This is a genomic window from Achromobacter xylosoxidans, assembly GCF_014490035.1.
Lineage (GTDB): Bacteria > Pseudomonadota > Gammaproteobacteria > Burkholderiales > Burkholderiaceae_B > Achromobacter > Achromobacter bronchisepticus_A.
The window spans coordinates 5,582,116-6,479,498 of record NZ_CP061008.1 but is presented as its reverse complement, the minus strand read 5'-3'; the positions used below and the strand labels follow the sequence as shown (position 1 = coordinate 6,479,498).

Sequence of the window (897,383 nt, the reverse complement as noted above, 5' to 3'; positions counted from 1 at the left end):
TTCAGGCCGGCTTCCAGCAGACGCCATTCGGCGGCGGGAATGACGCGCGGGATCAGGTCGAAGGGGATCAGGCGTTCGGTGCCGGCCGCGTCGCCCGCCACCGAGAACGTGATGCCGACCCGGCGGAAACTCAGGTCCGCTTCCAGGCGGCGCGCGGCCATGGCCTGCGCGGACTGCTCGTCATGCCAGCGCTCGAAAGCCTGGTAGTGGGAGCGTATGCCGCCGGCGCTGTCGCGCATTTCGTCATAGGCGGCGGGACGGGGTGATCTGTCCTTCATGGCTCCTCCGGTACAGTGCCGGCGGCCGGTCTGCGCGCGGCCGCCGTCCGGCCGATATCCGGCCGGTTGCTAGGGATTAAGCAACCCGCATGCCAGCCTGGCCGGCACGCGCGGGGGCGCCCCTGAGGACCAATATCCTCCGAAGGGCGTTGCGGCGCCATCGCCGCGGCGGCTGAGGCCAGGGGATGGCGTGGGCGCCGGGCGCGGATTGGCCGGGCCTGGCGGGTGGAACGGGGTCAGCGGGGCTGGCGCGGAAATGCTTGGCCAGGGGAACGGGCGGGGCGGCGCTGCCGAAGAAAGCGCGCGGAAGTGCGCGGGCGCCGCGTGCTGCGGCCGGGGTCTGGGCTAGGCCCGGCGGCAGTCTCTATGATAGGCCGTGCACCGTTTTGGTGCAAACCGGTGGGGCAAAGCTGGTGCGTCAGTTCATGCGGAAGCTGTGCAGCGTGGTGCCGCCGGTGCCGCCTTGTTCCAGCGGCGCCTGGGGCACCCAGCCGTCCTGGGTCAGCACCGCGTCCAGCGGGAAGTCGTGGCTGGCGGGTTCATAGCCGGCGTCCAGTTCGCCGCAGCTCCAGGCGATGCCGATGGCGATGAACGGATGGCCGCGGTCGCGCAGCGCGGCCAGGGTGCGGTCGTAGTAGCCGCCGCCGTAGCCCAGGCGATCGCCCTGTTCGGTGTAGCCCAGGGTGGGCACCAGCACCACGTCGGGCAGCAGTTCAGCGCCGGCGACGGGTTCCTGGATGCCATAGGGGCCGGCGCGCAATTCGGCGTCCGGCGTCCAGGGCAGGAAGGCCAGCGGGGCGTTGCGTTCGCGCACCACGGGCAGCGCCACGGCCACGCCGTTTTCGACCCATTGCTCGAGCAGCGGGCGCAGGTCGGGCTCGTCGGCCATGGGCCAGAAAGCGGCCACGGTGGCGGGCGCGGGACGGCCCGCGCGCACGGCTTCGTCGCGCGCCACATTCAGCCAGGTGAACAGCCGCGCGCGCATGAGCAGGCCGCCGCGGCTACGCTGGTCTTCCGGCAGTTCGGCGCGCAGTTTCCGCAATCGCGCGCGTAGCGGTACTGCGGTATCCTCTGGAGTATTTTGCGTAGTCATGCGGTGGCTGTAAGAGGGATGGACAAATGATGGCGAATGTGCGGACGCATGCGGACGAACATGTGGATTTCCGGCATGCTGGCGTACGGCAAGGCCAGTGTATGAGGGACAGGGCATGACACAGACTCTGCAACCCGGACGGTATCAGAAAACCGCGCGGAAATCCGGGTCCGCCGCCGCCGCCGAAGCCGCTCCCGGCCTGCGCCGCTGGTTGCCGCTGCTGGCGCTGTTTACCGCGGCCTGTGCGCCCGTGGATGCGCAGCAGCGCAGCGCATCGGTCAACACCCAGCCCCAACCTCAGCCAGCCGTCCAGGCTGCGCAACCCGCCATTTCCGTGCCGCCCGCGGTGCTGGCCGGCCTGCCGCCGACGTCCCAGACCCCCGCGCTGGCCGCCGTGGTCGCCGCGCGCGAAGCCATGAACCGCAAGCAGTGGTCCGTGCTGGGCGCGCTGGTGCCGCAGGCCAAGCCGGATCCGCTGGGCATGTATCCCGAATACTGGCTGCTGCGCTACCAGTTGTGGACCCCGCCCGCCACCGGCCGGCCCACCGCCGACCTGCAGAAGTTCATCAGCGGCAATTCCGACGCCTACCTGGCCGACCGCCTGCGCGGCGACTGGCTGCTGGCCGCGGCCCGCAGCGGGGACTTCGAAACCGTGCGCAAGCTGGCGCCCGTGAAGAACAGCAATGCGCAGATCGAGTGCGCCATCCTCGATGCCAAGCACATGACCGGGCAGCGCGCCACGGCGGCGCAGGCCGCGGCCGTGTTCGCGCCCGGCGGCGCCTGCTGGGCGCTGTACGACCAATTGGTTGCCGACGGCATCATGGGCTGGGAGCAATTGGAGCCCCAGTTGCGCGACGCCATCGAAGCCAACAAGACGGCCGATGCGCGCAAGTTCGCGCAGTACATGTTCGAGCCGGGCGACCTGAAAACCTATGACCTGCTCATGAAGGATCCCATGAAGTGGCTGACGCGCCAGAGCCGTCAGCCAGTGGGCCGCAACGAGAAGGAACTGGTGACCATCGCCTTGGCGCGCCTGGCGCGTTCGGACGTCAGCGTGGCCGACTCCTACTTGCGCCGCGAATGGGGCAAGTCCGGGGACTGGTCCAAGTCCATGGCCAAGTCGAACCTGGCCTGGGTGCGCGGCCAGTACGCGCTGGTCGCCGCGCTGAATCTCGACAGCCGTGCGGACGACTGGTACCACGAGGCCGGCCACATCCGCATGACGGAGTACAACGCCGCCTGGAAGGTGCGGGCCGCCTTGCGCCAGCCCAAGATCGACTGGAAATGGGTCATCGAATCCATCGACCAGATGCCCGCCTCGCAGCAGGCCGACTCGTCCTGGATCTACTGGAAGGCCCGTGGCCAGGCCGCGCGCGGCAACAAGGAACAGGCCGCCACCGCCTACGCCAGCATTGCCGACCGCTTCGACTTCTACGGCCAACTGGCCGCCGAGGAACTGGGCCGCCGCATCACCGTGCCGCCGCGCCCCGCGCCCCTCAGCGACCAGGAAATCACCGAGGCCCGCGCCAATCCCGGCCTGCGCCGTGCGATCCAGCTGTTCCGCCTGGGCTGGCGCGCCGAAGCCGTGCCGGAATGGAATTTCACGCTGCGCGGCATGAGCGACCGCCAACTGATGGCCGCCGCCGAACTGGCGCGTGCCGAGAACATCTACGACCGCGTGGTCAACACCTCCGACCGCACGGAAAAAGAGTTCGACTTCAGCCAGCGCTTCATCGCGCCCTTCGAGGGCCGCGTCACCGCCAAGGCCAACGCCATCGCGCTGGATCCGGCCTGGGTCTATGGCCTGATCCGCCAGGAATCGCGTTTCATCATGGATGCGCGCTCGCACGTCGGCGCCTCCGGCCTGATGCAGCTGATGCCGGCCACGGCCAAGTGGGTCGCGGGCAAGATCGGCATGAGCAATTTCACGCCCGACAGTGTCAACGACTTCGACACCAACACCGAACTCGGCACCAACTACCTCAACATGGTGCTGCGCGACCTGAATGGTTCGCAGATGCTGGCCAGCGCAGGCTATAACGCCGGCCCGCGCCGTCCGCATAACTGGCGCTCGACCTTTACGCATCCGGTGGAAGGCGCGATCTTCGCCGAAACCATCCCGTTCAACGAGACGCGTACCTACGTGAAGAACGTGATGTCCAACTCGGTGTATTACGCGGCCATGTTCACCGGCCAGTCCCAGTCTCTGAAGGAACGCCTGGGCAACATCGTGCCGCTGGGCGCGGAAAGCACCTCGATCCCATGACGCGGGATCCGGCCACGGACGGCCTGCAGGTCTATATCGTGGGCGGAGCGGTGCGCGATGCACTGCTCGGCCTGCCGCCCGGCGACCACGACTGGGTCGTGGTCGGCGCCACGCCCGAGGACATGGCGCGCCGCGGCTTCGTGCCGGTCGGCGGCGACTTCCCCGTGTTTCTGCATCCGCGCAGCAAAGAGGAATACGCGCTGGCGCGCACCGAACGCAAGTCGGGGCGTGGCTACAAGGGCTTCACGTTCTATACCGGCGCCGACGTCACGCTGGAAGAGGATCTGCGCCGCCGCGACCTCACCGTCAACGCCATCGCGCAGAGGCAGGATGGCGAGCTGGTCGATCCCCTGGGCGGCGCCGCCGACGTGCGCGACCGCATCTTCCGTCATGTTGGCGAGGCCTTCGAAGAGGATCCGGTACGCATCCTGCGGCTGGCCCGCTTCGCGGCGCGCTTTGCCGATTTTTCCGTGGCGCCCGAGACCCTGGCGCTGTGCCGCAGCATGGTCGAGGCCGGCGAGGCTGACGCGCTGGTGGCCGAACGGGTCTGGAAGGAATTGTCGCGCGGCCTGATGGCGGCGGCGCCGTCGCGCATGCTGGGCATATTGCAGCAATGCGGCGCGCTGGCCCGCGTGATGCCCGAGCTGCAAGGCGTGGAACAGACCGCGGCCGATGTGGATCGCGCGGCCTCGCAGGGCCTGTCGCTGCCGGGGCGCTATGCCTTGCTGTGCCGGCTGACGCCCGAACGCGATGCCATGGGCCGTCGTCTGCGCGTGCCTACCGAATGCAACGATTACGCACGGCTGTTGCCGGAGGTGCTGGCGGGCCTCGATGCCGTGGAACAGGGTGGCGATGCTGCCGATGCGCAACTGGCGCTGATGGAGCGCGCCGATGCGCTGCGCAAGCCGGAACGTTTTCTGGATTTGCTGGACACGGCTGCCGTGCTGCGTTCCGTGGACCGCGCGGCCTGGCAGTCGCGCGTGGCGATCGTACGCGGCGTGGATGCCGGGGCCATCGCCAAAGCTTGCGCCGGAGAGCCGGCGCGCATCAAGGAGCAGGTGCGCGCCGCGCGCCTGGAGCGCCTGCGGGCGCAGTGATTCCGCTATCGATTTGAAACGTGGCGGCCATGCATGCGGGCCGCCACGCGTTCTTACAGCTTGCCTAGCCGGTCGCCGCGCGAGAACCCTGCCAGCGGTTCAGTAATGCCGCGTCCCACCGCCAATACCTTGAACAGTTCGCCCATCTCCGATTCAGACAGGAGTTTCTGCACGGGCGCCACGGCCTGCGCGTATTGCTGCACGTCGCTCGGGTCCAGTTGCGCCAACAGATCCATCAGCCCCGCGTTCATCAGGAAGCGGGCCTGCGAGGTATAGCCCAGGACCTGCAGGCCGGCCTCGAGCGCGGCATCCGCCATGGCGGTGAAATCGACATGGGCGGTGATGTCCTGCAAGCCCGGCGCGGTGAATGGATCCCCGTGGGCGTGGTGGCGCAGGTGGCACATGAGCGTGCCGCCGGCGCGCTGCGGATGGTAGTACTCGCTGCGCGGAAAGCCATAGTCCACCAACAGCGCCGCGCCGCGCTCCAGCCAGCCGCCCATGGCGGCGATCCAGGCTTCGCCTTGCAGGTTGATCTCGGACACGTAGCCGGGCAGGGCTGGCATGCGGGCGGCGACGGCGGCGGCCAGCGCCGGCGGTGCGGGTCGGTCTTCCCAGACGAAGCCTTGCGCGGCGTCCACCGCCACGCCGCGTTCCAGCACTTCGCCGGTCTCGCTCCAGCGGAAGATCGACACCGGCATCGCGTCCAGCACTTCGTTGGCCAGCACGCAGCCGGCAAAGCGCTGGGGCAGCGCGTCCAGCCATTGCACGCGCTCGCCGAATGCCGCCAGCCGTTCAGCCTGGCGGGCGCGCAGGTCGGCCGACACTTCCAGGATCAGGTAGCGGGTCTGATCCAGGCCCATCGCGTCCAATTCGCGTAGCACGCCTTCGGCCAGGGCGCCGGTTCCGGCGCCGAATTCCAGCACGGCGTCGGTCTGGGTCTGGCGCAGCACCTGGGCCGCCTGGCGGGCCAGTGTGCGGGCGAACAGCGGGGTCAGCTGGGGCGCCGTGACGAAGTCGCCGGCGGGCGCGCGGACGTCACCGTCGGCGTCGGCCAGCTTGACGTTGCCGGCCGCGTAATAGCCCAGCCCGGGCGCGTACAGCGCTTGCGCCATCCAGTGGTCGAACGACAGCCAGCCGCCGTGGGCGGCGATGGTGGCGCGCAGGTGCGCCGCTGCGGCAGCGCTGTGTTCCTGGGCGGCGGGAGAGAGGGCGGGCAGGTTGGCGGGGGCGGATCGTTGCATGGTCGGGCGGTGCGTGGACAAGCGGACATTTTCCCAAAAAACAAACCCCGCGACAGGCGCGGGGTTTGTGTTGGGCTCAAGCGGGCGGATTAGCCGCGGCGGTCAGCCGACTTGCCGAAGCGCTTGGCGGGGCCGCCGGGGCGCTTGTCGAACGAGGGCTTGCCACGGAAACCGCCTTCCGGACGGTCGCCGCCGCGGAAGCCGCCTTCACGTTGCGGACGGTCGCCAAAGCTGGGACGGTCGCCAAAGCTCGGGCGGTCGCCGAAGCTGGCGCGGTCGTTGTAGCTGGGGCGCGAATCGCGGTCGCCGCCACGGAAACCGCCTTCACGCGGGCCGCGCTCGCTGAACGGGCGGGCATCGCGCTGGGGGCGGTCGCCATAGCTGGGACGGTCGTTGTAGCTGGGGCGCGAATCGCGGTCGCCGCCGCGGAAGCCGCCTTCGCGCTGGGGACGGTCACCGAACGGGCGGTTGCCCTGGTAGCCGCCTTCACGCTGCGGACGGTCGCCGAAGCTCGGACGATCGCTGAAGGAACGGGCCGGGCGGTCGCCGAACGGGCGATTGCCTTGGTAGCCGCCTTCGCGCGGACCGCCCTCGCGGTTGCCTTGATAGCCGCCTTCACGCGGCTTGAACTCGCCACGCGGGCCGCCGAAGGAACGACCCTCGCGGTTGCCCTGGTAGCCGCCGCCGGGACGCTTGCCGAACGGCTTGCCGCCGCGCGGGCCGGCGCCGCCAGCCGAGGGACGCGGGGTGCGCTTGGGTTCCAGGCCGGCGATCACTTCAGGGGTGATCGATTGGCCGATGTAGTGCTCGATGCGGCGGACCTTGTGGCGCTCGGAATGCGTGGCCAGCGTAAAGGCCAGGCCGCTGCGGCCGGCGCGGCCGGTACGGCCGATACGGTGCACGTAGTCTTCGGCTTGCATCGGCAGGTCGAAGTTGACGGCGTGGCTGATGCCTTGCACGTCGATGCCGCGGGCAGCCACGTCGGTGGCGACCAGGATGCGCAGCTGGCCGCGCTGCAGTTGCGACAGCGTGCGGGTGCGTTGGCGCTGGTTCATGTCGCCGTGCAGGGCGGCGGCGGCAAAGCCCTGGTCGGCCAGGCGGTCGGCCAGATCGTCGGCGCCGCGCTTGGTCGACGTGAAGACGATGGCCTGGTCCAGCGAGGCGTCGCGCAGCACGTGGTCCAGCAGCTGCATCTTGTGGCTGGCGTCGTCCGCGTACAGCAGGCTTTGCGTGATGTTGGTGTGCTTTTCCTTGGCGCCGGCGATCTCGATGCGCTGCGGCTCGCGCATCATGCGCGAGGCCAGCTTGGCGACGGTGCCGTCCAGCGTGGCCGAGAACAGCAGCGTCTGGCGGCCTTCCGGCAGGCGGCTGACGATGGTCTCGATATCTTCGATGAAGCCCATGTCCAGCATGCGGTCGGCTTCGTCCAGCACCAGCGTGTGCACGGTGTTCAGCTTGACGCGGCCCGAGTTCAGGTGGTCGATCAGGCGGCCCGGGGTGGCGACCAGCACGTCCACGCGGCGCGACAGCGCCTTCAGCTGCGCGCCGTAAGGCATGCCGCCCACGACGGTGGCGGTGCGCAGGTCGGCCAGCTTGCGGCCGTAGGTGGCGGTGGCGTCCGTGACTTGCAGGGCCAGTTCGCGGGTCGGGGTCAGCACCAGCACTTGCACGCCGACGCCCTTGTTGGCGGGCATCTGGGCGATGCGGTGCAGGGCCGGCAGCATGAAGGCCGCGGTCTTGCCGCTACCCGTCTGCGAGGACACCATCAGGTCGTGGCCAGCCAGCGCTTGCGGAATGGCCGAAGCTTGGACAGGAGTGGGGGAGGTGAAGCCAGCGTCTTGAATGGCCGACAACAGAGCGGGCGCAAGACCCAGGTTTTCGAAAGACATTACTTTCCCTTGCCGCAATCAATGCGACGCAGTGCTTGGTCGGGCCAGGGGATTAGGCGGCCGGATCCAGGCGACGGTTGATGGAGCATCGTGCCGACCGAATCAACCGTGCGCGTGGCGCGTTCTCGTGTACTGAGTGGAACGCAGGGCGAAAGGAAAGGAGGTCAGGAATCGATGATAGTTCGGCATGGGGCCGGGACTGTGTCACCCGGCAGACTGCGAAAACTTCCGCTAAATCAAGGCGGTAAATGCCGAACTCGTTTTGTGCAGTGCGGCGATCATAACCCGAATTCGCCCTGCATGGGAATTATTTTTTTGTCCAGCGCCCAATCAATAGGGTTTTTCCCTTGGTTGGTCAGCCACTGATTGGTGGCCAGGAAATGGCCACAGCCCAGGAAGGGCACCGGGGGCCTTCTGGCAGACAGAGGGGAGGGGTGGTTGGACATCAGGACCAGGTGGCCGCTGTTGTCCGGCAGCAACGCCCGCTTGGCCTGGGCATGGGCGCCCCACAGCATGAAAACCTTGGGCGACGGGTCGCGCGCGACCAGCGCGATCAACGCGTCCGTCACCGTTTCCCAACCGCGCTTGGCATGCGAAGCGGGCTGGCCGTCTTCCACGGTCAGCGCGGTGTTCAGCAGCAACACGCCCTGATCCGCCCAATCGCTCAGATCGTTGCCGGCCGGTACGCGGGTGCCCGGAAACTCCTGGACGATCTCATTGAAGATGTTGCGCAGGCTGGGCGGCCGCTTGCAGTCGTCGGGTACTGAGAAGGCCAGGCCTTGGGCCTGGCCCGGGCCGTGATAGGGATCCTGCCCCAGGATCACCACGCGCACGTCCGACGGCTCCAGGCCGTGCAGGGCGCGGAAAGGCGTCGCGGGGTAAATGGTCGCACCTTCGCTCAGGCGCCTTTCCACATGTGCGGTCACGGCGGCCAGGGCATCGGCCACAGGCTTGGCGGCAAAAGCCTCCTGCCAGGCGGCTGGCAGTTGCGCCGTCTGGGCGGAGAGGGCTAGGGGAGTCAGTCGGTTGTCGGTCGGCATGGGCGGGATTTTGGCATAGCGCGGACCGCGGGCCGGGGTGAGCCGGCCCGTCTTGCTTCAAACCGGCCACCCATCCTGCCGATAAGCCGAATCCCAGAACATCCATTCCAGCTGCGCGGCACGCGTATACGCGGCGTGCATCTGCGCCAGCGTTTCGGCGGACGCCTTTTCGGCGACGCGGTCGACCGTGGTGATGACCCGGCGCACCAGGGCGTGGAAGTCCTCGCAGGCATAGGCCTCGATCCAGGCCGAATAGGGATTGGGTTGGGCCGCGCGCGCATGGATTTCGCGGCCGATCTCGGCGTAGATCCAGAAGCACGGCAGCAGGGCCGCCAGCGCTACCGGGTACGGCGCGCTCCAGGCGGTGGCGATCAGGTAGCTGGTGTAGTGGTGGCAGGCCGGGGTCAGTGGCGTCGCTTCGAAGGTGGCGTCATCGATGCCGAACTGCTTCAGGAAGCCCGCGTGCAGCGTGCGTTCGGCCACCACCGCGCCCTTGGCGGCGTCGGCGAACTGCACCACGCCGTCGGCGTCGTCGGCCTTGGCAGAGGCGATGGCCAGCGCGCGTCCGAAGGCCACCAGGTAGTGCGCGTCCTGGATCATGTAGTGCTTGAATGCGTTCTCGTCGAGCTGGCCGCTGGCCAGTTCGCGGTTGAACGGCATGTCGCGCGTGGTTTCGTAGAGTGCGGCGTTGCGCGCCCAGGCGTCGGAGCTGAAAGACATGGGGTTCCTCAAGACAGACTGTCGGCGTGCGGCTGCGCGCCGGTCGATAAAAGCGGGCTAGGGTAGCAAAACGTGGGGGGCGTCAGGCCTTGCGCTTGCGGTGATGCCGGACATAGTCCTGCAGGACCTCGCGCAGCACCACGGCCTGGTTGTGTTCAGTATTGCGGGCGCCGTAGAGCAGGGTCAGCGGACGGTCGCCGGCCGCGTCCAGCAGGGCAGCCATGCGGGCCTGCTGTTCGGGTTCCGCCAGTTCGGCCTGGTAGCGCTGGCGGAATTCTTCCCAGCGGTCTTCGATGTGGCTGAACCATTTGCATAGTTCCAGGGTGGGCGCGATGTCGCGGGCCCATTCGTCCAGGTGCAGGTCCGCCTTGCGCAGTCCGCGCGGCCACATGCGGTCCACCAACGCCCGGTAGCTGCCTTCCGGGCCCAAGCCCTCGTAGACGCGTTGCACAGCGATGGCGGACGGTTTCATGGCGGCTCCAGGGAAGGGTGGCGGACCTCGCTACTTTAGCGCCCGCCGTCCCTACTCAACCGGCGTTCAAGGATTTTCCGCGGCGCCGGCGCGCGTGCCGCAGGTGCGCAGCACCAGGAAGCCGACCACGGCGGACGCCAGCGAGCCCGTCAGCACGCCGATCTTGGTGGCGTCGATGGCGGCCGGGTCGCTGAACGCCAGGGCGCCGATGAACAGGCTCATGGTGAAGCCGATGCCGCACAGCAGCGACACACCGTACAGCTGCATGTAGCTGGCGTGGCGCGGCAGGGTGGCAATGCCGCTCTTGATGGCCAGCCAGGCAAAGCCGAACACGCCCAGCTGCTTGCCCAGGAACAGGCCCAGCGCCACGCCCATGGGCACGGGCGCCGCCAGGCTGCCCAGGCCCATGCCGGCGAACGACACGCCGGCATTGGCGAAGCCGAAAATCGGCACGATCAGCAGGGCGACCGGCTTATGCAGCGCATGTTCCAGCGCATGCAGGGGCGAATGCGCGCCCGGATGGCCCTGGTTCTGCGGGCGCAGCGGAATGGTCAGCGCCAGCGCCACCCCGGCCAGCGTGGCATGCACGCCGGACTTCAGGACGAAGTACCAGAGCACGGCGCCGATCAGCAGGTACGGCGTCAGGCGCAGCACGCCGGAGCGGTTCAGGCAGAACAGGCAGACCAGCAGGGCGCCCGCCATGCTCAGCGCGAACACGTTGAGTTCGGCGGTATAGAACAAGGCGATGATGACGATGGCGCCCAGGTCGTCCAGGATGGCCAGCGCCGTCAGGAAGATCTTCAGCGAGGTCGGCACGCGGCTGCCCAATAGCGCCAGGATGCCCAGCGCAAAGGCGATGTCGGTCGCGGCCGGAATGGCCCAGCCGCGCAAAGTGCCGGGGCTGCCAAAGTTGATCAGCACGTAGATCAGCGCGGGCAGCGCCATGCCGCCCAGGGCGGCGATGCCGGGCAGCACGATGCGGGCGGCGCCGCGCAGCTGGCCGTCCAGGACTTCGCGCTTGATCTCAAGCCCGACCAACAGGAAGAACACCGCCATCAGGCCGTCGTTGATCCAGTGCAGCACGGTTTCCTTGAGCACGACCGGACCCGCCTGGAAGCCAAGCTTGGTCTCCAGCACGCTGAAATAGGCCGGCGCGGCCGGGCTGTTGGCCACCACCAGGGCGACCAGCGCGGCCAGCATCAGGACATAACCGCCCAGCGCTTCGGAGCGGAGAAACGATTGGAGGAACGAGACCGGCTTGTGGGGAGGGACGGTAGGGGCGCTCATGCAGTACCGCCCTTGCTTACGTTTTGATAAGATGCGCGTTTCATTCCTGAATTTTACCTGAATTCAATTTTCGGGATTCCTCTACTTCGTCGAACATCTTTCAATTATTCGAAAAAATAGCTCATCAGCGTCGAATATTTGGCGTTGCTTGTCCGGCGGCCAAACCCCTTTCCCTCGAATCCCGACCAGTCCGTGGCTCGCAACGCCGCCTGGCGACTCATGCTAGCCAAATGCCATTACGCCCTCTTACGGTATTGACCTACACGCCTGGCAAACCCGGCGCCGCGAGCCGTCTGGTGGATGTCGGCGACGCACTGGTCGTGCCTGCGGCGCCGACGCCGCACGGTGTCTATCAAACCCGTCAACTGATTCCCAGCGCGCGTCTGTTGGGCTGGGCCCGCTCGGGTGCGCGCTTTGAACTGTCCCGCACGGGCGCGGCCCGCGTCTGGTCCGAAGGCCGGATGCAGGCTTCGGAGTGCCCACGCGATCGCGCCAGCGCGGGCGCGGCCGAGTTGAACCAGGAAGACATCGCCTACCTGGAGGCCTACCTGTTGTCGCAGGGCCGCCGCTGGAGCGACGCGCACGCCACCCATAGCGGTCATCCCTGATCATGCGCGATCCCATCGAATCGTTCCAGCGCGTGGCCGCCACGGATACGCGCCTGCGCATCCTGCATACCGAAGCCGCCACCTCGTTCGGCGGCCAGGAGTTCTGCATCTACAAGGAAATGATCGCCATGCGCGAGCGCGGCCATCATCTGGAAGCGGTTTGCCAGCCGGATGCGGAGCTGGGCAGGCGTCTGCGCGAGGCCGGTTTCACGGTGCATCTCGTCCCCATGGACGGTCCGCTCAATTTCGTGCGCTGCGTCGCCTTCGTGCGCCGGCTATTGCACAGCGGCCGTTTCGACGTGGTCAATACGCACAGCCGGCGCGACACCGTCCTGGGCGCCATCGCGGCGCGGCTGGCCGGCACGCCGCTCATCGTGCGTACCCGCCATCTGGCCAAGCCCATCAATTCCCTCTACGCCTACACCTGGCTGGCGCACCGCGTCATCGCCGTCAGCCGCTACGTGCGCGGGCAATTGCTGGACGGCGGCGCGCGCCCGGACGCTGTCGCCACCATCCATTCGCCGGTGGTGCTGCCGCAGGTGCACCCTGGCGTCTGCGTCAGGCGCGAACTCGGCTTGCCGGAGGACGCGCTGGTGGTCGGTTGCGTGGCCGTCATGCGACCGGACAAGGGCCATTGTGACCTGATCGACGCCTTCCATCGCATCGCCGCCACGTTTCCGAATGCCCATCTGGTGCTGGTGGGCGAAGGCCAGCCCATGGCTGGGCAGCTGCAGGCGCAGGCGGCGCAACTGGGCCTGGCGCCGCGGGTGCATTTCACCGGCCGCCGCGACGATATCGGCAATGTGCTGACGGCCTTCGATGTGTTCGCGTTGCCGACGCGGCGCGAGGCCTTGGGCACCGTTTTCATCGAGGCCGCGGCCATGGGGGTACCGGTGGTGGGCGCCAACGTGGGCGGGGTGCCGGAAACCATGGAGGCCGGCGTGACCGGATTGCTGGTGCCGCCCAGCGATCCGGCGGCATTGGCCAGCGCGCTGGAAAGTTTGCTGGCCGATCCGGCGCTGCGCCGCCGCATGGGCGATGCGGGCCGTGAGCTGATCCGGGGCCAGGGCCGGTTTTCCGCCGAACGCGCGGCTGCGCTGGTGGAACAGGCTTACGCCGGCTGGCTGGCGGAACTGCGGGGGGGCGCGCGCGCCGCCTGAGGCGGGCGGCGGCTCAGTGCCAGAGCAGGGCGTTCATGGCCTCGACCAGCCGGTCCCGGTAGCGCGGCAGCAGCGCCTGCACGCGCGCCTGGCGCTCTTTCCATTCCGACGATTCGGCGCCGGCGGCGATGCGCGGCGGCGCCCAGATCGGGTCGGGAAAATGGCGGTCGCCGCGCCAGCGCGGGATCACGTGCCAGTGCAGGTGCGGCACCATGTTGCCCAGCGAGGCCAGGTTGATCTTGTCCGGTCCCAGGACCGATTGCTGGGCTTCTTCCACCACGTACACGGCCCGCATCAGCAGGTCGCGGCCGTGGGTGGACAGGCTGGTCATTTCGGCCAGATGGCCGTTCCAGATTACCCGCGTGAAGCCCGGATAATCGGCGTCGGCGACCTCGATGATGCGCAGGTGCGGACCGCGCCACAGCAGCGTGCCGCCGTCTTCCTGGCACAGCGGACAGTTGGGGTCGCGTGCGCTCACGGCATCACCTTGCGGTACTGGATGAAGCCCGAGCGGTCGGCGATGCGGTCGTAGAGCTGAATCGCGGTGGCGTTGGTTTCATGGGTCAGCCAGTAAACGCGCGCGCAATTGGCGGCGGCCGCCTGCGCGTACACGTGCTCGATCAGCTTGCGGCCGGCGCCGGTGCCGCGCACGTCCGGGTCCACGTACAGGTCCTGCAGATAGCAATAGTCGCCCGCGGTCCAGGTGGAGCGGTGGAAGATCCAGTGCACCATGCCGACGGCCCGGCCGCTTTCGTACGCCAGCGCCGCGTGCATGGGTTCGGCGGGGTCCAGGAAGCGCGCCCAGGTGTTGCGCGTGACCGCGTCGTCGATGTTGACGCGATAGAACTCCTGGTAGCCCTTCCATAGCGGCAGCCAGGCTTCGAAGTCGGCGGCGACGATGGGACGGATTTCTGCGGTACTCATGGCTTGCGGCCTCCAGGCGGGATTCAGAGTTGATCTTCCATGGCTTCGACGATGTGTCGCAGCACTTGCAATCGAGCGTAGCGCTTGTCGTTGGCCGAAACCAGATGCCACGGCGCGTGCGCGACGTCGGTGCGCGTCAGCATTTCGTTGGTGGCGGCCGCGTAGTCCTTCCATTTGTCGCGGTTGCGCCAGTCGTCGGGCGTGATCTTGAAGTTCTTGAAGGGCGAATTCTCGCGCTCCTTGAAGCGCTCCAGCTGCACGTCGGGCGTGACCGCCAGCCAGAACTTCAGCACCAGCGCGCCGCTGGCGGCCAGTTGGCCCTCGAAGTCGTTGATCTCGGCATAGGCGCGGCGCCAGTTGGCCGGCGCGGTCAGCTTCTCGACGCGCTCGACCAGCACGCGGCCATACCAGGAGCGGTCGAAGATGGCGATGCGTCCATGGCGCGGCACGTGGCGCCAGAAGCGCCACAGATAGGGCCGGGCCAGTTCCTCGGTGGTGGGCGCGGCGATCGGCGTGATGTCGAACTGGCGCGCATCCAGCGCATGCGTCACGCGCCGGATCGCGCCTCCCTTGCCGGCCGCGTCCTGGCCCTCGAACACCAGCACCAGCGAGCGTTCCTGGAATTTCCTGGAACGGGCCGCGCGCGCCAGCCGCCCTTGCAGCAGGCCCAGTTCGGATTCGTAGTCGTCCTTTTCGGTCTTGGCGTTGTAGTCCAGGTCGCCCAGGCGGTCGACGATGCGCGTGGGGCTGGCATGCGCCACGAAGGCGGGCGGGATGCGCGGCACGCCGCGCTGGCGCATGGCAGCCAGCACCGCTTCGGCCGTACGCGCCGCGCGCATGTCCTCGTCGGCGCTGGGGATCACGACCCAGGGGGCGTGGCCGCTGTCCGTATGGTTCAGCACCACCTGGCCGGCGTTGCGGATGCGGTCGTATTTCTTGTAGACCTTGAGATCGACCGGGCTGACCTGCCAGGAGGTTTCAGGGCTGGCCAATAATCGCTCGGCACGCGCTTTCTGGGCCTGGGCCGACAGATGGAACCAGAGCTTGACGATCTGGACGCCCTCGGCCGCAAGCATGGCCTCGAAGCGGCGGATCGCGGCGGCCTGGGCTTCTATGCTGTTCTGGTCAGGCTTCTTGCGCGTGGCTTCGAGCACCAGCGGCGTATACCAGGAACCGAAGACGATGCCGGTGCTGCCCTTGGGCGGCAGATCGTGCCAGTAGCGCCAGAAGGGCGGACGCTCCAGCGCGGGGCCTTCGCGCGGTCCGTAGGCCAGCGTCTTGATATGGCGCGGATCCATCCATTCGTTCAGCAGGTTGACGGTGGCGCCCTTGCCGGCGCCGTCGATGCCGGCGATGACCACCAGCAGCGTCTTGTCCGCGTTCTGCAGGCGCTGGTATTGCGCGTTCAGCAAGGCGACGCGCAGCTTCGCTTCCAGCGGCTTGAATTCTTCCTTGGACAGGCTGGGGTCGGCTTCGGCTTCTGCAAACATGGGGGGATCCGTCTGATCGGCAATTCTGCGATCAGCCGATCTTGCGGGATAAGCCCCAGGCGCGCAAGCCCGGATCGCGGCGCGGTCAGAGCGCGTCGACGGGGATCTTCAGGTAGCGCACGCCGTTGTCCTCGGCCGGCGGGAAGTGGCCGGCGCGGATGTTGACCTGGATGGCGGGCAGGATGAGGGTGGGCATGGAGAGCGTGGCGTCGCGCCGGGTGCGCATGTCCACGAATGCGTCTTCGCCTATGCCGTCGCGCACGTGGATGTTGGCGCGGCGCTGTTCGGCCACCGTGGTCTGCCAGGAGGCTTCGCGCCCGGCGGGCGGGTAGTCGTGGCACATGTACAGCCGGGTTTCGGCGGGCAGGCTCAGCAGGCGCTGGATGGAACGGTAGAGCTGATGGGCGTCGCCGCCGGGGAAGTCGCAGCGCGCCGTGCCCACGTCCGGCATGAACAGCGTGTCGCCGACGAAGGCGGCATCGCCGATCAGATAGGCCATGTCGGCCGGCGTGTGGCCGGGCACGTGGATGGCCTGCGCCGTCAGCGCGCCGATGCGGAAGGTCTCGCCGTCCTTGAACAGATGGCCGAACTGCGAGCCGTCCAGCTGGAACTCCGGCTCCAGGTTGAAGATCTTCTTGAAGACGCCCTGCACGGTCTGGATGCTTTGGCCGATAGCGATGACTCCGCCAAGCTGGCGCTGCAGGTAGGGCGCGGCCGACAGGTGGTCGGCATGGGCATGGGTTTCCAGCAGCCATTCCGTCTTCAGGCCGTGCTGGCGCACGTAGTCGGCCACGCGGTCGGCGCTGGCGGTGCTGCTGCGGCCGGACTTGGGATCGTAGTCGAGCACCGAGTCGATGATGGCGCAGGCGCCGCCTGGCGCGGGCTCATGCACCACATAGGTGACGGTGGCGGTGACGGTGTCGAAGAAGGCCTGGATCTGGGGAGACATGGACGCTCGCGTCGCAGCGAGTGGCTGCATCAGGAAACAATATATGTATTTCAATAATATTGTTGAATATTATATTAGTCAATATAATGATCAAATCCTACCCAGCAGATTGATGCGCATCAAATGAATCATGTCCTGACCGAGTGCGAAGCCGCCGCCCTGCGCGAATCCGCCTCCCAAGCTTGCGCCTTGCTCAAGGCGCTGGCCAATGAAGACCGCCTGCTGCTGCTGTGCCAACTGGTCCAGAACGAGCGCAATGTGAGCGAGCTCGAATCGCTGACCGGCATCCGCCAGCCCACCTTGTCCCAGCAGCTGGGCGTACTGCGCGACGAAGGGCTGGTCGCGACCCGGCGCGAGGGCAAGTACGTCTATTACCAGATGGCCAGCTTCGAGGTCAGCCAGGTGATGAAGACCTTATCCAGTTTGTACTGCGGCCGGACCATGGAGTCACTGGAGTCACTGAAATGAGCATTGCCTGGACCTCCTTCACTCCTGTATCCGCCGGCGCGGGCGGCTTGCTCATCGGCGCCGCGGCCGTGCTGCTGATGGCGGGTGCGGGCCGCATTGCCGGCATCAGCGGCATCCTGGGCGGGCTGCTGCCTCCCGAGCGCGGCGGCATGTGGCGCGTGGCCTTCCTGATCGGCCTGTTCGCCGCGCCATGGCTGTACCGCCTGGGCAGCGCCTTGCCGCCCATCGTGGTCGAAGCCAGCACGACGCGCCTGATCGTGGCGGGCCTGCTGGTGGGCATCGGCACCCGTTACGCCTCGGGCTGCACCAGCGGCCATGGGGTCTGCGGCGTGTCGCGCGGATCGCGCCGCTCGCTGACCGCCACCGCCCTGTTCATGGCTGCCGGCTTTGTCGTGGTCTATGCCACGCGCCATCTGGGAGGACTCTGACATGGTTGCGCTGATCGCTTTCGCGTCAGGCCTGGTATTCGGGCTGGGCCTGATCATTTCCGGCATGGCCAACCCGGCCAAGGTGCTGGGCTTTCTGGATATCGGCGGCGCCTGGGACCCGTCGCTGGCCTTCGTCATGGGCGGCGGCGTGCTGGTCACGGCGGTGGGCTTCGCTTTCCTGCGCCGCCGCCGCGCCAGCCTGTCGGGCGAACCCCTGCGCTGGCCCACGGCCACGCGCGTGGACCTGCGCCTGGCCGCGGGCAGCCTGGCGTTTGGCGCGGGCTGGGGGCTGGCCGGCTTCTGCCCGGGGCCGGCGCTGGTGGCGGCATCCGCCGGCGTGTCCGAGGCCCTGATCTTCGTGGCCGCCATGGTTGCCGGCATGGCAATATTTTCAGTCCTGGAAAAATTCAAAAGCCGGTAGACCGGCAAGGAGACAAGCATGCCGATAGCAGAGGCGCAGCGCGATTTCGATGTGGTGGTGGTGGGCGGCGGATCGGCGGGCATAGGCGTCACCGCCAGCCTGCTGCGCCGCCGCCCGGACCTGCGCATCGGCGTGATCGAACCCAGCGACAAGCACTACTACCAGCCGGCCTGGACGCTGGTGGGCGGAGGCGCCTTCGACGTCGCCAAGACCGTGCGCCCGACCCGCGAAGTCATGCCCAGGCGCGCCACCTGGCTGCAGGCGGCCGCGGCTGGCTTCGAACCCGAGGCCAACCGCGTGCTGCTGTCCGACGGCCGGGCGGTGAGCTACCAGCAGCTGATCGTCTGCCCCGGCCTGCGCCTGGCCTGGGACAAGATCGAGGGCCTGACCGACACGCTGGGCAAGAATGGCGTCAGTTCCAACTACCGCTACGACCTGGCGCCCTATACCTGGGAACTGGTGCGCGGGTTGAAGGGCGGGCAGGCGCTGTTCACGCAGCCGGCCATGCCCATCAAATGCGCCGGCGCGCCGCAAAAGGCCATGTACCTGGCCTGCGACCACTGGAAGCGCACCGGCGTGCTGGACCGCATCGACGTGGAGTTCGACCTGGCGGGCGCGGCGCTGTTCGGCGTCCCCACGTTTGTTCCGCCGCTGATGCGCTATGTCGAAAGCTACGGCATCGCGCTGGCCTTCAACTCGGCGCTGGTGGCGGTGGACGGCGCGGCACGCAAGGCCTGGTTCGATCTCAAGGACGCCGACGGCGCGGTGACGCGCGTGGAAAAGTCCTTCGACATGCTGCACGCGGTGCCGCCGCAGGTGCCGCATGACTTCCTGAAGAACAGCCCGCTGGCTGACGCCGCCGGCTGGTGCGAAGTGGATCCGTCCACGCTGCTGCACGTGCGCCACGGCAACGTATTCGGACTGGGTGACGGCATCTGCACCAGCAATGCCAAGACCGCCGCGGCCGCGCGCAAGCAGATCGTCACGGTGGCCGAAAACTTGCTGGCGCTGCGCGAGGGCTACGCCATGCCGGTCAAGTACGACGGCTACGGCTCCTGCCCGCTGACGGTGGAGCGCGGCCGCATCGTGCTGGCCGAGTTCGGCTACGGCGGTAAGCTGCTGCCCACCTTCCCGCTGGACCCGACCGTGCCGCGCAAGAGCGCCTGGTTCCTCAAGGCCACGATGCTGCCCTGGATCTACTGGAACGGCATGCTCAAGGGCCGCGAATGGCTGGCCCGCCCGCTGGGTAACTGAGCGTCTCCATGATCGATACGGTGTTGGCCGCCAGCGCGGCGCTGGGGGCGTGCGTGGGCCTGATACTCGGGCTGACCGGCGCGGGCGGCGCCATCATGGCGGTGCCTCTGCTGGTCTTCGGCCTGCACTTGCAGGTGTCGCAGGCCGCGCCCATCGCCCTGTTGGCGGTGGGGCTGTCGGCCGCCCTGGGCGCGGTGCTTGGCCTGCGCAAAGGGCAGGTGCGCTATCGCGCGGCGGGCTTCATGGCCGTTACCGGCATCCTGGTGTCGCCGCTGGGTCTGTGGGCGGCGCGGCGTTTGCCCAATGCGCCGCTGGCCATCATCTTCGCCGGCGTGCTGGGCATGGTGGCTTGGCGCATGTGGAACCAAGGCAACAAGCCGGCGGCGCAGGCCGCGCCGCGCACGCCGCCCTGCCAGCTCAACGCCAGCACCGGCCGGCTGCGCTGGACCGCGCCCTGCGCGCGCGCCTTGACGGGTGCGGGGCTGATCGCGGGATTCCTGTCCGGCCTCTTGGGCGTGGGGGGCGGCTTCGTCATCGTGCCCGCGCTGCGGCGCGCTACCGACCTGACCATGCAGGCCATCGTCGGCACGTCGCTGGCCGTGATCGCGCTGGTGTCCGCCAGTGGCGTCGTGGCCGCGGCGGCGGGCGGGCATCTGGACTGGCGTATCGCCGCGCCTTTCACGGCGGCGGCGGTGCTGGGCATGCTGGGCGGGCGCAAGGTGGCCGACCGGTTTCCCCCGCGCCGCCTGCAGCAGAGCTTTGCGCTGTTCGCGGGCCTGGTGGCCGTGGCGATGCTGGTGAAGGGCGTGCTGGCGCTGCTCGCGGCCGCATGAGGCCGCGAGCCCGCGTCGCTTACTCGTAGGTGCGGATATCGTCGATGACCTTGCCGTCGTTCGGCAGGCCATCCGCATCCACCCATTCCACGTCGCTGCGCAGCTTGGTCACGTCGCGCACCGATTCGGCGATGCGCTTGCCCAGCTCTTCGCTGCGTACCCGCGATTCCACTTTGAGCACCATGCGGTCGGACCCCGTGCTGCCGCTGATCACCAGCCGCGCGCGCAGGATCTCGGGATGGCGGCGCGCCACGTCGGCCACCTGCGACGGATGCACGAACATGCCGCGCACCTTGGTGGTCTGGTCCGCGCGCCCCATCCAGCCCTTGATGCGGGTGTTGGTGCGCCCGCAGGGCGAAATACCGGGCATGACGGCGGACAGGTCGCCGGTGCCGAAGCGCACCAGCGGATAGTCCGGATTCAAGGTGGTGACCACGACCTCGCCGACTTCGCCGTCCGGCACGGGTTCGCCGGTGCCGGGGCGCACGATTTCGACAATGATGTCCTCGCCCAGAACCAGGCCTTCACGGGCCGGGGTTTCAAACGCGACCATGCCCAGGTCGGCACTGCCGTAGGCCTGGTAGCCGTCGATGCCACGCGCGGCCAGCCAGTCGCGCAGCGACGGCGGAAAGGCTTCGCCGGACACCAGCGCGCGGCGCAGCGAATCCAGCTTCACGCCCAGCTCGTCGGCTTTTTCAAGGATGATCTTGAGGAAGCTGGGCGTGCCGGTATAGCCGGTGGGCGCCAGGTCCTGGATCGCGCGCACTTGCTGTTCTGTCTGGCCGGTGCCGCCGGGAAACACGGTGCAGCCGACGGCATGCGCCGCGGTTTCCATCATGGAGCCGGCGGGGGTGAAGTGATACGAAAAGCAGTTGTAGGCCAGCTCGCCGGCGCGGAATCCCGCGGCGTGCAGGGCCCGGGCGAAACGCCAGTAATCGCTGCGCGCGCTTTCCGGCTCGTAGATGGGACCGGGGGACGCGAACACCCGCATCGCCTCGCCCCAGCCGATGGCGGAGAAGCCGCCGAAGGCTTTCTGCGGTCCGGCAGGCGCGGCCGCGTCGGCGCGGCTGTGCTGCTGGCGTTCCAGCAGTTCGTGCTTGCGCAGCACCGGCAGGCCCGCGAGGGCCGCGCGCGACGTGATGGCGGCGGGGTCGATGCCGCGCAGCTGCTCGGCGATGGCGGGCGCGCGCGCAATGGCCCGCGCGATCGCGCCGGGCAGGGCGGCCATCAGCTCGCGCTCGCGTTGCTCGGGCGCTCTGGTTTCGAGAACATCAAAAAACTGGGACATGGGATCACACCCTCTCGTATGCCAGGGATCACGCCAGCCAGCGCTTGCGCCGGCGGTAGAACTTGTTGTCGCGGAAACTCTTGCGTTCGCCGCTGGAGATGCCCAGATAGAACTCCTTCACGTCCTCGTTCTGGGCCAGGTCGGCCGCCGCGCCGTCCATCATCACGCGACCGTTTTCCAGGATGTAGCCGTAGTCGGCGTAGCGCAGCGCAATGTTGGTGTTCTGCTCGGCGAGCAAAAAGCTGACACGCTCGCGCTGGTTCAGGTCGCGCACGATCTCGAAGATTTCCTCGACGATCTGCGGCGCCAGGCCCATGGAGGGCTCGTCCAGCAAGATCATGTTCGGGTTGGCCATCAGTGCGCGGCCGATCGCGGTCATCTGCTGTTCGCCGCCCGAGGTGTAGCCGGATTGGCTGGCGCGGCGCTGCTTCAGGCGCGGAAAATACTGGTAGACGCGGTCCAGCGCCGCCGCGGTGTCGGCGCGGCTCATGCTGCGCGTGTAGGCGCCGGTCAGCAGATTTTCCTCGATGGTCAGGTGGGCAAAACAATGCCGGCCCTCCATCACCTGCACCACACCGCGCTTGACCAATTCCGCCGGCGACAGCTTCTCGATGCGCTGGTCGCGGTATTGGATGTGGCCCTTGGTGACGTCGCCGCGCTCGCCCTTGAGCAAGTTTGAGATGGCGCGCAACGTGGTGGTCTTGCCCGCGCCGTTGGCGCCCAGCAAGGCCACGATCTTGCCTTCCGGCACTTGCAGGGAAACGCCCTTGAGCACCAGGATCACGTGGTTGTAGATCACCTCGATGCCGTTCACGTCGAGCAGCACCTTGGGGGTGTCTGCGGGTACTGCGGAAGTCGTTGCAGCGGTCATGGCTGTTCCTGCGGCTTGGTGGCCGCCGGCCCCTTATGCAGGACCGGCGGCCGGTTCACATCAGTTCTCGCAAGTGCGGGGCGTGATGTTCTTTTCTTTCGCGTACTTCGCTGCGCTTTCCTTGACCATCGGGTCCAGGATGGTCTTGTCGGCCTGGTACCAGTCGGAGGCGACCTTGAACTTCGCGCCGTCCCACTGCACGATGCGGGCCCAGTCGTCGCCCTTGTGGTTGCTGCAAGAGGTCTTGACCGGACGCATGATCTGGCCGAAGCCCAGCTTGTCCAGCTTCTCCTGCGTCAGGTCCAGGTTCTCGAAGCCCCAGCGCACCTGGTCCGGCGTCAGCGCCTTGCCCTTGCCGAACTTTTCCTGCGCGGTGCGGATCGCTTCCACCTGCAGCATCGAGATCATCATGCCGCGGGTATGGGCGATGGTGCCCAGCGTGGTCTTGCCGGTCTTGTCCGAACCCTGGCCCTTGTCGTAGACGAACTTCTTCAGGTCGTCGTAGACCTTGTCGTGTTCGGCGCCGCTGTTGTGGATGGTGATGGCGTTGTAGCCCTTGGCGACATCGCCCAGGTCCTTCACGTCGCCTTCAGAGCCGGCCCACCAGATGGCGTACATCTTGTCGCGCGGATAGCCGCTGGCCTGGGCTTCGCGGATGGCGGTCGGCGTCATGATGCCGGCGCTCCACAGCAGCACGTAGTTGGGGCGCGCCTGGCGGATCTGCAGCCAGGTGGACTTCTGTTCCACGCCGGGGGCGGTCACGGGATAGAGCACCAGCTCGAAGCCTTCCTTGGCCGCGCGCTTCTGCAACAGGGGGATCGGCTCCTTGCCGTACGGCGAGTCGTGGTAGACCAGGGCGATCTTCTTGCCCTTGAGCTTGTCCATGCCGCCTTCTTTCTTGGCGATGTCCTGGATCATCACGTCGGCCGCGGTCCAGTAGGTGCCCAGCAGCGGGAAGTTCCACTCGAACACGCTGCCGTCGACCGACTGCGACAGGCCGTAGCCCATCGTTTCGACCGGCACCTTGTCGACCATGGCCTTGTCGCTGACGGCGAAGGTGATGCCGGTGGACTGGGTGTCGAAGCCCGATGCGCCGGTTCCCTTGCCCTTCAGGCGCTCGTAGCATTCCACGCCGCGGTCGGTGGCGTAGGCGGTTTCGCACTCTTCGTACGTGATCTTGACGCCGTTGACGCCGCCATCGCGTTCGTTGACCAGCTTCAGGTAGTCCAGCTTGCCGTCGGCCCAGGGAATGCCCAGGGGCGCGAAGGACCCGGTGCGATACACCAGCAACGGAACGAACTGCTCTTCCGCCGCCATTGCCGGCGTGGCCACGGCGCCTGCGGCGCCGGCTGCGGCCATCAAAGCTGCCGCCAACTTCAGGTTAAGACGCTTCATCTCCATTTACCTCCTGCGTGGTGTTTGGGTCAGTAAACCCTGGGACACCGGGATTGGCCCGGTCTTGAGCCGGGTATTCAGGGCGGGTCCGCCGCGCTTGTGCCGCCGCGGACCGCGGAAATCAATGCGAAATCAATGCGGGAACGGCCAGATGCGCAGCTTCTCCTTGCCGATGCTCCATAGTCTGGCCAGTCCGTGCGGTTCGGCGATCAGGAAGAACACGATCAGCGCGCCGAACACCATGTGTTCGATGTGCGCCGCCGTGTCCACCGACAGCGGGATGCCCAGCGCGTGCGGGATGTTGGACAGCGCCACCGGCACCAGCACGATGAACGCCGCGCCGAAGAAGCTGCCGATGATCGAACCCAGCCCGCCGATGATGACCATGAACAGCAGCTGGAACGAACGCGTCAGGTCGAACGCCAGCGGTTCCCATGAACCCAGGTGGATGTAGCCCCACAAGGCCCCGGCCACGCCGACGATGAACGAGCTGACCGCGAAGGCCGTGAGCTTGGCGTACATGGGGCGGATGCCGATGACGGAGGCCGCCACGTCCATGTCGCGGATCGCCATCCATTGGCGGCCGATGGCGCCGCGCACCAGGTTCTTGGCCAACAGGCTGAAGATGACGACCAGGATCAGCACGAACAGGTACTTTTCCAGCGCGCTCTGCACCGGCAGGCCGAAGGCCGTCAGCGGCGGCACCGAGACGTTGCCGGACGACGAGTAGTTGGTGAAGAAGGGAATGCGCAGGAACGCCCAGTCCACGAAGAACTGCGCGGCCAGCGTCGCCACCGCCAGGTACAGGCCGCGGATGCGCAGGCTGGGTATGCCGAAGATCACGCCCACAATGGTGGCGAAGAAGCCGCCCAGCAGGATCTGGACGACCAGCGGCATGCCGGGAAAGCGCACGCCGAAGTTCCAGGCCGCATAGGCGCCCACCGCCATGAAGGCGCCGGTGCCTAGCGAGATCTGGCCGCAATAGCCCACCAGGATGTTCAGGCCCACGGCGGCGAGCGCCAGGATCAGGAACGGGATCAGGATGGCGCGCAGCAGGTAGTCGCTGGCCATGGCCGGGATGGCGACGAACGCCACCGCCAGCAGCAGCCAGATGAAGATGCGGTCCTGGCGGATCGGGAAGATCTGCTGGTCAGCGCGATAGCTGGTCTTGAACTGGCCGTTTTCGCGATAGAACATGTTTTTATCCTAGAGGGCCTTTGGGCTCAGACACGGTCGATGATCTTCTCGCCGAACAGCCCTTGCGGACGGAACAGCAGGAACACCAGCGCCAGCACATAGGCGAACCAGATTTCGATACCGCCGCCCACCAGCGACCCCAAATAGACCTCGGACAGCTTTTCGCCCACGCCGATGATCAGGCCGCCCAGGATGGCGCCCGGCACCGAGGTCAGGCCGCCCAGGATCACCACCGGCAGGGCCCGCAGCGCCGCGGTGGACAGCGTGAACTGCACGCCGAACTTCGAGCCCCAGATGATCCCGGCCACCAGCGCGACCAGCCCGGCCACGCTCCAGACGATCACCCAGATGCGGTTCAACGGAATGCCGATGGACTGCGCGGCCTGGTGATCGTCGGCGACCGCGCGCAGGGCGCGGCCGGTCGAGGTGTACTGGAAGAACAGCGCCAGCGCGGCCACCAGCAGGGCGGCAATCACCGCTGCGGTAAGGTCTTCCAGGTTGATCAGCAATCCGCCCTCGAAGACCGAGTCCAGGATCATCAGCGGATCCTTGGGCATGCCGACGTTGATGGAATACACCGAGCTGCCGAAAGTGATCTGGCCCAGGCCATCCAGGAAGTAGCTGATGCCCAGCGTGGCCATCAGCAGGGTGGTGGCTTCCTGGTTGACCAGGTGGCGCAGCACGAAGCGTTCGATGGCGACCGCCAGCAGGAACATCACGATGGCGCTGACGATGAATGCCAGCACGTTGGCCAGGATCATGTTGTCAAAGCCGAACCAGCGCGGCAGCCACTCCGAGAAGCGGGCCATGGACAGCGCGGCGACCAGCACCATCGCGCCCTGCGCGAAGTTGAAGACGCCCGAAGCCTTGAAGATCAGCACGAAGCCCAGGCCGATCAGGGCATACAGCATGCCGCTCATCAGGCCGCCGAGTAAGGTCTCTAGAAAAAATCCCATGTCCGCTTCCTAGTTCAGCGTTGCCGGCTTGCTTTCTCCCTCCCCCTTGGGGGGAGGGTTAGGGGAGGGGGCTCCCTCCTGCGCAGGCGCGTCCTTGGCGACGGCGGCTTCGCCGCCGACGCCAAGGTAAGCTCGGATGACGTCTTCGTTGGCACGGACCTCGTCCGGCTTGCCGTCGCCGATCTTCTTGCCGTAGTCCAGCACCACGACGCGGTCCGAGATATCCATGACCACGCCCATGTCGTGCTCGATCAGCACGATGGTGGTGCCGAACTCGTCGTTCACATCCAGGATGAAGCGGCTCATGTCCTGCTTCTCTTCGATGTTCATGCCGGCCATGGGCTCGTCCAGCAACAGCAGGCGCGGCTCCATCGCCAGCGCGCGGCCCAGGTCCACGCGCTTTTGCAGGCCGTAGGGCAGGCGGCCCACGGGCGTCTTGCGGTAGGCCTGGATTTCCAGGAAGTCGACGATGTTCTCGACGAATTCGCGGTGCTTGATCTCTTCGCGCTCGGCCGGCCCCAGGCGGAAGGCCTGGGCCAGCAGCCCGCACTTCATGCGCAGGTTGCGGCCGGTCATGATGTTGTCCAGCACGCTCATGCCCTTGAACAGGGCCAGGTTCTGGAACGTGCGCGCGATGCCCATTTCAGCGGCGCGGCGCGGATTCATGCGCGAGAAGCGTTCGCCGCGGAATTCGATGCCGCCCTGCTGCGGCGTGTAGACGCCGTTGATGACGTTGAGCATCGAGCTCTTGCCGGCGCCGTTGGGGCCGATGATGGCGCGGATCTCGTGTTCGCGCACGTTGAAGGATATGTCCGTCAGCGCCTTCACGCCGCCGAAGGACAGCGAGATGTTCTGCATGTCCAGCATGACGTCGCCGATACGCTGGTCGCGGTCGTTGTTGCTCATGATCTCTACGCGGCCTTGGCAGTAATGGCGGGAAACGTCTTGACCGGGCGGATCTTCAGATCCGCCGAGATCTTGCCGGTGCGTCCGTCTTCGAATTTCACTTCGGTCTCGATGAACTGCGACTGCTTGCCGCCAAAGAGCGCGTCGATCAGCACGCCGTACTTCTGCGCGATGAAGGCGCGGCGCACCTTGCGCGTGCGGGTCAATTCGTCGTCGTCCGGATCCAGTTCCTTGTGCAGGATCAGGAAGCGGCTGATCTGCGAGGCCGACAGCTTGGGATCGGTGGCCAGGTCGGCGTTGACCTGTTCCACGCATTCGGCGATCAGCTGGTAGACCTCGTCCTTGGACGCCAGGTCGGTGTAGCCGGCATAGGGCATGCCGCGGCGTTCGGCCCAGTTGCCCACGGCTTCCAGGTCGATGTTGATGAAGGCGCACACGTCGTCGCGGTTGGCGCCGAAGGCGACCGCTTCCTTGATGTGCTGGAAGAACTTGAGCTTGTTTTCGATGTACTTGGGCGCGAACAGGGCGCCGTTGGCGAGCTTGCCCACGTCCTTGGCGCGGTCGATGATCTTCAACTGGCCGTCGGTGTCCAGATAGCCCGCGTCGCCCGTATGGAACCAGCCGTCGGCGCTGCGCGCTTCGGCGGTGGCTTCGGGGTTGCGGTAGTACTCCTTGAAGAGCCCGGGGCTCTTGACCAGGATCTCGCCGTTGTCGGCCACGCGGATCTCCACGCCTTCGACGGGCGGGCCCACGGTGTCGTCGCGTACCTGGCCGTCGGGCTGCACGCAGACGAAGACCGAGGTTTCGGTGGAGCCGTAGAGCTGCTTGAGGTTGATGCCGATGGAGCGGTAGAACACGAACAGGTCGGGGCCGATGGCCTCGCCCGCGGTATAGGCCACGCGCACCCGGCTCATGCCCAGCGCGTTGCGCAGCGGACCGTAGATCATCATGTTGCCCAGCGCGTAGCGCAGACGGTCCCAGGCGCCGACCTGCTCGCCGTCCAGGATCTTGGCGCCCACGCGGCGCGCGAGCTTCATGCAGGCCGCGAACAGCTTGCGCTTGATCAGTCCCGCGTCTTCCATGCGGATCATCACGTGTGTCAGCAGGCCTTCCAGCACGCGCGGCGGCGCGAAGTAATAGGTGGGGCCGATGTCGCGCATGTCGATCGACACGGTGTCGGGCGATTCAGGATGGTTCACGGTAAAGCCCGTTACCAGCAGCTGCGTGTACGAGAACATGTTCTGGCCGATCCAGGCGGGCGGCAGATAGGCCAGCACGTCTTCCTGGTCGGTCAGCTTTTCCATATCGGACACGGCGCGCGCGCGGTCGATCAGCGCATGGTGCGTGAGCACCACGCCCTTGGGCTTGCCGGTGGTGCCGGAGGTGTAGAACATGGCGGCCGGATCATGCGGCTGCACGGCTGCGACGGCCTGGTCGAAGAAGCCGGGATGCTGTTTGGCGTACTCGCGGCCCAGCTCTTCCAGCTGTTCATACGAGCGCAGCATCGGGTCGGTGTAATGGCGCAGGCCGCGCGGATCGTCATACACCACGTGCTTGAGCGCGGGACATTGCTCGTGGACTTCGAGCATCTTGTCGACCTGTTCCTGGTCTTCGACGATGGCCACGCTGATCTCGGCGTCCTGCAGCACGTAGACCATTTCCTGCGCCACGGCATCCTGGTAGAGCGGAACCGGTATCGCACCGAGCGACTGCGCAGCCATCATGGCCATGTACAGGCGCGGGCGGTTTTCGCCGATCACGGCCACGTGCATGCCGGGTTTGATGCCCAATGCGGCCAAGCCATGGGCGACGTGCCGGACATGCTCCGCCACTTCGGACCACGTGAGGGTTTGCCAGATCCCCAGATCTTTTTCGCGTATGGCGGGCCGCGACCCACGAACGCTGGCATGCGTGAACAGCAGCGCCGGAAAGGTATCCAGCGCCGCCGGCATCTGTGCAGATGCGGGCGGTGTATGTGCCACGATGTCTCCTCCGGTTTGGGCGCATCGGGCCGGGAGTCCGCGAGAGCGGCGGCGGCGATGAGGCGCTTGACCAGTTGGTTTTAGATTTACGGCAGGAGTTAAGGTATAAGGTTGGGTTGCTACCAACTGTCACCATCGCGACATTCAAGGAACTTTTAGGGTATTCCCGATGCAGCTATCCGACTCCCTGCAACTCGCCGCCGCCTGGTTTCGCGTGCTCAGCCGCGATCAGCAAGAGCGCGTCGAGCGGGACCTTACCGTGCAGCAGGTGGTTGCCGGGTCGATCATAGAGCGCAAAGGTGAACTCGCCCAGGCTTGGATAGGAGTGCTGGCAGGGTTGGTCAAGGTTTCGGTGGGCAATGCGGAAGGCAAGGTGGCTTCGCTGACCGGCGTGCCTGCGGGCGGCTGGATCGGCGAGGGTTCGCTGCTCAAGCGCGAAATCCGCAAGTACGACATCGTTGCGCTGCGGGATTCGGTGGTGGCGCGTTTGCCGGCCACCACGTTCGACTGGCTGCTGGACAGCAGCATCCCATTCAACCGCTATCTGCTCCACCAATTGAACGAGCGCGTGGCGCAGTTCATCGGCAAGGCGGAGTACGACCGTTTGCTGGACCCGGATGCGCGCGTGGCCCGCTGCCTGGCCGAACTCTTCAACCCTTTGCTGTATCCCGGCATGGGCATGCGCCTGGCGATTACGCAGGAAGAAGTCGGCTATCTGGCCCGAGTGTCGCGCCAGCGCGCCAACCAGGCGCTGCGCAAGCTGGAAGAGGCGGGCCTGCTGAACGTGGAATACGGCGCTGTCCGGGTGCTGGACCTGGACGGTCTGAAACAATACGGGTCGGACCGTGCCGCGGCCGAGGGCGAGCCGGCATAGGCGCCGGCGGTTTTGCTCAAAATAGTTGTTGACGATAAATCGCGCGCTATTTAATATTGCGCAATGAAATCTCGATCCAAAGCCAAGGCTGCATTCAATCCGCTGCTGCTGGACAGCCAGCTGTGCTTCGCCCTGTACTCGACTTCGCTGGCGATGAACAAGGTGTACCGCAAGCTGCTGCGCGGGCTGGATCTGACCTATCCGCAGTACCTGGTGATGCTCGTGCTGTGGGAAGGCGACGAGATTACGGTGACGGATATCGGCGAGCGCCTGTTCCTGGATTCGGCCACGCTGACGCCGCTGCTCAAGCGCCTGGAAGCGGCGGGCCTGGTGACGCGCAAGCGCGCCGTGGAAGACGAGCGCCAGGTGATCGTCGGGCTGACCCGCCAGGGCCGCGAACTGCGCGCGCAGGCCGAGGCCGTGCCGCACTCGATCGCGGGCGCCGCGCAGTGTTCGCTGGAAGAGGCGCAAGGTATGATGAAAACGCTGCATGCGCTGCGGGAGAAGCTGAGCGCAAGTCTTTGAAGTAGCGGGCCAGGCCCGCTACTGTTAGGTTAAATAAATAGTGCGCTATTTAATATTGCGCTATTTAAATAGTAAGGGTCGCAGCGGGATGTTCCCGCCAGGCCTGGCAGTTCAACCCCCACTTCCCTACAAGGAAACGCATCATGTCTATCGAAAAAGTGCTGTACCGCGCCCATGCGCACGTTACCGGCGGCCGTGAAGGAACGGGCGCGACGGACGACGGCAACCTGAACGTCAAGCTGACCACGCCGAAGGAACTGGGCGGCGCGGGCGCGGCCGGCACCAATCCGGAACAGCTGTTCGCCGTGGGCTATTCGGCCTGCTTCATGGGCGCCATGAAATTCGTCGCCGGCCGCGACAAGATCGCCATGCCGTCGAATGCGACGATCGACGGCGCTGTTGGCATCGGTCCTATTCCTACGGGGTTCGGGATCGAAGTCGAATTGAAGATTTCGTTGCCGGGGATGGAGCGGGCCGAGGCAGAGAAGCTGGTCGCTGCGGCGCATATCGTTTGCCCTTATTCGAATGCTACGCGGGGCAATATTGATGTGACGTTGACGATTGTTTGATCGTTGATTTGTGTTCTATTGGCGGGCGGTCTTGTTCGTAGGCCGCCCGTCGTCGCGTGCGGCGTGGCGGCTCGCGCCCACGATTGCGGTCCGGAGCGTTCGCTCCGGACTGCCCCTTCGTCATCCTCGTCCAGGCCTTCGGCCTTCCCTTCGGATTCCCTCGGGCGCATCGAGGTTGCGAGCCGCCACGCCGCCCGCGCCGACGGGCTACTGTCGTCTTGGGTCGCTGCGCTGTTAGATCCGTGGCCAGTGTCGAGTCTTGTGCTGCCCGTCATTTATGGCCGCGCGGGCGGCCATAAATGACATACGTGATTTTTGAAATTTCGATAGTGCTCGCTGTCGCGAATGTGGACAGCTGTTTTCTGATGGCATCGCCGTCCTGGGGGTGGGGCGGTGATGGGCGGCGCGCGATGGGCCGTGGCTTGCGCATGCAGAGTGTCTCGCGCGCGCCGCCCATCCGGCATCGGAGTTGAAATGTAGATGCTGGGCTGGGCTGAATAGACGTGATGCCGCAGCCACTGCGCGCAGCGCCATCACGCGACGCAAGACACCGCGTAGGCCCCAAAAGGCCGCCCGCGCGGCCGGCCTGGGGCGGGCCCCGCAAGACCCGCCACCACACCCCGATGCGGAAAAAAACGCCAAGCACACCACTCGCCCCAGCGCCCGTGAAGATTCAGACAATGCAGCCTGCCGCGTTGGGGACTCGCGCTGCGCGGGGCGTCGATAAGCCCGAGGGAATCGGAAGGCAGCCGCCGCAGGCGGCAACGACGATGACGAAGGGGAAGTCCGGAGCGAAGGCTCCGGACCGCAATCGTTGCCCCGCGCAGCGCGAGTCCCCAACGTGGCAGGCGTCAATAGAAAGAACGCCCGCCGCGCAGCACATCCCTAATGCGACCCACCCAAATATGCCGCAACTACAGCCGGATCATGCTTCAACTTATCCGCACTCCCATGCACCGAAATCCGCCCGTTCTCCAACACATACCCATAATCCGCCACATTCAATGCAGCAGCAGCAAACTGCTCCACCAGCAGCATCGTCACCCCTTCATCCTTGAGCCGCGCAATGATCCGGAACACTTCTTCCACCAGGATCGGCGCCAGCCCCATTGAAGGCTCGTCCAGTAGCACCAGTTCCGGATTCAGCATCACCGCGCGCGCCATGGCCAGCATCTGCTGCTCGCCTCCAGACAGCGTGCCGGCCAACTGATCGCGTCGCTCCTTCAGGCGCGGAAACAGATCCATGGCCCGGCCCAGGTCGGACTGCACGTCGCCCTTGGGACGGCTGCCCGTCAGGCGCGGGAAAGCGCCCAGCAGCAGGTTGTCGGTGACCGACAGCGTTGGGAACACGCGCCGGCCCTCGGGTGAGTGCGCCAGGCCCAGCCGCGCGATGCGGTGGGACTCCAGGCCGTCGATGCGCTTGCCGCTCAGCGTGACCTCGCCCGCGGTGGGGCGGATCATGCCGGACAGCGCCCGCATCGTGGTGGTCTTGCCGGCGCCGTTGGAGCCGATCAGCGTCACCACCTTGGCCTTCGGCACTTCCATGCTGATGCCGTGCAGCACCTTCACCTTGCCGTAGCCCGCTTCCAGATTCTTGATCGATAGCATCTTGTTGTCCCCTTGGCGTCAGGCGGGCGCGCCGCCCAGATACGCCTCGATGACCTTGGCGTTGCTTTGCACTTCGTTGGGCAGGCCCTCGGCGATCTTCTGGCCGAAGTCCAGCACCGACACGGTGTCGCAGACTCCCATCACCACGTCCATGTGGTGTTCGATGAGAATCAGCGTGATGCCGTGGTCGCGCACCTTGCGGATGATGGCCAGCAGTTCGACGATGTCGGGCGCGGTCAGGCCGGCCGCGGGTTCGTCCAGCAACAGCAGTTGCGGGTCCAGCGCCAGCGCGCGGGCGATTTCCAGGAGGCGCTGTTTGCCGTAGGGCAGGTTGCGCGCCTCTTCGCTGGCCAGGGATTCCAGGCCCACGAATTCCAGCAGCGCCATGGCGCGGGCGCGGGCGCCCTGTTCCTCGCCTTTCCACTTGGACGTGCGCAGCGCGATGCCGGCCAGGCCCGTGGTGAAGGTGTGGTGCAGGCCGACCAGTACGTTTTCCAGCGCCGTCATTTCGCCGAACAGCTGCACGTTCTGGAAGGTGCGCGCGATGCCGGTTTCGGCAATGTCGGCCGGTGTCATGCCGACCAGCGACTTGCCCGAGAACTCCACCGCGCCGGCGGTCGGCACGTAGATGCCCGTCAGCACGTTCATCATGGTGCTCTTGCCGGAGCCGTTGGGGCCGATCAGGCCATGGATGGTGCCGCGCTTGACGGTCAGGTCAACCTGGTTCAGCGCCTTCAGGCCGCCGAACTGCATCAGCACGCCCTTGGCCGCGAGCAGCGTGTCGCCCTTGCCCTTGGCCGCATCGGGCACGGCTTCCTGCGCCTTCACCAGATCCGATTTGACCGAGAGCGCGGCGCGGCGGTTGGAGAAGAACAGGTTGCGCACGAAGCCCACGATGCCGTCGGGCAGGTAGTACACGACGAACAGGATCATGGCGCCGAAGATCGTCAGGCGCCAGTCGGTGACCGCTTCCAGCCAGTATGAGAACACCGCCAGCAGGATGGTGCCGATCACCGGCACGGCGACGCGGCGGGGTTCGGTGCGGCCCTTGGAGATCGCGATGGCGCTGCCGACAGTGACCAGGATGGCCACGGCCAGCGCGATCAGCCGGAAGGTTGCGATGTCATCCAGCATCTTGGGAAGAAGCACGATGATGGACGCGCCCAGCAGCGCGCCCGTGCGGCTCTTGCGTCCGCCCATGATGATGGCCAGCAGGAACAGGATGGTCAGTTCGAAGTTGTAGGTGTTGGGCGAGATGTACTGTTCCGAATACGAGTACAGCGCGCCGGCCAGGCCGGCGAAGCCGGCGCTGATGACGAAGGCGAACACCTTGTGCCGGTAGACCGACACGCCCATGCAGTCGGAAGCGATGGGGCTGTCGCGCAGGGCCTCGAACGAGCGGCCCAGGTGCGACTTCAGGATGCGGTGCACCACGATCAGCGACAGCACCAGCAGCGCCGCGACCAGCCAGAAGTATTCGCTCTTGGTCAGCACGTGTCCGGCGATGGCGGGCTTGGAGATCTTGATGCCCAAGGGCCCTTCGGTCATGAAGGTCATCTCGTTGATCAGGATCTGGATGATGGTGCCGAACGCCAGCGTCACCATCGCCAGGTACGGCCCTGTGACCCGCAGCGCCGGCAGCGCCAGCACCGCGCCGAAGGCCGCCGCGATCAGGATGGCGGCGGGCAGGATCACCCAGATGGGCATCTGCAGATGGAAGAACAGCACGCCGGCGACGTACGAGCCGATGCCGAACAGGCCGGCGTGGCCCAGCGACACCTGGCCGGTGTAGCCCACCACGATATCGAGCCCGAACAGCAGGATCGAATAGATCATGATGGTTTCGATCAGGTGCAGGTAGTACGTGTTGGTCACGCCCAGCGGCACGGCGGCCAGGCAGGCCACGGCCACGATGGATAGCAAAAGGTGCAAGGGTTTCATCGCTTACACCTTCTTGATCGCGGTCTTGCCGAACAGGCCGGCGGGCTTGAAGGTCAGTACGAGCAGCAGCAACACCAATCCCGGCACGTCTTTGTACCCCGTTGAAAGATAGAAACCGGTGGTCGTTTCGGCGATCCCCAGGATCAGTCCGCCCACCACCACGCCCATGCCGCTGGACAGGCCGCCGATGATGGCGACCGCGAAGGCCTTGAGCCCCAGCACCGCGCCCATGGTGGCGCCGGTCAGGGTCAGCGGCGCGACCAGCACGCCGGCGAACGCGGCCGTCAGCGAGGACAGCGCGTAGGAAAACGTGATCACCATGCCGGTGTTGATGCCCATCAGGCCGGCGGCGTCGCGGTCGTTGGACGTTGCGACGAAGGCCTTGCCGTAGATGGACTTGCGATTGAAGATTTCCACCAGCAGCATCATCGCCAGCGCGCCGAACACCACCAGCAGCTCCATGGGCAGCACGTTGGCGCCCAGCACCTGGATCGGCGCTTCCGGCAGCGGCGAAGGGAAGCGCAGGTCGTCGCGGCCCCAGATGTTCTCGGCGACGTTCTTGAAGATGATGCCCAGCGCGATGGTGGCCATGATCCAGCCGAACTCCGAGCGGGTCTTGATGGCGGGCCTGACGCCCACGCGTTCGACCAGCGCGCCTTGCGCGAATCCGAAGATGCAGACGATGGGTATCATCACCCAGTAGTTCACGCCCAGGCCGACCAGCGTCAGGCCGACCAGCGCGCCCAGCATCAGGGCTTCGCCCTGGCCGAAGTTCAGGGTGCCCGACGTGGCGAACGTGAGCTGGTATCCGAACGCGATGACGGCATAGATCATGCCCAGCGCGATACCGCTATAGATGAGCTGTAGAAGAATCATGGTGTGTGTCGTGTGGCGCTGTGGTTCCGTCCCAACCCCCTTGGGCAGAACGCGGTTTTCAGGCGGCGGCAAGCCCGCGCCCTGGGCGACAGGGCGCGGCTGGCGGCGGCCGGGCAGCCGCCGCCGTGATGCGCTGCGGGACCTTAGTTGGCCTTGATGACGCGGCCGCCCTTGACCTCGCCGATGACCACTTCCTTCGCGGTGATCGCGTCGTGGTTGTCTGCGCTGAAGGGCTTGTTGTAGGTCATCACCACGCCCTCGACGGGCGTCTGCAGGTTTTCGAGGGCCTCGCGGACCTTCGGGCCGTCGGTGGAGTTGGCCTGCTTGAAGGCCGCGGCCAGCAGATAGATCGAGTCATAGCCCTGGGCGGCCGACACCGGCGAGTCGATGCGGTTGTTCTTGGGCTTGAACTTGGCCAGGTAGGCGTCGATGAAGGCCTTGCGCTTGGGCGTGTCCGGGTCCTGGATGAAGGTCTGCGGCATGCGCGCGCCTTCGCCGTTGGCGCCGGAGTTGTCGATGTAGTTGGCCATGGACAGGGTCCAGCTGCCGATGATCGGCACCTTCCAGCCCAGCTTGGTCATGCCGTTGGCAACCTGGGCCAGTTCGGGACCGATGCCGTAGGTCAGCACGGCTTCGGCGCCGGCGGCCTTGGCTTTCAGCAGCTGGGCCGTCATGTCGACGTCCTTGATGTTGAACTTCTCCACGGCCACGGGCTTGATGCCCTTGGCGTCCAGGGCCTTTTCCAGGTCTTCGCGGCCGAGCTGGCCGTAGTTGGTGGAGTCGGCCAGGATCGCGACCTTCTTGAAGCCGCGGCGGGTCACCGCTTCTTCCACGATCATCGGGGCCTGGATGCTGTCGTGCGCGGCGTTGCGGAACACGTAGTTGTTCGGGTATTCCGGCGCCTTGAACTGGTGCGTGATCACGCTGCCCGTGGCCACGTTGTTGAACACGGGAATCTTGGCGTCCTGGTAGAAGCGCTGCGAGGCCAGCGCCACGCCGGTATTGATGTAGCCGACGGTGGCCGCCACCTGTTCCTTGTTGATCAGCTCTTGCGCGATCTGCACGCCGCGCTCGTTCTTGGCTTCGTCGTCGCGTTCGACGGCGATCAATTGGCGTCCCATGACGCCGCCGTTCTTGTTGATTTCTTCAATGGCCAGGCGCACGCCGTCGCGCATGCTGACGCCCATGGAGGACGAGCCGCCTGTATAGGGGCCGGCCACGCCGATCTTGATGGGGTCGGCGGCGTGGGACGCGGCCGTTGCGGCAAGTGCAAGGGTTCCTGCAAGCAGCTTCAAACGAAAATCCATGGATGTCTCCGTTGTAATTGGTAGAACTGCGTGGAAAACCGTGTGCCGGCGCCAGGCGGCGGAAATCGTTGCTGCGGCGCTCTCCTGTGTGGCGTGTCGTGACTGTCTGCCTAATCACTTACGCGAAACTGACCCGGCAGGGTTTTTCCGCGTAAATACCTAGTACAAACGTATAGGGTGTCCTGCCATGCGCGATGGCGCGGCCTGGGATTGGGAAGGGGGCGGCTGCGTGCCGTTGAGGACATGGGCGGGACGTTGCATTGGCCGCATCCTAGCCAGCGCGGCGGCGGATTGCGCGGAATTTCATTCCGCCCCGGCCTGGAAATTTATTCCTTACCGGCCTGCGGGCCTTGCGGCCATTGGGAAACCTGTTTGCACACGCCTTCCAACCATAGGGAAAACGCTTGGACTGCCCTGCCCGGCGGGCGCGAGGTTTCGGTGCACAGGTAATACTGGCATTCGCCGGGAATTTCGATGTCCAGGACGCGCACCAGCTTGCCCTCGTCCAGCCATTCAGCCGCCAGCGCGCGTCGCGTGAGCGCCAGGCCCTGGCCGGCGCGCGCAGCCGCCAGCATGATGCCCAGGTCCACCAGCCACACGCCGCGCGCGGGCTCGGGCCAGTCCAGCCCGGCGGCGGCCAGCCAGGGCCGCCACGGCTCCATGGGGCAGCGCAGCAGTTGCGCCCGCGCCAGATCGGCGGGCCGCTCGAAGGGGCCATGCTGGTCGCGGTAGCTGGGCGCGCAGACGGCGAACACGGGATCGGCCGTCAGTTGGCGTGCGTTCAAGCCTGGATATTTGCCGCTGCCGAAGCGCACCCAGACGTCGGCATTGGGCGGCATGATGTCCAGGTAGGGAATGGACAGCATGATTTCCAGCTCCACCTCCGGATGCGCGGCGGTGAAGCCGGGCAGCGCGGGGATCAGCACCTGGCGGGCGAACGTGGGGGTAGAGACGACACGCAGGGGTTCGAGCTTGGGTTCGCCGCGCTTGTGCAGGGAGGCGTCCGACAGCAGGTCCAGCGCGGTACGGACCTGGTCCAGGTATTCGCGCCCGGCGGAGCTCAGCGTGGCGCCGCGGCTGCTGCGGATGAAGAGGGTGACGTCCAGCAAGGTCTCCAGCGCGGCGATGCGCTTGCCGATGGCGCTGGCGGTGACAAACAGCTCTTCGCTGGCGCGTTCGAAGGAACCCAGGCGGGCAGCGGCTTCGAAGGCCTGGATGGCGGCAAGGGGGGGCAGGCGCACATCTTTGGAAGGGGAGGGACCGCGCATGATCGTCTGGCGGGCCGGTGTTGCGCCCGACGAAAGAATGGCAACCGGCAGATTATAAGGACGGCGGGGCCAGCCCCTCGCCGTAGCGCCTGAGCACCTGGCAGATTTCCACGCGATAGCCGTCCAGCCAGCGCGCTTGCGCGGCCTTGGCCTGCAGGTGCGCGGGGTGGCGGATCAGTTGTTCCAGCGCCTCCAGCGATTCCCAGTAGTAGACGTTGGAGATCAGGCCGCGCGTGGCGTCAGCCCAGCTCTCTTCGCCCGCGTAGCCTGGAATGGCGCGGGCGGCGGCGGCGATGGCTTGATCCAGGCGGTGGAAATTATCGTCGAACTGCCTGGCGGCGAAGATGAAGGTGGAGCTGTACATGAGGGACTCCGGACGTGGCGGGTGCAGCAAGCAAGAAAACCGGCCGCTGGAGGATCCGGGCGGCCGTTCGGGGAACTTCTGGAGAGGTGGCTTGAATGCGCCTACACGCCCTTGAGGGCCAGGCTGACCGCCAGCGCGGCCATGACCACCGCGATGATGCCGTCCAGCACGCGCCAGGCCGATGCGCTGGCGAAGAACGGGGCGAACAGGCGCGAGCCGATGCCGAGCACGGCGAGCCACAGCAGGCTGGCGGTGAAGGCGCCGGCGGCGAATGCCATGCGTGCTTCCTCGAAGCCGTGCGCCAGCGAGCCGACCACCACCATGTCCAGCCAGAAATGCGGATTCAGCAGCGAAAAGCCCAGCGCGCCCAGCATGGCGGCGCGGCGCGAAGGCACCACGTCGCGGGCGGCGGCCAGGCCGCCGGTGGCGGTCCAGGCGCGGCGCGCCGACTGCAGCGCGTACCACGAAAGGAAAGCCACGCCGAACCACAGCACGGCGGTCGTCAGCCAGGGGAACCAGGCAGTGAGCGCCTGCAGGCCGGAGACGCTGGCGAAGATGAAGACGGCGTCGATCAGCGCGCAGATGGCGACCACGCTCAGGAGGTGGGCGCGCATCAGCCCCTGTCGCAGGATGAACGCGCTTTGCGCGCCCACGACCGCGAACAGGCCCAGCCCGGTGGCCGTGCCGCTGGCCCAGGCAGTGAAAAAGAGGGGGGATGACAACGTGGCGAACATGACCTGCACCTGTGCTGCTACGCCTGTGGCGGCGCTTGGATGACAACGCCGGGCGCTATAGGCGCTCCGGTAATAAGGCATTTTCGCTTGCGGTGAATATGAAATAAAGCTAATTTTCCTTCACTATCTTAAGCAAAACTAATTTTATGAAAATCGATCACGGCAACCTGCGGGCCCTGGCCGCGGTGGTGCGGGAAGGCAGTTTCGAGCGGGCGGCGCTATCGCTCAGCGTCACGCCATCCGCGGTGTCGCAACGGATCAAGGCGCTGGAGGACCGCATGGGCCGCTTGCTGGTCCAGCGCACCGTGCCGGCGGTGGCGACGGCGGACGGCCAGGTGCTGGTGCGGCTGGCCGAGCAGACGGCGCTGCTGGAGCATGACGCGCTCGACCGCCTGGGCGTGGCGGACGACGATGTGCCGTATGCCAGCATCCCGGTCGCGGTCAATCACGACAGCCTGGAGACCTGGTTCGTCGACGCGGCCGTACAGTTTTCGGCGCGCACCCGCGCCACGCTGGACATGCAGTCCGAAGACCAGGACCACACCGCGACGCTGCTGCGCAATGGATCGGTGCTGGGCGCGGTGACCGCGCTGGCCGAGCCGGTCCAGGGCTGCCGCATCCATGCGCTGGGCAGCATGCGCTACGTGGCCACCTGCACGCCGGAATTCCACAAGCGCTACTTCTCGCAGGGCGTCAACGCCCAGACGCTGGCGCAGGCGCCGGTGCTGGTGTTCAACCGCAAGGACGCGCTGCAGGCGCGCTTCGCGCACAAGATCGCCGATCCCGCGCCGTGGCAGCCGCCGGTCTGGTGGGTGCCCTCCACCCGCGCGTTCGTGCAGGCCACGCTGGGCGGCCTCGGCTGGACCATGAATCCGCTGCCCTTGGTGCAGGAGCACCTTGATGCAGGTCAGCTGATGCTGCTTCGAGGCCGCGCCTGGGAGGATGTGCCGCTGTATTGGCAGCATTGGCGGGTAAACTCCGAAGCGATGGAAGCCCTGACGGATTCGGTCCTGTCAGCTGCCCGCAGCCTGGTCAGGCGGCGTTAACCCACTAGGAGAACAACCCATGAACATCCGCAAGTTCGCTGTCATCGCCGCCCTGGGCCTGTGTACGGCCGGGTCGGCCTGGGCGAAGGACTACAAGGTTGGCCAGATCGAGGTCGACGACCTCTGGGTGCGCGCATCGGCGCCCGGCCAGTCCAATGGCGCGGGGTATATGGATATCGACAACGACGCCAAGACCGCGGACCGCCTGCTGTCGGTCTCGTCCGACGCGGCCGAGCGCGTCGAACTGCACACGGTCCAGACCGAGAACGGCGTCTCGAAGATGCGTCAGGTGGAAGGCGGCATTGCGTTGCCGGCCGACACGGAGGTCAAGCTCAGCCCGGGCGGCTACCACGTCATGTTCATCAAGCTGAAGGCTCCGTTCGCCGAAGGCGGCACGGTCCCGGCCACGCTGAAGTTCGAAAAGGCCGGCGAAGTCGCCGTGCAATTCACGGTCAAGCCGGCCTCGCACAACCCCGGCATGAACCACGGCAGCATGAACCACGGCACGATGAAGCATTAAGCGCTACGCGCTGCCCGCGCCTGATGGCGCGGGGGTGTAGTCGCATGAAAGACTAAGCCGGCCCAGGGGCCGGCTCAGGCAGCTCCCCGCCGTCGCGGCAGGTCCGTCCAATCAGACAAGAAGAGGCAGACCCGCTCGCATTAGGCTGGTCTCCCCCCAATCGGGGCCGCGCGGAGCCGTGCTCTGCCGGTCCGCAGCGGCGCCCCCCTGGGGGGGAAGCGCGCAGCGCTTCGGGGGGGGATTAATACAAGCCTTGCTGACGCATCGCGTCAGCCACCTTCACGAAGCCAGCGATGTTGGCGCCGTCCAGGTAGTTCACGTACTCGCGCTCGCTGTGGCCGTGGCGCACGCAATTTTCATGGATGTCGCGCATGATGGCGTGCAGGCGCGCGTCGACTTCCTCGCGCGTCCAGGACAGGCGGGCCGAATTCTGGGCCATTTCCAGGCCGGACACGGCCACGCCGCCGGCGTTGCTGGCCTTGCCCGGGGCGTACAGCACGCGCGCCGCGATGAAGGCCTTGGCGGCTTCCAGCGTGGCGGGCATGTTGGCGCCTTCGGCGACGCACAGCACACCGTTCTTGATCAGCGTTTGCGCATCGGCCAGTTCCAGTTCGTTCTGGGTGGCGCAGGGCAGGGCCACGTCCACCGGCACGTGCCAGGGACGCTTGCCGGACTCATAGGTCAGGCCGAATTGGCGGGCGTAGGTGTCCAGGCGGCCGCGCAGGTCGTTCTTGATGTGCATCAGCGCAACCAGCTTCTCGTGCGTGAAGCCGGCTTCGTCCACCACGGTGCCGTTGGAGTCGGAAACGGTCACGACCTTGGCGCCCAGCGCCATGGCTTTTTCGATCGCGTACTGGGCGACGTTGCCCGAGCCCGACACGGACACGCGCAGGCCGTCGAAGGACTTGCCCACGCGCTTGAGCATTTCTTCAGCGAAGTACACGGTGCCGTAGCCGGTGGCTTCGGGGCGGATCAGGCTGCCGCCGAAGGTCAGGCCCTTGCCGGTGAACACGCTGGCGGTCGAGTTGGACAGCTTTTTCATCATGCCGGCCATGAAGCCGACTTCGCGCGCGCCCACGCCGATGTCGCCGGCCGGCACGTCGGTGTCCGGACCCAGGTGGCGGTACAGCTCGATCATCAGGGCCTGGCAGAAGCGCATGACTTCTGCGTCGGACTTGCCCTTGGGATCGAAGTCGGAGCCGCCCTTGCCGCCGCCCATGGGCAGCGTGGTGAGCGAGTTCTTCAGGGTCTGTTCGAAGGCCAGGAACTTGAGGATGGACAGGTTCACCGAGGGGTGGAAGCGCATGCCGCCCTTGAAGGGGCCGATGGCCGAGCTGTGCTGGATGCGGAAAGCGCGGTTGACCTGGGCCTGGCCGCGGTCATCGGTCCAGCACACGCGGAACTGGATCACGCGTTCCGGCTCCACCAGGCGCTCGAGCACGGCATGCTCGGCGTAGTGGGGGTGCTTTTCGATGAAAGGCCAGAGACTCAGCATCACCTCCTGGACGGCTTGCATGAACTCAGGCTGCTGCGGGTCGCGCGCGGCGACGCCACGCAGGAAGTCGTCCAGACTCTGCACTTTCAACATGATCTCCTTGGGGGTGCTTCGAATAGGTGCGGACTGCGCCGGATTGGGGCGCGAAATTTCTTTTTTGGTGCACGGCTGCACCGGTATGGTGCGGGGATTGTAGGGGCAAAATGTTGCCCTGCGCAAAGCCGAAAAATAGTGCCATCACCTTGATATCAAAGCACTTTTTCTTTTAATTTAATAGGGACGTATTAATACTTGGAATCAAGGGAATGAGCCCTTTCTCTAAGGGTTTTGGGCGGAAATGCTTGAATTCCCTGGGGAAATATATGTGTCCCCATTTATTTCTCCCAAGAGGGGTTGCGCTCTTCCGATTTCCGGCGAGGGAAGAAAGGTCGATTTCAGGCATATTCAGGGAGGTATGAAGGCCATTGCCGCCATTATATGTCCCCATTATTTATTTGAGCGAAATCAGACCCTGCGGCAGGATTACAACTGCACGGCGGCCAGCGCCGCGCCCAAGGCCATCAGGACCGCTCCCACCACCCGATCGGCCGCAAGCTGATGATCCAGCAGCATCCGCCGCAAGAATGGCGAGGACACCGACCACGCGACCGCGCCGAACCAGACCCAATGCGCCAGCGACATGAACAGGCCATACCCGAACTGCCGCGACAGCGGCGTGCCGGGCGACACGACCTGCGTATAGGTGCTGACCACGAATAGCGTGGTCTTGGGATTGAGCGCATTGGTCAGAAAGCCGTTGTATAAGGCCTGCCAGCCGGTGATCGGCGGGCGGGCCGACAGGTCGCGGCTGACCTGGGTGCGGTTGAAGAAAGTCTTCCAGCCCATGTAGACCAGATAGCAGGCGCCCGCGAGCTTGATGCCCTGCAGCACCGGCTGCGCGTAATGCGCCAGCAGACTGACGCCGAACATCGTATAGAACACGTGCACCTGCACGCCCAGCGCGATGCCCAGCGCGCAGATCAGGCCGGTGCGCCGGCCGAACAGATAGCTGTTGCGCGTGACCATGGCGAAGTCCGGTCCGGGACTGATGACGGCAAGAATGGTGATGAGGGCGACGGCGATCAGTTCGGTCATGGCGACAGGACGGCGGGTTTCGAAACGGAGCCGGCATTTTGGGATGCTGGCGCGCGCCTGAAAAACGATTTCTAATGCCGGATATTCGTGAAAAAAACTCACCTTTCACCATGAAACTGCCACCGCTCAATACGCTGCGGGTGTTCGATGCCGCCGCCCGCAATCAGGCCTTCGGCAAGGCCGCCGAAACGCTGCACGTGACGCATGGCGCCGTCAGCCGGCAGATCCGGCTGCTCGAGGATGCGTTGGGCGTGGCGTTGTTCGAACGCCGCAACCGGGCTGTTTTTCTGACCGATGCCGGCAGGCAGCTGTTCGAGGTGACTAGCGCCCTGTTCGAGCAGCTGGCAACGGGCCTGGCCAAGCTGCGCCAGCCGGCGGCAGATGCGCCCCTGGTGCTGTCCTGCGAACCCACCATCGCCATGATGTGGTTGATCCCGCGGCTGCCGGACTTCCAGCGCGCCCATCCCGGCGTGCAGGTGCATCTGTACGCGGCGGGCGGACCGGTGGATTTCGCCGCCCAGGGCGTGGACGTGGCGCTGCGCCGCAATGACTTCGATTGGGACGCGGCCCTGCATGCCGAGCGCGTTTGCGAGGAATGGACGGGACCGGTGTGCCGGCCGGGACTGCTCGGCGCCGCGGGCGCGGACCCGGCCGCAGCGGATTGGGGCGGGGCGTCTGCGCTCAGCAGCGCGACGCGTCCGCAAGCCTGGCGGCACTGGGCGCGGGCGGCGGGCGTGAAGCCCCCGCGCCGGGCCGGGCCGGCCTACGAGCATTTCTATTTGAGTTTGCAGGCCGCCGCCGCAGGCCTGGGGGTGGCGATAGGTTCCGCCTTGATGGCGTGCGACGCCTTGCGCGACCGCCGGCTGCAGGCGCCTTGCGGCTTTGCCCGCGACGGCTCGGCCTACGTGCTGCTGTCGCCGCGGCCTTGTTCGGAAGATCCGCGGGCGGCAGCCTTTCTGGAATGGTTGCGCCGGGAAGCCGCCGCAACGCTAAGGGAGGCGGCGGGCGATCCGGTGGATGCTGCTCAGAGCGTGGCGTCGTAGTCGATCGTCAGGGGCGCGTGGTCCGAGAAGCGCTCGTCCTTGTAGATGGCCACGTTGCGGGCGCGGGCGGCGATGCCCGGCGTCGCGATCTGGTAGTCGATGCGCCACCCCACGTTCTTGGCCCAGGCCTGGCCGCGATTGCTCCACCAGGTGTATTGGTCGGGGCGATCGTCGATGGTGCGAAACACGTCGACGAAGCCGCGCTTGTCGAACACGTCGGTCAGCCAGGCGCGCTCTTCGGGCAGGAAGCCCGAGTTCTTCATGTTGCCCTTCCAGTTCTTCAGGTCGATTTCCTTGTGCGCGATGTTCCAGTCGCCGCAGATGATGAACTCGCGGCCGGTGGTCTTGTGCTCGTGCATCAGGGCGTCGATCCAGGGGCCGAAGCGGTCCAGGAAGCGGTACTTGGCCTGCTGGCGCTCGTCGCCGCTGGAGCCCGAGGGCAGGTAAGCGCTGATGACCGACAGGTTCTTCCAGTCGGCGCGGATGATGCGGCCTTCAGGATCGAATTCCTCGCATTCCAGGCCGGCGTTCACACGCTCGGCCGCGTCGCGCAAATAGATGCCCACGCCGCTATAGCCCTTCTTCACGGCATGGTGGAAGTGCCCGGTATAGCCGGGCGGGTGGCGCAGGTCGTCGGTCAGGTCTTCGTCGGATATCTTGATTTCCTGAAGGCACAGCACGTCGGCGGCGTGCTTTTCCATCCAGGGTTGCAGGCCCTTGCGGAAGGCGGACCGGATACCGTTGAGATTGATCGACGTGATGCGCAGCAAAGCGAAACTCCTGTTGAGCGGCCGCCAGGGCCGGGGCAATGGCAGCAATTTAACCGACTCCGCGCCGCCGCCCGGGAATAGCCCCGACAGCGGATAAAATGCTGGCGTTTGCCATCTACCGGACCTTTACGCATGCCCGCCGCCCAATCTTCCGCCACCGCCCTGGATTTCGTCCGCTTCGCCTTGAACGAGGGCGTGCTGCGCTTCGGCAGCTTCAAGGTCAAATCGGGTCGAATCAGTCCCTATTTCTTCAATGCGGGCCTGTTCAACAGCGGACGCTCGGTCGGCAAGCTGGCGCAGTTCTACGCCCAGGCGCTGCTGGATTCGGGCGTGGAATTCGACATGCTGTTCGGTCCGGCCTACAAGGGCATCCCCCTGTCCACGGCTACCGCCGTGGCGCTGGCCGGCCACCCGGACATGAAGGGCGGCGACGTGCCTTTCGCCTACAACCGCAAGGAAGCCAAGGACCACGGCGAGGGCGGCACCCTGGTCGGCGCGCCGCTCAAGGGCAAGGTCGTCATCATTGACGACGTGATCACCGCGGGCACCTCGGTGCGCGAGTCGGTCGAGATCATCCGCGCCGCCGGCGCCGAGCCGGCCGCCGTGCTGATCGCCATGGACCGCATGGAACGCGCGGGTCCCGACGACGCGCTGTCGGCGCATTCCGCCGTGCAGGACGTGGCCAAGACCTACGGCATTCCGGTGGTGTCGATTGCCTCGCTGTCGGACATCCTGGCGTTGCTGCAGGATGATGCGTCGTTCGCCGAACACCGCGAGGCGGTGTTGGCTTATCGGACGAAGTATGGGGTGAAGTGATCGGGCATGCGCCAGTTGGGGGCGTCTGCCTTGTTGTTCGCCGAATAGCGAGCGCTTTCGGCGTCGAAGGAGCCGTATTGGGCGATAGGCTCCGTCAGGCGGGACGGAACTCCCAGGATATCGAGGTTACAGGCCTGGGCGGCCTCATGAAGTCGCTGATCAAAGGTGGCCAGCGTCGCGCCCAGGGTAGTCGCCAGTTCCAGGTATGACGCGTCATAGACGGTGAGCCGGTATTCCCGGGCCAGCGAGACGCTCCGAGAAAGCCAAAGTTGCGTTGGGCGCGATTCCTCGATGATGGGAACAGCCTCCAGAATTTCTCGGAACCGCGCCAGCATGCCGGCGTTCGCCATTCCCGTACGCTCTGCCCGCAATGCTCCGTGGGCGATTTCCAGCGGCCATATGGTTGGTACGCACACGCTGTAGGTGTCGAGATCCTGCAGAATGCGGAACGCCTTGGTACGTAGCGGCTGATCGGGCAGGTTCATCCAGTTCAGGGCGACCGAGGCGTCGAGCACCAATTTCATTCGTGCACCGGCTTGACGGCGGCCCACCAGCTTTCATAGGTGGGATGCTCGATTCCCGGGAACGTCGCGAGCGATTCCAAGGCTTGGTGTGCCTTCTCGCTCATCATGGGGTTGACTGCTTTTATTTGGGCGTAGGGTTCGCCTTCGTGCATGATGACGATGCGAGATCCGTCTCTCGCGGCGACTAGCAGAGTGTCGAGCGTGTCTTTCAGGCGTTCAAGCGGTACTTCAACATAAGGGGTCATGTCTGCCTCCGGCCAATAGTTGATCTGGCCATTCTCGGCAGAAAAAAAGGCTGCGGCAATGCGCCGCAGCCCCTTATCAGACCGATCCTCAGTAAAAGCGTCAGCTATCCAGCTTCTGCTTCAACAGATCATTCACCTGCTGCGGATTCGCCTTGCCGCGGGCGGCCTTCATGATCTGGCCCACCAGCGAATTGAACGCCTTCTGCTTGCCGGCCCGGTACTCTTCCACGATGGCCGGGTTGGCGGCCAGCACCTCGTCGATCATGGCGCCGATGGCGCCGGTGTCGCTGATCTGCTTGAGGCCGCGCGCCTCGATGATGGCGTCCGCCTGACCGCCGTTTTCGCCGGCCCACATGGCGCCGAAGACTTCGCGGGCGATCTTGTTGGAGATGGTGCCGTCGATGATGCGGCCGATCAGGGCGGCCAGCGCCGGCGCCTGGACCGGGGACTCGGCGATGCTCTTCTCGTCCTTGTTCAGGGCGGCGGAGACTTCACCCATGACCCAGTTGGCGGCCAGCTTGGCCTGGCCGGCCGGCAGCGCGTTCGCCACCGCCTGGAAGTAGGCGGCGAGGTCGCGGCTGACGGTCAGCTGGGCGGCATCGTAGGCGGGCAGGCCGTATTCGGATTCGAAGCGGGCGCGCTGGGCGGCCGGCAGTTCGGGCATGGCGGCGCGGACCTCGTCGACCCAGGCGCTGGAGATCACCAGCGGGGGCAGGTCGGGGTCGGGGAAGTAGCGGTAGTCGTGCGCGTCTTCCTTGCTGCGCATGCTGCGCGTTTCGTCGCGGTCGGCGTCGTACAGGCGGGTTTCCTGGACCACCGTGCCGCCATCCTCGATCAGCTCGATCTGGCGCCGCGCCTCATAGACGATGGCGCGTTCCAGGAAGCGGAACGAGTTGACGTTCTTGATCTCGGTGCGGGTGCCGAATTCCTTCTGGCCCACAGGGCGGACCGACACGTTGGCGTCGCAGCGGAACGAGCCTTCCTGCATGTTGCCGTCGCAGATGCCCAGCCACACGACCAGGCTGTGCAGGGCGCGGGCGTAGGCCACGGCCTCGGCGGCCGAGCGCATTTCGGGTTCCGTCACGATTTCCAGGAGCGGCGTGCCGGCGCGGTTCAGGTCGATGCCACTGCCGGGGGCGCCGTTGGCCAGGCTGAAGTCGTCGTGCAGGGACTTGCCCGCGTCTTCTTCCAGGTGAGCGCGCGTCAGGTTGACGGTTTTTTCTTCCTCGCCCACGAAGAACGACAGCGAACCGCCCACGACCACCGGCAGCTCGTACTGGCTGATCTGGTAGCCCTTGGGCAGGTCGGGGTAGAAGTAGTTCTTGCGCGCGAACACCGAACGCGGCGCGATGGTGGCGCCCACGGCCAGGCCGAAGCGGATGGCGCGTTCGGCGGCGCCGCGGTTCATGACCGGCAGGCTGCCCGGCAGCGCCAGGTCGACCACGTTGGCGTGGGTGTTGGGCGCGGCGCCGAATTCGGTGCTGCTACCCGAAAAAATCTTGGAGTCGGTGGAAAGCTGGGTGTGCGTTTCCAGGCCGATGACGATTTCCCAGTTCATGTTCTCAGCCTTGCTGGACCGGGGCACGCGTGTGCCAGTCCGTCACTTGTTGGTAGCGGTCGGCGATGGCCAGCAGGCGGCCTTCGTCGAAGTAGTTGCCGATGATCTGGAGACCGACGGGGCGTTGGTTGCCAGCGCCGCCGAAGCCGCAAGGGATCGACATCGCAGGCAGGCCGGCCAGGCTCACGCCCAGCGTGTAGACGTCGGCCAGCCAGTCGGCCGTGGGATCGTCGCGGTTGTCGCCGATGTTCTTGGCCACCGTGGGCGTCACCGGGCCCATGATCACGTCGCACTGGTCCGCATAGGCGCGCTGGAAGTCTTGCGCGATCATGCGGCGCAGGCGCTGCGCCTGCAGGTAGTAGGCGTCGTAGTAGCCGTGGGACAGCACGTAGGTGCCGATCAGGATGCGGCGCTTGACCTCGTCGCCGAAGCCTTCGGCGCGCGAGCGGCTGATCATTTCGTTCAGGTCGCCGTACTGGGCGGCACGGTGGCCGTAGCGCACGCCGTCGTAGCGCGCCAGGTTGCTGGACGCTTCGGCGGGGGCGATGACGTAGTAGGCGGGAATGGCGAGTTCGGTGCGCGGCAGCGACACCGCCACGCGCACGGCGCCCAGCGCCTCGAACTGGACCAGCGCGGCTTCGACCGCGGCGGCCACGTCGGGGGCCAGGCCGGCGCCGAAGTACTCGGCGGGCACGCCGATGCGCAGGCCCTTCAGGGGCTGGCTGCCGGCGGCGTCGAAACGGCCCTGGGCCGCCTCGAAGTCACGCCGGACGCGGCCGGGCGCGTTGGCGGCGGCGTCGCATTTTTCCAGGCTGGTGGCGTCGCGCGGGTCGAAGCCGCTGATGACGTCCAGCAATTCGAGCAGGTCGCGGGCGCTTTCGGCCAGCGGGCCGGCCTGGTCCAGGCTGGAGCCGAAGGCCACCATGCCGTAGCGGGACACGGTGCCGTAGGTGGGCTTGATGCCGCTGACGCCGCACAGGGCGGCGGGCTGGCGCACCGAGCCGCCGGTGTCGGTGCCGGTGGCGGCGGCCACCAGGCGGGCAGCCACGGCAGCGGCTGAGCCGCCCGAGGAGCCGCCGGGCACGGCGGCATGGTCCCAGGGGTTCTTCACGGCGCCGTAGGCGGAGTTCTCGTTGCCGGAACCCATGGCGAATTCGTCGCAGTTCAGCTTGCCCAGCGACACGGCGCCGGCCTCGCCCAGGCGTTCGACCACGGTAGCGTCGAACGGGCTGACATAGCCGTCGAGCATCTTGCTGCCGGCGGTGGTGCGCCAGCCGCGGGTGACGAAGGCGTCCTTGTGGGCGATCGGGATGCCGGCCAGGGGGCCGGCCGAACCGGACGCCAGCGCGGCGTCGGCGGCGCGGGCCTGGGCCAGCGTCAATTCGGCGTCAATATGTAAAAAGCAATTCAGGCCGCTGGCCGCTTCGGCGGCCGCCAGGCCGCTTTGGGCGAGCTCGACGGCGCTGATCTGGCGTTGCGCAAGGGCCGCGCGCAGGGCGGCGATCCCCTTGAATTGGGTGTGCAGAGCGGGTTTCGTCATGACTTAATCCAGGACCTTGGGAACCAGGAACAGGCCTTCCTGGGCGTCGGGGGCGTTGGCCAGCAGCTCCTCGCGGCGGGCCTCCGAGCTGGGTTCGGTCACGACATCTTCACGCAGGCGCAGCACGATGTCCTCATGGGCGGACAGCGGGTGGGCCAGGGGTTCGACCCCCTGGGTATCGACGGACTGGAGCCGTTCGATCAGGTGGAGGATGCCGTTGAGTTCGGCCTGCGCGACGGTGCGCTGGTCGGGGGTCAGTTCGATTCTGGCCAGCCGGGCAATGCGGGCCACATCTGTGTCATTGAGCGCCATGGGGGATTGCAAATCGATAAGCGAAGGCCGAGGGGCGGGACAGGGCAGTATGCATATGCCGAACCCGTTACAAAGCTTGAATAGCCTGCATTTATGCGCTATTTCCGGGGAAATTATAAGTTATGATTCACGGTTTAATCGCCGTGATGACAGGCGGACCCGTTGTTTTACGGGCCCTACGCCCCGCGGCATGTACCTCATTCCCCCCAGAATTTAGCTGAGCTCCCATGTTCGGATTCCTGCGCAGTTATTTTTCCAGCGATATGGCGATCGACCTCGGTACCGCCAACACGCTGATCTACGTCCGCGGCAAGGGCATCGTGCTCGATGAACCGTCCGTGGTCGCAATCCGTCATGAAGGCGGTCCCCACGGCAAGAAGATCATTCAAGCCGTCGGCCATGAAGCCAAGCAGATGCTTGGCCGCGTTCCCGGCAATATAGAGGCCATCCGGCCCATGAAGGACGGCGTGATCGCCGACTTCACGGTCACCGAGCAGATGCTCAAGCAGTTCATCCGCATGGTGCACCCCCGCAACATGCTGGCGCCCAGCCCGCGCATCATTGTTTGCGTACCCTGCGGCTCCACCCAGGTCGAACGCCGCGCCATCCGTGAATCGGCCTTGGGCGCGGGCGCGTCCCACGTCTTCCTGATCGAAGAACCCATGGCCGCGGCCATCGGCGCCGGCCTGGCCGTGTCCGACGCCAGCGGCTCCATGGTGGTCGACATCGGCGGCGGCACCACGGAAGTGGCGGTCATCTCGCTGGGCGGCATGGTCTACAAGGGTTCGGTGCGCGTCGGCGGCGACAAGTTCGACGAAGCCATCGTCAACTATATCCGCCGCAACTACGGCATGCTGATCGGCGAGCCCACCGCCGAACTGATCAAGAAGGAAATCGGCTCGGCGTTCCCGGGATCCGAAGTCCGCGAGATCGAGGTCAAGGGCCGCAACCTGGCCGAAGGCGTGCCGCGCAGCTTCACGGTCTCGTCCAACGAGATCCTCGAGTCGCTGACCGACCCGCTGAACCAGATCGTTTCGGCCGTGAAGATCGCGCTGGAACAGACCCCGCCCGAACTGGGCGCCGACATCACCGACAAGGGCATCGCCCTGACCGGCGGCGGCGCGTTGCTGCGCGACCTGGACCGCCTGCTGCAGGAAGAAACCGGCCTGCCCGTCGTGGTCGCGGACGATCCGCTGACCTGCGTCGTGCGCGGTTGCGGCGAGGCGCTGGAACACCTTGAGAAACTGGGCGCCATCTTCATCAACGACTAATTTTGCCCGCCAGCCCGGAGCCCCGCTTTTTCACGGCTCCGGCCGCTGCCGGAGCGACGGACGCGGGCGTCCGGGCTGAGATTCATGCAACGACAAGGGACTCCTCCCCTATTCAGGCGCGGCCCACCTGCGGAGGTGCGGCTGGTCGTTCTGGTCGTCCTTGCGTTGGCCCTGATTGTCATGGATTCGCAATGGCGCATGCTGGAACCGGCGCGCCGGGCGATGTCCGTGGCGCTGTACCCCTTCCAGCGCGCCGTCATGGCGCCGCGCGACCTCGTCCAGCAAGTGAACGAATGGGTCAACGCGGCCAATCTCATCCGTAGCGAAAACGAAGCCTTGCAGCGCCAGCGCATCGAGCTGGCCCAGGTGACCACGCATGGCGCCCAGCTGGCTGCCGAGAACTCGCAGCTGCGCCGGCTGCTGGGCGTGACCGATACCGTGGCGCAATCCGCCGTGGTGGTCGAAGTCATGTACGAACCCACCAATGCGTTCACGCAGCGCCTGGTGTTCAACAAGGGCAGCAAGGCGGGCCTGGCCCCGGGCATGCCGGTCATCGACGAAGGCGGCGTGGTCGGGCAGATCGTGCGCGTCACGCCCATGACGGCCGAGGCGGCCCTGGTCACCGACGAGCAGGTCTCCATCCCCGTGCAGCTGCTGCGCAACGGCCTGCGCCTGATTGCGTTCGGCGGCAACTCGCCGGGCAAGATGGAAGTTCGTTACCTTGCCGCCAACGCCGACATCAAGGAAGGCGATACCATCGTCACCAGCGGCGTCGGCGGGCTGTTCCCGGCCGGCCTGCCGGTGGCCAAGGTGACCTCGGTCGAACGCGATACCGCTTCCGGCTTCGCGCGCGCCGTATGCGAACCGCTGGCCCATCCCGAACGCTACCGCCACTTCCTGGTCCTGCAGGTCGATGTGGAGCGCGCCGAGTCCAACCGTCAGGAGGTCGATTCCGGTGGATCGGACTAATCAATCCTCGGGGCAGGCCGCGCGCCGCCTCGGCACCCCCAGCAACGTGCAGCCCGACCGGCTTTCCGGCCCGGCGCACGGCGTGTTCGTCTGGGCCACGGTGCTGGTGGCGTGGCTGGTATCGCTGCTGCCCTGGCGCCTGTGGCAGGGCGCGCCCGACATCCTGCTGCTGATCATCGCCTTCTGGTGCGTGCACGAGCCGCGCCGCGTTGGCCTGTTCACCGCCTTCTTCTTCGGCCTGCTGATGGACGTGCACGACGCCGGCCTGCTGGGCGAACACGCGCTCTCGTACACGCTGGTCGCCTACGGCGCAGTGGTGCTGCACCGCCGGCTGCAGCGCTTCGACCTCTGGAGCCAGGCCATGCACATGCTGCCTGTGTTCTTCATCGCCCGCTTCGTGACCCAGATCATCCATGCATGGCTGGCCGGCAAATGGCCGGGCTGGGACTGGGGCATCAGCGTGCTCCTGACCACCGCCTTGTGGCCGCTGGCGGGCTGGGTTCTGCACTTGCCGCAGCGCGGTGTCGACGACGCTGAATCCTCCTCCGCCTGACGGCGGCGCCGCGTCATGTTCGAATTCAAGAAAACTGGCCAGCAGCAGAAGCAGCGTTTCCGCCTGCGCGCCTGGGTGGGCGGGCTATTCGCGCTGGCCTGCTTCGGCGTGCTGATCGGCCGGTTTTGGTACCTGCAGGTCGACCGCTACGAAGGCCTGTCGGAACGCGCCGACCGCAACCGCATCGCGGTCGTGCCCATCCCGCCGCGGCGCGGCGAGATCCTGGACCGCAACGGCGAGGTGCTGGCGCGCAACTACCGCACCTATACGCTGGAGGTCGTTCCGGCCCATGCCGGCAATCTGAGCCAGCTGTTCGAACGCCTGACCGAGGTCGTGTACATCAGTCCGGCCGACCAGCGCCGCTTCAAGCGCCGCGCCGCCGAGTCCAGCCGCTACGCCAGCCTGCAGCTGCGCAACAACCTCAACGAGACCGAAGCCGCCTGGTTCGCGGCGCATTCCTTCCAGTTCCCCGGGGTGGAGCTGCGCGCGCGCTGGGTGCGCGAGTATCCGCAGGGCGCGTCGGCGGGCCATGTGGTCGGTTATATCGGCCGCATCGCCGAAGGCGACAACGAAGAGCTGGAGCGTGCCGGCCAGTTGGGCAACTATCGCGGCACCGAGGTCATCGGCAAGAAGGGCATCGAGAAAACCTGGGAAGAGCAGCTGCACGGCCGCACCGGCCTGGAAGAGGTCGAAGTGACCGCGGGCGGACGGCCGATGCGCACGCTGCGCCGCATCGATCCGGTGCCGGGCTCCGACATCATGCTCTCGATCGACCTGGGCCTGCAGAAGGTGGCCGAAGCGGCTTTCGAGGGACAGCGCGGCGCGCTGGTCGCCATCGATCCCGACACCGGCGAGGTGCTGGCCTTCGTCTCTCAGCCTTCGTTCGATCCGAACCTGTTCGTGGACGGCATCGACGTGGACAACTGGCGCATGCTGAACGAGTCGCCGGATCATCCGCTGATCAACCGGCCGCTGTACGGCACCTATCCCATCGGTTCGACCTACAAGCCTTTCGTGGCCCTGGCGGCGCTCGAACTGGGCAAGCGCCGCGCCACCGACCGCATCTCCGACCCCGGTTACTACGAGTTCGGCGGCCAGAAATTCCGCAACGCCGGCGGCGCGGCCTATGGCATGACGGACATGCACAAGGCCATCGTCGTGTCGTCCGACACCTACTTCTATTCGCTGGGCCCCGAGATCGGCGTGAACGCACTGCACGATTTCACCAAGCAATTCGGTTTCGGCCAGATCACCGGCATCGACCTGGAAGGCGAAAAACGCGGCGTGCTGCCCTCGACCGACTGGAAGCGCTCGGCCTACAAGGACAAGGACCGCCAGCGTTGGTACGCTGGCGAGACGATTTCCGTGGCGGTGGGGCAGGGTTACAACGCCTTTACGCTGCTGCAACTGGCGCAAGGCACGTCCACGCTGGCCAACAACGGCCTGTACCGCCGCCCGCACCTGGTGCACGCGGTGCGCGATCCGCGCACCGGCGAGGCCAAGCCCACCGAGTCCGCGCCCGACTATCGCATTCCCCTCAAGCAGGCCAACGTGGACGTGATCAAGAACGCCATGGCGGACGTGGTGCGGGCCGGCACGGCGCGGCGCGCGTTCGCCAACACCCCCTACCAGGCAGCCGGCAAGACCGGCACCGCGCAGGTGTTCAGCCTGCGCGGCGGCCATTACCGCGCCAGCGCCATTGACGAACGTCTGCGCGACCACGCCTTGTTCATGGGCTTCGCGCCGCTTGAGCATCCGCGCATTGCGGTGGCGCTGATCGTCGAGAACGCTGGCTGGGGCGCGAGCGTCGCCGCCCCGGTCGCGCGCAAGGTGTTCGACTATTGGCTGGCCAAGGACCGCCAGGACAAGATCGTGCGGCCCGACCGCGCCGACCCCCTGGCCTCGGTCGAGGAAATCGCTTCCGACGTGGTGCGCCGATAATGAAACGCCTGGGCCTTATCCTGCTACGTGTGTTCACGGCCTTCGATTGGCCGCTGCTGGCGATCCTGCTGATGTTTGCCGCGCTGGGCATGACGGTCATGCATTCCGCGGTGGGCGGCACCGACTGGCGCTTCGCCGAACAGTCGCGCAATTTCATCATCGCTTTTTTCGCCATGTGGACCATGGCCCTGATTCCGCCGAAGTGGCTGATGAAGCTGGCCTTGCCTTTCTACGTGGTGGGTGTGGTGCTGCTGCTGGGCGTGGAGTTCTTCGGCGAGACCAGCAAGGGCGCGACCCGCTGGCTGAACCTGGGCGTGACCCGCATCCAGCCCTCCGAGATGATGAAGATCGCCGTGCCCATGATGCTGGCCTGGTATTTCCAGCGTCACGAAGGCGCGGTGCGCATCCGCGACTTCCTGGCGGCCGCCGCCATGCTGGCCGCGCCCTTTGGCCTGATCGTGCTGCAGCCCGACCTGGGCACGGCCCTGCTGGTGTTCGGCGCCGGCTTCTTCGTGATCTATTTCGCGGGCCTGTCGTTCAAGCTGCTGGTGCCGGTCATGCTGGCGGGCATCATCGGCATAGGCACGCTGATCTACTACGAAGACCAGTTATGCGAGCCCGATGTGGACTGGGTGGTGCTGCACGACTACCAGAAGCACCGGGTGTGCACGCTGCTCAATCCCAGCTCCGATCCGCTGGGCAAGGGCTTCCATACGATCCAGTCGATGATCGCGGTGGGCTCGGGCGGGGTGTACGGCAAGGGTTACATGAAGGGCACGCAGACGCACCTGGACTTCATCCCTGAACGCACCACCGACTTCATCTTCGCGGTGTACGCGGAAGAATTCGGACTCTACGGCGGCATCGCCATGCTGGTGCTGTATGGCCTGATGATGGCGCGAGGGCTGACGATCGCGTCACGGGCATCGTCGCAGTTCGGCAGGTTGCTGGTTGGGGCGCTGACGATGATGCTGTTCATCTATGTGTTCGTGAACGTGGGGATGGTGACGGGGATTCTGCCTGTGGTGGGGGTGCCGTTGCCGTTCATGAGCTATGGGGGGACGGCTTTGTTCACCATGGGGATTGCGTTTGGGATCATGATGAGTATTAGTCGGCATCGATCGGCTAAGACATGATCTTGACCGTTTGCTGGGCATTCTTGGAGCGGGCTAGGTCTTCTTCGTAGGTCGCCCGTCGTCGCGGGCGGCGTGGCGGCTCGCGCCCACGATTGCGGTCCGGAGCGTTCGCTCCGGACTGCCCCTTCGTCATCCTCGTTGCCGCCTGCGGCGGCTGCCTTCGGATTCCCTCGGGCGCATCGAGGTTGCGAGCCGCCACGCCGCCCGCGCCGACGGGCTGCCGCCGTTTTGGCCTGGTGCGCTGCTAGAGCCGTGGTTAGTGGCGAGTCTTTTACTGCCCGTCATTTTCGGCCGCGCGGGCGGCCGAAAATTACATACGTGATTTCCGAAATTTTGATGGTGTTCGCTGTCGCGAATGCGGGCGGTCGTTTTCTGATGACATCACCGTTCAGTGGGTGGGGCGGTGATGGGTGGCGCGCGGCAGGCAGCGGTTTGCGCTTGAAGATTCTCTCGCGCGCGCCACCCATCCGGCACCGCGGCTTAGCGGTCGGTGATGATCAACGGCCTGGTGACGTTCGGTGATGCGCCGTCGCCTTCAAAGCGTCAATGCTGACGGCCGTCTCATGCACGCGCAGCGCCATCCTCAACCGCAAGACACCGCGGAAGCCTCGGAAGGCCGCCCGCGCGGTCGGCCCGAGGCAATCCCCGCAAAATCCCTCGCCATACCCCCACTCGTTGCCAGAACGCCAAGCACACCGCTCGCCCCAGCCGACGTCAGATTGCAACTGAACGAGCCCGTCGCGTCGGCGGCCCGCCAGGCGCGGGGCGTCGATAAGCCCGACGGAATCCGAAGGAACCGCCGCAGGCGGTGACGAGGATGAGGATGGGGAAGTCCGGAGCGAAGGCTCCGGACCGCAATCGTTGCCCCGCGCCTGGCGGGCCGCCGACGTGACGGGCGTCTTAAGAACTCATAGGACGCCCGCAAGCAAACACAACCTCAAGCAGGCAACGCCTCAGGCACCCCAAGGTCGACGGCCAGCTTGGTAAGCCCATCCCAGATCCGGCTATCAAACGTCAGCGTGTCCTCGTTCAGCGCCCGGTTGCGAGCTTCGTACTCGCCCGGATACTGCACGCCTTCGACGCCGGGTTGCGGCTTGCAGGCGTGGAGGTAGTCGATGAACGCGCCCACCTCCATCGACCGCCAGTCCGTGTTGAAGTCCACCTGCGGATCCAGCAGCAGCGCGAACATGTTGTTCGTCGCCACGCCGGTGCGCGGATGCTGCGGCTGGATCGTGCCGCCGCCGGACAGCACGCCGGCCAGCAATTCGGCTACCAGGCCCAGCGCGTAGCCCTTGTGGCCGCCGAACGGCAGCAGGGCGCCGGGCGGGTCGGTGAACAGCGCGTTGGGATCGGTGGTCGGATTGCCCTGGGCGTCGATCAGCGAGCCCGGGGGCGCCTGCTCGCCCTTGGCGGCCAACACGCGCGCCTTGTTGACGGCGATGGAGCTGGTGGCCATGTCCACGATGAACGGCGGACGGCCGCCGGGCAGCGGGCCGGCGAAACACAGCGGGTTGGTGGTCAGGCAGGCCTGCGCGCCGCCGAAAGGCGCCACGGTGGGCGAGCGGTTGATCACGTTGGTGAAGGCCAACAGGATCAGACCCTTGGCCGCCACCATTTCCCCGTAGTGGCCCATGCGACCCAGGTGATGGCTGTGGCGCAGGGTCAGGATGCACTGGCCGTGCTCTTGGGTGCGCTCAATGGCCTTCTCGATGACGACCTTGCCGACATATTGGCCCAGCCCGTGGTGGCCGTCATAGGCCAGCATCGCGCCGCGGTCGTTGACCAGCTCGGGCCGGCCGTCGGCCTGGGCCAGGCCCTCGGACAGCACGCGCCGGTAGTTCGTCAGGATGGACAGGCCGTGACTGGTGTAGCCGACCCGGTCGGACTCGACCAGGTGCTCGGCCACGTCGCGGGCGATGTCCTCGGGCACGCCCTGCGCCATCAGCACGCGGCGACCGTATTCATTGGCTTGGGCGATCGAAATCTTCATGATGCGACCTCCTTACAGCCAGCCCAGCCAGCGCCAGTAGGTCATGCCCATCAGCAGCATCAGCAGGTAGCCGACGATGGTGACGATGATGCCGACCTTGGCGAACTGCTTGGCGTTGAAGGTCTCGGTACCCAGGCACACCATGTTCTGCGGTGCGTTGATGGGCAGGATGAAGCCGTAGCTGACGACGAAGCCCAGCAGCATGGTCATGCCCAGGCGGCTGAATTCGCCCGGCAGCGTGGCCAGCACCGAGATCAGGATCGGCAGCATGGCCGAGGTCAGCGCGGTGGCGCTGGCGAAACCCAGGTGGATGACGATGAGGAAGGCGGCCAGGATCGCGAAGATCGCCAGCGGTCCGAGGTGGTCCAGTCCGGTGTGCGCCACGACCTGGTTGCCCAGCCATTGGCCGGCCTGGGTCGTCAGCAGGGCGGTGCCCAGGCTGATGCCGACGCCGAACACGATCACGGTGCCCCATGGGATACGCGATTGCACGTCTTTCCAGGTCATCACGCCAAAGCGCGGCAGCAGCAGCAGGACCAGGCCGAAGTAGGTGGTCGAAGTGGTGTCGAACTTGTGCAGCTTGCCTTCGGTCGACCAGAACAGCAGCAGCATGAGCGACACGGCCATCAGGCGCTTTTGCGCGCCGGTCATGGGGCCCAGTTCAAGCAGCGACTTCTCGACGGCTTCCTTGCCTCCCGCGATGCTGTCGCTTTCCGGCGGCAGCAGCTTGAGCACGATGATGATCAGCACGGCCGACATGATCAGCGACCAGGGGGCGCCGGCGATCAGCCAGTCCGACCACGCCACGCGCTGGCCCAGCATCTTCTCCATGAAGCCCACGGTCAGCAGGTTCTGCGCCGCGGCGGTCTGGATGCCGACGTTCCAGATGCTGGTGGCCTGCGCCACGATGATCATGATGCCGGCGGCGATGTTGGAGCGCTTGTCCACGCCGAAGGCCGCGATGACGCCCATCATGATGGGCACCACGGCCGCGCTGCGCGCGGTGGCGCTGGGCACGACCAGGCTCAGCACGATGGTCACCGCGATACATCCGATCAGGATGCGGCGCGTGCTGGTGCCTACCTTGGACAGGGTCACCAGCGCGATGCGCCGGTCCAGCCCGGTGAATGTCATGGCCGCGGCAATGAACAAGGCGCCGGTGACCAGCGCCAGCGCCGAGTTCGAGAAGCCCGCCAGCGCCATGCTGATCGCGGCCGAGGTGCCGTAGATGACTTGCGGGTCTTTGATTGTCGGAGCCGTGCCCAGCAGGAAGGCCATCAGCGTCGTGATCATGATCGCGCTGGCTTCGTAGGACACGGCTTCGGTAATCCAGACCACCACTGCGAATGCCAGGATGGCGAGCATCCGGTGGCCCGCGACGGGCAGGTCGGCGGGCAAAGGCATCATCAGCACGCCGATCATCACAAGGACGCCGGCGACGAGTCCGATTGGAATTTTGGTTTTCTTTGGGGCTTGCGAGGCAGGGACGGCGGCTTGCGCGGTCATATCCATCTCCGGTTGAGGTCAAACTGCCGACACACCGCCCCGCGAGCAACGGGATAGGTCAAATCGGTGTGTCGACGCTACAGCATGATCGTGACGGCATTGCGGAAAACCCGTATTGATACTGATCAAGCCTGTGGAGATTTGGGCTTGTGGAAAACCTTTGACGGGCATTATGCTCGTCGCCCCGCGCCGCCGGCAAGCGGAGATTGTTGCATGGAACAATGCAAATAGGCGGAAATAGAGACGGAAAGGAAGTTAATTAGATCGTGCCACGATGCTAATCGGCGCCGAAGCCGGCAGGCGGCGCGGGCCGCTCAGCCCAGCGCCAGGCGCAGCTGTTCGTCCAGATGCAGCGTGGGCGCAATGCGCCACCCACTCTGCGCGTAACGCAGCCACCGACCCAGCACCAGATGCGTCAGCAGGCTGGCATGCGCCGCGACATTGGCCTGCGGCGGCAGGCCGCCATCGGTGACGGCGATGCGCAGCGATTGCTTCAACGACGCCTCGATGCGGTCGTTGATGTGATTGATGCGTTCCTGCAGGCGGTTGTCTTCCGTGACCAGCGCATCGCCGGTCAGCACGCGCGTCATGCCCTTGTTGCGTTCCGAGAAGGTCAGCAGCATGGAAACGGTCTGGTGGGCCTGGGTCAGGCCATGGGGCTCGGCGATGGCGATCTGGTTCACCAGCGTGAAGATGCTGGTTTCGATGAATTCGATCAGCCCTTCGAACATCTGCGCCTTGCTGGCGAAGTGCCGGTACAACGCGGCTTCAGAGACTTCCAGGCGCGCGGCGAGGGCCGCCGTGGTGATGCGGGAGGCGTGCGGCTGCTCCAGCATCTCGGCCAGGGTTTGCAGAATCTGGGTCTTGCGCTCGCCGGGTTTGCTCGCCATGGAGGGGTCTGCTCTCGCGCAGGCTTGACGGTGGAGGGGAGGGGAGGAGCGCGCCGCTATCCCCGCAGGGGGCGTCGGCGTAACAGCAAATCACTGACGGAGTTTACCCGCAAGTCGACGTAGGCCGGCCGCTGCGAGCGGCCGCGGGCGAACGGCGTGCCCGGGTGATACACGTGAACGGTGCGCAGGCCGGCCTGGCGCGCGCCGCGCAGATTGGCCAGGGTGTCTTCCACCAGCACCGCGTTGCGTGCCTGCACGCCTTCGCGGGCCAGCACATGGCGCAACAAGGCGGGCGAAGGCTTGGGCCGGAACTCGCCATGCAGGCGCATATGCTCGATGGCCCAGAGGCTGTCGAACTGCCGCAGGATCCCCAGGCGCGCGAGCACGGCGCGGGCGTAGTGCAGCGGCGCGTTGGTCAGCAGCACCTTGCGGCCCGGCAGCCGGCTCAGCTTGTAGGCCAGCGCCTTTTCCGCGCGCACCAGCGGACCGACATCGAAGTCGTGGCTGCGGTGCAGGAACTCATGGGGATCCACGCCATGATGCCGGACCATGCCTATCATGGTGGCGCCGTAGCGTTTCCAGTACTGCGAGCGCAGGCGGTTGGCGGTGTCGATGTCGACGTTCAGCGCCTCGACCACGGCCATGGTCATGCCGTGGTCGATCTTCGGGAAGATGGCGTGCGAGGTGTCGTGGAGCGTGTTGTCCAGGTCGAACAGCCACAGGCGCTCGGAGTCGCCCGCGGCCGCGCGGCGCGAGCGGCGCATGCGCACCGCCGGCCGCAGCAGGTAACGCTGTGCCCGCATCAGTGCGAGCTGATCATCGTGCCCACGCCCTGGTCGGTCAGGATTTCCAGCAGCAGGCAGTGCGGCACGCGGCCGTCGACGATGTGCACGGAGTTCACGCCGTTCTTGGCGGCGTCCAGCGCGGACGAGATCTTGGGCAGCATGCCGCCGGAGATCGTGCCGTCGGCGAACAGCTCGTCGATGGTTTGGGCCGACAGGCTGCGCAACAGCTTGCCGCCCTTGTCCAGCACACCCGGGGTGTTGGTCAGCATCAGCAGCTTTTCGGCGCCCAGCACTTCCGCCATCTTGCCGGCGACGACGTCGGCGTTGATGTTGTAGGCCGTGCCGTCCTCGCCATAGCCGATGGGCGAGATGACGGGGATGAACTGGTCGTCCTGCAGCGCCTTGACCACGGCCGGTTCGACCATGGTGATGTCGCCGACGAAACCGATGTCGATGGGTTCGGACGGATTGTCCTTGTTGGCCATCAGCTTCTTCTGGGCCTGGATCAGTCCGCCGTCCTTGCCGGTCAAGCCCACGGCCTTGCCGCCGACCTCGTTGATCATCATGACGATGTCCTGCTGGACCTGGCCGCCCAGCACCCATTCGACCACTTCCATGGTCTCGGCGTCGGTGACGCGCATGCCCTGGATGAAGGTGCCTTGCTTGCCGATGCGGCGCAGCGCGTCGTCGATCTGCGGACCGCCGCCGTGCACCACCACCGGATTCAGACCCACCAGCTTCAGCAACACGACATCGTGCGCGAAGCTGCGCTGCAGACGCTCTTCCGTCATGGCGTTGCCGCCGTACTTGACCACGATGGTCTTGCCGTGAAATCGTCGGATATACGGCAGTGCTTCAGACAGCACAGCGGCTTTGACAGCAGGAGACGAAACGGCAGCAGGGTCGGGGGTGTCGGTCATGGCAGCTAAGTCGGCAAATATACGTATGAGTGGTTAGAAAAAATGCCTGCACAAAAACGCGTTCGGGACGCGGTAGCGCAAGCATACGACGGATTGTAGTACCCACAGGTTTCTTATGCTTTAAACCCATGTTCATATGCCCGACAAATAACCGGCATTCAGGTAAATTGGGGGCGTTTTCGCAACGGCGACCCCCGCAAAAGGGGGCGAGGCCGCACCGGCAGGGCATCAGCCCCTAATTTTTACCCATAAAAGAGGCAACACATGCGTTTGAACTTTGTCCGGTCCGCTCTGGCGGCGTCGGTGTTCCTGGTGGCGGCGAACGCCGCCCATGCCGAAAAAATCGTGGTGGGCGCGACCCAGGTTCCCCATGCCGAGATCCTGGAAGTGGTGAAGCCGCAGCTGGCCAAGGAAGGCGTGGAACTCGACATCAAGGTGTTCAGCGACTACGTGCAGCCCAACCTGCAACTGGCCGACAAGCAGCTCGACGCCAACTTCTTCCAGCACAAGCCCTACCTGGATTCCTTTAACAGGGACCGCAAGGCCACGCTGGTGCCGGTGGCCCTGGTGCACGTCGAGCCCTTCGGCGGCTATTCCAAGAAGATCAAGAGCCTGTCCGAACTCAAGGACGGCGCAACCGTCGCGATCCCGAACGATCCCTCCAACGGCGGCCGCGCGCTGGTGCTGCTGCAGAAGCAGGGCGTGATCAAGCTGAAGGATCCGTCCAACATTCTGGCGACGGCCGCGGACGTGGTCGAGAACCCCAAGAAGCTGAAGTTCCGCGAACTGGAAGCCGCCATGCTGCCGCGCTCGCTGGATGACGTGGACCTGGCGCTGATCAACACCAACTACGCGCTGGAAGCCGGCCTGGTCCCGACGAAGGACGCCTTGTTCATCGAAGGCTCGGATTCGCCCTACGCCAACATCCTGGTGACCCGCGAGGACAACAAGGACGCGCCGGGCATCAAGAAGCTGGTGCAGGCCCTGCACACGCCCGAGGTGAAGAAGTTCATCCAGGACAAGTACAAGGGCGCCGTGGTTCCGGCGTTCTGATTCCGGCCCGCCGCGGCCTGATGTGGAAACCGCCCGCCGTGGGCGGTTTTTCTTTTGGGCACCGCCGCGGCGGCGCCGGTCGCCGGACGAAAAAAAACCGCCCTGTCGGGGCGGTCATTTTGGGGGGCTGCGGGGCTCAGCCTGCCGCCAGGGCCTTTTCCACGGTGGCGTGGAACTCCGCCACGTCGTATTCGCCCAGGTAGCGCTTGATGATGCGGCCTTGCTTGTCGATCAGGAAGGCCGTGGGCGTCAGGCGGATGTCGCCGAAGGCGCGGGCGATGTCGCCCTTGGTGTCCAGGGCCACCGGGAACGGCAGCTTGCGCGTTTCGGCGAAGTTCAGCACGAAGTTGGGCGGGTCGTAGTTCATGGCGACCGCGACCGCCTGGTAGCCCTTGGAGGCGTACTCGTTGTAGGCCGAGATGGTTTCCGGCATTTGCTTCACGCAGGTCACGCAGCTGGTGGCCCAGAACTTGACCAGCACGACCTTGCCGCGCAGATCCTGCATCGAGAAAGTCTTGCCTTCCAGCGTGGTGAAGGTGACGTCGGGCGCGGTCTGGGCGGGGCGCATGACGAACCAGGCGCCGATGCCGACCGCCACCAGGACGGCCAACGCGATGATGGCTTTCTTCATTTGATGGGCATGGCCTCTACGCCGCTGCTGGTGCCGGCCGCGTTGTCGCTCGCTGCGCCGGCGCCGCTTTCGATGGGCGCTTTGGTTTCCGTGGAAGTGTTGGACTTGGAACCGGTATTCGACAGCCGGATGGCTTCCTCGCGGCTGATCGTCTCGAACAGTTTAACCACCTTGGCCACGCCGCCGACGTCGGCGGTGGCGTTGGCGGCATATTCGCCTTCGGCCTGCGTCACCTTGCCCATCAGGTAGACCACGCTGTGGTCGGTCGTGACCGCGATGGTGCCGGACGGCACGTACTTGGTGTTGAGCAGGGCGGTCTTGACCTTGGAGGTCAGCCAGGTGTCGTTGGAGCGCGTGCTGAATGAGGCGATGGGGCCGACGTTCAGCTGGTTGATGACCTGTTTGACGTTTTCCACGCCTTGGGCGATGGCGGTGGCCTGGTTCTTGGCCTCTTCGGTGGGGACGTCGCCGGTCAGCAGCAGATGGCTGCCGTAGGCCATGGCATTCACGCGGGCGGTGTCGCCCAGCTTCTGCGAGATCTGGCTCTGCGCCTTGAACGCCATGTTCTGGTCTTCGAGCTGGATGCCGGAGGTGCGGCGGTCGGTCACGACGACCGCGGTGGTGGCGGCCGCGCCGCCCACGATCAGGGGCGCGCAGGCCGACAGCGAGAGCGCGGCGGTGGAGAGCGCCGCGGCGAGCATCAACGGGCGGACTGCGGTACGGACGTCAGAAATCATTCGGTGTCTCCAAGCAGAAGAGCGTCAATGCCGTCGCACAGCGCGTGCAGCAGCAGAATATGGACTTCCTGGATGCGCATCGTGCGATCGCTGGGAACACATAGATGGACGTCCATCGGCGTAATGAGTTCCCCCATGACGCCGCCGCCCTTGCCGGTCAGGGCAAGCACGTGCATCTCGCGGGCGCTGGCGGCTTCCATGGCGCGCACCACGTTGGGGGAGTTGCCGCTGGTGGATATGGCTACCAGCACGTCGCCAGCCTGGCCGAAGGCGTTGACCTGGCGTTCGAAGATTTCGTCGAAACCGTAGTCGTTGCCCACCGCGGTGAGGATCGAGGTGTCGGTGTTGAGGGCGATGCCGGCCAGGGGCAGGCGTTCGCGTTCGAAGCGGCCCACCAGTTCGGCGATGAAATGCTGCGCATCGGCGGCCGAGCCGCCATTGCCGCAAGCCAGAATCTTGCCGTTGTTTGCCAGGGCGCCGAACAGCACGTCCACCGCCACTGCCAGCGGCTCGGCCAGGACGTTCATGCTTTGTTCGCACGCAGCCATGGCGTCGCGAAAGTGCGACGTCATTCGAGAGGTCATATCCATGGGCGCGATTATCTCACGGGGCCGAGGCGTGGTTCTGTCCAGGCGTAACGACTGTTAGGCAGGTCGTTACCGGGGCCGCGCGGACTTCAGGCCTGCCAGAACGCGCCGCGCAGCCACTGGGGATCGCCGGCGTCGAAGACGACCGCGTCAAAGCGCGCCGCCGGCAGCCTGCCGCGCCAGTGGCGCCGGGCCAGCTCCGGCAGCCAGCAGGCCGCGGCGCTGGCCAGCCGTGCCTGCTTGTCCGGGCCGATGCTGGCTGCGGCGCCGCCGTAGCGGCTGGGGCCGCGCGATCGGACCTCGACGAACACCAGCGTGTCGCCTTCGCGCATGGCCAGGTCGATCTCGCCGGCGCGGGTCTGCAGATTGCGCGCCAGCAGGACCAGGCCGCGCGACTGCAGCAGGCGCAAGGCGGCGTCCTCGTGGTGGTCGCCCTTGCGTTGGGCGGGCGAGCGTCGCGGGGGCGGGCGATCCGCTGGCGCCGCGCGCGCGGCACGGCGCCGGCGTTTGGCGGCGCGGCCGCGGGCGGCCAGGGCCAGTTCGCAGGCCAGTCGCAAGGTGTCATCCGTCATGGGCGCTCCGGAAGTCGCGGGCATAGGCGGCTACACTGACATGGTTTCCCGTGTCTGTAGGCTGCAATGAATCAAAATGTCTCACCTCCCCCTGCCGGAGATGCCTGGTCTCGCGTTTCTGAGCGCGTGGCGGGGCAGCATTGGCCCGCTGCGACGCTGTATGTCGTGGCCACGCCGATCGGCAACCTGGGCGACCTGGGGCTGCGCGCCTGGCACGCTTTGCAGCGGGCCGATGTAATCGCCGCGGAAGACACGCGCGCCAGCCGCGCCTTGCTGGACGCCTGGGGCGTGGGTACGCCGCTCATGGCCGCCCACCGCCACAATGAAGCCGCCGCGGCCCAGGCCATTTGCGAGCGTCTGGCCCAGGGCCAGCGCGTGGCGCTGGTGTCCGACGCCGGCGCGCCCGCCGTCAGCGATCCGGGCGCGCGCATCGTGCGCGCCGTGCGCGAAGCCGGCTTCGGCGTGGTGCCGGTGCCCGGTCCCAGCGCGGTCATCGCCGCGCTGATGGGTAGCGGCGTTACCACCGACGAAAACCCGGGCTATGCCTTTGCCGGATTTCCTCCGCCCAAGGCGGCTGCGCGCCAGCGCTGGCTGCGCACCTGGTGCGCCTTGCCCGCGCCGGTCGTCATGTTCGAATCGCCGCACCGGCTCGCGGCCACGCTGGCCGACCTGCTGGAAGTGTGCGGCCCCGACCGTCTTCTGACCGTGGCGCGCGAACTGACCAAGCGTTTCGAGGAGATCGCAACGTTCCCGATGGGCGAAGGCGCGGCCTGGCTGGCTGCGGACTCGCACCGCGAACAGGGCGAATTCGTGCTGATCGCGCACGCGCCCGCGGAACAGGAAGCGGATGAAGAAGCCGATCCGCGCACCGATGCGCTGCTGGACGCCTTGCTGGAGTCGCTGTCCTTGCGCGACGCCGCGCGCGTGGCCGCCAAGGTTTCCGGCCTGCCGCGCGACGTGCTGTACAACCGGGCCCTGGCCCGCAAGAAATCGGCGGAGTAAGGCATGGTGTATTCGACTATCGTGTCCAACAAGCCCGCGGATCCCGACGAACGCCTGGTCTACCGCGACATTTCCACGCCGCTGGGCGACATGCGTCTGGTCGCCAGCGCCAAGGGTCTGCGCGGCGCCTGGTTCACCGATCAGGAACTGCTGCCCGCGGCGGATGGCTGGATCCTCACGGACTCCGATCCCATCCTGGAGCAGGCGCGCCGCGAACTGGAAGAATGGTTCGCCGGCAAGCGCCGCGTCTTCGACGTGGTGCTGGACCCCGTCGGCACCACTTTCCAACACCAGGTCTGGCATGCGCTGTGCGACCTGGAATTCGGCGTGCTGGCCAGCTACGGCGACCTGGCGCGCACCGTGGGGCGGCCCAAGGGTGCGCAGGCGGTCGGCGGCGCCGTCGGACGCAATCCGATCAGCATCATCATTCCCTGTCATCGCGTGATCGGGGCCGACACCTCGCTGACCGGCTTCGGCGGCGGGCTGCCGCGCAAGCAGGCCTTGCTGGCGCACGAAGGCAATCGCTACCGCAGCCGTAGCGCAAGCGCGCGCCGGGTGTGCGACGGTCAGGCCGAACTGCCCTGGTAGGCGGGCAGCGGGGCGTTTACTGCGAGGCGATGCTGGGCAGGATGCCGATGCGGTCCGACACTATCGGCACGGCGTCCAAGGCGCTCTGCCGGTCGGGGTAGGGGCCGATCTTGACCCGATACAGATTGTTCGACTGTTCGACCGATGCGGGCGGCGCGCCTTCGGCGCCCAGCTGCGTGTTGATGCGGCTGACCAGCGATTGCGCATTGGCCGGCTGGCTGAACGCGCCCACCTGCAGATAGACGCTGCCGATGCCGCCCGCTGCCGGCTGGCGCACCGGCGCGGAACCCGGAGCGGGCCCCGACAGGGGTTCGGCCGCCAGCGCCACCGGCACGGCGGCGATGGGCGCGGCCACGGGCGAGGAACCCGTGGCCGATGCGGGTTCGGGTATGGCCGTGGCAGGCGCGCCCTGCGAGGCCAGCCGCCGGATCTCGTCCTGCGGGATGGCTTCCACGATCACCTGGCCGCTGCCAGGGCCGATGATGCCCAGCTTGTACGCGGCGACATAGGACAGGTCCATGATGCGGTCGCTGTGGAACGGGCCGCGGTCGTTCACCCGCACGATGATGGTCTTGCCGTTGACCATGCTGGTGACGCGGGCGTAGCTGGGCAGTGGCAGCGTGGTGTGGGCGGCCGTCATGGCGTACATGTCGTAGGACTCGCCGATGGACGTGGAATTGCCGTGGAACTTCTTGCCGTACCACGAGGCGGTGCCGCGCTTTTTATAGGGCTGGCCGCTGGTGTCCGGCACATAGCGCTGGCCGAACACCACATACGGGCGGTTCGCGCCGCTGGCATAGGGTTCGATCCTGGGCACCGCGTCGGGCACCTGGTCCAGGTTCGAGGGCGGATTCGCGTCTGGCCCGTCGTCCTTGTAATACCCGCCGCCCTTCTTGCGTCCGCCGGTGGAAGAGCAGCCAGCCACGGCAATGGCCAGCAGCAGCATCATGAACAGGCGGGTCGGGCGGGACAGGGTCATGCGGATTCGTCAGGCAGTTGGGTGCGATGGCGCACCAGCAGCGGGTCGTGGTCGGCAAAACGCAGCGCCAGCTGTTCGACCACGTACACCGAACGGTGCTGGCCGCCGGTGCAGCCGATGGCGACCGTAAGGTAATTGCGGGTGTCTTGCGTGTATTGCGGCAGCCAGCGGTTCAGGAAACCGGCGATGTCGTCGATCATCTGTCCCACCAGGTCGAAGCCCGCCAGCCAGGCGGCCACGGGTTCGTCACGGCCGGTCAGCGGCCGCAGGTCGCGGTCGTAGTAGGGGTTGGGCAGGCAGCGCACGTCGAATACCAGGTCCGCGTCGCGCGGCACGCCGCGCTTGTAGGCGAAGGACTCGAAAGTCAGCACCAGCGGCGCGCGGTCGGCCTTGATCAGGTCGCGGATCCAGACGCGCAGTTGGCCCGGCGTCAGGTCCGAGGTGTCGATGACGTGTTCCTGTTCGCGCAGCGGCGCGAGCAGTTCGCGCTCCACAGCGATGCACTCGGACAGCGTCGGGGTCTTGCCGCCGTGCTGCAGGCGGTCGGTCAGCGGGTGGCGGCGGCGCGATTCGGAATAGCGCTGCACCAGCGTTTCCGTGCTGGCGTCCAGGAAGACCACGCGCAGGCTGGTGCCCATGGCGCGCAGCGCGGTGACCACGTCGGGCAGTTCGGCCAGTTCGCCGGGGGAGCGGACGTCGATGGCGACCGCGACGCGCTCCATGCCGTCATCGCGGGCGTTGGCGATGAACTCGGTCAGGAACCGCACGGGCAGGTTGTCGACGCAGGTATAGCTTGCGTCCTCAAGCATGCGCAGGGCGACGGACTTGCCTGAGCCTGAGATGCCGGTGACGAGGACGACTTTCAACATGGACATGATTGTGGCACGCTTTTCGAGGACGATGCCGGCGGGATGACATCTGATATGGCCGTAAACTGCCAATCTGCGCCTGTACCGCTTTGGTCCCCCTGGCGTAAGCTGGGGGCCGGATACTCGACAGATTCACATACGCGCCCCGCCGTCATGCGTTTCGGGGGAATGGAATTCGACCTAGATGTTAGCCTTCATTTCCTTTCGTAGTGTTTCACTGCCGCGTTTTTGGGCAATTTCCCTATTTGGGGTGGCTGCCGCCTTCCTGGCAGCGCCCGCGCCGGCCCAGCCCGCGCCCCAGGAAATCCTGCGCCCGGACACCATGGACGCCCGCGTCGCCGCCTGTACGGCCTGTCATGGTGCGCAGGGCCGGGCCGGCAACGACGGCTACTATCCGCGCCTGGCGGGCAAGCCTCAGGAGTACCTGTACCACCAGCTGCTCAACTTCCGCGACGACCGGCGTCAGTACCGGCCTATGACGCATTTGTTGACCGGCCTGCCCGACGACTACCTGCGCGAGATCGCCGCGTATTTTTCCTCGCAGCATGTGCCGTATCCGCCGCCGACGCGCGCCGACGTCTCCGCCGCCACGCTGGAAGCCGGGCGCAAGCTGGCCCTGAACGGTGACGCCGCGCGCGGTCTGCCCGCCTGTGCCGCCTGTCACGGTGCCGCTCTGGGCGGTGTGTTGCCCGCCATTCCCGGCTTGCTTGGCCTGCCGCGCGACTACATCGGTTCGCAGATCGGCAGCTGGAAGAACGGCTTGCGCCGCGCTGCCGAGCCGGACTGCATGGCCGACATCTCCAACAAACTCACTCCCCAGGACATCGGCGCGCTGGCCGCGTGGCTGTCCTCGCAACCCGTCGTGGAACCCTACGCGCCAGAAGCCGCGGGTTCGATACGCCTGCCCGCGGAATGCGGCAGCCAGGCGCAACGGTAAGGGAGAGGCCGGATGTCGATCATGAAGAAAGTCCTGTCCGCCCTGTTGCTGCTCGCGATCGCAGCCGTGGGCGGCCTCTACTGGTTCGGTACGCGCGACGATGCCAGCACCGGTCCCGCCGCGGCCGCGGCGGATGCCGCGACGCTGGTGGAGCGCGGCCGCTACCTTGCGCTCGCTGGCAATTGCATGGCCTGCCACACCAGCCGGGGCGGCAAGACGCTGGCGGGCGGCACGCCGATCCCTACGCCGTTCGGCACGGTGTACGGCCCGAACCTCACGCCCGACGACAAAACCGGCATAGGCGCCTGGACCGCGGACGATTTCTGGCAGGCGCTGCACAACGGCAAGTCGCGCGACGGCACGCTGCTGTATCCCGCTTTCCCTTATACGGAATACACGCGCGTGACCCGCGCCGATTCCGACGCGTTGTACGCCTATCTGCGCACCGTGGCGCCCGTGGACCAGCCCAACCGGCCGCCCGAGATGGAATTCCCCTACGACCAGCGGGCGCTGCTGGCCGCCTGGCGCGCGCTGTACTTCAAACCGGGCGTGCAGGAGGCGGACGCAGGGCAATCGGTGCAGTGGAATCGCGGCCGATATCTGGTCGAAGGCCTGGGGCATTGCGCCGCCTGCCATACGCCGCGCAACACCCTGGGGGGGCTGCGTTCGGCCGACCCATTGGCCGGCGGCGTGATCCCGGTGCTGGATTGGTACGCGCCGCCGCTCACCAACGATATGGAAACCGGCATGGGCAGATGGTCCGCCGAAGACATTGCAGCCTTGCTCAAGACTGGCATTTCGAAGCATTCCAGCGCCAGCGGCCCCATGGCCGAGGTGGTGCTGGGCAGTACGCAGCATCTGACCGATGCGGACGCACTGGCCATCGGCGTCTATATCAAATCCCTGCCCGCCACGGCGGCTTCAACGGAGCGTACGCGGACCGCTGTCGCGCCAGCCGCCATGGAACTGGGCGGCAAGATCTACCGCCAGCAATGCGTGCAATGCCACCAGTCAGCGGGCGAGGGCAGCGGCACGGCATGGCCCGCGCTGGCGGGCAATCCGACCGTGACGGCGCCGTCGCCTGTCAACGCGATCCGCATGGTGCTGGACGGCGGCTATGCCCCGGCCACGGCGGCGAACCCGCGGCCTCACGGCATGCCGCCCTTCGGGCAGCTGCTCAACGACGGCGACATCGCGATGCTGGTGACGTATATCCGCAATAGCTGGGGCAACGAGGCGGGCGGCGTGACCCCGCTGGAAGTCAAGCGCGCGCGCGCCGCATCGACGTTGAACTGACGCGGAATCAGCGCGCTCGCGCGGCCTGCGCGCAGGCCGCGCGAGCCAACTCGCCGAGTACGCGGATGGCAGCCTGCGAGGCCGCGTCCCAAGGGTGCCCGTAATTCAGGCGCAGCGCGCTGCCGAACTGGCCGCTGGCCGAAAAGATCGGCCCCGGCGCCACGCTGATGCCGCGCGCGAGCGCCTGGCGATGCAGCGTCAGCGCATCCACGGCGGCCGGCAGTTCCAGCCACAGGAAGAACCCGCCTTGCGGACGCGTCACGCGCGTGCCGGCCGGGAATTCCTGGGCGATTGCCTCGGCCATGCGCTGCTGCTGTGTCTGCAGCGTTTCGCGCAGGCGGCGCAGGTGGCGGTCGTAGCCGCCTTGCTCCAGATATTCGGCGATGGCGCCCTGGGCGGGGCCGGAAGCCGATAGCGTCGACGACAGTTTCAGGCGCTGCACGCGTTGCGCGTAGCGTCCGGCCGAGGTCCAGCCGATGCGGTAGCCCGGCGCCAGGCACTTGGAAAAAGACGAGCAATGCAGCACCAGCCCCTGGGTGTCATAGGCCTTGGCGGGTACCGGCCGCACCGATCCGAAATACAGCTCGCCGTACACATCGTCTTCGATCAGCGGAATATCGTGGCGCGCAAGCAGCTGGACCAGCTGGCGCTTTTTTTCATCGGGCATCAGGCTGCCCAGCGGGTTCTGGAACTGCGTCATCAGCCAGCAGGCGCGGGGCGCATGGCGCTCGATGGCGGCCTGCATTGCGTCCAGGTCGATGCCGGTGCGCGGATGCGTCGGTATTTCCAGCGCCTTCAGCCCGTGGCGCTCGAGCGCCTGCAAGGCGCCATAGAACGTGGGAGCCTCGACCATGACCGTGTCGCCAGGCTGCGTGACTGCTTGCAGGCAGAGGTTCAGCGCTTCCAGCGCGCCGTTGGTGACGACGATGTCGCCGGCTGGCACGTTGATGCCGCCGATCAGGTAACGCAGCGCGATCTGGCGGCGCAGGCCCGGATTGCCAGGCGCCAGGTCTTCGACCGTGTCCAGCGGATCCTGGCGCTTGAGGTGCGCGGCCATGGCCTGGGCCAGCCGCGGCAGCGGGAACAGCAACGGGGAAGGAAAGGCGGAGCCCAGCGGCGTCACCTCGCGGTTGCGCACTGAGCCGAGAATATCGAAGATGCGCTCGCTGATCGCGAGCTCCGTTGAGTCGCCATCCGGAGTGGACGCGCCGGGTTCCGGTGGCAGGGATGCGGCAGGGGCGTTGACGTAGTAACCGGAGCGCGGCTGCGCCCGGATCAGGCCTTGCGCTTCCAGCAGGTAGTAGGCCTGGAACACCGTCGACGGGCTGAGGCCGCGCGCCGCGCACGCGTCCCGCACGGAGGGCAGCTTGTCGCCCGCGCGCAGCACGCCGTCGCGGATCGACTTGGCGATCTCGGCGGCCAGGTTTTCATACAGGTTCAAGCTGCCGCCGGACGACGCGCGCCTACTTGCTGCTTTGCAGGATCGCCATGGCCTGGCGTTCCATGAATTCGCCCAGCGTATCGATGCCGCGCAGCTTCAGGATGGTATTGCGCACGGCGGCCTCGACCAGCACCGCCAGATTGCGGCCCGCAGCCACTTGCAGCATGACCTTGCGCACCGGCAGGCCCAGCATGTCCTGCGTGATGTCTTGCAGCGGCAGGCGCTCGAACTTGTCTTGCGCGGTGGCGCGCACCAGGTGCACGATGAGCTTGAGGCGCATCTTGCGGCGTACGGAGGTCTCGCCGAAGATGGTGCGGATATCGAGCAGGCCCAGGCCGCGCACTTCCAGCAGGTTCTGCAGCAGCTGCGGACAGTGGCCTTCGATCATGTTGGGGGCGGTGCGCGAGAACTCCACGGCGTCGTCGGCCACCAGGCCGTGTCCGCGTGAAATCAGTTCCAGCGCCAGTTCGCTCTTGCCCAGGCCGGATTCACCGGTGATCAGCACGCCCAGTCCCAGCACGTCCAGGAACACGCCATGCACGGTGGTGGTGGGCGCCAGTTTCTTGCCCAGGTAGATGCGCAGCAGGTCGATCAGTTGCGCCGCCGCCACCGGCGTGGACAAGAGCGGCACCTGATGCTGGTCGCACTGGTCGATGAGGTCTTGCGGCGGGGTCAGGCCGTCGGCCAGCAGGATCGCGGGTACGCCGCCGATCAGCAGCTCGTCCATGTGGTGCATGCGGCGGCGCAGGTCGAAGCGGGTGTAGTACGCCAGCTCTTCCTGTCCGAACACCTGGATGCGGGACGGGTGGATCAGGTTCAAGTGGCCGACGAGGTCCGCGGCCGACATGCCGTCGTCGGGAATCGCGCGGTCCGCGGCGCCCTGGCCGGAAATCCAGTTAAAGGGGATTTTGTCGGCGTTGTCGTCGACGAGTTCCTGCACCGTGAGCATGGCTGCGCTTCCGCGTGGAGTTCAGAGTTGGCCGGTCGTGAGCATCTTATGGACGACAGCGGGATCGGGCTCTGTGGCCAGGGCCTCGCGCAAGGCCTTGTTCGACATGAGCTGCGCCAGTTCGGCCAGGATGTCCAAGTGCTGCTGCGTGGCCGTTTCCGGCACCAGCAGGCAAAGCAGCATCGACACGGGCTGCCCGTCGGGCGCATCGAAAGTGATGGGCTGGGCCAGGCGGATGAAGGCCGCCAGGGCCTGTTCCAGGCCCTTCACACGGCCATGCGGCACCGCCACGCCCTGTCCGAGCGCGGTGGAGCCCAGGCGCTCCCGGGCGAACAGGCTGTCGAAGACGAGCGCGCGCGCCAGGCCATGGTTGTTTTCAAAGAGAAGGCCGGCCTGTTCGAACGCACGTTTCTTGCTCGTTGCGAGCATATCGAGCACGACGTTGCCGGCGGGTAGGATGCGCGACAAATGATTCATCGGATCATTATATGGTTATATGACGCACTGCAATAATCGGCCTCTGAGATGCGTACTCGGCTCGGTCGCATCATGGGGCGGCAAGAGCGACAGCATAGACCGATAGCGGCGGATTGTGGGCATTCTTGCGCCCGGCGGCGAGGGTGGCCCTGGGGAAAGCGTCGGAAACGTGGAAAAACGGAATCGCCGGCGGGGCCGGGAATTGGGGGACAAGGAAGGGGGGGACTGCGGGAGGCACTACAAGGAGGGAAGTTTGCCGATGCCCCAGCCGGACGTTGCGTCTAGCGGGACACCGGGACTCAGGCAGGATTACTAGAATCGCTGTTTAGCTAGTCTCGCAGTGCGAGTGCTCATGAAGCGCGTTACTGCTGGGGTGGCGTTAGATTCGCCGCTTGCCGCTTCACGGACTCCGCCGTGTGACTTCGTACCTTGTCCTTGTGCTTGATGACCTGACGGTCGACTTTGTCAGCAAGAAGGTCTATGGCTGCATAGAGATTTTCATCGGTTGCTTCACAATGAATGTCCTTACCGCTTAGACGCATGGTGATTTCGGCTCTATGCCGCAGGGGCTCTACCGAGAGCATGACCTGGGTATCGATGACGTGATCGAAATGCCGCAGCACTCGCGCCAGTTTGTTCATGACATATTCCCGGATGGCCGGGGTGACGTCGAGGTGACGACCGCAGATGCTCAGGTTCATAGTGTGCTCTCCTTCTAAAAGAGGAAAAAAGGGTGCGCAAAAAGCGCGGCTGATTCGTTAGGCGTTCTCCTTGATTGAGCGGGTTCGTTTAGTACTAGTGTATAGACTCGGGCCGATAAAACAAGCTGACCTAGCGCAAGTTCATGGCATTTTTATGGCTGAGGCCCCAGGGTGCATGCGCCTTTGCGCAGGCGGCGCCTAGGGGTCTTCCCCAGGGCCGCATTACATGCGGAAATGCTCTCCCAGATACACCCGGCGCACGGCGGGATCGCCCACGATTTCGTCGGGGTGGCCGTCGGTCAGGACCTTGCCTTCGCTGATGATGTAGGCGCGGTCGCAGATGCCCAGGGTTTCGCGCACGTTGTGGTCGGTGATCAGCACGCCGATGCCGCGGCCCTTCAGGAAACGCACGATGCGCTGGATCTCGATCACCGCGATGGGATCCACGCCGGCGAAGGGTTCGTCCAGCAGGATGAAGCGCGGGCTGGTCGCCAGCGCGCGCGCGATTTCCACGCGGCGGCGTTCGCCGCCCGACAGGGAGATGGCTGCGTTGCTGCGGATGTGGCCGATCTGCAGTTCTTCCAGCAGCGATTCCATCTGCTCGTTGATCTTGGGCGTGGACAGTGGACGTCCATCCGGCCCCAATTGAAGTTCCAGCACGGCGCGGATGTTCTGTTCCACCGTCAGGCGGCGGAACACGGAGGCGTCCTGGGGCAGGTACGACAGGCCCATGTGCGCGCGCTTGTGGATCGGCATCGAGGTGATGACGGAGCCGTCGATCTCGATGCGGCCCGCATCCGCGGGCACCAGGCCCACGATCATGTAGAAGCTGGTGGTCTTGCCGGCGCCGTTGGGGCCGAGCAGGCCGACCACTTCGCCGCTGACCACGGACAGGGAAACGTCCTGCACCACGGTCCGGCCGTTATAGGTCTTGCGCAAGCCGGTTGCGCGCAGGCTGCCCTGCTTGACGCCCGAAGGCGCGGAGGTTACCGGAGTCGGCACTGAAGGTTGGTTCATCGTGGCTGCGAGTGGTGTTGCATGGGAGGCGTTCAACGCCCCTTCTTGGCTGCCTGCTGCTTGCGGCATTCGGCGATGGCCGCATCCGACTTGGCGCGCGGTTCAGCTACCGAACGGACCCGGCCGCCGGCCGCGGCGGAGTTGGGGCCGCCATGGGCTTCGTAGGTGCCGGTCTTCTCGTTGTAGCGTACCCGCTCGCCGCGAATGGTATCGAACGGTTTCCCACAGACGTAGCGGATCACGACCGCCTGGCCGATCAGGTCGAAGGTGCTCTTGGAGCCGTCGTATTCGGCGCGCAGGCCCGTGCCTTCGATGAGTTCGAAGGTTTCCGGGCGTTCCTGGCGGATGGTCACGATCTTGCCCTTGTTGGCGGTGGCCGTGCCGAACTGGTTGCCTTGCGCGTCTTCGTTCATTTCCAGCACGTCGGACGTCAGGGTCATGAGGCCGCGCGTCATGTTGACGTTGCCCGTGAAGACGCTCTTCTTCTTCACGTCGTCGTAGTGCAGGGTGTCCGACAGGATCAGCGTGCTGGGCTCTTCCGCCGGCGTCGCTGCCTTGGGCGCCGGATCCGCGGCATGGGCCGGGGCCAGCGCCGAGGCCGTCAGCAGGATGGCGCCGAGCAAGCGGGTCGTCGGGGCAAGGAGAATCCGGAGGTCGGTCATGGTTTTTTCTGGTCAGTGTTGTTGGCGGGAATTTCGGTCCGGCGTTGCTGCCTGCCTTCGGAACCGGCAATTTCCACATCGGTCGATGCCGAAACCTGCAGTTGGCGCGTTTTGTTGTTGTAGTGCATGCCCGTGCCGTTCATGCGCGAACGGCCCTTGATGACTTCCGCCGGCAGGTCGGTGTAGACCACGTCGTCGTCGGGCAAGATGATCAGCTGCTGGCTGCGCACGTCCAGCAGGTCGTTATTGGCGTCCGGCTGGCGGCGCACGTGGGCGTCGCCGTTCATGACGATGCGCTTGCCGCCTTGCTCCATCACCGCGGTCTTGGAGACAGCCACGGTGATGGGGTTGTCCTCGCGCTGGCCCACGGCGCGCGGCGAGGTCACGTGATAGGAATCGTCATCCGGAAAATGTTCAGCGTAGTCGCCTTCCAGCCGGTTGATGGGCTTGCCGTTCGGGTCCGTGCGCAGCATGATGAAGTCGCGCGACCAGGCGTCCATTTCGTGGGTGACGCGGCGTGGCGGATCCGTCTGGATGGCCCGCTGCGCGTAATCCGCCGCCCACCACGAGCTGGCGACCAGCACCAGCAGCAGGAACAGCGCGATCAGGGATGGAAAACGTTCTTTCATCGGGTCTGCCGCAAGGGCGTATGGGTTGTCCTGGCGATCATTGGATGGCGCCCGGGCCGAGCAGGCCTGGCGCCGCCAGGAAGGCGCCAAGGCGTCCCTGGGCCGCCAGCAGCAGGTCGCAGCATTCGCGCACGGCGCCGTTGCCGCCGGCGTGCGTGGAGACCCAGTGGGCGGCCTGGCTGACGTAGCCCGGCGCATTAGGCACGCTGGCGGCGAAGCCAGCGCGCTGCAGGGCCGGCAGGTCGATGACATCATCGCCCATGTAGCCGGTCTGGTTCAGTTGGACACCGGAGCGCTGCGCAAGTTCGGCCAGGGCGCCGCCCTTGTCCCGCACGCCCTGGATGACCTCGGCGATACCCAGCTCGGCCGCGCGGCGCGCCACGATGGGGCCGGAGCGTCCGGTCATCAGCGCAACCTTCAGGCCGCCTTCCATCAGCAGGCGCAGTCCGTGGCCGTCCAGCACGTTGAAGCGCTTTTGCAGTTCGCCGTTGTCGCCGTAATAGAGGCTGCCGTCGGTCAGCACGCCGTCCACGTCGAACACCATCAGGCGCACCGCGGCGGCGCGTTCGCGCACGCCGGCGGGGATGCGGGCCAGGACCAGCGCTTCGGCCGGATGCGTCACGGGTACAGAAAGAGTCATAGTCATACCACTTTGGCGGCCATCAGATCATGCATGTGCAGGGCGCCGAGCAGAACGCCGTCGCTGTCCAGCACGAGCATGTGGTTGAGCCGTTGTTTGTCCATTTGCTGGGCCGCCTCGACGGCCAGCGCGTCGGGAGTGATGCTGCGCGGCGAGCGCGTCATGCCGGATTCGACGGTCAGGCTGCGGATGTCGCCCTGGCGGGCAATCAGTCGGCGCAGGTCGCCGTCGGTGAAGATGCCTAGGGGGCGGCGCTGCGCGTCGGTCACGACGGTCATGCCCATGCCTTTGGCGGACATGACCTCGAGCGCCTGCGATACCGGGGTGCCGGCCATGACGATGGGCAGGGCGTCGCCCTGGCGCATGACGTCGCGCACGTGGGTCAGCAGGCGGCGGCCGAGCGCGCCGCCCGGGTGCGAGCGCGCGAAATCCTGCGGGCCGAAGCCGCGGGCCTCCAGGCAGGCGACGGCCAGGGCATCGCCCAGGGCCAGCGCGGCGGTGGTGCTGGCGGTGGGCGCCAGATTCAGCGGGCAGGCTTCCTGGGCCACGCTGGCGTCCAGGTGGACGTCGGCCAGCCGGGCCAGTTCGGACTGCGGGTTGCCGGTAATGGCGATCAGCTTGGCGCCCATGCGGCGGGCGACGGGCAGGATCGTCAGCAGTTCCTGGCCGGAGCCGGAATAGGAAATCGCGATGAGGACGTCGTCCTGGGTGATCATGCCCAGATCGCCGTGGACGGCCTCGGCGGCGTGCACGAAAAAGGCCGGCGTGCCGGTGGAGGCCAGGGTCGCCGCGATCTTGCGGGCCACGTGGCCGGTCTTGCCGATGCCGCTGACGACCACCCGGCCGCGGCAGGCCAGCAGCATCGCGACGGTCTGCGTGAAGCTGTCGTCCAGCCGGGCCGACAGGTCCATCAGGCCCTGGCATTCGATCTGCAGCGTTCTGCGCGCAGATGCCAGCGCGGTCTCGGACGATGTTGTGGGATGGTCAGTCATACGTGGATTTTAATATCAGTATGCGGGTTTGCCCCCGGAAAGGGCGTATGGCATGCTGGCGGGTCATTTCAACGGCTTTCCAACTTTTTTCCAGGCCCGCTCCATGTCCAGCATTTCCAGCCCCGTTCTTGGCACGCCCCTGTCCCCCTTGGCCACCCGCGTCATGCTGCTCGGGTCCGGCGAATTGGGCAAAGAGGTCATCATTGCCCTGCAGCGGCTGGGCGTGGAAGTCATTGCCGTGGATCGGTACGCCGACGCTCCGGGCCACCAGGTGGCGCACCGGGCGCATGTGGTCTCGATGACGGACCCGCAGGCCCTGCGCAAGGTCATCGAACAGGAACGGCCCCACGTTATTGTCCCCGAAATCGAAGCCATTGCCACCAATTTGCTGGTGGAACTGGAAGCGGCGGGCGTGGCCCGGGTGACGCCGACCGCCCGCGCGGCCCAGTTGACCATGAACCGCGAGGGCATCCGCCGGCTTGCGGCCGAGACCCTGGGACTGCCGACCTCGCCCTACCGTTTTGTCGACACCGAAGAAGAATTGCGCGCGGCCATCGACGGCGGCATCGGCTATCCCTGCGTCATCAAGCCCGTCATGTCCTCCTCGGGCAAGGGCCAGTCCGTGATCAAGAGCGGCGACGACGTCGAGTCCGCCTGGCGCTATGCCCAGGAGGGCGGCCGGGTGGGCGGCGGGCGCGCCATCGTCGAGGGCTTCATCCGCTTCGACTACGAAATCACCCTGCTGACCGTGCGCGCCCGCGGCGCCGACGGCCAGGTCGAAACCCGCTACTGCGAACCCATCGGCCACAAGCAGGTCGACGGCGACTACGTGGAAAGCTGGCAGCCGCACCCGATGTCTCCCGCCGCGCTGCAGCGTTCGCGCGACATCGCGCTGGCGGTCACTTCCAACCTGGGCGGCCTGGGCATCTTCGGCGTGGAGCTGTTCGTGGCCGGCGACCAGGTCTGGTTCTCGGAAGTCAGCCCGCGTCCGCACGACACCGGCATGGTCACCATGATCACCCAGGTCCAGAACGAATTCGAACTCCACGCCCGGGCGCTGCTGGGGCTGCCGGTGGACACCAGTCTGCGCCAGCCCGGCGCCAGCAGCGTCATCTACGGCGGCGTCGAGGCCGCCGCGGTCTCGTTCCACAACGTGGCCGAAGCGCTGGCCGAACCCGGCACCGACATCCGCCTCTTCGGCAAGCCCGAATCCTTCGTCAAGCGCCGCATGGGCGTGGGCCTGGCCGTGGCCGAGGACGTGGCGGCGGCTCGCGCCAAGGCCAAGCGGGTGTCGGCGGCGGTGTCCGTCAAGGCCGGCTAAAGCCTTTTTTCCGTTTTCCCTAGCGGCCACCAGCTCACCGGCTGGTGGCCGCTTGCGTTTGTCGGCGGCTTTAGGCAAAGGCCGGAGAAGGCCGTCTGTCACTGCCGCGACATCATGTCTTGAGATCATCCCCCTGCCGCCAGTGTGGTTTGCGCTTTCGCATGGATTGTTTGATAATTTCGGAAATTCCAGAATTTTCTGAAATCGGTGTAACTGTTCTTATCGGCCAGGACGACGCGTCCTGGTCTTGCCGGCGTAGCGCGATCCATGGCCCTGTCCCCTCAAAACGAACGATTCGTCCTGCATTTCGGCGAAATGGGCAGCCGGTGGGGCGTGAACCGCACGGTCGGCCAGATCTACGCCCTCCTGTTCCTGTCGCCCAAGCCGCTGAACGCCGATGACATCGCCGAAACCCTCGGCTTCTCGCGCTCCAACGTCAGCCTGGGGCTGAAGGAGCTGCAGTCCTGGCGGCTGGTCAAGCTCATGCATCAAGTCGGCGACCGCCGCGACTACTTCGAAACTCCCAAGGACGTCTGGGAGATCTTCCGCATCCTGATGGAAGAAAAGCGCAAGCGCGAAATCGATCCCACGCTGACCCTGCTGCGGGACACCCTGTTGGAACCCCCGTCGGGTCCGGATGAGGCGTACGCGCAACAGCGCATGAACGACATGCTGGAGCTCATCGAACTGTCTACCGGATGGTTCGATGAGGTTCAACGACTGCCGCCAGAAACCCTGCAGAACCTGATGAAGCTCGGTTCGAAAGTGCAGAAGGTGCTGGGCTTCGCCGGCAAATTGCGGGGCAAGGGCTGAACCTGATCCGCCCCGATTTTTCAGGAAACCTCTATGAAGTTGTATGCAACGCTCGTAACATGGCGCGAGAGACGGCCTGGGAACCATGCCGGTTGCCGCGGCACCTCAACTGCTTGGGAGCGACCCAATGATTGATCTCGACGTCGTAAATCTGTCGCGATTCCAGTTCGCCGCGACCGCGCTCTACCACTTCCTCTTCGTCCCGCTCACGCTAGGCCTGTCGTTCATTCTGGCCATCATGGAAAGCGTGTACGTCATGACTGGCCGCGCCATCTGGAAGCGGATGACGATGTTCTGGGGCACCCTCTTCGGCATCAACTTCGCATTGGGCGTTGCCACAGGCGTCGTGATGGAGTTCCAGTTCGGCATGAACTGGTCCTACTACAGCCATTACGTAGGCGACATCTTCGGCGCGCCGCTGGCGCTCGAAGGGCTGATGGCCTTCTTCCTGGAAGCGACCTTCGTCGGCCTGTTCTTCTTCGGCTGGAACCGCATGTCCAAGGTCAGCCACTTGATCGTGACCTGGCTGGTGGCGTTCGGCACCAACTTCTCGGCGCTGTGGATCCTGATCGCCAACGGCTGGATGCAGAATCCGGTCGGTTCGATCTTCAATCCCGACACCATGCGCATGGAGATGACCGACTTCGCCGCGGTGATCTTCAACCCGGTGGCACAGGCCAAGTTCGTGCACACGGTCAGCGCAGGCTACGTCGCGGGCGCGATGTTCGTCATGTCGATCAGCGCCTGGTACCTGCTGAAGGGCCGCCACATCGACCTGGCCAAGCGCTCGATGGCGGTCGCCGCCAGCTTCGGCCTGGCCTCGGCGTTGTCGGTCGTGGTGCTGGGGGACGAAAGCGGCTATCTCACCACCGAACACCAGAAGATGAAGATCGCGGCCATCGAGTCCATGTGGCACACCGAGCCGGCCCCTGCGTCCTTCAACCTGATCGCCATCCCCAACCAGGCCGAGCGCAAGAACGACTTCGCCATCGAGATCCCCTACGTCATGGGCATCATCGGCACGCGTTCGCTCACCACGCCGCTGCTGGGCATCGACGACCTGATACGTCGTGCCGAGAATCGCATTCGCGACGGCATGGTGGCGTATGAAGCCTTGCAGAAGATCCGCGCCAATCCCAAGGACGTGGATGCGCGCATGGTCTTTGACAAGACCTGGCCCGACCTGGGCTATGCGCTGCTGGTCAAGCGCTATCAGCCCGACATGAGCAAGGTCACCGAAGACGACATCAAGAAGGCCGCCGTCGATACCGTGCCCAACGTGGCGCCACTGTTCTGGGCGTTCCGCATCATGGTCGCGGTGGGCATGTATCTGATCCTGTTCTTCGGCGTGGCCTTCTGGCTGGCCTCGCGCGGGCGGCTGGACAGCCGGCGCGGCCTGCTCAAGGTGGCGTTGTGGAGCTTGCCGTTGCCCTGGGTGGCCATCGAAAGCGGCTGGTTCGTGGCCGAATACGGCCGCCAGCCCTGGGTGATCGAAGGCGTGCTGCCGACCTACTACGCGGCTTCCGGCCTGACCATCGTCGACCTGGCCATCAGCCTGACGATATTCCTGGTGCTGTACACGGTGTTGCTGATCATCGGCGTGAAGGTGATGCTGCACGCCGTGAGGAAGGGACCGAAATCCGATGGGCCGGCGCCCGGAGCTGCCGCCGCCGATCCTGTGCACGCTGCCGTGCGGGCCTGAAGGAGAGACAGCGATGGATACTCTTATTCCTTTCGACTACGGCACGCTGCGCGTGGTCTGGTGGGTGCTGCTGGGCGCATTGCTCATCGGCTTTGCCGTCATGGACGGCTTTGACCTGGGCGTGGCTGCGCTGCTGCCGGTGGTTGCCAAGACCGACGCCGAGCGCCGGGTGGTGATCAACGTGGTGGGACCGGTCTGGGAAGGCAACCAGGTCTGGCTCATCACCGCGGGCGGCGCCATTTTCGCCGCATGGCCCTTGCTGTACGCCGCGTCGTTCTCCGGGTTCTACCTGGCGATGATGCTGGTGCTGATCGCGCTGATCCTGCGGCCGGTCGGCTTCAAGTACCGCAGCAAGATGGAAGGCACCAGCTGGCGCAACCGCTGGGACGGCGTGCTCTGTTTCTCGGGCGTGGTGGCCTCGCTGGTGTTCGGCGTGGCCATGGGCAACATCATCCTGGGCGTGCCGTTCACGTTCGATCCGGTGACCCTGCGTCCGATCTATGAAGGCCACTTCTACCAGTTGTTCATGCCGTTCGCGCTGTTGGCCGGCGTGCTCAGCGTGGTGATGCTGGCCATGCATGGCGCCGTACTGCTGGCCTGGCGCACCGAAGATCCGATTTCGTCGCGTGCCCGCAACTGGGGCAGGCTGTGCGCCTTGCTGACCGCGGCGTTGTTCGCGGCGGGCGGGTTCTGGGTGGCGGGCGGCTTGCCTGGCCATGTGATCACCAGCGCGGTGGACATGGCCGGCCCGTCGGATCCGATGCTCAAGACCGTGGCGGTGCAGAACGGCGCCTGGATGGCCAACTACGCGAAATGGCCGCTGATGTGGATCGCGCCTGCGCTGGGCGTGGGCGGCGCCGTCCTGGTGGCGCTGCTGCTGAGCGTGCGCGCCAACGTGCTGGCGTTTCTGGCCTCGTCGGTGTCGATCGCCGGCGTGATTCTGACGGTGGGCTTTTCGCTCTTCCCGTTCATCATGCCCTCGTCGACCAAGCCGCAGGCCGGCCTGACCATTTGGGACGGTTCGTCCAGCCACTTGACGCTGTGGATCATGGTGATCGCGGTCGCCATCTTCCTGCCCATCGTGACCGTCTACACCGCCTGGGTCTACCGCGTCATGCGCGGCAAGGTCACCCATGAATCGGTCGGCGACACGCCCAACTCATACTGATAAAGGAGCCTCCACCATGTGGTATTTCTCGTGGATACTCGGTCTGGGCCTGGCGTGCGCCTTCGCCATCCTCAATGCAATGTGGTTCGAGCTGCGCGAGGGTCATACCCATGATCCGCGCGCCAGCCGCGACGACGAGTGAGCGGCGGCGCTAGCAGCCTCGAGCACGATCCCTCGGCAACCCTGAACAAACCGCCGCGCGAACAGTCGCGGTGGTTGATGGCGCTCGCCAAGACGGCCAGGCTGCCGCTGATGCTGGCGGGCGCCGCGCCCCTGGTCAGCGGCGCCCTGCTGGTGGTGCAGGCCTGGCTGCTGGCCAGCGTGCTCGATGCGGCCATCGTCAGGCAGGCGCCCCGGCAGGAGCTGCTGGGCGACATCCTGGCCATCGCGGGACTCATGCTGGTGCGCGCCTGCATCACCTGGGCGGGCGAGCGCGCAGGCGCGGACGCGGCCGAGCGTATCAAGCGCCATGTGCGACTGTCGCTTTTCCGGCGTTTGGTGCAGAAGGGGCCGTACTGGAGCCGAGGGCAGGCGTCGGGAGAACTGGCGAGTGCGGTGGTGGACCAGGTCGAGGCCCTGGACGGGTTTTTCGCCAAGTACCTGCCCGCCATGGCGGCGGCCGCCATGCTGCCGGTTGCTTTCTCGGTGGTGCTGCTGCCGATGGACGTGATTGCCGGGCTGGTCCTGCTGATCACGGCGCCGCTGATTCCCTTGTTCATGGCCTTGGTGGGCTGGGGCGCCCAAGGCGCAAGCCGCCGCCACCTGCGCGCCTTTGCGCGCTTGTCGGGCTTCTTTGCCGATCGGCTGCGCGGTCTGTCCACCCTGAAACTCTATGGCCGCGCGGAGGCCGAAGCCGAGTCCGTCGTGGCGGCCAGCGACGCGTTGCGCCAACGCACGATGTCGGTGCTGCGCATCGCCTTTCTTTCATCGGCGGTGCTGGAGTTCTTCGCGGCGCTGGGCGTGGCCGGGGTGGCGGTCTATATCGGATTGACCTACCTGGGATTCCTGGACCTGCGCTGGTCGCCGCTGACCCTGCAGGCAGGGCTGTTCTGTTTGCTCATGGCGCCGGAGGTCTATGCGCCGTTGCGCCAGTTCGCGGCGCACTATCACGACCGTGCGGCGGCGCTCGCGGCAGTTTCGCAGATCTCCCTGCTGTTCGATGGCTTGCCGCAGGCCGGCGATGCTGCAACCGGTGGCGTGCCTGGCGCAGGCAAGGCCGCCGCAGATCCCGGACACGTTCGCGAACGCCGTGCTGCGGGCGCGGCCCTTGTCATTGCGGGCTTGAACCTGGACGCGCCCGGCCGCAGCCAGGCGGTGCTGACGGATGCCAGTCTGGCGCTGGCGCCGGGCGAGCATGCCGCGCTGATGGGCCCCAGCGGCATCGGCAAGTCCTCCCTGATCGAGGCGGTCGCACGCCTGCGTCCGTTCCAGGGCGACATCAGCGTCGACGGCGTGCCCTTGCCCGATTGGGGCGAGGCGGCGCTGCGCCAGCGCGTGGCGTTGATCGGGCAGAAGCCGCAGTTGCTGACAGGCTCCATCGCCGACAACATCCGCCTGGGCCGTCCCGACGCTTCCGATGCCGAGGTGCAGGCCGCCGCGCGCCGCGCCTGCGTGCTGGAGTTCGCCGAGGCCCTGCCGCAAGGGCTGGCGACGCAACTGGGCGGCCGCGGGCACGGCCTGTCCGGGGGCCAGGCGCAGCGCGTCGCGCTGGCGCGTCTGTTCCTGCGCGATCCGGGCTTGATCCTGCTGGACGAACCCACGGCGCATCTGGACGAAGCCACGCAGGCGCGCGTGCTGGACGAGATCCTGGCTTTCTCCGCCGGCCGCACCTTGCTGCTGGCGACGCACGCGCCCGCGGTGGCGGCCCGGCTGGGTCGGACGCTGCGAGTGGTTGGCGGAAAAGTGGAAGACGCATGAAGAACCTGTTGTTGCTCCTGCCGCTGTATGCGCGCCGTAAAAGCGGGCTTTTGCTCGCATTGTTCTGCGCACTGGCGACCGTGGCCGCCGGCGTGGGCCTGCTGGGCGTGTCGGGCTGGTTCCTGACCGGCGCGGCGCTGGCGGGGGCGGGCGGCGCGTTCAATCTGTTTGCGCCATCGGCGCTGGTGCGCGGCCTGTCGTTCCTGCGCATCGTGGCGCGTTACGCCGACCGCGTGGTGGGCCATTCCGCCACGCTGCGCCTGCTGGCTGACCTGCGCGCGAAGGTGTTCTCGGCGTTGATCCGCCTAACGCCGCGGCAATTGGCGCGCTATCGCGACGGCGATCTGGTTGCACGCATGACGGGCGACGTAGATGCGCTCGATACGGTTTTCCTGTTTGTGGTGGCGCCCTTGGTTACCGCCATCCTGGCGGGTGCGGTGTTGACCGCGGTGTTGGGATCGTGGGTGCCCGCGGCCGCGCTGGCGCTGGCCCTGGCCTTGCTGGTCGCATGCGTGCTGGTGCCCTTGTGGCTGCTGCGCGCCGCGCGCAAGCCCGGCGCGGCGGCCCAGGAGAGCGCGGCGGGACTGCGCGCGGCGACGCTGGACGCGGTGGAAGGGCATGCCGACATGGTGGCCCTGCACGCGCAGGCGCAGACAGCCGCGCATTTCGAGCGTCTATGCGAAGCCAGCGCGTTCGCCCGCCGTAGCCAGGCGCGGGTGGCGGCGCGGGGACAGTTCTTCCTGCAGGCCGCCGCCGGCGCATCGGTGCTGGCTTTGCTCTGGTTCGGCCTGGACACGCTGGAGGGAGGGCGCATCGAAGGCCCCACGCTGGCCGGGTTGTTGCTGGCGGTCATCGGAATTTTCGAAGTGGCTGGCCCGATCATGCGGGGCGCATCGCGCATGGGCTCGGCCATTTCGGCGGCGGGACGCATCCGGGAAGTCACGCAAAGCGAGCCGGACATGCAGGATCCGGCAGCGCCCAGCGTCTTGCCCGACAGCGGCGTGCTGGAGCTGGACGGCGTGCGCTTTGCCTATTCCGCCCGAGGAGCGTCCGCGAGCCCGCCCGTGCTCGACGGCGTCAGCCTGCGTGTGGCGCCCGGCGAGCGGATCGCCATCGTGGGGCCCAGCGGCGCGGGCAAGTCGACCCTGCTGCACCTGCTCCTGCGACTGGAGGATCCGCAGGCGGGGCAGGTGCGTTTCGGCGGCTGCGATGCGCGCGCCTGTACACAGGCGGATTGGCACCGGCGCATCGCGCTGCTGTCGCAGGATGCTCCGGTATTCCTGGGAACCCTGCGCACCAACCTGCTGATCGGCGATCCCAAGGCGGACGACGCCGCCCTGTGGCGCGCGCTGGACGCCGCGAGGCTGGGCGACTTCGTGCGCGGCCTGCCGGATGGCCTGGACACCTGGGCGGGGGAGACGGGTTCGCAGCTGTCGGCCGGGCAGGCGCGTCGCTTGTGCCTGGCGCGTGCGCTGTTGTCGCCGGCCGCGGTCATTGTGCTGGACGAGCCGACGGCTGGTCTGGACGCCGAGGCCGAAGCGGCATTCTTCAGCGATCTGGCGGGCGCCGTGCAGGGACGCGCCGTGGTGCTGGCCACCCACGCGGCGTTGCCCGCAGGGGCGGTCGATCGCCGCTACGCGCTGCAGGACGGCCGGCTACAGCAATGTGAATTGTCATCGGGGGCGGCAACCCTGGCTTAAGCGCGGTTGCGAGGTTATAGTTCGCCTTGCTTCAATTCTTCAGGGCCGTCTTCCATGCAGACCGACAACGCCGAGTACATCCGGCGCACCATCCGCAGCGTTCCAGACTGGCCCCAACCCGGTGTCATTTTTCGCGACATCACGCCCGTGCTGCAGGACCCGCGCGCGTTCCGGGTGCTTATTGATCTCTTCGTCTATCGCTACATGCGCCAGCGCCTGGACCTGGTGGCTGGCGTGGATGCGCGCGGCTTCATCGTGGGCAGCGTGCTGGCCTACGAACTCAATCTGGGCTTCGTGCCGGTGCGCAAGAAGGGCAAGCTGCCGTTCCGCACCGTGGCCGAGGAGTACTCGCTGGAGTATGGCAACGCGTCGGTCGAAATGCACACGGACTCCGTGCGCACCGGCCAGCGCGTCCTGCTGGTGGACGACCTGATTGCCACCGGCGGCACCATGCTGGCCGCCATCAAGCTGCTGCAGCGCCTTGGCGCCAATGTGGTCGAGGCGGCCGCCATCATCGACCTGCCCGACCTGGGCGGCTCCGCCAAGGTCGCCGCCACCGGCACGCCGCTCTACACCGTCTGTCAGTACAGCGCCGATACGCCTGCGTAACCCATCAACAGTCGCCGCTCAAACGTCCGACAACCTCGGTTGGATGAAGTCCAGGAAGGCTTTGGTCTTTGCCGGCAGCATGCGCGATGGCAGCAGCGCGAAGAGCGGCAGAGGCGTCAGGCTCCATTCCGGCAGCACCCGCACCAGGCCCGCTTGCTTGATGGCGCGTTCCATCGCGTCAAAGACCAGCAGCGGCGTGATGCCCAGGCCTTGTCCCGCCAGCCGTCCGAGCATGCCGACGTTGTTGGCCGACAGGCGGCCCGACACCTGCACGCGTTCCACCTTGTCGCCCGAATGCAGCATCCAGAAGGATGACTCCTCGCGCATGGTGGGGCGCAGGCATTCGTGATGGCTGAGATCCGCGGGCACCCGCGGCTCGCCGTGGCGGGCCAGGTACTCGGGCGAGGCATATAGCTGATGGGCCATCAGCACGATCTTGCGCGAGATCAGGCTGGAGTCCGGCTGCTGGCCAAAGCGCAGGATCAGGTCGAACGGATTGCTGATGGGATCGATCGGACGCATGCTCAGATCGAAGTCGCATTCGATATCCGGATGCTGCTCACGGAATTCGCTGATGACGGCGGGCAGGAACAGTTGCGCCAGGCTGGTAGGCAGCGAGATGCGCAGGCGTCCCTTGGGCTGCACCGCCATGTCCAGCAACTGATCGTGAGCAATGCGCGCTTCTTCCACGATATGGCGGCAGCGTTCGAAATAGATGGCGCCGGCCTCGGTCAGGTCGATCTTGCGCGTACTGCGGTTGAGCAGCCGCATGCCGATGCTGCGCTCCAGTTCACTGACGCGGCGCGAGAGCGTGGAGGTCGGAATATTCAAGGCTTCGGCTGCGTGGCTGAAGTTCTTGCGCTTGGCGACTTCGACAAACAGAGCGATGTCGTTAAGCTGGATATCCATGGGGGCCCTCGAGATTCAATTCCATTGCTGGTGGATTCGTATGATAAATGGAATCATTGTCCCGCCAGTAGAAATGTCTATTTCCCCACGCTGAACGGCGTATCCACCCGATCAGCTGCACATCTTCCCTTACCTAGCTTGCTTGCGGCTGAATGCCGGCAAGGCCTGCCGGTGCTGGATGGTACTCGGAAGTGTGCAGAAAATGCGCAGATTCTGGCGATCACTTCCCGTAATTGTCCCATCTGTGCAAATATGTTCCCCAAAATAAGGGTTTTTACTAGGCCGCAATCGCCAGATACTTCGTCCCAGCAATCAAATTGTCATATCGCACCTGCCAGCCTGGCAGAAGACGATGTGCAAGGTTTAGGATGGAGTCGTCTCAATGAAAGCCCTAGCTACCGCACTCATGGTTACCGCAACGTTGGTGGGTATGTCCGCCGCTCACGCCGATGGCAAGACGCGTGAACAGGTCCAGCAGGAACTGCAAGCCGCCAAGGCCGCCGGCCAGGTCACGTTTGGTGAACTGGACTATCCGCCTGCCGCCGTCGAGCGCACCAGCCTGTCACGCGAGCAAGTCCAGCAGGAACTGCAAAGCGCCAAGGCTGCTGGCCAGGTGACCTCTGCTGAACTGGACTACCCGCCCAAGGCCGCGGTGTCGCAAACCGCCGGCAAGAGCCGCGAACAAGTGCGTCGGGAATTGGCTGAAGCCAAGGCCCGCGGCGAGTACACGTTCGGTGAACTGGACTACCCGCCCCAAGGCCGGTAAGCCGTCCAGCTGGCAAGAAAAGAGGCCCTTCGAAGTGTCGAGGGGCTTTTTTTATATGTAGCGGATGGTCCGCCATCCGCCGATAGTGTGGCGTTTGCACATCAGAATTGTCCGGGCCAATCAACAACTCTTGTTGGTCTGTCGGGCCCGGCAGGAGAATATCCGAGGCCCGTCTGGTGTTTTGCGAGCCTTAATTCGCATTTGATATCAATGCGTTAACGCAGGTTTCCAAAGAGGGTGGTTAGTAAGAAGGCCGTCATTATCCCAACCATGGAAAGTAGTTCTTCGAAATCCGGGTTACTTCGAATGGGCGCAGGCTGGACACTGACTCCAGTGCATGCGCCGCTAACTTGTTCGCAGCGGCACGCAGACTCCCAGCTCTGTGCGCGGTGGGTTTGCGGTTTGCCTTTCATCTCGCCATTTTGGGGACTTATATGAAGAAGACGCTATTGGCTGTCGCGCTGCTGGCTGGTTTCGCCAGCGCTGCGCAAGCCGCAGACTCCGTGACGCTGTACGGCTTGATCGATGCCGGTGTCGGCTACGAGAAGGTCAAGTTCGGCGGTAATTCGCAAAGCCGTTTCGGCGGAGTTCAGGGCGTGAGCAGCGGCTCGCGCTTCGGCCTGCGCGGCACCGAAGATCTGGGCGACGGCCTGCGCGCCGTGTTTACCCTGGAAGGCGGCTTCGGCCCCATGAACGGCAAGTCGCTGCAGAACGGCCGCCTGTTCGGCCGTCAGGCCACCGTGGGCCTGGACAGCGATTCCTGGGGCCGCCTCGAATTCGGCCGCCAGACCAACCTGGCCTCCAAGTACTTCGGCTCGATCGACCCGTTCTCGATCAGCTACAACACCGCCAACATGGGTACCACGTTCGGCAGCGCCAACACGATGCGCCTGGACAACATGGTCCTGTACCAGACCCCCAGCATGGGCGGCTTCAAGCTGGGCGTGGGTTACTCGTTCAGCGCCGATGACACGGTCAGCGACACCTCGCAGACCGGTTTCGCAACCGGCAACAACAACCGCGTGCTGACGGCGGGCGTGCAGTACGTCAACGGCCCGCTGAACCTGGCTGCGGCGTACGACCGCTTCAACCCGTCCAACGGCCAGACCGGCGGCAAGTCCGAAGCGCGCATCCAGGAATACATCCTGGGCGGTTCGTATGACTTCGAAGTCGTGAAGGTCGCGGCTGCGTTCGGCCAGACCCGCGACGGCTGGTTCGTCGGCCAGAACATGGGCACCACGCCCGACGGCATGCAGAACCTGGGCTCGTTCAAGCTGGCTGACGGCTTCCGCGCCAATTCGTACATGATCGGCGCCACCGTGCCGCTGGGCCGCCACGCTGTCTTCGGTTCGTGGCAGCGCGCCACCGCCAGCAACGACAAGCTGACGGGCGACGATGCAACGTTCAACGTCTACAGCCTGGGCTACACCTACGACTTTACCAAGCGCACCAACCTGTACGCGTACGCCTCCTACGGCGACAACTACGCGTTCCAGCGCGATGCGACCGACACGGCAGTCGCCGTGGGCGTGCGTCACCGTTTCTAAGCGCTAGGACGTCCGGCAAAACCTTGCTGAATGCGCGGCTCATCTCCGTGGGCCGCCGAGTGACAGCGAACCCCCCCTAGTGGTTGCCGCCGGACGTTTCTAGAGCAGGGAAGGGAAGGGCCTCCGTATGGAGGCCCTCTCGTTTTTGTGCGCCGGTGTGAAGGTCGCGGCCCTACAGGAATAGCTTGTAGGCCGGATTGTCGGTCTCGTTCCAGTGGGGATAGCCCAGTTCGGCGACGAAGCTGCGGAACTGCTTCTTGTCGGCGGGCGGCACCTGGATGCCGATCAGGATGCGGCCATAATCCGCGCCCTGGTTGCGGTAATGGAACAGGCTGATGTTCCAGTCCGGATTCATGGCGTTCAAAAAGCGCATCAGCGCGCCCGGACGTTCCGGGAATTCAAAGCGGTACAACAGTTCGTTGCGCGCCAGCGCCGAGCGCCCGCCCACCATGTGGCGCAGGTGGGTCTTGGCCATTTCGTCGTGGGTCAGGTCCAGCGTGTCAAAGCCGTGGCGGCGGAAGTTCGCGGCGATCTTGTCGGGCTCGGATGCCGAGGACACCTGGATGCCGACGAAGACGTGGGCGCGGTCCGCGTCGGAGATGCGGTAGTTGAACTCGGTCACGCTGCGCTCGCCCACCAATTCACAGAAGCGGCGGAAGCTGCCGCGCTGCTCCGGCATGGTGACGGCGAACACGGCTTCGCGCATTTCGCCGACTTCGGCGCGTTCGGACACGAAGCGCAGGCGGTCGAAATTCATGTTGGCGCCGCAGGCGATCGCCACCAGCGTCTTTCCCTTCAGGTTGTGTTCGGCCGCGTATTGCTTGGCGCCGGCGACGGCCATCGCGCCGGCCGGCTCCAGCACGCTGCGGGTGTCCTGGAACACGTCCTTGATGGCTGCGCAGATCGCATCGGTGTTGACCACCACGAAATCGTCCACATACTGGCGCGTGAGCTTGAAGGTCTCCGCGCCGACCATCTTGACCGCCGTGCCGTCGGAGAACAGCCCCACGTCGTTCAACTGCACCCGGCGGCCCGCGCGCACGCTGCGCAGCATGGCGTCCGAGTCTTCCGTCTGCACGCCGATGATCTTGATCTCCGGGCGCAGCTGCTTGATGTAGGCGGCCACGCCCGCGATCAGCCCGCCGCCGCCGATGGCCACGAAGATGGCGTCGATCGGGCCGGGGTGCTGGCGCAGGATCTCCATGCCCACGGTGCCCTGGCCGGCGATCACGTCGGGATCGTCGAAGGGGTGGACGAAGGTCAGCTTCTCTTTCTTTTCCAGGATCTGCGCGTGCGCGTAGGCGTCGGAAAAGCTCTCGCCCGCCAGCACGACTTCGCCGCCCAGGCGGCGCACCGCGTCGATCTTGACCTGCGGGCTGGTGGTGGGCATGACGATGACGGCGCGGCAGCCCAGCCGGCTGGCCGCCAGCGCCACGCCCTGGGCGTGGTTGCCTGCCGAGGCCGCGATGACGCCGCGGTTGCGCGCGGCCGGGCTCAGGTTGGCCATCTTGTTGTAGGCCCCGCGCAGCTTGAAGCTGAACACCGCTTGGGTATCTTCGCGCTTGAGCAGCACCGTGTTCGAGATCCGCTGCGACAGCAGCGGTGCCGTCTCCAGCGGCGATTCGACCGCAACGTCGTAAACCTTGGAGGTCAGGATGCGTTTCAGATAGTCAGTGGACATGGACAGCAGGCGGGGCAAGAAGTAGGGAGGTGGGGCAGATTATGCACCCGCGCGCGGCTACACTCGGCGCACTATGGAAGAAAGTCTGCTATCCGCTGTGCATTGGATGCTGGGGGTGCTGTCGCTGCCCTCGGTCGGCCTGTCCGCCATCTTCACGGTTTCGCTGGTGTCCGCGACCCTGCTGCCCTTGGGTTCGGAACCCGCTGTATTCGGCTACATCAAGCTGGCGCCGGACATGTTCTGGCCGGCCATCCTGGTGGCGACCCTGGGCAATACGGTGGGCGGCGCCATCAGCTACGCCATGGGCCTGGGCGCCGAGCGCGCCGTGCAGCGCTGGAAGGAACACCACCCCCATCCGCATCCCGATGCGACCGAAGGCGGACGCATGCGCGGACGCTGGAACGAGCGTGCCCACGACTGGATCCATCGCATGGGACCGCCGGCGCTGCTGCTGTCCTGGCTGCCCGCCGTGGGCGATCCGCTATGCGCCGTGGCGGGGTGGCTGCGGCTGTCGTTCTGGCCCTGCGTGCTCTACATGGCCATCGGCAAATTCCTGCGCTATCTGGTCATGACGGCCGGACTGCTGTGGTTTTTTCCCGGGCAGGTCTAGCGCCAGGATTGCACTTAATTGGGGACGCACCATCCCTATCATTTCCGAGTTTCGAGCGCTTCCCTAGGGGTATTAGGGGCCAGACTCGGCCTATGGCATAAAATAATTTTTTAAGGGCCCCCTTCTTGCAGCCATGAACGCCCCACTCGCTAGCCACATCTTGAACGGGGCGATGCCGCCCGCAGCACCCGCGCGCTTGCGCGAAATCCCGTACAACTACACGTCGTTTTCCGACCGCGAGATCGTCGGCCGCTTGCTGGGCGACGACGCCTGGAGCCTGCTGAGCGACCTGCGCGGCGAACGCCGCACCGGCCGTTCCGCGCGCATGCTGTACGAGGTCCTGGGCGACATCTGGGTGGTGCGCCGCAACCCCTATCTGCAGGACGACCTGCTCGACAATCCCAAGCGCCGCAAGCAGCTCATCGAAGCCCTGCATCACCGCCTGGGTGAAATCGACCGCCGCCGCGAACCGGACGTGCCCGCCGAGGCCGGCCACGATCCGCACCGCGACGAGAAGGTCGTCGGACTGCTGGCGCGGGCGCGCTCCGCCATCGCCGCGTTCGAGGGCGAGTTCGATCAGACCGCCATGATGCGCAAACAGGCGCAGAAGGTGCTGGGCCGCATCACCGCGCGCGACAACATCAAGTTCGACGGCCTGTCGCGCGTCTCGCACGTGACCGACGCCACCGACTGGCGCGTGGAATACCCCTTCGTGGTGCTGACGCCGGACACGGAAGACGAGATCGCCGCCCTGGTCACCGCCTGTATTGAACTCGGGCTGACCATCATCCCGCGAGGCGGCGGCACCGGCTATACCGGCGGCGCCATTCCGCTGACCTGGAAGTCGGCGGTGATCAACACCGAGAAATTCGACAAGCTCGGCAAGGTCGAGTCCTGTCTGCTGCCCGGGCTGACCGAGCCCGTGGCGGTCATCCATGCCGGCGCCGGCGTCGTGACCAAGCGCGTTTCCGAGGCTGCCGAGGCGGCCGGCTTCGTGTTCGCCGTCGACCCGACCTCGGCCGAGGCCTCCTGTGTCGGCGGCAACATCGCCATGAACGCGGGCGGCAAGAAGGCCGTGCTGTGGGGCACCGCGCTGGACAACCTGGCCTGGTGGCGCATGGTTGACCCGAACGGCAACTGGCTGGAAGTCAGCCGCCTGGACCACAACATGGGCAAGATCCATGACGTGGACGTGGCGCGCTTCGAGCTCAAGTGGTTCGACGGCCGCGGCAAGCCGGGCGAACGCCTGCTGAAGACCGAAACCCTGGAAATCCAGGGCCGCGTGTTCCGCAAGGAAGGCCTGGGCAAGGACGTTACCGACAAGTTCCTGGCCGGCCTGCCTGGCATCCAGAAGGAAGGCTGCGACGGCCTGATCACATCGGCGCGCTGGGTGCTGCACCGCATGCCGCGCTACACGCGCACCGTCTGTATGGAGTTCTTCGGCCAGGCGCGCGACGCGATCCCGTCGATCGTCGAGGTCAAGGGCTACCTGGACGGCGAAGGCCGCGCCCGCGGCGCCATCCTGGCCGGTCTCGAGCATCTGGACGAACGCTATCTGCGCGCGGTGGGCTACGCCACCAAGAGCAAGCGCGGCGTGCTGCCCAAGATGGTCCTGATCGGCGACATCGTCGGCGACGACGAAGACGCCGTGGCCGCGGCTTCTAGCGAAGTCGTGCGCCTGGCCAACACGCGCCATGGCGAAGGCTTCGTGGCCGTCAGCCCCGAGGCGCGCAAGAAGTTCTGGCTGGACCGTTCGCGCACCGCCGCCATCGCTCGCCACACCAACGCCTTCAAGATCAACGAAGACGTGGTGATCCCGCTGCCCCGCATGGGCGAGTACACGGATCACATCGAGCGCATCAACATCGAACTCTCGACCAGCAACAAGCTCAAGCTGCTGGGCGAGCTGGACGCCTATCTGTGCACGCCGTTGCCGGTCGGCAAGATCGACGACACGGACGTCGAGACCACCCGCGCCGAAATGCTGGCCGAGCGCACGCGCCAGGCGCTGGAACTGCTGGCCGCCGTCAGGCAGCGCTGGCAGTGGTTGCTGGACAACCTCGACCTGCCGCTTCTGCAGGCGCTGCCCGAGCTGCATGGCCTGGGCCTGGGCGAGCTGCAGCCCGTGCTGTCGGACCGCCTCGCGGCGCAGCCCGGCGCGCGCGTTTTCGACGTGGTGCAGGATCGCACCATCCGCCTGTCCTGGAAGACGGAAGTGCTGGCGGGCCTGCAGCGCACTTTTTCGGGCGCGGCCTACAAGAAGATCGTCGACGAGATGATCGCCATCCATGGCCGCGTGTTGAAGAGCCGCGTCTTCGTGGCGCTGCACATGCACGCCGGCGACGGCAACGTGCATACCAACATCCCGGTCAACTCGGACGACTACGGCATGCTGCAGGAGGCCCACCAGGCCGTCGAACGCATCATGCAGATCGCCCGCGACCTGGACGGCGTGATTTCCGGCGAGCATGGCATCGGCCTGACCAAGTATGAATTCCTGACCGAGGCCGAACTGGCGCCGTTCCAGGACTACAAGCGCCGCGTCGATCCCAACGGCCACTTCAACGCCGGCAAGCTGATGCCGGGCGCGGACCTGCGCCACGCCTGGACGCCCAGCTTCAACCTGATGGGCCACGAGTCGCTGATCATGCAGCAAAGCGACATCGGCGCCATCTCCGAATCCATCAAGGACTGTCTGCGCTGCGGCAAGTGCAAACCGGTGTGCGCGACCCACGTGCCGCGCGCCAACCTGCTGTATTCGCCGCGCAACAAGATCCTGGCCACCTCGCTGCTGGTGGAAGCCTTCCTGTACGAAGAGCAGACCCGCCGCGGCGTCAGCCTCAAGCACTGGGAAGAGTTCGAGGACGTGGCCGACCATTGCACGGTCTGCCACAAGTGCTACAACCCCTGTCCGGTCGACATCGATTTCGGCGACGTGTCCATGAACATGCGCGCCGTGCTGCGCCGCATGGGCCGCAAGTCGTTCAATCCGGGCACGGCCAGCGCCATGTTCTTCCTGAACGCCAAGGATCCGGCCACCATCAACGCCACCCGCAAGGCAATGGTGGGCGTGGGCTACAAGGTCCAGCGCGCCGCGCACGACCTGCTGTCGGGCCTGGTGAAGAAGCAGACCGCCGCGCCTCCGGCGACGGTGGGCAAGCCGCCGCTGCGCGAGCAGGTGGTGCATTTCGTGAACAAGAAGATGCCTGGCGGGCTGCCCAAGCAGGCGGCGCGCAAGCTGCTGGACATCGAAGACGCGAACTACGTGCCGATCATCCGCGATCCCAAGGCCACCACGGCCGACACGGAAGCGGTGTTCTATTTCCCGGGCTGCGGCTCGGAGCGCCTGTTCTCCCAGGTGGGCCTGGCCACGCAAGCCATGCTGTGGCACGCGGGCGTGCAGACCGTGCTGCCGCCGGGCTACCTGTGTTGCGGCTATCCCCAGCGCGGCAACGGCATGACGGACAAGGCCGAGCAGATCATCACCGACAACCGGGTGCTGTTCCATCGCGTCGCCAACACGCTGAACTACCTGGATATCAAGACGGTGGTGGTCAGCTGCGGCACCTGCTACGACCAGTTGGCGGGCTACGAGTTCGACAAGATCTTCCCGGGCTGCCGCCTGATCGACATCCACGAATACCTGCTGGAAAAGGGCATCAAGCTGGAAGGGGCCAAGGGCGTGCGCTACATGTACCACGACCCCTGCCACACGCCCATGAAGCTGCAGGAACCCATGAAGACCGTGCGCGCCCTGGTCGGCGACGACGCCGTCAAGAGCGACCGCTGCTGCGGCGAATCGGGCACGCTGGCCGTCAGCCGCCCCGACATCTCCACGCAGGTGCGCTTCCGCAAGCAGGAAGAGCTGCTCAAGGGCGATGCCGCCTTGCGCAGCGACGGCTTCACCGGCGACGTGAAGGTGCTGACCTCCTGCCCGTCGTGCCTGCAGGGCCTGTCGCGCTATGAAGGCGACACCGGCATGGACGCGGACTACATCGTGGTCGAGATGGCGCGTCACATCCTGGGCGAAGGCTGGATGGAAGAGTACGTGCGCCGCGCCAATGCGGGCGGCATCGAGCGGGTGCTGGTTTAGGCCGGCAGTCCACGCAAGAAGCGCACAAGAAAAAACCGCGACCATTGCTGGTCGCGGTTTTCTTTTCAACTGTGGCAGCGAGCTGTGAGGATTACTCCAGCTTGATGCCGGCCTTCTTGATCACGTCCGCCCAGGCGCTGCGTTCTTGTTCGGCGTAGGCCTTGAAGTCTTGCGAGGACATTGGCATCGGGATGACGCCCATGTCCAGGATCTTCTGCGATACGGCGGGCGACTTCAGCGTGGCTTCCAGGTCGGCGGCCAGCTTCTTGACGACGGGCTCCGGCAGGCCGGCCGGGCCGACCAGGCCTTGCCAGGCATAGGCGGTGAAGTTGGGCACGCCTTGCTCGGCCATGGTGGGCACGTCCGGCAGCGCGGCGACGCGTTCCGGAGTGGCCGCGGCCAACACGCGCAGCTTGCCGGCCTTGACGTTGGGCAGGCCCGAGGCCAGATCGATGAACATCAGGTCCACCTGTCCGCCCAGCAGATCCTGGACGGCGGGCGCCGCGCCCTTGTAGGGCACGTGCAGCACGTTGGCGTTGGTGCGCTGCTTGAAGAGTTCCAGCGCCAGGTGATGCGGCGAGCCCGCGCCGGCGGATGCCGCCGACAGCTTGCCCGGTTCTTTCTTGGCGGCCTGGATCACGTCGTCCACGGTCTTGAACGGCGAATTGACATTCACGGCCAGCAGCAGCGGGAACTTGGCGATGCCGCCGATGTAGGTGAACTTGGACGGATCGTAGGACAGCTTGGCGTACAGCGACGGGTTGAACGCCAGCGTGCCCGAGTCGGCCGTGCCGACCATGTAGCCGTTGGCCTCGGCCTGGGCGATGGCGGTAGCGCCGATGATGGTGGCGGCGCCGGGGCGGTTCTCGACCACGATGGTCTGGCCCAACGGTTTTTCCAGGCCGCTTGCCACCGTGCGCGCCACGACGTCGGTGCCGCCGCCGGCCGGGTAGGGCACGATCCAGCGGACCGGCTGGGTGGGCCAGGATTGGGCGGAGGCCGCGCCGGCGGCCAGGGACAGGGCGGCCAGCGCCAACAGGCGCTTCGCGTGCTTATGCATGGGGTGTCTCCAAGTGCGGAATTAAGTATGGGCCGCCGCCGCAGGGTGCGCGGGGGGCCTGTTATGCGCCGTTATTATGCCTTGCGTCCCCGGCAATCGGCAGATGTTTTGTGCCCTGTTTTCAGCGGCTTATTGCGGATCGGGGTAGCTGCGGGCGCCGAAGATCGCCGAGCCGATACGCACCTCGGTCGAGCCTTCCTCGATCGCCAGTTCGAAGTCTCCGCTCATGCCCATCGAGAGCCGGTCCAGCGATACGCCGGGCAGGTTTTCCTGGCGCAGGCGGTCGCGCAATTCGCGCAGGGTACGGAAGCAGGCGCGCACTTCGGCGGGATCCGGCGAATTCACGGCCAGCGTCATCAGGCCTTGCACGCGCAGCGTCGGAAAGTCAGCGGCGATGCGGCGCAGGAAGGCGGCCACGTCGGCGGGATCCATGCCGTACTTGGTGGGCTCGGACGACGTCTTGACCTGCACCAGCACGTCCAGGGTCCGGCCTTCGTTGGCCAGGCGGCGGTGCAGGGCTTCGGCCAGCTCCACCCGGTCCAGCGACTGGACTTCGGCCGCGTCGCGCGCGGCGTCGCGGGCCTTGTTGGTCTGCAGGTGGCCGATCAGCACCCATTGCAGGCCCAGGCCGTCCAGGGCCGCGGCTTTCTGGCGGATTTCCTGCGTCTTGTTTTCGCCGTAGCGGGTCAGCCCCAGCGCCATGCCCTCGCGGATGGCGTCCACGCCGAAGGTCTTGCTGACGGGCAGCAGCGTCACGCTGTCCGGGCTACGGCCGGCGCGCGTGCAGGCGTCGGCGATGCGTTGCTGGATCTGGGCAAGGCGCCCGGCCATGGTGTCTACGGCGGTCATTCAGCTCTCTGGTAGGAACGGGATGTCCCATAGTGTAGGACTGCGCCGGATCGTTTCGCCACAACGTCCGCCGGCGTCGTTGACCCTGTCTGATTGGCAGGCTTAGAATTTGAAGATATTTGTTTATATTTCAATGTTCTATGCCTTCCGGCGCCGCCCCTGCGGGCGACACGGTATCCAACCTACACAGTCTCCCGCCATGTCCACCGCAGCGCCTGAATACGCTTTCGCCACGCCTTTCCTGAATCCTCCCGCTTCCCCCATCCGATCGCTCATGCCGTATGCCATGCGGCCGGGCACCATTTCGCTGGCGGGCGGCTATCCCGCGCAGGAACTGTTCGACGTGGAAGGCCTGTCGATCGCCTCGACCCAGGTCCTGGCCCGCCTGGGCGCCTGCCTGCAGTATTCCAACATCGACGGCCAGGCCAGCCTGCGCCACGAGTTGGCGCGCCTGTCGGCCGAACGCGGCCTCCATTGCAACGCCGATACCGAGCTGGTCGTGACCGGCGGCTCGCAACAGGCACTGGCGCTGCTGACCCGCGTCATGCTGCAGCCCGGCGACCACGCCATCATCGAATCGCCCGCGTTTCCCAATTCCGTACAGGCGCTGCGTTACACCGGCGCAACGGTGCATACGGTGCAGTCGGGTCCCGAAGGCATCGACGTGGACGCGCTGGACGAACTGGCCGGCCGCATCAAGCCCAAGATGGTCTGCGTGGTCGCCTCCTTCTCCAACCCTTGCGGCGCGACCCTGACGCGTGAGCGCCGCCTGCGGCTGCTGGAACTGGCGGTCAAGCACCGCTTCCTGATCGTCGAGGACGATCCTTACAGCGAACTGCGCTTTGCCGGCGAGGCGGTGCCGCCCATCGCCGCGCTGGCCGAGGGCGAAGCGCGCCACTGGGCCGTGTACCTGGCCAGCATGTCCAAGACCATGGCGCCGGCGCTGCGCATCGGTTGGCTGGTGGCGCCGCCGGAAGTCCGCCGCCGCTGCGTCAGCGCCAAGGCGGCCGACGATATGGCCTCGTCCGCCTGGATCCAGGAAGTCGTGGCCCAGTACCTGGCCAACGGCCGCTACGGCGAGCACGTGCCGCGCATCCGCGCGGCCTACGGCCAGCGCTGCGACGCGATGGCGGAATCCCTGGCCCGCGAACTCAACGGCCGCGTCACCTTCAGCAAGCCCGAGGGCGGCATGTTCTTCTGGGCCCGGCTGACCGGTGAGATCGACGCCACGCGGCTGTTGCCCTACGCCATCGAGCACGAGGTCGTCTACGTGCCGGGCAAGGCGTTCTACGCGGACGCGGCGCAGGCCGACCTGCACGCCATGCGCATGTCTTTCGCCACCATGAATGAAAGCCAGATCGCCCAGGGCATGGTGCGGCTGGGCCGCGCGCTGGACGCGTGCGAGGCCAACCAACCGGTGTCGATCTCGCTGGCCGCCTGATGCTCTGATGCCGGCTTGACGGCGCGCATGCGCCTCTGGCTGGCCTGTTGCTAAGCTCTTCAGACTGTCCGCCCCGGCGCTTGCGTGCGGGGTGCGCATACCTAAATAAGCGCTCGTTATTTGGTTTGGGCGCTTCATGTCTATAAGCTTCTTGCCTCGGCGCGTTCCCGCGCCCGCAAAGCAGAACAGGAAACGAGGTCATGAACATTGCAAAAGGGTTGATCGGCGCGGCGTTGCTGGCGGCAGCGGCACAGGGCGCGCAAGCGGCCACGCTGGACGTGGTGCGCCAGCGCGGCGCCGTGGCTTGCGGCACGACCACGGGCTTCGCGGGCTTCTCCGCGCCCGACGCGCAAGGCAAGTGGCAAGGCCTGGACGTGGACCTGTGCCGCGCAATTGCCGCGGCGGTCTTCGGCGACGCCAACAAGATCAAGGTGGTGCCGTTGAATTCGCAGCAGCGCTTCACCGCCCTGCAATCTGGCGAGGTGGACGTGCTGACGCGCAATACCACCGTGACGCAGCAGCGCGACACCGCACTGGGCATCATCCACGCCGGCATCAACTTCTATGACGGCCAGGGCTTCCTGGTGCCGAAGTCCCTGGGCGTGAAGAGCGCCAAGGAGATCAACGGCGCCACCATTTGCCTGCAGACCGGCACGTCCAACGAAAACACGCTGGCCGACTGGGCGCGCGCCAACAACGTGAGCTACAAGCCGGTCGTGATCGAGACCTTCAACGAAGTGGTCAACGCGTTCGCCGCCGGCCGCTGCGACGTCTTCAGCACCGATGCCTCGGGCCTGGCCTCGATCCGCATTTCCAAGCTGCAGAACCCCGACGACTACGTGGTGCTGCCCGAGATCATCTCCAAGGAACCGCTGGGGCCCTTCGTGCGCCAGGGCGATGATGCCTGGCTGAACATCGTGCGCTGGTCGCTGTCGGCCATGATCGAAGCCGAGGAGTACGGCGTGTCGTCCGCGAACGTGGACGAGCAGGCCAAGAGCGCCAACCCCAACATCAAGCGCATCCTGGGCGTCACGCCCGGCAGCGGCGCCAACCTGGGGCTGGACGAGAAATGGGCCTACAACATCGTCAAGCAGGTGGGCAACTACGGCGAGAGCTTCGAGCGTAACGTGGGCCAGGGCAGCCCCCTGAAGATCAAGCGCGGGCTGAATGCGCAGTGGACGCAGGGCGGCTTGATGTACGCGTTGCCGATACGGTGACGACGACGGGTTTCGCGCGTTGGGCAATCGATTGCCCCGTGCGCGAAGCCCAATGGCTTTATCCGCGCCGGTACAACTCCGCGATCTTCACGAACGCCGCCCGCAATTCCCGCGTGCCGCCCTGGAAGATCATCGGCCGGCCGCGGTGCGTGAACACCACCAGCCGCTTGGAAAACAGCATCGGCACGAAGCGCGCGTAGCGCACGTCTTCCCAGGCGACTTCGCGGCGCGTGAACCAGGTCTGGCGCAGGCCGCGTTCGTCGATGGTGGTGATGGACGTCTGCATGTGCCAGGAAACGAACAGCAGCCCCAGAAAGCACAGCCCCACCACGACGGCCAGCAAGGTGTCGAAGGGCTGCGAGGGCGCGCGGATGGCGGTGGTGACCACCTGCACGCCCAGCACCGCCAGGATGACCCAGGTCAGGATGCGGACCCAGTCGGGCCAGGCTTGGCCGGACAAGGGCAGGGGACCGATGGTACGCAGCAGCGCCGCGTGTTCCTCGGCGGAGGGCGTGCTGGCCGAAGCGTTCATGCGGTCCGTCATGCCGCCCGTTTGGCGGCAATGGCGTTGCCCGCGCGGCTTGCGCCCTTGCGGTTCAGGTGGGCCGACATCCATTGGCCGATGTCGACCACGGCGTCGAAGTCCACGCCGGTGTCGATGTCCAGGCCGCGCAGCATGTACAGCACGTCTTCGGTGGCGACGTTGCCGGTGGCGCCCTTGGCGTAGGGGCAGCCGCCCAGGCCGGCCACTGAAGTGTGGAAAATCGAGATGCCGGTTTCCAGCGCCGCCAGGATGTTGGCCAAGGCCTGCCCGTAGGTGTCATGGAAGTGGCCGGAGATGCGGGCCGGGTCGGCCACGCGCGTCACTGCGCTCATCACTTCGCGCACGCGCTTGGGCGTGCCCACGCCGATGGTGTCTGCCACGTCGATCTCGTCGACCTGCATCGCCAGATAGCGCTGCGCCACATCCACGACCGCTTCCACCGGCACTTCGCCCTGGTAGGGACAGCCCAGCGCGCAGCTGATGCTGCCGCGCACGCGGATACCGGCGGCGCGTGCGGCCTGCACCACGGGTTCGAAGCGCGCGATCGATTCGGCGATGGAACAGTTGATGTTCTTTTGCGAGAAGGCTTCGCTGGCCGCGCCAAAGATCACGATTTCATCGGCGCCGGCGGCCAGCGCGCCCTCGAAGCCCTTCATGTTGGGCGTCAGCACGGAATAGATGGTGCCGGGACGGCGCTCGATGCGGGCCATCACTTCGGCGCCGTCGGCCATTTGCGGCACCCATTTGGGCGACACGAACGAAGCGGCTTCCACATTGGGGAAACCGGCGGCGGATAAGCGGTTGACCAATTCCACCTTGATGTCGGTGGGGACGAATTCCTTTTCGTTCTGCAGGCCATCGCGGGGCGACACCTCGACGATCTTCACGCGGGAGGGCAAAGCCATGTTTGTTCCTGTCTCGGGATGGGGTAAGCGGCGCGGCAGGGCGGCGCTATCTGCCCAATATTAGCGCCATAGCGCCGACCCTGTTTTGCAGGGAGGTCCGGGGGGAACAACCCTATTTCATGCGCTGGTAACGGCCATCGTCGAGCCGGACGATGCGGCCTTGCAGCTCCAGTTCGACCAACTGCGTCTGCAGGTCGGCGGTGTCCATTCCACTGCGGGCCTGGATCGCATCCAGGTGCAGCGGATCGTAGCCCAGCGCGTCCAGCACCGGGTGGTCAGGCAAGGCCTTAGCGGCGGCGGGCTGGGTGCGCGCGGCCGGCGTGGGGTCGCCGCCCAATTCGTCGGTGATGTCGCGGGCGGTTTCCACGAGTTTGGCGCCCTGGCGGATCAGCGCATGGCAGCCGCGCGAAAGCGGCGAATGGATGGATCCGGGAATGGCGAAGACCTCGCGCCCGCCTTCCGCGGCAAGCCTGGCCGTGATCAGCGATCCGCTCTGGCGGGCGGCTTCCACCACCAGCACGCCGCGCGCCAACCCGGCCACGATGCGGTTGCGCTTGGGGAAGTGCTGCGGCAGCGCGCCCGTGCCCAGCGGCAGTTCCGATACTAGCGCGCCGTGCGCCGCGATGCGGTGCGCCAGGTCGCGATGCTTGGCGGGGTAGATGCGGTCTATGCCGGTGCCCATGACGGCCACCGTGCCGGCGCCATCGGGGCCGGCGTCCAGCGCGCCTTCATGGGCGGCGCCGTCGATACCTAGCGCCAGCCCGCTGACGACGCGCCAGCCATGCCCGGCCAGATGCCGCGCAAAGGCGCGGGCGTTTTCCTGGCCGCCGGGCGTGGCGTTGCGCGCGCCCACCACGGCCAGCGACGGCCCCTGCAGGAAAGCGGGGTCGCCCGCCACATAGAGCAGGATGGGCGGGTCGGCGATGGTCAGCAGGCTTTGCGGATAGGTGGGATCGGCCAGCGTCAGGATGTGCCGGCCGGGCGCGGCCACCCATTCCAGCGCGCTTTCGACCTGCGCCGCCATCTCTGGCGGCATCGGGGCGGCCAGCTGCCGCGCCAGCGCTTCGGGCAGATGACGCGACAGAGCCGCGGCGCGCTGGGCGTAGATCTGTTCCGGCAGGCCGAGCGCGCCGAGCAGGGTGCAGGCGGTGGCGGAGCCGATGTTCGGTTCCAGGGACAGGCGCAGCCAGGCGGCCAGTTCGGAAGGGGATTGCGTAAGCGGCATCGTGCGGGGCGCGTAAGGGCGTCGGTGGTGCGAGAGTGTCGCATGCGGGGCGTTGGGCCGCGGGCCGGGGCGGATTGATTTGCGGCGTGGCGCGGCCAGGAAACTCCCGGGCACATGGCAATCCTGCCAATCCCGGGATTAGCCGAAAACTATTAGAAATCAAGAGTCTAATGAATTAAACTCTTATATAAACCTGACTACTGGCATTTCCCCCGCAATGGCTTTACTTCCTATTCTTCGCTACCCGGACCCGCGCCTGCACAAAAAGGCCAAGCCGGTCGCCGAGGTCGACGACCGCATCCGCCAACTGGTGCGCGACATGGCCGAAACCATGTACGACGCGCCGGGCGTAGGCTTGGCCGCGACCCAGGTCGACGTGCATGAGCGCGTCGTCGTGATCGATGTGTCCGAGGAAAGCAACCAGCTGCTGGTCCTGATCAATCCCGAGATCACGTGGCGCAGCGACGACTACAAGATCTACGAAGAGGGGTGCCTGTCCGTGCCCGGCGTCTATGACGACGTCGAGCGCGCCTCCCGCATCCGCTGCAAGGCGCTGGACGTGGATGGCAAGCCCTTCGAGTTCGAGGCCGACGGTCTGCTGGCCGTGTGCGTGCAGCACGAGCTCGATCATCTGGAAGGGAAGGTGTTCGTGGAATACCTGTCCAGCCTGAAGCAGAACCGCATCAAGACCAGGCTGAAAAAGGCCGAGCGCGAAGCGTTGCGAGCGTAGAGGGGCCCACCCCCTACCCGCTGCGCGGCCCCCCTAGGCGGGCCCCTCTCCAGGGGGCGGCGCAGGCGGACCGGCAAAGCCGGATCCGCGGCGCCCCGGATCGGCCAGGCCTCCTGGCTGCGGGCAACGCGATTCTTTGAACGTCCGTTCCATTCTTCTTTTCACGTCCCATGCGCCTAGTCTTTGCCGGCACGCCGGAATTCGCCCGTATCGCTTTTGACGCCCTGCGCGCCGCAGGCCATGAGATCCCGCTGGTCATGACCCAGCCCGACCGGCCTGCCGGGCGCGGGCTGAAGCTGACGCCCAGCCCCGTGAAGCAGGCGGCGCTGGACGCCGGCATCGAGGTCGCCCAGCCGCGCAGCCTGCGCCTGGACGGCCGCTATCCCGAAGAGGCCGGCGAGGCCCGGGCGCTGCTTGAGCGTGTGGCCCCCGACGTGATGGTGGTGGCCGCCTATGGCCTGATCCTGCCGCAATGGGTGCTGGACCTGCCGCGCCTGGGCTGCCTGAACATCCATGCCAGCCTGCTGCCGCGCTGGCGCGGCGCCGCGCCCATCCAGCGCGCCATCGAGGCCGGCGACGCGCAGACTGGCGTGACCATCATGCAAATGGATCAGGGCCTGGATACGGGTGACATGCTGCTTGAACGCGTCGTGCCCATCGGCGGCGACACCACGGCGGCCGAACTGCACGATGCGTTGGCGCTGGCGGGCGGCGAGGCGATCGTCGCGGCGCTGGATGCGCTGGCTCAAGGTGGACTGACGCCGCGCAAGCAGCCCGAGGCCGGTGTGACCTACGCCGCCAAGCTCGACAAGGCCGAGGGCGCGCTGGATTGCACGCAGCCAGCGGAACTGCTGGCGCGCCGCGTGCGCGCCTTCAATCCCGTGCCGGGCGCCAGCATCCGCCTGCCCGGCCTGGCAGACCCGGTGAAGGTGTGGCGCGCGCAGGCGCTGGATCAGGCCACGACGGCTGCGCCCGGCAGCGTGCTGCGGGCCGATGTCTCAGGCATCGACATCGCCACCGGCAACGGCGTGCTGCGCCTGCTGGAATTGCAGAAGGCGGGCGGCAAGCGCCAGCCCGTGGACGTGTTCGCGCGCGGCTGGCAGCCGGCCTGACAACACCGGGGCCGAGCCGCCCCGGAACTCGCTTTCAATACAAGGTGCTGGCCACGCGGGCGGGTAGATCGCGGTCGTAGGTGACGCCGTCGAAGGTGCCTGCCGTCAGGTCCGACAGGATGCGGCCGGCGCTGGGCAAGGCGCTGCGCGGCACCTGGGTAGCGGGATCCCACAGCTTGGAGCGCAGCAGGGCGCGCGAACACTGGAAATACACGGTGTGCACGTCGACGACGAGCACCGAGCGCGGCAGCCTGCCGTCCATCTCGAAGCGGGCGAGCAGGGCGGGGTCCACGCTGATGCGCGCCGCGCCGTTGACGCGCAGGGTTTCGCCCACGCCAGGCACGAGGAACAGCAACGCGACCCGCGGGTCGGCCAGGATGTTGCGCAAGCTGTCGATGCGATTGTTGCCGCGGCGGTCCGGCAGCAGCAGCGTCTTTTCGTCCTCCACCACTACAAAGCCCGCGGGGTCGCCGCGCGGCGAGGCGTCCAGGCCATCGGGACCCGCGGTCGCCAGCATCGCGAACGGCGCGGTTTCGATGAAGGCGCGGTAGTGCGGATGCACATGGTCCACTTCCTTTTTGATCGAGGCTTCGCCAGGCGAGCCGTACAGCGCTTGCAGGGCGTCCGCGTCAGTAACCAGGTGGGCGGGGTCGATATGCATGGCAGTGAGGTCCCAGGTTCAGGCCAGCGCGGCTGGCAGGTCGGCAACGGTCAAGAACAGCTCGTCGGGGCCGCGTTCGCGCAGCGCCTCGACATGGTTATAGCCCCAGGCGACGGAGCCCACGCGCACACCCGCCTTGCGGGCGGCGTCGATGTCGCGCATTTCGTCGCCCACCAGCAGAAAGCGCTCGGGGGCGGTGCCGTGCTGCTTGAGCAGGCGGTCGATCTTGGCGGACTTGCCGAACAGGTCGGTGCCGCATTCGTAGTTGTCGAACAGGGCGGCGGTTTCCGCGCCCAGCACGCGCTGCACGTTCTCGATGGAGTTCGAGCTGACCACCGCCAGCCGCAGCCCGCCCGCCTTCAGGCGCGCCAGCGCGTCGGGAATGCCGTCGAACAGGTGCACGCTGGGGTCGATTTCCTGCATCAGCGTGCGCACATGGGCCATGATGGCGGGCAGCTTCCACAGCGGGATGCCGAGAAACTTGAGGATCTCGGCGGCATCGCGATGGCGCAGCTGGTCGCGTTCGGAGGCGTCGATCTTGCGGAAGCCATATTTGTCGGCCACCGTATTCAGGATGGAGTTGAACCATGGCATGGTGTCCGCCAGGGTTCCATCAAAATCAAAAGCAGCGATGTCGTATTTCAAGTCGCGGATCTCTAGAGCCTGTTGATGCTGAAATGGCCGTGTACCGACCCTAGGCGCCGTTCGGATGCAGCAGATAGTGCACGACGGGAGCCAGGCCTTCGAGCGGCGGCGCGCCGGCCACGACGCGGGCGGCGCTGGCCCAGGGATAGTCCAGGCCCAGCAGCCATCCGAACACCGCTTCGGTGTCGTGCGCGGGCAGCGTCACCATGGTTTCGATGGTGATGACGAGGTTGCTGGCGCGATAGGGCTCGGGCTGGAATTCCCAGTCATAGCGGCCACAGCCCACGCGGACGTTGCCCGTGGCCTTTTCCGTCATGCCCACGATCCAGTCGCACTGATAGTCGGGCAGGCGCGCGCCAGCCTCGGGCCGCGCCAGGTAGAACGTGTAGACGTTGTCGTAGGTCTGGCCGAACTTGCGCACCAGCGTATCGGTGATGGCGGCCAGGCCGTGCGACTCGGGCGGAAAGGCGATGGCCTGCGTGCGCAAGGCCATCTTCAGCACGGCGTCCGGCGCGAACGCGCGCGCCATGTAGTGCGGGCGGTTCTCGTCCTTGGCGTGAAAGTAGTCGCGCAGGACGGATTCGGTACTGGCGGGAGTCAACGCATGGGTGGGCATTGCGGGGCTTCCGTTGTGGTCTGGTGAATGGATGGCCTCAGGCCTTGATCTGTTCGAACCACTTCGAGACATTGGGCGGTTCGTACATGGCGTAGCGGTCCAGCAGCAAAGCAGGGTCCTCTTCCACCACCAGCATGTCGCGATGCTGGGGGCGGATGAATTCTTCCTCGACCGCGTGGTCCACGAACTGGACCAGCGCGTCGTAGTAGCCGGCAATGTTCAACAGGCCGCAGGGCTTCTGGTGCATGTTCAGCTGGGCCCAGGTCCAGACTTCGAAGAACTCTTCCAGCGTGCCCGCGCCGCCTGGCAGCGCGATGAAGCCGTCGGCCTTTTCCATCATCATGGCCTTGCGCTCGTGCATGCTCTGCACCAGGTGCAGTTCGGTCAGGCCGCGGTGCGCCTGTTCCTTCTTCATCAGCAGTTCCGGGATCACGCCGATCACGCGGCCGCCGGCGGCCAACACCTCATTGGCCACCACGCCCATGATGCCCACGACCGAGCCGCCGTACACCAGTCCCAGATCGCGCCGCACCAGTTCGCGGGCCAGCACGCGGGCCTGCTCGATGTAATCCGGCCGGGCGCCCGGGTTCGAGCCGCAATACACGCAAATGTTCTTCAGAGTCATAGATCTTCGGGTGATGCCTATCCCGTTACAGATTGCGTCACGGGTTTTCGGGAAGCCCATAGTTTACGCAAGGTTCGAAAACCGGTTTCGCCGGGCAATTTTGGGGGGCGCAGGCAATGTTTGGACACAGCATGTTCGGCCACGATCGGTAGACTGGGTTGTACGGAGAGACTGGAAGCCCAGTGTCGCAGTGCTTTCACTTAACCAAGAGGAGCCACGATATGGAACAAGCAACCCGTACCCACGCGCAGGCGAGCCGCCCGTTCGACATGGACGTGAAGGCCATACGCGCCAAGGCGCGCAAGGACATCGAGTCCGGCGCCGTGACCGACACTTATCGCGCCGACCGCCAGACCGTGTTGAAGCTGCTGAATGAAGCGTTGGCTACCGAGATCGTCTGTGTGCTGCGCTACAAGCGCCATTACTTCATGGCCCGCGGACTGAACGCCGAGCCCGTGGCCGCGGAATTCGCCGAGCACGCCACGCAGGAACAGGACCATGCCGACCGGCTCTCGGAACGCATCGTGCAGCTGGGCGGCGAGCCCGACCTGTCGCCCAAGGGTCTGTTGGAGCGCAGCCATTCTGAGTACGTCGAAGGCACCTCGCTGGAGGACATGATCAAGGAGAACCTGATCGCCGAGCGCATCGCCATCGACAGCTACCGCCAGATGATCGAGTACATCGGCGAACAGGACACCACCACGCGCCGCCTGCTGGAGGAAATCCTGGCGGTGGAGGAAGAGCACGCCGACGACATGTCGGACTTCCTGGCCAAGCGCTAGCGGGCGCGGCGCGCCGCCCGGGCATCGTGGCGGCGCGCGGCCGTGTCCAGCGCCGCATGATGGGTCTCGGCCCACCGGTCCAGCGCGATCAGGGCCACGTTCAGGGACTGGCCCAGTTCGCTCAGCCGGTAGTTCACGTGAGGCGGCACGGTGCCCAGGTCCTCGCGCAGCACCAGGCCGTGGCGCTCCAGTTCCTTGAGCGTCTGCGTCATGACCTTTTGCGAAATCCCGTCCAGCCTGCGCAGCAGCTCGTTGTTGCGCATGGGGCCATGCTCCAGCGCAGGCAGGATCAGCGGCACCCATTTGCCGGCGATCAGTTCCAGGGCGCGGCGCGACGGACAGGCGGCGTCGAACACGTCGCCCGCGGGCGTGGAGGCGGATGGCTTTTTCATAGTTACCAAAAGGTGCGTACTTGTCGTGCGGTAACTATAGTCTCTAAGCTAGCCGTTCCCTAGTCCTGGCAGGAGGCCGCAATGGCCTGGTTGATTCTGGTCGCCGCGAGCGCGGTGGAAATCGTGATGGCCCTGGCCTTGAAGTATGCCGATGGCTGGACGCGTTTGTGGCCCAGCGTGATCGGTATCGCGGCCGCGCTGGGCAGCGTGTTCTTGCTGACCTTGGCTATGAAGCAACTGCCCGCAGGCACTGCCTATGCCATCTGGACCGGCATCGGGTCCGTGGGCATCACCGTGCTGGGGATCATGCTGTTCGGGGATTCGCCGTCCGCCGCCCGCCTGCTGTGCATTGCGATGATCGTGGGCGGGGTGGCTGGGCTCAAGCTGCTGGAAGCTTGAGCCCAGCACGCGGCGGGCGCCGCGCGCGGGACCGGGCTCAGATCGCGTCGGCCCAGAGGTCGTATTCGTCGGAATCGGTGACGCGCACGCGCACCAGGTCGCCCGCCTTCAGGGGCTTGTCCGAGCTGACGTAGACGCAGCCGTCGATCTCCGGCGCGTCGGCGCTGCTGCGGCCCACGGCGCCGTCTTCGTCCACTTCGTCGATCAGCACGTCGATCTCGCGGCCCACCTTCCTGGCCAGGCGGGCGCTGGAGATCGATTGCTGCAGCTCCATGAAGCGTTCCCAACGTTCCTGCTTGACCTCGTCCGGCACCGGATTGTCCAGCAGGTTCGCGGGTGCGCCTTCCACCGGCGAATACTGGAAACAGCCCACGCGGTCCAGCTGCGCTTCCTGCATCCAGTCCAGCAGGTACTGGAAGTCTTCCTCGGTTTCCCCGGGGAAGCCGACAATGAAGGTCGAGCGTATCGTCAGATCCGGGCAGATCTCGCGCCAGCGCTTGATGCGGGCCAGGGTCTTGTCCTCGAAGGCCGGGCGCTTCATGGCCTTCAGGATGCGCGGGCTGGCGTGCTGGAACGGAATGTCCAGGTAGGGCAGGATCTTGCCCTCGGCCATCAGCGGAATGACTTCGTCCACGTGCGGGTACGGATACACGTAGTGCAGGCGCGTCCACACGCCCATCTCGGACAAGGCCATACAGAGTTCGGTCATGCGGGTCTTTACCGGACGGCCGTTCCAGAAACCGCTGCGGTACTTCATGTCCACGCCATAGGCGCTGGTGTCTTGCGAGATCACCAGCAATTCCTTCACGCCCGCCTTGACCAGGCGCTCGGCTTCGCTCAGCACGTCACCCACCGGCCGGCTGACCAGGTCGCCGCGCATCGACGGGATGATGCAGAAGCTGCAGCGGTGATTACAGCCTTCCGAGATCTTCAGATAGGCGTAGTGGCGCGGCGTGAGCTTGATGCCTTGCGGCGGCACCAGGTCCAGATAGGGGTTGTGGTCCTTCTTGGGCGGCGCGGCCTGGTGCACCGCGCGCACCACCTCTTCGTATTGCTGCGGGCCGGTCACGGCCAGCACGCTGGGGTGCACGTCGCGGATCACCGATTCCTCGACGCCCATGCAGCCGGTCACGATGACCTTGCCGTTCTCGGCCAGGGCTTCGCCGATGGCCTCCAGCGATTCCGCCTTGGCGCTGTCGATGAAGCCGCAGGTATTGACCACGACCACGTCGGCATCGTTGTACTCGGGCGTGACGACGTACCCTTCGGTCCGCAGCTGGGTCAGGATGCGTTCGGAGTCGACCAGGGCTTTGGGACAGCCCAGGGATACGAAGCCCACGCGCGGGGTTCGGCCGTCGGCGTTGGCCGCGGCGATAGTGTCGGCCAGGGCGGAGGTGGCGGACGCGTTCGCGTCAGCGCTGTTGGCCTTGCCGGGGCCCTTGCCAGGCCGGGAGGTTTCGAGGATTTCCAATGTCGTTCACCAAAAAAACGCGCGGCAAGCGTGTCGCGCGGCGGATGTGTTTTTCATGTCGGGCGAGGCCGGGGCGGCTGGCCTCAAGATTCAGCGTGTTCGTTGGCGGGCCACGGGGGCAGCTCTCGCAGGGTCTCGGGGTGCAGCATTGCTACCTGTAGCAGGGTCTTTGCCGCACCCGAGGGGGTGCGCCGTCCTTGCTCCCAATCTTGCAGCGTGCGCACGCTCACGCCCAGCAGCTCAGCGAAATCCGTTTGCGGCAGGCCCACGCGATTGCGTGCTTCGCTGATATGCGACGCCTGCCACGGTGCGCTGCGCGCCGTCGGGGCAGCATTCTTCATGGCTCTTCAAAAGTCGGGCGCCTGTGCGGCGTCCCAGGGGGTCATGCCGTCGCACCATGATTGGGGGCGAAGGCGAATTTTTAATTATACGGCATTGCCGTAGGCCAGGTGCGGCAGGGCCGAGACTTGATGGACCATGGCGCACCTCCTTGCCCGGCGGTGGACACCTTCACTCTGCGAGAAGGTCAAGTCGATCGCGAATGCTGACTGCTCCAATACACATCTGACAAGCCCAGCCGCCGGTTCGCGTCGCGAGCCAGCACGAACATCAGATCCGAAAGCCGGTTGAGGTACTGGCGCACCGTCGGGTTGAGACTGCCGGTGCGCGCCAGCGCCACTACCGCGCGTTCGGCGCGGCGGCAGACGGTGCGGGCCATGTGGAATTGCGCCGATGCGCGCGAGCCGCCGGGCAGAATGAATTCCTTCAGGGGCGGCAGGGCGGCGTTATAGTGCGCCAGGCGGCGGTCCAGATGGGCGATCTGTGCCTCGTCCAGCGCGCGATGCCCGGGGATGCAGAGCTCGGCGCCCATGTCGAACAGGTCGTTCTGGATGACGTGCAGATCCGCCGCGACGTCGTCGGGCAGATTTTCGGCAAGCAATACGCCGATGACGCTATTCAGTTCGTCCACATCGCCCAAGGCGGCGATGCGAGGGGCGTCCTTGGGCGTGCGCGAGCCGTCGCCCAGTCCGGTGGTGCCGTCATCGCCGGTGCGGGTGGCGATGACGGATAAGCGGTTGGCCATGGTTTCCTTCCTGGGTCGGGCCGCGCGCGGCGCGCGCAAGCGTCTGACGGGGCCGCGCCCCTTGTCTTAGATGGAACGTCCGCCGTCGACCGGGACTTCGACGCCGGTCAGGAAGCGCGCTTCGGCGCTGGCCAGGAATACGGCCACGTTCGCCACGTCGTCGGGATCGCACATCCGGCCCAGCGGTATCGTCGACACGAAGCGGGCCCGGTTTTCGGCATTGTCGGCCACGCCCATGAAGTCGTTGAGCAGCCCAGTGGGCGCCATGACCGGCGAAATGAGATTGACGCGGATGCCGTCCGAGGCGAGTTCGGCGGCCATCGACTTGGTCATGACCCTGACCGCGCCCTTCGAACTGTTGTACCAAGTCAGGCCGGGACGCGGCCGGATGGCGCCCACCGAGCCTACATTGATGATCACGCCGTCCTTCTTCTCCCGCATCAGGGGAATGACCGCCTGTGCCATGAGATAGATCGACTTCACGTTGACCGCGAAAACGCGGTCGAAGGTCGCTTCGTCCACATCCAGCATGGGCTGGTTGCGGTGCGTGGTGCCGGCGTTGTTGATCACCACGTCGGGCGCGCCGAAACGTGCCACGCAATGGCGCACCATAGCCTGCACCTGGTCGCCGTTGCTGACGTCGCAGGCGACGGCGCTGCCGTTTTCGCCAAGCTCCTTGGCGACCCGCTGGGCGGCTTCGAGATTGAGGTCGGCGAGGACGACCTTGGCGTTTGCCTTTGCATAGGCGCGGGCGATGGCGGCACCGAAGCCGCTGCCCGCTCCCGTGACGATCGCGATCTTGTTGCTCAATCCGGACATGATGGCATTCCTTATGCGTAGTGTTGAACAATGGTCTTGGTCGTACTCATTTCTTCCAGGGCGACAAACCCCTTTTCGCGGCCGTAGCCGCTTTTCTTGACGCCGCCGAAGGGCAGTTCCACGCCGCCGCCCGCGCCGTAGCAATTGATGAATACCTGGCCGCTGGCGATACGCTGCGCCAAGCGGGACTGGCGGCTGCCGTTCTCCGTCCAGACGCCCGCGACCAGGCCGTAGTCCGTCGCATTGGCCAGCCGGACGGCGTCGTCCTCGTCGCTGAACGGCATGACTGAAAGCACCGGGCCAAAGACTTCCTGGCAGGCCAGGCGGTGTTCACGGGGGACCGGGCCGAACAAGGCCGGCTTGACGAAGTACCCGCCGGCGGGCAGGTCTGGCGCCAGGTTGCCTTGCGCAAGCATCGGCACGCCCATGGCGGTAGCCTCGGCGATGAAGGCCTGCACCTTGTCGCGTTGCCGCGCGTTGATCAGCGGACCGCAGTCCAGATCCATCTGCGGCGTGCCGGCCTTCAGCTCGGCGTAGCGGGTCGCGATGATATCGACGAAGCGGTCATGAATGCTCTGTTGCACCAACAGGCGGCTGCCGGCGGAGCAGGTCTGGCCCGCGTTCTGGACGATGGCCCGGACGATGATGGGCGCGGCCTTCGCCAGGTCCGCGTCGTCGAATACGATTTGCGGCGATTTTCCGCCCAGTTCCAACACGCAGGGCACATGGTTGCGCGCGGTGGCTTGCTGGACCTGGATGCCGACTTCCGGGGACCCGGTGAAGGTCGCGAAGTTGATGCCGGGGTGCGCGGTCAGCGCCGCGCCGGCTTCCGCGCCATAGCCCGTCACGATGTTGAGCGCGCCAGGCGGAAGGCCGGCTTGCAGCGCCAGCTCGCCCAGCTTCAGGACGGTCAGGCAGGCATCCTCGGAGGGTTTGACCACCGCCGCGTTGCCCATGGCCAAGGCCGGCGCCAGCGTGCGTCCCATCATTTGCGCGGGATAGTTCCAGGGAATGATGTGGGCCGTGACGCCATGCGGAATGCGGACCACGCTGACGTTGTAGCCGGACAGGTAAGGAATGGTCTGCCCGTGTACCTTGTCGGCCGCGCCGCCGTAGAACTCGAAGTAGCGGGCCACGGCCCCGGCGTCCGCGCGCGCCACGGACATGGGCTTGCCGGTGTCGCGCGCTTCCAGGTCGGCCAGTTCTTCGCCATGGTCCAGGATGAGTTGGCCCAGGCGTTGCAGGATCCGGCCGCGTTCGGTCGCCGTCATGCTGCCCCAGGCGCCTTCCACCGCCCGCCGCGCCGCCGCGACCGCCAGGTCCACGTCCGCCGCCCGGCCGCGCGCGATCCGCGTGAAGGCCTCCCCGCTGCAGGGATCGATGACATCTATTGTTTCGCCGTCGAGCGCATCGACCCACCGGCCGTCGATCAACAATTTGTTCACGCGCCGCTCCTTGATGTTGAGACGGCGGCAGCGGCCTCGAAGGCGCTGCCGCCCGCAGCCGCACGCCGTCAGGCTTGCGAACGGATGCCTTCGGGCTCGACTTCGCTCATGAACTTGGGATCGTTGTAGTGGTACAGATCGTCCAGGTAGGGCACGAAGAAGTCGTAGAAGGAGCGGGAGTCGTACTTGGCCTTTTCGCCCGGTTTGACACAGGCCGGGATGGGGCCGACGTTGGCGTCGTCGTCGGGGTAGAAGAAGAACGTGAGCGCGTAGCGCTTCATCGGCGGATTGACCACGCGGTGCGGGGTGGCGATGAAGCGGTCATTGGACAGGCGGTTGAGGACCTGGCCGGTGTTCACGATCAGCGCGTCCTTGACGTAGGTCACGTTGAGCCATTCCTTGGAAGGCGTCATGACCTGCAGGCCCGGCACCGGCGTCATCGGCAGCAGCGTCAGGAAGCTGCCGTCGGAGTGCGGGGCCAGGGCGTACTGGCCTTCCTCCATGCGTTCTTCCGGATGGTAGTAAGCGCAGCGCTGGTAGTACTCGGGTGCCTTGAACATGTCGTTGAAATACTCGGCCGGGAGATCCAGCGCCCGCGCATAGATCGGCAGCAGCTTGGTCGCGAGCGCCTCCATGGAGGTCTGGTAGGTGAACAGCGTCTTGCGGAATTCTGGCAGGCTTTCGGGCCATTGGTTCAGGCCGCGGTGCCGCACATTGGCGACGACCTTGGGATCGTCGGCCGTGCGGTTGCGCATGAAGAGCCACGCGGCATTGGTGTCCTTCTTGGTATTGAGCGCGATCTTCTCTTTGATGGCGGTCGATTGCAGGATCGATGCCTTGGGCGGCAGATAGCCCTGGTGGTGGAAGCCGACCCGGTGCCTGAGCTTTTCTTCCATCGGGATCTCGAAGAGCTGGGCGGTCTGGCGGAATGATTCGTCGATGAGTTCCTGCGGAATGCCATGGTTGACGATGGCGAAGAAGCCCAGGTTTTCCTGGATCCAACGCACGTCGGCCGCCAACTGTTCGAGCGCGCCGGGTTCGCCGGCCAGATAGGGGCCGACGTCGAGAATTGGCAGGCCCTTACCGCTTTCGATGGCTTGCCTGACGTTTTCCGAAGCGCTTACCTGATTCACTGAAGTAGTCATGATCCATGTCTCCTTGATGTATTGGTAGTTACCAAACCACTCTGGTCTTCAAACACTCGGACGGCGTTTTCATCAGTTCCAGAACTTGCACTTGGATTCCGCCTTGGAGGCAAACGCCTGCTCTCCGGGAATCATCTGCACCTGCTTGTAATAGTCCCAAGGCCCCTTGGATTCGGCCGGGCTCTTGATCTCCATGAGCCGCAGATCGTGGACCATGCGGCCGTCCTCCCGGATGTAGCCGTTTTGCGTGTACATGTCGTTGATTTTCTCTTTCCGCATCTGCGCCATCACGTCCTCGGCCTGGCTGGTGGCCGCGTGCTGGACAGCCTGCAGATAGTGCAGCGTGGCCGAGTAGCTGGCTGCCTGCATGCTGGTGGGCATCTTGTTCATCTTCTGCTGGAAGCGGGCGGCCCAGGCGCGCGATTTATCGTCCGAGTCCCAGTACCAGGCTTCGGTCAGGTTGATGCCGCGGGTCTGCTCCAGCCCCAGCGCATGCACGTCGGTGATGAACAGCATCAAACCCGCCAGTTTCATCGACGAAGACAGGCCGAACTCGCTCGCGGCCTTGACGGAGTTGATGGTGTCGGCGCCGCCGTTGGCCAGTCCCAGGACTTGCGCGCCCGAGGCTTTGGCCTGCAACAGGAAGGACGAGAAATCGGGGGTGGACAGGGGATGGCGCACGCTGCCCAGCACGCTGCCGCCATTGGCCTTGACGACCTCCGTGGTCTCTTTCTCCAGCGACTTGCCGAAGGCGTAGTCGACGGTCAGGAAGTACCAGGTCTTGCCGCCTTGCCGCGTCATGGCGGTGCCGGTGCCGCGGGCCAGGGCCACCGTGTCATAGAGGTAGTGGACCGTGTACGGCGAGCATTCCTCGTTGGTCAGCTGGGCGGCGACGCCGCCCGTGACGATGACGATCTTCTTTTTTTCCGCCGCGACCGTGGCGATGGCCAGGCTGGTGCCCGAGCTGGGGCCGCTGATGATCATGTCCACCCCTTGGGTGTCGAACCAGCCGCGCGCCGCGGTCGCCGCGACGTCGGGCTTGGCCGAATGATTGGACGTGACGACCTCGATCTTCTTGCCGTGGACCTGGCCGCCGAAATCGGCAATGGCCATCCTGACCGCCTCGGTGATGCCGGCGCCGCCCATGTCCGAATAGATGCCCGACATGTCGGCCAGCACGCCGATCTTGATGACGTCGCCGCTTGCCAGGGCCCAGGCGGGGGCACAGGACGCGAGGCAGAACAGGGACGCCATGACGCGGCGGCCTGGCGACGGAAGCTTGCGCAACGAACAGCGATAGGAAGAAGTTCTCATGCCTGTCTCCTGGGGTTCGGTTCCGCCGGCGTTGTGCCGCCGGTCGGCTGGTCCGTCGCGCCGCGGCGCAGCGCCAGGACCTTCTGCAACTGCGTCGGGTCCGCCAAATTGCTTGCTACCGCAAGGCAGTAATCCCACAGCGTCTCGTCGACGTTGGCGCCCAGCTGTACCGCGTTCGCCAGCCGCAGGACGGCCAGGCGGTCATGCTTGAATCTCACACTGCGTTGCAACAGCGATTGCGCGGCCGAACGCGCGTCCTGCCGCTGCGCGGTCGATGCCTGGGCATGCGCTCCCAGGCGCTGCGTCTTCTTCAACGACCGGATCAGCGCGCGCGACATGGATCAATCCACTTGCGCGCCGGAGGCGCGCACCACTTCGCCCCACTTCAGGGCATCGACCCGCAGGATCTCCGCGAACTCATCCGGCTGCGTGATGTAGGGTTCGGCGCCCTGCGCTGCGAAGCTGGCCGCGACTTCCGGCGTGCGCAGGATGTCGTTCACGTCGCTATTGATCTTTTGGATCAACGCGGGGGGCGTGCGTCCGGGGGCCATGAGGCCGAACCACGGATTGACGTCGAAGTCCTTGAACCCGGCCTGCGCGATGGTTGGAATGCTGTCGAATGCGGCGGCGGGGCGCGCGCTGGTGACGGCAATCGGATAAAGGGTGGCACTCTTGAGGGCGCCGATGACGGAGGGCAGGCTGGTGAACACCACCTGGATCCGTCCTCCCATCAAGTCCTGCAGCGCCGGCGCCGCGCCCCGGTAGGGAATGTGCGTGAGCTTGACGCCGGTGGCGGCGTTGAACATCTCCCCCAGCAGGTGATTGACGGAGCCATTGCCGGCCGAGCCGTAGGTGATGTGCGACGTGCGCGCGGCAGCCACGACCGCGGCAACGGTCTTGAACGGCGAGTCCGCCCGGGTCACCATCACGAAGGGCAGGGTGGCCAGCGTGGCGACCGGCGCGAAATCCCGGACAGGATCAAAGGAAAGCTTGCGGTACAGCGCGCCGTTGATGGCTTGGGTGCCGACGTAGCTCATCAGCAGGGTGTAGCCGTCGGGCGCGGCGCGCACGACCAGTTCCATACCCACATTGCCGCCCGCGCCGGCGTGGTTTTCCACCACTACTGGTTGGCCCCATTTGGCCGTGAGCTTCTGGCCGATGATGCGGGCCAGCACATCGGAGGCGCCGCCCGGCGTCTGCGGGACGATGATCCTGACAGGCTTGTCTGGAAATGCGGCGTCCGCGCCCGCAGCCGGCGCGGCGATGCAGACGGCGGTCAACAGCGATGCGAACAGGCGTGTGAGCATGACGGGTCCCCGGGGGTCAAGAATCGAGCGTGGCGCCGGCTGCGGCGAGTATCCGGCTCATCTGCTGGCGTAGTGGGGCGTCGAACAAGCCATCGTCCGCGTGCGAGATGGCATGTGCGATGCGCATTTCGAGCATGCGCCGCAGCCGGTAGCGCAGCCGCTCGGCGCGCAGGCGCTGGCGCCGTGCCGGGTCGGTGGCGCGCCAGGCTTGATGCCGGTCTATGGCTTCCGATAGCGCCCGGATCGAGTCCGGTTGCGTGGACGAGGCCAGCAGCACCGGCGCGCGCCACGCTCCCTCCGGTTGCCGGTTCACAGCGGCGATGCGCTGTATGTCGGTGGCCATTCTTTTCGCGCCCGGCAGGTCCGCCTTGTTCACGACGTAGATGTCGGCCATTTCCATGATGCCGGCCTTCATGGCCTGGACCATGTCGCCGCTTTCGGGCAGCAGGACCAGCACCAGCGTGTCGACTTGCGCACGGGCTGCATACTCGGCCTGGCCGATGCCGACCGTCTCCAGAAGCACTTCGTCGAAACCGAACTCGTCCATGATGTCGAGCATCTCGGGCAGGTTGTCGGCCAGCCCGTCGCAAGTGCGGCGCGAACCCAGCGAGCGGATGTACAAGTCGCCGATGCCGGCCAGGTCGTCCATGCGCACGCGGTCGCCCAGGATGGCGCCGCCGCTCTTCGGGCTGCTCGGATCGACGGCCAGCACGCCCAGCCGTCCCTGCGGCGCGCGTTCCAGCGCCAGGTGTCCGACCAGGGTGCTCTTGCCGGCGCCGGGAGCTCCTGTGATGCCGATCCGCCGGGCGGCGTGCGACGTCGCGTCGCGCAGCGCGAAGCGCGCAACTTCAGCAGCGTCGGCGTTGGCCATGCGCGTGAGCGCGCGGCTCAGCGCCCAGCGGTCCAGGGGCGGGGCGCTCATGTCCTGACCCTGCCCAGCACTTCGTCGCCGTGCTCGTCCAGCAGCGGGGGCAAGCCATAGGCGGGGGCATACCCCTGGAAGCGGATCGGGCTGGCCACGGCCTGCAGCGGCAGGCGGCCATCGCCCAGTGCCACGACCAGTTCGCGGGCAGCGGTGATGTCGCTGGAAAGCGCCGCATTCAAGGTGCCGACCTCGGCCACCACCACGCCCAGCGGGCTCAGGCGGCGCACCCACGCGCTGGCGGGCGCCTGGCGCAGCACTTGCGCGATGGCGGCGATGACCTCGGCCCTGTGCTTGCGGCGTCCCGCCATGGTGGCGAACTTCGGGTCCGCGATCCATTCGGGGCGACCGATCTCGCCGCAGAAGGTCTGCCAGAATTTGTCGTGGGTGATGAACAGCGTGAGCCAGCCGTTCGCCGTCGCGAAAATCTGCGCCGGCACTACATAGGGGTGCGAGGAGTCCGCCAGGCGCTCTATGGTTTCGCCCGCGTTCAGCGCCGCGCCTGCCAGGTAGTTGAGCTGCGAGAGCATGACGTCGTACATCGCCACGTCGACCTGGCCGCCCTGGCCCTGCACGATCTTGGCCAGCAGTCCTACCGCGGCCACCAGGCCGGCGGAGTTGTCGACCGCCGAATAGCCGGCCTTGGTGGGCGGCGCGTCGGGGTCGCCGGTCAACGCCATGACGCCCGTCATCGCCTGGATGACATAGTCGTAGGCGGGATTGTCCGCGTAGGGGCCGTCCAGTCCATAACCGGTCAACGCCACGCAGACCAGCCGTTCGTTCCAGCGCCGCAGCGCGTCGTAGGTGAGGCCGAGCTTGCGGATGGCCGAAGGCCGCAGGTTGGTCACCAGCGCGTGCGAGGTTTCGACGATGCGCCCCAGCGCCGCGCGACCCTCGTCGCCGGCCAGGTCGAGCACCACGCTCTTCTTGTTGCGGTTCAGGCTGGCGAAGTAGGCGTTGTGCGGGCCCACGAAATGGGGGCTGACGCTGCGACCGATATCGCCTTCGGGCGTTTCGATCTTGATGACCTCGGCGCCCATGTCGGCCAGCATCAGGCCGCAATAGGGGCCGGCCAGCATGTGGCCGACTTCGACGATCCGGATCCCCGCGAGCGGCGCGTTCATGACAGGCTCTGCGCCAGGGCCCGGACCATGTCGTCCAGCGGCATGTCTGCGGTGAAGATCGCCGCCACGCCCAGTTCTTTCAGGTAGGGCCAGTCTTCGGCGGGAATGGTGCCGCCCACGAAGACCTTCACGCCGTGCGCCCGCAGTTCACGCAGCTGCGCCATGACCTCGGCGACCAGCTCTCGGTGGCTGCCGGACAGGATGCTCAGGCCGACCGCGTCCACGCCTTCGTCCACCGCGACCTGCGCGATCTGCAGCGGGCTGCGGCGCAGGCCGGTGTAGATGACTTCCGCGCCTGCGTTGCGCAGTGTCAGCGCGACGATCTTGGCGCCGATATCGTGGCCGTCCAGGCCGGGCTTGCCGATCAGGATACGCTTGGCCGCCAGGGCGGCAGAGGTCTGTTGGGCGCTCATAGATTCACCGGCTCCTTGAATTCGCCCCACTTTTCCTTCAGGCGCTCCACCATTTCGCCCACGGTGGCGTAGGCGTGGCAGCACTCCACGAGGTAGGGCATGATGTTCTCGTTGTCCTTGGCGGCCACGGCGGAAAGCCGGGACAGCGCGCGGTCGACCTCGGATTGGCGGCGCGTGTCCAGTACCCGTTGGTACTTTTCGAGCGCGCGCTCGGCCACGGTCGGATCCAGCTTGAAGACCTCGCCGACCTTGATCTCTTCGTCCGCCTTCCTGAAGTAGTTCTGGCCGATGATCGCGTTGTGGCCGGAATCGGTGTTGAGTTTGCGCTCCAGGCCGCGCTCGGCCAGGCGCAGCTGGATCCAGCCATCCTCGATGGCTGGAATCACGCCGCCGTAGGCGTCGATTTCGTCCATCACCTTGGTGATTTGCGCTTCCATCCGGTCGGTGTGCTGCTCCAGGAAATAGCTGCCGCCCAAGGGGTCGACCGTGCGGCCTATGCCGCTCTCGAAAGCAATGATCTGTTGCGTGCGCACGGCCAGCTCGGCCGAGAATTCGGTGGGGATCTGGAACGCCTCGTCGAAGGCGCAGGTGAAGATGGATTGCGCGCCGCCCAGCACGGCAGCCATGGTTTCCACCGCCACGCGCACGACGTTGTTGTAGGGCTGGGGCGCCACCAGTGAGGACCCGCCGCACACCACGCCGAAGCGGAAGTGCTGCGCTTTCGGGTCCTTCACGCCGTAGCGTTCCTTCATCAGGCGGGCCCAGAGCCTGCGGCCGGCGCGGAACTTGGCGATCTCGTCGAAGAAGTCCATGTGGACGTAAAAGAAGAACGACAGGCGCTTGGCGAACTTCTCGACGTCTCCGCCGCGCGCGCGCAGCTCCTCCACGTAGGCCAGGCCATTGGCCAAGGTGTAGGCCATTTCCTCGGCCGCCGTGGAACCGGCGTCGCGCACGTGCGCGCCTGCGATGCTGATGGGATTGAAGCGCGGGGAGACCTCGTTGGAATACAGGATCGAATCCGCGATCAGCCGCATCGAAGGGCGCACCGGGAAGATCCAGGTGCCACGCGCCACGTACTCTTTGAGGATGTCGTTCTGGATGGTGCCGGTGAGCTTTTCGCGCGGAACGTTCTGCTTGTCCGCCACGGCCAGATACATGGCGTAGATGATGGCGGCCGTGCCGTTGATCGTGAACGAGGTCGAGATCTTCGACAGGTCCAGGTCCTTGAACAGGATCTCGGCCTCGCTCAGGTTGGAGAGCGATACCCCCACCTTGCCGATCTCCGGACGCGCCATCGGGTGTACCGGATCCAGGCCGCACTGCGTGGGCAGGTCCAGCGCGACGGACAGGCCGGTCTGCCCTTTTTCCAGCAAGAACTTGTAGCGTTCGTTGGATTCTTCCGCGGTGCCGAAGCCGGAGTACTGGCGTATGGTCCAGAGGCGGCCTTGATAGCCGTCGGGAAAGATCCCCCGCGTGTAGGGATACTCGCCGGGCGCGCCGATGCGGGCGGGATCGACCGCGTCCGCGCCGACGCTGGTGGGGACTTCGATGCCGCTGGGGCTGGTGGAACTCAGTTGCGGTTCCATGTCGCGCGGTTCGCGATTCTGGTCGGCGCTCATTTGGCACTCCTCGCAAGAAACGCGTCGGACGCGCGCCAGTGATCCTCATGCAGCCAGGTGCCGATCGCGTGCTGCCGTTCGACGGCGCGGCGCGCCTCGTACGATGCGCCTTGGCGCCAGGCCGCGGTTTGCGCCTTGATGGCCCGCAGTACCTGCGGCGCGCAGAGTCGCAGCGGCTTGAGGAAGGCCTGCATGTCCGCGCCCGCTGGCCCGTCGGAGCCGATGGCGTCGGCCAGGCCCCAGTCCAACGCCAGCGGCGCGTCTATCAGTTCGCCGCGGCTCATCATGCGCATGGCGCGGGCGCCGCCGGCCAATTGGCACAGATCGACGCCGCCGCCCCACACGGACGAGATGGCCAGACGCGCCTGGATGAAGCCGATGTGCGCGTGGCTGGCCAGCATGCGCATGTCGCAGGCCAGGGCCAGCTCGGCGCCGCCGCCGATCGCGTCGCCGTTCAGGTAGGCCAGCACCGGTACAGGGCAGTTGCGCACTGCGTCCAGCGCGGCGCGGGATTGTTCGGCCATGTCGATGGCTGCGGCTTCTTCGCGCACGTCGGCCAGTTCCACCAGATCGCCGCCCGCCGCGAAGAACCGGTCGCCGGCGCCGGTCAGCACGACGAAGCGCGTATCCTTGCGCGCGCCCAACGCCAGCACTGCCTGGCCGAGTTCGGTGAGCACCGTGCGGGCAAGCGCGTTGTGCTTGTGCGGCCGCTCGATGGTGACCCACACTTCGCCGCCTGCGCGCTCCTCTACCGCGATGTCCTTGTTCGTCTGCACGCTTTCTGATCTCCGTCGAGGTGTATTGCGTGCTGAGGATGGTATGAAGCAAAATATTCGGGAACAAGGACAGTTGTTCGGTATTACGAACAAAATCCTGCGGCAAATCGGGAACGGAACGGATTTATCGGATTTATTCAGCGGGCTGAATTTCGGCTATCCCACTTTCCATGAAGGAAGCGCCATGTCTGGAGTCACGGTGACCGGCGTCGAGCGTGTGCTTGACGTCTTTGAAGCGTTTCAGGCCAACGAACGGCCTTTATCGCTGACCGACCTGGCCGAGGCGGCCGGCATTCCCAAGAGCACCTGCCATGCCATCGTTTCGACGCTGACGGCGCGCGGCTACCTGTACACGCTGAACCGTCCGCGCACGCTGTATCCCACCAAACGCATGTATGACGTGACGAGCGACATCCTGGCCAAAGACCCGTTCATCGAGCACGTCACCCAGGTCCTGGAGCGGCTGCGCGATTCCACGCGCGAAACCGTGATCCTGGGCAAGCGCCTGGGCGAATCGGCGATCTACCTGCAGGTCATCGAGGGGCTGCACTCCATCCGCTATTCGGCCAAGCCCGGGGAGTTCAAGCCGCTGCATTCGAGTTCCATCGGCAAGGCCTTCCTGGGCACCCTGAAGGAGCGCGAGCTGCGCGCATGGCTGGAAGACCAGCAACTCGCCGCGATCACGCCGGAGACCAAGACGGAGCATGCGGCGCTGATCCAGGACATTCTGGAAAGCCGCAAGAACGGCTATTTCGTGACCCGGGGCGAGAACGTCTACGACGTGTGGGCAGTCGCGACGACGCTTACCATCAACAACGAGACGCTGGCCGTGGCGGTTGCCGGACCCAAGCACCGCATGGAGGGCAACGTGGCCGAGTGCGCCAAGCTGCTGGTGGCGACCTGCAGCTTTTTGTCGCGACAGCTGGGGCGGGCCTAGCGGGCGGCCTCGCCGCGGGGAAAACCGCTCAAGGCGCGCTGCGCCGGTACAAGGCCAGCGTCCCCGCCAGCCCAATCAGCAGCCCCCCGCAGACGCGGTTCAGCCAGCGCAGGCCGGCGCCCTGGAAGGCGCGCACCATCTGGGCGCCCAGCGCGGCATAGGCCAGCATCACGGCGATGTTCATCAGCGCCATGACCCCGGCCAGCACGGCGTATTGCGCCAGCAGAGGGGCGGCCGGATTGATGAACTGGGGCAGGAAGGCGGACATGAACAGCAGCGCCTTGGGGTTGGTCAGCGCCACCGCGAAGCTGCGCAGGCCTAGTGCCAGGCCGGCCGGACGCCGGGCGTCCGCCTGGGCGGCAGGCATGACCAGCGCCGCGTCCGAGCGCAGCATCTTCCAGCCCAGATAGGCCAGATAGGCCGCGCCCACCCATTTGATGAGCTGGAAGGCGATTTCGGACGCCGCCAGCACCACGCCCAGGCCCGACGCCACCGCGCCGATCAGGACCAGGTCGGCCAGTACCGCGCCGGCCATGCCCCAGCAGGCCGCGCGCACGCCGTGGCGCGAACCGTTGCTCATGGCGAGCAGGACGGTGGGGCCTGGCGTGATGATGGTGACGGCCGAGGCCAGGATGAAGAGCAGCAGGGTGGCGAGGGTCATGAGGGGCTCCGTGGCTGGGGCCAGTGTGCCGTGACGGCCGCCATTCGTCCAGGTCCGGCTACCATAGCGGTCTTATCTCCTGAATTTGCATCATGTCCACGCGTTCCGACTCCCCCAATCTGGCCCCTCCGCTGTCCTCCGTCCTGCTTTCCAGCGCGGAGGTGGTCGAGGGCGTGCTGGACGGCCGCTCCCTGACGGACGCGCTGGCCGGCGTGGAATCGTCCTTGCGGCCCGCCACGCAGGCCGTGTCGTTCCATGCGATGCGCTATCTGGGCTGGGCCGACGCCGTGGGCCGCGAGATGGTGCAGCGCTATCCCAGCGTGCTGTTCGAATCGCTGCTGCTGGTGTCGCTGACCCTGCTGAAGGAAGAGGGCGACGCCGCGGCAGCCCTGCCGGGCATGCCGGTCTACGCGGCGCACACGGTGGTGGATCAGGCCGTGACGGCGGCCTCCCGCAGCCGCGCCCTGGCTTCCTATAAGGGCATGCTCAACGCCTGCCTGCGCCGTTTCCTGCGCGAGCGCGCGGCGCTCGAGGCTGCCGTGGCGGATAGCCCCGAGGCCCAATGGAACCACCCCGGCTGGTGGGTCAAGCAGCTGAGCGTGGCTTACCCGCGCGAGTGGCGCGAGATCCTGGCCGCGGCCAACCTGCCAGCGCCGCTGACGCTGCGCGTCAACCGCCGCCGCGCCAGCCGCGAACAGGTGTTGGCCGCCTTCCAGGCCGTGGGCCTGGCGGCCGAGCCCGTGGGCCAGTCCGGCCTGGTGCTAGCCACGCCCAAGCCGGTGGCGCAATTGCCCGGTTTTGCCGAGGGCTGGTGGTCGGTGCAGGACGCCGGCGCGCAGCTGGCGGCCGAGCTGCTGGCGCCCGCCGATGGCATGCGGGTGCTGGACGCCTGCTCGGCACCCGGCGGCAAGACCGCCCACCTGCTGGAGCTGGCCGATATCGACCTGCTGGCGCTGGATGCCGATGCCGACCGGTTGGCCCGCGTCGGGCAGAACCTGGACCGGCTGGGCCTGGCAAGCGACCGTGTCCAATTGAAAGCGGCGGATGCGGCGGACCTGGACGCCTGGTGGGACGGCAAGCCGTTCGACGCGGTGCTGGCCGACGTGCCCTGCACGGCCTCGGGCATCGTGCGCCGCCATCCTGATATCCGCTGGCTGCGGCGCGAGAACGACGTGCGCCGCACGGCCACCCTGCAGGCCAGCATCCTGGACGCGCTCTGGCGCACGGTGGCGCCCGGCGGGCGGCTGCTCTACGTGACCTGCTCGATCTTCCCGATCGAGGGCACGCGCCAGGCGCTGGAGTTCATGCAGCGCCATCCGGAGGCGCAGCGGCTGGACGCGCCCGGCCAATTGCTGCCAGTTGCGGTCGATGCAACACCTGCGGCGCAGCGCGACGGGTTTTTCTACGCCTTGTTTGCCAAGCAGTCCTGAATCGCCAAGAATAGGGGGCATGACGTAGTTCCGGTGCCGTATGTCCATTATTCCGCGCTTAATTCTCGGGTTGTTGCTCGCATCTGCCTTGCTTTCTCTTGTGCCGGGCGGGCAGGCGCATGGGGCCGAACCCAAAGTCACCGAAGTTCGCCCGGCGGTGCGCGACGGCAAATTGGAAATCGACGCGGACATCGAGTTCGAACTGAACCAGCAACTGCGGGACGCGGCCCAGCGCGGTGTTCCGCTCTACCTAACTGCTGATCTCAACATCAACCGCGAACGCTGGTGGTGGTTCGACAAGTCCCTGGTCGATACATCCCGCACCTGGCGCATCATCTACAACGCCCTGACCCGGCAATGGCGGGTCGGCGTGGGCGAACTGACCTTCCCGGTCGCCTCGCTGGATGACGCCATGGGGGTCATCCGGCACATCCGCAACTGGCCGGTGGCGGACGCTGGCGACTTTGACGCGGGCGTGCTGTACGGCGGCCAGTTGCGCCTGCGCCTGGATACGTCGCTGTTGCCGCGGCCCTTCCAGGTCAACGCCCTGAATAGCAGCTCCTGGGTACAGTCGACGCCGTGGATGGACTTCACGTTCGTGCTCAGCGACAAGGAGAAAGACCCGTCATGAGGCTTGTGCTTCGGCTGGCCCTGATGGTTGGCGCCGCAAGCGGCCTGGCATTGCTGGGGCTGCTGGCGTGGTCCACCGGCAATGCCTCGCGCTTTGCGCGCTACTACGACACGCTGCTGGTGCTGAACGGCATTTTCGCGCTGGCGCTCTTCATCTGGGTGGTGGCGCTGACCGTGAGGCTGGCGCGGCAGATCCGCCGGCGTCAGTTCGGCGCGCGGCTGACGGCCCGCTTTTCCCTGGCGTTCGCGCTGATCGGCGTGGTGCCCGGCGCCCTGATCTACACCGTGTCGGTGCAGTTCATGTCGCGCTCGATCGAATCCTGGTTCAACGTGCGCGTGGACACGGCGCTGGAGGCGGGCCTGAACCTGGGCCGGGCCGCGCTGGACTCGCTGCTGGCCGACCTGGACGCGCGCGCGCGCTCCATGGCCATGGAACTGAACCGCAGCTCCGACAGCGGCGTGACGCTTGCCTTGACGCGGCTGCGCGAGGCCAACGGCGTGCAGGAAGCCATGGTCTTCACCGGCAGCGGGCGCATGATCGCGTTCTCCACCAGCCAGTACGGGCAACTGCTGCCGGCGACGCCGCCGTCCACCGTCATGAACCAATTGCGGCTGGCGCGCGGCTATTCCGCCGCCGAGGCCGATGACCCCGTGACTCCCGGCGCCGAAGGCGGGCTGCATCTGCGGGTGGTGATCCCGCTGACGGGCCCCGACCGCTACGACAATCTGTTGGGGGCGGCGTCCGAACCGCGCTGGCTGCAGCTGCTGCAGCCGGTGCCCGAGCAGATCGCCCATAACGCCAATCTGGTGCAGCAGGGTTTTCGCGACTACCAGGAGCTGGCGCTGTCGCGGCTGGGCCTGCGCAAGCTGTATGGCATCACCCTGACCCTGGCCTTGCTGCTGGCGGCCTTCGGCGCCATCGCGGTGGCGCTATCGCTGTCCAAACGGCTGGTGCGCCCGCTGCTCAGCCTGGCGGGCGGCACGCAGGCCGTGGGCGTGGGCGACTACCGGCCTTTGCCCGAGCCGCCCGAGCGCGACGAAGTCGGCCAGCTCACGCGTTCCTTCAATGCCATGACGCGCCAGCTCGACGAGGCCCGCCGCATGGTCGAGAGCAACCGGCAACAGCTGGAACGCTCCAATGTCTATCTGGAAAGCGTGCTGTCGAACCTGTCCTCCGGGGTGCTGGTGTTCGACGAATCGTTCCGCGTCACCACCGTCAACCAGGGCGCCCAGACCATCCTGGGCGCGGATCTGCGCTCGGTGATCGGCCGGCCGCTGGAGACGGTGGCCGGCATGCTGGAGTTCGCCAACATCGTGCGGCAGGCTTTTTCCGCCCACGCCGCGGTGGGTTCCGAGCGCCAGCACTGGCAGCAGCAATTCGAGATCGCCCCGGGCCAGGACGACGCGCCCGCTGGCGCGCAGCCCCTGACCCTGCTGGCGCGCGGCACGCATCTGCGCGTGGATGGGCGCGGCAACGGCTATCTGGTGGTGTTTGACGACATCACCGAAGTGATCTCGGCCAACCGGACCGTGGCCTGGGGCGAGGTCGCCCGCCGGCTGGCGCACGAGATCAAGAACCCGCTGACGCCGATCCAGCTGTCGGCCGAGCGCCTGGCGATGAAGCTGGAGGGCAAGCTGCCGCCCGCCGAGGCCCAGATCGTGGAAAGGTCCACCAATACCATCGTCAACCAGGTGGCATCGCTCAAGCAGATGGTGGACGATTTCCGCGAGTATGCCCGCACGCCGCCGGCCGTGATGCAGCGCATCGACTTCAACGCCCTGGTGGCGGACGTGCTGTCGCTGTACGGCTGGGAGCCCGAAGGCGGTGCGTCACGCCTGGCCGAAAAGGCCTTGAATCTGGACGTGACGCTGGCGCCGGACCTGCCGCTCATCGAGGGCGATCCCACCCAGTTGCGCCAGGTGATCCACAACCTGATGTCCAATGCCCGCGACGCGATCGCCGAGCAGGGCGGGCAAGGGCGGGTCAGCGTGACCACGCAGCTCATGCGCAGCGAGCAGCCCGACCGGGCGGCGCATCAGGCGCTCAGATTCACGGTCGCCGATACGGGCCCGGGCTTTCCTCCCCAGGTCATGCAGCGCGCGTTCGAGCCCTACGTCACCACCAAGTCCCACGGGACTGGGTTAGGATTGGCAATCGTACGCAAGATCGTGGAAGAACACGGCGGGCGTATCGACCTTGCGAACCGCAAGGAAGGGGGCGCGCGGATCTCCATATTGTTGACCCGGCTGGCTTCCGAGGCCGATACTATGGACGCGACCGCGCAAGAAAAGGATAATGCGGCTACGCAATAGGTGGATGCTTTATGGCCAGAATTCTGGTGGTTGACGACGAAGTCGGTATACGCGAGCTTTTGTCGGAAATCCTATACGACGAAGGACACACGGTCGAGCTGGCTGAAAACGCGGCGCAAGCGCGCGCCGCACGCTTGCGCATGCGTCCTGACCTGGTGTTGCTGGACATCTGGATGCCGGACACGGACGGCGTCAGCCTGCTCAAGGAATGGGGCTCGCAAGGTCTGTTGGACATGCCCGTGATCATGATGAGCGGCCATGCCACCATCGACACGGCAGTCGAGGCCACGCGCATCGGCGCCATGGACTTCCTTGAAAAACCGATCACGCTGCAGCGTCTGCTGAAGACCGTCGCCGCCGGCCTGGCGCGCGGGCGCGCGCCGCATCCGGCGCCTGCCGCCGCGCATCCGGCCGTCGCCAGCGCCGCGGTGGCGCTGGAAGACGAGCTCGATCCCCCGGTCGCCGCCGCCGCGCCGGCCAACGAAGTTCCGGTCACGTCCAACGGCCAACTCGGCAGCATTTCGCTGGACCAGCCGCTGCGCGAGGCGCGCGACGAATTCGAGCGCATCTATTTTGAATACCACCTGGTCCGCGAAAGCCACAGCATGACCCGCGTGTCGGAACGCACGGGGCTGGAACGCACCCACCTGTACCGCAAGCTCAAGCAATTGGGCATCGAGTCCGCCCGCAAGCGGAGCTCATGAAGATCCTGATCATGGGCGCTGGTCGCGTAGGCACCAGCGTGGCCGAGAACCTGGTGTCCGAAGAGAACGACATCACGGTGATCGACTCGGATCCTGTCCAGCTCCAATACCTGCAAGAACACTTCGACCTGCGTGTCGTCCATGGCGACGGCTCGCAGGTATCGGTGCTGGAGGCCGCCGGCGCCGCCGACACCGACCTGCTGATCGCCTGTGCGGCCTCGGATTCGGCCAATATGGTGGCCTGCAAGATCGCGCGCCAGCTGTTCAACATTCCCCGCCGCATCGCCCGCATCCGCTCGGTCGAGTTCGCCGAGCACCCGGAACTCATGAGCGAAGAGGGCTTCTGCATCGACGCCCTGATCAGCCCCGAGCGCAGCGTCACCACCTATCTGCACAGCCTGATCGAGTTCCCCGAGGCTTTGCAGGTGGTGGAGTTCGCCGAAGGCCGGGTCAGCGTCGTGACCGTGCGGGTCGGGGCGGGCAGCCCGATGGCCCATTCGCCGGTCGACAAGCTGCGCGACGTCTGGCCCGACGTGAAAGCGCGCGTGATCGACGTGCTGCGCGGCGGCCGGCCGCTGCGGGCTGGCAGCGGCACCGTCATCGCCCCGGGCGACGAGGTGGTGCTGGTGGTCGACTCGCGCGATGCGCGCCGCGCCGTGCGGCAGCTGCGCGAGGCCGAGCGCGCCGTGCGCCGCGTGATGATCGCGGGCGGCGGCAATATCGGCCTGCGCCTGGCGCGCCAGCTGGCCGAGGAAAAATACAGCGTCCGCATCATCGAGCGCGACCAGAAGCGCTGCGAATACCTGGCGACCCAGCTGCCCGACAGCGTGCTGGTGCTGCACGGCAGCGGCACCGACGAAGCGCTGCTGGAACGCGAGAACATCGAGGACATGGACACCTGGCTGGCGCTGACCAGCGACGACGAGGACAACATCATGTCCTCGCTGCTGGCCAAGCGCCTGGGCGCGCGCAAGGTGATTGCGCTGATCAACCGCCAGGCCTACGGCGAACTGATGCAGGGCAGCCATATCGACATCGCGGTGTCGCCGTCCCAGGCCACCATGAGCGAACTCCTGCGGCACGTGCGCCGCGGCGACGTGGCCGCCGTGCACCGGCTGCGCCAAGGCGTGGCGGAAGCGCTGGAGGCCATCGCCCACGGCGACCGCTCCACCTCCAAGGTGGTGGGGCGCGCGGTCGGGCAGATCAGCCTGCCCAAGGGCGCCAGCATCGGCGCCCTGGTGCGGGAAGACGAAATCATCCTGCCGGACGCCGACACCGTGATCGAATCCGACGACCACGTCATCGTTTTCGTGCCCTCGCGCCGGCAGATGCCGCGCGTGGAAAAGCTGTTCCAAGTCTCGGCGTCGTTCTTCTGATGCGCGCCGCCTCCTTCCTACTGCGCGGGCCGCGCGCGGCCGGATAGCTCCATGAAGCGCGTTCTGGGCACCCTCTACATCCTGGGCCTGACGATGGTGATGTTCGCGCTCACCATGCTGATCCCGCTGACCGTCGCCTACGTGGGCGGCGACGGCGCGCGCGAGGCCTTCCTGGACGGGTTCCTGATCTCGGTGGGCATAGGCGGGGGCCTGGCCGCGATAACGCGCCGCGCCCGCTGCGAACTGCGGGCGCGCGATGGCTTCGTGCTGGTGTCGGCCGTGTGGGCGGGCCTGCCCCTGCTGGCGGCCATTCCGCTGCTGCTCTACTTCCACGGCGCCGGCTTGCCGCTGTCGTTTACCGGCGCCTATTTCGAGGCCATGTCGGGCCTGACCACCACCGGCGCCACCGTCCTGACCAATCTGGACACCTTGCCCCCGTCGATCAACCTGTGGCGGGCCACGCTGATCTGGATCGGCGGCATGGGCATCCTGGTGCTGGCCGTGGCCATTCTGCCCCTGCTCGGGGTGGGCGGACACCAGGTGGTGCGGGCGGAAACGCCCGGGCCGATGAAGGACGAACGGCTCACGCCCCGCATCGCCAGCACCGCCAAGGCGCTGTACGCGGTCTATTTCGTGTTCTCCATCCTGTGCTTCCTGGCCTATCGGGCGGTCGGGCTGTCGTGGTTCGAGGCCTGGTGCCATATGGCCACCACCATGGGCCTGGGCGGCTTTTCGACCTGGGACGATGGCTTCGCCCATTTCGATTCGGTGGCGGTGGAAATGGTGGCGATGGTGTTCATGCTGATCGCGGGCATCAACTTCGCTACCCACTTCAACGCCTTCCGCCAGCGCAGCGCGCGCGCCTACGTGCGCTGTCCGGAGGCGATTCCCTACCTGGTGGTGGTCTTGGGAGTGGGGCTGGTCATCTCGGTGTTCCTGTTCCTGAAAGGGGTCTATGAAGACCCGCTGCAGGCGCTGCGCTACGGCATGTTCAACACGATTTCCATGGCGACCACCACGGGCTACGCCAATACCGACTTCGCGCAGTGGCCGCTGTTCGCGCCGCTGACCATGCTGCTGCTGTCGGGCTTTGCCACGTCGGCCGGGTCGACCGGGGGCGGCATCAAGATGATCCGGGCGATCCTGCTGGTCAAGCAGGCGCGCAACGAGTTGGTAACAATGTTGCACCCGCACGCGGTCAGCCCGGTGCGTATCAATGGCCGCGCGGTCGAGACCCGCACCATGTCGTCGGTGCTGGCCTTCATGCTGTTCTACGGCCTTTCCATCGCCGTTTTCACCAGTCTGCTGCTCCTGTCCGGCCTGGATCCGATCACCGCCTTCTCGGCCGTTTTCGCCAGCGTCAACAACACCGGTCCTGGCCTGGGCCCGGTCGGCCCCATGGGCAACTTCGCCGTCCTGTCCGATTTCCAGATCTGGGTCTGCACCTTCGCGATGCTGATCGGGCGCCTGGAACTGCTGACGGTGCTGGTGCTGTTCACCCCTATTTTCTGGCGGAAATAGTTCAGGGATAACCCTTATAAGGGTTGTCCCACCCCCTCTCGGAAGCCCCTTGAGCGCTTGCTGTCCGGCCGCCGCAGGCCGGGAGGCCGCGCCGTTTCTATGCCGTGAGCGCTCGCTCACTTTCCTTCACAGGGAAAAACCGATTGCTTCGTGATGTTGCACATAAATGTCACGATTTTCCATCTTCTTGCCACAAAACAGCGGCTATCATGCGTGCACAAGCTGCCGTCTAGTGCCCCCCGGGCTGTTTCCGGGCTTCAAGGTCGAACGGCGCACACCCTCATCAAACATTCAGAAAGGAGTCCGAGATGGAACAGATCCCGTTCATTTCGTCGGCCCCCAACACCCTGGGCATCGAGCTCGAGCTGCAACTGATAGACCCGCGCAGTTTTGACCTGACCGCAGCCTCGGACGAGCTGCTGGCCCAAATGGCCAACCACCCCATCGCCGACCGCGTTAAACCGGAAATCACGCGGTCCATGATTGAACTGAATTCCTCGGTGCACGAGCACCCCATGGGCCTCCTGGCCGAGATGCGCGAAATGCGCGACGCGCTGATCGAAGCGGCGGACGCCGTGGGCGTGTCGGTCGCCGGCGGCGGCGCCCACCCCTTCATGCGGTGGCAGGAACGGTCCATTTCGGACACCCCGCGCTTCCAGTACCTGGCCGAAATGTACGGTTACCTGGCGCGTCAATTTACGGTCTTCGGCCAGCACATCCACCTGGGCGTCAAGAGCGGCGACGATTCCATCAAACTGTTGCGCCGCCTGTCGCCCTATGTGCCGCACTTTATCGCCTTGTCGGCCTCGTCGCCCTATTGCGAGGGGGTGGACACCTTGTTTTCGTGCTCGCGCCTGAACGCGGTCAACAGCTTCCCGCTGGCCGGCCACATGCCGCCCGAAGTGAAGGACTGGTACCAGTTCGAGGCCCATCTGGCGCAGCTGCGCGCCTATGGCCTGGCGGAAAGCATCAAGGACCTGTACTGGGACATTCGTCCCAAGCCGGAATTCGGCACCGTCGAAATCCGCGTATGCGACACGCCGCTGACGGTCGAGCGGGCTTGCCAGCTGGCAGCCTTCGCCCAGGCCCTGGCGGTGCTGCTGATGCGCGAGGGCGACCCGGGCGACGGCGCCTGGCTGTCCTACCGCAGCAACCACTTCCAGGCCTGCCGCTTCGGTCTGCAGGGCAGCTACGTGACGCCGGACGGCCAGCGTCTGCGGCTGATGGACCACCTGCGCAACCTGTTCCAGCGCCTGATGCCGGTGGCGGAAGAGCTGGGCACGGGCGACATGATCGCTGCCCTGCGCGACGAATCCATGCGCAGCGGCAACGATTCCCGCTGGCTGCGCAGCCAGTTCCACCGCTTGCGCGACCTGCCGCTGGTGGTGGAGGCCATGTCGAACGCCTGGCGCGGCGCGGCCTCGCCTGGCGTAGGGCCCGCGGAACCGACGGCAGTCTTGAGGCGCCGTATTCGCGCAACCTCAGAGCCTATGTCGGCGCTGCCGGCTTCCGAGCCCGGGGTCAGCGTGCCGATGCCGGAACGGCTGCACTAGGCGGGAAGGCCGGCGCTCGCAAGGCGCCGGCTCCGCCGGTCAGCCTCTGCCGCCCCGATCAGGGCGCGCGGTGCCGGCCGCCAATCGCGCTGACCGACAGCCGGGTTTCACCGGCCACGGTGCGATGCGCGGCGGCGCGCCAGGCGTGGCCGTAGGCGACTTCAATGCTCAGGACAATCAGGCCGTCGGGCCGGCGCTGCGCTTCCAGTGCGGCGCAGAGGCGGTCGCGCCAGTCGCGGCCCACCAGCCCGCCGCGCCGGCCTTCGGCCGGGTTGCCACCCAGCGCGCGCACGTCCTGCAGCAGCTTTTCCGGGCTGCGGTAGGTCAGGGTCAGGATCTCCTGGTCCATGACCGGATCCGCGAAGCCGTTTTCCACCAACAGGTCGCCGAAATCATGCATGTCCACGAAGGACGGCGTGGCCGTGCGCAGTCCGGCATCGTCCAGGGCCTGGCGCAGCTCGCGCAGCGTGGCCGGCCCCAGACAGGAGAACATCGCCAGCCCGCCGACTTTCAGGACGCGCCGCCATTCCGCCAGCACGGCGTGCGGGGCGCGGTGCCAGTGCATGGCCAGGTTGGACCACACCAGTTCGAGTGATTCGGGCGCCAGGCCCGTCGCCGCCAGGTCGGCATTGACGAAGGCAGGGGCGGCCGGGCCGCGGCGCGCCAGCTTGCCGATCCAGGCCGACAGGCCGGCGGGGGCGTAGCGCTTGCGCGCCTGTTCCAGCAGCGGTTCGCAGTTGTCCAGGCCGGTATAGGCGGCGTCGGGATAGCGTTCGCGCAGCAGCGGCAGGTTGTCGCCTGCGCCGCAGCCTGCGTCCAGCATGGCTTGCGGCTGGACCCGAATGTATTGCAGGCGGCCCAGCATGCGGCGGGCGACTTCCCCGTACAGGAACTGGGCCTCGGCCAGGTCGCCGCGGCGGGCGAATTGCCGGGGTACGTCAGCGCTGACGATGGGCAGGGAGGGGAGCGTTGCGGATTCTGGCAGGGACATTTCGGTCGCGCCCGCGTCTGCAACACGGGCGGATCATGGTTTCATGAGGGATGGCATCCATTATTGCGCATCCCGGCCGCGGCTTCCGATTGCCCCTACGGGCCATGGGGCGGTGGCTGCTGTCGCGGGTCGGTTGCGATTGCCCCTTGTGCGGCGCCCGGGTGGCGGGTGCGCAGCTTTGCGCGGGCTGCGAGGCGGATATCTGCGGGGATGCTCTCCACCGGGCCGGGGCCGGGGCCGGGGCCGGGGCCGCGGCCCCGGCCGTCGCGCGCGGCCATGCTCCGCGCCGCTGCCCTTTTTGCGCCCTGCGGTTGCGTCCGGACGCGCCGCACTGCGCCGCCTGCCTGGGCGCGCCCCGGGCGTTTTCGCGCACGATTGCCGCCTTCGACTACGCGCCGCCCGCCGACACCCTGATCCTGATGCTGAAGACCCGCCTGCGGCTCAGCATGGCGCCGGTGTTGGCCCGGTTGATCGCGGCTGCCGTCGCCCGCGACGGTCCGGTACCGGACGGCGCCTTGCTGGCGGCCGTTCCCGCCAGCCGCGCATCGCTGCGCCAGCGTGGCATGAATCCGGCCGGTGAAATTGCGCGCAGCCTGGCGGCGGAGCTGGGGCTGCCGCTGGCGCGCGGGCTGCTGCGGCGCCGGCGCGAGACGCCCCGGCAGACCGCACAGGGCCGCCAGGCCCGCCGGCTCGGGGCGCAAAACCTGTTCTATTGCGTGGGCGACGTGCGCGGCCGGCAGCTGCTATTGGTGGATGACGTCATGACCACCGGCAGCACCGCCAACGCGGCCGCCGCCGCGCTGCGGGCGGCGGGCGCGGCGGACGTCATGGTGCTGGTGGCCGCGCGCACGCCCTGAGCCGGCCCGCAGGCAAATCGGCGACAATTCCCGGTGTGCGGCGACGTTTCCGCCGCAAGTCGTCCCGAGTCCCGAGCACCATGTTCCATGTCATCCTCGTTTGTCCCGAAATCCCGCCCAATACCGGCAACGCCATCCGCCTGTGCGCCAATACGGGCGCGCAATTGCACTTGGTGCGTCCCTTGGGCTTCGAGCTCGACGACGCCCGCATGCGCCGCGCCGGCTTGGATTACCACGAATGGCAGCCGGTCCGCGTGCATGACACGCTGCAAGAGGCCCTGGCCGATACCGGCGCCGCGCCGTCCAGCATCTACGCGCTGACCACGCACGCGCAGCGCAGCGTGGCGGACATCGGCTTCAAGCCGGGCGACGTGTTCGTGTTCGGCCGCGAAACCGCGGGCCTGTCGGAGGAACATCAGGCGATGTTCCCGCCCCAGCAGCGCCTGCGCCTGCCGATGCGCGCCGGCCAACGCAGCCTGAACCTGTCCAATGCCGTCGCGGTGACGGTGTTCGAGGCCTGGCGCCAGCAGGGGTATGAAGGGGGAGTGTGACGGGGCGCGCTGAATCCGGCGCGCCCGGCCCGTCACGGCTGGGCTGCAATCAGTCCAGCGACAGATTCAACTTCTCGATCACCTGATCCCAGCGCGCCTTTTCATTCTTGATGCGGGCGGTCAGGGCTTCGGGCGTGGACGGCGCGGGCGTGAAGTACTGCAGCGCCAGCTGCTTGCGCACCGCGTCGCTGCCGATGATGCGCGCCAGCTCGCTGTTGAGCCGTTCGACGATGGGCGTGGGCGTGCCGGCCGGAACCAGCACGGCGTTCCAGGAAATGGCTTCAAAGTCCGGATAGCCCTGGGACGCCATCGTCGGCACGCCCGGCAGTGCCTCGCTGGGCTGCAGGCTGGTCACGGCCAGCAGCTTCACCTTGCCGTCGCGCGCCTGGGGCACGGCGATGGCCGGCACCATGAAGCCGGCCTGGACGTCGCCGCCGATGATGGCCGAGATGACCTGCGGGAAGCCGGAATAGGGGATGTGCGCCAGGTCCACGCCCGCGCTTTCCTTGAACATCTCCATCGCCAGGTGGGCCGAGCTGCCCGGGCCGACGGAACCGTAGTTCAGCGAATTGCCGCGGCCCTTCACCAGCGCGACGAAGTCCTTGACGTTATCGACCTTCAGGCTGCTGGGCACGACCAGCACGTTGGGGCTGGTGCCCACCAGCGATACCGGCTGCAGATCGCGCAGCGGGTCGTAGCCCAGCGTCTTCTTGTACAGCGTGGGGGCGGTGACCAGCGGGCCGTTGATCGTGTAGAGCAGCGTGTAGCCGTCCGGCTTGGCCTGCGACACGATGCGGGTGCCGATGTTGCCGCCCGCGCCCGGCTTGTTGTCGATCACGATGGGCTGGCCCAGCGCCTGCGACAGCGGTTCCGAGATGGTGCGCGCCAGGATGTCGGGCGACGAGCCGGGCGGGAAGGGCACGACCATGTGGATCGGACGGTCGGGCCAGTCGGCGTGGGCGGCGGCCGGCAGAATCGCGGCCAGGCTCAGGCACAGGCCGCGTAGCAGCGGGCCGACCCGGAACTTGCGGGCTTGCGTCATGAAGGATGTCTCCTCGGGTTGTGCGGGGTATTTGTTTTTGGGGCGACTCAGTGGGGCCGGTCGTCCGGCGCCGCTTCCGGCTGGCTGGCTACCCCGCTTTCGTAGCGGGCGTCGCGCGCCAGCAGGGCGGACACGGCCGTCATGGGGGCCACGCCGTCGAACAGCACGGCGCAGACGGCTTCGGTGATGGGCAGTTCGACGCCGATGGCGCGGGCGCGGTCCAGCGCAGCGCGCGCGCAGCGCACGCCTTCGGCCGTGATGCCGCTGGCCAGGATGTCGGCCAGCTTGCGGCCGGCGCCGATCTCCAGGCCCACGCGGCGGTTGCGCGACAGCTCGCCGGTCGCGGTCAGGACCAGGTCGCCCAGGCCGGTCAGCCCGGCGAAGGTCTCGGCCTGCGCGCCCAGCGCCACGCCGAAGCGGGTCATCTCGGCCAGGCCGCGGGTGATCAGCGCGGCGCGGGCATTGGTGCCCAGGGCCAGGCCGTCGCCGATGCCGCAGGCGACCGCGATCACGTTCTTCAGCGCGCCGCCCACTTCCACGCCGACCAGGTCGGTGCTGGCATACACGCGCAGCGCCGCGCCATGGAAGGCGGCGGTGGTGGCTTCGCGCAAGGCGGGGCTGTCGCTGGCCACGGTCAGCGCGACCGGCAGGCCCTGCGCGACTTCGCGCGCGAACGAGGGGCCCGACAATGCGCCGCCAGTGGCGCCGGGCAAGGCCTCGCGCATGATTTCATGGGGCAGCCTGGCCGTGTCGGCTTCAAAGCCCTTGCACGTCCAGACGATGGGCGTGTCCTGTAATCCCAGCGCGGGCAGCCGGCGGGACAGCTCGCCGCAGATGGCGGTCAGGCCGGCCACGGGCACGCCCAGCACGATCAGGCGGCGCGCGCCGTCTTCTTGCAGGCTGCGCAGCGTGGCGTCGAGATCGGAGGAGATATTCAGTGCCTGCGGCAGGGCGATGCCTGGCAGGTAGCGCGCGTTTTCGTGCGAGGCCGCCATGTCGGCGGCCTGCGCGGCATCGCGCGCCCAGAGTACGGTGGCGTGGCGGCGGCTGGCGGCCGCCGCCAGCGCGGTGCCCCAACTTCCCGCACCCAGGACGGCGACGCGCAGGCGTGGCTGGATGGGATTTTTCATCGCCGAGCCGCCTCAAGATGAAAAGCGCCCCCACGGGGGGCAGCAAGCCGAAGGCGCGGCGTGGGGGCTCTTTTCATGGGGCGCCGTGGCTGCCTTACTGGCGGGTCGCGCCGGGGGGCAGGATGATGCCCGAGTCGCTGCCGTTGCCATTGGCGGCGCTTTGCTGCTGTTGCAGCTCGGCCAGGCGTTGCTCGTACAGGGCCTGGAAGTTCACTTCGGTCAGGTGCAACGGCGGCATCGAGGTGCGGGTGATCGCGTCGGCGATGTTGGCGCGCAGGTAGGGGTACAGCATGGTCGGGCAGACGATGCCCAGCAGCGGGTCGAGCTGTTCTTCGGGGATGTTGGCGGCCTCGAAGATACCGGCTTGCGTGCCTTCGACCAGGTACACGACCTTCTCGTTGATGCGGGTGGTGACGGTGACGGTGACCGTGGTTTCGAACACGGTTTCAGCCAGGCGTTGGCCGCCCACGGTGATGCTCACCTCGACCTGGGGCGCTTCCTGCTCCAGGAAGACGTGGGGCGCGTTCGGCATTTCCAGCGAAAGGTCTTTCAGGTAGACGCGCTGCAGATTGAACGAGGGCGCGTTGCCGCCTTCTTGCTGGGAGTTTTGGTCTTGATCAGCCATGAGTGTTTCCGTTGGTGGGAGGGGCAAAAAGGGGCGATTAGCTGGCCAGCATGGGGGCAAGGCCACCCGAGCGGTCCAGGGCCATCAGGTCGTCGCAACCGCCGACATGGGTATCGCCGATGAAGATCTGCGGGACGGTGCGCCGGCCGGTGCGTTCGATCATGACGTCGCGTTGGGACGGGTCCCGGTCGATCTGGATGATTTCCAGGTCGGTCACGCCGCGCTGCTCGAGCAAGGCCTTGGCGCGGGCGCAATAGGGACAATAGTCCTTGCTGTACATGACGACTTTATTCATGGGCGCTCCTGTGAGTACAAGAATAGGTAGATGGGGGCGAGGCCCCAGGCTTCAACCCTTCTGGGTCACGGGCAGGCTGGCCGCCGACCAGGCGCGCATGCCGCCTTCCAGCGGCACGACGTCGGCGAAACCCTGGGCGCGCAGCTTGGCGGCGGCGCGGGCCGAATCGCGGCCATTGTCGCAAACCACGACCAGCGGCTTGTTCTTGGGCAGCGAGGCGGCTTTCTGCTCCAGATCGGCAGCCGGCACGTTGCGGGCCTGGGCGATGTGGCCGGCCTGGAACTGTTCGGCGGGACGGACGTCGACCCATACGGCCTGGCGCTGGTTGACCATCTGGATGGCCTCGGTCGTGCTCACGGCCGAACCGGTGCGGCCTTTGCGCAGGGCGGGGATGGCCAGCATGATGCCGGAGATCACGGCAACGGCGACGATGAAGACGTTGTTTTTATCGATCAAGAATTGCAAAAGGTCCACGGGGCATCCTGAAGTGCGGCGACTAGCCTGGTATAGGCAAACCCTGATGCGCCGCGCCGCGGAAATGGGCGGGTGCGCCGGGGCAAAATCAAGGGCAAAATCGCTCAATTATAAAATGAGCGCATTCCTTCACTTTAACCCGCGTTACAAGCGTCCCAAATCATGCACAAACTCGTTCTGATGCGCCACGGCGAAAGCCAGTGGAATCTGGAAAACCGCTTCACCGGTTGGACCGACGTCGACCTCACCGAGACCGGCCGCGAACAGGCCCGCAAGGCCGGCGAACTGCTCAAGAAAGAAGGCTACACCTTCGACCTGGCCTACTCGTCGCTGCTCAAGCGCGCCATCCGCACCCTGTGGATCGCCCTGGACGCCATGGACGCCATGTACACCCCGGTCGGCGTGACCTGGCGCCTGAACGAACGCCACTACGGTGCGCTGCAAGGCCTGAACAAGGCTGAAACCGCCGCCAAGTACGGCGACGAGCAAGTGCTGGTCTGGCGCCGCGCCTACGCCATCGCCCCGGAGCCGCTGGCCCTGGACGACGAGCGCCATCCGCGTTTCGACAAGCGCTACGCCAAGGTGCCGGCCGACCAGCTGCCCGCCACCGAATGCCTGAAGGACACCGTGGCTCGCGTGCTGCCGTTCTGGAACGAATCCATCGCCCCGGCCATCCGCGCCGGCCGCAATGTCCTGATCGCCGCCCACGGCAACAGCCTGCGCGCCCTGATCAAGCACCTGGACAACGTGTCGGACGAAGACATCGTCAACCTGAATATTCCCACCGGCCAGCCGCTGGTGTACGAATTGGATGATGACCTGCGCCCGATCCGCCACTATTATCTGGGCGATGCCGCCGAGATCGAGGCGGCCATGGCTGCGGTGGCAGCCCAGGGCAAGGCTAAGAAGGACTGATATTCCTATGCGTCGCGCGGCAGGGTTGTTGTTGGCGGTCATGTTGACCGGTGGAGCGCTGTCGGCTCGCGCCGCGCCCAATGACCTCGCCGGCCGCCAGTCCGACGCGGAAAAGCAGCAGGCCGCCTTGCGCGACCGCATCGAGAACCTGCAAAAGGATATCGATGACCGCGAGGCTGCCCGCAAGGAAGCCGCCGACGCGCTCAAGCAGTCCGAGTCGGCGATTTCCAAGATCAACCTGCGCCTGCGGGAGCTGGCCGAGGCCAACCGTCAGGCGCAGGCCGACCTGACCGGCCTGGAAAAACAGATCGGCGCCCAGCAGGTGGTGCTGGCCAAGCGCCGCACCGAACTGGCCGAACAGCTGCGCACCCAGTACACCAGCGGCCTGTCACCCTGGACCGCCCTGTTGTCCGGCGACGATCCCCAGGTGCTGGGGCGCAACCTGGGCTATCTGGATTACGTGTCTCAGGCTCGCGCCAAGGCCGTGCAGGCCCTGCGCGAGGACATCGAGCGCCTGGCCGCCCTTCAGGGGCGCGCCGACGCCCGCCGCGCCGAAATCGAAAAAGTCGTGGCCGAGACCTCCGAGCAGAAGACCGCGCTGGTCGGTCAGCAGAAGGAGCGCGCCACGCTGCTGGCCCAGCTGGAAGGGCAGATCGCCGCCCAGCGTGCCGAAGCCAACAAACTGGGACGCGACGACCAGCGCCTGTCGCGGCTCATCACCGATCTGGACGCGGCCATCGCCAAGCAGATCGAGGACGCCCGCCGCGCCGAGGAAGCGCGCAAGCGGGCCGAGGAAGTGCGCCGCGCGGAAGAAGCGCGCCGCGCCGCTGAAGAAGCCAAGAAGCGCGCCGACGCCGAGCGCCGCGCCGCCGAAGACGCTCGCAAGAAGGCCGAGGCTGACCGCAAGCTCGCCGCCGACAACGCCAAGCAGGCCGCCGACAATGCCAAGCGCGAGCGTGACGCCCGCGATGCCCGCGATGCCGCCCAGGCGCGCGAACAGGTCGAAGCCGCCTCGCGCCAGAACCGCGGTCCCGTGGCGGTGGCCGACCCGGATGCTGCCGGACTGCGCCCGGCCGAGCAGAAGCAGTCGCGGCTGACCACGCCCGAACCGCCGCCTCAGGCCAAACCCGCGGAACCGCCCAAAAAGGCGGAACCTATAGAGGAAAAACCCGCTCCAACCCGTAGTGAGCCCGCTCAGCAGACCCAGACCGCGCGCGCCGCGCCGGTGGGCGGCGGCAACGGCTTGCGCCACGGGCTGTCCATGCCGGTGCGCGGCCAGGTGCAGGGACGTTTCGGGGTCGACCGCCCGGACGGCGGCGTATGGCGCGGAGTGGTGCTGCGCGCGGCTGAAGGCACGCCGGTCAAGGTGGTGGCCCCCGGCACGGTGGTCTACGCCGATTGGCTGCGGGGTTTTGGCAACCTCATCATTGTGGATCATGGGCAGCAATACCTGACCGTCTATGCTTACAACCAAAGTCTGCTCAAACGGGTGGGAGATTCGGTGACGGGTGGCGATACCATCGCCACGGTCGGGGCGACCGGCGGCCAAGTGGAATCCGGCCTATACTTTGAAATTCGCCATCGTGGCGCTCCTGTGGATCCGGCACAATGGCTGGCGCAGTAGATTGATGTCGTTGGTAATTACCAAACCCCATCGGCGAAAACAAAATTCGGGAAGTGTGCATGGGCACTCGTAAGTTTCGCGGTTTCGGTCTGATTGCCATCGGTGCGGTGGCTGGTGTGTTGCTCAGCGTAGGCGTGACTGCGGTCGCCCAGCGCGGCAGCCCTCTGCCACTGGACGAACTCAGGCAGCTGAGCAATGTGTTCGCCGCCATCAAGAACAACTACGTCGAGGCCGTCGACGACAAGACCCTGATCGACAATGCCATCTCCGGCATGGTGTCGAACCTGGATCCGCACTCGGCCTACCTGGACGCCGACGCCTTCCGCGAAATGCAGACGGCCACGCAAGGCGAGTTCGGCGGCCTGGGCATCGAGGTCGGCGCCGAAGACGGCTTCGTGAAGGTCATCTCCCCCATCGAAGATACGCCCGCGGCCCGCGCTGGCGTGATGGCCGGCGACCTCATCATCAAGATCGACGACACGCCCACCAAGGGCATGACGCTCAACGACGCCGTCAAGCTGATGCGCGGCGCGCCCAAGTCGCCGATCACGCTGACCATCATGCGCGCCGACCGTCCGCAGCCCATCGTGCTGAAGATCGTGCGCGACATCATCAAGGTGCGCAGCGTGCGCAGCAAGATGCTGGACAACGGCATCGGCTACGTCCGCGTCGCCCAGTTCCAGGAAAAGACCGGCTCCGACCTGGCCAAGCAATTGAAGGACCTCGGCGCCAAGGAAGCCCCCAAGGGCCTGGTGCTGGACCTGCGCAACGATCCGGGCGGCCTGCTGACCAGCGCCATCGGCGTGTCCGGCGCGTTCCTGCCGCCTGACTCGGTGGTGGTGACCACCGACGGCCGCACTCCCGACGCTCGCCATAAGTACCTGGCCACGCCTTCGGAGTACGCCCGCGGCGAAAGTAACTACCTGGCCGGCCTGCCGGCCTGGACCAAGACCGTGCCGATGGTGGTGCTGGTGAACGTTGGCTCCGCCTCGGCCTCCGAGATCGTGGCCGGCGCGCTGCAGGACCACAAGCGCGCCAAGGTCCTGGGCAACCGCACCTTCGGCAAGGGCTCGGTGCAGGTGATCCTGCCGCTGTCCGAAACCACCGCGGTCAAGCTGACCACCTCGCGCTACTTCACGCCCAGCGGCCGCTCCATCCAGGCCACCGGCATCGAACCTGACTACGTCGTCGCCGACACGGCCGAAGGCGACCTGTTCCGCCTGCCGCGCGAAGCCGACCTGCAGCGCCACCTGTCCAACCAGCAGACCGCCAACGAAGTGAAGTCCAGCGCCGGCGAAGATAACGCCGACCTGCCTGCCAAGGTGTTCGAATTCGGCGGCAAGGACGACTTCCAGCTGCAGCAGGCCTTGAACGTACTGGCCGGCAAGCCCGTGCAGAAGGGTTCGGCCCGCGCCCAGGCCAAGGCTGACGCCAAGGCCGGCGGCGGCACGCCCCAGCGCATGAAGATCACGCCGACCGGAGTCGAGCCCAGCAAGGACAAATGAACGACGAGCAACTGCTGCGCTACGCCCGCCATATCCTGCTCGACGAGCTGGGAATCGAAGGGCAGGAAAAACTGCTGGCGGCGCGTGTGCTCATCGTGGGGGCGGGCGGACTGGGTTCCCCCGCCGCGCTCTACCTGGCCACCGCCGGCGTGGGCGACATCACCCTGGCCGACGACGACGTCGTCGAGCTGAGCAACCTGCAACGCCAGATCCTGCATACCACCGCGAGCGTCGGCCGTCACAAGGCCGAGTCGGGGCGCGACATGCTGGCGGCCTTCAATCCGCAGACCCGTGTTCATGCCCGCGTCGAGCGGCTGGAAGGCCAGGCCCTGTCCGACGCCGTCGCCCAGGCAGACCTGGTGCTGGACTGCACCGACAACTTCGCCACCCGCCACGCCATCAACCGCGCCTGCGTGCAGCACCGCAAGCCGCTGGTGTCGGGCGCCGCGATCCGCTTCGACGGCCAGGTCAGCGTCTATGACCTGCGCGATGACAACGCGCCCTGTTACCACTGCCTGTTCCCGGAAGCGGACGACGTCGAGCAAGCCAATTGCGCCACGATGGGCGTGTTCGCCCCGGTCGTGGGCATCATCGGCAGCATGCAGGCCGCAGAGGCCCTGAAACTGCTGTCCGGGGTGGGCGAAAGCCTGTCGGGCCGGCTGTTGTGGCTGGACGTGCGCACCATGCAATGGCGCAGCGTCAACGTTCAGCGCGACCCGGAATGTGCCGTCTGCGGCCATCGTGGGCACTGATTTCCTACCCGGGATTGGCCCCGCGGACAATATAAAACGCTTGTAATACCTGCTATAACGCCAGCCAGCCTACCCGAAAGCGGGTAGATGGCCTGGGGTTACCGCGTGGATACAGCACTGAAGTTCAGTTTGCCCAAATGGCGCCTGACGCGTTGGCTGACGCATTCCGGGCACGATACCCCTGCGGACATCCGTTCGGCCCTGATCGCCAGCCTGTTCGGCACGCTGCCCATTTTCGCCGGCGGCGTCATCAACACCCTGATGATCTCCGGCGTGGTCGCCTGGCGTCGCCCAGAGCCGTTGTATCTGTCCTGGCTGGCGCTGGAGGTGGCGCTGGCGCTGGTCCGCGTGCTGATCCTGCGGTCCGCCTTGCGTGCCGCGGCCAAGGGCGGCAATACCCATACCGACATCTACATCCTGCTGGCCCTGTTGTGGGCGTTCAGCGTGGGCTATGGCGTCTTCGTCACTTTCATCAACGGCGACTGGCTGGCTGCCACCTTGGCCGGGGTGTCTTGCGGGGCCATGGCCGGCGGCATCTGCTTCCGGAACTACGGCGCGCCGCGGCTGGTCGGCGCCATGATCTTCCTGAGCCTGGGGCCGATGTGCCTGGGCGCGGCCTTTACCGGCGAATACGTCACGGCCATCGTCTTCATCCAGATCCCGTTCTATCTGGTCAGCATGAGCGTCGCCTCGCACCGGCTCAATCGCATCCTAGTATCCACCATGCTGGCCGAGCGCGCCAGCGAACGCCGCGCCAGCGAAGACGCGCTGACCGGCCTGGCCAATCGCGCCGGCCTGCAGGCCGCGCTGGAACGCGTCTGCACCAGCGCGCGCGGCCAGGACAGCTCCGCAGCGCTGCTGTACATGGACATGGACGACTTCAAGCTCATTAACGACACCTACGGCCATGCCGCCGGCGACCAGGTGTTGATGACCATCGCCCAGCGCATGCGCTCCATGCTGCGGGTGGATGACGTGGCGGCGCGGATCGGCGGCGACGAGTTCATCGTGCTGGTGACCGGCATCGACGCCACGGCCGCCCTGCGGCTGGGCGAGCACCTGCTGCACGACGCCTCCCAGCCGATCACCCTGGCGGATGGCACGCGGGTCAGCGTCGGCCTGTCGATAGGCATTTCCATCGTGTCCGGCGCCAACCGCAGCCCGGAAGCTGCCATGCATTCCGCCGACGCCGCCCTCTACCGCGCCAAGGCGCAGGGCGGCCGCTGCTGCGCCGTGGCGGGAGCGGACGAAGTCGAGAATACCGTGCCGGACGGCGAACCCGCCGTCGCCTGATCCACCGCGCCCGCGGCAGCCCATCAAGCTTGAAGCCGATCTGGACGCGGCTTCTTTCTTGAAGGTTATCAGATAACCTGAGAAGTGTGCCTATAATGCCCGGATGCTGACCAAGAGCCTCACCTTGACCGAACAGGTCGCCCGCCAGATCGCCGCCGACATCGCCGGGGGCGCCTATCCCATTGGCGCCAAGCTGCCGGCGGGCCGCGTGCTGGCTGAGCAATACGGCGTCAGCGCCGCAGTCATCCGCGAAGCCACTGAACGGCTGCGCGCCCAGGGCCTGATCCAGAGCCGGCAGGGGTCCGGCAGCACCGTGCTGTCGCGCACCGGCGCACAGGGCTTCCAGCTATCCGCCGGCATCGCCGTGGACCGCAAGCAGCTGGCCGGGGTCTACGAACTGCGCATGGAGCTGGAAGGCGGCGCGGCCGCGCTTGCCGCGCTGCGGCGCGACGATGCGGACCTGGCTGCCATGGCGAGCGCCCTGGCCGACCTGGAATCGCATCTGGACGACCCGGAGCAGGGCGTGGAACACGACATCGCCTTTCACCGCGCCATCGCCGCCGCCACGCACAACAGCTGCTACCAGGACCTGCTGCAGTATTTGAACCTGCAGCTCAGGCTGGCGGTCAGCACCGCGCGCAGCAATAGCCGGCTGCAAGCCGGCCTGACGGCCGCCGTGCACCAGGAACACGTGGCCGTGTTCGAGGCCATCCGCGCCCGCGATCCCGAACGGGCGCGGCACGCCGCCGCCCGCCATCTGCAACAGGCGGCCAGCCGCCTGCAACTCGATCTCCTCTCTCCCGCCGCAAGGCAGACATCATGAGCGCATCCGACTTTACGCAACGCCTGGTCCAGGCCCTGGGCCCTGACACCGTCATCACCGCCGAGGCCGACATCGCGCCCTGGTTGTCCGACTGGCGCGGCCTGTACAAGGGCAACGCGCAGGCGGTGGTGCGCCCGCGCACGACCGCCGAGGTCTCCACCTGCCTGGCGCTGTGCCAGGAGGCAGGCGTGCCGGTGGTGCCGCGCGGCGGCAACACCGGCCTGTGCGGCGGCGCCACGCCGGATGCCGCCGCGGGCAACGTGGTGCTGAGCCTGGACCGCATGAATGCGGTGCGCTCCATCGACACCATCGCCAACACCATGGTGGCCGAGGCCGGCGCCATCCTGGGCAACTTGCGCCGCGCCGCGCAGGACGCTGGCCGTCTGCTGCCGCTGAGCCTGGCGGCGGAAGACTCCAGCCAGATCGGCGGCAACGTCGCCACCAACGCGGGCGGCGTGAACGTGGTGCGCTACGGCATGGCGCGCGAACTGGTGCTGGGCCTGGAAGCCGTGCTGCCCGCGGGCGAGATCTTTCACGGCCTGCGCACGCTGCGCAAGGACAATACCGGCTATGACCTTAAGCAATTGCTGATCGGTTCCGAAGGCACGCTGGGCGTCATCACCGCCGTTGCCTTGCGCCTGTTCCCGCGCACCGACGTGCGCTCGGTGGTGCTGGCCGCCGTCGAATCGCCGATGCAGGCGCTGCAACTGTTCGAGATCCTGTTCGAGCAATGCGGCGCGCGGCTGCAGGCATTCGAATACTTCTCGGGCGATTGCCTGGACCTGGTGCTGACGCATGCCGCAGGCGTACAGGAACCTTTTGCTCAGCGCTATCCGGCCTATGTGCTGGTGGAGCTGGCGGACACGGCCGACGAGGCCGCGCTAAACGGCCTTGTTGAAAACGTGATCGGCACGGCGCTGGAGCGTGGCCTGTGCCTGGACGCGGCCGTTTCCGCATCGCTGGCGCAATTGCAGGCGCTATGGAAGCTGCGCGAGGAAATCTCCGAAGCCCAGCGTGCCGACGGCCCGCACCTGAAGCACGACGTGTCGCTGCCGATCGAACACATTCCCGCTTTCATGGAATCCGCTGAAGCGCGCGTGCGCGCGCTGTACCCGGACATCCGCCCCTTCATCTTCGGCCACTTCGGCGACGGCAACCTGCACTACAACCTGTCGCGTCCGGCGGGCGCCGACCGCGACTGGGTGGCGGTGCATGGGGCGGGGATCACGGACGCGGTGCTGGACGAGGTCAATCGCTATGGCGGGAGCATTTCGGCTGAGCACGGGATCGGGCAGCTGAAGCGGGATCATTTCCTGCATAGCAAGGATGCGCTGGAGTTGCGGTTGATGCGGGAAATCAAGGCTGTGTTGGATCCTGCGGGGATTATGAATCCTGGGAAGTTGCTGTAGTTTTTTTGGGGCGTTTTTGAGCGGAGCTTCGTCGGTGTGCATGAGCGAAGCTTCGTAGGCCGCACGGCGGCGCTGGCGGTGTGGCGGCGAGCGCCCACGATTGCGGTCCGGAGCCTTCGCTCCGGACTGCCCCGTTGTCATCCTCGTCCAGGCCTTCGGCCTTCCCTTCGGATTCCCTCGGGCGCATCGAGGTTGCTCGCCGCCACACCGCCAGCGCCGCCGTGCTACCTGCGTCTTGGCCTGTCGCATCGCTAGAGCCGTGTTCAGTGTCGAGTCTTGCGAGGCCTGCTCATTGCGGCCGCCCGGGCGGCCGTAATGAGCATGCGCGCTTGCGTGCGTCGTGAGGGGGGCGCTGGCGCGAGTGCGACGGGTGGTTTGCTGGTGGGTGTCGCCGTTTTGGGGGAGGGGCGGTGATGGGCGGCACGCGTTGGACAGAAGCTTGCGCACGCAGATCGTCTCGCGCGCGCCGCCCATCCGGCGGCGGAGTTGAAATGACGAACGTTTGGCGCCTCATGACGCTTCCGTGGGATGGGTGAAGCACCAAGCAAGAACCCCAGCGTCCAGCACAAGTAGCCCACGGCCGGACCCTCACGCACTCTTCCGTCCTGCCCACCTCCACGCACTCACCACCTGCGCGCAGCGTCATCATCCGACGCGAGACACCGCGTAAGCCCCTCAAAGGCCGCCCGCGCGGCCGGCCGGGGGCGGGCCCCGCAAGATTCTCGCCCATCCCCCACCGGTGGCAAGAACGCCAAGCAAACCGCTCGCCCCAGCGTCCGGCAGGCCACTGCCGCGTCGTGCGTCTCAAGAACTCAAAACAGACGTAGCAACAACATCACTGCCGATGATAAACCTCGGCCCCCTTCTTAACGAACTCGATGGACTTCTCCTCCATCCCCTTCTGCAACGCGTCCTTCTCGCTAACCCCCTGAGCCGCCGCATAATCCCGCACGTCCTGGGTGATCTTCATCGAGCAGAAATGCGGTCCGCACATCGAGCAGAAGTGCGCCACCTTCATCGAATCCTTCGGCAGCGTCTCGTCGTGGAATTCCTTCGCCGTGTCCGGATCCAGCCCCAGGTTGAACTGGTCGTCCCAGCGGAATTCGAAGCGCGCCTTGGACAGCGCGTTGTCGCGGATCGCCGCGCCCGGATGGCCCTTGGCCAGGTCTGCCGCGTGGGCCGCGATCTTGTACGTGATGATGCCGTCCTTCACGTCCTTCTTGTTCGGCAGGCCCAGGTGTTCCTTCGGCGTCACATAACAGAGCATCGCCGTGCCGTACCAGCCGATCAGCGCCGCGCCGATGCCGGAAGTGATGTGGTCGTAGCCGGGAGCGATGTCGGTGGTCAGGGGGCCCAGCGTGTAGAACGGCGCCTCGTGGCAATGTTCCAGCTGCAGCTCCATGTTTTCCTTGATCATCTGCATCGGCACGTGGCCCGGGCCTTCGATCATGACCTGTACGTCATGCTTCCAGGCCACCTGCGTCAGCTCGCCCAGGGTCTTCAACTCGGCGAATTGCGCTTCGTCGTTGGCGTCGTAGCCCGAGCCCGGACGCAGGCCGTCGCCCAGCGAGAAGCTGACGTCGTAGGCCTTCATGATTTCGCAGATTTCCTCGAAGCGCTCGTACAGGAAGCTCTCCTTGTGGTGTGCCAGGCACCACTTGGCCATGATCGAGCCGCCGCGCGAGACGATGCCGGTCATGCGGTCGGCCGTCATCGGAATGAACGGCAGGCGCACGCCCGCGTGGATCGTGAAATAGTCCACGCCCTGTTCGGCCTGTTCGATCAGCGTGTCGCGGAAGATCTCCCAGGTCAGGTCCTCGGCCTTGCCGTCGACCTTCTCCAGCGCCTGGTAGATCGGCACGGTGCCGATCGGCACGGGCGAGTTGCGGATGATCCATTCGCGCGTTTCGTGGATGTGCTTGCCGGTGGACAGATCCATGACCGTGTCGCCGCCCCAGCGGATCGCCCAGGTCATCTTTTCCACTTCCTCGCCGATGCCGGAGCTGACGGCGGAGTTGCCGATGTTGGCGTTGATCTTCACCAGGAAGTTGCGGCCGATGGCCATCGGCTCCACTTCAGGGTGGTTGATGTTGGCGGGGATGATGGCGCGGCCGCGCGCGATCTCGTCGCGCACGAACTCGGGCGTGATGGCCGCGGGAATGGAGGCGCCGAAGGACTGGCCCGGGTGCTGGCGCAGCAGGCGCTTGACCATCTTCTCGCCGTCGGGGCCGCTGTCGCGCAGCGTCTGCAGGTAGTGTTCGCGGCGCAGGCTCTCGCGGATCGCCACGTATTCCATTTCCGGCGTGATGATGCCGCGGCGCGCGTAATGCATCTGCGACACGTTGGCGCCGGACTTGGCGCGGCGCGGCGGACGCTGCAGGTCAAAGCGCATGGCCGTCAGCTTGGGATCGGTCAGGCGTTCCTTGCCATAGTCGCTGGTCGGACCCGACAGCACTTCCGTGTCGCCGCGCTCTTCGATCCAGGCGCGGCGCAGTTCGGGCAGGCCGCGGCGGATGTCGATCTTGGCTTCGGGGTCGGTGTAGGGGCCGCTGCAGTCGTAGACGGTGAGCGGCGGATTCTTCTCGCCGCCGAACATCGTTGGCGTATCGTCCTGCTCGATCTCGCGGAATGGCACGCGGATGTCGGGGCGCGAGCCCACTTCATACACGCGGCGAGATTTGGGCAGCGGTGCGACGGCCGCCGCGTCGACTTCGGCGGTAGCGGCCAGGAATTTGGGATTGGCGTTCATGGAAAGCTCCAAGCGAGTGGTTGGAGCCGATCGGGAAGGAATTCCCGCCGCGCGCGCAAAGACGCATGGCGGGAATACGGCTCCCAGCATCGGCATTATCCGTACTGGTACGAAGGGACTCTCTCAACACGTCCGGCCATGTAGGCGGGACGAGTACCCCTGCGCGAAAGCGAAGTATAGAGGCTGGCGCGCGTTCCGACGAATCGCGTGGCTGCTGCGCCGTGTCAGCCGGAGCAGGCGGCAGCTGGTATTACCGCTTTACAATTGGATTCAGACTGGGGCGACACTGTCATTCAGGTTCGGTACACTTTTCCAGTGCCGGGGATGGAGTGCATCGCCTGGTCTTAGTCCACATTAAGAAGGAAACGAGCATGCAACTGACCCTACGCAAATTGGCGCCCGCCCTGGTAGTCGTGACGTTGGCGCTAGCGGGTTGCAAGACCGCCCCGACTAAGACGTCTGGCGATACCGCCACGCCGCAAGCAGGCCAAGAGGCCGCCAAGCCCGCCGCCGCCGCGGCCTCAGTGGACTTCTACCTGGCGCAGAAGCAGCCCGGCGCCGGCATGCGCGAAATCAACCTGCCCGACGGCAAGCTCTACATGCAGACGGTGCCCGTCCTGACGCGCGCAGATCTCACCGACGCCGCCGCGCTGGTCGACCGCCAGGGCCAGAACTTCGTCGGCCTGCGCTTCTCGGAAGCCGGCGCGCGCAAGCTCAATGACGTCAGCACGAAGAACGTCGGCAACATGCTGGCGCTCGTGATCGACCAGGAACTGGTCGCCGCCCCGCTCATCGGCGAACCGCTGAACCGCGGCGTGCTGGCCTTCGGTGTGGCCTCGGCCCAGGCCGCCTCGGAAATCGCCGCCAAGATCCGCGGCGACGCCGCCGTGCCGCCGGCTGGCGGTGCTGCTCCGGCTCCCGCTGCCAAGCCCTGAGCGAGGCTAGCGGCGAAAAGCCCGGCAATGCCGGGCTTTTTTACGTCCGCGCACGATGCGCGGAGGAGGATTGATGAGGGCTTGGCGTCTTTTGCGCGGCCCCGTGTGCCTGACGGTGCAAGGCGCGTAGCGCGATCTCAGGCTCGTTGGCCACGACTTTCAGCAGAGCGGCAGCCGGTCCGGTAGGAACCCGGCGCTTTTGCTCCCAGTTTTGCAAGGTGCGAACGCTGACCTGCAACGCCGCCGCAAACTCAGCTTGAGACAGCTTGGTCTGTTCGCGCACCTGCTTCACGTCCAGAGGATCGAGCGTGGATATCCTCGAAGGACGCGTCTCTCCCTTGCGTATCGCTGCCGCTTCTTTGAGGCTTGTCTTCAAATCGGCAAGTAACTGCTTGTCCATTTCACAAGTCCTTTACCAGCGCCCGCAGTTCAGAAAGTTCCGCTGCGCTCAGGTTGTCCCGCACGCTCTTTGGGTAGGCCAACAGCATCAGAATCTGGTCTTCATCGGTGAGCCAGTCGTAGATCACCCGTATCCCACCGCTCTTGCCGGTTCCCGGCCGCATGCGGGATCCTCCAGCAACATCGCTGCAATTCTCGATAGCCATCATCGGGCAGCAAGGAGGTGATTTGCCGGGTAAAGACGCTGGTTTCTATGAAAACCATGATTGGTTTGTACGCCAATGGCGTAGTCGAAGTTGCACGTAATACCGCAAGCGGCGGCGCGAAAAATCGCCGACCACTGTATGTGCTTTATCGAGAGGCAGGGGAGCTACTGCGCGATTTCTGTCACTGGGATGCGCTTGGCGGACGTGAGCTTGCGCGAGGCCCGCAAAGGCTGCCCGCGATCAGCCCAGCTTGCGGCCGCGCGTTTTGGCGCCGCGGCGGATGAGGATGGTTTTTTCGATGTAGGCCTGTGTGATCGATTCAAGGATCACGCGGTCGTCGGCCGTGAGCGATTCGAACAGCGAAGGCGAAATATTCGGGAAGGGCCAGGGCGCCATCGGACGCGGCCGACCGCCGGGGCGCGGTACGGGTTCGGCCACGCCGGGCGCGGGCAGCGTGTTGCTGAGGTCGTAGCCTTCCACGGGAAGTTCCAGCGGGCCCTTGCCGGTTTCCAGCCATTCGACCTCGACCTTCAGGACCTGTGCCAGCTTGCGGGCCGAGCGGCTTGAGTGCCGCAGGCCGCTTTCGTAGCTGCCGATGGCGCTTTGCGAAATGCGCGCCAGACGAGCGAGGTCTTTCTGCGTGTGGCCACGCAGCAGGCGCGCATGCTTCAGTCGGTCTGAGAATGTTTTCACACCGGCGATTGAAGCTTGCTGGTCACGCGCTTTGGTGGTTATAAATATTACTTAAGTGATATTTATCAAAGGTGAGCGCATGGAGCAACGAGGCAGCGTCTTCGTCGTACGGCTCGACGCAAGGGCGGACGAGAATTTCGCCGAGGCTTTGCGTCTGTTGCGTTGGCAGGTCCGCGTGTTCGATTCGTCCGCTGCCGTATTGGAACACTTGCAGGCGCAGGGCGCTGATGCCCTGGTACTTTTGGGAGGTACTCAGGGAGTGCCAAGCCTCATTGCCATGCTGCGCCGGGCGGCGCCCGCTATGGCGGTGCTGTGGCAGGCCGCAGATGTCGACGCGTCCGATCGCATCGCCGCGCTGGATGCGGGCGCGGACGTCTGTACCGCTGCAGGTATGGACGCGTTGGAATGGGATGCCCTGCTGCGCAATCTGTACCGGCGCGCGCCGTCCACCGCCTTGCCTTGGAGGCTAGACCCGCACGCCGGCGCGCTGGCGGGGCCGGCTGGCGAGTTTCTGCCGTTGACGGTCACCGAGCGCGCTTTTTTTGTCCGCTTGTTGAGCGCGCCGGGCTATTGCCTGCGCCGCGAATGCTTTTTCCCTGCCGGTAAGCGCAAAGCCCTGGATGGGGCGCGGCGGGTTGACGTGCTCTTGTCGCGGCTGCGCAGCAAGGCGCGCCGCCTCAATATCGACTTGCCCGTGCTCGCGGTGCGGGGGTGGGGCTACATCCTGCTGCCCCAAGGCGCAGCAAGCATGCAGGGTCTTAGAGCACTACCAGGTTATCCCGATGCATGAGCTCGGGTTCGGTCATGCTGCCCAGAATGCGCGCGATCTGCGACGAAGGCTGGCGCAGGATGCGGCGAGTGTCGGCCGATGAGTAGTTGATCAGGCCGCGGGCGCATTCGCGGCCCTGGCCATCCACGCAGGCGACCACGTCGCCGCGGCCGAACTCGCCTTCCACCTCGGTCACGCCGATGGGCAGGAGGCTCTTGCCCTCGCGCAGCAGCGCCTGCACGGCGCCGTCATCCAGCACCACGCGTCCGCGCAGGCGCAGGTGATCGGCCAGCCACTGCTTGCGCGCGGACCACACGGGCAGCACGGCGCGCAATTCGCTGCCGATGCACTCGCCCTGGGCCAGGCGCGTGAGCACGTTGCGCTCGCGGCCCGATGCGATGACGGTATGCGCGCCGCTATGCGCCGCGCGCTTGGCCGCCAACACCTTGGTCAGCATGCCGCCCGTGCCGATGCCGCTGCCCGCGCCGCCAGCCATGGCTTCCAGCGCGGGGTCGCCAGCCTGGGCGTGCGACATGAACTTGGCGTCAGGGTTCTTGCGCGGATCGGAGTCGTACAGGCCGCGTTGATCGGTCAGGATGATCAGCGTGTCGGCTTCGATCAGATTGGTGACCAGCGCGCCCAGGGTGTCGTTGTCGCCCAGCCGGATTTCGTCGGTGACGACCGTGTCGTTCTCGTTCACGATCGGCACCACGCCCAGGCGCAGCAGCGCGAACAGCGTGCTGCGGGCGTTCAGGTAGCGGTGGCGGTCGGCCAGGTCTTCGTGCGTCAGCAGGATCTGGGCGGTGCGCAGGCCGTATTCGGCGAAGGCCGCCTCGTAGGCCTGGCACAGGCCCATCTGGCCCACGGCCGCGGCCGCCTGCAGTTCATGCATCACCGATGGGCGCTTGCGCCAGCCCAGGCGCGCCATGCCTTCGGCGATGGCGCCGCTGGAGACCAGCACGATCTGCTTGCCCTGCTTGTGCAGGGCGGCGATCTGCGCGGCCCAGTGCGCCACGGCGGCGCGGTCCAGGCCTCGGCCTTCGTTGGTGACCAGCGACGAGCCGACTTTGGCGACGAGACGCTGGGCGTTGGTGACGACGGAAACGACAGGTGTTTCAGCAGACATGATGGCGGCCGGCTGCGGCGAGAAAAAGGCGTAATCGTAAGGACTGCGATTATGGCTTATTCGTCGTCGCCGCGCGGCGCGGGGCGCTGGTCGGCGGTCGAGCGCTTGTCGTCGAAGCGCGGGTCCGGCGCGACATAGTTCTCTTCGGCCTGGTCTTGCGACAGGTGTTCCTTTTCGCGCTCGGCGTCCAGGTAGTCCTGCAGCGCGTAGATCAGGTCTTGCGTGCCTTCACCCGACAGGCCGGAAATACCGAACACCGGGCCCTTCCAGTCGTAGAGTTCAAGGAAGCGGCGCTTAGTGTCCTCGGGGTCGGGCACCATGTCCAGCTTGTTCAGGACCAGCCAGCGCGGCTTGGCGGCCAGTTCCGGATCGTAGCGGCGCAGTTCCTCGACGATGGCGCGCGCGTCGACCACGGCCTGCTCGACGGGATCCGCGTCCGGGTCGGGCGTGGACACGTCCACCAGGTGCAGCAGCACGCGGGTGCGCGCCAGGTGGCGCAGGAACAGGTGGCCCAGGCCGGCGCCTTCGGAGGCGCCTTCGATCAGGCCGGGAATGTCGGCCACGACGAAGCTGCGCGACGGCGAGGTGCGCACCACGCCCAGGTTGGGGTGCAGCGTGGTGAAGGGGTAGTCCGCGATCTTCGGCTTGGCATTGGAAATGCGCGTGATCAGCGTGGACTTGCCGGCGTTGGGCAGGCCCAGCAGGCCCACGTCCGCCAGCACCTTCAGTTCCATGCGCAGGTAGCGGTGCTCGCCTTCCTTGCCGGGCGTCCATTGGCGGGGCGCGCGGTTGACGCTGGACTTGAAGTGGATATTGCCCATGCCGCCCTGGCCGCCGGCCGCCAGCACGACTTTTTGTTCGTGCTGGTTCAGGTCGAACAGGACTTCGCCGGTGTCGGCGTCATGGATGATGGTGCCCACCGGCACGCGCAGCGTGATGTCCGGCGCGGCCGCGCCGTACTGGTCCGAGCCGCGGCCGTTTTCGCCGTTCTTGGCGCGGTGCAGGCGGGCGTAGCGGTAGTCGATCAGCGTGTTGATGTTGCGGTCGGCCACCGCGAAGATGGTGCCGCCGCGTCCGCCGTCGCCGCCGTCCGGGCCGCCTCTGGGAATGAACTTTTCGCGGCGAAAGCTCGCCACGCCATTGCCGCCTTTGCCGGCGACGACTTCGATGGTGGCTTCGTCTACGAATTTCATGATGTCCGCGCGTGTAGTGGTAAGGAGTGGGGCGGGGCCGTCATTCGGCGCCGCCGGGAGGCAGGGGCCGGAACCGTCCGGCTGCTGCCCGAAATCTGGAAAAGCTTAAAACAAAAAAGCCCTGCCGCATGCGACAGGGCTTTTGCCGTTCTGGAACGCGGCGAACCGCGTTGCTGACCGTGCTGGTCCGATTACTCGGCAGCGACGATCGAAACGGTCTGCTTGTTCAACGCGCCCTTGAAGCCGAATTGAACCTTGCCGTCGATCAGCGCGAACAGGGTGTGATCCTTGCCCATGCCGACGTTCACGCCAGCGTGGAAGCGCGTGCCGCGCTGACGCACGATGATCGAACCAGCGGGAATCAATTCGCCGCCGAATGCCTTGACGCCCAGACGCTTCGATTCTGAGTCGCGTCCGTTCCGCGTAGAGCCGCCGCCCTTTTTCTGTGCCATGTTTAGCTCCTGCTAAGTGGTACCGAGTCGCTTCTTAAGCCGTGATGGCTTCGATGCGGATTTCGGTGTAGTTCTGACGGTGGCCCTGACGCTTCTGGTAGTGCTTGCGACGGCGCATCTTGAAGATCTTGACCTTGTCGTGGCGGCCTTGCGCAAGAACCGTTGCCTTGACCACGGCGCCGGAGACGAGGGGCGTGCCAACTTTCAGTTGGTCGCCTTCGCCCACGGACAGCACTTGGTCCAGGGTGATTTCTTGCCCAATGTCTGCCGGTATCTGTTCTATCTTGAGTTTTTCGCCAGCGGCAACGCGATACTGCTTGCCACCGGTTTTTACGACCGCGTACATGGGGGATTCCTTAAATAGGTAAATGGGTCCATCTGCGCTGCCCGCCCTGCTGGGCGGGATTGCCGCTCTGGCGGGGCGCTTTCTTCTCCTGGCGCCAGAGCCTGGCGGAAGAAAAAAGGCCTTGATGCCTGGGAAAGTTGAACCTTCCTTGGCACCCAGAGGGGTGACGCAAATGCAACCGACGTAATTCGGGCATTGCTGACCGAATCCGGAATATTAGCCCGGGACTTTCAGAAAGTCAAAAAGCTGTTGCAGGCTAAGGGCTTAGGTGTCGCATGCGCGCTTCAAGCGCCGGGGATCACCCGCAGGGCGATGTCCCGCGCCACCCGCTGAATCCCGTCGATCACGTCGCGGCGGTGGGCTTCGTCCAGCCGGTCGGTGGGGATGGAGGTGCTGACGGCTATCCGCTTGCCCAGCGGCGTCATGCCCACGTAGGCGGCATAGCAGACCAGGCCGGTCGCCACTTCCTCCAGATCCTGAGCGAGGCCCGTGCTGCGCACCTGTTCCAGTTCCTGGTCGAGCGCGGCGCGGGTGGCGAGACTGCGTTCGGTGACGCGCGGCAGCGTATCCGGTACGCGGGCGGCCAGGTCTTCGGGCGGCAGGCTGGCCAGCAACGCCTTGCCCAGCGCGCAGGCGTGCGCCGGCAGGCGCAGGCCCAGGTCCGACACCAGCCGCACGGGGCGGCGCGCGTCCTCGCGGGCCAGGTAGACCACATCGAAACCATCCAGCGTCGCCAGCTGCACCACTTCGTTGTGCCGCGCCACGAAAGCGCCGGCGGCCGCCTGGAATGCCGCTTGCAGCCCGTCCTGGCGCAGATAGGCATGGCCCAGTGCCATCAGTTCGATGCCGATGACATAGCCGCCATCCCGGCGCTCGATCCAGCGGCGCTGTTCCAGGCAATCCAGCAGCAGATAGAGCGTGCTGCGGGCGAGCTGGCAGGATTCGGCCAGTTCCGATGCCTTGACCGGCGTGTTGCGGCCGGCCAGCACTTGCAGGATGTCGTGCGTGCGGCGGATGGCGGGGACGTCGTGTACGGTAGCCATGCTCTGTTTGTCCAATATATTGGACATAAATTCATGATGTTGGACATGATAATGGAAGTCTCCTAGACTGCCCCGCACATCATTCGAACAAGGCGAGGAGACTCATGGACCAAGCAAAGGCGCTGCCCGTCGATCTGGAACAGGCGTTGCTGGTGGGGCGGGTGTGGCGGCCGGGGCATGGCCCCTGCGTCGTGGCGGTGCGCCGCGGCGAAGTGATCGACATCACGGCGGCCGCGCCCACCATGGCGGACCTGCTGGACCGTCCCGACCGCGTGGCGCTCGCGGCCAGCGCCGCCGGCGAGTGGCTGGGCGACGTGCATGCCCTGATGGCAGCCAGCCTGGCAGGCCAGGAGGGCTTGCGCCTGCTGGCGCCTTGCGACCTGCAGCCCGTCAAGGCGGCAGGCGTCACTTTCGCCATCAGTCTGCTGGAACGCATGATCGAGGAAGAGGCCGGCGGCGATGCCAGCCGCGCCGAGGAAATCCGTGTCCGCATGCAGGCGCTGATCGGCTCGGACCTGTCCCGCCTGCGGCCGGGCTCGCCCGAAGCGGCCAAACTGAAGGCTGAACTGACCGAGCGCGGCCAGTGGTCGCAATACCTGGAGGTGGGGATCGGCCCGGACGCCGAGGTTTTCTCCAAGGCGCCGCCCATGGCGTCGGTGGGGACGGGCGCGCAAATCGGCGTATTGCCCGAATCCCGCTGGAACAATCCCGAACCCGAGATCGTGCTGGCGGTGGACAGCCGCGGCGAAATCGTCGGCGCCACGCTGGGCAACGACGTCAACCTGCGCGACATCGAAGGCCGCAGCGCCTTGCTGCTGACCAAGGCCAAGGACAACAACGGCTCCTGCGCCATCGGTCCCTTCATTCGCCTGTTCGACGGCGGCTTCAGCCTGGACAGCGTGCGTCAAGCGGATGTGTCCCTGCGCATCGAGGGCCTGGATGGCTTCGTGCTGGACGGCGTGAGCCACATGCGCGAGATCAGCCGCGATCCGCTGGACCTGGTGCGCCAGGCTTGCGGCAAGCATCACCAGTATCCAGACGGCTTCATGCTGTTCCTGGGCACCATGTTCTCGCCCACCCAGGACCGCATGGGCCCGGGCACCGGCTTCACCCACAAGCTGGGCGACCGCGTCGTGATCGCGTCCGAGCGCCTGGGCGCGCTGGTCAACGAAGTGCGGCTGGCCACCGAGATCGAACCCTGGACCTTCGGGGTGCGCGCGCTCTATGCCAATCTGGCCGGGCGCGGCCTGTTGCGGCAAGGGACCTGAGCCGTCGCCAGACGGCGCTGGGCAGGGAGGGCGCGCCGGGCGCCGTTCCTATCGGCGATTCCGCCAGGATGACGGCTCGCGGTCCGTCACTCCCCGTATAATCCTTGGTCGAATCCTCCCGCCGTCTGCGGCGGGCCCAGCGGTAAGAGCCGGCGCGCGTTCGCGCCGCGGCTCGTTTCACTCTCCCGGATACGTCTTGAATCTCCCCGAGCTTGTTGCCCCCATTGCAGACGATATGAAAGCCGTCGACGCGGTCATCCGCGAGCGGCTGAATTCCGAAGTGGTCCTGATCCGCACGATCGGCGACTACATCATAGGCGCGGGCGGCAAGCGCATGCGCCCGGCCATGGTGCTGATGGTGGCGCGTGCGCTGGGCTACGAGGGCACGCACCACCAACTGCTGGCCGCCGTGGTCGAGTTCATCCACACCGCGACCCTGCTGCACGACGACGTGGTCGATGAATCCGACCTGCGCCGCGGCCGCGAAACCGCCAACGCGGTGTTCGGCAACGCCGCCAGCGTGCTGGTGGGCGACTACCTGTATTCGCGCTCCTTCGAGATGATGGTGGAAGCGAACTCGATGCGCGTCATGAGCATCCTGTCCGAAGCCACCACGGTGATCGCCGAGGGCGAGGTGCTGCAGCTGCTGAACGTGCACGACCCGGACGTCTCGCAGGAACGCTATCTGCAAGTGGTGCGCTACAAGACCGCCAAGCTGTTCGAGGCCGCAGCCCAGGTGGGCGCCGTGCTGGCGGGCGCCACCCCCGAGCAGGAAGCCGCCGCGGCCGCCTACGGCCGCCACGTCGGCACCGCCTTCCAACTGGTGGACGACGTGCTGGACTACAGCGGCGACGCCGCCGCCCTGGGCAAGAACGTGGGCGACGACCTGCGCGAGGGCAAGCCCACGCTGCCGCTGATCCGCGTGATGGAAGTGGGCACCCCGGAACAGCAGCAACTGATCCGCGACGCGATCAAGACCGGCGACGCCGACTTCGCCGCCGTGGCCGCCGCCATCCAGGCGACGGACGCCCTGGAACATGCCCGCCAGGCCGCCGTGGCCGAGGCGGATCTGGCCCGAAAAGCACTTTCTGCTTATCCCATTTCCCCTTTTCAAAAATCTCTGTTAGAATTCTGCGCTTTCGCGGTGAACAGAGATCGCTAAGCGAATTAGGCGAAAAATCTGGGGAAACCCAGATGGGGAAACCCGGTGGCCTTAAGCGTGGCGGTTGATGAAAGCGAAAGATGATTTGGTTGCACTGAGCGCAGCGAAGTCAGTAGTAGTAGTAGTAAGACTCGGGGCGTAGCTCAGCCTGGTAGAGTACTGCGTTCGGGACGCAGGAGTCGGAGGTTCGAATCCTCTCGCCCCGACCACTTATCTGTGGTCGAATTCTTGGTGGTGTTCTCGACACCAGCAGCAATAGCCGGAACCGCGAAAGCGGCGCCGGCTTTTTTGCGTTTGCTCTCTTCCTGTGCCAGCAAGATGAACGTCGCATCGATCGCGACGCCCGCTTCCTGAGCCATCAGCATAGCAGTCCGGTAGTCCGGAAGGTGCGTGCCCTTCACATAGCGATCCAGGGTCTGCTGTTTCAGACCCCACGCCTTCGCCATGCTGTTCACGCTGCGCCCCTTGAGCGCGGCTTCTACAAATTCCTGATATTCCATCGCCAGTCCTATCTTGCCGAATTACACGGATTCGGGTAATGTCGCCCTGAATTACACAAAATCGTGTAACACGGAACCGTGTTTTGACTAACGATAACCGCCCTTGAACGGGTATGCAACTGGGCCGAATGGCCTAGCGCCGAAAAGAGGAACGCCATGCCACACGTGATCGCTGTCGCGTCCACCAAAGGTGGAGTCACGAAGACCACAACCTGCGCAAATCTCGCAGGAATATTTGCCGATTTCGGCATGCAGGTGCTGTTGTTCGACGCGGACGAACAGAACAGCCTGACGAAGTACTACCCCATCGAACAGCGCGCTGAACACGGGCTGACGCGAGTTATTACGCGCGGTGGCCTCGTCACCGAAGACTGCATCAGCAAGACCGCGATTCCGGGAATCGACATCGTTTGCTCGGATGCTGTCGCGGGGAATCTGCAAACGTGGCTGAAGGATCGTGAAGATCGTCTGTTGATAATGCGCCGGGCAGTGAGGCGCTCAGCGGCCGTCGAGAAATACCACGCGATCATCATCGACACCCAGGGCGCGGCGGGCGAGCTGCAGAAGACGGCGGCGATGGCGGCGGACGTGATCCTGTCGCCGATCAAGCCTGACGTTCTGTCTGCGGCTGAATTTGCAGACGGCACGCTGCGCATGATGGAGTCTTTGAACAGTCTGTCCGACTTCGGCGCCGACTTCCGCAGTGGGGACCTATACGTCGTCATCAGCGCCCTGGAGCGTAACAACAACGCGCGTCACGTTGCGGATCAAATTCGCCGAAGCTTCCTCGGTCATCGGCAGGTGAAGGGCATTCTAGAGACGGTCGTTCCGCATGCAGCCGCCTATACCGCTGCGACGACTGCACGAATTCCGGTTCATCAATACGACCGTCGCAGGGGGGACAAGTCGCCCTGGGACGTCATGCACCGCTTGGCTTGGGAGCTCTTCCCCGCATTGAACGGCATCTACGTGGACGGTCAGGGCCAGCCTAGTGACGCGGGGGCTTGAGCAATGAAAAGAGCCATTAGACTTCCCGAACTGCCGGACATCGGAGACGTGTTCCGCGCAACCGCGCCTGCTGGAGGAGAGCAGCCGCCCCTGACGTTTTACGTGGCCGTGTCTTCAGATCACGCGCCCCTGGAAATGCGACGCGCGCGTGCTGCTGCCGTAGTGCAGACCGCTCTCCTCGCGATGCGACCCGTCGGCCTTGATTCTACGTCGACGGCTCCCTCCGAAGTCGTGAGCTTCAGCGAAATGAGCCTTATGGGCGTCTCAGAGACCGAGGCCGCAAGAATTTTTGAAGACCCAGTCCTCCATCGCTGGGTCCACCGCCCGATCTTTATCGTGCCGGACCCAACGCCCTACTTGAAAGCGTGGTCCGCCATCAGCTCGGGGAGGGTAGAGGCATGAGCACGAACAAGGAGCTTGCTCTCCTGCACTTGAGCACCGAGCTCGATCTTTTGCATCGTGCAACCGCGGGCTCCCCCGAACGCGCCCTGCACTTGGGCGTGGTGTTAGGCGCCGTGAGCGCGTATCGAAACCTCGGCGTGCTTGATGAAGACGACTTGCTTTTCATGGCCACCGCCCTCGCTGGCGAGGACGAAAAGCTGCCAATCCTGAGGGGCAACTGATGAAGCCCGCATCGAAGAAAGTAGACCTGGACCAAATGATCGCTTCGCGGCTGAGCGAAAGGTCGCCGGACCCTGCCGCAATCGACTCGGCGTTGACCAACGTGATTACCCTCAATGTCCGAGACGACTGCCGTCTGTACGAGCGCAACCCGCGGACGGTTCGCAATGAAAAGTACGACGAGATCAAGGAGTCGATCCGCACGCGCGGCCTCGATCAGATGGTTGCTGTTACGCAGAGACCTGGCGAGAAGCAGTACATCCCGGCTAAGGGCGGCAACACCCGCTTGGAAATCCTGCAGGAACTGGTCGCCGAAGGCCATATGCAGTTCTTGCATATGGACTTCGTGAAGGCTCCGTACCGCAGCGAGGCAGCCCTTCTCGCGGCCCATATGGTGGAGAACGACCAACGCTCGGGCCTGCTGTTTTGGGACGCAGCGCGTTCGACCTTTGACCTGAAGCAGGAGGTGGAGCGCGAACGCGGCGGCCCGATGAGCTTGCGTGACTTTTCCGAACACCTCAAAGCAGGTGAAGGAATACAGGCGTCCCCTGCGCTTCTGAGCCACTATGGTTTCACCATGAAGCATCTGGCCGACCTGGCGTGCGCGGCCAGCCAGCTCTCCAGGCGCGATGTGCAGGACCGCTTCATACCGGCACGCAGTCGGCTGGCGACGATTGCGGCGAAGCTTGGTGCCGAGGAGGCTCTCGACCAGGCTTGGACGCTCGCGATCGATCACATGCGAGAGCGCTACGTCGCGACCAAGTCGCTGGACTTCGCGGCATTCACTGCTCGTCTTGACGAGAACTTCGCCCAGCGCATCAGTCTTACGGTGGACGAGCTCCAACGCGCGGTGCAGATCCTCCAGGCTAATCCGGACGCTGAATCCGCGAGCTTGGTGCGTGACGCGAAGCAGCATGCGCCAGCACCAGGCAGCTCCCTGGCAGACACGCAAGCCTCGGACGGTGCCGATGAAAGTTCAGGCCGTGATTCAGCGAACGTGGCCACGCAGATGAAGCTGCCTCCGCAGCATGAAACCTCCAATGCCTCAACCTCGCGGCGGAATGGTGAGCACGACACTGAAGCCGCCGGCGCGCAGCCGAGTTCGAAGCAGCCGCCCGCCGACAGTCGAGGCTCCGCCGAACGGGAACTCTGGCATGCGCTGGAGGAACTCGTGACGGTCAGCCATCTTCAAGGGTGCCTCCTGTCCGTTGACGAGCTGCCTTTGCGCTTCATGGTCGAGATACCCAAGGATGTTGGCGGCGACCTGGGCTCATTGCAAGAACAAGCTCTGCAGGGTGGGGACTACGCCGAACGTTATTACGCGTGGTGGTGGCTGGTCCTTCTGTCGCAACAAAACACGCCCGCAGGCCTCGCGGCTCTGTCCCTTGAGTCAGACTTCAAGCTCCACGCCGAAAGCACTGACTCCTGGCAGGATGCGTGCGACAACCTGTTGGGAGACCCGGTTTACGCAGACGGCTCCTACCACGTCGTGCGTCGAATGACGGACCCGGATGATGCCACTGGGCTTGTGTATCTCAGGGTGATCCAAGCCGTCCGACAGTTCAATCAAGCATTTCCTGAGCGTTCGAAGGACTCATTCTGGCAATCGGTGGGCGTGCCGGTGGAGTTGACTGGAGGCGCGTCATGAATTTCCTGGAGTTGACCCATCCCACCCTGAAACGCAAAGCGCTGCGAGAGCTGAACGAACAGATCCGGCGGCGCGCACATGCCGACGGGGCGCTACCACAGCACACGGCGGAACTTTTATTGGCTGGCCTTCGCGATCGAGGGCTTGATGCAATGCTTCCAGCAGTCACGGTGCGCATCTACGTGGACCCCGAAGCACTGGTGGAACAACAGAGCGAGCACCAGCGACGCCAGGAGCTCATGGCGCAGCTTCGACGGTTTCTCCGCGCACAAGCGGGCGGATCGCTGATCCGCGCGCTGTTTCCGGCAATACCGGCAGCGGAAGTGGACCAGATGCGGGCGCATATGCGGCTAAGTCCGCCTGGCCCAGCCGTTGAGCTGGATCCAGCGGAATACCTTCGGGTGCACAGCATTTGGAAGGAGCTGCAGGGGACCACTTCTGACGTCCGGGAGCGATATCTCGCACTCCATGAGGCATTTCCAAAGCACACGCTTCTCACACTGTTCGCCGCGCTCAATCAGCGCTAACTGGAGATCGCCGATGACTTCGACAAAATCACCGCGGGCCTTACCCGCAAACGCTGGCGAGGATGCTCCTGGTGCCATGGTCACCGTCCTCAAGGGCACGCCGGCGTTTCGCCCGCTGACGTACACACTCGCGATGCAACGGGTCGTGGAACGTGCGGCAGATCAGCCCCCTATGAAGGCGATGTCAGGCCGTGCCGGCCTGTGGAGGGCCGGCCGTGATTAGGATCCTGTCGCTGTTGAGTTGCTTCCCAATGCCCAGGAGGGGCTTGGGACCTTTGGCTTCGCCCATCGACCCTGCGTGGTTCCCAATTCGCCTCTTTGATCGACGCGGAAGCGCTGCGAACGATCCTCAGTTCGTCACCGAGGGTCGGCACGTGTGCCCAGACGGGAGTCCGCAATGACAGCATGGGATTTTGCGCTCGATCCCTACGGGCGACAGTACACAGCGAACGCCGATACGGATGCCGTCGCCCAGCGCGACCAGGCCAACGAGCATTACTTGCTAAGAGTCTTGGACGCGCCGATCACCATCCATCGCGCCTTCGTAGAGCTCGCAGGCAGTCTCAACGCTGCGGCCATCTTGAGCGACCTTGCCGCCCAATCCGACCTGACCGAACTAGCGGGCGACTGGGTCTATATCGACGCGGAGGAATGGCGTTCGCGCCTGGGACTGTCCTACAAAGAGCAGCTCACAGCGCGAAGACTATTGGAGCGGAACGGCTTTCTGGAAACGATGCGCATCGGAATGCCCCCGCGAACGGCCGTTCGCGTCAACTGGCTGGTAGTGGATAGGGAACTACGCGTACAGGCCGCGAACGCGGCGCTGGCGCGTCCATCTCCGAGCCTGAGTAGCTGACAGTCGTATGTCGACCAACATCGCCTACGACCGACTTTGGCTGGCCCTGAAGCGGAGCCGGCCTATCGCCTTTGGACTGTTCTTGGCACGTATGACCGGGAATCCGAAGGCGGCGATCGTACTGTCCCAGCTCGCGCATTGGACGCGAACCGGACGAGACGTAGCTCAAACCAACGGCTGGATCTTTAAAACTCAGCAGCAGTGGTGGCTTGAGACAGGCCTGTCGCGCGCGGAGCTCGACACCGCGCGCCGCAGGCTCCGCAATCTCGGCTTCGTAGAGGAGACATTGGCGGGCCGGCCAGCCACGTTGTGGTATCGAATGAACCTTCCGAACATAGCGAGGGCCTTGGAGGTGTGCAGGAAGGAGGCCCTTCCTGTCGAACTCACATTTGAGTTCATGCGCGCGCCTGAGCGCGCGGTGCGGGATCTGCTCGGGCCAACTACGGCGTATCACCGCATCCTGGCAGACGTGACCGGCGGAGTGAACGCCGGTCTACTTCTGTCGCGACTGCTCCAGCTTCAGCGCAAGTCCGTCGAGTCCGGGTATCCCTGGTTCAGCCTGACCGCACTCAACTGGCAAGAGGATCTCGCGCTGAATAGACGCTCGTTGGAGAACGCCAAGGATAAGCTGAAAGAGCTAGGTCTCGTACAGGAGTTCTACCTGAACCGCGGCGCCAAGCGCGTTTACACGCAAGTAGATCCCGCACTGCTCTGCAAGCTTCTGGAAGCACAGTTCGCATCTCAAGCAGCAGCCCGAAAGAGGGCTGAGGTGGAAGGTTTGGCGACCACGCGGCGCCACCAGGCATTCCAAATGTCTAGGGGCGAGCCGGGGCAGACTATGCCGCAAGCGGGCCCCGCGCCTGCCAATGTACGAAACCGACAAACTGGTAATGCCAAACCGGAAATATCAGATTGTGGGATTCGTACATTGCAGATTGCTGGAAACATGCATAGCAGTTTGCCAGATTCGTCCACTTCTATAAGGGATACGACTACAGGTCCGAATACAGCAACGACCACAACCCACGCGCGCGCACGGGAGGCCGTTTTGCAGCGAAACGAGTCAGTGGTGGTTGATTTGGACTCCCTTCTGTGGCCAGACGTGCTTCCGCAAGAGAGCAGGCAGGGCGCGATCACGATTCTTGGCTACGCGCCAACTGCTGTCCGGCAAACCCTGCTCGACGAGTTTGGCGCGCGAGCAAGACGGCAATCTGTGGAGAACCCGCTCGGATACCTGAGGCGACTGGTTCTCCTGGCCCAGCAAGGACGATTCGTGCCCGAGCTTGCCCATCTTGAAGAACAGCGTCGTCGCAACCTGGTTGCGGTTTCCGCCTCGGTGCGGGCGGCGGAGGCTGTGGTGGCGGCGAAGGCCTGCCCGGGTCCTCAGCCTTCGTCGAAGGAAGAGGGACGCGCCCGAATCGCAGAGCTACGCGCGGTGATGGCGGAGCGGAGGGCTCGGCCATGAGTGTTTTGCAGCAAAACAGGTCGACAAGGAAATTGACATTCGCGACCACGCTGTCGCCCTGGAGCAATTTCCTAACGATGCGGGCCAGCATCACCCATAAACACATTCAACAACGGAGAAGCGCCTGATGGCACCGAAAAAAACGGCGGTTGATTCTTCCCTGTCCGCATTTGCGACGGCGGACAACTCCCCATTTCCCGATCGTTACGACCTCGACGGTGAGCGCCGCATACTGGGCTCCCTCCTCAACGACGATGACCCCGACCCGGCCCATCCTCTCTTCGGGCGCTTGCAACTCTACTACGAGCGCGAGGCCGAATTTACGCGTATGCGTCAGGCCCATGAAGCGCGTGCCGGCGCCGACCCCTTGGTTGGGAGTTCTGAGGCGCGCCAGATAAAGACGTTGCCGTCGCTGGTCGCCGAGAGCCAGGACGTTATGTCTCTTCACACGCTGGAGGCCCTTCGGCTGTTTATGGGAAAGGCGGTCGAGCCCGGCAAGCCCGGCGCTCCGATTGCGGGTGGAAAGCGTGTTGCGGCAGCACTTCGATCCCTTTGGTCGCTGTCGTCGAATGACAATCCCTATGCAGACTGGGCTCTGGTCGAAACGAAGGCCCGCATTGAGGAAGTGCGCGCATACATCAAATCCGAACAAGGGCAACTGCTGTTGAAGCTGGACGAGATGAGAGCCAAGGGCCTCGCGTACTCGGTTTTGCAGTCCCGGGAGCCCGCGCAAATGCAGCTCGGCTTCGCCTCGCCCTATGGCTATATGGTGGCGCTACTCATCGTGGAAGTCGACTACTTCACACGAGTGTTGAAGAGTGCTCAACGTCGCGACCTAGTTTCGGGACGCCAAGGTCATGCGCTACTGCAGGCCGTCAAGCACAAATGTCGGAGCGTCTTTGAACGCGTTCTGTACTGGCAGAAGTATCTGATGAAGGACGAGCTCGTCACCCTAAGTCGCGTCGACTTTGTCGCGGGAGCAGAAGCGTCAGCCCAGCAGCGCGTGAGCGCCGTGAAAGCCATATTCGGGGAGGTGCCCAAGCCGGTGTTCATGGGTGAGGAGGCTCCTCGCCATACGAAGCGCCGGCTAAATCTATCTGCTGCCGAATTGCGACTGTTGGATGCGGTGCCGCTAGCGGATGCAGTTGCTACAGGCGTCGACAAGAACCTTCTGACCTAGATGGAGACGCTCATGTCGCCAAAGTCTGTCGCAGATGGTCTCACCAGCATGACAGGTTTGCCGTCACCTTCCGGGCTGGAGGGTGCGCGAGCGGTCGCCAGTGTCCCATCGTTCTCGTGCTCGTCCGTATCCGTGGACATAAAAGCCTTTAAGGGTAAGGGAGCGTTCCGCTCCCTGTCGCGGCAGTTCGCTGATTCGGTGGCGCAGGCAAGGGATGCCATGAGCGATCTGGCGCTGGATACCACCAGATTCGAAGTCGGCTGCTACTTGCGCCTAGTAGAAGAGCGTGGCCGCGGGGCGCTGGGACGGGCGCGGTTGCGTTGGTGCATTCGAGGCCATGCGCGCTACGTGCGATTTGAAGCGCTGGCAGGAATCTTGGAGACGCTCCCGCCATCGGTCGTGGAGCACTTCCGCAACTGCGACGTTCGCGCGATGGAATTGAACGCGCTTGAAAGCGTGCTGCGCCAAGCCGTCGACCAAGTGGAATCGTACTTGCGAAATGGTGCGCTGCGCCAACGGGCTGGAAACTTGGTGCCGCGCGCCGTTTTGCAGCAAAACACAAGAACCTATGAACGAAACCAGCAATCTTGAAGCTGCCGAAACGGGCGAACGACCCTGTCCACGCGGTAAGAGAGTTCTACGAGGATCAACTTTTTTGGAGCATTGAAATGGCTATGAGAAGCGAGATGGGCGGAAATGTTCTGGTGAATCCAGTGCTGAAGACCGTCAAGGTGAAGGGTGATGATCGCCAAATTTGCGAGCTCCGAGTGATGTGCTCGGAATACAAATCTGATGGCAATGGGGGGTACGTGCAGGACGACTCACGGACGTTTCCCGTCCAAGTGACCATCTGGCATGAGGGAACTGCAAAGCGGGTGTACGAGGTGGTGCGGGTTGGGGCAGCCGTCAGCGTGGTCGGGGCCGCATATGTGCGGCCATGGATCAACGAGCAAAGCGGTCAGGCAGAGGCCGGCATGTGCATGGACGCCGAGAAAGTCACCCTGGGCCTTCAGCGGATTGAAGCCGTGCAGTACCGCGCCAAGGCGCAGCCGGAAGCACCCCGAGCTACCGAGGCGGCGCCGACCGCTCTCTAACCATTATTCGATCGGTCGGGGGTGGCTCCGCCACCTCTGACGTGGAGGACATTGATATGCGTATCAGCACGAGAAGGCCGAAGTGGGAGCAGTTTCGCGAGTCGTACGTCCTGCGTGTCGGGAAAGAGCAGCGAGTGGTGGGCAGAGTCGACGTGATTGGCTCGGTGGGGTACTGGTGGCAGACGGCCGATAAGACGGATGTCGCCTACAGCCTTCAAGAGGCCAAGCGGAAGGTTGAGGACTTGCTTAGGCTGGGCGGTGGAGTGGTGGTGCTCAAAGGCATGGCGGCAAGTCCAATGGCCCGGGCCGCATAGGGGCGGGCCATGCGTAACTTTATTGGTCAGTATTTGGCGCGCGTGCGCCTAGCCACTCTTGAGACTGTTCTCGGGACTGCCGCCCTGGCGAGGAAGGGGCGCATCGCTGCGATGGGAGCGCCGCGCCGGTGGTGGCGCGTTCTGGCTCTTTTCTGCTCTGGTGTGCTTTTCGCAAACCTTATCGCCTATTTCGTGTCTGGCGGCGAGTCTGGGCATGAGGGTCTTGCCGGGTTTGCCGCACATCCCTTCAACATGGCCCTCATCGCTTATGTCCTCGGGTACGTGCTCTGCTTCGGCACCTGGAACTTGCTTTCGGTTGTTCGACGGTTGGGCCGCGAGGAAATGACGCGGGCGTCCTTCTTGCGAATGAATGGAAAGCGCACGAACTGGCCGCGACGTATCCTTCAGGAGCGGAAATGACGAAGACCCTCATAATCGCTGAGAAGCCCTCTGTCGCTCGCGATATCGCTGCGGCGCTTGGTGGGTGCCGTCAGGCCGGGAACTGGCTGGAAGGTGAGCAGTTTGTTGTCAGCTCTGGCATAGGGCACTTAGTTCAGATTGCCGACCCCGATCCTGGTCAGCCTGCTGGTGGGTTCGGTGGCCTTCCCCGCATTCCCGACCGATTTGTGCTGAGTCCTATCCCCGGAACGGTCGACCAGCTCAAGCTGCTCGGGAAGCTGATTGCACGCCCGGATGTGATCTCGGTGGTCAACGCTTGCGACGCGGGCCGTGAAGGTGAGCTGATCTTCAATCTGATTTATGAGTTTCACAAGGCGCAGAAGCCGGTGTATCGGATGTGGATTCAGTCCATGACTCCTGCGGCGATCCGCGAGGCCTACAAGGGGCTTCGGCCGGCCTCAGCCTTCGCCAGGTTGGGCGATGCGGCGCGCAGCCGGTCCGAGGCGGATTGGCTGGTTGGCATTAATGGTTCAAGAGCGGTATCTGCATTGGTTGAAGTGCTGACCGATCGACGCGAGCGGAAGTCGCTGGGGCGAGTCCAGACGCCGACGCTCGCGATTGTTGTTCACCAGGAGCTTGCCATTCGCTCCTTTGTGCCGCGGCCATACTGGGAACTGCATGCGACTTTCGCCGTGCAGGCGGGCGAATATGTCGCGCGTTGGCGCGGTCCGTCTATCGACTCGGGGGACTCTGGCGACACGACTCACCGCATATGGGACAAATCCGCGGCCGAGGCCCTGCACGCACGATGCCGCGCTGCGGAGCCCTCCACGGTGCGAGATGAGTTCAAGGCAGTAACAAGCGCTCCGCCTAAGTTGTTCGACTTGACGACGCTTCAGCGTGAGGCCAACAAGCGGTTCAAATTCTCCGCCAAGAAAACGTTGGACTTGACCCAGGCCTTATACGAGAAGCACAAAGCTGTAACTTACCCGCGCACAGACTCCAATGCGCTTCCGGAGGACTATGTGGGGAAAGCTGCCTCAGTAATGGAGACGCTCTCTGTGGGTGCGTACGGCGAGCATGCTGGACGGATCATTGCCAATAGCTGGGTGCGCCCGGACAAGCGGATCTTCAACAATGCGAAGATCTCCGATCACTTCGCCATTATTCCAACTGGGAAGCTTCCGGAAGGCCTGACCGAAGGCGAAGCTAAGGTTTTCGACCTGGTCGTGCGACGGTTCCTGGCTGCCTTTCACCCGCCCGCGGTCTACGCTAAGACCGAGCGAACGACAGTCATGGCAGGACACGAGTTCACGGCCACGGGCCGAGTGCTTCAAGAGGCTGGATGGATGGCGGTCTATGGGCGAGACCTTGATCCGGAGGACGATTCCACATCACTTTGCCCATTGGTGCAAGGCGAAGGCGCGGCGAATCGCGGCGTGAAGCTCGTGGCGCAGAAGACGAAGCCGCCCGCCCGGTTTAACGAAGCCACGTTGCTGGGGGCAATGGAGACCGCTGGAAAGTTGTTGGAGGACGATGATCTGAGAGAGGCGATGCGAGAGCGAGGGCTTGGAACGCCCGCCACTCGCGCGGCCATTATCGAAGTACTCCTAGCGGATCATGATCGTGCCAAACGACCGATTGAACCCTATTTGCGGCGGGAGGGAAAGGAGCAGCATCTCGTGCCCACCGACAAGGGCATTCAGCTTGTGCAGTTCTTGGAATCCAACGGACTTGAAGAATTGACTTCGCCCAGGATGACCGGGGATTGGGAAAGCAAACTGCGACTTATGGAGCGCGCCCAGTACGACCGATCGCGCTTCATGACCGAAACCGCTCAGTTTGCACGTCGCCTGGTTGAGACATTGAAGGCCAGGGCCGCGGCCGCCCCTGCGACGCCAAAGACCAGGCTTGCAGCGCCATGCCCAAAGTGTCAGGCGCCGCTGCAGGCGGGCACGCTACAAGTCTCGTGCAGCGCAGAATGTGGGTTTCGCCAGGTTAGATTGGTGGCAGGACGCGAACTTTCCGACGCAGAGCTGACTGTTCTGTACATCGATGGGAAAACGGGGCTGCTGGAAGGCTTCGTCAGCAAGACGAAGCGACTGTTCAGTGCCAAGCTCAAGGTAAATGCAGAGTGGCGTCTGGAGTTTGAATTCGAGGCCAGAGGTGACGCCAATACGGGCGCCGGTGTGACGCTCGGTGGTACGCAGAAGCGCTATCCGTGCCCGCTTTGCCGGCAACCGCTGCGCCTGCGGCAGAGCTCGAAGGGAGCCTTTTGGGGATGTTCAGCTTATCCGCAGTGCAAGCACACTCAGCCCGACGATGGCGGAAAGCCAGGCGTTCGCACGGCGACGGTCACGGCATCCATGCCGGTCGCGGAGGCGTTGCAGCTATCTGCCAGCCGTGAGGCGCCCGGTGGCGCTGCCGGAGCGGCGTGCCCGACTTGCGGCTCGGGAAAGCTCGTGAGCCGGGCTTCGAGCACGTCGCCCAGGCGCTTTCTAGGCTGCAGCAAGTTCCCTAAATGCCGTCATTTCGAATGGGAGAAAGGTCATGCGTCGAATTAGGGTGGACGTGCCTTTCAGGGCAGCTATTGGAACCATAGGGCGTGTGTCTCTGAACTTTGACCACTATGACAGCCTTCAAGTGCCAAAAGCCAGCTTATCTATTGACTTGGGGGTTGGGGCATGCGGGGAGGCAGTTACTGCCAGTCTTGACGTTGCGGCACTACGGCAGCTTGTGGACGGGATGATGGACGTGATTCTCGCGGTCGAGCGACGCCAGCGTTTGGACGGCCTGCAGGCTGCTGTTTAGCACTGCAGAACCTGTAGGTGCGGTATTCGCTGTTTAGCGTACACACTGCGCGGTGTGTACGGTAGTGAAGAAGCAGCATCATAAATATGACGATTTTCGTGATCAATAGCTTGGAGATCTGCGGCAATGGGTAGGCCTGCGTTTCAGCTAACGGACGACCAGGCGCGGCAAATCATGGCGGAGATCTCTCGCCTCCAGGCTGCCTATCCTGACGTCGCAGATAACCGCGCTTTTCTTGGTGGTCTGATAAGCGCGGTGCTAGAGGTCACGGGCCGCCTATACGGCGTTCCAACATACCAACGGATACTGCGTGCCTACGCGCCAACCCGAAGACCTTCCACGACCACCATCCTTTCCGTGTTGGTTCGCGTGCAAGAGCGCCTGGCTCGTACCTCTGCTGGGCAGGTCGATCCGGATCTCCGCGCGACTGCGCTTCCGCGAGTGACAGAGCGTGCGGCGAGGCAGGATGATCCGACTACCCTTCGACTGCTTGCCGTTGAGTTGGAGGAGCACCGCCGCCGGCGGCAGGTGCTGGAGGCTGACAACGCTCGGTTAGAGGCTGCGATGGTGGCCCAGCAGTGTGAGCTCGCCCGCGTGCAAGGTCAGGCCGACAGCGCCGAGCGGGCGTTGGCCGCGATGGCGGATAAGCTCTCTGCGCGTGTGACTACCGTGACGAACGTCACGGAAGCGGAGAAGGGCGGTCGGGCGTTTGCTCTGCGCGCGATTGAGGCAGCACGCGCGGAAAGCCGGCTGTGGAGGGAGCGCTACGAGGGGCTGCAGGCGCTAAGGAAGGAGGAACAGGCGCTGCTCGAATCGTACCGAAGAGCGGCGGTGGGGGCCGCAGGAGCGCCGCGATGAGCGAAGTGGCACCTCTCCCCCAGTTCGTCACTGCAAACGGCTCTGAGGCCGTTTCTTGCGTCCTTGGACATGTTAGCGATGACTGGGAGGCGGCAGAGCGTTGGCTTCAGGCGCTCGCTGCAAGAAGGCCGCCGGTGAGCCGGCACACACTGGCGAACTATCAGCGCGAGATCTTCCGCATCCGATGGTATTGCGACTTGGTCGGGTCTGATGGGCCGAGTCGATGGTCCATTCCCGACGTTACCCGCTATCTAAAATTCTTGCGGGAGCATTCAGGCGACCACATCTGCGGAAGACGTGCAGCACGCGTTGGTGATATCGATTGGACGCCTTTTCGCGCCAGGCTTGGTGCTTCTGCCTTGGCGAATGCTCAGAAAGTGTTGCATGCCCTCCTCAAGTTTTGGTTTGAGGCAGGGTATCGGCGGGCCAATCCGATGGCATCGATTGGGAGTGGTGGGGGAGTGGGCCGGGATGCTCCACGCCGGCATGCAGTGCCACCAGACTTGATTGAGGAGGTTCTAGATTCGATGGAAAAAGCCTCCCGCACATCGGTTGAGAAGAAGCTCATGTTCTTGCGGGATCGTTTTATCTTGCGACTGCTGCAATTCACAGGAATGAGGGCGAGCGAAGTGGTTCTCGCAAGTATGGGCGATGTCGAGCTCTATGCTGATCCGAAGTCCGGGCGCGCGCACTGGTCCTTAGTTGTGAGGCATGGGAAGGGAGGAAAAACAGGCCGCGTAGCTCTTCCACCCGCAGTCATGGACGATCTTCGTGCATACCGATACGCGTTTAACTTTCCGCCAGATCCTGTGTGTGGTGACACTACGGCGCTCATCCTGTCGACGCGGACTCGCAAGGTGGACGGGCCGGCGCGCTGCCCGTCCACCGTGGTAGGACGCCGTAGTCAGCGCCGATGGGCCGAGATTCGTCGTCGCGCCACCCTTTGGGACATACTCACGGGCGCCTTTCAGCGATGTGCTGCGGGGTTTCGTAGCGCTGGCCGGGATCAGGACGCAGTGCTGCTGGAGCGGGCGTCGACCCACTGGCTAAGGCACACGTTCGGGCGGCAGCTGACCGCGATGGGAGTGGACGTGCGGGTGGTCGCCAAGGCGATGCGTCATGACGATGTACGGACTTCTATGGCATACACGGAGCTGGACTTTCTAGACGTCGTGCGGGAAATGGAAAAGGCGCAGCCTTTCGGGAAATAAGGGGGGGGGCCGAGCCGGCAGATAGAGGGGGGGCCTTGCAATGAAATTTCATGCGGAAATGTTTGGATGTTTTGCTGGTCCTTGGGGCAAACCGACCAGAAGCGGAAGTCCACTTGATTCGCGCAATGTTTGGTGAAGGCCGGGAGCGGCCATCAATGACAGGCAGCTCCCGACCCAATGCGGCCGGTCAAAGGTTAGTTCTCGCCGCCCGATATCGTGTTTGTGACGATTCGGCCCTGGTCTGAGTCACGCTGCACAACCCGTGTACAATGCTCCCGCAGCATCTGCAACGGATGCGGCTTCGCTTCGATAGCGATACTAGTGGACCCGGCGTTTGCCGGGTGGCTCGGCCGGGCGCCTATCCCTCGGACAACTCCAAGCGAATTACGGCTCGCTCCGAGACCAACTACAAACCACCCTCGGTGCAAGGCATCGCTTGCTAACGTCAGGTTAGCCTAACAATGTCTTTTTTCTCCTCTTTTCGTCGCGAATGGATGTCCAGTCCTCGTAACGATATTCTTGCGGGCATCGTCGTTGCCCTTGCTCTTATCCCCGAAGCCATCGGCTTTTCCATCATCGCGGGTATTGATCCGCGGGTAGGCCTCTACGCATCGTTCTCGATCGCGGTAATCATCGCTTTAGTGGGCGGCCGGCCTGGCATGATTTCTGCGGCCACGGCCGCCATTGCCGTGCTGGTGGTGCCTTTGGTCAAGGATCATGGCGTTGAATACCTGTTCGCCGCCACAATCCTGATGGGCATCTTCCAGATCATCGCCGGCTTTCTTCGGCTTGACCTGCTGATGCAGTATGTGTCGCGGTCTGTCGTCACCGGGTTCGTGAACGCGCTGGCAATTCTGATCTTTGTTGCCCAGTTGCCGCAGCTGACCAACGTCACGTGGGTCACCTACGTGATGGTGGCGGGAGGGTTGGCGATCATCTATCTGTTTCCGCGCCTGACCCGGGCCGTGCCGTCGCCGTTGATCGCGATCATCGTGTTGACGGCCATCTCTATTTACTGGGGCCTGCCCGTCAACACGGTGGGCGACATGGGCAAGCTGCCGTCGTCCCTGCCTTCGTTCCTGATTCCGAACGTGCCCTTCACGTTTGAAACCTTGCAGATCATTCTTCCGTATTCGCTGACCATGGCGGCGGTGGGTTTGCTGGAGTCGATGATGACCGCGCAGATCGTGGACGACTTGACCGACACGCCCAGCAATAAGCGGCGCGAATGCAAGGGCCAGGGTATCGCGAACTTCGTGACGGGCTTCTTTGGCGGCATGGGCGGTTGTGCCATGATCGGCCAGTCCGTCATCAACGTGAAGTCGGGCGGTTCGACGCGGCTTTCCACTTTCGTGGCGGGTTCCTTCCTGCTGTTCCTGATCGTGGTGCTGGGGCCCTTGGTGGCCAGGATTCCCATGCCGGCACTGGTCGCGGTCATGATCATGGTGTCCATCGGCACGTTCAGTTGGGGTTCGATCCGCAACCTGCGTTCGCATCCCTGGCAGTCTTCCGTGGTCATGCTGGCGACCGTTGTGGTGGTCGTCTGGACGCATGACCTTGCACAGGGCGTACTGGCGGGCGTGCTGTTGAGCGGCGTGTTCTTCGCGGGTAAGGTCAAGCGGCTCTTCGCAGTGACTTCGGCCTTGTCTGAGGACGGGCGCACCCGCACCTACTACTACGAGGGCCAGGTGTTTTTTGCATCCACCGATCGGTTTTCAGAAGCCATTGATTTTAAAGAGGTCGTCGACCACGTGGTGCTGGATGTATCCGCCGCGCACTTCTGGGACATCTCGGCCGTGGGTGCCCTGGACAAGGTCGTGATCAAGCTGCGCCGCGAAGGCACGACTGTAGATGTCGTCGGTTTGAATGCCGCCAGCGCCACCATGATTGGTCGATTTGCAATTCACGACAAACCCGGCGCCGACACCAAGTCGTTGGGACACTAAGGAGAAGATATGTCGAAAGTACTTGCATGCATCGATGCCTCCCACTACGCCGCCGCGGTCTGCGACTTGTCAGCCTGGGCGGCGCACCGTCTTTCCTGGAGAGTTGAACTGCTGCATGTTGTGCAGCGAAAAAGCGCGGTGACAGCGCGGCACGACCTTAGTGGCGCTATCGGGCTAGGTGTGAAAAGCGAGCTGCTAGAAGAGCTGACTCGCATCGAAGAAGCGCAAGGAAAACTGGCGGTCGAAGGTGGCCGCGCCCTCTTGGCGACCGCTGAAGAGCGATTACGGGCTGCCGGCATCGGCGACGTCAGTACGGTGCACCTCCATGGTGGCATTGTGGAAACCATTATCGAGCGCGAAGCCGAGGCTGGCTTGGTGGTGATGGGCAAGCGGGGAGCGTCGAGCGAATTCGCCGCCGGCCATCTCGGATCGAAAATCGAGCGCGTGCTTCGAGCCAGTAACAAGCCGCTATTTGTTGCTCCCGAGCGGCACGTGCCGCCAATGCGCGCTGTGATTGCCTACGATGGCGGAAAGTCTATTGCTAGAGCGATTGCATTGCTGACAAGCACGCCGATGCTGGACGGTCTGCCAATACACCTCGTGAGGGCTGGCGCGGAGTCGCAGGAGAATCGAGCCCAGATGGAGCAGGTCGTTCAGCTATTCGCGCAAAGCGGGCGAACGGCAACTTTTTCGATTACCCCGGGGGCTCCAGAGAAAGTTATCGCTGACTGCGTAGCCGGTGGTCCGATGTCCGTGCTGGTCATGGGTGCCTATGGTCACTCGCCGCTCAGGAATTTGATCGTCGGCAGTACCACGACGGCAATGATACGAGCTGTTGAGGTGCCGATCCTGCTTGCGCGATAGCGCTGTGAAATTATGGAATGCCCTGAGGTGACTGGTGTGCGTCACCTGCATAGGATCGGGTGAATGTCCGGCTTTGGCCGGCAAGCGACCGTTCGCCGGCCCGGGATGCATCAACCTCAGTTTGCTCTGCCATCTCAACGGCATCGTTAGCTCGATCCCGAGGTAACGAACCCTGCGTTCAAGCTTCGTTCGCCCAAGCAGCAGCTATACCGCTGGAAGATTCTTCGTCCTGAGGTACATCAGCGAAGGAATTATGCGAAGTTTGATTGAAAGCTCTGAGTGAAACGAATTTCAGATGCCCATCGCCATGACCCAGCCTGCCAAGCCAGCCAGCAGCACCACGAGCGCTGGCGGCACGCGCCCCACTGTGAGCAGCCCGAACGTGAGCAACGCCAACCCGAAGTCCGCCTTGCCGTGGATGGCGCTTGTCCACACCGGGTCATATAAGGCCGATACCAGGATACCAACCACGCCGGCGTTGATGCCCGCCATGGTCGTCTGAATACCCGCCCGGTGGCGAAGCGCCGCCCAGAACGGCAATGCGCCGACCAGCATGAGGAAGGCTGGGAGGAATATGGTGCCCAGCAGAGCCAGGCCGCCAATCCAGCCATGCAGCGGGCCGTGGGCTATTGCGCCAAGATACGCCGAAAAAGTGAACAGCGGTCCCGGCACGGCCTGGGCAGCGCCATAGCCAGCTAGGAAGTCTGCGTTGCTGACGATGCCGCTGGGCACCACGGTGGCTTGCAGCAGCGGCAGCACAACGTGCCCACCGCCGAAGACTAGCGCACCGGAACGGTACACCCCATCCAGCAGCGCTATCGTGGACGATCCCGTGGCTGCTGCACATAGGGGCAGCAAGACAAGCGGTGTTGCAAACAGAAGCAGCGCAATGACGCCCAGTCTGCGCGAGACCGGGTAGCTGTGAGCTTGGCCACCGCCAGGTTGTGAAATCTTCAGCGTCCACCAGCCCAGCAGTCCTGCCAACAAGATCGCGACAATCTGTCCCGCTGCTGAGGGTAGGATCATGGTCAGCAGTGCCGCCAGAATGGCCAGGGCAGCGCGTGGCCGGTCAGGGCACAACGACTTGGCCATGCCCCACACCGCCTGAGCTACGATGGCCACGGCGACTACCTTGAGACCATGCACCCACCCGGACTGGGCTAGTCCCTGGTACTCAGCGATGCCGAAGGCAAACAGGATTAGCGCGATGGCCGATGGCAAAGTGAACCCTGCCCACGCCGCCAGCAAGCCCAACCAGCCAGCGCGACCCAGCCCAAGCGCCATGCCCACCTGGCTGCTGGCCGGACCCGGAAGAAACTGGCACAAGGCGACCAGATCGGAATAGCTGCGGTCATCCAGCCAGCGGCGGCGCTCGACAAACTCCGAGCGGAAATAACCCAGATGCGCGATCGGCCCACCGAAGGAGGTCAATCCCAGTTTAAGGAAGGCGCCGAAGACTTCAACGGGTGAACCGCGCGTAGCTACAGCTTCGTGCTGTACGGTGTTGGTGGAGCCTGTCATTTGTGCATTGCCTCCCCGGTGAACTCCCGGATGCGTTCCTTGGCCAGCGCCAAGCCTTCCTTGCCCTTGGGCGTGATCGTGTAGAGCTTTCGCACGGTGCGTCCGTCGCGCTCCTGGCGCGAAACTAGGTATCCGTCGCGCTCCATCTTGTGAAGCATCGGGTACAGCGTTCCGGGAGAAAGTCGGTAGCCGTGGTGGGCCAGTTCGTCAATCATCCACTGCCCATAGATCTCCTGCGCGGCTGCGTGGTGCAGCACGTGCAGGCGGATCAGCCCCGATAGCAGATCGTGGTGCTCCATGGCGCGAGGTGTTGAGTTCTCTTTCATATCGAGTTTCGATAACGAAATACGATCATAGCACTTGCACCAAGATTCTAGGTTGGTCCAGCTGTTCCGTCTTGAAGGGCAGTTATTGGCTGTGGATGAAACCGGTCGTTGCAACAGCTTGGTTCAATCGCTCGGCCGATGACGACCCAGAGTGGACTAGTGAGTCATGTCCTGTGGTGTAAGTTTTTTCGCATCAGTGCATTTTGCAGTGTCACGCCCCGCAGAATAGGAAATCCTCGCTCCACCACTTGAAAACCGCAGTGCAAAAAGAATGGCTCAGCGGTCTTGCTCACATCCGCCGTGAGCTCGCTAATCCCCAGTAGCTTGGCTTCGTCATGGATACGACTCATTAGCAAGGTGCCGACGCCTTGTCGCGGATAGGCCGCCGACACAAAGAAATGATCGATGTATCCGTTGGGCTGAATGTCAGCATATCCAGCAATTTCACCTTCGACTTCAACGACAAATGGTCGTAAATCCCTCATGCGGCTAGCCCACTCTTCTGGGGCAATGTCTGTCGGTGCCCAAGCCTCTATTTGTGCTGCTGTGTAGTCACGTGATGCGATGTCATGTACAGCCGATAGAAAGACCTGAAATAACGCGCCCTCGTCCTGGTGAATGACAATAAAGTTCTGTTCCAGAGGGCCTTTGATTTCAAAGAGTTTTCTGAAAATGTGGAAAAATCCATGCCATTAAAGTTCTGGCCCAGATTTGCACCCTATGCTTAAGTGCATGACATTAAAGTTCTGGTCTGGGTGCCGCTCAATCACCGACGATGGCGTTGATTTGCAGATTGAGCCTGATACCGATGTAGCTGTATGGCTCTATTGTTCCATGGGAATGTGAATGCACTGGTTCGATCACAATCTGGTTCTGAGAGACGTCTATCGTCTCGCGTTAATGCTGGAGTTCGGAGCAAATAGACATAGCACTCGCTTCGACGATGTGGGCTGGCTGGGCGGGCTACACGATGAATTCTTTCGGAATGAGGCCGAGCACCTTCTGGTTTCCATTGCTGCGGCGATTCGACGGATTCAAGATCGAGAGTGGAGTGCGATGTCTCCGCAGGAGCGCAAACACCATGCAATGCATCCGTTGTCGGATGAAGACAGCATTGGTTTTTATGCAAATAACCCGCCCAAGGATTCTCTGAACTTTGGTCTTCGCCAAGCGTGCAATTGCATCATGCACGGTGAGAGCATCCAATGGAAGGACCCTGCCGAGGGGAATTTGCAGGCTGTTTGGACGGCTCCGTACTACGACATGGTCTTGAGTGGAGCAAGTCGAGCGGATGGAAAGAATTTCCTGATGACCGGTGCTTTTGTCTTCTTGGTCGGAGCTGAGAACGATGGCTCATGGGAAGCCGTCGTGCACCTGCCGCGATTCCTGAAGTCCGCGACAGAAAAGGTCAGAGGGCTTATGCCTTAACGTATGGGCTATCGCAATGCGGCAATCATCTAGTTTTCAGACATGACAGGCAGTAATCGACTAGTTTTCCGACAAAACAATCGGTAAGCGACTACTTTTCAGACATTTTTACCCAGCATAGCTGGGTAATCGAGTGTTTTTCAGACATCGGGGATAGGTTTGCGCTGTCTAGGCACCCTTGGTTGTTCTGTCCAAAGCTTCCAGTTTCCAGGCTGGGGCGGGATCTGAAGTGGACTGAGTGGTCGCCCGGGTGGACAAAGAAAAGCCCGAAGCGAATGCTTCGGGCCTGGGTCCCGATGCTTACTGGAAGCCTCGCACGTCGACGGGGCCCAGGCGGTTGGACGTGCTGTTGTCGTCCAACTGGCCGTTAACGTGTGGAAGCCTGCCCCAGTGATTCGCTAGCCATAACCGGCTTGTTTCCTATTCGGGTGATGGACTGAACCTGTGAACCGTCCGGCCTTTCGGCCCTCAACACCTCCAGCACCTGATCAAAGAGATCTTCAGTCTTCCAGCGTCGAAACGTCCAGCTCAGGTCGTTAATGCTGAAGCCTTTGGTCGGCACCTTAGCCCACCATATACCCGAGGATAGTTTCAGGAGGATGGCGTCCAACAAGTGCCTGCGGGAGTGAATGATCTTCTGTGCGTTGAATTTTGGCATCAGGATTGGCTCGATCAGCTGCCATTCCTGGTCGGTAACCAATGATGTTCCATCCGAATGCAACGGGATATTGATTCCTCCAGCGGACGCCTTAGATTTTCGCTGAGGGTCCGCCATCGAGTGAAAAATCATCGTTTCACTCGTTCCCGTGACGCTGTCCTCTGCTGGTATGGTCATCGCTATCAGCGTCGCAGTAGTCGCAAAAACCTGATTGCCAACCCTAGGCCCATGCAATGCAATTCGAAAGTCACCAAGAGGAAGAGACATCCGCAGGGTCCCGTTTGATGCGCCCAGATAGACGCTGTGCATCGCATGCTTGGCTGACTTGGAGAGATGCAGCCACTCCAGGGGCTTATTGGGTGCTGTGTTCTCCCTGCAACGACGAGTATGTCGGATGTAAGCGAGATTATCGATGACGACAACGGGCGTCGCTTGCGCATAGTCGACATAAGCGAGGAGATCCGGGCCTGCTATCTTGAAAGCCGCCGGAAACAATATCGGGCTGGGTTTAAAGAATGCCTGCATCAGCACTAGAGCAGGCACATGGACCGTCAGGCCGCCATCAACGAATTTGAAGACTTCGTGGCGAGTCAGGCACCCTTCGGGAAGCTCAATATCCACTCCAGCGAGATATTCTTCGGGATCTGAGAGGGACCACGACGATAGGCTGCCCTCGTACAGGACGCGATAAGGTTTCGTAGTGCGAGGTACCTTTAGCCGATCGCTCGCGATTTCCTCGATGCGCCTATGCTCAATACCTTCGTTCGACGTAAAAACTTCAATGCTGCTGGTGTTTGTTGATTTGCAGGCAGAGTTGACCCACTTTTACGTTTGATTTGCATCTAATTCTGACCCACCTCGTGAACACTATCCTGCTCGGTACCCGTGCAGGAGACAGGAGTGATCGACGTGGCTCTTCTCAGCATTATTCGCCGTTGGCACTTGCGTGATCATGTCTCTTTACGAGAGATTGCCAAGCGACTTGGCATATCGCGCAACACGGTGCGACGCTATCTGCGCTCGGGCACCATTGAACCAACCTACAGCCGTGCGGCTGGGCCTACCGTTCTAGACGGCTATGCGGAGAAGCTCTCGGCATGGCTCAAGGCCGAGGCCAACCGCACACGCAAGCAGCGACGCTCGCTATTGCAGCTGCACCAGGATCTCTGCGCTCTAGGCTACACGGGCTCTTACGACCGTGTTGCCGCTTTCGCGCGACGATGGCGACAGGAACAACAGGAACGATCTCAGACTTCAGGACGGGGCACGTTCGTGCCATTGACGTTCGCACCAGGCGACGCCTTTCAGTTTGACTGGAGCGAGGACAGTGCGGTGATCAACAGCGAGCGCACCAAGCTCCAGATCGCGCAGTTCAAGCTTTGCCACAGTCGCGCCTTCTTCCTGCGCGCCTACTGGCTCCAGACGCATGAGATGCTGTTCGATGCGCACCATCACGCTTTTGTGGCGTGGGGAGGCATCCCGCGTCGAGGTATCTACGACAACATGAAGACCGCTGTGGATAGGGTCGGCCGCGGCAAGTCGCGCGAGGTCAACGCCAGATTCTCCAGCATGGTCAGCCACTATTTGTTTGATGCGCAGTTCTGCAACCCCGCGTCAGGCTGGGAGAAGGGACAGATCGAGAAGAACGTGCAGGATAGCCGGAGGCGGATCTGGCAACGCCTGCCCCACTTTTCGAGCTTGGAAGCGCTTAACGACTGGTTGGCCGACGAGTGCGTCAGGCTGTGGCAACAGATACGCCATCCGGCATGTGACCAGAGCATCTGGCAGATATGGTCCGAGGAACGCCCATTTCTGATGCCTGTTGGCCAGCCGTTCGACGGCTTTGTGGAACACACCAAGCGCGTTTCCCCCACATGCTTGATCGCCTTCGAGCGTGACCGCTATAGCGTCCCCGCGTCCTACGCCAACCTGCCCGTAAGTTTGCGGGTCTATGCGGATCGCCTCGTTGTCGTCGCCGAAGGTCACGTCATTGCGCAGCATCCTCGCCACATCAACCGGCGCCATGACCGTGGTGCCACTTTCTACGACTGGCGGCATTATCTCGCCGTGCTGCAACGCAAGCCTGGCGCGCTGCGCAATGGGGCGCCGTTCACCGCGTTGCCGGAAGCATTTCCCCAGCTTCAGGCACGGCTTCTGCCTCACGCTGGCGGGGATAGAGAGATGGTGGAGATCCTGTCGTTGGTCTTGTTGCATGACGAGCAACTGGTCCTCGCCGCAGTGACCTTAGCGCTGGAGGCCGGTACGCCATCGAAGCAAACCATTCTCAACATCTTGAGCCGACTGCTCGACGGCACACCGCTACCGCCGCTGACGGCGCCCCAAGCGCTCTCGCTCACAGTCGAACCCGAGGCGAACGTCGGCCGCTACGACACCCTCCGCACTCAGGAGCCACGTCATGCAGCATGAACTCATGATCGAGCGCTTGAAGGCGCTCAAGCTGCACGGTATGGCTCAAGCGCTCACCGACCTCGTGCAGCAAGACTCTCCGGCATACCAGAGCTGCTCTCCCATCTTGAGCCAGCTTCTACGGGCCGAGCTTACTGAGCGAGAGGTGCGATCTATTGCCTATCAGATGAAGGTGGCCAAGTTCCCAGCATATCGAGACTTACAAGGCTTTGACTTCGGATGCAGCGAGGTCAACGAAGCCCTCGTTCGGCAACTGCACCGCGGCGAGTTCATCGAACCCGCTCACAATGTCGTACTAGTTGGCGGCCCTGGCACCGGCAAGACGCATCTGGCGACGGCCTTCGCGGTTCACGCCATCGAACACCTGCGTCGCCGAGTTCGCTTCTTCTCCACGATCGAGTTGGTGAACACGTTGGAGCTCGAGAAGCAGGCCGGCAAAGCTGGACACCTCGCCCACCGGCTCATGCACTCGCACGTCGTGATTCTCGACGAACTCGGGTATCTGCCATTCAGCCAAGCCGGCGGTGCGCTGCTGTTTCACCTCATCAGCAAGCTCTACGAGCACACAAGCCTCATCATCACCACCAATCTCAGCTTCGCTGAATGGGCAAACATATTTGGGGACGCAAAAATGACGACTGCGTTGCTCGACCGACTCACCCACCACTGCCACATCGTCGAGACCGGCAACGACAGCTACCGATTCAAAAACAGCAGCACGCAGCCCAAAAAGGAGCGTAAAACAGCCAAATCTGTGGCAACCCTGACCCAATCAAATTAGGGCTGGGTCAGTTTTCGATGCAAACGCTGGGTCAGTTTTCAGTGCAAACCAACACCTTCGACCGTACTTGCATGTCACAGGCGACCCGGCCTATGACATCAACTCTGCGCGCTGGAGCGTCGTAGAGGGTGGACTCCCTGCTGGCTTGTCGCTCGACGCCGTCACGGGCGTGGTGGCCGGAACGCCTACCGCAGCCACCACTGCCCCCGCAAGCTTCACCGTGCAGGTGACCTATAAGGCAAAGGACGGGCAAGCGGTCTACAGCTTTGACGTTGCGGCCAATATTGTCGTGACCCTGGCTGGCTCCACGTTGCCCAAGGCAACGGTCAATACGGCGTACAGCACGAGCCTGCAATCCTACCTATCCTCGGCTGGTGATGCAGCATTCGACGCCGCGGCGACACGCTGGAGCTTGGCGGAAGGCACCCTGCCTGCGGGCCTCTCGCTGGACGCAACCACAGGGGAGGTGGCCGGCACGCCAACCACCAAGACGACCTCGCCGGCCAGCTTCACCGTGCTGGCCAGCTACAAGGGCTCGGATGGTCAGGCGGTATATACCATCGAAGTGGGCGGTGAGGTGTTCAATGTCAGCAAGCTTGACGTAGGCGGCAACCATACCTGCGCGATCACCACCGCGGGTGGACTTAAGTGCTGGGGCCGTAACAATTACGGGCAGCTTGGCGACACAAGTACGACCGACCGCCTAGTTCCTGTGGATGTATTTGGCTTGGTGTCCGGGGTCGTAGGTGTGTCAGCCGGCGAAAACCACACCTGCGCAGTCACCGAAGCAGGGAACCTTAAGTGCTGGGGAATCAACACCAGTGGTCAGTTGGGCGACACAAGCACGACTAACCGCGTTACCCCTGTGGATGTATCAGGCTTGGCTTCCGGAGTGGCGAGTGTGTCGGCAGACAGAAACCACACCTGCGCAATCACAACAACTGGCGGTCTTAAGTGCTGGGGCCTTAATAATTACGGGCAACTGGGCGACAACAGCACCACCTGTAGGATCCCATTTCAACTTAGATTCGCAACTTTCAAAATCAATGCCTTGAAAACCTGAAATCGGACGCTTTTGGTCGTTTTGTCCCAATTTTTTAGATTTTCCTACTGTGACAAAACGACTCCGCATCTTTCCTGAAGGTCGTGGCTCAGGCTAACTCGATCACATACGCCGCTGCCTCAGCAACGGACTGAGCAGTTTGCAAGCCAACATTGTACTTCTCGGCTTCGCGAGTAAGATCACCGATGTTGGTAACAAAGCGATCCCGAACACGATCACTCAGCGTCACACTGTCAAGTGGTGGCATCCCCACCACCATCGCCGCGGAAAGATCCGAATTCCTGTCGCGAGCGAGCGACAACTTCCACATCTTGACTCGTGCATCTTCCATACCCTGGCTTTGTGAGTTTTCCTTCAAAAGGCCAAACTGCGCGACCAGTCGTGGCGTGAGAATCGGAAACTTCACCGGCGCACTGCCATCCACAAGAACGAGCTCCCGGTTGAAGCACACCTGGAGATCTGGACGCTGCACCTGAATGGCCTCTTTGATCTTGGTGGTCCACTGTTGATTAACCTCGCGCTCGGGAGTAGGTGAGTCATCGGCAGACGCCCCAGGCTCCTCTGCGATCACACTGAGGCTGAAATGCATAAGCACGATCTGTCTTAGCAGATCATGCTCATCGTCTGCCCGCGTCACACGAGCCTCGGTGAAGCTGAACGAAGCGAGAGGCACAGACTCACGAGCCGCCGCAAAACCGAATTGCTTCGCCACCCCCTCAACAGCTTTAAGCGTAGTGAGAATCATCTGGAATGCGCCCTCGCCTGCTGATCCGTACATGCAGCGCAGTACTTCCTCACGAATCAGCGGTCGGGCCAACACTGTTCCATCGTACTGGACGAGAGCTCCTACATTCAATCGCTCACCAGATCCCCCCACTGGTTCCCAAGCCAAGACGGAATAGCATGCGACGCAACAACCGTGTTCATGGATGGGCTCCTTGAAGCAGTGGAGACATAGCATTGGCCGCATGGCTCGGTAAAGAAGTGATGAGCTGCTTTGCAAGCGACTCACACGCGCCATGGTGCTGCCCGATGGTATGTGGTGTCGCCTGGAATTCGCTGCGAATCATGTCCCACACGGTTTGGTCAGCATACTGCTACAGCCACCAGGCATGCGCGGGTGATTGCTCTACAAAAAAAGTTAAGCCGAACCCAAAAATTTTAATGTTGTCAGGGTATCCCGCTTATCTCATCATCGTCCTCACTTATCTGGAGGCTCGATCGTGAAGATAACACCCAATAGCACAGGGTTTGGCGCGGAGGTCACGGACTGCCCGGCCGGCTTGAAAATGACGGACGATGAGCTGAATGAGCTCGTGCGTGCCTGGACGGATCATTCGATTTTATGTTTCCGAGGCGTGGACATGACGCCCGCCGAACATATCGCATTCAGCCGGCGTCTTGGCGAGCTGCATATCATGACGCCCCTGAAATTTAATCTGGATGGTTATCCGGAGGTGTTCGTCGTCTCGAACGCCAGCAAAGCCGATCCATCCAAGCCGGTTGCGGGCAATGCGGAAGGCGACGCCGGCCTGCGCCGCGCCGGCGAAGGCTTTCACACGGACGGCGAAGACAAAGCCATCCCCAATACCGGCTCTTTTCTCTACGCACGGCAGGTTCCGCCCGAGCGCGGCGACACGCTGTTCGTCGATATGTATGCCGCGTACGAAGCACTGCCCCAGCGTATCAAGACACTCATCGCCGGACGGCGCGCGCGTTATAGCCGCATCGATTTACACGCTACCCACTATCCCTTGATGGCGCCGCTCACTGACGAAGAGAAACTCGCCCGTCCGGATGTCTACCATCCGTTGGCGCGCAAGCACCCGGTCAGCGGCCGCACCTCGCTCTACATCGGCCGCTGGGCCTGCGATGTAGAAGGGTTACCTGAGGACGAAGGGCAGGCATTGGTCAAATTCCTCCAGGACTTCGCCAGACAACCTCAGTTCATTTACACGCATAAATGGAACATCGGCGACGCCGTGCTTTGGGATAATCGCTGCACCCAACACTGCGCGACCGGCTTCGACGACACGAAGTACGTCAGGACCATGCACAGAACCACGCTGGAGGGCGAACTGCCCATCATGGCACGGTCGAGCGCAGGCATATCGTCGGCGATGCTAAATGAATATTCGATTTCTTGAAACGGCACTTTGGCTGGCGAAGCTAAAGAGCATCAAAGCGACTGCGGAAAAGCTCTGCTTGACCCAGGCCGCTGTCTCCAGCCGAATCGCCAACCTCGAGCAGGATCTTGGCGCTTGCCTTTTCACTCGCGGAGGCGACGGCTTCGAACCGACCTCCGCAGGGATCACGTTCCTGGAACATGCCCAGCGCATTGTCAGCGCTCACCAATCGCTGCGCGCTTCCATGCTGGACTCGAGCAAACTGTCCGGCTCGTTGCGTATCGGCATGACGAGCACCTTGATCCCGACCATTCTTCCCGGTCTCGTCGACACGTTGCGTAGAGACTACCCCGGCATCTCGATCAGTCTCAAAACCGAATTGACCGAAAAATTGCTGAAGGAACTGGAGATCGGGCGCGTCGATCTCGTGCTGGGCGCGGACAATGAAGCCGTGCATGAGCGTTTCGAATTGGTACCGCTGTGTTCCTTCGCGATGATCTTCGTAGCCAGTCCGAAGCTCGGCATCGACTTAATCGACGCCATGCCAGAGGACCTCGCCAGATATCCCATCATCGGATATCCGCCCGGCACCCGATCCCAGGCTCGGCTCGACAGATACTTTGAAGGCTGCGGCATCCGGCCTCAGATCATTCATGTCTCTCAAGCCGTTCCGACCAATCTGCAGCTTGCCACCTCGGGAATCGGTGTGGCAGCGGTCCCGGAAGCCATCGTCCTGCGAGAGCTTGCGACGGGCGACCTTGTCCCGATCAAACTAAAACACCCCTTCGTTTCGGTGAACTACCAGGCCGTCTTCCTGCGCGATCAAGGCCAAGGCCTAGCCAGAGCAGTCGCCGCCCTGGCGCGCGACGTCGCGGCAACTTTTTGCGAATCCGTCGACAAGCGGATCGCGTGGCAATAAAGAGAACCTCTAATGAAAATATCCGTAATCCAGATGAACTCCGTTTCCGACAAGGCGGCCAACCTTGCCCTGGCGGAGCGGCTGACGCGTGCCGCCGTCATGCAAGACGCGCCGGACATGGTCGTCTTTCCCGAACACTTTGACTGGGCAGGCGGCAGCGTAGCCGACAAGGTCGCGGCTGGCGAAGCGCACGCCGATGGTCCCGCCTACCGGCTGTGCGCACGCATGGCCACCGAATACGGCATCTACGTGCATTCGGGCAGCTTCTATGAAAAAGTTCCCGGAGAAGACCGCGTGTACAACACAACCGTGGTCTTCGACCCGCACGGCAAAGAAATCGCGCGCTATCGCAAGATTCACATGTTCGACATCTTCACGCCCGACGGCCTTCGGTATGGAGAATCTGACGCCGTCGCGGCAGGCTCGGAAGTCAGCACGGTAGACGTAGGTGACTTCCGCCTGGGCCTTGCGATTTGCTATGACCTGCGGTTTCCGGAGCTGTTCCAACGCTTAGCCGGCATGGGCGCCAATGTCATTGTTTTGCCTGCGGCATTCACATTGCAAACCGGCAAAGATCACTGGGAAGTGCTATGCCGCGCCCGCGCCATCGAGACGCAGTCCTATGTCGTGGCCTGCGGCTCGCACGGCCCGTTCACCCAGAATGGCGAGACGCGATACACCTACGGCCACTCGATGATCGTCGATCCCTGGGGCCACGTGATTGCCAAATGCTCCGACGGCGACGGCTTCGTCACCGCGCGCCTGGATACAGGGCTGATCAATCAAGTTCGCAAGCAAATTCCCTTAGCCAAACACAAGGTGCTGCAGTGAAAAAGTTTGATCTCAATCCTATGCCAGCCCCGCTGGACTCGAAATACGTCGACCTGCTTTCCGAGGTCGAAACAGCGACTGTCGGGCACTTTCGTCACTGGGGCTTTATGGCCCCCGATATCAAGCCGATCAACCACTCGCGCAAAATCATCGGCACAGCGGTGACCTTGTCCCTGCCGGGACAAGACTCGACCTTGCTGCATCACTCCTTGAGCCTGCTACGTCCCGGGGACATTCTGGTCATCGATCGCCTCGGCGACCAGAAACACGCGTGTTTGGGCGGTGGCGTAGCACTAGGCGCCGTGCTCGCCGGCGCACAGGGTGCAATCATCGACGGCATGTGCACCGACCCATCTGAACTCGAGGCCTACAACTTCCCCGTATGGGCGCGCGGCGTTTCACCCATCACCACTCGCATCTACAACATCGGCGGCCAACTGAACAAACCAGTGGCCTGCGGCGGGGCGGTTGTCAACGCCGGCGACATCATCCTGGCAGACGAAAACGGCGTGCTCGTGCTGCCTCCCGATGAAGTCGCGGAAGTCTCCAGAATGGCGCTGGAAAAACAAGCTCGCGGCAACTCGAACGGCGAACGGATGCGTGGCGGCGAGCGCCTCGGCGACCTGTCAGGCGCCAGCAAATACGTTTTAGAACAAGCTTAACAAGCGCTCTTTAAGGGGAAAACGCATGAGACTCTGCAAGCTTATTGCTACCGGTATTGCCGCGGGTTATCTGGCTTTAATGGCTACCGTCGCGCACGCGGCATGGCCAGAACGGCCGGTCAAGATCGTAGTGCCATTCCCACCTGGCAACTCTTCCGATGTCTCAATGCGTTTGCTAGCCGAATTGCTGGCGCCCCGTTTGGGGCAGGCAGTCGTTGTCGAGAATAAAGTTGGTGCAGGCGGCACGATCGGCACGGGTTTCGCCGCCAAACAGCCCGCGGACGGCTACACCTTGGCCATGGGATCAACAGGCCCTCTGTCGATCGGCCCGTGGCTGCGTCCAGATTCCATGACCTACGATCCGCTCAAAGATCTCGAGCCCATCGCTGCGGTAGCCTGGGCGCCGCAAGTCATGGTGGTGCGTACCGACGAACCCTACGACACGATCAACGGGCTAATCGAACAGACGAAAAAAAGCGGCAACCCCTTGACCTATGGAACACCCGGAGTCGGCACGACACCTCACCTAGTGATCTCGAAGTTTCTGCATGATGCCGGGATTCAAGGCCAACATATTCCCTACAAAGGCGGCATGCAAAGCCTTGCGGACCTCATCGGTGGTCAGGTCAATTTCATGTCCGATAACGTACCGGTTTTCAGTGCGGCCCTGGACGGCAAGCGCGTCAAACCTATTGGAGTGACCTCTGCGCAACGCATCCCCACGCTGCCCGACGTGCCCACCCTCGCCGAACAAGGCTTGAAAGATTTCAGCATGCAAGGCTGGATCCTGCTCATGGCACCCGCCGGGGTGCCCGCTGACGTCAAAAAGCGCCTGGAGACGGAGGTTGCTGCCGTCATGCAGGATAAAAACATGCAGGAACGTCTGTTGGGCTTCGGTCTGGTCCCGATGAACATGCCCCAATCGGAGATCCCGGCTTTCCTCAAAGACGAATCGCAAAAGTGGAAAGAGGTCGTCGATATTTCCGGCGCCAAAAACTAACGCATCCCGTCATGCGCCCGGTTGCTGCGAGCAGCCGGGTTGCACGCTCTTGAACCGGCGCCGAAAACTCTTTTACACCGCGCTTTAATGCATTGACCATCCGCGGTTAGGTCGCTGAGTTCGATACACCAGTGTCATAAGGCGGTACACGGCGACAGAAATCGGACGCACGCAGCCATTGTTCAATCGCCGTAGGTGACAACGGCTTGTAAGCGCCCGGCGAACACATATTGAGCGCGTGCGTTGTGCTCGATAGTGTCCACCACTTTTAGGTGGACACCATGTCGAAGACAGAGTTAGCACCGGTGCCTAAGCGCCGGTCGTATCCGAAGACGCTGAAGGCCCAGATTGTGGCCCAGTGCAGTCAGCCAGGAACATCTATTGCCGGCGTGGCGCTGTCGCACGGCGTGAACGCGAACCTGGTGCATAAGTGGATTCGCCAGGCCGAACGGCAGGCCCCTGTAGCGCCGGCGTTCGTGCCGGTCGCGTTGCCTGCGGTGCCCTCGTCAGGCCGTCACATCGAGATTCGCTTGTCGCGCGGCCCCGCGCAAGCGACGGTGCAATGGCCCGTGAGTGAAGCGGGCGCATGTGTGGCGTGGCTACGCGAGTGGCTGCGGTGATCCGTGTCGATGCGATCTGGCTGGCCACCGAGCCGCTGGACATGCGCGCCGGCACCGAGACGGCACTGGCCCGGGTGGTGGCCGTGTTTGGTTCGGCACGTCCGCACCATGCCTATTGCTTCGCAAACCGGCGCGCCAACCGCATGAAGGTGCTGGTACATGACGGAATCGGCGTGTGGCTGGCCGTGGATCGAAACCGATTTGACGCTTGGTGCCAGATGCACGGCAAGAATCCATACTACCTCAACATCATTTTTATAGAGTAATGGCGTTTACGTCGCAGGTCCCGGCTTCAAGCGTGCGGGCCAATTAACTGAACCAGAACTTTAATGTCACCTCGGAATCTGGATCAGAACTTATTGTGATCACTTCGCACATTTGCTCAAGTAATGAGCAAATCCTCCTGTTTTCTTCGTTGTCGGTACTGGGCGAGCTGAGTATGCGCATGATGGTGGCCAATAGTTAGCAAAGCAAAGTTGCCAACTATTAGCATCCCAACGTTCCAGCCATTTGGATTCTAAATACGAGGTTCGCTGGACTTGCATGGATGTCTGTTTTCGACCCAAAACGGAAACTCAAGGGATCACAGGCAATGACTGCTTCGCAGCGGTTCCTGGTTCTAGTGCTCGCGCCCTGAACGACCGCTTTCGGGCGGCGGATAGCTGCCATTTGGAATTTGGCCCCCACCACAGTTCGATGTAGGGCGCTGTTGAAATTGCCAGGCCAGCGTTAAATCGGTATGCGTGCCGGCACCTTGAAGCGGTACACGAAACAGTATGTTGCAAAATGCTGTAACCTACTTCATCGAAGTCGCGCGTGGCTGCCGGCCCAGGGCTGCACAACTTGATACATCGGCGTGGGGCGTCAACGGGCGCCGCAATGGCCGGCAATGCAGGATCCGTGCGAGTTGCCTTCTGGGACAGTTCGCGTGGCGAGGATAGTAGGGATCGTGGCCGCACTTAGGCACCTAAGGGATTGCAGCGTGGAAATCAAACTGGCAAAGAAATCGGGGGTGCCCAAAGCCGAAGTGCTGGCTCACCAGACGATTCAAAAAGAGTTCAGCAATTCACCTTTCAGCAAGCAGTGGCGCGCCTACGCGGCCTTTGCACTGGCTAGGAGCGGCCGAGGAAGCGGTGATGACGACCTGGATTTGGTGCTCATTACGCACACGGGCATCGCCTTGATCGAGTTGAAGAACTGGCATGGAAAGCTGCTGGAGTCGGACGGCCAGAAGTGGTACCTCGATGGGGAGGACCGTGGCTCATCACCGGTCCATGTTGTGCGCAGGAAGGTGCCCAAGCTGGTGAGCGTCATGACACAGAAGTTGGGCAAGGATCTCACGCCTTTCATCAGCTCCTATGTCGTAATGCATGGCCGGATCGGCGAATTGCGCCTACCGGAGGACGAGCAGCGCTCGGTGATCGATATGACCGAGTTCCTCACGTTCCGGTTCGCGTCCAGCTATCGGCAGTACATGGGTGGGCGTCACTACTTCAATCCACTCGACCACCTGGCCAAGTACGAAAACTTCTTTCTTGGATCCGCGTTTCGTCCCAAGATCTACTACATCGAGGGCTTTCGACCCGAGGCAAACCCCATCTTCGAACATCCTGGCAATCTCTACGCCGAGTATCGCGCTGCGGCCAAGGATGATCCGACGGCACTGGCCTTACTTCGCCAGTGGGATTTCGACAAGCTCGGTCTCAAGCTCATCGGTGAGACCGATCGAGCCTTCATCGGACTGCGCGAGCAGAAGGTGTTCCAGTACGTGGCGGACCGAAACGCAGAACTGTCCCTCGGCCTGCTTCGCCCGATCGCCTGGAAAGGGCCCAAGGACGTCACGATCGACTACGCCGAGTTGTTTTCTCTGCCGGGGCGAGTAACTCGAATGGCAGAGTTCGCGCACAGCACGCTGCCCAAGTTGGATCGAGATGAACGACTGCTTCTGGCAAAGGCTGTCATCTCTCGTTTTGCTGACCTGCACGACATCCGGGTGGCGCACCGCGACATCGGAGAGCACAGCCTGTGGCTGGATCGCCCTTCGCGGGTGATCATGTCGGGTTTTCCGGCAGCCTACTACCCCGATCCCGAGCTCAAGACTGTGGGCACGTTGCGCGAACGGGTTCAGGTCGAACAAGCGCGTCTGCCGGAGGATGCAAAAGCGAGCACGCAGGTGACTCCGTACCGGCGTGACGTGTTCATGCTTGGGGCAATCGTGCACGTGCTCCTGCTGGGCGTGCGGGCACCCAAGTCCGATGGCATTCACCAATGGCAGGTTCCTGCGGACGATCCCTTGGGAGGCAGCCTAAACGACTTCTTTGCACAAGCCCTGAATGCAGATCCGGCGAAACGCTTCGAGAACGCGCGCGAAATGCTGGAAGCCTTCAATGTCGCGACTGACGCGACTGACGCAAAGAGCCACGGGCTGATCGATCTGGCTGCATTCGACGCGTTCAAGGCGTTGACCAAGGAGCGTGACTACGACGAGACTGAACACTTGTCGGAAGACGAAGACCACTCGTTCTTTGTCAGCGGCACGGATGCCGAGGCCAAGCTGGTGAAAGTCTGGTACGGAGTAGAGCCCGATCTGCGCCGGCCCGATCAATCGCTGCGACTCTTGTCCTTCCTTGAGCGGGCCAGGACACTCAAGGGTTGCGAGTTGCGCGGAGTACCACGCATCCTTGATTTCGGCCTCAGCCGCCGCAGCCTGATTCTCGTGATGCCATGGGCGCAGGGGATGACATTGCCGGACTGGTTGCAATCGAACCCCGCAACTGCGCAGCGGCTTGCCCTCGCCACGTCGCTGGTCGCGACGCTGCAGCGCTTGCACGCGATCGAGCTGGCTCATGGCGATGTGCACCCGGGAAATGTGATCGTGAGCGCTTCTGGCGAGCCTTTGCTCATCGACCTACTGGACTTTCGCCGCGACACTGCGGAAATGTACACAACGGCCTACCTGCCCGAAAACTACAAGTCCCTGACACCGTTCGAGCGTGATCGCTACAGCATCGCCGCCGTGCTGGTCGACGTGCTGCAAACGCAGCGCGACGCGCCCGCGCGGGGGATGCTGCCGTTTCCGCGCTTGTATGAGGAACTGGCCCATCTGCTTTCCTCTGAAACGCTCTCGACCCTGCTGCCGCTGGAGCGCGCGTTGCTCGCCGCTGCAATGCCCGAGGAAGATCTGCAGCAGAGCTTTACGGTCACGGTCAAGAACCTCGCCTATGACGGGATTCCCGCCGGAGAGCTGCGCAGCGACAACGGCGTGTTCCATGTCGATGTCAGGCCAGACCGGCAATCATCGCAGGCATTGCGCATTTGGGTGACCGGGATTGGTCGCCAGGTTTCCTTCGTCTGGAACCTGGACCAGGAGCACGCAGACAACGTGCGCGCGTCGAGCATCTCGCAAAGTCAGTTGCTGCGCTCGCAAATGATGCGTGATGCGGGCATTCAGATGCAACTGAAGCTGTGCGATGGGCCTGCGTCTGACGTCGAGGAACTCGCTCGCTACCTGATCGGCCATAAACTCATCGCGCGCAAGATTGCAGGCTCGCCCTCCGCGACAGACGGCAAGCAAGGCAGCACGATGCCAGAACAGTTTGGCATTGGAGAGGAGAGCTTGACTCAAGGCGAGTCCGGCCTCGATCCGACACAGGGCATGCCTGCGCGCGAATTATGGAAAGCGCTGATCGATGTGGAGGAAGAAGCGTTCACCACCGTGACCATCGCAGGGAACCATCGTAGGAACCCGTCCCGGCCTTCTCAAGCTCTGATTCCCTTCCATATCGATGGCAACGACTTCGAGTTTGGTGTCCTGGACAAGGTGGTCGTCGAGAGCCTGTTGCACGATGGGACGTGGCGTGCCTGCGGCGAACTCGACTTGAGAGAGACAAGCTTCGGCAACTTCCCCGAACTGGCAGTCGACCACCTCTACATGAAGGCAAACCTGCGCATTGGCAACAAGCTGCGGCTGGTCAGCACCGCGGAGAAGGGCTCCTACAGCCGTCGGCGCGCGGCGGTCGAGCGCATCCTTGACGACAAGGCGGTGGTGCCCGGTCTGATTGACTACTTCGACGGGGCACCGACTGTGCCCCCCACACCCGCGACCTACCCTGTTCCTACGGAGGTCGAACTCGATCGGTACTCGGAAGGAGACAAGAAACTCAACCCGAGCCAGAGGGAAGCGTTTCGCCGTGTCCTAGGTCATGGCCCAATCAGCCTTCTACAGGGACCGCCGGGCACCGGAAAGACCTGGTTCATCGCCGCGTTGCTGCATCATCTGATGGCGCATGAGCGCGTGCGCCGCGTGTTGCTGGTGAGTCAAGCCCACGAGGCGGTGAACAACGCCCTGGAGAAGGCCCAGGAGCTTTGCCGCAGCAAAGGCCTGGTGTTCGACGCTGTGCGCATCGGACCGGATTCGGTGGTCTCGGAGGACATCCGGCATCTGCATTCTGCCTCGATCGAGCAGGCCTACCGGGATCGCTTTAAGGCCGAGCTCTTCGAGCGCGTCATACGTTTGGCCGCCTCACTTGGACTGCCGCCGGCGTTTGCGCAGGACATGCTTGGGCTGCACCAGCAGCTTGGCACACTGTATAAGCGCTTGCGCCATTTGCAGCAGCGCAGTGGCCGAGAGGACGAGAAAACATTGGCCTCGCTGGATGCGCGCGCACGAGCTGTCTCGGAGACCTTCTTCGATATCGCCGCGGACGTGTATGGCATCTCGGAAGTTGCAGATCCGGCGCAACTGCTGGCGAAGCTTGAATCGGGCATCGTTGAACGCCATGAGGTGCGATCGGCGGACGCGGTGGAGCGACTGCGGGGCCTGATTCGTCTGTCTGAAGACTGGATCGCCACGTTGGGCTCGCCCGATGCGAACTTTGCCGAGTTCCTGGCCAAATCGCGCACGGTGGTCGCCGGGACCTTGGTGGGCATCGGTTCGCGCGGTGCCGGCATCACGCAGAACTTGTTCGACTGGGTCATCATCGACGAGGCCGGTCGTGCCTCCTCGAGTGAACTGGCCGTCGCGATGCAGGCCGGCCATCGCGTGTTGCTGGTCGGCGACCACAAGCAGTTGCCCCCCATGTTCTCCGAGCAGGTGCGTGACGCTGTCGTGCAGCAGTTCGGCTGCGGCGAAGAAGGCGCGATCTTCCAAAGCGACTTCGAACGCGTCTTCGACTCCGAGTATGGGCGCCAAGTCGGCGTGACGCTACTCAGCCAGTACCGCATGGCGCCCAACATCGGCGATCTAGTCTCCACCTGCTTTTACGACGAGCGCCTGGAAACGGGCCGCGGTGTGCCACCCCAATACTATGAGCACTTGCCAAGTGAACTGAGCCAGCAGGTGACCTGGGTGGACATATCGACACTGGGAGGTCGAGGCCATCATCAGCAATCTGAAGACGGATCGGAAACATGGAACAAGGCAGAGGCCAAGGTGGTCATGCAGATCCTGCGTCGGATCGTTGAATCCGACGATTTCATGAGCGAGTTGCTGCCGGCCCTGAAACCGCAGGAGCCCGCGATTGGAATCATCTGCATGTACGACAAGCAGCGCGAGATCATCGACCAGATGAAGTCTGAAGCGGCCTGGCTCGGCGATCATCGGCATCTGGTGAAGATCGATACGGTGGACAGCTACCAGGGCAAGGAAAACAGGATCGTCATCCTGTCTACGGTGCGCAACCATCCGAGCGGCCGGGTCGGATTCATGTGGCGTCCCAATCGAATCAATGTGGGCATCTCGCGTGCGATGGAGCGGTTGATCGTTGTCGGGGCGTGCAAGATGTGGCGGGGAAGAAATTCCAATCAACCGCTTGGCCGTGTGCTGAGCAAGATCGAATCGATGGCCGATGAAGGCCGAGCTGCCGTGATTGCGGCCAACCAGTTCATGGAGGCCTAGATGGCGGGTTCTTTCGAATTCAACCGGGTGACCTTTGGCCTGCCGGTGGAGACTTTTCGAGTGGATGCCTACATCGCGATGGATGAGCGGTTGCCGGCTGTCACCGAGTTCGTGATGCGTCTGCTCAAGGTTTGTGAGCGGGTTTCGTTGGCCGCAGTGCGAGACTATTTCGGATTCAACGACATTGAAGCGCGCGCGGTGATTGAGTCGTTGGCCAAGCAGGGCCTGTTGGAAGTGAGCGAGGATCAGGTCGTTCTCAGCTCCTTTGCGCTCGAGAAGTTCGAAGAGGCCGGCGGAGATCATCCTCGTTTCAGCAAGGTCGAACTCAAGAGCGACACCGTGACGTTTGATCTGGTCTCGTTTACGCCTCTGCGATCCACACCGGTCGAGATGGCGTCCGACAACATCATCAAACTAGATGCGGCCGAAGACGCATTGGGCAATAGCGTTGAGCGGGCGCGGCTGGCCTACCGTCGGCACTACCCTGAGATCGCATCGCTGCGCGCCGATCTACGCGAACGATCCTACGGGGTCTATTCGGTCGAAAGTGTGGAAAGCAGGCGCCGCAACTACGTTCAGGTGCCGGTTTCCTTCGAGCTAGATCAAGACGGCCACGTTGAGCGTCGCATGGACGAGGTATTCGAGCGAATTGCTCCCCCGGAATTGCTGCACTTCGTGAGCGAGCAGGTCACGGCGGCGATTCCTCGCACGTTGTCGTTGCCTGCTGCTGGCTTTGACGCGTTCATTGAGGCCTTTGATCTGAGGCTGTTGAACCAGTACCTCACGGGCAAGAAATTTGATCTACTGCGGTATCTTGCAGAAGTCCAAGTCGGAAGATCGGTGCGCTACGCAGAAGGAGCGGAGCCTATGTTTGGGAATCTATACCTTCAGGGAAACCGGGAACGCATTCTTGAGCGGCTCAATGACCGGCGCCTTGGCAAGCGTCGTCACGGGGCGCTGCTGACTTCGCTCGCGTGGCTCGTGCCCGACTATGCCCTATGGGGTCGGGGCGGTGCTTTTGCGCAGTCGGTCAATGCACTGTCATCCGCGCTGCACTCGGGCGGGCAATGTGACGACATCTATCTGTTCGCAAATGCGGATCCTGATGAGGAGTCCGATGTGACCAACAGTTTACGGGTCCCACATCTGCAAGAGCTGCACTTCGTCCGACAGCAACCAGCAGGTGGCCGCATAATGTCCGGACGCGTGGAAATCTTGCTGTACCCCACAGCATTCATGGTTGCGATGTTCCATCTTCCCGCGCCTGGAAACGAGGGGTTGTGGGTGCCTATCGGCTTCATCTCCTCGCAAGATGGGCATCTGGACACGGCGCACAAGCTGCTGCGCCAGGCGGTGAGCGGCGCGCGCTACGGGCGTCGCGCCCGATTCAACCACAAAGCGCAGCTCGCACCGCCGTCGGAATTCGACGATGCGTGCGCATTCCTCAACTACTGCACCTTGAGGAGCGGCAGCCAAAGACCTTCAGACTGAACTTCATATCCTCGGGGTTGTCGTGAAGAACTCCTAAGGGATGGCATATCCTGGTCAAAACCTTCAAATAGGCGGCTTTGGAGGCCTCTGGTTTGCGCCACGGAATAGCGCCAGCGGAGCCCGCTTTGATAACTAGTCAACGGGCCTCCTTGAATCACCGCGCCGGCCAAACCTTCCATCCTCCGACATTTGCTCGGCGGAAGCTGTCATTTACGGCACTGTAATTCGAATGACAAGTGACGGGTACAGCGGAAGTTCACCGGGCGGGACGCGAATGACTCTTACCAGCCTGGAGCTGTCGCCGGCGGCTCCGCGGTGGCTGACCGCTCCTGGCCGAAAGCGGTCTTCGGTTTTTCTTGTCGCGACGGCGGCTCATACGAATACTGTTTATTGAGTTGAGTGCTGCTAAGCTACGTGCGTTTAGCATTTTGTTGCAGTTGCGGAATGAGCGTGATCGTAAACCTGTGAGGGTATTCGAAGCTCGCATTCCATGAATGAGGTGAGAGAGTGGCTTGCCGGCTTAGCTCTTATTGCCCGCAATTGATAATGACATGGCCCACACAGCACATATTCGTAAACTAACTATTCAACGCTTCAGGGGCATCCACTCCCTAACATGGCTGCCTGCGGAAGGAATGAACGTCATCCTGGGTGGGGGTGACGTCGGAAAAACGACCATCCTCGAAGCGATTGCATTGCTGCTTTCACCGTCGAACACTGCGGTCCTCTCTGAGGCCGATTACTGGGCGCGCGACAACGCGCAGGAGTTCGTCATCGAAGCCGTCATGACCCTACCCGATACGACCGGGATCGGCTCGCAGAGCACTTTCGCCTGGCCGTGGGCGTGGGACGGGCAGAATGCGATACCTCCGTCAGCCGACGAAGAAGGAGACCTTGCCGCGCCCGGCGAGCCGGTATATCGCGTTCGGGTACGGGGTACCGCGGAATTGGAACTCGCGTGGGAGGTCATGCAACCCAACGAAGAATTGGCCCATTTTTCGTCAGCCGTTCGCCGGCGTATCGGCTCGGTTCGAATGAGTGCTGATGAGCGCAATGATCGCGATCTGCGGCTTGTCTATGGCTCGGCGCTGGATCGGTTGTTGGCCGATAGCGCATTGCGGGCCCGCATCGGCAAGGAGGTAGCAGGGCTCGATTTGCACGATTCGCTCAATGACAAGGGTAAGAAGGCGATCGAATCGCTGGATGCGCGTATGGCCGGTGCCGCGCTTCCCAGCAATTTGAAACTCGGTCTCACGACCAGCCAGGGGTTGTCCATCGGCGCGCTCATCGGACTAGTGGCGACCGAGAATGACGTGGCGTTGCCTCTGAGTAGTTGGGGGGCTGGCACCAGACGTATGTCCGCGCTCGAAATCGCATCGTCAACGGACAAGGAAGCTAGCATTACGCTCATCGATGAGATCGAGCGCGGGCTTGAGCCGTACCGTCTGCGCAAGCTCATCAAGATCCTGGCCGGCCAACACGGGCAGATTTTCCTCACGACGCATAGCCCTATCGCCATTTCGTGTGCCGAGGACGCGCACCTCTGGTATCTGGACAGCGCGGGCTCCATCGGTGCGCTGCCTCGGGACAAGATCGGGCCGCAGCAGAAGCGCGATCCTGAAACATTCCTGGCGCGTGTGGCCGTCATCGCAGAAGGACCCACCGAAGTCGGCTTTTTGCAGTATCTATTAGAGAGGGCCTTTAAGGGCAACCCGCTTGATTACGGGGTGCGAGTCTGCGATGGTCAGGGAAACGGTGCGACCTTGGATCTGTTGGAGACGCTCGCGTCTTCCGGTTTGCTATTTGCCGGCCTGGCTGACGACGAAGGTACCGCACCAGAGCGGTGGAAGAAGCTGAAGGACAAGCTCAAAGGACGATTGCACCAGTGGCCCAAGGGCTGCACCGAGGACCATGTGATCGGCGCCGTCCCTGAAGAAAATCTCCTCGCACTGCTGAGGGATGCAGAAGGCGAGGTGGATGGCTATCGACTCCGGACTTTGGCGGAGCGCCTCGGACTTCAAGACAAGAGCGTGGAGACGATAGATGCGGCGCTGAAAGCATCGGGAAAGACGTGGCGTACTTTGATAATAGCGGCCGCCAGCGGCAGTAAGGATGGTGCGCCTGCAGGTCAAGAAAAGGCTTGGAAGAAGCACTCCCAGCAATGGTTCAAGTCCACTGTCGGTGGCCAAGAGTTGGCCCAAAAAATGGTCGCGTTAGGCGCTTGGAAGAAAATAGAGCCGCAATTGCTTCCATTGATCAACGCGGTATTGACAGCCGTGGGTCACAAGGCTCTGCAAGAGCTCGATCTATGAGCGACCACGCCGTTGCCAATCTTCTCCGCTCACCCGAGCGGCTGGTGATCATTGAAGCTGCGGCGGGCTGCGGCAAGACATACCAAGCCGCCGCGTACGCGCAGGAGGTGGTTGGGGCGATCGGTGATGGCCGCTTGCTCATCCTGACGCACACCCACGCCGCGTGCTCTGTCTTCGCAGAACGCACGAAGAAGGCAGGGGCGCGCGTCGAGATCAAGACCATCGATGCCTTGATAGCGCAGATCGCACTGGCTTACCATGAGCCACTTGGTCTTCCACGCGATCTGACCTCCTGGGCTTGGCAGGACGGCGGGCGAGGCTTTGAAATCATGGCAACCAAGGTCGCAGGATTTCTGCGGCATCAGCCAATGGTGGCTCGTGCACTGGCCCAACGCTATCCAGTCATCGTGTGCGATGAGCACCAGGACACGAGTGTCGATCAGCACAGTGTTGTCATGTCCTTGCTGTCTGCTGGAGCAGTTGTCCGGATCTTTGGTGATCCCATGCAGCGGATTTACGGCGCCAAGACCGACAAAGCCGCGCGCGAGGATCGTGCCCGCTGGGACGCTTTGAAGGCGCAGGGAGCAGGCGAGAAGCTGATCACGCCCCACCGCTGGCAGACCGGTTGTCCTCTGTTGGGGGCTTGGGTCATCGAGGCGCGGGAGAGCTTGGAACGCGGAATTCCAATAGACCTGACTGGAGCGCTGCCTCCATCAGTTAGGGTGCTTGTCGGAAACAACACGGCTCAGATGCGTACGGGCTACAAACTGTCCAAGGAGCATAGAGCACCGATCGACAAGGTGCTGAAAAGCAGCTCACAGCTTATGATTCTCGCATCGCAGAACGACTTGGTGTCGGCACTTCGGGCGTTCTGGTTTCGTACAGTACCAATTTGGGAAGGTCATACGCGTAATGCGCTAGGGGCGCTCGTACAGACACTGCGCGCAGGTCATGGTGATCCGGAAGCACTGGCGCAGGGTGTCATCACTTTTATGGGCAGCGTCGCAGCGGGATTCAGCTCGTCCAGCCACGGTGACCGACTTTTGCAGGAAGTTCGCACCGGCGCGGCGCGCTCCACCACCGGAAAGCCGGCCAACATCCAAGCGGTCGCACGATGTCTCCTGAATAGTCCCTCACATACGGGCGTGTCGAACGCGCTCGCAAAAATTGCTGCGCTGGTGAAGGAAAACGCCGCAGGCTTTGACACAGTGAAGATTGATCACTGGTCCGAACTGCGGGATGCCGTGCGCATTGGTCAGTTTGCAGATCCGGACGAAGGATTTGCGGAGGTGTCGCGTATGCGCTCCCATTCCCATCCGTCATTACCCCCAAAGGTGCTCAGCAGCATTCACAAGGCGAAGGGCCTGGAGTGCGACCACGCGATGCTGATGGCCTGCGACAAGGGGCAGTTCACATCGACCCTGTACGCCAAGTCCAAGATGTATGTAGCCTTTAGCAGGGCGAAAAAGTCACTAACCTTAGTGGTTTCGACATCCAATCCGAGTCCCCTTTTCAAGCTCCGTTGGTGAATTAGCCCCAATTACCGGCTGTCCGCGTACCTGAACTAGCGGGCGTGAGTGGCAGGCGGGTCAAGGTTGTCCTTTTATTTCCCATGAATCTTGCCGTTGTTCCTTCAGGGCGCGCGCATGGTCCGGCGTGTCTCCGATAGGAGCAGGATATAGGGAGATGTAGGGATGGACGGAAATTCGCAGTTTCAGGGCATCGACAAGGAGTATCCCAGGTTCCAATACCCCGGCCTGATGTCTGTTGGCACGTGCTTTTTGCGTGCCAGGGTGCGACATGACAGCCTGGTAATCGTCTGTGCGCAGCTTTACGACTATCACGGGACATCGGTGACGAATGCCATCGAAGAGGTGCGCGAAGCAGCTATCGTGCAGTTGCACGACGACGTCGGGCTGCAGCACCTCATGCCCGCAAGGAAGTGGTGGCAACGCAAGCCTGTTCGAGAGGAAGTGCTTGCCAATGCGGCTGCCCTGAGCACGATCATCGAGCATTGGCCAAAAGGGCGGGGCCTCGCGCCCGCCGGGTCTTTTGCGATCGTCGAATTTGACGACGCAGGAAAGCCGGAATGGGATTATCGGCCCCAAGCGATGGCGGCGCGGGCATGCGCGGTAGAGGAGGAATTTTTGACGGTGGATCCTGAGAGGCTGTATTTCCGCCAATGTTGATACTGGTTACATATACAGTGATACGTACAGAGGCAAATTCTTCGTCGTACCCGGTCTGGCTGGGAAGGATGGGTTGCGCGATGCTCAAATTTGAGCAACAATAGCCCTAACGCAATAGCTGGTGAGCCTTCGGGCAAAAGCGTTGACTGCCGCGCAAGCGGTTCCGCCAAAAGCGGAGGCAACAGAACGCCAGACTACGGGGCCCCTTCGGGGGCCTTCGCTTTTTCCGGTCATACTATTTTCGAGGCGGGCGCGGCTTGATTCCGTCAAGCGTCAGTTCGATCAAACGCGTGAACTTGATGGAGCCGTGGATTGGCGGCTGTTTTCCCGCGTCCAGCTCGTAGGCGCTCTGGATGGTCAGGAGCACTGCGAGACCGTCGGCGTCCTTGATTCTCCGCACGTTGAAGAAGACACCATAGCTTCCGGTAGAGCCTTCGGCGGTCTCCACGTCGATGGTGACGTAGTTCTCATGCTTGGCATAGCCGCATTTGCGTTTGGCCAGCTCGCGAACAATGAGCGGTAAGCGCGGGGACAAAGCATAGCGGTCATGGCAAAACCTGCGGACCTCGCGCTCATCCTGGTACAGATCCGGGGCATGCTCGGTAACCTCATTTCCGTGCGTGAAGCAGTGCATCGCGAAAGCTACACGGATTTCTACCGTCCGGCCGTCAGTCGTTTCCAACTGGTATCGGAAAGGATGCAAGTGGTTGAGCGGAAAGGACCGGCCTTCGGCGTCAACATATGGTGCCCAGCGCATCATTCCTTCGTTCCAGTTGGCCCCCATTTTTCTTTCCGTGTTTTGAGTTGTGCGAGGCGGCGAGTATGCCTCATCTGGTCACATTTTCTGGTTAGACGCGCTTGCAGTGGTATGTGTGCGCTGTTCCACATGGACGGCGTTCCGCTTAGCGAAGGTGATGCGTTCGCCGATGTAGAAGCCACCGAATTCTTGGCCTGCTTCGGGGTGCCCTGGGAATCCGATAACAAAGCCGCCATACGACTCCTCGTCGATCAGGCCGTCATGCACGCGGTCCAGCCACACTCGGGCTTGGATCATCGGGCCAACGACAGGCTGTAGGTGGACGAAATCACCTTGCTCAATGGTGTCCCGTATCGTGTCGCTGTCGAGATCCCAAGATCGGGTGGCGCCATCTTCCGGGACGAGGAAGTCCGAGGGCAAACGGTGGCCACACATCTGTAAAAAGCGCCACGTTGCCGGCGGCATCGACTGCTCACCTGCCTCCCAACGTTGCACTTGGCGTAGGCCAACGCCAAGAATGGCCGCCGTTTGCGCTTGCGTGCGGCGAGTTTTCCCCCGCAATTTCTTGAGGTCTTCCGACGTGGGCCTCATGGTGTCCGCCAGGCTGAGATTCTGGTTCATGTCTTGCTCCGATCGGATGCGTCTAATAGACGCGACTTAGAGCCGTAATTTCACTATAGCGACTAATAGACGTAAGGGCAAGTCGGTGTCGAGTCACCGCCAAAGCTGTGGCCGCTGCCGTGCAGGCCCGTCAAGAGAGGGCGCAGCTCTAGCTAGCGGGATAGGACGACATAGGTTTACTGTGCAAACATACAGTATTCGCCTATGCCGTTCAGATCTCCTTTATCCCTCGCTGAGCTCCGCGCTATTCAGGACCGTCATCGTGGCTCTGATGGCAAGATCTCCGACGCAGACGTGCTCGCCCTGCTGCTGGAGGTCAAGCGGTACCGCTCGTTTGTGCTGCGAACGAAGCAGTTGTCGAGCGAGGTTCAAACGCCCTTCCGGCGTTCTAGCCCCTGTCTACGATGAATGGTGGGAAGCGCTCGCGGCGGAACCTTGCGTGGCTGAACAGGAGCTGATGGTTCGTGAACTGCTGGAGGGGCCCGGTAAGCTACGCAAAGGCATGGCGCCACGGTAGGCGGCAAGTGTGGAACTCCACACAGGAACGGAGCTGATTCTACCGGTTGGCCGACAGGTGCCCCGTCCCAGCGCACCCGCTGCCAGGCCTGATTGACTTCAACGATTCGTGAGGAGTAAAGTCGATCTGCGCTGGCACGCGCAGGACGCCGTCTTCCGAAGCTCCTAGAGCAGTGCTTTGATCTTCTATTGGCCGATGCCTTCCTTCCGGCCTTTCAGAGCGACGGTGACTCTGTAAACGGGGCCTTAAGGATCGAAGCGCATGAATACCGCCAGCATTAAGCCGCTCTCAGTGAACGGCATCAAGCAGCTCGCCAAGAAAATTAGCCGCGAGCAAAACATCACCCACACAGACGCTCTCAATCTTGCCAGTCGCCAGGCTGGCTACGAGAACTTCGTGCACGCGAAGCGCCAGCTTCCCGTCGCAAGTGCACCGCGCGGGTTTCCCGTCTACATCTCCGTGCACTGGTTCACCCGGCGTCCGCGCAAGGACGATCAGACGCCCAATGGGCTGAGGCATGGCCGAGAACTGCTATGTGTGCACCTCTCTCGTCCATTGCCCGAAATCGTGGCCAAGCACCGCGTCGGCCACGCGCGTGGGCTCTACGGCTTCCGGATGGAATACGTCGATCATCTGGAACACCGGACCAATGTGGACAACCAAGAGGCGGCTCGGGACCTTCTACTGAAGGCGGAGCGCAGCTTGCGCTTCATGGAAGCGACAGGCCTGCAACCAGTATCGACCAAGAAGTTCGACGCCATCGCTAGCGTGCTGAACGGCATGCCCGGCAGAGACCATAACTCGGACTGGTTCGACCCTGTGAGCGGGAGCTATGTGTGCCTGGACGAGCCGTATGCGGCTGAGGTCAAGCGCATGGAGGCCAAGCGCGCCCACTGGCTGCAGAGTAATGGCTGCAAAATGGTGGTGCCCAAGTGGGAGGGCATCTACTACGCCGGCGAGTGCATTCCTCTCCTGATTGGCCTGGACGGCGCCCTGCTGCAGCGTGTTGCTGACGCGTTGGCCAATCTGCGCCCCGTCGTGGAGCCCCACCCGTGGCCACACGAGACGGGCAGGTGCAATGACGATTTTGTCAGTCCTCAACGCGAAGCGGATGCAAAGCCGCGCCGGCGGCGGCCGGGGCCGTCTTACGGCGAATACAACGGCGCGGTGCCGTATGGTGGCCAAACCGGTATCCCGTCGCGCTGGCGCCCGGCCAAAGCGATGCCAATTGAGCTACATCTACAACTTGCCCCTCTAATGCGAGGCCTGTCGGCCATCGGGTTTTCCAGCCGAGTCCACTCGAAGCTGGGCGCTGCCCGTTCCGAATTGGACAATTGGTGGCCATTGGAACACCGGGATGAGCAGGGGCGGGCCTTGGACGATATCTACTATGGAGGGCCGATCGCAGTGTGCGGCGATTCGGACATGGAGCGCCTGGCGATGCTCACCGAAGCGCGTTCCATCGTCGTGCGCGGCTACGACGACTGCAAGCCGCGGCGCACACTGCTCGCGGCTTTTGACGCGGGCATCGCTGAGCTGCAGAAGGTTGAGCGCATCCGCGCGGCGGCGAGCCCAGGCGCTAGCGCTGCGATCTGACGTCTCGCGACAAGCGCGCTCGCTGCAAACAGCCCCCGAAAGGGGGCTTTTTGTTGGCAGCGCTTCGCGCCAGCACAGCCTATGGGCCACGGTGCAGCCTCGTGATAAATTGCCGGCGTCGTGCCGAAAACGACCATAAATCCCCGCCTACTTGTTTAGGTGTCCGGTTTATGTCTGATGTTGTGGTTTTTGTCAGGAGCCAGCCGAGGTTCGGCGATCAAATCGTAGCTTTTCCAGCGCTAAGCCTTCTGAAGAAATTTTGGCGTGAAAAGCGCGTCCGTGTAGTGTCCCGGTACGCAGTTGGCCACTTTTACACGAGCCTGCCGTGGGTGGACGAGTTCGTCCAAGCGGATGCGTTCGCGGCGCAAGTGCGCGCGCTGCCACGCCGAGCTCACGCTTCCTTAAGTCTTCACCATTCTAGCGAGCGCTACTCGCTGATTAACCTTATTCGGCGGCCAGCGCTGCGCATGGGATTCGAGAATGGCCGGCTGGGCGATCGCGTATGGACCCACAGTCATCGAAAAGACATCAATGAGTACATTGGGCTTGCAAATCTGCGCCTGCTCGCGACGCATCAGGGGCATGAGCCTGAGCGAACTGCGCGTCAGGCATTTCTGGAGATCTCCAAGCCGCACGTCGGGAAGGTCACACCGGCCGATATCGTTTTCATACCGGGCGGTGGCGCCGGAGATTTCAAGCGATGGGCGTTGGACCACTACGTGGCGCTCTCGGATCTTCTTCAAAACCATTTCGCCGGATCTGCAGGGTTCACCTTCGTTCTGGGTCCCGACGAAGGAAGAATGCGGGAGCACATTGCATACCTAGGCCGAAGCGACTTCAAGATTGAGTTCTGTCGGCCGCCAGCAGAGCTCGCCGCGCTCATGCGCAATGCCCGCCTGGTCGTATCGAATGATTGTGGTCCGTCGCATATCGCCCAAGGCCTGTGCGTTCCATATGTCGGAATCTTCAATGAGCCGAATCCAGAATGGTTCTGGGCGCGAAGGTACACGCGGGATGTGGTTCCGGACAACGGAACGGACGAAATCAACTCTATCGAGCCGGCGCGAGTTCTAAGGGCGTGTCTGGACGTCCTTGGCGAGCGGCGGCGCGCGTAGCGCTACATCTTGCAAAAAAAAGGCCACCCCGGGTGTGGGGTAGCCTGTCCTGAGAGAAAGCACCGAAGTCAGTTAACCAACTGCTTCGCAAGGGCGACTTCAATGCTGTCACCCCCCTGATTCAGGATATCGAGCCCTGAGTCGGGCATATCGCCAGATGTGGATTGAGAGACTGCAATCTTCTGAGCCATGAGCTGCAGGCAGCGCATCTGGGCGGTGCCCTGATAGCCAAGAAAATCCACGTCCACGTCTCGCGTCTGCCCGATCCGCCAACTACGCCTTGCGGCCTGCTGCAGTGTGTAGACGTTGTAGCCGGTCTGCATGAACAAGATGGTCGGAAACTCCAACATATCCAGGCCTGTCTTGACCAACTCCGGGTTGCAGATCAACGCATCGATCCCTCGGTCGACTTGCTCCATTACCCAGTCCTCCCGCTTTTCCGCGGCCACACTGGAACGAAGCACGGCACTGCGCACGCCGGCCTGGTCAAAGAGTGCCTTTAGCCTGGCCGATGTGTCGCGTGTGCCCGTGTACGTCGTGTAAACGAGCGTACGACGGCCTTTTGCAGTCTCCCGTCGCACGCGCTCCAGCAATGCGTTCTCTTTAGGCGACGCATCCTGGTTGCCGTACAGCGCTGGAAGGCTAGCAAGCAGCGACTTGGTATGAGGATGCCGAACCGTCTCAGCCCGAAAGCAGCATTCTGGCCAAGCGAGAAGTGCATTCAGAACAACTCCCATGAGCGACTTGTCACCAGCACGCAGTGCCCGCCGCAACTCGTCAACCAGCGTGCGCTCCAGATAGTGATACGCCGCCTCCATGTCGGGCGACATAGCGACTTCCACCATGCTCTCGCGATAGGGCGGCAGCACGTCCTGACCGAGCTGAGACAGCTTCAAGAACGCCGTGTATGGGACCACATACCGCATGATCCCCTTCGGACCAAAGCCCGGACCTTTGACGGTGGAGATGGTCCTCTTATCCCCCTTTGCCGTTCGATGAGATCCCGAGTTCGATTCCTTGTGGATGTCGATGAGGACGCCGTGTTCACGCATGAATGCCATCGTCGCAGATGCCATCGACCCCTTTGAGTTGAAGTTATACCCGTCCTCTATCATCATCCGCGGGTGGAGGCGATAGAGGAGATGGTATAGGTCGTCCGCGTAGCCTCCCATCAGCGTTCCGGTCAATGCCAACGCCTTTGAGCACTTGCGCGCGAGCACGCCCATCGCCTGGCCTTGAGCCGAACCTTCGTTCTTGTACTCGTGGCCCTCGTCTGCAATGAGCAAGCCAAAGTAGCCTTGCGGAAGATACCGTTTGATGAACTCAGTCGGTTGGAATCCGCCTTGTCCGAAAGACACTTCGGTATAGGCGAGTGCCCGTTCCATGCGCTTGGCCTGGCGATCTGAAAAGACTAAGTCGCCTTCATCGTCCATCAAGTTGATGAACTCGTAGACGTTGTCCTGCAGCATGTCGCCGAGCATTTCCTCGCCGAAGCGAGAAAGCAAGCCGTCCGCAGTGCGGGGGCCTACCGTGGGCATTTGAACGAGTGCATTTTTGACCATGTCCCGGTAGCTCATGGGCGTCGCACGCTTCGGAACGAGCGTCCAAAGGCGCTCGCCGCAATTGCACGCGGTGCGCCGCTCGTTCAAGGCCGCCGTAGCCAGCGTCGGTGTGAGCGGTACACCATCCTCGTCGCACACGAACTGACCGCATCGGGGGCAGCAAGCGGCACTTCTGCAAACGCGACCGAGTTCCGAGTCGAAGAGGACCGGCCGTGTTGCGAAGGCAGGGCGCCAATCGAACCCCATCCGCATCCGAACGCGGCCCAAGATGAAGAACTGCGGTGCAGCAGGTCGACCTCGCATGGTCCTGAGCTGAAGCAGCTTCCGAAGCGTGTCTGGACCGTTGAGGATCCAGACTTGTGCGTTCGGTACCGTTGCACGAATCTCCCGCCGCCATTTGTAGACCAAATGAGGCGGTGCAAGTACTAAAGTTCTCGGGAAACCGGCGTGATGGAGGAGCGTGGCCACGAGAATGCCCATAAGAGTCTTTCCCGTGCCCATTTCAGCGTTGATGACGCCGGCTGGCGCATGCTGCGTCAGCAGCGTGGTCAAGGCGTGCACGACGCGCCGTTGAGCCGGGAACGGTGTGCGAGAGAGAGAGTCTATGATCCCGTCCCAGTCGGGGCGGTGGGCTTCGTCAAATATAGGGGGGTTCTGCGCTCGGACGGCCTGCAACAGGCCAGCGCCAAATTTGCTGATGAACTCCGGAAGGGGGATGTGATCGGTTTCATCAAGCTGGGCTTCTTCCAATGCGACAACTTCGTCGTCAACGATCGCGTTCATAATGGTGCTCCAAGAAAAGGGGATTGAGAGACACCAACTCCCCTTCCGGGAAGGTGTCCCGGAAGGGAAGAGAAGACGCTGTTAAGCGCTAGGGTGAAGTGTCAGATGTCCATTGCGGACGTAAGAAGAAATTCGCCTCGAAAAGTCCGTGGGAAGACGTACGAAAGTGGGACTAATCCTTCCGACAGGCCGGCAGGCCTCATCATTCAAGTCGGCCAGTAGGTCTGTGCTTAGTTCTCCTAAAAGGAAGTCCCGCCAGTGATCCAAAAGTGGGACGTCAGAGACCTGCTTGATCAGGTCCCATACCAGGTCTGCAGCAGCGCCCGGTGGCTCGTCGCCACCAACGTCGCGTAGCACCCAGCCACTACGCGTAGCTCGGGACGGCTTCAACAATGCGGGGTCATAGATCCAGCAGTGCAGGAGCCCGCCGAAGAGAGTTTGCTTAGGCAGTCTGCCCGAATGCTTTTCGAGCCGCTTCACATCTCCGACAGAGACTACGGTTTCAACGGCTGATGAGGTCGTCATCAGTGTCAATTGACGCAGGCCTCCCTCTTGAACGCCAAGTTGCAGCGATGCGAAGAGCTGCTGCGCGGACCCATCACGGCCATAGAACGACAGAAAAGCAAGGTCTCCGTTAGGAAACCTCACGCAGGCGTCTACAAATAGATCTTGCAGTTCGCGAATGCGGAACATCATAGATGCGCTCCAGAATTTAGATCAATCGCAACGGGTCACAGTTAGGATGCGAGCTCGATAGAAGCCAAGTACGGCAACAGCTCGCGAATCTGCTGAATCGAGCGTGCAGACAGCCTTACCTCAAGCAGGCGGTCGAGATCGACGACTTGCTCGGTTAATGAAGGTGCGGCATCAGAAACCATGCGGCAGAACTGAAGAAGGCTTCGGGCCCTCGAATGGAGCTCAAATTCCTGAACGCTTGCGTCCGGAGACGGAAGCGGGGCGCTTCCCAAATAGGTAACGTATCGGTTCACGCATTCCCCATCCTCATGGAAGTCATCATGAAGGAGTTTTTGCGGGGAATCTTCTGCCCATAGTGTGGCATTCCCGAAAGCCGCTTCGGGTTGCTGCAATGCGGCTAGATCGTTCGGCGCTTCTACGCCGACCTTTATGAGATGCCGATACGCGACTTCGAAAGTTACGATGAAATTTGAGGGCGTTGTCATTGGTCATATCCAAGCGACAGCGGGCACCCTGCGGGAGGTTGCCCGCAAGGGTTAAGAAAACACTCCAGGTCTGGAGGACCTTGGCCTGGGCAAAAGCCCATGGAGCCGAACCAAAAGGATGCCGGTTACGCCGGCGACGGCCCAGTAACGCTGGGCTTCGTGGAACGCTGGCCTAAGTGCATGGAGATACGCTTAGGGCAGCGCCCTCGCGAACGCGAGGGGCTGTTTCAATAAGGCTTGAGTCACCGGATGTTGACCAGACGGCCCAAGCGCGCTCCTGGCGTGAAGTCGATTCCGACGATGGTCGGTACGAACTTGTCGCGCATCACGATCGTGGTGCGAACATCGCCATTGCTGGCTTCTTCAAGCTGAACTTCCTGGACTTTGACCTTGATCGTGTCTCCCCGGATAAGCAGCTTGGTCCCGTCGTCGCCCTCCACTACGCCACTTATCTGTCCGGCCGCGAGCGCAAGCGCAAGATGCCAGTCAGAGAGGTTGCAGAGCGGGCGTCGATGAGTGACTTCACCGGTCGAAAAGAAGCGTCCGAGCTGCGGCCATAAAGTCGAAGGTGCTATGCGTTGAAGCTCGTCACGTAACTGTTCGGCGTCGATTTTCGTGGACAGAAATGCGAGCTGACCGGCAACGTGCGGCACAAGATAGGGTGCAGTGGTCCATTCAGCGGGTAGCTCGGACGGAAGTGCTCCTTGCCCAATTTCGACCAACCTTTTCACAACATTGGGGTCAGGTGAGTCGGAACGCCTCTTTACACCGAAGACGACAAGCTGCCGAAACTCCTGCTCAGGCGCCAAGTGGGCCCGCACCCCTTCAAAGTTCCGGGAGATCATGGTCGCAAATTGCTTGTCCATCACATAGTGTGGGACGATCAAGACCAGCACGCCGCCGAAAGCGAGCGATGGCACCGCGGCCTGGTAGAAGACCTTTTCCAAGCGGTCATAGTGCCGGTCGCCAGTGTGCCCCTTGTCGGCCACCACGGCTCCATAAGGGGGATTTAAGAACAGGAGGCTCATAGACCGCGCTGATACAAACACATCGTGGACATCAGCGTGAAGTGCTGACGAGAGGAGCTCCTTTGCGTGCCAGGCGCGGCTCCGGTCAAATTCGACGCCATACGTCACTGTGGACTTTGAGGCATGAAACGCGTCCAGAGCGGAAGCCACCCAGTTAAGGGCGCTTCCTTCTCCGCAGCAGGGGTCATAGAGCCTTGCCCCCGCATCAGGATCGAGCAGCTCAAGGGCGGAGCAAACTCGCTTCAGTGTCTCCTCGTCGGTTGGAAAATAGCCGTTGCGAATGAAGTTCTGCGCGAGCCTAGGAAAGATAAGTGCCATGGGGTTCTGCCTGTAGTGGAGGTTTGAAGCGCGGGCCGGCTGAAGCCGGACCTGCGCATCGAGGGATTGGTGTTATTTGACGTGCCAGGTTTGAGATGCAGCACGGAAGCTGTAGTTGAGTCGCTTCCCGAGCCAATCGCGCTGCGACCGGAACAGCGCGCGGTCGACCGACGGATCTAGCTTTACTGGCTGCCGGGCTTTGATCAGCTCCGTAAGCTCAGCGCCGAAGACTTCCAAGAGCTCGCTGTCCTCGAAGGGCACGCTTGACGCCGTGGGCTGCTCGGCGGTCGCAAGTGGAGCGCTCGCTGCGGGAGGAGGAGGGGCCTCTTCCGCCGACAAGACCTTTGGAGTTGCGGCCTCGCTCTGCGTAGCGATCGATGGGGAACTGCGTTCTTCATCCGCTGGATCGGGCTCGGTCGCCTGAGTGGCAATCTCCGAGTCGCCAGGGTCGTCGCTGTCTAGCATCACGTCCGCGAGCATGGCGCGAATCTCAATTGTGATCTTCCCGTACCACGTGTATGAGTGCGGATAGATCTTCGAGATTAGAAACTCGCCGGGGTAGGAGCCCGACTGAAACTGCTCCAAGATCTTGTCCTTGATTTTGAATTCACCGATTGCGGTTTGCAGCTCACCGACATTGAAGTCGCCGTTGCCGCCTCGAATCGTCTTGACCTCCAGCGTGCCGGGGATCTTGATCATGGTGTTGCTCCAGAAAAAAAAGCGGCCCCTTAGGGGCCAAGATGAATGAGAGGGGCTGCGCGGGAATGCAAACCCGCGCGAGGGATGGACTGGATTGCGTCAGGCCCTACGAATTCGCGGTTCCTGTGGCAGTTTCCAGAATTTTTACGTCACTTCCGAAGATGCGTCGGGGTTGAGGTGCTGCTCAAGTTTCGTTTTGATTTCTTGCGCAACACCTCTCCATGAATGGGGGTGGATGAGATGATTCTCAGGCCAGTTTTGGAGATCTTCGTCGCTGAACTTCGCGACGCTCGTCGCGTGCTTGAGGAGCGCGTCTACGACAAACATTTGAGCGAGCGGGCCATAGGAGGAGAACTCCATTAAGTCCGTGACGCACTCAACGTTTGTCATTCTTTCTCGGTTTGAGTGGTGAGGCATAGTTGGGCCTTTAAGAGGGAGGCCCCCCAATCGGGAGGCCCCGATGGGTCAATGAGAACAGCAGTCTTAGATCGGATGTTCGGAGAACGTGCCATCCGCCTGGTGTGTGACGAGGCGGTTGCCCACGTTATTGCGACGATCCGCAAGCACCTCGACGTACATGCTCTCGGGAAGGGTAATGCCGAGTCGATGCAAGACTCCGCGGAAGTAATCGAGGTCCAACCCAAAGGGATTTCGCTCGTAAAGATTTGAATAAAGGAAGTCGCCGCCGAATTCGCCGTCGTCGTCTGCATCCGGATCAGTGTCAAGAAGCTCGACCGGCTTCGGTATGACCAGGAAGAAATGGCCCATGGGGCGGTCCCAGCCTAGATTGACCGTGATGGCATGGCCGTTGTGCAGGGTTTTGAAGAAATGATTGCTCATCGCAAGCTCCGAAGAAGAGCCCACTCGCCCGTTCGGGCGTGGGCCCGGTAGGGGAAGGAGCAGGGCGTCCAATGGGCGCCACTGCTTGGGTTTAAATCGGGATGACGCGAACTGCGCCGGCACCGCTCAGGACTTGGACCCGTTGGCCAGGCTTGAGCGGGATGTCAGCCTCCTGCGCGATTGCTTGGGTTTGACCACTATCGAGTCGTACAACGACTTCGATGCCAGCGGCTTCGGACACCTTGCGTTCGACAGAATTGCCGGCGATACCGCCGATGAGCGCGCCTATGGCTGCCGCGACATAGGACCCCTTGTGGTTTCCGATGGCGCTGCCCGCCAATCCGCCTAGTGCGGAACCTGCTGCCATGCCTGCCCCGGAGTTGTAGCCGGCCTGAATGGTGATTGGTCGTGCCGAAATGACCGTCCCCGATTGGACCTGCTGCACCTGCTGAGCTTGCTGGTAGCTGTACACGCCGCCTGAGGCGCTCTGATTTGCACATCCGGCGAGAAGGCCGGTCACCGCGATCGAGGTGACAATAGCCGCACGTCGGGTGTTGCCTCGGCTATGCGTGAAGCCGTGGGCGCATGCGCGCACGGCCACGTAGGCCCGCGGTGCCAGGGAAATAGCCCCCCAGACAATGGCGCCGACGCAGATGCCAAAGGCGATAGAAAGGCTTGCAACGCTGAACGTTGAACTCATGTCGGTTCTCCTGAATGAAAAAGGGGAACCGCCGCCCCATTCGGGGAGGAAAGTTCCCCGATGGGCTGAAAAGACACTCCTGGTCGCTAGGACCTGCGGTCACCGAATGGTGGAGCCAAACCGCAGCACTGCAAAAGATGCCAGATGAGCTCTGACGGGCATACTGGGCGGAATCCTACACACAATCTCAACGGTTTGGCAAGAGGGCTACCGAGCTTTTTTGGAGCTTGCCGCCGCTCTATGATGGTTGCGGTGCTGCGGTGGCAGCGTCCTGTTTTGCCGTGGCTTAGGAATAAACTTGAACTCCGTATTTTCAATCCCGAAGTACGTGACACGATCGGTGTTTGCGGGGCTCGGCCTGGTCGCGGTGATCGCACTGTCTGGTTGCGCGACAACCTCCGGTGCCCTGCATGTCGCGCCGGAGGGATTGGACTTCGACTACACGGTCAGTTCGGACGGCGGCCACGTTGCGGTACGCGCATTTGGTGACCATGGAAAAATCATTCTGGTCCTGGACCAGCCGTTGCCGTCGAAGCTGCGGTCGGTGCCAATTGAACTGCCAGGAGGGGCTCGGGGAGATGCCGAGGTGCGAGGCAACTACGTTTTTGTACCTGGCAGGCCGGACCGCTTCTCCGTGCTGCTGCCTGCAGGCCGCGTTGATGTCGTTCGATCGTCTGTTCTCGCAGCGGCAGGGTCCGACTCCGACCACATACCCGTCCAAAGCCCACCAACCGCCTCTGGCGACGAGGGCGACGGCGACGAAGTTGAATCCAACCTCGACTGGAGTGCTTCGGAGGTTCAAAACGGCGCTGCAGCTCCGGTCCTACAACAAGGCGGGCCAGTGCCAGCGCGGCCTGTCGGCTATAACGATCTCCGGCTGGGGCCACTGCCGCCCACAGGTGAACAACCTCGATGAAGGAACTCGCAATGAACATTATTTCTCCCTGGGCAAGCAAGTGCCGTGCTGGAACTCAGGCAAGACACGAACGTCTTGGTGACGTGTCAATCCTCGCTGAATGTGGGGATAGCCGAGAAGTCGAAACAGTGACGCTGGACAGCGAAGGGTGCGAAGTGCGCGCTGTCGAAACGGTGCCGGCGGCGGAACTGACGTCGGTCGACCCGTGCCGAGACTTGCTGCCGCGCCGAGCTCCCGCGACCATACTTTCCTTTAAGGCTCCGAGTCCGGAGTGAGGGACTTTCCTCTCTCTCGAAAATTGGTGTGGTGCTGCAGGAAATTCCATTGATTTCTTCATCGCCGAAACGTAAGATGTCGGCTAGAAAGCCGTCCGACAGCTTATGTCGGAATCTTTTGTAGCACTGCGGTTTGGCTCCACCATTCGGTGACCGCAGGTCCTAGCGACCAGGAGTGTCTTTTCAGCCCATCGGGGAACTTTCCTCCCCGAATGGGGCGGCGGTTCCCCTTTTCTTTAGGAGATCCGTCATGGCTCAAGCAAACACCCCCAAGTACTTCGATGCTCATCTTCGTGGCCTCGGCTATGTTCGTCGTGTTCGCGAAGTTAAGCCCAAGAAAGGTGCTCCGTTCCTTGCGTGCAGCATCAGCATCTTTCACGGTGAGGCGCAGGAAGGCAGTGCGGATTCACTCACCTGGCTCAATTGCGACGTAAAGGTCGTCGGCAAAGACGCCATCAAGGTCATGAGCGAAAAGCTTCAAGAAGCCGCGAACGACTCCAGCCGCAAGGTCCTGGCGTCCGTGACCATCGGCGATCCGTACATCGACACCTACAAGATCACGAGCGGCACCCGTGCCGGTCAAACAGGGGTGGTCCTCAAGGGCCGCTTACTGAAGATCCACATGGCGAAAGTTGATGGCGTGATGGTTTATCAGTACGTTGAACCCGAGGCTTCGGCCGATGGCGTTCGAACTGGCACGGATGACAACTGAGTCCTAGCCAACCCCGGAAACTCCACACACGTGGAGTTTTCTTCAATGTGCGCCGGTGGTGCATATTGAAGAAGACTTCGCAGGTTGTTCAGTGCGCGCCGCACTCAAAAAGGCGCATCCCGAATATCTGGTTAGGCTGCTGAACAGGCCAGATGAAAAAAGCAGTGTCCTCCACCCTCAGTCGATTCGGTGAATTGGCGTTCCTCGATCGAAATTGAGCTACCCGTCGCGGCCCTGAACCGGCCGCGGCTCTCTCTTCCGATCCCGGCTCTGTCCAGGGCAGGGCACACTTGGCCCGAGTAGGCTTGCCAGAGGCGACTTCGTCGTCTGTGGCAAGCCTATAGTCAAGCTTACTCGGGCGCCAACCCTATCCGCTATCCCAGGCCAGCAGCGGCCCGTAACGCTCGCAACCTTAGCGCATGAAGCGCTCCAACCCCCGCCCGGCACCGCCGGACGGGGGTTTTTGTTGGCCTTGCGGTTAAAGGACGTACACAATCGCCCCGTCGGGCACACCGGGCGGCAACGAAAGGACTGCCGCCCCGCCAGAAGGCGAGCTCAGAATACCGCTCCTGGCGACGCCAAAGAGAATCGGCAGGCCATCCTCGTCGTCCGGGAACATCCGGTATAGATCTACCGCGCGTCCGCCTGGAAGAAAGTAGATGTAGGCGGTGCCACCCACAACGACATTGCCCGTGCCGAACTGTGGGCTGAACCAGGTCGGAAGGTCGAGCGCCGTGGACGGGGCTGATCCAGAAAACGTTGGGTTAGATTTTGCAAACCTGGCTACTGAATTCGCGTAGATGCGCAGACTGCCTCCGGACACGACCGCCTCGTGCTGCTGCTGCATATCCAACGTAGTCTGCTCCGACGTGGAGGCCAGAGATGCAATTAGGATGAACAGCGCCAGCAGCGGAATCATCAGTATGCTCATAGCTGTGCGTCCTTTGGGACGGGGTCGCCGCCGGAGGTGGTCAAGAGATCCCGCAGCACGTGTAGCCGTGCCCGACGTTGCCCGCGTACAGGCTCTTTCCCATGACGTTGTAGAAATTCTGGTTCCTGCCTGCGCTGGTTACGCTGGTTACGATCATGCCGGCCGGGCACCAAGAGTTGTCCGTAGGGAGGTAATTATCGGCACGTCCCGCGAAGTAGTACTCGCAGCGAAATTGTCCTCCGCCAGACTTTCGCCACACTCCGGCCTGGCAGGATAGGGGTTCACCGATTCCCGTCCTGGCCACCAGGCCGTTTGCTTCGCATGCCCAGCCTTCGTTGGCGACCCCGCCGACGTACACGTATTCGTAGGCGTTGAGGCGTCCGTGAGAATAGGTTTGGCCCATCGAACGTAGTGCCCCGCCGCGGACTTCGCCTGCAGTGACCACATGATTGTCATTTAGAACGCGAAGCCAGCCATCGTTGCCTGCTGTATACCAGCCGCTACGGGTAGATCCGTCAGCGTTCTGTATTACCAGTGCGCTCTTAGTATTGATATTGCCGGAGGCCTCCACGGTCTGAGTGCGAACGGTGCGTGTGTTATTGAGGTCATTGCCATTCATGTCGATACTCGTGTTCATCCGGTTGACCTCTGGCCTCCCAGCGACCGAATTTCGATAGAGATAGTCCGTAACCTGGCCGGCGCTGTTGAAGAACAGCGCGGTGGCCAAGTTGCCGCCGGGCAATGCCAGTCCGAAGCCGGAAACCGGCACCTGCCAGCTTCCCATTGAGCCTTGAGCTATGGCGGGCTGGCGCGCGAGAACGAACCCGCCTCCCTCCAGCAATGCAGCGGTACGACGCAGGTCTTGTTCCGGAATGTCGCCGCCACCTGTCACCAGGAGTGCTTCGAGAATGTTCTGGCCACCCTGCGTTACGCGGCGTACTGCGAGCGTATAGGCCTGGCCGTAAGGATTGAGCGCGGGCAGGGCGGCGGGCAGGTTCCCAGCGTTGCGGATCGTGTCCAGTGAGATCGTGACAGGACCGCCGGCGGTAGCAGCCAGAAGAGATGCATAGTTGTTTTTGACGTATGCCGCAGCGGCGTTGCCCACCTGTTTTTGATGAAATGCCGCTTGGCGGCTTGTGAGCGTGGCCATGTAGTCGGTCTGGTTCCAGAGCCATGCTCCCAGGCCTATCGCGAAGAGAAGGAGCACCAGCATGCCCTCGACCATTGTGAAGCCCGCCTGCTTTCGCCTTGAAGCGGTCAATTGGTAGCGTCGGTTCATAATCTGTTCCCGAAGATGGCAGCGGCTTTCTGCGCTGCAATTTCTGTGTTCAGTCCGGCGAAGTCGCCTTTGCGGATCTTGGCCCGGATGGCAGTGTCCTCTTTGCCATCCAACACCAGCCAGTTGATTTGCAGGCGCTTGGCAATCCCAGTGCCTGTTTTGACTGTTTCAAGCTGTTGGTGAATCACCGCGCTGATGTTGTCAGCCAGCATGGCGTTGAACGACTCAACCGATGCGCCCGAGCCAGCGCATAGCGATTGCAGTTTGGTGAAAGTGAGCTCCGGACTGTCTGCGTGCAGTGTGGTGAGGACGGGCCATCCGTTGCCGCTTACACGGACGACCTCGATTGCGGAGGACGGGTCGCGGGTCTCCCCAAGATAGAAGATGTTCGCGCGAGAACGCAGCCCTCGCATAAGCTGCTCTTGGTAACCGCCATGCTCGCGTGCCACCTCGATTTGAATCGCGCGGCCCCTCCCGTGCATGCCATTCAACGATGTTTCAGGCGGATCAGCCAACGCGATGCCAAGCCCACCATGCCGTTCAAGCCGGTCGATGAAGATCGCATCAGCGGTGGACGTCTTTCCGTGGCGCATTCCTCCCGACACGACGACTAGGCCACTCAGCTTCGGCTGTATCAAATGGTTGAATAGCCGGTCCGCCATACCGAGCGATCTCAGCGGTCGTGTCTTCACATCCGCGCGGGCCAGGATGAATATGTCCTGCGAGTCCACGTCGAAGAGCTGCGTCACCCTGAACTTCTCCTCGCCTAGGGTGGCGGTGAACTCCGACTTCGTCAGTGTCCGCAGTGCCTGCCTGCATTGCTGACGCAGCAGATTGACGTCCGCCTGCAGGTGGCCCGGGACCTTGTCTGAGAGCGATTGACTTCCCTCCAGTTCACGAAGCTCGGCGTAGTCGGGCCCGATGATCATATCGACAAATCTCAGGTCGAGGAGGCTGGTTGCCTCCTCCAAGGTAACGGGTGTGTTGTCCATCAGCGTGCAGTCATTACAAGGTCAACATTGCCGGTGGTTGGGCAATTGGTCATGCTGACGAACTGAGCCGTCCGGGAGAGGTTGGCGCGCAGAGGGATGCAATTGCTGCTGGGGACAGCCCGGTAGGTAATCACGAACTGGGTGGCCGATCCAACGACAGTCACCTCGCCATCCCAACTGTGATACAGCGTGCCCGTCGTCGCGCCGACCATGTTGCTCGGAATCGCGCCGGCGGCTTGTAGCGCCGCAGTTGTGACATTGGCGTACCCATTCATGTCTCGGAGGAGCTTGGCCCCCTTGACGAGCTGGGCGATGTTCTGAGCTTCCGTGTTGTTCTCGGTGTCCTTATTGAGGACGTAGTAGCCTCCAAAGATGGCGCTGGCCACGATAACGGCAAGCAGCATCCACGCCAGGAAATCGGCGACGGAGGCTCCTGCTTGGCGAGCTACCGGCGTGCCGGCGTGAGGAAGCGCATAGCCAGTGACCTTCTGCGAAGCGCCGTCGGATAGCGACTCGCGATCGGCTGGTGCAGCGGTGCAGGAAGGGTCGATGTTAAGGGTCATGTGATGCTCCAATAAACGGGAGTAGTTGTGCAACGCGCCTTCGGCGCGCAGTTAGAAAACTCGATCGCCCATCGCGGCGGTCTGAAGTCCGAATAGTCCGAAGAAAATCACGGCGGCGAGTGCGGTTACGCCAATCAAGCCCAGGAAGAAGATGACCTTGCCCGACGCCTCAAGCCGCAGCGCGGCGTTCTCTGCCGAGTTGGCAGCAAACTCAGACAGCGCATAGGCGAATCCCTCGCGCGAGGCGATTGTGGTGATGTACGCGATCGATTCTTCGTCCGGGAACTTGTGACCTGCCAGGTCTAGCGCGACGCCAAGGTTTTTGCCCATACTGAGGCCATACATAGTGTCTTGCAGGCGCTGTTGCAGCCAGGGGCTCGCGTGCTTATGGATATGCACCATGGTTTGCAGCAAATCCGCACCGGCATTAAGCAGGATTGCGAGATTGGAAAAAAAACCGCGCCCTGCATGGTCTTGTACGTGGACCATGGGGGAATGCGTTCGAACGCCAGCCTCATTGATCCGGTCCAGTTGGGCAGCGACCAACGGATCGCAAAGCCAACCGCGACAAGGCCGGCCAGGATGAAAATGCCGAAATGCCGGATGGTTTCGCTCATCCAGTAGACAAAGGCGGTGTACCCCGTCCAAGTTGTTGGATCCGAGCCTCTGGCGAAAACTGGGACCACCTTGAAGGAGACAAAAGCCAGTAGCACGGCGGCCATAGTTAGAATCACTGCCGGGTACGCGACAGCGCTAATAATTGCGGCGCGGACACGTGCCTGGCGCTTGATGTGCTTTATGGCGTCTTCGCACCCGGTGGCGATGTCCCCCGCTTTCTGGGCTGAAGCGAGCATAGAGATCTCGGTGCCCGGAAGCCAACCTTCGAGTGCCTCGGAAAACCGATCGCCGCTCATCCCGCTGGAAAGGCGCACTAGCACCTCGTGTGCGAAGACCGCGATAGTCGCCTTCGGGCGGCGACCATTGCGGCTATGCGCCTTCTGAATGTCGACAAGGGCGTCGAAGACCGGAACCTTCGATCGCGCCATGGCGTAGAGGGTTCGGTAGATCACTATGCGGCGACGCGAGCTAAGCTTTGCCATGACGAGAGCTCCGGCGGTTGAAGAGTGTCCGCTGGGCGCGGCGCGTGCGCCTGGCCTTGCGCGGCCCTATGCCTTCAGCGAGCCAGTCGTCGCTGTCTAGCGGCCGAACCATAAGCTCGCCGAGATCCGGATCCACGCGGCCTGCTTCGATCAATCGGATCAGATGCCCGCACTGGGTTACGCCACCCATCTCCTGCACCCAATATTTCTGCGCAGCGAACGTCCCGTTCTTACGGTAGACCGACATCAGTGAGGGGGTCGGGGACACCACTTCGGCGCAGACGGTACGTCCGACCAGGCCGCGGCGGCAATGCGAGCAGCCCTCGCCTCGAATCCGAACGCCCGATACGTCGCAGACTCGCCTAACCCGGTCGCGAAGCCCCGGCTCAAGTTCGCCCTCCGCTTTGGCGAACGGCTTGCTGCAATGCCGACATAGGACCGGAACTAGGGCCTGGTTGATGATGCCGATGAACAGGGTTGGATCGGTGAGCAAATTGCGTGGCACGCCGGAATCTTCGAGCCTGTCAAAAGCGCTCATAGCATCCTTGACGTGCAGCGTTGCAAGGGTAGGGTGGCCGGTTAGCGCTGCGCGGATAGCAGCTCTCACCGAGGCCTTCCCACGAATCTCGCCGATCAGAATCGAGTCCGGATCTGACCTCAGCATGTGATCGATGGCATCGACCCACGCTGCTTCAACGTCTTCTTCGCTGGTGCCTGCCGGGATAATCGGTTCCTGAACTGCCACGTAGACGGCCTCGGCGCCATTGCGGACGGTGACCACCCGAATGGGCTGCTCGACGGGGTCTTCGGCCGTCGCGACGATGAGCTCCCCTTCTGCTTGCAGCAACGCTTGCTTCAGGTAGTGGTTCAGTGTGGTGGACTTGCCCGAGCCAGTGGTCCCTGTCACCAATACGATTCCGGACGTCTTGCGGCCGAATGATCGAATTTGGGCACATTGTTCGGGCAGGTAGCCGAGCTCCGCCATGGACTTCGGCGAGTCTCCGGTATCGGGATAGAGACGGATGACGAGCTTTCGACCGCGTGCCGCTGGGCCAGTCGCAATCCGGCAAACAAACAATCCCGACTGGCGGGCGTAGCGCTCCATGAGTCGAGCGTTCTGCTTTCGGGACGGCTCGTAGTTGTCGGGCTTCTCGCACATCGACGTGTAGAGCGTGGAGATTAGGTCCTCCGCCACGGCGCGGTCCAGGGTGAATCGACTCTCCGGAATGCCGTTGATTCGGTATTTCACATACGTCTTATCGACGTCGGGAAGAAAGTGAATGTCGCTCGCGCCCAGGCTCGCTGCCTCGGAGATCATTCGATTGATCTGTTCTTGCTGGGCGGTCTTGGTGTTTCCGAGGCCTTCGGCCATGGAGAGCGCAGCGCCGTCCTTCGCGGACTGCTGTAGGCGTTTGATCTCGGTGTGACTGACCGTCCGCAGTTCGAAACTTACTCGGTTGAGGCGAAGGCGCGATATGTATGACATCACACGCATATCGTCGCTGTGCTCTTCGTCCACGTACAGGACGCCGTCGTCGGCCAGCACGACGCGGTCGATTACGTACTCAGGCGCCTGCCAGTCCCCGCCGACAGCGCTGAGATTCTGAACTCGGCGTGCAGGCGCCATGGGCGGGGCGAGTGTCTCGTTCTGGCCTTCGGGCGAGTTGGGGGCATGGATGGTGGTGTCCATTTATGTTTACCTTCCAGGCTGGAATGGAACCGCGGCCCCGGGGAAGGGAGACGTCAGGCGAACAGAGCCCTCGGTAACGCTTTGGGGGGCTTCCGCCGAGAAGCCCAGGCGTAGGTCTTGACCGTTCCGCGTAAGGACCACCCTGTCTACGGAAATTGATTTCACGCGATAGCCTCCGGGGATGTCCTCGCCTGCGCGAGCTGTGGCCTGCGCGCCGCCCGCGTACACCAAAATGGCGGATAGCTTCCCTCCAATCCCTTGTACAGACCGAACCGTAGGAACGCCGGTCGCACTGCGATCTTCGACGCGAGACGTCTTTTCGTAGGCCAGTTTTGCTTCATTCATTCCGGTCAGCGCTTCATAAGTGAGCCTGCGTAGCTGGATTTCGGCGAGGTCTGCGAGGGTGCTCGCGGTTGCGGGGCCAGAGTCGGGCGAGCGCGCGACTTGCCCGACCGCGTGGGAGACAGGTCCGAGCATCAGAGCGACGAACGCCGCTAGGCCAAATACGTTCTTACTTTCCATAGATCTCTCCTTTAAGCGTGTAGGAGAGCTTTCTCTCCTTGAGGGACGTAGACTGCTCCAGCAGCCGCACGCCGCGCGTGTCAAAACCGGCGAAGACGGAGGCGGCAGGCCAATCACTGACGATTTCGAAGGTCGCAGTGCTCCAGTCCGGGGCGGGCTCGCCTACCTGCTCGTTGGGGGTGCTGTGAGTAGGCGGAGCCTTTGGCGCGACCTTGATCGGAATAAGCTGCTTCTGGAGGTGGGAGACAAGGCTATCCACCCTGTGTCCGATCTCCAGCATCTCGTCGTCGCCTCCCGCAGGCGCTTTGGACATGACGCGCACTGTCGCTTGGTCGGCGTCCGCCTGGATCGACACGGCGTATCCCGGGGGAAACACCGCTGCCGCTGCTGCTCTGAACTCCATGACCGTGGCGCCGGGCCGCCGCGCATATGCCGCCTCGTATGAACTCGGCGTGCAGTTTTGCGCGCGGAGTTCCCATGCAGCGACATCCAGTGGTGTCGATCTCGCGGCTGCTATGCAGTGCGAAATCATCGCGGGCACGGGGGGCGTAGTCGTCCATGGATGTACCAAAGCGGCAGGCCGAACGTCCTGGCCACTATCTTTCCGAACGCGCTCCAGCTCGGCCTGGCGGAGCCGTTCAAGGCGTTCTTCGCGCTCGCGTTCGTGCTGGCGCCAGACCATATAGACGATGGTGAGCGCGATGATCGCCGCCACCGAAAGGGCCAGGAGAAGCCATTCGCGGCGACTCAGCCCGAAGCGAAGCGGCTTTAGCTTGTGATCGCGCGTGGCAGCTCGGGAGAGTACCTCCAGCGTGACAGATGCATCACCGCCAAAGTCGAGCTCGGATGGGGCGTAGACGGTGACTTCCTTCCCCTTGGAAGAGAGCAGCGCGTAAAGAGCGCGCACTGCGTCCTGTGCCTGAGCCAGAGTGTCGAAAACAACGTCCGAGTCAGGCACCACGCCGCCATCCTTGAACGCGACAATGGCGAATCGCCCATCTCCGACCGCGAAGGCCGCAATAAGGGGGTCGAGCGTGGACTGCCCCTCTTTACGCAGCAGCAGGTCCGCCACGATCGAGGCGAGGCTGAACATGCCTTTCTGAACTCCCGCTTGCTTGCGCACAAAGCCGGCCTGGATGATTGTGGGCAGTCGGCGAATAGCGACGATGTCCATACCGTCTCGCTTGCCGATCTCGCGCGCCTCTTTCATGACCTTTTGGGGTTGCGAAAGTGTCTGCCAGTACAGACCGGAAACGAGGGACTTTCCGCCGGCCGAGATCACTATCACCCGGCCGGGTTCTGGTTGTTTCGGACCCATAGGCTCAGCTCGCTGTTGCTCTGTAGTCGCCAGCGCTGCCGCCAGACTCGTGAATCTCGGAGTCATCATCCAAGACGATAGGGGTGATTAGAATCACGACCACCTCGCGTCGATTGTTCGTGGAGCCCCCACCGCCCGTGAGCCAGTTTGATGGGCTGAACATCCCGCTCCTGTTCCCGCGGTCGACGTTCTGCTCGAAGCCGGAGAGAATCAGCGTCTGACCTGATCGGAGGCGTACACGTTGGGAGAAGATTCGGCTGTCCACCTCCGGGACTTCAATGGAGTTGTCGCCGCTCGTGACCGTGCGCAGGCGAGGATCTGTTGAGAGGTTCATCGTGAACTGCAGCAGCATCTGGTCGCTGTCGATCATGAACGGGAGAAGATCCATGGAGAAGCCGGTCGTGACGGTCCCCGGTGTGAGCGCCGAGGTTGAGCCAACTTGAGCCGTGGCGGTGTTGGATACTGCAGCAAGATAGCTGGTCTGCTTTGCTACCTGGACTGGGACAGGCTGATAGTTGAGGGTCGTGACCGAGGGCTGTGTCACGATCGATACGCGACCTTGGCTCGACAGCGCGCGGAGAATGGCTTTTGAGCCAGCGAACTGGCCGGCTGTGCCGGTTGCGGTGTCCAAGATTCCGATTGAGGCCGAGCCCGCGCTAGAGGCTGCGGTGAAGGCATTGGCGACAGTGATTCCGTAGTTGCCGTTCAGCGACTTGTACACAGCAGTCAAGTCGAGGCCTTGGTCATCTGTCTCTGTCCGCTGCACGACTGCCACGGTGATGTTGAAAAGGGCCTGTCGCGTGATGTTTCGGTTCTCTGTTTTGAGATAGGCCGCGATGCGGCTGAGCACGTCCGGCGTGTCCGTGACCGCCACGGTCCCAGTGCTGACGGACAAGCTCGATTGGCCCAGACCTGGAGTGAGCATGCTTTTGATCATCCGGTCCACATCCTCCGCCAAGTTCGATTCAATCGAAACCATCGTCGTCTGTGTGGAGCCGCCTGACACGGTGCTCCCGCCTGAGCCTGAGGAAGACGTGGCGCCGGCGGCACCCTGACCGCTAGTGCCGGATGATGCAAGCTGGGTGCCAGATTGCACGACAGACTGCATGTTGGTCTTGGACTGGATTGCGTATATGCGAAAGACTCGGGTGTCCAGGTAGTGGATCTGGACGGCGCCATCACGGAAAGTCCAGCTCAAGCCCAGTCGTGAGGTCACGGCATCGAGCAGCCCCGGTAGGGGCTTGCCGTCCCAACGAATGCCGGAGATCGTTGTGTCTCGTGCGGACATCGAGGGCAGCGATGAGCCTGCGCTGAGGGCGCCGACCCCGCCTGGGGGGATCGGCCCCCCGGATCCCGTCGGTGGGGTCATATCAGGCGTCCTGGCGGCGGTGCGTGCACCACCGCTCAGCGCTGTGATGGCATCAGGGGTGATCCTGACGGGCACTCCGCACAACGCCGTCACCGTTTGTCCAAACTCAAATACGCTGATCGCAGCGGCAGGGACAAATGTGATTGGGCATTGAAGGGGTGCGGGATATGCGGCCGCAGACGGCCGCGTAATTGGCGTCTTCGATACCCACGGGCGATCGATTACCTCCACTGCGCGATCTCGGGTCTTTCGCATGCTGGCTGCGCTGGCGGCGTGCTCGCCGTAGGCATCGTCCACGCGCGCCTCGGTATCCTTAATGCGCTGCAGAGCGCAGCCAGACAGGGTCGTCGCGAATGCGATCGCGATCACAATTGCTTTTCTCATCATTTCCTCTCCATCACTTCCAGTACTTTGTTGTCCCGATAGGCGAGGCCATTGAATTTCCTTTTGGCGACGTCATACGCAGCTAGCAGGTCATTGGCCGCATCCCAAAATTCGCCTCGGAGCGTGACCGGGACTTCGATGATGTAGTCGAAATCGGGGTGCCACTTGACGGGCTGCCACCCTGCCGCTTGGGCCCAGCCGTCGAGCGTCTGTTGAACGGTCTTACCCGTCTCGGCGTGCCACTCCTGGACGGGGGGTGGCGGCGGAACGGGCGGAGCGGTGCTTGTGGCCGCGGTGACATCGACGGTCGTGACGGGTGCGAGAGTGGCGCCACCTGGCGCAATGACGTCAGCTCCGGAGCGGCTGTCTCCCGTTTTTGGCTCCGCGATGGGTCCGCCTAAGGCGACTCCCATGAACGCGGCCAGACTGGAGCCGTCTGGCATCGAGGCGACGAGGGGCTGTGCGGTCGCCTGCAACGCAGGGGCGGGTGCAACGATTGGCTTGTACGACGGGTCAGGCCCGGCAGCGGCGTCAGCGGCAGTGCGACGAAATGCCAACTGCTCTCTCGTGGCAGGGACCGCGGCGCTGCCCGTCTGTCGAGCCGGCGTGGCCAGTCCCGTGTAGCTGCCTTCAGGCGGAATCCCAGCGCGCCACGCTACCGCTTCTCGCTTACCGAGTCTGAAAGCGAGGCGGGCTTCCATATGAGGCACGACAATGTATGGAGACTGCGCCTCCCAAGCGAGCAGAATTCGCCCGCCAGGTGCGTCGGCGAAAATGGCCGGGATCTCGGTTCCGGGTGCGAACTGCAGATACACCCTCTTGCCGTTGTCAAAAATCTGCACAGGAGAGATACCGCTGTCGCCGGCCTGCTTCCAGTTGAATTCATACACGGCCGGCACGGGGGCCGAGAACTCGGGCTGGGCGGCGGTGGCGATGGGCGGCATCAGCGCAGCCCATGCAATGACTATTAGATGGGTGAGGCGATTCTGCATTCAGTAGCTCCTGACTATGTTGGGGTCAAGCACGAGATCTCGCGCGACGACGATGTTTATCTTGTCCGCAGGTTCGAGCGTGAGGGTCCTCTTGATCGACTGATTCCGTTGGAGAATCTGACGGACGGTGTCGCTTAGTGCTTGACCCGCGGTGCCTGTCAGCGTCGAAGTGGCGTTGCCGCTGTTCGAGCCGCCACTTCCCACGTTTATGGTGACGTTCTGGCTCTTGTCGTAATGGCCTGCCAGCGCCGCCACTGCAGCTACGCCGAAGGCGCTTCCAAAGCGCTGCCAGAAGTGGTCGTCAACCTGTGCAGCAATGCCTGCGGCGCCCGTCCGATCGGAAATGTCCCAGCCGCCTAGAGCCACCCGGCCGCCGCTCGGGAAGTCCATCCGGTTGACAGACATGAGGATGCGGCTTTGGCCTTCAGCGATGTCCGTGCTCACCTCGCCAGTGAGCGCGGTGCCTCTCTCTATGAGGAGGTGCTCGCCACGTAGGCTGTCGTAGACGTCCGACGTCACCATGGCGCGGAACGTGCCCGGGGCATCTGTATTCAGGGACTGCTGGATCACAGCAGGGATGATCCAACCTTCGCGGATGTAGTATGAGGATGGCGCTGCGGAGGCGAACAACGGCGGCTTTATGTTGCCAGGAGTGCCGGCCTGTCGGCCGGCACTGGCCTGCGGTCCAACGACCTGGCCAACCGTGTTGGCGGGGTCACCGGCCGGCTGCGCACCAGGTATACCCCCGGCGGAAAAGCCGGAGGTGTCGATGCCGGCTGCTGTAGCGACGGTAGACACGTCACGAAGTGCTGCTTCCGCGCCGGCTGGGTCGCGATGCGATGATCGCCCGATCGTGGTTTGAGGTTCGTCGGCGTCCTGCGATTCCCAGAAACCGATCTCCACTGCGGAGAGATCCTCCTGTTGCGCGATTGTCACTGTGTTGCGGTGGTCCTCTATCCGCCTGGCATCGGCCTCGGTGCGAGTTGGCTCCGTAGTCGGAGCTTGATCAGCGATCTGCAGCGCATTAGACGGCTTGGGCGCGGCCTCTTCGTTCCGACTGAGACGGTCGCGTAGCTGGTCGGCAATCAGCCGCTGCACTGCGAATGGATTTCCTGCTTCCTTGGCGGCGCGCTCCTGCTCTTCCTTCCTAGCGCGGGCCTCGGCGGCGGATTCCGGCGCTATTCCAGCGAGCCGTCGCACGAGAACGAAGCCGAGAACGACGGCGATGAACGTGATTAGGACGATCTTGATCAGTCCTCGCGACACCGCAGTACGGCGTTGGGGCGAAGGACTGCTGGAAGGGGAGGGAGCGGCACTCATGGGTATGTCGCGCTGTTGAGATTCTTGACACCAGACACGCCGCAGCCGAAGAGCCCGCACGCTTTGCCGCGCCGGTTAAAGATGCGGACCTCATCTTTTCGAAGCTTCAGCAGTGCCCCATCGGGGAAAAGTCGCTGGACCACAAAGTAATTGCGGCGAACCGTAAAGTTGACTAGCTCTGCCGTTCCGTCCGCTCCCAGCGCGAAGATGGCGGGAATCTCCTGTACGTCGGCTGGGAGCTGTATCCAGGTGAACTTCCCATCATCGAAAACCATGGCGGGCTTGAACGGCGCGCTACCTTCCACCCGGTAATCAAAGTTCGCCTTCGAAATGTCGACGATGTCGGCCGGGCGCCCACCCTGGTGGGCACGCGACGATGAGCCAGAGCGGACGGCTGGGGCCGGAGCGTCCCATTCTGCGCTGCCCATTGGACCGTTCGGGCTGGCGGGCATCGGACCATTGCCTCCGAAGGTGTCCAGGCCGGCTACTGCGGAATCCTGATCGGGGTCCGCAGCCCAGTTGACGCGCTTGTAATACGAGCCTTTGGATGCTGAGACGAAGGTGACTTGATAGGTGCGGAGGTTCGTAATGATCGTCGCGGTGTTGAGCAGGTTGTCGCCCTTCGACATGACAAAAAGATCGCGCTTCGTTCGGGCCGGCTTGAACGTCCAACGGCTGGCGCTGGTATCCGACGCGTAATAGCCCTTGAGGATCTCGCCGGCGGCGAATTCCAGATGAACCATCGTGAAAGGCCGCATTAAGACGGGGTAGTCATAGTCGCGATCGAAGTTGAAAGTGACCAACCGCGCATCCAACGGCATCGGAACTGCAGCGTTCGGGCCCGTTCCGGCACGCTTCTGCGCCTGCGCGACCTCTGCTCGGACGTCGCTCTCCTGCGCGTGCGCCGGGACGCCTACGCAGAGCACGGCGATTACCGCTGCAAGTAGGGAAATGGCCTGACGCATTACTGTGCTCCCTGAATTCGAACGCTCGTGGGGCCGAAGTAGTCCGTGAGGGTCCACCACTCGATCTTGACGCCAAGCGGGTTGGAACGCTGCTCATCGATCGCTTGCTTATCGGTAGAAAGGAGGAATCGGATTGTCAGAAGCTTGGTTTTCGGCTCTCCGAATTCCTTGCCATTGACGCGCTCTTGCAGGGTGAGAAGCATGTAGGCCTGTTTACCGTCCACGCTGTAGGTGGTGGAGTTCTCGGTGACTTCACGCGTGAGTCCAGGCTGATCCGCTATGCGGACGCCGATCGGATCGACCTTGGCGAAGTAGTCGGTGAGCTGATCTGTCGCTGTGCCAATGGTCCAGCGAGTTGCTTTCGGGATGTCAACGTCGATTGAGTCCGACGGGTTCGGTTTGATGGTAAGTAGCCAGGTGGCCCATTGGCGCAGAAAGAACGTCTTATTGGCGGTTTCCGGCGTGAATCGCTCGGCAACACGGTCGGAAATCCAGACCGCGCCCGAGCGGGCGTCCCACTCGACGAAATAGGGGGTCTGCTGCTTGAGTGGCACCAACTGATATAGGGCAATGCCCTCGACCAGGGCGACGAGGAAGAACGCGAAGGCGACTAGCGCGGAGCGGTCGGCTTGTTGCAATGGACGCTGGAACACCGCGTAGTAGAGACGATGCGCGCGTTGGGTCAATGGGAGGATGTGCGCGTCGAACGACGGGTCCTCCGCGGTTTGGACGGGCGGCTGGGAAGTGTCTGTTGGGCGGAGATCTGGACGGCGACGGCGCATGAAGCGGCCCTTGAAGTTGAGGGGCATGGTTAGGCTCAGCGTTGGAGAGGATGCGTGGACGCGCACGCGTCGACGGCGCGGATGCAGTTACCGCTTGAAGAAAGTCCGTAGGAAGGGATAAACTCAAGCCGTAGGCTCGACCTTTGCCCGTGGCAATCGTTGGCCACACCAGCGGGCAGGGCGCCCTTGCGGAGGCCCTCCATACCAGAGTGGTCCGAGTTGGCGTTTGATAGACTCGGGCCCATCGAACAAAAATCGTATGGGGTGTCCACCATGTCCAAAGCAAAGTTCGGCTTGCTCGTTGCCGTCGCCGCGATTGCGATCGGCGTGGCTGTGTATGCGTTGCAGAAGTCGCGGGGATCCACCGCAGCAACGTCGATTGAACAGTCGAGCGTGGCGAAGCGGGAGGCCATTAAGCAGATGACACCGCTTTGTTTGGCCGGGATGGATTGCCCTGCAAATGCATCTGCCGGAGATAAGAGATGAGCGGACTGTTGGGATTCGCCGCGCTTGCGATCTTGGCGCGCGCTTTTCTGAAGGGCTTCGCTGCGGCGGGTCGCGACGACGGTGTCGGCGAGAGCTACGCTGACCGCTTCGACAAAGAATGGGAAGAGGAGTGGGCGCGGGAAGTGCGCGAGGGTTGAGGAGGTCATCGCTTGCCTCCGCTGCGCAAGATTTTTGCGGCCATGCCGCGGCCCACCATCCCTCGTCCGAAACTTTGCGCGTTTGCGCTGCCCCCCGCAACGAGCGCCTGTGCAAGGCCTGGTACTTGCCACATCATGTATGCAGCGATGAATCCTAAAAGGGCGATCGCGATCATCGCAATTTCATTGGACGCGAAGTAGAGATCCGCCTCCTTCCGGCTGTCGATCTTGTCGTAAAAGCTGACCAGTGTCGGGACAACACCCTTCGTTATGAGCACAGCGACAAACCACGCGACAAGCTGCTGCAGCGAGGCAGCGATCATGAATCGCAACCAGCCGTCGAACAAGAAGGAAACAGCGGGGATGATCGATAGGCCGACTAGCAGCGGCCCGAGGGCGAGACCGAGCTGCAGCATGACATAGGACATCTGCAAGACGACAATGAACGCGATCGACATCAGCACCATCGCGATGATTGCCAAGATTTGGCATAAAAAGATCACAAGGATGAGGGGCAAGTTCTTGAGAATCTCGAAGAACCCAATCTGATCTTTGTTGACGCATTCGGCGGGGCGTGAGTCGATGATCCAGTCCAGAGGATTCAGTGACCACCCTCCATGCATCTTGCAGTAGAGGGACTTTTCCGATTCCTTGCGCTTGCCATCGGCGATGAGCGAGATGGTGTCCATCGTCAACTTGAGAATCTCGACCGGATTTGCCGAGCCCTGAGTAATCTTGGTCGACGCTTCCTTGGTCGCGGTAACGAACATATCTCGCGGAACGCCATTCATGCTCTGCACGATCACCAAAACCACACCCATCCTCAGGATCAGATTGAAGAGGCTGACGAGGAACTTGACGGTGTCGCTGGCGAGGAAATAATCACGGAGCAGAAGCCAGAGAGCCGTACCCGAGGCTCCAACGGATAGGAGGATCAGCCCCTCCTCTTTAAAAATGTCGGCCAGGGCAAAGCCGGCCGTGTTGACGGCCGAGAACGCCTGATTGAATAGGGCTGCGACGTCCATGTCAGCCTCCGAGATGCCAGCCGAGCGCGCGAGCACCTGCATCAAGCGCGAAGAGGGCGGCGGATGTGAAAATCACTGCGACAAAGCCGGCTAGCGCGTTGGGGGACGCGCTGTCGACCTGCACGATGGCGATCGCCAACGACAGCCGCAGAGACTTCGCTGCCGCGCGTAGCGGCTTGTGCTCAAGTCGGCCACGCGCAGCAAGCTCCACCCTGTACCTGCGCCGCTCCTTGCATACGATTCGGAGCTCGCGACGGCTGCGGCAAAGGGCGAGTAGTACTCGACGGAGAGGCTTACCTGTCATGTCTAGAGGCCAAATTCGAGGCTTTTCATCTTTCCGATGGCGGAGCGCTTGTTCGCGGCTTCTTTGGTGACCGCGTCGTACCGCTGTTGCGCGCCTTCAACAGAAAGCTTGTTGAGGTCCTCTTTCGTGGCGCGGTCCTGGAGATCAAGCACGACCTGGCGCTGCATGAGACTGCGCATCTCCAGGAGTTCGCCGGCCAAGACGCTGGACTGCTGATTGAGGAGCTGCAGGCCTTGGACGTTGCCCTCAATGCCGGGAATCTGGCGGGACAACTGGCGTAGATTTGCAGCACGCGACGCGAAGGTCTCCATGGTCGCGAAGTCCTGGTCGAGCTGTTTGCGGTACACCCCGCCCTTGGTCTGAGCCAAGTGGACGAAGGCCGTACCCCAACGCTCAGGGGTCATGTTGAGAGACTTCATCTCGGCGCTCGCAGCGTCGTACATCCCTTGTAACTGCTTGCCCGCTTGGTAGAGATCGGAAACACTGGAAACGAGGTCGCGCATGGAGACTCCCTGACCGCTATACGCCTGGTCAGCCAGGCTGAGCACATTTCCGCCAAGCCGTTGTAAGTTCGCCAGGTTTTGTTGAACCATCGTGGTCTGCTGCGTGAGCTGCTGGGTTTGGTTCATCACGCTCAAAAGCTGTTGCGCGAAGTTGGCGCCGTCGAAGGTCGGAATGCCGGACGCTTTGGGGGCAATGGCGAAGCAACTCATGGCGATCGCCGTAAGGGCGCGAATGACGGTCCTGCGTTTGGGCGAGTGCATAGTCGTACCTCAGTAGTGAACACGGTTGTAGAGCGCGCCGTCGATGATGACGTCGATGGCACGCGGGCCCTTATAGGGCAGCCACACCACGCTGCTGAACACGTGCACGGTAGTGGGCGTACCGCCACCGGCGTCTCCGCCCGGGCCGCAGTTATCGCAGACCTCGTAGTGGCCGACGTATCCGCTGACGCATGCGCGTTGACCGGGCGAGCCACTCTCATTGCTGTCGGGCTCCGAAGTGGCATAGGTCCCCTGAAGCCGGAATTTCGGCCTGAATCGCTTTGTTTCGCCTGTCGGCGTCCCTTGAGCGACCACTTGACCTCGCCGCGCTGGCTCGTGGCCGGCCGGGCAAAGGTCGTATGGCTCGCGCGACTTCTTTGCGTAGTTGTTTGCGCCCGCCATTGCGCACGTAGGGAACGGTCCGGGCGGAACTGCATTCAGGACGCGCCAGAGCCGGTTGAGGTAGCCACTGCATTGGCTAGGGGGCTTTATGCCGGCAAGACATAGCAGCACTCCGCATCCCCACTCCGATCCACCTGGTTCATAGTCGGAAGTGTCGGGGAGCTGGAATGGTGCCGAGAATGCAGGCGCTTCGACAATAAGGAGCAGCGCCAGAAGCGCGCGGGCTGTCGATTTACGGATTTGATGCACGGACCACCTCTCGGAAGTATGCGTCGCGCCAGTCCTCGCGGTCGGACGCGCGATAGTGGTCAAACAGCGCTTGGGCGTCCAGTTCGCTCCGCAGGACCGCCAGTGTGCGTGTATCCAACTTCAAGGCAACCTTCCGCATGAAGCCATCCTTCTGCGTAAGAAAGTAGTCTTGCTTTGGAATGCCCTCGGCAAGTTGGTCGATTTGTTGCGGATTTAGGCCGAGCTCCGTAAACGCCTTGCGCAGAGATGGCGAAGTTTTGGCGGCCGGGTACGGCAGGATGATGCGGTTCGGGACGTTGTCCCGAATCGACGCATATATCGGCGAGTTGATGTACCGCTCCGGCGACTGGGCGTCCATCCAGACGCAGCCCAATAGCTTGCGGAGGGTATCGATCCACTCGGCCAGCTTCCTTGCAAAGATCGGCTCCTCCAGAAAACCCCATACCTCCGGCAGGCCGATGAACGTCGGGGCAATCAGTCCAGAGTTGCGACGACTTTCAATCCGATCTTGAATGCGATAGAAGCAATAGATGAGATATGGGATGAGGACGTCCGGCTGCGCCAGGAGCTTTCCCATCTCGATGCCGAGAACAGCGGCAGCTCGTCCAGCCGCGATTTCATCGAAGATGTCCAAGCCGTTGTCGAACCAACGCGCATTCAAGGCATCGCCGACCCACTCTGCCAGAGCATGCTGGAAGGAACCGACAGGGAGCTGCACGTAGACTGCGTGCAGCCTCCAGTCCTTACGCTGGAGTTGGCGGGTTGCCAGAAGCGCCTTTTCTAGTTCTTCCCTGTCGTTGCTTGTTGCGAGGTACCCGCGACGCTCGGCGAGCGTGCAGATCCAGTCCTTGACAAACTTCAGGTGCCGGACTTCGCCAATAAGTGAGAGGGGGTTCACCGTCAGCCGATTGGTGCTAGCGTCTTCAGGATCGCAATAGACGCCGCCTTGCATCATTATTGGGATACGACTTGAGAAGGTTCGGTCGAAGATGAAAACGTCGGAGCCGAGGTACTTCCGAAAGAGGGTCCAGCCCAGGTTGACGATCGTGGTCTTCCCTAAGCCAGTTTCCCCCGACACCAGTGTGTGCCCGATATCGTGATAGAAGCCGGTCCAGAAGTATGGCGTGCCGTAATCGGTCGGCAGGCCAGCCAGGGCCGGAGACGGCCGCTTCATCGTGTTCGAAAGATGGCGATTTTCCTTTGAGCCTTGCGAGACGGTGCGAAGAGGTACAGCGCGAGCGACGACAGCGGCGCGTAGCGGTGCCCATCGTGCGATGTCGCGCCATGCGCCGGGGATTGTGGCCGTCCAACTAGAAATTGCGCCCAGTGTTTCGACCAGAGGCAAGAACTTTGCGCCGATCAGGGCGTCACCGACCTTTCCGGCCGTTGTTCTGACCTGGTCCATAGCGCTGTCCCAATCTTCAACCAGGTCGCTTTGGAACGGTGCGGATAGCGATGTGATGCTCAGCGTGTATTGGCCATAGGAGGCCTTCCCGCGGCTAACGCCCTTTTTCAGGTCCTCCGCTTCGTCCGCTGCTTCAACTCGTCCTCTGTCTTCGCGCGGTGCATAGTTCGGATCGCCTGAGTTTGCGGCAACGGCAGCAAGCGCTCGCAGATCCAGCGCGTTCGTTCTATGGTACGAACCCATCTGGTCAATCATTTTCGCGCTGGCGTTGGCGTCTTGGATCCGATAAACGTGGCTGATCGTCAGCTCACCAGGAACCTTGAGGAGGTCATCCAGTGCATGCGGGCGGATGCGGGAAGGATAAAACTGGTGCGCGGCGGGTATCGAGGTGACAACACCGATTCGCTTCCGGCCTTCAGCTTTGAAAAGGATGTAGTCCTCTGCGGGGATAACTTCGCCGTGGGACATCGACTCATCGAGGAAGTCCACCATGGCTACTGCACTCCGACGGGGCGCGGCAGGCGCGGCGCAGGATGCAAGGAATGCGCCGAGCTCATCCCCGACGAGTCGCGTGAGCGTAAGGGCAGGCAGGCTCGCCCGCATCCGAGTCAGTTGCTCCTCAAAGTCTTTGACGGCTGCCGCCAGCTCAACGGAGGTGTATGCGAAGTCTGCCTGGTCAGACCAAATTCCACGCAGCGCGTGGATCGCAGCACGAAGGGGACCTACCTTCTCGTGCGCCATCGCGTGAAAGAAGCGGCCGGCGATGCGGTCTAGACCCGCAGAAGCGCTCAGGGCGATGGCGAGATAATGCCGATTCGTGTAGTTCGACTTGGTCTTGAACGCATTACTGCGCTCGTCTTCGACGATCTGAGAGTAGGGGTCAGGCATGACCGCGGGCGCATACGGGTCGCTCCGTCGGCGGTGCGTGATAAACCAGAAAGTCAGCGGATTTCTGCTCGCGACCTGGAATGCATGCTCAGCCTGGTGCATGAGGCTCAGCAACTGCGCCGCCGATTGACTGTCGGTGTCGGGTCCCGTGTACTCGAAGCAAGCCATCAACGCGGAATCCTTGTTGACGACGATCTGTTCGTTGTAGCGGAACATCCAGGGGAGGAGTTCTGCCGTGGATGCCAAGCCTCTCACGCGCGCTGATTCGAGCTCGCCTAGTGTGCCGGCGTCGAGCGTGTAGCCATTTTTCTCAGTCAGTAGCATGGGAAATCTCTGCCAAAGCCGAACGGGCGCTTGTTGCGCTTCTGGGCGCGTGTGGCGCGGGGAACGTAGTGGTCGTGTTGCGCCTTGTATGCCTGGTACACGTCAATCTTGTCCGGGTCCTTGCGCATCACGTACCGGATGCCTAGGTACATCGGGATGCCGATGAGGGCCATCCATAGGCTGCGGCTTATGAGCACGACCATAGGCGCCAAAAGCAAGAATGCCGCCGCCGCCCGCCGATCGAGCCCAATAATGCGGCGTTTCTCGATGAGGGCCTTATCGACCTCCACCTCAAGTTCATCGATCGGATCTCGCTCGTCCATGGCTGCGTCAGACGCCGATAGAGCACATCAGGTTTCGCCCGGACACGAGCGCGACCACCGTGGCGATACCGAAGATGGATGCGATGCCGCCAGCCAGGCGGAGAGCGAAAACTTTCACCTTCGATTGGCCATCATCGAGCAACCACATCAAGATCGCGCCGACGCAGGCGACGAGCACTACAACGGAGATCAGCTCGTTGTTAACCACCGCCTGGAAGCCGGAGCAAAGCCGGCCCCCAAAAATGCTCTGTGCGAAAGCCGGGGTTGGAGCGAGGAGCGCGAGCGTCGCGTAGGCTACGAGGAGCAGCCTATCCGTACGTGTAGCGAGGCTACGACCACGGATCCATTGCTGGAGTTGGTGCAATTGATGACTAATCATAGTGTTGGTCCTGGAGTTGGATTTTGGAAAACAACAAGCGGGTTTGGTACAACCCATTTGAGTCGACGCCCAAGATTTCCCTGATCTCGCGGGGGCCTCTGGATGACCCGACGCGCTGGGCATGAACGACGAATCTGAACGTGGCTGCGATCTGTCTGCGAAGGTCCTGCAGAGGCCAGTTTTGGGTTTCTGGTGCCATTCTCAGCATCGACTCCAAGCGGGCCAGGGCCATAGCACTGGAGTCGGCGTGCAGGGATACCTGGCTACCTGGGTGGCCCGTATTCAGAGCGTCCAGGAGATCGAAAGCTTCTGCGCCGCGGACCTCGCCAAGCACAATCCGGTCCGGCCTGCATCGAAGGCTGAGCCTGACCAGGTCACGCACGCTGATCCCGAGCGCTTGGTTGGCTTCAAGGCCAACATGGTTGGGTACGGCCAGGCGCAGCTCGGCCGTGTCCTCGACCGTGATGACGCGGTCTGTGCTCGGAACAAGGTCCAAAAGAGCGTTGAGAAGTGTTGTCTTTCCGGCGGAGGTAGAGCCGCTGAGGACGATGTTGTGACGCCGCTCGATGATCCACTGGAAAAAATCTCGTAGCGCGGCGCCGCCATGACGCAGGGCGCTTTTTAAGGACGCTTGTTCTTGGTCGGCAGCGGCGGTTTCGAGTGGGTCTTGCGTGACAACGTCGAACGCACCGCTTTCGACGTAGCTGTCCAGAGAGATGCGCTTCGCGGCGAAACGACGAACGCAGAGCATCGAGCCCCGCAGAGCGATGGGCTTGCGCGCGGCAGCGATTCGAAGGCCGGGCAGGCGCGCGTCTAGGAGTGGGGAGTTTGGCTTGCCGTTCTTGCTCGCGATCAACGTAATTGCGCGGTCGACTTGCTCCTCGCTAAGGCCCGCATCTACCTTGCGCATGACACCGCGCTCTTCCACCCATATGTCGTCAGCGGCGTTCACCATCACCTCATTCACTTCGTTGGAGGTGAGGTACGGTTCAATCACGCTGAGGTGTTGCCTCAGGATGTCTTCCGCGTAAGTGGTCGACGCATCCATCAATGCTGCTCCTGCGAACGCTGCGAGGAGGCCTGGCCTGCCGCGATCAGCGAAGGGTCCGCTGTCTCAATTGCGAGGGCTGTGCCCGCTCCGGCGACAGGAGACCTGCCCGCCGGCTGGTCGGCCGGTGTTCGCGGTGAAAAGGGGACGCGAACCGGGATAAGAGTGCCGGCACGAATTGCGTTGAGCTTCGCCTGGATTTTGTTTGCATATGCGGCGCGCTTGGCGGGCGTTGAGGCGTTGTAGGCGCCCACGGCGTCCCAGGTGACGCCAAGGCGATCGAAGTTCTCAGCGAGAATCCAAGCTCCGACATAGGCTGAGACGCATGGATTGAAGAGGTCTTGCTTCGATACGCCGAAGCGTTGCAGGCGTTCCAGATGGACGCTGTTGATCTGAGCTAGGCCGTAGTCGCAGGATGCGTTTGCATTGGCGCAGTTCACTGCCTCCGCTCGGCCGGAGGATTCCTGCATGACTATTGCTTGCAGCAGTTGAACGTCAATTCGGTGATAGGCCGCTGCGGCGGCGATGCAGTCGGCATGCGCGTGCGACGGGAGCATTGCCCACAGCGCTATCGCGGCGGCGAATCGATACCGGGTTTGGAACTGCACGTCGCACCTTGGAGGAAAAAGCCCCGCCGGGCTGCGAGCCCAGCGGGTAAGCCAGCGGATCGGCAACGAGGGATGCCGACGGCTGAACTTTCGCCTCACATGCGAAATTTGGCACTTGGTGAATTAAAGAGAATCCAAACGTTACGGCGTGTCGGCGCTTGTTGTTGGCCTCAGTACGTGATATGCGCGCGCCGCTATTGGCCTGAAGACGACCCTCAAGAGGTCCCGACTGTGAAGGCAGACATAGCTGGTTTCAATAATTATTCGCGCAAATGTATCGTGAGTTGTGAGGAACGAAACTAGATGCCTCCAAGGGGAAGGGGCCTACCCAAAGGCCGGGCACTCAAATCTGTGCCCTCAAAAGGCGCAAATGCTTAAGGGGTAAGGGCCCTGCAAAGGGCTAAGGGAAGGGAAAGGGCGAAAGGAGGAACCGAAAGGCGCGGGTGTGGTGCCTCGTCGCTTGAGGTCAGACGAGCCGATCGGCATTTGTCAATATGTCGCACGCTGTTACGTTTCTGGCGGAGCAGGTTTCCGCATTGACCCTGGGGCGTGGTGGCGGCGAGGCTTGTCGCATTTTCTCTGCTGCCCACGCCCATGAACTACCTCCGGCATTCCTCCTCTCGCCCGACTTGGCCGCCCGGGGCAATGCCGCCGCCAGATAAGGCTAAAGCGGAAATGCACCGGGAGCTCAGTCGAGTGTGCAGTGGGCCGCAACGTGCCGTCGCCTTGATCTGGCTTGGCCGTTTTGACGGCTGGCAGACGGCAACCGGCGGGGAAGGCGGTGTCGAACTCTACGACATTGCTTGCCAGGAATTGAAGGGCCGCAGCGAACCGTTTAGCAGCCCTATCTCGTTTGTCGAGTGGCTGGTAGATCTGCCTTGTACGGGCTGGCGAGCGGCAACCATCGATTCAACCAGCCAGTGGGACCCGCTCGCCGAGCGCTTCACCGATTTCCAGGCTGCTTGCGGCAAGCTTGTTGTCGTATACGCCACGGATGTCGGAGCGGATACGTGGCGCAGCTATGTAAGGGGCTATCTGGCCGCTGCCTTGGTCCAGCTTGAGAACGCAGACCGTGTTGATCTTCCAGTCTGACATTGTGTTGCTCGCCTGCGCTGGGGCGGCAGCCTGCGCACTATGGTGGCTGAAAAATCCTCGGCCGTCAGCCGCAGACGTCGGGCCTCCTGACCGCAAGCCAACGCCGCGGGCAGCTCCCAGCGCGCGGCACTTGGAGGTGCTTCCCGCGCATCGACTGTTTGACGTAACCGGTACGGCGCCTCTACTGGAGCAGATCCGCCAGCGAATTGGATTCACGCCGGAGAACTTCGACGAGGACGTGCGCCCCTTGTTGGAAGCCTTTGCGGAGTTTGTCCAATTGCTCCCCGCGTCCGAATCGCATCACCACGCGCAACCTGGCGGTCTGCTGGTGCATTTACTTGAGGTCGCAGCGCATGCACTGCATTTCCGCGATGCATACAAACTGCCCATGGGCGTGGCGCCCGAGGAGCAGACGCGCCTCGCGGCTCGATACACATATGCCGTGCTCGTCGCGAGCCTGCTGCACGATATTGGAAAGCCGATAACCGACGTGTTGGTCCAGCTTCAAGACGCATCAGGACACTCCAAGCCTTGGGTGCCGCTGGGGGGAACGATGCGAGAGCAGGGAGGCGAATGGTACACGGTGGACTTTCCATCGCAGAAAGACTATCGCAAACACGAGCGGCTCGGCCTGCCTCTGTTGCGGACACTGGTCCCCGGCCAGGCGTTAGCGTGGATCGGGGAGCACCCTCCGCTCATGGATGAGCTCTTCGAGTACCTCGGAGGGGAGCAGCGTAAAGGGGTGATAGCGGAGCTCGTGGGCAGAGCGGACAAGCAGTCCGTGGCGACCAATCTAGCGAATGGCCCACGAACGCGTTTTGCGTCTGCTCGATCGGTTCCGTTGATCGAGCGCCTTATGGCGGGACTTCGGCGTGTACTGGCCGAAGGTGCGGTCTCCATGAATCGGGCTGGCGCAGTGGGCTTCTGTGATGGCGAATCGCTCTGGTGCGTTTCCGGATCCATTGCGAAGCTCGTCCGAGATCACCTGGCGCAAACCGAGCAGCGACGGCCAGGTGCGGCCGGCATTCCAGACGACAACTCGCGGCTGTTCGATACGTGGCAGGAATATGGCGCAACGATGTCCAACGAGGCTGGTGCAGCTATTTGGACCGTACAGATCGCCATCGGTACTTGGAACCAACGCCTCACAGTTCTTAAATTCCCCCTGTCGTTGTTGTTCGAAGATGCGGCTTTGTATCCAGCAGCCTTGCCGGCTGGTGCAATTATCGTGGTTGATGCAAAGGCGAACGTAAGCAGTACAGGGCCGAAGGCGACCGCGGAGAGCGCCCCTATGCGTGAGCCAGATGCAGCGCCGGACGGACAGATCCCACCGGCCGCGCAACAATCGGAGGAGGGCTCCCGGAGTGACGAAGTGCTGGCAACTTCGATGGCGCCTGGTGCAGACCCCTGTCAAGAGGAGCATCTCGCAGTTTCCGCGAGTGAACCAATCGCGGTTGAGTTGGTGCAGGATGTTCAGCTTTCGGCTGCTGACGTCCCACTTGAGGTGGACGATGGCTACCTGGACGAGATCGACAGTGCTCTTCCAGACCTGGTGCAACCCGTTGACATTGAAGCACCCGAACTGATGAGTGCGCCAGTGGCTCCGCGCGTTAGGGCTGCGCCAGCTCCTGCGGCACTGCCGGCTATGCCCGCCCGTAAAGCAAACGTTGAGCGATTCATGGCTTGGATTCAGGCAGGGGTAAGCACGGGGTCTCTGCCTTACAACGAGGCGAATGCAGCAGTGCATTTCTGCGAGGAAGGCATGTTGCTGGTCTCCCCAAAGATCTTCAAGGACTACGCGGAAAATTTCGAGGCCAGGATTGACTTGCCAGCGCGTTCGGATGGCGGAACTGCCAAGGAACCGTGGCGTGTCCTGCAACAGCAATTTCAGAAATCCGAGTACGCGCAGAAGAGCGCCACCGGCTCGTTTCTGCATCGCTACAACGTAAGCGGACCCGGGGGAAAGCAGTTAACCGGCATCTTGGTACCAGGGCCCGAACGGTTCTTTCAACCTGTCCCATCGCCCAATCAATTGTTGAAGCCGGCTCCTGCCGGCGCGAGCTCCTGAGAATGGCACACCCATACGAAAATCTGTTCCGGCGACCATATGAAGCTGTCTCCTCAATCGCCGCGCTTGCGTCTGTCGGCGCTCTCTGGACTTTCCAAGGCCTATTCCTGGTCACTCCTGCAACAGGAGGGATGTTGAGCGCGGGGCTCCTATCGCTCGCGGCTATTAGGGCTCGACAGGCAAGGCGTCTTGTTCGCTTCCAGCGCAACCTGCGTCGTCTGCCGACATACTCGCTCGCGGCGGACGAGATCCCATGCTCGTCTACAGAGCTGTTCCTGGGGAAGGGCTTCTATTGGACGCAAGAGCATACGCAGCGCCTATACATCGCGCGCCTGCCTCAGTACAAACATCTGACTGCGAGAAATGAGCTGTATCAATGGGCCCGCCGGATGGAGCGCGAGCACCCCGGATGGCTCGCAAATCAGCTCAGACGAGACGTTTGGTGGAACCCGGCTAAACCACTACCTCCCGTCGGGGGAGACCCAGCCATTCATGGCGTTGAGCCAGATGAACGGGATATGTGGTCAAACCTTGGCGAGCGAGTTGGGCATACGCTGGTGCTGGGAACAACGCGCGTGGGAAAGACCAGGTTATGCGAGCTCCTGGTGACGCAGGACATCCGACGCGGCGACGTCGTCGTCGTCTTTGATCCAAAGGGTGACGTCGAACTGCTCCTTCGAATGTACGCGGAGGCATGTCGTGCCGGGCGAGAGAAGGACTTCCGCTTCTTCCACCTGGGGTATCCGGACGCGTCGTCGAGGTACTCACCCATTGCGACCTTCTCCCGTATTACCGAAGTGGCAACCCGGCTTGCCGGACAGTTGCCCTCAGAAGGGCAGGCGGCAGCATTCAGGGAGTTCGTGTGGCGCTACATCAACGTCATGGCGCGTGCCATGGTGGCCCTTGGAATGAAGCCTAGCTATGAAGTGATCTACCAGAATGCAGTCAACATCGATGACCTCTGCCTAAAGTACTTCGAGTACTGGCTTGACCGTGAACATATCGGCTGGCGTGATGAGATGTCGGAGCCCGACAAGCAGCTCCAGGCGCAGGCGCAGAAGACTGGTCGGGCGATGTATCCGTTGCAGATCCTCAAGCTAATTCGAGACAAGGGCTGGCACGATCAAATTGCGGACGGCCTAGCAAGCGTCTTGACGAATGATCGGTCGTACTTCGAGAAACTCGTGTCTTCGCTGTATCCGCTGCTGGAAAAGCTGACGACTGGCCCAGTGTCGAAGCTGCTATCTCCAGACTATTCGGATCCTACGGATCCGCGCACGGTGTTCGATTGGCAAAAGGTGATCGACACGGGGGGCATCGTATATGTCGGCTTGGACGCGCTGAGTGACTTCGAGGTCGCTGGCGCTGTCGGGAACTCGATGTTCGCTGATCTTACGTCGACGGCTGGGCGCCTCTACAAGTTTGGATCAGGTTACGGACAGACTGCACCAGGAAAGAAGCGAAACGTGTGCATCCACGCGGACGAGTTCAATGAGCTTGTCGGCGACGAGTTTATCCCCATGGTGAACAAGGCTGGCGGCGCCGGCTACCAGGTGACGGCATACACGCAGACGGGGTCGGACGTCGAATCCAGGATAGGCTCAAAAGCCAAGGCTGACCAAATTTTTGGAAACTTCAACACTCTGGTGATGATGCGGGTGAAAAATCTGGCCACGGCCGAAATTCTCACAGATCAATTGCCTAAGGTGCAGGTTTACACGCGTCAGTTGGACTCGGCGACCGGCGACGGAACAGATGATGGCGTAACCGATTTCACTTCGCGAACGCAGGACAAGTACTCGCCGCGGGAGGTCGCGTTGGTCGATCCGTCGGACCTGGTGCAGTTGCCGAAAGGCCAAGCCTTTGCCCTTATCGAAGGGGGGCAGTTGGTGAAGCTGCGCTTGCCATTGGCGAGCAAAGATGCAGATCCGCTCATGCCGGCCGGTTTGGTGGACGTAGTGAAGAGCATGCGGTCGACCTACCAGGCGTATACGGACGCCGCAGACGCTGGCCGAGTCGCAGGCATACAGGATTTTGAGGGCAGATCCTCGCACGGTCCTGAAGGCGCCGCCGTATCGAGTGTGACCGTGGAGGGGACAGGAAGTGGCTTCTAAAGAAAGACCCGCGGGAGAGGATGCCGTACGTGCATTCTTTTGGCCGATTCATGCTGCCCTTCACCTTGCGGTGTGGCTTGTCATCGTCATGTTCCTCTCAGTCGTGGCATCCCTTGCGGTTGCGGTAGGTCTGCAGAGCGAGCAGGCGCCGTCAAGGTACATGGGCGATCTGGTCGAGTACTACCTTGATCAAGCACCAAATAAGCAGGTTGCGAACGACGTGGCCGGGGTCTCGCGTGCGCTTGTGTTCGGTTGGCCGGGTGTGGCCACCGCCTTGTCCAGTGAGGCGAACCCTGCGGCTCCAAGCCTGTTGGGAGGGGCTCTGCAAAGATCTACGCGTGGGGAGGGGCGAGAACTCATATTGGTGACTATGCATGCCGTGGAGTTGTTGGGCGTGCGACTCATGCTGCTCTTTAGTGCGTTGCCAGCCCTCGCTCTGCTTCTTGCTGTCGCGCTAATTGATGGCCTTGTTGCACGCTACGTCCGGCGCGAATGCGGTGGCCATGAATCAGCAACGCGTCATACGCGCGCCAAGCGTCTGCTCAATCGCGGCATCGTTCCAATGGTGGCTGTCGTATGGCTAATCGTGCCCGCGCCAATGTCTCTGGCCATGTTCTTCTTTCCCGTAGCTGTCGGAGGAGCGGGTCTCGTGTGGGTCATGGCCAAGTACTTCAAGAAATATTTGTAAGACAAAAAATGCACGCCTCGTGGCGGTCAGGATGAACGAATGAAAGAGATTATGCGCGTTGCCGTGGGTCAGGTGTTTTTGTGCTTGGAGGGCCAGCCAGGTGGGCGTTTCGTGGACCTTCGCATTCGCGAGAAGAGAGAGAGCGGTCGGCCCGGCCGGACCATGGCGTTGGGGAATCAGCACCGATCGGGGCTATTCGCGATCGCGATGGGCCTGCTTGCTGTGGGCAGCTCGCTGACGCCTGAGGAAGCATTCGATCAAAGCAAAACTATCGGCGCTGTTCGAAAGCGGCCCGATCGTATTCCTCTACGCAAGCACGAATGGGAGCAGTTGGATAGGATTCTATCGGCCGATGCCGATGAAGCACGGCGGACCATCCAAGTCGCGAACGCGATGCATCGCAAGCTCCAGCGCCGAATGCACATTGTGCAGCGCTGCGTGCAACTGATGGAAGTGCTGGACGACCAGGATGCGCAGCAGATTGACCTACTGCTCACGCTTGCAGCCACTGGCCGTCCGTTGCCGTTTTCGATTCATGTGGGGCTGGCGCCAAGTCCCGAGAATGAAGAGCTTCGCGGCGGCGTTACGCATTGACGATGGGCCCGCTGCTCCGATGCCAGGCCTCTTCAAGTCGACGCATGGCATCGTAGACCTGGTTCGGTGCCAGGTGTGCATATCGCTCGGTCATCTCGATCGAGGAGTGGCCAAGGAGGTCTCGAACGACCAGCAGCGGCACGCCAGCCATAACCAACCAAGAGGCGCAAGTGTGCCGAAGGTCGTGGATCCTGAAGTCGTCGATGTTGGCTTTGGTGCAGAGGGATCGGAAGCCCTTCTGAATGGTGCTCAGGGGCTTCGTGTGGTCCCGCGGAGAGGGGAAGACCCAAGGCGACGTGGGGCAGTGCTCCGCGCGCCACGCGGCCATTTTATTGAGAGCCTCAAGCGCCGGCGCGTTCAACGGGATGATCCGATGCTTTTTGGTCTTGGTATCCTCGCTTTCAAGCGTTATGAGACCTTCCTCGGTCCTAACGCGTTGCAGGCGGAGTTTAAGCAATTCGTTTCGGCGGCACCCGGTGTGCAATGCCAACTGGATAAACGACGGAAGGTGTGGTCGCACTGCCATGGCCTCGGCTACCGAGATCATTCGCTGGGCTTCACCCCTCGTTATCCAGCGTGTCCTACCTTCTGGAACTGGCAGAGACATGCCCACCAGAGCGTTGGGCAGGTTGAGCTCGTGTAGGAAGTTGTACCAGTTGATCGCGGCGCTGAGGTCATCCAGCTCGCGGTTGATGGTCGCCGGGCTTACCCCAGCGGCTTGGCGGAGCGTGATGTAGCGTTGGACGGTCGCACGGCGCAGACTGCGAAGTGCGCGGCCCTTGAAGAAGCGGTCAAGCTGCAGCCGGCTATACCTGAATCTCTCCGTGTCCTTGCCCGAGGCCTGGTAGGCCTGCATCACGGTCTCGTATGTCGGATTCTCGTCGACGCCACTGTCGTCATCGGTGTGTCCAGTTTCACTCACGCCATCGATCGGCGGACGGGCGGACGCTGGGAGGGCGGAGGGGTATGGAGCTGTTGCGAGAGTATGGTCCATGTCAGTGGCCGGCCGTTACGCCCAGGAAGCGTTAAGGGAGGGGGTCACGTACGACCGACATTCGCAAATATCTGGCAAATGATGATAACATATTGACATGAATCGACTTTTTCGCATATTTGCGGGACCGTTTGACCGTAAGCGCTTAGAGCGCTTGCGGGACTTCGTCCTGGAATCGGGCCAGGGCGGAGCCGAAGACGTATCGATTCAAAAGTTCGGCGATCTTGTTCGGGCCTCGAAGACCACTGCGTTCGGGACGCAGGAGTCGGAGGTTCGAATCCTCTCGCCCCGACCACTCATGTGGTCGAATTCATGAAGGTGTTTCCCGACCCCTTTGGCTGAAAGCCGGTATCGCGCAAGCGTTGCCGGCTTTTTTGCATTTGCGTGTCGGACTCAGTCATCCCGCCGTCATTCCGCGTCTCTAGACTCCCGCCTTTTTCGAACAGGCAGCAGAGATGACGAAGGACAGCAAGCACGGCCAGGGTAATACGCAGATCGTGGAGCAGGTGGCGGATGCCTTGCCGCAGGCGCCCGACAACCGGCGGCGCAGCCTGCTGCGCGCGGGCTTGGGCGTGACGTTGTTGCCCATGGGCGGCAGTTTCCTGCTCAGCGGCTGCAACGGCGGCGGCGATGATGATGACGATGATGGCGACGGCGGTACCGGCAAGCCCCAACCGGCCCTGGTGTCGAGTTTCGCGCTCGCGGTGCTGCCGGACACGCAGTTCTATTCGCGTTACGCCACCGACGCCGAGAACCAGCAGTTCATGCGCAAGTACGGCAGCGAGCCCTACCAGGCGCAGACGCGCTGGGTGGCCGAGCATGCCAAGGCGCTCAATATTCCGTTCCTGGTCCATCTGGGCGACGTGGTCGACCAGCAGGGCAAACCCGACCAGTGGAAGGTGGCCAGCGCCGCGATGAAGGTGCTGGAAGACGCCAAGGTGCCGTATTCGATCCTGGCGGGCAACCACGACGTGATCGTGGACCGCGACTATGTGGACGAGAGCAGCCAGTCGGCCAACACCGACGCGCAGCGCGACCTGGCCAAGGAACCCTACCTGCAGCACTTCAGCGTCACGCGCGCCAAGCAGCAGGCCACCTTCGGCGGCCGCGACGCCAGCGGCTTTCACGAGTACCACGTATTCGAGGCCGAAGGGCAGAAGTTCCTGGTGCTGTCGCTATCCTGGCGCGCGTCGAACGACGCCCTGGCCTGGGCCAACCAGGTGCTGCGCGCCAATCCCACGCTGCCCGCCATCCTGATCAACCACCAGCTGCTGAACATCGACAAGGATGGCGTCAGCCCGCTGGAAGTTCCTTACGGCAAGATGCTGTGGGACAAGCTGATCCGCGACAACGATCAGATCTTCATGACGCTCAACGGCCACTACCACGGCGCCACCCGCCTGACCAAGACCAATGCCTACGGCCACGCGGTGGAGGAAATGGTGGTGGATTACCAGATGGCCTATCAGGGCGGCAACGGCCTGATGCGGCTGTACGAATTCGATTTGGGCAACAACGAGATCCGGGTGCTGTCGTTCTCGCCCTGGGTGCCGCAAAAGCCCAAGGACACGCTCAACGCGTTCGACCAGGCGGTGCTGACCACGCCCAACGAGCAGTTCACCATCAAGATGGACTTCGCCAGCCGCTTCTCCGGCTTCAACAAGACGTTCAAGGCCGCGGCTCCCTCGCACACCTCGCTGGTGGAGCAGGCCACGGCGCTGATCCTGGCCAACTACACGGATCCCGCGACCGTCGAACAGAAGCCGGCCGCCGACAGCAATGACTATCCGCTGGTGGCGGGGACGCTGGCGCATTGGCGCTTCTTTGGCGGCAAGGCCGGCCTGCCCGTCAAGGTGGGTGAAACCGTCGCGGATCTGACCGGGCTGAATCCGATCCGCCGCGCCGCGCTCAACATCGAGGGCGTGGCGGGCGCGCAGGAAGGCGACCTGCTGTGGTCGGACGATCATCACTACCTGTCCGCCGCGCCCGGTTCGGTGCGCTTCCTGAACACCGACAAGAACACCGCGCGCATGAGCTACTTCACCACTGAAGCGGCTGCGGCGATCAACAGCGCCACGGTGCCCAACGGCTACACGGTCGAGGCGTTCCTGAAGATCGACCGGGACTGGAGCGCGCAGAAGCACGCCTGGATGAACGTGATGACGCGCGACGGCAAGCGCGGCGACCTGGCGGGATTCAATGGCGGCGATCCGGAATCTCCGCCCCTGATCTTCGCCGTGTCCAGCCTGCGCGAGATCCAGTGGGAAATCGTGCCGGTCGTGGCCGGCGAGCGCGGCGGCAAGACCAACTGGTCGGGTGAGATCATTGCGGACAAATGGTTCCACGTCGCGGTGGTCAACGACGCCGACACGCACGAGACCATTCTGTACATCGAGGGCGCGCCGGTATTGCGCAACGTCAGCAATGCCCCCGGCCTGGCGACGCTGGCCGCCGACATGCCCTGGGTGATCGGCGCGGGTTCGTGGGACGGCGAGCGCGCCGACGGCTTCTTCGGCAGCATTGGCGAGATACGCATCGTGGACAAGGCGCTCAAGCCCGCGCAGTGGCTGACCGCGCGCCGCGTCGGCTAGCCTTTCATGCGGGGCGCGCGCCACGCGTCCCGCATGCGCTCAGCGCGGCGCCGCCGCGTCTGCAGCCTCGGCCCGCAGGCACTCGATCAGATCCCGCATCCGCGGCGACAAGTCCAGGCTGTTGTGCCGCACGATGCCCAGCGGGCCGAACACGGGCGGCAGTTCTATATCCAGGATGGCGATTTCGCGGCCGCCGGCGGCGTGCCGTGCGACGCAGCGGGGCAGCAGCGACAGCAGGTCGCTGTTGGCCATCAACATCATGTTGTTCAGCGCCGACGCTGATTCGATGCGTGAAGGCGGGTACAGGCCATGGCGCTGCAACAGCATGTCCAGGCCGATGCGCGCCGGGCTGCCGCGCGGCGGCATGATCCACGGATAGGCCGCCAGTTGCGCCCAGGAAACCTGGGCCATATCCATCAGCGGATGTCCGCTGCGCGCGCACACGCACATCGGCTCTTCGTACAGCACTTGCGTCAGGGTGTCAGGCGTGCGTGCGGCTGCGCCCATGCGCGCGACCAGCAAGTCCAGTTTGCGGGTGTGCAGGTCCGGCATCAACGCTTCCAGTGAACCCTCGCGCACCAGCACATTGACGTTGGCCGTCTGCTGCTCGAAACGCAGCAGCGCGCGCGGCACCAGGTAAGCCGCTGCCGCCGAGTTGACGCCGACATGGATGGTTTCCACGTCGAGGTCGGGCGCGGCGGACCATTCGCCGCTCATGCGTTCCAGGTCGCCCAGCACCCAGCGCGCATGGCGGATCAGGGAGTCGCCGTGGGGCGTGGGGAAGGTGCCTTTGGGCGTGCGGTCGAACAGCCGCGCGCCGAGCATGTCCTCCAGTTCCGCGATCATGCGCGACACGGCGGGCTGGGTGGTGGCCATGCGTTGCGCCGCCATGCCCACGTTGTGGACTTCGTCCAGCAACAGCATGAGCTGTAGATGGCGCAGGCGCAGCCGGCCGCGCAGATACCAGCCTGGCTGCAGGGGAGCAGCGGAGTCGGGAGGGCTCATCGCTACATATCAACTCTGATATGGAAAGTGAAAAATATATCATTGGACTGGAATGATGGGCTGGCCGAAGATGATTGCCAGCGAGCCGTCCGCGAATGAGGCGAGCCGCAGGATGGAGACAATCATGCTGAAACTTGCGCGCGGCGCCCTGGCCGCCCTGAGCCTGGCCGTACCTCTGGCTGTTCCCCTGGCGGCGGCCGCGGCCTATCCGGACCGCCCCGTCACGCTGGTGGTGCCCTCGGTGCCCGGCGGCGCGGCCGACGTGGTCGGACGCCTGGTCGCCGCGGAAATGTCCAAACAATGGGGCGTTCCCGTCATCGTGGAAAACCGCGCGGGCGGCGCCGGCGTCATCGGCGCCCAGGCCGTGGCGCGCGCCAAGCCTGATGGCTACACGCTGCTGCTGGGGCCGGACGCCTCGTTCACGGCAGTGCCTTACCTGATGCAGGACGTGCCGTATCGCACCGAGGATTTCGCGCCCGTCGCGACGCTGGCGACCCTGCAATACGTGTTGGTGGCGGCGCCTACAGCGCCATTCAAGTCCTTGCGTGAACTGCTGGAGCAGGCGCGCGCGCGCCCTGACGCCATCACCTACGCCAGCGGCGGCCCGGGTTCGACTCACCATTTGGCGATGGCACTGTTCGAGCACGCGGCCGGCATCTCGCTCAAGCACGTGCCGTACAAGGCCGCGCCCCAGGGCTTTGTCGGCGTGATGGGCAGCCAGGTCGATCTGATGTTCATCGTCGCCAGCACGGCCGTGCCGCAGATCAAGGCCGGCAAGGTGCAGGGGCTGGCCAATGCGGGAGCCGCGCCCATCGCGGGCGCGCCCGACCTGCCGATGGTGAAGGACGAAGTGAAGGACTTCACGTTCTATAGCTGGTTCGGCCTGTTCGCGCCGGCGCGCACGCCTGCGCCGGTGCTAGCCGATTTGCAGCGCGCCGTGGCCACCGTCCTGAAGAGTCCAGAGGTCCGGGACAAGATGCAGGCCCAGGGCATGATCGTGGGCGATCAGGACGGGTTGGGCTTGAGCGAACGCATCGCCCATGACACCCGTGTTCTCGCGCCCGTGCTTTCCGACATCAAGACCGCCACCAGCAAGCAGCAATGAAACGCCCCAACATTCTTCTCATCACGACCGACCAGCATCGCGGCGACTGCCTGGGCTTTGCGGGACGCCGGGTCAAGACGCCGCACATCGACCTGCTGGCGAGCACGGGCACGCATTTCGCGGCCTGCATAACGCCCAACGTCGTCTGCCAGCCTTCGCGCGCCTCCATGCTGACCGGCCTGCTGCCGCTGACGCATGGCGTCTGCGACAACGGCATCGACCTGGATCTGCGCGCCGGCGAGGCAGGATTTGCCGGCAGTCTCGCCGCTGCCGGCTACGACACGGGCTTCATCGGCAAGGCGCATTTCTCCACGCACCATACCTTCCAGGCCACCGGACGGCCCGAATGCCAGTACAGCGAGGCTGGCATGGGACCGGACTGGGCGGGGCCGTACATGGGCTTCAAGCATGTGGAGCTGGTGGTGGAGGGCCACAACTATTGGCTGCCCACGCCGTTGCCCGGCGGCCTGAACCATTCGCGCTGGCACTACGGCGACGGCTTGGGCGAACTGCGCAACCAGCTGTACGAGACCGACCTGGGGCCGGCCAGCGGCGCGCCGCAGACCTTCAATTCCGCCTTGCCCGCAGCCTGGCACAACTCCGCCTGGATCGGCGATCGCACCATCGACTACCTGCGCGAGCATCGCGACCGGCCGTTCTGCCTGTGGGCCTCGTTCCCCGATCCCCATCACCCCTTCGATTGCCCCGAGCCCTGGTCGCGCCTGCACCATCCCGACGAGGTCGATCTGCCGCGCCATCGCGTCACCGACTACGATCGCCGGCCTTGGTGGCACAGGGCCAGCATGGAGAGCAAGCCCATGGGCAATGCCGAAGTGCAGGCGGTGCGGCAGAATTTCTCGCGCATGCCGACCCAATCGGACGAGGCGCTGCGCCGGATCATCGCCAACTACTACGGCATGATCTCGCTGGTGGACCATCAGGTGGGGCGCCTCATGAAGGCGCTGAGCGAGTACGGTCTGGATCAGGACACCATCGTGATCTTCACCTCAGACCACGGCGAATGGCTGGGCGACCACGGACTGATGCTCAAGGGTCCCATGCCATATGAAGGCCTGCTGCGCGTGGCCATGGTGGCCAGCGGCCCTGGCATCGCGGCCGGGAGAAAGGTGGAAGACCCGGTTTCCACGCTGGACCTCGCCGCGACCTTCTGCGACTACGCCGGAGCGTCGGCCTTGGGGCCGCAACACGGCCGCAGCTTGCGCCCGTTGCTGGAAGGCGGAGATGCCTCCCGCGAGTTCGCCTTGAGCGAATGGGATGTGGCGGCATCGCGCTGTGGCGTGGAGCTGAAGCTGCGCACCGTGCGCACGCGCGACTGGAAGCTGACCGTCGAACTGGGCAGCGGCGCGGGTGAGATGTATTGCCTGACGGAAGATCCGGACGAGATGGACAATCTCTTCGATGATCCGGGTCATGCCGCGAAGCGGCGGGAACTGGCCGCCATGCTCGCAACCCGGCCCGCGGACCAATTGCCGGCGCGCGTGCCGGCATCGGGTATCGCTTGAACGCGCGGCGCAAACAGGGGTCAAGCCTGCTCAGTGGCCGGCTGGGCATCAGGCATGGCCACGGCGCTTTTCACTGCGGCGAGCACGTCGTCGCAGATGCGCGCCACCGCGTCTGCCGATCCGCGCACGCCTGGCTGGTTCAGGCGGGTATCCAGCTGAGCGCACTGTTCGGCCAGCGCGGGCAGGCGGAAAATGGCCAGCATGCCGCGCAAGGCGTGCAGTTCGCCGCGCAGGCGGCCGCTGTCCTCGTCGACGGCAGCGCGTTTGATGGTGTCCAGGGACTGCGAGCAAGATTGCTCCAGCGTACGCAGCAGTGCCGGGGGAAAGGCGCGTCCGCCGGTCAAGGCCTGCGGACCGTTGTCGGCCGCCTCCGGGGCTTGCCGCGGGCCGGGTCCGGTTTGTCCGCACACGTCCAGCAAGGCGAGTTCGAGTTCGGCTAGCGGCAGGGGCTTGGTCAGCACCCGCGCGATGCCGGCTTTGCCGCAGCGCTGCCGCTCGTGCTTCGTCACGCAGGCCGTGGCAGCGATGACGGGCATGTCCGGCCGCATGGATCGGGCCTGTCGGGCCAGCGCGTAGCCGTCCATGCCGGGCATCGCGAGATCGGTGACCAGCACGTCATAGCGCTGCGATGCCAGCAGCGCGCAAGCCTGCGCGCCTCCCTCCGCCAGATCGACTTCACAGCCCAGCAGTTTGAACTGTTCTTCGAACAGGCCGCGGTTGGCGGCGTTGTCTTCGGCCACCAGCACCCGCAACGAACGGACCGAATGCCGCGGTGCGGTCGTGGACGCCGCGGTAGCGAGAGGCGCGTCCTGCAGCACATGCCGCAGGGCCGAGGCCAGGCCATGCAGCCCGTACATGGAAACGCTGAGCTTGCGTCCCGTGTCCTGCGGCGTGGCGGGCCCCAGCATGCCGCAATCGATCACCCATGAAGATTCGTCCAGCAATCTGTCTTCGTCCTCCGGCTGCCAGTCGATCTTGTCGCCCCAGATGATGAGAACCGTCGCTTCGTCCAGCATGTCTTCGTCCAGTTCGGATGGATGGCGGCGGGCGTTGACGCGCAGTCCCCAGGTCCGCAGGATGGCTTCCAGGCGGTGACGGCAGTTGTCGCGCGCGGCCAGCAGCAACACCTGCTCGCCGGCGAACCATGGCCTGTCGGCCTCGCGGGCTTCGATGCCCAGCGGCAAGGAAAACGCGAACAGGCTGCCGCTTCCAGGTTCGCTGCGCACGGACAGGGAGCCGCCCATTGCCTCCACCAACCGGCAACACAGTGTCAGCCCCAGGCCCGTGCCGCCATAGCGCCGGCCTATGGTCGCGTCGGCCTGGCTGAAAGCGCGAAAGACACTCTGCGCCTGTTCTTCCGTCATGCCCATGCCAGTGTCCTCGACCTCGACGGCGATGCCGGCCGCGTCGGTCCGGGTACGCAGTACCACCTTGCCTTGGTCGGTGAACTTGATGGCATTGGAGAGCAGGTTGTGAATGACCTGTCCCAGCCGTGTGGCATCCCCTCGCATTGGCTGCCTGAGCGCAGCGCCCAGATCGCCCAGCAAGGCCAGTCCTTTGGCCTGGGCCTGGGGCGCGAACATGGACAGAGCGTGCGAGGTGACTTCGAGCAGGTCGAACTCCGCCTGCTCCAGGCTGAGTTCGCCGGCCTCGATCTTGGAGAAGTCCAGCACATCGCTGATCGTGGCGAGCAGCAGTCCCGAGGACGCGCGCACGGTTTCGAGACGGTTGCGCTGGACCGGCGCCAGGCGCGAGCGCGAGAGCAGCTCCAGGTGTCCCAGGATGGCGTGCAGCGGCGTGCGTATTTCATGGCTCATCGCCGCCAGGAAGGCCGACTTGGCGGCATTGCCGCGGTCCGCGGCGGCCTTGGCTTCGCGCAGGCGGTGGGCTAGCTGGTATTTTTCGGTGACGTCGATGAACGCCGCCACGACCACGTTCGACCCGCGGTAGCGCGCGCCTGCCATGCTGACCGACAAGGTGACGGGAGTGCCATCGCGGGCCACGAACGAGAGGTCTTCCTCGACCACATCCGTGTCGCGCTTCCCTGTGGGTGCGCTGGCGCGCCGCCGATAACGATTGGCCAGCTCTGCCGAAAGGCTGAATTTTCCCACTCCCACGCGCGCGGTCATCTTCTCCATGGCCGGGCTGTGCAGCAGCGGACTGCCGCTGGCAGCGTCGATCAGGCCCAGGCCCACGGGAGCCGTCTCGATGAGCGTGCGGTTGAGATGCTCGCTCTCCAGCGCCAGCCTGGAACGGTTCATCAAGGGTCGGACCACGCGCAGCTCGAAGTAGAGCAGCAGCGCCCATATCAACGCCAGCGTGGTTGCAGTCATGATCGCGGGCGTGGTCAGCTGTGCGCTTATGGCATTGACGATGCTGCTCCAGTCCAGCGTAAAGACCAGCACCCAGTCCGTGGGCCCCAATCCTTCCGAAATCGAAAACTGGCCAGAGCGCGTCCTTTCCTGGCGCGTTCCGGCAGGAATATCGGCGAGGTCGGCGGCCGGAGCCATTTCCTGAGCGTCGCCGGCACCGGCGCCCGGCGATGCAGCGATGAGTTGGCCGCTGGCGGACATGATGGCGAAGTCGCCCGCCTGCCGGTTCACTGCCTGCGAAGCGCCGGGTTGCAGGGGGGAATACTCCGTCACCAGCACGGCGACGGGCACGCCCTTGTCCAGTATGGTTCCACCGATGCGGAATACCTGCTTGCCCGTGATCGGATTGGCGACGGGAGGGATCCAGCGCAAGGAGCGCCATGTGTCGGTGCCGGCATCGGTGGCGATCAGCATGCGCCGGCTGACTTCGCCGGTCAGCAGGGCGAGGTAGCGGTCGCGGTCCGCCAGGATCCGCTGGCGGACCGCTGCTTCGGGGGCGGGAACCAGGCCGGCGATGCTGCCATTGACGCCAAAGAAGAACGAGGCCAGCGAGTTGTCATGGGCTGCGGGCCCGCCTGAGGGAATGCGGCCGATCTGCTCGGCCAGATTGAAGAACTTTCCTGTCGCACCGTTCGTCACCCGGCCGCCGCCCGAACCCAATATCCATTGAGAGCGGGAATCCTCGTCGGACTCCACCAGCAGCTCTTCGCCCCGGCTGCGGTACTTTGCTATCTGAGCGGCATCAAAGGGCGCCGCTTCCCGCCACATCAGCTCCGCGCTTGCCTGGCTGATGCGGAAGGCGTTCTCGCGCGTATAGATTTCCTTCATGAGCACGGCGTGTTCGGCCACGAACGATTGGCGCACGTACTCCAGATATTTTTCGGCGGTGGTCTTGGCTTCCAGGGCGAAGGTCAGCAGCACCGCGACCGTGATCAGCACGCCGCCGCCCAGGCTCTGCCAGCGCTGATAGCGGCGAAAGCGCGTCACGGTGTCGAGCCGCGAGGGGCTCAGGCGGTGGCGTAGTCGAATCAAGGCGCGGGGGATGCGTGTCAGGCGGCGCCGGCATGCGGTCGTGGATGGGGCGCTGCAGGTTTCAGGGGGGGCGGGCGCAGTTACTTGAACATTTTTCCGACAGGCGTGGCGCAAAGGCGTACCGGCGGTTTTGACATGGATCAAGCGGCTGCCACTCGGGCTCGGTCGCGTTCAGCGTGTCGACATTGAACAAGAGGCAAGCGCAGCCGCCGCCGGAGATTCAGCCGTATTCTCATCCTCCGCTTCGGGCAGCGTCACGTCGGTCATTGGCAGGGCAGCGCAGCCGTAACGGATCAGGTCCGCGTCGCGTTCGATGCCCAGCTTTCTCATCGCGCTGCGCTTCTGGGAACTGACCGTCTGCACGCTGCGGCTGGAGATCTGCGATATCTCGGTAATGGTGGCGCCCGCGCAAAACAGACGGATGATCTCTGCCTCTCGCCGCGTCAACCGTGGCTGTTGCGCCGAGAGGGATTCGCGGATGATCATGTCCTTCACGGTCGGCGAATAGTAGGTCCGGCCGCGGCTCATCGCGTGTATCGCTTCGGCGATATGGCGCGTTGAATCCGCCTTGCTGAGGATGCAGAGGTTCTTTTCGGCCAGCAGCGCCCGCAGCAGCGTGGGATGCTCAACCATGGTGAGCACGGCCACTCGCAGCGCCGGGTAGCGTCGCCGCAGAAATCCAATGAGCCCCAGCCCGTCGCCGTGCTTGCCGCCCGGCATCGCGTAGTCCGATACCACCGCGTCGCAGGGTTGGGTTTCCAGCAGGGCCACCAGGTCCGTGGAGTTCCTGGCGCAGCCGATCACCTCGATGGCCGGGTCGCGCGCGAGCTCATGGCTCACGCCCAGGGACACGATGGGATGGTCGTCGGCAATGATGACGCGGATGCGGCCGTGTGACATGTTTCTTTTCCCGTTCATCCAGAGCCTGCTGCGGAACTGCCGTGCGTCCATGGCGATTGCCGCCAAGTTTCGCAAGCAGACGTTTGAAACGCTGTATGTGCGCGGCGGCTGTGACTATGCCGCTTGCAGCCATATTACCGACGGCGTCCTCGCGAAAGAATAGGAGGAGTACTAAAGTACTGCGCTTGCCGCAACCGCAGCCAATCGCGCTGCGCGGCGGGCGGTCGCCATATCGTAGAAGTACGACTCCGCTTTCGTAGTCTTCCCACAGTTCCACGCCTGTCCGCTCCGTATTCTGCCGGCAGGACGAGTATCGCCCGGCATGGCCGGCGAGTCAGCCGGTCGGGGACGAGCGCTTCCCGTGCAAGAACGGCAAGGAGCGGGGGGATGGGTGATGAAAGGGGAGAAAGCGCGCTATCGGATGGCCGCGCTGGGCGCCGGGCTGGCCATGGCCTTGTGTGCGGACGCTTTGCGGGCGCAGATCCCGGATGCGGGGCGCGCCATTCGTGACCTGCAATCGGTTTTGCCCGCCATGCCTTCGGGCCACACGGCTCCCGAGGTGCAGTTGCCCGAGCCGCAGCCGCCTGCAGCCGTGTCCGGCGTTGCGGCCGCAGGCCCCGCCGTCCGGGTGCTCGAGTTCCATGTCGAAGGCAACCACGCCGTTGACGCAGCGACATTGCAGGCGGTGCTGGCCGATCTGACGGGCGCGGCGCTGACGTTCCCGGACCTGCGCGCCGCCGCTGATCGCATCACCGCCTATTACCACGATCAGGGATATGTGCTGGCGCGCGCCTATCTGCCGCCGCAAGCCATCGATGCGGGCATCGTGCGCATCGCCGTGTTGGAGGGCAGGTATGGCGAGATTGGCCTGCGGAACCGCGCGCGGGTCCGCGATGCCGTGCTGGAGCAGGCGCTCTCCGCCCTGCGTCCGGGTCAGGCGGTGCAGGCCGGCGAGCTGGAGCGCGCGCTGCTGCTGTTGAGCGACCTGCCCGGCGTGGCGGTCAAGGGTACGTTGCAGCCTGGTGCAGAAACCGGGACCACCAGCCTGCTGGTGGACGCCGAAGCGGGACCGCTCGTCTTCGGCAGTCTGGACGCGGACAATTTTGGCGGCTACTACACAGGCGAGTACCGGCTGAGCGGAAGCATCGGCGTCAACAACCCCCTGCGCCTGGGCGACCAGCTCAATCTGCGGCTGTTGGGGAGTGATGGCGGCCAGCGCTACTACAACGCCGCCTATCAGCTTCCACTTGGCTCCCGGTCCACGCGCGTCGGCATGGGCGTGTCCAGCATGCGGTACGAACTCGGCAGGCGTTTCGGCCCTCTGGGGGCGCACGGCCGCGCCGACGTGTCGACCGTGTTCATCCAGCAGCCCTTGGTGCGCTCGCGCCACGCCAGCTTGCGCCTGCAATTGCAGCACGAGCGCAAGCGTTTGGTCGACAGCATGGATCTCTTCGAGGTAAGCAGCCGCAAGCGTATCGGGCTATGGACTTTGGCCCTGGCCGGCAGCAGCGAGGACGGATGGTTCGGTGGCGGACGGACCGCCTTGCAACTGTCGCATGGTCGAGGCCGGCTGCGCCTGGGCGATCCACAGGCCGAGGGCGAGGACCGCCAGACAGTGCGCGCCGCCGGCTGGTTCGCCAGGACCAATCTCTCGATCAGCCGCTTGCAGCAGCTCACTGGCCGCTTACAGCTATATGCGCGGGTGGATGCGCAGTGGGCTTCGAAGAACCTGGACAGCTCTGAGAAATTCAGCCTGGGCGGGCCCTATGGCGTGCGCGCCTATCCGTTGGGCGCGGTCAGCGGCGACGAGGGCTGGCTGGCCGGCGCCGAACTGCGCTACCAACTGGCTCCCGGGTGGCAACTGAGCGCCTTCGCCGACCGGGGCAACGTGCGCCTGAGCAAACGCCGCTGGACGCCCGGCCGCAACCACAACGGCCTGGCTGCGGCGGGACTCGGCGTCACGCAGTACGGCGCCGGCCATCAGGTGAACCTGAGCGTCGCCTGGCCGATGGGCCGGCAGCCGCCCGCCACGGAATCCGACCGGGAGCCCCGCTTCTGGCTCCAGGCGTCGCGCTATTTCTGACTCGGGCGCACCACGCGCGCAGTTTTCTTAACCGGCGCAGTCTGCCATTGCGGCGGATCCGCCATTCTTGCGAGGCAATCATGAACAAGACATATGCACTGGTATGGAACGAGGCCAGACAACGCTGGAACGTGGCGCGCGAGTCCGCGCGCCGCCGCGGAAAAGCCGGGAGCGGCAGGCGCGGCCGCGTTGCGGCGCTGGCCCTCGCCGGCCTGGCGGGCCTGTCTTGCGCGCATGCCGCGCCGATGGGCGGAACAATCGCGGCCGGCAACGGAATAGGCGATATCCACGCCACGCTGGACCAGAAACAGGTGTCGATCAATCAGCATACGCAAAAGCTGATCATCGACTGGAACAGCTTCAGTATCGGCGCGGACGAACGCATCACCTTCAACCAGCCCGGCAGCGGCTCGATCGCGCTGAACCGTGTGAATGGCCTGTCGCCCAGTTCCATCCTGGGACGCATGGACGCCAACGGTCAGGTTTTCCTCGTCAACCCCAACGGCATTGTTTTCGGCAAGGGCGCGGAGGTCAACGTGGGCGGACTGGTCGCCTCGACCAAGCAGCTTTCCGACGCCGATTTCAACGCGGGCAACTATCGCTTCACCGGGGCATCGGGGGCCTCCGTGCTGAACCAGGGCGTGATTGCCGCGCGCGACCGCGGCAGCGTCGCGCTACTGGGCGCCAAGGTCAGCAATCAGGGGGTGATCCGGGCGCGGCTGGGGCGGATCGCGCTGGCGGCCGGCGGAGAGTTCACCGTGAACTTCGACGGCAATGGCTTGCTCGATCTGCGGATGGATGGCGCCGCGCTGTCCGCCCTGGCCGAGAATGGCGGCATGCTGAGCGCCGACGGCGGGCAGGTGCTGATGACGGCCAGCGCCGCGGGAGCGGCCTTGCGCACGGTGGTCAACAGTCAGGGCATCATCGAAGCGAAGACGCTGCAGGGTCAAGGCGGCAAGATTACGTTGGACGGCGGCGGTGACGGTCTGGTGGTGGCTGCGGGCAAGATGAATGCCAGCGCGCTCGCCTCGCATGGCAACGGCGGCGAGGTGGAGATACGCGGGCAGCAGGTGGCCGTGCGGCTCGGCGCCGAGGTCGATGCGCGGGCATTGAACGGCGATAGCGGAACCTGGCGCATCGCGTCGTCAGAGGTGACGGTGGGCGCTAACGCCACGGCGGCAAACGTCACGGTGCACGCGGACACCGTCGCCAGCAACCTCGCGGCCACCAACATCGTGCTGGAAGCCGCTGCGGGTGACGTCGTGCTCAATGGCCCGATAGCGTGGCACAGCGGCAACGCGCTCGGCTTGGTTGCGGCGGGTGATATCGCGGTCAACGGAGACCTGGCCGCAACCGGCCAGAACGCTGCCATCGCCATGTCCGCCGGCGGGGAAATCGCGCTTGCCGGCAAGACTGCCATTAGCGGCGTCAATGGCGCCCTGTCCATGCAGGCGCCGGGAGGCCATGTGCTGGGCGAGGGGGCGGCGATCACGCTGTCCGGCGCAGGCGCGTCGTTCAGCGCCCATGGCCAGCGTTACGCGGTGATCCAGAACCTCGCCCAGCTGCAGGACATCGACCGCAATCTGAGCGGCTTGTACGTGTTGGGCAACAACCTGAGCGGACGCGGTTCGATCCAGGCGATAGGCGGTCCGTATGGCATCTTTTCGGGCACGTTCGACGGTCTGGGCAATACGCTCGGCGGCTATTCGGTCAGCGGCGCCGGTCCCAACGTGGGCTTGTTCGCCGCGTCGTCCGGCAGCATCAGCAATGTCAACCTGGCGTCGATGACTGTCAATGCGCCGGCCACCGGCGCGGCATCCATGTCGGTGGGCGCGCTGGTGGGCCGCAATTCTGGCCAGATCGTCAATGTGTCCACGACCGGAATGTCCGTGAAGGGCAGTTCGTATCACCGTAACGTGGTGGGCGGTCTGGTGGGCACCAACGCCGGCGGCAGTATCGACCGCGCCACCGTTGCAGGCAGCGTATATGCAGGTTCGCACACGATCGCCATAGGCGGGCTGGCAGGTGAAAATCTGAATTCCGCGGCGAGCCGCGGCGTCATTACGCGTAGCGTCTCGCGCAATGTCGTATCGGGCGCGATGCAGCGCGACGAGCTGGGCGGCATGGGCGGCCTGGTTGGCGTGAATCGCGGCTTGGTTGCGGACGCGTCCAGCCACGCGAACACGCAGGCCACCGGCGCAGGCCTCAATGTTGGCGGACTGGTGGGCAGCAACCTGGGCGGCGACATCGAGCGCTCGATTGCGACCGGGCGGGTGCAGAACGGCAGCAGCGCATACACCGGAGGCCTGGTGGGGGTGAATAGCGGGACCATTTCGGGCTCGGCCGCGGAAGGTGGCGTCAGTGCCGAGGGCGGCGGCTCCACCGGCGGCTTCGCAGGACGCAACAGCGGTGGCGGCCTGCTGCTGGATGTCAAGGCCGGGGGCGATGTGACGGCCGCCTATGGCGTCAATGTGGGCGGCCTGGTCGGCGCCAACGATGGACGCATCGACACGGCGGAGGCGGGTGGCGAGGTCAAGGCCGGCTACAACCGGAATGGAGGCCGGGCCGGCGGGCTGGCCGGCTACAACAGCGGCACGATAGAGGCCTCCGTAGCCCGCGGCAAGGTTGCGGGTGGAGACTACGGATACGCCGGCGGGTTGGTCGGCTACAACACCGGGACGCTGGGAACGGTCAACGCCAGCGGCAACGTGACGGCCGGGAAGAACAGCGCGGCCGGAGGGCTGGTCGGGGCCAATCAGGGCTTGATCGTTTCCGCGATGGCCAACGGCAATGTCTACGGTGGCTTCAACAGCCGCGTTGGCGGCGTGGTGGGAGAGAACGGCGACATGGGGGAAGTCCTGCAGTCGTCTTCCGCCGGTGAGGTGGGAGGCGCCGGCCAGGCTTACCTGGGTGGCATCGCGGGTCTCAACCAGGGCGCGGTTTCCTATTCCAGCGCGAGCGGCAAGGTGAATTTCGCCAACTCTCTTCAGCATACCTATGGCGGACTGGCCGGCGCGAACTACGGGGTGATGCGCGCCAACAGCACGTTGGGGCTGGCATCCCTGGTGCCGCCGGTGGGCTTGAACTACGGCATCGTCGAGCGTTGATGGACAGTGCATGAACAGGGCCATGGGCGCGCGCGTCCATGGCCCTGTTGGCATGAGGCGCCCTGGTCTCAGGGAAACTCGAAGGTGAACTCCGCGCTGCCGTCGGCGATGCCGGCCTTGACCGCTCCGTCGACCGGCGCCGTTCGGATGTAGTGGGCCCGCAGCGTCAGGACGGCCTGGTCGCCGACGCGCTGCATGTCATACGCGGCGCCGAAACGGACCGGGACTTTGCCGGTATCGTTGATCATGGCGATGCCTATGCCCTCGGCGGCTTCAGACCCGGGCTTCAGGTTCAGCACATGGGGATCGGTGTTGGGGCCGTACTTGTCGGCAAAAGTAATGGTCGGCTTGGCCGAGGCGCTGCATTGGGTGAGCACGATGGAGAATTCCTTGGCAGGCGAGGTGGCTCCCGGTGTATCGAACAGAGAGAGGGGCAGGTCTCCCAGCGAGACAGGGATCGTCCGGTAGGCGCCGACCTCGCATTTGTTGGGGACGATTACCCCCGTGCCGCCGCCAATGCCGATGACGCCGGTGCCCTGGTAGGAAAACGGCAGGCTGCCGCAGACGCCGGTAATGCCCGGTGTCCAGACGGGAAAGTTCTGGATGGCCTCGCCGTAGCTCACCGCGCCCTGCTGGTAGTTGATGGCATAGAGCATCAGCGTGATGTTGGGGTCCACGCCCGTCACTTTCAGTTCACCGCTGGGCAGGTTGGCCGCGGCGTCGGTCAGTATCAGGCGTTGAATGTACTCGGTGACGGTGGAGTTTTTCTGCGACGCGGACCCGGCGGTGTCGTAGTACACAGGACGCTTGTCCAGGACCACGGGCAGCGTGCCGGGTTTGATCCGTCTTTCGACGCCGTCGGCGCCCATGACGGATACCTGTAGCCCGATGCCGGGTACGTTTGTCTGCGCCGTGCCGTCGGCGGCCACGCCTGTATTGGGGCCCCACTGCGCAGCGGCAACCAGTTCGTGGAGGATGCCTGCTCCCACGCCCGAACCAAGCTGGAAATTGTTGAATAGCCCGGCGCCCCGCTCGAACAGCACATCGCCGATCTGCGAGGAACTGGTCAGCGGCGAGACTTCACGCCAGGGGCCGCCGGCCTGGTTCGACTGGCTGCAATGGATGGCGGGGCGGTTCATGACCAGTTCGCCGCGAACCGGGGCGCACGGCAATGCCACCGCGGCGGCCAGCAGGAGTAGGGCGGGCCGTGCCGGTTTTTCGATCGTACGGGTGCGTACGGGAATAGAGAGCTTGCTCATCAGGGTGTACTCCTGGATGCCGGGATCGGCTCGGACTCAGTTTGCGGCTGCGAGCGCTGCCGCGCCGTGGATCAGCTCGCCGGTGTCATCGGCGGCCTCGTAGCGCAGCGTGCTTGCGTGCGCCTGGGGTTGATGGCCGGCGGGCAGCGCGAAGCGGGCGGTGGCGTAGGGCGGCAAGGTCAAGCCGTCCAGGCGTTGCACGCCCGCCGCGGCGGGAAGCTCCAGCCGCGCCAGGGACACATGGAAAGGGGTGGGGTTGTGCGCTTCCAGCAGCCATGGCGCCGCGACGTCACCCGTGCGCCGATACTTCCAAGCGACTTGCGCCGGGGCCTCCCGAGGATCGCCTTGCAACTCCGGCGGACGGAACAAGACCTTCATCCGCAGCCGGAATGACAGCTGCAGCTGGTTGCGGCGCGATAGCCGCAGCGAGGGGATTTCAAGGAAATTGATCCAGAATGCCGATTCGCGGTCGCGCGGCAGGGGTTCGCCCGTGTAGCGCAGTTCCAGCGCCTTGCGCTCGCCGGCATCCAGCCGGTAGACCGGGGGTGTCAGCACGAAAGGAACGGGCAGCTTGCTGGGATCGGTGCGCGCCTGCGCTTGCTCCTGATCCAGCCAAGTCTGCACCAGGATGGGTATCTCCCCCGAGTTGCTGGTGCGTATCGTTAGCGACCTGGCTTGCGCAGGATAGATGAAGCGTGTGCCGGTCACGGTCAGATCCGCATGCGCCCAGGCTGCCATGCCGGCCATCGGCAGGCAGGCGGCCAGGCGCAGCGCGCATGCGCGCAGAAGGCGCATCATCGGCGCGCCACCGGGCCGGGACCCGCAGGCCTGCCGCCGTCCGCCGGCATCGGCGCGCAGGTAAGGGAAAGCGCGTCGTAACCCCGGGCGCGTTGCCGCGCGCGCTCGGGCAGAGCGTAGTCGATGGCGCAGCGCTGCTGCGGCCCGGGTCCCCACTGCACGATGACGCGGCCTTGATCCTGCTCCACCCGCATGACGATTCGGCTGCCCTGGCCCACCGCGCCCACCGGCTTGCCGTCGGCGGCGTTCAGCACTTCCGCGCCAAAGGGCAGCGCGGCGCCGTCGGCCTGGCGGGCGTCGATCAACACCGGCCGGGCCACGCGGGTCGGGTAGGACAGCAGCACGACTGCGCCGGCGCGGGGCGCCACGTTGCGCGAACTGGCCTGCAGCTCTACGTCGTCGGGAATGTCGCGCGGATCGATGTCGACGGTGTTGAGCTGGTATGGGCTCAGGCTGGCGACGACGCCGTAGCCGCGGCCGTCCAGGCGGTCGCCGCCGTGGCCGATCTGCGCGCCTTCCGCGTGGTCAGCGCTTACCAACGCGATTGTTTCCCCCAACGTCTGCGAGAAGGTCACGCCGCCAGCATGGACAAGCACCCCGCCCGACGCGTTCAGCGACGCCTGGCGGTAGCCTGCTCCCTGCGAAATACCGGCTCCCACCCAGGACTGCGGCAGCCGGTAGCCGATGTTTGCGCTTGCCGAGTTGGCGTTCTCGCGGCTGGCATGAGACGCGGATACCGAATAGGTGCCGCGGTCGGACTCGCCCATCGAGCCGGCGACCGAGGTGGTGAAGTTGGCGCCGGCGCGGGAATCGGCGCTGTAGTAGCTGTTGAGCGTAGGGGCGCCGCGCTCGGCCCGCCCCAGGGGAATCGAAAGGTTCACGGTGACCAGGGTGGAATTGTCGCGGCCGCCGCCCCGGTAGGAATTGCGGGTGGCCAGGTTCTGCATGCGCTGCACGCCGAAGGAATAGGAAATGTCGCGCCAACGGTTGCTGTAGCCCAGCGCGAAGTTGATGGTGTTGCCACGGCCTTGCCAGTATTGGATGGCCGACCCCGACAGATAGACGTTTCCGCCGTTGCCCCCCAGTTGCTGGCTGATGTTGGCGTCGAGCCGCCCGCGCGTGCGGCCCACGTCGCCGAACCAGCGGTAGCGCTGCGGCGCGCCTTGCAGCGCGATGCTCTCGCGCAAGCCCACGAAGCCGCTGGTGGAATAGCGGTAGGCCAGGAGCGAAAAGTTGGTACCGCTATTGGGCAGGTTCTTGCTGTACGACAGGCGGTAGCTGGCGCCCGTCCGCGTGCCTTCGTCCGGCAGCTCGGCGCGGGATAGCGTGACGTCGGCCGCGAATGCGCCCAGCGCGGTGTTCACGGCGGCGCCAGCCAGCGCCGAACCATAGTGCCGGGTGAAAGCGAGGCCGCCGTAACCCGTGTACATGTCGCCCAGCCCGCGCTTGAACGTGCCCTGCAGCAAATATTGTGAGCTGCTGCCCAGGCCCAGATCTATCGCCCGCCCCGCGGTCAGACTGTAGCGGCTGGTGCCGGGCCGCAGCAGTTGGACTGTCGTGGCGAAGGGCACGACGAAGCTGCGCGCGCTACCGTCCGCCTCCACGATGCGCACGTCCAGGTCGCCGCCATATCCCGCCGCCTGCAGGTCTTCGAGCGCGAAGGGGCCGGGCGCCACGGTGGTTTCGTATACGAGGTAGCCACGCTGATACACCGATACCTGGGCATTGCTGTTGGCCGTGCCGCGGACAACCGGGGTATAGGAACGCAACGCGCTGGGCAGCATGCGTTCGTCGCTGGCCAGTTGCACGCCCCGAAACGATACGGAGTCGAACAGGTCGCCGTCGGTGGAACTCTCTCCCATCAACAGCTGCGACTTCCATGCCGGTACGTCGGTCTTCAGATAGGTGTAGCCGCGCTGATAGTTCGCGCCGTGGCCCGGAGACCAGGTTGCGCTGCCGTAGTGGCGCAGCCGGAATGCGCCCACGTTGATGCCGGCATTCAGGCCCGCATAACCGCGCGTGGTGCGTGTGCCGCGGCTTTCAGAGGTGAAGAGATTGCTGTTGTAGTTCAGCCGGGCCGCGGTCACGCCGAAGTCCCAGTTCGACGGATCCACGTAGACGCCGGGCGTGGAGATGCGCAGATAGTACTTGGGTACGGTGAGATAGAGCTTCTGTTCGGCCACCTCCAATTTGACCTGCGCGCCGGGCACGTAGCGCGACAGCTCGCCGCAGGCTGCGGTAGCGTATAGCGCAAGCATGCCCTCGCCGCGCGCGGCCTTGTCGACGTCCAGGCCCAGGCGCGCCAGCAATGCGCTGTCATAGCACGGCGTGGTGCTGTCGCTGCCGGCCAGGAGGCGGAACGGGACCTCCTCCACGCCGCGCCACTGGCCGTTGACGTAGACGTCCAGCTTGTGCAGGCCGGGCTCCATGAAGTTGCCGCGCTCGAAGCGGCTGGTGTCGATGGCCGTGCCGCCTGCGCCTTGGAACATCATCTGGGGGTCGAAGAACGCCTGCTTGCCGTGTACGGGAGCGACCCAGGCCGCCGCCAGCGCGGCGGCAAGACCGGATGCGAGCCTTTCGGCCGCCCGGCGCCGGTTCGCGGGGCGAGCAAGGTCAGGCAAGCGGGGGCAAGCCCTTGCGTGTAGATTTTCCATCGGGACGTGTCAGCTCTGTGGTTCGCGGGCGCAAGCCGCGCCGCGCCTTTACTCGGTAACGGCCTGCTCTGCCTTGGTGGTTCCGCCGTAGTCGGTGATGACCTCGTACCGGACCGAGACCGGGCCCGCGGGTTTGGCCGCGCGGGGCGGCAACGCGAAGCGCGCGGTGTCGAATGGGGCGACCATGCCACCCTCGAGCGCGCTGCGCTTGTCGCCCGCGACCAGATCGACGCTGGCGAAGGAGACGTGGTAAGGCGTCGGGTTCGTGACTTCCAGCGCCCGTCCGCGCAGCTTCCAGCTCAACAGGGCCGGCGCGGCCTGGACGTGGGGGCGCAGCGAGGCGGGCCTGAAGAACACCTTGATGCGCGAGCGGAACTGGAAGATCAACACATTGGAGTCGTTCGGATCGCGCGGCGGCGTCTCCAGCACGTTGAGATAGAACAGGCTCTCGCGATCTGCGGGCAGCGGCTCGCGGGTGTAAGAGATCCGCAGCACGGCGCCGCTGTCCGGGTCCACACGCACGACCGCGGGCGCCAGGACGAAAGGCACGCGCATGTCCGCCGGTGACCTGTCCGCATTGCCATCGTCCAGCCAGCTCTGCGCCAGCACGGGGCCGGCGCCCGCGTTGCGGATGGCCAGCGTCGTGTCGCGGGAATCCGGTGAGATGACCAGGCGCGTGCTTTGCAGCACCAGTCCGGCCCGGACCGGTGTAGCCCAGGCGCACAGGGTCATGGCGCAGACGGCCGTCAGGGATGAAACGATGCGCGCTATCGACGCCATGACTGGCCCGCGCTTAGTTGTAGGACAGCAGATACTTGATGCTCGACGCGCCGGAGCCAGCGCCCGCCGCGCCGCCGACCTCGACATACTTGGCGGCGTACTTGAGTTCCGCCGTGCCCGGATTGCCCGTGATCGTGGCGACCTGCGGCGTGATTTCCGAACCGCCAATGGGAATGATGCCGGTGTTGCCAGCCGCGTTGTTGCGGATCTGGATCTCCACGTTGGGCGCGCGGTCGGCGTCCAGCAGCGCCAGGTTGCCCGCTGAGGTGCCGTTGGTCGGGTCGAACATGATGCGGACCTTCCTGCCGTCGGTGCAGCCTGCCCCGCCTGCAAGATTCAGCTGGAACTCGGCTTCGACGGCATTGCCCAGACCGACTTCTTCCGGCGTGGGCGTGCCCAGCTGCACTGTCTGCGTGTTGCCCAGGCCCGGGGTGTTGCCATTGATGTCGCAACCTGGCGCGCGGATGACGCCCATGAAGTTGATGACGCCGTCGACCGCATGGGCAGGTACCGGCGCGAGCACGGAGATCAGGGCTCCGGAGGCCAGGAGAGAGGCGACGAGACTGCGTTTCATGTTGTGTTTCCTTTGAAGCTAGGCTTGCCCGCGGCGATCGAAACTGCCCCGGGCGCGAGACGGACCGGGGTCCTTGCGCGTCCGGAAAGCAGCGATCTTTCTGGGGATTCATGTAAGGCCGGACGCCGCGAATGCGGTGATATCCAGGCGGTTCGTACCCGTCGGCCGCATGCTCGAATCTGTGCGAGCCGGCGAGTACGAACACTTTATGGGGCAGGGCCGGGAAATTTAGTCGGAAGACATCGATTTCCGCGTCTGAGGATTACGAATTTGCGTAGGGTTGCGTTGGCCGGGGAGGTTGCGGATGCGCCGGGTGGTCAGAGGCATCCGGCCAGACCTCGCGTTGCGCGATCCGCAATACTGCAGTAGTGGAAGTCATGCCCGCGCTGCCGGGCGCATGGCCGAATGCGGGCTTTTTGTGATCGGGGGCCAGCGGTCCGAGGGTTGGAATCGGCTCACTTGTATTCAAGCGTGAACGTGGCGGTGCCATTCGCCACCCCGGCCGTCACCTGATCATCTTGCGTCTGTTCAACCGACGACGGATTGGCTGGCGCTGTTGAGCGGATGGACGAAGGTGTAGCCCTGCCCATAGCTCGTGCGCAGCGGCAGTTCGATTCCCGCCATGCGCGCTCTCCGGCGCAGGCGGCCGACCACGCTGGAAACGATGGCGCGTTGCAGATGCACGGGGCGGCCCGCGGCATCCGGCCAGACCTCGCGGTGCAGGTCCGCAATGCTGCAGTATTGGAAGTCATGCCCGCGCAGGCACGACAGCAGTGCAAATTCCTTGTTGCTCAACGCGATCTTGCCCGCGCTGTCAGGCGCGTGCAGCGCTTTCTCCGTTTCGACCAGCGCCCATTCGCGGACCGGCGTCACGCGGACCGTCGCGATGGTCCCCGCCAGGGCGCGGCGCTGCCGCGCCAGGGCTTCGGGGGCAGTGGCGGCTTCACGCTGCAGGCGCGTACGCAATGCCGAGGACAGGCGTTCCAGGCTGCTCAGCGCCGCCAGCAGTTCATCGATGCCCGCGTTCGAGGCCAGGCAGGCGTCGGCGCCGGCGCATATCAGTTCGGCCCGCGCGTTGGAGGAGTCATTGGCGGTGATCATGACCACCAGTCCGGCGACGTAGGGGCCGCGTCGCGCGCCCAGCATGGCGGCCAGCCACTCCACGCTGCCGTGCATGACGACATAGTGCAATCCTGGCTCGGCCAGCTGCTCCTGCAATCGAAGGACGGATTGGGTCAGGCATACCATCTGGACGCGGTCGCCCAGTCCCTGCACCAGCGTCGCGGCCGGCTCTATGGCTTCGACGCAAACATGGACGGTGTGGTTGAAAGCGGGTTTTTTCATGATCAGTGGCCTGTGGTTCGTGGGTTCGATGGGGCTTATTTGTATTCAAGCGTGAACGTGGCCGTGCCGTTCGCCACGCCGACGGTAACCTGGTTTGCAGTCTGGTAGTAGCGAGCGTGGAATGGCACGTCGTAGACACCGTCCTTGGACATGCCGACCAAGTTGCTTTGGCCGTAGGTGACCGGCTGGCGGTCTTTGTCCAGGATCTGGATGCCCACGCCGGTCGCCGCATTGGCGTCGGGGCTCAAGGCGATCACGCCGGGTATCCCCGAGGCGTCGGGTTTGGCGTCCATGCGCAGGTACACGGCATTCAGTTCGGGCTTGGCTTCGCGGCAGTTCAGCTGGATGTTGAAGCGCTGTTCGGCGGCGGTGCTGCCGACCGAGCTGAACAGGTTCTTCCAGACCTTGCCTAACTGGACGGGCGCGGTAGGGGCGGCGGTGCATGACGGGGTGACGATGGACGTGGAGCGCCCGCTGACGGTCACTTGCAGAGCCTTCAGCGGCTCGTGGGACGAGTACATGGCTGCGTACTGTCCTGGTTCGAGAGCTCCGTTCCCGGTGGTTTGGCCAATCTTGAAGAGCTGGGCATGTATTACCCAGTTGGGGCTGGTGCTTGTTCCGTAGCTGCCCTTGCCCATGGGCGACGTGATGGGGAAATACTGGGTTCCGTCCTGCTCCCACATCCGAAATCCGATTCGAATGCCGATGCCGGGAATGTTCGTCCGAAACACGGAGTTGGAGCCGCTTACCGGCGCTCCTTTCAGGATGGAGCCCATCCTGGCGCCGTCGATTTTGCTTTTCCTGCAATCGATCAGGACTATGCTCTTATGGCTGATCCGAAATCTCTTGTCAGCTATCGGGCTGGTCAGGCTCACCGGCGTGTTCGGCGGTACGACAACGGGACCAAAGTCCAGAGTGATCACATTCTTGTCTATCCCTTCTCCCAGTACGCATTGCGCGAGAGTTTGCGGCGCATACCCGAACGACATCAGCGCCAGGAGTGCCGCGGCCAACATGCCGCCTATGTGTTTTCCTTTGACCGCGTGAGGTGCTTTCATCTCATATCCGTTCATGTGTCTTGCGATTTTCAATGCGCGCATCATTGGCACACGTAGCTGACTTCCCGTATGGGGGCGGGACGCTCCTCTTGCGGCAGGCTGTAGGACACGCCACAGCTGTCGCTGGCGCCACGGCCCCACACGATGCGCATCTTTCCGGACTGTTGAGCACCCGTCACGAAGGCCTGGCCGTCCGGCCCCACGATGCCGATTTCCTGGCCCGCTTCGTCGTCGATGCGCGCCCCGAACGGCACCACGCTGTTGTCCTTGCGGGTTAGCGTCATCATCAGGCGATAGCCCACGACCGTATCGAATCCCGCCTGTATCACCGCGCCACGGGTGGGAACCAAGTTCACCGCCGCGTTCCTGACTTCAACGGTGTCGCCCAGGTCAGCGGTGCGCATGGCCAGGCGATTGGAACGGTAGGGGCTCAGGCTCGGAACGATGGCGTAGCCGCTGGCGTTGGTGCTCACGCCTGGATGCGATTCGAAGCGCACATCCTCGGCTGACGGCGCGCGCACCAGGGCAACGGTTTCACCCAGGGGTTGGCCCAGCGTCACGCCGTCGGCATGCGCCACGATCCCGCCCGACAGGCCCAGGTTGATCTGGTTGTAGCCGCGTCCCTGCGACGCACCCAGATCGAAGCGGCCAATCTTGGACAGATAGCTGGCGTTGCCGGTGCTGCTGACGCCGCTCTGATTGGACGTGGCGGCCGTCAGGTTGTAGGTAAGCTGGTCGTCTTCGAGCGCGGAGCCGAAAACGCTGGCCTGGTGGCTGGTCTGGCCGTTGTTGCCCGTGACCACGGAATACTGCGCGCTGCTGCGCGAGGTACCCAGCGGAATCGACACGGACAACATGACTTGACGGTCGTTCGAACCATTGCGGCCAGTGTTCATGTTGACGAAGACGTTGTAGCTGACCTGCCTGTAGAAGCCGGAGTATCCGACCTGGATCAGCCGTTCCTTCTGATTCGTCTGCCAGTACGATTGCTGGCGCGCCGACGCGTAGACCGACCCCCAGGAACCGAGCGACTGGGCCACGTCCAACCGCAGTTCATTGCGGCGGTTGGGCATTCTGCCGCCCAGTTCGAATTCGTCGGCGCCGGTCGCTTCCTGGAAAGTCCTGTAGCCGCTGGTGGAATAGCGATAGCCGGCGATGCGGAAATTCGTGCCTGCTTCGTCGAATGACTTGGCATACAGGAAGCGCACCGATTGCCCCTGAGTCTTCAAGCGCTCGGTGGAGGTGCGGGCATGTGACAGATCCAGGGAAACCGCGCCGAAACTGCGCAGGTTCTTGCCCACGCCCACCAGTCCGGATTGATAGATGCTGGCTGCGGTGACGCCACCATACAGCGAGAATTCCTGGCCCAGGCCGCGCGCGACGGTGCCTTGCACAAAGGTGGGCTCGCGTTCGCTGGAACCGTAGGCGTTGCGGTAGCGCCCGGCGGTGGCGCTGTAGCGCCAGGTGCCTTCGCGCAACAGCGTGGGCACCGAGGCATAGGCTTGCACGTAGCGGTTCTGGCGGCCGTCCGATTCCGTAATGGTGACTTCCAGGTCCCCGCCGGAGGAGGAGGGGTACAGATCGTCCAGCACGAAGGCGCCGGGCGCGACATAGGTGCTGTACACGATGTAGCCGTTCTGTCTGACGGTGACCAGCGCATTGGTCCGCGCGATGCCACGTATGGTGGGCGCGTAGCCTTGCATGCTGTCCGGCAGCATGGAGTCGTCCGAAGAGACCTGCACGCCGCGGAACGGCACGCTGTCGAAGAAGTTGCCGGGCGTGTTGCCGTCGCCGATCAACAGTTGGCCATTGATCGAGCGCAAGTCGCGCTGCAGATTGGTTTCCACCGTCTGCCATTTGCCGCGGCCGTCGGAGCCGCGGTTGTAGTTGGAGCTATGGCGCAGGCGCCAGTCGCCAAAGTTGAAGCCGCCGCGCAGGCCGGCGAAGCCCATATAGGGCGATTCGGCGCCGTTCTTGGATGAGCCGTCGTCGCTGCGGGATGAACCGCCGCCTTGGCGGGACATGTTGAGCTGATAGTCCAGCAAGGCCGCGGTGATGCCTCTATCCCAGCGGGTCGGATCGACAGAATCGCGGGCCGTGCGTTTGACTGCGGCCTGCGGAATGCTCAGGAGCAGCCGCTGTTTTCCTCCGTCGAAGCTCACCGTCGCATCCTGTATCAGCGCGGCCAGGTCCACGCAGGAGCCGTCCGCGCCTGCCGATTCGGGCAGCGCGGCCATATTGACGCCCCAGGTTTCCAGCTGGTTTCGGGTCAGACAGACCGAGGGCTGCTGCTGGCCTTCCTGGGCTTGGATGATGATTCTGCTCTTGCCCAGCGACTGGTCGTTGACGATTACGTCGGCCAGGTACTCGCCCGGCAGCACGCTATTGCCGAAACTGAAGATGGACAGGTCTGCCTGCGGCTGGTCGCCACCCGTGCCGAGGAATTCCTGATTGAAGACAGCGCCCGCCGGCTCGGCGGCCTGGCCTGAAAAGGAGGCCAGGCCCAGCAACAGCGATGCCAATGCCGCGGAAGGGGGCATGCGACCCTGCGATACGCCTTTCATTGCTTGAGCTCCGGGCGTTAGCGGCTTGCGGCAGGCGCGATGGGTTCGGCCTTGACGTGAACCGGGACCTGCGCGCTGGGCACGCGGACTTTTTCCTCGGGAGTCTCGGCGCCGTAGTCGTTGATGGTCGTGAACACGACGTCCAGGTCTCTAGGCGCGGACAGTCCGGACAAGGGGTACTCCAGCACGGCGCCGGGCGACACCATTCCGCCGTTGATCTGCTGTTGGCCGTTGTTGATGTTCAGCGTGGCGAAGGTGACGTGATAGGCGGAAGGATTGGCGATCTTCAGCACCGCGCCGTTGCCGCCGGAGGCGACAGCCCATTGCAGCTGCTGACGCTGTTCGCCAGGTTTGCCCGCCAGGCCCGCAGGCCGGTAGAACAGTTTGATGCGGGTGCGCACTGCGATCTGCAGCACGTTCTCGTCCGGGCTCTTTTCCGGGATTTCCTTGACGTTCAACCAGAACACCGATTCGCGGTCGAGAGGCAGATTGCCGGCCAAGCGCAGTATGCGCAGCACGTTTTCCTGGCCGGGGTCCAGCCGCGACAGCGGCGGGCTGGCCACGAACGGCGTTTTTGTATTGCCTTCGCCGCTATCGATCCAGGCCTGCACGACGTAAGGGGACGTGCCGGTGTTCTTGACGGGAATGGAGGACTCGCGGTCCTTCTCATTGAAAATGACGCGGGTGCCGCCGACCAGTACGCCAGCCATTGCATTGGCGTGGGCCAGCGTGGCCGCCAGGGCGAAAATCATGAAGGGTCGCGCCTTGAGCACGAACTGTTGCGCGATGTCTTTCAGCATGAGGATCTCGATGTCTTGCTCGCAAGCCTTCCATGGGCTTTGGCGGCGATTCAGGTCGCGGTTCCGTTGGAACCGTCTGCTCTGTGGAGGCTTGGCGCCGGCCCCGCGCGGGGCCGGCGGTCGGGCAAAACGGCGTCAGTTGTAGTTCACCGTGAACTGCGCGGTGGCGTTGGCCGGGCCGGGGGTGACGGTGGCGGCGGTCGAAACGTAGGCGGCCTCGAACTTCAGGTTGTTGGTGCCAACGCCGAGTACATACTTCGGGGAGGGCGAACCCAACGCGATCTTGGCGCGTGAAGCGTCACGCAGTTCGACGGCGACGCCGGAGGCGCTGGCGGTCAGGCCGCCCGAATTCGAGATGGCAAGCACGTCGGTGCTGATGCTGTCCGGCGTGCCGCTGAACGTGATGCTCGCGCCCTTGGCCGATGCGCTGCAATCGGTCAGCTGGATCTCGAATTGGGCGGGAGTCGAATGCTTGCCCGCGGCGCCGTCCATGCTGGCGCGCGAAACCTTGCCGAGGGGGACGACCAGATTCGTCGCGCCAGGGGAGACCGAGCAAGGCGCATCGACGATTTCGCCGTTGAATTGGACACGTCCGTCTTCGGCCAGGGCGGCTTGGGAAACCGCTGCCGCCGTGGCGAGCAGGGCAAACTTGGCAATCGTATTCTTGTTCATGGAAGTAAATATCCTGAGTCGATTAATAATCAAAAGCGCCGCCTGGGGTTATTGAAAACAGGGGGCGACCGACTTTCGAAATGCTGTCTTTCGGTTTTCAGGAATTAACTTCCGTGCGATCCGGCTATTATCGAAATTCAATTCGAATATCGATGAAAGGGCGCAGTCAAATAATCCATTTTTCTGCTCCTCCGAATCCCGCTGCCTGCATTTCGTCGGTGACTGAAAATTAATGGAATCAGGATTCTGATAGTGTAGGAATCCTCCCTTCTTGTTGTATGAAATTTCATATGAAAAAGATGATTGGCGATTCTTGCCAATAATTGCCAATATTGTCCGAATAAGGCGTCTTGATTGGTATTTTTTGGGCTCTTCTGGATCGTGATTTGAAAGCAACGTTTCAACGGTTTTACTGACGCGCGGACGTGTGCAATAGGATGACGGCAGGCCTTCTGCGATAAAATCGCCGGTGCGCAGCGCATACCAAATCCAGCCACAGGCACGACCACCGACACTCTCCAGATGAAGCCGGAAGTTCTTGCGAGCGCCATGCAGCGCAGCGGCGTCGTCCGCGCCCGGTCGGCGGTTGGGGCGGCCGCCATTCTTGTCTCCCTATGCGCACTGGGCGCACCGACTGCTGCCGCGTTCTGGCAGCGGTTCGCATTGGCCGAGCCCCTGTCCTGGGCGCTAAACGGCGTATTGCTTCTTGCCCTTCTGTGGGTCGGGCTGATACTGAAACGCACCACGGCACAAGACCGCGATCCGCAGCGGCGCTTGCAGCAAGCCGTGCATCTGATCGCTGCGGCCCCCGTGGATATGTCCGTCCGCGAAAAGTCGCTGCGCATGGTCGGATCCAGCGCGGGTATGCAGCGCTTCGCAGACATTGTCATCAGGAATGGGTGGTCGAGACCCGAGTACATCGATCTGGGGTTCTTGTCCGGCGAGGAGAAAGACCAGATTCCGTTGCCGCGCAACACGGCCGAGGTCGTGCAGGTGTATCGCGCCGCAGTGGCCACGGGGGAAACTTGTGCGTTCGATTTTTACAATGTGCTGGAGGCTGTCGGCATCAGGGCGCCATACCAAGGGCTGGCCGCGCCTATACGCGGGTTGGATAGCCACGTCATTGGCGTGCTATGCGTGGGCAGCTACTTCCTGGGTCATAGCCAGTCGCTGGACGACTCGGCAGGCGCACACCGCAGGGCAGAGCGCATCAACAACATGAAGACCCGATTCCTGGCTGCGGTCAGCCGAGATGTGCGCAATCCCTTGAACGCCATGGCGGGCCTGTTGGAAATGGCGTCCTTTGACGCCGCGATGCCGCGGCAGTCGAAAGAAATGTTGGCGACCGTGCGTTTGTCCACCCAGTCTCTGCTCCAGTTGATTCCGTCCATCGTCGATACGCGGAGGATGGAGACTGGCGATCTGGCGAGCGCGCGTGTATCCAATTCGGTGCCCAGGGTCTTGGCCGACGTGGCTTCGTTGTTCGCGCCTAGCGCCTACGAGAAGGGCATAAGCCTGACGGTCGAAGTGGCTCCCGGGGTTGCCGCCAGCCACATGATGGACGTTCAGGGGCTGAATCAGTTGCTCAACAACTTTCTTTCCAACGCCATCCGGTACACGGAACGGGGTGGCGTCCGGATACATCTGGACGGCGCTCCGGTGGAGGATGGCCGGCAATGGCTCACGCTGTCGGTGATCGATACCGGTAGCGGCATAGACCCTTACATACAGCAGAAGCTGTCGGCGTCCCGCTACGAAGCGGGGTTGAGCGCCTCGCCCGATGGCGCCGGACTGGGCTTGCACTATTGCCGGCAGATAGTGGATCGTGTTGGAGGAACCATCCGCATCTCCAGCGTCGTGGGCGAGGGTACGCACGTCTATGTCCGCGTGCCGCTGATGCTTGGATCCGGCGAGCAGCCCGACCCGCCGCAAGAGATCATGCTCGGAATGACGCAGCGGCCCGCCACCGGGCTGCGGATGCTTGTGGTTGAAAGCGAGGCCGGCAACCGCCTGCTGTTGAAAAGCCAGTTGGAATTCCTCGGCCATGCCGTGCAGATGGCGATTGATGGCGCGCAGGGCTTGGCGTTGATTAGGGGAAGCGGGTTCGATCTGGTCGTCTGCGCTGGTGAGATGCCGGACATGGACGGAGCCGAGTTCACGCGGACGTTGCGCGCAGGCGCGGGCGAAAACGCGGCCATTCCCGTACTGGGATACACGGCCGGTGCGCGTCCAGAGGATCGCGAGACGGGCCTGCGGGCCGGCATGAACGAGGTGTTGGTCAAGCCCGCCGGTCTGCGGGCGTTGGCGGACGCCATTGATTCCTGTCTGCCGGCGGCGCGCGGCGCAAGCGCACTGGCGCGGGACGGAGCGGCATAGTGGTTCATCGCGAGCCTGGCGCCATGCTCACGCTTTCCGTGTTCCTGAACATGGCGTTGGTCGCGGCGCTGGTGGTCATGCTGGTCTGGATCGCGCTGCGCATTCTCGGCGCCAGGTCGCCGCGCCGCGAGCTGGCCGAGCTTGCGAGCTTGGCGGATACGCTGCCCGCCGGGATATTCATCCGGGATCTCGACCTGAATCTGGTGACGCGCAACGACGCGCTCAAGGAGTACGCAGCTATCTGTCGCCGCGAGGGTTGGAACCGCCCTCTGCATGTTCCGCAGGACTCCTTGTCCGCGCCGGCCTCCGGCAGCGACCTGCCGGCCAATCTGAACGAAATAATCCGCGACTATCGCCAAGTGCTGGCGAGCGGCGAAACCTTGGTCCGCGAACATCCGTTCCAGCATGATTCCACTTGCGGGGTGGCCGCGTGGGCGGCGCCGTTGCGAGGGGAGGACGGCACCCTCATCGGCTTGATTGGGGGTAGCGCGCGTTTTCGCGGTTTTCCCGACATGTTGCGTGACGTGTCCGAAACCCGGCTGAACATGGAAAGGGCCAATTTGATGAAGTCGACGTATCTGGCGTTCATCAGCCATGAGCTCCGTACCCCTCTGAACGCGATCATCGGCATGCTTGAACTGATCCTGTCGCGTGATGGACTTTCTGGCGCGGTGCGCGAGCGGCTTGCCATGTCGCGCCAGTCGGCGCAATCGCTGCTGTCGCTGATCGGTGGCCTGATCGACATATCCAAGCTGGAAACCGGTCACTTGCAGCTGCGGCGGCAGAATGTCGACCTGCGCGCGCTGGCGGCGGACACGCTGGCTCCGTTTCGGGCCGCAGCGCAGGCAAAGGGCCTGCAGCTAACACTGGACATCGGCGGCGACCTTGCCGAGCGTCATTTTTCGGATCCGATCCGCTTGAAGCAACTGCTGGATAACTTGTTATCCAATTCGGTCCGCTTTACGGATCATGGCCGCATCGATGTATCGCTGAGCGCCACGCGCGCGACGGAGGAGGTGCAGTGGATTGCGCTGTGCGTCGCGGACACCGGCCCCGGGATTGCCGAGGAGGTGCAGGCCAGACTGGCAGTGCCGCACTTTGAACCCATGGTTCGGGAACAAGGCGCAGGCATCGGACTGGGACTGTCCATATGCAGCGAATTGACGCGTCTGATGGGCGGTTCCATGGAAATATCCAGCACGGCCGGGCAGGGCGCCAGGGTAACGGTGCGCTTGCCCTTGGCGCTGCCGCCTTCGGAAAGCGCCACTGTGGCGGCGGCTACTGCGCCAATTGCGGCCGATGCCGGCGGCTTGCGCTTGCTCGTCATCGACGACCATGAAGCCAACCGGCTGCTGCTCAAGCATCAATTGCGGATGTTGAAGCATTCCGCGCAATTCGCGCAGAATGGCGCGGCCGGTCTGGCATTGGCGGAACGGCTGGAGTTTGATCTGATCATCTGCGACTGCGTCATGCCCGTCATGGACGGCACCGCTTTCACTGCCGCCTTGAGAGCCGGCGGCGGCATGAATGCGGCCACGCCGGTGCTGGGCTATACCGCCAGCGAACTTGAGCTCGATCTGGCTTCGGGCGCGCGTGCCAGCATGAACGCCGTGCTGATCAAGCCGGTGGATCTGCAGACGCTGCAGTCCTTCATCCTCGCGCATGCCAAGCGGCCGCCGGGCGGCACACCTAAGATACATTGAAGGGAGGGGCAGCATGTCGACAGTCTTGATTGTGGATGATCATCCAGCGTTTCGTCTGGTGCTCAGGACGCAAATCGCCCTATTGCCCAGCGCCAGCCGGATACTGGAAGCGGACAACGGGGTCGATACGCTGGCGCTGGCCCGCAGCGAACGCCCGGATCTGATCGTGCTTGATCTGGATATGCCCAAAATGGGCGGCCTGGAAGCCATTTCCAGAATCCTCGCCGTCAATCCGGACTTGCGGATACTGGTGGTGTCGGCGCATGATCCTTCGGTCTTCGCCTTGCGCGTGGCCGAGCTCGGCGCCTGTGGTTACGCCAGCAAGCGCCTGGAGATCAAGGAACTGGTCCGCTGCATCGAGTCCGTGCTGGCGGGCTACCGCGTGTTTCCGAACGCGGCCAAGACGGCCAACCAGGCGGATGTGGCAGACGCGTATCAGAAGAAACTCGAGCTGCTTTCCAACAAGGAAATGGTCGTCACGCAGATGCTGGCCCAAGGATTGAGCAACAAGGAAATCGGTGATGCGCTATTCATCAGCAATAAAACGGTCAGCACGCACAAGACCAGGATAATGACCAAATTGCAGATCGGTTCCTTGGTTGAATTGGTCGATTTCGCCAGAAAATCGAAAATATCGATGTGAAAACCTTATAGGACTTGTTTCCGAGTGAACAACCCAGCGGCTTCGGCCATGCATCCCGACCAGGAAAGCTCACAGGACCAGGCGGTGGCTGCGCTGCGCGATGAACTGCTTTCCAAGGTCGGTAACGACCGGAGCATCGCGGCGGAGCTGGCGCATAGCCTGCACGTCAACCACAGGAAGGACGTCGATGCCTTGCAGCTGGCGATCGGACAGGAGCAGTGGTTAGACGTCAAACGATATGCGCATCGAATTCTGAATACCGCGCAATTGCTGGGCTGCAGCGCCCTGGTTGAACTTTGTCTGCGCGTTGAGACCATGCTAGTCAGGGAGCCTGGGCAGGCGCGTGAGGAGCTTTTGGCGGACTACGTCCCGGTCGTCAAGAATCTGAGCGCGGTTCTGGAGCGCGTGAGCCGCACATTCTGAATCCTCCTACATTTTTCGTTCCCGAAGCGCCTTAGAGTGGCTGTATGTGAATTTCCTCCCCTGTCCACCAGGAATGATGTATGAAACGCGCTGCAGCGCAATGCCAGCAACTTGGCGACCACGAAGTCATGTTGATGGCATGGCGAGGCAACGGCTTGAGCGTCGCCCTACAGCCGCAATTCAACCTGCTGAATGGCGAAATGGTCGCCGCGGAATGTCTGGCTCGTTGGAAACACCCGACCATGGGCGATATCAGCCCGGCTGATTTCGTGCCCGCCGTCCATCGACTGGGCCTGGATCTGTTTTTCTTCGAGCAGATCTGCCGGCTGGCGGTGGACGCGGCGCAGGCGCTGCAGGAGCAGGGAATCGACGTGCCGCTGGCGATCAACGCGTCGGCCTCAACCTTGGTCAGCCATGATGCGGTCGACGTCCTGACGGGCTATGCCGCCGCGGCAAACATCCCAATGACGCGCTTCCGGATCGAGCTGACCGAAGACCAGCCCATCACCCACCTTGAACTGCTGCGCAAGTCCTTGAAGAAATTCGCGAAGGCCGGCTGCCAGGTCAGCATGGACGATTTCGGAACCGGCTATGCTTCCTTGCAGCTATTGAACGCCCTGCCCATCGCCGAGCTGAAGATCGACGGACGCTTCGTGCGCCGCATCCGCCGCGACCGGAAAGCGCGGGAAATCACGCGTCTGTCGGTGTTGCTGGGGGAACGGCTAGGCCTGCGCGTAATCGCCGAAGGCATCGAAAGCGCGCCGGACATCGCTCTGCTCCAGTCCATGGGGTGCAGCCACGGGCAGGGCTATGTGCTGTCGCCGCCCGTCGTATTGTCCGAGTTCATCGAAAGCCGGAAGCGGTAGCCACGCCTGGCGCGAAATTCCTGTGAAAATACCAACTTCCAGGGATATCCGGTTTCGCGCGGCTGAGACATAGTTCAGGCTGGGCAATTCCGCCCGCCCTCATCCGATGACCGCCCACATGCTTGCTTCCGAGTCGACCCTGCCTGCCCCGGTGCTGCTGGTGGAGGACGAACCCCTGATCTGCCGCCGGCTGGAAGGCCTGCTGCTGCAGCTTGGCTATGCGCCGGAGGCGCTGGTGTTTGCCGCCACGCTGGCGCAGGCGCGCGAGCAGCTCGCCAGCCAGCCGTTTGCGCTGGCGCTGGTCGACCTGGGCCTGCCCGACGGCAATGGCACCGATCTGATCGCCGAGATGCACGCGGAGGACTCCAGCCTGGCGATCCTGGTGATTTCAGCATGGAGCACGGAAGACGCAATTCTTGCCGCGCTGCGCGCGGGCGCCACGGGCTATGTGCTCAAGGAGCGCGACGACCTGGAGGTGTCCCTGTCCATCCGCAGCGTGCTGCGGGGCGGGGCGCCGATCGATCCCTTCGTGGCCAGGCGCATCATCGAAGAACTGCGCCCCAGACGGGCCGAACGTGCCGACGAGGCTGCGGACGAATCCGTCGAAACCCTGAGTCCGCGCGAAAGCCAGATCCTGCGGCTGGTCTCCGAGGGACTGGGAAACCGCGAGATCGCCGAGGAGCTGCATCTGTCGCGCTACACCGTCGAATGCCACGTCAAGCACATCTACCGCAAGCTCGCGGTCTCCTCGCGGACGCGGGCCATACACGCGGCGCGCACGCGCGGCTTGCTCGATTGAAGTGGCTGGCCGCCCTGTGGTTGGCGCTATGGCTGGCGCCGGCGTGGGCCCAGCAGCCTGCTGACGCCTGTACGGCGCAGGTACTGTCGGTGCAGGTCGCCAAGGGCGGCGACGATGGCCGGCGTCCGGAGTCGGCGCAATGGCAGGCGGTGGAGCTGCCCGACGATTGGAGCGCCCGTTGGCCGGGATATAGCGGCACCGCCTGGTACCGGATCGGTTGGACGCGCAGTTGCGCCGGCGCGGCGCCCGGCCAGGTGGCCCTGGCGCTGGAATCCGTCGTCATGGCGGGCGAGGCCTATATCAACGACGAACGGATCTGGAGCGATCCGCACCTGACGGAACCGCTGTCGCGCAGCTGGAACATGCCGCGTTACTGGGTGATTCCCGATGCCTTGCTGCATCCGGGCGAGAACACCTTGTGGATCCGCGTGGTCGGCGTGGCGGGGCAGACGCCCGGCCTGGGGCCGGTGCATCTGGGCGGGCAGTGGACGGTGTTGCAGCAGTACGAAGACCTGTGGTGGCGCAACCGCACGCTGTTCACGCTCAACCTGATCGTCTCGGCCGTCCTGGGCGGCTTGTGCTTCTTCATCTGGCTCATGCGGCGCGAACAGCGCGCCTTTGGCTGGTACGCGCTGATGGCCTTGTTCTGGGTGCTGTTCATCGCCAACGTGCTTGTGACCAGTCCCTGGCCGTTCTCCGACAGCCTGACGGCGGCCCGGGCCAACATCATGGTGTTGGTGCTGTACGTTGCCTGCTTCTGTGTCTTTACGTGGCGCTTTGGCGGGCAGTCCGTGCCGCGCATCGAGAAGGCGCTGTGGCTGCTGGCGGCCGTGCTGCTGGCGGCGATGGTCTTCGTGCCGCAGCGGCATCTGGCGGAGGTGCAACTGGGCGTGGTGCTGATCGTGTCCGCGATCTTCTTCGCCAATTGCCTGCAATTCCCGGTGCACGCGTGGCGTACCCGCCGACCCGAGCACGCCATGCTGGCGGCTTGCCTGCTGGTTTTCGTTGCAGCCTGCGCCCACGATCTGCTGCGGGTGCTGAGGCTCATCGACAGCGATACAACCTATACGCCTTTCACCAGCGTGGTGGTCATGCTATGCATGTCCGCGGTGCTGGGGCTGCGCCATGCGCGCAGCGTGCGCCGCATCGAGCGCTTCAACCAGGAGCTGGCCAGCGGCATCGAGCAGGCGCGCACCGAACTCGCCACCACGCTGGAACGCGAACATGCGTTGGCGCTGACGAACGCCCGGCTTCAGGACCGGCTGCAGATCGCGCACGATCTGCACGATGGGCTGGGCGGCTCCTTGGTCCGCATGATGGCCGTGGTGGAGCAGGCCAGCGCACCGCTGCACAGCCAGCAGTTTCTTTCCATGCTCAAGCTGTTGCGCGATGACCTGCGGCAGACCATAGACAGCGGTTCCAGCGCGGGCGTCACGGTGCCGGCCACGCCGCGGGAATGGATCGCGCCGTTGCGCCACCGCTTCATGCAGCTGTTCGACGAGCTGGACATCAGCGCCACCTGGCGGGTGCCGGAACTATGGCGCACGCCGCCCAGCGCCCTGCAATGCATGGCGTTGACGCGGCTGGTTGAGGAATCGCTGGTGAATGTGCTCAAGCACAGCCGCGCCCGGCGCGTGGAGCTGGAGCTGCGGCAGTCCGAATCCGACCACCTCGAACTGCGCATCGAGGATGACGGCGTCGGCTTTGACGTGGCCGCGGTGCTGCGCGCGGGCATCAGCGTGGGCATGCGCAGCATGCATACCCGCATCGCCAGGGTAGGGGGCGCGCTGGAGGTTGCGTCGCAGCCGGGACGGACCGCGCTGACCGCCACGCTGGGGCTGCGCGCGCCTCAGGCTTGATGGCTGGTTATTTCGCGGTGTTTTCGTCGTCCACCGTCAGGCCACCGCTTTTCATGATGCTCTGGGCGATTTCCTCCGCGGACTTGCCGGCAAAGCCATGTTCCCCCGCTGTGATGCGGAAGCTGTCGCCCTCAAGGGGGCTTTGCAGCGTGGCGGACGACAGCAATACGCCGCCTGAACGCAGCTGGATGCGCTTGCCCACGCGGTCGCGGGTGAAGTCGGCCAGGGCCTGGCGGCTTTCGGGTTTCAGCTCGACGTCCACTGTCCTGGCGGAGGTTTGCGGGTCGGCGCCGGCAGTGGCCCGCGCCACCTGCAGCACGACCGTTTCCGCGTAGGCCGCGCAGGGCAGCAGCAGCGCAAGCGCGGCCGCGCGGGCGAGTTGTCTCATTGATGGCATGGCAAGCTCCTTCTGATGGACATCCTGGCCTGGCCCCATTTGAGGGCTCGGGCGGGTTCCTACATCCTAGCGCATGTATCGCGGGCTGATCTCTGGCGCAAATCTGACCAGCGCGAGCACGCAATGGGCGCTATGCTTCGCGGCGCAAGGTTCAGCGCGGCATCCGCCGTGCGATCCATACGAAGAGAGTCGAAACATGTCGAACATCACTGCCGGCGCGACGCCGCTTGCCGCGCTTTACCAACATGTGGTTCAGGAAGAGTTGGGCCTGGTCGCCCGGGTCGACGAAGAGGGCGATGTCCTGTTCCGCCATCCCGAACTGGGCACCCTGTATTTCAGCCTGACCGCCGACGATCCGGAGTTTCTGCGCCTGGTCTATCCGTCTTTTGTGGATGCGGCCGACATAGGCCTGGGCCGCGCCGAGCTGCTGGAGATCATCAATACGGTCAACAACCGCTGCAAGGCGGTGAAGCTGTACATCACGCAGGGTAGCGGAGACCCGGTGACGAACCGCGTTTCGGCTGCGATCGAGAGCTTTGTGGCGGCACCCGACGCGCTGCCCTCGGAGGCCTTGCTGCGCGGCATCGTCGCGCGTTGCCTGTCGGCGATCCGCCATAGCGCCGCCGAGACGCTGCGGGAAGCCGGCGTGCTGAAGCCGGCGGACGAAAGCGCGCACTGATGCTGCGTAATGATCCCGGATCAAGACCGGGTCCCACGAAGGAGAGTCTCATGGCGGTGCGAGGAATTTGGTTTGCGGCCTGCTTGTCGTTGAGCGGCGTTGTCCATGCGGGATCTGCACCCGCCGAATTGAACTGCGTATCCGAAAGCGGCAAGGTCAAACTGGAAGGCGCGATCCCATCACCATCGTCCGAGGAAATGAAGCTGAAGCTGAGCTACGCGGACGGCAGCCTGACGTTCGACTCGGATGCGACCCAGGGTTTCGTGGTGGCGGACTTTCCGCAGTCCGTATTCACGCTGGTGATCGCGGCCCAGGGCCAGCCGCTCACGCTGTACGCCATGCCGTCCAGCCTGACGGTGAAGCGGGAAAGCAATGGCGACGCCGCCGGCAAGTTTCAGGCCAAGCTGATGGCGCCGCGGCCGCGCAGCGTGTCGGGCGTGCAGGCCGATACGCCGCTGAAGGCCACCCTCAACTGCGAGTACCGGTACTCGCTGTAAGGTTGGGCGACGCGTGGCTGGGAGTCTGTCCAGCCCCTTTCCCCAGAGGATTCGATCTCTGGAGAAAGGGGCTTTTTTCATGCGCAAAGCCTGAGGATGAGCGCCAATGCGAGCGTGCTGTGAACAGATTGATGCGCACGGATTGTTGCTATCGCGCCGCATTATGGTCTTTTGATCCTGCCAAATTCCACAAAATTGACAATTTTCTGAATAAATCCTGACTATTTGTTGAATGTAAAAATAAGAATGAATATCATTGGCACTCTTAAAAAACCAAGACCGCGCTGATAGCGCAGCCGCCGCGGGGCGGTTTCTGACAGAGTCCAATGAACAAAGCAGATACATCGACGGCCTATGCCAAGGCCGGTGGGAACACTTCGACCTCCATCTATGCCGCGGTGTGCGGCGCGCTGATGTCGCCGGGCCTGGCCCTGGCGCAGGGCAGCGTGGCGCCAGGCGCCGTGCACGAACTGTCGCCGGTGCACGTGCAGGGGCAAGCGGTCAGCGATGGCTACGAAGCCAACATCGCCTCGTCGCCCAAGATGACGGCGCCCCTGCTGGACACGCCGCGTTCGGTCACCGTGATCACCGAACAGCTGATGCGCGACCGCGCCGCGACTTCGCTCATGGATGTGTTGCGCACCGCCCCGGGCATTACCTTCGGCGCCGGCGAGGGCGGCACGCCCACCGGCGACCGGCCCTTCGTGCGCGGCTACGAAGCGAGTACCGACATGATGGTCGACGGCATGCGCGACCTGGGCCGTTTCTCGCACGAGACCTTCAACCTGGAGTCGGTCGAGATCCTGAAGGGGCCAAGTTCCGCCTATTCCGGCCGCGGTTCGACCGGCGGCAGCATCAACCTGGTCAGCAAGAGCCCCAAGCTGGAGAACTTCGCGGAAGGCACCGTCGGCGTGGGCACCGACGACAACTGGCGCCTGACCGGCGACGGTAACTGGGCGCTGGGCGAAAGCTCGGCATTCCGCCTGAATTTCATGAAGCAGGGCGGCGACATCCCGGGCCGCGACCACGTCGAGACCGACCGCTGGGGCGTGGCGCCCTCGTTCTCGTGGGGGCTGGGCACGCCGACGCAAGTCACGCTCAGCTACTACCATCTGCAGAACGACGACACGCCCGACCTGGGCATTCCGTTCAAGAACGAGTCGCGCCCGGACCGCGGCACGCCGCCCAAGGTGGACCGCAACAACTACTACGGCCTGATCGGCCGCGACTACCGCAAGAACCAGGCCGACATGACCACCCTGATGGTCGAGCACAAGTTCAGCGACAAGCTGAAACTGCGCAACGGCACGCGCTATAGCGAGTCCACCAACGAATACGTGATGACGCGCCCGTCCTTCGACAATTGCGCGGCGCGCGTGGGCGGCAGGCCCAACCCCGCCTATGGCGTGGCGCCGTGCTCGAACGAGGCGGACGGCGTGAAGATGAGCAAGGCGCTGCGCAGCCTGAACCAGACCAACCGCTCCTTCATCAATCAGACCGACATGTTCGGCGAATTTACCGCCGGCGGCCTGCGGCACAGCTATGTGGCCGGCCTGGAGTTCAGCACCGAGACGATCAGCAAGCGCGACGGCGTGCCCTCGGGCGGCTTCGACAAGACCCTGCAGGACGACCTGTACAACCCCAATCCCCGCCAGCCGTATACCGGCAGCCTGCGCTGGGGGCCGCGCTACGACGCCGCCAAGACCATTACGCGCGCGGCCTACGTGTTCGACACGGTCAAGTTCAGCGAGCAATGGGAAGCCAACGCCGGCCTGCGCTATGACAACTACCGCGTGACCAGCGGCAACGTCGAGCGCACCGACAACATGTGGAACTACCAGCTGGGTCTGGTCTACAAGCCCGCGCCCAACGGCAGCATCTACGTGTCCTACGGCACCTCGTCCAACCCGTCCGGTGAAACGGCGGGCCAGTCCGGCGGCGCGGACGGCGCGGCAGGCGGCCGCCTGACCGCGGGCACCGCGGCGTTGGCGCCTGAAAAGAGCCGCAGCATCGAGCTGGGCACCAAGTGGGACGTGTTCGACGAGCGCCTGTCGCTGACGGCGGCGGTGTTCGAAACCCGCAAGACCGATGCCCGCAGCTCCGATCCCATCACGGGCGATGTGACGCTGTCCGGCAGCAACCGCGTGCGCGGCATCGAGCTGGGCGTGGCGGGATCCATCACGCCCAAGTGGCAGGTCTGGGGCGGCTACAGCTACATGGACCCCAAGGTCACCAGCTACCAGAGCGGCGGCACCGACTACAGCGGCAATCAGATGAAGTTCATTGCCCGCCAGAGCGCCAGCCTGTGGACCACCTACAAGTTCCTGCCGGAGCTGACGGTGGGCGCGGGCGCCACCTACACGGGCAAGCGCTATGTGGACGATGCCAACGTCTATCAGCTGCCGTCCTACTGGCGCTACGACGCGATGGCGGCCTATCAGTTCAACAAGAACTTCGGCCTGCAGCTGAACCTGAACAACCTGACCGACGAGACCATCTACGAGGCTTCGCACGTGGGCCTGTTCAGCTACGTGGCGCCCGGCCGTTCGGCGATGCTGACCGCCACGTTCCGCTACAACTGATGCGCATCACGCCAGCGCCGCAGCTGCGGCGCTGGCGTCGTGCATGCCGCCTTAGTCGATGCGCGCGCCGGAGATCTTGACGGCCTCGGCCCACTTCGCGATTTCCTGCTGCACAAAAGCCTGGAACTGTTCGGGCGTGGAAGGCGTGAATTCACTGCCGGAAGCGGCGAGCTTCTCCTTGGTCTTGGGATCCGCCATGACTTCGCGCATGTCCGCCGAGATCTTCTCCACCAGCGGCTTGGGCGTACCCTTGGGGGCGAAGAAGCCCGACCAGGGCGGAGCGGCGTAGCCGGGGAAGCCTTGTTCGGCCACCGTGGGATAGTCGGGCGCGCTGGCGAAGCGTCCCGCCGTGGTCAGCGCCACGATCTTCAGCTTGCCGCTCTTGGCATAGGCCTGCACCGCGGGCAGGCCGGTGACGCCTACCTGGATCTGGCCGCCCAGCAGGTCGGTCACCATCGGCGCGCTGCCGCGGTACGGAATGTGGGAAATCTCGAACTTGCCCTGGTTCTTGATCAGCTCCATGCCCAGGTGCGATGCCGTGCCGTTGCCGTCCGAGCCGTACGAGTAGTGCGCATCGGGCTTTTTCAACAGCGCGATGAGTTCCTGGAGATTGTTGGCCGGCACATCGTTGTTGACGATGATGGCATTGGGATACAGCGTTGCCTGCGTGATGGCCTCGAAATCCTTGACCGGGTCATAGCGCATGTTCTTGTAGAGCGACGTATTGATGCCGTGCGAACCCGTCACGCCCAGCACCAGGGTGTAGCCGTCGGGCGCGGCGCGCGCCACGTATTCCGAACCGACGTTGCCGCCTGCGCCGGGCTTGTTTTCCACCACCACGGGTTGTCCCCACTTCTTGGACAGGCCTTCGGCCACCAGGCGAGCGGTGATGTCGGTGGCGCCGCCGGCCGGGAAGGGTACGACGATGGTGACCGCGCGGTTGGGAAAGTTGTCCGTGCCCTGCGCAAAGACGGGGGCGGCGGCCAGCCCGAAGGCACCGGCAAGCAGCGCCAGCATGCTGCGGCGCAGGGCCGGACGCGCCGGGCGTCCGTGCGTTGCGGAGGTGGTGGTGATGTGCTTCATGGTTCTACCCCTTGCTGTGTGATGTAAGTCTTGTGTGAAGTCGATGGTGGCGGCCGGAGCTATAGCGCGGTGTAGCCGCCGTCCGCGCGTATGTCCGTGCCCGTGATGAACGAGGCGGCGTCGCTGATCAGGAAAACTGCGGTCTGTGCGATCTCCTCGGCCGTGCCGAGGCGTCCGGCTGGGTACTTGGCCGCCAAGGCGGCGCCGGCGGCCTGTGCGCTGCCATAGCGCGCGACCAGCCTGCTGGTCAGGACCGCGCCCGGCGACAGGCTCAAGGCGCGGATGCCATCGGCCGCGTGATCCACGGCGATGGCGCGCGCCAGCGCGATCAGACCGGCCTTGCTGGCGCCATACGCGCCACGGCCCGGCGCGGCCACGCTGCCCAGCTGCGAGGCGATGTTCAACACGACGCCGCCGCCCGCCTGCGCCATGTGGGGGATGGCGCACCTGCTCATCAGCCACGCGCCCGTCAGGTTCACGTCCAGCGCCTGGCGCCATTGCTCCAGCGTCAGGTCCGCGATCTTGTTGCCCGGCGTGACGGTGGCGGCGTTGTTCACCAGGGCGTGGATCGCGCCCCAATGCGTGGCCGTTTTTTCGACGGCTTCGCGCGTCGCTTGCGCGTCCGTCACGTCGCAGGCGATCGCCAGCGTCTGGGTGTCAGGTGCAGCGAGGGTCTGGCGGGTTTGCGCGAGCAGTTCCGAGTCGCGGTCCAGCAAGGCCACGCGGGCGCCGGCAAGCAGGCATTGCGCCGCGATCGCCTGGCCCAATCCGCCGGCCGCGCCGGTCAGGATCACGACCTTGCCATGCAGCGTGGGTGCGTTCGCCTGCGTCATAGCGGCATCGCTCCCAGCGAGGCGCCGCCGCAGACGTAGAGCGTCTGTCCGGTGACGGCGCCTGCCTGCGCGCCCAGGAAGAAGGCAATGGCCGCGGCGACTTCGCCCGCGTCGATCAGGCGGCCCAGCGGCAGCTCCACCTGCGGCGGAGCGCCGCGCTTGGGATCGCGCAGCATGGGCGTGTCGACCGCGCCGGGCGCGACGACGTTGACGGTGATGCCGCGCACGATGAGTTCGGCGGCCAGGCTGCGCGCCAGGCCGATCTGGGCGGATTTGGTCGCGGCATAGGCCAGGCGCTGCGCGCGGCCCAGCACGGCGCGGCTGGACACCAGCACGATGCGGCCGCGGCTGTCCGGCAGTTGTGGCGCCAAGGCGCGGACCAGCGCCATCGGCGCCGCTCCGTGCAGTTGCCAAAGCCAGTCCGCGTCTTCCGGGCGCGTGTCCAGCGCGCCGCCGGTGCGCACGGCGCCGGCGCAATGCGCCAGCGCCGTCGGGGCGCAGCCGTCCAGCAGCGCGCATAGACCGCGCAAGGCGGCGGCGTCGGTCAGATCGCACACCAGATGGCGATACTGTCCATGGCCTTTGATTGCCGCCGGCGCGATGTCCACGCCCGTCACCTGCCAGCCGGACGCGAGCAGCAGTTCAGCCAGCGCCAGGCCGATGCCCGACGACGCGCCCGTCAGGACGCAATGCGCCTGCGCATTCCGCTCAGTCATGGCGATGCGCTCAGTCGGCCAGCGTCGTCAGGCGCTTTTCCATGGCGCGCATCTGCTCGTAGCCCATCAATTGCATGATGTCTTCGATGCCAACCAGCAAGTCGGGACGGTCGGCCGGCTCGCCGCTGGCGATCACGCCCTGCATCACCTGCAGCGCCTGGCGCATGCCGTAAATGGCGGCGGCCGGCAGCATGCGCGGCAGGCTGATGCGCTTGACGCCGATTTCCTTCAGGCGCGGCAGGGGAATCAGCGGCGTGGTGGGACGGTTGCGGATGCCGAATCCCATGTTGATGCTGACCGGAATGCCGGCGGCGTCCACCAGGCGCTTGATGTCGTCCTCGGTGCGCACGGCGTCTGGGAACAGCATGTCGGCGCCGGCCTGAGCGTAGGCGCGGGCGCGCTTGACCGCGCCTTCGATGCCCTCGATCGCGAGCGAGTCGGTGCGGGCGATGATGACGAAGTCATCGTCGCGCCGCGCCAGGCAGGCGGCTTCGATCTTCTTGACCATTTCCGCTTCGCTCACCACGTCCTTGCCGGGCATGTGGCCGCAGCGCTTGGGGCTGACCTGGTCTTCGAGGTTGATGCCGGCGACGCCGGCTTCCTCGAACATCTGCACCGTGTGGTAGACGTTCACCGGGTTGCCGTAGCCGGTGTCGGCGTCAGCCGTGAGGGGAATGGAAACGGAGCGTGCCAGATGACGGCAGTGGGTGACGTTTTCCGACAGGCCCATCACGCCGATGTCGGCGATGCCCAGCAGTGCGTTGGACACTGCCGCACCGCTGGTGCAGGCGGTCTTGAAACCCGCGGCCTCGACCAGGCGGATGCTGTATCCATCGTACACGCCGGGGGAGACGATGAAGGGTTCGTTCTTCAGCAATTGCCGGAACTGGTGGCGCGGGTTGTGCATGTCGTACTGCTCCAAAGAGTGTCAGGCAGCGGAGACGGGGTGCCCGGCGGTGCCGGACGCCCCTTCCGCCAGATGTTCAAAAAGGTGTTGCGCCGCGCGTTCGATGTGCGAGCGCATGAGCGATTCCGCCAATTCGGCGTCGCGTGCGCGGATCGCGCGCAGGATCTGCCAGTGTTCGGCATAGGCGTCGTCCTTGCGCTCCAGCACGGTGCCGGAGTGCCGGCGGTAGACGCGCAGCAGGTGATAGAGGTCGCCGCAAAGGGCGTTGATGATGCGGTTGTTGCCGCTGGCCCGCACGATGCGCTCATGGAAGTCGAAGACCCGCGGCGCGGGGGCGCCGCCATTGGCCGCTGCCAGGCGCCGCTGGCGGTCCTGTTCCAGCTCGGCCAGCAGCTGCGCGATTTCTTCGTCGCTCATGCGGCGGGTGGCCAGATTGCAGGCCACGCCTTCCAGTGCCATGCGCATCTGGAACAGTTCCAGCGCGGATTCCGCCGACAGCGTCACCACGCGCGCCTTGATGTAGGGCTCGCGCGTGATCAGCTGGATCCCTTGCAGGCGGCGCACGGCTTCACGCACCGGACCGCGGCTGACGCCGAATTCCTGCGCCAGCGCGACTTCATTGATGACGCTGCCCGGGGCCAGCCGGCCCTGGTAGATCGCGTCCAGCACCTGGTCGAAAACGACGTCGGCCAGCGGGCCGGAGGCGTCGTCCTTGATGGCGATGGAGGTCGTGGCGATGTTCATAGTGTTGACAGCCTATCAAAGGAATTTAAAAAGTGTCAACTCTTTTGGAGTTGGCTTGGGTGTGAAATCGATGCCAGATCGGCGGCATCGCCATGGATGTTTTGGCTATTTTACCGATGTTGTAAGGGGTTATCCCTAAGCCTCCGATGAGGCTCCATCTATTTACACTTCACTTGCGTAAGGCAAAAACTGTTTTTGATGAGTCTCTATCTGATTTTGAATAATGCGATAGTGTTGACACTATTCTTTCGTAAGCCGTAAGATGGCCTCAGTTGAGATTTTCCCGATTACCGCTGCCATGATCCAGTCTTTCTCCTGTTGCGGCAGGACGCTGCGCTACGCGGACCTGTCCGCCGCGGCCCAAGCCGCGGGGCGTGACATTCACGCATATCCCTATGTCATCCGCGTGCTGCTTGAGAACCTGCTGCGTCATCGCGCCTGGGGCGCCGCCGTGTCCGACGAAGAGATCGGCAGGCTCTGGGATTGGCGCGAGCATGCCGGCGCCGACCTGCCGCTGCACGTGGCGCGTGTGATCCTGCCGGATTCCAGCGGCCTGCCGGTGCTGCAGGATCTGGCGGCGTTGCGCGACGCGGTGGCCCAGGCGGGCGGGGACGCGGCGCGGGTGGACACCCGGATTCCCGTGGACCTGATCGTGGACCATTCCCTGCAGGTCGACCATTGGGGCGATGAGGGCGCGGTGCAGCGCAACCTGCGCCGCGAGTTCGAGCGCAACGACGAGCGCTACCGCTTCCTGAAATGGGCGCAACAGGCCTACAAGGGACTGCGGGTCATCACGCCGGGCATCGGCATCATCCATCAGGTCAACCTGGAGTACCTGGCGCCGGTGGTCGCGCGCCAGTCACGGCCGGACGGCGACTGGGCCTATCCCGATTTCGTCATCGGCGGCGACTCGCACACGCCGATGGTCAACGCCCTGGGCGTGTTGGGCTGGGGCGTAGGCGGCATCGACGCCGAGGCGGCCCTGCTGGGGCATGCCTATACGTTTCCGATCCCGGAGGTCGTGGGGGTGCGGCTGCGCGGCGCCATCGAGGCGCCCGCACTCACCACCGACGCCGCCCTGCTGATCACGCAGCAGTTGCGCGCGGCGGGCGTGGTGGGCTGCATGGTCGAATTCTTCGGCCCTGCGGCACAGGCGCTCGGCGTGCCGGAACGCGCCACCATCGCCAACATGGCGCCCGAGTACGGCGCCACTTGCGGCTTTTTCCCGATAGACGCCCGCACGCTGGACTATGCCCGCATGACCGGGCGCAGCGACGAGCAGCTGGCGCTGATCGAAGCCTATGCCCGCGCCAACAGCCTGTGGCGCGATGCCGGCGAGGTCGTACCCGTCTATAGCCGGGTGATAGAGATCGACCTGTCGGCTGCGCATCCCAGCGTGGCGGGTCCGCGACGACCGCAAGACCGCATGGACGTGGGCGAGGTCGCGGCGGACTTCCGCCACCGCCTGGGCCAGCCCCTGGCCGAGGGCGGATTCGGCGTGGACGCCGACGCGTTGGTCGCGTATCCGCCCAGCCGCGCTTCCCTGGGCCATGGCTCGGTGGCGCTGGCGGCCATCACCTCCTGCACCAATACGTCCAATCCAGGCGTGATGCTGGCCGCCGGCCTGGTCGCAAAAAAAGCGCTGGCGCTGGGCCTGACGCCGCCCGCCTGGGTGAAGCGTTCGCTGGCGCCGGGTTCGCGCGCGGTGACGCGCTACCTGGAATCCGCCGGCTTGCTGCAAGCCCTGCAGGCGCAAGGTTTCCACGTGATCGGCTACGGCTGCACCACTTGCGGCGGCAAGTCCGGTCCTTTGGAGACGACGGCGGCCGATGCCATCACCGAGGGCGGCCTGGTGGCGGCGGCCGTGCTGTCCGGCAACCGCAATTTCGAAGGCCGCATTCACAAGCTGCTGCGCGCCAACTACATTGGCTCTCCCGCCATGGTGGTGCTGTACGCGCTGGCCGGCAGGATAGACCTGGACTTCGAACGCGAACCGCTGGGGCCGGGCGCCGATGGCGCGCCCATCTATCTGCGCGATGTCTGGCCCAGCCAGGAAGAGATCGCGGCCCTGCTGCCGCTGGCCGCGGATCCGGTCTTGTTCGCCGAGGTCTATGACCCGGCGAGCCTGGACAGCGCGATCTGGCGCGACCTGCCGGCACCCTCGGGGCTGCGCTTTCCCTGGGACCCGGAATCGCAATACCTGGTCGAGCCGCCATTCTTCAGGACCGAACCCGGCCGCGATGCCCTGGCCGACCTGGAATCCAGCCTGACGCACGGCCGTGTGCTGGCCGCGTTCGGCGATTCGCTGACGACCGACCACATCTCGCCCAGCGGTGAGATTCCGACGGATACGCCAGCTGGCGCGTACCTGATCGGCAAGGGCGTGGCGCCGCGCGATTTCAATACCTATGTGGCGCGCCGCTGCAATCACCATGTGATGACCCGCGCCACCTTTGCCAACATCCGCATCAAGAATGCACTGGTACCGGACATGGAGGGCGGCGTGACCCGCCATTTCCCCAGCGGACAGCGCATGGCGGTGGTCGACGCGGCCGAGGCTTACCGCGCTGAGGGTGTGGCCAGCGTGATCCTGGGCGGCAAGGACTACGGCATGGGCAGCAGCCGCGACTGGGCCGCCAAGGGTTCGGCGCTGCTGGGCGTGCGCGCCGTGATCGCGGAATCGTTCGAACGTATCCACCGGGCGAATCTGGTGGGCATGGGGGTGTTGCCGCTGGCTTTCGCCCCGGGCGAGGGTTGGCGCCAGTTGGGCCTGACGGGGGCGGAAACCCTGCGTTTCGACAACGTGGCTAATGGTGTGCGCAAGGGCGAGCCCATCACCGTCGTCGCCGAAGACGGCGAGCGCCGCATCGTCTTCCAGGCCTATGCCCAGGTGCTCACTCGCGCCGAACGCAAACTCATGGCGGAGGGCGGCATCCCCGCCAGCGTCCTCAACGGATTCTTGAACGACACGCAGGCCGCGGACGCGGCCCATTGCTGAAAACACGCATCTATCGGGAAAAACCACATCATGCTGGATCTGCTACTTACCAACGCCAGACTGTACTTGCCTCAGCAGGGGCTGACCGAAGGCGTGCTCGGCGTCATCGACGGCCGGATTGCCATCATTGCCGAGCCGGGCGCGCAGTTCGAGTCCCGTGAGACCATAGATTGCCAGGGCTTGTGGGTACTGCCGGGACTGATCGATCCGCACGTGCATTTCGGCTTCGGCTCGCCAGAGACCGACTTCGAAACCGAGTCGCGCTTCGCCGCCCTGGGCGGCACCACCTCCGTGCTGTCGTTTCATCGCTCGGCGGATATCCGCGAATCCTTCGATAAGGTGCGCGATCGCGCCTTGTCGCAGAGCTGCGTGGATTTCGGCTTCCATTTCGGCATCACCAGCAATCTGCACGTGGAGACGCTGGAGGAAATCTCGCGCCGCTTCAACGTCAATTCCTACAAGCTCTACATGATGTACAAGGGCGCTGCAGGGCTGTCCAAGGGCTTTACCGATATCGACGACGGTCTGCTGTATTCAGCGCTGCGCGCCACCGCGGCGATCCCGGGCGCGATCATGGGCGTGCATTGTGAAAACGTAGAAGTGATTCCGGTCCTGCGGGACCCGCTGCGCGCCGCCGGCCGCGACGACCTGAAGGCCTGGAACGAACAGAGCCCGGACTTCCTGGAAGCGGAGAACGTGCACCGCGTCTGCTACTTCGCATCCAAGACCGGCGCCGCGGTCAACATCGTGCACCTGAGCAGCCGCGAGGCGCTGGACGAGGCGCGGCGCCACCGCCGCACGCCCGACGCGCCGCCGATCTACGTCGAGACCTGCCCGCACTACCTGTTCCTGAATGACGAATCGCCCGCCGGGACTTATGCCAAGGTCAATCCGCCGGTGCGCGGCCAGGCCGATGTGGACGCGATGTGGGAGGGCGTGCTGGACGGTTCCATCACCACCATCGGCACCGACCATGTGCCGCGCAAGCGCGCCACCAAGGACACCGACATCTGGGCGGCCAGCAACGGTTTTCCCGGCACCGGCCTGATGCTGCCGATTTTGCTGCACGAGGGCTATCACCGCCGTGGCGTGCCGCTGGAAACGCTGATGAAGGTCGGCACGGAGAACTCCGCCCGCATCTATCGCATGCCGGCCAAGGGCAGCATCGAGATCGGCAAGGATGCCGACCTGGTGCTGGTGGATCCGGACCTGGAGCGCACCGTCGATCCCGCTGCGCTCGAATCCAATTCCGATTACTCGCCCTACGAGGGCATGACCCTGAAGGGTTGGCCCGTGCGCACGTTGGTGCGCGGGCGCACCGTGGCGCTGGACGGCCGCATTACCGACGCCGCGCGCAGCAATCCGGGCGGCCGCTATCTCAAGCGTCTTTGAACTGAACCTACTCTCTTTCTGGCAGGCATTACCATGAGCGAAACCAAGCGAATCTGGGACGATTTTCTGACCGAGCGCGACAAGCAGGTGCTGGCGCAGGCCGGCTATGGCAAGCGCGGCGGCTTCGGCAAACGTCCGGCCCTGTTCATCATCGACGTGCAGTACAACTTCTGCGGCGACACGCCCCAGGACATCCTGGAAGGACTGAAGCAGTACCGCACCCATTGCGGCCGCGAGGCCTGGGACGCGGTGGCGCACATCGTGCCGCTGCTGGAGCTGGCGCGCGACAAGAACATACCGGTCTTCTATACCGAAAGCGGCCGCCGCGCCGATCTGCTGGACAGCGGCGTGCAAGTGGGCAAGAACCATCGCGGCGGCGAGAAGACCGTGCTCGCCAATACCCACGCCACGCAGACCGTGGAGCCGCTGGCGCCGCGGCCGCAGGACATCCGCATCACCAAGCAGAAGCCGTCCTGCTTCTTCGGCACCATCTTCATGAGCCACCTGAACTTCCTGGACGTGGACACCCTCATCCTGGTGGGCTGCACGTCTTCGGGATGCCTGCGCGCCACCACGGTGGATGCCTACTCGTACAACTTCAAGGTCATCATTCCCGAAGAGGCTGCGTTCGACCGCTTCCAGGCCAGCCACGCGATGAGCCTGTTCGACCTGAACTGCAAGTACGCCGACGTGATTCCGTCGCGCGAAGTGCAGGACTATCTGCGCAACCTGCCCGCGCCCGCCGCGGAACAGGCCTGAGCTGCCCATGCCCACGACCGCCGGACCGTTGCCGGTCTACCTGCTGACGGGCTTCCTGGGCAGCGGCAAGACCACGCTGCTGTCGCGCCTGGTGCGCAGCCCGCGCTTTGCCGACACGGCGGTGGTCATCAACGAGTTTGGCGAGATCGGCCTGGACCACATGCTGGTGGGCCGCGCCGACGATACCGACGTGGTGCTGCTGGATTCCGGCTGCCTGTGCTGCGCGGCGACCAGTTCGCTGCAGGATACGCTGGAGTCGCTCTATTACCGGCGCCAGCGCGGCGAGATCCCCGCGTTTACGCGGGTGGTGGTGGAAACCTCGGGGCTGGCGGATCCCTGTCCGGTCATCAACACGCTGGCGGCGGATCCGCTCATTGCCCGCCACTACCGCTTCGGCGGCGTGGTGGCGACGGCGGACGCGCTGCATGGCCTGCCGACGCTGGACGCCTACCGCGAAGCCAGCACCCAGATCGCCATCGCCGACCGCATCGCGCTGACCAAGACCGATCTGGCCGATGAGGCCGCCGTGGGCGCACTGCGCGTTGCGCTGCGCGGCTACAACGCCAGCGCGCCCATTCGCCCCGTGTCGCCGGACACCGTGGATGGGGACGCGCCCGCGCTGTTCGACGGACTGCGCGCCGAGCATCTGGATGTTGCGGCGCTGCACGCGGCGCCAACCGCGGGGCCGCTGGCGCACGTGTTGCGCTACGGCATCGTGTCCTACGCCTTTACCCAGAGCCGGCCGGTGGGTTGGGAGGACTATGCGCGCTGGACCCGGCACATGCAGCGCCAGGTCGGCGACCGGCTATTGCGTGCGAAGGGGCTCTTGCTCTGGACGGACGGGACCCTGCGGGCCGTCCACGGCGTGCGCCATGTCTTCTCGGTGCCCGAGCCTGTGGAAGGAGCGGATGGCGCGCAGCGGGCGGGCGCCATGGTCCTCATCGTGCAGGACATGTCGGCGGAAGACGTGGACGAGGCGATCCGGCCGCTGGGCTTGTGATGCCGCGCCGCTGGCGCGAAACGCCAGCATTCAGGGGCGCGCGCCGTGGCCCAGGTGCAGCGCCACCACTTCGGTATCCGCGCCGCTCAGGCCCGGATACCGCGTCCTGACCAGAGGATCGTGTCCTGGCACGATGTGGTCGGGCGATTCCGCGAATTTCAGCAGGATCTCGTAGCCCGCCAGCATGTCGGCCACGTTGTCGACGATGGGAAAGGGCGCATCGCGGCCCATGTTGTCGTAGTAGTGGCTGGCGTCGGAGGCCAGCACCATCCAGCCGCGCGCGGTGTGCACGCGCACCGCCTGCAGCCCGCGGGTGTGGCCGCCGATGTGCAGCAACTGCAGGCCGGGCGCGATCTCGTCGTGGCCGTGGTAGAAGGCCACGCGCTTGTCGTACACGCCCCGCACCACGTCCACCACGTCTTCCACCGCATAGGCGTGGCGCAGCATGTCGAAGCGCATATTGCAGCCGCAGGCGTAATGCAGCTCGCTTTCCTGCAGATGCAGACGGGCTTGCGGCAGCTTGCGGATGTTGCCGGCGTGGTCGTAGTGCAGATGCGTGACGATGACGTCGCGGATGTCGGCGGGCGCGATGCCAAGTTTCGCCAGCGCCTCTATTGGGCAGCGCAGGAACTCGCGGCCACGGGCGCGCGCAGCCTCTTCATTGAATCCCGTGTCCACCAGGTAGGCGCGCGCGCCGTCGCGGATGACCCAGACGAAATAGTCCATCGGCATGGGGCCGTCGTGCGGGTCGGGCGGCGTGATGAAGTTCTGGCTGCGCTGCCGCGCCACCGTGGCGTAGCGCAGGGCGTAGACCTCGTAGTTGGGCAGCGTCATGCGATGGCTCCGTGATTGCGCAGGCGGTCCAGCTCGGGCCGCAGATAGTCCATGAGGCGTTGCGGGTTCTCGACCATGGGGAAATGTCCCAGTTCTGGCATGGCCTGAAAGCGCGCGCCGGGAATCAGGGCCGCGACCCGGCGGGAATCCTCGGGGCTGGCCGAATAATCGTAGGCGCCAGTCAGCAGCGATATGCCGAAGGCATCGGCGTTGAGGCCGGCCAGGTGCTCGGCGGCGTTGAAATCTTCGCTGTAGAACCAGAGATCGTTGGCATAGACATTGAAGCCGCCCTGCGAGTAGATCCAGGCCGCGTCGCGCCGCGCCTGCAGGGTGGAAGCCGGTCCCATCAGGCCGCGCACGTAGGCGGGGTTGTGCGCCGCCTGGTTGACCTGGGGGTGGCACAGCATGGGGGTGCGCCGTCCAGCGGCCTTATAAGGAGCCTCCAGCGCGACCACGCCGGCCACGTCGGCGGGGCTGCTTGCCGCGACCACCAGCGCCATCGCCGCGCCCATCGAGCAGCCCAGCAGCGCCGCCGGCGCGCCCGCGATCTGGCGGATCACCGCCAGGCAGGTCTGCAGATAGGCGTCGCGCGTGAGACCTTCAGCGGTCCAGGCCTGGTCGGACAGGGGCATGCTGCGCCCGTGCCCGGGCATATCGAAGGCGATCATGCGCCATTGCCGTCGCAGTTCGGGATCGGCCATCAGCGCATGGTACTGGCGGGAGTCCGCGCCCGCCGTGTGCAGCATCAGCAGTGGGGGGCCGGCGTCGAGGCCGCTGGTTTCATAGTAGAGAGAGGTCCGGGCCGGGCCGATATCGAGGGTGGCGTAGGCGCCGGAAATCGGGCTGCGGTCCAGCCATTCGGGAGTGGCGGCGAGCTGGCCGCGCAGGATCTCGAACAGCCGTTCCAGCGGGTGCAGGGCCTGGGCGACGGCCAGCGCGTCGCCGCTGACGCGCAGGCCTTGCGCCTGGCGGCGGGCCGCGGTGAAGGAGTGGTAGCCCGGGGGCGGGGTGTCGCTGAGCAGCTTGTGCCAGGTTTCGGGCGGCGCGCTGACGACAATGCATTGCGAGGGGGCGGCGGGCTGGCCTGCCCAGGCCGCGATTCTTTCATCGGGAGCGGGTCCTGCTTGCAGCCAGATGGCGCAGGGCAGGCCGCGCGCGGCCAGGATGAATTCGCTATCCTGCTGAGCCAGGGCTGCCCCGGCCTTTAGTTTCTGGACGATCGCCTTCACTGTCGGATGTCTCCTGTTGCTGGCGCTTGAGCACTTCGAGCGCGGTGCGTTCCGCGTTCACGATATGGCTCTGCGCCGCGCTTTGCGCGCCTTGCGGATCCCGAGCCCGGATGCGCTCGAAGATCAGGTCGATTTCGGCCATGCTTTCCGGCAGGCGGTCGGCGCGCGCGAACGAGGTGGCGCGCAGCAGATTGATGCGCGACAGCAGGCCCGGCAGCATGTCCTTGACCAGGTCGTTGTCGCAGCCGCTCAGCAGCACATCGTAGAAGTCGCGCTTGGCCGCCAGCAGGGCCGCCTTGTTGCTGCCCTTGGCCTGGCGGTGCAGGGCGTCCACCGCCTTGCGCAGGCGTTCGACGTCGGCATCGCTTGCCAGCCTGGCGAATTCATGCGCGGCGTAGCCTTCCAGCAGGGCGCGCAGGGCATAGAGGTCGCGGGCCGCTTTTTCGGTGATGCGCACCACGGTGGGGCCGCGGTGCGGTTCGATGGAAATCAGGCGCTCGGCCTCCAGGGTGCGCAGCGCCTCGCGCAGCGTGCTGCGGCTGATGCCGAGCTGATCGCACAGTTCCTGTTCGCGCAGGCGTTCTCCGCCCTTGATCCGTCCGTCCATGATGGACGCGCGCAGGAATTCCTCCACGCGGGTGCGCAGGGTGCCGGGTTTTTCGAATACCGCGCCTGTCGGGCTGGCCATGGCTGTCTCTCGCTTAAGCTGGCGGCGGGCCGGCGCGCCGGCGCAGGCTCATGGCCGCGCCGCGGCGAACCGCCGTGTCTACGTAAAGACGCAATATATCCCGTCGGCGGGCCATGGCTACAAACCGAGGTAGGCCGCCCGCACGCGGCCGTCTTCCAGCAGTTCGGCGCTGGGGCCGGACAGCACCAGGGAACCCGACTGCAGCACGTACGCGTACTCGGCCACCGATAGCGCCAGGCGCGTGTTCTGCTCCACCAGCAAGATGGTCAGGCCGCTGCGGTGGATGTCTATCATGGCCTGGTGCATCTCCTCGACGATTTTGGGTGCCAGGCCGTGGCTGGGCTCGTCCAGCAGCAACAGCCGCGGCTCCAGCATCAAGGCGCGGCCGAAGGCCACCATCTGCTGCTCGCCGCCGGACAGCGTGCCGGCCTGCTGGCGGCGCCGTTCCCGCAACCGTGGAAACAGCGCGTAGATCCGCTCGCAGCCGCGCCTGACCGCCGCCATGTCGCGGCGGCGGGTGTAGCCGCCCAGGTACAGGTTTTCCTCGACCGTCATTTCCGGAAAGACGTGACGGCCTTCCGGCACGTGGGCGATGCCTAGCTCGGGGACGCGGTGCGGCGCCAGGCGCAGGATCTCCTGCCCGTCGAACCTGACACTGCCGCCGACCTTGTCGAGCAGGCCGGAGATGCAGCGCAGCAGCGTGCTCTTGCCAGCCGTGTTGGCGCCGACCACGGCGACGAAGCCGCCCGCGGGCACGTCCAGCGTGATGTCGCGCAGCACCGGGCTGCGGTCGTAGGCGGCGGTCAGCCCCTGGATCTGCAACAGGCTCATGCCGGCACCTCCAGCTGCTCCAGCGACTTGCCCAGGTAGACCTCGATCACCGTGGGATCGGCCGCGATCTGCGCCGGGCTGCCCTCGGCGATCTTCTGGCCGAACGACAGCACCAGGATCCGGTTGCACAGGCGCATGATGGCGCGCATATGGTGTTCCACCACGATGAAGGTGATGCCGGACTCGTCGCGCAGGGTGCGGATCAGGTCCAGCAGGGCGTCCATCTCGGATTCGTTCAGCGCCGCCATGACCTCGTCCAGCAGGAATACCTTGGGGTCGGTGCACAGCGCGCGCGCCAGTTCCACCCGCGCCTGCTCGGGAAACGACAGTTCGCCGGCGGGCTTGGCGGCGATGCCGGACAGGCCGACGCGGTCGAGATTTTCCAGCGCAAGCCGGCGCGCCCGGCCGACGTCGTGGCGCAGCAGCCCGCCGACCAGGACGTTGTCCAGCACCGTCATCTCGGGAAACAGCGCCACGTTCTGGAAGGTCTTGGTCATGCCCAGCGCCGCGATCTGGTGGGGCCGCAGGCCGCTGATGTCGCGCCCTTCCAGTTCGATGCTGCCGCCATTGCCGCGGTACAGCCCGACCAGCAGGTTGAACAGGGTGGTCTTGCCGGCGCCATTGGGGCCGATGAGGCCCAGGATGTCGCCGCGGGCCACGGTGAACGACACGTCGTCCACGGCTTTCAGGCCGCCGAAGCGGCGCTGGATGCGTGAGACCTTGAGGATGTCAGGCATGCTGGCCTCGCGTCAGGTTGCGCAGCCGGGTCCACAGCGCCGACAGGCCGCGCGGCTCGATCAGGATGATGGCGATCAGGATCAGCCCGAAGGCCAGCTGCGATACGCCCGCGGTGTGGCCCGACAGCCAGTCGTTGAACGTCTCTTCCAGCGGGATGATGACCAGCGCGCCGATCAGCGGGCCGGCTACCGTGCCCACGCCGCCGATGATGCAGATCAGCGCCACGCGCACCGAGATGCCGACCAGCGAGAAGACCGTGTCCGGGTCGAAGAAGTAGATGAACTGCGCGTACAGCGTGCCGCAGGCGCCCATCAGCGCGGCCGAGATGACGGCGGCAAGGATGCGGGTGCGGGCGGTGTCGACGCCGATGACTTCGGCGGCCTGCGGGTTGGCCTTGACCGCGCGCAGGCGGTAGCCCAGGCGCGAATGGCTGATCAGCGCGAACACGATCGAGGTAATCACCGCGGCCGCCAGCATCAGGTAGTAGTAGGGGATGCTGGACTTGAACTGCATCTGGGCCAGTCCTTCCGAGAACGGGATGGACACGCCGACCGGCCCGCCCGTTACGGAGGCCCAGGTGTTGGCGATGGCGCGCAGCACTTCGCCGAAGGCCAGCGTGGCCAGCGCGAAGTAATGTCCGCGCAGCCGCATGGTGGGCAGGCTGAGCAGCGCGCCCGCGGCCGCGGCCACCGCCATGGCGGCGACGATGCCCAGCCAGGGCGAGATCCCGTAGCGCATGAGCAGCAGGGTCGAGGTGTAGGCGCCTAGTCCGAAGAAGGCCGCATGGCCCAGCGAGATCTGGTTGGCCAGGCCGCCCACGATGTTCCAGGACTGGCCCATGGCGGCAAACAGCAGCACCAGCGTCAGCACGCGGATACCGTAGCCCTGGTCTTCCATCAGCCACGGCACGATCAGGGCGGCCGCCAGCGGCAGCGCCCACAGCAGGAGTTGTCGGTTCTTGGTCATCAGCCCGCCCTTTTCAGAAGACCTTCCGGGCGCACGGCCAGCACCAGGATGAAGATGGCGAACAGCGCCAGGTTCTGCAGCTGCATCGGCAGCACCAGCGACGACAGCGACTGGATCACGCCGACCGCCACGCCGCCCACTACCGCGCCTATCACGCTGCCCAGCCCGTCCAGCACCACCGCCGTGAACATCAGCACGCTGAACTGCGCGCCGACGGTGGTCGAGGCGGTCAAGTAGGGCAGGATGATGCCGCCGCCCAGCGCCGTCATGCCCACGCCCAGCCCGAAAGCCAGTTGGTGCACGCGGTGGGTGGAGATGCCGGACAGCCTGGCGGCCATGGGATCCTGGGCGGTGGCCCGCACCGCCATGCCCCACCAGGTTTTCTTCAGGACCCACCACAGGGCCAGGCCCGCCACCGACGCGACCGCGAAGGCCAGCAGGTAGGGGGCGCTGAGCAGGATGGGGCCCACGGCCAGCGCGGTCATCTGGTAGGGCGTCTGTACCGAGCGGAACTCGGATCCGAACAGGATCAGCGCCAGGTTCTCCATGACGATGAGCAGGCCCACCGTCAGGAAGATCTGCGCGACCGCCGGCGCCTTCAGTACCCGGTTGATCAGGTACTTCTGCGTCAGCACGCCCAGCGCAAAGGCCACCGCGAACGACAGCAGCGACCCCAGCAGGGGGTCCAGGCCGAGCAGCTTCCAGGCGAAGTACGCCACGAACATGCCCACCATCAGGAATTCGGCCTGGGCGAAGTTGACGATGGACACCACGCCGAAGACGAGCGTGAGTCCGATGGAGATGACCGCGTAGACCCCGCCCAGCAGAATGCCGTCCATCAGTGCCTGCAGAAATTGCATGACCGTGCTCCGCGCGTGGGGTTCAGGAGGCCGTGATGACGCGGCCCTTGGCCAGCGCCTGCGGCCAGACCGAGACCAGTTCGCCCTTTTGCCACTGGACCATGATGGGCTGCGCCATGGTGTTCAGGCCGTTGGCGTCGAAATGCACGCCGCCACCCGACATCACGCCGGCCCAGCCCTGGTCGTACTTCTGCGCGCGCAGCGCCTGGGAGACCGCTTCCGGCTTGTCGGACGCGGCGACTTCCAGCGCCTGGGCCAGCACGCCCGCGCACACCGCATGTTCCAGCGCCTCGTGCGGCATGAAGGTGCCGAAGCGCTTGCGGTAGCGCTCGGTGTATTCGGGCGCCTGGTCGTAGTTGGCGGGGGCGATCGACAGCACCGCCTCGGAGTACTGCCCCAGGGCCTTGGCGAAGTCGGGAATGACGTAGCCCGCGGCTCCGCCCACGATGGGCACGGTCAGGCGCTGCTGCCGCATGACGCGGATGATCAGCAGGCTGTCGTTCAGGTACGAGATCGGGAACACGATCTGGGCGTCCGATCCGCGCAGCTTGCTGATCAGCGGCGTGACGTCGGTGATGCCCAGCGGATAGGCCTCGTCCAGCACGACCTGCGCGCCCGCCGCCTTGGCCGCATTGCGCACGCCAACCGCCTGCGAGGTGCCGTAGGCGGTGTCCTCGTACAGCAGCGCGATCTTCTTGATGTCCGAAGCGCCCGCCACCACCGAGGCCGCATAGTCATACTGCGCGCGGCCCAGCACCGAGCCTTTGGATACCACCTGGAAGATGTGCTTGAAGCCGCGCTCGGTGAGCACGTCGGAGAACGACATGGTGAGCAGGGGGATGCCGCGGCGCTCGGTCACTTCCGAGATTGCCAGCGTCAGCGACGAGGCGTAGGCGCCGATGATGGCCACGCAGCGGTTCTGCGTGATCAGGCGCTGCGCCACGGTGGCCGCGGTGGTGGGCTGGGAAGTGGCGTCGGCAATGATGAGCTTGAGCTTGGCCCCACCCATGGCCTTGATGCCGCCGGCTGCGTTGATCTCGTCGGCGGCCAGCTCCAGTCCCTGGCGCGAATTGATGCCGAACTGGGCGTTGGCGCCCGACAGCGGCAGGATCACGCCGACGTTGATTTCCGCCGGCGCGGCCAGCGCGCGGCCGGGCAAGCTGGCGGCCAGCGCGGCCGCGCCCAATCCAGCGACGAATTCCCTGCGCCCGCGGCGCATGGCCTGTTGGGGTTTTGTCATGTCTGTCTCCTGGCTTTTTTCGGGTGTGGCGCAAGGCTGCCGGCCCGGCGCTCTGCGGCACATTATTCTGCTCAAATCTTAAGCAGTCAAGAAGATTGTCTGACAATCTGACTATTGACGATTGCGGGAAAGTTGCCGGACAATCAGACAAAATGGATCAGGCGGACGCCTGCTCCGCAACCCCTCACCCCATCACGCAAGAGGAACTCATGGCAGACACCAAATCCGAAACCCAGGCCCTGTTCGACCAAGGCCTGAACCTGCGCCGCGAAGTGCTGGGCACCGAATACGTGGACGGCTCGCTGGCCCGCGCCAACGAATTCATGATGGCCTTCCAGCACATCACCACCGAGTGGTGCTGGGGCTACACCTGGGGCCGCCCGGGGCTGGAGAAGAAGACGCGCAGCATGCTTAACCTGGCCATGCTGACGGCACTGAACCGTCCCGCCGAGATCAAGCTGCACGTCAAGGGCGCGTTGAACAACGGCGTGACGGTCGAGGAGATCAAGGAAATCCTGCTGCAGGCCACGGTCTACTGCGGCATTCCGGCGGGGCTGGATGCATTCAAGGTCGCCAACCAGGTGCTGGAAGAAGAGGGCGCCTTCAAGGAGTCCAAGGCATGAGCGCCGCGCAGGAGCGCGTGGGCCTGATCGGCATCGGCAGCATGGGCTGGCCCATGGCGGCCCGTCTGGTACAGGCCGGCTTTGCCGTCACGGTGTTCGACGCCGTGCCGGGCCAGGCGGACAAGTTCGCCCAGGAAGTGGGCGGCCAGGCCGCCGCCACCTGCGCGGAATTGGCGGCTCAGTCCGACATCGTCTTCACCATGCTGCCCACCAGCGCGATCGTCGAGCAGGTGCTCAACGGCGAACAAGGCGTGCTGGCGGGCCTGCGCCCGGGCAGCGTGGTGGTCGACATGAGTTCCGGCGTGCCGGCGCATACGCAGCGCCTGGCGCAGGCCGTTGCCGCCGCCGGCGGCGTCATGGTCGACGCCCCGGTGTCCGGCGGCGTGCCGCGCGCACGTACGGGTGAGCTGGCCATCATGTACGGCGGACCCGCCGCGACGCTGGAGCGGGTGCGCCCGGCCCTGTCCAGCATGGGCACGACGATTACGCCGGTGGGCGAGGTCGGCAGCGCCCACGCCATGAAGGCCTTGAACAACCTGGTGTCGGCCGGCGGCTTCCTGATCGGGGTGGAGGCGATGCTGATCGGCCAGCAGTTCGGCCTGGATCCGAACGTGATCGTCGACGTGCTCAACGCGTCGACCGGCATGAACAATTCGACCCAGAAGAAGTTCAAGCAATTCGTGCTGTCGCGCCAGTTCAACTCGGGATTCGGCCTGGACCTGATGGTCAAGGACCTGGGCATCGCGCTGGGCATCGCGACCGATACCGGCACGCCCACGCCGTTCGCCTCGCTGTGCCGCGAACTGTGGGCCTCGGCCGGCAAGACGCTGGGCAAGGGCCAGGACCATACCGCCGTTGCGCGCCTGTCCGAACAGCTCGCAGGCGTGGAGCTGGGCGCCAAGCCCAAAGGCTGAGCAAGCCGCGGCCGGGCTGTCGCCCGCGCCGCTTCCCTTCCAACGTAGCGCAAGAATCCGCCGGCACAAGGCGGAGGGCCGGCTGTTGCCGGCAACCATGAAAACCGAGGAGCAAAACCATGAGGAAGACCATACTGGCGTCTGCTGGCGCCTGCCTGTTTGCATTCAGCGCCCTGGCGGGGGCGCAGGGCTATCCCGCCCGCGCCATTTCTATGGTGGTGCCTTATGCGCCCGGCGGGTCCACGGACGGCCTGGCCCGCATCGTGGCGCAAGCCATGGGCGAGAATCTGGGGCAACCCGTCGTGGTGGAAAACCAGGGCGGCGGCGGCACGATGATCGGCAACCAGCGCGTGGCGCGCGCGGCGCCGGACGGCTACACCATCACCTTCGGCAATATGGGATCGCTGGCGATCGCGCCGTCGCTCTATCCCGCAAGCAAGTTCGATCCGCGCCGCGACATGACCGCGATCGGACTGGTGGCGACCGTGCCGATGGTGCTTTCCGTCAGCAAGGCCAGCGGCATCACCAAGCTGTCCGATTTCGTCGAACGCCTGCGCAAGCAAGGCAAGGACGTGAACTTCGGCAACGCCGGCTCGGGTTCCACCAGCCATATCGCGGCGGCCTATTTCCTGCACGTCACCGGGACCCAGGGCATGCAGATTCCGTATCGGGGCGCGGGGCCGGCGATCAGCGACCTGATGGCGGGCACCGTGGAAGCCGTGATCGACCAGACGGTCACCATGATTCCCATCCATGAAGGCAAGCGCGTCACGGCGCTGGCCGTGGCCAGCCCGAGCCGGCTGCCGCAGATCCCCGATGTGCCTACGTTCGCGGAAGGCGGCGTGCCGCAATTCAATATGAGCGTCTGGAATGGCATTGCCGCGCCGGCGGGCACGCCGCCGGCGGTGGTGGCGCGGCTGGAGGAGGCGCTGGCGGCGGCGCTGAAGAGCCCGAATGTACGCGAGTCGCTCGACAAGCTGGCGGCGCAGGCGCCGGGGACGCAGGAGCAGGGCTCCGCGGCCTTCCAGGCCTTGATCGCGCGCGACGTGCCGCGTTTCGCCGAACTGATCCGGGATGCCGGGATAACGGTGAACTGAGGCTGGCCGGGCAGAGATCGCGGATTCCTGCCCGGGACTTACCCTGGGTGTCTTTTTTTGCCAGAATTTGTATGATGACCTTATGAATTCTGAAGAATCCCGCATTCGCGAAGAGATCTGCGCCGTCGGCGCCAGTCTCTATAACCGCGGCTATACCGTGGGCGCCGCCGGCAACATCAGCGCGCGCCTGGACGACGGCTGGCTGATCACGCCGACCGACGCCTGCCTCGGACGGCTGGATCCCGCCGAACTGTCCAAGGTCGATGCGGCGGGCAGGCACGTGTCGGGCAGCAAGCCGTCCAAGACGCTGGAGCTGCATCGCGGCATCTACCAGGCCAGTCCCGGCGCCCGCGGCATCGTGCACACGCATTCCACGCATCTGGTGGCGCTGACGTTGGCGGGCGTCTGGCGGCCCGATGAAGTGCTGCCGCCCATCACGCCCTATCAGGTCATGAAGGTCGGCCGGATTCCGCTGATCCCCTATCGCCGTCCCGGCGATCCGCAAGCCGCGGCCGAGGTCGCCGCGGTGGCCGGCGAGGTGCGGGGGGCGCTGTTCGAGCGCCTGGGGCCGGTGGTATGGGAACGCTCCGTGGCGCATGCCTCCTACGCGCTGGAAGAACTGGAAGAAACCGCCCGCCTGTGGCTGATGAGCAATCCCCGGCCGGCGCCATTGAGCGCCGCGGCCATCGATGAACTGCGGGTCGTGTTCGGCGCGCGCTACTGAATCAAGGAACCGCGATGCCGCGCCTGGCCGCCAATCTCAGCATGATGTACACCGAGCATCCCTTCCTGGACCGCTTTGCTGCGGCTGCGAGGGACGGGTTCGCGGGTGTGGAGTTCCTGTTTCCCTACGAGTATCCGGCGGCCGAGCTCCAGGCGCGGCTGCAGGGGCAGGGGCTGACCCAGGCGCTGTTCAACGCGCCGCCCGGCGATTGGGCCGCAGGCGAGCGCGGCACGGCCTCGCTGCCGGGCCGCGCCAGCGAGTTCCGGCGCGGGGTCGACCTGGCCTTGGAATATGCCGCCGTGCTGGGCAACCGCAAGCTGCATCTCATGGCCGGGCTGATACAGCACGGGCAGGACCGCGCAGCGCATCGCGCGGTCTATCTGGAGAACCTCGCTTGGGCCGCGCGCGCCGCGGCATCCGCCGGCGTGACGGTGGTCATAGAGCCGATCAACACGCGCGACATTCCGGGCTTTTTCCTCAACCGTCAGGACGAGGCCCAGGCCATATGCGCCGAGGTCGGCGCCGATAACCTGAAGGTGCAGTTCGACATCTATCACTGCCAGATCGTGGAAGGCGATATCGCGGTCAAGCTCAAGCGGGACATGGCGGGCATTGGCCACATCCAGATCGCGGGCGTGCCGGACCGCCACGAACCGGACCTGGGCGAGCTGAACTATCCCTATCTGTTCGAACAGATCGATGCGCTGGGCTATGCCGGCTGGATCGGCTGCGAATACCGGCCCCGGGCCGGCACCTCCGCCGGGCTGGGCTGGGCCCGGTCCTATCTGACCCACACGGGGCATACCGCGATATGAAGATACTCATCACCGGCGGCGCCGGATTCCTGGGGCAGCGCCTGGCCCGCAAGCTGCTGGAGCGCGGCACGCTGGCATTGGATGGCGGCAAGCCTGAAGCCATCACGCGGATCGACCTGCTGGACGTGGTGCTGGCTCCGGGGCCGGACGATCCGCGCATCCATGCGCAGGTCGGCGATATCGCCGATCCCGCAGTGTTGCGGCAGGCCATCGACACCGAGACTCGCGCCATCTTCCATCTGGCGGCCATCGTCAGCGGGCAGGCGGAGGCCGATTTCGATCTGGGCATGCGCATTAACCTGGACGCATCGCGCGCGCTGCTGGAGACCTGCCGCGCGCTGGGCCACAAGCCGCGGGTGATCTTCACCAGTTCGGTCGCGGTGTACGGCGGCGCGCTGCCCGACACCGTGCGCGACGATACCGCGCTCAATCCCCAATCGTCCTACGGCACGCAGAAGGCCATTGCCGAACTGCTGCTGGCGGACTACACGCGGCGCGGCTATGTGGACGGGCGCGTGCTGCGCCTGCCCACCATCAGCGTACGTCCGGGGCGGCCCAATGCGGCGGCTTCCTCGTTCGCCAGCGGCATCATCCGCGAACCCTTGAACGGCCTGGAGGCCGCCTGCCCGGTGAGCGCCGACACGCGCCTGTGGCTGCTGTCGCCGCGCGGCGCGATCCAGGCCCTGATCGCCGGCTGCGAACTGGAAGCGGCCGCCGTCGCGGACCGTGCGCCCATCAATCTGCCAGGGGTTTCGGTCACGGCAAGCGAGATGGTGCAGGCGCTGCGCCAGGTCGCGGGCGAGGAGGTCGCCGGCCGCGTCGGCTGGCAGCCTGACGAGCGCGTCGAGCGCATCGTGGGCAGCTGGCCTGGCCGCTGGGACACTGCTCGGGCCGAGCGCCTGGGCTTGCGCGGCGACGCCGATTTCGCGGACATCATCCGCGCCTACATGGCCGACGACCTGCCGCGCTGAGCGCAGGCTGCTCTCCATTCCTACCGTAGCCGGGACCGCCAACGATATGAGCAATCCTCAAACCCCCTCCCGCCGCGTCGGCGTCATCGGCCTCGGCACCATGGGCGCGGGCATCGCGCAAAGCCTGCGCCGGGCCGGCCACGACGTGCACGTGTTCGACGTCCGCCAGGAAGCTTGCGCGGCATTCGCGGCGCAGGGCGGCGTGGCCTGCGCCACCCTGGCCGACATGGCGGCCGCCTGCGACATCGTCATCAGTGTGGTCGTCAATGCCCAGCAGACCGAGGAGGTGCTGTACGGGGACGGCGGCCTGGCCGCCGCGCTGCGCCCGGGGGCGGTGTTCGTGATGTGTTCCACCGTGGATCCCAACTGGTCCATCGCGCTGGAGGCGCGGCTCGAAACGCAGGGCATCCTGTACTTGGATGCGCCCATCTCGGGCGGCGCCGCGCGCGCGGCCTCCGGCGAGATGACCATGATGACTGCGGGCCGCGCGGCGGCTTACGCCGCCTGCGGCGCGGTGCTGGAATCCATGGCCGGCAAGGTCTACCGCCTGGGCGATCGCGCCGGCGCGGGCAGCAAGGTCAAGATCATCAACCAGCTGCTGGCGGGCGTGCACATCGCCGCTGCGGCGGAAGCCATGGCGCTGGGCCTGCGCGAGGGCGTGGACGCGGACGCCCTGTATGAAGTGATCACGCACAGCGCGGGCAACAGCTGGATGTTCGAGAACCGCATGGCCCATGTGCTGGCGGGCGACTATACGCCGCTGTCCGCGGTCGACATCTTCGTCAAGGACTTGGGACTGGTGCTGGACACCGCCCGGCATACCCGCTTTCCCTTGCCGCTGGCTTCCACCGCGCATCAGATGTTCATGCAGGCCTCCAGCGCCGGCCACGGCCGCGAGGACGACAGCGCGGTCATCAAGATATTCCCGGGCATCGCCTTGCCGGAGGCTAAATGAGCATCAAACTGGGCTGCATCGCCGATGACTTCACCGGCGCCACCGATCTGGCCAACAACCTCGTGCGCGCCGGCATGCGCACGGTGCAGACCATAGGCGTTCCTGGCGAACCCCTGCGCGGCGAGGCGGATGCGGTGGTGGTCGCGCTCAAGACCCGCACGCTGCCCGCGGCCGAGGCCGTGGCGCAGTCGCTGGCGGCGCTGGACTGGTTGCTGACGCAGGGTGCGGAACAGATCTACTTCAAGTATTGCTCCACCTTCGACAGCACGCCCGAGGGCAACATCGGACCGGTCGCGGATGCGCTGATGGCGCGGCTGGGCACGGACTTCACCATCGCCACGCCGGCCTTTCCGGACAACAAGCGCACGGTGTTCAAGGGCTATCTGTTCGCGGGCGACGTGCTGCTGAACGAATCGGGCATGCAGCACCATCCGCTGACGCCCATGACCGATCCCAATCTGGTGCGCGTATTGTCCGCGCAGACTTCGCGCCGCGTCGGGCTGATCGACTACAGCGTCGTGGCGCGAGGTAGCGAGGCCATCCGCGCCCGCATCCGGGAGTTGCGGGCGCAGGGGGTGGAGATCGCGATCGTGGATGCCGTGTCCAATGCCGACCTGCTGGCTTTGGGACCCGCGCTTGCCGGCATGCCGCTGCTGACGGCGGGTTCGGGCGTGGCGATCGGACTGCCCGGCAACTGGGGTCTGACGGCGGCGTCCGCAGACGCGCGGCAACCGCGCGCGCCCGGTTTGCAGGCGGTGGTCGCGGGTAGTTGCTCGGCGGCGACCAATGGCCAGGTGGCCGCGTTCATGGAAAGCGGCCGGCCGGCGCTGGCGCTGGATCCGTTGCGGCTGGCGGCGGGCCACGACGTCGTGGGAGAGGCGCTGGCCTGGGCCGATGCGCGCATGCATGACGGCCCGGTGCTGATCTACTCCACCGCTCAGCCCGCGCAGGTGCGGCAGGCGCAGAGCGAACTCGGCGCCGCGCGCGCGGGCGCCTTGATCGAGGACGCCATTGCGCGCATCGCGGCGGGCCTGGTCGAACGCGGCGTGCGGCAACTGATCGTGGCGGGCGGCGAGACCTCGGGGGCGGTGGTACAGGCCTTGGGATTGCAGCAGATCGTCATTGGCGAGCAGATCGATCCCGGCGTGCCCTGGTGTTCCGGCCATGCGCCCGCGGCGCAAGGCGACATCAGCATCGCGCTGAAATCAGGCAATTTCGGCACGCGGGATTTCTTCATCAAGGCATTCGGCTAGGCGCCGGCCGCAGCGCGCGCGCCGCGGCTTTCCCGCCTAGCGGTGCGCCTGGCTCAAGCGCTTGGCCGCGTTCACCATATGGATGCGTGCGGCCTCGCGCGCGCCGTCCACGTCCTTGCTGCGTATGGCTTCGACGATGGCGACGTGTTCCTGCAGCACGTCGCGCATCAGGCTGGCGTGGCGGGCCTCGTTGGCGCGCGTGACGCGTGTGGCCGCTTCCAGGAACTGGCTGACGAAGGCCAGGGTCGTCAGGAAATAGGGATTGCCGGTGGCGCGGGCGATGCTGCGATGGAAGGCCACGTCTTCCTGCACGCCGTCGCCGCCGTTTTCCACCGCCTGCGAAATGGCGGCCAGCGCGGCGTCGATCTCCGCCATGTCCTGCTTCTTGCGCACTGCCGCGGCTTGCGCGGCGATCTCGGTTTCCAGCGCGCGGCGCAGGTCCACGATATGCAGCACGGCGTCCAGCGAGGACAGGTCGGCCGCATCGATGCGCAGGGCGCGGTTGCCGGCGTGGCCGGTGACGTATACGCCGCTGCCTTGCCGCGCTTCGACGATACCGTCCTGCCGCAGCCGCGAAACCGCTTCGCGGATGACCGTGCGGCTGACGCCGAATTGTTCGGCCAACGCGGTCTCCGTGGGCAATTTTTCCCCGGGCGGCACGCGACCCTCGTCAATCTCGGCGAGCAGGCGCTTGGCGACCGTGTCGGTCAGCGTGGGAGGAGTCGGGAGTCGGGGGAACACCATCGCCCTATGATACGCGCGCCCGCGCCGGCCCGGCCATGAGCCGCGGCGGCCGATTCACGGCGTCGCCAAGCTTGCGCCATTTTCGAAATGTTATATCATTCGCTAATTATTTGGTACGTTATAACATTTGAAAGAGGGCGATGATGAATGGCAAGAAACTGGGGTGGCAGAGGGAACGCGGCGGCAGGGTTGCCCTGCGGGCGGGCCGCCGGGGCGCGCTGAAGCCTCTGGTCTGCGCGTTGATGCTGGCCGCGCCCGCCGCGCAGGCCGACGAAGCTGCGGAAGCCGCCGCGGAACGTTCGGCCGCCAGAACCCTGGCGCCGATCACGGTTTCCGCCAACCCGCTGGGGTTGGACCTGAACAGCACCACCTTGCCGGCTTCGGTGCTGGAAGGCGACGCGCTGATCGAACAGCGCAACGGCACCCTGGGCGACACGCTGAAGAATCTGCCCGGCGTTAACAGCGATACCTTCGGCGGCGGCGCCAGCCGCCCCGTGATCCGCGGCCAGACCGCGCCGCGCGTGAAGGTGCTGTCCGACGGTTCCGAGGTCATGGACGCGTCCAGCATTTCTCCCGACCATGCCGTGACCGTGGAGCCGCTGCTGGCCGAACGCATCGAAGTGCTGCGCGGTCCGGCTACGTTGCTGTATGGCGGCGGCGCGATCGGCGGCGTGGTCAATGTGGTGGACAAGAAGATCCCGACGGCGGTGCCGGAGAAGGGCATCGAGGCCGAGGCCGAACTGCGCGGCGCCACGGGCACCAAGGAACGTGCGGGCGCGGTCGGCATTACCGCGGGCGAGGGGCAGTTCGCCGTGCGCGTGGAGGGCCTGAAGCGCCGCACCAGCGACTACGACGTGCCCGACTGGCCGGGCGGCAAGCTGGAGGGCTCATACAGCGAGTCGACGCAGGGCACGGTGGGCATGTCCTGGATTACGCCGCGCGGCTACGTCGGCCTGGCGTTCACGCATCTGGAAAGCAAGTACGGCCTGCCCGGACACAACCACGAATACGAAGGGTGCCACCCGCATGGCACGCACCTGCATTGCGGCGGCCATGATCATGGCCACGACGAAGACGGCCACGATCACGACCACGAGCACGAACACGGCGGCGTGCCTTACGTGAAGCTGCGCAGCAACCGCCTCGATCTGCGCGCCGAGTACCAGGATCCGTTCGCTGGCTTCGAGAAAATCCGCGTGCGTGGCGGCCTGACCGACTACCAGCATGACGAAATCGAAGGCGGCGAGGTGGGTACCCGCTTCAAGAACAAGGGCTACGACCTGCGCGTGGAAATGCAGCACAAGCCCATCGCAGGCTGGCGCGGGGTGGTGGGGGTGCAGAATGCCTACAGCGATTTCCGCGCCGATGGCGAAGAGGCCTTCTTGCCGCGCAGCAAGACGCGCTCTTACGGCCTGTTCGTGCTGGAGGAGTACCAACTGAACGACTGGCGTTTCGAGCTGGGCGCGCGGCAGGATTGGCAGCGCATCTCGCCCACGGGCGGCGCGCAACGCAGCAGCCTGTCCGGTACGTCGTTGTCGGCCGCGGCCATCTGGGACTTCGCGCCGCAGTATTCCGTGGCCCTGTCGTTGTCGCGCTCGCAGCGCCTGCCCACCGCGCAGGAACTGTATGCGGACGGCGTGCACCTGGCCACCAACACCTACGAACTGGGCAATCCGGACCTGGGCCGCGAGACCTCGCACAACATCGACCTGACCCTGCGCAAGCATTCCGGCGACACGACGTTCTCGGCCAGCGTGTTCCATAACCGGGTGAAGAACTACATCTACGCCAACACGCTGGACCGCTACGAGGACTTCCGCCTGATCGAGTACACCCAGCGCGACGCGGAGTTCACGGGCGTGGAAGGCGAACTGCGCCACCAGTTCACCCCGGTGTTCTCGGCCGCGGTGTTCGGCGACTATGTGCGCGGCAAACTGACGGGCGGCGACGGCAACCTGCCGCGCATCCCGGCAGCGCGCGCCGGCGTGCGCGCCGATATGAAGTGGCAGCAGTGGTCGGGCGGCGTCGAATACGCGCGCGTGTTTGCGCAGAAGGATATCGCCGCCTACGAGGAAAGCACGCCTGGCTACAACATGGTCAATGCGGTGGTGGCCTATCGCGGCCAGTATGGCGCCACGGGCTATGAGGTCTATTTGCGCGGCACCAACCTGCTGAACAAGCTGGCGTACAACCATGCCTCCTTCATTTCGACGGTGGCGCCGCTGCCCGGGCGCAGTGTGCTGCTGGGCGTGCGCATGACGTACTGAGGCTCGGAAACACACAGCAGCAGCGGAGACGGCAACCCCGTCTCCGCTTTTTTTTGCACGCGCGCCGATGCAGGGACCGGTTCCACGGCGTCCGCTCAGGGCTGGCGCTTGCTCAGATGGTTTACGAAGAGCTTGGCGGCGGTCGGCAGGGCGTCGAAGGAGCGCACGCAGATCTGGATCTGGCGCCGTGCCCAGGGTTCGGTCAGGGGAATGATGCGGATGTCGAACATGGCCGAGTAGCGGCGCGCGATGTCCAGCGGCAGCACGCCTATGCCCAACCCAGAGTTCACCATGAAGCACAGCGCGTCGAAGCCAGTGACCTGCACCTTGAGCTGGATGTTGCGCTTTTCATCGCTGGCGGCGTTGGAGAGGATGCGGTTGATGGCGCTGCCGCGGTGCAGCCCCACGAAGTCGTATTCCAGCGCGTCGGCGAAACGAAAGCCGGGCCTGTCCTGCAGCGGGTGGTCAGCGGGCACCACCAGCGCCAGCGTGTCTTCGCGGTAGGGGTGGATCTCGACGTCGTGGTCCGGCGCGGTGCCCGAAAAGATGCCCACGTCCGCCGCGTTCTCGGCGACCGATTTGATGATGGTCGAGGTGATCTTTTCTTCCAGATCGACTTGCACGTTGGGGTAGTCGTTCAGGAAGAGCTTGATGTCCTGAGGCAGGAACTGGGTGATCGCGGAAATATTGGCGTGTACCCGGATGAAGCCCCGCAGGCCGCGCGAGTAGTCGCGCATGTGCACCGATATTTCATCGAGTTCATGCAGCGCGCGCCGCGCCATGGTGGACAGCGCGACGCCGGCCGGCGTGGGGCGGATGCCCTTGTTGGTGCGGATGAGCAGCCGGATCTTGAGGTTCTCTTCCAGTTCGCTGATGCGCTTGCTGATGGCGGCCGCGGCGATGTGCTCGTGTTCGGCCGCCGCGGCGATGGTGCCTTGCTCGACCACGCTGATGAAGAGCTTGAGGGAGGTGGGGTCGAGACGCATGGCGGGACGGGCGGGAAAGCGGACGAGAGGTTCCATTGTAGCCATGGGCGGGCTTGTCATCGCGGATGGTGATGGCGGCATCGCTAATGACTGCTGTTGCGCAGGCGGGCGCCAGGGCTATCCTCCCCAAAAAATTTCGCACGGCCCAAGCGCGGACGGTGCGGAGCATGATGGATGGAGCGCGAGACAAATGAATCTGCAGAATAGCCAGCTGCTGCGGCAGCAGGCCTACATCGGCGGCGCCTGGTGCGACGCCGACAACGGCGCCACCATCACGGTGCGCAATCCCTTTGACGCCAGCGTACTGGGCACGGTGCCCAATCTGGGCCAGGCCGAGACGGCCCGCGCCATCGCGGCCGCCGATGACGCCCTGCCGGCCTGGCGGGCCAGGACGGGCAAGGAGCGCGGTGCCATCCTGCGCAAATGGCATGCCCTGATCGAGGCGCATGCCGACGACCTGGCGCTGCTGCTGACGCTGGAGCAGGGCAAGCCGCTGGCCGAGGCCCGCGGCGAACTGAATTACGCCTTGTCCTTCGTCGAATGGTTCGCGGAAGAGGCCAAGCGCGTCTACGGCGACGTGCTGCCCCACACGCGGGGTGACCAGCGCATGCTGGCCATCCGCCAGCCCGTGGGCGTATGCGCGGCCATCATCGCCTGGAACTTTCCGTCGGCCCTGGTCACGCGCAAGGTCAGCCCGGCGCTGGCCGCCGGCTGCACGGTGGTGCTCAAGCCGTCCGAACTGACGCCGTTCACCGCGCTGGCGCTGGCCTGGCTGGGCGAGCAGGCCGGCATACCGCCCGGCGTGCTCAACGTGGTCATTGGAGATCCCGCGCCAATCGGCACGGAACTGACGCAGAACCCCACGGTGCGCAAGCTGACCTTCACCGGGTCCACCCAGACGGGTCGGCTGCTGATGCAGCAGAGCGCCTCCAACATCAAGAAGCTGTCGCTGGAACTGGGCGGCAACGCGCCCTTCATCGTGTTCGAGGATGCCGACCTGGACGAGGCCGTGCAAGGCCTGGTCCTTTCCAAGTTCCGTAACGCGGGCCAGACATGCGTCTGCGCCAACCGCGTCTATGTCCACGCCAGGGTCGCCGACGCCTTCAATGACAAGCTGCTGGCGGAAATGCGCCGCATGAAGGTGGGCGGCGGGCTGGAAGAGGGCGTTACCCAAGGGCCGCTGATCGACCAGCGCGCCGTGGACAAGGTGGCCCGCCTGGTGGACGACGCCACGGCGCGCGGCGCACACCTCTTGGCAGGCGGCAAGCTGCGCGAGCCCGGCTCGCTGCTGTATGAGCCGACCCTGCTGGCCGGCATCACGGATGCCATGGAACTGGCGCACGAAGAGATCTTCGGCCCGGTGGTGGGCATCAGCACCTTCGAGTCCGAAGCCGCCGTGCTGGCGCGGGCCAACGATAGCGCCTCGGGCCTGGCCGCCTATTTCTACACCGCCAACCTGGAACGGGTCTGGCGCATGATGGAAGGGCTGGAGTACGGCATCGTCGGCGTGAACACCGGCGCCGTGTCCAACGAGGTCGGGCCCTTTGGCGGCATCAAGGAGTCGGGCGTGGGCCGCGAGGGCTCCAAGTACGGCATCGAAGAGTTCCTGGAAATCAAGTACGTCTGCCTTGCCGGCAAGTCGTTCAACGCGATTCCCTGACGCCCGCGGATTCCAGACATGAGCCAAGCACAGCAGCCCTCCCTCCGCGACGCGGATCAGTTCGATTATGTGATCGTGGGATCCGGCGCGGCCGGTTCCATCCTGGCCAACCGCCTGAGCGCGGACGGCTCGACGGTCTGCGTGCTGGAGGCCGGCCCGCCGGACCGCAGTCCCTACCTGCACATACCCGCAGGCTTCATCAAGGCGGTATTCAACAAGAAGTACGCCTGGCAGTTCTCCAGCGAAGGTACGGCGCAGACCAACGGACGGCGTGTGCCGATTCCGCAGGGCCGAACCCTGGGCGGGTCGACTTCCATCAACGGCCTGGTCTACAACCGCGGCCAGGCGGCCGACTTCGACCACTGGGCCGCGCTGGGCAACAGCGGCTGGTCCTACGACGAAGTGCTGCCGTACTTCAAGTCCATGGAACGGCGCGTGGGCGGCGACGACCGCTACCGCGGCCGCAAGGGCGAGCTGCCGGTCACGGACATAGACTGGATCCATCCGCTCTGCGAGGCCTTCATTGCCGGCGCGGTGGAACAGGGCATCCCGCGCAACCCCGATTACAACGGCGCGGATCAGGCCGGCGTGGGCTACTTCCAGCGCACCGTCGACCGCGGTTGGCGCATGAGCACGGCCAAGTGCTTCCTCAAGCCCGCCATGGGCCGCAAGAACCTGGAAGTGCGTACCTACGCGCAGGCGACGCGCATCCTGTTCGATGGCGGCAAAGCTGCCGGCGTGGCCTATTGCCACCCGGCGCATCCTTCGCAGGTCCGCGCGGTGCGTGCTCGTCGGGAAGTGATCGTGTCCTGCGGCGCGATCAACACGCCCAAGCTGCTGCAGCTGTCGGGCCTGGGGCCGGCGGACCTGCTGCGCCAGCACAATATCGACGTGGTGTGCGACCTGCCGGGCGTGGGCGAGAACCTGAGTGACCATTATTCGGTGCGGGTCGTGGCGCGCGTGAAGAACAGCCAGACCATGAACCAGCTGGTCAAGGGTCTGAGCCTGGCCGGCCAGATCAGCCGCTGGATGATGAAGCGTCCCAGCATCATGGCCCTGAGTCCGTCGCTGCTGCATTACTTCTGGAAGTCCACGCCTGACCTCGTCTTGCCCGACCTGCAGGGCGTGTTCACGCCGGCCAGCTACAAGGAAGGCTATGTGGGCATGCTGGATGACTTCCCCGGCATGACAGCGGGCGTCTGGCAGCACCGGCCCGAAAGTCGCGGCCAGGTGCGCATCCGTTCGGCGGACCCGCTGCAAGACCCCGTGATCCTGGCCAACTACCTGGAGAACGAGCGCGACCAGATGACGTTGGTGCGCGGTATCCGGCTGGCGCGCCAGCTGCTGCGTTCACAGGCCCTGGCGCCTTACTTCGACAGCGAGGTGCTGCCCGGCCCGCTGTGCGAATCCGATTCCGAATTGCTGGACTTCGCGCGCCGCTATGGCGTGTCGTCTTATCACGTCAACGGCACGGCCCGCATGGGCCAGGCCGATGACAAGTACGCGGTGGTCGACCCCCAGCTGCGGGTGCACGGCGTGGGCAATCTGCGCGTCATCGACTCCTCGGTGATGCCGGCCATGCCGTCGGCCAATATCTGCGCGGCCACCATGATGATCGGCAACAAGGCCGCCGACCTCATCAAACAATCCTGAATTGCCAATCAGCGGTCACCAGAGTGATCCAGAAGGAGACAAGATGTACTTCAAACATTTCCCCAAGACCATGAAATCCCTGCTGCTGGCGGCGGCGTTGGCGGGCGCCAGCGGCGCCGCGCTGGCCGACGACATCAAGATCGGCTTCAACAGCGACATGTCGGCCACTGGCTCGGCGGACTTCGGCATTTCGGCCTTGGCCGGCGCGCGTCAAGCGGCCGACGAGCTGAACGCGGCCGGCGGCGTGCTGGGCAAGAAGGTCGTCATCGTCGAGCGCGATGACGTGGGCGCGCCGCCCAAGGCCATCCAGAACACCAACGAGCTGGTCGACAACGTCAAGGTCAACGCCATGCTGGGCGGAGTCAACTCCGGCAATATGCTGGCCTGGCTGCACCTGGTGCAGCAGAAGAAGATCCCGACGATCTCGCCGGTAGCCACTGCCACCGACATCACCGGCCGCTATGCCAAGTCGCCGCCGAACTACGTGTTCCGCGTGTCCATGCGCGATCGCGACCAAATCGCGTTGCTGGCGGCCTACGCCGCCCGCGCCAGCAAGAACGGCAAGGTCGCCATCATTGCCGACACCACCGGCTACGGCCAGCAAGGCGCCAAGGACGCGGTCGAGATCCTGGCCCTGCACAAGATCACGCCCGTGGCCAACGAGAAGTTCGGTCCCAAGGACACGGACATGTCGTCGCAGCTGAACAAGATCAAGAGTTCGGGCGCCGACACGCTGATCGTCTATGCGCTGGCGGATTCCAACGCGCACGTCATGCGCAGCCTGGAGAAGATCAGCTACTTCCCGACCACGCTGGCCTCCTGGGCCAACCTGAGCTCGCCGTTCCTGCGCATCGCCGGTCCCGAGCTGGCCAGCAAGATGATCTTCACGGCGTCGATCACCGAAGACTCCTCGCCCGAGTCCAAGGCGCTGTATGACACGTTGATGAAGCGCGACGGCCGCGTGCCGACCTACGTCATGGCCGCGCAGGCGTATGACTCCGTCAAGCTCATCGCTGCCGCCATGGAGCAGGCCAAGTCGACCGAAGGCGAAGCCGTGCAGGCCGCGCTGCAGAACCTGGCCCAGGCCAAGGGCGTCATCAAGACCTACGAGAAGCCGTTCACCGCGGAAAACCACGAAGCCCTGTCGGTGAAGGACTTCCGCCTGGTGCGCTGGATCGACGGCAAGGTGGTGTCGGTGGATGACGAATACACCCGCGCGATCAAGCCGGAAGACCTGAAGCTGTAAGACGGCGCGGCAACGAGAAAGATCTCTCCCCGGTGCGCCGCGGCGCGCCGGGGAGTCGTCAATAGGGGGGCATCCAGCATGCAAATACTACAAGCCATCTTGAGCGGGTTGGCCATGGGCAGCGTCTATGCCCTGGTCGCATTCGGGTTCAGCATCACGTACACCACGACCAAGACCTTCAACTTCGGACAGGGTGCGTTCCTGGCGCTGGCCGGCCTGATCGGCATCAGCGCCATCCTGCTGGTCAGCCAGGGCAAGCTGATCGGCTTTCCAAATCCGGAGGACGTGACCTGGGGCACGTTCCTGTTCGCCCTGCTGGCCGCCATGCTGGTCCTGAGCTTGCTGGGGTACGTGCTCTACATCACCGCCATCCGCCACTTCGTGGGCGAGGCGGGCCTGTCCTGGGTGATGAGCACCATCGGCTTTGGCATCATCATCCAGAACCTGGCGCTGCTGGTATGGGGCCCGGCGCCGATAGCAGTGGCTTCGCCGCTGGGCGAGGGCATCATCACGGTCCTGGGGACCGGCGTGCGGCCGCAGGAGATCCTGGTTTTCGGCACCACGCTGGCGCTGATGATCGTGTTCGATTGGGTCTTGCACAAGACCAAGATGGGCAAGGCAGTGCGCGCGGTGGCGTTCAGCAAGACCGCCGCGAGCTTGATGGGCATTAATGCCAACGCGGTGGCGATCGCCGTGTTCGCGATCAGTTCGGCGTTGGCCGCGATTGCCGGCGTGATGGTGGCGCCGATTGCGACCGCCTCGGTATTCGTGGGCACGCTGTTGTCGCTCAAGGCCTTTTCGGCCGCGATCCTGGGTGGGCTGGAGAATCCGCGCGGCTGCATTTTTGGCGGCTTTCTGATCGGGTTGCTGGAATCGCTGATCGGCCTCTGGTATTCGAACCTGCGCGAAATCGCCGTGTTCGCGCTGATCATCGTGGTGCTGTATTTCCGCCCGGCCGGCATCCTCGGCCGCGTGCACGCGGAGAAAGTATGAAGCTCTCCAAGATTCTCATTCCGCTGGTCATCGCGGCGCTTGCCATCGGCTACGCCTATTCGGGCCTGAATGACTTCTATCTGTTGATCCTGTTCAACATCGGGGTCTATTACATCGCTGCCACCGGTTTCAACATCCTGGTCGGCCAGACCGGCCAGAAATCGCTGGGCCATGCCGGCCTGTTCGGCGTGGGCGCCTATACGGTGGCGCTCCTGACCGTGAATTACCAGGTCGATCCCTGGCTGGCGCTGGGCTGCGCCGCGGTTGTGTCCGCGGTCTTCGGCGTGGTGATCGCCATCCCGGCGCTGAAGGTCAAGGGGCCGAGCCTGGCGATGGTGACCATCGCCTTCGGCCTGCTGATCGAGAAGATCGTGTCCGAATGGACCGACGTGTTCAAGGGCCAGGAAGGCTTCTACGGCATCACCGGCCTGACCTTCGGCGGCGCCACGCTGGACAGCCGCCAGTGGGTGGTGGTGGTCGTGGTGCTGGGCCTGGCGCTGCACGCCATGACCTCGCTGCTGTTGAACGGCCGTTTCGGCCGCGGCTTTGCCGCAGTGCGCACCTCTGAAATTGCGGCCGAGAGCGTGGGCATCAGCGTCTACCGCTTCAAGATCCTGGCCTTCGCCATCAGCGCCATTACCTGCGGCATCGCGGGCGGCCTGGTGGCGCAGCAGAACCAGTACATCAATTCGGACTTCGTCAATTTCAACCTGTCGGTGTTCTTCCTGGTGTTGGTACTGTTCGGCGGCCGCACGCCGGCGGGCTCGTTCCTGGGAGCGGTGGTGCTGACGGTAATCGACGCCATGCTGGCGCGCTGGCCGGAAGTGCAGCATTTCGCCTACGGCCTGATCCTGCTGTTTGCGCTGTACGCCATGCCGGAAGGGCTGTCGGGCTTGTTGGCCAAGGTGCTGCCCAAGCGCGGCCAGCGCGAGGCGTTGGCTGCCGAGGCGGGCGCGGCCGATTGGACGCCGGCGCCTCCTGCCGACCATGGCGGCGCGGCGTCCGGCTTCCTGGAAGTGAAGGACCTGTACAAGGCCTTCGGCGGCGTGGTGCCGACCAACAAGGTGTCGTTCTCGCTGGAGCGCGGTTCCGTCGTGTCGCTGATCGGTCCCAACGGCGCCGGCAAGACCACCACGCTGAACCTGCTGTCGGGCCTGGTGGCGCCGGACGCCGGCAGCATCCGCTTCAAGAACCGCCAGATGGTGGGCCTGTCGCCCAATGAGATTGCTGCGTCGGGCATCGGCCGCACGTTCCAGAACCTGAAGCTGTTCGACGGGCTGAGCGCCCTGCAGAACGTGATGGTGGGCTTCTATCGGGTGCAGCAATCCAGCTTCTTCTCCAACCTGCTGGGCCTGCCCGGCAGCCTGGCGGAAGAGCGGCGCATCCGCCGCCAGGCCTACGCCATCCTCAAGTTCTTCGAACTGGACCGCTACGCGGACGAGGCCGCCAACAGCCTGCCCTACGGCCTGCAACGCCGCCTGGAAATCGCCCGCGCGGTGGCGGCCATGCCGGACCTGTTGCTGCTGGACGAGCCTGCCGCCGGCCTGAATCCCGCGGAAACCGACCAGCTGACGGACCTGATCGTGAAGCTGAAGAACATGGGCCTGACCATCCTGTTGATCGAGCATCACATGGATCTGGTCATGGCGATTTCCGACCATATCGTGGTGCTGGATTACGGCGTGAAGATCGCCTCAGGCCTGCCGAACCACATCCAGGAGAATCCGAAAGTCATCGAAGCCTACCTGGGCGCGCCGGCATAGGAGACCGCAATGAGCCGTTTACTCGACATCAAGAACCTGGCGGTCAGCTATGGCGCCGTCAATGCCCTGAAGCAGGTGTCGCTGCATGTGGACACGAACGAGATCGTGACCATCATCGGCGGCAACGGCGCGGGCAAGAGCACCATGATGCGCGCGCTGTCGGGCATCGAGAAATCCACCGGCGACATCGCGTTCGCCGGGCAGGACCTGGGCGGGATCAGCGCGCACAAGCGCGTGGGGCTGGGTATCGCCCACGTGCCGGAAGGGCGCCAGGTATTCCCCGACCAGACCGTCCACGACAACCTGATGCTGGGCGCGTTCCTGCGCAAGGAATCGCCCGCTGAACTGGCTGCGGAGATCGAGCAGTGCTTTGCGATGTTCCCGCGCCTGAAAGAGCGCCGCGCGCAGTACGCGGGCACGCTTTCTGGCGGCGAACAGCAGATGCTGGCCATCTGCCGGGCCCTGATGAGCAAGCCGCGCATCCTGATGCTGGACGAGCCGTCGCTCGGACTGGCGCCGCTGATCGTGGCCGAGATCTTCAAGATCATCAAGTCGTTGAAAGAGCGCGGCATGACGATCCTGCTGGTCGAGCAGATGGCCAACCAGGCGTTGGCTATCTCCGACCGCGCATATGTCCTGGAAGTGGGCTCCATTGTGATGGAGGGCACGGGCCAGGAGTTGTTGGCCAGCGAGCGCGTGCGCGAGGCCTATCTGGGCAAACACAAGAGCTGACGAGGCAATCATGTCATCCAAACCATTGAGCGGTATCCGAGTGCTGGAGTTGGGCCAGCTGATCGCCGGACCGTTCGCCGCCAAGATGCTGGGCGAATTCGGCGCCGAGGTCATCAAGATCGAACCGCCCGGCAAGGGCGATCCGCTGCGCAACTGGCGCCTGATCCACGACGGCACTTCCGTCTGGTGGCAGGTGCAGTCGCGCAACAAGAAATCGGTCAGCCTGGACCTGCGCAAGCCCGAAGCGCAGGACCTGATCCGAGCCTTGGTCAAGGACATCGACGTGGTGGTCGAGAACTTCAAGCCCGGCACCATGGAAGGTTGGGGCCTGGGCTGGGAAGAACTGCGCGCCATCAACCCGCGGCTGGTGATGCTGCGCGTGTCCGGCTACGGTCAGACCGGTCCGTACCGCGATCTGCCCGGATTCGGCGCTATCGGCGAGGCCATGGGCGGACTGCGCCACCTGAGCGGCGAGCCCGACCGCACGCCGGTGCGCGTGGGCGTGTCCATCGGCGATTCGTTGTCAGCGTTGCACGGCGTCATCGGCATCCTGCTGGCGCTGCGCGCGCGCGACCAGAATGGCACGGGCCAGATGATCGACGTGGCGTTGTATGAATCCGTCTTCAACATGATGGAGAGCCTGCTGCCCGAGTATTCGGTGTTCGGCGAGATCCGCCAGCCGGCCGGCAGCAGCCTGCCGGGCATCGCGCCCAGCAATGCTTACCGCTGTCAGGACAACAAGTACGTGCTGATTGCCGGCAATGGCGACAGCATCTTCAAGCGCCTGATGGGCGTGATCGGCCGGCCCGACCTGGCCGAAGCGCCGGAACTGGCAAACAACGCCGGACGCGTGAAGCACGTGGTCATGCTGGACGACGCGATTTCGCAATGGACCGGCCAGCATCCGCTGGACCTGGTGCTGGAGCGCCTGAATGACGGGCAGATTCCCGCGGGCAAGATCTATGACGTGGCCGACATCGCGGCCGACCCGCATTACCAGGCGCGCGGCATGATCCTGGACGGCGCGCTGCCCGACGGCACGCCCGTGCAGGTGCCGGGCATCGTGCCCAAGCTGTCGGAAACCCCGGGCGAAGTGCGCAGCCCGGCGCCCACCCTGGGCCAGGACACCGACGAGGTGCTGGCCGGCCTGGGCATCGGCGAGACGCAGCGCCAGGACTGGCGCACGCGCGGCATCATCTGAGGATAGCGGCCATGAATATGACCAACCCCGAAACCACTGCCAGCCGCCCGCGGCTGTACATCCAGGAAGTCGCGCCGCGCGACGGCTTCCAGAACGAAAAGCAGTTCATCGAAACGCAGGACAAGATCGCCTTCATCAACCGGCTGTCCGCCAGCGGATTCGCCAAGATCGAAGCTACGTCGTTTACGTCGCCCAAGGCCATTCCGGCCCTGCGCGACGCCGAGATCGTGATGCACGAGATCGAGCGCAATCCGGACGTCGTCTACACGGTGCTGGTGCCTAACGTGCGCGGCGCGCAGCGGGCGCTGGAGTGCAAGGTGGACGAGGTCAATCTGGTGATGTCGGTCAGCGAGACCCATAACCGCGCCAACTTGCGCATGACGCGGGAGCAGTCGTTCGAGCAATTGAGCGATGTGGTCAATGCGGTGCGCGGCAGCCGCGTCGCCATCAACGTGTCGCTGTCCACCGTGTTCGGTTGCCCCATGGAAGGCGACATCAATGCCTTCGAGGTGTTCGAACTGGTGGGGCGCTTCGCGGCGTTAGGCGTGGACGGGGTGACGCTGTGCGATACCACCGGCATGGCCTTTCCCACGCAGGTCGGCAAGATCGGGCGCGAGGTTCGCAAGCTGTTCCCGGGATTGATCACCACCATGCACTTCCACAATACGCGCGGCATGGCGCTGGCCAATACGCTGATGGCCATCGAGGCGGGCATCAACCGCTTCGACGCGTCGCTGGGCGGGTTGGGCGGCTGCCCCTACGCGCCTGGCGCCAGCGGCAACGTCTGCACTGAAGAACTGGTGCACATGCTGGAACTGATGGGCTATGACACCGGCGTGGACTTGGACGCCATACTTGGCGTATCGGCGACCTTGCCCGCGCTGGTGGGACACGACATTCCCAGCCAGCTGCTCAAGGCGGGACCGCGGCTGACCCTGCACCCGGCGCCGGACTTCGGCGCCTAGCGCCGCGGCGATGGCGGGGCGGGCGGTTGTGCTAATTTCCATGCATGCCGCCCGGTCCGGAGCCTCCGCCATGTTGAAGTTCGCCGCCAATCTTTCGATGATGTACACGGAACACGCGTTCCTGGACCGCTACGCGGCCGCCGCGGCGGACGGGTACGCCGGCGTGGAATGCATGTTTCCCTACGAGGCCCCGGCTGCCTTCGTGCGCGAGCGCATGGACGCGGCGGGCGTGACGCAGGTGCTCTTCAACGCGCCGCCTGGCGTGGCCGCTCGCGGCGATCGTGGACTGGCCGCGCAGCCGGGCCGGCAGGCGGAATTCCAGGCGGGCATTGAACAGGCGCTGTCCTACGCCACGGCGCTGGCCTGTCCGAATCTCCATGTGATGGCGGGGCTGGTCCAGCCCGGCGCGTCGCGCGAGGCCATGCTGGACTGCTATCGCGAGAACCTGGACTGGGCCGCGCGCCAGGCGCGTTCGGCCGGGGTCACCGTGCTGATCGAACCCATCAATACCCGCGACATACCCGGCTATTTCCTGAATCGCCAGGACGAGGCGCATGCCGTGGTGCAGGCGGTCAATGCGTCCAACCTGAAAGTGCAGATGGATCTCTACCACTGCCAGATCGTCGAGGGCGACGTCACCATGAAGCTGCGCGAATACCTGCCTACCGGGCGGGTCGGCCAGCTGCAGATTGCCGGCGTGCCGCTGCGCCAGGAGCCCGACCGCGGCGAACTGGACTATGGCTGGGTGTTCAACGTGCTGCGCGAACTGGAATACGGCGGCTGGATAGGCTGCGAGTATCGGCCGGCCGCCGGCACGTCGGCGGGCCTGCGCTGGCTTGCCGCCGCGCGCACCTGACCCGTGCCGCGTCCACGGACTTCGGGTTTCTCCCGTGGTGTGTACCTGCGTGCCGAGCCCGATAATAAATCATTAATATGTTAAATAAATAAGCAGGCGAGGAGAGCGCGTCATGTTCAAAGGCACACTGCATCGCGCCTTGCTGGCCGCGGTGCTGGCAGGGGCTGCGATCGTCCCGGGCCAGGCTGCGGCGGCAGGGTTTCCCGATCATCCGATCCGCTGGCTGGTGCCGTTCAGCGCGGGCGGGGGCAGCGACATCGCCACCCGCATCGTCGCCAAGCATGTGGGTGACGCGCTGGGGCAGCCGGTGGTGGTGGAAAATCGTCCGGGCGCGGCCACCATCGTTGCCGCGCAGGAAACCGCCCGCGCGGCGCCTGATGGCTACACCCTGCTGACGGCCGGCATGAGCACGCTGGCGCTGAACCCCTGGCTGTACCAGAAGCTGCCCTATGATCCGGGGAAGGACCTGACCCCGGTTTCCACGCTGGTGTCGCTGCCCATTGTGCTGGTGGTGTCGCCCGATTCCCGGATGCATACGCTGGCCGACGTGAAGGCTTACCTCAAGCGCGATCAGCCGGGCAGCTATGCGTCCCTGGGCGTGGGCAGCCCCCATCACCTGGCCATGGAGCTGTTCCTGGATACCGTCCAGGGCCGCGCCACGGCCATTCCCTACAAGGGCACGCCGCCCGCCCTGCAGGACGTGGCTTCCGGCGTGGTGCCGATGATGATGGCCGACCTGGCCGCCGCCCGGCCCTTGATCCAGGCGGGCAAGCTGCGCGCCATTGCGGTGCCGGCGGCGCAGCGTTCCGGGCAATTGCCGCAGGTGCCGACCTTCGCCGAGGCGGGTGGTCCGGCGTTCGAGGCGGCCGCCTGGCAGGGCGTGGTGGCACCCGCTGGCACGCCAGCGCCAGTGGTGGAGAAGCTCAGCCTGGCCATCGCGCAGGCCTTGCGTTCGCCGGAGGTGGCCGAGCAGTTGAAGCTGCAGGGCATGGAACCCACGGGCAGCACGCCGCAGGCCTTCGCGGACTATGCGCGCAAGGAATACGAGCGCTGGGGGGCGGTGATCCGGAGCAAGAACATTTCCGCCAACTGACGGCGGCCGGTAACAGCCGCCGCAAGGTGTAACCGGCGCGCGCGCGCAGGCGGCGCGGGCGTACGATAAAGACACGTACATCCTGCCCGGCAGCCCGGGCAAGGAGCACATCATGTCTCTGATCGTAGCAGCCCGGTTCGAGGGTTTCGAAGCGGCGAACGCCGCGGCCGAGCGCCTGTCCGCCAGCGGTTTTCCCGACTGGGACATCAATACGTTTTACGTCAATCCGGCCGGCGAGCATGGCCGCTACCCCTTGGGCGGCGACCGCCGCTCCGACCCGGACTCGGGACGCGCCGACATCGGCGCATTTCTGGGCGCGGGCGGGGTGGGCGCAGGTTTTGCGGTGTTTGGCGGGTTCGTGATGTCCGAGATCAGCGATTCCACGCCGCTGATCCTGGCCGCGGCCGGCGTCGGCGCCTATCTGGGATCGCTCTTTGGCGCCCTTTGGGTGACGGGCCACGGCAGCACCCAGCATGGCCATTTCAATCCCGATTCCCATGCCGAGATCCGGCAGGCCGGCGTGATGGTCGCGGTACGCACGCGGCCGCAGCGCGAAATGCTGGCATGCCGCGTCCTGCGCGATGCCGGCGGCGTGGACGTGGAACACGCCAACGGCCGCTGGCGCAACAACCACTGGGAAGACTTCGACCCGCTGGCGCCGCCCCAGCGCGAGATCGGATTCGGCTGAAGCGGCCCTTGGCCACGGCGGCGGCGCGCGTCCGCGCTCAGTCCGGCGCGGGCGTGGGGGCGGTATTTTGCCGCCGGGCGGTCGCCGCGCAGCCTGCGGAAGCGACGATGATCCCGCAGATGGCCAGCCATTGCGTCTGCGACAGTTGCTCGTTCAACACGATCACGCCAGCCAGCGCGCCCATGGCGGGTTCCATGCTGAGCAGCACGCCGAAGGTCTTCTGCGGCAGGCGGCGCAGCGCCACCATTTCCAGCGAATAGGGCAAGGCGCTGGACAGCACGCCCACCGCGATGCCGGCCAGGATCAGGGTCGGGTCCAGCAGGGCCGTGCCGGCGTGCGCAGCGCCTATGGGCAGCGCCACCAGCGTTGCCGCGGTCAGTCCCAGCGAGGTGGCCTGTCCGCCATGCACGTTGCCGGCCATCTTGCCGAAGATGATGTAGAGCGCCCAGCACACCGCCGCGCCCAGCGCAAAGGCGATGCCGACGGGATCCAGGTCATGCACCGATTGCCCAGTGGGAATCAGCAGCACCAGCCCGGCGATGGCGCAGCCGATCCAGACGAAGTCGATGGCGCGCCGCGACAGCGCCACCGCCAGGGTCAGCGGGCCGATGAATTCGATGGCGATGGCCACGCCCAGCGGCAGCGTGCGCAAGGCCATGTAGAACAGCAGGTTCATGCAGGCCAGCGTCACGCCGTACAGCGCGATCTTGGCCGCGGCCTGGCGCGTCAGCGGAAAGCGCCACGGGCGCCAGATCGCCACCAGGATCAGCGCGCCGATGGCGATGCGGTAGGCGGTGGTGCCCTGCGCGCCCACCATTGGGAAGAGCGACTTGGCGAACGACGTGCCAACGCATAGCGAGGCCATCGCGCCGATCAACGACAGGATGGGGAGCAGGGTGGAGGACGACGCGTTGCGTCCGGTGTTCAGGGTTGCGGCGGTCATGGCAATGGCGGAAAGGCTGGATACGTACAGGACGGCGGGCGGCTCAGGGCGTCAGATTTGCGGCGGTGGAGTAAAGCACATACAGCGCCAGGCCGAGCATGACGGCGCCCAGCAGGCCTTGCTGCATGCGCAGGAACCAGGGATTGCGCCCCACCCAGCCGCGGATGCGGGAAGCGCCGTAGGCGAAGAAACTGCCGTAGGGCAGGCTCAAGACTTTCATCGTCACGCCCAGCACCAGCATCTGGATCCACACCGGCCCATTGTCCGGCGTGGTGAACTGCGGCAGGAAGGCGATCATGAACAACAGCACCTTGGGGTTCAGCAGATTGGTCGTGAAGCCCTGCCAGAAGGCGTCGCGCGCATCCCCGGGGCGCGCGGCCAGCGACACGTCGGCCGAGCGCGCGCAGCGGACGATGGCCTTGACGCCCAGGTAGCCCAGGTACATGCCGCCGGCCGCCTTGATCCCCATGAACAGCGACGGGAACGCCTGCAGCACCGAGGCGAGGCCCAGCACCACCGCCGGCACCTGGATGAATCCGGCGGCGACGTTGCCCAGGACGCTATGGAAGGCGGGCCGGAACCCCTGCGTCATGCCCCGGGAAAGGGTCAGCGCCATATCGGGGCCGGGCGTGAGTTTGAGCGCCGCGTCGGCAGCGAGGAACAGCAGGAAAAGCTGGAGTGACGGCATGATACGGGGGGACGGACGTACCCGCGGCGCGGGCAGAGGGCTCTCAGTGTAAGCAAGCCTGCTGAATAATTCCTGCATCGCGGGACGCGGAAATGAAGTTTCCCGTCAAAATGGGGCCGGATTCCGGCGCGGCCGGGCTTAGAATCTGTTGGCGAGCCCTTTCCAGCCCGTTTCCAGCCGTTCCGAGACCCTTATGGAACTAGACGATTTTGACCTTCAGATCCTGCAAAGCCTGCAGGAAGACAACCAGCGCACCAGCCAGGAAGTCGCGCAGCGCGTGAACCTGTCGCCGGTGTCCTGCCTGCGCCGCATGAAGCGGCTGCGCGAATCCAAGGTGGTGCTGGGGGACGTTTCCGTGGTCGATCCGGGTGCCGTGGGCCGCGGCATCATGATGGTCGTGCTGGTGACGCTGGAAAGCGAACGCGCCGACAAGCTCGACCAGTTCAAGCGCGCCATGCAGTCCGCGCCGGAAATCATGCAGTGCCTGTCGGTGACGGGCGAGGTGGACTTCGTCCTGACCATCACCATGCGCGACATGGCCGAATACGAGGCCTTCGCCCAGCGCAATTTCTGGGGCAATCCCAACGTCAAGCGCTTTTCCACGCTGGTGGTGCTGAACCGCGCCAAGTACGGCATGGCGGTGCCGGTGGGCTGATTCCCCCCCGTGCAGTCCGCGCCGGAACGCGGCGCGTTTTCGCGACATCCAACCCCATAAGCAGGCAAGGTTCCTGGCCATTCCGGCCGCGCCTGCATTCATGGTTTGGGGGATGAGATGAAAGCGATTCAAGCAAGATGGTTCCATGCGCTGGCCCTGGTGAGCTGCGGCGTGTTTGCCCATGGCAACGGGCCGACGGATCCGCAGATCGCGGCCATAGTCGTGGTTGCCAACCAGGTCGACATCGACGCCGGCAAACTGGCGCAGGACAAGACCGGCAACAAGGATGTGCGCGAGTTCGCCGCGTTGATGGTGACCGACCATGGCGCCGTCAACCAGTCGGCCGGCGAACTGGTGCAAAAGCTGAAGGTCACGCCCGAACCCAATCCGACCAGCGACAACCTGCAGCAAGGCGGCGACAAGAACCTCGCCGCGCTCAAGGGCATGAGCGGCGCCGCGTTCGACAAGGCTTATGTGGATCACGAGGTGGCCTATCACGAGGCCGTGATCCAGGCGTTGGATACGACCCTGATTCCGGGCGCGACCAACGCGGAGTTGAAGGCCTTGCTGGTCAAGGTGCGGCCCGCGTTCATCGCGCATCTGGAGCATGCCAAATCCCTGCAAAAGAGGCTCAACGGTGGCTGAAAGAACGATCCCCGGCGCGCGCGGGTCCGGACGCGCAAGTCTGGCCGCGCTGGCTGCGGGCCTGTTGCTGGCGGGCGGGTTGGCCACCGCCCAACAGATCCCGCCCGCCACTCAGCAGGCCGAACATGTGGTGACCATCGAAGGGATGCAGTTCACGCCTGCGACGCTGACGCTGAAGCCGGGCGAAAAGGTTACTTGGATCAACAAGGACCTGGTCCCGCATACCGCCTCCGCGGTATCCAAGGCGTTCGACTCAGGGGTTATCGCAGCCGGCGCCTCATGGACCTACACTGTGCGGGAGGCGGGCAGCAGCGCTTATGTCTGCCTGTTCCATCCGACGATGCAGGGCACGTTGATTGCGCAATGACGCATGGCGGAGGTCAGACCCATGACTGCACTTGCGGCGCTGGCGGCACCGCTGGCCGAAGAGGAAGACCTGGCGCTCGCGCATCGCATCGTGGCGGGCGAGCAGACCGCGTTCGAATTGATGATGCGGCGGCACAACCGGCGGCTCTACCGCCTGGCGCGAGCCACCCTGCGCAACGACGCCGACGCCGAGGATGCCTTGCAGGAAGCCTACCTGGCGGCATACCGGAACATGGCCGCGTTCCGCGGCGAATCGACGCTGTTCACCTGGCTGACGCGGCTCTTGCTCAACGAATGCTACGGCCGGCTGCGCAAGCACAGCCGGCGCGAGGCGCTGTTGCCCATCGCCGACGACATAGAGAAAGAGATTGATGCGATGACCATCAACGACTTCAACCCGCCTTACCACGCCGCTGCTCGAGCCGAGCTCAGGGGCCTGCTCGAAGCGCGGCTGGACGCCTTGCCGGTCTCGTTCCGGACCGTGTTCGTGCTGCGCTCGGTCGAGGAGCTTTCCGTCGAGGAAACGGCGCATTGCCTGGGCATCCCCGAAGCCACCGTCCGCAGCCGCCATTTCCGCGCCAACGCCTTGCTGCGCGAGGCGCTGGCGCGGGATGTGGGGGTGGTGGAGAAGAGCTTGTTTGAGTTCGATGGGGATGATTGCGACAGGGTGGTGGCGAGGACGCTGCAGCGGTTGGGCGAGTGTTCCGGAAACTAGGTAAATGTTGATATGTACCTGCATATAGGAACAACGCGTCTGAGCGCAGGCACCTTATAGGCCGAAAACGTCCCATACGCTGTTGTGTGCATCGTCGATGTAGAGCCAGAATTGCTGAAATCCGCAACGACGAGAGAAGCGTATGCAACCGGCGAAGCAAGGGCCCGTGTGTCAGTCTTATAGTGCAAGAATGGGCGTTTCCATTGCCGAGCCTCTAGGTATACTGCGCTTAACAACACCCGCCACACTTCAGGCCTGTGCACGAGCGCAGGCACAGTGCTCCCAGGGCGGGTTTCTCATTTCTGCGATGAATCGAGTTTGGCCAGTGCGAGCGCATTGACGTGGCCGTTCGTACTACCCCAAGTAATGGACGTCCATGCAGTATGGGGCGTTTATTTTTCGCCCCGCAACCTCAACGCATTGAATATCACCGAAGCCGAACTCAGGCTCATCGCCAGCGCCGCAATCATCGGTGACAGCAGCCAGCCCGTGAACGGATACAGCACACCCGCCGCTATCGGCACGCCGATGCCGTTGTAGACGAAGGCGAACATCAGGTTCTGTCGCATGTTGCGCACGGTGTCGATGGAGATCTGGCGCGAGGCGGCGATGCCGCGCAGGTCGCCCTTGACCAGCGTCACCTGGCCGCTGTTCATCGCCACATCGGTGCCCGTGCCCATGGCCACGCCCACGTCGGCGCGCGCCAGTGCCGGCGCGTCGTTGATGCCATCGCCCGCCATCGCCACCACATGGCCGTCCTGTTGCAGCTTTTCCACCAGCGCCAGCTTGTCGGCCGGCTTGACCTCGCCATGCACCTCGTCGATGCGCAGCGCGGCGCCGACGGCGCGGGCGGTGGTCAGGCCGTCGCCTGTCGCCATCACGATGCGCAGACCGCTGCCGTGCAGGTTCTGGATGGCCTCATGCGTGCTGGGCTTGATCGGGTCGGTCACGGCCAGGATCCCGGCGAACTGGCCGTCCACGGCCAGGTGCATGATGCTGGCGCCTTCGCCGCGCAGGCGTTCGCCGTCAGCGCGCAGCGCGTCGACCTGCACGCCTTCCTGTTCCATCAGGGCGGTGTTGCCCAGCGCCAGGCGCTTGCCTTCCACCATGCCGCGCACGCCGATGCCGCTGCCGGAGTCGAAGTCCTCGGCCTTGGCCAGCGTCAGGCCCTGCGCGCGCGCCGCGCTGACGATGGCGTCGGCCAGCGGATGTTCGCTGCCCTGGTCCAGGCTGGCGGCCAGGCGCAGCACCTCGTCGGGCGTGTACCCGGGCGCGGCGACCGCGGTGTCGAAGGCGGGTTTGCCTTCGGTCAGGGTGCCGGTCTTGTCCACGATCAGCGTGTCCACCTCGCGCATCTTTTCGATGGCGCCGGCGTCGCGGAACAGCACGCCCTGTGCGGCGCCGCGGCCCGTGGCCACCATGACCGACATGGGCGTCGCCAGCCCCAGCGCGCAGGGGCAGGCAATGATGAGCACTGCGACCGCGTTGATCAGGCCATACACCCAGCTGGGCTCCGGCCCGAAAAAGCCCCATACCAGCAGCGTGGAGATCGCCACCAGCACCACGCCAATGACGAATTTTCCTGCCACCACGTCCGCCATGCGCTGCATGGGCGCCTTGGAGCGCTGGGCGTTGGCGACCATCTGCACGATTTGCGCCAGCATGGTGGCCGCGCCGACCTTTTCTGACCGCATCACCAGGGTGCCGCTGGTGTTGAGCGTGGCGCCGATCAGCTTGTCGCCTTCGCGCTTGCTGACGGGTACGGGCTCGCCGGTAAGCATGGACTCGTCCACGGCGCTGCGGCCCTCGGTGACGACGCCGTCCACCGGGATTTTCTCGCCGGGGCGCACGCGCAGCAGGTCGCCCACGTGCACGTGATTCAGCGGCACGTCTTCCTCGCTGCCGTCGGCGTTGATGCGCCGCGCCGTCTTGGGCGCCAGGCCGAGCAGGGCCTTGATCGCGGCGGACGTTTGCGAACGCGCCTTCAGTTCCAGGATCTGCCCCAGCATGGTCAGCGAGATGATGACCACGGCGGCCTCGAAGTACACCGCCACGCGGCCCATCGAGACAAAGGAATCCGGGAACACGCCAGGCGCCAGCGTGGCGACCACGCTGTAGATGAACGCGGCCGCCGTGCCCAGGCTGATCAGCGTCCACATGTTCGGACTGCGATGCACCAGGGATTGCCAGCCGCGCACGAAGAACGGCCAGCCCGTCCAAAACACCACCGGCAGGGACAGCGCCAACTCCAGCCAGCTCTGGGTCGCCATGTCGAACCAGCCCAGGCGATGGCCGAGCATGGCCATCACGGCCACGATGAGGGTCAGGGGCAGCGTCCACCAGAAGCGGCGCTGGAAATCCTTGAGTTCGCTGTTGTCTTCCTCGTCCAACGGGATGAGCGGCTCCAGCGTCATGCCGCATTTGGGGCAGTTCCCGGGGTGATCCTGGCGGATCTCCGGGTGCATGGGGCAGGTGTAGATGGTGCCTGGGGGGATCTCGGGGGGCGCGGCAGGCTGGGCGGCGGCGTCGTGGCCTGCCTGGCGGCTACCGTGGTCGGGGCCGTGATGCTGGTGCGCTTCATGGTCGCCGTGTGCATGCGCAGCCTGATCCTGTACCTGTCCTTCTGGCACCAGATGCATCTGGCACTTGGGGCAGCGTCCCGGGTGGTCCTGGCGGATGTCCGGGTGCATGGGGCACACATAGAGCGTGCCGTCCTTCGATGCAGCGTCGCCGTGACGAGAGTGATTCATACCCATCCCTTTCGAGTGCCGGTGTGATCCTTCGTGCGCCTATTATGCCCAGGCCGGACGCCTGCGGCGCAACAGACTTGCCGCAGTGGTATCGCTGCGGGGCCGGCCGCAGCGATGACTCATGGCGGTCAGCCCTTGGCCGCCGGGGAAGTTGCGGGTTCCGCCGCCGACGGCGCATCACCCGCCGGGTTCATCATCGATCCCATCATCTCTTGGCAGCCCTGCATGCGGGCGCCATTGGCGGGCATGGACTTCATGTGGTCGGCCATCAAGGCCTGGCGCTCTTCCGGCGTCCGGGCCGTAGCCATTTTCTGATGCATGCCATTCATGGCCTGCATGTGCGCCTCCATGTTCTTCATCATGCCGCCGCCCGGCGCCATTTGCGGCTTCGAGGCCGGCTCGCTCGCCGCGGCGGGAGTGGCGTGATGCGTGGAATGCTCGCTGCCCGCGGCCTGCGCGTGGGCCGCGCCGATCAAGCCCAGGCTCAACGCGCATGCGCTGAAAAAGGTGGTCAGGGTCTTCATGTTCAGCTCCTTTCTGTGGTCTGGAAGTGCATGGACCCCAGTGTGGGGGGCTGACGGGGGCGGGGAGGTTACGTGGGGATTACTTTTCTGTAATGTTGCGGCACAGGTGGGCGTACATCCGACACGATGCGCCGGTCATTGGTTATCAGGCCACCGCGTAAAAATCGCATCCTGCTCCAGCGCGCGCTTGCGCCACGCATTGAGCAGTTCGGCCAACGCTTCGTGGGTCAGCCCGTAAGTTTCACCCAGGCTGGAATTGCGGCCGACGAAATGCCGGTTGAGCCCCATCGTGCCCGCCCGCTCGACCGCCGCGTCGTCGAAAACAATGAGCTTGGGCACCGCGCGGCTGACTCTGACCACGGTGAACTCGCTGGTGTCTTGCCAGCGTATTGTCCTGCCGTTCCATACCTGTTGTGTTTCGAAGCCATCGCGACCCAGGCGCAGGCTGGTGCCGTCCTTGGCTGCGCGAACCAGCAGCATGACTGCGCCAAACAGAAAGAACGCGGCGCCCGGCCACAGGATCAATTGCTTCAGCGGCGGCAGCGATTCGTGCAGCAGCATCCACAGGATCACGCCGCCGAAGCCCGCCGACAGCAGGGAGAACACCAGCAGCTTGCCTTTCGCTGCCTTGAGCTCCAGGGGGCCTGGATACCGCACCAGCATCGTTGCGGCCGAGCGCGAGTCGCGCTGCAGCAGTTGCGGCCATATCTGTAGAACACCGGTCGCCGCGCAGATGCCGAAGAACAGCGTGACGGGAATGCCCGCCTCGGCGCCGTCCCGGATCATTTCCGTGCCCAGGTAGACAAACACCAGGCTGATGATCAGGCAGACGTAGACGAGCAGGCTGGTCCGCTTTCGGCGGGGAGGGCGCTGCGCGGTATGGAGGGTGGGCGGCTGTGTCATGGATGGTGAGTGTATTGGTCCCAGGCGGCCGTTGTCGCCCATCAAGGATGATGCCGGGCCAGCACTTCGTCGCGCGGTCCCGCATCGACCACGCGCCCCGCGTCCATCACCACGATGGTGTCGAAGCGGTTGAGCAGGCTGGGCCGGTGCACCGAGGCCACGATGCAAGCCGTGGGGAACGCGGCGTACATGCGGTCGAACACCCGGCCTTCGGCTTGCGGGTCGAGCGCGCTGGTGGGCTCGTCCAGAAGCAGCAGGGAACTGCCGTGCGCGGCCAGCGCCCCGCGCGACAGGGCCAGGCGTTGGCGTTGTCCGCCGGACAGGTTGTTGCCCCGTTCATTCATCGGACTGGCCAGGCCCTCGGGCATGCGTTGCAGCACTTCGTCGAACACGCCGGTGTGCACGGCGGCTTGCAGCGCGGCCGCTTCGGCAGGTTCGCCGAAGGTGAGATTTTCCTGCACGCTGGCTTCGAAGACTTCGGCTTCCTGCGGAATCAGCGTGGCCAACGTGCGCAGTTCGGCCCAGTCCACCGGCTTGCCGTCGAGCAGCAGCTCGCCCTGCTGCGGCGGATAGAGTCCGGCAAGGGTGCGCAGCAGGGTGCTCTTGCCGCCGCCGCTGGCGCCGATCAGCGCGACGCGCGAACCGCGCCGCAGCACCAGGTCGACGCCATGCAGGCCGCCGCGGCCTTCATCCGAATAGCGCCAGGTCGCGCCGCGCAACTCCAGGGTCTGCCATGGCGCGTCGGCTTGGACCGCGGGGACGGCAGCATTGGGGTTGCCGGGCGCCTGCCAGATGGGTTCGGCGCTGCTGTAGTCGGTGTGCATGCGCGCAAAGCTCTGGAAGTTGGAAGCGATGGCGCTGACCACGGACGCGGCCTGCTGGGCGTATTGATAGATCATGAAGATAGTGCCCAGCAATAGCGCCTGCCCGGGTTCGCGGTGCCGCAGCACGTACTCCACGACGAGGATCCAGGTAAGGCACATGCCCGCCAGGTCCACCACGCACCATTTCACTTCGTTGACCCACAGGGCGCGGCGCAAGGGCTTCATGACCGCCTGCAGGCGGCGGCCCAGGATCTTGCGCGAGGCGGCTTGCAGCCGCAGGCCTATCACGGTGCCGGCATTGCTGACGAAATCGAGCAGCGCCGCGACGTAGCGGCGTTCCTGGTCGTTTTCGTCGCGGGCCAGCCGCATCAGCGCGAGGTCGAAGCGCAAGGTGACCAGGGCGATGATCAGGTAGCCGCTTACGGCGATGATGCCGCTGACGTGGGACAGCAAGGTCAGCGCCACCAGCGGGCCGATGAAATTCAAGGCGCTGTGCAGGTAGCCGTACATGCTGCGGGCGAACGTCGACAAGGCGCGGCTGGATTGCAGCACGCGGTGTTGCAGATCGCCGGAGTGGCGGCCGTCGCGCCAGGTCAGCGGGGCGGCGGCGATGCGGGCATAGAGATCGTCGGCCTGCCGTTCGCGGACATGCACGCCCACATTGCCTTCCAGGACGCGTCCCGGCCCGTGGAACACCCAGGACATCATGTAGCTGCCGACCAGGAACAGGATCCACAGGCCGGCGGTGGGCATGTCGTTCTGCTGCAAGGCATTGATGGCGTGCGAGGCCAGCCAGGGCAGGGTCAGCTTGACCAGTTGCGCGCCGGACAGCAGCGCGATGGCGCCCATCAGCTGCCGCCGGGCGCCTTCGGCGTAGTGCCAGAGCGCGCGATACAGCACGAGCGCCGCGCGGCCCATGCCGATGGAGGAAGAGGGGGAGGTGGAGTCAGGCTTCATCGCGTAGGGGGGAAGTCAGGGATGGCACGGCATGACTATGCTATCCGACACGCGCCGCCGCGCCCCAAAGCAAAAAGCCCCGCCAAAGGCGGGGCCAAGTGCTTGAATTCATTGGTGGCCTGGGGCGGAATCGAACCACCGACACAAGGATTTTCAATCCTCTGCTCTACCGACTGAGCTACCAGGCCAACGCGAAAGTCCGCCACTATACACAATATCCGCGTCATGTGGGCGGCGGTCCGCCATCCGGCGCCGCGTGGCGGGCTTGCGCTAGGACGGCGCCGGCTTCCGGGGAAATGCTGCGCAGGTGCAGATCGGTCTGCGGATAGGGGATCTCGATGCCGGCCCGCGTCAGCGCCTCGTACATCCGCGACAGCATGTCGCTGCGGATGGACATCCATTGGTCGAAGTCCGGCGTCCAGGCGCGGACGCTGAAATCCAGGGAGCTTGCGCCAAAGCCCATGAAGAGCGCGATGGGCGCCGGCTGGGTGGAGACGCCCAGCGTGCCGCGTGCCACCGAGCCCAGCAGTTCGATGGCCTGCGCGGGGTCCGTGCCGTAGGCCAGGCCAAGGTTGATTTCGATGCGGCGGTTGCGGTCCAGCATGGTCCAGTTGGTCAGCTTCTCCGACAGCAGGGTGCCGTTCGGGACCACCACGTCGGCGCCCTCGAAGGTCCGGATGCGGGTGGCGCGCATCCCGATCTCGCGCACCTGGCCGGAGGTTTCGCCGATTTCCACCACGTCGCCGGGCTGGATCGGGCGCTCGAACATCAGGATGAGGCCCGACACGAAGTTGTTGACCACGTTCTGCAGGCCGAAGCCGATGCCCACGCCCAGGGCGCCGAGCACCAGGGCCAATTGGCTGGTCCTGACGCCGGCGGCCGACAGCGCCACCGCCAGGCCCAGCAGCAGCACCGAGTAGTAGGTCAGCGAGGCGATGCTGTTGCCCACGCCGCGCGGCAGCGGCATGCGGGCCAGCACTTCGTCGTGCAGTACCAGGCGGATCGCGCGCGCGGCCCAGAACGCGATCAGCACCGAGATCGCGAACACCAGGATGTTGCCCAGGCTGATGGTGATGTCGCCGAGCGCCAGCGTGTACGAAAGCACCTTCGTAGTGAAGGCGTAGGTGGCGCGCAGGATGCGGAAGCGGTCCATCGTGTAGATGGCCCAGCCCGCGACCGCGCTGGCCATCACCAGGCGGATCAGCAATTGCACCAGAGGCGGAGCATGCTCGCGCGCGATGCGAAAGCGCGACACCCCGGGCCGCGCCAGCATCAGTTGCAGCAGGGTGACGATGATGGTGACCCCGGCGTAGAGCATCAGGCCGAAATAGCCGCTGCTGATGACGGCGCTGGTCAGCATCTCGGCCATCGACAGGTTGCCGACGAGGTTGGCGATGCCGGCAATGGCCAGCAGCGCCACCGCGGCCCAAGCGCCGATGCGCACGGCCTGGTGCAGCCGGCCGGGCGCCTGGGCCGCGCTGCCGCGGCGCTTGGCCCGGGCATGCAGCCACAGCGCCGTGGCCAGGGCCAGCAGGGTGATGACGAGGTTGTGCAGCCGGTACAGCGTTTCGCTGGCCAGGAAGAAGATGCCCAGCCGCTCCGCCAGATACAGCCCGGTGATGGCGTAGGGCCACAGGTCGAGTTGCTCGCGCGCGGTTGGCGGCAGCAGGCGCAGCACGGGGACGACCGCCAGCAGCAGGGCGATCTGCAGCACGATCAGTGGCGCGTCCGACTCCAGCAGTTGCACGCCCATCATGGCTAGCAGCAGCCAGGCTGACAGCGGGCGCCCAAGCACCCGCGCGGCTGTCTCGCTCATTTCGCCGGCCCGGATGGCGTGGCGGCTGTGCCAGGCCAGCCACAGCAGCAGGGGCAGCAGCACCACTTGCAGCACGTGCAGGGCAAGTTGGTTGCCGGTATCGGCCGCCGCGTACTGGCGGGCGAAGCGCATTTCCATGTCCAGGCCGCTGCGCAGATAGGCCCTTGCATCGCTGCGGGCGGTGGGCGTGAAGGTGGCGGCCCACAGCGGCGGTCCGTCCAGTTCGAGCAGGCGGGCATCGATGTAGCTGATGGCGTCGGCTACCGAGCGCTGTCCGGCCTGGATGCGTTCTTCGACGGAGTTGGCGCGCTGGCCCAGCGCGATCTGGCGGCCCAGCGGCACCGACAAGGCTTGTTCGGCCCGGGCCAGTTGCGCGATGACCGAATCCATCCGCGCGGTCAGGGCAGGCGGCAGATCGGCGGCGCCGGGCGCGCCCTTGAGCACTTGCCATGCTTCGCGGCGGCGCGCCAGCTCGGCGGCATCGCTGGCGTAGGCGGCGGTCGCCTGGCGCATGTCCGCCTGCCAGTCGGCGAAACGCCTCGCATCGAACATCCAGTGCCGCTCCAGGCTTTCCAGCCGCATGATGGGCAGGGTGCGCAATTGAGCCGGCAGGAACTGCTGGAGCTTTTCGTCCACGGACCGGGAAATCGATTCCAGGCGGGGCGCCAGCGAGTCGGTGGGGTCGGCCCCCGTGATGCGCTCCATGACGCTTTCGGCATAGCGGTGATCGGTATCCGCGCGCAGCGGGATCTCTGCCACCAGGATCGCGTGGGCCTGCGTGGAAGCCGGGACGGGGCGGGCCGGCTCCGTCGCGGTGCCCTGGGCGTAGGCGGGGCCGAGCAGGCTGGCCAGCAGTGCAATCAGACCGAAAAGCGCTTTTGCTCTTGCCGTTGCTTGGGCGCGCATGTCGCGGCTCCGGTGGATGGATGCGGCGGGCTACGAAAAATGGCGTCTTACGATATCGCGGAAGCGCGCTTGAGGGAAAGGGGCGTCCGGAAAGCAAAAAGCCCAGCCGGTAAGGGCTGGGCTTTTTTTGGCCGCGGATAGAGGGTAGGGCACTTGCAAAAAAACGTCTCGTCAGCGATATTCGTAATTCGCGAATAGCGAATATCACCCTGAGATGGAACTAAAACCTCAAGACCTGCTGGTATTGCTAAAGGTGGCCGCCCATCCGCCGCAGCGCTGGACCTACGCCGCGCTGGGGGCAGCGCTGTCTATGAGCGCTTCGGAGGCCCATGCGAGCGTGAAGCGCTCCGTGGCATCGGGCCTGGCGGTGGCGCCGGCACGCGGTCAATGGTCACCTGTACGTGCCAATCTTCTAGAGTTTGTCGTGCACGGCGCGCGCTACGTCTGGCCGGCCACACTGGGGCCGGTCAAGCGTGGCGTGCCGACAGCCTTCGGCAGCGACCCTTTGGCCAGCCAATTGATGGCAGCTCCAGGAGAGGCGCCCGTCTGGGCACACCCCACGGGCTCATCAAAAGGGCCCACGCTTTCGCCGCTCTACCGCACAGCACCGCAGGCTGCTCTATCGGACCCGGCGCTGCACCGTCTGCTCGCGCTGTTGGATGCCTTGCGCACCGGGCGCGCCCGCGAGCGTGCGCTTGCCGCCAAACTGATGGAGACTGAACTGATGCGCGTCGACGCAGGAGCTGCCGATGCGGGCTGACGACCCTAACCTGCCTTACTTGCGCAGCATCGCCGAGGCACTGGGCGAACTGCGGGGGCAGGTCGTGTTTGTCGGGGGCGCCGTGGCGGGCTTGCTAATCACTGACCCATTGGCCGACCCCGTACGCGCTACGCGCGACGTGGATGCCGTGCTGGAGGGTAATCGAGCCAGGTTCCATCGCTTCGAAGAAGCCGTGGCGGCGCGCGGATTTGCGCGCGATGTGAGCTGCGATGTTATTTGGCGGTGGGTACACAAGAAATCTGGCGTGATCTTTGACCTTATGCCAATTCAGCCGGAGGTCCTGGGCTTTTCCAATCGCTGGTATCCCTACGCGGCCGAGACTGCGGGCACCATTGATCTGGGAAATGGTGTCACGATCAAGCTAATGAGCGCTGTGGCCTTTGTCGCCACCAAACTTGAAGCTTTCGCCAGCCGAGGGGGCGGCGATTTCATAAACAGCCATGACCTGGAAGATGTGCTGAACATCATCGATGGGCGTGGGGAACTGGGCGCAGAACTGGCCGTCGCCCCAGTCGAATTGCGCAAAGCCGTAGGCGATGCATTCGCCCGATTAGTCAAGAATCCTGACTTCGCGAACGTGCTGCCAGGTCTTATTGCCGAGCCAGAGCGCGCCGGCCTCATCATGGAGCGCTTGATCAGTCTCAGCCAATGAAATGAGCCGGCATCAGGGCGCCAAAAGTGGCAGAAGCCAACAGACCAAAGCAAAAAGCCCCGCTTGTGCGGGGCTCGTTGCTTGAATCTTTTGGTGGCCTGGGGCGGAATCGAACCACCGACACAAGGATTTTCAATCCTCTGCTCTACCGACTGAGCTACCAGGCCAACGAAGTCCGCAACTATACACAATTTTTGAGGCTTGCGCCAGTCGGGGAGAAAATCCCTGGATATTTCGCCGCCCTGCCGGGGCGTCGCCTGAATCAAGGGCCGAATTGTTGGGCGGACGGCACGAAAGGTGCGACCCAGGGTCGCGGCCCGGGGGTGAAATGGCCTGGGGATTACCCGCAGGGGTATAATGATTAGCGGTCTGACGCTGCATCCAGGTTTGTATATCCCCGGTGCGGCGCCTCGTTCTTAGTGGCAGTACTTAACGCTTACGCGCGGATGGCCCGGCCATCCTTCCCACATGTCGGTAGCTGTCCTTGCCTTCGGTCTGAATCACACGTCCGCGCCGGTTTCGGTCCGCGAACGCGTTTCCATGCCCGTCGATCTGGTGAAGCCCGCGCTGGAAGGCCTGCGTTCGGCGTTCGGCGGCTCGGTCCGCGAAGCCGCCATCCTGTCCACCTGTAACCGCACCGAAATCTACTGCGCCGCCGACGGCCACGTGGCCGATCAGCTGCCCGCCTGGCTGGCCGATTACAACCGCCTGGACGCCGGCACGCTGCGCCCGCATCTCTACCGCCATCATCAGGACGACGCCGTGCGCCACGCCTTCCGCGTGGCCAGTGGCCTGGACTCCATGGTGCTGGGCGAAACCCAGATCGTGGGCCAGATGAAGGACGCCGTGCGCGCGGCCGGCGAAGCCGGGTCGCTGGGCACCTTGCTGCACCAGATGTTCCAGCGCACCTTCTCGGTGGCCAAGGAAGTCCGGTCGCAAACCGCCATCGGCGCGCAGTCGGTGTCCATGGCCGCCGCCGCGGTGCGCCTGGCCGAACGTGTGTTCGGCAACCTGGACCAGGCCCGCACGCTGTTCATCGGCGCGGGCGAAATGATCGAATTGTGCGCCACGCACTTCGCCGCGCAGCGTCCGCGCAGCATGGTGGTGGCCAACCGCACGGCCGAACGCGCCGAGGTCCTGGCCAACCGCTTTGCGGCCAGCACCATGAAGCTGTCGGACCTGACGGACCGCCTGTCCGAGTTCGACGTCATCGTCTCCTGTACGGCAAGCTCCCTGCCCATCCTCGGTTTGGGGATGGTGGAGCGGGCCACGCGCCTGCGCCGCCACCGCCCCATGGTCATGATCGACCTGGCCGTGCCGCGCGACATCGAACCCGAGGTCGGCCGCCTGGACGACGTCTACCTGTATTCGGTGGACGACCTGGGCCGCCTGGTGCAGACCGGCACCGACGCGCGCCGCGCGGCCGTGGTGCAGGCCGAAGCCATCATCGAAACCCGCGTCCAGGGCTTCATGCACTGGATGCAGTCCCGCGAAGTGGTGCCCGTCATCCGCGACCTGCACCAGGCCGCCGAAGACGTGCGCAGCGCGGAACTGGAACGCGCCCGCCGCCTGCTGGCGCGGGGCGAATCGCCGGAAGCCGTGTTGGAACAACTGGCCCACGGCCTGACGCAGAAGTACCTGCACGGCCCGCTGGCGGCCCTGAACCGCAGCGAAGGCGAGGACCGCAAGCAGCTGCTTGCCTGGATGCCGCGCCTGTTCCCCGGCCGCGACTCCCGCCGTTAGCGACTCTGCCCCACGTCCCGCCTCCTGGCGGGCGTTCGTCTTTTGGGCGCCCGCTATCCGCTTTCCCGCTTTTCTTTTTGGTCATTCCCCATGAAATCTTCCATGCGCAGCCGGCTGGAGCACCTGTGCCACCGCCTCATCGAGGTCGACGCATTGCTCGCCGAACCGGAAACCGCGTCCGACATGGACCGTTTCCGCAAGCTCTCGCGTGAACGCGCGGAACTGGAGCCCGTGGTCGAGGCGTTCACCGCCTTTGCCCGCACCGAGGATGATCTGGCCGCGGCGCAAGAAATGCTGTCCGACCCGGACCTGAAATCCATGGCCGAGGACGAGATCAAGTCCGGCCGCGTCAAGCTCGAGGAGCTGGAAGGCGCATTGCAGTTGCTGCTGCTGCCGCGCGATCCCAACGACGGACGCAGCGTGTTCCTGGAAATCCGCGCCGGCACGGGCGGCGACGAAAGCGCGCTGTTCTCGGGCGACCTGCTGCGCATGTACACGCGCTACGCGGAGCAGCGCGGCTGGCGCGTGGAGCTGATGTCTGAAAGCGCCTCCGAGCTCGGCGGCTACAAGGAAGTGATCGCGCGCATCGACGGCGACGGCGCCTATGGCCGCCTCAAGTTCGAGTCCGGCGCGCACCGCGTGCAGCGCGTGCCCGCCACCGAGGCGCAGGGCCGCATCCATACCTCGGCCTGCACGGTGGCCATCATGGCCGAAGCGGACGAGATGTCCGAAATCGTCATCAATCCCAGCGATTTGCGCATCGACACCTTCCGCGCCAGCGGCGCGGGCGGCCAGCACATCAACAAGACCGATTCGGCCGTGCGCATCACCCACCTGCCGACCGGGCTGGTGGTGGAATGCCAGGACGACCGCTCGCAGCACCGCAACAAGGACAAGGCCATGCAGGTGCTGGCCGCTCGCCTGAAGGACAAGGAAACCCGCGAACGGCAGAGCAAGGAGGCCGCCGAACGCAAGAGCCTGATCGGTTCGGGCGACCGCTCCGAGCGCATCCGCACCTACAACTTCCCGCAAGGCCGCGTGACCGACCACCGCATCAACCTGACGCTGTACAAGCTGCAGCAGATCATGGAAGGCGACCTGGAAGAGCTGACCGGCGCCTTGATCTCCGAACACCAGGCCGAGCAGCTGGCGGCCCTGGGCGACGACATCTGAGACCGGCCATGACGCCGCCCCAGCTGAAAAGCCTGCTGCTCGACGCCCGCCTGCCCCGCCTGGAGGTGCGCATGCTGCTGGAGCACGTGCTGGCCAAGCCGCGCGCCTGGCTGCTGGCGCACGATACCGATCCCTTGCTGCCCGAAACGGCCGCGGCCTACGAGGCCCTGGCCCAGCGGCGCCTGGCCGGGGAACCCATGGCCTATCTGCTGGGCCACCGCGAATTCATGGGCCACCGCTTCCGCGTGACCCCGGACGTGCTGATTCCGCGCCCGGACACCGAGGTGCTGGTGGAGACCGCGCTGGAATGCCTGGCCGGCCTGGCCGCGCCCGCGGTGCTGGATCTGGGCACCGGCAGCGGCGCGATCGCCATTTCGATTGCGCTGGCGCGCCGCGACGCCCGGGTGATGGCGTCCGACGTCAGCGCGGCCGCGCTGGCGGTCGCCGCCGGCAACGCCTGGGACCTGGCCGCCTCCGTGCGCCTGGTCGAAGGCAGTTGGTACGAGGCCGTGCCGGCCGGGGAGGGCTTCGACCTGATCGTGTCCAATCCGCCCTACGTGGCCTGCGACGACCCGCACCTGGACCAGGGCGACGTGCGTTTCGAGCCGCGCGGCGCGCTGACCGACGGCGCGGGCGGGCTGGAAGACCTGGCCCGCATCGTCCAGGGCGCCGGCCGCCACCTGAAACGGGGCGGCTCCCTGTGGCTGGAGCACGGTTGGGACCAGGCGCAGGCCGTGCGGGACCTGCTGGCCGCGGCTGGATTCCAGGACGTGCACAGCCGCCAGGACCTGGCCGGCATCGAGCGTATTTCCGGGGGGCGCCAGTCCGCCTGACCGCATTCCCGGCGGGACGCCCGGGGTATCCGGGCGGATTTTCCTGCTGTACCTATAATTGGCGTATTCCGTTATGCCTGTCCAAGAGACCACCATGAGCGACGTTCAAGAATTCATCCGCGAAACCGTGACCCAGCACCCCGTCGTGCTGTTCATGAAGGGCACCGCCCAGTTCCCGCAATGCGGCTTTTCCGGCAAGGCCATTCAGATCCTGAAGGGCTGTGGCGTGAAGAAGCTGGTCACCGTCAATGTGCTGGAGGACGACGAAGTCCGCCAGGGCATCAAGGAATTCTCCAACTGGCCCACGATTCCGCAGCTGTACGTGGCCGGTGAATTCATCGGCGGCTCGGACATCATGAACGAGATGAACGAGTCCGGCGAACTGAAGACGCTGCTGGACCAGTCCGGCGCAACGGCCTGATCAGCCCATGCGGCGATTGGTCATCGGCATCACGGGCGCCACGGGCTCCCTGTACGCCGTGCGCATGCTGCAGGCATTGCGCGGCGTGGACGATGTCGAAACGCATCTGGTGGTGTCGGCCTCGGGCGTGCTGAACATCAAGCACGAGCTGGACGTCAGCCGCCACGATGTCTATGCCCTGGCCGACCACGTGCACAGCGTGCGCGACGTGGGCGCCACGCTGGCCAGCGGCGCGTTCCAGACGGCCGGCATGGTGATCGTGCCGTGCTCCATGCGCACGCTGGCGGCGGTGGCCCATGGCCTGTCGGATAACCTGATCACCCGCGCCGCCGACGTCACCCTCAAGGAACGCCGGCGCCTGGTGATGATGGTGCGCGAGACGCCGTTCAATCTGGCGCATCTGCGCAACATGACGGCCGTCACCGAAATGGGCGGCATCGTGTTTCCGCCGCTGCCCGCGTTCTATCACCGGCCCGCCTCCATCGAAGAGATGGTGGACCACACCGTGGCGCGGGTATTGGAACTGTTCGATATCATCGTGCCCGGACCGCATTGGGAAGGCATGAAGTAGCGGTGGCTGCATGAAAAAGAGCTCCAGTCTGGAGCTCTTTTCATTTGCGTGATGGCGCTTGGTCGCGGACGACTACACCGTTGCGATCGGCGTGACCGGCGATCCAATGGCATGCGGCAGGCGCAGGGGCGGAGCGGTCAGCATGAAGTGGTGGCGGCCGTTGGCGTGCAGCCAGTCCGCCAGGTCCTTCAGGTACCAGAGTTCCGCCAGCGGCAATCCCAGCTTGAACAGGCAATGGTGATGCAGCGGCAGCATGGCGCGCGGGCCGGTCTGCTCGCGCGCGGGGTAGGCTTCCACGGCGTAGTTGTCGGCGCAGATGGCGGCGATGCCGCTGTCCGTGATCCATTGCAGCAGCGCCTGGTCGGTGCCGTCCAGCGCGGCGCCGTAGGTGTGCAGCGTTTCGGCGTCGGGCTTGCCGTTCATGGCGACCACCGCTTCGGCGTAGCCGGTGCGCAGCACCAGCATGTCGCCGGCTTCGACGCTGATGCCGTCCGTCGCCAGCACATGCATCAGTTCTGCGTGGCCGATCAGCGTGCGGCCGGGGCCGTAGTGGCGCAACAGGTCCACCAGCACGCCGCGGCCCTGCATGCCTTTCTGCGCCAGGTTTTCCACGCCCAGCTTCAGCGCCGCCGACGGGCCGCCGCTGTTGCAGCCGCAGCCGGTATGGTCGCCATCGGCCGGACCGATGACGTCCACGCCGGCTTGGTAGCCGTTGTAGTAGCGCAGTTCGGGCTTGCCGTCGGCGTCGGCGTCGAACAGGGCGCCCACGTGGGCCAGCGCGTCCCATTGCGTCGAATACTGCATCGACAGCAGCACCTGGTCATCGCTCAGCACGTCCACCGCGTCCGGGTTGACGTTGCGCAGCGGGAAGTTCAAGTACGGCGTGTCCGCCAGGCGCGTGGGGCTCAACTGCGGCGGATGGCGCCGCGGGTTGAGCACGTTGCCGCCGGGCAGGTCCAGCGGCAGCGACAGGCAGAAGGTCTTGCCGGCGCGGATCTCGCGTGCGCCCTTCAAGACCTGTTCTTCGGTGATGAGGTTCAGGCGGCCGAGTTGGTCGTCGGGTCCGAAGTCGCCCCAGTTGGAGCCTTCGGGCCGGTTTTTCCAGCGCTGCATGCCGCTTACCCCTTCAGGAAGTCGACGACCGTGCGGGTGAAGACTTCCGGTTGTTCCCAGTTCGAGATATGGGAGGTGTTCATTTCGAAGTAACGCGCGCCGGGAATGGCTGCGGCCAGTTCGCGGCCCTGGGCCGGGGTGGCGGCCAGGTCGTGCGTGCTGCTGATGACCAGCGTGGGCGCCTTGATCGAGGCCACCTGTTCGCGGAAGTCGGCGTCGCGCAGCGCGGCGCAGTTGCCCGAGTAGCCGGCGTCCGGCGTGCGGCGCAGCATGTCGATCAGCACCTGGGTCAGGCCCGGCTCGGCCGCGCGGTAGCTGTCGGTGAGCCAGCGTTCGACCAGCGTGGGCGCCATCTTTTCCAGGGTCTGCTCGGCGACCGCGGCGATGCGGGCGCTCCAGCCTTCGGCCGAGCCGATGCGCGCGGCGGTGTTGCACAGGATCAGCTTGTCCAGCAGTTCGGGGCGCGCCAGCGCCAGCCACAGGCCGGTGGGGCCGCCCATCGACAGGCCGCAGAAGTGCGCGCGCTTGATGTTCAGGTGCGCCAGCAGCTCGGCGACGTCGTTGCCCAGTTGTTCGAAGCTGTATTCGCCTTCGGGGATCGACGACTTGCCGTGGCCGCGGGTGTCGTAGCGCAGCACGCGAAAGTGCTTGCTGAGTTCGGGAATCTGGCGGGCCCACATGTCGGAGCAGGTGCCCAGCGAGTTGGAGAGCACGAGCACCGGCGCGTCGGCGGGGCCATCGATGACGTAGTACAGCCGTGCCTGGCTGAGATCGGCGTAAGACATGCGGGTTTATTCCTTGCGATTACAGATGGCAGACGCCGTCGACGTAGGCCTTGCGCCAGCGCGTGATGGTCACGCGCTCGAACAGGTCGGCGAGGGAGAACGGGTCGGCGTCGATGAACTGCTGCGCGGCTTCGCGCGTTTCCAGGGCCACGATGTACAGGCCGCCGCCGGCGTCCTTGCCGTCGTCCTGCAGCTTGGCGCCGCAGGCCAGCAGCAGCTGCTTGTTGGCGTCCAGGTATTCCAGGTGCGCGGCGCGATGCTGCTGGCGCACTTCCTGGTGGCCGGGCTTGTCGAAGGTTTCGATGATGTAGGGCATCAGCCGCTCCTGGTCAGATTGCCGAGGGGTGGCGCGCCAGCGCCGTGACGTTGATGTCCATGTACGGGAACAGCGGCAGCGAGGACAGCAGCGTGTGCAGTTCGTCGTTGCTTTCGACGTCGAAGATGCTGACGTTGGCGTAGCGGCCGGCCACGCGCCACAGGTTCTTCCATTTGCCGTCGCGTTGCAGCTGCTGCGCCAGGGCCTTTTCGTCGGCCTTCAGTTTGTCGGCGCGCTCGGCGGGCATGTCGACGGGAAGATTGACTTGCATTTGAACCATGAACAACATGATGACTCTCTCCAGGAATGCCGCTCCGGCGGAGCCGGAGCGCGGGATCATGAAAACTCAGCGGGAAAACTTCAGCGGCAGGCCGGTCAGGCGCAGCAGCTCGTCGGCGGTGGTGTCGCCGAACATGTCGATGACGGTCACGCCGTCGGCGCGGATGTCGAATACCGCCACGTCGGTGTACACGCGCGACACGCAGCGCACGCCGGTCAGCGGATAGGTGCAGGCCTCGACCAGCTTGCTTTGGCCTTCGCGGGTTTGCAGTTCCATCATCACGAAGACGTCCTTGGCGCCGATCGCCAGGTCCATCGCGCCGCCCACGGCGGGAATCGCGTCGGGCGCACCCGTATGCCAGTTGGCCAGGTCGCCGTGCTGCGACACCTGGAAGGCGCCCAGCACGCAGATGTCCAGGTGGCCGCCGCGCATCATCGCGAACGAGTCGGCGTGATGGAAGAACGAGCAGCCCGGAAGTTCGGTCACGGGCTGCTTGCCGGCGTTGATCAGGTCGTAGTCTTCCTCGCCCTTGGCGGGGGCGGGGCCCATGCCCAGCATGCCGTTTTCGGTGTGCAGGATGACTTCGCGGTCCGCCGGCAGATGGTTGGCGACGAGCGTGGGCAGGCCGATGCCCAGGTTCACGTAGGCGCCTTCAGGAATGTCCTGCGCCACGCGGGCGGCGATCTGGTCGCGGGTCAGTTTGGTGCTCATTGCTGCTCCTTGGCGGCCGGGGTGGCTGCGATCTGCACGACGCGTTTCACGAAGATGCCGGGGGTCACGACGGTTTCGGGGTCCAGCTCGCCCAGTTCAACCACTTCGCGCACCTGCGCCACGGCCACGCGCGCCGCGCTGGCCATGATGGGGCCGAAGTTGCGGGCGGTCTTGCGGTAGACCAGGTTGCCCCAGCGGTCGCCGCGTTCGGCCTTGATGAGCGCGTAGTCGGCGTGCAGCGGATACTCCAGCACATACTGGCGGCCGTTGATCTCGCGGATTTCCTTGCCGTCGGCCAGCGGGGTGCCGTAGCCGGTGGGCGTGAAGAATGCGCCGATGCCGGCGCCGGCGGCGCGGATGCGCTCGGCCAGGTTGCCCTGCGGCACCAGTTCCAGCTCGATCTTGCCGCTGCGGTACAGGCCGTCGAAGATCTGCGAATCCACCTGGCGCGGGAACGAGCAGATGATCTTGCGCACGCGGTTCGCGCCCAGCAGGGCGGCCAGGCCGGTGGTGCCGTTGCCGGCGTTGTTGTTGATGATGACCAGGTCCTTCGCGCCCTGCTCCAGCAGGGCGTCGATCAGTTCCATGGGCTGGCCGGCGGTGCCGAAGCCGCCGATCATGACGGTGGCGCCGTCGGGTACGTCCGCCAGGGCGGCCGCCGCGCTTGCAACAAGCTTAGAAATCATGATGTTTGCTCATAGGTGGCGTGTCATAATTTGTTCTTAATTAGAACTTTCGTTCTTCTGAAGAACATCGTTTCATGGGGACGAGCCGAGCGTCAAGGCGAGCCGGCGTGGCGTCATCCCCATTTACTCTTTTTGCGGTAGACGGATGGCCGAGCAAGATACCCAGCAACCCAGCGACAGCTACGTGCAGTCCTTCGCGCGCGGCTTGTCCGTGATCCGGGCCTTCGGCCCCGACCGTTCGCAGATGACCTTGTCCGAGGTTGCGGCGGTGACCGGGCTGACCCGCGCCGGCGCGCGCCGCATCCTGCTGACGCTGGAGCACCTGGGCTATGTCACCGTCGACGACCGCAAGTTTTCGCTGACCCCGCGCATCCTGGAGCTGGGCTACGCCTACCTGTCCGGCACGCCGCTGTGGAACCTGGCGTTGCCGTACATGGAAGAAGTGGCCGAGCAGACGCGGGAGTCGTGTTCCGTGTCGGTACTGGAAGGCGCGGACATCGTCTACATCCTGCGCCTGTCCACGCACAAGGTCATGACCATCAACCTGGCCGTGGGCAGCCGCCTGCCGGCCTGGGTGACGTCGATGGGCCGCGTGCTGCTGGCGGGCCTGACGGAGCCGGAGCTGGACCGGGTGCTGGCGCTGAGCCAGATCCAGTCCTACACCCCGCACACCATCACCGACATCGCGGAGTTGAAGCGGGTGCTGGCTGGCGTGCGCGCCGACGGCTACGCCTGCGTCGCGCAGGAGCTGGAGCCGGGGCTGCAGTCGGTTGCCGTGCCCATCATGGACCGCAGCGGCCGCGTGATCGCCGCGATGAACGTCAGCGGCCATGCCAACCGCTTTACGCGTGAGGAAATGCTGGCGGCGTTCCTGCCGCCCCTGCGCCGCGCGGCTGACCAGATCAACCACGCCCTGCTGCGCCGCTAGGCGGCGCAGGGGATGGAGGAGGGCGGCGGACAGGCGCATGGCGGGCCTCAGATGGGAGCGACGCCCAGCGTCGTGCCGCCGCAGACGTACAGCATCTGGCCGGTGACGAAGCCGTTGTCCGGCGACAGGAAGAACATCGCGGCGCGCGCCACGTCTTCGGGCGTGCCCAGGCGCTTGACCACGATGCTGTTGATGATGCGTTCGGTCTGCGGCGCGCCTGCCGGGTTGCTCTTGGTGAACAGGTCGGTGGCGATGGGGCCGGGACCGATGGCATTGACGGTGATGCCGTCGCCGCCCAGCTCCATGGCCAGCGTGCGGGTCAGGCCCACCAGGCCGGCCTTGGTGGCCGAATAGACCACGCGGTCAGGCTTGCCCAGCGCGGCCCGCGACGACATGTTCACGATGCGGCCGAAGCCGGCTTCGCGCATGGCGGGCAGCGCCGCCTGCACCAGGATCAGCGCGGTGCGCAGATGCAGGTTGACCACGTAGTCCAGATCCGCCAGCGTGGCCGTGTCGGCCGTGCCGGGGCGGGTGGCGCCAGCGTTGTTGACCAGGCCCACGATGTTGTAGGCCTCGGTCACCTCGCGGGCGACTTCCTTGGTGCGCGCTTCGTCGGTCAGGTCGGCCTGATACGACACCAGTCCCGCGGGCGGATTCTCGGGCAGCTTGTAGTCGATGTTGACGACCTTGTGTCCCGCATCCAGCAGCATGCGGATGATCGCCGCCCCGATACCGGCGCTGCCGCCGGTCACGAGATACGCAGTAGGTTTGCTCATATCGGTTCCGTTCCTAAAGTAAGCGCTTCGATCAGTGGGTGAGATAACCCCAGAGCAGGACCGCAGTGATGTGGATCACGCCGACCCACAGCATCATGATGACGGTATAGCCCATCACGTCGCGCAGCTTGAGCTTGGACAGCGCCAGCGCGGGCAGGATCCAGAAGGGCTGCACCAGGTCGTTCCAGGCATTGCCCAGCATGACGGCCATGGTGGTCTGGTTCAGCGCGCTGCCGATTTCCTTGGCGGCGTCGATCATGAATGGACCCTGAATGACCCAGTGGCCGCCGGCCGACGGCGCGAAGAAGTTGATGACGAACGAGCTGATCAGGCCCCAGAACGGCAGCGACTCGGGCGTGGCCACGTCGACGAACACTTGCGAGATCGTGGTGACCAGGCCAGAGGCGGCCATGATGGCCATGATGCCGGCATAGAAGGGGTATTGCAGGATGATGCCGGAGATCGTCTTGATGCCTTCGGTCAGCTTGGCCACGTAGGCGGCCGGCGTGCCCAGCAGGATGATGCCCAGGAACAGGATGATGAAGTTGATCAGGTTCAGGTCCAGCGAGCCGCCGTCCATGAAGTGGAAGGTCACGTAGGCGATGCCCAGCGCGCCGATCAGCAGGCTCAGGATGCGGCTGTTGTTCAGCTTGGAGGCGATGGTGCCTTTTTCCAGCATGTCTTCGGCGGCGTTGGACGTATTGGCGTCGCGGTCGATGGCCGGGTCCACTTCAACGATCTTCTCGCCCTTCTTGGGGTGCAGCCAGGCATTGAGCAGCGGCAGCGTCACGATGATCACCAGGCTGGTGATCAGCATCGGCACCGAGAAAATGGTCTCCGACAGCGGGATGGTGCCCATCTGCTTGGCGGTGGGGTGGTTGGGGGTGGCGACCAGCACGGGGATGCTGGCCGACAGGCCTAGGCCGTACATGGTGAAGCCGCTGTAGGCCGCGGCGATGATCAGGGGGTAGTGCACGCCCTTGACCTTCAAGGCCAGCTTCTTGGCGACGATGCCGCCGATGACCAGGCCGAAGCCCCAGTTCAGGTAGCTGCCGATGCCGCCGACCAGCGTTGCCACGATGATGGCGGTGTGCGGCTTGTGCACGTGGCTGACGATGCGGTTGAGCATGCGGTCGGTGAGCGGCGCGGTAGCCAGCACGTAGCCCATCGCCAGGATCACGGCCATCTGGGTCGTGAAGGCCAGCAGGCTCCAGAAGCCGTTGCCCCAGGCGCGCGTGATGTCGCCGATGCCCTTGCCCTCGACGCCCATGGCCAGCAGCACGGTAAGCAGGGTCAGCGCGATCGCGAAGACGAAGGGGTCGGGCAGATACTTGCGCATCAGCTCCGTAAAGAATGAAGCCAGTTTATTCATGATGCTTCCTACAAACTCCGGTCAGGCTGGTTTTCTTGCGTCTTGCGCCGCCCGGCGCCGGGTGTCGGCGGGGGCGGGTGGGACGATTGCTTTCTTTGTGTGGTTGGGCTTGTGGCCCGCTGGCGCTGGTGGCGGGATGCCCCGCGCCTTATGGTGTGAATGCTTTGCTTGCTCGCCCGTCAGGAGCCGCTGGCCTTGCCGTTGAGCCACTCAGCCAGTTCGCCCAGCGCGGCGCTTTTCTCGCGCAGCACGCGCTCGCGGCGTTCGGGGCTCCAGGTATAGAAGCCCTGGCCGCTCTTGGCGCCGATCTGGCCGCTTTCGACCTTGCTCTTCAGGAGTTCGGAGGGTTCGGTACGGTTTTCGAGGTCTTTGTAGAGATAGCTGGCGATCGCGTAGTGCACGTCGATGCCGTTCATGTCGCGTTGTTCCAGCGGTCCTGACAGGGCCAGGCGGATGCCCAGGCTCCACTTGACCACTTCGTCGATGTCCTCGGCGCTGGCCACGCCTTTCTCCAGCAGCGAGATGGCTTCGCGGGCCAGGGCGTGCTGGATGCGGTTGGCGATGAAGCCGGGGATGTCCTGGCGCACCAGCACCGGACGCTTGCCCGCGTAGCGCAGCGTGGCCATCACCCGGGCGACGGTGTCTTCAGACGTACCGTCGTTGCGCACCACTTCCACCAGCGGAATCACGTCCGCGGGCGTGAAGAAATGGGTGCCGACGAAACGGTCGCGGCGCACCACCGCGCTGGCGATGGCGTTGATGGACAGGCCGGAAGTGTTGGTGGCGAAGAGGGTGTGCGCGGGGCACAGGGAATCGAGCTTGGCAAAGATGCCGCGCTTGAGTTCCAGGTTTTCTGGCACTGCCTCGATCACCAGGTCGCTGTTGCAGGCTGCTTCCAGCCCGGGCGCGACTTGAATGCGCTGCATCGCTTCCTGGACGTTGCCCGGGGCGTACACATTCAGCTGGCGGTCTATGGTCTGCAGCGCGCGGTCCAGCGCGCCTTCCATCGGGTCGATCAGGACGACGTTCAAGCCCTTCGAGGCGAACAGCGCGGCGATGCCGCTGCCCATGGCGCCTGCGCCGACGATGGCGAGATTCTTGAGGGGAGTATCCATGATGGTTCGCTCGGTGCTGACACGCCGGGCTTGCGGGCGGGCACGGGCGGAACCAGGGTGCTTTCTGTCTCTTCCGGGGTGCCTTCCTGTGCGCCTGGCCAGAAAAATCGTTTTGTTCTATATACGAACATTTGTGCGTATATAGAATTTCTGAAAGAGATAGTACTAAAAGTCGCGGGGGGCGGACAAATGGGGAATTTTTGGTGTCCGACTGGTGGACGGCGGCGGACGGAAGCCACCGGCGGGAGTGAACGCGGTGGCTACGGCAGCAGGGGGCGGCAAGAGGGATGCCGCAAAGGAAGGGCGCGAAAGGGATGGGTGTCGCGGCGCGCGGCCCCATCCCCGGGAATGATCGGGCTCAGCCCGAGTTGCGCAGCCCCGCCGCAATCCCGTTGATGGTCAGGTGGATGGCGCGCTGCACACGCTTGTCCACTTCGGCCTCGGGATGCTTCTGCGCCGCGCGGTGGCGGCGGATCAGGTCGATCTGCAGGTAATTGAGCGGATCGATGTAGGCGAAGCGCTCGCGCAGCGAAGCCTGCAGCGTGGGATTGTCGGCCAGCAGTTCGCGCTGGGTCAGCAGCTTGAGCATGGCCAGCGTGCGGCCGTGCTCGGCGCTGATGGCGCCGAAGATGCGCTCGCGCACGCCGCGCTGCGGCACCAGCTGCGCGTAGCGCGCGGCGATCGCCAGGTCGGACTTGGCCAGCACCATTTCCATGTTGGACAGCAGCGTGCGGAAGGCGGGCCAGTCGCGCGCCATTTCGCGCAACTGGGCCAGGCGGCCGCGGCGCGAGCGGGGCGCGTCGGGGGCGCCGGTTTCCAGATAGGCCTCGATGGCCGAGCCCATGCCGTACCAGCCGGTCAGCATCAGGCGGCATTGCGCCCAGGAGAAGCCCCAGGGAATGGCGCGCAGGTCTTCGATGCGCTGGCCCTTCTTGCGCGAGGCGGGACGCGAGCCGATGTTCAGGCCGGCGATTTCGCTGATGGGCGTGGCGGCGAAGAAGTAGTCGGCGAAGCGCGGGGTGTCGTAGACCAGGCCGCGGTAGGTGCGCTGCGCGGTTTCGGACATGAAGGACATGGCGGGGCCGTGCTGGGCCATGTGCGCGTCTTCGGCGCTGGTGGCTTCGGCGCGCGGCGCCAGGCTGGATTCCAGCGTGGCGGCGACCAGCAGTTCCAGGTGCCAGCGGCCGACCTCGGCGTCCTTGTACTTGCTCTGGATGACTTCGCCCTGTTCGGTCAGGCGGATCTGGCCGGCCACGGTGCCCGGGGGCTGCGCCAGGATGGCGTCGAAGCTGGAGCCGCCGCCGCGTCCGACCGAGCCGCCGCGGCCGTGGAACAGGCGCAGGCGCACGTTGCGGGCCGAGAACACGTCGACCAGCGCGCGTTCGGCCTGGTAGAGCGACCAGTTGGACGTGAGGAAGCCGCCGTCCTTGTTGCTGTCTGAATAGCCCAGCATGACCTCCTGCGCGCCGTTCTGCGCCAGCTTCACGCGCTGGCGGACTTCGGGCAGGTCCAGCCAGGCGGCCATGATCTCGGCGCCGCGCTGCAAGTCGGGAATGGTCTCGAACAGCGGCACCACCATCAGGCCGTCTTCGGGCTGGATCTCCTGGCCGGCGGGGGCGATGAGACCGGCTTCCTTCTGCAGCACCATCACTTCCAGCAGGTCGCTCAGGGTTTCGGTGTGCGACACGATGGTCTGGCGCACGGCCTGCTTGCCGTAGCGCGCGCGGCCGGCGGCGGCGGCGCGCAGCACGGCCAGTTCGCGCGTGGTGTCTTCGCTATAGGCGATCCAGGGCGAAGCCAGTGGACGCGCCTGCGCCAGTTCGGCGCGCAGCAGTTCGACGCGTTCTTCTTCGGTAAGCGCCAGGTAGTCCAGCGGCTTGCCGTCGCGCTGCGTGCCCGCGAGGGCGAACAGCTCGGCCAGCGCGCGCTCGTGCACGTCGGAACTCTGGCGCAGGTCCACCGTAGCCAGATGGAAGCCGAACACTTCCACGGCCTGCTGCAGGCCGGCCAGACGCAGCTTGGCGATGGGCGAGCCATGGTGGGCGGCCAGCGACGCGGCGATCACGGCCAGGTCGGCGGACAGTTCTTCCGGACCTTCGTAGGCGCTTGCTGCGACGGTGCTGCGGCGGGCCAGGTCCTGGCCCGTCAGGCGCTGCGCGGTGGCGGCCAGGCGGGCGTACACGCCGACCAGCGCGCGGCGGTAGGGCTCATCGCGGCGGTGCGGCGAATCGTCGCCGCTGGCGTCGGCCAGCGCCAGCAGTTCGGCATCCACGCCGATCAGCAGTGTGGTGACGGACAGCTCCGCGCCCAGGGCGTGGACCTCTTGCAGATAGTGCTCGAACAGCACGGTGGCCTGGCGCAGCAGCGCGCGTTCCAGGGTGCTGGCATCCACATTGGGGTTGCCGTCGCGGTCGCCGCCGATCCAGCTGCCCATGCGCAGGAAGGGCTCCAGCGGCGCGGGCGGAGCGGCGAAGGGCTTGGCGGATTCGCGGCTCAGCAGCTTGGACAGGTCGCCGTACACGCGGGGAATGACTTGCAGGAAGGTGCTGCGGTAGTACGACAGCGCGTTCTCGATTTCGTCGGCCACCGTGAGGCGCGTGTAGCGCAGCATGCGGGTCTGCCACAGCGTGGCGACACGGCCGAGCAGGGAGGCATCCAGGTCGGCCAGCTCTTCCGGCGTCAGCGTGCCTTCGCGCTGCGTCAGCGCGCTGGCGATCTCGCGGTGCACGTCCAGCGTGCTCTTGCGCTGCACTTCGGTGGGGTGCGCGGTCAGCACCGGCATCACGCAGGCCTCGGCCAACAGGCGGCGGATGCGGGCCACGCCCACGCCCTGGCGGCCCAGGGTCTGCACGGCGTCGCGCAGGCTGCCGCGCTCGGGCGCGCCGCTGGCGATGGCGCGGGCGCGCTGGCGGCGGTTCTGGTCGCGGTCTTCGGCGATATTGGAAAGGTGCAGGAAGTAGCTGAAGGCGCGCGCCACCGAGTTGGGGTCGCTGCCTTGCAGGCGCTTGACGCGTTGCTCCAGCAATTTGCCGTCGGCGTCGTTGCCTTCGCGGCGGAACTTCACGGCCGTGCGGCGCAGGGTTTCGATGGTGTCGAAGACGCGTTTGCCCTCACATTCCTCGATGACGGTGCCCAGTAATCGGCCTAATAGCCGGATATCGTGACGCAAGGGTTCTGCTGAATCGGACTGCGGGCGCATGGCATTCATCTGGCGGGGATCCGTCGAGGCTGCTGAGAGAGGGGGAAGGGGTGGGAAAGAAGAGGCGTTGCAGGTAAACCGGGAAAAAGAACCAGGAAGATTTTACGCAGACTTTTTACGCCAGCCGCCGGCGTCGGTTTAAAGTCCGCCAGCAGCATGTTTACACTAAAGGCAGGCCGTCACCTGTGCGTACAAGCCTTCAGTCCCTTCGTCTTTCCAGAAGCCCCCATTTATGCAAAATCATCAACGTCGCGCGCTCGTGCTGTTTTCGGGTGGCCAGGATTCCACTACCTGCCTGGCCTGGGCGCTGGACCGCTATGCCCATGTGGAAACCGTGGCGTTCGATTACGGGCAGCGCCATCACATCGAACTGACAGCGCGGCTGAACGTGCTGCGCGAGATCCGCAGCAACTTCCCTGACTGGGCGCCGCGCCTGGGCGAGGACCACCTGCTGGACCTGAAGGTGCTGGGCCAGGTGGGCGACACCGCCATGACCAGCGACCGCGCCATCGAGATGCAGGCCAACGGCCTGCCCAACACGTTCGTGCCTGGGCGCAACCTGCTGTTCCTGACGCTGGCCGCCGCGCTGGGCTACCGGCGCCAGCTGGACGTGCTGGTGGGCGGCATGTGCGAAACCGATTTCTCTGGCTATCCCGACTGCCGCGACGACACCATCAAGGCGCAGCAGGTGGCGCTGGGCCTGGGACTGGGCTCGCGGATCACGATCGAGACGCCGCTGATGTGGATCGACAAGTCCGAGACCTGGGCGCTGGCGCATCAGCTGGGCGGCGACGCGCTGGTGGAAACCATCGTCGAGGAAAGCCACACCTGCTACCTGGGCGAGCGCGGCGCGCGCCATGACTGGGGCTACGGTTGCGGCGAGTGTCCCGCCTGCAAGCTGCGCAAGATCGGTTGGGAAAAATGGGTGGTGGCTTCCGCCGCCGAAGGCTGAAACGCCGGCCGCCGCCATCGCGCGGCGGGCGCTTCAGGCTAATGCCGCGCGCGTCCTGGCGATGAACTTCCATCTCAGCGCGAACGCCGCCGCACCGATAGCCGCGGCCAGGCCCAGCGACAGGGCCATCGCGCCGCGCGCGCCGTAGCTGTCCACGATGTAGGCATAGGCGACCGGCGAGGCGGCGGTAAGCAGAAAGCTGGGGATCAGCAATGAACCTACCAGCGTGCCATAGCTGCGGAAGTCGAAGAGCGCCAGCGGCAGGGTGCCGCGGGTAATGGTCAAGAGGCCGTTGCAGGCGCCGTAAAGCAGCGCGTAGGCGGCGGTGGCATAGAGGTTGCCGCCGGACAGCAGCGCCAGCAGGAAACACAGGGGCAGCATCGCGCCGACCGCCAGGGTCAAGGTCAGCGGATGCAGGCGCGAGCCCAACGCCACATCGGCCAGACGGGCCGCGAACTGGCCGACGCCCCACAGGGCCGCGACGCTGACCGCGGCGGCCGCGGCCAAGCCCAGGCCCGACAGCAATGAAATCAGATGGGCCGCGTTGCCCGCCGCCAGGAAGTTGGTCAGCATGGCGACCAGCGCGTACAGCGCGCCCGCCAGGCGGCGCTCGGCGGCGTTGCGGGTGAGGCCGGCGGGCGCCTTGTCCTTGCTGCCGGGCGCCGCGGCATAGCGTTCACGCGGCAGCGCCAGGTAGAGCGGCACCGTGGCCAGCGCCAGACCGGCATAGGCCAACGCCGCGCCGCGCCAGCCCAGCCAGCCCGACAGCGCATGACCTACCGGCCACATCACCGTGGACGCCAGTCCGCCGAACAACGTGATCTGCGACATGGGCCGCCGCGCCGACGGTCCGGCCGCGCGCGCCAGCGAGGCGAAAGCCGCGTCGTACAGGCTCAGCCGCATGCCGACGCCCAGCACGGCCCAGGACAGGAAGTACCAAGGGATGGCGTGCGCGATCGACAGGCCCGCGCAGCCCAGCGCGCCCAGTACCGCGCCCAGCGGCATGACGCGATGTCCGCCCCAGCGGTCCACGGCCATGCCGGCCAGCGGCGACACCAGGGCCATCACCACGATGGCCGCCGAAAAGCCGCCGTAGACGGTGGCGGCGTTCCAGCCCAGGTCGGCGGCCATGGCCGGTCCCAGGGCGCCGATCAGGTAGTACGTCACGCCCCAGCCGACCAGTTGCGTCAGCCCCAGGCAGACGATGGCGCGCGGCGCAATCACGGCCGTTGCGGCGGCGTGTTGTCGCCTTCGCCCAGCGCGCGCTGCATCAGCACCGTGTCGCGCCATTCGCCGTGCTTATGCCCCACCGAACGCAGGGTGCCGGCGGGATGGAAGCCCTGGCTGGCGTGCAGCGCCAGCGACGCGGCGTTGCGGCTGTCGCCCACCACGGCCAGCATCTGGCGCCAGCCGGCGGCGGTGCAGCGTTCGATCAGCGCGGCCAGCAACTTGCCGCCGATGCCCAGTCCGGAGCGGCCCGCCTTCACGTACACCGAATCTTCGACCGTGTGGCGGTAGGCCGGGCGCGGGCGGTAAGGCGTGACGTAGGCATAACCCACGACCTCGCCGTTGATCTCGGCCACCAGATAGGGCATTTCCTTTTCCAGTACGGCGCCGCGGCGCTGGCGCATTTCCTGGATGGACGGCGGCTCCAGCTCGAACGAGGCCGTGCCGTGCAGCACGTGGTGGGCGTAGATGGTCTTGATGGCGGGAAGGTCGGCTTCCGCGCTGTCGCGGATGAGGACGGTGGGAGCGGGGGACGACATGGGCGGGCCGTGAGCAGGAAAGAAAAATAGAAGCCGCCAGTGTCGCGCAAGCTTATTTATTAATAAAGCTTTGGTCCATTATGATTTGCATAAGTAAAACTTTGGATTGAGCGATGCGCGGTCTCAACCTGGATCACCTGCGCACCTTTGCGCAGGTGATCGAACTGGGCAGTTTTTCCGCCGCCGCGGAGCGGGGCGGCGTGACGCAGCCCGCCGTCAGCCTGCAAATCCGCCAGTTGGAGCGGCGCTTCGGCATGAAGCTGGTGGAACGCATCGGCCGCCGCGCCGGGCCGACAGCGGCAGGGCTGGAGCTGCTGTCGCACGTGCGCGTCATCGACGCGGCGCTGGCGCAGGCCGAACTTGCCATGACCGCGCATGCGTCGCAGGTGTCCGGCCGGGTCCGGCTGGGCACGGGCGCTACCGCCTGCACCTATCTGCTGCCGCCTATCCTGGCGGATCTGCGGCGGCGCTTTCCGGCATTGGACATCGTGGCCAGCACCGGCAATACGGCGGACATGCTGCGCGGGCTGGAGAACAACACGCTCGATATCGGCCTGGTCACCTTGCCCGCGCCGGGACGCATGTTCCAGGTCACGCCGGTGCTGGATGACGAGTTCGTGGCGATCTTTCCCGCCGGCGATGCTGCCGCCATTCCTGCGGCCGCTACGCCGCAGGCGCTGGCGCAGCTGCCGCTGGTGCTGTTCGAACCGGGCGCGCGCACCCGCCGCCTGGTGGACGACTGGTTCGAGGACGCCGGGCTGGCCGCCAAGCCCGTGATGGAGCTGGGCAGCACCGAAGCCATGAAGGAGATCGTCGCCGCCGGCCTGGGCTGCGCGATCCTGCCCAGGCTGGCGGTGTCGGGCGCGGGCCGGCGCCAGGCGCTGGAGGTGCGCTCGCTGGCGCCGCGCCTGTCGCGCAGCCTGGCCATCGTGCTGCGGCGGGACAAACCGCTCAGCCGGGGGTTGCGGCATCTGCAGGAGTCGCTGCTGGCGTTGCGTGGATGAATCCGAGGACGTGGGTACACTGGCGCAGACCATTCCACGCCACTTGAATCGCAATCATCGCAAAATGGACAAGCCTGCTGCCCGCAAGCCCTACAAGCCCGCAGAGCTGGACCTGTTTCCCTATGAGTCCTCGCGGCGTCCGGTGGCCGGGCTGGCAGTGGATTACGAAGACGGCCATCGCGTCCGCCGGCACCGCCACCGCCGCGCTCAATTGCTCTATGCGATCTCCGGCGTGATGGTGGTGGATACCGACGCCGGGATCTGGGTGGTGCCGCCCACGCGCGGCGTCTGGGTGCCGGCCTGGGTATCGCACGGCTTGCGCATGAGCGGCGAGCCGCGCATGCGCACCGTGTTCGTCGAGCCCGGCGCGGCCGCGCACTTGCCGTCCAGCTGCTGTGTGTTGTCGATTTCCCCCCTGTTGCGGGAGCTGATGGTCGCGGCCGCCGAGGTGCCGCTGGACTGGGCGCCCGACACGCGCGACGGCCGGCTGATGATGCTGTTGCTGGATGAATTGCGCCAGGAGCCGGTGCTGCCGCTGCATCTGCCGCAGCCCGCCGAGCCCCGCCTGGCGCGCATCTGCCGGGCCATCGTGCGCCACCCGGAACGCCAGGACGGCGCGGCCGATTGGGCGCGCGCGCTGGGGGTGGACCCGAAGACCGTGCACCGCCTGTTCCTGCGGCATACGGGCATGACTTTCGGCCGCTGGCGCCAGCAGGCGCGGCTCCTGGCGGCGATGGAGCGGCTGGCGCGCGGCGAGCGCGTGCTGGAGGTGGCGCTGGACCTGGGCTACGAAAGCCCCAGCGCCTTCGCGGCCATGTTCCGCAAGGCCGTGGGCGAGCCGCCCAGCGCCTTTGCGGCCCGCGGCATGGCGTCCGCCTGATGGCCGCGGCCGCGGCCCGGGGGCGGCCAGCGGGCGGGCGCGGCCCGAACCAGCGTATTATTTAACGTTTTGCCGCCTACGCTAACAGCTACAGCCAGAGACAAACCATGCCGCACTACCGCTCCCGCACCTCGACCCACGGCCGCAACATGGCCGGCGCCCGCGCCTTGTGGCGCGCCACCGGCATGAAGGACGGCGACTTCGGCAAGCCGATCATCGCGGTAGTGAACTCGTTCACGCAGTTCGTGCCGGGCCACGTGCACCTGCGCGACCTGGGCGCACTGGTCGCCAAGGAAATCGAGGCCGCAGGCGGCGTCGCCAAGGAATTCAACACCATCGCCGTGGACGACGGCATCGCGATGGGCCACGGCGGCATGCTGTATTCGCTGCCCTCGCGCGAACTGATCGCCGACTCGGTCGAATACATGGTCAACGCGCATTGCGCCGACGCCATGGTCTGCATCTCGAATTGCGACAAGATCACCCCGGGGATGCTGATGGCCGCGATGCGCCTGAACATCCCGGTCGTGTTCGTGTCGGGCGGTCCGATGGAAGCGGGCAAGGTCAAGTCGCCCACCGATGGCAAGGTCATCGCCAAGATCGACCTGATCGACGCCATGATCAAGGCCGCCGACCCCAAGGTGTCGGATGCCGAAGTGGCCGAAGTCGAACGCAGCGCCTGCCCGACCTGCGGCTCCTGTTCCGGCATGTTCACCGCCAACTCGATGAACTGTCTGACCGAGGCCATCGGCCTGGCGTTGCCGGGCAACGGCACCATCGTCGCCACGCACGCCTGGCGCAAGGGGCTGTTCGAACAGGCCGGCCGCCTGGTGGTGGACCTGTGCCGCCGCTATTACCAGGAAGAAGACGAGTCGGTCCTGCCGCGCAGCATCGCCACCAAGAGCGCGTTCCAGAATGCGATGGCGTTGGACGTGGCCATGGGCGGCTCGACCAACACCGTGCTGCACTTGCTGGCCGCGGCGCAGGAAGCGGGCGTGGACTTCACCATGGCCGACATCGACCGCATTTCGCGCAAGGTGCCCTGCCTGTGCAAGGCGGCGCCCGCCACCGACAAGTACCACATCGAAGACGTGCACCGCGCTGGCGGCATCCTGGGCATCCTGGGTGAACTGGCGCGCGCGGACCTGCTGGATCTGTCCTGCGGCAACGTGCACAGCGGCACGCTGGGCAACGCAATCAAGCAATGGGACGTGGCCGGCGGCGCTGGCGAAGAGGCGCAGAAGTTCTACCGTGCGGCTCCGGGCGGCATTCCGACCACGGTGGCGTTCAGCCAGGACGCAACCTTCCTGACGCTGGATACCGACCGCAAGACGGGCTGCATCCGCAGCAAGGAAAGCGCCTATTCCAAGGATGGCGGCCTGGCCGTGCTGTACGGCAATCTGGCTGAAAAGGGCTGCATCGTCAAGACGGCGGGCGTGGACGAGTCGCAATGGGTCTTCACCGGCCGCGCGCGCGTCTTCGAAAGCCAGGACGATGCGGTGGAAGGCATCCTGGGCGACCAGATCGTTCCGGGCGACGTGGTGGTGATCCGCTATGAAGGCCCGAAGGGCGGTCCGGGCATGCAGGAAATGCTGTATCCGACGTCGTACCTGAAGTCCAAGGGCCTGGGCAAGACTTGCGCGCTGTTCACGGATGGCCGTTTCTCGGGCGGTTCGTCGGGTCTGGTGATCGGCCATGCTTCGCCGGAAGCGGCGGAAGGCGGCACGATCGGCCTGGTGGAAGAGGGTGACGTGATCGAGATCGATATCCCGAACCGCAAGATGCATCTGGCGGTGTCCGACGAGGAACTGGCGCGCCGCCGGGCGGCAATGGATGCTCGTGCTGACGGCTGGGAGCCGGTCGGCCGCGAACGTGTCGTGTCGCAGGCGCTGCAGGCGTATGCGGCGTTGGCGACTTCGGCGGATCGTGGGGCTGTGCGGGATTTGTCGCAGCTGAAGCAGAAGGGCAAGCGTTGATTTTGCTTGCTGGTTGGTAAGAGGGCGGCGCTTTTTAGCGCCGCTTTTTTTTGGTCGTTTGGTGAGTGCTGGTTGGTGTTGACGCCGTGTGGGTGCCGGTGTGGGTGCCGGTGCCGTGGTGCTTCGTAGGCCGCCCGTCGGCGCCGGCGCGTGGGAGGCGAGCGCCCACGATTGCGGTCCGGAGCGTTCGCTCCGGACTGCCCCGTCGTCATCGTCGTTGCCGCCTGCGGCGGCTGCCTTCCGATTCCCTCGGGCGCATCGAGGTTGCTCGCCTCCCACGCGCCGGCGCCGACGGGCTACTTGAGTCTTGACTTGTGGCGCTGCTGCATCCGTGGTCGGGGGCGGGGCTTTTGGTGCCCGTCATTATTGGCCGCGCGGGCGGCCAATAATGACATACGTGATTTCTTTCATTTCTATTGTGTTCGCTGGCGCGAATGCCGTAGCGGAGGCGGCAAGCGCGTCCCTATTTAGGGGCCCAAAGTATCTAGATACTTTCCCCATTTGCGCCTCGGGACCTTCAGGTATATATTTCAAGCCTAAACTATCCAGGTTTAAATATCTGCGGCCGCCAGCTCCAGGAATTCAGAGCGGATGTCGCTTACCACGGAGCGCTACGGCAATGAAAATAGTCTGCATCGGCGGGGGCCCCGCCGGCCTGTATTTCGGTCTGCTCATGAAGCTGCAAGACCCCGCCAACGAAGTCACCGTGATCGAGCGCAACCGCCCTTACGACACCTTCGGCTGGGGCGTGGTGTTCTCCGACGCCACCATGCAGAACCTGCGTGAAGCCGACCCCGTTTCCGCCCAGACCATCGGCGACGCCTTCAACCACTGGGACGACATCGACATCAACTTCAAGGGCCGCAGCATTCGCAGCGGCGGCCACGGCTTCATCGGCATCGGCCGCAAGAAGCTGCTGAACATCCTGCAGGCGCGCTGCGAGGACGTGGGCGTGAAACTGGTGTTCGAACAGTTCATCCAGGACGACCAGGCCATCGCCCGCGAATACGACGCCGACCTGGTCATCGCCTCGGACGGCATCAACAGCCAAGTCCGGACCCGCTACGCCGACACTTTCCATCCGGACATCGACCAGCGCCGCTGCCGCTTCGTGTGGCTGGGCACCAAGAAGGTGTTCGACGCCTTCACCTTCGCCTTCGTCCAGACCGAGCACGGCTGGTTCCAGGCGCACGCCTACCGCTACGAAGACGGCATGTCCACCTTCATCGTGGAAACGCCCGAGGAAACCTGGCAGGCCGCCGGTATCGAGCAGATGAGCCAGGAAGAGGGCATCGCCTACTGCGAAAAGCTGTTCGCGCCCTGGCTGGACGGCAATCCGCTGATCAGCAACGCCACGCACCTGCGCGGCTCGGCCATCTGGATCCGCTTCCCGCGCGTCATCTGCAATACCTGGGTGCACTGGAACAAGCTGGATACCGCCCGCGGCGAGCGCCGCGTGCCCGTGGTGCTGATGGGCGACGCCGCCCACACCGCCCACTTCTCGATCGGCTCCGGCACCAAGCTGGCCTTGGAAGACGCGATCGAGCTGGCGCGCTGCCTGAGCGGCGCCGAAGGCAGCGTCGAAGCCGGTCTGAAGCACTACGAGGAAGTGCGCAGCGTCGAAGTGCTGAAGATCCAGAACGCCGCCCGCAACTCCACCGAATGGTTCGAGAACGTCGAGCGCTATGCCGACCTGGAGCCTGAACAGTTCGCCTATTCGCTGTTGACCCGTTCGCAGCGGATCTCGCACGAAAACCTGCGCCTGCGCGACCCGGCCTGGCTGGAAGGCTTCGAGCGCTGGATCGCGGAACGCGCCGGCGCTGCCGCCGCGCCTGGCCAGCGGCCCGCGATCCCCATGCTGACGCCCTATCAGGCGCGCGGCGTGCGGCTGAAGAACCGCATTCTGGTGTCGCCGATGGCCATGTATTCCTGCACCGATGGCGTGCCGGGCGACTTCCACCTGGTGCACCTGGGCGCGCGCGCCATGGGCGGCGCGGGCCTCGTCATGGTCGAGATGACCTGCGTGTCGCCGGACGGCCGCATCACCCCGGGCTGCCCGGGCCTCTGGAATGACGAGCAGCGCGACGCGTTTGCCCGCATTGTCGGCTTCGTGCATGGCAACAGCGATGCCCGCATCGGCCTGCAGCTGGGCCACGCCGGTCGCAAGGGTTCCACGCAGCTGGGCTGGCAGAAGATCGATCATCCGCTGGCCGAAGGCAACTGGCCGCTCTTGTCGGCGTCGGCCCTGCCTTACATCGAAGGCGTGTCGCAGACGCCGCGCGCCATGACGCGCGCCGACATGGACGACGTGCGCGACAACTTCGTGGCCGCCGCCCGCCGCGCCGAGCAGGCCGGTTTCGACTGGCTGGAGCTGCACTGCGCGCACGGCTACCTGCTGTCCAGCTTCATTTCGCCGCTCACGAACCATCGCACCGACGAATACGGCGGCAGCCTGGAGAACCGCCTGCGCTTCCCGCTGGAGGTGTTCCATGCCGTGCGCGCGGTATGGCCCGAGAACAAGCCCATGTCGGTGCGGATTTCCGCCAGCGACTGGGTCGAAGGCGGCATCACGGCCGATGACGCGGTGGAGATCGCGCGCCACTTCAAGGCTGCCGGCGCCGACATGATCGATTGCTCGTCCGGCCAGGTCAGCAAGGAAGAAAAGCCGGTCTACGGCCGCATGTTCCAGACTCCGTTCGCGGACCGCGTGCGCAACGAGGCCGGCATCCCGACCATCGCGGTGGGCGCCATCTTCGAGGCCGACCACGCCAACGGCATCATCGCCTCGGGCCGCGCCGACCTTTGCGCGCTGGCGCGTCCCCATTTGGCTGACGCCTCCTGGACGCTACGCGAAGCCGCGCGAGTGGGCTACCGTGATGTTTCGTGGCCGAGCCAGTACTTCGCCGGCAAGCGCCAACTGGAAACCAACTTCGAACGCGCCGCCGCGATGGCGCAACTGGATATCAAATGAACGCAACTCCGCTCCCGCTGGCCGGACGCCACGCCCTGGTGACGGGCGGCGCCCGCGGCATCGGGCTGGCCTGCGCCCGGGCGCTCTTGCAGCGCGGCGCGCGCGTCACGCTGCTGGGCCGCGACGGCGCCGCGCTGGACGCCGCGGCCGACAGCCTGGCCAGCCTGGGCCAGGTGCAGGCCGTCAGCGCCGACATCGCCAACGAAGCCTCGGTGCGGGCGGCCTTCGCCCAGGCCGAGGCCGAGTTCGGTCCGGTACTGGTGCTGGTGAACAACGCCGGCCAGGCTGTCAGCCAGCGCTTTGACCGCACCGACGCGGCGCTGTGGCAGTCGATGCTGGACGTCAATCTGACCGGGACCTTCCACTGCATCCAGGCGGCCTTGCCCGGCATGCTGCAGGAAAAATGGGGCCGCGTAATCAACGTGGCCAGCACGGCCGGCCTGATCGGCTACGGCTATGTCAGCGCCTATTGCGCGGCCAAGCACGGCGTGATCGGCCTGACCCGTTCGCTGGCGCTGGAAACGGCGCAGAAGGGCGTCACGGTCAACGCCGTATGCCCCGGCTACACGGAAACCGACATCGTGCGCGGCGCGGTGTCGAACATCGTCGACAAGACCGGCATGACGCCGGACGCCGCGCGCGCCAAGCTGGCCGAGCGCAACCCCCAGGGCCGCCTGGTGCAGCCCGAGGAAGTGGCCGAGACGGTCGCCTGGCTGGCCTTGCCGGCTTCGGCCTCGGTCAACGGCCAGGCCATCGCCGTAGACGGCGGCGAAGTGATGACCGGCTGAAGCCGGCGCCCCATCCACCCCAATTCACGAACGGAGACACCATGAGCACCCAGCCCGAAGAGCACACCATGAAACACCACAAGCGTCCGTTCGCCGGCTACCAGGCCAAGACGTTCCTGTGGCAGGTGTCGGCCGACGGCAAGATCGGCACGGTGACGCTGAATCGCCCCGAGCGCAAGAACCCGCTGACGTTCGATTCCTACGCCGAGTTGCGCGACCTGTTCCGCGCGCTGGTGTACGCCACCGACATCAAGGTCGTGGTGGTGACGGGCGCGGGCGGCAACTTCTGCTCGGGCGGCGACGTGCATGAGATCATCGGTCCGCTGACCAAGATGAGCATGCCCGAGCTGCTGGACTTCACCCGCATGACGGGCGATCTGGTCAAGGCCATGCGCGCTTGCCCGCAGCCCATCGTGGCGGCGGTCGACGGCATCTGCGCCGGCGCCGGCGCCATGGTGGCGCTGGCCTCGGACATGCGCCTGGGCACGCCCGCCGCGCGCACCGCCTTCCTGTTCACGCGAGTCGGCCTGGCCGGCGCCGACATGGGCGCATGCACCTTGCTGCCGCGCATGATCGGCCAGGGCCGCGCGTCCGAACTGCTCTACACGGGCCGCGCCATGACGGCGGAAGAAGGCGCCAGCTGGGGTTTCTTCAATGCCCTGCATGAACCCGGCGCGCTGGCCGACGCCGCGCAGACGCTGGCCGCGCAGCTGGCGGCGGGTCCGACCTTCGCCCACGGCGTGACCAAGAAGCTGCTGCACCAGGAATGGAACATGGGCGTGGACGAGGCCATCGAGGCCGAAGCCGAGGCCCAGGCCATCTGCATGCAGACGCGCGATTTCCGTCGCGCCTACGAGGCCTTCGTGGCCAAGCAAAAACCGGTGTTCCAAGGGGACTGAGCATGCGCGACGCAAGCTGGCTGGATTGGCCGTTTTTCGACGATGCGCACCGCAAGCTGGCGCACGAGGTCGACGCCTGGTGCGAAGCGTCCCTGGGGGACGTGGATCACCATGACGCCGACGCGGCCTGCAAGAAGCTGGTGCGCGCCATGGGCGAGGCCGGCTGGCTGCGCTACGCGGTCGCGGGCGGCCCCGGCGGCGCCTGGGGCGGCGCGCTGCCGGAAGTGGATTCCCGCGCGGTGTGCATCCTGCGCGAAACCCTGGCGCGCCATGAAGGGCTGGCCGATTTCGCCTTTGCCATGCAGGGCCTGGGCAGCGGCGCCATTTCGCTGATGGGCTCGGACGAACTGCGCCAGCGCTATCTGCCGCGCGTGGCGCGCGGCGAAGCCATCGCCGCCTTTGCGCTGTCGGAGCCCGACGCCGGCTCGGACGTGGCCGCGCTGGCCTGCGAGGCCACGCTGGACGGCGACCATTATGTGTTGAACGGCGCCAAGACCTGGATTTCCAACGGCGGCATCGCGGACTTCTATTGCGTGTTCGCGCGCACTGGCGAAGCACCCGGCGCGCGTGGCATCAGCGCCTTCGTGGTGGATGCCGATACGCCGGGCTTCGAGGTCAGCGAACGCATCGACCTGATCGCTCCGCACCCGCTGGCGACCATCACGTTCGACAACTGCCGCATTCCGGCGTCGCACCGGCTGGGCGACGCGGGCCAGGGCTTCAAGCTGGCCATGATGACGCTGGACATCTTCCGCGCCTCGGTAGCGGCCGCCGCGCTGGGTTTCGCGCGCCGCGCGCTGGACGAAGGGCTGGCGCGTTCCAAGTCGCGCCGCATGTTCGGCCAGACGCTGTCGGACCTGCAGCTGACGCAGGCCGCGCTGGGCGACATGGCGACCGCCATCGACGCCTCGGCGCTCCTGACATACCGCGCGGCCTGGATGCGCGACGTGCTGAAGCAGCGCACCACGCGCGAAGCGGCCATGGCCAAGATGACCGCCACGGAATCGGCGCAGACCGTGATCGACCGCGCGCTGCAGATGTTCGGCGGCGCGGGCGTGGTGTCGGGGATGCCGGTGGAGAAGCTTTACAGGGAAATACGCGCGCTGCGGATCTACGAAGGCGCGACAGAAGTGCAGAAGTTGATCATTGCCCGTGAACTGCTGAAGGCGTAAGGCAGCCATCGAGCTCCGTCGTCCCGGCACAGCAACTACACCGCAATAGCAAGGGGAATTCCATGGAAGCATCCGCCCACATCGACACTTTCGCCCGGGACAATCTGCCCCCGGGCGAACAATGGCCAGAGTTCCTGCTCGACGGCCCCGACGTGGCCTATCCGAAACGTTTGAACTGCGCGGTCGAACTGGTGGACGCCATGGTCGAGCGCGGTCACGGCGAGCGCGTCGCGCTGCGCTGGAGCCAGGACGGCAAGCACGCCACGATGACCTACCGCGAACTGGCCGCGCTGACCAACCGTATCGCCCGGGTGTTGGCCGAAGATATGGGCCTGGTGCCGGGCAACCGCCTGCTGCTGCGCGGACCGAACAATCCCATGATGGCGGCCTCGTGGCTGGCAGCGATCAAGGCCGGGCTGGTGACGGTGCCGACGATGCCGCTGTTGCGCGCCAAGGAACTCAAGCAGATCATCGACAAGGCGCAGATCCAGGCCGTGCTGTGCGATGCCCGCCTGAAAGACGAGGCGGAGTTCTGCACCCAGTCCAGCCATGAGCATTATTGCCCTGGCCTGACCAAGGTCATGTACTTCAACGACAAGGCGCCCGACGCGCTGGATGCGTTGGCAGCGGCCAAGCCGGATGATTTCAAGGCCTGCGATACCGCGGCCGACGACGTGTGCCTGATCGCCTTCACCAGCGGCACCACCGGCGCGCCCAAGGGCTGCATGCACTTCCATCGCGACGTCCTGGCGATGTGCGACCTGTTTCCCAAGCACGTCATCAAGCCGGGTCCGGACGACATTTTCTGCGGCACGCCGCCGCTGGCATTTACCTTCGGCCTGGGCGGCCTGCTGTGCTTCCCGCTGCGCGTGGGCGCGAGCACGGTGCTGGCCGAGAAGCTGTCGCCGGAAAGCCTGCTGCAGCTGATCCAGGATTTCCGCGCCACCATCGTGTTCACGGCGCCCACGTTCTACCGCCAGATGGCGGCATTGGTGGGCAAGTTCGATCTGTCGTCGCTGAAGAAGAGCGTGTCGGCGGGCGAGGCGCTGCCGGATGCGACGCGCCAGCTCTGGAAAAAAGCCAGCGGCATCGAGATGATCGACGGCATCGGCGGCACGGAAATGATCCACGTGTTCGTGTCCAGCCCGCCGGAGTCGGTCAAGGCCGGCGCCATCGGCCGCGTGGTGCCGGGTTATGTGGCGCAGATCGTCGATGACGATATGAATCCCGTGCCCAACGGCACGGTGGGCCGGTTGGCGATCAAGGGGCCTACCGGCTGCCGCTATCTGGCGGACGAGCGCCAGCGGCGCTTCGTGCAGAACGGCTGGAACCTGCCGGGCGATACGTTCCTGCAGGATGACGACGGCTATTTCTTCTATCAGGCGCGCAATGACGACATGATTGTTTCGGCGGGCTACAACATTGCCGGACCCGAGGTCGAGGACGCGCTGCTGCGTCACGAGGCCGTGGCGGAGTGTGGCGTGGTGGGCGCGGCGGACGACGAGCGCGGCCAGGTGGTCAAGGCCTTCGTGGTGCTCAAGCCGGGCTATGAAGCCGGCAGCGAGCTGGTCGCGGCGCTGCAGCAGTTCGTGAAGGCCAATATCGCGCCCTACAAGTATCCCCGTGCCATCGAGTTTGTCGACGCGCTGCCGCGCACCGAAACCGGCAAGCTGCAGCGTTTCGCGCTGCGCAAGATGGCCTGAACCGGCAACAAGGAAATTCCATGGCAGCCCCTTTCATCAGCCAGGTCGAAGTCCGCTTCCGTCATTGCGATCCGGCGGGCATCGTTTTCTACCCTCGCTACTTCGAGATGATCAATGACTTTGTCGAGGAATGGTTCGACAAGGGCATGGGATTGCCGTTTCATGCGCTGCACGTGGAGCGGCACATCGGCACGCCGATGGCGTCGGTGCAGTGCGATTTCAGCGCGCCCAGCCGCTGGCACGAGCGTCTGCGCCAGGTGCTGGAAGTACAGCGCATCGGCGGCGCGTCGTTCAAGGCGCTGGTGCGCTTCGAGGGGCCGGATGGCCAGTTGCGCTTGTCGGCGACGCAGACGATCGTAACGGTGGATTTGCGGACGATGAAGTCCATGCCGCTGCCTGCGGATCTGCGGGAACGCATGCAGGCTTATCTGGTTCCCGCAGCGTAAGCGGCGGGGATCGTTTGCTTTTCTTAAATATAGGATGACGTTATGAAAATTCTGCAACCGCCGGATTGGATGGCGCCCCGGGGCTATTCGAATGGCGTGCTCACCGAGATGCAGGTGGGCAGCAAGCTCGTATTTGTGGGCGGGCAGGTGGGGTGGAATGGCCAGCAGCAGTTCGAGACCGACGATCTGGCGGAGCAGGTGCGCCAGACGCTGGCGAACATCGTCGCGATTCTGGCCGAGGGCGGCGCCAAGCCTGAGCATATCGTCCGGATGACGTGGTACGTGACGGACAAGAACGAGTATGTGGCGGCTTATCCCGCCATCGGCAAGCACTATCGTGAGTACATCGGCCGGCATTTCCCGGCGATGACGGCCGTGGAGGTGGCGGACCTGGTCGAGGACCGCGCCAAGGTGGAGATTGAGGTTACTGCCGTGGTGCCGGCGCAGTAATCGCCGGTTGCTCCTGAGCGCCGAGGGCCGGCTATCGCCTGGCCTTCGGCGTTTTTTTTGCAGGCTTCTTGAGCGCTGGGGCTCGATACAATCGATCCATCAACCAAGGAGCCTGCCTCATGTCCCTGAACTCTGACGCGATACGCCTGTTCCTGGGCGTGGTGGATGCCGGATCCCTCAGCGCCGCCGCCGAGCTTCTGGGCCATACTGCGTCGGGCGTCAGCCGCGGCCTGTCGCGGCTTGAGGAAGAGCTCGGCGTCATCCTGATCAACCGCACCACCCGGCGCATGGAACTGACCGAGGAGGGCAAGCATTTCCTGCCCAAGGCCCGGCACATCGTCGCGTCGCTGGACGAAGCCGAGGATTGCATGCGCATGGTGCATCAGCGCCCGGCGGGCCGCTTGCGGGTGGATGCGTCGGTGCCCGTCATGCTGCATTGCGTGGTGCCGCTGGTGGCGGAGTTCCGGCACGAGTATCCGGCGATCACGCTCGAACTCACCAGCAACGACCGCATCGTGGACCTCATGGAACACCGCACCGACGTGGCGCTGCGCATGGGGCCTCTGACGGATTCCACCCTGCATGCGCGCACGCTGCGGCCGTCGCCGCGCTGGGTGATGGCCAGCCCGGACTACGTGGCCCGGCGCGGCGCGCCGCAGACGGTGGAGGACCTGGCGGCGCATGAAGTGCTGGGTTTCACCCAGCCTGAGAGCCTGAACGTCTGGCCCTTGCGCCACGCGGGCGGGTCCAGCTATCTGGCGGTGCCGACGCTGGCGACGTCCAGCGGCGAGACGCAGCGGCAACTGGCGGTGCGCGGCGTGGGCATCGCCTGCCTGTCTGACTTCGTGGTGCGCGAGGACGTCAAGGCCGGCCGGCTGGTGAAGCTGATGGAAGCCGCGCACACGGACTATCTGCAGCCCATGCACGCGGTGTATCACCGCAACACGCAGCTCTCGCGGCGCATCGCCTGCTTCCTGGATTTCTTCGCGGCGCGGATCTGAACCCGCGCCGCGCTTGGCATGGCGCCTAGGCGTGCAAGGCGCGGCCAAAGGCCGACAGCACCGATTCGTGCAGCGTTTCCGACAGGGTCGGGTGCGCGAACACGGTGTGCATCAGGTCTTCTTCCGTGGCTTCCAGCGAGGCCGCCACGCCGTAGCCCGTGATCAGCTCGGACGCTTCGGGGTGGATGATGTGCGCACCCAGCAGCTCGCCGCTCTTGGCGTCGAACACCGTCTTCACCAGTCCCTGGTCCTCGCCCATGGCGATCGCCTTGCCGTTGCCGGCGAAGGTGAACTTGCCCACGCGGATGTCGCCGCCGGTCTTGGCGGCGTGTTCGCGGGCGCGGGCTTCGCTCATGCCGATGCTGGCGACCTGCGGGTACGAGTAGGTGCAGGCCGGGATGCGCAACGGATCGATGGTATGCGCGGGCCTGCCGGCGATGGCTTCCACGCACAGCACGGCTTCGTGGCTGGCCTTGTGGGCAAGCCACGGCGCGCCCGCCACGTCGCCGATGGCATAGACGCCGGGCTCGCCCGTGCGGCACAGGCCGTCGGTGACGATGTGGGTCTTCTCCACCTTGACGCGGGTCTGCTCCAGGCCCAGGTTCTCGACGTTGCCGACGATGCCGGCGGCGACGATGACGCGGTCCACTTCCAGCTCGCTGCGCTTGCCTTGCTGGTCCAGCGTCACCTTCACGCCGCTCGCGGTCAGCGAGGACGAGGCCACGGCGCAGTGCGTCAGTACCCGGATGCCTTGCTTTTCGAAGGCCTTGCGCGCCAGCGCCGAGATCTCGGCGTCTTCCTGCGGCAAGATTTCCGCAGTCATGTCGATCAGCGTGACTTCCGCGCCCACGGCGCGGTAGAAGCTGGCGAACTCCGCGCCAATGGCGCCCGCGCCCACCACCAGCAGCGACTTCGGAATCTCGGCCGGGACCAGCGCCTGGCGGTAGGTCCAGACGCGTTCGCCCAGGGGCAGCGTCGGCAGCTCGCGGGCGCGCGCGCCCGTGGCCAGGATGATGTGCTTGGCCGACAGCGTGCTGCCGTTGTCCAGCGCCAGGCGGCCGCCGCCCGCCAGCTTGGCGCTGGCGGCGAACACGGTCACGCCGTTCTTCTTCATCAGGTGCGCCACGCCCTGGCCCAGGCGGCCTGCCACCTTGCGTGAACGCGCCACCATGGCGGCCAGGTCCGGACGCGCTTCGCCCGCGCCCGCGACGCCGTAGTGCGCCGCCTCGCGGCAGGCGCGCAGCACGGTGGCGCTGTGCAACAGCGCCTTGGTGGGGATGCAGCCCCAGTTCAGGCAGATGCCGCCGAGTTCGGCGCGTTCCACCAGCGCGACCGACATGCCCAGCTGGGCCGCACGGATGGCCGCGACATAGCCGCCGGGGCCGCCGCCCACCACGACGAGATCAAACGTAGTCTTGGTCATGGCGGGGCTCACAGCAGGATGCGCACGGGGTTTTCGATCAGCGTGCGGAAGGCGGCCAGCCAGCGCGCGCCCACCGCGCCGTCCACCACGCGGTGGTCCGCGGACAGGGTCACGGTCATGACGGTGGCGGCGGCCAATTGGCCGTCGCTGTCCACCACCGGACGCTTTTCTGCCGCGCCCACCGCCAGGATGGCGGCCTGCGGCGGATTGATGATGGCGGCGAACTGGCTGATGCCGTACATGCCCAGGTTGCTGACGGTCAGCGAGCCGCCGGTGAATTCCTCGGGCTTGAGCCGGTTGATCTTGGCGCGTCCGGCCAGCTCGACGATTTCGCCTGCAATGGCGGACAAGGATTTCACGTCGGCATCGCGCACGATGGGCGTGACCAGGCCGCCGTCGGTCGCCACCGCCACCGAGATGTCGGCGCCGGCATGGTATTCGACCGCGTCCTCGTGCCAGCTGGCATTGACCTCCGGCACTTCGCGCAGGGCCAGCGCGGCCGCGCGCACGATGAAGTCATTGACCGACAGTTTCACCGCGCCGCCCTGGTTGGCCTGGGCGCGCAGCGCCAGCAGCGCGTCCATCCGGCAATCCACCGTCAGGTAGAAGTGCGGCACGTTCTGCTTGCTCTCGGTGAGACGGCGGGCGATGGCGCGGCGCATGCCGGTATGCGGCACGCGGCGCGCGGCGGGACGGCCGGCCAGCGCTGCGGGCGCCGCGGCCGGGGCGCGGTCGCGCGCCGCTTCCACGTCGCGGCGCACGATGCGGCCGTGCGGACCGGTGCCGGTCACGCCCAGCAGATCCACATGCCATTGCGCGGCCAGGCGGCGCGCCAGCGGGCTGGCGAACAGGCGCCCGCCGGGGACCGGAGCGTTGCTGGCGGCGGCCGGCGCCTTGGGCGCGGCTGCGGCGCCGGCAGGGGCGGCAGCGCAGTTGGCCGGGGGGCAAACGGCGGCGGCATTGCCGGCGGGAGCCGAAGCAGCGGCAGCGGCTGCCGGCTGCACGGCCGCGCCGGCTTCGGCCAGCGCGCGGTCGATGGCCGAGGCGTCTTCGCCCTGCGCCAGCAGCACGCCGATCACGGTGTTCACCGGCACGGAGGCCGCGCCTGCCTGGACCACGATGCGGCCCAGCACGCCGGCCTGCTCGGCATTGATCTCGACAATGGCCTTTTCGGTTTCGATTTCCGCCAGCGCATCGCCCACGGCGACCACGTCGCCTTCTTTCTTGAGCCACTGGTGCAGCGTGCCGCCCGAGGTGTCGGCGGCAACGGAGGGGAGCTTGATAAGGTGTGCCACGATATTCGTCCTATTCAGCGGCGCCAGCCAGGTCCGGCCGGTAGGTGGCGGGATCGTCGTATTCGACCAGTTCCAGCACATTGCCTTCAGGGTCGCGGAAGAACGCCAGCCAGGTGCCGGGGCGCACTTCCATCGGCGCGGGCTTGCTGTCGAAGACCACGCCCCGGGCTTCCAGGTCGCGGACCACGCCGGGCAGGTCCCGCACGATGAAGGTCAGGTAGGTTGCGCCCTGGCGGTCCAGGATGGCCGCGCCGCGCGCAGCGGCCTCGGGTGCGGCGGCGGGTTGCAGCAGCTTGATGCGTTCGCCGTAGCTGGTCTGCAGGCGCGCCACGTCGTAGCCATGGCGCGTGAGGCCGGTGGCCTGCGCCTTGTCGGCCGGCACGTTCACGCGGTTGACGAGCTTCAGGCCCAGGATGCCGGTGTAGAAGGCCAGCTGCGCGTCCAGGTCGGCGCAGCAGATGCCGACTTCCATCGGCACGGTCATGTGCAGGGTCATGCCTGTTCTCCCAGGTCGGCCAGCACGTCGGCCAGGCCGGCCATGACTTCTTCGGTGTCGGCGAAGGCCGCGCGCTCGAGCACCTTGGAGATGCTGGGCGAGGCTTCGCCGCCGGTCACGCGCTTGACCGGCTGATCCAGCCAATCGAAGTAGCGGCGCTGGATCTCGTCGGCCAGCATGGCGCCGTAGGAGGTGCCGCGCGCGCCTTGCTCCACGATCAGCACGTTGTTGGTCTTCATGATGCTGGCGCCGATGGTGTCCCAGTCCAGGCTGGCGCGGTCCAGCGTGCGCAGGTCGATGACCTCGGCGTCCACGCCGGCTGCTTCAGCCGCCTTGAGCGCGCGGCTGACCATGGACAGATAGGTCAGGATGGTGACCTTGCCGCCCTCGCGGCGCACGCGGGCCTTGCCAAACGGGATCGCATAGTCCAGGTCGTCCGCGGGCACTTCGCCCGAGGAGGCGTACAGGTCCACGTGCTCGATCACCAGTACCGGGTCCTTGGAGGCCAGCGCGGTGTTCATCAGGCCGACGTACTCGTAAGGCGTGGACGGCGCGACCACGCGCCAGCCGGGCGCGGTGGCGAAGATGCCGGCCGGATCCATCGAGTGCTGCGAGCCGTAGCCCGTGCCCATGGCGACCTTGGTGCGCAGCACGAAGGGCACGTCGATGTCGCCGCCGAACATGTGGCGGGCCTTGCCGATCTGGTTGAAGATCTGGTCGGCCGCGACCCACATGAAGTCGGGGTACATGAACTCCACGATGGGCCGGTAGCGGCCGTCCATGGCCAGGCCGCCGCCCAGCCCGGCGAAGGCGTTCTCGGAAATGGGGGTGCCCAGCACGCGGTCCGGATACTTGTCCTTCAGGCCGCGCGTGGCGCCGTTGGTGCCGCCCTTCAGGCGGTGCACGTCTTCGCCCAGCACCACCACGCCGGCGTCGGTTTCCATGCGGCGGTCCAGCACGTCGGCCACCGCGTCGACGAACTTGCGCTCGGCGGATTGGCCGGCGTAGTCGGCGGCTTCCTGGTAGCGCAGGCCGGCCAGTTCCGAGCCGTCGCTGCGCAGGCCCACGTCGCGGAAGTCCGGGCTGGGCCAGAGGTCGGCGCGCACGCGGCGCTTGCCGCCGTCGGCGGCTTCGGTCAGGCGGCCGGTCACGTCCTTCATCACGTCCTTGCAGCGCTGGCGCAGGGCGTCCACTTCGGCTTGCGTGATCAGTTGGCGGGCGATCATTTCCGCGGCGATCTTGTCCAGCGGATCGCGGCGGCGCCATTGCGCTTCCTCGTCCTTGCTGCGGTAGCCGAAGGCGCTGCCGGGGAACGGGCCGTTCTGGTGGAAAAAGCGGTACACGTCCACTTCGACGATGGTGGGACCGTTGCCGGCGCGCATGTGCGCCACGGCTTCGGACATGGCCAGGTGAACCGCCAGCGGATCCATGCCGTCCACCTTCCACGACGGGATGTTGAAGGCCAGGCCGCGCGCCGACAGGCGCGGTTCGGCGGTGGACTCTTCCACGGTGGTGGACACGGCGTAGCGGTTGTTCTCGATGAAGAAGCACAGCGGCGTCTTCCAGGCCGCGGTCAGGTTCATGGTTTCCAGCACCGAGCCGATGTTCACCGCGCCGTCGCCGAAATAGGTCACGGCGACGCGGTCGGTGCCGGCGTGCTTGTGCGCCCAGCCCGCGCCGGCCGCCAGCGGCACGCCGCCGCCGACGATGGCGTTGGTGCCTAGCGCGCCGGCTTCGAGCCAGCGCAGGTGCATGCTGCCGCCGCGGCCGCGGCAGTAGCCCTGGGCCAGGCCCATGATCTCGGCCAGCGTCTTCTGCAGGACCTCATCGATGGCGGGCGTGAGCGGATTGCGCGGGTCCAGGCCCAGCGGCGCGACGTGCTGCAGCGCCTTGGCCAGGAACTGGTGGTGGCCGCGGTGCGAACCGTTGATCTGGTCGCCGGCGCCCAGCGCCAGCACCGAGCCGACCGCGCCGCCTTCCTGGCCCACGGACGAATGCGCGGGGCCGTGCACCAGGCCTTCGGCGGCCAGGTCGAGCACGGCTTCTTCAAAGGCGCGGATCCAGTGCAGCTGGGTCAGCATGGTGCCCAGCAGGGCCGGGTCCGCCTGTTGCCAGTCCTTGGCGTCTACCGTCAGTTGCCGCCAGGGCGCTTGGGACTCAAGCGGTTGGTGGGTGGCCATGAGTGAATCTCCAGAGATGTGTGTATGCGTTCTTGCGATTAGAGGTAGCTGTAGCGGCTCCAGCCGCCGTCGGCCACCAGGGTGTGTCCGTTGACGTAGGCGGCCTGGCGCGAGGCCAGGAACACCGCCAGGTCGGCCATTTCGGCGGGTTGCGCCAGGCGGCGCAGCGGCGTGCGCTGCTTGAGGCGCTCGGGGTCGAGACGGCCGCGCGCGGCCAGGTCGCGCACCAGGTCCGTTTCCACGTAGCCCGGCGCCAGCGCGTTCACGCGCACGCCCATCGGGCCCCATTCCACGGCCAGGGTCTCGGTCAGCAGCACCACCGCGCCCTTGGTGGCGCAATAGGCGGCGCGGTCGGGCGCCGCCACCACGCCGTACATGGAGGCCAGGTTGATGATGGCGCCTGCGCCAGCGGGCACCATGCGGCGGCCGGCGGCCTGGGCGCACAGGAACACGCCGGTCAGGTTGATGTCCACGGCGCGGCGCCATTCGTCCACGGTGACTTCCAGCGTGGGCTTGTTGGCGGAGACGCCGGCGTTGTTGACCAGCACGTCGATGCGGCCCCAGGCCTTGTCGACCTGTGCGAAAGCCTGCTCGACCGCGTCGGCGTCGGTGACCGAGGCCTGCACGGCCAGCGCTTCGCCACCCAGCGCGGCCAGGCCGGCGACGGCTTCGTCCAGCGCAGCGGCGTCCATGTCCAGCAGCGCCACGCGCGCGCCCTGGCGCGCGAAGGCCTGCGCCGTGGCCAGGCCTATGCCCTTGGCGCCGCCGGTGATGACGACGCTCTGGCCGCGCAGGTCGGGATGGATGACTTCCGGAGTTTGGTCCAAGATGTTTGCCTCTTAGCGATGTATTTGCCGGCGCTCAGACCGCCAGCCATTCCTGGACCACGTCCTGGCGCTCATGCAGCTGCGCGGGCGGTCCTTCGAAAACGATGCGGCCGTGGCCCATCACGCTGACGCGGGTGGAGACCTTCAGCGCGATGGTCAGCTTCTGCTCCACCAGCACCACGGACACGCCGCGCTTGTGGATGTCGCGGATCACGTCGGCGATCACTTCCACGATCTTCGGCGCCAGCCCTTCGGTGGGTTCGTCGATCAGCATGACCTTGGGGTTGCCCAAGAGCGAACGGCACATGGTCAGCATCTGCTGTTCGCCGCCCGACAGGTTGCCTGCCTTGGTGCCGCGACGTTCCTTCAGACGCGGGAAGTAGTCGAACATCTGCTCGGTCGACCAATAGGGCGCGTCGTCGCGCTTGGGCTGTTCGCCCATGCGCAGGTTTTCGTCCACGGTCAGGTTGGCGAACACCTCGCGCTCTTCCGGCACGAAGCCCAGGCCGGCGCGGGCGATCTCGAAGGGGCGCTTGTTGGTGATGTCGCGGCCTTCGATGGCGATGCTGCCGCCGGTCACGTCCACCAGGCCCATGATGCTCTTCATGGTGGTGGAGCGGCCCGCGCCGTTGCGGCCCAGCAGGCTTACGACTTCGCCGCGGCCGACCGTCAGGTCGATGCCGTGCAGGATGTGGCTCTTGCCGTAGTGGGCATGCACGCCTTGCAGGCTCAGCAAGGGGGATTGCGTCGTCATACCGTTTCCTCTCCCAGGTAGGCTTCGCGCACGCGGGCGTCGCCGCGGATGTCGGCCGGCGTGCCGGTGGCGAGGATCTCGCCATAGACCAGCACGCTGATGCGGTCGGCCAGCGAGAACACCACCTGCATGTCGTGCTCCACGATCAGCAGCGTGCAGTCGCGGGTCACGTCCTTGATGAGCTCGACCGTGTAGTCCACCTCGTGCTGGGACATGCCCGCCATGGGCTCGTCCAGCAGGATGACCTTGGGGCGCGAGGCCAGCGTCATGCCGATTTCCAGCGAACGCTGTTCCGAATAGTTCAGGTCGCCGGCGGCGGTGTGCTGCTTGGCGGCCAGGCGCACTTTCTCCAGCAGGCGGTCGACGTCTTCGTTGACGGCGCGGTTGCGGGCGATGGGGCGCCAGAAGTTGTAGACCAGGCCGTGCATGCGCAGCACCGCCAGCCGCAGGTTCTCGCGCACCGACAGGCGCGGGAACACGTTGGTGATCTGGAACGAGCGCGCCAGCCCCAGGCGGTTGATGCGCTCCGGCGGCAGGCCGCCGATGGAGCGCGAACGCAGGCTGATGTCGCCCGAGGTCGGTGCGAACGAGCCCGACATCAGGTGGAACAGCGTGGACTTGCCGGCGCCGTTCGGGCCGATGACGGCATGGCGTTCGCCGGCCTCGACCGTCAGGTTCACGCCGCGGATGATCTGCGCGTCGCCAAAGGACTTGCGCACGTCGGTCAGGGTCAGGATTTCGTGGCTCATTGTGCAGCCTCCAGCGCGGGAGCGGCTTGTTCGTCGTCGCGCCACAGGGCCAGCGCCCAGCGGCAGGCCGCCAGGCCCGCCACGAACAGCGCCAGCGGAATCAGCCAGGTCGACAGCGCCAGCGGCGCCCAGTCGTGGCCGAACAGCGGAATCTCGGGCCAGCCGGCCTCGGGGTTCATGGCCAGCAGCGAGCGGTAGTCGCGGGCGAACATGCGTTGCAGCAGCTCAACCGTGAAGACCGTGGCGCAGGTCAGCAGCAGGCCGCCCGCCACGGATACCGCGGCGCGCGGCAGCCAGTTGGCCAGGCCGCGCTCGCGCAGCGAACGGGCGGCGCCCTGCACCAGGCCGACCAGGCCGTCCGGCACGAACAGCATCACCAGCACGAACAGGATGCCCTGGTACAGCAGCCAGGAGCGCGTGATGTCGGCCAGCGTCTGCGACAGGAAGGTCAGGATGGAGGCGCCCAGCACCGGGCCGAGGAAGGCGTTGACGCCGCCGATGTAGGCGAACAGCACCGCGTCGGTGGACAGCTTGACGTCGAACAGCACGTAGTTGCCGGCCTCGATGTTCAGCGCCTGCAGGCCGCCGGCGATGCCGGCGAACATGGCGGACAGCGCGAACACCAGGGTCTTGAGCGTGTGCGGCCGATAGCCCAGGTAGCGCAGGCGGTTGGCGTTCTCGCGCAGGCCCAGCGTCAGCCGGCCCAGCGGCGTGCGCGTCAGGCCATAAAGCGCGGCCAGCGACACCAGCACCCAGGCCAGCACCAGGAAATAGACCTCGATGTCGGAACCGAAGGTGAAGCCCCAGGCCGGCATGCGCATGGCGGATACGCCCGCCTCGCCGCCGAACACGCCTTTCAGGTGCGGCGCCAGCGCATGCAGCAGCTCGGCCAGCGCCAGCGTGATCATGGCGAAGTAGACGCCGGCGCGCATGGTGGCGAACCAGCCCGCGACCAGGCCGAACAGCAGGCCGGCCACGCCGCCCGCCAACGGCATCAGCGGCGTGGGCAAGAGGCCCGCGCCGCCCAGCGCATTCATGGCGTGGATGGTGGCGAAGGTGCCCACGCCGAAGTAGGCGGCGTGGCCGAAGGACAGCATTCCGCCCTGGCCGGCCAGCAGGTTGAAGGCGCAGGCGAACAGCGCGGCGATCAGCATCTGCACGGCTGCCACCAGCTGGCCCGGGGGCAGCAGCCAGGGCAGCGCGCAGAGCGCGGCCACGCACAGGACGAGGAGCAGCAGGGCGGAAGTACGGCGGGTCTGGCTCATGCCTGTTCTCCCTTCAGGCCCGAAGGCTTGACCAGCAGCACCACCAGCATCAGCAGGAAGGGCAGGGTCGCGGCCAGGCTGGAAATCTTCACGGTCATCAGGCCGCCCACGCTTTCGGCCCATTCGCCGGCGCCGAACAGGCCGAACAGGGTCGCCAGGCTGGCGTCGATGCCGACCGAGAACGAGCTGATCAGGCCGATCAGCAGCGAGGCGATCATCGCGCCTTCGAGCGAGCCCAGGCCGCCCACCACCACCACCACGAACACCAGCACGCCCAGTTCCAGCGCCATGTTGGGGTTGGTGGTGTAGAAAGCGCCTGCGACCGCGCCGGCCAGGCCGGCCATGGCCGCGCCCACGCCGAACACGCTCATGAACACCAGCGGCACGTTATGGCCCAGCGCCTCGGCCATGCGCGGACGGTAGATGGCCGAACGCACCACGATGCCCACGCGGGTGCGCGACAGCAACAGATAGATCACGGCGAACATCGCCAGCGACACGCCGCCCATCAGCAGGCGGTAGAACGGATAGTCCGCGTCGAACACGCGGAAGGCCGCGAAGTTGAGGAACGGCGGCACGCGGTAGTCGACCGGGAAGTCGCCGTAGAACAGCTTGATCAGCTCCGCCACGATGAAGGCCAGGCCGAAGGTCACCAGCAGTTCCTGCGCATGGCCGAACTTGTGGACGCGGCGCAGGAAATAGCGCTCAACGCCCATGCCGAGCAGGCCGGCGATGATGGTGGCCAGGACCAGCGCGGTCCAGAAGCCGGTGACGGGCGTCAGGGTGTAGGCGGCGTACGCGCCTATCATGTAGAACGAGGCGTGCGCGAAGTTGAGCACGCCCATCATTCCGAAAATCAGTGTCAGGCCTGCCGACACCATGAATAGCAGCAGGCCGTAAATCACGCCGTTCAACAGCGAGACGGTAAAGTATTCCATGTCCGCTCCAGGATTCTTGCGCTAAGACGACGGACGTCTTGCGAGCGATTGCGCACCAGGTTTTTCCGGCCCGCGCCGGGGGTGCGCTTATTGGGGTTGCCAGGGGCAATGAGGGGGTGTGCGCGGCCGGGCCGTCACGCGCAAGCTGACGGTCCGGCCGCGCAACCCATCAGTTCGGCCGCTGCATCTTGCAGGTGGCTTGCGGCGGCGCCGACACGTCGGCCGCGGCCAGCACCTTGACCGGCTCGAAGCCCATGTCGGTGCCGTCGGCCTTGTACTTGGCGTTCTTGCCGACCTTGGACACCACCATCGGCAGCTGCACCTGGTGGTCTTCCGCGCGCATCGTGTAGGTGCCCAACGACGAGGTGTAGGTGACCTTCTCCAGCGCGCCGGCCAGTTGCGGCACGGACAGCTTGCCGTCCTGCGGCTGCACTTGCTTGAGCGCTTCGCCCAGGAAGCGGATGCCGATCACGGTCTGCGGCTCGGTATAGCTGGGGTAGTGGCCGGTCTTGGACTTGTAGTCCTCGGCGAACTTGGCGCCTTCCTCGCCCGCGGCTTCGATGTTGTAGGGGTGGGCGATGTAATGGCCCAGCGCGACTTCACCGGCGTTGGCCAGGTTGCCCACCTGGTCCAGGAACACGGTGGCGAAGCGGACCTTCAGACCCGCGGCCTGCGTGGCCTTCATCAGCAGCAACAGGTCGTTGGACCAGTTGCCGGTGATGACGGTGTCGGGGTTGGACGAGCGGATGCGCGCCACGTAGGGCGCGAAGTCCTGGATCTTGTTGACTTCGTGCAGCGTCTTGCCGACCACTTCATAGCCGTACTGCTTGGCGAAGCGCTCGGTGGCGCCTTCCATGTCCTGGCCCCAGGAGTAGTTCTGGTTGATGGCGTACACGCGCTTGCCCAGCGTGCCGTCGGCCGACATGACCGAGGCCAGCGCCTTCACGCGCAGGTCTGCGTTGGTGGTGAAGCGGAAATGGTAGAAGTGGCATTTCTGGCCGGTCAGTTCCAGCGCCTCGCCGCCCACGTTGAGGAACACGACTTCCTTGCCCGGGTTGCGCAGGTTGTGCTTGCGCACGTCTTCGGTCAGCTGGCCGGAAATGGCGGACGACGAACCCTGCACCAGGATCTGCACGCCTTCGGCGGCGGCCGCGCGGAAGCGGTCGGACGCGCCCACCGGGCCGCCCTGGTTGTCGAACTCGACCAGTTCCAGCGGCTGGCCGTTCCAGCCGCCGGCGGCGTTGATGCGGTCCAGCTCATATTTGACCGCGGCGCGGAACATCAGGCCGGTCGAGGCCTGCGGGCCGGACAGCGTCTCGATCAGGCCGATCTTGACGGGCGCGGCCTGGGCCGATGCGGCGATGCCGGCCAGGCACAGCAGGCCGGTGGTGAAAGCCAATTTCATGCGTGTCTCCTCCGTGGGACGGGAGTGTGGTGAATGTGTTGATCAGGCAAGCGCGCGGGCGGGCTTGCGCGGCTCTTCTATGCCCAGGAACCGGGCAATTTCGGCAATCTGTCCTTCCAGCATGTACAGGCCCGGATGCGTGCGGCAGCCGCGCGCGGCGGCGGCGCGCAGCAAGGGCGTATCGACGCGGCTCATGACGGCGTCGGCGATGACGGTGCCGGCGGCAAGCGCGTCCAGCTGGAAGGGCAGGGGATCGGTGTCGTTCAGGCCCAGCGAGGTCGCATTGATGGCGATGTCGCAAGCCTCGGGCGTGGCGCTGGCCACGCTGATGGCCAGGCCGGGATATTGGCGGCCCAGATGGGCGGCGAAGGACAGCGCCTTGTCGGCGCTGCGGTTGTACAGGCGCAGGCTGGCGGGGCCGGCGTCGGCCACGGCACAGGCGATGGCCTTGCCGGCGCCGCCCAGGCCGGCCAGGTAAACGTGGCGGCCGGCGGGATCGTGGCCCTGGCTGCGCAGGCCAGCGACGAAGCCCAGTCCGTCGAAGTTGCCGCCGGTGAGCACGCCGTCGCGCAGGCGCACCGCGTTGACCGCGCCGCTCAATTGGGCCGAGGGCGTCAGCGCGTCGCACAGGGTGGCGGCATGTTCCTTGTGGGGCACCGTCACGACGATGCCGCCCAGATTGGCCAGCCCGCGGATGCCGGCGAACAGGCCGGGCAAGGCGTCGGGGGCCACATGGAACGGGACCATGACCGCGTCCACGCCACGCTCGCGCAGCAGGTTGTTGAGCCGCTGGGGCGTCTTGACGTGCGCGATCGGGTCCGCCGCGATCGCGAAAACGGTAGTGCTGCCGGTGATTTCCACCTGTTTGTCCCCTGCCTGGGTAGCGGTTTGCCGCTGTGTCGTTCCCGACTCTCTTGCCTGAAAGCGTCAGTTGCTTTACGCTTTCGGAATAAGTTGTCAGGCAACTTTATTAAGTTGTCCGATAAATCATAGGGCAAGCGTTTTTCCCGTGTCAAGCGGCGGTTTCGGGAGTCCAATCGGAATTTCCGCGGCCGCCGGAACGGCGCTCAGCCCGCGTACGAGCGTGCTACAGGAGACAGAATGATTTCGTTCGAAGGAAAGGTTGCCGCCATCACCGGCGCGGGCAATGGCATCGGCTTGGCGACGGCGCGGCTGATGGCGGCACATGGCGCCCGGCTGGTGCTGACCGATATCGACAACGCGCGTCTGGAAGAGGTGGCGGCCGAGCTGGATCCCAGCGGGCAGCGCGTTTACACGCACGCGCTGGACGTGTCGGCATCGGCCGACTGCGAACGCGTGTTCGAGGCCGCGGCCAAGCATTTCGGTGGGCTGGACCATCTGGTGCATTGCGCCGGCATCTACCCGGAGCAGCTGGTCAAGGACACCAGCGACGAGGCCTGGCGCACGCTGATGCGCGTGAACCTGGACGGCACCTTCTATGTGTGCCGCGCCGCCCAGCGCCACTTGCGCCATGACGGCGCCATCGTGCTGCTGACCTCGCTGGCGGCCCAGCGCGGCAGCTATGCGCACGCGGCCTACTCCGCGTCCAAGGGCGCGGTGCAGAGCTTCACGCGCAGCCTGGCGCTGGAACTGGCGCCGCAGATCCGCGTGAACGCGGTGGCGCCGGGCATCATCGCCACCTCCATGACCCAGGACCTGATCGGGCAAAAGGGCGCGCAGCTGCTGGAAAGCACGCCGCTGCGCCGCTACGGCACGGCCGAGGAAATCGCCGGCTCCATCGCTTTCCTGTGTTCGCCGCTGGCCGGCTTCGTCACGGGCGAGGTCATGCAGGTCAACGGCGGCATCTATATCGCGTAAAGTCCCAGGATGGCGTGGCTGTCCATGCCGCGGCCGCTCTTCCGGGCATTCCCATAAACAAGAGGCGGCGCGCCTGCGCGCCGCCCGCAAGTTTCCACCATTCGACCATGCAGCCCAACCAAGAACAGGATCCGCCGCGCGCCGCGCCCAAGAGTTCGCTTTCGGCGGCGCTGGGCGACGCGTTGGCGGAGCAGATCCGCCAGGGCGTGCTCGCGCCCGGCGATCGCCTGCCCACGGAAAAGCAGCTGACGGAAACCTATTCGGTCAGCCGCGCCGTCGTGCGCGAAGCGCTGGCGCGCCTGAAGTCCGAAGGCCTGATCACGTCGCAGCAAGGCAGCGGAGTGTTCGTCGACCCGAACTTCCAGAAGAACGCCTTCCGCATTGCCGCGCCCACGCCGGGCGACAACCAGGAACTGGAACACATCCTGGAGCTGATGCTGTCCATCGAAGTCACCGCCGCGCGCTATGCCGCGCAGCGCCGCACCGATGCGGACCTGAAGAAGATGCGCCAGGCGCTGGTGGGCATGGAATATGCGCTGCTCAACGACAAGCTGGGCGACGAAGAGGACTACCAGTTCCACCACGCCATCGTGCAGGCCACCCATAATCCGCACTTGGTGGCCCTGAACGATTACCTGGAAGCCAATGTGCGCCGGGTCATCCGCAGCGCGCGCAACAACACGGCGCGCATGTACACCGAACGCATGGCCGCAGTGCAAAGCGAGCATCAGGCGATCTTCGCCGCCATCGACGCGGGCGATCCGGACGCCGCTGGCCGCGCCGCCGACCAGCACCTGCGCAACGCCGCGGATCGTCTGCGCCTGTTCCAGGCGGAGCGGCCGGCGCCGGTCTAGGGCGCCGGGGACTGCCCGCAGCGCGGGCGGACTCTAGGCGAAGGTCTGTTCCATTTCGCGGCGGAACTGCACCGCCGTGGACCTTTCGTCGTACTCCACGTCGGCCCAGCGGATCGCCTGGGACTGACGCACCGGGTTCTTCAGCTTGACCTGGTGCGACAGGCCCAGCGGCAGATAGCCTTCATCGACCGAATCGCGGGCCGGCATCAGCCGGCCGTACACCGTGTAGCCGCCTTCGCCGTCCAGGATCTGTCCGGCCGGCAGGTCGCGCTTGGCGGTGGCGACGACGTCGCCATGCCAGCCGGCGGGCGCGCCGGTGGGTTCGCGCCGCAAACCGACGCTGGCCACGCTGATGCCCAACTCCAGCCCGATCAGGTGATAGGGCTTGTACATGGCGGTGTAGTTGCCGCTGGGATCCGTGACCAGGCCGTATTCCTTGAAGCAGCGGCGCACGTAATCGCTGTCGGCGGCCAGTGTCACGTACACGCCCCAACGCAGGTCGCGGAACACCGGGCGGCCGTCGCGCTCCAGCGAGGAAATCACCTCGACCTGACCGCGGTGGTGCAGGATGCCGCCGCTTTCGCGCGGCCGCAGCACGCGCGCCAGATCGTCCACGCCGCAGGGCGGGAAGTGCAGGCCGGACGGCGAGGGCAGCAGCCCGGTGGCGTTGGAAACCGCGGCCATCTCGATGGCGCTCTTGGTGCCGTCGAGGAAGCTGTTGAACATCTGCGCGTTGAAGTCGCCGGCCGCGACCATCTCGGCGGTGAAGCCGTAATAGGGCCAGACGGTGTCCGGCGTGGAGGTATGGAATTCCGGCAGGTACTTGGTGCCCTTGCCCGCGGCCATGACCTCGAAACCGCTGGCGCGGGCCCAGTCCACCATTTCGCAGATCAGGGCGGGCTGGTCGCCGTAGGCCAGCGAATAGACAATGCCGGCTTCGCGTGCGCGCCGCGCCAGCAGCGGGCCGGCCAGCGCGTCGGCCTCGACGTTGACCATGATGATGTGCTTGCCGTATTCGCAGCAGGCCAGCACATGGCTGATGCCGGCGGCGGCCTGGCCGGTGGCGTCGATGACGATATCGACATCGGGGCTGGCGATCACGGCGTGGGGGTCGTCGCAGAAATAGACCTTGCCGTTCTTCAGCGCATCATTGGTGCTGGCGGCATTGAGTGCCGTGGCGGGCCAGCCGACGCGGGTAAGCGCCGCGCGGGCCCGGTCGGGTACCAGATCGGCGACCGCGACCAGCCTCATCCCGGGCGTGCGCGGGGCCTGGCTCATGAACATTGCGCCGAACTTTCCGGCGCCCAGCAGTGCAACACGCAAGGGCTTGTGATCGGCTTCACGCTGCTTCAGAAGACGGTACAGATTCATGGCGCAGGCTCCTCCGGGGTGGGGCTACAGCAACACAGAATAGTCCCAAATCGCGGCTGCTGAACAGGACTCACTCATCTGCCGTATACAGCTCTCCGGCCAGTACGTTGCGCCAGTTCTGCCAGCTGATGCGGGGGCGGTCCGACACCTCGCGGTTGTAGGGCGCGTCGAACAGGATGTGCTTCCAGCGCGGCTTGACCGCGCCTTCGATCAGCGGCTTGTCGTCGATCAGCAGGTGGCCGTGCACCAGGGTCTTGTCCTTGGTCAGGATTAGGCGGTTGGTCGCTTCGCGGCCCAGGTGCTTTTCCACCCACAGATACTTTTCCGCCACGCAGTTCTCGAACTGCGACAGGGGCGAGGAGCAGATGCGCACGTCCATGCCCAGCGCCAGCAATTCCTTGATGGCTTCCAGCGCGCCGGGCACCGGCGGCAGGTCGCGGATGAAGCCGGGCGCCGTGTAGATGGCTTCGGCCATGCCGCGCAGCTCAGGGGCGTAATCCTGGCGGATGTAGAAGGACTTGCGGTCCTCGAACGCCACTGGCGGGATGTCAGGATGGCGCGCGCGCCAGGCGTCGATGAAGGCGTGTTCGAAATCGGCGAGCACGCCGTCTTGGTCCAGCAGGATGATCATGGCGGTCCCGGGGGGTGGCAACCGGCTGATTGTGCCAGAGCGGGAGGTCAGGAGGCTTGCGGCCGGGACTGCGTCACGATGCGATAGCGGCTGCCGCCCGATTGCGATTCGGAGGCGACCAGCACCATGCGGTCGTAGCGCCAGGGCAGGGGGGCGGGGGCCTCGGCAGGGGGGCTGGCGCGCTCGATGTTGCGCAGCAGGGTGACGTGCGGGCGGAAAGGCTGGGGCGGCGCGGCCAGGCCGAAGCCGGACAGCCACAGCCAGAGCTCATCGTGGGCGGCCTGCAGGCCCGCGGGCGTGTCGCCGGGGCCGGCCCACAGGATGCGCTGGCGGCCGAAGACGCCGTAGCGGTCCAGCAGGATGTCGTCGGGGGCGAGGCGGCGTTCAGGAGTCGCCGCGGCCAGCTCGTCGGCGAGCGCCGCGTCCACCGGCCCCAGGAAGGCCAGGGTCAGATGCAGGGTTTCCGTGCGCATGGCGCGCCCGCCGCAGCCGGGACGCGCCTGCTCCGCCCAGGTCGCGAGCTGGGCGGCCAGCGAGGGGGCAGGCCACAGGGCGTAGAACAGGCGGACGGTGGACATGCGCTGATTGTAGGGGCGCATGCGGCGCGATGCGCGTGCGCGGCCATTCAGTCGCTTGTGGTCTCGGTGCGGCGCCGGCGGGTCAGGGCGGTGTCGAAGCGTTCCACGCCTGGGCGGGCGGGACGGTCGAAGCGTTCCACGCCCGGACGGGCGGGGCGGTCGAAACGTTCCACGCCGGGGCGGGTGAAGCGCTCGACGCGCTGCGGGGTTTCGGTCTTGGCCTGCACGCTCTGGGCGGCCGCCTGTTCGCGCTTGGCGATGATTTCCTCGGCGCGCTGGTGGTGCGGCGCCATCTTGCGGACCATCACCCGGCCGTCGCGCGGGAAGTAGTTGATGCGGCGCGCGTGCACGTCGCCCAGGTCTTGCGCCTTGACGGGGATGCCTTCGGTCTTGAGATAGCTCAGCACGAACTGGCCGTTGCGTTCGCCGATGTTCATCTGCTGCATGGCGGACAGCACGGCGCCGCCGCCGAACACCTTGGCTTCGAGCCGGTCGCGCACCGCGCCGGCCTTCAGCAGTTCGTTGATCAGCACTTCCATGGCGAAGGCGCCATAGCGCATGGTGGCCGAGGCGGGCGACTGCATGTCGCCCTCCGGCAACATGAAATGGTTCATGCCGCCCACGCCCGTGACCGGGTCGTGGATACAGGCGGCGACGCACGATCCCAGGACGGTCGAGATCATCAGGTCTTCGTTGGTGACGTAGTACTCGTTGGGCAGTACTTTCACCGCCTGACACTGGAACGCGCTGTCGAAATAGTGGCGCGTCGCACGGGCTTCAAGACGGGCGGCCATGGGACTCGATTAAGGGCAAGAACAACGATTGGGACACGAAGTTGGCAGCTCGGAAATCAGGTATGTATCAAAATATGTAAAAAAATGTCGCTTTATTCTTGCATACTCAAGCTTCCAGCGGGTGAATTGCTATGTAACGGGCGCAGTAATGTGTCCTGTTTTTGCAGCGCGGCCCAAAGCCGAAGACGCCCGCGGGCAGGCATGCAAGCATCCTACACAGGCGGGCGGAAGTCGTTCCCCGGATCACGGGGAAGAAGGGGCTTTATACGGAGCTTTAGGCGCCGCGCGTCAGAAGCGCGTGCTGCGGGTAACCGACCAGCGGGCCGACAGGGCGCCCAGGGCGGCCGAAGCCACCACCGCGCCGATCAGCACGGCCGGGCCTGGCAGGTGCAGGGCGAATTCGGCCCCGTAGCTGCGGGCCAGCCCGACCAGGGCGTCGTTCAGCGGCGACAGCGCGACCGCCGCCACGCCGATGGCCAGAAGCGAGGCCACCGCGCCCGATAGCGCGCCCAGGTAGAGGAAGGGGCGGCGCACGAAGGATTCGGTGGCGCCGACCAGCCGCGCCACGCCGATCTCCTCGCGTTGCGAGAGCGCCTGCATACGCACGGTGTTGAAGACCGTCGCCAGCACCACCACCGCCACGCAGGCGGCCAGGAAGGCCAGGCCGATGCGGGCAAAGCGCAGGATCGCCTCCAGGCGCTGCACCCAGGCGCTGTCCAGCTGCACCAGGTCGACGTGGTTCCATTGTTTCCAGGAGGCGGCCAGCTTGTCGGCCCGGCCGGCGAGGTTGTCGCCATCGGCCAGCGTCACCACCACCGCGTCCGGCAGCGGATTGCCCGGCAGCACGGCCAGCGCCTGCTGCCAGGCCGGGTTGGCGCGCAGATCCGCCAAGGCGTCCTCGCGGCCAACCACGCGCACGGCTCGGATGTCGTCCTTGAATTCGTCCTGGATGCGTTTGGCCACGTCCGCGGCGGCGCCCGCGGGGGCGTCCACGCGCATGAAGACGGTGACTTCGGGGGTGACCGACATCTGGCGCGCCACCGGCTGGACCGAAACCAGGATGGCGCTGCCCAATAGCGGCAGCGCCAGCGCCAAGGCCATGACCAGCAGGTTGGCCAGGGAGGAGAACGGTTGCTTGATCAGCCGGCGCAGGGTGACCAGCAGCGCATAGCGATGTTGCCGCAGCCAGGCGTTCATGCGGACTCTCCCGGGTAGGCGCGGCCGGGCGCGGCGCCCGGCTGCTGTCCGATACCGGGTTGTCCCGCGCCGGCCTCAGGCGGCGGCGTTGCGGAACCCTGGGAGTCGGCGAACTTGCCCGGGTCGATGCGCAAGGTGCGGGTGGCGTAGCGCGCCATGAGGTCCTGGTCGTGCGAGGCGATCAGCGTGGTCACGCCGACGCGGTTGAAGTCGCGGAACACATTCATGATGCGCTGCGCGTTGTCGTGGTCGAGGTTGGCGGTGGGTTCGTCGGCGATCAGGATGGCGGGCCGGTTCACGATGGCCCGCGCGATCGCCAGGCGCTGCTGTTCGCCGCCGGACAGTTCGATCGGATTAAGGTCTTCCTTGCCGGACAGTCCCACCTTGTCCAGGGCGGCGCGGGCGCGCGCCGCGGCCGAGTCCCAGGCGTGGCCGGTAACCGCCAGCGGCAGCATGACATTTTCGAACGCGCTTCGATCGAACAGCAGATGCGTGTCCTGAAGAATCACGCCCACGGCGCGGCGCAGGTACGGCCGGGCGCGGGCGGGCAGCTTGTCCAGCCGCTGGCCGTTGACCTGGATCGAACCCCGGCTGGCGGGCTCCAGCCCGCCGATCAGCTTGAGCAAGGTGGACTTGCCGGCGCCGGACGGCCCGGATACGAAAACGAATTCTCCCGCGCTCACGCGGAAGTTGATGTCGGCCAGGATATTGCGGCCGCGACCATATGATTTGAATACGTGCTGGAATTCGATCATGGCGGCTGTCAGATGAAGCCGCAATAGTAACTCGGGGACACTAAGGTGGCCTAAACCGCCTGGACGAGGGGCGGACAAATATTTGCGCGCAAGGCGTCCGGGCGCGTTTGTCCCGGCTCAAACAGTGCCCCCATTTTTGGTAGAAAACAGCGTTTCATTTCACCCAGTGTCCCTATATTTCAAGGGAATTCCCGGATGCGCCGCGTGCTGCGCGGACGCTACCATCCGCCCCATACGTGGACCCAACCCGGCCTGCGTGCTACTTCGCTTTATCCCACACGGAGAACACGATGAAAGTACTGAAACTCGCTGCGATCGGCGCCGCTTTGTTTGCTGCATCCACGGCTGCCAATGCGGGCGCAACCTTCGATAACGTCAAGAAAAAAGGGTTTGTCCAGTGCGGGGTTTCGACGGGCATTCCGGGGTTCTCCATCGCTGACAGCAAGGGCGAATACAAGGGCATCGACGTGGACCTGTGCCGCGCCATCGCCTCGACCATGTTCGGCGACGCCACCAAGGTCAAGTTCACCCCGCTGAACACGCAACAACGCTTCACTGCGCTGCAGTCCGGCGAAGTCGACGTCCTCACCCGCAACACCACCGTCACGCTGACGCGCGACACGACGCTGGGCCTGATCGGCGTGGGCGTGAACTACTACGACAGCCAGGGCGTCATGGTCTCCAAGGACCTGAACGTCAAGAGCGCCAAGGAACTGAACGGCGCCACCATCTGCGTGCAGCCCGGCACCACCACCGAACTGAACCTGGCTGACTGGTTCCGCGGCCAGAAGATCGAATTCAAGCCGGTCGTGATCGACAAGTACGACGAAATCATCCGTGCCTTCTCGGCCGGCCGCTGCGACGCCTTCACCACCGACAAGTCGCAGCTGGCTTCCACCCGCACCACGCTCGAGAACCCGGACAAGTTCATCATCCTGCCGGAAGACTTCTCCAAGGAGCCGCTGGGCCCCATGGTCCGCCAGGGCGACGAGCAATGGTTCAACATCGTGCGCTGGTCGCTCAACGCCATGCTCGAAGCCGAGGAATACGGCATCACCAAGGCCAACGTCGATGAAATGGCCAAGAGCCCGAACCCCAACATCCAGCGCATCCTGGGCGTGACCCCGGGCATGGGCAAGAACCTGGGCGTGGATGACAAGTGGGCCTACAACATCATCAAGAACGTGGGCAACTACGGCGAGAGCTTCGAAAACACGCTGGGCAAGAGCAGCGCGATGAAGCTGGAGCGCGGTCTTAATGCTTCCTACAAGCAAGGTGGCTTGATGTACGGCTGGCCGGTGCGCTAACACACGGCTGCCTGGAAAAACGGAGCCCCGCGCTCCGTTTTTCCTCTCCCGCCCTCGGGCGGGTGGCAGGAGTGGGTGGCGCGGCCCTACCGGCTTCGCCGCCCGGTGTCCGACTTCTGTAGATTTACTCATGAATACTCCCAATAAAAGCGCGCCTGCATCGGCACCTCCCCGGCGTCTGAACTGGAACGATCCCGGGGTGCGCTCCGTGGTCTATCAAGTCCTGGCGCTGGCCGCGGTGGCCTGGGCCGTGTGGTTCCTGGTTTCAAACACGCTGCACAACCTGTCCGTGCGCAACATCGCCACGGGCTTCGGCTTTCTGGACCGCGAGGCCGGCTTCGCGATCGGCGAAACGCCCATCGCCTATACCCCTGCGGACACCTATGGCCGCGCCATCCTGGTGGGCCTGCTCAACACGCTGCGCGTGGCGGTCATCGGCATCGTGCTGGCGACCATCCTCGGTACGCTCATTGGCATCGGCCGCCTGTCCAAGAACTGGCTGGTCGCCAAGATCACCTCGGTCTACGTCGAGATAATGCGCAACGTGCCGCTGCTGCTGCAGCTGTTCTTCTGGTACGCGCTGATCACGGAAAACATGCCGGGTCCGCGCCAGGCGCACAATCCGCTGCCCGGCGTCTTCATCTCCAACCGCGGCTTGAAGGTGCCGGGGCTGGAAGGCAATTCGCTGGACTGGATGCTGGCCGGACTGGGCCTGGCCATCGTGGCGATCATCCTGCTGGGCCACTGGGGCAAGAAGCGCCAGGAGGCGACCGGCCGCGTGTTTCCGCTGGGCCGCGCCGCGATCGGCCTGCTCATCGGCTTGCCCATCGTCGGCTGGCTGGTCAGCGGCGCTTCGCTGACCCTGGACATGCCGGAGCTCAAGGGCTTCAACTTCTCGGGCGGCCTGACCTTGTCGCCGGAATTCGCCGCCCTGATGGCGGGCCTGGTGATCTACACCTCGGCCTTCATCGCCGAGGTGGTGCGTTCGGGCATCCAGGCGGTCAACAATGGCCAGTGGGAAGCTGCCGGCTCGCTGGGCCTGCGCCGCAAGCAGGTGCTGCGCCTGGTGGTGCTGCCGCAGGCGCTGCGCGTGATCATCCCGCCGATGACCAGCCAGTACCTGAACCTGACCAAGAACAGCTCGCTGGCGGTGGCCATCGGCTACCCCGACATCGTGTCGGTGGTGAACACCACGCTGAACCAGACCGGCCAGGCCATCGAGGGCATCCTCATCATCATGGCCGCGTACCTGACGGTCAGCCTGTCGATCTCGATATTCATGAACTGGTACAACAAGCGCATCGCGCTGGTGGAGCGTTGATATGAGCAGCACTTCGCATATCCCCGCCGAAGGCCTGCCGCCGCCCAGCACCCACGTGGGCGCCTGGGTCTGGATCAAGTCGCGCCTGTTCTCGTCGCCGCTGAACATCCTCATCACGGTGCTGCTGGCCTGGTTCCTGCTGATGGCAGTGCCGGCGTTGGTGGAATGGGCCTTCATCAAGGCGAACTTCTCCGCGGCCAACGCGCAGGAATGCCGCGCTTCCGGGGGCGCCTGCTGGGCGTTCATCATCGAGAAGCACCGGCTGATCCTGTTCGGCACCTATCCCTACGACGAGCAATGGCGTCCGCTGATCGCAACCATCATCCTGGTGGCTGTGATCGTCTGCAGCGGCATCCGCCGCTTCTGGAACTGGAAGCTCGCCGTCATCTGGACCGTGGGCCTGACGGCCGTGGCGCTCCTGATGTGGGGCGGCGTGTTCGGCCTGACCTACGTGGAAAACGCGCGTTGGGGCGGCCTGCCGCTGACGCTGATCCTGTCCACGTTCGGCATTGCCTTCGCCTTCCCCATCGGCGTGCTGCTGGCCCTGGGCCGGCGCTCCAAGATGCCTGCCATCAAGGCGCTGTGCGTCGTGTACATCGAGCTGATCCGCGGCGTGCCGCTGATCAGTCTGCTGTTCATGTCGTCGGTGATGTTGCCGCTGTTCTTGCCTGAAGGCTTCTCCATCGACAAGCTGTTGCGCGCGCAGATCGCGATCATCATGTTCGCGGCGGCGTACATCGCCGAAACGGTGCGCGGCGGCCTGCAGGCGATTCCCAAGGGCCAGTACGAGGGCGCGGATTCGCTGGGCCTGAACTACTGGCAGCAGATGCGCAAGATCATCCTGCCGCAGGCGCTGAAGATCGTGATTCCGCCGCTGGTCAGCATTTTCATCGCGCTGTTCAAGGACACCTCGCTGGTGGTGATCATCGGCATCTTCGACCTGACGCTGGCGGCCAAGGCGGCCTTGTCCGATGCGGCATGGCGCGGATTCGGGGTGGAGGCGTACCTGTTCATTTCGCTCATCTACTTCGTCTTCTGCTTCTCCATGTCCAAGTACAGCCAGGCGCTGGAAAAACGCCTGGCCACGGGACACGCACGCTAGAACTTTGCAGCGCGTCCGCCCCGGGCGGACGCGCACCGCGATACTTACGGGAGTACAGGCATGTCTGATGCCATCATCAAATTGCAGGACGTGAACAAGTGGTACGGGCAGTTCCACGTGCTGCGCAACATCAACCTGGACGTCGCGCCGGGTGAGCGCATCGTGGTGTGCGGGCCGTCGGGCTCGGGCAAGTCCACCATGATCCGCTGCATCAACCGCCTGGAAGAGCACCAGAAGGGCCACATCATCGTGGACGGCACGGAACTCACCAACGACCTCAAGCACATCGAAACCATCCGCAAGGACGTCGGCATGGTGTTCCAGCACTTCAACCTGTTCCCGCACCTGACGGTGCTGGAGAACCTGACGCTGGGACCCATGTGGGTGCTGAAGAAGCCGCGCGCCGAAGCCGAGGCCACGGCCATGAAGTACCTGGAGCGCGTGCGCATTCCGGACCAGGCCAAGAAATTCCCCGGCCAGCTGTCGGGCGGGCAGCAGCAGCGCGTGGCGATTGCGCGTTCGCTGTGCATGAGCCCCAAGATCATGCTGTTCGATGAGCCGACCTCGGCGCTGGACCCGGAAATGGTCAAGGAAGTGCTGGACGTGATGGTCAACCTGGCGCAGGAAAGCGGCATGACCATGATCTGCGTGACCCACGAAATGGGCTTCGCGCGCAAGGTCGCCAACCGCGTGATCTTCATGGACCGCGGCGAGATCATCGAGCAGAACAGCCCGGATGAGTTCTTCGACAATCCGCAGAACGACCGGACCAAGCTCTTCTTGAGCCAGATCCTGCACTGATGCTTCAAAACCGCCTTCGGGCGGTTTTTTTTTTGGGCGGCCTGTTGCCGCGGCGGGGGCAGCGGCGTGAACAGCCGGGGGTTCTGCTGGTATCTCTTTGTTACGCCTGATTCCTCGCTGCGGTATGCTACTGACCGCTATTGATCCGAAGCGAGGAGAACAACATCATGACGCAGACCCCCCGCAGCGCTGTGCGCCGCGCCCTGTTGCAAGGCGCCGTGGCGCTGGCCGCCACCCTGCCTTTCGGCGCTCCGGCGCTGGCCCAGGCCACCGATTTCCCGACCAAGCCGCTGCGCTTCGTCGTGCCTTACCCGCCCGGCGGCCCGCTGGACACCATGGCCCGCATGCTGGCCGAGAAGGTGCGCGGCTCGCTGGGGCAGCCGGTCATCGTGGAAAACCGTTCGGGCGCGGGTGGCAACATCGGCGCCGACCTGGTGGCCAAGGCGCCGGCCGACGGCTATACGCTGGTGATGGGTGCGGTCGCGACCCACGCCATCAATCCCTGGCTGTTCGCCAATCTGCCGTATGACCCGGTGAAGGATTTCGCGCCGGTGACCATCGTGGCCTCGGTGCCCAATGTGCTGGTGATGAACGTCGAGTTCGCGCAGAAGAACAAGATCGAGAAGCTGGCCGATCTGATCGACTACGCCAAGAAGAATCCGGGCAAGCTGAACTACGGTTCGGGCGGCAACGGCAGCGCGGGCCATCTGTCGGGCGAGCTGTTGAAGGCGCGCGCGGGGATCAATGTCGAGCACATTCCTTACCAGGGCGCGGCGCCTGCGCAGCTGGCGCTGCTGTCGGGCCAGTCGGATTTCATGTTCGATAACCTGGCGGCTTCGGCGCCGCTGATCAAGGACGGCAAGGTCAAGGCATTGGCCGTGACCACCGCCAAGCGTTCGTCGCTGCTGGCGGATGTGCCTACGGTGGAAGAGTCGGGGATCAAGGGTTTTGACCTGGGGACCTGGTTCGGAGTGTTCACGACGGGCGGTACGCCGGCGCCGGTGGTGGCGAAGCTGAACAAGGCTTACTCGGAGGCGATGCAGCAGGCGGATGTGAAGCAGCGCTTGCTGACGATGGGGTCTGAGGCTGCGCCGATGACGCCTGAGGCGTTTGCCGAGTTCGTCAAGAGCGAGAAGGCGAAGTATCAGGAGATTGTGAAGATCTCGGGTGCTAGTTTGAATTGATTGGTTTGTCTTGATGGGCGTCGTTGGTTCTTAAGACGCCCGGTGCGTCGGTGGCCCGGGAGGCGCGGGTCAACGATTGCGGTCCGGAGCCTTCGCTCCGGACTTCCCCGTCCTCATCCTCGTCCAGGCCTTCGGCCTTCCCTACGGATTCCGTCGGGCTTATCGACGCCCCGCGCCTCCCGGGCCACCGACGCACCGGGCTCTGGCGGTTGAAACTTGACGTCAGCTGGGGCGATTGGCGTTCTTCTGGTTCTTGCCGACATCTGTGTTGGGGGGCGTGTCTTGCGGGGCCCGCCCCAGGCCGGCCGCGCGGGCGGCCTTTTGGGGCTTACGCGGTGTCTTGCGTCGTGATGCTGTGTGCCTTGTGCCTTGTGCCTTGTGCTTTGCGCTTTGCGGTGCGGCTTGTGATCTATGCTGAGCGTCCTTGCTTTTTTATCTGGGGCCGTCATGCATCTGCAAGCTGCCATTCCCATTTTGCGCATTTTCTCCGTGGAGAAGGCGCGCGAGTTCTATCTGGACTTCCTGGGGTTCGAGTGGGACTGGGAGCATCGCTTCGAGCCGGGCATGCCGCTGTATGCGCAAGTGCATCGCGGCGACCTGGTGCTGCACCTGAGCGAGCACCACGGCGATGCCACGCCCGGGTCCGCGGTGTTCGTGCGGATGCGGGGCGTGGACGAGTTCCAGGCCGAGGTGAACGCCAAGGGCTATGGCTATATGCGGCCCGGCGTGGAAGAGATGCCTTGGGGGCGGGTGATGGCGGTCATCGATCCGTTCGGGAATCGGCTGAGCTTCTGCGAATCATCCGATTAGACGCCCAGGTAGCGCTGCGCCAGTTCGGGCTGCGCGGCGAGTTCCGCGGGGCTGCCTTGCCAGACGACGCGGCCTTTTTCGAGAACGTGGTGGCGGTCGACGAGCGTCGCCATTTCCTTCAGGTTCTTGTCTATCACCAGGATGGTCTGGCCTTCTTCCTTCAGGCGGCGCAGGCAGTTCCAGATTTCGTGGCGGATCAGCGGCGCCAGGCCTTCGGTGGCTTCGTCCAGGATGAGCAGGCGCGGGTTGATGAGTAGGGCGCGGCCGACGGCGAGCATTTGCTGTTCGCCGCCGGACAGGGTGCGAGCGGATTGGGCGCGGCGTTCCTTCAGGCGCGGGAACAGGTCGAAGACGCGGCCGACGTGCCAGCCGGCGCGGGTGTTGCGGGCGGTGGCGATCAGGTTTTCTTCCACCGACAGCGAGCCGAAGACGCGGCGGCCTTCGGGCACCAGGCCTATGCCCAGTTGGGCGATGCGGTGCGGCGCCTGGCCCGCGATGGGTTGGCCGTCGAGCAGGATGCTGCCGCCTTGGGCGGACAGCATGCCCATGATGGTTTTCACGGTGGTGGTCTTGCCCATGCCGTTGCGGCCGATCAGGGATACGACCTGGCGCGCGGCGATGTCCAAGTCCACGCCGAACAGCACTTTGCTTGCGCCGTAGCCGGCCTGCAGTTGCTTGAGTTGCAGCATCAGTCCTCCTCGCCCAGATAGGCGGCGCGCACGTCGGGGTGATGGCGCACCTCGTCGGGCGTGCCGGTGAAGATGGTCTTGCCATAAACCAGCACGGTGATGCGGTCAGCCAGGGCGAAGACGGCGTCCATGTCGTGTTCGACCAGCAGGATGGCGTAGCGGCCCTTCAGTTCTTGCAGCAGCGCGGTCATGCGCTGGGATTCCTCGGCGCCCATGCCGGCCATGGGTTCGTCCAGCAGCAACAGCGAGGCATCCAGCGACAAGGCCATCGCCAGTTCCAGCTGGCGTTTCTCGCCGTGGGCCAGTTCTGAAACTCGCACGTGGGTGCGGCCGCCCAGGCCGACGCGTTCCAGCGCCTCTCTGGCAGGTTGGCGCAGTTGCGGCAGGCTGCGGGCGTTCTTCCACAGGTTGAAGCCGCCCGGGCTGCGCGCCTGCACCGCCATGGCGACGTTGTCCTCGGCGCTGAAGGCGGGATAGAGCTGGCTGATCTGGAACGATCGCGCCAGACCCGCCGCGGGCCGCTTGTGGGCCGGCATGCGGGTGATGTCGCGGCCGTCCAGCAGGATGCCGCCCTCGTCCGGCAGGATCTCGCCGCTGATCTGCGACAGCAGCGTGGTCTTGCCCGCGCCGTTGGGGCCAATGAGCGCATGCAGTTCGCCGGGCCGGACCTGCAGGTTGACGCCTTGCGTCGCACGCACGGCGCCGAAGGATTTCTGCAGGTCGCGGATTTCCAGTTTGGGATGATCAGTCATGGTGCTTGCCTCCCACCAGCCAGCCATAGACGCCGCGCTTGCCGAACAGCACCACCAGCACCAGCACCGGGCCCAGGATCAGCATCCAGTGCTCGGTCCAGGCGGTGGCGATCTGTTCCAGGCCCAGGTACACGGCCACGCCCAGAACGGGACCGAAGATGGAGCCCATGCCGCCCAGGATCACCATGGCCATGAGTTCGCCGGACTTCTGCCAGGAAGTCATGTCGGGGCTGACGAAGAGCGCATAGTTGGCCCATAGCGCGCCCGCCAGCCCGGTGCCCGCGGCCGACAGCACGAAGGCGGTGAGCCGGTAGCGCAGGGGTGCCAAGCCCAGGCCGATGCTGCGGCGCGGATTCTGCTTGATGCTTTGCAGCGCCATGCCGAAGGGCGAGTTGACGATGCGGCGGCAGGTCAGAATCCATGCCGTCATGAGCGCCAGGCAGACGTAATAGAAAGCGGTGGGGTTGTTCATGTCCAGGCCGGGCAGGGTGTTGCGCACGTCAATGGACAGGCCATCATCGCCGCCATAGACCATCAGGCCGACCAGGATGAAGTACAGCATCTGTCCAAAGGCCAGGGTGATCATGATGAACTGCACGCCGGAGGTGCGCAGTGACAGGAAGCCCACCACCAGGCCGGCCAGCGCGGCGGCAGCGATGGCCAGGGGCCACATCACCAGCGCCGCGTTGCTGCCGCTCCAGCCGAACAGCGTGTCGCCCTGGGCCAGGTGAAAGCCGGCGATGCCGATCACGTAGCCGCCCAGTCCGAAGAAGGCGGCATGGCCGAAGCTGACCATGGCGCCGTAGCCCAGGATCAGGTCCAGGCTGACGGCGGCGATGGCGTAGATGAGAAAGCGGGTCATCAGGTTGACCAGGAAGCTTTCGCCGGTGGCCGACGCGATGGCCGGCACCAGGGCGAACAGCAGCAGCCCGATCATGTTGACGAGTGTTTTTCTGGTCATGGATATCGTTCCTATCGCTGCGCGGGAACCAGGCCGCGCGGCTTGAACAGCAGCACGATGGCCATCAGGATGTAGATGCTGGCCGAGACCAGGCTGGAACTCGCCGAGTCCGACAGCTCTGGCGGCAGCAGCCGCGACATCCAGAACGGGATGTAGGCGCGCCCCAACGCATCGGTCATGCCTATCATGAGCGAGCCGACCAGCGCGCCGCGCACCGAACCCACTCCGCCCACCACGATGACGACGAACGTGGTGATGAGGATGCGCTCGCCCATGCCGATTTCCACCGCCAGGAGCGGCGCCGCCATCACGCCGGCAAAGCCGCAGAGCAGGGCGCCCAGCGTGAAGATCAGCGTGAACAGGCGCTGGATGTTCACGCCCAGCGCGTCGACCATTTCGCCGTCGTCGGCGCCGGCGCGCACCAGCATGCCGACGCGCGTGCGCGAGATCAGCAGCCACAGCCCCAGCGCCACCAGCACGCCGGCGCCGATGAAAGCCAGCCGCATGAGGGGATAGTTAAGGCCGGGCAGAATCTCCACGGAACCTGACAGGAAGGGCGGAATGTCCATGAAAGGCGGGCTGCGCCCGAACAGAACCGTCACCATCTCGTTGGTGAACAGCGTCAGGCCCAGCGTGGCCAGCACCTGGTCCAGGTGGTCGCGGCGGTACAGATGGCGGATCACCAGCAGCTCCACCACCAGCCCATAGAGCGCCGCGCCCGCCAGCGCCGCCAGCAGCGCGGCCAGGAACGATCCGGTGGCCGCCGCCGCGCTGGCCGCGCAGAACGCGCCGACCATGTAGAACGAACCGTGCGTCAGGTTGATGACGTTCATGATGCCGAACACCAGCGTCAAGCCCGCCGACAGCAGGAACAGCAATGCGCTGTACTGCAGGCCATTCAAGACCTGCTCCAGGAACATCAGCATGGGGACTCCTTGTGGAGTGGGCCCGGCGGACTGCGCGCAATCCGCCGGGCGTCGTGCGGACTTACATCTTGCAGTCGGCGGCGTGCACGTCGGTATGGTCGCGGGCGATGACCTTCAGGTTCTTGTAGACCAGCTTGCCGTTCGGGCCATCTTCAATGTGCAACAGGTACCAGTCCTGGATCGGATGCTGGTTGGAGCCGAACTTGAACTTGCCGCGCACGCTGGGGAAGTCGGCGCGGCGCAGCGCGTTGCGGAAGTCGTCGGCGCGGCCGGTGATGTCGCCGTCCACCGCCTTCAGCGCGGAGCCGATCAGGTTGGCGGTGTCGTAGGCCTGTGCCGCGTAGGCGGTGGGTGCGCGGTTGTAGGCTTTGGTGAAGGCTTCGACGAAATGCTTGCTCTGCGGGTTGTCGAGATCCGCGCTCCACAGCGAACTCAGGTAGAAGCCCTTGCCGGCGTTGCCGGTGGCGGCCAGCATGCGGTCGTCCATCGAGTAGATGGGCGTGATCATGCGGATCTTGTCGGCCAGGCCGGAGTTGGCGAATTGCTTGGTCAGGTTGATGCCGGCGCCGCCAGGGTGGAACTGGAAGATGGCGTCGGGATTGAGCGAGCGGATGCGCGCCAGTTCCACCGAGAAGTCGGCCTGTTCCAGCTTGGTGTAGATCTCGTCGGCGATTTCGCCTTTGTAGGTGCGCTTGAAGCCGGCGACGGCATCGCGTCCGGCCTGGTAGTTGGGCGCCATGATGACCACGCGCTTGGCGCCCAGCTCGTTGGCGGCCAGGCCCGCGGTGTCGGCGTAGGAATCGTTCTGGAACGCCACCGAGAAGTAGTTCGGGTTGCAGGCCTTGCCGGCGTAGTTGGAGGGGCCTGCGTTCAGGCTGACGTAAAAGGCGCCCGCGTTCAGCACGGTCGGCCCCACGGCCGCCATGACGTTGGAGAAGTTGATGCCGGTGAACAACCGCACGCCGCCCTGCACCATCTTGTCGGCGATCTGCTTGGCGTTGGCGGGTTTGAGCGCATCGTCCTCCACGCGCACATTGACCGGCACGCCGCCCAGCTTGCCCCCGCCTTCCTTCACGGCCAGCATGAAGGCGTCGCGCTCGTCTTCGCCGATGTATCCGGCGGGCGTGGACAGGGTGCCGATGAAGCCGATGTCGACCGGCTTCTGCTGCGCGGCGGCCGCGAACGCGGTCAGCGCAAGCGCGAGGGCGGCGCTGCCGCGGATTGCGGTTTTTCTCATGGTTGTCTCCTTGGGTGCCTGCATTTTTTCTATTGAGAGGAATGCCCCGCGAGGCAGTTTTCCACCTTCCAGCCGTACAGCCACTGCAACGCGTCGTAGAACTGGGACTGGCTGCGGCCAGTCCACAGCATGTTGCGCACGGTGCGTTCGACGCCCCGCGCGTGATAGAGCCTGCCCATTTCGCGCGTGGACCACACCACCCGCGCGCTGCGCGGGATGCGGACGGATTCGTACAGGCGGAACGCGGCCTCCAAGTCGTGGCCGCACTGCTTCACGGCCTCGCCCAATGTCACCGCATCCTCCAGCGCCATGCAGGCGCCCTGGGCCATGTATTGGGTCATGGGATGGGCGGCATCGCCCAGAATGGTCACGCGGCCCTGGCCCCAGCGCTCCACGGGTTCGCGGTCGGCGGTGGCCCAGCGCTTCCAGGAAGTGGGGCGGTCCAGCATCTGGTGCGGACGCGGGTGGATGCCCTGGAAGTAGGAAAGCACTTCTTCCTTGCTGCCCTCGCGCACGCCCCATTCTTCTTGTTCGCGGCTGTGGAAAGTCACCACCAGGTTGTATTGCTGGCCGCCGCGCAAGGGGTAGTGCACCAGATGGCAGTGCGGGCCGGCCCACAGCACCGGCGCGTTGATGCGCAGCTCCTCGGGCATGTTCTCGCGTTCGACCACGGCGCGGTAGACCACGTGGCCGGTCACGCGCGCCGGGTCGCCCACCATGCGTTCGCGGATCACGGACTTTACGCCGTCCGCGCCCACTACGGCGTCGGCGCGATAGCGGTTGCCCTGCGTGTCCACGGCCTCCACGCCCTTGTCGTCCTGCGACATGGAGGCGATCTGGGTGGAGGTGCGAAAGCTGATCAGCGGATTCTGCTGCACGGCCTCCAGGATGGACAGGTGGATGTCGGCGCGGTGGATCACGGCGTAGGGGCCGCCGAAGCGCTCGCGGAAGGCCTCGCCTGTATCGATGCGCACGACCTCTTTGGCGTCGACCGCGTCCATCATGATGATGTGGTCGGTGAAGACGGCGCGGGCGCGCGCGGTCTGGCCCACGCCCAGGGCGTCCAGCGCCGCGAAGGCGTTGGGGCCCAGCTGGATGCCGGCGCCGATTTCGCCGATGTGCGCGGCCTGCTCCAGCAACTGCACGGCGATGCCTTGCCGGGTCAGCGCCAGCGCGGCGGCCAGGCCGCCGATGCCGCCGCCCACCACGATCACGGATTTATCGGTTTGCGTTGCGTTCATATGTGGCCTCCGCGCCGTTCAGTCCTGGCCGCCCAGGAACACGCCTTGTTTCAACAGCTGCGCCTGCAAGGCGGAAATGGGCACGTCGCCCGGTGCGATGCCGGCGCGCAGCGCCATGGCGGCCGCCGTGCCCGCGGCCTCGCCCATGACGAAGCAGCTGCCGCTTACGCGCGCGGCCGACTGGCCTTCGTGCGTCATGGAGGCGCAGCGTCCGGCCACCAGCACGTTGCCCGCCACGCCCGGGGCGCGTTTGGGGACCATCATGCGGAATGGCAGCTGGTTATAGCCGCGGGACTCGGGGATAGGCGGCCAGAGCCATTGCACGTCGCCGGCCGTGTGCATTTCCAGCGGCCAGCCGTTGACACCGATGCTGTCCGGAAAGTCGGCGCAGCCCAGCACGTCTTCCTTGCTCAGGACGGCCTCGCCGACGATGCGGCGCGTTTCGCGGATGCCCAGCTGCGGTGCGATGTCCAGCACATAGGCGTTCTCGAAACCCGGCACCTTGGCGCGCAGGAAGGCGAGGTATTGCACGATCTGGCGGCGGCCTTCGAGTTCGCCGGCCGACAGGGAATCGGCGTCGGTGCCGTCGGCCGCGCTGCCGTCGGCGTTGGCCAGCTGGGTGACGTTGACCCGCCATTCGTAGTCATGTTTTTGCGGGCGCACGATGGCGCCGCGGCGCGGGAAGGTGAATTCGCCGCTGGCCGCGGCCTGGTCCATCAGCTGCGGAATGGTCTTCCAGGCTTCCTGGGCGCGGGCGCCGTCGACATTGCCGACCTTGAACATCAGCGTGGGGTAAAGCATGCCGCCGTGCTCGTCGCCCTTTTCGAAGGGCAGGCCGCCCCATTGGGCGATGTCGGCGTCGCCCGAGCAATCGATATAGACCTTGGCGCGCACGGCGCAGCGGCCGGACTTGGTTTCCAGGAACAGCGCATCCACGCTGCCGTCGGCGCCGCGCGCCAGGCCGGTGGCCAGCGCATGGAACAGCACCTGCGCGCCGCTGGCCTGGACCAGCCCGTCGGCGGCGCACTTGAAGGCCGAGATGTCGTAGGCCTGGGCGTGGATCTTGCCCAGGATCAGATGCGGCTCGTTGAGGCCGTCCAAGGCCCGCATGCGGTCCAGCAAGTCCTCCGTCATACCGTGGACCACCTGGCGGATATTGCCGCGGACGTTCGCGTGCAGGCCGCAGAAGTTGGATACGCCGGCCGCCGTGCCCATCCCTCCCAGGAAGCCGTAACGTTCCACCAGCAGCACGCTGGCGCCGTTGCGCGCGGCGCTGGCGGCGGCCAGCAGGCCGGCGGGGCCGCCGCCCAGCACGACGACGTCATATTCGCCGTAGAGCGGAACCTGGCGGGCGGGTTCGGTGATGAGCATCCCGAGTTCTCCTTGTGTGGATTGCGAGGCGTGGCCGGGCGCCGGCTTACTGGCCCTTGATGCCCAGTTTCTTGATGAGCGGCTCCCAGCGCTTGAGTTCGTCATCCATATAGGCGCGGAATTCGGCGGGCGTGGTGCCGGCGGGATCCATGAACTGGGCCTGCAGGCGCTTGGTGACCTCGGGATCGCGTATGGCCTGGATCAGCGCGTCGGACAGCTTCTTCTGGATGTCGGCGGGAACCTTGGACGAGATCACAAAGCCGATCCACGCCGAGCCTTCGATTCCCGGCACGCCGACTTCGGCCAGCGTCGGGATGTCGGGCAGCAGGGCCGAGCGCCTGGAAGAGGTGACGGCCAGCGCCTTCAGGCGTCCGTCCTTCACCATGGGCATGACGGCGATGGGCGGCAGCGCGGCGAACTGTGTGTCGCCGGACAACAGCGAGGTCAGCGCCGCGGGCGACGAGGGATAGGGCACGTGGGTGGCGCGCGCGCCGGTCTGCTGCAGCATCAGTTCCACGGCCAGGTGCGACACCGTGCCGGCTCCCGTGGACGGGAAGTTGTACTTGTCCGAATTTTTCTTCAGCGCTTCCAGCAACTGGCCGATATTGTCGATGCCGGCCGAGGCGGGCACGACCAGCACATTGGGCTGGTGCACCGCCAGCGTCAGCGGCGCCAGGTCGGTAGCCGGCGCATAGGGCAGCTTGTCGAACAGCAGCGTGTTGTTGACCAGCGGGCCGGTAATGGACACGCCGAAGGTGTAGCCGTCGGGCTTGGCGTTGGCGATGGCATAGGTGCCGATGTTGCCGCTGGCGCCCGGCTTGTTCTCGATGACGATGCTCTGGCCCAGGATGGCGCCGGCCTTTTCGCCGACGATGCGCGCCACCTGGTCGGGGCTGGAGCCCGGGCCGAAGGGCACGATGGCCTTGAGCGGCTGGGCCGGCCAGGCCTGGGCTTGCGCGGCGGCCAGCGGCGCAAGCGCGGCCAATCCCAGGATCAGCGCATGGGCGGCGATACGGCGCGCGTAGGGCTTATGCATGGGTGTCTCCGAGATCCTTCATGGTGTTGAAATAGGTTTGTTCGTTGGCGATGAAGGCCGCGACCATGGCGCGATAGGTGGCGTCCACGACCTGGTCCAGATTGGCGAAGCCCTGGTTGTGGCGTTCGGCCAGCAGGCGCGCCTTTTCGAAGACCTGGGCCTGGCGGGCCGGGGCGCTGACCTGGAAGGCGTCGCGCTTGAAGCGCGCGGCGTCCTTCACGTACATGGCGCGCTCGGCGATCAGGCGCACGATCTCGTCGTCCAACCGGTCGATGTTGGCGCGCACGTCCGCCAGGGTGGCGCATAGAGGGCGGTAGGCGGGATCGGTGTATTCGCGCAGCGGCGCGCCCTGGGTGTCGGGTTCCTGGTTGCTCACTTGGTGTAGTCCGGTTGCTGGGTGGGGGCCGCCTGCTGGAAGGCGGGCTGCGCATTGCAGTACTCATAGACGCGCATGGCGCGCGGATAGGCCGACAGGTCGCAGCCCATGCGCTGGGCATTGGCCATCTGCGGCACCAGGCAGCAGTCCGCCAGCGTGGGCGCGTCGCCGTAGCAATAGGCGCCGTGGCCGTGGCGCGCCAACAGCGCTTCCACGGCCGTCATGCCTTCGCGGATCCAGTGGTGGTACCAGGCGTTCTTCTGTTCTTCGCTGGCGCCCAGCACGTCCTGCAGATAGCGCAGGATGCGCATGTTGTTGACGGGGTGGATGTCGCAGGAAATGGCGTCGGAAAGCTCCAGCACGCGGGCGCGTTCCAGCGTGCCGGCCGGGATCAGGCGCGGCTCGGGATGGGTCGCGTCCAGGTAGTCGATGATGGCCAGCGACTGCGACAGCTGGGTGTCGCCATCGATCAACAGGGGTACGCCCGCCGAGGGATTCTTGGCCACGTAATCCGCGGCGCGCTGCTCCTGCTTGCGCAGGTTCACGGGCAGGTACTCGTACGGCAAACCCTTGAGCGCCAGCGCGATGCGCACGCGATAAGAGGTGGAACTATTGAAGAAGCTGTGCAGTTGCATGCGGATTTCCGGAGGGTTCACGCCATCTGCACGCTGAGCGTGCCCAGGCCGTCCACGCCGCCGACCATCTTGTCGCCGCGCACCACCGGGCCTACGCCTTCGGGCGTGCCGGTGTAGATCAGGTCGCCGGCTTCCAGGCGGAAGTACTTGGACAGGTAGGCGACGGTTTCGGCGACTGACCAGATCAGCTTGCCGATGTCGCTTCTTTGTTTGTCGGCGCCGTTGACCTGCAGCCAGATGGCGGCCTGGTCGATGTTCTTGACTGCGCCAGCAGGATGCAGGGGGCCGATGGGCGCGCTCTGGTCGAAGGCCTTGCCCAGTTCCCACGGGCGGCCGGCCTCGCGCATCTTCATCTGCAGGTCGCGGCGGGTCATGTCCAGGCCCACGGCATAGCCCCAGACGTGTTGCAGGGCCTCGTCGACGGAGATGTTGGCGCCGCCCTTGCCAATGGCCGCCACCAGTTCGATCTCATAGTGCAGATTGGCGGTCTCAGAAGGATAGGGCAGCGACAGGGTGCTGCCTTCTGCCACCGGCACCACGGCGTCGGCCGGCTTGCAGAAGAAGAACGGCGGTTCGCGGTCGGGGTCGAAGCCCATTTCGCGGGCATGGGCGGCGTAGTTGCGGCCGACGCAATAGACGCGGCGCACGGGAAAGCTGTCCTGGCTGCCGGCAACGGGCACGGCGATGGGGGCTGCGGGGTCGAAGACGAAAGACATGGGTCACCTTTAAGGAATGCGGAGCGGGGCCTGGCGCGGCCCCGGCCTGAAATGGAAGCGGAGGGAGCGCGCCGGCTTCTAGCCGACGCGCGCTTCGCGCCACACGCCCAGCGCGTCCTGCACGGGGCGGTCGGAATAGCTGAACAGGGTGGCGTCGTCCAGCGCGGCCAACTGCACCGGCTGCCAGGACGGCGCGACGAAGACGTCGCGCGGCCCGAAGTGGAATTCCTGGTCGCCGATGCGCGCGGTGCCGCGGCCTTCGACCACGCTGTAGACAGTGGAGTCGGTGCTGCGGCAGGTCTTGCCCTGGAATCCGGCAGGCAGGAATTGCATGAAGGTGGCCATGGTCGGCATGGGGTAGCCGCCGGTGGCCGGATTCAGGTAGCGCAGCTTCACGCCGTCCCAGGGATCCAGCTCGCCGTGGCGGTAGAGCTGGTCCAGCGCCTCGCGGCTGCGTTCATAGGGATAGTTGAAGATGGGCGAGGTGCCGCTGGAGGTCTGGTGGCGCACCGGCGCCATGTTGTGGCCGTAGCGCGCCATGCTGTCGCCCTCGGGGCGGGTCACGGGTTGTGTGGCCGAGGGATAGTTTTCGGCGAAACCCGCGTCCAGGAAGCGCAGCAGCGGAATGTCCAGGCCGTCCAGCCAGACCACGGGCTCGCCGCCTTCGGCGGTTTCGGCGTTGCCATGGTCGTGCCAGGTCCATGACGGGGTGATGATGAAGTCGCCGGGGTGCATGGTGGTGCGTTCGCCGTTGACCGCGGTGTAGGCGCCGCGGCCTTCGACGATGAAGCGCAGGGCCGACTGCGTGTGGCGGTGGCTGGGCGCGATCTCGCCGGGCAGGATCAGTTGCAGGCCCGCGTACAGGCTCTGCGTGATGCTGGCCTGGCCGGGCAGGCCGGGATTCTCCAGGATGAGCACGCGCCGCACGGCTTCTTCCGCCGTAATGAGCGAACCGGACGCCATGACGTCGTCGCGCACGTCTTCGTACTTCCAGATGGCGGGGACGCAACGCGGCGCGGGTTCGCGCGGCACCAGGTTGTGCAGCGACTCCCACAGGGGCGCCATGTGTTTTCTGGCAATGCGTGCGTAATAGGCGGCGCGGTCCGCGCCGGGGGGGTGACCGTCGGGCATGCTTGTCTCCGGAATGTCCGGCTGGCGCCGGCTTCGCGTGGCCGCCGCGTGGTTCGCGGCTGGTCCTGATATGGAGACGATTATGCGTAAGGAGCTATGTGTTTTGAAATGAATTTATCTTATTATCCATACCAATAAGAATATACATAGACGAGACGAGGGCCTGCATGGACTGGACCCACCGGTTGCGCCTGCGCAATCTGAAAATGCTGCTCAGCCTGGCCCAGACCCGCAACATCAGCCACTCGGCCGCGATGCTCAATACGACGCAGCCGGGCTTGTCCAAGTGGCTGAAGGATCTGGAAGACGACATCGGGCTGCCGTTGTTCGAACGGCATGCGCGCGGCCTGCGGCCCACGCCGCACGGCGACGTGCTGATCGCGCATGCCCAGCGGGTGGAGGCGCAACTGGATCGCGCCAGCGCGGACATGGCGGCCTTGCGCGAGGGCGGCGGCGGCCGGGTGGTGATAGGCGCGTCGGGCGCGTCGGCGTCGGACACGGTGCCGCTGGCGGTGATGAAGCTGCTCGAGCGCATGCCACAGGCCCGCGTCAAGCTGGTGGAGGGCACGACCGACCAACTGCTGGCGCAGTTGGCGCAGGGCGACCTGGACATCGTGGTGGGACGTTCGGCGCCGGAGCATCACGACCCGGCGATCCGCTTCGAGGCCCTGTACCTGGAACCCATCCATCTGGTTGCGCGGCCGCGCCATCCGCTGTTCGCGATCGAGCAGCCCTCTTGGCCGGACCTGCTTTCTTACCGCTGGATCCTGTGGCCCAAGGGCACGCCCATCCGCAATGCGGTGGACGCGGCGCTGGCGGCGGCGGGCCAGGCGCCGCCGCCGGACCACGTCGAATCGAATTCGGTGACCATCAATCTCACGTTGATCAACAACAGCGACATGATCGGCGTGGCTTCGCACCGGGCGGCGCTGCGGTTTTCTCAGATGCGGGCGATGCGGATCATTCCGGTGCGGCTATCCGGCTTCGGGTCGGTGGCGATGTACTGGCGCGAGGACCCGTTCCGTCCGATCGCGGTGCAGGAGGCAATGGCGGCTTTGCGCAGCACGGTGGCGGAACACGCGCCGGGCGCGGCGAGGGCGTGATGGATGCGCCGCGAGCGGGGCTGAACGCGTTGATCGCGCAGTGCCGCAAACTGGAGGCGGCGCTGCCGCAGCGGGACCAGCTAGCCATGTCGGCGGCGATGCATCGCTTCGTGGCAGAGATGGATGCGCGTCGCGCGCCACCGGGGATGTGGTCGCCGCTGGTGTTGGCGGTGCTGGTGATGACAGGCGGGTTGGGTGTAGGGATAGGCCTGCTGAGCCTGTTGCTGCGCGGCGCGGGGCCGGCATTGGCGGCGTTCGCGCTGGTGCTGGTCTGTGCGGCGACGGCCCTGGCGTTGGCCATCGGCGTGGTCGCCTTCATGGGCGGGCACGCATTCGGGCTGGTGCTGCTGAAGCGGCTGTCCTTGGGCTTGATAGCTGTCGGCTTCCTGGGCTTGATCGCGTGGACGCAAGGGGATGTTCGGGCGGTGGGGCCGGTGGTTGCTCTGCTCGGCGGGCTGGGAGCTTGGCTGGTGCTCAATAGCAATGGGTTTTATGTGTTTGCGGGGTATCAGATGGCGCGGAGGTATATGGAGCGGCGGGGATAACAACTTTCAAAACGCCTCGCCCACAAAAATACGGACAGGCTCAGACCTGCCGTTTATGCCAGCCGAACTGGAGGATCAATTTTTTCATCGCTTAAATAGCATCAACAGGCCTGATCTGAACAACGATCAGGCTTCCAACGCCTTAAACACAAAAAAACTGACCTCTCCCTGTTCGCTGCCCCCGGGCTGCCGCCAGAGCAGAAGGCTCTACTCCTGCCCACCCACAGCCGGACTAATCTCCCCGATATACCGGCAATCCAGCTCCAGAGACAACTCATCCATCCCCAGGATATCGATCTCCACCGCAGTCCCCCGCTCCAGCTCCGGCATCCCGCCCACCCGAGTCACCAGCGGCGCATTCGCGAACCGCACCAGATCCTCGCGCAGCACGTGCGCCACGGTGCGGGTCACGCTGTGCTGTTTCAGCCAGCGCAGGCACCAGTAGCGTTCCATTGCGCTCTGGAACTCCGCCCAGGCCGCGTATTGCGCATCGAACGCGCCGATGATGGCGAACAGGTCCGCGTCGCGCGGCTTGAAAGGGGCGACCAGGCGGGCGGACACGCCGTGTTCGACCGCAGCGATCAACTGCCACTGGTTCACCAGGTCCACGTAGCGGCGTAGCGGCGAGGTGCTCCAGGCGTATTGCGGCACGCCGATGGCCTCGTGCGGCAGGGCCTGGGTGCTCATGCGCACGCGGCCCGCCTGTTGCGAACGGTAGATGCCCGGCACGCCGTGCTGGTGCAGCAGGCCGCCCCAGAGGTTGTTCGCCAGGATCATGTATTCCGCCACCATGCGGTCCAGCGGCGCGTTGCGCTGGCGCGGCACCAGGCGTACCGGCGTGTCGGGATCGTCGGGGTTGCCGTCCAGGTAGAAGCTGTACTCCACCCGCGAATTGTTTTCCGGCTTGCCGCGCACGTTTTCGCGTTGCGCCGACAGGGCCTGCGCCAGCTTCCACAGCGGGCGCAGCCAATGACCATAGGGCAGGTCGGCCGACGGATCGGACAGGCTGGCTTCCGTGACCTGGGCGTCCAGCATGTTGTGGCGCAGGTTCTCGCGCACCACGATACGTTCCAGGCGGGTTTCCGATTCGATGATTTCGCCGGTTTCCGGATCGGCCACGACGTACAGGGACAGCGCCGGCACTTCGCGGCCGGCGTCCAGCGAGAACGCCTGGATGATGCTGTCCGGCTGCATCGGGATCTTGTCGCCCGGCATGTAGACGGTGGACAGGCGCGCGCGCGCCAGCTTGTCGAAATCGCTGTCGCGGGTCACGGTGATGCCCGGCGCCGCCACGTGCACGCCGACGCGCAGGCGGCCGTCGGGCAGGGTGGAGACGGACAGCGCGTCGTCGATTTCCGTGGTGGTGACGTCGTCCACCGAATAGATTTCGGCGTCGGACAACGGCAGCTCGCGGTCGATGGCAGGCAGTTCCAGATCCGGGAACGCCAGCCCGCGCGGGAAGTTCACCGCCAGGAAGCGGCGCTTGTGCAGCGCCAGCGCGTGCGGCCAGGCGCCCAGCTCCAGCAGCAGGCGGTCGGGGCTCTTGCCCAGCTTGGCGCAGGCTGCATCCAGCGCCTTCCACTGCTGCGAATTCTTGTCGGGGCGGATCAGCAGCGATTCCGCGGCCTGGGCGATGGGCTCGGGCAGGCGTCCGGCAGCCATTTCATCGACCCATTCCTGCTGCTGCTCGGCCTGGCGCTGTTTTTTCTCCAGGGCGGCCAGCGCGGCGGCCAGGATGTCCGGCGGGGCGGGGCGGTAACGGCCCTTGCCGCGACGATGGAAGTACGCCGGCGCGCCGTGCAGGCGCATCAGCAGCGCGGCCTGTTCCACCGGCGTGGGCGCGTGGCCGAAGTAGTCGGCGGCCAGCGCGGGGGAATCGAATTCATCCTGCGGCGCGCATTCCCACAGGAATTGCAGGTCCAGGGTTTCGGCGGTCGCGGCCGCCTGGCTCATCAGCGCGGTCGGTTCGGGCGAGGCGAAGGTGAACAAGGTATTGGCGCGCTTGATCTTGCTGCGCTTGCCCGATTCCGATTCCACCTGCAGGCTGGCGTCGGTCTCGGACAGGATATTGCCGGCCTTGAAGCTGCCGTCGTCTTCGTAAAACACATACATGGTGGGGATCGTCCTGGGCGGCGCGCACGCGCCGCCTTGCGCTGCTATATAGAGTGGTGAAGTCTGATACTGATTATTGGGGGCGAACCTGCTTGTCGCCAAGGGCGAATTCAAGCACTTCGGGCATCCATTCCGCAAAATCGGACAAACCGTGGTCGCTGCCTTGCACGATGCGCTGGCGGCAGCCCGCGTAACGGTCGCGCATTTCGCGCCAATCCAGCACCTCGTCGCCGGTGGCCGCCACCAGGAAGTAGCGGTCGGGGTGGGTGATGCGGGGGACATGGATGGCGGCCAGTTCGTCCACGTATTCGGGCAGGAAGACGAACGGCGCGTCGGAATGATACATGCGGTGCTCGCCGATCTGGGTGGCGAGGTCGCGGGCGGCCTCGACCGCCGGATTCAGCAGCACCGCCTTGCAGCCCAGCTGTTCGGCCAGCCAGGTGGCGTAGAAACCGCCCAGCGAAGAGCCGATGACGGTCAGCGCGCGGGGAGAGTCCGCGCCTTCCAGCTGGCGCCGGGCGATCTCCATCGCCAAGGCGACGGCCTCGCGCGGGCTGGCGGGCAGTTGCGGGCAGGCCCAGGCCGCCGACAGGCCGCGTTCGGCCATGGCGTCGGCCATCATGCGGGCCTTGAGCGAGGTCGGCGAGGAACGGAAACCGTGCAGATAAAGAATCATTGCTCGCCTTTGCGGTGTCTTTGGCGGAATCAGCCGCGCGCCTGCAGGGCGTCCAGCAGCTTGCCGTGCACGCCGCCGAAGCCGCCGTTGCTCATGACCAGCACCTGGTCGCCCGGACGAGCGGCGCCGGCCACGGCGGCGACCAGCGCGCCGATGTCATCGTAGCTGGAAGCCCGGTCGCCCAGGGGCGCCAGCACTTCCGCCGGATTCCAGCCCAGGGCGTGCTTGCCCGCGTGCGCGCCGAAGCAGAACACCAGGTCGGCGTCGGCCAGGGCTGCGGGCAGGCGGGCGGCCATGGTGCCCAGCTTCATTGTGTTGGAGCGCGGCTCCAGCACTGCCAGGATACGGGCCGGCCCGACCTGGCGGCGCAGGCCTTCCAGGGTGGTGGCGATGGCGGTGGGGTGGTGCGCGAAATCGTCATAGACCTTGATGCCGTTGACCGTGCCGCGCAGCTCCATGCGGCGCTTCACGCCCGCGAAGCGGCTCAAGGCCTCGATGCCCTGGGCTGCCGGCACGCCCACGTGTTCGGCGGCGGCCAGCGCCGCCAGCGCGTTCATGCGGTTGTGTTCGCCCGTCAGGTTCCAGCGCACGGTGCCGGCTGTCACGCCGCCGCGCAGCACGCTGAACGCGCCTTCGGCATCCGGCGCCGTTGCCTGCCAGGCGCCATCGGCGCCGAACGTGACGGTTTCGGACCAGCATCCGCGCGCAATCACGCGGTCCAGCGCGGCGCAGCGCGCCGGGCGCACGATGCGGCCCGATCCGGGAATGGTGCGCACCAGGTGGTGGAACTGGGTCTCGATCGCCGCCAGATCGGGGAAGATGTCGGCGTGATCGTATTCAAGATTGTTCAGGATGGCCGTGCGCGGACGGTAATGCACGAATTTCGAGCGCTTGTCGAAGAAGGCCGTGTCGTACTCGTCCGCCTCGATCACGAAGGGACGACGCGACGGATCGAAGCGCGCCGACACGTGCAGGTCCTGCGCCACCCCGCCAATCAGGAAATTGGGCGCCATGCCCGCGGCTTCCAGCACCCAGGCCAGCATCGAGCTGGTGGTGGTCTTGCCGTGGGTGCCGGCCACCGCCAGCACGTGCTGGCCGGGCAGGATGTTGTCGCCCAGCCATTGCGGGCCGGACACGTAGCGCGCGCCGGAGTCCAGGATGGCCTCCATCAGCGGATTGCCGCGGCTGACTACGTTGCCGATCACGTAGAGATCGGGCTTGAGCGCCAGCTGTTCCGCGCCGAAGCCTTCGATCAGCTCGATGCCTTGTTCGGACAGTTGCGTGCTCATGGGCGGGTACACGCCCGCGTCGCAACCAGTGACCTTGTGGCCGGCAGCGCGCGCGATCAGCGCCAAGCCGCCCATGAACGTACCGCAGATGCCAAGAATATGCAGGTGCATTGAAAAACTCTCCTGTCCTGCATTGTATATATATAGAGTGGCGACCCGCCGCGGCCCGCACGGCGCGAAACCTGCGCGGCGCAAAACCTGCGCGGCGCAAAACGGCGGCAGCGGTTATGATCGCGCCATGAATCGACGCCTACTTCTTTCCGCCGGCGTGGCCATAGCCGCCACGGTTGCGGGCGGCTATACCCTGATGGGCCGTAAGACCTCGACGCCCTCGGCTACTGCCGATGCCGGCGATCCCGTCGCCGCGCTGATGCAGATGCCGCTGCCTGACTTGAACGGGGCGTCTCATACGCTGGCAGGCTGGAAAGGCCAGCCCATCGTGGTCAATTTCTGGGCAACCTGGTGCGCGCCTTGCGTCCGAGAAATGCCCGAACTCGACGTCTTGCAGAAAAAATACCCGCATGTACGGTTTGTCGGCATTGGCGTCGATTCGGCTGCGAATATGCAAAAATTTGTCGAGAAAGTACAGGTTTCCTACCCCTTGTGGGTGATAGGCGCCGGCGCTATCGATACATTGCGTAAGCTGGGAAACCCCAGCGGCGGCCTGCCTTTTACTATTGTTTTCAACGCAGATGGCGGAATTAACCGGAAGATATTGGGTGAAATCCAGCCCGATGACTTGGATCGCACCCTGTCTGGTTTAAAGGCGTAAGTCTGTTGGACAAATAGTAGGAATTGGCGTAAAAAGCTGGTTTATCGGCTGTTTTGCCAACAATTGGCAAACCACTCATTGGCAAGCGCATGGCGCAAAACATACTGGTATTGCATGGCCCGAACCTGAACCTGCTCGGCACCCGAGAACCTCACATCTACGGCAGCCTCACGCTGCAACAGATCAACGAGGGTCTTGAGCTGCTCGCAGGCGAACTGGGCGCCACGCTGACAGCGTGGCAAGGCAATCACGAAGGCGCATTGGTTGACCGCATCCAGGCGGCCCGGCAAGACGGCACCGACTTCATCATCATCAACGCGGCGGCATATACGCACACCAGCGTCGCAATTCGCGATGCGCTGGCTGGGGTCGCGATCCCATTTATTGAAGTACATTTGTCCAATCTGTATAAGCGAGAGCCCTTCAGGCATCACTCGTATCTGTCCGACTTGGCGGTAGGCCTCATCAGCGGCCTGGGCGCGGACGGCTACGAGGCGGCTCTGCGTTACGCAGTGCGGCACTGATCTCGCACCAAACCACAGCATTTACATCTTATACGGCGCGGACCCGACGCAGGGACGTCGCCGACACTATCTCGGGAAGCAGCTTCTATGGACCTCCGAAAACTCAAAACCCTGATCGACCTGGTGGCTGAATCGGGCATCGCCGAGCTGGAAATCACCGAAGGCGAAGGCAAGGTGAGGATCGTCAAGTTCTCGCAGACCTTGCAACCGGTCGCCTACCACCACCCCGAAGCCGGCGTGCCGGTTGCGCCAGCGGCCCAGGCCGTCGCTCCGGCCGCGCCCGCCGCCGCCGAAGCTGCGCCGGTGATCCAGGGCCATGTCGTGAAGGCTCCGATGGTCGGCACGTTCTACCGCGCGCCGAACCCGGGCGCCGCGCCGTTCATCGACGTGGGCGCCACCGTCAAGGAAGGCGATCCGCTGTGCATCATTGAAGCCATGAAGCTGCTCAATGAAATCGAAGCCGACAAGTCCGGCGTCATCAAAGAAATCCTGGTCGAAAACGGCGAGCCCGTCGAGTACGGTCAACCCCTGTTCGTCATTGGCTGATAGCTGAAAATGTTCGAAAAAATCCTGATCGCCAATCGGGGCGAAATCGCCCTGCGCATTCAGCGCGCTTGCCGCGAGCTGGGCATCAAGACCGTGGTGGTGCATTCCGAGGCCGACCGCGAAGCCAAGTACGTGCGCCTGGCCGATGAATCGGTGTGCATCGGGCCCGCGCCGTCGCGTGAAAGCTACCTGAACATGCCGGCCATCATTTCGGCGGCCGAAGTCACGGATTCCGAGGCAATCCACCCGGGTTACGGGTTCTTGTCCGAAAATGCCGACTTCGCCGATCGCGTCGAAAAGAGCGGCTTCGTCTTCATCGGTCCGCGTCCCGACACCATCCGCCTGATGGGCGACAAGGTCAGCGCCAAGCGCGCCATGATCGAAGCCGGCGTGCCGGTGGTGCCGGGTTCGGAGGGCGCGTTGCCCGACGATCCGCAGGAAATCGTCCGCATTGCGCGCGAAGTCGGGTATCCGGTCATCATCAAGGCGGCAGGCGGCGGCGGTGGCCGCGGCATGCGCGTGGTGTACACCGAGGCCGCGCTGCTGAACGCCGTCACCATGACGCGTTCCGAAGCGGGCGCCGCGTTCAACAACCCCGAAGTCTATATGGAGAAGTTCCTGGAGAATCCGCGCCACGTGGAAATCCAGGTGCTCGCCGACGGCGGCCGCAACGCGGTCTGGCTGGGCGAGCGCGATTGCTCCATGCAGCGCCGCCACCAGAAGGTCATCGAAGAAGCGCCGGCGCCCGGCATCGCGCGCCGCCTGATCGAGCGCATCGGCGACCGCTGCGCCGACGCCTGCCGCAAGATGGGCTACCGCGGCGCGGGTACGTTCGAGTTCCTGTATGAAAACGGCGAGTTCTATTTCATCGAAATGAACACCCGCATCCAGGTCGAACACCCGGTCACCGAGCTGATCACCGGCATCGATCTGGTCCAGCAGCAGATCCTGATCGCCGCCGGCGAAAAGTTCACGCTGCGCCAGCGCGACATCGAATTCAAGGGCCACGCGATCGAATGCCGCATCAACGCGGAAGATCCGTTCCGCTTCGTGCCCAGCCCTGGCCGTATCACCAACTGGCATACGCCGGGCGGCCCGGGCGTGCGTATCGATTCGCATGCGTTCAACGGCTATTTCGTGCCGCCGAACTACGACTCGATGATCGCCAAGGTCATTACCTACGGCGACACGCGCGACCAGGCGCTGGCCCGCATGCGCACCGCGCTGTCGGAAATGGTGGTGGAAGGCATTTCCACCAACATCCCGCTGCATCGTGAAATGCTGCAGGACGCCCGCTTCATCGAAGGCGGCACCAGCATCCATTACCTGGAACACAAGTTGGCTCAGCGTCCCTGACCGCGATCCGGGGGCTTTCCGCTCCCGGGCCGCTCCTGTTTTGTTTTACGGTCAACGGGCCGCGGCGCAAGCCGCGGCCCGTTGACCAGATGGAAGAATCATCATGCGTGAACTCGTGCTCCATTGCCTGGAGGCGCAGGCCGAAGCCCTCTCGGACGCCTTGCTGGAAGCAGGCGTGCTGTCGGTATCCGTCGAAGATGCCGACCTGGGCACCGATGACGAACGCCCCTTGTTCGGCGAACCGGGCACCGAGCCCGACGTGCAGGCCTGGGACCGCAATCGCGTCGTCGCCCTGCTGCCCGACGGAGCCGATCCCGCGCAGATCATGGAAGAAGCCGCCGCCGCGGGCGAACTCGATCCCGCCGTGTTCGAGGGCTGGAGCCTGCGCGACGTGCCCGACGCCGACTGGGTGCGCCTGACGCAGTCGCAGTTCGGCCCCATCCATATCGCCGAACGCCTGTGGATCGTGCCCAGCTGGCACCGCGACAACCCCGATGTGCCGGCCTTCGAGCCGGACGCCGCCACCCAGGAAGGCGCGATCCACATCGAGCTGGATCCGGGCCTGGCTTTCGGCACCGGCAGCCATCCCACGACGCATCTGTGCCTGGCTTGGCTGGAAGCCGAGTTGCGGGCCGGCGCCACGCTGCTGGACTACGGCTGCGGCTCGGGCATCCTGGCGATCGCAGCGCGCAAGCTGGGCGCGGGCCCGACCCAGGCGGTGGACATCGATGCCCAGGCGGTGCAGAGCACCATCTTCAATGCCGAGGTCAACCATGTCGAGCTGCAAGCCATGCTGCCCGATGGACTGGCGGAAGGCACTTTCGAAGTGGTGGTGGCCAACATCCTGTCCAATCCTCTGAAGGTGCTGGCGCCCATGCTGGCCGGACGCGTCGCCGCGGGCGGTCATCTGGTGCTGTCCGGCGTGCTGGAGCGGCAGGCCGAGGAAGTGGCCGCCGCCTACGCGCCCTGGATCGCCATGTCGGTCTGGCGCGCGCGCGATGGCTGGGTGTGCTTGCACGGCCAGAAGGCCTGAGCGCTGCCGCCGCTGGATCGCGCCATGGCCCTGACCACCCGTTGCCCGCAGTGCGGCACCACCTTCAAGGTGGTGCCTGACCAGCTACGGGTCCGCAATGGCCTGGTGCGCTGCGGCGCCTGCTCGACCGTGTTCGACGGGCGTGCCTGCCTGCTGCCGGCCGCCGGTGCGGCGCCGCAAGCCGTGCCGCCCGCCGCGCCGCCGATGCCGGTGACACCCGCCGCCAGCCAGGCCGCACCGGTCCTGGCGACGCCGGCAGCGGCTGTTGCGCCGCAGGTGCCGGCAGCCCCCATTGCACCTCTGCCTCCCGCCACGCCGCCGGCTGCGCGTTCCGCGCCCGCGGTGGATTTTTCACAGATCCCGCCCTGGGACGACGAGCCGGAACCGCCGCGCGCGCCCGTGGCGGCGCCCTATGGTGCGCCCGCGGTGCCGCCTGCCGTGCTGCGCGGCCGCGACGATATCCGCCGGCGCGCCGAACCGATACCAGGCGAGGAAGATGCGGGGCGGCATGAGTCGGACGACCTGGCCGACGACGACATCGACGCTGACGAGGATCCGCTGCGCTGGACTGCGCCCGCCGTTTCGAGGGCGGGGCATCATGCCGATACGGCCGCGCGCGGCCCGCTCGCTGAGCCGTCCTTCACCATAGGCCGCGCTCGCGCCGATGTGCGCGACGAAGCGCGCGACGACGAATACGACAACGAATACGCCGACGAGCATCGCGACGAGGACCCCGGCGATTACCGGGAAGACTACCGCGACGATCACGGCCCCGGCCGCGAAGACGCTGGCGAGCCCGTGCTGGGCGACACCCGCACGCGTTATTCCAGCGCCACCGACGTGGGCCGCGCGCCGCCCGAATTCCTGGATCAGGACCGCGAGGAGCGGCAAGGCCTGTTGCGCAAGGTCTGGGGCTATGCCTGCCTGGTCGGCCTGATCGCGCTGGGCCTGCAGCTGGTGTACGCGTACCGCACCGATATCGCCAATTCCGTGCCCATTCTGCGGCCGGCGCTGGAGATGGCGTGCCAGCCGCTGGGCTGCACCGTGGGATACGCGCGCCGCCTGGAACTCATTCACATCACCTCCTCGTCGCTGCAGCCGCCGACCGGCGCGGCAGCGATCGATGACGGCCGCAGCCGCTTGGTGCTGACGGTGGTGATGCGCAACCGTCACGACAAGCCGCAGCACTGGCCCGCCCTGATGCTGGACCTGAACGACCTGTCGGATACGGTGGTGGTGCGCCGCGCGCTCAAGCCCGAAGATTATCTGACGCCCGAGCAGCTGCGCGGTCCTTTCGCGCCTCAGGGCGAATTGAAGATTTCCGTGCCGATCGAAGTGACTGGCGTCCAGGTCAATGGCTTTCAAATCAATAAATTCTTTCCTTAAGGGATGACTCGCATGGCTACCCCAGTTCTGGTTTGCGGTTCGATGGCGTTCGACACCATCGCGGTGTTCGAAGGGCGTTTCAAGGAACACATTCTCGCCGACCGCATCCAATCGTTGAGCGTGTCGTTCCTGGTGCCCAGCATGCGCAAGGAATACGGCGGCTGCTCGGGCAACATCGCCTACAACATGAACCTGCTGGGCGGCAAGCCCGTGCCCGTCGCGACCGTGGGCGAAGACGCGGGCGAGTACATGGAGCGCATGGCGGGCCTGGGCATCGATGTCAGCCGCGTGAAGGTGATTCCGGAAACGTTCACCGCGCAGTGCTTCATCACCACCGATCTGGACGACAATCAGATCACCGCCTTCCATCCGGGCGCCATGTCGCACGCGGCGGAAAACGATCTGAGCGACGCCGATGCGGCCTGGGCCATCGTTGCGCCCGACGCCAAGGAAGGCATGTTCGCCCATGCCGAGCGCCTGCATAAGCGCGGCATTCCGTTCATCTTCGACCTGGGCCAGGCCATGCCGCTGTTCGACGGGGCAGACCTGGAGCGCATGCTCAAGCTGGCGCAGGCGTTGACGGTGAACGATTACGAAGCCGGCGTGGTGGAGCAGCGCACGGGTCGCAGCATGGACGACATCGCCCGCAGCTTGCAGGCGGTGGTGGTGACGCGCGGCGCGGAAGGCGCCACGTTGCTGACCGAAGGCAAGACCATCCTGATCCCGCCGGTGCGCGCGGCGCAGGTGGTCGACCCGACCGGCTGTGGCGACGCGCAACGCGGCGGCCTGCTTTACGGCCTGACCAGCGGCTGGGGCTGGGAAGACAGCTGCCGTCTGGGCAACGTCATGGGCGCCATCAAGATCGCTTCGCGCGGACCGCAGAATCATGCACCCTCGCGCGCCGAGATCGACGCCGTGCTGCACGCGACTTACGGCATTCATCTGCCGCTCTGAGACCCTCGGGAACCCGGCAGTTGAGCTGAGGTCGAAGCGTTGGGAAGGGATGAAGACGCGCTGTTCCGGCGTCTTGACCAGCCGAGCTTTTCGCCGGGTTTTTCAGCTTCTGGCGGTGCGTTTCAGTGTGTTGCAGCATCGCTGGCCCCAATTCGGGGTCAGGGTATGATGAGTACATCGTCGGCAACGGCCGATCGAGGAGTCCAAATGAATCAAAGCAAAACTTTTTCCCTGGTGACGCCGCGCGCGGGGCGCTGGCTCGCGATCGCCGCCGTCGTGACCTCGATGGCGGTCCTGGGCGGCTGCGCCAACCGCAGCGCGTCCAGCGGCGTCTACAGCTATGACCAGGCGCAGCGCGAGCAGATCGTCCGTACCGGCACGGTCACTGGCGTGCGTCCCATCGTGATCCAGAACGACAAGTCCAGCGGCGTCGGCATGGTGGCCGGCGGCGCGCTGGGCGGCGTGGCGGGCAACGCCGTCGGCGGCGGCACCGGCCGCACCATCGCCACCGTGGGTGGCGTGATCCTGGGCGCGCTGGCAGGCAATGCCATCGAGAACCAGACCGGCAAGAATTCCGGCTACGAAATCACCGTGCGCCTGGACAACGGCGAAACCCGCGTGGTCGCGCAGGAAGCCGATGTGCCCATCAGCGTGGGCCAGCGCGTGCAGGTGATCAGCGGCGCCGGCCCGACCCGCGTCACGCCGATGTAATTACTGTCCAGCGCCGCTTGCGGCGCGGCCAGGCAAGAAAGCCCCCGTCAGGGGGCTTTTTTGTTGCCGGCGACATCGGGCGAAAACGGGGGCAAGGCGGTAGAAGCCGCGCAAGCGTAAAAATCTGTCGCTCGGCCGCAACGCCGCGCCCAGGGACTTACCCGCGAACGTTACGTTTGCCAGCGTTTTCTCGCGATTTCCTCCAAAAGCGTCATGGAGATTTGACGAACGTAGTGCCATGATTGCGCCTGCGAACGACGTCGCATTGCGAAAATCATGTAACTGAGTGCATCGGAGCGTCGTTTGTCGGGGGGCTGGATGTTCAGCCTGGTTTCAGCAGTTTCTTTGTAATCTCATCGTCCTGAATCCCGGGGCGGGGGATTGTTGGCCGATCAGGCCTGTAACGCCGCACTATCTATGCATACCGAGCAAGAACTCCACACCAAGATCGGCGAGATCGTCGAGTCGATCGTCATGAAGAAAGTCACCCCCGATACGCAGTTGATTGCTACCGGCCTGGTCGATTCGCTCGCCGCCGTGGACATCACGCTGGCGGTCGAGTCGGAGTACGGCTGCAGCATCCCGGCTCCCGAGATCGCGGAGCACCTACAGTCGGTCCGCACGCTTGCCGGCTATGTCGCTGCCCATACTTCGTAATACCCGGCTGTTGTCTCACGTCGCGGCAGCCGCGACGGCGGTGGCTCTGGCGGTGGGTACGTATTGCGGCGCGGACGATCTGCTGAGCCGCATCGTGAATCCCATGTCGTCGCCTTCGGCCGCGGCCGCCGCCAAGAGCAACTACCTGCCCAACCTGGGACCGGACTGGGGCACCCAGCACGTCAACCTGAACCGCCTGGGCAACGCCCTGAGCGATGGCACGCTGGTCGTGCTCGGCTCGTCCGAACTGTCCAGCCACGACCTGCGCTTCGTGCCTTACCGCTTCTTCCCCGAAGAGCTGAAGGTGCCGACGCTGGCCTATGGCCACGCCATGTTCCAGTCCTACGGCATCGTCAGCGTGCTGGAGTCGGTGGCGGACTCGCTCACGCCCAACACGCGGCTGGTGATCATGCTGTCGCCGGCCTGGTTCGCTTCGGGCGGACAGTTGCCGCGCAGCGCATTCGCCGAGCATGTCACGGGCCCGGTCTGGGATCGCCTCTGGGACAAGCCCAATACGCGCGAGCAGATGCAGACCTGGATCAGCGACAACGCCAACTGGGGCCTGTTGTGGCTCATCGCCAACGGTCAGGTCGCAGAGCTGAAGGACAAGCTGGCGCTGTGGTGGCACGCGCGCAAGGAACCCGCGCCCGACCGCCCGCGTACCAAGCTGTCCGTGCCGGCGCACCGCTACGTGTCGTGGCCGTCGGCCGCCCGCCTTGACCAGGGCGAGTGGGGGCGTTTGACGCATCAGGCGCGCGCGGTCGAGCAGGATCTGGGCGGGCACAACCCCTACGACGTGCGCGACGACTACTACAAGCAGTACCTGGCGCCGCTGTACTCGCCCGCCCGCAACGAGTTTGCCGACGTTGACCCGATCACCCGCACGGAACTCGGCGATCTGTCGCGCGTGATGGCCTTGCTGCAGCAGCGCAAGGTCCACGCCTACTTCGTCATCCAGCCCTTCAATCCCAAGCTCATCCTGGACGTGGAGCGCTTCGACCCGGTGGTGGCCGCCATCACGGGCATGTGCGAGCGCTACCAGATGGGCTGCCTGGATCTCTACAGCATCCCCTTCGAGCCGGGCATGCTGCGCGACGACATGCACCTGGCCGAACTCGGCTGGGCCATGGCCGATCAAGGTATTGCGGAGTACTTTTCCCGATGAGCAAGATTCTTCCCGCGGCCGCGCCAGAGGCCGGCCGCGCTGTTGAAGGGCAGGAAAGCCGCAAGGCGGCTGCGGCCTGGGGCCGCCGCTTTCTCTGGCACCTGTGCCTGTATATCGGCGTGATCCTGGTGTTCGTGCTGCAGGCGCAGCCCACCACGGGCAGCGGCGGGCCGATCAAGGTCGAATTCCAATACCAACAGTTCTGAGCCCGCCATGGAATTGTTCGCAAGCTTGAGCTTTTTCGGCGGCGCCCTGTGCGGTGGCCTGGGACTGTTGGCCTACCGTTCCTTCGGCATGCCGTTCCGTATCGGCTACCGCCACATCATCGGCGTGATCTGCCTGGGCGTGTGGATGGCGGTGTTCTGGGCGCGTCCGTATCAACCCATCGCCTTGCTGGCCATTTCCGGCAGCGCGCTGTGGGCGGTGCGGCGCAACTACATCCCCACCTGGCTGGCCGTGATCATCACCATGACGCCGCTGCTGCTGGTGAAGACGGGCGTCTCGCACCTGGGCGCCATGCTGGGACTGTCGTTTGCCACGTTCCGCGCCATCGACGTGCTGCTGTTCGCGCAGCGCAACGAGCGCGTGTCGCCGCTGGACTACTTCATCTACCTGTTTTTCCCGCTGACGCTGCTGGCCGGTCCCATGTACCGCTGGCGCAATTTCCAGGCGGACCTGAAGCGCGGCTATGAAGGCGTGAACCTGAACACCTGGCTCAGCGGCCTGGAGCTCATCATGCTGGGCGTGATCCAGAAGTTCGGCGTGGCCGAACTCATCTGGCGTTACGGCCTGGCGACGCTCGACGCGCATGATTACTCATTCACCGGCGTGGCGCTCAACGCCTCGCTCTACAGCGCCTATCTGTTCTTCGACTTCGCCGGCTATTCCACCATGGCGATCGGCATCGGCATGCTGTTCGGCTTCACTTTGCCGATCAACTTCCGCAATCCGCTGGCCACGCTCAACCCGCAGGACTTCTGGCGCCGCTGGCACATCAGCCTGTCGGAGTGGCTGCGCGACGTGGTGTTCATGCCCATCTACAAGGCGCTGAGCAAGACCAAGTTCTTCGGACGCCACCGCATGGCGGCGCAGAACATCGGCATCTTCGCGACCTTGCTGGCCATGGGCGTCTGGAACGGCCTGTCGCTGCACTACATCGTCAGCGGCCTGATGTTCGGCGCGTACTCGGTGGGCCACAACCTGCTGATCAACGCGGCGCGCACCCGTCCGGCCTTGCAGGCTGCGCTGGCGCAACCCGTCATGCGCTTTCTCGGGCGCGTGCTCACCCTGATTCTTGCTGCGCTGGCGCTATATGTGTTCAGCGGCCGCAGTCCCATCTGACGCCGGGAGTTTCGGCATGCGTTTCGATCTGAAGTCTTTCCAGTTCACGGATACCGAATATGCGCCTGACGCGCCTGCGGTCGTCGCCGCAGACCGCAGCCTGAGCTGGTCGCAATTGCGCGCCGAGGCCGGCGCCTGGGCCGACGAGGCGCGCAGGCATGGCGTGGCGCCGGATGTGCCGGTGGCCATTTATGGCCACAAGGAAGCTGCGTTCTTCGTCGCCATGGTGGGCGCCTTGCTGATCGGGGCGCCGTTTGTGCCGGTGGATACCATCTATCCGCAAGAGCGTTTGCGCCGCATCGTCGAGATCGTGCGCGCCGCCGCCGTGTTCGATGCGGCCAGCGGCCGCTTCACGCCGGGCGAGGGCGCCATGCTGGAAGAGCGCGGCCTGGCCTACGTCATGTTCACGTCCGGCAGCACGGGCGATCCGAAGGGCGTGCAGATCGGCCGCGAAAGCGTGGGCCTGCTGGGCGACTGGATGCTGGGCAGCTTCGGCCTGGGCGAGGCGCCCGTGTTCATGAACCAGGCGCCGTTCAGCTTTGACCTGTCCATGTACGAAGTTTTCGCCACCTTGGCCGCGGGCGGTTGCTGCGTGCTGAACGCACGCGAGCAGATCGCCGCGCCTGCCGCCTGGATGGCCCGTTTGGCCGAACACGGCGTGACGGTCTGGGTCTCCACGCCGTCGTTCGCGCACCAGCAGCTGGCCAATCGCGACTTCTCGCCGGCCTCTTTGCCCAAGCTGCGCACCTTCCTGTTCTGCGGCGAGCCGCTGCCTTCGGCGCTGGCCAAGAAGCTGCGCCAGCGTTTCCCGGATGCCGTCATCCTCAATACCTATGGCCCCACGGAAGCCACCGTGGCGACCACCTGGATCGAAGTCACCGACGCGGTCCTGGCCGCGCACGATCCGCTGCCCGTGGGACATGCCAAGCCGGATAGCGTGCTGATCGTGGACGAAGGCGAGATCTGCATCGTGGGCGACCACGTCATGCGCGGTTATCTGAATCGCCCGGACCTGAACGAAGCCAAGCTCTACACCTATGCCGATGGCCGCCGCGCCTTCCGCACGGGCGACCTGGGGCAGATGGAGGGCGACGGCCTGCTGTTCTGCCGCGGCCGCATGGACGACCAGATCAAGCTGAACGGCTATCGCATCGAGTTGGCGGAGATCGACGAAGCGTTGCATGGTCTGCCGGGCGTGGAGGGCGGCGCCTGCGCGGTGTTGCGCCGGCCTGACGGCACCGCGGTGCGCTTGATCGGATTCGTGGCGGGAGCGGAAGCGGAACAGGCGCCGCGCATTTTGGCGCCTGAGGCGCTGGCGGGCTGGAAAGAGCGGCTGGCACAGCGCCTGCCGCCTTACATGGTGCCGTCCGAACTGGTGGCCTGCCCGGCGCTGCCGATGTCGAACAATCACAAGATCGACCGCAAGAAGCTGGTCGAGATCTACGCCGGCATTCCGGCGTAAGGTCTGGCGGGGCGCGGCCCCGCCGCTTTACAGGCCCACCATGCGCTGGCTGATGTTGGACAGCACCATCAACAGCACCTGCGCGACGATCAGCAGCACCAGCGGCGAAAAGTCGATCGCGGTGCGCGGCAGCAGGCGGCGGATGGGGTCCAGCATGGGCGCGGTCAGCGCCTGCAGCAGCGGCATCATGGGCGCCATCGGATTCACCCAAGACAGCACGGCCTGGATCAGCGTCAGCCACACCACCAGATTCAGCGCCCATTTGACGGCCATGATCAACGCCGAGCCCATGACCCTGGGCAGGTAATCCAGCGGAATCAGCGCGCCGATCACCACCAGCCAGATCAGCACCAGATAGACCAGCGCGGATAGCCACACGGCGACCAGGCTGGTCCAATCGATCTTGTTGCCGGCGGGAATGATCTTGCGCAAGGGCATCACCAGCCAGTTGGTGACCTGGTAGATGAAGCGCGACAACGGGTTGAACGGGTGCAGCCGTATCGCGTGCATCCAGGCGCGCGCAATCAGCGCCGCGCCGAACAGCGTGAACACGATTTCGAGAAGGAAGCGCAAGATTTCATCGAGCATGGACACGGTCACCCTGAAAAAGAGGAGTCAATTGTCGCATGCCCAGGCGAAAAATCGCCTGCGGGCCGCGCTGGCTCGCCGTTCTGGACGAGGCTGGCCGATGCCGGGCCGCGCGGACACGAAAAAGCCGCCCGGCCTAGGCCAGGCGGCTCTGCGAAGCTAGTGCTTCGAACCGTCCGGATTAAGGACGGCCACCCGTCGGGAACGGCCACGACGCGGCGGGGTTCAGCGCGGTCTTCGCGCCCGGAGCAGCAGCCGTGGACGGCGGCGTTGCGGGCTTCTTCGGAGCGGCTTTCTTCGCAGCGGGCTTCTTGGCGGCAGCAGGCTTCTTGGCAGCAGCAGGCTTGGCTGCGGCAGGAGCCTTCTTGGCAGCGGGGGCCTTCTTGGCAACAGCCTTCTTGGCGGCAGGCGCCTTCTTGGCTACGGCCTTCTTGGCAACCGCCTTCTTGGCAGCAGGAGCCTTCTTGGCGACGGCCTTCTTGGCTACCGCTTTCTTGGCGACGGCCTTCTTGGCGACGGCTTTCTTGGCAACCGCCTTCTTGGCTACGGCTTTCTTGGCAACCGCCTTCTTGGCGACAGCTTTCTTGGCCACGGCCTTCTTGGCGACAACCTTCTTGGCTACCGCTTTCTTGGCGACGGCTTTCTTGGCGACGGCCTTCTTGGCTACCGCTTTCTTGGCGGCGACCTTCTTGACTGCCGGCTTCTTGGCGGCAACCTTCTTCACTGCCGGCTTCTTGGCAGCGACTTTCTTGACGGCTACCTTCTTGACGGCAGCTTTCTTGGCCGGTGCGGCCTTCTTCGCTACTGCCTTCTTGGCGGCGGGCTTCTTCACCGCTTTCTTTACGGCTTTCTTGGCTGTTGCCATGGTCATGCTCCTTAGGTTCAGGGGTCCCAGAACTTAAACCCGTGCCCCGATCCGCCAACAAGGCGCATCGTGCCCGGGCTATTCATCGGCGCAAGCCGCTGTTCTGTGCGAGCAACAGCTACTACGGTTTGCGCTAATGAATTCGGCACAGCCATTTGATATGGCCCCCGCTCCTTTGGCGCGAGCCATTTCAAATGGCGCCGGCAGGCGACCTGATCACAGACCGCCGACCGCTTGTTCTACGTGTGTTCGAATGCCCCACGCCGCGCCTTCGGCTTGCTGCCCCCCGAGGGGGCGCGTTTTGCCTTGGGGCGGCCCGGCGGCAAAACACCCTGACCAGGGAGAACATCATCAAGCCTGTCGCGAACGCGACGCTCCTTGCATCTGGAGCGTGCCCGCGCCGGGCCTGATGACGTACTGCTTTTACTCCCAGCTCAGCGTGCCACCGGTTTGGTATTCGATCACGCGAGTTTCAAAAAAGTTGCGTTCCTTTTTAAGATCGATCATTTCCGCCATCCACGGGAAGGGATTTTCTTCCTGCGGGTACAGCGGTTCGATACCGATTTGCTGGCAACGACGGTTGGCGATGAAGCGCAGGTAGGATTTGAACATAGGTGCGTTCAAGCCCAACACGCCACGCGGCATCGTGTCTTCGGCGTAAGCGTATTCGAGTTCGACCGCTTTGCGGAAGAGTTCTCGAATTTCTTCGCGGAATTCCGGCGTCCACAGATGCGGATTTTCCAGTTTGACGGTGTTGATCAGGTCGATGCCGAAATTGCAGTGCATGGATTCATCGCGCAGGATGTACATGTACTGCTCGGCGGCGCCGGTCATCTTGTTCTGGCGGCCCAGCGCCAGGATCTGCGTGAAGCCAACGTAGAAGAACAGGCCTTCCATCAGGCAAGCGAAAACGATCAGCGACTTCAGCAGCGTCTGGTCGGCTTCGGGCGTGCCCGTCTTGAAGTTGGGGTCCGCGATCGCGTCGATGAACGGGATCAGGAACTCGTCCTTGGCGCGGATGGACGGCACTTCGTTGTAAGCGTTGAAGATCTCCGCTTCGTCCAGGTCCAGGCTTTCGACGATGTATTGATAGGCGTGCGTGTGGATCGCTTCTTCAAACGCCTGGCGCAGCAGGAACTGGCGGCACTCGGGCGCCGTGATGTGGCGGTAGGTGCCCAGCACGATGTTGTTCGCGGCCAGCGAGTCGGCAGTGACGAAGAAGCCCAGGTTGCGCTTGACGATGCGGCGCTCGTCCTCGGTGAGCCCGTTCGGGTTCTTCCAGAGGGCGATGTCGCGCGACATGTTGATCTCTTGCGGCATCCAGTGGTTGGCGCAAGTCGCCAGGTACTTCTCCCATGCCCACTTGTACTTGAAGGGCACGAGCTGATTGACGTCGGTCTGGCCGTTGATGATGCGCTTGTCGGCAACCTTCACGCGTTGCGAGGTGGCGGAGCCGCTGGCGGCCAAGCCAGCCGCGTGTTCAGGCGCGGCAGGCGTGGGCATGGCGGTGTCGCCGAAAACACCGGTCGCCGCCCGGACGGCGGGCGCAGCCTGCCCGCCCGCCGCGGGTGCGGGCGATTGTGCAGGTTGCGTGGCGATGGTGTCGTCTTCCCAATTAATCATGATTCATTCTCCGGAGGCGGTTATTGGCAGGCTTCGCACTCTTCGAAGCCGGGGTCGCCCGGCCGCATGGTGCAAACCGCCCCGAGAACTTCGGGTTCCGGCAAAACAGGTGCAGCAGCGACAGCAGGACCCGCGGACGGTGCGCCCGCCGAGACGGCGTTCAATTCGCCGCCGCGTCCCGTGGACTTCTCGGCGCTGGTGGCGCCAAGCGTACGCAGGTAGTAGGTCGTCTTCAGGCCGCGCTTCCAGGCCAGCTTGTAGGTGTCGTCCAGCTTCTTGCCCGACGCGCCCGACATGTAGATGTTCAGCGACTGTGCTTGATCGATCCACTTCTGGCGACGCGACGCGCATTCAACCAGCCAGCTCGGTTCGACTTCGAACGCGGTGGCGTAGAGGTCGCGGAGTTCGGAAGGTACGCGATCGATGCGGGACAGGCTGCCGTCGAAGTACTTGAGGTCGGCGACCATGACTTCGTCCCAGAGACCGAGTTTCTTCAGGTCACGCACGAGGTAATCGTTAACGACCGTGAACTCGCCGGAGAGATTCGATTTGACGTACAAGTTCTGGAAAGTGGGTTCGATGCACGCAGATACACCAATGATATTGGAAATAGTCGCGGTTGGGGCGATTGCGATGCAATTGGAGTTGCGCATGCCATGTTGTTTGATGCGCGCGCGCAACGTATCCCAATCGAGCGTGCTCGACTCATCAACTTCAACGTGACCACCGCGTTCATCGCGCAGCATCTTCAACGTGTCTTGCGGCAAGATGCCACGCGACCACAGCGAGCCTTCATACGATTGATAACGGCCGCGCTCTTCAGCGAGCAGGCTCGAGGCCCAGTACGCGTGATAGCACACGGCTTCCATCGAACGGTCGGCGAATTCGACGGCGGACTGCGATGCGTAAGGCACGCGCATCATCTGCAGGCAGTCCTGGAAGCCCATGATGCCCATGCCCACCGGACGATGGCGCGCGTTGGAATTGCGGGCCTTGTCGACGGCGTAGTAGTTGATGTCGATCACGTTGTCGAGCATGCGCATGGCGATGCTGACCGTGCGCTTGATCTTGTCGTGGTCGAGTTCGAAACCGCCGCCGGCAGCCGGCTTCATGTGCGCGACCAGGTTCACGGAACCCAGGTTGCACACCGCGATTTCGGATTCGTTGGTGTTCAGCGTGATCTCGGTGCACAGGTTCGAGCTGTGCACGACGCCGACGTGCTGCTGCGGCGAACGGATGTTGCAAGGATCCTTGAACGTGATCCAGGGGTGGCCGGTTTCGAACAGCATCGACAGCATCTTGCGCCACAGGTTCAGCGCCGGCATCTTCTTGAAGAGCTTCAGTTCGCCGCTGGCCACGCGCGCTTCGTAGCCCACGTAGGCTTCTTCAAAGGCGCGGCCGTACTTGTCGTGCAGGTCGGGGCAGTCGGACGGCGAGAACAGCGTCCATTCGCCGCCTTCCATGACGCGCTTCATGAACAGGTCGGGAATCCAGTTCGCCGTGTTCATGTCGTGCGTGCGGCGGCGCTCGTCGCCGGTGTTCTTGCGCAGTTCCAGGAATTCTTCGATGTCCAGGTGCCACGATTCCAGGTACGTGCAGACAGCGCCCTTGCGCTTGCCGCCCTGGTTGACCGCGACGGCGGTGTCGTTGACGACCTTCAGGAACGGCACGACGCCCTGGCTTTCGCCGTTGGTGCCCTTGATGTGGCTGCGCAGCGCGCGCACCGGGGTCCAGTCGTTGCCCAGGCCGCCGGCGTACTTGGCCAGCAGCGCGTTTTCCTTGATGGCGTCGTAGATGCCTTCCAGGTCGTCGGAGACGGTGGTCAGGTAGCACGACGACAGTTGCGAGTGCAGCGTGCCCGAGTTGAACAGCGTCGGCGTCGAGCTCATGAAGTCGAACGAGGACAGGATCTCGTAGAACTCGATGGCGCGGGTTTCGCGGTCGGTTTCGCGCAGCGCCAGGCCCATGGCCACGCGCATGAAGAACACCTGCGGCAGTTCGATGCGCGTGCCGCGGATGTGCAGGAAGTAGCGGTCGTACAGGGTCTGCAGGCCGAGGTAGCCGAACTGCAGGTCGCGCTTGGCGTTCAGGGCGTGGCCCAGCTTGGTCAGGTCATAGCTGGCCAGCTCGGGCGACAGCAGGCCGCCTTCGATGCCGCGGGCGATGAAGGTGGGGAAGTACTCGGCGTAGCGGGCGGCCATGCCGTCCTGCGAGACTTCTTCGCCCAGCACTTCCTTGCGGATCGTGTGCAGCAGCAGACGGGCGGTGACCTGGCTGTAGGCCGGGTCCTTTTCGACCAGCGCGCGCGCGGACAGGATGGCGGACTTGAACACTTCGTCGACGGGGATGCCGTCGTACAGGTTCTTGACCGTTTCCTTCAGGATCGCTTCCGTGTCGATGAATTCGGCCAGGCCTTCGCCGGCGGCTTCGATGGTGGCGCGCAGTTCAGCCAGATCCAGCGGGCGGCGCACGCCGGCGTCGGTCACGTTCAGCACGTGTTCCTGCGGGGCGGCGGCCTTTTCCTGGTTGTCGGCGGCGGCAGCGGCGGCCGCGCGTTCCTGCGTGCGCTTTTCGCGGTACAGCACGTAGGCGCGGGCGACGTCGTGTTCGCCCGAGCGCATCAGGGCCAGTTCGACCTGGTCCTGGATGTCTTCAATATGGAAGGTGCCGCCGTTGGGGCGGTTGCGCACCAGCGCGTTGACGGCCTGGCCGGTCAGGTTCTCGACCAGCTCACGCACGCGCGCGGAGGCCGCGCCCTGGCCGCCGTTCACGGCCAGGAAGGCCTTGGTCATGGCGATGGCGATCTTGTTGGGTTCGAACCCGACCACCGAGCCATTGCGGCGAATGATGTTGTAGCTGGCCCATTGCCCGCCGTTGGCGTCAGCAGGGGAATCGGTTTGGGAGGGCGGCACGGCCGAGGGCCGGGTCACAGAGGCGATCGTAGTCTGCATGGAAGCTCCTGTGCGAAAAGCGCGTAGATAGCGACATGACGGCGTCATGTCAGGTACAAAATCGGATCTTTTGAGGGGGTCGTAACGCTAGGACGGCTTAGTCCAAAAGGCGTGGCCGACGGGAATCAGCTCTTAGGCGACCACAACATATAGTGTAGCACCCCTCGTTGGACACTAATTCTAGTGATCGAGTACGACAGGGACAAGAAAAAAATAAGACGAAGTCCACAAAAGGTTGTTACCAAATGCACTAGGCGCGCCCAGCAAGGCGCGCCCAGGAAGGTGCCGCTCGGAGCGAATGTTTATGCGGTCTTCCGCAGGGGCATATCGCGCGGGGCAGGCGCCGTATAGGTTTGCATCAAGCGGCCCAACTCCGTCCGATACTTCTCGACGTTTGCAGCCTTCACGTGACCGAAGCCGCGGATGGTTTCTGCAAGGCCGGCGATTGTAGCCGCTTGGGCCAGCTTGTCGCGGGTCAACCCTGCCAGCAACTGGTCTATGGTCTGGCGGTACTCGCGCACCAGCTCCCGTTCCATCTTGCGCTCGGCGGTATGGCCGAAGGGATCGAACCAGGTGCCGCGCAAGCCCTTCAGGCGCGCCAGCATTTTCAGCGCGGTCATGGTGCGCGGGCCCAGCGTCATCTTGCGCGGCACGCCGGTGCGCGGGTCCTTGCGGGCGAAGATGGGCGGGGCCATGTGGAAGCGCAGGCTGTAGTCGCCTTCGAACTGGCCCTGCAACTGCGCCTGGAAGGAGGCGCCCGTGTAGAGCCGCGCGACTTCGTATTCGTCCTTGTAGGCCATGAGCTTGAACAGGCCGCGCGCGACCGCCAGCGCCAGGCGCGGCGTCTTGGCGTCGGGTGCCAATTCGCGCTCGCGCGCGGCGACGGCCTCGACCACGTCCTGGAACTGGCGGGCGTAGTCGGCGTTTTGATAGGCGGTCAGGTCTTCGACGCGGCGGGCGACGGCGCGCTCGAACGATTCGGGCACGTGCAGTTGCACGACCTGGGCGCGCGGGCGCAGCGCGCCTTCCAGCGCGTCGGGCTGGTGCGCCGCCAGACGGCCGCTGTCGAAGGCGGCACGGTTGGCGGCCACCGCTACGCCGTTGAGTTCGATGGCGCGGTTGATGGCGGCCTGCGACAGCGGCACGCCGCCGCGCTGCCAGGCATAGCCCAGCATGAACATATTGGACAGGATGCTGTCGCCGAACAGCGCCAGCGCGGCTTCGTGCGCGTCGATCGCGACGGTGTTGGACTCGCCCGCGGCGTGGCGGATCTTGGCCAGCAGCGCTTCGGGCCGCATGGCCGCGTCCGGGTTGCGGGTGAAGTCGGAGACCGGCGCGACGTAGCTGTTGACCGTGACCTGGGTGTGGCCGCGGCGCAGCGCGCCCAGCGAGTCCGGCGCCACGGAGGCGACCGGGTCGCACAGGATCGCGGCGTCGGCCTGCTGCCAGTCCAGGCGCACCGGGCCGGCGGGGGCGCCGGCAGGCGCCAGGCGGATATGGCTGACCACCGTGCCGCCTTTCTGAGCCAGGCCGGTCAGGTCCAGCACCGCGGCGGACAGGCCTTCCAGATGCGCCGCCATCGACACGATGGCGCCGATGGTGATGACGCCGGTGCCGCCCATGCCGGCGACCAGCAGACGATAGGGATGGTCCAGCGCAGGCATGGCCGGCAGGGGCAACTGCGCGATCAGTTTCTGCAGGCGTTCCTGGTCGGCCTTGGGCGCCGCGCTTTTCTTGGGCTTGCCGCCCATCACGGAGACGAAGCTGGGGCAGAAGCCTTCGGCGCAGGAATAGTCCTTGTTGCAGCTGGACTGGTCGATGGCGCGCTTGCGGCCATAAGGCGTTTCCAGCGGCACCACCGACAGGCAGTTCGATTGCACGCCGCAGTCGCCGCAGCCTTCGCAGACGGCGCTGTTGATCAGCATGCGGCGCGCCGGGTCGGGGAACTGGTTCTTCTTGCGGCGGCGGCGCTTTTCGGCGGCACAGGTCTGGTCGTGGATCAGCACGGTCACGCCGGGGATCTCGCGCAGCTCGCGCTGCAGCGCGTCCAGTTCACGGCGGTGGTGCACCTTGATGCCGGCGCCCAGGTCCACGCCCTGGTACTTCTCGGGTTCGTCGGTGGTGACGACGATGCGGGCCACGTTCTCGCCGCGCAGTTGCTGGCAGATGCTGGGCACCGAGATCGGGCCGTCGATGGGCTGGCCGCCGGTCATGGCCGTGGCGTCGTTGAACAGGATCTTGTAGGTGATGTTGGCCTTGGCGGCCACGGCCTGGCGGATGGCGAGATAGCCCGAGTGGTAATAGGTGCCTTCTCCCATGTTCTGGAAGATGTGCGGCATCTTGGTGTAGCGCGACAGGCCGATCCAGTCCACGCCTTCGCCGCCCATCTGCGTCAGGCCGCCGGTGTCGCGGTCCATCCAGGCGGCCATGTAGTGGCAGCCCACGCCGGACAGCGCCTGGCTGCCTTCCGGCACCTTGGTCGAGGTGCTGTGCGGGCAGCCCGAACAGAAGTAGGGGCGGCGGCGCATGCCGTCGGCATCGTTGGACAGCGGCGCCTGGCACGCGAACACGGACAGGTCCGCCGCCAGCGGCAGGCCGGCGGCGCGGCTGAGCCAATTGGCCAGCGGCTGCGCCAGCAGCGAGGGGCGCAACTGGCCGGCCGAGGGCACCAGCGCTTCGCCGTCGAAGCCCTTCTTGCCGATGACGGTGGGGCGGTCCGGCCGGTTGAACAGCAGGTCCTTGATCTGGCTTTCGACCACCGCGCCCTTTTCCTCGATCACGAGGATGTGCGACAGGCCGCGCGCGAATTCCAGCAGACGTTCGCTATCCAGCGGCCAGGTCAGGCCGGGCTTGTAGATGCGCACCGGCGCATTGGCGGTGACGGTGTCCACGCCCAGGCGCGATAGCGCTTCCATGGTGTCCAGATGCGCCTTGCCCACCGTGACGATGCCGACAGTGGCCTTGGGCGCCGGACAGGTCAGGCGGTCGATGCTGTGGCGGCGCGCGAACGCGGCCACAGCCTTCATGCGCAGGTTCATGCGCGTCTCGATCGCCAGCGACAGGAAGTCGCGCGCGGAATACTCCAGCGATTCGGGCGGCATGTCCGGATCCGCCGGCATGTCGTAGCGCTGGGCAGGAGCGGGAACGAAGGAATGCCCGCATTCGATGGTTTCGGACACGGCCTTGAAGGCGACCCAGGTGCCCGAGTAGCGCGACAGGGCCCAGCCCCACAGCGCGAAGGTTTCGTATTCGTCGATGGAGGCCGGGTGCACGATGGGCATCTGCCAGCCGATCAGCGAGGCCTCGCTGGAATGCGGGATGGAGGACGAGACGGCGGTGTGGTCGTCGCCCACCACCACCAGCACGCCGCCGTTGCGCGATGCGCCCGCGGCGTTGCCGTGATGCAGGGCGTCGCCGGCGCGGTCCACGCCGGGGCCCTTGCCGTACCACATGGCGTAGACGCCATCGACGTTGCGGTCGGCGCGCACGCCGGCCTGCTGGGTGCCCATGACGGCCGTGGCCGCCATGTCTTCATTGATGGCGGGCAGGAAGGTGATCTGGTTGGCGTCCAGCGCCTTTTGCGCCTTCCACATGGCCATGTCCACGCCGCCCAGCGGCGAGCCGCGGTAGCCCGAGACGAAGCCAGCCGTGTTCAGGCCGCGTTCGCGGTCCATCCGGGCCTGGGTGAGCATGATGCGCACCAGCGCCTGGGTGCCGGTCATGAAGATGCGGCCGGAGCTGCGCGTGAGGTTGTCGGCGAGCTGGTACTCGAGGTCCAGCTGGGGTTCGGCGGCGGGGGTACCGTCCATGGTGAATACTCCTGGTTTCGGCACCATGATAGGTTCGCGAGCCATCAGGTTTATTGCGTTTTTGGATCGTGCTATCCCTATAATTCGCAATGAACGTTTCGTGTTCGACAAAAACCAGGAGACTAAGCGATGGACAAGACCGATATCGGCATCCTCAAGGCCTTGCAGGAGGACGGCCGGGCCTCGGCGCAGCAGCTTTCAGAGAAGGTGGGGCTGTCGGCCGCGCCGGTGTGGCGGCGGGTGAAGGCGATGGAAGCCAGCGGGGTGATCCAGGGGTATAGCGCCCAGGTGGACCGCAGCAAGGTGGGGCTGGGCTGCATGTTCGCGCAGATCAGCCTGGAGCGGCACTCCGCCAATACGGTCGAGAACTTCGAGCGCTCGGTGCGCGACGCGCCCGAAATCCTGGAGTGCTACGCGGTGACGGGGGATTCGGACTTCCTGCTGAAGATCCTGGTCGAAAGCCCGGAGGCCTACGATCGTTTCCTGCACCGCTTCCTGTTCAACATGCCGGGCATACGGCAGACGCGCACCATTGTCGCGCTGCGCGAAATCAAGCACGAGCAGCGCCTGCCGCTGTAGATAAACGGGCCCTCTCTATATAGATATAGGGAGGGCCGCGGATTTATTGGGGTTGGATGCCCGAGATCCGGATCCATTCCTTCCAGCGTGCGGTGTCTTCCTTCACGAAGGCGTCAAAGCGCGCCACGTCCATGGATTCCGGCGTCAGGCCCAGGGCGCGCAGCTTGCCGGCGGTGGCTTCGTCCTTCACCGCCGCCTGCATATGGGCGTTCATCTTTTCCACGATGTCCTGCGGCGTGCCTGCCGGGGCCGACAGCCCCAGCCAGCCGGCGACGATGAAGTCCGGATAGTAGGTGGCCATGGTCGGCACGGTGGGCCAGGCCGGCTGCGGCTGGGCGCCGGTGACGGCGATGGGAATCAGCCCCTTGCCGTCGATCTGGCCCATGGCGGTCAGGTAGTCGACGAAGGCGAAGTTGATCTGCTTGCCGCGCAGGTCGGTGATGATCTGTGTGATGTTCTTGTAGGCCGCGCCGGTGATCTCGATGCCGGCGCGCTGCTTCAGCAGTTCGGACGGCACTTGCGAGGACGAGCTGTAGTAGCCGAAGAAGACCTGTCCGGGATGTTGCTTGGCGTACGCGACCAGGTCCGGCACCGTGCGGTACGGGCTGTCAGGCGACACCACGCCGACCGTGCCGAAGGTGCCCAGCATGCCGACCTGGCGGAAGTCCTTTTGCGCGTCGTAGGGCAGGCTCTTGTAGAGGAACTGATTGGCCGAGTGGGTGGAGTTGGTGGACAGCAGGAAGGTGTAGCCGTCCGCCGCCGCGTTCTTGGCCGCGTTGGTGCCGACGATGCCGCCCGCGCCGGGCCGGTCCTCGACCACCACGGTCTGGCCGGTCTTTTCGCCCAGGTACTGCGCCAGGGTGCGCGCGGTGAGGTCGGCCGCGCCGCCCGCGGCGGACGGCACGATCAGGGTCACGGGTTTCTCGGGCCAGCCGGCGGCGTGCGAGGCCGCGGCCAGCAGCAGGCCGGCGCCGATCAGGGCCGGACGGATATAACGGGGTATGAACATGGTTGTCTCCTGATGGCGCGGTTGCGCGTCGTTGTCGTTGTTGTCGTTGGTATTCGGGGGGGCGATCAGTCGAACTGGCCGCGGTGCCACACCAGGATGGCGGCGGCGCTGACTTGCCACTGGTTCGCGTACATCATGCAATGCGGCTGGCCGGCAAGCACGGCGTGGGAAAAACCGAAGCGGCGCGCGATCGCCAGGTCCTGGCCGGGCGGGTGGCGGTCATGCGTGTCCAGGCCGGCTTCCAGGCACAGGCCCGGAGCGCGGATGGCGGCGGCGTCGACGGGCACGCGCAGCAGATAACGGTCGTTGAGCACTTGCGGACTTTCGGGGCACAGGCGCTGCGATACCGAGGCGACGTCGCGGTCTGGCGAGGTCGCCAGAAAGCGTGCGCGGATTTCGGCGTCGTTCGGCGCGCGCCGCGGCAGGCCTTCAGGGACGGGCGGCAGCGCTTGCGCGCCGGGCAGGTCGCCGGGCGGCGACGGCGCCAGCAGGACCACGCCCGCCACCGTCCGCTGGCTGGCGGCCAGCAGCGCGGGCAGCGCGCCCATGCTGTGGCCAATGACGACCGTGGGGCGCGCCAGCGCGTCCAGCGCGCTGACGACATCCTGGCCCAGATCGGCGATGCCAACCGACGTAAACGCCGCGTCCTGGGGCAGGTCGCCGTGGCCGCGCAGGTCCAGCGCCGCGCAGGCCAGGCCGGCGCGGGCGAAGAAATCCAGATAGTGCGCGTAGCACCAGGCGCCGTGATAAGCGCCGGGCACGAACAGCAGGCCGGGCCTGTCGTCCTGGGGATCGGCGCCGACTATCAGGCGGCCCTGGCCGGCGAGGCGCGCGGGCAATTGGTCGATGCGGCTGAAATCCAGCGGATCGGCGCGGGTGGAAAGAGGCGGGAGCAGCGAGTCGGCATTCATGGTGCGGCCATCTTAGGTGGGCTGGTGCTATCAGAAAACTTTATTTTTCATATGATTGGATAAGTTTCACTAATCGAAGTCAGTCATGCGCCCGTTGCCTGAAATTTCCATCACGCACTACCGCCACTTCCTGCTGGTGGCCGAGCTGCGCAGCTTCCGCGCGGCCGCGGCGCGAGCCTTCCGCTCGCAGCCGGCGTTGTCGCTGTCCATCCGCGAGATGGAGCAGCGCCTGGGGCAGCCGCTGTTCGAACCAGGCAACCGCGGCACGCTCACGCGTTTCGGCCAGGACTGCCTGCCGCTGGCGCGCGAACTGGTGCAGCACCACGACCGCGTGGCGGGCGCGTTGTCGGGGCTGGCCAGCAACGAGGCCGGCACCTTGACCATGGCGTCGGTTGCCACGGTGGCCACGCACTGGCTGCCGGAACTGGTGGCGACATACCGCGAGCGCTATCCGGCGGTGGCGTTGCGCCTGTTCGACGACAACTCGGAAGGCGTGGAGCGCATGGTGCTGGCAGGGGAGGCGGAGCTGGGCGTGTGCAGCCCGGTGTCACAGGACCGGCGGCTGTCCTTCGAGCCCTTGCTGCGCGACGCCTTCGGCCTGGTTTGCCATCGCGGCCATCCGCTGGCCAGGCGCAAATCGGTGAGCTGGCGCGAGATCGAGGACCTGCCTCTGGTCGGCACCATCGCCCATCGCCAGCTCGCGGGCTATCCGCAGGCGGCCTTCATGCTGGACCGGCAGGTCTTCGTGTCCAACATGATGTCGCTTCTGGCCATGCTGGAACGCGGCGTCGGCGTCACGGTGCTGGCGCGGCTGGGCGTGCCGCCGGATTCGCGCGGCCTGGCCTTTGTGCCGCTGTCCGCCCCGCGCATCGAGCGTGAACTGGGCATCACCCGGCTGGCCGGCCGCAGCCTGTCTCCAGCCGCGGCGCGCATGGAGGAAATGCTGCGCGCGAAGGCCGCGAAACGCGGCCGCACTGTCGCTTGAAACCAACGCATTTTTGCGATTTGCGGCCATAAAACAGGCCAATTCCGGGGCCTACTGTTGCGCAATTGCACTGGTCGCGGATCGCCGTTGATTCTTCGCAAACGCCTCTTTAGAGTGCGTGATGTTTGCTGCGCGAGGGATGCGCCGGGGTGCTCGGTGCGGCGCGTCGACAGACGTGTTGAGGAAGTCATGAGCAGTGTGTATTTGCGTACGGCGGGCGTCGCCTGCGCCGTTCTGATCCTGGCCGGCTGCGCCGCCAGAAAGCCCGCCACCATCACCGAAGCCCAGCCCGCGGAACCACCCAAGCCGGTGGCCTGCGTACCCGCCAAGGCCGGCGATCCCATGATAGGCACCTGGCTGTCGAACAGCCGCCCGCGCGACGTCAGCGGCGATCTGCAATCGCTGATCGTGCTGTCCGCCGATGGCACCATGGCCTATGAATCCCTGCTGAAGATCGGCCGCAAGACGCGTCCCGCGTTGCGCGAGACCGGCTGCTGGAGCGTGGCGGACGGCATCTACACGATGCAGACCACCAAGTCCGCCGGCGAACTGGTGGACGCCAACGATCCGATCTACCTGAACCGCTACCGCGTCGAAAAGGTCGAGAAGACCCGCCTGACGATGCGCGAGCTGAAAAACGGCGGCCAGGTCATGACCGCGCGCCGCATGCCCACGGGCTATCGCCTGCCCTATTGAGCGTTGCGCGGGGCGGACATTCCGCCCCGCGACAAAGCCAAGATGGCCGGGCTGCGGTAAGGTGCGGTCTTCACCCATCGCCCGCAGCCGGTCATCCATGCCTGCCCTGTCCTCCGAAGCGCGCGCCATCGCGCTGCTTGCCCTGGCCGCTTTCGTCAGCGCCAGCGCCTTCCGCATCTGTGATCCCATGTTGCCGCAGCTCGCGGCGGAATTTGGCACCACCACGGGCCAGGCCGCGCGCGCCGTGACCGCGTTCGCCGTGGCCTACGGCGTGTTGCAGATGTTCTTCGGTCCCCTGGGCGACCGCTACGGCAAGTACCGCGTCGTCAGCATCGCGACCTTTGCCTGCGCGCTGGGCAGCGCGGGCGCGGTGGCCGCAGGGTCGCTGGACGTGCTGGTGTTCTGCCGCGTCCTGTCGGGCGCGGCGGGGGCGGGCATCGTGCCGTTGTCGATGGCCTGGATCGGCGACAACGTACCTTATGAACGCCGTCAGGCCACCTTGGCGCGCTTCCTGACCGGGACCATTCTCGGCATGTCGGCGGGCCAGCTGGCCGGCGGCCTGTTTGCCGACACGGTGGGCTGGCGCTGGGCATTTGCCGCGCTGGTCTGCGGCTACCTGATAGTGGGCGTGCTGCTGTTGCTGGAAGTGCGCCGCCAGCAGGCCTCGGGCCTGGGCCAGGTGGACCCGGGCGCGGTGCGCCAGGGCTTCGTGGCGCAGGCGCGGCTGGTGCTGGGCACACCCTGGGCGCGCATCGTGCTGGCGACGGTATTCGTCGAAGGCCTGCTGGTTTTCGGCGCACTGGCCTTCGCGCCTTCCTACCTGCATGAACGCTTCGATATCTCGCTGACCGCCGCGGGCGCGCTGGTGGCCGTGTACGCCGTGGGCGGCTTGCTGTATACGGTGGTGGCCGGCCGCATCCTGAAACGCCTGGGCGAACGCGGCCTGGCGATCGCCGGCGGACTGGTACTGGGCGTGGCGTTCCTGTCGTATTTGCTAGGTCCCGTTTGGATGTGGAGCTTGCTGGCCAGCGTGCTGGCCGGTTTCGGCTACTACCTGCTGCATGCCACCTTGCAGACGAATGCGACGCAGATGGTGCCGTCGGCGCGCGGCACGGCGGTGGCGTGGTTCGCATCCTGCCTGTTCATGGGCCAGGCGGTGGGCGTGGCCGTGGCGGGCGCGGTGGTCGACGAGATCGGGCCGGGCGCGCTGTTCGGCGGCTCGGCGGCGTTGTTGCCCTTGCTGGGGGCGTTCTTCGCGCGCGCATTGAAGGTGCGCGCGGCCATCCAGCAAGCCTGAGGGAACGGCTGAAAACACCGCGGGCCTTGCTCATCCTGGAATGAGCAAGGCCCGCGGTGTTTTTGGGACAGGCGCTTAGATTGCGGCCAGGCGCTTGAGCACGGTCTGCTTGCCCAGCAGGGCCAGCACGGCGTCCACGGCCGGGGTCTGGGTCTGGCCGGTGACGGCGACGCGCAGGGGGATGGCGAGCTGCGGCATCTTCATGCCGCGGTCGGCCAGCACGGCCTTGATCAGGGCGGACAGGGCTTCGCGGGTCCAGTCGGCGTCCTGGGCGCGCTGCGCGAAGTCGGCCAGCGCTTCGCGCGCGGGCGCGGTCAGGTGCTGCTCGGCCAACTCGGCGGGCGCGCCCTTGAATTCGGCGCAGAACAGCATGGCGCCGTCGGCCAGCTGCTCCAGCGTTTCAGCGCGGTCCTTCAAGAGGCCCATGACGCCCGGCAGATCGATCTTTTCCGGATGGCCGCCGCGGTTCGCCACGCGCGGCGCCACGCGCTCGGCCAGTTCGGCGTTGTCCATCTGCTTGATGTAGTGGGCGTTGACCCAGTTCAGCTTCTTCGGATCCCACTGCGAGGCCGACTTCGACAGGTGCTTGGTGTCGAACCACGACACCAGCTGGTCGCGCGAGAAGAGCTCGTCGTCGCCGTGGCTCCAGCCCAGGCGCGCCAGGTAGTTGACCATGGCTTCCGGCAGATAGCCTTCGTTGTCGTACTCCATGACGTTGACGGCGCCGTGGCGCTTGGACAGCTTTTCGCCGTCCGGACCCAGGATCATGGGTACATGGCCGTACTCGGGCAGCGTGGCGCCCAGCGCACGCAGGATGTTGATCTGGCGCGGGGTGTTGTTGACGTGGTCATCGCCGCGCAGCACATGGGTGATGCCCATGTCCCAGTCGTCGACCACGACGCAGAAGTTGTAGGTGGGCGTGCCGTCCGGGCGCGCGATGATCAGGTCGTCGAGTTCGGTGTTGTCGAAGCTGATGGTGCCCTTGACCATGTCGTTCCAGGAGGTCGCGCCTTCCTGCGGGTTCTTGAAGCGCACCACGGGCTTGCGGCCTTCCGGGATGGCCGGCAGGGTCTTGCCGGGCTCGGGGCGCCAGGTGCCGTCGTAGCGCGGCTTGTCGCCGCGGGCGCGGGCGGCTTCGCGCATGGCTTCCACTTCCTCGGGCGAACTGTAGCAGTGGTAGGCGGTGCCGGCGGCCAGCATCTGCGCGACCACTTCGCGGTAGCGGTCCATGCGCTGCATCTGATAGAAGGGGCCTTCATCGGGCTGCATGCCCAGCCAGTCCATGCTGTCCAGGATGGCCTGCACCGCTTCCGGCGTGGAGCGTTCGACGTCCGTGTCTTCGATGCGCAGCACGAAGGTGCCCTTGTGATGGCGCGCGAAGGCCCAGGAGAACAGCGCGGTGCGGGCGCCGCCCAGATGCAGGAAGCCCGTGGGCGAAGGCGCGAAACGGGTACGAATGGGGGTAGAGGCGTTGGAAGTCATAGGTGGCAATGATAGCGGCTGCGGCGCCACAAATCGGCGTCAGGCTGGGCCCATGTCAATCGTAGGGCAGGGTTGTCTTGTTACGATGAGGGGTATTTTAGATTAGGGCCTGCTAACACCATGTTGCGACACGCTCTCGCCCCGATGTTCGAGCCCGCCTCGCTGGTGATCGTCGCCGACCGGCCGCTGCCGGCGGCGGCCTCGTTGCCGCCCGCGCTCAAGGGCAAGACCACGGTGGTGGCCTGCGAAGTCGGCGCCGCGCCGGACCTGCCGGACACGCTGCAGGGCCTGGCCCAGGGCGAACGGCCTGATCTGGCCCTGGTTTGCGTTTCGCCCGCCGTCCTGCCGGAAACGCTGCGCCGGCTGTCGCCGCTGGCGCCGCGCTCGGTAATCCTGCTGCCGCACGAACTGCCCGACCCGTATCCGCGCGGCACGCTGGCGCTGTGCCGCGCCTGGGCCGAGGAAAACCGTTGCGAATTGCTCGGCCCGCGCTCCTTCGGCGCACAGCGGCCGCACGCCGGCCTGAACCTGAGCCAGCACCCCGTGCTGGCGCGCGCCGGCCGCGTGGCGCTGCTGGCGCAGTCGCGCTCCATCATGGCCGCGGTCATGGACTGGGCCGAGGATGTGCACATCGGCTTTTCCACCGCCGTGTCGCTGGGCGACGAGGCGGTGGTGGGCCTGTCCAAGGTGCTGGACTATCTTGCCAGCGATCCGCGCACGGACAGCATCGTGCTCTATCTGGAAGACGTGGGTCCGGCCCGCGAATTCATGAGCACCTTGCGCGCCGCGGCCTCGATCAAGCCCGTGATCGTGCTGAAGGCCGGCCGCGCGGATACCGACAGCGCCGACGCCATCTTCGACGCCGCCTTGCGCCGCGCCGGCGCGGTCCGCGTGCGCTACTTCGTGCAGCTGTTCTCGGCGGTCAAGGTGCTGGGCTACACGCGCCGTCCCAAGGGCCGGCGCGTGGCGCTGATCTCCAACGGCAGCGGGCCTCCCCAACTGGCCATGGACCTGATCGGCCCCGACGCCGCCGTGCTGCGCGCGGAGCTCGCGCCCGCGACCCAGCGGACGCTGGCGGCCATGCTGGAGCCCGACGCCGCCACCGCCAATCCCGTCATCACCTTCACGCCGCTGACCCCGGAGCGCATCCGCGCCATGCTGGACGCGGTGCTGGACGATGCCGGCGTGGACGGCGTGCTGGTGCTGCTGGCGCCCGACGCGCTGGCCGACATGCAGGCGGTGGCGCGCGAACTGGCGCAGATCGCGCCCAAGGCGAAAAAGCCGGTCGTCACCTGCTTCATGGGCGACGCCGGCATGCGGCCGCTGCGGCGCATGCTGGATGACGCGGGGACCTCGGCTTTCCGCACGCCCGAATCGGCCGCCGACGCTTTCGGCGTGCTGGCGACCCATCACTACAACCAGCAGCTGTTGTTGCAGACGCAGCCGCCGGAGCCGGCCAGCCACGTGCCGGACCTGGCCGCCGCGCGCGAGATCCTGGCGCGCGTGCGCGCTGAATGCCGGCGCGAACTGAATACCTCCGAAATCCGCAGCCTGCTGGCGCTGTTCTACGTGCCGCTGCGCGACACGCCGATGGACGTGGCGGCTGCAGAGCCGGAGTCCCGCCCCATGGCGATCCGGGTGCGGCGCGACCCGCAGTTCGGCCCTGTCATCCGCTTCGGCGCGGGCGGCCCGGACGCGGTGCTGTCGCAATCCGACCGCGGCGTCGACCTGCCGCCGCTCAACGGCTTCCTGGCCCGCCAACTGATCGAACGCAGCCGGCTGTGGCGCCGGGTGCTGGCGCCGCGCATCGGCCACATGGCCGCCGAGGCCTTGCAGCAGGCGGTAGTGCTGGTGTCCGAGCTGGTGTCGGAGTTGCCGGATATCGAATCCCTGGACATCGATCCGCTATACGCCGGCGAAACCCATCTGCGCGCCGGCGGGCTGCGCATGACGCTGACCGAGAAGCCCGGCTGCGCAACGCCGCAGACCGCGGGCTACCCGCATATGGCGATCCACCCGTATCCGGCCCGGCTGGTGCAGGTGCGCCGCTTCGCCGACGGCATCCCCTGGGTGTTGCGTCCCATCCGCCCCGAGGATGCCGAACCGCTGCAGGAATTCATCCGCGGCCTGTCCGAGCGTTCGCGCTACATGCGCTTCGTGTCCATGATGCGCGAGCTGACCCCGCGCATGGTGTCGCGCTACACGCAGGTGGACTACCACCGCGAGCTGGCCCTGGTGGCCGCCACGCAGGTGCCCAACCCCGCCAACCGCGGCCATCCGCGCGAGGTGCTGGTGGGCTTCGCGCATTACCTGCGCAACCCCGACGGCAGGGGGGCCGAGTACGCCCTGGTGATCGGCGACGACTGGCAGCGCCGCGGCCTGGGCCGCCAGCTGATGTCGGCGCTGATCGACGCGGCGCGCGAGCAGGGGCTGGAATACATCGACGGCCTGGTGCTGTCGACCAACCGGCCCATGCTGTCGCTGATGACCAGCCTGGGCTTCACCAACGACGCGGATCCGGAAGACCCGACGATGCGCCGGGTCTGGCTGAACCTCTCCTGATATCAGGCCCGTTCAGGCGGTCTTCCTGGCTGCCTGGGCGGGCTTGAGCCGCGCGATCGATTCGTCCACCGACAGCACGTCGCCGAAGAACAGCATCCAGCCGTGCAACGCGTGTTCATGCTCGGCAGGCGTGACGGCGGCCAGCGCGTCGTCCACCATGATGGTGCGGAAGTCCCGCATCATCGCGTCGCGCGCGGTGGATTCGCAGCACACATTGGTGACGGTGCCGGCGATCAGCAGCGTGTCCACGCCGCGCCCGCGCAACAGCGGCTCCAGTTCGGACGAGCCCGGCGCCATCGCGCTGTAGAAGCGCTTGGTCACGCGCAGGTCGGTGTCGTGCGCATGCAGGTCCTGATGCAGCGCATACCCCGGAGCATCGCGGCGCAGCGTTTCCAGACGCCTGGCGCTGCGCTCCGGCGTCAGCATCACGCCGTGATGGTGCGACCAGAACGAGTCGGCGTTATCGGAGGCGGTCTGCACCCACACGATGGTGCCGCCGGCGGCGCGCACCGCGTCGCACAGGCGGTTGATGGGGGCGATGATCTCGCGCGCCGGCGCGCATTCGCCCTGGTAGCCGGGCAGCGTGAAGTACTGCTGCATGTCCACCACCACCACCGCGAGGCGCGCGGCGGGCAGTTCGTCATAGGGGTGCAGGCGGCCCTGGCGGGCGATCACGCGATCCTTTACCCATTGCGGGAATTCCATGGCGGTTCCTTATCCGTAGCGCCGCGCGATCGCGGCTTCGATGCGGTAGACGATCAGGTACATCACGCTGGAGATCAGGGCCAGGATGGCGATGGCGGTCATGACGATGTTCAGCTTGAACACCTGGCTGCCGTTCATGATGAGAAAGCCCAGGCCGGAATCCGCCGACTGGAACTCGCCCACGATCACCCCCACCAGCGCCAGGCCGATGTTCATCTTCACCGCCGCGATCAGCGTGGGCACGCTGCCCGGCAGCACCACCTTGGTCAGCACCTGCCAGCGGCTGGCGCCGAAGGTGTGGGCGAGCTTCACCTTGTTCAGGTCTATGCCGCGAAACCCCGCATACACCACCATGATGGTCACGAACACCGCGATCGCCACGGCCATGCCGTACACCGCGTAGTCCGAACCCAGCCACAGGTAGAAGATCGGCACGAAGGCGATCTTGGGCATGGCGTTGGCCACCACCAGGAAGGGGTCCAGCACCTTGTACAGGAAGTCCGACCACCACAGCGCGGCCGCCACCACGATGCCGATCGCCATGCTCAGGCCGAAGCCCACCAGCGTGGCGCTCAGCGTGGTCATGATGTGCTTGCCCAGGTTGCCGTTGTTCCAGAGCTCGATGAACGTCGGCCACAGCGCGCTGGGGTAGCTGGTCAGGAGCGGGTTGAGGATGTGCATGCGCGGCAGGATTTCCCAGGCGCACAGGAACACGGCCAAGAGCAGCGCCTGCGCGATGCGGATGTGCCGGCGGCGGGCGCGGTCGCGCCGCAGGTAGTTCAGGTACTTCTCGCTGGGCGCGCGCACGGCGCGCAGCGGAACGGTGTTGGCGACGGGCGCGTTCATGGGTCAACCCTCCACGTGGACATCGAGCTCGTCCCACAGCTGTTTGAAGTAGGTATTGAATTCGGGCCGCGAGCGCGCCTGGAACGGCGTGGGCCGGGCCTGGCCGTCGCCGTAATGGATGCGGTACTGGCTCTTGAGGCGGCCGGGCCGGCGCGACAGCACGATCACGCGGTCCGTCATGGCGATGGCTTCGCCGATGTCGTGCGTCACCAGCACCACGGTCTTGCCTTCGCGCCGCAGGATGTCCACCACTTCGTCGGAGATTGCCAGCCGGGTCTGCGAATCCAGCGCCGAGAAGGGCTCGTCCAGCAGGATCACGTCCGGCTCGGTGACCAGGGTGCGGGCCAGCGCGGCGCGCTGCCGCATGCCGCCCGACAACTGGCGCGGCGTGTGCGACAGGAAGGCGCCCAGTCCGCATTTCTCCAGCAGATGCACGGCGCGCGCCTCGCTGCGCGCATCGCGCCGGCCCTGGATCTCCGCGCCCAGCATGACGTTGTCCAGGATGGTGCGCCATTCGAACAGGTAGTCCTGCTGCAGCATGTAGCCGATGCGCGGATTGGGCTTGGTCACGGCCTGGCCGTCTATCATCACGGCGCCCGAGGTCGGCGGAATCAGGCCGGCGATCAGCGACAGCAGCGTGCTCTTGCCGCAGCCGCTTTGCCCGATCAGGCTGACGAATTCGCCCGCCGCCAGCGTGAACGACACGTTCGACAGCGCCTCCGTCTCGCCTTCCTGGGTGAAATAGGAAAGACAGACCTCGCGCAGTTCGATCTTCGCCGTGGCGGTGTCCGGCTTCAGGTTGTGGACGACGGCGCCCATCATTGGGCCTTCTTCGCGAAGTCGGTCACCACCACGTCCTCGTACTTCACGCGGGCGTTGTCCTTCATGACCGCGCTGGCGATCAGCATGTCCTGCAACTGGTTCATGGCTTCGGCCGTCACCAGCGGCGTGGTCTTCCAGATCTGGTACTTCTTGTAGCGCTCGATGGCCTCTGTCACCGCAGCCTGGTCCATGCCGGGGAAGTACGTCATGATCTGCGGCGTCAGCGTGGCCGCGGGCGTGTCCTTCACGTATTTTTCGGCGCGCGCCACCACGTCGGTCCAGGCCTGGATGACCTTGGGGTTGTCGCGGATGTACTTGTCGGTGGCGGTGAAGACCGTGTAGTCCACCTGGCCGACTTCGTGGCCCACCGAGGCGACGATGTAGCCCTTGCCGTTGCGCACCAATTCGCCGGCCTCGGGTTCAAGAAAAATGCCATATTCGCCCTGGCCGGCCATCCAGGCGCCCGCGCGCGCGGGAATGCCGATGTTGTTCAGCAGCTTCACGTCCTTTTGGGGATCCACGCCATGCTTGCGCAGCGCCGTTTCCAGGAACACGATGGGATTGGAGCCCGGCCGGAAGCCGATGACCTCCTTGCCCTTGAGCATGGACCAGTCGAACTTCTCCACCGGCTTGCGCGCCAAAAGGAAGAATCCGTCGGTGGCGGTCAGCCCGGCAAAGATCTTGGGCTTGACCGGGGATTCGCTGTTGTGGACGTAGATGGACGCCTCGGGCCCGATCAGCACGATGTCGGCGCTGCCGGACAGCAGGGCGGTCATGCCCTTGTCGGTGCCTTGCGAGGTCTTCATGGACACGTCCAGGCCCGCGTCCTTGAAATAGCCCTGCGACAGGGCCACGTACTTGGGCACGTAAAGAATGGACCGCACCACTTCTTCGTAGCGGACCTTCACGGGGGGATTGAGGGCTTCGGCCTGGGCGGCCAAGGGGGCGAACAGCGCGAGCAGCGCCGCAGCCGCCAGACGGGGCGATGGCAAGGATTTCACGGGACTTTCTCCTGCGTCTTGAATGCCACGCCGAAACCCGGCGCGACACGGCCAATGGGATGGATCGACAACAACAACAGGGAAGCCCGAACTGCTCGCCCGGGCCGGTAAGGCTTGGATCGAATACTATATTCAATACAAATAGGCGACAAGCTTTTTGCAGTTGGCGTTTTTCTCTATGGACGAGAGAAAGTCAGCCCAGGAAAATTCCAGGCTGGGATACCACTTGGTATACAAAATGAAATCGCAGGCCGCCAGGGCCTGCGAGCGGGCGGGCAGGGCGCAGGACGCCCATCTGCCGCGATCAGGGCCGCCGGGCGCGGCCCTGCATGGTCCTCAGACCAGAACCTGGTTCAGGAACTTGGAGATATCCGCCACTTCCTCGGCGCAGACCGAGTGCGGCATCGGGTAGGTGTGCCATTGCACGTCGTAGCCCAGCCGCCGCAGCTCGGCCAGCGAGGCCTGGGCGCGCGGCAGCGACACCACCGGGTCGTACTGGCCATGGGCCAGGAAGATGGGTGTGTCCTGGTTGGCGCTGTTGCGCTCGGCTTCGGCCGTGTCCAGCAGCGGCAGATAGCCCGACAGGCCCATCATGCCCGCCAGCTTTTCCGGCAGGCGGATGCCCGTGTGCAGGGTCATGGCGCAGCCCTGCGAAAAGCCTGCCAGCACGATCTTCGAGGTCGGGATGCCGCGGGCGTTCTCGCGCGCGATCAGCTTGTGGATCGCGGCTTCGGAGGCGCGGATGCCGCGGGCGTCCTCGACGCGTACCAGGTCCATGACCAGGATGTCGTACCAGGAGCGCATCGACATGCCGTTATTGATCGTCACGCGCTGCACCGGCGCGTTCGGGAACACGAAGCGCACCGATGCGCCGGCCGGCAGGTCCAGCTCCGGCACGATGGGCGCGAAGTCGTTGCCGTCGGCGCCCAGGCCATGCAGCCAGATCACGGCGTGCGTGGGATTGGGGGCGGTTTCGATCTCGATGCAATCGAGCAGGTCGGTCGGAGCGTTCATGGACGGCGGGCGATGAAAATCAAAGGGTAAGGGTCTTCAGGGCCTGGAACAGCGCGCGGTAGTGCTTCTTCTGCGGTTCCTGGCCTTGCAGCAGGGCGGCGTTGGCCAGCTTTTCCTTGCGGGCGGCGCGGATCAGCGCGCGCAGCTGCTGCACGTCGGCTTGCGGATTGCTGTTGAGCAGCTTGGTCAAGGCCTCGTCGTCGTCCAGCAGGCGGTCGCGCAGCGTCTCCAGCCGGTGCATGGCGGCGGTTTCCTCGCGCGAGCCGTTTTCCCAGACATCGAGCTGGGCGCGGATCTCGTCGGCGGGCGCGTCGCGCATCAGCTTGCCCACGAAGTGAACCTGGCGCCGCTTGCCCTCGCGCCCGGTGGTGCGCTGCGCCGTGCGGATCGCCTCATAGAGACGCTCGGCCAGCGGCAATTGCTTGAGGCGTTCGGGGGACAGTTCGATCAGCTGCTTGCCCAGGTCCAGCAGCGCGTGCATTTCGCGCTTGACCTGGGACTTGCTGGGACGGTCGTAGCCGTTCTCGTCGTAACCGTCGTCGACGGATTCTTCTTCAATATGGGAATTCATGGAAAACTGCGCAATGACAGACTTGGCTATGATAACCGTCTCTGCAAATTGGACAGCAATGGTTAAAACCTCCTCATCCTTGCCGCTGGCGGCGAATCACGCGCGTTTTTCTGAACTCGTCGAACAAACCCTCGCCTATGCGCGCCAGATCGGCGCCTCCGACGCAGCGGCGGAAGTCTCGGAAAGCCTGGGCCTGTCGGTCTCCGTACGCAAGAACGACATCGAAACCGTCGAACAGACCCGCGACCGTTCGCTGGACCTGACGGTCTACGCCGGCCAGAGCCGCGGCTCCGCTTCCACCTCCGACTTTTCCGAAGCGGCGCTGCGCCAGACGGTCGAAGCCGCCTGGCACATCGCGCGCCATACCGCCGCCGATCCGGCCGCCGGCCTGCCCGACGCCGACCAGCTGGCCACCGAATTCCCCGACCTGGACCTGCACCGCGCCTGGGGCGTGTCCACCGAAGAAGCCGCCGAGCTGGCGCTGCGCGCCGAGCGCGCCGCGCGCGAGGTCGATCCGCGCATCACCAATACCGATGGCGCCACCGTGGGCACCTACGAAGGCCAGTTCGTGATGGGCAACACGCGCGGCTTCCTGGGCGGCTACCCGTACTCGCGCCACAGCCTGTCGGTCGCGCCCATCGCCGGCCGCGGCAACGGCATGCAGCGCGACTACTGGTACAGCTCCGAACGCGATCCGGCCAAGCTGGCTTCGCCCGAAGCCATCGGCCGCTACGCCGCCGAGCGCACGCTGTCGCGGCTGTCGGCCCGCCGCATCCGCACCGGCAAGTTCCCCGTCCTGTTCGAAGCGCCCCTGGCGTTGGGGCTGGTGGGCGCCTTGACCCAGGCCGCCAACGGCGGCGCGCTGTACCGCAAGGCCAGCTTCCTGCTGGACGCGCTGGGCAAGCCCATCTTCCCCGAACATATCAACCTGACCGAAGATCCGCACATCCGCGGCGCGATGGGCAGCTCGCCCTTCGACGACGAAGGCGTGCGCACGCGCCGCCGCAGCGTGGTGTCGGCCGGGGTGCTGGAAGGCTATTTCCTGTCGTCCTACACCGCTCGCAAATTGGGCATGACCACCACCGGCAATGCCGGCGGTTCGCATAACCTGGTGTTCAGCTCCACCCAGACCCGCCGTGGCGACGACTTCGAAGCCATGCTCAAGAAGATGGGCACGGGCTTTCTCGTCACGGAGCTGATCGGCCAGGGCGTCAACTACGTCACCGGCGACTACTCGCGCGGCGCGTTCGGCTACTGGGTGGAAAACGGCCAGATCCAGCACGCGGTGCAGGAAATCACCATTGCCGGCAATCTGGCCGATATGTTCAAGCAGATCGTGGCGGTCGGCGCCGACACGATTTCGCGCGGCACCAAGACCACCGGCTCGATCCTGATCGAGCAGATGGCGATCGCCGGAATCTGATCCTGCGTATTGGCCGCGGCATGATGCGCCGCGGCCGCCACGCAGACCCGGCAGTCGTTCCGGTCTTTGCAATCCCTTACCTGATAGTGTGGCCAGGCAGGCCGATATCAGCGTGTAATATCCGCCGGGTATCGCTTGATGTCCCAGGTGTTGCTGTAAAGGAGCAAAGAGATGCAACGACGTTCGTTCTTGAAGCACGCCGGTCTCGGCGCTGTCGCCACCGGAGCCGCCGTCAGCGCGCCCGCGTTCGCGCAGGACATGCCATCATTGAGCTGGCGCCTGTCTTCCGGCTTCCCCAGCACCCTGGATCTGCGCATTGGCGCTGGCGAAAGCTTCTGCAAGTTCGTCTCTGAAGCCACGGGCGGAAAGTTCAACATCCGCCATTTCCCCGAGGGCGAGATCGTGCCCGCCGCGGACCTGATGGAAGCGGTCTCCACCAAGAAGGTGGAATGCGGCCATGCCTCGTCCCGCGCCTACTACGCCAAGAACCCCGTCTTCTGCTTCGACGCCGCAGTGCCCTTCGGCCTGAACGCCAGGCAGATGAACGCCTGGATGAGCGAAGGCGGCGGCCTGCGGCTGACCCGCGAACTCTTCAAGCCTGAAAAAATCATCAACTTTCCGCTGGGCAACACCGGCGCCCAGATGGGCGGCTGGTACACCAAGGAAATCAAGCGCGCCGGCGACCTGAAAGACCTGAAAATGCGGGTGGGCGGCCTGGCCGGCGACGTGCTGGCCAAGCTGGGCGTGGCGCCGCAGCAGGCCGATCCCGCCAAGCTGGCCGAAGCCTTCGAGAAGGACGGCCTGCAGGCGGTGGCGGGCGCGGGCCCCTACGATGACGACAAGCTCGGTCTTAATAAGGTTGCTAAGTATTACTACGCACCCGGCTGGTGGGCGCCCGGCGAACAGCTGTCGCTGTATATCAACGACGAAGCCTGGAATGCGTTGCCCAAGAACTACCAGGCCGTGGTGGACGCGGCCGCCCAGGCCGCGCATGCCGCCGCCATCGCCCGCTACGATGCCCGCAACGCGGCCGCGCTGGCCCAATTGACGACAAACGGCGCTCAAATCCGTACATTCCCGCGGTCCATCATGGACCTGGCGTTCGAGGCCACGCAGCAGCTCTATAAGGACTTGGGCGCCAAAGACCCCAGATTCAAGGCGATGCACGATAGTTACATGGGTTTTCGCGACAGCGAAATGCCATGGTTCCGTCTGACCGAAAGCGCCTACGACCAATACCTGGGCGTAGCGCTATCGGCCAGAACGTAGGACACTTACGCCTGCCGAATAACATTCGGCCGGCGTTAGGGTTTTTGCTAGTAACCACACGTTTTTTACAAAAAAATGGGCGGTTTGTAGGCTTTTGTTGAATGGCGTTCGAGTAGCCGCCTGATACAAAGGAGTAATATCCCGGGTCTTGACGCGCAAACATGGCGCCTTTAGGCGGCATCCGACGTCAATCCGGCAGGATTACATCAGCCCGGATTACCAATATTCCGAGACAGACTTTAAGGTGGTAACAACCATGCAATCCAAGACCAAGAAGCTGCTGGCCGCGCTGATCGCTGCCGGTATCGTCCCGGCTGCCCATGCGGCCGACATCAAGATCGGCGTGGCCGAAGCCCTGTCGGGCGGCGCTGCCCAGTACGGCGTGTCGATCCGCAATGGTTTCCAGCTGGCCGCTGATGAAATCAACGCCGCCGGCGGCATCAACGGCAACAAGATCGTGCTCGTGGTCGAGGACGAACAAGGCAAGAAAGAAGAAGCGATCAACGTCTTCAAGAAGCTGATCTTCAAGGACAACGTCCTGATGGTCTTCGGCCCGACGCTGTCGAACTCGGCCCAGGCCGCCGACCCGATCGCCCAGGCCGCCAAGACGGTCGCCTTCGGCACCTCCAATACCGCCGACGGCATCACCTCCATCGGCAACTACGTGTTCCGCAACTCGGTCACCGAAGCCGACGTGCTGCCGGCCACCATCTCCACCGTCAAGGCCAAGACCGGCCTGAAGAACGTGGCGGTGCTCTACGGCAACGACGACGTCTTCACCAAGAGCGGCTACGACAACTTCAAGAAGGCCCTGGAAGACCAGAAGATCCCGGTCACGACGACCGAAACGTTCGCCAAGGGCGACGTGGACTTCAAGGCCCAGCTGACCAAGATCAAGGGCACCAACCCCGATGCCATCGTGCTGTCCGCACTGCTGGCCGAAGGCGCTCCGATCATGGTGCAGGCCCGCCAACTGGGCCTGAACGTGCCCGTCATCGGCGGCAACGGCATGAACTCGGTCAAGATTTTCGACCTGGCCCCTGGCGGCGCGTCGAACAATCTGTGGATCGGCAGCCCCTGGTCGATCGAGAACAAGGCCCCCGAGAACGTCAAGTTCATCGACGCCTACAAGGCCAAGTTCAACGGCGCGCCCGACCAGTTCGCGGCCCAGTCGTATGACGCCATGTACATCGCGGCCCAGGCCCTGAAGAACGTCAAGATCTCGGGCGACCTGCCCAAGGATCGCGCAGCCCTGCGCGACGCGCTGCCCGCGGTCACCTGGACCGGCGCCACTGGCCCGTTCAAGTTCCGTCAGGCCAACGACCGCGCCGGCAAGCCCGCCGGCTACGATGCCGACCAGGCTCCCATCGTCAGCGTGACGAAGGACGGCAAGTACGTCATCGAAAAGTAAGCGCTGCGCATCCCCGCGCGGGGGGATGCGCCTTGCGGGCGGCTGAGCCGTCCGCAAGGCGCTTTTTATCGCAGGGCCGTCACCCTAAAAGAAATGCCTCCCCGCCGGGAGGCTCAAGGCCATGCAGTGGGCGCTGCATGGGGCCCTCACAGCTTTGGAAAGTCCCATCATGTTCGAACAACAATTCGTCAATGCCTTGTCGCTGGGCTGTGTGTATGCACTGTTCGCGCTGGGCTTCACGCTGATCTTCGGCGTGCTCGGGGTGATCAACCTGGCGCATGGCGCCGTCTTCATGGTTGGCGCCTACGCGGCACTGTTCGTGGTGCAGCAATTCAGCCTGCCCTTGTGGGCCGGCCTGATGGCAGCGTTCTTCGTCGCCGGCTTCACCGGGGTCATCATCGACTACCTGGTGCTCAAGCCGCTGCGCAAGCGCAACGCGCCCCACCTGATCCCCATGATCGCCACCATCGGCGTGGGCATCATCCTGAACAACACCGCCCAGAGCATCTTTGGCGCGAGCAACCTGCGCTTCCCGCACGGCACCGTGCCCGAGGAAGTGATCGAGGTCGCCGGCCTGCATCTGACCGTCATTGAACTGGGCATCATCTTCCTGTCTTTCGCGCTGATGGCCGTGCTGATGTACGTCATGCGCCGCACGCAATTCGGCCGCGCCCTGCGCGCCATCGCCGAATCGCCCAAGGCCGCGTGGCTGCTGGGCATCAACGTCGAAAAACTGTTCGTCACCACCTCGTTCGCCGCGGCCGCCCTGGGCGGCGTTGCCGGCGTGCTGATCGGGCTGTACTCCAACGCGCTGTTCCCCCTGATGGGCCAGCCGATGCTGCACAAGGGCATCGCGGTCATCATCCTGGGCGGCATGGGCGACATCCGCGGCGCCATGCTGGGCGGCCTGTTCCTGGGCTTCGCCGAGGTGCTGTCGGTGGCCTACATCGGCTCCACCATGCGCGATGCGGTGGCTTTCGGCCTGCTGTTCCTGATCCTGCTGGTGCGCCCGCAAGGTCTGTTCGGCAAAGTGGTTCAACGCAAGGCTTAAAGAATGAGCGGATTCGAAAACTTCTGGGCCATCTACGGCAACTTGGTGCTCACGCTGGGCACCAATGCGTTGCTGGCCCTCTCCATCTGGCTGACCCTGGCTTGCGGCATGCTGGCCATGGCCAACGCAGCCTTCATGGGCATCGGGGCGTACACCGCCGCGCTGCTCACCATGAACTACGACGCGCCGTTCTCGGTTGCGCTTGCCGGCGGCATGGCCGCGCCCGCGCTGGTGGCGGCGTTGATCGGCTTGCCCACCTTGCGGCTGTCCGGGGTCTACCTCGCCATGGCCACGCTGGGTTTTGGCGAAGTGGTCCGCGTGACCATCCTCAACACCGAGTCCATAACCGGCGGCGCGCTGGGCCTTAACGGCATCCCGCAGCTGACGCAGTGGTGGCATGTGGTGCTGGCCGTCGTCATCGTGCTGTTCGTGCTGTGGCGCGTGCGCGCCTCCAAGATCGGACGCTCGTTCGATGCCATCCGCGGTGACGAAACCGCGGCCGGCCTGATGGGCATCGACGTGCGCGCCAACAAGATGCTGGCCTTCGTGGCCGGCGCGATGATCGCGGGTCTGGCCGGCGCCCTGAACGCGCACCTGACCTTCTTCATCGGCCCCAACGAATACGGTTTCGACCGTGGCGTGGAAATCCTGACCATGGCGATCCTGGGCGGCATCGGCGGCCTGGCCGGTCCCGTGCTGGGCAGCTTCATCATTACCGTGTTGCCCGAAATGCTGCGCGGTTTTGCCGATCTGCGCCTGGTCGCGAACGGAGTGATTCTGGTGGTGATTGTGTTGTTCCTGCCGCAAGGCATCTGGGATCCGGCGCGCTTCAAGCGCTGGATGCGCCAAGGACGCCAGGGAGGCAAGCGCCATGCTTGAGCTTTCTTCCGTCTCCAAGAGCTTCGGCGGTCTGCATGTGCTGCATGACGTCAGCCTGTCGGTCCCCGAAGGCGCCATCTTCGGCTTGATCGGCCCCAACGGCGCCGGCAAGACCACGGTGTTCAACCTCATCACCGGCCTGTTGCCGCCCAGCGGCGGCACCATCACGTTCAACGGCCAGAGCGTCCTGGACAAGAAGCCGCACCGCATCACGCGCATGGGCATCGCCCGCACGTTCCAGAACATCCGTCTCTTCAAGGAGATGACGCTGCTGGAAAACGTGGTGGTGGGCGCCTACCGCCACATGAACTACGGCTTCCCCAGCCTGCTGCTGGGCCTGCCGGGCTACCGCGAGCACGAAAAGCGCGCCCGCGAGCGCGCGCATGAACTGCTCACCTGGATGCGCCTGGACCATAAGGCCAACGACCTGGCGGACAACCTGTCCTACGGCGAGCAGCGCCGCCTGGAGCTGGCGCGCGCGCTGGCCACCGAGCCCAAGCTGCTACTGCTGGACGAGCCGGTCGCCGGCATGAACACCGGCGAGCGCGCCGAGCTCATGCGCGAGATCCTGGCCATCCGCGACCGCGGCTACACCATCCTCATGATCGAGCACGACATGCGCTTCGTCATGGGCTTGTGCGAGCGCATCGCGGTGCTGAACTTCGGCAAGATCATCGCTTGCGGCGGGCCTGACGAGATCCGCAACAACGAACAGGTCATCGAAGCCTATCTGGGCCGCGAAGACGACGAAGACACCGAACAAGCGGGGGCCGCCAAATGAGTCGCCGGGCCGCTCCCAAGACGAATACCGTAGCGCATTGCGCGGAGGCTGCACAATGAGCGCCATGCTGGAAGTCCGCGGACTCGAGGTCAATTACGGCCACATCGAAGCCGTCCGCGGCATCGACCTGGACCTGAACGCCAAGGAAATCACCGCCCTGGTCGGCGCCAACGGCGCCGGCAAGTCGACCACGCTGCTGGCGCTGTCGGGCCTGTTGCCCAAGGCGCGCGGCAAGATCACCTTCGAAGGCGAGGACATCACCAACCTGCCGCCGCATCAACTCGTGGCGCGAGGCATCGTCCAGGTGCCGGAAGGGCGGGCCATCCTCACCACCATGACCGTGCTCGAAAACCTGGAGCTGGGCGCCTACCGCCGCGGCCTCAAGAACGTCGACTCGGACCTGGAATACGTGTTCAACCTGTTCCCGCGCCTGAAGGAACGGATCACCGGCATCGCCGGCAACCTGTCCGGCGGCGAGCAGCAGATGCTGGCCATCGGCCGGGCACTGATGGCCAAGCCGCGCCTGCTGCTGCTGGACGAACCCTCCATGGGCCTGGCGCCCATCGTGGTGCAGGAGATCTTCCGCTCCCTGCGCGCGATCAACGCCGATGGCCTGACCCTGTTCCTGGTCGAGCAGAACGTGCGCCAGGCGCTGAAGATTGCCCAGCACGGTTACGTGCTGGAGAACGGCGCCATGGCGCTCACCGGCACCGGCCGCGAACTGCTGGGCCATCCCCGCGTTCTGGAAGCCTACCTGGGCGCCTGAGCGGGCGTTCCAGGGCGTGCGTCCCTGATTGTCTGGATGTGTCGGCGGCGCCTCAGGGCGCCGTTGGCGTATTTCCGACGAGGATTAAGTTGCCCACTTTTTGAGCAGCTGTGTTAGAATCGCAGGCTTTCCCTCATTTTGGCCAATGCACGGGCGGGTAATAACGCTTAGGCAAGACGCTGATATCGACTGAATTTTTGGAAAACCCGCTGGGTTCTTTCCGCGATTTTGGTCTAGTTCGGGGGAAAAAACTGGCTGGATGGTCCAGCCAGGAAAATTTTTATTCTTAGGAACCATCATGAAGACCTTTGTGGCCAAGCCGCATGAAGTCCAACGTGACTGGTTTGTGATCGACGCCAAGGGCAAAGTCCTCGGTCGTGTGGCCAGCGAAGTCGCACGTCGTCTGCGTGGCAAGCACAAACCTGAATTCACGCCGCACGTTGATACCGGTGACTACATCGTCATCGTCAACGCTGCCGATATCGTTGTTACGGGCGCCAAGGCGAAGGACAAGAAGTACTTCCGCCACACGACGTACCCGGGCGGTATCCGTGAAACGAACTTCGAGAAGATGCAAGAGCGTTTTCCCGGCCGCGCCATCCAGAAGGCTGTCAAGGGCATGCTGCCCAAGGGTCCTCTGGGCTACGCCATGATCAAGAAACTGAAGGTGTACGCCGGTGCCGAGCACCCGCACACCGCCCAGCAGCCCAAGACGCTGGATATCTAAGGAAACGCCATGATCGGTAACTGGAATTACGGAACCGGCCGTCGCAAAACCTCGGTGGCTCGCGTTTTCATCAAGAAGGGCACGGGTAAGATCGTTGTCAACGGCAAGCCCGTCGACGACTTTTTCGCCCGCGAAACCGGCCGCATGATCGTGCGCCAGCCGCTGGAACTGACCGGCCACCTGGAATCGTTCGACATCAAGGTCAACGTGCACGGCGGCGGTGAAACCGGCCAGGCCGGCGCAGTTCGTCACGGCATCACGCGTGCCCTGATCGACTACGACGCGACCCTGAAGCCCGCACTGTCGCAAGCTGGCTTTGTCACCCGCGATGCCCGCGAAGTCGAACGCAAGAAGGTCGGCTTCCGCAAGGCACGTCGGCGCAAGCAGTTCAGCAAGCGTTAATACGCTGCTGCACGAAAAAGCCCGCTTCGGCGGGCTTTTTTTCGCACTATTTGTACCAGCGCCGGACCCCGTCCGGCGCTGTGCGCCCCGCGCGGAACTCCGCGCATTCCCTCCGGTCGGAAAGAAGGACTGCGGTGCCATTTCGGGCTCTTAGCCGCAACACCCGCTTTCCCGAGCGATACAATCGATCCTCGTTCTACGAAGAGCACACATCATGGCCCAAGCATCGAACACCCGCATCAAGGTTGGTATCGTCGGCGGCACCGGTTACACCGGCGTCGAGCTGCTGCGCTTGCTGTCGCAGCATCCCAATGTGGAATTGACCGCCATCACGTCCCGCAAGGAAGACGGGCTGCCGGTGGCTGACATGTATCCGAACCTGCGCGGCCGCGTGAATATCGCTTTCTCCGCGCCGGAAAAGGCCACGCTGACGGATTGCGACGTCGTGTTCTTTGCGACGCCCCACGGCGTGGCCATGGCCCAGGCCCAGGAACTCATCAATGCCGGCACCAAGGTCATCGACCTGGCCGCCGACTTCCGCCTGCAGGACATCCCCACCTTCGAACGCTGGTACAAGATTCCCCATACCTGCCCGGACATCCTGGCCGAGTCCCAGTATGGCCTGGTGGAACTGAACCGCGAGGCCATCTCCAAGGCCCGCGTCATCGGCAACCCCGGCTGCTATCCCACCACCGTGCTGCTGGGCCTGGCTCCGCTGCTCGAAGGCGGCAAGAAGCTGATCGATGCGCAAACCCTGATCGCCGACTGCAAGTCGGGCGTGTCGGGCGCCGGCCGCAAGGCGGAAGTGGGCTCGCTCTTCTCCGAAGCTTCCGACAACTTCAAGGCCTACGGCGTGGCTGGCCACCGCCACCACCCGGAAATCGTCGCGCAGCTGGAAAAGATCGCCGGCGGCAAGGTCGGCCTGACCTTCGTGCCGCATCTGGTGCCGATGATCCGCGGCATGTTCTCCACCATCTATGCGCGCATCCTGCCGGAAGCCCGCGATACCGACTTCCAGGCCCTGTTTGAACAGCGCTACGCCGACGAGCCCTTCGTCGACGTCATGCCCGCTGGCAGCCTGCCTGAAACCCGTTCGGTGCGCGCCTCCAACAATCTGCGGATTGCGCTCAGCCGTCCCGGCAATGGTGACCAACTGATCGTCCTGGTGATTCAGGACAACCTGGTCAAGGGCGCTGCCGGCCAGGCCGTGCAGAACATGAACCTGATGTTCGGCATCCCCGAATCGACCGGCCTGGATCAGGTCGCGATCCTGCCTTGATGTACGCAGGCTTGCGGCCGCAGGGCCGCAAGCCGCCGCTCTTTATGCCCGCCGATTCCTCCACCACGCCCCAGTCTCGCTCCGCCGGCGGGTTGACGCGCGTATTCGTGGGCCTGCTGATCGGCGTGCTGCTGGGCGGTTCCGCCAGCTTCTTCTACGCCCGCAAGCTCTACCGGCCGCAGGATGCCGTGGTGATCAGCGCCCGGCAGGCCGAGGTCCAGGAAGAGGCCATGCGTCAACAGTCGACGCAGCTACGCTACACGCAAGGGCAGCTGGACACCGCCGACGGCGAGCTGGTCATCGAACGCGCCGCGCGCCAGGAACTGGAAACGCAGCTGCGCACGGTCCAGGCCGAGGTCGGCAGGGTGCGCGATCAATTGGCGTTCTATGAGCAGCTATTGCCGCCGGGTCCCGAGGGATCGGTGGACATCCGTGGCGTCGAGATCGACCGCAGTGGCGGCGGCTTGCGCTACAAGGTCCTGTTGATGCGCAGCGGCCGCAATGGCGGCTCTCCATTCTCGGGCGCTTTGCGTTTCCAGGCCACTGGCGTCCTGAAGGGCGAAACCGTGAAGGTGGATCTGGCGCCCATGCAGGTCAAGGCCGAATCCGGCTCTGTCGCCATTCCTGGCGACAGCGCGCCGACCTCGCCGCTGGCCCTGCAGTTCGATCAATACCAGCGCAGCCAGGGCATCCTGGCACTACCCGAGGGATTTGTCCCCGAAAGCGTGACGGTCAGCGTCCTGGAGGGCGATACCGTCCGCGCGTCAAGAAGCGTCAAGCTCGAACTTTGAGTCTGCGCAAGCCCTGCGCTATAGTGACACCATGCGAGCGCCGTTGCCGCTCACCGAAATATGGCCGAACCGGCCAGGAGTGAACCATGAATGCAGTGACCGAAACCGTCGACCTGCAGGCCGCCCCGCCTGCTCCCCTGGTTTTTACCGACTCGGCTGCGGCCAAGGTGAAGGATCTGTTGGCCGAAGAAGGCAATCCTGAGCTGAAGCTGCGCGTTTTCGTGCAGGGCGGAGGCTGTTCGGGTTTCCAGTACGGCTTCACCTTCGACGAAGTCGTGAACGATGACGACACCGTGCTGGACAAGGCCGGCGTGCAACTGCTGGTCGACCCGATGAGCTTCCAGTACCTGGTCGGCGCAGAGATCGACTACAAGGAAGACCTGGAAGGCGCGCAGTTCGTCATCCGCAATCCCAACGCCAGCACTACCTGCGGCTGCGGTTCCTCGTTCTCGGTGTAATCAGCCGGGCAGGAAAAAGGAAAAAGCCCTTCGGCGCGCCGAAGGGCTTTTTGCATGGGCGCGCGGCTTTCAGGCCGGATAGAGCGCGCCCAGGATGCGCGCGCCGCGCGCGCCGGTGACGGCCGGCAAGCCCGCAGGCCTGCGCTGCACGAAGGCCTGCGCCAGCCAGGCGAACGCCAGGGCCTCGACTTCTTGCGCCGGCACGCCCAGCGCATCGGTGGCGTGCACCGGCCGTTGCAGACAGTACGCCAGTTCGCGCATCAAGCCGGGATTGCGCGCGCCGCCGCCGCAGACGAAGACTTCCTGCGTGCCCGCCGCGGCCGCATCGACGGCATTGGCGACCGTGCGCGCCGTCAGGCGCTGCAGCGTGGCCTGCACGTCTTGCGGCGCAGGCTTGGGGCCGTCGAATGCGGCCAGGCGATCGTCCAGCCATTGCATGTTGAACAGGTCGCGCCCGGTGGATTTGGGTGGGGGCAGGGCGAACCAGGGTTCACTGGCCTGCAGTTGTTCCAGCAGCGGCGCCAGCACCTGGCCGGTCGCCGCCCAGCGGCCGTCGGCGTCATAAGGCCGGCCCAGGTGGCGCTGACACCAGCCGTCCAGCAGAACATTGGCGGGTCCAGTATCGAAGCCGCGGGGCGCATGCCCCGGTTCCAGCAGGGTCACGTTGGCGATGCCGCCCAGGTTGAGGACGGCGCGGCCTTGCGGCGAGCCGAAAATGGCGGCATGGAAGGGCGGCACCAGCGGCGCACCCTGGCCGCCCGCGGCCACGTCGCGGCTGCGGAAATCCGCCACCACGTCGATGCCGGTCAGTTCCGCCAGCAAGGCGGGGGCGTTGAGCTGCACGGTGTAGCCCAGGTCGGGCCGGTGCCGGACCGTCTGGCCGTGGGCGCCGATGGCGGTCACGTCACCGGCCGCGACGCCGGCTTGCTGCAACAGGGCCGCCACGGTCTGGGCATACAGGCGGGCGAGGGCGTTGGCGGCCAGCGCTGCGCGGGCCAGCTCGTCGTCGCCGGATTGGTTCAGGGCCAGCAGTTCGCGCCGCAGGTCCGCCGGCATGGGCAGGCTGGCGCTGGCGAGCACGGCCGGCGCCTGGTCATCGGCCAGGCGCACCAGCACGCCGTCCACGCCGTCCACGCTGGTACCCGACATCAGTCCGATATAGAGCTGTGCGTTAGTGGTGGATGGATTCACGAGGAGCCTCGAAAAAGAAAAAGCGGCCGCGCAGCTGAAAGTGCGGGGCCGCTTTTGACGGGACGTTGGACCGGCTTTAGCGGCTGGCCACGTTGGTCAGCGCGTCGGGCAGAGTCTGTTGGAACTCGGTCAGCAGCTGGATCTGCGCCTTGTACGGTCCCACGGCCTGATTGAAGGCGCGGACTTCGGCGGGTTCCAGGCTGCGGGCGACCGGCAGGTCCACCGACAGCGGATCGATCGGCTGGTTGTCCACGCGGAATTCGTAGTGCAGGTGCGGGCCGGTGGCCCAGCCGGTGGCGCCGACATAGCCCAGCAACTGGCCCTGCGAGATCTTCGAACCCTTGGTGATGCCTTCGGCGATGCGGCTCTGGTGGGCGTACAGCGTCGAATACTTGCCGTGGTGCTTGACGATGACGACGTTGCCGTAGCCATTCTGCCAACCGGAGAATTCCACGGTGCCGTCGGCGGTGGAGTGGATCGGCGTGCCCGAAGGCGCCGCGTAGTCCACGCCCTTGTGTCCCGTCCAGGTCTTGTGGATGGGGTGCATGCGCATGCCGAAGGTGGAGCTGATGCGGCTGAACTTCAGGGCGGTGCGCAGGAACGCGCCGCGCAGGCTGGTGCCGTCGAAGTCGTAGTACGAACCGCTCTTTTCGTCGGGGCTGAACCAGACGGCGTTGTAGGTCTTGTCGCCGTTGATGAATTCCAGCGCCAGCACGCGGCCGGCGCCAGCGTAGCGGCCGTCGTGCGAACGCACTTCGTAGACCACGCGGAATTTATCGCCCTGGCGCAGGTCGCGCAGGAAGTCGATCTTGGCGCTGAGGATGTCGGCCATCTGCATGGTGACCGAGTCCGGGATGCCGGCAGCGTCGGTGGCGCCGAACAGCGACGAACGGATCGTGCCCACGGCGACGCGGGTCTGGCGTTCGGTGCTTTCGGTGATTTCCTCGGCCTTGTAGCTGTCGCCCGCGGGCGCGACGTGCAGCATGCGCGTCACGACCTGGCCATCCGTCTCGTTGCCGGGGGTGTGGATGTAACGCAGCCAGATCAGGTTGCCGGCTTCGTCCGTCGCGGCCTGCACGGAGCGGCCGGGGTACAGCTTGTAGATGCTGCGGGCGCTGGCTTCGTGCGTCAGGAAGGTCTGCAGGCTGGGCGCGTCGAGTTCCAGGCGTTGCAGCACCGCGGCCAGCGTGTCGCCGGCACGGATCCGGGTTTCGCTGATGTAGGGGGCGGCGCTGGGGGTGCTGACTTCGACTTGCTCGGCGCTTAGCGGCAGGACGCTGCTGATGATGCGCGAAGGGGGGAGTTCGGTACGGTCGGGTTGCTGCACCATGCCCAGGGCGGCGGCGCCAGCGAACAGACCAATTGCGGTGACGAGAAGCGTGCGGCGGAAAAGTCCCGAGCGCTGAGGCTTGGGCTTGACGGGCGCAAACACGGCAGCAACTTTGCGTTTGATGCTACTCGCCAGTTCGTGGAGGCCACGATTCATCGTGAAGATACCCTCTCAGGTGGCTTGAGCTCGCAGGGTGCGTGACACGAACGGCCCTCGCGCGCACATTTCGGGGCAAGGGCTGGCGCGGGGCGCATCTTGTGAACAGCGGGGTGTAAACCGGACCACAACTGCGTATATATGGCAATTGCGTATGATTAGGGCGGTATCCTAGCTGATTCGGCTAGAATTTTCGATAGTTTTCGTCACTTTTTACACCTTTTTATCGGCTGAAGCCGAGTTGGTCCCCCTGCCATGTCACCCTCAGAAGCCCCGATTACCCCCGAAGTCGAAGCAGATCTGCGTATAGCGAAGCGCGGCTGCGATGAGTTGCTGGTCGAGTCCGAATTCGCCCGCAAGCTTGCCAGGAGCCGCGCCACGGGCGTGCCCCTGCGCATCAAATTGGGGCTGGATCCGACCGCGCCGGACATCCACCTGGGCCACACGGTGGTGCTGAACAAGATGCGCCAGCTGCAGGACATGGGCCACAACGTCATCTTCCTGATCGGCGACTTCACCTCCACCATCGGCGATCCCAGCGGCCGCAACAACACCCGCCCGCCGCTCACGCGCGAGCAGATCGAGGCCAACGCCAAGACCTACTACGCGCAAGCCAGCCTGGTGCTGGATCCGGCCCGCACCGAGATCCGCTACAACTCCGAATGGTGCGATCCGCTAGGCGCGCGCGGCATGATCCAGCTCGCGTCGCGCTACACGGTCGCGCGCATGATGGAGCGTGAGGATTTCACCAAGCGCTTCAAGGGCGGCATCCCGATCTCGGTGCATGAATTCCTGTATCCGCTGATGCAGGGCTACGACTCGGTGGCGCTGAAGTCCGATCTGGAGCTGGGGGGCACCGATCAGAAGTTCAACCTGCTGGTTGGACGCGAGCTGCAGAAGGAGTATGGCCAGGAGCCGCAGTGCATCTTGACGATGCCGCTGCTGGTCGGGACGGATGGCGTAGAGAAGATGTCCAAGTCCAAGGGCAACTACATCGGCATTTCGGAGTCGCCCGATTCTATGTTCGGCAAGCTCATGTCGATTTCCGACACGCTGATGTGGCGCTACTTCGAGCTGCTGTCGTTCCGCTCGCTGGAAGACATCGCCGCGCTCAAGCAGGAGATCGACGGCGGCCGCAATCCGCGCGACGCCAAGGTCATGCTGGCCCAGGAAATCATCGCGCGCTTCCATTCCGCCAAGGCCGCGGACGAAGCGCTGGCTTCGTTCGAAGCCCGGTTCCGCGACGGCGCCATCCCCGACGACATTCCCGAAGTGAACATTGGCGGCGCGCCGGTGGGCATTCTCAAGCTGCTGCGCGAGGCCGGCCTGGTGGCTTCCGGCTCGGAAGCGCAGCGCAACGTGGAGCAGGGCGGCGTGCGCGTCAACGGCGATCGCGTGGAAGACAAATCGTTGCAATTGCCGGCGGGGACTTACGTCGTTCAGGTGGGCAAGCGCAAATTTGCGCGTGTTAACTTGAACCCATGATTGCGAAGTTTTGATACGCTGAGGGTACAGACAGGGGCAGTGGGGCCTTTGCGGCACATCAAGGAGCACGACATGAAACTTTCGAGTTTGTCCTTTTCCGATAACGAGTCGATTCCCGAACGCTATGCCTTCGGCAGGATCGATGCGCAATCGCACGTCGCGCTGGCAGACAACTTCAACCCGCAGTTTTCCTGGGACGAAGTTCCGGCGGGCACGCAGTCGTTTGCCTTGATCTGCCATGACCCCGATGTGCCCTCCGAGCCCGACGACGTCAACCAGGAAGGCCGCGAGGTGCCGGCCAGCCTGCCCCGCGTGGACTTCTTCCACTGGGTGCTGGTCGATCTGCCGGCCGATCTGCGCGACATCGAGGAAGGCACCTTCTCCAGCGGCATCACGCCGCGCGGCAAGGGCGGCCCGTTGGCGCCGATGGATGCGCGCCAGGGCATCAACTCGTACTCGTCCTGGTTCGCCAACGACCACGACATGAGCGGCGACTACTTCGGCTATGACGGTCCGTGCCCGCCCTGGAACGACGCCATCCCGCACCGCTACGTCTTCACCCTGTATGCGCTGGACGTGCCCACGCTGAACCTGCAGGGCTCCTTCACCGGCGAGGACGCGCTGCGCGCGATCCAGAAGCATGTGCTGGCGCAGGCGTCGCTGACCGGCACCTATACGCTCAATCCGAAACTGGCTCCCAAGCAGATCGGCGCCACCTCGGCCTGATCCGCCGCGCCGCCGAAAGGCCGCAGTCTTGCGACTGCGGCCTTTTTCTATTTCCTCAGCCCATTGCGCGCTTGAGCCGCAGCAGCGCCAATCCAAAAGTGATGAAGATGGCGCCGACCAGGCGGTTGATCCAGGTGACGATGCGGGGCTGGCGCAGCAGGCGCCGGGCGCGGTGAGCCAAGGTGCCGTAGGCCAGCAGCGACACCAGCGACATGCCCGTGAAGATGCCCGTCAGGATGAAGAACTGCGGCAGCAACGGCTCGGCGGCGTTAAGAAACTGGGGGAACAGCGCCGTGAAGAACAGGATGGGCTTGGGGTTCAGCGTGGCAACGAGCGCGGCTTCCGAATAGAGCCGGCCGGCGCTGCGCGGCGCCGGCGCGGAGGCGTCAGCGGGCGGTGCGATGGTCGAGCGGCCCAGCAGGTGGCGCAGGCCGAGGTAGAGCAGGTACGCCGCGCCAGCCAGCTTGAGCAGTGTGAACAGCATGGCGGACGATTGCAGCACCACGCCCAGTCCCAGCATGGCGGCGGCCGACAGCAGGAACAGTCCGGTGACGTTGCCCAGGGTGGACGGAAGGACGGCCCGCAGCCCGCCCGCCGCGCCGTTGCGGATGGCCAGCATGGTAGCCGGGCCGGGGCTGACGACGCTGACCGCAGCTACTAATGAGTAGGTTATGAGCGTGGCGCTTTGCATGAAAGTTTCTCAAGTCGGATTGAGGCGGCTTTTCCGGCCGCGGAGGATGGCGTGGTTTTCGCGCCCATGCCGGGAATTTTGCCCGGGTTCCCTGCATTTTGGGCGCATTTGATCCTGCCCGACGGGGTAAACTATCCGTCATTCTCCGGGTTTACCCACCCGGGCGCAGTTTTCTCCTCTCTTACCGCCTCAGGAACCCCCCGTCATGTTTGACCGCAACCTCACCTTGTCCAAGGCTGACCCGGACGTTTGGGCCGCCATCCAGAAGGAAGACGTCCGCCAGGAACAGCACATCGAGCTGATCGCCTCGGAGAACTACGCCAGCCCGGCCGTCATGGAAGCCCAGGGTACGCAGCTCACCAACAAGTACGCCGAAGGCTACCCGGGCAAGCGCTACTACGGCGGTTGCGAATACGTGGACGTGGTCGAGCAGCTGGCCATCGACCGCCTGAAGCAGATCTTCGGCGCCGAAGCCGCCAACGTGCAGCCCAACTCGGGTTCGCAAGCTAACCAGGGCGTGTACATGGCCGTCCTGAAGCCGGGCGACACCGTGCTGGGCATGAGCCTGGCCGAAGGCGGCCACCTGACGCACGGCGCGTCGGTCAACGCTTCGGGCAAGCTGTACAACTTCATCTCCTACGGCCTGGACGAAAACGAAGTCCTGAACTATGACCAGGTCGAGCAACTGGCCAAGGAGCACAAGCCCAAGCTGATCGTGGCTGGCGCCTCCGCCTATGCCCTGCACATCGACTTCGAGCGCATGGCCCGCATCGCCCGTGAAAACGGCGCGCTGTTCATGGTCGACATCGCCCACTACGCCGGCCTGGTCGCCGGCGGCGCCTACCCCAACCCGGTGCCGCACGCCGACTTCGTCACCTCGACCACGCACAAGTCGCTGCGCGGCCCGCGCGGCGGCGTCATCATGATGAAGGCCGAGCACGAGAAGATCATCAACTCGGCAATCTTCCCCGGCATCCAGGGCGGTCCGCTGATGCACGTCATCGCCGGCAAGGCCGTGGCTTTCAAGGAAGCGCTGGAGCCCGCCTTCAAGGACTACGCGCAGCAAGTGGTCAAGAACGCCAAGGTGCTGGCCGACACGCTGGTCAAGCGCGGCCTGCGCATCGTTTCCGGCCGCACCGAAAGCCACGTCATGCTGGTGGACCTGCGCTCCAAGGGCATCACGGGCAAGGAAGCGGAAGCCGTGCTGGGCCAGGCCCACATCACGGTCAACAAGAACGCCATCCCGAACGATCCGGAAAAGCCTTTCGTGACCAGCGGCATCCGCCTGGGCACGCCGGCCATGACCACGCGCGGCTTCACCGAAGCGGAAGCCGAGCTGACCGCCAACCTGATCGCCGACGTGCTGGACAACCCGCGCGACGAAGCCAACATCGCCGCCGTGCGTGCCCGTGTCAACGAACTGACCTCGCGCCTGCCGGTCTACGGCAAGAAGTAAGCGAGCATCCCTGCGGCGGGCTGTGGCCCGGCCGCAGCGGTCTACCAGGGACGGCCCCGCAAGGCGCCGTCCCTTTGTTTTCAGGCGGCCGGCGCCGTCCTGGTAAAAAATACGGGGGCGGATTAGCCCGTATTGGCGCTGGCGGCTGGACGCCTCGTTACAATATGCTCAAATATTGCCCCCTCAGTGCCTTTAGGGATCACACATGCGGTGTCCATTTTGCGGCAATGCCGAAACGCAGGTCGTAGACAGCCGGGTCTCCGAAGAAGGCGACGCCATACGCCGTCGCCGTCGCTGCCTGTCCTGTGACAAGCGCTTCACCACTTATGAGCGGGTGGAGCTGGCCATGCCCTCCATCGTCAAGCGCAACGGCAGCCGCAGCGACTACGATCCCGGCAAGCTGCGCGCCAGCCTGAGCCTGGCGCTGCGCAAGCGCCCCGTCAGCACGGAAGATGTCGACGCCGCGGTCGCGCGCATCGAAGAACAGCTGCTGGCCAGCGGACTGCGTGAAGTGCCCAGCGAACACATCGGTGAGCTCGTCATGAACGAACTGCGCAAGCTCGACAAGGTCGCGTACGTGCGCTTCGCTTCGGTCTACAAGAGTTTCGAGGACATCGGCGAATTCGTCGAAGCCATCCGCGAGATGCAGGGGCCGCTGTTGCCGGGCAAGCTGCGCAAGGACTAGCAGGGCTGCGGTTCAGCCGATGCTGGAAAATGACGGCGCTGCGGCGCCGTCATTGCATGGTGGGAGCCGCACGCGCCAGGCTGGGCGTTAGCGGCTGGAACTTGCGCCACACGCGGCGCATGTGCTGCGCCGAGCCGAATCCCGACTTTTCCGCCACGCGCTCCAGGTCCAGCCGGGTATCGCGCAGCAGGTCGCGCGCCAGCGCCACGCGTATCTGATATAGGTAGTCCATCGGCGTGCAGCCTGCGTGTTCGCGGAACAGCCGCGTCAGATGGCGCGCGCTGGTGTGTGCCTGGTCCGCCAGCGATTGCGCCGACCAGGGCGCCGCCGGATCGCGGATGACCGCGTCCTGCACCCGGTGCACGCCCGGATGCATGTGGCTGCGATGGTCCAGCCAGGGCGACAGCGTGGAATCCGTGCCGGCGCGCCGCTGGTAGACCACCATGTCGCGCGCCGTTTCGCTGGCTACGCGCGGCCCGCAATGGCGCGACACCATGTGCAGCGCCAGGTCGATGCCGGCCGTGATGCCGGCGCTGCTGACCAGCTTGCCGTCCTCGACGAAGATGCGGTTGTCATGCAGCCGCGCGCTCGGGTCGATGTTGGCCAGCTGTTCCAGGCAGGTGTGGTGGGTGGTGCAGTCGCGCTGCCGCGTCAGGCCGGCGGCGGCGGCGAACAGGGCGCCGGCGCATACCGTCATCAGCGTGAAGCCGTCCGCGGGATGGCGGACGGCCAGCCAGTCGATGATGGCGCGCGAGTCGGGGTCGTCCAGGCGCGTGGGTTTGCCCACCACGCCTGAAATGATGACCAGGGCCTCGGGCGGCAGACTGGCCGGCAGGGCCTGGATATGCGCCAGGTGCAGGCCGGGCAGGCCGCTTTCGACCTCCCGGGACGGGCCGCAGAAATGCTGTTCAAAGGCGCCCGGAACCAGCTTGTTGGCCACGCGGAAGGCCTCCGCGGGGCCTGCCACGTCCAGCAGCACCACGCCCCGCGTCAGCACGAAATACACCGGAACCATGCGGCCCCCCGCCAGTGTCAGGCCGCCAGCGCGTCGGCCGCGCGCGCGATGCGGGCAAAACGCCCTTGCAGCACCAGTTCGGTCCGGTCGCGGATCTCGGCCGGCGTGTAGTGCTGGCCGGACGGGCTCTGCATGGCGAAGGTCAGGGTGGCGTCGGTGGGGAACACCACCTTGTAGCCCGCGTCACTGGCATGGCGCGAAGTGGTTTCGCAGCACTGTTCAGTACGGATGCCGCTGACGATGATGCCTTCGATGCCGTGCTTCACCAGCCAGTCCTGCAGGCTGGCGCCGTCCGCGTCCTTGGCATAGAGCGAGGAATGCACGGTCTTGTGGAACACGGCGGTGGGGGCGATGCGCAGTTCCTTGAGCGTCTTGACGTGGCCGGAGGCCATCGAGAAGGGGTTGGCAGGGTCGTTCGATACGCTGGTGTGGAATACCTGCAGCACCGGAATGTCGCGGGCCTGGGCCGCGTCGATCAGGGACTGGATCTGCTCCACGAACGCCGGATACTCGGCTTCATCCCAAAACGGACGTTGCCGGAATGAGTCTTGTACGTCGATGACGATCAGTGCTTGTTTCATGAACCGCGCTCCTGGAGGGCAAATTGTAGGGGTGTGCAGCTATTTTTACTGCAATCCGGTGCGGCGGCGAGCGCGGCGAAAGACCGCCATCGGCCTAAAACGGACATTGGTTGCCGATGCCCCGTGGAGCCGCTGCCAAACCGCCTGCCCGCCCGGCGGCGGACATACAATCCTGGTCATGATGATTCCCAGCGACAACGACGACATTTTCTGGATGCGGCGCGCCCTGGCGCTGGCGCAGACCGTCATGTACACCACCGCGCCCAACCCCCGGGTTGGCTGCGTGATCGTGCGCGACGGCCGCGTGCTGGGTGAAGGCGCCACGCAGCCGCCGGGCGGTCCGCACGCGGAAGTCTGCGCCTTGCGCGACGTCCAGGCGCGCGGCGAATCGGTGGAAGGCGCCACGCTTTACGTCACCCTGGAACCCTGCAGCCATTTCGGCCGTACGCCGCCCTGCGTGGACGCCGTGCTCGCGGCCAGGCCGGCGCGGGTGGTGGTGGCCCTGGGCGATCCCAATCCGCTGGTCAACGGCCAGGGGCTGGCGCGCCTGCGCGATGCCGGCATCGCGGTGACCTCTGGCGTCTGCCGTGCCGAGGCGCTGGCGATCAACGCGGGTTTCATCTCGCGCATGAGCCGCGGCCTGCCGTGGGTGTGGATGAAGATGGCCGCCTCGCTGGACGGACGCAGCGCGCTGCATAACGGCGTCTCGCAATGGATCACCGGGCCCGAGGCCCGCGCCGACGGACACCGCTGGCGCGCCCGCGCCTGCGTGGTGCTGACCGGCATGGGTACCGTGCTGAAAGACGATCCGCAGCTCAATGTCAGAGGCGTGGACACACCCCGCCAGCCGCGCAAGGCCGTGGTGGACGGCCGTTTTAAAATCCCCGAGGACGCACGGTTGTTCGATGACGCCGAGGTCATCATCTTCACGGCTCGTGTAGATGCGGCCAAGGCCGCGCGCCTGCAGGCCAGGAACGCCCGCGTGGTGCTGCTGCCGGGCGAGGCGCCCGGCCGGGTCGACCTGCCGGCGATGATGCGCTGGCTGGCCCAGGAACAGTTCAACGAGGTCCACGTGGAAGCCGGCGCAGGCCTGAGCGGCGCGCTGGTCGCCGCGGGTTGCGTGGATGAGTTGCTGCTGTACCTGGCGCCGGTGCTGCTGGGCGACGCCGCCGGCATGGTCCGCCTGCCCATGCTGGAGCACCTGGACGGCGCCAGGCGCTATGAATTCATCGAGACCGCCCCGGTGGGCGCGGATCTGCGCGTGCGCGCCCGGGTGGCCGACACCTGGAATCAGCTGACGCGGCGCGTGGAGCTCCCTGAGTTGTCTTAGAGGCGGCGGCGCCCTGTACGCGCCGCGGTGTAGCGCCAGGCCAGGATCGCAGCGGCGCCGCCGGCCAGGGCCAGCAACGCGGCCGCCAGCAGCAGGCCGGGATGGTCGCGGCGCAGGCGTTCCCACGATTTTCCAGCCTGCGTGTAATGGAACCAGGCAGCCGCCTGGAAATCGGGCGCGGCGCATTCGCGGCCGAAAGAGCCGCTGAACGGGACCCGTGCGCCGTGTTCTATATAGCGGCGGTAGATCGTGGCGGCCAGTTCCGGGGAATCGTCGATGATGTAGCGGGCGCCCTGGCACAGCACGGCGGCGTAGGCCTGCGAGCGGCGCGGCAGCTCGTCGGACGCGCGCAGCGCATGATTGGCCGCGATCTCGCGGTAGTGGAAGCGGGTGTAGGGCTGCGCTTCGCTGGCGGCATAGCGGCGGCGTTCCTCTTCGGTGACGAACGGACCCGGCAGCGCGGCCGCGGCCCGCAGCGCCGGCGTCTCGGGCGTGCCAGGATCACCGTCATACGCCTTCCAGCCTGGGACCGCGCTGCGCCCCGCGCCATAGCTCGTGCTGCCGCCATAGACTGCGAAATCCGGCTCCTGCTCGAAACCCATGATTTCCATCCCGTCGCGCCGCGCCAGCCGCGAAGCCTCGTACCAGGCTTGTGCCCGTGCGGTGCGGCCCCAGGCGCTGCCGGCACGACGCAAGGCCGCGCCATACTCCGCGGCGAGCCGGCGGGTTTCCTGCAGCCGCACTTCCCACTTGCCGTCGGTGTTTTCCAGTGTGGCGTAGCGGGCGTCCGAATCGGCCGGGAAGTAGGGCAGCGCCTGCTCGATCGAACCTTCGCGCACCATCCGGCGCGCCAGCAGCAGGCGCAGGCGATCGGAGGCGGTGACGGGGTGTTGTCTTGTCCAGTCGTAGAAATTCTGCGGGTCGCGCGGCGCGGACCCCGCCGGCGTCGATGTGGCGGGCGCGTGCCGGTCCACATAGGCTTTGAGTTCGGCGGTCGTCAGCACGCGCTCGGCGACGTAGGCCGCATCATTCCAGTACGGGGTGGACAGCCAGAAGCCCTCGGCCGGGTTGGCCGGATCGTCCTTCACGGTGGCGTGCAGCAGTTGATCCAGCGCCTCGACGTATTGGCCGCGCGACAGCGTCAACACGCCTTGCTCGCCCAGCAGGCGCGCCGCGCCGACAGCTTCCAGGCTGCCGTCGGCGCGCGGAAACGCGCGTGCCGCCTGCGCATAGGCCCGGGCTGCCGCCACCGTGTCGCCTTGCCGCAGCGCCAGCTTGGCGCGCACCCACCAGGCCAAGGCCGTGTCCAGCCGCGTTGCCAGCGTTTGCGCCAGCTCGTAGCGGCCAATGCGGTAGGCCAGCGCGGCTACGCGGTCGGCATCCGGCACCTGCTTCAGATCCTGGCTTTCCAATGCCGCAACCAGCGATTGCAGCGCCGGATTCGGCGTGACGTCGTGCCCTTGCGCCGCGTCGGCCAACCCCACCTGGCCCGTCGTGTCGTAGGCGGCGTAGGGATCGCTGGCGCTGTCCGGCCTGCCATCCACGATGTCGCCGACCCTGGCCAGCGCGTACGCCACCAACAGGCGCTGCGCGACAGGATCGTCGATCAGGCGGCGCGTGCGCGCCGGATCTTCCAAGGCCCATTCGGCCAGCATGCGCAGCGACGCATTGCCGCTCGCGGAGTCGCGCGCGGCCTGTTCGGCATAGAGGCGCAGCGCATGCTTCAGCGAGGCCGCGGGAATGGCGTCCATGCAAGGCTCGGCGTTGACCAACTCCATATAGCTGCATTGTCCTTGCGGCCCGGCGAGGAACAGGCGCGCCTCCTGGCCGTAACTGGCCACGGCCAAGCCCAGCGGGTCCGGCGCGCCGTCGCGCGCCAGCTGTCGCACGCGGCCATAGGCTTGCGCCGCGGCCTGCCGCTGCGCCTCGGCGTCTTCAGAGGCCGACTCTGCCTCGTCCCCGATTTCCGCCAGCATATAGGCGGCCCAGACGCTGCGCGCCGCCGCTTGCTGCGGCGGCAGTTGGAGGATGGCGCGGTAGCGGGCGCGCGCCTGCTCCAGCAGGCCGTGGGTATCCGGCGCTTCGCGGGCGGCATGCGTGTCAACCGCGGCTGCGGTGTAAAGACGTACCGCTGCCGGCAAATCGGCGCCCAGCGCATAGGCCCGGTCGCCGTCGGCCTGCGCGCGCATGGCGCGGGCGCTGGCCCGCTGCGCCGGCGTGAGCGCGGGATCGCGGTCTTCCGGCAGGGCGTTCTGCTGGTAGCTGCCGTCCGGCAATTCATAGGCTTCGCGGGCCCGCAGCGCATCGCTGGCGTCCACCAGACGCGCGGTTTCATAGCCGAAAGCGTTGGCCGGCGTCGCGCGCAGCGTGGCCGCGCGGTCGTCGAGCAGTTGGGCGGGAAACTCCGGCCCGCAGGCGATGACGATGCCGCCGCCCATCAGGAGCAGCAGCGCCGCAAGCGATTTACGGTTGTACATGGAAGCTCGTGGGCCCGTTTTCACAGCGTATCCAGCCTATGTTGCGTTGGCCGCCTGCATGCAGCAGGCCATTCTGGGAGCGGCGCAGGAAGGCGCCGCCGGAATCATGTTCGAGGGTGTAGCCATTGATGCCGTCGGCCGCGCGGCAAGCGCCTTCCCAGCGGATCACGAAGGGTAGGGCCGCGTCGGCGTTGCCGCTGTTGGCAAGTATCAGGTCCTGCGCGCCGCTGCCGCCGGCCGCGCGCGCCGTGACGGACAGCGCCGGCGCCAGGGGCTGGCGCGTCATCACGGCGCGCCAGGTGGCCAGGCTCCAGGCGCGTTCGTCGCGCGCGGTGGGCAGGCGGAACCAGACGATCCCCGCCAATCCGCGCGGACGGGAGCGGTGGATCTCATCGATGAAGGCCGCCATGGCCGCCGGCGTGGCCACCAGTTCGCTGGCGCGGCCGCCTGGCAGCAGGGCGGGGCGCTCGCTTTCGACCGCCGCGATGCTGCCGTCGTCGTTCCAGCTTACGCGGCTGCCATAGGTGGCCAGCGCCACGCGCCACGGCCGCCGGGTGCGATCCGCGAAAGCCGCCAGCCAGGCGCTTGCGCGCTTGGCATTGAACAGCCCCTGTTCGGGACTCAGCACGGCGTGGACTTGCAACACGGCTTCATCGGGAATCCGCAGCAGCGCGTCGAGCCCGGACCCGCCAAGCCAGGTCGGCAGCGCGGTTATCGACAAAGGCAGGTCCGGTCCCAGGCCATGCTTCAAGGTCTCCAGAAAAGCCGCGTAGGCAGGCAATTTGGAGGTGGCGCAGTCGTAATCGATTTCGATGCCGGCCAAGACGATGCCCGCGCTTTCCCATGCGGGACGCGCGGCCCTGATCCGCGCAAGCACGTCCGCCGCCGGCAGCGCATCGGCGCGGCCGTCCAGGCGGAAAACCATGACGACGGGACGCCTGGCCGCAGCCAGTGCGGCCAGATCGGGCGCAGCAGTGAACCATCTGCCATCCGGGTTCATTTCCGCCACCAGCACGCGCCATGCCCGCACCACGTCGGCGCTCTCGGCCAGCGCCTGGCTGACGGGCGGCGTCCAGACGCGTTGCCAGACATAGGCGTCACCCGGCAGATCCGTCTGCTTGCCGCAAGCGGCCAGCAGCAGCAGCGAGACGCTGCAAAGCGCTGCGCAACAGCGTTTGGCGAGGGCTTTCATGCTGCTGGCCAGGATTGGAAAGGCATGACGCGGCGACGACGACGGGTGGTGGAAGCATGCGCGCCAGATGCGCGGCGCGTTGCGAATGCGTGATTCTATCGCCGCCGCAAGGGGTATTAGCACTCTGCGCTTGCGGCTGCCAATCGCGCAGGCGTCGGTAATCCGCGGCCGGCAGGCAATCGCGATGCGCTGGCGCCATTGATATGTCATCAAGTTTGCGCACGTCAGCGCAGTTGCAGCGCGTGTCTATTGCATAAATCTGAAAGCGCGTGACATGACTATTTTTGGCGTTGCGCTAAATGAATTGCCACAAAAACGTCAATTGGCTTTAGCATAGGCACATGACTTGGCGCCACGCACTGATGGACTACACCGTGCAATGCCACGCGCCCTCGTCACCACGGATCCTCGTGCGGTGTCATCGGTGCTTTTCACAACCGAACCTGCACGCTGCTGAACGAAGACGCCATGCGCCGTTCAGACCGTCCGCTGCCATCGCACAGCGGGCGCATCGGGTTTATACCCGCATCATAAAAATCCCTGGGACATCGCTCTTCCCTTCAAATCATTGCTGAGCATTTCATGTGCGGACGCATCATGCACGCACGCATACAGCGATATGCTGAAGTCGAACGAGTGAACTTATTCACTTAAGTTGCATTCCCTGACGGAACTTGCATCCGAAGAGTGCAGCCTAATTGGAAAGGGCCTGATCATGCCTTTGGTTGATGTGTGGCGAAAGCAACATACCATCCGGCCGACAGTGCTTATCGCGAGATTGTCTAGTAATGCGCGAGCGCTGAGGCACAATGGGGGCAGGTAGGGACGTATTGGATTTTTCGCGTGTTGTAGGAGGTTTCCGTGCAAAACATCGTCGAAGGCTTCAAGTCGCAGTATGCAAGAGAGCAGGAATCGGAACTCTCTCTCGAGGAGTACCTCAACCTCGCCAAAAGCGATCCCATGGCGTACGCCAGCCCCGCAGAACGCATGCTGGCGGCCATAGGCGAACCCGAAATCGTGGATACGCGCAACGACCCACGTCTTTCCCGTTTGTTTTCCAACCGGACCATCCGACGCTACCCGGCGTTCCAGGAGTTCTACGGCATGGAGGACGTGATCGGACAGATCGTCGCGTTCTTCAAGCATGCCGCGCAGGGACTGGAAGAGCGCAAGCAAATCCTTTATCTGCTGGGCCCGGTGGGCGGCGGCAAGTCGTCCATCGCGGAGCGGCTCAAGTCGCTGATGGAGGCCTATCCCATCTACGCCTTGAAGGGCTCGCCGGTCAACGAATCGCCGCTCGGACTGTTCCATCCGGAACGTTTCGGCGACACGCTTGAAAAGGAATACGGCATTCCCCGGCGCTACCTGAGCGGCATCATGTCGCCCTGGGCCGTGAAGCGCCTGAAGGAGTTCGACGGCGACATTTCGAAGTTCCGCGTCGTGCGCCTGAACCCGTCGGTGCTGCGCCAGATCGCCATCGCCAAGACCGAACCCGGCGACGAGAACAACCAGGACATTTCGTCGCTGGTGGGCAAGGTCGACATCCGCATGCTCGATCGCCACTCGCAGGATGATCCGGACGCCTACAGCTACTCCGGCGGGCTGTGCCTGGCCAATCAGGGGCTGCTGGAATTCGTCGAGATGTTCAAGGCCCCGATCAAGATGCTGCACCCCTTGCTGACGGCGACCCAGGAAGGCAACTTCAAGGGCACCGAGGGCTTTTCCGCGATCCCGTTCAACGGCGCCATCCTGGCCCACTCGAACGAATCGGAATGGCAGACCTTCCGCAACAACAAGCACAACGAGGCGTTCCTCGACCGTATCTACATCGTCAAGGTGCCTTACTGCCTGCAGGTCTCGGAAGAGGTCCGCATCTACGAAAAGCTGCTGCACCACAGTTCGCTGTCGACGGCGCCGTGCGCGCCGGGAACGCTGGACATGATGGCGCAGTTCTCGGTCCTGACGCGCCTGAAGGAACCCGAGAATTCCAGCATCTATTCGAAGCTGCGCGTCTACGACGGCGAAAGCCTGAAGGACGTCGATCCCAAGGCCAAGGCCTTGCAGGAATACAAGGACTATGCCGGCACGGACGAAGGCATGACCGGGGTGTCGACGCGTTTTGCGTACAAGATCCTGTCCAGCGTCTTCAACTACGATCAGACCGAAGTCGCCGCCAACCCGGTGCACCTGATGTACGTGCTCGAGCAGCGGATCGGCCGCGAGGACTATCCCGAGGAAATCCGCCGGCGCTATCTTGAATTCATCAAGGGCTACCTGGCGCCGCGCTACGCGGAATTCATCGGCAAGGAAATCCAGACCGCCTACCTCGAGTCGTACTCGGAATACGGCCAGAACATCTTCGACCGCTACGTGACCTTTGCCGACTGCTGGATCCAGGACGAGGAATTCCGCGACCCGGAAACGGGTGAAAGCTTCGACCGCAGCGCGCTCAACGACGAACTGGAAAAGATCGAGAAGCCGGCTGGCATTGCCAACCCGAAGGATTTCCGCAACGAGATCGTCAACTTCGTGCTGCGGGCGCGGGCCAACAACAACGGCCGCAACCCGACCTGGACCAGCTATGAAAAGCTGCGCGAAGTGATCGAGAAGAAGATGTTCTCGAACACCGAAGACCTGTTGCCGGTGATCTCGTTCAACGCCAAGGCGTCGGCCGAGGACAAATCCAAGCATCAGAGCTTCGTCGATCGCATGGTCGAAAAGGGCTACACGGAAAAGCAGGTCAGGCTGCTGTGCGAGTGGTATCTCCGTGTGAGGAAGTCTTCCTGAGCGAGGTGAATCATGAATTCACTCATCGATCGCCGTCTTAACGGGCGCAATAAAAGCGCCGTCAACCGGGAGCGTTTTCTCCGGCGTTACAAGAACCAGATCCGCAAGGCGGTACACGGGATGATCCGTGACCGCTCCATCCAGGACATGGACCAGGGCGGGGAGATCAACCTGCCCGCCCGCGACATCTCCGAGCCGTCCTTCCACCACGGCCAGGGCGGCGACCGCGAGATCGTGCACCCTGGCAACCGCGAGTTTGCCAAGGGCGACACCTTCGACCGGCCGCAGGGCGGGCAGGGGGAAGGCGGCTCCGAGCCGGGCGAAGGCGAATCGGTCGACCAGTTCACCTTCAGCCTGTCGCGGGCCGAATTCCTGAACCTGTTCTTCGAGGACCTGGAGCTGCCGCACATGGCGCGCACGCAGCTGGGCGAGGTCAGCCAGAAGAAATGGCAACGCGCCGGCTACACGACCACGGGTTCGCCCAGCATGCTGAGCATCAGCCGCACGCTCAAGTCCTCGCTGGCGCGGCGCGTGTCGCTGGGCGTAAAGGCGCGCGCCGATCTCGAGGATGCCGAGGAGCGCCTGGCCAAGGCGCTCGAAGCAGGCGCTCCCGCCGACGAGATCAAGGCGCTGGAGCAGGATGTCGAAGGCTGCCGCGAACGCCTGGCCCGCGTACCGTTCCTGGATGACCTGGACCTGCGCTACCGCAACCGGGTGTCGGTGGCCATCCCCATGGCGCGCGCCGTCATGTTCTGCCTGATGGACGTGTCGGGCTCCATGGACGAAAACAAGAAGGACCTGGCCAAGCGCTTCTTTTCGCTGCTTTACCTGTTCCTGTCGCGCAAGTACGAACACGTGGACCTGGTCTTCATCCGCCACACCGACAACGCCGAGGAAGTCGACGAACATACCTTCTTCTACGATCCCAAGAGCGGCGGCACCATCGTGCTGTCGGCGCTGGAACTGATGCGCGAGATCCTGGAGAAGCGCTATCCGCCGACCGCCTGGAACGTGTATGCGGCGCAGGCCAGCGACGGCGACTCGTTCGGCGCCGACGCGGGCAAGAGCGCGCGCTTCCTGGCCGAGCACCTGCTGCCGGCCACGCGCTACTTTGCCTACATCGAAGTACCCGACTCGCAGGAGGCGCGCAAGAGCAGCCTGTGGGCGGAATATGAACAGAAACTGGAGCCGCATTTCGTCATGCGGCGCATCTGCGAACGCGGCGAGATCTTCCCCGTGTTCCATGACCTGTTCAAAAAGGAAACCGCATGAATGCCATCGTGGGAGCGCTCGTGGAACCGGAGGCCGCCGGCAGCGCCCGGCCCATCTCCCAGGGTTCCGAATGGACCTTCGAACTGATCCAGTCCTATGACGACGCGATCTCCAAGGTCGCCGCCGAATATGGACTGGACACCTACCCGAACCAGATCGAGGTAATCACCTCGGAACAGATGCTGGACGCCTACGCGTCGGCCGGTCTGCCCATTGGCTATCCGCACTGGTCGTACGGCAAGGAATTCATCCGCAACGAGCAGTTCTACCGCCGCGGCATGCAGGGGCTGGCGTACGAGATCGTCATCAACTCCAACCCTTGCATCTCCTATCTCATGGAAGAGAACTCCATGACGATGCAGGCGCTGGTGATCGCCCACGCCTGTTACGGCCACAACTCGTTTTTCAAGGGCAATTACCTGTTCCGCCAATGGACCGACGCCGACGGCGTGCTGGACTATCTTGTCTTCGCGCGCAAGTACGTCATGTCCTGCGAGGACCGCTACGGCATCGATGCGGTCGAAGCCTTGCTCGACTCCTGCCACGCGCTCTCGCACCACGGCGTGGACCGCTACAAGCGCCCGACGCCCATTTCCTACAAGGAAGAGGCCGCGCGCCAGGCCGAACGCCAGGAGCACGCCCGGCTGCAGTACAACGACCTCTGGCGCACCCTGCCGCGCCTTGAGGCCGACAAGGACACGCACGTCGAGGCCTCGGTGTTCCCGCCGGAGCCCGAAGAGAACCTGCTGTATTTCATCGAGAAGTACTCGCCCAAGCTCGCGCCGTGGCAGAAGGAGCTGGTGCGCATCGTCCGCAAGATCGCGCAGTACTTCTATCCGCAGACCCAGACCAAGGTCATGAACGAAGGCTGGGCCACGTTCTGGCACTACACCATCCTGAACCGGCTGCATGAAAAAGGCCTGGTCAACGACGGCTTCATGATGGAGTTCCTGCAAAGCCACACCAACGTGGTCAGCCAGCGCGGCTTCGATGAGCGCGGCTACGGCGGCATCAACCCGTACGCGCTGGGCTTCGCGATGATGTCCGACATCCGCCGCATCTGCGAGGCGCCCACGCCCGAGGACCGGCGCTGGTTCCCCGACATCGCCGGCGGCGACTGGCTGAAGACGCTGGACTTCGCCATGCGCAACTTCAAGGACGAGTCCTTCATCTCGCAGTACCTGTCGCCGCGCCTGATCCGCGAGTTCCGTTTCTTCGCGATCTCCGACCACCAGGCCAACCCCAAGCTCGAAGTCGCCGCCATCCACGACGACGAAGGCTACCGCGACATCCGCCGCCTGCTGGCCGCGCAACACAACCGCGACAACATGGTGCCGGACATCCAGGTGGTGAGGTTCAACCGCGACTCGGATCGATCGCTGGTGCTGCGTCATCTGAAGAGCCGCGGCCGTCCGCTGGCGGGCGAGGACGCCGAACAGGTGATGAAGCACCTGGCCCGGTTGTGGGGCTTCAGGGTGCGGCTGGAGGAAACCGAGCCGGACGGCACCGTCAGCTCCTATCGGGAACAGGACCCGCCCGCGTCGGCCTCCTGACGGCTGAGCGGGGGCAGGGGACGCTTACAGCGTCCCCTTTTCTTTGTGCGCTTGTCGGCGTTATGCGAAATCTGCTAGAATCGCGGATTCGCATTTTCTGCAGCGGCTTGCCCGCAGCGAAAATCGCAGATAGGACAGGTGGCCGAGTGGTTGAAGGCGCACGCCTGGAAAGCGTGTATACGTCAAAAGCGTATCGGGGGTTCGAATCCCCCTCTGTCCGCCAGGATTCGCACAGCAATGCCGTGCACCGAAAAACCCGCAAGCGCCCAAGCCTTGCGGGTTTTTTGTATTTGCGCGGCATAAAAAAAACGCCGCCCGGCGTCAACGTGCCGGGCGGCGTTTTTAACCGGAACGCTTACGCGCCCACCGGCTTCCCATCAGTACGCCGCACCACCACCGTCGCGGAACGCGCATCGCCGCCGCCGGCGCGCAGGGTGTTCCACGCCTGGTTCGGGTGCTGGATGTTGATGAAGAACGTGGTCAGGTCCGGCGTGTAGGCGATGCCGGTGATCTCGCAGCCCAGCGGGCCGACCAGGAAGCGCTTGGATTCGCCGGTCTTCTGGTCGATGTAGTACATCGAGTTATTGCCGAAGAAGTCCGTGGTCGAGGCGCTGGTGCCGGCGTCGGTCTGGACCCACAGGCGGCCCTTGGGGTCGACGCGGATGCCGTCGGGACTGGAGAAGGTGTCGCCGTTGACGTTGCCGGTCAGGTTGGCGGCCACGCCGTCGGCCTTGTCGCGGCCGGCCAGCAGCAGCAGGTCCCACTCGAAGGTGGTGGCCAGGGGCGAGTCGCCGCGCTCGTGCCAACGGATGATGTGGCCGTGCGAGTTGCTGACGCGCGGGTTGGCGGCGCTGGTGCGCTTGCGGCTGCCGTTGTTGGTCAGCGTGCAGTACACGGTCTTGTCCACGCCCACCGTGATCCACTCGGGGCGGTCCATCAGCGTGGCGCCGGCGACGCGGGCGGCGGCCCCGGTGTTGACCAGCACGTCGGCCTGCGTATTGAAGTTGACGAGCTTGCCGGTGATCACGGTGCCGCTGGCGACTTGCGTGAAGTTGCCCGGATCGGTGGCGCCGGCGGTCAGGTTGTTCTTGCCTACCGTCAGTTCGACCCAGTTGCCGCTGCCGTCGTCGTTGAAGCGCGCGGCGTACAGCGTGCCTTCGTCCAGCAGGCCCATGTTGGCGGCGCGGTTGGCCGGGTCATAGGGTTTGCTGGGCACGAACTTGTAGATGCAGCCGGGCGTGGTGTCGTCGCCCATGTAGAAGGCGACGCGGTTGTTCTCGTCCAGCATGAAGGCCGTGTTCTCATGGCTGAAGCGGCCCATCGCGGTGCGCTTGACGGCGGTCGAGTCCGGGTTCTGCGGATCGATCTCCACCACCCAGCCATAGCCCTGGTCGGCCGGCTTGCCGGCGTCGCCGGTCTTGTAGTGGTAGTTGTTGAGCGTCTCTTCGCAGGTCAGGTACGTGCCCCAGGGCGTGTCGCCGCTGGCGCAGTTGTTCAGCGTGCCGACGACGGTGTCGCCGACCACCGACTTGGCCGGGCCGCTGACGTTGTAGACGGTGTTGCCGGTGTAGCGCTTGTTGTAGCGCGAATCTGTCTTGACGGCCCAAGCGCCGTTGGCGCCGCGGGCGATTTCGATGACGGATACGCCGACGTTGGACAGGCGGGTCTTCACGCCCTCGACGCTCTGGTCCAGGGTCTCGTCGTCCAGTGATTCGTGGTTCAACACCAGCAGGCCGCCCTGGTTGGGGTCGACGCCGGGCAGGGCATAGAAGTGCATGCCGTCGTGTTGGCCGCCGGATTGGGTTTCCGTGGCGGGATAGGACTGCGGCACCCCGGCGTAGCCGACCGAGCCGATCATGCACTTGTCGCCGGCGGAATACAGCACTTCAGCCACGTAGCCCGCGGGTACGGTGACGGTGTCGGCGACGATCTTGTCGGCCAGCGGGGCGAACGTGACGGAGTAGTCGGGGCCGGGGGTCGGCTTGGAGCCGCCTTCGCCCGGTTCGTTGCCGGAGGGGGCGTCATCGTTATCGTCATCGTCGCTGCCGCCACAGGCGGTCAGCAGGGTCGATGCGCCGAACACGGACAGCATTGACAGGCCGAAGCTGTTCTTCAGCAAAGTGCGGCGCTGGGGATTCGCGGCGACGATCTCGTCGAACATCTGCCCGGGGACGGTGACTTCACCTTGGGCTTCGCGATAGGGGGCGCGCAATTTATCAGTCAAGTGGGACATTCCAACCTCATAGAGTCGCGAACGAGTCGCTCAGTTATCTGTAAGCAAAACGAAAGCGAGGTTAAAGGTCGGTCGTTACAAGGGGGTGACGATAGTGTGAAGTCCTTGTGGTGGGATGAGTAGTCCGCCGCCTGGCCGAGTTGCGGTTCGACGCAAGGCCGAGGCGGCGGTCGAGGACGGCTTAACCGCGCGTGCCGACGATGGGTGTGACGTCCAACACATACATCTGCCGCTCGCCTTCATGCACGGAGTCGATGCAGACCTGGGTGCCATCGCGGCTCCAGCGCGGATGCAGGTCGCAGCGGTTTTCCTTGGACAGATCGGGATCTGCGTAGAAGCTGCCCAGCGAGTGGCGCAGGCCGGTCCGCATGTCGTAGAGGAACAGGATGCGCTCGTGCGTGGTCGAGTCCGGATAGGTGTCGCTGAGCAGCCAGCGCGTGTTCACGGGCGAATAGGTCATGTGGCCGTTCTCGGTCAGCACGCCATCGCCCACGACCTGGACCGCGCCGCCGGGCGCGTCGCGGTAGAGGTGGTAGTGGATGCTGCCGTCATGCGGGCCCCACACGATGATGGTCTGGTCGTCGCGCCACAGCGGATGCGAGATCTGGTATTCGGATTTCTCGTAGTCGAAGGTGCCGACCGCGCTGGGATCGAAGTCGTTGGCCAGTTGCGGCAGCGGATGGTCGGAGCATTCCAGCAGGCGCATGTCGCTGCCGTCGGCATTCATGGTGATCAGCCGGTGCAGGAAGCAGGTCTCGTCCTTGACGCGTTCGGTCCAGCGGTGCAGGAACAGGATGCGCGAGGACGACGGATTGATCTCGATGTGGCTGACCCAGTGGATGGCGCGTTCCATCGAGTCGCGCGGATGGAAGTTGCGCAGGTCGGCGTAGCTGACCAGCAGGCGATGCGCACCGCTTTGTAGGTCCATGCTATGGATGCCGTCGTCGGCCGGGGCATTGGATACCGGGCCGGGCGCGTGTTCGCTGTAGCCGATGGTCTCGTGCGTGATGTAGAGGCGGCGGTAATCCACGCAGAGCGCATAGCGGCTGTTGGGCGCGGCCACGTAGATGGGCAGCGGCAGGTGGCGCGTCTGGCCGGTGGCGACGTTGTGGACCGCGGAGCGCAAGCCCGGATAGAAGCCGCTGTCGTCGTCGCGGCGGCAGTTGTAGATCATCTGCGGCTCGGACTCGCCGTCCAGCCATTGCAGCTGGCAGCCCATCTGCCAGTTCCAGGCCGTGGTGCTGCCGACGGCGTGGTAGCGGTCGCCGTCCTGCAGGTCGAAGTAACCCACCTCGGCGCTCAGCTCGGGCGTGAGCCGCGCGTCCTTGAACGGCGTGCGGTTGGCCAGCAGATAGCGGCCGTCGCGATGCCAGACGGTCTTGTTGTAGTAGCCGAAGAAATGATGGTGCGGCGTGGCGCCCAGGCGGCGGCAGGCGATGGGCGTGGCGAGCATGCGGTTCATGGATGGCGGAGCAAGGATGAAATCGGAAAGAAAAAAGGGCGGCGCAGGCGCCGCCCCGGGCGTTCAGCCCGCGGTGATGTGTTCGGTCTCGATGACCTTGTTCCAGCGGGCGCGTTCGCGTTCGACGAAGGCGCGCGCGTCGGCGGGGCTGTTGCCCACCGGGGTCATGCCCAGGCGCTCCAGGCCTTCACGGAATGCCGGGTCGGCGTAGATGCGGCGCAGGTCGGCGCTGATCTTTTCGATCAGCGCATCGGGCACGTCCTTGCTGGCGGCCAGCGTGGTCCAGGACGTCACCGTCAGGCCGGGCAGGCCGGCTTCGGCGGCGGTGGGCACGTCGGGCAGGGCCGGCGAGCGCGTGGCGCCGGTGATGGCCAGCGCCTTCAGCTTCTTGGCCTGGATGTAGCCGATGGTGGTGGGCACGTTCTCGAACAGCAGCTGGATCTGGCCGCCCAGCAGGTCGTTGGTGGCGGCGGAACTGCCGCGGTACGGGATGTGCACGATGGGCGCCTGTGCGGCCATCTTGTAGAGCTCGCCCACCATGTGCACGGACGAACCCACGCCGGCCGAGCCGAAGTGCAGCGTTTCCGGCTTGGCCTTTGCCAGCGCGGTGAGTTCGGCCAGGGTGTTGGCTTCCAGCGCGGGGTTGGCCACCACCACGTGCGGCATTTCGGCCACGATGGTGATCAGCTTCAGATCGCGGGCCGGCTGGTAGTTGAGGTTCTTGTAGACCCCGTAGGTGGCATGCAGGCCGATGGAGCCGAGCAGCAGGGTGTAGCCGTCCGGCCCCGAGTCGGCGACGAACTTGCCGCCGATGTGGCCGCCGGCGCCGGGGCGGTTTTCCACCACCACCGATTGGCCGTAGAGCTTGCCCAGGTGTTCGGCCAGCAGGCGCCCCTGGATGTCGGAGCTGCCGCCCGCGGTGAAGGGCACGATGATGCGCACCGGGCGGTCGGGATAGTTGGCTTGCGCATGCGCGGCCAGCGGCAGGGCGGCTGCCGTCAGGCCCAGGCACAGCGTTTGCAGGAGTTGGCGCCAGGAGCGGCGGAGGTTCATGTGGTTTCCCCTGGAAGGTTGGGTAGCGCGGGGGGCGCATCTGGCGGCGCCCTTGGGAAAACCAGTGTAGGAGTCGGCGGGTATTTGAAAAAATTCTTTTTTCAACATAGGCTATGCAAGTTTGCTATACATTGCCCCGCCATGAGCCGACCCCTGAATTTCCGCCAGATCGAAGCCTTCCACGCGGTCATGCTGGCCGGCACCACTACCGGCGCGGCGCAGATGCTGCGCACCACCCAGCCCTCGGTCAGCCGGCTGCTGGCGCAGGTGCAGCAGGCCAGCGGCCTGAAGCTGTTCGACATGGAGCGCGGACGCTTGCGGCCCACGCGCGAGGCCAAGGACTTGTTCGATACCGTGCAGCGCCATTTCGTGGGGCTGGAGCGCATCGAGGACCGCGTCGCCGCGATGCGGCGCAGCGGCAGCGGCGTGTTGCGGCTGGCCTGCACCCCCGCGCTGGGGCTGGGCGTGCTGCCCGGCGCGATCGAGACCTTTGCGCAGCGCTATCCAGAGGTCCACATCAACATGCAGACCGTGGGCAGCCAGTATCTGCGGGAAGGGCTGCTGCACGGCACCTACGACCTGGTGGTGACGACCGCGCCCATGGACGGCGCGCAGCTGGAAATGCAGGTCTTGCATGAAAGCGAGGCGGTTTGCGTCATGAGGCCGGACCATCCGCTGGCCGCGCAGCCGTCCGTCGACATCATGGACCTGGACGGGCGCCGCCTGCTGGTGCTCAATGCGGATGACGACGTCTATCTGCAACTGCGCGGCGCGATGCAGGAACACCGGGCGCAGCCCGCCTCGGAAATCGAGACCACCTATTCATCCACCATCTGCGCGCTGGCTGCCGCCGGCAGCGGATTGGGCGTGGTCAATCCCTACATTGCCGAGGTGTTCGCAGACCGTTTGGCGATACGGCCGTTCACGCCGCGCCTGCCGGTGCGCGTCAGCATGGCTTACCCCGCACAGACCGCGCCGTCGTCGGTGACCGAAGCTTTCGTGGAGATCCTGGCGCGCGGCTTCCAGGCGCAGCCCGACGCGGCCTGAGCGCTGCAGAGGCCGCGCCCGGCTCGCGTATCATCTTGCTATCGCGCCGGCTCAGCTCTTGCGGTTTTCGTAAGAAGTATCCAGCACGTCATCTTCCGGGGTGATGATGCCGGGTTCGCCGGGTTCCGCAACGGCGCGTCCGCGCCGCGGCATGCCGGCGACCTCCTTGCTGTGGTCCGCCATCGGCAGGATTTCGGTGCCTTTGCGCGGGTCGACGGCGACGGGGTGTTCCGTTTCGGCGGCCTTGGCCGCCTGCGGATCGGGGGCGGTTTTCAACATGATGTCTGCTCCGCTTGCGGGCGTCCCGGGATGGCGACGCGCCTGGTTGCCACTTCCATCTTAGGGCCGCGCGGCCTGCCCGGAGCAGGAATGCCTGTCACGTTTGCAAGGGGCTGTTGCAGGAGCTCGAACCTTATAATTTCCGACGCCTCGCGGCTTGCCGCAAGCCGCCCGGTTTCTCACTTTCCATACGCCTACCTTGACTGAATCCGTCGAACGCTCCGTCCATGCTGAACTCGTTGCCGTGCTGGTCGCCGTCACCAACGGCGAGCCGCGGGTGCTGACGACCGACGATGCGCGCGCCTTGCCGGCTGGCCCCTTCGAACTGTCGCACCGTTCGCTGCAGGCCGGCCTGCGCGCCTGGGTGGAGGAGCAGACCCATCACCCCTTGGGTTACGTGGAGCAGCTCTACACCTTCGCCGACGGCGACCGCTCCGATGAATCGGGTGCGCGCGTGATGTCGGTCAGCTACCTGGGCCTGACGCGCGAGGCTGGCGAGACCGGCGTGGCGCAAGTGGGCTGGCAGGATTGGTACCGCTACTTCCCCTGGGAGGACCGGCGCGCAGGCACGCCCGCGCTGGTGGAAGACATGATCGTGCCGCGCCTGGCCGCCTGGTGCGAAGACAGTAGCGATGCGGCCGTGCGCATACGCCGCCGCCAACGCGCCGCCATCACCTTCGGGCTGGACGGCTCGCCCTGGAACGAGGACATGGTGCTGCAGCGCTACGAGCTGCTGTTCGAAGCGGGGCTGGTGCCCGAAGCGGCGCGGCGCGGAGGCAAGGGCGCCGTGGTGCCCGGCGAACCCATGCGCCACGACCACCGCCGCATCCTGGCCACCGGCATCGCCCGGCTGCGCGCCAAGATCAAGTACCGGCCCGTGGTGTTCGAATTGATGCCCGCGCAGTTCACCTTGCTGCAATTGCAGCTGGCCGTGGAAGCGCTGGCCGGGCGCGGCCTGCACAAGCAGAATTTCCGCCGCCTCATCGAGCAGCAGGCGCTGGTCGAAGAGACCGGCGAAATGGCCACGGGCACGGCCGGCAGGCCGGCCAAGCTGTTCCGTTTTCGCCGTGACGTGCTGCTGGAGCGCGCTATTGCGGGGAGCAAGTTGCCGCTGTCTCGGGCAATGTGACGTTGAGATGCGTCACGCTTGAGAGTCCAAGTCACCCAAGAGTTTTAGCGGCTCTCGCGGGTGTGCCACAGCCGTAGCACGTGGACAACCGCATCCTGGATTTCGTAGCGAATCTCGTACTCTCCAACCAGGATTCTTCTCACCTCTCGTGGTTCGAATTGGAACAGTTGTTCGCCAATACGCGGGTTGGTCTGCAGGATGGTTGGCGCTTTGGCCAACGCCTGCACAGCCCTGGTGGCAGCGGATTTGTTTACTGGGGCCAGGAATTCATACAAGCGCACTAAGTCGGACAGCGCTTTGCTGGTCCATTTGAGCGTCATCAACGTGGCACCGGCAGCGGCTCGTCAGTGCCCAGGCTTTCCGCCCACGCCTGCACAGCCAGATGGTCGACGACGCGGCCCGCGTCTACGTCGGCCAATGCTTCCTGGGTTAGCCGATCGCGTTCCTCTTCCTGGGCGATCCAGGCCGAAAGCGCCTGTTTCATGATCCAGCCGCGCGAGCGTTCAAGCCGTGTGGCCATCTGATCGACCTTGTCGGCAAGCGGAAGCGGCACGTGTGTGGTTAGAACTTTGGTTGCTGCTGTCATGTTGCACCTTTAATAAGAACTTGATCTTGCCTGCTCCTGGCGACGCCGTGATTAGCACGAGGCAGATGTCGGACTCGATGACACGCTAATGATCTCGAAATAATCACAGTGATTAAAATTTAATCGATCACGCAAGCCATTTCAAACTGGACGGAAAATGGCTGACGCTTGACAAGCCTTATGCTCGTCTCTAGCATAAGTGGTGCGCAATCCCCGCGCGCCTTTTTTTAACTGGTAAATACTCAAAATGAGCATTAAAGCCGAAGCGCCTCAGACCACCGCCCGACTGCCCGTTCCCCCTCTGCCGGAAGTCATGCTGGAGCCGCTGGTGCGCGCGGCCTTGCTCGAGGATCTGGGACGCGCCGGGGACCTGACCACCGATGCCATCGTGCCCGCCGACGCCACGGCGCAGACCCGATTGGTCGCGCGTCAGGAAGGCGTGCTGGCCGGGCTGGACCTGGCGCGCCTGGCGTTTCGCGCCATGGACCCCGCCATCAAGTTCGAGGTCGCGCTGCGCGATGGCGCCGAACTGCAGCCGGGAACGGAAATCGCCCGCATCAGCGGCAACGCGCGTGCCATGTTGACGGCCGAGCGCGTGGCGCTGAACTTCCTGTGCCACCTGAGCGGCGTGGCCAGCGCCACCGCGTCCATCGCCCGCGCCATTGAAGGCTACGGCGCCCGCGTCACCTGCACCCGCAAGACCATGCCGGGCCTGCGCGCCGTGCAGAAGTACGCGGTGCGCGTGGGCGGCGGCAGCAATCACCGCCACGGCCTGGACGACGCGGTGCTGATCAAGGACAACCACATCGCGCTGGCGGGCGGGGTCGCGACGGCGGTCGAGCGGGCGCGCGCCGGCATCGGCCACATGGTCAAGATCGAACTGGAAGTGGACACGCTGGAGCAGCTGGAAACGGCGCTGTCTCTGGGCGTGGATGTGGTGCTGCTGGACAACATGAGCCTGGACGATCTGCGCCGCGCAGTGGCCATGGCGCGCGGCCGCGCCATTACTGAAGCCTCGGGCCGCATCACGCCCGAAACCGCCGCCGCGGTGGCGGCCACCGGAGTGGACCAGATCGCGGTGGGTTGGATCACCCATAGCGCCAAGGTGCTCGACATCGGTCTGGACGCCTGAGCCTTTCCGCCGGCCGCCGGCCGGCATTGCCCATGTCCCCGCGCGCTTGCCGCGCAGGGACGCTTGCAAGCCCGCATCATGAATCGCCTGCTTAGCTCTGTTCTTGCGTTCCTGGTTTTGCCCCTGGCCGCCTGCGGCAATTCGCCTTCGGGCGAAGCGCCCAAGGACGCCGCGTATCCGTCGCACCCCATCACCATCGTGGTGACGTTTCCGCCGGGCGGCGGCACCGACTTGCTGGCGCGCCGCATTGGCGCGAGCCTGCAGGAGCAGTTTGGCATGGCGGTCGTGGTGGAAAACCGTCCTGGCGCCAGCGGCAACATCGGCGCGCGCGCCGTGGCGGAAGCCCCTGCCGACGGCCATACGCTGCTGATGGTCAACAGTTCCTTCGCGATCAATCCCGGGGTTTACAGCAATCTGGGCTTCGCGCCCAAGCGGGACTTTGCGGCGGTCATCAACGTGGCCTTCGTGCCGTCCGTGTATGTGGTGCCGGCGGTTTCGCCCTGGCGCAGCCTGGACGATGCGCTGGCCGCCGCCACGCCGGACCGGCCGCTGGCGTTCGCATCCTGCGGCAACGGCACGCCGCAGCACTTGGCCGGCGAGATGCTGGCGCGCGCCACCGGCGCGCCTCTGCAGCACGTGCCTTACAAGGGTTGCGGACCGGCGCTTACCGACGTGACCGCGGGCCAGGTCGGGGTCGGCGTGGTCACCGCGTCCAGCGCCGCGCCTTTGATTGCGGCCGGCAAGTTGCGGGCGCTGGCCGTGACCTCGCCGGCGCGTTCGCCGTTGTTGCCGTCGGTGCCGACGGTGGCCGAGCAGGGCGTGCCCGGCTACGCGCTGGACCAGTGGCACGGCCTGCTGGCGCCGGCAGCCACGCCGCCCGCGGTGGTGGCCAAGCTGAATGCGGCGGTGGCGAAGATCGTCCAGCGCCCCGATGTGCAGGCGGCGTTGCGTGAACAGGGCTTCACGCCGGCCAGCAGCACGCCGCGGGAATTCCAAGCCATGATCGATGCGGATATCGACCGTTATACCGCCTTGACGCAGGCGATCGGCCTACGCGCCGATTGAGCCGGGCGCAGGCCGGCCAGCCTCAGGCCGCGGCGGCCCGGGCGTGCTGCTCGAGCTGTTCCTTCAGGCCCGGCTGCAGCTTGAGCTGGCGCGCCAATTCGTCCAGATAGGCGCGTTCCATATAGCTTTCCTCGTCCACTACCAGCAGGCTGGCCAGGTACATCTCGGCCGCCATTTCCGGCGTCTGCGCGGCTTGCGCGATCACGGACGGATCCAGCGGGCGCGACAGTTCGGCTTCAAGCCAGCGACGGTCTTGCGCGTCCGAAGACAGCTTGGACAACTCGGTTTCGAGCAGCGCGCGTTCTTCCGGGCCGATGTGGCCGTCGGCCTTGGCCGCGCCGATCATGGCCGTCAGCACCGCCGTGCTGTGCTGCTCGGCCTGGGGCGCGGGCAGGCGGTCCAGCGTCTGCGGGGGAGCGGCAGGCGCGCCGGCCTGGCTGCGTTGCCAGTCGCCATAGGCGCGGTAGGCCAGGGCGCCCAGCGCCGCCATGCCGCCGTACATGGCGACCTTGCCGCCGATCTTGCGGGCCTTCTTGCTGCCCAGCAGCAGTCCCAGGGCGCCCGCGCCCAGCGCGCCGCCGCCCAGGCCTGTCAGGAAGGACGAGCCCTTGCCACCCGTGGCGTTCTGCACCCGGCTGGTGGTGTCCGACAGCAGCCCTTGCCCGGACTGCAGCAGTTGATCGAGGAGTTGTCTGGCGCTCATGCGGCCCCCTTTAAAGTTTGCTCAGGTATTGCGGATAGAGATATCCGACCGGAGTGGGCGGCAGAAGTTCAGCTTACAGTCAGTTGCTTCTGCCTGGGTCGTCCTGGCGCGCCCGCCAGGTGATACAACGTGGTCTGAGGGCGGCCGCGGCGGCCGCCCGTCAGGACCCGTTACCAGGAGACAGGACCCATGAGCATCCGCGTGCGCCAGAATGCGCCCAACACGCTGCAATTCACCGCCACGGCCGAAGGCCACGATCTGCCGCTGGACATGCCCCAGCCTGCCGGCGCCGGCCCCGATCCTCACGACTACTTCGATACCGCGTTGGGCGGCTGCAAGGCCATGACTTTGATGGTCTACGCGCAGCGCAAGGGCCTGCCATTGGAGTCGGTGGGAGTGGAGGTGGTGCGCGACGCCAGCGAGGAGCGCAAGGGGATCTACCGCTTGACGGCCAAGCTGACGCTGAACGGCGAGTTGTCCGACGCGCAGGTAGACGAATTGCTGGCGGTGGCCGAGAAGTGCCCGGTGCACAAGCTGATGACGGCGGTGGACGTGCAGGTGTCCACCGTGGTGGTGCAGCCGGCCTGACCAGGCCGGCTGCGGCGGCTGGGGCCGGCGGCCCCGCCGCGCGCGGACTCAGTCTTCCATGCCCGGGACGATGGTCGAGAAACCGGCGTCCACGTGGGTGATCTCGCCCGTCACGCCGGCGGCCAGATCCGACAGCATGAAGGCGGCGACGTTGCCCACGTCTTCGATGGTGACGTTGCGGCGCAGGGGAGCCTGGGCTTCCACGAACTTCAGGATGGCCGAGAAGTCCTTGATGCCGCTGGCGGCCAGCGTCTTGATGGGGCCGGCGGAAATGCCGTTGGCGCGGATGCCGCGCGGGCCCAGCGCCGTCGCCAGGTAGCGCACGCTGGCTTCCAGCGAGGCCTTGGCCAGGCCCATGGTGTTGTAGTTCGGAACCACGCGTTCGGCGCCCAGGTAGGTCAGCGTCAGCACCGAGCCGTTGCGGCCTTCCATCAGCGGCAGGGCGGCCTTGGCCATGGCGGCGAAGCTGTAGGCCGAGATGTCGTGCGCGATGCGGAAGCCTTCGCGCGACAGGCCGTCGAGGAAGTTGCCGGCGATGGCTTCGCGCGGGGCGAAGCCGATGGAGTGCACCAGGCCGTCCAGGCCGTCCCAGTGCTGGCCGAGTTCGGCGAAGGCGCCTTCGATCTGGCTGTCTTCGGCCACATCGCAGGGCAGCACGATCTTGCTGCCGAATTCGGCGGCAAATTCGCCTACGCGGTCCTTGAAGCGGTCGCCCACGTAGGTGAACGCCAGTTCGGCGCCTTGTTGGTGACAGGCGCGCGCGATGCCGTAGGCGATGGATCGGTTGGAAAGCACCCCGGTGACCAGGATGCGCTTGCCGGCGAGAAAGCCCATATTTCTATCCTTTGATTTTTTCCCTCTGGAATCCGCCTATTTTAAGGAGTTTGCGCGGTTTCGCGATATGAAAATCCCTGGGGCGCGTCCGACTGGCATGCGCCTCAGGACGGTTTTCCGGGCGGCGGGAACAGGCGTACGAAACTGGCGAGCAAGGGATCGCGCTGGTCGGCGCGCCAGACCAGCTCCAGGTCGAACGTCAGGTCTATGCCGCCGACTTCCTTGAAGACGACGCCGGCCGGGCCGTGTTGCCGGAACGAGGCGGGAATGACGGCGCAGCCCAGTCCGGCCGACACCAGGCCGAGGATGGTGGGAAGATCGGTCGCCACGGCGGCCGGGCGTGTCACCGGAATGCCGGCGGCCTTCAGGATGCGGACCAGCGCGTCATAGTGCGAGGGCGATCCGGCTCGCGGGAACAGGATGAATCTCTGGCCCGCCAGGTCCTTGAGCGTGCGGATCTTGCCGACGCTGCGCGCCACCGCCGCGGGCATGGCCAGCAGCATGCGGTCTTCATAGATTTTCATTCCTTCCACTTCGCCGTCGAGCGGAGAGCGCCAGGCGACGACGCCCGCGTCCAGTTCGTGGCGCTTGATCGCGTCGAGCTGCCAGGCCGACAGGCCGGATTCCAGCTGCACGTCGGTGTCGGGCGAGGCGCGCGACAGGGCGGCGATCGCCTGTCCCAGGCCGGGCAGCCAGCTGTAGCCGGGCATGATGCCGATCTTCAGCGAGCCCGCCTTGCCGTGGGCCGCCAGCGCCACCTGCGCCCGCAGGGTTTCAGAACCCGCCAGCATCAGTTTCGCCTGGGCGAGCAGCGCCTCGCCGGCGCGCGTGAGCGCCACGCCGCGCGGCAAGCGCACCAGCAGTTGCGCGCCGAACTCCTCTTCCAGCGCCATCATCTGGCGCGACAGCGCGGGCTGGGCGATATGCAACGCTTTCGCCGCGCCCGCCACGCTGCCGGCTGCGCACACCGCCGCGAAATAGCGCAACTGTCTCAACTCCATGCCATGCCTCCTGGGCATATGTAGCAAACATCAAAAGTATTTGTTGCTGATCGGTCAAATACCTATATTTTCCCGATCGAAACCCATAACGTATACCCAAAAGGTCTATGACGAAACCGACATTCCGCGAGTCGCCTCTATTGCGTGACCGGCGGGTCGCGCATCTGCCGGCGCGCAACCCGCACTGCGCGACGGCGTTCACCGACATCGATCTCGACGCGCCTGGACGCCAGGCGGGCTTCCTGCACATCCCGCAGTCGCCGCACGAAGACGCCTGGGGCACGGTGCGCATACCCATGGCGGTGCTGGCCAATGGCGACGGCCCCACCGTCATTCTGGAAGGCGGCAATCATGGAGACGAGTACGAAGGCCAGATCGTGCTGGGCGAACTCATCCGCGACCTGCCGCTGGAGCGCGTCCGGGGCCGCCTGATCATCATGCCCGCGCTCAACGCGCCGGCGGCTGAAGCCGGCCTGCGCACCTCGCCGCTGGACGGCAAGAACCTGAACCGCACGTTTCCCGGCGACCATGCGGGCAGCATCACGGAACAGATCGCCGCCTACGTCAGCGACGAACTGTTCTCGCGCGGCGACGCGTTTCTCAGCCTGCATTCCGGCGGTTCGTCGCTGGACATCATTCCCAGCGCCCTGGTGCAGCCCTCGCAGGATGCCGCGCAAACCCAGCGCAACATCGATGCCGTGATGGCCTTCGGCGCGCCCTTCAACGTGATGCTGGACACGCTGGGCGACACGCGCACCAGCGTTGCTTCGGCGGTGGCGGCGGGGCTTACCTGCGTCAGCACCGAGATGGCGGGACGCGGCACCGTGACCGACAGCGCGCTCGCGCTGTGCCGCGCCGGCGCGCTGCGCGTGCTGGCGCATTGGGGTGTGCTGGACCAGGCTTGCGCCCAGCCGCTGGCGGCGCAGCCCGCGCCCCTGTGCAAGGTCAGCGGCGCGAAGTCCTATGTCATCGCCTCGGATCGCGGCGTGTTCGAGGCCTATCATCGGCATGGCGAGGCCGTCGAGGCCGGCCAGCCCGCAGGCCGAATCCACCAGACCTTCGATCCGCGGCGTGCGCCGGTTGAACTGGTTTACGGGACCAGCGGCGTCATCTTCGCCAAGCGCCATCCCGGCATCGTCGTGCCCGGCAACGTTTGTTGCGTCGTGGCCAGCGCGGTCTGATTTACTCATTCTTGAAGAACGGAACATGGCAATCCATATCGAAACCCCGGCGCTCGCATCCCGCGCCTTCTCCCTGCGCAGCGGCAAGGACGTGCGCCTGAAGATGGAGGCGCTGCAGCCCAGCGGCTCGTTCAAGGCCCGCGGCATAGGCCATGCGTGCCAGATCTACAAATCCCGCGGCGCCCGGCGCTTCATCTCTTCGTCCGGCGGCAACGCCGGGTACGCGGTGGCCTACGCCGGCCGCATGCTGGCCACGCCGGTGACCGTGGTGGTGCCTGCCACGACCTCGGAACGCGCCAAGAGCCTGATCCGTTCCGAAGGGGCGGAGGTCATCGTGCATGGCGCTTCCTGGATGGAAGCCAACGCCCGCGCGCTGGAACTCATGACCGAGGCGGACGCGTTCCTGCATCCCTTCGATGACCCCTTGCTGTGGGAGGGACACGCAACCATGATCGACGAGCTGGCCCGGCAAGGCGGCCGACCGGATGCAGTCATCTGCTCGGTCGGCGGCGGCGGCCTGCTGTGCGGCGTGGTCGAGGGCCTGCGGCGCAACGGCTGGGCGGACGTGCCGGTGATCGCGGCCGAGACGGCCGGCGCCGACTCCTATGCCCAGGCCCTGGGCGCGGGGGCGCCGGTGCTGTTGCCCGAGATCCGGTCCATTGCGACCTCATTGGGCGCGCGGCAGGTCTGCGACCGCGCGCTGGACCTGGCCAAGGAACATCCCATCGAGAGCGTGGTGGTGTCGGACGCCGCCGCGGTGGCGGCTTGCGAAGACGTGTTGCTGGAGCACCGCATCCTGGTCGAACCCGCCTGCGGCGCCTCGGTGGCGGCGCTGGACAGCGGTTCGGAGTTTCTGAAGAACGCCCGCTCGGTGGCGGTGATCCTGTGCGGCGGCGTGGGCGTCACGGCGGGCCAACTGGCGCAATGGAGCGCGCAGTTCGCGGGGCAGGCCCGGTAGCGAGCGGCCGGGCATAAAAAAGGCGCGTCCCGCGGGACGCGCCTTTTGCATGCAAGCGCCAATCAGCCGCGGGCGTTGGTACCCGGCACGCGCAGCTGCGAGCCCACCTTCAGGGCGCTGCCCTTGATGTTGTTGAGCGCGCGCAGCGCGTCGACCGAGGTGCCGTACTGCTTGGCCAGCGAGAACAGCGTGTCGCCCTGGCGCACCTTGTGGGTGCGGACATTGGGGCGGGCGCTGGCCACGCGGGCAGCCGGCGCCTGGGCGGCGCGGCCGCGCGGGGCGGCAGCCTTGTTGTCCGACGGCGCCGAGTCCAGTGCGCCCACCGGCGTGGCCAGCGAGGCCAGTTGCACGCCGCCCGTGCCGGGTTCGCCCGGCACCAGCAGGGATTGGCCGGAGGCGGATTTCTGGCGCGAACCAATGTCGTTGGTCTGGCGCAGCGTGGCTTCGCTCACGCCGAAACGCTTGGCGATCGAGGCGTAGGATTCGCCGCGGCGCGAGTGGTAGATCTTCCAGGCGCTGAGATCGCCCTTGTAGTTGGTCAGGTTGGCGTTGAAGATTTCGACACGGTCGGCCGGTAGCAGCAGGGTGGGGCCGTGGTCGCCGCGGATCACGGGGCGGTTGAACGAGGGGTTCAGGGCCTTGAATTCGTCCAGCGGCATTTCCGCCAGCTTGGCGGCGATTTCCAGGTCGATGTCGCTGTTCTTCTGGACCGTCACGAAGTAGGGCGTATTGCCCACCGGGGGCAGGGCCACCGCATAGCGCTGCGGATCGGCGATGATGTTCTTGATGGCCTGCAGCTTGGGCACGTAGTTGCGGGTTTCGTCGGGCATGTTCAGGGACAGGTAGTCCGTGCCCTGGCCGGCCGCTTCGTTCTTGGCCATGGCGCGTTGCACCGAGCCTTCGCCCCAGTTGTACGAGGCCAGCGCCAGGTACCAGTCGCCTTGCATTTCAAACAGCTTTTCCAGGTAGTCCAGCGCCGCGTTGGTCGAGGCGATGGGGTCGCGGCGCTCGTCGCGCCACCAGTCCTGCTTCAGGTTGAAGTGCTGGCCCGTGGCCGGCACGAACTGCCACAGGCCGGATGCCTGGGCGCGGGACAGCGCGGTCGGGTTGTAGGCGCTTTCGACGAAGGGCAGCAGCGCCAGCTCGGTCGGCAGGCCGCGGCGGTTGATCTCGTCGACGATGAAATACAGGTACTTGCCGGCCCGTTCCGCCATGCGCTGCACCGACTCGGGGTGGGACGCGTAGTAGTCGGTCCACTGCTGCGAGAGGTCGGTGTTCAGGTTGGGAATGGCGAAACCGCGGCGGATGCGGTCCCAGGCGTCGGCGGGCGGGTTGGTCAGGTCAACCGTCCGGGACGTGTCGCGGGCGATGTATCGCCCTTGCGAATTGGTGGTGAGGTTCTTGCTATCGGGGGCTTTGGTTCCTGCGCAACCGGCGAGGACTGCCAGCATGAGCGGCAGAAGGAGTCGGGATAGATTCATCAGGTTGTCACTTGAAATCGTTCTTCCATTCACGAAGGGAGGCAAAAACCTCTACCGGCGTAGCGTGGCTGCGGCCGGCCCAGCGCTCTGCGGCGTGGACGACCTCAACTTCTTGCGTGCGCAAAAACGGATTGGCCGCGCGTTCCTGCCCGATGGTGGACGGAAGCGTGGGAAGACCTTCTGCTCGTAATTGCTGGGCCTGCTGGTGCCACTGTTGCAGGCTGCGGTTGGCCGGATCGACTGCCAAGGCCCAGCGCAAGTTCGCTAGAGTGTACTCGTGTGCGCAAAAAACCTGTGTATCTGGCGGTAAAACAGCAAATTTCCCTAAAGAATCATGCATTTGCGCCGGAGTGCCTTCGAAAAGACGGCCGCAGCCCGCCGCAAACAGGGTGTCGCCGCAGAACAGAACCGGCTCCAGACCGGCCGCGCGGCCGTAGTAGGCGATGTGGCCGGCGGTGTGTCCGGGAACGTCCAGCACGGCCAGGTCCAGGTCCAGTTCCGGGATCGCCACGCGGTCGCCCTCCGCCAGGCGCACGTCGCAGCGCGGCAGCTGCTCATGCGCGGGGCCGTATACGGTGATGCCCTCGATGCGGGACAATTCCGGTACGCCGCCCACGTGGTCGCCGTGATGGTGCGTGAGTAGAATGGCGCGCAGTCTCAAGCCGTTCTGGGCCAGCCAGTGCAGCACCGGGCCGGCGTCGCCGGGATCCACCACGGCGGCTTCATTGCCGCGGACGATGGCCCAGATGTAGTTGTCATTGAAGGCGGGTAGCGGCAAGACCGCGGCGTTGCGATCGCGGCCGCCTGTGGGGGCGGTCAAGGCTTGCATGGGATTCGAAGGAATAGAACGTGGCAGAAGATACTCCGCCGATTGTAGAACTGGCCGAATGGTTCCAGACGCCGCCGGGACAGTACGTGCTGGCCTGGGAGCGGGCGCAGTTCGACGCGGCTGTCGCGGACGTGTTCGGATATTACGCCTGGCAGGTGGGCCTGGCGGACATGAATCTGCTGCGCGCCAACCGCATGCCCTTCAAGGGCTACGTGGGCGGCGAGACCCCGTCCGCGGAAAGCACGGCCGCCTGGCAGTCGCGGGTGGTGCTGGCCGAACCCGAGGCCTTGCCGTTCGAGTCCCAGAGCGTGGACCTCCTGATCCTGCCGCATGCCTTCGAGTGCGCGGAGGATCCCCACAACGTGCTGCGCGAGGTCGAGCGCGTGCTGGTGCCCGAAGGGCGGGTGGTGATCTCGGGCTTCAATCCCTGGAGCATGTGGGGCGCGCGCACGCGCATGCCCGGCATGGAACCCTGGCTGCCGCAGCCGCCGTCATCCCAGGTGTCCCTGCCGCGCCTGAAGGACTGGTTCAAGCTGCTGTCGCTCGAGGTCGAGAGCAGCCACTTCGGCTGCTACGCGCCGGCCTGCCGCAGCGAAAAGTGGCTGCAGCGCTGGTCCTTCCTGGAGTCGGCGGGCGCCCGCTGGTGGAGCGTGGGCGGCGCGGTCTATCTGGTGTCGGCCGTCAAGCGGGTGGCCGGCATGCGTATCATTGGCCCGGCCTGGAAGAAGGCCAAGCCCAAACGCGCCCGCGCCGCGTCCGTGGTGGTCAACCGCCACGCGGACGACGGCTCCTGATGGGCCCAGCCCCGCACCGCGGGGCCAATTTTTTTTGCAAGGAATACCAAGCAGCACCATGCAGGACGACAAAGCGAACGAGCAGAAAGTGGAAATGTGGACCGACGGCGCCTGCAAGGGCAATCCCGGTCCGGGCGGCTGGGGCGTGCTGATGCGCGCCGGCAGCCACGAAAAGACCCTGCATGGCGGCGAACTCCAGACCACCAACAACCGGATGGAACTGTTGGCGGTCATCCAGGGCCTGCGCGCGCTCAAGCGTCCGTGCACGGTCACCATCCATACGGACTCCCAGTATGTGATGAAGGGCATGACCGAATGGCTCGCCAACTGGAAGCGGCGCGGCTGGATGACGGCCGACAAGAAGCCGGTCAAGAACGCCGAGCTGTGGCAACTGCTGGACGAACAGGTACAGCGCCATACCGTGTCCTGGCGCTGGGTTCGCGGCCATGCCGGCGATCCCGGCAACGAACGGGCCGACCAGCTGGCCAACATGGGCGTGGAATCGGCCCGCCGGGGCTGAGGGCATCGGGATATACCCTCGAATCCGCCCTCTGGGGTGGATTTAGTTCTTTCATCCGGCTTCAGGATTGTTCCAGTATGTAAATCCGGGTGCTAAAGTGCCAACCCTCATTCCAGTTCCTGCGGCGCAGTCCGCGTGGGGGCATGCCAGGCCCGCGCCGCAATACCGCCACATTCGCGCATGAAAAAAGCAGTACTGCTCGCCGCCGTAGCGGCAGGGTTGGCCGCGGGGGCCGCGCTCGGCATTTTTGTGCCGCGCTGGCTCGACCACGGAACCGCCAGTCCGCAACCCGGCGCCGTTCAAGCGCCCCTGGTCACGCGCGCCGTGCCGGTCCGGGTCGAGGTGGCCGCCGCCCAGGAAATACCTTTCGCGCGCGGCATCTCGGCCGTGGGCAGCCTGCGTTCCGACGAGTCCGTGGTGCTGCGGCCGGAGGTCGCGGGCCGCATCCAGTCGATCGACTTCAAGGAAGGCCAGCCGGTCAAGCGCGGCGACGTGCTGATCCGCCTGGACGATTCCGTGCCGCGCGCCGAGCTGGCCCAGGCCCGCGCCAACCTGACGCTGGCGCAAAGCCACTACCGGCGCTCGGTCGAGCTGCAGGGCAAGGGCTTCGTCAGCCAGCAGGCGCGCGACGAATCCGCCAGCACGCTCAAGGTGCAGGAAGCCGCCGTGGCGCTGGCGCAGGCGCGGCTGGACAAGATGACGATCTCGGCGCCATTTGGCGGCATTGCGGGCTTGCGCAGCGTGTCGGTGGGCGACTACGTCAACCAGGGCCAGGACCTGGCCCCGCTGGAGGCGATCGATCCGCTCAAGGTCGACTTCCGCGTCCCTGAAATGTATTTGAGCAAGGTGGGCGTGGGCCAGCCGCTGACGCTGCGCATGGACGCGCTGCCCGGCCAGGAGCGCCAGGGCGTGGTCTATGCGGTGAGCCCGCTGGTGGACGCGGGCGGGCGCTCCATCCTGCTGCGCGCCACGGTCGCCAACAAGGATGCGGTGCTGCGCCCGGGCATGTTCGCCCGAGTGCAATTGCAGTTCAGCCAGGACAAGGCGCTGGTCGCGCCGGAAGCCGCGCTGTCGCCCTCGGGCGCGACGCAGTACGTCTACCGGGTCAAGAACGGCGTGGCCGAGCGGCGCGAGGTCACCATCGGCGAGCGCCGCGAGGGCCGCGTCGAAATCCTGACCGGGGTGGCGGCGGGCGACCAACTGGTGGTGTCGGGCTTGCAGCGGGTGACGGACGGCGCCGCGGTGACCGTTCTGGGCAACGGCGCGTGACGCCGGCCTTTTTCCATTTTTGGCGGTAGCGCAATGCGTATCTCGGAAACCTGCATCAAGCGGCCGGTGTTCGCATCGGTCCTGTCGCTGATCATCGTGCTGATCGGCCTGATTTCATATTCGCGCCTGACCGTGCGCGAGTATCCGAAGATCGACGAGCCCATCGTGTCGGTGGACACCACCTACAAGGGCGCTTCGCCCGAGGTGATCGAGTCGCAGGTGACCAAGCCGCTGGAAGACCAGCTGGCCGGCATCGAGGGCGTGGACGTGATGACCTCGCGCAGCCGCTCGGAACGCAGCCTCATCAACATCAAGTTCAACCTGTCCCGCAACCCGGACGCCGCGGCCGCGGAAGTCCGCGACAAGGTTTCGCGCGCGCGGCGCTTCCTGCCCGACGAGATCGACGAGCCCATCATCGGCAAGGTCGAAGCGGACTCCCAACCCATCATCTATATCGCGGTGGAGTCCGGGTCGTATTCCGCGATCCAGACCTCGGACTACATCAACCGCTACATCAAGACCCGCCTGTCGGTGCTGCCGGGCGCGGCCGAGGTGCGCGTCTTCGGCGAACGCCTGCCGTCCATGCGCATCTACGTGGACCGCGACAAGCTCGCCGCCTACGGCCTGACCGTGCAGGACGTGGAGGCCGCGCTGCGCAGCCAGAACGTCGAGATCCCGGCAGGCCGCATCGAATCGCGCGCCCGCGAGTTCTCGGTGGTGTCCTCTACCGACCTGCAGACGCCCGCGCAATTCGAGAACGTGATCGTCGCCAACGTCAAAGGCTATCCGGTTCGCATGCGCGACGTGGCCAACGTGGAGATCGCGGCCGCCAGCGACCGCGTGCTGTCGCGCTTCAACGGCAAGCCCGCCATCAACATCGGCGTGACGCGCCAGTCCACCGCCAACCCGCTGGAACTGTCCAAGGCGGCGCGCGAGGAAGTGGCGCGCCTGAACGAGAACCTGCCGGCCGGCATGAAGCTGAACATCGCGTACGACTCGTCGGTGTTCATCGAACGCTCCATCGATTCCGTGTTCCATACCATCGGCGAAGCCATCGTGCTGGTGGTGTTGGTGATCTTCTTCTTCCTGCGCAACCTGCGCGCCAGCATCATCCCCATCGTCACCATTCCGGTGTCGCTGGTGGGCGCCTGCGCGCTGATGTACCTGTTCGGCTTTTCCATCAACACGCTGACGCTGCTGGCCATGGTGCTGGCCATCGGCCTGGTGGTGGACGACGCGATCGTGGTGCTGGAGAACATCTTCCGCCACATCGAAGAGGGCATGCCGCGCAAGGAGGCCGCGCTGCGCGGTTCGCGCGAGATCGGCTTCGCGGTGGTCGCCATGACCATGACGCTGGTCACCGTGTACGCGCCGCTGGCCTTCGCCACGGGCCGCACCGGACGGCTGTTCATCGAGTTCGCGCTGGCGCTGGCCGGCGCCGTGCTGGTGTCCGGTTTCGTGGCGCTGACGCTTACGCCCATGATGTGCTCGGTGCTGCTGCGCCACCAGAGCAGCCACAGCCGCTGGTACAACCTGATCGAAGGCTGGCTCAACGGCATGAGCAACGGCTACCGGCGCGCGCTGGCGCTGGCCTTGCGCCACCGCTGGGTGGTGGTGGCCATCGGCCTGGCGGTCGCGGCCGCGAGCGGCGTGCTGTTCAAGGTGGTCAAGAGCGAGCTGGCGCCCATCGAGGATCGCGGCGTGGTGTTCGGCATCGTCAGCTCGCCTGAAGGGGCGACGCTGAACTACACGCTGGAAAGCATGCTGGGCATCGAAAAGTTCTACTCCGACATTCCGGAGGCCAGCGGCAGCCAGGTGACCGTGGGCTTTCCTACCGTGACCGACGGCACCGCCATCCTGCGCCTGAAACCCTGGGAAGAGCGCAGCCGCAAGCAGCAGGCCATCACGCAGCAGCTGCAGCCGCAATTCGCCTCGCTGCCCGGGGTGCGCGCATTCCCGACCAACCCGCCGTCGCTGGGCCAGTCGGCGCGTTCCAAGCCGGTGGAATTCATCATCATGAGCCAGGCGTCCTACGCCGAGCTGTCGCGCCTGACCGAAGTGTTCCTGACCGAGTTGCGCAAGTATCCCGGCCTGATCAACCTGGACACCGACCTGCGCCTGAATACGCCCGAGCTGCGGGTGCGCGTGGACCGCGACAAGATGGCCGACGTGGGCGCCAATGTGGACACCGTGGGCCGCACCCTGGAATCCATGCTGGGCGGCCGCCAGGTCACGCGCTACAAGGACGAAGGCGAACAGTACGACGTGATCGTGCAGGTGACGCCGCGCGACCGCGCCAACCCCACCGATATCTCGGGCATCTACGTGCGGGCGCGCGACGGCAGCATGGTGCAGCTGGACAACCTGCTGGGCGTGCATGAGGGCGTGTCGCCGCAATCGCTGAACCACTTCAACCGCCTGCGCGCCGTGAAGATCGACGGCGCGGTGGCGCCCGGCTACGCGCTGGGCGAAGTCCTGACGCACATGCATCAGGTGGCGCGCGAGGTGCTGCCCAACACCATCGTCACCGACCTGGACGGCCAGTCGCGCGAGTTCCGCGATTCCTCCGGCAGCATCTACCTGGTCTTCGCCATGGCGCTGGCCTTCATCTACCTGGTGCTGGCCGCGCAGTTCGAAAGCTGGCGCAATCCCTTCATCATCATGCTGTCGGTACCGCTGTCCATGACCGGCGCGCTGCTGGCGCTGTGGCTGACCGGCGGCACCTTGTCCATCTACAGCCAGATCGGCCTGATCACGCTGGTGGGGCTGATCACCAAGCACGGCATTTTGATTGTCGAATTCACCAACCAGCTGCGCGACGAAGGCAAGGAATTGTTCGAGGCGGTGGTCGAAGCCAGCGTGCTGCGCCTGCGCCCCATCCTGATGACGACCGGCGCCATGGTGCTGGGCACCGTGCCGCTGGCCTTGTCCACGGGCGCGGGGGCGGAATCGCGCCAGCAGATTGGCTGGGTTCTGGTGGGCGGGCTGATGCTGGGTACACTACTGACCTTGTTCGTCGTGCCGGTGGCCTACACCTTGATCGCCACCGCACGCAAGAAACCCGGCCAGGCCGGCAGCGCAGCGCATCATCCGGACCCCGCTCCGGCGCCGCACGCGCAGCCCGCCGCGCCTGCCCAAGCGTCGGAATAAGTTATGCGCCAGATCATCTTTGACACTGAAACCACCGGACTGGACCCTGCCCAGGGCCATCGCATCGTCGAGATCGGCTGCGTGGAGATGGTCAACCGGATGACCACCGGCAACAACCTGCACATCTACCTGAACCCGGACCGCGACAGCGACCCCGAGGCGCTGGCGGTGCACGGCCTGACCACCGAGTTCCTGTCCGACAAGCCGCGCTTCGCCGATGTCGCGGACGAATTCGTCAAGTTCATCCAGGGCGCAGAGCTGATCGCGCACAACGCGGCGTTCGACGTCAAGTTCTTCAACGCCGAACTCGCCAAGACCGGGCGCGGCCCGGTCACCGAGTACTGCGAAACGGTCACGGACTCGCTGCTGCATGCGCGCTCGCTGTTCCCAGGCAAGCGCAATTCGCTGGACGCTCTGTGCGACCGCTTCGGCATTTCCAACGCCCACCGCACCCTGCACGGCGCATTGCTGGACTCGCAGCTCTTGGCGGAAGTCTGGCTGGCCATGACCCGCGGCCAGGACGCGCTGTTGATCGACGTGGACGACGGCGCCAGCGGCGGCGGCAATGGTATCGAACTGGCCCGCTTCGACGCTTCGGGCCTGCCCGTGATCAAGGCCAGCGAGGCGGAACTGGCCGAGCACGAAAACTATCTCGCGGCCTTGGATAAGTCCGTGGGCGGGGCGTGCACCTGGCGCAAGATCGACGCGCCAGTGGCGGCCGCATAAAGTTTTTTCGAGGCGACTTGCACGCGTTCAAAAAAACGTGCTAATATTTTGCCTCTTTCGGGGTGGTTAGCTCAGTGGTAGAGCACTGCCTTCACACGGCAGGGGTCACTGGTTCGAACCCAGTACTACCCACCAAAGACCCTTGGAAGATGACGTAAGCCTCAGGCTTATCGTTGTCGGCGTACCAAGGTTAAAAAAGACGCAAAGCAAAGAAAGCCAACCGCGAGGTTGGCTTTTTTGTTTTGCGCTCAGGACGCATCGGGCACGCCTTTAAATCCGGGCGCTTTGCATATGGCATGCAAGCCATTGCGCTGAACCGTCCCTTTCATTACCCTTCTCTTGATTTGTCGCAAGCGGACTCACGTCGATTGAGCCGCGTCGCATGCGAGCCTGACTATCATTGATAACAAAGGCTTTGGCCCGTGGGGCCAGGCATAGGCGAACAGGAGAAGGTCATGTCCGAGCACACCAATACCATGTTGATCATCATCGTCGCCGGCGTGGCGCTCATGTTGGTCGGCTTCGGGCTGCGCGACCGCAATATCGGCATGGGACTGATGGGCATAGGCCTGATCACGGCCCTGGGCACGATCATCTACAAGGCCTACATCACCTTCTATTGACCGCTTGCCGAGCCCGGCTGCGTCTTGCGCGCCGCGCGCGCCAGCAGGGTGTCCAGCTGGTTGGCGAAGGCCTTGCGGTCGGCCTGGCTGAATGCCGCCGGGCCGCCGGTATCCACGCCGCTGGCCCGCAGCTCTTCCATCATGTCCCGTAACGCCAGCCGCTCCCGGATCGTTTCCGGCGTATAGCGTTCGCCCCGCGGGTTCAGGGCCATCGCGCCTTTTTCCAGGACTTGCGCGGCCAGCGGGATGTCGCCGGTGATCACCAGGTCGCCCTCGGACGCGCGTTCGGCGATGTGGGCGTCGGCGACGTCGAAGCCGCGCGGCACCTGCACCGCGCGGATCAGCGGGGAGGGCGGGGTGTAGAGCATCTGGTTGGCCACCAGCGTCAGCGGCAGTTGCCAGCGCTGGGCGGCGCGGAACAGGATGTCCTTGATGACCGCGGGGCAGGCGTCCGCATCGACCCAGATATGCATGCGCTTACTTGTCCAGCGCGTTTTGCAGCACTTCGGCCACGATGTCGTTGGTCGACACGCCGCGTTCGGCCGCCAGGGCGCGCAGCTTGTCGGCGTGGGCCTGCGACAGCTTCAGGGGGAACGGCACCAGGCCGGCGGCCTGGTCCAGCTTGCGCTGTTCGCGGCGGTCGGGCACTTGCGAGGCGGTGCCGAAGCGGTCCGGGGTGGAGGCTTGCTTGAGCTGGCCGGCCAGCTTCAGGGCCTGGTTTTTCTGCAGATCGAATTTATTCATGGGGATTCCTGGTAGGGAGCGCAATCATAAGCGCAACCGGCTTCATTGCGGCTTGCCCTGTTCAAGCTTGGCCAGCCCTTCCTGGGCGCCGTCGTGCAGCGGCACGGTCAGTCCGCGGCGGGCGGTCGCCAGCCCTACCTGGGCGCCCTGGGCGGATCCGGCGGCCAGCAGGTCCTGCCCGGTCACGTAGACCGCGCGCACGATCACCAGGGCCTCGTCCCGGGTCAGGTCCGCGGTGGTGAGCAGCAGCGCCGCCATGCCCACCGTGGGGATCGGCTCCGTCTGGTTGGGGTAGGTGCCGGCGGCGATGTCCAGCGGCATCAGCGCGTTGTCCTCGGCCCCGGTCAGCGCCTTGATGGCGGCAGGGTCCAGCGGCAGCAGCTTCAGTCGCGCCTGGGTCAGCGCATCGCGCAAGGGCGTGGCGGGCACGCCGATGACCTGGGCGGCGGCGTCGACCTTGCCGGAGTTCAGCGCCGGCAGGGACTCGGTGAAGGGCGTGTCGGCCACGGTGTAGTCGCGGCCGGCCTGCAGGCCATGGGCGGCGAGCACGGTTTCCAGCGTGGCGCGCACCGCCGAGCCTTCCGGCCCCAGGGCGATGGTCTTGCCCTTGAGATCGCGTACGCCGCGCAGGGCGGCGTCGTCGCGGACCACGATATGGACCAGTTCCGGATACAGGCTGCCCAGGGCGCGCAGGCCGGTGAAGGGACCCTGGCCCGCGAATGGGCCCTTGCCGTCATAGGCGAGCCGCGCCGTGTCGGCCTGGGCCAGTCCCACCACCGCGTCGCCGCTGCGCAGCAGCGCGATGTTCTCGGCGCCGCCGCCCGTGATCAGCGGCGAGACCCGGATCTGCTGCTTGCGCGCGACGTCGCTCAGGGCGCGCGCAAACGCTACATACTCGCCGCGGTCCGGGCCGCCGGCCAGCGGGTAGCCCTGTTGCATGCGGGCCAGCCGGCCGTTGATGCGCGCCACGGAGCGTTCCAGTTCCTGTTGCACTACGTGCTGCGCGGTGCTGGAGGCGCTGTAGGAAACCGAATGGGTGATCTGGTCCAGCGTGTCCAGCAGTTGGCGCGTGACGGGCGGCGGCGCGCCGGTGTCCAGGTTGGGCGCCTCGGCCGCCTTGAAGCCGGCCGGGGTGACCAGCTTCCAGGCGTCGCCTTCCTTGCGGTAGATGGCGCTGGCGTGCGCGACGATGCGGTCGCCCGCCTGGTTGCCGCCGGATTTCACGCCGCTGATGCTGCGCGGGCCGGCGCCCAGCAGCGTGACCAGCGCGGCGGCGCCGGGCTGGTCCCAGGCGCCCAGGGTGATGTTGCGCGCCAGGTCCAGTTCGACGTCGTAATAGACCACGCGGCGGGTTTCGCCCGCCGGGGCGCTGCTGTCCGAGGCCGATCCCATGCGCTTGATCCCGGCGATACGGAACAGGTCCGCGCCGTAGGCGGTGGCCAGGCTGCGTTCCACGTCGGCGCGCAGGGCGTCGGTATCGGGCGCGCGGCCGCAGGCCGCCAGCAGCAGGCAGAAGCTCAGAATGACAAGGCGTTTGAACATGGTCACATGCCTCCCACGAACGGCAAGGAGATCAGCGAGGTCAGCACGATCACGTTCAGGATGTCGACCAGGAAGGCGCCGGTGACCGGCACGACGATGAACGCTTCCGGCGCCGGGCCATGGCGCCGCGTCAGCGCCTGCATATTGGCAATGGCGGTGGCGGTCGCGCCCAGCGCGAAGCCGCAGAACGCGGCTGACATGATGGCTGCTTCGTAGTCGCGCTTGAGCATGCGGAACACGACCCAGGCGGCATACAGCGCGCATACCAGGGTCTGCACCGCCAGCATCAGGGCCAGCGGGCCGGCCAGGCGCGCCACGCTGGACAGGTCCAGCGTCATCATTGTCATGCCCAGGAACAGCGACAGGGAGATGGTGCCGATGATTTCGGTGGCGCGGTCGTCCAGCTTCAGGCCCAGCTTTTCGCCGCCGTTGCGGATCAGTACGCCCGTGGCCAGGCACCACAGGAAGTTGGGCAGGCTGACCGGGGCGTCCTCAACCAAGGCCGCCAGGTAGCCACCGACCACCAGGCAGACCAGGGCGGCGGTCAGGGAGACGATGTAGGAGCCGGCGGAGGACGCGGGCGCGTTTTCCATCAGGTCCGCAGGCTCGTGGCCGTCGCCGGGCGCGTGGTCGAGGCTGCCGGCCAGCTTGTGGCGCCGCATCAGCCATTCGGCCACCGGCCCGCCCACCACGCCGCCCAGCACCAGCCCCAGGGTGGCGGCGGTCATCGCCAGCGCCATCACGTCCTGGATGTTGTTGAAGTCGGCGAAGCGCGTGGCGTAGGCCGCGCCCGTGCCGTGACCGCCCACCAGCGTGATGGTGCCGCCCAAGAGGCCCATCAGCGGATGCATGTCCAGGAGCCAGGCCATGCCCAGCCCGACGGCGTTCTGCAGCACCAGGAACGGGATCAGGGCCAGCAGGAAGGCAATCAGCCTGGGGCCGCCCTTGGCCAGCAGCTTGAGGTTGGCGGTCAGGCCGATGCTGCCGAAGAACAGCAGCAGCAAGGTCGGCTTGATGCTGGTTTCCAGCGAGACGGAGATGCCGCCCCAGGTCGCCAGCAGGTAGGCCAGTACGGCGAACAGGAGGCCGCCGACGATGGGGTCCGGAATGCTGTAGCGGGCGAGGACGCCGATCTTGGTGGTGAGCACGCGTCCGATGACCAGGACGAGGCAGCATGCCAGCAGTGATTGAACGGGCGTAAGCGAGATCATAGGTGCCTTTGCGCCCTGTCAGGGCACGGTGAACTTTCTGGCTGTTTGAACCCTGCCGCCTCACACGGACTGAGGCTTATGTTACGTCCGCCGCGCGGGCGATGTACATGGGGCAGGGAGGCGGCGCGCGGCGTGGGGCCGGGCGGGCGGAAAGCCGCGGCGGAGGTAGCCGCGGCCGGGGCGGCTAGAGTGGAAATGCGCGCGACATATATTGCGCGCGCGGCCCGTAGCCAGCCAGTTTTTCGGTCAGGTCGGCGCTGTCTGCGCTGACCGGTAGGTAGCCGTGGCGCTGCCAATAACCCACGGCGGATTCCAGGGACACCAGGCTGGCGCGGCGCAAGCCGCCTTCATGCGCGCTGTCGGCGGCGGCGCGCAGCAGCGCCTGGCCCACGCCCAACCCCTGCGCCGAGGGCGCCACGGCGCAGTCGTGCAGGAACCAGTGGTCGGCCGCGGCCGGCAGCGCCGCGAGCGCCACATCCAGGGCGGGCGGCAGTCCCGCGTCCCAGGGATAGGAAATCAGGTAGCCCAGCAGCGCATCCGGGCTGGCCCCAGCCTGCGCTACCCAGCAGTGCGAGGGGGCGAGCGCCAGGCGGTTCTGGAAGAAACCCGCGCTTTCCAGCAGGAAACCGGGGTAGGCCAGGGTCTGGAGGGCCAGGATGGCGTCCACGTCGCTGGCCTGCATGAGCCGGACTTGATATTGCATGACAACCTGCGAAAACAAAAAAACTCGGGCGCATTTTACCGATGCGCGGGCGCAGTCCGGCTTTACAGGGCTTCACAAATTGGGGACACAGGTTTACGCCACTTTATTGTTTTCCGGGGGACGCTCCCTAGAATTCATCTGTATTTCTCGGGCGCTGCAGGCAATTGCGCATTTCATGAAAATTCGACAGATCCCTACGCATACTGCTCGGCATAGTCCTGCATTCCGAGTCTAGAGCCATGCACATTCAGTTCCGGTCCGAATCCGCTGTCCCGCAAGTGCTGACCAAATCGTATCCGCTGGAAACGGTTTGGCCGGCGGCCGAGGCTCGCGTGCCGTACGACACTTGCGTGACCTGCGTCATTCCGTGCCTGAACGAATGCGAGAACCTGCAGGTGCTGCTGCCTCTGCTGCGCAACCGCCTGGAGGCGCTGTGCACCAGCTGGGAAATCATCGTGGCCGATGACGGCAGCACGGACGGCACGGAAGCGCTGATGGCCGAATGGACCGAACACGATGGTTTTCGCTACGTGCAGCTGTCGCGCAACTTCGGCAAGGAAGCCGCGATCAGCGCCGGCCTGGAAGCCGCCACGGGCAATGCGGTGATCTGCCTGGATGCGGATCTGCAGCATCCTCCCGCCTTGATCGAGCAAATGCTGGCGCGCTGGGCCGCCGGGGCCGAAATGGTCTACGCCGTGCGCGAGACCCGCGCCGACGAATCCTGGGCCAAGCGCGCTGGCGCGCGCTGGTTCTACAAGTTGCTGAGCGGCGCGCGCGGCGTGGATGTGCCGGCGCACGCGGGCGATTTTCGCCTGATGGACCGCAGCGTGGTGGACGCGCTGATCGCGCTGCCCGAACGCACCCGATTCATGAAAGGCCTGTACGCCTGGGTCGGCTTCAAGGGCGAAGCGCTGGCCTATACCCCCGAGGAGCGCATGCACGGCGACAGCCGTTTCAGCAGCATGCGCCTGGTCCGGCTGGCGCTGGACGGCCTGACCGCCTTCACGACCTGGCCGCTGCGCCTGGTCAGCCTGGTTGGCGTGGCCTTTGCCATGCTGGCGCTGGCCTATGCCGCCTATCTGGTCGGCGAGTACCTGTTCTTCGGCAACGAGGTCTCCGGTTGGACGACCATCGTCACGGCGGTGCTGTTCTTTGCCGGCGTGAATCTGATTTCCCTGGGCGTGGTGGGCGAATACGTGTCGCGGATCTTCGATGAGGTGAAGGGCCGGCCGCTGTTCGTCGTGCGCCGGCGCCAGGGCAGGGCTTCCCGGCCGGGCCAAGGCTTGGACTGACATGTTCGCCACGACGTTCTGGCGGCGCTCCGATTGGACCCCGCCAGCGGGACGCTTCCTGATCGCGATAGGCGCGTGGCTTGCTTTCCTGGCCTGGATCAGGCCCCTGACCCTGCCCGATGAAGGGCGCTATGCCGGTGTGGCCTGGGACATGCTGCGCAGCGGTTCGCATGCGGTGCCCCTGTTGGACGGCATGCCGTATTTCCACAAGCCGCCGCTTTACTACTGGCTGACTGAGCTGTCCTTTTCGGTGTTCGGCGTGCATCCCTGGGCGGCGCGGGTGCCCTCTTGGCTGGCAGCGTGGGCCGCGGCGGCTGCGATGTACGCCTTTGTGCGCCGCTATCGCGATCCCGCGACCGCCATGACGACCGTGCTGATCCTCGCCACCATGCCGTTTTTCTATGGTGGCGCGCAGTTCGCGAATCTGGACATGCTGGTGGCCGGCATGATCACGCTGTGCGTGCTGGCGGCAACGGATACGGTGCTGCGCGAGGAGCGCGGAGAAGCCTGGCACGCGATGGCCGTGGCGGCTGGCGCGCTGGCAGCGCTTGCCGTGCTGGCCAAGGGGCTGATCGGCCTGGTGCTGCCGGGCGCCATCCTGCTGATCTGGCTGGTGTGGGAACGCCGGTGGCGCGGCCTGGCTGCGCTGTTCTGGCCGCCCGCGCTGCTGGTGTTCATCGCCGTGGCGGCGCCGTGGTTCGTGCTGATGCAGTGGCGCTATCCAGGTTTCTACGACTACTTCTTTGTCTATCAGCACTTCCAGCGCTTTGCCGCTACTGGTTTTAACAATGCGCAGCCGTTCTGGTTCTATCTGCCGGTGGTGGCGGGGCTGAGCTTGCCCTGGTCGCTTTGGGGCGGCGGCATCCTGCGCAAGACGTTCTGGGAGGCCGGTCCCTCGCGCAGCTTGCGGCGCCTGGCGGTGCTGTGGTTTGCCGTCGTGCTGGCGTTCTTTTCGCTGCCGAATTCCAAGCTTGTGGGCTATGTCCTGCCGGCGCTGGCGCCGCTGGCTTTCCTTCTGGCCGAAGTGATCCAGGGAGCCAGGCGCGCCGACGCCGATTCGGCCACCCGCCTGCTGCGCCTGAGCGGCGCGGTGGCGGTGGGGATCTGCGTCATCGCGGTGGGCATCGCCGCCAACAATGCGCGCGGCAGCGCGGGCCCGCTGGCCAAGGTGGTGCGGGAGCAGGCGCGGCCGGACGATACCTTCGTGTCGTTGCACACCTATCCGTTCGACCTGGCGCTGTACGCCCGGGCGCCGCGGCCCGCCTGGGTGGTGGACGACTGGCTCAATCCGGAGGTGCCCGTGCGGGACAACTGGCGCAAGGAGCTGTATGACGCCGCCCAGTTCGACCCCGAAACCGGCGGACAGGTGCTGCTCAGCCCCGCGGAGTTCAACGCGCGCCTGTGTCAGGCGGCCGAGGGCAGCCGCTACTGGGTATGGGGTACCGCGGCGGACAACCAGGTTTATGCGCCGTTGCAGGGGCTGGCGCCGGTGGTCAGCAGCGTGAAGTATGTAATGTGGCGCGTCGACGTGGACGCGGCCCTCAGGCAGCGGGTTTGTGGCGGAACGCCCAAAGCCGGCTAGCGATGAAGGTCGCCACGGCGAGCCCGAGCAGGATCAAGGCAAGCAGGATGTCGTAACGGATGGTAGTGCTATGCAGTAGCCAGGCGTATGCGGCTTCGTTGATGATGAAGCCGGCTGCTGACACAAGGAAGAAACGCCGCGCTGCTACCGTCCACGGAGTTTTGGAATGTCGGAACGTAAGCCGGTAGTGGCCAGTGAAGGAAACCGCGAATGCAACCAGCCAGCCGATCAGGTTGGCGGCCAGGGGCGGCATGCGGAAGAGTTCGACGCAACCCACGGCGACAGCCCAGTGGGTGGCCGCGGCGGCGCATCCGACGGCAATGAAGGTGCTTACTTGTTGCAGCAGGGCGCGCATGAAGGGCGTGGCGGAAATGAAGTCAAAGGTATAGCAATGAGCAAACGTATCGTGGTCTGCGGTGATGATTTTGGCATGAATGCCGATATCGATGAAGGCATGATTGCGCTGGCCGGCATGGGCCGGCTGAGCGCGGTCAGCTGCCTCACGCTGGGTCCGTCGTTCGCGTCGAACGCCGGGCGCCTGGCCCCGATGAACGTGGATATCGGCCTGCACGTGAACTTCACGGAAGCGCTTACGCCTGGCGCCGAGCCCATGCCCACGCTGAGCCGGCTGATCCTGAGCGCCTATGCGGGCGGACTCGACGCCGCCTGGATCGATGCGCAGCTGGCGTGCCAGTTCGATGCTTTCGAGGCCGCGTTCGGCCGCGCGCCGGACTATGTCGACGGGCACCAGCACGTGCATCAGCTGCCGGGCATCCGCGAACGGCTGCTGCTGTTGCTCAAGCAACGCTATGGCGATCACATGCCTTGGCTGCGCCAGACGGCGCCGGGCATGCAGGTTGGCATTCCCCTGAAAGAAGCCCTCAAGGCGCGCGTCATTGGCGCGCTCGGTTCGAGCGCGCTGGCGCGCGAGGCGCAAAAGGACGGCATGCGCACCAACCGCCGGCTGCTGGGCGTCTATGGCTTCGAAGGCGGCAAGCGGCGCTACGCGGACCTGCTGCAGAACTGGCTGTTCAACGCGCGCGACTGCGACCTGGTCATGTGCCATCCGGCCATGGGCAGCCAGGATGACTGCGCCATGTCGCGCCAGCGCCGCGCGGAGTTCGACGTGCTGGCCAGCCCCAAGCTGGGCGACTGGCTCAACGCCAACGGCGTGCACATCTCGCGCTTGCCGGCCACGGCGCGCTGATCGGCTGCAAGGCCGTTGCGGCGCGGGCTGGCTCTAGCCGCCCGTCAGGCTCTGCAGCAGCCAGGCGCCTGCTGGCCCCAGCGCGCGGCGCCGCGACCAGACCGCGTCGACGCGGATGTGGCGCGGCCAGCCTGGCGCCTTCAGCTCCACCAGCTGATCCTGGCCGAAACGCTGGAACATCCAGCGCGGCAGTTCGGTCCAGCCAAACCCCAGGGTCGCCATGTCCATCAGCATCAGATAGCCGGGCGCCGACCAGGTCGCGTACGCGGGTTCGGTCTCCTTGTCGCCCAACTCGTACGTGCTCAGGCGCAGCGCGCGTTCGGATTTCAGCTGGTCCTCCGTGACCCGGGGCAGCTTGGCCAGCGGGTGCTTGCGGCTCACGCACAGGACGATTTCAGAAAGCTCCGCCAGGGCGGCGTGCGCGACGTCGGGCGGATAGCTCTCCTGGGCGGCCATCAGCCCCAGGTGCGCGCGGCCCTGCTGCACCAGCGCCACCACATCCTCGTATTCCGCGATCAGGCATTCGAAGCGCAGCGCCGGATAGCGCTGGTCGATCTGGCTCAGCATGTTCTCGAAGGTCTCGGACTGGAACGTGTCGGACAGCACTACCGTCAGCCGGGGTTCCAGGCCTTCGGACAGTTGGCTGGCGCTGCGATTCAACCTGTCGTTGGCGGCCAGCACCTGCAAGGCCTGGCCCAGCAGCACGCGGCCCGCCTCGGTCAGGACGGGCTGGCGCTGGCTGCGGTCGAATAGCGCCACGTTCAGGTCCACCTCCAGGTTGGCGATGGTTTCGCTGATGGTGGACTGGCTTTTCCCGAGCTTGCGGGCGGCAGCCGAAAACGTGCCTTCGGAGGCGACCTGGGCGAACGCCGCCAGGGATTCCAGGGAGTGGCGCATAGACGGAGGCTCCGTGATTATCGGTTTTTCCGATGAAAACCATCTTTATGGTAACGGAAATGTCGTCGAAAATCCCTGCCACTGAGTATCAACCGACCGCAGGTGGGTCATGACGCAAGCCAAGAAATCCATTAAAGAACGTTTCCTCCACGCCTTTCTGTTCGAAATCATCGCCATCGGCCTGTGCGCCCCGGCGGCTGCCTGGGCCATGGGCAAGTCCCTGTTCGAAATGGGCGTGCTGACCGCGGTGATCGCCTGGATCGCGCTGGTCTGGAACATGATCTACAACGCGGGCTTTGACCGCATCGAGAACCGCATGGGCTGGACCCGTACGCTGCGGCTGCGCGTGGTGCATGCCTTCGGCTTCGAGCTGGGCCTGATCCTGATCGTGATCCCGCTGGCGGCCTGGTGGCTCAACATCAGCCTGTGGCAGGCCTTTGTGCTGGATATCGCGCTGGTGCTGTTCTATCTGCCCTACGCCTTCCTCTACAACCTGGCCTACGACCGCTCGCGGCCGCGGGTGCTGCAGTGGCTGGCCCGCCGCAAGGGGCAGGCCGCGCCGGCCGTCACGCGTCAATCACCTTGCGCGTGAACATCTCCAGGTAGTCCATCAGCGAGTCCGCGCCCTTGATGGCCGCGGACTCGTTGCCGGTGGCGATGCCTTCGGCCATCAGCATGTGGCGGCGCGCGCCTTCGGCGATGTCGCCCTCGTGCTGGTAGGCATACCAGAAGCGGCGGCACTGGATGATCAGCGGCGCCACCGCGTTCACGGCCGAGGCGTTGCGGCAGGCCTGGTGGCAGACGTGGTCCAGCATCTGGTCGGCATGCATGTAGTCGTCGAGATTGCCGCCTTCCGCCGCGCGGATCATCTGCGCCGCGCAATCCACGATCTGGCTGCGCTGCGCCGCAGTGGCGCGGCGCGCGGCGCTGGCGGCGATCAGCTGTTCCAGCGCCCGGCGGGTCTGGATCAGGTCCATGTGGTCCGCCAGCTGGATCATGGACACGCGCAGGCCGCGCCGCGGCTCCTGGCGTATCAGCCCGGCGGCCACCATGCGCAGCAGCGCCTCGCGCAGCGGCGTGCGTCCCAGGCCGGTCATTTCCACCAGATCCGCTTCCACGACCGCGCTGCCCGGCTGCAATTGCAGCGTGGCGATCATGCTTTCGATCTGGTCGTAGGCGACATCGGCGGCGCGCCGTTTGGATTCTGCTGCTGCCATCAACTATTGTTTTCCTTCGTTTTGCGCCACTGCGCGTAGGCCAGCCATTCGCCGACGAAGCCGCGCCGGAAGAACGACACGCACAACACGAAAATCAGTCCGATGACGATGGTGACGATGTCGCCCAGGGTGGCAAGGTAATTCTGCAAGCTGACGACCAGCGTCGCGCCCACCACCGGCCCCCATACCGTGCCGATGCCGCCCAGGAGCGTCATCAGCAGCACTTCGGTGGAAGTAGCGAGCGAAACGTCGTTCAATGCAACCAGCTGGAGCACCAGCGCCTTCAGCGAGCCGGCCAGGCCGGCGACCGAGGCCGACAGCACGAAGGCCAGCAGCTTGCACCGGTCTGTATCGTAACCTAGCGATATGGCGCGCGGCGCGTTGTCCCGGATGGTCTTGAGCACCTGGCCGAAGGGCGAATGGATCACCCGGTAGACGAACAGAAAGCCCAGCACGAAGACCCCCAGCGTGAAGTAATACATGTTGGCGTCCACGCTCAGGTCCACCAGGCCCAGGAACTTGCCGCGCGGAATGCCCTGCATGCCGTCTTCGCCGCGCGTCCAGCCCACTTGAACCGCCATGAAGTACGCCACCTGCGACAGCGCCAGCGTGATCATCGCGAAGTAGATGCCGGTGCGCCGGATCGCCAGCCAGCCGATCGCCCAGCCGATGGCCGCGGCCATGGCCACGCCGCAAGCGATGGCGATTTCGGGCGGCAGGCCGCGGGCGCCGAACAGGATCATCATTTCGCCGGCCGCATAGCCGGCCCAGCCGAAGAAGGCCGCATGGCCGAACGACACCAGGCCGGTAAAGCCGGTCAGCAGGTTGAAGGCCAACGCGAACAGCGCAAAGCACAGCACCTTCATGACGAACACGGGATAGACGATCTGCGGGAAAAGCGGCACCAGCAGGGCCGGCACCAGCAGCAGCGCCAGGATGCGGATCGAGGAGGGTATGCGCTGCACCTTATTTCTCCTTGCCGAACAGGCCGGCGGGGCGCGTCAGCAGAACGATGGCCATGACGATGAAGACGACTACCGTCGAGGCTTCGGGATAGAACACTTTGGTCAGCCCTTCCAGCAGGCCCAGGGTCAGCCCGGTGACGATGGCGCCCATGATGGAGCCCAGTCCGCCGATCACGACCACTGCGAACACGATGTTCAACAGGTTCGAGCCCATCAGCGGGTTGATCTGCATGACGGGCGCGGCCAGCACCCCGGCCACGCCGGCCAGCGCCACGCCGAAACCGTAGGTCAGGGTGATCATCACCGGTACGTTCACGCCGAAGGCCTGCAGCAGCTTGGGGTTCTCGGTGCCGGCGCGCAGCATGGCGCCCAGCCGGGTGCGTTCGAACAGATACCAGGTGGCAAGGCACAGCACCAGCGACGCCACCACCACGAAGGCGCGATAGGCGGGCAGGAACATGAAGCCCAGGTCGAAACCGCCCTGCAGGACCTCGGGCGGCTCATAGCCCACGCCCGAGATGCCGTAGAAGTAGCGAAAGCCCCCTTCCATCATCAGCGCGATGCCGAAGGTCAGCAATAGGCCGTACAGATGGTCCAGGTGGTACAGGCGCTTGAGCAGCGTCTTCTCGATCACGACGCCCACCAGTCCCACCAGCAGGGGCGCCAGGATCAGCGCGGCCCAGAAGTTGATCTGCACGCCCGGCCCCAGCAGCTGCGGCAGCTGGGTAAAGCCGATCCAGGCCAGAAAGGCCGCCATCATGAACTGGGCGCCGTGTGTGAAATTGACGATGTTGAGCAGGCCGAAGATGATGGCCAGCCCCATGCTGAGGATGGCGTAGAAGCAGCCGTTGATCAGTCCCACCAGCAGTTGGGCGAGCAAGGCGGAAAGCGAGATGTCGAACATGGTAGGCGGCGGGCGGAAAGGTGTCGCGTCGATTTCCGGGAAGCGCGCGGCGATGCGCCGCGGCCATGGCAGCCGGCGCCGCACGCCATGCGTGCGGCGCGCGGCGGCATCAGGTCTTGTTCAACGAGCACGCGGCCTGGGGCTTGGGGAACACGTCCTCGCCCTTGAGCACCGACTTCACGTTGTAGTAGTCCCAGGGCGCCTTGGATTCCTTGGGCGTCTTGACCTGCAACAGCAGCATGTCGTGCACCAGCGCGCCGTCGGCGCGCAGCTTGCCATTGCGGATCACGGCGTCGTTGATGGTCATCTCGCGCAGCTTGGCCATCACGGCCGGCGCATCGTCGGTGCCGGCAGCTTCGATCGCCTTCAGATAGGACAGCGTGGCCGAATACACGCCGGCCTGCGAAGCGGTCGGCATCTTTTTGGCTTTCTCGAAGAATTTCTTGGCCCAGGCGCGCGAGGCATCGTCATAGTCCCAATAGAAGGCTTCGGTCAGGTACATGCCCTGCGCCTTGGCCAGGCCCATGCTGTGCACATCCGAGATGTAGGTGAGCAGCGGCGCCACGATCTGCTTCTTGTTGATGCCGAATTCGTTGGCCTGCTTGACTGCGTTGACCGTGTCGTTGCCGGCGTTGGCCAGCGCGATCACGTCGGCCTTGGAGGCCTGCGCCTTCAACAAGAACGAAGAGAAGTCGTTGCCGGGGAAGGGATGGCGCGACACGCCCACCACATTGCCGCCGTTTTCCTGGATGACTTCGGTACCGTCCTTTTCGAGCGAGTGGCCGAAGGTGTAGTCGGCGGTGATGAAGTACCAGCTCTTCTTGCCTTCCTTGACCAGCGCGCGCGCGGTGCCGGCGGCCAGGGCGTAGGTGTTGGTGGTCCACTGCGCATTCAGCGGCGAGCACTTCTCGCCCAGGATCGCGGTGGACAGACCGGCCGACGGCATGGTCACGCGGTTCTTTTGCTTGGCGATTTCCATCACCGCCAGCGCGGTGGACGCGGTGGGGAAGTCGGTGATCATGTCGACCTTGCCCTGGTCGAACCATTCGCGGGCCAGGTTGGCGGCGACGTCGGGCTTGTTCTGGTGGTCGGCGGAAACCACTTCCACCGGCTTGCCCAGCACCTTGTTGCCCATTTCCTCGGCGGCCATGCGGGCCGCGATCACGGAGCCGTTGCCGGCCAGGTCGGAATAGACGCCGGACAGGTCGGTCAGGACGCCGATCTTGACCACGTCATCGCTGATCTTGGTCTGGGCCTGGGCGGCGCCGATCATGCCGACGGCGAACAGCGCTGCTGAGATTCGATTCAATTTCATCTGACTACGCTCCGTGTAGGAAGGGGACTGCGGTCGGAAGGAATGCGTCTGGAAAACTCAAATGCCGAGCAGGGCGTTCAGCCTGTCCTGCGATTGCAGGACTTCGGCGCGGTCTATCACCGCCACCACCTGGCCGTGCTCGATGACGTAATGGCGGTCGGCCAGGTGCTGGGCGAAGCGGAAGTTCTGCTCGACCAGCACGGTGGTGTAGCCGCGCTCTTTCAATTGCCGGATCACGCGGCCCAGGGACTGCACGATGACGGGGGCCAGGCCTTCGGTGATTTCGTCCAGCAACAACAGGCGGGCGCCGGTGCGCAGGATGCGCGCCATCGCCAGCATCTGCTGTTCGCCGCCCGACAGCCGCGTGCCGGGGCTGTGCGCGCGTTCTTTCAGGTTGGGGAACATGTCGTAGATCTCTGCCACCGACATGCCGTCCGGCCCCACCGAGGGCAGCAGCATGAGGTTTTCCTCGGCGGTCAAGGATGCATAGATGCCGCGCTCTTCAGGGCAATAGCCGATACCGCGGCGCGCGATCTTGTGGGGCGGCAGGCCGACGGTCTCCTGGCCCTGGATCCTGATCGAGCCGCTGCGCCGGCCCACCAGGCCCAGGATGGACTTCAGCGTGGAGCTGCGGCCCGCGCCATTCCTGCCCAGCAGGGTCACGCATTCGCCCGGCTTCACGTCCAGGTCGATGCCGTGCAGGATGTGCGATTCGCCGTACCAGGCGTGCAGGTTGCGGATTTCCAGCATGCTGGAGGCTGCGGCGGCTTCATTCATCTTCGGCTCCCATGTAGGCTTCGCGCACCGCCGGGTTTTCCGATACGGTCGCGTAGGGGCCTTCGGCCAGGATCTCGCCCCGCTGCAGCACGGTGATGGTGTCGGAGATGTCCGCCACCACTTTCATGTTGTGTTCGACCATAAGGATGGTGCGGCCGGCGCTGACCTGCTTGATCAGGTGCTTGACCCGGTCCACGTCCTCGTGGCCCATGCCTTGCGTGGGTTCGTCCAGCAGCAGCAGCTCGGGTTCGAGCGCCAGCGTGGTGGCTATCTCCAATGTGCGCTTGCGGCCATAGGGCAGGTCGCCCGCGGCCACGTCCAGATGCGTACGCAGGCCGACCTGGTCCAGCAGTTCCTCGACGCGGTGATGCAGGCTTTCCAGCGTGCGTTCCGAACGCCAGAAGCAATAGTCCACGCCCAGCTTGCGCTGCAGGGCCACGCGCACGTTCTCGCGCACCGACAGCTGCGGAAAGACGGCAGAGATCTGGAACGAGCGCACGATGCCGCGACGCGCGGTCTGCGCGGGGCGTTCCTGCGTGATGTCCACGCCGTCGTAGAGGATCTGGCCGCGCGTCGGGATGTGGAACTTGGTCAGCAGATTGAAGAAGGTGGTCTTGCCCGCGCCGTTGGGGCCGATGAGCGCGTGGATGGCGCCGCGGCGCACGCTCATGTCAACGTTGTTGACGGCGACGAAGCCGCGGAATTCCTTGCTCAGGCCCCGGGTCTGAAGAATGATGTCGCTTTGCATGATGTCCGTTGGGCTTGCTGGGGACAGGCCCTGGCGCGTCGCGGTCCCGCCACGCGCCAGGAGGTTCGTGCTTCTTCCGGAGCCCGGCCTTACTTCGACTGGTACTGCGCGGGGCGCTTGGCCAGCGACGCCTGGATGATGGCGGCGCAGCGTTCGCGTTCGGCGCCGGCCAGCGGCAGGCGCGGGCGGCGCACGTGCTCATTGCCCACGCCGGCCAGGGTCTCGGCCAGCTTGATGTTCTGCACCAGCTTGGTCGACACATCCAGATGCAGGAGCGGCGTGAACCATTGGTACAGCGCCAGCGCTTCCTGCCACTTGCCCGCCTTCATCAGGTCGTACAGGGCCACGGTTTCGCGCGGGAAGGCGGTGACCAGCCCGGCCAGCAGGCCGTCCGCGCCCAGCGCCAGCGCCTCGAACGACAGGTCGTCCACGCCGATGAACAGCTGATAGCGCGTGCCCAGCGCGTTGCGCAGGTCGGTCAGGCGGCGCACGTCGTCGCTGCTTTCCTTGATGGCGACCAGCCATTTGCAGTCGGCCAGCTCGGCCATGTGCTCGGGCTTGAGATCGACGCGGTAGGCGACGGGATTGTTGTAGATCATGCAGGGCTTCTGCGCGGCTTCGGCCATGGTGCGGATGCTCTGCATCGCTTCGCGCGAGTCCGCCACGTAGATCAGCGAGGGCATCAGCATGAAGCCGTCCACGCCCAGTTCCACGGCGGCCTTGATGAAGCGCAGCGCTTCGCGGGTGCTGGTCTCGGACACGTTGGCCAGGACCGGAATGCGGCCGGCGCTGACTTCCACGGCGCAGCGCGTCACTTCCAGCTTTTCTTCAAGGCTCAGGGTGCTGGCTTCGCCCAGCGAACCGCAGGTGACCAGGCCGTGTACGCCGTTGTCGATCAGGAAGCCGAAGTGCTTGCGCATCGCCTCGAAGTCGAGGGTCTCGTCGGCATGGAACTTACTCGTTACGGCAGGGAAGACGCCCTGCCAATGCACGTTACTCAACTGGCTTCTCCTCAAGATGCCGTCGCTTCAATGGCGGAGCGGCGAGCAGGTGCAAAGTCTAATATCTGATAAATATATTTAGAAGATATTTTGATTTGGGGATTTCCCGGGGCGGGTCAACCCGGAGGCGGAGACAAGCCGATGCGTGATTTCTGGGGATGAGCGGGAAGCGTGCGCCTTGCGCGCACGGGCAAGGCAGGCGTCGTGCTTGCCGGCGGCCGTAGAGAGGTCGGATGGAGGCGAGGGAGAGAGGCAGCCCAGGCCGGGCTGGCGGACTGCGGAGGCTAGCCGGCCTTGCGCGGATACGCGCGGCTCGCGTCCTGCATGAAGGTCTTCACCGCGGTCTCGTATTGCGCGCCGCTGCGGAAGGCGCCGGAATGCGAGGCGCCTTCGATCTTGACCAGGCGTTTGAGCTCGGGCGCAACGTTGCCTGCGGCGGCGTAGAGCTCGTCGCTCATGGTGTGCGGCACCACGCGGTCGGCGGTGCCGTGCATGAACAGCATGGGTGTGCGCATGCGCGCCAGCTTTTCCACGGAAGCGAACGGTTGCGTGACCAGCAGGCTGGCGCCAGGCACCTTGCCCCAGCGCAGCGTGGCCAGCATCGCGCCGATGCTGGTGAAGCTGGATTCCACGATCAGGCCGGCGAATGCCGGCTGGTCGGGGCGCGCGGCCAGGTCGATGGCGATTGCGCCGCCCAGGCTATGGCCGTAGATGAAGCGGCGCGCCGGATCGGGCTGGATGCGCGCCAGCTCCTTCAGCCCGGCCACGGCGTCTTCCAGCGCGCTTTCCTCGGACGGCAGACGCGGGGTCGACGCGCCGAAGCCGCGGTAGTCGATGGCGAGCACGGAATAGCCCATGCGCGTCCAGCCGTCGATGCGGAAGGCGCTGCCGTTCAGATTCCAGCGTGCGCCATGCAGGTACAGCACGGTGGGCGCGCCGGCTTGAGGGCTTTGCCAGTACCAGGCGCGCACCTTGTCGCCGCCTGCCAGCGTCAGGTCATAAACCTGGGTGCCGGCGGCGGGTTCGCGCCACCAGGTCTGCGGTTCGGACTGGGGGGAGAAAATAGTCTGCCGCTGCCAGGAATCGAGCTGGGTGCAGCCGACCACGCTGGCGCCTGCAAGCAAGGCAACGGCGAACAGGCGGCGGGGAGAAAGGCGGGGTAGGGCTGGCATGGATAGTCTGACCCGGGCGGGGCGGCTGGGTTCCGGCATCAGCATACTTCGGGATGGACTTCCCGGGTCAAGGCCAGCCAGGCTTGGGCGGCATGCGACAGGTAGCCGCCGCGGCGCCACACCTGCACCATCTCCCAGTCCGTGCCGGCATCGCGCAGCGGCACGCGCGCCACGCCGGCGTGCAGCTCTTCGCGGGCCTTCAGGCGCGGCAGGAAGGCCACGCCCAGGCCGGCCGCCACCAGCGCCGCGATGAAATCGATCTGGCCGCTGCGCGCGGCCACGGTGGGGGAGAAGCCGGCGCGCTGGCAGGCGTCGTGGATGATGCGGTTCAGGGCGAAGCCGGTCTCGAACAGAATGAAGGGCGTGTCCCGCAGATCGCTCAATCCGACCGTTGCGGCGTGCGCCTTGGGGTGGTCGGCCGGCATCAGCGCCACCAGCGGCTCGCGTGCCACGGGCTGCCATTCGAAGATGTCGGGCACCGGTTTGAGCGAGGCGGCCAGTTCGATCTCGCCAGCCATCACCATTTCCTCCAGGCGGCGGCTGCCGTGTTCCACCAGGCTGATTTCAATCTGCGGATAGCGGCTGCGAAAGCGCGCAAACATGGGGGCGAACAGGGTGCTGCTGCCCAGCGGCGGCAGGCCCAGGCGCAGCACGCCGCGCTTGAGCCCCTTCAGTTCGTCCAGTTCGGCGTACAGATCATCGCGCTGCGCCAGCATGGCCACGGCGCGGCGGTAGACGATTTCGCCAGCCGCGGTCAGCCGCGGCGGCTGGGCGTGGCGGTCCAGCAACGGCATGCCCAGTTCGTCTTCCAGCTGGCGCACCGCTTTGCTGACGGTGGGCTGGGTGGCAAAGACGGCCCGGGCGGCTTGCGAGAAACCGCCCTGGCGGACCACTTCTACCAGGGCGCGCAACGGACGCAGTTCCATGTGTATGCCTATCTGGAATAACTTGAATTCATCAAATTCATTTTATCTATGAGCACCGTAGGCGTAAAACATCTGCTTGCCGCAGGAACTTCGTCTCATGTCTCGCCCACGCCTCGCCCTTCTTCTACGCAGCACGCTGCGCCGCAGCCGCGTGCTGCAAATCTGTCTGCTGGTCCTCTTCTCCTTGCTGGGTCAGGCGTTGGCCCAGTTGCTGGGTCTGCCCGTGCCGGGCGGCGTCATCGGCATGGCGCTGGTGTTGGCGCTGCTGGCCACGCGCCGCCTGCGGGTGCGCAACGTGCATCGCGGCGCCAGCTGGCTGCTGGGCGAGATGCTGCTGTTCTTCGTGCCCGCCGTCATGTCGCTGCTGGACCACCGCGAATTCCTGGGCGTGCTGGGCTTGAAGCTGCTGGCCGTCATCCTCCTGGGCACGGTTCTGGTGATGGCCGGCACGGCGTTGACCATTGATCTCTGCTATCGCTGGATGAATCGCCATGCCAGCTGATTTCAACTTGCTGTTCTGGCCCGCCGCGACGGTGCTGGCCTATGTCTGCGCGCGCCTGTTCTACCGGCGCTATGCCTACTGGTGCACGTCGACCCTGGTGGTGGCGCCCGCGCTGCTGCTGGCGCTGGCGCTTGCGCTGCACACCGACTACCGGGACTACATGGCGGGGTCGCACTGGCTGATGGCGATGTTGGGCCCGGTCATCGTGGCCTTCGCGCTGCCCTTGTATGAACAGCGCGCGCTGATCCGCCGTTACTGGCCGGTGCTGGTGGCGGGCGTGGCGGTGGGCAGCCTGATCGCAGGCGCCAGCGCCTGGATGCTGGGCAGCCTGCTGGGCCTGTCGCCGGACCTGCGCCTGAGCCTGCTGCCGCGTTCGGTGGCCACGCCGTTCGCGGTGGCCGTGTCGTCGCACGTGGGCGGCGTGCCGGACCTGACGGCCGTCTTCGTGATCGTCACGGGCGTGTTCGGCGCGGCCCTGGGCCAGTTGATGCGGCGCTGGCTGCCGCTGCGTTCGGCGCTGGCGCGCGGCGCGCTGTTCGGCATGGGCGCGCACGGCGCCGGAACGGCCAAGGCCCGCGAACTGGCGGCCGATGAAGGCGCCGTCGCGGGCCTGGTGATGGTGATGGCGGGGCTGTTCAATGTGCTGGTCACGCCCGCCGTGGTTGTGGGGTTGCTGGCCTGAGCGCCGCGTCAGTGCAGCATTTCCAGCGCTACCGGATACAGCGACGCCACCAGCAGCAGCGCCATGCCCACATTGAAGGCGCGGATCGCCCAGGGCTTGTGCAGCACGCGGCGCAGCGCCGTGCCGAAGGTCACCCAGATGCCGATGCTGGGCAGGTTGACGATGCCGCAGACGACGGTGGCGATGACCAGATTGGCGAAGAAGCCATTCTGCGGCGTGTAGGTGGCGATCACGCCCACGGCCATGACCCAGGCCTTGGGGTTGACCCACTGAAAGGCGGCGGCCTGCAGGAAGGTGAACGGCTTTCCGCGCGCTTCGCCGTCGTCCATTTCGCCCGAATTCGCGATCTTCCACGCCAGGTACAGCAGATAGGCCGCGCCCGCGTACTTCAGCACGGTGTAAAGCTGCGGCACCTGCTGGAACACCGAGCCCAGCCCGATTCCCACCAGGAAAATCATGAAGGTGAAGCCCAGGTTCACCCCCAGCAGATGCGGCACGCTGCGGCGGAAGCCGAAGTTCAGGCCGGACGAGGCCAGCATCACGTTGTTGGGTCCGGGGGTGATGGAACTGACCAGGGCGAACATGGCCAGCGGGCCCAGCAGGGACAGGGACATCAGGGGCACGTCGGCCCAGTTGGAGGGGAGCAGATTCATTCTTTGGTCCTGACGATGGCGCGGCGTCCGCCGGCGATAACGGCGATCACGGCAGCCGCGAAGACGTACGTCGCCGGCTCCACGGATTCGCCAAACAACAATGCGGCCGCCACCACCGTCAGGAACGGTTGCAGCAACTGCACCTGGCCGACCCGGGCGATGCCGCCCACGGCCAGGCCGCGATACCAGGCAAAAAAGCCCAGGAACATGGAACCCAGCGCCAGATAGGCGCTGGCGTAGATCACCGGGGCGCTGGGCCAACTGGCCTGCTGCGCCGCCATCCAGCCGACCGGCGCGGCCACCACGGGCGCGCTGATCACCAGCGCCCAGCAGATGGTGCGCCCGCCGCCCAGCGTGCGGGAAGCGCGCGCGCCCTCGGCATAGCCCATGCCGCCCAGGACCACGGCCAGCAACAGCCACAGATAGCCCGGCTGCAGGGCGCCTTCGCCCTGGCGCAGGGCATAGGCCGTCACCAGCGCGGCGCCCAGCACGGCCCAGGCCCAGAAGGCGGGCGAGGGGCGCTCGCCGCTGCGCAGCGCGGCAAAGGCCGCGGTCGACAGGGGCAGCAGCCCGTTGAAGACGGCGCCCTGCGACGCGGGCACGGTCTGCATGGCAAGCGAGGATGCCAGCGGCCAGCCCACCACGATGCCCAGCGCGGCCAGGATCACGCCCGGCCATTCCTCGCGGTTCGGGCGGCGCGCGCGCGTCAGCCAGAGCACGGCGATGGCCGGCACCGCCGCCAGCAGCGCCCGGCCCAGTCCCACAAGCAGCGGCGCCAGCTCGCCGACGGCCAGGCGGGTCATGGGCAGCGTCAGGGAAAAGACCAGCACCCCCAGAAAGCCATAGCCGTACCCCTCCCACAGCCCAGCGGGCGCGCCAGGCGCAGCCTGGGAGGTCGGATAGAAAGCGGGACGGGTCATCACAGCCACCAAGGTTGGGGAACGCCGCGGGCATCGTGCCCATCCGCTATTGCGGGTTTTCGGCATTGCTGTCACTCTACGCATAGTTATCGGTACAGTACCGGTACACTTTTGCATATCACTTTACTTACTGGCCTGGTGAAATCCCCATGACAGTTGCCGCCGCCGCGACCTCCCCCATGCCCTGGCAGCCCGTGCGCCAGGCCGACGCCACCTTGGTGACACAGCTGGCCGATGGGCTGGCGCGCCGCATCGATGAACAGGGTCTGCGGCCCGGCACCCGGCTGCCGTCGATCCGCAAGATGGCCGAACAGTCGGGCGTCAGCCGCTTCACCGTGGTCGAGGCCTACGACCGCCTGGTGGCCCGCGGCCTGGTGCAGTCGCGGCGGGGCGCGGGGTTCTTCGTGCGGGCGCGCAGCGGCCACCTGGCCGCCGTGGCCAGCGCGGCGCCCGCGGCGTTCACGCCGCCTGCCCGGATCGATGTCGCCTGGCTGTTGCGCAGCATGTTCCGCGACACCAACCCTTCAGGCATGCCGGGCGGCGCAGGGCTGCTGCCGGCGGACTGGCTCGACCCCGAGATGGTGGCGGGCGCGGTGCGCGCCGTGGGCCGTTCGGTGCGCGGCCATCTGGTCAGCTATGGCCACCCGCAGGGCTTCGCGCCGCTGCGTCAGCAGATCGCCGCCTTCCTGCAGAACGATGGCGTGCCTGCGCATCCGGAACTCAACCTGCTGACGACCAACGGCGTCACGCACGGCCTGGACCTGATCGCGCGGCACCTGGTCAAACCGGGCGACACCGTGCTGGTCGAAGACCCGGCCTGGTTCGTCATCTTCGGCCGATTGGCCGCCTTCGGCGCGCGCCTGATCGGCGTGCCGCGCGGCCCCGACGGCCCCGATACGGCGCTGCTCGAACAGCTGGCTGCCCAACACAAGCCCAAGCTCTTCATCATCAACAGTTCCGTGCACAACCCCACCGGCCACACGTTGTCGGCCGGCGCCGCCTACGACATCCTGCGCATCGCCGAACGCCACGATTTTCTCGTGGTCGAGGACGACACCTACGGCGAACTGCATCCGGGCGGCGCCATGAAGCTGGCCGCGCTGGACCGCCTGAAACGGGTGATCCTGGTGGGCGGTTATTCCAAGATGCTGGCGGCCAGCCTGCGCGTGGGCTATCTGGCGGCGAATCCCGACATCCTGCAGAAGCTCGCCGACCTGAAGATGCTGGCCGGCCTGACCTCGCCCGAACTCGGCGAGCGGGTGATCCACCGGGTGCTGATGGAAGGGCAGTACCGCCGCCACATCGAGCGCGTGCGCCTGCGGGTGGACGACGCCCGCCAGCGCTGCCTGAAAGGGTTGCTGAAACTGGGGTTGACGGTGCACCACGAGCCGCACGCCGGCATGTTCGTCTGGGCCGATTACGGCCGCGATACCGAGGCGCTGGCGCGCGTGGCGGCCGACCACGGCATGCTGCTGGCTCCGGGCACGCTGTTTTCCCCGTCCCAGGCGCCGTCCACGATGCTGCGCTTTTCGGTCACGATCGCCGATCATCGCGGCGTCTGGACCGATCTGGAAAAAATCTTCGCGCAAAACGCCTCCAGCAATCAATAATAGAAAGCTGTCTCTTTGAAGCCATTGAAGGAACCGCCATGTCCGCACCCATCAAACCCCTGACCCAGAATTTCGCCGTCGCGCCCCAGCTCGGCCCGGACGACATGGCGGACGTCGCCGCCGCCGGCTACAAGAGCGTGATCATCAACCGTCCCGATTTTGAAGGCGGCCCGGACCAGCCCACCGCCGCGGACGTGTCCAAGGCCGCCCTGGCCGCCGGCCTGCAGATCGAATACCAGCCCGTAGTCGGCAGCGCCATGACCGCCGCCGACGTGGTGCGTTTCGCCGAGCTGCTGCGCACGCTGCCGGGCCCGGTCCTGGCGTACTGCCGCACCGGCACCCGCTGCACCAATCTGTTCGCCGCCGCCCAGCAGCTGGGCTGATCGCGCTTGACGCGCGTCAAGGCGCGCCGGGTTCGGTTGATGTGAACCTGGCGCGTTTCCGGTAGCATGGAGGTACCTCACAAACAGGAGCAGGCAAGATGTTCAAGAAGATCCTGATTCCCACCGACGGTTCTCCGCTCTCGGCCCAAGCCGCCAATGCCGGCATTTGCTTTGCGCGTTCCGTGGGCGCTGAAGTCGTCGCGCTCTACGTGACCCAGCCCTTCGCAGCCACGATCGGCTTTGACGGCATGGCTGCCGCCTACGCCATCACCGACGAAGACTACGAAAAGGCCTCCGCCGAGCAGGCCGACAAGTACCTCAAGCAGATCACCGACCGCGCCGACACCGCCGGCGTGAAGTCCGAGTCGCGCGCCGTGTCGAACTTCAACGTTGCCGACGGCATCGTGCAAGCCGCCGCCGACGCCGGCTGCGATCTGATCTTCATCGGCAGCCACGGCCGCAGCGGCCTCTCGCGCCTGCTGCTGGGCAGCGTCACCGCCAAGGTTCTGTCGCTGGCCAGCACCGCCGTGCTGGTGTACCGCGTCAAGGAAGAAAAGAAGTAGCCTGCACGGTACGCCGCTGCGGGCAGCCCCTGAGGCTCGCCCCAGGCTGGTGCATGGCAAACGAGCCCCTCCCGTTGGAGGGGCTTTTTTTTATCCTTGGCCCTTGCAGGGACTAGGCTTGTTTCTTGTCGCGCCGCGCGTAATATTTACGCATCAGTGCGGGCGCGGTTCCGCGATTCTCAAGCACCCTACGCGGCATGGCGCCCGCCGCGGCAAGGCCCGGTCGGGCTTGCCGTCTTCGCCCGGTAGTTCACTGCAAGGGAAGAGGCCATGACTCGCAAGACGCGTATCGAGCTTTACCGCAATATCGGCATCAGCGCCCACATCGACGCGGGCAAGACGACGACCACCGAGCGCATCCTCTTCTACACCGGCATCACCCACAAGATCGGCGAGGTGCATGACGGCGCCGCCGTGATGGACTGGATGGAGCAGGAACAGGAACGCGGCATCACCATCACGTCGGCCGCCACCACCGCCTTCTGGAAGGGCATGGCGGGCAACTATCCCGAACACCGCATCAACATCATCGACACGCCGGGCCACGTCGACTTCACCATCGAGGTCGAGCGTTCCATGCGCGTGCTGGATGGCGCGGTCATGGTCTACGACGCCGTGGGCGGCGTGCAGCCGCAATCCGAAACCGTCTGGCGCCAGGCCAACAAGTACAAGGTGCCGCGGTTGGCCTTCGTCAACAAGATGGACCGGGTCGGCGCCGACTTCCTGCGCGTGCAGCGCCAGATCGCCGAACGCCTGAAGGGCGACGCCGTGCCCATCCAGCTGCCGGTGGGCGCCGAGGACCATTTCGAAGGCGTGATCGACCTGGTCAAGATGAAGGCCATCATCTGGGATGAGGCCAGCCAGGGCGTGCGCTTCGAGTACCGCGACATTCCCGCCTCGATGCAGGCCCAGGCCCAGGAATGGCACGACAAGATGGTGGAGAAGGCCGCCGAGGCCAACGAAACCCTGTTGGAAAAATACCTGTCGGGCGAACCCTTGACCGAGGATGAAATCAAGCAGGGCCTGCGCATGCGCACGGTCGCCAACGAGATCGTGCCGATGCTCTGTGGCAGCGCGTTCAAGAACAAGGGCGTGCAGGCCATGCTGGACGCGGTCATCGACTATATGCCTTCACCCGTTGACGTGCCCGCGATCAAGGGCCACGACGTGCGCGATCATGAAATCGAACGGCATCCCACCGACAACGAGCCGTTTTCGGCCTTGGCCTTCAAGATCATGACCGACCCCTTTGTCGGCCAACTGGTGTTCTTCCGCGTTTATTCGGGCGTGGTGAAATCGGGCGACTCGGTCTTCAATCCCATCAAGGAAAAGAAGGAAAGGCTGGGCCGCATCCTGCAGATGCACGCCAACGAGCGGCGCGAGATCACCGAGGTCTACGCGGGCGACATCGCGGCGGCCGTGGGCATCAAGGACGTCACCACTGGCGACACGCTGACCGATCCCGCCCACATCATCATCCTGGAACGCATGGTGTTTCCGGAGCCCGTGATTTCCCAGGCCGTGGAGCCCAAGACCAAGGCCGACCAGGAAAAAATGGGCATCGCGCTGGGCCGCCTGGCGCAAGAGGATCCGTCGTTCCGCGTGCGCACGGATGAAGAGTCCGGCCAGACCATCATTTCCGGCATGGGCGAGCTGCACCTGGAAATCCTGGTCGACCGCATGAAGCGCGAGTTCGGCGTCGAGGCCACGGTGGGCAAGCCCCAGGTCGCGTACCGCGAAACCATACGCAAGACCTGCAACGAGGTCGAAGGCAAGTTCGTCAAGCAATCGGGCGGGCGCGGCCAGTACGGCCATGTGGTGCTCAAGCTGGAACCGCAGGAGCCCGGCAAGGGCTATGAATTCGTCGATGCCATCAAGGGCGGCGTGGTGCCGCGCGAGTTCATTCCGGCCGTCGACAAGGGCATACGCGAAGCCCTCAATGCCGGAGTGCTGGCGGGCTATCCGGTGGTGGATGTGAAGGCGACGCTGTTCTTCGGCTCGTACCACGACGTGGATTCGAACGAGAACGCCTTCAAGATGGCGGGCTCGATGGCCTTCAAGGAAGGCATGCGCCGCGCCGATCCGGTGCTGCTGGAACCCATGATGCAGGTCGAGGTGGAAACGCCCGAGGACTTCACCGGCAACGTCATGGGCGACTTGTCCTCGCGGCGCGGCATGGTGCAGGGCATGGAGGACATCGCGGGCGGCGGCGGCAAGCTGGTGCGCGCCGAAGTGCCACTGGCCGAGATGTTCGGGTACTCCACCTCGCTGCGCTCGCTGACCCAGGGGCGTGCGACCTACAGTATGGAGTTCAAGCACTATGCCGAGGCGCCGCGCCAGGTGGCGCAGGAAGTGATGGCGGCTCAGGGCACCGGCCGTTGAGCCGTCCGCTTCAGGCCGGGGCGGCGGCCGTGGCCGCCGCCGCGCGCATGCGCGACGAGGCCAGCTTCACGCCCAGCAGGATCATCACGAAACCGTAGGCATGGAACAGCTGCGGGGCTTCGCCCAGCAGCGGCCAGGCCAGCAGCGCGGCATAGACCGGCACCAGGAACATCGACAGCCCCGCGGTGGCCGGCCCGGCCTGGCTGATCAGGCGGCCGTACACGTAGTACGCGCCCAGGCTGGGCACCACCGCCAGGAACAGCAGCACCGCGGCCAGTCGCGGATCGCCCCAGGGCGGCGTGGCGCCGGCCGCGGCCTCGATCGCGGCAAAGGGCGCCAGGGCCAGCACGCCGCCCAGCATCATGGCGGCCAGCCGGGCGCTGTCCGGCACCGCGGGCAGACTCAGCCGCTTCTGCAACACGGTGTAGAAGGCCCAGCCAGTGGCGGCCAGCAGCACCCAGAGATCCCCTTGGCCGAAATCCAGGCGGGCCAGCGTCTGCGCGTCACCGCGCGCCAGCACCACCAGTACGCCGCCCAAGGCCAGCGCCAGGCCCGCGCCGCGCAGGGCGGACAGCGGCTTGCGCCAGATGATGGCTTCCAGCAGCGCCACCAGGATGGGGCTGCACGAAAAGATCAGGGCGATGTTGGTCGCGCTGGTGTTCTGGGCGCCGATGTATTGCGGCGCCACGGCCACGCCCATGCCCAGCACCGCCAGCGGCGCCAGCGACGGCAGGGCGCGCCACAAGATCTTGCGATGCGCGCGCAGGGCGGGCGCGGCCAGTGGCAGCAGGATCAGCAGGGCGATCAGCCAGCGGCCGAAGGCCAGGAACACGGGGGGGAGGTTGGCATCATGGGCCCAGCGGGCCGCCACCATGTTGGAGGCGAAGAGCGCCGGAGCGGCCAAAAGCATGGCGGTGCCGGAAAGGCCCAGGCCGGTTCTTGCGGGTGCTGCTGCTGCGAGAGACATGGTTTCCTGCCGTGCGGATCGGCGCGCGGCGTGCTGCGTTGATACTGCCGGCGTCTGCGCCGGGTTGTGCCGCAGCGTGGACGCCGAAATCGGACGGGCGGGATAGGTGACCGTCTTGCAGGAGAGTCTACGGGCAGGAGGGCAAAATAGGTTTCCTGATTCACGCCGTATTTGCTGATTCAGGAAAATATCTGTCTTGTAGAATTGGTTTTTCCAGGGAAAATATCTTTTCTATCGGCCTTCCCATGTCCACATCGCCCAAAATCGACGAAACCGACCGCAAGATCCTGCGCGCGCTGCGTGCGGACGGGCGCCTCACCAACCTGAAACTGGCCGAGCAGGTGGGCCTGTCGCCCACGCCTTGCTGGAACCGGGTCAAGGCGCTGGAGGAGGCGGGCGTGATCGAGGGCTACGCCGCCCTCTTGAACCAGAAGGCGCTGGGCTTGCCGGACACCGTCATGATCGAGGTGACGCTGGAACACCACGATGACGACACGCTGGCGCGCTTTGGCGAAGAGATCACGCGGCTGCCGGAAGTGGTCGAGGCCTTTCTCGTGACGGGCGAGTATGACTATCTGATCAAGGTGGCGGTGGCGGGAACCGAAGGCTACGAGGAGTTCCTGCGCAAGCGGCTCTACAAGCTGCGCGGCGTGCGGCACAGCCGTTCCACCTTCGTGTTGCGGCGTCTGAAGCACACGCCTTCGGTCGAGCCCTGAGGCGTGCTTGCCTGGCTCGCCTTGCGGCCGAGCGCATGCGACAGCTCGGCGCCGAACGCTGGCTTGCGGCGGGGGCGCCGGCCTCAGCCGCCGATGAATGCCTCGATCGCGCCGTTGAAGGCGCGCGGATTGCCCAGGTTCATGCCGTGCGACGATCCGGTGATCGTCACGCGCTGCGCTTGCGGCAGCCATTGCGACAGGGCATCCAAAACGGCCGGATAGGGCGCGGGGCTGAGCGCGCCGCCAATCAGCAGGGTCGGCAGCTTCAGCGTGCCGATCTGCCCGGGCGTCAGCGCTTCGGGCTTTTCCTCGGCCTGCCCGAACAGCGTGCCGACGTTGTCGCGCACCATTTCCTTGAACCACGGCACCATGCGTTGCCAGGTGTCGGGTCCGGTGACGGTATCCACGAACAGCGCCAGGCCATCTTCGATCTCGCCGTCGCGGATGAGCGCCAGCGCGCGCTGGCGAAAGCCCCCGCGCAGGTCGTCGTCGCCGGGCAGCGGCAGGCCCGGATCGGCCAGGGTCAGGCTGCGCAGCGCGGCAGGCTGCTGCAATGCGGCCTCCAGCGCCACGCGGCCGCCGCGGGAATGGCCCACCAGATGGGCCGGTTCGCCTGCCACCGTATCGATGAACTCCAGCACGTCGCTGGCATGCTGTTCGACTGAAAAACCCTCGCCTTCGCCGTCCCAGGTTTCAGGCCAGTAGCGGCGCAGGCAGACCGCCAGCACGCGGAACGACTTGCCCAGCGGCGCCATCTGCGACTTCCAGTAGCGGCAGTCGGACAAGGAGCCGTGCACCAGCACCAGGGGCGCACCGCTGCCGTACTCGGTGTAGGACATGGCGTAGCCGCCAATCAGGGCGGTTTGCAGGGGCAGGACGGGTTCGGAACGCATGGGTGTCGTGTGGGAAAGCCAGGAGCGCATTCTAGCCCGCAGGCGCCGCGCCTCCGCGCTGATAAACTCGTTTCCGATGTCCCGGCGCGCTGGCCGCGCCTATTTCCCAACTCAACGGAGCCGTCCCGATGTCGCCTGAGTCCCTTGCCGCCTTGCCCGAATCCGCCCAGCGCGTCGCGCGCCTGCTGCTGGAACTGGGGCATGACAAGCCCGTGGTCGTCCTGCCGCAAACCGGCAAGACCTCGGCGGAAGCGGCGGCGGGGCTAGGCTGCGAGGTCGCGCAGATCGCCAAGTCCATCATCTTCCGGCGCGCCTCGGATGACGCGCCGGTGCTGGTCATCGCCAGCGGCGCGAACCGAGTGGACGAGGCCAAGGTGGCCTCGCAGGTGGGTCCGCTGGCCAAGGCGGACGCGAAGTTCGTGCGCGACATGACCGGCTATGCGATCGGCGGCGTGTGTCCCATCGGCCATGCGGTCAAGCCGGTGATGCTGCTGGACGCGGATCTTTTCAACTACGACAGCCTGTGGGCTGCCGCGGGACATCCGCATGCGGTGTTCAACCTGACGCCGCGGCAACTGGCGGACATGACCGGCGCGCCGGTCGTGGACGTGGCGCTGCGCGCCTGACATCGCGCTGTCCCGCGTTCAGTGCGGGCGCGCTTGCAGCCCGTCGATCAGCACCTGCCGCAGGCCGCGCGAGCAGGCCTCCACCCGTCCTTCCACCCCGTAGACCGCCGCCAGCGATGCCGGCGTGATCACGTCCGCCGGCAGGCCCGCCGCGTGCAGCCGGCCGTCATGGATCATGACGGCCCGGTCGGCGTGCTGTAGCGCCACGTTCAGGTCATGCAGCACGATGACGCTGATCAGGCCATGTTCCAGGGTTTCCTGCCGCAGCAGCTGCATGACGTGAAACTGGTAGTTCAGGTCCAGCGCCGACAGCGGTTCGTCCAGCAGCAGCACGCGCGGGTGGCGGATCAAGGCCTGCGCCAGTCCCACCAGCTGCTTCTGTCCGCCGGACAGCGAATCCAGGTACTGCAAGGCCAGATGGGCAATGCCCAGGCGCTCCAGCAGCCGGTCTATGGCTTGCATGTCCACTGGCGTACCCAGCCCGTCGCCCGCCTTGGCCGCCACCAGCACGGATTCGAACACCCGCAGGTGCACGGCCGCGGGCAGGCCCTGGGGCAAGTAGACCACGTGGCGCGCGCGTTCGCCGAAGCTCTGGCGCAGCAGGTCGCGGCCGTCCAGCGTGACCTGTCCGGCGCGCACGCGGACCAGGCCCGCCAGGGTCTTGAGCAGGGTGGATTTGCCGCTGCCGTTGGGGCCGAGCAGAGCGGTCACCTGGCCGGCGGGCAACTCGGGTATCGACAGCGCATGCAGCACGTCCGAGCGTCCGTAGCCGGCCGTGAGGCCGCGCACGGATAGCGTCGTTGCTGCAGCGGTGCGCGGCGCGGTCATGGCATCTGCCGGCGCAGCACCACCGACGCGAAAAAGGGTATGCCGACCAGGGCGGTCACGATACCCACCGGCACGACCACGCCCGGCATGAGGTTCTTGGAGGCGATCGACGCCAGTGACAGGATCACCGCGCCTACCAACGCGCTGCCCGGCAGGAAGTAGCGGTGGTCCTCGCCGAACAGCCGCCGCGCAATGTGCGGCGCGACCAACCCGATGAAGCCTATCGTGCCGACAAAGGCCACCGCCAGCGCCGACAGCAGGCTGACCCGGGCCAGCGCCGCAACGCGCACGCGGCGCACGTCCACACCGAAGCTCGCGGCGCGGTCCTCGCCCAGGCGCAGCGCGGTCAGTTTCCAGGATTGGCGCATGGCCAGCGGCAGCGCCACGGCAAAGGCCGCCGCCAGCACGCCGACCGTGGTCCAGCTGGAACGCGACAAGCTGCCCATGGTCCAGAACACCAGGTTCTGCAGCGCCTCGGCGCTGGCCATGAACTGCACCAGCGACACCAGCGCATTGAAGGTGAACAGCATGGCGATGCCGAACAGCACCACGCCCGAGGTATTCATGCCGCCCCAACGGGTCACGGCGTCCAGCATCAAGGCCGCCAGCAGCGCAAACAGGAAAGCGTTGCCGGCCACCAGCCAGCCAGCGGGAACGCCGGGCAGGCCCAGCTGCAGCACGATGGCCAGCGAGGCGCCAAAGGCCGCGGCGGACGACACGCCCAGCGTAAATGGGCTGGCCAGGGGGTTGTTCAGGATGGTCTGCATTTCCGCGCCCGCCATCCCCAGCGCCATGCCGACCAGGGCGGCCATCAACGTCGATGGCAGACGGATGTCCCACACGATGACTCGGGTGGTCGGATCAGCCGCGCCGGGTGCAGTGAGCGTCTGCCACAGTTCGCCCCAGGGCAGGCCCGAGGGGCCGACGGTGAAGTCGGCCAGCAGCGCAATGAAAAGCGCCGCCAGCAGCAGGGCGATAAGCCCTGCCCGGCGGCGCAGGATGTGCCGGTATGCGGCAACCGCGCTCGCGGCAGGCGGCATTACTGCAGCAGCTGCAGACGGCTCTTGGCCGTGCTGGCGGCCGGCGTGGTCGGGTAGTCGCGAACAATGCGCTGCAGCGTCGTCTTGGCGCCGGCGCGATTGTTCATTTCGATCTGGCTGCCGGCGATGACCAGCAGAGCATCCGGCGCGCGCGCGTTGTCCGGGGCCTTCTGGACCATGGCGTTCAATTGCTCGATGGCGCCCTTGAAGTCCTTCAGTGCATAGCGGCTGCTGCCCAGGTAAAACTGGGCGCTGGGCGCGAGCTGGCTGGCGGGGTACAGGGCGGTGAAGGCGGCCAGCGATTCGGACGCTTCCTTGTACTGGCCCTTGCGGAACAGGTCGATCGCGCCGTCATAGGCGGCCTGTTCCTGGGGGTCGCCGGCGGAGGCTCCCGGCGGATTGGCGCTGCCCGCCGCGCCGCCCGGCTTGGCCGAGGGCTGCTGGCGCGACACCAGTTCGAGCTGGTCGCGCAGTTGGGCGACTTCCTGCTGCAAGGCCTGGATCTGATCGGCCAATTGCAGCTTGGCGCGCTGGCTTTGTTCGTTCTGCTGCTGCACCTGTTGGCGCAAATCCAGGATGGCCCGGCGGGCCTCATCATCGGAAAAAGCGTGGGCGGGCGCCGCAAGGGCCGCAAGCACCAAGCCGGTGGCCGCAATCAGAGGACGCAGGGACAGAACGTTATCGCGCATGAAAATTCCCGGGTATAAAAACAAACGTCGGGACGGCCGGTTGACCGTCCCGACGCGTGGTAGGGCTCTAGACTATACGAAAAAGCTTAGCGGCGATAAACGATATCGGCGCGGCGGTTTTCCGCGAAGTCGGCTTCCGACGTACCAGTCGCCTTCGGCTTTTCTTTACCGAAGCTGATGGTTTCGATCTGGTTGTCGCTGACGCCCAGCAGGGTCATCATGCGGCGCACAGCGTCGGCACGGCGCTGGCCCAGGGCCAGGTTGTATTCAGCGCCGCCGCGTTCGTCGGTGTTGCCTTCGATCTTGATGGTCTGCTGCTGATGCGAGGCCAGGTACTTGGCGTGGGTTTCGACCAAGCTGCGGTACTGGTCCGACACCGTGTAGCTGTCGAAGTCAAAGTACACCGAGCGCTGTTGCGCCAGGATGCTTTGGGGGTTGAAGGGATCAAGGATCTGGCCAGAGGCCGAGGATCCTTGGCCAGCGCCTCCGCCCTGACCCGCTTTATCGTCGAGAGGGACGGAGCTGCAAGCTGCCAGGGCGGCAGCCAGAGCGGCGATGGTTAGGCTTTTGGCAATGCGCGACTTCATGATAGTTCCTTTGCAAAGAGAGTCACACGTGTTATCGGGTAAATGGGCCCCAAGTCGGTTCACGTATTTCCCCATTCAGTACCGAAAGCGTCTGCCGTACGCGGCCATCGCTCGAGACACCAGCAAGCACGCTACGGCCATTTTGGATGGCGGCGTAAAGGACTTGCATTCCATTCGGCGCAAAACTCGGGGACTGATCGTCACGACCATCAGTCAACAAGGTCTCGGAGCCTGAGGACAGGTTCAACGATGCGATTCGAAACGCGCCGTCGCGTCTTGCAACGTACAGTAGCGTCGATCCATCGGGGGAAATTCGGGGTGATATGTTGTAACCACCATTAAACGTGAGGCGGCGTGCTTCGCCACCACTCGAGCCGGTCTGGTAGATCTGCGGCCCGCCGCTGCGGTCACTCGTAAAGATAATGGAAGCACCGTCTGGCGTAAAGCTCGGTTCGGTGTCAATCCCGGGAGAACGCGTAACTCGGGTCGGATTCGAGCCGTCGGTCGCGCCAACGATGTAAATTTGCGACAAACCATCGCGGGTCAAAGCCACCGCCAGCTTGCTGCCATCGGGCGACCAGCCCGGTGCACTGTTGTTGCCCTTGAAGTTGGCGACAGGCGAACGGGCGCTGGTGGCCAGATTGTGCACGTAGACGACAGGTTTGCCGGATTCGAAGCTCACATAGGCGAGCTTGGTGCCATCGGGCGACCAGGACGGCGAAATGATGGGCTCGCGCGAACGCAGGGCGACTTGCGGGTTCTGCCCGTCGGCGTCCGCCACCTGCAGTTCGTAGGTGGCGCCCTTCTTCAGCACGTACGCGATACGGGTCGAGAAGACGCCCTTAACGCCGGTGATCTTCTCGTAAATGCGGTCGGCGATCTGGTGCGCCACGCGGCGCAGTTCCTGCTCGGTGCCCGAGAACGCCACGCCGTCCAGCTGGCCCTTCTTGACCGTGTCGGCCAGGCGGTAGCGCACGTCGTAGCGGCCGTCGGCGCCGCGCGTGATGCTGCCGTAGGCGATGAAATCGGCGCCCTTGCCACGCCAGTCGTCATAGGCGATGGGGGAGTCGACGTTCAGGCCGGAACCGGCGGCGTTGATCAGGCGGAACTGGCCCGTGCGGGTCAGGTCGGCGCGGATGACTTCGGCCAGGGCGCGGCCATGGGTGTCGTCGACGGCGAAGTCGGCGATGGCGACGGGGTATTGGGTGGCGCCGGTACCGGAGATATCGACGCGCAGCTGCGCATGGGCGGGCTTGATGGCCATCAGGCAGGCCAAGGTCAGCATCAGCAGCCCGAGTCCATACGATCGCCAGAGAGCGAGGGGGGGTACTCGTCGGCTATAAGCGGGAGTCATATTCATCAATCTCCTGTCAATCATACATTCTGTACACAACGTCAATAATGGGTTCGTAGCGGCCCGTCGAGGGCTTCGGGAAGGGGTTGCAACGGCGGATGCCCGTCTCGACCGCGCGGTCGAAGCCGGCATTGCCCGAAGAACTGGTCAAGGTGACGCCATTGACCTTCCCGTCGGAACCTAACTGTACCCGGTATTGTGCCGTGGGATTTTCCGATCCGCTGCGGGCCGGGGGCGGATAAGCCACCCCGGGTTGCACGCAGGCGCGGACCTTGGCGCCATAGCCGCTGTCGCGTCCGCCGCCCGCCTGATTGCGGTCGGCCGTGCCGCCGGGGATGCCGGCGGCGCCCAGGGCGTCGTTGCGGAAGGCATCCTTCAGCGCCTTGTCGGCGGCGGCCTTCTTGGCGGCTTCTTCCTTGGCCTTCTTCTCGGCCGCGGCTTTTTTCTCGGCGGCAGCCTTTTCGGCCGCGGCTTTTTCCTCGGCAGCCTTGTCGGCAGCGGCCTTTTCGGCGGCGGCCTTGTCCGCCGCGGCCTTCTTGGCAGCGTCGTCCTTGGCCTTCTTCTCGGCGGCAGCCTTGTCGGCGGCGGCTTTCTCGGCGGCCTTTTCGGCAGCAGCCTTCTCAGCAGCCTGGCGCTCCTGCTCCAGACGCTTCTTTTCTTTCAGTTCGGCCTGCTTGCGTTCTTCGTCGAGGCGCGCCTTTTCCTTGGCGGCTTCGGCAGCCTGGCGTGCCTTTTCCTCTTGTTCGCGCTTTTTCTTGGCTTCCTGCAGCGCGATCTCGGGGTCGACTTCCTCGGTCTTGGGCTGGGCTTCGGGCTCAGGCTTGGGAGGAGGGGGAGGCGGTGGGGGAGGCTCGGGCGCCTTTTCAGGCTCCGGCTTCGGTTCCGGCTTGGGCTGAGGCTTCGGGGGTTCGGGTTGCGGCGTGGGCGGCGGCGAGACGGGCGAATTGCCGTCTGCCCAGAGCTGCACCTGCACGGGGCCGGGGCTCTCGGAGCGCCAGTTCACGCCAAAGATCAAGACGATCAGCAGCAGCACGTGCACGGCCACGGCCAGGATCAATGCCTTCCGGTTGTCGTGGTTGGGCGGGGTGGCCGGGGGGCCGCTGCGGTGTCGGATTATGGGTGGCGTCATGAGCGTTGCAAGCCGGCGTCGCCGGCGGAAGGCGTCGCGTTAGCGTTTTTTTGCGGGAGCAGGCTGGGATGCGCCGGCGGACTGGTCCACCAGCAGACCCAGGCGGGTGATGCCGCTGGTGCGAAGTTCATCCATGACCTTCACGACCGTTTCGTAGGGCACCTTGCCGTCGGCGGCGATGACCACCGGGGTTTCCGCGGTAATGCGCGAACGCACTTGCGCCACCAGCTCGGGGCGCGCGATGTCCTGCATGGTGGCGCCGGGTTCGCGCATGCGCAGGGCGATCTTGCCGTCTTCCGAAATCTGGACTTCCAGCGGCTTGACCGGCACGTCCGAAGCCGCGCCGACGGAGGGCAGCTGGATCAGGCCGGGCGTGATGAGAGGAGCGGTCACCATGAAGATGACCAGCAGCACCAGCATCACGTCGATGTACGGCACCACGTTGATGTCGGCCTTCATGCGGCGGCCGGACCTGCCGCGTGAGCTTACCGAGGGCATTAGCGCACCTGCCGTTGCAGAATGTTCAGGAATTCATCGACGAAGCTGTCGAAACGGATCGAGATGCGATCGATGTCGTTCGTGAAGCGGTTGTAGGCGACCACGGCGGGAATGGCCGCGAACAGGCCGATGGCGGTGGCGATCAGCGCTTCCGCGATGCCGGGAGCCACCGAGGCCAGGGTGGCCTGCTGCATGTTCGACAGGCCGATGAAGGCGTGCATGATCCCCCAGACCGTGCCCAGCAGGCCGATGTAAGGGGACACGGAGCCGGCCGAAGCCAGGAAGTTCAGGTGCGATTCCAGCGAATCCATCTCGCGCTGGTAGGCGGCGCGCATGGCGCGGCGCGGGCCGTCCAGCAGGGCGGTGGCGTCGCCGGAGGCATTGCCGCGGCGGGCCTTCAGGAATTCGGTCATGCCGGCATCGAAGATGCGGGCCAGCGCGCCTTGCTCGTCGCGGCGCGAGGCCACGGCCTGTTGCAGCATGGACAGGTCGCCGCCCGACCAGAAATCGTCTTCGAAGCGGCGGGTCTGGGCATGGGCCCGCTTGATCGCCAGCCGCTTGGCGAAGATGTAGGTCCAGGACATGATCGAAATGCCCAACAGCATCAGCATGATCAGCTGGACCGGCACGCTGGCGTGCGAAATCAGCGAAAGCAACGACATGTCGTTGGTGACTTGCATGGTTATTCCTGAATGAATTCCAGTTTGGCGCGAACGTCAGCCGGCAACTCCGCCGGCCGCATGTGAATGGCATCGACGCAGCAGACTTGGATGTTGCCGTCGGCAAGCAGTTCCCCGTCGCGTTCCGCGCGTTGCGCGAAGTGTATCGAAGCGCGGCCGAGTCGTGTGATCCGGCTGCGTATGGTAAGTAAATCGTCCAGCCTGGCCGGCTTGCGGTAGGACATGTCCAGGGAGCGGACAACGAATAGACGTTGTTCGCTGGCCGCCAGGTTGGACTGGTTGACCCCCAGATTGCGCAGCCACTCGGTGCGTGCGCGTTCCAGGAATTTCAAGTAGTTGGCGTAGAAAACCACTCCGCCTGCATCCGTGTCTTCGTAGTAGACACGGACCTGCAGGACGGATTCGGCGGACTTCGGATCGGTCACGATGGATAGAAAAGGGCAGTCGGGACGCGGAAAGTCCGTAGTTACTATAAGGTTTACAGCGTGTCGAGTTTCGTCAGCACGGCTTCAAGCGCGGACTCTACCGGAATCTTGGCCGCTTCGGTTTCCCGACGGGCCTGCAATTCCACCACACCATCGTTCAGGCCGCGTTCTCCAACTGTTACACGGAGCGGCGCGCCGATCAGCTCCCATTCAGCAAACATCACGCCCGGGCGGGCATCGCGGTCGTCCAGGATGACGTCCACGCCGCGCGCCAGGAGGGATTCGTAGAGCTTTTGCGCGGTGTCACGCACGGTTTCACTTTTGCCCCAGCCGACCGGGCAGATTACCACTTCGAAGGGGGCGATCGCGCGCGGCCAGATGATGCCGCGGGCGTCGTGGTTCTGCTCGATGGCCGCGCCCACGATGCGGGTCACGCCGATACCGTAGCAGCCCATTTCCAGGACGGCGGGCTTGCCGGTTTCGTCCAGGAAGGTGGCCTTGAGGGCTTCCGAGTACTTCTTGCCCAGGTAGAACACGTGGCCGACTTCGATGCCGCGCTGGATCGACAGGGTGCCCTTGCCGTCCGGCGAGGGGTCGCCGGCGACTACGTTGCGCAGGTCCGCCACCAGCTCGGGCTCGGGCAGGTCACGGCCCCAGTTCACGCCCTGGATGTGGAAATCTTCCTTGTTCGCGCCGCAGACGAAATCGGCCATGTTGGCCACGGTGCGGTCGGCAATGACGTGCACGGGACGGACGGTCTTGACCGGGCCCAGGTAGCCGGGCTTGCAGCCGAAGGTTTCGACGATCTCGGTTTCCGTGGCGAAGCGGAAGCCGGCCAGGCCGGGCAGCTTGCCGGCCTTGATTTCGTTGAGTTCGTGGTCGCCGCGCAGCAGCAGCAGCCAGATGTCGGCGCCTTTCTCGCCGTCGGTGGCCAGCACGATGGACTTGATCGTGCGCTCCAGCGGCAGGCCCAGCAGCTTGGCCACGTCTTCGCACTTGGCGGCGCCCGGCGTGGGCACTTCGGCCATGGCCTGGGCGGGCTCGGCGCGGGTCGGGTACAGGCCGGGGGCCTCGGCCAGCTCCATGTTGGCGGCGTAGTCCGAATCGGCGTTGTAGACCAGCAGGTCTTCGCCGGTGTCGGCGATCACCTGGAATTCGTGGCTGCGGGTGCCGCCGATCGAGCCCGTGTCAGCGGCCACGGCGCGGAATTCCAGACCCAGGCGGCCGAAAATGCGCATGTAGGCGTTGAACATGGTGTCGTAGCTGGCCTGAGCGCCGGCTTCGTCGCGGTCGAAGGAATAGGCGTCCTTCATGGTGAATTCGCGGCCGCGCATCAGGCCGAAGCGCGGGCGGCGCTCGTCCCGGAACTTGGTCTGGATGTGATAGAAGTTCACCGGCAGCTGGCGATAGCTGTGGATTTCGTTGCGCGCGATGTCCGTGATGACTTCCTCGGACGTGGGCTGCAGCACGAAATCGCGCTGGTGCCGGTCCTTGATGCGCAGCAGCTCGGCGCCGTATTGCTCCCAGCGGCCCGATTCCTGCCAGAGCTCGGCCGGCTGCACCACCGGCATCAGCAGCTCGATCGCACCCGCGGCATTCATTTCTTCGCGGACGATGGCCTCGACCTTGCGGATGACTTTCAGCCCCAGGGGCATGTAGGTGTAGATGCCGCCCGCGAGCTTGCGGATCATCCCTGCCCGGGTCATCAGCTGATGGCTGGCGACTTCGGCTTCGGAAGGGGCTTCTTTGAGGGTGTTGATGTGGTAGTTGGATGCGCGCATGTTTAAAGGTGGCTGCAGATACGTATAATCGATCGTAATTGTATTGAATTCGGTGGGGGTGGCCCATGCTTGACCGCGAAGGCTACCGCCCCAATGTCGGCATCATTCTCGTCAACGGTAGAAACGAGGTCTTTTGGGGCAAGCGTATCAGGGAACATGCCTGGCAGTTCCCCCAAGGCGGCATCAAGTATGGCGAAAGCCCGGTGCAGGCCATGTATCGCGAACTCCATGAAGAGGTGGGCTTGAAGCCCGAGCATGTCCGTATTTTGGGGCGTACACGCGATTGGTTACGTTATAACGTGCCCGATCACTTCGTCCGGCGTGAGTGGCGTGGCCACTATAAAGGACAAAAACAGATTTGGTTCTTGTTGCGCCTGGTAGGACGTGACAGTGACGTGTGCTTGCGCGCGACGCAGCATCCGGAATTCGATGCCTGGCGCTGGAGCCAGTATTGGGTGCCCCTGGATGCCGTGATCGAGTTCAAGCGCGATGTCTACACCCAGGCGCTGAACGAGCTGTCGGCTATCCTCTTCCGGCGCCATCACGAAACCCGCTACTTGCGCCAGCGGGTGCACGGGCAACGGGCAGCAGAGAATCTGCCTGAAGGAACGGACGGTCATGCGCATATTGTTGGTTGAAGACGAACGGGACATGGCGTCCTGGTTGATGCGCGCGCTCGCCCAGAGCGGGTTCGTGCCGGACCACGCGGCCGACGCCCGCACCGCCGAAGCCTTCATGGCCGGTACCGAATACGACGCCATCGTCATGGACCTGCGCCTGCCCGACAAGCACGGGCTGGTGGTGCTGCGCGAAATGCGCAACCGCGACGACCGCACCCCCGTGCTGCTGTTGACTGCCCAAGGCGCTCTGCAGGACCGCGTGCGCGGCCTGAACCTGGGCGCGGACGACTTCCTCACCAAGCCCTTCGCGCTCGAGGAACTGGAAGCGCGCCTGACGGCGCTGGTGCGCCGCAGCCGCGGCCGCCAGCATCCGCGCCTGCAATGCGGCTCGCTGTCCTACGACAGCGAAAGCCGCGCCTTCACCCTGGACGGCTCGTTGCTGTTCCTGACGCCGCGCGAACATGCCGCCCTGGCCGCCTTGCTTACCCGCAGCGGCTATCCGGTGGACAAGTCCCAACTGTTCGGCAAGGTGTTCACGCACGATAGCGAAGCCAATCCCGACGCCATCGAGGTGGTGCTGCATCGGCTGCGCAAGAAGCTGGCCGGCAGCGACGTGCGCATCGTCACCGTGCGCGGGCTGGGCTACATGCTGGAAAGCGTCGCCAGCGAGTCCGCGGAATCCTGAGTGAGGCTGCGGCTATCCGAGCTGCCGCGCGTGGGCATCCGCGCGCTGTTGATCATTCTGCTGCTGCCGGGCGTGATCGTGCTGCTGGTGGTGGACAGCGTGAACGACTACCGCACGCTGGCCGAGATCACCAACGAAGCCTACGACAGCGCCCTGGTCGAGCCTGCCCGGGTGCTGGAAAGCAGTCTGGAATTCACGCCTGACGGCAACCTGCAGGTCGCTACGCCGCTGTACGCGCAGGTGATGCTCGAGTCCCGCGCGGGCCTGCGCAAGTATTTCCGCATCGAAGAGATAGATCCGCCGCTGCCGGACGGAGCCGCCGTCCCCACCGAGCCGGGCAAGACCTTGCTCGGCATGCCGGAGATGCCGCGTCCGCCTGCCTGGCCGCGTTCCAACAGCCAGCCCGTTTTCTACGACAGCGTCTATCGCAACGATCCCGTGCGCGTCGTCGCGGTGGTGCGCGACCTGTACTACCAGGGGCAGCACCGCCAGGTGCTGGTCGTGGTGGCCGAAAGCACAGGCAAGCGCATCGAGGCCGAGAACAACGCCCGGCGCCAGGAAATCCTGCGCGACACGCGCATGCTGGCGCTGGTCGCGCTGCTGGTGTGGTGGGGCGTGTCGTGGGCGTTGAAGCCGCTGCGCCGGCTGCGCAACGATATCCGCGCGCGCCGCCCCGATGACCTGACGCCGCTGGACGCCTCGCGCGTGCCCAGCGAAGTGGCGCCGCTGGTCGATGCGGTCAATCACCATATCGCCCGCTACCGCCGCGTCCTCGACGAGCAGTCGCAGTTCCTGGCCGATGCTTCGCATCAATTGCGCACGCCGCTGGCCATCATGCTGACGCAGGCGCAGTACGCGCTGCGCGAACGCGATCCGGCCCGGGCGCAGGAGGGCCTGCGCGGCATCGTCGACCAGCTGGGCCGCACGCGCCGCCTGACTGAACAGCTGCTGTCGCTGGCTCACGCCAACCAGGCCGACCAGTTGCCGAGGCAACTGCTGGACATGAACGCCGTGTCGCGCGAGGTGGTGCTGCAGTACCTGCCGCTGGCGCATGAAAAGCAGCAGGACCTGGGCTGGGTGCAGGCGGGTTCCGAAGAGGGTCAGGAAACCCCCGCGCCGGTGTCGGGCAACGAGGCCGAACTGCACGAAGCCTTGTCGAACCTGGTGCACAACGCCATCCACTACGCGCCTGCTGGCGCGCGCATCACCGTGTCGGTCTGCTGCCGCGACAACCGCGCCGAGGTTGCCGTTTCCGACAACGGGCCGGGGCTGGACCCGATACTGCGCCAGCGCGCCTTCGCGCGTTTCGAGCGGGTCGGCACGGACAAGCCGGTCGCCTCGTCGGGCTCGGGCCTGGGGCTGGCGATCGCCCGCGCTTACGCACGCCGCAACGATGGCGACATCGAATTGCGCGACGGCGAACCGAACGCGCAAGGTGGCGTCGGCCTGGCTTCCGTGCTGTGGCTGCCGCTAGCGGCCATCGTCTCGCAATATCCTCGTCCGCTCGATGTCGAGCTCAAGGGCGATCAGTAACTTCTCCGCATTTCCGCATTCATGTGCGGCTTCCGTTCAGGGATAACCCCCGGATTCAGGAGCACGACAGCGCATAGAAAGCGGATTAGCAGCTTCCTTCCGTAATCTGCGTCCGGACCTGTCGTCAGGCACCGGGCGGCGCTCGTTCGAGCGTGTGTCCCGGTGAGGCGTGCGGCCGCACTACGAAGGAGGATGAAGTGCAAAAGACAATCAATAGAAAGGACTATTACGGCGGAGCGCTGATGGTCCTCATTGGGCTGGGGGCGATTTACGGCGGCACCGACTATCACATCGGCACCCTGAGCCACATGGGCCCCGGATTTTTCCCGGCGGCGCTCGGCGGCCTGCTGGCGCTGACCGGCGTGCTGATCGCCATCTCGGCGCGTTCGGGCGAGTCGTCCGCGCCGCCGCCCGGCGACGGCCATGGCCACGGCCTGCCCGATTTCCGCGGCGGCGCCTGCATCCTGCTGGGCATCCTGGCCTTCCTGCTGTTGGGCCACTACGGCGGCTTGCTGCCCGCCACGTTCGCCATCGTGTTCATCTCGGCGCTGGGCGACCGCAACAACACGATCAAGCAGGCTCTGCTGCTGTCGATCGCCATGACCGTCATCGCGGTCGTCGTCTTCTGGTGGGCGTTGCAGTTGCAGCTTCCGCTGTTTCGCTGGGGTTGAAGCGCCATGATTTCTCAATCTTTGATGGACCTCTGGTACGGCTTCGGCGTCGCCTTCCAGTGGCACAACCTGATGTGGTCGTTCTTCGGCGTGCTGGTGGGCAACCTCATCGGCGTGCTGCCCGGCATGGGCGCGCTGTCGGCCATTTCCATTCTGCTGCCGCTGACCTACGTAATGCATCCGGTGCCCGCCATCCTGATGCTGGCCGGCATCTTCTACGGTTCGCAGTACGGCGGCGCCATCGGCGCGATCCTGCTCAACCTGCCTTCGCATCCGCCGCACGCGGTCACCTGCCTGGACGGCTATCCGCTGACCAAACAGGGCAAGGGCGGAACCGCGCTCGGCATCACGATGATCTGTTCGTTCTTCGCCGCGTCGGTGGGGATCATCGTCATGATCTTCGCGTCGCCGCTGCTGGTTGAAGTGGCGTTCAAGTTCGGTCCCACCGAGATCTTTTCGATCATGCTGTTGGGCCTCTTGGCCGGCGCCACGATGTCGCGCGGCTCGCCGCTCAAGGGCGTGGCGATGACCTTGTTCGGCCTGATGTGCGGCGTGGTGGGCACGGACGTGAATACCGGCACCATCCGCTTTTCGTTCGGGCTGCTGGACCTGTCCGACGGCCTGGAACTGGTGGCGATTTCCATGGGCCTGTTCGGCGTGGCCGACTTCCTCATGAGCGTCAACCGCATGACCATCATCGGCAGCGGCGCCAAGCTGCGCCTGCGCGACATGCGGCCCAGCAAGCAGGAACTCAAGACCGCGTTCTGGCCCATGGTGCGCGGCACGGCGGTAGGCACGCTGTTCGGCGCCATGCCCGGCACCGGCCCCACCATCACCACCTTCGTGGCCTATGCGCTGGAGCGCAAGATCTCCAAGACGCCCGAGAAGTTCGGCACCGGCATGATCGCCGGCGTGGCGTCGCCGGAAGCGTCCTCGCACTCCAAGACGCAGGTCGACTTCATCCCCACGATGAGTCTGGGCATCCCCGGCGACGCCGTGATGGCGCTGATCCTGGGCGCGCTGCTGATCCAGGGCATCCAGCCCGGCCCGCAGCTGATCACCGAGCATCCGGACATCTTCTGGGGCCTGATCGCCAGCTTCTGGGTGGGTAACGTGCTGCTCATGGTGCTGAACGTGCCGCTGATCGGCGTGTGGGTGAAGTTGCTGCAGGTGCCGTACCGCTACCTGTTCCCGTCGGCGCTGTTCTTCATCGCGGTGGGGGTGTTCAGCACCCAGAACAGTCTCTTCCAGATTTGGGAGGTGCTGGCTTTCGGTGTGATCGGCGCCATCCTCATGACGCTGGAATTCTCGGTCGCGCCCATCCTGCTCGGCTTCGTGCTTGGCCCCATGGTCGAAGAGAACTTCCGCCGCGCGTTGCTGCTGTCCCGCGGCGATCTGGCGGTGTTCGTGGAGCGCCCGATCAGCGCGTGGTTCATCGGCGCGAGCGCCTTGCTGGTCTTCCTGCAGGTGTGGGCCTTCCTGCGCCGCAACAAGAACAAGGGCAAAGGCAAGCCCGAGGTGCCGCAGGCGGCCTGAGCGCTTTTCCGTTTGTCTGCACGCGGCCCGGCCATATGCCGGGCCGTTTGATTTGTGCGGCGGCATCCCTCATGCTTGAGGCTTCCCGAGCCTGCACACAGAGCCACCATGCACATACTCTTTGCCTGTCCCCACCATGATCCCGCCGCCTGGGTTCCGCTGCTGGAAGCCGCCATGCCCGGATGCCGCATTTCCGTGTGGAATCCGGACGGCCCGCCCTCGGGCGCGCAGGCGGCGCTGGTGTGGCGTCCGCCGGCCGAACTCTTCAAGCACGAAACCGGCCTGACCACGCTGTTCAATCTGGGCGCGGGCGTCGACGCCTTGCTGAAGATGCCCGAGATTCCGCCGCAGGTGCGCATCGTCCGCCTGGAAGACGCGGGCATGTCGGTGCAGATGGCGGAATACGCGCTGTATGCGCTGCTGCGCGTCTCGCGCGATTTCGAAGCGTTCGACCATGCGCAGGCGCGGCAGCATTGGGACACCCGTGAAGGTTCGCGGCAGGCGGACTGGCCGGTGGGCGTGCTGGGCCTGGGGCAGGTAGGCGCCAGGGTCGCTCAGACCCTGGCCGAATTCGGCTACCCCGTGGCGGGTTGGTCGCGCACGCCGCGCGAGATTCCCGGCGTCGAAACCTTTGCGGGAGCGGCCGCCTTGCCGGCGTTCCTGGCCCGCACGCGCTTCCTGGTGAACGTGCTGCCGCTTACGCCGGACACGGTCGGCATCCTCAACCGCGAAACGCTGTCGCAACTGCTGCCGCATGCGCATCTGGTCAACGTCGGCCGGGGCGAGCATCTGGTCGAGGACGATCTGGTGCAGATGCTCGAAGAAGGCGAGATCGACGGCGCCACGCTGGACGTCTTCCACACCGAGCCCTTGCCCAAGGACCACGCGTTCTGGCGCGATGCGCGCGTGCATGTGACGCCGCACATCGCGGCGCGCACCTTGCGCGACGAGAGCATCCGCCAGATCGCGGGCAAGGTCGCGCAGCTGCAGCGCGGCGAAGCCATCACCGGCGTGGTGGACCGCTCGCGCGGCTACTGAGCCGGCGGCAGCGGCGCCTTTTCCAGCCGCTGATACATCGCGGGCAGGCGCTCCGACAGGAAATCGAGCAGGGCGCGCACGGCGGGCATCATGCCCCGCCGCGACGGATAGATGCAATGCACGATGCCCTCGGGCGACTGCCATTGCGGCAGAACCTGCACCAGCTGGCCGCGCCGCAGCTGTTCATGCGTGGCGATCGAGGGTAGCAGGGCGATGCCGCGGCCGCGCACCGCGGCCTCGGTCAGCACGATGAAGTCGTTGCATGACAGCTGCGGCTTCAATTCCACGTGCACCTCTTCACCCTTGTCGTTGCGTAGCGGCCAGCGCACTTCGTTTTGCGGATCGCTGAAGCTCAGCGTGGTGTGCGTGGCGAGATCCTGCGGGCTGTCGGGCGTGCCATGGCGCTGCAGATAGCTGGGGCTGGCGACCAGCGTGCCGCGCGCCGTGCCGAAGTGGCGCACGACCAGTTCGGCGTCGGTATCCAGCTTGGTGCGCACGCGCAGGGCCAGGTCCACGCCCTCGCGGATCAGGTCCACGCGGCGGTTGGTCACCAGCAACTGCACCGACACGGCGGGCCAGGCGTCCAGGAATTCGGGCAACAGCGGCGACAGCACGTCCTGCGCGATGGACACGGGGCAGCTCACGATCACGGGGCCGGTGGGCTCGGCCTGCAGTTGCCGCATGGCGTCGTCGGCGGCGCGCGCCGATGCGGCCATTTCGCGGCAATAGTGCAGATAACGCTCGCCGGCCGAGGTCAGGCGCAAGCGCCGCGTCGTGCGCTGCAAAAGACGCACGCCCAGGCTTTCCTCCAGGTGCGAGATCCGGCGCGACAAGCGGGATTTCGGGATGTCCAACACCCTGGCCGCGGCGCTGAAGCCCCCCTGTTCGACTACCTGGGAAAAGTAGTAGAGGTCGTTGAGATCTTGCATGATTGTTCTATTCCTGGAACGAATAGTTCATCATAACCGGATTTATGTGAACAATTAACCCGTCTACAGTGACGCCATGCACTCGGGATCTGATCAAAGCCTACGGATCCTGACCGCCCGCAGCGAGCGGGCCCTCACTGGAGAAATTTGCAATGAAGACCCTGGTTATCCTTTCCTCTATTCTCGGCGATCGTTCCAACAGCAAGCAATTGGCCGATCACCTGATCAACCGCGTCAAGGCGTCTAATCCGGCCGCGGCCATCAAGGTTCGCGACATCGGCGCCCAGCCCATTCCGTACTTCGACGGAAACACCGCTGGCGCGCTGTTCACCCCGGCCGATGCCCGCAGCGTGGACCAGCAACGCCTGGTTGAGATGAGCGATGCTCTGGTAGCCGAATTGATGGAGGCCGATCGCGTGGTCTTCGCCGTTCCGGTCTACAACTTCAACATGCCCGCCCAGTTCAAGAGCTATCTCGATCATCTCGCCCGCGCCGGCGTCACCTTCCGCTATACCCCCGAAGGCGTGCCCGAAGGCCTGGTCAAGGGCAAGCAGGTGTTCGTGCTGACCGCTCGCGGCGGCAAGGCCGAAGGCACGCCTTCGGACACGATGACGCCTTACCTGCGCCAGATGCTGGCCTTCCTGGGCATGACCGACGTCACCTTCATCGCCGCCGAAGGCATGGCCATGGGCGAAGTGGCAGCGCTGGAAGGCATGGCGCAGGCCAAGCAGCGCATCGACGCGCTGCTGCCCGCCGCGCAGCAGGACAGCCTGGCCGCGTAAGCGCAGGCGTCCAAAGCAAAAGGCGAGCCTTGCGGCTCGCCTTTTTTTTGCCGCAAGGGCAGGGCTCAGTCGCGCAGGCGCTTGATCAGGCTGGAGGTATCCCAGCGGCCGCCGCCCAGCTTCTGCACGTCGCCATAGAACTGGTCCACCAGGGCCGTCAGGGGCAGGCGCGCGCCATTGTGGCGGGCTTCGGCCAGCACCAGGCCCAGATCCTTGCGCATCCAGTCCACCGCGAAGCCGAAGTCGAACTTGTCGTCGACCATGGTGCCGCCGCGGTTCTCCATCTGCCAGCTCTGCGCCGCGCCCTTGCTGATCACGTCCAGCACCAGCTTCATGTCCAGATCGGCAGCCTGGCCGAAGGCGATCGCCTCGGACAGACCCTGCACCACGCCTGCGATGCAGATCTGGTTGACCATCTTGGCCAGTTGGCCGGCTCCGGGCGGACCCACCAGCGTGACCGCGCGGCCGAAGCTCTGCGCCACGGGCTTGATCGCATCGAACACGGCTTGTTCACCGCCGCACATGATGGTCAGCACGCCGTTGACCGCGCCTGCCTGCCCGCCCGACACCGGCGCGTCGACGAAATTCAGGCCCAGGTCCTTGGCCTGCGCGTAGAGTTCGCGCGCCACGTCGGCGGACGCGGTGGTGTGGTCGACGAAGACCGCGCCTGGCGTCATGCCGGCGAACGCGCCGTCGGGACCCAGCACCACGCTGCGCAGGTCGTCGTCATTGCCGACGCAGGCGAACACGATCTGCGCGCCGGCCACGGCTTCGCGCGGCGTGGCTGCGCTCTTGCCGCCGAACTCGGCGACCCAGGCCTGGGCCTTGGCCGGCGAGCGGTTGTAGACCGTGACGTCATGTCCCGCACGCGCCAGATGGCCGGCCATGGGCAGGCCCATCACGCCCAAACCGAGGAAAGTGACTTTCTGGGGTACGACAGCGTCGTAGCTCTTGGTACCGATCGTTGCCATGCAGGGGACTCCGCTTTATGTGATTGGGGCCATCAGGGGCGCTGGCGCCAGTAAACAGGCCCTAACCTTAACGCAATCAAAAGCCCGCGGCGAGTCCATCGCGCCGGCTGTCGCTGGCGCTGACATACCCGTCCACCGCCGGGTCGCCCAGGCGCCAGATGAACTGTCCCGAGCCGAAGTCCATGTAGGGATCCGCCATGCTTTCGAGCACGTGGCCGCGGGCGCGCAGCCCCTCGGCGACGGCCGCGGGCAGGCCGGCCTCCGCGTCCAGCGACAGCCCATGGTTCCATTTCCAGCGAGGCGCGTCGCAGGCGGCCTGCGGCTGCTGGCCGTAGTCCAGCATTCGCACCAGCGTCTGCACCTGCCCCTGGGGCTGCATATTGCCCCCCATGACCCCAAAACTCATGACGGGTGCGCCATTGCGCATCAGGAAGCCCGGGATGATGGTGTGGAAGGGGCGCTTGCCGCCCGCCACCGCATTGGGGTGGCCAGGGTCGGTGCTGAAGCAATGGCCGCGGTTCTGCAGGCTGACGCCGGTGCCTGGGACCACCACGCCGGAGCCGAAGCCCATGTAGTTCGACTGGATGAAGCTGACCATCATGCCGCACTTGTCCGCGGCCGTCAGGTAGACAGTGCCGCCGCGCGGCGCGTGGCCGCTGGCGTGGGCCTGCGCCGCATTAGGGTCGATCAGGCGCGCCCGCTGCGCCAGATAGTCCGCGGCCAGCATCTGTTCGGGCGTGACCTGCATGTGTTGTGCGTCGGCCACGTGCGCGTAGACATCGGCAAACGCCAGCTTCATCGCCTCGATCAGCAGGTGCTGGGTTGCGGGGTGATCCACCGGGCGGGCCGCCACGTCGAAGTTCTGCAGGATGCCCAGGGCGATCAGGGCGGCGATGCCCTGGCCGTTGGGCGGAATCTGATGCAGCGTGTGGCCGCGGTAGGCTTGGCTGATCGGCGCCACCCACTGCGGCGCGTAATCGCGCAGATCCGCCAGCGTCAGCGCGGCGTCGTGGGCCTGGGCATGCGCCACCAGCTTGTGGGCGGTCTCGCCTTCGTAGAAGTCCCGGCCGCCGCTGGCCGCAATGCGCTTGAGCGTGGCGGCCGCGCCTTGCAGCACGAAGTGCTCGCCGACCTGCGGTGCGCGGCCGCGTGGCAGGAAATGCTCGGCAAAGCCTGGCTGCGGCTGCAGGAGGTCGGCCTGCGCCGCCCACTTTTCCTGCACGATGGGCGACACGGCAAAGCCGCGCTCGGCATATTCGATGGCGGGCGCCAGCACATCGGCAAAGGACAACCGGCCCAGCCTTTCATGCAGGGCGGCCCAGCCCGCCACGCAGCCAGGCACCGTCACGCTGTCCCAGCCGCGCGTCGGGATGGCGCCCTGGTGCTTGCGCCGGAAGTAATCCATGTTCCAGGCTGCCGGCGCCGTACCCGAGGCATTCAGGCCATGCAACTTCGAGCCGTCCCAGACGATGGCGAAACAATCCGATCCCAGCCCGTTGCTGACCGGCTCCGTCAGGGCCAGCGTGGCGGCTGCGGCGATCGCCGCGTCGACGGCGTTGCCGCCTTGCGCCAGGATCCGCAAGCCCGCCTGGGCGGCCAGCGGCTGCGAGGTGGCAACCACGTTGCGTGCGAACACTGGGTGCCGGGTGGTGGGATAGGGGTTGTTCCAGTTGAAATTCATCTCGAATCATCGCGTGGGGTAAACCCCTAGCTTAACGTACGCGAACTGCGTTTGAACATAACCCGTATTGAGTTGTATTGATTGGTAGCGTCTATCGGACCGAATACCGTGCGCGCAAAGAAAAACCCCCGGGGCGGAACCCGGGGGTTTTCAGGGCGGGACTGCCGCAGCGAGGCGGCAGGCTGCGCTTTAGTCTTCTTCGACGAAGGTCTCTTCGCGCTTCTTGCGGATCGCCGGCAGGGCCACCAGGATCACCAGGAAGACGGCGACGGCCAGCAGCGAGGCCGACAGCGGACGCGTCACGAAGGTCGTGAAGTCGCCGCGCGACAGCAGCAGGGCGCGACGGAAGTTCTCTTCCATCATGGGGCCCAGCACCAGGCCCAGCAGCAGCGGTGCGCCTTCGCACTTCAGCTTGGACCACACGTAGCCGATGATGCCGAAGATGGCGGTGGTGAAGATGTCGAACGTGTTGTAGTTCAACGAGTACACGCCGATCGTGCAGAAGACCAGAATCGCCGGGAACAGGATGCGGTAGGGCACTTTCAGCAGCTTGACCCACAGGCCGATCAGCGGCAGGTTCAGCACCACCAGCATCAGGTTGCCGATCCACATCGAGGCGATCAGGCCCCAGAACAGCTCCGGGTGGCTCGTCATGACTTGCGGGCCGGGCTGGATGTTGTGGATGGTCATCGCGCCGACCATCAGCGCCATCACGGCGTTACCCGGGATGCCCAGGGTCAGCAGCGGGATGAACGAGGTCTGGGCAGCGGCGTTGTTCGCCGATTCCGGGCCAGCCAGGCCGGCCGGGTGGCCCTTGCCGAAGCGTTCCGGATTGCGCGAGATCTTCTTTTCCAGCGTGTAGGAAGCGAACGACGACAACACGGCGCCACCGCCAGGCAGGATGCCCAGGGCCGAACCCAGAGCCGTGCCGCGCAGCACAGCGGGGGCGGCTTCCTTGAATTCCTGCTTGTTGGGATACAGCGAGCCGATCTTGTCGGTGATGTCGACGCGGTTTTCCTTCTGCTCGAGGTTGGTCATGATTTCGGCGAAGCCGAACACGCCCATGGCCACGATGGCGAAGTCGATGCCGTCTTGCAGTTCGGGGATGCCGAAGTCGAAGCGGGCGACGCCCGAGTTCACGTCGGTGCCCACCATGCCCAGCAGCAGACCCAGCAGGATCATCGCGATGGCCTTGGGCAGCGAACCCGAAGCCAGCACCACGGCGCCGACCAGGCCCAGGCACATCAGCGAGAAGTACTCGGCCGGGCCGAACTTGAACGCGACTTCAGCCAGCGGGGGCGCGAAGGCGGCCAGCAGCAGCGTGGCCACGCAGCCTGCGAAGAACGAACCCAGCGCGGCGATTGCCAGCGCGGCGCCAGCACGGCCGTTGCGGGCCATCTGGTGGCCGTCCAGCACGGTCACCACCGCGGACGTTTCCCCTGGCAATGCCACGAGAATTGCCGTTGTGGAGCCGCCGTATTGGGCGCCGTAGTAGATGCCTGCCAGCATGATCAGGCCGGCCACCGGGGGCAGCACGTACGTGATCGGCAGCAGCATAGCGATGGTCGGGACAGGGCCGATGCCCGGCAGCACGCCGATCAGCGTGCCCAGGATGCAGCCCAGCAAGGCATAGGCCAGGTTCTCGGGCGTGAACGCCACCGAGAAGCCCAGCATGAGGTTGTCAAACAATTCCATGGCCGAAGGCTCCTTAGTTCATGCCCAGAAACGACGGCCACAGCGGGAAAATCAGCCCCAGCCCCTTGACGAATGCCAGATACGAGAACACCACCAGGAAGATGCCGTTGGCGACGGCGACCTTCAGGCTGAACTCATGGCTGGCCAGGCTGCTGACCACAACCAGAACGAATACCGAGATGTAGATGCCCAGCAGTTTGAGGATGAAGCCGTAGAGCACGACCGATCCGACCACCAGGAACACGATGCGCCAATCGAACTTGTCGACGTGGGTTTCGTGCGCCTTCTTGGACATCGAGCCAAGCAGCACGATGGCGCCCAGCAATGCCAGAACTATGCCTAGCCAGAAAGGAAAATACCCTGGGCCCATTCGGGCGGCAGTACCCATTTGGTAGCTGCTGGCCTGCCAGGCGAATCCCAGTCCAAGGGCGATGAACATCACCCCCGACCAGAAGTCCTGTCGATTGCGTAGCTGCATGATTGGTTGGCTCCTGTTTACAGCATGTAGATAAAAAGGTCTGTGGCCAATCCCGCCGACAGGCGAGTGACAGGCACAAAAAAGGCACTTCGGGGTGCCATTTGTTCTTATGAAAGGTAAGGCTGGGATTCTTGAAAGGGCGAATGGTAATGGACGCCCGCCACGCTGCAAACCCTGTAAGGTCGGTGAAAGGCTGGGGTTTTCCCTAGAATTCGGGAACTCCCGACCCCGAGTTGTAACGGGTCAGGAAGTTTGAGGGCTTTTTGAAAGCTAAGTGAAAGTTTATAGAAAGAAAGACGAAAGCAGGGTCGGCCGGATGCGTGGCTTTCGAATGAGGGAGGGATAAATCCTACTGAATATTGCCGGGTTTCTCACCTTGCGTGAAGAGACCCCGTTCAACTCAGGATGGTTTACGATAGCGCCCATGCTGCAAGATCTAGACCAACTCGCCGCCCGCATAGGGCAACTGGTGCAACGCACCCGGCAACTCCACGCAGAGCGTGACGCGTTGCGCCAACGCTTGAACGAAACCGAAGCTGAGCAGCGTGTGCTCAAGCAGCGCGCCGCCGAGCGCGAGGCCGAAATCGTCACGCTCCAGAGCAAGCTTCAGGATCACGACGGCGCGGTCACCTCCATGCTCGAGCAAGCCCAGCAGGCCGAGGCCGCGCTGCGCGAGCAACTGGCCCGCGAAACCTCCGAGCGCCAGTCGCTCGAGTCGCGTTTCTCCGCCCGTGAAACCGAATTGCAGGGTAGCTTGCAGACCCGCGACACCGAATTACAGCGCTTGCGCGTGGCCGCCGCATCGGCCCGCGAGCGCATCGACGCCGTGCTGGCCCGCCTGCCGGGCGCACCGTCTGGAGAGCAACACTGATGGAACGCGTAGATGTCACCATACTGGGGCGCGACTATTCCCTGGCGTGTTCCGCCGAAGAGAAGCCGACGCTGCTGGCCGCCGTGCGCCACGTGGACCAACTGATGCTGCGCATCCAGGGCACGGGCAAGGTCTCCAGCAATGAACGCATCGCCGTGATGGCCGCGCTGCAAGTCGCGGGCGAGCTGCTCGCCATGAAAGCGCCCGATGGTCCGCTGGGCGGTTTGGCGGTCGGCGACTTCAAGCGTAGAATCGAGGACATGAACGCAGTACTCGATGACGCCTTGTCGGGTCAGGAAAAACTGCTCTGACAGTTCATAAAAGCAGTATTCAAGTATTTTCAGTTTGTCCCTGCCGTGTTCGTGACTAGGCCATACATTCTCTGAACCTATGTCTTTTGGCATATTGGTTGCGGGAGTGCAGAGCTGGAGTGATCGTCTCCTGTAGACGAACCCGACGCTCTTCGGAACGCGACCACCTTGAACCTCAGGGTTCGAGATGCCGGCCTTGACGGCACAGGCGGGGCATCTATCCCAGCGGGCCTGCCATAAGAGCAGGTCCGCCTCGGGCGCCTCCCCACTCCCCTTCGTCCTCCCTCTAGGACCAGTCCATGTTCAAACACCCTGTTTTCTCGCTGACCAAACTCGGCGCGGCGTGCGCAACCGTGGCCGCTCTGAGCGCCGCGCCGCTCGCCCATGCCCAGACCCAGGCGCCCGCCGCCGCGGCGGAAGCGTCGGCCAGCCGCGCCCCGGAACTGACTCTGCAGGCCAATGCGTCTTCTGAAGTCAAGCAGGACACGGTCCGCATTTCCCTGTCCGCCGAAGTCGAGGCGCCCGACCAGCCCGCCGCAGGCAAGAAGCTGAGCGCGGCCTTGGACGACGTGGTCAAGCGTGCGCGCGACACCAAGGGCGTGGAAGTGCGCACCGGCGGCTACAACGTCTGGCCGAACACTTCCAGCAAGGGCAAGATCGGTTCGTGGCGCGGCCAGGGCGAAGTGATCCTGGAATCGAAGGACTTCGAAGCCGCGGCCGCTCTGGCGTCCAAGCTGTCCGACAAGACCGCCATCTCCAACATCAGCTTCCTGCTGTCGCGCGAAGTGCGCGAGGCCGAAGAGCGCAAGCTGCTCAAGGAAGCCGCGCAAGCCTTCAAGGACCGCGCGCTGGCCGCAGCCAACGCCTTCGGTTTCTCGGGCTACCGCCTGTCCAAGTTGGAACTGGGCGGCTCGGGCGGCCCCGTGCCGATGCCGCGCATGATGGGCGCCGCGGCCATGGCCAAGGATGCCTCGGGCGGCTATAGCCCGGACGTCCCGCTGGAAGCGGGCAACGTCACGGTCAGCATCGCGGTCAACGGGACGATCGTTTTGCAGTAAGGCTGAACATGATGGCGCCCAGGGCGACCATCGGCACGGACAGCCACTGTCCCATGCTCAACCCGCCCGCGAGCAGGCCCAGGAAGTTGTCTGGCTCGCGGGTGAATTCCACCAGGAAGCGGAACGTTCCGTAACCCATCAGGAAGAGCCCGCTCACCTGGCCCAGCGGGCGCGGTTTGCTCGAAAACCACCACAGCAGTGCAAACAGCACGATGCCTTCCAGGCCCAGTTCATAGAGCTGCGAGGGGTGGCGCGGCAGTCCGTCGCCGCTGCCCGGAAACACCATGGCCCACGGCACATCGGTGGGCCGGCCCCAGAGTTCGCCATTGATGAAGTTGCCCAGGCGGCCAAAACCCAGCCCCAGCGGAATCAGCGGCGCGATGAAATCGCTGACCGCGAAGAACGGCAGCTTCTTCTTGCGGGCGAACAGCAGCATCACCACGATCACGCCGATCAGCCCGCCATGGAACGACATGCCGCCCTGCCACAGGTACAGCACTTCCAGCGGATGGGACAGGTAGTAAGAGGGCTTGTAGAACAGCACATAACCCAGCCGTCCGCCCAGCACCACGCCCAGCACGCTATAGAAGATCAGGTCTTCCAGATCCTTCACGTTCAGTGACGTAGTGTGGCCGGAGGTGATGCGGCGGCGTCCCAGCAGGTACACCAGGGCGAAGCCCACCAGGTACATCAGTCCGTACCAGTGGATGGCAAGCGGCCCGATCTGCAGGGCGACGGGATCAAATTGGGGATATTGCAGCATGTTCTGCCCGACACAATAAAGTTGAATGATAATAACCGGCGAACATTGAAGATTCGCGCGCAAGCGAGCCAGTTCCCCCGGGGCGGTTGCCATGTCCGAGCCCCGGCGGCCGACAGGAGACAGACCATGCCGAACAACGATCGTTCCCGCCACATCACCCACGGTGTCGCGCGCGCGCCCAACCGCGCCATGTATTACGCGCTGGGCTATCAGGAAGCCGACTTCGAAAATCCCATGATCGGCGTGGCCAATGGCCATTCGACGATCACGCCTTGCAATAGCGGCCTGCAACGCCTGGCCGATGCGGCCATCGACGCCATCCGCGCATCGCAGGCCAATCCCCAGGTATTCGGCACGCCCACCATTTCCGACGGCATGTCCATGGGCACCGAGGGCATGAAGTACTCGCTGGTCTCCCGCGAGGTCATCGCCGACTGCATCGAGACCGCGGCGCAAGGACAGTGGATGGACGGCGTGGTCGTGATAGGCGGCTGCGACAAGAACATGCCCGGCGGCATGATCGCACTGGCCCGCACCAACGTGCCTGGCATCTATGTCTATGGCGGCACCATCAAGCCCGGCCACTACAAGGGCAACGATCTCACCATCGTCTCCGTCTTCGAGGCCGTGGGCGAATACACCATGGGCCGCATGCCCGAAGAAGATTTCAAGCAGATCGAGAAGTGCGCGATTCCCGGTTCCGGGTCCTGTGGCGGCATGTACACCGCCAACACCATGAGTTCCGCGTTCGAAGCCATGGGCATGAGCCTGCCGTACTCCAGCACCATGGCCAACGAGGACGAGGAAAAGGTCGCCTCCGCCGCGGAGTCTGCGCGCGTGCTGGTCGAGGCGGTCAGGAAGGGCTTGCGCCCGCGCGACATCATCACGCGCGAATCCATCGAAAACGCGGTGTCCGTCATCATGGCCACGGGCGGCTCCACCAACGCCGTGCTGCATTTCCTGGCAATCGCGCATGCCGCGGAAGTGCCGTGGACCATCGACGACTTTGAACGCATCCGCAAGCGCGTGCCTGTCCTGTGCGACCTGAAACCGTCCGGCAAATATGTCGCCACCGACCTGCATCGCGCCGGCGGCATTCCGCAGGTCATGAAGCTGCTGCTCAATGCGGGTCTTCTGCACGGCGACTGCATCACCATCACCGGCAAGACCATCGCCGAGACCCTGGCTGATGTGCCCGACGCGCCCCGGGCGGACCAGGACGTCATCATGCCGCTGGACCGGGCGCTGTATCCGCAGGGTCATCTCGCCATCCTGAAAGGCAATCTCTCCCCCGAAGGCTGTGTCGCCAAGATCACCGGCCTGAAGAATCCCGTCATCACGGGCCCGGCGCGCGTCTTCGATTCCGAAGACGACGCCATGACGGCCATCATGGCGCGTGAGATCCGCGATGGCGATGTGGTGGTCATCCGCTACGAAGGACCCAAAGGCGGCCCTGGTATGCGCGAGATGCTCGCGCCCACCTCCGCGCTGGTCGGCCAGGGGCTGGGCGAAACGGTGGGGTTGATCACCGACGGCCGTTTTTCCGGCGGCACCTGGGGCATGGTCGTGGGCCACGTCGCGCCAGAGGCTTTCGTGGGCGGTCCCATTGCGCTGATCCGCGAGGGCGATTCGGTTACCATCGATGCCCACAAGCTGCTGTTGCAGCTCAATATCAGCGACGAAGAAATGGCGGCTCGTCGCCAGGCCTGGGTGCAGCCCCGGCCGCGTTATACACGCGGTGTGCTTGCCAAGTTCGGCAAGCTCGCCAGCACCGCGAGCCGTGGGGCAGTTACCGATGCATTTGAAGAGTAGTCTGTTGTTGGCCGCCGCCTGCGTCCTGGGCGCGGGGGCGGCGCAAGCGCAAACCACCGGGTTGGATCTGGCCAAGAACAAGGCCTGTATGGCCTGCCACCAGGTCGAAGCCAAGCGCGTCGGCCCGCCGCTCAAGAGCGTGGCCGAGCGCTATGCGGGGCAGGGCGATGCCATGGTCGATTACCTGGCAGGCAAGATCCGCGGCGGCGGCCGCGGCGCCTGGGGCGCCGTGCCCATGCCCGCGCAAACCCAGGTCAGCCCGGACGACGCCCGCGCGCTCGCCGAATGGATCTTGTCGCTGGCTCCCCCCAAGCAGTAGTCTTGTTCTCTCGCGCTCCAAGCACAAAGCCGGAGCGCCGGGCCGCATTCCGCGGCCCTTTATCAGGAAGGAATCGTCATGGCAGAACAACCCTCTCCGGGCAATGAGGTCGCGGTACTTGGCGGCGGCTGCTTCTGGTGCGTCGAAGCGGTGTTCGCCGAGCTGCGCGGGGTCAAGAGCGTGCTGCCCGGCTACAGCGGCGGGCATGTGGACAATCCCAGCTACGAGCAGGTCTGCGGCAAGGACACGGGACACATCGAAGTGGCCCGCATCGAGTTCGATCCCGCTGAACTGTCCTACAGCGACTTGCTGCGCGTATTCTTCGCGACCCACGACCCCACCACGCCGGGCCGCCAGGGCAATGACGTCGGTCCGCAATACGAATCCGCCATCTTCTGGCAGAACGAGGCGCAGCGCGAGCAGGCGCAAGCCGTCATTGCCGAGGTCAATGCCCAGCAAATCTACGATGCGCCCATCGTGACGCACGTGCTGCCGCCCGCCAAGTTCTGGCAGGCCGAGGACTACCACAGCAACTACTTCGCTCTGCATCCCGAGCAAGGCTATTGCCAATTCGTGATCGCGCCCAAGGTCGCCAAGTTCCGCAAGCAGTTTCAGGACCGGCTGCAAAAGTAGCAGGCAAAAAAAACCTCACCACAAGGTGAGGTTTCAAAGCCAGCGCCGATGCCCGAGCACCGGGCGCTGGCGGGGGAAGTCTTTATTCGACGGTCTTCACCACGCCGCGCCGCATCTGATCCAGTTCGATCGACTCGAACAGGGCCTTGAAGTTGCCTTCGCCGAAGCCGTCGTTGCCCTTGCGCTGGATGATCTCGAAGAAGATCGGGCCGATCTGGTTTTCGGTGAAAATCTGCAGCAGCAGGCCGCCGCCGGGGGCGCCGTCCAATAGGATGCGGTTCTTCTGCAGGCGCGCCACGTCTTCGCCGTGGTTCGGCAGACGGCGGTCCAGCAGCTCGTAGTAGGTTTCGGGCGTGTCCAGGAACACCACGCCATTTTGGCGCAGCGCCTCGATGGTGGCGTAGATGTCTTCCGTGGCCATGGCGATGTGCTGGATGCCTTCACCGCGGTACAGGTCCAGGTATTCCTGGATCTGGCCTTTCTCTTCCGTGCCTTCCTCGTTGATCGGAATGCGGATATTGCCGCAAGGCGAGGTCATGGCCTTGGACTTCACGCCCGTCACCTTGCCTTCGATGTCGAAATAGCGCACTTCGCGGAAATTGAAGAGGCGTTCGTAGAACTCGGCCCACTCGGCCATGCGGCCCTTGTGCACGTTGTGCGTCAGGTGGTCCACCAGCGTCAGGCCGGCGCCGCGGTGATTCAGGTCGGCTTGGGCGTTTTGCGGATCCACGGGCACGAAGTCCACGTCATAGATGCTGATGTCGCCGATACCGCCGTGGCCGTCCTTGCCGCTCCAGCGATCCACCAGGTAGATAAGCGAATCGCCGATGCCCTTGATCGCCGGAATGTTCAGTTCCATCGGGCCGCTGTGCGAATCGAAGCCCCACGCGCCCAGTTCCAGGGCGCGCTTGTAGGCGGCGTTGGCATCTTGCACACGGAAGCCGATCGCACAGATCGACGGGCCATGCAGGCGCGCGAAACGCTGGGCGAAGGAATCCGGTTCTGCGTTGATCAGGAAGTTCACGCCGCCTTGGCGGTACAGGGTCACGTCCTTGTGGCGGTGCTTGGCGATGGCCTTGAAGCCCAGCAGTTCGAACACCTTGCGCAGCGCGGCGGGATCCGGCGCGGCATATTCAATGAACTCGAACCCGGCGGTACCCATCGGGTTGTCCCAGGGTTGGAAAGCGCTGCTCATAAGTCTGCTCCCTTGCATCGTTTTTAAGGACGACTTGTTCTTCAAGTCTAGACGGAGATTGTAGGAAGGAACGACGGGCAGACAATTGCAAACATGTCGCGAAAGCCATTGAGTTGAGCAATAATATTGCCGGATAGAAAACATTAAGGGCTGAAAATGTCTGACATTGAGCTGGATAGGACAGATATACGGATTCTGGCCGAACTGCAGCGTGATGGTCGCCTCAGCAACCAGGAGTTGGCCGACCGTGTGTCGCTGTCGCCCAGCCCCTGTTTGCGGCGGGTCCGCCGGCTGGAAGAGAAAGGCTTCATCAAGAAGTACGTCGCCCTGATCGACGCGAAGAAGGTCGGCTTGGGCCTGCTCGCCTACGTAAACATCCGTCTGAACAAGCACAGCGGATCCAGTCATGCTCCCATGAGCGACTTCGCCCGCGATGTGCAGCTATGGCCGGAGGTGGTGGAGTGCTACGCCATGTCCGGAGACATGGACTACCTGCTGCGGATACAGGTTGCCGACCTGGCGCATTTCTCCCGCTTCGCCATGGATACGCTGATGCGCCATCCCGCAGTGGTAGACATGCGTTCATTCTTCGCCCTTCAGCAGATCAAGGAAACCACAGAGCTCCGGCTTTAGCTATGGCCTTCAGCCACTCTCTATATATAGGTACCGCTCTTTGGGGTTTGCAGTGAGGTTGTCGAGGACGAGCAGTGCGTCCCCCAAAAAAAGCATCCTCTAAAAAAAGGGTGTCACCTTCGCAATCCCGCCAAAATTCCGTGCTATAGTCTCGCTCCTTCGCGATTCGGGCAGTTTTGAAGCGCGAAGCCAAGCAAGCACGCGGGTTAGCTAAGGGAAACCAAGCCGGCCTGCCGCCAGGTCAGCAGCGATGTTGCCCAGCGGTTATTGCAAGGATTGCAACAAATTAGGCAGAAGCCAGTTGCGTAATCTGCAAAAGTCGTGCTATAGTCTTGGGCTTGGCTGGTGATGTTTATTAAGGGTTATCCCTTATATCGCTAGCCTCCAGGCGGTAACCGGTCTCGGGTCTGAAGCGAAAGCGGCGGCGATGGGGTTGCAGGATGAGGTGCAAGTTAGGCAAAAGCCAGTTGCACAATCTGCAAAAATCGTGTTATAGTCTTGGGCTTGGCAGTTGCCGAAAACTTAGGGTTAACCCTGATATTTCGATAGCTGCTAAGAGAGGCGGGCCTGAAGGGGTCGCAAGCAAGAAAGCGAAACGCAGTATGTGACGCTGACTTGACAAGCGAAAAAAACTTCTTCATAATCTCGTTCTCTGCTGCAAACAACGCGGCGCCAGCGAAAGCGGCGTAGCGAAGCGAGCAGGCAGTAAGTAGTACAGAATTTAGCAGTACCGCTCTTTAACAATTAAACAACCGATAAGTGTGGGCGCTTGATGCGGGTGCAATGTGACTTCGGTCACAAGCACAATGAAATCAAGTGCTCACTAGAAGTGAAGTACCTTAGACGTCAAGTTTAAGAACATACCTCACTTCCTTTGAGTAGCGACGTATGACTCGACCCTTTCGGGGGTTAAGAAATACGAAACAAATACAGAGATTAAACTGAAGAGTTTGATCCTGGCTCAGATTGAACGCTAGCGGGATGCCTTACACATGCAAGTCGAACGGCAGCACGGACTTCGGTCTGGTGGCGAGTGGCGAACGGGTGAGTAATGTATCGGAACGTGCCCAGTAGCGGGGGATAACTACGCGAAAGCGTAGCTAATACCGCATACGCCCTACGGGGGAAAGCAGGGGATCGTAAGACCTTGCACTATTGGAGCGGCCGATATCGGATTAGCTAGTTGGTGGGGTAACGGCTCACCAAGGCGACGATCCGTAGCTGGTTTGAGAGGACGACCAGCCACACTGGGACTGAGACACGGCCCAGACTCCTACGGGAGGCAGCAGTGGGGAATTTTGGACAATGGGGGAAACCCTGATCCAGCCATCCCGCGTGTGCGATGAAGGCCTTCGGGTTGTAAAGCACTTTTGGCAGGAAAGAAACGTCATGGGTTAATACCCCGTGAAACTGACGGTACCTGCAGAATAAGCACCGGCTAACTACGTGCCAGCAGCCGCGGTAATACGTAGGGTGCAAGCGTTAATCGGAATTACTGGGCGTAAAGCGTGCGCAGGCGGTTCGGAAAGAAAGATGTGAAATCCCAGAGCTTAACTTTGGAACTGCATTTTTAACTACCGGGCTAGAGTGTGTCAGAGGGAGGTGGAATTCCGCGTGTAGCAGTGAAATGCGTAGATATGCGGAGGAACACCGATGGCGAAGGCAGCCTCCTGGGATAACACTGACGCTCATGCACGAAAGCGTGGGGAGCAAACAGGATTAGATACCCTGGTAGTCCACGCCCTAAACGATGTCAACTAGCTGTTGGGGCCTTCGGGCCTTGGTAGCGCAGCTAACGCGTGAAGTTGACCGCCTGGGGAGTACGGTCGCAAGATTAAAACTCAAAGGAATTGACGGGGACCCGCACAAGCGGTGGATGATGTGGATTAATTCGATGCAACGCGAAAAACCTTACCTACCCTTGACATGTCTGGAATCCTGAAGAGATTTAGGAGTGCTCGCAAGAGAACCGGAACACAGGTGCTGCATGGCTGTCGTCAGCTCGTGTCGTGAGATGTTGGGTTAAGTCCCGCAACGAGCGCAACCCTTGTCATTAGTTGCTACGAAAGGGCACTCTAATGAGACTGCCGGTGACAAACCGGAGGAAGGTGGGGATGACGTCAAGTCCTCATGGCCCTTATGGGTAGGGCTTCACACGTCATACAATGGTCGGGACAGAGGGTCGCCAACCCGCGAGGGGGAGCCAATCCCAGAAACCCGATCGTAGTCCGGATCGCAGTCTGCAACTCGACTGCGTGAAGTCGGAATCGCTAGTAATCGCGGATCAGCATGTCGCGGTGAATACGTTCCCGGGTCTTGTACACACCGCCCGTCACACCATGGGAGTGGGTTTTACCAGAAGTAGTTAGCCTAACCGCAAGGGGGGCGATTACCACGGTAGGATTCATGACTGGGGTGAAGTCGTAACAAGGTAGCCGTATCGGAAGGTGCGGCTGGATCACCTCCTTTCAGAGCTTAGTGCTCGTGTTAAGCGTCCACACTTATCGGTTGTTTGATGTAGCTGGTGTCAATGTTTTTGATGCCGTGTAGAGGCTAACTCATAGCGCTGCTCGCAGTGTTATGAGTTGGGTTTTACTCAACAGCTATATTTGTTCTTTAACAATCTGGAAGAAGCACAACGAAAATGTACTTATCAAGTACTCGGCGCAAGCCGATGAAGATAAGTACGGGTTGTGATTGCATTAATTTTGTTCCAAGTTCTCAAGACTGAGGTGAATAACCTCAGACTGCTTTGAAACTTATGAACGGCACAAACGCTAATACTCAGGTCCTATAGCCTACAGCGTTATAGGATCAAGCGACTAAGTGCATATGGTGGATGCCTTGGCGATCACAGGCGATGAAGGACGTAGTAGCCTGCGAAAAGCTACGGGGAGCTGGCAAACAAGCTTTGATCCGTAGATGTCCGAATGGGGAAACCCACCGCAGCAATGCGGTATCCCTGGCTGAATACATAGGCCAGTGGAGGCGAACCGGGTGAACTGAAACATCTCAGTAGCTCGAGGAAAAGAAATCAACCGAGATTCCGAAAGTAGTGGCGAGCGAAATCGGAAGAGCCTTTACGTTTTAGCACGCAAGATAGTCGAACGGAATGGAAAGTCCGGCCGTAGCAGGTGATAGCCCTGTAGGCGAAATCTTGTGTGTGGAACTAAGCGTAAGAAAAGTAGGGCGGGACACGTGAAATCCTGTTTGAAGATGGGGGGACCATCCTCCAAGGCTAAATACTCGTGATCGACCGATAGTGAACCAGTACCGTGAGGGAAAGGCGAAAAGAACCCCGGAAGGGGAGTGAAATAGATCCTGAAACCGTATGCATACAAACAGTAGGAGCCTCCTTGTGGGGTGACTGCGTACCTTTTGTATAATGGGTCAGCGACTTACATTCAGTGGCAAGGTTAACCGAATAGGGAAGCCGTAGCGAAAGCGAGTCCGAATAGGGCGATTCAGTCGCTGGGTGTAGACCCGAAACCAGATGATCTATCCATGGCCAGGTTGAAGGCACGGTAACACGTGCTGGAGGACCGAACCCACTAATGTTGAAAAATTAGGGGATGAGCTGTGGATAGGGGTGAAAGGCTAAACAAATCTGGAAATAGCTGGTTCTCTCCGAAAACTATTTAGGTAGTGCCTCAAGTATTACTGCGGGGGGTAGAGCACTGTTATAGCTAGGGGGTCATGGCGACTTACCAAACTATGGCAAACTCCGAATACCCGCAAGTACAGCTTGGGAGACAGAGCACCGGGTGCTAACGTCCGGACTCAAGAGGGAAACAACCCAGACCGCCAGCTAAGGTCCCAAATTATCGCTAAGTGGGAAACGAAGTGGGAAGGCATAGACAGTCAGGAGGTTGGCTTAGAAGCAGCCATCCTTTAAAGAAAGCGTAATAGCTCACTGATCGAGTCGTCCTGCGCGGAAGATGTAACGGGGCTAAGCGATAAACCGAAGCTGCGGGTGTGCACTTTGTGCACGCGGTAGGAGAGCGTTCTGTAAGCCTGCGAAGGTGGCTTGTAAAGGCTGCTGGAGGTATCAGAAGTGCGAATGCTGACATGAGTAGCGATAAAGGGGGTGAAAAGCCCCCTCGCCGTAAGTCCAAGGTTTCCTGCGCAACGTTCATCGGCGCAGGGTGAGTCGGCCCCTAAGGCGAGGCAGAGATGCGTAGCTGATGGGAAGCTGGTTAATATTCCAGCACCGTCGTACAGTGCGATGGGGGGACGGATCGCGGAAGATCATCAGGGTGTTGGATGTCCCTGTTGCTGTATCGAAGATGGCGCTTAGGCAAATCCGGGCGCGTAAATCAAGGGTATGGCACGAGCGAGCATTGCTTGCGAAGTGATTGGAAGTGGTTCCAAGAAAAGCCTCTAAGCTTCAGCTGTACGAGACCGTACCGCAAACCGACACAGGTGGACGGGATGAATATTCCAAGGCGCTTGAGAGAACTCAGGAGAAGGAACTCGGCAAATTGATACCGTAACTTCGGGAGAAGGTATACCCCGGTAGTGTGAAGCGCCTGCGCGCTTAGCATGATGGGGTCGCAGAGAATCGGTGGCTGCGACTGTTTATTAAAAACACAGCACTCTGCAAAGACGAAAGTCGACGTATAGGGTGTGACGCCTGCCCGGTGCCGGAAGGTTAAGTGATGGGGTGCAAGCTCTTGATCGAAGCCCCGGTAAACGGCGGCCGTAACTATAACGGTCCTAAGGTAGCGAAATTCCTTGTCGGGTAAGTTCCGACCTGCACGAATGGCGTAACGATGGCCACACTGTCTCCTCCTGAGACTCAGCGAAGTTGAAGTGTTTGTGATGATGCAATCTACCCGCGGCTAGACGGAAAGACCCCATGAACCTTTACTGTAGCTTTGCATTGATCTGTGAACCGGCCTGTGTAGGATAGGTGGGAGGCTTTGAAGCGTGGTCGCTAGATCACGTGGAGCCATCCTTGAAATACCACCCTGGTTTGTTTGCGGTTCTAACCTTGGTCCGTTATCCGGATCGGGGACAGTGCATGGTGGGCAGTTTGACTGGGGCGGTCTCCTCCCAAAGTGTAACGGAGGAGTTCGAAGGTACGCTAGGTACGGTCGGAAATCGTGCTGATAGTGCAATGGCATAAGCGTGCTTGACTGTGAGACTGACAAGTCGAACAGGTGCGAAAGCAGGACATAGTGATCCGGTGGTTCTGAATGGAAGGGCCATCGCTCAACGGATAAAAGGTACTCTGGGGATAACAGGCTGATACCGCCCAAGAGTTCATATCGACGGCGGTGTTTGGCACCTCGATGTCGGCTCATCTCATCCTGGGGCTGTAGCCGGTCCCAAGGGTATGGCTGTTCGCCATTTAAAGAGGTACGTGAGCTGGGTTTAAAACGTCGTGAGACAGTTTGGTCCCTATCTGCCGTGGGCGTTGGATACTTGACGGAGCCTGCTCCTAGTACGAGAGGACCGGAGTGGACGTACCTCTGGTGTACCGGTTGTCATGCCAATGGCATTGCCGGGTAGCTAAGTACGGAAGAGATAACCGCTGAAGGCATCTAAGCGGGAAACTCGTCTGAAGATAAGGTATCCCGGGGACTTGATCCCCCTGAAGGGTCGTTCGAGACCAGGACGTTGATAGGTCGGGTGTGGAAGCGCAGTAATGCGTTAAGCTAACCGATACTAATTGCCCGTGAGGCTTGATCCTATAACACTGATGGTTATGACCTGGTGATATAGCGTTCCAAGTGTCGTTCAATACAAAATCTGGCTGCACCGTCGGCAGCCAGCCAACACCAATTACACCCCACCGTGCGTGATCATCGAGTCTGACTCTGATCGCCACGCGTTGTGTTTCTTCCAAGATTGGAGCTGTTGCCTCAACCGCAGCCGCTCAACCAGTTACGCTTGACGACCATAGCGAGTTGGTCCCACTCCTTCCCATCCCGAACAGGACAGTGAAACGACTTTGCGCCGATGATAGTGGACGGACGTCTGTGAAAGTAGGTCATCGTCAAGCTTTTATTCCGCAAACCCCCGCAGGTTACCCTGCGGGGGTTTGTCTTTATATATAAGTGAGAGCCTTGTGTTCTCGGCCGCAGTGAAGTGGAGAGATCCAGTAAAACAGTGGCTTTACAGTGATAAATGCAGATTAGGCAAAAGCCAGCTGCATGAGCTGCAAAAAGGTGTTATAGTTTGCGGCTTGGCTGCTACCGAAAGATCAGGGTATACCCCGACATTTCGATAGCTGCTAAGGGAAGCGAAAAGTCAGGGCGCGGTCCTGGCGGACCTGAAGGGGTCTTGGCGATAGGTTGCCAAATCTTGCTGCTGCGGTGAGTTGAAAAACTCAAACAAAAGCGTCAATGATTTGACAAACGCTAAAAACTCCTTCATAATCTCGTTTCTCTGCTGTCGACACAGCGATGTTGCGAAAGCGACGAAGCGCGAAGTTGGCGGCAAGATGCAGTAAGTAGTACAGAATTTAGCAGTACCGCTCTTTAACAATTAAACAACCGATAAGTGTGGGCGCTTGATGCGAGTGCAGTGTGACTTCGGTCACAAGCACAATGAAATCAAGTGCTCACTAGAAGTGAAGTACCTTAGACGTCAAGTTTAAGAACATACCTCACTTCCTTTGAGTAGCGACGTATGACTCGACCCTTTCGGGGGTTAAGAAATACGAAACAAATACAGAGATTAAACTGAAGAGTTTGATCCTGGCTCAGATTGAACGCTAGCGGGATGCCTTACACATGCAAGTCGAACGGCAGCACGGACTTCGGTCTGGTGGCGAGTGGCGAACGGGTGAGTAATGTATCGGAACGTGCCCAGTAGCGGGGGATAACTACGCGAAAGCGTAGCTAATACCGCATACGCCCTACGGGGGAAAGCAGGGGATCGCAAGACCTTGCACTATTGGAGCGGCCGATATCGGATTAGCTAGTTGGTGGGGTAACGGCTCACCAAGGCGACGATCCGTAGCTGGTTTGAGAGGACGACCAGCCACACTGGGACTGAGACACGGCCCAGACTCCTACGGGAGGCAGCAGTGGGGAATTTTGGACAATGGGGGAAACCCTGATCCAGCCATCCCGCGTGTGCGATGAAGGCCTTCGGGTTGTAAAGCACTTTTGGCAGGAAAGAAACGTCATGGGTTAATACCCCGTGAAACTGACGGTACCTGCAGAATAAGCACCGGCTAACTACGTGCCAGCAGCCGCGGTAATACGTAGGGTGCAAGCGTTAATCGGAATTACTGGGCGTAAAGCGTGCGCAGGCGGTTCGGAAAGAAAGATGTGAAATCCCAGAGCTTAACTTTGGAACTGCATTTTTAACTACCGGGCTAGAGTGTGTCAGAGGGAGGTGGAATTCCGCGTGTAGCAGTGAAATGCGTAGATATGCGGAGGAACACCGATGGCGAAGGCAGCCTCCTGGGATAACACTGACGCTCATGCACGAAAGCGTGGGGAGCAAACAGGATTAGATACCCTGGTAGTCCACGCCCTAAACGATGTCAACTAGCTGTTGGGGTCTTCGGACCTTGGTAGCGCAGCTAACGCGTGAAGTTGACCGCCTGGGGAGTACGGTCGCAAGATTAAAACTCAAAGGAATTGACGGGGACCCGCACAAGCGGTGGATGATGTGGATTAATTCGATGCAACGCGAAAAACCTTACCTACCCTTGACATGTCTGGAATTCCGAAGAGATTTGGAAGTGCTCGCAAGAGAACCGGAACACAGGTGCTGCATGGCTGTCGTCAGCTCGTGTCGTGAGATGTTGGGTTAAGTCCCGCAACGAGCGCAACCCTTGTCATTAGTTGCTACGAAAGGGCACTCTAATGAGACTGCCGGTGACAAACCGGAGGAAGGTGGGGATGACGTCAAGTCCTCATGGCCCTTATGGGTAGGGCTTCACACGTCATACAATGGTCGGGACAGAGGGTCGCCAACCCGCGAGGGGGAGCCAATCCCAGAAACCCGATCGTAGTCCGGATCGCAGTCTGCAACTCGACTGCGTGAAGTCGGAATCGCTAGTAATCGCGGATCAGCATGTCGCGGTGAATACGTTCCCGGGTCTTGTACACACCGCCCGTCACACCATGGGAGTGGGTTTTACCAGAAGTAGTTAGCCTAACCGTAAGGGGGGCGATTACCACGGTAGGATTCATGACTGGGGTGAAGTCGTAACAAGGTAGCCGTATCGGAAGGTGCGGCTGGATCACCTCCTTTCAGAGCTTAGTGCTCGTGTTAAGCGTCCACTCTTATCGGTTGTTTGATATAGCTGGGATCAGTTGCAGGCTTGGGTCGAGGGAATCTTCCCTGGGTCTACAGCTTTCCTGACTGCTGATCCGAAAAGGTTTTTGGGTCTGTAGCTCAGTCGGTTAGAGCACCGTCTTGATAAGGCGGGGGTCGTTGGTTCGAATCCAACCAGACCCACCAAGTATTCTGCGCATGCGGGATATGGGGGTGTAGCTCAGCTGGGAGAGCGCCTGCTTTGCAAGCAGGATGTCATCGGTTCGATCCCGTTCACCTCCACCAAGTACTTGATGCCTGGTGATGTAGAGGCTAACTCATAGCGTCGTTGAAACGGCCTTATGAGTTAGGTTTTACCTGACAGCTATATTTGTTCTTTAACAATCTGGAAGAAGCACAACGAAAATGTACTTATCAAGTACTCGGCGCAAGCCGATGAAGATAAGTACGGGTTGTGATTGCATTAATTTTGTTCCAAGTTCTCAAGACTGGGGTGAATAACCTCAGACTGCTTTGAAACTTATGAACGGCACAAACGCTAATACTCAGGTCCTATAGCCTACAGCGTTATAGGATCAAGCGACTAAGTGCATATGGTGGATGCCTTGGCGATCACAGGCGATGAAGGACGTAGTAGCCTGCGAAAAGCTACGGGGAGCTGGCAAACAAGCTTTGATCCGTAGATGTCCGAATGGGGAAACCCACCGCAGCAATGCGGTATCCCTGGCTGAATACATAGGCCAGTGGAAGCGAACCGGGTGAACTGAAACATCTCAGTAGCTCGAGGAAAAGAAATCAACCGAGATTCCGAAAGTAGTGGCGAGCGAAATCGGAAGAGCCTTTACGTTTTAGCACGCAAGATAGTCGAACGGAATGGAAAGTCCGGCCGTAGCAGGTGATAGCCCTGTAGGCGAAATCTTGTGTGTGGAACTAAGCGTAAGAAAAGTAGGGCGGGACACGTGAAATCCTGTTTGAAGATGGGGGGACCATCCTCCAAGGCTAAATACTCGTGATCGACCGATAGTGAACCAGTACCGTGAGGGAAAGGCGAAAAGAACCCCGGAAGGGGAGTGAAATAGATCCTGAAACCGTATGCATACAAACAGTAGGAGCCTCCTTGTGGGGTGACTGCGTACCTTTTGTATAATGGGTCAGCGACTTACATTCAGTGGCAAGGTTAACCGAATAGGGAAGCCGTAGCGAAAGCGAGTCCGAATAGGGCGATTCAGTCGCTGGGTGTAGACCCGAAACCAGATGATCTATCCATGGCCAGGTTGAAGGCACGGTAACACGTGCTGGAGGACCGAACCCACTAATGTTGAAAAATTAGGGGATGAGCTGTGGATAGGGGTGAAAGGCTAAACAAATCTGGAAATAGCTGGTTCTCTCCGAAAACTATTTAGGTAGTGCCTCAAGTATTACTGCGGGGGGTAGAGCACTGTTATAGCTAGGGGGTCATGGCGACTTACCAAACTATGGCAAACTCCGAATACCCGCAAGTACAGCTTGGGAGACAGAGCACCGGGTGCTAACGTCCGGACTCAAGAGGGAAACAACCCAGACCGCCAGCTAAGGTCCCAAATTATCGCTAAGTGGGAAACGAAGTGGGAAGGCATAGACAGTCAGGAGGTTGGCTTAGAAGCAGCCATCCTTTAAAGAAAGCGTAATAGCTCACTGATCGAGTCGTCCTGCGCGGAAGATGTAACGGGGCTAAGCGATAAACCGAAGCTGCGGGTGTGCACTTTTAGTGCACGCGGTAGGAGAGCGTTCTGTAAGCCTGCGAAGGTGGCTTGTAAAGGCTGCTGGAGGTATCAGAAGTGCGAATGCTGACATGAGTAGCGATAAAGGGGGTGAAAAGCCCCCTCGCCGTAAGTCCAAGGTTTCCTGCGCAACGTTCATCGGCGCAGGGTGAGTCGGCCCCTAAGGCGAGGCAGAGATGCGTAGCTGATGGGAAGCTGGTTAATATTCCAGCACCGTCGTACAGTGCGATGGGGGGACGGATCGCGGAAGATCATCAGGGTGTTGGATGTCCCTGTTGCTGCATCGAAGATGGCGCTTAGGCAAATCCGGGCGCGTAAATCAAGGGTGTGGCACGAGCGAGCATTGCTTGCGAAGTGATTGGAAGCGGTTCCAAGAAAAGCCTCTAAGCTTCAGCTGTACGAGACCGTACCGCAAACCGACACAGGTGGACGGGATGAATATTCCAAGGCGCTTGAGAGAACTCAGGAGAAGGAACTCGGCAAATTGATACCGTAACTTCGGGAGAAGGTATACCCCGGTAGTGTGAAGCGCCTGCGCGCTTAGCATGATGGGGTCGCAGAGAATCGGTGGCTGCGACTGTTTATTAAAAACACAGCACTCTGCAAAGACGAAAGTCGACGTATAGGGTGTGACGCCTGCCCGGTGCCGGAAGGTTAAGTGATGGGGTGCAAGCTCTTGATCGAAGCCCCGGTAAACGGCGGCCGTAACTATAACGGTCCTAAGGTAGCGAAATTCCTTGTCGGGTAAGTTCCGACCTGCACGAATGGCGTAACGATGGCCACACTGTCTCCTCCTGAGACTCAGCGAAGTTGAAGTGTTTGTGATGATGCAATCTACCCGCGGCTAGACGGAAAGACCCCATGAACCTTTACTGTAGCTTTGCATTGATCTGTGAACCGGCCTGTGTAGGATAGGTGGGAGGCTTTGAAGCGTGGTCGCTAGATCACGTGGAGCCATCCTTGAAATACCACCCTGGTTTGTTTGCGGTTCTAACCTTGGTCCGTTATCCGGATCGGGGACAGTGCATGGTGGGCAGTTTGACTGGGGCGGTCTCCTCCCAAAGTGTAACGGAGGAGTTCGAAGGTACGCTAGGTACGGTCGGAAATCGTGCTGATAGTGCAATGGCATAAGCGTGCTTGACTGTGAGACTGACAAGTCGAACAGGTGCGAAAGCAGGACATAGTGATCCGGTGGTTCTGAATGGAAGGGCCATCGCTCAACGGATAAAAGGTACTCTGGGGATAACAGGCTGATACCGCCCAAGAGTTCATATCGACGGCGGTGTTTGGCACCTCGATGTCGGCTCATCTCATCCTGGGGCTGTAGCCGGTCCCAAGGGTATGGCTGTTCGCCATTTAAAGAGGTACGTGAGCTGGGTTTAAAACGTCGTGAGACAGTTTGGTCCCTATCTGCCGTGGGCGTTGGATACTTGACGGAGCCTGCTCCTAGTACGAGAGGACCGGAGTGGACGTACCTCTGGTGTACCGGTTGTCATGCCAATGGCATTGCCGGGTAGCTAAGTACGGAAGAGATAACCGCTGAAGGCATCTAAGCGGGAAACTCGTCTGAAGATAAGGTATCCCGGGGACTTGATCCCCCTGAAGGGTCGTTCGAGACCAGGACGTTGATAGGTCGGGTGTGGAAGCGCAGTAATGCGTTAAGCTAACCGATACTAATTGCCCGTGAGGCTTGATCCTATAACACTGATGGTTATGACCTGGTGATATAGCGTTCCAAGTGTCGTTCAATACAAAATCTGGCTGCACCGTCGGCAGCCAGCCAACACCAATTACACCCCATCGTGCGTGATCATCGAGTCTGACTCTGATCGCCACGCGTTGTGTTTCTTCCAAGATTGGAGCAGTTGCCTCAACCGCAACCGCTCAACCAGTTACGCTTGACGACCATAGCGAGTTGGTCCCACTCCTTCCCATCCCGAACAGGACAGTGAAACGACTTTGCGCCGATGATAGTGGACGGACGTCTGTGAAAGTAGGTCATCGTCAAGCTTTTATTCCGCAGAACCCCACAGGTAACCCCTGTGGGGTTTTGTCTTTTGTGAGAGCCCATTGCGGGCGCCTGTCGAGTCCGCTCCAGGCCCGTGCATCGGTCTCCCGGCAGAATTGGAGCGTTTGCCCCGATAGGGCACACACTCAAGCAGTTACGCCTGACAACCATAGCAAGGTGGTCCCACTCCTTCCCATCCCGAACAGGACAGTGAAACGCCTTTGCGCCGATGATAGTGGACGGACGTCCGTGAAAGTAGGTCATTGTCAGGCTTTGATTCCAAGAACCCCGCAGCTCGCGCTGCGGGGTTTTTTCTTTTGTTTGGTTGCGCGATGAGGCAGAAGGCTGTCGCCGCGGCTGCGCGCCGCTAGGCCTTTTTGGCGTGCGGTTGCGGACCGTCAATCAGGCTGCGAGCCGCGCCAGCATTGAATGTGCACAAATAACAACGGGCGTGGGCGGGGTAGCTTTGTGCGGTAAGATTGACCGAGTCAATTCGTTGGAGCGTTATCGTGAGTGATCCCCAGACCCCCGTGCCCGGAACGACGTTAGACCTGCGCACGTTGACCCACGTTGCCTATGGCTTGTACGCCCTGGGCTTCCTGACGAGCGGTTTCCTGGGCATCGCCACGCTGGCAGCCGTAGTGCTGATGTACCTGAAGCGCTCGGACGCTGCAGGTACCGTCTATGCCGCTCATTTCGACTGGTTGCTGCGTACCTTCTGGTGGGCCCTGCTTTGGCTGGCCATCAGCGGCATCGCGACGCTCATCTTCATCGGCTGGATCGGCCTGGCCGCGACTGTGATCTGGGTGTTGTATCGCTTGATCAAAGGCTGGCTGTCGCTGCTGGAAGGCTCCGCGCCGACCACCTACGCCTGAGGGCAGGTGTTCAAACAGAAGGCCGGCATATGCCGGCCTTTTGCTTTGTCGAACATGCCAACTGCCTGAAGAGGCGCGCCAGGCTTGGCTTTCGGGAAATGCTGGTGTGGGGAATCAGGCCATGCCGGTGAGGTTGTGGCGTGGCTGTCGCGGTGAGAGAAAGCTGCGCTGGGGAGGCGAGCTCGCCCAGGAATGAACCGGGGCGTCGCGACGATATGAAGGCAGGGACGTACGGGGTACGCCCTTTGCCTGCTTACTTCAGATGTGCGTTGACCAGCTTGGTCAGTTCGAACATCGTGACCTGATCTTTACCGAAGATCGGGCGCAGCTTGGCATCGGCGTTGATGTTGCGCTTGTTGCTGGCATCTTGCAGGTTGTGCTTCTTGATGTATTCCCAGATCTTTTTGGTGACCTCGGTACGCGGCACGGCTTCCGAGCCGATGACGGCGGCCAGGTCGGCGCTGGGGGTCAGGGGCTTCATGAATGCAGCGTTCGGCTTGCGCGCGGTCGCGGGTTTGGAGGTTGTGGCCATAATGCGGCGCTCCTTCTCTGGCTGTTGGAAAAATTGTCCTGCGGCCGGAGCATAACGTGTCTCTCTCGTAAAGACAAAGGCATTTATCCTCTGTAGCAACTAAAATGCACAGACTGTCCCCTCTATATCGTCATTCTGTAACCTCCTATGTACGCACGATCTCCTTTGGAATCAATTCGCCTCTTTCATGACGAATTGACGGCGCTGCGGCGCGATTTGCATGCGCATCCCGAGCTTGGCTTCGAGGAAGTCCGGACCTCCGGGATCGTGGCGGGTGCGCTGGAGGCGCTGGGGATCGAGGTGCACCGCGGCATCGGCAAGACCGGTGTGGTGGGCGTGATCCGCGGCAAGCGCTGCGACAGCGGGCGCATGATAGGCCTGCGTGCCGACATGGACGCCTTGCCCATGACCGAAGACAATGACTTCGGCCACAAGTCGACCAAGCCCGGCCTGATGCACGGTTGCGGTCACGACGGTCACACCGCGGTGCTGATCGGCGCGGCCAAATACCTGTCGCAGACACGCAATTTCGATGGCACCGCGGTACTGATCTTCCAGCCAGCGGAAGAGGGGCGCGGCGGCGCGCGCGCCATGCTGGAAGATGGCCTGTTCGATACCTTTCCGTGCGACGCGATTTACGCGCTGCATAACTGGCCGGGCCTGAAGCCGGGCACGATAGGCATCAATCCCGGGCCGATGATGGCCGCCGCCGACCGCTTCGAGATTCTGATCACCGGACGCGGCGGCCACGGCGCGCATCCGTACCAGACCATCGATCCCGTCACCATTGCGGGGCAGATCATCACCGCGTTGCAGACCATCGTGTCGCGCAACGTCAATCCGCTGGATTCGGCGGTGGTGTCCATCGGATCCCTGCAGGCCGGGCATCCCGGCGCCATGAGCGTGATTCCGCGCGAAGCGAGAATGGTCGGCACGGTGCGCACGTTCCGCAAGTCCGTCCAGGAAATGGTGGAGACCCGCATGCGCGAGTTGGTGTCCGCGATTGCGGGCGCTTTCGGCGGCACCGCCGAGGTCACTTACGAACGGATCTACCCTGCGACCTTGAACACGCCGCAGCACGCCAATCTGGTGGCCGATATCGCCACCGAGATGATAGGCAAGGAGAACGTCGTGCGCGATCTGACGCCGTCGATGGGCTCCGAGGATTTCTCTTTCATGTTGCAGAGCAAGCCTGGCGCATACTTCCGCCTGGGCCAGGGCGGGGCCGATTCCGGCTGCGTGCTGCACAACTCGCATTTTGATTTCAACGATGCCGTCATCCCCTTGGGCAGCGCGATGTTCAGCGCGCTGGCCGAACGGGGCATGCCGCTGGCAGATTAAGAAGCCTTCCCATGTCTACTCAAAACACGACTCAGCTCACCATCACCCGGCCGGACGACTGGCACCTGCATCTGCGCGACGGCGCTGCCCTGGAGGCCGTGGTGGCGGATACCGCGCGCCAGTTCGCGCGCGCGATCATCATGCCCAACCTGAAGCCGCCGGTCACGACCACCGAGCAGGCGCTGGCCTATCGCGGCCGCATTCTGGAGGCTTTGAAGAAGGCGGGCGGCAATCCGGATGCCTTCACGCCGTTGATGACGCTGTATCTGACCGACAACACCACGTCGGAAGAGATTTTCCGCGCCTACGAGTCGGGCCAGGTCTATGCGGTGAAGCTGTATCCGGCGGGCGCCACGACCAACTCCGATGCCGGTGTGACCGATCTGCTGGGCAAGTGCACGAAGGCGCTGGAAGCGCTGGAAAAATGCGGCATGCCGTTGTTGGTGCACGGCGAAGTGACGGACCCGTCGATCGACCTGTTCGACCGCGAAGCCATCTTTGTCGAGCGCGTGATGAAGCCGCTGCGGCGCGCCTTCCCTGCCTTGAAGGTGGTGTTCGAACACATCACGACGAAAGAGGGCGCGGAATACGTGCGCGACGCGGAAGGCCCCATCGCAGCCACGATTACGCCGCAGCACCTGCTGTACAACCGCAATGCGATTTTCCAGGGCGGCGTGCGGCCGCACTTCTACTGTCTGCCGGTCCTCAAGCGCGAGACGCACCGCCTTGCGCTGGTCGAGGCGGCGACCAGCGGCAGCCCGCGCTTTTTCCTGGGCACCGACAGCGCGCCACACGCGCGCGGGTTGAAGGAACATGCCTGCGGCTGCGCTGGTTGCTACACGGCATTGCACGCGATGGAGCTGTACGCGACGGCGTTCGATGCTGTCGGCAAGTTGGACAAGCTGGAAGGCTTCGCCAGTTTCCATGGCCCGGATTTCTACGGTTTGCCGCGCAACACCGGCACGCTGACGCTCGTGCGCGAGACCTACCAGGTGCCGGAGGAAGTGGCGTTCGGCAACACGACGCTGGTTCCGCTGGCCGCGGGTGAAGCGCTGACCTGGCGCGCACGGGGCTAGGCAACCGGGTTGCCCGGCTGCTCCCGGACAAGAAAATGCCCCCGAGATCCGGGGGCATTTTTCATGCGCCTCTATATGTATATAGAGACAAGCTGATTACAGCGTACCTTCGCGGCGCGCTTCCAGCAGTTCCCAGCGGGCGAAACGCTCTTCGAGTTCGCTTTCCAGCTTGGCGAGTTCGCCGTTGATGCGTTCGACTTCGGCGGGCGCGTCGCGGTAAAGGCTGCCATCGGCGAGCTTGCCGGCGAGCTCGGCCTGTTGCGCTTCCAGGGCGGCGATGGCGTCAGGAAGGCCTTCCAGCTCGCGCAGCTCCCAGGAGTTCATCTTGGCGGACTTGGCCGGTTTGGGCTTGGCGGCCTTGGCGCGCGCGGCGGCATCGTCGGCAGGCCTGGCGGCAGGAGCCGCGTCTTCGGCCGGGGCCGCGGGCGCGGGCCGCTGCGCGACCCATTCGTCGTAGCCGCCCACGTAATCGCGCCAGCGGCCATTGCCTTCGTAGGCGATGGTCTGGGTGACGACGTTGTTCAGGAAGGCGCGGTCATGGCTGACCAGCAGCACCGTGCCCTGGTACTCCTGCAGCAATTCTTCCAGCAGCTCGAGCGTTTCGATGTCGAGGTCGTTGGTGGGTTCGTCCAGCACCAGGATGTTGGCGGGACGGGCGAACAGGCGCGCCAGCAGCAGCCGGGCGCGTTCGCCGCCGGACAGGCTGCGCACGGGCGAGCCGGCGCGGGCGGGCGAGAACAGGAAGTCGCCGAGGTAGCTCATGACGTGCTTGCGGGCGCCGCCGATTTCCACCCATTCGCTACCCGGGCTGATGATGTCGACGAGCGTGGCGTTTTCGTCCAGCTGCGCGCGCATCTGGTCGAAATACGCAACCGCGACGTTGGTGCCAAGCCGCGTCGTGCCGCTGTCGGGCTGCATCTCGCCCAGGATCAGCTTGAGCAGGGTGGTCTTGCCCGCGCCGTTGGGGCCGATGATGCCGATGCGGTCGCCGCGCAGGATGGTCGTGGAATAGTCGTCCACCACGATCTTGTCGCCGAAGGCTTTGTTCACATGGTCGAGTTCGGCGACCAGCTTGCCGGAGCGCTGGCCTTCGGCCAGGGCGAGCGAAACGTCGCCGACGCGTTCGCGGCGTTCGGCGCGTTCGACCCGCAGCCGTTCCAGGCGGCGCACGCGGCCTTCGTTGCGGGTGCGGCGGGCCTCGACGCCCTTGCGGATCCAGACTTCTTCCTGCGCCAGCAGCTTGTCGAAGCGGGCCTGTTCCAGGCGCTCGGACTCGAGCCACTGGGCCTTGCGCTCTTGCCACTGCGAGAAGTTGCCGGGAAAGCTCAGCAACCGCCCGCGATCGAGTTCAACGATGCGAGTGGCCACCGCATCCAGGAAGCGGCGGTCGTGGGTGATGATGACCGCGGCGCCTTTCCAGGCGCGCAGCATGTCTTCCAGCCAGGCGATGCCTTCGAAGTCCAGGTGGTTGGTGGGTTCGTCCAGCAGCAGCAGATCGGGCTCGTCGACCAAGGCGCGAGCCAGCGCGACGCGCTTGCGCGTGCCGCCCGACAGGCCCGCGATCTGTACGTCAGCGGGCAGGCCGAGCTTTTCGAGCACCGAGCGCACGCGCGAGGGGCGCTGCCAGTCTTCATGATCGCCTTCGACATTGCAAACCACATCGAAGACGGTGGCGTTTTCGTCGAGTTCGGGTTCCTGTTCGACCGTGGCGACGCGCAGGCCCGAACTGCGGGCGATGTCGCCGTCGTCGGGCTGGGTCCTGCCGTCCAGCAGCCTCAGCAACGAAGACTTGCCGGCGCCATTGCGGCCGATGAGGCCTATGCGCTCGCCCGCCTGGATGGCGAAATCGGCATGGTCCAGCAGCGGGTGGTGGCCATAGGCCAGCTGGATGTCGGTAAGGGTGATGAGAGTAGCAAGGGCCATGTGATGGGTATTGTCTGCGGCGTCTGAGCGGATCAAGGCGTATTGTCGCAGGAACCCCGCAACGCCGTTTGCGCGGCAGGGTATCGAGGTCTCTGCGGGGACGGAGCCGGCAGGTGTAATAGAATACGCACCGCAAGGCGGGTCGGACGATCGCGGTGGATGCGAATCCATCGAGGAAGGTCCGGACTCCATAGGGCAGGGTAACGGCTAACGGCCGTCCGGCCGCGTCTTCGGGCGCGGTTGAGGAATAGGGCCACAGAGACGAGTCTGCGGGGCGGGCGCGCAGCGCGCGCACAGATACGGCCATCTCCGTATCGCGCCGTCCGGCAACGGGCGGCGGCATCGCAGGGTGAAACGCGGCAACCTCTATCCGGAGCAACATCAAATAGGCATGCGTGCGGTCTTCGGACCGCGTAGGGCGGCCCGTCCAAGCATGCGGGTAGATGGCTAGAGCGGCTCAGCAATGATCCGTCCAGAGGAATGATCGTCCGCCAGGGAAACCTGGTGTACAGAATCCGGCCTATAGACCCGTCTTGCAACTCATTCTCAACGCGAGCCGGGTCCGGGCTGGAGCCAGGCGTCGCGCTGGCCGGGCCGGACCATTTTTGGGGCCGCTCCAATCGGCGGGGCCGGCTGGAAGCCTTGCCAACCGGAGCTAACGACCGACCGTAAAACAATGCAAAGCCATTGTTAGCCGCCACTTCTGAAGAAGGACTTTTAGATAGTGCCGCAACCTCCTGATTTATTGGGAGGTTTTTCTTTTTGCGGATTTACATGTTGATCTAAGTCCTTGTTGTGATTGAAAAAATTGCAACCACGCGCTTGACCGCCCCGATCCCATACCGTAGAGTGGGAAATAGTAGGAAATTGTGCAATTAAGTGGGGTAAAAGTGGTGTTTCAGGGAAGCAGCGCGCTCACGCTGGATGCCAAGGGACGGATCTCGATTCCGACCCGGCACCGTGACGCGCTCATGTCGCAGGCCGATGGCCGGCTGACCCTGACACGCCACCCTGACGGCTGCTTGCTGGTCTACCCGCGGCCGGAGTGGGAAAAGAAGCGCGAGCAGATTGCCGCCTTTCCCATGACGGCGCGCGCGTTGCAGCGGCTGTTGCTGGGCAACGCTCAGGACGTGGAACTGGACGGCTCCGGCCGGGTCTTGATCGCTCCTGAACTGCGCAACGCTTCCGGTATGACGCGCGATGTGATGCTGCTCGGTCTGGGCGCGCACTTCGAGCTGTGGGACGCCGCTACTCTGGCCAGCCGCGAGGCTGAGGACCTGGCCAAGGGTATGCCGGATGTGTTGAATCAGTTTTCGTTCTGAAAAAGTTATGGAATTCGAACATCGGCCCGTTCTGCTGGAGCCGACGGTGGACGCGCTATTGCTGCCCGACTTCGGCGGCAAGGGTGCGGCACGGTCGCATCAGCATGCCGGGCCGGCTGCGGCTACGCGGGCGGAAGACGGCGTCTTCGTTGACGGCACCTTCGGGCGTGGCGGGCACAGCCGCGAATTGCTTGGCCGTTTGGGGCCGAGCGCCAGGCTGGTGGTGTTCGACAAGGATCCGGAGGCGATCGCCGTAGCCAGGCAACTGGCGGCAGCGGACCCGAGGGTCACCGTGGTGCATGGCGGCTTTGCCACCATGGCCGAAGAATTGGAGCAGCTCGGCATCGGCAAGGTCGATGGCGTGATGCTGGATCTGGGCGTTTCCTCGCCTCAGATCGATGATGCCGAGCGCGGTTTCTCGTTCATGCGAGATGGCCCGCTCGATATGCGGATGGACACCACTCGTGGTCCCACGGTGGCGGATTGGCTGGCGCAAGCCAGTGTGGATGAGATGCGGGAGGTCATAGCGGATTATGGCGAAGAACGGTTTGCTTTTCAGGTTGCAAAGGCGATTGCTGCTCGCCGCGCAACAAGGCCGCTGCGCACCACGCTCGAACTTGCCGAGTGCGTCGCCAGCGCCGTCCGCACGCGCGAAAAGGGGCAGCATCCGGCCACACGCACCTTTCAAGCTCTACGGATTTACATCAATCGGGAACTCGAAGAGCTCGCGCGCACCCTCGCGGCAGCTCTAGACCTGCTCGCCCCGGGAGGGAGGTTGGCGGTGATCAGCTTTCATTCGCTTGAAGACCGCATGGTCAAGCAATGCATCGCGGCGGCGGCTCGTCCGGCTGCCGCGCATGCGCGCCTGCCCCTGCGGGAAAGCGAAATGCCCCAACCGGTCCTGCGTTCCCTGGGCCGCGTGCTGGCCGAAGACGACGAAGTCTCGGCCAACGCCCGCGCCCGTTCCGCCGTCCTGCGCGTTGCCGAACGCACCGAGACGCCGCTGCCCGCCGAGGGCGGTTTTGCGTTCGTGAAGATCGGCTCGCTGCCGGGCAGCGACCTGGCACCCCCGCCGCGCCGCGGCAAGGGAGGGCGCCGCTAATGGGTCGCGTCAACCTGATCGTTGCGGCTTTGCTGATGCTGTCGGCCATTTCCCTGGTCACCAGCCGGTATCAGTCGCGCCAGCTCTTCATCGAGCTGGGACGTGATCAGGCGCAGGCGCGCGACCTCGAAACCAATTGGCGGCGCCTGCAGCTGGACCGCGCCGAACTGGCCCGCAACGCGCGGGTCGACGCCATCGCACGCGACGGCCTGAAGATGATCTCCATCGTTCCGGACCGCACGCTGTACATGAACCAGCCGCCCGTCTCCGCCAACGGAGGCGCGCAATGAAACGCGTCCCTTTCTTCGACAACCCTGTGCTGCGCGGGCAATTGCCCACCTGGCGCGCGCGCCTGGTGCTGATCCTGCTGTTCGGCGGATTCACCGTGCTGGCTGGCCGCGCCCTGTTCCTGCAGGGGCTGTCCACCGAGTTCCTGCAGCAGCAGGGCGAGCGGCGCTATGAGCGCACGCTGACCCTGGCCGCCACGCGCGGCAAGATCATGGACCGCAATGGCGCCGTGCTGGCCTCCAGCGTGCCGGCGCGCGCCATCTGGGCGATTCCCGAAGACGCCAAGCAGGCCACCCCGGCGCAGATGGATACGCTGGCGAAGCTGCTGGAAACGCCGCCGGCCGACCTGCGCCACCGCCTCGTCGACGAAGACAAGAACTTTGTCTACCTGAAGCGCCAGGTCTCCATGGACGTGGCCGACAAGATCAAGCAATTGGGCATGCCGGGCGTGCATCAACAGCCCGAGACCCGCCGCTACTACCCGGACGGCGACGTGATGGCTCACGTGGTGGGCTTTAACAGCGTCGAGGACCAGGGGCAGGAAGGCGTTGAGCTGACGTTCAACCAGCAGTTGTCCGGCCGCCCCGGCAGTCGCCGCGTGATCAAGGACCGGCTCGGCCGCGTGATCGAAGACGTGCAGGCCGTGACCCTGCCGGTGGATGGCCGCGACCTGCGCCTGTCGATCGACACGCGCTTGCAGTACCTGGTGTTCAAGGCGTTGAAGGACGCGATGGACAAGCACCAGGCCAAGGGCGCGACCGCCGTGGTCGTGGACGTGCACACGGGCGAGATCCTGGCCCTGGCCAACGTGCCGACCTTCGATCCCAACAAGCGCGAGACCTTCCACGGTTCCAAGCTGCGCAACCAGGCTATCACCGACACCTTCGAACCCGGTTCGATCATGAAGCCGTTCACCGCCGCGCTGGCGCTGGACCTGGGCCGCATCAGCACCAAGACCCTGTTCGAAACCGGCAACGGCCGCTTCCAGTACCAGGGCAGCACGATCAGCGACGTGAGCCGCAACGGCACGCTGGACGTGGCGGGCGTGCTGCGCAAGTCCAGCAACATAGGCATGACGATGATCTCCGAGAAGCTGGAGTCCCGCGAAATGTGGGACCGCTTCACCGAACTGGGCCTGGGGCAGGCGCCCCAGGTGGGATTTCCCGGCGCGGCGCCCGGCCGCCTGCGTCCGTGGGACCGCTGGCGCCTGATCGAAAAGGCCACCATGGCCTACGGCTACGGCCTGTCGGTGTCGCTGCTGCAGGTGGCGCGCGCCTATACCGTTTTCGCCCGTAACGGCGACATGGTGTCGCTGACCCTGGTCAAGCGCGACAGCGACCCCACCAGCGTCAAGATCTACACGCCCAAGACCACCGAAATGGTGCGCGGCATGCTGGAAGCGGCCGCCGGCCCCGAAGGCACCAAGGCCGCCCAGGTGCAGGGCTACCGGGTCGCCGGCAAGAGCGGCACGGCGCGCAAGATCGTCGACGGCAAGTACAGCATGCAGCGCTATCGGAGCTCTTATGTGGGCTTCGCTCCGGTATCCGATCCGAAGATCGTCGTGGCCGTGTCCATCGACGAGCCGACGGTCGGCGGCTATTACGGCGGCGCTATCGCCGCGCCCGTGTTCTCCCAGATCGTGGGGGGGAGCTTGCGGCTGATGGGGGTGCGCCCGGACGCACCCTTCGAATCCACAATTGTTGCTGGTCTTAAGGAGCCAGGCAGATGAGCGCCAAAGGCTTCCTCTCCAACCCTGTCGCCACGGTTGCCGAAACCGTGGCGTGGTTGCATTCGCGCGTGTCGTTGACCGCGCACCTCAAGCTGGACTCCCGCGATATCGAGCCGGGCGATGTATTCGTCGCGTGCCCGGGCCTGTCCAGCGACGGACGTCTCTATATAGAGAAGGCGTTGGCGCTGGGCGCCAGTGCAGTGTTGTTCGAAGCTCCCGCCAACGAGGCCGTGACGGCCGTGGCGGACCACGCTGCAATGCTGCCGGTGACCGGCTTGCGTGGCCTGCTGGGCGAGTTGGCCGACACCTGGTACGGCCGGCCCTCGGCCGAGCTGGCGGTGGTGGCGGTAACGGGCACCAACGGCAAGACGTCATCGGTGCAATGGATTGCCCATGCGCTGAGCCGCAATGACAAGCCCTGCGGCACCATCGGCACCCTGGGCGCCGTGTTGCCCGATGGGCAGACGCTGGGCGGCGACCTGACGACGCCCGACGTGCTGACCGTGCACCGCACGCTGGCCGCGATGCGCGACGCCGGCGCCAAGGCCGTGGCCATGGAAGCCTCTTCCATCGGCATCGAACAGGGCCGCATGGACGGCGTTCGTGTTGCGCTGGCCGCCTTCACCAACCTGACGCGCGACCATCTTGACTACCACGGCACCATGGAACGGTACGAAGCCGCCAAGGCGCGCCTGTTCCGCTGGCCGGGCCTGACCGCCGCCGTGATCAACGCCGACGACGAAGCCGGCCGCCGCCTGATCGCCGACCTGCCTGCCGGCATGGCGATGGGCTACAGCCTGAGCGAAGCGCAAGACATTCCCGCCGGCATGCGTGCGCGCGATCTCCAGGCTACCGCGCAGGGGCAGATCTTCACGCTGGTGTCGCCGCATGGCGAGGCGCAGATCGTGACGCGCCTGCTGGGCGCGCATAACGTATCGAACCTGCTGCTGGTTGCGGGCGTGCTGTATCAGCTGGGCCTGCCGTTTGCGCAGATCGCGCGCGAACTGGCGGCGACTGACCCCGTCGACGGCCGCCTGCAGACCGTCGAACCGGTGGCGCATAGCACCCAGGCCAGCACGGGCCGTGGCCCGCTGGTGGTGGTGGACTATGCCCATACCCCGGATGCGTTGTCACGCGCGCTGGCGGCCTTGCGCGCCGTTGCGACCGCCCGATCGGGCCGCTTGATCTGCGTGTTCGGCTGCGGCGGCGAGCGCGATCCGGGCAAGCGTCCGGTGATGGGCCGCATCGCTGCGGACTTGGCCGACCATGTGGTCGTGTCCAGCGACAACCCGCGCACCGAGTCGCCCGAAGCCATCGTCGAACAGATCCTGACGGGTATTCCCGACAACGTGACGCCCGACGTGCAAGTGGACCGCGCACGCGCCATCATGCAGACCATCTGGGCCGCGGCGCCCGATGATGTGGTGCTGCTGGCCGGCAAGGGCCATGAAACCTACCAGGATATCGGGGGCGAGAAGCTGCCGTTCGATGACCGGGAGTGGGCGCGGCTGGCGCTGCTGTTGCCGCAGGTCAAGGGCGTGTCGACCGACACCCGCCGCATCGGCGAAGGCGAACTGTTCGTGGCGCTGGTGGGCGAGAACTTCGACGCCCATAACTATCTGGATCAGGCCGAAGCGCGCGGCGCGTGCGCGGCCGTGGTGGCGCATGCCGTGCCCGACGCCAAGCTGCCGCAACTGGTGCTGGGCGATACCCGCGTTGCGTTGATGCGCATCGGCGCCGCGTGGCGCGCGCGGTTCACGCTGCCCGTGGTGGCGGTGACCGGCAGCAATGGCAAGACCACCACCAAGGAAATGATCTCGGCGATGCTGGCCGAGTGGCAGGGCGAGACGGGCCGCCTGGCGACCGCCGGCAACCTGAACAATGACATCGGCGTGCCGCTGACCCTGCTGCGCCTGCGGCCGGAGCACCGCGCCGCCGTATTCGAACTGGGCATGAACCACCCCGGCGAGATCGCGCAGTTGGCCGCCCTTGCGGCGCCCTCGGTGGCGCTGGTCACCAACGCCCAGCGCGAACACCAGGAATTCATGCACAGCGTGGAAGCGGTGGCGCACGAGAACGGCGCCGCCATCGCGGCGCTGCCCGAGGACGGCGTTGCCGTGTATCCCGGCGACGAGCCGTATTCGGCGATCTGGGATGCCCTGGCCGAGCCGCGCCGCGTGCTGCGTTTCGGCCTGCAGCCCGGCCTGGACGTGTACGCCGAGCAGATCCTCGCCGACGTGAACGCCACGCGTTGCCGTGTGGTGACGCCGGTGGGCGTTGCCGACCTGACGCTGCCGGTGCCGGGCCTGCACAACCTGCGCAATGCGCTGGCCGCCATTGCCAGCGCGATCGCCGCGGGGGCTCCGCTGGACGGCGCGGTGCGCGCACTGGCTGGTTTCAGCCCGGTCGCGGGGCGCATGCAGCACAAGAGTATGAGTGACGGAACGTTGCTCATTGATGACACTTACAATGCCAACCCCGACTCGGTCCGCGTAGCCGTGGACGTGCTGGCCCGCATGGCCGGCAAGCGCGTCCTGGTGCTGGGCGACATGGGCGAGGTCGGGGACAACGGCCCCGCCATGCATGTCGAGGTGGGCAATTACGCGCGTGAGCAAGGGCTCGACGCGCTCATCACGCTAGGCGAAGCCAGCCGGGCGGCCGCGGCCGCATTCGGAGTGGGCGCACACGCCTGCGCATCGGTAGACGAAGTGGTTGCCGCCATGCGCGGCCTGCGCGCGTCCTGCGTATTGGTAAAGGGATCGCGCTTTATGCGCATGGAGCGGGTAGTGACGGCTTTTTCTACGAATGAAGGTGTGACGGCCAAGGGGCAGGGAGAGCAGAATGCTGCTTGAAATCGCCCGCATGCTGTCTGACGATGTGCGCGCACTGGGGGTGTTCGAATACATCACCCTGCGCGCTGTTCTGGCATGCGCGACTGCGCTGTTGATTGGCCTGGTGGCGGGTCCGCGCGTGATCCGCAAACTGACCGAGATGAAGATCGGCCAGGCCGTGCGCTCCTACGGTCCGGAAACCCATCTGGTCAAGACCGGCACCCCCACCATGGGCGGCGTGCTCATCCTCATTTCCATCGCCATCAGCACGCTGCTGTGGGCGGACTGGACCAACCGCTTCGTGTGGGTGGTGTTGCTGGTGACCTTCGGCTTCGGCTGGATCGGCTGGATGGACGACTACCGCAAGGTGGTCTATCGCGATCCCGAAGGGATGCCCGCGCGCCAGAAGTTCTTCTGGCAGGCCACCATCGGCATCGTGGCCGCGGTGTATCTGGCTTTCGCTGTGTCCGCGCCCGCCAACACCGAACTGTGGCCCCTTTTCAAGGCCTGGGTGGGCAGCGGCTTCACGATGCCGCTGCCGACGCGCGCTGACCTGATCGTTCCGTTCTTCAAGAGCGTGAGCTATCCGTTGGGCGTGCTTGGCTTCGTGGCGCTGACCTGGGCGGTCATCGTCGGCACCAGCAATGCCGTGAACCTGACCGACGGCCTCGATGGCCTGGCCATCATGCCTACCGTCATGGTGGGCAGCGCGCTGGGCATCTTCGCCTATGTGGTCGGTCGCGTGGACTATTCCAAGTACTTGCTGTTCCCCTACATCCCGGGCGCGTCGGAACTGATGGTGCTGTGCGCCGCGATCGGGGGCGCCGGGCTGGCATTTTTGTGGTTCAACGCGTATCCGGCCCAGGTCTTCATGGGCGACGTCGGCGCGCTTGCTCTGGGTGGCGCGCTGGGCACCATTGCGGTCATCGTGCGCCAGGAAATCGTGCTCTTCATCATGGGCGGCGTGTTCGTGGTCGAGACCCTTTCCGTGATGATGCAAGTGACTTGGTTCAAGTACACCAAGCGACGTTATGGAACAGGTAGACGCATTTTCCGCATGGCCCCGTTGCATCATCACTTTGAAGTGGGCGGCTGGAAGGAAACCCAGGTGGTCGTGCGTTTCTGGATCATCAGCATGATGCTGGTGCTGATTGGCCTCTCTACCCTGAAGTTGCGATGAATACGATGGAAACCTCCCGCGCAGACGCGCCGCTCGTCCTGATCCTCGGATTGGGCGAGACGGGTGTCGCCGCCGCTCGCTGGTGCGCCCGCCTGGGCGCCCGCCTGCGCGTGGCCGACACGCGCGCCGAACCGGGCGGGCTGGCTGCGCTGCGCGAATCGCTGGCGCAAAGCGAAGTGGAATACCGCTTGGGCTGCGACGAGTCGTTCGACACGGCGCTGCTGGACGGCGTGAGCCAAGTGGTGCTGAGCCCGGGCTTGGCGCCTGCTCAGGCGCCCGCGGCCGATCTGCTGCGCGAGGCCGAGGCCCGCGGCATCGAGATCGTCGGCGAGATTGAATTGTTTGCGCGCGCGCTGGCCGATCTGGCTGAAACGCGCGAGTACCGGCCGCGCCTGTTGACCGTGACAGGTACCAACGGCAAGACCACCGTTACCGCGCTGACGCGCCAACTGATCGAAGCCAGCGGTCTTTCGGCCGTGGCGGCGGGCAACATCAGTCCCGCGGCGCTGGCCGCGCTGATGGAAGCGCTGGATGCCGAATCGCTGCCGCAGGTCTGGGTGCTGGAGCTGTCCAGCTTCCAGCTGGAAACCACGCGCTCGCTGATGGCCGACGCGGCCGTCGTGCTGAACGTCACCCAGGATCATCTGGACTGGCATGGCAGCATGGAAGCCTACGCGCAGGCCAAGGCCCGCCTGCTGAAGATGGCCCGGGTCGCCATCGTCAACCGCGACGATCCGTACACCGTGGACATGGTTGCCACGCTGAACGCGCTGAACGTGCGCAGCTTCGGCCGCGACGTGCCGGAGCTGGTCGGCGACATGGGCCTGGAGCTGGGCCAGGGCGTGGCGTGGCTGGTGGCCTGCGAACCCAATGATTTCGATGAACCCGCGCCGCCGGTGCGCCGCAAGAAGGACGCGCCCGAGCCGGTGCGCGCCAAGGGCCGCATGAGCCGCCTGATGCCAGTGGACGCCCTGCGCATCCGCGGCATCCACAATGCCTTGAATGCGTTGGCTGCGCTGCAGTTGGCGCGCTGCCTGGACCTGGGCTGGGGCCCGATGTTGCGCGCGTTGCGCGAATACACGGGCGAACCGCATCGCGCAGCCTTCGTGCGCACGATCGGCGGCGTCGACTACATCAACGACAGCAAGGGTACCAACGTGGGCGCTACCGTCGCCGCGTTGGAAGGTCTGGGCCAGCCCGTCGTGCTGATCGCCGGCGGCCAGGGCAAGGGCCAGGATTTCTCGCCGCTGATTCCGGTGGTGGCGCAGCACGCGCGCGCCGTGATGCTGATTGGCCAGGACGGTCCCGAGATCGGCCGTGTGCTGGCGTCGACCGGCGTGCAGTGCGTGACGGTTGAAACCCTGCGCGACGCCGTGCGCGGCGCCGCCGAGTTGGCTCAGCCCGGCGATGCCGTGCTGCTGTCGCCCGCCTGCGCCAGCCTGGACATGTTCCGCAACTATCCGCACCGCGGACAGGTGTTCGTGGAAGAGGTCGAAGACCTGGCCCGCGACCGTGGAGAGATCGCATGAGCTTGATCGCCGATCTCACCGCCAGCGTCAACGCCGTACGGCCCGGCCGTACCCGCATGCGCAATTTCGATCTGCCGCTGGTCATCGCGGCGTCGACCTTGCTGCTGCTTGGCCTGCTGATGGTGTATTCGGCGTCGATCGCGCTGGCCGACGGCCCGCGTTATGCGTCCTATGGCCGCTATTACTTCGTGATCCGCCACGGCTTGTTCATCAGCGCCGGCCTGGTGGGCGCGGCGGTGGTGCTGGCCGTGCCGATCCGCGTGTGGCAACGCCTGGCGGTGCCGCTGTTCGTGGTGGCCATGGTGCTGCTGGTGGCGGTGCTGATCCCCGGCATCGGCCGCGAGGTCAATGGCGCGCATCGCTGGATCCCGCTGGGTCCGCTGAACTTCCAGCCCTCCGAATTGATGAAGCTGGCCGCACTGCTCTACGCCGCCGACTACACCGTGCGCAAGCAGGAACACATGCAGGCCTTTGCCCGCGGCTTCCTGCCCATGGCATTCGCGCTGGCCGGCGTCGGCATGCTGCTGCTGCTGGAACCCGACCTGGGCGCCTTCATGGTGATCGTGGCGATTGCCATCGGCATCCTGTTCCTGGGCGGCATCAACGGCAAGTACTTCAGCAGCCTGCTGGCCGTGCTGGTCGGCACCTTCCTGATGCTGATCTGGCTGTCGCCGTGGCGCCGCGCGCGCCTGTTCGCGTATCTGGATCCCTGGAACGAAGACAACGCCTACGGCAGCGCTTACCAGCTATCGCATTCGCTGATCGCCCTGGGCCGCGGCGAATGGCTGGGCGTGGGCTTGGGCGCCAGCGTCGAGAAACTGCATTATCTGCCGGAAGCGCATACCGACTTCCTGATGGCGGTGGTAGGCGAAGAATTGGGCTTTGCCGGCGTGATGCTGGTCATCACCCTGTTTGCCATCATCGTTTATCGCGGCTTCGACATCGGCCGCCAGGCCATCGCCATGGAACGCACTTTCGCGGGCCTGGTGGCGCATGGCGTGGCGATGTGGTTCGGCGTGCAGGCCTTCATCAACATGGGCGTCTGCCTGGGCCTGCTGCCCACCAAGGGCCTGACCCTGCCCCTGATGAGCTATGGCGGTTCCGGCATCGTGATGAACCTGTGCGCGTTGGCCATGCTGATCCGGGTCGACGTGGAAAACCGCGTCATGATGCGTGGGGGGCGAGTATGACCTCCCGCACCATCCTGATCATGGCTGGGGGCACCGGCGGACACATCATGCCGGGCCTGGCCGTGGCCGACGTGCTGCGTGAGCGCGGCTGGCGCGTGCTGTGGCTGGGCAATCCTGAAAAGATGGAAGGCCGGCTGGTGCCGCCGCGCGGCATCGAACTGGTGCCGCTGCGCTTCCAGGGCGTGCGCGGCAAGGGCGCCTCGGCGCTCTTGAAGCTGCCGTTCCTGCTGCTGCGCGCCTTTGGGCAAGCATGGTCACGCCTGTCCGACGTGCGGCCCGACGTGGTGCTGGGCATGGGCGGCTACGTGGCTTTCCCGGGCGGCGTCATTGCGGCGCTGCGCGGCACGCCGCTGGTCGTGCATGAACAGAATGCCGTGGCCGGCACCGCCAACAAGTGGCTGGCCAGGATGGCCCGCCGCGTACTGAGCGGTTTTCCTGGCGTGCTGCCCAAGGGCGAGGCCATGGGCAATCCGGTGCGCGCGGACCTGTGCGCGTTGCCGGATCCCGCGCAGCGCTATGCCGGCCGCGGCGGCCCGCTGCGCCTGCTGGTGGTGGGCGGCAGCCTGGGCGCCCAGGCGCTGAACACGACCTTGCCGCAGGCGTTGGCGCGTCTGCCGCAGGAAAGCCGGCCGGTGGTGGTGCACCAGGCCGGCGAACAGCATTTGCCCGCGCTGCAGCAGGCCTACGCCCAGGCGGGCGTGGAGGCCGACTGCCGCGCATTCATCGATGACATGGCGGGCGCCATGGGCGAAGCCGATCTGCTGATCTGCCGTGCGGGCGCCATGACGGTGTCCGAAGTGGCCGCGGCGGGCGTCGCGGCCTTGTTCGTGCCGTTCCCGCATGCCATCGATGACCACCAGACCGCCAACGCGCGCTTTCTGAGCGACGCGCAGGCCGCCTGGCTGCAGCCGCAGACCGGCCTGACGCCCGAATGGCTGGCGCAGTGGCTGGGTCTACGCTCCCGACAAGAACTTCAAGCCGTGGCCGAACGGGCCCGCGCGCATGCGCGCCCCGAAGCCGCGGCCCATATCGCCGACGTCTGTGAACAAGCAGCGGGGCGCGCATCATGAAACACAGAATTCAACACATCCATTTCGTAGGCATCGGCGGCTCGGGCATGAGCGGCATTGCCGAGGTGCTGCTCAACCTGGGCTACACCATCAGTGGTTCCGACCTGAACGAGTCGGCCGTGACGCGCCGCCTGGCCGGCCTGGGCATGAAGATCGCGATCGGCCACGTGGCCAGCAACGTCACGGGCGCCGCCGCCATCGTCACCTCCACCGCGGTGGCGGGCGACAACCCCGAAGTGATCGCCGCTCGCGCGGCGCGCATTCCGGTGGTGCCGCGGGCCATCATGCTGGCCGAGCTGATGCGTCTGAAGCGCGGCATTGCCGTCGCCGGTACGCACGGCAAGACGACCACGACCAGCCTGGTGGCCAGCGTGCTCGCTGCTGGCGACCTGGACCCGACCTTCGTGATCGGCGGCCGCCTGAACTCGGCCGGCGCCAATGCGCGCCTGGGGCAGGGCGACTACATCGTGGTGGAAGCCGATGAATCCGACGCCTCGTTCCTGAACCTGCTGCCGGTGATGGCCATCGTGACCAATATCGATGCCGATCACATGGACACCTACGGGCATGACGTGGCGCGCCTGAAGAGCGCCTTCATCGAGTTCACGCAGCGCCTGCCGTTCTACGGCAGCGCGGTGCTGTGTTCGGACGACGCCAATGTGCGCGAGATCATGCCTTTTGTGTCGCGGCCCATCACGACCTACGGCCTGAACGAAGAGGCGCAGGTGCGCGCCTACGAAGTGCAGCCGGAAGGCACGCGCATGCGCTTCAACGTGCAGCGCACGCACCGCGACACCTTGTTGCCGCCGCTGCAGGTCGAACTGAACCTGCCGGGCCTGCACAACGTGCGCAACGCGCTGGCCGCGATCGCCGTGGCGACCGAGCTGGGCGTGGCCGATGCAGCCATCTGCGAAGCGCTGTCGTCCTTCCGCGGGGTGGGCCGCCGCTTCACGCAGACGGGCGAATTCCCTGTGCCGGCCAGCCACGGCGGCGGCACTTTCACGGTGATCGACGATTACGGCCATCACCCGGTGGAAATGGCCGCCACGCTGGCCGCCGCGCGCGGCGCCTGGCCCGACCGCCGCATCGTGCTGGCCTTCCAGCCGCACCGCTATACGCGTACCCGCGACTGCTTCGAGGATTTCGTGCGCGTGCTGGGCACGGCCGATGCGGTGCTGCTGACCGAGGTCTATGCCGCGGGCGAGCCGCCGCTGGTCGCGGCGGACGGCCGGGCCTTGTCGCGCGCCCTGCGCGTGGCCGGCAAGGTTGAGCCGGTGTTCGTCGAGGACGTGGCGGAACTGCCGCAGGCCATCGTGGATTTCGTGCGCGACGGCGACGTGGTGATTTGTATGGGAGCGGGTTCGATCAGCAAGGTCCCCGCCCAAGTTGGAGAACTGGCATGAGCACGCAATTCGGCAAGGTGGGTGTGTTGTACGGCGGTCGCTCCGCCGAGCGCGAAGTGTCCTTGATGTCGGGCGCGGGCGTGCACCAGGCGCTGGTCAGCGCCGGCGTGGACGCGCACCTGTTCGACACGGGCGAGCGCAGCCTGTCCGAGCTGGCCGCCCAGGGCTTTGACCGCGTGTTCATCGCTTTGCACGGCCGCTACGGCGAAGACGGCACCATCCAGGGCGCTCTGGAATTGCTGGGCATCCCCTACACCGGAAGCGGCCCGCTGGCCTCCGCGCTCGCCATGGACAAGACCATGACCAAGCGCGTCTGGCTGCAGCACGGCCTGCCCACGCCTGACTTCGAATTGCTGGACGCCGACACCGAGCTGCGCCTGGTGCCGGACCGCCTGAGCTTGCCTCTGATCATCAAGCCGCCGCACGAAGGTTCGACGGTGGGCATCACCAAGGTGGTGGGCTATTCCGACATGAAGGAAGCCTACGCCGCGGCCGCGCGTTTCGATGCCGAAGTGCTGGCCGAGCAGTTCATCACCGGCCGCGAGCTGACCGTGGCGGTGCTGGGCGGCGGCAAGACCGCGCGCGCGCTGCCCGTCATCGAGATCGCCGCGCCCGGCGGCAACTACGACTACGAGCACAAGTACTTCTCCGACGACACGCAGTATTTCTGCCCGGCCACGCTGCCGCCCGAAGTGGCCGCGGAAGTCGCCGAGATCGCAGTCAAGGCTTACCAGGCGCTGGGCTGCGAAGGTTGGGGCCGCGCCGATTTCATCCTCGACCGTGACAACCGGCCGTGGCTGCTTGAAATGAATACCTCGCCTGGCATGACCAGTCATTCACTCGTTCCCATGGCCGCCAAGGCGGTGGGAATCAGCTACGCCGAACTGTGCGTGGCGATCTTGTCCGAGGCTGCGTGCAAAGTGCGCAGCCCGGCCCGCAACGCTTGACCCGGATACTCTGTGTGGAACGACGCTCGCACCACCAACCTGATCGCCAACACGCTGGCCGTGCTGGCGGTTTGCGCCATGCTCATTGCGGGCGTGGTGTGGGTGGCGCAACGCCCGTTCTTCACGCTGCAGGCCATCGAGCTGGAATCGATGCCGGACACCGAGCTGCACTACGTGTCCACGGGGGCGGTGCGATCGGCGATCGCGGGCCGCTTCAAGGGCAATTTCTTCACGGTGGACCTGGACGACGCGCGCGAGATCTTCGAATCGGTGCCGTGGGTCCGGCACGCCACCGTGCGGCGGATCTGGCCCAATGTGTTGCGCGTGCGGATCGAGGAACAGCAGCCCCTGGCGCTGTGGAACGAGAACCAGATGATCAACACCTGGGGCGAGGCGTTCACGGCCAACACGGGCGAGGTGGACGACGAGACGGTGCTGCCGCAGTTCTCCGGTCCGGAGGGTACCGAGTCGCTGGTCGTGCAGCGTTACGCCGAGTTGGCGCGCTGGTTCGCTCCACTGGACATGCACGTCACGCAGTTGGACCTGAGTCCGCGCTACGCCTGGCGCGTGGTGCTGTCCAATGGCATGTCGCTGGACCTGGGCCGCGATCCGGGCGCCGATGCGCCGGATCCGCATGGCCTGCCGGGCGCCTTGCCGTTTGCGGCCCGCATTCAACGTTTTGTGCAGGCGTGGCCCGCCGTTGCCGGACGCCTGGAAGGGCGCACCGTGACGCAGGCCGACCTGCGCTATCCCAATGGTTTCGCCCTGGCGCTGGCCCCGTTGCCGCCGTCGGAAACCAAATCCAAATCCACACCGAAACCTCCCAAGAAACGCTAACGCCATGACCCGTGACATCAAGGACCTTATCGTCGCCCTCGATATCGGCACCAGCAAGGTGGTGGCTGTGGTGGCTGAAATTTTGCCTGAAGGGCGATTCGAAGTGCTGGGCCTCGGCCAGCACGAATCGCGCGGCATGCGCAAGGGCGTGGTCGTCAATATCGAGACCACTGTGAATTCCATCCAGCGCGCGCTTGAAGAAGCCGAGCTGATGGCAGATTGCAAGATTCGCGACGTCTACACCGGCATTGCCGGCAGCCATATCCGCAGCTTCAATTCCAGCGGCATGGTCGCCGTGAAGGACAAGGAAGTCACCGCCACCGACGTTGCCCGCGTCATCGAGACCGCCAAGGCGGTGAACATCCCGACCGACCAGCAAGTGCTGCACGTGCTGACGCAGGAGTTCATCGTCGACGGCCAGGAAGACATCCGCGAACCCATCGGCATGAGCGGCCTGCGCCTGGAAGTGCGCGTGCACATCGTGACGGGCGCGGTCAGCGCCGCCCAGAACATCGTGAAGTGCGTGCGCCGCTGCGGCCTGGAAGTGCAGGACCTGATCCTGCAGCCCCTGGCCTCCAGCCTGGCCGTGCTGACTGCCGATGAAAAGGAACTCGGCGTCGTGCTGGTCGACATCGGCGGCGGCACCACCGACGTGGCCATCTTCACCGGCGGCGCGATCCGCCACACCGCCGTGCTGCCGATCGCCGGCGACCAGATCACCAACGACATCGCCGCGATGCTGCGCACGCCCACGCCCGATGCCGAGGAAATCAAGCTGCGCTATGGCGTGGCCAAGCAGGTCCTGGCCAGCCCGGACGAGTCCGTTGAAGTGCCGGGCCTGGGCGACCGCGGCCCGCGCCAGGTCAAGCGCCAGGCGTTGGGCGCCGTGATCGAGCCGCGGGTGGAAGAGCTGTTCACGCTGGTGCAGCAGGTCGTGCGCGACTCCGGCTACGAGGACTTGCTGGCTTCCGGCGTGGTCCTGACCGGCGGTTCGGCGCAACTGCCCGGCATGATCGAACTGGCCGAGGACGTGTTCCTCAAGCCGGTGCGCGTGGCGGTGCCCGAATACGAAGGCAGCCTGGCCGACGTGATGCGCAATCCGCGCTTCTCGACGGTGATGGGCTTGTTGCAGGAAGCAAGAATGCAGCGTGTGCGCGGCCGCAAGGTCGCCGCCCAGACCGGCAATTTCAAGAGCCTGCTGGCGCGCATGAAGGAATGGTTCATGAACTGAGTTGTACAGGGCAGGTTGGGGCCTGTCCTTGGTGCGGTTCGCAGCGGTATCGCGGGCCGGGCCAGAAGAGGGGAGGCGCTTCAAACCCGTTGCGGGCCCGTCCGGCGACGAGTTTGAGGCGATTCACAAAACATAGGTTGGTTGGGGAATTTTTGTGATTTGCGAAATCGGACTTGTGAGGGAGTCATCATGATGAACTTTGAGATGCTTGAGAACAACACCAAAGGGACCGTTATCAAGGTCGTTGGTGTGGGCGGTGCGGGCGGCAATGCCGTGGCGCACATGATTCGCAGCGGCGTGCACGGCGTGGATTTCATCTGCGCCAACACCGATGCGCAGGCACTGGCGGCGACCAACGCCCCGGTGCAGATCCGTCTGGGCCGCACCGGCCTGGGCGCGGGCGCCAAGCCCGAGCAGGGACGCGCGTCGGCTGAAACCGCGCGCGAGGAAATCCGTGCCGCGCTGAATGGCGCGCACATGGTCTTCATTACCGCCGGCATGGGCGGTGGCACCGGCACCGGCGCAGGTCCGGTCGTGGCCGAAGTCGCCAAGGAACTGGGCATCCTGACCGTGGGCGTGGTCACCAAGCCGTTCACCTTCGAAGGCAACAAGCGCCTGAAGATGGCCGAGGACGGCATCTCGGAACTGGCCAAGCATGTGCATTCGCTCATCGTGGTGCTCAACGAGAACCTCTATGAACTGATGGACGAGGACGCGACGCAGGAAGACTGCTTCCGTTCCGCCGACGACATCCTGCACAACGCTTGCGCGGGTATCGCCGAAATCATCAACGTCGAAGGCAACGTCAACGTCGACTTCGAAGACGTCAAGACGATCATGGGCGAGCAGGGCCAGGCCATGATGGGCACGGCGTCGGCTTCGGGCGCTGACCGCGCCCGCGTGGCCGCCGAGCACGCCATCGCTTGCCCGCTGCTGGAAGGCGTGGACCTGAACGGCGCTCGCGGCGTGCTGGTCAACATCACCGCCAGCCGTTCGCTGAAGATGCGCGAAACGCGCGAAATCATGGAAACGATCCGCAGCTACGCTTCGGACGACGCGACCGTGATCTTCGGCACCGCCTACGACGAGTCCATGGGTGAGAACCTGCGCGTGACCGTGGTTGCGACCGGCCTGGGCCGTGCGCAAGCGCGTCCGCAGCTGGTGCAGAACACCGCTGAAGTGCTGCGTACCGGCACCGACAACATGCCCATGGGCGCGATGCCGGCTGGCGGTCAAGGCGATTACCGCAACCTGGACATGCCGTCTGTCATGCGCAATCCGCGCAGCCAGGCGTCGGCCCAGGTGCGTGCACTGGAAAGCTCGGGCATGGATCATTTCGACATCCCGGCATTCCTGCGCAAGCAGGCGGATTGAACCTAAGAGCCTGTTTCAGGCTCTAAACGCACTCCCTCATCTCCGGCCCGCCTGTCCCCACAGGTAGGCCGGAGGCGAAGCGGTCCGTGTTCCCCTTGCACGGTTTCAATAAGGGACGGAGGTATCGGTCGATCCGGACGCCAAATGGCGCCAGGGATCGGACAGAGTTACAATACGTCAGTTACGCCGGCAATCTGCTCGTCTTCTTGCCGGCTTCCTGGCTCAAAACACCCAAGTCTCATGTTCCGACAGCGCAGCATTCAGAATCTCGTCCGCACGACAGGCGTCGGCGTCCACTCCGGACGGCGGGTCGAGCTCACCTTGCGCCCGGCACAACCGAATACGGGCATCGTTTTCCACCGCGTCGACCTGCCGCAAGTCGTGGACCTGCCCGCGCAGGCCACCGGCGTGGGCGACACGCGCATGGCATCGGTGCTGCAGCAAGGCAATGTCCGCGTGTCCACGGTGGAACACCTCATGTCGGCGCTGGCCGGCCTGGGCATCGACAACCTGCATATCGACCTCACCGCCGAAGAAGTCCCGATCATGGACGGCAGTGCGGCCACGTTTGTCTACCTGCTGCGCTCGGCAGGCATCGTCGAACAGAACGCGCCCAAGCAATTCATTCGCGTTCTGAAGCCGGTGGAAGTGCGCGAAGGCGAAGGCCGCAACGAGAAATGGGCCCGGCTGGAACCGCACGAAGGCTATGCGCTGGCGTTTTCGATCGATTTCCGCCACCCCGCCATCGACTCCACGGCCAATTTCGCCGAGATCGATTTCGCCACGCATTCGTATGTGCGTGAAATCGCCCGCGCGCGCACCTTCGGCTTCGTCAACGAAGTCGAGGCCTTGCGCTCCATGGGCCTGGCCCGCGGCGGCAGCCTGGATAACGCCATCGTCATGGACGAGTACCGTGTGCTCAACAGCGACGGTCTGCGCTACGACGACGAATTTGTGAAACACAAGATCCTGGACGCCATCGGCGACCTGTATCTGTTGGGCAAGCCCCTGGTGGCGCGCTACGTCGCGTGCAAGTCGGGACACGGCCTGAACAATCAGCTGGCCCGCGCGCTGCTGGAGCAGCGCGACGCCTGGGAGCTGATCACCTACGAATCGCAGGCGGAGGCGCCGCAGGCGTTCCGCCACGAGTGGCAGCTGGCCTAGCGTCAGACCCACCCCCTACCCGCTGCGCGGGTCCCCTCAAGGGGGCGGCGCTGGCGGACCGGCAAAGCTGACTCCGCTGCGCCCGCGCTATCATTGTGCGCAGCCAGGTTCCTGATCGTTCGCGGTAATTCCCTGGGCGGCTCCCGGCGGATGGCTGCGGTCGTCATCCCCTAGCGCTTAAGGCGCAAACCGGCGGCAAACCATAGTATCGATCCGTCCGAGAACTTGGTTTCGCTTCGTTTCCGGGGGCGCCGGATCAAGGACAACCCTGCCGGCTTCAGCTACTCTTGTGGTGCTTCAAGAGCTTGGCGACCGCGTCGGCCAGAGGGCCGGGCCGCAGGTTGCCGTGCAGTGTCTCGAACGCGCCCAGGGCGGTGTTGCCCAGCGGTTGCGCCTCTTTGGGAGGGCGCGGCTGACGGGCGCCGGGCTTGGGCAAACCCGCTTGTACCTTGACGGCGATTTCGTTAAGGTTCCAGCCTTGGTCTGCCAGGGACCGCGCGATGCGCGGTGCCAATTGACGCATCTTGGCCGCATGCGCGGCACTCGGCACCACCAGGTGGAGGCACTGGTTTTCCAGCTTGCCCACCTGGCATACGGCGCCCAGCGGGGCGGGCAGAACCGCCGCCACCGCGTACTGAATTTGCAGGTGCTTGCGGGCGGTCGCCAGAACTCCGGCGCCCCGCATGTCATGACCCAGCCATCCCAGGGCGGTATCTTCTTTCCGCCGGCTGGAACTGGAACGTTGACGGTATGAAGTGGGTCTATTCATCCCGGCTCTAAGAATTAGGAAGCAAACCTTGAAAATCGTGATTATGCACGCCCGCGACGGGCAGGACGGGCATTTCACCCTGGGCGGCGCGCGCCTCGCGCTGTTTCTGGGGGGCGCCTTGATCACGGCCGCCATCTTTGGCGCCGCATTACAACGATACCTTACTCCGATCCTCCCGGCCGTACATGCCGTGGGCTGGCCCCTGGCGGGCCAACCCGGGCGCGATGCCGATTTCCTGCGCGGCAACATGAATCTGCTGGCCGCCAAGGTCGGGGCGCTGCAGGCCAAGCTGGTGAGCATCGACGGATTGGGCCAGCGCGTGGCCAAGGTGGCCGGCGTGGCCTATACCGACCCCGAATTGGCCAAGCAGCTGGCCGTGGCGCAGCCCGAGGCGCTGACCCAGCCCGAGGCGACCCAGGTCATGGACGATCTGTTCACCGACCACCCGCCGCCCAGTGCGGCCTCGGCCGAGGCGCTGGGCCGCCAGCTCGACGAGATCCAGGCCAGGCTGGCCCAGCAGTCCGACAATCTGAAGCTGTTGGACGCGGCGCTGACCAAGCGGTCGGCGGACCAGGCGCGCATGCCGACCGCCATGCCCATCACCGATTACCCCTATCTCAGTTCGTCTTATGGCTGGCGCCGCAACCCCGTGACCGGGCGCAGCGCCATGCACGAAGGCCTGGATTTCGCCGCGCCTCCGGGCACGCCCATCCTGGCCGCCTCGGGCGGCGTGGTGCTGGAGTCCAAGTTCCAGCCGGGCTACGGCAACATGGTCGAGATCGATCATGGCGACGGCCTGATCACCCGCTACGCCCACGCTTCCTCCCTGATGGTCAAGCAGGGTCAGCTGGTTGAACGCGGCCAGCAAGTGGCCCGCGTGGGCAGCTCCGGCCGTTCCACTGGCCCGCATTTGCACTTCGAAGTGCGCCTGGCCGGGCAGCCGCTGGACCCGCGCCTGTTCCTGGGGCCGCACCAGACCGCGCCGCCCTCCACGGTGGCCCACGCCGCCCAGTGAACCTGGGCGGTCCGCGCCGGTCAAACCGGCCGGCAGTGCTGCCCTGGCCATAGGTTCAGGCTATTGCGCTCCAGGTGCGTTAAACTGGTTCGTTTTCCAGCGGACCCCCGCTCAACCAATAACATCAAGTCACGGGTGACGCTGCTCCGGCCTTTCGTGGGCGCGGCGTGGCTCGTGCGGCCGACATACGCATGGTTTCTCTGCTCAAAAAACTCATAGGCAGCCGCAACGACCGGCTGCTTAAGCAGTATCGCAAGCTGGTAACCCAGATCAATGGGCTCGAACCCAAGATCTCCGCGCTCTCCGACGCGGAACTGGCGGCCAAAACCGAGGAATTCCGGTCCCGTCACGCCCAGGGTACGTCCCTGGACGATCTTCTGCCCGAAGCTTTCGCGGTTGTGCGCGAAGCCGGCAAGCGGGTGTTCGGCATGCGCCACTTCGACGTGCAGATGCTGGGCGGCATCGCCCTGCACAGCGGCAAGATCGCCGAAATGCGCACGGGCGAAGGCAAGACCCTGATGGCGACGCTGCCGGTCTACCTGAACGCGATCGCCGGCAAGGGCGTGCACGTGGTCACGGTGAACGATTACCTGGCGCGCCGCGACGCGGAATGGATGGGGCGCCTGTACCACTTCCTGGGCCTGAGCACCGGCGTGGTCGTGCCGCAGCAGCCCAACGAGGAAAAGAAGGCGGCCTACCAGGCCGACATCACCTACGGCACCAACAACGAATTCGGCTTCGACTATCTGCGCGACAACATGGAATACCGTGTTGAAGACCGTCGCCAGCGCGGCCTGTTCTACGCCATCGTCGACGAAGTGGACTCGATCCTGATCGACGAAGCCCGTACGCCGCTGATCATCTCCGGTCAGGCCGAAGACCACACCGAACTCTACGTCCGCATGAACGCGGTGCCGCCGCTGCTCAAGCGCATGGCGCACGAGCCCAAGCCGCAGGAGCCGGAACCCGAAGGCGACTACTGGGTTGACGAAAAGAGCCAGCAGGTCTACCTGTCCGAAGCCGGGCACGAGAACGCCGAAGGCATCCTGTCGCGCCTGGGCATCCTGCCGGAAGGCGAATCGCTGTACGACCCGCGCCATATCGCGCTGATGCACCACCTGATGGTGGCGCTGCGCGCCAACACGCTGTTCTTCCGCGACCAGCAGTACGTGGTGCAGGACGGCGAAGTGGTCATCGTCGACGAATTCACCGGCCGCTTGATGGTGGGCCGCCGCTGGTCCGACGGCCTGCACCAGGCGGTCGAAGCCAAGGAAGGCGTGAAGATCCAGCACGAGAACCAGACGCTGGCGTCGATCACGTTCCAGAACTACTTCCGCATGTACGAAAAGCTGTCCGGCATGACCGGCACGGCCGATACGGAAGCCTACGAATTCCAGGAAATCTACGGGCTTGAAACGGTCATCATCCCGACCAACAAGCCCATGGTCCGCAAGGACCAGAACGACCAGGTCTTCAAGACCGACGGCGAAAAGTACAACGCCATCCTCGAAGACATCCGCGACTGCCACGAACGCGGCCAGCCGGTGCTGGTGGGTACCACCAGCATCGAAAACTCCGAGCTGCTGTCGGGCCTGCTGAAGAAGGCCAAGCTGCCGCACGAAGTGCTGAACGCCAAGCAGCACGCCCGCGAAGCCGAGATCGTTGCCGAGGCCGGCAAGCCTGGCCACATCACCATCGCCACCAACATGGCGGGCCGCGGTACCGACATCGTGCTGGGCGGCAGCGTCGACAAGCAGGTCGACCTGATTCGCGCCGACGAATCGCTGTCCGATGCCGAAAAGAGCGCCCGCATCGAGAAGGTGCGCGCCGAATGGAAGCCGCTGAACGAGCAGGTCAAGGCCGCCGGCGGCCTGCGCATCATCGGCACCGAACGCCACGAATCGCGCCGTATCGACAACCAGCTGCGTGGCCGTGCGGGCCGCCAGGGCGATCCGGGCTCGTCGCGCTTCTACCTGTCGCTGGAAGACTCGCTGATGCGCATCTTCGCGGGCGACCGCGTGCGCGCCATCATGGAACGCCTGAAGCTGCCCGAGGGCGAGCCCATCGAGGCCGGCATGGTGACACGTTCGATCGAGACCGCGCAGCGCAAGGTGGAAGGCCGCAACTTCGACATCCGCAAGCAATTGCTGGAATACGACGACGTCGCCAACGACCAGCGCAAGGTGCTGTATTCGCAGCGCAATGACGTGCTGGAAGCCGCCAGCGTGGGCGCCACCGTGCAGAACCTGCGCGACGCCGCCGTGACCGAGATGTTCAACACCTACGTGCCGCCGGAATCGGTGGAAGAACAGTGGGATGTGCCGGCGCTGCAGACGGCGCTGGAGGCTGACTGGCATGTGCAGCTGCCGCTGACGGAAATGCTGGAAAAGGAAGCCAACCTGACCGACGACGACCTGCGCGAACGCGTGGTGGGCGCCGCGCGCGAGGCCTACCAGGCCAAGGTCGACCAGGTGGGCACGGAATCGTGGTCGCAATTCGAGCGTTCGATCATGCTGCAGGCGATCGACACGCACTGGCGCGAACACCTGTCGGCGCTGGACTATCTGCGCCAGGGCATCCATTTGCGCGGCTATGCGCAGAAGAACCCCAAGCAGGAATACAAGCGCGAAGCCTTCGAACTGTTCTCGGGCATGCTGGATCGCATCCGCGACGACGTGGTCCGGGTGCTGATGACGGTGCGCGTGCAGTCGCAGGAACAGGTCGAACAGGCCGAGGCCGAAGCGGCGCAGCCGCACGTGCAGAACGTGCAGTACCACCATTCCGACTACGACGAAGCGCTGGCCCAGTCTGAATCGGACAGCGGCGCGCAGCCCGTGCGCAATGCCTTGCCCAAGGTCGGCCGCAACGACCCGTGCCCTTGCGGCAGCGGCAAGAAGTACAAGCAGTGCCACGGCAAGCTCGTCTGATCCAGGAGCCATCATGCTGCATTCCGTCGGCCGCACTGAATTCGACCATGCCGTGGTCATGGTGCGCGACCGGCTGGATGCGCTGGCCCCGCATTTCGAGCGCCAGGGTTTTCACCTGAGCGACAAGGCGGTGCATAACCTGGGGTCGTGCAACCGCTTGATCGTGCTGGAAGGCACGTACGTCGAATTGCTGGGCTGGCCGCCCGGCGCGCCGCCCGCGCGCAAGGAAATCGCTGATTCCCCGTTCGGGCTGGAGGCGCTGGTGTTCCGCACCCATGACGCCGAAGCCACCCGCGAACGCCTGCTGGCGGCAGGCTTTGTCGTCAATCCCGTCCAGGAACTGAGCCGTCCCGCCATGCTGGATGGTCAGGAAGTCCAGGCCCGTTTCCATACCGTGCGTTTCGCCGAGCAACCCTTGCCCGGCATCCGCATGTATTTCTGCCGCCATCTGACGCCCGAATGCGTGTGGTCGCCTGAACTCATGGCGCATCCCAACGGCGCGCGCAGCTTGCTGCGCATCGATGCCCGCGCGCCCGACGCGCGCGCGGTCGCCGAACGCCTGGCGCTGGTGGCCGGCGTACCGGCCGAAGCCGCCAGCGGCGGCTGGGACGTGCCGCTGGCCAACCTGCGCATCCACGTGAGCCAGGATGCCGCAGCGGCGGGGCCTACGCTGTCGACGTTGACCCTGGAAAACAAGGACGGCGCGCACTACACGCTGGATACCGGCCTGTAAGCGCCAGGCGGCAGATGCCGCTGAAGAACGAATCGCCCGCAGCGTCCGCGCCGCGGGCTTTTTTTCGCCCCGAGGGCCATGGCGAGTGCGGCTGACAATAGCCCGCTTTCGGGGAAACCCGGGGTTGTTGGGTCAAGTGTATGCACTTTAGTATGCAATTCATTCCCGACGATCCAACCGAACCCAGGTGATCCGGCATGACGCAACCCTCAGTCGCAATCCGGCCTGCAGCGCGCACCAAGGAAGCGCAGGCCGAGTTGTATGGCGCGGTCAAGGCGATGGCCGTGCGCTTCGAATTCAAGCCTGGTGAACGCATCAACGAGGTCGAGCTGGCCCGCAGGCTGAACGTCAGCCGCACGCCGCTGCGCGAGGTGCTGAACCAGTTGATGGTCGAAGGTTTCCTGACCCGTTCGGTCAACCGCGGCTTTATTGCCCGCCTGCTCGATGCCAAGCAGATCCACAGCCTTTACGAATACCGCGCCGTGCTGGAGGCGGGCATCGTACGCGCGGCCTGCGAGCGCGCCACCGACCAGGAGCTGGCGAGCCTGCGGGAATTCGTCGAGCGTTCCCGCGACGTACCCGAGGACAGCGACGCCACCCGCTTGCTGGAGCTCGATGAGGCCTTTCACCTGACGCTGGCGCGCTACTCGCGCAACGAGGAGTTCGTGCGCGCGCTGGAAAGCGTCAATGCCCGCATTCATTTCGTGCGCTGGATCGACATGCAGCAGGGACGCCGCAGCCATACCCAGGGCGAGCACCTGCGCATCGTCGAGGCGCTGGAGCGGCGCGACATCGACGCCTTGCCGGGACTGATGAGCGCGCACATCGGCCGCCGCCTGGACCAGATCACCGACGTCATACGCACCGGTTTTTCCACGATCTACATGCGGGACCAGGCCGAACCCGCCACGGCAGCGCCGGCCAACACCATACAAGCAGGGGAAATGCTATGAATCACGGGATAAAGCGCGGACTGGCTGCGCTATGCATGCTGTCCGCCACGGCGGGGGCCTTCATTGCGGCGCCGGCCGCGGCCGAAGAGCGGCCGCTGGTGCTGGTCGTGCCGTATCCGCCCGGAGGCAGCACCGACATCCTGGCGCGCATCCTGCAGCCGCGCCTGTCGCAGCAATTGGGCGGCCGCGCGGTCGTGGTCGAAAACCGGCCGGGGGCGGCCAGCCAGATCGCCACCGCCTTCGTGGCGCGCGCCGAACCCGACGGCAACACGCTGCTGGTCAGCTTCGACAACCACGGCATCAACCCCGCCGTAAAGCCCAAGCTGCCCTACGACACCTTCAAGGACTTCGTCGCCATTTCGCAGACCGTGCGCTTCCCGCTGGTGCTGGGCGCCAATCCCAGCGTGCCGGGAGACAACCTGAAGGAGTTCCTGGCCGCGGCCGCCAAGCAGCCGCCCAACAAGTTCAACTACGCGTCCACCGGCGTGGGCTCGCTGAACCATCTGGCGCCCGAAGAGCTCAAGCGCCTGTCGAAGGTGGAGTTGCTGCACGTGCCGTACGGCGGCGGCGGACCGGCCATCCAGGCGGTGGTGGGCGGCCAGGCCAGCATGACCTGGCTGAGCTTTGCGGCGCTGCGCGGCCAGATCCAGGCCGGCAAGATCAAGCCGCTGGCGGTGGCCGGCGACAAGCGCCTGCCCGATCTGCCCAACGTGCCGACCGTGGCGGAGTCCGGCTTCCCGGGCTTTGTCGCCTATTCCTGGAGCGGCATGTTCGCGCCCAAGGGCACGCCGGAAGCGACCGTGAAAAAGCTGACGGCCGACTTCAAGGCGGTGCTGGCCGACCCGGAAATCCGCAAGAAGGTGACGGACGCGGGTTTTGAGATCGTGGCCTCCGACGGCCCGGCGCTGGACGCCTACGTGAAGTCGGAATACGACCGGTGGAGCGCCTTCATCAAGAGCAGCAACATCAATCTGGACAACTGAACGAGGCGCGGCCGGCGGAGCGCCGTGCGGCCGCGATGCGTGCAACACAAATGGAGATGACATGGAAAACATGACCGGCGCCGAAGCCATGGTGCGCATGCTGCAGCACAACGGCGTCAAGCACATATTCGGCCTGTGCGGCGACACCAGCCTGCCGTTTTACGACGCGCTGTACCGGCTGGACCACGGCATGCAGCACATCCTGACGCGCGACGAGCGCAGCGCCGGCTACATGGCGGACGCCTATGCTCGCGTGACCGGCAAGGTCGGCGTGTGTGAAGGCCCCAGCGGCGGCGGCGCGACCTATCTGCTGCCCGGCCTGGTGGAGGCCAACGAATCGTCCATACCGGTGCTCGGCATTACTTCGGACGTGGCAGTGGGCTCGCGCGGCAAGTATCCGCTGACCGAGCTGGACCAGGAAGCCTTGTACCGTCCGCTGACCAAGTGGAACCGCACCATCGACCGCGCGGACCAGATTCCCGGCATGGTGCGCGCGGCCTTCCGCGCGATGACGACGGGCAAGCCCGGCGCCGCCCATTTGTGCTTTCCGTACGACGTGATGAAGCAACAGGTGGACGCGTCCGATGTCTGGGCCCAGCCCGAACATGGGCGCTTCCCGTCCATGCGCTACGCGCCGGATCCCCTGGACGTCGCGCGCGCCGCGCAGCGGCTGGTCGGCGCTCGCGCGCCCGTGATCATCTGCGGCGGCGGCGTGGTCATCGCCGGCGCCAGCGGCGCCCTGCAGGAGTTGGCCGAATCGCTCAAGGCCGCGGTCTGCTTGACCGTGAGCGGGCAGGGCAGCCTGGCCGACACCCATCCCCTGAATGCGGGCGTGGTCGGCTCCAACGGCGGCGTGATGGCGACGCGCGATGTGGTGGCCGCGGCCGACGTGGTGCTGTTCGTCGGCTGCCGCGCGGGCTCCACGTCGACCGAGCACTGGCGCTTCCCCAACCGCGACGTGCCCATCCTGCACATCGACATCGACCCCATGGTGATCGGCGCCAATTACCTGACCGAAGTCGGCATGGTGGGCGACGCCAAGCTGGCGCTGGAAGCCCTGGGCGTGGAGGTGGCGGCGCGCCTGGCGCACCGTCCGTCCGACGCCGCCGACGGCGCGGTGCTGGCCGGCCGCGCCAAGGAGGCGCGCCGCGCGCAACTGGAGCCGTTGGCCCACAGCCAGGACGCGCCCATCCGCCCCGAACGCGTGGTGCAGTCCTTGAACCGCCTGCTGCCCGACGACGCGGTGGTCTGCGCCGATCCCGGCACGCCTTGCCCGTATTTTTCCGCCTACTACGACGTGTCGCGCCCCGGCCGGCACTTCATCACCAACCGCGCCCATGGCGCGCTGGGCTTCTCCATGTCGGCCGCCCTGGGCGCCTGGGTGGGCCGGCCCCAGTCCAAGTGCGTGTCGGTGATGGGCGACGGCAGCTTTGGCTTCACGGTGGGCGAACTGGAAACCATCGTGCGGCACAAGGCGCCGCTGCTGATGGTGGTGTTCTCGAACTCGGTCTATGGCTGGATCAAGGCCAGTCAGAAAGCGGGCTACGACAAGCGCTACTACAGCGTGGATTTCAACCGCACCGACCACGCCCGCATCGCCGAGGCCTATGGCGTCAAGGCGTGGCGCGTCGAAGACCCGTCCAAGCTGGATGCCGCCATCAAGGCAGCAATGGAGCACGACGGTCCGGCGCTGATCGACGTGGTGGCGCAGCCGCTGCAGGACGCGGCCGCGCCGGTCAGCCAGTGGATGGGTTGACGCTGTCGACCAGGTGATTGACGCCGGTGCAGAGATCGTCCCGGGCCACGCCGTAGATGTGCAGTGACACGGCGATGTCCGGGCCGGCGTTGCCCAGGCGGTGGATCTGGCGCAGGCCTTGCGTGGCGGTGACGATGTCGCCAGGGCGGCGGGTCACCGTGCCGCAGGCCTGGGCGATGGCGGACTCCTGATCCCAGCGATAGTGGGTTTCCGTGAGTTCGCCCTGCAGCACCTGATAGGTGCACCAGGTCTTGTGGCCATGCACCGGGCTGAATTGGCCGGGCCGCCAGATCAGGTAGGCCATCGTGAAGGCGCCGTGCGGATCGGCGTAGGCGATATGGCGGGTGTAGGACTCGGCCCGTCCGGCGCGCAGCTCCGCGGGCAGGTTCTGCAGCATGTCGCCGGCGCTGGCGACGCTGGCGGCCAGGTCGCGCAGCAGGGCGCGCGCGGCGTTCAATTGGGCGGACTGCACCGATGCGCATAGCGATTGCAGGCCGCCGCCGGCGAGTTGGATGGAAGACATGGCAGGCCTCCAGGCAGAGTTTCCATGGTAGGAGCTTGCGCTGGAATGCCTTTGCCAAATTCGGCGCGTCAGGGCCGCAGATTGGAAAAATATTCCATTCCGCCCGGCAGCCCCGCGCTCCTATACTGGTCTGCTTTGGCGCAACGCTGCGCCGGGCAGCGCAATGACAGGGGAGTCAGGCATGGATCTGGGGATCAGCGGCAAGTCGGCACTGGTATTCGGCGGCAGCCGCGGCATGGGCCGGGCCTGCGCCCTGCAACTGGCGCGCGAGGGCGTGGCGGTCACGATCGCCGCCCGCAACCCCGCCACGCTGGAGCAGGCCGCGGCCGAGATATCGCATGAGACCGGGATAGGCGTGGGCTGGGTGTCGGCCGACCTGACGCAGGCGTCGGGCCGGGATGCGGCCATGGCCGCCTGCCCCCATCCGGACATCCTGATCAACAATGCGGACGGCCCGCTGCCGGGCGACTTCCGCAACTGGAGCCACGACGACTGGATCGCGGCGCTGGACGGCATGATGCTGGGACCCATCGACATGATCCGGCGGGTCGTGGACGGGATGATGGAACGGCGCTTCGGACGCATCGTGAACATCGTCTCGCGCAGCGTGAAGGCGCCGCATGCTGAACTCGGCCTGTCCAACGGCGCGCGCTCGGGCCTGATCGGCTTCGTCAGCGGCCTGGCGCGCCAGACCGTGCGCCACAACGTCACCATCAATAACCTGCTGCCTGGGGCCTTCGCCACGGACGCGCAGGTCCGGCACATACAGGGCATGCTGGAGCAGGCCGGCGGCAAGAGCTTCGAACAGCTCTGGGACGAGCGCGGACGCGCGAATCCGGCCGGGCGCTACGGCCAGCCCGAAGAGCTGGGGGCGCTGTGCGCCTATGTCTGTTCCGCGCAGGCCGGCTACATGACCGCGCAGAACATCCTGATCGACGGCGGCGGCTACCCCGGGACCTACTGAAGTCCGGCGCCCCGGGGGCGCAGGCTGGACGCGGGCAGGCGGAACGGGCAAGATTGGGGCCGATCCAGCCGAGGAAACCCATGGACCAGACGGACATCAAGATACTGGCCTTGCTGCAGAAGGACGCCACCTGTTCGGTCGCCGAGATCGCCGAGCAAGTGCACCTGTCCATCACGCCCTGCTGGCGCCGCATCCAGAAGTTGAAGGATGACGGCGTCATCGCCCGCAACGCCATCTTGCTGGATCCCTGCGCGCTGGGCCTGAACCTGACGGTCTTCGTCTCCATCAAGACCAGCCAGCACAACGAGAAATGGACGCAGAGCCTGATCAATGCCGTGATGGCCTTGCCCAACGTGGTGGAGTTCCACCGCATGGCGGGCGACGTCGATTATCTGCTCAAGGTCGTGGTCGAGGACATGGCGGCCTATGACCGCTTCTACCGGCGCCTGATCGCTGCCGTGGACCTGCTGGACGTCAGCGCCAGCTTCTCGATGGAAGTCATCAAAAGCACCACGGAATTGCCGCTGGACGCGGTATAGGCGGGCGCGCGCAATTTTTTTTCCATGGCAGGGGGCGGCGGGGATGCAAATTCCATTCGGCCCGCCGGCCGGCCCCCATCACGCAATTCTTTTGCGCAGGCTACGGCGTAGGATATCCGCACTCCCATCATGGGATGAATCGGGATATCAGAGGACCCTATGTCGTTGGCAGTACCCGCCGGCTGCGCCGGTACGGAAAATTCGCGGCGCGCGCTTTCGGTGGATGACCTGCTGGGCGGCTGGAACGGCGTCGACGACCTGTGGGTGTTCGCCTACGGTTCCCTGATATGGCATCCCGGTTTCACCTGGCGCGAACGTCGGCTGGCAACGGTGCGCGGCTACCACCGGTCCCTGTGCCTGTGGTCGCACGACCATCGCGGCTCGCCCGACAACCCCGGCCTGGTGTTCGGTCTGGACCGCGGCGGCTGCTGCCGCGGCGTGGCCTTTCAGATCGCCGCCTGCGACGTGCCGGCGGTGTTCCAGGCGCTGTGGCGCCGGGAAATGGTCACCGGCGCCTACACGCCGCGCTGGCTCACCTGCCATACGGAAGCCGCGCCGGTGCGCGGGCTGGTGTTCCTGCTGAACCGGGCCTGCCAGGAATACGCGGCCGGCCTCAGCGACGACCGTCTACTGGCGTCCGTGCGCAATGCCGTGGGGCATTCCGGGCCTTGCCTGGACTATGTCGTGGAAACCGAGCGCGCCCTGCGCGCGCACGGCATCGACGATTGGCGCCTGGGTGATCTGGTGCGCAGGCTGGGTCAGGCGTTCTGACGCCTGAAGGTCAGCGTCAGAAGCGCCAGCGGCCGAACATGAACAGCACGTTGCCCGCGCCGGCTGACCCCGGGATGTAGGTCGCGTAGAGCATCGTGTCCTTGTAGCTGGCGCTCACCAGCGGCAGGATGCCGGGAAACGGCACATAGCTCATGATGTCGTGGCGCGCCGTCAGGAAGACGGTGTAGCCCGCGCCCAGGCGGACGTTTTCACTGACCCGCCCGATCTTCAGGAAACCGTAGCCGGCGATGGGTTCGACCTTGCTGTGCGAATCCAGGAAGGCCATGGCGTACAGGCCCTGCCAGTCGCCGTCTTCGTCGTAGATGCTGCGGCCGTAGCCGCCGCCCCATGCCAGCTCGTTGAAGCTGTCGATCTTCTCTTTGCTGTAGGTGGCGCGGTTGTGCCAGGAATAGCCGGTGAAGTACAGGTCGTTGCCGCCTTCCGTCCAGATCTGGTCAAGGCGGTTACAGGCGGACTGTGCCCATGAGGGCATGCTGTCACAGGCCTGGGCAGTGGCGGCGAAGGTGGCGAGCAGCAGGCAAAGGATTGCCGCCCGGAATCTTGCGGTCATTGTGGGCGCTGAAAGGGGGAAGATGACAATCCCATTACTGTAATGGAACAGTCGTCCTCGACCCTGTCAGCTAGCTGTCAAGCAGGCGCCGCCAGAGGGAAGCGGATTTTTCCTGCTGTTGTATTCGGACTACAGCAGGAAAATCGTGGCCAGGCCCAGAAAGATGAAGAAGCCCAGCGAATCGGTGGCGAAAGTCAGGAGCACCGAAGAACCCATGGCAGGATCCTTGCCGAAGCGGGCGCGCACCATCGGCACCAGCACGCCGACCGACGCGCCGACCAGCATGTTGCAGACCATGGCGGCCATCATCACCAGCGCGATCGACACCGAGTGCGAGATGACCCAGGCGAACAGCGCCGCCACCAGGCTGCCGCACAGGCCCACCATCAGGGTGACGAAGAGTTCGCGCTTGACCAGCTGCCACAGGTTGCGGCCGGTGATGCGGCCCATCGCCAAGGCCCGGATGATCAGGGTCATGGTCTGGTTGCCGGAGTTGCCGCCGATGCCGGCCACGATGGACATGAGGAAGGCCAGGATGACGATCTGGCTGACCGTGCCTTCGAACTGGGAGGCCACGAAGGATGCCGTGGCGGCGGTACAGAGGTTGAACAGCAGCCAGGGGGCGCGGTTGCGCAGGGCGGTGGAGACGGGCGCGAAGATGTCTTCTTCCTGCAGACCGGCGCGCGACAGCGCCTGCTCCTGGGAGTCTTCGCGCATCACGTCCACCACGTCGGCGATGGTCACGCGGCCGATCAGGCGGCCCTGGTCGTCCATGACCGGCGCGGAGACCAGGTCGTAGCGTTCGAAGGCGCCGGCCGCGTCAGCGTCGGAATCCAGCGGGTTGAGCGTCAGGAAATCCGAGTTCATGACGGCGCGCACTTCGGTTTCAGGCTCGCTGACCAGCAGCTTGGACAGCGGCAGGATGCCCTGCAGCTTGTCCTGGCGGTCCACCACGAAGATCTGGTCGGTGTGGTCGGGCAGTTCGTGCAGCCGGCGCAGGTAGCGCAGCACCACTTCCAGGGTGACGTCCTCGCGCACCCGGACCATCTCGAAGTCCATGATCGCGCCCACGCTGTCTTCCGGATAGCCCATGGCTTCCAGCAGCTGCGCGCGTTCCTCTTCGGTCAGGCCCTTCTGGACTTCGGCCACCACGTCGGGCGGCAGGTCGGGCGCCAGGTCGGCCAGCTCGTCGGCGTCCATGTTGCCGGTGGCGGCAACCAGGTCCTGGCGGTCCATCGCTTCGATCAGCGATTCCCGCACCCAGTCTTCGACTTCCAGCAGCACGTCCGCGTCGTGCTCGGGGCTGACCAGCTTCCAGATGGCTTGCCGTTCGTCCTTGGGCAGCGACTCCAGGATGAAAGCGATATCGGCCGGATGCAGCCCGTCCAGCAGGGTCTTGAGTTCGGCCTCGTGCTGACGGTGCACCAGGTCCTCGACCAGCGAGGCCTTGGAGTCGCCTTCCTCCTGGCGATGCACCAGGTCGGCAACCAGTTGCTGGCGGCGCAGGCGTTCCTGCACTTCCGCCAGGGCGTGTTGGGCGTCTTCCGGGTCGAGGCGGCGGGGCGTCGCGGGCGGTTTCTGCGCGGCGGCGGACTGCGTCATGCGTTACGGCTCAAAGAGTGGGGAGGGGACGGCGGCGGCGGGCTTCGTCGGTGGCGACGTAGGTCAGCGTGGCCTCGGTGACCTTGACGATCTCGGCGTCCAGCCGCTGGCGCTCCGCGTAGACCTCGACGGACACCGTGACCGACGTCGTGCCGGTCTTGATGATGGCTGCGTAGAAACTGAGCAGATCGCCCACGAACACCGGCTCTTTGAACTGGAAGGCGTTGACCGCCACGGTGGCCACGCGTCCGGCGGCGCGGCGCGCGGCGGGGATGGATCCGGCGATGTCGACCTGGGACATGATCCAGCCGCCAAAGACGTCCCCGTGGATATTCGCGTCCGCCGGCATCGGCATGACGCGCAACACCGCGTCGCGATCGGCGGGCAAAGTCGTAAACGGGGTTTTGGTGCTGGAGGTCATGCGGCCGACTCCACTGCTAGGGAACCAGCCGATTATGCAGGAAAAACGCGACAGCGGCGTGCGTGCGCAAAGCCCGCCGCGGCCTTGGGCGCGGCGGGCCAGGGATCAGGACGCCAGCTTGACGATGGCGTAGCCGCCGACCAACAGCCAGAGGTACAGGATCAGGCCCAGCGCCATCACCCGGGGGCCGGCCTTGCGGATCTGGGCAAAGCGGGTTTCGATGCCCAGCGCGGTCATGGCCATGGTCAGGGCGAAGATGTCCAGGCGGCGGATGGCGGCCACGGCGTCGGCGGGGATGATGTTCAGCGAATTGATGATGGCCAGCACCAGGAAGCCCACCGCAAACCAGGGAATGGGCAGCTTGGCGCCCTTGCCCTGGCCGCCGGCCGCATGCGAGGCCGCGCTGCGCAGATACAAGCCCAGGATCAACAGGACCGGCACCAGCAGGGCTACGCGGGTCATTTTCACGATGGTGGCGACTTCGGTGGTGGCGGGGTCGACATTGCTGGCTGCGCCGACGACCTGGGCGACTTCATGGATGGTGCCGCCGATATAGATGCCCAGGGCTTGGGTGTCGAGATTCAGCCAGCCTGCGTGATAGAGCACCGGGTACAGGAACATGGACAAGGTGCCGAACAGCACCACGGTAGCCACGGCCACCGCGCTCTTGTGCGGGGCGGCCCGCAGCGTGGGCTCGAAAGCCAGCACGGCGGCGGCGCCGCAGATGGCGCTGCCGGCGGCGGTGAGCATGGCGGTGTCGCGGTCCAGGCCCAGCAGGCGCTGGCCCACCACGGTGCCCAGCAGCAGCGTGCCCACCACCACCGCCACCGAAACCGCCAGCCCGGGCAGGCCCACGGCGGCGATCTGCTGGATGCTGATGTTCAGGCCGTAGAAGGCCACGGCGATGCGCAGCAGGCGCCTTGCGGTGAAGTTCACGCCCACGCCCCAATCGGCGGGCATGGTGCCGCGCAGGAAGTTGCCGTAGAGCATGCCGCAGACAATGCCCACGACCAGCGGCGAAAAGCCCAGCTGGCGGATCGCGGGCAGGTCCGCCAGCTGCATCACCGCGGCGGCCATCAAGCCGACGAACAGCACGCCATTGAGTTTGTCCCGCCACGGCGTGGCGGCGGGAGCGGCGGCGGGCGAGGCCGGGGTGGCGGGCAGGGGGACGGCGGTGCTGGAAGAGGTACTCATGGCTGGCCTTTTGGAGGAGGCATATCTAAATAACTTCACGAAATATTAATTTCCCGCCTACTATTTGAAAAATCTTTATTTCAGATATGTAATATCAGTAATTCTGATATTTAGGTGGCCCCGACCCGGCAACCATGACGCCCGACCAATTGCTTACCTTTGCCGCCGTGGCCGATGCCGGCAACATCAGCCGCGCGGCGCAGTTGCTGAACCTGTCCCAGCCCGCCGTTTCCGGCCAGCTGCGGATGCTGCAGGAATGGTTCGGCGAGCCCTTGTATCGCCGCAGTGGCCACGGCATCGCGCTGACTGAAGCCGGCGAACGCCTGGCCGAGCAGGCCCGCCAGTTGCGCCAGGTGTACCGGCAGGCCCAGGCGGTGCGCGAATCCTGGCGCGGACTGGAAACCGGCGATCTGCGCCTGGGCGCCAGCACCACCCCCGCCAGCTATCTGCTGCCCAGCCTGGTGGCGGATTTCCGCCATGCCTTTCCGGCGGTCAGCCTGCATTTGTCGGACGGCAACACGCGTGAAATAGTCGAGCGCCTGCCGGCCCTGGACCTGGCGTTCATCGAGGGCGACGTGCCTGCGGGGCTGCCCGCCGACACGGCCGTGCACGCCTGGCGGCAGGACGAAGTGGTGGCGGTGGTGCGCGCGGACCACGCGCTGGCGGGCAAGGGGGCGGTGATGCTGCGCGACCTGGCGACGTCGGCGCTGGTCATGCGCGAGCCTGGTTCGGGCGTGCGCCGGCTGGTGGAGCGTGCGTTTGCGGATGCGGGCCTGGCGCCGTCGGTGGGGTTGGAGCTGGCCGGCGTGGAGGGCGTGAAGCAGGCGGTGCGTGCCGGACTGGGCGTGGGCTTCGTGTCCGTCATGTCGATGCGCCACGAAGATGGGGCGCTGGCGGCCTTGCGCCTGTTGCCCAAGCCGCTGACGCGGACCTTGAGCATTCTGGTGCCGCACGCAGACGCGGCCGCCCGCGCCGCCGAACGCTTCCTGGCGATGTGCCTGGCGGTCGGGGCGGCGGACGGCGTTTGAGGGTCAGGCCTTGGCCAGGCGCTTGAGCGCCAGCTGGACCCAGTACGTGCCGCCCAGCGGCAGCAGCTCGTCGTTGAAGTCGTAGCTGCCGTTGTGCAGCATGCAGGGGCCCAGGCCGTGGCCGCTGTCGCGGTGTTCGCCGGTGCCGTTGCCGATCCACACATAACAGCCCGGCAATTCCTGCAGCATGAAGGCGAAGTCTTCCGCGCCCATGGTGGGCTGCACGTGATCGTTGACGTTGGCCTCGCCCACAAGGTCGCGCAGCACGTCGGCGCAGAACGCGGCTTCTTCAGCGTGGTTGATGGTCGGCGGATAGTTGCGCTGGAAGGTGAACTGCACCTCGCAGTCCATCGCCGCGCAGGTGTGGCGCGCGATCTCTTCCATACGGCGTTCGATCAGGTCCAGCACGTCCAGCGTGAAGGTGCGCACGGTGCCGCGCAATTCAGCATGGTTGGGCACGACGTTGTCGGCGCTGCCCGCATGGATCTGCGTGATGCTCAGCACCGCGGCGTCAAGCGGATTGCGGTTGCGCGTGATGATGGTCTGCAGCGATTGCGCCAGCTGCACTGCCGCCATGACGGGATCGATGCCCAGGTTGGGCATGCCGGCGTGCGTGCCCTTGCCCTTCACGACGATGGAGAACTCGTTGCTGGACGCCATGATGGGGCCGGCAGTCAGGCCGAACTGGCCGGCCTTCATGCCGGGCCAGTTGTGCATGCCGAACACCGCTTCCATGGGGAAGCGCTTGAACAGGCCGTCGTCGATCATGCGCTTGGCGCCGCCGCCGCCTTCTTCCGCGGGCTGGAAGATCACATAGACCGTGCCGGCGAAATCGCGGTGCTGCGACAGGTATTGCGCGGCGGCCAGCAGCATGGCCGTGTGGCCGTCGTGACCGCAGGCGTGCATCTTGCCGGCGTGGGTGCTGGCATGCTCGAAGGTATTGACCTCCTGCATGGGCAGCGCGTCCATGTCGGCGCGCAGGCCCACGGCGCGGTCGCCCGGCAGATTGCCGCGGATGATGCCGACCACGCCGGTGCCGCCAAGCCCGCGGTCGATTTCGATGCCCCATTCTTCAAGTTTCGCCGCCACCACGTCGGCGGTGCGGAACTCCTCGAACGCCAGTTCGGGATGCGCGTGGATGTCGCGTCGGATCTTGGAAATGTCGTGATGCCACGCGACGATGGGTTCGAGCAGTTTCATGGGGCTCTCGGGCGAAAAAAGGGAACGCAACAAGGGTATCATCAATCAAAAACCAATTTAATGGAGACAAATACCATGACGCGTCCGTGGCTTGCCCATTATCCGCAGGGGGTTCCGGCGGAGATATCGACAGACGGTTATGCCTCCCTGACTGACTTGCTGGACCGGGCCTGCAAGCAGTACGCCTCGCGCATTGCGTGTACCGCAATGGGCAGCAACATCACCTATGCGCAACTCGATGCGCACGCGCAGGCTTTCGCCAGCTGGCTGCAAAGCGTGGGCCTGTCCAAGGGCGAGCGCGTGGCATTGATGATGCCCAACGTGCCGGCCTATCTGGTCAGCATGCTGGGCACGCTGCGCGCGGGCCTGGTCGTGGTGAACGTGAATCCGCTCTATACCGCCGAAGAGCTGCAGCGCCAATTGCTGGACAGCGGCGCGTCGGCCATCGTCATCCTGGAGAATTTCGCGCATACCTTGCAGCGCGTCACGGACCGCGGGCAGCTCAAGCACATCGTCGTGACGGGTCCCGGCGATCTGCTCGGCGGCCTGAAGGCGCCGCTGGTCAACCTGGCCGCGCGCTACGTCAAGAAGATCGTGCCCGCGTGGCAGATCGACGGCGCCCGCATGCTGCCCGACGTGCTGCACGACGGCGCGCGCCAGCGCTTTGCGCCGCCGGCGCTGTCGATGGACGATGTGGCCGTGCTGCAATACACCGGCGGCACCACCGGCGTGCCCAAGGGCGCGATGCTGTCCCATCGCAACCTGGTGGCCAATGTGCTGCAGACGGAAGCGGTGGCGCAGCCGGTGGTGCATGACCTCGCGGACCGGCAGCTCACCATCATCAGCGCGCTGCCGCTCTACCATGTGTTCGCGATGACCGTGTGCGGGCTGTATGGCCTGCATGCGGGCATGCGCAATGTGCTCATCATCAACCCGCGCGACCAGCCTTCGCTCATCAATGCATGGCGCAAGGTGCCGATCAACGTGTTCCCCGGCGTCAATACGCTGTTTAACGCGTTGGCGCACAACGAAGACTTCGCGCGCCTGGATTTCTCCGGCTTGCGGCTGACCTTGGGCGGCGGCATGGCGGTCCAGCAGCAGGTGGCCGAACGCTGGCTGAAGATCACCGGCAGGCCGCTGATCGAAGGCTATGGCCTGTCGGAGACCTCGCCGGTGGCGACCGTGAATCCCACCAATGCGACCGCGTATTCGGGTTCCATCGGCCTGCCGTTGCCATCTACCGACGTGGCCATCCTCGATGACGAAGGCCGTGAAGTGCCGTTGGGCGAACGCGGCGAAGTCGCCATCCGCGGCCCGCAGGTCATGCTGGGATACTGGCAGAAGCCCGAAGAAACCCGCCACTCCATGACCGCCGACGGTTACTTCCGTACGGGCGATATCGGCATCATGGACCCCCAGGGCTACACCCGCATCGTCGACCGCAAGAAGGACATGATCGCGGTGTCGGGCTTCAAGGTCTACCCGAACGAGGTCGAGGCGGCCGTGGCCCAGCATCCGGGTGTGCTGGAATGCGCGGCAATCGGCGTGCCGGACGAGCACTCGGGCGAGGCCGTCAAGGTGTTCGTGGTACGGCGGGATCCGACGCTGACCGAGGCGCAGATCCAGGATTGGTGCCGGGAAAAGCTGACCGGCTACAAGCGTCCGCGCTACGTGGAGTTCCGCGACGAGCTGCCCAAGAGCAACGTGGGCAAGATACTGCGCCGGGAACTGCGTCCCGACGCGGTGGCGGGCGTACCCGCAGACAAGGCGGCTTAGGGCCGTCAGTCCTTCTTGTCGAGGTGCGGCGCAATCATCTCGTGCAAGGCGCGCTCGATGGCCTTGTTGCCGGCCACGACGCGCCCGCCGATGGGCCAGGGATCCTGGCGGTGCATGTCGGAACACGCGCCGCCCGCTTCGCGCAGGATCAGCGTGCCGGCGGCCACGTCCCAAGGCGCCAGGCCCATTTCCCAATAGCCGTCGTAGCGGCCGCAAGCGGTCCAGGCCAGGTCTAGCGCGGCCGCGCCCATGCGGCGCACGCCGCGCGCGCGGTTGATGGCGTCATGCAGCATGGGCATGTATTGCGCGGCGAATGAAAAATCGCGGAACGGGAAGCCGGTGGCCAGCACCGCGTCTTCGATGGTCGGCGTGCGCGAGCACTTGATGCGCCGGCCGTTGAGCCAGGCGCCCAGTCCGTAGACTGCGGTAAAGAGCTCTTCGCGGCTGGGGTCGTAGACCACGCCGACCACGGGCGTGTCCTCGGCCAGCGTTTCGGAAGCCGAGATGGCGGTGCCAGCGTGCGCGATCAGCGCGATCGACACCGCGTAGTGCGGGATGTCGTGCAGGAAGTTGGTGGTGCCGTCGAGCGGGTCGATATACCAGGTGGCGCTGCCCTGGGGCTTGCCGCCGGTTTCTTCGGCGACGATGCCGAACTTGGGCGTGCGGGTTTGCAGCTCCTGGATAATGGCGGTTTCCGCCTCGCGGTCCGCTTGCGATACGAGGTCGTTGCGCGCCTTGCGGTCGATCACGAGATCGGCGCGGTGATGCGCGTAGGATTGCAGTATGGCCGCGCCTGCATGGGCCGCAGTGACTGCCGCGTCGATCGCGGCGCACAGGTCGATGGGCGAGGTCTGCGAACGGGGCTGATCATAGGTATCCATGAAACCAGTGTAAGCCTATGTATGCGTCAAACCTGTGGCTGAGCCCCGAAACTGCCGTGCCGCGTGGCGTCCGCCCAACGCGGCTGCATACAACTATTCGCGCTGATTTTCATTCTCCATTTCGTCTGCCGCCGCCGTTTCCATGTCCTTTTCCTATGCTCCCCTCATCCCCGCCAAGGCTGAATTCGATGCTGACGGCCGGCTCTACAGTCCGGCTTATGGCGACGTCTACCATTCGCCGTCGGGCGCGCTGGGGCAGGCGGAACACGTGTTCCTGCGGGGCAACGGCCTGCCTGAGCGTTGGCGCGGGCGCCGCACGTTCACCGTCTGCGAAACGGGCTTCGGCCTGGGGCTGAATTTCCTGGCCCTCTGGAAAGCATGGCGCGACGATCCCCAGCGCAGCGCCGCGCTGCACGTGGTGTCGCTGGAAGCGCATCCCTTTGAACGCGAAGACCTTGCTGCTCTGTTGACGCGTTATGCCCCTGAGCCCTTGGCCGCCCTGGGGCGGCAATTGGCGGCGGGATGGCCGGTCTTATTGCCCGGACTGCATCGCCTGGAGTTCGAGGGCGGCGCAGTCACGTTGACCCTGGGCTTGGGCGATGCGCAGGTTCTGGCGTCCCGCCTGAGCGTCGGTGTGGACGCATTCTTCCTGGACGGTTTCGCGCCCGAACGCAATCCGCGCATGTGGGAGCTACCTTTGCTGCACAACCTGGCCAGGCTGGCGGCGCCGGGCGCCACGCTGGCCACCTGGGCCTGCACCGGCGAACTGCGCCAGGCCTTGCGGACGGCGGGTTTCGAGGCGCGGCGCGCGCCTGGCTACGGCGGCAAATGGCATATGACGGTGGCGACCGCCGTTGCGGCTGGCAGCGCAGCGCAGGGCGGCCCGGACGGGGTGTCCCGCCACGCCGTGGTGGTGGGAGCGGGGCTGGCGGGTTCGGGCATTGCCCAGGCGCTGGCCGCGCGCGGATGGCGCGTGACCGTGATAGACGCGGGCCGGGCGCAGGGCGCGGCGGCGCATGCAGGCCATGTCGCCGCGGCCTTGACGCCAGTAGTGGCGCGCGATGACAACGCGCGGGCGCGCCTGTCGCGCGCCGGCAGCCTGCGGGCGCTGGCGCGCTGGCAGGGTTTGCCGGCAGGCGCGGCGCCCCTGGTTTGCGGCACGGTCCAGCTGGAGCGCGACGAAGGCCGGTCCGCGGCCTTGGCCGGCACCTTGGAGACCCTGGCTTTTCCCGAACACTGGGTACGCCAGGTCAGCCGCGACGAAGCCAGCGCCTTGGCCGGCCTGCCGCTGGCGCGCGGCGGCGTGTATTTCGGACAGGGCATGCTGTTGCGGCCTGACCTGCTGATAGAAGCCCTGCTGGCGACGGACGGCGTGACCCTCTTGCCCGGCACGGCTGCCAGGGTCGAGCGCATCGGCGCGGGCTGGAGCGTGCGTGATGTTGCCGGCGCCGAACTGGCGTGCGCCGATGCCGTCATCCTGGCCAATGCGTTCGGCGCGCGCGCCGTGCTGGCCGATAGTGGGCTGCTGGATCCCTTGCCGCGCGTGGGCCAGATGCACGCGCTGGCGGGCGAGGTCACGCTGGTGCCCGCGCAGGCGCTGGGCGGCGGCCCCCGCTGCATCGTCGGAGGCGAGGGCTATCTGCTGCCCGATGTGGGCTCGGGCTGCGTGGCCGGCAGCACCTACGTGCATGGCGCGTCCGAAGCGCGGATCGGCGCCGAGGGCCAGCGTGTCACCCTGGGCAAGGCCGCTGGCCTGCTGGGCGGCGGCTTCCCCGACTTCGAATCCCTGGAACCCGGCAGCCTGCCGGGCTGGGCCGGTTGGCGGGCCGTGCTGCCAGGGCGCTTGCCGGCGGTAGGAGAACTGCCTCACGCTCCGGGCCTGTGGCTGGCCGTCGGTTATGCGTCGCGGGGCTTGTCGTGGTCGGCGCTCATGGGCGACCTGATCGCCGCGCGTCTGGCGGGGGAGCCGTCCCCCTTGGAAACGGACCTGGCGCAACTTATTTCGCCACGATGAAAAAAAGCCGGAAGCGGCGTCGGGGACATGTCCCAGGTGGCGTAGAATGGCAGGAATTGCCGGGATTTGGCGCCAAATTGGCCTGAGTTGGCCGCGAACCTGGCATTTTGGCGGCTCGACGGCCGCTCCTTTTGGGGGGCGCTGGCCGAAGGCTTTAGACCCCTTTTATGGATGAGATCGCAGTCCAAATGAGGGACCGAGTTTATTTCAAAGCCCAAATCCGTCAAAATAGCGTCTTTTGATGGTTTTTGGCTTAAGCCGGGGGATGCTCTGTGCCGCCCAAGTTCGACTTTGCCCATACTACCCAGCTCGAAACCGTCGAGCTGCTGACGTCCCGCCCCAGTCGCATCGATTTCGACGCGGGCGATGGGTTGCACCTGGTAGTCGAGGCGCATGCGCCGGGCGTCTTTCGCCTGCGCTGCGGCGAGGCTAATCACCTTACCGATGACAAGCCCGGCGCGCGTGCGCGCGCCGTGGCGGAAATGCTGCTCGCGCGCCAGGAGGCCGTGGGCGAAGCCGTTATCGCTCCGCGCGACGACGGGGAGGGCTGGCGGATCACCCAGGGCGACGTCTCCCTGGAAATCCTGTCCAACCCCGTGCGCGTCGCGATCTACCGCAACGATGAACGGGTGTTCGAGTCCGAGGTATCCGCGCATACGCCCGCATTCGGGCACAACGCGCTGGACCAGGCCGACGACGCCGTCTGGACGGCGGGCTTCACGCTGCAGTCCGACGAGCGCGTATACGGCCTGGGCGAAACCCCGGGCGACCTGAACCGCCGCGAAGAATCCGTGGTGTCCGACGACCCCGAGCACCGCGCCCTGCCTTTGGCATGGAGCCCGCGAGGCTGGGGCGTCTATGTCAACACCATGCGCCGCGTCGAGCATTCGGTGGGCGTGGCACCCGCGGATTCCGCCTACGTGCTGACCGTGGACGATGTCGTGCTGGACATGTTCCTGTTCGCTGGCGAACCGGGCGAGATCCTCAACCAGTACACCGCCTTGACCGGCCGCGCGGGTCAGCCCTCGCTGTGGGCAATGGGCGCCTGGCTGCAGCAGGCCCCGGGCGAAATGCCCACGGACACCGTGGCCTTGGTCGCCCGCATGCGCGAAAACCAGATTCCGGTGGATGCCGTGACGCTGGCGCAGCCGGCGGCCTGGGGCTTCCAGTCGGACAAGACGGTTTTCGAATGGAACGCCCAGCGCTTCCCGGACGCCAAGCAGATGCTGGCGCTGTTCCACAAGCACCATGTGCATGTCGCCGCTTCCGGCTTCCCGGGCGTGCTGAAGACCAGCCCGCTGTTCGAGGAACTTGAAGACCGCGGCTGGCTGCTGGCCAAGGACGACGGTTCGGCCCAGGTGTTCGACGGCAACGCCGCCACCTCCGGACAGCCCTACGGCCTGCTGGACCTGACCTACCGCGACATCTACAACCTGTGGGTAGAGCGCCATCGCCAACTGGTCGAAGACGGCCTGGACGCGCCTGCGTGCGACGCCCAGATCGCCATCCCCGACGGCGTCACCGCCCGCAACGGCGAAACCGGCCCCGCGCTGCGCAGCATGTATCCGCTGCTGGTGCGCCGTGCGCTGTTCGATGCGGTCGCAGGCCTGAAGGTGCCGCCCGAAGGCGTGGTGCCCAGCTCCGACCTGTTCCCCGCCGCCCAGCGCCTGCCGTGGCAGGTGGGGCCGCAGGCTGAAAACACCTGGGAAGGGCTGCGGCATACGTTGCGCACCGCCTTGTCGATCGGCGCCAGCGGCTTGCCCGTCCAGGTGCATGGCATCGGCTCGGCCGCGCGCGACCGTGCCGGCATGACGCCCGAGCTGTACCTGCGTTGGCTGACCGCCGGCGTGTTCTCGTCGAACTTCGCCTTCCAGGGCGTGGAAGGCCTGATGCCCTGGGACTTCGGCGAAGAGACCCTGGCGCATGCCAAGACCTGGATGCAGTGGCGCTACCGCCTGGTGCCTTACGTGCTTGGCGCCATCGAGGACTCGGCGCGCACCGGCCTGCCGGTGCAGCGCTCGATGGCCATGTCGTTCCCGAACGATCCGCACGCGCACGACTGGGACCTGCAATACCTGCTGGGTCCGGCCCTGCTGGTGGCGCCCGTGACGGAACCCGGCAAGCAGGTGCGCGTGTACCTGCCCAAGGGCGAAGCCTGGTGGGACCTGAACACCGGGCACCGCTACGAAGGCGGCACCACCTGGACCATCGATTGCGAACTGGGCCAGTTCCCGGTTTTCGGCCGCGAAGGGCACATGCTCTGTCTTGGACCGGCCGCGCAGCATACGGGCGAGTTCAACTCGGCTCGTATCCTGGACGAGGTCTGGATGTTCGGCATGCCGGTGCATAACCCGGTCGTCATGCGCAACAAGATCCGCGTGATGCAGATGCAGGGCTCCAGCTACATCAAGGGGCTGGAAGGCTTGCGCATCTCTCCGTCCGAGGGCCTGGAAGTCAAGCGCCGCGGCGCGGAAGTCCGCATCTCGCGCGCACGCTGAAAAAACCGGCTGCGGCCGGTCCGGCACAAAATGGGCAGTCAGGAAGGCTTTCCTTCCTGACTGCCCTTTCCGCGTTATGGCATTGCTCCTTGGGGACGCAACCGGGCGCGGGTTCGGGCTTTTATATTGCTTGTAGTTATTAAAAATGAAAGAAACAGTCGTTCTCTGTAGAAGAGAAAAGATACAAAATCGCTTGCCATGATTCAGATCGAGAACCTATCCAAGACCTACGCCACGCCGCACGGACAATTCCAGGCGCTGCGCGGCATCAACCTGCATATCCAGCAGGGCGAGGTCTTCGGCATCATCGGCCCCAGCGGGGCCGGCAAAAGCACGCTGGTCCAGTGCATCAACCTGCTGGAGCGGCCCAATGAAGGCTCGATCGCCATCGGCGGTCAGTCCCTGACCGGCCTGAACGAAGCGCAACTGCGCGAGCAGCGCCGTCGCATCGGCATGGTGTTCCAGGGGTTCAACCTGCTGTCGCGCCGCACCGTGTACGGCAATGTTGCGCTGCCGCTGGAAATCGCCGGCGTGGCCAAGGCCGAGATTCCGGCCCGCGTCGAGCGCCTGCTGGCACTGGTGGGCCTGGAACATCTGCGCGACCGCTATCCCAGCCAGATCAGCGGCGGCCAGAAGCAGCGTGTCGGTATTGCCCGCGCTTTGGCCAACAACCCGGACGTGCTGCTCAGCGACGAAGCCACGTCCGCGCTGGATCCGGAAACCACCCACAACATCCTGGCCTTGCTGCGCGACATCAACCGCAAGACCGGCGTGACCGTGGTCATGATCACGCACCAGATGGAAGTCGTGCGCGAGGTCTGCGATCGCGTCGCCGTGCTGTCGCAGGGCGAAGTGGTTGAAATAGGCAGCACGCGCGAAGTGTTCGCGCAGCCGCGCCACGAAGTGACCCGCGCCATGGTGTCGGCCGCCACCGCGTCCGACCTGACCGACGCCACGCTGGCGGCAGTCAAGGAGCGCATCCAGGCGCTTGCCGCCGCCAAGCCGGGCCAGGCCGTGCGGCTGCTGCGCCTGTCGCTGACCGGCACCGACGCGTCGGGTTCCTTCCTGTCCGACCTGTACAAGCAGTATTCGCTGGATGTGGGCCTGATCCAGGCGCGCGTGGAAGACATCCAGGGCGTGGCCGTGGGCACGATGTTCGTGCTGGCCCAAGGCGCGCCCGCATCGGTCAAGGACGCGATTGCCGCGCTGGCCGCCCGTGACATTACCGTTGAAGAAATAGCTCATGAGTCCGCAACTGATCGACCTGCTTATTACGTCGCTGCTTGACACCCTGCTGATGGTGGGCGTGGCCAGCGCCATCGCGGTGGTGGTCGGCATTCCGCTGGGCGTGATCCTGACGGTGACGGCCCGCGGCAACATGCTCGAGAATCAATCCGTCAACCACGTGCTGGGTGCGGTGATCAACGCCACGCGTTCGGTGCCGTTCGTCATTTTGATGGTCGCGATCATTCCGTTCACGCGCCTGGTGGCCCAGACCTCCATCGGCACCACGGCAGCCATCGTGCCCTTGTCGGTGGCCGCGATTCCGTTCATGGCCCGCATCGCCGAAAACGCCATGCGCGAAGTCGACCCGGGCCTGATCACCGCGGCGCGCGCCATGGGCGCGTCGCCCATGCAGATCATCATGAAGGTGCTGCTGCCCGAATCCTTGCCCGGTCTCATCGCCGCGACCGTCGTCACTGTCGTCAGCCTGATCGGCTACTCGGCCATGGCCGGCGCCATCGGCGGAGGCGGCCTGGGCGACCTGGCCATCCGCTATGGCTACCAGCGCTTCCAATCCGACGTGATGGCCGCAGTCGTCATCGTGCTGATCGTCCTGGTCCAGGTAATCCAAAGCCTGGGCGACCGCTACGTGCGCCGCATCTCGCATCGCTGATCCTGCCGGCGCCGCACTTATTTCTCCTCACTTCCGACATTCGGGATACTGCAACATGAGCATCAAGGTTTTGAAGTCGCTGGCCGCGTTCGCGCTCGGCGCCGCCGTATTCGCCCAGCCCGCGCTGGCCCAGGACAAGCCCCTGAAGATCGGCGTGACCGCGGGCCCGCACGCCCAGATCTTTGATGTGGTGAAGCAGGAAGCGGCCAAGCAGGGCCTGAACATCCAGGTCATCGAATTCACCGACTACGTGCAGCCCAATGTCGCGCTGTCCGCGGGCGACCTGGACGCCAACAGCTACCAGCACCAGCCCTACCTGGACAATGCCAACGCAGACCGCGGCTACAAGCTGGTCAGCATCGCCAAGACGGTGATTTTTCCCATCGGCATCTACAGCAAGAAGATCAAGTCGTTGTCCGAGCTGAAGGAAGGCGCTCGCATCGCGCTGCCGAACGACCCGACCAACGGCGGCCGCGCCCTGTTGCTGCTGCAGGCCAACGGCCTGATCAAGCTGCGTCCCGACGTCGGCCTGAAGGCGACCCCGATCGACGTGGTCGAAAATCCCAAGAAGCTGCGTTTCATTGAATTGGACGCCGCCCAACTGCCGCGCTCGCTGGACGACACCGACGCGTCGGCCGTGAACACCAACTTCGCGCTGGAAGCGGGCCTGAACCCCGCCAAGGACGCCATCGCCCAGGAATCACCCGACTCGCCTTACGCTAACGTGCTGGTCGTGCGTGAAAAGGACAAGGATCGCCCCGAGTTCGCCAAACTGATCGCGATCTACCACAGCCCGGCCGTGAAGCAGTTCATCGAGACCAAGTACAAGGGTGCGGTGGTGGCCGCCTGGTAAGCCCAGCACCGTCAGCCTCAGGAACGGTCGCCGCGAGCGGCCGTTTTTGTTGCAGGGACAGCGTTTTGGTCTGGGGCCTTGCATCGAATTTTGACAAACGGCGCCAAATCGGCCATAATTTCTGGCTTCGGTCGGGTTGTTAGCTCAGTCGGTAGAGCAGCGGACTTTTAATCCGTTGGTCGCGAGTTCGAGTCTCGCACAACCCACCACCCAATTCCTGTACCAAGCAATGGCTGTCCAAGCATTGCTGTACTAAAGAAAAACGCCGCTATTTCTAGCGGCGTTTTTTTTGCTTCTCGGTCATCGTGGTTCATGACCCGGCCATGGACTCGGCTTGTGGCCGGATTGAAGCCGCTGTTGGACCGGCGCGCGTCGCGGTTGGTCCATTTGTGTTGCTCTCTTTACGTAGAGCCTGCAAACGCGATGAGCGTCGGCTCTGCCATCGGCACATGCCGCGGGGACAGGGACGATGCCGTCTTGAACACTTCGACTGCCTGCAGCAGATCGCGCGCCTGTTCCGCCATGGAATGCGCCGCTGCGGCAGATTCCTCGACCAGCGCAGCGTTTTGCTGCGTTACGGAGTCCAGTTGCGCGATGGCGACGTTGACCTGTTCGATACCGATGGCTTGTTCGCGAGACGCGGTGGCGATCTCTCCCGTTATTGTCTTCATGCGCATCACGGAGGTCACGACTTCTTCCATGTCCCGGCCCGCTCGGGCGGCGAGATCCCGTCCGGCCTGGACCACGGAAGTGGAGGTCTCGATCAGGTCTTTGATTTCCCTTGCGGATGTGGCGCTGCGTTGCGCCAGCGCCCGGACCTCGCCGGCCACCACGGCGAAGCCCCGGCCTTGATCTCCGGCCCTGGCGGCTTCCACCGCGGCGTTCAATGCAAGAATATTCGTCTGAAATGCAATGCTCTCGATCAGCGACACAATCTGTGCGACCTTTTCCGAGTTAGCGGAAATTTCCGTCATGGCCGCGAGCATCTCGGATACGACGCCACCCGCTTTCTCCGCGGCCTTGGCTCCTTCGCTGGCCACTTCGTCGCCGCTCGCCGCGTTGTCTTGATTCAGCCGTACGGTGGACGTCAGCTGTTCGATGCTGGCCGCGGTCTCTTCCAGTGACGCGGCCTGCTCCTCGGTACGATGTGACAGATCGGCATTGCCTTGGGCAATCTGGCCTGCAGCCGTCGAGATCGATGCAGCCGATGATTTGATTGCATCGACGATTCTGGAGAGACGCGAGCGCATGGATTCCAGGCCATGCATCAAGCTATGGTCGTAGCGGGAATCGAGCTGCAGTCGGCTGGTCAGGTCGCCATCGGCGATGTTCACTGCCAGAAGTTGCGCATCGCCGGGATCGCCGCCCAACTGGCGCAGGATGCTGCGCGCTGTGAGATAGGCCGCAAATACCCCAAGCATCAGCGCGGTCAAGACGGTCGCCCCGACGGCCCATTGCAACTGGCTCGCGAGAGATCGGGTATCTTCCGCGCGTGCATCGTTGATCTTCGTTTCGAGCGCAGCCAATGTCGATAGCGTTTCCTGGAGCACGCGCTGCTTGGGCCGCAGTTCGTCTTCCAGCAGATGTTGCGCGTTCTGGCGGTCGCCATTCAATCCTTCTTCCATGACGCGCATGAACTGCGAACGCATGTCTTGTTGCGCAACGCCTGCGGCGGCGAACAGGCGCCTTTCCTCGTTGGTGGTGCCAGAACGGCTCGAGAACATGCCGCCGAGCCTGTCTCGAGATTCGTTGTAGAGCTTATCCGCTTCATTCGCCCGCGACACTTCGGCCTTCAGCACTGACGGATCCGTGAGGATCAGGATGTTGCGGATTGCGATGGCCTGCTCCTGGACCTGGTAGCGCATATCGATCGCCAGGCGCCGTTGTTCGTTGTTGATAGCGGTGATCTGGTAGACATCCTGCTCCAGCGCGCGGATGCCAAACGCACCGAGAATGCCGGACACCAGCAGCGCCACCATGATCATCGCAAAACCCATGGCAAGGCGAGTACGCATTTTCAGCTTTGATGGCTTCATTTCAATTTCGCTTTCAAGAATGGAATTTCTGTATTCGGTTCACGCTGTCCGGACTATACGGACGCGCTGCGCACGACAAAAGACAGAAATTTTGTTCCGCCAAGCACTTTTCCTATTTTGCGGATGACCGCAGATCACCGTGCAAGCGCTGCAACGCGCAAGCGCAAGCTGTCTATCGATCGATTACGCCGCGTCGTCAGACTGTGTAATGACGCAGTTGCGGCCAGAGGCCTTGGCGCGATAGAGCAACTCATCGGCGTGCTTCAGCAGTGCGTCGACATCGATGATTTCATCTGTCCGCGCGCAGACCACTCCAAAACTGCTGGTGATCGACGCTATGGTCTTGCCGTCGGACGGCACCGCCAGGCGTTCGATGCGGCGGCGCATGCTCTGCGCCATTGCGCTCGCTTGCGCCATGCTGGGTACCGTGCACAGCACAGCGAATTCTTCACCGCCGATGCGCGCCACGATGTCGGTGCGCCGCCATGTCTGATGGCATGCCTGCGCCACCGCCACCAGAACATTGTCGCCGCCGGCGTGGCCGTAGGAATCATTGATCCGCTTGAAATGATCGATATCAAAGACGATTAAAGTCAGCATCTGTTCCGGCTGGTTCAGGCTCGCGCACAACGCTGCGGCGCGGGCGTGAAATGCACGCCGGTTGAGCAGTCCCGTGAGGAAGTCCGTCTCCGCCAACGTCGCCAGATCGGCGATGAGCCGCTCGCGTTCATGCTCCGTCTGGGACTTGGCGATGGCGTCTTCCTTCAATCTCTGGATGGCGTCGAACAGGCCGAGAACTTCCTTGCGATAGCCGGCGCCGGAGATCGGCGCGGGCGCGTTGTCATTGATGGAGTTGATGATTTCGGTGGCTACGACGAATGGCCGTATCAGACGCCAGCGGAACTTGGTGAACCCCCAGGTGGCGGCCAGCAGCAGTACGACGGCCACCGCGGTGGTCGTGACCAGCTCCGTCACCGCGTTGACGCGTTGGTGTTCCAGGAGTTTTCCCAACAAGCTCAATACTTCATCGCGGAAGTCGACGATGGATTGCATCAGCGGAACATAGCGCTCCTGCATGCCTCCCTTCAGATTCGACGAGTCGGCGGTTGACGGCGGCGTATGACGCAACGCCGCGATGTACTCCAGGCCTGCGCCAAAGTACTCATACTGAACTCGAGGATATGCGCGCGTCTCGAGGTCCGCATGGGTGGAGAGCTGTACTTCAAGCAGCGCACGTAATTGGGAAACGCGACCCAGTTGTTGTTCGATGCGTTGCGTTTCCACGTCGCTGAGAGGGCGGTGCTGTACTTGTGCAGGCATGAAGGAGGATCCCAGCAGACCGGCTTGCTCGCGCAGTCCTGCCGCAAGCATGGCAATGGTCATGAGGCCGGGATTTTCCACTTCATGCCGGATCACGACGGCTGAGTTGTCGAGCGCGGTTTCCTCGAGCGCCGGGATTAGTCCGGCCATGATCACCACCACGTCGTTCAGTTCTTGCGCGCTGATCAGCGCGCGCTGTCTGGCGATGAGCCGATCCGCGGCGGCGCGCTGTTGGACCAGGGTCCGCGCAATGTGTTGGATGGTGCCTCGAACGTCCCTGCAACTGTCGCAGCTGCTGGTCTGGTGCAGTTCCAGCAGCTCGGCGATCCTGCTGTCGCTGGCACTGCGCGCAAGCAGCAGTTCGTGCTGTCTGGTCTCGGATACGGGCAAACCGTCTATCAGCGCGGCATTCATCGATCCGCGTTCCATCAGGACGGCAGCCATCGCCTCCAGCGTGCCCTGGACGACGTGCAGGCTCGACATCGCATCACGCGCCGCCGCGTGGGCGCGCCAGCTATGCGTAAGTTGAATGCCTATCAGCGCGCTCACCGGGATGAGAACGCCGATGACATATGCCACTGTGTAGCGGTTCAGAGATTTCAAAAGAACAGTGCAGACGAAGAGATTTCAGCGGGCTGGAGGCGTCGCCGCAGACTTGCCGCAATGCGTGGGGCTCACTCCTTTGCCCCAAGCGTGTCCTGCAGTATCACTTTGTTGAGCGCCAGGATGGCGATCAAGCGTTCAAGCCGGTTGCACTCGTTTTCGAGCCTGTTCAGCAATTTCATCTCATAGGATGCGAGGCCGTCGTAGTGGACCTTCCACGCGTGGAAGGTCGCTTCGCTTACACCCATGCGCTTGCAGATGTCAGACATCGGCGTGCCAAGCGTCGCCTGCTTCAGTGCATGCCTGATCTGTTCTTCTGAAAAGCCCGACCGCTCCATGTTAAGCACCTTTCCGTATTCTGAGATGAAGCCAATTCCATTCAAACCGAGAACGCATACACCGTCGCGCAATCGCTTTGACTCAATGCGTCAAGCTGCCTGCAAGCCGCGTAGGGCCTGTAGCACCGCAACCCGGGTTTGCCCCAGCACCATGCCGTGCCAGTTCGCCTCGTTGCAATAGAACGCATCCAGCGTGGTTTGCAGGATGGTTCGCCGCAAATCGTCGGGCGCTTCCGGATGCGCGTGCAGCCAGTTCCTGCCACATAGCGCATGCACCATGGCGTCGAAACGGACGGCCCCGAAAACAATGGCCATCGAGGTCGGAAGCGATAACGGGCAAGCCTGATAAATCAGATCGGCAAGCTGGCCGGAGATGTCGACCGACACCGAGTTGCCTTGGTAGGGAACGGTGATGTCGCTTCCCCACCACTGGCGCGCGCGCGCGACTTCGGCGTCGTCATGACGGCCGGCGTAGAGCTTCTCTCCATGGCCGCGCGGTCCCCACCCTGTATGTACGTCGATCCAGCCGATATGGGTGCGCTTGCGGGCATGCTCGTGCAGGATGCGGCGCAGATTCTGCAGCGATGCCGCCGGGCGGTCGCCGCCATAGAACAGGCCGTCGGCATGCGAATACTGGCCGCGCGAGACGGCTTGCGAAAAGGCGGACTGTCCGTGTTCGGCGATGTACTGGGCGATCAGCTGCTGGTTGGATTCCGTGGGCGGCCATTCCTCGGGCAGCAGCAGGTCGTGCAGCTTTGCGTACTCGGGGTTTGCTGGCAGCGGCCGCCCGTCGAAGGGCAATCCGTTGCGGTTAAGGTCTATGTTGCATTCGTCGGTGCGGGCGATCCAGGAATAACCGTATGGATTGACCGCGTGCACCAGCAGCAAGGCCACGCCGGCCTCTCGTGCGCGGGCCAGCATGACGGTATCGTCGAGCAGCGCGAGCTGGCATCCGGAGCCACAGAACCCTTCCACTCCCAGCACGGCGGAGGTCATGATGAGGATCCGATCGGCGTCGGGGTCGCCGATGTAGGCGACATCTGTGCTCAGTGCTTCGCCTTCGCTGCCGGTCTGGTCTATGCCGTAGGAGTGGAACGAGTCGGCGAGCGGCCTGGCCGCTTGCGAAAAGCGCTCGCGCGCCTGGGCATAGCTGCGGGAAAAGTAGCTCGCGCTGGTTCGCATCAGGCCTCCTGTAAACCGGACAGGGCCTGTAGAACCGCCACGCGGCTCTGGCCTAGGACCATGCCGTGCCAATCGGCGGCGTTGCTGTAGAACGCATCGAGCGTGGCGCGCAGGATTGCGTCGCGCTTGGCGTCGTCGGCCTCTGGATGAGCAAGCAGCCAGTTGCGGCCGCGCAGCGCTTCGATCATGGCATCAAGGGGCACGGTGCCGAATTCCAGCGCCATCGGCGTGTGCAAGGCGTCGGGACAAGTCTGGTAGATCAGGCCTGCCAACTGGCCGGTAATGTCCACCGACGCGGAACTGCCTTCGTAGGGGACCGCAATGTCGCTGCCCCACCATTGGCGGGCCCGGGCGACTGCGGCTGCGTCGCGACGGCCGGCGTAGATTTTTTCGCCATGACCGCGAGGCCCCAATCCGGTATGCACATCGATCCAGCCGATATGCTTGCTGCGACTGCCGTGCTGCCGCAGCATATGGCGAAGATTCAGTAGCGACGCCGTTGTGTGGTTGCCACCGTAGAACAGGCCGTCGGCGTGTGTGTACTGCCCGCGGGTCACGACCTGGGCAAAGGTCGCCTGGCCATGCTCGGCGATGTAGGCATCGATTCCTGTGATGTTTGACGTCGTGGGCGGCCATTCCTTGGGCAGCAGCAGATCATGAATCTCCGCATATCCGGGATTTTGCGGCAGAGGGCGTCCGTCGAAGGTCTGGTCGTTGCGGTTCAGGTCGACATTGTCTTCATTCGTGCGCGCCAGCCAGGAAAATCCGTACGGGTTGATTGCGTGCACGAGCAGCAAGGCCACGCCAGCCCTGCGGGCACGTTCCAGCATGGCGGCATCGTCCAGCAGAGCCAGTTGGCAGCCTGAGCCGCAAAAGCCCTCCACGCCATGCGTGGCGGAGGTCATGATCAACAGCCGTTCCGCGTCCGACGGGCCGATCAACGCGACATCGGTGGCCAGCGCTTCGCCTGCGCGTCCGACTGGTTCGATGACGTAGGATTGAAAGTGCGTGGCCAGCGGTTTGGCCGCCAGCACGAAACGGTGGCGAGCCTCTTCGTAGCTGCGTGAAAAATAGCTGGAGCCGAGCTGCATCAGGCCTCCTGTCCGTCGATGTCGTCATGGGTGCGGTCGTCGATCCAGAACAGCACCACCGTTGAAAGCGCTATGGCCACCATCAGGAACCATGCCGGCGCCATTGAGTTTCCGGTCACGTGCAGCAGCCAGGTCACGAAGAATTGCGCGAAGCCGCCGAACACGGAGATGCCCAGTCCGTACACCACCGACATGCCGGTCGTGCGGACTGCCTTGGGAAAGAGTTCAGGAAGCATCGTGAACGCTGGCGCCGACTGCAGCGCCACCAGTAGCGCGAACAGGGCGACGAGCAGCATCAGCCGCTCGGTGCTGGGCGCGGCCATCAGCCACTGGAAGCAGGGCAGCAGGACGATCAGGGTCGCCAGGCGCGACCAGAAGATCACGCGCTTGCGGCCGTAGCGGTCGGCAAGCATGCCGACAAAGGGGGCGATCAGAAAGCCGACCGCGCCGAACACGACGCTGGCCGACAGCGTGGACGTCGCCGGCAAGCCCAGTTCGCGGTTGGCGTACGCTGGCATGTAGAAGCTGAGGATCTGCGTGCTGACCATGCCGCCGATCAGCAGCAGGATGCCTTTGAGTATGGTGATCTTGTAGTCGGCGAAGATGCGGCGCAAAGGCTGGTGATCGGCGGCGCGATGCGCAGTCGCGAGTTGCGGCTTGCCGGTGTCCGGGGACGAGCTGGTCAGGGTTTCTTCGAGGTTGCGGCGGATGTAGGCGCCCACGGGCACGGTCAGGATGCCGATTACGAACGGCACGCGCCAGCCCCAGGCCTGCATCTGTTCATTGGTCAGCCCCATGGTCAGCGCCGTCACGACCAGCGCGCCTAGCATTACGCCCAGCGACTGGCTGCCGAATTGCCAACTGGAATAGAAGGCGCGCTTGCCGCGTGGCGCGTGTTCGACGAGCAGGGTGGTCGAGGCGCCGACCTCGCCGCCTGCGGCGAAACCCTGGATCAGGCGCGCCAGCACCATCATGACCGGGCCGGCCATGCCCATTTGGGCATACGTGGGGGCCACGGCGATCAAGGCACAGCCCAGGCCCATCATCCACAGAGTCAGCGTCATGGCCGCGCGGCGACCGTGGCGGTCGGCGTAGGAGCCGATCAGCATGCCGCCGACAGGACGCATCAAGAAGCCCACGCCGAAAGTGGCGGTGGTCAATAGCAATTGACCGTAACCGGAGGCGGCTGGAAAGAAAAGTGGGCCCAGCACCAGCATCAGGAAGGTGAAGACGGTGAAGTCGAAGAACTCGAGTGCATTACCGATAGTGGTGCCGGCGATGACCCGCCGGCGCATGGACGGCGTATGGAGCGCATTGGGCGCAGCCGCTGCGATTGCGATAGACATGTTTTCCCCTAGTGTCTGTTGAGAAGGTTGTTGGCCGCTGATTCCCGGCCTTGGGTACCTTCTTCGAGGGCACTATACGGACGCGCAGAAATAAGAAAAAGACAGAATTTGCGTTCCAATGAATACTTTTATTTATAGGGCGAATGGGCCAGGATATTCAGGGTACGAACACATCTGAATCTCGAATCCTGGTGGCGTTGTCTTGCCGGCGTTATGAAATGGCATGGCTGACCGTATCTGTTCGACGAGGCGTCATCAAAGATCTATGACCAGACGGCTCGTCCGTGCGCGTGAGCAACATGGGAGAAACTGGTCGTTGCGTGCCTTTTCTTCCTCGGTGAGGAACTCGTCGCGATGATCCGGCTCTCCTTCGACAACGTGTGTCAGGCAAGTGCCGCAGATGCCCTGTTCGCATGCTGTTGGAATATCGATTCCGGCCGACCGCAGCGCGGTTAAGGCGGTCTCATGGGATGCAACCGGGATGCGCAGGCCCGAGCCGGCAATAACTAGCTCGAACGGCGAGGAGTCGTCAGCAGAGCTTGCGACCGGGGAAAAGAACTCGCGGTGCAGACATTCAGCAGCCCAGGCTTGACGTTCCGCGTGCTCGATGACCATCTCGATGAAACCAACTGGCCCGCATACATAGAGATGAATGTCAGGCGCCGCGCGATCCAACAACCCATCCAGATCAAGCGTGTTTGCGGGCTGATCGCTGTCCACGTGGATGAAAACCTTGGCTGCCAAGGCAGCCGAGGTAAGTTGCTCCGAGAATGCAATCTGGCCACGGGCGCGGACGCAATAGTGCAGTTCGAATGAAGCGTCTTCAGCGGATAGGGCCTGCGCCATCGAGAGTATCGGCGTGATGCCGATTCCGCCCGCGATCAGGATGGAGTGCTGGGCCTTGGGTGCAAGCGAAAATTGATTTCGTGGCTTGCCGATCTCGATGATGTCGCCCTGCTGCAATGCGTGGACTGCCAAGGATCCTCCCCGGGATTCCCTGGCCTTCAGTACTCCCAGCACGTAGCGTGAACGGTCCTGAGGAGCGTTGCAGATTGAGTATTGACGAGTGATGCTGCCCGGCAGTTGGATGTCGATGTGCGCACCGGCTTCGAAAGCTGGCAAGGCATCGTCCGTAAGCGAGACGAGTTCGACTGCGACGATGTCATCCGCAGTCCGTCGGGTTGATTGGACTCTGACTTGCATTGCTCGTGCCTCGTAGTGTTTATTTGTAGCGCGCCGTCATCGTCTAGCCATGGGCCTCAAGCTGCCATTCACGTTGCAGCTTGTCTTCGCGCAGGTGGTCGCGAGAAAAGGCCTCAGGCAGAGCCATGAATGTGTCCGAGGTAAGTGCGCCGAGTTCCTGGAGCGCCTTGTATGCCGACGAACCTTTCCAGGCGTCGGCAGCCGCAGGCGAGGGCCAATGGGTGATAAGCAGATAGAAGACCCCACCGATCTCCGGGGCGGCCTCGTTGGGGCCGATCAGCTGGTAGGGTTGGGCTTCATATTCTCCCGTCAGGGTTTCGAACGGGGACGCGCCAAGATCTTCCAGAGTGGATAGGTTTTTTTGCAAGGCATGAAGCTGCGTGTCATGCAGAGGGGCTGGCATGGCAAGACGAGTTTCATTCATGACTTTCCCGGTCAGGGATTCGCCTGGCGCGGCCTCGCGCCATTTGCGCATGTAGACCGCCGTCCACCAGCGGTCGTATGCCGCCTTTTGGGCGGCCTTGTGCCGCGGGTGGTGATGCCACGCATTCATTTGTTCGGCGCTGGCGTAGCGGACCCCCACATAACGCCAGGTCGAGTTGTGGATATCTCCGCCATACACGGATTCAAATCCGTCCTGGCTTATTGCGACAGGGTACAGAGCGTCGTTGAATACGGCGAACTTGTCCTCTTTGCCGGGGATGATCTTGAAGCCACATTCCAGCACGGTGCGCGTGGATTGTGCGGATGCAGTTGCCATTTCTTGTGCTCCAGTGAAGGGCGATTGAATTGCTCTGGCTCAGATTTACGAGGCGTCGATGTCGTCATGGGTGCGGTCCTTGATCCAGAACAGCACCACCGTAGAAAGCGTCATGGTCACCATCAGGAACCATGCCGGGGCCATGGAGTCGCCGGTCACGTGGAGCAGCCAAGTCACGAAAAACTGGGAGAACCCGCCAAGTATCGAAATCCCGAGTCCAAACACGACGGACAGGCCAGTGGTGCGTACCTGTTTGGGGAACAACTCGGGCACCATGGTGAACGCCGGTGAGGTCTGAAGGGCTACCAGCAGCGAGAGCACAGCAAGCAGAACGATCAGTCGTTCACCACTGGGCGCAACGATCAGCCAGTGGAAAGAAGGCAGCAGCATGATGAGCATCACGAGGCGTGACCAGAAGATCACGCGCTTGCGTCCGTAATGGTCGGCCAGCATGCCGACGAATGGCGCGGCGACGAAGCTGATGCCGCTGAAGACCACGCTTGCCCACAGCGCGGAGGTAGCTGAGAGGCCCAGTTCGCGGCGGGCGTACGTGGGGATATAGAAGTTGATGACCTGAATGCAGACCATCCCGCCTGTGACCAACAGCACGCCTTTGAGCATGGTCAGTTTGTAATTGCTGAATATGTTGCGCAGGGGCTGGCGGCCGGCCGTTGATGGCGTGGCCACGAGGGCCGGTTGACCCGATGCCGGGGGCGGCGGCTCCAGCGTTTCGTCGAGATTGCGGCGAATGTACGCGCCCACGGGTACGGTGAGGATGCCGATCACGAATGGCAGGCGCCAGCCCCAGGCCTGCATCTGTTCCGCGCTCAGTGCGTGGGTCAGCAGCGTCACGACCAACGCCCCGACCATTACGCCTAGGGCCTGGCTGCCATACTGCCAGCTGGAATAGAAGCCGCGTTTGCCGCGCGGAGCGTGTTCGACCAACAGGGTGGTCGAGGCCCCGACTTCGCCGCCGGCGGCGAAGCCTTGGATCAGGCGAGCCATCACCATCATGATTGGCCCGACCATGCCCATTTGTGCATAGGTGGGAGCCACGACGATCAGGCCACAGCCCAGGCCCATCATCGACAGCGTCAGCGTCATGGCTGCCTTCCGGCCGTGGCGGTCGGCGTAGGAGCCGATCAGCATGCCGCCGACGGGGCGCATCAGAAAGCCTACGCCGAAAGTTGCGGTGGTCAGCAGCAGTTGGCCATAGCTGGAGGCGGCCGGAAAAAACAGAGGGCCGATTACGAGGATAAGAAAAGTGAAAACGGTGAAATCAAAGAACTCTAGTGCGTTGCCAATGGTGGTGCCGGCAATGACCCGCCGGCGCATGGACGGCGTATGCAGCGCGCCGGGTGCGACCGTTGCGATTGCGATAGACATTGGTTTCCCCTGGTCTGTTTAGTGGGTTGCCGGTCCGTGGATCCAGACCTTGGGCTTCCCTTCGCAGGCACTATACGGATGCCATAGAATAAAAAAAGACAGAAATTTTGTTCCGTTCTTTCTTTTTTTTTATATACCCCGCGGGACCTACCGGAGCCGAATGCATGAACCTACGCCAATTGCGCGCCTTCGCGCTGATTGCCGAGCATGGCAGCATCCGAGCGGCTGCGCGTGCGCTCGCGGTGACCCAACCTGCTGCGACACGCAGCTTGCGCGAACTTGAGCAGAGCGTGGGAGTAGATCTGGTACGCCGCAGTGTCAAAGGCGTGGAGCTGACCACTTATGGCGAAGCCTTGTACAAGCGGGCGATCGTCATCCTGCAGGAGACCCGCCGGGCCCGCGATGAAATTGGCCAGATGCGCGACGGCGAGGGAGGCACTCTGAGCCTGGCCGTGAGTTCCGCGGCGCTGGTCGTCGTGCCGGACGCGCTTGTGGCTTTCCGCGCGCGCATGCCGCGGGTGGCCGTTGCGTTCAACGAAGTGGGACCACCCTACAGCCACGAGCAGTTGGATTCAGGCCGCTATGATTTTCTTGTGCAAACGGAATACGACGGGGAGATCAACGATGGCTTCGCGCATCGGCCTCTGTTCACCCTGCCGCTTGCGATAGGCGCGCGCCTAGGCCATCCACTGCGCCGGGCCCGTAGCTTGACTGAATTACACGACGCGCCCTGGTTGGTGCCGGGAAACACGGGAGCTCCCGCGAACCTGGTGAAAATGGCTTTCGCCGCTCACGGTTTACCCTTGCCGCGCGACATCATCTCTTGCCACTCGGTAGCCGTCGCGCTGGCCATCATGGCAAAAAGCGATGCGCTGGGCATTTTTGTGCGCCCGCTGTTTGAACACGAGCTGCTGCCATCGCACATGCGCATGATGCAATTGACGCATGAGCTTCCCTCCGCCCGCATCTCGATTCTTGCTCGGAAGGAGTCGCCACCTACGCCGGCGGCCGAATGCTTCATCGAGTGTCTGATTGAGGCTCGCGACGCCATGGTTGCTTCCAGCAAGGCGGGGAGGTCGAGGCGGAAGGTTCGGGCTCCTGGGATAGAGCACGACTAGCTTGTTCATGATGACGACGCTCTTGTCGACCCGATTCAGCGAGTCGGCCGGCCTCGTCTTGGCACGCTCGCTCCCAACAGCACCATGAGCTCCCGATGGTTGCGCACCCCCAGGTGCTGGAAAGCCCGGTAGCGGTACGTCAGTGCGGTGGTTTCCGACACGCCCATTTCGCGCGCGGCCTCCTTGGTGGTCAGCCCGTCCAGCACATGGGTGATCAACTGCCGCTCCCGTCCGGACAGCTTGGTCATGAGCTGAACCTGCAGCGGCTGGTCTGCAGGCGCGCGCCGGGTTACCTGGACATGGCGCATGACCGCTGCGGCAATCAGGGACGCGTGTTGCGACATGCGTTCGAAGTCCTTGGAACCGTAGTCCGGATACGAAAAGTTCCGGTGCAGGCTGACTGCGACCCGGTAGCCGTCGGGAAACACGGCCAGCAGCGACATCCGTTCGCGTATGCCAGGGTCGTCGTAGCACACTCGGCGGTAGTGGGCATCGGCAACCTCTTTGGCGAATTGATGCCCGATCCAGAGTTGGCGCGCCTTGGCGGGTTTGCGCCGGGATAGCCAGACCATGTTGGAGTCCTGCTTGTCGAAGCCCAGGCGCAGGTACTCGATGGCGGTCAGCGTCGCGACCTCGCCGATGGCGCTGGCGCTCGAAACGGCTTCCACGCGCCCGCTGCTGCGCAGTGCGAACACCGTGCAATGGCTGGCGGGCAAGGTCGTGCCCAGCGCGTCCAGCACCCCGGCGGCGAAGTTTTCGGCGCCGATTGCATTCATCAGTGCGATGCTCAGCGCCTGGCCCGAAGGAAGGGGACGCGGCGGCAGCGGCAGCAGCTTCATAGCGGGTTAGTCTGTCCTGATTAATTAGGACATATTAACCAGTCCGGCCCCGCAGAATATGACGCAAGCCAATACGGGCTTTTGATGACAGGACTTGCGCATGCCCTTAGAAAGAATCGGACCCTTCGAGTACCGGCGCTTCCCGCCGTCGCTGCCCCGGCTCAACGCGGAAGGCGGTGAGGCCCGGCCTCATCGCGTGCTGATTGCGGGCGGCGGTCCGGTGGGGCTGGCGGCCGCGCTGGGCTTGGCCCGACTGGGCCTGGACAGCGTCGTGATCGAGGCCGACGACTCGGTCTGCGAGGGCAGCCGGGCGGCCTGTATCTCGCGCCGCAGCCTGGAAATCCTGGACCGCCTGGGCGTGGCGCCGGCCTTCATGGAGAAGGGCCTGGCCTGGACCCGGGGCCGCAGCTATTACGGCACCGAGGAAGTGCTGGTGTTCGACATGCCGTCGGCGCCGGGCGACAAGTACCCGCCGATGATCAATCTGCAGCAGTACTACATCGAGCAGTTCCTGCTGGACGCCATCGACGAGATCAACGGCCGCTTTCCGGGGCGGGTGGATATCCGCTGGGCCAGCAAGGTGGCCGAATGCCGTGCCGACGCTGAAGGCGTGAGCTTGCGGATCGAGAATCCGCTGGGCAGCTACGAGACGCGCGCCGACTGGCTGCTGGCCTGCGATGGCGGCCAGAGTTTCATACGCTCCAGCCTGGGGTTGGAGCTGAAGGGTACGGGCTATCAAGGCCGCTATGCGATCGTCGATATCGAGCTCGCCAGCGAGTACCCAGCGCAACGACGCGCGTGGTTCGACCCGCCCTGGGCGCGCGGGACCACCATCCTGATGCATCGACAGCCGGACAACATCTGGCGGGTGGACTATCAACTGGCGGCCGGCGCGGATGCCGCGCAAGCCCTGCAGCCGGATCAGGTGCGGGCATTCGTGCAGACGCATCTGGACGCCATCGGCGAAGGACATCTGCCATGGAAGCCGGTGTGGACTTCGGTGTACCGCGCCGGCGCGATGACGTTGGACGCCTATCGCCATGGCCGCATTCTGTTCGCAGGCAACGCCGCGCATGCCATGCCGATTTTCGGCGTGCGCGGCTTGAATTCGGGTTTCGACGACGCCGACAACCTGGTCTGGAAGCTGGCGGCCGTGCTGCAAGGCAAGGGCACGGATACGTTGCTGGACAGCTATTGCAGCGAGCGGCGGCAGGCGTTCCACATCAATGCCGAGAACGCCATGCGCAGCACCGAGTTCATGTCGCCGCCGCATCGCGGCTTCGATCTGATGCGCGAGGCCAGCCTGTCGCTGGCGGGCCGGCATCCGGGCATTGCGCGCCTGGTCAATCCTCGGCAGACGCGAGCCATCGCCTACGCGGGATCGCCCTTGTCGACGGATGACGAGGACGGCGGCGATTGGGCGCCGGGCGCGCCGCTGGCGGATGGCGGGACGGAGGACGGCGGGCACCTGACCGATCTGCTGACCCCCGGCAGTTTCACTTTGCTGGCGTTCGACGGCTGGCCGGAACAACAGGCCTTGGAAGCGCTGACGGCTTCGCCCGAGTGGCGGTTTCTGCCTTGCCGCTGTGCCGCGCCAGCGGCGCACGCGGAGTCGCCGCAGGCCGGCACGGCCTACCTCTTGCGGCCCGACGGCCATGTCTGCGGCCGGTGGCGCTCGCCATCGCTGGATACGGTGCTGTCCGCCATCGAACGCGCCTGCGGGGCGCAAGGAGCCATTCAATGATTGCCGACGCCGCGGTCCAGGACCGCATCTATGCGCGCTGCAGCAATGCCATCGCAACCGCCGGGCGCGGACGCGAGTCCCTGTTTCTGGCGCGCCTGGCCCTGCTGCTGTTCGAGCAGGTCCAGGACGAGCAGCGTTGCCTGGACGCCATCGAGCAGGCTTTGCGTGACCTGCCCGATCCCTCGCTTTCAGCCGACTGATCGGCGACGACCATTCCAAAGGAGACAGACTTGAACCGACGCCATTTCCTCGAGGCGCTGGGGGCCACGGCCCTGGCCGCCGCCACGCCGCTGGCCCGCGCCCAGGCCAAGTATCCCGACCAACTGATCAAGTGGGTTGTGCCGTATCCCGCGGGCGGAGGCACCGACAACCTCGCGCGCACGCTGGCCGAGTCCATGCGCGCCGCGCTGGGCCAGCAGATCATCATCGACAACCGGCCGGGCGCCGCGACCAACATCGGCGCGGAGCAGGTCGCCAACGCCAAGCCTGACGGCTACACCGTCATGTCGGCGGACAACGGCGTGCTGGCCTTCAACGAACACCTGTTCCGCAAGCTGGCCTTCAGTCCGGAAAAGGACTTCACGTATATCGGCGCCATTGGCAAGTTTCCGCTGGTGCTGGTGGTGAACCCGGCGTTTCCCGCTGCGGATTTCAGGGCGTTCATGGAGCGCGTGCAGGCGGAGCCGGGCAAGGTGGACTACGCCTCGGTCGGCAACGGCTCGCCGCATCATCTGGCCATGGAACTGTTCCAGAGCCGCACTGGCGTGCGCCTGACGCACGTGCCCTACCGCGGCGCCGCGCCTGCCATGCAGGACGTGATGGGCGGGCAGGTGCCGGTGATGTTCCTGGACCTGGCTTCGGGAGCATCCATCATCAAGGCCGGCAAGGTGCGGCCGCTGGCCATCGGCTCGCAGGCCCGTTCGCCCTTGCTGCCGGAGGTGCCGACGCTGGCCGAACTGGGCGTGCCGGACGCCGAGGTGTTTGCGTTCCAGGGCATGCTCGGCCCCAAGGGCATGCCGGCGCCAGCGGTTGGGCGTCTGAACCAGGAACTGAATGCGGCGCTGGCCAATCCTGCGGTGGTGAAGCGCTTTGCCGAGTTCGGCTTCGAGCCGCTGCCCGGAACGCCCGATGAGTTCAGGACCCTGGCGCGTGCCGAATCTGCCCGTTGGGGCGAAGTCATCCGCGCCAACAAGATATCGCTCGATTGAGGAATCGCATGGACCATACTGCCGCCCGTCCCGTGCAGGGACTGCATCATTTCGCCTGGCGCTGCCGGGACGCCGAGGAGACCCGGCGCTTCTACGAAGACCTGTTGGGCTTGCCGCTGGTGCACGTCATCAAGAAGGACTCCGTGCCCAGCACTGGGGAATACTGCCCCTACGTGCATATTTTTTTCCGCATGCGGGACGGCTCCTGCATGGCGTTCTTCGACTTGGGCGACCAGACCGCGGCGCTGCCGTCGCCGAACACGCCCGGATGGGTCAATCACATTGCCCTGCGGGTGCCGCAGCGCGACGATCTGCTTGCCATGAAGGCCAGGCTGGAGGCTCACGGCGTGGAGGTGGTCGGCGTTACGGACCACGACAGCTACATCGAATCGATCTACTTCTTCGATCCCAACGGCTTGCGGCTGGAGCTGACGGTCGAAGTGGCCGCGCCGGAAGTCGTCGAAGGTTATGTGGGGGAGGCCCGCGCGGCGCTGGACCGCTGGACCGAGCAAAAGCGTGGCGTCGCGGCGGCGCCGGGGAGGCTGGCATGAACAAGCTTGCTTTGCCATTGCGCGTGGCAACGCGCAGGAGCGGCACGCGTGACGGCGAGCTGATGCTGGTGAGCCCGTCGGGCCTGCGATGGATATCCGCGGGGAGCTGCGCCGCTACGCTGCAAACCCTGCTGGATGATTGGGACGCGCTGGCGCCGCAGCTCGCCCGCCGCGCGCAGGCGCTCGACGCCGCCGAGTGGGCGGGAGCGGGCGCGTTCGACGCCAGCCAGTGCATGGCCCCGTTGCCACGGGCCTATCAGTGGGCGGATGCCTCCGTCTACCGCAATCATGCGCGCTTGATCTACCAGTGGCGCCGGGAGCCCATCCCGCCGCGCTACGAAGAGGAGCCGCTGGTGTACCAGGGCGGGTCGGACGTGATGATCGGGCCGCAGGACGCAATCGTGGCGATCGACGAGGCCCATCAGGTCGACCTGGAAGCCGAGGTCGCCGTGATCACCAAGGATGTGCCCATGGGCACTGACGCTGCGCGGGCGGCCGATCTGATCGCGCTGGTGGTCCTGCTCAACGACGTGTCCCTGCGCGGGCTGATTCCGGGTGAGCTCTCCAAGGGCTTCGGCTTCTACCAGAGCAAGCCGGCGACCAGCTTCGCGCCTATTGCGGTGACGCCGGACGCGCTGGGCGCCGCCTGGAAGGATTGCATGCTGGACCTGCCCGTGCGCATCGAAATCAACGGCGAGCGCTTCGGCGAGCCCCACGCCAATAGCGAGATCGTCTTCAACTTCGCCCAGATCATCGCGCACCTTGCCAGAACGCGCAGCCTGGCGGCGGGCAGCATCGTCGGCGCGGGGACCATCAGCAATGCGGATCCGGGCTCGGGCAGCGCCTGCATTACCGAGGCGCGGGTCCGCGCCCAGCTCGACGGTGTGCCTGAAGCGCAGCTGCCGCCCTATCTGCGGCATGGCGACCGCGTCCGCATCTTGGCGCGCGGACCAGATGGCGATGCGCCGTTCGGCGCCATCGACCAGCGTGTGGAAATCGCGGGAAGCGGGCGCTGACGGTTGGGGATTTCAGGACAGGGTGCGCGCCGGCATGGCCGACAGATCATGCAGATTGAGGCCGCAGCTGCGGGCGCGCTCCGCCATCAATTCACTGTGCGCCAGGGCGCGCCGGCTTTCCTCCAGCAACACGTCGAGCTGTTCCTGCAGGGTGGCCGCCATGGTCCAGGAGCGTTCTGCGAACCGGGCCGAGAAGCTGTCGGCACAGGTCTTGCAGATGGCTGCGCCGTTTTGTTCAAGCAGCGGGGCGCCTTGCGCAAGCGTCGATTGGCAAAAAATGCAGGCGAGTGCGCGGTTCATGCTGGGCGGCCGGTCCTGGGTTGAGGGGGCGCGTTACCCGGCGGGTACCAGCGCCTTGACATCAATGGACAACGGCGCTGGCGGCCAACTCTTAAATCGACGGAGCCTTCTAGTCCACGATAAAGCCCCCCGGGCCGGACTGGCCGAGCAGTTCACGGGCGCATTGCGCCGCCTGGCCGGCGGTGGCCACGGCCAGGAATGGCACGCCGAAGGCGCGGGTCATTTTTTCGCCGCGTTTGCGGATCTTGTCCAGCGCTTCGGCATTGCCCTCCACGGCGATGAAGGCCCGGCAACGGGCCTTCAGGCGCGGCATGTTGGCGGTCTGCCATTCGATCATGGCCTTGCGGTCGGCCTGGCCGGCTTCCTGCCGCATGTCGGGCACGACCATGACGAAGCTCTGGGGGTTGTCCACCAGCATCTCCATTTCGCGTATCCAGCTGGCGGAATAGCCGTCGGGCGCGCCGCCATGCCTGGACGTGACGATGGGAAACTGGGATAGGTCGTGGAAGAAAAACTGTTCGTGGTTCATTCGAATTCTCCGTGAGGAAGGGCGGCGGCGTTCTTGCCGCAGCCGCAGTGGCCGTAAAGCACCAGGCTGTAGGAGTCCAGCAGGAAGCCGCTGCGCTTGGCGATCTTCCGGACCAGCTGGCCCATGGCCGGGTCGCTGGACTCCAGGATCCGTCCGCAATCGGTGCAGACCAGATGGTCGTGGTGTCCCTTGTCGTTGAGCTCGTACACAGTGGTGTGGGCGTCGAGCTGAGTTCGTTTGAGCAGGCCGGCGCCTTCAAGTTGCGTGATGACGCGATAAACCGTGGCCAGGCCGATGTTGCTGCTGTCCGAGAGCAGGTTGCGGTAGATGTCGGCGGGACTCATGTGCAGGCCGGCATGTTGATAGAAGAGATCCAGGATCTTCATGCGCGGGAAGGTGGCCTTGATGCCGGCATGGCGCAGTCTTGAGTGGTCCATGGGAGGTTTTCCTTGCGTGGCTGATATCCAGGTGAGAATGATGTACATTTCCAACTGGGCCCGCTCACCGGAAACCGTCAACCTGTAGCTCAAACCTGCCAACCATGCTTCATGTGGCCGTGGCGCCTCCCCTGCCGGACGTATTGCTGACGCCGTTCAGCGTCCAGGGACGGCGTGAATCCAAAGGCATTGCCGTACCTTCTCATGTCCATGACGAGGGCATGCTGGTGCTCGTGCACGAAGGGCTGGTACTGGTGCAGGCGGGCGCCCAGGTTTGGACGGTGATGCCGGGCAGCCTGGGCTGGATTCCGCCGGGCGTGCAGCACGGCGCACGCTGGTTCGGCGAAGCGCGCGGGTCCTTCCTGTATGTGCGCCGCGATGCCTGCGACCGCCTGCCGGACCGCTGCCGCTCCTGGCCCGCGTCCAGGCTGATCGAAGCCCTGATGGACCGCTTTACCTCGGTCCAGCCGAACACGACGTTGTCTCCCGCCTACCAGGAACAGTTGTTCGACGTGCTGCTGGAAGAACTCAAGCAGCGCGAGCATGAACCCGTGCTGTTGCCCATGCCTGCCGATCCGCGTTTGCAAGATCTGGCCAATACGCTGCTGGACCGGCCCGATGACACCGCCGGCATCGATGAGTGGGCGCAGCGCCTGAGCATGTCCTCGCGCACATTGATGCGCCGCTTCCGCCAGGAAACGGGCGTCACGCTGGGGCAATGGCGCCAGCAGGCGCGCTTGTTGCGCGCCTTGGAGCTGCTTTGCCGCGGCGGCTCCGTCACCGAGGCCGGCCTCTCTGTGGGTTACGAGAGCACCAGCGCCTTCATCGGCAGCTTCCGCGCCGCCTTCGGCGTGACGCCCACGCGCTATCTGGCTGAACGCGAGTAGCGCGGCCCCGGCCCGCGGGCTTTACGGATTTTCACGGTTCTCCGACAGTTTTGCCGATCTTCCCGGACACCCCCTGCCTAGTATGACGCCAGGGTCGGACAGGCCTTTTCGTCCTGCCCGCCATGCTTCAGGGGTGTTTCATGAATGACTTGTTTTTATTGGCGTTGCCGCCGGCCAGGAGCGCGCCGTGAGCCAGCAACGCGTTGGCGCGCTGCTTATCCACGGCTTGGGCGGCACCGAATTCGACATGGGCGCCATGCACAAGGTGCTGGCGCGCGCCGGGGTCGAACCCCACGGCGTGACCTTGCCCGGCCATGCCGGTTGTCCGGAAGATCTGCTTGATGTGACGGTCGAGGACTGGATGGCGGTGGTCACGCAGCGCTATCGCGAACTATGCGCGCAATACGAGGTGCTGCACGTGATCGGCATGTGCCTGGGCGCCTTGCTGGCGGTGGAGCTTTGCAAGCGCGAATCGCACGCGCGCGGCGCGCTGGTATCGCTGTCCGCGCCAGTGTTCCTGGATGGGTGGAGCACCCCCTGGTACCGGGCCGTGCGCTATCTGGCGTACCGTCTGCCGGGCCTGCGGCGGCGGATCCGGGTGCGCGAGGAAGATCCATATGGCGTCAAAAGTGAACTGGTGCGCGCCTTCATCAAGGCAGGCTTTGCGCGCGGCGACGGGTTCCATTACCAATGGGTGCCGCTGGCCTGCGTGCGCCAGGTGGACCGGCTGCGCGGCATGGTCCGGCGCGGGCTGGAGCGCATGCGCTGCCCGACCCTGATCATGCACGCGGAAGAGGATGAACTGACCAGCCCGCGCTCAGCCCGCTTCCTGGAGCAGCGCATTGCCCGGTCGACGGTGGTGATGCTGCAGGACAGCTATCACATGATCTGCGTGGACCAGGAGCGCGAACGGGTGATGCGCAATGTGCTGGGCTTTCTGGGCAAGGATCCGGACATCGTCCGCATGCGCAAGCGGGTTCCGGCGCCCGCCGCCGACGTTTGCTCCGGGCAGGCGATGCTGGCGCAGGCCAGCCATTCCTGCGCCGGCTGAAAACCCGCTGCCTCAGGCCGCGGCGGGCTGGTTGGGGTGCAGGGGGCCTTGCGGATCGTTCTCGGCGTCCGGCCGGGGCGGCACCGGGGCCAGGCCCAGCGCCAGGCGCAGGCGCTGGCAATCGGGATTGGGCGAGCCGTCCGGCATCCAGATGTCGAATTCCCGGCAGGGCGTGGGGCGATTTTCATAGATGGCGCAATGGATGCCGGGCTGGCCGAGTTCGCCGCGTAGCGAGATGCAGCGGCCGCCGCCGGTTTCCGTACCCTTCATGCAGGCGCGCAGCGGGCTCATCTGGGTCACCAGTTCCACCGGCACATGGCCGCCGTTCTCGCCGGCCAGTTCGCCGCAATAGAACGACACCCTGAAATGCGCACAGCATGCCCCGCAGTCCAGACAGGGGTTGGCGGCCGGGTCATCACCAGCCAGGACGGCAGGCGAGACGAAGGAAATGAGAGAGGACTCTAGCAGGGACATGGCGCGCGGAAGGCTGAAAACCTGTCCAGGCCCCGGCTGGCTTGCAAAACGGGCCGCATGACGCAGACCCCCCGTACAGCGCCGGGACGCGCGCGGACAGGGCCGGCGCGGGATCAGGGCTGCAAATAGTAGCGGGATATGATCGGCGGCCGCCATGCTTTTTTTGCGCATGGGCGGACTTTTATCGGGGACGTTGCTGCGGTAGCATCGGTAGCCCCGATAGCGCCCAGGAGCCTGCCTTGAACGCCAATACCGAATCCCCCGACGGTCTGATCCGTTGCGGCTGGGTGGACACCTCCGCCGAGTACATGACCTACCACGACACCGAATGGGGCTACCCCGTGGGCGACGACCGGGCGCTGTTCGAGCAGCTTTGCCTGGAGGGATTCCAGTCGGGGTTGAGCTGGCGCACCATCCTGTCCAAGCGCGACGCGTTTCGGCGCGGCTTCGCCAACTTCGAGCCCGCGAAAGTGGCGCGCTTCGGCGAAAAAGAGGTGCTGAGGCTGCTGGACGACGCCGGCATCGTGCGCCATCGCGGCAAGATCGAAGCCGTGATCAACAATGCCGCCCGCGCGCTGGAAATGATCGAGCGCGAAGGCTCGCTGGGCGCCTACCTGTGGCGTTTCGAAGCCCCGAAGGGGGCGCCGTCGACCCGCGGCGCCTCGACCTCGGCGCAATCCGAGGCCTTGTCCAAGGCGCTGAAGAAACTGGGCTGGAAGTTCGTCGGGCCCACCACCGTCTATGCATTCATGCAGTCAGTGGGCATGGTGAATGACCACAGCCCTGATTGCCATTGCCACGCCGCCAGCGAGAAAGCCCGCAAGGCATTCAAGCGGCCGGCGTAGCGGCCGCGGGGCAGGGGGCTCAGGCGGCAGGCCTGTCGCCGGGGGCGGATGATGCGCCAGCCTGTTCCGGCAGGCTGTAGCGGCCTTCGCGATAGGCCCAGCTGGGCCACAGCGCGTGCGCAAGCGCCTCGGCGGCGAGCTCCGGGTCCAGCGGCACGGGCGCGTATTCCTCGGGTGCCGTGTAGCGATATTGCAGCGGCGTCTTGTTGGGCGCCATCACCAGCAGCTCGTCTTCCTTCAGATAGCCGTAGGTGTTGTCGTACTGCATGATCGCCCGGCCCGGCGTGCTGCGGGTGAGGTCGTGGCCGATCATGGGGTGCTCGGTGTCCACGCCTATCAGCGACAGCAGTGTCGGCGCCAGGTCGATCTGGCTGATCAGGCGGTCGTCGCGGCGCGGCTCGATGCCGGCGCCCAGGATCACGGCCGGAATATGGAAGTGGCGCACGGGCACCAGGCTGGCGCCGAAGACGCGGGAATCATGATCCGCCGCTATCAGGAACACGGTGTTTTCCCAGTACGGCGAGGCCTTGGCGCGTTCGAAGAAGCGGCCCAGCGCCCAGTCGGCGTAGCGCACGGTGTTTTCCACGGTGGCCGGGTTGCCGTCGGTCTGGATGCGGCCTGCCGGGTACTCCCAGGGCGAATGGTTGGACACGCTGAAGGCCAGCGTGAAGGTGGGCTGGTCGCCATCTTCGCGCAGCAGCCGATCCAGCTGATTGAACATGTCTTCGTCCGACGCGCCCCAGGTGCCGACAAAGGCCGGGTCCACGAAATCGGGCCGATCCACGATCTGCTTGAAGCCGTTGCCCAGGAAGAAGCCCTTCATATTGTCGAAGTGCGATTCGCCGCCGTAGATGAAGCGCGAATGGTAGCCATGGCGTCCGAGCAGATCGGCCAGCGAGAAGAAGCCGCGCTGCGAGCGCGGCAGCTTCAGTACCGCCTGGGCGGGAGTGGGCAGAAAGCCAGTGACCACCGCTTCGAGCCCGCGCACCGAGCGGGTGCCGGTGGCATAGGCGCGGGTGAAGGTCCAGGCCTCGCGCGCGAGGGCGTCCAGTTCCGGCGTCAGGTCGGCGCCGCCCAGGCCGGCGCAATATTGCGCGCCCAGGCTTTCTTCCAGGATGATCACAAGGTTCAGCGGCCGCGCCGTCTTGCGCGTGGCCACCTGGCGGTGCAGGCTGGGGTAGTCGGGGTTGGCGGGCGGGTTGGGCAGGCCGGCTTGGGCCAGCACCGTCCCGTGCATCTTGTCGTCGTCCATGCCGCCATATACGGCCGAGGCGGACTTTTCGTTCTTCATGCTGTAAATGGCGTAGAACACGTTGTAGAGCGAGTTCAGCGCCAGCGTGTTGAGCATGCCGTCCGAGCTGTAGGCGACCGAGGACGGGTTGATCGGGCGGTGGCCCAGCGTGCCGCGGATGGCCAGGATGACGATGGCGAGAATGGCCAGGCTGGCCAGCGGCATCTGCCACCAGCTCAGTTGCGCGTCGGGCTGGGCGTGGCCGAACAGGCCGTAGGCGCCCCAGCCGACGAGGGCCACCACGGCCAGGCCGCCCACCAGCGCGCCCTTGTAGCCGCGCCAGAGCATGCCGGAGACTTCGCGCGGATGCTTCAGGTATTCGACGAACAGGCGGTTGGGGCGGGAGTCGTATTCCAGGATGAAGGGCGGGGTGGCGACTTCCAGAAAGGCCAGCAGGATGAAGGCGACCAAGTACCAGTAGCCGGCCAGCGTGGCGGCCAGCGGGATGTGGCCGAACAAGGGCGACAGCACGGCCGGCAGCGCCGCCAGCACGGCGATCTGGTGCGCATCGATGCGCAGCCCTCCCAGCAGCAGGGGGATCAGCCCCCCGGCATCGCGCACGCGCTTGGACTGCCAAGCGGCGAGCGCCAGGCGACTGAGCGTCAGCAGCGCAAATGCCGCCACCACGAAAATCAAGGTCGAATGCCGCATCGGGCCTCCAGGTTGTTCTGCTGCCCGGTCCGAGGGGCCGGGGTCTGTCGTTCAGGCATTTGAGCGTTGCCGGCGTCGAAAATTCGGTAGGCGCCGATGCCTGGGTCACATTTCGCCGCGCGGAGCTATTTCGTTTTGTAACCGGCCGCCACGGGGCCGGGCACGCGCCATGCTGGGCAAACCCCGGCTGGCGCGTGCCGGGTGGCGCTGCCTGGAGAGCCTGGCGAGGAAAAATCCGCACACATTATGGGGCCGGAAAGCCTGGCCGGCGCCGCAGGCCGCGATACCCTTGACGGTAACGAGGGCCGGCAGCGGTACGCCGGCCGCAATGCCAAGGATAATAACCATGACGCGCTCAGGAAAAATAGCGATCGGGATTGTAGGGGGAGCGGCGCTCCTCGTGGCGGTACTGGTGGCCGTGATCGCCACCTTCGACTGGAATCGCGCCAAGCCTTTCATCAATGAGCGGGCCAGCGCCGCAGTCGGGCGCTCCTTCGCCATCAACGGCGATCTCAGCGTCAAATGGACGCGCGAACCCGACGAGGGCGGCTGGCGGGCCTGGGTGCCATGGCCGCATGTCATTGCCAACGATATCTCCGTGGCCAATGCGCCCTGGGCCAAGGCGCCCCAGTTCGCAACCCTCAAGCGCGGCGAGTTCAGCCTGGCGCTCCTGCCGCTGCTGCGCCAGCGCGTGGTCATCCGCCGCATCCAGCTGACCGAACCCGCCGCCGATCTGCAGCGCCTGGCCGACGGCCGCGCCAACTGGGAGTTCACGCTGCCAGAAACCGGCGAGCCTTCGCCCTGGGTGCTGGACATCAATGAGATTGGCTTTGACAAGGGCCGGGTGGCGCTGATGGACGAAGTTCTCAAGGCGGACCTGACCGTGCTGGTCGATCCCCTGGGCAAGCCGGTGCCGTTCGCCGACGTGGCCGGGGCAGCCTTTGCAGCGGAAGAGGGTGGGGCCGCACCGTCGCCGCGCGACTACGTTTTCGGCTGGAAGCTGGACGGCAAGTTCAAGGGCCTGGCCACCAAGGGCGAAGGCAAGGTCGGCGGCATGCTGGCCCTGCAGGACGCCAGGCAGCCTTTTCCTGTGCAGGCGGACGTAACCATCGGCGGTACCCGGGCTTCAATCGCGGGAACCTTGACCGATCCGGTCAACCTCGGCTCGCTGGATCTGCGTTTGAAGTTGTCGGGCGCGTCCATGGCGCAGCTATATCCGCTGACGGGCGTCACGCTGCCGGACACGCCGCCGTATTCCACCGACGGCCACTTGGTGGCCAAGCTGCGCAATCCCGGCGGGGCGGTGTTTGACTACAAGGATTTCAACGGCAAGGTGGGTAACAGCGATCTGCATGGCGACATCAGTTTCGCATTGGGCATGCCCCGGCCCAAGCTGACCGGCAAGCTTTCCTCCAAACAGTTGCGCATGGAGGACCTGGGGCCGCTGATCGGCGTGCCATCGGGCAAGGTCGCGGGCGCCGAAACGGACAAGGCCAAGGACGCGCCGGCCAAGCCGAAGGGGGGCAAGGTGCTGCCCACGCAGGCATTCCGTACCGACCGCTGGCGTGACATGGATGCCGACGTTGCGCTGGATGCCGGCCGCATCGTGCATGACAGCAAGCTGCCGCTGTCGGACCTGTCCGTGCACCTGGTGCTGCAGGATGGCAAGCTCACGCTGGAACCGTTGCGCTTCGGCATGGCTGGCGGCAATATCAATTCGACCATACGGCTGGATGGCTCCGGCTCGACCCTGACCGGGCGTGTGGACATCAGCGCGCGCCGCTTGCGGCTCAAGCAACTCTTCCCCTCCACCGCCGCCATGCAGAAAACGCTGGGCGAGCTGAATGGCGACATGGCGCTGAGCGGCGCGGGGAACTCGGTCGCAGCCCTGCTGGGCACCGCGACGGGCGATGTGAAGATGCTGGTCAACGATGGCGTCATCAGTCGCAGCCTGATGGAGATCGCGGGGCTCAACGTGGGCAACTACGTCGTCTCCAAGCTGTTCGGCGACGACGAGGTGAAGATCAATTGCGGCGCGGCCGACCTGGAAATGAAGAACGGCGTGATGACGCCGCGCGTGTTCGTGTTCGACACCGAGAACGCGCTGATCAGCATCACCGGCACGGCTGACTTCAAGAACGAGAAGATGGACCTGGACATCACCCCGGACAGCAAGGGCTTCCGCATCTTCTCGCTGCGCTCTCCCTTGTATGTACGGGGCACCTTCGGCTCGCCGGACGTGGGGGTACATGTGCTGCCCCTGGCGGCGCGCGGCGCGGGCATGGTGGCCCTGGGCGTACTGCTGACGCCGGCCGCCGGGTTGCTGGCGCTGGTTGCGCCCAGCACCACCGACGACAATGCCTGCGGTCCCTTGCTGAAGCAGATGCGCGTGCCGCCCAAGGCGCCGCCGCCCGCTCCGTCCAAAGGCAAATAGAGCTCAGGCCGGCGAGGCCCGGCGCGCTCCGGCCTGGGCGTCGTCGTCCGCGACGCAGACGGCGTCGCGGCCGTGGTTCTTGGCGTAGTAGAGCGCCTGGTCGGCGCGTTGCAGTACGGCGTCCAGCGTCGCGCCATGCGCGGGGTAGGCCGCTACTCCCGCCGAAATGGTGAAGGGCGTGGCGACGGCGCCCGGCTCGGTGGCAATGCGCTGACGCAGCCGCTCCACCAGGGCGATGGCGGCTTCCAGGGGGGCGCCGGGCAGCAGCATGACGAACTCCTCGCCGCCGGCGCGCGCCACGGTGTCGCCGCTGCGCGAACCGTCGCTCATCAGCTTGGCCAGGGATTGCAGCGCGCGATCGCCTTCCGCGTGGCCGTAGCGGTCATTGATGCGCTTGAAGTGGTCAATGTCGATGACCACGGCCGCCACCGGCTGTTTCTCGGCTTGCAGCAGCGCCAGCGCCTCGTCCATTCCCCGCCGGTTCAAGAGGCCTGTCAAGGTATCGGTAGTGGTTTCACGGCGCAGGTCGCGGATTTTGTGGTGGATCGAGGACAGCCCCGCCAGCAGCGCGCGCTTGAGTTGCGCGGCTTCAAAGTACCAGGAGCGCACGTTGCGGATGCGATCCGCTGAATCCGCGTTCTGCATGTGCTTGGCGATGCCGGCCAGTTCGCCTAGCGGCCGGGCGATCCAGCGCGACAGCAGCCAGATGGAGGCCACTGAAAGCAGCAGCAGCGGCAAGGTATGGAGAGCGGTGGTCAGAAGCAGATCGCCCAGAGGTTGCAAGGTCGCGTCGACGTGGCGTTGCGCGATGATGCTCCAGCCCATGCTGGGCACTGGCGCATAGCCCGTCAGCAACGCGTGGCCGTCGTCGTCGGTGAAGCGCATTTCGCCGGTTTCGCCTCGCAAGGCGGGGGCGAACGCGTCGGATTTGGAGACGCTCTGTCCCAAGCGGCCGGGGTCGGGGTGATAGATCAGGGTGCCGTTGCGATCGATGACGTAAAGAGAGGAGTCGCCGCGGTAGAAGTGCTGGCTCAGCAGGTGATCCAGCATGTTGTGCTCATGCAGGTAGAGCGTGCCGCCGAGAAACCCCAGATAGCGGTGGTCGGCCGAGAAAATCGGGTGGGTGTACAGGATCAGCCAGCGGTTCTTGAGGTCCATGAACGGGGCGCTGACCGTCGGGTGCAAGGTCGCCTGCGCGCGGCTGACGGCCTCGCTGTTCAGTTGCTGGCCCAGCAACGCGCGGTCCGAGGTCGATGCCGCCAGTACCGTGCCTTGTGGCGACACGACAAACGTGGAGTTGAACTGGCCGAGCTGCCGTTCCTGGCGCTGCGTCTCGGCCGCCATGTGTTCGGGATGCACTTCCATGTCGGCCAGCATTTCCGCGCTATACGACAGATAGTTCCTGAGGTCGGTCAGGAACACGTCGGTCACGGAAGCCAGCTTGGAGGCGTAGGCCTGGTTGAGTTCCAGCGCGGTGCGCAGCAGAAGATCACGCTGCACCAGGTAACTGGCATGCAGGCTGCCCATCAGCGCGAGCAGAACCGACAGCAAGCTGATCCACAGGATGAGATGCCGCAGGTTGATCCGGAACATGGCGTTATCCGTTAGGTATGCTTTCGGTCAGCGCGTCCCAGGCTCTCATCGCCTGTCTGGCCACGGCTTGCAAGGTCTTGCGGCTGGCGCCGTCGCGCGCCTGGATCGACATGCCATGCAGCACGGTGGTGTAGAAGGCGGCCAGGCTCTTGAGATCGACGCCGGCGGGCAGTTCGCCATCGGATGCGCCAGCATTGAGGCGGGCCAGGATGCGGCTTTGCATGTCGCGGCGGTTGTCGCCCAGGAAGTCGCCCACGCCGGCCTGATTCACGCAGCCTGCCGGCGCGCTCAGCACGATCATGCAGCCCGACGGCGTACCCGGAGCGGTGAAGCGTTCTGCGGAAGCCAGCAGCATGGATTGGATGGCTTCGCGCGCCGTGGGCGCTTCTTGCAGCGCGCGTCGCGCCGAGCTGCCCTCGGTTTCGCGGTAGAGCTCCACCGCTTCGCGGAATAGTCCTTCCTTTGAGCCGAATGCGCCGTAAAGGCTGGGCGAATTGATGCCCATCGCCGCCGTGAGGTCGGTCAGCGATGCTCCGTCATATCCCTTCGACCAGAAGACGTCCATGGCCTTGCGCAAGGCCTGGGCACGATCGAAGTTCCTGGGGCGCCCACGTTCTGCCATGGGCGTGATTTTACTCGTCAGAGAATTTTGTGGTGGTCGATAAAAAAATAGTTGACGGACGTCAATGCGCTCGGCGAATATATTTGTACTGATCACTACAAATATGGATATCGCAATGCCGAATCTGACTGGAAAAATTGCCTTCGTCACCGGCGGCAGCCGGGGGATCGGGGCCGCCATCGTGCGCCGCCTCGCGGCCGATGGCGCCGACGTGGCTTTCACTTATGTGAGCGCTTCCTCGGCCGCCGGCGCGCAGGCGCTGGTACGCGAACTGTCGGGGGACGGGCGCCGCGCGCTCGCCATCCAGGCAGACGCGGCGGACGCGTCCGCGGTTCGCGGCGCGGTCGACCGGGCCGTCGCCGAACTGGGACCGATAGACGTGCTGGTCAACAACGCCGGCATCTTCCTGACCGGCACGATCGGCGAAACCAGCCTCGACGACTACGAGCGCACCATGGACGTCAACGTGCGCGCGCCGTTCGTCGCCATTCAAGCGGCACAGGCGTCCATGCCGGACGGCGGACGCATCATCAACATCGGCAGCTGCCTGGCAGGCCGCGCGGGCCGCGCAGGCGTTGCGCTGTATGCCGCCAGCAAGTCCGCGCTGGTCGGCCTGACCCAGGGCCTGGCGCGCGACCTGGGCGCACGCGGCATTACCGCCAATGTGGTGCACCCCGGCCCGATCGACACCGACATGAATCCCGCCGACGGCGCGCATGCGGCGGACCTGGTGGCGGTGCTGTCCCTGCCGCACTACGGCGAGGCGCGTGATATCGCCGGCATGGTGGCGTTCCTGGCCGGGCCGGAAGGGCGCTACGTCACGGGCGCGAGCCTGTCGGTGGATGGCGGATTTGCGGCTTGAGGCAGGCCTGGGAAAAGTTTTTTCCCAGGTGACTTGCACAAACCAAAAAAGCTGCATATAATCTTTCTTCTTCGCACTACACACATAACGAAACGCAGCGGCAGCGAACTAAAAAACGCGCAGCAAAGCGGACGAAACTGAGTGAAGTTGCAGGGCTGTTAGCTCAGTTGGTAGAGCAGCGGACTCTTAATCCGTAGGTCGAGTGTTCGAGCCACTCACAGCCCACCAGAATTCATAATGAAATCAACGCCCTAGTCGCTAAGCGACTAGGGCGTTTTTCATTGCCCCGCCGAGTTTGACCAAAACTTGACCGTGGCACATGAGCTGCAAGGTGGCTTGGCGCCGGGCGTGCATGGCGCTTCACCATATCGATGGTTTCCCAGCCCCAAGTTCTTTCAGCATCAGGAGCGGGATGCCATGGGAATAGGCGAGAGCCGGCCCGATGCGAAGAATGGTCAGAAGTACAGGCAGCTCTTGGCGGAATGCGGCCGGTGACCGCAAACGCATCCGTGCCATCAAGATGAAGCGTGGCGCTTATCGTGCAATATTAGTTTCGACTTCCTCCCATTCTCGCGCGACAAACGCGGCGCGCTCGCCCGTGTGCACGACGGGATCACGGCGCAAGCCGATGACCACGGCATCATGCGCAAGCTCGATTCTCTCGAGTGGATTGCCGTGCAGATCCATGGTCGCGCCAAGCAGGCTGCCGGCCGGCAGCGTGACGCCGGCTTCGACCGCCGGCATGAACAGGCCGCCATGCGCAAAGGTCAACCAGCCGCGCCGGGTCACGCGTCGCACGCGCTTGGCGACGAAGTCGTCGGCCTGACCGTCAAGGATTCCCAGGCGTGCAGCCAGCCGGGCGAAACCGCGCTCGGCCTGGTCGACGTTGGCGATCTCGCAGCGGCTGCCTCCTCCCAGTTCCAGCATGAATGCGGGTATACCCAACGCCAGGCACTGATAGTCGAGTGCGCCGGCGATATTGCCCGGCAGTTCACCCTTGCCACCCACATCCATGCGGCAGGCGACGTTGGGTTCGAACAGCGCAATCAGATCCAGTAGCGCTTCTTCAGACAATGGACTGTCCGGATGCACCTTGTAGACTGCGTAGACCCGTGAATCGAATAGCGCGTTCATGGTGTGCAGGTTGATCAGCAGGTCGGCGGTGCCGCGGATCTCCTGCATCAGTGCATGTGCCAGCCGCTCGGAGATCAGGCCGCCGGGGTTGCCGGGATAGCATTGGTCGAGATCGAGATCGTCATATGGATTGCGTTTCCGACGGCTGTCCAGTGCGTGGGGATTGGCCGTGGGAGTGACCACCACATTGCCGCTCATGGTGGCTGGGTCCAGGCTGCGCGCGAAGCGCAGGGCCGCCAGGATGCCGTTGATCTCATCGCCATGGACCTGCCCATTGAGCCATAGCGTTTTGCCTGGTCGGGCACCACGAATGGCTACGAAAGGCAGCTCCACGGCCATGCCGGATGCCATGGTCCCCACGTCGATCGCGCCCTGCTTGAGCGCGGGGCCCGAAAAATCAGAAAGAAAATCACGGATGACGCCCATCATGGTTCCTTGTATCGAAAGTGGTAGAAAAGTGCGCGCGCTCGGGCAGTGCCTGCCGGCCGAGCACGCCAATCGCTGGGGTATCGCCGGCGACGCCCGCCAGTCGTAGGCCCGCCCAGGCCGTGGCGGTATTCGACGAAAAAACGGGCACGCCCAGATCGGCTTCTAGTGCTTCGATCAGACCTAGCGTTGGCATATTGGTGCAACTCAGGAAGACAGCGTCAGCGCGACGCGCGTCGTCGGCGCGCGCCATCAGACGCTGGTACACCGTGCTCTCGTCCAATCCGCGTATGGCATTGCCGTCGCGACATTCCAGGGTGTCGTAGTGGCTGGCGTCGACGCCGTGAAATGCCAGGAATTCGGCCTCCTGGCGAGTGATCGCGTCGGGATATGGCGCCAGCATGTGGAGTCGACGCACGGTCAGGGCGCTGCATGCCTGCAATAGCGCGCTGGCGGTCGTGATGGCCGGGCACCCTGTGGCTGCGCGGATCCGCGCAGCGGCATCGTCATGCCTGTCATGTCCTGCCAGGAAGGTGCCGGACGTGCACGCAAACACATACGCCCGCGGGCTCGTGTCGCGCAACGCGGCCAGCGCCGCGTCGACACCGCGATGCAGCGTCAGCAGAGACTCGGCCGATAGCGCCGCGCCGTCGCGATGCAACCGCTGGAAATGGAAGCTGGCTTCGGACTGCCCCAACCGGGGAAACTCGACTTCACAGGTGATATTGCCTTCCGGCAGTAGCACGCCGATGCGCGCGACGGGACGAATCATGCGAGCCTCCGCCCTTAATCCAGCTTCAGGTTCATTGCCTTGATCAGCTGCGACCACTTGGCTGTATCGCCGGCAACGAATTGGGCGAAGGCGGCGCTGTCCATGGCGGGCGGTAGCTCGACCATCTGGCTCTTGAGCTTATTCACCAAGGCTGGCTCGGCCAGGGCTGCCTGTATCTTGTCGTGCAGCCACTGCACCGCTTCGGGAGGTGTGCCGGCGGGCGCGAAGAAACCATACCAATTGATGGCTTCGTAGCCCGGTAGCCCCGATTCCGCGACCGTCGGTGTATCCGGCAGCAAAGTCGAACGCTTGCCGCTGGTGACTGCCAGCAGCTTGATCTTTCCTGCGTTCACATTCGCCATCGCAGACGTGTCGACAAACATATAGTCGACGCGCCCGCCCATCAAGTCGATTAATGCCGGGGTCGAGCCTTTATACGGCACGTGCAGGGCGTTAATTCCAGCCATCTGGGCGAACATGGCGCCCGCGAGGTGCAGCGAGGTCCCCGTGCCCCCGGAACCATAGGTGAGCTTGCCCGGATTCTGCTTGCTGTAGCTGATCAGTTCGGCCACTGTGGTGAACGGCGCATCCGGCCTGGCCACCAGCAGGATGGGCATCTGCACGCCCATGGCCACGGCCTGCAGGTCTTTCGCGGGATCGTAGCTGAGCGAGCGGTAGGCGCTCGGGGCAATACTGATATTGCCCGGACTGCCCATCACGAACTGGTATCCGTCCGCCTTCGAACGAGCGATCGCACCTACGCCGATGATGCCGCCCGAGCCGGCACGGTTCTCCACGACGATGCTCGCCCCTGTGCTCTCGGTGATCTGCTGCGCGTAGAGCCGGCCGACCACGTCCACGCCGCCTCCGGCGGGGAACGGTACGGTGATGGTGATCGGCTTTTCCGGATAGGCGGCGCAGACCTGGGCTGCGCCTCCGAAGTAGGCTGCTACAGCGCAAGCGGACACGGCGAGCAGTCTGGAATAGGCATTTCTCATGGTTTTCTCCTTGTGTGTGTGTATGCGCTCGCCGTATGCGAGTGCTTGTCGCGACCGGACGGACGCTCGGCAGCCGTGGACGCGCGCTATTTCGCCAGAGCCGCCTGTTCGAAGCCCTGTGCGAGATCCTCGATGAGATCGGCCGGATTCTCGAGGCCGATGTGCAAGCGCACCACCGGCCCGTGGCCGCTCCAGTCTGTGACGCTACGCGCCTGGGTGAGGTGCGCGCCTGTGACCAGGCTCTCGTAGCCTCCCCAGGATGCACCCAAGCCGAACAGCCGCAGGCTGTCGATGAAGCGGTCAACGTTGGCTTGAGGTGTGCCTTCGGGCAATTCGAAAGACACCAGTCCATTGGTGCCTTGGCAATCGCGCAGCCACAATTCATGTCCGGGATGCGACGGCAGGGCTGGGCAGAATACCGTCCGCACCGCCGGCTGCTCCAGCAACCACTTCGCCACCGTCAGCGCGTGCTGTTCATGCATTTGGAGACGCGCTGCCAGGGTACGCATGCCGCGCAGCACCAGCCACGCATCGTCGGGGCTGACAGTCATGCCGAAGGCATCGCAGCGCTCGGCTAGCGCGCCCCAGGCTGCTTCGGTCGTAGCCACGGTTCCCATCATCACGTCCGAATGGCCGGATAGGTACTTGGTCGCGGCCATCACCGAAACGTCCGCGCCCAGCAGCAACGGCCGGTACTGGTAGCCCGATCCCCAAGTGTTGTCTGCCACCACGATCGCGCCGCGTTCGTGCGCCATGGCGGCGAGCGCGGGCAAGTCGCACATTTCGTAGACCAGCGAGCCGGGGCACTCGGCGTAGAGCATGCGGGTGTTGGGACGCATCTTCGCCTCGGCATCGCTGCCGTCGGCTGCGAAGAAGGTGTACTCGATACCGTAGGGCTGCAGGAACTGCTGCGCCATGTGCCGCACCGGTTGATAGGCGCTGTCGGTCAGCAGCACGTGATCGCCGGGCCGCAGGTAACTCAGCAACGTCATGCCGATGGCCGCCAGTCCGGTCGGGAGCAGGCGGGTGCGGTAGGCACCCTCCAGTTCGCTGACTGCGTCCTCCAGCGCGAAGGTGGTGGGCGTGCCGCGGGCGCCGTAGCTGAAGATGCGTTCCTGGCCCCGCCGCTCGCGCATTTCGCGCTGGTGAGCGGTATTTTCGAAGACGACCGTGCTGGCACGCACGATCGACGGGTTGACGGCCGTGCCACCGATGTACGCCGGGGCCTTTCCAGTGTGGGACAGGCGGGTTTGCGTACTCCATTTCCTGGACAGAGAGTGTTCGTCTTTCATCGTGAAACCATCTGGACTGACGGGGTTGACAGAGATCGGATCGGGAAGAAGATCGTGCGCATGATGTTGCTACCTGCCGGTTATGGCAGCCATGCGTGGCGTGGGTTAGTTGGCGGCGGGTGGCAGGCGGAAGGCCGCCAATTCCCGCTCGTCGAGCAGGGGTACCAGACCGGTTTCCCAGGCCAGGTATTGGCGGGCCGCCTCCTTGTTGCCATCGTGCCGGTCGTGCACAAAGAACAGGTAATCAACGCATGCTTCATCCGATGGGCGATCAGGGCTCGATTCGACCGGCATGGCCGCCTGCTGCCAGGCGCCCATGCCGCCCTCGAGCAGCAGCGGTGCCTGGGGAAGTTCCAGCGAAGCCCATTGCGCCAGCTCGGCCTCGTCCGCGACCAGCACGATCTGGCAGGGTTCGGCTACGAGGTCGCGCGCCAGGTTTGGGCCGATCGACCAGCGCGCGCCGGGTATGTGCGCGGCCCGGTAGCGCATGCCTGGACGCAGGTCCACCACCGCCACGTCCTGCCGTTGCAGGCGCCGCGCCAATTCCGGCACCGAGATGCTGGCCAGCGCCGGAGCGGGCGGGCTTGCTTCGACATCCAGCGCCAGGCCGCTGTTCAGCCCGCCGGCCAGCACGCAGGCGTCATGGCCCATCTGGCGCAGCCAGCTCGCAACTACGGGCGCGCGCACACCGTCGCTGTCGAAGAGCACCAGGCGCGCGCCGCGCACGCCGACATACTGGTCGCTCGCCTGCATCAATTGGCCGCCCGGCGTATGCTGCGCGCCCTGTAGCGACCCGGCCTTGAACTCTTCCGGCGTGCGCACGTCGCAGAGAAAGAGGGAACGTCCGACGTCCTGGAACCAGGTCCTTACGGTTGGCGCGTCCACGTAGGGCACGTCGAAGCGCGCCGCCAGGGCCCGGGCCTGCGTCTGCAGGGACTGTCCGCCGGAGTCGTCGGCATAGCGCCGGGTTCCACCATGCTCGAGCGGCAGGTCTGCCAGATACCAGCCCTGCGTGCCGTTTTCCAGCGCGTAGATTGGGTTGGGAACACCTAGGTTGATCAAGGTCTGCGCGCCGATGATCGAGCGCGTCCGGCCGGCGCAATTGATGACGATAGGCGTCGACTCGTCGGGCGCCAGGTTGCGGATGCGATAGGCCAGCTCGCCGTTTGGGCAGCAGATGGCGCCCGGAATATTCATCTTGCCGAACTCCGACACGGGACGCCCATCCAGCACCACCAACGGCGCTCCCTCGGCCTGCTTCTGCGCCAACTGCCGCGCGGTGATACGGGGTGTCCGATAGACGTGTTCTGCGAGCTCGCCGAAAGTCTTGGATGGCAGGTTCACGCCGGCGAACAATTGATAGCCCGCCCCGCGCCAGGCGCGGGTGCCGCCTTCCAGAATGGCGACCTGCGTGTAGCCCAGCGCCTCCAGGCGCAGGCGCGCGCGCTCGGCCACGCCCGCGCTGCCGCCTTCGCCTCCGTCATACACCACGACGCGAGCCTGCTTGCGCGGCACCAGGCGTGCAATCTCCAGCTCCAGCCGGCTATAGGGCAGCGAGGTCGCATAGAACAGGTGCGATTCGCCGTATTGGCCGTGCTCGCGCACATCGAGCAAGGCGATCTCCCTGCCATCGTGCAGCCAGGATTTGAGGGTGGAAGCGGAAACGGAAATAGGCATGAAGGGAGTCGGTAGATGGAGGCAGAGTGATGCACTGACGCGCACGCACGCGGTGGAGATCCGGTGCTGCGCTCAGCGGCGTGTCTGTACGCCGATCGGCATGGTCCGGTAGGTGCCAGTTTCCAGGTCGTAACTGACGCGCTCGTTCAGGGTTTCCAGCGCTCGGCCATACACGTGTAAATGGCGAATGATTTGCGCGCCGCGGATTTCCACCGAATGGATATCGTTGGGCATCAGCGCGATGCCCTGTCCCGGCGTCACCATCACCATCTCGGTCTCGCGCAGCGTTCCGACGCCGGGCACCGTACCGTCGTCGGAGCGTTCATAGACGCGGTTGTGCTCGCTACCCTCCACGGCGGCGATACAGGCCCAGGTCGTGTGATTGTGTGGCGCGATGCGTTTGACGGGGCGCATCACATTGAGATACAGCGCGTAGCTATGGTCTGGATCCTCGGCGATCAGATAGCGTGCCTGGTGCTCGCGGGCCTCGGGAGCTGGGTAATCGGCGGGTTGCCACAGATCTCGCCGTGCCGCGAGATCCAGCAACTGGTGCAATACCGCGTCCAGGTTTTCGCGCGTGGCTGGACCGGCGCCGATGGCACTCCTCATGGCGGAAACAGCCGAGGCCACGGCTTGTTCTCGTCGCTCAGCAATGTTGTTCAAGACGGGCTCCTTCTGGTCGTTGAAGGCCAATTTAGTCCCGCGCCCGATGTCAAACAATCTGGGGAGTTCAAGTTAATACTTCAATATAATTAAAGTATGGACATGCTTGATCTGGAACTTCTGCGGACTTTGGCGACCATCGCGAACAAAGGCAGCTTCGCCGCGGCTGCGTTGCAGCTCGGGCGCACGCAGTCCACCATCACGCAGCAGATGCAGCGCCTGGAAGACAAGGTTGGTCATGAACTATTCGAGAAACAAGGGCGGCAGAAGCGCCTGACCGATCATGGCCGGCGTCTGCTGGGCTATGCGTTGCATATGCTCGCGATCCATGACGAGGCGCTTAGAAATTTGCAGCACCGGCAGGTTCAGGGCCTGGTGCGCATCGGCGCGCCCCACGACACGGCCGACACCATGCTGCCACCCGTGCTGCAGGAAATTGCATTGAATTTTCCCGGCATGCAGTTCGATCTCCATGTCGGGCGCAGCCCGTTCCTGATGGAATCGCTCAAGCAGGGCGAGATGGACATGGTGATCTCCAACCGCGAGGACGAGGCCTTCGAGGGCTTTGTCCTGCGCTCCAGCCCCACCGTCTGGTTGTGCGGCGCCAACTATGCGCACGATCCGTTCAAGCCCATACCGCTGGTGATGGCGGACGGCCCGAGCATCTTTCGCCGGCTGGCCTGCGAAGCCCTGGACACCGCCGGCATTCCCTGGACGCCCAGCCATACCTCGACCAGCCTGGTCGGCATCCGCGCGGCGCTGCGCGCCGGACTGGGCGTCACGGCTCGCGGTGTGGAGCAGCTCGATCCGGGTCTGCGCGTGCTGGGTGCAGGCGACAACATGCCGCCGCTGCCGGACCTGGTCTATAGGCTCTACATTCGCAGCCACGTAGTCAATCCGGTGATCCGGCAGGTCTTCGAGAGCCTCCAGGCCCGCGTGCGCTTCAGCGGCGCGTAATGGCTCACGCAGCTCAAAGAACAGCGGCGGGCCTCAAATCTCAGGCGCAATAGCGCGTCGCTGCGGCTACATCACGGGCCGCGTTCGATACCGCGCCGGAAATGTACTGCTCTCGGTTCTTCGCCAAACAACAGAGCGCTTGTCTGGCAGACAGCATCGAGATGTCGGCGCAGTACCAGTACAGAGCGTTGCGTCCACCAGTTCAGCAAAAATCAGCACGCTTACTGATTTAGAGCGAATTTCAACCAGTTCAACCTTCGCTGGAGATCGTCCGATTTCCCTGTACGTCCACTGCAAAGCGCCACCTCAAAATCCATTACGGTTCCTGCACAATCACAGGGCTGTCATCGGTGGCAAATTCGCTGTCAACGATCTAGTACTTACCCTTACCGAAAGAAATCAAGCGCTCGCGGCGCTGGCTCTCTCACTCTATGACGACAGGCAATCCATTAGCTTTTTCAATACATTTTCCTGCAACATTAATTTGAATGGCTGGGCATGGCTCTTTAAGATCGGCTGCAACTCATACGCCGTTCTACAAGGAGATTCGCAATGCCGCAGCAAAAAAACCCGGGATCGGAACAGATCGGCACCACCATCGAACAGGTCAAGACGCTGTTCAGCCAAGAAGGTGAAAACCGGGCGACGTTGGAAAAAACGCTGTCCAAACTGATCGGTCTGGCCGCAAACAAAGACTGGTGGGACGAGTCGCACTACCCGGCGCCTGAAGCCGGTGAGCTGCAGGCCCGCTACCTGATCCAGGAAGATGCCGACAAGTCGTATGCGCTGTACCTGAACGTCATGCGCCCGGGCAAAAAAATCGTGCCGCATAACCATACGACCTGGGCATGTATCGCCGCGGTCGAAGGCGTGGAGCTGAACTACACCTATGATCGCAAGGATGACGGCAGCGAGCCCGGGCGCGCGCAGCTGGAAAAGACCGGCACCGTGGTAGTCGAGCCAGGAAGCGGCATTGCGCTGATGGCCGATGACATCCATGCCGTACATATCGAAGGCCAGGACGTGATCCGTCATCTGCACTTCTACGGCCGCGCGCTGGAAACGCTGGATCGCCGCATCTCCTTCGATTTGGAGAATGGCACTTGCCAGCAAATGGCTATCGGCGTGCAAACCCGCAAGTGAGGCGCGCCATGCTCAAGGATCAGACCACGCCTGCGCAAGAAGATGGCTTCAACACTCGTCTGCTGCGCGCGGGCCGTCCCCATCAAGGCTGGGTCAACACGCCCGTCACGCGTGCGAGCACCTATGTGTTTAACAGCGTGGGCGAATGGCGCGACACGCGTCAGCGGCGCGACCAGGAACGCCTGGCCTCGTACGGCGCACGCGGCACGGACAGCACCTATGCGCTGGAAGATGCCCTGGTCCTGTTGGAAGGCGGCTATCGCGCCAAGGTCTTCCCGACCGGTCTGGCGGCCATCGCCATGGTATTCCTGGCCTATCTAAAGTCCGGCGACCACGTGCTGATCACCGACGGCGTCTACGAGCCGGCACGCGCACTGTGTGCGCAAAGCCTGTCTCGCCTGGGCATCACGCACAGCTTCTATCGTCCGGATGGCAGCGATCTGGCCGAGAAGATTCAGCCCAATACGCGCATGATCTATGCCGAGAATCCCAGCTCGTTGATCTATGAGCTGATGGATTTGCGCAAGGTGTCGGCGCTGGCCAGGCAGCATGGCTGCCTGCTGGTTGTCGACAACACGTGGGGCTCTGGCATTCTGCATCAACCGCTGGCGCTGGGAGCAGACATCTCGCTGATGGCGGCCACCAAGTACCTTAGCGGCCATGCCGACATCATGATGGGTACCGTGGTCACTACCAAGGAAGTCTGGCAGGAGATGGAGACGGTGCAGGTCAACTATGGCCAGACTGTCGGCGCCGATGACGCCTGGCTGATGCTGCGCGGCCTGCGCACACTGCCAGTACGCATGCGCACTCACCAGGAAAACATGCTGCGGGTGGCCGATTGGTTGCGCAATGATCCACGCGTCGCCCGCGTCTACGCCGCAGGCTTGGCCGAGGGCGAGCAGGCCGGGATCTTCCAGCGAGACTTCAAGGGCAGCAATGGCCTGGTATCGGTGGAATTCAAGGCGGATATCAGCGCACGGCAGATGGAGGCCATGATCGACGCGCTGCGCCTTTTTGGCATTGGCGCATCCTGGGGCGGATTCGAGAGCCTTGTTGTTCCCATGAATATGGTGTCGGCGCGCAGTCTGTCGGACTGGAAGGCGCGCGGGGCCATGTGCCGCTTTCACATCGGCCTAGAGGAACCGGCGGACATCATCGCGGACCTGCAACAAGCCTTCGACGCCCACCTTTCCTAGCTGTGTCGCCAGCTGCGGCCGGCACCCTTCCTTTCTGTAGAACCCATGGCAACCAACCACACTATTCGCGCACGCGAAGACGCCGCCACGCTCAAAGACTGGCTGCATGACGGTCAGGAAATCGCCTTGCTGGACGTGCGCGAACACGGTCAGTACGGCGAAGCCCATCTTTTTTACGCTGTCAACGCTCCCTATAGCCGCCTGGAATTCGAAGTGGCCCGCCTCGTACCGCGCAAGACCACCCGTGTTGTCGTCTATGACAACAATGACGGTGTCGCCGAGCGCGCCGCCCAGGCGTTGCGTCAGCAGGGCTATACCGAGGTAGGCGTCCTCGATGGCGGCGTGCAGGCCTGGGACGCGGCGGGCTACGCCCTCTTTGCGGGCGTCAACCTGCCCAGCAAGACCTTTGGCGAACTCGCCGAGCACGAGCTGCACACGCCGGCCATCGGCGCTGAAGAATTGAACCGCCGTATCGCCGCTGGCGAAAACCTGGTGGTGTTGGACGGACGGCCGTTCACCGAATACCAGAAGATGAGCATTCCAACGGCGACCTGCTGCCCGAACGGGGAGCTTGCCCTGCATATCGATACGCTCGTGCCGGATGAGAGCACCACCATCGTTATCAATTGCGCCGGCCGGACGCGCAGCATCATCGGCGCGCAGACACTGATCAATCTGGGCGTGAAGAACCCGATCTACGCGCTGGAAAACGGCACGCAGGGCTGGTATCTGAAAGACTATCCGCTGGATCAAGGTCAGAGCCGCCGCCACGCGATCGACGCCGCGCCGCTGACACTGGACCGGGCACGCGCGCGCGCGCAAGCACTGGCCGCCCGTCACGGCATACCCAACATCAAGCCCGAAAAGCTTGCTTCCTTGCTAGCCGATCCCGAGCGCAGTACCTACGTCTTTGATGTGCGTACGCCGGAAGAATATGCCCAGGGTACCTATGCCGGCGCAGCTCATGCCGCAGGCGGCCAGTTGATCCAGGCCACCGACCAATACGTGGGCACGCGCAATGCGCGGTTGGTTCTGGTCGACAGCGAAGGCGTGCGCGCTCCCGCCGTCGCCAGCTGGTTGCGCCAACTGGGCTGGGAAGTCTATGTGCTAGACGCAGTTGCCGGTGGCGCGCCGGTATCGGCCGACGCGCAGGTCGAAAATCGACTTGCTCGAGTGGACAGCAAGACAGCAGCTCGTCTGCGCGATGAAGGCGCGGCATTGGTCGATGTGCGGCCCAGCATGAGCTATCGAGCAAGCCATATCGACGGCGCTCGCTGGAGCATACGCAGCCGCGCCGAGGCGCTGAATGGCGTCACCGTGCTTGTGGCCGACGATGCCCGCGTGGCTGAGCTGTATGCCCGCGAGCTGGCCGGCAGCGGCCCGCTCTACTTCTTGCTGGATACGCCGGCGCAATGGCAGGCCGCAGGCCTGCCGCTGGCCGAGACGCCGGATCTTCCGTCCGACGCAGAGTGCATTGATTTCCTGTTCTTCGTGCATGACCGCCATCACGGCAACAAGGCCGCGGCTATCAAGTATCTGGAATGGGAAACCAATCTGGTCAACCAGATCGACGCGCGCGAACGTGCGGCATATCGCTTTCAACCCTGACGTTTCCATCCCTCGGCGCGGGACACGATTCTCGCGCCGTTACGCATAAACCAAGGAGAAAACCCATGAAACCCGTCGTCGCCATCGCTCTTGCACTGTTGGCCACCGCCGCTCACGCCGGTGACTTGAATGATGTGAAGAGCAAGAAACAGTTGGTCTGCGGCACGCAAAGCGCCAGCGAACCCTATGCCTACCAGGACCCGGCCACGCGCAAGTTTGTAGGCTACGACGTTGATATATGCCAGGCGCTGGCCAAAGGCCTGGGCGTGGAGCTGGTGCATAAGCCGCTGTCTACCGAAGCCCGAATTCCGGAGCTGAAGATGGGCCGCGTCGATGTGGTGGCGGGCTCCATGGCCTATTTGCCAGAACGCGCCGCGCAGGTGGACTACAGCGTCCAGTATCTGCAAGGCAATATCAAAGTGTTGGTGCGCAAGGACGACAAGCTCGGCACGCTGGCGCAGCTAGAAGGAAAACGCATCTGCGCCAGCAAGGGATCGTCGTCGGCCGCCATTGCCGGGCGCGTGCTGGCAAAGTCGCAGATCGTGACGTATCAGGATCTGGCCACCTGCTATCTGGGCCTGCAGAACGGCAAGGTGGACGGCATCTCGGCCGGCGAACTGACGCTCAAGCGATTTGAAATCGAGTCGGCGAAATCTGGCAGCGCCGCGACGCTGATCGATGAACCGCTGTTCACCGAGCGCATGGGCGTAGTGGCTTCCAAGGGCAATACCGCACTGATCGAGGCCATCAATAAAGTCATCAGCAAGATGGATGGCGATGGCGAACTCGACGCCATCTATGCCAAGTGGCTGGGCAAAGACTCGATTTACCAGTTGACTCGCAAGTTCAAGGTCGAACCTGTTGCTCTTGCCAATTGAGGATGAATCGGCGGCTCGCGAGAGCCGCCATCGCTGCATATGGATCTGAACATCTCTTTCTTGTTGCATGGGCAATATGGCGCCCTGCTGCTGTCAGGGCTCATGACCACGTTGCTGGTATTTGCCCTCGCCTGGGTGCTCGGCATGACGCTGGCGATCGCCATCGTGCTGTTGCGCGCCATCCCCTTCAAACCGCTCGACGCGCTGATGTCGCTGTTCGTCGAATACCACCGCAATGTGCCCACCGTGGTGCAGATTATGGTGTGGTACTTCGGCATTCCGCAACTGCTGCCGCCCGACATCCGCGCCTTCGTCAATGCCAGCAACACCGAGATCCTGTTTGCGGTGGTGGCCTTGTCGCTCAATGTCAGCGCCTATATGTCGGAGGATCTTCGTTCCGGTCTCAAGGCCATCCCGGCCGCGCAGATCGAAGCCGGACGATCCATTGGCTTGAGTTTTCTGCAGGCCATGCGTTACGTCGTGCTGCCACAGGCCTTGCGCATCGGTCTGCCGCCGCTGGTCAACCGATCGCTGATCCTGTTCAAAGACACCAGCCTGACTATGGTCATCGGTGTGGCTGAGCTGACCTATCAGGCCAAGAACATCGACAACCTGACCTTCCGCACCTTCGATGTCTTCGCCGTCACCACGCTGATTTACCTGCTGTGCTCGATCACCATCATGCTCATCGGCAGCCGGGTCGAGAAGGCCTATCCATCGGCTTACAAGGGGTAAAGCATGCTGGAACTACTGCATAAATACGGCACGATGTTCATGGTGGGATCCTGGCCCAATGGCCCCCTGGGCGGTTTTGCAGCCACGCTGCTGCTGGCCGTTCTGGGCCTGGCGCTGGCCTTCCCGATTGCGGTGCTGCTGGGTTTTGCCCGTATCGGACCCTACCGCGTGCTGCGTATTCTGGCGACCTGCTGGGTCACGGCGTTTCGCGGCGTCCCGCTCATCATGATCATCTTCTGGGCCTATTTCGCCGTGCCGATGGTCACAGGCATGACGATCTCGCCGTTCAAGACCGCCCTGGTGGCCATCGTGCTGTACGAAAGCGCTTTTCTGGCGGAAATCGTGCGCGCCGGCCTGCAGGGCCTGCCGCGCGGCCAGACCGAAGCGGCGCGTTCGGCCGGCCTGTCGTACTGGCAAAGCATGCGATTTGTCATCCTGCCGCAGGCGCTTGTCAACATGATTCCGTCGCTGGTAAGCCAGTTTGTATCGACCATCAAGGCGACCTCCATTGTCTATGTCATCGGTGTCGAGGAAGTCACGTTCGTCGGCCAGCAGATCAACAGCATCGAACTGACGTCTGCGTTGCAAACCTATCTGATCCTGGCGGGCATCTACTTTGTCATCTGCCTGGCCTTGTCCAAGCTGGCCAAGCGCATCGAATCACGCATACAACGCCGCCGCCTGGGTCTGGCGTAAGCAGCGATAAGGGGAAAAGACATGATCGAAATGAAGAACGTCAACAAATGGTATGGCGACTATCACGCTCTCAATGACGTCAACGGCCGTATCGAGAAAGGCGAGGTGCTGGTGGTTTGTGGGCCGTCCGGCTCGGGCAAGTCCACCATGATCCGCACGCTCAATCGTCTGGAGTCGATTCAGAAAGGCGACATCACCATCAATGGCGCCAGCATCTACGACCGCGAGTCGGATCTGAACAAGCTGCGTGCCTCCATTGGCTTTGTGTTCCAGCAGTTCAATCTCTTTCCGCACTATTCGGTGCGCGAGAACATCACGCTGTCGGCGCGCAAGGTGTTTGGCATGCCGACGCGCGAGGCCGACCAGATGGCCGAAGCGCTGCTGGCCAAGGTTGGCTTGGCGCACAAGATAGACGCCATGCCCATCAATCTGTCGGGCGGCCAGCAGCAACGCGTTGCGATTGCGCGCGCGCTGGCACAACGCCCGCCAGTCATACTGTTTGACGAGCCGACTAGCGCGCTGGACCCCGAAATGGTGTCCGAAGTGCTCAATGTCATGAAGACTCTGGCTTCCGAGGGCATGACCATGGTGATCGTCACCCATGAAATGGACTTTGCGCGCGAGGTCGCTGATCGCATCTGGTTCATGGATGCCGGGACCATTCTGGAAGACAGCACACCCGAGGCCTTCTTCACGGCACCCAGGCATCCGCGTGCCTGCAAGTTCCTGGAGGATGTGCGTCATTGATCCAGATGAGGCAGGCGCGCCATATTCCGGCTGTCACGTCAAGGAAAGTCCATGCGCAATCTGGATCTTGAGCTGCTGCGCACTCTGGTGGCTATCGCCGAACACGATTCATTCTCCGCTGCGGCGGAAAGTCTGCACAAGACCCAATCTGCTGTTACGCAGCAGATGCTGCGCTTGGAGAGCCTGGTCGATCTACCGCTGTTTGAAAAGCGCGGCCGCAATAAGCGGCTGTCCAGCCATGGCGAAAAGCTGGTCACGTATGCACGCCATATGCTGGCCATGAATGACGAAGCTCTGCGCTCGTTGCAAGACAGTCTGCTCGAAGGCGAGTTGCGTCTGGGGTCGCCGCACGATGTGGCCGACAGCATTCTGCCCAGCCTCTTGATCCATGTGGTGCGCACCTTCCCTCGCATCAAGCTGGAAATCCGGGTGGACCGCAGCCCCAATCTGATGACGGCCTTGCGTAAGGGTGAGGTGGATCTGGCAGTGTCGACTCGCTTTGATCAGGAGTTCGAAGGCGTGGTCTTGCGCACTTCTCCCACGGTATGGCTGTGCTCGGCAGACTACGTGCACGACATCAACGCTCCCTTGCCGCTGGTGCTTGCCGATGAGCCGAGCATTTTTCGCCGCATTGCGCTCAATGCGCTGGAGCAATCACAGCTACGCTCGCAAACCAATTATGTTGCGCCCAATCTGGTGGCCATCAAGGCCGCCTTGCGTGCGCGCCTTGGCATCACTGCGCGCAGCGTGGAACTGCTGGGCTCGGATATGCGGGTGCTGGGAGAGAAAGAGGGGTTGCCCCGGCTGCCCGATGTCAATTACTACCTTTGGATACGGCGGGATCACATCAACCCCTTGACCCGCCACGTCTACAACATGCTGAAGTCCAATCTGCGGCTGTCGTCCAATAGCGACGAGCAGAGCGGCTAGTACTCGTTGGCGCGTAGCGCCATCTCCACAGTTTCGGCCGGCTTGCCCAGACGCTGCGCAAAGACCGGCTACAGACCTGCGCCATCGCCCGCTTGGAAATGGCCGCTGTCGACCGGATCGCGGGCAGAGACAAGGCCTCCTTGAACCCCGCCATGGGCAGATACAGGCCCGCGATACGGTCGCCAATGAACAGATTGCCAATGGGGCTGTCAGTAAACCAGGTAGGCGGATCGCTTAAGTCACGGCTTAACACAGGGTAAACGTCCGCTGAATCACGGCAGAGTTGATGTTCTTTATAGTGGACTCGTTTCCAACCGAGAGAGCCACGCATGTCCAGTCCCGCTGCCATACCCGCCTATCCCCGGGCTGTGTTGTTCGACCTGCTGACCGCCTTGCTCGACTCCTGGACCATATGGAATCGCGCCGCCGGTTCCGAGGCCGCCGGGCGGGCGTGGCGCGCGGAATATCTGCGGCGCACGTATGGCTGCGGCGCTTATCAGCCCTACGAACAGCTGCTGCGGGAGGCCGCGTCCGCGGTTGGTTTACCCGCGACGGCGCCGGACGCGCTGGAGGCTGGCTGGGACGAGTTGCCCGCCTGGGATGGCGCTCGCGAATTGCTGCAGGCCTTGCGGCCGCATTGCCGCCTGGCCGTGGTTACCAATTGCTCCGCGCGTCTCGGGCGCCGAGCCGCGAGCCTGCTGGGCGTGGACTGGGACGTGGTGGTGACGTCGGAGGAGGCGGGCTACTACAAGCCCGATCCGCGTCCTTATGAACTGGCGTTGGCGCAGTTGCAGGTGCAGCCCGCCCAAGCCGCGTTCATTGCAGGTTCTGGCTACGACATGTTCGGCACCAGCAAGGTCGGCCTGCGCACGTATTGGCACAATCGCGTGGGGCTGGCGTTGCCGGAAGGCGCGGCGCGGCCGGAACTGGAGTCCGCGCGGCTGGAAGCGGCGCTGCCGTGGCTGGAGCGATTCAACGCCGCCTGACGGCAAGCCACTGCGCACCGCACTGCCCGCCAGTTGCGCGTCTCAAGCCGCTGGCAAGGAAATCGCATCCCCCAGCCCCTTGACCTCCTTCAGCACGAACGAGGTGTAGACCTCCTTCACGCCTGGCAGCGCACCCAGCACGTAGCGCGCCAGGTCGCCGAAGGCGTCGAGGTCGCGGGCGATGACGGTCAGCTGATGGTCATAGCGGCCCGAGACGCAGTGGCAGGAGAGCACTTCCGGTACCTGCCTGACGGCGTCCTCGAACGCCTTGACGTGTTCAGCGCCCTTCATGTCCAGGGAAATCCAGACGAACGCCGTCACGCCGAAGCCGAGCTTCTTGACGTCGACTTCGGCCCGATAGCCGCGGATCACGCCTTCGTCTTCCAGGCGCTTGACCCGGCGCCAGCAGGGCGAGGGCGTGAGCGATACGCGCTCGGCCAGATCGGCGCTGGACAGGCGTCCGTCGGCCTGCAGGGCGGCCAGGATTTGCAGGTCGGTGGGGTCGAAATTCTTGCTTTGCACGATTCTTCCAATGAATAGAGAGTTTCGCTAATTTCAATCCAAAATATTACACATTTAAGTCGAAAAATCGGAAATCTTCGCCAATCCGCTCCTGTATCTTTGTTTGGCTGTTAGAGGGGGCGTCGGCACCAGGAATGCTCCCCGTTTGATCACATATGGAGCAGACATGAAAGATTCGAATCCGGTACGCAAGGCGCTGCTGGCCCTGGAGCCTACCGAGGGGTGCTGGCTGACCCTGGCGAGCCCGGCGGTGGCCGAGGCGATTGCGCATTGCGGCTTCGACTGGCTGGTCGTCGACATGGAGCATGCGCCCAATGATGTGGCGGGCCTGACGGCGCAACTACAGGCCATCGACTCGGCGCGCGCGCATGGCGCCACCGCGTATCCGGTCGTGCGGGTGACGGTGAACGATGCGGCGCTGGTCAAGCGCGCCATGGATTGCGGCGCACGGACGGTCATCTTCCCGAACATCGACACGGCCGAGGACGCTCGCAACGCCATCGCCTCGATGCGTTTCCCGTCGGCAGGCAATGGCGGCGTGCGTGGCGTGGCCGGCCTGGTGCGGGCGGGCATGTACGGACAGGACCCCACCTATGTCAAGCTGGCCAATGAACAGGCCTGCGCGATCCTGCAGATCGAGTCGGCGCAGGCGGTGCGCAACGTCGAAGCCATCGCCGCGCTGCCGGGGGCGGACTGCTTGTTCGTGGGCACGGCCGACCTGGCGGCCAGTCTCGGTCGCCTGGGCGACATGACCCACGTCGAAGTCCGCGAGGCCGTCGACCGCGTGATCGCGGCCGGCAAGGCGGCGGGCAAGGCCGTCGGCATCTTCGCCAACGATCCCGAGGAAGCGGCGCGCTACCGCAAGCTGGGCGTGCAATTCATCGCCTTGCATTCCGATGTGGCCTGGCTGGCCCGGGGCGCCCGCCAGGCGCGCGCGCAGTTCGACGCCGCATGCCGCTGAGCCGGCGGCGCGATCACTTTCATCTGGTACGACAGGAACAGGCATGAATACAGCAGTATCTTCCGGCGGCTTCAGCTCGACGGCGCGCGCCAGCGTGCAGACTTTGCGTTCGTCGCAGATCCGCGAGGTCGCCAATGCAGGCATGGGCCGCGCCGACGTGCTGCCGTTCTGGTTCGGCGAGCCCGACGAGCAGACCCCGCCCGCGTTTCGCGATGCGGCCATCGCCCACATCGCGTCGGGGCAGACGTTCTATGTGCAGACCCTGGGCGTGCCCGCGCTGCGCGAACGCCTGGCGGCCTACGTCAGCGGCCTGCATGGCCGGCGCGAAGTCGACAATATCGCGGTGACCAGCTCGGGCACCTCGGCGCTGATGACCGCGGTGCAGGCCATCGTGGGCGCGGGCGATCACGTGGTGGCCGTGACGCCCCTGTGGCCCAACCTGGTGGAAATGCCCAAGGTGCTGGGGGCGAGCGTGACGACCGTGCCGCTGTCGTTTTCCGAGAGCGGCTGGCGCCTGGACCTGGATGCCTTGCTCGCCGCGCTGACGCCGGACGTGCGGGCGCTGCTGGTGAACTCGCCGAACAATCCGACGGGCTGGGTGATGAATGCGGAGCAGCAGCGTGTCGTGCTGGAGCACTGCCGCAAGCACGGCATCTGGATCATCGCCGACGATGTCTACGAACGCTATTACTACGAAGGCGCCGTGGCGCCCACCTTCCTGGACATCGCGGCTCCGGACGACCGCGTGGTCAGCTGCAATTCGTTTTCCAAGGCCTGGCTGATGACCGGCTGGCGCGTGGGCTGGGTGGTGGTGCCGCGCGGCCTGCTGCCGGAAATCGGCAAGCTGATCGAATACAGCAACACCTGCACGCCGGGTTTCGTGCAGACCGCCGCCTTGTGCGCGCTTGAACAGGGCGAGCCCGTCATTGCGCGCACGGTGCAGCGGCTGCGGCTGGCGCGCGACCACCTGGCATCGAAGCTGTCGCAGGTACCCGGGGTTGAACTGGCCGGCGCGGCGCCGGGAGCGATGTACACCTTCTTCCGCATCCGCGGCGTGTCTGACAGCCTGGCGTTCTGCAAGGACCTGGTCGTGCGCGGCGGGCTGGGGCTGGCGCCGGGCATGGCGTTCGGTCCCGAGGGCGAGGGCTATCTGCGCTGGTGCTATGCCAGCGCGCATGAGCGGCTGGATGAAGGCGTGGCTAGACTAGCGCGCTTTCTGGATGCGGCGCGGGGCAAGGCTGCCTGAACGCCAGGCCTCAACCTTAGGGTGCGACCCATGAATACTGCAGAGCTTCCCCGTTCCCTGGAATGGATAGAACGGCTGGTGCGTTTCGACACCACCAGCCGCCTGTCCAATCTGGGTCTGATCGAAACGGTGCGCGACCACCTGGCCGCGGCCGGGCTGGCTCCCAGGCTGATCTACAACGCCGACGGCAAGAAGGCGAATCTCTTCGTGACTGTGCCTGCCGCGGACGGCGGCACCCAGGGCGGGGTGGTGCTGTCCGGCCATACCGATGTGGTGCCGGTGGACGGCCAGGCCTGGAGCAGCGATCCGTTCGCGCCTGAAGTGCGCGACGGCCGCCTGTACGGCCGTGGCACCTGCGACATGAAGGGCTTCATCGGCGTGGCGCTGGCCATGCTGCCGTCGTTCACGTCGCGGCGGCTGCGCGTGCCGCTGCACCTGGCGCTGAGTTATGACGAGGAGGTGGGCTGTCTGGGGGCGGACGCCATGCTGCGTGAATTGGCCAAGCTGGATATCCGCCCGGATAGCTGCATCGTGGGCGAGCCCACCGAGATGCGCGTCATCTCCGCCCACAAGAGCAGCAACCTGTACCGCTGCACCGTGCATGGGCACGCCGCGCATTCTTCGCTGACGCCGCGCGGCGTCAACGCGATCGAATATGCGGCGCGCGCCATCTGCCACATCCGCGACATGGCCGACGGCCATCGCCAGAACGGCCCCTTCGATCAGGATTTCGAGGTGCCGTACACGACTGCCAACACCGGCACGATCTCGGGCGGCCTGTCCGTCAACACGATTCCGGACCGCTGCCAGTTCGAGTTCGAATTCCGCACCATCCCGGGCGTGCTGGCGCCAGACGTGATCGGCGGCCTGCGCCGCTACATCACCGGCGAACTGCGCGACCGCATCAAGGCGGAGAACCCGCAGGCCGATATCGAACTGGAAGCGCTGGCCGAGGTGCCCGGTTTCGATACCGCCGCGACCGCCGAGATTGCGCGGCTGGCGCAGGCGCTGACCGGCGCGCGCGGCACCGAGAAGGTGGCCTACTGCACTGAGGCCGGCCTGTTCCAGCGGGCCGGCATGACGGCGGTCATCTGCGGCCCCGGCAACCTGCAGCAGGCGCACCGGCCGGACGAGTATGTCGCGTTGTCGCAGATCAGCCTGTGCGAACAGTTCATGGAAAAGCTGGCGGGCCATCTTGAGTTGGCCCGGTAATGAGTTGAATCGATAGTTACTCTTCAAAAAAAACAGAGGGAAAAATGGCTTATTCGGAGAAGACAACCTGGAATGCGGCGGCCGCCGGCCGTAGCAAGGCGGCGCCGGCGGGCGACCGGCGCGCCCAGGCGCGGCGCGCGGTGATTGCCGCATCCATCGGCAATGCGCTGGAGTGGTTCGACATGATCGCGTATGGCACGTTCGCGCTGATCATTGCCAAGCTGTACTTTCCGTCCGCCAGCGAGAGTTCCTCGCTGCTGCTGGCGCTGGCGACCTTCGGCGTGTCGTTCCTGATGCGGCCGTTGGGCGCCATCGTGCTGGGCAGCTATGCCGACCGGGCGGGCCGCAAGGCGGCGCTGACGGCGTCCATTTTCCTGATGATGATAGGCACGCTGATCATCGTGGTGGTGCCCACGCATGCGCAGATCGGCGTGGCAGCATCGATCATCATCCTGGTCGCGCGCCTGATCCAGGGCTTTTCGGCGGGCGGGGAATTCGGCAGCGCGACGGCCTTCCTCATCGAGTATGCGCCGGACCGGCGCGCCTACTACGCCAGCTGGCAGGTCGCCAGCCAGGGCGCGGCGATCCTGCTGGCCGCCTTGTTCGGCGCGGTGCTCAATGCGACGCTGACCCAGGCCCAGCTGGAAAGCTGGGGCTGGCGCATTCCGTTCGTGTTCGGCCTGCTGATCGCGCCGGTGGGCTACTACATCCGCCATCACATGGATGAAACACCGGAGTTCAGCGCGGCAGAGGCGTCGGCCTCGCCGCTGAGCGACATGTTCGCGGGGCAGAAACTGCGCCTGCTCGTTACCGTCGGCTTCGTGGCGCTGGGCTCGGTGGGCAATTACCTGGCCCTGTACATGCCCACGTACTCGATCCGCCAGCTGGGTCTGCCGCCTACCATCGGCTTTCTGGCGACGCTGGTCACGGGCGTCATCATGACGGTCGGCGCGCCTTTCGTCGGCACCCTGGCAGACCGGATCGGGCCCGCGCGCATCATGACGGCCGCGGCCCTGGCGACCGCGCTGCTGTGCTACCCCTTGTTCTATTTGCTGGTTTCTTATCCGACCGTGGGCGTGCTGATGATCGTGCAGGTCATCCTGGGCGTCCTGGCGACGGCGTACTTTGCGCCCATGCCAGCGCTGATGTCCGCCATCTTCCCGGTGCAGGTGCGCACCACCGGCCTGTCCCTGGGCTACAACATTGCCGTGACGATCTTTGGCGGCTTTGCGCCGTTCATCCTGACCTGGCTGATCGCGACCACCGATTCCAAGCTGTCGCCCAGCTACTACCTGCTGGCCATTGCACTCATGGCCATGGTGTCGCTGAACGTGGCGCGCCGGACTTTCCAGCAGCGCTAGGCGGCTGGCGCCGGCCTGCTCACCGGAGGCCGGCTCCGCTGCGAGCGGAATGTAGCCTATTGTTGCGCGGCGCGGCCGCTAGCTGTCACGGCTGGCGGCCGCGCCATTTTTGCCATCCTCCGGGCAATACAAAATGTTGCCTGTCTCCCGCCCCGCGCTTGCTAGCATGATCTGGCCGGAATGATCCGGCGCACCGACGGGATAGTGGAGGTTTCCATGAACTCAAGAACAATATTCAACCGGATCGCCGTGGTCGCGGCGTCTGGGGCTTTGCTGGCGGGTTGCGCCACGCAGCAGCAGACCAATACCGCAGTGGGCACGGGCGCCGGCGCGGCGATCGGCGCCGGTATTGGAGCCCTGGTGGGCCATGGCACGGGCGCGGCCATCGGCGCCGGCATCGGCGCGGTGGCGGGCGGCCTGGTCGGCTACAACTGGAAGGTCGTCAAGGAAGACGTGCAGAAGTCGGGCGCTTCGTCGCTGGGCATCGACGTGGTCGAAATGCCCGATGGCAGCCTCAAGGTCAACATTCCCAGCGGCGTGTCGTTCGATACCGACAAGACGCAGCTCAAACCCGCGTTGCTGCCAGTGCTGGACAGTGTGGCGCGCTCGCTCAACCAGCATCCTGAACTGCGGGCCAAGGTGGTCGGCCATACGGACAGCACGGGCGCCCTGGCGCACAACCAGACGCTGTCGGTCAATCGCGCCAAGAGCGTGACCGACTACCTCAGCAAGCAGGGCGTGGCCGCGGGCCGCCTGACTGTCGAGGGCCGCGGGCCGAACGATCCGATCGGCGACAATGCGACCGCCGAAGGCCGTGCGCTGAACCGCCGCGTGGAGATCTACCTGTACGCGGTCCAGCAGTAAGCCTGGGCCAGCCCAGTGTCCGAGGCGGCTGGCGCGATGCGCCGCCGCCTGTTTTTTTGGAGTCCGTCATGAGCATGTTCCCTCCCGCCCGCATCGGCACCGATATCGCCGTGGCCGCCTTGTCTGGCTGGCAGGCCGTGGCGATGCGCGACGCCATCGAAAAGCGCTTCCGCTTCCCCAATTTCAATACGGCATTCGGCTTCATGACGCGCGTCGCCATGTTCGCGGAGAAGCTGAACCATCATCCGGAATGGACCAACGTCTACAACCGCGTGGACGTGACCTTGACCACGCACGACGCCGGCGGCGTGACCGAGCTGGATGTGCGCATGGCGCAGTTCATGGACGAGGCGGCAGCGCAATTGGGCGCCACCGCGCCCAAGGCTTAGGGCGCGTTTTGCGGCGGCGCGGGCGGGAGCGGGTCTTCCGCGCCGTCCGCATCAGGCTGCAAATGGCTGTTCACGCGGTCGAGCATGTCGCCCAGCAGGCGCTGCTCGTCGGCGCTGAGGCAGCCGAAGATTTCTTCATTGCGGCGGGCGATCAGGTCGATGACGCGCTGATATTGCGCCAGGCCGTCCGGGGTGGGCGCCAGCACCACGCCGCGCCCGTCGGAGGCGGACATGGTTTTTTCCACCAGGCCGCGGTCCACCAGGGCCTGCGCCGAGCGACTGGCTTGGCCTTTGTTCAGATTGGCCGCCCGCGCCAGGTCGTTGACCGACAAGGGCGCGTAGCGGCCGATGGCCGCCAGGCAGCGGGCCTCGCCCAGAGGAATCCCGCAAGCTTCCAGATAGGCGCGATTCGTGTCCCTGTCCGTGATCTTGTTGAGCACGTGCAGGCGGTAGGTCAGGAATCGTTCGAGGGCGGGCGGGTTCACGTCGGGCGGGCAGGTTCGGAGGCGGAGTAGTGTGCCACAGGGCTGTTGGCCAGGCAGGCGGCTTCCGCCTGGGCCAATAGCGTGGCGGCGTCGCGCGTATCGCTCAAGCGGGCCAGTAGCGACAGGCTCAGGATCGACAGGAAGAGCGATGCCTGTTCCTCGCCGACGCGCGTCAGGGTCTGCGCCATGGCGGTATAGATCTGGTCCAGTTCATCGTTGTTCATGCTAGCTCTTCCTTGTGCGCGTCGCGTGCGATCGAGGGGTAGTAGGGCTTGAGCGCGGCGCGCAGGGTGGCGGCCGACGGGTTGGTCCAGCGTCCCAGCACGTAGCCGTCAGGCCGCAGCAGGTAGACGGTGCCGGCTTGCGCGCCGTAGCGCTGGCGTAGCTGTCCGTGCGGGTCCTGCAAGGCGTCATCGCCCGTCTTCAGCACGCGCAGCGGCTGGGGGGCATCGCGGGTGGCGGCAGCCAGGGCGTCCAGTTCGGCCGCCAGCCGGGCGTCGGGAGCCAGCGACAGCGCGACGAAGCCGGCGCCAAAGCATGCGCTGAGGTGCAGCGGCGCGCCGTGATCGTGCAGCAGCGCTTCGGGCGCAGGCTGGCCGGGCGCGGCGGCCGTGCCGGCTTGCGGCGCGCCGTCATTCAGGTTCAGTGGCGAGGCATCGTAGGAGATGGGCGCCGACTGCCGCGGGTTGATCAGCTGACGCACCCGCTCATCCGACAGCGCCAGGCGCAGGGCGGCCTCGCGCATCAGACGAAAGCCGAAGTCCGGCGGGGCCATGAACTCGGTGCTCTTCGCGCCGTAGGCCAGGTTCTGGCGGGTGGCGTGGACGCGCTCCACGCTGTAGCTGTCCAGCAGGCTGTCGGAGGCCTGGCCTCGCAGCACCCAGGCCAGCTTCCAGGCCAGGTTGCCGGCGTCGTCCAGTCCCGAGTTCAGGCCCCGTACACCGAAGATAGGCACCAGGTGGGCGGCATCGCCGGCGAACAGCACGCGTCCGTGGCGGTAGCTGTCCAGCGTCAGGCACTTGGCGTTATAGATCGAGATCCACAAGGGCTTCCAGGGTGCGGTCTCGCCGATCATGTCCAGGTGGCTTTGCACGCGCGGCAGCACGTTCTCCGGCTTGACGGCCTCTTCGGGGTCTTCGTCGTCGCGGATCTGGTAATCCACCCGCCACACATTGCCGGGCTGGCGGTGCATGAGCAGGGTGGAGCCGGGATTGGAGGGCGGATCGAACCAGGCCAGGCGCTCCACGGGGCGGCTGGACTCCTGTTCGATGTCGACGATGACGTAGCGTCCTTCGTACTGCATGCCTTCCAGCTTCAGGCCCATGGCCTCGCGCACGGTGCTGCGGCCGCCGTCGCAGGCGATCAGCCAGTCGGCGCGCACGGTCTGACGGCCGCCTTCGATGTCCACTTCGGCCGTGACGCCGTCCGCGTCGGCGCGCAGGCCGGCAAGCCGTGCCGACCAGCGCAGTTCGGCCAGCGCCGGATGGCGCTGCATGGCCTGATGCGCGTACTCCTCGACGGCGTACTGCTGGATGTTGACCATGGGCGCATAGCGCTGCAGCGGATCGTGCGGCATCTCGAAATGCAGGACCTCGCTGTTGCGGAAGTAGCTGCGGCCGCCGGTCCAGGCCAGGCCGGTGGCCGTCAGGGGCCGGTCGGCGCCGACCCAGCCCATGATTTCCTGCGACCGCCGCGAGATGCAGATGGCGCGGCTGCCGCTGCAATAGTCGTCGTCCGCCTCCAGCGTCAGCGAGGCGATGCCGTATTCGGCCAGCAGGGCGGCCAGCGTCAGGCCGACGGGGCCGCCGCCGGCGATCAGGACGGGAACGTGCGCGGGGAGCGGCATGTTGTCTCCAGGTATTGGTTGTTTGCGCAACTATATTATTAAGAGGTTGCGTACGCAACTATATTTTTTGGGCAAGAAAAAACCCGCCGGATCAGGGCGGGTCTTGGTGACTGCGTGGCGTATCTATCAGTTGCGCACGTAGTAGATGCGCATCGCCTGCTGCTTCTGGGCGCCGTCCATTACGCGCAGCACCACGACCTTGGCCGTGAAGCCGTCGGGCAGCTTCAGCTGGCCCAGCGCGTAGTCGTAACGGTCGACGTTCAGGGCGGGGCCTTCCGGCGTGACGGTGGCGGCGCGGCCGTTGGGGTAGGTACCGTCGATGGAGAAGGTCAGCGTGCCCTTGAACGGCGCGCCCTGGCGGTCCTCGCGCATGACCAGCACCTGGTAGTCCAGCAGGCCGGGCGCGCGCTTGAAGGTGGCCGAGCGGATGCCCAGGTTGCCGCCGCGCGGATCGGCCGGCATGGCGTCCTGGAACAGCACCAGTTCCTTGTTCAGCGTTTCGATCTTGCTGCGGGCTTCAGCAAGGTCGGAAGTCAGCTTTTCATGGCCGGACTTGTTGGCGTCGCGTTGTTGCGTGGCTTCCTCGAGCTGGCTTTGCAGGCGCTGGCGTTCCAGGTTGGCGGTGCTCAGTTCGCTGTGCAGCTGCTCGGACTGTTCCACGGTCAGGCGTTGCGGGCCGTAGTTGGTCTGCAGGAAGAGCACGCCGCCGGCGCCCAGGGCGATGCCCACCAGCAGCAGGACCAGCCAGCGCGGCATGCGGCGCGTGCGTTGGCCGGGCTGGTACACGGAGGGCTTGAATACAGCCCGTTGCGATCTTCCAAACATCCCCATTCCTAGAAAACTTCCTGTGTGTTTGCTCGCCCGCGCGCTGCGCGCGCAGGTCAAAGCGCTAGAGAATACCCCGTTAGCCGGGACCGTTGGGTGCGCGGACAAGCCTGGTTGCGCACCTTGATATTGTGAAATATGTGGGTGTCAGCGGACCCGGCGGTTGAGCTCGGCGTCCAGGTCCGCCAGCCGCTGCGGCGTGCCGACATCCGTCCATTCGCCTGCGTGGCGCGCGCCGCGCGCCAGGCCGCGGGCCATGGCCTGCCGGAGCAAGGGCGCCAGAGGCGCCGCCGCGCCCCGGGGGACGTCGGCGAACAACGAGGGATGGTAGACGCCGATACCCGCAAAGGTCAAACGAGGTTCGCCCTGGGCATGCACGCTGCCGTCGGCAGCCAGGCGGAAATCGCCGGCCGGATGCTGGGGCGGGTTGTCCACCAGCAGCAGCCAGGCGCCACTCCCGGGCAGGGCGCGCGCCAGGCCGGTGGCCGCGGCGGGATCCCAGTCGCACCAGACGTCGCCGTTGACGACCAGGAAGGGCTCGTCGCCGAGCAGCGGCAGCGCCTGGACGATGCCGCCCGCGGTTTCCAGCGCGGAGGCTTCGGCCGAATAGCGGATCCGCACGCCATGCGCGCTGCCGTCGCCCAACGCCCGTTCGATTTCGTGGCCGAGCCAGGCGTGGTTGATGACGATGTCGCGGATACCGGCGGCCGCCAGCCGCCGCAGGTGCCAGACGATCAGCGGCTGGCCGCCCACGGACAGCAGGGGCTTGGGCAAGCGGTCGGTGAGGGGGCGCATGCGTTCGCCGCGTCCCGCCGCGAGGATCATGGCCCGCATCAGAACGTGTACCCGACACTAACCTGGCGGTTTTCCAGCTGGTCCAGCAGGCGCAGCAGGGGCGTGAAGACGCCATAGCGCTGGGCCACCTGGCGGACATAGCCGCTGACGCGCGGCATGTGGGCCTGGTAGTGCGCCTTGCCGTCGCGATGATGCAGCCGGGCGAACACGCCCAGGATGCGCAGGTTGCGTTGCAGGCCCATCCACTCGTAGGCGCGGTGGAATTCGGCGAAATCCGAGTCCACCGGCAGGCCGGCCGCCCGCGCCATTTCCCAGTAGCGGATGGCCCAGTCCAATTGCTGGGGTTCTTCCCAGGTCGTGCGGGCATCCGTCACCAGGGAGGCCAGGTCATAAGTGATGGGGCCGGCCAACGCATCCTGGAAGTCGATGATGCCCGGGTTGGGGCCGTACTGCGGCCGGTCGCAGACCATCAGGTTGGGCGAATGGTAGTCGCGGTGCACCAGCACCTGGGCCTGTCCGCCGTTGCTGGCGGACAGCAAGGCAAAGATCTTTTCCAGCGCGTTTGCGGTCTTGTCGTCCAGCGTCACGCCGTGATGCTTCTGCACGTACCACTCGGGGAAAAGCTTGAGCTCGTCGGCCAGGCGGGCGGTGTCATAAGCGCCCAGGCCGGCAGTGGAGGCCTGCTGCAGGCGGACCAGGGCGGCCAGGGCCTCGCGATACAACGTCTGCAGTTCGCTGTCCGGCAGTCCGGCCTGAATGCGCTGGTAATAGGTCTGTTCACCCAGGTCGGACAACAGCAGCAGGCCCTGGTCCAGATCCTGTTCCAGCACGGCGGGCACGTTCAGGCCGACATCCGCCAGCAAACGGTCCACGTGCAGGAAGGGGCGGCAATCCTCGTGCGCGGGCGGGGCGTCCATGACTATCAAGGTGCGTACGCCGGCGTCCAGCCTGAAATAGCGGCGGAAGCTGGCGTCGGCGGACGCCGGGCGCAGCGTGTCGATGGCCAGGTTCAGGCTGGCGGGCAGGCCGCCCAGCCAGTGGCGGATCTGCTCCAGGCGGGGGTCGTGATCGTTTTTCAAGGAAGATCCGTGTCAGAAAGGCAATATTGCTGAGAATTGTGTCCCGGGCACATAAGTCTGGGCCTATGGCGCGGCTTCTCTATAATACCGGCTCGTTTCCGTTAGCATTGGCCCTTCGTGGGTGCCGGTGTCGCGTTCCCACCATCGTCAAAAAGGGCTGTTTTCACTCGTGCGCAAGGTTCGATGGTTGATCCTCTCTGCTGTCAGTGTCGCCGCCGGAGCCGTCCAGGCCCAAGGCAGCCAGGGCAGCGCTCCCGCCGCGTCGTCGACCTCGGCGACTCCCGTGTTGCGCACTTCGCCGGGCTTGCGGATCCACCGCTTGCCGGACGACAGCATTCCCGCCTTCATGGAGGCGGACACCATCGATGGCGATCCTGATTCGGATCTGACCCTGACCGGCAACGCCCAGGTGCGCCGCATCGACAGCGTGATCAAGGGCGACCGCATCAACTACCGCAAGGACACCGGCGAAGTCGACGTCCAGGGTAGCGCGCGCATGATGCGCGACGGCACCCTGGTGACCGGGCCGAGCGCCAAGTTCAACGTCGACAAGTCCTCGGGTGAGGTCGAAAAGCCCAATTTCTGGATGGGCGCCAGCGGCGGCTTTGCCGTCGCCGAGCATGCGGACATCTTCAGCCGGTCGCAGATGCGGCTGCAAACCGTGACGTACAGCGGCTGCGCCTGCGAAACGCCGTCCTGGTACATCAAGGCCAAGACCGTCGACATCGACTTCGACGAAAACGAAGGCGTGGCGCGCAGCGGCGTGCTGTATTTCAAGGACGTGCCCATCCTGGCGTCGCCTTACATGACCTTTCCGGTCAAGAAGGAGCGCAAGTCGGGCTTCCTGATGCCGACGTATGGCACGACCAGCCAGGGCGGTCTCGATTTTTCGATTCCGTATTACCTGAATCTGGCGCCGAACTATGACATGACCGTGCAGCCGCGCTACTTCTCCAAGCGCGGGCTGCAGTTGGGGGGGGAGTTCCGCTATCTCGGCTACGGCTATAGCGGCATCATGGATGGCACTTATCTGCCCAACGACAAGCTGACCGACAGCGACCGTTGGATGTACTGGTGGCGCCACCAGCAGATGCTGCCCTACGGTTTCTATGCAGACTGGGATATTGCGAAGGTTTCGGACGACAACTATTTCCGCGACATTTCGCAGCTGGGCCTGAATCAGGCGTCGACGACCTATTTGCCGCAACGCGCGCGGGTGGGTTGGTCGTCTCCGTCCGGCTACTGGAGCGCGTACGCGCAAGTCTATAAATATCAGACGCTGCAGGATCCCGATGCACCGCTGTACCCACCGTATGATAAGGAACCGGAGCTCTTCTTCCGGGGCGCGCGTTATGACTGGGGCGGTTTTGACGTCGACTGGACCTCTACAGCAGTGCGTTTCCGCAAGTCCTTGTTCGAAGGCCAACGCCTGGGTCCTGATGGCAACCGTTTCCAAACCTACCCGACGGTTTCCTACCCCATCGTCAAGCCGGGCTGGTTCATCGTTCCCAAGGCGGGCGTCAATTACACCCAGTACGACACCGACTGGTACAACCTGAGCCCGGGTACGCCGCGTTCGCAATCCCGTTCGGTGCCGATCCTGTCCCTGGATTCGGGGTTGGTCTTCGAACGCGATACCTCGCTGTTCGGCAAGGCCTCCACGCAGACCCTGGAACCGCGCCTGTACTACCTGTACGTGCCGTACCGCGACCAGTCCAAATTGCCCGTTTTCGATACATCCCTGGCCGATTTCAGCTTCTCGCAGGCGTTCGAAGAGAACATCTACACCGGCGGTTGGGACCGCATCGCGAACGCCAATCAGCTGACTGCGGCGTTGACGACGCGCTGGCTGGATGCCAATACCGGTTTCGAGCGCATGTCATTAGGTATCGCGCAGCGGCTGTACTTCGAGGACCAGAAGGTCACGTTGCCAGGCGAAACACCGCGCGAGAACGTGCGTTCCGACTTCCTTCTGGGGGCAAGTGCCGCCCTGACCGACACGCTTAGCACCGACGTCGCCGCGCAATACAATCCTTACGACAGTAACTGGTCGCGCGGCCTGATCAGCGCGCGCTGGTCGCCGCAGCGCTTGACGACGGTGGCCGTGTCGTACCGCTACCAACGCGATCCTCAACCCGGCGTCCAGTATCAGGCGCAGGGGCAGAACCAGGTGAGCCTGGCCATGCAGTGGCCGTTCTCCAAGCGCTGGTACGGCGTCGGGCGGGTGGACTACTCGTTGCGCAACGGTCCGTCCAGCACGGTGGCCGGCACAACGGATTCGCCCCGCGTCACGCAGGCCATCGCCGGCCTGGAGTACAAGGGAGATTGCTGCTGGGTGGGCCGCATGGTCTACCAGCGATATGCGGTCTCCGCCACGGACGCCAACTCGGCACTGTTCTTCCAGCTTGAGCTGACCGGTCTGGGTTCCCTGGGAACCGACCCGATGAATCTGCTGAACAAGAGTATCCCCGGCTACTCGCGCATTACGCCGCCCGTGCCTGCCGGGACCACATTTGAAAGGTATGAATGATGCGTAGGTTGCACTCTTTGCGCCGCCTCTCCGGCAATGCGCTGCTATTGGCCGTGTGCGCCGGCTTGCCCCTGGCCCATGCGGCCGAGCAGGGCGGCAAGGCCGCGAACAATGGCGCCAAGCCGAATTCCGCTGCGCAAAAAAACGCCGCGCCCGCGCCGCAGCGCGAGCAGTTCGTCGACGGGATTGCCGCAGTCGTGGACAAGGACGTGATCACGCTGCGCGAACTGCGCGATGCGTCCTTGCGCATTTCAGGCGAATTGAAGTCCCGCGGCATCCAGGTGCCCGATGACCAGACCCTGCAGCACCAGGTGTTGCAACGTCTGATCATGGAGCGCGTGCAGCGCCATGAAGCGGATCGCCTGGGCATACGCGTGGATGACGCGCAAATCGACCAAGCGATCCAGACCATTGCGTCCCGCAATAAGATCACCGTGGCTCAGTTGCGCCAGGAAATCGAAAAATCCGGCACCAGCTGGGACGGCTACCGCAAGGCGCTGCGCGATGAGATCCGCACGGATCGTCTGCGCCAACGCGCGGTGGATTCCACCATCGTGATTTCGGATGCCGAAGTCGACGCCTTCCTGAAGGATCAGCGCCGCAATCCGGCATTCGGCGCGGCACCGCAGGCGGCCCCGCAACCGCAGGCTCAGCCGCAGCCAGAACCGCAGCAGGCAGCCGCGCCCTCGGGCCCGATGCTCTATGCCCTGGCCCAGATCCTGGTGCGCGTGCCTGAAGGTTCGTCGCCCGAGCAACTGGCCGCGCTGCGCAAGAAGGCCGAAGGCCTGCTGGCGCAAGCCAAGCGCGGCGACGACTTCGCCAGCCTGGCTGCCGCGGCCTCGGACGGCCCCGAAGCCCTGCAAGGCGGCGTCATGGGCGTGCGCCCGCTGGACGGCTGGCCCGACCTGTTCGTACAGGCCGTCGGCAACTTGCAGAAAGGCCAGGTCAGCGGCCTGATCCAGAGCGGCAACGGTTTCCACATCATCAAGGTGATGGACCGCGGCACCGCCCAGCCGGCGCCCGCCCGCACGGCCCGCGCCCCGGCGCCGGCCCAGGCGCCGCAACCTGCCGCCGCGCCGGCGCAGGCGCCTGCGCATCAAGGTCCGGTGGAAGTGATGCAGACCCGCGCACGCCACATCCTGATCAAGACCTCCACCGTCATGAGCGACGAAATGGCGCGTCAGCGCCTGGAGCAGGTGCGCCAGCGGCTGGTGAGCGGCGGCGCCAAGTTCGAGGACATGGCGCGCCAGTATTCGCAGGACGCGACCGCTCCGCAAGGCGGCGAGCTGGGCTGGTTGAACCCGGGCGAAACCGTGCCGCCGTTCGAGGCTGCCATGAACGCCCTGAAGCCGGGTGAAATCAGCCAGCCGGTGCAATCGCCTTTCGGCTGGCACCTGATCGAAGTGGAAGAGCGCCGCCAGCACGACGCCACCGACGACATGGCCCGCATGAAGGCGCGCCAGATTCTGTTCGAACGCCGTGCCCAGCCCGCTTTCGAAGATTGGCTGGAGCAGCTGCGTGCCCAGGCGTACATCGACAATCGTCTGGAAAAGCAGCAGAAGATCCAGCAGAACAACCGCTAAACGCATTACAGGCTTTACATGTCCCAGCACCAGGCGCGCAAGCGCTTTGGCCAGAACTTCCTGACCGACGAGAGCGTGGTCGAGTCCATCGTCCGGGCGGTTTCGCCCGCCCGCGACGATACCGTGGTCGAGATCGGCCCGGGCTTGTCCGCGCTTACCCGGCCGTTGCTCGAACGCCTGGATCACTTGACGGCGGTCGAGATCGACCGCGACTTGGCGGCGCGCCTGCGCAAGCAGTTCGACGCCAGCCGCCTGACCGTGGTCGAGGCCGACGCGCTGACGGTGGATTTTTCCCAGTTCGGACCCGCGCTGCGCGTGGTGGGAAACCTGCCCTACAACATCTCCAGCCCGCTGCTGTTCCATCTGATGACCTGGGCCGATCACGTCCGCGACCAGCATTTCATGCTGCAGCGGGAAGTGATCGACCGGATGGTCGCGCAGCCCGGTTCGGGCGACTTCAGCCGCCTGTCGGTGATGCTGCAGTCGCGCTACCGCATGCACAAGCTGTTCGACGTGCCGCCGGAAGCCTTCGATCCACCGCCCAAGGTGGTGTCGGCGATCGTGCGCATGGTGCCCTTGCCGGCGGATCGTTTGCGTCCGGTCAGCGAGCGGGCCTTCGAAACGGTGGTGGCGCGGGCATTCTCGCAGCGGCGCAAGATGCTGCGCCGGGTGCTGGCGGACTGGGCGCCGCAAGTGCCCTGGGAAGCGCTGGACATCGCGCCCACGGCGCGCGCCGAGGATATTTCGGTGGACCGGTATATCCGCCTGGCCGATGCGCTGGTGGCGGCCGGCGTGCTGCAGGCCGAGTGACGTCGGACCTCGAAATCAAAAAGCCCGCGCAAGCGGGCTTTTTTACGTGGATGCCTACAGCATGCGTTTCTGCGCGCTCATCCATAGCTGCATGACGTCGCGGGCGCGGTCGGCCAGCAATTTTTCGGCGTCGGTGAGCGCCTGCTGCAGCGTGATGGGGCCCGGCGCCAGGCTGAAGGCGGCGCTGATGCCGCAGGCGTGCAGCGCTTCGTAGCCTTCGCCGAGCGAGCCGGCCAGCGCCACCACGGGCACGCCGGCGCGCTGCGCGATTTTTGCCACGCCGGCAGGGGTCTTGCCGCGCAGGGTCTGCGCGTCCATGCGGCCTTCGCCCGTGAACACCAGGGTCGCACCCTCGACCGCCTGGGCCAGGCCGCCCAGTTCCGCCACGATCTCAACGCCGGGCCGGAATTGCGCATTGAGGAAAGCCTTGGCCGCGAACCCCAGACCGCCCGCCGCGCCCGCGCCCGGGTGGTCGCGGTGATCGGCCCCCAGGTGCCTGGCGCACACGTCGGCGAAATTCGTCAGCATCTGATCCAGGACCAGCACCTGTTCAGGCGTCGCGCCCTTTTGCGGGCCGAATACATGCGAGGCGCCCTGCGGACCGCACAAAGGGTTGTCCACGTCGGAGGCGATGTCGATGCGGATCCCGGCCAGGCGCGGGTCGAGGCCGCGGGTGTCGATGCTGGCCAGCTTGCCCAGCGCGCCGCCGCCGGGCGGCAGGCTGCGGCCATCCGCGTCCAGCAGGCGCACGCCCAGGGCCGTCAGCATGCCCGCGCCCGCGTCGTTGGTGGCAGAGCCGCCCAGGCCCAGGATGATGCGCGTGGCGCCCGCGTTCAGGGCGGCCAGCATCAGTTCGCCCACGCCGTGGCTGCTGGCGCGCATGGGATCGCGCTTGGAAGGCGCGATCAGTTCCAGACCCGCTGCCGCAGCCATCTCGATCACCGCCGTGCCGTCCTCCAGCAAGCCCCAGACGGCGTCGACCTTGTAGCCCAAGGCATCGTTCACCGTCAGCTGGCATTCCTTGCCGCCGGTCGCAGCGAGCACGGCTTCGACCGTGCCTTCGCCGCCGTCGGCCATCGGAATGCATACCGTGTGGGCGCCGGGAACAGCGGCCTTCACGCCGCGGGCAATCGCTGCTGCGGCATCGGGAGCGGACACGCTTTCTTTGAAAGAGTCGGGGGCGATGACGATTTTCACGGGTTCAGTCGAGCTCGTTTTTCGGTTGAGGTGATGCCCATGATACCTGCGCGGGCGCGGCCGGCGTACCATAGCGTTTTTGTTGTTTTAGCGAGAGTGGATCGTCATGCCCGTATTGCGCCGCACCAAAATTGTCGCCACCCTGGGACCTTCGACTTCGACGCCTGAACGCATAGAAGCGCTGATCCGCGCGGGCCTGGACGTGGCCCGCCTGAACTTCTCGCACGGCAGCGCTGACGACCATCGCGAGCGCGCCCGCATGGTGCGCGAGATCGCCGCCAAGCAGGGCCGCTTCGTCGCCATCATGGGCGACCTGCAAGGCCCCAAGATCCGTATCGCGCGCTTCAAGGACAAACTGGTCCAGCTGCAGATCGGCCAGCCGTTCACGCTGTCGCGCGTGCATCCCAAGGAAGAGGGCACGGCCAGCATCGTGGGCATCGATTACCCCGAACTGGTGCAGGACTGCCGCGTTGGCGACGAGCTGCTGCTGGATGACGGCCGCGTGGTGCTGGTGGTGGACAGCGTCGAAGGCGACGAGGTCCACACCACCGTGACGGTGGGCGGTCCGCTGTCGAACAACAAGGGCATCAACCGCCGCGGCGGCGGCCTGTCGGCGCCCAGCCTGACCGACAAGGACCGTGTCGACATCAAGCTGGCCGCCGAGATGGAACTTGACTACGTGGCCGTGTCGTTTCCGCGCTATGGCAGCGATATCGACGAGGCGCGCACGCTGCTGGCGGCCGCCGGCAGCCAGGCCTGGATCATCGCCAAGATCGAACGCGCCGAAGCCGTGGCCGACGACGAAGCGCTGGACGCGCTGATCCGCGCCAGCGACGGCGTGATGGTGGCGCGCGGCGACCTGGGCGTGGAAGTGGGCGATGCCGAACTCGTCGGCATCCAGAAGCGCATCATCCAGCACGCGCGCACCCTGAACAAGGTCGTCATCACCGCGACGCAGATGATGGAGTCGATGATCTCCAGCCCCATGCCCACGCGCGCCGAAGTGTCCGACGTGGCCAACGCGGTGCTGGACTACACCGACGCCGTCATGCTGTCGGCGGAAAGCGCGTCGGGCCAGTATCCCGTGGAAACCGTGCAGGCCATGGCCCGCGTCTGCCTGGGCGCGGAAAAGCACCCGACCTCGACCAAGTCGCATCACCGCCTGGGCGAGACCTTCACGCGCTGCGACGAGACCATCGCGCTTGCGGCCATGTACGCGGCCAACCATTTCCCCGGCGTCAAGGCCATCATCTCGCTGACCGAAAGCGGCCACACGCCGCTGATCATGTCGCGCATCCGCTCGGGCGTGCCGATCTACTGCTACAGCCCGCACAGCATCACGCAAAACCGCGTGGCCATGTTCCGCGGCGTCTACACGATTCCGTTCGCGCCGTCGGACTACGAGCCTGCCGATTTGAGCAACGCCGCCATCGATGAACTGCGCAAGCGCAACCTGGTGCAGACCGGCGACTGGGTGATCCTGACCAAGGGCGACTTCTACCGCGACAGCGGCGGCACCAACGGCATGAAGATCCTGCTGGTGGATTGATACGGGGCGGGTAGCGCCACCCTGGCGCTACCCGCCGCCGCGCGGCGGCTTTCAGCCGAAGAACCAGTAGCACACGCCGATGGCCGCCAGCACGCCGGCCAGATCGGCGATCAGGGCGCAGCCCACCGCGTGGCGCGCCCGCAATATGCCCACCGATCCGAAATACACCGCCAGCACGTAGAAGGTGGTTTCGGTGCTGCCTTGCACCACCGCGGCCAGCAGCGCGGGGAAGCTGTCCACGCCGAAATGCGTCATGGTTTCCAGCATCATGGCGCGCGCCGCGCTGCCCGAGAAGGGTTTGACCAGGGCCGTCGGCAAGGCGTCCACGAAGCGCGTGTCCCAGCCCGCCTGCACCGCCAGCCAGCGGATGCCGTCCAGCAGGAAATCCAGCGCGCCCGAGGCGCGCAGCACGCCCACCGCGCACAGCATCGCGACCAGATAGGGCAGCAGGCTCTTGGCAATGTCGAAGCCTTCCTTGGCGCCTTCGATGAAGGCCTCGTAGACCGGCACCTTCTTCCAGGCGCCCGTCACCAGGAAGGCTATCAGGATGCCGAACAGGACCAGGTTGCCCAGCAGCGACGACAGCGAGGCGATGGCCGCCGCCGACATGCTCGCCAGCAAGGCCATGAATCCGCCCATGAGCAGCGCCGCGCCGCCCAGCCAAAGCATGACCACGGGATCGATGAGGCGCAGCCGCTGGCAGGCCGCCACGGCCAGGAACCCGGCCAGGGTCGATGCGCTGGTGGCCAGCAGAATGGGCAGGAACACCAGCGTCGGGTCCGGCGCGCCTTGCTGCGCGCGGAACATGAACAGCGTCACCGGCAGCAGGGTCAGTGATGAAGCATTCAGCACCAGGAACAGGATCTGCGCGTTGCTGGCGGTTTCGGGCGTGGGATTGAGCGACTGCAATTCGCGCATGGCGCGCAACCCGATGGGCGTGGCGGCGTTGTCCAGGCCCAGTCCGTTGGCGGCGAAGTTCAGCGTGATCAAGCCGATGGCCGGGTGGTTGCGCGGCACGCCCGGCATCAGGCGCGCGAACAGCGGTCCCAGCACGTGCGCCAGCTTTTCCACCAGGCCCGCGCCTTCGGCGATGCGCAGAAAGCCCAGCCACAGCGTCAGCGTGCCGAACAGCAGCACCATCACTTCCACGGACACGCGGGCCATGTCGAACAGGCTGGCGACCATCATGCGGAAGACTTCGGGATCGCCGATGACCAGCCAGCGGTACAGCGCCGCCGCGGCCGCGGTAAGGAAAAAGCCCAGCCAGAGTTTGTTCAGCATGCGGAGACTGCCCGGATAGCGATGGATTGCGCGCTGCGCGCCGAGGCCCATTGTCGCAGAGTCGGCAGGCCGCAGCTTGGCCCGGCGCCGCCAATTCTGGTACTTTGACCTGATACGCCCTGGGGCCTGGGGCCATAACAGTGAGGAACACTCATGGACTTCAATGCGTGGCGCCGGCGCCGCATCTCGGAACCTGCTTACCGCTGGGCGCGCAACGCGCTGCCCGCCATGTCGGCGACGGAGCGCGAAGCCATCGAGGCCGGGGACACCTGGTGGGATGCGGATCTGTTCACCGGCAATCCCGACTGGCGCAAGCTGCTGGACGTGCCGGCAGCCACGTTGACCGCGGACGAGCAGCGCTTCATAGATGGCCCGCTGGCACGGCTTTGCGCCATGCTGGACGAATGGGACATCACCTGGAACCGGCGCGACCTGCCGCCCGAGGTATGGGACTTCCTGAAGGCCGAACGCTTCTTCGGCATGATCATTCCGCGGCGCTACGGCGGCCTGGGCTTTTCACCCTACGCGCACTCCGAGGTCGTGCGGCGCATCTCGGCCTATTCCATTACCGCGGGCGTTACCGTGATGGTGCCCAACTCACTGGGGCCGGGCGAACTGCTGATGCAGTTCGGCACCCCGGCGCAGCGCGACTACTGGCTGCCGCGGCTGGCGGACGGGCGCGAGGTGCCTTGCTTCGGCCTGACCAGCCCCGAGGCTGGCTCGGACGCCGCGTCCATGGTGGACACGGGCGTGGTCTGCCGCCAGGTGGTCGACGGGCGCGAACTGATCGGCATCCGGCTCAACTGGCACAAGCGCTACATCACGCTTGGGCCGGTGGCGACCGTGCTGGGCCTGGCTTTCAAGCTGTCGGACCCCGACGGCATCCTGGGCGGCGCCAAGGACATCGGCATATCGGTCGCGCTGGTGCCGACCGAAGCGCCCGGCGTGGAGATCGGGCGCCGCCACCTGCCCGCCATGCAGGTCTTCCAGAACGGCCCCAACCGCGGACGCGACGTGTTCGTGCCGCTGGATGCGCTGATCGGCGGCGCAGAACGCGCCGGCCATGGCTGGCAGATGCTGATGAGCGCGCTGGCGGCGGGGCGGGGCATTTCCCTGCCTTCGCTATCGGCCGCCGCCGCCGCGATGTGCGCGCACACCACGGGCATGTATGCCCGAGTGCGCGAACAGTTCGGCATTCCCGTGGGCAAGTTCGAAGGCGTGCAGGAAGGGCTGGCCCGGCTGGCTGGCAATGCCTATCTGGTCGAAGCCGCCCGGCGCCTGACCTGCGCCGCGCTGAACCAGGGCGTCAAGCCGGCGGTGGTCTCGGGCATCATGAAGTACCACGCCACCGAGCGCATGCGCGGCTCGGTCAACGACGCGATGGACATCCATGCCGGCCGCGCCGTCATCGACGGTCCCAGCAACTACCTGGGCGCGCTGTACCGCGCCGTGCCCATCGCCATCACGGTCGAGGGCGCCAACATCCTGACGCGCAACCTGATCATCTTCGGCCAGGGCGCGATCCGCGCCCACCCTTACCTGATGCCGGAAATCCTGGCGCTGGGCAACCCCGACGAAGACCGCGGCATGGAGGTCTTCCACGACGTGTTCTGGCGCCATCTGCGCCACACGGGCATCAACGCGCTGCGGGCCATCGGCCGCGCCTGGACTGGCGGAGTGCTGGCGCCTGCGCCTTCATCCGGCCCCGTGGCCGGCCACTACCGGCGGCTGGGCCGCCATGCCTCGGGCTTCGCGCTGCTGGCCGATGCCACGCTGGCGCAACTGGGCGGGGGGCTGAAGCGCCGCGAGATGATCTCCGCCCGTCTGGGCGACATCCTGTCCGAGCTGTATCTGCAGTCGGCGGTGCTCAAACGCTGGGAAGACGAGGGCCGCAAGCACGACGACCTGCCGCTGGTGCATTGGTGCCTGGAGCAGGGCTACGCCAGCATCGAGAAAAGCATGGACCAGGTCTTGCGCAACCTGCCGGGCCGCGTGTTGTCATGGGGGCTGCGCGCCGCCATCCTGCCGTTGCGCCTGGCCAAGGGGCCGAGCGACGCCTTGACGCGGGAATGCGCGGAACTGCTGCTCAAGCCTTCGCCCACGCATGTGCGCCTGGCGGCCGACCTGCATCGCGAGGCCGGCGCCGCCGGCGACGATCCGGTGGGTCTCCTGACCCGCGCCTTCGCGCTGGCGGACGCGGTGCAGCCGCTGCGCGACCGCCTGCGCCAGTCCGGCGTGCGCGATTGGCGTGAAGCCCACCAGCGCGGCGCCATTACCGACGCGCAGGCGGCCTCGCTGCAAGAGGCCGAAGCGCTGGTGTCGCGGGTGTTGCAGGTGGATGATTTCGCGCCTGAAGAGCTGTCGCCGCAGGCCGCCAAGGCGGGTTCGGGAGAGGCGTAGGGAAGAGACGCAAGCTCCCGCAAGGCGGGAGCAAGGTCTTAGTCGTCCTGGTTCGGATCCATGTCGGGGAACAGGATTTCAGTGAACCCGAATTTGCTGAAGTCCTGGATGCGCGACGGGTAGAGCCGGCCGATCAGGTGGTCGCATTCGTGCTGCACCACCCGGGCGTGAAACCCCTCGGCCTCGCGCTCGATGAGCTGGCCGTAGGGATCGCGCCCGCTGTAGCGGATGTGGCGGTAGCGCGGCACCACGCCGCGTAGGCCCGGCACCGACAGGCAGCCTTCCCAGCCGTCTTCCATTTCGTCAGACAGCGGCGTGATGACCGGATTGCACAGAATGGTCTGCGGGACGGCGGGCGCGTCCGGATAGCGCTCGTTGCGGTCGAAGCCGAAGATCACCAGCTGCAGGTCCACGCCGATCTGCGGCGCGGCCAGGCCCACCCCTTGCGCGGCGGCCATGGTTTCGAACATGTCGTCGATCAGCGCGTGCAGTTCGGGCGTGTCGTAGCGTTCCACGGGCGCGGCCACGCGCAACAGCCGCGGATCGCCCATTTTCAGGATGGTGTGGATCATGGAATGTCTTCCTGGCGTCGGCCGCGCGGGGGGCTCAGTCCTGGCGGCCCTTTTTCTGGATGAACTCGATCTTGTAGCCATCGGGGTCTTCGACAAAGGCGATGACGGTCTTGCCGTGCTTCATCGGGCCGGCTTCGCGCGTGACCTTGCCGCCTTTTTCCTTGACCTTGTCACAGGCCTCGTAGGCGTTGTCGACTTCCAGGGCGATGTGGCCGTAGCCGGTGCCCAGGTCGTATTTGTCCGTGTCCCAGTTGTGGGTCAGTTCGATGACGGCGCCTTCGGATTCGTCCTGGTAGCCGACGAAGGCCAGCGTGAACTTGCCCTCGGGGTAGTCATTGCGGCGCAGCACGCGCATGCCGAGCACGTTGGTGTAGAAGTCGATGGACTTGTCGAGGTTGCCGACTCGCAGCATGGTGTGGAGCATACGCATGGGATGTTTTCCTTAAGCGGTGAGGGGGAGCGGGAAGAATCCGCCGTTGCCGGCGGCTTCCCGGGTGATGCCGATGTCGCGCAGCGCGCCGCCCATGGCGTCGACTGCCTGCCGCATCTGGTCGGGCCCGAAGGCGCCGATGCAGCCGACCCGGAACGAAGGTTGTTCGGTGTTGTAGAAGTTGCTGAGCACGTAGCCGCGGCGCTTGAGGGCGTCCACGAACAATTGCAGGTTCCAGGTCGGCGCGTCAGGGGCGCGGACGTTGACGACGATTGGGCCCTGCAGGGCAGGCGTCAGGTAAGGCGCCAGGCCCAGCTCCCTGACGCCATCATATAGCGTGCGCATGTTGGCTGTGTAGCGTGCCAGGCGGGCCTCGCGGCCTTCTTCGCGGTGCAGTTCCAGCGCCACGGCCAGCGCCGCCAGCGTGGGGGCGGGCGGCGTGAAACGCGGGCCGGCATTGGGCTGCAGGCTTTGCTGGTAGATGTCGGCCAGGTCCAGCGACCAGCTGCCGGCGACGCCGCGCGCCGCTTCCAGGCTGTCGCGCCGCGCCACCACGAAGGCGGCGCCGGGCATGCCTTCCAGGCACTTGTTGGCGGTCAACACCACCGCTTCCACGGCGGGCAGGGCGCGCAGTTCCAGGGGCAGCGCGCCGAAGGCGGACACGGCGTCGACGATGACGCGGCGGCCGAGTCCGTGCGCGATGCGCGCGAGTTCAGGCACGTCATGGCAGATGCCGCTGCCGGTTTCGCTGTAGACCAGCGCCAGGTGGGTGAGCGTGGGATCCTGTTCCAGGGCGTGGGCGACCGCCAGCGGATCGATCCGCTCGGTGGGGCCGACGGGCAGCGGCACGGCGACGCGGCCGGCATCGCCGGCCAGCTTTTGCAGGCGGGCGGCGTAGGCGCCGGTGGAGGGGGCCAGCAGGCGACCGCCGGCGGGGATGAAGCTGCGGATCGCGGCTTCCACCGCGAAGTGGCCGCAGCCCGGCAGCGCCAGCGCGGCGTGCTCGTCGGGCGACGCCAGCGCCGTGCGCAGCACGCCATCGCAGACCTGCCGGTAGGTCTGGCGGAAATCGTTGTCCCACGGCGCATAGTCTTGCGCCATGGCGGCCTTCACCCGCGCGTCGGTCGTGACCGGGCCCGGAATCAGCAGCAACATTTTCGTGTCTCCAGAATGCCTCAGAACTGAGGCAAGGATGCGGGGTCGTGACGCCGCAGGATGTTCTTGGCGTCTTCGAAGTCGGGCAGGATTTGCCCCACTTCGCGCCAGAAGTCCTGACTGTGGTTCATTTCGCGCAAATGGGCAAGCTCGTGCGCGATGACGTAGTCGATGATGGCGGGCGCGAAATGGATCAGGCGCCAGTTCAGCATGATGTTGCCGTCGCTGGTGCAGGAGCCCCAGCGGGTGGCGGCCGAGGATAGGCGCCAGCGTTGGATCTTCAGGCCGCTGACCTGCAGGAAGTGGGCCAGGCGCGCGCCGAACCAGGCGCCGGCGCGCTGTTGCAGCCAGGCCTGGGCCGAATCGCGGATGCGGCCCTGGTCCGCCGAGGACGGCAGCGCCAGCCACAAGGTGTCGCCATCCTGCGGGGCGTCGGCGTCGCCCGACAGGTTGGCCTGGCGGCTGTCGCCGCCTACGCCGATCACAATGCGCTTGCCCAGGTACGGCAGTTCGCCGCCCGCCTGCCAGCGCGTGTGCGCCATGGCAAGCTGCTGCTTGCGGGCGTGCCATTCGCGCAGCTTGGTGAGGATCCAGCGGGCTTTCTCGCGCACGGCGTCGTCCACCTGCGTCAGCGTGACCCAGTTCGGGGCGGTGACGCGCAAGCCGTCGTCGGTGATCACGAAGCCGATGCTGCGGCGGCGCGAGCGCAGCAGCACGAAGCCGATGGGCTGCTGCTCGGTCGAGACTTCGCGCCAGCGCGCGCCGGGCGGCAGCGGGTCGGGGCAGGGCGTGGGGACGAGCGAGGCCGCGTTGGGCGACAGCGTCAGCAGCGGTTCGCCCGCAGGGGCGGCAGCCGGGGGCAGATCGGGGAAGAGGGGCTTGGGCGCGGCCGGCTTAGGCGCGGCCGGCTTAGGTGCGGCCGGAGCCTTCGGCGCGGCGTTCAGCGGCGGCGCGCCCGTGGGCGCGTCGTGCTGCTGTTCGTCGAACAGGAGTTCGAGCTGATCAGTGCTGGCCATACCTTTCTGGATTGAGACGCCGCATTTCCCCTTCGATCCAGTCCTGAACCTTTTTGTTCAGTTCCTCGGGGGAGAGTCCCTTGGATTCTATCGCGGGACCGATGGACACGGTAACCATGCCCGGATACTTCACAAAGGCGTTGCGGCGCCAGCATTCGCCGGCATTGTGCGCCACCGGGATGACGGCGGCGCCGGTGCGCGAGGCCAGCAGCGCGCCGCCCATCTTGAAGCGGCCGGTCTTGCCGGGCGGCACGCGGGTGCCCTCGGGAAACAGCAGGGGCCAGCGGCCTTCGTCCAGGCGGGTCTGGCCTTGCTTGACCACCTGGTCGAAGGCATCGCGACCCTTGGCGCGGTCGATCGGGATCATGCGCAGCAGCGCCAGGCCCCAGCCGAAGAACGGCACCATGTGCAGTTCCTTCTTGTAGACGAAGCAGACTTCGCGCGGCATGTGGGCGGGGAAGAACAGCGTTTCCCAGGCTGATTGATGCTTGGACAGCAGCACCGCCGGGCCGTCGGGCAGATTTTCCCAGCCCTTGACCTGCCAGCGGATGCCGCAGAAGAAGCGCGCGCCCCAGATGGCCAGGCGCGGCCAGCCCACGGTCAACTTATAGCGCCAGTGCAGCGGCAGCGGCGCCCACAGGATGCAAGCGAACGCGTAGGGGATGACCGTGACGGCCAGGAACAGGAAGTACAGCAGCGAACGTAGGCGGGCCATCGGATCAATGGTCCTGCAGCAGCGCGTCGACCACGGCCGACAGGTCGTCGCAGACGCGGGTATTGTCCGGCAAGCCGCCCTTGGCCAGCGTCTTCTTGCCATTGCCGCTCAGCACCAGCCAGGGCGAGCAGCCGACCGACGACGAGGCCTGCAGGTCGCGCAGCGAATCGCCCACCGCCGGCACGCCGGCCAGGTCGACGTCGTAGCGGTGCCCGATCTGTTCGAACATGCCGGGCTTGGGCTTGCGGCAGGCGCAGTTGTCATCGGGGCCGTGCGGGCACATGAAGACCGCGTCGATACTGCCGCCTGCGGCGGCCAGTTCGCGGCGCATCTTGGTATGGATGGCCGTCAGCGTGTCCATGTCGAACAGGCCGCGCGCCAGGCCCGACTGGTTGGTGGCGACCACCACCTTCCAGCCCGCCTGCGTCAGCCGGGCGATGGCGTGCAGGCTGCCGGGCAGGGCGATCCATTCGTCGGGATTCTTGACGAACGAATCGCTGTCCTGGTTGATGACGCCGTCGCGGTCTAGGATGATGAGCTTCACTGTGCCAGCCTGGAGATGTCAGCGACCTGGTTCATCAGGCCATGCAACTGGCCCAGCAGGGCCAGCCGGTTGGCGCGCACGGCCGGGTCCTCGGCCATGACCATGACGTCGGCAAAGAAGGCGTCCACGGGTTCGCGGACCTGGGCCAGCGTGCTCAGGCTGCCGGCGAAGTCGCCCGCGGCCAGTTGCGCCTCGGCCTTGGGGCGCAGCGCGGACACGGCGGCGGCCAGCGCCTTTTCGGCCGGTTCCACCAGCGCGGCGTCGTTCACCGCGCCGATCTCGCCTTCGGCCTTCTTGAGCAGGTTGCCGATGCGCTTGTTGGCGGCGGCCAGGCTGGCGGCCTCGGGCAGCAGCGCGAAGGCGGCGGCAGCGCGCACGCGCTCGGCCACCTGGTGCAGCGGCGGGGTCAGCGCGATCACGGCTTCGACGGCGTTGCGGTCGAAGTCGTTGATCAGCTGGTTACGGTAGCGTTCGTAGATGAAGGCGCGGACCTCGGCCAGCGTGTCGGCGGGAATCTTGCCGGCGGGGAAGGTCCCTGCGGCCAGTTGCAGCAGGCCGTCCAGCGACAGGGGGCCGGCCGAGCTGATCTTGAGCCAGCCGCCTGCGGCCAATTGCTCGAACGCGCTGATCAGGCCCAGCGCGGCGCGGCGCAGGCCGAAGGGGTCGCGTTCGCCGGTGGGCGCCAGGCCGATGGCCCAGATGCCGACCATGGTTTCCACGCGCTCGGCGATGAACAGGATGGCGGCGGTCAGCGATTCAGCGGTGACGGGCGCGTCGTAGCGGTTGCGGTACTGCGTGCGCAGGGCTTGCACCACGCTGTCGGGCTCGCCGTCGCCGGCCGCGTAGTAGGCGCCCATGACGCCTTGCAGCTCGGGGAATTCGCCCACCATGTTCGAGCCCAGGTCGGCCTTGGCCAGCATGGCTGCGCGGTCGGCGGCGGATACGTCGCCGCCCAGTTGTTCGGCCACGCCGCGGGCGATGGCGCGCACGCGCTCCACGCGTTCGAGCTGGGTGCCCAGCTTGTTGTGGTAGACGATCGAGCCCAGTTGTTCGACGCGCGCCGCCAGCGGGGTCTTGCGGTCGGTTTCAAAGAAGAACTGCGCGTCCGCCAGGCGCGGGCGCACCACGCGCTGGTTGCCTTCGACGATGTTCACCGGATTGTCGGTGCGCATGTTGCTGACGATAAGGAAGCGGTGCGTCAGGCGGCCGCTGGCCGGATCGAACAGCGGGAAGTACTTCTGGTTCAGCCGCATGGTCAGGATCAGGCATTCCTGCGGCACTTGCAGGAACTGCTCTTCGAACTGGCCCACGTAGACGGTGGGGTGTTCGACCAGGGCCGTGACTTCGTCCAGCAGCGCGGCCACTTCGGGATCATCGCCCAGGGTGGCGTTCAGGCGGCCGGCATGGTCGAGCAGCTGGCGCTGGATCTCGTCGCGGCGGCCTTCGAACGAGGCCATCACGCGGCCCTTTTCGGCCAGGGTGGCGGCATAGGCGTCGGCGTCGGCGATGGACACGGGACCCGCGCTCATGAAGCGGTGGCCCAGCGTGTCGCGGCCGGCGGCCAGGCCCAGCGCGGATACCGGCACCACGTCGGCGCCGAACAGCGCGACCAGGCCGTGCGCCGGACGCACGAACTTGACGGTGGTGACGCCGTCGGCCAATTGGTAGCGCATGACCTTGGGAATGGGCAGGCCGTTGATGGCGGCGTCGATGCCTTCCTGCAGGCCGGCTGCCAGTTGGGCGCCGGGAGCGGTGCCGCGGGCGACCAGGTAGTCCTGCTTGCCGTCGGATTCGCGTTCCAGGGTAGCCAGGTCGATGTTTTCCAGGCCCTTGGCGGCCAGCTTCTTCTGCAGCGCGGGGGTAGCCTTGCCGTCTTCGGTCAGGCCGATCTTTACCGGCATCAGCTTTTCGGCATAGGGCTGGTCGGGCGCCTGCGCCAGCACGGCGGACAGGTGCACGGCCAGGCGGCGCGGCGTGGAATACGCGGTGGCGGCGCAGCCGGCGGCCAGCAGGCCGTGGCGCTCCAGCGTGGCGCGCACGCCTTCGGCGAAGGCCTGGCCCAGCTTCTGCAGGGCCTTGGGCGGAAGTTCTTCGGTCAGCAGTTCGACCAGCAGCGGGCGGATGTTCGTCGTCATTTATGCAGCCTCCCCGGCGGCCTTGTCGCGGCCCAGCATGGGAAAGCCCAGTCGTTCGCGGGAATCGTAATAGGCCTGCGCGACGGCGCGCGACAGGTTGCGGATGCGGCCGATGTAGGCGGCGCGCTCGGTGACGCTGATCGCGCCGCGCGCGTCCAGCATGTTGAACGTATGCGCGGCCTTCAGCGCGGCCTCGTAGGCGGGCAGCGCCAGCGGCACGTCCATCAGGCGCTTGGCCTCGGCTTCATAGTCGTTGAAGTGCGAGAACAGCATCTCGGCCGACGAATGCTCGAAGTTATAGGTCGACTGCTCCACCTCGTTCTGGTGAAACACGTCGCGATACAGCACGCGGTTGCCGTTGGCGCCTTCGGTCCAGACCAGGTCGTACACGCTTTGCACGTCCTGCAGGTACATGGCCAGGCGCTCCAGGCCGTAGGTGATTTCACCGGTGGTCGGCGTGCAGTCCAGGCCGCCCACTTGCTGGAAGTAGGTGAACTGGGTGACTTCCATGCCGTTCAGCCAGACTTCCCAGCCCAGGCCCCAGGCGCCGAGGGTGGGGTTTTCCCAGTCGTCCTCGACGAAGCGGATGTCATGCTGGGCCGGGTCGATGCCCAGCGCCTTGAGCGAGCCGATGTACAGGTCCAGAATTTCTGGGGGCGCGGGCTTCAGCACCACCTGGTATTGGTAGTAGTGCTGCAGGCGGTTGGGGTTTTCGCCGTAGCGGCCGTCCTTGGGGCGGCGCGAGGGCTGCACGTAGGCGGCGCGCCAGGGCTCCGGACCGATCGCGCGCAGGAATGTGGCGGTATGCGAGGTGCCGGCGCCGACTTCCATGTCGTAGGGCTGCAGCAGGGCGCAACCCTGCTTGTCCCAGTATTCCTGGAGCGTAAGGATGATTTGCTGAAAGGTGAGCATAGGATTCTTGGAATTCGGCCGCCGGGCAAGGCTTGCCCTGGGCGTGGGAAACCCGACATTTTAACTGGCCCGGGGCGGTCCGGTTCCCGAATGCCGGGCGGACGGTTACATCTAGGACTTCTGGGCGGTTCACAAGGGGGACAGTGTGCCGCTGGTGGACGCCACGCGGGCCTGTCGCTGCGCCTGGAAACCAATGATCGTATGATTCCAGGTTGCGTACCAAGTCTTATATAAAACCCGGAACCCGATTCCGAGAATTCCCGGAAGGAGCAGTCCCATGTCAGACCTGATCAAGGTAGAAGTCACCGACGGCATCCAGATCATCACGATCAACCGTCCCGAGGCCAAGAACGCCATCAACCTGGAAACCGCGCAGGCCATGGCCGCGGCGCTGGACCAGCTGGACAGCCGCGACGACATCCGCATCGGCATCCTGACGGGCGGCGGCGGCACGTTCTCCTCGGGCATGGACCTGAAGGCCTTCGCCAAGTCGGGGCAGCGTCCCTACGTGGAAGGCCGCGGCTTCGCCGGCCTGAACGAGCGGCCCCCCAAGAAGCCGCTGATCGCGGCGGTGGAAGGCTACGCACTGGCTGGCGGCTGCGAAATGGCGCTGGCTTCCGACCTGATCGTGGCCGCCAGCAACGCCAAGTTCGGCCTGCCTGAAGTCAAGCGCGGCCTGGTGGCCGGCGCCGGCGGCATGCTGCGCCTGCCGCGCCGTCTGCCGTACCACATCGCCATGGAAGTGATCCTGACGGGCGAAATGTTGACGGCCGAGCGCGCCTACTCCTTCGGCCTGGTCAACCGCATCACCGAGCCGGGCGCCGCCCTGGCCGGCGCGCTGGAACTGGCCCGCGCCATCGTCGAGAACGGCCCGCTGGCGGTACAGACCGCCAAGAGCATCGTGGCGCAGTCGGGCGATTGGGACCAGGCCAGCATGTTCGACCAGCAGCGTCCGCTGATTGCGCACATCTTTTCGTCGGCCGACGCGAAGGAAGGCGCGACCGCCTTCGCCGAGAAGCGCAAGCCCGTGTGGCAAGGCAAATAGGAAATGCCCCCACGCCGCGCCCCTGCGGGGCTTGCTGCCCCCCGAGGGGGGGCGCATTTTGCCTTGGGGCGGCCCGGCGGCAAAATGGTAGCCCCCACGCCGCGCCCCTGCGGGGCTTGCTGCCCCCCGAGGGGGGCGCATTTTGCCTTGGGGCGGCCCGGCGGCAAAATAGTTCTTTCTCCATTGCGCCGCGCTAGTCCTGCCGGCCGCGTTTTCACGTTTTCATCATCTACACCCGCATATCGCCATGTCAGTCATCATTAAAGAAGAAGACTTCATCCAGTCGATAGCCGATGGCATCCAGTTCATCAGCTACTACCATCCCGTCGACTACATCCGCCACCTGGCCCGCGCCTATGAGCGCGAGGAAAGCCCCGCCGCGCGCGACGCGATGGCGCAGATCCTGACCAACTCGCGCATGTGCGCCGAGGGTAAGCGTCCGCTGTGCCAGGACACGGGCATTGTCAACGTCTTCCTGAAGGTCGGCATGGGCGTGCGCTTCGAGACCAAGCGCACCCTGCAGGAACTCTGTGACGAAGGCGTGCGCCGCGGTTATCTGAACCCGGACAATCCGCTGCGCGCTTCGGTGCTGGACGATCCGCTGTTCGCGCGCAAGAACACGCGCGACAACACGCCCTGTATCCTGCACGTCGAGCTTGTCCCGGGCGACAAGGTCGACGTGCAAGTCGCTTCGAAGGGCGGCGGTTCGGAAAACAAGTCGAAGTTCGCGATGCTGAATCCGAGCGATTCGCTGGTGGACTGGGTGCTCAAGACGGTGCCGACGATGGGCGCGGGCTGGTGCCCGCCGGGCATGCTGGGCATTGGCGTCGGCGGCACGGCCGAGAAGGCCATGCTGATGGCCAAGCAGTCGTTGATGGAAGACATCGACATGTACGAGCTGCTGGCCCGCGGTCCGCAGAACAAGCTGGAAGAGCTGCGTATCGAGCTGTATGAGAAGGTCAATGCGCTGGGTATCGGCGCGCAGGGCCTGGGCGGCCTGACGACGGTGCTGGACGTGAAGATCAGCACGTTCCCCACGCACGCGGCTTCCAAGCCGGTGGCGATGATCCCGAACTGCGCGGCGACGCGTCATGCGCACTTCGAGCTGGACGGCTCGGGTCCGGCGCGCCTGGATCCGCCGTCGCTGTCGGAGTGGCCGGAAGTGCATTGGGCGCCGGACTACAACAAGTCCAAGCAGGTGGACCTGAATACGCTGACCAAGGAAGAAGTGGCCAGCTGGAAGCCGGGTCAGACGCTGCTGCTGTCGGGCAAGATGTTGACGGGCCGCGATGCGGCGCACAAGCGCATCCAGGACATGCTGGCCAAGGGCGAGCCGCTGCCGGTGGATTTCAAGAATCGCGTCATTTACTACGTGGGTCCGGTGGATCCGGTGCGCGACGAAGTGGTCGGCCCGGCGGGTCCCACGACCGCTACGCGCATGGACAAGTTCACCGACATGATGCTGGAGCAGACGGGCTTGATCGCGATGATCGGCAAGTCGGAACGCGGTCCGGTGGCGATCGAATCCATCAAGAAGCACAACTCGGCTTACCTGATGGCGGTGGGCGGCGCGGCCTACCTGGTGTCGAAGGCTATCCGTGGCGCCAAGGTGCTGGGTTTTGCGGACCTGGGCATGGAAGCCATCTATGAGTTCGACGTGAAGGACATGCCGGTGACCGTGGCGGTTGATGCTCAGGGTACCTCTGTCCATACCACGGGGCCCAAGGAATGGCAGGCCAAGATCGGGAAGATTCCTGTCGCTGTGGCTTGATTCCGTAGGTTGTGAGAAAAACGGCTGCCAGGGGACTGGCGGCCGTTTTTTTTTGGCTTTAGTGCCTGGTGCTTCGTAGGCCGCCCGGGCGGCCGATAAAGACATACGTGATTTATTTGATTGTGATGGTGTTCGCTTGCGCGAACGCCCACATCTCCAGCCTCCGCTACACGGCAGCCAAACCTCCGCCTCACCCCGCGCGCAACCTGCTCATCCCTCCTTCCTCAATCCCGCGCAAAACGCTGCAATCGCTTCTGGCGTCTTCCCCAACACCTCCCGCAGCACTTCCTCCGTATGCTCCCCAAGCAGCGGCGGCGCGCGGCGGTACTCGACCGGCGAGGCCGACAGCCGCAGCGGGCTTGCCGTCACCGCCGCCACGCCGCCCGCCGGATGCGGCATGTCGCGGCGCAGCTGCCGCGCCTGCGCTTGCGGATGCGCCTGGGCCTGCGCGATATCGTTGATCGGCCCGCAAGGCACGCCCACGGCCTCCAGCCTGGCGATCCAGTCGTCGCGTTTGCCCTGGCGCATGATCTCGGTCAGCAGGCCGACCAGCAGTTCGCGGTTGGCCAGGCGCATGCGGTTGGTGGCGAAGCGCGGGTCGTCGCCCAGTTCGGGTGCGCCGATGGCGCGGCAGTATGCGCGGTACTGCGATTCATTGCCCGTGGCCACGATCAGGTGGCCGTCGCTGGCGGCGAACACCTGGTAGGGCACGACGTTCTGGTGGGCGTTGCCGGCGCGCTGGGGTGCCACGCCGGAGTTGAAGTAGTTCGAGTTCTGGTTGGCCAGCAGGGCGACGTGGCTGTCCAGCAGGGCGATGTCCAGGTGTTGGCCCAGGCCGCTGTTGTGGCGTTCCTGCAAGGCGGCCAGGATCGCGACGGTGGCGTACATGCCGGTGATGATGTCGGTCACCGCCACGCCGGCCTTCTGCGGCCCGCCGCCGGGCAGGTCGTCGCGTTCCCCGGTGATGCTCATGAGGCCGCCCATGCCCTGGATCATGAAGTCGTAGCCAGGATGCTGCGCGTAGGGGCCGTCCTGGCCGAAGCCGGTGACCGAGCAATAGATCAGGCGCGGGTTGATCTGCTTCAGGCTGTCGTAGTCCAGGCCGTACTTGGCCAGCCCGCCGACCTTGAAGTTCTCGACCAGGATGTCGCTGGCGGCCGCCAGTTCGCGGATCAGCGCGGCGCCTGCGGGCGTGGCCATGTCGGCTTCCACCGAGCGCTTGTTGCGGTTGGCGCTGAGGTAATAGGCGGATTCCTCGGTGTCCTGGCCGTTGCCGTCCTTGAGGAACGGCGGACCCCAGGCGCGGGTGTCGTCGCCCACGCGGGGGCGTTCGATCTTGATGACGTCGGCGCCCAGGTCGGCCAGGTTCTGCGTGCACCAGGGGCCGGCCAGGATGCGCGATAGATCCAGTACGCGGATGCCGGTCAATGCGGGCGCGCGGGTCATGGCTTCAGCTCCGCGGTGCCGTGGCTCATGACCACCACGCCGCGTTCTTGCGCGCGGGCCTGGAAGCGGAGCTGGCCGCCGGGCAGGCGCCAGATGTCGCACTGCAGGGTTTCGCCGGGATACACCGGCGCCGAGAAGCGCGTGTTCAGGCTGACCAGGCGTGAGGCGTCGTAGCCGCAGCAGCTTTTGACGATGGCGTGCGCGACTACGCCGTAGGAGCACAGTCCGTGCAGGATGGGTTTGGGGTAGCCGGCCGCGCGTGCGACTTCGGGGTCTGCGTGCAGCGGGTTGCGGTCGGCGTTCAGCCGGTACAGCAGGGCGGCGCTGGCGGGAATGCGGATCTCGCAGCGCAGGTCCGGTTCGCCGTCGGGCGCCGCGGGCAGGGCGGCAGGGCTGTCGTCTCCCTGGCCGAAGCCGCCGTCGCCGCGGCAGAAGGTGCTTTGGCGCAAGGTGGCGAGGCAGGCGCCGTCTTCGCCATGCAGGGTGCGCTCGGTGATGATGATGGCGCCCTTGTCGGCGCCCTTGTCGATCACGTGCGTGTTGCGGCTCCTGCCGGTGACCACGCCGGCTGCGGGCAGGGGCGCATGCATGGTCAGCCGCTGCTCGCCGTGGACCACGCGTACCCAGTCGATGCCGGCGCGCGGGTCCTGGACCCAGAAGCCCGGATAGCCCAGCACCACGCTCATGGTGGGAAAGGATTGCAAGCCTTTTTCGTACACGTAGCGCAACTGTCCGGTGTCTTCGGGGTCTTGCCCCAGGCCTATGCCCAGGGCGTACAGCATGGTGTCTTTTTCGTCGTAGCGCTGGCGCACCTCGTCGAAGCGCCAATTCTTCACGGTTGCGTAGTCCAGGGGCATGGCGGCCTCAGATGGGATCCCAGTCGATGACGTCGGGCGAGCGCTCCAACGCGTAGAAGTGCTTGCGCATGGCGGGCACGGCGATCTCGGCGATGCGCTCGGGCGTCCAGCCTTCGCCGTGGTGCACGGTGCGCAGCGGGCGCGGTTGGCTCATCAGCATGATCTCGTTGGCGCGCACCGCGAAGATCTGCGCGGTGACCTCGCTGGCGGCGTCGCTGGCCAGGTAGACGGCCATGGGCGCAACCTTGCCGGCTTCCATTTTCTTCAGCTTTTCGACGCGGGCCTTTTCTTCTTCGGTCTCGGCGGGAATGGAGCTGGTCATACGGCTCCATGCGAACGGCGCGATGCAGTTGGAGCGCACGTTGTAGCGCGCCATGTCCAGGGCGATGGATTTCGACAAGGCCACGATGCCGAGCTTGGCCGCCGCGTAGTTGGCCTGCCCAAAGTTTCCGATCAGTCCGGACGTGGAGGTCATGTGCACGAAGGCGCCGGACTCCTGTTCGCGGAAGTAGGGCGCAGCCGCGCGGCTCATGAAGAAGGAGCCGTTGAGGTGCACGCCCAGCACCTGGCTCCATTCCTCTTCGCTCATCTTGTGGAAAACCCGGTCGCGCAGATTCCCGGCGTTGTTGACCACGGCATCGATGCGGCCGAACGCGTCTATCGCCGTCTGCACGCAGCGGCTGGCGCTGTCGTACGCGGCCACGCTGTCGGTGTTGGCGACGGCCTGGCCGCCGGCCGCGACGATCTCCTTGACGACCGCTTGAGCGGGACCCTCCGCGCCGCCTTCGCCGGTGAGCGAGACGCCGATGTCGTTCACCACCACCTTGGCGCCAGCCTGCGCCATGGCCAGTGCAATGCTGCGACCGATGCCGCCGCCCGCGCCCGTCACGATCACCACTTTTCCGGAAACTATGCCGCTCATTGAAGCTGACTCCTGTGCTGCGGCGCGCGCGCCGTGTGGAAAACAGTTCCGCATCAAACGCTCTGGTTCGAGGGGATGCACCATGGTAGATTCGACGAGGCATGCGAAGAATTCAAAATTAGATATGCCCCCCTTCTGCGTGGTGGAACATGAGACACGATCTGACCGACCTGCGTTTGTTTCTGAACGTGGGGGAAACACTCAATCTGACCCGGGCTGCGGAACGCACCTTCCTGTCCCTGCCGGCGGCAAGCGCGCGGGTGAAGAACATGGAAGAGGCCTTCAAGGCCAGGCTGTTGGTGCGCATGGCCACGGGCGTGGCGCTGACGCCGGCGGGCGAAGTGCTGCTCAAGCATGCGAACGCCGTGTTCCGGCAGCTGGAATGCTTGAATGCGGACTTGCAGCCCTACGCCAGCGGCTTGAAGGGGCGTTTGCGCTTATTGGCCAACACCACGGCCACCAATTCCTTTCTGGCCGACGCGCTGTCCACGTTTCTTGCGGAAAACCCGGATGTGGACGTGGAGCTGGAAGAAAAGATTTCCGGCGATATCGTCATTGCCATACGCGCAGGTCAGGGAGACCTGGGGCTGGTGGCGGGCAATATCGACGTGTCGGGCCTGGACGTCACGCCGTTGTTCCGCGATGAACTCACCGTGGTGACGTCGCTGGACCATCCGCTGGCCGCGTCGGAGTCCGCGCATTTCGCCGACCTGCTGGACGCGTATCAGTTCGTCGGCATCCATCCGGACAGCGCCATCCAGACCTTCCTGGAAGACATCGCCAGCGGCCTGGGCAAGCGCATCTGCCAGCGCGTGCACGTGGGCAGCTTCGAAGCGGTGTGCCGCATGGTGGAGGCGGGCGCGGGGATCGCGGTGGTGCCGCGCGCCTGCGCGGCGCGCTACAGCCGTCCGGACGCGCTGCATGTGCTCAAGCTGGACGATCCCTGGGCGTTGCGCGACCGCCTGCTGTGCCGTCAGCGTGGACGCGATCTGCCCAGTTTCGCGGAGTGCTTCATCGAACACGTGCAGCGCGCGGCGCGCGGCCTGTAGCGCCTCCCGAAGAGGGGCTTTTGCAAATGTGTAGCGGCGGCTCCGCAGGTTCGGCAAATAATAAAAAAGGCGTCAGGCAGCAGTCCTAGAGCTTGGCCGCCCATAAAACCGAGAACCAGGAGACTGCCGTGACCGATCTACTACGCCGCCGCGCCGTTGCGCGGCTGGGCGCCGCATGCGCTGCCGCCGCGGTGCCCGCGCTGTTCCCCAGGCTGGCCCGCGCCGCCGCCTGGCCTGCGCATGCCGTGAATTTCATCGTGCCGTTTCCTGCGGGCGGTCCCGTGGACACGACCGCGCGCTTCACCACGCAGCCGCTGGGACAGCTGTGGTCGGTACCCACGGTGGTGGACAACAAGTCGGGCGCCGGCGGCATCGTGGGCGCGCAGTTCGCGGCCAAGTCCGAGCCCGACGGCTACAACTATTTTTTCGCCTCCATCCACCATGCGGTGCTGCCCAGCCTGCGCGGCAATCTGAGCTACGACATTACGCGGGACTTCGTGCCGGTCGGCATGGCGGCGGTGTTTCCCATCGTGCTGGTGGTGAACGCGACGCTGCCCGTGAATTCGGTGAGCGAGTTGATCGCCTATGCCAAGGCCAACCCGGGCAAGCTGTCGTTCAGCTCGTCAGGCACGGGCGGCGGCACGCACCTGGCCGGCGAATTGTTCAACGCCATGGCCGGCGTGCGCATCCAGCACGTACCCTACCGCGGCAGCGCGCCCGCCATGCAGGACCTGCTGGGCGGACAGGTGCAGGTGATGTTCGCCGATGGGCCTTCCGCCGTGCCGCATCTGAAGGGCGGCAAGGTGCGCGCGCTGGGCGTGGGAAACCCCACGCGTTCCAGCATGCTGCCCGACGTGGCGACGATCGCCGAGTCCGGCCTGCCGGGCTACGAGGCGTACTCGTGGAGCGGCGTGATGGCGCCCAAAGGAACGCCGCCCGACATCGTCAAACGCGTGAATGCGGATTTGGTGAAGGTGCTGTCGGATCAGGCCACCGCGCAGAGCATGATCGCAGCGGGCGCCGAGCCCAAGCCCGGCACTCCAGAGCAATTCGGCGAGTTCGTGCGTGATGAAATCGCCAAATGGCGCGACGTCATCAAGACGGCCAACATCAAGCTGGACTAGAACCGGCGCAGGGCGTCGCGCGCGGCGAGATATTCGGATTCCAGCTGATCCACCAGCATCGCGGCGGGCAGGATCTCCTGCGCCGCGCCCACGCCCTGGCCTGCGCTCCACACATCCTTCCAGGCCTTGGGACGCGAGCTCTTGTCCATGTTCGCGGGCGGGGCCACGCCGTTCCTGGCAAGTTCCAACGGATCCAGCCCCGCCGCCTGGATGCTGGCCGACAGGTAGTTCGCGGGCACGCCCGAGAAATAAGGCGTGTAGGTCACGTCCGCCGCCTGCGCCTGCAGCACCATTTCGCGATAGGCGTCGCCGGCCAGCGATTCCCGCGTGGCGATGAAGCGCGTACCCATGTAGGCGAAGTCGCAGCCCAGCACCTGCGCGGCCAGGATGTCCTTGCCGTGGCTGATACAGCCGGACAGCGCCAGCGGGCCGTCGTAGAAGGCGCGGATTTCGTTGATCAGCGCGAATGGACTTAGCTGTCCCGCATGGCCGCCCGCGCCTGCCGCCACCAGGATAAGGCCGTCAACGCCGGCGTCCAGCGCGCGCTTGGCATGCCGCACGTTGGTGACGTCGTGGAACACCAGCCCGCCGTAGCCGTGCACGGCGGCCACCACGGCTTCGGGGGCATGCAGCGAGGTGATGACTAGCGGCACGCGCCGCTCGGCGCAGATGGCCAGGTCGCCCTGCCAGCGCGGATTGCTGGGGTGGACGATCAGGTTGACGCCGTAGGGCGCGATCGTGGCGTCTGGCGCAGCCTGGCGTTTCGCGGCCAGGCCAAGTTCGATGCGTGTGAGCCAATCGTGCAGCTGTTCCTGCGGGCGGGCGTTGAGCGATGGAAAGGTGCCGATGATCCCCGCCGCGCATTGCGCCACCACCAGGTCCGGTCCGGAGACCAGGAACATGGGGGCGCCGATGAGGGGCAGGCGGGTCTGGGCGTGCAGCGCGAGCGGGGGATTCATCTGGATGCTCCGGTAGTACTCAATTGGCCTGGATGTTGGCGCTCTGGATGACGTCGGACCACAAGGCGTACTCACGGTCGATGCGTGATTGCAGCGCCTTGGAGTCGCCGGTGTTGATGGTGTAGCCGCCATCGGTCATGGCCTGGCGGAAGGCCGGATCGCTGGAGACTTCGTTCAACGCGCGGGTCAGGCGGGCCGCGACGGCGTCGGGCAGCTTCTTCGGCCCCACCAGCGCGTACCAGCCGACCACCTCGTAGTCCTTCATGCCGGCTTCGACCATGGTGGGCACGTCGGGCAGCTCGGGGTTGCGGGTCTTGGAGGTGACCGCCAGGGCGCGCGCCTTGCCGCTCTTGACGAAGGGGATGGCGGTGCTGGTGATGTCGAACATGAAGGTGATCTTGCCGCTGATCACGTCCACCATGGCGGGCGAGTTGCCGCGGTAGGGCACGTGCAGCATGGGTACGCCCGCCTGCTTCTTCAGCAGCTCGGCCGACAGGTGGTTGGACGCGCCGATGCCGGCGGAGCCGAAGGACACGGCGTCGGGATGGGCGCGGGCGTAGGTGACCAGTTCGCCGACGTTCTTGGCGGGGATCTGCGGGCCGATCAGCAAAACGTTGGCGTAGTCCACCACCAGTCCGATCAGCGAGAAGTCCTTGCGCGGATCGAACAGCGTGCTGCGCTGGACCAGCGGCGACATGGTGAGGGTGGGGCTGGCGGCGAAGCCCAGCATGTAGCCGTCGGGCGCAGCCTTGGCGGTGGCGTCAGAGGCGATCATGCCGCTGGCGCCGGCGCGGTTTTCCACCACCACGGACTGGCCCAGCTTGTCGCCCAGGTACTTGGCGAAGACGCGGGCGGTGGTGTCGACGGGGCCGCCGGGGGCGTAGCCGACCAGCAGCCGGATGGGGCGTTCGGGATAGGCGTCGGCCCAGGCGTTAGAAGCCGTGGCGAGCGTCGCCGTGGCGGCGGCCGCGGCGAGCAGGGTCTTGATGTTCACGCTGTAGTCTCCTTGTGGGTAAGTGGCGGGTCGTGCAGCGGAACAGCGGGTCCGCGGCTACGCCAGCCTTTCTTTCAGCGGCTGCTTGAGGATCTTGCCGCTGACGGTGGTGGGAATGGTGTCGATGGGGATGATGCGGGCGGGCCGCTTGTACGGCGCCAGCTGCGCGCGCAGATGCAGCATCAGCAGGTTGGTGTCCACGGTGGCGCCGGGCAAGGGCTCGACGAAGGCGATGACTTCTTCGTTTTGATCGGCGGTGGGGCGGCCGACCACGGCCGACAGGCGCACGCCGGGGAACGCGTTGATGACGGACTCGACTTCCAGTGGATAGACGTTGAAGCCGGAGCGGATGATCAGGTCCTTGGAACGGCCCGCGATGTACAGCGCGCCCTGTTCGTCGACGTAGCCGATGTCGCCGGTGTTGAGCCAGCCGCCGGGCAGCAGCGCCTGCGCGGTTTGTTCGGGATTGCGGTAGTAGCCCAGCATGACGCCCGGACCGCGGATCAGGATGTCGCCGCGCTCTCCCGGCGCGGGCTTGCCGCCGTCGGGGCTGCCGATGCGCATTTCCACGCCTTCGACGGCGTGGCCGGCCGAGCAGTCGCTGCGCGGCGCATCGATGCGGGTGACGAACATGGAGCCCGCGTATTCGGTGATGCCGTAGCCGTGGTGCATGGCGACGCCGAAATAGCGCTCGGCATCGCGCTTGAGCGTGGGGTCCAGCGCCGCGCCGCCCGTGTACAGGTAGCGCAGGGCCGGCGCTCGCAGTTCCGCGCGTGGAGGCGCCACCGCCATCATGCGGCTGAACATGGTGGGCACGCCCTGCAGGATGCTGACGCCCGGATGCGCCAGGGCCTTGAAGGCGTCGGCGGCGTCGAAGCGGCTGCGCAGCACCAGGCTGGCGCCGGCGTGCACCGTGGCCATCAGCACGGTGGCGATGCCGAAGATGTGCGACATGGGCAGCGCGGCGTAGCCGATGTCCTGCGGCGTCAGGCGGCGCGAGGCGGCTGACACGCGGGCAAAATGCAGCAAGCCGCGATGCGGCACGAGGACCCCCTTGGGGGCGCCCGTGGTGCCGGACGTATAGATCACGGTGGCCACTAAGGCGGCGGAATCGCCGGTCTCGGCTTGCGTGGGGCTGTCCGCACGCGCAGCCTGCACGCCGGGTCCCCAGACGTCGGGATCGGCGTCGGTGGCGCCGGCATGCTCGGCATGGACCGCGGCGGCGTGCGAGACGCCGCTGGTGTAGAGCAGCAGTTCGGGTTGCGCATGAAGACGGATGGCGTCGATCTCGCGCGTGGACAGGCGTGCGTTCACGCCCACGGGCCAGGCCCCGGCCGCGCTGCAGGCAAACAGCGCTGCGATCATGGCCGCGCAGTTTTCACCCGCGATCAGCACGCGATGCCCTGGACGCACGCCCTGTTCTTCGAGCCATGCGGCCGCGGCCTGTACGCGCCGCCAGAACTGCGCGTAGCTCAGTCTGCCGCCGCCCTCCTCGTATAGAAAGGTGGCGTCGGGCCGCTGGCCGGCTTGCTGCGCCAGCAATTGATGGATGCGGGTAAGAGGGGCTGCCGGGGACATGGTTGCGTCGTTCAAAGCGTGGCCTGGGTTCCCAGGATGGCGGTGGATTGGCTGGACAGGGTGCCGCCGTTGCCGTGCACCAGGGCGAGGTGCGCGTCGGCGATCTGGCGCGCGCCGCATTCGCCGCGCAGCTGGCGGACGGCCTCGATCATGATGAAGATGCCGTACATGCCGGGATGCACGCAGCACAGCCCGCCGCCGTTGGTGTTGACTGGCAGCGCGCCGCCCGGCGCGATGGCGCCATTGGCGATGAAGTCCTTGCTTTCGCCCTTGGCGCAGAAACCCAGGTCTTCCAGGAACAGCAGGGTGTTGATGGTGAAGGCGTCGTACAGCTCCACCACGTCGATGTCCCGGGGCGCAACACCCGCCATCTCGAAGGCCCGCTTGCCGGATTCGGCCGCGGCGGTCACGGTCAGGTCTTCCATGGATGAGATCTGCCGGTTCCAGACCGCGGTGGCGTTGCCCAGCACATAGACGGGCGGGCGCGGCAGGTCGCGGGCGCGCTCGGCGCGCACCAGCACGTAGGCGCCGGCGCCATCGGTGACCAGGCAGCAGTCGCGCACGCTCAAGGGGTCGGACACCATGCGCGCCGAGAGGATCTGCTCCAGCGTGGCGGGTTCGCGCAACTGCGCTTCGGGATTGAGCTGGGCCCATTGGTTGGCGGCCAGCGCCACCTGCGCCAGGTGTTCGCGGCGCGTGCCGTACTGATGCATGTGGCGCGCGGCCGCCAGCGCGTAGGACGACAGGGGGCTCAGCGGCTCGTAGGGCGTTTCGTACGGCTGCGGATCGAACTGCTTGCGCACCCGGCCGATCTCGGCGCGGCTCAAGCTAGAGGTGCGTTGCGTGCTGCCATAGCAGACCAGCACCGCGTTGCACTGGCCGGAAGCCAGCGCGTGCAGCGCCGGCAGCAGGTGCGCGACGAAGCTGGAGCCGCCCAGCATGGTGCTGTCGATGAAGCTGGGGCGGATGCCCAGGTGTTCGATCACCGGCATGGCCCACATCGGCGCGGCCACGCTGGCGGTGCAGATGCCGTCGATGTCGCGCATGGTGAGGCCGGCGTCCGCCACCGCGCGCTGCGCCGCCTGCACCAGGATTTCCATTTCGGTGTAGCCCGCGGCCTGGCCCAGGCCCGCGTGGCCCACGCCGGCCACCGCCACGGCGCCGCGCAGATCGTTCAGCGTCATTGCGCCTCCTTGTTGGGTACGAAGACCAGGAGGCTGCGGCCATCCTGCTGCGCCACCTGCGCGCGCACCGCCATGCCGATGCGCACGGCATCGGGCGCGACGCCCTCCACCCGGCTCATCAGCCTGACGCCCTCCCGCAGATCGATCAGCGCCACGTTGTAGTCGCCGCCCGCCTCGGGCTTGCGGCGCACCACGGTGGTGGAATAGACCTCGCCGCGCCCGTCGGGCGTGGTCCAGGCGAGTTTGTCCGCGCCGCAATGCGGGCAGATCATGCGGGGGTAGAACACGGCGCGGTCGCAGCCGGCGCAATGCTGGATGAGGAAGCGGCCTTGGTCCAGCGCCTGGCGGTACTGCGCCTCTACGCCTTGCGGCGCGCCGGCCTGCTGATCGGGAACGGTCATGATGCCTACGGGTTCCAGTGGATGACGCTTGCAAGTGTCCGCACTGGCGGCGGCTTCGGCCATTCTTCATTGCTGAAGCTGGCCTTCCGCCGGCCCGTAGTGGGACGCCCTATGTCCTGCGCGAAGCCCGTCTTCGGAAGAGGCAGATTGTCCGGCGTGCCGGACCGTGGCTAGATACCGCAAAAGGAGCCCGACCATGAACCTGACCTGGACGCCGCAGGAGCGGCTATTCCGCGAAGAAGTGCGCGCCTTCGCCACGGACAAGCTGCCGCAGGACATACGCGACAAGGTGCTGCGCCACCAGCGGCTGGAGCGCGAGGACTACGTGCGCTGGCACAACATCCTGGCCGACCAGGGCTGGGGCGCGCCGAACTGGCCGGTCGAGCACGGCGGCACCGGCTGGAACGCATTGCAGCGGCTGATCTTCGAGGTGGAATGCTTCAAGGCCGGCGCCCCGCGCCTGTTGCCTTTTGGCCTGTCCATGATCGGCCCGGTCCTGATGAAGTACGGCAGCGCCGAGCAGCAGGCGCGCCTCCTGCCGCGCATCATCCGCGTGGAGGACTGGTGGTGCCAGGGCTACTCCGAGCCGGGTTCGGGGTCCGACCTGGCTTCGCTGTCGACCCGCGCGGTGCGCGATGGCGACGAGTACGTCGTCAACGGCCAGAAGACCTGGACCACGCTGGCCCAGTACGCCGACTGGATGTTCTGCCTGGTCCGCACCGACCCCGAGGCCCGCGCGCAGCGCGGCATTTCGATGCTGCTGCTGGACATGCGCTCGCCAGGCGTGACCGTGCGCCCCATCCGCACGCTGGACGGCGGGCACGACGTGAACGAGGTCTGGCTGGAAAACGTGCGCGTGCCCGTGGCCAACCTGGTAGGCGTGGAGAACCAGGGCTGGACCTATGCCAAGTACCTGCTGGGCCACGAGCGCACCGGCATCGCCGGCCTGGGCCATTGCCACCGCGAATTGGGCGTGCTCAAGCACATGGCGGTGCAGGCGCAGTCCCGGGGCAGGCCCCTGTTGGACGACAGCCGGTACCGCGACCGCATTTCGCGCATCGAGGTGGACATCATGGCGCTGGAGATGCTGCTGCTGCGCGTGGCCTCCAGCAACGACGGCACGCCCGGGCCGGAAGCCTCCGTGCTGAAGATCCGCGGCTCCGAGATCCAGCAGGACCTGGCGATGCTGCAGATGGAGGTGGCGGGACCGGACGCCTGGCCCTATGACCCCGATTGGCTGCAGGCTGACAAGGGATATTGCGGGCCAGGGCCGGAATTGGCGGCTGCGGCCGGCGCCGGCTATGCCGACATGCGCAAGACCTCGATCTACGGCGGCACCACCGAAGTGCAGAAGGGCATCATCGCCCGCCTGGTGCTGGGCCTGTAGGCCCGGCCTCGCGCAACCCGACAGGAAGACGACGCATGGATTTCATCTATACCGAAGAACAGCGCATGCTGGCCGACAGCCTGCGGCGCCTGGTGGACCAGGAATGGACGCACGCGCGCCGCCGCGCCCGCCAGGCGGCGGGCAAGCTGGATGCGGATGCCTGGGCCGCATTGGCCGAACTGGGCGTTTTGGGTCTGACCATCCCGCAGGATTTTGGCGGTTTCGGCGAAGTGCCGGCCAGCCTGCTGCCGGTGCATGTGGAGCTGGGCCGAGGGCTGGTGTCCGAGCCTGTCATCCCCAGCGCGGTCATGGGCGCGGCGCTGCTCGACGCCTGCGGCGGCGAAGCGCGCGGCCTGTGGCTGCCGGCCATCGCCTCGGGCGACGCCATCGTCAGCGTGGCGTACCAGGAGCCCGGGCGCCGCTACGACACCGATCCGCGCGATTGCCGCGCCAGCAAGGCCGCCGATGGCTGGCGGCTGGACGGCGTCAAACATCTGGTCTGGCACGGCGCGGCGGCCACCGCCTGGCTGGTCAGCGCGCGCGGCGACGAGGGCGAGACCCTGTTGCTGGCCGTGCCGGCCGATACGGCGGGCGTGCGGATCACGGATACGCCCACGCTGGACGGCGCGCGCTGCGCCCGGCTGGACCTGAACGCGGTCAGCCTGCCGCGCGCAGCCCTGCTGGCGCAAGGGGCCGCCGCCGACCAGGCCCTGGCGCAGTCCCTGCAGTGGGGCACGGCCGCGCTTTGCGCGCATGCCGCGGGCGCAATGGAGCGGTTGCTGGAAATCACCGTCGACTACCTTAAGGCGCGCAAGCAGTTCGGCCAGCCGCTGGCCTCGTTCCAGGCCTTGCAGCATCGCCTCGCGGAAATGCTGGTGGCCAAGGAACTGGCTTTGTCCATGGCCTACGTGGCGGTGGCGGCCCTGACCGAAACCGACGCCGCGCAGCGCCGCCGCATGATCGCCTCGGCCAAGCTGGAAGCCGCGCGCGCCGGACGCCTGGTGGCGCAACTGGCGGTGCAGCTGCATGGCGGCATGGGCATGACCGACGAGCTGGACGTGGGCGATTACTTCAAACGGCTGACCGTCGTCGACCAGCTGCTGGGCGATACGGCCGAACAACTGGCGGTGCTGGAGGAACTGGCATGAGCGCGGCGTCGACGACCCAGGGCGAAGGCGGCTACACACAAATCCGATTTACGTTGGAGCGGGGCGTGGGCCTCATCACGCTGAACCGGCCCGACCGGCTGAACAGCTTCACGGAAGTCATGCATGCCGAGCTGGCGGGGGCGCTGGATGCCATGGAGGCCGACCGCAGCCTGCGCGGACTGATCATCACCGGCGCGGGGCGGGGCTTTTGCGCGGGCCAGGACCTCGGCGAACGCAAGCCCGCGGAGGACGGCGCGCGCCGCGACCTGAGCCTGATCCTGGAGCAATGCTACCGGCCGCTGATCACCCGGCTGCGCAACCTGCCGGTGCCGGTGGTGTGCGTGATGAACGGCGTCGCGGCCGGCGCGGGCGCCAGCCTGGCGCTGGCTTGCGACGTGGTGTTCGCGGTGGAGTCGGCGCGCTTCATTCAGGCCTTCAGCAAGATCGGCCTGCTGCCGGATGCCGGCGGCACCTGGTTCCTGCCGCGGCTGGTGGGTTCCGCGCGGGCCATGGGCGCCGCGCTGTTCGGCGAAGCGCTCAGCGCCAGGCAGGCGGAAACCTGGGGCCTGATCTGGCGCGTGGTGCCAGACGAGGCGCTGACGGATACGCTGGCCGAAGTCGCCGATACCTTGGCGGCGGGACCCACGCGCGCCTATGCGGCCACCAAGGCCGCGCTGCACGCCTCCAGCGGCAACACGCTGGCGCAGCAATTCGATCTGGAATGCCGCTTGCAGCGCGAACTGGGCTACACCGACGACTACCTGGAAGGCATGCGGGCGTTCGCGCAGAAGCGTCCGCCGGCATTCACCGGTACCTGAGAGTGGCGGCTCGCTGTCAGGGCGTCCGCGCCGCCTGAATCTGCTCGATGAGTTCGCGCGCGCAGCCCGGCAGGGCGTCGATGTCGCGCACCAGCAGCTTGCGTTCGCGCACCACCCAGGGCTCGTCCAGCTCGACCACGCGCAGCTTCATGTCGGCGCCGTAGCGCCGCGCGGCGGAGTCGGGGATGACGCCGATGCCCACGCCCGCCTGCACCATCCGGCAGATGGAGTCGAAGCTGTAGAGCTGGATGCGCTGGGGCAGGCGCTGGCCCACCTGTTCCAGCTGGTCGCGCAGGAAGGCGACCAGGGTGGAACCTTCGTGCATGGTGATGAAGGGATAGCGCACCGCCTCGGCCAGCTTGATCTTTTCCTGATCCTGCAAGGGATGGCCGTTGGGCACCACCAGCACCAGTTTGTCGGTGCTGAAGTGGACGGTCTGCAATTCGGGCGCATCCACCGGGCCGGCCACGATGCCCAGGTCGGTGGTGCCGTCCAGCACGCCGCGCACGATGTCGCGGGTCAGGCGTTCCTGCAGGTCCACGGTGACGCCGGGGTGGCCGGACAGGAACTGCGCCAGGATGTCCGGCATGAATTCCGTGACCGCCGTGGTGTTGGCGAAGATGCGGATGTGGCCGGCGTCGCCGTCAGCCTGCTCCTGGAAGTCATGTTTCAGGTGGTCCACCTGGCGCATGATGACCCGCGCATGCTGCAGCAGCTTCTGGCCCGCGGGCGTGATTTCGACGCCGCGGCTGTCGCGGTACAGGAGACGGGTATTGAGCTGGTTCTCCAGCGCCTTGATGCGCACGCTTACGGCCGCCAGGGACAGGTGGGCCCGCTTGGCAGCCTGGGTCAGGCTGGGGGATTCGGCGATGTGGATGAACAGGCGTAGGTCGGCGAGGTCGAAGTGCATGGGCCATATATTACGGCGCGAGGCGTCGGGCCGGGAGGCGGGCGTGCGATTCAGGCAGCGCAAACCCCGCCTTGAGCAAAAACGAATTCACAAGCGGGACGGCTTGCGGGCATGCTTCAGTCTGTAAAAACCCCAGCAGAGGATATCGGCATGACATCTACAGACCCGGCCGCCTGGATCGGCAGCGGCGAGCGCAAGGCGGACGCCATGGATCCCGGCCACGCCGCGCGCATCGCGGCCACCCTGGGCGGCCCGGCGCCGGTCCAGGGCGATGCTTTGCCGCCGCTGTGGCAATGGGCGTTCTTCATTTCCACGGTGGGCATGGACGGGCTGGGGACGGATGGCCATCCGGCGCGCGGCGGCTTTTTGCCGCCGGCCCAGGACCGCAACCGCATGTGGGCAGGCGGCCGGGTCGAGTTCCGCCGGCCGCTGTTGGTCGGCGTGCCCGCCGAGCGCGAGTCCACGGTGGTCGACGTCAAGGAAAAGGCGGGGCGCACCGGCGCGCTGTTGTTCGTGACCGTGCGCCACGAGTTCCGCCAGGAAGGCGAAGTCGCCATCCACGAGGAGCAGGACATCGTCTACCGCCAGCCGACCCCGCCCAAGCTCACGGGCAGCGAACCCGCGCCGCAGGCGCAGTGGCGCGATACCGTCGAGCCGTCGCCGGTGCTGCTGTTCCGTTATTCGGCGGTGACCTTCAACGGCCACCGCATCCACTACGACCATCCCTACGTCACTGGCACCGAGGGCTATCCCGGATTGGTGGTGCACGGCCCGCTCATCGCCACCGAGATGGTCGCCGCCTTCACCCGCGCTCATCCGCAGGCGCGTCTGACCCATCTGTCGTATCGCGGCCTGCGCCCGCTGATTGCGCCCGCTCCCTTCCAGGTGGCCGGCCGCTTGACCGAGCCGGGCGTGGCCCAGCTCTGGGCCGAGCAGGACGGCACGCTGGCCCACCAAGCTGAACTGAGGTTTACAGAATGAGCATAGAGGCCCCCCGTCCCCTGGACGGCATCACCGTCGTCAGCCTGGAGCACGCGATCGCCGCGCCGTTCTGCACCCGCCAGCTGGCGGACATGGGCGCGCGCGTCATCAAGATCGAACGCCCCGGTGGCGGGGATTTCGCCCGTGGCTACGACGAACGCGTGCGCGGCCTGTCCTCGCATTTCGTCTGGACCAACCGGTCCAAGGAAAGCCTGACGCTGGACCTCAAGCGCGAGGAGGCAGGCGGCGTCATGGAGCGCCTGCTGGAAACGGCCGACGTGCTGGTGCAGAACCTGGCGCCCGGCGCCGCCGCGCGTCTGGGCCTGTCGTTTGATGCCCTGCACAAGAAGTATCCGCGGCTCATTGTCTGCGACATCTCGGGCTACGGCGAAGGCGGACCCTACCAGGACAAGAAGGCCTACGACCTGCTGATCCAGAGCGAAAGCGGCTTCCTGTCGGTGACCGGCACCAAGGACGATCCGGTCAAGGCCGGCTGCTCCATCGCCGACATCGCCGCCGGCATGTACGCCTATTCCGCGATCCTCAACGCACTGCTGCTGCGGCAGAAAACGGGCCTGGGCAGCCGCCTGGACGTTTCCATGCTGGAGAGCATGGTGGAGTGGATGGGCTTTCCCATGTACTACGCCTTCGACGGCGCCGCGCCGCCCGTGCGCGCGGGCGCGGCCCACGCCTCCATCTATCCCTACGGTCCGTTCCCCGTGGGCGACGGCGCCACCATCATGCTGGGCCTGCAGAACGAGCGCGAATGGCGCGTGTTCTGCGCCCAGGTGTTGCGGCAGGCGGAGCTCGCGGAAGACCCGCGTTTCATCTCCAATTCGCTGCGCACCGCCAATCGCGACGACCTGCGCGCGCTGATCGTGGCCGCCTTTGCCGACCTGTCCATCGAACAGGTGACGCAACGGCTGGAGGACGCGCAGATCGCCAATGCACGCGTCAACGACATGGCCGGCGTCTGGGCTCATCCGCAGTTGCAGGCCCGCGGCCGCTGGAGCCAGGTGGACAGTCCCGCAGGCGAACTGCCCGCGCTGCTGCCTCCGGCCAGCAGCAACGCCTTCGCGCCGCGCATGGCCGCGGTGCCCGCGGTGGGCCAAAACACCGATGCGGTGCTAGCATCATTGGGATACGCGCCCGATCAGGTGGCGCAGTTCCATGCATCGGAGGTCGTGTGACGCATCCCGTTGTCCGTAGCGCGCTGTTCGTGCCGGCGTCGCGCCCCGAGCGCATCCCCAAGGCGCTGGCCGCGGGGGCCGATGCCGTCATTGTCGATCTGGAAGACGCGGTGGAGCATCTGGCCAAGGCGGCCGCGCGGGAAGCGCTGTGCGATTTCCTGGGGACGAATCCGCGTGCGCGGCTGTGGGTGCGGATCAACGATGCCTCCACCTCCTGGCACGACGACGACCTCAAGGCCTGCCGCGGCAAGCCCGGGGTCGCCGGCGTGCTGCTGCCCAAGGCCGAGAGCCTGGCGCAGGTGCGCCACGTGGTCCAGGCGGGCCTGCGGGTGATTCCCATCCTGGAGACCGCCCAGGGCATCCTCAACGCCGCGGAAGTCGCCGCCACGCCCGGCGTGGAGCGCCTGGCATTCGGCAGTCTGGACTACGGCCTGGACATGGGGTTGACGCCCGATACGCCGGGGGCGCAAACCGTGCTGGACCAGGCGCGCGTGCAGGTGCTGCTGCACAGCCGCGCGGCCGGGCTGGCGCCCGCGCTGGACGGCGTGTTTCCGGGCATCCAGGACCAGGCCGGGCTGGCGCATGCCGCCGCCCGCGCCCAGCAGATGGGCTTTGGCGGGATGCTGTGCATCCACCCCAGCCAAGTGCCGGTGATCCACGCCGCCTTCGTGCCCGCGGCGCAGGAGCTGGCCTGGGCGCGCCGCGTCATCGCCACGCACCGCGATACCGCGGCCGGCACCTTCATGCTGGACGGCAAGATGGTCGACGCCCCGGTCATCGCGCGCGCGCGGCTGGTGCTGGCGCAGGCGGGCGAAACCTCCGGCTTCTAGGCCGGATCCGATCACTCCTTTCCGGCAGGTCTATGAGCGAAGCGCTCTTCATCGGACACACTTATATCGACGTCACCGTGCTGGCGGACGAATGGCCCACGGGCGATGAAAAAAGCGTGGCGCGCGATTACGCCGTGTCCTTCGGCGGCAATGCGGTGACGGCCGCGTTCGCCTGCGCGCGGCTGGGGACGCCGCCAGATCTGATCTGTTCGTTGGCATCGGACTGGCTGGGCCACATGTACACGGACATGGCGGCGGCGCACGGGGTGTCGCTGCATGCGCGCAAGGTGGGCCGCTCGTCCCTGTCCTTCATCATGCCCAATCACGGCAAGCGCGCCATCGTGCGCGCGCGCGACGTGGACTACCTGAACGACTTTCCGCGGCTGGATATCGGCGGCTACCGCGTCCTGCACCTGGACGGCCATCAGCCCGACGCCGCCTTGCATTACGCGCAGGCCTGCCGGCAGGCGGGCGTGCTGACCTCGCTGGATGGCGGCGGCGTGCGCGAGAACACCGACGAGCTGCTGCGCCACATCGACGTGGCGGTCTGCGCGGAGCGCATGTGCGAGCAATTGGGGCTTGCGCCGTCACGCCTGCTGGAACTGCTGAAGGCGCGCGGCTGCCGTATCGGCGCGGTCACCATGGGCGAACGCGGCATGCTCTGGTATGACGAGACCGGAACGGTGGATGTCCTGCCCGCGCTGGACGTGCCGGCCGCCAGCATCGTCGACACTTCGGGGGCCGGGGACGTGTTCCACGGCGCCTACGTCTGGTCCTATCTGAACCGGCCGGAGCTGCCCTGGGTAGAGCACTTCACCTTCGCGCGCGCGGCTTCGGCCCACAAGATCCAGCATCTGGGCAATGAAGCGGGCCTGCCGCAGGTCGAGGACGTGGAGCGCGCGTTGATGGCCTACGCGCCGAAGGATTGAACGCCTAGCTGGCGATGCGCGCTATCGGCTGGTCGTGGATCGCGGCGATCCAGTCGTCGATGGGCTTGCCTTGCAGCGTCAGGCCGGGGGCCAGGTCGCGCAAAGGCAGCAGCACGAAGGCGCGCAGGTGCATGCGGGGGTGGGGCAGCGTCAGCCGCTCATGGTCCAGCACGGTGTCGCCATGCAGCAGCAGGTCCAGGTCCAGCGTGCGCGGCGCATTCTTGTAGGGGCGCTCGCGGCCATGCCGGTTTTCCAGCGCCTGCAGCGCGTCCAGCAGCTCTAGCGGGGCCAGATGCGTGTCCAGCGCCGCCACGGCGTTGACGAAGTCGGGGCCGGAGGCTTCGACCGGCGCGCTGCGGTAGAACGGCGATGCCGTCACCGCCGCGATGCCGCCGGTTTCCTGCAATTCAGCCAGGACACTGCGCAGCGTGGCTGCGCCGTCGCCCAGATTGGCGCCCAGCGCGACGTAGGCGCGCACAGGAGCGGTCATGACTCAACCCGCTGCGGGCGGCGTGCCACGCGACGGCGAACGGCGCGGACGGCGGCGCTTGCGCGGGGCGGAGGGGGCGTCCCCGGCATCGCGCGGCTGGCGAGACACCTCTTCGATCATCTCGCTGCGGATGACGTCGTCGGCGTTGGCCAGGTCCATCCACCATTGCGCCAGCACGCTGTCGAACTCGCCGGCCGCGGCGCGCAGCTGCAGGAAGTCGCAGGCGGCACGGAAGCGCGGCTGTTCGATCATGCGGTAGATGGTCTTGCCCATGCGGCGCTCGAAGCGCGGCTGCATGAACCAGATCTCGCGCATGTCCGACGAGAAACGGCGCTGGATGGCGAGCTTTTCGGTCTGTTCGTCCAGCACCGAATCGGCGGCTTGCGACAGCGCGGGAATGGTGTGCTCGCCTTGGGCGCGCAATTGCTTCCAGCGCGCTTCCACTTGCTGCCACAGCAGCGCGGCGAACAGGAAGCTGGGGCTGATGGTCTTGCCCGAGCGCACGCGCGCGTCGGTGCGTTCCAGCGCAAGCTCCACGAAATGCTCGCCGCCGGGCTGTTCCAGCACCACGTCCAGCAAAGGCAAGAGCCCTTTGTGCAGGCCGTCGGCGCGCAGTTGGCGCAGGCAGTCCATGGCATGGCCGCAGGTCAGCAGCTTGAGCATTTCGTCGAACAGGCGCGAGGCCGGCACGTTTTCGATGAGCTCGGCCATGGTGCTGATGGGCTGGCGCGTGGCCGGGTCGATGGTGCCGTTCAGCTTGGCGGCGAAGCGCACGGCGCGCAGCATGCGCACCGGGTCTTCGCGGTAGCGTTTGACCGGGTCGCCGATGATGCGGACCTGGCGCTTTTTCAGGTCGGCCACGCCGTTGTGGAAGTCGATGACTTCCTCGTTGTGCGGGTCGTAGTAGAGCGCGTTCATGGTGAAGTCGCGGCGCGCCGCGTCTTCTTCGTGCGAGCCGAACACGTTGTCGCGCAGGATGCGGCCGTGCTCGTCGGTCTCCTGATCTTCCGAGGCGGGTGCGCGGAAGGTGGAGGTTTCGATGATTTCCTGGCCGAAGACTACGTGCACCAGCTGGAAGCGGCGGCCGATGATGCGGGCGCGGCGGAACAGCGGACGGATCTGTTCGGGCGTGGCGTTGGTGGCCACGTCGAAGTCCTTGGGCTCCAGGCCCACGATCAGGTCGCGCACGGCGCCGCCGACGATGTAGGCGTCATAGCCGTGCTGGCGCAGCACCTCGCAGACCTTGATCGCGTGGCGCGATACGTTGCGGCGGTCGATGCCGTGCTTGTCGCGCGCGATGCGCAACGGCCCCCGGGCTGCCGGCGCGAATAGTCGGCCGACGAATTTTTTTATGGTTTCAGTGATCATTTAGGACTTCGAATCTTCCATGTGGTCGAACAAGTCGATCACCTGCCAGCCGCGCTCCTGGGCGATGCCGCGCAGGGTGGGGCTGGGGTTGGCTGCGATCGGGCGGGTCACTTTCTCCAGCAGGGGCACATCGTTGACCGAATCGCTATAGAAAAACGATTCCGAAAAATCCGCAAGCCCCAATCCCATGCCGGCCAGCCAGTCGTTGACGCGCACCACCTTGCCTTCCTTGAAGCTGGGCGTACCCAGGATGCGGCCGGTGTAGCGGCCGCGCAGGTATTCCGCGTCGGTCGCCACGAGGTGGGGCACGCCGAAGGCGCGGGCGATGGGCGCGGTGACGAAGCTGTTGGTGGCCGTGACCACGGCGCACAGGTCGCCGGCTTCCAGGTGCGATTGCACCAGGTCGCGCGCGGCGGGCGTCATGGATGGGCGGATCACTTCTTCCATGAAGGTTTCGTGCCAGGCCGCCAGGTCGTAAGGCGTGTGCGCGGCCAGCAGGCCGAGCATGAATTCGGCGGCCTGCTCGGCGGTGAGCTCGCCGCGGTTGTAGCGATCCATCAGATCGTCGTTCTGGCGGCGGGCTTCGGCGGGATCCCCGGCGCGGCCCGTGCGAGCCAGGTAGTCGGCCCATTGATAGTCGCTATCCAGCGGCAACAGGGTGTGATCCAGGTCGAACAGGGCGAGACGTCGGGAGGTCATGTGCGTTGTGAATCAGGATCTGCGAGCATGGCCCGCAGTAGAGGCAGGGTGATGGGACGGCCGGTGGCCAGGGAATAGCGGTCCAGCGCGTCGATCAGCGCCGCCAGCTTGCGGATGTCGCGCTCATGGTGCGTGAGCATCCAATTGATGATTTCAGGCGCCAGGTGCATGCCGCGGTCGGCCGCCTGGGCCGACAGGGCGGCCAGCTTGTCGGCGTCGGACAGCGGATCCAGGCGGAAAACCAGGTCCCAGCCCAGGCGCGTGCGCAAGTCCTCGCGCAGCGGCATCGACAGCGGGGCGCGGTCGCCGGCCAGCGCCAGCGCGAAGGCGCGGCCGGTGGCGGCGGATTCGCGCCAGCGGTTGTAGAGCGCGAACAGGGCGGCCTGGCGGCTGTCGTTCATGCGGTGTACGTCGTCGACCGCCACGAACTTGGGCATGGGCGACTTGGAATCGGCTTCGGCCAGGCGGCGCAGCATGTTTTCGCCATTGTTGGCGTCGATATAGACGGCGTCGGGGCGGGCGGTCAGCGCGCGCAGCAAATGGCTGCGGCCGCAGCCCGCGGCGCCCCAGATATACAGGGCGCGGCCGGGAAGCAGCGCGCGCACTGCCGCCAGCGCTTCCCCGTTGGGGCCGGCGATATAGTTGTTCAGCGATGGCGCTGGCGCGGGGAGAACGTCAAGCAGCAGCTGGCGGTTCATGGGAGCTTACAGGGTGCCGAAACGAGGCGGGTAGTACGGGTCAATACGGCTACAGGTCAAAACAACAGGTCAAAACGTCACTGGCCCCGGGGTTTCCACCACGGGAGCCGGCAAAATCAATACCGGCCAACCCTACACTTTAAACCACCTGGGGCCAGGGTGTCGCGTCGACGGGCCTGGACTGGCTTGGGTTTGCGCCGACCCGGCCCCGCTTGCCCGCCCTGGCCGGGCGAGCCGGCGCGGTCCCTGTCCGGAGCGCTTTGGCGGCGCCGATCCCTGCTAGTCCCCGCAACATCGTAAAATGCAGGGCGTTCCACCAAAATCCCAGCAATTGTTACATACCCCACGGCATTTCTCATGACGAATCAACCTACCGCCCCTATGACCTACCGCGATGCCGGTGTCGACATCGACGCAGGCGACGCCCTGGTCGACCGTATCAAACCGCTTGCGGCGCGCACCATGCGTCCCGGGGTGCTGGCCGGTATCGGCGGCTTTGGCGGCTTGTTCGAAGTGCCGAAGTCGTACAAGGAACCCGTGCTGGTCTCGGGCACCGACGGCGTGGGCACCAAGCTGCGCCTGGCGTTCGACTGGAACCGCCACGACACCGTGGGTATCGACCTGGTCGCCATGAGCGTCAACGACATCCTGGTGCAGGGCGCGGAGCCGCTGTTCTTCCTGGACTATTTCGGCTGCGGCAAGCTTTCGGTGGATACGGCGGCGGCCGTGGTGGGCGGCATCGCCAAGGGCTGCGAATTGTCGGGCTGCGCGCTGATCGGCGGTGAAACCGCCGAAATGCCGGGCATGTATCCGGACGGCGAGTACGACCTGGCCGGTTTCGCGGTGGGCGCGGTGGAAAAGTCCGCCATCATCACGGGCCAGTCGATCAAGACCGGCGACGTGGTGCTGGGCCTGGCTTCCAGCGGCGCGCACTCCAACGGCTATTCGCTGCTGCGCAAGATCCTCGAACGCGCCAACGCCAAGCCCGACGACGATTTCCACGGCCAGCCGATGGTCGACGTGGTCATGGCGCCGACGCGCATCTACGTGAAGCAGGTGCTGGCCGCCCTGGCCAAGCATGGCACCAGCATCAAGGGCCTGGCCCACATCACGGGCGGCGGCTTGCTGGACAACGTGCCGCGCATCCTGCAGCCCGGCCTGTCGGCCAAGCTGCACCGCGCCAACTGGGAAATGCCCAAGCTGTTCCAGTGGCTGCAAGAGCAGGGCCAGGTCGAGGACACCGAGATGTACCGCGTCTTCAACTGCGGCATCGGCATGGTGCTGGTGGTGGACCCGGCGCAGGCCGAAGCCATCGCCGCGACGCTGCGCGAGCAGGGCGAGACCGTCAGCACGCTGGGCGAGATCGTCGAGCAAAAGGAAGGCATGGCGCAGACCTTCGTGGTGTAAGCCTGGCCGTCTGCAATGAAAACCGCGCCTCGGCGCGGTTTTTTTTGTGCCTGCGTCCGCCTAGCCGCGTCCCGCCAGCGCCACGGCCATCGCGTCGATGGTCTGCGCCACGGCATCCGCCGCCAGGCAGTCCACGATGACGCGCTCGGGCTGCGCGCGCAGCCAGGTGATCTGGCGCTTGGCCAGTTGGCGCGTGGCGGCGATGCCTTGTTCGCGCGCGGTGGCCAGGTCGACCTCGCCGTCCAGGTGCGCCCACATCTGCCGGTAGCCCACGCAACGGACCGAGGGCAGGCCAGTGTGCAGGTCGCCTCGGGCGCGCAGGGCGCGGACTTCGTCGAGCAGGCCGCGCTCCAGCATGGCGTCGAAGCGTTGTTCGATGCGGGCATGCAGCGCGGCGCGGTCGGATGGTTCCAGGCTGATGGTGAGGTACTGGTTACTCGTCGCCTCGCGCGGACGCTGGCTGCGCAGCAGCAGGGCGGACATGGGCTGGCCGGAAAGCATGCAGATCTCCAGTGCGCGCTGGATGCGCTGGCTGTCGTTGGGCGCCAGGCGCGCGGCGGTGACGGGATCCAGCTGCGCCAGTTCGGCATGCAGCGCGGGCCAGCCCTGAACGGCGGCGCGCGCTTCCAGTTCGGCGCGCAGCGCCGGATCGGCCTGCGGCAGATCGTCCAGGCCGTCGCGCAGCGCCTTGTAGTACATCATGGTGCCGCCCGCCAGCAGCGGGATGCGGCCGCGCGCGCGGATCTCGTCTATCAGGCGCAGCGCGTCGGCAACGAAGTCGGCGGCGGAGTACGACTGAATGGGGTCGAGGATGTCCAGCAGATGCTGCGGCACCAGCGCCTGTTCCTCGGGCGAGGGCTTGGCCGTGCCGATGTCCATGCCGCGATAGATCGTGGCCGAATCGACGTTGACGATTTCCAGCGGCCAGCGCTCGGCCAGCGCCAGGGTGGAAGCGCTTTTGCCGGCCGCGGTGGGGCCGGCCAGGCAGATGACCAGCGGCGCCGCGGTGGGGAAGGAGGACGGCGACAAGCTTATTGCCCACGCAGGAAGAGCTTGTCCAGGTCGGACACCGACCATTGGATCCAGGTGGGGCGGCCGTGATTGCACTGGTCGGCGCGTTCGGTGGCTTCCATCTGGCGCAGCAGCCCGTTCATTTCTTCGATGGTGAGCTTGCGGTTGGCGCGCACGGAACCGTGGCAGGCCATGGTGGACAGCAGTTCGTTGCGCTGTTCGGTCAGCAGGCGCGAAACGCCCACGGCGCCCAGGTCGCGCAGCACGGCGCGGGCCAGCGTTTCGATGTCGCCGCGGGCCAGGATGGCCGGCACCGAACGCACCGCGATCGAGGTGGGGCCGGAGGGACGCATTTCGAAGCCGAGTTCGTTCAGCTGTTCTTCGTATTCCTCGACCAGCGCCACGTCTTTTTCCTGGGCATGGAACACCACGGGCACGAGTAGATCCTGGCGCGGCAGGCTGCGCGCGTCCAGGGCTTGCTTGAGCTGTTCGTAGACCACCCGCTCGTGCGCGGCATGCATATCCACCAGCACGATGCCGCGGCGGGTCTGCGCCAGGATGTAGATGCCGTGCAGCTGCGCCAGCGCCATGCCCAGCGGATGTTCTTCGTCCGCGGGCAGGACGGCGGCGGGAGCCGGCGCGGGTTCGCGCAGCGGCGCGGTCTTGGCGGCCGAGTCGTCATCCAGCGGGCGGTAGAGCGATTGCCAGTCCGCGGCCGGAATGCCGGCGGGTTCGGCATGCAGGCGGAACGGCACCTGGGTGTGCGGGCGCTGTGGCGCGGGCGATGGACGCAAGCCGTAGGACGATGGTGAGCTGGCGCCGTTGTAGGCGGGCCGGGGCGCGTCCGCCATGGGCCGGGGGCTGGCGGCTGGCGTGTAAGGCGTCGCTTGCGCGGCGGCGTCAGACGTTGCGGCGGCGGGCCGGGCCACGGTTTCGAAGCCGGCATCGTCCGCGTCGTCGTTTTGCGCGGCGGGCGTCGCGGCGGACGCGCCGCCGGTCTGCGCCAGCGTCTGGCCGACCGCATGCGAGACGAAGCGATGCACCGCGCCGCTGTCGCGGAAGCGGACCTCGTGCTTGGCTGGGTGCACGTTCACGTCCACGGCGGCCGGGTCGATGTCCAGGAACAGCACGTAGGCGGGCTGGCGGTCGCCATGCAGCACGTCGGCGTAGGCGGCGCGCAGGGCGTGGCTGACGGTGCGGTCGCGCACGTAGCGGCCGTTCACGTAGAGATACTGGCGGTCCGCGCGGGCGCGGGCCGCGGTGGGGCGGGTGATCATGCCCGCCAGGCTGACCGTGCCGACGGAATGCGACAGCAGCAGGCCGTGTTCGGCGAATTCCGCGCCCAGCACGTCGCGGATGCGCTGCGGCGGTTCGGCGGGCAGCCATTGGCGCTGCGCGCGGTCGTGATGGAACAGGCGGAAGGCGATCTGCGGATGCGCCAGCGCGATGCGCTCCATGGCGTCGACGCAATGGCCGAACTCGGTGGCCTCGGAGCGCAGGAATTTGCGGCGGGCCGGCACGGCGTCGAACAGCTGGCGCACGTCCACCGTGGTGCCCGGAGGACCCGAGGCGGGGCTGACCTGCATGCTGCCGGCATCGATCTGCCAGGCATGCTCGCCGTCGCGCGTGCGGGAAATGATGGTGACCTGGGCCACGGACGCGATGGAGGCCAGCGCTTCGCCGCGGAACCCCATGGATGCCACCGATTCCAGCTCGTTCAAGGAGCGGATCTTGCTGGTGGCGTGGCGCGCAAGCGCCAGCGGCAGCTCTTCGGGCGGAATGCCGCCGCCGTCGTCGGTCACGGCGATGCGGCGTATGCCGCCGCCTTCCAGGCGCACTTCAATGGCGCGTCCGCCGGCGTCGATGGCGTTTTCGAGGATTTCCTTGAGCACGGATGCCGGCCGCTCGATCACCTCGCCGGCGGCGATCTGGCTGATCAGCAGGTCGGGAAGCGCAAGAATGGAGCGGCGTTCGGTCATGTGGCTGGCGTTCAGGTATGGCTATGTGGACGATTTTAGCGTCATGGGCGGGTGGGCTATAGTCGCGGACTGATATCCCATTCCGCTGGCAGGGTTGCTTCAATGCTCGAATTTTTCAATATGGTGCTCCACATCGACAAGACGCTCGGCGTCTGGGTCGCGCAGTATGGCGTGTGGGTGTACCTGGTGCTGTTCCTGATCGTTTTTGCGGAGACGGGGCTGGTCGTGCTGCCCTTTCTGCCGGGGGACTCGCTGCTGTTCATCGCGGGCGCGTTCGGCGCCACCGGGCATATCGATCCGATCCTGATGGGAGGGCTGCTGATTGTCGCCGCCATCACCGGCAATACGGTGAACTACTTCATCGGACGCTATATCGGGCCGCGCGTGTTTTCGATGAATCTGCGCTTTCTGGACCGCGGCGCGTTGATGCGCACGCACGCGTTCTATGAAAAGCACGGCGGCAAGACCATCGTGATGTCGCGCTTCATTCCGGTCGTCCGCACCTTCGCGCCTTTTGTCGCGGGCGTGGCCGACATGCCGCAGTCCCGCTTCCAGCTGTTCAACATCCTGGGCGCGCTGCTGTGGGTGGTGAGCCTGGTGGCCGCGGGCTACTTCTTCGGCAACATCCCGCTGGTGCGCGAACACCTGAACACCATCGTGCTGCTGGGCCTGGCCGCCGCCATCGTGCCGGTGATCGGGGCGGGCCTGTTCAAGCTGATCAAGGCCAAGCGCGGCGCGTGAAGCGCCGCAGCGTACGCTGCGGTACTCGCGTCAAACCAGTGAAAAGGGCGTTGCGCCGTGAAGCGCAACGCCCTTTTTTATGCGGCGGCAGCCGTCGCCGTCAGCTTACGTCGCCCAGCCGCGCCAGCGGCGGATTGGCGGTGAAGTAACGCTGGATGCCCGTCATCATGGCCTGCGCCAGCTTGTCCTGATGCGAGGTGCTGCGCAGCAGGGCTTCTTCCTGCGGGTTGCTGATGAAGGCGGTTTCGACCAGCACCGAAGGAATGTCGGGCGCTTTCAGGACCGCGAAGCCGGCCTGCTCGACGCTGTTCTTGTGCAGGCGGTTGATCTTCTTGATTTCGTCCAGGAAGGCGCTGCCGACCTTGAGCGAATCGTTGATCTGGGCAGTGGTGGACAGGTCCAGCAGCACCTTGGCCACCTGGCGGTCGTGGCTGCCGAGGTTGACGCCGCCGATCAGGTCGGCCGCGTTTTCCTTGTCCGCCATCCAGCGCGCCTGGGCGCTGGTGGCGCCGCGCTGCGACAGCGCGAACACCGACGAGCCGTTGGCCGAAGGCTTGATCCAGGCGTCCGCGTGGATCGAGATGAACAGGTCCGCGTGTACGCGGCGCGCCTTCTGCACGCGCACGTGCAGGGGCACGAAGTAGTCGTCGTCTCGCGTGAGATAGGCGCGCATGTAGGGCTGGCTGTCGATCAGCGCCTTCAGGCGCCGGGCGATGCGCAGCACCACGTCTTTCTCGCGCAGGCCGCTGCTGCCGATGGCGCCCGGGTCTTCGCCGCCATGGCCGGGGTCCAGCGCGATGGTGACCATGCGCTGCTTGCCGCGGCCGGCGGTGGCGGGCGGTGGCTTGGGTGCGGTCGGCAGCGGAGGCGCCGGCTGCTGGCCGCGCACGCGCGGCGGCTCGGGCGGATCGGCGCGGGTCACCGGGTTGCGCTGGATGTCTTCCAGGATGCGGGCCAGCGGGTCGTCCACATCGGGGCCGGTCTGCTTGTTCAGGATCGCGACCAGCGGATCCTGGGCGATCTTCGGGTACAGGTCCAGCACCAGGCGGTACTGGTAGTCGGCCACGGGCTTGAGCGTGAACACCTGGGGCGCCACGGGCTGCTTCAGGTCGAACACCAGGCGCACCACGTTGGGGCGGTTCTGCGCCACGCGCAGGCTCTGGATATAGGGGTCGTCGGGCCGGACCTTGGAAACCAGGTCGTTCAGGGCCGCGCTGATGGTCAGTCCCTCAATGTCCACCACCAGGCGGTGGGGGTTTTCAAGCGTGAACTGCTCAGCCTTGAGCTCGCTGTCGAGCTCCAGCGTGACGCGGGTGTATTCGTCGGCCGGCCAGGTGCGCACAGCCAGGATGGTCGCCGCCTGCGCCAGGCGCGGCAGGACCGGCAGGACGAGCAGGGTGGCGGCGACGCTGATCAGGCGGCGCCGGGTGGCGCCTGCCGAGGGGAGGGCGCCGACTGGGGCGGGGGGACAATCGCGTTCAACCATGTTTGTCCTCGAGCGGTGTACGCGGTCAGGGTGGCGTCGCGTCCGTCGCCTGCATAGGCTAGGGAAATCAGCAGGTCGGGAGGGGGCAAAAGGCCCCCGGCCCGCTCCGGCCATTCGATCAAAACGACTGCGTCGTCACGCAGTAAATCCCGGAATCCTGCGTCCAACCATTCTCGCGTATCACTAAATCTATAAAAATCAAGGTGATAGAAGTATAAGTTAGAAACTTTATAGGATTCAAGCAGCGCGTAGCTGGGACTTTTGATCCGTCCCGTGATGCCGCATTCCCGCAACAGGGCCCGTGTGAAGGCGGTTTTCCCCGCGCCCAGGTCCCCTTGGAGGTGGATGTGTCCCCCTGCCGGACCGGCCTGGCCGCCGGAAACCAGGGGGGCGAGCCGACGCGCCAGCGCTTCCGTGGCGGCTTCGTCGGGCAGGTGCAAGGTCAGGCTGCAAAGAGGGGCGGACATGGCGCGGGGCGAGTGGTAAAAACGGTGGAGGGAGCACGGATGTTTGCGCAATTATAGGAATGCGGGTTTCTGCTAACCTATAACTGATTGTCATTCTCAACACTATCGTGGTTGGCGCGCCGCCGCCAGCCGCAATCGACGTCGCCACGGAGTAGCACGCGCCATGAAGACCCGCATTGAAAAAGACACGTTTGGTCCCATCGAAGTCCCTGAGGATCATCTCTGGGGCGCCCAGACCCAGCGTTCGCTGCATTTTTTCGCGATTTCCACCGAAAAGATGCCGGTCCCGCTGGTCGAGGCGATGGCGCGGCTCAAGCGCGCGGCGGCCAAGGTCAATGCCGATCTGGGCGAACTGGATCCGAAGATCGCCGATGGCATCGTCCGCGCCGCCGATGAAGTGATCGCCGGCAAATGGCCCAACGAGTTCCCGCTGTCGGTCTGGCAGACCGGCTCGGGCACGCAAAGCAACATGAACATGAACGAGGTGCTGGCCAACCGCGCCTCGGAACTGATGGGCGGCGTGCGCGGCGAAGAGCGCAAGGTGCACCCCAACGACCACGTCAACCGCGGGCAGTCGTCCAACGACACCTTCCCGACCGCCATGCACGTGGCGGCGGCGGTGCAGGTCGAGCATCATCTGCTGCCGTCGCTGAAGGCCCTGCGCGCCACGCTGGCGGCCAAGAGCGCCGAGTTCTACGACATCGTCAAGATCGGCCGCACCCACCTGCAGGACGCCACGCCGTTGACGCTGGGCCAGGAGCTGTCGGGCTACGTGGCCCAGCTGGACCTGGCCGAGCAGCAGATCCGCGCCACCCTGCCAGGTCTGCACCAGTTGGCCATCGGCGGCACGGCCGTGGGCACGGGCCTGAACGCGCACCCGCAGTTCAGCGCCAAGGTCTCGGCCGAACTGGCGCATGCCACCGGCACCGCCTTCGTGTCGGCGCCCAACAAGTTCCAGGGCCTGGCCTCGCACGAAGCGCTGCTGTTCGCGCACGGCGCGCTGAAGTCGCTGGCCGCCGGCCTGATGAAGATCGCCAACGACGTGCGCTGGCTGTCCAGCGGTCCGCGTTCGGGCCTGGGCGAAATCAGCATTCCCGAGAACGAGCCGGGCAGCTCGATCATGCCGGGCAAGGTCAACCCGACGCAATGCGAAGCCATCACGATGCTGGCCGCGCAGGTGCTGGGCAACGACGTGGCCATCAATATCGGCGGCGCCAGCGGCAACTTCGAACTCAACGTGTTCAAGCCGCTGGTGATCCACAACTTCCTGCAATCGGTGCGCCTCCTGACCGACGGCATGGCCAGCTTCAACGAGCATTGCGCCGCCGGCATCGAGCCCAATCGCGAGCGCATCGCCGAACTGGTCGACCGTTCGCTGATGCTGGTGACGGCGTTGAATCCGCATATCGGCTACGACAAGGCCGCGCAGATCGCCAAGAAAGCGCACAAGGAAGGCCTGTCGCTGAAGGAGTCGGCGTTGGCGCTGGGCTACGTGACCGAAGCGCAGTTCGCCGAATGGGTGGTGCCGGCTTCCATGACCAACGCGCACAAGTCTTCGTAAGCAGGCTGTGCGCGCATGAAAAAGACCGCCGCGGCGGTCTTTTTTCGTTGCCGGCGCATTGCCGCTCAGCCTGCGCCGGTGAGCATCAGCCACAGTGGGATCGTCAACGCCGACAGCAGCGTGCCCAGCGAAATCAGTACGGCCACCATGCGGCCGTCGCCGCCCATGCGCATGGCCAGCACATAGGCCGCGGACGCGGTGGGCAGGGCCGCGAACAACAGCAGCATCTGCGATTCCAGCGGCGGCAACGCCAGCAGATGCGCGATCAGCAGGGCGGCCGCGGGCAGCGCCAGCAGCTTGACCCCGAGCATCCAGGCGATCAGCGCGCCATGGCCCTTGCCGCCTTCCCAGGAGAGGCTGGCGCCCACGCAGATGATGCCCAGCGCAAGCGCCGCCGCGCCCAGGCGCCCCAACGCCGTGTCCAGCGGGCCAGGCAGATGCACGCCGGCCAGATTGCAGGCCAGGCCGGCCAGCGTGGAAATGACCAGCGGGTTGCGCGCCAGTTCGCGCAGCAGGTTGCCGCCGCTGTGGCGCGCCAGGCCGTAGACCGCCGCCATATTGGCCATCGGCACGGCGAAGCCCACGATCAGCGCCATGACCGTCTGGCCCTGGACGCCGCCCAGGCTGGCCGACAAGGCCAGGCCGAGATAGGTGTTGAAGCGGTAGCCGCATTGCGCGGACGAGGCCAGGCTGAGCGGCGACGGCCGCAGCACCCAGCGCGCCAGCCACGTCAGCGCGACGCCGGCTGCGATCACGGCTGCGCAGGCCTGCAGCAGCATGGCGGCGTTGCCGGCGGTGATGGGGGTGCGCAGGATGGACTGGAACAACAGCGCGGGCAGCAGGACGAAGTAGACCAGGCGCTCGGTGCCGGCGAAGAATTCGCGCGAGAAATTCAGTTTGTGACGCAGCGCCCAACCCAGCGCGACCAGCATGAAATCAGGGAAAACCAGAAGGGCAACGGACATGTGAGAACACGTATTTGATGCGCGTCAGAGGGGGACCGCTGCGCTATGCGTCTGTAAGTATTTGCTGCTATTCTCCGTCATTCTGGCGGGCGCGTGTGCCACAAGCAACGTATAAAAGCAGTGCTCACCCTGCGCACAGAGCATGCGCCCACCACCGTTAATTGCGGACCTGCCCACAGGCAGGCGCATCACACAACGGTCCGTATACACACGGGCTCGCATATTGGAGGAAACACACCTATGAATAAAGTCCGCTCCCTGGCCGTGGCCATCGCCCTGGCCTCCGGCGTTGCCGGCACCTTCGGCGCCTCCGCCGCCTTTGCTGCCGACAAGTACCCGAGCAAGCCTATCCGCGTGATCGTGCCCTTCGCGCCTGGCGGCTCGACCGACATCATCGCGCGCCTGGTGACGCAGCGCATGAGCCAGGAACTGGGCCAGCCCATGGTTGTGGAAAACAAGGGCGGCGCCGGCGGCGCCATCGGCGCGTCCGAAGCCGCGCGCGCCGATGCCGACGGCTACACGCTGTCCATCGCCACCGTGTCGACGATGGCCGTGAACCCTGCTTGCCGTCCCAATGACCTGCCGTACGATCCGATCAAGGACTTCCAGCCGGTCACCAACTTCGCCAACACCGCCAACGTGGTGGCCGTGAACCCGAAGTTCCCCGCCAAGGACTTCAAGGGCTTCCTGGAAGAGCTGAAGAAGAATCCGGGCAAGTACTCCTACGGCAGCTCGGGCACCTGCGGCGTGCTGCACCTGATGGGCGAATCGTTCAAGATGGCCACCGGCACGGACATCGTGCACGTGCCGTACAAGGGTTCGGGCCCGGCCGTGGCTGACGCCGTCGGCGGCCAGATCGAAATCCTGTTCGACAACCTGCCGTCGTCGATGCCGCAGATCCAGGCGGGCAAGCTGCGCGCCATGGCCATCGCGTGGCCGACCAACATCGACTCCATCAAGGACGTGCCCACGTTCAAGGACGCCGGCTTCCCGGTGCTGAACCAGCCGGTCTGGTACGGCCTGCTGGCGCCCAAGGGCACGCCGATGGAAGTCGTGAACAAGCTGCGCGACGCTGCCGTCGTGGCGCTGAAGGACCCCAAGGTCATCAAGGCGCTGGACGACCAGGGCTCGGCGCCGTCGGGCAACACGCCGGAAGAATTCGCCAAGGAAATCAAAGAGCAGTATGACTGGGCGAAGGACGTCGTGAAGAAGCAGAACATCAAGCTGGACTGATGCCGCGCGGGGCGGGCGCTGCCTGCCCCGGTCTGCAAGCCATGACGGGCGCCTTCGGGCGCCCGTCTTTTTTTGCGCGCAGGCCGCTCAGGCCGTGGCGTCGAGCCCCGCCTGCAGCGCTTCGCAAGCGGCGCGCAGGCGCTCGATGAAGTCGCGGTGCAGCGCCGACAGCGGATCCTGGTTGCGCACCATGATGCTGATCGGCACGCGCAGCGCCGGGTCCAGCCGGCGCAGGTTCATGCCGGGACGCAGCATCGCCTGCGCGGTGATGGCGTCCACGATGGCGTCGCCGCAGCCCGCGTCGACCAGCGCGCAGGCCACGTAGTGCGTCTGTACCTGGATCGCCACTTGCGGATCCAGGCCCTGCGCGTCCAGCGCCATCTGCAGCAGGGCGCCGGAGGCGTCGGCCGCGTCCAGCACGATCAGCGTGTCGCCGGCCATGGACGTCAGCTCCGCCAGCGGCAGCGGCCCCGCGCCATCCTTGCGGCTCAGGTGCACCAGTTCCGTGTGGCCCAGCCCCATGCGGGTCAGGCCGGGATAGTCGTTGGTGTCGAAGGTGATGGCCAGGTCCAGCTCGCGCGTCAGCAGCCCCTGCACGAGTTCGGTGCTGTGATGCGTGTGGATGTCGAAGGTGATGCCGGGCTGGGCTTCGCGGCTGTCGCGCACCACGCCGGGCAGCAGCCCCAGGCCCAGCGCGGGCGCGCAGCCCAGCCGCAGGTGGCCGTTGGGATGGTCGCGCAGGCTGGCGGCCAGCCTGCGCACGCTGTTGAGGTCCTGGTTCAGGCGCGCGACTTCGGGCGTCAGGATCTCGGCCTCGCGCGTGGCGACGAGCCGGCCCTTGACGCGCTCGAACAGCTTGAAGCCCAGCTGCGCCTCGGCGTGCGCCAAGAGCTTGCTGGCCGCGGGCTGCGAGATATGCAGCGCGGCAGCAGCCTCGGTCAGGGATCCGGTACGGCGGATCGCTTCGAAAATCTCGATGTGGCGCAAACGCATGGCACGGTGGGGACGGTGGGCGGAAACCGCGATTCTAAGCCGGATGCGGCCCGTGTCGCGACAGCCGCCTGCGCCTTGACTATCATGAACCCCTGCCGGAACGCCGGCGCACACCGGAGCTTCCCATGCGCGCACCCCGCCACGCCGTCGCCCTCATGCTTGCCGCCGCGCTTGCCGCCATGCCTGCGGCCTGGGCGCGCACGCCGCAGGCCGCCGAGGATCTGAACCCCGAGGCCGCCAGCGGCATGCAGACGCGCCAGCTGGTGCGCGCGCCGCATTTCATGATGGCATCGGCCAATCCGCTGGCGACGCAGGCCGGCGACGAGATGCTGCGCCGGGGCGGCAGCGCCGTGGACGCCGCCATCGCCGCTCAGCTCGTGCTGAATCTGGTGGAGCCGCAATCGTCGGGCATCGGCGGGGGCGCCTTCATGGTGGTGTATTCGGCCAAGAGCGGCCGCATCCAGACGTACGACAGCCGTGAGACCGCGCCCGCCGCGGCCCAGCCGCAGCGTTTCCTGGATGCGGACGGCAAGCCGGTGTCCTTCGCCCGCGCGGTGAACAGTGGCCTGGCAGTGGGCGTGCCGGGCTTGCTGCGAGGCTTGGAGCTGGCGCACAAGGAACAGGGCGTGCTGCCCTGGGTCGACCTGTTCCAGCCCGCTATCCGCCTGGCCGAACAAGGCTTTGCCGTGTCGCCGCGCCTGCACAAGCTCCTGGCCGGCAACAAGGAGCTGCGCACGCAAGCCGCGGCCGCGGCCTATTTCTATGCGCCCGACGGCGCGCCCTGGCCGGTGGGCCACGTGTTGAAGAACCCCGAGTTCGCGCGCACGCTGCGCGCGGTGGCGGAGCAAGGCGCGGACGCGTTCTACCAGGGCGATATCGCCCGGGATATCGTCGCCGCCGTGCGCGGCCACGCCGTGCCTGGCGACCTGACCCTGGCCGACCTGGCGGGCTATCGCGCCAAGACGCGCGATCCCGTCTGCGGCGCCTATCGCGGCTACCAGCTGTGCGGCATGGGGCCGCCCAGCAGCGGCCCGATCGCGGTGCTGCAGATGTTGGGCGAGCTGGAGCAGTTTCCCCTTGGCCGCTACAAGCCGGGCAGCCTGGAGGCGGTGCATTACTTTTCCGAAGCTGGCCGGCTGGCGTTCGCCGACCGCGATTTCTACGTGGCCGATCCGGATTTCGTGCGGGTGCCGGTGCGCGCCATGCTGGACCCGGCCTATCTGCGCGCGCGCGGCGCGCTGATCCAGCCAGACCGCAGCATGAAGGTGGCGCTGCCCGGCGATCCGGAAGGCAAGCTGCTGTCGCTGGGCAAGGACGACGCCCTGGCGCTGCCCTCGACCAGCCATCTGGTGGCCGTGGACGCCCAGGGCAATGCCTTGAGCATGACGACCACCATCGAGAACGAATTCGGCAGCAAGATCTTCGTGCGCGGTTTCCTGCTGAACAACGAGATGACGGATTTTTCCTCGTCCTACAAGGATCCCGAGGGCCGCCTCGTCGCCAACCGCATCGAACCAGGCAAGCGCCCGCGCAGCTCGATGGCGCCGATGATCGTGCTGCGCGACGGCAAGCCCTATCTGCTGGTGGGTTCGCCGGGCGGCAGCGCCATCATCAACTACGTGGCCAAGACCATTGTGGGCGTGCTGGACTGGGGCCTGGACATCCAGGCGGCCATCGACCTGCCCAACATGGGCAGCCGCAACAAGGACACCGAGCTGGAGAAGGGCACCGCGCTGGAGGCGCTGGCGCCAGAGCTTGAGCGCATGGGGCATCCGGTGCGCATCACCGAATTCCCCAGCGGCATCCACGGCATCGTGATCGAGGCGGGCGGGCTGCAGGGCGGCGCCGATCCGCGCCGCGAAGGCGTGGCCCAGGGCGGCTGAGGCCGCGCGGGCTTATTCGCCGGCGTCGGCGGGACGCAGCGCCGGTGGCAGCTTGCGCAGCGTGGCCGGCGTGCGCGACAGCTTGATCGGCGAGCCTACGCCCCGGTAGTCGCCTTGTTCCAGCACCATGCCGCGATGGCGGGTGTGCGGATGCGCCAGCGCCTGGTCCACGGTCTGCACGGCGGCCGCGGGCACGCCGCAACGCAGCAGGCGGTCGGCGAGCGCGGCGGCGTCGTGGTCCGCCAGCAGCGCGGACAGGTCGCCGCGCAGGGCTTGGCGGTTGCGCAGGCGGTCGGCGTTGGTGGCGTAGCGTGCATCGTCCGCCAACCCCGGCGCGTCCAGCGTCTGCGCCAGCTGCGCGAACTGGCGGTTGTTGCCGACCGCCAGGAAGATCGGGCCGCTGGCGGTGGGCAGCGTTTCGTAGGGGGCGATGTTCGGGTGTGCGTTGCCGCTGCGCGCGGGTACTTTGCCACTGTAGAAGTAGTTGGGCGCGTGCGGATGCAGCAGCGACAGGGCGCAGTCGTACAGCGTGATGTCCAGGAACTGGCCCAGGCCGCTGCGGGTACGCTCATTGAGCGCCAGCAGGATCGCCACGGCCGCGTTCAGGCCGGTCACCATGTCCACCACCGGCAGGCCGACGCGGGTGGCTTCGCCGTCCGCGTCGCCGTTCACGCTCATCAGGCCGCACATGGCCTGGGCGCAGGCGTCGTAGCCGGGCAGGCCGCCCAGCGGACCGTCCGCGCCGAAGCCGCTGACGCGGCAATGGATCAGCGCGGGGAAGTCGCGGCTCAGCGTGTCGTATCCCAAGCCCCATTTCTCCAGCGTGCCGGGCTTGAAGTTTTCCACCAGCACGTCGGCGTCGATCAGCAGATGGCGCAGCAATTCCTGCCCTGCGGGCTGCGACAGGTCCAGCGTCATGCCGTCCTTGTTGCGGTTCACGCCGATGAAATAGGACGCGGTATCGCCCAGGAAGGGCGGCCCCCAGCCGCGCGTCTCGTCGCCGCCGGGCGGCTCGATCTTCAGCACGTCGGCGCCGTGGTCGGCCAGGATCTGCGTGCAATAGGGGCCGCCCAGCACGCGCGACAGGTCTATCACTTTGCAGCCGGCGAGCGCGCCGGCGTTGGGCAGGGTTGCAGCCATGTGGGGTCCGTTCAGTCGATGGAAACGTGGGCGCTCTTGATGAGGTCGCGCCATTTGGGCACTTCGGCCGAGATGAAGGTCGCCAGGCCCTGCGGCGTCTGGTCCTGGGCTTCAACGATGCCCTGGCTGCGCAGCGTCTGCGCGACCTCGGGATCGGACAGCGCGGTCTTGAAGGCGCGGTTCAGCGTGTCCACCACGTCAGGCGGCGTGCCTTTGGGCGCGACGATGCCGAAGAACACGCTGACGTCGTAGCCCTTGAGCCCCTGCTCCGAAAGCGTGGGCAGGTCGGGCAGCGCGTCCGAGCGCTGGGCGCTGGCCAGGCCGATGGCGCGCAGCTTGCCCGCCTTGATGTAGGGCAGCGCGGTAAGGATGTCGGTGAACGACATCGACACCTGCCCGCCCAGCAGGTCATTGAGCGCCGGTCCCGTGCCCTTGTAGGGGATGTGCATGATCTGGGTGCCGGCCATGTTGTTGAAGAGTATGCCGGCCAGGTGCGACGAGGCGCCGTTGCCCGACGAGGCGTAGCTCAGCTTTTCCGGGTTCTTCTTGGCGTAGGCGATGAGTTCCTGCGCGTTGTTGGCGGGCACCGACGGGTTCACCACCAGGATATTGGGCAGGTGGCCGATGCGAATGATGGGCGCGAAGCTGGTCTCGGGGTTGTAGCCCTGCTTCTTGTACAGGCTGACGTTGATCGCCAGCGGCCCCGAGGTGCCGAACAGCAGGGTGTAGCCGTCCGGCTTGGCCGTCGCCACGTATTCCGAGCCGATGTTGCCGCCGGCGCCCGCGCGGTTTTCGACGATGACGTTCTGGTTCAGCGGCTGCCGCAGCTTGTCGGCCAGCCTGCGCGCCAGGGCGTCGGTGGGACCGCCCGGCGGGAACGGCACGATCAGCGTCACGGGCCGGGCCGAGGGATAGGCGTCCGCGGCCAGTGCGGGCGCGGCGGCGGGGGCGATGGCGGCGGCCGCCAGCAGCAAAGAGGCGAGGGTTCGGTTCATGCTTGTCTCCAGTGGTTGCGCGCCGGCTGTGCCGCCGGCGTCGGTGCTTACAGCGCGTACTGCAGGATGGCCCGGCACGCCGCGCTTTCGTCGGCCGGGATGGCATAAGGATCGCGCGGACCCAGGCGGTGCTGCAGCACCTGGTCGGCTAGCAGCGCGCGGCTTTCCAGGCCGGGTTCGGTGGCTTCCCAGCGCAGGGCGGCCATCGACACCGCGTGGTACAGCAGCGAAGCCGCCTGGCGTGCCAATTCGGGGCGGTCGGCCTGCGCGGCGTGTTCGGCCAGCGCATAGGTCTGCTCCAGCGCGCGCGCCTGCATGTCGGCCAGTTCGGGCGGGCAGGGGCGGCCTGCGGCCAGCAGGCCGTCGATATGGCTGCGCAGCGCCGGCAGCGAATTTTCGCGGGTGATGGCGCGCAGCACGTCCAGCGCCACGATGTTGCTGGTGCCTTCCCAGATGGAGCCCAGATGGGCGTCGCGCACCAGCCGCGGTTCGGTCCATTCCTCGATGTAGCCGCAGCCGCCGCGCACTTCCATGGCGTCGCCGGTCACCTTGCGGGCATCGCGGCAGGCGCGGAACTTGATCAACGGCGTGAGGATGCGCGCCAGCGCCGGATCGGCCGCGCCCCGGTCCGCGTCGGCCAGCGCGCGCGCCGTCTGGAACATCACGCTGCGGGCCTGTTCGGCCCAGACCGTCATTTTGACCAACTGGCGCTGCATCAGCGGCATGTCGATCAGGCGCTTGCCGAAGGCGCGCCGGTGCTGCGAGACATAGACCGCTTCGGTCACGGCGCGGCGCATCAGGCCGGCGGCGCGCATGCCGTTGGACAGGCGCGAGTTGTTGATCATGTCGGCCATATGCTTGAAGCCGCGGCCGCGCTCGCCCACCAGCCAGGCCACCGCGCCTTCCAGGCGGATCTCGCCGCTGGCCATCGAGCGCGTGCCCAGCTTGTCCTTCAGGCGCAGGATGCGGTAGTGGTTGTGCGTGCCGTCGGCCAGGTCGCGCGGCAGCAGGAACAGCGATACGCCCTTCAGGCCGGGCTGGGCTTCGCTGCGCGCCAGCACCATGGCGTAGCCCGCGTCCGGATTGGAGCAGAACCATTTGTCGCCGTGAATGAGCCAGGTGCCGTCGTCCTGTGCGGTGGCGGTCACTTCGGTGGCGCTGACATCGGACCCGGCGCCCTGTTCGGTCATGAACATGGCGCCCTGGCGCAGCGCATCGAAATCCTGCGAGGTCACTTCGGGCAGGACCCGCTCTACCAGTTCCGGGGAGCCGAACTTGCGCAGGGTGCGCGCCAGCGAGTCGGTCATGCTGACCGGGCAGCACAGGCCGAACTCGGCCTGCACGAACAGGTGGCTGAGCGCGTACTTGGCGGCCGCGGGCATGGGTTCGGGCCAGCCCAGCACGCCGCCGCGGTGCGACAGCGCAGCCAGGCCGAATTCGCTGTAGGCCAGGCGTTCCAGTTCGACGTAGGCCGGATGCTTGTCGATGCGCGATTCGTCGGCGCCGGCGCGGCTGCGCACGGACAGCGTGGGCGGATGCTTGTCGGCGGTGGCGGCCAGTTCGTCCATGACGCCGCCGGCCAGCGCGCCCAGCCGTTCAAGGTGGGGCAGCAGATGGGCGTGCAGCGCGGGCGGCAGGTAACGCCGGCTGAGCGCCTCGGCGTAAGGGTCCGCGCTGAACAGGTTCTGCCCGCGCGAATCCGGAACGGGCGTGGCGGCGGTGGGCGCGGTCTTGACGGGGGTATCCATGGCGGCATCCTGCTGAAGACGGGAACGATGCCTGTGATGGTGCTTGCATGGATTAATCTATACAAATACTGTTTGTGTGTAGAACAATCCAAAAAAAGTATGGATTGCAGTCCCAGGGGAGACAAATGGACCTGGATCCGCGCCTGTTGCGCTATTTCATCGCCGTGGCCGAAGAACGCCACTTCAGCCGCGCGGCCACGCGGCTGCACATTTCCCAGCCGCCGCTCAGCTACGCCATCCGCCAACTGGAGGACAACGTCGGCGCGCGCCTGCTGACCCGCACCAGCCGCCATGTCGAACTGACTGACGCCGGCCAGGTGCTGTACCGGGAAGCCCTGACGCTGCTGCGCCAGGCGGAAGAGGTGCGCACGCTGGTGCAGCGCGTGGACGCGGGCCTGCGCGGGCGGCTGCGCATCGGCTTCGTGGGTTCTATGCTGTACCGCGGCCTGCCGGCGCTGCTCAACGCCATGCGCGCCGGGCTGCCGGACGTGGAACACGTGCTGACCGAATTGAATTCCCATGACCAGATCGAGGCCGTGCGCCGCGGCGAGCAGGACCTGGGCTTCATCCACGCCAATCCGGTGCCGCCAGGCGTGCTGGCGCGCGACTTGATGGCCGAGCCTTTCGTGGTGTGCCTGCCGCAGGCGCATCCGTTGGCCAGCCGGGAATCCCTGCGGCTGGCGGAATTGGCCGCGGACGATTTCGTGTTCTTCGCCCGGGCCGCTTCGCCCAGTTATTACGAGACGGTGCTGTCCATGTGCGTGTCGGCCGGCTTCATGCCCGTGATCCGGCACGAGGTCCGGCACTGGCTGAGCGTGGCGTCGCTGGTGTCGCAGGGACTGGGCGTGTCCATCGTGCCGGCCTGCCTGTCGCGCAGCGGGCTGGCGGGGACGCGCTTCATCGCCTTCGAGCACGCGGCCCGCTCGGTCAGCCAGATGATCTGGCCCGAGGCCGGACGTACGCCGCTGCAGGAAAAAGCGGTGGAAATGGCGGGGAGGCATGGCTGGGAGTCCCCGGAAACCCCGTGAAATCCGCCGCCGGCTAGGCAGAGCCCGCCCGAAGGCTTATCGTTAGCGGTATCCCCGCGCCGCCAGTCCGGCGGCCAGGGAGGGAACCGTTTGCATACGAACGCGAATTCCGGGTATCAGCCATGTCCTACCGTCCAGTCCTGCCGCTCACGCGCCGCAGGCGTTTCATCACCAGGCTGCGCCATTGCGGCCCTCCGGCGAAGTACTGAACCCCACTGCAGGGTTTTTCGGTTCCGCTTCTCCGGAGTCTTTCGTGGAAATTCCTTTTTCGTTTCATCCGCGTCTTTTCGACGCGTTGCGCGATTACGACCGTGTCCGCTTCGCCCAGGACCTGGGCGCGGGCCTCACCGTGGCCGTGGTCGCGCTGCCCCTGGCCATGGCCTTCGCCATCGGGTCGGGCCTCAAGCCCGAGGCCGGGCTGTTCACTTCCATCATCGCGGGCTTCCTGATCGCCCTGCTGGGTGGCAGCCGGGTGCAGATCGGCGGACCGGCGGGCGCCTTCATCGTCATCGTTTACGACATCGTGCAGCAGTACGGCGTGGCCAATCTGATCATCGCCACGGCGCTGTCCGGCGTGCTGCTGTTCGTGATGGGGCTGCTCAGGCTGGGCACGCTGGTGCGTTTCATCCCGGTGGCGGTGATCATCGGCTTCACCAACGGCATTGCGGTGCTGATCGCGCTGTCGCAGGTCAAGGATTTCCTGGGCCTGGCGATCCCCAAGATGCCGGGTGACTTCTTCGGCATCCTGGGCGCGCTGGGCAGCCATCTGTCCTCGCTGAATCCCTGGGCGGCCGGCATCGCGCTGCTGTCGCTGGCGGTGATCGTCGGCTGGCAGCGCTGGCTGCCTAAATGGGGCGGCCAGCGGGCGGCCAGGCTGGCCCGCGTGCCGGGCTCGATCATCGCGCTGGTGCTGGCGACCGCGGCGGTGGCAGTGTTCGGCCTGCCCGTGGAAACCATCGGCAGCCGCTTCGGCGGCATTCCGGCCGCGCTGCCGGATTTCACGTTGCCTGCGTTCAGTTGGGAGTCGGCCCGCTTCCTGCTCATGCCCACCATCACGCTTGCGGCGCTGGGCGCCATCGAGTCGCTGCTGTGCGCGCGGGTGGCCGACGGCATGATAGGCGACCGGCACGACCCCAACCAGGAGCTGATGGCCCAGGGCGTCGCCAACTTCGTCACGCCGTTCTTCGGTGGCATGCCGGCCACGGGCACGATTGCGCGCACCGTGACCAATGTGAAAAGCGGCGCCACCAGCCCCGTCGCGGGCATGGTGCACGCGCTGGTGCTCCTCGTGGTGATGCTGGCGGCGGCGCCCCTGGCGGCCTCGATACCGCTGGCCACCCTGGCGGCCATCCTGATGTTCGTGGCCTGGAACATGGGCGAATGGCGCGAGTTCGCGCGGCTCAAGAGCTACCGGCTGCCGTACCGGATCACGCTGGTGTCGGTGTTCGTGCTGACGGTGGTCTTCGACCTGACGGTCGCGGTCGAATTCGGCATTTTCGCCGCCTGCCTGACCTTCATTTACCGCATCTCCAGCCTGTCGCGCGCCGAGCGCATCACGGCCGCCGAGCAGCCCTTGCTGGCTGGCATGGATGGAAAGATCGAGGTCTGGCGCCTGTACGGCACCGTCTTCTTCGGCGCGACCAAGCTGGTGGAATCGCTGGAAGACCGCCTGCCGGCCCGGGCGCTGGTGCTGGACCTGAAGAACGTGATCTACGTGGATTCGACCGGCGCCGAAGCGCTCGAAGCACTGAGCAAGGCGTGCGAGACGCGTGGCGTGGCGCTGATCGTCTCGGGCCTGATGGGGCAGCCGCAGGACATCGTGCGCCGCGTCGGCCTGTACAAGCGACTGCAAGGTCATCTGCAGCCCGACGTGGCGGGCGCCACGGCTGCCGCCCTGGCGCTGGAGGCCGAGGGCGGTTAGACGGTTGGTGGGGGCCTGGGAGCCCCCATCTTCCTAGCGGAAGACGACGGTCTTGTTGCGGTTGAGCAGGATGCGGTGCTCGACGTGGCTGCGCACGGCGCGCGACAGCACCAGGGATTCGATGTCGCTGCCGACCTGGGTCAGGTCCTGGGCGGTCATCGTGTGGTCCACGCGTTCGATGTCCTGGTCGATGATGGGGCCTTCGTCCAGGTCCGAGGTCACGTAGTGGGCGGTGGCGCCGATGATCTTGACGCCGCGCGCATGCGCCTGGTGGTAGGGACGGGCGCCCTTGAAGCTGGGCAGGAAGCTGTGATGGATGTTGATGGCGCGGCCGTTCAGCGCGCGGCACATGTCTTCCGACAGGATCTGCATGTAGCGGGCCAGCACCACCAGGTCGATGCCTTCCTGATCGACCAGGGCCAGCACCTGCTTTTCCTGTTCCGCCTTGGTGTCGGCGGTGACCGGCAGGTAGTGGAACGGGATGCCGTAGGAAGCGGCCAGGCTGGCGTAGTCGTTGTGATTCGAGACGATGGCGGCTACTTCGGCATGCAGATGGCCGCTATGCACGCGGAACAGCAGGTCGTTCAGGCAGTGCCCCTGCTTGCTGACCATGATCAGCAGGCGTTCCTTGCGGCGGGCGTCATGCAGCTTCAGCTCCATGCCGTACTCGGCGGACATGCCATCCAGCCGCGCCCGCAAATCATCCACGGACACGCCCGCCGGCACGTCGAAGTGCACGCGCAGGAAGAAGCGGCCGGTCTCTTCGTCGCCGAACTGCTGCGAATCCAGGATGTTGCAGCCCAATTCGAACAACAGGCCGCTGACGCGGTACACGATGCCCGTGCGGTCGGGGCAGGACAGGGTCAGGATGTAGTCGTTGTGCTGCATGGTTCAGGGAGAGGAGAAAAAGGAGAAAAGGTGACAGTATTTATTGATGGCGCCACGCGCGGCATGCACGGCGCGGAGATCATCCGTTCAGACGGGCCAGGGTCTCTTCGGCCAGGGCCAGGCTGGAGGTCAGCCCCGGGGATTCTATGCCGAACAGGTTCACCAGGCCGGGCACGCCATGCGCGGCCGGGCCGGCGATGACGAAATCGGCCGCGGGCTCGTGCGGGCCGGAGATCTTGGGGCGGATGCCGGTGTAGCCGGGCGCCAGCGCGTCATCGGGCAGGGCCGGCCAATAGCTGCGCACGGCCTCGTAGAAGACTTCGGCGCGGGCCGGGTCCAGCGTGTAGTCCTCGGTTTCGACCCATTCGGTGTCGGGGCCGAACTTGGCCTGGCCGCCCAGATCCAGCGTCAGGTGCACGCCCAGGCCGGCATGCTGCGGCACCGGGTAGATCAGGCGCGAGAACGGCGCGCGGCCAGACAGCGTGAAATAGCTGCCCTTGCACAGGTAATCCTGGGGGATGCTGGACGCGGGCAGGCCCTCGATGCGGCGCGCCAGCGCCGGCGCGTGCAGGCCGGCGGAATTGATCAGCACGTTGCAGCTCAGGGTCATGGCGTCGTCGCCGCCGAATTGCAGCTCGAAGCCGCCCTCGGGACGGACGCGGGCCGACTCCAGCGGCGTGTGGAAGACGCACTGGGCGCCCGCGTTTTCGGCGTCGCCCTGGAACGAGAGCATCAACGCATGGCTGTCGACGATGCCGGTGGACGGCGAGGACAGCGCCGCGGCGCAGCGCAGCGCGGGCTCCAGGCGCATGGCGTCCTCGCCGGAGATGAATTGCAGATCGTCGACGCCGTTGGCGCGGGCGCGCTGGGCGATGCCTTCGAGTTGCGCGGCCTGCTCGGTGTCGGTGGCGACGATGAGCTTGCCCAGGCGTTTATAGGGCACGCCGCGCTCGGCGCAATAGGAATAAAGCAGGTGCTTGCCGCGCACGCAGAGGCGCGCCTTGAGGCTGCCTGCCGGGTAGTAGATGCCGGCGTGTATGACTTCGGAGTTGCGCGAGCTGGTGCCGGTGCCGATGGCCTCGGTGGCTTCCGCCACCAACACCTCGCGTTCGGACTGGGCCAGCGCGCGCGCGATCGCCAGGCCCACCACGCCCGCGCCGATGACGACGCAATCCACATCCACGCTCATGGCGTTTTCCTTTCCGAACGGGCGCCTGCCGGGGTCAGGTCGAAACCGCCGGCATGGAAGACCAGTGGCGGCTCGCCGCTATGGCCGCAGCGCTCCACTTCGCCCACCATGATGACGTGGTCGCCCTCGACATAGCGGCTGCGGTTGTGGCATTCGAACCAGGCGGCGCAATGGCCGTCCAGCATGGGCGTGCCGCCCGGCGCGTGGTGCACCGTCAGCCCGGCGTAGCGGTCCGGCGTCTTGCCGGTGGCGAAGCGGCGCGCCAGCGCGATCTGCTCCGCGCCCAGTACGTTGACGACGTAGCGCTCGCACTGCTCGAAGGCCGCCAGCGACGACGAACTGCGCGACAGGCTCCACAGCACCAGCGGCGGGTTCAGCGACACGGAATTGAAGGAGCTGACCGTCAGGCCGATGGGCGCGCCATCGGGGTCGGCGGTCGTCACGACCGTCACGCCCGTGGCGTAACGGCCCAGCGCGGTGCGGAAAAAGGCGGCGTCAAAATCAGGGGAGGAGGCGGTCATGCAATCGTTAATTGGGGGCAGGCGCGAGGCGCCCGGCATCAAGGCGACAGGCGTTCGATCTTCCAGGCCTGGCCGTCGGCGACATAGCGCAGGCGGTCATGCAGGCGCGAAGGCCGGCCTTGCCAGAATTCGAAGGCGGTGGGCTTCAGGCGGTAGCCGCCCCAGTGCGGCGGGCGCGGCGGCTGTTCGCCGAAGCGCTCGCGGAATTCCTGTTCGCGGGCTTCCAGCTCTTCACGGGTGATGGGCTGGCTCTGGCGCGAGGCCCAGGCGCCGATGCGCGAACCGGCGGGCCGGCTGTGGTAGTAGGCGTCCGACTCGTCGCCGGCCACTTTTTCGACCACGCCTTCGATGCGGACCTGGCGCTCCAGCGGCTGCCAGAAGAACAGCAGGCTGGCGCGCGGCTCGGCCTGCAGGTCCAGGCCCTTGCGGGATTCGTAATTGGTGAAGAACGTGAACCCGCGCTCATCGAAGCCCTTGATCAGGACGATGCGCGCGCTGGGCTGGCCGCTGGCGTCCACCGTGGCCAGGGTCATGGCGTTGGGTTCGGGGACCTTGGCGGCCAGGGCCTCGTCGAACCAGCGGGTGAACTGCTCGAACGGGGAGGCGGCAGCCTGGCCTTCGAGCAGCACGTTCTTGTCGTAGCTTTGACGCAGATCAGAGACGGACATGGGGCTAGTAGTTCAGCGTTGATAACAAGGAGTTTATACCGCCTGGAAGGCGGTACCCTTATTGACCCCGCTCAGGGCGCAGGCAAGATTTCCCGAGGCCGGGCCTCAGGCGCCTTCCGGCAGCGTGTGCGCGTCCAGCTCCAGCCGGCGCGCGATGGCGTCCAGGCGGGCGTCATGGATGCCGGCGGCGCGCAGCGCCTGGGCGGTCTGCACCACATATTCGGTGCAGGGGCCATAGCGGCCGGCGGCGCGGCGCACGATGGCCAGCAGCTCGGGCTCGGGCAGGGCGCGGATGTAGGCCGGATTGTCCCGGTTCATGATGAAGACCAGCGCCCGCACGGTGCCGGTATCGGTGGCGCAGTTGATCCAGCGGGGCAGATAGGCGCCGGTGGACATCTCGCGCTCCCAGAGCGCGGGGAAATAGGTCGGCACCTGGTCGCCCGCCAGGCGGTAGACCACCCCGCGGCAGGAGCCTCCCCGGTCCAGGCCGAATACCAAACCCGGGCATTCCGGGGTGCCGCGGTTGACCCGCGACCACAGGCATAGCGCCCGGTGGTGGCCGCGCAGGGTCGCCAGCCGGCGCTCGACGAAATCGAAGTCGGGCCGCCAGATCAGGGAACCGTAGCCGTAGACCCACACGTCTTCGCCCGATTGCCAGTGGCGCAGGGCCTCGTCCAGCGATTCCTGCCGCTCTTGCGCAGTCCAAAGACGAAAGGGCAGGCTGGCGCCGGAATTGCCGGCGGCGGGAGGAGAGGACAGCATGTTCACGGCTACGCTTTGCGTTCAGATTCGATCGGGGGATTGCGGTTGGCCCAGCCTCCGGCCATCAGGGCCACGGAGTACGCCCAGAAGAGGGGGGCAACGCCAATTACCGCACCGAGCGCGCCGAAGGTCAACGGCAGGGACACCTGCGAGCCGTTGATCAGGGCCATCCGCAGGCCCACGGCCTCGGCGGCGCGGCCTGGCGGAGAATGCTGGTGCAGCAGCGAGAGCATGCTCGGCTGGCAGCAGCCCAAGGCCAGACCGAGGATGAAAGACAACACGATCAGGACGTTAACGTCGGTGAACAGCGGGTAAAGCATGAAATCGATGGCTGCTGTCGCCATCGCTACCCGCACCAGCGTCCAGGACCGCACGCGGCGCTGGATGAAGGGCAATATCAGGCGGATAACGAAAGTAGCCGCCGCGAAGGACGCAAGAATGATGCCGATCGTGGTCGCTGACAGGCCGATGGCGACGCCGAAAATGGGCACGACGAACAAATGGGTGTCCCACGCGCCGGACAAAATCGTGTTGACCATCAATATGCGGCGCAATGCCGGCACTTCCAGCAATTCGGTAACGCGCCGCTTTTCGGCCTCTTTTTTGCCTGACAGCTGCGAATCCACTGCCTTCAATTGGTGACGCAACACATAAAGCCCGCCCGCCGAAATCAGCGGACCCAAGGTCAGCAGGCCGAAGGCCAGGCGCGTGCCCAGATGGTCGATGGCCAGCCCGGCGATCAGCGGGCCCGAGAATCCGGACCCCGCCAGCGCCAGCGACATGAAGGAAAAATTGCGCAGCCGCTGCGCCGGTTCGGCGTGGCCCAGCAGATCCTGCGTGGCGACCTGATGCAACATGAAGCCGATACCGATGCAACAGGAGGCAATCAGCAGGGCGAACTGGGTCTGGGAGATGAAGGGCAGCGCGGTGCCGGAGGCGACCAGGGCCGTGCCGATGACCAGCGGCCGCACGATGCCGACCCGGTCGACCCAGCGGCCGGCGCGCACCGAGAACAGCATGGGCAGTACCGCGAACACCGCAACCAGCGTGCCCACCTTGAAGGTCGACAGCCCCATCTGCAGCGCGGTGAGTGAGACGGTGATCCGTCCCCCTGTGAGCGCCACGTGGTTCATCATGGCCAGGAGGCACAAAAGCACCGCCCCGGAAAACTCTGGGGAACTGGGTGACGAAGAGGGGGATCTATGAGAAGTGGACACGGATACGGCTTAACTGCGTTCATTCTGGCCATATCGTCGCCCTATGTCGAGGCGTGGCTGTTTTGCAGCGCCGCAAACGCATATTGGCGCCAATCGCATGATGGCGGCTATCTAGGGGCGAACTCGCATGCTTATGGCGCAAGATGGCGGCACGTTCGCCGCATCTACGGGCAAGGGCTTTCGCGAGTCACGGACAAAGCGTTGTATCGTTCATGCAACGGAACAATCACGCGGACCTTGACGTTCCGGCCCGCTTTACTGTTTTTCACCGTTTTGCCACAGATCGTCGATGGTTCCGGCGGACGACACGTTTAGGATGAGCAAGCATCGTGGGCAAGGTCGCTTGCCTGGTCCGCAATTCGCAATACCGGCGCCGGCCCGATAGCCGGCGCTACATCCGGCAGGTTCAATGAAAAAGTCCCGCAGCAAGTTCAAGCGCTACTCCCTGATCGCCGTTTTGCTCCTGTTAGCCGTGTTCGGCGTGCGCGCCGCGTTCTTCTCCGCGACGCCGCCGCCCACTTTCGCGGTGGCCGAGGTCACGCGCGCCGATCTTGAAGACAGCGTGCTGGCCAGCGGCACCATCGACGCCATCGAACGCGTCAGCGTCGGCGCCCAGGCCACCGGCCAGCTGAAGTCCCTGAAGGTGGCGCTGGGCGACCGCGTCAAAAAGGGCCAGCTGGTGGCCGAGATCGACGACATGACCCAGCAGAACGAGCTGCGCAACGCCGAGGCCGCCCTGCAGACCCGCCGCGCCGAGCGGGCCGCCAAGGTCGCCACGCTGAAGCAGGCCGAGCTGGCCTTCCGCCGCCAGCGGCAGATGCTGGCGGCCGACGCCAGTTCGCGCGAGGCCTACGAGAGCGCCGAGGCGACGCTGGGCGTGACCCGCGCCGAGATCGCCTCGCTGGACGCGCAGATCGCGCAGGCCGAGATCCAGGTCGACACCGCCCGCGTCAACCTGGGCTACACCCGCATCGTCTCGCCCATCGACGGCATGGTGGTCGCGGTGGTGACCAAGGAAGGCCAGACCGTCAACTCCATCCAGAGCGCGCCCACCATCATCAAAGTGGCTCAGGTCGACACCATGACCATCAAGGCGCAGATCTCGGAAGCCGACGTCACCCGCGTGAAGCCGGGCTTGCCGGTGTACTTCACCATCCTGGGCGAGCCCGACGAGCGCTACCGCGCCCAGCTGCGCGCGGTGGAACCGGCGCCGGATTCGGTGCAGAAGGACGACGCGACGTCTTCCCTGACCGGATCGGCCAGCGGCAGCTCCACCACCGCCGCCGTCTACTACAACGGCCTGTTCGACGTGCCCAACCCGGACGAGAAGCTGCGCATCTCCATGACCGCCCAGGTCTTCATCGTGCTGGGCGAGGCCAAGGACACGGTGGTGGTGCCGGCCTCGGCGCTGGGCAAGCGCGGCCAGGACGGCCGCTACGCCGTGCGCGTGGTCCTGAAGGACAACAAGACCGAAACGCGCCAGGTCAGGATAGGCATGAACAACAACGTCCAGGCGCAGGTGCTGGAAGGGCTGGAGGTGGGCGAGCGCGTCGTGTCGGCGGATGCCGCGCCGGCCGCCACGCCGGGAGCCTGACATGAGCGGGCCTCTGATCTCGCTTAAGGGCGTGCGCCGCGAGTTTCCCGCGGGCGAGCAGACCATCGCGGTCCTGAAGGACATCAACCTGGCCATCGAGTCCGGCGAGATGGTGGCGATCGTGGGCGCGTCCGGGTCGGGCAAGTCCACGCTCATGAACATCCTGGGCTGCCTGGACCGTCCCACCCGCGGCGATTACCGGGTCGACGGGCGCAGCACGGGTGAGCTGGACCCGGACGAACTGGCCGAACTGCGCCGCGAGCACTTCGGCTTCATCTTCCAGCGTTACCACCTGCTGTCGGACCTGACCGCGCAGGGCAACGTCGAGGTGCCGGCCGTCTACGCCGGCAAGCGGCGCGAGGCGCGCCTGGCGCGTGCCGACGAACTGCTGCGGCGGCTGGGCCTGGGCGACAGGACCGGGCATCGGCCCGGGCAGCTGTCCGGCGGCCAGCAGCAGCGCGTCAGCATCGCGCGCGCGCTGATGAATGGCGGTGACATCATCCTGGCCGACGAGCCGACCGGCGCGCTGGACACGCACACCGGCCAGGAGGTGCTGCGCATCCTGGAAGAACTGAACGCGGCCGGCCATACCATCATCATCGTCACGCACGACATGAACGTGGCGCGCCACGCCCAGCGCATCATCGAGATCAGCGACGGCGAGATCGTCGCCGACAAGCGCAATCCCGACGCGCCGCGGACCGAGCGCATCAAGGAAGACGCGCCGGCGCTGGCCGCGCGGCCCGTCTGGCAGGCTTACCTGGACCGTTGCCGCGAGGCGCTGCGCATGGCGCTATTGGCCATGAACGCGCACCGGCTGCGCACCTCGCTGACGATGCTGGGCATCATCATCGGCATCGCGGCCGTGGTGTCGGTGGTGGCGCTGGGCGAAGGCTCGCGCCGCAAGATCCTGGACGACATCAGCGAAATCGGCACCAACACGGTGGAGATATTTCCGGGCAAGGACTTCGGTGACGAGAAGGCCGTGAATATCCGCACCCTGGTGCCGGCCGACGCCGACGCCCTGGCGCGCGAGTCCTATGTGGACAGCGTCACGCCGGAAGTCTCGACCAGCAACACGCTGCGCTATCGCAACGTGTCGGTGACCGGCGTGATCCAGGGCGTGGGCGAGCAATATTTCCGCGTGCGCGCCATCAAGCTGGCCCAGGGCAAGTTCTTCGACGAAACCAGCGTGTTGCGGCGCGCGCAGGAAGTGGTGATCGATGACGCCACCCGGCGCAAGCTGTTCGGTTCGCATACCGAGCCCATCGGGCAAGTGGTATTTCTGGGATCGATGCCGGCGCGCGTGATCGGGGTGACGCAAAAGAAGGAAACCGTCTTCGGCAGCAATGACTCGTTGAACGTCTGGGTTCCCTACACCACGGCGCTGTCGCGCGTGCTGGGCCAGCAGCATCTGAAGAGCATCACGGTGCGCGTCAATGACGCTTCGCCGCCCGCCGCGGCGGAACAGGCCATCGTGCGCGTGCTGACGCGGCGCCACGTGACCAAGGATTTCTTCGTGTTCAACACGGACGCGATCCGCAAGACCATCGAACGCACCACCGCGACCATGACGCTGCTGGTGTCCATGATTGCGCTCATCTCGCTGATGGTGGGCGGCATCGGGGTCATGAACATCATGCTGGTTTCCGTGACCGAGCGTACCCGCGAGATCGGCGTGCGCATGGCGGTGGGGGCGCGGCGCAGCGACATCATGCAGCAGTTCCTGATTGAAGCGGTGCTGGTGTGCCTGATAGGCGGCGCCATCGGCATCGTGCTGTCGCTGGGGCTGGGCGTGCTGGTTTCCAAGGCGACGCGCGGGTCGTTCCAGATGATCTATTCCACGACATCGATGGTGGCGGCGTTCAGCTGCTCGACCTTGATCGGTGTGCTTTTTGGCTATTTGCCGGCGCGCAATGCGGCGCGTCTGGATCCCGTCGAGGCCCTGGCCCGGGAATGAGGAAGATGAAAGCGGTTTCCCTGATCTGCAAACCCGCCGCCCTGGCGTTGCTGCTGGCCTTGGCCGGCTGCGGCAGCCTGCTGCATACGGACTACGAACGGCCGCTGACGTCCACCCCCGCGGCCTGGACCCATGCGCTTGCCGGCGACTTCCAGGCCGGGCCGCTGGCCGATGGCGGCGAGTGGTGGCGCAATTTCAACGACCCGACGCTCAACGGCCTGGTCGACGCCGCGCTGGCGCGCAACAACGACCTGGCCGCCGCCGCGATCCGCGTGCGCCGGGCGCAGTACCAGGCTGGAATCACCGAGGACAAGCTGCTGCCGCAACTGGGCGGCAATGCCGATGTGACGCGCAACCGCAACCTGTACGGCGATCGCGCCATTACCCGGACCAACGCCGTGCAGTTGACCGTCAGCTACGAAGCGGATCTGTGGGGCAAGCTGTCCAGCCAGCGCGACGCGGCGCAATGGGACGCTCTGGCGACCGAGCAGGACCGGCAGAGCGCCGCGCTGTCCCTGGTGGGCACTACCGCCACGCTGTACTGGCAGACCGCCTTCATCAACCAGCGCATCGCCAGCAGCGCCGAGAGCATCGCCTACGCGCGCAAGACGCAGGATCTGGTGCGGGCGCAGTACGCGGCGGGCGGCGCGTCGGCGCTGGAAATGGCCGAGGCCGAACAGACCGTGGCCAGCCAGGAAGCCGCTCATACGCTGCTGGTGCAGCAGCGCGTGGAGTACGCCAACGCGCTGACCATCCTGTTCGACGGCCCGCCGGACCGCATGATGGCCGACCCGGCGCGGTTGCCGGGCTATCCCTTGCCGCAAGCGCGCGCCGGCGTGCCGGCCGACCTGCTGGGCCGCCGTCCCGACCTGCGCGCCGCCGAACTGCGCCTGCGCCAGTCCCTGTCCACCGTTGACGCGACCCGCGCCAGCTTCTATCCGCCATTGACGCTGACCGGCGCCTTGGGAAGCTCGAGTCCCTCGCTGTCCGACGTTCTGAAGAACCCGGTAGGCTCGCTGGGGGCGGCGCTGACGCTGCCGTTCCTGCAATGGAACCAGATGCAGCTCAACATCAAGATCTCCAAGGCCGACTACGAAGAGCGTGTGGTGAATTTCCGGCAGGCGCTGTACCAGGCGATGGCGGACGTGGAGAACGCGTTGTCCAATCGCACGCAACTGCGCTTGCAGGCGGAACAGCTGGACGCATCTCTGCGCGCGGCGCGCGAGGCCGAGCGGCTGTACGAAGTGCGCTACCGGGCGGGGGCCGTGCCGCTGAAGGATTGGCTGGATGCGCAGGAGAAGCGGCGGGTGGCTGAGGTTTCGCGGGATGAGAATATGTTGAATCGGCTGGTGAATCAGGTGACGGTTTATCAGGCGCTCGGTGGGGATGATGCTGAGTCTGCTGGCGGTGCGGCGGCGGGTTCTTAAGGCGCCAGGCTCCGCTTTGGAAACTTGACGTCAGCTGGGGTGACCGGACTTCGTAGGGTTCTCGCGGACGGTGGGGGTGGGCGAAGGTCTTACGATGCTCGCCCCAATAGGCCGCCCGGGCGGCCTATTGGGGCTTACGCGGTGTCTTGCGATTTGTGATGGCGCTGCGCGCTGATGATCGTCCGTGCTCGAGCAGGAAGCGTTGTTGGTCGACGAGCTGCATATGAACGCGGGCCTGCATCAGCGCGCAGCGTCTCTCGCACGACTAACGATATCCATATGCCAAAGAAGGCCGCCCGCGCGGCCGTCTTTGGCGTCCCTGCAAGATCTTCTTCTCTCCTCAACCGGGGAGAAGAACGTCAAGCACGCCACCCGTCCCAGCGGCCGGCAAGATTCAATAAGCGGAGCCTGGCGCGGCGGCGGCCGGGGTGGCGCGGGGCGTCGATAAGCCCGAGGGAATCCGAAGGAACCGCCGGAGGCGGTGACGAGGATGACGACGGGGAAGTCCGGAGCGAAGGCTCCGGACCGCAATCGTTGCCCCGCGCCACCCCGGCCGCCGCCGTGCCAGGCGTCTTAAGAACCCAACCATCCGCCTGCAATAAAATACGCCCTCATGAACACCCCCGACCCCACCGCCGACCTCGACCGCCGCTTCGGCAGCCTCTCCCGCCTCTACGGCCCCGAAGCCCCGACCCGCCTGCGCAACGCCCATGTGGCGGTCGCCGGCCTGGGCGGCGTAGGTTCCTGGACCGTCGAGGCCCTGGCGCGCTGCGGGGTAGGGGCGTTGACGCTCATCGACCTGGACCACATTGCCGAATCCAACGTCAACCGCCAGATCCACGCGCTGACCGAGACGCTGGGCCAGTCCAAGGTCGATGCCATGGCCGAACGCGTGCTGGCGATCAATCCGGAGTGCCGGCTGACGCGGGTGGATGATTTCGTTTCGCCCGAGAACGTCGCCCAGGTCCTGCCCGGCCCGTACTCCGTCATCATCGACTGCACCGACCAGGCCGCCGCCAAGATCGCGATGATCCTGCATGCGCGCGAAATCGGCGTGCCCATGCTGTTGTGCGGCGGCGCGGGCGGCAAGACCGATCCGCTGGCCCTGCGCGCCGGCGACCTGTCGGCCGCGGTCAACGACGCGCTGCTGTCCAAGTTGCGCAACAAGCTGCGCCGCGAGCATGGCTTTCCGCGGGCTTCCGACCAGAACGGCAAGGCCCTGAAGCGTGTGCCGAAAATGGGTATCCACGCCCTGTGGTTCGACCAGCCCGCCATCCTGCCCGACGCCTGGACCCGCCCCACCGAAGGCGAGGACGATATGGGCGCCTCTGGAGAAACCCTGGCGCCGCAGGGCCTGTCCTGCGCCGGCTACGGCTCGGTCGTGACCGTCACGGCCGCCATGGGCATGGCGGCCGCGAACGAGGCGCTGCGCCTCGCGGTCTGACAAAGGCGCTATAGCGCCACGAATACCACGCCGTCCTCGATCCTGACCGGATAGGTGGCAATGTTCTCGCGCAGCGGCGAACAGAGCGCGCGCCCGTCACGCACGTCGAAGCGCCCCTGATGCAGCGGGCATTCGATCTCATGCCCCATCAGAAAGCCGTCGCACAGCCGCGCATTGCCGTGCGTACAGAGGTTGGCGGTGGCGTAGACCTCGCCGTCCACGCCATACAGCGCGATCTCGCGGCCGCCGGCCTGCACCGCGATGACGTCGTCTTCAGGCACCTCGTCCCGCGCGATGGCCTTGATCCATTGCGTGCTCATTACTGTCGTTTCCTTGTTCAGATGGGATAGATAAGCGAATTCGGCACCAGCTCGCTGTCGAAGATGCAGAGCCGCGATTCGAATTTGAGCCCGTCCGGACCGAGCCGGACCACATCCAGGTAGCGGCCCACGTTGAATACCGTGGTCAACTGGCTGGGCTTGGTGCGGAACACGGCGTAGTTGGCCTCGGACTCGATGCGGTCGCCCTGCACCGACAGCACGCGCGGCGCGCCCACCACATGGCGCTGGTAGTAGGGATCGTGGAAGATGGTGTCGGTGGCGCCGTAGATGCGGTCCTTCAGCATGCCGCGGCTTTCGAAGGACATGGTCGCCAGCGGATAGCCGCGCTCGTGGTTCTCGCGCGGCAGCACCTTGTACACGCAGTCTTCCAGGAAGAAATCGGGCCACTTTTCCCATTCCTCAGCGTCCAGCGCGGCGGCGTAGTCGTTGTACAGGCAGGTCAGTTGGTAGTAGAGGTGAAAGTCCAGCATCGTCAGGCCTCCATGACCCGGCGCCAGTACGCGTACATGCCGCGGATCAGCGTTTCCGTGACCATGTGGTCGGTGTTTTCGGCGGTCTTGCCGCCCAGTTCCGCCACGCTGCGGTGCCAGGGCTTCTGCTCGAAGCCCGATTGCGAGAACTCGATGACCTCGCCGTCGTCCGCCGACACGAAGCCCGCCGGGCCGAACAGATTGGCCTGGCGCAGCCGGCGGCGCGTCATCTCGGGCGTATCGTCGGCGAAGCCGAAATGCGTCCACACGAAATCGAAGGCGTCGTGGCCCACGGGCTGGATGTGGCGCGTGGACAGCGAGTTCACCTGCTGCTGGATGATGACGCTGGGGAACAGCGTCATCAGCACGGCGGTGGGGCCGTTCCACCAGGGCTCCGGCACGATATCGAGGAAGCGGTCGTCGTTCAGCGACATCTGTTCCTTGAAGCTGGACACGCCGCTGGTCACGCTGCCCTTGCCGCCTTGGCCGCGCGTCGAGATCATGGCGGCGTGGCGCAAGTGCCGGTCCATCTTCAGCTCGGAGCGGTTGTCGGCCCGCCACAGGCCGAAGGTGACGAACCAGGTGTGCAGCAGGCCCGGATGGTAGGGATCCTTGATGTTCTCCTGCATCAGCTTCCAGTTGCCGGGGATGCGCTGGCGGCTGTAGCCGTGGATCACCAGTTCGCGGCCGTCGAAGACGCGGTCGAAGTAGTGCAGGATGTCCGGCCCCAGATAGTCCTCCAGCGGTTCGACATCGTGATCGAACGAGGCGAACACCACGCCGTTGCGGCAGGCCACGGCCAGCTTGGTCAGGCCATGTTCTTCCGGCTTGAAATCGGGCGGCATGCCGCCGTTGACCTTGCCGTCCTGCTTGACGCCGCGGCGGAACGGCACGCCGATCAGGTTGCCCTGCAGGTCATAGTTCCACTGGTGGTACGGACAGACGAATTCGCTGCGGTTGCCGGAACGTTCGCGGCAGAACTGCACGCCGCGGTGGGCGCACACGTTTTCCACCACGCGCACCTGGCCGTCGTTGTCGCGCAGCAGGATGACGGAGCGTTCGCCCACCGCGGTGCGCTTGAAGTCGCCCGGGTTGGGGATCTCGGCCTCCAGGCCCACGTAGCTCCAGTGCGCGCGGTAGAAGAACCGCTCCATTTCCCGCTGATGCAGGGCGGCATCGGTATAGACGCCGAAGGGGATGCGGTGGGATCCGTCGTCCTGCCAGCGCGGGGCGAATTGGATGGGCTGCTCGGGGGCGTTCATGATCCGCTCCGGCGACAGGGCGCGGCGGCGGACAGCGTACAGGTACGCATGGCGTGTCTCCTTGGTTCGGCGGACCGCGGGCGCGATCCTGCAGAGCCGGCGCTGCATGGGCGCTGGCGTTTTTCGCATCATCGGGCAGAAAGTGAAATAAATAAATAGAATCTGCTTGATGAGATAAATCACCAAAATCAATATTGGTGGAGGCAGCCCATGAACCTGCAAGACCTGGACCTGAACCTGCTGGTCGTCTTCAATGAACTGCGCAAGCACGGCCGGGTGTCGGCCGTGGCCGAGAGCCTGGGCATTTCGCAGCCCGGCGTCAGCAACGCGCTGGGCCGGCTGCGCAAGCTGTTGGGCGATGAGCTTTTCCTGCGTACCTCGCGCGGCATGGTGCCCACGCCCTACGCGCAGGATTTGGCGCAGCCCATCGCCGCCGCGCTGGAGGCGCTGCACAGCACCCTGAACGCGCGCGCCGCGTTCGACCCCGCGCATAGCGGTCGCGCCTTCGTGATCGGCGTGAACGACGTGGGCGAGACCTATTTCCTGCCGCGGCTGATGCGCGCGCTGGACCGCGCCGCGCCCGGCGTCACGGTGCGCACCGTGCGCACCACCTCGATCGACGTGAAGGACGAGATGGAGCGCGGCCGCATCGACCTGGCCATGGGCTTCCTGCCCGATCTGAAGAGCGGCTTCTTCCAGCGCCTGCTGTTCCGCCAGCCCTATGTGTGCATCTTCCGCCGCGACCATCCGCTGGCGCGCACCGGGGTCTCGGCGCGGCAGTTCCGCGCGGCCGAGCACGTGGCCATCGCCTCGGAAGGCACGGGCCACGGCGTGGTCGACCAGGTGATCGGGCAGGCCGGCATCCAGCGGCGCCTGCGCCTGACGGTGCCGCACTTCATTGCGGTGGGGCCGGTGCTTGCCGCCACCGACATGATCGCCGTGGTGCCGCAGCGCTTCGCTGACTGCGCCTGCGGTCCGTTCGGCTTGGCAACCGCGCCCTGTCCGGTGAAGATCCCGGAGTCGGTCATCAATGTGTTCTGGCACGCCCGCAACCACCGCGAGCCGGCCAACCAGTGGCTGCGGCAGGTGGTGGTGGACGAGTTCGCGGATTAGGCGTCGCGCAGCGTCACCGGAAACCAGCCGCGCAGCGCGTTGGACAGGCGGATTTCCTCGGCCGCGTGCAGGTCGGCCAGGGTCAGGACGCGTTCTGCCACCGTGCCCGTTTCGAGCAGTTCGGCGCGCTGCACGCCGGGCAGGCAGCCGCAGTCCACGGGCGGCGTGTACCAGTCGCCATCCAGGCGCAGATAGACGTTGCTGCGGCTGCCTTCGCAGAGTTCGCCGCGCTCATTCAGGTAGAGCAGATCGAAGATGTGCGGATGCGAGGGCAGCCATTCGATGGTCTTGGTGTACCAGGGGCGGTAGGTGGTCTTGTAGCGCAGCAGCGGTTCGGATGAACGCAGCGCTTCGGGCGCCAGCATGGCTTCCTGCGCGGGGTGCAGGGGCGGCAGCGGCGCGGTCTGGATGTTGCGGCTGCCGTCGCGCGCCACCAGCAGGCGCAGCCGGTGCGGCCCGGGCGTGGCCAGGCCCAGCGCGGTGATCATGATGTCGGCCTCGACGGCCCGGCCGCCCCAGCCGTAGCCCAGGGCCTTGCAGGACGCTTCCAGGCGCTTGAGATGGCGCGCCAGCAGCGGCACGCGTCGTTCGGCATCGACCAGGATGGTCTCGATCAGTTCGGGTTGCATGGGACTCTCCTGGGGTAAAGGTGCGCTGCGGCCGCGCTCTATCCTACTACCGATGGCTGCAGGCGCGCAGGGACGCCGGACATCCGGACTGCGGCCTCAGGCCCGCAGGATCCGGGCCTTCCAGTGGCATTCCTGCCATTCCTCGGCCGGGTCCGAATCGTGCACGATGCCGCCGCCCACGCTATAGACGCCGTGGCCGGCCTGGTCCAGCACCAGGGTGCGGATGGCGACGTTCAGCGAAAAGTCGCCGTCCGGCGCCAGCCAGCCGATGCTGCCGCAATACAGGCCGCGCCGCGCCGTTTCCATCTGGCGGATGCGGCGCATGGCCGCGACCTTGGGGGCGCCGGTGATGGAGCCGCAGGGAAACAGCGCGCGCAGCACGTCTTCCAGCGAGGCGTGCGGCGCCAGCGCCGACACCGTGGACGTCATGGTCCAGACGGTGGGATAGCGCTCCAGCGAGAACAGCGCGTCGACCCGCACCGAGCCCGGCTCGGCCAGCCGGCCCAGATCGTTGCGCAGCAGATCCACGATCATCAGGTTCTCGGCGCGGTTCTTTTCGCTGGCCAGGAGCGCCTGGCCCAGCCGTTCGTCCTCGGCCGGATCGGGGTGGCGCGGGGCCGTGCCCTTCATCGGGCGCGTGGTCAGGCGCGGGCCGTCGCGGCGCACGAACAGTTCGGGCGAAAACGACAACACCGTGCGCTCGCCGTCCTCGATGAACGCGCCGTGCGCCACCGGGTTGCGGGCGGCGATGCGCCGGTACAGCGTGGCCGCGTCGCCCTGGAATTGCAGGTCCAGCGGCTGGGTGTAGTTCACCTGATACAGCTCGCCGTCACCGATCAGGCCGCGGATGGCTTCGATCTGGCGTACGTAGTCGGCCTCGGTCATGCGCGGCGCGGGCAGGCTGATGGCGGCGGGCGCAGCGCCTGCGTCCGGTGCGTCCCAGGGCGTTTCCTCCTGCCGGCGTTCGAACGCCAGCGCGGTCAGGCGCGGTTTGCCGTCGTCGCGCGGCGGCGTCCAGGGGCCGGCGGGCGGCGCCATGGCGGCTTCGGGCAACAGCCACTCGCCCAGTTCGTAGTCCAGCAACAGGGCGATCCAGCGCCCCTGTCGCCGCTGGGCTTCGATGGCGGCGAGCGCGGGGGCGACCTCGGCGGCGGAGCGCGCCTCGATCCGCGAGCACAAGCCCTCGAACCGCAGCGCGCGGCCGGCCAGCCGGTCTTCAAAACGACATTCCATGCTGCCTACTGCTGTTGATGTGCCAGGAATTCCTTCAGGACCCGTCCGGTATGGGAATGGTCGCTCAGGGTCATGACGTGTTCGGGCGAGCCTTCGCCCACCAGCTTGCCGCCGCCCGTGCCGCCTTCGGGGCCCAGGTCCAGCAGCCAGTCGGCTTCGGCGATCACGTCCAGGTTGTGCTCGATCACCACCACCGTATTGCCGGCTTCCACCAGGCGGTGCAGCACGTGGATCAGCTTTTCCACGTCGGCCATCGACAGGCCCACGGTGGGTTCGTCCAGCACGTACAGCGTATGCGGAATGCGCGAGGCGCGGCCGGTCTTGATCAGGCCGTCGGTGAGGCGGGCCTTGGACAGCTCGGTCACCAGCTTGATGCGCTGCGCTTCGCCGCCCGACAGCGTGGGCGAAGGCTGCCCCAGCGTCAGATAGCCCAGGCCCACGTCCTGCATCAGCTGCAGCGGGCGGTGGATCTTGGGGTGCGCGGCGAAGTAGCCGATGGCGTCGTCCACTTCCATGGCCAGCAGTTCGCCGGCGTTCTTGCCGCGCATCTGCACGCTGAGAGTGTCGTTGTTGAAGCGCGCGCCGTTGCAGGCGTCGCAAGGCACCTTCACGTCCGGCAGGAAGTTCATCTCGATGGTGCGCATGCCCTGGCCTTCGCAGATCGGGCAGCGGCCGTCGCCGGTGTTGAACGAGAAGCGCGCCGCGGTCCAGCCGCGCATGCGCGATTCGCGGGTGTCGGCGAACTGCTTGCGCACGTCGTCCCAGAAGCCCACGTAGGTGGCCGGGCAGGAGCGCGGCGTCTTGCCGATGGGCGTCTGGTCCACTTCCAGCACGCGGTCGATGGCTTCCCAACCCTTGATGCTGTCGCAGCCCGCCCAGCCCGGCGCCTTGCCTTGCGACACGGCCTGCATCAGGTTGTCCAGCAGCACTTCGCGCGCCAGGGTGGATTTGCCCGAACCCGACACGCCGGTCACCACGCTCAGGCGGCCCACCGGAATCTTCGCGTCCACGCTGCGCAGGTTGTGCAGGCGCGCGCCCTTGATTTCGATCATGGGCGTATCGGCCTCGACCGGGCGGCGGCCTTGCAACGGGTGCTGCAAGGGTTTGGCCAGATAGCGGCCGGTGACCGATTCGGGCGCTTCGATCAGGTCCTGCGCGCTGCCCTGGGCCACCACGCGGCCGCCGCGGATGCCCGCGCCCGGTCCGATGTCGATGATGTGCGAGGCGCGGCGGATGGTGTCGTCGTCGTGTTCCACCACCACCAGCGTGTTGCCGTTGCCTTCCAGGCGCGCCAGCGCGTCCAGCAGGATGCGGTTGTCGCGCGGGTGCAGGCCGATGGTCGGTTCGTCCAGCACGTAGCAGACGCCCTGCAGGTTGGAACCCAGCTGCGCGGCCAGGCGGATGCGCTGCGCTTCGCCGCCGGACAGCGTGGGCGCGGCCCGGTCCAGCGCCAGGTAGTTCAGGCCGACTTCCTGCATGAAGTTCAGGCGTCCGCGGATTTCCGTAAGGATGTCGCGGGCGATCTCGCCTTCGCGGCCGCGCGCCACCAGCCCGGTGAAGAAGGTATGCGCGTCCGACACCGGCAGCGAGGCGAGTTCGGCGATGGACTTGTCGCGCCAGCGCACGGCGCGCGCCACGCGGTTCAGGCGCTGTCCGTCGCATTGCGTGCAGGGCTTGGCCTCGCCTTCGTACCAGGCGTTCCAGGCGGTTTCCTCGCCGGTCTGCTCTTCGTCGAAGCCTTGCAGCTGCAGGCCGGTGCCGTAGCAGCCGGTGCACCAGCCGTGCTTGGAGTTGTACGAGAACAGGCGCGGATCCGGTTCGGGGAAGCTGGTGCCGCAAGACGGGCAGGCGCGCTTGACCGAGAAGTGCTGCTGCTGCAGGTCGCTGTCCAGCGCTTCGTGCAGCTTGTTCACGGGCCAGACCACGGACATCACGCCCTGGCCGTTTTCTAGCGCGTTCTTGACCGCGGCGCGCAGCTCGGCTTCATTGGCCGGGTCCACCACCACGTCCGCGATCGGCAGCTCGATGGTGTGTTCCTTGTAGCGGTCCAGCCGCGGCCACGGGGCCACGGGAATGAACTCGCCGTCCACGCGCAGGTGCGAATGGCCCTTGGAGCCGGCCCATTTGGCCAGGTCCGTGTAATAGCCCTTGCGGGCGGTGACCAGCGGCGCCAGCAGGCCGATGTGTTCGCCCTTGTGCTCGCGCAGCAGGCGCGCCACGATCTGGTCCGTATTCTGCGGCTCTACCGCGACATTGCAGTCCGGGCAGTACTGCGTGCCCAGCTTGACGTACAGCAGGCGCAGGAAATGGTGGATTTCCGTCATCGTGGCCACGGTGGACTTGCGTCCGCCGCGGCTGGTGCGCTGCTCGATGGCGACCGTGGGCGGGATGCCGAAGATGGCGTCCACGTCCGGCTTGCCGGCTGGCTGCACGATGGCGCGGGCGTAGGCGTTGAGCGATTCCAGATAGCGCCGCTGCCCTTCGTTGAACAGGATGTCGAAGGCCAGCGTGGACTTGCCCGAGCCGGACACGCCGGTGATGACGGTGAACTTGTCGCGCGGGATTTCCACGCTGACGTTCTTCAGGTTGTGTTCGCGCGCGTTGCGGATCTCGATCGCCATATTGGCCTGGCGCCGCTCGCGCATCAGCGACTGCAACGGGCGGCCCACGTCTGCGCCGTAGGCTTCGCCGGGCTCGGCGATGCGGGCGGTCAGTCCAGCCTGCTCGACTTCCTGCGCGTCGGCGTCGGTGCTTACGACCACGTCTGCCGGCAGGATGCTGACTTCGTAGTCGCGCAGGGCGGCGCCCGTGTGCGACTTGGGGTTGTCCATCAGGTCCTGCGGCGTGCCGGTGCCGATGACCAGGCCGCCGGCGTCGCCGCCTTCGGGGCCCAGGTCGATCAGCCAGTCGGCCGCGCGGATCACGTCCAGGTTGTGCTCGATCACCAGCAGCGTGTGGCCGGCGGCCAGCAGCTTGCGGAACGCGCGCATCAGCCGCGCCACGTCGTCGAAGTGCAGGCCGGTGGTGGGTTCGTCGAACAGGAACAGGCTGCCCTTCTTGGCGACCTTGGCGGTGGAGATGCCGCTGCGCGCGGCTTCGGCCAGGTGGCCGGCCAGCTTCAGGCGCTGCGCCTCGCCGCCCGACAGAGTGGGCACGGGCTGGCCCAGCCGCACGTATTCCAGGCCTACGTCGGCCAGCGGCGCCAGGCCCGTCTGCACGTCGCGCAGGCCCTTGAAGAAGTCCAGCGCCTCGCTGACCGTCATCTCCAGCACTTCGTCGATGGACGCGCTCTTGCCCAGGTGTTCGACGCGCACTTCCAGCACTTCTGGGCGGAAGCGCTTGCCGTCGCAATCCGGGCAGCGCAGGTAGACGTCGGACAGGAACTGCATTTCCACGTGTTCGAAGCCGGTGCCGCCGCAAGTGGGGCAGCGGCCGTCGCCGCCGTTGAAGCTGAAGGTGCCGGCCGTGTAGGCGCGCTCGCGCGCCAGCGGCGCTTGCGCGAACAGCTTGCGGATCGCGTCGAACGCGCCCACGTAGCTGGCCGGGTTGGAGCGCGCCGTCTTGCCGATGGGGGTCTGGTCCACCATGACCACGTCGGCGATCTGTTCGGCGCCCAGCAGGCGTTCGAAGGCGCCGGGCGCTTCCGAGGGCTTGCCCTTCTGCTTGAGCAGGGCGGGGTAGAGAACGTCCTGTACCAGCGTGGACTTGCCGGAGCCGGATACGCCTGTCACGCAGACCAGGCGGCCCAGCGGCAGTTCGACGGAGACGTTCTTCAGATTGTGCGCGCTGACGCCTTCCAGCAGCAGGCGCGGCGTGTTCGCCGCCACCGGCATGGGGCGCGGCGCTTCCACGCGCTGGCGGCCGCCCAGGTAGTCGCCCGTCAGCGTGCGCGCCGCGCGCAATTGGGACGGCGTGCCGTCGAAGACGATCTGGCCGCCGCGTTCGCCGGGGCCGGGACCGATGTCGATGATGCGGTCCGCGGCCACCATGACCTGCGGGTCGTGCTCCACCACCACCAGCGTGTTGCCGGCGTTGCGCAGGCGGTGCATGACTTCGACCACGCGGTGCATGTCGCGCGGGTGCAGGCCGATGGAAGGCTCGTCCAGCACGAAAAGCGTGTTCACCAGCGAGGTGCCCAGCGCCGTGGTCAGGTTGATGCGCTGCACTTCGCCGCCCGACAAGGTACGGCTCTGGCGGTCCAGCGTCAGGTAGCCCAGGCCCACGTCGCACAGGAACTTGAGGCGCGCGCGCACTTCTGTCATGAGCAGGTCGGTGGCGGCGTCCAGCGCGCCGGAGAACGACAGCGTGTCGAAGAAGATCCGCACGCGTTCGATCGGCAGCAGCATCACGTCATGGATGGACAGGCCGCCCAGGTTGTCGAGCTGTTCGCGGCTCCAGTTGGCGCTCACCGGCATGAAGCGCTTGTAGCGGCCGTCGTCAGGCGGCAGCACGGTGTCGGCTTCTTCCTTGGTGCCCAGGCGCCAGAGCAGCGCGTCGGGCTTGAGGCGCGCGCCATTGCAGGTGGGGCAGGGCGTGTAGCTGCGGTATTTCGACAGCAGCACGCGCACGTGCATCTTGTAGGCCTTGGTTTCCAGCCAGTCGAAGAAGCGCTGCACGCCGTACCACTGGTGCTTCCAGGCGTCGTTGCCGCCCTTCCAGTCGGGCGTGCCGTAGAGCACCCAGCGCTTGTGTTCTTCGCTCAGCTTCTTCCAGGGTACGCCCAACGGCACGCCGGCCTTGGGCGCGTACTTCTGCAGCTCGTCCTGGCATTCCTTGTATGAAGGGGTCGTCCAGGGCTTGATGGCGCCTTCCAGCAGGGTCTTGTTTTCGTCCGGGATGACCAGGCCGAAGTCGATGCCGATCACGCGGCCGAAGCCGCGGCAGGCTTCGCAGGCGCCCAGCGGCGAGTTGAACGAAAAGCTGCTGGGCAGCGGATCGGTGTATTCGATGTCGCAGTCGGCGCAGTGCAGGCGGTCGCTGTACTTCCAGATGTGGGCATTGCCGCCCTCGGCGTCCATGACGTACACGGCCAAGTGGCCGGCGCCCATGCGCAACGCCGTGTCCAGCGCTTCCATGATGCGTTCGCGTTCGGTGCCGGCAAAGCGGAAGCGGTCCTGGACCACGTGCAGGATGCGGCGCAATTCGGTGCTGCCTTTTGCTGCCTTGGCTTTCTTGGCGCCCTTGGCCGGGGCGGCTGCGCGCGGCGCCGCGTTTTCCTCGGCGTGCACGCGGGTGTAGCCCTGCTGCTCCAGGAAGCCGCGCACTTCCTCTTCGGTGAAGTTGGCGGGAACCGCAATGGGGAAGGTCACCACCAGCCGCGGATCGCCAGCGGCGGCGGCGCGTTCGGCCAGCGAGTGGTAGACGGAATCAGGGGTGTCGCGCCGCACCACCTTGCCGCAGCCGCGGCAATACAGCTTGGCGCCGCGCGCGAACAGCAGCTTCAGGTGGTCGTTCAGTTCCGTCATCGTGCCGACCGTGCTGCGCGAACTGCGCACCGGGTTGGTCTGGTCGATGGCGATGGCGGGCAGGATGCCTTCGATGCGGTCTACCTGCGGCTTGTCCATGCGGTCCAGGAACTGGCGCGCATAGGGCGAGAAGGTTTCCACATAACGCCGCTGCCCCTCGGCGTACAGGGTGTCAAAGGCCAGCGAACTTTTGCCGGACCCCGACACGCCGGTCACGACGACCAGTTCGCCGGTGGCGATGGTCAGGTCCAGGTTCTTGAGATTGTTCTGGCGGGCGCCAACGATGCGAATTTGGGAGCTCATGGACGGTATCGTAGCCTGAGGGGAGAGGCCTGCCCGAGCGACAACCCATCGCTGGTTCCGAGCGCGGCGATATGGAATAATTGACTATATTGTGAGTCACCAGTCCATAATGTGGACAGAATGGAAGATCACTAGCTGTACAAATAAACAGTATCGCAGATTCGTCTGAATTTCGCGCTGTCGGCGTTGCGCATTCTGTAGATTCATTGCTAAAGGCATGCAGCCATTAGCTGGAGACAACATTGCTGGAAACCAAGGTCCCGGGCGCCGCGGCGTTCGCCAAATTCATGACGGTGCTGCAGGCGGTGGCGGATGCGCCCCAGCCGCCCACGGCCGCGTCGTTGGCGCGCAGCTGCGGCTATCCCCGGCCCACCGTCTACCGCATCGTCGCGGCGCTGGCCGAACAGGGCATGGTGGCCGAAACCGGCGGCGCCTACCGCCTGGGACCGCGCCTGATGTCGCTGGCCAGCCGGGCCTGGTCGCAGTTCGACCTGCGCGCGGCGCTGGCGCCCGACCTGCAGGCCTTGCGCGATGAAACCGGCGAAACCGTGCACCTGGCCGTGCCTGCAGGGCACGAGATGACCTATATCGACAAGCTGGAAAGCCCCGGTCCGGTGCGCATGGCCTCGCGTGTCGGGGCCAGCGTGGCGCTGCATTCCAGCGCGGTCGGCAAGGCCTATCTGGCGGCGCTGGACCCGGCGTCGCGCGAGCGCCTGCTGCGCGAACTGCCGTTGACGGCCCGCATGCCCGGCACCGTGACCAGCCTGCCCGAACTCCGCGCGGTGCTGGATGCGGCCGCCGCCCGCGGCTACGCCACCGACGACGAGGAAAACGAAGCCGGCATCGTCTGCTATGGCGTGGCCGTGTGCGACGCGGCCGGACGGCCCGTCGCCGGCGTCAGCGTCAGTACCTTGCTGTTCCGGCGCCGCGAAGACCCGCAAGCCGCCTATATCGAACCCTTGCTGCGGCTGCGCGATGCCGCCGCGGCCAAACTCGCCGTCCTGCCGGTATCGCCCGGCGGCGCCTGACCGCCTGCCTCCAAGGAATGCCATGACCGCAACCGCTGCCCCTCTCGCCTCCAAGCTCTCCACCCTGCTGGCCTCCCGGGTCGTCCCCGTGCTGCGCTACACGGACGCCGCCACCGCCGCCTATGCGGCCGAAGTCGCGGTGGCCGCCGGCTGCACCACGCTGGAACTGACCTGGACCATTCCCGGCGTCACCGACCTGCTGCGGGCGCTGCGCGACAAGCACGGCAGCGCGCTGCTGCTGGGCGTGGGCACGGTGCTGGACGAGCACCAGGCGCGCGAGGCCTTGGTCGCCGGCGCGGACTTCCTGGTGTCGCCGGCGCTGGCCACCGACATCGTCGATCTGGCGCATGCGGCCGACGCGCTCTGCCTGCTGGGCGCCTTCACGCCCACGGAAGTGCTGGCGGCGCGCCGCGCGGGCGTGGACGTGGTGAAGATCTTCCCCGCGGACACCGGCGGCCCCAAGCACCTGGCCGCGCTCAAGTCGGTGTATCCGGACACCATTTTCTGCCCCACGGGCGGCGTTACCCAGGACAACATGGGCTCGTACTTCGCCGCCGGCGCCGCCATCGTCGGCATCGGCAGCAATCTCTATGACAAGGCGGCCTTCGCTGCCCGCGACACCGCTGCGCTGGTGGCGCAGATCATCCGCACCCGGGAGGCCGCCCATGGCTGATTTCGATATCGTCGCGCTGGGCGAGCCTCTGGTCGAACTGAACCAGACGCACCAGGACCAGCGCCAGTATCTGCAGGGCTTTGGCGGCGACACCTCCAACGCCGTCATCGCAGCCGCGCGGCAGGGCGCAAGCTGCGCCTATCTGACGCGGGTCGGCAACGACGCCTTCGGCCAGCAGTTCCTGGACTTGTGGCGGGCCGAAGGCGTGGATACGTCCGGCGTGCAGGTGGATGAGCAGGCCCACACCGGCTTGTACTTCGTGCAGCATGGCCCGGACGGCCATGCCTTCAGCTATCTGCGCCGCGGCTCGGCCGCCAGCCTGATGACGCCGGCCAGCCTGGATTCGGGCCTGATCGAACGCGCCCGCTACCTGCACGTGTCGGGCATCAGCCTGGCCATCAGCACCAGCGCCTGCGATACCGTGTTCGCCGCCATCGAGCGCGCGCACGCGGCCGGCGTCCAGGTCAGCCTGGACTCGAACTTGCGGTTGCGCCTGTGGCCGGTGGACCGCGCCCGCGCCGTGCTGCGCGAAACCATGCGCACGGCCGACCTGTTCCTGCCCAGCATGGACGATATGCAGCATCTGACCGGCAACGACGATCCGGAACGCACGCTGGACTGGATCCGCGACGCCGGCGCCACCGGCGTGGTGGTGCTGAAGCTGGGCAAGGACGGCTCCATCATCGACGACGGCCAGCGCCGCGTACCCGTGGCCGCCTTGCGCGTGGATGCGGTGGACGCGACCGGGGCGGGCGACTGCTTTGCCGGCAGCCTGCTGGCGCGCCGCTGCCAGGGAGACTCCTGGGAAGATGCCGTGCGTTACGCCAATGCCGCGGCGGCCTTGTCCACGCTGGGCTACGGCGCGGTCGATCCGCTGCCGCGCAAGGAACAGGTGCTGGAGCGGCTGAAGAGCCTGTCCTGCTGATCGCCGGGGGGCTGGACAGGCGCGGGCGACTGTCCAGGCTGACTGGGCGGTGTTCCGTCCCGCATTTGATTGCTCCTGGCGCGAACGTGGCGGAAACGCCGCATTTTCGCGTCATTGGCGCCGTCAGGGCATTTCAGGCTAAAATGCCAAGTTACCCGAATTTTCCGCCAGCCCAGTATCCGGTTGTGCGGGCAACATTTCCGCAAATTCAACAGGAGAATCAACATGGCTGAACGCAAACGCGTGCGTCGCAACACCCTGGAACGCCGTTGCCTGGGCAAGGCTTTCAAGCGCTTGTTCGTCAAGTCGCCCAAGGGCGTTTTCAAGATGCTGGAAAAGATCAAGCGCGTCTAATTGACGCGTCCGGCCGCAGCCCAGGCTCGGCCAGATCAAAAAAAACCCGCTCGGCGCGCCGGCGGGTTTTTTTTCGTCCTGCGCGGACCGGCCTATGCCTGGTCCTGGGGCGGACCGAGCTTGGGCAGAATGAAATCCATGAAGGCGCGGGTCTTGGCCGGCTGGATGCTGGACGGATACACCACGTAGATCGAGATCGGATCCACCGACCACCCTGGCAGCACGCGCTTGAGCGAATTGCGCTTGATGATGGGCTCCAGCGCCAGGCAGTGCGGCATGCGCGTGATCGCCAGGTCCAGGCCTGCCAGGGTGCCCGCGATGCTCATATTGTTGGCCGCCAGGTGGCCGCTGACCGGCACGCGTTCACTGACCGCGCCGCGGCGCAGCGTCCAGTGCGAATGCGCCTCGTCGATGGTGGTGCGCAGGCACTGATGCCGGCTTAGATCCGCCGGCGTCTCGGGCTCGCCGTGGCGTTCCAGGTAGCGGTCGGAGGCATACAGGTAGTTGTCCAGGGAGACCAGCTCCTGTACGACCGCGCCGCCATGCATGCCGCCGTTGCCGTTGATGTCGGCGGCGCTGGCCGCTGCCAGCGGGTAGTCGGCGTTGCTGCCGAAGCGCAGCACGATGTCGAACGGCGTGCCCTGCGCGTCGGAGGCCGTCAGCATGCTCAGGTCGAACTCGCATTCCACTTCCGGATAGCGGTCGGTGAAATCGTTGATGGTTTCTGGCAGCAGCCACATCGCCAGGCTGTAGGGCATGGATACCCGCAGGTTGCCAGAAGGGCCGCCGGACAGCGATTGCAGCTGCTCATGCGCCAACCTGGCTTCGTCGATCAGGCCCTGGCAGCGCCGCATGTAGGCCGCGCCGGCTTCGGTGAGATCCAAGCGGCGCGTGTTGCGGTTGATCAAGCGCAGGCCGATGGCGCGTTCCAGCTCGTTGATGCGCCGCGATAAAGTCGAAGTCGGCATGTTCAGCGCGCGCGCCGCCATGCTGAAGCTTTTGCGCTTGGCAACCTCCACGAACAAGGCGATGTCATTGAGCTGGACGGTCGAAGCTTCCATAGGCATTCCGGTTTTGGCCGCCCGAGTGTACGCCACTAAGGAGTGCGTCCAAGGCAGATAAAGTGCCGAGACGGCCTGTCAACTGTCGTTTTTGTCAGATTTGATTGCAAATTTGAGCCTTACAGGGCCGGAACGCGCGTGCATATCCCCTAAACTTCAGGCGAAAACACCAAAACCAAGACCGCAGCGCTTGCTCGACGCATCGCAAAGGGGCTCAGTGGGCATGACCGACACACCAACTTTTTTCACTGTTTTGACGCCCACCTACAATCGGGCGGGCACGCTGCACCGGGTATATGAATCGCTTTCCCGGCAGACTTTCCGGGATTTCGAATGGGTCGTGGTGGACGACGGTTCCACCGACAACACCCACGAATCCATCCTGGACTGGCAGGCGCGCGCCGATTTTCCGATCCGCTACTTCTGGCAGAACAACCGCCACAAGAAAACCGCCTTCAACCGCGGCGTGCGCGAGGCGCGCGGCGAACTCATCGTCGCCCTGGACAGCGACGACGAAATGCCGGCCGACGCGCTGGCCACGTTCAAGGAGGTCTGGGACGGCATTCCGCCGGCGCGGCGCGAATCCTACGTGGCCGTGACGGGGCTGTGCGCGCGTCCCGATGGCAGTATCGTCGGCGACCGCTATCCGCAGGACGTGTTCGACAGCACGGCGGTGGACGTCTATTTCCGCTATCGCATCAAAGGCGAGAAATTCGGCTGTATGCGCACCGACATCCTCAGGAAGTATCCCTTCCCCGAGGATGTCGCAGGCTTTGTGCCCGAAAGCCTGGTGTGGTGGGCGATTGCGCGGGCGGGTTATCTCAGCCGCTTCATCAACCGTGTGGTGCGGACTTATCACGACACGCCCGGCGCCCTGAGCCAGGGCGCCGTTTCCGTGAGCAACAACGCGCAAGGCCTGTACCTGCTGGCCTGGGACATGCTGCAGCATCACCTGGAATTCTTCCGCTACCGCCCGCGCGAATTCATCATGGCCGCGGCGCGCTACACACGCTTTCGGCTGCATCTGAAGCACTCCGGCGTGCCGACGGCGGTGCAAGCCTACAAGCTGACCAATCCCATGGCGAAGTTCATGGTCGCGGCCCTGTGGCCGCTGGGCTATGCCATGTACCGCCGCGACAGGCGCCGCGGCGTGGCCTGAAGCCTGCCGCGCAGGCAGGCCCCTGCCGGTGCTTCAGGCGGCGGGCGCCGAGGCAGGGGCTCCGTGCCCCAGCCCCAGATACACCTCGACCACGCGCGGGTCCTCCGCCACCTGGGCGGCCGGGCCTTCCAGCGTGACGGCGCCGGTTTCCAACACGTAGGCATAGTCCGCCACCTGCAGCGCGGCCCGGGCGTTCTGTTCGATCAGCAGGATGGACACGCCCATCTCGCGCAGGCGCGTGACGATGCGGAACACCTCGCGCACGATGCGCGGCGCCAGCCCCAGGCTGGGTTCGTCCAGCATCAGCAGCTTGGGCTTGGCCATCAGCGCGCGGCCCACCGCCAGCATCTGGCGTTCGCCGCCGGACAGCGTGCCGGAGAGCTGGAGGCGGCGCTCCTTCAAGCGCGGAAACAGTTCATAGACCTCGGCCAGCGTCTGGTCCTGGTCGCGCAGGCCGCTGCGGAAACGGTGGAACGCGCCCAGCATCAGGTTGTCTTCCACCGTCATCTCGGCGAACAGCTCGCGCTTTTCAGGCACCAGGTTCATGCCGGCCGCCACCATTTCCTCGATCTCGGCATGTTCCTGCACCTTGCCGCCGAAGACGATCCGGCCGCTGGACGGCAGCACGCCCATGATGGCCGACAGCAGCGTGGTCTTGCCGGCGCCGTTGGGGCCGATCACGGTCACGATCTGGCCTTCGCCCACTTCCAGGCTGACGCCTGAGACGGCCTCGATCTTGTCGTAGGCCACGCGCAGGTCGCGCACTTCCAGCAATTTCGCGCTCATCATTCCACTCCGCCCAGATAGGCTTCAAGCACCGCGGGGTTGTGCTGGATCTCGGCGGGCAGGTCTTCGGCGATCTTCTCGCCGAAGTCCATGACCACCACGCGGTCCACCAGCCCCATCACGAAGTCCATGTCGTGCTCCACCAGCAGGATGGCCATGCCTTCGGCGCGCAGCTTCTTCAGCAATTCGGCCAGTTCGCATTTTTCCTGGTAGCGCAGGCCGGCGGCGGGTTCGTCCAGCAGCAGGATGCAGGGATCGGACGCCAGCGCGCGGGCGATTTCCAGGATGCGCTGTTGCCCCAGGGCCAGCGAGCCGGCCTCGTCGTGCAGATGCTTGCCCAGGCCCACGCGTTCGACCTGGCGCGCGGCTTCGGCCAGCAGGCGCGCTTCTTCGGCGCGGTCCAGCCGCCAGGCGGCCGGCAGTACGCCGCGATGGCCGCGCAGGTGGGCGCCGATGGCCACGTTTTCCAGCACGCTCATGCGGCCCAGCAGGCGCACGTGCTGGAAGGTGCGCGACAGTCCCAGCCGCGCAATGCGGCGCGCGCCGGCGCCGGCCACGGAATGGCCCAGCAGCGTTACCGTGCCGGAAGTCGGCGTGTCCACGCCCGAGATCTGGTTGAACATGGTGCTCTTGCCCGCGCCGTTGGGGCCGATCAGCGCCAGGACTTCGCCGGCGCGGATTTCCAGGTTCATGGCGTTGTTGGCGACCAGGCCGCCGAACTTGCGGGTCACATCCACGGCCTTCAACACCACCTCGCCGCGCGGCGGCATGGGCTTGCGCGGCAGCGGCTCGGCATTCATGTCCAGCTTGCGCTGCTGCTTCTTCACCGGCACACAGCGCGTCAGCACCGGCCACAGGCCGCTGCGGGCGCGGTGCAGCAGCAGCACCATGCCGAAGCCGAACACGATCACCTCGAAGTTGCCGGTCTGGCCCAGCAGCCTGGGCATCCAGTCCTGCAGCCATTGCTTGAGCACGGTGAAGACGCCCGCGCCGACCAGCGCGCCCCACACCTGCCCCGCGCCGCCGATGACGGTCATGAACAGGTATTCGATGCCCATCTGCAGGCCGAAGGGGTTGGGGTTCACGAAGCGCTGCATGTGCGCGTACAGCCAGCCCGAGGCGCAGGCCTGCAGCGCCGCGATGATGAAGATCACCATGCGCGAGCGCGCCGTGTCGACGCCCATCGATTCAGCCATCACGCGGCCGCCCTTGAGCGCCCGGATGGCGCGGCCCTCGCGCGAATCCAGCAGATTCTGGGTGGACCACACCGCCACCAGCAGGAAGGCCCAGATCAGGTAGTAGATGTTGTCGCCCTGGTTCAGCGTCCAGCCGAACAGGTTGATGGCGGGAATGTCCGGGATGCCGGTGTGGCCGCCCAGGCCTTCGACCGAGCCGAAGACGAAATACAGCGACAGGCCCCAGGCGATGGTGCCCAGCGGCAGGAAATGCCCCGACAGCTTCAGCGTGATCGCGCCCAGCAGATAGGCGATGACCAGCGTCAGCAGCAGCCCCGCCAGCAGGGTCAGCCAGGGCGATGCGCCCAGCCATGCCAGCCAGGACGGCAGCGTGTCCGCGCGGGTGGTCAGCAGCGCCGTGGTGTAGGCGCCCACGCCGACGAACGCGGCCTGCCCGAAGCTCGTCAGGCCGCCGACGCCGGTCAGCAGCACCAGGCCCAGCGCCACCATGGCGTACAGGCCGATGTAGTTCAGCAGCGTCACATAGAACGGCGGCAGCACCAGCGGGCCCAGCGCCAGCAGCGCCAGGAATGCGAGGAGGATGTGGCGCGGGTTCATTCGTCTTCTTCCTCGACGTGATGGCTTTTCAGTGAACGCCAGAGCAGCACGGGGATGATCAGCGTGAACACAATGATTTCTTTGTAGGCGCTGGCCCAGAACGAGGAGAAGGCTTCGATCAGGCCGACCAGGATGGCGCCGGCCGCGGCCAGCGGATAGCTCACCAGGCCGCCGATGATGGCGCCCACGAAGCCCTTCAGGCTGACCATGAAGCCGGAGTCGAAGTACATGGTGGTGATCGGAGCGATCAGGATGCCCGACACCGTTCCGATCAGCGCGGCCAGGAAGAACGTGGCCTTGCCGGCGAAGATCGGCGAAATGCCCATCAGCCGCGCGCCCAGCCGGTTGAAGGCGGCTGCGCGCAGCGCCTTGCCGTACATCGAGCGTTCAAAGAATTGGTAGAGCACGACGATGAGCAGGGCCGACACCGCCACCACCCAAAGCGCCTGGCTGTTGACGTTCAACGGTCCCAGCGCCAGGCTGGCGTCGCTGAACGGCGCCGTGCGCGCGCCTTCCGCGCCGAAGGCCAGCAGCCCCAGCCCGACCAGCGCCAGGTGCACGGCAATGGAGACGATCAGCAGCACCAGCGTCGAGGCCGACGCGATGGGCTGGTAGAACAAGCGGTACAGCTGCGGTCCCATCGGCACCAGCAGCAGCAGCGTCAGCAGCGCCTGCGCGGCCATCGGCAGCTGGGCCAGCGGCAGGTTGTAGAACAGCGCGGCCAGCACCAGCGGATAGGCCAGCTTGACCGCCATGCGCCAGGCGCCGCGGTTGCGCCCGGGGCGCTTGCGCCGCGCCAGCAGATCGGCGCCGACCTCGGCCAGCGCGAAGGCAAACAGCAGCCACACCAGCAACACCGGCTTGCCGGCCTGCAGTGCAGCCATGGTGAGCGCGCCGAACGCGACGAACTCGCCTTGCGGGATGAACAGCACGCGGGTGACGGTAAAGACCAGCAGGATGGACAAGGCCAGCAGCGCATAGATGGCGCCGTTGGTGATGCCGTCCTGCCCGAGTATCAGGGCAATCTGAGCATTCATGCGAAATTCCGGGTAAGACAGACAAGCACGCCAGGTACGTCATCCCCTATGCACCGCGCGTCCCCCCAACGGGACACTGCGGAGCCGGAGCTGCGCTACTTCAGAGGAATGCGAATGAGCAAGCTCCGCGCACGCCATGGTGATGCCACGAAGCAAGCTCTGCGCACCCTATCGGGATGCCGCGGAGCCGGCTTTGCCGGTCCGCAGGCATGCCCCCCTGGGGGGGAAGCGCGCAGCGCTTCGGGGGGGTTACTTCACTAGTGTCCAGGCGCCGTCCTTGACGGTGATGAGCTCGCGGCCGCGATCGTCAAAGCCGCTGTGGTCGGCAGCCGTCATGTTGTAGACGCCTTGCGTGCCGACCAGCTCCTTGGTCTGTTCCAGGGCATCGCGCAGCGCGCTACGGAACTCCTTGGTGCCCGGCTTGCCGGCCTTTTCAGCCAGCGGCACGGCCTTTTCCAGCAGCAGGCCGGCGTCGTAGACGTTGGCGCCGAAGGTGGCGGGCTTGGATCCGTTGAGCTTTTCGTAGGCGGCGATGTAGTCCGCAGCGACCTTCTTGGACGGGTTGCTGTCCGGCATTTCCGGCAGCACCAGCATCAGGCTGGCGGCCAGCACCGTGCCTTCAACCTTCTTGCCGCCCAGCTTCAGGAAGTCGGGCAGGGCCGCGCCGTGGGTCTGGTAGAACTTGCCCTTGTAACCCTGATCGAACAGGGTGGTCTGCGGCAGCACGCTGGCGGCGCCGGGGGCGGCCACCAACACGGCGTCCGGCTTGGCGGCCAGGATCTTCAGCGCCTGGCCGGTGACCGAGCTGTCAAAGCGCAGATAACGTTCGTTGGCGGCGATCTTGATGCCCTTTTCGGCGGCCAGGCCCGAGAAGACCTTGTACCAGTTCTCGCCGTAGGGATCGTTCAGGCCGATGAAGCCGACGGTCTTGATGCCGGTCTTGGCCATGTGGTCGACCAGCGCGCGCGCAATGATGTCGTCGTTCTGGGTGGTCTTGAAGACCCACTTCTTCTGGTCGTTCATGGGCAGCACGACGGCGGCGGTGCCCACCGGCGCCAGCATCGGCACGCCGGCCTCGGCCGCGAACTGGATCACGCCCATGGCGTTGGGCGAACCCGACGGGCCGATCAGCGCGTCCACGTTCTGCTCCGAAATCAGCTTCTTGAAGGCCGTCACCGAGTTGGTGGAATCGCTGGCGTCATCCAGCGAGATGTATTCCACGGTCAGGTCGCCGATCTTCTTCGGCAGCAGCGGCACGGTGTTCTTCTGGGGAATCCCCACCAGGGCCGTCGGGCCGGTGGATGAGGTAACGACGCCGACCTTGACTTGGGCCAGGGCGGGCAGGGCGAACAGCGCGGCTACCGCGGCGGCAGCGGCCAGGGGGAGTTTCTTCGACAGCATGGCAAAACCTCCGGATAGGGAGCAGGGTGGGGGTGCGGCTGGAAAACGGAGAAAACGGTACTTCTGTGCTTGCTTGGTTTGCTTTAATACTTGTTGCTTAAACTTTCTGTGCGCAGGCTCGCACTGTAGACCTGGTCCGCAGTGCTTACCTATCCGTCAAAACCCGAAGCAGCGCGCGCGATGCGCGTTCAGATGGTGATGGAGCTGACGCTGGCGCCGCCGCAGACGAACAGCGTCTGGCCGGTGACGAAGCTGTTGGCGGGATCCGAGAAGAACATGACGGCGCGCGCCACGTCGTCGGAGCGGCCCAGGCGCTTGACCGGTATGCCGGCTGCCAGCTGTTTCTCGCGTTCGCTGCCGGGCTCGATCACCTCGTAGAACATGTCGGTCTGGATCGGGCCGGGAGCCACCACGTTGACCGTGATGCCATAGGGCGCCAGCTCCAGCGACCAGGTGCGCGCCATGCCCACCATGCCGGCCTTGGTGGCCGAATAGGCGGTGCGGGTCGGCAGGCCCAGCGCGCCGCGCGAGGACATCATCACGATGCGGCCGAACTTGCGCTCCTGCATGCCGGGCAGGGCGGCCTGCACCAGGCTGATGGCCGCGCCCAGGTGGATCTGGGTCAGGCCGTGCAGTTCTTCCTGCGTGACCTGCGGCAGCAGGTTGGGCCAGATGACGCCGGCGTTGTGGATGACGTGGCTGATGGGAAACCGGGCGGCGGCTTCGGCGCCCGCTTGCGCGGTGGCCTCGGCGTCCAGCAGGTCCACCTGCACGTTGTGCAGGCGCGGGTGGCTGAAGTCGGCGGCGCGGCGCGCCATGGAAATCACTTCGTAGCCTGCGTCCAGCATGCTGCGGCAGATTTCGGCGCCGATGCCGGCGCTGCCGCCGGTGACGATGGCGACGTTGGTGTGCGTCATGGATATCCCCCTGTTGTTGTCGTGAGACCGGCTCAGGCGCGGCCGGCTCAGGTGCGGCCGGCTTAGGCCTTGGGCGCCAGCGCCAGCACGCGCAGCGGGCTGCCCGAGCCGCTGCGGATCTTGAGCGGCGCCGAGAAGATCACCGCGCCGGTGGGCGGCAGCTGGTCCAGGTTGGTCATGCATTGCAGGCCGTAGCGGTTGTTGCCGTGCATGTAGTAGTGGCAGGGATAGGGCGGATTCAGGTGATGGGCCTGGCCGGTATCCGTGCCGATCGACTCGGTGCCGAAACCGTGCACGTCGCGCTCCTTGATCAGCCATGGCACTACTTCAGCGTCCGGGCCGGGCGAGTGCGCGCCGTCTTCCTGCAGGTTCAGGTAGTCGGCGGGCTTGGCGCGCTTGGACCAGTCGGTGCGCATCAGCACCCAGGAGCGCGCGGGGATGCGGCCGTGTTGCTCTTCCCACTTTTTCACGAAGTCGATGGTCAGCAGGAAGTCCGGGTTGTCGCGGGACTCCGCCGAGCAGTCGATGACGCAGGCGCTGGCGATGAAGGCCTCGATGGGAATCGTGTCCACCGTGTTGTCGGGCAGGTCCTTGCCCGTGACCCAGTGGGCCGGCGCGTCGAAGTGGGTGCCGGTGTGCTCGGAACACGAGAAGTTGTTCCAGTACCAGGCGGGGCCGCGCTCGTCGTAGCGCGAGATCTCCTCGATGCGGAACGGCCAGGCCTGGCCGAACTCCGGCGGCAGCACGATGGTCGGGAATTCCGGCGTCAGCGTCTCGGTCAGGTCCACCACGCGGATGCGGCCGGACACCAGTTCGGCCATGAATTGGGCAAGAATGTTTTGGCTCATGTGCTGTTCCTTTAGGTTCGTGCGTTGTCGGGGCGGCGGGCCGTCAGGCTCCCAGTTCCCGTTCCAGTCCCTTGGGGTTCTCCGCCAGCCGGGCGCGGAATTCCTGCGCGACATCGCCGACATAGACGTCCTCGATGCCATCCTTCAACGCGCGCACGATGGCGGTGGCGATCGCCGCGGGCGCCACGCGCGGGGGCGGCGTGCGCTGCTCCCATTCGTGATCCACCGGCCCGGGGAACACGTTCACCACCCGCACGCCCGCGCCGCGCATCTCGGCGCGCAGGCATTGCGCCAGGGACAGCGCGGCTGCCTTGGACGCCGACCACATGCCGCGCGACGGCAGGTTCATGTGGGCGTAGATCGACAGCACGTTGACCCAGGCCGTGGCGCTGTTCACGCCGTCCGCGGCGCGTCCGCACAGGGCCGGGCCGAAGCTTTGCGCCAGCCGCATCAGCCCCAGCACGTTCACATCCATGGCGTCGCGCGCCGTATTCACGTCCTTGCGGTTCAGCAGCCCGCCTTCGCGTTCCAGGTCGGCGGTATTCACCAGGATCTCGACCTTGCCGCCGATGGAGGCGGCGACGCGTTCGACCGAATCGGTATCGGTCACGTCCAGCACCACCGCCTGCACGCGCGGGTCGGCCGCCAGCGCGTCGTAGGCGGCGTCGCGCTTCCAGGCCTGCGGGTCGCCCAGGAACACGGTCGGGCAGCCAGCGTCCAGCAGGGCGCGTGCCACCGCCTGGCCCACCGCCGACTTGCCGTCGGTGACGAGCGCGCGGCGGAACTTCGGATCGCACGAGGTTTCGCGCAGGGTCTTGTCGTCTTCCATGTTGGGCGTATTCCTTTCAGGCAGGGCGATCATCACGGCCTGGCCGCTGCGGTCCAGCTTCAGCGCCAGGCGCACGCGGTCGCCGTCGGCGCAGTCCTGGTGCACGTGCGCCACCACCGAGGGGCCGGCCGTCATGCGCACCGTGCCCACGCGCCAGGGCAGGCGTTCGCGGAAATACAGGTCGTTGCTGTGATGCAGGGTGGTGCTGACCAGCAGCACGCCGCTGGGATCGGCCGGACGCCAGGGCAGATGCTCGGACAGGCATTGGCCGCAGACCTCGCGGGGCGGGTACTGGACCGCGCCGCAGTCGGCGCAGGTCTGCAGGTCGAAGCGGCCCTCGGCGGCGGCGGCGGTCAGCCCCAGCGCGCTGCGGCTGCGCCAGCCCGGCGGCAGCGTCGGCTGGCGGGTGCGGGCGATCGGATTCTTGCGGGGCGGCTTGGCCAAGGGTTCGGTCATGCGTGGCTCCCCAGGATGGCCGCGGCGGTGCACAGCCCGCGGTCGTAATTGATCATGCCGAAGCCGCTCACCATGCCGAGGCGGGCGTCGGCCACCTGCGTGCCGCCGGCCGTGCCGCTCAACTGGCGCAGCGCCTCGACCATGCCCAGATAGCCGCCGGCCGCGCCGGCCTGGCCTACCGACAGCTGGCCGCCATTGGTGTTGAAGGGAAAGCTGCCGTCCACGGTGAAGCTGTGGCGGCGCACGAAGTCCGGCGCCTCGCCTTTGGGGCAGAAGCCCAGGTCTTCGATCTGCATCAGGTTGATGACGGGGTAGTCGTCGTAGGCCTGCAGGAAATCCATGTCGCCGGGTTGAACGCCAGCCTGGCCGTAGAGCTCGTCCAGGTCCACTGTCCAGCCGCCGCGCGTCTGGATCGGGTCCTCGATCCAGGCGTTGTGGCGTTCGATGGTCGACAGGATGCGGGCGTAGGGCAGGTTCAGCGCGCGCGCCCGGTCTTCGCTCATGACCAGGAAGCCGTCGGCGCCGGCGCAAGGCATCACGCAATCGAACAGGTGTATCGGGTCGGTGATGACGCGGGCGTCCAGGTACTGGGCCAGCGTCAGCGGCTTTTTCATCAGCGCGTGCGGATAGCGCAGGGCGTTGTCGCGCTGCGCCACGCACAGCTTGCCGAAGTCCTCGCGGGTGGCGCCGGTCGTGCGCATGTAGTTGGCGGTCAGCAGCGCGAAGCTGGCGTTGGGTCCGCCCGCGCCATAGGGATAGACGGCGTCCTGCGCGAAGCGCGAGAACTGGCTGACCGTGTTGCGGAACGAGTCCACGTGGTTGGTGTCGCCGGCGATGCAGGCGACGATGCTGGCGTCGCCCGCCTGCACGGCGCGGGCCGCGCGGCGCAAGGCGGCCACGCCGCTGGCGCCGCCCATGGGGATGTGGTCCAGCCAACGCGGGCTCATGCCCAGGTGCTGCACCAGGCCGACGGCAGTGTCGGGGGCCAGCGTGAAGCTGGACACGCACAGTCCGTCCACCTCGGTCTTGGCGATGCCGGCCTGGCGGATCAGCGCGCCCAGCGCCCGCCCCAGCCACCAGTGGGCGGCATGGGTGGAATAGCGTTCGTACGGAATCGTGACGGGCAGGGCCGCCACCACGCCGTCATAGCCCAGGCGGCTCATCGCGCGGGCTCCTGGCGTTTCTTCATGTGGCCGGTGTCCACGCAGCGGGCCGTGCCGGGCAGCGTGGGCGCCAGGGCTTTCATTTCGCCGCGCTGGATCTTGTTGGTGGTGGTCAGCGGCAGGCTGTCGACGAAGGCGACGTAGCCGGGGGCCTTGTAATAGGCCAGTTGTTCCAGGCTCCATTGCACGATGCTGCGCGCGGCCTCGGCCATTGCGGCGCCCTCGGCCGGCAGGCTCTCGGGCACCACGCAGGCCAGCACTTCGTCGCCGCGCACCGCGTCGGGCACGGCGGCGACCGCCACGGCCTTCACCAGCGGATGCTGCAGCAGCACGCTTTCCACTTCCACGGCGGAGATGTTCTCGCCGCTGCGGCGGATCACGTTCTTCTTGCGGTCCACGAAGCGCAGCGCGCCATCGGCGTCGCGGCGCACGATGTCGCCGGTATGGAACCAGCCGTCTTCCCAGGCCTGGGAGGTCGCGTCCTCGTCCTTGAGGTAGCCGGCGAAGAAGCCGTAGCGCGGGTCGTCGCCGGCGTGGCGCACCAGCAGTTCGCCCGGTTCGCCGGCGGCGGCCTCCAAGCCGGAGTCGGCGACGATGCGCACCAGCACGTCGTCTTCCTCGCGGCCGAAGCAGCTGCTGCCGATGTGGCGCGGCTCATGGTTGGCGATGATGACGGCGCCCGCGCCGGTCTCTGTCATGGCCCAGGCTTCCAGCAGCGGAAAGCCGAAGCGCTCTTCAAAGGGCTGGTGCAGCTTGCGGTCCACGCCCGCGCCGAAGCCGAAGCGGATGGCAGGCTGCTTGTCGCGGGCCGAAGGTTCGGCCTTCATCAGGATGGCGGGCATGACGCCCAGGTAGTGCAGCACCGTCGCGCCCGAGTCGCGCACGCTGCCCCACCAGGTCTTCGGGTGGAAGCGGTCCAGCGGGATCAGGCAGCCGCCGGTCAGCAGCATGGCCATGGCCGAATACGCCATGGCGTTCATGTGGACCAGGGGCAGCGGCGTCAGCATGCGTTCCTGTCCCGGGCGCAGCTCGCACAAGCCGCCGATGCGGGCGTACCAGCCTCCGGCGTGCAGGAAATAGCGGTTGGGCAGGATGCAACCCTTGGGCCGCCCGGTAGTGCCGGACGTGTAGAGCAGGGCGCATTCGGTCAGGACATCGGGCTCGCGGCCCGCCAGCGGCGCGGCGAACGGTGCGGCGGGAGGGGCATCATCGGGACCCATCACGCGCAGTTCGCGGCCGGCGCGCGTTGCGGCGGCCAGCAGGTCGGCGTGGCGCTCGGGCAGCGCCACGGCCAGCGCGATCTCGGAGTGGCCCGTCAGGTATTCCAGTTCCGCTGCGCGCAGGTCGGGGTTGATGGGCACCACCGACACGCCCAACGCGTTCAGCGCGAACCAGTGCAGGAAGAAGGCAGGGCGGTTTTCCAGCAGCAGGCCGGCGCGGTGGCCGTGGCCGTAGCCGGCGCGGGCATAGGCCGTGCGCAGGGCTTCGATGGCCTCGGCGGCCTGGGCGTAGCTCAGTTCGCCCGCGGCGATGCCGTAGGCCTGCGCCGTTTCCGGCAGGATGCACAGGAAGGGCTGGGCGCCGTAGCGGGCCGCGGTGTCGCGGAATGCCTGATGGACCGTGGTGCTCACAAGCCGCTCCTACATGAACAATTGGATATTGCCGAAGGCCGCGTCGCAGTTGACGAGGTCCACGCGCTTGAGCCGGATGCGCAGCGCGCCGTCCCGCTCCACCAGATGGTGGGTGGCCCAGCCCGCGTACAGCGTCTGCGCGTCCTGCCGCGTCTCGACGTAATGAAAGGCGGTGCGCACCACGTGGCGGCCTTCGGCGGGGGCGGCATCGGGATGGCCGTGTTCCACCATGGGCGCCTGCAGCAGGTGATGGCAGCGGCTCTTGGGCTGTTGCGAGAACGTGCGCTGGCCGGCCAGGCGCTCGACGCGCACGCGCAGCAGCAGCTTGTCTTCGTACATGAGCGAGGCGTGCAGCTTGGGATCGGTCTGGCCATGGGCCAGCGGCATCCAGTAATAGCCGTCTTCGGTGTACAGGTTCAGCCAGTCCTCGAAGCGCAGCTCGTCCAGCATGCGCGCCTCGGCGTAGACAAAATCGATCAACTCGCGGTCGCTTGCGCTCATACCGACTCCGCTCCGGTCATGTAGCGGCCCCATGCGCGGTACTGGTTGCGCATCTGCCATTCATTGGTGCCATTGGTGGCGACGTTCTTCTGGCCGACCTCGTCGGGCGAGTACAGCCGGCCCACGTTGACCCAGTCCCGCGCCCGCGATTGCAGGCCGTCCTGGGCGCGCTCGTACATTTCCAGGTCGTCGTGCCCGACCACCGAGGTCGGCGCGTTGATGAGGCGGTTGTACATGAGCGTGCGCTCCAGCAGCAGGTCGGGCGCGCCCACCAGGCGGAAGGTCCAGGACTCCACCAACGTGCGGTCGGCGGCGATCGGCTTGAACACGCGCAGCGTCTGGATCGGGCCCTTGACCATGATGTTGGGGAAATACACGGTGTTGTGGCGCACGTCGCCCAGGATCTGCTTGGCGCGGTCCTCGCCGTAGGCCGCCACCATGGAGTCCCAGTAGCCCGGAATGCCGGAATACGAGGCATGGATGGAGTCCGACACGCCGGTATGGCCGTGGCCGTTCTCCCACACGCGGATGCCCATGTTCTCGAAGAACTCGTAAGGCGAGATGAAGGGCGCGAACAACTCGACGGCCATGGGCTTGGGCGTGCCTTCCGGCGCCTGTTCCCAGACCTTCACGGCGGTGCCTGCCGAGGACTCGTGCGCCACCATCGGGTGGCAGGTGTCGGTCTGGTTGTCGACCAGCATCTTCCAGTTGCAGCGGTGCATGTAGCGCAGCACGCCGCCGGCGACTTCCAGCCGGCCTTCGGGCGAGCGGTCCACCATGTTGTCCAGGGTGGACAGGGACTCGCCGAAGAAGTCCTCGAAGGACTGGCCTTCCGGGTTCAGGCGGCAGAACACGAAGCCGCGATGGTTCTTCACGTCCTTCACGGCGGCCATGCCCTGGCTCGCTTCGCAGTTTTCCAGGCCGGTGTTCTCGTAGCCCTTCTTCAGGGGGATGGACAGCAGGCTGCCGTCGGTCTTGAAGGTCCAGGCGTGATAGGGGCAGCGGAAGAACTTGCCGGTGTTGCCGCAGGCGTCGCCCGCCACCATGGTGCCCTTGTGCGGGCAGCGGTTGTGCAGCACCCGCACCGTGCGGTCGCTGTGGCGCACCATCACCACCGGCTGGTTGCCCACCGTGGTGGTGATGTAGTCGCCCGGATTGGGAACCTGGCTGTCGTGGCCGACGTAGACCCAGGTGTTGGCGTACAGGCGCTCCATCTCCAGCTCGAACAGCTCCTGGTCGATGAACAGGTCCTTGTGCACCTCGGTGTCGCGCAGCAGGGCGCGGATGGCGTCGGGGTTGTCGCGGTATTTGGCCATGATGGCGCTTCCTTGCGTCGGGGCTACAGGTCCAGCACCAGGCGCGCCGATTTCGCGCGCGAGATGCAGATCTGGATGATCTTGCCGCTGGCCTTCTCGGTGTCCGAGAGGTAGTAGTCGCGGTGGTCGGGTTCGCCTTCCAGCACGGTGGCCTGGCAGACGCCGCATTCGCCGCGCTTGCAGTCGTACATCGGGTCGCAGCCTTCTTCTTCCATGACGTCGATGATGGTCTTGTCGGCGGGGATGGTCAGCACCCGGCCGGACTGGCGCAGCTCGACTTCGAAGGGCTGGTCGCCGGCCTGCGGCGCGGCGGTGGCGAAGAGTTCGAAATGGATATGGGCGTCGGGCCAGTGGCGCGCGTGCGCGCCCTGGATGACCGCGTCGATCAGGCCCTTGGGGCCGCAGACGTACAGGTGCTGGCGCGGCGATGACGCGGCCAGCAGAGCCTGCAGGTCGAAGCGGCAGGAAGGATCGTCGTCGGCGTGCAGGCTCAGGTCATCGCCGGCCAGGGCCTGCAGTTCGGGCAGGAAGGCCAGCTGGTCCTTGCTGCGGCCGCAGTAATGCAAATGGAAGGCGCGGCCCGCGGCCTTGAGCGCGGCGGCCATGGAGGCCACCGGCGTGATGCCGATGCCGCCCGCGATCAGCACCACGGGTTCGTCGCCGGCAGGCGATTCGTGCAGCGGGAAATCGTTCTTCGGGCCTTCGACCGTGAGCGTGTCGCCCTCGGCCAGCGCATGCATGTGGCGCGAGCCGCCCTGGCTGGTTTCCTCCAGGCGCACGCCGAGCCGGTATTCCGCGGGCTGGGCGAACTTGCCGGCTTCCGGCGCCAACTGCACCAGCGAATAGCAGCGCGGCTCGCGCAGGCCCGGCACCGTCACCTTCAGGTGCGCGCCCGGTCCGAAGGCGGGCAGGGGGCCGGCGTCCTCGCGCGCCAGCCGGAACGAGCGGATCAGCGGCGATTCCTGCCGGACTTCCCGGACGATGAGTTTCAGTGTCTGCACGGCGTTTGTCCCTATCTTTGCTTGTCTCAGGCCGCCAGCTTTTCAGCCAGCTGGCGTTCCATGGGGCCGCATTTTTCGTTGGCCAGCGCGGTTTCGCGCAGCGAACGCAGCGTCTCGGCGGCGTCGGGCCGGCCGGCCAGTTGTTCCGCCGCGGCGATCAGCTGGCGGTACTTGCCGCCGCCGCGCACGTGGGTGTCGCTATAGCCCTTGACCAGGCGGCGGCAATTGACGATTTCGACGGCCAGCGCGTAGTCGCGCGGGGCCAGGCGGGCGATCAGGTCCAGCCATTGCGCGAGGCCGGCGGCCTCGGTCTGATGGCGCAGCGTGCTGCGGCGGAAGCGCCGCATGCCCGCCAGGGTGTAAAGCATCAGGAATCCGCCCAGCGTGCCGCTCTGCATGCGGCGGCCGTGGCCCAGGCGGCGTTCGACGAAGCCGCCGAAGGCCTTGGAGCCTTCGAGCCAGCGGCCCAGGCCCGCCGGCAACGTGCCGCAGATTTCTTCCAGGCGCGGGTGCATGAATTCCGTGGTGTAGACCAGTTGGTCCGGACGCGCGCCGACTTCCTGGCGCACGCGGTCGAAACGCGTGGCGCGGGTCTTCAGGTCGGCGACGCGGATCACGTCGTCGTAGGCCATGGCCGTGGCCACGTAGCGCGCGGCGGCACAGGTCAGCGCCCATTGCCGGGCCTCGCCGCCATGCGCGGCGTCCAGGTCGCGGATGGCCTTCATGTGGCGCAGGTACTCGGCGGCATAGGCCAGGTCCTGGAATTCGATCTGGCGGCGCGTGCCCGCGGCCAGCATGGGCTGCGCACAGGCGGGAAAGTCGCGCTTGATCGTGTCCAGCAGGGCCTGCGCCTTGGGGCTGGCGGCGCGTTCCGGCACGGCCGGCACCGGCCGCGCCAGATCGATGGGAGCCGGCTGCGCGGGCGCCTGGTCGGCGGACTCGTAGCCCAGCGCGAAGGCGCGCAGGCTGGCTTCCACGCCCAGGCCGGCGCGCCGCACCGTGGCTTCGAAGTCGTCGCGCGAGAAGGGCAGGGCGCCGCTGCCGGCCACCGCGCCGAACAGGCTGGCGCTGATGACGCTGCCGGCGCGGTCGGCCAGATCCTGCAGGTCGAAGCAGAGGAAGCGTTTGGCCGCGGCGCGGCCCGCTTCCAGCACCTTGTTGGGATCGGCGATGCCGTTGCCGGGCGCGGATTTTTCGCTGACGGCGTAGCTGCGGTGCGAAGAAGTCAGCAGCACGGTGCGTTCCGGCGTGACCAGTCCGCGCTGGATGGCGCGGCCGCCTTCCATCAGTTCTGCGGCGACCACCAGGTCGACGTCGCCCGGGGTGGGCATCAGCGCCAGCGCGGGTTGCCGTCCGGCGCGCTGCACTTCGGCTTCGGGCAGCAGTTCCAGGTAGTAGATGGTGGCGCCGGTGCGCTGGGCCACGCCCGGCACCGAGGTGGTCTGGGCCCACCAGCCGGCGTGCTCGGCCATGTCGACGATCCAGTCGGCCAGCACGCCGCCGCCCTGGCCGCCCATGGCCAGGATGGCGATCTTGATCGGATTGGCTTGTTGCATAGCGGCCGGGTTCATGGAACTGGAATCCTCAGAGGGCGTGGTGGGCCAGGCGCGCGGCGCGGCGCCGTTGCAGGAAGCCGATGACGGCGGTGCGCATGCGCGCCAGGAAACGGTCGCGGCCGGTCGGGTTGTGGACGATGTCGGCGCGGTAGAAGGACGGGCAGAGCACCGCGGCATGGGCGACTTCGCCGCAGTTGCCGCAGCCCACGCAGCTGCTTTCCACGTGCGCCACCGGATCTTCCTTCAAGGGGTCGCCGCTGTCCTTGACCGTCAGCGACGGACAGCCCGACAGGCGGATGCAGGCGTGGTCGCCGGTGCAGACGTCGGGGTCCACGCCGAAGCGTTCCTTTACCACCCGCTTGCCTTCCTTCACCGCCTTGTTGAACAGCGGCTTGATGCGGCGCTGCTTGTTCAGCATGCATTCCGATTGCGCGATGATGACCTTGGGACCCTTGATGTCGGTGGTCAGCGCCTCTTCGATGGTGGCGCGCACCTTGGCCACGTCATAGGTGCGGTCCAGCGTGCGCACCCACTTCACGCCCACGCCGCGCACGGCCTGGTCGATGGGGTTGTTGGTGGAGCGGTCCGGATTTTCGGCGCGCGAGGACAGGATGTCCTGCCCGCCCGTGGCCGAGGCGTAGAAGTTGTCGACGATGACGATGACGCCGTCGTACTTGTTGAACACCGCGTTGCCGATGCCCGAGGACAGTCCGTTATGCCAGAAGCCGCCGTCGCCCATGATGGAGATGGGGCGCTTGGCGGCCGGCACGTTGAAGGCCGCCGCGCTGGAGGCGCCCAGGCCGTAGCCCATGGTGGTGGCGCCCAGGTTGAACGGCGGCAGGATCGAGAACAGGTGGCAGCCGATGTCGCAGGAGATGTGGTGCTGGCCCAGCGTTTCCTGCGCCAGGGTCAGGGCCGAGAAGATCGGCCTTTCCGGACAGCCCGTACAGAAGCCCGCGGGCCGCGGCGGCACCACGGCCGCCAGGCCTTCGACGTGCTTGTGGAAGGTGATGGGCTGCTCGGCCGGACGCGCGGGCTTGGGCCGCGCCACTTCGGTGATCTGGAGCTGGCTTGCCGCGGCCTGGGCGTCGGCGGCGGCGGCGGGGTGCGTCTGCAGCGATTCCGGGCGCTGCCGCTTGAGGAATTCGCGCAGGCCGTCGCGCATGACCTGGGTGGTGTATTCGCCCGCCATCGGCAGCACGTCCTTGCCGGACAGCTTGGTGTCGATGCCGGCGCGGCGCAGCACGGCGTGCAGGTTCTGTTCGATGTAGTCCGGCTGGCCTTCTTCCAGCAGCAGCACGGCGCGCTTGCCGCGGCAGAAATCGATGACCTCGTCCTCGATCACCGGGTACGTCACGTTCATGACGTACAGCGGGATGCGGCTGTTGCCGAAATTGTCGGCCAGGCCCAGCAGTTGCAAGGCGCGGATGACGCCGTTGTAGAGGCCGCCTTGCAGGATCAGTCCGATATCGTCCTGGTCGCCGTCGAAGTGCTCGTTGAGCTTGTGCTCCTTGATGTAGCGGATGGCGGCGGGCCAGCGTTCCTTGATCTTTTCCTGCTCATGCAGGAAGGACGCAGGCGGCAGCACGATGCGGCTGGTGTCGCGCGCCGGGCTTTCCAGCGCCTGCGCCAGCGAGAAGGCGGGACGCTTGTTTTCCTTGGCGATGAAGCGGCCGTGCACGTGGCAGCCGCGGATGCGCAGCTGCAGCATCACGGGCGTCTTGCTGGCTTCGGAGAGCTCGAAGCCGTCTTCCACCGCCTTGACCATGCTTTCCAGATTGGGGCGCGGATCCAGCAGCCAGATCTGCGACTTCATGGCGAACGCGTGCGAGCGTTCCTGCATGATGGAAGAACCTTCGCCGTAGTCTTCGCCCACGATGACCAGCGAGCCGCCGGTGACGCCTCCGGAAGCCAGGTTGGCCAGCGCGTCGGACGCGACGTTGGTGCCCACGGTGGACTTCCAGGTGACCGCGCCGCGGATCGGATACATGACCGAGGCGGCCAGCGTGGCCGCCGCGGTGGCTTCGGAGGCGCTGGCCTCGAAGTGCACGCCCAGTTCCTGGAGGATGTCGTTGGCGTCGGCCAGCACGTCCATCAGATGCGAGATCGGCGAACCCTGATAGCCCGCGACGTAGCCCACGCCGGACTGCAGCAAGGCCTTGGTGACCGCAAGAATGCCTTCTCCGCGGAACTCTTCGCCCGCGCCGATGCGCAACTGCTGGACTTCTTTCTTGAAAGACCTTTCAGCCATCTGGCACTCCTTCGCGGCCCGGCCTGCGGGTCCTCAATGGTTGCTGCTTTGCAGCATCGTCACGTCAGGGAAATCTCGTCTTAAAAATACTTTAGGAGTCAACGTTTTAGCTGTCAATAAAAAAGATGAAATTTCATGGAAAACAAAAAATATCACGCTAAAACAATGACGTATATACTCGTTGTTCTCTAGTTTGCAGCGCTGTTCCGGCGCTGTAGTGGTGCAAAAACGGGTTGCGATTCCGGGTATACCCTGTGCTGCGCAACAGCATTGCGGCACATCATGGCGCGCGTTTGCGCCAGCGTGGTGCAATGCGCATTTCGTCGGGCCGCGTCGGCCCTGGTTTCCGGTGCGTGGGAGCAAAGCAACATGCGGTTGGACAAGCAGCGGGACACGGACGCGGCGGCGCACAAAGGTCGCTTCGTCGATGGCTATCTGGCCTATCTGCTGGCGCAGGCCAGCCAGCGCATTTCGGCGGAATTCCATCTCCAGGTAAAGGCGGCCGGCCTGTCGGTGACCGAATGGCGGGTGCTGGCCAGCCTGGAGGGCAGTCCCGGTGAAACCATAGGCACGCTGGCGGTGCTGGCGATTACCAAGCAGCCCACCTTGAGCAAGGTGGTGCAGCGCATGGAGGCCGAAGGGCTGGTGGCGCGCACGGGCGTGCGGGCGGACCGGCGCCAGACCCGGGTCTGCATCACGACCAAGGGCACCAACCTGATCGCCGCGCTGTGCGAACAGGCCTTGCAGCACCAGAAGGCAGTGCTCGCCCCGTTCGGCGAGGAAAGGGCCGCGATGCTGATCGACATGCTGGAAGTGCTGATGACCGAGCACGTGCCGCTGGAATTGTCGGCGCCGGACGAGGAATAGACGGGGGACAGGGGCGGGCCGCATGCCCAACACTGTTTACTTCGATTATTTTGTTACAAGCTTATGTGTCCCCTATTGGTTCTCCCTCTGTGAAAACCGTCTACGGTACGCATAAACCCTCAATTGACGGAGGTCTTGCGGCTAGGCAATATCGCGCCGGTATTCAGACTACAGTCAGGAGTTGAACCTATGCGCCGCACTTTGATTGCTATCGCGATCGCCGCCGCCGTTGCCGTGCCCACGATCGGGCAGGCCAAGACCTTCCGCTGGGCCGCCCAGGGCGACATCCTCACCTTCGATCCGCACTCGCAGAACGAAGGCATGACCATCGCCGCCAACAGCTATGTCTACGAACCGCTGGTGGACTACGACAAGTCCTTCAAGGTCAACCCGCGCCTGGCGACGGAATGGGAGCAGGTTTCGCCCACGCTGTACCGCTTCAAGCTGCGCCCCGGCGTGAAGTTCCACGACGGCGCCGCCTTTACCGCCGACGACGTGGTGTTCTCGATCCACCGCGCCATGGCGCCCACCTCGAACTACAAGGCCTACACCACCGGCATCAAGGAAGCGCGCAAGATCGACGACCTGACGGTCGAGATCGAAACCTCGGCGCCCAATCCGGTGCTGCTGCGCCAGCTGACCAACGTGTTCATCATGAACAAGGCCTGGTCGGAAAAGAACAACGTCGCCAAGCCGCAGGACTACGTCAACAAGGAAGAGACCTACGCCGCGCGCAATACCAACGGCACCGGCCCCTACAAGCTGAAGTCGCGCGAAGTGGACGTGCGCACGGTGTTCGAGGAAAACAAGGACTGGTGGAACAAGGGCGGCAAGGTCGGCAACGTGACCGAGGTCGTGTTCACGCCGATCAAGCAGAACGCCACGCGCACCGCGGCGCTGCTGTCGGGCGAAATCGACTTCGTGCTGGATCCCGCCGCCCAGGACCTGGACCGCCTGCGCCAGTCGGCCAAGGTCGTGGAAGGCAACGAGTACCGCACCATCTACCTGGGCCTGGACCAGAAGCGTCCGGAACTCCAGTACTCCAATATCAAGGGCAAGAACCCGTTCCAGGACATCCGCGTGCGCGAGGCGCTGTACCGCGCCATCGACGTGGACGCCATCAAGCGCGCCGTGATGCGCGGCCTGTCCGCGCCCACCGGCACGATGATCGCGCCGCAGGTGCACGGTTGGGCCCAGCAGCTGCAAGCGCGCGTGCCTTACGATCCGGAAAAGTCCCGCGCCCTGCTGAAGGAAGCCGGCTACGACGGCACGCTGAACTTCACGCTGGACTGCCCGAACAACCGCTACATCAACGACGAAGCCATCTGTCAGGCGGTCGTCGGCATGTGGGCCAAGGTCGGCGTCAAGGCCACCATGAACGCCATGCCGCGTTCCACCTATTTCCCCAAGGTGCAGTCGTTCGACACCAGCGCCTACCTGTTCGGCTGGGGCGTGCCCACGTTCGACGCCATGTACACGCTGCAGAACCTGATCCGCACCAAGGGCGAGGGCGCTGACGGCATGTACAACCTGGGCAACTACAGCAACAAGGAACTGGACGTCATCATCGACCGGATCAAGACGGAAACCGATCCGGCCAAGCGCGATGCCGACATCATCACCGTGCTGCAAGGGCACGCCAAGGACTTCGGCCACATCCCGCTGCACGACCAGGTCATTCCCTGGGCCATGCGCAAGAACGTCACGGTCATCCACCGTGCCGACAATCGCCTCGTTGCCGATTGGGTCAAGGTTGACTGATCCAGGCTAATCAAACGGCGCAGCCCGTCGGCCTGTTCATGGTGAACAGGCCGACGGGTTTTCGCTGTTACGCCTTTTCCGCCTATGTTTGCTTTCATACTGCGTCGCCTGTTGCAGGCCGTAGCGGTGATGCTCACCGTCGCGCTACTGGCCTTTGTGCTTTTTCAATACGTCGGCGACCCTGTCACCATCATGCTGGGGCAGGACGCCACCGATGCCGAGCGCATCGAACTACGTGAGCGCCTGGGGCTGAACGAGCCCGCCATCGTCCAATTCGGCCATTTCGTGGCCAACGCCCTGCAGGGCAATTTCGGCATATCCCTGCGCCAGAGCGAACCCGTTTCCACCCTGCTGAAATCCCGCCTGCCGGCCACGCTGGAACTGTCCATGGTGGCCGCCTTGCTGGCGCTGCTGGTGGGCGTGCCGCTGGGCGTGTACACGGCGCTCAAGCGCAACAGCCTGCTGTCCCAGCTGCTGCTGGCCGGTTCGCTGCTGGGCGTGTCGCTGCCTACCTTCCTGATCGGCATCCTGCTGATCCTGGTGTTCTCCGTGCAACTGGGCTGGCTGCCCAGCTACGGGCGGGGCGACACCGTGAGCGTGGGCTGGTGGTCCTCGGGCCTGTTCACCGCCACGGGCTGGAAGCATCTCATCCTGCCGTCCATCACCCTGTCGCTGTTCCAGATGACCCTGGTGCTGCGCCTGGTGCGTTCGGAGATGCTGGAGGTGCTGCGTTCGGACTACATCAAGTTCGCCCGCGCCCGCGGCCTGAAGCGCCGCGCCATCCACTTCGGCCACGCGCTGAAGAACACCATGGTGCCGGTCATCACCATCACCGGCCTGCAGCTGGGCGGCATCATCGCCTTTGCCATCGTCACGGAAACCGTGTTCCAGTGGCCGGGCATGGGCCTGCTGTTCATCCAGGCGGTGCAATTCGCCGACGTGCCGGTCATGGCGGCCTACCTGTGCCTGATTGCGCTGGTGTTCGTGGTGATCAACCTGATCGTCGATCTTTTGTATTTTGTCGTGGACCCGCGCCTGCGTTCCGGGCTGACCCGCGGCGGGGGGGCTCACTGATGCGCGCCGTACTCAAACGCTGGTGGGACAGCGACATCGCCTGGGCCTGGCGCCGGGCGCCCGTGGCCATCGTCGCCACCGTGATGCTGGCGCTCCTGCTGATCGGCTCCTTCGGGGCCGGTTGGGTGGCGCCGCACAACCCGTTCGACCTGACCAAGGTGGAACTGCTGGACGCCTTGCTGCCGCCCGCCTGGGAGGCCAATGGCCTGCCCACCTATCTGCTGGGCACCGACAGCCAGGGCCGCGACCTGTACTCGGCCATTCTGTACGGCACGCGCGTGTCGCTGCTGATCGGCCTGGCCTCGGTGCTGCTGTCCATGGTGATCGGCATCGTGCTGGGGCTGATCTCGGGCTACGCGGGCGGGCGCATCGACGCCTTCATCATGCGTATCGCCGATGTGCAGCTGTCGTTCCCCGCCATTCTGATCGCGCTGCTGATCGACGGCGTGGCGCGGGCGGCGGTGCCGCGCGATCTGCACGAGCTGATCGCCTTCCCGGTGCTGATCGGCGCGATCGCGCTGGCGGGCTGGCCGCAGTATGCGCGCACGGTGCGCGGCTCCACCCTGGTGGAGAAGAACCGCGAATACGTGCAGGCGGCGCGCGTGATCGGCGTGGCCTCGCCCGTCATCATGTTCCGCCACGTGTTGCCCAATGTGCTGGGTCCGGTGCTGGTGCTGGCCACGGTGCATCTGGCCACGGCCATCATCACGGAAGCCACGCTGTCGTTCCTGGGCGTAGGCGTACCGCCGACCGCGCCGTCGCTGGGCACGCTGATCCGCATCGGCAACGACTTCCTGTTTTCAGGGGAATGGTGGATCACCATCTTCCCCGGCGCGGCGTTGGTGCTGCTGGTGCTGTCGGTCAACTTGCTAGGCGACTGGCTGCGCGATGCGCTCAACCCCCGGCTGAATTGAGGTTTACATGAGCGCACTTCTAGAAGTCCGCAATCTGCGCGTGGAATTCCCCACGCGCCGCGGCACGCTGCGCGCCCTGGACGACGTGTCCTTTTCCATCCAGGCTGGCGAAGTCCTGGGCGTAGTGGGCGAATCCGGCGCCGGCAAATCCTTGACCGGCGCATCCATCATCGGCCTCCTGGAGCCGCCGGGGCGCATCGCCGCGGGCGAGATCCTGCTGGCGGGCCGCCGCATCGACAACCTCCCCGACGAGCAGATGCGCCGCGTGCGCGGCCGCGAGATCGGGGCAGTGTTCCAGGATCCGCTGACCTCGCTGAACCCGCTGTACACGGTGGGCCGGCAATTGGCGGAAACCATCGTGACGCACCTGGACTTGAGCTGGTCCCAGGCGCGCGAACGGGCGGTGGAGCTGCTGGCATCGACTGGCATTCCGGCCGCGCGGGAACGCATCGACCATTACCCGCACCAGTTTTCCGGCGGCATGCGCCAGCGCGTGGTGATCGCGCTGGCCCTGGCGGCCGAACCCAAGCTGGTGGTGGCGGACGAGCCCACGACCGCGCTGGACGTGTCGATCCAGGCGCAGATCATCGAACTGCTCAAGCGCCTGTGCCGCGAAAATGGTACGGCGGTGATGCTGATCACGCACGACATGGGCGTGATCGCCGAGACCGCCGACCGCGTCGCGGTGATGTACGCGGGCCGCGTGGCCGAGATCGGCCCGGTGGCCGACGTGATTCACAAGCCGCGCCATCCCTACACGACGGGGCTGATGGGATCGATTCCGTCGCTGGAAGGGCATTCCGAACGGCTGGTGCAGATCGACGGCAGCATGCCGCGCCTGAACGCCATTCCGCCAGGCTGCGCCTTCAATCCGCGCTGCGGCCAGCGCCTGCCGCGCTGCGGCGTGGAGCGTCCGGAGCTGATGGCGGCCGGCACGTCCCGCGCGGCCTGTTGGCTGCACGACAACAACGATAAGGTGGCCGCATGACGACGCCCTTGGTGGAAGTAAAGGACGCCGCGCGCTGGTTCGATGTGTCGCCGCCGTGGCTGGAACGCAAGCTGGCGGGCAAGCCGCGCGTGATGCTGCGCGCCGTCGATGGGGTGTCGTTCGAGATCGCGCGCGGCGAAACGCTGGCGCTGGTGGGCGAATCGGGCTGCGGCAAGTCGACCGTGGCGCGCATGCTGGTGGGGCTGTACGGTCTGACCCGCGGCGATATCCGCTTTGACGGCCAACCGCTGTCGCGCATGTCGGAGCCGGGCGGCCGCGCCTTGCGCAAGCGCCTGCAGATGATCTTCCAGGATCCCTATGCCAGCCTGAATCCGCGCTGGCGCGTGGGCCGCATCATCGCCGAACCCATGCTGACCCATACCGCCATGACGCCTGACGAGCGCAGCGCGCGCGTGGGCGAGCTGCTCAAGCAGGTGGGCCTGGACCCGGCCGACCAAGGCCGTTATCCGCACCAGTTTTCAGGCGGCCAGCGCCAGCGCATCTCGATCGCGCGGGCGTTGGCGGTGAATCCGGAATTCCTGGTGTGCGACGAGCCGACCTCGGCGCTGGACGTGTCGGTGCAGGCGCAGGTGCTGAACCTGATGAAGGATCTGCAGCGCAACCTGGGGCTGACCTATCTGTTCATTTCCCACAACCTGGCGGTGGTGCACCACGTGGCCGACCGGGTGGGGGTGATGTACCTGGGCCGCATGGTGGAGGTGGCGCCGCGCGACGAGCTGTTCGCGCGGCCGCGGCATCCGTACACGCGCATGCTGCTGGAGGCCATTCCCGACATCAATGGCGCGGGCAAGCCGCGCACCGCGGTGGCGGGCGAGGTGCCCAATCCGCTGAACCCGCCGTCGGGCTGCACCTTTCATCCGCGCTGCCCGCATGCGAACGAGCGCTGCAAGTCCGAGGCGCCGGTGGCGATGGCTGCGGGAGTGTCGGTGGTGGCCTGCCACGCCGTGCAGGAAGGGCGGATCTCGGTCTGATTCGCGGACGGCGCGGTTGCGCGGCCATGCCGGCCGCAACCCGCCGTCCGGCGCTGGCTCAGTGGCGGTGGTTGTGGTCGTGAGGATGATCGTGGCCGTGGCCGTCCGCATCATCCTCATCGTCCTCGTCCGCTTCGTCCTCGTCGTCTTCGTCGTCCTCCGCGTCCGGGTCTTCCGGCACGGGTTCTTCCGACAGGGCGAACGGCAGCACGTCTTCCAGACTGTCGGACCAGGCCGATTCTTCGCCGTCGTGGTCCAGCTTGATGAAGCGCTCGCCCTCGTTCAGCGAGATCTCGATGGCCCAGAGATAGAGGCAGTCGTAGGTGTCGTCGTCGGACTGGGGCAGGCCGCCGCGGTTGCCCAGCAGGCGGGCGCCGGCGCCGCCCAGCTGCACGTGGGTCTGGTCCTCGTCGGGCTTGGCGTTTTCATCCATGGGCACGCCATAGGTCACCCATTCGGTGCCGTCATCGCCCAGCACCACTTCGGCCAGCACGGGCTTGCCCAGGTACGCGCTCAGCGCGTCGGCGGTCTTGGCCAGCATGTCCAGTTCAGCGGCGCTGAAGTGGGTCAAGGAGGCGGGGGGAGTGGCGGAGGCAGACATGAAGGGGTTCCTGGGCGCGATGAAGCCGCGACGGCACGGCAAGATACGGGCCTGCTGGCAGACCCTGGCTACAGCCGTATTGTCTCGCGATCGGCCGCGTCTTGCATCAGGCGCTTGGATTACGCGGTTCTCCGGGGTCATGGCGCGGGTGCGCCGCCCTGGCTGCGCCTGCGCGCGTTGTCCGGCGACTCGCCGGTGAGCCGCTGGAACATGGCGATGAAGGCCGAGGGCGTGCTGTAGCCGAGCTCGCGCGCCACGGACTGGACCGGCCGGCCGGCATCCAGCATGCCCAGGGCGCTGACCACGCGCAGCCGCAGACGCCATTCATTGAACGACATGCCCAGGTGCAGCTGGCAATGGCGCAGCAGCGTGCGTTCGGTAATGCCCGCCGTGGCGGCCCAGTGCGCGGCGCCGCGCTTGTCGCCGGGACTGTGCTGCAGCGCCGACAGGATGGGCGCCAGCAAAGGATCGGAGGTGGACGGCAGGTAGCTGGCGTAAGCCCGCGCCTGGCGCGCCTGGTCGATGACGATCTGCGCCATGCGCCGGTCTTCCGGCGTATCCGGATAGCTGATGCCGCGCCGTTCGAAGTCGGCCAGGATCGCGCGCATGACCGGGCTGATCTCGAGCGTGCACGGTTCCGCGGGCAGGCCGGCGCAGGCCGCGGCCGGGATGTCGATGCAGGCGTAGTGCACCTCGCCTTCGTTCTGGCAGCAGTGCTCGACATGCGGTGGAATCCAGATGGCGTACTGCGGCGGCGACAGGTAGGTGACGCCGCGGATGCCGATTTCCATGATGCCGGAGATCGCGAAGTTCAGTTCCGCCCAGGGCGAGCTGTGGCGCTTCATGCGCGAGTTCGGCGTGAAATGCAGGATGCGGCAGGCCAGCGGATAGGGCAGGTGGCTGGCCAGGGCAGGCGCGGTATCGATGGCGGACATGTCGGAACTTCGTCTGATTTTGTCTGTTTTTCATTATATACATCAGGTCGGACAGATCCTACACTGGCCCTGTCTTATCCATCTCTGCGCATTGCCCTCATGACCCGAGTCTCCTCTCCCCATGTTCCCGCCCGTTATCTGCTTTATCCGCTGCTGGCGGCCCTGATCTGGTCGGTCAACATGATCGTCACCAAGATGGCGGCCAGCGCCATCGCGCCGGCCGCCATCGGCTTCTACCGCTGGGCCCTGGCCGGCGTGGTGCTGACGCCGTTCGTGCTGCCGGGCGTCTGGGCGCAGCGCCGCCAGATCCTGCCCCACCTGCCCAAACTGGCGGTGCTGGGGGGCTTGGGCATGGCCCTGTACCAGGGCCTGGCCTATGTGGCGGCCGCCAGCACCACCGCGACCAATATGGGCATCATCACGGCGATGATTCCGCTGATGACCATCGCGGTGGTGGCGCTGCTGCTGCGCGAACTGCCCTCGGTCATGGCCATGCTGGGCGGCCTGCTGTCGCTGGCGGGCCTGGCCCTGCTGATCGGCGAGGGCGATCCCGCCCGGCTGCTGGAAGTGGGCGCCAACCGCGGCGACCTGCTGATGGGTGTGGGCGCGTTGGCCTATGCGCTGTACGGCGTGCTGCTGCGCCGTTGGGCATTGCCGGTGGGGCCGTGGCAGTCGCTGTATGTGCAGGTGGCTTTCGGCGTGCTGTTCCAGCTGCCGGCTTTCCTGATGGCGCCGCCTTCGCCGCTCAACGGCGACAACTTGCCGCTGGTGCTGTATGCGGCGGTGTTCCCGTCGCTGTTCGCGCCCTTCCTGTGGATGCAGGGCGTCAAGCACCTGGGCCCCAACCGCGCCAGCATTTTCCTCAACCTCATGCCGGTAGCCACGGTGGCGATCGCGGCCGTGTTCCTGGATGAAAAACCCCATCTGTTCCACATCGTCGGCGGGGCGATGGCGCTGGCCGGCGTGATGCTGGCGCAGATGCGCGCCGGCGGCCGGGCGGCGCGGCCCAAGGCCGCCTGAAGGGGCGGTTCCGCGGCGTGGGCCGGCCATTTGGCGGTGGACATACGCGGGTCAGGGTTCCGGCCTACAATCGACGATTCATCAGCTATATCTCCTATATACGAGCCCATGGCCCAATACGTCTACACCATGAACCGCGTCGGCAAGATCGTGCCGCCCAAGCGGCAGATCCTGCGCGACATTTCGCTTTCGTTTTTTCCTGGCGCCAAGATCGGCGTGCTGGGCCTGAACGGCTCGGGCAAGTCGACGCTGCTGAAGATCATGGCCGGCGTCGATCGCGAAATCGAAGGCGAAGCCATTCCCATGCCGGGCCTGAACATCGGCTACCTGCCGCAGGAACCGCAGCTCAACCCCGAGCACACGGTGCGCCAGTCGGTGGAAGAGGGCCTGGGCGCCGTCGTCACGGCCAAGAAGCGCCTGGACGAGGTCTATGCCGCCTACGCCGAGCCGGACGCCGATTTCGACGCGCTGGCCGCCGAGCAGGCCGAGCTTGAAGCCATCATCGCCGCTGCCGCCTCCAGCGGCGCCGACGACATCGAGCACCAGATGGAAATCGCCGCCGACGCGCTGCGCCTGCCGCCCTGGGACGCCATCGTCGGCAAGCTCTCCGGCGGTGAAAAGCGCCGCGTCGCGCTGTGCCGCCTGCTGCTGTCCAAGCCCGACATGCTGCTGCTGGACGAGCCCACCAACCACCTGGATGCCGAGAGCGTGGAATGGCTGGAGCAGTTCCTGCACAAGTTCCCGGGCACCGTGGTCGGCGTGACCCACGATCGCTACTTCCTGGACAACGCGGCGGAATGGATCCTGGAACTGGATCGCGGCTATGGCATTCCCTGGAAGGGCAACTACAGCTCGTGGCTGGAGCAGAAGGAAGACCGCCTGAAGCAGGAAGAGGCGTCGGAATCCGCCCGCCAGAAGACCATCAAGAAGGAACTGGAGTGGGTGCGCCAGAACCCGAAGGGCCGCCAGGCCAAGGCCAAGGCGCGTCTGGCCCGCTTCGAGGAACTCTCGTCCTACGAATACCAGAAGCGCAATGAAACCCAGGAAATCTTCATTCCCGTGGGCGAGCGCCTGGGCAACGAAGTCATCGAATTCAACAACGTCAGCAAGGCCTACGGCGACCGTCTGCTGATCGACAACCTCAGCTTCAAGGTGCCGCCCGGCGCCATCGTCGGCATCATCGGCGCCAACGGCGCCGGTAAGTCCACGCTGTTCCGCATGATCGCGGGCCGCGAGCAGCCGGATTCGGGCGAGGTCAACATCGGCCAGACCGTCAAGCTGGCCTATGTCGACCAGTCGCGCGATGCGCTGGAAGACAAGAAGACCGTGTTCGACGCGGTGGCCGACGGCGCCGACCTGCTCACGGTGGGCAAGTTCGAAATGTCGTCGCGCGCCTACCTGGGCCGCTTCAACTTCAAGGGTGGCGACCAGAACAAGGTCGTGGGCCAGCTGTCGGGCGGTGAACGCGGCCGCCTGCACATGGCCAAGACGCTGATCGCCGGCGGCAACGTGCTGCTGCTGGACGAACCGTCCAACGACCTCGACGTCGAAACCCTGCGCGCGCTGGAAGACGCGTTGCTGGAGTTCCCCGGCAGCGTCATGGTCATCAGCCACGATCGCTGGTTCCTGGACCGGATCGCCACGCACATCCTGGCCTTCGAAGGCGACTCGCAAGTGGTGTTCTTCGACGGCAACTACCAGGAATATGAAGCCGACAAGAAGCGCCGCCTGGGCGAAGAGGGCGCCAAGCCCAAGCGCCTGCGCTACAAGGCCCTGAAGTAATCGGCGCCTGCAAGAATCCCGGCCTCGCGCCGGGATTTTTTTTGCCGGGGGTATGCTAGGGGCTGTTCAAGGCTTCGTTCTGTGTGAACCGGCCTTGGGGACTACTTCCTGGAGCACCGCGCAATGTTGTTGTCCGCTACCGATTCCACCCTGCTGATCGTCGACATGCAGGGGCGTCTGATGCCCGTCATCCACGACAACGAGGCGGTGCTCAACGCCGCGCACAAGCTGGCGCAGGCTGCGCGCCTGCTGGAGGTGCCGGTAGTGGCCACCGAGCACCATGCCAAGATGCTGGGGGCCACCGTGGAACCGTTGCGCGAGCAGGTCCAGAGCGCCTTCCAGAAAATGCACTTCTCTTCGGCGCTGGAGCCGGGCTTCGAGGCCTGGTTGCCGGCCGCACGCAAGACCATCCTGGTGGCGGGCTGCGAAGCGCACATCTGCGTGCTGCAAACCGTGATCGGTTTGATCGACCTGGGCTACCACGCGGTGCTGGTGGCGGATGCGGCGGGCTCGCGCAAGCCTGCCGATCATCACGCGGCGCTGCGCCGCGCGCGTGCGCATGGCGCTGAAATCGTCACGTCCGAAATGGCGATCTTTGAATGGATGCGGACTTGTGAACACCCGCGTTTCCGCGAGGTGTTACGTCTGGTCAAATAGCGGCCGACCGCTGCAACAATGTCCCTGGGGCGCGCAAAGATTAACTCGCCCTTTGACACAATTCATGGGCAAACTTCACAGCCAGGGCAAGAATATTTTGCGATCCTGAAGGTTCCAGGCCCTCATGGGCGCCGCGCGCTCGCATCCAGTTTCATGCGCGGCTCCCGGGTACGAGAATAGGAACCACAAATATGAAAATCGCATCTCTCTCCAAAATCTGTGTTGCGCTGGCGCTGACCGCCGCCATGGCTGGTTGCTCGTCCTGGGACGGCATGAGCCATCGCCAGAAGAGCACCGTCGGTGGCGCTGCCCTGGGCGGCGTGGCAGGCGCCGTGATCACCAACGGCGGCATCCTCGGAACGGTGGGCGGAGCGGCGATCGGCGGCGTCATCGGCGATCAGGTCGGCAAGCGTTAAGCGTTCACCGCCCCAAAGCAAATGCCCGGCAATGCCGGGCATTTTTTTGACCTGGGCTGTGCGCGGCGGCAAGTATGCCCCTGCGCCGCGCAGCCGCATCAGGTCTCGTTCTGAGGCATTTCGATCTTGACCTCCAGGACCTCCAGCGTGTCCTGGCGTTCCAGGTGCACCTTGATGTCCTCGGGGTTGATCTTCACGTATTTCGAAATGACGGCGATAAGCTCCTGCTGCAACTGCGGCAGGTAATCGGGCGAGTCGCCGCGGCCCCGCTCGTGGGCCAGGATGATCTGCAACCGTTCCTTGGCGACGGATGCGGAGGTCTTCTTTTGACCAAGCAGAAACGACAGGAAGGACATTGCTTACTTGCCTCCGAACAGGCGTTTCAGGAAACCGGGCTTTTCGTAGTCGGTAAAGCGCAGGGCCTTGTCTTCGCCAAGATAACGGGCCACGACGTCCTTGTAGGCTTCGGAAACGTCGGTGTCTCTGAGGTGGATGGCCGGCAGGCCCTGGTTCGACGCTTGCAGCACCGCTTCGGATTCGGGGATCACGCCGATCAGCTTGATGCGCAGGATGTCCTCGATGTCGCCCAGCGACAGCATTTCGCCGTCGACCACGCGCTTGGGGCTGTAGCGCGTCAGCAGCAGGTATTCCTTGACGGGCTCGTCGCCTTCCACGGCGCGCTTGGACTTGGCGGCCAGGATGCCCAGGATGCGGTCGGAGTCGCGCACCGACGAGACTTCCGGGTTGGTCACGACCAGTGCGTCGTCGGCGAAGTAGGCGGCCATCAGCGCGCCGGTTTCGATGCCGGCGGGCGAGTCGCAGACGATGTAGTCAAAGCCCATGCCCTTGAGGTCGTTGATGACCTTTTCCACGCCTTCCTGCGTCAGCGCGTCTTTGTCGCGCGTCTGCGAGGCGGGCAGGATGAACAGGTTTTCGAGCTGCTTGTCCTTGATGAGGGCCTGGTTGAGCGTGGCTTCGCCCTGGATCACGTTGACGAAGTCGTACACGACGCGACGTTCGCAGCCCATGATCAGGTCGAGGTTGCGCAGGCCGACATCGAAGTCGATGACAGCGGTCTTGTGGCCCCGCATCGCGAGTCCCGCAGAAAAACTGGCGCTGGTCGTGGTTTTGCCCACGCCGCCTTTGCCGGAAGTCACCACAACAATGCGTGTCATGACGATCAAACCCTTATGTTCGAATAAATCGCGTTATCGTAAAGCAAAAAGCCCTTGTAAGGCTTCTTACAGGATGTGTTGAAATTTGCGCGGGTGTCTGCGCGTGCGCCTCGGCCGCTGCTGGCGGCCAGATTCCGGATATCAAGCCTTGAGGGCTTCGATGCGCAGCGTGTCGCCGTCCAGGCGGACCAGCGCGGGCTGGTTCTGCAGCGTGCGGTCGAGCTTGTCCTCGACCACGCGGTACACGCCGGCCACGGCCAGCAGTTCAGCGTCCAGGTGGGTCGTGAAAATGCGCGCCGAAGTGTCGCCGCGCGCGCCCGCCATCGCTTTGCCGCGCAAGGGACCGTAGACATGGACGTTGCCGTCGGCGATGACTTCCGCGCCTTGGCTCACCATGCCGATCACCACCAGGTCCGTATGGCGTGCGTAGACGCGCTGGCCGGAACGCAGCGGCTTGGTGATGACCAGCGCCGACGACGAGTGCGGCGCGGCCGGGGTGGGGCTGGGGGCCGAGGTGGTGTTGCTGGCCGCGCGGGCGGGCAGCGGCTCGTCCGCGGTCTTGCCGGCGGGCGCGTCGGGCTCGGCGGCTTCGGCGGCGACTTCTGTGGGCGCGGCTGCGGTTTCGACCGCGGCGGCCGGCACCGAGGGTACCGGAGTGGAGACATCGTTGGGCGGCGCGGTGTCGATCACCGGCGCGGGCCGGGCCGCGGGCGTGGACAGTTCCACCGGCGTCAGGCCCGCCGCGCGCGCGGCTTCCAGGTTGGCGCCTTCGGCGACCACGCCGATGGGAGGCAGGTTATGGCCGCGCAATGCCGCCACCAGGGCGGTCCAATCGATTTTTTCCTCGACGCGGCTGGCGTCGATGACCACGGGTTCGTTTTCGAAGAAACTGCCGGCATCGGCCATGCGCTTGGCCAGGGCGGCGTTCAGGCGTTCAGGGTCGGCGCTGTGCAGGACCACCCGGATGGCATAGAGGGTGGCGCTTTTGAAGTCCAGGGCTAGGGATTCAGTGTTCATCTTGATTGTGGCTGGCGGTTCCGGCGCCGGGAAACGGCGCGCTCGACCGGCTGCGGGGTTCGGGGGATGATAACCCGCCCCGGGGCGGCATGCGCAGGGGGCGAGCCCAAAGAAAAAGGCGCCTTTCAGCGCCTATTTCCTGCAATGCGGACGCGGCGCGTCAGCCTTGCGCCCAGGAGTCGCGCAGGGTCACGATGCGGTTGAGCACCGGCGCCTCGGGGCTGGATTCCTTCAGGTCGGCCGTGAAGTAGCCCAGGCGTTCGAACTGCCAGGTGGCGCCCGGCGTGGCGACGGTGCCCGGCTCCAGCCAGGCCGTGACGGTCAGCTTGGAATTCGGGTTCAGGCAGGCCAGGAAGTCCTTGTCGCCGCCATCGGGACGCGCGTCGGCGAACAGGCGGTCGTACAGGTGGATCTGGGCGGGCACCGCATGGGCCGCGCTGACCCAGGTGATGTTGCCCTTGACCTTGACGCTGTCCGCGCCCGGCGTGCCGCTCTTGGTTTCCGGCAGGTATTCCGCCTGGACCTCGATGATCTCGCCGGCTTCGTTCTTGGTGAAGCCGGTGCAGCGCACCACGTAGCCGTATTTCAGGCGCACGGTATTGCCCGGGAACAGGCGGAAGTACTTCTTGGGCGCTTCTTCGCGGAAGTCGTCGCGTTCGATCCAGAGTTCGCGCGACAGCGGGAACTCGCGCACGCCGGCTTCGGGATCGTGCGGGTTGCGCGGCGCGGTGCAGATCTCGGTCTGGCCTTTCGGGTAGTTGGTGATGACCAGCTTGAGCGGATCCAGCACGGCCACCGAGCGCGGGGCGACCGGGTCCAGGTCGTCGCGCACCGCTTGTTCCAGCAGGCTGTAGTCGATGCGCGAGTCGGACTTGGACACGGCGGTGCGGTCGCAGAACAGGCGGATCGAGGAGGGCGTGTAGCCGCGCCGGCGCAGGCCGAAGATGGTCGGCATGCGGGGATCGTCCCAGCCGTCCACGTGGCCTTCGCGCACCAGCTGCAGCAGCTTGCGCTTGCTGGTGACGACGTAGCTCACGTTCAGGCGCGCGAATTCGTACTGGTGCGGCAGCGGCTGCGCCAGCTTGCCGAGTTCGGCCAGGCGCGCCAGGATCCAGTCGTAGAACGGGCGCTGGTCTTCGAATTCCAGCGTGCAGACGCTGTGCGTGATGCCTTCCAGCGCGTCTTCGACCGGGTGCGCCCAGCTGTACATCGGGTAGATGCACCACTGGTCGCCGGTGCGGTGGTGATGGGCGTGGCGCACGCGGTACATGACCGGGTCGCGCAGGTTGATGTTGGGCGACGCCATGTTGATCTTCGCGCGCAGCACCAGGCTGCCGTCCGGGTGCTTGCCGTCGCGCATTTCGCGCAGCAGCGTCAGCGATTCGGCCGCCGGGCGGTTGCGCCAGGGCGAGTCGGTGCCGGGTTCGGTCAGCGTGCCGCGGTTGGCGCGGATTTCTTCGGGGCTCTGCTCGTCGACGTAGGCGTGGCCGGCCTCGACCAGCGCTTCGGCGAACTCGTACATGTAGCCGAAGTAGTCGCTGGCGAAGTACAGGTTGTCGTTGCCGTCGGCCTTCCAGTCAAAGCCCAGCCAGTGCACGGCCTCGATGATGGCGTCGACGTATTCCTGGTCTTCCTTTTCCGGATTGGTGTCGTCAAAGCGCAGGTGGCAGACGCCGCCGAAATCGCGGGCCAGCCCGAAGTTCACGCAGATGCTCTTGGCGTGGCCGAGGTGCAGGTAGCCGTTGGGCTCCGGCGGAAAGCGCGTGCGGATGCGGGCCGAATCCAGTCCGCCTTGTTGTTGCAAGGCCGCCGGGCCAGGCTTGCCCGCCCAACGCTTGCCTGCGAAGCGCTGGGCTTCGAGGTCGTCTTGAACGATGTTGAGCAGGAAATTTGATGCGGCAGGGGTCGGCGTCGTGGCGGAGGTCATTCTTGAAAGAATAGGAAAAAGCAGCGACAAAGAGTCAATTTTGCCACGTTCCGCAGGCGAGGCCTTTTTGCTGCCGGTGCAACCGGTTTCAAACTGTCCCCACAGTCATGTAACTGGCTCTACACTACGGGCCATCATGGACATATCCACGTTATCCCTGGCCCGCACGCAGTTCGTGGCCAGCCTGAGCTTTCTGGCGTTTTTCCTGGCCTTCTCCCTGGCGCTCGCCTGGGTGCTGCTGTTCTTCAAGATCAGGGCGCGCTGGTCCGGCCAGGGCGGCTGGACAGCCGCCTACCGCTTCTGGGTGCGGATTTTCGCCTTGGCCTTCGTGCTGACGCTGGCGGCCAGCGTGCCGGTGCTGATCCAGCTGGGCAGCCTGTGGGCCGGCCTCATGGACAAGATCGGCAACGTCGCCGGGCCCTTGCTGGGCTACGCCATACTTTCGGTCTTCATTCTCAAGTCCTGTTTCCTGGGCGTCATGCTGTTCGGTCAGCGCCGCGTGTCGGATGGCGCCCATACGCTGGCCGTGCTGATGGTGGCGGTGGGGCAACTGGTGGCGGTGTTCTGGGTGCTGGCGCTGCAATCCTGGATGCAGACGCCGGATGGCGCGCTGCTGGTCGATGGACGCTACCAGGTCTATGACTGGATGGCCGTGGTGCTGAATCCCTCCGTGGGATGGCGCATGGCGGTGGTGATGGTGGGCGCGGCCCTGGCCGCCGCGTTCCTGATGATGGGCGTGACCGCGCTGCAGGCGCTGCGGCGTCCGCTGGGCGACGGCGAGCGCAACGCGTTCAAGACCGCGCTGGTGGTCGCCGTGGTGGGGGCGTTCATGCAGTTGCCGGTGGCGACCGGCGCCGGGCAGATGATCGCCAAGCTGCAGCCCGCCAAGGCCGCCGCCGCCGCGGGCTACTGGGAAAGCGGCGCAGAGCCGCAACTGGTGCTGTTCGGCTGGCCCGATGCGCGTGCCCATACCAATGTGGCCGACGTGACCCTGCGCAACATGGGCGGGATGTGGCTGCACCGTAACCAGGACGGCACCTACCGCGGCCTGGACAAGTATTCGGGCATGCTGCCGCCGGTGGCGCTGACCTTCTGGTCGCTGCGCGTGGCGGCAGGGCTGGGCTTGCTGATGCTGGCAGTGGCCTGCGTGACCTTCCTGTGGACGTTCCGGCGCGGGCTGGACCCGTCCACGCTGCCGCATTGGTGGCAGCGGGTGCTGTGCGGCATGATGTTCTCCGGCGCCATCGCCGTCGTGGCCGGGTGGTGGGTATCCATCCTGGGCTTGCAGCCGTTCGCGGTGAACGGCACCGTCACGCAGTCCGAGGTGCTGGGCATCGTGGCCTCCAGCACCGTGCTGTACGGATTGATCGGCTATGGCGTGCTGTACCTGCTGCTGCTTGCGGCGTTCGTCGGCATGCTGTTCCACGCGGCGCGCTATGGCGTCGTGCCCGTGCGCAAACTGGCTGGAGGCACGCCATGATCGCCATGCTGGCCGCCTCCCAGGGCCTCAACCCCGACGATCCCTCTTTCTGGATGCCGCTGGCCTTCATGGCCCTGCTGTTCGTGGTGATTGCCGCGGGCATGGTGCTGGACGGCTTCGACCTGGGCGTGGGCATCCTGCTGCAACTGGCGCCGGAACACGAGCGCGGCCGCATGATGAGCCTGCTGAGCCCGTGGCGCGACGCCAATGAATTCTGGCTGCTGCTGGGCATGGGCCTGTTCGCGGCGGCGTTCCCGTTCGCCTGGGGCGCGGTGCTGGGCAAGCTCTACGGACCGCTCACCTGCATGGTGCTGGGCGTGGTGCTGCGCAGCGTCTCGTTCGAGTTCCGCATCCGTGCGCGCAACGAAATGAAGCCGCGCTGGATTTTCGGCTTCTGGGCGGGGTCGCTGATCACCGCTTTCGGCCAGGGCATGCTGCTGGGCCGCATCGCCACCGGCTACCAGTCCGATGCCGGCTACGGCTGGTTCTCCATGTTCGTGGGCCTGTGCGCGGTGGCGGCCTATGTGCTGCTGGGCGCGTCCTGGCTGGTCATGCGGGTGGACGGCGATCTGCAGCGCCGCGCCGCCAACTGGGCGCGCCACGCCATCCGCTGGACGGCGGTGGGCATGGTGGCGATCGCGGTCACGCTGGGCCTGGCCAATGCGGGCATCTTCTACAAATGGAGCAACATTGCCCACCTGAGCCTGGCGGCAACGGTCTGGGTGCTGATGCTGGCGGGCTTCGTCGCCGCCGAAATGCTGCTGGCGAGGTTGCCGGGCAAGGCCGACCGTTTCAGCTGGCTGCCGTTCGTGCTGTGCGTGGCCCTGTTCCTGCTGATGCTCAGCGGCCTGGCCTACAGCCTGTTCCCCTACCTGATCCTGGACGACATGACGCTGTGGGACGGCGCGGGCGCGCTGGGCTCGATGCGCCTGGTGCTGGCCGGGGCGGTCGTGGGCATTCCGGTGGTGCTGGTGTTCAACATCCTGGCGTACCGCTCGGTGTTCGGCAAGGAACGCGCGCCGGTGCCGCTGCTGCCGCCGCCGGGCTGATCCGGCCGGGAAGTCCGGCCGGGGCTGCCGTCACAAGACCGGCCTGGCGACGCGCTGCAGGATCTCTTCGCCGTAGGCTTCCAGCTTGCGGGCGCCCACGCCGCTGATGTGGCTCAGCTCGTCCATGGATTCGGGCTGGGCCAGCGCGATCTCACGCAGCGTGGCGTCGTGGAAGATGACATAGGCCGGCACGCCATGGCTCTTGGCCACTTCGCCGCGCCAGGCGCGCAGAGCCTCGAATACGGGCTGCAGTTCGGCCGGCAGGTCAATCGCCGCCGCCTTGGGGCGGCCGCTGCCGCTCTTGCCCGAGCGCGGCTTCTTTTCGGATTCGCGGCGCAGCATCAATTGGCGCTCGCCCTTGAGCACGGCGCGGCTGCCTTCGGTCAGGGCCAGGGTGCCGTAGCCTTCGTGGTCCACCGTCAGCAGGCCTTGCGCCAGCAACTGGCGCAGCACGCCGCGCCAGGCGGTATCGCTCAGGTCCGCGCCCACGCCGAATACGCTCAGCGTTTCGTGGCCGTGCTGCTTGGTGCGGTCCGTGACCTTGCCGCGCAGGATGTCGATGATGTGGCCGGCGCCATAGCGCTGGCCGCGCTCCTTCCACAGGCGGTAGACGGCGGACAGCACCTTCTGCGCCGCAACCGTGCCGTCCCAGGCCTGGGGCGGTTCCAGGCAGACGTCGCAATTGCCGCAGGCGGTGATCTGCTGGCCGAAGTAGGCCAGCAGACGCACGCGCCGGCATTCCACGGTTTCACAGAGCCCCAGCATGGCGTCCAGCTGCTGGCCCAGGCGGCGGCGGTAGGACTCTTCGCCCGGCGATTCGTCGATCATGCGGCGCTGCTGCACCACGTCCTGCAGGCCGTAGGCCAGCCAGGCCGTGGCCGGCAGTCCATCGCGGCCGGCGCGGCCGGTTTCCTGGTAATAGCCTTCCACCGACTTGGGCAGGTCGATGTGCGCCACGAAGCGCACGTCGGGCTTGTCGATGCCCATGCCGAAGGCGATGGTGGCCACCATGACCACGGCGTCCTCGCGCAGGAAGCGCGCCTGGTTGGCGGCGCGCACCTGCGCGCTGAGGCCGGCGTGATAGGGCATGGCGTCGATGCCCTGGTTGCACAGGAACTCCGCGGTCTCTTCCACGCGGGCCCGCGACAGGCAATAGACCACGCCGGATTCGCCTTCATGATCGGTCTGGATCATTTCCAGCAATTGCTTGCGCACCTCGTTTTTTTCGATGATGCGGTAGCGGATGTTGGGGCGGTCGAAGCTGGAAACGAAGTGGCGCGCATCGTCCAGCGACAGGCGCTGGGCGATTTCGCTGCGGGTGTCGGCGGTGGCGGTCGCGGTGAGCGCGATGCGCGGCACGTCCGGCCAGCGCTCGTGCAGCATCGACAGGCCCAGGTATTCCGGGCGGAAGTCGTGGCCCCACTGGGACACGCAGTGGGCCTCGTCGATGGCGAACAGCGCGATGCGGCCGCGTTCCAGCAATTGCAGGCAGCGGTCGGTCAGCAGGCGCTCGGGCGCCACGTACAGCAGATCCAGCTCGCCGGCCAGGAAGGCCTGCTCGACGTCGCGGGCCACCCGCCACTCCTGGGTGGAGTTGAGGAAGGCTGCGCGCACGCCCAGTTCGGTCAGGGCGTCGACCTGGTCCTGCATCAGCGCGATCAGGGGCGACACGACGATGCCGGTGCCTTCGCGGACCAGGGACGGAATCTGGTAACAGAGCGATTTGCCGCCGCCCGTGGGCATGAGGACCAGCGCGTCGCCGCCGTCGATCACCTGTTCGACAATGGCTTGCTGGTCGCCGCGGAAGGATTCGTAACCGAAAACGCGCTGCAACACGCCGAGGGCGCGCGCGTCAGACATGGGGGTAGGCCGGGAGCATCATGGCAGGGATTTTAAGCCGCAATTCCGCCGGACCTTTTCCGGCAGGGAGATTTCTGTCCTTGCCGCGGTCTGCCTACCAGCTCAGCCAGGTGCCGCGCATGAAGGTATCCACGGGCATGCTGAGGTTGGCGCGCCATTCGTAGTTGCCGGAAATGATGTCGCGGTCCGCGCCCACCGCCAGCTTGACCTTGGGTGAGACGAACATGCTGTGCGACAGGCCCACGCGCTGCTCGGCCAGCTCAGAGCCTTCCCGCAGCCCCGAGTAGGTGCCGCTGAGTACGCCCCAGCCGGTGATGGGGACGCCCGCGGACAGCGTGTTGCGGGTATGCGCCGCCGAAGCGCCGCCGCCCGAGTAGCTGGACAGGTCGCCGTAGCCCGCGCCGACCTGCTCGTTGGAATAGCCCAGGTTGACGGCGTCGGCCACGGCCACGTTGTAGTCGAAGCGGTAGCGCCAGGCGCTGGCCGCGTCGAACGAGCTTTGCGTGGCTCCGGCGCGGAAGGTTCCGTAGTCGCCCGCGGCGTAGGTGGTGCCCATGCCGCGCGTCGTGAGCGACGGCGCGCTTTGCATCTGGCCCTCCAGGGTCAGCGTCGGCGTGAGGCCGTAACGCACGCTGCCGCTGCCCACCGGGTCGCCGTAATCCACGGCTCCGGAACTGGCGGCGGGATCCATGTGGTTCAGGCGGCCCAGCGACGAGGAGTAGCCGAAGCTGCCTTCCGGGACCGTGGCGCCGGATCCGGCCCAGTTCGAGATCTGCAGTCCGCCCACCGGCGCGCCGCTGCCCCAGGCCGGCGCCCTGGCGTCGATGTTGCCGACGGCGACGGAGGGGCCCGAGGTATTCCGGTAGACCCAGTTGCGGTTGCCGCCGTAGCGCAGGCCCTCCTGGCTGCTGGCGGAGGCGAACCAGGGCCGGGAGGCGCGCGACACGCCGGAGATCATGACCACGGGTATGCGAGGCAGGTCCCCGTCCTGGAGGGTGAGCGAGTAGTCCGGCGCGGGCTCCTCGGGCGTCGCGAGCACCGTGCAATCCTGTGGAACCGGGGCGGGCTGGGCGTCGCCGGACAGTCCCAGTCCGGTGCCGGGGATCAGGTCAGCGTTGCCCGTGCCGTGCACGCTGGTGTCCAGCGCCGGTTCCATGGTCTGCATGTCGCAAGGGGACGGATCCAGCGGGACGGCGCGCGATGCCATCGACGCCGCGGGGCGCACGGGCATGGGCTGAACCGGGGACAGTATGCCGATGCCGCGCGCCGAGGGCGGGGCGGGCATATAAGGGGACGCCGCAAGCGGATCGGCCGCGGCCGGGGCGATCGGGCAGGCGACTACCGCGGCCAGCGCGGCGCGCAACAGGGTTTTTCGCCAGAGGAGTGCAGGGGCGACCATAGGCACAGTGTAGAAAGGGAGCGTCGCCTTGCCTGTAAACGTTTTTTAGCAAAGCGGACAGAAGGCGGGCCGGGCTCCATTTTAGGGCCAGTCCGCATCGGGCGCTGCGCCGTGGCGGGAAAGCGCTGGTAAACGCGTTCAACATCGTGCAACAGGTATATTTCAGTTGATTTCCCGCCTCTTGCGGCTTGTGGCGGCGGGCCGCACTATGGCATCCATGGACAATCCCCACACCAAGCTGCTGGTCGTCGACGACGATCCGGCCTTACGGCAATTGCTGGCCGACTACCTGAACCGGCACGGCTACGACACCCTGCTGGCGCCGGACGCTACCGACCTGTCGTCCCGCATCACCCGCTACGCGCCCGACCTGCTGGTGCTGGACCGCATGCTGCCCGGCGGCGACGGCGCGGACGCCTGCCGCCGCCTGCGCGAGCAAGGCGAGGACATTCCCGTCATCCTGCTGACCGCGCGCGACGAGGCGGTGGACCGCATCATCGGATTGGAGGCCGGCGCCGACGATTACGTCGGCAAGCCTTTCGATCCGCGCGAACTGCTGGCCCGCATCGAGGCCGTGCTGCGCCGCAAGCGCGGCCCGTCCGCGCTGACCAAGGACGCGCCGGTCTCGTTCGGGCCCTTCGTGTTCGATCCCTCCACCCGCCAGCTGTCACGCGAGGGCACGGTGGTCAAGCTGACCGGCGGCGAAATCAATCTGCTGGAGGCGCTGGTGCGCAACGCGGGCAAGCCGCTGTCGCGCGAACGCCTGCTGGCGCTGGCGCGCGATGACGATGCCGGCGAGCGCAATGACCGCGCCATCGACATCGCCATCCTGCGGCTGCGCCGGGTCATCGAAGACGACCCCAAGCAACCGCGCTGGATCCAGACCGTCTGGGGCATCGGCTACCGGTTCTCGCCCTGATGCGCTTTGCTCCTGGCTTCCTGGTGCCGCGCTCGCTGCGGGCAAGGCTGATCCTGCTGATCCTGGGCTCGGTCCTGCTGACGCAGGCGGCCACCTTGGTGACGGTCTCGTACTTCCGGCACAAGTTCATGGAAGACGTAGCCATCGGCTATATCGTCACCACCATCCGCACCTTGCGCGCCGCGGTGTCGCAGGTGCCGGCGGAGGAACGCGCCGACTTCGTGCGCACGGCCTCGCAGAACCAGTGGCGGCTGTGGTCGCGGGTGCTGCCCGCCGAGGCCAAGCTGCAGCGTTTCAATGGCCGCCGGCCACCGCCGAAGGCGGCTCCGAAGCCGCCGCCTCCGCCGCCTCCGCCGCCCGCGGACATGCAGATGCATGGCCCGCCGGCGCCGCCGCCCCCGGAAGTGCGCGACGAGGAACACGGCGATGAACGCGCCAGCGCCAGGGAAGGCGAACGCGCGCGCGAACGCGACCGCGAAGAACACAGCCGCCGCTACCAGCCCGAACCGGACGACATCCGCCGCGATCTGCGCGTGCTGGTGCAGCAGCTCAATGAACGCCTGAACGACGGCACGCGCGTGGCGCTGTCGCGCGGACCGACGCCGGAAATCTTCATCTCGCTGGCGCCCAACCCCGCCAGCGAGGACGCGCCGCGCCTGCGCGAATGGCTGGTCATCCCGCTGGACCGCCTGGATCCGCCGGTCGCGACGCCGTTCATCGCCGCCTGGCTGGGCGGCCTGGGGCTGCTGCTGTTGCTGGCGGTGGGTTTTTCCTGGCACATCACGCGTCCCATCACCCGGCTGGCCGACGCGGCCGACCGGCTGGCGGCGGGGCAGCCGCAACGGGTCGAGCCGTCGGGCCCGCACGAAACGCGGGTGCTGGGAGAGCGTTTCAACGCCATGCTGGACGCGCTGTCCGAATCCGATTCGGTGCGCCGCACGCTGCTGTCGGGCCTGCCGCACGACCTGAAGGGACCCCTGTCGCGGATGTGGCTGCGCATCGAGCTGGCCGACGACTCTAAGCTGAAGGAGGGCCTGCGCGCGGACCTGCAGGACATGCAGCACATGGTCGACCAGTTCATCGGCTTTGTGCGCGGCACCGATCCGGCCGCCTACCGGTACGCCTCGATGCTGCTGTCCGACTGGCTGACCGAGCGCGTGGGCGCCTGGCAGGGCGCCGGCACCGATATCAGCCTGCGGGCCGGCGACGACGTTGCAACCCTGGTGGTGCAGGCGGACGCCGTGGCGCTGGGCCGCCTGCTGGACAACCTGATCGGCAATGCGCTGAACCATGGCGCGCCGCCGGTCCAGGTCAGCCTGCGGCACGAGGGTCGCCACGCGGTGCTGGACGTGGCCGACCACGGTTCCGGCATCGTGCCGGAACGGCGCCAGGAGGCCCTGCGCCCGTTCAGCCGCCTGGACGACGCGCGCACGCGCACCGGCAGCGTGGGCCTGGGCCTGGCGCTGGCCGAGGCCATCGCGCGGGCCCATGGCGGCTCGCTGGAGCTGCTCGAGGCGGATTCCGGCGGGTTGTGCGTGCGGGTCAAGCTGCCGCTGTCCGAGACGTCCTAGGGGCGCCCGCAAGGGCGCTCGCTTCTCCCCGGGGCGGGTCGCGCTACGGTACGATGCATCCTGCTCAGCATTTTGTCGTTCCCGCACCATGGCCATCCAGTCCGATTCGCTTTCCTCCCGTCCCGACGCCCCCCGTATCGTGGCGCCGCAGCCGGTCTCGCCCAACGAGGAGTCGATCGAACGCGCCCTGCGGCCCAAGGCGCTGGACGAGTATGTCGGCCAGCAACGCGCCCGCGAGCAGCTGGAGATCTTCATCGCCGCGGCCAGGAAGCGCGGGGAGGCCCTGGACCACGTGTTGCTATTCGGTCCCCCGGGCCTGGGCAAGACCACGCTGGCCCACATCATTGCGCATGAAATGGGCGTGCAGCTGCGCCAGACCTCCGGTCCGGTGCTGGAGCGCCCGGGCGACCTGGCGGCGCTTCTGACCAACCTGGAAAAGAACGACGTCCTGTTCATCGACGAAATCCACCGCCTGTCGCCCGTGGTCGAGGAAATCCTCTATCCGGCGCTGGAGGATTTCCAGATCGACATCCTGATCGGCGAAGGCCCCGCCGCGCGCAGCGTGAAGCTGGACCTGCAGCCCTTCACCCTGGTCGGCGCCACCACCCGCGCCGGCATGCTGACCAACCCCCTGCGGGATCGCTTCGGCATCGTGTCGCGGCTGGAGTTCTACAACGCCGCCGATCTCGGCCACATCGTCACGCGCAGCGCCGGCCTCCTGAACGCCGGCATCACGCCGGACGGCGCGGCCGAAGTCGCGCGCCGCGCCCGCGGCACGCCCCGCATCGCCAACCGGCTGCTGCGCCGGGTGCGCGACTACGCCGAGGTCAAGGCCGGCGGCACCATCGATGCGGACGTTGCGGGCCGCGCGCTGGCCATGCTGGAAGTGGACCCGCAGGGCCTGGACCTGATGGACCGCAAGCTGCTCGAAGCCATCATCCACAAGTTCGATGGCGGTCCCGTCGGCGTGGACAGCCTGGCCGCCGCCATCGGCGAAGAGCGCGACACCATCGAGGACGTGATCGAACCCTATCTCATCCAGCATGGCTATCTGCAGCGCACGCCGCGCGGCCGCACCGCCACGCTGACCACCTGGCGCCACCTGGGGCTGACTCCGCCGGCCGGCGCCACGGCGGGTTCGGGCGATCTCTTCGGGAAGTAGGCTGCCGGCAAATCGGACCGAACCCGGGCGCCGGACGGCGCCCGAAGTCGGCCGCGGGTTTATCATCCGGAGGTTTTGATTATTCTCCGCGATCAAAGGACCCAAGCCCATGCAGCCCGAATTGCCCACCTATGACGACGTCGTGCGCGCCAGCGAGCGCCTGGCCGGCAACGCGCACCGCACGCCCGTACTGACCTCGACCACCGCCGATGCGATCAGCGGCGCGTCGGTCTTCTTCAAGTGCGAGAACTTCCAGCGCATGGGCGCTTTCAAGTTCCGCGGCGGCTACAACGCCATCGCCCGCCTGACTCCGGAACAGCGCGCCGCCGGCGTGGTCACGTTTTCGTCGGGCAACCACGCGCAGGCCATCGCCCTGGCCTCCAAGCTGCAAGGCGTGCAGGCCACCATCATCATGCCGCTGGACGCCCCCGCGGCCAAGCGCGCGGCGACGGAAGGCTATGGCGGCAAGATCGTCACCTACGACCGCTACACCGAGGACCGCGAGGCGATCGCCCGCCGCATCCAGGCCGAAACCGGCGCCACCCTGATCCCGCCCTACGACCATGAAGACGTGATCGCCGGCCAGGGCACCGCCGCCAAGGAACTGTTCGAGGAAGTGGGCGAACTGGACTACCTGTTCGTCTGCCTGGGCGGCGGCGGCCTGCTGTCGGGGTCGGCCCTGTCCGCCTACGCGCTGAGCCCGCGCTGCCTGGTCTACGGCGTCGAGCCCGAGGCCGGCAACGACGGCCAGCAGTCCTTGCGCAAAGGTGAAATCGTCCGAATCCCGGCGCCCAAGACCCTGGCCGACGGCGCCGCCACGACCCACCTGGGCAACCTGACCTTCCCGCTCATCCAGCAGCATGTGCGCGACATCGTCACCGTCACGGACGAACAGCTGGTCACCACCATGCGGTTCTTCGCCGAACGCATGAAGATGGTGGTGGAACCCACAGGCTGCCTGGGCGCGGCCGCGGTCATGCAGAACGTGGTGCCGGTACGCGGCGCGCGGGTCGGCGTCATCATCAGCGGCGGCAACGTCGACCTTCCGGCCTACGCCAAGCTGCTGGCGGGTTGATTCCCCCTCGGGCGGTCCCCACGCGGGGCCGCCGATGCGCGCTTGCGGTTGTAGCGTGTGCAAGGCAGAATCGGAACTGAATCCTGACGAACAGGGGCTGCGGCATGCGTATCCTTGTCATCGGCGGCACCGGTTTCATCGGCCGTCATCTGGTAGCGCGGCTTTCCGCGGATCAGCATCAGATCGTCGTGCCCACCCGGCTTTACAGCCGCGGGCGCGACCTGCAGATTCTTCCCACCGTCACCCTGCTCGAATGCGACGTGCACGACGACGCCACGCTGGACGGCCTGGCGCAGGGTTGCGACGCGGTCATCAACCTGGTGGGCATCCTGCACGGCAACGCCGGCCGTCCCTATGGCTCGGCGTTCGCGCGGGCCCACGTGCTGCTGCCGCAGCGCATCGCGCAAGCGTGTCGCCGCCAGGGCGTGCGCAGGCTGATACACATCAGCGCGCTGGGCGCCGATTCCAACGGCGACAGCATGTACCAGCGTTCCAAGGGCGACGGCGAAGTCGCCATCAAGCAGGAATTCCAGGGCAATCGGGATGGGGGCTGGACCATCTTCCGCCCTTCGGTGGTCTTCGGCCCGGACGACAAATTCACCAATATGTTCGCTGGCCTGGCGCGCTGGCTGCCGGTGCTGCCGCTGGCGGGCGCGCACGTGCGCATGCAGCCGGTCTATGTGGGCGACGTGGTCGCCGCGATCGTTTCGGCGCTGGGCAATACGCACACCTGCGGCAAGACCTATGAACTGGGCGGGCCCCAGGTCTACACGCTGGGCGAGATCGCTCGCCTGTGCGCCGCCTGGAGCGGCCATCCGCGGCCCGTGGTCAGCATGCCCATGGGCGTGGGCCGCATGCAGGCCCGGCTGTTCGAATGCATGCCTGGCACGCCGCTGATGTCGCGCGACAACCTGGACTCCTTGCGCCGCGACAATATCTGCAGCGGACCGATCGCGCCCGAACTGCACGTGGTGCCGACGGGGCTGGAAGCGGTGGCTCCGCGCTACCTGTAAGCCGGTTTCAGCGCACCAGCGCCTTCAACGCCTGCTTGATCCCGTCGGACACGCCCACGCCCTCGGGCAGCGTCTTCAGCGCCGACAGCGATTCCTTTTCCGAGTAGCCCAGCGCCAGCAGCGCATTCAGGATGTCCGACTGGTTGTCCGGCGCCGCGTGCGGCGAGGCGCCGATGTCCGCGCCCAGCTTGCCGCGCATTTCCAGCAGCAGGCGTTCGGCGGTCTTCTTGCCAATGCCGGGCACGCGCGTCAGGCGGCCCGATTCCTGCAGCGTAATGGCCTGCGCCAGGTCCGCCACCGACAGGCCCGACAGTACAGACAGCGCGGTGCGCGCGCCGATGCCGCTGACCTTGATCAGTTCGCGGAAAGCGCTGCGTTCGCCGGCCGAGGCGAAGCCGTACAGGATGTGGGCGTCTTCGCGCACCGTCAGGTGCGTGTAGAGCGTGACGCGCGCGCCCGTGTCGGGCAGCGAGTACAGCGTGCTCATGGGCACGTCGATGTCATAGCCCAGACCGCCCACGTCCACGCAGATGGTGGGCGGGAGTTTCTCGATCAGGGTTCCGGTGATGCGTCCGATCATGGTGATGGTGGCCTGGCAATGGTGAGGCCGCTGAATGCGCGGCGAATGCGGGGATTCTATACGCGCGGGCGCGCATGCGGCGGGAACCGGCCCCGCCTCGCGGAAAATCGCGGCGTGTCGGAGGTTCAGCCGATCAGACGGCCGTTGCGGATGCGGGTCTTGCCGCTCATGCGCAGGGACGCGCCCAGGCGTTCGAGCTTGTCCTGCAGCGGGCCGGCATGGGCATGGCAGATGGCGCAGGCCAGCGCGTCGGCCGAGTCGGGCGCGGGCGCGCCATCCAGCGACAGCAGATGCTGCACCATCATCTGCACCTGCTCCTTGGCGGCGCGGCCGGTGCCGACCACGGCTTTCTTGATCTGCAGCGCGGTGTACTCGTGCACGGGCAGCGAACTGTCGGCCAGCGCGCACAGCGCCGCGCCGCGCGCCTGGCCCAGCAGCAGGGTGGAGGCTGGGTTGGTGTTCAGGAAGATGATTTCCAGCGCGGCCACGTCGGGTTGCGTGTCGCGGGCCACCTGGCGCAGATTGTCCAGGATGACCTTGAGGCGTTCGGACAGCGCCAGCGCCGGCGGGACCACGATGGTCCCGCTGGCCACATAGCGCAGCCGCGGGCCGTCGGCATCGATCACGCCGAAGCCGGTGCGGCGCAGGCCGGGATCGATGCCGAGGACGCGCATCAGTGGCGGAAGTGGCGGGTGCCGGTCAGCACCATGGCGATGCCGTGCTCGTCGGCCGCGGCAATCACTTCGTCGTCGCGCACGCTGCCGCCCGGCTGGATCACGCAGGTCGCGCCAGCGGCCACCACCACGTCCAGGCCGTCGCGGAACGGGAAGAAAGCGTCCGACGCCACGGCCGAACCCTTCAGGGTCAGGCCGGCGTTTTCCGCCTTGATCGAGGCGATGCGGGCCGAGTCGATACGGCTCATCTGGCCGGCGCCCACGCCCAGGGTCATGCCGCCGCCCACGAACACGATGGCGTTGGACTTGACGTACTTGGCGACCTTCCAGGCGAACATCAGGTCGTTCATCTCGGCTTCGGTGGGTTGGCGCTTGGTGACGACCTTGAGCGCGTCGCGCGGCACGTTGTAGGCGTCCGGGCTCTGCACCAGCCAGCCGCCGCCCACGCGCTTGATGTCGAAGGCGTTCTGGCCAGTGCCCATCGGCACTTCCAGCACGCGCACGTTCTTCTTGGCGGCCAGGATGGCCAGCGCGGCGCCGTCATAGGCGGGAGCCAGCAGCACTTCCAGGAACTGCGAGCTCACGGCTTCGGCCGTGGCGGCGTCCACCGGGCGGTTGAAGGCGATGATGCCGCCGAAGGCCGAGGTCGGGTCGGTCTTGAAGGCCTGCTGGTAGGCGCCCAGCGTGTCGGCCGCGACGGCCACGCCGCAGGGGTTGGCATGCTTGACGATGACGCAGGCAGGCGCTTCGAAGCTGCGCGCGCATTCCCAGGCGGCGTCGGCGTCCGCAATGTTGTTGTAGGACAGTTCCTTGCCCTGCAGCTGGCGGTAGTTGCCCAGCAGGCCGGCCGGACGCTGTGCGTCCACGTAGAAGGCGGCGGTCTGGTGCGGGTTCTCGCCGTAGCGCAAGGCCTGTTCCTGCTTGACCTGCAGGGTCAGGGTGCCGGGCCATTCGTTGCGGGCCGGCACGGCTTCCTGCTTCGGCTCGGCTTCGGCCAGGCTGGTCAGGTAGGCGGCGATGGCGCCGTCGTAGGCGGCGGTGTGGGCGTAGACCTTGGAGGCCAGCGCCAGGCGCAGGCCGTAGGAGGTGTTGCCGCCCTTGTCCATTTCGGCCAGCACGCGCGAGTAGTCGACGGGGTCGATCACCACGGTCACGCCGCCGGCTTCGGTGCCGTGGTTCTTGGCCGCCGCGCGCAGCATGGCCGGGCCGCCGATGTCGATGTTTTCGACGGCGTCGGTGAAGGTGCAGTCCGGCTTGGCCACGGTTTCGCGGAACGGGTACAGATTGACCACCAGCATGTCGATGCGGTCGATGCCGGCCGCCTTGATGGTGTCCATGTGCTCGGCGCTGTCGCGGCGCGCCAGCAGGCCGCCGTGGATCTTCGGATGCAGCGTCTTGACGCGGCCATCGAGAATTTCGGGCGAACCCGTGTGGGCCGCCACTTCGGTGACGGTCAGGCCGGAGTCGGCCAGCAGCTTGGCGGTGCCGCCGGTGGACAGCAGGCGCACGCCGCGCGCGGCCAGGGCGCGGGCAAATTCAACGATGCCGGTCTTGTCGGACACCGAAAGCAGGGCGGTTTCGATTTTCATGGTGAGGGACGGAGTGGGGCGGGAGCGCCTTTCTCGTTCAGGTCGGATGGGAAATCTGGGGGAGCGGGCGGCGCGATGCGCCTGCCGCCCGCGCACGAAAGCTATACCTGGATATTGTGCGCCAGCAACTTCTTGCGCAGGGTGTTGCGGGTGATGCCCAGCATTTCGGATGCCCGCGACTGGTTGCCGCCCGACCTTTCCAACGCCACTTCAAGCACCGGGCGCTCCACGCAGCGCATCACCATGTCCCACATGTCGTGGGGTTCGGATTCGCCCAAGTCTTCGAAATAGCGCTCCAGGCTGGCGCGCACGCATTCTTCCAGGACATCTTTCTTGCTCATTTGAGTACAGATATTTTTATGTTGGTGTTGAGGCGGTTATGCCGCCAGCAGGGCTTCTGCGACCGGCGCCGGATGGGATCCGCCGTCGCGCGAGATAAGGTCGAACCAGTCCGACACGGCCCGCCACTGGTCGCGGGTGTTGTCGATCAGATTCATGCGGGCGCAGAACGAATCCGCCCCCGGCAGGCCGTCCAGATACCAGCCTATGTGCTTGCGCGCCGTGCGTACGCCGGTGTGCTCGCCGTAAAACCGGTAGTGGTCGTCGAGATGTTCGAGCAGCAGCTCGCGCATTTCCCCATAGGAGGGAGGGGCCAGTGTTTCGCCCGTGCGCAGGTAGTGGTCGATTTCGCGGAAAATCCAGGGACGGCCTTGAGCCGCCCGGCCGATCATGACCGCGTCGGCGCCAGTGTAATCCAGGACGTGCCGGGCTTTTTCGGGCGTAGTGATATCTCCGTTGGCGACAACGGGGATTTTCAGCTCGGCCTTGACGGCGCGGATAGTGTCATATTCCGCCTCGCCCGTATAGAGGTCGGCGCGGGTGCGGCCGTGCAGGGTCAGGGCGGCGATGCCGGCGTTTTCGGCCATTTTCGCCACCCGCAGGGCATTGCGGCTTTCGCGGTCCCAGCCGGTGCGGGTCTTCAGGGTCACCGGCACGTCCAGCGGCGCGCAGGCGGATACCACCGCGTCCAGGATGCGGGCGATCTGGTCTTCATGGCGCAAGAGCGCCGACCCGGAGGCCACGTTGCAGACCTTCTTGACCGGGCAGCCCATGTTGATGTCGATGATCCGGGCGCCCTTGCTGGCGTTGAACACCGCCGCCTCCGCCATCATGGCGGGGTCGGCGCCGGCGATCTGCACCGAAATGGGGGCGATCTCGCCGTCATGGTTCAAGCGGCGGGAGGTTTTGACGCTATCCCACAGCTTGGGGTTGCTCGCGGCCATTTCCGAGACGGCATAGCCCGCCCCCAGCTTCTTGCAAAGCTGGCGGAAAGGACGGTCCGTCACGCCCGCCATGGGCGCGACCAGCACGTTGTTGGGAAGGGTCCATTGACCTATGCGCATGCTCACATTTTAACCGGCTCGCTCGTACCCTCTTTGTCACCTGGAGAACAATTCGTAACAAGGGAAGGCGAAAGCAGACAACCGCCCCATTATCGGGGGCGGATAGGGAAGCGTTCAGGCGCGGAAACCTTGCAGCAGATGTTGCGCCAGCGGCGCGCGCAGCGGAGAGGCCAGATCCATCCCCAATAAGGCCAGGCCGCAGGCATGCTCCACCGGCGCCAGGCCGGTCGAGAAGATGCGAGGCATCAGATCGGTCAGGCCGGCGGTGATGAAGCGGTCCACGTGGCGCGCCCCGGCGAATTCCGCCAGGGCGGAACCGGGATTGACGTCCGGATGGGCCAGCCAGCTGCCCAGCGTCTGGGCCAGGCGGGCCGCGTCGCGCAGGCCCAGGTTCAGGCCCTGGCCTGCGACCGGATGCAGGGTTTGCGCGGCATTGCCGATGGCCGCCACGCGGCCGTGCACCTGGGCGCGGCGGGCGCTCAGCGCCAGCGGGAAGACATGTCGCGGCGCCTGGCTGGAAAGCCGTCCCAGGCGGTCGCCGAAGGCGGCGGACAGCGCCCGCGAAAACGCGGCGTTGTCCAGCGCCGCCAGTTCGGCGGCGCGCTCGGGCGCGCTGCACCAGACCACCGAATAGGCGTCCGGCGTCTGCGGGTGCGGCAGCAGCGCCAGCGGGCCTTCGGCGGTGAAGCGCTCCCAGGCCCAGCCGCGGCGGGGCAGGGTGGCGTACGCCGTGGTCAGCACCGCATGTTGGTCGTAGTCGCGGCGCACGTCGGTCGCGCCCGCGCCGTCGGATTGCACTGCGACCCGGCACAGCAGTGTCGCGTCGCCTTGTTCGACGCGCACGCCGTCTGCGTCCTGCATGCCGATCCGCGCGGGCGGCCCTTGCAGCACGGTGACGCCGCAAGCGGCCACGCATTCGTCCAGCTTGGCGTGCAGGCCGGAATAGGCGACCACGCTGCCCAGCTGCGGCACGCCGAAATCGGTGTTCTGGATCAGGGTGCGGCCCAGCCGGCCGCGCTGCGATACATGGATGTTGCGGATGTCGGCCGAGCGTTCGGGCCAGGCATGCAGCGACTCCAGCAGCACCCGGCTGCCATGGTTCATGGCCAGCACGCGGGGATCCGTGGCGGGGACCGCCGCCGACGGCGCGACCGCGGCGGGCGCGCTGCCGGCAAGCAGCGCGATGCGCGCGGGGTCGGGCGCCACGCGGGCCAGCATCAGGGCCAGCACGCGGCCCACCGGGCCCGCGCCTAGAATCGCTATGTCGAAGGCGGATGAAGTCATGCCCGGATTTTAACCGTCCACTACAATCCGCAGCAGCCGGCGCGTCTTGGCGCCGTGGCCCTCTTTCCGGTCGATCGACATGACGCAGCTCCAGGCCTCATCCCCAGTGTCCGCCGTTTCCGCCGCTTCCACCCGCCGCCCGCGCGGAAAGGTCGCGGTCGGATTGCTGGCCTGCCTGTTCGGAGCGGTGGGGGCGCATTGGTGGTATCTGGGACGCCGCCATGCCTGGCTGGTGACCGCATACACGCTGATCAGCCTGTTCTGCGCTATCAGCTTCTACCCCGTCTGGTACGACAACCCCGCCTTCTTCCTGGTGTTCATTCCCATGGTCGACGGGTTCATCGAGAGCGCGGTGTTCTCGCTGATGCCGGACGAGAAATTCGACCGCCTCTACAACGAGGGCCTGGGCCGGCCGACCCGGACCGGCTGGGGTCCGGTGCTGGTCGCGATCCTGGCCTGCCTGGTCGGCGCCATCGTGTCCATGTTCGCCATCGCCATGGTGGTGGTCTACACCTGGATCGCCATGGGCTGGCTGGACGGCTACGTCTTTTAGCGCCAGCCCGGCGCGCCTACTCGCGCATCAGCGCTTCGATCTCGCCGGCCTGCACCGGCACGCCGCGGGTGATGAGTTCACAGCCTTCGTCCGTGACCAGCGCGTCGTCCTCGGTGCGGATGCCGATGTTCCAGTAGGCCTCGGGCACGTCGTCTGCGGGCCGCACGTAGATGCCGGGCTCGATCGTCAGCATCATGCCCGGTTCCAGCTGGCGCCAGGGGCGTTCGGCGCCCTGGGTCGGGCCAGGCTGGCGGTAGTCGCCCACATCGTGCACGTCCAGGCCCAGCCAGTGGCCGGTGCGGTGCATGTAGAAGCGGCTGTAGTCGCCGGATTCCAGCACCCCATCCAGCGAGCCTTTCAAGAGTTTCAGGTCCAGCATGCCTTGCGCCAGCACGCGCAGGGCGGCCTGATGGCCGTCGTTGAAGCTGCGGCCGGGCGCCGTGGCCTGGGCGGCGGCATCCTGCGCGGCCACCGTCAGGTCGTACAGCGCGCGCTGCGGACCGCTGTAGCGGCCGTTCACCGGAAACGTGCGGGTGATGTCGCTGGCGTAGCTGTCGACCTCGCAGCCCGCGTCGATCAGCACCAGGTCGCCGTCGCGCAACACGGCTTCGCCGGCCGGGTAGTGCAGCACGCAGGCGTTGGCGCCGGCGGCCACGATGCTGTTGTAGGCCACCGACTGCGCGCCGTGCCGGCGGAATTCGTACAGCAGTTCGGCCTCGATCTCGTACTCGCGCATGCCGGGGCGGGCGACGCGCATGGCGCGCACGTGGGCGCCGGCCGAGATCTTGGCCGCGCGCCGCATTGCCGCGATTTCCGTGGCGTCCTTGATCAGCCGCATCTCGGCCAGCAGCGGCCGGATGTCCTGTTGGCGCGCAGGCGGCGCATGGCCGCCGCGGCTGGCCTCGCGCGCCGCGGTCAGCCAGCGGTGCAGGCGTCCGTCGCTGCGCTTGTCGCCGGCCAGGGGCGCGTACAAGGTGGCATGGTCCTGCAGCAGCGCGGGCATCAGTTCGTCCAGCGCATCGAGCGGATGGGCGTCGTCGAAACCGAAATGCGCCGCGGCGGCCTCGGGGCCGAAGCGCTTGCCCTCCCAGATTTCATGTTCGATGTGGCGCGGGCGGCAGAAGAGCACGGCGCGGTCGGTCGCGCCCGCGGTCAGCACCAGCCAGGCGCCGGGTTCGGTGAATCCGGTCAGATAGAAGAAATCGCTGTCGTGCCGATAGGGATATTCCGCGTCGCGGTTGCGGGTGGCTTCCTGGGCGGTCGCCAGTATGGCGATGCCGCCGCCTGCGGCGCGCATCTGCGCCATCAGGCGTTGGCGCCGCGCGGCGTAAGGGGCGATGTCGTCGGGAGGCAGGCTCATGGCGGACTGGGCGTGAAGCCCGGCAGGGTGAGGATGCCGTTTACTTTACCTGCCATCCCCGGGTTGCGACAGCCCGCAAGGGGCGCGCGGAATTCGCTGGACCGCGCGGGGCAAGCTGCTACAATCGCGGCTCTGTCATTGGGGAGTAGCCATCCTTTGTCCCCACAAAGGAGCTAGCGTCAACAGACTTGGTGGTTCAGCGCTGCGCAGCAGCCGCTAGAACTCCATGGCGCTAGTAGCGGTATCCATGCACGGCGGCATCGCCGCATGGATCAGCCAGGCGAGACCTTTGGCCGCGTTGCGTTCACCCCAGCCGGGCGAGCCGCGACGTCGCGCCAATTGGTTTCTGCTCGTCCGGCTCGCCTATATGTTTCTCACTCTGTTCCTGTTTTTCCTGTCAGCGGCAGTGATCTACTTCGCCTGCGAGTTCTTCGTGAACGGCGTCGAATGGGTCGGCCATCGCTTCCAGCTGGGCGCCACCGCCACCGGCACCGTGCTCGCCGCGTTCGGCACGGCCTTGCCGGAAAGCGCCGTGACTTTCATGGCCGTCGTGTTTGGCGAAACCCCCGAGCAAAAAGACATAGGCGTCGGCGCCGCCATGGGCGGCCCGCTGGTGCTCGCGACGCTGGCGTACGCGGTGGTCGGCCTGGCTTTGTGGCGCGCGCGCCGCGGACGCGCCACGCAGGCGGACTGTATCAACGCGGACCAGCGCCGGCTGGCCCGCGACCAGGCCTGGTTCATGGGCATCTTCATCTTCAAGGTGGGCCTGGGCCTGTTGGCCTTTGCCTGGAAGCCCTGGTTGGGCATCCTGTTTCTGGCCACCTACGGCCTTTACGTCAAGCGCGAACTCAGCAACGACGAGGAAAGCCTGGCCAGCGAAGACCTCGAGCCACTGAAGCTGCGCCCGCGCGACGAGGATCCGAGCATGTTCTGGGCGGTCACGCAGACGATACTGGCGCTGGTCGTGATCGCCGGGGCATCGCATGTGTTCGTGAACCAGATCGAGCTGCTGGGCGTGGCCATGGGCGCGTCGCCTCATGTGGCCGCGCTGTTGCTGGCGCCGGTGGCGACCGAGCTGCCGGAAATCATGAACGCGCTGATCTGGGTGCGCCAGGGCAAGGAACGGCTGGCGCTGGCCAACATTTCGGGCGCCATGATGATCCAGGCGACCATTCCCAGCGCGCTGGGCATCTTCATGACGCCCTGGCTGCTGGACGCTCCCTTGCTGGCGGCGGGCCTCTTCACGATGCTGTCGATCAGCCTCTTGTGGCTGCGTTTCCGCCGTTCGGTCATGAGCGTGCCGGCGTTGTCGGCGGTGGGCGGACTGTATGCCGTGTTCGCCGCCTATTTGGGCTGGCACTTCTACGCTTGACAGTGCGTTGCGCGCGGGGCCTCGGCCCCCGCGGTTTTTTCCACATTCAGGCCCGATTTGGCCCCAAAAGCCTTGTCCATAAGTGGAAACCCGCGTAAACTTCTGCCCGTTATCCATCCCAGGAGCAGTCTTCGTGAATACCGATTCCGGCGAAAGTTGTCGATCTTGCATCGACGTCGCTGTTTAACAGGTCCACGCAGAACTCCGTCTGCCGCAGCCTGTTGAACAGGTTGCGGTTGTATCCCAAGCTCCAGGCGCAAGCCCGGACAATCGCGCAAGCCAGCGGCTTGCCGGGAAACTCCCCAACGTAAACCGCCAGAACCGCCGCAATCCGCAGCGTCAGCGTTCGTGCACGTTTGTCGTGCCTGTCCGCCGAACGCAGCGCGGGCGCGCGCGTATTCGCGATCACGCTCCCCATTCTTGCAATGGAGGTCGTTATGCGTTTCTTCGACTTGTTCCTACGCCGCGCCGGCGTGGACCGCGCCACCGCCCTGGGCCGCCGCCGCGGCACTTCGCGTCTGACGGTCATCTGTCCGCGCGACGAGCTGGGCGCCTTGCGCAAGCAGATCTGCCTGGACTTCAGCGCCGCCGGCCTGGACGTCTCGCAGGTGCAGATCGACCAGGGTCGGGATCCTGGCATGGCATCCGCCTGCATCACCGTCAATTGTCCCCCGGAATTGCGGGGCGAACTGATGTCGCAGGCGCGCCGCCTGAGCGCCAATCCCGCCGTGCGCCACGTGCACTTCGGCACGCAAGCCACGCCGGCCACGCAGGCTGCGCTGGCCTGAAGCCGCCCTTTCTTCCACAGGAGAGATCATGCCTAGTGCCTTAGACCCCGAGCCTCGATTGCGCCCAGTGCGCGGCGCCGGCATGCCTGTCTGACCTGTCTCCTCGCTGCGAGCCGACAGGCAGGATAGTCATCCTGGCCCGTACGGAGTCCGCAGCCAAGAATCGCCGGCCTGGCCCACGTCGCGTGCGCCTCTGCCGCCGGTACCGATTCCTCCGCTAGCTCCCATCCGTTTTCCGCACCCGGCGCATTTCATGCGATCCGGATACCGGCAACATTGCCCCGGCGCCTGCGCACGCCTGTACGCGGCGGTTTGACGGCTTTCTGCGCGAAAGCCGCGGACCGCTGCCGCCTGCGCGCAGCCGCCAGCGGGCAGGGTCGTCCGTGTCTCCAAGAACTACACGTACAACCGGAGCACTCCGATGTTCAAGTTTCTCAAGTCCTTCTTTACGTCGGCGGCGGGCCTGCGCCATAGCGCAAGACATTTCCGCCGTTCGCCCATGCCCGAGCGCGGCGCCACGACGGCCGCCGCGTCCTCCGATACCGCGCGCCATGCCAACCGCCAGATGCTGGACCTGTCGCGCATGGGCTTCGGCGCCTTGTTCGCCCTGTTCGGCAGCAGCCGCGGCGGACTGTCGGAGGCCCAGGCCCAGACCGCGCGCGAACGCTACGGCGCCAACGAGGTCGACCACGAAAAGCCGCTGTCCTGGTACACGCATCTCTGGCTGTCCTATCGCAATCCGTTCAACCTGCTTTTGACCGCGCTGGCGGCGCTGTCCTGGCTCACCGACGTGCGCATGGCCGAACCCGACGACCAGTCCTGGACGGCGGTATTCATCATCGGCGCAATGGTGCTCATCTCCACTGTGTTGCGGTTTGCGCAGGAGCAGCGCTCCAATCGCGCCGCCGAGGCGCTCAAGGCCATGGTGCAGAACACCGCCACGGTGCTACGCAGCGACCCGGCAGCCGACGCCGAGGGCGACGCCCGCCGATTCTTCGGCGTGGCGCTGCATGTCAGCGGATCGCGCCAGGTCGAGGTGCCGCTGGCGGAGCTGGTGCCGGGCGACGTGGTGCTGCTGTCCGCGGGCGACATGATTCCCGCCGACTGCCGCATCCTGAATGCCAAGGACCTGTTCGTTGCGCAGGCCGCGCTGACGGGCGAATCGCTGCCGGTCGAAAAGTACGCCACGCAGCGCAGCGAGACCGCCAACGCGCTGGAACTTGAGAACATGGCCTTCATGGGCACCAACGTGGTCAGCGGCTCGGGCAGCGCCCTGGTGGTGGCCACTGGCTCGCGCAGCTACTTCGGCCAGTTGGCCGGACGCGTCACGCAGACCAGCCGCGCGCCGACCCAGTTCCAGCAAGGCATCAACCGCGTGAGCTGGGTGCTGATCCGCTTCATGCTGGTCATGGCGCCCATCGTCATGCTGATCAACGGTTTCACCAAGGGCGACTGGATGGAAGCGCTACTGTTCGCGCTAGCCATCGCCGTGGGCCTGACGCCTGAAATGCTGCCCATGATCGTCACGGCCACCCTGGCCAAGGGCGCCGTGCGCATGTCGCGCCGCAAGGTCGTGGTCAAGCGGCTGGACGCCATCCAGAACCTGGGGGCGATGAACGTGCTGTGCACCGACAAGACCGGCACCCTGACCCAGGACCGCATCGTGTTGGAGCGGCACACCGATGTGTACGGCGCCAGCAGCGACGACGTGCTGGCCTACGCCTATCTCAACAGCTACTACCAGACCGGCCTGAAGAACCTGCTGGATGTGGCGGTGCTGCAGCACGCCGAGGTCGAGCGCAAGCTGGATCTGGCGGCGAAGTACCGCAAGGTCGACGAGATTCCCTTCGACTTTTCCCGGCGCCGCATGTCGGTGGTGGTCAACGAGACCGAGAACGGCCGCGAGCATCACGAATTGATCTGCAAGGGCGCGCTGGAGGAGATGCTGGCGGTTTGCACCCGCCTGCGTGTGGGCCACGAAGAGCATCTGCTGACCGCTGCCCGCCGGGCCGACATCCGCCGGGTGACGGCGGACCTGAACCGCGACGGCCTGCGCGTCATCGCGGTCGGCGTCAAGGAAATGCCGCCCACCCAGCAAACCTACGGCGTGGCCGACGAGTCCGATCTGGTGCTGGTCGGGTACATGGCTTTCCTGGATCCTCCCAAGGAATCCACCGCTCCCGCGCTCAAGGCGCTCAAGGATTCCGGCATCGAGGTGAAGGTGCTGACCGGCGACGTGGAGCTGGTGACGCAGAAGGTCTGCCGCGAGGTGGATTTCGAGGTGCGCAAGGTCTACCTGGGCGCCGATATCGAAGCGATGGACGAGGCGCAACTGGCCGCCGCGGTGCGCGAGGCCAATGTGTTCGCGCGGCTCACGCCGGCCCACAAGGAGCGCATCGTGCGCAGCCTCCGGGCCCAGGGCAACACCGTGGGCTTCATGGGCGACGGCATCAACGACGCGCCAGCCCTGCGGGCGGCGGACGTGGGCATCTCCGTGGATTCCGCGGTCGATATCTCGAAAGAGGCCGCGGACATCATCCTGCTGGAAAAGAGCCTGATGGTGCTGGAGGACGGCGTCATCGAAGGCCGCAAAACCTTCTGCAACATGCTCAAGTACCTGAAGATGACGGCTAGCTCGAACTTCGGCAATGTCTTCTCGGTGCTGGTGGCCAGCGCCTTCCTGCCGTTCCTGCCGATGCTGCCCATTCATCTGCTGGTGCAGAACCTGATGTACGACATTTCCCAGACCGCCATTCCGTTTGACAACGTCGACGAAGAACTCTTGAAGCAACCCCAGCAATGGGACCCCGATGGCCTGGGCCGTTTCATGGTGTTTTTCGGTCCGATAAGCTCCGTGTTCGATATCGCCACCTATGCGCTCATGTGGTACATCTTCCAGGCCAACTCCGCGGAACACCAGACGCTGTTCCAATCGGGCTGGTTCGTCGAAGGCCTGTTGTCGCAGACGCTCATCGTCCATATGATCCGCACGCGCAAGATCCCGTTCCTGCAAAGCCGCGCCGCGTGGCCGCTGATGGGCATGACCCTGATGGTGGTGACGATGGGGCTGCTGCTGCCGTTTTCGCCCTTGGCCGAGTACCTCCAGCTGCAGCCGCTGCCATGGAGCTACTTCCCCTGGCTGGTCGGCATCCTGTTGGCCTACTGCACGCTGACGCAGTTGCTGAAGGGAATCTGGGTCCGCCGCTACGGTTGGCAATAAGTCGATAAGGCCCGCGGCGGTCGCAAGCCCGCCGCGCAATCAGGAGAAACGCATGAGAATCGCTACTTTTGCCGCGCTGATGGCAGTGGGCCTGGCCCTTCCCCTGGCGGCGCGTAGCGCCGAGACCGGGCAGGGGCTGTCGCTGTACGGCGTGGTGGACGCGGGGGTGGCCGTCACCACGGTCTCGGGGCAGGGCAGCCACAGCGGTCTGCTCAATGGCGGACTGACCGATTCGCTATGGGGAATGACGGGAGCGGAAGACATGGGCGGGGGCTGGAGCGCCAGGTTCCAGCTGGAAAGCGGCTTCGATCCTTCGTCGGGCAAGCGGGCCGACGACGACCGCTTCTTCAATTACGCCGCCTGGGTCGGCCTGGGACATGACAGCTTCGGCGACCTGCGGCTGGGGCGCCAGCACACCATAGGCCAAGTCTACGGCAATTCCCTGGAAATCGCGTCCTGGAAGGAAATGGGCATGGGCGCCACCTTCAAGGCGTCCGACAACTACCAGTTCAGCAACCTGGTCAATTACTACACGCCTGTCTGGGGCGGTTTCCAGGCCGGCATCGGTTACTCCTTCGACGCCGACGACCGCAACCAGTTCAAAACGGCCAACAACAACCGCGCGCTCAGCCTCGGCCTGAAATATGAGGACGGACCCTTGCTGGCGATCGCCACCTGGGACCAACTGCGCCTGGCCGACGCCCCGCCGGGCAGCAATGGACGGCCGCAAGCGGTGCAGCTGGGCGCCTCCTATGACTTCGAGGTGCTGAAGCTGTCCCTGGCATGGTCGCGCCAGCGCAACGGCGATGTCGGGCTGGACGGGGGCGATCCGGACGGGCTGGGCATGGGCCTGGGGCCGGCTGCCTTCGTGCGCGGCGGCACGGTCGATGCCTGGCTGGTCGGGGCCAGCGTGCCGGTCGGACCCGGCGCCGTGCTGGTGCAATGGTCGCTGGCGCACCCGGACTGGCATTGGGACAACGGCATGACGGCGCGCAATGCGCAGGTGATGACGCTGGGCTATACCTACAGCCTGTCTGCGCGCACGACGCTCTATGCCTTCGCCGGCTATGCGTCGAACTACACGCTGGACGACCAGTTCGATCCTGCCCGCTCCCACACCACGCGGGTGGGCACGGGCATTTCGCACCGTTTCTGAGCGCCGGGGCAGGGCGGGCCGGGGTCAACTACAATCGGCGGGTGCGGCGCATGGCGCCCGTCCTCGTACAGCCCCGACGTTTTCCGGATGGTTTGCATGGATAGTCTCGAATGGCTCATACCCTGGGAGTTCTCTCCCACGCTGGTGGCCTCCTTCCTGGTGGCCATCGTGCTGTTCGTGCGCGGCCAAAAGGTCCATCGCGTGACCGCCGCCCGCAGCATCCTGTTCTGGACCGGCATGGTGCTGCTGTACCTGTCCATGCATACCCGGCTGGACTACTACGCCGAGCGCATGTTCTTCATCCACCGCATCCAGCATCTGGTGCTGCACCATCTGGGGCCGTTGCTGGTGATGGCGGCGTTCCCGGGACAGGTGATGCGGGCGGGCCTGCCCATGCGCTGGCGCATCCGCCTGCGTGACTTCCTGCGCACCGGCGCCGGCCGCGCGACGGTGGCGGTGCTGACCCACAAGATCTTCGTGCCGACGCTGTTCGTCTTCCTGGTGCTGGTCTGGCTGATTCCGTCGGTGCAGTTCTATTCCATGCTGGACTGGCGTCTCTACCGCCTGATGAACTGGTCGGTGGTGATCAGCGGCTTCATGTACTGGAACCTGATCCTGGATCGCCGGCCCGCGCCGCCGGCGGCCATGACGCCGGGCGGCCGGGTCATTTCGCCCGTGCTGACGATGCTGCCGCAGATGGTGGCGGGCGCAGTCATCGCCTTCACCGAAAGCGACATCTATCCGCTGTTCGAACTATGCGGCCGCGCCATCGCCATGTCGGCCCAGACCGACCAGACCATAGGCGGCCTGACCATGTGGATTCCGGCGGCGCTGGTCGAGGTGATCGGCCTGATGGTGGCCCTGGGAACCTTGATGCGGCTATCGGCCAAGGGGCGCTTGCGCAAGGCGGATCGCGAAGCGCTGGCCCGCTCCAAGGCCCGCGCTCGCGCCGCTTCGGCCTGAGAACCGCGGCGGGTGGCGTACGCCGCCGGGCTCAGAAGCTCTTCGGCGTATTGACCCAGAACAGTTCCACGGTTTCCTCGCCGACGACTTTCCACGAATGCGGCCGCCCGCTAAGGAACGAGATGCTGTCTCCGGCGCGCAAGGTCACCGGCGCCGCCAGATCGACCGTAATGCTGAATTCGCCGGCGATGACATGGATGCACTCTTCTCCATGGTGCGTATAGGCGCCTTCGCTGCGGGCGCCCGGCGCCAGAACCCATTTCTGGCAGTCGAGCGAAGGCAGGCTCGTTGCCAGCTGCAGGATCTGGATGCCCGCGCCGAACGACGGGGCGTGTATTTCCTGACCCTTGCGCACGACCTCTGCCGCGTTGCGCGACGGCTTGGGCGGTACTTCCGACAGGGCCGTCAGCGACGTGCCATAACAGGTGGCGAGCAGCTTCAGGCTTGCGACGGTGGCCCCGCGGCCCGTCCGTTCAAAGGTCGAAATGAAGGACACGGGCAGGCTGGTTTCGTCCGACGCCTCTTTCAGCGACAGATCCGCGCTTCGACGCGCGGTGCGAAAGCGCAGTCCGAGCGCGGCCGCGTCAGCTATTTCGCGGGCTTGAGATGCCGTGGCGCCCGAGGCGGGCGATGGTGGCGCCGTGGACGCCGATCCGGCCTGCGACTCCTCCAGCACGCGACGGATCGCGGGCATGTTCAGGCCGTTGATCTGCCGCAGACGAACGATATGGGATACCCGGGCCAGATCCGCATCTGAGTAGACGCGCTGTCCCGTTTCGGTGCGCGCCGGAACGAGGAGGCCGTGTTGCTCCCATAGCCGCAGCGTCGAGATGTTCGTGCCTGTGAGGCGCGCGACGTCGCCGATTCGATACTCAGACATGCAAGTGAAGTTCCTGTGCTGGCGCGGTGGACGGTCTGTTCTGGCAGAACATACAGAATATATATAGATAAATTATATAAACACGATCCTTCATGATAGGACCGGAAATATGGGGGAAAGCCCCTATTTTTTCCGAAAATCAGCTTCTATAGGATCGCAACCTACAGAAATTATGTAGATATATTTGATTTCAGGCGCGGCCAGATTGGGCCGCTTTGCTCATGATCATTTCACACCATTCAAGCCAGGCCGGACCTTTCCTGCAACGCAGTTTCTGGATGCGGGAGGCGGAACCCGCCTTGCAGGCAAGTGCGCCGCTGACCGGCAGTCAGGCCGCCGACATCGTGATTATCGGTGGAGGCTATGTAGGCCTGTGGACGGCGTTGAGCATCAAGGAACTCAGCCCTCAGTCCAAGGTCGTGGTCCTGGAGCGGGACGTCTGCGGCGGAGGCGCTTCAGGGCGCAACGGCGGCATGGCCATGTCCTGGTGGCCGAAAATCGCTTCGCTGCTTGCTTTCGCGGATGTCGACGATGCGCTGTTCCTGGCCCGGGCCTCGGAACGCGCCATCGATGAAATCGCACAGTTCTGCGGCCGCCATCGCATCGATGCGCACTTTCGCTGCGGGGGATGGCTCTGGACGGCCACTTCCGATGCGCAACAGGAGTCATGGGAGGGCACGCTCCAGGCCTGTGCCCGGGTCGGCGCGCGTCCCTTCGAGCACATGCTGCCGGAGGACGTCGCACGTCGAACCGGGTCTCGCATGCACAGGGCGGGCGTGTTCGAACGCGGCAACGCCACGGTGCAGCCGGCAAGGCTGGTGCGAGGCATGCGCAGGGTGGCCCTGGAGCGCGGCATCGTGATCCACGAAAACACGCCGGTGCTGGAGTTGAGCCACGGCTATCCGGCGGTGATCCGTAGCGCCTCGGGCACGATACTGGCCAAAAGCGTCGTGCTGGCGACGAATGCATGGGCCGCCGCCATTCCTGAAATCTCAAGGCTGATCGTGCCCGTCAACAGTTCCATCGTCGTGACGCAGGCAATTCCCGAGCGCCTGGCCGCGCTGGGTTGGACGGGGGGCGAAGCCATCACCGACTCGCAGTTGATGGTCGGGTACTACCGGACCACGAGGGACGGGCGAATCGCATACGGCAAGGGCACGGGCGCGCTTTCCCGGGGTGGCGTCATCGACGCCACCTTCAGCCGCCACGAAGAAAGCTGCCTGATGGCGGAGCAGGATTTCCGCCGCGCCTACCCGATGCTTGCCGATGTGCGCGTCTCGCATGCGTGGTCGGGTCCGATCGATCGGACCTACGACAGCCTGCCCGTTTTCGGCACCCTGGCCGGTACCGGACACATCCACTACGGAGTGGGTTGGAGCGGCAACGGCGTCGCGCCCAGCCTGTTGGGCGGCAGGATTCTGGCAAGCCTGGCCCTGGATCGCAACGATGCGTGGCGCCGCTGCGCCCTGGTCGACCGCAAGCCCAAGCGGTTTCCGCCCGAACCCATCAAGTACTTCGGCGGTTCGCTGGTCCGCAACGCCGTGCGTAGAAAGGAAGAGCGTGAAGCGCGGGATCTTGCGCCGCGCTGGCTTGACGTGCTCCTGGCTGGGTTCGCGCCCGCAGGACTTGAGGACTAGCGTCAAGCGCGCCGTGCATCAGGCCTGCGCGGGATAACCAAAACAAGCGCGTTCCATACCGGGGGCGCGGTAAAAGGAGAAAGCATGTCTAAGGGTGAGGGACTCAAGGGTGGGCTGCAATCGCGCCACATGACGATGATTTCCATTGCGGGGGTCATCGGCGCAGCCTTGTTTGTGGGGTCGGGCAAGCAGATCGCGCTGGCCGGACCAGCGGTGATCCTGGCCTATCTGGGCGGCGGGATCCTGGTGTTTCTGGTCATGCGCATGCTGGGCGAGATGGCCGTGGCCCAGCCCGATACCGGTTCTTTTTCGACCTACGCGGATCGCGCTATCGGGCGCTGGGCGGGTTTCACCATCGGTTGGCTGTACTGGTACTTCTGGGCGCTGCTGATGGGTTGGGAAGCCTATGTCGCGGGACAGATTCTGCATGGCTGGTTCCCCGTGGCGCCCAATTGGGTCTACGCACTGCTCCTGACGCTAGGGTTGATAGGCGTCAACTTCATGAACGTCAGGAACTACGGGGAATTCGAGTTTTGGTTCGGCCTGATCAAAGTGGTGGCCATCGTCCTGTTCCTGGTGGTCGGCACGCTGGCGGTTGTGCACCTGTGGCCCTTCGGCGATGCCGGCGGCATGTCCAATCTCACCGATCGGGGATTCATGCCCAATGGGCCCGGCGCCGTGGTCACCGCATTGCTGGGCATCATGTTCGCCATGATGGGCGCGGAAGTCGTCACGGTGGCGGCGGGTGAGACCTCCGAGCCCGGCGGCCAAATCGTGAAAGCCATCCGATCGGTGGTCTGGCGGATCTGCCTGTTCTATGTAGGGTCCATCTTTCTGGTGGTTTGCCTGGTGCCCTATGACACCCCCGCCCTGGTCGACCCGACGCGCGGCAGCTACAACGTGGTGCTGGACGCGATGGGCATTCCGTACGCGCAACTGATCGTCAACGCCATCGTGCTGACCTCGGTCTGCAGCTGCTTCAACTCGGCGCTGTATGTCTCGTCGCGCATGCTCTATTCGCTGGCCCGCCGCGGCGACGCGCATCGCATCATGGCTGTCACTGGCGCTTCCTCGGGCGCGCCGTACGTGGGCGTGGTCATATCCAGCGTGTTCGCATTCGTTGCCGTCTACATGATGGCGACGTCCTCGATGGACCTGTACGACGTCCTCATGCAAACCACGGGCTGCGTGGCGCTGTTTGTCTACCTGACCGTCGCATGCTGCCAACTGCGAATGCGGCAACGCCTGCAGGCTCAGGGAGTCGAGCTGAAGTTCAAGATGTGGTTGTTTCCCTGGCTGACGTGGGCGGTCATCCTGTTCATCTGCGCAGCCTTGCTGACGATGGTGCTGGAGGGAACGTATCGCCAGGAGGTGGCGTACACCTCCGCGCTGGGCGCTGTAATCGTCCTGATGGGCGTGGCGGCGCAGCGCTTCGGCATTGGCGGGCCGAAGGCCCAGGAGCCCGCGGCGCGGAGGATTCCAGGACAAGGCTTGAACGGCCTGAGCGAGGCCGCGGCGCTCAAGCCTTGACGCGGCATGAATGGCCGCAGGCTTGCGGCTATTCCGGCAGCAGGCCGTGGTACTTCTTGCCCAGCGCCACGGTGGCCTGGAACATGCCGGCCTTGCTGCCGCAGTCGTAGCGCACGCCTTCATAGCGGTGCGCATACACGGCGCGCTCGCGCATCAGCGAGGCGATGCCGTCGGTCAGCTGGATCTCGTTGCCGGCGCCCATCTTGGTCGAGCGCAGGTGGTCGAAGATCGCGGCTTCCAGCACGTAGCGGCCCACCACGGCGAGCGTCGACGGCGCGGCTTCAGGGTCGGGCTTTTCGACGATATGGGTGACGCGTTCCGTGCGGCCGTTGGCGCTGGCATCCCCCTGGCGGGTGGCCACGATGCCGTACTTGCGGGTGTCCACGCGCGGCACGTCCTGCACGCCGAGCACGCTGGCGTTCTGCGCCACGGCCACTTCGATCAGCTGCTTCAGCGCGGGCTGTTCGGCGTCGATCAGGTCGTCGGCGAGCAGCACGGCAAAGGGTTCGTCGCCCACGGCAGGCGCGGCCGACAGCACCGCATGGCCCAGTCCCAGCGGGGCCGACTGGCGGATATAGAGGCAATTCACATGCGCGGGTAGAATGCCCCGCACCATGGCCAGAAGCTCGTGCTTGCCCTTGCTTTCCAGGTCCGATTCGAGTTCCGGCGCGGAGTCGAAGTGGTCTTCGATGGCGCGCTTGTTGCGCCCCGTCACGAAGATGAGGTCGGTGATCCCGGCGGCCACGGCTTCTTCCACGGCGTATTGGATCAGCGGCTTGTCGACCACGGGCAGCATTTCCTTGGGCATTGCCTTGGTGGCGGGCAGGAAGCGCGTACCCATGCCGGCGACAGGGAAAACAGCTTTACGGACAGGACGCATTGAGACCTCGTTGGGGCTATCGATGAAACATTTTAAGCGCATCGCTATCATAGGCTTATGAACCGCAGGAAAATGCCATCCATTTGCTCGATTGCGAAACGGGGTGCAATCGTCGGGCTGTCCGTGGCCCTGGCCGTGCCCGCCATCCCCATCGCCGCCTGGGCGCAGCCCGTAGGCCTGCCCTCGATGGGCGCGGCCTCCGCCGCTGAACTGTCCCCCGCGCTGGAACGCAGCCTGGGCGAAGCCATCATGGCCCAGGGGCGGCGTGACCCGACCTATGTAGACGATTCCGAACTCAGCCAGTATCTCACCACCATGGGGCGCAAGCTGGCGGCCTTCGCGCCCGGCGCGGTCCCCGAGGTCGAGATGTTCGGCGTGCGCGACCCCGAAATCAACGCCTTCGCCATGCCCGGCGGCTTCATCGGCGTCAATACCGGGCTGATCGTGGCTTCCGCCAGCGAATCCGAGCTGGCGGCGGTGCTGGCCCACGAAATCGGCCACGTCGTGCAGCGCCACATCGCCCGTGGCATGACCCAGCAGAACCAGAACAGCATGGTGATGCTGGCCAGCCTGGCGGGGGCGCTGCTGGCGGCCCTGGCCGGGGGCGGCGGCAACCTGGCGATGGGCGTGGCGGCATTCGGCCAGGCTGCGGCCATCAACCGCCAGCTGGGCTTTTCGCGCGACGCGGAACGCGAAGCCGACCGGGCAGGGCTGCAGATGCTGACCAAGGCGGGCTACGACGCCGAAGGCATGGCCCAGATGTTCGGGCGCCTGATGAACGCGTCGCGCCTGAACGAAGGCGCGGGCGGCGGCTCCTGGGCCAGCACCCACCCGCTGTCCATCGAGCGTATGTCGGACGTGCAGAATCGGGTGCGCAACCAGTCTCCCGTGGCGCGCCACGTGGATAGCGACGACTTCTGGTACATACGCGCCAAGATGCGCGTGGTGCAGGGCCGCGACGCGGTCAGCCTGCGTACCGCCGGCCAGCAATTGCAGGACGAGGCCCAGGCGCTGTCGGGCGTGCGCAAGTCGGCCGCCTACTACGGCCTGGCGCTGCAGGCGTTCCAGCGCAACAACCTGGCCGATGCCGAGCGCAACTGGAGCCTGGCGTCGGCGGACGGCCGCAGTTCGGCCCAGCTGGCCAAGCTCAGCGTGGATATCGCCCTGGCCCGCAAGGAGTACCCCAGGGCGCTGGAGCTGGCCCAGGCCGGCACCAAGCGCTGGCCCGGGCATCGGGCCCTGGGCATTGCCTATGCCCAGGCGTTGCAAAGCGTCGGCCGCCACACGGACGCGCAGGAGTACCTGCGGGCCAAGATCAAGCAATGGGGCAGCGACGAACCCAGCCTCTACCAGATGCTGGCGCAGAGCGAAGACCGCAATGGCAAGCCGGTGGCTGCGCGCCGCGACCAGGCGCGCTACTACGTCATGACTGGCGCATACGCCGCCGCGGAGTCGCAGCTGCAGCAGGCGCGCAACATGTCCACCGACTTCTACGAGCAGTCGCAGATCGACGTGCAGATCAAGGAAGTGAAGGACAAGCTGGCCGAAGAGCGCCAGTTGCTGGAACGCTTCAAGTCGGGTTGAACGCCGGGCAGGGCGCCGCTGCGACCTACTGGCCAGTTTCGAAGAAGCGTCCCAGCCGCTGCGGCAGCCAGTTCAGGTGGGCGGGGAAGCTGCCGGTCGGAAAACCGGCATGTCCCCCATCCGTGGGCTGATGCAGCAGGACGGTGGACGAGCATTCCTCGGGCGTCGGCAGCGAGGCTGCCGGCACGAAGGGATCGTTGCGGGCATTGAGCACCAGTGTCGGCACGGATATCTTCGGCAGCCAGGGCTTGCTGGACGCCCGCGTCCAGTAATCCAGCGCATTGCGAAAACCGTGCATGGGCGCGGTGTAGGTGTCGTCGAACTCGCGCAGATCATGCGCATGGGCGATGCGCATGACGTCCACGGCGCCGGGATAGCGGTGCGCCTTCTCCAGCACCTTGTGCTTGAGCGTCTTCAGGAAGTGGGCGGTGTAGACCCTGCGGTTGAACACGCCGGTGGACAGCGTCTTGCCGCAGGCCACCAGGTCCAGCGGCACGGACACGCCCGCGCAGGCCGTCAGCCAGCCGGTGTCCTCCTGGTGTTCGCCCAGGTACTTGAGCAGGGCGTTGCCCCCCAGCGATACGCCGACCGCATGCCAGCGCGCATGTGGAATGCGCTGGCGCACGGTATTCAGCATGAAGCCGACCTCGGCCGAATCGCCCGAGTAGTAGGCGCGCGCCAGGCGGTTGGGCACGCCCGAACAGCCGCGGAAATGCGCGATCACCACGATCCAGCCGCGCGCACGGAAGTGATGCGCGATGGACTGCGCATAGCGGCTGTTGCTGCCGCCTTCCAGGCCGTGGAACAGGATCAGGGCCGGCGTATCGGGCGTATGCGGCAGGGACTTCCAGTCCGCATCCGTCATCCACCGGGCCGCGGCGGTCTTGCCATTGGCGACCGGACGCTGACCGCTGACGGGCGCGCCGTCGGCGGACTTGTGCGGGAACAGGCCCGGACCGGTCCAATCGAAGTCGACGAAATCGGTGTCGGGCGTGTCTACCCGTTCGCGCACGAATGCGATGCGGTGATACTGCGCGAACAGGGCGGCGTAAACCGTCTGGCTGTCGCCTCCGGGCAACCAGGAGGGGACGGGGCAGGGCGTTGTATCAAGACGAGCAGCGGCCAACTAAAAATCCACCCGATTCAGTGCAGCATGTCGGGTACGTCGTGCAAGTCGAGCACCCCGGCTTCCGTGGGCGCCGGCGAGGCATGGTGCATGACCATGCGCCAGCCGGTGGGCCCCTTGTGGTAGATGTTGGTGGCGTAGCAATTGGCGAATTGCGTGCCTTCCCGCGTTTGCACCGCCACCTGTTCCACCAGCACGTGCACCGCGCACATCATGCTGAGCATGACCAGCGGACGCAACGGACGCACATGCAGGGGGCCGTTGGCCAGCACCTGCTGCCAGGAATCGTGCACCGCCGAGTGGCCGACGATGCGCAGGCCCCCCGGATGGATGCAGACGACTTCCTCGTCGTCTGCCCACACTTGCATCAGGCGTACGACGTCCGCCTGGTCGAGGGCTTCGTAGAACGCGTGCTCTGCTTCTTCGGGCGTGGCGAACATGGCGGCGGAAACGGGTGGACGTTGTAGAGCGGGTGACTCAGTGCCCGTGGCCGTGCAATACGGTGCCGGGCTTCAAGCGGTACTCGGCGCCACAGTAGGCGCAGCTGGCGGAGCCGGTGCGGGCCACGTCCAGGAACACGCGCGGATGCATGCTCCAGAGCGGCGCCTTGGGGCCCGGACAGAACACGGGCAGGTCGTCGGCGCCGACCTCGATGACTTCGTGGGGGTGGGGGACGGCGGCCGGAGCAGCAGCGGTCATGGATATTCCTGAAAAAAAACCGGTAATCGGCAGGTTGGGGCAATGATGCGGCCAGGTCAGGGACCGGACCGCGCGGATCAGACTTTACTCAGCCAGTGATGGTACTTCGGGTTGCGGCCATTCACCACGTCAAAAAATGCTTTCTGCAGCCTCTCCGTGATCGGGCCGCGCTGGCCGGAGCCGATCTGGCGGTTGTCCACTTCGCGGATGGGCGTCACTTCGGCGGCCGTGCCGGTGAAGAACGCCTCGTCGGCGATGTAGACGTCGTCGCGCGTCAGGCGCTTGGTCACTACGCGCAGGCCCAGGTCGGCGGCCAGCGCATGGATGGTGGAGCGGGTAATGCCAGTCAGGGCGGAGGCGATCTCAGGCTCGCAGAGCACGCCGTCCTTGATGATGAAGAGGTTTTCGCCGGAACCCTCGGCCACGAAGCCTTCCGTGTCCAGCAGCAGGGCTTCGTCGTAGCCGTCCTGCAGGGCCTCGGTATTGGCCAGGATCGAATTGGCGTAGGTAGTTGCCACCTTGGCGCGCGGCATCGTGACGTTCACGTGCTGCCGCGCGAATGACGACACTTTGACGCGGATGCCCGCGGACAGCGCCTCTTCGCCCAGATAGGCGCCCCAGGGCCAGGCCGCGATGGCCACGTGCACCCGGGCACCCTTGGGCGAGACGCCCATTTTTTCGGGGCCGTAGAACACCAGCGGGCGCAGGTAGCCGGCTTCCAGCTGGTTCTCGCGCACGACCGTCCGCTGCGCCTCGTTGATCGTGTCGCGATCGAAGGGCATGGGGATTTGGTAGATGTGCGCCGAATTGAAGAGGCGGTTGGTATGGTCTTCGAGGCGGAAGATGGCTGTGCCGATCTCGGAGCGGTAGGCGCGCACGCCTTCGAATACCGACAGGCCGTAATGCAGGGAGTGCGTCAGGACGTGCGTGGTCGCGTCTCGCCACGGTACGAGCTTGCCGTCATACCAGATGAAGCCGTCGCGGTCTGCCATCGACATGGTCTACTCCCAAGCGCCCAAGAATCCCGAGGTCCATATTGTATCAAGCGGCGAGGTTACAATACGCGCCTATTCGCGCCCCGGCGCGGCGCCGCCAGGCCCGCGCGTACTGATCCCGGCGGGCGAACGGGTTGTCGTGCGTTCCTTTTCCTTAGAGTTTCCATGTCGTCCTGTCCGAATCGCCAGGGGCCAGCCGTTGTCCTCTGAATCCGCGCTTCCTGAATCCGAAGACCCCGTCGCGGTCCGCCAGGAGCGTATCGCTGCATTCCGGGCTGGCGTGCACGCCATCGTGCCCGCCCTGATCGCCACCGCCACTTGGGGGCTGGTCACCGGCGTGGCCATGGTCAAGTCGGGCTTGACCGAGACCATGGCGCTGGCCATGACCCTGCTGCTTTACGCGGGTTCCGCCCAGCTGACCTCCCTGCCGCTCATCGCCACCGGCGCGCCGCTCTGGCTGATCTTCGCCGCCGGTTGCGTGGTGAACCTGCGTTTCCTCATTTTCGGCGCGGCGCTGCATCCCTATTTCCGCCACCTGTCCTGGCCCAAGCGCCTCGGGTTGGGGTATTTCACGACCGACATGGGCTTCGTGCTGTTCATGCCGCGCTTTGGCGATGCGGCCGTGCGCGGCACCCGCGAGCAGCTCTGGTTCTTCCTGGGCGCCATCGCGCCCGGCTGGTTCGTCTGGCAGACCTCGTCCATTGTCGGCATCTACCTGGGCTCCATGGTGCCCACGGACTGGTCGCTGGACTTTGCCGCGGTGCTGGCGCTGCTGGCCATCACGGTGCCGCTGGCCAACACCAAGCCCATGCTGATTTCCATGCTGGCTGCCGGCGTGGTCGCCTGGACCGGGCAGGTCCTGCCGCTGCGCCTGGGCCTGGCCGCCGCCGTGGTGGCGGGCGTGGTCGCCGGCATTTGGGCCGAACGCTACTTCAAGGCCCGCGCATGACCCTCTGGCCCGCCGAGATCTACGTCTATTCCGCCATTCTGCTGTTGGCGCTGTGCAGCGTGCTGACGCGCGCCGGCTTCATGCTGTTCGGCGATTACATCCCCCTGCCGGAAGGCGTGCGCCGCGCCTTGCGCTACGCGCCCGCCGCCGCCCTGACCGCCATCATCGTGCCCGACCTGCTGCCGTGGAAGGCCGGCCTGGGGCCGGTGTTCGACTACAAGCTGGTCGCGGGCGTGCTCGCCATCCTGGTATTCCTGCGCACCCGCAGCGCGGTGCTGGTCATCATCGTCGGCATGCTGGCGCTCTGGGGCCTGCGCTGGCTGGCCGGCTGAAGGTCGTTGCCAAAACGTCCATCCAGTGGACGCTGCTGGTATGCCCGGCGGGCGCTTGCTGACAGCCGGCGGAAGGCCTTTGCAACGCCTTTCAGAAGGCGAGTGGACCGTGTGGTAATGCGGCTGCGCTAAAATCATGTTATCCACAGCAATCCGGGCCTGGTACTGCCCTCATAAGTATCGAATCCAGAATGCGCCGCCTGGCCTGCAACGCAGGATGCGGATTGCGCGTGTTCAGACTGTTCCGATGCATATGTAGTGCAGTGCGCGTAGCACTCTCGTTTTGTTCTTTTTCACTGGTCCCGGTATCTGCCTAACCCTGATGACTGAATCCACTCAATCCGTAGCACCTGCCGCTGACGCACCCGCGCCGACGTTCACCGATTTCGGGCTGCACCCTCTGCTGCTGCAGTCCATCGCCGAAACCGGCTACACCACGCCCACGCCGATCCAGGCCCAGGCCATTCCCGTCGTGGTGGAAGGGCGCGATGTCATGGGCGCCGCGCAGACCGGCACCGGCAAGACGGCCGCCTTCACGCTGCCCATCCTGCACCGCTTGATGCCCTTGGCCAACACCAGCGCATCGCCCGCGCGCCATCCGGTGCGCGCGCTGATCCTGACGCCCACGCGCGAACTGGCCGACCAGGTCTACGAAAGCGTCAAGCGCTACAGCAAGCAGACGCCGCTGCGTTCGGCAGTTGTTTTCGGTGGCGTGGATATCGGTCCGCAGAAGGAAGCCCTGCGCCGCGGTTGCGAAGTGCTGGTGGCCACGCCCGGCCGCCTGCTCGACCACGTCGAGCAAAAGAACGTGAACCTGAGCCAGGTCGGCATCCTGGTGCTGGACGAAGCCGACCGCATGCTGGACATGGGCTTCCTGCCCGACCTGGAGCGCATCATCCGCCTGCTGCCCGCGCAGCGCCAGGGCCTGCTGTTCTCCGCCACGTTCAGCAATGAAATCCGCAAGCTGGGCCGCTCGTACCTGAATCAACCGGTCGAAATCGAAGTCGCGGCGCGCAACGCCACCGCCAACACGATCACCCAGATCGCCTACAAGATGCCCAGCGACGCCAAGCGCGCCGCGGTCGTGCATCTGGTGAAGTCGCGCGGCCTGAACCAGGTCATCGTGTTCTCCAACACCAAGATCGGCACGGCGCGGCTGGCCCGCGACCTGGAGCGCGACGGCGTCAAGGCCGAATCCATCCACGGCGACAAGACCCAGGCCGACCGCATGAAGGCGCTGGAAGCCTTCAAGGCCGGCGAACTGGAAGTGCTGGTGGCCACCGACGTGGCCGCGCGCGGCCTGGACGTGGCCGGCGTGCCTTGCGTCATCAACTACGACCTGCCGTACAACGCCGAAGACTACGTGCACCGTATCGGCCGCACCGGCCGCGCCGGCGCATCGGGCGAGGCCATCGCCTTGTTCACGCCCGACGAAGAGCGTTTCCTGCTCGACATCGAAAAACTCATCAAGCGCGAAGTGCCGCGCGGCACGCTGGATGTTCCGGCCGATCTGGTCGCCCGCAGCCACCGCCGCAGCGACGAGCGCCGCGGTTCGTCGTCGCGTGAAGGCCGTGAAGGCCGCGAGGGTCGTGAAGGCCGTGACAGCCGCGGTGACCGCGGCCGCTCGTCCGACCGTCGTTCCAGCTATTCGTCCGGCGCGCCGCGCCAGCCCGTGGATGATTTCTTCCTGAAGCCCTACGAGCCCTCGGCGCCGTCCGCGCCCGCCGAAGAGCCGGCGCCCAGGAACAATGGCGCATCCTCCGGGCCGAAACGCCAGATCGCCGTCCTGCTGGGCGGCAGCCGCAAGCCCTGAAAGGCGCCGGCATGAAAAAACCCGCAAGCCTGAGGGCTCGCGGGTTTTTTTATGGCTGGAGCGCGTGATGCCTGCTGCGGCTCAGGCCGCCAGCAGGCGCGGCAGGTCCGGCAACGCGGTGGCGACCGCAGGGCTGTTTTCATTCAGGCTTTCGAGCAGGCGTTCCAGGTGGCCGATGTGCGGCAGCATGGGGCCGTAGAACACCACCCGCGATCCGATCTGCACCAGCAGCGTGGGGAAATTCTCCACGTCTTCGTCGCCCAGCAGTTCGGCGTGGTCCTCGATGTCGATCCAGGCGAAGACATGCCGCGGCATGGCCTGGGCCAGCGCTTGCAGCTTGGGCTTGTATTGCTCGCAGGTGTCGCACCAGGCCGCGCAGAAGCAGGCCACCAGCCAGGCGTCGGGCGATGAGCCCAACCGCGCGCGCAGCGTGGCCAGGTCGGTATCGGGTACAAGTAGGGACATGTGGGCAGATGAAGGCGTGTTTGACTATCATACCCGGGATGTCTACCCCCTCATTCTTCCTCCATGACTGCTTTGCGCACTGATTCCGCCACGCCCGACAACGGCCGATTTTCCGCTGCCGGGGCCGGCGCCGTCAGCGTCGGCCAGGCGTTCAAGCGCGCCCTGGTGTCCCAATGCCATCCCTCCATGCTGTTCGCGGTGCTGCTGCCGTTTCTGATCGCGCTGGTGGGGGCCCTGTTGCTGCTATACCTGTTCTGGACGCCGCTCAACGAATGGCTGGCGGCCGAGGCGGCGCGCTGGGACTTCGTCAACCGGGCCGAGGACTGGATGCTGGCGATGGGGCTGTTCTCGCTCAAGGTCTACATGATCCCCGTGATCGCGGTGGCCATTCTGTTGCCGGTATCGGGCATCCTGGGCCTGGCGATTGCCGCCGTGTTCGTGATGCCGCTGGTGCTGAACCACGTCGGCAAGCGTGAATATGTGAGCGTCACGCGGCAAGGCAAGCACGCGACCGCGGTCAGCGTGTGGAACGCGATCTGGGTATCGCTGGCCTTTGCCGCGGGCTGGCTGCTGACGCTGCCGCTGTGGCTGGTGCCGCCCATGGCCATCGCGTTGTCGATCTTCTGGTGGGCGTTCGCGTTTTCGCGCATGATGCGCGTGGACGCCATCGTCGAACACGCCAGCCCCGCCGAGCGCAAGCTCATCCTGGAACGCAACAACGGCGGCTTCTGGACCATAGGCCTGATCTGCTCGCTGTTGAACTTGTTGCCGCCCGCGTGGGTCATCCTGCCGGTGTTCTCGGCCCTGGTCTACGCCCACTACGGTCTGGAAGCGCTCAAGCGCTTGCGCGAGGACCGTGTCATCGACGTCTGAACCGCGTCATCCCTCTCAACTTCTGGAATCGGACATGGCCGCAGAATCCGCCGCCCGCCGCATTGGCCTCATCATCGTAGGGGACGAAATCCTCTCGGGCCGCCGTCAGGACAAGCATTTTTCCAAGGTCGTCGAGCTTCTGGGCGCGCGCGGCATGCAGCTGGGCTGGGCCGAAATCGTGCCCGACGACCGCGACACCCTCATCGCCACCTACAAGCGCAGCTTTGCCACCGGCGACGTGGTGTTTTCCTGTGGCGGCATCGGCGGCACGCCCGACGATCACACGCGCCAGGCCGCCGCAGCCGCGCTGGGCCTGCCGCTGGCGCTGCACCCGGAGGCCGAAGAGGCCATCGCGCTGCGCACGGCCGAGATGGCCGCAAAAGGGCAGGGCACGGCCGACATGAGCGCGCCGGAAAACCAGCAGCGGCTGCAGATGGGCGTGTTTCCGGAAGGCTGCGAGATCGTCCCGAACCCCTACAACCGCATTCCCGGCTTCTACATCAAGGACCACACCTTCGTGCCGGGCTTTCCCGTCATGGCCTGGCCCATGCTGGAATGGACGCTGGACACGCGTTATCGTGCACTGCAGCATGTGCACGCCCACGCGGAGCATTCCTTCCTGGTCTTCAGCATGCCCGAATCGCGCATCACGCCGGCCATGCAGACCGTAGAAACGCGCTGGCCGGGCGTGCGCGCGTTCAGCCTGCCCAGCGTGGGCGAGGCCGGCGGCACCCCCCACATCGACCTGGGCGTGAAGGGCGAACCGGCCGCAGCGGCCGAAGCACTGGAGTATTTGCGGGCCGAGGTGCTGCGTCTGGGCGGCAAGCTGGCGCCCCCGCCAGCAGCATGAAGACAGGGCCGCACCCGAGGTGCGGCCTTTTTTTTGATACAAAAAGCGGTTGCCAAACGCGCCAGTAAATTTCACAATACGGGAAAGAACTGTTTGCTGCGATGCCGCAAGTCCGGTTCCCGAAGGTGGGGCCCTACAGGCGGCGCAGCTGTCCTCGTCCCCCTTTCCATGTCCCGTCTCCCCACTACCCGCAATGCCCTGGACGCCGAGACCGAAGGCGCCTCCCATCCCATCGCCATCCAGGTGATCGAGCGCGCCATGCGCCTGCTCGACGCCCTGGCTGCGCAGCCGGATCCGGTAACGCTGAAAGAACTGTCCGCGACCACCGGCCTGCATGCGTCCACCGCGCATCGCATCCTGAACGACCTGGTCGTGGGCCGCTACGTCGAACGCGTCGACAACGGCCTGTATCAGCTGGGCATGCGCCTGCTGGAGCTGGGTTCGCTGGTCAAGGGGCGCCTGAACGTGCGCGAGGCGGCCATTTCCGCCATGCGTTCGCTGCACAAGCTGACCGGGCAGACCATCAACCTGTCGGTCCAGCAGGGCGACGAGATCGTCTACATCGAGCGCGCCTGGAGCGAACGCTCCGGCATGCAGGTGGTCCGCGCCATCGGCGGTCGCGCGCCTTTGCACCTGACCTCCACCGGCAAGCTGTTCCTGTCCACCGCCGATGCGCGCCAGGTGCGGGCCTACGCGCTGCGCACCGGCCTGGCCGGCCACACGCGCAACAGCCTGACCGACCTGGACCGCCTGGAGCGTGAACTGGCGCTGGTGCGGCGCCATGGTTATGCGCGCGACAACGAAGAACTGGAACTCGGCGTGCGCTGCATCGCCGCGGGCATTTTCGACGACACCGGCAAGCTGGTCGCCGGCCTGTCCATTTCGGCCCCCGCCGAACGCCTGCAGGACGACTGGATCAAGGCGCTGGTCGATACCGCCGCCAGCATCTCGGAAGCGCTGGGCTACGAGCCCTCCGTTTCGACCGGCTTCAACGGCCTGGGCATGGCCGCGGAAGCTCTGCGCCCGTAATCCCGCGCAGGCCCGCAAAAAAAGAAAAGCCCCAAAAGGGGCTTTTCCTTTGCATGCGCCGCAAGGGCGCATGGTTTGGGTTACTGCTGTTCGACGCCAGCCTTCTTGAACAGTTCGCCCCACTGCGGGACTTGCTGCTTGACCTTGGCTTCCAGGGCTTGCGGGTTCGCTTCGGCCGTCAGCACCGTCGCGCCCAGCTGCTTCATGCGTTCCTGGAACTTGGGATCGGCCAGGCCGGCCTGCAGGCTCTTGACCAGCTTGTCCACGACGGGCTTGGGCGTGCCCTTCGGCACCCACATGCCATGCCAGATGCCCACTTCGAAGCCCTTGTAGCCGGATTCGTCCATGGTCGGCAGGTTCGGCAGCGTGGGGACGCGCTTCAGGCTGGTGACGGCGTAGGCCTTCACCTTGCCGCTGTCGATCTGCTGGGTGGTGTTGGTGGTCTGGTCGCAGAGCAGGTCCACCTGCTTGCCCAGCAGGTCGTTCATGGCGGGCGCGGTGCCCTTGTAGGGGATGGTCAGCAGCTGTACGCCCAGGGCCTCGACCAGCATGGTGCCGCACAGATGGCTGGCGGCGCCGATGCCGGCGTTGGCCAGGGACACCTTGTCCTTGTTCTGTTTGACGTACTCGGCCAGTTCCTTGATGTTGTTGGGCGGGAAGTCCGAACGCGCGATGATGGTCATCGGCACGTCGACCACCAGGCCGATGGGTTCGAAGCTCTTGTAGGGGTCGTACCCCGGATTCTTGTACAGCGAGGGCGCCGTCGAGAAGCCGGCGTGCATCAGCAGGACGGAGTAGCCGTCAGGCTGGGCGCGCGCCACCTGGGTCGTGCCGATGGTGCCACCGGCGCCGCCCTTGTTCTCGACCACGACCGTCTGGCCCAGACTCGGCCGCATGGCTTCCGCGAGCGAACGCGCGACGTTGTCCGTCGGGCCGCCGGCGGCGAACGGCACCACCATGTTGATGGGGCGATCCGGGTATTCGGCTTGGGCGGCGCCGGCTGCGAGCATGGCGCTGGCCGCGAGCAAGGCCGAAAGCGTGCGGGGGATGAGGGTCATGGAGTCTCCAATTGCAGGGTTTTGCTTGCTGCGATTTCGTTGTTGCGCGCTGACTTATGGGTTTATTTGTCTGTCATCAGCGTGAAAGCAGTTTAGAAAACAATTGATACGACGTCACTTCGGGTATTTCCCGAATCCTGGGAAACCTTTGTGCTGGATCAAACCCGGGACAAAGCATGCACCGTCAAAGTGCAATTCTTTGTTGCGTCGCACAAAAACTCCTTGACAAGGATTTTTCCCGGCCTAGAATGTCAATTGTGCAGTGCATCAAACGGGCCGGCGGTAGCTTGTAGTACCAGTTTCCGCGCACGTTTCTATAGTTCGTCGCAGACAACCATTCCTTACTTGCCGGACAGCCTCCGGCTACCCATGGAGCATCCTATGAGCGCTATCCCGCAACAAGTCCTGGACCGTCAAAAGGCCAGCATCAACACCATCGTGGCCGCCCAGTCGGCCGTGTTCGCCGGCTTCGAAAAGCTGGTCGAACTGAACCTGAAGGTCGTTCGCGCCACCCTGGACGAAGTCGCCCAGAAGTCGCAGCAAGCCGCTGAAGTCAAGGATCCGCAGGAAGCCGCCGCTTTCGCCTCGGGCCTGCTGCAGCCGGGCGCTGAAAAGGCCATGGCTTACACCAAGCATGTGTACGACATCGTTGCCGGCGTGCAGACCAGCCTGGTCAAGCTGACCGAAGACCAGATCGCCGAAGGCCAGCAGCAGCTGAGCGAAGCTGTCGACCAGTTCTCCAAGAACGCCCCGACCGGCTCCGAAAGCGCCGTTGCCCTGATCAAGTCCTCGCTGGCCACCGCGACCAGCGCCTACGATTCGATGACCAAAGCCGCCAAGCAGGCCGCCGAAGTCGCCGAGTCGAACCTGAATGCCGCCGCCAACGCGACCTTCAAGGCTGCCACGGATGCCGCCGACGCCGCCACCAAGGTTGCCAGCCGCAGCCGCCGCAGCGCCTAAGTTTTTGGCGCGCAGGGCTGCGCAAACCGCAGTTATGTAGTACTGTTGAGTGACAGAGCAGAGCTGGAATTAGGGCCACCCACCGGGTGGCCCCTTTTTTTGCCTGCTTTTTTCGCTGCGGCCGGCGGATGCCGGCCGTGCTTGCCTAGCGCGCCACGGCGCGCACGCACTCGCCCACCAGCGCCGGGCCGCGGTAGATCAGGCCGGTGTAGAGCTGCACGGCGTCGGCGCCCGCGTCCATCTTTTCGCGGGCCTGGCGGCCCGACATCACGCCGCCCACGCCGATGATGGCCAGGCTGCCGCCCAGCTTCTCCTTCAGGCGGCGGATGACCGCCAGCGACAATTCATGCACCGGGGCGCCCGACAGGCCGCCTGCTTCCTCGGCATGCGGCTGGCCGGTGACGGCGTCGCGCGAAAGCGTGGTGTTGGTGGCGATGACGCCGTCGATGCCATGGCGCGGCAGCGTCTCCGCGATGGCATCGATCTGCTCGTGCGTCAGGTCCGGGGCGATCTTCACCGCCATGGGTACGCGCCGCTGGTGCTTGTCTTCCAGCATGCGGCGCTTATCCGCCAGTTGCGCCAGCAGGGCCGACAGCTCGTCGCCGCCTTGCAGTGCGCGCAGGTTCTTGGTGTTGGGCGAGGAAATATTCACCGTCACGTAGTCGGCATGCGGATATACGCCTTCCAGCCCGATCAGGTAGTCGTCCGCGGCGCGCTCGATGGGCGTGTCCGCATTCTTGCCGATATTCAGCCCCAGGATGCCGCCTTGCTTGCGCCAGGTGCTGCGCTGCACATTGGCCAGGAACGCTTCCAGGCCCTGGTTGTTGAAGCCCAGCCGGTTGATCAGCGCATTGGCGCGCGGCAGCCGGAACATGCGCGGCTTGGGGTTGCCCGGCTGCGCGCGCGGGGTGACCGTGCCCACCTCGATGAAGCCGAATCCCAGGTTGCCCAGCGCGTCGATATAGGCGCCGTTCTTGTCCAGGCCCGCGGCCAGCCCGATCGGGTTGGCCAGCTGCAAGCCCATCAGCGTGCTCGGCGCCTTTGGCTGCGCGTGCATGAGCTTGCGCGTGGCGCCGCATTCATAGGCGCGCTGCAGGCCCGACAAGGTGACTTCGTGGGCGGTTTCCGCGTCCATGGCGAACAGCGCCGGGCGGGCCAGGGGGTAGGCGTGGAAGAGGATAGACATGGGGCGGAATTGTAGAGCGAATTTTGCCGGCCCTGCGCCGCCCCAGGCGCTCCAAAGGAGGGCGGATCAGGCGGGCGGCAACGCGGGCTGCTCGCCCCACACGCCGTCGACCAGGAACTGGGCCGGGTGGAAGCTGGATTTGTACGACATCTTGCGGCTGTCGGCGATCCAGTAGCCCAGGTACAGCCAGGGCAGGTTCAGCGTCCGGCATTGTTCGATCTGCCACAGGATGCTGTAGGTGCCCAGGCTGCCGGCAATGTCGGGATCGTAGAAGGTGTAGACGGACGAGAGGCCGTCGTCCAGCACGTCGATGATGGACACCATGACCAGCTCGCCCGTCTCGTCGCGGAACTCGACCAGGCGGGTGTTGACGCGGCTGGTAAGCAGGAATTGCGCATACTGCGTGCGGCTGTCCTCATCCATGCCGCCGCCCGGATGGCGGCCCTGCTGATAGCGCGTGTAGAGCCGATAGTGCTCGGGCGACCAGGCCAGCTCGGCCACGAACGACTGCAGACCCTGGTGGTCGCGCCAGGCGCGGCGCTGGCTGCGATTGGGCGCGAAGCCCGCCGTATCCACCCGCACCGGAATACAGGCGTGGCAGTTGTCGCAATGGGGCCGGTAGGTGAACAGCCCGCTGCGCCGAAAGCCCTGCTCCACCAGTTGCGAATACGTGCCTGCGTTGATCAGATGACCGGGCGCGGCGACCTGCGACCGTGCCTGGCGACCCGGCAGATAGCTGCAAGGGTACGGAGCGGTGGCGTAGAACTGCAGGGTGGAGAAGGGGAGTTCTTTGAGCTGGCTCATCGGAGGTCCCGCAATGCGGCGGCAGGCCCGCAAGGGGAGTAGCTACATATTAACGCCGAACCCCGGGCCCGATGCTGTGTCGGGATGCAAGCGGCCGGCGCTGTCCAGCGTGCCCCGGGCCCACGCGACGGCGGGCTGTGCAGTGGCAGTGCGCACATGCTGCAGGAAGGCGGCGCGCGGGATAGGGCGCGCGCCCAGGCTGGCCAGGTGGCGCGTCTGCTGCTGGCAGTCGATGCGTTGCACGCCTTGCGCGGTCAGGTAGCGCACCAGATAGGCCAGCGCAATCTTCGATGCGTTGGGCGCGCGGGTGAACATGGATTCGCCGAAGAACATGCGGCCCAGGCTGATGCCGTAGAGGCCGCCGGCCAGTTCGCCGTCGATCCAGGTTTCGATGCTGTGCACGTAGCCGGCCTCATGCCAGGCGCGATAGGCCTGCTGCATGGCGGCGGTGATCCAGGTGCCGGGCTGACCGTCGCGCGGCGCGGCGCACTGCGCCATCACCTCCGCGAAAGCGGTATCCACGCGCACCTGCACGCGCGGCGCCGCGGACTGCTCCTGGCTGGCGATCTGCCGCAGCAGCTTGCGCAGCGAATGCGAGGGAGCAAAGTCCTTCACGGCCAGCACCATGCGCGGATCGGGGCTCCACCACAGAATGGGCTCGCCCTCGGAGTACCACGGGAATATGCCGTTGGAATAGGCCTCGATCAGCCTGGGCGTGGACAGGTCCGCGCCCGCCGCAAGCAGGCCGTCGGGATCCGCAAGCGCAAACTCCGCGGGCGGAAAAGGGGTGTCGACGGCGAGCCAGGGGAGTTTCAACGGTGCGATTCTAGGGTGTAGTGGTGGGGGGGATACACGCCCAGCTTGCGGTCTTCGAAGTAGTGCCGCAGCGTCGTGGCCACGGTGCGGAACGCCAGGTCGTCCCAGGGGATCTCGGACTCGTCGAAAAAACGGGCCTCGAGGCTTTCGGGACCGGGGTCCAGCGCGTCCGACAGCGAGTCCGCCAGGTAGAACACGTGCACCTGGTCGATCTGCGGCAGGTCGATGATGGTGTAGAGCTCGCCCAGCTTGATGCGCGCGCCGGATTCCTCCAGCGTTTCGCGGGCGGCGCCCTGCGCCGTGCTTTCGCCCAGCTCCATGAAGCCGGCGGGCAGGGTCCAGGTGTTGTAGCGCGGCTCGATCGCGCGCCGGCACAGCAGGACGCGGTTGTTCCAGACCGGCACCGTGCCGACCACCAGCCTTGGGTTCTGGTAGTGGATCGCGCCGCAGTGATCGCAGATGTCGCGTTCGCGGTTGTCGCCTTCGGGAACCCGGCGGCTGATGGGCGAGCCGCATTGGCTGCAGAAATGCGAACGGCGCGGCGCGGGGAAGTATTCGAGGGGCGATTTTGCGGTCATGGGTACGATTCTAACGGCTGCGGCGGGGGCTGGCGCGCCGGCCCGGAACGGCCGGGGAGGGGGCGCCGAAGCGGCCCTCCAGATGCTCCACGAAGGATCGTACCTTGGGCGACAGGAAGCGCCGGTGCGGGTAGACGGCGTACATGGAGATCGGGGTATGGGCGTAATCGGCCAGCAGCGCGACCAGACGGCCGGTACGGATGTCGTCGCCCACCAGGAAATCGGGCTGCAGGATGATGCCGTGCCCGGCCAGCGCGGCTGTCCGCAGCACGTCGCCGTTGTTGGCCCGCAGGGCAGCGTTCACGCGCACCAGATGGGTCACGCCGTCTTTCTCGAAATGCCATTCGTTGCCGGTGCTGGCATAGGCGTAATGCAGGCAGCGATGCTGCTTCAGTTCTTCCGGAGTCTGCGGCGTGCCGTGGCGCTGCAGGTAGTCGGGGGCGGCGCAGACCCGCAACTGTTGCGGCGCCAGCGGCCGCGCGACCAGCGAGGAATCCTGCAGCGGACCGATGCGCACCGCCACGTCGTAGCCGTCCTCCACCAGGTCCACCAGACGGTCGTTCAGGTCCAGGTCGATGATCACGTCGGGGTAGCGCTGCAGGTACTCGGCAATGGCGGGTCCCAGGTGCAGGATGCCGAACGACACCGGCGCGCTCACCCGCAGCCGGCCGCTGGGCCGCTGGCCCTCGGCCTGCAGCGACAGCTCCAGGTCCGCCACCTCGGCCAGGATGGGCCGCACGCGTTCGTAGAAGGCGCGTCCGGCGTCTGTCATGCTCAGCTTGCGCGTGGTGCGGTTCAGGAGACGCACGCCGTACTTCTGCTCCAGATAGGCGATCTGGCGCGTGACCACGGAGCGGGCCTGGCCCATCTTGTCGGCCGCGGCCGCGAATGAGCCCAATTCCACGACCTTGGCATAGGTCTGCATGGCGATGTGCGTGTCCAAGATTGTTTCCTATCGGGGAACAATAATTTGCAATTCTGCATGTTTATCTTTGTTTTTGGAATCGCAAGAATAACGCTCATCAAGAATCTTCCCATCCTGGGCGATTCCCCTACCGCTCTAGGAGAGTGCAATGGTTGATACCCGTACCGCGCCCTATGCCGCGCTGCTGCTGCGCGTGGCGCTCGGCGTCATGTTCCTGGCCCATGGCCTGACCAAGCTGCTGGTGTTCACGCTGCCCGGCACCGCGCAGTTCTTCGCCAAGATCGGCGTGCCTGCTTGGCTGGCGTATCCGGTGACGTTCTTCGAGATCATCGCCGGCATCATGCTGATTCTGGGTGTTCTGCCGCGCTGGGTGGCCATCATCTCCGTGGTGCAATTGTTCGTGGCTGCGACCGTGCATTTCGGCAACGGTTGGGGTTTCAGCAACCCCGGGGGCGGCTGGGAATACCCGATCTTCCTGAGCGTGGCGGCCGCTGTGTTGCTGCTGCTGGGCGATGGCAAGTTTGCGCTGGTCAAAAGCTGGCGCGGCTGATCGCTGCGCGCACCAGTCTGTCTACCGCCACGGACGTGGCCGACAGGACGGCCGGCCCATAGAATGGCCCGGCCGTTTTCCATTTCCGGAGTATCCATGTCCTTCCCGAAGTCATACCTCAAGCGCGCCGCTGCGGCGGCCATGCTGGCCCTGGCCCTGTCTCCCGCCGTCCATGCTTCCGCTGAGCAGGAAGCCGCCAACAAGGCGGCCGTGCTGGCCTTCTACGAGAAGGGCCTGAACCAGAAGGACGCGGATGCGGCGTTGAAGTACGTCGGCGACCGCTATGTGCAGCACAACCCGAATGCCGCGGACGGGCCCGAAGGCTTCCGCAAATTCATCGCTTTCCTGCGCGACAAGTTTCCGCAGTCGCGCAGCGAGATCAAGCGTGTCTTCACCGATGGGGACTATGTGATCCTGCACGTGCACGCGGTGCGCCAGCTCGGCGACCGCGGCAGCGCCATCATCGACATCTTCCGTCTGGAGCAGGGCAAGATCGTGGAGCACTGGGACGCGGTGCAGCCCATTCCCGAGCAGTCCGCCAATCCCAACGGCATGTTCTGAGCGTGCCGTTCAGGCGCGGGGATTCGCTTCGAAGCCCAATTCCCGCGCCACATCCTTTTGCGCGATCAACGCCAGCGGCGCGGCCGCATAGATTCCGGGCAGGACGGCGTGGATTGCGCTGCCGGCCGCAAGGTCTGCCAGCGCGTCCAGCAGCGGCGCGCCGTCCGCCGTGGCCATCTTCTCCAGGAGCGGCTGCAGATCGCGGTCCAGCACGATGCCGGCGCCCAGAGGCGTCATTGCATACAACTGTCCTGCGTCGTCCAGTTTCCAGCCATCGACCGAATCGATCGCCACGTTCGTGTGCGTGAGCAGTCGGCGGTTGTCGTCGCTCAGCCGCAGCACATAGGGCGCGGCGTCCAAGCGCAGGAACACGCGCTGCGGGCCATTCTGGAAGAACCAGCGGCCCGCGTCATCGTGTTCATAGTTGCGGTTGATGAATTCCAGGATCTGGGTATTGGTGATGGATTCACCCGGGCCGCCCTTTGCCGCAAGGCCCTGCGGATGCAGGCGCCAGCGGCCGCGCGCGTCCAGCGACAGCCAGCCGTATACCGCCGGCACGTCGGGCCAGCGGGCTAGCGCGTCCTTCACCGATTGATCCATGTTCAGGGGCGGATGATGATGGGAGGCGGGTTGATGACAATGGCGGGCGCCGGCATCACTGCCACCGGCTGCGGCACCTGCACATAGCCGTGGCGGTAGTCATCCCGGCATTTGCGCTTTTCCTGGTAGTCGCCATTGCGTTTCCATTTGCGCTCGACCTTACAGGCGCCGTCCCAATATTGTTCCTTGTACTCGCGGCCGTGGCGATGGCGGTGCTTGTCCGAGTCGGCCTGCGCGGCAAGCGGGGCCAGCGTGAGCAACGCCGCCGTGGACAGCGTCAGCAGCGCGGAGGAGGGACGGGCTCGAGAGTTCGGAATGGTACGCATGGTATCCATCATCAGTTGCAAACGGCGTCACCATAGCAATCATTTGATTGACGGCGCGTAGGGATGCGTAACGAGATGCTGGGGAAAGCCGCCATCGTACCTGAGCGGCCGATGGACGAAGCGGGGCGGTCGCGGCGTACGTCTTTGACGACGGAGGAATGAACGGCATCATTTTGTTTTACGAGAGGCAAGAAGCAGCGTAAAACTTGAACATTCATTTCCACCCGACGAGTCCCGCACATGAAGATTGCGATCCTGGACGACTGGTTCGATACCCTGCGCCGCCTGCCCTGCTACGCGCTGCTGCGCGATCACGAGGTCACCGTCTGGACGGATCACGCGGAAGATGCCGATGTGCTCGCGCAGCGCCTGGCCGATACGGAAGCGCTGGTCCTGATCCGCGAACGCACCACGATACGGCGCGAACTGATAGAGAAGTTGCCCAAGCTGCGCCTGATCAGCCAGCGCAGCGTCTATCCGCATATCGACGTCCCCGCATGCAGCGAGCACGGCGTCCTGGTCTGTTCCGACCTGCACGCCGATACGCCTTCCTATGCCGCCGCCGAGCTGACCTGGGCGCTGGTGCTGGCCGCCATGCGGCAGCTGCCGCAACAGGTCGAGTCCATGCGCCAAGGCCATTGGCAATGCGGCGTGGGTCACACTGTCCGCGGCAAGACCATGGGCATCTTCGGCTATGGCCGCATCGGCCGGGTGGTTGCCGGCTACGCGCGGGCGTTCGGCATGCGCGTGCTGGTCTGGGCCCGCCCCGAGTCGCTGCAGCGCGCGCGCGAGGAAGGCTACGAAGTCGCAAGCTCCCGGCAGGAGTTCTTCGCCTCCTGTGACGTGCTGTCGCTGCACATGCGCCTGGTTCCCGCCACCAAGGGTATCGTCACCGCCGCGGATCTCGCGGCCATGAAAGAGGGATCGCTGTTCGTCAACACCAGCCGCGCCGGACTGGTGGAACCCGGCGCCCTGGTGCAGGCGTTGCGCGCCGGCCGTCCGGCCATGGCGGCGCTGGACGTATTCGAACAGGAGCCCCTGACCGACACGGCGAATCCGCTGCTGCAGATGCCCAACGTCTTGTGCACGCCCCATATCGGGTATGTGACCTATGAGGAATGGGATCTGCAATTCAAGGACGTGTTCAACCAGATCCTTGCCTATGCGGCGGGCAAGCCCGTGAACATGGTGAATCCGCAGGCGGTGTCGCCATGAACGCATCGCTGGAACGCTTGGCCAGGCAGCTCGATCTGGATGATGCGGGCAATGAACGGCTGCGCCTGGCTTTCGGCCGCGCCTGTGCGCAACGGGTCGAGCATCTGCTCGAAGAGCAGGAGGCCGTGGATTGCCTGGCGAGCCTAGGCCGTTATCTGGACGGCGCGATCGGCCGTGACCCGCTGCAGCAGGCTGCCGCCGAGGCTGCGCGCCTGGCGAACCGGCATCAGGGATCGAAATCCCTGGACGGCTGCGGCCATGCCGCGGTGTCCGCGACCTATGCGGTCGCCAGCGCCCTTGCCGGCAAGGCGTTGCGCGCAGCCGAATACGCGGCCTACGCCGCGGTCTACGGTCAGGGCGGCTACGGCGCCGTGTCGGATCCTGAATCGTTCGAAGCGGAGTTCGCCTGGCAGACGGGATGCCTGGAGTCCTTGGCTGCAGTCAAGGCTGACTAGCCCGTGTTGGGGCAATCGCGCGGCGGCTCGTCGTCCGCAGCCCGTCATTGCTGATCCGGAAAAACAAAAAACCCGCAGAGTTTCATCTGCGGGTTTCAGGAAATCGCTGGAGGCGCAAGCCGGAATCGAACCGACGTACACGGATTTGCAATCCGCTGCATAACCACTCTGCCATTGCGCCAGCACTTGCAAGAAAAAAGGAAGCGCGGTGTTGGCCGTTGCTTCCTTTTTGTATTTGGAGCGGGAGACGAGTCTCGAACTCGCGACCTCAACCTTGGCAAGGTTGCGCTCTACCAACTGAGCTACTCCCGCGGGGGCACTGCGTTTTGGTGTAATTTCTGACTTGGTTTTCAGAAAGGCCGTGTCCACCAAAGACAGCGATTATACACAGAATTTCGGGCTTGTGTAGCCTGGCGGGGCGGGGATGTGAAAAATCCCCGCTCGCCGAGCCAAACAGTGTCCTCAGGGCGTATCGCTCGATGCCGGCGTTGTGACGGCCGCGGCTTCGGGGGCGGCTTCAGGCGCGGGGGCGTCAGCCGGGGCGTCAGCGGATGCGGCAGCCGGCGCGTCGGCCTTTTTCGCCGGACGAGCCTTGCCGGCCGGCCGGCGCGAAGCCTGGCGGCGCGCGTAGGCGGCTTGCTCCGCCGTCACCGTGCCCGCGGGCTGGCCTTGCAGGTCGACGCGGGTGGCGTCGGCGACCATGCTGCTCCAGTAGCGGCTGCCCTTGCACCAGGTGGCGATGGCTTGCTTGAGCTGTTCTTCCGTCATGCCCAGCTTTTCCAGATGCTGGGCCGCGTCGGCCAGGATGCCCTGCTTGAGCGGCAGCTTCGGCGCGGGATTCTTGGGGAAGGCCTGCGGGAAGTGCTTCTGCAGGCGCCAGATGGCCTCGACCACGGGGTCGACGGGCTCGCGCTTTTGCTGCGGGCGGGCGGCAGCCTTCGCTTGACCAGACTCGCGCTTTTGCTGCGGCCGCGCCGTAGCCTTGGCCTGATCAGGCTCCCGCTTCTTTGTCCGGCCTGCCGCCTTCGGTTGGACCGGCACCGCCTTTTGAGCCTGTGCCCGTAGCTGCTCGCGCAGGTCGGCAAGTTTTTCAAAACCCATTGTTATTTCCAACACCTCAGATTTGTTCAGGCTGAAGGTTACCGCAAGTGCGCGAATGCAGCACTGTCGAGGGGGGGCATGTGTGGTGGCGGCGCCATGGCCGCCGGCGTTGGGGGACGTGGATTTACCCCGGAATCAGCGTCCGGAGGGCGGGCAGGATGGCTGGCCGGGCACCTGTATTGCGCGGCCTTTCAGCAGGATGGGCGTGCTCGGATAGACGTTGAATGGTTCCACGGGCCGGCCATCGGCGACCGCATCCTTGACCTGATAGCGCACGTTGCCCGACGCAGCCAGCCAGGCGCCTTGCGGCGCGCAGCGCAGCGACAGCCCCGAGGTTTCGTTTTGCGGTAGCAGCCTGACCAGGGTGCTGAACGCAAGGGTGACGACCACATTGCCGGAGGTGCCTTGTCCCGCCCGATCCAGCAGATTGACGACCGGCCTGATATCCAGCCGGTACACCTGTTCCTGTTCCACATCGGCCAGCGGCTTGAGGGTGACGGTCTTGCTCTGCCCTGGTCCTAGCGAGAGCTTGAACGGGGAGACGTAGAGCGCAGGCCTCTCCGTCTGCGCGATGGGCTCCAGGTGTTCCTGGTCGGCCTCGACGCCGGGGTTGAGCAAGCGCGATAGGGTAATGGACACGTACTCCGCGCGATCGCCCTGGTTGATGATATGGACCGAGGCCGGTTTGCCTTGCACGACGGCGAGCTTGGGCATCACGTCGATATGTGCGAAGGCCGGTGTGGCAGGCCAGGACACCAGAAGCAACAGCAGACAGTCGAAGGGTTTCATCCACATTTCGGCGACATCCGGCCGCTTATAGCGGGTCAGGGGATCCGCACGGTCGGTTCAAAGACCAGCGACAGCTCGCCGACATAGCTGCCTGCGGTCTGCTTGAAATCGCCTTCCGGCGGGTAGGCCGCAATCGCCAGCCCGTAGTAGCCGATGGAGTCCTCGCCCGCAGCGGGCGCAGGCGGATTCTTGAATTTCACGTCCTGGCCTACTTCCAGGGTTTTCTGCTCCCCGTCTTCCGCGGCCAGGGAAACCTTGGGCCGACGGAACACCAGGGCCGCGTTGGCCGTATTGCGGATCTCCAGCGGTCGGTCCATGCGCACCTGAAACGCGCCGCTCGAGGACAGGATGCGCAAGCGTGCTTGCGCCTCATACGGCGATTCCCAGCCGCGTAGCTGCTGCATGGCCAAGCCCTGGTCGAACCAGCCACCCTTGTCGTCCGTGACCAGCAATCTGTGGGCGGCCTTGACCGTGGCGGTGATCCTGCTTGTGGTGTCGCCGGTCAGGACGATATCCCCGGCGGAGGCTGCGGCAGAGAGCGTTCCCAGGGCAAGCATCAGGCACGCGCGGATTGATATTCTGTTCATGTCCGGGTTCTCATGGGTTTCAAGGCTGAGCGTGCTCGGCGGTCTGATAGATCAGAACGCCGTACGCCATGTTGATGATCAGGGGCGCGCTGCCATCGGCCTCGCCGCCGTTCAGAATCACCCGCTCCCTAGGCCGGAAGGTGATGCGCCAGACTTGCGTGCGGGCAGGCGCATGCAAGACGCGCACGCTCATCCGGTACTTTTGTCCCGGCGCCAGAATCAGGCGCTTGGGGGTGACCAGCAAGCTGGGTCGCTCTGTTTCGCCAACTGGCGCCAGCACCTCCGGCATCGATCCGGGATTGAGGAGCAGATGTTGTTCCACATCCAGATACAGCGGGCTGTCGCCACGGTTTTCCGCCAGCAGTTCGCTCGGCGCTCGACCGGGTTCCAGGCGCAGTTCCGCTCTCGGCAGGTGCAGGATGCCGGCCCCCTGGCCGTGCTGGGGCCAGGGCAGGGCGAGTGCCGCGACGATAAACGCGGTGCGGCGGGCGAATCGCCGGGGAAGGACATGAACGCTCATGGCATGAGCTAAGGTCGTGCGACGACCGTGAAGGTGAGCACGTCGCTGTAGTCGCCTTCCTTCGCCGCCTTGGGCGTGTCGGCCGTGAACGTGGGGATGAAGCAATCGCGTCCGTTGTTGCCCAAGGCGGACACGACATTGCCGGTGTTGGGCAGCGCGACCTCGGTACTGGTCGTCGCGTTCCGCAGCACGACTCGGTATGGCACCGTGTCGGAAGGCGAGGTCAGGTGCTTGAGTTGGTACCAGCCATTGCCCGACAGGCCGTTCTGGTTGGTCGCGTTGATGGCGTAGCGCGATCCTGTCCATTTGAGGTGGTCATAGGTGAAGCACAACTCTTCGCCGGCGCCAGAAAATGGCCTTTCCGCAGGCGCTCCGGGCAGCAACTCTCCGAGGTTCCAGTCCGGCGCGGTCATGTGGATCTTGGGAGCCTCAGGTGGGGGCGGAATCTTCGGATCGGTGATGGTATTGCAGTTGCCCGTTGAGCTGTCTGCGCCGATATAGGCCAGTCCGGTTATTTCGACGATGTCGTTCTTTTGCGTGACGTTCGCTGCTCTTACCCCAATGGCAGGCCACGGTGCAAGGTGCTTGTTATCGATAACGACCGTTACCCGCACGACTCTCGCGGATGGATCGCGCCAGCTCGTGGCGTAACGGGAATCACTGTTATCGTAGGATGCGTAGTCAATGCCGCTTGTTCTACCCCAGTGCCGAACGCCATCCATGTAGACTGCACTGGCATAGTGACCAGACTGCTGCAGTTTGCCATCTTTCTCATAGGTGTATATAAGGATTCCTCGGCTCTGGAACCACCCGCTATGCCTGCCTAGGTGACCTTGAATGTTCTTATAGCTGATGGTCACGCCCAGCGTGCTGGTGCCATTGCCATTGTTTTGGTAGGTGCAATTGCTATAGCCGTTGCTCAGGTTGCTGTAGTAGATGCCCCGCCATGCCAAGGCGTCACTACTGGCGATCATCGCGCTTGTTGCCAGTACGGCAGCAACTGGTCGCGGCATCATCCATCCTTTGAAATTCGGCAATCTCATGGTTGGTCCCTCGTACATTGCGCCATGCTCATCCGCGGCAATCGAAACCCTGCGGCGCATCGCCGATCAGCATCGTGAGCTTCTTGCCCTCGAAGCGCCGCGACATGCCGGGAAACAACACCACCCGGTTCTGCTCCTGCTTGCGGTCCGGCGATGCGATATCCGCCAGGACCAGCGACACATTGCCGGTATTCTCCAGCCTCACACCCGCGTCTTCGCAGCGATGCGACCAGCCCGACCGTTGCTGACCCGGAGGAGGCATGTGCTGGACCAGCACGCCATAACCTATGGAAACTGACATGGGCGCGCTGATCTTGTCCTGGGGCGCCTCTTCGACCTGCATCGCCCTCACTGGCACGACGTACAGGCGGTACATCTCTTCCGCGGTGGGCACGGATAGCGACTTCAGGCTGATCGCGCGGCTTTGGCCCGGTCCCAGCATCAATTTGTCCGGACTGGCGAGCAGGCCGGGATGCTCGAGTTGGCTCAGCGGCACCTGCTCCTCGGGGTCGAAGCCGGGATTCTTCACCTTCTGCAGCGTGGCCGACAGGTAGAGCGGCGCGTCGCCAACGTTCTTGACGGTGACGCCGTAGTCGTGGCCATTGAAGACCTTGATCCGGGCCGGCATCACCAGCAGCTCGCCTTCGGCTTGGGCCGACGGCGCGGCCAGCAGCATCGAAGCGAATAGCGTGAGCAGGGTCTTGCGTGGCATCGTGGTTCCTCTTCGGATATCAGGTTATCGGCAGCGGTAGTAGCTGCCGTTGATGGCGTTGCCGAGGTCGCAGGTGTAGTTCCTGCCGGGTTGCCGCAGCGTGATCTTGGTAAGCACCGTCTTGCTGGCGATGGAGAACAGTCCGTTGGGGTACGCCGTGTCGCCAGTTTCCTGGATGGTTCCGCCCAGGGGCTTGTCGGACGGATCCATCAGGATGCCGCTGTAGACCATGTTGATCGCCACCTTGGCTTGCGCCGCGTACACCTGACCAGGATGGGCGCGCACGACGTTGGCAGGGACTTCGATGCTCATGTCCATGTGCTCGCTGTTGCTCAGGACGCGGGCGAAGGGAACGTCGCGGTATTGGCCTAGCGGTACGGCGTAGGTGCTGCCGCCGCCGACCGGATGGCCTTCCACGCTGAATCCGTAGGCGGTGCCGTCGATGGCGGGCGTGTCCAGCAACATGGCGCTGCCGCTGCTGCTGTAGCGTCCTACCGCTATGCCCGTGGCGCTGGCCGCCAGCATGCCGCGGTAGTTGAAATCCGCGTTGCTGCCGAAGTCGCTGTGGCCCAGGTTGAGGGAGGTATCGCCACGAGTGCCGGAGCGGCTGCCGTAAACATTGACGCTGTTGCTTGTGCTGCTCCGGTTGACCGTGACGCCAGCCGTCGAGGTGCCGTAGCTGTCCTCGAAATCCTTGCGATAGTCGCCGCTGAGTTGCGTTTCGCCGCCCTGACGGGCCGCGCGGAAGCTGGCTTGCGTCTCGTCCAGGGTCCAGCTCATGTTGAAGTACACGGCGTAGCCGTCGTCGCCCCGGCCGTACCCGCCCTTTTGCACGCCCAGGGAAAAGGTCGACCACAGGCCGTTGGGGCGGTAGTTCCAGCGCGCTTCGGCTTGCTGTATTTCGCCGCGGCTGTGCTTGTTGTAGTTGTAGCCCAGCATGACATCGCCCACGCTTCTGCTGTATGAAAAGCTGGTGCTGGGCGCGCCCCAATAGAAGCGCGATACGTCTGAAATCTGATAGCGGCTGGCCGAGAGGCTGCCCAGCAAGGGATCGTTCATCGACAGGTTGAAATAGCCGCCCGCGCCGCGTTCGCCGCCTAGGACGCCCACTGTGGGAGTGAGGTCAGCCGTGCCGATGCGGGAGGGGCGCGTGATGTTCAGCTCGCCCGCCCAGCGGGACTGGTCGCCGCTGATGAACGAGGCGTTCAGGTAGAACTGGCTCAGGTTGCGGCTGACGGCAGCTTGAAGCAGCTGGCCGCCTGCGCCCATTTCCTTGCCCGCGGTCATGTGCCAGGAATTGCCGCCGCCGCCGTTGAAATTCAGGTTGTTGATGTCGCGCGTTTCGCGGTTGATCAGATTGCCGTTGCGGTCCACCAGCCGGATCTCCACCGGGTAGTAGCCGCCAGGCAGGTCGATGAAGCTGATTTCATTGCGGCCGAGTATGGCGGGCCGCTTCAGGATGAGACGCCCGTTGCGGTAGAACTCGTAGTTTCCTTCGGCGGTGGAATACAGCACCAGCGAACCCGTATCGCGGTCGGCCCGCAAATGGTTCTGGCTGCCGATGGTGACGAACTGATCGAAGCTGGGCGACAGCATGGTGCTGACCGAGCCCGAGGCGTAGTCGAGGCTGTTCTGCTTGCCTGCCCGCACGTAGGTGCCGTGAAAATTCTTCTGCAGGAAGTAAGAGGATATCCCTTGACCGCCATTGCTGCGGCCGCGCATGCGATTGCGGCTGCCGTACCAGCTCATGTAGCCGAAGCTGCGCAGCGGCAGGCCCAGCCATGTCGTGCCGCTGAGATTCATGGCGCGATAGCTGTCGGAGGATCCGCGCAGGTCCAGGGACTGATTGTTGATCAGCCCCCAGGTGGTCGCGGGAGATAGGTAGTCGTCGCGCGAGCTTCTGATCTGCAATGTGCGGCGGATCTTGTCGATGGTGACGTAGTGTTCCGCCACGCGCACGTCACAACCGTTGACGCATTGCTTGTAGTCGACCGCGGAAACTACCTGGCGGATGGTTTCTATTTCTTCCACCGTGATACCGTTTTCCGCATACTTGACCGGGTCGAACGCGAGCCGGTTCTGCTCCAGCGAATAGGCGATCAATCCGGGCAGCGTCCTGCCGTTGAAGCTGGAGACGTAGCTTGCGCTATTGTCCATTTCAACCGCGCTGAAGCCTTCGGGGATGCCGTAGGAAATCTTCACTTGCGCAAAGACCTGGGTGGAGGTAGCGGCAAGCACGCACGGCAGGATTTTTTTGAGGCAAAAGGAAACCCGATGAGCGCGCATGCCCTGCAATCCATAAGGGGGAAGGAAGAGCCCCGGACGGGGCTCTGGAGAACGATGGTCGAGCGAGGCTTAAGGGGCCGGCTCGAAGAGCATGACCAGATTGCCGCTGTAGCTGCCGTTGGTGGGCTGGCCGTTGGTTTGCTGGGGGCTGTCCACTGAGATTTCCAGATTGTGGATTTCGTCAAAGCCGCCGTTGCCCTGCACGACCTGGGTAATCTTGTTGGGTTTGTCGTATGCCAGGACTTGGTCGCCTGCGGCGTGGGTCAAGATCACCTGTGCGTTGGTCATCTCGAGGTGTCCGTTGGACATTTTCAGAGGTTGGGAGAGCTTGACGTTGATCCCAGCGGTCTTCGAAAATATGCGGATCGGCAGCGTCTTGGAGAATGTCAGCTGCCTGTAGTCTGCCGGTTCGAGCTCTTCGGTGCCGTACCAGGTGGAGCCGTCGGGCTTGGACACGAAAATCGCGTCGTTGATCTGAGCCGTCAGGGTGATGCTCTTTGTGACGGTTTTCTCTGCTGGGGTAGCGGCATGCGCCACGCCCGCAAACGCGCCAGCCAATCCCAGTGCGATCAGGATCTTGTTCAGTTTCATGGATGAAAACCTGGAGTTGAAGTTGAATGAATGCCTTCGAGAGTTGTTGAAGGCGGGGTTGTGTAGCGGACGCTTCGTGTGCGTCCGAACCCATGCATCATCCTTGTTCAACCTAAGTCCAGGTCTGAGAAATTTCTCGTTCTGATCCCGATGCTGGCGGAATGCCGCGAGGCTATCGAATCTGGCCTCCAACCTTGAAGTCCCGCCATCTGTCGCCGCCCATCGTCAGCAACAAGTCCAGGCTGTCCGCACCGATGCGCGGGGATAGCAGATCTCCCTGGAACATCAGGTTTGGAAACGACCGCAGCCAGTGAAAATCGATGGCATGGTTGATATCCGAGACCAGCACCGGCAGCTTGAATGCCTGGGCGCGTTGCAGCAGGGAAAAGAACTTGCCATTCAGCATGGGCTGTTCTGAGATGCGCTCCGGAATCTTCAGGTGCAGGCCCACGACGCGCAGCACGCCGTGCGTGTTTGGCCGGCCCTCCACCAGCGTGGGATTGATCCTCACTCGCAGGCCGGCATTGAAATCATGCCGGTTCTTGTGCAGTTCGGCGTCCGGCAGCAGATCCCACGTCATGGGTATGTTCAAGGTGAACAGCGATGCGGGATAGCTCGGGCCTGCCGCGACGCCGTCGGCGGGGGCCGCGCCTAAGTGCAGGCGGCTTCGCTCCAGCGACAGGTCTAGCTCGGTGCATACGTTTCGCGCCGACCACTCGATGCGCGGGGCATCGAGCGCATAGCTGAATGACAGGGGAATGCCCTGATGTCCCTGCCGGAAGAGATGCAGCGTGTCGTGCAGTCTGTGAGCGGCGGGATCATCGATGAAATGTCGGGTCGCTTCGGCCGCGGGCAGGTCAGGCAATGCGTATTCGCAAACCCGGCCATCGGCGGAGAAGACGGGTTGATAACCGACTAGCGCCGAGGGCTGACGCGCGGGGCGTAAGCCGACGCCACCGCAAGGGAGATATTCCATTTTCGGTAGTAGCGCATGCCTGCGCGTTGTCGGCCAGGATGGCGACGGCGCTTGCGCGCATGGCATGCATTCGTTTGCAGTGGTTGATTCTAGAAATCACCCACTGCATGGGCCATGGGAATATTCTCAATTGTTCCCAATGGCCTCGCGCCGAGTGAACGCGGCCTTTCAAAGAAGGGGGGCGAGTCTGACTTCGCTGATTTACGCTTTCGCGATCTCGAGCATCTTGTCTCGCAACTGCGCGACAAAGGAGGCCACCTGCTGGGGCATGGCGCCGCCCAGGCCGTCCTTGCGGTGCAGGGCGGCAAGATCATCGGCCTGGGCCAGCAGAGGGGCCATGTGCACTGCGGCCAGGCCGCCGCGTATACGATGCAGCAAAGCGCGGATATCGGCGTTGTCGCCGCTCTTCATCGAGGCTTCCAGCCGAACCAGATCCTTGTCCATGGTTTCGAGAAAGACGGCCTTGTACTTGGCGGGAACCACCGGCTTGCCGGGCCGCGGCGGTTCGGCGGTGCTCTGTAGCGGGGCAGCCGGCCGGTCGGGCTTGCGGGCAGGTGCGGCGGCGTATGCCTGGAGCCGTTGCCTGAGCGTGCGCAGGCCTATCGGTTTGGCGAGCCAGCCGTTCATGTCGGCCGCTGCGCACCGCTGTTCCTCTGCGCGGGGCGTGCTTGTGACCAGGGCAAGGATGGGGACCGTCGCGCCCTGGGCGCGCAGGGCCGCGGCGAACGCGTAGCCGTTCATGCCGGGCATGTCGGCGTCCGCCATGACCAGGTCGTAGGGCTGTATGTTCCACAATGCCAGTCCTTCGGCCCCGTCCGAGGCGACCGTGGCGTGGCAGCCCAGGCGCGCGAGCTGATCCTGCAGCGTGGCCTGGTTGATGAGATCGCTCTCCACGACCAGGACGCGCAGGTTCAGGAGGCGGTGGGCAGGCAGCGCGGCATGCGGGGGCCGATCTGTTCCGCCTTGCATCAGGTGTTGTACCGCGTAGCCGATCTCGCGCGCGGAATGGCGGTCTACCAGGACCGTGCCGCCGCCGCTGCGTGCGCTTCCCGCCACGATGCGCGGCCCTCTCCAGGGCGCATGTTCGGCATTCTTGTGCAAGGCCAGGTCGACCAACATGCCAGCCTCGTTGCCGTTGGCGACGATGCCTGCGGGGACGGTTCGGGACTGGGCCCCCCATTGCCGCAGCCACTGGGCCACGCTCTCGCCCGCTTCCTTGCGGGCGCTGCGCACCAGCACGCTTAGACCCTGCAACAGCGGTGGCGTATAGGCCAACGCGTCCGCCCGGTCCACCATGAAGGAAATGGAGAAGCTGCTGCCCAGCCCAGGTTCGCTGATGACCTGGATACGGGTTCCCATGAGCGCCGCCAGGCGGGCGCAAAGAAACAGACCCAGACCCAGGCCCGCGCCGCGCGCGGCCTGCGTTCCGGCAGCGGCCTGATGGAAGGGTTCGAACAGTTTGGCCTGCTGGGCTGCGGCGATGCCAATACCGCTATCGGCAACCTGCAGGTCCAGGCGGACCCTGGCGTCTGGCATGGCCTGCGCACACAGCCTGGCGACGACGTGGCCGGAATCCGTGAACTTGATGGCGTTGCTCAGCAGGTTGTTCAGTATCTGCCGGATGCGTCCGGCGTCGCCGGTGACGCAGTTCGGTACCGAGGTGTCCAGGCAGCCATAGATGATCAACCCCTTGCGTTCTGCTATCGGAGCATGGGCCGCGACCGTGCTTTCGACCAGCTCGAGGGGATCGAATGCGCCGGTTTCCAGGGAGAACTGGCCTGATTCTATCCGGGCGATGTCGAGCAGATCGTCCGTAAGCTGCTGCAGCGCGAGGGATGCGTTCTGGACGCGGTCGACGTGTTGGCGCTGTTCTTCGTTCAGCGCCGTCATGCCCAACACCTCAAGGGTGCCCAATACCCCATGCAGCGGCGTGCGGATTTCGCGGTTGATGGCGGACAGGATGCCCGCCCCGGATTCGTAGAGCCTGTCTGCCTGAGCCTTTGCGCGTTTCAGTAGACGCTCCATGTCGGCGCGTGCGCTGATGTCGGCGAAGGCGCACAGCACCACATCCTGCCGGCGGTATCGAGTCGGGGCATAGGCTACCGTCAGCCTGCGGCCGTCATGGGTTTTGAATGCCTCAATGTTGCCGGGCTCCCGTGCTTGCAGGGCTTGCATCAAGAGGCGTCTGGCGTCGGGTGTGTCGGGCAAGACCTGGCCGGCGCCCGCGCCCAACCATTGCAGCGCCAAGGCGTTGCCGAAGACCAGCCGGCCGTTCTCGCGCGAGAGCGCACATAGCGCGCAAGGCGCCGTGGCGAGCATCGTTCGGCAGAGCGCCTCGCACTCGGCCAGCGCCTGCCGCGCCGCTCTCGCCGGCAGGATGATGCGGCGGCGGCACCAGAACCAGAGCAGCGCGCCGGCATAGAGTCCGGCGGCCAGCAACAGCAAGGTGCAGGCGAACAGCCAGATGTTGGTCTGCACGATGGTCGCGAAGTCCAGCCGCATCAGGTCGGCGTGGCGCCGTTGGATCTGTTGGCGCCCGCAGTAGAGCGCGGCGACGCAAAGCAGGACGGGCGGCATGGCGCGCAGGCACGCCATGCTCAGGTGGCGCAGGCTGCGGGCTATTCTGTTCGGCGGCATATCCGGTATCGGAGCGATGTCGGCATGCCCTAGTGGGGCGGAGACAGCGGGGCGAAATAGGAATTCGGTTCGTAGGCCAGCAACTCGCAGAAGGTCGCAACGTTGACGGCTGCGGAAATAAGGAATCCTTGTGCGACATCGCAGCCGATCCGTCGTAGCAATTCCAGGTCTTCCAGCGTTTCCACGCCTTCGGCGGTCACCTGCAAGCCCAGTTGCCGTCCCAGCTGGATCGACGCCACCAGCGCGGCCGCCAGCGACTCGTCGGCCGCGGCGCCGTTGACGAAGGCGCGATCGATCTTCACCTCGGTGTAGGGGGTGGAGATGAGGTTGTACATGGAGCTGTAACCCTTGCCGAAATCATCTTGCGACAGCCCGAACCCCTTCAGGCGCAGGCGGCTGGCTCCCATGTGGAACTGCCCGGCGAGTGTCGGCATCGCGTCCTCGAGCAGTTCGAAGGTCACGTCCGAGGCGGGTATGCCGAGTCCGGAGACCATGGCATGGAGTTCGTCGGGCAACTGCGGAAGATCCAGCAGGCTGGCCGAAAGATTGACCGAAATGGGAATGCGGTGCCCTTGATCGCGCCAGATGGAATAGGCTCTCAGGCCATCGTCCAACATGCGCAGCAGCAGTTCGTGGTCCAGATCGTAGGCGCGCAGCGATGCGAGGAACGAGGAGGGCAGCATCAGGCCCAGTTCTTTGTGCTGCCAGCGGACCAGTGCCTCGGCGCCGACGATGTTGCCGGAAACGAGTGATTTCTTCGGCTGAAACCAGGCCTGGATACTGCCGTCGCGCAGGGCGTTCTCGATCATGCGCCGGTCGAGCAGAGGTCGAGACTGATCGGCGCCGGCGGGAGTTCGCGCTGGCGCCAGGGCGGTCTGCTTTCTCAGCAGTCCTGCCGCCAGGCTGCCGATCTGCTCGGTGGAAACCGGCTTGATGAAGCTTGCCATGACGGCGAATCCGCGCTCTTTTGCCATGAGTCCGATGCTGTTGCTCATCCGCCGGGAGCATCCCGTGACGATAGCCAGTATCGGATTCAGGCCGCGACAGGCGAGTTCATGAATGAACTGCGCGCCGTCCATGCCGGGCATGTCCACATCCATGAGCACCAGTTGATGTTTCTCTCTCCAGATCTGGTCCAGGGCGTCGTGCGCGTCGAGCGCCGTGTCGACGTGCGGGAAGCCTGCTTCCTCAAGCATGTCTTTCAGCAAGGCGCATTGGTAGGCGTGATCATCCAGTACCAGTACTTTGAGTTTGGACAGCATTTTTCGTCAGCCTTCGGCGTATGCGTGCAAGGTTGCGGTCAGGGCCAGGATGGGCAGGGGCTTGATCAGCACCTGATTCATGCCGGCTTCCTGCGCCTTGGTTATGGTTTCGGGCGCCGCGCAGGCCGTCACGCCCAGTATGGTTCCCCGGTAGCCGAGTTTGCGCAGGGCTCTGGCCAGCTCGTAGCCGTCCAGGACAGGCATATTGATGTCGGTGATGACGGCGTCGTACTTGTCGGGATCCCAGCGTTGCAGCGCTTCGCCGCCGTTGGAGGCTATGGTGGCTGAGCATCCCAAGTACTCGAGTTGCTCGCGCAGGATGATCTGGTTGATTGCGTTGTCCTCGACCACCAGGATCCGTAGCCCCAGCGAAGGCCGTTGCGTGCCGGGAGAGGGCGGCAGGACTTGTTCGCGGCCGTGTTGGGCCATGCCTACGGCGGTTCCGATACTGAATGGATTGCCCTGACTGGTGACGCCGAGGCGGCCGCCGCGCGACGCGATCGAAGCATGGTCGGCGCCTGGGGCGAGCACGCGCACCCTGCTGCCGGCCCAAGACGCTTCTGTCAGTCCGGGCGGCCAGGTCTGCAGCAAGACCGCGTTGTCGGCATCTTGTCCATGGCTCTGCCCGCGATAGGGTATGGCGATGGCGCCCCAATTGTTCAGCCACGCGCATGCGTTCGCCACGACCTCCGGAATGGCGCCGCTGACGTAGACGGCGCTGCGTCGTAGCGCTATGGGCGATGCCGGTTCCATTTCGGTTACGTCGAGCGCGACGGTGAACGTTATGCTGGTACCCAGGCCGACCTCGCTGACCACGGTCAGGCTGCCTCCCATCAGGTCGACCAGGCGGCGGCTGATGGCCAGGCCCAGGCCAGTGCCGGTCGCGTCCCGGCCCAGCCCGGAATGCGCTCGAAAGTAGGGCTCGAATAGCTGGGCTTGCGATTCCGCGCGTATGCCGACGCCGGTATCGGCGACCTGGAAGCGCAGCGTCACCTTGCCAGGATCGACGACGCTCGCGGTTCCTCGCAGCACGACCCGGCCCGCCTCGGTGAACTTGACCGAGTTGCTCACCAGATTGTTGAGGATCTGCTGCAACCGGACCGGATCCCCCTTCACCATTGCCGGCATACCGGTGTCGGATAGGGAAAAAATCTGTAGCCCCTTGCCCTGGGCGCGAGCGGCATAGTTGGCCACGACTCTTTCCAGCATCTCCGCGGGCGAGAACTCCGAAAGGATCAGGTCCTCGTGGCCGGCCTCCATGCGGGACAGGTCCAGCGTGTCGTTGATGGTGCGCAGCAAGGTCGAGGAGGATTGCTGGACGGTTTGAAGGTATTGCTGCTGCTGGCTCGTCATGGGCGTGAGCGCAAGCAGCTCCAGCGTGCCCAGGATGCCGTACAGAGGGGTGCGTATTTCGTGGCTGATCGTGGCGAAGAACAGGGTTTTGGCGTCATTCGCCTGGTCGGCAGCCAGTTTGGCACTGCGCAAGGTGTGTTCAATTTCCTTCTGCGCGGAAATATCGCTGATGGCGCATATCACGACGTTCTCCGATTGGTAGCTGGTCGCGGCGTATGTCAGGCAGACGGTGCGTCCGTCGCCAAGCTGATACTCATGCCGGCCTGCCTGGTCGCCAGCGCTGCGCGTGTCCTCGCGCCACCTGTCGTGCGCGCCCAGCAGATGGCGCGCCGTCTCGTTCGATATGACCTGGGTGCCGTCGGCGGGGCGAACCAGGCTGAGCCCGATCGGCGCGACGTCAATGATCTTCCGGTTCAGGGCGAGGCTGTCGATGAGCGCGGTCTGATGCCGGATCGCGGGCGAAATCAGCGTCTCCCTGATGTGGCGTACCCCCAGCAGGACCACCGTGCTCAGGCAGGCCGCGATCGTGCCCACAGCCCAGAAGGCGGATGCGCCATGTTTCAGCACGTCCTGCGTCGGCACGTAGTAGATCAGTCGCCAGCCGGCTTCGCCGACCGCCTTGCTCAGCGCCAGGCTGTGGGGAAGCCAGCTGGCGCCTTGGAAGCTGAAGGAGTCGCGGGTCAATCTCGCCGACATCGAGCCGGTGGCGGAAGGCGAGGGGCCGCCGTGCAAGGCGACCCGGCTGTCGCTGTCGTAAAGCGCATAGCTTGCGCCGTCGCTGGCATGTTGCGCCGTGATGACGGAAGCGATGTCGTCGACTTCGAGCCCTACCCAGGTCTGCTCGCGGCCCGCCGTGTCCAGAGGCGTGTAGAGAAACAGATGATCGGTGGCGTCCGTCAGGGGCCTGATCCAGACGACTGGCGCGCGTCCGTCGTCCGGATCAGGCGTGGCGTGATGCGACGCCAGCGCGTCGTAGAGCCATTTTTCCGCTTCCCTGGAAATCTGGTGACCGTCCCGCCGCGTGTCGTCCACCGCCAGACGTGTCGCGCCGGAGTCTGCCAGCGTTGTGTAGACGATGCGCGCATTGGCGGCGGCTACGTCCGCCCGGTTGCGGCGGGTGAGAATCAGCGCCCATTCGTAGGCGTCCGCTCCGTTCGTCAGCGGGATCACGTTGATCTGTCCGGTCTGGCCGAAGGTCCTGGGCGTGTGCTGGGCCGGCATGCGGTCGGTGTTGCGCACCGACGAGGCAGCCACGGCCCGCAGCAGCGTTTCGCGCTGGTCGAAGAATATCTGCGCCCGGTCGGCGGCGGCGTTCATGCGGCGGCGGTAACTGGACACCTCGTCGCTGAACGACCAGTACATCAACAGCATCGTGCCGATGAGTATGCATGCCAGCAGCGCCATCGCGAGCAGGTGCAGCAGGATCATCGGCAATCTGGTGGTTGCCGGCATGTATCCGTCGGGGAGGCTGGGGGCGGCCATCATGCAAACGATGGTAGGGGCCGGGCCGGGCTTCACGGATAAGAAAATTCTGGAAGCGGGCCGGTGCCGCGCCTCGTTCCCGCGCCGGTTATGTCAATTTGTTTCCCGAATGGCTTGGAAGTCGGGAAATCGAACGCCAGTTGTATCGGTTTGGATGGTATCCAACAAGAAAAAATAAATAAATCGGATATTGGCCATTTTAATTATTTTTCGCCAATGGATGGTATCCATATTCGATTATTCAGGTTTTGGATGGTATCCAAGTTGCTGAATTAATTAATAAAGATGGTATCTCTTCATTAATTTTCGGTATTGAAAGAAAAGGGGTATAAATTGCCTCCTTTTTTCGCGAAAACTTATTTCGGCCATTGGGTTTACCCGGTTACTTAATAATACTTTTATAGCGATCCGGTAATGCCCTGGATATCAAATTTATTAATCAAAACATGGAGGATTTACGTTGATACACGACACGAAGAAATGGCTGACGGCGACGCTCGCGCTGAGCGCGTCCTACTGCGGTGGCGTCGCGGCTGCGGACCTGACGGTTACGTCGGGCAATACGCAGGTGTTCGACGGCTCGGCCAATTTCCCCGGCGGGGTGGATGTCAACGGCGGCACGCTGGTGATCGGCGGCAATGGCGGCGGCTCTGGCGTTACGTTGGGCGGCAACGTCAATGCGAACTCGAACGGCACCGTCGCGGGCTTTGGCTCGATCAACGGCGATCTCAATGTGTCCGGCGCGCGCGTGGCGCCAGGCTATGAAGTCGGCACGCCTACTGGCGTCTCCAATGGCAACCTGGTCGTCAACGGCAATCTGTCGATGAACAACTCGGTGTTCAATTTCGAGACCGGCTACGCGGGGCTGCCCATTACGCAACCTGGCACCGGCGACAACATCACCGTGCGCGGCAATGCCGCCATCAACAACACCACGCTGAACGTCACGGTCAACACCCTGGGCGTCAACGCCGGCTACTACCGGATCCTGTCCTACGGCGGCAGCCTGAGCGGCAACGGCCTGACGCTGGGATCGGTCTCGGGCGATTCCGCGCCTGCCGCGACCATCCAGAACCTGACCGGCGACAAGCAGATCAATCTCATCCTGGGGCCGAGCACCACCAACCTGTGGAATGGCAACGGCGCGGCATCCGCGACCCGCTCGGGCGGCGGCAACGGCACCTGGAGCGCGGCCAGCGCCAACTGGAACAGTCCGAGCAATGCCACGGGCGCCCTGCCCGACGGCGGCTACGCGATCTTCACGGGCGCGGCCGGCACGGTGAACGTGGACGGCAGCGCCGGTCCGGTGCGCGTGTCGGGCATCCAGTTCGCCACCGATCGCTACCGCTTGCAAGGCGCTCCCATCACCCTGGTCGGCAGCGGCGGCAATCCCCCCGCGATCGTGGTCGGCGACGGCACCTATGCTTCGGGCCAATTCGTCGACACCATCGACAACCCCTTGCAGGGCACGCAGGGCTTCGTCAAGACCGGCCCGGGATCGGTCATCCTGACCGCGGACAGCAGCGGCCTCACGGGCCCCATCCTGATCGCTGACGGCGCCCTGGAAATCGACGGCAAGCTGAACGGCCCGATGGACATCGGCCGTGAAGTGGTGCTGGCAGGCGTGGGCCAGGTGGGCACCACCAACCTCTATCCCACCGCGGTCATCTCTCCCGGCAATGATGGCACGCCCATGGGCACGCTCACCGTCAACGGCAACCTGACCTTTGGCCAGAACACCATCTATCGCGTGCATGCCGATCCGGCCAGCAACCTCAGCGACCGCATCCACGTCACCGGCGTCGCCTACCTCGACGGCACCGTGGCGCACGTGGGTCCTGACGGCAATTACGCGCCGCGCACGACCTACAACATCCTGACGGCGGATGGCGGCATCCAGGGCCAGTTCACCGGCGCTTCGAGCAGCTATGCGTTCCTGACGCCGACGCTCAGCTACGACCCGAAGAACGCGTACATGACCCTGACCCGCAATGATGTGCCGATCGGCAGCATCGGCGGTTCGGGCAACGAGAGCAACGTGGGCGGCGCGCTGGACAAGGAAGAGCCGCCCGCGACGGGCAACGGTTCGTCCTCGAACGGCAACGGCTCGACGTCGACCGGCAATGGTTCGTCCTCGAACGGCAACGGCAACGGCTCGACGTCGACGGACAACGGTTCGTCCTCGAACGGCAACGGTTCGTCCACCGCCGGCAATGAAACGCCGTCCGCCGGTAGCGGATCCTCCCTGGTCGACAGCGGCATCGCCGCTGGCAAGAACACCGGCGCCAGCCAGGTGGCGGCGGCCGTGCTCGCGATGACGCCGAACGAAGCGCGTTCGGCCTTGAGGATGCTGTCGGGCGAGGCTTACGCCAGCACCGCGAGCGTGCTGCTGAGCCAGGGCGACACCGTGCGCACGCTGCCGTTGTCCCATCTGCGCGGCAACCTCGATGCGCCGGTGGTCGCCGGCCGGCCCACGGCCCAATTGGGCGCGCCCTCGTCCGACGCCATGCCGCAAAGCGGCGCGTCGCCGGTGTGGGCGCAAGCGTTCGGTAACTGGAGCAAGTTCGGCGGCGACGGCGACGCGTCCAGCCTGAGCCAATCGTCCGGCGGCCTCTTCGTCGGCGGCGATGGCGCGGTCGGCGGCGGCTGGCGCCTGGGCGGCGCGGTCGGCTACATCGGCAGCCACAACTCGATCGACGATACGTCTTCGCGCACCAATGTGGACAGCTATACGGCGACCCTGTTTGGCGGACGGAACTTCCAGGCCGGCCCCGGCCACATCCGCTTCATGGCCGGCGCAGCCTACACCTGGCATGACATCGACGCGAAGCGCGACGTGGCGGCCGGCAGCTTGAACCAGCGTCTCGAGTCGTCCTACCACGCCTCGTCGACGCAGGTGTTCACCGAACTCGGCTATAAGCTGCCGCTGGGCGATGCCTACACCATCGAACCCTTTGCCGGTCTGGCATGGAACCAGCTGCGCACGCGCGGCTTCGAGGAATCGGGTGGCACGGCGGCCCTGCACGGGTCCAGCAATTCCGATGACGTGACCAGCACCACGCTGGGGCTGCGAGGCGGCTGGGAGTTCGGCTCCGACCGCACGCCGGGGCGCTTGACGGCGTCGCTGGGCTGGCGCCATGCCATGGGCGATGTGAAGCCCAAGCAGCAGTTGGCCTTTGAAGGCGGCAGCACGTTCTCGGTGACGGGCGTGCCGATCGCGCGCGACGCCGCAGTGTTGGGCTTGGGCGCCGAGATGGCGATCACGCGCAACACGACGGCCGGCATTGCGTACGACGCGCAGTTCGGCGGCGGCAACCGCCAGCAGTCGGGCGTGCTCAAGCTGGCTGTGCGCTTCTGATCGGACGCGGCAAGGCACAACAGGCATCGCGATTGCGGCGTCCGTTGTGCCTGTGCGGGTTGGAATCCAGGCCAAATGAAAAAGGGGCGAATCGAAAGATTCGCCCCTTTTTCAATGACTTGCTTAAGAATGCGCGCTGAGCGGGGCCAGAGCGGACGAGACGCAGTTGGTCCTAGTGCTTATCGGCCCCTTGCCATCGCAGATAAGCCGAGCGGGTAACAGCAGACACTGAATCCAGGACTTTCCGGTGATCGACCTGATGCCGCAGCATCAGCCGTGCATCGGCCACGGCGCGGGATTTGCAGAACCAATGGCAACTGTGTTGCAGCAGATACAACTCTGCCGAGAGGTGGTATGCGCGTTCTCTTGCGTCCCAGTGGCTCTCGTTGTCCACGACATGGCGCAAGCCGGATGCATGGATGTGCAGCAGTTCACGAAAATCCCGTGTCATTGCAGGCAGAAAGCGCTCGATGTATGGCACGCAGAACGAGAGCGTGCTCACGCGGGTAGCCTGTGGACTTTCCTTTTGCATGGCGTCGGCCAGCGACTGCACTTGCGCCGCTACGGCGCGTTCGGTCTGGGCGAAGGTTTCCAGCACCTGTAGCTGGCGTGTTTCGGTGTCTTCGCGGATGGCGCGTGTGTAGCCTTGCGTCAGTGTTTCCATGTGGCGCTCAAGCTGCAAACCGCCCAGATGACGCCCCAGCAGCGCAATGCGGGCGCGCTGGTAGCGCACGCGCAGCACCTGCCATGCCGCGACAAGCACCAGCAGGATCAATGCGGTATCCATTGCCCGTGTTCCTTCATTTTCCAAGCGGCGCAAACCGCAATGAAAAAAGGGCCCGTAGGCCCTTTCTCAACGATTTTCAGAATTCCGTGAAGGAAGCTGGAAATCAAAATTTGGAGCGGGAGACGAGTCTCGAACTCGCGACCTCAACCTTGGCAAGGTTGCGCTCTACCAACTGAGCTACTCCCGCATTTTCGTTGCCTGGCACCATCCGTGATCGTTGCGATCCGGAGGCGGTTGCGGCAAGCGAGGCGGAAGTATACCTAATTTTCAAAAACGTGCCTGAGGGGGGCTGCGGCCTGGCCGGATCCCAGTCCGGCGGCGGCCTGGAGGCGGCCAGTGATCGCCATCCGTTGAAGATGTGGCGGCGCGGCAGGCGCCGGATCGTTCGGCGCCCTCTCTGGGCGGGCAAAAAATAACTTCAAAAAATATCAACCAAATCCATATTGCTTCACCGATACGCGAGATTCAGAATTCTGTTCATGGGCGCAGCCTGTCGTCCGAGGGCGGAAAATGGATACGAAGAACTCCACGAATCAGCGACAACTCACGGTCCGCATCTCTCGGGGAACCGAAGACGGAAGCTATTCCACCTACTCGGTCCCGTGGCGGGAGAACCAGACGGTCCTGGATGTGGTGACCGAAGTGCAGCGCACGCAGGAACCGAGCCTTTCGTACCGCTATGCCTGTCGCGTCGGCGTGTGCGGGTCCTGTGCCATGACGGTCAATGGCAAGCCGCGCTGGACCTGCCGCACGCACGTGAGCCGGGTCGAGGAAGGCGGCGTGATCGTGATCGAGCCGATGCGCAACATGCCGCGGATCAAGGATCTCGTCGTCGACATGAGCGAGTTCTTCCAGAAGTGGGCGCGCGCCGGGAATACCTTCGTCGGCACGGCCACGCGCAACGATCCGCCGGCGCTGGTGTCGCCGCAAAGCAAGAAGCGCAAGCAGGCAGACGCGGCCATCGAATGCATCAATTGCGGCGTGTGCTACGCGGCCTGTGACGTGGTGTCCTGGGACAAGGACTATCTTGGCCCGGCCGCCCTGAACCGCGCGTGGACGCTGTTCAATGACGAACGCCACGCCGACCCCAAGGACGTGCTGCGCAAGGCCACCTCCGGCAGCGGCTGCAATTCCTGCCACACCCAGGGCAGCTGCATGAAGCACTGTCCGGTAAGCCTCAGCCCCACCGGCAGCATTGCCGGATTGAAGCGCAGCGCCATCTTCAGCCTGCTCAAGGGGGGCTGACATGGAAGCTCGTCTTTTCGCGCTCCAGCGTCTGACGGCGATGGTGATGGCGCCCTTTGTCCTGGTGCATGTGGGCCTGGTCATCTATGCCGTGCGCGGCGGCCTGACCGCGGGCGAGATTCTCTCGCGCACCCAGGGCAACTGGTTCTGGATCGTTTTCTACGGCCTGTTCGTCGTGAGCGTGGCGGTCCACGTGCCGATCGGCGTGCGCAACATCCTGATCGAGTGGCTGCGGCTGGGTCGCGGCGCGGCGTCCGCGGTCGGACTGGCGTTCGGCTTGGGGCTGTTCATCCTGGGCGTGCGCGCCGTCGCGGCGGTGGGAGGGCTGATGCCATGAGATCGGCGCGCAACCATCAGGCGTACTGGGCCTTCCTGGGGCATCGCATCTCCGGCCTGGCGCTGGCCCTGTTCCTGCCGGCGCATTTCTATGTGCTGGCGATGGCGCTGGACGAAGCGCGGCTGGACGGATTCCTGAAGCTTGCCGACATGCCGGCCATGAAGGTCGGCGAGTGGGGGCTGGTGCTGCTGCTGACCTTGCACATGTTCTTCGGGCTGCGCCTGCTCGCGCTGGAGCTGCTGCCCTGGAGCTCGCCGCGGGACGCGCGCATCGCCTGGATCGGCTGGGGCTTTGCGGTCTCCATGGCGACGGGCCTGGTTTTCATCGCGGGAGTGATCTGAGATGCGGATCGAGAACATCAAGACGGACATTCTTGTGCTGGGCACCGGCGGCGCCGGCCTGTTCGCGGCGCTGCACGCGAAGAAGGCGAATCCGTCGTTGCGCGTGACGGTGACGGTGAAGGGCCTGCTGGGCAAGTGCGGCTGTACCCGCATGGTCCAGGGCGGCTACAACGTCGCGCTGGCCGCGGGCGACTCGGTGGAACGCCACTTCATGGACACCATCGAGGGCGGCAAATGGCTGCCGCGCCAGGACCTGGCGTGGCGGCTGGTCGAAGGCGCGGTCGAGCGGGTGCGCGAACTGGAAAACGAGATCGGCTGCTTCTTCGACCGCAATCCCGACGGCACCTTGCATTCCAAGGCGTTTGCCGGCCAGAGCTTCGACCGCACCGTGCACAAGGCCGATCTGACGGGTATCGAGATCATCAACCGGCTCATGGAGCAGGTGCGGGCGCTGGACGTCGACGAGCTGGAAGAGCACCGCGCCATCGAACTGATTCCCGCCGCCGACGGCTCGGGCATCTCGGGCGTGTTGTTCATCGATATGCGGACAGGCGCGTACCGCTTTATTCAGGCCAAGGCCGTGCTGTTGGCAACGGGGGCGGGCCCGACCATGTACCGCTACCACACGCCTTCGGGCGACAAGACCTGCGACGGCCTGGCCATGGCGCTCCGCTATGGCTTGAAGCTGCGGGACATGGAGATGGTGCAGTTTCACCCCACGGGCCTGCTCGGCGGGCCGGATACGCGCATGACCGGAACGGTGCTGGAGGAAGGGCTGCGCGGAGCGGGCGGCTATCTGCTCAACGGCGACGGCGAGCGTTTCATGGCCAATTACGACAAGCGCGGCGAACGGGCGACGCGCGATGTGGTCAGCCGCGGCATCTACGCCGAGATGCGTGCGGGACGCACGGGGCCGATGGGCGGGGTCTACATCCAGATGAGCCATCTGGGCCCGGACAAGGTGGCCAAGACCTTTCCCGGCATGGTCAACCGGTGCAAGGATTGCGGCTTCGACCTGGCAGGCGGCAAGGTGGAAGTGGTGCCGACGGCCCACTACCTGATGGGTGGGGTCGAATTCAATGTGGACGGTTCGACCGCGTCGCCGGGCTTGTATGCGGCCGGGGAGGACTGCGGCGGCGTGCATGGCGCCAACCGCCTGGGCGGCAACGGCGTCGCCAATTCCACGGTGTTCGGCGGCATCGCGGGCGATGCGATGGCGGCCTACGTCGCGAAGTCCGGCCAGTGGCGCGACCCCGACCAGCGCGTCATCGAGCGCGGCATCGAACGCGCCGAGTTCCCGTTTTCCCGGCCCGCGGGCCGCATCCACGAGCTGCGCGACGCGCTCTCGCAAACCATGTGGGACGACGTAGGCGTGTTGCGCCGCCAAGAGGCCATGGCGCATGGCCTGGATGCCATTGCCGGCCACCGCGCAGCCTTGCGCGACATTGGCGTGGCGGACGGCGACCGCCGCTACAACCTGACCTGGCATGACTGGCTCAACCTGGAGAGCCTGGTCGACATTTCCAAGGTCATCACGGTCTCGGCGCTGGCGCGCGAGAACAGCCGCGGCGCGCACTACCGCGAAGATTTCCCCGAGGCCGGCGACCTGCACACCAGCTGCTACACGCGCGTGAGCGCGCAGGACGGCGAGGTGGCGCTGGAGATGGTTCCGGTTTCCTTCGACATCGTAAAACCCGGCGAATCGCTCATCGAGGGCGAGGCGGGCATCCCCCAGAGCTGAGGCATCCCAATCATGAGCATCCCTGTCCAGAAAGTTGAAGAGGCGGCGCTGGAGATCATGCGCCGCGCGGCCATCGAAATCCCGGCCGACTACAAGCGCGGCATCCAGGAACTGCAGAAGAAGGAAACCGGCAAGCTGCCGCGTTTCGTCATCCACGCCATGATGGACAACTGGGAAGCGGCCGACCAGGACCGGCGTCCGATGTGCGCCGACACCGGCCTGCCGCGCTACTACGTCAAGGTGGGCAACCACGCCTCGGTCGACAGTGGCTTCGTCGCCGTGGAACGCGCGCTGCGCCACGCCACGGCCGAGGCCACGGTCAGCGTGCCGCTGCGGCCCAACCGCGTGCATCCGCTCTGGCGCACCGACCACAACAACAACGTCGGCATCAACGCGCCCGAGATCGAATGGTCGTTCGAGCCGGACAGCGACTGGATAGACATCACCACCGTGCACAAGGGCGGGCTGTTCGGCACCGACTACCGCATGCTGTTTCCCGGCGACGGCATAGACGGCATCAAGCGCTTCGTGCTGGACACGCTGATCGCCTTCGGCAAGCGCGGGCTGGCCTGTCAGCCAGCCATCGTCGGCATCGGACTGGGCGGCTCCAAGGACACCTGCATGCAGCTGGGCAAGCAGGCCGCCTGTCTGCGCACGGTAGGGGACCGTAACCCGGACCCCAAGGTGGCGGAATTGGAACTGGAGCTGATGCGGCTGGGAAATTCCATCGGCATGGGCGCCATGGGTTTCGTTGGTTCCGGCATGGTGGTGGACTGCCATATCGAGTGCGGCTACACCCACACCGGTGGCATGCCCATCAGCCTGCACACCTTTTGCCTGTCTTCGCGCCGCGCCACCGCGCGGATCCATGCCAACGGGGAGATCGAATACCGCACCGATCCCCAGTGGTTCACGCCCTACATGCGCCGGGAGACGGTCGAATGGTAAGCAACGACGACGACATCAAGGTCTTTCATCTGGACCTGCCCGCCAGGCGGGAAGACATCGCCAGGCTCGAACTCGGCTCGGCCGTGTACTTGAACGGCGTGGTCTACACGGCCCGCGAAGGTGTGTACAAGAAGGTGCTGGACCAGGGCTTGCCGCTGCCCGTGGACTTGCGCGCCATCAGCAACGTCAACTTCCATTGCTCGCCGGCGGCCGCGCCGGACGGCCGCGGCGGCTACAACGTGGGCGCCGTCACCGCCACCGCCTCGTTCCGATTCTCCAAGTGGATACCGCGCTGGCTGGATGAGACCGGCTGCCGCATCCTGATCGGCAAGGGCGGCATGCCCGCGGACGACTACAAGCAGGTGCTGGCGCCCGGCGGCGCGATCTACCTGACCACCGTGGGCTACGGCACGGGCGCCTTGCTGGGGCGGGGCATCAAGCGTGTGCGCGAAGTGCACTGGCTGGACGAACTGGGCATTGCCCAGGCCATGTGGCTGTTCGAGGTCGAGAATTTCGGGCCTTTCATCGTCGAGAGCGACCTGGAAGGCAATTCGCTCTTCGCCCAGCACGCCGAGGCCATCAACGCGGGCATCGAGAAGCTCTATGCCGGGCTGAAGCCGCCCGCTTTGCATCGCTACGGCGAGACGGACGACCGCAAGGACGAAGTGATGTAGGCGCGGCGGCAGGCTTGCGGCAACCTCATACCTGACAGAGATACTGCGATGATCATCGACTTTAGGCTGCGGCCGCCGGTAGGCGGCTTCCTGGACACGCTGATGTACTCGGCGGGAGAACGCCGCGACGGCTTTACGCGGACGGTGGGTTTCGAGCCCTCGGCCGCGGCGCAGCAGCAATCGATGGCGCTGCTGCTGAAAGAAATGGACGCCGCGCGGATAGACCGCGGCGTGGTCGTGGGCCGCCTGGCCGGCGTGCTGGGCAGCGTATCCAACGAGGACGTGCGAGGCATCGTCGCCGAGCATCCGGGCCGATTCATCGGCGCCGCCTCCATCGACCCCACCGACCGGCGCCGCGCGTGCCAGACCATCAGCCAGGCAGTCGAGGACGGTTTCAAGCTGATCAACATCGAGCCTGGCTCCTACCCGGTTCCCATGTACGCCGACGACAGGCGCCTCTATCCGATCTACGGCCACTGCGAGGACCTGGGCGTGCCGGTGATCATGATGGTGGGAGGCACTGCGGGGCCGGACTTGAGCTATTCGGACCCGATACGGACCGACCGGGTGCTGGCGGACTTTCCCGGCCTGAACGTGGTGGTCGCCCATGGCGGCTGGCCCTGGGTCAACGAGATCCTGCACCTGGCCTTTCGGCGCCAGAACCTGTGGCTGTCGCCCGATATGTACTTCTCCCGCATGCCGGGCTGGGAGGAATACGTGAAGGCGGCCGACGGCTTTCTCTCGGACAGGATGCTTTACGCCAGCTCATTCCCGTTCTGCCCGGTGCAAGGGTACAAAGAGTGGTTCGAGACCTTGCCGATCCGGCAAGATAATCTAGGGAAAGTCATGGGAGGGAACGCGCGGCGGCTGCTCGGCCTCTAGCGCGGCATACTCCTCTTTTCCGCAACGCCGCTCTTCACCAGGAACCTTCTTGCATGGACATCCGGACGCTCTACACGCTGATCGCGA

Annotated in this window: 821 protein-coding genes, 13 tRNA genes, 7 rRNA genes, 2 other RNA genes, 1 riboswitch and 1 other annotated feature (2 of these 845 only partly in view); of the genes, 415 read left to right on the top strand and 428 right to left on the bottom strand. The window is 65.2% G+C overall.

The annotated features are described in order from the left end of the window. Together IAG39_RS30095 and IAG39_RS30090 are read right to left on the bottom strand one after the other, a co-directional pair. On the bottom strand, positions 1-278 hold the beginning of the coding sequence (locus IAG39_RS30095; protein WP_118933254.1) for a circularly permuted type 2 ATP-grasp protein. The gene continues 1,156 nt to the left of window position 1, outside the view; only the first 278 of its 1,434 coding nucleotides appear in the window; its start codon is at positions 276-278; its stop codon lies off the left edge, out of view. Between the two features lie 418 nt (positions 279-696). Next, a complete protein-coding gene (locus tag IAG39_RS30090) occupies positions 697-1,371 on the bottom strand; it encodes a 5-formyltetrahydrofolate cyclo-ligase (protein WP_059374138.1) in 675 nt (224 codons plus the stop codon). A 115-nt stretch (positions 1,372-1,486) separates the two neighbouring features. Here IAG39_RS30090 and IAG39_RS30085 point away from each other — a divergent pair, with 115 nt between their 5' ends. Next, positions 1,487-3,637: a lytic transglycosylase domain-containing protein gene (locus tag IAG39_RS30085; protein ID WP_059374139.1), complete on the top strand. Its 2,151-nt coding sequence runs from the start codon at positions 1,487-1,489 to the stop codon at positions 3,635-3,637. Further along, positions 3,634-4,734, top strand: a complete 1,101-nt coding sequence (locus IAG39_RS30080; RefSeq protein WP_059374140.1) for a tRNA CCA-pyrophosphorylase — start codon at positions 3,634-3,636, stop codon at positions 4,732-4,734. The genes IAG39_RS30085 and IAG39_RS30080 overlap by 4 nt, the downstream gene beginning before the upstream one ends. A gap of 53 nt (positions 4,735-4,787) precedes the next feature. On the opposite strand, the gene IAG39_RS30075 is transcribed toward IAG39_RS30080, so the two are convergent. The 6 genes from IAG39_RS30075 to nhaA form a co-directional block, all read right to left on the bottom strand. Continuing rightward, positions 4,788-5,975, bottom strand: coding sequence for a class I SAM-dependent methyltransferase (locus IAG39_RS30075; protein ID WP_118933253.1), 1,188 nt, complete (start codon positions 5,973-5,975; stop codon positions 4,788-4,790). An 89-nt stretch (positions 5,976-6,064) separates the two neighbouring features. Further along, positions 6,065-7,864: a DEAD/DEAH box helicase gene (locus tag IAG39_RS30070; RefSeq protein ID WP_118933252.1), complete on the bottom strand. Its 1,800-nt coding sequence runs from the start codon at positions 7,862-7,864 to the stop codon at positions 6,065-6,067. A 278-nt stretch (positions 7,865-8,142) separates the two neighbouring features. Beyond that, the gene (locus IAG39_RS30065; protein ID WP_118933251.1) at positions 8,143-8,904 is read right to left on the bottom strand and encodes a uracil-DNA glycosylase; all 762 of its coding nucleotides are present in this window, start codon (positions 8,902-8,904) and stop codon (positions 8,143-8,145) included. 57 nt (positions 8,905-8,961) lie between these two features. After that, positions 8,962-9,624 (bottom strand): thiaminase II, encoded by a 663-nt coding sequence (tenA, locus tag IAG39_RS30060; protein ID WP_118933250.1) that lies wholly within the window; start codon positions 9,622-9,624, stop codon positions 8,962-8,964. A gap of 82 nt (positions 9,625-9,706) precedes the next feature. After that, positions 9,707-10,096 carry a DUF488 domain-containing protein gene (locus tag IAG39_RS30055; RefSeq protein WP_118933249.1) on the bottom strand — a complete coding sequence of 130 codons (390 nt, stop codon included), beginning with the start codon at positions 10,094-10,096 and terminating at the stop codon, positions 9,707-9,709. A 66-nt stretch (positions 10,097-10,162) separates the two neighbouring features. After that, a complete protein-coding gene (gene nhaA / locus IAG39_RS30050) occupies positions 10,163-11,383 on the bottom strand; it encodes a Na+/H+ antiporter NhaA (protein WP_118933248.1) in 1,221 nt (406 codons plus the stop codon). 230 nt (positions 11,384-11,613) lie between these two features. On the opposite strand from nhaA, the gene IAG39_RS30045 reads away from it, so the two are divergent. Both IAG39_RS30045 and IAG39_RS30040 read left to right on the top strand, forming a co-directional pair. Then, entirely contained in the window at positions 11,614-11,991 is a 378-nt protein-coding gene (locus IAG39_RS30045; RefSeq protein ID WP_118933247.1) for a hydrogenase, read from the top strand. 2 nt (positions 11,992-11,993) lie between these two features. Beyond that, positions 11,994-13,151 carry a glycosyltransferase gene (locus IAG39_RS30040; RefSeq protein ID WP_118933246.1) on the top strand — a complete coding sequence of 386 codons (1,158 nt, stop codon included), beginning with the start codon at positions 11,994-11,996 and terminating at the stop codon, positions 13,149-13,151. Positions 13,152-13,164: 13 nt separating this feature from the next. Here the strand turns inward: IAG39_RS30040 and IAG39_RS30035 are convergent, their stop codons facing one another. The 4 genes from IAG39_RS30035 to IAG39_RS30020 form a co-directional block, all read right to left on the bottom strand. Beyond that, positions 13,165-13,629, bottom strand: a complete 465-nt coding sequence (locus IAG39_RS30035) for an HIT family protein (RefSeq protein WP_059374148.1) — start codon at positions 13,627-13,629, stop codon at positions 13,165-13,167. Beyond that, on the bottom strand, positions 13,626-14,075 hold the full coding sequence (locus tag IAG39_RS30030; protein WP_059374149.1) for a GNAT family N-acetyltransferase: 450 nt from the start codon (positions 14,073-14,075) through the stop codon (positions 13,626-13,628). The genes IAG39_RS30035 and IAG39_RS30030 overlap by 4 nt, the downstream gene beginning before the upstream one ends. 23 nt (positions 14,076-14,098) lie before the next feature. Further along, entirely contained in the window at positions 14,099-15,565 is a 1,467-nt protein-coding gene (gene pap, locus IAG39_RS30025) for a polyphosphate:AMP phosphotransferase (RefSeq protein WP_059374150.1), read from the bottom strand. 85 nt (positions 15,566-15,650) lie between these two features. Continuing rightward, on the bottom strand, positions 15,651-16,514 hold the full coding sequence (locus tag IAG39_RS30020) for an MBL fold metallo-hydrolase (protein ID WP_059374151.1): 864 nt from the start codon (positions 16,512-16,514) through the stop codon (positions 15,651-15,653). A gap of 123 nt (positions 16,515-16,637) precedes the next feature. Between IAG39_RS30020 and IAG39_RS30015 the strand changes: the two genes are divergently transcribed. From IAG39_RS30015 to IAG39_RS29995, 5 genes are read left to right on the top strand one after another with little or no spacing between them, the layout of a single operon-like run. Continuing rightward, complete coding sequence (locus IAG39_RS30015; RefSeq protein ID WP_059374152.1) at positions 16,638-16,982, top strand: ArsR/SmtB family transcription factor; 345 nt, start codon at positions 16,638-16,640, stop codon at positions 16,980-16,982. Continuing rightward, positions 16,979-17,410, top strand: coding sequence for a YeeE/YedE family protein (locus IAG39_RS30010; protein WP_118933245.1), 432 nt, complete (start codon positions 16,979-16,981; stop codon positions 17,408-17,410). The genes IAG39_RS30015 and IAG39_RS30010 overlap by 4 nt, the downstream gene beginning before the upstream one ends. 1 nt (position 17,411) lies before the next feature. After that, positions 17,412-17,831 carry a DUF6691 family protein gene (locus IAG39_RS30005; protein ID WP_059374154.1) on the top strand — a complete coding sequence of 140 codons (420 nt, stop codon included), beginning with the start codon at positions 17,412-17,414 and terminating at the stop codon, positions 17,829-17,831. Between the two features lie 18 nt (positions 17,832-17,849). Continuing rightward, entirely contained in the window at positions 17,850-19,085 is a 1,236-nt protein-coding gene (locus tag IAG39_RS30000; RefSeq protein WP_118933244.1) for an FAD/NAD(P)-binding oxidoreductase, read from the top strand. A gap of 8 nt (positions 19,086-19,093) precedes the next feature. Beyond that, positions 19,094-19,918 carry a sulfite exporter TauE/SafE family protein gene (locus tag IAG39_RS29995; protein ID WP_059374156.1) on the top strand — a complete coding sequence of 275 codons (825 nt, stop codon included), beginning with the start codon at positions 19,094-19,096 and terminating at the stop codon, positions 19,916-19,918. A 19-nt stretch (positions 19,919-19,937) separates the two neighbouring features. On the opposite strand, the gene IAG39_RS29990 is transcribed toward IAG39_RS29995, so the two are convergent. From IAG39_RS29990 to IAG39_RS29960, 7 genes are all read right to left on the bottom strand, one after another. Next, entirely contained in the window at positions 19,938-21,206 is a 1,269-nt protein-coding gene (locus IAG39_RS29990; RefSeq protein ID WP_118933243.1) for a phenylacetate--CoA ligase family protein, read from the bottom strand. Between the two features lie 28 nt (positions 21,207-21,234). Next, positions 21,235-22,077: an ABC transporter ATP-binding protein gene (locus tag IAG39_RS29985; RefSeq protein ID WP_088143324.1), complete on the bottom strand. Its 843-nt coding sequence runs from the start codon at positions 22,075-22,077 to the stop codon at positions 21,235-21,237. 60 nt (positions 22,078-22,137) lie between these two features. Further along, on the bottom strand, positions 22,138-23,478 hold the full coding sequence (locus IAG39_RS29980) for an ABC transporter substrate-binding protein (protein ID WP_118933242.1): 1,341 nt from the start codon (positions 23,476-23,478) through the stop codon (positions 22,138-22,140). Positions 23,479-23,604: 126 nt separating this feature from the next. Then, a complete protein-coding gene (locus IAG39_RS29975) occupies positions 23,605-24,669 on the bottom strand; it encodes a branched-chain amino acid ABC transporter permease (protein WP_059374159.1) in 1,065 nt (354 codons plus the stop codon). 26 nt (positions 24,670-24,695) lie between these two features. After that, positions 24,696-25,625: a branched-chain amino acid ABC transporter permease gene (locus IAG39_RS29970; RefSeq protein ID WP_042796065.1), complete on the bottom strand. Its 930-nt coding sequence runs from the start codon at positions 25,623-25,625 to the stop codon at positions 24,696-24,698. 9 nt (positions 25,626-25,634) lie between these two features. Beyond that, positions 25,635-26,531: an ABC transporter ATP-binding protein gene (locus tag IAG39_RS29965; protein WP_118933241.1), complete on the bottom strand. Its 897-nt coding sequence runs from the start codon at positions 26,529-26,531 to the stop codon at positions 25,635-25,637. A gap of 5 nt (positions 26,532-26,536) precedes the next feature. Continuing rightward, complete coding sequence (locus tag IAG39_RS29960; RefSeq protein WP_059374160.1) at positions 26,537-28,513, bottom strand: AMP-dependent synthetase/ligase; 1,977 nt, start codon at positions 28,511-28,513, stop codon at positions 26,537-26,539. 169 nt (positions 28,514-28,682) lie between these two features. Here IAG39_RS29960 and IAG39_RS29955 point away from each other — a divergent pair, with 169 nt between their 5' ends. From IAG39_RS29955 to IAG39_RS29945, 3 genes are all read left to right on the top strand, one after another. Further along, a complete protein-coding gene (locus IAG39_RS29955) occupies positions 28,683-29,387 on the top strand; it encodes a Crp/Fnr family transcriptional regulator (protein ID WP_059374161.1) in 705 nt (234 codons plus the stop codon). 63 nt (positions 29,388-29,450) lie between these two features. Further along, on the top strand, positions 29,451-29,912 hold the full coding sequence (locus IAG39_RS29950) for a MarR family winged helix-turn-helix transcriptional regulator (RefSeq protein ID WP_054456924.1): 462 nt from the start codon (positions 29,451-29,453) through the stop codon (positions 29,910-29,912). A gap of 143 nt (positions 29,913-30,055) precedes the next feature. Then, positions 30,056-30,481: an organic hydroperoxide resistance protein gene (locus tag IAG39_RS29945; RefSeq protein ID WP_013396768.1), complete on the top strand. Its 426-nt coding sequence runs from the start codon at positions 30,056-30,058 to the stop codon at positions 30,479-30,481. 885 nt (positions 30,482-31,366) lie between these two features. On the opposite strand, the gene IAG39_RS29940 is transcribed toward IAG39_RS29945, so the two are convergent. The 7 genes from IAG39_RS29940 to IAG39_RS29910 form a co-directional block, all read right to left on the bottom strand. Beyond that, positions 31,367-32,089, bottom strand: a complete 723-nt coding sequence (locus IAG39_RS29940; RefSeq protein ID WP_013396767.1) for an ABC transporter ATP-binding protein — start codon at positions 32,087-32,089, stop codon at positions 31,367-31,369. An 18-nt stretch (positions 32,090-32,107) separates the two neighbouring features. Continuing rightward, on the bottom strand, positions 32,108-34,030 hold the full coding sequence (locus IAG39_RS29935; RefSeq protein WP_059379992.1) for a branched-chain amino acid ABC transporter ATP-binding protein/permease: 1,923 nt from the start codon (positions 34,028-34,030) through the stop codon (positions 32,108-32,110). A 3-nt stretch (positions 34,031-34,033) separates the two neighbouring features. Next, complete coding sequence (locus IAG39_RS29930) at positions 34,034-34,906, bottom strand: branched-chain amino acid ABC transporter permease (RefSeq protein WP_013396765.1); 873 nt, start codon at positions 34,904-34,906, stop codon at positions 34,034-34,036. 143 nt (positions 34,907-35,049) lie between these two features. Further along, positions 35,050-36,213, bottom strand: coding sequence for an ABC transporter substrate-binding protein (locus tag IAG39_RS29925; protein ID WP_059379993.1), 1,164 nt, complete (start codon positions 36,211-36,213; stop codon positions 35,050-35,052). 326 nt (positions 36,214-36,539) lie between these two features. Further along, complete coding sequence (locus IAG39_RS29920; RefSeq protein ID WP_165867885.1) at positions 36,540-37,481, bottom strand: LysR substrate-binding domain-containing protein; 942 nt, start codon at positions 37,479-37,481, stop codon at positions 36,540-36,542. A gap of 52 nt (positions 37,482-37,533) precedes the next feature. Further along, positions 37,534-37,845 (bottom strand): antibiotic biosynthesis monooxygenase family protein, encoded by a 312-nt coding sequence (locus IAG39_RS29915; protein WP_118933239.1) that lies wholly within the window; start codon positions 37,843-37,845, stop codon positions 37,534-37,536. A 101-nt stretch (positions 37,846-37,946) separates the two neighbouring features. Next, entirely contained in the window at positions 37,947-38,579 is a 633-nt protein-coding gene (locus IAG39_RS29910; RefSeq protein ID WP_054457287.1) for a LysE/ArgO family amino acid transporter, read from the bottom strand. A 146-nt stretch (positions 38,580-38,725) separates the two neighbouring features. Here IAG39_RS29910 and IAG39_RS29905 point away from each other — a divergent pair, with 146 nt between their 5' ends. Both IAG39_RS29905 and IAG39_RS29900 read left to right on the top strand, forming a co-directional pair. Next, positions 38,726-39,625, top strand: coding sequence for a LysR family transcriptional regulator ArgP (locus IAG39_RS29905; protein ID WP_042796077.1), 900 nt, complete (start codon positions 38,726-38,728; stop codon positions 39,623-39,625). A 19-nt stretch (positions 39,626-39,644) separates the two neighbouring features. Further along, complete coding sequence (locus tag IAG39_RS29900; RefSeq protein WP_059379997.1) at positions 39,645-40,145, top strand: copper chaperone PCu(A)C; 501 nt, start codon at positions 39,645-39,647, stop codon at positions 40,143-40,145. 241 nt (positions 40,146-40,386) lie between these two features. Here the strand turns inward: IAG39_RS29900 and gdhA are convergent, their stop codons facing one another. Continuing rightward, positions 40,387-41,733, bottom strand: a complete 1,347-nt coding sequence (gene gdhA, locus IAG39_RS29895) for an NADP-specific glutamate dehydrogenase (RefSeq protein WP_054456908.1) — start codon at positions 41,731-41,733, stop codon at positions 40,387-40,389. Between the two features lie 429 nt (positions 41,734-42,162). Beyond that, positions 42,163-42,774: a LysE family translocator gene (locus IAG39_RS29890; RefSeq protein ID WP_118933238.1), complete on the bottom strand. Its 612-nt coding sequence runs from the start codon at positions 42,772-42,774 to the stop codon at positions 42,163-42,165. Positions 42,775-42,884: 110 nt separating this feature from the next. Between IAG39_RS29890 and IAG39_RS29885 the strand changes: the two genes are divergently transcribed. Further along, a complete protein-coding gene (locus IAG39_RS29885; RefSeq protein ID WP_118933237.1) occupies positions 42,885-43,817 on the top strand; it encodes a LysR substrate-binding domain-containing protein in 933 nt (310 codons plus the stop codon). On the opposite strand, the gene IAG39_RS29880 is transcribed toward IAG39_RS29885, so the two are convergent. Then, the gene (locus IAG39_RS29880; RefSeq protein ID WP_054456902.1) at positions 43,799-44,587 is read right to left on the bottom strand and encodes an exodeoxyribonuclease III; all 789 of its coding nucleotides are present in this window, start codon (positions 44,585-44,587) and stop codon (positions 43,799-43,801) included. The two genes, IAG39_RS29885 and IAG39_RS29880, sit on opposite strands and share 19 nt — an antisense overlap. 132 nt (positions 44,588-44,719) lie before the next feature. Here IAG39_RS29880 and pyrE point away from each other — a divergent pair, with 132 nt between their 5' ends. Continuing rightward, positions 44,720-45,403 carry an orotate phosphoribosyltransferase gene (pyrE, locus tag IAG39_RS29875; protein WP_118933236.1) on the top strand — a complete coding sequence of 228 codons (684 nt, stop codon included), beginning with the start codon at positions 44,720-44,722 and terminating at the stop codon, positions 45,401-45,403. On the opposite strand, the gene IAG39_RS29870 is transcribed toward pyrE, so the two are convergent. The 5 genes from IAG39_RS29870 to gatC all read right to left on the bottom strand — a co-directional run bounded on the left by IAG39_RS29870 (position 45,376) and on the right by gatC (position 49,582). Next, entirely contained in the window at positions 45,376-45,927 is a 552-nt protein-coding gene (locus IAG39_RS29870) for a type II toxin-antitoxin system VapC family toxin (RefSeq protein WP_223283410.1), read from the bottom strand. The two genes, pyrE and IAG39_RS29870, sit on opposite strands and share 28 nt — an antisense overlap. Then, entirely contained in the window at positions 45,924-46,172 is a 249-nt protein-coding gene (locus IAG39_RS29865) for a hypothetical protein (RefSeq protein ID WP_059380002.1), read from the bottom strand. Before IAG39_RS29865 ends, IAG39_RS29870 begins: the two co-directional genes overlap by 4 nt. A 100-nt stretch (positions 46,173-46,272) precedes the next feature. Next, complete coding sequence (gene gatB, locus IAG39_RS29860; protein ID WP_118933235.1) at positions 46,273-47,730, bottom strand: Asp-tRNA(Asn)/Glu-tRNA(Gln) amidotransferase subunit GatB; 1,458 nt, start codon at positions 47,728-47,730, stop codon at positions 46,273-46,275. A 4-nt stretch (positions 47,731-47,734) separates the two neighbouring features. Beyond that, a complete protein-coding gene (gatA, locus tag IAG39_RS29855) occupies positions 47,735-49,270 on the bottom strand; it encodes an Asp-tRNA(Asn)/Glu-tRNA(Gln) amidotransferase subunit GatA (protein ID WP_118933234.1) in 1,536 nt (511 codons plus the stop codon). A gap of 3 nt (positions 49,271-49,273) precedes the next feature. After that, the gene (gene gatC, locus IAG39_RS29850; protein WP_054456891.1) at positions 49,274-49,582 is read right to left on the bottom strand and encodes an Asp-tRNA(Asn)/Glu-tRNA(Gln) amidotransferase subunit GatC; all 309 of its coding nucleotides are present in this window, start codon (positions 49,580-49,582) and stop codon (positions 49,274-49,276) included. A 227-nt stretch (positions 49,583-49,809) separates the two neighbouring features. On the opposite strand from gatC, the gene IAG39_RS29845 reads away from it, so the two are divergent. From IAG39_RS29845 to rodA, 5 genes are all read left to right on the top strand, one after another. Beyond that, positions 49,810-50,853, top strand: coding sequence for a rod shape-determining protein (locus IAG39_RS29845; RefSeq protein WP_006216320.1), 1,044 nt, complete (start codon positions 49,810-49,812; stop codon positions 50,851-50,853). 84 nt (positions 50,854-50,937) lie between these two features. Then, positions 50,938-51,822, top strand: coding sequence for a rod shape-determining protein MreC (mreC, locus tag IAG39_RS29840; protein ID WP_042796087.1), 885 nt, complete (start codon positions 50,938-50,940; stop codon positions 51,820-51,822). Then, entirely contained in the window at positions 51,809-52,375 is a 567-nt protein-coding gene (gene mreD, locus IAG39_RS29835; protein ID WP_059380005.1) for a rod shape-determining protein MreD, read from the top strand. The genes mreC and mreD overlap by 14 nt, the downstream gene beginning before the upstream one ends. Positions 52,376-52,390: 15 nt before the next feature. Next, positions 52,391-54,316, top strand: a complete 1,926-nt coding sequence (mrdA, locus tag IAG39_RS29830) for a penicillin-binding protein 2 (RefSeq protein ID WP_118933233.1) — start codon at positions 52,391-52,393, stop codon at positions 54,314-54,316. Continuing rightward, positions 54,316-55,452: a rod shape-determining protein RodA gene (rodA, locus tag IAG39_RS29825; protein WP_118933232.1), complete on the top strand. Its 1,137-nt coding sequence runs from the start codon at positions 54,316-54,318 to the stop codon at positions 55,450-55,452. Before mrdA ends, rodA begins: the two co-directional genes overlap by 1 nt. Before the next feature lie 937 nt (positions 55,453-56,389). Here rodA and IAG39_RS29820 read toward each other — a convergent pair. The 5 genes from IAG39_RS29820 to argB form a co-directional block, all read right to left on the bottom strand. After that, on the bottom strand, positions 56,390-57,442 hold the full coding sequence (locus IAG39_RS29820; RefSeq protein WP_059378320.1) for an Ldh family oxidoreductase: 1,053 nt from the start codon (positions 57,440-57,442) through the stop codon (positions 56,390-56,392). Between the two features lie 12 nt (positions 57,443-57,454). After that, positions 57,455-58,948 (bottom strand): DASS family sodium-coupled anion symporter, encoded by a 1,494-nt coding sequence (locus tag IAG39_RS29815; RefSeq protein ID WP_059378318.1) that lies wholly within the window; start codon positions 58,946-58,948, stop codon positions 57,455-57,457. A gap of 314 nt (positions 58,949-59,262) precedes the next feature. Further along, positions 59,263-59,838 carry a nucleoid occlusion factor SlmA gene (gene slmA, locus IAG39_RS29810; protein WP_059378316.1) on the bottom strand — a complete coding sequence of 192 codons (576 nt, stop codon included), beginning with the start codon at positions 59,836-59,838 and terminating at the stop codon, positions 59,263-59,265. A gap of 56 nt (positions 59,839-59,894) precedes the next feature. Next, positions 59,895-60,641, bottom strand: a complete 747-nt coding sequence (locus IAG39_RS29805; protein ID WP_059378314.1) for a pyrimidine 5'-nucleotidase — start codon at positions 60,639-60,641, stop codon at positions 59,895-59,897. Beyond that, a complete protein-coding gene (gene argB, locus IAG39_RS29800) occupies positions 60,641-61,543 on the bottom strand; it encodes an acetylglutamate kinase (RefSeq protein WP_013396740.1) in 903 nt (300 codons plus the stop codon). Before argB ends, IAG39_RS29805 begins: the two co-directional genes overlap by 1 nt. Before the next feature lie 264 nt (positions 61,544-61,807). On the opposite strand from argB, the gene IAG39_RS29795 reads away from it, so the two are divergent. Then, positions 61,808-62,596 carry a MetQ/NlpA family ABC transporter substrate-binding protein gene (locus IAG39_RS29795; protein ID WP_059378311.1) on the top strand — a complete coding sequence of 263 codons (789 nt, stop codon included), beginning with the start codon at positions 61,808-61,810 and terminating at the stop codon, positions 62,594-62,596. A 136-nt stretch (positions 62,597-62,732) separates the two neighbouring features. Here IAG39_RS29795 and IAG39_RS29790 read toward each other — a convergent pair whose 3' ends face one another. From IAG39_RS29790 to IAG39_RS29775, 4 genes are all read right to left on the bottom strand, one after another. Continuing rightward, positions 62,733-63,227: a peroxiredoxin family protein gene (locus IAG39_RS29790; protein WP_088143222.1), complete on the bottom strand. Its 495-nt coding sequence runs from the start codon at positions 63,225-63,227 to the stop codon at positions 62,733-62,735. Then, positions 63,224-63,964, bottom strand: coding sequence for a BON domain-containing protein (locus IAG39_RS29785; protein ID WP_118933231.1), 741 nt, complete (start codon positions 63,962-63,964; stop codon positions 63,224-63,226). The genes IAG39_RS29790 and IAG39_RS29785 overlap by 4 nt, the downstream gene beginning before the upstream one ends. Then, complete coding sequence (locus tag IAG39_RS29780) at positions 63,961-64,554, bottom strand: phosphoheptose isomerase (protein WP_054457773.1); 594 nt, start codon at positions 64,552-64,554, stop codon at positions 63,961-63,963. The genes IAG39_RS29785 and IAG39_RS29780 overlap by 4 nt, the downstream gene beginning before the upstream one ends. A gap of 86 nt (positions 64,555-64,640) precedes the next feature. Then, complete coding sequence (locus IAG39_RS29775; protein ID WP_059378308.1) at positions 64,641-65,123, bottom strand: YraN family protein; 483 nt, start codon at positions 65,121-65,123, stop codon at positions 64,641-64,643. Between the two features lie 66 nt (positions 65,124-65,189). Between IAG39_RS29775 and rsmI the strand changes: the two genes are divergently transcribed. Together rsmI and IAG39_RS29765 are read left to right on the top strand one after the other, a co-directional pair. Next, positions 65,190-66,125, top strand: a complete 936-nt coding sequence (rsmI, locus tag IAG39_RS29770; protein ID WP_059378306.1) for a 16S rRNA (cytidine(1402)-2'-O)-methyltransferase — start codon at positions 65,190-65,192, stop codon at positions 66,123-66,125. Positions 66,126-66,128: 3 nt separating this feature from the next. Further along, on the top strand, positions 66,129-66,713 hold the full coding sequence (locus IAG39_RS29765; RefSeq protein ID WP_059378304.1) for a methylated-DNA--[protein]-cysteine S-methyltransferase: 585 nt from the start codon (positions 66,129-66,131) through the stop codon (positions 66,711-66,713). Between the two features lie 16 nt (positions 66,714-66,729). Here the strand turns inward: IAG39_RS29765 and IAG39_RS29760 are convergent, their stop codons facing one another. Together IAG39_RS29760 and rapZ are read right to left on the bottom strand one after the other, a co-directional pair. Beyond that, positions 66,730-67,692, bottom strand: a complete 963-nt coding sequence (locus IAG39_RS29760; RefSeq protein WP_118933595.1) for a septal ring lytic transglycosylase RlpA family protein — start codon at positions 67,690-67,692, stop codon at positions 66,730-66,732. Continuing rightward, entirely contained in the window at positions 67,689-68,561 is an 873-nt protein-coding gene (gene rapZ / locus IAG39_RS29755; RefSeq protein WP_059378358.1) for an RNase adapter RapZ, read from the bottom strand. The genes IAG39_RS29760 and rapZ overlap by 4 nt, the downstream gene beginning before the upstream one ends. A 184-nt stretch (positions 68,562-68,745) precedes the next feature. On the opposite strand from rapZ, the gene IAG39_RS29750 reads away from it, so the two are divergent. After that, positions 68,746-69,498 (top strand): c-type cytochrome, encoded by a 753-nt coding sequence (locus IAG39_RS29750; protein ID WP_118933594.1) that lies wholly within the window; start codon positions 68,746-68,748, stop codon positions 69,496-69,498. Positions 69,499-69,510: 12 nt separating this feature from the next. After that, positions 69,511-70,794 carry a c-type cytochrome gene (locus IAG39_RS29745; protein WP_118933593.1) on the top strand — a complete coding sequence of 428 codons (1,284 nt, stop codon included), beginning with the start codon at positions 69,511-69,513 and terminating at the stop codon, positions 70,792-70,794. A gap of 7 nt (positions 70,795-70,801) precedes the next feature. Here IAG39_RS29745 and IAG39_RS29740 read toward each other — a convergent pair whose 3' ends face one another. The 9 genes from IAG39_RS29740 to IAG39_RS29700 form a co-directional block, all read right to left on the bottom strand. Then, the gene (locus tag IAG39_RS29740) at positions 70,802-72,235 is read right to left on the bottom strand and encodes a PLP-dependent aminotransferase family protein (RefSeq protein WP_118933592.1); all 1,434 of its coding nucleotides are present in this window, start codon (positions 72,233-72,235) and stop codon (positions 70,802-70,804) included. Between the two features lie 22 nt (positions 72,236-72,257). Beyond that, on the bottom strand, positions 72,258-73,184 hold the full coding sequence (gene hprK, locus IAG39_RS29735; RefSeq protein WP_013396727.1) for an HPr(Ser) kinase/phosphatase: 927 nt from the start codon (positions 73,182-73,184) through the stop codon (positions 72,258-72,260). Between the two features lie 21 nt (positions 73,185-73,205). Beyond that, on the bottom strand, positions 73,206-73,661 hold the full coding sequence (locus IAG39_RS29730; protein ID WP_006389881.1) for a PTS sugar transporter subunit IIA: 456 nt from the start codon (positions 73,659-73,661) through the stop codon (positions 73,206-73,208). A gap of 362 nt (positions 73,662-74,023) precedes the next feature. Then, positions 74,024-74,362: a ribosome hibernation-promoting factor, HPF/YfiA family gene (hpf, locus tag IAG39_RS29725; protein ID WP_013396726.1), complete on the bottom strand. Its 339-nt coding sequence runs from the start codon at positions 74,360-74,362 to the stop codon at positions 74,024-74,026. Between the two features lie 222 nt (positions 74,363-74,584). Continuing rightward, positions 74,585-75,379 (bottom strand): LPS export ABC transporter ATP-binding protein, encoded by a 795-nt coding sequence (lptB, locus tag IAG39_RS29720; RefSeq protein ID WP_054457765.1) that lies wholly within the window; start codon positions 75,377-75,379, stop codon positions 74,585-74,587. A gap of 32 nt (positions 75,380-75,411) precedes the next feature. After that, positions 75,412-76,041, bottom strand: a complete 630-nt coding sequence (gene lptA / locus IAG39_RS29715) for a lipopolysaccharide transport periplasmic protein LptA (protein ID WP_059378291.1) — start codon at positions 76,039-76,041, stop codon at positions 75,412-75,414. After that, positions 76,038-76,670, bottom strand: coding sequence for an LPS export ABC transporter periplasmic protein LptC (gene lptC / locus IAG39_RS29710; RefSeq protein ID WP_059378289.1), 633 nt, complete (start codon positions 76,668-76,670; stop codon positions 76,038-76,040). Before lptC ends, lptA begins: the two co-directional genes overlap by 4 nt. Before the next feature lie 37 nt (positions 76,671-76,707). Further along, the gene (locus IAG39_RS29705; RefSeq protein WP_118933591.1) at positions 76,708-77,316 is read right to left on the bottom strand and encodes a KdsC family phosphatase; all 609 of its coding nucleotides are present in this window, start codon (positions 77,314-77,316) and stop codon (positions 76,708-76,710) included. Further along, positions 77,313-78,302, bottom strand: coding sequence for an SIS domain-containing protein (locus tag IAG39_RS29700; protein ID WP_059378285.1), 990 nt, complete (start codon positions 78,300-78,302; stop codon positions 77,313-77,315). The genes IAG39_RS29705 and IAG39_RS29700 overlap by 4 nt, the downstream gene beginning before the upstream one ends. 103 nt (positions 78,303-78,405) lie before the next feature. On the opposite strand from IAG39_RS29700, the gene purT reads away from it, so the two are divergent. The 8 genes from purT to IAG39_RS29660 all read left to right on the top strand — a co-directional run bounded on the left by purT (position 78,406) and on the right by IAG39_RS29660 (position 87,532). After that, entirely contained in the window at positions 78,406-79,623 is a 1,218-nt protein-coding gene (gene purT, locus IAG39_RS29695; protein ID WP_118933596.1) for a formate-dependent phosphoribosylglycinamide formyltransferase, read from the top strand. A 267-nt stretch (positions 79,624-79,890) separates the two neighbouring features. Next, entirely contained in the window at positions 79,891-80,436 is a 546-nt protein-coding gene (locus tag IAG39_RS29690) for a GbsR/MarR family transcriptional regulator (protein WP_059378283.1), read from the top strand. A gap of 127 nt (positions 80,437-80,563) precedes the next feature. After that, positions 80,564-82,138 carry a cytochrome ubiquinol oxidase subunit I gene (locus tag IAG39_RS29685; RefSeq protein WP_059378281.1) on the top strand — a complete coding sequence of 525 codons (1,575 nt, stop codon included), beginning with the start codon at positions 80,564-80,566 and terminating at the stop codon, positions 82,136-82,138. A 13-nt stretch (positions 82,139-82,151) separates the two neighbouring features. Then, positions 82,152-83,306, top strand: a complete 1,155-nt coding sequence (gene cydB / locus IAG39_RS29680) for a cytochrome d ubiquinol oxidase subunit II (RefSeq protein ID WP_059378278.1) — start codon at positions 82,152-82,154, stop codon at positions 83,304-83,306. Between the two features lie 16 nt (positions 83,307-83,322). Further along, the gene (cydX, locus tag IAG39_RS29675; RefSeq protein ID WP_043546919.1) at positions 83,323-83,448 is read left to right on the top strand and encodes a cytochrome bd-I oxidase subunit CydX; all 126 of its coding nucleotides are present in this window, start codon (positions 83,323-83,325) and stop codon (positions 83,446-83,448) included. Further along, complete coding sequence (gene cydD, locus IAG39_RS29670; protein WP_118933590.1) at positions 83,445-85,223, top strand: thiol reductant ABC exporter subunit CydD; 1,779 nt, start codon at positions 83,445-83,447, stop codon at positions 85,221-85,223. Before cydX ends, cydD begins: the two co-directional genes overlap by 4 nt. Beyond that, positions 85,220-86,923, top strand: a complete 1,704-nt coding sequence (gene cydC / locus IAG39_RS29665; protein WP_118933589.1) for a thiol reductant ABC exporter subunit CydC — start codon at positions 85,220-85,222, stop codon at positions 86,921-86,923. The genes cydD and cydC overlap by 4 nt, the downstream gene beginning before the upstream one ends. Before the next feature lie 54 nt (positions 86,924-86,977). After that, positions 86,978-87,532 (top strand): adenine phosphoribosyltransferase, encoded by a 555-nt coding sequence (locus tag IAG39_RS29660; protein WP_054457754.1) that lies wholly within the window; start codon positions 86,978-86,980, stop codon positions 87,530-87,532. 18 nt (positions 87,533-87,550) lie between these two features. On the opposite strand, the gene IAG39_RS29655 is transcribed toward IAG39_RS29660, so the two are convergent. Continuing rightward, entirely contained in the window at positions 87,551-88,441 is an 891-nt protein-coding gene (locus tag IAG39_RS29655) for a LysR family transcriptional regulator (RefSeq protein WP_059378273.1), read from the bottom strand. Positions 88,442-88,823: 382 nt separating this feature from the next. Here IAG39_RS29655 and IAG39_RS29650 point away from each other — a divergent pair, with 382 nt between their 5' ends. Further along, the gene (locus IAG39_RS29650; protein WP_118933588.1) at positions 88,824-89,207 is read left to right on the top strand and encodes a DUF4148 domain-containing protein; all 384 of its coding nucleotides are present in this window, start codon (positions 88,824-88,826) and stop codon (positions 89,205-89,207) included. Between the two features lie 434 nt (positions 89,208-89,641). Next, positions 89,642-90,754: a porin gene (locus IAG39_RS29645; RefSeq protein ID WP_059378270.1), complete on the top strand. Its 1,113-nt coding sequence runs from the start codon at positions 89,642-89,644 to the stop codon at positions 90,752-90,754. A 172-nt stretch (positions 90,755-90,926) separates the two neighbouring features. Here IAG39_RS29645 and ilvA read toward each other — a convergent pair whose 3' ends face one another. Next, positions 90,927-92,435 carry a threonine ammonia-lyase, biosynthetic gene (ilvA, locus tag IAG39_RS29640; protein WP_054457791.1) on the bottom strand — a complete coding sequence of 503 codons (1,509 nt, stop codon included), beginning with the start codon at positions 92,433-92,435 and terminating at the stop codon, positions 90,927-90,929. A gap of 73 nt (positions 92,436-92,508) precedes the next feature. Between ilvA and IAG39_RS29635 the strand changes: the two genes are divergently transcribed. Next, positions 92,509-93,045, top strand: coding sequence for a YqaA family protein (locus IAG39_RS29635; protein ID WP_118933587.1), 537 nt, complete (start codon positions 92,509-92,511; stop codon positions 93,043-93,045). A 133-nt stretch (positions 93,046-93,178) separates the two neighbouring features. Then, on the top strand, positions 93,179-97,138 hold the full coding sequence (locus tag IAG39_RS29630) for a DUF3683 domain-containing protein (protein ID WP_059378266.1): 3,960 nt from the start codon (positions 93,179-93,181) through the stop codon (positions 97,136-97,138). A gap of 91 nt (positions 97,139-97,229) precedes the next feature. Here IAG39_RS29630 and IAG39_RS29625 read toward each other — a convergent pair whose 3' ends face one another. Together IAG39_RS29625 and IAG39_RS29620 are read right to left on the bottom strand one after the other, a co-directional pair. Then, on the bottom strand, positions 97,230-98,198 hold the full coding sequence (locus IAG39_RS29625; RefSeq protein WP_118933586.1) for a Bug family tripartite tricarboxylate transporter substrate binding protein: 969 nt from the start codon (positions 98,196-98,198) through the stop codon (positions 97,230-97,232). Positions 98,199-98,327: 129 nt separating this feature from the next. Next, positions 98,328-99,047 (bottom strand): YggS family pyridoxal phosphate-dependent enzyme, encoded by a 720-nt coding sequence (locus tag IAG39_RS29620; protein WP_059378261.1) that lies wholly within the window; start codon positions 99,045-99,047, stop codon positions 98,328-98,330. Between the two features lie 199 nt (positions 99,048-99,246). Here IAG39_RS29620 and IAG39_RS29615 point away from each other — a divergent pair, with 199 nt between their 5' ends. Together IAG39_RS29615 and IAG39_RS29610 are read left to right on the top strand one after the other, a co-directional pair. Beyond that, entirely contained in the window at positions 99,247-100,488 is a 1,242-nt protein-coding gene (locus tag IAG39_RS29615; protein WP_059378259.1) for a PLP-dependent aminotransferase family protein, read from the top strand. Between the two features lie 200 nt (positions 100,489-100,688). Continuing rightward, positions 100,689-101,705, top strand: coding sequence for an amino acid ABC transporter substrate-binding protein (locus tag IAG39_RS29610; protein ID WP_059378256.1), 1,017 nt, complete (start codon positions 100,689-100,691; stop codon positions 101,703-101,705). Positions 101,706-101,763: 58 nt separating this feature from the next. Here the strand turns inward: IAG39_RS29610 and IAG39_RS29605 are convergent, their stop codons facing one another. The 3 genes from IAG39_RS29605 to dprA all read right to left on the bottom strand — a co-directional run bounded on the left by IAG39_RS29605 (position 101,764) and on the right by dprA (position 104,379). After that, a complete protein-coding gene (locus tag IAG39_RS29605) occupies positions 101,764-102,237 on the bottom strand; it encodes a hypothetical protein (RefSeq protein WP_059378355.1) in 474 nt (157 codons plus the stop codon). An 8-nt stretch (positions 102,238-102,245) separates the two neighbouring features. Then, entirely contained in the window at positions 102,246-103,154 is a 909-nt protein-coding gene (locus tag IAG39_RS29600; RefSeq protein WP_059378254.1) for a hydroxymethylglutaryl-CoA lyase, read from the bottom strand. A gap of 112 nt (positions 103,155-103,266) precedes the next feature. Beyond that, positions 103,267-104,379, bottom strand: coding sequence for a DNA-processing protein DprA (gene dprA, locus IAG39_RS29595; protein ID WP_118933585.1), 1,113 nt, complete (start codon positions 104,377-104,379; stop codon positions 103,267-103,269). Between the two features lie 217 nt (positions 104,380-104,596). Here dprA and def (IAG39_RS29590) point away from each other — a divergent pair, with 217 nt between their 5' ends. Further along, positions 104,597-105,109, top strand: a complete 513-nt coding sequence (gene def / locus IAG39_RS29590) for a peptide deformylase (RefSeq protein ID WP_059378250.1) — start codon at positions 104,597-104,599, stop codon at positions 105,107-105,109. A 170-nt stretch (positions 105,110-105,279) separates the two neighbouring features. Continuing rightward, positions 105,280-106,221, top strand: coding sequence for a methionyl-tRNA formyltransferase (gene fmt / locus IAG39_RS29585; protein WP_059378248.1), 942 nt, complete (start codon positions 105,280-105,282; stop codon positions 106,219-106,221). Positions 106,222-106,255: 34 nt separating this feature from the next. Here fmt and IAG39_RS29580 read toward each other — a convergent pair whose 3' ends face one another. From IAG39_RS29580 to IAG39_RS29565, 4 genes are read right to left on the bottom strand one after another with little or no spacing between them, the layout of a single operon-like run. Beyond that, on the bottom strand, positions 106,256-106,882 hold the full coding sequence (locus IAG39_RS29580) for a pyridoxamine 5'-phosphate oxidase family protein (RefSeq protein WP_118933584.1): 627 nt from the start codon (positions 106,880-106,882) through the stop codon (positions 106,256-106,258). A gap of 18 nt (positions 106,883-106,900) precedes the next feature. After that, a complete protein-coding gene (locus IAG39_RS29575; RefSeq protein WP_059378241.1) occupies positions 106,901-107,527 on the bottom strand; it encodes an HAD hydrolase-like protein in 627 nt (208 codons plus the stop codon). A 49-nt stretch (positions 107,528-107,576) separates the two neighbouring features. Beyond that, entirely contained in the window at positions 107,577-108,143 is a 567-nt protein-coding gene (locus IAG39_RS29570) for a hypothetical protein (RefSeq protein ID WP_118933583.1), read from the bottom strand. 37 nt (positions 108,144-108,180) lie between these two features. Next, entirely contained in the window at positions 108,181-108,768 is a 588-nt protein-coding gene (locus IAG39_RS29565; RefSeq protein ID WP_059378237.1) for a TIGR00730 family Rossman fold protein, read from the bottom strand. A 221-nt stretch (positions 108,769-108,989) separates the two neighbouring features. On the opposite strand from IAG39_RS29565, the gene IAG39_RS29560 reads away from it, so the two are divergent. Next, positions 108,990-109,550, top strand: coding sequence for a bacterioferritin (locus tag IAG39_RS29560; RefSeq protein WP_059378234.1), 561 nt, complete (start codon positions 108,990-108,992; stop codon positions 109,548-109,550). Here IAG39_RS29560 and IAG39_RS29555 read toward each other — a convergent pair. After that, positions 109,547-109,942: a winged helix-turn-helix transcriptional regulator gene (locus IAG39_RS29555; RefSeq protein ID WP_118933582.1), complete on the bottom strand. Its 396-nt coding sequence runs from the start codon at positions 109,940-109,942 to the stop codon at positions 109,547-109,549. The two genes, IAG39_RS29560 and IAG39_RS29555, sit on opposite strands and share 4 nt — an antisense overlap. 81 nt (positions 109,943-110,023) lie before the next feature. On the opposite strand from IAG39_RS29555, the gene IAG39_RS29550 reads away from it, so the two are divergent. After that, a complete protein-coding gene (locus tag IAG39_RS29550; RefSeq protein ID WP_059378230.1) occupies positions 110,024-110,341 on the top strand; it encodes a DMT family transporter in 318 nt (105 codons plus the stop codon). A gap of 37 nt (positions 110,342-110,378) precedes the next feature. Here the strand turns inward: IAG39_RS29550 and rimO are convergent, their stop codons facing one another. From rimO to IAG39_RS29480, 14 genes are all read right to left on the bottom strand, one after another. Next, positions 110,379-111,716 (bottom strand): 30S ribosomal protein S12 methylthiotransferase RimO, encoded by a 1,338-nt coding sequence (rimO, locus tag IAG39_RS29545; protein WP_059378353.1) that lies wholly within the window; start codon positions 111,714-111,716, stop codon positions 110,379-110,381. A 179-nt stretch (positions 111,717-111,895) separates the two neighbouring features. Further along, positions 111,896-112,153: a helix-turn-helix domain-containing protein gene (locus tag IAG39_RS29540; protein WP_059378228.1), complete on the bottom strand. Its 258-nt coding sequence runs from the start codon at positions 112,151-112,153 to the stop codon at positions 111,896-111,898. A gap of 185 nt (positions 112,154-112,338) precedes the next feature. Beyond that, the gene (locus tag IAG39_RS29535) at positions 112,339-112,896 is read right to left on the bottom strand and encodes a cob(I)yrinic acid a,c-diamide adenosyltransferase (RefSeq protein ID WP_118933581.1); all 558 of its coding nucleotides are present in this window, start codon (positions 112,894-112,896) and stop codon (positions 112,339-112,341) included. Positions 112,897-112,962: 66 nt separating this feature from the next. Beyond that, positions 112,963-113,715, bottom strand: a complete 753-nt coding sequence (locus IAG39_RS29530) for an SDR family oxidoreductase (protein ID WP_118933580.1) — start codon at positions 113,713-113,715, stop codon at positions 112,963-112,965. 11 nt (positions 113,716-113,726) lie between these two features. Then, positions 113,727-115,160 (bottom strand): aldehyde dehydrogenase family protein, encoded by a 1,434-nt coding sequence (locus tag IAG39_RS29525; protein WP_118933579.1) that lies wholly within the window; start codon positions 115,158-115,160, stop codon positions 113,727-113,729. A 68-nt stretch (positions 115,161-115,228) separates the two neighbouring features. After that, positions 115,229-116,305, bottom strand: a complete 1,077-nt coding sequence (locus tag IAG39_RS29520) for an isopenicillin N synthase family dioxygenase (protein ID WP_118933578.1) — start codon at positions 116,303-116,305, stop codon at positions 115,229-115,231. A 72-nt stretch (positions 116,306-116,377) separates the two neighbouring features. Beyond that, entirely contained in the window at positions 116,378-117,619 is a 1,242-nt protein-coding gene (locus tag IAG39_RS29515; protein WP_059378218.1) for an ABC transporter substrate-binding protein, read from the bottom strand. Beyond that, positions 117,616-117,957, bottom strand: a complete 342-nt coding sequence (locus IAG39_RS29510) for a hypothetical protein (RefSeq protein ID WP_118933577.1) — start codon at positions 117,955-117,957, stop codon at positions 117,616-117,618. The genes IAG39_RS29515 and IAG39_RS29510 overlap by 4 nt, the downstream gene beginning before the upstream one ends. A 3-nt stretch (positions 117,958-117,960) precedes the next feature. Next, the gene (locus tag IAG39_RS29505; protein ID WP_059378214.1) at positions 117,961-118,926 is read right to left on the bottom strand and encodes a Bug family tripartite tricarboxylate transporter substrate binding protein; all 966 of its coding nucleotides are present in this window, start codon (positions 118,924-118,926) and stop codon (positions 117,961-117,963) included. 16 nt (positions 118,927-118,942) lie between these two features. Beyond that, complete coding sequence (locus IAG39_RS29500; RefSeq protein ID WP_118933576.1) at positions 118,943-119,848, bottom strand: ArgK/MeaB family GTPase; 906 nt, start codon at positions 119,846-119,848, stop codon at positions 118,943-118,945. Beyond that, on the bottom strand, positions 119,845-120,972 hold the full coding sequence (locus IAG39_RS29495; RefSeq protein ID WP_059378211.1) for a CaiB/BaiF CoA transferase family protein: 1,128 nt from the start codon (positions 120,970-120,972) through the stop codon (positions 119,845-119,847). The genes IAG39_RS29500 and IAG39_RS29495 overlap by 4 nt, the downstream gene beginning before the upstream one ends. After that, a complete protein-coding gene (locus tag IAG39_RS29490) occupies positions 120,969-121,385 on the bottom strand; it encodes a cobalamin B12-binding domain-containing protein (protein ID WP_118933575.1) in 417 nt (138 codons plus the stop codon). The genes IAG39_RS29495 and IAG39_RS29490 overlap by 4 nt, the downstream gene beginning before the upstream one ends. Continuing rightward, positions 121,382-123,004, bottom strand: coding sequence for a methylmalonyl-CoA mutase (locus tag IAG39_RS29485; RefSeq protein ID WP_118933574.1), 1,623 nt, complete (start codon positions 123,002-123,004; stop codon positions 121,382-121,384). Before IAG39_RS29485 ends, IAG39_RS29490 begins: the two co-directional genes overlap by 4 nt. Continuing rightward, entirely contained in the window at positions 123,001-123,780 is a 780-nt protein-coding gene (locus tag IAG39_RS29480; protein WP_118933573.1) for an enoyl-CoA hydratase/isomerase family protein, read from the bottom strand. Before IAG39_RS29480 ends, IAG39_RS29485 begins: the two co-directional genes overlap by 4 nt. A gap of 184 nt (positions 123,781-123,964) precedes the next feature. Here IAG39_RS29480 and IAG39_RS29475 point away from each other — a divergent pair, with 184 nt between their 5' ends. Next, entirely contained in the window at positions 123,965-124,717 is a 753-nt protein-coding gene (locus IAG39_RS29475) for an IclR family transcriptional regulator (protein WP_059378207.1), read from the top strand. Between the two features lie 28 nt (positions 124,718-124,745). Here the strand turns inward: IAG39_RS29475 and IAG39_RS29470 are convergent, their stop codons facing one another. Beyond that, positions 124,746-125,378: a LysE family translocator gene (locus tag IAG39_RS29470; RefSeq protein WP_054457734.1), complete on the bottom strand. Its 633-nt coding sequence runs from the start codon at positions 125,376-125,378 to the stop codon at positions 124,746-124,748. 92 nt (positions 125,379-125,470) lie between these two features. Here IAG39_RS29470 and rsmB point away from each other — a divergent pair, with 92 nt between their 5' ends. From rsmB to IAG39_RS29435, 7 genes are all read left to right on the top strand, one after another. After that, positions 125,471-126,808, top strand: a complete 1,338-nt coding sequence (gene rsmB, locus IAG39_RS29465) for a 16S rRNA (cytosine(967)-C(5))-methyltransferase RsmB (protein WP_118933572.1) — start codon at positions 125,471-125,473, stop codon at positions 126,806-126,808. Between the two features lie 40 nt (positions 126,809-126,848). Continuing rightward, a complete protein-coding gene (locus IAG39_RS29460) occupies positions 126,849-127,439 on the top strand; it encodes a DUF4390 domain-containing protein (protein WP_118933571.1) in 591 nt (196 codons plus the stop codon). Continuing rightward, complete coding sequence (locus IAG39_RS29455) at positions 127,436-129,751, top strand: sensor histidine kinase (RefSeq protein ID WP_059378204.1); 2,316 nt, start codon at positions 127,436-127,438, stop codon at positions 129,749-129,751. The genes IAG39_RS29460 and IAG39_RS29455 overlap by 4 nt, the downstream gene beginning before the upstream one ends. Before the next feature lie 11 nt (positions 129,752-129,762). Then, on the top strand, positions 129,763-130,455 hold the full coding sequence (locus tag IAG39_RS29450) for a response regulator (protein ID WP_059378202.1): 693 nt from the start codon (positions 129,763-129,765) through the stop codon (positions 130,453-130,455). After that, positions 130,452-131,831 (top strand): Trk system potassium transporter TrkA, encoded by a 1,380-nt coding sequence (gene trkA / locus IAG39_RS29445; RefSeq protein WP_059378200.1) that lies wholly within the window; start codon positions 130,452-130,454, stop codon positions 131,829-131,831. Before IAG39_RS29450 ends, trkA begins: the two co-directional genes overlap by 4 nt. 51 nt (positions 131,832-131,882) lie before the next feature. Then, positions 131,883-133,352: a TrkH family potassium uptake protein gene (locus IAG39_RS29440; RefSeq protein WP_118935230.1), complete on the top strand. Its 1,470-nt coding sequence runs from the start codon at positions 131,883-131,885 to the stop codon at positions 133,350-133,352. A 308-nt stretch (positions 133,353-133,660) separates the two neighbouring features. After that, positions 133,661-134,905, top strand: a complete 1,245-nt coding sequence (locus IAG39_RS29435; protein ID WP_059378196.1) for a YbdK family carboxylate-amine ligase — start codon at positions 133,661-133,663, stop codon at positions 134,903-134,905. Positions 134,906-134,963: 58 nt separating this feature from the next. Here the strand turns inward: IAG39_RS29435 and IAG39_RS29430 are convergent, their stop codons facing one another. Continuing rightward, positions 134,964-135,896, bottom strand: coding sequence for a methyltransferase domain-containing protein (locus tag IAG39_RS29430; RefSeq protein WP_059378194.1), 933 nt, complete (start codon positions 135,894-135,896; stop codon positions 134,964-134,966). Positions 135,897-136,207: 311 nt separating this feature from the next. On the opposite strand from IAG39_RS29430, the gene IAG39_RS29425 reads away from it, so the two are divergent. Both IAG39_RS29425 and IAG39_RS29420 read left to right on the top strand, forming a co-directional pair. Continuing rightward, a complete protein-coding gene (locus IAG39_RS29425) occupies positions 136,208-136,753 on the top strand; it encodes a ComF family protein (protein ID WP_316253296.1) in 546 nt (181 codons plus the stop codon). Between the two features lie 80 nt (positions 136,754-136,833). After that, positions 136,834-137,304, top strand: coding sequence for a tRNA (cytidine(34)-2'-O)-methyltransferase (locus IAG39_RS29420; RefSeq protein ID WP_013396662.1), 471 nt, complete (start codon positions 136,834-136,836; stop codon positions 137,302-137,304). A 49-nt stretch (positions 137,305-137,353) separates the two neighbouring features. On the opposite strand, the gene IAG39_RS29415 is transcribed toward IAG39_RS29420, so the two are convergent. From IAG39_RS29415 to IAG39_RS29395, 5 genes are all read right to left on the bottom strand, one after another. After that, positions 137,354-138,346, bottom strand: a complete 993-nt coding sequence (locus IAG39_RS29415) for a Bug family tripartite tricarboxylate transporter substrate binding protein (RefSeq protein WP_059378192.1) — start codon at positions 138,344-138,346, stop codon at positions 137,354-137,356. 47 nt (positions 138,347-138,393) lie between these two features. Further along, on the bottom strand, positions 138,394-139,476 hold the full coding sequence (locus IAG39_RS29410) for an NAD(P)H-dependent glycerol-3-phosphate dehydrogenase (protein WP_118931592.1): 1,083 nt from the start codon (positions 139,474-139,476) through the stop codon (positions 138,394-138,396). A gap of 94 nt (positions 139,477-139,570) precedes the next feature. Beyond that, positions 139,571-140,101: a protein-export chaperone SecB gene (gene secB / locus IAG39_RS29405; protein ID WP_059378188.1), complete on the bottom strand. Its 531-nt coding sequence runs from the start codon at positions 140,099-140,101 to the stop codon at positions 139,571-139,573. Between the two features lie 37 nt (positions 140,102-140,138). Then, positions 140,139-140,396 carry a glutaredoxin 3 gene (gene grxC, locus IAG39_RS29400; RefSeq protein WP_054457721.1) on the bottom strand — a complete coding sequence of 86 codons (258 nt, stop codon included), beginning with the start codon at positions 140,394-140,396 and terminating at the stop codon, positions 140,139-140,141. Between the two features lie 51 nt (positions 140,397-140,447). Next, a complete protein-coding gene (locus IAG39_RS29395) occupies positions 140,448-140,870 on the bottom strand; it encodes a rhodanese-like domain-containing protein (protein WP_059378185.1) in 423 nt (140 codons plus the stop codon). Between the two features lie 162 nt (positions 140,871-141,032). Between IAG39_RS29395 and gpmA the strand changes: the two genes are divergently transcribed. From gpmA to IAG39_RS29360, 7 genes are all read left to right on the top strand, one after another. After that, on the top strand, positions 141,033-141,785 hold the full coding sequence (gpmA, locus tag IAG39_RS29390) for a 2,3-diphosphoglycerate-dependent phosphoglycerate mutase (RefSeq protein WP_059378183.1): 753 nt from the start codon (positions 141,033-141,035) through the stop codon (positions 141,783-141,785). 7 nt (positions 141,786-141,792) lie between these two features. Next, positions 141,793-143,409 (top strand): murein hydrolase activator EnvC family protein, encoded by a 1,617-nt coding sequence (locus IAG39_RS29385; protein WP_118931593.1) that lies wholly within the window; start codon positions 141,793-141,795, stop codon positions 143,407-143,409. Between the two features lie 59 nt (positions 143,410-143,468). Beyond that, positions 143,469-144,914 (top strand): S41 family peptidase, encoded by a 1,446-nt coding sequence (locus tag IAG39_RS29380; protein ID WP_059378178.1) that lies wholly within the window; start codon positions 143,469-143,471, stop codon positions 144,912-144,914. After that, complete coding sequence (locus tag IAG39_RS29375) at positions 144,911-145,666, top strand: HesA/MoeB/ThiF family protein (protein WP_059378175.1); 756 nt, start codon at positions 144,911-144,913, stop codon at positions 145,664-145,666. Before IAG39_RS29380 ends, IAG39_RS29375 begins: the two co-directional genes overlap by 4 nt. A 105-nt stretch (positions 145,667-145,771) precedes the next feature. Further along, positions 145,772-146,959, top strand: a complete 1,188-nt coding sequence (locus IAG39_RS29370) for a GGDEF domain-containing protein (protein ID WP_118931687.1) — start codon at positions 145,772-145,774, stop codon at positions 146,957-146,959. A gap of 103 nt (positions 146,960-147,062) precedes the next feature. Next, complete coding sequence (locus tag IAG39_RS29365) at positions 147,063-147,782, top strand: FadR/GntR family transcriptional regulator (RefSeq protein ID WP_118931594.1); 720 nt, start codon at positions 147,063-147,065, stop codon at positions 147,780-147,782. Beyond that, positions 147,779-149,191: an FAD-binding oxidoreductase gene (locus IAG39_RS29360; protein ID WP_118931595.1), complete on the top strand. Its 1,413-nt coding sequence runs from the start codon at positions 147,779-147,781 to the stop codon at positions 149,189-149,191. Before IAG39_RS29365 ends, IAG39_RS29360 begins: the two co-directional genes overlap by 4 nt. An 835-nt stretch (positions 149,192-150,026) precedes the next feature. On the opposite strand, the gene thiC is transcribed toward IAG39_RS29360, so the two are convergent. Continuing rightward, a complete protein-coding gene (thiC, locus tag IAG39_RS29355) occupies positions 150,027-151,940 on the bottom strand; it encodes a phosphomethylpyrimidine synthase ThiC (protein ID WP_059378166.1) in 1,914 nt (637 codons plus the stop codon). Positions 151,941-152,311: 371 nt separating this feature from the next. Here thiC and IAG39_RS29350 point away from each other — a divergent pair, with 371 nt between their 5' ends. Further along, complete coding sequence (locus tag IAG39_RS29350) at positions 152,312-152,875, top strand: SecDF P1 head subdomain-containing protein (RefSeq protein WP_059378164.1); 564 nt, start codon at positions 152,312-152,314, stop codon at positions 152,873-152,875. A gap of 40 nt (positions 152,876-152,915) precedes the next feature. Here IAG39_RS29350 and nadS read toward each other — a convergent pair whose 3' ends face one another. The 3 genes from nadS to IAG39_RS29335 all read right to left on the bottom strand — a co-directional run bounded on the left by nadS (position 152,916) and on the right by IAG39_RS29335 (position 154,173). Next, entirely contained in the window at positions 152,916-153,275 is a 360-nt protein-coding gene (gene nadS / locus IAG39_RS29345; RefSeq protein ID WP_223283285.1) for a NadS family protein, read from the bottom strand. A 1-nt stretch (position 153,276) separates the two neighbouring features. Beyond that, positions 153,277-153,438: a type II toxin-antitoxin system RelE/ParE family toxin gene (locus IAG39_RS31705; RefSeq protein WP_223283286.1), complete on the bottom strand. Its 162-nt coding sequence runs from the start codon at positions 153,436-153,438 to the stop codon at positions 153,277-153,279. A 282-nt stretch (positions 153,439-153,720) separates the two neighbouring features. Further along, positions 153,721-154,173 carry a helix-turn-helix domain-containing protein gene (locus IAG39_RS29335; RefSeq protein ID WP_059378162.1) on the bottom strand — a complete coding sequence of 151 codons (453 nt, stop codon included), beginning with the start codon at positions 154,171-154,173 and terminating at the stop codon, positions 153,721-153,723. A gap of 79 nt (positions 154,174-154,252) precedes the next feature. On the opposite strand from IAG39_RS29335, the gene IAG39_RS29330 reads away from it, so the two are divergent. Next, positions 154,253-154,963 (top strand): response regulator transcription factor, encoded by a 711-nt coding sequence (locus IAG39_RS29330; protein ID WP_118931596.1) that lies wholly within the window; start codon positions 154,253-154,255, stop codon positions 154,961-154,963. Here IAG39_RS29330 and proB read toward each other — a convergent pair. The 5 genes from proB to IAG39_RS29305 all read right to left on the bottom strand — a co-directional run bounded on the left by proB (position 154,932) and on the right by IAG39_RS29305 (position 159,102). Continuing rightward, positions 154,932-156,068 (bottom strand): glutamate 5-kinase, encoded by a 1,137-nt coding sequence (proB, locus tag IAG39_RS29325; RefSeq protein ID WP_059378159.1) that lies wholly within the window; start codon positions 156,066-156,068, stop codon positions 154,932-154,934. The two genes, IAG39_RS29330 and proB, sit on opposite strands and share 32 nt — an antisense overlap. 56 nt (positions 156,069-156,124) lie before the next feature. Then, the gene (obgE, locus tag IAG39_RS29320) at positions 156,125-157,261 is read right to left on the bottom strand and encodes a GTPase ObgE (RefSeq protein ID WP_059378158.1); all 1,137 of its coding nucleotides are present in this window, start codon (positions 157,259-157,261) and stop codon (positions 156,125-156,127) included. Between the two features lie 191 nt (positions 157,262-157,452). Further along, positions 157,453-157,713 carry a 50S ribosomal protein L27 gene (gene rpmA, locus IAG39_RS29315; RefSeq protein ID WP_006216229.1) on the bottom strand — a complete coding sequence of 87 codons (261 nt, stop codon included), beginning with the start codon at positions 157,711-157,713 and terminating at the stop codon, positions 157,453-157,455. A gap of 34 nt (positions 157,714-157,747) precedes the next feature. Continuing rightward, a complete protein-coding gene (gene rplU / locus IAG39_RS29310) occupies positions 157,748-158,059 on the bottom strand; it encodes a 50S ribosomal protein L21 (protein ID WP_006216228.1) in 312 nt (103 codons plus the stop codon). 284 nt (positions 158,060-158,343) lie between these two features. Further along, positions 158,344-159,102, bottom strand: a complete 759-nt coding sequence (locus IAG39_RS29305) for an IclR family transcriptional regulator (RefSeq protein ID WP_118931688.1) — start codon at positions 159,100-159,102, stop codon at positions 158,344-158,346. Positions 159,103-159,206: 104 nt separating this feature from the next. On the opposite strand from IAG39_RS29305, the gene IAG39_RS29300 reads away from it, so the two are divergent. The 19 genes from IAG39_RS29300 to IAG39_RS29210 all read left to right on the top strand — a co-directional run bounded on the left by IAG39_RS29300 (position 159,207) and on the right by IAG39_RS29210 (position 178,834). Then, positions 159,207-160,370: a fumarylacetoacetate hydrolase family protein gene (locus tag IAG39_RS29300; RefSeq protein WP_118931597.1), complete on the top strand. Its 1,164-nt coding sequence runs from the start codon at positions 159,207-159,209 to the stop codon at positions 160,368-160,370. Between the two features lie 196 nt (positions 160,371-160,566). Further along, positions 160,567-161,532, top strand: a complete 966-nt coding sequence (ispB, locus tag IAG39_RS29295; RefSeq protein WP_054457702.1) for an octaprenyl diphosphate synthase — start codon at positions 160,567-160,569, stop codon at positions 161,530-161,532. Positions 161,533-161,664: 132 nt separating this feature from the next. Continuing rightward, positions 161,665-161,741 (top strand) — tRNA-Pro (locus tag IAG39_RS29290). 447 nt (positions 161,742-162,188) lie between these two features. Further along, positions 162,189-163,040, top strand: coding sequence for a ParA family protein (locus IAG39_RS29285; protein ID WP_006224648.1), 852 nt, complete (start codon positions 162,189-162,191; stop codon positions 163,038-163,040). Positions 163,041-163,438: 398 nt separating this feature from the next. Beyond that, positions 163,439-163,663, top strand: a complete 225-nt coding sequence (locus IAG39_RS29280; RefSeq protein WP_006224646.1) for a hypothetical protein — start codon at positions 163,439-163,441, stop codon at positions 163,661-163,663. Next, positions 163,663-165,309 (top strand): hypothetical protein, encoded by a 1,647-nt coding sequence (locus IAG39_RS29275; RefSeq protein WP_118931598.1) that lies wholly within the window; start codon positions 163,663-163,665, stop codon positions 165,307-165,309. Before IAG39_RS29280 ends, IAG39_RS29275 begins: the two co-directional genes overlap by 1 nt. After that, a complete protein-coding gene (locus tag IAG39_RS29270) occupies positions 165,306-165,836 on the top strand; it encodes a hypothetical protein (protein WP_006224644.1) in 531 nt (176 codons plus the stop codon). The genes IAG39_RS29275 and IAG39_RS29270 overlap by 4 nt, the downstream gene beginning before the upstream one ends. Positions 165,837-166,233: 397 nt before the next feature. After that, a complete protein-coding gene (locus IAG39_RS29265; RefSeq protein WP_006224643.1) occupies positions 166,234-166,692 on the top strand; it encodes a hypothetical protein in 459 nt (152 codons plus the stop codon). A gap of 7 nt (positions 166,693-166,699) precedes the next feature. Next, positions 166,700-168,157 carry a hypothetical protein gene (locus tag IAG39_RS29260; RefSeq protein WP_006224642.1) on the top strand — a complete coding sequence of 486 codons (1,458 nt, stop codon included), beginning with the start codon at positions 166,700-166,702 and terminating at the stop codon, positions 168,155-168,157. A gap of 127 nt (positions 168,158-168,284) precedes the next feature. Then, positions 168,285-169,337 (top strand): PFL_4669 family integrating conjugative element protein, encoded by a 1,053-nt coding sequence (locus IAG39_RS29255; RefSeq protein ID WP_006224641.1) that lies wholly within the window; start codon positions 168,285-168,287, stop codon positions 169,335-169,337. A 12-nt stretch (positions 169,338-169,349) separates the two neighbouring features. After that, the gene (locus IAG39_RS29250) at positions 169,350-169,928 is read left to right on the top strand and encodes a hypothetical protein (RefSeq protein ID WP_127186024.1); all 579 of its coding nucleotides are present in this window, start codon (positions 169,350-169,352) and stop codon (positions 169,926-169,928) included. Beyond that, positions 169,925-170,431: a single-stranded DNA-binding protein gene (locus tag IAG39_RS29245; RefSeq protein WP_006224639.1), complete on the top strand. Its 507-nt coding sequence runs from the start codon at positions 169,925-169,927 to the stop codon at positions 170,429-170,431. Before IAG39_RS29250 ends, IAG39_RS29245 begins: the two co-directional genes overlap by 4 nt. Before the next feature lie 56 nt (positions 170,432-170,487). After that, positions 170,488-170,745: a hypothetical protein gene (locus IAG39_RS29240; protein WP_006224638.1), complete on the top strand. Its 258-nt coding sequence runs from the start codon at positions 170,488-170,490 to the stop codon at positions 170,743-170,745. 9 nt (positions 170,746-170,754) lie between these two features. Next, positions 170,755-171,165, top strand: a complete 411-nt coding sequence (locus IAG39_RS29235) for a hypothetical protein (RefSeq protein ID WP_118931599.1) — start codon at positions 170,755-170,757, stop codon at positions 171,163-171,165. Next, a complete protein-coding gene (locus tag IAG39_RS29230) occupies positions 171,162-173,708 on the top strand; it encodes a DNA topoisomerase (RefSeq protein WP_118931600.1) in 2,547 nt (848 codons plus the stop codon). Before IAG39_RS29235 ends, IAG39_RS29230 begins: the two co-directional genes overlap by 4 nt. 421 nt (positions 173,709-174,129) lie before the next feature. Further along, positions 174,130-174,813, top strand: coding sequence for a hypothetical protein (locus IAG39_RS29225; protein ID WP_223283287.1), 684 nt, complete (start codon positions 174,130-174,132; stop codon positions 174,811-174,813). After that, positions 174,810-176,024, top strand: a complete 1,215-nt coding sequence (locus IAG39_RS31700; protein WP_223283288.1) for a tyrosine-type recombinase/integrase — start codon at positions 174,810-174,812, stop codon at positions 176,022-176,024. Before IAG39_RS29225 ends, IAG39_RS31700 begins: the two co-directional genes overlap by 4 nt. Positions 176,025-176,344: 320 nt before the next feature. After that, positions 176,345-176,399, top strand: a sequence feature (sul1 is cis-regulatory element that is thought to sense ions involved in sulfur or methionine metabolism; They are found in Alphaproteobacteria). A gap of 86 nt (positions 176,400-176,485) precedes the next feature. Next, entirely contained in the window at positions 176,486-177,970 is a 1,485-nt protein-coding gene (locus IAG39_RS29215) for a SulP family inorganic anion transporter (RefSeq protein ID WP_006224632.1), read from the top strand. Positions 177,971-177,979: 9 nt separating this feature from the next. Next, complete coding sequence (locus IAG39_RS29210; protein WP_006224631.1) at positions 177,980-178,834, top strand: universal stress protein; 855 nt, start codon at positions 177,980-177,982, stop codon at positions 178,832-178,834. 291 nt (positions 178,835-179,125) lie between these two features. Here IAG39_RS29210 and chrA read toward each other — a convergent pair whose 3' ends face one another. The 3 genes from chrA to IAG39_RS29195 form a co-directional block, all read right to left on the bottom strand. Then, positions 179,126-180,355 carry a chromate efflux transporter gene (chrA, locus tag IAG39_RS29205; RefSeq protein ID WP_118931604.1) on the bottom strand — a complete coding sequence of 410 codons (1,230 nt, stop codon included), beginning with the start codon at positions 180,353-180,355 and terminating at the stop codon, positions 179,126-179,128. Further along, positions 180,352-180,654, bottom strand: a complete 303-nt coding sequence (locus tag IAG39_RS29200) for a PadR family transcriptional regulator (RefSeq protein ID WP_006224629.1) — start codon at positions 180,652-180,654, stop codon at positions 180,352-180,354. The genes chrA and IAG39_RS29200 overlap by 4 nt, the downstream gene beginning before the upstream one ends. A 191-nt stretch (positions 180,655-180,845) precedes the next feature. Continuing rightward, the gene (locus tag IAG39_RS29195; RefSeq protein ID WP_316253718.1) at positions 180,846-181,247 is read right to left on the bottom strand and encodes a GNAT family N-acetyltransferase; all 402 of its coding nucleotides are present in this window, start codon (positions 181,245-181,247) and stop codon (positions 180,846-180,848) included. A 280-nt stretch (positions 181,248-181,527) separates the two neighbouring features. On the opposite strand from IAG39_RS29195, the gene IAG39_RS29190 reads away from it, so the two are divergent. Continuing rightward, on the top strand, positions 181,528-182,109 hold the full coding sequence (locus IAG39_RS29190) for a hypothetical protein (protein ID WP_088142147.1): 582 nt from the start codon (positions 181,528-181,530) through the stop codon (positions 182,107-182,109). Between the two features lie 367 nt (positions 182,110-182,476). On the opposite strand, the gene IAG39_RS29185 is transcribed toward IAG39_RS29190, so the two are convergent. Beyond that, positions 182,477-183,388 carry a transposase gene (locus IAG39_RS29185; protein WP_123786276.1) on the bottom strand — a complete coding sequence of 304 codons (912 nt, stop codon included), beginning with the start codon at positions 183,386-183,388 and terminating at the stop codon, positions 182,477-182,479. Positions 183,389-183,667: 279 nt separating this feature from the next. Here IAG39_RS29185 and istA point away from each other — a divergent pair, with 279 nt between their 5' ends. The 3 genes from istA (at position 183,668) to IAG39_RS29170 (ending at position 187,038) form a co-directional block, all read left to right on the top strand. Beyond that, a complete protein-coding gene (gene istA / locus IAG39_RS29180) occupies positions 183,668-185,194 on the top strand; it encodes an IS21 family transposase (RefSeq protein ID WP_118931607.1) in 1,527 nt (508 codons plus the stop codon). Then, positions 185,184-185,975 (top strand): IS21-like element helper ATPase IstB, encoded by a 792-nt coding sequence (istB, locus tag IAG39_RS29175; RefSeq protein WP_054458908.1) that lies wholly within the window; start codon positions 185,184-185,186, stop codon positions 185,973-185,975. The genes istA and istB overlap by 11 nt, the downstream gene beginning before the upstream one ends. Before the next feature lie 67 nt (positions 185,976-186,042). Continuing rightward, complete coding sequence (locus tag IAG39_RS29170) at positions 186,043-187,038, top strand: putative Ig domain-containing protein (protein ID WP_118931608.1); 996 nt, start codon at positions 186,043-186,045, stop codon at positions 187,036-187,038. Positions 187,039-187,126: 88 nt separating this feature from the next. On the opposite strand, the gene IAG39_RS29165 is transcribed toward IAG39_RS29170, so the two are convergent. Beyond that, the gene (locus tag IAG39_RS29165) at positions 187,127-187,855 is read right to left on the bottom strand and encodes a hypothetical protein (RefSeq protein WP_124260338.1); all 729 of its coding nucleotides are present in this window, start codon (positions 187,853-187,855) and stop codon (positions 187,127-187,129) included. Between the two features lie 406 nt (positions 187,856-188,261). Between IAG39_RS29165 and IAG39_RS29160 the strand changes: the two genes are divergently transcribed. The 12 genes from IAG39_RS29160 to IAG39_RS29105 all read left to right on the top strand — a co-directional run bounded on the left by IAG39_RS29160 (position 188,262) and on the right by IAG39_RS29105 (position 205,084). Continuing rightward, positions 188,262-189,185, top strand: coding sequence for a TauD/TfdA dioxygenase family protein (locus IAG39_RS29160; RefSeq protein ID WP_006220097.1), 924 nt, complete (start codon positions 188,262-188,264; stop codon positions 189,183-189,185). Then, the gene (locus IAG39_RS29155; protein WP_006220098.1) at positions 189,166-190,083 is read left to right on the top strand and encodes a LysR family transcriptional regulator; all 918 of its coding nucleotides are present in this window, start codon (positions 189,166-189,168) and stop codon (positions 190,081-190,083) included. Before IAG39_RS29160 ends, IAG39_RS29155 begins: the two co-directional genes overlap by 20 nt. Positions 190,084-190,095: 12 nt before the next feature. Then, positions 190,096-190,914, top strand: a complete 819-nt coding sequence (locus tag IAG39_RS29150; RefSeq protein ID WP_006220099.1) for a carbon-nitrogen hydrolase family protein — start codon at positions 190,096-190,098, stop codon at positions 190,912-190,914. Then, the gene (locus IAG39_RS29145) at positions 190,911-191,576 is read left to right on the top strand and encodes an RraA family protein (protein WP_197723143.1); all 666 of its coding nucleotides are present in this window, start codon (positions 190,911-190,913) and stop codon (positions 191,574-191,576) included. The genes IAG39_RS29150 and IAG39_RS29145 overlap by 4 nt, the downstream gene beginning before the upstream one ends. A gap of 25 nt (positions 191,577-191,601) precedes the next feature. Continuing rightward, positions 191,602-192,576: a Bug family tripartite tricarboxylate transporter substrate binding protein gene (locus IAG39_RS29140; protein ID WP_039883320.1), complete on the top strand. Its 975-nt coding sequence runs from the start codon at positions 191,602-191,604 to the stop codon at positions 192,574-192,576. A gap of 281 nt (positions 192,577-192,857) precedes the next feature. Then, on the top strand, positions 192,858-193,196 hold the full coding sequence (gene tnpA, locus IAG39_RS29135) for an IS66-like element accessory protein TnpA (protein WP_223283290.1): 339 nt from the start codon (positions 192,858-192,860) through the stop codon (positions 193,194-193,196). Beyond that, on the top strand, positions 193,184-193,462 hold the full coding sequence (tnpB, locus tag IAG39_RS29130; RefSeq protein ID WP_205736584.1) for an IS66 family insertion sequence element accessory protein TnpB: 279 nt from the start codon (positions 193,184-193,186) through the stop codon (positions 193,460-193,462). The genes tnpA and tnpB overlap by 13 nt, the downstream gene beginning before the upstream one ends. 716 nt (positions 193,463-194,178) lie before the next feature. Continuing rightward, positions 194,179-199,092 (top strand): AAA domain-containing protein, encoded by a 4,914-nt coding sequence (locus tag IAG39_RS29125; protein ID WP_165867773.1) that lies wholly within the window; start codon positions 194,179-194,181, stop codon positions 199,090-199,092. After that, a complete protein-coding gene (locus IAG39_RS29120) occupies positions 199,093-200,583 on the top strand; it encodes a hypothetical protein (protein ID WP_118931611.1) in 1,491 nt (496 codons plus the stop codon). 635 nt (positions 200,584-201,218) lie between these two features. Continuing rightward, positions 201,219-202,895, top strand: a complete 1,677-nt coding sequence (locus IAG39_RS29115) for an ATP-dependent nuclease (RefSeq protein ID WP_223283291.1) — start codon at positions 201,219-201,221, stop codon at positions 202,893-202,895. Continuing rightward, positions 202,892-204,424 carry a UvrD-helicase domain-containing protein gene (locus tag IAG39_RS29110; protein WP_006227973.1) on the top strand — a complete coding sequence of 511 codons (1,533 nt, stop codon included), beginning with the start codon at positions 202,892-202,894 and terminating at the stop codon, positions 204,422-204,424. Before IAG39_RS29115 ends, IAG39_RS29110 begins: the two co-directional genes overlap by 4 nt. Before the next feature lie 165 nt (positions 204,425-204,589). Continuing rightward, on the top strand, positions 204,590-205,084 hold the full coding sequence (locus tag IAG39_RS29105; protein ID WP_006227972.1) for a hypothetical protein: 495 nt from the start codon (positions 204,590-204,592) through the stop codon (positions 205,082-205,084). A gap of 235 nt (positions 205,085-205,319) precedes the next feature. Here the strand turns inward: IAG39_RS29105 and IAG39_RS29100 are convergent, their stop codons facing one another. Both IAG39_RS29100 and IAG39_RS29095 read right to left on the bottom strand, forming a co-directional pair. Continuing rightward, the gene (locus tag IAG39_RS29100) at positions 205,320-205,868 is read right to left on the bottom strand and encodes a hypothetical protein (protein WP_054485450.1); all 549 of its coding nucleotides are present in this window, start codon (positions 205,866-205,868) and stop codon (positions 205,320-205,322) included. A 51-nt stretch (positions 205,869-205,919) separates the two neighbouring features. Further along, positions 205,920-206,462, bottom strand: coding sequence for a helix-turn-helix domain-containing protein (locus IAG39_RS29095; protein WP_006227455.1), 543 nt, complete (start codon positions 206,460-206,462; stop codon positions 205,920-205,922). Positions 206,463-207,240: 778 nt separating this feature from the next. Here IAG39_RS29095 and IAG39_RS29090 point away from each other — a divergent pair. Then, positions 207,241-208,575, top strand: a complete 1,335-nt coding sequence (locus IAG39_RS29090) for a DUF5623 domain-containing protein (RefSeq protein WP_006227456.1) — start codon at positions 207,241-207,243, stop codon at positions 208,573-208,575. Between the two features lie 170 nt (positions 208,576-208,745). After that, entirely contained in the window at positions 208,746-209,690 is a 945-nt protein-coding gene (locus IAG39_RS29085; RefSeq protein ID WP_006227457.1) for a glycosyltransferase family 9 protein, read from the top strand. Positions 209,691-209,758: 68 nt separating this feature from the next. On the opposite strand, the gene IAG39_RS29080 is transcribed toward IAG39_RS29085, so the two are convergent. The 6 genes from IAG39_RS29080 to IAG39_RS29055 all read right to left on the bottom strand — a co-directional run bounded on the left by IAG39_RS29080 (position 209,759) and on the right by IAG39_RS29055 (position 216,801). Further along, positions 209,759-212,035, bottom strand: coding sequence for an SNF2-related protein (locus IAG39_RS29080; protein ID WP_006227458.1), 2,277 nt, complete (start codon positions 212,033-212,035; stop codon positions 209,759-209,761). Positions 212,036-212,772: 737 nt separating this feature from the next. Beyond that, a complete protein-coding gene (locus IAG39_RS29075; RefSeq protein WP_118931612.1) occupies positions 212,773-213,216 on the bottom strand; it encodes a patatin in 444 nt (147 codons plus the stop codon). A 242-nt stretch (positions 213,217-213,458) separates the two neighbouring features. After that, entirely contained in the window at positions 213,459-214,562 is a 1,104-nt protein-coding gene (locus tag IAG39_RS29070) for a DUF6094 domain-containing protein (RefSeq protein WP_006226470.1), read from the bottom strand. A 72-nt stretch (positions 214,563-214,634) separates the two neighbouring features. Continuing rightward, complete coding sequence (locus tag IAG39_RS29065) at positions 214,635-215,261, bottom strand: DUF3275 family protein (RefSeq protein WP_006226469.1); 627 nt, start codon at positions 215,259-215,261, stop codon at positions 214,635-214,637. 483 nt (positions 215,262-215,744) lie between these two features. Then, positions 215,745-216,101, bottom strand: a complete 357-nt coding sequence (locus IAG39_RS29060; protein ID WP_006226467.1) for a hypothetical protein — start codon at positions 216,099-216,101, stop codon at positions 215,745-215,747. 91 nt (positions 216,102-216,192) lie between these two features. Further along, positions 216,193-216,801, bottom strand: a complete 609-nt coding sequence (locus IAG39_RS29055; protein WP_006226466.1) for a glycine zipper 2TM domain-containing protein — start codon at positions 216,799-216,801, stop codon at positions 216,193-216,195. Between the two features lie 298 nt (positions 216,802-217,099). Between IAG39_RS29055 and IAG39_RS29050 the strand changes: the two genes are divergently transcribed. Both IAG39_RS29050 and IAG39_RS29045 read left to right on the top strand, forming a co-directional pair. Beyond that, a complete protein-coding gene (locus IAG39_RS29050) occupies positions 217,100-217,717 on the top strand; it encodes a hypothetical protein (RefSeq protein WP_124260339.1) in 618 nt (205 codons plus the stop codon). Between the two features lie 525 nt (positions 217,718-218,242). Continuing rightward, positions 218,243-218,704, top strand: a complete 462-nt coding sequence (locus tag IAG39_RS29045) for a DUF3577 domain-containing protein (protein WP_006226465.1) — start codon at positions 218,243-218,245, stop codon at positions 218,702-218,704. Between the two features lie 478 nt (positions 218,705-219,182). Here the strand turns inward: IAG39_RS29045 and pilM are convergent, their stop codons facing one another. The 14 genes from pilM to IAG39_RS28975 form a co-directional block, all read right to left on the bottom strand. Next, positions 219,183-219,635, bottom strand: coding sequence for a type IV pilus biogenesis protein PilM (gene pilM / locus IAG39_RS29040; protein ID WP_006226464.1), 453 nt, complete (start codon positions 219,633-219,635; stop codon positions 219,183-219,185). A gap of 40 nt (positions 219,636-219,675) precedes the next feature. Continuing rightward, positions 219,676-220,914 carry a shufflon system plasmid conjugative transfer pilus tip adhesin PilV gene (gene pilV / locus IAG39_RS29035; protein ID WP_006226463.1) on the bottom strand — a complete coding sequence of 413 codons (1,239 nt, stop codon included), beginning with the start codon at positions 220,912-220,914 and terminating at the stop codon, positions 219,676-219,678. Then, the gene (locus IAG39_RS29030) at positions 220,911-221,906 is read right to left on the bottom strand and encodes an ATPase, T2SS/T4P/T4SS family (RefSeq protein ID WP_006225788.1); all 996 of its coding nucleotides are present in this window, start codon (positions 221,904-221,906) and stop codon (positions 220,911-220,913) included. The genes pilV and IAG39_RS29030 overlap by 4 nt, the downstream gene beginning before the upstream one ends. Further along, positions 221,906-222,469, bottom strand: coding sequence for a type 4 pilus major pilin (locus IAG39_RS29025; protein ID WP_006225789.1), 564 nt, complete (start codon positions 222,467-222,469; stop codon positions 221,906-221,908). Before IAG39_RS29025 ends, IAG39_RS29030 begins: the two co-directional genes overlap by 1 nt. Positions 222,470-222,520: 51 nt before the next feature. Continuing rightward, positions 222,521-222,871: a hypothetical protein gene (locus tag IAG39_RS29020; protein WP_240633187.1), complete on the bottom strand. Its 351-nt coding sequence runs from the start codon at positions 222,869-222,871 to the stop codon at positions 222,521-222,523. After that, positions 222,772-223,569 (bottom strand): type II secretion system F family protein, encoded by a 798-nt coding sequence (locus tag IAG39_RS29015; protein WP_118931614.1) that lies wholly within the window; start codon positions 223,567-223,569, stop codon positions 222,772-222,774. The genes IAG39_RS29020 and IAG39_RS29015 overlap by 100 nt, the downstream gene beginning before the upstream one ends. Further along, positions 223,556-225,259, bottom strand: coding sequence for a GspE/PulE family protein (locus IAG39_RS29010; RefSeq protein WP_054485455.1), 1,704 nt, complete (start codon positions 225,257-225,259; stop codon positions 223,556-223,558). Before IAG39_RS29010 ends, IAG39_RS29015 begins: the two co-directional genes overlap by 14 nt. Positions 225,260-225,265: 6 nt before the next feature. Then, positions 225,266-225,604 (bottom strand): type IV pilus biogenesis protein PilP, encoded by a 339-nt coding sequence (pilP, locus tag IAG39_RS29005; RefSeq protein ID WP_223283304.1) that lies wholly within the window; start codon positions 225,602-225,604, stop codon positions 225,266-225,268. A gap of 166 nt (positions 225,605-225,770) precedes the next feature. Further along, positions 225,771-227,099, bottom strand: coding sequence for a type 4b pilus protein PilO2 (gene pilO2, locus IAG39_RS29000; protein WP_118931615.1), 1,329 nt, complete (start codon positions 227,097-227,099; stop codon positions 225,771-225,773). A gap of 4 nt (positions 227,100-227,103) precedes the next feature. Then, complete coding sequence (locus tag IAG39_RS28995) at positions 227,104-228,855, bottom strand: PilN family type IVB pilus formation outer membrane protein (protein WP_165867774.1); 1,752 nt, start codon at positions 228,853-228,855, stop codon at positions 227,104-227,106. Beyond that, positions 228,852-229,844, bottom strand: coding sequence for a TcpQ domain-containing protein (locus IAG39_RS28990; RefSeq protein WP_006225795.1), 993 nt, complete (start codon positions 229,842-229,844; stop codon positions 228,852-228,854). The genes IAG39_RS28995 and IAG39_RS28990 overlap by 4 nt, the downstream gene beginning before the upstream one ends. Then, entirely contained in the window at positions 229,845-231,164 is a 1,320-nt protein-coding gene (locus IAG39_RS28985; protein ID WP_118931616.1) for a TrbI/VirB10 family protein, read from the bottom strand. Then, entirely contained in the window at positions 231,161-232,129 is a 969-nt protein-coding gene (locus tag IAG39_RS28980; RefSeq protein ID WP_006225797.1) for a TrbG/VirB9 family P-type conjugative transfer protein, read from the bottom strand. Before IAG39_RS28980 ends, IAG39_RS28985 begins: the two co-directional genes overlap by 4 nt. Further along, positions 232,129-232,938 (bottom strand): VirB8/TrbF family protein, encoded by an 810-nt coding sequence (locus tag IAG39_RS28975; protein WP_054488777.1) that lies wholly within the window; start codon positions 232,936-232,938, stop codon positions 232,129-232,131. Before IAG39_RS28975 ends, IAG39_RS28980 begins: the two co-directional genes overlap by 1 nt. 246 nt (positions 232,939-233,184) lie before the next feature. On the opposite strand from IAG39_RS28975, the gene IAG39_RS28970 reads away from it, so the two are divergent. Together IAG39_RS28970 and IAG39_RS28965 are read left to right on the top strand one after the other, a co-directional pair. After that, positions 233,185-233,397 (top strand): hypothetical protein, encoded by a 213-nt coding sequence (locus tag IAG39_RS28970; RefSeq protein ID WP_052017976.1) that lies wholly within the window; start codon positions 233,185-233,187, stop codon positions 233,395-233,397. Beyond that, positions 233,394-233,555 (top strand): hypothetical protein, encoded by a 162-nt coding sequence (locus IAG39_RS28965; RefSeq protein ID WP_155523078.1) that lies wholly within the window; start codon positions 233,394-233,396, stop codon positions 233,553-233,555. The genes IAG39_RS28970 and IAG39_RS28965 overlap by 4 nt, the downstream gene beginning before the upstream one ends. A 5-nt stretch (positions 233,556-233,560) precedes the next feature. Here IAG39_RS28965 and IAG39_RS28960 read toward each other — a convergent pair whose 3' ends face one another. From IAG39_RS28960 to IAG39_RS28930, 7 genes are all read right to left on the bottom strand, one after another. Beyond that, positions 233,561-234,580: a type IV secretion system protein gene (locus IAG39_RS28960; RefSeq protein WP_058207508.1), complete on the bottom strand. Its 1,020-nt coding sequence runs from the start codon at positions 234,578-234,580 to the stop codon at positions 233,561-233,563. Positions 234,581-234,886: 306 nt separating this feature from the next. Continuing rightward, the gene (locus tag IAG39_RS28955) at positions 234,887-235,648 is read right to left on the bottom strand and encodes a hypothetical protein (protein WP_118931617.1); all 762 of its coding nucleotides are present in this window, start codon (positions 235,646-235,648) and stop codon (positions 234,887-234,889) included. Between the two features lie 634 nt (positions 235,649-236,282). Then, positions 236,283-238,916: a VirB4 family type IV secretion system protein gene (locus IAG39_RS28950; protein WP_006222323.1), complete on the bottom strand. Its 2,634-nt coding sequence runs from the start codon at positions 238,914-238,916 to the stop codon at positions 236,283-236,285. Next, a complete protein-coding gene (locus tag IAG39_RS28945) occupies positions 238,907-239,239 on the bottom strand; it encodes a VirB3 family type IV secretion system protein (RefSeq protein ID WP_006222322.1) in 333 nt (110 codons plus the stop codon). The genes IAG39_RS28950 and IAG39_RS28945 overlap by 10 nt, the downstream gene beginning before the upstream one ends. Before the next feature lie 7 nt (positions 239,240-239,246). After that, a complete protein-coding gene (locus tag IAG39_RS28940; protein ID WP_006222321.1) occupies positions 239,247-239,618 on the bottom strand; it encodes a hypothetical protein in 372 nt (123 codons plus the stop codon). Next, complete coding sequence (locus IAG39_RS28935) at positions 239,611-240,666, bottom strand: CpaF family protein (protein WP_006222320.1); 1,056 nt, start codon at positions 240,664-240,666, stop codon at positions 239,611-239,613. The genes IAG39_RS28940 and IAG39_RS28935 overlap by 8 nt, the downstream gene beginning before the upstream one ends. After that, positions 240,666-241,274, bottom strand: coding sequence for a lytic transglycosylase domain-containing protein (locus IAG39_RS28930; protein ID WP_006222319.1), 609 nt, complete (start codon positions 241,272-241,274; stop codon positions 240,666-240,668). The genes IAG39_RS28935 and IAG39_RS28930 overlap by 1 nt, the downstream gene beginning before the upstream one ends. A 726-nt stretch (positions 241,275-242,000) precedes the next feature. On the opposite strand from IAG39_RS28930, the gene IAG39_RS28925 reads away from it, so the two are divergent. From IAG39_RS28925 to IAG39_RS28905, 5 genes are all read left to right on the top strand, one after another. Continuing rightward, positions 242,001-242,366 carry a hypothetical protein gene (locus tag IAG39_RS28925; protein ID WP_223283293.1) on the top strand — a complete coding sequence of 122 codons (366 nt, stop codon included), beginning with the start codon at positions 242,001-242,003 and terminating at the stop codon, positions 242,364-242,366. Positions 242,367-242,505: 139 nt separating this feature from the next. Next, entirely contained in the window at positions 242,506-244,437 is a 1,932-nt protein-coding gene (gene mobH, locus IAG39_RS28920; RefSeq protein WP_240633200.1) for a MobH family relaxase, read from the top strand. 2 nt (positions 244,438-244,439) lie between these two features. After that, the gene (traD, locus tag IAG39_RS28915; protein WP_054485458.1) at positions 244,440-246,551 is read left to right on the top strand and encodes a type IV conjugative transfer system coupling protein TraD; all 2,112 of its coding nucleotides are present in this window, start codon (positions 244,440-244,442) and stop codon (positions 246,549-246,551) included. Beyond that, on the top strand, positions 246,541-247,239 hold the full coding sequence (locus IAG39_RS28910; RefSeq protein ID WP_124260340.1) for a DUF4400 domain-containing protein: 699 nt from the start codon (positions 246,541-246,543) through the stop codon (positions 247,237-247,239). Before traD ends, IAG39_RS28910 begins: the two co-directional genes overlap by 11 nt. 39 nt (positions 247,240-247,278) lie before the next feature. Beyond that, a complete protein-coding gene (locus IAG39_RS28905; RefSeq protein WP_006227465.1) occupies positions 247,279-247,833 on the top strand; it encodes a hypothetical protein in 555 nt (184 codons plus the stop codon). Here IAG39_RS28905 and IAG39_RS28900 read toward each other — a convergent pair. Then, positions 247,823-248,827 (bottom strand): tyrosine-type recombinase/integrase, encoded by a 1,005-nt coding sequence (locus tag IAG39_RS28900; RefSeq protein ID WP_081247811.1) that lies wholly within the window; start codon positions 248,825-248,827, stop codon positions 247,823-247,825. The two genes, IAG39_RS28905 and IAG39_RS28900, sit on opposite strands and share 11 nt — an antisense overlap. Positions 248,828-249,008: 181 nt before the next feature. On the opposite strand from IAG39_RS28900, the gene IAG39_RS28895 reads away from it, so the two are divergent. After that, positions 249,009-249,122 (top strand) — tRNA-Pro (locus IAG39_RS28895). 160 nt (positions 249,123-249,282) lie between these two features. Next, positions 249,283-251,418, top strand: coding sequence for a LamG-like jellyroll fold domain-containing protein (locus IAG39_RS28890; protein ID WP_118931620.1), 2,136 nt, complete (start codon positions 249,283-249,285; stop codon positions 251,416-251,418). 39 nt (positions 251,419-251,457) lie between these two features. On the opposite strand, the gene IAG39_RS28885 is transcribed toward IAG39_RS28890, so the two are convergent. Continuing rightward, a complete protein-coding gene (locus IAG39_RS28885) occupies positions 251,458-252,423 on the bottom strand; it encodes a LysR family transcriptional regulator (RefSeq protein ID WP_118931621.1) in 966 nt (321 codons plus the stop codon). A 124-nt stretch (positions 252,424-252,547) separates the two neighbouring features. On the opposite strand from IAG39_RS28885, the gene IAG39_RS28880 reads away from it, so the two are divergent. Continuing rightward, complete coding sequence (locus IAG39_RS28880; RefSeq protein ID WP_165867775.1) at positions 252,548-253,528, top strand: tripartite tricarboxylate transporter substrate binding protein; 981 nt, start codon at positions 252,548-252,550, stop codon at positions 253,526-253,528. Then, positions 253,525-255,051, top strand: a complete 1,527-nt coding sequence (locus tag IAG39_RS28875; protein ID WP_118931623.1) for a sulfatase-like hydrolase/transferase — start codon at positions 253,525-253,527, stop codon at positions 255,049-255,051. The genes IAG39_RS28880 and IAG39_RS28875 overlap by 4 nt, the downstream gene beginning before the upstream one ends. Before the next feature lie 20 nt (positions 255,052-255,071). Here IAG39_RS28875 and IAG39_RS28870 read toward each other — a convergent pair whose 3' ends face one another. Then, complete coding sequence (locus tag IAG39_RS28870) at positions 255,072-258,455, bottom strand: hybrid sensor histidine kinase/response regulator (RefSeq protein WP_124260341.1); 3,384 nt, start codon at positions 258,453-258,455, stop codon at positions 255,072-255,074. Positions 258,456-258,626: 171 nt separating this feature from the next. Continuing rightward, positions 258,627-259,406, bottom strand: a complete 780-nt coding sequence (locus IAG39_RS28865) for a response regulator (RefSeq protein ID WP_316253270.1) — start codon at positions 259,404-259,406, stop codon at positions 258,627-258,629. A 343-nt stretch (positions 259,407-259,749) separates the two neighbouring features. Between IAG39_RS28865 and IAG39_RS28860 the strand changes: the two genes are divergently transcribed. Continuing rightward, entirely contained in the window at positions 259,750-261,438 is a 1,689-nt protein-coding gene (locus tag IAG39_RS28860) for a ShlB/FhaC/HecB family hemolysin secretion/activation protein (protein ID WP_223283294.1), read from the top strand. An 80-nt stretch (positions 261,439-261,518) separates the two neighbouring features. Next, positions 261,519-264,545 (top strand): filamentous hemagglutinin N-terminal domain-containing protein, encoded by a 3,027-nt coding sequence (locus tag IAG39_RS28855; RefSeq protein WP_118931626.1) that lies wholly within the window; start codon positions 261,519-261,521, stop codon positions 264,543-264,545. A 68-nt stretch (positions 264,546-264,613) separates the two neighbouring features. Here the strand turns inward: IAG39_RS28855 and IAG39_RS28850 are convergent, their stop codons facing one another. The 10 genes from IAG39_RS28850 to IAG39_RS28805 all read right to left on the bottom strand — a co-directional run bounded on the left by IAG39_RS28850 (position 264,614) and on the right by IAG39_RS28805 (position 277,048). After that, complete coding sequence (locus IAG39_RS28850; RefSeq protein WP_118931627.1) at positions 264,614-265,804, bottom strand: fimbrial protein; 1,191 nt, start codon at positions 265,802-265,804, stop codon at positions 264,614-264,616. 36 nt (positions 265,805-265,840) lie between these two features. Then, entirely contained in the window at positions 265,841-266,602 is a 762-nt protein-coding gene (locus IAG39_RS28845) for a molecular chaperone (RefSeq protein ID WP_223283295.1), read from the bottom strand. Then, positions 266,599-269,223, bottom strand: coding sequence for a fimbria/pilus outer membrane usher protein (locus IAG39_RS28840; RefSeq protein ID WP_118931628.1), 2,625 nt, complete (start codon positions 269,221-269,223; stop codon positions 266,599-266,601). The genes IAG39_RS28845 and IAG39_RS28840 overlap by 4 nt, the downstream gene beginning before the upstream one ends. Before the next feature lie 81 nt (positions 269,224-269,304). After that, positions 269,305-270,036 carry a molecular chaperone gene (locus IAG39_RS28835; protein ID WP_223283296.1) on the bottom strand — a complete coding sequence of 244 codons (732 nt, stop codon included), beginning with the start codon at positions 270,034-270,036 and terminating at the stop codon, positions 269,305-269,307. A gap of 13 nt (positions 270,037-270,049) precedes the next feature. Beyond that, complete coding sequence (locus IAG39_RS28830) at positions 270,050-270,610, bottom strand: fimbrial protein (protein WP_059378141.1); 561 nt, start codon at positions 270,608-270,610, stop codon at positions 270,050-270,052. A gap of 528 nt (positions 270,611-271,138) precedes the next feature. Then, positions 271,139-271,954 carry a winged helix-turn-helix domain-containing protein gene (locus IAG39_RS28825; RefSeq protein ID WP_118931629.1) on the bottom strand — a complete coding sequence of 272 codons (816 nt, stop codon included), beginning with the start codon at positions 271,952-271,954 and terminating at the stop codon, positions 271,139-271,141. A 35-nt stretch (positions 271,955-271,989) separates the two neighbouring features. Then, positions 271,990-273,012, bottom strand: coding sequence for a fimbrial protein (locus IAG39_RS28820; RefSeq protein WP_165867776.1), 1,023 nt, complete (start codon positions 273,010-273,012; stop codon positions 271,990-271,992). Between the two features lie 41 nt (positions 273,013-273,053). Continuing rightward, a complete protein-coding gene (locus IAG39_RS28815) occupies positions 273,054-275,552 on the bottom strand; it encodes a fimbria/pilus outer membrane usher protein (RefSeq protein WP_223283297.1) in 2,499 nt (832 codons plus the stop codon). 41 nt (positions 275,553-275,593) lie between these two features. Then, entirely contained in the window at positions 275,594-276,376 is a 783-nt protein-coding gene (locus tag IAG39_RS28810) for a molecular chaperone (RefSeq protein ID WP_118931632.1), read from the bottom strand. 135 nt (positions 276,377-276,511) lie between these two features. After that, a complete protein-coding gene (locus tag IAG39_RS28805) occupies positions 276,512-277,048 on the bottom strand; it encodes a fimbrial protein (RefSeq protein WP_118931633.1) in 537 nt (178 codons plus the stop codon). Between the two features lie 522 nt (positions 277,049-277,570). Between IAG39_RS28805 and IAG39_RS28800 the strand changes: the two genes are divergently transcribed. The 7 genes from IAG39_RS28800 to IAG39_RS28770 all read left to right on the top strand — a co-directional run bounded on the left by IAG39_RS28800 (position 277,571) and on the right by IAG39_RS28770 (position 285,717). Further along, positions 277,571-279,424, top strand: a complete 1,854-nt coding sequence (locus IAG39_RS28800; RefSeq protein ID WP_118931634.1) for an ATP-binding protein — start codon at positions 277,571-277,573, stop codon at positions 279,422-279,424. A 23-nt stretch (positions 279,425-279,447) separates the two neighbouring features. After that, positions 279,448-281,127 (top strand): ATP-binding protein, encoded by a 1,680-nt coding sequence (locus tag IAG39_RS28795; RefSeq protein ID WP_118931635.1) that lies wholly within the window; start codon positions 279,448-279,450, stop codon positions 281,125-281,127. A gap of 13 nt (positions 281,128-281,140) precedes the next feature. Further along, positions 281,141-281,770: a response regulator transcription factor gene (locus IAG39_RS28790; RefSeq protein WP_118931636.1), complete on the top strand. Its 630-nt coding sequence runs from the start codon at positions 281,141-281,143 to the stop codon at positions 281,768-281,770. Positions 281,771-281,818: 48 nt separating this feature from the next. After that, entirely contained in the window at positions 281,819-282,193 is a 375-nt protein-coding gene (locus IAG39_RS28785; protein ID WP_118931637.1) for an Hpt domain-containing protein, read from the top strand. Positions 282,194-282,273: 80 nt separating this feature from the next. Further along, complete coding sequence (locus IAG39_RS28780; protein ID WP_118931638.1) at positions 282,274-283,059, top strand: EAL domain-containing protein; 786 nt, start codon at positions 282,274-282,276, stop codon at positions 283,057-283,059. 106 nt (positions 283,060-283,165) lie between these two features. Next, a complete protein-coding gene (locus tag IAG39_RS28775) occupies positions 283,166-283,858 on the top strand; it encodes a LuxR C-terminal-related transcriptional regulator (RefSeq protein WP_118931639.1) in 693 nt (230 codons plus the stop codon). Beyond that, a complete protein-coding gene (locus IAG39_RS28770) occupies positions 283,855-285,717 on the top strand; it encodes a 7TM diverse intracellular signaling domain-containing protein (protein WP_118931640.1) in 1,863 nt (620 codons plus the stop codon). Before IAG39_RS28775 ends, IAG39_RS28770 begins: the two co-directional genes overlap by 4 nt. Positions 285,718-285,724: 7 nt before the next feature. Here IAG39_RS28770 and IAG39_RS28765 read toward each other — a convergent pair whose 3' ends face one another. Continuing rightward, the gene (locus tag IAG39_RS28765; protein ID WP_059378115.1) at positions 285,725-286,114 is read right to left on the bottom strand and encodes a SecDF P1 head subdomain-containing protein; all 390 of its coding nucleotides are present in this window, start codon (positions 286,112-286,114) and stop codon (positions 285,725-285,727) included. 196 nt (positions 286,115-286,310) lie between these two features. On the opposite strand from IAG39_RS28765, the gene IAG39_RS28760 reads away from it, so the two are divergent. The 3 genes from IAG39_RS28760 to IAG39_RS28750 all read left to right on the top strand — a co-directional run bounded on the left by IAG39_RS28760 (position 286,311) and on the right by IAG39_RS28750 (position 289,872). After that, a complete protein-coding gene (locus IAG39_RS28760; protein ID WP_059378114.1) occupies positions 286,311-286,793 on the top strand; it encodes a hypothetical protein in 483 nt (160 codons plus the stop codon). A 128-nt stretch (positions 286,794-286,921) separates the two neighbouring features. After that, positions 286,922-287,290, top strand: coding sequence for a hypothetical protein (locus IAG39_RS28755; RefSeq protein WP_223283298.1), 369 nt, complete (start codon positions 286,922-286,924; stop codon positions 287,288-287,290). 326 nt (positions 287,291-287,616) lie between these two features. Continuing rightward, on the top strand, positions 287,617-289,872 hold the full coding sequence (locus IAG39_RS28750; protein WP_118931642.1) for a TonB-dependent receptor: 2,256 nt from the start codon (positions 287,617-287,619) through the stop codon (positions 289,870-289,872). A gap of 51 nt (positions 289,873-289,923) precedes the next feature. On the opposite strand, the gene IAG39_RS28745 is transcribed toward IAG39_RS28750, so the two are convergent. The 5 genes from IAG39_RS28745 to IAG39_RS28725 are packed head-to-tail and all read right to left on the bottom strand — an operon-like array spanning position 289,924 to position 294,155. Beyond that, positions 289,924-290,955, bottom strand: a complete 1,032-nt coding sequence (locus IAG39_RS28745) for a Bug family tripartite tricarboxylate transporter substrate binding protein (protein WP_118931643.1) — start codon at positions 290,953-290,955, stop codon at positions 289,924-289,926. Between the two features lie 59 nt (positions 290,956-291,014). Beyond that, positions 291,015-291,788 (bottom strand): SDR family NAD(P)-dependent oxidoreductase, encoded by a 774-nt coding sequence (locus IAG39_RS28740; protein ID WP_118931644.1) that lies wholly within the window; start codon positions 291,786-291,788, stop codon positions 291,015-291,017. Next, complete coding sequence (locus tag IAG39_RS28735; RefSeq protein WP_118931645.1) at positions 291,785-292,504, bottom strand: SDR family NAD(P)-dependent oxidoreductase; 720 nt, start codon at positions 292,502-292,504, stop codon at positions 291,785-291,787. The genes IAG39_RS28740 and IAG39_RS28735 overlap by 4 nt, the downstream gene beginning before the upstream one ends. A 10-nt stretch (positions 292,505-292,514) precedes the next feature. After that, positions 292,515-293,411: an oxaloacetate decarboxylase gene (locus tag IAG39_RS28730; RefSeq protein ID WP_059378107.1), complete on the bottom strand. Its 897-nt coding sequence runs from the start codon at positions 293,409-293,411 to the stop codon at positions 292,515-292,517. Positions 293,412-293,432: 21 nt separating this feature from the next. Beyond that, on the bottom strand, positions 293,433-294,155 hold the full coding sequence (locus IAG39_RS28725; protein ID WP_118931646.1) for a GntR family transcriptional regulator: 723 nt from the start codon (positions 294,153-294,155) through the stop codon (positions 293,433-293,435). A 298-nt stretch (positions 294,156-294,453) separates the two neighbouring features. Between IAG39_RS28725 and acnA the strand changes: the two genes are divergently transcribed. Genes acnA through IAG39_RS28705 form a run of 4 tightly spaced genes read left to right on the top strand, consistent with a single transcriptional unit; the run spans position 294,454 to position 300,304 of the window. After that, positions 294,454-297,153: an aconitate hydratase AcnA gene (gene acnA / locus IAG39_RS28720; protein ID WP_118931647.1), complete on the top strand. Its 2,700-nt coding sequence runs from the start codon at positions 294,454-294,456 to the stop codon at positions 297,151-297,153. 30 nt (positions 297,154-297,183) lie between these two features. Next, positions 297,184-298,545, top strand: a complete 1,362-nt coding sequence (locus IAG39_RS28715; RefSeq protein ID WP_059378100.1) for a dihydroorotase — start codon at positions 297,184-297,186, stop codon at positions 298,543-298,545. 33 nt (positions 298,546-298,578) lie between these two features. Next, positions 298,579-299,304, top strand: a complete 726-nt coding sequence (locus IAG39_RS28710) for an isochorismatase family protein (RefSeq protein WP_059378098.1) — start codon at positions 298,579-298,581, stop codon at positions 299,302-299,304. A gap of 7 nt (positions 299,305-299,311) precedes the next feature. Further along, complete coding sequence (locus IAG39_RS28705) at positions 299,312-300,304, top strand: CobW family GTP-binding protein (protein WP_118931648.1); 993 nt, start codon at positions 299,312-299,314, stop codon at positions 300,302-300,304. A gap of 30 nt (positions 300,305-300,334) precedes the next feature. Here IAG39_RS28705 and IAG39_RS28700 read toward each other — a convergent pair whose 3' ends face one another. The 8 genes from IAG39_RS28700 to IAG39_RS28665 form a co-directional block, all read right to left on the bottom strand. Then, positions 300,335-301,138 carry an N-acyl homoserine lactonase family protein gene (locus IAG39_RS28700; RefSeq protein WP_059378094.1) on the bottom strand — a complete coding sequence of 268 codons (804 nt, stop codon included), beginning with the start codon at positions 301,136-301,138 and terminating at the stop codon, positions 300,335-300,337. Then, positions 301,135-302,367, bottom strand: coding sequence for an alpha/beta fold hydrolase (locus IAG39_RS28695; protein ID WP_118931649.1), 1,233 nt, complete (start codon positions 302,365-302,367; stop codon positions 301,135-301,137). The genes IAG39_RS28700 and IAG39_RS28695 overlap by 4 nt, the downstream gene beginning before the upstream one ends. Next, the gene (locus IAG39_RS28690; protein ID WP_059378088.1) at positions 302,312-303,055 is read right to left on the bottom strand and encodes a GntR family transcriptional regulator; all 744 of its coding nucleotides are present in this window, start codon (positions 303,053-303,055) and stop codon (positions 302,312-302,314) included. The genes IAG39_RS28695 and IAG39_RS28690 overlap by 56 nt, the downstream gene beginning before the upstream one ends. A gap of 117 nt (positions 303,056-303,172) precedes the next feature. Further along, positions 303,173-303,886, bottom strand: coding sequence for an ABC transporter ATP-binding protein (locus tag IAG39_RS28685; protein ID WP_059378086.1), 714 nt, complete (start codon positions 303,884-303,886; stop codon positions 303,173-303,175). Further along, entirely contained in the window at positions 303,883-304,623 is a 741-nt protein-coding gene (locus IAG39_RS28680; RefSeq protein WP_059378085.1) for an ABC transporter ATP-binding protein, read from the bottom strand. Before IAG39_RS28680 ends, IAG39_RS28685 begins: the two co-directional genes overlap by 4 nt. Next, on the bottom strand, positions 304,616-305,590 hold the full coding sequence (locus IAG39_RS28675) for a branched-chain amino acid ABC transporter permease (protein WP_118931650.1): 975 nt from the start codon (positions 305,588-305,590) through the stop codon (positions 304,616-304,618). Before IAG39_RS28675 ends, IAG39_RS28680 begins: the two co-directional genes overlap by 8 nt. Next, positions 305,590-306,450, bottom strand: coding sequence for a branched-chain amino acid ABC transporter permease (locus tag IAG39_RS28670; protein WP_118931651.1), 861 nt, complete (start codon positions 306,448-306,450; stop codon positions 305,590-305,592). The genes IAG39_RS28675 and IAG39_RS28670 overlap by 1 nt, the downstream gene beginning before the upstream one ends. Before the next feature lie 22 nt (positions 306,451-306,472). Next, entirely contained in the window at positions 306,473-307,690 is a 1,218-nt protein-coding gene (locus IAG39_RS28665; RefSeq protein ID WP_059378078.1) for an ABC transporter substrate-binding protein, read from the bottom strand. Between the two features lie 209 nt (positions 307,691-307,899). Between IAG39_RS28665 and IAG39_RS28660 the strand changes: the two genes are divergently transcribed. From IAG39_RS28660 to otnK, 8 genes are all read left to right on the top strand, one after another. Continuing rightward, on the top strand, positions 307,900-308,313 hold the full coding sequence (locus tag IAG39_RS28660; RefSeq protein WP_059378339.1) for a carboxymuconolactone decarboxylase family protein: 414 nt from the start codon (positions 307,900-307,902) through the stop codon (positions 308,311-308,313). Continuing rightward, positions 308,310-309,227: an NAD(P)-dependent oxidoreductase gene (locus IAG39_RS28655; RefSeq protein ID WP_118931652.1), complete on the top strand. Its 918-nt coding sequence runs from the start codon at positions 308,310-308,312 to the stop codon at positions 309,225-309,227. The genes IAG39_RS28660 and IAG39_RS28655 overlap by 4 nt, the downstream gene beginning before the upstream one ends. Before the next feature lie 119 nt (positions 309,228-309,346). Next, on the top strand, positions 309,347-310,324 hold the full coding sequence (locus IAG39_RS28650; RefSeq protein WP_059378074.1) for a Bug family tripartite tricarboxylate transporter substrate binding protein: 978 nt from the start codon (positions 309,347-309,349) through the stop codon (positions 310,322-310,324). Positions 310,325-310,406: 82 nt separating this feature from the next. Beyond that, on the top strand, positions 310,407-311,048 hold the full coding sequence (locus IAG39_RS28645; RefSeq protein WP_118931653.1) for an aldolase: 642 nt from the start codon (positions 310,407-310,409) through the stop codon (positions 311,046-311,048). A 14-nt stretch (positions 311,049-311,062) separates the two neighbouring features. Next, positions 311,063-311,863 carry a 2-oxo-tetronate isomerase gene (gene otnI / locus IAG39_RS28640; protein WP_118931654.1) on the top strand — a complete coding sequence of 267 codons (801 nt, stop codon included), beginning with the start codon at positions 311,063-311,065 and terminating at the stop codon, positions 311,861-311,863. Next, positions 311,860-312,834, top strand: coding sequence for a D-erythronate dehydrogenase (gene denD, locus IAG39_RS28635; protein ID WP_118931655.1), 975 nt, complete (start codon positions 311,860-311,862; stop codon positions 312,832-312,834). Before otnI (IAG39_RS28640) ends, denD begins: the two co-directional genes overlap by 4 nt. 46 nt (positions 312,835-312,880) lie before the next feature. Continuing rightward, positions 312,881-313,789 carry an L-threonate dehydrogenase gene (gene ltnD, locus IAG39_RS28630; protein ID WP_118931656.1) on the top strand — a complete coding sequence of 303 codons (909 nt, stop codon included), beginning with the start codon at positions 312,881-312,883 and terminating at the stop codon, positions 313,787-313,789. Then, positions 313,786-315,042, top strand: a complete 1,257-nt coding sequence (gene otnK / locus IAG39_RS28625) for a 3-oxo-tetronate kinase (RefSeq protein ID WP_118931657.1) — start codon at positions 313,786-313,788, stop codon at positions 315,040-315,042. Before ltnD ends, otnK begins: the two co-directional genes overlap by 4 nt. Before the next feature lie 36 nt (positions 315,043-315,078). Here the strand turns inward: otnK and IAG39_RS28620 are convergent, their stop codons facing one another. Next, positions 315,079-315,786, bottom strand: a complete 708-nt coding sequence (locus IAG39_RS28620; protein ID WP_059378058.1) for a FadR/GntR family transcriptional regulator — start codon at positions 315,784-315,786, stop codon at positions 315,079-315,081. 242 nt (positions 315,787-316,028) lie between these two features. Here IAG39_RS28620 and IAG39_RS28615 point away from each other — a divergent pair, with 242 nt between their 5' ends. Beyond that, positions 316,029-318,053 (top strand): TonB-dependent receptor domain-containing protein, encoded by a 2,025-nt coding sequence (locus IAG39_RS28615; RefSeq protein ID WP_410469193.1) that lies wholly within the window; start codon positions 316,029-316,031, stop codon positions 318,051-318,053. A gap of 95 nt (positions 318,054-318,148) precedes the next feature. Here the strand turns inward: IAG39_RS28615 and IAG39_RS28610 are convergent, their stop codons facing one another. Continuing rightward, a complete protein-coding gene (locus IAG39_RS28610) occupies positions 318,149-319,039 on the bottom strand; it encodes a LysR substrate-binding domain-containing protein (protein WP_059378055.1) in 891 nt (296 codons plus the stop codon). Positions 319,040-319,229: 190 nt separating this feature from the next. On the opposite strand from IAG39_RS28610, the gene IAG39_RS28605 reads away from it, so the two are divergent. The 11 genes from IAG39_RS28605 to IAG39_RS28555 all read left to right on the top strand — a co-directional run bounded on the left by IAG39_RS28605 (position 319,230) and on the right by IAG39_RS28555 (position 331,889). Next, on the top strand, positions 319,230-320,699 hold the full coding sequence (locus IAG39_RS28605; RefSeq protein ID WP_118931658.1) for an NAD-dependent succinate-semialdehyde dehydrogenase: 1,470 nt from the start codon (positions 319,230-319,232) through the stop codon (positions 320,697-320,699). Between the two features lie 18 nt (positions 320,700-320,717). Beyond that, positions 320,718-322,352: a GMC family oxidoreductase gene (locus IAG39_RS28600; RefSeq protein WP_118931659.1), complete on the top strand. Its 1,635-nt coding sequence runs from the start codon at positions 320,718-320,720 to the stop codon at positions 322,350-322,352. Between the two features lie 43 nt (positions 322,353-322,395). Further along, the gene (locus tag IAG39_RS28595; protein WP_118931660.1) at positions 322,396-323,598 is read left to right on the top strand and encodes an ABC transporter substrate-binding protein; all 1,203 of its coding nucleotides are present in this window, start codon (positions 322,396-322,398) and stop codon (positions 323,596-323,598) included. Between the two features lie 114 nt (positions 323,599-323,712). Continuing rightward, positions 323,713-324,591, top strand: coding sequence for a branched-chain amino acid ABC transporter permease (locus tag IAG39_RS28590; RefSeq protein WP_240633203.1), 879 nt, complete (start codon positions 323,713-323,715; stop codon positions 324,589-324,591). Beyond that, a complete protein-coding gene (locus tag IAG39_RS28585) occupies positions 324,588-326,354 on the top strand; it encodes an ABC transporter permease subunit (RefSeq protein WP_118931662.1) in 1,767 nt (588 codons plus the stop codon). Before IAG39_RS28590 ends, IAG39_RS28585 begins: the two co-directional genes overlap by 4 nt. A gap of 9 nt (positions 326,355-326,363) precedes the next feature. Next, positions 326,364-327,086, top strand: a complete 723-nt coding sequence (locus IAG39_RS28580; RefSeq protein WP_118931663.1) for an ABC transporter ATP-binding protein — start codon at positions 326,364-326,366, stop codon at positions 327,084-327,086. A 10-nt stretch (positions 327,087-327,096) separates the two neighbouring features. Further along, positions 327,097-328,287 carry a CaiB/BaiF CoA transferase family protein gene (locus IAG39_RS28575; RefSeq protein WP_118931664.1) on the top strand — a complete coding sequence of 397 codons (1,191 nt, stop codon included), beginning with the start codon at positions 327,097-327,099 and terminating at the stop codon, positions 328,285-328,287. Between the two features lie 11 nt (positions 328,288-328,298). Beyond that, on the top strand, positions 328,299-329,252 hold the full coding sequence (locus IAG39_RS28570; protein ID WP_118931665.1) for a hydroxymethylglutaryl-CoA lyase: 954 nt from the start codon (positions 328,299-328,301) through the stop codon (positions 329,250-329,252). Between the two features lie 70 nt (positions 329,253-329,322). After that, complete coding sequence (otnI, locus tag IAG39_RS28565) at positions 329,323-330,108, top strand: 2-oxo-tetronate isomerase (RefSeq protein ID WP_118931666.1); 786 nt, start codon at positions 329,323-329,325, stop codon at positions 330,106-330,108. Between the two features lie 112 nt (positions 330,109-330,220). Continuing rightward, positions 330,221-331,201, top strand: a complete 981-nt coding sequence (locus tag IAG39_RS28560; protein ID WP_059378039.1) for a Bug family tripartite tricarboxylate transporter substrate binding protein — start codon at positions 330,221-330,223, stop codon at positions 331,199-331,201. 112 nt (positions 331,202-331,313) lie between these two features. After that, positions 331,314-331,889 (top strand): hypothetical protein, encoded by a 576-nt coding sequence (locus IAG39_RS28555; RefSeq protein WP_118931667.1) that lies wholly within the window; start codon positions 331,314-331,316, stop codon positions 331,887-331,889. Positions 331,890-331,926: 37 nt separating this feature from the next. Here IAG39_RS28555 and IAG39_RS28550 read toward each other — a convergent pair whose 3' ends face one another. Next, positions 331,927-332,832: an EamA family transporter gene (locus tag IAG39_RS28550; RefSeq protein ID WP_088143173.1), complete on the bottom strand. Its 906-nt coding sequence runs from the start codon at positions 332,830-332,832 to the stop codon at positions 331,927-331,929. A gap of 43 nt (positions 332,833-332,875) precedes the next feature. Next, on the bottom strand, positions 332,876-333,520 hold the full coding sequence (locus IAG39_RS28545) for a LysE family translocator (RefSeq protein ID WP_118931668.1): 645 nt from the start codon (positions 333,518-333,520) through the stop codon (positions 332,876-332,878). Positions 333,521-333,713: 193 nt separating this feature from the next. Here IAG39_RS28545 and IAG39_RS28540 point away from each other — a divergent pair, with 193 nt between their 5' ends. From IAG39_RS28540 to IAG39_RS28525, 4 genes are all read left to right on the top strand, one after another. Next, a complete protein-coding gene (locus IAG39_RS28540; RefSeq protein ID WP_059378035.1) occupies positions 333,714-334,175 on the top strand; it encodes an Lrp/AsnC family transcriptional regulator in 462 nt (153 codons plus the stop codon). Between the two features lie 117 nt (positions 334,176-334,292). Beyond that, positions 334,293-334,820 (top strand): DUF4142 domain-containing protein, encoded by a 528-nt coding sequence (locus IAG39_RS28535; RefSeq protein ID WP_118931669.1) that lies wholly within the window; start codon positions 334,293-334,295, stop codon positions 334,818-334,820. Then, positions 334,813-335,187 (top strand): cupredoxin family copper-binding protein, encoded by a 375-nt coding sequence (locus tag IAG39_RS28530; protein WP_240633189.1) that lies wholly within the window; start codon positions 334,813-334,815, stop codon positions 335,185-335,187. The genes IAG39_RS28535 and IAG39_RS28530 overlap by 8 nt, the downstream gene beginning before the upstream one ends. 21 nt (positions 335,188-335,208) lie before the next feature. Beyond that, a complete protein-coding gene (locus IAG39_RS28525; protein WP_118931670.1) occupies positions 335,209-335,901 on the top strand; it encodes an RNA polymerase sigma factor in 693 nt (230 codons plus the stop codon). Positions 335,902-336,293: 392 nt separating this feature from the next. On the opposite strand, the gene IAG39_RS28520 is transcribed toward IAG39_RS28525, so the two are convergent. From IAG39_RS28520 to IAG39_RS28495, 6 genes are all read right to left on the bottom strand, one after another. Further along, complete coding sequence (locus tag IAG39_RS28520; RefSeq protein ID WP_223124323.1) at positions 336,294-338,657, bottom strand: copper-transporting P-type ATPase; 2,364 nt, start codon at positions 338,655-338,657, stop codon at positions 336,294-336,296. A 122-nt stretch (positions 338,658-338,779) separates the two neighbouring features. Beyond that, positions 338,780-339,175, bottom strand: coding sequence for a hypothetical protein (locus IAG39_RS28515; RefSeq protein ID WP_118931673.1), 396 nt, complete (start codon positions 339,173-339,175; stop codon positions 338,780-338,782). 135 nt (positions 339,176-339,310) lie between these two features. Next, on the bottom strand, positions 339,311-340,078 hold the full coding sequence (locus IAG39_RS28510) for a hypothetical protein (protein ID WP_118931674.1): 768 nt from the start codon (positions 340,076-340,078) through the stop codon (positions 339,311-339,313). Positions 340,079-340,119: 41 nt separating this feature from the next. Continuing rightward, positions 340,120-341,859: an ABC transporter ATP-binding protein gene (locus IAG39_RS28505; protein WP_223283300.1), complete on the bottom strand. Its 1,740-nt coding sequence runs from the start codon at positions 341,857-341,859 to the stop codon at positions 340,120-340,122. A gap of 112 nt (positions 341,860-341,971) precedes the next feature. Continuing rightward, positions 341,972-342,047 (bottom strand) — tRNA-Phe (locus tag IAG39_RS28500). A gap of 35 nt (positions 342,048-342,082) precedes the next feature. After that, a complete protein-coding gene (locus IAG39_RS28495; RefSeq protein ID WP_118931676.1) occupies positions 342,083-344,581 on the bottom strand; it encodes a mechanosensitive ion channel family protein in 2,499 nt (832 codons plus the stop codon). A gap of 214 nt (positions 344,582-344,795) precedes the next feature. On the opposite strand from IAG39_RS28495, the gene IAG39_RS28490 reads away from it, so the two are divergent. Continuing rightward, positions 344,796-345,341: a MarR family transcriptional regulator gene (locus IAG39_RS28490; protein WP_118931677.1), complete on the top strand. Its 546-nt coding sequence runs from the start codon at positions 344,796-344,798 to the stop codon at positions 345,339-345,341. Next, complete coding sequence (locus tag IAG39_RS28485; protein ID WP_118931678.1) at positions 345,331-346,014, top strand: hypothetical protein; 684 nt, start codon at positions 345,331-345,333, stop codon at positions 346,012-346,014. Before IAG39_RS28490 ends, IAG39_RS28485 begins: the two co-directional genes overlap by 11 nt. Positions 346,015-346,105: 91 nt before the next feature. On the opposite strand, the gene IAG39_RS28480 is transcribed toward IAG39_RS28485, so the two are convergent. After that, positions 346,106-346,181: transfer RNA gene (locus IAG39_RS28480), tRNA-Phe, on the bottom strand. Positions 346,182-346,482: 301 nt separating this feature from the next. Between IAG39_RS28480 and hemA the strand changes: the two genes are divergently transcribed. From hemA to IAG39_RS28455, 5 genes are all read left to right on the top strand, one after another. Beyond that, positions 346,483-347,757 carry a glutamyl-tRNA reductase gene (hemA, locus tag IAG39_RS28475; RefSeq protein ID WP_059378015.1) on the top strand — a complete coding sequence of 425 codons (1,275 nt, stop codon included), beginning with the start codon at positions 346,483-346,485 and terminating at the stop codon, positions 347,755-347,757. Positions 347,758-347,847: 90 nt separating this feature from the next. Beyond that, on the top strand, positions 347,848-348,930 hold the full coding sequence (gene prfA / locus IAG39_RS28470) for a peptide chain release factor 1 (RefSeq protein WP_054457628.1): 1,083 nt from the start codon (positions 347,848-347,850) through the stop codon (positions 348,928-348,930). Positions 348,931-348,938: 8 nt separating this feature from the next. Then, the gene (prmC, locus tag IAG39_RS28465) at positions 348,939-349,763 is read left to right on the top strand and encodes a peptide chain release factor N(5)-glutamine methyltransferase (RefSeq protein ID WP_118931679.1); all 825 of its coding nucleotides are present in this window, start codon (positions 348,939-348,941) and stop codon (positions 349,761-349,763) included. A 94-nt stretch (positions 349,764-349,857) separates the two neighbouring features. Then, positions 349,858-350,184 carry a Grx4 family monothiol glutaredoxin gene (grxD, locus tag IAG39_RS28460; RefSeq protein ID WP_042797530.1) on the top strand — a complete coding sequence of 109 codons (327 nt, stop codon included), beginning with the start codon at positions 349,858-349,860 and terminating at the stop codon, positions 350,182-350,184. A 7-nt stretch (positions 350,185-350,191) separates the two neighbouring features. Next, on the top strand, positions 350,192-350,755 hold the full coding sequence (locus IAG39_RS28455; protein WP_054457626.1) for a UbiX family flavin prenyltransferase: 564 nt from the start codon (positions 350,192-350,194) through the stop codon (positions 350,753-350,755). A 72-nt stretch (positions 350,756-350,827) separates the two neighbouring features. On the opposite strand, the gene IAG39_RS28450 is transcribed toward IAG39_RS28455, so the two are convergent. From IAG39_RS28450 to IAG39_RS28425, 6 genes are read right to left on the bottom strand one after another with little or no spacing between them, the layout of a single operon-like run. Continuing rightward, positions 350,828-351,868, bottom strand: a complete 1,041-nt coding sequence (locus tag IAG39_RS28450; RefSeq protein ID WP_118931680.1) for a cyclase family protein — start codon at positions 351,866-351,868, stop codon at positions 350,828-350,830. Positions 351,869-351,873: 5 nt separating this feature from the next. Next, positions 351,874-352,653, bottom strand: a complete 780-nt coding sequence (gene pcaD / locus IAG39_RS28445) for a 3-oxoadipate enol-lactonase (protein WP_118931681.1) — start codon at positions 352,651-352,653, stop codon at positions 351,874-351,876. A 19-nt stretch (positions 352,654-352,672) separates the two neighbouring features. After that, positions 352,673-352,969 (bottom strand): YciI family protein, encoded by a 297-nt coding sequence (locus tag IAG39_RS28440; RefSeq protein WP_088143190.1) that lies wholly within the window; start codon positions 352,967-352,969, stop codon positions 352,673-352,675. A 13-nt stretch (positions 352,970-352,982) separates the two neighbouring features. After that, positions 352,983-353,258 carry a muconolactone Delta-isomerase gene (gene catC / locus IAG39_RS28435; protein ID WP_042796227.1) on the bottom strand — a complete coding sequence of 92 codons (276 nt, stop codon included), beginning with the start codon at positions 353,256-353,258 and terminating at the stop codon, positions 352,983-352,985. Between the two features lie 57 nt (positions 353,259-353,315). Further along, the gene (locus tag IAG39_RS28430) at positions 353,316-353,960 is read right to left on the bottom strand and encodes a 3-oxoacid CoA-transferase subunit B (protein ID WP_013396545.1); all 645 of its coding nucleotides are present in this window, start codon (positions 353,958-353,960) and stop codon (positions 353,316-353,318) included. Continuing rightward, on the bottom strand, positions 353,957-354,646 hold the full coding sequence (locus IAG39_RS28425) for a 3-oxoacid CoA-transferase subunit A (RefSeq protein ID WP_013396544.1): 690 nt from the start codon (positions 354,644-354,646) through the stop codon (positions 353,957-353,959). The genes IAG39_RS28430 and IAG39_RS28425 overlap by 4 nt, the downstream gene beginning before the upstream one ends. Positions 354,647-354,791: 145 nt before the next feature. Between IAG39_RS28425 and IAG39_RS28420 the strand changes: the two genes are divergently transcribed. Beyond that, positions 354,792-355,574, top strand: coding sequence for an IclR family transcriptional regulator (locus IAG39_RS28420; RefSeq protein ID WP_059378008.1), 783 nt, complete (start codon positions 354,792-354,794; stop codon positions 355,572-355,574). A gap of 47 nt (positions 355,575-355,621) precedes the next feature. Here IAG39_RS28420 and IAG39_RS28415 read toward each other — a convergent pair whose 3' ends face one another. The 4 genes from IAG39_RS28415 to ppc form a co-directional block, all read right to left on the bottom strand. Further along, positions 355,622-356,350 (bottom strand): SDR family NAD(P)-dependent oxidoreductase, encoded by a 729-nt coding sequence (locus IAG39_RS28415; RefSeq protein ID WP_042796231.1) that lies wholly within the window; start codon positions 356,348-356,350, stop codon positions 355,622-355,624. Positions 356,351-356,381: 31 nt separating this feature from the next. After that, positions 356,382-357,722 carry a short-chain fatty acid transporter gene (locus IAG39_RS28410; protein WP_118931682.1) on the bottom strand — a complete coding sequence of 447 codons (1,341 nt, stop codon included), beginning with the start codon at positions 357,720-357,722 and terminating at the stop codon, positions 356,382-356,384. A 179-nt stretch (positions 357,723-357,901) separates the two neighbouring features. Further along, the gene (locus IAG39_RS28405) at positions 357,902-358,837 is read right to left on the bottom strand and encodes a 3-hydroxyacyl-CoA dehydrogenase family protein (RefSeq protein WP_059378003.1); all 936 of its coding nucleotides are present in this window, start codon (positions 358,835-358,837) and stop codon (positions 357,902-357,904) included. Between the two features lie 358 nt (positions 358,838-359,195). Beyond that, positions 359,196-362,045 carry a phosphoenolpyruvate carboxylase gene (gene ppc, locus IAG39_RS28400; RefSeq protein ID WP_118931683.1) on the bottom strand — a complete coding sequence of 950 codons (2,850 nt, stop codon included), beginning with the start codon at positions 362,043-362,045 and terminating at the stop codon, positions 359,196-359,198. A gap of 223 nt (positions 362,046-362,268) precedes the next feature. Between ppc and queC the strand changes: the two genes are divergently transcribed. Next, positions 362,269-362,988 carry a 7-cyano-7-deazaguanine synthase QueC gene (gene queC / locus IAG39_RS28395; RefSeq protein WP_118931684.1) on the top strand — a complete coding sequence of 240 codons (720 nt, stop codon included), beginning with the start codon at positions 362,269-362,271 and terminating at the stop codon, positions 362,986-362,988. A gap of 33 nt (positions 362,989-363,021) precedes the next feature. On the opposite strand, the gene IAG39_RS28390 is transcribed toward queC, so the two are convergent. Both IAG39_RS28390 and IAG39_RS28385 read right to left on the bottom strand, forming a co-directional pair. Then, positions 363,022-364,212 (bottom strand): MFS transporter, encoded by a 1,191-nt coding sequence (locus IAG39_RS28390; RefSeq protein WP_118931685.1) that lies wholly within the window; start codon positions 364,210-364,212, stop codon positions 363,022-363,024. Continuing rightward, the gene (locus tag IAG39_RS28385) at positions 364,209-364,754 is read right to left on the bottom strand and encodes a GNAT family N-acetyltransferase (RefSeq protein ID WP_059377986.1); all 546 of its coding nucleotides are present in this window, start codon (positions 364,752-364,754) and stop codon (positions 364,209-364,211) included. Before IAG39_RS28385 ends, IAG39_RS28390 begins: the two co-directional genes overlap by 4 nt. Before the next feature lie 113 nt (positions 364,755-364,867). On the opposite strand from IAG39_RS28385, the gene IAG39_RS28380 reads away from it, so the two are divergent. The 11 genes from IAG39_RS28380 (at position 364,868) to IAG39_RS28330 (ending at position 378,044) form a co-directional block, all read left to right on the top strand. Then, the gene (locus tag IAG39_RS28380) at positions 364,868-365,758 is read left to right on the top strand and encodes a LysR family transcriptional regulator (RefSeq protein WP_059377982.1); all 891 of its coding nucleotides are present in this window, start codon (positions 364,868-364,870) and stop codon (positions 365,756-365,758) included. A gap of 64 nt (positions 365,759-365,822) precedes the next feature. Further along, entirely contained in the window at positions 365,823-366,638 is an 816-nt protein-coding gene (locus IAG39_RS28375; RefSeq protein WP_059377979.1) for an AraC family transcriptional regulator, read from the top strand. A 107-nt stretch (positions 366,639-366,745) separates the two neighbouring features. Further along, entirely contained in the window at positions 366,746-368,614 is a 1,869-nt protein-coding gene (ilvD, locus tag IAG39_RS28370; RefSeq protein ID WP_059377972.1) for a dihydroxy-acid dehydratase, read from the top strand. Positions 368,615-369,233: 619 nt separating this feature from the next. Beyond that, a complete protein-coding gene (locus IAG39_RS28365; RefSeq protein ID WP_059379144.1) occupies positions 369,234-371,585 on the top strand; it encodes a bifunctional salicylyl-CoA 5-hydroxylase/oxidoreductase in 2,352 nt (783 codons plus the stop codon). Beyond that, on the top strand, positions 371,582-372,373 hold the full coding sequence (locus IAG39_RS28360) for an SDR family NAD(P)-dependent oxidoreductase (RefSeq protein WP_059379141.1): 792 nt from the start codon (positions 371,582-371,584) through the stop codon (positions 372,371-372,373). The genes IAG39_RS28365 and IAG39_RS28360 overlap by 4 nt, the downstream gene beginning before the upstream one ends. 41 nt (positions 372,374-372,414) lie before the next feature. Beyond that, positions 372,415-373,272, top strand: a complete 858-nt coding sequence (locus IAG39_RS28355) for an enoyl-CoA hydratase family protein (protein ID WP_042796271.1) — start codon at positions 372,415-372,417, stop codon at positions 373,270-373,272. Between the two features lie 2 nt (positions 373,273-373,274). Beyond that, a complete protein-coding gene (locus IAG39_RS28350) occupies positions 373,275-374,444 on the top strand; it encodes an acyl-CoA dehydrogenase family protein (RefSeq protein WP_118935199.1) in 1,170 nt (389 codons plus the stop codon). Positions 374,445-374,506: 62 nt separating this feature from the next. After that, positions 374,507-376,147, top strand: a complete 1,641-nt coding sequence (locus IAG39_RS28345; RefSeq protein ID WP_059379137.1) for an AMP-binding protein — start codon at positions 374,507-374,509, stop codon at positions 376,145-376,147. A 20-nt stretch (positions 376,148-376,167) separates the two neighbouring features. Beyond that, positions 376,168-376,593: an acyl-CoA thioesterase gene (locus IAG39_RS28340; RefSeq protein WP_118935201.1), complete on the top strand. Its 426-nt coding sequence runs from the start codon at positions 376,168-376,170 to the stop codon at positions 376,591-376,593. 42 nt (positions 376,594-376,635) lie between these two features. Beyond that, positions 376,636-377,043, top strand: a complete 408-nt coding sequence (locus IAG39_RS28335) for a RidA family protein (protein WP_042796274.1) — start codon at positions 376,636-376,638, stop codon at positions 377,041-377,043. 119 nt (positions 377,044-377,162) lie between these two features. After that, the gene (locus tag IAG39_RS28330; protein WP_118935202.1) at positions 377,163-378,044 is read left to right on the top strand and encodes a LysR family transcriptional regulator; all 882 of its coding nucleotides are present in this window, start codon (positions 377,163-377,165) and stop codon (positions 378,042-378,044) included. A gap of 25 nt (positions 378,045-378,069) precedes the next feature. On the opposite strand, the gene lpdA is transcribed toward IAG39_RS28330, so the two are convergent. The 11 genes from lpdA to IAG39_RS28275 form a co-directional block, all read right to left on the bottom strand. Further along, positions 378,070-379,467, bottom strand: coding sequence for a dihydrolipoyl dehydrogenase (gene lpdA, locus IAG39_RS28325; RefSeq protein WP_118935204.1), 1,398 nt, complete (start codon positions 379,465-379,467; stop codon positions 378,070-378,072). A gap of 8 nt (positions 379,468-379,475) precedes the next feature. After that, positions 379,476-380,762, bottom strand: coding sequence for a pyruvate dehydrogenase complex dihydrolipoamide acetyltransferase (locus IAG39_RS28320; protein WP_187774069.1), 1,287 nt, complete (start codon positions 380,760-380,762; stop codon positions 379,476-379,478). A gap of 10 nt (positions 380,763-380,772) precedes the next feature. Continuing rightward, entirely contained in the window at positions 380,773-381,258 is a 486-nt protein-coding gene (locus IAG39_RS28315) for a VOC family protein (RefSeq protein ID WP_118933923.1), read from the bottom strand. Beyond that, the gene (locus IAG39_RS28310) at positions 381,255-383,438 is read right to left on the bottom strand and encodes a thiamine pyrophosphate-dependent enzyme (protein ID WP_118933922.1); all 2,184 of its coding nucleotides are present in this window, start codon (positions 383,436-383,438) and stop codon (positions 381,255-381,257) included. Before IAG39_RS28310 ends, IAG39_RS28315 begins: the two co-directional genes overlap by 4 nt. 38 nt (positions 383,439-383,476) lie before the next feature. Further along, positions 383,477-384,265 carry an SDR family NAD(P)-dependent oxidoreductase gene (locus IAG39_RS28305; RefSeq protein ID WP_118933921.1) on the bottom strand — a complete coding sequence of 263 codons (789 nt, stop codon included), beginning with the start codon at positions 384,263-384,265 and terminating at the stop codon, positions 383,477-383,479. 34 nt (positions 384,266-384,299) lie between these two features. Beyond that, positions 384,300-385,019 carry an ABC transporter ATP-binding protein gene (locus IAG39_RS28300; RefSeq protein ID WP_054458931.1) on the bottom strand — a complete coding sequence of 240 codons (720 nt, stop codon included), beginning with the start codon at positions 385,017-385,019 and terminating at the stop codon, positions 384,300-384,302. Continuing rightward, positions 385,016-385,768: an ABC transporter ATP-binding protein gene (locus IAG39_RS28295; protein WP_118933920.1), complete on the bottom strand. Its 753-nt coding sequence runs from the start codon at positions 385,766-385,768 to the stop codon at positions 385,016-385,018. Before IAG39_RS28295 ends, IAG39_RS28300 begins: the two co-directional genes overlap by 4 nt. After that, positions 385,765-387,033, bottom strand: coding sequence for a branched-chain amino acid ABC transporter permease (locus IAG39_RS28290; protein WP_118933919.1), 1,269 nt, complete (start codon positions 387,031-387,033; stop codon positions 385,765-385,767). Before IAG39_RS28290 ends, IAG39_RS28295 begins: the two co-directional genes overlap by 4 nt. Next, complete coding sequence (locus IAG39_RS28285; RefSeq protein ID WP_118933918.1) at positions 387,030-387,971, bottom strand: branched-chain amino acid ABC transporter permease; 942 nt, start codon at positions 387,969-387,971, stop codon at positions 387,030-387,032. Before IAG39_RS28285 ends, IAG39_RS28290 begins: the two co-directional genes overlap by 4 nt. A 169-nt stretch (positions 387,972-388,140) precedes the next feature. After that, positions 388,141-389,376, bottom strand: coding sequence for a branched-chain amino acid ABC transporter substrate-binding protein (locus IAG39_RS28280; protein ID WP_059379114.1), 1,236 nt, complete (start codon positions 389,374-389,376; stop codon positions 388,141-388,143). 42 nt (positions 389,377-389,418) lie between these two features. Next, positions 389,419-390,237: a shikimate dehydrogenase family protein gene (locus tag IAG39_RS28275; RefSeq protein ID WP_118933917.1), complete on the bottom strand. Its 819-nt coding sequence runs from the start codon at positions 390,235-390,237 to the stop codon at positions 389,419-389,421. 240 nt (positions 390,238-390,477) lie between these two features. On the opposite strand from IAG39_RS28275, the gene IAG39_RS28270 reads away from it, so the two are divergent. Further along, entirely contained in the window at positions 390,478-391,215 is a 738-nt protein-coding gene (locus IAG39_RS28270; protein WP_059379111.1) for an SDR family NAD(P)-dependent oxidoreductase, read from the top strand. Positions 391,216-391,322: 107 nt separating this feature from the next. Continuing rightward, positions 391,323-392,069, top strand: coding sequence for a FadR/GntR family transcriptional regulator (locus IAG39_RS28265; RefSeq protein ID WP_059379110.1), 747 nt, complete (start codon positions 391,323-391,325; stop codon positions 392,067-392,069). Positions 392,070-392,102: 33 nt separating this feature from the next. On the opposite strand, the gene IAG39_RS28260 is transcribed toward IAG39_RS28265, so the two are convergent. From IAG39_RS28260 to IAG39_RS28235, 6 genes are all read right to left on the bottom strand, one after another. Next, positions 392,103-393,440, bottom strand: a complete 1,338-nt coding sequence (locus IAG39_RS28260) for an NAD(P)H-dependent oxidoreductase (RefSeq protein WP_059379109.1) — start codon at positions 393,438-393,440, stop codon at positions 392,103-392,105. A gap of 70 nt (positions 393,441-393,510) precedes the next feature. After that, positions 393,511-394,071, bottom strand: a complete 561-nt coding sequence (locus tag IAG39_RS28255) for a 5'-3'-deoxyribonucleotidase (RefSeq protein ID WP_059379108.1) — start codon at positions 394,069-394,071, stop codon at positions 393,511-393,513. A 47-nt stretch (positions 394,072-394,118) separates the two neighbouring features. Then, the gene (gene thpR, locus IAG39_RS28250) at positions 394,119-394,649 is read right to left on the bottom strand and encodes an RNA 2',3'-cyclic phosphodiesterase (protein ID WP_059379146.1); all 531 of its coding nucleotides are present in this window, start codon (positions 394,647-394,649) and stop codon (positions 394,119-394,121) included. Between the two features lie 47 nt (positions 394,650-394,696). Next, complete coding sequence (cheD, locus tag IAG39_RS28245) at positions 394,697-395,443, bottom strand: chemoreceptor glutamine deamidase CheD (RefSeq protein WP_059379106.1); 747 nt, start codon at positions 395,441-395,443, stop codon at positions 394,697-394,699. Between the two features lie 288 nt (positions 395,444-395,731). After that, a complete protein-coding gene (locus IAG39_RS28240) occupies positions 395,732-396,640 on the bottom strand; it encodes a cell division protein FtsX (protein ID WP_059379105.1) in 909 nt (302 codons plus the stop codon). Then, entirely contained in the window at positions 396,637-397,395 is a 759-nt protein-coding gene (locus tag IAG39_RS28235; RefSeq protein ID WP_118933916.1) for a cell division ATP-binding protein FtsE, read from the bottom strand. The genes IAG39_RS28240 and IAG39_RS28235 overlap by 4 nt, the downstream gene beginning before the upstream one ends. Positions 397,396-397,685: 290 nt before the next feature. Between IAG39_RS28235 and IAG39_RS28230 the strand changes: the two genes are divergently transcribed. The 6 genes from IAG39_RS28230 to IAG39_RS28205 all read left to right on the top strand — a co-directional run bounded on the left by IAG39_RS28230 (position 397,686) and on the right by IAG39_RS28205 (position 403,920). Then, positions 397,686-398,702, top strand: a complete 1,017-nt coding sequence (locus IAG39_RS28230; RefSeq protein ID WP_059379103.1) for an amino acid ABC transporter substrate-binding protein — start codon at positions 397,686-397,688, stop codon at positions 398,700-398,702. A gap of 130 nt (positions 398,703-398,832) precedes the next feature. Then, positions 398,833-400,023: an amino acid ABC transporter permease gene (locus tag IAG39_RS28225; protein WP_118933915.1), complete on the top strand. Its 1,191-nt coding sequence runs from the start codon at positions 398,833-398,835 to the stop codon at positions 400,021-400,023. 1 nt (position 400,024) lies between these two features. Further along, entirely contained in the window at positions 400,025-401,125 is a 1,101-nt protein-coding gene (locus IAG39_RS28220; RefSeq protein ID WP_059379100.1) for an amino acid ABC transporter permease, read from the top strand. 60 nt (positions 401,126-401,185) lie between these two features. Beyond that, positions 401,186-401,926 (top strand): amino acid ABC transporter ATP-binding protein, encoded by a 741-nt coding sequence (locus IAG39_RS28215; protein WP_042795434.1) that lies wholly within the window; start codon positions 401,186-401,188, stop codon positions 401,924-401,926. 167 nt (positions 401,927-402,093) lie between these two features. Then, complete coding sequence (locus IAG39_RS28210) at positions 402,094-403,110, top strand: Bug family tripartite tricarboxylate transporter substrate binding protein (protein WP_059379098.1); 1,017 nt, start codon at positions 402,094-402,096, stop codon at positions 403,108-403,110. Positions 403,111-403,557: 447 nt separating this feature from the next. Next, positions 403,558-403,920 (top strand): glyoxalase superfamily protein, encoded by a 363-nt coding sequence (locus tag IAG39_RS28205; protein ID WP_118933914.1) that lies wholly within the window; start codon positions 403,558-403,560, stop codon positions 403,918-403,920. On the opposite strand, the gene IAG39_RS28200 is transcribed toward IAG39_RS28205, so the two are convergent. The 12 genes from IAG39_RS28200 to gtdA form a co-directional block, all read right to left on the bottom strand. Next, the gene (locus IAG39_RS28200; protein ID WP_118933913.1) at positions 403,917-404,609 is read right to left on the bottom strand and encodes an ABC transporter ATP-binding protein; all 693 of its coding nucleotides are present in this window, start codon (positions 404,607-404,609) and stop codon (positions 403,917-403,919) included. The genes IAG39_RS28205 and IAG39_RS28200 overlap by 4 nt on opposite strands. Further along, positions 404,609-405,361, bottom strand: a complete 753-nt coding sequence (locus IAG39_RS28195; protein ID WP_118933912.1) for an ABC transporter ATP-binding protein — start codon at positions 405,359-405,361, stop codon at positions 404,609-404,611. Before IAG39_RS28195 ends, IAG39_RS28200 begins: the two co-directional genes overlap by 1 nt. Beyond that, positions 405,354-406,322, bottom strand: a complete 969-nt coding sequence (locus tag IAG39_RS28190) for a branched-chain amino acid ABC transporter permease (RefSeq protein WP_118933911.1) — start codon at positions 406,320-406,322, stop codon at positions 405,354-405,356. The genes IAG39_RS28195 and IAG39_RS28190 overlap by 8 nt, the downstream gene beginning before the upstream one ends. Before the next feature lie 11 nt (positions 406,323-406,333). Next, on the bottom strand, positions 406,334-407,248 hold the full coding sequence (locus IAG39_RS28185; RefSeq protein WP_082401347.1) for a branched-chain amino acid ABC transporter permease: 915 nt from the start codon (positions 407,246-407,248) through the stop codon (positions 406,334-406,336). Between the two features lie 61 nt (positions 407,249-407,309). Then, positions 407,310-408,485, bottom strand: a complete 1,176-nt coding sequence (locus IAG39_RS28180) for an ABC transporter substrate-binding protein (RefSeq protein WP_118933910.1) — start codon at positions 408,483-408,485, stop codon at positions 407,310-407,312. 29 nt (positions 408,486-408,514) lie between these two features. Then, complete coding sequence (locus IAG39_RS28175) at positions 408,515-409,726, bottom strand: 3-hydroxybenzoate 6-monooxygenase (RefSeq protein WP_118933909.1); 1,212 nt, start codon at positions 409,724-409,726, stop codon at positions 408,515-408,517. Between the two features lie 18 nt (positions 409,727-409,744). After that, positions 409,745-411,097, bottom strand: coding sequence for an FAD-dependent oxidoreductase (locus IAG39_RS28170; RefSeq protein WP_059379086.1), 1,353 nt, complete (start codon positions 411,095-411,097; stop codon positions 409,745-409,747). 46 nt (positions 411,098-411,143) lie between these two features. Then, complete coding sequence (locus tag IAG39_RS28165; RefSeq protein ID WP_059379085.1) at positions 411,144-412,133, bottom strand: Bug family tripartite tricarboxylate transporter substrate binding protein; 990 nt, start codon at positions 412,131-412,133, stop codon at positions 411,144-411,146. Beyond that, entirely contained in the window at positions 412,126-412,509 is a 384-nt protein-coding gene (locus IAG39_RS28160) for a chorismate mutase (protein ID WP_059379083.1), read from the bottom strand. Before IAG39_RS28160 ends, IAG39_RS28165 begins: the two co-directional genes overlap by 8 nt. Next, positions 412,506-413,144 (bottom strand): maleylacetoacetate isomerase, encoded by a 639-nt coding sequence (gene maiA, locus IAG39_RS28155; RefSeq protein WP_059379082.1) that lies wholly within the window; start codon positions 413,142-413,144, stop codon positions 412,506-412,508. Before maiA ends, IAG39_RS28160 begins: the two co-directional genes overlap by 4 nt. A 17-nt stretch (positions 413,145-413,161) precedes the next feature. Then, positions 413,162-413,860 carry a fumarylacetoacetate hydrolase family protein gene (locus tag IAG39_RS28150; RefSeq protein ID WP_118933908.1) on the bottom strand — a complete coding sequence of 233 codons (699 nt, stop codon included), beginning with the start codon at positions 413,858-413,860 and terminating at the stop codon, positions 413,162-413,164. A 78-nt stretch (positions 413,861-413,938) separates the two neighbouring features. Further along, positions 413,939-414,991, bottom strand: a complete 1,053-nt coding sequence (gene gtdA, locus IAG39_RS28145; protein ID WP_118933907.1) for a gentisate 1,2-dioxygenase — start codon at positions 414,989-414,991, stop codon at positions 413,939-413,941. A 167-nt stretch (positions 414,992-415,158) separates the two neighbouring features. Between gtdA and IAG39_RS28140 the strand changes: the two genes are divergently transcribed. Beyond that, on the top strand, positions 415,159-416,094 hold the full coding sequence (locus tag IAG39_RS28140) for a LysR family transcriptional regulator (RefSeq protein WP_118933906.1): 936 nt from the start codon (positions 415,159-415,161) through the stop codon (positions 416,092-416,094). Further along, positions 416,094-416,639, top strand: coding sequence for a hypothetical protein (locus IAG39_RS28135; protein WP_059379077.1), 546 nt, complete (start codon positions 416,094-416,096; stop codon positions 416,637-416,639). The genes IAG39_RS28140 and IAG39_RS28135 overlap by 1 nt, the downstream gene beginning before the upstream one ends. 207 nt (positions 416,640-416,846) lie before the next feature. Here IAG39_RS28135 and IAG39_RS28130 read toward each other — a convergent pair whose 3' ends face one another. The 3 genes from IAG39_RS28130 to mpl all read right to left on the bottom strand — a co-directional run bounded on the left by IAG39_RS28130 (position 416,847) and on the right by mpl (position 420,827). Next, the gene (locus IAG39_RS28130; RefSeq protein WP_118933905.1) at positions 416,847-418,751 is read right to left on the bottom strand and encodes a ribonuclease catalytic domain-containing protein; all 1,905 of its coding nucleotides are present in this window, start codon (positions 418,749-418,751) and stop codon (positions 416,847-416,849) included. A gap of 73 nt (positions 418,752-418,824) precedes the next feature. Continuing rightward, positions 418,825-419,427 carry a YqiA/YcfP family alpha/beta fold hydrolase gene (locus tag IAG39_RS28125; protein ID WP_059379074.1) on the bottom strand — a complete coding sequence of 201 codons (603 nt, stop codon included), beginning with the start codon at positions 419,425-419,427 and terminating at the stop codon, positions 418,825-418,827. Positions 419,428-419,456: 29 nt separating this feature from the next. Beyond that, positions 419,457-420,827 carry a UDP-N-acetylmuramate:L-alanyl-gamma-D-glutamyl-meso-diaminopimelate ligase gene (gene mpl, locus IAG39_RS28120; protein WP_059379072.1) on the bottom strand — a complete coding sequence of 457 codons (1,371 nt, stop codon included), beginning with the start codon at positions 420,825-420,827 and terminating at the stop codon, positions 419,457-419,459. Positions 420,828-420,954: 127 nt separating this feature from the next. Here mpl and IAG39_RS28115 point away from each other — a divergent pair, with 127 nt between their 5' ends. The 13 genes from IAG39_RS28115 to IAG39_RS28055 all read left to right on the top strand — a co-directional run bounded on the left by IAG39_RS28115 (position 420,955) and on the right by IAG39_RS28055 (position 432,623). Next, on the top strand, positions 420,955-421,488 hold the full coding sequence (locus tag IAG39_RS28115) for a TlpA family protein disulfide reductase (RefSeq protein WP_118933904.1): 534 nt from the start codon (positions 420,955-420,957) through the stop codon (positions 421,486-421,488). Positions 421,489-421,577: 89 nt separating this feature from the next. Next, the gene (gene aroQ, locus IAG39_RS28110) at positions 421,578-422,012 is read left to right on the top strand and encodes a type II 3-dehydroquinate dehydratase (RefSeq protein ID WP_013391376.1); all 435 of its coding nucleotides are present in this window, start codon (positions 421,578-421,580) and stop codon (positions 422,010-422,012) included. Between the two features lie 87 nt (positions 422,013-422,099). Beyond that, positions 422,100-422,558 (top strand): acetyl-CoA carboxylase biotin carboxyl carrier protein, encoded by a 459-nt coding sequence (accB, locus tag IAG39_RS28105; protein WP_118933903.1) that lies wholly within the window; start codon positions 422,100-422,102, stop codon positions 422,556-422,558. Positions 422,559-422,567: 9 nt separating this feature from the next. Continuing rightward, positions 422,568-423,914, top strand: a complete 1,347-nt coding sequence (gene accC / locus IAG39_RS28100) for an acetyl-CoA carboxylase biotin carboxylase subunit (RefSeq protein WP_059379067.1) — start codon at positions 422,568-422,570, stop codon at positions 423,912-423,914. Positions 423,915-424,017: 103 nt separating this feature from the next. Then, positions 424,018-424,947: a 50S ribosomal protein L11 methyltransferase gene (gene prmA, locus IAG39_RS28095; protein WP_118933902.1), complete on the top strand. Its 930-nt coding sequence runs from the start codon at positions 424,018-424,020 to the stop codon at positions 424,945-424,947. 24 nt (positions 424,948-424,971) lie between these two features. After that, complete coding sequence (locus tag IAG39_RS28090; RefSeq protein ID WP_187774068.1) at positions 424,972-426,333, top strand: DUF3426 domain-containing protein; 1,362 nt, start codon at positions 424,972-424,974, stop codon at positions 426,331-426,333. 12 nt (positions 426,334-426,345) lie between these two features. Continuing rightward, on the top strand, positions 426,346-427,287 hold the full coding sequence (locus IAG39_RS28085; RefSeq protein ID WP_118934846.1) for a carbohydrate kinase family protein: 942 nt from the start codon (positions 426,346-426,348) through the stop codon (positions 427,285-427,287). Positions 427,288-427,494: 207 nt separating this feature from the next. Beyond that, the gene (locus IAG39_RS28080; RefSeq protein ID WP_059379058.1) at positions 427,495-427,998 is read left to right on the top strand and encodes a glycine zipper 2TM domain-containing protein; all 504 of its coding nucleotides are present in this window, start codon (positions 427,495-427,497) and stop codon (positions 427,996-427,998) included. A gap of 417 nt (positions 427,999-428,415) precedes the next feature. Next, positions 428,416-428,655: an acyl carrier protein gene (locus tag IAG39_RS28075; protein ID WP_006226661.1), complete on the top strand. Its 240-nt coding sequence runs from the start codon at positions 428,416-428,418 to the stop codon at positions 428,653-428,655. Beyond that, positions 428,633-429,820: a D-alanyl-lipoteichoic acid biosynthesis protein DltD gene (locus IAG39_RS28070; RefSeq protein ID WP_059379057.1), complete on the top strand. Its 1,188-nt coding sequence runs from the start codon at positions 428,633-428,635 to the stop codon at positions 429,818-429,820. Before IAG39_RS28075 ends, IAG39_RS28070 begins: the two co-directional genes overlap by 23 nt. Next, positions 429,817-430,026 (top strand): hypothetical protein, encoded by a 210-nt coding sequence (locus IAG39_RS28065; RefSeq protein ID WP_059379055.1) that lies wholly within the window; start codon positions 429,817-429,819, stop codon positions 430,024-430,026. Before IAG39_RS28070 ends, IAG39_RS28065 begins: the two co-directional genes overlap by 4 nt. A 7-nt stretch (positions 430,027-430,033) precedes the next feature. Further along, complete coding sequence (locus tag IAG39_RS28060) at positions 430,034-431,161, top strand: MBOAT family O-acyltransferase (protein WP_059379054.1); 1,128 nt, start codon at positions 430,034-430,036, stop codon at positions 431,159-431,161. Positions 431,162-431,177: 16 nt separating this feature from the next. Next, positions 431,178-432,623 (top strand): D-alanine--poly(phosphoribitol) ligase, encoded by a 1,446-nt coding sequence (locus tag IAG39_RS28055; protein ID WP_118934844.1) that lies wholly within the window; start codon positions 431,178-431,180, stop codon positions 432,621-432,623. Positions 432,624-432,650: 27 nt separating this feature from the next. Here the strand turns inward: IAG39_RS28055 and IAG39_RS28050 are convergent, their stop codons facing one another. The 5 genes from IAG39_RS28050 to IAG39_RS28030 form a co-directional block, all read right to left on the bottom strand. Continuing rightward, positions 432,651-433,211: a YggT family protein gene (locus IAG39_RS28050; RefSeq protein ID WP_054458342.1), complete on the bottom strand. Its 561-nt coding sequence runs from the start codon at positions 433,209-433,211 to the stop codon at positions 432,651-432,653. Positions 433,212-433,392: 181 nt separating this feature from the next. Beyond that, positions 433,393-434,076, bottom strand: a complete 684-nt coding sequence (locus IAG39_RS28045) for a histone H1-like repetitive region-containing protein (protein ID WP_118934848.1) — start codon at positions 434,074-434,076, stop codon at positions 433,393-433,395. A 423-nt stretch (positions 434,077-434,499) separates the two neighbouring features. Next, positions 434,500-435,699 carry a ribonucleotide-diphosphate reductase subunit beta gene (locus tag IAG39_RS28040; protein WP_054458346.1) on the bottom strand — a complete coding sequence of 400 codons (1,200 nt, stop codon included), beginning with the start codon at positions 435,697-435,699 and terminating at the stop codon, positions 434,500-434,502. 20 nt (positions 435,700-435,719) lie between these two features. Then, positions 435,720-438,650, bottom strand: coding sequence for a ribonucleoside-diphosphate reductase subunit alpha (locus tag IAG39_RS28035; RefSeq protein ID WP_059379050.1), 2,931 nt, complete (start codon positions 438,648-438,650; stop codon positions 435,720-435,722). 302 nt (positions 438,651-438,952) lie between these two features. After that, complete coding sequence (locus tag IAG39_RS28030) at positions 438,953-442,459, bottom strand: indolepyruvate ferredoxin oxidoreductase family protein (protein WP_118934842.1); 3,507 nt, start codon at positions 442,457-442,459, stop codon at positions 438,953-438,955. Between the two features lie 129 nt (positions 442,460-442,588). Between IAG39_RS28030 and IAG39_RS28025 the strand changes: the two genes are divergently transcribed. Next, entirely contained in the window at positions 442,589-443,038 is a 450-nt protein-coding gene (locus tag IAG39_RS28025; protein ID WP_008159001.1) for an Lrp/AsnC family transcriptional regulator, read from the top strand. Positions 443,039-443,081: 43 nt separating this feature from the next. Here IAG39_RS28025 and IAG39_RS28020 read toward each other — a convergent pair whose 3' ends face one another. Then, entirely contained in the window at positions 443,082-444,047 is a 966-nt protein-coding gene (locus IAG39_RS28020) for a Bug family tripartite tricarboxylate transporter substrate binding protein (RefSeq protein WP_059379048.1), read from the bottom strand. A 65-nt stretch (positions 444,048-444,112) separates the two neighbouring features. Further along, on the bottom strand, positions 444,113-444,958 hold the full coding sequence (locus IAG39_RS28015) for an alpha/beta hydrolase (RefSeq protein WP_187523966.1): 846 nt from the start codon (positions 444,956-444,958) through the stop codon (positions 444,113-444,115). Positions 444,959-445,043: 85 nt separating this feature from the next. Between IAG39_RS28015 and IAG39_RS28010 the strand changes: the two genes are divergently transcribed. The 3 genes from IAG39_RS28010 to IAG39_RS28000 all read left to right on the top strand — a co-directional run bounded on the left by IAG39_RS28010 (position 445,044) and on the right by IAG39_RS28000 (position 447,936). Next, positions 445,044-445,943, top strand: a complete 900-nt coding sequence (locus IAG39_RS28010; RefSeq protein WP_059379045.1) for a LysR family transcriptional regulator — start codon at positions 445,044-445,046, stop codon at positions 445,941-445,943. Positions 445,944-446,132: 189 nt separating this feature from the next. Then, positions 446,133-446,639 (top strand): hypothetical protein, encoded by a 507-nt coding sequence (locus tag IAG39_RS28005; protein ID WP_054458355.1) that lies wholly within the window; start codon positions 446,133-446,135, stop codon positions 446,637-446,639. Positions 446,640-446,736: 97 nt separating this feature from the next. Further along, on the top strand, positions 446,737-447,936 hold the full coding sequence (locus IAG39_RS28000) for an MFS transporter (RefSeq protein ID WP_118932549.1): 1,200 nt from the start codon (positions 446,737-446,739) through the stop codon (positions 447,934-447,936). Between the two features lie 75 nt (positions 447,937-448,011). Here the strand turns inward: IAG39_RS28000 and gltX are convergent, their stop codons facing one another. Continuing rightward, complete coding sequence (gene gltX / locus IAG39_RS27995; RefSeq protein WP_059372855.1) at positions 448,012-449,418, bottom strand: glutamate--tRNA ligase; 1,407 nt, start codon at positions 449,416-449,418, stop codon at positions 448,012-448,014. 120 nt (positions 449,419-449,538) lie between these two features. Between gltX and IAG39_RS27990 the strand changes: the two genes are divergently transcribed. After that, positions 449,539-451,980, top strand: coding sequence for a GNAT family N-acetyltransferase (locus tag IAG39_RS27990; RefSeq protein ID WP_059372856.1), 2,442 nt, complete (start codon positions 449,539-449,541; stop codon positions 451,978-451,980). A gap of 12 nt (positions 451,981-451,992) precedes the next feature. On the opposite strand, the gene IAG39_RS27985 is transcribed toward IAG39_RS27990, so the two are convergent. The 6 genes from IAG39_RS27985 to yjgA all read right to left on the bottom strand — a co-directional run bounded on the left by IAG39_RS27985 (position 451,993) and on the right by yjgA (position 456,939). Further along, positions 451,993-452,685 carry an isochorismatase family cysteine hydrolase gene (locus tag IAG39_RS27985; protein ID WP_118932550.1) on the bottom strand — a complete coding sequence of 231 codons (693 nt, stop codon included), beginning with the start codon at positions 452,683-452,685 and terminating at the stop codon, positions 451,993-451,995. 9 nt (positions 452,686-452,694) lie between these two features. Continuing rightward, the gene (locus tag IAG39_RS27980; protein WP_059372861.1) at positions 452,695-453,531 is read right to left on the bottom strand and encodes an ABC transporter permease; all 837 of its coding nucleotides are present in this window, start codon (positions 453,529-453,531) and stop codon (positions 452,695-452,697) included. A 3-nt stretch (positions 453,532-453,534) separates the two neighbouring features. Next, positions 453,535-454,350 (bottom strand): ABC transporter ATP-binding protein, encoded by an 816-nt coding sequence (locus tag IAG39_RS27975; protein WP_059373042.1) that lies wholly within the window; start codon positions 454,348-454,350, stop codon positions 453,535-453,537. Next, a complete protein-coding gene (locus IAG39_RS27970) occupies positions 454,350-455,354 on the bottom strand; it encodes an ABC transporter substrate-binding protein (protein ID WP_059372863.1) in 1,005 nt (334 codons plus the stop codon). Before IAG39_RS27970 ends, IAG39_RS27975 begins: the two co-directional genes overlap by 1 nt. 336 nt (positions 455,355-455,690) lie before the next feature. Next, entirely contained in the window at positions 455,691-456,368 is a 678-nt protein-coding gene (locus IAG39_RS27965) for an alpha/beta hydrolase (protein ID WP_059372865.1), read from the bottom strand. Between the two features lie 19 nt (positions 456,369-456,387). Further along, entirely contained in the window at positions 456,388-456,939 is a 552-nt protein-coding gene (yjgA, locus tag IAG39_RS27960) for a ribosome biogenesis factor YjgA (protein ID WP_059372867.1), read from the bottom strand. 58 nt (positions 456,940-456,997) lie between these two features. Here yjgA and pmbA point away from each other — a divergent pair, with 58 nt between their 5' ends. The 12 genes from pmbA to erpA all read left to right on the top strand — a co-directional run bounded on the left by pmbA (position 456,998) and on the right by erpA (position 468,176). Next, positions 456,998-458,362 (top strand): metalloprotease PmbA, encoded by a 1,365-nt coding sequence (pmbA, locus tag IAG39_RS27955; RefSeq protein ID WP_059372869.1) that lies wholly within the window; start codon positions 456,998-457,000, stop codon positions 458,360-458,362. 171 nt (positions 458,363-458,533) lie between these two features. Next, positions 458,534-459,631 (top strand): TRAP transporter substrate-binding protein, encoded by a 1,098-nt coding sequence (locus tag IAG39_RS27950; protein WP_118932552.1) that lies wholly within the window; start codon positions 458,534-458,536, stop codon positions 459,629-459,631. 256 nt (positions 459,632-459,887) lie between these two features. Beyond that, on the top strand, positions 459,888-461,042 hold the full coding sequence (locus IAG39_RS27945) for an ABC transporter substrate-binding protein (protein ID WP_118932553.1): 1,155 nt from the start codon (positions 459,888-459,890) through the stop codon (positions 461,040-461,042). Between the two features lie 169 nt (positions 461,043-461,211). Then, on the top strand, positions 461,212-462,093 hold the full coding sequence (locus IAG39_RS27940; protein WP_059372875.1) for a branched-chain amino acid ABC transporter permease: 882 nt from the start codon (positions 461,212-461,214) through the stop codon (positions 462,091-462,093). A 3-nt stretch (positions 462,094-462,096) separates the two neighbouring features. Next, positions 462,097-462,972 carry a branched-chain amino acid ABC transporter permease gene (locus IAG39_RS27935; RefSeq protein WP_013391409.1) on the top strand — a complete coding sequence of 292 codons (876 nt, stop codon included), beginning with the start codon at positions 462,097-462,099 and terminating at the stop codon, positions 462,970-462,972. After that, on the top strand, positions 462,965-463,753 hold the full coding sequence (locus tag IAG39_RS27930; RefSeq protein ID WP_059372876.1) for an ABC transporter ATP-binding protein: 789 nt from the start codon (positions 462,965-462,967) through the stop codon (positions 463,751-463,753). The genes IAG39_RS27935 and IAG39_RS27930 overlap by 8 nt, the downstream gene beginning before the upstream one ends. 55 nt (positions 463,754-463,808) lie before the next feature. Beyond that, positions 463,809-464,519, top strand: a complete 711-nt coding sequence (locus tag IAG39_RS27925; RefSeq protein ID WP_054458384.1) for an ABC transporter ATP-binding protein — start codon at positions 463,809-463,811, stop codon at positions 464,517-464,519. A 298-nt stretch (positions 464,520-464,817) separates the two neighbouring features. Then, positions 464,818-465,246: a 50S ribosomal protein L13 gene (rplM, locus tag IAG39_RS27920; RefSeq protein WP_013391412.1), complete on the top strand. Its 429-nt coding sequence runs from the start codon at positions 464,818-464,820 to the stop codon at positions 465,244-465,246. Between the two features lie 9 nt (positions 465,247-465,255). Beyond that, positions 465,256-465,648 (top strand): 30S ribosomal protein S9, encoded by a 393-nt coding sequence (gene rpsI, locus IAG39_RS27915; protein ID WP_006217310.1) that lies wholly within the window; start codon positions 465,256-465,258, stop codon positions 465,646-465,648. A 214-nt stretch (positions 465,649-465,862) separates the two neighbouring features. Continuing rightward, complete coding sequence (gene argC, locus IAG39_RS27910; RefSeq protein WP_054458385.1) at positions 465,863-466,927, top strand: N-acetyl-gamma-glutamyl-phosphate reductase; 1,065 nt, start codon at positions 465,863-465,865, stop codon at positions 466,925-466,927. 44 nt (positions 466,928-466,971) lie between these two features. Further along, complete coding sequence (locus tag IAG39_RS27905) at positions 466,972-467,718, top strand: DUF6776 family protein (RefSeq protein ID WP_118932593.1); 747 nt, start codon at positions 466,972-466,974, stop codon at positions 467,716-467,718. A gap of 86 nt (positions 467,719-467,804) precedes the next feature. Then, entirely contained in the window at positions 467,805-468,176 is a 372-nt protein-coding gene (erpA, locus tag IAG39_RS27900) for an iron-sulfur cluster insertion protein ErpA (RefSeq protein ID WP_013391415.1), read from the top strand. Between the two features lie 69 nt (positions 468,177-468,245). On the opposite strand, the gene IAG39_RS27895 is transcribed toward erpA, so the two are convergent. Together IAG39_RS27895 and IAG39_RS27890 are read right to left on the bottom strand one after the other, a co-directional pair. Beyond that, positions 468,246-469,367, bottom strand: coding sequence for an anhydro-N-acetylmuramic acid kinase (locus IAG39_RS27895; RefSeq protein ID WP_118932554.1), 1,122 nt, complete (start codon positions 469,365-469,367; stop codon positions 468,246-468,248). Positions 469,368-469,443: 76 nt separating this feature from the next. Further along, a complete protein-coding gene (locus IAG39_RS27890) occupies positions 469,444-470,853 on the bottom strand; it encodes a M23 family metallopeptidase (protein ID WP_059372880.1) in 1,410 nt (469 codons plus the stop codon). A 255-nt stretch (positions 470,854-471,108) separates the two neighbouring features. Here IAG39_RS27890 and tyrS point away from each other — a divergent pair, with 255 nt between their 5' ends. Further along, positions 471,109-472,338, top strand: a complete 1,230-nt coding sequence (tyrS, locus tag IAG39_RS27885) for a tyrosine--tRNA ligase (RefSeq protein ID WP_059372882.1) — start codon at positions 471,109-471,111, stop codon at positions 472,336-472,338. 72 nt (positions 472,339-472,410) lie between these two features. After that, complete coding sequence (locus tag IAG39_RS27880) at positions 472,411-473,064, top strand: YbhB/YbcL family Raf kinase inhibitor-like protein (protein ID WP_059372885.1); 654 nt, start codon at positions 472,411-472,413, stop codon at positions 473,062-473,064. A 55-nt stretch (positions 473,065-473,119) separates the two neighbouring features. On the opposite strand, the gene IAG39_RS27875 is transcribed toward IAG39_RS27880, so the two are convergent. Continuing rightward, on the bottom strand, positions 473,120-473,755 hold the full coding sequence (locus IAG39_RS27875) for a LysE family translocator (RefSeq protein WP_118932555.1): 636 nt from the start codon (positions 473,753-473,755) through the stop codon (positions 473,120-473,122). Between the two features lie 205 nt (positions 473,756-473,960). Between IAG39_RS27875 and glyA the strand changes: the two genes are divergently transcribed. After that, on the top strand, positions 473,961-475,211 hold the full coding sequence (glyA, locus tag IAG39_RS27870; RefSeq protein ID WP_059372890.1) for a serine hydroxymethyltransferase: 1,251 nt from the start codon (positions 473,961-473,963) through the stop codon (positions 475,209-475,211). A 205-nt stretch (positions 475,212-475,416) separates the two neighbouring features. Next, the gene (nrdR, locus tag IAG39_RS27865; protein WP_013391422.1) at positions 475,417-475,896 is read left to right on the top strand and encodes a transcriptional regulator NrdR; all 480 of its coding nucleotides are present in this window, start codon (positions 475,417-475,419) and stop codon (positions 475,894-475,896) included. Between the two features lie 49 nt (positions 475,897-475,945). Here the strand turns inward: nrdR and IAG39_RS27860 are convergent, their stop codons facing one another. Together IAG39_RS27860 and IAG39_RS27855 are read right to left on the bottom strand one after the other, a co-directional pair. Further along, entirely contained in the window at positions 475,946-476,911 is a 966-nt protein-coding gene (locus tag IAG39_RS27860) for a GlxA family transcriptional regulator (RefSeq protein WP_118932556.1), read from the bottom strand. A gap of 17 nt (positions 476,912-476,928) precedes the next feature. After that, positions 476,929-477,492, bottom strand: coding sequence for a cysteine hydrolase family protein (locus IAG39_RS27855; protein ID WP_118932557.1), 564 nt, complete (start codon positions 477,490-477,492; stop codon positions 476,929-476,931). Between the two features lie 214 nt (positions 477,493-477,706). On the opposite strand from IAG39_RS27855, the gene ribD reads away from it, so the two are divergent. Next, entirely contained in the window at positions 477,707-478,822 is a 1,116-nt protein-coding gene (ribD, locus tag IAG39_RS27850; protein WP_118932594.1) for a bifunctional diaminohydroxyphosphoribosylaminopyrimidine deaminase/5-amino-6-(5-phosphoribosylamino)uracil reductase RibD, read from the top strand. On the opposite strand, the gene IAG39_RS27845 is transcribed toward ribD, so the two are convergent. Both IAG39_RS27845 and IAG39_RS27840 read right to left on the bottom strand, forming a co-directional pair. After that, positions 478,819-481,299, bottom strand: a complete 2,481-nt coding sequence (locus IAG39_RS27845; RefSeq protein ID WP_118932558.1) for a hypothetical protein — start codon at positions 481,297-481,299, stop codon at positions 478,819-478,821. The genes ribD and IAG39_RS27845 overlap by 4 nt on opposite strands. Next, positions 481,286-482,491: a DUF3142 domain-containing protein gene (locus tag IAG39_RS27840; RefSeq protein WP_118932559.1), complete on the bottom strand. Its 1,206-nt coding sequence runs from the start codon at positions 482,489-482,491 to the stop codon at positions 481,286-481,288. Before IAG39_RS27840 ends, IAG39_RS27845 begins: the two co-directional genes overlap by 14 nt. An 870-nt stretch (positions 482,492-483,361) precedes the next feature. Between IAG39_RS27840 and IAG39_RS27835 the strand changes: the two genes are divergently transcribed. From IAG39_RS27835 to IAG39_RS27820, 4 genes are all read left to right on the top strand, one after another. Next, complete coding sequence (locus IAG39_RS27835; RefSeq protein WP_410469191.1) at positions 483,362-485,278, top strand: PrkA family serine protein kinase; 1,917 nt, start codon at positions 483,362-483,364, stop codon at positions 485,276-485,278. 12 nt (positions 485,279-485,290) lie between these two features. Next, entirely contained in the window at positions 485,291-486,550 is a 1,260-nt protein-coding gene (locus IAG39_RS27830) for a YeaH/YhbH family protein (RefSeq protein WP_059372901.1), read from the top strand. Continuing rightward, positions 486,547-488,103, top strand: a complete 1,557-nt coding sequence (locus IAG39_RS27825) for a SpoVR family protein (RefSeq protein ID WP_118932560.1) — start codon at positions 486,547-486,549, stop codon at positions 488,101-488,103. Before IAG39_RS27830 ends, IAG39_RS27825 begins: the two co-directional genes overlap by 4 nt. A 132-nt stretch (positions 488,104-488,235) precedes the next feature. Continuing rightward, positions 488,236-488,326, top strand: a tRNA-Ser gene (locus tag IAG39_RS27820). A 132-nt stretch (positions 488,327-488,458) separates the two neighbouring features. Here the strand turns inward: IAG39_RS27820 and IAG39_RS27815 are convergent. The 3 genes from IAG39_RS27815 to IAG39_RS27805 all read right to left on the bottom strand — a co-directional run bounded on the left by IAG39_RS27815 (position 488,459) and on the right by IAG39_RS27805 (position 492,851). After that, positions 488,459-490,336: a PhoX family protein gene (locus IAG39_RS27815; RefSeq protein WP_118932561.1), complete on the bottom strand. Its 1,878-nt coding sequence runs from the start codon at positions 490,334-490,336 to the stop codon at positions 488,459-488,461. Positions 490,337-490,517: 181 nt separating this feature from the next. Continuing rightward, positions 490,518-491,798 (bottom strand): hypothetical protein, encoded by a 1,281-nt coding sequence (locus tag IAG39_RS27810; protein WP_118932562.1) that lies wholly within the window; start codon positions 491,796-491,798, stop codon positions 490,518-490,520. A gap of 63 nt (positions 491,799-491,861) precedes the next feature. Then, on the bottom strand, positions 491,862-492,851 hold the full coding sequence (locus tag IAG39_RS27805) for a Bug family tripartite tricarboxylate transporter substrate binding protein (RefSeq protein WP_059372906.1): 990 nt from the start codon (positions 492,849-492,851) through the stop codon (positions 491,862-491,864). A 141-nt stretch (positions 492,852-492,992) separates the two neighbouring features. Here IAG39_RS27805 and IAG39_RS27800 point away from each other — a divergent pair, with 141 nt between their 5' ends. Then, positions 492,993-493,898: a LysR substrate-binding domain-containing protein gene (locus IAG39_RS27800; protein ID WP_118932563.1), complete on the top strand. Its 906-nt coding sequence runs from the start codon at positions 492,993-492,995 to the stop codon at positions 493,896-493,898. 51 nt (positions 493,899-493,949) lie between these two features. On the opposite strand, the gene IAG39_RS27795 is transcribed toward IAG39_RS27800, so the two are convergent. Then, on the bottom strand, positions 493,950-494,177 hold the full coding sequence (locus IAG39_RS27795) for a hypothetical protein (protein ID WP_059372911.1): 228 nt from the start codon (positions 494,175-494,177) through the stop codon (positions 493,950-493,952). Positions 494,178-494,376: 199 nt separating this feature from the next. Between IAG39_RS27795 and IAG39_RS27790 the strand changes: the two genes are divergently transcribed. Further along, on the top strand, positions 494,377-495,306 hold the full coding sequence (locus IAG39_RS27790) for an NUDIX hydrolase (RefSeq protein WP_118932595.1): 930 nt from the start codon (positions 494,377-494,379) through the stop codon (positions 495,304-495,306). 44 nt (positions 495,307-495,350) lie between these two features. Here the strand turns inward: IAG39_RS27790 and IAG39_RS27785 are convergent, their stop codons facing one another. Both IAG39_RS27785 and IAG39_RS27780 read right to left on the bottom strand, forming a co-directional pair. Beyond that, the gene (locus IAG39_RS27785; RefSeq protein ID WP_118932564.1) at positions 495,351-495,626 is read right to left on the bottom strand and encodes a type II toxin-antitoxin system RelE/ParE family toxin; all 276 of its coding nucleotides are present in this window, start codon (positions 495,624-495,626) and stop codon (positions 495,351-495,353) included. Beyond that, positions 495,626-495,892 carry a CopG family ribbon-helix-helix protein gene (locus IAG39_RS27780; protein ID WP_118932565.1) on the bottom strand — a complete coding sequence of 89 codons (267 nt, stop codon included), beginning with the start codon at positions 495,890-495,892 and terminating at the stop codon, positions 495,626-495,628. The genes IAG39_RS27785 and IAG39_RS27780 overlap by 1 nt, the downstream gene beginning before the upstream one ends. Before the next feature lie 247 nt (positions 495,893-496,139). Between IAG39_RS27780 and nadC the strand changes: the two genes are divergently transcribed. Both nadC and IAG39_RS27770 read left to right on the top strand, forming a co-directional pair. Further along, positions 496,140-497,024: a carboxylating nicotinate-nucleotide diphosphorylase gene (gene nadC / locus IAG39_RS27775; protein ID WP_059372915.1), complete on the top strand. Its 885-nt coding sequence runs from the start codon at positions 496,140-496,142 to the stop codon at positions 497,022-497,024. Positions 497,025-497,102: 78 nt separating this feature from the next. Beyond that, complete coding sequence (locus tag IAG39_RS27770; protein WP_118932566.1) at positions 497,103-498,089, top strand: tripartite tricarboxylate transporter substrate binding protein; 987 nt, start codon at positions 497,103-497,105, stop codon at positions 498,087-498,089. A gap of 22 nt (positions 498,090-498,111) precedes the next feature. On the opposite strand, the gene IAG39_RS27765 is transcribed toward IAG39_RS27770, so the two are convergent. Beyond that, positions 498,112-498,792 carry a tellurite resistance TerB family protein gene (locus IAG39_RS27765; RefSeq protein WP_059372919.1) on the bottom strand — a complete coding sequence of 227 codons (681 nt, stop codon included), beginning with the start codon at positions 498,790-498,792 and terminating at the stop codon, positions 498,112-498,114. Positions 498,793-498,981: 189 nt separating this feature from the next. Here IAG39_RS27765 and IAG39_RS27760 point away from each other — a divergent pair, with 189 nt between their 5' ends. Beyond that, entirely contained in the window at positions 498,982-499,380 is a 399-nt protein-coding gene (locus IAG39_RS27760; RefSeq protein ID WP_059372921.1) for an OsmC family protein, read from the top strand. A 48-nt stretch (positions 499,381-499,428) separates the two neighbouring features. Here the strand turns inward: IAG39_RS27760 and fabI are convergent, their stop codons facing one another. Together fabI and IAG39_RS27750 are read right to left on the bottom strand one after the other, a co-directional pair. Next, entirely contained in the window at positions 499,429-500,214 is a 786-nt protein-coding gene (gene fabI / locus IAG39_RS27755; protein ID WP_013391441.1) for an enoyl-ACP reductase FabI, read from the bottom strand. 104 nt (positions 500,215-500,318) lie between these two features. Continuing rightward, a complete protein-coding gene (locus tag IAG39_RS27750; protein WP_165867831.1) occupies positions 500,319-501,215 on the bottom strand; it encodes a LysR family transcriptional regulator in 897 nt (298 codons plus the stop codon). A 107-nt stretch (positions 501,216-501,322) separates the two neighbouring features. Here IAG39_RS27750 and IAG39_RS27745 point away from each other — a divergent pair, with 107 nt between their 5' ends. After that, positions 501,323-502,396 carry a succinylglutamate desuccinylase/aspartoacylase family protein gene (locus tag IAG39_RS27745; protein ID WP_118932568.1) on the top strand — a complete coding sequence of 358 codons (1,074 nt, stop codon included), beginning with the start codon at positions 501,323-501,325 and terminating at the stop codon, positions 502,394-502,396. Between the two features lie 25 nt (positions 502,397-502,421). Further along, the gene (locus tag IAG39_RS27740; protein ID WP_118932569.1) at positions 502,422-503,354 is read left to right on the top strand and encodes a pyridoxal-phosphate dependent enzyme; all 933 of its coding nucleotides are present in this window, start codon (positions 502,422-502,424) and stop codon (positions 503,352-503,354) included. 62 nt (positions 503,355-503,416) lie between these two features. Here the strand turns inward: IAG39_RS27740 and IAG39_RS27735 are convergent, their stop codons facing one another. Both IAG39_RS27735 and gloB read right to left on the bottom strand, forming a co-directional pair. Next, entirely contained in the window at positions 503,417-504,835 is a 1,419-nt protein-coding gene (locus tag IAG39_RS27735) for a transglycosylase SLT domain-containing protein (protein WP_059372931.1), read from the bottom strand. A gap of 7 nt (positions 504,836-504,842) precedes the next feature. Further along, on the bottom strand, positions 504,843-505,664 hold the full coding sequence (gene gloB / locus IAG39_RS27730; RefSeq protein ID WP_059372934.1) for a hydroxyacylglutathione hydrolase: 822 nt from the start codon (positions 505,662-505,664) through the stop codon (positions 504,843-504,845). Between the two features lie 20 nt (positions 505,665-505,684). On the opposite strand from gloB, the gene IAG39_RS27725 reads away from it, so the two are divergent. From IAG39_RS27725 to IAG39_RS27695, 7 genes are all read left to right on the top strand, one after another. Then, entirely contained in the window at positions 505,685-506,458 is a 774-nt protein-coding gene (locus IAG39_RS27725) for a class I SAM-dependent methyltransferase (protein WP_118932570.1), read from the top strand. A gap of 58 nt (positions 506,459-506,516) precedes the next feature. Then, positions 506,517-506,978 carry a ribonuclease HI gene (rnhA, locus tag IAG39_RS27720; protein WP_059372942.1) on the top strand — a complete coding sequence of 154 codons (462 nt, stop codon included), beginning with the start codon at positions 506,517-506,519 and terminating at the stop codon, positions 506,976-506,978. A gap of 180 nt (positions 506,979-507,158) precedes the next feature. Continuing rightward, positions 507,159-508,247 (top strand): efflux RND transporter periplasmic adaptor subunit, encoded by a 1,089-nt coding sequence (locus IAG39_RS27715; protein WP_059372944.1) that lies wholly within the window; start codon positions 507,159-507,161, stop codon positions 508,245-508,247. A gap of 33 nt (positions 508,248-508,280) precedes the next feature. Further along, the gene (locus IAG39_RS27710) at positions 508,281-511,397 is read left to right on the top strand and encodes an efflux RND transporter permease subunit (protein WP_118932571.1); all 3,117 of its coding nucleotides are present in this window, start codon (positions 508,281-508,283) and stop codon (positions 511,395-511,397) included. A 3-nt stretch (positions 511,398-511,400) separates the two neighbouring features. After that, positions 511,401-512,123 carry a DNA polymerase III subunit epsilon gene (gene dnaQ, locus IAG39_RS27705; protein ID WP_118932572.1) on the top strand — a complete coding sequence of 241 codons (723 nt, stop codon included), beginning with the start codon at positions 511,401-511,403 and terminating at the stop codon, positions 512,121-512,123. A 60-nt stretch (positions 512,124-512,183) separates the two neighbouring features. Next, positions 512,184-512,258, top strand: a tRNA-Val gene (locus IAG39_RS27700). A 320-nt stretch (positions 512,259-512,578) separates the two neighbouring features. Further along, entirely contained in the window at positions 512,579-512,746 is a 168-nt protein-coding gene (locus IAG39_RS27695) for a hypothetical protein (RefSeq protein ID WP_118932573.1), read from the top strand. Here IAG39_RS27695 and IAG39_RS27690 read toward each other — a convergent pair. From IAG39_RS27690 to IAG39_RS27670, 5 genes are all read right to left on the bottom strand, one after another. Then, positions 512,740-513,219 carry a YaiI/YqxD family protein gene (locus tag IAG39_RS27690; RefSeq protein WP_059372950.1) on the bottom strand — a complete coding sequence of 160 codons (480 nt, stop codon included), beginning with the start codon at positions 513,217-513,219 and terminating at the stop codon, positions 512,740-512,742. The genes IAG39_RS27695 and IAG39_RS27690 overlap by 7 nt on opposite strands. 4 nt (positions 513,220-513,223) lie before the next feature. Further along, positions 513,224-513,490, bottom strand: coding sequence for a hypothetical protein (locus tag IAG39_RS27685; RefSeq protein WP_054458453.1), 267 nt, complete (start codon positions 513,488-513,490; stop codon positions 513,224-513,226). 42 nt (positions 513,491-513,532) lie between these two features. Beyond that, positions 513,533-515,038, bottom strand: a complete 1,506-nt coding sequence (locus tag IAG39_RS27680; protein ID WP_165867832.1) for a TAXI family TRAP transporter solute-binding subunit — start codon at positions 515,036-515,038, stop codon at positions 513,533-513,535. Next, positions 515,035-516,243: a sodium/glutamate symporter gene (gene gltS / locus IAG39_RS27675; RefSeq protein WP_118932575.1), complete on the bottom strand. Its 1,209-nt coding sequence runs from the start codon at positions 516,241-516,243 to the stop codon at positions 515,035-515,037. The genes IAG39_RS27680 and gltS overlap by 4 nt, the downstream gene beginning before the upstream one ends. A 184-nt stretch (positions 516,244-516,427) precedes the next feature. Next, a complete protein-coding gene (locus IAG39_RS27670) occupies positions 516,428-516,925 on the bottom strand; it encodes a GNAT family N-acetyltransferase (RefSeq protein ID WP_059372956.1) in 498 nt (165 codons plus the stop codon). A gap of 260 nt (positions 516,926-517,185) precedes the next feature. Between IAG39_RS27670 and IAG39_RS27665 the strand changes: the two genes are divergently transcribed. Together IAG39_RS27665 and IAG39_RS27660 are read left to right on the top strand one after the other, a co-directional pair. After that, entirely contained in the window at positions 517,186-518,238 is a 1,053-nt protein-coding gene (locus IAG39_RS27665; protein WP_059372958.1) for a glycosyltransferase family 2 protein, read from the top strand. 1 nt (position 518,239) lies between these two features. Continuing rightward, positions 518,240-519,820: a glycosyltransferase family 39 protein gene (locus tag IAG39_RS27660; protein WP_118932576.1), complete on the top strand. Its 1,581-nt coding sequence runs from the start codon at positions 518,240-518,242 to the stop codon at positions 519,818-519,820. Here IAG39_RS27660 and IAG39_RS27655 read toward each other — a convergent pair. After that, the gene (locus IAG39_RS27655) at positions 519,780-520,175 is read right to left on the bottom strand and encodes a GtrA family protein (RefSeq protein ID WP_118932577.1); all 396 of its coding nucleotides are present in this window, start codon (positions 520,173-520,175) and stop codon (positions 519,780-519,782) included. The two genes, IAG39_RS27660 and IAG39_RS27655, sit on opposite strands and share 41 nt — an antisense overlap. Before the next feature lie 36 nt (positions 520,176-520,211). Between IAG39_RS27655 and IAG39_RS27650 the strand changes: the two genes are divergently transcribed. Next, positions 520,212-521,027: a ChbG/HpnK family deacetylase gene (locus IAG39_RS27650; protein WP_059372961.1), complete on the top strand. Its 816-nt coding sequence runs from the start codon at positions 520,212-520,214 to the stop codon at positions 521,025-521,027. Between the two features lie 33 nt (positions 521,028-521,060). On the opposite strand, the gene IAG39_RS27645 is transcribed toward IAG39_RS27650, so the two are convergent. Beyond that, complete coding sequence (locus IAG39_RS27645; RefSeq protein WP_059372963.1) at positions 521,061-521,924, bottom strand: LysR family transcriptional regulator; 864 nt, start codon at positions 521,922-521,924, stop codon at positions 521,061-521,063. A gap of 109 nt (positions 521,925-522,033) precedes the next feature. Between IAG39_RS27645 and IAG39_RS27640 the strand changes: the two genes are divergently transcribed. After that, entirely contained in the window at positions 522,034-522,516 is a 483-nt protein-coding gene (locus IAG39_RS27640) for a multidrug/biocide efflux PACE transporter (protein WP_059372966.1), read from the top strand. Here the strand turns inward: IAG39_RS27640 and IAG39_RS27635 are convergent. From IAG39_RS27635 to IAG39_RS27595, 9 genes are all read right to left on the bottom strand, one after another. After that, complete coding sequence (locus IAG39_RS27635; protein WP_059372968.1) at positions 522,491-523,141, bottom strand: GntR family transcriptional regulator; 651 nt, start codon at positions 523,139-523,141, stop codon at positions 522,491-522,493. The two genes, IAG39_RS27640 and IAG39_RS27635, sit on opposite strands and share 26 nt — an antisense overlap. Continuing rightward, positions 523,141-524,106, bottom strand: a complete 966-nt coding sequence (locus tag IAG39_RS27630; protein ID WP_059372969.1) for a branched-chain amino acid ABC transporter permease — start codon at positions 524,104-524,106, stop codon at positions 523,141-523,143. The genes IAG39_RS27635 and IAG39_RS27630 overlap by 1 nt, the downstream gene beginning before the upstream one ends. A 1-nt stretch (position 524,107) precedes the next feature. Beyond that, positions 524,108-525,010 (bottom strand): branched-chain amino acid ABC transporter permease, encoded by a 903-nt coding sequence (locus IAG39_RS27625; RefSeq protein WP_059373059.1) that lies wholly within the window; start codon positions 525,008-525,010, stop codon positions 524,108-524,110. A 109-nt stretch (positions 525,011-525,119) separates the two neighbouring features. After that, positions 525,120-526,325, bottom strand: coding sequence for an ABC transporter substrate-binding protein (locus IAG39_RS27620; RefSeq protein ID WP_118932578.1), 1,206 nt, complete (start codon positions 526,323-526,325; stop codon positions 525,120-525,122). A gap of 57 nt (positions 526,326-526,382) precedes the next feature. Beyond that, positions 526,383-527,102, bottom strand: a complete 720-nt coding sequence (locus IAG39_RS27615) for an ABC transporter ATP-binding protein (RefSeq protein ID WP_118932579.1) — start codon at positions 527,100-527,102, stop codon at positions 526,383-526,385. Next, on the bottom strand, positions 527,095-527,850 hold the full coding sequence (locus IAG39_RS27610) for an ABC transporter ATP-binding protein (RefSeq protein WP_118932580.1): 756 nt from the start codon (positions 527,848-527,850) through the stop codon (positions 527,095-527,097). Before IAG39_RS27610 ends, IAG39_RS27615 begins: the two co-directional genes overlap by 8 nt. 89 nt (positions 527,851-527,939) lie before the next feature. Beyond that, the gene (locus IAG39_RS27605) at positions 527,940-528,851 is read right to left on the bottom strand and encodes a dihydrodipicolinate synthase family protein (protein WP_059372975.1); all 912 of its coding nucleotides are present in this window, start codon (positions 528,849-528,851) and stop codon (positions 527,940-527,942) included. 284 nt (positions 528,852-529,135) lie between these two features. After that, positions 529,136-530,023, bottom strand: a complete 888-nt coding sequence (locus IAG39_RS27600) for an alpha/beta hydrolase (protein ID WP_059372976.1) — start codon at positions 530,021-530,023, stop codon at positions 529,136-529,138. Positions 530,024-530,061: 38 nt separating this feature from the next. Further along, positions 530,062-530,949: a LysR family transcriptional regulator gene (locus IAG39_RS27595; protein WP_118932581.1), complete on the bottom strand. Its 888-nt coding sequence runs from the start codon at positions 530,947-530,949 to the stop codon at positions 530,062-530,064. A 97-nt stretch (positions 530,950-531,046) separates the two neighbouring features. Here IAG39_RS27595 and IAG39_RS27590 point away from each other — a divergent pair, with 97 nt between their 5' ends. Next, on the top strand, positions 531,047-531,451 hold the full coding sequence (locus tag IAG39_RS27590) for a CidA/LrgA family protein (protein ID WP_059372980.1): 405 nt from the start codon (positions 531,047-531,049) through the stop codon (positions 531,449-531,451). Further along, positions 531,441-532,133, top strand: a complete 693-nt coding sequence (locus IAG39_RS27585) for an LrgB family protein (RefSeq protein ID WP_118932582.1) — start codon at positions 531,441-531,443, stop codon at positions 532,131-532,133. The genes IAG39_RS27590 and IAG39_RS27585 overlap by 11 nt, the downstream gene beginning before the upstream one ends. An 8-nt stretch (positions 532,134-532,141) precedes the next feature. On the opposite strand, the gene IAG39_RS27580 is transcribed toward IAG39_RS27585, so the two are convergent. Together IAG39_RS27580 and IAG39_RS27575 are read right to left on the bottom strand one after the other, a co-directional pair. After that, positions 532,142-532,786, bottom strand: a complete 645-nt coding sequence (locus IAG39_RS27580; RefSeq protein WP_059372984.1) for a LysE family translocator — start codon at positions 532,784-532,786, stop codon at positions 532,142-532,144. Continuing rightward, complete coding sequence (locus IAG39_RS27575) at positions 532,783-533,706, bottom strand: DMT family transporter (protein ID WP_118932583.1); 924 nt, start codon at positions 533,704-533,706, stop codon at positions 532,783-532,785. Before IAG39_RS27575 ends, IAG39_RS27580 begins: the two co-directional genes overlap by 4 nt. A gap of 194 nt (positions 533,707-533,900) precedes the next feature. Between IAG39_RS27575 and IAG39_RS27570 the strand changes: the two genes are divergently transcribed. From IAG39_RS27570 to fusA, 4 genes are all read left to right on the top strand, one after another. Continuing rightward, a complete protein-coding gene (locus IAG39_RS27570) occupies positions 533,901-535,316 on the top strand; it encodes a PLP-dependent aminotransferase family protein (protein ID WP_118932596.1) in 1,416 nt (471 codons plus the stop codon). 38 nt (positions 535,317-535,354) lie between these two features. Further along, a complete protein-coding gene (locus IAG39_RS27565; RefSeq protein ID WP_042796377.1) occupies positions 535,355-535,699 on the top strand; it encodes a TIGR01244 family sulfur transferase in 345 nt (114 codons plus the stop codon). 98 nt (positions 535,700-535,797) lie between these two features. Then, a complete protein-coding gene (locus IAG39_RS27560; protein ID WP_013391481.1) occupies positions 535,798-536,262 on the top strand; it encodes a universal stress protein in 465 nt (154 codons plus the stop codon). Between the two features lie 270 nt (positions 536,263-536,532). Continuing rightward, positions 536,533-538,644: an elongation factor G gene (gene fusA, locus IAG39_RS27555; RefSeq protein ID WP_059372992.1), complete on the top strand. Its 2,112-nt coding sequence runs from the start codon at positions 536,533-536,535 to the stop codon at positions 538,642-538,644. 10 nt (positions 538,645-538,654) lie between these two features. Here the strand turns inward: fusA and IAG39_RS27550 are convergent, their stop codons facing one another. Further along, positions 538,655-539,611: a DMT family transporter gene (locus IAG39_RS27550; RefSeq protein WP_223283351.1), complete on the bottom strand. Its 957-nt coding sequence runs from the start codon at positions 539,609-539,611 to the stop codon at positions 538,655-538,657. A 245-nt stretch (positions 539,612-539,856) separates the two neighbouring features. Between IAG39_RS27550 and IAG39_RS27545 the strand changes: the two genes are divergently transcribed. Further along, a complete protein-coding gene (locus IAG39_RS27545) occupies positions 539,857-540,327 on the top strand; it encodes an Lrp/AsnC family transcriptional regulator (RefSeq protein WP_059372995.1) in 471 nt (156 codons plus the stop codon). An 83-nt stretch (positions 540,328-540,410) separates the two neighbouring features. On the opposite strand, the gene IAG39_RS27540 is transcribed toward IAG39_RS27545, so the two are convergent. Beyond that, positions 540,411-541,220, bottom strand: a complete 810-nt coding sequence (locus tag IAG39_RS27540; RefSeq protein ID WP_118932585.1) for an alpha/beta fold hydrolase — start codon at positions 541,218-541,220, stop codon at positions 540,411-540,413. Between the two features lie 128 nt (positions 541,221-541,348). Here IAG39_RS27540 and IAG39_RS27535 point away from each other — a divergent pair, with 128 nt between their 5' ends. Further along, complete coding sequence (locus IAG39_RS27535; protein WP_118932586.1) at positions 541,349-541,846, top strand: YbaK/EbsC family protein; 498 nt, start codon at positions 541,349-541,351, stop codon at positions 541,844-541,846. Positions 541,847-541,864: 18 nt separating this feature from the next. On the opposite strand, the gene IAG39_RS27530 is transcribed toward IAG39_RS27535, so the two are convergent. The 10 genes from IAG39_RS27530 to IAG39_RS27485 form a co-directional block, all read right to left on the bottom strand. Continuing rightward, positions 541,865-542,674, bottom strand: coding sequence for an ABC transporter ATP-binding protein (locus IAG39_RS27530; protein WP_059373007.1), 810 nt, complete (start codon positions 542,672-542,674; stop codon positions 541,865-541,867). Next, on the bottom strand, positions 542,671-543,714 hold the full coding sequence (locus IAG39_RS27525) for a FecCD family ABC transporter permease (RefSeq protein ID WP_118932587.1): 1,044 nt from the start codon (positions 543,712-543,714) through the stop codon (positions 542,671-542,673). The genes IAG39_RS27530 and IAG39_RS27525 overlap by 4 nt, the downstream gene beginning before the upstream one ends. Beyond that, positions 543,714-544,403, bottom strand: coding sequence for a tol-pal system protein YbgF (ybgF, locus tag IAG39_RS27520; RefSeq protein WP_013391489.1), 690 nt, complete (start codon positions 544,401-544,403; stop codon positions 543,714-543,716). The genes IAG39_RS27525 and ybgF overlap by 1 nt, the downstream gene beginning before the upstream one ends. Before the next feature lie 86 nt (positions 544,404-544,489). Further along, positions 544,490-544,990 (bottom strand): peptidoglycan-associated lipoprotein Pal, encoded by a 501-nt coding sequence (gene pal / locus IAG39_RS27515; RefSeq protein ID WP_042796384.1) that lies wholly within the window; start codon positions 544,988-544,990, stop codon positions 544,490-544,492. Between the two features lie 31 nt (positions 544,991-545,021). Continuing rightward, positions 545,022-546,344, bottom strand: coding sequence for a Tol-Pal system beta propeller repeat protein TolB (tolB, locus tag IAG39_RS27510; RefSeq protein WP_059373061.1), 1,323 nt, complete (start codon positions 546,342-546,344; stop codon positions 545,022-545,024). 16 nt (positions 546,345-546,360) lie between these two features. After that, the gene (tolA, locus tag IAG39_RS27505) at positions 546,361-547,473 is read right to left on the bottom strand and encodes a cell envelope integrity protein TolA (protein ID WP_118932589.1); all 1,113 of its coding nucleotides are present in this window, start codon (positions 547,471-547,473) and stop codon (positions 546,361-546,363) included. A gap of 39 nt (positions 547,474-547,512) precedes the next feature. Further along, positions 547,513-547,971 (bottom strand): protein TolR, encoded by a 459-nt coding sequence (gene tolR, locus IAG39_RS27500; protein WP_059373013.1) that lies wholly within the window; start codon positions 547,969-547,971, stop codon positions 547,513-547,515. Further along, positions 547,971-548,651 (bottom strand): protein TolQ, encoded by a 681-nt coding sequence (tolQ, locus tag IAG39_RS27495; protein ID WP_054458511.1) that lies wholly within the window; start codon positions 548,649-548,651, stop codon positions 547,971-547,973. The genes tolR and tolQ overlap by 1 nt, the downstream gene beginning before the upstream one ends. Positions 548,652-548,653: 2 nt before the next feature. Next, positions 548,654-549,076 carry a tol-pal system-associated acyl-CoA thioesterase gene (gene ybgC / locus IAG39_RS27490; RefSeq protein WP_059373015.1) on the bottom strand — a complete coding sequence of 141 codons (423 nt, stop codon included), beginning with the start codon at positions 549,074-549,076 and terminating at the stop codon, positions 548,654-548,656. A gap of 53 nt (positions 549,077-549,129) precedes the next feature. Beyond that, a complete protein-coding gene (locus IAG39_RS27485) occupies positions 549,130-550,857 on the bottom strand; it encodes a proline--tRNA ligase (protein ID WP_054458515.1) in 1,728 nt (575 codons plus the stop codon). Between the two features lie 65 nt (positions 550,858-550,922). Between IAG39_RS27485 and IAG39_RS27480 the strand changes: the two genes are divergently transcribed. From IAG39_RS27480 to IAG39_RS27455, 6 genes are all read left to right on the top strand, one after another. Further along, positions 550,923-551,495 (top strand): RNA pyrophosphohydrolase, encoded by a 573-nt coding sequence (locus IAG39_RS27480; protein WP_042796390.1) that lies wholly within the window; start codon positions 550,923-550,925, stop codon positions 551,493-551,495. After that, positions 551,476-552,162: a response regulator gene (locus tag IAG39_RS27475; RefSeq protein WP_008157866.1), complete on the top strand. Its 687-nt coding sequence runs from the start codon at positions 551,476-551,478 to the stop codon at positions 552,160-552,162. Before IAG39_RS27480 ends, IAG39_RS27475 begins: the two co-directional genes overlap by 20 nt. 30 nt (positions 552,163-552,192) lie before the next feature. Beyond that, a complete protein-coding gene (locus IAG39_RS27470; RefSeq protein ID WP_118932597.1) occupies positions 552,193-553,695 on the top strand; it encodes a sensor histidine kinase in 1,503 nt (500 codons plus the stop codon). Between the two features lie 242 nt (positions 553,696-553,937). After that, entirely contained in the window at positions 553,938-554,366 is a 429-nt protein-coding gene (locus IAG39_RS27465; protein ID WP_118932598.1) for a tripartite tricarboxylate transporter TctB family protein, read from the top strand. 6 nt (positions 554,367-554,372) lie between these two features. Then, a complete protein-coding gene (locus tag IAG39_RS27460) occupies positions 554,373-555,902 on the top strand; it encodes a tripartite tricarboxylate transporter permease (RefSeq protein ID WP_059373021.1) in 1,530 nt (509 codons plus the stop codon). Between the two features lie 108 nt (positions 555,903-556,010). Beyond that, positions 556,011-556,940: a 2-hydroxyacid dehydrogenase gene (locus IAG39_RS27455; protein ID WP_059373023.1), complete on the top strand. Its 930-nt coding sequence runs from the start codon at positions 556,011-556,013 to the stop codon at positions 556,938-556,940. Here the strand turns inward: IAG39_RS27455 and IAG39_RS27450 are convergent. Then, entirely contained in the window at positions 556,934-557,869 is a 936-nt protein-coding gene (locus IAG39_RS27450) for a LysR family transcriptional regulator (RefSeq protein WP_059373024.1), read from the bottom strand. The genes IAG39_RS27455 and IAG39_RS27450 overlap by 7 nt on opposite strands. Positions 557,870-558,021: 152 nt before the next feature. Between IAG39_RS27450 and IAG39_RS27445 the strand changes: the two genes are divergently transcribed. Continuing rightward, the gene (locus IAG39_RS27445; RefSeq protein WP_059373026.1) at positions 558,022-558,651 is read left to right on the top strand and encodes an FMN-dependent NADH-azoreductase; all 630 of its coding nucleotides are present in this window, start codon (positions 558,022-558,024) and stop codon (positions 558,649-558,651) included. A gap of 65 nt (positions 558,652-558,716) precedes the next feature. Here the strand turns inward: IAG39_RS27445 and IAG39_RS27440 are convergent, their stop codons facing one another. The 4 genes from IAG39_RS27440 to IAG39_RS27425 form a co-directional block, all read right to left on the bottom strand. Continuing rightward, on the bottom strand, positions 558,717-559,622 hold the full coding sequence (locus IAG39_RS27440) for an NAD(P)-dependent oxidoreductase (RefSeq protein ID WP_118932590.1): 906 nt from the start codon (positions 559,620-559,622) through the stop codon (positions 558,717-558,719). Between the two features lie 76 nt (positions 559,623-559,698). Next, complete coding sequence (locus tag IAG39_RS27435) at positions 559,699-561,303, bottom strand: gamma-glutamyltransferase family protein (protein WP_118932591.1); 1,605 nt, start codon at positions 561,301-561,303, stop codon at positions 559,699-559,701. A 189-nt stretch (positions 561,304-561,492) separates the two neighbouring features. Next, positions 561,493-562,998, bottom strand: coding sequence for a tripartite tricarboxylate transporter permease (locus IAG39_RS27430; RefSeq protein ID WP_054458528.1), 1,506 nt, complete (start codon positions 562,996-562,998; stop codon positions 561,493-561,495). Positions 562,999-563,011: 13 nt separating this feature from the next. Continuing rightward, on the bottom strand, positions 563,012-563,476 hold the full coding sequence (locus tag IAG39_RS27425) for a tripartite tricarboxylate transporter TctB family protein (protein WP_059373032.1): 465 nt from the start codon (positions 563,474-563,476) through the stop codon (positions 563,012-563,014). A gap of 424 nt (positions 563,477-563,900) precedes the next feature. Between IAG39_RS27425 and IAG39_RS27420 the strand changes: the two genes are divergently transcribed. The 4 genes from IAG39_RS27420 (at position 563,901) to IAG39_RS27405 (ending at position 565,716) form a co-directional block, all read left to right on the top strand. Continuing rightward, positions 563,901-564,347, top strand: a complete 447-nt coding sequence (locus tag IAG39_RS27420) for a hypothetical protein (RefSeq protein WP_054458532.1) — start codon at positions 563,901-563,903, stop codon at positions 564,345-564,347. Further along, complete coding sequence (locus tag IAG39_RS27415) at positions 564,347-564,658, top strand: cell division protein ZapA (protein WP_006388757.1); 312 nt, start codon at positions 564,347-564,349, stop codon at positions 564,656-564,658. The genes IAG39_RS27420 and IAG39_RS27415 overlap by 1 nt, the downstream gene beginning before the upstream one ends. A gap of 34 nt (positions 564,659-564,692) precedes the next feature. Beyond that, positions 564,693-564,877, top strand: a non-coding RNA gene (ssrS, locus tag IAG39_RS27410) — 6S RNA. Between the two features lie 80 nt (positions 564,878-564,957). Beyond that, positions 564,958-565,716: an SIMPL domain-containing protein gene (locus IAG39_RS27405; RefSeq protein WP_118932592.1), complete on the top strand. Its 759-nt coding sequence runs from the start codon at positions 564,958-564,960 to the stop codon at positions 565,714-565,716. Here IAG39_RS27405 and lgt read toward each other — a convergent pair. Beyond that, a complete protein-coding gene (gene lgt / locus IAG39_RS27400; RefSeq protein ID WP_059373036.1) occupies positions 565,691-566,479 on the bottom strand; it encodes a prolipoprotein diacylglyceryl transferase in 789 nt (262 codons plus the stop codon). The genes IAG39_RS27405 and lgt overlap by 26 nt on opposite strands. Positions 566,480-566,605: 126 nt before the next feature. On the opposite strand from lgt, the gene ilvD (IAG39_RS27395) reads away from it, so the two are divergent. The 3 genes from ilvD (IAG39_RS27395) (at position 566,606) to msrA (ending at position 569,243) form a co-directional block, all read left to right on the top strand. Continuing rightward, positions 566,606-568,291, top strand: a complete 1,686-nt coding sequence (ilvD, locus tag IAG39_RS27395) for a dihydroxy-acid dehydratase (RefSeq protein WP_059373038.1) — start codon at positions 566,606-566,608, stop codon at positions 568,289-568,291. After that, complete coding sequence (locus IAG39_RS27390) at positions 568,275-568,610, top strand: c-type cytochrome (protein WP_054458538.1); 336 nt, start codon at positions 568,275-568,277, stop codon at positions 568,608-568,610. The genes ilvD (IAG39_RS27395) and IAG39_RS27390 overlap by 17 nt, the downstream gene beginning before the upstream one ends. Positions 568,611-568,688: 78 nt before the next feature. Beyond that, complete coding sequence (msrA, locus tag IAG39_RS27385; RefSeq protein WP_059373039.1) at positions 568,689-569,243, top strand: peptide-methionine (S)-S-oxide reductase MsrA; 555 nt, start codon at positions 568,689-568,691, stop codon at positions 569,241-569,243. 82 nt (positions 569,244-569,325) lie between these two features. On the opposite strand, the gene hppD is transcribed toward msrA, so the two are convergent. After that, the gene (hppD, locus tag IAG39_RS27380) at positions 569,326-570,438 is read right to left on the bottom strand and encodes a 4-hydroxyphenylpyruvate dioxygenase (RefSeq protein WP_059373040.1); all 1,113 of its coding nucleotides are present in this window, start codon (positions 570,436-570,438) and stop codon (positions 569,326-569,328) included. 156 nt (positions 570,439-570,594) lie between these two features. Here hppD and IAG39_RS27375 point away from each other — a divergent pair, with 156 nt between their 5' ends. The 11 genes from IAG39_RS27375 to IAG39_RS27325 all read left to right on the top strand — a co-directional run bounded on the left by IAG39_RS27375 (position 570,595) and on the right by IAG39_RS27325 (position 583,955). Next, positions 570,595-571,071 (top strand): Lrp/AsnC family transcriptional regulator, encoded by a 477-nt coding sequence (locus IAG39_RS27375; protein ID WP_054458545.1) that lies wholly within the window; start codon positions 570,595-570,597, stop codon positions 571,069-571,071. Positions 571,072-572,009: 938 nt separating this feature from the next. Continuing rightward, positions 572,010-573,540, top strand: a 16S ribosomal RNA gene (locus tag IAG39_RS27370). 343 nt (positions 573,541-573,883) lie between these two features. Beyond that, positions 573,884-576,766, top strand: a 23S ribosomal RNA gene (locus IAG39_RS27365). 199 nt (positions 576,767-576,965) lie between these two features. Further along, positions 576,966-577,078 (top strand): 5S ribosomal RNA (rrf, locus tag IAG39_RS27360). Positions 577,079-577,757: 679 nt separating this feature from the next. Beyond that, positions 577,758-579,288 (top strand): 16S ribosomal RNA (locus IAG39_RS27355). 133 nt (positions 579,289-579,421) lie between these two features. Beyond that, positions 579,422-579,498 (top strand) — tRNA-Ile (locus IAG39_RS27350). A gap of 23 nt (positions 579,499-579,521) precedes the next feature. Further along, positions 579,522-579,597 (top strand) — tRNA-Ala (locus tag IAG39_RS27345). 288 nt (positions 579,598-579,885) lie between these two features. Then, positions 579,886-582,770, top strand: a 23S ribosomal RNA gene (locus IAG39_RS27340). A 199-nt stretch (positions 582,771-582,969) separates the two neighbouring features. Next, positions 582,970-583,082 (top strand): 5S ribosomal RNA (gene rrf, locus IAG39_RS27335). A 157-nt stretch (positions 583,083-583,239) separates the two neighbouring features. Next, a 5S ribosomal RNA gene (gene rrf / locus IAG39_RS27330) occupies positions 583,240-583,352 on the top strand. The 16S, 23S and 5S rRNA genes sit together here with 2 tRNA genes alongside, the layout of an rRNA operon. A gap of 237 nt (positions 583,353-583,589) precedes the next feature. After that, positions 583,590-583,955, top strand: a complete 366-nt coding sequence (locus tag IAG39_RS27325; RefSeq protein ID WP_013391517.1) for a DUF4870 family protein — start codon at positions 583,590-583,592, stop codon at positions 583,953-583,955. A 253-nt stretch (positions 583,956-584,208) separates the two neighbouring features. Here the strand turns inward: IAG39_RS27325 and IAG39_RS27320 are convergent, their stop codons facing one another. Continuing rightward, complete coding sequence (locus tag IAG39_RS27320; protein ID WP_059373735.1) at positions 584,209-584,487, bottom strand: SWIB/MDM2 domain-containing protein; 279 nt, start codon at positions 584,485-584,487, stop codon at positions 584,209-584,211. 147 nt (positions 584,488-584,634) lie between these two features. On the opposite strand from IAG39_RS27320, the gene IAG39_RS27315 reads away from it, so the two are divergent. Together IAG39_RS27315 and pyrC are read left to right on the top strand one after the other, a co-directional pair. After that, positions 584,635-585,828 (top strand): M20 aminoacylase family protein, encoded by a 1,194-nt coding sequence (locus IAG39_RS27315; protein ID WP_054457611.1) that lies wholly within the window; start codon positions 584,635-584,637, stop codon positions 585,826-585,828. Between the two features lie 11 nt (positions 585,829-585,839). Beyond that, on the top strand, positions 585,840-586,904 hold the full coding sequence (gene pyrC / locus IAG39_RS27310; RefSeq protein WP_118932599.1) for a dihydroorotase: 1,065 nt from the start codon (positions 585,840-585,842) through the stop codon (positions 586,902-586,904). Positions 586,905-587,000: 96 nt separating this feature from the next. Here pyrC and IAG39_RS27305 read toward each other — a convergent pair whose 3' ends face one another. Continuing rightward, complete coding sequence (locus tag IAG39_RS27305) at positions 587,001-588,827, bottom strand: ATP-binding cassette domain-containing protein (protein ID WP_059373733.1); 1,827 nt, start codon at positions 588,825-588,827, stop codon at positions 587,001-587,003. A 134-nt stretch (positions 588,828-588,961) separates the two neighbouring features. Here IAG39_RS27305 and rnpB point away from each other — a divergent pair. The 16 genes from rnpB to lpxC all read left to right on the top strand — a co-directional run bounded on the left by rnpB (position 588,962) and on the right by lpxC (position 608,024). Beyond that, positions 588,962-589,366: RNase P RNA component class A (gene rnpB, locus IAG39_RS27300), an RNA gene on the top strand. Between the two features lie 354 nt (positions 589,367-589,720). Further along, a complete protein-coding gene (gene mraZ, locus IAG39_RS27295; RefSeq protein WP_006226256.1) occupies positions 589,721-590,149 on the top strand; it encodes a division/cell wall cluster transcriptional repressor MraZ in 429 nt (142 codons plus the stop codon). Positions 590,150-590,156: 7 nt separating this feature from the next. Next, the gene (gene rsmH, locus IAG39_RS27290; protein ID WP_059373732.1) at positions 590,157-591,251 is read left to right on the top strand and encodes a 16S rRNA (cytosine(1402)-N(4))-methyltransferase RsmH; all 1,095 of its coding nucleotides are present in this window, start codon (positions 590,157-590,159) and stop codon (positions 591,249-591,251) included. Next, positions 591,251-591,541, top strand: a complete 291-nt coding sequence (ftsL, locus tag IAG39_RS27285; RefSeq protein WP_059373731.1) for a cell division protein FtsL — start codon at positions 591,251-591,253, stop codon at positions 591,539-591,541. The genes rsmH and ftsL overlap by 1 nt, the downstream gene beginning before the upstream one ends. Next, entirely contained in the window at positions 591,538-593,268 is a 1,731-nt protein-coding gene (locus IAG39_RS27280; protein ID WP_059373730.1) for a peptidoglycan D,D-transpeptidase FtsI family protein, read from the top strand. The genes ftsL and IAG39_RS27280 overlap by 4 nt, the downstream gene beginning before the upstream one ends. Continuing rightward, entirely contained in the window at positions 593,265-596,120 is a 2,856-nt protein-coding gene (gene murF, locus IAG39_RS27275; protein WP_059373729.1) for a bifunctional UDP-N-acetylmuramoyl-L-alanyl-D-glutamate--2,6-diaminopimelate ligase MurE/UDP-N-acetylmuramoyl-tripeptide--D-alanyl-D-alanine ligase MurF, read from the top strand. Before IAG39_RS27280 ends, murF begins: the two co-directional genes overlap by 4 nt. Further along, positions 596,110-597,279, top strand: coding sequence for a phospho-N-acetylmuramoyl-pentapeptide-transferase (mraY, locus tag IAG39_RS27270; protein WP_013391525.1), 1,170 nt, complete (start codon positions 596,110-596,112; stop codon positions 597,277-597,279). The genes murF and mraY overlap by 11 nt, the downstream gene beginning before the upstream one ends. After that, a complete protein-coding gene (murD, locus tag IAG39_RS27265) occupies positions 597,276-598,808 on the top strand; it encodes a UDP-N-acetylmuramoyl-L-alanine--D-glutamate ligase (protein ID WP_118932600.1) in 1,533 nt (510 codons plus the stop codon). Before mraY ends, murD begins: the two co-directional genes overlap by 4 nt. Continuing rightward, positions 598,805-599,998 carry a putative lipid II flippase FtsW gene (gene ftsW, locus IAG39_RS27260; protein WP_042796415.1) on the top strand — a complete coding sequence of 398 codons (1,194 nt, stop codon included), beginning with the start codon at positions 598,805-598,807 and terminating at the stop codon, positions 599,996-599,998. Before murD ends, ftsW begins: the two co-directional genes overlap by 4 nt. Then, positions 599,995-601,068: an undecaprenyldiphospho-muramoylpentapeptide beta-N-acetylglucosaminyltransferase gene (gene murG / locus IAG39_RS27255; RefSeq protein ID WP_118932601.1), complete on the top strand. Its 1,074-nt coding sequence runs from the start codon at positions 599,995-599,997 to the stop codon at positions 601,066-601,068. The genes ftsW and murG overlap by 4 nt, the downstream gene beginning before the upstream one ends. Further along, a complete protein-coding gene (gene murC / locus IAG39_RS27250; protein WP_059373726.1) occupies positions 601,065-602,471 on the top strand; it encodes a UDP-N-acetylmuramate--L-alanine ligase in 1,407 nt (468 codons plus the stop codon). The genes murG and murC overlap by 4 nt, the downstream gene beginning before the upstream one ends. Beyond that, positions 602,468-603,418: a D-alanine--D-alanine ligase gene (locus IAG39_RS27245; protein ID WP_059373725.1), complete on the top strand. Its 951-nt coding sequence runs from the start codon at positions 602,468-602,470 to the stop codon at positions 603,416-603,418. Before murC ends, IAG39_RS27245 begins: the two co-directional genes overlap by 4 nt. A gap of 12 nt (positions 603,419-603,430) precedes the next feature. Continuing rightward, positions 603,431-604,255, top strand: coding sequence for a cell division protein FtsQ/DivIB (locus IAG39_RS27240; protein ID WP_059373724.1), 825 nt, complete (start codon positions 603,431-603,433; stop codon positions 604,253-604,255). Between the two features lie 4 nt (positions 604,256-604,259). Further along, positions 604,260-605,486: a cell division protein FtsA gene (gene ftsA, locus IAG39_RS27235; RefSeq protein WP_006217473.1), complete on the top strand. Its 1,227-nt coding sequence runs from the start codon at positions 604,260-604,262 to the stop codon at positions 605,484-605,486. A 189-nt stretch (positions 605,487-605,675) separates the two neighbouring features. Further along, complete coding sequence (gene ftsZ, locus IAG39_RS27230) at positions 605,676-606,860, top strand: cell division protein FtsZ (RefSeq protein WP_054457598.1); 1,185 nt, start codon at positions 605,676-605,678, stop codon at positions 606,858-606,860. Between the two features lie 240 nt (positions 606,861-607,100). Further along, on the top strand, positions 607,101-608,024 hold the full coding sequence (lpxC, locus tag IAG39_RS27225) for a UDP-3-O-acyl-N-acetylglucosamine deacetylase (protein WP_059373723.1): 924 nt from the start codon (positions 607,101-607,103) through the stop codon (positions 608,022-608,024). Between the two features lie 277 nt (positions 608,025-608,301). Here lpxC and IAG39_RS27220 read toward each other — a convergent pair whose 3' ends face one another. After that, complete coding sequence (locus IAG39_RS27220; RefSeq protein ID WP_082401228.1) at positions 608,302-608,709, bottom strand: DciA family protein; 408 nt, start codon at positions 608,707-608,709, stop codon at positions 608,302-608,304. 127 nt (positions 608,710-608,836) lie between these two features. Here IAG39_RS27220 and IAG39_RS27215 point away from each other — a divergent pair, with 127 nt between their 5' ends. The 6 genes from IAG39_RS27215 (at position 608,837) to IAG39_RS27190 (ending at position 617,160) form a co-directional block, all read left to right on the top strand. Then, positions 608,837-609,808: a M23 family metallopeptidase gene (locus IAG39_RS27215; protein ID WP_054457596.1), complete on the top strand. Its 972-nt coding sequence runs from the start codon at positions 608,837-608,839 to the stop codon at positions 609,806-609,808. Between the two features lie 191 nt (positions 609,809-609,999). Then, positions 610,000-612,735, top strand: coding sequence for a preprotein translocase subunit SecA (gene secA / locus IAG39_RS27210; protein ID WP_059373722.1), 2,736 nt, complete (start codon positions 610,000-610,002; stop codon positions 612,733-612,735). Positions 612,736-612,748: 13 nt separating this feature from the next. Further along, positions 612,749-613,468, top strand: coding sequence for a VOC family protein (locus IAG39_RS27205; RefSeq protein WP_118932602.1), 720 nt, complete (start codon positions 612,749-612,751; stop codon positions 613,466-613,468). Positions 613,469-613,665: 197 nt separating this feature from the next. Then, positions 613,666-614,421 carry a GntR family transcriptional regulator gene (locus tag IAG39_RS27200; RefSeq protein ID WP_059373720.1) on the top strand — a complete coding sequence of 252 codons (756 nt, stop codon included), beginning with the start codon at positions 613,666-613,668 and terminating at the stop codon, positions 614,419-614,421. Then, positions 614,418-615,404 carry a tripartite tricarboxylate transporter substrate binding protein gene (locus IAG39_RS27195; protein WP_059373719.1) on the top strand — a complete coding sequence of 329 codons (987 nt, stop codon included), beginning with the start codon at positions 614,418-614,420 and terminating at the stop codon, positions 615,402-615,404. The genes IAG39_RS27200 and IAG39_RS27195 overlap by 4 nt, the downstream gene beginning before the upstream one ends. Positions 615,405-615,465: 61 nt before the next feature. Beyond that, a complete protein-coding gene (locus IAG39_RS27190; protein ID WP_118932603.1) occupies positions 615,466-617,160 on the top strand; it encodes a thiamine pyrophosphate-binding protein in 1,695 nt (564 codons plus the stop codon). Here the strand turns inward: IAG39_RS27190 and IAG39_RS27185 are convergent. After that, complete coding sequence (locus IAG39_RS27185; protein ID WP_118932604.1) at positions 617,141-617,683, bottom strand: cysteine dioxygenase family protein; 543 nt, start codon at positions 617,681-617,683, stop codon at positions 617,141-617,143. The genes IAG39_RS27190 and IAG39_RS27185 overlap by 20 nt on opposite strands. Before the next feature lie 181 nt (positions 617,684-617,864). Here IAG39_RS27185 and IAG39_RS27180 point away from each other — a divergent pair, with 181 nt between their 5' ends. The 3 genes from IAG39_RS27180 to IAG39_RS27170 all read left to right on the top strand — a co-directional run bounded on the left by IAG39_RS27180 (position 617,865) and on the right by IAG39_RS27170 (position 619,957). Continuing rightward, positions 617,865-618,647 (top strand): SDR family NAD(P)-dependent oxidoreductase, encoded by a 783-nt coding sequence (locus IAG39_RS27180; protein WP_059373717.1) that lies wholly within the window; start codon positions 617,865-617,867, stop codon positions 618,645-618,647. 80 nt (positions 618,648-618,727) lie between these two features. Continuing rightward, entirely contained in the window at positions 618,728-619,186 is a 459-nt protein-coding gene (locus tag IAG39_RS27175) for an Lrp/AsnC family transcriptional regulator (RefSeq protein WP_118932605.1), read from the top strand. 159 nt (positions 619,187-619,345) lie between these two features. Then, positions 619,346-619,957 (top strand): gamma-glutamylcyclotransferase, encoded by a 612-nt coding sequence (locus tag IAG39_RS27170; protein WP_059373716.1) that lies wholly within the window; start codon positions 619,346-619,348, stop codon positions 619,955-619,957. A 16-nt stretch (positions 619,958-619,973) separates the two neighbouring features. On the opposite strand, the gene pagP is transcribed toward IAG39_RS27170, so the two are convergent. The 4 genes from pagP to IAG39_RS27150 all read right to left on the bottom strand — a co-directional run bounded on the left by pagP (position 619,974) and on the right by IAG39_RS27150 (position 623,745). After that, complete coding sequence (pagP, locus tag IAG39_RS27165) at positions 619,974-620,528, bottom strand: lipid IV(A) palmitoyltransferase PagP (RefSeq protein WP_059373715.1); 555 nt, start codon at positions 620,526-620,528, stop codon at positions 619,974-619,976. 129 nt (positions 620,529-620,657) lie between these two features. After that, positions 620,658-622,130, bottom strand: coding sequence for a magnesium transporter (gene mgtE / locus IAG39_RS27160; RefSeq protein WP_054457586.1), 1,473 nt, complete (start codon positions 622,128-622,130; stop codon positions 620,658-620,660). A 10-nt stretch (positions 622,131-622,140) separates the two neighbouring features. Then, positions 622,141-622,551, bottom strand: a complete 411-nt coding sequence (locus tag IAG39_RS27155; protein ID WP_054457585.1) for an acyl-CoA thioesterase — start codon at positions 622,549-622,551, stop codon at positions 622,141-622,143. A 105-nt stretch (positions 622,552-622,656) separates the two neighbouring features. Then, positions 622,657-623,745 (bottom strand): YeiH family protein, encoded by a 1,089-nt coding sequence (locus IAG39_RS27150; RefSeq protein ID WP_059373714.1) that lies wholly within the window; start codon positions 623,743-623,745, stop codon positions 622,657-622,659. Between the two features lie 134 nt (positions 623,746-623,879). Between IAG39_RS27150 and IAG39_RS27145 the strand changes: the two genes are divergently transcribed. Continuing rightward, positions 623,880-624,773, top strand: coding sequence for a LysR family transcriptional regulator (locus IAG39_RS27145; RefSeq protein ID WP_059373713.1), 894 nt, complete (start codon positions 623,880-623,882; stop codon positions 624,771-624,773). A 3-nt stretch (positions 624,774-624,776) separates the two neighbouring features. Here the strand turns inward: IAG39_RS27145 and IAG39_RS27140 are convergent, their stop codons facing one another. Then, positions 624,777-625,973: a M20 aminoacylase family protein gene (locus tag IAG39_RS27140; protein ID WP_059373712.1), complete on the bottom strand. Its 1,197-nt coding sequence runs from the start codon at positions 625,971-625,973 to the stop codon at positions 624,777-624,779. 75 nt (positions 625,974-626,048) lie between these two features. On the opposite strand from IAG39_RS27140, the gene IAG39_RS27135 reads away from it, so the two are divergent. Continuing rightward, complete coding sequence (locus tag IAG39_RS27135; protein WP_165867834.1) at positions 626,049-627,749, top strand: AMP-binding protein; 1,701 nt, start codon at positions 626,049-626,051, stop codon at positions 627,747-627,749. Between the two features lie 5 nt (positions 627,750-627,754). On the opposite strand, the gene IAG39_RS27130 is transcribed toward IAG39_RS27135, so the two are convergent. Next, positions 627,755-628,630, bottom strand: coding sequence for an inositol monophosphatase family protein (locus tag IAG39_RS27130; RefSeq protein ID WP_118932607.1), 876 nt, complete (start codon positions 628,628-628,630; stop codon positions 627,755-627,757). 142 nt (positions 628,631-628,772) lie between these two features. On the opposite strand from IAG39_RS27130, the gene mnmC reads away from it, so the two are divergent. From mnmC to IAG39_RS27100, 6 genes are all read left to right on the top strand, one after another. After that, positions 628,773-630,644 (top strand): FAD-dependent 5-carboxymethylaminomethyl-2-thiouridine(34) oxidoreductase MnmC, encoded by a 1,872-nt coding sequence (gene mnmC, locus IAG39_RS27125; protein ID WP_118932608.1) that lies wholly within the window; start codon positions 628,773-628,775, stop codon positions 630,642-630,644. Between the two features lie 272 nt (positions 630,645-630,916). Beyond that, a complete protein-coding gene (locus tag IAG39_RS27120) occupies positions 630,917-633,142 on the top strand; it encodes a glycoside hydrolase family 31 protein (RefSeq protein ID WP_059373708.1) in 2,226 nt (741 codons plus the stop codon). A 198-nt stretch (positions 633,143-633,340) separates the two neighbouring features. Next, entirely contained in the window at positions 633,341-634,429 is a 1,089-nt protein-coding gene (locus IAG39_RS27115) for a methionine ABC transporter ATP-binding protein (protein WP_059373707.1), read from the top strand. After that, positions 634,386-635,039: a methionine ABC transporter permease gene (locus tag IAG39_RS27110; RefSeq protein ID WP_013391556.1), complete on the top strand. Its 654-nt coding sequence runs from the start codon at positions 634,386-634,388 to the stop codon at positions 635,037-635,039. The genes IAG39_RS27115 and IAG39_RS27110 overlap by 44 nt, the downstream gene beginning before the upstream one ends. A 55-nt stretch (positions 635,040-635,094) precedes the next feature. Next, positions 635,095-635,892: a MetQ/NlpA family ABC transporter substrate-binding protein gene (locus IAG39_RS27105; protein ID WP_059373706.1), complete on the top strand. Its 798-nt coding sequence runs from the start codon at positions 635,095-635,097 to the stop codon at positions 635,890-635,892. Between the two features lie 133 nt (positions 635,893-636,025). Next, positions 636,026-636,101: transfer RNA gene (locus tag IAG39_RS27100), tRNA-Lys, on the top strand. 192 nt (positions 636,102-636,293) lie between these two features. Here IAG39_RS27100 and IAG39_RS27095 read toward each other — a convergent pair. From IAG39_RS27095 to IAG39_RS27055, 9 genes are all read right to left on the bottom strand, one after another. Continuing rightward, positions 636,294-637,928, bottom strand: a complete 1,635-nt coding sequence (locus IAG39_RS27095) for a methyl-accepting chemotaxis protein (protein ID WP_118932609.1) — start codon at positions 637,926-637,928, stop codon at positions 636,294-636,296. A gap of 183 nt (positions 637,929-638,111) precedes the next feature. Further along, complete coding sequence (locus IAG39_RS27090; RefSeq protein ID WP_124260361.1) at positions 638,112-639,851, bottom strand: sensor domain-containing diguanylate cyclase; 1,740 nt, start codon at positions 639,849-639,851, stop codon at positions 638,112-638,114. Positions 639,852-639,922: 71 nt separating this feature from the next. Then, on the bottom strand, positions 639,923-640,261 hold the full coding sequence (locus IAG39_RS27085) for a transposase (protein ID WP_124260362.1): 339 nt from the start codon (positions 640,259-640,261) through the stop codon (positions 639,923-639,925). A gap of 18 nt (positions 640,262-640,279) precedes the next feature. Beyond that, entirely contained in the window at positions 640,280-641,371 is a 1,092-nt protein-coding gene (locus tag IAG39_RS27080; protein ID WP_118932612.1) for a M14 family metallopeptidase, read from the bottom strand. After that, positions 641,371-642,462 carry a M14 family metallopeptidase gene (locus IAG39_RS27075; protein WP_118932613.1) on the bottom strand — a complete coding sequence of 364 codons (1,092 nt, stop codon included), beginning with the start codon at positions 642,460-642,462 and terminating at the stop codon, positions 641,371-641,373. Before IAG39_RS27075 ends, IAG39_RS27080 begins: the two co-directional genes overlap by 1 nt. Next, entirely contained in the window at positions 642,462-643,808 is a 1,347-nt protein-coding gene (locus tag IAG39_RS27070; RefSeq protein WP_118932614.1) for an MFS transporter, read from the bottom strand. Before IAG39_RS27070 ends, IAG39_RS27075 begins: the two co-directional genes overlap by 1 nt. Positions 643,809-644,063: 255 nt before the next feature. After that, positions 644,064-645,011 (bottom strand): PDR/VanB family oxidoreductase, encoded by a 948-nt coding sequence (locus IAG39_RS27065; protein ID WP_118932615.1) that lies wholly within the window; start codon positions 645,009-645,011, stop codon positions 644,064-644,066. Between the two features lie 43 nt (positions 645,012-645,054). Continuing rightward, positions 645,055-645,771 carry a hypothetical protein gene (locus IAG39_RS27060; protein WP_118932616.1) on the bottom strand — a complete coding sequence of 239 codons (717 nt, stop codon included), beginning with the start codon at positions 645,769-645,771 and terminating at the stop codon, positions 645,055-645,057. A 45-nt stretch (positions 645,772-645,816) separates the two neighbouring features. Beyond that, entirely contained in the window at positions 645,817-647,157 is a 1,341-nt protein-coding gene (locus tag IAG39_RS27055; RefSeq protein WP_118932617.1) for an MFS transporter, read from the bottom strand. A gap of 164 nt (positions 647,158-647,321) precedes the next feature. Between IAG39_RS27055 and IAG39_RS27050 the strand changes: the two genes are divergently transcribed. Further along, positions 647,322-648,275: a LysR substrate-binding domain-containing protein gene (locus IAG39_RS27050; RefSeq protein WP_059373696.1), complete on the top strand. Its 954-nt coding sequence runs from the start codon at positions 647,322-647,324 to the stop codon at positions 648,273-648,275. Between the two features lie 35 nt (positions 648,276-648,310). Here the strand turns inward: IAG39_RS27050 and IAG39_RS27045 are convergent, their stop codons facing one another. Further along, positions 648,311-649,114 carry a helix-turn-helix transcriptional regulator gene (locus tag IAG39_RS27045; protein WP_059373695.1) on the bottom strand — a complete coding sequence of 268 codons (804 nt, stop codon included), beginning with the start codon at positions 649,112-649,114 and terminating at the stop codon, positions 648,311-648,313. Positions 649,115-649,214: 100 nt separating this feature from the next. Here IAG39_RS27045 and IAG39_RS27040 point away from each other — a divergent pair, with 100 nt between their 5' ends. The 5 genes from IAG39_RS27040 to IAG39_RS27020 are packed head-to-tail and all read left to right on the top strand — an operon-like array spanning position 649,215 to position 653,633. Beyond that, positions 649,215-650,858 (top strand): FAD-dependent monooxygenase, encoded by a 1,644-nt coding sequence (locus IAG39_RS27040; RefSeq protein WP_118932618.1) that lies wholly within the window; start codon positions 649,215-649,217, stop codon positions 650,856-650,858. Further along, a complete protein-coding gene (locus IAG39_RS27035) occupies positions 650,855-651,058 on the top strand; it encodes a hypothetical protein (protein ID WP_059373693.1) in 204 nt (67 codons plus the stop codon). Before IAG39_RS27040 ends, IAG39_RS27035 begins: the two co-directional genes overlap by 4 nt. A gap of 30 nt (positions 651,059-651,088) precedes the next feature. Continuing rightward, entirely contained in the window at positions 651,089-652,066 is a 978-nt protein-coding gene (locus IAG39_RS27030; RefSeq protein ID WP_118932619.1) for a Bug family tripartite tricarboxylate transporter substrate binding protein, read from the top strand. Positions 652,067-652,074: 8 nt separating this feature from the next. Continuing rightward, the gene (locus IAG39_RS27025; protein ID WP_118932620.1) at positions 652,075-652,617 is read left to right on the top strand and encodes a VOC family protein; all 543 of its coding nucleotides are present in this window, start codon (positions 652,075-652,077) and stop codon (positions 652,615-652,617) included. Continuing rightward, positions 652,614-653,633: a fumarylacetoacetate hydrolase family protein gene (locus tag IAG39_RS27020; protein ID WP_118932621.1), complete on the top strand. Its 1,020-nt coding sequence runs from the start codon at positions 652,614-652,616 to the stop codon at positions 653,631-653,633. The genes IAG39_RS27025 and IAG39_RS27020 overlap by 4 nt, the downstream gene beginning before the upstream one ends. Positions 653,634-653,645: 12 nt before the next feature. On the opposite strand, the gene IAG39_RS27015 is transcribed toward IAG39_RS27020, so the two are convergent. The 3 genes from IAG39_RS27015 to IAG39_RS27005 form a co-directional block, all read right to left on the bottom strand. Next, on the bottom strand, positions 653,646-653,933 hold the full coding sequence (locus IAG39_RS27015) for a hypothetical protein (protein ID WP_059373689.1): 288 nt from the start codon (positions 653,931-653,933) through the stop codon (positions 653,646-653,648). A 109-nt stretch (positions 653,934-654,042) separates the two neighbouring features. After that, positions 654,043-654,462: a hypothetical protein gene (locus IAG39_RS27010; RefSeq protein WP_059373688.1), complete on the bottom strand. Its 420-nt coding sequence runs from the start codon at positions 654,460-654,462 to the stop codon at positions 654,043-654,045. Beyond that, positions 654,459-654,899 (bottom strand): Fur family transcriptional regulator, encoded by a 441-nt coding sequence (locus IAG39_RS27005; RefSeq protein WP_054457561.1) that lies wholly within the window; start codon positions 654,897-654,899, stop codon positions 654,459-654,461. The genes IAG39_RS27010 and IAG39_RS27005 overlap by 4 nt, the downstream gene beginning before the upstream one ends. 104 nt (positions 654,900-655,003) lie before the next feature. Between IAG39_RS27005 and IAG39_RS27000 the strand changes: the two genes are divergently transcribed. Beyond that, positions 655,004-655,786: a helix-turn-helix domain-containing protein gene (locus IAG39_RS27000; RefSeq protein ID WP_118932622.1), complete on the top strand. Its 783-nt coding sequence runs from the start codon at positions 655,004-655,006 to the stop codon at positions 655,784-655,786. A 187-nt stretch (positions 655,787-655,973) separates the two neighbouring features. Continuing rightward, positions 655,974-656,837 carry an alpha/beta hydrolase gene (locus tag IAG39_RS26995; RefSeq protein WP_118932623.1) on the top strand — a complete coding sequence of 288 codons (864 nt, stop codon included), beginning with the start codon at positions 655,974-655,976 and terminating at the stop codon, positions 656,835-656,837. A 12-nt stretch (positions 656,838-656,849) separates the two neighbouring features. On the opposite strand, the gene IAG39_RS26990 is transcribed toward IAG39_RS26995, so the two are convergent. Beyond that, entirely contained in the window at positions 656,850-657,311 is a 462-nt protein-coding gene (locus IAG39_RS26990) for a YkgJ family cysteine cluster protein (protein WP_059373686.1), read from the bottom strand. A 239-nt stretch (positions 657,312-657,550) separates the two neighbouring features. Between IAG39_RS26990 and IAG39_RS26985 the strand changes: the two genes are divergently transcribed. Beyond that, positions 657,551-658,156, top strand: coding sequence for a DNA-3-methyladenine glycosylase I (locus tag IAG39_RS26985; protein ID WP_118932624.1), 606 nt, complete (start codon positions 657,551-657,553; stop codon positions 658,154-658,156). A 19-nt stretch (positions 658,157-658,175) separates the two neighbouring features. Here the strand turns inward: IAG39_RS26985 and IAG39_RS26980 are convergent, their stop codons facing one another. Then, a complete protein-coding gene (locus IAG39_RS26980) occupies positions 658,176-660,098 on the bottom strand; it encodes an LTA synthase family protein (protein WP_059373685.1) in 1,923 nt (640 codons plus the stop codon). A 346-nt stretch (positions 660,099-660,444) separates the two neighbouring features. Between IAG39_RS26980 and IAG39_RS26975 the strand changes: the two genes are divergently transcribed. Continuing rightward, positions 660,445-662,532 carry an AsmA family protein gene (locus tag IAG39_RS26975; protein WP_118932626.1) on the top strand — a complete coding sequence of 696 codons (2,088 nt, stop codon included), beginning with the start codon at positions 660,445-660,447 and terminating at the stop codon, positions 662,530-662,532. Positions 662,533-662,535: 3 nt separating this feature from the next. Here the strand turns inward: IAG39_RS26975 and IAG39_RS26970 are convergent, their stop codons facing one another. Together IAG39_RS26970 and IAG39_RS26965 are read right to left on the bottom strand one after the other, a co-directional pair. Beyond that, entirely contained in the window at positions 662,536-664,125 is a 1,590-nt protein-coding gene (locus IAG39_RS26970) for a sensor domain-containing diguanylate cyclase (RefSeq protein WP_118932627.1), read from the bottom strand. 4 nt (positions 664,126-664,129) lie between these two features. Then, the gene (locus IAG39_RS26965; RefSeq protein ID WP_118932628.1) at positions 664,130-664,747 is read right to left on the bottom strand and encodes a TetR/AcrR family transcriptional regulator; all 618 of its coding nucleotides are present in this window, start codon (positions 664,745-664,747) and stop codon (positions 664,130-664,132) included. 115 nt (positions 664,748-664,862) lie between these two features. Here IAG39_RS26965 and IAG39_RS26960 point away from each other — a divergent pair, with 115 nt between their 5' ends. Continuing rightward, complete coding sequence (locus IAG39_RS26960; protein WP_118932629.1) at positions 664,863-665,609, top strand: 3-oxoacyl-ACP reductase family protein; 747 nt, start codon at positions 664,863-664,865, stop codon at positions 665,607-665,609. 152 nt (positions 665,610-665,761) lie between these two features. Further along, positions 665,762-665,837 (top strand) — tRNA-Lys (locus IAG39_RS26955). 306 nt (positions 665,838-666,143) lie between these two features. Here IAG39_RS26955 and IAG39_RS26950 read toward each other — a convergent pair. The 6 genes from IAG39_RS26950 to IAG39_RS26925 all read right to left on the bottom strand — a co-directional run bounded on the left by IAG39_RS26950 (position 666,144) and on the right by IAG39_RS26925 (position 672,517). After that, positions 666,144-667,172, bottom strand: coding sequence for a M14 family metallopeptidase (locus IAG39_RS26950; protein WP_223283375.1), 1,029 nt, complete (start codon positions 667,170-667,172; stop codon positions 666,144-666,146). Beyond that, positions 667,153-667,941 carry an aspartate/glutamate racemase family protein gene (locus IAG39_RS26945; protein WP_118932631.1) on the bottom strand — a complete coding sequence of 263 codons (789 nt, stop codon included), beginning with the start codon at positions 667,939-667,941 and terminating at the stop codon, positions 667,153-667,155. Before IAG39_RS26945 ends, IAG39_RS26950 begins: the two co-directional genes overlap by 20 nt. Positions 667,942-667,955: 14 nt before the next feature. After that, a complete protein-coding gene (locus tag IAG39_RS26940; RefSeq protein WP_118932632.1) occupies positions 667,956-668,939 on the bottom strand; it encodes a Bug family tripartite tricarboxylate transporter substrate binding protein in 984 nt (327 codons plus the stop codon). 86 nt (positions 668,940-669,025) lie between these two features. Next, positions 669,026-670,231, bottom strand: a complete 1,206-nt coding sequence (gene metC / locus IAG39_RS26935; protein WP_118932633.1) for a cystathionine beta-lyase — start codon at positions 670,229-670,231, stop codon at positions 669,026-669,028. 105 nt (positions 670,232-670,336) lie between these two features. After that, on the bottom strand, positions 670,337-671,908 hold the full coding sequence (locus IAG39_RS26930) for a rhodanese-like domain-containing protein (protein WP_118932634.1): 1,572 nt from the start codon (positions 671,906-671,908) through the stop codon (positions 670,337-670,339). Positions 671,909-671,980: 72 nt separating this feature from the next. After that, positions 671,981-672,517, bottom strand: a complete 537-nt coding sequence (locus IAG39_RS26925) for a hypothetical protein (protein ID WP_410469190.1) — start codon at positions 672,515-672,517, stop codon at positions 671,981-671,983. A 150-nt stretch (positions 672,518-672,667) separates the two neighbouring features. On the opposite strand from IAG39_RS26925, the gene IAG39_RS26920 reads away from it, so the two are divergent. The 10 genes from IAG39_RS26920 to IAG39_RS26875 all read left to right on the top strand — a co-directional run bounded on the left by IAG39_RS26920 (position 672,668) and on the right by IAG39_RS26875 (position 682,450). Continuing rightward, positions 672,668-673,528, top strand: a complete 861-nt coding sequence (locus IAG39_RS26920; protein WP_118932635.1) for a LysR substrate-binding domain-containing protein — start codon at positions 672,668-672,670, stop codon at positions 673,526-673,528. Positions 673,529-674,080: 552 nt separating this feature from the next. Next, positions 674,081-674,671 (top strand): cysteine dioxygenase family protein, encoded by a 591-nt coding sequence (locus IAG39_RS26915; protein ID WP_276310543.1) that lies wholly within the window; start codon positions 674,081-674,083, stop codon positions 674,669-674,671. Between the two features lie 8 nt (positions 674,672-674,679). Next, positions 674,680-675,870, top strand: coding sequence for a cystathionine beta-lyase (gene metC / locus IAG39_RS26910; protein WP_118932636.1), 1,191 nt, complete (start codon positions 674,680-674,682; stop codon positions 675,868-675,870). A 45-nt stretch (positions 675,871-675,915) separates the two neighbouring features. Further along, entirely contained in the window at positions 675,916-677,478 is a 1,563-nt protein-coding gene (locus tag IAG39_RS26905; RefSeq protein WP_118932637.1) for a rhodanese-like domain-containing protein, read from the top strand. 65 nt (positions 677,479-677,543) lie between these two features. Then, a complete protein-coding gene (locus IAG39_RS26900; protein ID WP_118932638.1) occupies positions 677,544-678,356 on the top strand; it encodes a transporter substrate-binding domain-containing protein in 813 nt (270 codons plus the stop codon). 39 nt (positions 678,357-678,395) lie between these two features. Further along, complete coding sequence (locus IAG39_RS26895; protein WP_118932639.1) at positions 678,396-679,091, top strand: amino acid ABC transporter permease; 696 nt, start codon at positions 678,396-678,398, stop codon at positions 679,089-679,091. 3 nt (positions 679,092-679,094) lie between these two features. Further along, positions 679,095-679,787, top strand: coding sequence for an amino acid ABC transporter permease (locus tag IAG39_RS26890; protein WP_118932640.1), 693 nt, complete (start codon positions 679,095-679,097; stop codon positions 679,785-679,787). Positions 679,788-679,808: 21 nt separating this feature from the next. Then, positions 679,809-680,534, top strand: a complete 726-nt coding sequence (locus IAG39_RS26885; protein ID WP_118932641.1) for an amino acid ABC transporter ATP-binding protein — start codon at positions 679,809-679,811, stop codon at positions 680,532-680,534. 51 nt (positions 680,535-680,585) lie between these two features. Next, positions 680,586-681,464 (top strand): LysR substrate-binding domain-containing protein, encoded by an 879-nt coding sequence (locus IAG39_RS26880; protein WP_118932642.1) that lies wholly within the window; start codon positions 680,586-680,588, stop codon positions 681,462-681,464. Positions 681,465-681,793: 329 nt separating this feature from the next. Next, on the top strand, positions 681,794-682,450 hold the full coding sequence (locus IAG39_RS26875) for an HAD family hydrolase (RefSeq protein WP_118932643.1): 657 nt from the start codon (positions 681,794-681,796) through the stop codon (positions 682,448-682,450). 42 nt (positions 682,451-682,492) lie between these two features. Here the strand turns inward: IAG39_RS26875 and IAG39_RS26870 are convergent, their stop codons facing one another. Beyond that, positions 682,493-682,972 carry an Lrp/AsnC family transcriptional regulator gene (locus IAG39_RS26870; protein WP_118932644.1) on the bottom strand — a complete coding sequence of 160 codons (480 nt, stop codon included), beginning with the start codon at positions 682,970-682,972 and terminating at the stop codon, positions 682,493-682,495. Positions 682,973-683,138: 166 nt separating this feature from the next. Here IAG39_RS26870 and IAG39_RS26865 point away from each other — a divergent pair, with 166 nt between their 5' ends. The 6 genes from IAG39_RS26865 (at position 683,139) to IAG39_RS26840 (ending at position 689,005) form a co-directional block, all read left to right on the top strand. Beyond that, positions 683,139-683,933 carry an HpcH/HpaI aldolase family protein gene (locus IAG39_RS26865; RefSeq protein WP_118932645.1) on the top strand — a complete coding sequence of 265 codons (795 nt, stop codon included), beginning with the start codon at positions 683,139-683,141 and terminating at the stop codon, positions 683,931-683,933. Between the two features lie 43 nt (positions 683,934-683,976). Beyond that, positions 683,977-685,179, top strand: a complete 1,203-nt coding sequence (locus tag IAG39_RS26860) for a pyridoxal phosphate-dependent aminotransferase (protein ID WP_118932646.1) — start codon at positions 683,977-683,979, stop codon at positions 685,177-685,179. A gap of 30 nt (positions 685,180-685,209) precedes the next feature. Continuing rightward, positions 685,210-686,391, top strand: a complete 1,182-nt coding sequence (gene argE, locus IAG39_RS26855) for an acetylornithine deacetylase (RefSeq protein WP_118932647.1) — start codon at positions 685,210-685,212, stop codon at positions 686,389-686,391. 44 nt (positions 686,392-686,435) lie between these two features. Continuing rightward, positions 686,436-687,752, top strand: coding sequence for an MFS transporter (locus IAG39_RS26850; protein WP_191295198.1), 1,317 nt, complete (start codon positions 686,436-686,438; stop codon positions 687,750-687,752). Between the two features lie 216 nt (positions 687,753-687,968). Next, positions 687,969-688,616: an OmpA family protein gene (locus tag IAG39_RS26845; RefSeq protein WP_059371515.1), complete on the top strand. Its 648-nt coding sequence runs from the start codon at positions 687,969-687,971 to the stop codon at positions 688,614-688,616. 68 nt (positions 688,617-688,684) lie between these two features. Further along, positions 688,685-689,005 (top strand): 4a-hydroxytetrahydrobiopterin dehydratase, encoded by a 321-nt coding sequence (locus IAG39_RS26840; protein ID WP_059371723.1) that lies wholly within the window; start codon positions 688,685-688,687, stop codon positions 689,003-689,005. On the opposite strand, the gene IAG39_RS26835 is transcribed toward IAG39_RS26840, so the two are convergent. From IAG39_RS26835 to IAG39_RS26810, 6 genes are all read right to left on the bottom strand, one after another. Next, positions 689,002-689,490 (bottom strand): MarR family winged helix-turn-helix transcriptional regulator, encoded by a 489-nt coding sequence (locus IAG39_RS26835; RefSeq protein ID WP_118932648.1) that lies wholly within the window; start codon positions 689,488-689,490, stop codon positions 689,002-689,004. The two genes, IAG39_RS26840 and IAG39_RS26835, sit on opposite strands and share 4 nt — an antisense overlap. Continuing rightward, a complete protein-coding gene (locus IAG39_RS26830) occupies positions 689,487-689,714 on the bottom strand; it encodes a hypothetical protein (protein WP_118932649.1) in 228 nt (75 codons plus the stop codon). The genes IAG39_RS26835 and IAG39_RS26830 overlap by 4 nt, the downstream gene beginning before the upstream one ends. Beyond that, positions 689,711-691,336, bottom strand: coding sequence for an FAD-dependent oxidoreductase (locus tag IAG39_RS26825; RefSeq protein WP_118932650.1), 1,626 nt, complete (start codon positions 691,334-691,336; stop codon positions 689,711-689,713). Before IAG39_RS26825 ends, IAG39_RS26830 begins: the two co-directional genes overlap by 4 nt. 126 nt (positions 691,337-691,462) lie before the next feature. Continuing rightward, entirely contained in the window at positions 691,463-692,161 is a 699-nt protein-coding gene (locus IAG39_RS26820) for a DUF6776 family protein (RefSeq protein ID WP_059371519.1), read from the bottom strand. A gap of 147 nt (positions 692,162-692,308) precedes the next feature. After that, positions 692,309-692,995 (bottom strand): N-acetylmuramate alpha-1-phosphate uridylyltransferase MurU, encoded by a 687-nt coding sequence (murU, locus tag IAG39_RS26815; RefSeq protein ID WP_118932651.1) that lies wholly within the window; start codon positions 692,993-692,995, stop codon positions 692,309-692,311. Beyond that, positions 692,995-694,035 carry an aminoglycoside phosphotransferase family protein gene (locus tag IAG39_RS26810; RefSeq protein WP_059371521.1) on the bottom strand — a complete coding sequence of 347 codons (1,041 nt, stop codon included), beginning with the start codon at positions 694,033-694,035 and terminating at the stop codon, positions 692,995-692,997. The genes murU and IAG39_RS26810 overlap by 1 nt, the downstream gene beginning before the upstream one ends. Before the next feature lie 169 nt (positions 694,036-694,204). Here IAG39_RS26810 and IAG39_RS26805 point away from each other — a divergent pair, with 169 nt between their 5' ends. The 3 genes from IAG39_RS26805 to rsmA are packed head-to-tail and all read left to right on the top strand — an operon-like array spanning position 694,205 to position 698,958. Then, positions 694,205-696,565: an LPS-assembly protein LptD gene (locus IAG39_RS26805; protein WP_118932652.1), complete on the top strand. Its 2,361-nt coding sequence runs from the start codon at positions 694,205-694,207 to the stop codon at positions 696,563-696,565. Beyond that, positions 696,562-698,148, top strand: coding sequence for a peptidylprolyl isomerase (locus IAG39_RS26800; RefSeq protein ID WP_187774067.1), 1,587 nt, complete (start codon positions 696,562-696,564; stop codon positions 698,146-698,148). The genes IAG39_RS26805 and IAG39_RS26800 overlap by 4 nt, the downstream gene beginning before the upstream one ends. 18 nt (positions 698,149-698,166) lie before the next feature. Continuing rightward, the gene (gene rsmA, locus IAG39_RS26795) at positions 698,167-698,958 is read left to right on the top strand and encodes a 16S rRNA (adenine(1518)-N(6)/adenine(1519)-N(6))-dimethyltransferase RsmA (protein ID WP_118932411.1); all 792 of its coding nucleotides are present in this window, start codon (positions 698,167-698,169) and stop codon (positions 698,956-698,958) included. Between the two features lie 54 nt (positions 698,959-699,012). On the opposite strand, the gene IAG39_RS26790 is transcribed toward rsmA, so the two are convergent. Then, positions 699,013-700,155 carry a glycerate kinase gene (locus tag IAG39_RS26790; RefSeq protein WP_059371525.1) on the bottom strand — a complete coding sequence of 381 codons (1,143 nt, stop codon included), beginning with the start codon at positions 700,153-700,155 and terminating at the stop codon, positions 699,013-699,015. Positions 700,156-700,261: 106 nt separating this feature from the next. On the opposite strand from IAG39_RS26790, the gene pyk reads away from it, so the two are divergent. Continuing rightward, complete coding sequence (gene pyk, locus IAG39_RS26785; protein WP_054457531.1) at positions 700,262-701,704, top strand: pyruvate kinase; 1,443 nt, start codon at positions 700,262-700,264, stop codon at positions 701,702-701,704. Positions 701,705-701,755: 51 nt separating this feature from the next. Here the strand turns inward: pyk and IAG39_RS26780 are convergent, their stop codons facing one another. Next, positions 701,756-702,985, bottom strand: a complete 1,230-nt coding sequence (locus IAG39_RS26780) for a nucleoside recognition domain-containing protein (protein ID WP_118932418.1) — start codon at positions 702,983-702,985, stop codon at positions 701,756-701,758. A 153-nt stretch (positions 702,986-703,138) separates the two neighbouring features. On the opposite strand from IAG39_RS26780, the gene IAG39_RS26775 reads away from it, so the two are divergent. Then, entirely contained in the window at positions 703,139-705,385 is a 2,247-nt protein-coding gene (locus tag IAG39_RS26775; protein WP_118932410.1) for an acyl-CoA dehydrogenase, read from the top strand. A gap of 38 nt (positions 705,386-705,423) precedes the next feature. On the opposite strand, the gene def (IAG39_RS26770) is transcribed toward IAG39_RS26775, so the two are convergent. Genes def (IAG39_RS26770) through glyQ form a run of 8 tightly spaced genes read right to left on the bottom strand, consistent with a single transcriptional unit; the run spans position 705,424 to position 712,864 of the window. After that, entirely contained in the window at positions 705,424-705,957 is a 534-nt protein-coding gene (gene def, locus IAG39_RS26770; protein WP_059371527.1) for a peptide deformylase, read from the bottom strand. Positions 705,958-705,991: 34 nt separating this feature from the next. Continuing rightward, positions 705,992-706,387: a lactoylglutathione lyase gene (gene gloA / locus IAG39_RS26765; protein WP_054457526.1), complete on the bottom strand. Its 396-nt coding sequence runs from the start codon at positions 706,385-706,387 to the stop codon at positions 705,992-705,994. A 12-nt stretch (positions 706,388-706,399) separates the two neighbouring features. Continuing rightward, positions 706,400-707,542, bottom strand: coding sequence for a 2-aminoethylphosphonate--pyruvate transaminase (locus IAG39_RS26760; protein ID WP_118932409.1), 1,143 nt, complete (start codon positions 707,540-707,542; stop codon positions 706,400-706,402). A 20-nt stretch (positions 707,543-707,562) separates the two neighbouring features. Beyond that, the gene (locus tag IAG39_RS26755) at positions 707,563-708,558 is read right to left on the bottom strand and encodes a M48 family metallopeptidase (RefSeq protein WP_118932408.1); all 996 of its coding nucleotides are present in this window, start codon (positions 708,556-708,558) and stop codon (positions 707,563-707,565) included. Next, positions 708,545-709,273, bottom strand: coding sequence for a lysophospholipid acyltransferase family protein (locus tag IAG39_RS26750; RefSeq protein ID WP_059371529.1), 729 nt, complete (start codon positions 709,271-709,273; stop codon positions 708,545-708,547). Before IAG39_RS26750 ends, IAG39_RS26755 begins: the two co-directional genes overlap by 14 nt. Positions 709,274-709,277: 4 nt before the next feature. Beyond that, positions 709,278-709,817 (bottom strand): D-glycero-beta-D-manno-heptose 1,7-bisphosphate 7-phosphatase, encoded by a 540-nt coding sequence (gene gmhB, locus IAG39_RS26745; protein WP_118932407.1) that lies wholly within the window; start codon positions 709,815-709,817, stop codon positions 709,278-709,280. Beyond that, entirely contained in the window at positions 709,814-711,952 is a 2,139-nt protein-coding gene (glyS, locus tag IAG39_RS26740; protein ID WP_118932406.1) for a glycine--tRNA ligase subunit beta, read from the bottom strand. The genes gmhB and glyS overlap by 4 nt, the downstream gene beginning before the upstream one ends. Continuing rightward, positions 711,953-712,864 (bottom strand): glycine--tRNA ligase subunit alpha, encoded by a 912-nt coding sequence (gene glyQ / locus IAG39_RS26735; protein WP_059371532.1) that lies wholly within the window; start codon positions 712,862-712,864, stop codon positions 711,953-711,955. Between the two features lie 277 nt (positions 712,865-713,141). Here glyQ and IAG39_RS26730 point away from each other — a divergent pair, with 277 nt between their 5' ends. Together IAG39_RS26730 and IAG39_RS26725 are read left to right on the top strand one after the other, a co-directional pair. Further along, positions 713,142-713,909, top strand: a complete 768-nt coding sequence (locus IAG39_RS26730; RefSeq protein ID WP_059371533.1) for a crotonase/enoyl-CoA hydratase family protein — start codon at positions 713,142-713,144, stop codon at positions 713,907-713,909. Positions 713,910-714,156: 247 nt separating this feature from the next. Further along, on the top strand, positions 714,157-715,680 hold the full coding sequence (locus IAG39_RS26725) for a fumarate hydratase (RefSeq protein ID WP_054457515.1): 1,524 nt from the start codon (positions 714,157-714,159) through the stop codon (positions 715,678-715,680). Between the two features lie 210 nt (positions 715,681-715,890). On the opposite strand, the gene IAG39_RS26720 is transcribed toward IAG39_RS26725, so the two are convergent. From IAG39_RS26720 to IAG39_RS26710, 3 genes are read right to left on the bottom strand one after another with little or no spacing between them, the layout of a single operon-like run. Further along, positions 715,891-717,126 (bottom strand): CaiB/BaiF CoA transferase family protein, encoded by a 1,236-nt coding sequence (locus IAG39_RS26720; protein WP_118932404.1) that lies wholly within the window; start codon positions 717,124-717,126, stop codon positions 715,891-715,893. Beyond that, positions 717,123-717,983 (bottom strand): MaoC family dehydratase, encoded by an 861-nt coding sequence (locus IAG39_RS26715; RefSeq protein WP_118932403.1) that lies wholly within the window; start codon positions 717,981-717,983, stop codon positions 717,123-717,125. The genes IAG39_RS26720 and IAG39_RS26715 overlap by 4 nt, the downstream gene beginning before the upstream one ends. Before the next feature lie 7 nt (positions 717,984-717,990). Further along, a complete protein-coding gene (locus IAG39_RS26710; protein ID WP_118932402.1) occupies positions 717,991-718,905 on the bottom strand; it encodes an SDR family NAD(P)-dependent oxidoreductase in 915 nt (304 codons plus the stop codon). Between the two features lie 149 nt (positions 718,906-719,054). Between IAG39_RS26710 and IAG39_RS26705 the strand changes: the two genes are divergently transcribed. Continuing rightward, the gene (locus IAG39_RS26705; protein WP_059371537.1) at positions 719,055-719,954 is read left to right on the top strand and encodes a LysR family transcriptional regulator; all 900 of its coding nucleotides are present in this window, start codon (positions 719,055-719,057) and stop codon (positions 719,952-719,954) included. A 128-nt stretch (positions 719,955-720,082) separates the two neighbouring features. Beyond that, positions 720,083-721,078, top strand: a complete 996-nt coding sequence (locus IAG39_RS26700; RefSeq protein ID WP_118932417.1) for a tripartite tricarboxylate transporter substrate binding protein — start codon at positions 720,083-720,085, stop codon at positions 721,076-721,078. Here the strand turns inward: IAG39_RS26700 and IAG39_RS26695 are convergent. From IAG39_RS26695 to IAG39_RS26675, 5 genes are read right to left on the bottom strand one after another with little or no spacing between them, the layout of a single operon-like run. Continuing rightward, positions 721,075-722,037 (bottom strand): NAD(P)H-dependent flavin oxidoreductase, encoded by a 963-nt coding sequence (locus IAG39_RS26695; protein ID WP_118932401.1) that lies wholly within the window; start codon positions 722,035-722,037, stop codon positions 721,075-721,077. The genes IAG39_RS26700 and IAG39_RS26695 overlap by 4 nt on opposite strands. A 19-nt stretch (positions 722,038-722,056) precedes the next feature. Continuing rightward, entirely contained in the window at positions 722,057-723,031 is a 975-nt protein-coding gene (locus IAG39_RS26690; RefSeq protein ID WP_059371540.1) for a Bug family tripartite tricarboxylate transporter substrate binding protein, read from the bottom strand. A 57-nt stretch (positions 723,032-723,088) separates the two neighbouring features. Further along, the gene (locus IAG39_RS26685; RefSeq protein WP_118932400.1) at positions 723,089-724,609 is read right to left on the bottom strand and encodes a class I adenylate-forming enzyme family protein; all 1,521 of its coding nucleotides are present in this window, start codon (positions 724,607-724,609) and stop codon (positions 723,089-723,091) included. A gap of 11 nt (positions 724,610-724,620) precedes the next feature. Further along, on the bottom strand, positions 724,621-725,793 hold the full coding sequence (locus IAG39_RS26680) for a thiolase (protein WP_118932399.1): 1,173 nt from the start codon (positions 725,791-725,793) through the stop codon (positions 724,621-724,623). Further along, the gene (locus tag IAG39_RS26675) at positions 725,790-726,194 is read right to left on the bottom strand and encodes a Zn-ribbon domain-containing OB-fold protein (protein ID WP_118932416.1); all 405 of its coding nucleotides are present in this window, start codon (positions 726,192-726,194) and stop codon (positions 725,790-725,792) included. The genes IAG39_RS26680 and IAG39_RS26675 overlap by 4 nt, the downstream gene beginning before the upstream one ends. Before the next feature lie 196 nt (positions 726,195-726,390). Between IAG39_RS26675 and IAG39_RS26670 the strand changes: the two genes are divergently transcribed. From IAG39_RS26670 to paaG, 3 genes are read left to right on the top strand one after another with little or no spacing between them, the layout of a single operon-like run. Beyond that, a complete protein-coding gene (locus tag IAG39_RS26670) occupies positions 726,391-727,581 on the top strand; it encodes an acyl-CoA dehydrogenase family protein (protein ID WP_118932398.1) in 1,191 nt (396 codons plus the stop codon). Between the two features lie 35 nt (positions 727,582-727,616). Beyond that, on the top strand, positions 727,617-728,729 hold the full coding sequence (locus IAG39_RS26665; RefSeq protein ID WP_118932397.1) for an acyl-CoA dehydrogenase family protein: 1,113 nt from the start codon (positions 727,617-727,619) through the stop codon (positions 728,727-728,729). Further along, on the top strand, positions 728,726-729,547 hold the full coding sequence (gene paaG / locus IAG39_RS26660; RefSeq protein WP_118932396.1) for a 2-(1,2-epoxy-1,2-dihydrophenyl)acetyl-CoA isomerase PaaG: 822 nt from the start codon (positions 728,726-728,728) through the stop codon (positions 729,545-729,547). Before IAG39_RS26665 ends, paaG begins: the two co-directional genes overlap by 4 nt. Before the next feature lie 16 nt (positions 729,548-729,563). On the opposite strand, the gene IAG39_RS26655 is transcribed toward paaG, so the two are convergent. Continuing rightward, entirely contained in the window at positions 729,564-730,457 is an 894-nt protein-coding gene (locus IAG39_RS26655) for a LysR family transcriptional regulator (protein WP_059371546.1), read from the bottom strand. 150 nt (positions 730,458-730,607) lie between these two features. Here IAG39_RS26655 and IAG39_RS26650 point away from each other — a divergent pair, with 150 nt between their 5' ends. Genes IAG39_RS26650 through IAG39_RS26635 form a run of 4 tightly spaced genes read left to right on the top strand, consistent with a single transcriptional unit; the run spans position 730,608 to position 734,387 of the window. Further along, the gene (locus tag IAG39_RS26650) at positions 730,608-731,438 is read left to right on the top strand and encodes a MaoC family dehydratase N-terminal domain-containing protein (protein ID WP_059371547.1); all 831 of its coding nucleotides are present in this window, start codon (positions 730,608-730,610) and stop codon (positions 731,436-731,438) included. After that, on the top strand, positions 731,435-732,628 hold the full coding sequence (locus IAG39_RS26645) for a CaiB/BaiF CoA transferase family protein (RefSeq protein ID WP_118932395.1): 1,194 nt from the start codon (positions 731,435-731,437) through the stop codon (positions 732,626-732,628). Before IAG39_RS26650 ends, IAG39_RS26645 begins: the two co-directional genes overlap by 4 nt. Further along, positions 732,625-733,458, top strand: a complete 834-nt coding sequence (locus IAG39_RS26640; protein ID WP_059371549.1) for an HpcH/HpaI aldolase/citrate lyase family protein — start codon at positions 732,625-732,627, stop codon at positions 733,456-733,458. The genes IAG39_RS26645 and IAG39_RS26640 overlap by 4 nt, the downstream gene beginning before the upstream one ends. A gap of 32 nt (positions 733,459-733,490) precedes the next feature. Next, positions 733,491-734,387, top strand: a complete 897-nt coding sequence (locus IAG39_RS26635) for a sugar kinase (RefSeq protein WP_118932394.1) — start codon at positions 733,491-733,493, stop codon at positions 734,385-734,387. 4 nt (positions 734,388-734,391) lie between these two features. Here IAG39_RS26635 and IAG39_RS26630 read toward each other — a convergent pair whose 3' ends face one another. Genes IAG39_RS26630 through hda form a run of 4 tightly spaced genes read right to left on the bottom strand, consistent with a single transcriptional unit; the run spans position 734,392 to position 737,642 of the window. Then, positions 734,392-734,877, bottom strand: coding sequence for a 2-amino-4-hydroxy-6-hydroxymethyldihydropteridine diphosphokinase (locus IAG39_RS26630; protein ID WP_118932393.1), 486 nt, complete (start codon positions 734,875-734,877; stop codon positions 734,392-734,394). A gap of 3 nt (positions 734,878-734,880) precedes the next feature. Then, on the bottom strand, positions 734,881-736,245 hold the full coding sequence (gene pcnB, locus IAG39_RS26625) for a polynucleotide adenylyltransferase PcnB (protein WP_059371552.1): 1,365 nt from the start codon (positions 736,243-736,245) through the stop codon (positions 734,881-734,883). Next, positions 736,246-736,944, bottom strand: a complete 699-nt coding sequence (locus tag IAG39_RS26620) for an HAD family hydrolase (protein WP_059371553.1) — start codon at positions 736,942-736,944, stop codon at positions 736,246-736,248. Then, positions 736,941-737,642, bottom strand: a complete 702-nt coding sequence (gene hda / locus IAG39_RS26615; RefSeq protein ID WP_059371554.1) for a DnaA regulatory inactivator Hda — start codon at positions 737,640-737,642, stop codon at positions 736,941-736,943. The genes IAG39_RS26620 and hda overlap by 4 nt, the downstream gene beginning before the upstream one ends. Positions 737,643-737,999: 357 nt before the next feature. Here hda and purM point away from each other — a divergent pair, with 357 nt between their 5' ends. Then, on the top strand, positions 738,000-739,049 hold the full coding sequence (purM, locus tag IAG39_RS26610) for a phosphoribosylformylglycinamidine cyclo-ligase (RefSeq protein ID WP_054457472.1): 1,050 nt from the start codon (positions 738,000-738,002) through the stop codon (positions 739,047-739,049). Between the two features lie 60 nt (positions 739,050-739,109). On the opposite strand, the gene miaA is transcribed toward purM, so the two are convergent. Together miaA and mutL are read right to left on the bottom strand one after the other, a co-directional pair. Then, positions 739,110-740,078, bottom strand: a complete 969-nt coding sequence (gene miaA, locus IAG39_RS26605; RefSeq protein ID WP_165867823.1) for a tRNA (adenosine(37)-N6)-dimethylallyltransferase MiaA — start codon at positions 740,076-740,078, stop codon at positions 739,110-739,112. A 2-nt stretch (positions 740,079-740,080) separates the two neighbouring features. After that, positions 740,081-742,039: a DNA mismatch repair endonuclease MutL gene (gene mutL / locus IAG39_RS26600; RefSeq protein WP_059371556.1), complete on the bottom strand. Its 1,959-nt coding sequence runs from the start codon at positions 742,037-742,039 to the stop codon at positions 740,081-740,083. A gap of 102 nt (positions 742,040-742,141) precedes the next feature. On the opposite strand from mutL, the gene IAG39_RS26595 reads away from it, so the two are divergent. Further along, the gene (locus IAG39_RS26595) at positions 742,142-742,780 is read left to right on the top strand and encodes a VTT domain-containing protein (protein ID WP_118932392.1); all 639 of its coding nucleotides are present in this window, start codon (positions 742,142-742,144) and stop codon (positions 742,778-742,780) included. Positions 742,781-742,880: 100 nt separating this feature from the next. Here IAG39_RS26595 and IAG39_RS26590 read toward each other — a convergent pair whose 3' ends face one another. Both IAG39_RS26590 and tsaE read right to left on the bottom strand, forming a co-directional pair. After that, entirely contained in the window at positions 742,881-744,266 is a 1,386-nt protein-coding gene (locus IAG39_RS26590; protein WP_059371557.1) for an N-acetylmuramoyl-L-alanine amidase, read from the bottom strand. After that, a complete protein-coding gene (gene tsaE, locus IAG39_RS26585) occupies positions 744,194-744,733 on the bottom strand; it encodes a tRNA (adenosine(37)-N6)-threonylcarbamoyltransferase complex ATPase subunit type 1 TsaE (protein ID WP_118932391.1) in 540 nt (179 codons plus the stop codon). Before tsaE ends, IAG39_RS26590 begins: the two co-directional genes overlap by 73 nt. Before the next feature lie 163 nt (positions 744,734-744,896). Between tsaE and fumC the strand changes: the two genes are divergently transcribed. Next, the gene (fumC, locus tag IAG39_RS26580; RefSeq protein ID WP_059371558.1) at positions 744,897-746,294 is read left to right on the top strand and encodes a class II fumarate hydratase; all 1,398 of its coding nucleotides are present in this window, start codon (positions 744,897-744,899) and stop codon (positions 746,292-746,294) included. 65 nt (positions 746,295-746,359) lie between these two features. On the opposite strand, the gene IAG39_RS26575 is transcribed toward fumC, so the two are convergent. Continuing rightward, the gene (locus tag IAG39_RS26575; protein WP_118932390.1) at positions 746,360-747,259 is read right to left on the bottom strand and encodes an AEC family transporter; all 900 of its coding nucleotides are present in this window, start codon (positions 747,257-747,259) and stop codon (positions 746,360-746,362) included. 240 nt (positions 747,260-747,499) lie between these two features. Between IAG39_RS26575 and IAG39_RS26570 the strand changes: the two genes are divergently transcribed. Beyond that, positions 747,500-748,492, top strand: coding sequence for a tripartite tricarboxylate transporter substrate binding protein BugE (locus IAG39_RS26570; protein ID WP_059371560.1), 993 nt, complete (start codon positions 747,500-747,502; stop codon positions 748,490-748,492). Between the two features lie 87 nt (positions 748,493-748,579). On the opposite strand, the gene IAG39_RS26565 is transcribed toward IAG39_RS26570, so the two are convergent. Further along, the gene (locus IAG39_RS26565; RefSeq protein ID WP_118932389.1) at positions 748,580-749,485 is read right to left on the bottom strand and encodes a LysR family transcriptional regulator; all 906 of its coding nucleotides are present in this window, start codon (positions 749,483-749,485) and stop codon (positions 748,580-748,582) included. 125 nt (positions 749,486-749,610) lie between these two features. Here IAG39_RS26565 and ggt point away from each other — a divergent pair, with 125 nt between their 5' ends. Then, positions 749,611-751,368 carry a gamma-glutamyltransferase gene (gene ggt, locus IAG39_RS26560; RefSeq protein WP_118932388.1) on the top strand — a complete coding sequence of 586 codons (1,758 nt, stop codon included), beginning with the start codon at positions 749,611-749,613 and terminating at the stop codon, positions 751,366-751,368. A gap of 12 nt (positions 751,369-751,380) precedes the next feature. On the opposite strand, the gene IAG39_RS26555 is transcribed toward ggt, so the two are convergent. The 3 genes from IAG39_RS26555 to IAG39_RS26545 are packed head-to-tail and all read right to left on the bottom strand — an operon-like array spanning position 751,381 to position 755,251. Continuing rightward, positions 751,381-752,508: a CaiB/BaiF CoA transferase family protein gene (locus IAG39_RS26555; RefSeq protein WP_118932387.1), complete on the bottom strand. Its 1,128-nt coding sequence runs from the start codon at positions 752,506-752,508 to the stop codon at positions 751,381-751,383. Between the two features lie 11 nt (positions 752,509-752,519). Continuing rightward, positions 752,520-753,503, bottom strand: a complete 984-nt coding sequence (locus tag IAG39_RS26550) for a Bug family tripartite tricarboxylate transporter substrate binding protein (RefSeq protein WP_059371564.1) — start codon at positions 753,501-753,503, stop codon at positions 752,520-752,522. Positions 753,504-753,550: 47 nt separating this feature from the next. After that, positions 753,551-755,251: an acyl-CoA dehydrogenase family protein gene (locus IAG39_RS26545; protein WP_118932386.1), complete on the bottom strand. Its 1,701-nt coding sequence runs from the start codon at positions 755,249-755,251 to the stop codon at positions 753,551-753,553. 125 nt (positions 755,252-755,376) lie between these two features. Here IAG39_RS26545 and IAG39_RS26540 point away from each other — a divergent pair, with 125 nt between their 5' ends. Together IAG39_RS26540 and IAG39_RS26535 are read left to right on the top strand one after the other, a co-directional pair. Then, positions 755,377-756,279: a LysR family transcriptional regulator gene (locus tag IAG39_RS26540; protein ID WP_059371566.1), complete on the top strand. Its 903-nt coding sequence runs from the start codon at positions 755,377-755,379 to the stop codon at positions 756,277-756,279. A gap of 253 nt (positions 756,280-756,532) precedes the next feature. Next, positions 756,533-758,200: a SulP family inorganic anion transporter gene (locus IAG39_RS26535; RefSeq protein ID WP_187774066.1), complete on the top strand. Its 1,668-nt coding sequence runs from the start codon at positions 756,533-756,535 to the stop codon at positions 758,198-758,200. Between the two features lie 33 nt (positions 758,201-758,233). On the opposite strand, the gene purU is transcribed toward IAG39_RS26535, so the two are convergent. The 6 genes from purU to IAG39_RS26505 form a co-directional block, all read right to left on the bottom strand. Further along, positions 758,234-759,088, bottom strand: coding sequence for a formyltetrahydrofolate deformylase (gene purU, locus IAG39_RS26530; RefSeq protein ID WP_059371568.1), 855 nt, complete (start codon positions 759,086-759,088; stop codon positions 758,234-758,236). Between the two features lie 79 nt (positions 759,089-759,167). Beyond that, entirely contained in the window at positions 759,168-760,277 is a 1,110-nt protein-coding gene (locus IAG39_RS26525) for an NAD(P)/FAD-dependent oxidoreductase (protein WP_118932385.1), read from the bottom strand. Next, a complete protein-coding gene (locus tag IAG39_RS26520) occupies positions 760,274-760,798 on the bottom strand; it encodes a flavin reductase family protein (RefSeq protein ID WP_059371570.1) in 525 nt (174 codons plus the stop codon). Before IAG39_RS26520 ends, IAG39_RS26525 begins: the two co-directional genes overlap by 4 nt. Positions 760,799-760,836: 38 nt before the next feature. After that, positions 760,837-761,466 carry a pyridoxamine 5'-phosphate oxidase gene (pdxH, locus tag IAG39_RS26515; RefSeq protein ID WP_059371571.1) on the bottom strand — a complete coding sequence of 210 codons (630 nt, stop codon included), beginning with the start codon at positions 761,464-761,466 and terminating at the stop codon, positions 760,837-760,839. A gap of 105 nt (positions 761,467-761,571) precedes the next feature. After that, positions 761,572-762,234, bottom strand: coding sequence for a gamma-glutamylcyclotransferase (locus tag IAG39_RS26510; RefSeq protein ID WP_059371572.1), 663 nt, complete (start codon positions 762,232-762,234; stop codon positions 761,572-761,574). A 2-nt stretch (positions 762,235-762,236) separates the two neighbouring features. Further along, positions 762,237-763,445 (bottom strand): MFS transporter, encoded by a 1,209-nt coding sequence (locus IAG39_RS26505; protein WP_118932384.1) that lies wholly within the window; start codon positions 763,443-763,445, stop codon positions 762,237-762,239. Positions 763,446-763,854: 409 nt separating this feature from the next. Between IAG39_RS26505 and IAG39_RS26500 the strand changes: the two genes are divergently transcribed. From IAG39_RS26500 to IAG39_RS26485, 4 genes are all read left to right on the top strand, one after another. Next, the gene (locus tag IAG39_RS26500; RefSeq protein WP_118932383.1) at positions 763,855-765,039 is read left to right on the top strand and encodes an efflux RND transporter periplasmic adaptor subunit; all 1,185 of its coding nucleotides are present in this window, start codon (positions 763,855-763,857) and stop codon (positions 765,037-765,039) included. 1 nt (position 765,040) lies between these two features. Further along, positions 765,041-766,999, top strand: a complete 1,959-nt coding sequence (locus tag IAG39_RS26495; protein WP_118932412.1) for a MacB family efflux pump subunit — start codon at positions 765,041-765,043, stop codon at positions 766,997-766,999. A 5-nt stretch (positions 767,000-767,004) separates the two neighbouring features. After that, the gene (locus IAG39_RS26490; protein WP_118932382.1) at positions 767,005-768,426 is read left to right on the top strand and encodes an efflux transporter outer membrane subunit; all 1,422 of its coding nucleotides are present in this window, start codon (positions 767,005-767,007) and stop codon (positions 768,424-768,426) included. 613 nt (positions 768,427-769,039) lie between these two features. Beyond that, on the top strand, positions 769,040-769,870 hold the full coding sequence (locus IAG39_RS26485; protein WP_059371576.1) for a ThiF family adenylyltransferase: 831 nt from the start codon (positions 769,040-769,042) through the stop codon (positions 769,868-769,870). Positions 769,871-769,878: 8 nt separating this feature from the next. On the opposite strand, the gene IAG39_RS26480 is transcribed toward IAG39_RS26485, so the two are convergent. Genes IAG39_RS26480 through IAG39_RS26470 form a run of 3 tightly spaced genes read right to left on the bottom strand, consistent with a single transcriptional unit; the run spans position 769,879 to position 771,943 of the window. Further along, on the bottom strand, positions 769,879-770,190 hold the full coding sequence (locus IAG39_RS26480) for a non-heme iron oxygenase ferredoxin subunit (RefSeq protein WP_059371577.1): 312 nt from the start codon (positions 770,188-770,190) through the stop codon (positions 769,879-769,881). A gap of 17 nt (positions 770,191-770,207) precedes the next feature. Beyond that, positions 770,208-770,681 carry an aromatic-ring-hydroxylating dioxygenase subunit beta gene (locus tag IAG39_RS26475; protein ID WP_059371578.1) on the bottom strand — a complete coding sequence of 158 codons (474 nt, stop codon included), beginning with the start codon at positions 770,679-770,681 and terminating at the stop codon, positions 770,208-770,210. 2 nt (positions 770,682-770,683) lie between these two features. Next, a complete protein-coding gene (locus IAG39_RS26470) occupies positions 770,684-771,943 on the bottom strand; it encodes an aromatic ring-hydroxylating dioxygenase subunit alpha (RefSeq protein ID WP_059371579.1) in 1,260 nt (419 codons plus the stop codon). A 210-nt stretch (positions 771,944-772,153) separates the two neighbouring features. Here IAG39_RS26470 and IAG39_RS26465 point away from each other — a divergent pair, with 210 nt between their 5' ends. Next, positions 772,154-773,056 (top strand): LysR family transcriptional regulator, encoded by a 903-nt coding sequence (locus tag IAG39_RS26465; protein ID WP_059371580.1) that lies wholly within the window; start codon positions 772,154-772,156, stop codon positions 773,054-773,056. Here IAG39_RS26465 and IAG39_RS26460 read toward each other — a convergent pair. The 3 genes from IAG39_RS26460 to uvrA form a co-directional block, all read right to left on the bottom strand. Beyond that, positions 773,053-773,685 carry an aminotransferase class IV family protein gene (locus IAG39_RS26460; protein ID WP_118932381.1) on the bottom strand — a complete coding sequence of 211 codons (633 nt, stop codon included), beginning with the start codon at positions 773,683-773,685 and terminating at the stop codon, positions 773,053-773,055. The two genes, IAG39_RS26465 and IAG39_RS26460, sit on opposite strands and share 4 nt — an antisense overlap. A 96-nt stretch (positions 773,686-773,781) precedes the next feature. After that, positions 773,782-774,918: an aminodeoxychorismate synthase component I gene (locus IAG39_RS26455; RefSeq protein ID WP_118932380.1), complete on the bottom strand. Its 1,137-nt coding sequence runs from the start codon at positions 774,916-774,918 to the stop codon at positions 773,782-773,784. A gap of 5 nt (positions 774,919-774,923) precedes the next feature. Next, positions 774,924-780,686: an excinuclease ABC subunit UvrA gene (gene uvrA, locus IAG39_RS26450; RefSeq protein WP_118932379.1), complete on the bottom strand. Its 5,763-nt coding sequence runs from the start codon at positions 780,684-780,686 to the stop codon at positions 774,924-774,926. 242 nt (positions 780,687-780,928) lie between these two features. On the opposite strand from uvrA, the gene IAG39_RS26445 reads away from it, so the two are divergent. The 4 genes from IAG39_RS26445 (at position 780,929) to IAG39_RS31680 (ending at position 783,666) form a co-directional block, all read left to right on the top strand. After that, the gene (locus IAG39_RS26445; RefSeq protein WP_059371584.1) at positions 780,929-781,714 is read left to right on the top strand and encodes an IclR family transcriptional regulator; all 786 of its coding nucleotides are present in this window, start codon (positions 780,929-780,931) and stop codon (positions 781,712-781,714) included. Between the two features lie 22 nt (positions 781,715-781,736). Next, positions 781,737-782,387 carry a bifunctional 4-hydroxy-2-oxoglutarate aldolase/2-dehydro-3-deoxy-phosphogluconate aldolase gene (locus tag IAG39_RS26440; protein WP_059371585.1) on the top strand — a complete coding sequence of 217 codons (651 nt, stop codon included), beginning with the start codon at positions 781,737-781,739 and terminating at the stop codon, positions 782,385-782,387. Further along, a complete protein-coding gene (locus IAG39_RS26435) occupies positions 782,380-783,312 on the top strand; it encodes a sugar kinase (RefSeq protein ID WP_118932378.1) in 933 nt (310 codons plus the stop codon). The genes IAG39_RS26440 and IAG39_RS26435 overlap by 8 nt, the downstream gene beginning before the upstream one ends. A gap of 225 nt (positions 783,313-783,537) precedes the next feature. Further along, positions 783,538-783,666 (top strand): hypothetical protein, encoded by a 129-nt coding sequence (locus IAG39_RS31680; RefSeq protein ID WP_006226408.1) that lies wholly within the window; start codon positions 783,538-783,540, stop codon positions 783,664-783,666. Between the two features lie 92 nt (positions 783,667-783,758). Here IAG39_RS31680 and IAG39_RS26430 read toward each other — a convergent pair whose 3' ends face one another. Further along, positions 783,759-784,727 (bottom strand): LysR family transcriptional regulator, encoded by a 969-nt coding sequence (locus IAG39_RS26430; RefSeq protein ID WP_118932377.1) that lies wholly within the window; start codon positions 784,725-784,727, stop codon positions 783,759-783,761. Positions 784,728-784,950: 223 nt separating this feature from the next. On the opposite strand from IAG39_RS26430, the gene IAG39_RS26425 reads away from it, so the two are divergent. Beyond that, positions 784,951-785,886, top strand: coding sequence for a glycosyltransferase family 2 protein (locus IAG39_RS26425; protein WP_059371588.1), 936 nt, complete (start codon positions 784,951-784,953; stop codon positions 785,884-785,886). A 33-nt stretch (positions 785,887-785,919) separates the two neighbouring features. Here IAG39_RS26425 and IAG39_RS26420 read toward each other — a convergent pair whose 3' ends face one another. The 14 genes from IAG39_RS26420 to IAG39_RS26355 all read right to left on the bottom strand — a co-directional run bounded on the left by IAG39_RS26420 (position 785,920) and on the right by IAG39_RS26355 (position 803,372). Continuing rightward, complete coding sequence (locus IAG39_RS26420; RefSeq protein WP_059371589.1) at positions 785,920-786,672, bottom strand: ABC transporter ATP-binding protein; 753 nt, start codon at positions 786,670-786,672, stop codon at positions 785,920-785,922. Next, entirely contained in the window at positions 786,672-788,465 is a 1,794-nt protein-coding gene (locus tag IAG39_RS26415) for an ABC transporter permease subunit (protein WP_118932376.1), read from the bottom strand. Before IAG39_RS26415 ends, IAG39_RS26420 begins: the two co-directional genes overlap by 1 nt. After that, entirely contained in the window at positions 788,462-789,502 is a 1,041-nt protein-coding gene (locus IAG39_RS26410; RefSeq protein ID WP_059371591.1) for a branched-chain amino acid ABC transporter permease, read from the bottom strand. Before IAG39_RS26410 ends, IAG39_RS26415 begins: the two co-directional genes overlap by 4 nt. Before the next feature lie 249 nt (positions 789,503-789,751). Further along, on the bottom strand, positions 789,752-790,903 hold the full coding sequence (locus tag IAG39_RS26405; RefSeq protein ID WP_118932375.1) for an ABC transporter substrate-binding protein: 1,152 nt from the start codon (positions 790,901-790,903) through the stop codon (positions 789,752-789,754). A 188-nt stretch (positions 790,904-791,091) separates the two neighbouring features. Further along, the gene (locus IAG39_RS26400) at positions 791,092-791,820 is read right to left on the bottom strand and encodes an SDR family NAD(P)-dependent oxidoreductase (protein WP_059371593.1); all 729 of its coding nucleotides are present in this window, start codon (positions 791,818-791,820) and stop codon (positions 791,092-791,094) included. Positions 791,821-791,882: 62 nt separating this feature from the next. Beyond that, positions 791,883-792,668: a cyclase family protein gene (locus IAG39_RS26395; protein WP_059371594.1), complete on the bottom strand. Its 786-nt coding sequence runs from the start codon at positions 792,666-792,668 to the stop codon at positions 791,883-791,885. Positions 792,669-792,711: 43 nt separating this feature from the next. Continuing rightward, on the bottom strand, positions 792,712-793,953 hold the full coding sequence (locus tag IAG39_RS26390) for an SDR family NAD(P)-dependent oxidoreductase (RefSeq protein WP_118932374.1): 1,242 nt from the start codon (positions 793,951-793,953) through the stop codon (positions 792,712-792,714). Further along, positions 793,950-795,116, bottom strand: a complete 1,167-nt coding sequence (locus IAG39_RS26385) for a thiolase family protein (protein ID WP_059371596.1) — start codon at positions 795,114-795,116, stop codon at positions 793,950-793,952. The genes IAG39_RS26390 and IAG39_RS26385 overlap by 4 nt, the downstream gene beginning before the upstream one ends. Continuing rightward, positions 795,113-796,747 (bottom strand): AMP-binding protein, encoded by a 1,635-nt coding sequence (locus IAG39_RS26380; protein WP_118932373.1) that lies wholly within the window; start codon positions 796,745-796,747, stop codon positions 795,113-795,115. The genes IAG39_RS26385 and IAG39_RS26380 overlap by 4 nt, the downstream gene beginning before the upstream one ends. 9 nt (positions 796,748-796,756) lie before the next feature. Continuing rightward, on the bottom strand, positions 796,757-797,248 hold the full coding sequence (locus IAG39_RS26375) for an aromatic-ring-hydroxylating dioxygenase subunit beta (RefSeq protein WP_118932372.1): 492 nt from the start codon (positions 797,246-797,248) through the stop codon (positions 796,757-796,759). After that, positions 797,245-798,564, bottom strand: coding sequence for an aromatic ring-hydroxylating dioxygenase subunit alpha (locus IAG39_RS26370; RefSeq protein WP_059371599.1), 1,320 nt, complete (start codon positions 798,562-798,564; stop codon positions 797,245-797,247). The genes IAG39_RS26375 and IAG39_RS26370 overlap by 4 nt, the downstream gene beginning before the upstream one ends. Positions 798,565-798,587: 23 nt before the next feature. Next, entirely contained in the window at positions 798,588-799,565 is a 978-nt protein-coding gene (locus IAG39_RS26365; protein WP_059371600.1) for a PDR/VanB family oxidoreductase, read from the bottom strand. A gap of 26 nt (positions 799,566-799,591) precedes the next feature. Beyond that, positions 799,592-801,136 (bottom strand): indolepyruvate oxidoreductase subunit beta family protein, encoded by a 1,545-nt coding sequence (locus IAG39_RS26360; RefSeq protein WP_118932371.1) that lies wholly within the window; start codon positions 801,134-801,136, stop codon positions 799,592-799,594. Between the two features lie 13 nt (positions 801,137-801,149). Then, positions 801,150-803,372 carry an indolepyruvate ferredoxin oxidoreductase subunit alpha gene (locus IAG39_RS26355; RefSeq protein WP_059371602.1) on the bottom strand — a complete coding sequence of 741 codons (2,223 nt, stop codon included), beginning with the start codon at positions 803,370-803,372 and terminating at the stop codon, positions 801,150-801,152. 369 nt (positions 803,373-803,741) lie between these two features. Here IAG39_RS26355 and IAG39_RS26350 point away from each other — a divergent pair, with 369 nt between their 5' ends. The 6 genes from IAG39_RS26350 to IAG39_RS26325 all read left to right on the top strand — a co-directional run bounded on the left by IAG39_RS26350 (position 803,742) and on the right by IAG39_RS26325 (position 809,968). Continuing rightward, the gene (locus tag IAG39_RS26350; RefSeq protein ID WP_118932370.1) at positions 803,742-804,239 is read left to right on the top strand and encodes a MarR family winged helix-turn-helix transcriptional regulator; all 498 of its coding nucleotides are present in this window, start codon (positions 803,742-803,744) and stop codon (positions 804,237-804,239) included. 189 nt (positions 804,240-804,428) lie between these two features. Next, positions 804,429-806,000, top strand: coding sequence for an ABC transporter substrate-binding protein (locus IAG39_RS26345; RefSeq protein ID WP_059371603.1), 1,572 nt, complete (start codon positions 804,429-804,431; stop codon positions 805,998-806,000). An 84-nt stretch (positions 806,001-806,084) separates the two neighbouring features. Continuing rightward, on the top strand, positions 806,085-807,074 hold the full coding sequence (locus tag IAG39_RS26340; protein ID WP_059371604.1) for an ABC transporter permease: 990 nt from the start codon (positions 806,085-806,087) through the stop codon (positions 807,072-807,074). Further along, positions 807,074-807,988 carry an ABC transporter permease gene (locus IAG39_RS26335; RefSeq protein WP_059371605.1) on the top strand — a complete coding sequence of 305 codons (915 nt, stop codon included), beginning with the start codon at positions 807,074-807,076 and terminating at the stop codon, positions 807,986-807,988. The genes IAG39_RS26340 and IAG39_RS26335 overlap by 1 nt, the downstream gene beginning before the upstream one ends. 7 nt (positions 807,989-807,995) lie before the next feature. After that, positions 807,996-808,976, top strand: coding sequence for an ABC transporter ATP-binding protein (locus IAG39_RS26330; RefSeq protein ID WP_059371606.1), 981 nt, complete (start codon positions 807,996-807,998; stop codon positions 808,974-808,976). Continuing rightward, positions 808,973-809,968 (top strand): ABC transporter ATP-binding protein, encoded by a 996-nt coding sequence (locus IAG39_RS26325; RefSeq protein ID WP_118932369.1) that lies wholly within the window; start codon positions 808,973-808,975, stop codon positions 809,966-809,968. Before IAG39_RS26330 ends, IAG39_RS26325 begins: the two co-directional genes overlap by 4 nt. Before the next feature lie 58 nt (positions 809,969-810,026). Here IAG39_RS26325 and IAG39_RS26320 read toward each other — a convergent pair whose 3' ends face one another. Together IAG39_RS26320 and IAG39_RS26315 are read right to left on the bottom strand one after the other, a co-directional pair. Beyond that, complete coding sequence (locus tag IAG39_RS26320) at positions 810,027-810,569, bottom strand: hypothetical protein (RefSeq protein WP_059371608.1); 543 nt, start codon at positions 810,567-810,569, stop codon at positions 810,027-810,029. A gap of 137 nt (positions 810,570-810,706) precedes the next feature. Beyond that, the gene (locus IAG39_RS26315) at positions 810,707-811,504 is read right to left on the bottom strand and encodes an AraC family transcriptional regulator (protein WP_118932368.1); all 798 of its coding nucleotides are present in this window, start codon (positions 811,502-811,504) and stop codon (positions 810,707-810,709) included. 99 nt (positions 811,505-811,603) lie between these two features. On the opposite strand from IAG39_RS26315, the gene IAG39_RS26310 reads away from it, so the two are divergent. The 4 genes from IAG39_RS26310 to IAG39_RS26295 all read left to right on the top strand — a co-directional run bounded on the left by IAG39_RS26310 (position 811,604) and on the right by IAG39_RS26295 (position 815,379). Then, positions 811,604-812,524, top strand: coding sequence for a DMT family transporter (locus IAG39_RS26310; protein WP_118932367.1), 921 nt, complete (start codon positions 811,604-811,606; stop codon positions 812,522-812,524). 108 nt (positions 812,525-812,632) lie between these two features. Beyond that, the gene (gene ettA, locus IAG39_RS26305; RefSeq protein ID WP_059371610.1) at positions 812,633-814,306 is read left to right on the top strand and encodes an energy-dependent translational throttle protein EttA; all 1,674 of its coding nucleotides are present in this window, start codon (positions 812,633-812,635) and stop codon (positions 814,304-814,306) included. Positions 814,307-814,429: 123 nt separating this feature from the next. Beyond that, positions 814,430-814,963 carry an isochorismatase family protein gene (locus IAG39_RS26300; protein WP_118932366.1) on the top strand — a complete coding sequence of 178 codons (534 nt, stop codon included), beginning with the start codon at positions 814,430-814,432 and terminating at the stop codon, positions 814,961-814,963. Positions 814,964-815,154: 191 nt separating this feature from the next. After that, the gene (locus IAG39_RS26295) at positions 815,155-815,379 is read left to right on the top strand and encodes a glycine zipper 2TM domain-containing protein (protein WP_059371612.1); all 225 of its coding nucleotides are present in this window, start codon (positions 815,155-815,157) and stop codon (positions 815,377-815,379) included. Between the two features lie 98 nt (positions 815,380-815,477). Here IAG39_RS26295 and minE read toward each other — a convergent pair whose 3' ends face one another. From minE to IAG39_RS26275, 4 genes are all read right to left on the bottom strand, one after another. After that, positions 815,478-815,735 (bottom strand): cell division topological specificity factor MinE, encoded by a 258-nt coding sequence (gene minE / locus IAG39_RS26290; RefSeq protein ID WP_006217654.1) that lies wholly within the window; start codon positions 815,733-815,735, stop codon positions 815,478-815,480. A 3-nt stretch (positions 815,736-815,738) separates the two neighbouring features. Continuing rightward, a complete protein-coding gene (minD, locus tag IAG39_RS26285; protein WP_041652327.1) occupies positions 815,739-816,554 on the bottom strand; it encodes a septum site-determining protein MinD in 816 nt (271 codons plus the stop codon). A gap of 141 nt (positions 816,555-816,695) precedes the next feature. Next, positions 816,696-817,571, bottom strand: a complete 876-nt coding sequence (gene minC / locus IAG39_RS26280; protein WP_118932365.1) for a septum site-determining protein MinC — start codon at positions 817,569-817,571, stop codon at positions 816,696-816,698. A gap of 160 nt (positions 817,572-817,731) precedes the next feature. Then, complete coding sequence (locus IAG39_RS26275) at positions 817,732-819,498, bottom strand: glutamine--tRNA ligase/YqeY domain fusion protein (RefSeq protein WP_118932364.1); 1,767 nt, start codon at positions 819,496-819,498, stop codon at positions 817,732-817,734. Between the two features lie 136 nt (positions 819,499-819,634). On the opposite strand from IAG39_RS26275, the gene IAG39_RS26270 reads away from it, so the two are divergent. Both IAG39_RS26270 and IAG39_RS26265 read left to right on the top strand, forming a co-directional pair. After that, complete coding sequence (locus IAG39_RS26270; protein ID WP_059371615.1) at positions 819,635-820,978, top strand: cytochrome ubiquinol oxidase subunit I; 1,344 nt, start codon at positions 819,635-819,637, stop codon at positions 820,976-820,978. Continuing rightward, positions 820,975-822,027, top strand: a complete 1,053-nt coding sequence (locus tag IAG39_RS26265) for a cytochrome d ubiquinol oxidase subunit II (protein ID WP_059371616.1) — start codon at positions 820,975-820,977, stop codon at positions 822,025-822,027. Before IAG39_RS26270 ends, IAG39_RS26265 begins: the two co-directional genes overlap by 4 nt. 30 nt (positions 822,028-822,057) lie before the next feature. On the opposite strand, the gene recQ is transcribed toward IAG39_RS26265, so the two are convergent. Both recQ and IAG39_RS26255 read right to left on the bottom strand, forming a co-directional pair. Then, positions 822,058-823,887, bottom strand: coding sequence for a DNA helicase RecQ (gene recQ / locus IAG39_RS26260; protein WP_118932363.1), 1,830 nt, complete (start codon positions 823,885-823,887; stop codon positions 822,058-822,060). A 94-nt stretch (positions 823,888-823,981) separates the two neighbouring features. Continuing rightward, the gene (locus IAG39_RS26255; RefSeq protein WP_118932362.1) at positions 823,982-825,286 is read right to left on the bottom strand and encodes a fimbrial protein; all 1,305 of its coding nucleotides are present in this window, start codon (positions 825,284-825,286) and stop codon (positions 823,982-823,984) included. Between the two features lie 217 nt (positions 825,287-825,503). On the opposite strand from IAG39_RS26255, the gene IAG39_RS26250 reads away from it, so the two are divergent. The 5 genes from IAG39_RS26250 to IAG39_RS26230 all read left to right on the top strand — a co-directional run bounded on the left by IAG39_RS26250 (position 825,504) and on the right by IAG39_RS26230 (position 831,026). After that, positions 825,504-826,205, top strand: a complete 702-nt coding sequence (locus tag IAG39_RS26250; protein ID WP_054457345.1) for a response regulator — start codon at positions 825,504-825,506, stop codon at positions 826,203-826,205. Continuing rightward, positions 826,205-827,776 (top strand): ATP-binding protein, encoded by a 1,572-nt coding sequence (locus IAG39_RS26245; RefSeq protein WP_118932361.1) that lies wholly within the window; start codon positions 826,205-826,207, stop codon positions 827,774-827,776. The genes IAG39_RS26250 and IAG39_RS26245 overlap by 1 nt, the downstream gene beginning before the upstream one ends. A gap of 88 nt (positions 827,777-827,864) precedes the next feature. Next, positions 827,865-828,938, top strand: coding sequence for a Holliday junction branch migration DNA helicase RuvB (ruvB, locus tag IAG39_RS26240; RefSeq protein WP_054457342.1), 1,074 nt, complete (start codon positions 827,865-827,867; stop codon positions 828,936-828,938). Positions 828,939-829,047: 109 nt separating this feature from the next. Next, the gene (locus tag IAG39_RS26235; RefSeq protein ID WP_118932360.1) at positions 829,048-830,013 is read left to right on the top strand and encodes a threo-3-hydroxy-L-aspartate ammonia-lyase; all 966 of its coding nucleotides are present in this window, start codon (positions 829,048-829,050) and stop codon (positions 830,011-830,013) included. A 104-nt stretch (positions 830,014-830,117) separates the two neighbouring features. Beyond that, positions 830,118-831,026, top strand: coding sequence for a complex I NDUFA9 subunit family protein (locus tag IAG39_RS26230; protein WP_118932359.1), 909 nt, complete (start codon positions 830,118-830,120; stop codon positions 831,024-831,026). A gap of 7 nt (positions 831,027-831,033) precedes the next feature. Here IAG39_RS26230 and ruvA read toward each other — a convergent pair whose 3' ends face one another. The 6 genes from ruvA to IAG39_RS26200 all read right to left on the bottom strand — a co-directional run bounded on the left by ruvA (position 831,034) and on the right by IAG39_RS26200 (position 836,556). Continuing rightward, positions 831,034-831,606: a Holliday junction branch migration protein RuvA gene (gene ruvA / locus IAG39_RS26225; protein ID WP_013391723.1), complete on the bottom strand. Its 573-nt coding sequence runs from the start codon at positions 831,604-831,606 to the stop codon at positions 831,034-831,036. Between the two features lie 125 nt (positions 831,607-831,731). Further along, the gene (gene ruvC / locus IAG39_RS26220) at positions 831,732-832,280 is read right to left on the bottom strand and encodes a crossover junction endodeoxyribonuclease RuvC (protein ID WP_054457336.1); all 549 of its coding nucleotides are present in this window, start codon (positions 832,278-832,280) and stop codon (positions 831,732-831,734) included. Continuing rightward, positions 832,280-833,869 carry a bifunctional phosphoribosylaminoimidazolecarboxamide formyltransferase/IMP cyclohydrolase gene (purH, locus tag IAG39_RS26215; RefSeq protein ID WP_118932358.1) on the bottom strand — a complete coding sequence of 530 codons (1,590 nt, stop codon included), beginning with the start codon at positions 833,867-833,869 and terminating at the stop codon, positions 832,280-832,282. Before purH ends, ruvC begins: the two co-directional genes overlap by 1 nt. A 101-nt stretch (positions 833,870-833,970) precedes the next feature. Next, positions 833,971-834,210 (bottom strand): helix-turn-helix domain-containing protein, encoded by a 240-nt coding sequence (locus IAG39_RS26210; protein ID WP_006217670.1) that lies wholly within the window; start codon positions 834,208-834,210, stop codon positions 833,971-833,973. A gap of 36 nt (positions 834,211-834,246) precedes the next feature. Then, positions 834,247-835,272, bottom strand: coding sequence for a tRNA dihydrouridine synthase DusB (gene dusB, locus IAG39_RS26205; protein ID WP_054457331.1), 1,026 nt, complete (start codon positions 835,270-835,272; stop codon positions 834,247-834,249). 114 nt (positions 835,273-835,386) lie between these two features. Beyond that, positions 835,387-836,556, bottom strand: coding sequence for a UbiH/UbiF/VisC/COQ6 family ubiquinone biosynthesis hydroxylase (locus IAG39_RS26200; RefSeq protein WP_187774065.1), 1,170 nt, complete (start codon positions 836,554-836,556; stop codon positions 835,387-835,389). A gap of 79 nt (positions 836,557-836,635) precedes the next feature. On the opposite strand from IAG39_RS26200, the gene IAG39_RS26195 reads away from it, so the two are divergent. Further along, complete coding sequence (locus IAG39_RS26195) at positions 836,636-837,109, top strand: hypothetical protein (protein ID WP_059371627.1); 474 nt, start codon at positions 836,636-836,638, stop codon at positions 837,107-837,109. A 16-nt stretch (positions 837,110-837,125) separates the two neighbouring features. Here the strand turns inward: IAG39_RS26195 and IAG39_RS26190 are convergent, their stop codons facing one another. Continuing rightward, entirely contained in the window at positions 837,126-838,469 is a 1,344-nt protein-coding gene (locus IAG39_RS26190; protein WP_118932899.1) for an aminopeptidase P N-terminal domain-containing protein, read from the bottom strand. Positions 838,470-838,590: 121 nt separating this feature from the next. After that, a riboswitch (yybP-ykoY riboswitch) is annotated at positions 838,591-838,829 on the top strand. Positions 838,830-838,836: 7 nt separating this feature from the next. Here IAG39_RS26190 and IAG39_RS26185 point away from each other — a divergent pair. Next, complete coding sequence (locus IAG39_RS26185) at positions 838,837-839,841, top strand: sodium:calcium antiporter (RefSeq protein ID WP_118932898.1); 1,005 nt, start codon at positions 838,837-838,839, stop codon at positions 839,839-839,841. 109 nt (positions 839,842-839,950) lie between these two features. Here IAG39_RS26185 and IAG39_RS26180 read toward each other — a convergent pair whose 3' ends face one another. Beyond that, a complete protein-coding gene (locus IAG39_RS26180; protein WP_124260367.1) occupies positions 839,951-840,250 on the bottom strand; it encodes a hypothetical protein in 300 nt (99 codons plus the stop codon). 28 nt (positions 840,251-840,278) lie between these two features. Between IAG39_RS26180 and IAG39_RS26175 the strand changes: the two genes are divergently transcribed. From IAG39_RS26175 to IAG39_RS26160, 4 genes are all read left to right on the top strand, one after another. Further along, positions 840,279-840,629 (top strand): hypothetical protein, encoded by a 351-nt coding sequence (locus IAG39_RS26175; protein WP_059371631.1) that lies wholly within the window; start codon positions 840,279-840,281, stop codon positions 840,627-840,629. 421 nt (positions 840,630-841,050) lie between these two features. Then, complete coding sequence (mgtA, locus tag IAG39_RS26170; RefSeq protein ID WP_118932897.1) at positions 841,051-843,849, top strand: magnesium-translocating P-type ATPase; 2,799 nt, start codon at positions 841,051-841,053, stop codon at positions 843,847-843,849. Positions 843,850-843,901: 52 nt separating this feature from the next. Beyond that, positions 843,902-845,005 (top strand): porin, encoded by a 1,104-nt coding sequence (locus IAG39_RS26165; protein ID WP_059371633.1) that lies wholly within the window; start codon positions 843,902-843,904, stop codon positions 845,003-845,005. A gap of 87 nt (positions 845,006-845,092) precedes the next feature. Then, entirely contained in the window at positions 845,093-845,968 is an 876-nt protein-coding gene (locus IAG39_RS26160; protein ID WP_118932896.1) for a cytochrome c oxidase assembly protein, read from the top strand. 31 nt (positions 845,969-845,999) lie between these two features. Here IAG39_RS26160 and IAG39_RS26155 read toward each other — a convergent pair whose 3' ends face one another. Continuing rightward, the gene (locus IAG39_RS26155) at positions 846,000-846,848 is read right to left on the bottom strand and encodes a MerR family transcriptional regulator (RefSeq protein WP_059371635.1); all 849 of its coding nucleotides are present in this window, start codon (positions 846,846-846,848) and stop codon (positions 846,000-846,002) included. A gap of 221 nt (positions 846,849-847,069) precedes the next feature. Here IAG39_RS26155 and IAG39_RS26150 point away from each other — a divergent pair, with 221 nt between their 5' ends. Both IAG39_RS26150 and IAG39_RS26145 read left to right on the top strand, forming a co-directional pair. Continuing rightward, positions 847,070-848,485, top strand: coding sequence for an NAD(P)/FAD-dependent oxidoreductase (locus IAG39_RS26150; RefSeq protein ID WP_118932895.1), 1,416 nt, complete (start codon positions 847,070-847,072; stop codon positions 848,483-848,485). Between the two features lie 84 nt (positions 848,486-848,569). Then, a complete protein-coding gene (locus IAG39_RS26145) occupies positions 848,570-850,015 on the top strand; it encodes an amino acid permease (protein WP_118932894.1) in 1,446 nt (481 codons plus the stop codon). A gap of 28 nt (positions 850,016-850,043) precedes the next feature. Here IAG39_RS26145 and galU read toward each other — a convergent pair whose 3' ends face one another. Next, entirely contained in the window at positions 850,044-850,895 is an 852-nt protein-coding gene (galU, locus tag IAG39_RS26140) for a UTP--glucose-1-phosphate uridylyltransferase GalU (RefSeq protein WP_118932893.1), read from the bottom strand. Positions 850,896-850,952: 57 nt separating this feature from the next. On the opposite strand from galU, the gene IAG39_RS26135 reads away from it, so the two are divergent. Continuing rightward, positions 850,953-852,479: a M48 family metalloprotease gene (locus IAG39_RS26135; protein WP_059371639.1), complete on the top strand. Its 1,527-nt coding sequence runs from the start codon at positions 850,953-850,955 to the stop codon at positions 852,477-852,479. A 25-nt stretch (positions 852,480-852,504) separates the two neighbouring features. Here IAG39_RS26135 and IAG39_RS26130 read toward each other — a convergent pair whose 3' ends face one another. The 4 genes from IAG39_RS26130 to IAG39_RS26115 form a co-directional block, all read right to left on the bottom strand. Continuing rightward, positions 852,505-853,605 (bottom strand): YheT family hydrolase, encoded by a 1,101-nt coding sequence (locus IAG39_RS26130; protein ID WP_118932892.1) that lies wholly within the window; start codon positions 853,603-853,605, stop codon positions 852,505-852,507. Positions 853,606-853,622: 17 nt separating this feature from the next. Further along, positions 853,623-854,045: a YybH family protein gene (locus IAG39_RS26125; protein WP_054449940.1), complete on the bottom strand. Its 423-nt coding sequence runs from the start codon at positions 854,043-854,045 to the stop codon at positions 853,623-853,625. A gap of 37 nt (positions 854,046-854,082) precedes the next feature. Then, positions 854,083-854,304 carry a zinc-finger domain-containing protein gene (locus IAG39_RS26120; RefSeq protein WP_059371641.1) on the bottom strand — a complete coding sequence of 74 codons (222 nt, stop codon included), beginning with the start codon at positions 854,302-854,304 and terminating at the stop codon, positions 854,083-854,085. Between the two features lie 77 nt (positions 854,305-854,381). Continuing rightward, on the bottom strand, positions 854,382-855,302 hold the full coding sequence (locus IAG39_RS26115; RefSeq protein WP_059371642.1) for a branched-chain amino acid transaminase: 921 nt from the start codon (positions 855,300-855,302) through the stop codon (positions 854,382-854,384). 196 nt (positions 855,303-855,498) lie between these two features. Between IAG39_RS26115 and IAG39_RS26110 the strand changes: the two genes are divergently transcribed. The 3 genes from IAG39_RS26110 to IAG39_RS26100 all read left to right on the top strand — a co-directional run bounded on the left by IAG39_RS26110 (position 855,499) and on the right by IAG39_RS26100 (position 858,393). Next, on the top strand, positions 855,499-856,248 hold the full coding sequence (locus IAG39_RS26110; RefSeq protein ID WP_059371643.1) for an AzlC family ABC transporter permease: 750 nt from the start codon (positions 855,499-855,501) through the stop codon (positions 856,246-856,248). Further along, a complete protein-coding gene (locus IAG39_RS26105; protein ID WP_054449947.1) occupies positions 856,245-856,580 on the top strand; it encodes an AzlD domain-containing protein in 336 nt (111 codons plus the stop codon). The genes IAG39_RS26110 and IAG39_RS26105 overlap by 4 nt, the downstream gene beginning before the upstream one ends. 322 nt (positions 856,581-856,902) lie before the next feature. Further along, entirely contained in the window at positions 856,903-858,393 is a 1,491-nt protein-coding gene (locus IAG39_RS26100) for a DEAD/DEAH box helicase (RefSeq protein ID WP_118932890.1), read from the top strand. Between the two features lie 81 nt (positions 858,394-858,474). Here the strand turns inward: IAG39_RS26100 and IAG39_RS26095 are convergent, their stop codons facing one another. After that, positions 858,475-858,858 (bottom strand): thioredoxin family protein, encoded by a 384-nt coding sequence (locus IAG39_RS26095; RefSeq protein WP_059371644.1) that lies wholly within the window; start codon positions 858,856-858,858, stop codon positions 858,475-858,477. A gap of 63 nt (positions 858,859-858,921) precedes the next feature. Here IAG39_RS26095 and IAG39_RS26090 point away from each other — a divergent pair, with 63 nt between their 5' ends. The 3 genes from IAG39_RS26090 to IAG39_RS26080 all read left to right on the top strand — a co-directional run bounded on the left by IAG39_RS26090 (position 858,922) and on the right by IAG39_RS26080 (position 861,610). Next, positions 858,922-859,731 (top strand): EI24 domain-containing protein, encoded by an 810-nt coding sequence (locus IAG39_RS26090; RefSeq protein WP_054449954.1) that lies wholly within the window; start codon positions 858,922-858,924, stop codon positions 859,729-859,731. Between the two features lie 34 nt (positions 859,732-859,765). Then, positions 859,766-860,581 (top strand): competence/damage-inducible protein A, encoded by an 816-nt coding sequence (locus tag IAG39_RS26085; protein WP_059371645.1) that lies wholly within the window; start codon positions 859,766-859,768, stop codon positions 860,579-860,581. 168 nt (positions 860,582-860,749) lie between these two features. Next, complete coding sequence (locus tag IAG39_RS26080; RefSeq protein WP_059371646.1) at positions 860,750-861,610, top strand: IclR family transcriptional regulator; 861 nt, start codon at positions 860,750-860,752, stop codon at positions 861,608-861,610. An 80-nt stretch (positions 861,611-861,690) separates the two neighbouring features. Here IAG39_RS26080 and IAG39_RS26075 read toward each other — a convergent pair whose 3' ends face one another. Then, positions 861,691-862,668: a tripartite tricarboxylate transporter substrate binding protein BugD gene (locus IAG39_RS26075; protein ID WP_059371647.1), complete on the bottom strand. Its 978-nt coding sequence runs from the start codon at positions 862,666-862,668 to the stop codon at positions 861,691-861,693. Positions 862,669-863,049: 381 nt separating this feature from the next. Here IAG39_RS26075 and phaP point away from each other — a divergent pair, with 381 nt between their 5' ends. Then, the gene (gene phaP, locus IAG39_RS26070; RefSeq protein ID WP_059371648.1) at positions 863,050-863,628 is read left to right on the top strand and encodes a TIGR01841 family phasin; all 579 of its coding nucleotides are present in this window, start codon (positions 863,050-863,052) and stop codon (positions 863,626-863,628) included. A gap of 145 nt (positions 863,629-863,773) precedes the next feature. Here the strand turns inward: phaP and IAG39_RS26065 are convergent, their stop codons facing one another. The 5 genes from IAG39_RS26065 to IAG39_RS26045 form a co-directional block, all read right to left on the bottom strand. Continuing rightward, entirely contained in the window at positions 863,774-864,814 is a 1,041-nt protein-coding gene (locus IAG39_RS26065; protein WP_118932889.1) for a quinone-dependent dihydroorotate dehydrogenase, read from the bottom strand. A 66-nt stretch (positions 864,815-864,880) separates the two neighbouring features. Beyond that, a complete protein-coding gene (locus tag IAG39_RS26060; RefSeq protein ID WP_059371650.1) occupies positions 864,881-865,618 on the bottom strand; it encodes an arginyltransferase in 738 nt (245 codons plus the stop codon). Between the two features lie 42 nt (positions 865,619-865,660). Further along, positions 865,661-866,434, bottom strand: a complete 774-nt coding sequence (aat, locus tag IAG39_RS26055; RefSeq protein WP_059371651.1) for a leucyl/phenylalanyl-tRNA--protein transferase — start codon at positions 866,432-866,434, stop codon at positions 865,661-865,663. Beyond that, the gene (locus tag IAG39_RS26050; RefSeq protein ID WP_118932888.1) at positions 866,431-867,012 is read right to left on the bottom strand and encodes an NUDIX hydrolase; all 582 of its coding nucleotides are present in this window, start codon (positions 867,010-867,012) and stop codon (positions 866,431-866,433) included. Before IAG39_RS26050 ends, aat begins: the two co-directional genes overlap by 4 nt. A 10-nt stretch (positions 867,013-867,022) precedes the next feature. Then, positions 867,023-867,955, bottom strand: a complete 933-nt coding sequence (locus IAG39_RS26045; RefSeq protein ID WP_059371653.1) for a LysR family transcriptional regulator — start codon at positions 867,953-867,955, stop codon at positions 867,023-867,025. 130 nt (positions 867,956-868,085) lie between these two features. On the opposite strand from IAG39_RS26045, the gene IAG39_RS26040 reads away from it, so the two are divergent. Both IAG39_RS26040 and IAG39_RS26035 read left to right on the top strand, forming a co-directional pair. After that, positions 868,086-868,487, top strand: a complete 402-nt coding sequence (locus tag IAG39_RS26040) for a DoxX family protein (RefSeq protein WP_059371654.1) — start codon at positions 868,086-868,088, stop codon at positions 868,485-868,487. Between the two features lie 96 nt (positions 868,488-868,583). After that, positions 868,584-869,048, top strand: coding sequence for a nuclear transport factor 2 family protein (locus IAG39_RS26035; protein ID WP_118932887.1), 465 nt, complete (start codon positions 868,584-868,586; stop codon positions 869,046-869,048). A gap of 9 nt (positions 869,049-869,057) precedes the next feature. Here IAG39_RS26035 and IAG39_RS26030 read toward each other — a convergent pair whose 3' ends face one another. Together IAG39_RS26030 and IAG39_RS26025 are read right to left on the bottom strand one after the other, a co-directional pair. Continuing rightward, the gene (locus tag IAG39_RS26030; RefSeq protein WP_118932886.1) at positions 869,058-869,648 is read right to left on the bottom strand and encodes a DUF2946 family protein; all 591 of its coding nucleotides are present in this window, start codon (positions 869,646-869,648) and stop codon (positions 869,058-869,060) included. Positions 869,649-869,650: 2 nt separating this feature from the next. Beyond that, entirely contained in the window at positions 869,651-869,974 is a 324-nt protein-coding gene (locus IAG39_RS26025) for a hypothetical protein (RefSeq protein WP_054451291.1), read from the bottom strand. A 240-nt stretch (positions 869,975-870,214) separates the two neighbouring features. Here IAG39_RS26025 and IAG39_RS26020 point away from each other — a divergent pair, with 240 nt between their 5' ends. Both IAG39_RS26020 and IAG39_RS26015 read left to right on the top strand, forming a co-directional pair. Then, the gene (locus tag IAG39_RS26020) at positions 870,215-871,189 is read left to right on the top strand and encodes a D-2-hydroxyacid dehydrogenase family protein (protein WP_059371657.1); all 975 of its coding nucleotides are present in this window, start codon (positions 870,215-870,217) and stop codon (positions 871,187-871,189) included. After that, a complete protein-coding gene (locus IAG39_RS26015) occupies positions 871,186-871,644 on the top strand; it encodes a hypothetical protein (protein ID WP_059371658.1) in 459 nt (152 codons plus the stop codon). The genes IAG39_RS26020 and IAG39_RS26015 overlap by 4 nt, the downstream gene beginning before the upstream one ends. 107 nt (positions 871,645-871,751) lie before the next feature. On the opposite strand, the gene IAG39_RS26010 is transcribed toward IAG39_RS26015, so the two are convergent. From IAG39_RS26010 to IAG39_RS25945, 14 genes are all read right to left on the bottom strand, one after another. Continuing rightward, positions 871,752-871,825, bottom strand: a tRNA-Cys gene (locus IAG39_RS26010). Positions 871,826-871,880: 55 nt separating this feature from the next. Continuing rightward, positions 871,881-871,956 (bottom strand) — tRNA-Gly (locus IAG39_RS26005). 150 nt (positions 871,957-872,106) lie between these two features. Further along, positions 872,107-872,745, bottom strand: a complete 639-nt coding sequence (locus tag IAG39_RS26000; RefSeq protein WP_118932885.1) for a ProQ/FinO family protein — start codon at positions 872,743-872,745, stop codon at positions 872,107-872,109. A 135-nt stretch (positions 872,746-872,880) separates the two neighbouring features. After that, positions 872,881-873,534, bottom strand: a complete 654-nt coding sequence (locus IAG39_RS25995) for a hypothetical protein (RefSeq protein WP_059373839.1) — start codon at positions 873,532-873,534, stop codon at positions 872,881-872,883. Positions 873,535-873,569: 35 nt separating this feature from the next. Continuing rightward, positions 873,570-874,121, bottom strand: a complete 552-nt coding sequence (locus IAG39_RS25990; protein WP_059373749.1) for a hypothetical protein — start codon at positions 874,119-874,121, stop codon at positions 873,570-873,572. A gap of 19 nt (positions 874,122-874,140) precedes the next feature. Further along, a complete protein-coding gene (locus IAG39_RS25985; protein ID WP_059373750.1) occupies positions 874,141-874,641 on the bottom strand; it encodes a hypothetical protein in 501 nt (166 codons plus the stop codon). 8 nt (positions 874,642-874,649) lie between these two features. Next, positions 874,650-875,684, bottom strand: coding sequence for a hypothetical protein (locus tag IAG39_RS25980; RefSeq protein ID WP_124260366.1), 1,035 nt, complete (start codon positions 875,682-875,684; stop codon positions 874,650-874,652). Between the two features lie 28 nt (positions 875,685-875,712). Further along, on the bottom strand, positions 875,713-876,396 hold the full coding sequence (locus IAG39_RS25975) for a pilus assembly protein (RefSeq protein ID WP_118932883.1): 684 nt from the start codon (positions 876,394-876,396) through the stop codon (positions 875,713-875,715). Positions 876,397-876,420: 24 nt separating this feature from the next. Then, positions 876,421-878,682 (bottom strand): TcfC E-set like domain-containing protein, encoded by a 2,262-nt coding sequence (locus IAG39_RS25970; RefSeq protein WP_410469167.1) that lies wholly within the window; start codon positions 878,680-878,682, stop codon positions 876,421-876,423. 69 nt (positions 878,683-878,751) lie between these two features. Continuing rightward, complete coding sequence (locus IAG39_RS25965; RefSeq protein WP_059373753.1) at positions 878,752-879,273, bottom strand: fimbrial assembly protein; 522 nt, start codon at positions 879,271-879,273, stop codon at positions 878,752-878,754. Positions 879,274-879,445: 172 nt separating this feature from the next. Next, positions 879,446-880,138, bottom strand: coding sequence for a hypothetical protein (locus IAG39_RS25960; protein WP_118932882.1), 693 nt, complete (start codon positions 880,136-880,138; stop codon positions 879,446-879,448). A 312-nt stretch (positions 880,139-880,450) separates the two neighbouring features. Beyond that, positions 880,451-882,886, bottom strand: a complete 2,436-nt coding sequence (locus IAG39_RS25955; protein ID WP_118932881.1) for a hybrid sensor histidine kinase/response regulator — start codon at positions 882,884-882,886, stop codon at positions 880,451-880,453. Positions 882,887-882,915: 29 nt separating this feature from the next. Further along, positions 882,916-884,148: an EAL domain-containing protein gene (locus IAG39_RS25950; protein WP_118932880.1), complete on the bottom strand. Its 1,233-nt coding sequence runs from the start codon at positions 884,146-884,148 to the stop codon at positions 882,916-882,918. A gap of 6 nt (positions 884,149-884,154) precedes the next feature. Beyond that, positions 884,155-886,929: an ATP-binding protein gene (locus IAG39_RS25945; protein WP_223283218.1), complete on the bottom strand. Its 2,775-nt coding sequence runs from the start codon at positions 886,927-886,929 to the stop codon at positions 884,155-884,157. 514 nt (positions 886,930-887,443) lie between these two features. On the opposite strand from IAG39_RS25945, the gene IAG39_RS25940 reads away from it, so the two are divergent. Continuing rightward, complete coding sequence (locus tag IAG39_RS25940) at positions 887,444-890,341, top strand: autotransporter outer membrane beta-barrel domain-containing protein (protein ID WP_118932878.1); 2,898 nt, start codon at positions 887,444-887,446, stop codon at positions 890,339-890,341. A 172-nt stretch (positions 890,342-890,513) separates the two neighbouring features. Here IAG39_RS25940 and IAG39_RS25935 read toward each other — a convergent pair whose 3' ends face one another. Beyond that, entirely contained in the window at positions 890,514-891,128 is a 615-nt protein-coding gene (locus IAG39_RS25935) for a hypothetical protein (protein WP_118932877.1), read from the bottom strand. 111 nt (positions 891,129-891,239) lie between these two features. Then, positions 891,240-891,315 (bottom strand) — tRNA-Gly (locus tag IAG39_RS25930). Positions 891,316-891,638: 323 nt separating this feature from the next. On the opposite strand from IAG39_RS25930, the gene IAG39_RS25925 reads away from it, so the two are divergent. The 8 genes in view from IAG39_RS25925 to IAG39_RS25890 are tightly spaced (at most 53 nt apart) and all read left to right on the top strand, a layout consistent with a single transcriptional unit that may run on beyond the window. After that, the gene (locus IAG39_RS25925; protein WP_059373760.1) at positions 891,639-892,373 is read left to right on the top strand and encodes a succinate dehydrogenase/fumarate reductase iron-sulfur subunit; all 735 of its coding nucleotides are present in this window, start codon (positions 891,639-891,641) and stop codon (positions 892,371-892,373) included. Between the two features lies 1 nt (position 892,374). After that, complete coding sequence (locus tag IAG39_RS25920; protein ID WP_059373761.1) at positions 892,375-892,710, top strand: succinate dehydrogenase; 336 nt, start codon at positions 892,375-892,377, stop codon at positions 892,708-892,710. Continuing rightward, a complete protein-coding gene (locus IAG39_RS25915) occupies positions 892,707-893,051 on the top strand; it encodes a succinate dehydrogenase (RefSeq protein ID WP_059373762.1) in 345 nt (114 codons plus the stop codon). The genes IAG39_RS25920 and IAG39_RS25915 overlap by 4 nt, the downstream gene beginning before the upstream one ends. Position 893,052: 1 nt before the next feature. After that, positions 893,053-894,792 carry an L-aspartate oxidase gene (locus IAG39_RS25910; protein ID WP_118932876.1) on the top strand — a complete coding sequence of 580 codons (1,740 nt, stop codon included), beginning with the start codon at positions 893,053-893,055 and terminating at the stop codon, positions 894,790-894,792. Positions 894,793-894,804: 12 nt separating this feature from the next. Then, positions 894,805-895,740 (top strand): fumarate hydratase, encoded by a 936-nt coding sequence (locus IAG39_RS25905; protein WP_059373764.1) that lies wholly within the window; start codon positions 894,805-894,807, stop codon positions 895,738-895,740. Then, positions 895,734-896,414, top strand: coding sequence for a fumarate hydratase C-terminal domain-containing protein (locus IAG39_RS25900; protein WP_118932875.1), 681 nt, complete (start codon positions 895,734-895,736; stop codon positions 896,412-896,414). The genes IAG39_RS25905 and IAG39_RS25900 overlap by 7 nt, the downstream gene beginning before the upstream one ends. 48 nt (positions 896,415-896,462) lie before the next feature. Further along, the gene (locus IAG39_RS25895) at positions 896,463-897,296 is read left to right on the top strand and encodes an amidohydrolase family protein (protein ID WP_118932874.1); all 834 of its coding nucleotides are present in this window, start codon (positions 896,463-896,465) and stop codon (positions 897,294-897,296) included. A gap of 53 nt (positions 897,297-897,349) precedes the next feature. Next, positions 897,350-897,383, top strand: partial view of a LysR substrate-binding domain-containing protein gene (locus IAG39_RS25890; protein WP_054450007.1) — the start only. It continues 839 nt past the right edge of the window; the window shows 34 of its 873 coding nt (coding positions 1-34); its start codon is at positions 897,350-897,352; its stop codon lies beyond the right edge, outside the window.

What these genes read in the sequence shown, in the direction of transcription:
- IAG39_RS30090 (WP_059374138.1), bottom strand. Translation starts at nt 1,371, where the DNA reads ATGACTACGCAAAATACTCCAGAGGATACCGCAGTACCGCTACGCGCG.
- IAG39_RS30085 (WP_059374139.1), top strand. Translation starts at nt 1,487, where the DNA reads ATGACACAGACTCTGCAACCCGGACGGTATCAGAAAACCGCGCGGAAA.
- IAG39_RS30080 (WP_059374140.1), top strand. Translation starts at nt 3,634, where the DNA reads ATGACGCGGGATCCGGCCACGGACGGCCTGCAGGTCTATATCGTGGGC.
- IAG39_RS30075 (WP_118933253.1), bottom strand. Translation starts at nt 5,975, where the DNA reads ATGCAACGATCCGCCCCCGCCAACCTGCCCGCCCTCTCTCCCGCCGCC.
- IAG39_RS30070 (WP_118933252.1), bottom strand. Translation starts at nt 7,864, where the DNA reads ATGTCTTTCGAAAACCTGGGTCTTGCGCCCGCTCTGTTGTCGGCCATT.
- IAG39_RS30065 (WP_118933251.1), bottom strand. Translation starts at nt 8,904, where the DNA reads ATGCCGACCGACAACCGACTGACTCCCCTAGCCCTCTCCGCCCAGACG.
- tenA (WP_118933250.1), bottom strand. Translation starts at nt 9,624, where the DNA reads ATGTCTTTCAGCTCCGACGCCTGGGCGCGCAACGCCGCACTCTACGAA.
- IAG39_RS30055 (WP_118933249.1), bottom strand. Translation starts at nt 10,096, where the DNA reads ATGAAACCGTCCGCCATCGCTGTGCAACGCGTCTACGAGGGCTTGGGC.
- nhaA (WP_118933248.1), bottom strand. Translation starts at nt 11,383, where the DNA reads ATGAGCGCCCCTACCGTCCCTCCCCACAAGCCGGTCTCGTTCCTCCAA.
- IAG39_RS30045 (WP_118933247.1), top strand. Translation starts at nt 11,614, where the DNA reads ATGCCATTACGCCCTCTTACGGTATTGACCTACACGCCTGGCAAACCC.
- IAG39_RS30040 (WP_118933246.1), top strand. Translation starts at nt 11,994, where the DNA reads ATGCGCGATCCCATCGAATCGTTCCAGCGCGTGGCCGCCACGGATACG.
- IAG39_RS30030 (WP_059374149.1), bottom strand. Translation starts at nt 14,075, where the DNA reads ATGAGTACCGCAGAAATCCGTCCCATCGTCGCCGCCGACTTCGAAGCC.
- pap (WP_059374150.1), bottom strand. Translation starts at nt 15,565, where the DNA reads ATGTTTGCAGAAGCCGAAGCCGACCCCAGCCTGTCCAAGGAAGAATTC.
- IAG39_RS30020 (WP_059374151.1), bottom strand. Translation starts at nt 16,514, where the DNA reads ATGTCTCCCCAGATCCAGGCCTTCTTCGACACCGTCACCGCCACCGTC.
- IAG39_RS30015 (WP_059374152.1), top strand. Translation starts at nt 16,638, where the DNA reads ATGAATCATGTCCTGACCGAGTGCGAAGCCGCCGCCCTGCGCGAATCC.
- IAG39_RS30010 (WP_118933245.1), top strand. Translation starts at nt 16,979, where the DNA reads ATGAGCATTGCCTGGACCTCCTTCACTCCTGTATCCGCCGGCGCGGGC.
- IAG39_RS30005 (WP_059374154.1), top strand. Translation starts at nt 17,412, where the DNA reads ATGGTTGCGCTGATCGCTTTCGCGTCAGGCCTGGTATTCGGGCTGGGC.
- IAG39_RS30000 (WP_118933244.1), top strand. Translation starts at nt 17,850, where the DNA reads ATGCCGATAGCAGAGGCGCAGCGCGATTTCGATGTGGTGGTGGTGGGC.
- IAG39_RS29995 (WP_059374156.1), top strand. Translation starts at nt 19,094, where the DNA reads ATGATCGATACGGTGTTGGCCGCCAGCGCGGCGCTGGGGGCGTGCGTG.
- IAG39_RS29990 (WP_118933243.1), bottom strand. Translation starts at nt 21,206, where the DNA reads ATGTCCCAGTTTTTTGATGTTCTCGAAACCAGAGCGCCCGAGCAACGC.
- IAG39_RS29985 (WP_088143324.1), bottom strand. Translation starts at nt 22,077, where the DNA reads ATGACCGCTGCAACGACTTCCGCAGTACCCGCAGACACCCCCAAGGTG.
- IAG39_RS29980 (WP_118933242.1), bottom strand. Translation starts at nt 23,478, where the DNA reads ATGGAGATGAAGCGTCTTAACCTGAAGTTGGCGGCAGCTTTGATGGCC.
- IAG39_RS29975 (WP_059374159.1), bottom strand. Translation starts at nt 24,669, where the DNA reads ATGTTCTATCGCGAAAACGGCCAGTTCAAGACCAGCTATCGCGCTGAC.
- IAG39_RS29970 (WP_042796065.1), bottom strand. Translation starts at nt 25,625, where the DNA reads ATGGGATTTTTTCTAGAGACCTTACTCGGCGGCCTGATGAGCGGCATG.
- IAG39_RS29965 (WP_118933241.1), bottom strand. Translation starts at nt 26,531, where the DNA reads ATGAGCAACAACGACCGCGACCAGCGTATCGGCGACGTCATGCTGGAC.
- IAG39_RS29955 (WP_059374161.1), top strand. Translation starts at nt 28,683, where the DNA reads ATGCAGCTATCCGACTCCCTGCAACTCGCCGCCGCCTGGTTTCGCGTG.
- IAG39_RS29950 (WP_054456924.1), top strand. Translation starts at nt 29,451, where the DNA reads ATGAAATCTCGATCCAAAGCCAAGGCTGCATTCAATCCGCTGCTGCTG.
- IAG39_RS29945 (WP_013396768.1), top strand. Translation starts at nt 30,056, where the DNA reads ATGTCTATCGAAAAAGTGCTGTACCGCGCCCATGCGCACGTTACCGGC.
- IAG39_RS29940 (WP_013396767.1), bottom strand. Translation starts at nt 32,089, where the DNA reads ATGCTATCGATCAAGAATCTGGAAGCGGGCTACGGCAAGGTGAAGGTG.
- IAG39_RS29935 (WP_059379992.1), bottom strand. Translation starts at nt 34,030, where the DNA reads ATGAAACCCTTGCACCTTTTGCTATCCATCGTGGCCGTGGCCTGCCTG.
- IAG39_RS29930 (WP_013396765.1), bottom strand. Translation starts at nt 34,906, where the DNA reads ATGATTCTTCTACAGCTCATCTATAGCGGTATCGCGCTGGGCATGATC.
- IAG39_RS29925 (WP_059379993.1), bottom strand. Translation starts at nt 36,213, where the DNA reads ATGGATTTTCGTTTGAAGCTGCTTGCAGGAACCCTTGCACTTGCCGCA.
- IAG39_RS29920 (WP_165867885.1), bottom strand. Translation starts at nt 37,481, where the DNA reads ATGCGCGGTCCCTCCCCTTCCAAAGATGTGCGCCTGCCCCCCCTTGCC.
- IAG39_RS29915 (WP_118933239.1), bottom strand. Translation starts at nt 37,845, where the DNA reads ATGTACAGCTCCACCTTCATCTTCGCCGCCAGGCAGTTCGACGATAAT.
- IAG39_RS29910 (WP_054457287.1), bottom strand. Translation starts at nt 38,579, where the DNA reads ATGTTCGCCACGTTGTCATCCCCCCTCTTTTTCACTGCCTGGGCCAGC.
- IAG39_RS29905 (WP_042796077.1), top strand. Translation starts at nt 38,726, where the DNA reads ATGAAAATCGATCACGGCAACCTGCGGGCCCTGGCCGCGGTGGTGCGG.
- IAG39_RS29900 (WP_059379997.1), top strand. Translation starts at nt 39,645, where the DNA reads ATGAACATCCGCAAGTTCGCTGTCATCGCCGCCCTGGGCCTGTGTACG.
- gdhA (WP_054456908.1), bottom strand. Translation starts at nt 41,733, where the DNA reads ATGTTGAAAGTGCAGAGTCTGGACGACTTCCTGCGTGGCGTCGCCGCG.
- IAG39_RS29890 (WP_118933238.1), bottom strand. Translation starts at nt 42,774, where the DNA reads ATGACCGAACTGATCGCCGTCGCCCTCATCACCATTCTTGCCGTCATC.
- IAG39_RS29885 (WP_118933237.1), top strand. Translation starts at nt 42,885, where the DNA reads ATGAAACTGCCACCGCTCAATACGCTGCGGGTGTTCGATGCCGCCGCC.
- pyrE (WP_118933236.1), top strand. Translation starts at nt 44,720, where the DNA reads ATGCCCGCCGCCCAATCTTCCGCCACCGCCCTGGATTTCGTCCGCTTC.
- IAG39_RS29870 (WP_223283410.1), bottom strand. Translation starts at nt 45,927, where the DNA reads ATGAAATTGGTGCTCGACGCCTCGGTCGCCCTGAACTGGATGAACCTG.
- IAG39_RS29865 (WP_059380002.1), bottom strand. Translation starts at nt 46,172, where the DNA reads ATGACCCCTTATGTTGAAGTACCGCTTGAACGCCTGAAAGACACGCTC.
- gatB (WP_118933235.1), bottom strand. Translation starts at nt 47,730, where the DNA reads ATGAACTGGGAAATCGTCATCGGCCTGGAAACGCACACCCAGCTTTCC.
- gatA (WP_118933234.1), bottom strand. Translation starts at nt 49,270, where the DNA reads ATGACGAAACCCGCTCTGCACACCCAATTCAAGGGGATCGCCGCCCTG.
- gatC (WP_054456891.1), bottom strand. Translation starts at nt 49,582, where the DNA reads ATGGCGCTCAATGACACAGATGTGGCCCGCATTGCCCGGCTGGCCAGA.
- IAG39_RS29845 (WP_006216320.1), top strand. Translation starts at nt 49,810, where the DNA reads ATGTTCGGATTCCTGCGCAGTTATTTTTCCAGCGATATGGCGATCGAC.
- mreC (WP_042796087.1), top strand. Translation starts at nt 50,938, where the DNA reads ATGCAACGACAAGGGACTCCTCCCCTATTCAGGCGCGGCCCACCTGCG.
- mrdA (WP_118933233.1), top strand. Translation starts at nt 52,391, where the DNA reads ATGTTCGAATTCAAGAAAACTGGCCAGCAGCAGAAGCAGCGTTTCCGC.
- rodA (WP_118933232.1), top strand. Translation starts at nt 54,316, where the DNA reads ATGAAACGCCTGGGCCTTATCCTGCTACGTGTGTTCACGGCCTTCGAT.
- IAG39_RS29820 (WP_059378320.1), bottom strand. Translation starts at nt 57,442, where the DNA reads ATGAAGATTTCGATCGCCCAAGCCAATGAATACGGTCGCCGCGTGCTG.
- IAG39_RS29815 (WP_059378318.1), bottom strand. Translation starts at nt 58,948, where the DNA reads ATGACCGCGCAAGCCGCCGTCCCTGCCTCGCAAGCCCCAAAGAAAACC.
- slmA (WP_059378316.1), bottom strand. Translation starts at nt 59,838, where the DNA reads ATGGCGAGCAAACCCGGCGAGCGCAAGACCCAGATTCTGCAAACCCTG.
- IAG39_RS29805 (WP_059378314.1), bottom strand. Translation starts at nt 60,641, where the DNA reads ATGCGGGCACAGCGTTACCTGCTGCGGCCGGCGGTGCGCATGCGCCGC.
- argB (WP_013396740.1), bottom strand. Translation starts at nt 61,543, where the DNA reads ATGACCGACACCCCCGACCCTGCTGCCGTTTCGTCTCCTGCTGTCAAA.
- IAG39_RS29795 (WP_059378311.1), top strand. Translation starts at nt 61,808, where the DNA reads ATGCGTTTGAACTTTGTCCGGTCCGCTCTGGCGGCGTCGGTGTTCCTG.
- IAG39_RS29790 (WP_088143222.1), bottom strand. Translation starts at nt 63,227, where the DNA reads ATGAAGAAAGCCATCATCGCGTTGGCCGTCCTGGTGGCGGTCGGCATC.
- IAG39_RS29785 (WP_118933231.1), bottom strand. Translation starts at nt 63,964, where the DNA reads ATGATTTCTGACGTCCGTACCGCAGTCCGCCCGTTGATGCTCGCCGCG.
- IAG39_RS29780 (WP_054457773.1), bottom strand. Translation starts at nt 64,554, where the DNA reads ATGGATATGACCTCTCGAATGACGTCGCACTTTCGCGACGCCATGGCT.
- IAG39_RS29775 (WP_059378308.1), bottom strand. Translation starts at nt 65,123, where the DNA reads ATGACGGATGACACCTTGCGACTGGCCTGCGAACTGGCCCTGGCCGCC.
- rsmI (WP_059378306.1), top strand. Translation starts at nt 65,190, where the DNA reads ATGAATCAAAATGTCTCACCTCCCCCTGCCGGAGATGCCTGGTCTCGC.
- IAG39_RS29765 (WP_059378304.1), top strand. Translation starts at nt 66,129, where the DNA reads ATGGTGTATTCGACTATCGTGTCCAACAAGCCCGCGGATCCCGACGAA.
- IAG39_RS29760 (WP_118933595.1), bottom strand. Translation starts at nt 67,692, where the DNA reads ATGACCCTGTCCCGCCCGACCCGCCTGTTCATGATGCTGCTGCTGGCC.
- rapZ (WP_059378358.1), bottom strand. Translation starts at nt 68,561, where the DNA reads ATGTTGAAAGTCGTCCTCGTCACCGGCATCTCAGGCTCAGGCAAGTCC.
- IAG39_RS29750 (WP_118933594.1), top strand. Translation starts at nt 68,746, where the DNA reads ATGTTAGCCTTCATTTCCTTTCGTAGTGTTTCACTGCCGCGTTTTTGG.
- IAG39_RS29745 (WP_118933593.1), top strand. Translation starts at nt 69,511, where the DNA reads ATGTCGATCATGAAGAAAGTCCTGTCCGCCCTGTTGCTGCTCGCGATC.
- hprK (WP_013396727.1), bottom strand. Translation starts at nt 73,184, where the DNA reads ATGCTCACGGTGCAGGAACTCGTCGACGACAACGCCGACAAAATCCCC.
- IAG39_RS29730 (WP_006389881.1), bottom strand. Translation starts at nt 73,661, where the DNA reads ATGAATCATTTGTCGCGCATCCTACCCGCCGGCAACGTCGTGCTCGAT.
- hpf (WP_013396726.1), bottom strand. Translation starts at nt 74,362, where the DNA reads ATGAACCTGAGCATCTGCGGTCGTCACCTCGACGTCACCCCGGCCATC.
- lptB (WP_054457765.1), bottom strand. Translation starts at nt 75,379, where the DNA reads ATGAACCAACCTTCAGTGCCGACTCCGGTAACCTCCGCGCCTTCGGGC.
- lptA (WP_059378291.1), bottom strand. Translation starts at nt 76,041, where the DNA reads ATGACCGACCTCCGGATTCTCCTTGCCCCGACGACCCGCTTGCTCGGC.
- lptC (WP_059378289.1), bottom strand. Translation starts at nt 76,670, where the DNA reads ATGAAAGAACGTTTTCCATCCCTGATCGCGCTGTTCCTGCTGCTGGTG.
- IAG39_RS29705 (WP_118933591.1), bottom strand. Translation starts at nt 77,316, where the DNA reads ATGACTATGACTCTTTCTGTACCCGTGACGCATCCGGCCGAAGCGCTG.
- IAG39_RS29700 (WP_059378285.1), bottom strand. Translation starts at nt 78,302, where the DNA reads ATGACTGACCATCCCACAACATCGTCCGAGACCGCGCTGGCATCTGCG.
- purT (WP_118933596.1), top strand. Translation starts at nt 78,406, where the DNA reads ATGTCCAGCATTTCCAGCCCCGTTCTTGGCACGCCCCTGTCCCCCTTG.
- IAG39_RS29690 (WP_059378283.1), top strand. Translation starts at nt 79,891, where the DNA reads ATGGCCCTGTCCCCTCAAAACGAACGATTCGTCCTGCATTTCGGCGAA.
- IAG39_RS29685 (WP_059378281.1), top strand. Translation starts at nt 80,564, where the DNA reads ATGATTGATCTCGACGTCGTAAATCTGTCGCGATTCCAGTTCGCCGCG.
- cydB (WP_059378278.1), top strand. Translation starts at nt 82,152, where the DNA reads ATGGATACTCTTATTCCTTTCGACTACGGCACGCTGCGCGTGGTCTGG.
- cydX (WP_043546919.1), top strand. Translation starts at nt 83,323, where the DNA reads ATGTGGTATTTCTCGTGGATACTCGGTCTGGGCCTGGCGTGCGCCTTC.
- cydC (WP_118933589.1), top strand. Translation starts at nt 85,220, where the DNA reads ATGAAGAACCTGTTGTTGCTCCTGCCGCTGTATGCGCGCCGTAAAAGC.
- IAG39_RS29660 (WP_054457754.1), top strand. Translation starts at nt 86,978, where the DNA reads ATGCAGACCGACAACGCCGAGTACATCCGGCGCACCATCCGCAGCGTT.
- IAG39_RS29655 (WP_059378273.1), bottom strand. Translation starts at nt 88,441, where the DNA reads ATGGATATCCAGCTTAACGACATCGCTCTGTTTGTCGAAGTCGCCAAG.
- IAG39_RS29650 (WP_118933588.1), top strand. Translation starts at nt 88,824, where the DNA reads ATGAAAGCCCTAGCTACCGCACTCATGGTTACCGCAACGTTGGTGGGT.
- IAG39_RS29645 (WP_059378270.1), top strand. Translation starts at nt 89,642, where the DNA reads ATGAAGAAGACGCTATTGGCTGTCGCGCTGCTGGCTGGTTTCGCCAGC.
- ilvA (WP_054457791.1), bottom strand. Translation starts at nt 92,435, where the DNA reads ATGTCCACTGACTATCTGAAACGCATCCTGACCTCCAAGGTTTACGAC.
- IAG39_RS29635 (WP_118933587.1), top strand. Translation starts at nt 92,509, where the DNA reads ATGGAAGAAAGTCTGCTATCCGCTGTGCATTGGATGCTGGGGGTGCTG.
- IAG39_RS29630 (WP_059378266.1), top strand. Translation starts at nt 93,179, where the DNA reads ATGAACGCCCCACTCGCTAGCCACATCTTGAACGGGGCGATGCCGCCC.
- IAG39_RS29625 (WP_118933586.1), bottom strand. Translation starts at nt 98,198, where the DNA reads ATGCATAAGCACGCGAAGCGCCTGTTGGCGCTGGCCGCCCTGTCCCTG.
- IAG39_RS29620 (WP_059378261.1), bottom strand. Translation starts at nt 99,047, where the DNA reads ATGACCGCCGTAGACACCATGGCCGGGCGCCTTGCCCAGATCCAGCAA.
- IAG39_RS29615 (WP_059378259.1), top strand. Translation starts at nt 99,247, where the DNA reads ATGTCCACCGCAGCGCCTGAATACGCTTTCGCCACGCCTTTCCTGAAT.
- IAG39_RS29610 (WP_059378256.1), top strand. Translation starts at nt 100,689, where the DNA reads ATGAACATTGCAAAAGGGTTGATCGGCGCGGCGTTGCTGGCGGCAGCG.
- IAG39_RS29605 (WP_059378355.1), bottom strand. Translation starts at nt 102,237, where the DNA reads ATGAACGCTTCGGCCAGCACGCCCTCCGCCGAGGAACACGCGGCGCTG.
- IAG39_RS29600 (WP_059378254.1), bottom strand. Translation starts at nt 103,154, where the DNA reads ATGGCTTTGCCCTCCCGCGTGAAGATCGTCGAGGTGTCGCCCCGCGAT.
- dprA (WP_118933585.1), bottom strand. Translation starts at nt 104,379, where the DNA reads ATGCCGCTTACGCAATCCCCTTCCGAACTGGCCGCCTGGCTGCGCCTG.
- def (WP_059378250.1), top strand. Translation starts at nt 104,597, where the DNA reads ATGGCTTTACTTCCTATTCTTCGCTACCCGGACCCGCGCCTGCACAAA.
- fmt (WP_059378248.1), top strand. Translation starts at nt 105,280, where the DNA reads ATGCGCCTAGTCTTTGCCGGCACGCCGGAATTCGCCCGTATCGCTTTT.
- IAG39_RS29580 (WP_118933584.1), bottom strand. Translation starts at nt 106,882, where the DNA reads ATGCATATCGACCCCGCCCACCTGGTTACTGACGCGGACGCCCTGCAA.
- IAG39_RS29570 (WP_118933583.1), bottom strand. Translation starts at nt 108,143, where the DNA reads ATGCCCACCCATGCGTTGACTCCCGCCAGTACCGAATCCGTCCTGCGC.
- IAG39_RS29565 (WP_059378237.1), bottom strand. Translation starts at nt 108,768, where the DNA reads ATGACTCTGAAGAACATTTGCGTGTATTGCGGCTCGAACCCGGGCGCC.
- IAG39_RS29560 (WP_059378234.1), top strand. Translation starts at nt 108,990, where the DNA reads ATGGAACAAGCAACCCGTACCCACGCGCAGGCGAGCCGCCCGTTCGAC.
- IAG39_RS29555 (WP_118933582.1), bottom strand. Translation starts at nt 109,942, where the DNA reads ATGAAAAAGCCATCCGCCTCCACGCCCGCGGGCGACGTGTTCGACGCC.
- IAG39_RS29550 (WP_059378230.1), top strand. Translation starts at nt 110,024, where the DNA reads ATGGCCTGGTTGATTCTGGTCGCCGCGAGCGCGGTGGAAATCGTGATG.
- IAG39_RS29540 (WP_059378228.1), bottom strand. Translation starts at nt 112,153, where the DNA reads ATGAAGAATGCTGCCCCGACGGCGCGCAGCGCACCGTGGCAGGCGTCG.
- IAG39_RS29535 (WP_118933581.1), bottom strand. Translation starts at nt 112,896, where the DNA reads ATGGCCAACCGCTTATCCGTCATCGCCACCCGCACCGGCGATGACGGC.
- IAG39_RS29530 (WP_118933580.1), bottom strand. Translation starts at nt 113,715, where the DNA reads ATGTCCGGATTGAGCAACAAGATCGCGATCGTCACGGGAGCGGGCAGC.
- IAG39_RS29520 (WP_118933578.1), bottom strand. Translation starts at nt 116,305, where the DNA reads ATGACTACTTCAGTGAATCAGGTAAGCGCTTCGGAAAACGTCAGGCAA.
- IAG39_RS29515 (WP_059378218.1), bottom strand. Translation starts at nt 117,619, where the DNA reads ATGAGAACTTCTTCCTATCGCTGTTCGTTGCGCAAGCTTCCGTCGCCA.
- IAG39_RS29510 (WP_118933577.1), bottom strand. Translation starts at nt 117,957, where the DNA reads ATGTCGCGCGCGCTGATCCGGTCGTTGAAGAAGACGCAGCGCCTGGGA.
- IAG39_RS29505 (WP_059378214.1), bottom strand. Translation starts at nt 118,926, where the DNA reads ATGCTCACACGCCTGTTCGCATCGCTGTTGACCGCCGTCTGCATCGCC.
- IAG39_RS29500 (WP_118933576.1), bottom strand. Translation starts at nt 119,848, where the DNA reads ATGAGCGCCCCGCCCCTGGACCGCTGGGCGCTGAGCCGCGCGCTCACG.
- IAG39_RS29495 (WP_059378211.1), bottom strand. Translation starts at nt 120,972, where the DNA reads ATGAACGCGCCGCTCGCGGGGATCCGGATCGTCGAAGTCGGCCACATG.
- IAG39_RS29490 (WP_118933575.1), bottom strand. Translation starts at nt 121,385, where the DNA reads ATGAGCGCCCAACAGACCTCTGCCGCCCTGGCGGCCAAGCGTATCCTG.
- IAG39_RS29485 (WP_118933574.1), bottom strand. Translation starts at nt 123,004, where the DNA reads ATGAGCGCCGACCAGAATCGCGAACCGCGCGACATGGAACCGCAACTG.
- IAG39_RS29475 (WP_059378207.1), top strand. Translation starts at nt 123,965, where the DNA reads ATGTCTGGAGTCACGGTGACCGGCGTCGAGCGTGTGCTTGACGTCTTT.
- IAG39_RS29470 (WP_054457734.1), bottom strand. Translation starts at nt 125,378, where the DNA reads ATGACCCTCGCCACCCTGCTGCTCTTCATCCTGGCCTCGGCCGTCACC.
- rsmB (WP_118933572.1), top strand. Translation starts at nt 125,471, where the DNA reads ATGTCCACGCGTTCCGACTCCCCCAATCTGGCCCCTCCGCTGTCCTCC.
- IAG39_RS29460 (WP_118933571.1), top strand. Translation starts at nt 126,849, where the DNA reads ATGTCCATTATTCCGCGCTTAATTCTCGGGTTGTTGCTCGCATCTGCC.
- IAG39_RS29455 (WP_059378204.1), top strand. Translation starts at nt 127,436, where the DNA reads ATGAGGCTTGTGCTTCGGCTGGCCCTGATGGTTGGCGCCGCAAGCGGC.
- IAG39_RS29450 (WP_059378202.1), top strand. Translation starts at nt 129,763, where the DNA reads ATGGCCAGAATTCTGGTGGTTGACGACGAAGTCGGTATACGCGAGCTT.
- trkA (WP_059378200.1), top strand. Translation starts at nt 130,452, where the DNA reads ATGAAGATCCTGATCATGGGCGCTGGTCGCGTAGGCACCAGCGTGGCC.
- IAG39_RS29440 (WP_118935230.1), top strand. Translation starts at nt 131,883, where the DNA reads ATGAAGCGCGTTCTGGGCACCCTCTACATCCTGGGCCTGACGATGGTG.
- IAG39_RS29435 (WP_059378196.1), top strand. Translation starts at nt 133,661, where the DNA reads ATGGAACAGATCCCGTTCATTTCGTCGGCCCCCAACACCCTGGGCATC.
- IAG39_RS29430 (WP_059378194.1), bottom strand. Translation starts at nt 135,896, where the DNA reads ATGTCCCTGCCAGAATCCGCAACGCTCCCCTCCCTGCCCATCGTCAGC.
- IAG39_RS29420 (WP_013396662.1), top strand. Translation starts at nt 136,834, where the DNA reads ATGTTCCATGTCATCCTCGTTTGTCCCGAAATCCCGCCCAATACCGGC.
- IAG39_RS29415 (WP_059378192.1), bottom strand. Translation starts at nt 138,346, where the DNA reads ATGACGCAAGCCCGCAAGTTCCGGGTCGGCCCGCTGCTACGCGGCCTG.
- IAG39_RS29410 (WP_118931592.1), bottom strand. Translation starts at nt 139,476, where the DNA reads ATGAAAAATCCCATCCAGCCACGCCTGCGCGTCGCCGTCCTGGGTGCG.
- secB (WP_059378188.1), bottom strand. Translation starts at nt 140,101, where the DNA reads ATGGCTGATCAAGACCAAAACTCCCAGCAAGAAGGCGGCAACGCGCCC.
- grxC (WP_054457721.1), bottom strand. Translation starts at nt 140,396, where the DNA reads ATGAATAAAGTCGTCATGTACAGCAAGGACTATTGTCCCTATTGCGCC.
- gpmA (WP_059378183.1), top strand. Translation starts at nt 141,033, where the DNA reads ATGCACAAACTCGTTCTGATGCGCCACGGCGAAAGCCAGTGGAATCTG.
- IAG39_RS29385 (WP_118931593.1), top strand. Translation starts at nt 141,793, where the DNA reads ATGCGTCGCGCGGCAGGGTTGTTGTTGGCGGTCATGTTGACCGGTGGA.
- IAG39_RS29380 (WP_059378178.1), top strand. Translation starts at nt 143,469, where the DNA reads ATGGGCACTCGTAAGTTTCGCGGTTTCGGTCTGATTGCCATCGGTGCG.
- IAG39_RS29375 (WP_059378175.1), top strand. Translation starts at nt 144,911, where the DNA reads ATGAACGACGAGCAACTGCTGCGCTACGCCCGCCATATCCTGCTCGAC.
- IAG39_RS29365 (WP_118931594.1), top strand. Translation starts at nt 147,063, where the DNA reads ATGCTGACCAAGAGCCTCACCTTGACCGAACAGGTCGCCCGCCAGATC.
- IAG39_RS29360 (WP_118931595.1), top strand. Translation starts at nt 147,779, where the DNA reads ATGAGCGCATCCGACTTTACGCAACGCCTGGTCCAGGCCCTGGGCCCT.
- thiC (WP_059378166.1), bottom strand. Translation starts at nt 151,940, where the DNA reads ATGAACGCCAATCCCAAATTCCTGGCCGCTACCGCCGAAGTCGACGCG.
- IAG39_RS29350 (WP_059378164.1), top strand. Translation starts at nt 152,312, where the DNA reads ATGCAACTGACCCTACGCAAATTGGCGCCCGCCCTGGTAGTCGTGACG.
- nadS (WP_223283285.1), bottom strand. Translation starts at nt 153,275, where the DNA reads ATGGACAAGCAGTTACTTGCCGATTTGAAGACAAGCCTCAAAGAAGCG.
- IAG39_RS31705 (WP_223283286.1), bottom strand. Translation starts at nt 153,438, where the DNA reads ATGCGGCCGGGAACCGGCAAGAGCGGTGGGATACGGGTGATCTACGAC.
- IAG39_RS29330 (WP_118931596.1), top strand. Translation starts at nt 154,253, where the DNA reads ATGGAGCAACGAGGCAGCGTCTTCGTCGTACGGCTCGACGCAAGGGCG.
- proB (WP_059378159.1), bottom strand. Translation starts at nt 156,068, where the DNA reads ATGTCTGCTGAAACACCTGTCGTTTCCGTCGTCACCAACGCCCAGCGT.
- obgE (WP_059378158.1), bottom strand. Translation starts at nt 157,261, where the DNA reads ATGAAATTCGTAGACGAAGCCACCATCGAAGTCGTCGCCGGCAAAGGC.
- rpmA (WP_006216229.1), bottom strand. Translation starts at nt 157,713, where the DNA reads ATGGCACAGAAAAAGGGCGGCGGCTCTACGCGGAACGGACGCGACTCA.
- rplU (WP_006216228.1), bottom strand. Translation starts at nt 158,059, where the DNA reads ATGTACGCGGTCGTAAAAACCGGTGGCAAGCAGTATCGCGTTGCCGCT.
- IAG39_RS29305 (WP_118931688.1), bottom strand. Translation starts at nt 159,102, where the DNA reads ATGGCTACCGTACACGACGTCCCCGCCATCCGCCGCACGCACGACATC.
- IAG39_RS29300 (WP_118931597.1), top strand. Translation starts at nt 159,207, where the DNA reads ATGGACCAAGCAAAGGCGCTGCCCGTCGATCTGGAACAGGCGTTGCTG.
- IAG39_RS29285 (WP_006224648.1), top strand. Translation starts at nt 162,189, where the DNA reads ATGCCACACGTGATCGCTGTCGCGTCCACCAAAGGTGGAGTCACGAAG.
- IAG39_RS29280 (WP_006224646.1), top strand. Translation starts at nt 163,439, where the DNA reads ATGAGCACGAACAAGGAGCTTGCTCTCCTGCACTTGAGCACCGAGCTC.
- IAG39_RS29275 (WP_118931598.1), top strand. Translation starts at nt 163,663, where the DNA reads ATGAAGCCCGCATCGAAGAAAGTAGACCTGGACCAAATGATCGCTTCG.
- IAG39_RS29270 (WP_006224644.1), top strand. Translation starts at nt 165,306, where the DNA reads ATGAATTTCCTGGAGTTGACCCATCCCACCCTGAAACGCAAAGCGCTG.
- IAG39_RS29265 (WP_006224643.1), top strand. Translation starts at nt 166,234, where the DNA reads ATGACAGCATGGGATTTTGCGCTCGATCCCTACGGGCGACAGTACACA.
- IAG39_RS29260 (WP_006224642.1), top strand. Translation starts at nt 166,700, where the DNA reads ATGTCGACCAACATCGCCTACGACCGACTTTGGCTGGCCCTGAAGCGG.
- IAG39_RS29255 (WP_006224641.1), top strand. Translation starts at nt 168,285, where the DNA reads ATGGCACCGAAAAAAACGGCGGTTGATTCTTCCCTGTCCGCATTTGCG.
- IAG39_RS29250 (WP_127186024.1), top strand. Translation starts at nt 169,350, where the DNA reads ATGTCGCCAAAGTCTGTCGCAGATGGTCTCACCAGCATGACAGGTTTG.
- IAG39_RS29240 (WP_006224638.1), top strand. Translation starts at nt 170,488, where the DNA reads ATGCGTATCAGCACGAGAAGGCCGAAGTGGGAGCAGTTTCGCGAGTCG.
- IAG39_RS29235 (WP_118931599.1), top strand. Translation starts at nt 170,755, where the DNA reads ATGCGTAACTTTATTGGTCAGTATTTGGCGCGCGTGCGCCTAGCCACT.
- IAG39_RS29230 (WP_118931600.1), top strand. Translation starts at nt 171,162, where the DNA reads ATGACGAAGACCCTCATAATCGCTGAGAAGCCCTCTGTCGCTCGCGAT.
- IAG39_RS29225 (WP_223283287.1), top strand. Translation starts at nt 174,130, where the DNA reads ATGGCGGAGATCTCTCGCCTCCAGGCTGCCTATCCTGACGTCGCAGAT.
- IAG39_RS31700 (WP_223283288.1), top strand. Translation starts at nt 174,810, where the DNA reads ATGAGCGAAGTGGCACCTCTCCCCCAGTTCGTCACTGCAAACGGCTCT.
- IAG39_RS29215 (WP_006224632.1), top strand. Translation starts at nt 176,486, where the DNA reads ATGTCTTTTTTCTCCTCTTTTCGTCGCGAATGGATGTCCAGTCCTCGT.
- IAG39_RS29210 (WP_006224631.1), top strand. Translation starts at nt 177,980, where the DNA reads ATGTCGAAAGTACTTGCATGCATCGATGCCTCCCACTACGCCGCCGCG.
- chrA (WP_118931604.1), bottom strand. Translation starts at nt 180,355, where the DNA reads ATGACAGGCTCCACCAACACCGTACAGCACGAAGCTGTAGCTACGCGC.
- IAG39_RS29200 (WP_006224629.1), bottom strand. Translation starts at nt 180,654, where the DNA reads ATGGAGCACCACGATCTGCTATCGGGGCTGATCCGCCTGCACGTGCTG.
- IAG39_RS29190 (WP_088142147.1), top strand. Translation starts at nt 181,528, where the DNA reads ATGCACTGGTTCGATCACAATCTGGTTCTGAGAGACGTCTATCGTCTC.
- istB (WP_054458908.1), top strand. Translation starts at nt 185,184, where the DNA reads ATGCAGCATGAACTCATGATCGAGCGCTTGAAGGCGCTCAAGCTGCAC.
- IAG39_RS29155 (WP_006220098.1), top strand. Translation starts at nt 189,166, where the DNA reads ATGAATATTCGATTTCTTGAAACGGCACTTTGGCTGGCGAAGCTAAAG.
- IAG39_RS29150 (WP_006220099.1), top strand. Translation starts at nt 190,096, where the DNA reads ATGAAAATATCCGTAATCCAGATGAACTCCGTTTCCGACAAGGCGGCC.
- IAG39_RS29140 (WP_039883320.1), top strand. Translation starts at nt 191,602, where the DNA reads ATGAGACTCTGCAAGCTTATTGCTACCGGTATTGCCGCGGGTTATCTG.
- tnpA (WP_223283290.1), top strand. Translation starts at nt 192,858, where the DNA reads ATGTCGAAGACAGAGTTAGCACCGGTGCCTAAGCGCCGGTCGTATCCG.
- IAG39_RS29120 (WP_118931611.1), top strand. Translation starts at nt 199,093, where the DNA reads ATGGCGGGTTCTTTCGAATTCAACCGGGTGACCTTTGGCCTGCCGGTG.
- IAG39_RS29115 (WP_223283291.1), top strand. Translation starts at nt 201,219, where the DNA reads ATGAACGTCATCCTGGGTGGGGGTGACGTCGGAAAAACGACCATCCTC.
- IAG39_RS29110 (WP_006227973.1), top strand. Translation starts at nt 202,892, where the DNA reads ATGAGCGACCACGCCGTTGCCAATCTTCTCCGCTCACCCGAGCGGCTG.
- IAG39_RS29105 (WP_006227972.1), top strand. Translation starts at nt 204,590, where the DNA reads ATGGACGGAAATTCGCAGTTTCAGGGCATCGACAAGGAGTATCCCAGG.
- IAG39_RS29100 (WP_054485450.1), bottom strand. Translation starts at nt 205,868, where the DNA reads ATGGGGGCCAACTGGAACGAAGGAATGATGCGCTGGGCACCATATGTT.
- IAG39_RS29095 (WP_006227455.1), bottom strand. Translation starts at nt 206,462, where the DNA reads ATGAACCAGAATCTCAGCCTGGCGGACACCATGAGGCCCACGTCGGAA.
- IAG39_RS29090 (WP_006227456.1), top strand. Translation starts at nt 207,241, where the DNA reads ATGAATACCGCCAGCATTAAGCCGCTCTCAGTGAACGGCATCAAGCAG.
- IAG39_RS29085 (WP_006227457.1), top strand. Translation starts at nt 208,746, where the DNA reads ATGTCTGATGTTGTGGTTTTTGTCAGGAGCCAGCCGAGGTTCGGCGAT.
- IAG39_RS29080 (WP_006227458.1), bottom strand. Translation starts at nt 212,035, where the DNA reads ATGAACGCGATCGTTGACGACGAAGTTGTCGCATTGGAAGAAGCCCAG.
- IAG39_RS29075 (WP_118931612.1), bottom strand. Translation starts at nt 213,216, where the DNA reads ATGACAACGCCCTCAAATTTCATCGTAACTTTCGAAGTCGCGTATCGG.
- IAG39_RS29070 (WP_006226470.1), bottom strand. Translation starts at nt 214,562, where the DNA reads ATGGCACTTATCTTTCCTAGGCTCGCGCAGAACTTCATTCGCAACGGC.
- IAG39_RS29065 (WP_006226469.1), bottom strand. Translation starts at nt 215,261, where the DNA reads ATGATCAAGATCCCCGGCACGCTGGAGGTCAAGACGATTCGAGGCGGC.
- IAG39_RS29060 (WP_006226467.1), bottom strand. Translation starts at nt 216,101, where the DNA reads ATGAGCAATCATTTCTTCAAAACCCTGCACAACGGCCATGCCATCACG.
- IAG39_RS29055 (WP_006226466.1), bottom strand. Translation starts at nt 216,801, where the DNA reads ATGAGTTCAACGTTCAGCGTTGCAAGCCTTTCTATCGCCTTTGGCATC.
- IAG39_RS29045 (WP_006226465.1), top strand. Translation starts at nt 218,243, where the DNA reads ATGGCTCAAGCAAACACCCCCAAGTACTTCGATGCTCATCTTCGTGGC.
- pilM (WP_006226464.1), bottom strand. Translation starts at nt 219,635, where the DNA reads ATGAGCATACTGATGATTCCGCTGCTGGCGCTGTTCATCCTAATTGCA.
- pilV (WP_006226463.1), bottom strand. Translation starts at nt 220,914, where the DNA reads ATGAACCGACGCTACCAATTGACCGCTTCAAGGCGAAAGCAGGCGGGC.
- IAG39_RS29030 (WP_006225788.1), bottom strand. Translation starts at nt 221,906, where the DNA reads ATGGACAACACACCCGTTACCTTGGAGGAGGCAACCAGCCTCCTCGAC.
- IAG39_RS29025 (WP_006225789.1), bottom strand. Translation starts at nt 222,469, where the DNA reads ATGACCCTTAACATCGACCCTTCCTGCACCGCTGCACCAGCCGATCGC.
- IAG39_RS29020 (WP_240633187.1), bottom strand. Translation starts at nt 222,871, where the DNA reads ATGGTGCATATCCATAAGCACGCGAGCCCCTGGCTGCAACAGCGCCTG.
- IAG39_RS29015 (WP_118931614.1), bottom strand. Translation starts at nt 223,569, where the DNA reads ATGGCAAAGCTTAGCTCGCGTCGCCGCATAGTGATCTACCGAACCCTC.
- IAG39_RS29010 (WP_054485455.1), bottom strand. Translation starts at nt 225,259, where the DNA reads ATGGACACCACCATCCATGCCCCCAACTCGCCCGAAGGCCAGAACGAG.
- pilP (WP_223283304.1), bottom strand. Translation starts at nt 225,604, where the DNA reads ATGAATGAAGCAAAACTGGCCTACGAAAAGACGTCTCGCGTCGAAGAT.
- pilO2 (WP_118931615.1), bottom strand. Translation starts at nt 227,099, where the DNA reads ATGGGTCCGAAACAACCAGAACCCGGCCGGGTGATAGTGATCTCGGCC.
- IAG39_RS28995 (WP_165867774.1), bottom strand. Translation starts at nt 228,855, where the DNA reads ATGATGAGAAAAGCAATTGTGATCGCGATCGCATTCGCGACGACCCTG.
- IAG39_RS28990 (WP_006225795.1), bottom strand. Translation starts at nt 229,844, where the DNA reads ATGCAGAATCGCCTCACCCATCTAATAGTCATTGCATGGGCTGCGCTG.
- IAG39_RS28985 (WP_118931616.1), bottom strand. Translation starts at nt 231,164, where the DNA reads ATGAGTGCCGCTCCCTCCCCTTCCAGCAGTCCTTCGCCCCAACGCCGT.
- IAG39_RS28980 (WP_006225797.1), bottom strand. Translation starts at nt 232,129, where the DNA reads ATGCGTCAGGCCATTTCCCTACTTGCAGCGGTAATCGCCGTGCTCTGC.
- IAG39_RS28975 (WP_054488777.1), bottom strand. Translation starts at nt 232,938, where the DNA reads ATGCCCCTCAACTTCAAGGGCCGCTTCATGCGCCGTCGCCGTCCAGAT.
- IAG39_RS28970 (WP_052017976.1), top strand. Translation starts at nt 233,185, where the DNA reads ATGTCCAAAGCAAAGTTCGGCTTGCTCGTTGCCGTCGCCGCGATTGCG.
- IAG39_RS28965 (WP_155523078.1), top strand. Translation starts at nt 233,394, where the DNA reads ATGAGCGGACTGTTGGGATTCGCCGCGCTTGCGATCTTGGCGCGCGCT.
- IAG39_RS28960 (WP_058207508.1), bottom strand. Translation starts at nt 234,580, where the DNA reads ATGGACGTCGCAGCCCTATTCAATCAGGCGTTCTCGGCCGTCAACACG.
- IAG39_RS28955 (WP_118931617.1), bottom strand. Translation starts at nt 235,648, where the DNA reads ATGCACTCGCCCAAACGCAGGACCGTCATTCGCGCCCTTACGGCGATC.
- IAG39_RS28950 (WP_006222323.1), bottom strand. Translation starts at nt 238,916, where the DNA reads ATGCTACTGACTGAGAAAAATGGCTACACGCTCGACGCCGGCACACTA.
- IAG39_RS28945 (WP_006222322.1), bottom strand. Translation starts at nt 239,239, where the DNA reads ATGGACGAGCGAGATCCGATCGATGAACTTGAGGTGGAGGTCGATAAG.
- IAG39_RS28940 (WP_006222321.1), bottom strand. Translation starts at nt 239,618, where the DNA reads ATGATTAGTCATCAATTGCACCAACTCCAGCAATGGATCCGTGGTCGT.
- IAG39_RS28935 (WP_006222320.1), bottom strand. Translation starts at nt 240,666, where the DNA reads ATGGATGCGTCGACCACTTACGCGGAAGACATCCTGAGGCAACACCTC.
- traD (WP_054485458.1), top strand. Translation starts at nt 244,440, where the DNA reads ATGGCACACCCATACGAAAATCTGTTCCGGCGACCATATGAAGCTGTC.
- IAG39_RS28905 (WP_006227465.1), top strand. Translation starts at nt 247,279, where the DNA reads ATGAAAGAGATTATGCGCGTTGCCGTGGGTCAGGTGTTTTTGTGCTTG.
- IAG39_RS28900 (WP_081247811.1), bottom strand. Translation starts at nt 248,827, where the DNA reads ATGGACCATACTCTCGCAACAGCTCCATACCCCTCCGCCCTCCCAGCG.
- IAG39_RS28890 (WP_118931620.1), top strand. Translation starts at nt 249,283, where the DNA reads ATGACGAAGGACAGCAAGCACGGCCAGGGTAATACGCAGATCGTGGAG.
- IAG39_RS28885 (WP_118931621.1), bottom strand. Translation starts at nt 252,423, where the DNA reads ATGAGCCCTCCCGACTCCGCTGCTCCCCTGCAGCCAGGCTGGTATCTG.
- IAG39_RS28880 (WP_165867775.1), top strand. Translation starts at nt 252,548, where the DNA reads ATGCTGAAACTTGCGCGCGGCGCCCTGGCCGCCCTGAGCCTGGCCGTA.
- IAG39_RS28875 (WP_118931623.1), top strand. Translation starts at nt 253,525, where the DNA reads ATGAAACGCCCCAACATTCTTCTCATCACGACCGACCAGCATCGCGGC.
- IAG39_RS28865 (WP_316253270.1), bottom strand. Translation starts at nt 259,406, where the DNA reads ATGGACGCACGGCAGTTCCGCAGCAGGCTCTGGATGAACGGGAAAAGA.
- IAG39_RS28860 (WP_223283294.1), top strand. Translation starts at nt 259,750, where the DNA reads ATGAAAGGGGAGAAAGCGCGCTATCGGATGGCCGCGCTGGGCGCCGGG.
- IAG39_RS28855 (WP_118931626.1), top strand. Translation starts at nt 261,519, where the DNA reads ATGAACAAGACATATGCACTGGTATGGAACGAGGCCAGACAACGCTGG.
- IAG39_RS28850 (WP_118931627.1), bottom strand. Translation starts at nt 265,804, where the DNA reads ATGAGCAAGCTCTCTATTCCCGTACGCACCCGTACGATCGAAAAACCG.
- IAG39_RS28845 (WP_223283295.1), bottom strand. Translation starts at nt 266,602, where the DNA reads ATGATGCGCCTTCTGCGCGCATGCGCGCTGCGCCTGGCCGCCTGCCTG.
- IAG39_RS28835 (WP_223283296.1), bottom strand. Translation starts at nt 270,036, where the DNA reads ATGGCGTCGATAGCGCGCATCGTTTCATCCCTGACGGCCGTCTGCGCC.
- IAG39_RS28830 (WP_059378141.1), bottom strand. Translation starts at nt 270,610, where the DNA reads ATGAAACGCAGTCTCGTCGCCTCTCTCCTGGCCTCCGGAGCCCTGATC.
- IAG39_RS28825 (WP_118931629.1), bottom strand. Translation starts at nt 271,954, where the DNA reads ATGAAAAAACCCGCTTTCAACCACACCGTCCATGTTTGCGTCGAAGCC.
- IAG39_RS28820 (WP_165867776.1), bottom strand. Translation starts at nt 273,012, where the DNA reads ATGAAAGCACCTCACGCGGTCAAAGGAAAACACATAGGCGGCATGTTG.
- IAG39_RS28815 (WP_223283297.1), bottom strand. Translation starts at nt 275,552, where the DNA reads ATGCCCCCTTCCGCGGCATTGGCATCGCTGTTGCTGGGCCTGGCCTCC.
- IAG39_RS28810 (WP_118931632.1), bottom strand. Translation starts at nt 276,376, where the DNA reads ATGCTGAAAGACATCGCGCAACAGTTCGTGCTCAAGGCGCGACCCTTC.
- IAG39_RS28805 (WP_118931633.1), bottom strand. Translation starts at nt 277,048, where the DNA reads ATGAACAAGAATACGATTGCCAAGTTTGCCCTGCTCGCCACGGCGGCA.
- IAG39_RS28800 (WP_118931634.1), top strand. Translation starts at nt 277,571, where the DNA reads ATGAAGCCGGAAGTTCTTGCGAGCGCCATGCAGCGCAGCGGCGTCGTC.
- IAG39_RS28795 (WP_118931635.1), top strand. Translation starts at nt 279,448, where the DNA reads ATGCTCACGCTTTCCGTGTTCCTGAACATGGCGTTGGTCGCGGCGCTG.
- IAG39_RS28790 (WP_118931636.1), top strand. Translation starts at nt 281,141, where the DNA reads ATGTCGACAGTCTTGATTGTGGATGATCATCCAGCGTTTCGTCTGGTG.
- IAG39_RS28785 (WP_118931637.1), top strand. Translation starts at nt 281,819, where the DNA reads ATGCATCCCGACCAGGAAAGCTCACAGGACCAGGCGGTGGCTGCGCTG.
- IAG39_RS28780 (WP_118931638.1), top strand. Translation starts at nt 282,274, where the DNA reads ATGAAACGCGCTGCAGCGCAATGCCAGCAACTTGGCGACCACGAAGTC.
- IAG39_RS28775 (WP_118931639.1), top strand. Translation starts at nt 283,166, where the DNA reads ATGACCGCCCACATGCTTGCTTCCGAGTCGACCCTGCCTGCCCCGGTG.
- IAG39_RS28765 (WP_059378115.1), bottom strand. Translation starts at nt 286,114, where the DNA reads ATGCCATCAATGAGACAACTCGCCCGCGCGGCCGCGCTTGCGCTGCTG.
- IAG39_RS28760 (WP_059378114.1), top strand. Translation starts at nt 286,311, where the DNA reads ATGTCGAACATCACTGCCGGCGCGACGCCGCTTGCCGCGCTTTACCAA.
- IAG39_RS28750 (WP_118931642.1), top strand. Translation starts at nt 287,617, where the DNA reads ATGAACAAAGCAGATACATCGACGGCCTATGCCAAGGCCGGTGGGAAC.
- IAG39_RS28745 (WP_118931643.1), bottom strand. Translation starts at nt 290,955, where the DNA reads ATGAAGCACATCACCACCACCTCCGCAACGCACGGACGCCCGGCGCGT.
- IAG39_RS28740 (WP_118931644.1), bottom strand. Translation starts at nt 291,788, where the DNA reads ATGACGCAGGCGAACGCACCCACGCTGCATGGCAAGGTCGTGATCCTG.
- IAG39_RS28735 (WP_118931645.1), bottom strand. Translation starts at nt 292,504, where the DNA reads ATGACTGAGCGGAATGCGCAGGCGCATTGCGTCCTGACGGGCGCGTCG.
- IAG39_RS28730 (WP_059378107.1), bottom strand. Translation starts at nt 293,411, where the DNA reads ATGCACAACCCGCGCCACCAGTTCCGGCAATTGCTGAAGAACGAACCC.
- IAG39_RS28725 (WP_118931646.1), bottom strand. Translation starts at nt 294,155, where the DNA reads ATGAACATCGCCACGACCTCCATCGCCATCAAGGACGACGCCTCCGGC.
- acnA (WP_118931647.1), top strand. Translation starts at nt 294,454, where the DNA reads ATGATCCAGTCTTTCTCCTGTTGCGGCAGGACGCTGCGCTACGCGGAC.
- IAG39_RS28715 (WP_059378100.1), top strand. Translation starts at nt 297,184, where the DNA reads ATGCTGGATCTGCTACTTACCAACGCCAGACTGTACTTGCCTCAGCAG.
- IAG39_RS28710 (WP_059378098.1), top strand. Translation starts at nt 298,579, where the DNA reads ATGAGCGAAACCAAGCGAATCTGGGACGATTTTCTGACCGAGCGCGAC.
- IAG39_RS28705 (WP_118931648.1), top strand. Translation starts at nt 299,312, where the DNA reads ATGCCCACGACCGCCGGACCGTTGCCGGTCTACCTGCTGACGGGCTTC.
- IAG39_RS28700 (WP_059378094.1), bottom strand. Translation starts at nt 301,138, where the DNA reads ATGACGCTGCCCAACTACGAGGTCTACGCCCTGCGCTACGCCACGGTG.
- IAG39_RS28690 (WP_059378088.1), bottom strand. Translation starts at nt 303,055, where the DNA reads ATGGCCAGCCCGACAGGCGCGGTATTCGAAAAACCCGGCACCCTGCGC.
- IAG39_RS28685 (WP_059378086.1), bottom strand. Translation starts at nt 303,886, where the DNA reads ATGAGCCTGTTGCAGATCCAGGGGCTGACCGCCGCCTACGACCGCAGC.
- IAG39_RS28680 (WP_059378085.1), bottom strand. Translation starts at nt 304,623, where the DNA reads ATGCCTGACATCCTCAAGGTCTCACGCATCCAGCGCCGCTTCGGCGGC.
- IAG39_RS28675 (WP_118931650.1), bottom strand. Translation starts at nt 305,590, where the DNA reads ATGACCAAGAACCGACAACTCCTGCTGTGGGCGCTGCCGCTGGCGGCC.
- IAG39_RS28670 (WP_118931651.1), bottom strand. Translation starts at nt 306,450, where the DNA reads ATGCAATTTCTGCAGGCACTGATGGACGGCATTCTGCTGGGCGGGGTC.
- IAG39_RS28665 (WP_059378078.1), bottom strand. Translation starts at nt 307,690, where the DNA reads ATGACAAAACCCCAACAGGCCATGCGCCGCGGGCGCAGGGAATTCGTC.
- IAG39_RS28660 (WP_059378339.1), top strand. Translation starts at nt 307,900, where the DNA reads ATGGCAGACACCAAATCCGAAACCCAGGCCCTGTTCGACCAAGGCCTG.
- IAG39_RS28655 (WP_118931652.1), top strand. Translation starts at nt 308,310, where the DNA reads ATGAGCGCCGCGCAGGAGCGCGTGGGCCTGATCGGCATCGGCAGCATG.
- IAG39_RS28650 (WP_059378074.1), top strand. Translation starts at nt 309,347, where the DNA reads ATGAGGAAGACCATACTGGCGTCTGCTGGCGCCTGCCTGTTTGCATTC.
- IAG39_RS28645 (WP_118931653.1), top strand. Translation starts at nt 310,407, where the DNA reads ATGAATTCTGAAGAATCCCGCATTCGCGAAGAGATCTGCGCCGTCGGC.
- otnI (WP_118931654.1), top strand. Translation starts at nt 311,063, where the DNA reads ATGCCGCGCCTGGCCGCCAATCTCAGCATGATGTACACCGAGCATCCC.
- denD (WP_118931655.1), top strand. Translation starts at nt 311,860, where the DNA reads ATGAAGATACTCATCACCGGCGGCGCCGGATTCCTGGGGCAGCGCCTG.
- ltnD (WP_118931656.1), top strand. Translation starts at nt 312,881, where the DNA reads ATGAGCAATCCTCAAACCCCCTCCCGCCGCGTCGGCGTCATCGGCCTC.
- otnK (WP_118931657.1), top strand. Translation starts at nt 313,786, where the DNA reads ATGAGCATCAAACTGGGCTGCATCGCCGATGACTTCACCGGCGCCACC.
- IAG39_RS28620 (WP_059378058.1), bottom strand. Translation starts at nt 315,786, where the DNA reads ATGGTGTTCCCCCGACTCCCGACTCCTCCCACGCTGACCGACACGGTC.
- IAG39_RS28615 (WP_410469193.1), top strand. Translation starts at nt 316,029, where the DNA reads ATGCTGGCCGCGCCCGCCGCGCAGGCCGACGAAGCTGCGGAAGCCGCC.
- IAG39_RS28610 (WP_059378055.1), bottom strand. Translation starts at nt 319,039, where the DNA reads ATGCGTCTCGACCCCACCTCCCTCAAGCTCTTCATCAGCGTGGTCGAG.
- IAG39_RS28605 (WP_118931658.1), top strand. Translation starts at nt 319,230, where the DNA reads ATGAATCTGCAGAATAGCCAGCTGCTGCGGCAGCAGGCCTACATCGGC.
- IAG39_RS28600 (WP_118931659.1), top strand. Translation starts at nt 320,718, where the DNA reads ATGAGCCAAGCACAGCAGCCCTCCCTCCGCGACGCGGATCAGTTCGAT.
- IAG39_RS28595 (WP_118931660.1), top strand. Translation starts at nt 322,396, where the DNA reads ATGTACTTCAAACATTTCCCCAAGACCATGAAATCCCTGCTGCTGGCG.
- IAG39_RS28590 (WP_240633203.1), top strand. Translation starts at nt 323,713, where the DNA reads ATGGGCAGCGTCTATGCCCTGGTCGCATTCGGGTTCAGCATCACGTAC.
- IAG39_RS28585 (WP_118931662.1), top strand. Translation starts at nt 324,588, where the DNA reads ATGAAGCTCTCCAAGATTCTCATTCCGCTGGTCATCGCGGCGCTTGCC.
- IAG39_RS28580 (WP_118931663.1), top strand. Translation starts at nt 326,364, where the DNA reads ATGAGCCGTTTACTCGACATCAAGAACCTGGCGGTCAGCTATGGCGCC.
- IAG39_RS28575 (WP_118931664.1), top strand. Translation starts at nt 327,097, where the DNA reads ATGTCATCCAAACCATTGAGCGGTATCCGAGTGCTGGAGTTGGGCCAG.
- IAG39_RS28570 (WP_118931665.1), top strand. Translation starts at nt 328,299, where the DNA reads ATGAATATGACCAACCCCGAAACCACTGCCAGCCGCCCGCGGCTGTAC.
- otnI (WP_118931666.1), top strand. Translation starts at nt 329,323, where the DNA reads ATGTTGAAGTTCGCCGCCAATCTTTCGATGATGTACACGGAACACGCG.
- IAG39_RS28560 (WP_059378039.1), top strand. Translation starts at nt 330,221, where the DNA reads ATGTTCAAAGGCACACTGCATCGCGCCTTGCTGGCCGCGGTGCTGGCA.
- IAG39_RS28555 (WP_118931667.1), top strand. Translation starts at nt 331,314, where the DNA reads ATGTCTCTGATCGTAGCAGCCCGGTTCGAGGGTTTCGAAGCGGCGAAC.
- IAG39_RS28550 (WP_088143173.1), bottom strand. Translation starts at nt 332,832, where the DNA reads ATGACCGCCGCAACCCTGAACACCGGACGCAACGCGTCGTCCTCCACC.
- IAG39_RS28545 (WP_118931668.1), bottom strand. Translation starts at nt 333,520, where the DNA reads ATGCCGTCACTCCAGCTTTTCCTGCTGTTCCTCGCTGCCGACGCGGCG.
- IAG39_RS28540 (WP_059378035.1), top strand. Translation starts at nt 333,714, where the DNA reads ATGGAACTAGACGATTTTGACCTTCAGATCCTGCAAAGCCTGCAGGAA.
- IAG39_RS28535 (WP_118931669.1), top strand. Translation starts at nt 334,293, where the DNA reads ATGAAAGCGATTCAAGCAAGATGGTTCCATGCGCTGGCCCTGGTGAGC.
- IAG39_RS28525 (WP_118931670.1), top strand. Translation starts at nt 335,209, where the DNA reads ATGACTGCACTTGCGGCGCTGGCGGCACCGCTGGCCGAAGAGGAAGAC.
- IAG39_RS28520 (WP_223124323.1), bottom strand. Translation starts at nt 338,657, where the DNA reads ATGGGTATGAATCACTCTCGTCACGGCGACGCTGCATCGAAGGACGGC.
- IAG39_RS28515 (WP_118931673.1), bottom strand. Translation starts at nt 339,175, where the DNA reads ATGAAGACCCTGACCACCTTTTTCAGCGCATGCGCGTTGAGCCTGGGC.
- IAG39_RS28510 (WP_118931674.1), bottom strand. Translation starts at nt 340,078, where the DNA reads ATGACACAGCCGCCCACCCTCCATACCGCGCAGCGCCCTCCCCGCCGA.
- IAG39_RS28505 (WP_223283300.1), bottom strand. Translation starts at nt 341,859, where the DNA reads ATGAAGCCTGACTCCACCTCCCCCTCTTCCTCCATCGGCATGGGCCGC.
- IAG39_RS28495 (WP_118931676.1), bottom strand. Translation starts at nt 344,581, where the DNA reads ATGCGCGCCCAAGCAACGGCAAGAGCAAAAGCGCTTTTCGGTCTGATT.
- IAG39_RS28490 (WP_118931677.1), top strand. Translation starts at nt 344,796, where the DNA reads ATGGAACTAAAACCTCAAGACCTGCTGGTATTGCTAAAGGTGGCCGCC.
- IAG39_RS28485 (WP_118931678.1), top strand. Translation starts at nt 345,331, where the DNA reads ATGCGGGCTGACGACCCTAACCTGCCTTACTTGCGCAGCATCGCCGAG.
- hemA (WP_059378015.1), top strand. Translation starts at nt 346,483, where the DNA reads ATGTCGGTAGCTGTCCTTGCCTTCGGTCTGAATCACACGTCCGCGCCG.
- prfA (WP_054457628.1), top strand. Translation starts at nt 347,848, where the DNA reads ATGAAATCTTCCATGCGCAGCCGGCTGGAGCACCTGTGCCACCGCCTC.
- prmC (WP_118931679.1), top strand. Translation starts at nt 348,939, where the DNA reads ATGACGCCGCCCCAGCTGAAAAGCCTGCTGCTCGACGCCCGCCTGCCC.
- grxD (WP_042797530.1), top strand. Translation starts at nt 349,858, where the DNA reads ATGAGCGACGTTCAAGAATTCATCCGCGAAACCGTGACCCAGCACCCC.
- IAG39_RS28455 (WP_054457626.1), top strand. Translation starts at nt 350,192, where the DNA reads ATGCGGCGATTGGTCATCGGCATCACGGGCGCCACGGGCTCCCTGTAC.
- IAG39_RS28450 (WP_118931680.1), bottom strand. Translation starts at nt 351,868, where the DNA reads ATGCAGCGCTGGAAAAACCGGCCCGAAGGCTCCAACTGGGGCGACTTC.
- pcaD (WP_118931681.1), bottom strand. Translation starts at nt 352,653, where the DNA reads ATGTCTTACGCCGATCTCAGCCAGGCACGGCTGTACTACGTCATCGAT.
- IAG39_RS28440 (WP_088143190.1), bottom strand. Translation starts at nt 352,969, where the DNA reads ATGCCCTACATCATCGAAACCTTCGACAAGCCCGGCCACCAGGAAGTG.
- catC (WP_042796227.1), bottom strand. Translation starts at nt 353,258, where the DNA reads ATGTTGTTCATGGTTCAAATGCAAGTCAATCTTCCCGTCGACATGCCC.
- IAG39_RS28430 (WP_013396545.1), bottom strand. Translation starts at nt 353,960, where the DNA reads ATGAGCACCAAACTGACCCGCGACCAGATCGCCGCCCGCGTGGCGCAG.
- IAG39_RS28425 (WP_013396544.1), bottom strand. Translation starts at nt 354,646, where the DNA reads ATGATTTCTAAGCTTGTTGCAAGCGCGGCGGCCGCCCTGGCGGACGTA.
- IAG39_RS28420 (WP_059378008.1), top strand. Translation starts at nt 354,792, where the DNA reads ATGGCCGAGCAAGATACCCAGCAACCCAGCGACAGCTACGTGCAGTCC.
- IAG39_RS28415 (WP_042796231.1), bottom strand. Translation starts at nt 356,350, where the DNA reads ATGAGCAAACCTACTGCGTATCTCGTGACCGGCGGCAGCGCCGGTATC.
- IAG39_RS28410 (WP_118931682.1), bottom strand. Translation starts at nt 357,722, where the DNA reads ATGAATAAACTGGCTTCATTCTTTACGGAGCTGATGCGCAAGTATCTG.
- IAG39_RS28405 (WP_059378003.1), bottom strand. Translation starts at nt 358,837, where the DNA reads ATGGATACTCCCCTCAAGAATCTCGCCATCGTCGGCGCAGGCGCCATG.
- ppc (WP_118931683.1), bottom strand. Translation starts at nt 362,045, where the DNA reads ATGAATGCCATGCGCCCGCAGTCCGATTCAGCAGAACCCTTGCGTCAC.
- queC (WP_118931684.1), top strand. Translation starts at nt 362,269, where the DNA reads ATGCAAAATCATCAACGTCGCGCGCTCGTGCTGTTTTCGGGTGGCCAG.
- IAG39_RS28385 (WP_059377986.1), bottom strand. Translation starts at nt 364,754, where the DNA reads ATGTCGTCCCCCGCTCCCACCGTCCTCATCCGCGACAGCGCGGAAGCC.
- IAG39_RS28380 (WP_059377982.1), top strand. Translation starts at nt 364,868, where the DNA reads ATGCGCGGTCTCAACCTGGATCACCTGCGCACCTTTGCGCAGGTGATC.
- IAG39_RS28375 (WP_059377979.1), top strand. Translation starts at nt 365,823, where the DNA reads ATGGACAAGCCTGCTGCCCGCAAGCCCTACAAGCCCGCAGAGCTGGAC.
- ilvD (WP_059377972.1), top strand. Translation starts at nt 366,746, where the DNA reads ATGCCGCACTACCGCTCCCGCACCTCGACCCACGGCCGCAACATGGCC.
- IAG39_RS28365 (WP_059379144.1), top strand. Translation starts at nt 369,234, where the DNA reads ATGAAAATAGTCTGCATCGGCGGGGGCCCCGCCGGCCTGTATTTCGGT.
- IAG39_RS28360 (WP_059379141.1), top strand. Translation starts at nt 371,582, where the DNA reads ATGAACGCAACTCCGCTCCCGCTGGCCGGACGCCACGCCCTGGTGACG.
- IAG39_RS28355 (WP_042796271.1), top strand. Translation starts at nt 372,415, where the DNA reads ATGAGCACCCAGCCCGAAGAGCACACCATGAAACACCACAAGCGTCCG.
- IAG39_RS28350 (WP_118935199.1), top strand. Translation starts at nt 373,275, where the DNA reads ATGCGCGACGCAAGCTGGCTGGATTGGCCGTTTTTCGACGATGCGCAC.
- IAG39_RS28345 (WP_059379137.1), top strand. Translation starts at nt 374,507, where the DNA reads ATGGAAGCATCCGCCCACATCGACACTTTCGCCCGGGACAATCTGCCC.
- IAG39_RS28340 (WP_118935201.1), top strand. Translation starts at nt 376,168, where the DNA reads ATGGCAGCCCCTTTCATCAGCCAGGTCGAAGTCCGCTTCCGTCATTGC.
- IAG39_RS28335 (WP_042796274.1), top strand. Translation starts at nt 376,636, where the DNA reads ATGAAAATTCTGCAACCGCCGGATTGGATGGCGCCCCGGGGCTATTCG.
- IAG39_RS28330 (WP_118935202.1), top strand. Translation starts at nt 377,163, where the DNA reads ATGTCCCTGAACTCTGACGCGATACGCCTGTTCCTGGGCGTGGTGGAT.
- lpdA (WP_118935204.1), bottom strand. Translation starts at nt 379,467, where the DNA reads ATGACCAAGACTACGTTTGATCTCGTCGTGGTGGGCGGCGGCCCCGGC.
- IAG39_RS28315 (WP_118933923.1), bottom strand. Translation starts at nt 381,258, where the DNA reads ATGACCCTGCACATGACCGTGCCGATGGAAGTCGGCATCTGCTGCGCC.
- IAG39_RS28310 (WP_118933922.1), bottom strand. Translation starts at nt 383,438, where the DNA reads ATGGCCACCCACCAACCGCTTGAGTCCCAAGCGCCCTGGCGGCAACTG.
- IAG39_RS28300 (WP_054458931.1), bottom strand. Translation starts at nt 385,019, where the DNA reads ATGACGACGCAATCCCCCTTGCTGAGCCTGCAAGGCGTGCATGCCCAC.
- IAG39_RS28295 (WP_118933920.1), bottom strand. Translation starts at nt 385,768, where the DNA reads ATGAGCCACGAAATCCTGACCCTGACCGACGTGCGCAAGTCCTTTGGC.
- IAG39_RS28290 (WP_118933919.1), bottom strand. Translation starts at nt 387,033, where the DNA reads ATGAGCCAGACCCGCCGTACTTCCGCCCTGCTGCTCCTCGTCCTGTGC.
- IAG39_RS28285 (WP_118933918.1), bottom strand. Translation starts at nt 387,971, where the DNA reads ATGGAATACTTTACCGTCTCGCTGTTGAACGGCGTGATTTACGGCCTG.
- IAG39_RS28280 (WP_059379114.1), bottom strand. Translation starts at nt 389,376, where the DNA reads ATGAAATTGGCTTTCACCACCGGCCTGCTGTGCCTGGCCGGCATCGCC.
- IAG39_RS28270 (WP_059379111.1), top strand. Translation starts at nt 390,478, where the DNA reads ATGATTTCGTTCGAAGGAAAGGTTGCCGCCATCACCGGCGCGGGCAAT.
- IAG39_RS28265 (WP_059379110.1), top strand. Translation starts at nt 391,323, where the DNA reads ATGCAGCCCAACCAAGAACAGGATCCGCCGCGCGCCGCGCCCAAGAGT.
- IAG39_RS28260 (WP_059379109.1), bottom strand. Translation starts at nt 393,440, where the DNA reads ATGAATCTGTACCGTCTTCTGAAGCAGCGTGAAGCCGATCACAAGCCC.
- IAG39_RS28255 (WP_059379108.1), bottom strand. Translation starts at nt 394,071, where the DNA reads ATGATCATCCTGCTGGACCAAGACGGCGTGCTCGCCGATTTCGAACAC.
- thpR (WP_059379146.1), bottom strand. Translation starts at nt 394,649, where the DNA reads ATGTCCACCGTCCGCCTGTTCTACGCCCTGTGGCCTGCCCCCTCGCTG.
- cheD (WP_059379106.1), bottom strand. Translation starts at nt 395,443, where the DNA reads ATGGCCGCCCGTCTTGAAGCCCGTGCGACGCGCCACTATTTCGACAGC.
- IAG39_RS28240 (WP_059379105.1), bottom strand. Translation starts at nt 396,640, where the DNA reads ATGAACGCCTGGCTGCGGCAACATCGCTATGCGCTGCTGGTCACCCTG.
- IAG39_RS28235 (WP_118933916.1), bottom strand. Translation starts at nt 397,395, where the DNA reads ATGATCGAATTCCAGCACGTATTCAAATCATATGGTCGCGGCCGCAAT.
- IAG39_RS28230 (WP_059379103.1), top strand. Translation starts at nt 397,686, where the DNA reads ATGAAAGTACTGAAACTCGCTGCGATCGGCGCCGCTTTGTTTGCTGCA.
- IAG39_RS28225 (WP_118933915.1), top strand. Translation starts at nt 398,833, where the DNA reads ATGAATACTCCCAATAAAAGCGCGCCTGCATCGGCACCTCCCCGGCGT.
- IAG39_RS28220 (WP_059379100.1), top strand. Translation starts at nt 400,025, where the DNA reads ATGAGCAGCACTTCGCATATCCCCGCCGAAGGCCTGCCGCCGCCCAGC.
- IAG39_RS28215 (WP_042795434.1), top strand. Translation starts at nt 401,186, where the DNA reads ATGTCTGATGCCATCATCAAATTGCAGGACGTGAACAAGTGGTACGGG.
- IAG39_RS28210 (WP_059379098.1), top strand. Translation starts at nt 402,094, where the DNA reads ATGACGCAGACCCCCCGCAGCGCTGTGCGCCGCGCCCTGTTGCAAGGC.
- IAG39_RS28205 (WP_118933914.1), top strand. Translation starts at nt 403,558, where the DNA reads ATGCATCTGCAAGCTGCCATTCCCATTTTGCGCATTTTCTCCGTGGAG.
- IAG39_RS28200 (WP_118933913.1), bottom strand. Translation starts at nt 404,609, where the DNA reads ATGCTGCAACTCAAGCAACTGCAGGCCGGCTACGGCGCAAGCAAAGTG.
- IAG39_RS28195 (WP_118933912.1), bottom strand. Translation starts at nt 405,361, where the DNA reads ATGACTGATCATCCCAAACTGGAAATCCGCGACCTGCAGAAATCCTTC.
- IAG39_RS28190 (WP_118933911.1), bottom strand. Translation starts at nt 406,322, where the DNA reads ATGACCAGAAAAACACTCGTCAACATGATCGGGCTGCTGCTGTTCGCC.
- IAG39_RS28185 (WP_082401347.1), bottom strand. Translation starts at nt 407,248, where the DNA reads ATGCTGATGTTCCTGGAGCAGGTCTTGAATGGCCTGCAGTACAGCGCA.
- IAG39_RS28180 (WP_118933910.1), bottom strand. Translation starts at nt 408,485, where the DNA reads ATGAGAAAAACCGCAATCCGCGGCAGCGCCGCCCTCGCGCTTGCGCTG.
- IAG39_RS28175 (WP_118933909.1), bottom strand. Translation starts at nt 409,726, where the DNA reads ATGAACGCAACGCAAACCGATAAATCCGTGATCGTGGTGGGCGGCGGC.
- IAG39_RS28170 (WP_059379086.1), bottom strand. Translation starts at nt 411,097, where the DNA reads ATGCTCATCACCGAACCCGCCCGCCAGGTTCCGCTCTACGGCGAATAT.
- IAG39_RS28165 (WP_059379085.1), bottom strand. Translation starts at nt 412,133, where the DNA reads ATGCATAAGCCCTACGCGCGCCGTATCGCCGCCCATGCGCTGATCCTG.
- maiA (WP_059379082.1), bottom strand. Translation starts at nt 413,144, where the DNA reads ATGCAACTGCACAGCTTCTTCAATAGTTCCACCTCTTATCGCGTGCGC.
- IAG39_RS28150 (WP_118933908.1), bottom strand. Translation starts at nt 413,860, where the DNA reads ATGTCTTTCGTCTTCGACCCCGCAGCCCCCATCGCCGTGCCCGTTGCC.
- gtdA (WP_118933907.1), bottom strand. Translation starts at nt 414,991, where the DNA reads ATGCCCGACGGTCACCCCCCCGGCGCGGACCGCGCCGCCTATTACGCA.
- IAG39_RS28140 (WP_118933906.1), top strand. Translation starts at nt 415,159, where the DNA reads ATGGACTGGACCCACCGGTTGCGCCTGCGCAATCTGAAAATGCTGCTC.
- IAG39_RS28135 (WP_059379077.1), top strand. Translation starts at nt 416,094, where the DNA reads ATGGATGCGCCGCGAGCGGGGCTGAACGCGTTGATCGCGCAGTGCCGC.
- IAG39_RS28130 (WP_118933905.1), bottom strand. Translation starts at nt 418,751, where the DNA reads ATGTATGTGTTTTACGAAGACGACGGCAGCTTCAAGGCCGGCAATATC.
- IAG39_RS28125 (WP_059379074.1), bottom strand. Translation starts at nt 419,427, where the DNA reads ATGATTCTTTATCTGCACGGTTTCCGTTCCTCGCCGACCTCGCTCAAG.
- mpl (WP_059379072.1), bottom strand. Translation starts at nt 420,827, where the DNA reads ATGCACCTGCATATTCTTGGCATCTGCGGTACGTTCATGGGCGGCTTG.
- IAG39_RS28115 (WP_118933904.1), top strand. Translation starts at nt 420,955, where the DNA reads ATGAATCGACGCCTACTTCTTTCCGCCGGCGTGGCCATAGCCGCCACG.
- aroQ (WP_013391376.1), top strand. Translation starts at nt 421,578, where the DNA reads ATGGCGCAAAACATACTGGTATTGCATGGCCCGAACCTGAACCTGCTC.
- accB (WP_118933903.1), top strand. Translation starts at nt 422,100, where the DNA reads ATGGACCTCCGAAAACTCAAAACCCTGATCGACCTGGTGGCTGAATCG.
- accC (WP_059379067.1), top strand. Translation starts at nt 422,568, where the DNA reads ATGTTCGAAAAAATCCTGATCGCCAATCGGGGCGAAATCGCCCTGCGC.
- prmA (WP_118933902.1), top strand. Translation starts at nt 424,018, where the DNA reads ATGCGTGAACTCGTGCTCCATTGCCTGGAGGCGCAGGCCGAAGCCCTC.
- IAG39_RS28090 (WP_187774068.1), top strand. Translation starts at nt 424,972, where the DNA reads ATGGCCCTGACCACCCGTTGCCCGCAGTGCGGCACCACCTTCAAGGTG.
- IAG39_RS28085 (WP_118934846.1), top strand. Translation starts at nt 426,346, where the DNA reads ATGGCTACCCCAGTTCTGGTTTGCGGTTCGATGGCGTTCGACACCATC.
- IAG39_RS28080 (WP_059379058.1), top strand. Translation starts at nt 427,495, where the DNA reads ATGAATCAAAGCAAAACTTTTTCCCTGGTGACGCCGCGCGCGGGGCGC.
- IAG39_RS28075 (WP_006226661.1), top strand. Translation starts at nt 428,416, where the DNA reads ATGCATACCGAGCAAGAACTCCACACCAAGATCGGCGAGATCGTCGAG.
- IAG39_RS28070 (WP_059379057.1), top strand. Translation starts at nt 428,633, where the DNA reads ATGTCGCTGCCCATACTTCGTAATACCCGGCTGTTGTCTCACGTCGCG.
- IAG39_RS28065 (WP_059379055.1), top strand. Translation starts at nt 429,817, where the DNA reads ATGAGCAAGATTCTTCCCGCGGCCGCGCCAGAGGCCGGCCGCGCTGTT.
- IAG39_RS28060 (WP_059379054.1), top strand. Translation starts at nt 430,034, where the DNA reads ATGGAATTGTTCGCAAGCTTGAGCTTTTTCGGCGGCGCCCTGTGCGGT.
- IAG39_RS28055 (WP_118934844.1), top strand. Translation starts at nt 431,178, where the DNA reads ATGCGTTTCGATCTGAAGTCTTTCCAGTTCACGGATACCGAATATGCG.
- IAG39_RS28050 (WP_054458342.1), bottom strand. Translation starts at nt 433,211, where the DNA reads ATGCTCGATGAAATCTTGCGCTTCCTTCTCGAAATCGTGTTCACGCTG.
- IAG39_RS28045 (WP_118934848.1), bottom strand. Translation starts at nt 434,076, where the DNA reads ATGGCAACAGCCAAGAAAGCCGTAAAGAAAGCGGTGAAGAAGCCCGCC.
- IAG39_RS28040 (WP_054458346.1), bottom strand. Translation starts at nt 435,699, where the DNA reads ATGATTAATTGGGAAGACGACACCATCGCCACGCAACCTGCACAATCG.
- IAG39_RS28035 (WP_059379050.1), bottom strand. Translation starts at nt 438,650, where the DNA reads ATGCAGACTACGATCGCCTCTGTGACCCGGCCCTCGGCCGTGCCGCCC.
- IAG39_RS28030 (WP_118934842.1), bottom strand. Translation starts at nt 442,459, where the DNA reads ATGGACGGTACCCCCGCCGCCGAACCCCAGCTGGACCTCGAGTACCAG.
- IAG39_RS28025 (WP_008159001.1), top strand. Translation starts at nt 442,589, where the DNA reads ATGGACAAGACCGATATCGGCATCCTCAAGGCCTTGCAGGAGGACGGC.
- IAG39_RS28020 (WP_059379048.1), bottom strand. Translation starts at nt 444,047, where the DNA reads ATGTTCATACCCCGTTATATCCGTCCGGCCCTGATCGGCGCCGGCCTG.
- IAG39_RS28015 (WP_187523966.1), bottom strand. Translation starts at nt 444,958, where the DNA reads ATGAATGCCGACTCGCTGCTCCCGCCTCTTTCCACCCGCGCCGATCCG.
- IAG39_RS28010 (WP_059379045.1), top strand. Translation starts at nt 445,044, where the DNA reads ATGCGCCCGTTGCCTGAAATTTCCATCACGCACTACCGCCACTTCCTG.
- IAG39_RS28005 (WP_054458355.1), top strand. Translation starts at nt 446,133, where the DNA reads ATGAGCAGTGTGTATTTGCGTACGGCGGGCGTCGCCTGCGCCGTTCTG.
- IAG39_RS28000 (WP_118932549.1), top strand. Translation starts at nt 446,737, where the DNA reads ATGCCTGCCCTGTCCTCCGAAGCGCGCGCCATCGCGCTGCTTGCCCTG.
- gltX (WP_059372855.1), bottom strand. Translation starts at nt 449,418, where the DNA reads ATGACTTCCAACGCCTCTACCCCCATTCGTACCCGTTTCGCGCCTTCG.
- IAG39_RS27990 (WP_059372856.1), top strand. Translation starts at nt 449,539, where the DNA reads ATGTTGCGACACGCTCTCGCCCCGATGTTCGAGCCCGCCTCGCTGGTG.
- IAG39_RS27985 (WP_118932550.1), bottom strand. Translation starts at nt 452,685, where the DNA reads ATGGAATTCCCGCAATGGGTAAAGGATCGCGTGATCGCCCGCCAGGGC.
- IAG39_RS27980 (WP_059372861.1), bottom strand. Translation starts at nt 453,531, where the DNA reads ATGAACGCGCCCGTCGCCAACACCGTTCCGCTGCGCGCCGTGCGCGCG.
- IAG39_RS27975 (WP_059373042.1), bottom strand. Translation starts at nt 454,350, where the DNA reads ATGGGCGCCGTCGTCCACAACCTGAAGCCGGACACCGCCACGGCGAAG.
- IAG39_RS27965 (WP_059372865.1), bottom strand. Translation starts at nt 456,368, where the DNA reads ATGAACGCTCCGACCGACCTGCTCGATTGCATCGAGATCGAAACCGCC.
- yjgA (WP_059372867.1), bottom strand. Translation starts at nt 456,939, where the DNA reads ATGAATTCCCATATTGAAGAAGAATCCGTCGACGACGGTTACGACGAG.
- pmbA (WP_059372869.1), top strand. Translation starts at nt 456,998, where the DNA reads ATGGTTAAAACCTCCTCATCCTTGCCGCTGGCGGCGAATCACGCGCGT.
- IAG39_RS27950 (WP_118932552.1), top strand. Translation starts at nt 458,534, where the DNA reads ATGCAACGACGTTCGTTCTTGAAGCACGCCGGTCTCGGCGCTGTCGCC.
- IAG39_RS27945 (WP_118932553.1), top strand. Translation starts at nt 459,888, where the DNA reads ATGCAATCCAAGACCAAGAAGCTGCTGGCCGCGCTGATCGCTGCCGGT.
- IAG39_RS27940 (WP_059372875.1), top strand. Translation starts at nt 461,212, where the DNA reads ATGTTCGAACAACAATTCGTCAATGCCTTGTCGCTGGGCTGTGTGTAT.
- IAG39_RS27935 (WP_013391409.1), top strand. Translation starts at nt 462,097, where the DNA reads ATGAGCGGATTCGAAAACTTCTGGGCCATCTACGGCAACTTGGTGCTC.
- IAG39_RS27930 (WP_059372876.1), top strand. Translation starts at nt 462,965, where the DNA reads ATGCTTGAGCTTTCTTCCGTCTCCAAGAGCTTCGGCGGTCTGCATGTG.
- IAG39_RS27925 (WP_054458384.1), top strand. Translation starts at nt 463,809, where the DNA reads ATGAGCGCCATGCTGGAAGTCCGCGGACTCGAGGTCAATTACGGCCAC.
- rplM (WP_013391412.1), top strand. Translation starts at nt 464,818, where the DNA reads ATGAAGACCTTTGTGGCCAAGCCGCATGAAGTCCAACGTGACTGGTTT.
- rpsI (WP_006217310.1), top strand. Translation starts at nt 465,256, where the DNA reads ATGATCGGTAACTGGAATTACGGAACCGGCCGTCGCAAAACCTCGGTG.
- argC (WP_054458385.1), top strand. Translation starts at nt 465,863, where the DNA reads ATGGCCCAAGCATCGAACACCCGCATCAAGGTTGGTATCGTCGGCGGC.
- IAG39_RS27905 (WP_118932593.1), top strand. Translation starts at nt 466,972, where the DNA reads ATGCCCGCCGATTCCTCCACCACGCCCCAGTCTCGCTCCGCCGGCGGG.
- erpA (WP_013391415.1), top strand. Translation starts at nt 467,805, where the DNA reads ATGAATGCAGTGACCGAAACCGTCGACCTGCAGGCCGCCCCGCCTGCT.
- IAG39_RS27890 (WP_059372880.1), bottom strand. Translation starts at nt 470,853, where the DNA reads ATGAATCGTGGCCTCCACGAACTGGCGAGTAGCATCAAACGCAAAGTT.
- tyrS (WP_059372882.1), top strand. Translation starts at nt 471,109, where the DNA reads ATGTCACCCTCAGAAGCCCCGATTACCCCCGAAGTCGAAGCAGATCTG.
- IAG39_RS27880 (WP_059372885.1), top strand. Translation starts at nt 472,411, where the DNA reads ATGAAACTTTCGAGTTTGTCCTTTTCCGATAACGAGTCGATTCCCGAA.
- IAG39_RS27875 (WP_118932555.1), bottom strand. Translation starts at nt 473,755, where the DNA reads ATGCAAAGCGCCACGCTCATAACCTACTCATTAGTAGCTGCGGTCAGC.
- glyA (WP_059372890.1), top strand. Translation starts at nt 473,961, where the DNA reads ATGTTTGACCGCAACCTCACCTTGTCCAAGGCTGACCCGGACGTTTGG.
- nrdR (WP_013391422.1), top strand. Translation starts at nt 475,417, where the DNA reads ATGCGGTGTCCATTTTGCGGCAATGCCGAAACGCAGGTCGTAGACAGC.
- IAG39_RS27860 (WP_118932556.1), bottom strand. Translation starts at nt 476,911, where the DNA reads ATGGTTCCGGTGTATTTCGTGCTGACGCGGGGCGTGGTGCTGCTGGAC.
- IAG39_RS27855 (WP_118932557.1), bottom strand. Translation starts at nt 477,492, where the DNA reads ATGAAACAAGCACTGATCGTCATCGACGTACAAGACTCATTCCGGCAA.
- ribD (WP_118932594.1), top strand. Translation starts at nt 477,707, where the DNA reads ATGCGGCGCGCCCTGGCGCTGGCGCAGACCGTCATGTACACCACCGCG.
- IAG39_RS27845 (WP_118932558.1), bottom strand. Translation starts at nt 481,299, where the DNA reads ATGTACAACCGTAAATCGCTTGCGGCGCTGCTGCTCCTGATGGGCGGC.
- IAG39_RS27840 (WP_118932559.1), bottom strand. Translation starts at nt 482,491, where the DNA reads ATGAAAGCCCTCGCCAAACGCTGTTGCGCAGCGCTTTGCAGCGTCTCG.
- IAG39_RS27830 (WP_059372901.1), top strand. Translation starts at nt 485,291, where the DNA reads ATGAATTCACTCATCGATCGCCGTCTTAACGGGCGCAATAAAAGCGCC.
- IAG39_RS27825 (WP_118932560.1), top strand. Translation starts at nt 486,547, where the DNA reads ATGAATGCCATCGTGGGAGCGCTCGTGGAACCGGAGGCCGCCGGCAGC.
- IAG39_RS27815 (WP_118932561.1), bottom strand. Translation starts at nt 490,336, where the DNA reads ATGTCCCACTTGACTGATAAATTGCGCGCCCCCTATCGCGAAGCCCAA.
- IAG39_RS27810 (WP_118932562.1), bottom strand. Translation starts at nt 491,798, where the DNA reads ATGAACCGCATGCTCGCCACGCCCATCGCCTGCCGCCGCCTGGGCGCC.
- IAG39_RS27805 (WP_059372906.1), bottom strand. Translation starts at nt 492,851, where the DNA reads ATGAACCTCCGCCGCTCCTGGCGCCAACTCCTGCAAACGCTGTGCCTG.
- IAG39_RS27800 (WP_118932563.1), top strand. Translation starts at nt 492,993, where the DNA reads ATGAGCCGACCCCTGAATTTCCGCCAGATCGAAGCCTTCCACGCGGTC.
- IAG39_RS27795 (WP_059372911.1), bottom strand. Translation starts at nt 494,177, where the DNA reads ATGTTGAAAACCGCCCCCGATCCGCAGGCGGCCAAGGCCGCCGAAACG.
- IAG39_RS27785 (WP_118932564.1), bottom strand. Translation starts at nt 495,626, where the DNA reads ATGACGCTCAAATGGACCAGCAAAGCGCTGTCCGACTTAGTGCGCTTG.
- IAG39_RS27780 (WP_118932565.1), bottom strand. Translation starts at nt 495,892, where the DNA reads ATGACAGCAGCAACCAAAGTTCTAACCACACACGTGCCGCTTCCGCTT.
- nadC (WP_059372915.1), top strand. Translation starts at nt 496,140, where the DNA reads ATGAGCATTAAAGCCGAAGCGCCTCAGACCACCGCCCGACTGCCCGTT.
- IAG39_RS27770 (WP_118932566.1), top strand. Translation starts at nt 497,103, where the DNA reads ATGAATCGCCTGCTTAGCTCTGTTCTTGCGTTCCTGGTTTTGCCCCTG.
- IAG39_RS27765 (WP_059372919.1), bottom strand. Translation starts at nt 498,792, where the DNA reads ATGAGCGCCAGACAACTCCTCGATCAACTGCTGCAGTCCGGGCAAGGG.
- IAG39_RS27760 (WP_059372921.1), top strand. Translation starts at nt 498,982, where the DNA reads ATGAGCATCCGCGTGCGCCAGAATGCGCCCAACACGCTGCAATTCACC.
- fabI (WP_013391441.1), bottom strand. Translation starts at nt 500,214, where the DNA reads ATGGGCTTTCTCGCCGGCAAGCGCATCCTGGTCACCGGGGTGCTTTCC.
- IAG39_RS27750 (WP_165867831.1), bottom strand. Translation starts at nt 501,215, where the DNA reads ATGGAGTTGAGACAGTTGCGCTATTTCGCGGCGGTGTGCGCAGCCGGC.
- IAG39_RS27745 (WP_118932568.1), top strand. Translation starts at nt 501,323, where the DNA reads ATGACGAAACCGACATTCCGCGAGTCGCCTCTATTGCGTGACCGGCGG.
- IAG39_RS27740 (WP_118932569.1), top strand. Translation starts at nt 502,422, where the DNA reads ATGGCAATCCATATCGAAACCCCGGCGCTCGCATCCCGCGCCTTCTCC.
- IAG39_RS27735 (WP_059372931.1), bottom strand. Translation starts at nt 504,835, where the DNA reads ATGAATCTATCCCGACTCCTTCTGCCGCTCATGCTGGCAGTCCTCGCC.
- gloB (WP_059372934.1), bottom strand. Translation starts at nt 505,664, where the DNA reads ATGCAAGCCTTGACCGCCCCCACAGGCGGCCGCGATCGCAACGCCGCG.
- rnhA (WP_059372942.1), top strand. Translation starts at nt 506,517, where the DNA reads ATGCAGGACGACAAAGCGAACGAGCAGAAAGTGGAAATGTGGACCGAC.
- IAG39_RS27715 (WP_059372944.1), top strand. Translation starts at nt 507,159, where the DNA reads ATGAAAAAAGCAGTACTGCTCGCCGCCGTAGCGGCAGGGTTGGCCGCG.
- IAG39_RS27710 (WP_118932571.1), top strand. Translation starts at nt 508,281, where the DNA reads ATGCGTATCTCGGAAACCTGCATCAAGCGGCCGGTGTTCGCATCGGTC.
- dnaQ (WP_118932572.1), top strand. Translation starts at nt 511,401, where the DNA reads ATGCGCCAGATCATCTTTGACACTGAAACCACCGGACTGGACCCTGCC.
- IAG39_RS27695 (WP_118932573.1), top strand. Translation starts at nt 512,579, where the DNA reads ATGTCCGAGCACACCAATACCATGTTGATCATCATCGTCGCCGGCGTG.
- IAG39_RS27690 (WP_059372950.1), bottom strand. Translation starts at nt 513,219, where the DNA reads ATGCATATCTGGGTCGATGCGGACGCCTGCCCCGCGGTCATCAAGGAC.
- IAG39_RS27685 (WP_054458453.1), bottom strand. Translation starts at nt 513,490, where the DNA reads ATGAATAAATTCGATCTGCAGAAAAACCAGGCCCTGAAGCTGGCCGGC.
- gltS (WP_118932575.1), bottom strand. Translation starts at nt 516,243, where the DNA reads ATGATCTCGCTTACGCCCGTTCAATCACTGCTGGCATGCTGCCTCGTC.
- IAG39_RS27670 (WP_059372956.1), bottom strand. Translation starts at nt 516,925, where the DNA reads ATGCAGGCCAGCGACGTGGACGCCATCCTGGCCCTCCAGACCCTGGCC.
- IAG39_RS27665 (WP_059372958.1), top strand. Translation starts at nt 517,186, where the DNA reads ATGCACATTCAGTTCCGGTCCGAATCCGCTGTCCCGCAAGTGCTGACC.
- IAG39_RS27660 (WP_118932576.1), top strand. Translation starts at nt 518,240, where the DNA reads ATGTTCGCCACGACGTTCTGGCGGCGCTCCGATTGGACCCCGCCAGCG.
- IAG39_RS27655 (WP_118932577.1), bottom strand. Translation starts at nt 520,175, where the DNA reads ATGCGCGCCCTGCTGCAACAAGTAAGCACCTTCATTGCCGTCGGATGC.
- IAG39_RS27650 (WP_059372961.1), top strand. Translation starts at nt 520,212, where the DNA reads ATGAGCAAACGTATCGTGGTCTGCGGTGATGATTTTGGCATGAATGCC.
- IAG39_RS27645 (WP_059372963.1), bottom strand. Translation starts at nt 521,924, where the DNA reads ATGCGCCACTCCCTGGAATCCCTGGCGGCGTTCGCCCAGGTCGCCTCC.
- IAG39_RS27640 (WP_059372966.1), top strand. Translation starts at nt 522,034, where the DNA reads ATGACGCAAGCCAAGAAATCCATTAAAGAACGTTTCCTCCACGCCTTT.
- IAG39_RS27635 (WP_059372968.1), bottom strand. Translation starts at nt 523,141, where the DNA reads ATGGCAGCAGCAGAATCCAAACGGCGCGCCGCCGATGTCGCCTACGAC.
- IAG39_RS27625 (WP_059373059.1), bottom strand. Translation starts at nt 525,010, where the DNA reads ATGTTCGACATCTCGCTTTCCGCCTTGCTCGCCCAACTGCTGGTGGGA.
- IAG39_RS27620 (WP_118932578.1), bottom strand. Translation starts at nt 526,325, where the DNA reads ATGAAATTGAATCGAATCTCAGCAGCGCTGTTCGCCGTCGGCATGATC.
- IAG39_RS27615 (WP_118932579.1), bottom strand. Translation starts at nt 527,102, where the DNA reads ATGAATGAAGCCGCCGCAGCCTCCAGCATGCTGGAAATCCGCAACCTG.
- IAG39_RS27610 (WP_118932580.1), bottom strand. Translation starts at nt 527,850, where the DNA reads ATGCAAAGCGACATCATTCTTCAGACCCGGGGCCTGAGCAAGGAATTC.
- IAG39_RS27600 (WP_059372976.1), bottom strand. Translation starts at nt 530,023, where the DNA reads ATGCCAGCCCTACCCCGCCTTTCTCCCCGCCGCCTGTTCGCCGTTGCC.
- IAG39_RS27595 (WP_118932581.1), bottom strand. Translation starts at nt 530,949, where the DNA reads ATGGAACTGCGTCCGTTGCGCGCCCTGGTAGAAGTGGTCCGCCAGGGC.
- IAG39_RS27590 (WP_059372980.1), top strand. Translation starts at nt 531,047, where the DNA reads ATGTCTCGCCCACGCCTCGCCCTTCTTCTACGCAGCACGCTGCGCCGC.
- IAG39_RS27585 (WP_118932582.1), top strand. Translation starts at nt 531,441, where the DNA reads ATGCCAGCTGATTTCAACTTGCTGTTCTGGCCCGCCGCGACGGTGCTG.
- IAG39_RS27580 (WP_059372984.1), bottom strand. Translation starts at nt 532,786, where the DNA reads ATGAATCTGCTCCCCTCCAACTGGGCCGACGTGCCCCTGATGTCCCTG.
- IAG39_RS27575 (WP_118932583.1), bottom strand. Translation starts at nt 533,706, where the DNA reads ATGACCCGTCCCGCTTTCTATCCGACCTCCCAGGCTGCGCCTGGCGCG.
- IAG39_RS27565 (WP_042796377.1), top strand. Translation starts at nt 535,355, where the DNA reads ATGTCCGCACCCATCAAACCCCTGACCCAGAATTTCGCCGTCGCGCCC.
- IAG39_RS27560 (WP_013391481.1), top strand. Translation starts at nt 535,798, where the DNA reads ATGTTCAAGAAGATCCTGATTCCCACCGACGGTTCTCCGCTCTCGGCC.
- fusA (WP_059372992.1), top strand. Translation starts at nt 536,533, where the DNA reads ATGACTCGCAAGACGCGTATCGAGCTTTACCGCAATATCGGCATCAGC.
- IAG39_RS27550 (WP_223283351.1), bottom strand. Translation starts at nt 539,611, where the DNA reads ATGTCTCTCGCAGCAGCAGCACCCGCAAGAACCGGCCTGGGCCTTTCC.
- IAG39_RS27545 (WP_059372995.1), top strand. Translation starts at nt 539,857, where the DNA reads ATGTCCACATCGCCCAAAATCGACGAAACCGACCGCAAGATCCTGCGC.
- IAG39_RS27540 (WP_118932585.1), bottom strand. Translation starts at nt 541,220, where the DNA reads ATGCGTTCCGAACCCGTCCTGCCCCTGCAAACCGCCCTGATTGGCGGC.
- IAG39_RS27535 (WP_118932586.1), top strand. Translation starts at nt 541,349, where the DNA reads ATGTCGCCTGAGTCCCTTGCCGCCTTGCCCGAATCCGCCCAGCGCGTC.
- IAG39_RS27530 (WP_059373007.1), bottom strand. Translation starts at nt 542,674, where the DNA reads ATGACCGCGCCGCGCACCGCTGCAGCAACGACGCTATCCGTGCGCGGC.
- IAG39_RS27525 (WP_118932587.1), bottom strand. Translation starts at nt 543,714, where the DNA reads ATGCCGCCTGCCGCGAGCGCGGTTGCCGCATACCGGCACATCCTGCGC.
- ybgF (WP_013391489.1), bottom strand. Translation starts at nt 544,403, where the DNA reads ATGCGCGATAACGTTCTGTCCCTGCGTCCTCTGATTGCGGCCACCGGC.
- pal (WP_042796384.1), bottom strand. Translation starts at nt 544,990, where the DNA reads ATGAAGTCGCGCATTGCCAAAAGCCTAACCATCGCCGCTCTGGCTGCC.
- tolB (WP_059373061.1), bottom strand. Translation starts at nt 546,344, where the DNA reads ATGACTCCCGCTTATAGCCGACGAGTACCCCCCCTCGCTCTCTGGCGA.
- tolA (WP_118932589.1), bottom strand. Translation starts at nt 547,473, where the DNA reads ATGACGCCACCCATAATCCGACACCGCAGCGGCCCCCCGGCCACCCCG.
- tolR (WP_059373013.1), bottom strand. Translation starts at nt 547,971, where the DNA reads ATGCCCTCGGTAAGCTCACGCGGCAGGTCCGGCCGCCGCATGAAGGCC.
- tolQ (WP_054458511.1), bottom strand. Translation starts at nt 548,651, where the DNA reads ATGCAAGTCACCAACGACATGTCGTTGCTTTCGCTGATTTCGCACGCC.
- IAG39_RS27485 (WP_054458515.1), bottom strand. Translation starts at nt 550,857, where the DNA reads ATGCGCGCATCCAACTACCACATCAACACCCTCAAAGAAGCCCCTTCC.
- IAG39_RS27480 (WP_042796390.1), top strand. Translation starts at nt 550,923, where the DNA reads ATGCTTGACCGCGAAGGCTACCGCCCCAATGTCGGCATCATTCTCGTC.
- IAG39_RS27475 (WP_008157866.1), top strand. Translation starts at nt 551,476, where the DNA reads ATGCGCATATTGTTGGTTGAAGACGAACGGGACATGGCGTCCTGGTTG.
- IAG39_RS27465 (WP_118932598.1), top strand. Translation starts at nt 553,938, where the DNA reads ATGGTCCTCATTGGGCTGGGGGCGATTTACGGCGGCACCGACTATCAC.
- IAG39_RS27460 (WP_059373021.1), top strand. Translation starts at nt 554,373, where the DNA reads ATGATTTCTCAATCTTTGATGGACCTCTGGTACGGCTTCGGCGTCGCC.
- IAG39_RS27455 (WP_059373023.1), top strand. Translation starts at nt 556,011, where the DNA reads ATGCACATACTCTTTGCCTGTCCCCACCATGATCCCGCCGCCTGGGTT.
- IAG39_RS27450 (WP_059373024.1), bottom strand. Translation starts at nt 557,869, where the DNA reads ATGCAAGATCTCAACGACCTCTACTACTTTTCCCAGGTAGTCGAACAG.
- IAG39_RS27445 (WP_059373026.1), top strand. Translation starts at nt 558,022, where the DNA reads ATGAAGACCCTGGTTATCCTTTCCTCTATTCTCGGCGATCGTTCCAAC.
- IAG39_RS27440 (WP_118932590.1), bottom strand. Translation starts at nt 559,622, where the DNA reads ATGGCAACGATCGGTACCAAGAGCTACGACGCTGTCGTACCCCAGAAA.
- IAG39_RS27435 (WP_118932591.1), bottom strand. Translation starts at nt 561,303, where the DNA reads ATGAATTTCAACTGGAACAACCCCTATCCCACCACCCGGCACCCAGTG.
- IAG39_RS27430 (WP_054458528.1), bottom strand. Translation starts at nt 562,998, where the DNA reads ATGGAATTGTTTGACAACCTCATGCTGGGCTTCTCGGTGGCGTTCACG.
- IAG39_RS27425 (WP_059373032.1), bottom strand. Translation starts at nt 563,476, where the DNA reads ATGCAGCTACGCAATCGACAGGACTTCTGGTCGGGGGTGATGTTCATC.
- IAG39_RS27420 (WP_054458532.1), top strand. Translation starts at nt 563,901, where the DNA reads ATGCTGCAAGATCTAGACCAACTCGCCGCCCGCATAGGGCAACTGGTG.
- IAG39_RS27415 (WP_006388757.1), top strand. Translation starts at nt 564,347, where the DNA reads ATGGAACGCGTAGATGTCACCATACTGGGGCGCGACTATTCCCTGGCG.
- IAG39_RS27405 (WP_118932592.1), top strand. Translation starts at nt 564,958, where the DNA reads ATGTTCAAACACCCTGTTTTCTCGCTGACCAAACTCGGCGCGGCGTGC.
- lgt (WP_059373036.1), bottom strand. Translation starts at nt 566,479, where the DNA reads ATGCTGCAATATCCCCAATTTGATCCCGTCGCCCTGCAGATCGGGCCG.
- ilvD (WP_059373038.1), top strand. Translation starts at nt 566,606, where the DNA reads ATGCCGAACAACGATCGTTCCCGCCACATCACCCACGGTGTCGCGCGC.
- IAG39_RS27390 (WP_054458538.1), top strand. Translation starts at nt 568,275, where the DNA reads ATGCATTTGAAGAGTAGTCTGTTGTTGGCCGCCGCCTGCGTCCTGGGC.
- msrA (WP_059373039.1), top strand. Translation starts at nt 568,689, where the DNA reads ATGGCAGAACAACCCTCTCCGGGCAATGAGGTCGCGGTACTTGGCGGC.
- hppD (WP_059373040.1), bottom strand. Translation starts at nt 570,438, where the DNA reads ATGAGCAGCGCTTTCCAACCCTGGGACAACCCGATGGGTACCGCCGGG.
- IAG39_RS27375 (WP_054458545.1), top strand. Translation starts at nt 570,595, where the DNA reads ATGTCTGACATTGAGCTGGATAGGACAGATATACGGATTCTGGCCGAA.
- IAG39_RS27320 (WP_059373735.1), bottom strand. Translation starts at nt 584,487, where the DNA reads ATGGCCACAACCTCCAAACCCGCGACCGCGCGCAAGCCGAACGCTGCA.
- IAG39_RS27315 (WP_054457611.1), top strand. Translation starts at nt 584,635, where the DNA reads ATGTACGCACGATCTCCTTTGGAATCAATTCGCCTCTTTCATGACGAA.
- pyrC (WP_118932599.1), top strand. Translation starts at nt 585,840, where the DNA reads ATGTCTACTCAAAACACGACTCAGCTCACCATCACCCGGCCGGACGAC.
- IAG39_RS27305 (WP_059373733.1), bottom strand. Translation starts at nt 588,827, where the DNA reads ATGGCCCTTGCTACTCTCATCACCCTTACCGACATCCAGCTGGCCTAT.
- rsmH (WP_059373732.1), top strand. Translation starts at nt 590,157, where the DNA reads ATGGAATTCGAACATCGGCCCGTTCTGCTGGAGCCGACGGTGGACGCG.
- ftsL (WP_059373731.1), top strand. Translation starts at nt 591,251, where the DNA reads ATGGGTCGCGTCAACCTGATCGTTGCGGCTTTGCTGATGCTGTCGGCC.
- IAG39_RS27280 (WP_059373730.1), top strand. Translation starts at nt 591,538, where the DNA reads ATGAAACGCGTCCCTTTCTTCGACAACCCTGTGCTGCGCGGGCAATTG.
- murF (WP_059373729.1), top strand. Translation starts at nt 593,265, where the DNA reads ATGAGCGCCAAAGGCTTCCTCTCCAACCCTGTCGCCACGGTTGCCGAA.
- mraY (WP_013391525.1), top strand. Translation starts at nt 596,110, where the DNA reads ATGCTGCTTGAAATCGCCCGCATGCTGTCTGACGATGTGCGCGCACTG.
- murD (WP_118932600.1), top strand. Translation starts at nt 597,276, where the DNA reads ATGAATACGATGGAAACCTCCCGCGCAGACGCGCCGCTCGTCCTGATC.
- ftsW (WP_042796415.1), top strand. Translation starts at nt 598,805, where the DNA reads ATGAGCTTGATCGCCGATCTCACCGCCAGCGTCAACGCCGTACGGCCC.
- murG (WP_118932601.1), top strand. Translation starts at nt 599,995, where the DNA reads ATGACCTCCCGCACCATCCTGATCATGGCTGGGGGCACCGGCGGACAC.
- murC (WP_059373726.1), top strand. Translation starts at nt 601,065, where the DNA reads ATGAAACACAGAATTCAACACATCCATTTCGTAGGCATCGGCGGCTCG.
- IAG39_RS27245 (WP_059373725.1), top strand. Translation starts at nt 602,468, where the DNA reads ATGAGCACGCAATTCGGCAAGGTGGGTGTGTTGTACGGCGGTCGCTCC.
- ftsA (WP_006217473.1), top strand. Translation starts at nt 604,260, where the DNA reads ATGACCCGTGACATCAAGGACCTTATCGTCGCCCTCGATATCGGCACC.
- ftsZ (WP_054457598.1), top strand. Translation starts at nt 605,676, where the DNA reads ATGATGAACTTTGAGATGCTTGAGAACAACACCAAAGGGACCGTTATC.
- lpxC (WP_059373723.1), top strand. Translation starts at nt 607,101, where the DNA reads ATGTTCCGACAGCGCAGCATTCAGAATCTCGTCCGCACGACAGGCGTC.
- IAG39_RS27220 (WP_082401228.1), bottom strand. Translation starts at nt 608,709, where the DNA reads ATGCGGGGCGCCGGAGTTCTGGCGACCGCCCGCAAGCACCTGCAAATT.
- IAG39_RS27215 (WP_054457596.1), top strand. Translation starts at nt 608,837, where the DNA reads ATGCACGCCCGCGACGGGCAGGACGGGCATTTCACCCTGGGCGGCGCG.
- secA (WP_059373722.1), top strand. Translation starts at nt 610,000, where the DNA reads ATGGTTTCTCTGCTCAAAAAACTCATAGGCAGCCGCAACGACCGGCTG.
- IAG39_RS27205 (WP_118932602.1), top strand. Translation starts at nt 612,749, where the DNA reads ATGCTGCATTCCGTCGGCCGCACTGAATTCGACCATGCCGTGGTCATG.
- IAG39_RS27200 (WP_059373720.1), top strand. Translation starts at nt 613,666, where the DNA reads ATGACGCAACCCTCAGTCGCAATCCGGCCTGCAGCGCGCACCAAGGAA.
- IAG39_RS27195 (WP_059373719.1), top strand. Translation starts at nt 614,418, where the DNA reads ATGAATCACGGGATAAAGCGCGGACTGGCTGCGCTATGCATGCTGTCC.
- IAG39_RS27190 (WP_118932603.1), top strand. Translation starts at nt 615,466, where the DNA reads ATGGAAAACATGACCGGCGCCGAAGCCATGGTGCGCATGCTGCAGCAC.
- IAG39_RS27185 (WP_118932604.1), bottom strand. Translation starts at nt 617,683, where the DNA reads ATGTCTTCCATCCAACTCGCCGGCGGCGGCCTGCAATCGCTATGCGCA.
- IAG39_RS27180 (WP_059373717.1), top strand. Translation starts at nt 617,865, where the DNA reads ATGGATCTGGGGATCAGCGGCAAGTCGGCACTGGTATTCGGCGGCAGC.
- IAG39_RS27175 (WP_118932605.1), top strand. Translation starts at nt 618,728, where the DNA reads ATGGACCAGACGGACATCAAGATACTGGCCTTGCTGCAGAAGGACGCC.
- IAG39_RS27170 (WP_059373716.1), top strand. Translation starts at nt 619,346, where the DNA reads ATGTCGTTGGCAGTACCCGCCGGCTGCGCCGGTACGGAAAATTCGCGG.
- pagP (WP_059373715.1), bottom strand. Translation starts at nt 620,528, where the DNA reads ATGACCGCAAGATTCCGGGCGGCAATCCTTTGCCTGCTGCTCGCCACC.
- mgtE (WP_054457586.1), bottom strand. Translation starts at nt 622,130, where the DNA reads ATGACGCAGTCCGCCGCCGCGCAGAAACCGCCCGCGACGCCCCGCCGC.
- IAG39_RS27155 (WP_054457585.1), bottom strand. Translation starts at nt 622,551, where the DNA reads ATGACCTCCAGCACCAAAACCCCGTTTACGACTTTGCCCGCCGATCGC.
- IAG39_RS27150 (WP_059373714.1), bottom strand. Translation starts at nt 623,745, where the DNA reads ATGAGTACCTCTTCCAGCACCGCCGTCCCCCTGCCCGCCACCCCGGCC.
- IAG39_RS27145 (WP_059373713.1), top strand. Translation starts at nt 623,880, where the DNA reads ATGACGCCCGACCAATTGCTTACCTTTGCCGCCGTGGCCGATGCCGGC.
- IAG39_RS27140 (WP_059373712.1), bottom strand. Translation starts at nt 625,973, where the DNA reads ATGAAACTGCTCGAACCCATCGTCGCGTGGCATCACGACATTTCCAAG.
- IAG39_RS27135 (WP_165867834.1), top strand. Translation starts at nt 626,049, where the DNA reads ATGACGCGTCCGTGGCTTGCCCATTATCCGCAGGGGGTTCCGGCGGAG.
- IAG39_RS27130 (WP_118932607.1), bottom strand. Translation starts at nt 628,630, where the DNA reads ATGGATACCTATGATCAGCCCCGTTCGCAGACCTCGCCCATCGACCTG.
- mnmC (WP_118932608.1), top strand. Translation starts at nt 628,773, where the DNA reads ATGTCCTTTTCCTATGCTCCCCTCATCCCCGCCAAGGCTGAATTCGAT.
- IAG39_RS27115 (WP_059373707.1), top strand. Translation starts at nt 633,341, where the DNA reads ATGATTCAGATCGAGAACCTATCCAAGACCTACGCCACGCCGCACGGA.
- IAG39_RS27110 (WP_013391556.1), top strand. Translation starts at nt 634,386, where the DNA reads ATGAGTCCGCAACTGATCGACCTGCTTATTACGTCGCTGCTTGACACC.
- IAG39_RS27105 (WP_059373706.1), top strand. Translation starts at nt 635,095, where the DNA reads ATGAGCATCAAGGTTTTGAAGTCGCTGGCCGCGTTCGCGCTCGGCGCC.
- IAG39_RS27095 (WP_118932609.1), bottom strand. Translation starts at nt 637,928, where the DNA reads ATGAAGCCATCAAAGCTGAAAATGCGTACTCGCCTTGCCATGGGTTTT.
- IAG39_RS27080 (WP_118932612.1), bottom strand. Translation starts at nt 641,371, where the DNA reads ATGCGAACCAGCGCGAGCTACTTTTCCCGCAGCTATGCCCAGGCGCGC.
- IAG39_RS27075 (WP_118932613.1), bottom strand. Translation starts at nt 642,462, where the DNA reads ATGCAGCTCGGCTCCAGCTATTTTTCACGCAGCTACGAAGAGGCTCGC.
- IAG39_RS27070 (WP_118932614.1), bottom strand. Translation starts at nt 643,808, where the DNA reads ATGTCTATCGCAATCGCAGCGGCTGCGCCCAATGCGCTCCATACGCCG.
- IAG39_RS27065 (WP_118932615.1), bottom strand. Translation starts at nt 645,011, where the DNA reads ATGCAAGTCAGAGTCCAATCAACCCGACGGACTGCGGATGACATCGTC.
- IAG39_RS27060 (WP_118932616.1), bottom strand. Translation starts at nt 645,771, where the DNA reads ATGGCAACTGCATCCGCACAATCCACGCGCACCGTGCTGGAATGTGGC.
- IAG39_RS27055 (WP_118932617.1), bottom strand. Translation starts at nt 647,157, where the DNA reads ATGTCTATCGCAATCGCAACGGTCGCACCCGGCGCGCTGCATACGCCG.
- IAG39_RS27050 (WP_059373696.1), top strand. Translation starts at nt 647,322, where the DNA reads ATGAACCTACGCCAATTGCGCGCCTTCGCGCTGATTGCCGAGCATGGC.
- IAG39_RS27045 (WP_059373695.1), bottom strand. Translation starts at nt 649,114, where the DNA reads ATGAAGCTGCTGCCGCTGCCGCCGCGTCCCCTTCCTTCGGGCCAGGCG.
- IAG39_RS27040 (WP_118932618.1), top strand. Translation starts at nt 649,215, where the DNA reads ATGCCCTTAGAAAGAATCGGACCCTTCGAGTACCGGCGCTTCCCGCCG.
- IAG39_RS27035 (WP_059373693.1), top strand. Translation starts at nt 650,855, where the DNA reads ATGATTGCCGACGCCGCGGTCCAGGACCGCATCTATGCGCGCTGCAGC.
- IAG39_RS27025 (WP_118932620.1), top strand. Translation starts at nt 652,075, where the DNA reads ATGGACCATACTGCCGCCCGTCCCGTGCAGGGACTGCATCATTTCGCC.
- IAG39_RS27020 (WP_118932621.1), top strand. Translation starts at nt 652,614, where the DNA reads ATGAACAAGCTTGCTTTGCCATTGCGCGTGGCAACGCGCAGGAGCGGC.
- IAG39_RS27015 (WP_059373689.1), bottom strand. Translation starts at nt 653,933, where the DNA reads ATGAACCGCGCACTCGCCTGCATTTTTTGCCAATCGACGCTTGCGCAA.
- IAG39_RS27010 (WP_059373688.1), bottom strand. Translation starts at nt 654,462, where the DNA reads ATGAACCACGAACAGTTTTTCTTCCACGACCTATCCCAGTTTCCCATC.
- IAG39_RS27005 (WP_054457561.1), bottom strand. Translation starts at nt 654,899, where the DNA reads ATGGACCACTCAAGACTGCGCCATGCCGGCATCAAGGCCACCTTCCCG.
- IAG39_RS27000 (WP_118932622.1), top strand. Translation starts at nt 655,004, where the DNA reads ATGCTTCATGTGGCCGTGGCGCCTCCCCTGCCGGACGTATTGCTGACG.
- IAG39_RS26990 (WP_059373686.1), bottom strand. Translation starts at nt 657,311, where the DNA reads ATGTCCCTGCTAGAGTCCTCTCTCATTTCCTTCGTCTCGCCTGCCGTC.
- IAG39_RS26980 (WP_059373685.1), bottom strand. Translation starts at nt 660,098, where the DNA reads ATGCGGCATTCGACCTTGATTTTCGTGGTGGCGGCATTTGCGCTGCTG.
- IAG39_RS26975 (WP_118932626.1), top strand. Translation starts at nt 660,445, where the DNA reads ATGACGCGCTCAGGAAAAATAGCGATCGGGATTGTAGGGGGAGCGGCG.
- IAG39_RS26970 (WP_118932627.1), bottom strand. Translation starts at nt 664,125, where the DNA reads ATGTTCCGGATCAACCTGCGGCATCTCATCCTGTGGATCAGCTTGCTG.
- IAG39_RS26965 (WP_118932628.1), bottom strand. Translation starts at nt 664,747, where the DNA reads ATGGCAGAACGTGGGCGCCCCAGGAACTTCGATCGTGCCCAGGCCTTG.
- IAG39_RS26960 (WP_118932629.1), top strand. Translation starts at nt 664,863, where the DNA reads ATGCCGAATCTGACTGGAAAAATTGCCTTCGTCACCGGCGGCAGCCGG.
- IAG39_RS26950 (WP_223283375.1), bottom strand. Translation starts at nt 667,172, where the DNA reads ATGATGGGCGTCATCCGTGATTTTCTTTCTGATTTTTCGGGCCCCGCG.
- IAG39_RS26945 (WP_118932631.1), bottom strand. Translation starts at nt 667,941, where the DNA reads ATGATTCGTCCCGTCGCGCGCATCGGCGTGCTACTGCCGGAAGGCAAT.
- IAG39_RS26940 (WP_118932632.1), bottom strand. Translation starts at nt 668,939, where the DNA reads ATGAGAAATGCCTATTCCAGACTGCTCGCCGTGTCCGCTTGCGCTGTA.
- metC (WP_118932633.1), bottom strand. Translation starts at nt 670,231, where the DNA reads ATGAAAGACGAACACTCTCTGTCCAGGAAATGGAGTACGCAAACCCGC.
- IAG39_RS26930 (WP_118932634.1), bottom strand. Translation starts at nt 671,908, where the DNA reads ATGCCTATTTCCGTTTCCGCTTCCACCCTCAAATCCTGGCTGCACGAT.
- IAG39_RS26925 (WP_410469190.1), bottom strand. Translation starts at nt 672,517, where the DNA reads ATGAGGAGTGCCATCGGCGCCGGTCCAGCCACGCGCGAAAACCTGGAC.
- IAG39_RS26920 (WP_118932635.1), top strand. Translation starts at nt 672,668, where the DNA reads ATGGACATGCTTGATCTGGAACTTCTGCGGACTTTGGCGACCATCGCG.
- IAG39_RS26915 (WP_276310543.1), top strand. Translation starts at nt 674,081, where the DNA reads ATGCCGCAGCAAAAAAACCCGGGATCGGAACAGATCGGCACCACCATC.
- metC (WP_118932636.1), top strand. Translation starts at nt 674,680, where the DNA reads ATGCTCAAGGATCAGACCACGCCTGCGCAAGAAGATGGCTTCAACACT.
- IAG39_RS26905 (WP_118932637.1), top strand. Translation starts at nt 675,916, where the DNA reads ATGGCAACCAACCACACTATTCGCGCACGCGAAGACGCCGCCACGCTC.
- IAG39_RS26900 (WP_118932638.1), top strand. Translation starts at nt 677,544, where the DNA reads ATGAAACCCGTCGTCGCCATCGCTCTTGCACTGTTGGCCACCGCCGCT.
- IAG39_RS26895 (WP_118932639.1), top strand. Translation starts at nt 678,396, where the DNA reads ATGGATCTGAACATCTCTTTCTTGTTGCATGGGCAATATGGCGCCCTG.
- IAG39_RS26890 (WP_118932640.1), top strand. Translation starts at nt 679,095, where the DNA reads ATGCTGGAACTACTGCATAAATACGGCACGATGTTCATGGTGGGATCC.
- IAG39_RS26885 (WP_118932641.1), top strand. Translation starts at nt 679,809, where the DNA reads ATGATCGAAATGAAGAACGTCAACAAATGGTATGGCGACTATCACGCT.
- IAG39_RS26880 (WP_118932642.1), top strand. Translation starts at nt 680,586, where the DNA reads ATGCGCAATCTGGATCTTGAGCTGCTGCGCACTCTGGTGGCTATCGCC.
- IAG39_RS26875 (WP_118932643.1), top strand. Translation starts at nt 681,794, where the DNA reads ATGTCCAGTCCCGCTGCCATACCCGCCTATCCCCGGGCTGTGTTGTTC.
- IAG39_RS26865 (WP_118932645.1), top strand. Translation starts at nt 683,139, where the DNA reads ATGAAAGATTCGAATCCGGTACGCAAGGCGCTGCTGGCCCTGGAGCCT.
- IAG39_RS26860 (WP_118932646.1), top strand. Translation starts at nt 683,977, where the DNA reads ATGAATACAGCAGTATCTTCCGGCGGCTTCAGCTCGACGGCGCGCGCC.
- argE (WP_118932647.1), top strand. Translation starts at nt 685,210, where the DNA reads ATGAATACTGCAGAGCTTCCCCGTTCCCTGGAATGGATAGAACGGCTG.
- IAG39_RS26850 (WP_191295198.1), top strand. Translation starts at nt 686,436, where the DNA reads ATGGCTTATTCGGAGAAGACAACCTGGAATGCGGCGGCCGCCGGCCGT.
- IAG39_RS26845 (WP_059371515.1), top strand. Translation starts at nt 687,969, where the DNA reads ATGAACTCAAGAACAATATTCAACCGGATCGCCGTGGTCGCGGCGTCT.
- IAG39_RS26840 (WP_059371723.1), top strand. Translation starts at nt 688,685, where the DNA reads ATGAGCATGTTCCCTCCCGCCCGCATCGGCACCGATATCGCCGTGGCC.
- IAG39_RS26830 (WP_118932649.1), bottom strand. Translation starts at nt 689,714, where the DNA reads ATGAACAACGATGAACTGGACCAGATCTATACCGCCATGGCGCAGACC.
- IAG39_RS26825 (WP_118932650.1), bottom strand. Translation starts at nt 691,336, where the DNA reads ATGCCGCTCCCCGCGCACGTTCCCGTCCTGATCGCCGGCGGCGGCCCC.
- IAG39_RS26820 (WP_059371519.1), bottom strand. Translation starts at nt 692,161, where the DNA reads ATGTTTGGAAGATCGCAACGGGCTGTATTCAAGCCCTCCGTGTACCAG.
- murU (WP_118932651.1), bottom strand. Translation starts at nt 692,995, where the DNA reads ATGCGGGCCATGATCCTCGCGGCGGGACGCGGCGAACGCATGCGCCCC.
- IAG39_RS26800 (WP_187774067.1), top strand. Translation starts at nt 696,562, where the DNA reads ATGATGCGTAGGTTGCACTCTTTGCGCCGCCTCTCCGGCAATGCGCTG.
- rsmA (WP_118932411.1), top strand. Translation starts at nt 698,167, where the DNA reads ATGTCCCAGCACCAGGCGCGCAAGCGCTTTGGCCAGAACTTCCTGACC.
- pyk (WP_054457531.1), top strand. Translation starts at nt 700,262, where the DNA reads ATGCCCGTATTGCGCCGCACCAAAATTGTCGCCACCCTGGGACCTTCG.
- IAG39_RS26780 (WP_118932418.1), bottom strand. Translation starts at nt 702,985, where the DNA reads ATGCTGAACAAACTCTGGCTGGGCTTTTTCCTTACCGCGGCCGCGGCG.
- IAG39_RS26775 (WP_118932410.1), top strand. Translation starts at nt 703,139, where the DNA reads ATGGACTTCAATGCGTGGCGCCGGCGCCGCATCTCGGAACCTGCTTAC.
- def (WP_059371527.1), bottom strand. Translation starts at nt 705,957, where the DNA reads ATGATCCACACCATCCTGAAAATGGGCGATCCGCGGCTGTTGCGCGTG.
- gloA (WP_054457526.1), bottom strand. Translation starts at nt 706,387, where the DNA reads ATGCGTATGCTCCACACCATGCTGCGAGTCGGCAACCTCGACAAGTCC.
- IAG39_RS26760 (WP_118932409.1), bottom strand. Translation starts at nt 707,542, where the DNA reads ATGTTGCTGCTGATTCCGGGCCCGGTCACGACCGACGCGCGGGTGAAG.
- IAG39_RS26755 (WP_118932408.1), bottom strand. Translation starts at nt 708,558, where the DNA reads ATGGCCAGCACTGATCAGCTCGAACTCCTGTTCGACGAACAGCAGCAC.
- IAG39_RS26750 (WP_059371529.1), bottom strand. Translation starts at nt 709,273, where the DNA reads ATGGCCCGCCTACGTTCGCTGCTGTACTTCCTGTTCCTGGCCGTCACG.
- glyS (WP_118932406.1), bottom strand. Translation starts at nt 711,952, where the DNA reads ATGACGACGAACATCCGCCCGCTGCTGGTCGAACTGCTGACCGAAGAA.
- glyQ (WP_059371532.1), bottom strand. Translation starts at nt 712,864, where the DNA reads ATGCTCACCTTTCAGCAAATCATCCTTACGCTCCAGGAATACTGGGAC.
- IAG39_RS26730 (WP_059371533.1), top strand. Translation starts at nt 713,142, where the DNA reads ATGTCAGACCTGATCAAGGTAGAAGTCACCGACGGCATCCAGATCATC.
- IAG39_RS26725 (WP_054457515.1), top strand. Translation starts at nt 714,157, where the DNA reads ATGTCAGTCATCATTAAAGAAGAAGACTTCATCCAGTCGATAGCCGAT.
- IAG39_RS26720 (WP_118932404.1), bottom strand. Translation starts at nt 717,126, where the DNA reads ATGACCCGCGCGCCCGCATTGACCGGCATCCGCGTACTGGATCTATCG.
- IAG39_RS26715 (WP_118932403.1), bottom strand. Translation starts at nt 717,983, where the DNA reads ATGCCCCTGGACTACGCAACCGTGAAGAATTGGCGCTTCGACGAGGTG.
- IAG39_RS26710 (WP_118932402.1), bottom strand. Translation starts at nt 718,905, where the DNA reads ATGAGCGGCATAGTTTCCGGAAAAGTGGTGATCGTGACGGGCGCGGGC.
- IAG39_RS26705 (WP_059371537.1), top strand. Translation starts at nt 719,055, where the DNA reads ATGAGACACGATCTGACCGACCTGCGTTTGTTTCTGAACGTGGGGGAA.
- IAG39_RS26695 (WP_118932401.1), bottom strand. Translation starts at nt 722,037, where the DNA reads ATGAATCCCCCGCTCGCGCTGCACGCCCAGACCCGCCTGCCCCTCATC.
- IAG39_RS26685 (WP_118932400.1), bottom strand. Translation starts at nt 724,609, where the DNA reads ATGTCCCCGGCAGCCCCTCTTACCCGCATCCATCAATTGCTGGCGCAG.
- IAG39_RS26680 (WP_118932399.1), bottom strand. Translation starts at nt 725,793, where the DNA reads ATGACGCTGAACGATCTGCGCGGCGCCGTGGCGGTGGCCGGCGTGGGC.
- IAG39_RS26675 (WP_118932416.1), bottom strand. Translation starts at nt 726,194, where the DNA reads ATGACCGTTCCCGATCAGCAGGCCGGCGCGCCGCAAGGCGTAGAGGCG.
- IAG39_RS26670 (WP_118932398.1), top strand. Translation starts at nt 726,391, where the DNA reads ATGAACCTGACCTGGACGCCGCAGGAGCGGCTATTCCGCGAAGAAGTG.
- IAG39_RS26665 (WP_118932397.1), top strand. Translation starts at nt 727,617, where the DNA reads ATGGATTTCATCTATACCGAAGAACAGCGCATGCTGGCCGACAGCCTG.
- paaG (WP_118932396.1), top strand. Translation starts at nt 728,726, where the DNA reads ATGAGCGCGGCGTCGACGACCCAGGGCGAAGGCGGCTACACACAAATC.
- IAG39_RS26655 (WP_059371546.1), bottom strand. Translation starts at nt 730,457, where the DNA reads ATGCACTTCGACCTCGCCGACCTACGCCTGTTCATCCACATCGCCGAA.
- IAG39_RS26650 (WP_059371547.1), top strand. Translation starts at nt 730,608, where the DNA reads ATGACATCTACAGACCCGGCCGCCTGGATCGGCAGCGGCGAGCGCAAG.
- IAG39_RS26645 (WP_118932395.1), top strand. Translation starts at nt 731,435, where the DNA reads ATGAGCATAGAGGCCCCCCGTCCCCTGGACGGCATCACCGTCGTCAGC.
- IAG39_RS26635 (WP_118932394.1), top strand. Translation starts at nt 733,491, where the DNA reads ATGAGCGAAGCGCTCTTCATCGGACACACTTATATCGACGTCACCGTG.
- IAG39_RS26630 (WP_118932393.1), bottom strand. Translation starts at nt 734,877, where the DNA reads ATGACCGCTCCTGTGCGCGCCTACGTCGCGCTGGGCGCCAATCTGGGC.
- pcnB (WP_059371552.1), bottom strand. Translation starts at nt 736,245, where the DNA reads ATGATCACTGAAACCATAAAAAAATTCGTCGGCCGACTATTCGCGCCG.
- IAG39_RS26620 (WP_059371553.1), bottom strand. Translation starts at nt 736,944, where the DNA reads ATGACCTCCCGACGTCTCGCCCTGTTCGACCTGGATCACACCCTGTTG.
- hda (WP_059371554.1), bottom strand. Translation starts at nt 737,642, where the DNA reads ATGAACCGCCAGCTGCTGCTTGACGTTCTCCCCGCGCCAGCGCCATCG.
- purM (WP_054457472.1), top strand. Translation starts at nt 738,000, where the DNA reads ATGACGAATCAACCTACCGCCCCTATGACCTACCGCGATGCCGGTGTC.
- mutL (WP_059371556.1), bottom strand. Translation starts at nt 742,039, where the DNA reads ATGACCGAACGCCGCTCCATTCTTGCGCTTCCCGACCTGCTGATCAGC.
- IAG39_RS26595 (WP_118932392.1), top strand. Translation starts at nt 742,142, where the DNA reads ATGCTCGAATTTTTCAATATGGTGCTCCACATCGACAAGACGCTCGGC.
- IAG39_RS26590 (WP_059371557.1), bottom strand. Translation starts at nt 744,266, where the DNA reads ATGGTTGAACGCGATTGTCCCCCCGCCCCAGTCGGCGCCCTCCCCTCG.
- tsaE (WP_118932391.1), bottom strand. Translation starts at nt 744,733, where the DNA reads ATGTCCGCCCCTCTTTGCAGCCTGACCTTGCACCTGCCCGACGAAGCC.
- fumC (WP_059371558.1), top strand. Translation starts at nt 744,897, where the DNA reads ATGAAGACCCGCATTGAAAAAGACACGTTTGGTCCCATCGAAGTCCCT.
- IAG39_RS26575 (WP_118932390.1), bottom strand. Translation starts at nt 747,259, where the DNA reads ATGTCCGTTGCCCTTCTGGTTTTCCCTGATTTCATGCTGGTCGCGCTG.
- IAG39_RS26570 (WP_059371560.1), top strand. Translation starts at nt 747,500, where the DNA reads ATGAATAAAGTCCGCTCCCTGGCCGTGGCCATCGCCCTGGCCTCCGGC.
- IAG39_RS26565 (WP_118932389.1), bottom strand. Translation starts at nt 749,485, where the DNA reads ATGCGTTTGCGCCACATCGAGATTTTCGAAGCGATCCGCCGTACCGGA.
- ggt (WP_118932388.1), top strand. Translation starts at nt 749,611, where the DNA reads ATGCGCGCACCCCGCCACGCCGTCGCCCTCATGCTTGCCGCCGCGCTT.
- IAG39_RS26555 (WP_118932387.1), bottom strand. Translation starts at nt 752,508, where the DNA reads ATGGCTGCAACCCTGCCCAACGCCGGCGCGCTCGCCGGCTGCAAAGTG.
- IAG39_RS26550 (WP_059371564.1), bottom strand. Translation starts at nt 753,503, where the DNA reads ATGAACCGAACCCTCGCCTCTTTGCTGCTGGCGGCCGCCGCCATCGCC.
- IAG39_RS26545 (WP_118932386.1), bottom strand. Translation starts at nt 755,251, where the DNA reads ATGGATACCCCCGTCAAGACCGCGCCCACCGCCGCCACGCCCGTTCCG.
- IAG39_RS26540 (WP_059371566.1), top strand. Translation starts at nt 755,377, where the DNA reads ATGGACCTGGATCCGCGCCTGTTGCGCTATTTCATCGCCGTGGCCGAA.
- purU (WP_059371568.1), bottom strand. Translation starts at nt 759,088, where the DNA reads ATGCAGCACAACGACTACATCCTGACCCTGTCCTGCCCCGACCGCACG.
- IAG39_RS26525 (WP_118932385.1), bottom strand. Translation starts at nt 760,277, where the DNA reads ATGAGCGTGGATGTGGATTGCGTCGTCATCGGCGCGGGCGTGGTGGGC.
- IAG39_RS26520 (WP_059371570.1), bottom strand. Translation starts at nt 760,798, where the DNA reads ATGACCGCCTCCTCCCCTGATTTTGACGCCGCCTTTTTCCGCACCGCG.
- pdxH (WP_059371571.1), bottom strand. Translation starts at nt 761,466, where the DNA reads ATGTCCGTCTCTGATCTGCGTCAAAGCTACGACAAGAACGTGCTGCTC.
- IAG39_RS26500 (WP_118932383.1), top strand. Translation starts at nt 763,855, where the DNA reads ATGAAAAAGTCCCGCAGCAAGTTCAAGCGCTACTCCCTGATCGCCGTT.
- IAG39_RS26495 (WP_118932412.1), top strand. Translation starts at nt 765,041, where the DNA reads ATGAGCGGGCCTCTGATCTCGCTTAAGGGCGTGCGCCGCGAGTTTCCC.
- IAG39_RS26490 (WP_118932382.1), top strand. Translation starts at nt 767,005, where the DNA reads ATGAAAGCGGTTTCCCTGATCTGCAAACCCGCCGCCCTGGCGTTGCTG.
- IAG39_RS26485 (WP_059371576.1), top strand. Translation starts at nt 769,040, where the DNA reads ATGAACACCCCCGACCCCACCGCCGACCTCGACCGCCGCTTCGGCAGC.
- IAG39_RS26480 (WP_059371577.1), bottom strand. Translation starts at nt 770,190, where the DNA reads ATGAGCACGCAATGGATCAAGGCCATCGCGCGGGACGAGGTGCCTGAA.
- IAG39_RS26475 (WP_059371578.1), bottom strand. Translation starts at nt 770,681, where the DNA reads ATGCTGGACTTTCACCTCTACTACCAACTGACCTGCCTGTACAACGAC.
- IAG39_RS26470 (WP_059371579.1), bottom strand. Translation starts at nt 771,943, where the DNA reads ATGAACGCCCCCGAGCAGCCCATCCAATTCGCCCCGCGCTGGCAGGAC.
- IAG39_RS26465 (WP_059371580.1), top strand. Translation starts at nt 772,154, where the DNA reads ATGAACCTGCAAGACCTGGACCTGAACCTGCTGGTCGTCTTCAATGAA.
- IAG39_RS26460 (WP_118932381.1), bottom strand. Translation starts at nt 773,685, where the DNA reads ATGCAACCCGAACTGATCGAGACCATCCTGGTCGATGCCGAACGACGC.
- IAG39_RS26455 (WP_118932380.1), bottom strand. Translation starts at nt 774,918, where the DNA reads ATGGAATGTCGTTTTGAAGACCGGCTGGCCGGCCGCGCGCTGCGGTTC.
- uvrA (WP_118932379.1), bottom strand. Translation starts at nt 780,686, where the DNA reads ATGAGCTCCCAAATTCGCATCGTTGGCGCCCGCCAGAACAATCTCAAG.
- IAG39_RS26440 (WP_059371585.1), top strand. Translation starts at nt 781,737, where the DNA reads ATGACCGCAACCGCTGCCCCTCTCGCCTCCAAGCTCTCCACCCTGCTG.
- IAG39_RS26435 (WP_118932378.1), top strand. Translation starts at nt 782,380, where the DNA reads ATGGCTGATTTCGATATCGTCGCGCTGGGCGAGCCTCTGGTCGAACTG.
- IAG39_RS31680 (WP_006226408.1), top strand. Translation starts at nt 783,538, where the DNA reads ATGGCTGAACGCAAACGCGTGCGTCGCAACACCCTGGAACGCCGTTGC.
- IAG39_RS26430 (WP_118932377.1), bottom strand. Translation starts at nt 784,727, where the DNA reads ATGGAAGCTTCGACCGTCCAGCTCAATGACATCGCCTTGTTCGTGGAG.
- IAG39_RS26425 (WP_059371588.1), top strand. Translation starts at nt 784,951, where the DNA reads ATGACCGACACACCAACTTTTTTCACTGTTTTGACGCCCACCTACAAT.
- IAG39_RS26420 (WP_059371589.1), bottom strand. Translation starts at nt 786,672, where the DNA reads ATGAGCGCGAAATTGCTGGAAGTGCGCGACCTGCGCGTGGCCTACGAC.
- IAG39_RS26415 (WP_118932376.1), bottom strand. Translation starts at nt 788,465, where the DNA reads ATGAACCCGCGCCACATCCTCCTCGCATTCCTGGCGCTGCTGGCGCTG.
- IAG39_RS26410 (WP_059371591.1), bottom strand. Translation starts at nt 789,502, where the DNA reads ATGAATGCTCAGATTGCCCTGATACTCGGGCAGGACGGCATCACCAAC.
- IAG39_RS26405 (WP_118932375.1), bottom strand. Translation starts at nt 790,903, where the DNA reads ATGCTGTCGAAGAAACTCCCCCTGGCCGCTGCCGCCGCGGTAGCCGCG.
- IAG39_RS26400 (WP_059371593.1), bottom strand. Translation starts at nt 791,820, where the DNA reads ATGACGCACACCAACGTCGCCATCGTCACCGGCGGCAGCGCCGGCATC.
- IAG39_RS26395 (WP_059371594.1), bottom strand. Translation starts at nt 792,668, where the DNA reads ATGAGCCAAAACATTCTTGCCCAATTCATGGCCGAACTGGTGTCCGGC.
- IAG39_RS26390 (WP_118932374.1), bottom strand. Translation starts at nt 793,953, where the DNA reads ATGACCGAACCCTTGGCCAAGCCGCCCCGCAAGAATCCGATCGCCCGC.
- IAG39_RS26385 (WP_059371596.1), bottom strand. Translation starts at nt 795,116, where the DNA reads ATGAGCCGCCTGGGCTATGACGGCGTGGTGGCGGCCCTGCCCGTCACG.
- IAG39_RS26375 (WP_118932372.1), bottom strand. Translation starts at nt 797,248, where the DNA reads ATGAGCGCAAGCGACCGCGAGTTGATCGATTTTGTCTACGCCGAGGCG.
- IAG39_RS26370 (WP_059371599.1), bottom strand. Translation starts at nt 798,564, where the DNA reads ATGGCCAAATACCGCGACAACCCCGACGCCATCCGCGCCCTGCTGCGC.
- IAG39_RS26360 (WP_118932371.1), bottom strand. Translation starts at nt 801,136, where the DNA reads ATGAACCCGGCCGCTATGCAACAAGCCAATCCGATCAAGATCGCCATC.
- IAG39_RS26355 (WP_059371602.1), bottom strand. Translation starts at nt 803,372, where the DNA reads ATGGCTGAAAGGTCTTTCAAGAAAGAAGTCCAGCAGTTGCGCATCGGC.
- IAG39_RS26350 (WP_118932370.1), top strand. Translation starts at nt 803,742, where the DNA reads ATGCGGTTGGACAAGCAGCGGGACACGGACGCGGCGGCGCACAAAGGT.
- IAG39_RS26345 (WP_059371603.1), top strand. Translation starts at nt 804,429, where the DNA reads ATGCGCCGCACTTTGATTGCTATCGCGATCGCCGCCGCCGTTGCCGTG.
- IAG39_RS26340 (WP_059371604.1), top strand. Translation starts at nt 806,085, where the DNA reads ATGTTTGCTTTCATACTGCGTCGCCTGTTGCAGGCCGTAGCGGTGATG.
- IAG39_RS26335 (WP_059371605.1), top strand. Translation starts at nt 807,074, where the DNA reads ATGCGCGCCGTACTCAAACGCTGGTGGGACAGCGACATCGCCTGGGCC.
- IAG39_RS26330 (WP_059371606.1), top strand. Translation starts at nt 807,996, where the DNA reads ATGAGCGCACTTCTAGAAGTCCGCAATCTGCGCGTGGAATTCCCCACG.
- IAG39_RS26325 (WP_118932369.1), top strand. Translation starts at nt 808,973, where the DNA reads ATGACGACGCCCTTGGTGGAAGTAAAGGACGCCGCGCGCTGGTTCGAT.
- IAG39_RS26320 (WP_059371608.1), bottom strand. Translation starts at nt 810,569, where the DNA reads ATGTCTGCCTCCGCCACTCCCCCCGCCTCCTTGACCCACTTCAGCGCC.
- IAG39_RS26315 (WP_118932368.1), bottom strand. Translation starts at nt 811,504, where the DNA reads ATGTCCGCCATCGATACCGCGCCTGCCCTGGCCAGCCACCTGCCCTAT.
- IAG39_RS26310 (WP_118932367.1), top strand. Translation starts at nt 811,604, where the DNA reads ATGACCCGAGTCTCCTCTCCCCATGTTCCCGCCCGTTATCTGCTTTAT.
- ettA (WP_059371610.1), top strand. Translation starts at nt 812,633, where the DNA reads ATGGCCCAATACGTCTACACCATGAACCGCGTCGGCAAGATCGTGCCG.
- IAG39_RS26300 (WP_118932366.1), top strand. Translation starts at nt 814,430, where the DNA reads ATGTTGTTGTCCGCTACCGATTCCACCCTGCTGATCGTCGACATGCAG.
- IAG39_RS26295 (WP_059371612.1), top strand. Translation starts at nt 815,155, where the DNA reads ATGAAAATCGCATCTCTCTCCAAAATCTGTGTTGCGCTGGCGCTGACC.
- minE (WP_006217654.1), bottom strand. Translation starts at nt 815,735, where the DNA reads ATGTCCTTCCTGTCGTTTCTGCTTGGTCAAAAGAAGACCTCCGCATCC.
- minD (WP_041652327.1), bottom strand. Translation starts at nt 816,554, where the DNA reads ATGACACGCATTGTTGTGGTGACTTCCGGCAAAGGCGGCGTGGGCAAA.
- minC (WP_118932365.1), bottom strand. Translation starts at nt 817,571, where the DNA reads ATGAACACTGAATCCCTAGCCCTGGACTTCAAAAGCGCCACCCTCTAT.
- IAG39_RS26275 (WP_118932364.1), bottom strand. Translation starts at nt 819,498, where the DNA reads ATGACCTCCGCCACGACGCCGACCCCTGCCGCATCAAATTTCCTGCTC.
- IAG39_RS26270 (WP_059371615.1), top strand. Translation starts at nt 819,635, where the DNA reads ATGGACATATCCACGTTATCCCTGGCCCGCACGCAGTTCGTGGCCAGC.
- IAG39_RS26265 (WP_059371616.1), top strand. Translation starts at nt 820,975, where the DNA reads ATGATCGCCATGCTGGCCGCCTCCCAGGGCCTCAACCCCGACGATCCC.
- recQ (WP_118932363.1), bottom strand. Translation starts at nt 823,887, where the DNA reads ATGTCTGACGCGCGCGCCCTCGGCGTGTTGCAGCGCGTTTTCGGTTAC.
- IAG39_RS26255 (WP_118932362.1), bottom strand. Translation starts at nt 825,286, where the DNA reads ATGGTCGCCCCTGCACTCCTCTGGCGAAAAACCCTGTTGCGCGCCGCG.
- IAG39_RS26250 (WP_054457345.1), top strand. Translation starts at nt 825,504, where the DNA reads ATGGACAATCCCCACACCAAGCTGCTGGTCGTCGACGACGATCCGGCC.
- IAG39_RS26245 (WP_118932361.1), top strand. Translation starts at nt 826,205, where the DNA reads ATGCGCTTTGCTCCTGGCTTCCTGGTGCCGCGCTCGCTGCGGGCAAGG.
- ruvB (WP_054457342.1), top strand. Translation starts at nt 827,865, where the DNA reads ATGGCCATCCAGTCCGATTCGCTTTCCTCCCGTCCCGACGCCCCCCGT.
- IAG39_RS26235 (WP_118932360.1), top strand. Translation starts at nt 829,048, where the DNA reads ATGCAGCCCGAATTGCCCACCTATGACGACGTCGTGCGCGCCAGCGAG.
- IAG39_RS26230 (WP_118932359.1), top strand. Translation starts at nt 830,118, where the DNA reads ATGCGTATCCTTGTCATCGGCGGCACCGGTTTCATCGGCCGTCATCTG.
- ruvA (WP_013391723.1), bottom strand. Translation starts at nt 831,606, where the DNA reads ATGATCGGACGCATCACCGGAACCCTGATCGAGAAACTCCCGCCCACC.
- ruvC (WP_054457336.1), bottom strand. Translation starts at nt 832,280, where the DNA reads ATGCGCGTCCTCGGCATCGATCCCGGCCTGCGCCGCACCGGCTTCGGC.
- purH (WP_118932358.1), bottom strand. Translation starts at nt 833,869, where the DNA reads ATGAAAATCGAAACCGCCCTGCTTTCGGTGTCCGACAAGACCGGCATC.
- IAG39_RS26210 (WP_006217670.1), bottom strand. Translation starts at nt 834,210, where the DNA reads ATGAGCAAGAAAGATGTCCTGGAAGAATGCGTGCGCGCCAGCCTGGAG.
- dusB (WP_054457331.1), bottom strand. Translation starts at nt 835,272, where the DNA reads ATGCGCATAGGTCAATGGACCCTTCCCAACAACGTGCTGGTCGCGCCC.
- IAG39_RS26200 (WP_187774065.1), bottom strand. Translation starts at nt 836,556, where the DNA reads ATGACTTCATCCGCCTTCGACATAGCGATTCTAGGCGCGGGCCCGGTG.
- IAG39_RS26195 (WP_059371627.1), top strand. Translation starts at nt 836,636, where the DNA reads ATGACGCAGCTCCAGGCCTCATCCCCAGTGTCCGCCGTTTCCGCCGCT.
- IAG39_RS26190 (WP_118932899.1), bottom strand. Translation starts at nt 838,469, where the DNA reads ATGAGCCTGCCTCCCGACGACATCGCCCCTTACGCCGCGCGGCGCCAA.
- IAG39_RS26185 (WP_118932898.1), top strand. Translation starts at nt 838,837, where the DNA reads ATGTTTCTCACTCTGTTCCTGTTTTTCCTGTCAGCGGCAGTGATCTAC.
- IAG39_RS26175 (WP_059371631.1), top strand. Translation starts at nt 840,279, where the DNA reads ATGCGTTTCTTCGACTTGTTCCTACGCCGCGCCGGCGTGGACCGCGCC.
- mgtA (WP_118932897.1), top strand. Translation starts at nt 841,051, where the DNA reads ATGTTCAAGTTTCTCAAGTCCTTCTTTACGTCGGCGGCGGGCCTGCGC.
- IAG39_RS26165 (WP_059371633.1), top strand. Translation starts at nt 843,902, where the DNA reads ATGAGAATCGCTACTTTTGCCGCGCTGATGGCAGTGGGCCTGGCCCTT.
- IAG39_RS26160 (WP_118932896.1), top strand. Translation starts at nt 845,093, where the DNA reads ATGGTTTGCATGGATAGTCTCGAATGGCTCATACCCTGGGAGTTCTCT.
- IAG39_RS26155 (WP_059371635.1), bottom strand. Translation starts at nt 846,848, where the DNA reads ATGTCTGAGTATCGAATCGGCGACGTCGCGCGCCTCACAGGCACGAAC.
- IAG39_RS26150 (WP_118932895.1), top strand. Translation starts at nt 847,070, where the DNA reads ATGATCATTTCACACCATTCAAGCCAGGCCGGACCTTTCCTGCAACGC.
- IAG39_RS26145 (WP_118932894.1), top strand. Translation starts at nt 848,570, where the DNA reads ATGTCTAAGGGTGAGGGACTCAAGGGTGGGCTGCAATCGCGCCACATG.
- galU (WP_118932893.1), bottom strand. Translation starts at nt 850,895, where the DNA reads ATGCGTCCTGTCCGTAAAGCTGTTTTCCCTGTCGCCGGCATGGGTACG.
- IAG39_RS26135 (WP_059371639.1), top strand. Translation starts at nt 850,953, where the DNA reads ATGAACCGCAGGAAAATGCCATCCATTTGCTCGATTGCGAAACGGGGT.
- IAG39_RS26125 (WP_054449940.1), bottom strand. Translation starts at nt 854,045, where the DNA reads ATGTTCGCCACGCCCGAAGAAGCAGAGCACGCGTTCTACGAAGCCCTC.
- IAG39_RS26120 (WP_059371641.1), bottom strand. Translation starts at nt 854,304, where the DNA reads ATGACCGCTGCTGCTCCGGCCGCCGTCCCCCACCCCCACGAAGTCATC.
- IAG39_RS26115 (WP_059371642.1), bottom strand. Translation starts at nt 855,302, where the DNA reads ATGTCGATGGCAGACCGCGACGGCTTCATCTGGTATGACGGCAAGCTC.
- IAG39_RS26105 (WP_054449947.1), top strand. Translation starts at nt 856,245, where the DNA reads ATGACCCTCTGGCCCGCCGAGATCTACGTCTATTCCGCCATTCTGCTG.
- IAG39_RS26100 (WP_118932890.1), top strand. Translation starts at nt 856,903, where the DNA reads ATGACTGAATCCACTCAATCCGTAGCACCTGCCGCTGACGCACCCGCG.
- IAG39_RS26095 (WP_059371644.1), bottom strand. Translation starts at nt 858,858, where the DNA reads ATGTCCCTACTTGTACCCGATACCGACCTGGCCACGCTGCGCGCGCGG.
- IAG39_RS26090 (WP_054449954.1), top strand. Translation starts at nt 858,922, where the DNA reads ATGACTGCTTTGCGCACTGATTCCGCCACGCCCGACAACGGCCGATTT.
- IAG39_RS26085 (WP_059371645.1), top strand. Translation starts at nt 859,766, where the DNA reads ATGGCCGCAGAATCCGCCGCCCGCCGCATTGGCCTCATCATCGTAGGG.
- IAG39_RS26080 (WP_059371646.1), top strand. Translation starts at nt 860,750, where the DNA reads ATGTCCCGTCTCCCCACTACCCGCAATGCCCTGGACGCCGAGACCGAA.
- IAG39_RS26075 (WP_059371647.1), bottom strand. Translation starts at nt 862,668, where the DNA reads ATGACCCTCATCCCCCGCACGCTTTCGGCCTTGCTCGCGGCCAGCGCC.
- phaP (WP_059371648.1), top strand. Translation starts at nt 863,050, where the DNA reads ATGAGCGCTATCCCGCAACAAGTCCTGGACCGTCAAAAGGCCAGCATC.
- IAG39_RS26065 (WP_118932889.1), bottom strand. Translation starts at nt 864,814, where the DNA reads ATGTCTATCCTCTTCCACGCCTACCCCCTGGCCCGCCCGGCGCTGTTC.
- IAG39_RS26060 (WP_059371650.1), bottom strand. Translation starts at nt 865,618, where the DNA reads ATGAGCCAGCTCAAAGAACTCCCCTTCTCCACCCTGCAGTTCTACGCC.
- IAG39_RS26050 (WP_118932888.1), bottom strand. Translation starts at nt 867,012, where the DNA reads ATGACCGCAAAATCGCCCCTCGAATACTTCCCCGCGCCGCGCCGTTCG.
- IAG39_RS26040 (WP_059371654.1), top strand. Translation starts at nt 868,086, where the DNA reads ATGGTTGATACCCGTACCGCGCCCTATGCCGCGCTGCTGCTGCGCGTG.
- IAG39_RS26035 (WP_118932887.1), top strand. Translation starts at nt 868,584, where the DNA reads ATGTCCTTCCCGAAGTCATACCTCAAGCGCGCCGCTGCGGCGGCCATG.
- IAG39_RS26030 (WP_118932886.1), bottom strand. Translation starts at nt 869,648, where the DNA reads ATGGATCAATCGGTGAAGGACGCGCTAGCCCGCTGGCCCGACGTGCCG.
- IAG39_RS26025 (WP_054451291.1), bottom strand. Translation starts at nt 869,974, where the DNA reads ATGCGTACCATTCCGAACTCTCGAGCCCGTCCCTCCTCCGCGCTGCTG.
- IAG39_RS26020 (WP_059371657.1), top strand. Translation starts at nt 870,215, where the DNA reads ATGAAGATTGCGATCCTGGACGACTGGTTCGATACCCTGCGCCGCCTG.
- IAG39_RS26015 (WP_059371658.1), top strand. Translation starts at nt 871,186, where the DNA reads ATGAACGCATCGCTGGAACGCTTGGCCAGGCAGCTCGATCTGGATGAT.
- IAG39_RS26000 (WP_118932885.1), bottom strand. Translation starts at nt 872,745, where the DNA reads ATGGGTTTTGAAAAACTTGCCGACCTGCGCGAGCAGCTACGGGCACAG.
- IAG39_RS25995 (WP_059373839.1), bottom strand. Translation starts at nt 873,534, where the DNA reads ATGAAACCCTTCGACTGTCTGCTGTTGCTTCTGGTGTCCTGGCCTGCC.
- IAG39_RS25990 (WP_059373749.1), bottom strand. Translation starts at nt 874,121, where the DNA reads ATGAACAGAATATCAATCCGCGCGTGCCTGATGCTTGCCCTGGGAACG.
- IAG39_RS25985 (WP_059373750.1), bottom strand. Translation starts at nt 874,641, where the DNA reads ATGAGCGTTCATGTCCTTCCCCGGCGATTCGCCCGCCGCACCGCGTTT.
- IAG39_RS25980 (WP_124260366.1), bottom strand. Translation starts at nt 875,684, where the DNA reads ATGAGATTGCCGAATTTCAAAGGATGGATGATGCCGCGACCAGTTGCT.
- IAG39_RS25975 (WP_118932883.1), bottom strand. Translation starts at nt 876,396, where the DNA reads ATGCCACGCAAGACCCTGCTCACGCTATTCGCTTCGATGCTGCTGGCC.
- IAG39_RS25970 (WP_410469167.1), bottom strand. Translation starts at nt 878,682, where the DNA reads ATGCGCGCTCATCGGGTTTCCTTTTGCCTCAAAAAAATCCTGCCGTGC.
- IAG39_RS25965 (WP_059373753.1), bottom strand. Translation starts at nt 879,273, where the DNA reads ATGAAACTGAACAAGATCCTGATCGCACTGGGATTGGCTGGCGCGTTT.
- IAG39_RS25955 (WP_118932881.1), bottom strand. Translation starts at nt 882,886, where the DNA reads ATGCCGCCGAACAGAATAGCCCGCAGCCTGCGCCACCTGAGCATGGCG.
- IAG39_RS25950 (WP_118932880.1), bottom strand. Translation starts at nt 884,148, where the DNA reads ATGCTGTCCAAACTCAAAGTACTGGTACTGGATGATCACGCCTACCAA.
- IAG39_RS25945 (WP_223283218.1), bottom strand. Translation starts at nt 886,929, where the DNA reads ATGATCCTGCTGCACCTGCTCGCGATGGCGCTGCTGGCATGCATACTC.
- IAG39_RS25935 (WP_118932877.1), bottom strand. Translation starts at nt 891,128, where the DNA reads ATGGATACCGCATTGATCCTGCTGGTGCTTGTCGCGGCATGGCAGGTG.
- IAG39_RS25925 (WP_059373760.1), top strand. Translation starts at nt 891,639, where the DNA reads ATGGATACGAAGAACTCCACGAATCAGCGACAACTCACGGTCCGCATC.
- IAG39_RS25920 (WP_059373761.1), top strand. Translation starts at nt 892,375, where the DNA reads ATGGAAGCTCGTCTTTTCGCGCTCCAGCGTCTGACGGCGATGGTGATG.
- IAG39_RS25915 (WP_059373762.1), top strand. Translation starts at nt 892,707, where the DNA reads ATGAGATCGGCGCGCAACCATCAGGCGTACTGGGCCTTCCTGGGGCAT.
- IAG39_RS25910 (WP_118932876.1), top strand. Translation starts at nt 893,053, where the DNA reads ATGCGGATCGAGAACATCAAGACGGACATTCTTGTGCTGGGCACCGGC.
- IAG39_RS25905 (WP_059373764.1), top strand. Translation starts at nt 894,805, where the DNA reads ATGAGCATCCCTGTCCAGAAAGTTGAAGAGGCGGCGCTGGAGATCATG.
- IAG39_RS25900 (WP_118932875.1), top strand. Translation starts at nt 895,734, where the DNA reads ATGGTAAGCAACGACGACGACATCAAGGTCTTTCATCTGGACCTGCCC.
- IAG39_RS25895 (WP_118932874.1), top strand. Translation starts at nt 896,463, where the DNA reads ATGATCATCGACTTTAGGCTGCGGCCGCCGGTAGGCGGCTTCCTGGAC.